This is a genomic window from Viridibacillus sp. FSL H8-0110 (assembly GCF_038003565.1).
Classification (GTDB): domain Bacteria; phylum Bacillota; class Bacilli; order Bacillales_A; family Planococcaceae; genus Viridibacillus; species Viridibacillus arenosi.
Genome location: NZ_JBBOPJ010000001.1, coordinates 1,211,098 through 2,133,843 on the forward strand (window position 1 = coordinate 1,211,098; position 922,746 = coordinate 2,133,843).

The following is a 922,746-nucleotide window of genomic DNA, read 5'->3' on the forward strand; positions in this document are numbered from 1 at the left end:
GATTTAATGGTTACAAAAATTAAAACAATTCTTGAATCTGAAACTATTGTGTAATATGATATTTATGGATTGGCAATATTTTCATAAAAACTATGTCGCATTCTTTTCATAGAAGCGGCATAGTATTTTTATTAAGTAGTGAATTATCTAAGGAGTGAAATACTTTGTCAAATGAAAAACAATACCCAATGACAACAGCGGGTAAACAGAAATTACAAGATGAACTAGAGTACTTAATCTCAACGAAACGTAAAGAAGTAGTAGAGCGTATTAAAATAGCTCGTAGTTTCGGTGACCTTTCTGAAAACTCTGAGTATGATGCAGCGAAGGATGAACAAGGATTTGTTGAAGGTCGTATTACGATTCTTGAAGCAATGATTCGTAATGCTGTTATCATCACAGAAGACCAATTAAGTAATGACTTTGTTGCAATTGGTAAAACGGTTACATTTTTAGAACTTCCAGATGGCGATGAAGAAACTTACACAATCGTAGGTTCAGCAGAAGCAGATCCTATCGAAGGTCTTATTTCAAATGACTCACCAATTGCTAAAGGTCTTCTAGGCCGTAAAGTTGGAGAAGAGTTAAAAGTTACTACGCCTGGTGGAGACATGGACGTACGTATCATCACAATCAAATAAAATGATTATGCAAAAAGGCTTATTCTAAATGGATAAGCTTTTTTTGTTTGGGACAATGAAACAATTCGTGTTACTCTATAATAGAGATTTTATATAGGGGGAATCAAAATGGCTGAGACGAAACGTCGATACAACCCACAACCTAATCGACCACAAGATAAAAAGAAAAAAATGGATAAATTATTAAATGGACTAATAGGAGTCGTTGTACTACTTATACTTGTAGTAGCGACTATGATAATACTAGGTGACAAATCCGACGACAAAGACACTGCAAAAGAGACGGATAAAATACAGCAAGAAAAACCTGTTATTAAACAACCTGCAGAAGAAGAGGAAGATGAGTCAGACGAACCGGAAGAACCGGAAGAACCAACTGAAACGGAAGAACCAACTGAAACGGAAGACAATGACGAAGAGAATAATAATGTAGATGATACTACTAGTACGGAAGAAGATACAGAGAGTAATAACTCAGTAGATCAAACACAAACTGATAGTAGCACTTCTACAGATAACAACTCAAATTCATCAGAAGATAAAACAAATAGCTCAACAGCGAAAAAAGAAGATTCGGATGATCCTATTGTCAAAGAAGTCATCAAAGACTCTAACTGGAAACCAACTGCTACAGCTCAAAAGGAATCAGGTGCACAGCATAATTCTAGTTACGATTCTAATTCAATAGACTGGAAAGAGAAGGTCACAACACTGGCTTCAACAACTGGTCTAAATGAAGATGATATGATTGTTTGGTTTATTAAAAATGGTGGGAGTCCAGATACGGCAATAGGGACTGTTTCTTCAAAGGATAAAAAAGATAAGTACCGTGTGTATATGAAATGGGTAAAAAACAAAGGATGGAAACCAACGAAAATGGAAGTTCTAAAGACTTTACCAAGTGCAAATCAATAAACTCTTTTAAGAAAATGAAAAGGCGTCATCCTCGTTCTTGACGGATGGACGCCTTTTGTTTTATGTTTAAAGAAGTGTCGAAAAAAGAAAGGCGGAGAAATATGAAAATCGCAGTTATTGGTGCAATGGAAGAGGAAGTAGAACTTCTACGTGCAACTCTTGAAAATACAACTTCAACAACAATCGCAAATAGTGAATATACAACAGGTACATATAAAGGGCATGATGTTATTTTACTTAAAAGTGGAATTGGTAAAGTCAATGCAGGGATGTCTACGACAATTTTGTTACACCAATTTAAACCTGATGTTGTGATTAACACAGGTTCAGCAGGTGGCTTTGATGAGAACTTAGAAGTTGGAGCTGTTGTTATCTCTGATGAGGTACGTCATCATGATGTAGATGCTACTATCTTCGGTTATGAAATGGGTCAAGTACCACAAATGCCTGCTGCTTTTAAATCGGATGAGATGCTACGTGAAGTAGCTGAGGAAGTCGTAGCAGAGCTTGGAGAGCATCAATTTGCAACTGGGCTTATTTCAACAGGAGATTCATTTATGAACGATCCTGAACGTGTAGCGCTTGTTAGAAGCCATTTCCCACAAATGAAGGCTGCTGAAATGGAAGCGGCAGCAGTAGCGCAAGTATGTCATCAATTCGGTACACCATTCGTCGTTATTCGAGCGTTATCTGATATTGCAGGTAAAGAATCGAATATTAGTTTTGAGGAATTCTTACCAGTGGCTGCAAAACATTCAACTGAAATCGTTTTACGTGTTATTGAAAAACTTTAATGTTCACAATTACGCCTATTATTTGACAGAAGTTGTTCATATATCATCTGATCTAAATAACATCCTAATGGTAAAATAGTTGTAGGGATGCTACACATTAATCTAGGGATGTTAGGGGGACTTGGCATGGTATTTTTAATGGCAGGAGCAATGGCGATTACAGCAATTGCTAGTTTAATTATTACAGCTGAAACAACTGACTAACTTAAATAACTAGTAAGCTCTCTCTGAGATGCCTCTCAGAGGGAGTTTTTTTCATGTTTAAAATATTGATAGAGTTTTATTAATGCTCGTTTTTCAATACGAGAAACGTAACTTCTCGAAATACTTAGTTTTTTTGCGATTTCTTTTTGAGTCAAAGGTTCAAAGGTACCTAGTCCATATCGATTTTGAATAATTTCAAGTTCCCGTTCATCCAATTTATCGAGATGTCTATATAAATGCTGTTCTTCCTCCTGTTGCTCAATCTGTACATCAGTTGGTCGTTCATCACTTTGCAGTAAGTCTGTAATTTCTAATGCATTCCCGTCTTTATCTGTACCGATTGGTTCATATAAAGAAACATCCTTCTGTACTTTTTTCTGAGCTCTTAAGAACATCAGTATTTCATTTTCAATACAGCGTGCGGCATAAGTAGCTAGGCGTGTTTTCTTATCCGGTGTAAAGCTACTAACAGCTTTCATTAAACCAATAGTACCGATAGAAATGTAATCATCAAGTTGCTCGTGTTTCGGATGAAATTTTTTCACGACATGGGCGACAAGACGCATATTTCTTTCGACAAGCTCGAGCTTCGCTTGTTCATCGCCTGCTAAATAGCGTTCCAAACAAAGGGCCTCTTCTTCCTTTGAAAATGGTTGAGGGAACGCCTGACCTTTCAAATAGCCGACAATTGAGGGAATCTCCATCCAAAATTGGATGATGGCTGTTAATAATGTACTCATTTCAGACATCCTTTCTGTCATCGTTCATCAATATATGACAGCTTGTGGTTGTCTAAGTACGTAAAAAAGCGCCCAATTTAATTGGACGCTTTAGACATTTCAATTTCATTAAACTTTTTTCAAAGAAAAGGTACTAATCATTAAAATAGATAAAATCGGGAACAAAAACATGTAAAATACCGTTGAAAGTATAGATATAAAAAAGAATGAGGCAGTTAAGATAGCACCTGCAGCTGTAATAGGCAGGCCAGTGAAAAAGCCATTTGATTCTGTAATGTTAAAACGGGCTAGTCTAAATGCGCCGCAAGCCATGTACATGACAGTCACTACCATTCCTACTGTACCAAATTGGCTTAACACCACTTCGTACATTAATAACGCAGGGGCAACGCCGAATGATATAATATCACTCATCGAGTCAAGTTGTTTACCTAATGCCGATTCCTGGTTATATTTTCGTGCTACTTTTCCATCGTAGCGATCTAGCAGGGCAGCTATAAAAATAAATAACACACTGTATTCGTATGATTCATTGATGGTAGCCATAATTGACGCACCACCAAAAGATAGATTTCCAATAGTGATTAAGTTTGCTAAATGTGATTTCATTTTTTTAACTGTGGTATCCACCATGTGAAGTAAAAACAATGGACAACACTCCTTTGTTATTCAGTATTAGAACATTATACTTCTTTTATAAGTTTCCGTAAATCTTTTTTGGAATGGAGGACAATGCATGATGAAAGAAAAACTTTATCAAAAAGCGATTGAACTAACGAATGGTAAATGGTCTTCGGTGCTTTTAAAACGCTTTACCACATCGGCTATAAGTAAGAAGATAATACCGTCCTATATTGATATATACGATATTGAAACGGGCGAGGTTTCAAAAAACATGCAATCTTTTACGAGTTTACATGATTTCTTCACACGTAAGCTCGTATCAGAAGCAAGACCAATTGATCATAATCCAGAAATGTATGTAAGTCCTGTTGATGCAAAAATTGAATCGTTTGGAACGATAGAAAATAATACATCGTTTTTTGTAAAAGGGAAAACCTATGATTTAGTTGATCTTTTAGGTAAGGAAGAGCATGCGAAAACATTTGAAAATGGTCAATACATTGTCTTTTACTTAAGTCCTAGAGATTATCACCGTATTCATAGTCCGATTGATGGGAAAGTTGTTCGCCAATATACACTTGGTGCGAAGTCATATCCAGTTAACGGCACTGGTCTTACATATGGTAATAAACCGATTTCTGGCAATTACCGTAGTGTTACAGAGCTAAAAACGAGTAGTGGCGCACATTGCGAAGTGATAAAAGTTGGCGCAATGTTCGTAAATTCTATTCAATTGACGAATACGTCTGACACTTGGGAAAAAGGCGAGGAAGTTGGTTATTTCACTTTCGGTTCGACTGTTGTCATGATTTTTGAAAAGAATCGTGCGGCATTCCTTGAAAATGTTGTGAAAGATGGACGGATTCGTGTGGGAGAAGCGTTCGCACATATGTTATAATCGATAAAGTGAATTAAAGAGAATACGTCTAGTTTAGTGAGCAAACACTAAATAACGTTGACTATGATAGATAAGGGGAACATGATTTGTATAACTTTTTAATGCCAAAAGAATTTGTCACATCGATTTATCAAATTACACCTGACAAACTAAAGCAACTTGGTGTTCGCGGAATTATTACAGATTTGGATAATACACTTGTCGAATGGGATCGTCCAGATGCGACTGAAAAGCTAATCGAATGGTTGAAAACTATTCGTGAAGCGGGTATTCAAGTAATGATCGTTTCAAATAACAAAGAGCTTCGTGTAAAAGCATTTGCAGATCCTTTAGAGCTACCATATATCTTCAATGCTCGTAAGCCTATGGGTAATGCATTTAAGCGAGCTTTAAAAAGACTGAATATGCAGCGACATGAAGTTGTCATGGTAGGCGATCAAATGCTGACGGATGTCCTTGGTGGAAATCGTCTTCGCATACACACTATTCTTGTGAAGCCAGTTGCACTATCTGATGGCTTTGTCACACGCTTTAATCGCATGGTCGAAAGACGTGTCTTTAATTATTTGAAAAAACATGGTGTCAAAACTTGGGAGGAATAAATAAATGAATGAAATGCCAAATTGTATCGGCTGTGGAACAATTATTCAAACAGACGATTCAAAAGCGCCAGGTTATGCACCGGCTTCATCTCTTGAAAAGGAAAGTATCATCTGTCAACGATGCTTCCGTTTGAAAAATTATAATGAATTACAACCGGTAGCATTAACAGATGATGATTTCTTACGTATTTTAAACGGTTTAGGTCAACAAAATGGCTTAATCGTTAAAATTGTAGATATTTTTGATTTCAATGGAAGCTGGTTACCGGGCTTACACCGTTTTGTAGGCAATAACCCTGTATTATTAATTGCAAACAAAGCAGATTTACTACCAAAGTCAGTGAAAAAACAAAAAGTTGTTAACTGGCTAAAGCAAGAGGCAAAGAAATTAGGTTTAAAACCAATTGACGTTATGCTTGTTAGTGCACATAAAGGAATGGGCATGCAAGAAGCAATGGCTGCTATCGATGAATATCGTCGTGGACAAGACGTATATGTAGTTGGGTGTACGAATGTTGGTAAATCAACTTTTATCAACCGTATTATTAAACAAGCAACAGGTGAAAAAGAAGTGATTACAACATCTTATTTCCCTGGGACAACTTTAGATATGATTGAAATTCCTTTAGAGGATGGTAAAGCAATCTTTGATACTCCAGGAATTATTAATCATCATCAAATGGCACATTATTTAGACCCGTCTGAACTTAAATATATTATGCCGAAAAAAGAAATAAAACCAAAAGTATTCCAATTGAACGAAGGCCAAACACTATTTGTTGGAGCATTAGCACGCTTTGATTTTATACAAGGTGCTCGTGCTGCATTCACTGTTCATATTGCAAATGATTTACAGATTCATCGTACAAAATTAGAAAAAGCAGATGACTTATATGAAACCCATAGAGGTGAGTTATTAGCTCCACCTTCTGAAAAGTATATCGATCAATTGCCAGAATTAGTGCGTTATGAATTTTCTATTAAAGAAGCAAAAACAGATATCGTCTTTTCTGGTTTAGGTTGGATTACCGTTCAAAATGCAAATGTTGTCATTGCAGCATATGCTCCTAAAGGTGTGGAAGTTCAAATTCGTCCATCTCTTATTTAGGAGGATTTTGATATGAAAAAATGGTTTGCAGTTATTGGAGACCCTATCGAGCATTCGATGTCTCCAGCAATGCACAATCAGTGGTTCTCAGCAGAAAATTTAGATGCAGCTTATTTACCAATCCATGTGTTATCTGAGCAATTAGAAGAAGCTATAAGTTCTTTGAAAATGCTTGGAGCAAGTGGCTGGAATGTGACGATCCCACATAAAACTTCGATTATCCCATATCTAGATGAGCTTGATACAATGGCGGAAAAAATGGGTGCTGTGAATACGGTTGTTCGACAAGCGGATGGCAAGTTAAAAGGCTATAATACAGATGGTCTTGGCTTTGTGCGTTCATTAGAAGAGGCAATTGGAGACGCCCACCGTGATGGCCGTGTGCTATTAATTGGAGCTGGTGGAGCAGCGAGAGGTATTGCCTTTGCGCTGAAACACACTGGTTATCAAACGATTACGATTGCCAACCGCACTGTAGCGAATGCAGAACAAATCTGTAAGGAGTTAGGTAGTAGTGCAAATGCAATTTCACTGAAGGAAGCAGAAGCAACTTTAGGTGATTATGATATTTTAATTCAAACAACACCAGCTGGTCTAAAAAATGGTACATTACAACTGCCATTTGAACTAGATCAGCTCTCAACTAAAGCAATTGTTGCGGATATTGTGTATAATCCTTTAATGACGCCTTTTTTACAGGCGGCAGAACAACGTGGGGCAACCGTGGTGACAGGATTAGGAATGTTCGTTCATCAAGGTGCTTTAGCATTTAATTATTGGTTAGGACAGTTCCCTAATACGACTTCTATGAAAGAGTCGTTAACGGAACAATTAGGAGGAAATAATGTTAACAGGTAAACAAAAACGTTTTTTACGTGCGGAAGCACATCACTTAAATCCAATTTTCCAAGTAGGTAAAGGCGGAGTGAATGACGCATTAATCAAACATATTAAAGAAGCAATTGAAGTACGCGAATTAATGAAAATTCGTATTTTAGATAACTGTGAAGAAGATAAACATGAAGTAGCAGAAGCATTAGCAAAAGGTGCTCGTGCAGAACTTGTGCAATTAATTGGATTAACAGTTGTATTATATAAAGAATCTCGTGATAACAAACGTATTGAATTACCAAAATCTAAATAAGGATTTGGTTTTATGCGACGAATTGGATTATTAGGTGGTACGTTTAATCCACCTCATATTGGACATTTAATAATGGCAAATGAAGTATATGATGCACTTGGTCTGGATGAAGTAAGGTTCATGCCTAATGCCATACCACCTCATAAGCAAACGACTAACGATGCCACTGCTGAAGACCGTCTGAAAATGACGGAGCTTTCTATTGCTTCGAATAAGCACTTTAAACTTGAGCCTTTTGAGATAGAGAGTGGTGGCATTTCATATACGTATGAAACGATGAGGAAGCTCACTGCAAGTGAACCAGACTGTGAATTTTATTTTATTATCGGTGGCGACATGATAGATATGCTTGATCACTGGTATAAAATTGATGAACTACTGGAGCTTGTGAAGTTCGTTGGTGTTAAACGTCCTCATTCGAAAGCAGAAACAACATACCCCGTGCAAATAATAGATGCGCCACTTATTGAGTTATCTTCAACTATAGTTCGTGAGCGGGTGCAGACAAATCGCACAATTACTTTTTTAGTACCAACAGAAGTTGAACAGTATATACGAGAGGAAGGGTTATATGGAACGCGATGAATTATTATTAGCGATGAAAGACCGTATGCCCGAAAAACGTTATATCCATACAATTGGTGTTACTGAAACGGCAATTACATTGGCAGAACGCTTTGGGAGCGATCCGAGAAAAGCAGAAACTGCAGCAATTCTTCATGATTCATGCAAGTATGCTGATCGAGATTGGATGAAATCGAAAATTATCGATAAAGAGATGGATCCGACTCTATTGAAATACCATCATGAACTTTGGCACGCACCAATGGGAGCTTATGTTGCGAAAAAAGAATTTAATATAGATGATCAAGACATACTAAACGCTATCTGCTACCATACAACAGGACGTAAAGGGATGAGCGATTTAGAGAAGATTGTCTATATTGCAGATATGATAGAACCAAATCGTCGATATCCTGGTGTAGAAGACTTACGTGCTGCTGCAAAAGATGAGGATTTAAACGAAGTGATGATTGCGTGTATACGTCATTCCATCATGTTTTTAATAAATAAAAATCAACCGGTATTTCCGGATTCATTCAAATGTTATAACGATTTGATGTTAAAGAGAGGACAAGTGAAAGAATGACTAAAACTTTACTACAGCTTGCATATAAAGCGGCAGACGATAAACGTGCGGAGGATATCATCGTAATGAATATGCAAGGAATTTCACCATTAGCAGATCATTTTATCGTTTGTCATGCCAATTCTGATCGTCAAGTGCAAGCAATTGCACGTGAAATGGTAGATGTAGCACATAAAGAAGGCTATGAAGTAAAACGTATAGAAGGTTTTGACGCAGCTCGTTGGGTATTAGTAGATATGGGTGATGTTGTGGCACACGTATTCCACCGTGACGAACGTACTTTTTATAACTTGGAACGCTTATGGGGAGATGCTCCATTCATCGATGTTGATGAGCTATGAGTAGTTACCAGCGTTTTGCCGAAGTATACGATACATTAATGACAGATATCCCGTATGATCAGTATGTAGATTGGGTAGTGAAACATGCACCGAGCACAACTGCACCAAAATTATTAGATGTTGGTTGTGGTACGGGCGTAACGGCTGCAAAATTTGCACGACAAGGATATGCTGTTAGTGGTGTCGATTTATCGGAAGAAATGCTAGCGATTGCAAGTGAACGCTTTATGGAAGAACAACTAACTATTCCATTGTTTTGTCAATCAATGGACGAGCTAGATGGGTTTTCTGATTTAAATGTTGTTACGATTCCAATTGATTCCTTGAACTATTTAAAAGATGAAGAGGCTGTGGTAGCTACATTTGAACGCATTTATGAGTCACTTTGTGATGGTGGTCATTTATTCTTTGATGTTCATTCTTTATTCAAAATGGATGTCATTTTCTTAGATGGTCCATTTACGTATGATGACGGAGAAATTACTTATATTTGGGAAACAGAATCAGGGGAAGCTCCGCATTCAGTGCACCATGATATGACGTTTTACGTACAAGCAAATGAGCAACTTTTCGAACGATTTGAAGAGTACCATTACCAACGTACATTTCCTGTTGAGCAATACGTTAAATGGCTTAGTGACGCTGGATTTTCTAATGTGTCAATTACAGCAGATTTTACGGAAGAAGCACCAGAAGCAGAATCTGAACGATTATTCTTCCACGCTGTGAAATAATCTCTTTTCAATTACTAAAAAATACTATAATATGGAATTAGCTTCGTATGTTATGCCTTCTGAAAAGAAAGGATGGTGCGGACTAATTCCTTCTTTTTTGAAGCAGTATGGCAAAAAGTATCTCCTCCCAGGGATCTTGATTTTGTCGTGCTTTTTTTATTTCTACTTCTCCCAAAACCAGTCGGACACTCCCCAAACCGACATTTTCGAAACAATCCCAGAAAAAACAAAAGTGGAAGAACCATTAAATACAGAGCAACAAGAGTCACAAGGTATTATTGCGGATACATCCATAATTGTGGATGTCAAAGGTGCAGTCAAAAACCCTGGTGTTTACTCATTATCTGCAGACAGTCGAGTGATTGACGCAATTTTACTTGCTGGAGGCTATTCAAAAAATGCTAATTCAGTAAGTATCAACCATGCTCAAAGGTTGCAAGATGAAATGGTTATTTATGTACCCAAAATAGGTGAAGAACCTTCGGAAATACAAGCCATTGCTAGTGATCAACAATCGACTCCCACCCCTTCTACTCAAACAGGTAGTGGTAGTCAAACTGGCAGTCAGTCAGATAAGGTCAATTTAAATACGGCTGATGAAGCAACACTAATGACTTTAAATGGTGTCGGACCTTCAAAAGCAAAAGCGATTTTAAGTTATCGTGATGACAGCGGTCCTTTCAAAACGATAGAAGATTTAAAAAATGTCACGGGAATAGGCGATAAAACGTTCGAAAATTTACGAGACTTTATTACCGTTCAATAAATGATCCATTGACGGTTCTAGTTGGTTATGGCTAAATTTATAGTAGAACGATTTATTCAGGAGGCATTCATATGGAGCGTATTACTTGGGATCAATTTTTCATGGCACAAAGCCATTTATTAGCATTAAGAAGTACATGTACAAGATTAGCTGTTGGTGCGACAATCGTGCGTGATAAACGTATTATTGCAGGGGGCTATAACGGTTCGATTTCTGGAGATGATCATTGTATCGACAAAGGATGTTACGTTGTGGACAACCATTGTGTTCGTACAGTACATGCAGAGACAAATGCATTATTGCAATGTGCAAAATATGGCACATCAACAAATGGAGCAGATTTATATGTGACACATTTTCCTTGTTTACCTTGTACAAAATCTATTATTCAATCAGGAATTCATAATTTATATTACGCAACGGATTACAAAAACAACGAGTATGCTATTGAATTGTTTAAGCAAGCTGGTGTTAATGTTGTACATGTTCCTTTTGATGATCGTAAGATTGACTTCTTAAGCAATGAGAAAATGGCGCTGTACGTCGAATTATTAAATAAGCTACGTGACAGCGGTGCTTCCAATGAGGAATTGGCCCCTTTTGAAGAGAAGGTGAAAGAGCTATTTGGCTTACAAATATCCGACATAAAATAATCTATTTTGCTTTGCCGGTTCTATTAGCAACGATAGCTGCTCATGAATCGGCAAAGTTACTATTTATACTAATCCCCTATAGTATTTGGCTATATTTAAAAAAAGAAAAAGTAGCCATAATGTTATGTATCGCTATTGTTACTCTCTCCTCTTATAGTTATTTCTCACATGTTTTATCTACAAGACTTACCCCTATTCCACACGTTACAAATATTACTTGGACTGATCAATATAAGGTGAATGGACAAAAGCTAAGAGGCTTTGCGAAATTGCCGAATGGTCAAAGAGTATATATTATTTTCACTATCCAATCAGAACAGCAAAAGAAGAAATTTGAAGGACAATCATTAAGTGGCTCAGTTTTTCAAGTTTCAGGCGAATTAGTCCAACCCTCGATGCCTGCACATCGTTACGCTTTTTCTATGGCAAACTATATTGAAAGTAATGGTGCGCAAGGTATTTTTGAAGTGAGAAGTTTTCAATTTGTGAAAAAAGAAAAATCACTCTCTACATTTTTTGCAGAACAAAGGTTCAAAGTGAAAAAACATATAGAAAATACATTTCCAGAAAGTTTAGTAGCTGAAGCACAGTCTCTAATAATTGGTGAACGTGAAAATGTCGAGACAGATGTTGAGCGAGCATATCAGAAACTTGGTATAACACACCTCTTTGCCATCTCAGGCTTGCACGTTGGGCTCGTTTCGGTGCTTGTGTATGAATTATTGCTGAGGTTTCATATACGTAGAGAACATGCGACATGGGTTCTTATCATTGCGTTACCTATTTATGCTTGTTTAGCGGGTGGTGCACCGTCTGTATGGCGAGCGGTGTCTGTCGTAGAACTAGTAATGCTAAGTAGAATTGTCTCGAATCGCTTAGCAATTGATGATGCGCTAGCGTTGAGTTTTATTGGGTTTGTGCTATTACAGCCAAGTGTTGTGTTTCAAATTGGCTTTCAGTTATCTTATTTGGCTACTGTGTCGTTATTGTTTTCGGGGAAGATATTTTCATTAGCGAGAAATACCTGGCAACAATCATTTGCGATTACTTTTGTTTGTCAGCTACTCGTCTATCCCTTACTTTTGTATCATTTCTTTGAAATCAGCTTGTCTTCATTCATTGCAAATATCTTTTTTGTTCCGTTATTTTCATTTGTCGTGTTGCCTGCAAATTTATTATTGTTACTGCTAACATATGTGGCGAATCCATTGGCGTGGCTTTGTTTTTTCATTTATGAACCTGTTCGTGAGTTATTGTCCGTATGTATTATGTCGTTACAGGCTATTCCGTATCAAATGTGGACGCCTGGAAGACCCTCATTGTGGCTCCTACTTCTAGCATTTGTTAGTGTCATTGTAGTATTACTGCAAGTAGAACAGAAGAAACATTGGTTCCTGATTACCTTGACACTTTTAATTCCTGCTTTTTTTATTCATGAAAGTCCTTCTTGGCATCAGAATTTGAAAATTACATTTTTAAGTGTCGGACAAGGAGACTGTACTATAATTGAATTACCATTTCGTAAGGGAATTTATGTAATAGACACAGGAGGAGTATTGAGGTTCGATCAGGAGGCGTGGAAAGAGTCTAGAAAGCCTTATGAAGTTGGCAGAGGTATTGTTGTTCCTTATTTAAAAGGAAGTGGTATAGGAGCAGTAGATAAGCTTATATTGACACATGCTGATGCAGACCATGCTGAAGGTGCCGAAGAGGTTATGGAGGAAATTCGAGTTAAGGAAATTCATGTGTCCCCAAACTCTTGGCAAATGTCAGTTATGAAAGATGTTGTAGACTTCGCACAAAAGAAGAGAATCCCAATTCGTGAACAGATTGCAGGGAGGAGTTGGAAACACGGGGACACTACATTATCTTATTTATCTCCAACTGATTTGATTTATGAAGGCAATGATGACTCACTAGTTTTAATATTACAACATTCTGGTTTTCAAGCTTTGTTCACAGGTGATTTAGAACAATCAGGGGAATTGACCTTGGTAGATAATTATACTGAGGCTATTTCGGATATGGACATTTTGAAGGTGGGACATCATGGCAGCAAAACGTCTTCAACTAAACCTTTCTTAAATTTAGTACAGCCTCGATTATCGATATTTTCTAGTGGGTTAAATAATCGATACGGTCATCCGAATAAGGATGTTGTTGCGAGGTTTGAGGAGATGAAGTTACCAACTTTAAATACGGCTGAGGTGGGAACAATTGAAGTAACGGTTACAAAGAATGGGTTTAAAGTGTTTAAGACAATTAATCTGCACAAACAGAAAAAGACATCATCAAAATGACAATGTCTTTTTAACTGTATCTTATAAAGCTGCGTAATCGATGACAGTCGCAATGATGAAAATAAGTGCGAAAAATACGAATGATACGCCAAAACCTACTCCTGAATCGATTGCGTCGTTACGCTTTGATTGTACATTTTCTTCAAATGGATTCATTGCTACCCCTCCTAATTCTCATTAATTATACGGTATGCCTATTAAAAAAGCTATATTGAAAAGGTAAAAATAGATGCCTGCTCTAGATTGACACAATTTGTTCAAACTCACAAAATGAGAAAATTACGGTATACTATAATCAATGTCAATTTGAGGTGAGACTATGTTTTCAACATTATGGAAAAGTATAAAAAAGGGAGATTTACAGCCAGTCTATTTACTTGCGGGCGCAGAGTCTTATTTTATAGATGAAACAATCAGGCGTATTAAAACGAGACTTGAAGAAGATGGAGATATTGAAACAATCACTATTGATTTAGATGAACAACCAGTTGATTATGTGATTGATGAATCTGATACGATCCCATTTTTCTCAAGCCAAAAACTAATCATTGCAAAAAATGCATCGTTCTTAAAAGCAACGGAAAAGGGTAAAGAGAAAATTGACCATGATCTAAAACGCTTAGAAAAATGGTTAGATCACCCGTCAGATACATCGATCACAATTTTCATTGCCCCTTATGAAAAGCTTGATGAGCGTAAAAAAGTTACAAAGTTAATGAAAGATAGAGCTGTTTATATGCTTGCTGAAACACCGAAAGAAAATGATTTAATGGTTTGGGTGCAAAATGAAGTAAGCCAGCAACAAAAAACTATTGAACAAAATGCCATTAGTAAATTAATTGAGCTAGTAGGTATGGACATGCTTCATTTACAATCAGAGATAGAAAAGCTGAGCTTATATTTAGGTGATGAAAATACAATTACGCAAGCTCTTGTTGAAGAAATGGTTGCGAAAACGCTAGAGCAAGATGCTTTTAAGATGCTCAATGCATATTTACACAGAGATGTTTCTAGCGCTTTAACGATTTACCATGATCTTATTCGTCAAAAGCAAGAGCCTATTGCGCTAGTAGCGTTACTTGCATCTCAGATTCGTTTAATGTCGAATGTTTATTATTTACTGAAAAAGGGATATCATTCGCAACAAATTGCAAAACAACTAAAGGTTAATCCTTATCGAGTAAAACGAATTGTTGAAGAGCGTCGTAAAATTTCAGAGGATAGTTTACTAAAAGCATTATTTGGATTAAGTGAAGTTGATTATCAGTTAAAAACAATGAGCGGTAGAAGAGAGCGTTATTTAGAATTATTTATGATGAAACCAATATAAGAGGAAAGCACTCTTTGTTGTAAGTGCATCAGTTTGTAGTCAAAAGGCATTCAGAATAGTCATATTCTGAATGTCTTTTGTTATTTTTATATATTTTGGTAATTTAAGAACTTCTTTTTCTTTTTGGATTTTTTACATCCATTATTTTCTATATAGTTATTTTTATTACATGTGTAGTTGATTGGAGCGGAGGTGGTGACTCCTGCGGGAAAAGCGGACAGTCCAAGACCCTGCAGGAGCATAGCGACGAAGCGACTTGGCTCCAGCCCGCGGAAAGCGTCCACCGTAGCGGAAATCAGCGGTCTTATCTGATTAGAATGGAAAATGGACCGTTGATGACGTGAATTTCTTCAAGTTTATCTATTTTCTGAAGCACTTACAGATAGGAGTTTATAAGTCTTAATTGCTATTTTCTATAAAAAGAATAAATCGTTAAATTTTATAAGAACTTTTTTGCTAAATAATCCTTATGTACCTAATATAGCTGTTACTGCAATACTCCATACAATCAAAAGAAATGATGTTGTAAGCCAAAATGTATTCGTAGCAGTTTTTTCATCTCTCTTTATTTTTTTTAGGATTGCCACGAGATTTAGACAAAAAATAATGCTTAAAATTGGAGTTAAGTAAAAACTAATGAAGATAAATGTTATATCCATGCACAACACCTTCTTTCCAAATAAGTCCCTAAAACCGTACGAAGTACCTTTTGGTAATGAATTATAGTTTTTATTATAACAATATTTCCTTATATTGAAAGATTTATGGAAAATGGTTAATTAGAGTTTATTTGAATAAAATAATGCGAAGGTGATTACATGAATCCAAATAGCAACAAATAGTGTTGAAGATCTTTCGGTATACTAATACGAAATCACTTTATGTCGCCAAGTTGTACGGAGTTGTTCGTATTTCGTTAATAACAATATGCTTTAATGTAACTCTTGAAAAATATAAAAATTTAAACACAAAAAAAGACTAGAGAATTATCTCTAGTCCCTTTGAATCCATAATGGATTAAGCTTTTTTCATTAAACGAGCTTTTTGACGAGAAGCTGCGTTTTTGTGGATTAAGCCTTTAGATGCTGCTTTATCTAATGATTTAACAGCTACGCTTAAAAGTTCTTTTGCGTTATCTTCTTTAGCAACTAAAGCAGTTTCAGCTTTTTTCACAGCAGTACGCATAGCAGATTTCACTTGCGAATTTTGTGCATTAACTTTTGCGTTAGTTTTTACGCGTTTGATAGCAGATTTAATATTTGGCATTAACTTTCACCTCCTAAAAAGGATCGAGATGAGTAAATTCTCAACTGTTTCAAGTGTCTATACAACAGTCATCATTTTAGCAAATCATAGTATAAAAATCAAGCATCAAATGCAAAGAATATTTACTTGACAGTTAGAGCAAAATAAAAAGTGAGGTGATTAGTTTGGAAAATAATAAATGGTATCGAACAGATTTAGTAGATGAGACGGAAGAATTTATTAATCATAAGACCGCAGAAGAGCGTGAAACATTACGTGAATCTACAGGTATTAAGGTATTAGAGGAAGAGCGCGGACGCGTTAAAATTACACGTGTAGATGTTGATTCGAGTGGCGCAGAAGAAATAGGAAAGAAAGAAGGGACTTATTTTACTTTTACCGTTCCGACATTAACACCAGATGATGAGGAAGGGTTCAAGCAACTGGGAGAAGTTTTAGCAGAGGAATTGACAACACTTCATCCTTTTATTAAAGATAACAAGGATGGCAAAGTGCTTATCATCGGACTAGGGAATAAGACGATTACACCCGATGCAGTAGGGCCGCTAGCTATTGATGAGTTACAAAATAGTGCAACATCCATTCAAGAGCGTTGTATTATTTATGCTCCCGGAGTAACAGGACAGACTGGCTATGAAACGAGTTCATTTATAAAAGCATTAGCTGAGCAAATAAAACCTGAACTAGTTATTGTTGTAGACGCACTTGCAACAAGAGCAAGTAACCGACTTTGTAAAACCATTCAAATGACAGATACGGGAATTCATCCTGGATCTGGTGTAGGTAATATGCGTAAAGAAATTTCAAAAGAAACAATTGGTTGTCCTGTAACTGCAATAGGCCTACCGACTGTTGTCGATGGGCCAGTACTTATCGCAGATGCTGTCGATACACTTTTCCAATCTATTGCAGCCAAAATACAGGAAAAAAATAGTCCATCCTCCGCTTTGTCCGTAACACCATGGAGACCATCAGACACGTCAAAAGTAGATTTAGAAGTGATTAAACCAATTTTTGGTGAATGGTCGACTTGGCCGAAAGAAGAACGTCTACAGCTATTTGAAGAGTCTCTCGTAGGGCACGACCGATTATTCGTAACACCGAAAAACATAGATGAGTGGGTACACAACTATGCATATCTGATTTCTGATACGTTAACGGAATGGATTGAAAGTACGTAGAATGTTCTAATTAGCTCCCCTCCTCCATACATTGATAGGAGGAGGGGGATGTTATATGCGACGGAAAATGCAAATGTGGATTGGTCTTCTATGCTTTTTCTTTATGCTTCCAATTATTACTGTGAAGTTACCAATCTGGCCACAGCAAGAGGCAACAACAACATCATCAAAACAAGATACGAAAATAGTCTATGCTGCCAATACTGCCACTGAAAAAAATGCTTTGATAAATAATAAGGACGCTTCATTTAAAACACTAATATATTTCACACATTCCCATGAAGCTTACTATCCTATTTTGAAAAGCCAAAAACAGAAAATAACAGCCTATCATAACGCAACTAATGTTTTACAACTAGGTTCAGTCATTGAAGCTCATTTTAAACAAAATGATCTCTCAACTGATATTTTAGAAGTTGATACGATGACAGAAATGCAGAAGAAAAATATATCATTATATAAAGCGTATGATGCTGTAAGGCCATATGTGAAAAAACAATTAGATAAAAAAGAATATGATTTGGTGCTAGATATCCATCGTGATTCAGCAAATAAAAAAGCTACAACCACAACCTTAGATGGCGAAAAGTACGCACGTATCGCTATTGTTCTTGGTGCTGAAAATAAACAATACAAATTTAATGAAGCCTACGCGGACCAATTATCTGCGCAATTAAATCAACTAGTTCCTAATATCTCTAGAGGTGTTATGAAAAAAGAAGGTTCGGGTGTAAATGGTATATATAACCAAGATCTTTCGAAAAACCTGCTAGTCGTTGAATTAGGTGGAGTAGATAATACAGAAGACGAATTAAACCGTACTATTGCTATTTTAGCAAGAGCAATTTCGGAAGCATTTTCAAATCAAACTTCATCATAATATTGCATAAAATAGCTGTTCACTGCTATAATTCAAAATAGTTTATATAGGAGTGGACACGCATGAACAGAGAAGAACGTTTGAAACGACAAGAAAATATTAGAAATTTCTCCATTATTGCTCATATTGACCACGGGAAATCAACATTAGCAGACCGTATATTGGAAACTACTAAAAGTTTAACTTCCCGTGAGATGAAAAATCAGCTTCTAGATTCTATGGATTTAGAAAGAGAACGTGGCATTACCATCAAATTAAATGCAGTTCAATTACATTATCAAGCTAGAGATGGAGAGATTTATACATTCCATTTAATCGATACCCCTGGACACGTCGATTTCACATACGAAGTATCTCGTAGTCTTGCAGCTTGTGAAGGTGCTATTTTAGTTGTCGATGCAGCTCAAGGTATTGAAGCACAGACACTTGCGAACGTATATTTAGCATTAGACAATGATCTTGAAATTCTTCCTGTTATTAATAAAATCGATTTACCTTCGGCAGATCCAGAACGTGTACGTCAAGAAGTAGAAGATGTCATCGGGTTAGATGCATCTGAAGCAGTACTTGCTTCTGCTAAAGCAGGTATCGGTATTGAAGATATTTTAGAACAAATTGTTGAAAAAGTACCAGCACCTACAGGCGATCCTGATGCACCTCTAAAAGCTTTGATTTTCGATTCTTTATATGATTCATATCGAGGTGTAATTACTTACATCCGAGTTGTAGACGGAACAGTTAAAGCAGGCGATAAAATTCGTATGATGGCAACTGGAAAAGAATTTGAAGTTGTTGAAGTTGGAGTATCAACACCTAAGCCAACACTATGCAAAGAGCTAACTGTCGGTGATGTAGGTTTCTTAACTGCATCTATCAAAAACGTAGGGGATACGCGCGTAGGGGATACAATTACTTTAGCAAACAATCCTGCAACGGAACCATTAGCTGGTTATCGTAAGTTAAATCCTATGGTTTACTGTGGTTTATACCCAATCGATACTGCTAAGTACAATGATCTTCGTGATGCATTAGAAAAGCTAGAGCTAAACGACTCAGCATTACAATATGAACCTGAAACTTCACAAGCTTTAGGCTTCGGATTCCGATGCGGTTTCTTAGGTTTACTTCATATGGAAATCATTCAAGAGCGTATTGAACGTGAATTCAAAATCGATCTGATCACTACTGCACCTAGCGTAATTTACCATGTGCAGATGACAGACGGTTCTGAAGTTCAAGTGGACAATCCGTCAATGATGCCAGATCCACAAAAAATCGACCGTATTGAAGAACCATATGTAAAAGCAACAATTATGGTACCTAACGATTATGTTGGAGCTGTTATGGAAATTTGCCAACGCAAACGTGGTAATTTTATGACAATGGATTATATTGATTCAACTCGTGTAAGCATTTACTATGAGATTCCACTTTCTGAAATCGTTTATGATTTCTTTGATCAATTAAAATCAAGTACGAAAGGCTATGCTTCTTTCGACTACGAATTAATAGGCTATCAGCCATCTAAATTGATGAAAATGGATATCCTTTTAAATGGTGAACAAGTCGATGCACTTAGCTTTATTGTACACAACGATTTTGCATATGAACGAGGTAAGGTCATCGTTGAAAAGTTAAAAAATCTTATTCCACGTCAACAATTTGAAGTGCCAATTCAAGCTGCGATAGGACAAAAAATTGTGGCGCGATCAACTATTAAAGCGATGCGTAAAAACGTTTTAGCTAAATGTTACGGTGGCGATATTTCTCGTAAACGTAAACTTTTAGATAAACAAAAAGAAGGTAAAAAACGTATGAAACAAGTAGGTTCAGTTGAAGTACCTCAAGAAGCATTCATGGCTGTACTTAAAATGGACGATGACGCACCTAAAAAATAATATTAATGTATCAGCATGATGAATGAACATTACTAAGCGGTTATGCAGCATGGAGGTTTAATCCACCATATTGCATAACCGCATTTTTTTATTTAAAACTGAAACTAAGATATTTTTTCTTAAAGAACAATTTTTAGGTTTAATGTGGGTTTAAAAGGGTAAATACATAATAAGAGTAAGAAAGTAAAACAATATCTGGATAAATTTCGACATTATTCGCTAAAAAGTGATATTTGAGGTATTCAAAATACAAAAGATTTGATAAGCTTAGTAAACACTATATATATAGTGAATTTATGAATTAATAAATGTAAGGAGTGAGTTCAAATCGAATATCGTGATGGAAACGACCGTTTGGATCGCTTAATGGCAACGTTAGAAGCTGAACTTTTGGCTTTTGAGGCGCGAGTGGCACATATGCAAGATAAATTGAATGAACTTAAACAAGTAGAACCAAATATACAGCAAGAGCTTATTAAATATAAAAAAGCAGTGTAGAGAAGTTACAGTGGGTATTATTATCGCTGTAACTTTTTTTATGTTTAAAAGAGATATTAATTCCATTGTTTTGCGTTTTAACTTAAATACTATAGAATGAAGCTACGTGTTTAATGAGTTAAATTACAAAAAAACGGACAGTTTTCGACAAGAAAGAAGGAATCAAATTGGCTAGAGGCGTTTATATACACATTCCATTTTGCCATCAAATTTGCAATTATTGCGATTTTAATAAAGTATTTTTCAAAAACCAGCCGGTGGATGAATATATAGAAGCATTAGGTATGGAGATGAAATTATGGTCTGAAGACAAAAAAGCTTTCAGTCATATAGAAACAATTTTTTTAGGTGGAGGAACGCCAACATCTTTATCACCAGTTCAACTCTCAAGACTTTTAACATTGATCAAGATGTACATTCCAATGGAACATGTAACAGAATTCACATCGGAGGCAAATCCCGATGAATTAACGAAAGAAAAATTAGAAGTGCTTTTTAACGGTGGTGTAAATCGACTAAGTCTTGGTGTACAAGCGTTTCAACCAGAGTTATTGAAAAAACTAGGGCGTACTCATTCCAATGATGATGTTTTTGAAACAATTAAGGCAGCAAAAAAAGTAGGTTTCAATAACATCAGCATTGATTTAATGTACGGACTACCTGGTCAAACGATGGATGAATGGAAAGAAACACTAAAAATTGCTTTTGACTTAAATCTCCCACATTACTCAGCCTATTCGCTTATTGTAGAATCTAAAACGATTTTTTATAACTTGATGAACAAAGGGAAATTGAGTTTACCAGGTGAAGATAAAGAGGCAGATATGTATGAAGAATTGATGCAACAAATGGAAGCACACGGCTGGCATCAATACGAAATAAGTAATTTCGCCAAAGATGGACATTCTTCTATCCATAATCGTATTTATTGGGACAATGATGAATACGCTGGTTTTGGTGCAGGAGCTCATGGTTATGTCAATGGCATTCGTTATTCAAATCATGCACCATTAAAAAAATATATAAGTACATTAGAATCCGGTGAAAAACCCATACTAAAAACGCATGAAGTGACACATAACGAAAAAATTGAGGAAGAACTGTTTTTAGGTTTACGTAAAACAGCTGGAATTTCGAAATCTCATTTTGAAGAGAAGTTTGGCTGTACGATTGAAAGCGTTTATAGTGAAAAACTGCAATTGCTTGTTTCAGCAGGTCTTATTTCGAATGATGAAGTAGCTGTAAAGTTAACGAAAAAAGGTCGTTTTGTTGGAAATGAAGTTTTTGAAGAATTTTTATTATAAACACATGCGTTTCCGTTGACATAAAATAATAGATTTGATAAGTTAATTATAGTATTAGCACTCTTCTTGAGTGAGTGCTAACAGAGGTGATGATCATGCTAACAAATCGGCAGTTACAAGTATTGCAAGTAATCGTAGATGACTTCATTATGTCAGCTCAACCAGTTGGCTCTCGACAAATCTCGAAGAAGGAAGGCATTACTTTTAGTCCGGCAACCATTCGTAATGAAATGGCGGATTTAGAAGAACTAGGTTACCTAGAAAAAACGCATACTTCATCGGGACGAGTTCCGTCTGAAAAAGGTTACAGATTTTATGTGGATCACTTGCTAAAACCTCAAATAATTACAACAAATGAGATTCACAAAATCCAATCTGTTTTCCAAGATCGGATTATGGAAACTGAACAAGTCATTCGGAAGTCAGCTACGATTTTATCTGAATTGACGTCGTACACATCTATATTATTAGGACCAGATGTGCAGTTGCACAAAGTTAAACGATTTTCAATTGTACCTTTAACAGCTGATTCAGCAGTCGCTATTATCGTTACTGATAATGGACATGTTGAAAACCGTATTTTCTCTTTACCTTCGGATTTTTCACCGTCGGATATTGAGAAGGTTGTCAACATTTTAAACGAACGACTGATTGGCGTTCCGTTAGAGCAATTACAAATGAAGCTCGAACTTGAAACAGCAGCGGTTATAAAACAACATCTTGGGACGTATGACGGATTACTTTCGTCATTAATAGACGTGACAGCACATCAATCAGAAGGTAAAATTTTCTATGGTGGCAAAACGAATATGTTCAATCAACCTGAGTTTCATGACATAAACAAAGTACGAATGCTTATGGAACTAATGGAAAAAACTACTCAAATCCAATCCATTTTCCCGTTGAACCAATCTGGGATTCAAATCCGTATTGGTTCTGAAAATAATCATTTAGCTATGGAAGATTGCAGTGTTATCACAGCATCTTACTCGGTAGGTGAGGGACAAAGTGGTTCAATAGCTATTATCGGGCCAACAAGGATGGATTATCGACGTGTCGTTGCATTACTCGACTTTATGAGTGGCGATTTAACGCGCCAACTGACACAAAAACCGAGGTAGAGAGCGACATTATAGGAGGATGAAAAGTGTCTAAAGCAAATGAATTTAAAAAGCAAGCAGTAGAAGAAAACACAGTTGTAGAAGAACAATTAAATGAACAAGAAGAAAACGTACTAGACGCTGAAGCTGAAGAAGTTATACCTGAACTAACAGTTGAGGAACAACATCAGGCGGAAATCACAGCTCTAGAGCAAAAGTTGGACGAATCAGAAAGTCGTTTCCTTCGATTACGTGCTGACTTTGACAATTTAAAACGTCGCGCACAAACTGAGCGCGTAGCACAAGAAAAGTATCGTGCGCAAAATTTGTTAACGGAATTACTTCCGGTATTAGACAATTTCGAACGAGCTTTACAAGTTGAGGCAACAACGGAAGATGCCGAATCCATGAAAAAAGGGATTGAAATGGTATACCGTTCACTAATAGAAGCAACAACAAAAGAAGGCTTAGAACCTGTAGCATCTGAAGGCGAAGCGTTTGATCCAAACATTCACCACGCAGTTATGCAAGAACAAGATGATTCTAAAGAGCAAGGAATCGTTTTACAAGAGCTCCAAAAGGGGTATAAGTTGAAAGACCGTATCTTACGACCAGCAATGGTTAAAGTTAATGAATAAAAAAATAAAATGAAAAAATGAATCAAATCTAGGAGGACTATGAAATGAGCAAAATTATCGGTATTGACTTAGGTACTACAAACTCATGTGTATCAGTATTAGAAGGTGGCGAACCAATCGTTATCGCTAACAAAGAAGGCGCACGTACTACACCATCAGTTGTAGCATTCAAAAACGGCGAACGTCAAGTTGGTGAAGTAGCAAAACGCCAATCAATTACAAACCCAAACACAATCATGTCTATTAAACGTCATATGGGTACTGACTACAAAGTAGATGTGGAAGGTACGGAATATACTCCTCAACAAGTTTCAGCAATGATCTTACAACATTTAAAAGACTTTGCTGAAGACTATTTAGGTGAAAAAGTAACACAAGCTGTTATTACAGTTCCTGCTTACTTCAACGATGCGCAACGTCAAGCTACAAAAGACGCTGGGAAAATTGCTGGTCTTGAAGTTGAACGTATTATCAACGAACCAACAGCAGCAGCACTTGCTTACGGCTTAGAAAAAACAGATGTAGATCAAACTGTTTTAGTATTTGACCTTGGTGGTGGTACATTCGACGTATCAATCCTTGAATTAGGTGATGGCGTATTTGAAGTAAAAGCAACAGCTGGTGATAATGCTCTTGGTGGAGATGACTTTGACCAAAAAATCATCGATTTCTTAGTTGCTGAATTCAAAAAAGAAAACGGTATTGATTTAGCTAAAGATAAAATGGCGTTACAACGTTTGAAAGACGCTGCTGAAAAAGCGAAAAAAGAATTATCTGGTGTAACAACAACTCAAATTTCACTACCATTCATCACTGCTGGTGAAGCTGGTCCATTACACTTAGAAGTTTCTTTATCTCGTGCAAAATTCAATGAAATTACTGCTGACTTAGTTGAACGTACTATGATCCCAACTCGTCAAGCATTAAAAGATGCTGGATTATCTGCTTCAGAAATCGATCAAGTAATCCTTGTTGGTGGTTCAACTCGTATTCCTGCAGTACAAGAAGCAGTGAAAAAAGAAACAGGTAAAGAGCCGCATAAAGGTGTAAACCCAGATGAAGTAGTAGCTATGGGTGCTGCAGTACAAGGTGGCGTATTAACTGGTGATGTAAAAGACGTTGTACTTCTTGACGTAACTCCATTATCACTTGGTATCGAAACAATGGGTGGCGTGTTCACTAAATTAATCGATCGTAATACAACAATCCCAACTTCTAAATCACAAACTTTCTCAACAGCTGCAGATAACCAACCTGCTGTAGATATTCACGTATTACAAGGTGAACGTCCAATGGCTGCTGATAACAAAACTTTAGGTCGCTTCCAACTTTCTGATATCCCTGCTGCACCACGTGGCATCCCTCAAATCGAAGTAACATTCGATATTGATAAAAACGGTATCGTAAACGTTAAAGCTAAAGACCTAGGAACTCAAAAAGAACAAACAATTACTATCCAATCTGATAGCTCATTATCTGATGAAGATATCGAACGTATGGTAAAAGAAGCTGAATTACATGCTGAAGAAGATAAAAAACGTAAAGAAGAAGCTGAACTTCGCAATGAAGCAGATCAACTTGTTTTCCAAGTAGATAAAACAATCGCTGACCTTGGTGAACAAATTACTGAAGATGAGAAAAAATCAGTAGAAGATGCTAAAGAAGAGCTAACAAAAGCAATTGAACTTGGTGAAATCGAAGGCATCAAAACTTCTAAAGAAAAATTAGAAGGTATTCTTCAACCACTTGTGATGAAAGTGTATGAGCAAGCAGCTCAACAACAACAAGCTGCACAAGGCGAACAAGGCCCAACAGCTGATAAGAAAGATGACGGTGTAGTTGATGCAGACTTCACTGAAGTTGACGATAACAAATAATGCTAAAAAATAGAGCGCATCTTTAATGGCGCTTGAATAGTGTATATTAATGTATGCATTGTTGTTTTGAAAGAAGCCAAAGACCGCCTCGGGCTTTGGCTTTTTTCAATGTTTTTTGCCATTTGTTCTTTCCATGTTACAATATATTTTATGCAAACGGAGCGGAGTGTGAAAAATGAATAAACGAGATTATTATGAAGTCTTAGGCCTTCAAAAATCAGCATCAAAAGACGAAATTAAAAAAGCTTATCGTAAATTATCTAAACAATATCACCCTGACTTGAATAAAGAGGCTGGGGCAGAAGAAAAATTTAAAGAAATTGCTGAAGCTTATGAAGTATTAAGTGATGACCAGAAAAAAGCACGCTATGACCAGTTCGGACATCAAGATCCAAACCAAGGATTTGGTGGCGGTGGCGGAGATGGCTTCGGTTTCGAAGACATTTTTAGTTCATTCTTTGGCGGTGGTGGCGGAAGTCGTCGTCGTGATCCGAATGCACCAACAAAAGGCGATGATCTGCAATATCGCATGACAATTAGTTTTGAAGAAGCAGTATTTGGTAAAGAAACTGAAATCGAAATCCCTCGTGATGAAACTTGTGATACTTGTCATGGATCTGGTGCAAAACCAGGTACTTCAAAAGACACATGTTCTCACTGTAATGGCCAAGGTCAAATAAATGAGACAGTTTCAACACCATTTGGTCAAATGGTAAACCGTCGTACTTGTGGTTACTGTAAAGGTACTGGCCAAATTATCAAAGATAAATGTTCAACTTGTCACGGTGCAGGAACAGTTAAAAAACGTAAAAAAATCAAAGTTACGATTCCAGCAGGTGTTGATGATGGTCAACAATTGCGCGTGAGTGGTCAAGGTGAAGCGGGTACTAACGGTGGTCCAGCAGGTGACTTATACATCGTATTCCATGTTCGTGCACATGATAAATTTGAACGTGATGGTGATGATATTTATTTAGAATTACCAATTACATTCGCTCAAGCGGCTCTTGGTGATGAAATCGAAGTACCAACAGTTCATGGTAAAGTGAAGATGAAGATTCCTACAGGTACACAATCTGGTGACAGATTCCGCTTAAAAGGAAAAGGTGTCAAAAACGTTCATGGTTATGGCACTGGCGATCAACATGTAATCGTAAGCGTTGTAACACCGAAGAAATTAACTGAGAAACAAAAACAATTATTGCGCGAATTTGCTAGTATTTCTGGAGATATTCCAGAAGAGCAAGGTAGCACATTGTTTGATAAAATTAAAAACAAATTTAAAGGTGAATAAGGGAGTTGGCTACAAGTGAAATGGTCGGAGGTATCCATCCATACAACGAGTGAAGCGGTTGAAGCGATTTCGAATATTCTACACGAAGCTGGAGCAAGTGGTGTCGTAATAGAGGATTCAGAGGATTATGGTAAAGAACGTGCAGATCAATTTGGTGAGATTTACGCTTTAAATCCAAAAGATTTTCCTAAGGATGGTGTCATTGTAAAAGCTTATTTAGCTGAAACAAGTTTTTTAGGTGAAACTGTTGAAGAAATTAAAGTTGCTATTAATAATCTGGTAAACTATGACATTAATATTGGTCACAACGAAGTGACAATCAATGAAGTGAATGAGGAAGATTGGGCAACTGCATGGAAAAAGTATTATCATCCGGTGAAAATTTCTAACCGTTTCACAATTGTACCAACTTGGGAAGAGTATGAACCTGTAAACAGTGATGAGCTAATCATTGAACTTGATCCTGGTATGGCCTTTGGTACAGGAACTCATCCTACAACTGTATTATGTTTACAAGCATTAGAAAAAACAATAAAAGATACGGATTCAGTAGTAGACGTTGGTACTGGCTCTGGTGTTTTAGCTATCGGAGCAGCTTTGCTTGGAGCAAAGAATGTTCATGCACTTGATTTAGATGAAGTAGCGGTACGCTCTGCAATTGAAAATGTTCAGCTAAATAAGGTTGAAGACTCTATTGATGTTATGCAAGGGAATCTATTAGATACTGTAAAAGAACCTGCGGACGTTGTAGTTGCGAATATCTTAGCTGAAGTAATTATGACCTTCACAGATGATGCCTATACAATTGTTAAACCAGGCGGCCTATTTATTACTTCAGGAATAATTGAACCGAAGAAGGATGATGTGAAAGCATCTCTTGAAAAAGCAGGCTTTATTATCGAAGAAGTAATGATGATGGAAGATTGGGTAGCAATTATATCACGAAAATCAGTAAATTGATGGAGTGTTACTATGCAACGATATTTTATAAATGAATCCTTTGACAATCAATTAGCCATAATTAGTGGTGAAGATGCGCATCATATAACAAAAGTAATGCGCATGCGTGTAGGCGATGAAATCATTGTAGTTCATAATGGTGAGGCAACAATTAGTCGTATTTTGGACTTTACTGAAGATGGTGTTCAGGTAGAAAAAACCGACAATGTATTGCCTTCACCAGAACTACCTATTCAAGTGACGATCGCTTGTGGTTTACCAAAGGGCGATAAGCTAGATTTAATTGTCCAAAAGGCAACTGAGCTTGGTATGTATGCTTTACTTCCTTTTGAAGCAGAACGATCAATCGTCAAATGGGATGGGAAAAAAGGTAAAAAGAAGCAAGAGCGCTTACAGAAAATTGCGAAGGAAGCAGCTGAGCAATCGCATCGTACGCATATCCCGACAATTGAAGAGCCAGTGAACTTCACGCAGTTACTAAAAAAAGTACCTGAATTTGACGTTGTCTTTTTAGCCGATGAAGAGGATGCAAAGCAACTAGAACGAACTCGGTTTGCTGATCAATTAAAAAAGGTATATGATAATAAGTCAATCCTTGTTATATTTGGTCCTGAAGGCGGTATTTCTCGAAAAGAGGCTACCGCTTTACAAGGATTAGGATGTCAATGTATTTCACTAGGACCAAGAATTTTACGTGCGGAAACAGCACCACTGTATGTTCTTTCCGCAATTTCTTATGAATTTGAATGAAAGAGGTGACGAGCCTTGTCTTCAGTGGCTTTTCATACATTAGGATGTAAAGTGAATCACTATGAAACAGAGGCAATTTGGCAACTGTTTAAAGATGAAGGTTATGAACGCAAAGAATTTGATCATCAGGCAGATGTCTATGTAATTAATACTTGTACAGTTACGAATACAGGAGATAAGAAAAGTCGCCAAGTTATTCGTCGTGCAATAAGACAAAACCCAGATGCCGTTATTTGCGTAACAGGATGTTATGCTCAAACTTCTCCAGCAGAAATTATGGCTATTCCCGGTGTAGATATTGTAGTTGGGACGCAAGACCGTACGAAAATGATTGGCTATATTGAACAATACAAAAATGAACGTCAGCCTATCAATGCTGTACGTAACATTATGAAAAACCGAGTATATGAAGAGCTAGACGTTCCTTATTTCACTGACCGCACTCGTGCGTCATTGAAAATCCAAGAAGGTTGTAATAACTTCTGTACATTCTGTATAATCCCTTGGGCGCGTGGTCTAATGCGATCTCGTGATCCACAAGAAGTCGTGCATCAAGCACAACAACTTGTAGATGCAGGTTATTTAGAAATTGTTTTAACAGGTATCCACACAGGTGGTTATGGACAAGATTTAAAAGATTATAATCTAGCGCAACTATTACGTGACTTAGAAGAGAATGTAAAAGGCTTAAAACGTTTACGTATTAGTTCGATTGAAGCAAGTCAGTTAACCGATGAAGTGATAGAAGTTTTACGCGATTCTAATATCGTCGTAAATCATTTACATATTCCTATTCAATCGGGCTCTGACACTGTACTTAAGCGTATGCGACGCAAATACACGATGGAATTCTTCGGTGAGCGTTTAGACCGTTTACGTGAAGTGTTACCGCATTTAGCAGTTACTTCTGATGTAATCGTTGGTTTTCCTGGTGAGACAGAAGAAGAATTTATGGAAACATATAACTTCATCAATAATCACAAATTCGCTGAACTGCATGTTTTCCCATACTCTAAACGTACTGGAACACCAGCAGCCCGCATGGAAGATCAGGTAGACGAAGAAGTGAAAAATGAACGTGTACACCGCTTATTAACACTAAACGATCAACTAGCTAAAGAATATGCTTCTCAATTTGAAAATGAAGTATTAGAAATCATTCCTGAAGAACGCATTAAAGAGGGAAAAGATGCAGGGCTTTACGCTGGTTATTCAGACAATTATTTAAAAGTTATCTTTGAGGGCAATGAAGACATGATCGGTAAACTAGTAAAAGTGAAAGTAACAAAAGCTGGTTATCCGTCTTCTGAAGGTCAATTTGTGCGTGTATTAGAAGAAGTACAAGCAAACTAAACTAGATAAATAACTATAAAATTGATAAACCCCAAAAACGGAATGTAATTTCGTTTTCGGGGTTTTACTTTTGAGAAAAACTAAAAATAATAAACGCATATTGTTTTAATTATGAATATTATAGTGTTAAAATAAATAGTGTTAGGTTATAATATAACGATAAATTAAGAGTATGATAGGCTTTTGTTATTACATACTTATATTTTCGCTTATTACAGGAGGAATTTTTCATGAAACGTGTAGAAGGTAAAGTAGCTCTTATCACAGGTGGAGCATCAGGAATTGGTTTATCAGCAGCAACATTAATGGCTAAAGAAGGCGCAAAAGTAGTTATTGCTGACTTTAATATAGAAGGTGCAAAAGAGCATGCAGCTGCTTTAGTAAAAGAAGGATATGAAGCTTCAGCAGTATTCCTGGATGCAGGTAATGCAAAATCAGTAGAAGAAGCAGTGGATTTCACTGTTGAGCAATACGGTACAATTACAGTACTATTTAATAACGTTGGTTTAACAAATATTCATAAAGATTTAGATGTTGTTAATATTGACCTAGATGAATGGGATCGTTTAGTTAACGTGAACTTAAAATCAGTATTACTTGGTAGCCGTTATGCAATTCCTCATATGCAAAAAGCAGGTGGAGGTTCTATTATCAACACAGCTTCAATGGCTGCATTTGCTAGTGACCAAATCCGTACAGCTTATGGCGCTACTAAAGCAGGCGTTGTGAACATGACTAAATATATTGCAACTCAGTATGGTAAAGATAAAATTCGTTGTAACGCAATTGCACCAGGTCTTATTTTAACTCCAGCTGCAAAAAATAATATGCCTGCTGAATTGTTAGATATCTATACAAAATATCATGCACTACCATATCACGGCGAAGCAGACGATATCGGTTATGCAGTAGTATACTTAGCTTCTGAAGAATCAAAATTCATGACTGGTCAAACACTTCAAATTGAAGGTGGGCATTATATTGCAAACCCAACAATCGAAGATCAAAATGCTTGGGCAGCTTCACAAAAATAATTTTAACATAGGGGATGTTAAAATAAGTAAGGTTACTTACTTTCCTTGTACTAAATTTTAAACGATACAGTATAAAACTGTACTTGTGGAGATAATATATATAATGATTAAAAAAGTCATGCCATTTAATATAATGGCATGACTTTTTTGTATCAAAATCAATTGATTTATAGCAGTTGGCTAATGTTTCACATAACAGTGGAAAGAAAACTATAATCCGTGGTAAAATAAAGAGGTACGTACATCTATTAAATAAAAGGAGTTTTCATTCATGACTAAAGACTACGCGTTATTAATTGACCATACACTATTAAAGCCTGAAGCGACAAAAGAACAAATTGCAACACTTTGTCAAGAAGCTAAAAAATATGATTTTGCTTCGGTTTGTGTCAATCCTACATGGGTAGCAGATGCAGCAAAACATCTTGAAGGCGCTAAATCAGTTGTTTGTACTGTTATCGGTTTCCCATTAGGAGCTCAAACAAGCGCTACAAAAGCATTTGAAACAAAAGATGCTATTGCAAATGGTGCTAGTGAAATCGATATGGTGATTAATATAGGTGCCCTTAAATCAGGTCAACTTGATGTTGTTAAATCTGATATTCAAGCTGTTGTTGATGCAGCTAACGGTACTTTAGTAAAAGTTATCATCGAAACTTGCTTGCTAACGGACGAAGAAAAAGTAGTTGCTTGCCAACTATCTAAAGAAGCAGGCGCTGATTTTGTGAAAACTTCTACTGGATTTTCAACTGGTGGAGCAACTGCAGCTGATATAGCATTAATGCGCAAAACTGTTGGACCAGAAATGGGTGTAAAGGCTTCAGGTGGTGTTCGCAGTCTGGAAGATCTAGAAGCTATGGTTGAAGCTGGGGCTACTAGAATCGGTGCAAGCTCTGGTGTGAAAATTATGAACGGATTAAAATCAGATTCTGAATATTAATTCGAGCATGAGTATTGACCAATTTGTATCAATAAGGTATAATTTTTTAGTACACAGCATTAACATATTTGCTTATGATAATGTTCGTATTTGATGTGTGTTCGGAGGGAGGGAAAGAGAGATGTCAAAAACTGTCGTTAGAAAAAACGAATCGCTTGAAGATGCTCTTCGCCGCTTCAAACGTACTGTTTCTAAAAGTGGTACAATTCAAGAGGTTAGAAAACGCGAATTCTATGAAAAACCTAGCGTAAAACGCAAAAAGAAATCAGAAGCTGCACGTAAACGTAAGTGGTAATTTAATTTCCTAGACAATCCCTACGTTCAAAACACGCAACATCATGATTGATTTAAATTGCAAATGACCTAAACCGAGAAATCCTTGTGATTTCTCGGTTTATTTTTGTGCATTTTTTTAGAGTGTAATCGTTAGTAAAGTAAAGACATGATCGTGAAAATGGTTGTACACTTTGATTGCTAGTTTAGAGGAATCTGCTATTTAAGAAACTAAAAGAGATATGCATGTCAAAATAGATATCTAGTATTGAGATTCAAATTATTATAATAGGAACAAATAAATAACATTAAGCAAATATATAATAGGATCTTGAAAGAGTTGTAACTAAATTACAAATGTTATAAGACTCTTTTTTTATTAATTTCATATTTTTGTATTTTTTATTTGAATTGTTGAAAATATTTGGTATTATCAAATAAAACAAAAAAATAGGACATAAACAAAGGAGAAACCACATGTTAAAATATATAAAATCCTGTATTTCGCCTGAACTATTAAAAGTTTTGATGGAAATGGGGCATAGTGATGAAATAGTTCTAGCGGATGGAAATTTTCCAGCAGCCTCACATAATGATAAAATAGTGCGATTAGATGGAAATGACATACCATCCATTTTGGAAGGGATATTGTTCTTAATGCCATTAGACACTTATGTTGAAAATCCGATTTGCTTAATGATGCATGGTGAAGAAGTTGAACGTCCACAAATTTGGAAGGAATACGAAGAACTTGTAACAAAAAGTGAGAATGTCTTTAAAGCAGAATATTTATCAAGGGAATCATTTTATGAACGTGCGAAAACAGCGTATGCAATTGTGACTACAAGTGAAAAAGCATTATATGCCAATATCATATTAAAAAAAGGTGTCATTGTTGAAGGATAGGAGTGTTGAATATGTTAGTGCCTGAAAGACATAAAAAAATTGTTCAAATTATTAATGATAAGAAAAACGTAAGAGTAAATGAATTGAGTAAGCTATTTGCTGTAACAGAGGAAACAATTCGCCGAGATTTAGAGAAGCTTGAAGCAAAAAATAAACTTCAGCGGACTCATGGTGGTGCTGTAGCCATGGATGATTCAGATGATGATGAAATTCCTTTTAATGATCGTCAAGTATTGAATAGAAATGAGAAAATGGATGTTGCCAAAGTAGCAGTGTCTCTTATTGATGAACAGGATATTATTTTTTTAGATGCAAGTACAACAGCTCTATATTTAGCGAAGCTACTTCCAAATATGGAACTTACGGTACTTACAAACTCATTATTAGTTGCAAGTGAATTGGCGAATAGATCCAAAATTCAAGTCATCATGACAGGTGGTACTTTATCGAAAACGTCCTTATCACTAGTAGGACCAACAGCTATCCGTTCAATTGAACATTTCTATGTAGATAAAGTGTTTTTCTCATGCAAAGGTTTCCATAAGGACTGGGGCATCAGTGATTCGAATGAGCAACAGGCTAACGTCAAACGAGAGATGATTAAAATGTCCGAGCAAGTCATTTTATTACTCGATTTTTCAAAGATTAATCAAAAATCATTTGCTTATATCGAAGATAAATCAGTGTTGGATTGCTTAATTGTAGATCAAAAAGCAAATGTAGACTATTTGCAATCGATTGTAGATGAACGTACTAGAGTAATAATTGGATAAAATATTTTCTGAATATTCATTATTTTTGTTGATTTCGAATAAAATGTCTCTTATAATCAACATAAACAAAGAAAAACAAATACAAATACAAATAAAAGAGGTGAATGAATGAGTAAGCTGTTGGAGATGCAGAATATTTCAAAGAGCTTTCCAGGAGTTAAAGCTCTTTCGAATGTATCACTTGATTTACATCATGGTGAAGTATTGGCTTTAGTCGGAGAAAATGGTGCTGGAAAGTCAACGCTGATGAAGATTCTAACGGGGATATATGAAAAAGATGATGGTGAAGTTTTTCTAGAAGGTCAGAAGATTAATGTTACATCTACTAAGCAAGCACAAGAATTAGGTATTTCGATCATTCATCAAGAACTAAATTTAATGAAAGATTTATCTATCGCTGAAAATATTTTTATCGGTAGAGAACCAAGAGGGTTGTTAAACTTCTTTATAAAGGATCATGAATTACATAATAAGACGAGGGAATTATTTAAACGACTCTCCATAGATTTAAATGGGAAAACAAAAGTAAAGGATTTAACAGTTGCAAAACAGCAAATGGTTGAAATTGCGAAAGCGCTATCATTCGATTCGAAAATTTTAATTATGGATGAGCCCACTACTGCATTAACAGATGCGGAAATAGATGTACTGTTTGAAATTATTGATAATTTAAAAGCCAGTGGTGTTGGAATTATTTATATATCCCATAGGATGGATGAGTTAAAACGAATCTCAGATCGGATTACGATAATGCGAGATGGAGAGTATATCACAACGCTAAATACGAAGGAAACGGAAATGAGTAAAGTGATTCAATTGATGGTAGGAAGAGAGCTTTATATTGAATCAAAACCAACTATTTCAGATAGTAATAGAGATACTGTTCTAGAATTAAAGAATGTTAGTACCAATACAAATTTAAAGGATATTTCTTTTGAACTCAAAAAAGGAGAAATTCTTGGCTTTGCAGGCTTAATGGGTGCTGGTAGAACAGAAGTGGCAAATGCTATTTTCGGAGTTGATAAGATAAGGACTGGGGAGATTATTTTACATGGGAAAAAGGTGCAAATAACATCACCTAGTCGCGCTGTTAAACAAGGTATTGGCTATTTATCTGAAGATCGGAAACATTTAGGTCTTGTTGTTGATATGGATGTAAAGACAAATATAGTCATGTCTACGATAAATGATTATCAAACACTTGGGTTTGTTAATGATCAGAATATAGCAAAGGTATCAGAGGAGTATGTCGAGCGCTTAAAAGTGAAAACGCCTTCAATTAATCAACAGATAAAATTTTTATCTGGGGGGAATCAGCAAAAGGTTGTAATTGCAAAATGGCTACTACGTGATTGTGATATTTTAATTTTTGATGAACCAACAAGAGGTATCGATGTTGGAGCCAAAGGTGAGATTTATAAATTACTAGATGAGCTAGCGGAAAAAGGGAAGTCCATTATTATGATTTCATCTGAATTGCCAGAAGTATTAAGAATGAGTCATCGTATTGTCGTTATGTCAGAAGGCCGAGTTACGGGGATTTTAAATTCAGAGGAAGCGAACCAGGAGAAAATCATGGAGTTAGCTACAGCATACCGTGAAGGTTAGGGAGGGATAATATGAAAGCGGATACATTAGATCAAATAACAGTGACTAAGAAAAAGAATAAGGGAATTCCATCCAATACATTACAACAAGTTCTAGCTTTTAGTAGTTTAGTAGTATTGGTTATTTTTTTCTCGTTTGCATCATCCAGTTTCATGCAATGGAGTAATATAGTGGGAATATTGTTATCTACGGCAGTTATAGGGATATTAGCACTAGGTGCAACCTTTGTCATTATTACAGGAGGAATTGACTTATCTGTAGGAACTGTCATGACCTTGTCATCTGTGATTACGGGTATAATTGTCGTCAATTCAGATCTGCCAATTGTAGTCGGTGTCATTGGTGGTATTTTAACAGGTGCACTTTGTGGTTTGCTGTGTGGTATTGCCATTACTAAATTAAAAATACCACCATTTGTTGCAACATTGGCGATGATGATGATAGCGAAAGGATTAGCGTTAGTTATATCAAAGGCTGCGCCAATCTACTTTACAGATAAGCCTATGTTTACAAAAATTGCTTTAGGTTCAATTATTCCAGGCGTCAATATTCCAAATGCTGTATTAATATTCTTTGTCCTTGGCATTATAGCAGCAATTATCTTATCTAAAACTATATTGGGGCGTTTTAATTTAGCCATTGGTAGTAATGAGGATGCAACAAAGCTTTCTGGCGTGAATGTAGATTACTGGAAAATGACGATTTATACACTAGCGGGTGCTTTTACAGGTATCGCAGGCGTGTTAATGGCATCACGATTAAATTCTGCTCAACCTGCATTAGGTCAAGGGTATGAATTAGAAGCAATTGCTGCTGTTGTAATTGGTGGTACTTCGCTTAGTGGAGGAAAAGGAACTATTATCGGAACTATTATCGGTGCATTAATTATGAGTGTCTTGACGAATGGATTACGAGTATTATCAATTCCACAAGAATGGCAAACAGTAGTGATTGGTTTTGTTATTATCTTAGCGGTATACATGGATATATTACGTAGGGGTAAAAGCTAAGTGTGATATGAGGTCGTTCTAGACTTGATATAAATTAAACAAAGGGGGCAAAGAAATGAAAAAGAAATCGATTTTTCTAGGTGGATTATTAGCAGTATCGATGTTACTTGGTGCATGTAATGATAAAGAGGGAGCGACAAGTGAAGGTGAAAAAGAACCAGTAAGCTCTGATAAACCTTATGTAGCGATTGTATCAAAAGGTTTCCAACATCAATTTTGGCAAGCTGTAAAACAGGGTGCTGAAAAGGCTGCTGATGAGTTTGATGTAAAAATTACATTTGAAGGTCCCGAAACTGAAGCGCAAGTTGATAAACAAATTGAAATGTTACGTGCAGTTTTAGATAAAAAACCAGCTGCTATAGGCTTTGCGGCATTGGATTCTAAAGCATCAGTGCCGTTATTAGATGAAGCTAAGGAAAAAAATATTCCGATTGTTGCGTTTGACTCAGGTGTGGAAAGTGAAATCCCTGTTGCAACTGCATCTACGGACAATAAAGCAGCTGCAGCATTAGCAGCTGATAAGATGGCCGAGTTTATAGGTGGCAAAGGGAAAATTGCCCTAATCGTACAAGATCAAACTTCATTAACTGGTAAAGGTCGTAGAGATGGCTTTAAAGAGCAAATTGAAAGTAAATATCCAGATATTAAAATAGTTGATATTCAATATGGTGATGGTGATCATTTGAAATCAACTGACTTGGCAAAAGCTATTATGCAAGCACATCCGGATTTAAAAGGCATTTTCGGCTCTAATGAAGGTTCTGCAATTGGAGTAGTAAACGCAGTACAAGAGATGAATAAAGTAGGCAAAATTGTCGTTGTTGGTTTTGACTCAGGTAAACAGCAAATTGATGCGATTAAGAGTGGATTAATGGCAGGAGCTGTAACTCAAAATCCAGTTGGTATTGGTTATGAAACTGTTAAAGCTGCAGTTGCTTCAATCAAAGGCGAGAGTGTTGAAAAATCAATCGATACTGGTTTCTATTGGTACGACAAAGACAATATTGACACGGATGAAATTAAAGCAGCGATTTACGAATAATTATTGGTGTTTCTAAATAAATCTACTTTTCTTATAAATTAGTTGAAGAAAAATCTATTTATTAAAGGTTAATAAGGGCTGTAAAAACAGCCCTTTTCTAAAGGGGGCATACAATTGACGATTAAATGGGGCATTTTAAGTGCAGCGACTATTGCTAAAAACTATGTTATGCCAGCAATCCAAGAAGCAGGGGGAAATATTCTTGCAATCGCAAGCCGTAGCCAAGATTTAACTGAAATCCAACAAGCATTTCAGATACCCTATACACTGAATGATTACAATCAGCTCCTTGATATGGACGAAATTGATGCAGTTTATATTGCATTACCTAATAGTTTTCATTTCGAATGGATTATGAAAGCAATTGAGCATGGCAAGCATGTATTATGCGAAAAGCCAATAGTCTTGTCGCTAGAAGAACTTCAAATAATTCAACAAAAAAGTATCGAGAAAAAAGTAAAAGTGATGGAAGCTTTTATGTATCGTTTTCATCCACAAATTATAGAGACTAAAAAGCTATTAGAAGAAGGCGCAATAGGCGAAGTATTAACTATTAGAAGTCAATTTCATTTTACATTAGAAAATTGGACAGATGATATACGTGTAAATCCCAATCTTGGTGGTGGTGCTTTGTATGATATCGGCTGTTATTGTATAAATGTCCAACAATTTTTACTTGATAAAAAGGTAGTTACATACCATGTACTGCAAGGGCGTAAAAGTAATGTGGATGTCCATTTAACAATTCAAGTGCAATATGAAGATGGCATTCTTGGACTAATCGACTGCAGTTTTTTAGGTGAGTTTTCACAATCAGTCGATCTAATTGGAACAGAAGGTAGTCTCAGATTACCCTTTGCCTTTCGTACAGATTTAAATCAGGATTTTGGAGTTATTCAATTGATTCAAAATGGGCAACTAAGCTCGCAACATATTGAGGGGAATGCCTATAAAAATCAAATTGAACATTTCCAAAAAAGCATTGAGCAAAGGGAGTTTCAGCCCTATCCTTTCGATTCCATGCTAGAACAAGTAGCGATTCTAGAAGAATTCCAAACAACATTAAAAAGGGAGGGCGTGATTGGATGACTAGTGTAATTCAAGATCTACAAAAGTACGCAACAGAATTAGTGCAAAGTGGTTTAGTGGTTGGTGCGGGTGGCAATTTAAGTATGAGAGATGGGGAGTATATGTATATTTCTCCAAGTGGTTATGACTTAAAAGAAATAGCAGATGAAGAATGGGTTAAGGTTCATATTGAGTCCGGTGAAATCGAGGGAGATTTGCGCCCTTCATCAGAAGTTTTAATGCATTTAACATGCTTTAGAGATAATCATGAGATTCAAGCTGTTCTACATGCACATCCAACTTACTCGGTAGGCGTATCCTCAGCAGGACAAAACATTCCACCACTCTTTCCGGATTTCCCTGCTATGGTGAAAAAGGTTGGTTATATCGATTACGTCATTCCAACTACTCATGAATTGGCTGAGAAAGTATCTGAACTTGTTTTGGATCATGATGTGATGATTATGAGGAATCATGGTGTACTAACTGTCGGGAAAACAATGAAGGAAGCGTATTTTTTCATGCAACTAACAGAGGAATCGGCCAAAGTATTTACCATTAGTACAATTTTTGGTGGCCCTAGAATTTTAACGGACGAAGAATGCTTGGAGTTAAGAAATCTATCTTCAGAGAAATATCGCTCGAAATTACTTCGAGAATAGAGGTGATTGTTTATGACTACAGTTCTTGCATATGACTTAGGCTCTTCAAGTGGAAGATTAATAGCTGGAAAATTTGATGGTAATACGATTTCTATTAAGGAGATTCACAGATTTAACAATAAGCCACAAATAGTTCAAGGCCATTATTATTGGGATTACCCTGCACTTATAAAGGAATTAAAAACGGGTTTGCAAAAGGTTGATTTTCCAGCTGCTTCAGTTGGTATCGATACATGGGGTGTCGATATAGGCTTACTAAATAACGAGTATGCACTGTTATCATTGCCCTTTTCATATAGAGATACACATTCTGAGCCACAGCTTCAGAAGTTGAAACAACTAATAGATCCTTTTGAGTTATTTAAAAAAACAGGAAATGAAATCTCCACTATTAATACCCTATTTCAACTTATGGCTATTTACGAAAAATCCCCTAACTATAGAGAGCATTGTAAGTCTATCTTGATGATGCCTAATTTATTGTTGTACGGATTATCGAATGTAGCGTTAAACGAGTATTCTATATCTTCTACGTCACAGTTAGTGAATCATGAGAGCAAGCAATGGGATGAAGGACTTATGCAACTTGTTTTTCAACAACAACTACCTTTAGCATCCATTGAAATGCCACATCAAATGATAGGAAATGTACTAGATTTTCCGTCAATAAAAATGGCTTTAGTACCAGGTCATGATACAGCTTGTGCATTATCAGCATTGCCAATAAATCGTAGAAATGCTGTTTTCATGAGTATTGGTACTTGGTGCTTAGTTGGCAAAGAAGTCGACAAACCGATAGTTAGTTTAGCTGCATTTGAAGCAGGCTTTACTAATGAGGGTACGAGTGAAGGAGCAATTCGTTTTCAAAAGAATGGAATGGGTTTTTGGATTTTACAAAAGTTGCGTGAGGAATGGAATGCATCAGGAATGAAAGTATCATATGACATTGAGCGTCAAGGATTTTTGGAAGCAGCAGCTTTTAAAACAATTATCGATCCAGAAGATCCTCTATTCTTTAATCCTAAATCGATGACCTTAGCAATCGAAACGTATTGTGCGAAAACGGCCCAAGAGACACCTAGTACAATTGGAGAATATGTACGTTGCTTTACTGAAAGTGTAGCTATTAGTTATGCGAAAGTGATTAAAAACATAGAGCAATTATCATCTCAACCTACATCGGAAATTTATATTGGCGGAGGTGGAGCTCAAAACGAAACACTATGTCAATTGATTGCCAATGCAACAGGGAAGGTTGTATTGGCAGGGCCCATTGAAGCGAGTTCAATTGGTAATGGTCTATCACAGTTAAGAGCTTTAGGAGAATTAAATTCGATAGAAGAAGGAAGAAATCTTGTCTCACGCTCATTTCATCCGGATGAATTTATACCACAGGATCAAGCACGCTGGCAGGAGATACTAGAACAATATAAAACTTTCATTTAGGAGGTAATAGAAATGATGAGTAACAGATATATTGGAGATTTACCTAAGATTGGCATTCGGCCAGCAATTGATGGGCGAAGAAGAGGGGTAAGGGAATCACTTGAGGAAACAACAATGGGTATGGCTAAAGCTGTAGCAAAGTTGCTAAGTGAAAATTTATCTTACTATAATGGGCAACCAGTAGAATGCGTCATCGCAGATAGTTGTATAGGAGGCGTAGCAGAGGCAGCGAGAGCAGCAGAAAAGTTTAAAAAAGAAGGTGTCGGTATATCGATTACTGTCACGCCATGTTGGTGTTATGGTAGTGAAACAATGGACATGGATCCACATCTCCCAAAAGCTGTTTGGGGTTTTAATGGAACTGAAAGACCCGGAGCAGTGTATCTAGCTGCAGTCTTAGCTGCATACAATCAAAAAGGGCTACCGGCTTATGGCATATATGGTGAAGACGTGCAAGATGCAGGAGATTCAGAGATTCCTAAAGATGTACAACAAAAATTATTGAAATTTACAAAGGCTGCAATAGTAGTTGCAACCTTAAAAGGAAAATCGTATTTAGCAATGGGTTCTGTGTCTATGGGGATTGCAGGAAGTATTGTAAAGGATGATTTCTTCCAAGAGTATTTAGGTATGCGCAACGAATACATTGATATGAGTGAGTTTGTTAGAAGATTGGATTTAAATATTTTTGACGAAGAAGAATACGATAGAGCTTTTAAATGGGTTAAGGAAAAATTCATTTTCGGTCAAGATAATAATAAAGAAGAGTTTAAGCGTACAGATGAACAGTTAGCAAAGGATTTAGAAACGTCGATAAAAATGACATTAATCACGAAAGATTTAATGGTTGGTAATGACAAAATTGCTGCAAAAGGTTGGGAAGAAGAAGCTTTAGGTAGAAATGCATTAATAGCAGGTTTCCAAGGGCAACGTCAATGGACAGATCATTTCCCTAACGGTGATTTTATGGAAACGATTTTAAATTCGTCATTTGATTGGAATGGTAAGCGGGCACCCTATCTACTTGCAACTGAAAATGATAGTTTGAATGGGGTAACGATGGCTTTGGGGCATTTATTGACGAATACGGCACAAGTATTTGCAGATGTCCGGACGTATTGGAGTCCTTCAGCAGTTAAACGTGTGACAGGTAAAGAGCCGGTTGGAAAAGCGGCAAATGGTTTTATTCATCTGATTAACTCAGGTTCAGCAGCACTCGATGGAACTGGCCATCAACAAATAGATGGTAAGCCTGCGATTAAACCATTCTGGGAAGTAACGGATGAAGAAATCGAACAATGTATAAAAAATACAAAGTGGAGACCAGCTTCAACAGAATATTTCCGTGGCGGTGGTTACTCGACCGATTTTACAACAAAGGGTGAAATGCCTGTAACGATTGCACGATTAAATTATGTCAAAGGGCTTGGTCCGGTGTTGCAACTAGCGGAAGGTCATACTGTCGAGCTTGAAGAAGATATGCACGATACATTGGATCTTCGTACAGATCCAACTTGGCCAACGACATGGTTTGTACCAAATATTACGGGTGAAGGTGCGTTCACAGATGTGTATTCAGTGATGAATAATTGGGGAGCAAACCATTGTGTTTTAACATACGGCCATGTAGGTGCCGAATTTATCACATTAGCATCGATGCTTCGTATTCCAGTCAACATGCACAATGTAGCTAATGATAAATTGTTTAGACCGAGTGCTTGGAATATGTTTGGTACACAGGAAAGCGAACAAGCAGATTTTAGAGCATGTCAAAATTTTGGACCTCTTTATAAATAAAGGAGGAGCTGAAGATGAACTATGTAATTGGTATAGATTTTGGCTCAGAATCTGGTAGAGCCGTCTTAGTGGATAGTGAAAATGGAGACATCATTAAAGTAGCTGAAATGACTTATCCAAATGGGGTTTTGACGAAATCATTAAATGGCAAACCCATTAAAGCTAACATGGTGCTACAAAATCCTAATGACTATGTAGAAGTGTTAAATGCAACTATAAAGACCTTACTAAAAGAAACGAAAGTGGATCCTAACAATATTAAGGGAATGGGCGTCGCTTTTACAAGCTGTACTTGTTTACCAGTGGATCAGCAGTTAACTCCATTATGTAATAAGGAGATGTATGTAGATCAACCTCATGCATTTGCAAAGTTGTGGAAGAGTCATAGTGCAGAGAAAGAGGCGCAGTTTATAACTGAGAAGCTGGCCGACCATCCTTATCTCGGAAAATATGGTGGAGTCATTTCTTCTGAGTGGTTACTTCCAAAATTGTTAGAGATTTTAAATGATACACCTGCCCTTTTTGAGAATATGGATTATTTTTTAGAAGCTGGTGATTGGATTGTTTCGCTATTAACGGGGAAAGTATCTAGAAGTACTTGTTCTGCAGGATATAAAGGAACTTGGCAAAAAAAAGATGGGTATTTAGATAAAGAGATACTTCATTCTATCCATCCGAGCTTAGCAGACGTCTACACCCGCCAACTAAAAGGTGAAATTATCTCAGTAGGCTGTTCTGCAGGAACGTTAACACCTTATTTTGCTAATTTAATTGGCTTATCAGAAAATACAGCTGTTGGTGCAAGTATTATTGATGCGCATGCGGCAGTACCTGGAGCTGGCATCTATAAACCTGGAATTCTCCAAATCGTTATGGGTACATCTAGCTGCCATTTACTATTAAGTGAACAAGAGATTACTATACCAGGTATCTCAGGAGTCGTGGAAGATGGTATTCTCCCGGGTTTATATGCATATGAGGCAGGGCAAGTAGCAGTTGGAGATATTTTTGCAAGTTTTATAAAAAACCAAGTACCGACAAATTATATACAGGAATCGAATGAGAGAAATTTAACTGTCTTTCAGTTATTAAACGAAAAGGCGGAAACACTAGATGTAGGTGAAACAGGGATGGTAGCACTTGATTGGCATAATGGAAATCGCACACCGTATGTTAATTCAAATTTTTCGAGTGTATTCGTGGGTGAAACATTGCAAACAGAAGCTCACGAGAAATATCGTACCTTACTTGAAGCAACAGCTTTTGGTACAAAAGTGATTGTCGATTTATTCGAAGAAAAAAATATAGACATTCATCAAATAGTCGTAACTGGTGGGATTCCAAAAAAGAATCCATTCCTTATGCAAATATATGCAGATGTCTTACAAAAGGAAATCTTAGTTGTTGATCATCACCAAATACCGGCTCTAGGAGCGGCTATTTTAGGTGCAGCAGCAGCCCATGACAAAGCTGATGAAAAGTATTCTCTAAATAGTGCAATTCAAAAGATAGGTTTTAAAGATTATATACAATATTCACCGAATAAAAAACATGAAAAGATCTACAACAAACTATATGGCATATATAGAAACCTTAGCCATTATTTTAGCAGCAATGATGATCTTTTAACTTTACACACATTAAAGACGGGGAGGGAAATGAATAATGGTGCAAAATTTATGGAGTCAATTAAATAGACCTGCTGTCAATGAGGTTGAGGAATTAACATACCGCTCCAATTTATTAGGAAGCGATCGACGTGTATGTAACTGGGGGGGAGGAAATACTTCCTTTAAAACAACGGCAAAAGATTTTAAGGGTGAGGAAGTAGAAGTCATGTGGGTAAAAGGGAGTGGATCTGACCTAGCAACTATGGGTGATCAAAACTTCACAGCTTTAAAACTTTCGGATATGCAACAACTAATTGAACGAGAGGCAATGACAGATGAAGAAATGGTCGCGTACTTAGAGCATTGTATGCTGTCTAAAAAGCAACCAAGACCTTCTATTGAAACACTTTTACATGCCTTTTTACCATATAAGCACATTGACCATACACATCCAGATGCAATCATTAGCATATGCTGTGCCCCTAATGGTAAAGAGATTGCTAAAAAGATATTTGGAGATAGCTTTGTTTGGGTTCCTTATTTAAGACCAGGATTTTTGTTGTCTAAAATAATTGCTGAAGGCGTGCAAAACAACCTAAATGCCGAACTTGTTTTAATGGAAAAGCATGGTTTGGTTGTATGGGGAAATACCGCGGAAGAAAGCTATACAAGAACAATTGATGTGATTAACAAAGCAGAAGCTTATATCGACTCAATTGCTGCCACTCAGGAGCCATTTGGAGGGCAACTTATAGAGCCTATAGAAGCGGAAACTAGACAACGGTTACTAAGCAAGGTTTTACCTGGTATACGTGGAATAGCTTCGAAATTTGAAAAAGTGATTACAAGCATCGATCAGTCTGAAGAGGTCCTTACCTTTGTTAATAGTCGGAAAATTGAGATATTGTCTAATGTAGGAGCAGCATGCCCAGACCATTTAGTACATACGAAGCGTGTACCGTTATTTATTGAATGGGATGGCAACGAAGATACTTTAGAGGTGGTAATTCAAGAAAAGATTGCTGCTTATCAATCTGAATACAAAGAGTATTTTAACCGCTTTGCAAATGCTGATGACAAAATGTTTAATCCATCTCCAAGAGTAATTTTGATTCGCGGGCTTGGGATGATTACAACAGGGAAAGATATACAAGCTGCCGAGTTAAGTCAGGCCTTGTATCATCGTGCAATTTCAGTGATGAAAGGGGCAGATGCTATAGGTGGATTTACTTCACTATCGGATGAAGAGTCATTTGCCGTTGAGTATTGGCCATTAGAACTTTATAAACTGAGTTTAGCACCAGCGGAAGCCGAGTTTTCAAGACACGTGGCCTTAATTACAGGAGGCGCAGGGGGAATTGGTAGTGCTACATGCCGATTACTTGCCTCTCAAGGTGCACATATCGTAATTGCTGATCTAAATAAAGAAGGTGCTGAGAAAGTAGCATCAGAGTTGAATCAGAAATACGGTGAAGGACGTGCATTTTCGGTAGTGATGGATGTTACGGATGAAACCCAAATCAAAGAAGCATTCGAACAAACTGTTTTGAAGTATGGAGGCGTAGATATTCTTGTGAATAATGCTGGATTAGCAACTTCTAGTCCATTAGAGGAAACAACTTTACAAGAATGGAACCTTAATATGAATGTATTAGGAACGGGATATTTCTTAGTTTCCCGCGAGGCGTTTACAATTATGAAAAAGCAGTTACTAGGGGGCAGTATGATTTTTATTGGCTCTAAAAACTCAGTTTATGCAGGTAAAAACGTTTCAGCGTATAGTTCTGTAAAAGCGTTAGAAGTACATTTAGCTCGTTGTATAGCAGCAGAGGGTGGCGACTTTGGTATTCGTGCTAATTCAGTGTTACCAGATGCTGTACTACAAGGATCTGCAATTTGGGGGTCGAAGTGGCGTGAGGAACGTGCAGCGGCTTACAACATTCATCCAGATGAGCTAGAAAATCATTATAAGGATCGCACAGTATTAAAAGAGAATATTTATCCAATAGATATTGCTGAAGCAATTGCCTTTTTCGCATCGAAGAAAGCAGCAAAAACAACAGGATGTATGGTAACTGTTGATGGGGGAGTAGCTGCAGCATTCACTAGATAAAAAATTTAAAGCTAGATCATTCAAAAAAAGAATGTGCTAGCTTTTTATTTTTTTAAAAAACGTATTTTTTGATGTGCTTTACAAGCTATCGTGAGGCGATTTGTGATTTAATAATAGACATCATACAAGATATGTAGGTGAAGCTATGCATTATATTTGGACTGTATTACAACTCTTAATAGTCGGTTTAATTATCTATTTTGTCAGTGGTCGCTTGATCGGTACGAAATTGAATTTTATGAAGCGCATTTTATCAGCAGTATTTAGTTTAACTTTCACAACGTTTGTTTATTGGTATTCATATTTACGTCACACCGATTATAAAAACGAAGACATGGTGCAAGCAGTAACAAATGTCAGTACACTGGTGTGGATCGGCAGTATGTTATTAATCGCAATGTTATTTTATTTAATATTAGAACTTTTTGACCCTATTCAACTAGGAGCGAAGGGTGAAAGATTAACAGGGCAGAAAAATATCGTCACAAGATTTCGCAGTCGATTTCATAGACAAAAGAGATTAGTGGAAGTATTTCGAATCGCTTTTAAACACGGTATTGGAAAGGCACTGAAGTATAAGCGTACGTATGAAAATGATCGCTATTTATCTATAGCACTGCGTAATATGCTAGAAGAATGCGGTGGTATTTTTATTAAATTCGGTCAGGTGTTATCAGCACGCAAAGATATTTTTCCTGCAGTTTTTATAGAAGAGTTATCTACGTTACAGCAAAACGTTAAACCAATGACAGCTGAGCAAGTAGAAAAGAGACTGGAACAAGATTTATCAAAGCCGATGTCGGAAGTATTTCGTAGTTTTAATATGCAGCCTATTGCTTCAGGTTCCATAGGTCAAGTACATAAGGCTATCTTGAGAGAGAATGGCAAAGAGGTTGTTGTAAAATTACTAAGACCTAATATAACTTCGGTTATGCAAAAAGACTTAGATATTTTATTGCACTTTTCAAGTTGGCTAGTTGAAGAGTCAACTTGGGCTGAAAATTTAGGTTTCCATCAGCTTGCGACTGGCTTTGCTAATAGTTTACTTGAAGAGATTAATTTCGAAATGGAAGTTCGCAATATGGAACAAGTTTCAAATGCACTTTCTAAAAGCAAAAACAAAGTTAAAATTCCATATGTTTATAAAAAATATAGCAATGAGTATTTACTCGTCTTGGAGTACATACATGGCGTGAGTATATATAACTACCAACAAGGTTTTGAAAAAACAAACGAAAAAAGCCAGGAATTACTAAGTTCGATTTATGATAGTTTTTTAGAACAGTTACTTATAGCAGGAGTATTTCATGCAGATCCTCATCCAGGAAATTTATATGTCATGAATAATGGTAAGGCAGCGTTTTTAGATTTCGGAGCAGTCGGTAGACTAGGACCGGTGCAACAAAAAGGATTAAGGACGCTATTTATTGGTATAGAACGCAATGATCCAGAAATTGTGTTAGAAGGTTTGAAGAATTTACTTGTGGATACGAACGGAATGGATGAAGAGGGATTATTACAAGCATTAAGTCAGCTACTGATTCAATTACAATATTTAGATAAAGTATCAACTGAGGAACTTGTACAAACGTTATTTACCATTATTCAGCATTATGAGTTGAAGCTTTATCCAATGGTAGGTGTAGCATTACGCGCGTTAATCACTTTAGAGGGTACGCTTAATGGAGTAGACCCTACTTTTGATTTGTTCTCAGAAGCAAAGCGTTTTACGGCAAAGAATAAACGATCCTTTGTGACGATTTCAAGCCCTACAGAGTTAAAAGACCATTTACAACAAGAACTGATTATGATGTTACCAATGCTCAAACAGATGCCTAAAAAAATTGACCATATTACAACAAGGTTAGAAAAAGGTGAGATGAAGGTCAAGCTAGATATGTTCTCAGGAAAGGAGAATACTTTGTTCATCTCGCAATGGTTCTCGCTTTTCATCTTATTAATGGTCGGTATTACGTTTGGGATTATCTCAGTTGCTCTTTTAGCCATTTCACAATTTATAAATACTGCTTATGCCGTTTATCTAAATACGGTGTCATTTTTAGGTTTATTTTTAAGTGCGGTGTTACTTGTTAGATTGTCTGTTCAAGCAATTAGAAATTCAAAACGCGCATTATAAGAATCTTGTTATCCACCTTCAATTAGATGGTGGATATAAAATTAAAAAAAATTGAAACCTTTTAGTAGTTCAACCGTAGATTAATTAGGCATACTTCATAGTAGAAAGGTGGGGTGAAGTTGCAGCAATCTAAAAAGGTTAGCTTGTTATTTTTAATGCTCATGTCATTCATGCTGCTTTTACCATTAGCTTCTGTTTTCGCTAAGACAGAAGTGTATCATGTGCCAGTGGAAAAAGAAGTTGAGAAAGGCTTGTATGCTTTCTTACAAAGAGCTTTTGAAGAAGCTGAAGAAAGTGGTGCCAAGGCAATTGTTTTAGATATTCATACACCAGGTGGATTTGTCAATGCAGCAGGAGATATTGCAAAGCTCATGGATGAAACACCAGTTAGAACAATTGCATTTATAAATAAAGATGCTCATTCAGCAGGTGCATTTATAGCATTGCATGCAGATGAAATTTATATGGTGCCTAATGGAACAATTGGGGCTGCGGCAGTTATTGATTCTAATGGTAATATGGCCGGTCAAAAAGCAAATAGTGCATGGCTAGCTCAAATGCAAGCAGCAGCAGAAACCTCAAATCGCAACCCTAAATATGCCCTAGCAATGGCCGATATATCCTATGCTTTACCAGAGTTTAGAGCGGCAGAAGGGAATTTACTAACACTTACTGCTAATGAAGCGTTAAAAGTTGGGTATTCTGAAGGAACTGTTTCTTCGTTTCAAGAACTACTTGAGAAAACGGATTTAGATGGTGCGGAGATTGTAAATGTAAATGAATCCTTGGCAGAGCAAATTGCACGGTTTATTACTAATCCCATTATTGTCCCTATACTTTTATCAATTGCTAGTTTAGGATTAGTAATAGAGTTATATTCACCTGGCTTTGGTGTAGCAGGGACTATGAGTATTATATCCATCATTCTATTTTTCTTTGGCCATCTAGTTGCTGGATTTGCCGGATATGAATCCATCATATTATTGATTGTCGGGATTATACTAATAGTGGCGGAGTTTTTCTTGCCAGGTGGTATTAGTGGCATTATTGGTTTTGGCGCAATAGTTTTAAGTCTATTATTAGCTGGTGCTAATGTGACCTACATGGCTTATTCAATTCTTACGGCTCTGTTAGTAGCAGTAATAGGAATGGTGATCATAATGAAATTTTTCGGTAAAAAAATGACGATGCTTAACAAAATGGTGTTAAAAGACGCAACAGATACAGAGAGTGGCTATGTATCAAATAAAAATCGTCTAGAGCTTCTTGGAAAAGAAGCTATAACTTCAACACCTCTAAGACCTGCTGGCGCGATTATGCTAGATGGTGAAAGAATTGATGTCGTCTCTGAAGGCGGTTACATTGATGCAAGAAAAACAGTCATAATTATTAAAGTTGAAGGGCCTCGTATCGTAGTAAGAGAGGTACTCTAAACTAAAGGAGGAAGTTTTACATGGCATTAACAGGTAGTGCAATTACAGCCATTATCGCTATTGTAGTCGTATTTATAGTATTGGCAGTTCTATTTACATTCGTCCCTGTAGCATTGTGGATTTCGGCATTAGCGGCTGGGGTAAGAGTTAGTATTTTCACTTTAATTGGTATGCGTTTACGTCGAGTTATTCCATCACGTATCGTCAATCCATTAATTAAAGCACATAAAGCTGGTTTACCAGTAACGATTAATCAATTAGAAAGTCATTATCTTGCAGGTGGTAACGTAGACCGTGTTGTCAATGCGTTAATCGCAGCACATCGTGCGAATATCGAGTTAACTTTTGAACGCTGTGCAGCAATCGATCTTGCAGGTCGTGACGTGTTAGAAGCTGTCCAAATGTCGGTTAACCCGAAAGTAATTGAAACACCATTTATCGCGGGTGTAGCAATGAATGGTATTGAAGTTAAAGCGAAAGCTCGTATTACAGTGCGTGCGAATATCGAACGTCTTGTTGGTGGTGCTGGTGAAGAAACAATCGTTGCCCGTGTAGGTGAAGGTATTGTTAGTACAATTGGTAGCTCTAAAAACCATTCAACAGTATTAGAAAATCCAGATTCAATTTCTCAAACAGTATTATCAAAAGGATTAGACTCTGGTACAGCGTTTGAAATTCTTTCGATTGATATTGCAGACGTTGATGTCGGCAAAAATATTGGTGCAGAACTTCAAATTGAGCAAGCGCAAGCTGACAAAAATATCGCACAAGCAAAAGCAGAAGAACGTCGTGCAATGGCTGTAGCCAACGAACAAGAAATGGTTGCTAAAGTGCAAGAAATGAAAGCGAAAGTAGTAGAAGCAGAAGCTGAAGTTCCTTTAGCAATGGCGGAAGCACTACGTACCGGTAATATTGGTATTATGGATTATATGAACTACAAAAACGTGCAGGCTGATACAAGCATGCGTGATTCAATTAGTAAAATTAATCAAGACTCACATGATAACACCAATGACAATCAATAAGTAATCGTCAACCATTAGGAGGGAGGCACTTCCATTGGAAGTAATCATCCTGTTCATAATATCAGCTATCATAAGTGCTTTTTTCAAGGACAAAAAGTCAGGGAATAAGCAAGCACCAAATAAGGGACCCGTTCAAAGATCTCAGCATTCGGAACACCGTAAACCGATGCCACAAAGAACAGGTCAAACGCGTAGTTTAGAAGATTACGCGAAAGAAGTTTTCCGTGATCTTGAAAACAAATTTGGTGAACAACCGAAAGCTGAAGTTGAAAAAGCGAAAGAAATTATCGAAGAAAAAGTTGCACCTATATTAGAGAGAAGCAGTGTTTCAGAGGGTACACGTAGTTTTGAAAACTCAAGATCGACCCGTCCTGCTATGTCTCGCGGAGCAGAAATTCAGAAAAAAGTGAAACAAACTGAAAATAGTACGTTTAATTTTCCAAAAACAAAAAATCAATTAGCGCAATCAATTATAATGGCCGAAATATTAGGTCCACCAAAATCGAAACGCTAATACATGACCCCCGCTCTCTTTGCATATGCTATAGAGAAGGGGGTTTTTGTATGTCGAAACGGCTATTTCAGCTACTGCCTCTTATCGAAATTGAAAACTTCCAAACGATCCAGTTAAGAGGGAAAATTACAATTCAAAAGATTTCTGAGAAGCAAGTGGAATTTTTGCACGAAGAGTTTATCATTCATATCGAAGCGAAAGAGCTGCAAATCCAAGTGCTAAAGGACGAGCTGGTAGCTTTGAAATTGAATCAATTAGAAAAAATGACAATTGAAAAATGGCAGGAGAGTTAATTTGCAAAGGCATGGATGGAATAATCGTAAACTGGAGTTAGAAGTGACGCAAAATGATCGCCTACCTGGATTTTTAAGGGCATTAGCAAAGGCGAACATTCCTCTAAAGAAAGTGAAAACGACAAAAAATTATGTTACATTCCAAACAACTCGGAAGCATTTACCAATGATTCGTAAACTCAGACGCAAGTATCATATGAGAATTACAATAGACTGGCTAGACGAGGAAGTTATTTTACGTAATGAGTGGATCGTGCATATAGGATTATTATTGTTATTTCTCGTCCCATTATGCGCCTCACAATTTATTTGGTCTGTAGATATCGATGCATCCACTCCAGAGCAGGAGGAAGAGCTGCAAAAGAGTTTATATATATTGCAAATTTCACCGCCATTTCTTAAGCGTAAGTTACCTGACGAAACAGTGATTAGACAGCAAATTTTACAAGATCAGCGAGATTTATCTTGGGTGCATATTAATCAGCAAGGAAGTCATCTCACCTTTTCATCAATCCCTTCGCCTAAGCTAGATATTGAAAATGAAAAAAAAGAACAACCTAGCCACTTAATAGCTAAAAAGAGTGGTGTCATAACGCATTTTAATTTAACGAAAGGTGAACGCGTTGTAGAGGAGAATAAGGCCGTTTATAAGGGTGATTTGCTCGTCACCGGTATATTAAAACAAGGTGAGAAAGAAATCGTCTACGGGGCTGAAGGAGAGGTATTTGCGGACTACTGGATTGAGGCGTCGTTCTCGCTACCAAAAAAGATTGAGTATGAGGTACCAGGTGAACGACACTATGAGTTGAAGTGGAAAAAGGACAAGAAAAAAAAGGACGGTGACTGGCAAACAGTAAAATTACCTAAATGGTTAGCCAAGTATGTTGACTTATCTGTCACACAGCAAGGTATAACAAGAGAACTTGTATTAGATGAGAAATCGGTTGAAAAGGTACTGTTGCCACTACTTCATCAAAAATATGTCAATGAATTGCCATCTAAAACAGTTATGAAACGGGAAAAACTTTTGCAGGTTGCTATTGATAATGATACAGTAAAAGGGAAAGTATTGTTTTTGGTAAATGAAAACATTGCAGTTAAACAAGCGATTTATCAAGGAGATTGAGCATGCTAGAACAACAACCAACCCAATTAAACGTGCAAGATCCTAACGAAGCGGTAATGCTTTTAGGTATATCAGATGTAAATATGAAATTGATTGAAACGGCTTTTAATGTGCAAATCATTACGCGTGGCGAAACAATTCATATTGTCGGTAATGAAAGCCAAAAAGACGATGCAACGAAATTATTAGAACAATTATTAAAAGTTATTCGTAAGGGAATCAATATCAATCAACGCGACGTTGCTACAGCAGTTGAAATGGCTAAAAACGGTACAATTGAGTATTTTGCAGAACTTTATGATGAAGTCATCGCCCGTAATACAAAAGGGAAGATGATTCGGGCCAAAACGATTGGTCAACGTGAATATATTCAAGCAATTAGACACCGTGATTTAACATTTTGTATCGGACCTGCAGGAACAGGGAAAACGTACTTAGCTGTAGTAATGGCTACACAAGCACTAAAGAACGGCAATGTGAAACGAATTATTTTAACACGTCCTGCAGTAGAAGCTGGAGAAAGTCTAGGTTTCTTGCCGGGCGATTTAAAAGAAAAAGTCGACCCGTATCTACGTCCTTTATATGATGCACTTCATGATATTTTGGGCGCTGAACAAACGACACGACTAATTGACCGAGGTACGATTGAAATTGCGCCACTAGCTTATATGCGTGGACGTACGTTAGATGATGCCTTTGTTATTTTAGACGAAGCTCAAAATACAACAAAAGCACAAATGAAGATGTTCTTAACACGTCTTGGCTTTGGATCGAAAATGGTTATTACAGGCGATAAAACCCAAATTGACCTACCAAAAGGTGCAATATCAGGGCTAACAAATGCTGAACAAACTTTACAGAATGTGAAGGATATCCATTTTCAAATTCTTGAACAAGCGGATGTGGTTCGTCATCCACTTGTAGCAAAAATTATACAAGCTTATGAAGAAGAGCAATAGTGAACTAAATGACGCAATACTCATTTTATGGGTGTTGCGTTTTATTTTTGTATAAATATTTTCGTGTCGATTTTGTGTTGGTATTATTAATTATTTATAAATTTATTATTATTTATAGCGAAATCCGTTATATTTTTTGTGAAAAAAATGTCAATTGTTGATATGATAGTTTATAGATAGGAGGTGGCTGTATGGATGCTTTTTTAAAAAAGCTAATGCAGTACTTTCGTTTTCCGGTATTACTTGCCGTCATATTAACTGTCACGGGCATTTTGCAATTTTCACTGATGCTCGGGAATGTGAGGGGCGAACATTTCGACTTAAAACTTTTTCAATTATCGCCGGATACGATACGTTCGATGAAGACAGTGGAGGACACCGTAAAAACCGAGGAAGATAGAGAGCAAGCAGCTAGTGCGGTTAAGCCTGTCTATCAATATTCTGAAGAGATTGCGAAAAATCGTGCATCAATGATTAAGTCCATTTTTGATTATGTTTTAGAAGTGAAGACTTCAATTGAAGAAGGAAAAACTAAAAAAGAAAAAGAAGCTGTTATGCAAGATCGTGTAGCAGAACTACGAGAAAAATTAAACGCTTTAAAAACAGATGGTCAAGGACTTCGGTTTACTGATCAAGAATTGACAGCATTACTTGAACAAGATAATGATTCTTTGCGAATAACGCGTGATGAGTTAACAGAACTTGTGAAGAAGCAGCTATCTGAACCTATTCGAACTGATCATGTAGCAGAAATAAAGGCGAAAATTGATAAAGAAATTAGAGAAAAACCTGAATTTCCAGAAGAAATTCGAGCAACACTCGTTTCAATTGGAAGGTTCTCTATAACAGAAACTGAAAAGGAAAATCCAGATTTAACAAAGGAACAAATTGAACAAGCAAAGGCTAGTGTTGATCCAACACGTATATTACAAGGTCAAATTATTGTACAAGAAGGACAAGTGATCGATCGTGATGTTTTCCGAGAATTAGAGTTAGCAGGGATGCTTGCTGATCATACATCAAGTAAGCCGATATTAGGATTATTCTTATTGATCACTTTACAGATGGCATTCTTTTTTGCTCTTTTCCGTAATTGGAAAACCGAAGAAAAAACAAAAGTCCGTGATTTAATCATTACAGTGACAATATATTTGCTATCTATTGTCGTGATGGAATTGCTGAGTCTCATCAAGAACGAATTCGAAGTAATGATAGGGTTTCTTTACCCTGTAGCGATGGCACCTATGCTTATTAGGTTACTAGTTAATGAGCGTATCGCAATCATCATTACGATTATGACAGGGGTTGCAGCAGGCGTCATTTTCCAAGAGGGTTACGCTACTGTAATTCAAATGGAAGTATCTTTATATATTATTTTCGGTGGGTTAAGTAGTTTATTTTTCAATAAAGGGATTGAAAAACGTTCGCGTATTTTACAAACAAGTATGGGTATTGCTTTAGTTAATGCAACTTTTATTGGATTTTATTTACTATTGACTCAATCTACATATGGTATGACCGAACTTGCGTATTATTTAGTCGCATCCATAGTTTCTGCCTTATTGTCAGGTGCACTTACATTAGGGATATTACCGTTTATCGAATCGGCATTCGGTATTCTGTCATCCTTTAGATTAATAGAGTTATCAAGCCCAAATCATCCATTATTAAAAAAGATTTTAGTAGAAACACCTGGTACTTATCATCACAGTGTGATGGTTGCAAACCTTGCTGATGCTGCCTGTGAAGCTATTGGAGCAGATGGCTTGCTTGCAAGAGTTGGTTGCTATTATCATGATATTGGAAAGACAAAAAGGCCGGGATTTTTCGTTGAAAATCAAATAGGGGCAATCAATCCTCATGATAGCCTGCCAGCAGAAACGAGTCGAGATATTATTATCGCGCATGCTGAAGATGGAGCTAAGATGTTAGAAGCTCATAAAATGCCAAAAGAAATTATAGACATTGCAAGACAACATCATGGGACAAGTCTTTTGAAATTCTTTTATTATAAAGAGAAGGAAAAAAATCCGGCTGTAATTGAATCTAATTATCGTTACCCTGGACCGAAGCCACAAACGAAAGAAGTTGCTATAATAAGTGTAGCGGACAGCGTAGAGGCTGCTGTTCGTTCGATGAAAGAACCAAATGCTGAGAAAATTCAAAAGCTGGTTCATGCCATTGCACAAGATAAATTACAGGATGGACAATTTGATGAATGCGATCTTTCCGTACGGGAATTAAAAAAGATTGAAGCAGTTTTTTGTGAAACGCTAAATGGTATCTTCCATTCACGTATCGAATATCCGAAGCCAAAATAAGCCTAGGAGGCAACTATATGAGTTTAAACATTGATTTTTTAGATGAAACATCCAAAGTAAAGGATTCTGATATCGAGCTAGTAGAAAAATTACTACAACACGCTGCGACAGTTGAAAATATTGAAGATGAAACAGAATTATCCGTGACGTTTGTAACAAATGAAGCAATTCATGAAATTAACCGACAATATCGCCAAAAAGATGCGCCAACAGATGTCATTTCATTTGCCCTTGAAGAAATGGGAGAAGGCGAAGTGGAAATTATTGCTGAAGGTATGCCGCGTATTTTAGGTGATATTATTATTTCAATCGATCGTACAAAAGAACAAGCGGATGAATACGGACATTCATTTGAACGAGAATTAGGATTTTTAGCTGTACATGGCTTTTTACATTTGCTTGGCTATGACCATATAGTGCCTGAAGATGAAAAAGTAATGTTCGGCAAACAAGATGAAATTCTTGAATCATACGGCCTAAGCCGTGATGCTAATGAACGTCAGTAAATTTTTAAAATCATTTCAATATGCGTTTCAAGGGATATTATATGCATTTAGAGAACAGAACTTCCGTTTCCATTTGTTAGCGGCAGTTGTTGTTATTAGCGCGGGTTTGCTAACTGGATTATCGCTAATGGAATGGTTAGTGATTATTATTGTCATTGCTATTATGCTGACCCTTGAAATGATTAATACGGCAATTGAGAGAGTAGTGGATCTTACTACAACAGAAATACACCCTCTTGCCAAACAGTCAAAAGATCTGGCTGCAGGTGCCGTACTTGTATTTGCTTGTGCAAGTGCTATAATCGGGATACTCATCTTTTTGCCTAAGTGGATGAATTAATTAATTTACATGAGGTGATTCTAATGGACAAACATCAATTAATGGAAGAGTCAAAACTAGGACGCGAAAATGCCCATGTCCCTTATTCAAAATTTAAAGTCGGTGCATCTTTACTAACAAAAGACGGTAAAGTTTACCGTGGATGCAATATTGAAAATGCGAGTTACAGTATGACGAACTGTGCAGAGCGTACTGCCATTTTCAAGGCTGTTTCAGAAGGCGAAAAAGAATTTACTGCGCTAGCTGTTGTTGCAGATACAGAAGGCCCATGCTCACCATGTGGAGCATGTCGCCAAGTTATTGCTGAATTTTGCGCACCAGATATGCCAGTTTACTTAACAAATTTAAAAGGCGATGTTCAAGAGACAACAGTTCGTGAACTTTTACCAGGTGCCTTTACACCGGAGGATTTAAGGAATGCAGGAAAATAATCAATTCAAATCAGGCTTTATTTCAATTATTGGTAGACCAAACGTAGGTAAATCAACGTTTCTAAACCGTGTTATCGGTCAGAAAATCGCCATTATGAGTGATAAACCACAAACAACACGAAACAAAGTACAAGGTGTTTTAACACAAGATAATAGCCAAATGGTTTTCATCGATACACCAGGAATTCATAAACCAAAACATAAATTGGGAGAATTCATGTTAAAAGTGTCTAAAAACACTTTGCGAGAAGTTGATGTCATTATGTTCATGGTTAACGCAACTCAAAAGTTAGGCAAAGGGGATCAGTTCATTTTAGAAATGCTTGAAGGCAATAAGACACCTGTCTTCTTAGTAATCAATAAAATTGACCAAGTGCACCCTGATAACTTATTGCACACAATTGAAGATTATAAAGCTGAATATGATTTTGCTGAGATTATTCCAATTTCTGCTCTTGATGGTAATAATGTTGATCGTTTGCTTGAAACTATCGAAAATTATTTACCTGAAGGCCCTCAATATTACCCAGCTGACCAAGTAACAGACCATCCTGAGCGCTTCATTATTTCAGAGTTAGTACGTGAAAAAGTGTTGCACTTAACACGTGAAGAGATTCCACATTCAATTGCAGTACAAGTGGACAAAATTGCAAAAGATGAAGATAAAGATATGATTCGTGTAATGGCTACAATTATTGTAGAACGTGATTCACAAAAAGGGATTGTCATCGGTAAACGAGGTGCCCTATTGAAAGAAGTTGGAATCCGCGCACGTAAAGACATTGAGATGCTTTTAGGTAGTAAAGTATACTTAGAACTTTGGGTCAAAGTACAAAAAGACTGGCGTAACAAATCTTCTCAATTACGTGACTTTGGTTTCAGAGAAGACGAATATTAAGTTAGGGATGTGAAGACAATTGCTGAATAAATGGGAAGGCATTGTCTTAAAAACACAACCATATGGCGAGACCAATAAAATAGTCACGTTTATGACGCGAGAAGCTGGAAAGGTAACGGCGATGGCTCGCGGTGCGAAAAAACCATCTAGTCGTTTAGCTTCAGTTACGCAACCATTCACATATGGTTCCTTTTTAATTCAACAAGGACGTGGTATGGGCACTGTGCAACAAGGCGAACCTCTTGAGTCGATGCGTCATATTCGTGAAGATATTGTAGCAACCGCTTATGCAAGTTATGCAGTTGAACTTGTCGATCGTTTAATTGAATCAGAAAAAGCGGAGCCTTATGCTTTTGAAGTGTTAGTGCAAGCATTACGTGCCATTGAAGAAGGTTACGACCCTGAAGCTATCGCATTGTTTGTTGAATGGAAAATGCTTCCTTTTACTGGTGTACAACCAATATTGCATGAATGTGCAAGTTGTAGTGCTGTTGATGGAGAATTTGCTTTTTCTTTTACGCAAGGGGGCTTCCTTTGTCATCGATGCTTCCACCAAGATCCGTATATAATACGCCTAACACCAACTCAGTTAAAGCTTATCAGAATGTTTTATAGTGTACCTATTGAAAAAATAGGGAAGCTGACGCTTAAAAAAGAAACAAAAAAGTTTATAAAAAAAATTAGTACAACGATTTATGAAGAACAAACGGGCATGCGCTTAAAGTCAAAATCATTTATTGAGCAGCTTGAAAGAGCACCTCAATTATTCGGAGCTAATTTCGAATCTAAAAAAGAAGCAACCGAAGAAACAGAAAACCCACAAGCTGACGAAGATTAGTCAGTTTGTGGGTTTTTGTTTTACTTAAATAATAATAATTTTGTTCCCTGTTTTATTACGAGATGAAAATATTCATACTAGTAATATGATAACTAAGCTAAAGTCTTACTTTGAAAAGAAAACTCGACTCAATCGAGAGGCTGATTAGTAAGAAGGTTTTTCTTCTGTAGAAGTAATTATATTAGAAGGTGTTTTGAAACCTATTATTATAGCAGAAAGCAATGGTTGCCCGACTTGTTTTAAAGAAGTGATATTATCATTTATACCCCAATGATAGATAATTCCCATAATTCCTTGAATTAAAGTAGTATATACTTCGTCTAGAGAATAACCATTCTTAATTTCATTGTTGGAGAATGCTTTTTCAATATATGTTCTTATTATTTTAAATAACGGTCGATTTGCATTAATGAAGAAAGTATGTTCATTTGATTCAATCGCTGAACTGTATATAACTCTCATTAATTCTTTTCCCATGTCTTTATCTAAAAAATCTAATACCTCAAGAGAAAAATATTCAATTTTTGTTAATTCTAAAAGATCATTTTGAATATTTTTTGATATTTCAGTATAATATTCATCCGCTTTTGAAAATTGATATAAAAAAATAGAAGCTTTAGAAGGGAAATGTTGATAAAAAGAACCTTTTGAAGTTTCGCTTGCTAGAATAATTTCATCAACAGTTACTTTATTGTATCCTCTTTTTTTAAATAATTCTAATGCAGTGGTTAAAATTTTTTCTCTTGTTATTACTCCTCTAAGTTGTTTATTCTCTTTTTTATTCATTTTTTCTCTCCCATTCGCGATTGACTATAGAAATTCTGTGTATTAATATTAGACCACAGTCTAGTATTTTATTCCAATAAATTGAACTAGATATAATTATTACTATAAAAGGAGGGTGAATGATGGGAACAATAGTTTCATTAGAGGAGATACGTCATATTTTAAAGAGCGATATGAGAATTCTTGTAGGTGGATTTGGTATTTCTGGAACACCATTAAGTGTGTTAGATCAAGTATTGCATACTGACATTGAGAACTTAGAAATAGTTAGTAATAATCTTGGGGATAGTGGTATGGGACTTCATAAGGTTTTTATGGAAGGAAAAATTAAAAAAGCGATTGGCTCTTTCTTTACTATAAATAAAGAAGCTGTGATGGCTTGGTCTAAAGGAGAACTAGAAATAGAACTTTTACCACAGGGAACCTTAGCAGAGGCAATTCGTTGTGGTGGTGCAGGAATTGGTGGTTTTTATACAAAGACAGCAGTTGGTACAGCACTAACAAAAGATAAAGAAATTCGTGAAATAGATGGGCAACGTTATGTATTTGAAAAGGGCATTAGAGGGGATGTAGCTCTCATAAAAGCAGCTAAAGCCGATAGACTTGGAAATTTGGTATATCATACAACTGCACGTAATTTTAATCCAGTGATGGCAACTGCAGCCGATTTTGTCATTGCAGAGGTAGATGAAATTGTAGAAGTAGGTGAGTTAGACCCTGAGCATATCGTTACACCACATATCTATGTTGATTATGTTGTTCAAAGTACTTACATAAAAGAAGGGAGTGAGTACGTTGAAGTTAAATAAACGAGAAATTATTGCAAAACGCATAGCTCAAGAGCTTGAAGCAGGTGATGTAGTAAACCTCGGAGTAGGTATTCCGACTTTAGTCTCCTCATTTTTAGAAGGAAAGAAAGTATATCTACAATCAGAAAATGGGCTTATTGGAATGGGACCCCCTCCTGAAGAGAATGCCGTAGATATTGATCTAATCGATGCCGGTAAGACACCAGTATCTATTACGAAAGGCGCCTCATTTTTTGATAGTGCAGATTCATTTGGAATGATTAGAGGTGGGCATTTAAATGTCGCAATATTAGGAATATTACAAATAGATAAAAGTGGTGAAATTGCTAACTGGGCAGTTCCTAACCAACCAATTTTGGGTGTTGGAGGAGCTATGGATTTGGTTGCAGGTGCTAAGAAGGTAATAGTTGCATCAACTTTATTTGCAAAAGACGGCTCTTCAAAATTAGTAGATCAACTTACTTATGAATCTAGCGGTGAAAGAAAAGTAGATTTGTTTGTTTCGGAGTATGCAACATTTATGTTTACTTCGGAAGGTGTAAAAGTTGTTGATTTATACGGAGACTTAACTATTGAGGCGTTAATTGAAAAGGTTGGATTACCATTATTATATGAAGTCGAGATAGCTAAATAGGAGGTGTTTACATGTGGAGTTTAATCACTATTATTGTTTCACTGATATTATTAATTATTTTAGCACTTCGAGGCTTTAGTATCATTATTATAGCTCCAGTGGTAAGTCTGTTTGTGATGGTATGCAATCAAATGCCTATTTTGGAAACCTACCAAACTGAATATATGGGTGGTTTTGTTAATTATGTTAAGAACTATTACCTTATTTTCTTGTTCGCCGCTATGTTTGGCAAGCTAATGGATGATAGTGGAGCAGCACGAAAAATTGCTGAGGCTTTACTTCGTATTTTAGGTAAAAATAGCAAAATGAAAGTTTTGGTTTCAATTATGCTAATCTGTGCTTTTTTAACATACGGTGGAATTAGCTTATTTGTTGTCATTTTTGCTGTGTTACCAATCGCTAAACCTTTATTTAAAGAACTTGAGATTCCTTGGCATCTATTTATACCAGCATTCTTTACTGGAATTGGCACTTTTACAATGACAATGTTGCCAGGAACACCGTCTATTCAAAATATCATTCCTACAAAATATTTAGGTACTACAGTTACATCTGGGGCCGCTATAGGTTTAGTAGCAACTGTATTTGTTATTGCCATTAACCTATGGTACATGAAATTTGTTTTAAAAAGATCTGAGAAACGACAAGAAACATATTTGAATATGAAAAACCCTGATCATAGCGAAGAACAAATTGTAGATATATATGTCGATAAAAAATTACCAAGTATTATACTAAGTGTTTTACCTCCAATTCTTCTGTTGTTCTTATTAAATATTATAAAGCTTGAAATTGTATATACATTAATGATTGCTGTAGTAACTTCTGTTGTTCTATTTTGGAAGTACATCGAAGTGAAACGAGATACTCTAAATCTTGGGGCAACATCAGCTGTACTACCGATAATTAACACTAGTGCAGATGTCGGTTATGGTGCAGTTATAGCTGCAACAACAGGCTTTGCTTTCTTCACGGATGTCATGACTAATATTCCGGGAAGTCCATTGATTTCATTATTCATAGCTACTACAGCATTAGCGGGTATAACAGGTTCATCTTCTGGTGGTTTAGCGATAGCAATGGAAGCGCTATCAAAGGTTTATCTAGATATGGGCGTTAACCCTGATGCAATACACCGAATTGCAGCGATAGCGTCTGGTGGTTTAGATTCATTACCACATAATGGTGCAGTTATTACAATTTTAGTTGTTTCTAAATTAACCCATAAAGATGCATATAAGCATATATTTGCAACTTCGGTCATTGCGCCACTTTTGGCAAGTATTCCGGCTTTGATTGTAGCAATCTTATTCTATTAAAAAGGAGTGTGTTTCATATGATTAAAACAGTAGGGATAATAGGTGCAGGAACGATGGGATTTGGTATTGCTTTTCAATTTGCTATCAATGGTACGAAAGTTATTTTAAATGATTTGTCTGAAGAGATATTGCAAGTTACTATGAATAAATTTGACACGTATTTGGATATTTTTCGCAGACAAGGTTTCGACATTACATTGACAAATGAAGAAGTATATAAAAATGTTCAACTAACTACTAGCTTAATGGATTTAAAAGATTGTCATTTAATCATCGAAACGGCTAGTGAGAATTTGGAAGTAAAACAAGCTATTTTTAAAGAACTAGATAATATTTGCTCAGAAAATACAATATTAGCATCTAATACATCAAGTCTACGATTATCAGATATTGTCGTTCATGTTGAAAAACATAGAAGCAAAGTGTTGTTAACACATTTCTTCAATCCCGCTCATATAGTACCACTTGTAGAGATGTTAAAAAATAATGAAACAGATGAAAAAGTATATACAGATGTTAAAACATTTTTAGAAAGTCAAAATAAAGTGACGATTGAAGTGAAACGAGAAGTTGCAGGTTTAGTGGCAAACCGTATTCAAGTCGCATTAGCAAGAGAAGCTTTAGCATTATTAGAAGATGGAGTAGTTAGTAAAGAGGATTTAGAGACAGCCTTATTTGCTGGTCCAGGTTTCCGTTTTTCATCAAGTGGGTTATTAAAAATTATCGATTTTGGTGGACTAGATATTTGGAATATAGTGTTAGATCAATTACAACCGAAAGTCGAATCTTCTGTACGAGATTTTTGTGTCATTAAAGATCGTGTACAAGCTGGGAATATTGGTGTGAAGTCAGGAAAGGGTTTCTTTGAGTATCCTGGAAAAGGTGTCGATAGGTATGTAGTAGAGCGCGATGAATCTTTAGTACGCCATTTGTTAAATACAAACCCTCATTTGGGTATTAAATCATTGGAGGTAAAATAATGAGAAATATTATTATTACTGGAGCTGCAGGTGGACTTGGACAAGCGATGGTGAAAAAATTTGTTGACCAAGGAGATTTTGTATTTGCAGCAGATCTCCATTTAGATAGAGTATTAGAATTACAAAATCAATATAGTAATCAAGTGAAAGCGATAGTACTTGATGTGACAAATGAAGATTCAGTTCGTGAAGCATTACAGCAAGTCGCTTCTAGAGGGAATGTAGATGTTCTGGTAAATAATGCAGGATTACAATATCGTGAAAAAATTGAAAACTTCCCAACAGAACAGTGGGATTTATTAATTAATGTCATGCTTACTGGGTCTTTTCTTATGACTAAGCATGCTATTCCTTATATGAAAGAGCAACAGTATGGACGTATAGTGAATATTTCCTCTGTACATGGAGAAATGGCTACACCTGAAAAAGTCGCTTATGTTGCAGCAAAACACGGTGTAATTGGTCTGACAAGAGTAACTGCATTAGAAGGTGCTGAATTTGGTATTACAGCCAATGCTGTTTTACCTGGACCAGTAAAAACGCCATTGCTAGTAAAACAAATACAAGATTTAGAAGGCAAAGGGATGACTGAAGCTGAAGCATTAGCTGAAATTATGTATCCAAAGCAAGCGATGAAACGATTCATAAGCACAGAAGAAATAGCCGATGGTGTTTACTTCTTATCATCAAATGAAGCTTCAGGTATTACAGGGGAAAATTTAAATATTTCTGGTGGTATGTAAATTTAAATCATTATGGGGAGTGATGAAAATGGAAGCATATATTTTAAACGGTTCTAGAACAGCATTTGGAACATTTGGCGGCTCATTTAAAAATACTAGTGATATAGACTTAGCGGTAGCAACAGTTAAAGAAACGATAAAACGTAGTGGAGTAGAGGTAGAATCTATCGACGAAATTATTTTTGGGAATATTATTCATACAACGAGTAATTCCGCATATTTAGCAAGACATATTGGGTTAAAGAGCGGGATGACAGAGTATTCAACAGCATTGACAGTTAATCGTCTATGTGGTTCTGGTCTACAGGCAATAGTTTCTGCTGCGAAAAATATTATTTTAGGTGAAACCGATGCAGCTATTGCAGGGGGGACTGAAAATATGAGTTTAGCACCTCATGTATTACGGGGCACTCGTTTTGGTTCTCCTAATAAAGCACCTGAAATTGACGACATGCTTTGGGAGACATTATATGATCAATATGCAGGTTGTGGCATGGGAATGACGGCTGAAAATCTAGCGGATAAGTATGGAATTACTAGAGAAGAACAAGATGCTTTCTCTATGAACTCACATAAAAAGGCATCTATCGCTCGTGAAAGTGGCCGCTTTGCAGAAGAAATTGTTCCAGTTGTGCTAAAAGGAAAAAAAGGCAAAGAAATTATTATTAATCAAGATGAGCATATTCGTACTGACATTTCTGCTGAAAGATTAGGAAAACTTAATCCAGCCTTCAAAGAAACTGGAACCGTGACAGCAGGAAATGCCAGTGGTATTAATGATGGTGCTGCTTCTGTTTTAGTTGTATCAAGTGATTACTTAGAAAAGAATAAATTACAACCATTAGCGAAAATTGTTTCTTGGGGGATAGCTGGTGTAGATCCTAAATATATGGGAATTGGGCCAGTACCAGCGATTCGAAAAGCATTACAAAAAGCAAAGTTAGAAATTAATCAAATTGACTTGTTTGAATTGAATGAAGCATTTGCAGCGCAGTCTTTAGCAGTCGTGAAAGAACTTGAAATCGATGAAGAAAAGGTGAACGTCAATGGTGGTGCTGTAGCACTAGGCCATCCAGTTGGAGCTAGTGGAGCGCGCATTAGTTATTCGTTAGCAGTTGAAATGAATAAAAGAAATGTTCGATATGGTGTTGCGAGTTTATGTATTGGTGGTGGGCAAGGCATTGCAATTATATTGGAAAATCCAAACTATTAATTATGGGGGTTAGTTTATGAATGCTATTTCACGTATAGAAAAGTCTACTCTTAGAAAAACGATGACTCGAATTTTGCCTTTCATATTGATTTTATACACAATTGCTTATTTAGATAGAGTTAACTTAGGTTTTGCAGCTTTAGAAATGAATGCTGACTTAGCTTTAAGTGCTGAAGTATTCGGATTGCTGTCAGGTATCTTTTTTATAGGATATTTCTTCTTTGAAGTTCCAAGTAATATGATTATGCATAAAGTTGGTGCGAAAGTTTGGATTGCTCGAATTATGATTTCCTGGGGGATTTTAGTAATATTAACTGGTTTTGCTCAGAGTGCTACGCATTTATATATTTTAAGATTCCTATTGGGGGTCGCAGAAGCTGGATTCTTCCCAGGTATTATTTTATACCTGACTTATTGGTTCCGCTCTAGAGAACGCGGTAAAGCAACAGCTGTCTTATTATTAGCATTACCGATTGGTGGTTTAATAGGAGCGCCACTTTCGGCTTGGATTATTGATAATGTTGTTTGGTTTAATCTCCAAGGTTGGCGTTGGATGTTTATTCTTGAGGGGATTCCAGCAATTATTTTAGGTGTGATAGTTGTCTTTTATTTAGTAAATCGACCTAAAGAGGCGAAGTGGTTAACTACCGAGGAGAAGGATTGGCTTGAGGGTGAGTTGAAAGAGGAACGAAGAGCAAGTGAAAAGGTCAACAAAGTATCTAAGAAAGAGATGCTTAAGGACTCTAAAGTTTGGAAGTTAGCATTTTTTTATTTTGCTGGTTATACAGGCATCTATGGTTTGTCTTTCTGGATTCCAACAATAATAAAAAACCTATCAGTTATAGATACATCTAACATGCAAATCGGTTGGCTTGCAATGATTCCTTCATTAGTAGGAATTCCGGCAATTATTTTTACAGGTTGGAATACTGATCGAACTGATACTTATAAATCACATCTTATCGTATGTTTAATAATTGCAATTTTAGGATTCATAGGATGTGGTTTTGTAACAACACCTTTATCAATGGTTGCTATGCTTACTATTACATCTGCTGGGCTTTATGGATTTACTGGATGTTTCTTTGCTTATATGACATTCTTTTTCACTGAATCAACAGCACCTGTTGGTATTGCACTTGTAAACTCATTTGCGGCTTTAGGTGGCTTCGTTGGCCCAATGATTCTAGGATCTTTAACGTTAACTTCAGGAATGCTTCTCATTGCATTTTTACTTTTTGCAGGCTTATTAACTTTACTTTCTTTAAAACAAGTAAGAGATAATTCAGTTGTTGAAATTGGAGCATTAGAGATAGATTAGGGAATTAGAAAAGACTACTAAAATTAATCTATAAGGGCTGTAGAGCGGGTTTGAATTGCTCCCTATTTAATAACTTCATCCCTATTTTGGGATTAATCAATTTGGTTCTATTAATGGAAGAAACAATATTTCAACTACAAATTACAGAAGTATATATGGTTTGCTTTTTATTATGTAGAAAATTTTATTATTCAATGTTAAATTGCTGACGAGGAACATTTATAAGGGGTATAAAAAGAGCCGTGATAGAATATCCCATCACGACTCTTTTTGGTTTGATAATGTTACTGTTTATTAAGTTCAGTTTAGCTTAGTTTAGCTTAGCTGTTAGAACTCAAGATGTTTAGCAATATAAGCTTTAACATCTGCAATCGGCATACGAACTTGTTCCATTGAGTCGCGGTGACGTACTGTTACTTGGCCGTCTTCTACTGAGTCAAAATCGTATGTGATACAGAATGGTGTACCAATTTCATCTTGGCGACGGTAGCGTTTACCGATTGATTGAGATTCGTCATAATCCACTGGGAATTCTTTACGAAGATCAGCCCAAACGTCATTCGCTTGCTCTGCTAATTTTTTTGAAAGTGGTAATACAGCTGCTTTGAAAGGTGCTAAAGCAGGGTGGAAGCGAAGAACTGTACGTTTGTCGTCGTTCTCTAATTCTTCCTCGTCATATGCATCACATAAGAATGCTAGAGTTACACGGTCTGCTCCTAATGATGGTTCGATGCAATATGGTACATAGCGTTCATTTGTAACTGGATCGATATAAGTGAAATCTTCACCTGAATGTTCCATATGACGTTTTAAATCGAAGTCTGTACGAGACGCTACGCCCCAAAGTTCGCCCCAACCGAATGGGAATTGGAATTCGATATCTGTTGTAGCATTTGAGTAGTGAGAAAGTTCATCGTCCGCGTGATCACGTAGGCGCATACTGCTTTCAGACATACTTAAATTTAATAACCAGTTTTTACAGAAGTCTTTCCAGTAAGCATGCCACTCTAATTCAGTACCTGGTTTACAGAAGAATTCAAGTTCCATTTGTTCGAATTCACGTGTACGGAAAGTGAAGTTTCCTGGAGTGATTTCGTTTCGGAAAGATTTACCAACCTGTGCGATACCGAATGGTGTACGTTTACGCATTGAACGTTGAACGTTTTTGAAATTCACGAAAATACCTTGTGCTGTTTCAGGACGTAGGAAAATTTCATTTGTTGAAGATTCCGTTACGCCTTGGAAAGTTTTGAACATTAAGTTGAATTGGCGGATTTCTGTGAAATCTTGTTCGCCGCAATCTGGGCATTTTACGTCATATTCACTCATAACTTCAGCCATTTTATCTAATGGTAAACCATCTACGATAATTTCTTGACCTTGTGCTAATGCTGCATCTTCGATTAATTTATCTGCACGATGGCGTGATTTACATTTTTTACAGTCAACCATTGGGTCATTGAAGTTACCGACGTGACCAGATGCTACCCAAGTTTTTGGATTCATTAGAATAGCTGCATCAAGACCAACATTATATTGTGATTCTTGAACGAACTTTTTCCACCATGCTTTTTTTACGTTGTTTTTTAGTTCTACACCAAGTGGGCCGTAATCCCAAGTGTTTGCTAAACCTCCGTAGATTTCAGATCCTGGGAATACGAATCCACGATGTTTTGCTAAGCTAACGATATTTTCCATTGATTTTGCCATGAAAATCCCTCCAAAAAGTAATTGAAAATAAGAAAGCACCCGTCTCCGGGCACTAATGCCCGGGGACGAGTGCGTAATGACCCGCGGTTCCACCCCGATTGACTAAGAACAAACTTAGTCCTCTTTGAAAAAAATAGCTCCCGGTTGCCGTTTCTCATTTCCTGTAGGCTTTCACTTTCCCCACTCGCTATGTTTTGAAATGATACTTATTTTCCGTTCATCGCCTATATGATTTGAACACATTGTAACACGCGTTTCTTTTCTTAGCAATATACAGTGAAATAGTATATAATTATTAAGTATTGAGTATAACACTTTTTGAGGCGGTGAGTCCAATAGAACTCAACAAACGTCAGGAAGAGATCTTAGAAATTGTTAAAGGAAATGGCCCTATAACGGGGGAACAAATTGCTGAGCGTCTTTCACTGACTAGAGCAACACTAAGACCAGATCTAGCCATACTTACAATGGCAGGTTATTTAGATGCTAGACCACGTGTGGGTTATTTTTATTCTGGTAAAAAGACAGGTCAAGCTGTTATAGATAGCATGATGAATATGAAAGTGAAAGATTTTCAATCAATTCCGGTTGTGGTATCTGAGAATATATCAGTATATGATGCCATCTGTCAGATGTTTCTAGAAGACGTTGGAACTCTTTTTGTTGTAGACAAAAACGCATACTTGACAGGTGTCCTATCAAGGAAAGATTTGCTTCGCACAAGTATTGGAAATCAGGACTTAAATCACATCCCAGTGCATATTATAATGACTAGAATGCCTAATATTGCATTCTGTATGAAGACAGACGGATTGATTCAAGCAGCCCAAAAGCTTATTGAAAGACAAATTGATGCGCTACCTGTCGTCCTTGAACATCCTGATGGCTACGAAGTCATAGGTCGGCTAACAAAAACAAATATTACGCGGGCATTTTTATCGCTTGCGGATAACCATGATTTGTGAGGTGATGCATTCAATGAATAAATTAGCCGTATTTATCGTTTCTGATTCAGTTGGAGAGACAGGAGAACTTGTCACGAAAGCTGCAATCAGTCAGTTTAGACCAGGAATGCAAGATACATTTTTGAAGCGTTTCCCTCATGTGGAGAGTTTGGAACAGTTAAATGAGATCGTTCATTTAGCTACTGAACAAGGTGCTATAATCGTCTATACACTAGTAAAAGAAGAAATGCGTTCTTATATACAACACTTAAGTGATAACATGATTGTTCCAGCTATTGATTTGATGGGACCACTAATGGGGAAATTGGAAGAAACTTTAAAAATAGAGCCTGTAGAAGAGCCTGGGTTAGTAAGAAAATTAGATGATGATTATTTTAAAAAGATTGAAGCAATTGAATTTGCAGTTAAATACGATGATGGTCGCGACCCTAGAGGCTTATTACTAGCAGATATAGTGTTGGTAGGAGTTTCACGTACTTCAAAAACACCATTATCGCAATATTTAGCGCATAAGCGTTATAAGGTTGCAAACGTACCACTTGTTCCCGAGGTGGAACCACCAGAAGAATTATTTTTAGTGGATTCTCAAAAATGCTTTGGGCTTGTAATTTCACCTGAAAAGTTGAATAATATAAGAAAAGAGCGTTTGATTGCACTTGGATTAAACGACGGTGCGAATTACGCGAAACTTGATCGAATCAATGAAGAAATTGTACATTTCCGAAAAGTTGTCGATCGCATCGGTTGTCATGTCATTGATGTGACGAATCGTGCAGTGGAAGAAACTGCAAATGATATACTGCATCGTATTCAATTATCAAAACAATGAGATAAGTATGCTAACCGCCCCGTTCCTGGGGAGGTTTTTTTGTGTGTTTTATAAAAAAGTGATAGATTTTTCAGACAAAATGTTTTATAATAAAAAATTGTGGTAAAAATGTATATAAGCATTTTTACCTTTCCATAATAAAATATAAATTTTTATGTCGAAATATGCAGGACTTTTAAATGATTATCTCGAATTCAGTTATTAGCAAGTAAAGATGGTGATGGAATGGCTCAAAGAATACCTGAAGAAATTATTGAACAAATTCGTTCTCAGGCAGATATAGTTGATGTCATCAATGATTATGTGCAATTGACGAAGCGAGGCAGAAACTGGTTTGGTTTATGTCCGTTTCATGGTGAATCGACACCTTCTTTTTCTGTATCTACAGATAAACAAATATTCCATTGCTTTGGTTGCGGAGCTGGAGGGAACGCTATTACATTCTTGATGGATATCGATCATATTCCATTCCAAGAGGCGGTTGCTAAGTTAGGTGATCGTGTGGGCGTTCATGTAGAGGTATCAACTTCTGAAGAACAAACGCACCCTATTTCTAAAGAAGAAGGGCGGATGAAAGAAGCTCATGCTTTTGCGGCTGAGTATTATCAGCACCTCCTCCTTAATACGGAGGAAGGAGAAAAAGCTCTTATATATTTGCAACAAAGAGGATTTACGAAGGAACTTATCGAATCTTATGGCATTGGCTGGTCCTTACCCCATTGGGATTCACTGACTCAACTGTTAAAACGAAAAGGTTTCGAATTAGCAGAAATGGAACAATGTGGACTCATTATTCAAAAGGAAGATGGCTCTGGATGGTTTGACCGCTTTCGGGAAAGAATAATGTTTCCAATCAAAGATGAAGGTGGGAGAATAATTGCTTTCTCAGGTCGGATAATTGACAATACTGGAGAAGACGCTAAGTATTTGAATAGTCCAGAATCACCAATTTTCCATAAAGGGCAAGTCCTCTATAATTTGGATCAAGCTCGACCGGTTATTCGTAAAGAGAGAAAGATTGTATTATTTGAAGGTTTTATGGATGTTCTGTCAGGTAAAAAGGCAAATGTTCATAATTCTGTTGCTACAATGGGAACAGCACTTACGATGCAACATTTGAACAAGATAAAACGTCTAGCTGAACGTATCATTGTTTGTTATGACGGAGATAAAGCCGGCTGGGAGGCTGCAAAGCGAGCTGCGGAAATGTTACACGCAGAAAAGATGAAAGTAGATGTTGCAGTACTCCCAACAGGACTTGATCCGGATGACTATATAAAGCAGTTTGGAGAAGAATCTTTTAAAGCTAAGATTATTGAAGAACCACTCAGTTATATAGCATTTATGCTGATGTTTGCACGCAGAAACAAAAACTTCCAATTTAATAATGATATATTGCAGTATGTGGATGAAGCCTTGAACTATTTAGTTGGAGGAATATCACCAATCGAGAAGGAATTATATATAAAGCAAATATCAACAGAAACAAGTATTTCAGAAGACACGCTAAATATGCAACTGCGCCAAAAGGAAGGACAGCTTGCTCAAAACTCAAAAAGTCAAGAGCAACAACAGTCTCCTGCGCCGCAAATGAGGCTCCCTAAAAAGAAGATCACAGCGATAGATCGTGCTGAAAGATTACTTCTAGCACACATGTTACATAACATTGACGTTGTTGATCGTGTACGTTTAGCGGAGCAAGAACCATTTGTTAGAGATGACTATTTAGCGGTCTATGTACATCTCATAGGTTTCTATGAAAACCACCAGAAAGCAGATTATCAGCGATTCGCTGAAGTTCTAGAAGATAGTGAATTACGAAAAATTGCAATGGAAGCAGCTTTAGCAGATCGTGATCCTGAGCATCTCGAAGAAGAGATCTCGGATTGCTTGAAACAAGTTCAAAAGTATAAAATTGAGCAGCAAATTCAAGATAAGAATCACGCATTAAAAGAAGCGGAGAAAATGCATGATTTCGGAAGTGCATTAAAGCTTTCACAAGAAGTAATTGATTTAAGAAAATCGTTATCGGCAATGTGATGCGGATTCGGTTGTTGAAGGAGGAAACACCTATGGCAGACAAGTCTAAAAATATTAAACCAGTAGTTGAACATGAACACACTCTAGAAGAAGCAAAAAAACTTTTAGTAGATTCAGGTAAAAAGAATGGTGAATTAACTTACCTAGAGATTGCAGATAAACTACAATCCTACGAAATGGAAGCAGACCAAGTAGAAGAATTTATCGAGCAATTAGAATCGAAAGGTATTGAGCTTGGTGGAAAAGACGGTGATGAGGAAAATCTTGATCGTCTATTAAAAGGTAGTGCAGCTGAAGAGACGTTTGACTTAAATGATTTAAGCGTACCTCCAGGTGTTAAAATTAATGACCCTGTAAGAATGTACCTAAAAGAAATTGGTCGCGTAGATTTATTAAGTGCAAAAGAAGAAATTGCACTTGCTGAACGCATCGAGCAAGGTGATGACGAAGCGCGTAAGAGATTAGCAGAAGCCAACTTACGACTTGTAGTAAGTATCGCGAAACGTTATGTTGGTCGTGGTATGCTATTCCTTGATTTAATCCAAGAAGGTAATATGGGGCTTATTAAAGCAGTTGAAAAATTTGACTATCGCAAAGGATTCAAATTTAGTACGTATGCAACTTGGTGGATTCGCCAAGCCATTACACGTGCGATTGCTGACCAAGCGAGAACAATCCGTATTCCTGTACACATGGTTGAAACAATTAATAAACTAATCCGTGTACAACGTCAACTTTTACAAGATTTAGGTCGTGAACCATCTCCTGAAGAAATCGGAGAAGAAATGGACTTAACTCCTGAAAAAGTTCGTGAAATCTTAAAAATAGCACAAGAGCCAGTTTCTCTAGAAACGCCAATTGGTGAAGAAGATGATTCACACTTAGGAGACTTTATCGAAGACTCAGAAGCACAATCACCATCTGATCATGCAGCGTATGAGCTACTAAAAGAACAATTAGAAGATGTACTTGATACATTAACTGATCGTGAAGAAAATGTGTTACGTTTGCGTTTTGGTTTAGATGACGGACGTACGCGTACACTGGAAGAAGTAGGGAAAGTATTTGGCGTTACACGTGAGCGTATTCGTCAAATCGAGGCGAAAGCACTAAGAAAATTGCGCCATCCATCTCGTAGCAAACGTTTAAAAGACTTTTTAGAATAGTCCTTAAGGCACTCCTTTACAGGGGTGCCTTTTTTATATAAATAAGGTAAAATTATGGATGAAATTGGTTTTTTAGTTGGGGGACTACTAGATGAAGAATCAACGAAAAGAAACAATCCTAAATGAAATCTTATTTTGGAAGGAAAACAACTTATTACCAGCGCATTATTGTGATTTTTTATCCACTTTATATGCAGAAGGGGAGGAGTTAGCTACTACCGAACTCGAAATTAGCTCGAAAAATGCTATTCTTTCAAAAGAGCGCTCAAAAAAATTATGGATAATGGCATTATTAGGTGTGAGTACAATCTCCCTACTCGTATTTTTATTTTTAATAAGCGTGAAATTTGTCGTTTTTCCTATTATTATCGTATCTATTACAATCATTAGTTTACTATTCTACGTCTTTAAGTTTGCAACGCAAAAAGATATTTTAACCACACTTGCATATACTGCGGCTGCCCTTCTATTACTCGGAATCTCAGTCAGAGTTATTGAAGTCTATTTACCTGATAGTCCACTAGCGATGCATATTGTAATTATAGCGAATTGTTTTTTATGGCTAGTTTCGGGTATATGGATGAAACTAATCTACTTTATGATTTCAGGAGCAGGTGGATTATTAATTATTTTCACATACATACTTTTCTTCTAATATTTTCATATTTTCTCGTTAAATGCGTTTTATTCTATGAATATACAATTTGTTTCTGTATAATCTAATGTGTAAGCGTATTCACAAAGGGGAGTGATTGTATGAATTTTGATCTTACATCAGAACAGCAAATGATTCGCAAAACAATGAAGGAGTTTGCTGATGAAGTAGTAGCACCAGGAGCAATTGAACGCGATCGCACGAAAGCTTTTCCAAAGGAGATTTTCAAACAGCTTGCTGACATGGGGATGATGGGCTTGCCGTTTGAAGAAGAGTACGGCGGAGCAGGAGCAGACACAACGAGTTTTGCCATTGTGACTGAAGAATTGAGCCGAGCATGTGCCTCTACAGGTATTACATATTCCGCTCATATTTCACTTGGGGGAGCTCCACTGCACTTATTTGGTACTAAAGAGCAAAAGGAAAAATATTTAACACCTATTTGTACTGGTGAATCATTCGGGGCATTCGGATTAACAGAACCAAACGCTGGATCTGATGCTGGGGGTACCGAAACACAAGCAAAAGAAGATGGGCAAGATTTCGTTATTAATGGTAGCAAAGTGTATATTACCAATGCTAGCTATGCCAAACATCTAGCATTAACAGCTATTACAGATATAAAAGATGGAAAAAAAGAAATTAGCGCCATAATTGTTCCTACAGATGCGGAAGGTTTTACCGTTTTAGATCGTTACGAAAAAATGGGCTTAAATGCATCTAATACAACAGAACTAATTCTTGAAAATGTACGTGTGCCACAAGAGAATTTACTTGGTAAAAAGGGAAATGGTTTCCGTCAATTCCTTGTCACTCTAGATGGTGGACGAATTGGTATTGCAGCTATGGCGGTCGGTATTGCACAGGCTGCTTTCGAGCGAGCGCTCAGTTACTCAAAAGAACGCAAGCAATTCGGCCAAACATTATCATCTTTCCAAGTAACACAATTTAAATTAGCAGATATGGCAATGAAAATAGAATTGGCAAGAAATATGGTATACAAAGCATCGTGGTTAAAAGACGAAGGCAAGCCTTTTACAAAAGAGGCAGCAATGGCAAAATTATATGCGTCAGAAATTGCTATGGAAATTGCTGATCAAGCCATTCAAATTCACGGCGGCTACGGTTACATGAAAGAATATGAAGTGGAGCGCTATATGAGGGATGCAAAATTGCTAGAAATTGGAGAAGGAACCTCTGAAGTACAAAGAATGGTAATTGCTCGTCAAATTGGATGTTAATGTGACGAATATGGCAAATTAGACACATTCCGCCGAAAAACTCCCCAATAAGTCTTTTCGTTTTCAATAGAATGAAGTACAATATTAAGTGTTGACTGATTCTATTTATTTAGAAATAAGACTGAACTTATGAGGAGGGTTAATTGATGAAAAAGAATCCGATTATTCCGTATATCCTAATTATGGCTTTTGGTATCGGTTTGATTTTCTTCATGTCTCTTGATGGAGCAGACAAAAAAGAAGAAATCGCAAAAGGCGATGAAACTAAAACTGAAGAATCTGCTAAAGGTGAAGAAGCAGCAGGTGAATTTGATCCTGAAGCATTCGCTGCTAGTAAATGTATCTCTTGCCACGGTGAAAACCTAGAAGGCAGCATGGGACCAAACCTACACGGTACAGGTTTATCAGCTGATGAGGCTAAAGATATTCTTCAAAATGGTAAAGGCGGCATGCCTGGTGGTTTAGTACCAGCAGATAACCTTGACGCTATGGCTAAATATATCGCTGATTTGAAATAATTAAATCACTATATATGCATGAGCCCTTATTCTCCTTAGAGGATAAGGGTTTTTCTATGCAAAAAAGTATATTTTCGATACAATACAAAATGAAAGGAGGCTTCTGCCATGAATGCACAAAAACTATCAAAACGACTAGAAACCGTTGCGAAATTCGTTCCACAAGACGCTATTGTCGCAGATATTGGGAGTGATCATGCTTATTTACCTTGCTATCTCGTACATAACAATATCGCAAAGAGCGCTATTGCTGGCGAAGTAGTAAAGGGGCCTTATGATTCAGCATGCCACGAAGTCCAAAAAGAACAACTAACAAATAAAATTACTGTAAGACTTACAGACGGCCTTGCAGCTATCCAACCAGGGGACGAGGTTACTGCCATTACAATTGCAGGTATGGGTGGACCACTAATCACGTCTATTTTAGAAAAGCATCCCTTAGCATTAGAAGGTGTCGAGCGCCTAATTCTACAGCCAAATATACATGCAAAAGTCATCCGTGAATGGGCATTACAAAATAGTTGGAAAATTATCGATGAGGTTATCCTATTAGAGGATGAGAAAATTTATGAAATCCTTGTACTAGAACGAGGAGAGATGAATTTAAGTGAACTTGAAAAGTTATTAGGTCCAGTATTGAAACAACAACACTCTGATGTATTCCATAGTAAATGGACAAGAGAAGTTGAACAATGGGGACACGTACGCGAAGCCTTACAAAAAGCTGAGCAAACACCCGAAATATTAGCAAAATCAGATGAGCTAGCAAATTTGATTGAAGCAGTTGGGGAGGTACTGAAGCGATGAAAAAAACCAATGGACAAGAAATCATTCAGCTGTTCGAAAGTTGGTCTCCAAAAAAATTAGCTGCAATGGACAATGATCCAATCGGTCTTCACGTCGGTAACCTAAACAAACCTGTCACAAAAGTATTAGTGACACTTGATGTCAACGATGTAGTTGTAGATGAAGCTATTGCAGCTGGTTGTGAACTGATCATCGCCCATCACCCACCTATTTTCCGAAAGCTCTCAACTCTCCGAACAGACACACCACAAGGAAAGCTTTTCGAAAAATTAATCAAAAATGATATTGCAGTTTATGCTGCCCACACGAATTTGGATGTCGCTGAAGGCGGTGTAAACGATTTACTTGCTGAAGCGCTATGCTTACAAAATTATGAGGTACTAGTACCAACGTATAGTGAAGAAATGTTTAAACTAGCAGTCTTTGTGCCAGTTGATCAAGCAGACCAACTACGCGAAGCACTTGCTAAAGCTGGTGCAGGACAAATTGGAAACTACGACTCATGTAGCTACACAATGCAAGGAGAAGGACGTTTCCGAGCACTTGCAGGAGCAACACCTTTCACGGGTGAAGTAGGCGAACTACACGTCGAACAAGAAGTGAAAGTCGAAGTCGTTGTGCCTAAGTCTATCAAAAGCAAAGTACTACGTGCGATGCTCAACAGCCATCCATATGAAGAACTAGCGTATGATATCATTCCACTAGAGACAGCAGCAAAAGAAATGGGACTTGGTCGTATAGGTAAACTACCATCATCGATGTCACTTAAACAATTTGCTGAGCATGTGAAAGTATCCTTACAAGTTCCTGCTGTTCGAGTAGTAGGAGACCTTACTTCAACTGTTTCGAAAATTGCCGTACTAGGTGGAGATGGTAACAAATACATCCATACAGCTAAACGTGCTGGAGCAGATGTTTATGTAACGGGTGACATGTACTTCCACGTTGCACAAGATGCAGAAGCAATAGGGCTTCAAATAGTAGATCCCGGTCATCATGTCGAAAGCGTTATGAAGGTAGGCGTAGCCAATAAAATGCAAAACCTATGCCAACTACAAAAACTAAACTGTGAATTTATCCCTTCTAAAATCTCGACAGAACCATTCCAATTCGTTTGATTTTAGTTGCAAAATGAATTGTAACTCCTGCCAAAAGTAAATTTGGCAGGGGTTTTTTGTGAGATTAAAAGGGGAGAGTAGAGTTGAAATTTGCCTTAGAAGTGCCTAAGAGGACACGAGTATGGCCAAAGATTCCGTGAGTAGTGCCAAAGCCGAAGTGAGTAGGGCCAAAGCCCGCGAATAGCGCCAAAAATCGCGTGAGTAGGGCTAAAGCTCTCGTGAGTAGAGCCAAAGCCGAAGTGAGTATGGCCAAAGCCCGCGAGTAGCGCCAAAAACCGCGTGAGTAGGGCTAAAGCTTTCGAGTAGCGCCAAAAGCCACGCGAGTAGGGCCAAAGCCCGCGAGTAGCGCCAAAAGCCGCGTGAGTAGAGCCAAAGCCCGCGCGAGTAGAGCCAAAGCCGACGCGAGCAGCGCCAAAGCCGCATGAGTAACACTCTCACACTACAACGCACCCAATAAAAAAAGCCCCTGATGCAATCTTTCAACATCAGGGACTTATTAATTTTATTTCGAAGCCGGGTATGGATCGATTTTGACAACTGGCTTTGGCGTTTTAATTTTAGGTAAGATTTTATCAATTGTGACAGAGCGTTCCATATTATGAGTCTCTGGATCCGCAGGGTCGTATTGGTCTAAAAACTTGATTACTTCTTTAACAATTGGTGTTGGTGTAGAGGCACCAGCTGTGACACCAACAGTATTAACACCTTCTAACCATTCTAATTTCAATTCAGAAAGATCTGCGATACGATATGATCTTGTATGCGCAATTTCTTCAGAAACTTGAGTTAGACGGTTAGAGTTATTACTTTTTGGATCTCCAACAACAATTAATAAATCTGTTGCACCAGCTTGCTTAGCGACAGCTTCTTGGCGAACTTGAGTTGCTAGACAAATTTCTTTGTGCACTTCGATATTTGGGAATTTTTCTTCCAAACGTTTCATTAAATGCGCAACATCCCATTGACTCATTGTCGTTTGGTTCGTTACAAGTAATTTTTCGCGATTTAATTGTAATTGTTCGATATCTTCAATAGATTGCACTAAATGTACATGATCAGGAGCAACACCAATGGCACCTTCTGGCTCTGGATGTCCTTTTTTCCCAATATAAATAATGTCATAGCCTTCTTGTGATTTTTCGGCTATTAAGTCATGGGTTACAGTTACGTCAGGGCATGTAGCATCAATTGACACTAAGCCTTTTTGACGTGCAATTTCACGAATTTCGGGCGATACGCCGTGAGCTGTGAAAATGACTGTTCCTTTATCGACTTTTTCTAAAATATCTTTACGGTTTTCACCATCAAGAGTAATAATTCCATCTTGTTCAAATGCGTCCGTTACATGTTTATTATGAACGATCATTCCGAGAATATAGATAGGTCTAGGTAATGTTTTGTCTAATGCAGCGTTGCGCGCGATGACCATGGCATCAACAACACCATAGCAATATCCTCGTGGCGTGATTTTAGTTACTTGCATGATCCGAACTCCCTTCATTGCTCGTTAAATACCATTATAACGGACAGCCCACCTTAATACAAAGAATCGGTTACGATTTTACTGTATAAATGGTGGTTGGAATATTCGAGGTGTCGAAGGTCTAGGTGTGGTAGGGATTGATGTTCTTGGTTCTGGCGTATCATTATCAAAATCTAAGTCACTATCAGAAGAGCGTGACTCCTGGCGAGTGGTAGCTCCTCCTGTATTATCCCGAGCTCCGGCCCCATCAGATGAAGGGATTGATTTAAAACCTTTGTATAATCTATAAAGTGCAGGTAAGTTTTGGAACATTGGCGACATTTGCTTGAAAATTGGAGTGAATTGTTGTGCGGTGGACATAAATTTGTCAGCAGTTGCCAAATATTGATCCATCCTCGCCAAACCGCCAACAGCTCCAGCGGCGTTTGCAACACCAGCAGCCCCAGGACCAGCAGCAGCCGCAGCGGCCCTACCAAACATACCAGCAGCTCCAGGTCCAGCAGATGCCGCAGCTCTACCGAACATGCCAGCAGCCCCAGGTCCAGCAGATGCCGCAGCTCTACCGAACATGTCAGCAGCCCCAGGTCCAGCAGATGCCGCAGCCCTACCGAACATACCAGCAGCGCTAGGCCCAGCTGCAGCAGCACCCCCACCAAACATGTTAGCAGCGCCCTGGGCTACGCCACCTAATGCACCCCCAGATTGCGATAAACCTTGCGCAAATGGATAAAATGATGAATAGCGCATTAATGATCTCCTTTCTCCTTGAAATTTGCACATTTTTGTCAAGAACCACCATTATTTTATAAAATAATGGTCACCTTGAATTGACGTACGTACTATTAATAGATATCATATGCAAATGGTCTACTAAATGTACGAATCATGTTACAATAAGGTAAGTAAGTTAGGAGGGACAATTATGTCCAAATATACAGATTACAATTTTCAACCTTTTTTGCAAGATGCAATTAAGAAATTAGGTTTCACAGAACCAACGCCTATCCAAAAGGAAATAATTCCTTTGGTGTTAAAAGGAAAGAGTGCTATCGGTCAAGCGCATACAGGTACGGGGAAAACACATAGTTTCCTTATTCCAATCGTAGAGCGAATCCGTGCAGATAAAGAGGAAGTGCAAGCGGTAATTGCTGCACCAACTCGTGAACTTGCAACACAAATTTATGCAGAGTTGCAAAAACTAATCGAAGAAACATCGATCCAAGCCAAATTGTTCATCGGGGGTACAGACAAACAACGCTCAATCGATAAACTAAAAACACAACCGCAAATTGTTGTCGGTACACCAGGACGAATCCGTGATTTAGTTGATGAAAAAGCTTTGTTATTATATACGGCGCCAATGCTTGTGGTAGATGAAGCAGACCTTGCATTCGACATGGGCTTCATCGAGGATATCGATAAATTTGCTTCTCAAATGCCCGAAACACTTGAAATGTTCGTATTCTCAGCAACAGTTCCTGAGAAATTACAACCATTCTTGAAAAAATATATGTCTTCACCAGTCCATATTAAAATGGATGATAAACGACCAGTAGCGGATAATTTAGATTTCTATTTAGTATCAACTCGTAGTAAATCAAAAAACAGTCGTTTACTTGAAGTGATGAAAACAATCAACCCTTATTTAGCTATTATATTCACTAACACGCGTTCACAAGCGAATTATGTTGCTGATTTCTTAGCAAATAATGGCGTCAAAGCAGGACGTATTCACGGTGACCTATCTCCACGTGATCGTAAAAAAGTGATGAAACAAGTACGTGACTTGGAATTCCAATACATCGTTGCAACAGACCTTGCTGCACGTGGAATCGATATTCCGGGAGTCAGCCATGTTATTAACTACGAATTACCTTCGGATTTAGAATTCTTCATTCACCGTGTAGGACGTACAGCTCGTGCTGGGAACAAAGGGACATCTATCACAATATTCGAACCTTCAGAAGAAGATGCAATCGTACGCGTTGAGAAAATGGGTATTCCATTCCAACCAAAAGACATTAAAAACGGTGAACTAATCGACATGAAAGAACGTAATGCACGTCAAAACCGTGAGAAAAAAGAAAACGAAATTGACAAAAAAGCGAAATCTCTTGTCCGTAAACCTAAGAAGGTTAAACCTGGCTATAAACGTAATATGAAATGGGAAATGGATAAAGTTAAAAAACGTGAACGTCGTTTAAAAAACCGTCAGAAATAGTTAGGAGGACCTCAGACCATGCTTATTGGCTCACACGTATCTATGAGCGGCAAAAAAATGCTGCTAGCTTCAAGTGAAGAAGCAGCATCCTACGGGGCATCCACTTTCATGATCTATACAGGTGCTCCTCAAAACACACGCAGAAAACCAATTGAAGAGTTGAATATTGACGCAGGATTATTGCATATGAAGGAGCATGGTCTATCTAATATTGTTGTCCATGCACCGTATATTATTAATATTGCCAATACAACAAAACCTGAAGTATTTGCACTTGGTGTCGACTTCTTACAAAAAGAGATTGAAAGAACAGCAGCAATCGGTGCAAAACAAATTGTTTTACACCCAGGTGCTCATGTTGGTGCAGGAACTGAAGTTGGTATAGCGAGAATCATTGAAGGTCTTAATGAAGTACTTTCACAAGATTATCCAGTACAAATCGCTCTTGAAACGATGGCTGGTAAAGGTTCTGAATGTGGTCGTACTTTTGAAGAGCTTGCTCAGATTTTCGATGGTGTAAAAAACAACGAACGTCTATCTGTATGCTTTGACACTTGTCATACACATGATGCAGGCTATGATATCATCAATGATTTTGATGGAGTTCTAGAAAACTTTGATAAAACGATTGGTATCGATCGTATCAAGGTGCTTCATATCAATGATAGTAAAAATGTTTGTGGTGCAGCGAAGGACCGTCACGAAAATATTGGCTTTGGTCATATTGGCTTTGATGCACTAAATCGTATTGTCCATCATGAAGCATTCCAGAATGTACCTAAAATTTTAGAAACACCATTTGTTGGTACAGATGCAAAAAATAAAAAAGCACCATACAAATATGAAATAGAAATGTTCCGTAACCAAACTTTTATGCCTGAGAAAATCGATGCATTAAGAGGGGAATAATTTCGAATGCTTAAGACTTCTCGCCTAAAAAGGTGAGAAGCCTTTTTTTTGCAGTTATCTTGAAGTTGTTAAAAATTTAGCGACCAAACTGTTTTAATAAATCTGCTGTTTTCTGTTTGCCAATGGCTTTTTCAATATCCCTCATTACTTGATCAGGTATCCCCATTAGCACCCATTGAATGGAAAAGGACGATAATAGTGGGCGCAACTTTTGAATTTCTTTTTTCGATAATGGAATCTTGTAATTTTTTGCATAGAGGGCGAGCTCCTCATCCGATTTGCCTTGGAATTCCTGTATTATTGACATATAATCCATACTTCCACCCCTTCAAGTATTCATTCTTTACAAAGTTCTATCTTTCACTTATACTAATTCTTTGTAAATCGTAATGATTCTGAATTAGAAAGAAGCGAAGAATATGGCGCAAGTGCCTTTAATTGAACTTAAAAATGTTTCATTCCAATATGACTATACTCAAGTGTTATCAAATATTTCTTTAAAAGTAGAGCAAGGCGATTTTCTCGCATTACTCGGACCAAATGGCTCGGGGAAATCAACAATGTTAAAACTGATCTTAGGATTGATGAGACCAACTTCCGGTCAAATTGAATTATTTGGACAGCCGGCAAACACATTTAAAAAACGTGAGTTGATTGGTTATGTTTCTCAAAAATCAAACTCGTTTAACTCGGGTTTCCCAGCTACAGTCAAGGAAGTTGTTGCAAGTGGCTTAACAAAGAAGATTGGTCTTTTCAAGCGCCACTTAGCTGATCAAAATGATAAAGTGATGCAAGCATTACAAGATGTCGGGATGGATGGCTTTGCGAATCGAAATATCGGTGAGTTGTCAGGCGGGCAACAGCAGCGTGTCTTTATAGCGAGAGCGCTTGTCGCAGAGCCGAAGTTATTAATCTTAGATGAGCCGACAGTCGGGATTGACCACGAAAATGTGCAGTCATTTTATGATATGCTCGCAAATTTAAATGAGCACCATAAAATGACAATGATTTTAGTAACACATGATGTCGATACGGTTTCAAATCGCATAAGTCATGTTGCTTGTTTAAATCAAACAATCCATTTTCATGGCTTCAAGAACGATTATGATTCTTTATCAGACGATCAGTTGAATGCTTGGTATGGTCACGCAGTCCGTAAAATTCATCATACCAAAGAGGAGAAGACACAATGATTTCATCTATATTACATTATGAATTTTTACAAAATGCATTCTTATCTGGCATTATTATAGGAATCATTGCTCCGTTACTTGGCGTTTTCATCGTCGTTAGAAGATTATCGTTAATTGCGGATGCACTAAGCCATGTAACCCTTGCAGGGATAGCTGGTAGCCTTTATCTAAGCCAAACATTCACAGGGCTAGCATTACTTAATCCCCTTTATTTAGGGATTGTGGCATCTGTCAGTGGTTCTGTACTTATTGAACGATTGCGTCGCCTGTATAAGCATTACGAGGAGTTAGCAATACCAATTATTATGTCAGGTGGTATAGGGATTAGTGCAATTTTTATCTCACTTGCAAAAGGATTTAGTACCGATTTATTTAGTTATTTATTTGGCTCAGTATCAGCTGTAAGCAGACAGGATTTATTTATTGTCGTAGTAATAGCTTTACTAGTGATAGCGTTTATTTATTTATTTTATAAAGAATTGTTTGTTTTATCTTTTGATGACGAATATGCAAAAGCGAGTGGTTTGCCTGCAAAATGGATTCACTTATTATTTATGATTGTGACAGCTCTAGTTATTGCTGCTAGTATGCGAATTGTTGGGATTTTACTAGTTTCATCATTAATGACGTTACCAGTGGCTGCAAGTATTCGTATTGCGAAAGGCTTTAAACAAGCGATATTATATGCGATTGTTTTTGGTGAAACGGCTGTTATAGCAGGTCTTGTATCTGCCTTTTACTTAGACTTAGCACCTGGTGGAACAATCGTTATGATCTCTATTTTGATTTTATTAATCGTTATTGTGGGTAAGAAGATTGCAATGAGCGTGCGTGCTTAATTTACAAGGAGGAGTTTGGGTATGAATATTTCTAGAGCATGGGAAATTTTAAAAGAGAATGGCTATAAAAAAACGGACAAACGAGAGCAAATTTTAGATATGTTCGCGGCTACTGAAAAATATTTAACCGCACGTGACCTACTGCTTGTTATGAAAAAAGATTATCCTGGTATGAGTTACGACACAATCTATCGTAATCTTGCTACATTTGTACAGCTAGGAATTCTTGAAGAAACTGAACTTTCCAGCGAACGCCATTTCCGCATGCAATGTGAAACGGAACATCATCATCACCATTTCATTTGTATGGCGTGTGGCAACATTAAAGAAATTCATCTCTGCCCAATGGACCTCCTGCAAGAGCAACTACCATCATACGAAATTGATGATCACAAATTTGAAATCTACGGCAAATGTCCAGATTGCAAAAAATGTGAGCAATTACAAAGTATAAGTAAATAAAAACAAGCATCTTTCACAAAGGGAAGATGCTTGTTTTGTTATGAAGAGGAATTATCTTTCACATGCAATGCCATCTTTATCGCGGTCTTTGGATTTATTGGCTGCGTAAAGTTTAGCAGATACTTTAGGTTTATATTTAGTTTTACCGCCTTTATTTTTCACTTTACTATTTTTGGCGATGCCACCCTTGTATGTTTTGTTAAGTTCAGTACAGTTTTTAAATGTTTTAGCAGCGGCGTCTGTTTCTAACGGGGGAACAGATAACCCGAGTAGTAATGTTGATGCGAATGTTGCAAGAATGATTTTTTTCATTGCAGTACCTCCATAGTGTAAATGTTGTAAATATAACAGTACTTACCTTATCATATATTTTCTTAGAATAACTAAAAAATTATTAAGACTTAAAAATAGTGAGACGGGTAGAAGTGTATTATAGTGGTATATATGACTGAATGAACGGGTGATTGAAGATGAAAAAAAGTAGGGTTTTAGTATTAGTTACGTCTGTTTTAGGTTTAGCTATTTTCAGCTTTGCTATATATACACTCATTGCTAAAATAACAGATACATCAGCTATTCAAATTGACGAAGTGGAAGTATTTGATGGACAAACTTTGCATATAAAAGGAGACTTTACAGGTAGCAATCAAAAGTATGCTGGTTATACTTTTGATATTATTGAAGATAAATTTTATTTAAGAATGAAAACTGTACTGTTAGGTGGTAAAGCGGGTGGTTTTGATTTTGAAATAAAAGATTCAAATTTAGCGAATGTAAAAGCCGTTTATTTGCAAGGAGAAAGCAAGCAGGATCAAGTATTACTTTGGACTCCAAAAGAGTAAAGTGGATAGTTGAAAATTTTTTTATAGGTACATACTAGTTAATGAGGCAAATGAAAATTAGAAAGTAAAAGGTTTATAAATTTAAGGATGAGGGTGCAGAGGTTCAATGAGTTGTAATTGTGGGTCAGATATTCCAAATATATTAATTGTTGAAGCGGATTATGCTGATCCTATTTGGTGTGGAGAATGCCGTTTTAATCTTGATCTTGATGATTTTAATTTACCAAAAGATTTACTAAATAAATTGTCTAACTGGTCTGAAGATTACGGTGATTGGATTGATTGGGAGACTGATAAGCGATTTAGTAACGCCAATACATTAATTTCACAACATAATATAGTAGGTTTAAAACTAACAGAAAAGATACGAGTCGAACTTGGCGAAAATTATACAATTACATTTTCACCTACAAAATAATGTGTGCACTTTACTTCAATCTGTTGAGATTTGTAAAGAAACGTATAATTTCATTACTTTTTTCTTTTGAACTTTAAATAATAATCCCAAATACTAGTTATCTACCACTATAATTCGGATAGAAAGTAGGGAAATACCCACTAGATTCATTGTGGTAAGATGTAATTGAGAGTATAAACAGTTAGTATTTAAAGGGGTATTTAGATGAACAAACGAAAAAAGCAAGTCATTGAAAAAACTCATGAATTATTTATAGAAAAGGGTTATCATTCTACATCGATACAAGATATTCTAAATCACTGTGGTATTTCTAAAGGGTCATTTTATAATTACTTTCCTTCTAAGGCAGATCTTTTTAAATCTGTGTTTAAATTAATGTTAGATGAGCTGAAAGAAGAAAGAGATAAATTAATGATAGGAAAAGATATCTCAGATGTGAATGTATTTATAGAACAAGTGAGTTTAATGATTAGGGAAAATCGAAAAAATAAATTACAACAGCTTTTAGATGATGTGATTGTTTCTAGTGATCAAGATTTAATTAAATTCATCAAGAATTTTAAATTTATGTTTTTACAGTGGGTACATGGTCGTTTTCTAAATATACTTCCAAATGATAAACAACCATATTCATTTGATTGTGCCGTTATTTTCATAGGTATTTTACAAAGTTTTCTTCAAACGACCAAAGTTCTACATGAAAGCATTACAGATCAGCAGATTGCCAAGTACTGTACAGATCGTATAATAAATATTATAGAAGATGTTAGTAAAGAAGGGGTTAGGATTTTCACCTCTGAACATGTAAATAAACTTTTCCCACAGCCGAATAACGACGATTTCTTTGATAATGAATTGTCGTTTACAACGCTTACTTTAAGAAGAGAAATTGAAAATGTGTTTGATCATGATGTACACAGAAGGGATACTTATATAAAGCTTCTTTATTTTATCCAACAAGAATTATTGAATAAGGAAGAACCAAGAGCATTTCTAATTGAAAGCGCATTTTCTACATTAAATAATTGTACTGAATTGAATTCGTCTTCGCATTTTAAGAATTACTATACACTATTAACAAAAATGGATTACAAAACAATTGAATAAAAAATAAGGTAGTAAAAGCATCTGCTCTTACTACCTTATTTAATGTCAAAATACCAAAGTATCCAAACGATTATGAAACAAATTACGCCAACAGCTAAACTATATGTACTTATTTTCATCCTTAGAGCACGATCTTCGGGTGTAATGTTTTGAACGGTTCGTCGGTCTCTTTCGCCCGTTTGCCATGCACCTATAACTAGGCCAGCAATGAGAACCGCTATAACACTAATAGTCCTCTCCATAACTTAGTATATGAAACTTATAGAAGAGTTGTTTAAATATTTTAGAATTATTATCTTTTCTCTATTTACAATACAATAAAGTGTAGTTACTATTAAAGTAGTAACGTTATTTATCTTGTAGTTGAAAGTTAGGGAGATGGTTTGCATGATGGATTTGGACTTGTATACACTTTTATTGTTAGTTGCATTTGGTTTTTTAGCAGCATTTATTGATTCGGTTGTTGGTGGGGGCGGTTTGATTTCTATTCCTGCTTTAATGTTTACTGGCTTATCACCGTCTACAGCGATTGCGACGAATAAGCTAGCAGGGTCTATGGGGTCCCTTACTAGTACTATTTCATTTTTTCGTTCTGGAAACATCGATTTTAAAATAGTCGGTAAATACTTCCCACTTGTGTTCTTTGGTTCGATGTTAGGTGCATGGTTTGTACACTTTATATCGCCAGAAGTACTGAAGCCACTTGTGCTAATACTTTTAATTGCAGTAGCGACATATACCATCTTCAAAAAAAACTGGGGTCAAAAGTCGACTTATGTGAAATTAGATAAGAAGAAGGCGCTAATATTTATAGCTGTAATGACAATAATCGGTTTTTACGATGGCTTTTTAGGACCCGGGACTGGTTCGTTTTTTATCTTTGCATTTTTAATGATTGGTTTTGATTTTTTACAAGCTGCGGGAAGTGCGAAGTTTTTGAATTTTGCTAGTAATATTGCTGCACTTATAATGTTCTTATTTCTCGGAGCTGTTAATTTTTCTTATGGTATTCCAATGGGGCTTGCAATGATTGTTGGAGCAATTGTTGGTTCGAAATTTGCTATTAAAAAGGGTGCGAGTTATGTACGTGTATTATTCATTTTTGTTACAGTTATTCTAATCCTTAAAAACGTACTAGATTACTTACATATCTTATAAAAAAATGACCTTCGCAAAATAAAAAGCGAAGGTCATTTTCTGTTTACATTGAAAAAAAATCATCTCTCTCAGTTGCAATCCATTTTTCTACTGTATCGTTTTGTTTTTTGACTAATCGATTGACTAGAATATCATGCCATATATAGTTTTCTAACAAATAAATATGGACTGGATCGTCGGTATAAAAAGCAGTCTCTCTTTCTAAAATGGAGGGGCCGTAAATCAACTCTTTACTATCAATGGACAAGATAAACCATTTTTGATGACCGATATTTTCAGTATATGAAGTTGTGCGGTGATGATCTAAACCTTGTAATGGCTGTTCAATTTCAAAGACGATACCTTTTAGTCTACAGTACTCTGAAGTTACTTTTAAATCAGCTAGTAGTTCGTCATACATATCTCCCCAAAATGAAATCACCACTTTTTTCTCCGCTTTTTTCAATAAAGTACGACAGAAGGAAAGAATATGTTCGGCACCTTTTAATGTTGCTACACGATTATCCGGTGTCAGTTCTGTTTTTTCAAGTTCTTTTAACGACTTGCTAATGGACTCAAAATTAGAGCGCCAATTCGACTGCATCGATTCTAAAAAAACATCAACAGGGAGCGGAGAATATTGCGCAGCTTCATTTATTTCTTCTTTCAAGACAAGCCCTTGTTTTTCAAGTCCGTTTAAAATTTCATATATGCGTGCACGTGGTATGCCTGAGTCCTTACTTACTTGATAAGCACTGGCAGAGCCAAGTCGCACTAATGCCAAATATGCTTTGGCTTCATATTGATTAAAGCCAAGCGATTGCATTTTTTGTATAATGTCTTGCACAAGACCACCTCAGTACATTTGTCATTCTGTTACTATCATATCAAATAGTCCGTAGACTTGCTTGCACTAACATGAATAGGTGGTTTTACAATGGAGGGGATGTACAGTTGAACTATCGTCCACAACTAGATAGCTCTCTTTCTATAGATAACATCGAAGAAAAATAATAAGTCGTCTAAATGCTAATTACCTTGCCATTCAAGAAAAAAGTAAATCTGTCATTGTAATTAGTAAATATAAAACAAAATGAATGCAGGTTGGTTTAGCATAAATTAAAAATCACGAATAAAGAATTAAAATAGCCTGTTTTGATTCTTTTTCCGGAATACTTCGACATGGATAAAATATAATAGGGAATGGGGACTTTCTGTAATGTCCTTCTTTTTATTTATCCGATATAAGAATTGAAGATAATGTACATTGACTGTAGACTTATAAAGTAGAGGATGTGATGATGACTTGAGAAAGGTAAATTGGTACCTATCGATTTTCAGTTTAATATTGATATTGGCCTTAACAAGTAGTAGTGATAGGGTCTTGGAAGTATCAGCTGCGAAAGATGCTGTCACTGTTTCCTCTGTTAAAGGTCTTAAAACGGCCGTATCTAGAGCTATGCATAATTATGAAGGGAAGTTAATCATCTCTTATAAGGGCAATATTACGCCAAAAATGGAACAAATAAATAGAGTCGTGGAGCAACTCTTAGCAGATGATGATTATCTCGCAGGTAGTTTTAAAGAGAGTAATATTCATTATCAATATAATTCAAGTTCAGCTATTATAAATTATACGTTTTCTTATCATACGTCGAAGAGTCAAGAGCAATATGTAGATGCACAAGTAAAACGTTTCATAAATGAAGAGATATCTGAAAAGATGAGTGATTTTGACAAAGTAAAAGCGATTAATAATTATATCGTATTAAATACAAAGTACGGGTCGGATACAAAATCAAGCGCCCACTCAGCCTATGCAGTTTTTAAAGAAGGTATAGCAGTTTGCCAAGGCTATACATTAGCGGCTTATAAATTATATCAAGCAGCAGGGATTGATGTGAGATATGTTGTAGGATATGTTGATCAAGTTGCGCATTCATGGAATCTAGTGAAAGTAGATGGCAAGTGGTATCATGTCGATTCTACTTTTAATGACCCAACACCAGATCGTGCAGGTAAAGTAAGTAGCAAATATTTCTTGTTATCTGATTCAGCACTAGCAGAAGATCATAGATGGGTGACAAAAGATTATCAAAAGGCTTCTGATACAACATATAACTTTATAAGAGATACCGAAGATTTTGTGAAGTCTGGAGACGAGGTTTTCTATACAAAAGCAGATGGTAGTAGGGGTATTCATAAAAGAGATACAAAGTTAGGAACTGAAAAGAAAGTAACAAATACAAACGCAAAGTACTTAGTAAAAGCTGGAGATTGGTTGTATTTTAGTAACAAAGATAAAAATGGTTATTTAAATAGAATTCATATGGATGGTTCAAACCAGATGAAGATAAATGAGCAAGAGTCGAGTGATTTAAAAGTACTTGATCGAATACTCTATTTTAATGGTGATGGGAAAGAGCAAACACTTAATTTAGAGGGAATTGTAAAAGGAGAGCAAAAAAAGGATTACGACAATCTATTTTCTTATATTGAACATTTTTTCTTTCAACTATTTCCTGGGAAATTCCGCGAATAATACGAAATAGTAAGAGAAATAATAAAAAAAGGGAGATTTCTTAATCGACAGCAGGTTAAGAAATCTCCTTATTTATTTGTCTATGATTTGAAAAAAAAAATGAAACCATTTAAAGTTATAATCGTATATAGTATTAAGCGTATAAGCTAATTGCTATAAGGCGTAATTCTTTACATAACAAGGTGAATTTGTGGCAGAAGCAATAGCCCAATAATAAATCTATTACTGGGGATACAATTTAATTTGATTCAAAGAAAATATTACTAATATTCTTAATATTTGTTATATAATAACAAATAATAAGGGGTTTATATTCTATGATGATTTTCTTTTCAAATTAAGGCTGAAATATGTGAGGATTTTTAAAAATAAGGAGTGAATGACTATGGGCATTAATTTACAAAAAGGTCAAAGAGTCGATTTAACAAAGGGTAAAGCGGATTTAAATCGCGTAATGGTTGGTTTAGGTTGGGACCCAGTTAGCCAAGGGAAAAGCGGCGGTCTATTAGGTGGACTATTTGGTGGTGGCGGGGGTAACGGTAGTAATGTTGACTGTGACGCCTCAGTATTAATGCTAAAAGATGGTCATTTAAAAGATGGTCAAGATGTCGTTTATTTCGGCAAGTTAAAAAGTAAATGTGGATCTGTTCAACACTCTGGAGATAATTTAACAGGTGATGGAGACGGTGATGATGAAGTTATTACAATCGATTTGAAATCTGTGCCAGCAGATTACGATAAACTTGTATTTGTTGTTAATATTTACGATTGTGTAAAACGTAAGCAACATTTCGGTATGATACAAAATGCATATATTCGTGTATTTGAACCTAATACTGGGAATGAATTGATTCGTTATAATTTATCTGATAACTATGCTGATTTAACAACGTTAGTAACTGGTGAAATTTATCGCCATAATGGTGAGTGGAAATTTGGTGCTATTGGTGATGGTACAACTGATGCTAAATTAGGCGAAGTTTGTACTAGATTTCAGTAATATAAAACATTAAAACTTAGGAGGAATTTCAAATGGCTTCAATTTCATTACAAAAAGGACAAAAAGTAGATTTAACAAAAACAAACCCTGGTTTAACTAATCTAATCGTTGGATTAGGATGGGATACAAACAAGTATGATGGTGGTGGAGACTTTGACTTAGACTCTTCAGTGTTTTTATTAGGTGCTAATGGCAAAGTGACTGCTCCAGAAGATTTTGTCTTCTATAATAATACAAAAGGTGCTGGCGGTGCTGTTGAGCATTCTGGCGATAACTTAACAGGTGCTGGAGATGGCGATGATGAAACGTCGAAAGTAGCATTAAATCAAATTCCAGCATCTATCGAAAGAGTTGCGTTTACAGTTACAATTCACGATGCTGAAGCGCGTCGTCAAAATTTTGGTATGGTATCAAATGCATTTATTCGTGTAGTGAATGCTGATACAAAAGAAGAAATCGTACGTTATGATTTAGGCGAAGATTTCAGTATAGAAACAGCGGTTGTTGTTGGTGAAATTTATCGTCACGGCGCAGAGTGGAAATTCAATGCGATTGGTGCAGGATACCAAGGCGGATTATCAGCACTTTGCAATGATTACGGTTTAGATGTGAACTAATCTTCTTTTAATTAAACTTAGAAAGGGTGTCTAGTGTGGTTATTCAACTAAGTAAAGGACAACGAATTGATTTAACAAAAAATGATCCTAGTTTAAAAAACATTGGAATCGGATTAGGCTGGGATGTAAAACAGTTTGATGGCGGACAAGATTTTGACCTAGATGCATCTGTGTTTTTATTAGATGCATCTGGCAAATGCCGTAACGAACAAGATTTTATCTTTTATAATAACCTAGTTAGTGCAGATCAATCCGTTACACATACAGGAGATAATCGTACAGGTGCAGGTGATGGTGACGATGAGAAAATACTAGTAGACTTAAGCAAAATCTCACCTCAAATCGATAAAATCGTAGTAACTGTTACAATTCATGAAGCAGACACTCGTCGCCAAAACTTTGGACAAGTATTAAATGCTTATGTTCGTTTATTAAATGAAGATTCGCAAAGTGAAGTACTGCGATATGATTTAGGTGAAGACTTCAGTATTGAAACAGCAGTAGTATTCTGTGAATTATACCGTCATAATAATGATTGGAAGTTTGCAGCAGTAGGTTCAGGATACCAAGGTGGCTTAGGAGCTTTAGTAAACGCATATGGACTACAATAAGTTCTGCTAATCGACATACAATTTAATATGTTTTTAACGGAGGAAGTCACTTGGAAATAATCAACGAAATATTGGGTACATACGCTCAATTCTTCAACTGGGAAATGTGGGGGGAAGTATTAAAAAGCCCTGAAGCATGGGGTTTAATCGGCTCTCTAGTTGTGATGGAGGGTTTATTGTCCGCAGATAATGCACTTGTATTAGCTGTACTAGTAAAGCATTTGCCTCCAGAACAAAGAAAAAAAGCACTTCTTTATGGAATGTTTGGTGCTTATATTTTCCGATTTTTATTTATAGGAATTGGTGTTTACCTTGTTAAATTCTCACTTGTTAAAGTTCTAGGTGCCTTGTATTTAGGGTGGATCGTCTATTCTCACTTCAAAAATAAAGGTGGAGAAGATGACGAGGCAAAAGAGTTTAAAAAGGAAAGCTGGACTGTACGTGTGTTTGGGTTATTCTGGGCAACAGTCATTTCAGTAGAGTTAATGGATATTGCATTCTCTATCGACTCAATTTTAGCTGCTTTTGCGATTTCTGACCAAGTATGGGTCCTATTACTAGGCGGTATTCTTGGAATTATAATGATGAGAACGATTGCTGGTGTATTCCTTACATTAATTGAAAAAGTTCCAGAGATGGAGACGACAGCCTTTGTATTAATCGCTATTATTGCGATTAAAATGTTTGCAGGAGTATTTGGTTTCCACATGGAGAATACAACTTTCTTCCTTATCTTAATTGTTGCTTTCTTAGGCACATTCATTGTACATTTCAGAAATAAGAAAAAGCTTGAAAATATGTAACACTAAGCATGAAGGCGTTCTATTAGTCGACTAATTTTAGACTCATAGAATGCCTTTTTCTATTAATTTGTAAGGCCATTTTAAATCGTTGGAGAGAACAATATGAGACATTTTGAAAATATGTTAGATACAATTTTCTATAGAGCACCAGAACATTTTACGAAATGGGACAATCCACAAGAGTTAGCCTATTCATTAGGTGCAACTTTATATATGCCCGGGACTTTACCGAAACTAGATGAAGTAATTCAAAATCGTAAATACAATGATTTAACTTCTCTAGTAATAGATTTAGAAGATGCTGTTGGTGACCATGATGTTGAAGATGCTGAAAAATTAGTTGTGTTGGCTTTGGATAGACTTTATGAAAAGTATTTACATGATACTTCTACAATAGAGAATATCCCTCTTGTTTTTATAAGAGTAAGAGATCCTAAGCAATTGCGCCGCTTAATGCAAGCAATGGGTCATAAACAAGTGGTATTAACAGGTTATGTTTTCCCTAAGTTTACTGTCGAAGTAGGACAAGAATTTTTTGCTTTATTAGCTGAAGCAAAGCAGCAACATAATCTAAAAATTTACGGTATGCCGATATTAGAAACACCAGATATTATTTATAAGGAACAAAGAGTAGAAAAATTGCTAGCGATTAAACAGTTATTAGATCAGTATCGTGAGCTCGTTTTAAATGTACGCATTGGTGCAACAGATTTCTGTGGTATTTATGGTATTCGTCGAAGTGCAGATTCGACGATTTATGATGTTTCAATAATCCGTGATTGTATGGCTGACATCGTCAATGTGTTTAAGAGACAACCAGATCCTTATGTAATTTCTGGGCCTGTATGGGAATACTTTAGTCATGAGCGTGTCCTAAAACCATCGTTAAGGCAAACGCCTTTTATCAAAAACGATGCTGTAAGTGAGCGTCAGGCAATTTTAGATAAATATATAGATGGTTTAGTAAAAGAGGTATTGTTAGATAAACAAAATGGCATAGTAGGTAAGACGATTATCCACCCATCACATATTCGATATGTCCATGCTCTTTATGCTGTGACACATGAAGAATATTTGGATGCACTTAGTATCAAGAAGCATAATGATGGTTCTAAAGGAGTACTGAAGAGTCAATATGCTAATAAGATGAATGAGATGAAACCACATAGTTTTTGGGCAGAAGAAATTTTTATGAGAGCTAAATTCTTTGGTGTTTTAAATGAATCAGCTGATTTTGCAACATTTCTAATAAGTATGGATGGTGAATGAATTGATAAAGGATCAATATGAGCAACGATTACCTATTTTAGGTGACTATGAAATTACCGTAACATTAGATCATAATCCCTATCAATTTAAAGTAGAGGATTTATTTCAAATGGCGACACGCATTAATAAAAAGAGAGGCTTTCTTTTTGTCAGTAAAGTACTCGGAAAGCATTTGGCAGTTGAACCTCAAATGCCGTTATTAGTAGGTACATTACTAAGTATGCGATACATGAAAGAGACTTATGGTGAAATGCATGAGTTAGAAAATCTAGTAGTTCGTGCATTACGAGGTGAAGTAGATGTACAAGAAACGCTTGAGCAAGTGACAAAACTGCCGGTAAACTTACAACATCAGACACTTTTCATCGGTTTTGCTGAAACTGCTACGGCTTTAGGACATGCCGTTTTCCGTAACTTTAATTCAAATGCTACTTATATTCACACGACAAGAGAATTGATTAATGAACTTGAGCCGATTATCTGTTTTGAGGAGGAACACTCGCATGCAACAAGTCACCGAGTTTATTCCACAAACGAAGCGGTTTTTGAGCAAGCACAACGTATTGTTTTAGTGGATGATGAAATTACGACAGGTAATACAGTGATTAATATTATTAAGACATTAAATGAGCGCTTTCCACATATTAAGCATTACACGATTATGTCTATTTTAGATTGGCGTCCACAAGAAAAACAGGACATTTTTAATCAGTTAGAGCATGAGTGGGGCATTTCTATTCAGTTTATATCCATTGTGCAAGGTCACTTTACGTTACACGGAGCACCAGAACAAGTGGATAAAAAGCTAGAAAATGCAACACAAAATAAAGCTCGTATTCAAGTACTAGATACTAAATCGAATAATATCCTCCCATATACATCAACGGACGAGCGACAAAAAGTGAATAATGCGTCTTATTTACAAGGTACAGGTCGTTTTAGCTTAACTGCTGAAATGCACCATGAGCTTGATAGCCAATTACTACAAATGGCAAAACAACTCACTACATTACGTACAACAGGTCCAGCTCTTGTAGTAGGAACCGGAGAATTTATGTATATCCCAATGCGAATAGCATCATTTATGGGGGCAGATGTTTATTTCCAATCATCGACACGTAGCCCAATTTACCCTTCTTTAGATGAAGGTTATACAATTTCGCAAAAATGGGCATTTGATAGCCCAGAAAATAATGGGGTTGTAAACTTCTTATATAATTTAGATACCTATCCATACACTGAACTTTTCCTTGTAGTAGAAAGAATAGTAAATAAAGCTGCTTTATCAGAGCTAATAGAGCAACTGGAAACCGTGAATATTGACCAAATATATATCCTCGTGTTGAACTATGGGGAGGATACTGAATGAGTAACGTAAAATATATACCAGATCCAATAGGTAGCTATCAACCGGATGACTGTGTCTTTTTATTACGCGATTTAAGTAAGCAATCACTGGAAATGAGTAATGAGGAGCGTGAACGATTAATTCAATCAGGGACACACTATTCAGAAATGTTGCCTATTGAATATCAGCCTTCTAAAGAGTACTTAAAATTATTTCATCAAACGTTAGCAGCATATGCAAAGCGTATTGCTATTGCAGTAGGTGTTGTAGCAGAGCAAATAAATATGCAAAAAGGCCTTGAGAATTTAGTCCTTGTTAGTTTAGCAAGAGCGGGTACTCCTATTGGTGTATTGATTAAGCGTTATTTGCAAGAACATTATCATGAGAATATCCCGCATTATTCGATTTCAATCATACGTGGTAAAGGTTTCGATGAGACAGCCATCAGCTATATTTTAGAAAAGCATCCTGATGCTAATATTCAGTTTATCGATGGTTGGACAGGAAAAGGGGCGATCACAAAAGAGTTAGACCAATCATGTATGATTTATAACGAAAAGCATGGCACTCTAATTGAAAGTGACTTAGCGGTTCTGGCAGATCCAGGTCATTGTTCTTCATTATACGGGACAAGAGAGGACTTTTTGATTCCATCTGCTTGTTTAAACTCTACAGTTTCAGGATTGGTTAGTCGTACTATTTCAAATGACAATCTTTTGGAAAAAGAGGATTTTCATGGGGCTAAATTTTACCAAGAGTTGCAAGACGATGATGTTTCCAATTTATATGTTGATGAAATATCGGTATATTTTCAGCATATAGCTGATGAAGTACGAAGCATTCTGGTAGAGCGTCTGTTGGAAGATACAACGCCTACATGGCTTGGGATGAAAGCTGTTGAAGCTATTCAAAAAGAAATGGAAATACCTGATGTCAATCTCATAAAGCCTGGAATTGGAGAAACAACTAGAGTATTACTACGTCGTGTACCATGGAAAATTCTGATTAACCCCACATGTATTGATGATTTAGAACATGTATTATTATTAGCAAAAGACAAAAACATTCCAATTGAAGAATACCCTAATATGTCCTATTCATGTTGTGGACTCATTAAAAGGGTATAGAGGAGTTAATATGAAGATACTATTTACATCTGACTTAGACCGTACACTCATTTACTCAAATCATATGATGTCACTTTATCCTACTAACAAATCGAAAACGGCAGTAGAACGTAAAGCTGATGTAGAGACTAGTTGGATGTGTGACGAGACGATGGAGTTACTAAAAGAAGTAAGAGAAAAGACATTATTTGTTCCAGTTACTACTCGTGCAAGGCACCAATATGAACGGATTCATTTCATACAAGAATTACATCCGCTTGTTGCGGTTACAAGTAATGGGGGGACTATATTAGAGAACGGTAAACCTGATCTCGTATGGGCAAAGCAGTTAAGGAAATCCATTGAAGATTCTTCGGTTCCAGATGAACAAATGCTACAAATTATGAATGATATAAAGTATGCCAATTGGATGGAGCGATCTTTATATATTGATGATTTATTTTATGTTAATCATGTTCATCTAGAAAATGTCCAACCGGTTGCTTTGCAACAACTAAAAGAGGAATTACATGAACTTGGATGGCATGTACTGTTACAAAAGAAAAAACTCTATATGATACCTAATGTCCTAACGAAAGAAGCAGCTGTGACGTATATCAAGAATAAATATAGCTTTGACTTTCATTTTGCAGCGGGCGACTCTATATTGGACTATAATATGCTAGCAATGGCAGACAGATCTTACACACCACTTCACGGTGATATGAAGGATAAAGAGCCCAAAAAACTAACTCAAACTCACTATTCAAACGAAAATGGAACAGCATTCACGAAAGAGCTATTACATGATGTTCTAGAGCATGTAAATCGTGTTACACTATAAGAGAAAATGAAATGCTATAAGTTCAAACACACTCTTTAAGGAAGGAGGAGTTTGTATGCGTAATATGCAAATTGAGCCTATATTACATAAGGATACAACAGATTGGCAAGCGCATTTTTTGGCGCCTTGCAAAGATAGAGCACTTTATGAATTGGATGATACTAGGTTTCGTTTTAGTCGAATTGCTGTACGTGTATTGGGTGTTCCTGTAGAGGAAGATGATTATTTTAATGCTCTATTTGATATGGCGAAAAATGACTCAGTCCATGTATTAAGCGAGAAATTAGATAAATATATTGATCCAAAGGACTTTCAAGCTGTGCAATCAATCTTAAAAACACATCAGGAAACGCCTAAAGGATTGTCTATTAATCGATTAGTTGCCTTGATGTATGGGCATCAATTAATCCCACAACATCCAAATGCATTCATCAATAAGCATTTACAGTTAACCATGATTAACATCATTGAATTATTCAAAGAACAGCAAGCAGCGGGTTTACTATCAAATGAATTTAGACGGTTCTTAATCGATATGATTAAATGGCTTAAAAACCACTGGGCAAAATGGTCACAGTCATTAGATATCGGTGATGAATTTCCTAAAGTGGTTTGGTACGGGGAGTCGACTATTAGCCAGCGCTACTTTTTATTATTATTAATGGAGCTGGGTTGCGATGTTTTAGTTTTTTCTCCTACTGGGACAGATGAGTTTTCTGCGTTAGATCCTGATGAGAAGCTGTCTGTTGTCTATCGTTATGCGACGACAACAACATTGCAACCTTTTCCAGAGAAATTACGTGAACGACAAGCAACTGTTGGTTATCGCTCAAGTAAACATTTTGATAAGTTAATGCATGACCAACAATCTGGTGTATTTAAACCATGGCAGTTCAAAGAACATTTACCACGTTCTATTACATTGCGTACGACATATGATGATATTTTTATTTATGGCAATGAAAAAGCGATGGTGCGACCAGAGTTCAAAGTTGTAGGAGAGCAAATATATATTCCGGTTATTTTTGCGAAAATTGCTGGTATTTCAGTGGATCGTGAAGAATATTGGGAGAATATGCACAAGCTTATACAAGGTCCGAATAGCCAATTTGTTAAAGCATTCCCATATATGAAGAGCAGTAAAGCTAATTTTCAATTCCATTACAATCATTGTTTGGAGAATAATGAATTGTCGCCTGCGAAAATGATGGCGAGTGATTGGTGGCAATATGGTCAATTGCAGGAATCCATTCAGGTGGCAATTGCACATACTATCAAAGATTGCTGTGAAAATCCTTCGCTTCTACCTCTTGCGCATGAGAAAGAGATAGATTTACAGCTCTTTATGTTTAAAACAGCTACAATGATTCCGATTGAACTGTTACGATTACTCCAGAACTTTGATTATTCACAGGAAATTCCTCGACTCGTATTATACCTCTCTCAAATGGACGGGGAACTATCTCGAGAAGATGCAGCATTACTAGTCTTTTTAAATCGATTTGGTGTAGATATCATACTATATAATCCGACTGGTAAATTAGATATGGAAATGTATATGGAAAAAGATGTATTTGACATTCACTTACTTGAACATATGGTTTTTGACCAACCATATCAAGAGCCAAAATCTAAACCAAATTCAATAATAAAAAAATTCATCCATAAGTTTTTATAGCTTATGAGTAGGGAGAGAAAAAATGTCTGATTTAGTTGCCATTGAAAAAGATGGATTAAACGAACAAACAGCAAATGAAATGAAATTGCAATTACGTCAAGAACCTGAAGTCCAAAAAATCGTGAAGATGATAGACATTAGAAATCAAATCGATTTATTATCATTAGGTAAAGAACCGGCAATCAAACTGTCACGTTTCTCTGACCGAATTCTAGATACAATGACCGTATCTAAACTAGATCAATCGAGTGAATTGTTGAATCAGTTAGAAAAGCTAATGAATAAATTCGACAAAAATGAGTTAACAAAAGAGCCAGGCATGTTAGATAAAATTTTCAAACGTGCTAAGCAAAAAGTAGAAGCTCTTTTCAGTAAGTACAATACGCTTGGTAAAGAAATTGAAAAAATCCATGCGCAGTTTATGATTATTGAAGAGGAATTGAAAAGTAATAACCGTGATTTGGAAGGACTATATCAAGAAGATATAGAATATTACTTCGAGTTAGAGAAGTATATTGTGGCAGCTGAAATGAAGCTAGATGAAGTAAAAACGGCGTTAATTCCTGAATGTGAAGCACGTGTAAGTGGTGGAAACCAAATGGCGCGTATTGAGCTTGAAAACTTAAGAACAGTACAGGAATTATTAGAACGCAAAGTAGATGACCTTGAAAAAGCACGTATGGTAGCGGTTATCGCAGCACCTCAAATCAAAACAATGCAACGCGGAAATAATGATCTAATTGCTAAGATTAACAGTGCTTTTGTAACAACAATCCCAGTTTTCAAAATGGGTATTATAAATGCAGTCAATGCACGTCGTCAAAAGTTACATGCAGACTCTTTAAATGCATTTGAAGATCGCGCAAACCAAATGCTACAAGATGTAACAAGTGACATTATGCAACAAAGTGTAGACATCGCTCGTCGTTCTGGTAGCTCAAGTATCAAAATGGAAACGATTGAGAACATGTGGGATACTATTGTTACAGGTATTGACGAATACAAAGCAGTTAAACAAGAACAAGCAGTTCAGCGTGTAGAAGATAAAAAACGTCTAGAAGCTATTCGCGAAGATGCTAAGCGCGTTCTATCTAATGGCTAAACGTAAAAAAATAATAAAAAGCATTTCCGAAGAGACTAATATCTCAAAGGAAATGCTTTTTTATTTTCCGGGAAATATTCAGTGCAATATTCGTCAAAATTTTCAATATAGCTGTTTTATATGTTAGAAAATTATTATATATGCTAATCGACTAATTAATAGTATTAATAAGAAACTTACTAAACTAAATAGTACAAGTATCCTTTTATCTGGAGTATTTTGCATCAAATTGCACTTCCACTTCATTTGTATTTTGGAACAAATAGCCGCTATAAGATTTTTTTATAACATGAATTAGACCAATAAGCATCATATTCGATAATAATGAACTACCACCATAACTAAGGAAAGGTAGTGTTACACCTGTCACAGGTAACAAACCAATCGTCATGCCGATATTTTGAAATACTTGAAACGTGATTAAGCCGATAATACCGGAAGCTAGTAGAAAGGTATATTGCTTTTTAGCATGTAAAGCATGAAAAACCATGCGATAAATTAATAAAAAGAACAATACAATTACAATGGATCCTCCGATAAACCCCATTTCTTCAGCAATTGTAGAGAATATAAAATCTGTATGTTTTTCAGGTACGTAGACGTTATTCTCTAAGTATCCTTTTCCGCCAAATAATCCAGAGCCGATCGCTAATAATCCCTGTTTTGTTTGAAAGGCAGAGTCACTATATTCAAATGGATGAAGCCAGCCGTTAATCCGAGAAACTTGGTGAGGTGACAAGTTACCTAAGATTTGTTCTGTATAGAAGCTATTAAATTTAAAGTAAATAATCACTAGAGCACTAATAATGATAGTAGGAATCAGTGTAATGACTACTAACAGTTGTTTTTTTATACCCGAAAAATAAATCATTGGAATTAGCATAGCCATATAAAGCATAATCATGCCTGTATCGGGTTGTTTATAAACGATTAGCATGGGTGGTATGACGACAATGCAGATTTTGACCAACAGCCATAGGTCAGTTATGTATGTTTGTTTAAATGCCTTTGTGTTATGTTTTTCAATGATTTGAGCGACGACGAGTAAAAATGCAAATTTTAAAAACTCAGAAGGTTGAAAAGTACCGATAAATTTTATTTGATACCATGATTTTGCTTTATTAATAGGTGCAGCTATACTGTCAGGTGCAAAAATTAACACAATTAATAATAGTACAATCAGAGCATAAAAATACCAAGAAATTTTCCTTAATTGTTCGAAATCTAAACTAGCAATTATGTACATGATTGCAAAGCCAATACAAAAGAAAATAATTTGCTTCACTATAAACGAACCACTATATTGGCCGAAATTAGTATTACTTGAATAGATAAATAAGCAACTAATAAACGCTAGTATTAATAAATATATATTTAATTGCCAATCCATTTGATTTTTCATTTCGCCCTCCTATTTTCCTTATTATGTAGAATTTAGAACGGTTACTAAGGTAAAAAGTTCCTAAAAATTACAATTATAGGTAGTAAGTGATTTTGATATATTAAACCATTTCTCATTTAACATTAATAGAGAAACGTTTGCCAATCTTGTTACAACTTTTGTGACTTTAAGACAGCACTTCTAATCCGTAGTATAATAATGGAAATAGAATCGTAGGAGTATGGTTGCAACTAGAGGAGGGGAACTACTTGAAGACATGGAAGATAGTATTGTTGTTATTGATAACTTTAGTAGTTGTAAGTGCTTGTGGCAAAGAAGATAAGGCAAATGAGAATAAGAAAATAAAGATTCCAGATACCGAAGATTATCAATCACTATATGTTCAAGGTGTAAATAATGAGGGAGTTGGTACAGATTCCACTAGAAAAATAATTACGGACAAGAAAATAATTCAATCATTTATAGAAAAAGTAAATCTAATGGAAGTAATTGTGCCGAAATTAGAAGAGGATACTGAAAATGTAAAAGAACTTCATAATCAGGGGAACTATATTATTGCACTTTCTAAATCAACAGATTTGAGTGGGAAAACGTATAAATTATATGTATTAAAGGATGGAACTGTGTTTTTCCAAGATCCTGTTAAAAAAGAAATGACTTATATGTCTGCAAAGAAAAACACTGCACTCTATAAAGAAGTGAAAGAATTATTAGCTATTGACTTTTAATAATAGGAACCAAAAAAGCTAGTACGCAATTTACGTACTAGCTTTTAGTCTTTAAATACCGAATTCTTTTTTGATCCAGTGATTTGCTTCTTGCCAGTTACTTACACGAATCACGCCATTTGGAATGGGTTCGCGGTTATAAGGAGCGTCGAATAATAGCACAGGGATGTCTAATTCCTCGTGAAGCTGAACAGCATTTGCATGCTTGTCCTCGAAAAAGGCATGTACATCGTATTCACGAGCTTTAATTGCTTTATTGACAGGTCCAACGATATCAATTTTGTCATATGGTACATTGAATTGTTTAAACCATTCGTAAGTGACATCTGTTGAATTGTCCTCGCGGGCTGTAATGTAATAAAGCTCAACATCTTTTTGCCAAGCAGATAAAATTGCTTGTGCATCTTGTTGAATAGGTGAAGCCATATAAATTTCTGGCTCATTTTCTCTAAACCACTTGAAAAACTCAACACTATCAACAGGGAACGCAGCCGTTAAGTCATATTGCGTTATATCAGTTAAGGCTAAATTGACATTAAAGGCTTTGTTGATATGAGGCAGAAGTGATTCTGGAGTCGTAACAGTACCGTCAATATCGATACCAAAACGGTAGTTTTTCTTCATTTCATTGCCCCCTGTATACTATGCTTTTGCGTTTTCAGCTTTTTCAGCATCTCTTTTTTTATAATATTCTTCAGCTAGTTTATCGATTTCGATTTTCAGCTCTTCAACCATCGTTTCTTCAGGTACTTTACGAACAGTTTTACCTTTCATAAATAGTAAACCTTCTCCGCGAGCACCAGCGATACCGATATCGGCTTCACGAGCTTCACCAGGGCCATTTACAGCGCAGCCTAGAACAGAAACTTTAAGTGGTGCTTTAATTGTTTGAAGATATTCTTCTACTTCGTTAGCAATTGAAATTAAGTCTATTTCAATACGACCACAAGTTGGGCATGAAATAAGTGTCGGAATGTCAGAAGCTAAACCGAATGTTTTTAATAGTTCACGTGCTACTTTTATTTCTTCAACAGGATCAGCGCTTAATGAAATACGCATTGTATTCCCGATACCCATGCTTAATATTGCGCCTAAACCAGCTGCTGATTTAATCGTACCAGAGAATAGTGTACCTGATTCAGTAATACCTAAGTGAAGTGGATAGTCAAATGCACGGGATGCTTTTTCATATGCTTCAATTGCTAGGTTTACATCAGATGCTTTCATAGAAACGATAATATCATGGAAATCTAAGTCTTCTAAGATTTTAATATGGTGTAAGGCACTTTCAACCATACCATCTGCAGTAGGGTAGCCATATTTTTCAAGGATTTTACGCTCTAATGAACCAGCGTTTACACCGATACGAATTGGTACGCCTTTTGCTTTAGCTGCATTTACAACAGCTTCTACTTTTTCTTTACGTCCAATGTTACCCGGGTTAATACGAATTTTATCAACACCAGCGTCGATTGCTTTTAAGGCTAATTTGTAGTCAAAGTGAATATCCGCTACTAATGGGATATGGATACGTTTCTTGATTTCAGCTAATGCATCAGCTGCTCGTTCATCTGGGCAAGCGACACGAACGATTTGACATCCAGCTTCTTCTAAACGAAGAATTTCTGCCACAGTTGCTTCTACATCATGTGTTTTAGTTGTTGTCATACTTTGTATAATTACTTCATTGCTTCCGCCAATTGTTAAGTCACCTACGCGAACTTTACGCGTTTTCGAACGGTGAACGATTTCATTCATGAAAACTCTCTCCTTCATAGGCTCAAAAATAAAGCCTTCACTGTACACTATTTTAGCAGTGTTCCAAAGAAAATGACAAGGAAGAAACATTAATTGTTTAATTTGTACATGAATGAGCGTTTTTTGTGCTGAATGGTAGTTGAATCAACTCACCAGGCTTAAAGGATTGTTTTAGTAAATGTGGATTTAGTTCATAAAAAAGTTCCAAGCGTTCTGAGAAGCTCATCGAACTTTCAGATGGATAAAGCGCAAACAGTGATTGTAGGTTATCACCGGGTATTGTACGAACCGTGATTGTTTTAATATCTGGAACATCAACACATGTTTCTTCAACAACTGGTTCTTTATAAAAAGCTGCTAGTGGAATTGTACCCTCTAGAAGATCGATTTTCAGGATAAAAGCAATAAATAGAATACCAAGTGCAGAAAAGAATATCTTCAAAAAAATCTCCCCCTTCGTTCAATATATGAACAAGAGAGAGATTCATTCGTATCAATTCTATTATTTTTTTATTTTTGGGTATTTCGTTATCGCACTTGCGATATAGGCTACGGTAATCACCATAGAGATGATGGTCATAAATGTGCCATTTAAAGAAGTGAAAGATAGTATACTTGTTAGTATAGTAGAAAGAGTAGTAGCGAGTGCAGTTGTACGCCAAATATGGCGATATTCACCTCGATGTCCCATCATTTTCAATAATATAAATCCTATAAAGCCATAAATACTTATTCGTAGAAAAGTTAAAAAAGTAGTAATGGTGAATAAGAAGACGAAAGCAAACGGATATATTAACCATTTAATATCATCTAGGTATTCTTTTAGACCTTCAAGCTGCGATGTGTCAACGATTGAACCCACACCCGTTAGGAACTGGATAAAAGAAATTACAGTGATAAAAGTGATTAATATAAAGACGTATTGAATCAATTTACCAATAGGTAGCATTCGGTATGCAGCTAGTTTTTTGGGATGTAATATACTGTCTAGAAATAATTGATAATGTTTAATTTTCATAATATGATATGCTCCTTCTATGTTATATTACCATGAGTTAGTAACACTTAGTAATTGTCGGCATTGTGAACAATTACACTTTATTGAAAGTGGCTATATTAAACGATTGTAAATTTTTTATAGAATAACTTACAATTTGATTACATTTTCTTCATAATAAAGCTGAGCTTAATAGTAATGCAGGGAGTTGACAGCAGTTGAGTCTGAATTGGCAAGATATGCTCTTCCAGTTCTTTGGGGGATTAGGACTATTTTTATTTTCTATTAAATATATGGGTGACGGCTTACAAAAATTAACAGGAGATCGCCTTCGTGATATATTAGATCGCTATACAACAAATCCAATGATGGGCGTACTAGTCGGCATATTAGTAACTGTACTTATTCAATCAAGCTCTGGTACAACTGTCATTACAGTTGGACTTGTTAGCGCAGGCTTTATGACGCTACGTCAAGCAATAGGCGTTATTATGGGTGCCAACATAGGAACGACATTTACTGCATTTATCATTGGCTTTGATATTGGTCAATTTGCATATCCAGTCTTAGCTATTGGCGCATTTCTATTATTTTTCTTTAAGAAAAATAGTATTCAAAATATCGGACAAATTGTCTTTGGTCTGGGAGGATTATTTGTTGGCTTGGAACTTATGAGTAAGGGGATGAAACCTTTACAAGAGCTACCATCATTTATCGATATGGCTTTACGTATTAGCGAACATTCTTTACTAGGGGTCATTTTAGGTGCATTGGTAACATTAATCATTCAGAGCTCTAGTGCCACAGTTGGTATTTTGCAAGGGTTGTACGGAGAAGGATTGATGCCGCTTCACGGGGCGTTACCGATTTTGTTTGGTGATAATATCGGAACGACAATAACGGCTGTATTAGCATCTATTGGTGCATCAGTAGCCGCACGTCGAGCAGCAGCGATGCATGTATTATTCAATGTCGTTGGAACGATTATTTTCCTATTAATTTTACCTCAATTTACGCTTTATATAGAATGGTTAGCAGGCGTCGCAGGATTAGAACCAAAAATGCAGATTGCATTTGCACACGGCTCATTTAATGTAGTGAATACAATGATTCAATTACCGTTAATTGGTTTGTGGGCATATGTCGTGACGAAGCTTATACCTGGTGAGGATTCTCCTATTGAATATAAACCAAGAAGTTTAGATCCTCATTTTATTGAAACATCACCTGCTATTGCTATTGGACAAGCGAAAGAAGAAGTTTTACGTATGGGTGAATATAGTATTCGAGGGTTAGAAGAGACATTCGAATATTTGAAAACAAATGATAAAAAGAATGCTACAAAGGTTTTACATTATGAAGAAGCAATCAATAGCTTAGATCAGAAAATCACTGATTATTTAGTGAAAGTTTCTGTACAACCATTGTCAGATACAGATTCTACTAGACACCATATTTTACTAGAAAATGTCCGCGATATTGAGAGAATTGGAGATCATTTTGAGAATATCGTGGAGTTAATAGACTACAAAGCCGTGAATGGGGTACAGTTGAGTGAACCTGCTATAAACGATTTAAGTGAAATGTTTACATTAACAATTGAAACAGTTCAAAAGGCTATTCTGACATTGGATACAACTGACCATGGAATGGCAATTGAAGTGACAAAAAAGGAAGAGCTTATTGATCAAATGGAGCGAACTTTTAGGAAAAAACATATTCATCGATTAAATCTTGGCCAATGTTCAGCACATTCGGGTATAGTCTTTACAGATATCGTTAGTAACTTAGAACGTATAGGGGATCACGCTGTTAATATCGCAGAAGCTATTTTACAAAAACATTAAGGAGGGATTCTATGGATGTAATCGCATGGATACTAATAATTTTAAGTTTTATTATTGCGTTTGTTGGGCTTGTATATCCTATTATTCCGTCAGTACTATTTATATTGCTAGGGTTTATCCTATATGGAGCATTTTATAGCTTTGGAGATTTACCTTGGTGGTTCTGGGTAATTCAAATTTTATTTGTTGCATTATTATTCGGAGCAGATACATTAGCAAATGCTTTTGGCGTGAAAAAATTTGGTGGTTCAAATGCAGGGATGTGGGGAAGTACAATAGGTTTATTAATCGGACCATTTGTCATTCCTATTGCTGGCATACTGCTCGGACCTTTTTTGGGAGCAGTGCTAGCAGAGTTAATAGTTAATAGAAGTAGTGTAAAACAAGCGATTCGAACTGGAATCGGTTCACTCGTCGGGTTCTTAACTTCTATTATTACGAAGGGAATTATCCAAATAATAATGATTGTTATATTTGTTATCGTGATATAAATTGCTTGATAAATTAATAGATTTTCAGTCAAAAGGCTGAAATCCAGTGATTTAGTTAATAATGTTTGAATGAATGCTGTTATTTTGATAACCTAAGAATGTAATTAATACTTATTAATCCTGAGGAGGAAAATTAATCATGGCTTTTGAATTACCAAAATTACCTTATGCATATGATGCACTAGAACCACATATCGACGCAACTACAATGGAAATTCACCACACTAAACATCACAATACTTATGTTCAAGGCATAAATGCTGCTCTAGAAGGCAAATCAGAATTCGAAGGGAAATCAGTTGAAGAAATTATTGCTAATTTAGATGCTGTTCCTGAAGAAATTCGTACTGCTGTACGCAACCACGGTGGCGGTCACTCTAACCACTCATTATTCTGGGAATCTTTAGCTGCAAATGCAGGTGGAGCTCCAACTGGCGAATTAGCAGCTGCAATTGATGCTAAATTCGGTAGCTTTGACGCTTTCAAAGAACAATTCGATAATGCTGCTAAAACTCGCTTCGGTTCAGGCTGGGCTTGGTTATCAGTTGCTAACGGCGAATTAGAAATCTCTTCAACTCCAAACCAAGATTCACCGATCATGGAAGGTAAAACTCCATTATTAGGTCTTGATGTTTGGGAGCATGCTTACTACTTAAACTACCAAAACCGTCGTCCTGACTACATCGGCGCTTTCTGGAATGTAGTAAACTGGGATAAAGTTGCAGAACGTTTTGCAGCTGCAAAATAATCTATTTTAAATGCAACAAAGCACGTACCTTTGACGTCAAAAAGGTGCGTGCTTTTTTTATGGTAAAAGAATACATAAGTTGACCTGTAAAGTTTGTAATTTGTATTTTTATTCTCTTTTTCCAAAAATAGAGCACTTCATTATTTTCGTATAAAATAGAAATCAATTAGACTATTTTTCGACATGACTACGGTGTGTTTTTGTGCTGAAAATGATATACTACTAATTGTGAATAAAGCGGAAGGGGGGACATTGCATGCGCAAAAAAAATCCATCTAAAAAGAAACGTGCAGCTAGTGTCAAAGCAAAACAGCGTGCAAATCTTTCGTTTCGAATGAATATACTTTTCTTTTCAATTTTCCTTTTGTTTTCTCTTTTGATTTTGCGTTTAGGGTATATGCAAATCGTTAAAGGTGAAGAATATGTGAGAGAATTAGCGCAAACTGACGAAGTAACGGTAAATTCTAGCGTTCCTCGTGGCCGTATTTATGATAGACAGGGCCGAGTTTTAGTTGATAATGAACCAAAGAATGCGATTACTTATACAAAACTACAATCGACAACAACGAAAGAGATGTTGGAAACTGCAAATAAACTCGCAAAACTCATTAAAATGGATACGAAACCTATCACGGATCGAGATAAAAGAGACTTTTGGATAACGCTCAACAAAGAAAAGGCTTATGCAAAAGTAAGTGAAAAAGAACAGAAAGACATTAACAATGATTCAGAACTAGAACAGAAAGAAAAGCAGGCAGAGCTAGATAAATTAGTGCGTGACCGAATTACTAATGATGAATTAAGAGAATTAACAAAGAAAGATTTACAAGTGTTAGCTATTTATCGATTAATGGCTGCAGGTTATTATTTATCACCACAAATTATTAAAAGTGATAATGTAACGAATAAAGAATTTGCAATCGTATCAGAGAATTTATCAGAGCTACCTGGTGTAAATACAACAACAGATTGGGCTCGTGTGAAAAAATCTGCATTAAGTATTTTAGGTTCAACGACAACACCAAGGGAAGGAATTCCAAAAAATTTGGTGGACTATTATTTGGCACGTGATTATTCTCGAAATGATCGTGTCGGTAAAAGTTATATTGAACAACAGTATGAAGAGATATTACAAGGACAAAAAGCCGTTGTCAAAAATGCTACAAACGGCAAAGGGCAAGTTGTAGATACAATAACTACTTCTGAAGGTTCTCCTGGGAAAGAATTAATGCTTACTATCGATAGTGAATTACAAGAAAGCGTTGATAAGATTGTTGAAGATCAATTATTATTTGCCAAATCTCAAGGTGGATCTTCATTACTTGATCGTGCTTTCCTTGTCATGATGAATCCAAACACTGGTGAAGTTTTGTCAATGGTTGGTAAGAAACTCGAGACAGATGAAAATGGGAAAATGACTGTAAATGACTATGCTATAGGTACATTTACATCTGCTTATGAAGTAGGGTCGGTAGTAAAACCAGCAACACTTTTAACGGGATATTCTTTAAATGCTATCAAAGTGGGCGAGACGTTGCTCGATACACCTATTAATATTGCAGGCACAATAAAATCATCTGTTTTCAATCGAAGTGGTTCAATTATGATGAATGATTTGGCTGCATTAGAACGATCATCCAATGTGTATATGTTTAGAACGGCTTTCCGTATTGCGGGAGTTAACTATGTACCAGGAGCGGGTTTAGCTGTTCAACAGAAGGACTTTACTAAAATTCGTAATTCTTATGCACAATTTGGTTTAGGTGTGCAAACAGGCATTGACTTACCAGGCGAATTTGAAGGTGTGAAAGGGACTGAAACTTTGTCAGGTAAGCTACTGGACTTAGTAATTGGTCAGTATGATACATTTACACCAATACAGTTAGCACAATATGTATCTACAATTGCGAATGGTGGAACACGTATACAGCCTCACTTAGCGAAAGAAATCCGAGAACCATCAGCTGATGGCAAAACATTAGGACCGGTTGTAGAAGAATTTGCTCCAAAAGTATTAAATACAATTGACAATTCGAAAGAGGAAATTAATCAGGTAAAAGAAGGTATGAGACGGGTATACTTTGGTAACCAAGGTTCAGGTGCTAGATACTTCCGTGATGCGGAATTTACTGCTGCAGGTAAGACAGGTACTGCTCAAGCAATTTATTACGGACCAAAGAAAAGTGCTTATGGTACAAACACTCTTTCTATTACACATATCGGCTTTGCGCCATATGAAAATCCAGAAATTGCTTATGCTGTAGTAGTGCCATGGGTTTCTACGAATGAAAATACTTATCCTGCTATAAACAATATCATTGCTCGTGAAGCGGTTGACAAATATTTTGAAATCCAAAAGAAAAATACGAAAAAGGCAAAACAAAATGTAGGAGAAAAAATTAAAAAGCCTATTACAAAAGAGCAGATCGATGAAGAAGATGCGCAAAAAATGGGTACTCAATAAAATGACTTTCTTCTATTAAAATAGTTAAACGCCTCACATTGTACAAAATACAATGTGAGGCGTTTTTTGTATACATTATTACAGAAAACGACAGCGATTTACAAAGCATTTACAATACCTTTATATAACCTTACATTACATTTATATGTCCTCAACATGTCTACTTTATAGTTAACAGTGTAGTAAACAAACACAAAAACCTTAGGGGGAACAAACAGATGAAAAACTGGAAGTACTTCATGATGACATCAATCGTAGGCTCGGCACTTTTGTTAGGAGCATGTGGCAGTGACACAGAAGAAGGTAGCAAAACGTCAAGCAGCGGTGCATCTAGCCAAGAAACAAATGCTGGTGCAAGTGAGCAACTAGAAGGAAAAATCGCAGGAGATGGTTCTTCAACTGTAGCACCAATCATGGAAGCAATTGTAGAGGAATATACAGCTGTTCAACCTAAAGTACAAGTTTCAGTAGGTGTCTCTGGAACTGGTGGCGGATTTGAGAAATTCATAGCAGGTGAGACGGCATTTGCAAACGCATCTCGTGAAATTAAAGAAGAAGAGGCTGCTAAGTTAAAAGAAGCAGGCATTGACTATACAGAAATGAAAATTGGTTATGATGGTTTATCTATCGTAGTAAATAAAGAGAATGATTGGATAGAAGATTTAACAGTAGATCAATTAAAACAAATTTGGACTGAAGATGGTAAAGAAAAGAAATGGTCTGATATCGACCCATCTTGGCCAAAAGAAAAAATTACCTATTACTCTCCTGGTACTGACTCAGGAACATATGACTACTTCGATGAAGTTATTTTAGACGGTAAAGATTTAGCGAAAAAAGCAACTCTATCAGAAGATGATAACGTACTAGTACAAGGTGTTGAAGGCGATAAAAACGCTATCGGATACTTCGGTTACGCATACTACGTAGCAAATAAAGATAATCTTAAAATTGTTAAAGTCGGCGGAATTGAGCCAACAAATGAAACAATTAAATCAGGTGAATATTCACCGCTCTCTAGACCACTATTCATCTACGTGAAGAATAGCGAAGTAAAAGAAAATGCAGCATTCTATAACTTTATGAAATATGCTCTTGAAAATGCAGGCGATATGGCAGAAGCTGTAGGCTATGTTAGAACACCAGATGAAGATTACAAAAAAGACTTAGATGCTTTAGAAGGCTTGAAATAATCACTGGCTAGGGGAGCGAGTAGCAAAACGCTACCTGCTCCCTTTTTACTGAAGGGGGACTTCAACTTGGCTGTAAAAGAATCGACGGATAAGCTGTCTGTTCAAGATTTAATTGCACAATCACGTGGTAAGGGATCTAAAAAGGTAGTAGAAAAAGTAATGCCAATCTTATTGTTTACCACTGCTTTAATCTCGGTATTAACAACGTTTGGAATAGTTTTCACACTTATTTTTGAAACATTTGAATTCTTTAAGGAAGTACCTTTCATTGATTTCTTATTTGGTACCGAATGGCTTCCATTCTCAAGTAAGGAGCCAATGTACGGAATTTTACCACTAATCTTAGGAACGTTAAAGGTAACAGTTATTGCAGTTTTAGTAGCAGTTCCACTCGGTATTGCTGCAGCAATTTACCTTAGTGAATATGCAAGTGATCGTACACGACGTTTGATCAAACCAGTTCTAGAAGTATTAGCAGGTATTCCGACAATTGTTTATGGATTCTTTGCACTGACTTTTGTCACTCCGATGTTACAAGAATTGATTCCAGGGTTGAAAATCTTTAATGCATTGAGTCCGGGGATTGTCGTAGGGATCATGATATTACCGATGATTGCCTCGCTTTCTGAGGATGCAATGACTTCAGTACCAAATGCAATGCGAGAAGGTGCTTTGGCACTTGGTTCAACAAAACTGGAAGTAGCAATCAAAATTGTGTTACCAGCAGCTTTATCAGGGATATTGGCTTCGGTAGTACTTGCGGTGTCTCGTGCAATTGGTGAAACCATGATCGTATCTCTTGCTGGAGGAGCGACACCAACATTTGACTTTAGCGTGACGGATTCAATCCAAACGATGACGGCATATATTGTTCAAGTTTCAACAGGTGATGCAGGCTATGGAACAACCATTTACTACTCAATTTACTCAGTTGGATTTACACTATTCATCTTCACATTGCTGATGAATTTACTTGCACATTTCATTTCAAAACGCTTTAGGGAGGAATATTGATGGTGAAATATGTTGATCATACGCAAGTTGTGAAGCGCATGAATGGACGACTAGTTGTAAATAAGCTGTTGAAAACAGTCTTCCTATTAGCAACACTTTTTGCCTTAGCAATGCTTGGTATATTAGTTTACCGCATGTTTGATCAAGGTTGGGGTTATTTATCGGTAGACTTTTTATCAAACTTTGCTTCTAGGTTCCCAGAAAAAGCAGGGATTAAAGCTGCACTCGTTGGTTCCGTCTTTCTAATGTTAGTTGTGGCACCAGTATCCCTATTTCTGGGGGTAGGAACGGCTATTTATTTAGAAGAGTATGCGAAGCAAAATAAAATAAATGCTTTTATCCGCATGAATATCTCGAATTTAGCAGGTGTTCCTTCTATAGTATTTGGATTACTTGGTTTAACGATATTCGTTCGTTCGCTAGCATTAGGGAAAAGTGTACTAGCAGCAGGACTTACAATGAGTTTGCTGATCTTACCCGTTATTATAGTGGCTGCACAAGAAGCGATTCGTTCTGTACCAAAGGAATTAAGGGAAGCATCATACGGTATGGGTGCGACAAAATGGCAAACTATATTAAAAGTTGTCTTGCCATCAGCGGTACCAGGAATTTTAACAGGAAGTATTTTAGCGCTGTCGCGAGCTATAGGTGAGACTGCACCGCTTGTTGTATTAGGGATTCCGGTGATTGTACATTTCTTACCAGATGGCATTTTGAGCGAATTCACAGCTTTACCAATGCAAATCTTTGACTGGGCAAAACGCCCGCAAGAGGAATTTCAATATGTTGCAGCGGCCGGAATTCTAGTCTTGATGACATTCTTAGTTATCTTAAACTCCATTGCCGTCATAATTCGAAATAAATTTCAGCGTCGTTATTAAAAACTAGGGGGCTTCAATGATGGTTAAACTTCCAGTAAATGAAGTATATGAAACAAAGGGACAAAACTTAAAAGTAATTTCAAACGAAGACAAACGAACAGTGTATCATTCGAAAAACTTGAATTTATGGTACGGGGAACATCATGCCTTAAAAGATATAAATCTAGAAATGAAAGAAAACGAAGTAACGGCAATTATTGGTCCATCTGGTTGTGGTAAATCGACGTATATCAAAACATTAAATCGAATGGTCGAGCTAATACCATCTGTTCGTACAGAAGGTGAAATTTTATACCGTGAGCGTAATATTCTAGATAACAAATACCAAGTTGAAGAATTGCGCACTAAAGTAGGTATGGTATTTCAAAAACCAAATCCATTCCCAAAATCTATTTACGATAACATCGCTTATGGTCCGCGTATACATGGTATTAAAAATAAGAAAATTCTCGATGAAATCGTGGAAAAAAGTTTACGCGGAGCAGCGATATGGGATGAAGTTAAAGATCGACTAAACCAAAATGCATATGGATTATCAGGTGGACAGCAACAACGTATCTGTATTGCTAGATGCCTTGCCATTGAACCAGATGTCATATTAATGGATGAGCCAACTTCAGCATTAGATCCAATTTCTACATTAAAAGTTGAAGAGTTAGTCCAAGAATTAAAAGAAAACTATTCAATTATTATTGTGACACATAATATGCAACAAGCAGCGCGTATTTCTGATAAAACGGCATTCTTCCTAAATGGAGAAGTGATAGAGTATGCGGCAACGAACCATATTTTCTCTACACCAACGGATAAAAGAACAGAAGATTATATTTCCGGTCGATTCGGTTAAGGAGGAATATAGAGATGACGGTTCGTGAAAAATTTGAAAATGATTTAAAGCGAGTGCAAGGGCTAATGTTAGATTTATGTCATATGTCTATTCAGGCATTAGAGAAATCAGTTGAGGCACTTTTCGATCAAGATATTGATGCGGCACTATTATTAATAGATCAAGATCGTTTTATCAACAGGTTAGAAGAGCATTTAAATGATGAGGTCATTTTATTGATCGCCAAACAACAACCTGTTGCGACTGATTTACGTCGCTTAATCGTCATGATTAAAGCTGCCTCAGATATGGAGAGAATTGGGGATTATGCTGTAAACATCGCCAAAGAGACGATTCGTCTTGGTGAAACGAAAGTGGTCTATCCTACGGAGAAAATTGCACAAATGCGAGATCAAGCAATCGCAATGTTAAAAAATATGGTACAGGCATTTATCGAAGAAGATATGAATAAAGCGAAGGAAATTGCGCTCTTAGATGATCAAATTGATACTTTATATGGAGAAGCAATTGTTGAAATATTAAATACACCGACAGAAAATATGAAAGATATTGGCCAAGTGGCGCAATTATCTTTTGTTTGTCGGTATTTAGAGCGTTCGGCGGATCATGCCACAAATTTGGCTGAGCTGTTATTTTACTTAGTGAAGGGTAAGCATTATGAGTTGAATCAATAGCCTTTCTATAGAAGAAAGAAAGCTGACTAATGAGCCAGCTTTCTTTTTGTTGTTCAAATTGGAGAACAGATTTAAATAACAGTGATGTGCTTTCAACTTAGCTGAGTTTAACTGAAAAACGTCCAATGAGTATATTAAATACTCATTGGACGTTTAAGTTTTTCAGAACTAAATGCTCTAAATGCATTTCAATTATTTACTACGCGTAATTTTCTTAACAATTTCAGCGGTAGTCATTTTGATATTTAAATCGTATGTGCCAATTTGAAGACTAGAAGCTTTGTCATTTTTGATGACGTAAAGCTCGAAGTCACCAGCATCTTTAATTATACCGGCTTTCTCCAGAGCTAAACTTACTTCTGAAGTACCCATACCCTTTTTAATAACAAGTGTATACGACTTTACAGTTTTTCTAGCTGAGGAATTTACCGATACTGTGTTATTTTTTAATGCGCTGTAGTCTGTTTGAATTTTAGCAAGCTGCTCTTTTGCTTCAGCTGCTTCCGCGTTAATTGCTTCTAGTTCAGTCTTTTTGATAAGGACTGTACCTTTAGGCACATTAATATTTGCTGCTTCAATGTCAGCGTCACTTGTTATGAAATCCACGAATGTGAAGCTAGCACCCGCAAGAAAAAGAGCGATGCCAAATGCTCGGATGGATGATTTTCTCATACGCGGCTGCCTCCACTTTGAAGGACTTCTTGCACCTGCTCTACTGATAGAGAAGATCGCTTACTAATTTCAGGGATAGTATAGCCCTGCTTATGTAGCGTTTGCACTTGACTGATAATAATTTGGTGAACACCTTTAGTGGATGCAGTTACAGGAGAGGCTGCTTTTTTAGGTTTTCCTATCAATTTGGGCTCTAATAATAATTCTTCCTCAATTACTTTTAAGCGACGCTTTAGTTGATGCGTTTCTTGGTAAAAATTAAGAGAAAGTTCTTCAACATCTCCCTCGATTTGTGTCGAATGATCTTTGATGAAAAACGAAGTAATTATTACGATAATCCCAACAATCATTAATATAGATGATAATTCCAAATTCTTTCACCTCAATAGGTTTAAATAGTTGTGATACCATTTTATCATAAAGTAGGACATAATACTCCTGCTCATCAAACAACATCCCACGTTTAGCCACGTATTAGACGAAATTTCCAGAAGAAATGACAGTAGATTTTTTTCGAAGTTATGATATAATGAGTTAGTCGTATAAATCATGCTCACTAAAGACATTTTATTCTTGATATAGAGTGGGAGGGGTAAAGATGCGCGTTAATATTACATTAGCTTGCACTGAATGTGGCGAACGTAACTACATTTCTAAGAAAAACAAGCGTAACAATCCAGAACGTCTTGAATTGAAAAAATATTGCTCTCGTGATAAGAAGAACACTCTTCACCGTGAAACGAAGTAATAACTGTTGCCAAAACCACGAGTGGTTTTGGCTTTTTCCGTTCTTTGGACTAAAAGGAGTGAACCCCTTGGATAAAAAAACACTACGTCAAGATATGAGAGTAAAGCTTGCTCAAATGTCAGAGGCGCAATATGATGCATACTCATTGCAAATTCATGAACAACTATTAAGAGAATCTTCTATTAAAAAAGCGAATATAATTGGTTTAACCATATCAGCCTTTCCAGAAGTGAATACAATCACTTTAATTGAAAAACTCTGGTCACAAGGCAAACGAGTAGCTGTTCCTAAATGCGAACCTAAAACACGTGCTATGATATTCTATGAAATTACATCATTCGATCAATTAGAAACGGTCTATATGCAACTGAAAGAACCTATTCCTGCATTAACAAAAGAAGTGCCAAAGAAAGAAATCGATTGTTTGATTGTTCCAGGTGTTGTATTTGATCAGTTTGGTTTTCGCGTAGGCTTTGGGGGCGGCTACTATGATCGGTATTTAGCCAGTTACAACGGAGAACGAATCACCTTAGCTTTTGGAGTACAGCTCATACATAAAGTACCGACAGATCAATATGATTTACCGGTTCATAAAATAATTACAGAGACAAGCGTGATTAATTGTCTTGAAAATCGAAAGGAGTCACAATCAGTCGATGAAAACAGTATATGATGTAATGCAATTTTTGAAACGCTTTGGTACATTTATTTATACAAAAGATCGAGTTGCGGATTTAGAACTGATGGAGGATGAGATCCGAGAACTCTACTCTTCACATTTAATAGACATACAAGATTATCAAATGGCTTTGATGATCTTACGCCAAGAAATTTCGAAAGAGAAAAGGAATAGACAACAAATGTAAAGAAGTGGTAGAATTTATTTTCTACTACTTTTTTTAAAGATTAATGAAACTTTTACATGACTCATCCGTCTAATAAAGAGTCTGTAATAAAAACGGAAGATTGAATATATAATATGTGATGTAACATTTTTGTTGCGTTGTTGTAAAAAAAGGATTATGATATATTTTGTTTCTTTCATATATGAAACTAAAATTGTAAAGAACGAAGGAAAGTAGGAGGATGTTAGGAATGAATTTTAAAAAAGCACCTAAACATTCAATTTTGGCTTTAGCAATAATAGCCACTTGGATCAAGACTTATATAACATATCAAACAGCCTTTGATATGAAAATTGAAAATACAATGCAACAATTGATTCTGTTTATCAACCCACTTAGCTTCTTGCTATTTATTTTTGGGTTGTCGTTATTCTTTAAAACTGCAAAAGCGCGTAATCGTTATATAATTATCACAAGTAGTATTCTAGCAATTGTTTTATATGCTAACGTTGCTGTGTATCGCTTCTTCGATGATTTTATAACATTACCGATGTTGTTCCAAACAAGTAACTTCGGTGACCTTGGAAACTCTGCATTATCTTCGATGTACTTTACAGATGTTTTCTACTTTACAGACGTTATTTTGTTAATACTAGCAGTTAAGTTTTTACCTGTTGCAAAAGAAATTTTCGTAGTTAAACCGAAAATGCGTCGTACGTATTTTGTGTTATCATGTGCAATGTTATTCTTGAATCTTGGTTTAGCTGAAACAGAACGTCCACAGTTATTAACTCGTAGCTTTGACCGTGAAATTTTAGTGAAGAACATTGGTACTTACAATTACCATCTATATGATATTTACATTCAATCAAAATCGCATGCTCAGCGTGCATTAGCTGATGGTAGTGCGTTAACAGAGGTTACAAACTACGTAAAATCTAATCCAGCTAAAGCTGATGATAAAATGTTTGGTGTTGCTAAAGACCGCAACGTTATTATTATCTCCCTTGAATCAACTCAAGACTTTGTCATTAATAATGAAGTGAATGGTCAAGAAATCACACCATTCTTAAATTCTTTAACAAAAGATAAAGATACATTCTACTTCGATAATTTCTATCACCAAACTGGTCTTGGAAAAACATCGGATGCTGAATTTATTGTTGAAAACTCATTATTCGGAACAGGACGAGGAGCTGTCTTCTTCACTAACAGTGGGAACACATACAATTCGATGGCTGAACGTTTAAATGGTGAAGGCTACTATACTTCAGTACTACACTCAAATAATAAGAGTTTCTGGAACCGTGATATGATGTATCATGCATTTGATATTAAGAAGTTCTATGATATTGATTCATTTGATGTAAATGAAGAAAACTCAGTTAACTGGGGATTAAAAGATATTCCGTTTATGGAACAATCAGTGGATATTATGAAAACAATGCCACAACCTTTTTACACACGTATGTTATCTTTAACAAACCACTATCCATTCACTTCTGATGAAGAGGATCAATTCATTGAACCTTATACATCTGAAGATGGTACAGTGAACCGTTATTTCCAAACTGTCCGTTATACAGACGAAGCAATTAAAAAACTGTTTGCTGATTTAAAAGAAAAAGGTTTATATGATAATTCGATTATTGTAATGTATGGTGACCACTATGGTATTTCAGAAAACCATAACAAAGCAATGGAACAATATTTGGGTAAAGAAATCACATCACTTGAAACAGCTCAGCTACAACAAGTGCCGTTCTTCGTGCATATTCCTAACTCAGGCGTAGGTAAAGAAATGCATGAAGTATCGGGTCAAATGGATATTCGCCCAACAGTATTGCACTTATTAGGTGTTGATACATCTAATGACTTACAATTAGGTGCAGATTTATTCTCTAAAGACCATGAAGACTTCGTTACATTCCGTGATGGTCGTTTTGTAACTGATAAACTAGTTTATGCTGGTGAAGTTTGTTACGATAAAGAAACAGGTGAGAAAACGGATCAAGCGAAGTGTGAACCGTTTATTGAAAGAGCCAATAAAAAACTAGAATACTCTGACCGTATTATTAACGGTGATTTACTCCGCTTTTATGATGAAAAAACTGGAGCTGTAAAATCAAATTCAGAAGAAACTAAATAAATTCTTTTTGAAAACCTACATGAATCTATTCATGTAGGTTTTTTTATGAAAATCCATAATTTTCTACTTATAACGAAACCTTTTTAGTTTATAATCGTATAATAGATGTGGGTGAAGAGGAGGCACAATATGAAAAAATTTATGATGTATCTAGTCCTCACTTGTGCCATTTTCTTAGTTGGGTGTAATAAAGAATCTTCACAACCAAATTTAGATGCGGATTCAAATAACCCTGAAGCGGTTGAACAAAAAAGGGTTGCAACAGAAGTTCTTGATTATTCTATGAAGACAGAAGATTTACATAGTATTGTTGGGTTTCTATCTGAAACAACAATTTTGTATGTTGCTTATGAATCAGACCGCTTCCACCTATTAACTTATAATTTAATTACAGGTGAAAAAGAGACGATTTTTTCAGAAAAGGACCAAATTATTCAAGTGATGATCCATCCTTCTAAAAAGCAAATTATCGTTCAATCTTCCGCAAACTCCTCATCTGCAACGGTTAAGATTATTTCGCTAAAAGGGGAAATTCTTCATAGTGTCGATATTCTATCATCGGAATTATCAATTATGTGGAATCCTAAAAACCCTCAATTAGTTGCCTTCACAGCATTTCAAGGAGATTTTTCATACCAATGTTATGTCTTTGATGGTGAACAAGAAAAATTGCATGAGATTAATCCTAGTAATCCATTTTTAGTTTGGCAATCCGAAGATATTTTACTGTATAACCGTTGGACAGCTCGTCAGCTTAATGGTGGCAAAATAGTAGAATTGAATTGGAAGACTGGTCAGGAACAACTAACTGATTTAAAAAAGGTTGTATATTTGGATACAGAGAAGGATGCTAGATTAACAGTTCAAATTGATTTCGAAACAGAACAGTTTTCTTATTTATTAAAGAACAAAAATAAGGAAATCACTTGGCAAGCACCTGCATTAAGTAATTATTCTCAATGGTTTGTTCCGGATTTAGTTTGGTTAGAGGATCAATCAGTGATCGCTATTGTACCAACTGAAGGTGGTTTGTTGGATGATTATTCAGGTAAATTTAAATTGATGAAAATTTCAGATGAAAAAGTAGAAGAGTTAGTAACGCTAGATGAGTATACAATGATTACTTGCTCTCCAAAAGGCTCACTTTGTTTATATGGCAATGATTTGGAGCAAGTTATGTCATTTGAACCTTACAAAAAGAAAAAATGGTTAACCCTTGAATAGAAGACAAAAAAAAGCTGTGGTATAAAAACCACAGCTTTTATTGTCCCACTTTGTATTAGTGAAGAGATGGTGGGAATCCTTGATTTAAGATAGTCATAAATACGAACCATCCAAACACTGCAAATGTAACAAAGTTAAAAGCCATTCCTAGAATGCTTTTTTCTTTGAGAGACTGTACAGTGCCAATTAGACCTAGAATTGCGACTAGGCCAAAAATAACCATTAATAAGTTCAATATAGACACTCCTTTCGACATCCGAAAATGAATGCCGCAAACGATATTCCTCTTCTATTGTAAAGCTAATTAGTACGTTTGTCGAGATTAAAAAGTGACGGATATTTGAACGAGGGATGTTATCATAGATATATCATTTCTTGACGGAATCTGTATAATATAGTGGAGGTGAAAAGAATGTTAAATATTCGAACATATACATTAGGACCAGTTCAAACAAATTGCTATATTATTTCAAATAAAAAGAAAGAATGTCTTGTAATTGATCCAGGTAGTGAAGGAGAGAGACTTGTACAGCAATTAAGAGCCTTAAATTTGCGTCCGTTAGCTATTTTGTTAACACATGCTCATTTCGATCATATTGGAGCAGTAGATGAAGTGAGAGATGCTTTTAAAGTACCTGTTTATTTACATAAGGCGGAAACGGATTGGTTAATTGATCCAATGAAAAATGGTTCAGGTAAATATGCGGAATTACCAAATATAACAACACAACCAGCAGATCATGTGATTGATCAACCACAAGAATTGACTATAGGACCTTTTGAATTTGAAATTGTACACACTCCAGGTCATTCTCCTGGTAGTATTTCATTTATATTCGAAGATGAAGGATTTGCTGTGGTTGGTGATACTCTATTTCAAGGTAGTGTAGGCCGCACAGATTTAGTAGGTGGCAATGAAAAACTGTTATTAAAATCTATCCATGATAAGCTCTTATCGTTAGATGAGAACCTAATTGTTTACCCAGGTCATGGAGATGCAACTACTATTGGGACGGAAATGGAGCAAAATCCTTTTTTGAACGGATTTTTGTAAGATTTAAGGATAAAAATGAAGAAAAAACCGATAAGTGAGTGAAATCTTACTAGTCGGTTTTTTTTATGTAATTTAACAGAACATATTAACTTAAACCATGTTTCTTTTTATATTTTCTGGAATCATTACAACTTCGGTAGATAGATTAACGGGTTTAAAAGTTGGGTCAATGCATTCATCCCAATAGTCTAAATGCTTTTTATCAATCCAATGTGTTGAGTCCTCTACAGCAATTCCACCTTTTCCTTGTACAGAGTACCAATACAAATACTCCTCATTATTCCAAACTTCACGGAAGATTGTTTCAACGTACATCTTTTCTCCTTCTAATGTAACAAGAACATCCTGCATGTAATCATTTAAAAACTTTAACCATTCCGTAACTTTTTCTGATTTTCCTTGTTGAACTCGAAATCTCGTGCATTCAATTTCTAGCATTTACTATTCCTCCAGCCGGTAATATGACGCCTCGTTGATAAGAGAGAATTCTGATGTTTTTTGAATATAATAAATTGGAAATATAATATTTATTTTAAATATTCAAACAAAAGTAAGATATGTTTAATTATAGATAAACGAAATGGGGATTACAACCATTTATTATTTAGGGTTTTGTAGCGATAGCTTATGTGGATTTAAATTATTGGAAATGGATAGATAGTTGGAAAACACTTTTAGATATAGAGTGTTTTGAAGACAAAGGTAAGGAGGGTGATAGCGTGAATGATACATGACTTTTTAATCCTGATTGGAATGAAGCGGTGAATACTGCAAAAATTATTTTGTAGCATAACGATCATGTAGGGTCAAAGAAAAAGGTTATTGAAGGCAGGGCTATTTGATTTACGAGTAAGGATTACAAGCCGTGGTTTTTACGAACTATCGCTAGAACGAGTTGAGGATGTAATTTCGAGACTATTTTTATTAATCGAGGGAAATATCGAATATAAAGACGTGAAAATTCTTCTAAATAACAATGGAGCGAGTTAGCGCAACAAACAACCGAATTAGCGCAACAAACAAATTAATACGCAAAAAAAAGAGGCTATGGAGGCCTCTTAAATAGAAGATATTAATCTTCTTCATCTAGGGGATGTTTCTCACCATATAGAATGGAGAGGGTTAAAGTTAAGCTACAATTACAATTATAACAATCATTAATAAGGTGTCAATAGTGGAAAATACACAAAATAAAAAAGACAGCTTTGGACTGTCTTTTTTATTTACTATTAATGTCCTGCGCCTGCAACGTGAATGAATGTAGTATAGTACGTGAAGCCTGCGAAGAAAACTGTTAAGTAAGCACCGAAGATGTACATATACATACGTTCCGTTAGGTTTAAGTATCCTAATAGAAGGAAAAACCCTGTATTAGCTAAGAATAATAGCGAAACTTCTGTCATATCACCTAAATAAAACATAACTGCGAAAATCCCTGTCCAGAAGCCCATTACTTTATACATATTATCCATATATGATTCCCTCCTTTTGCGACGACACAATAATCTCTTATCCATTATAAATGATTTGAAACCAACATGTAAACCGCTACTTAGGTTAACTTTGTGACAAAGCAGTGTAAAAAATTAAATATCAATTCGATAAGTGCAGTATTTACAGCTTTCAACCATGCTATCAATTTGAACAAATTCTTGTACATCAAATAAGTATTCAAATTGGCCTTTTAAGAAAGATTCATGCAAGTCACAAACGAGTGATGCGTGTTTCTCGATTTGACTATGGAAAGGACAATTATAAACAGCAAAGCGGATTGTTTTTCCTTCTGGCTTATCGAGAATTACAGGAACATAACCAATTAATGAGGCTGCTTCTGTAATGATTTCTACACGTTCATCAAATGAAATGAGCGCTTTATCCTTTTGACGTTTAGATAAGATTGATTGAATTTGTGCAACACCTTTTTTGTAACAAATCTTTTTACCGATAGTATTAGCATCTTCACCAAGTTCTATAATGATTTCTAGAACCCAACTTAATAATTCCTCATAATTTCGTTGAGGGAATGTTAGAGCAATGCCATTTGCAACCGCTTTATATTTTCTTCCAGGTCGGCCGCCTTTTCCTGTTTTTTCATATTCAGACGTAATTACATCAATTTCGTTTAATTTAGTTAAATGAAGACGTGCAACGTTTGGATGAATTTGAAACTTATCGGCAATGTTTTGGACTGAGAAAGAATCTTTTTCTTGTAACATATATTGATAAATTGAAAATCTTGTTTCATCTGCTAGAGTACTTGTGATTTTTAATGGATGTAACATGAAAAGGTTCCACCTCCTGTATATTTATCTTTATTATAAAACAATATAAAATATCTATCAGTATAAAAACTGATATATTCAAAAAAAATAAGTAGAATAATGTAAAAAAGTGAAAGATTACTAGTCTTTTTTCGTTGAAAATCTATTTTTACATAGTAGAAAAGCTTTAAAATTATATTATATTCCTTTTTTAAAGTGTATAACATTAATTTGCATTATTGTATGTATTTTCTTGTTTTTGCAGTGTATAATTTCGCTAACGGATAAGGAGCGGTCGTTATTCGTCGTGGTAGAAAGGGGGCAATATGACATTTACTGAGACAGTTGTGGAGCAAAAAAGTGAGCATCTATTGTTGAAGGCAATACATTTTGGCGCATCTGACTTACATTTAATGCCTAGTGAAAACGACTATTTACTATACTTTCGAAAATATGGGCAGCTCGTGTCTGCTGGTCAACTTCCCCTAGAGTTGGGTGATCGTATGATTTCCTACTTTAAATTTCTCTCCTCTTTAGATATTAGTGATAAGCGTAGACCTCAAAGTGGTTCGTTTCAGCAAGTTTTAAATGAACAGCCAATTGCTTTTCGCGTATCCACCTTACCTTCGATTTTCTTAAAGGAAAGCTTGGTCATTCGTATAATGTTGCAGGATCATGCTATGCCAATTTCTTCCCTATGTTTATTCACTGAATCAGCTAAGCATTTATTGCAATTAGTGAAAAAGAGACAAGGCATCTTATTTTTAACCGGTCCAACTGGATGCGGCAAATCTACATCATTATACTCCCTTATACATTATTGCTCTAATGAACTAAAAAAGCACGTCATATCCTTAGAGGATCCAGTGGAAAATAGTCAATCGAATTTATTGCAAATTCAAGTAAATGAAAGAGCCGGTGTTTCATACGCAACCGGATTAAAAGCTATTTTAAGACATTCTCCGGATAGTATATGAAATGGGGAAATTAATTAAAAAGGAACTTATAATTATTTTGATCGTATAAATGTAATAGACTTTTATACAAATAAGTCTATAAGAAATTAAGCTTTTAGAAAGCGCTTTTTAATGGGTAAGAAGAGTAGTAAATCGAACCTACACATTTTGAAATATTATATAAAACTTCGTATGAGTCATTACAAAATACAAGGCAAAGCGTAATTTTATTATCGATAATGTTTTTGCAATTGTTCCAGTTGTCTAAGGCTCTTAAGTTAAACTCCGTACTATGATAGTGTATGAAAAAGGAGATAGATGGTGGCAAAAAATAGCTGCTATTTATCTCCTTAAATTTTCATTTGCATAGGTATAATCGCATTTAATAAGATTTTTTCTGTCTGTCAAAAGCACTCAACAAAGCTTGAGGTGCGGAAGTTTTGTTGATTTACGAAGATTAAACACTTCCAACATACATTTAATGAATTATAACCGTTGTACAGACTTATGAGTGTGGCTTATCCGGGTTAATAAACTAACGAAGTTCGGTGCCTTTGAATTCGAATACTAGTTTCATTGACATTAAAACGCCAAACACGATATCTCCATATTGGTGCAAAGCTCAATAGTACAGCCCTAGGGAGGTTATGAAGTCAGTAAGCATAAGTAATGTTGCTTTAATTATTGGTGCGCAAATAGGCAGGCTTTTTTGTAGATGAAATTTAATTTTATTGTGAGGTAGAACATATTTCAATTTCGCCCTTAAATATTAGGTGTAATTAATATTAAATTCTTTAATTAATTCATTTAGAACAAAGTCTATTGATTGTATCATCTCTTTTCTGGATTCTAACCTCTTAATATAATCTTCTATTTTACCTCGTCAGAATGTCTCGGCTAATTCAATCACTCCTTTTTTAATAATGTATACTATTTCATTAATGACTCCAATTGATTATTAAATAATATTAATTACCTATTAATTTTGTATATTTAACCAACTTGTAGTGTTACATGCACATATATATAATGTAGATAAAACAAATAATTTATTCTTAGGGGGAGAACTTAATGATGTTATTTAGCAATTAGAACTAAAATTTTTAAATTATTTAATGTTCTTATTGGAGAGTAAGAATCGACGATAATCCTTAAGAAAAAGAAATAAAGATAGTATTTTGAATATAGTATTTATTTAAAATAAGAAGGTGAATAATATGAGTGTAGGTAAGATTATTACTCAGGATGAAAAATATAGTACAGATGCAAGTCCTAGCTGGAATGGGTTTAATCATCAAGGGAAAATAGGTATATTTGTTGTATTAAAAATGATTAATGATTTAAATTTATCATTTGATGTGTGTAACTCTTATGAGATTGAACTTGAGTGGTTGGAGGATTTTTCTATAAAAAAGGACAATGATTACATATCTATACACCAGGTTAAAACATATAATAAAACAGCACCAAGTGATTATAAGGATGCAATTTGGCTATTATTAGCAAAGGTTACAGACTTTCCGAATGTAGAAAAAGCTTATTTGCATTCAACTAGAAAAATAAGTAAATTAGATGATCTTGAAAAACTTCTTTATGATTATAAACCTCCAAAAGAAGTGAAGAAGAAATCAAAAAAAAATGAGAAAGTAAATGAAATTGAAGAAAATAAAAAATATTGGACTCCTAGACAATGTCATGATTATGTGAAATACACAGGTGAATACCATAGAGTTTTTAAGAAATTTGAAATGTATACATATGAAAGCGGATGCCAACATTGCAGCATAGATGAAGTCGAAAACAAAATAAAAAATCAATTGTCAATTTTTTATAAAGGAAATATAAAAACATCAGAGCAATTAAATAGAGCTTTCTTACATCTGCTTGGGTTAGTAGACAAGCATATAAGGGAACGTCATATAGATATTCAAGCTGGCAATAAAAATGTAAAGGCTACAATTAATTTTCAAAAGATATATGAATTAATTGCTGCGAATTATGAACTTCCAAGTAAGGAATATATTATTTATCAGCTTAGAGACAAATTCGCAAAACTAACTAACGAGTACTTCTCAGATTTACTTCTTGATCTGAAAGATGAGATTATAAAGCCCAATGACATAATAAACGTTCATAGTGTAATAAATTCTGTATTAGAATTAGATGAAGAGAAGTTTATAAAATTTTGCATGAAAATTACACCAAATCATGAAGTGAATGATGAAAATCCTGACAGTATACTTTATGCCTTGTCTACGTTAATTTCTGAAACACACATGAATGACGGGTATTTGGAGATTCTAAAACGAATACAAAAGCAAATAAATGTAGATAAATACACTTTTATTAAGCTAGGACAAGAAAAATTAAATACTACTTATCTACCTACTACCATTATTGATACGTATCATATGCACAGAACCGGGAGAATGGTAGAAAAGATTTTAAATAATTCGCATGACGAGTCATTACTTGAAGTAGACGTAATGATAACAAAACATATTAATTTAGCAAGCTTAAAGCCAGAAAAGATTAATTCTGATATACCAGAACCTGAAATTAATAATGATGGTATACATTCTGAAAAATATCATGATCGAATTTCTAAAATTAAAAAAATTAGAATGGTAGATTTAGAGAAAGCAAAAGGGGAAATTGATGAATGAAAGAAATTATTAGAAAAATTTTTTATGATTATAACTTTGAAGAACGTGAACTTCCTTTAGTTTCCAATGATGATATTTTCTTTGCTGTTAATTTAGATAAAAACTGTCTTAATTTTTATCTAGTAGTATTTACCGATAAAATTGATCAGGACTTTCTTGAGGTGCAAGTTTCGGAGTATTACAACGCTATTAAAGGGTTAGAATCAGGTTATGACGAAAGGATGGATAAAAATCTATCTTTATTAGTTTGTCTTCAAAATGATAATGTATCCAAGAAGGAATTACTTAAAAAAGTATTTGAAATTGAAGAAGATCCATACCATTTTAAGAAATATGTTTTTTCTTATACAGAAGAACAATACAAAGTGCTTTCAAAATACTTCTTAGATAATTATATTAGTCATTCTAGAATTCTACTAAATAATGTTGTAAATAATATTGAACTTTTCAGCTCATTTAAAAAACAACCCGATAATCTTAGCAGTAGTTTATTTAATCTTTGTTCAAAATTACTAATTAAAATACCATTTATCACCTTTGAGCGAGGGGAGGAGAAGATTGAAAATTTATCAGCGAAAATCAAAGAAGAGTTGCATGATGGAGATTTATTGGAATACTCTAATAGTTGGCTAGAGATTAATGAAGAAAATGGGTCTTATAACATTCATGACATTCTTGCAGTGATAATAGGAGGTGAAAAAAATGAGTTATAAAATTGGAAAGATTTCAATTGAAAATTTTAAGCATGTCGAGAAAACTGAATTGGACTTTTCTAAAAAAGATTTAATTGTATTTGACGGGCCAAATGGTTTTGGAAAAACAACTTTGTTTGATGCTATTGAGCTTGTTGTAAGTGGAGAAATATCAAGAGTAAAAAATACAACTGATGGTAGGCACGGCTATAATGATTTACTTTTTACAAACCAAAATAATAAAGACACAGTAATTAGAATAGAGTTCTACAATGAAGAACAAAGATTTACAGTAGTTAAGCGATTTGATCACAAAACTTCTTTAAGAGCTGCCGAACGTAGACCTGATAATTGGGATTTATTCGAATTATATTTATTAGATGATTTTTATAGTCCCCTATTACCAGAATACATGGTAGACTCAGAAGAAATTTACTCCAAATTGGGGCTAAATGATTTTAGTCGTTATTTTAGTTTGTTTTATTATATACAACAAGAAGAAAATACAAATTTTCTTAAGAAATCAGCAAAAGATCGTATGACTGAAATAGCACATCTTTTTGATACCAATATTGAACTACAAGAATTAAAAAAATTAAGTACATTAAAAACTGAACTAGATAGAGAACAGAGAAAAATTGGTGGAGATAAAGGGTTACTGCCCCAAAAAAAGCAAATGTTAGACTCCTTAACAACAGGAATTAAAGATGTTAATAAAGATAAACTTGTGGAAGTTGAATATTTCCAACTACTGCAGGGTGAATCTCCTCTAAAAGAGTGGGACAAAAGAGATATTACGGTTCAAAGGACTACACGAGATCTTTATCTTAAAGATTTGCGGGAACTTTATGATTTTGTTAAACACTACGATGAATTCTTGAAATCTCAAGTAAATAAAGTTATTCAGAAGTATATAGAGAATAAATTATTGTTAAGTGATATTATAATTAGTTCTAATTTTTTGAATAAATATGATGAGATAAAAGAATTAAAAAACAAAGAAGATAAACTTCGTAATATAAAGAAAATACTTACCAAAGATAATTTACAAAACCATTTAAAATCTTTCCCTTTCAAAGATTTGGAGCAGTATGTTGGTAGTAATACAGATGTAAGTGCTATTAAGACTAAGTTTGCTTTATTGGAAAGTTATAAGCAAAACTCAAACGACCTCTCAGCTATTTTACAAGAACTTAATACTACTAGAGATACTCTAATGGAACACTACAACAAGATACATAAATTAGGAATGGGAGATCAAGGATTATGTCCTCTTTGTGGACATGATTGGATTAATTATGAGGAATTATTATCAAGTGTTCAATCTAAAAGGGATGCTTTTCAAAATTATTATGACGATTCTTCAAATAAATATGAACAAGAGCTAAATTTCTTGTTTGTTGAACATTTGGATCCTATAGTTGATTGGATTGATGGATATTTAAAACAGAGTAAAAATATTATAAATCGGGACTTTTATGATCAATTAACAATAAGCATAAAAAGAAAGCAAAGTACTAGTAAATTTATGGATTGGTGTTTGGAAAAGGATTTTGATATAACTGAATTTATTAATCAAAAAAGTGAGTTTGTATCTGATTTAGAAGAGAAAATTGAGGATTTACAAAACTTTATATTAAGTAAAAAGCAACCTGTTAAGCCGGGTTACACTGAATTTGATGAAAAAGCATCTGCATTTGAATCAATATATCAAGAACTATTTCAAGGGCATGAAGAACAAGTTCGAAAGATTACGCTTGAAAATATTGTAAGTAAAGCCGATTATATTAATTATCAATACTATCATAAAGGTTCGAAAACCATAGAATTATTAGATAATGAAATTGGAGATTTAAAAACAAAATTAGAAAATGTTAATTCAAGTATTACCAAAATCAAGGAAATAATAGAAATTTACAAACAAAGAATTAGTCAACATTGGCAAAAAATTTTACGTGATGTTGAAGTACCTTTTTATATTTATAGTGGCAAAATACTTCAAGATTATCAGAGAGGACTGGGTCTGTTCATTAAAGAAAGCGAGGGAGATGGAGCTAAAAGCATTAAATTCGTTTCTAATATTAGTAGTGATCATGATGCTGTAAATTATCTATCTTCTGGACAATTATCAGGTCTAGTAATTGCATTTACTCTAGCTTTAAATAAAGTTTATGGTAATAAAACCATGGATATTTTGTTAATTGATGATCCTGTTCAAACCATGGATGAAATAAATATGGTTTCTTTCGTTGAATTACTACGTAATGAATTTAGAAACAAACAAATATTTTTATCTACGCATGAAGATGACATATCTCGTTTTATGAGATATAAGTTTAGTAAATATAATTTGGAAACATTACGTTTGAATGTTAAGGATAGACTTTACTTAGAATCTGGTAATAAAAAGAATTTCATGGAATAAATTATAGGTAATTTTTAGAGATATTGTATCTAATTAAATGTGAATTAATATTAGAAGACGATACAAATTTATCAAACTTAATTTTTAAAAGAGAAATAGAAATATATTTTTTAGTATAGTTAAGTAACTTAATCAAAAGTTAAATTATTATTTTTTAACCCCGTCCTAAATTTAGAACGGGGTTATGTTTATTTTAGTTAATAACTTTATTATCATGCTACAATTGTTTTAAATAACGATTATTCAAAACGATTGCTTTCTCTTTCTTGTTCAATTAACTGCCAATTAGTTGAATAAGAGTTGCTTTAAAATACCTCATAAATCCATATTATGCAATTAATTAAAAGAATCTATTTTGGATGAGGTTTTTTAAAATAGATTCTTTTCTTGCAATTTCGAATTTTCTTTTTAAAAAAGTCTGATCATTTTCTACCTATGTTAGATTTGTTTTCGTATCGTCAGTATTCATTCGGATTCAAATTCAATCTCTTTATCTCCATCTTTCATTTTAAATTTAATTTTTTTATCTTTGAGAATATATAAAGCACCAAGTCCCAATGCACCACCTACAATTTTCCCTTTGTTTTCTCTAATAGTTTCGGCTACTGCTGATGATAGTTCTTTACTTTCAAGAATGGCTTTTATTGAAGTTTCAGCATTTTTTAAGATTTCAGGCACACCCATTTTTCTAATCTCCCTTTGATTTTTATATTAATCATAGATTATCTTGAAAAAATAGTAAATTACAACTTACTATAAAAAGTCGTTTCGTATTGAAAAATAGATAGGGAATCAGCTTATAGGAAAAAGTAGTCCGAGATCGATAATAACGAAAAAAACTCTAAAGTATAATAATTTATAAAATGTGAATTTGTATTAATGAAAAAAATATTTTATATTAATACTAATAAATGTAAATTTGGAGAGGTGTATATGAGAATATATCAAGATATCGCACGTATATTTGAAGAAAATTCTTCTTATAAAAATCCAACGCAAGCAGTAAATCAGGCAAGTTCATTAAATGCTTTATCCGGTGACTTATATACAGATGCTAATAGATTTATTTATGAATTACTTCAAAATGCTGATGATTCCTTAGAAAAAGGAAATTCGATTGAAGTTTGGATAAAAATTATTGGTAAAGAATTAATATTTGGTCACAGTGGAAAACCCTTTGATCAGAGAGATTTAATGGGGATATGCAATATCAATAATGGTACTAAAAAAAATGACATTAACAAAACAGGGTATAAAGGAATTGGTTTCAAATCTGTTTTTGGGCAGTCTGATAAAGTCACAATTTTCTCCAATAACGAGTATTTTAGATTTGATAGAAATTATGATTTTAATTGGCAATGGGAAATTTCTAGAGAGGATTGGGAGAAAGAAAATGGTCGGGAATTCCAATATCCTTGGCAAATAATACCTATATATACGAAAGAAGATGAAGTAAATCCATTAGTTAAAGAATATATTTTAAGTACTAATATCAAAGTCGCAACTATTATTTCTTTACATAATTTATCTGAGGTTGAAGAAGCTATAAAATATTTGACTAAGAATACAAATATGTTTTTGTTCCTAAAAAATATATCAAAGATTAACTTTGAACTTTCTGAAAGCAATTCCATCTTGATAGATCGTAGTGACGAAAAGAAAATTAAATTAGCAAATAACAATAGTAATTCTGAGTGGATCATTAAAAGTAATACAATAAAGGTACCAGAAAGTGTACGTTTAATTCTTCTTGAAGATAGAAATATTCCAGAAAAATTAGCAACAGCTACTGATATAGAGGTTACTTTAGCTGCAAAGATCATTAATAATGAAATAGTTAAGCTAAATAAAGAAGAAAATTTATTATATTCTTATTTACCAACAGGTGAATCTAAATATGAATTTCCAGTACTAGTAAATACAAGTTTTTTAACAGCTGCTAATAGAGAATCACTACATGTTGATTCAAAATGGAATCAATGGATTTTTAATTCTTTAGCTGTTGAAATAGTTCGATGGATTGCAGAATTAGTCGAGTCTGAATTTAATTGTCAAGCCTATAAATTAATACCAAAACAAATATATAAAAATGAATTAGGGAATAGTTTCAATTGTGGTATTGAAAATGCTTTGAAGACAGTTAAATTTGTACTTTCTAAAGATGGTGATTTAATAACTGTTAAGGATGCTATAGTAGATACAACTTTTTTATCTGAAAAAGATTTTGTTGGTGAAAATGCTATTAAGTCTTATGTTTGTAGGGCGTTAAATTATGAAGAATCTTTGAATAAAAAATTTGTAGTAAATAATCCGTATTCAACATACATAAATGACTTATGTTCTTTTAAGTTTACTTGGAATGAATTTAGTAAATTTCTTCTTTCAAGTTATTTTTATAAAGAACATGATGTATTTAAAAATATTCATTTAATTATGCATTTAAAGAAACTTTATGATGAAAAACTTAAAACATTTGATGATCACTTTATGAAAAACCTTACTTTTATATGGAATCATAAACATAAATTAAGCTACCCTAGTCAAGTATGTATTCCTACGCCTGATGATACAAATTGGGATAACCCTGAAAGTGAATTAATGTTTTTACATGAAGAAATTCAAAAATTTCTAAAGGAAAATCCAGATATATATATATGGCTTGAAAATTTAGGTGTTAAGGAAAAAACCGATGTAACTTATATTCGTCAAAATATTTTACCTAATATAGAAAATATCTCTACATTAGATAATACACATAAATTAATTACTGAATTATTTTCATTATATAAAAAAAGTGTTTTGGATGATGCTCTTCTAAATGACTTAAATAAAATTAGGATTCTTACACAAAATGGGTCACTAATACCAGTGAAAGAATCATATTTATCAAATTACTATAAGCCTAGAGTTGAATTAGAAAAAGTAATTAGGAAAGATATATTTATTAGTGAAAGCTATTGTGAAAATAAGTTAGATATTGATGAATGGAAACGTTTTTTTAAAAAGTTGGGGGCTTGTGAAGGAATATCTATTCTAACGTATCAAGATAAATTGAAGAAAGAAATTTTAATATCAAAAGGAATTCAAGAAGGATTTTTCACTGAGGATGATAAACTCTTTAAACCTAATTACAGTACATTTAGAGCGGATGAATTTGAAAATTTAATTTCAATTGAATTTCTTGTGGATATAATAAATAACCTAAAAGCAGCAGCGATATTTTGGCAAGATTTAATAGATTTATATTCCCCAACAGACTTAACTAGTCCACTTGTTGCATATTGGGGTTATAGCGGACGTCAAGGGAGAATTTATGGTAGTGAAGTAGGTAACTATATTTCTTGGTTTATTAAGAATAATAGTTGTTTACCCACAATAATGAAAAAATGTTTTAAATCAAATGAAATATTTCTTAATTCAGAAGAGTTATTGGAATTATGCGGTGAATATTTACCCATTTTCCAAGGTCCCAAACTTTCAGATGAATGGAAAATGTTTTTTGAATTTAAAACGCATCTTAAACTTGAAGATTACTTAGAACTTTTAACCCAAATTTCAATCGATATTATCGATAACAATCAAGTTAAAGAAGAAAATATAAAAAGAATTCAATTAATATATAATCAGCTAATGGATGATTGTGAGTTTTGGAATAATGATGAAATAGTATTAGTGGGAAAATGGTCTGAAGAAAACTGCATGTTAAATAGCAAAAAATTGTTTAGTGAATGTGATTGTCTTTATTATTATTGGGATGGAAATGAATCCGTGTTTCAAGAACAGTATGGGTTTATTTATTTAAGTGCCGAAAATAAAAAGCATCGTTCTTTAGAGATATTTTTAAAATATTTTAAAGTGAGTATTTTGAGACAAAGCGAGTTTAATTTAGTTCATTCTGAAACTCAGTCAGCAATTTCGTTAAAGGAACATTTATTTAAAATTTTGCCCTATTTAAAAGTCTGGATTGAAAACGATGAAATTAAAGAATTGTTAAATACTCCGTTAAGTATGTTAAAAGTAAAAACAGAAACCTTAGAAATATACGAAGCAGAAGAATTAAAAATTACTTATGATGAATTAGGGTTTTCTAAAGTAGTTTATACTCATTTTATTGACAACATGCTTTATGTAAAGGAACCATGGGACTCAAATAGTGTGTTGTTAAAACTATCTGGAGAATTAGTCAATTATTACGATTTAAGGGGTCATGACAAAAAAATAGATTTTTTATTAAGGTCTACTATTCCTGAAATTGAGCATTATTTCGAAGTTGAAGAATATGACATTACTCATATAAAATCGGATGATGTTGAAATTTCAAGAAATTCAAGTGAAAATAAATTAAAGTCATTTGCAGAACTAGAAAGTAAAATTGAAAATAATAAAATGCCTCCTTCGGTTTATCATTTATCCAAATCGGATTATAATGCTTTAGTTTATGTGGAGAGTTTAGTCGATAGGGCCGTTGGTAATGTTTTAGCTTATTTAACTACATTAGATGAATATGATTGTACAAATAGTTACCGGATAGCTAAAAGTATTATCGGAGGAATTTTGAAAAATGGTAATGAGATTGCGGTAGTTGCTAGGCCTTCTGATGGAAACAAAGTTTTACTATATTATACTTCTGAATTTGATGTATTAGATTATATGGATGCAGAATTGTGGTGCGAAAATGGTAGTGTGCATAGTGTTAGAAGGATAACTATGGGGCAATTATTTAAGAAAACAGGAATGAATAAAATACCTATAAACACTATTAAATTAATTTCTGATGATCTTGATGACCTATTAAATGCAAAGAAATCTAAAACCATTGATTATAGTCCGGTGCCATATACACCTCAAATTCTGGCTCAAACTATAGCTGCGTTTAATAATACAGATGGTGGCAAATTAATATTTGGTCTAAGAGAGGTTAATTCTAAAGAAAATGAAGTTGTTGGAATTAGTAAAGATTTTAATTTAGCTGAAATTATCGGAGAATCCGTAAAACATTTATCAAAAGTGCCTAACATTAAATATGATTGGATTAATCATCATCAAAAACTCCTTTTTGTTATTGAAATTGAAAAGAATGATGACCCGATTTTTATTGGAAAGCATAAATACGTCCGTGTAGGAAACCAAAATATTATTGAAAATAGCCCTCCCAAAACCGAGACTATATTAAGCAAGTCCTATTTTGAAAATAACGTAGTGCTTATTATTTCTATCGAAAATTATTTTCCAAGAAGTGATAATCAAATCACTCCAGTAAAGTATGCTAACGCAGATGCGGAGAAGTTTAAACAGGTACTAATTAATTCAATGAATGTGAAGGAAGAGGATATCACTATCATAAAAAATGAAGAAGCCATTAAATCTAATTTGGAATTTGGATTGAAAATGCTGTTTAATTCTTTAACGGAAAAAGATCGACTAATTTTTTATTACGTCGGTCATGGCTTCCATAATGGTGTAACAAACTACTTATCAACCTATGATATGCATTCATTTAACATTACTGAAACAGCAATACCATTATCAAAGTTATTGTTAGATCCTTTAAAAAAATCGAAATGTAATAATGCGATAATTTTTATAGATGCATGTGCAAAAACTTTTAAAGATGAGAATGAAAGAAGTAATATTTCTGACATAAATGATGATGAGTTAGTTGTTTATACTAATGAAAATCCAAATTATTCTGTATTTTTATCATGTCTGACAGGACAAAGCTCATATTCGTCAGATAACTTAATGAATGGGGTTTGGACTTATCATTTAATAAATGCTTTAAGTGGGAAAGAAGAGCGTGCTATAGTAAATAGAAGTTATATAACGGATAGATCATTAAGCAATTATTTAACTAATTCTGTCTCGCAATATACTGAGCCAGGATGGAAATATAATCAGATACCAAGGAGTATTATTGAATCATCGCATGAAAATATTATTTTGGAAATGGATGAAATTAAGTAATGATCTATGAATAAATTGCTTATATTTATAATCTTAGAATTTAATAATTATTATGATGAAAATTAATATTTTTTTTGTTATAAATGTCTTATTAGTGAAATTTGTTAGATAGAAAAGTTTTATTGATATAATTTATTGTATTAAGAAGAGTAGGATTCACAAAATTAAAAAGCGTACCAAAAAGGTTAACGGGTTCGGTTCAGAGGTGCAAGTTCACTTCGATTGTGAATAAAGAACATTTAGGCTCGGCAAATATCGATACTGAGAAATTACGTCATCATATTCCAACAGCTGAGGCGCAAATTACCGACTTAATGAAAGAAATGTTTGTAAAAGCATCGAAAGATTGGGACCCATTGAAAAAAAGCACGAGAACGTTATGGAAAAACAGAGAATATTTAGAGTATGGTCTTTTAGGCTACAACGGTACGTACTATGACCGTTGGTATAACCGATTCTTAACAGGGTACGCACAGTCATTTTCAAAGATGAGTGAAGTCCAAGTTCAAAAATTATTCAATGTAACACCTGGCAGTAACGAGGCCATTGCACTTTTAGAGATTCTCAACAAATTCGCATACAGCTTTATTAAATTCACTACGGATTACAAGTTAAATACGGGTGAGAATATGACTGACTTCATGAAAGAGGTTGTCACGAATAATCCAATGTTTGTTGATGGCGAGTTTATGCGCGATCAGAACTTACAAGTAAATGAATGGCTAACACAGGTATATGATTTCGAAGGCTATTTCGATAGTATTCAAATGAACATGCACATTCTATTTGTAGAGGCATTCTTGGATAGCTTCTTAAAAGAGTGTGAAATGCATAATGCGCGCGTGGTAGCACGTTCGGCGCACATCTAAAATTTAAACTAGCTACCTGAAATTGATCAGATAGCTAGTTATTTCATTATTTAACGTAAGCCCGAAATATAAAAAAAGAGCGTACCTTGGGGATATAAGGATCGAAAACATAGATAATGATTCATTGAAAAAACGGATCATCTATAGAATTAATTCAATTAAAGCATCATGTTAACAAAGCTATATATGATGCCGCACAAGTTTTATATGCAGAAAGAACAAGCGCCTTGAAGTGTACAAAAAGTGTATAAAATAGAAATGAAGTGTTGATACATAAGGTTACTTGAATGTCCTCCTGGAACGTAACGAAAAGGCGATTAAGCCCGCCAAATCAACCTCTTGTATCGTTTTGTGAAACGGTCAGTATAACGAGCATGTATGAAATTACACCGTATTTCGACTTACTAACGATATGGTGGGGGGTATAACTAAAAGAAAAGGAATATAGGATCAAAACTGATTATTTCTTGCAAAGGTAAACACGTAAAGAAGGCTGAACGGGTCGTTAAACGTGTTCATAATGGTCAGGGTCAACTGGTTGGTGAATATAAATTATCTCGCTTGTTGTGATTTATCTATTTCAGAATGATAATTAAGTCAAGCACTTGAGTGCAACTAGATGGCTTACTGAATTAGGTGGCAAGTATTTGCGATATATGGAAAAGGTCTTCCGTCTGGAGGAATTAAAGAAAGGGACTCCTATGGCTCAAGGGGTCTATTTCTTTATGTCTAGTGTACAGGTATATATTTCCATATTTTCACTAAGGTAATAGTTTATACCGGGTAGGCTGATGCATCCACACGTCACATTTTTAAACTTTTTAAGATCTAAGGATAGGAGAATAACACGAAAGTAAGGTGTATTTAGTGCAATTAAATGAGGATAATAGAAAGCTTACAATTGAAATTATTGCTAATTTAGTGAATATAAAAAATCAAATGTTTGAACAAATATTAGAGCCTGCTGGAATTAAAAAAGAGCAATTTGTAAGGCTAAGGGGTTCTAAAAATGCTGTTGGAAAGCTATGGACCAAAAGAGAAATTGGTGCGCAGTTATTAGAAGAATTTGATAATCCAATCAAAGAAAAGAAGTTTATTAAATCTATTATTGAAATTGCTTCTAATTGGAGTAAATTTCATTTATCTGATAATGAATATGCTGCAAGAGCAACTGTTCAAAAAGCAAGGGAGGTTCTAAATACGATTGAAATAAATGAAGCTATTGAAGCCCAATTGCTTGAAGAGGAAAAGAAACAGGAGAAGTTAAGGATTGAAGAATTAAAACAAAAAGCTAGGAAAGAAAAGAAGTCAGAAATCTTGGAACGTTCCAAGTTATTATTAATGATGTTTGATGAGATGGCTACTATGAAGAACAATCCACAAAAAAAGGGGTATTTGTTAGAAGAGTTAGTAAATATGTTATTTCAATTATATGATATTGCGTTATTGGAGAGTTTTAGAAGAAACAATGGCGGAGAGCAGATTGATGGGGCATTCAAACTAGATGGATGGCACTATATTGTAGAAATGAAATGGACAAATCAATTAACAGACATGAAGCAATTAGATTCATTATATGGAAAAATTTCACGTTCGGGAAAACAAACTATGGGTTTATTCATATCAATAAACGGATGGTCATCCAATGTAATTCCACTTATGAAACAACATCCAGATAAAGCAATTTTTTTACTCGATGGTTATGATCTAAGAGTTGTGTTATCTGGAGAAATAGACTTAATTGAATTGTTACAAAAGAAAATAGCAAAATTAAATTTAATGGCTGAACCTTATGTTGGTGCTACTGCTATACTAACTGAATAAAAAAAATTTAACGTTAGTTTATTGCCATCTTGTAAGGTATTTAGTTTTTCAACAATCGGGTGCAATTCTTGAAATATAATTGTGCCTTCTTTAGCTAAAGGACCAGATTGTTGAGTAGATACTTATTTGTATAGTATTAACGCAAGGTGAACCGTATCATAAGTAAGTGCGGCTTTTTAAAAGAACCACCTAGACCATTGATTTTTTAGAGGTTTAGGTGGTTTAAATTTTATTTATCATTGTTTTTCCCAGTTTCATTGAGGGCAAAAGAAGTGTATTTCCGGTTACAACCTATTTAAAGCGCTTTTTAAATTAATACACTTGATATTAAACAGACTTTTTAGATGAAACAGTTAAAACTAATTAATTCTAAAAAACGGTTAAAGAAAGGGAAATAAGAGAGATGAAAACGAATTTTATTAAAGAAATAATAAGAAGTAATATTGTAGTAGGGTTCACCATTGATGAAAGAAATAACAATTTCTATTTTTGGAGAGTATACAAAAGTAATAAAACAGGAAAGTTAATCGATAAAGGTATAAAGAGAACTGAGTACAAAAAATTACTTCGTCATATGGGGGAAGAATTTCTTTTAAATAGATTAATAATTGTTTTGCAGGCTAAGGTTTCCGAAACTATGCCTAAAGCGCCCTTCATATTTAAAGCTAATATTTTAGATCATCCTATTTATGAATTGATTTATACAATGTTTAGGAAAATTCATCTGGACAATAAAAATTTAATTGATGATTTTCTTTTTGATGTATTAAATTCAAGTTTTGATGACTCTATCAAATTAATAAAAGTTCTTGGTAAAAACATTATTAAGTATATTGATGAATTTGAATATAACAAAGAGGACTTAGAGTTGGTTAGTCTTTTTGATTTAATGAAAGTAGAGGCCTATAATTCTCTTTCATTAATCTCAATTAGTAAAATACAAAGCGATATATTAGAAACACACAGCTTTCAGATAGACCCTCCGAAGATTCGAGAGATGGCAAATACAGATGTTCTTGAACTAATAGACCAAAAGAAAATATCAAGTTTAGGTAAAAAAAGTTTTAAAGGAGGAGTGAAGGTAGACAACCATGAACCGGGATATCATTTTCACTATTGTAGACGAGAAAAAGGGACAACCTATACGATTACAAGGTTATCTTTATGCTATAACGCAGATATGAATGAACATCTATTTAAACTTCCTACTCTTTATTGGGAAAAACATGGGGATTATATAGACTTCAATATACCGTCAGGAGGTAACTATGATTTTAGAAGATCGGTTTACCATATTTGCAATTCTGAAAGAATGAAAATTTTTGAAGGTGTACGACGGGAAGATGTAAAGCAAATAAAGTTTAAAAGCAAATCAGATAAAGCCAAGGAGCTTTATAATCCATTTGAAGAAGAACGAAAGAAGAATAAGAAGAATTATTTAGTGGTAATGTATAAATAAAAAGCCTATCTTATGTTGTTATAACTTATATTTAGAAATTAAATTGCATTGGAGAGAGTCTAATCATTTCTAAAATATAAATAGAGTATCTTGTTTTCGATAAGGAAGCGATTTAAACATCAGGAATGCGGGTTATCGTATAAAAATTAATCGATAACAATTGATGAGCTTGTTTTTTGAGAACTGCAATGGTAGTGTTTATTGATTTCTTTAGGCTGTTTAAGGAATTTGTATAGTAGAAACAGTTATTCTATATATACAGCAAATAGTAAAAAACCTCATTTAGAAACATTACTGTGAACCGTATAAATAAGTAAGTGCGATTTTATTGAAATTGCATTTAGTTTTTATGTGAATTTAAATTATATTCTTATGTGATAAAGCCCGAAGTAAATCGGGAGAGGTTTATAGTTAATTACTCTCTATAAAAAACTATGGAAACATGACAATTCGCCATGTCCATATAGGACGTGGCTTTTTTTATGTTTTATTCATATGTTTTAAATGAAACGCCTATGAGCTATGCTGAAGCAAAGGGAACAGATGGGAGTCCAAAACAGACGATAATGTAAAAAAATAATCATTTGATTGATAACGGGAAAAATCTTAAACAACAGTTAAAGAATTTCCCTCGCTATGTTAAGAATTCGTTATTGTTTAGTCTAAATAAGCGCTCGTTCGATTCAATCGATGTTAAAACAATATGGAATAAATTCAACTTAACTTCGTCATACATTTATGAAGACACTTGTTGATAGGGGTACACCACTAGAGATGATAAAAGCACTAAATGGAGGTTCTAGTATTGACAGGATTGGAAGGTATCTAAGCACAGAAGAATTAGCAAATGTAGTCGATCGATTTACTAAACATCAAAACAGAAAAAATAATTAAATTTCTAGGCATTTTAATATGGTACCTGTAGTTAGGACACTTTAAAAAGAGTGTTTTACCTACAGGTATTTTTTAAATACTTGAATTTCAAAATTAGCGGATTATGGTACAGCAATAATTTTGCTAGAAGATCGAATTAATTTCTTCTCGTTGGCATTCGTCAACTACTTTTTAACATTACTAAATTGTTTGGTAAATACCACATTATCTTTAACTATATATAAACGAAGAATAAGGATTAATAAATATTGGCTAATTTGAAAAAAGGTCTTGATAAAACACTGCAATGGACGGCAATGATGGTTCCTTAACATATACAAAAAATAAAACAGTGGAAAAGGGAAGCTTATAACTTTATACAAAAGTCTGATTGTTCTGTCAATTGTGAAATGAGATTTTTAAAAGGATTATCAGGTACCAAATTTCTTGTTTCAGATTTAAGAAATTATCTTTAATATTGTTAAAATCTTTATTAATAAGCTGTAAAATTATATAGAGAATATATTTTATTAACTTTATTTTCATGGTCAGAATAAAAAAATGACCATTTTTTTATTTCCCATATTATTTGGGAAGTTACAAATACCCCTTTATTTTAAAGGATTTAGGAAATCCCAAATTAATTATTGACTTTATAACTAGCCTTATTATGATTGGAGAAATTCGTGATCAAGAAACGGCTAAGATTGCAATAGAGGCTGCATTAACAGGGCATCTCGTTTTAACTACGATTCATTCAATGGATACAATTGGCTGTTTATTCCGTTTACTAGATTTGGGCGTCTCCTTAGAAGAGTTAAGGCAAACAGTAATTGGAGTGGTTGCACAGCGATTAGTAAAGAAAGTAAATTATCAAGATGAAGAAAGATTATCGGCCATTTATGAGATTTTAGCAGATAGATATCTAGCAGAAGCTATAGAACACGTGAAGAGTGATGAAAAATTCATACTGCCATTAGACCTCTCATTAGAAGGACAGATAGAAAAAGGGGTGAGTTTGGGTGCAATTAAAGCTCAACCTTCACCGATTTAGTAAAAAGATTAAAACTTTACCTAAGATGAGAGATAAGGCGAGCTTTTTGAAAAAGATGAGTGTACTGCTAGAGGAAGGCTATACATTTAGAGATTCATTATCAATGTTACTACCCCATCATATTGAAGAATTATCAGAAGTGGAATCTTTGGTAGAAGAAAAATTTCGAAGTGGATCTAATATGAGCGAAATTCTGCAATTGCTTGGCTTTCAAAAAAGCTATTTAATGACTATTCATGTGGCAGAGCAACATGGAAGAGTTGTAAGAGCCCTTGATTCTATAGCAAGTCAAATGATAACGAAGGAAGAAACGCAAAAAAGACTACAAAAGCTAATGGCCTATCCTGCGATTTTGTTTGTCTTTTTAGTGCTGCTCTTTTTTGGATTTCGGACCTACTTTTTACCCAATATGTCTTCAATGATGCTTTCTAGAGAAGGTGATGCAAGTGTATCTAAATTAACACTATCCTCTTTTTTCTTGCATATTCCAGATGCCTTGATCATTGCAGCCTGTGGGAGTATCTTATTTGCTTTTGTGGCTTGGAGGATAATAAGCAAGAAAGAGATTGGTCACCAAATGATAGTGTATTTGAAAATTCCAGTTCTCTGTCGATTTTTTCGTCTTCAATTGACACGCCAATTTGCTTATGAGTTAGGTGGGCTTTTAGAAAGTGGTCTTTCAATGCAAGAAAGTTTGATTATTTTACAGCGACAAGAGTTACAACCATTTATGGCGAAAATAGCAGGTGAATTACGTAATCGAGTTATTTTTGGTGATTCACTTTCTACTGCGGTAAATCATATGAAGTTTTTTCAGAAAGGATTTAATGCACATATACTACATGGCGAGGAAGGTGGAAATCTAGGTAGAGAACTTCAAATCTATAGTGATTTTTTGACAGATAAAACAGAAGCGAATATGACTAGAGTGCTAGCTATAATTCAACCATTACTTTTTTGTATTATCGCGGTTTGCATACTCGGAGCCTATTTAGCTATTTTATTACCCATGTACGAAATGATAGAAATGGTTTAAGAAAGGAGAACCAACATGCAATTATTAAAACAACAGAAGGGCTTTACTTTAATTGAAATGCTCATTGTTTTGTTTATCATTACAGTGTTGATTTTGATTGCAATACCAAATGTAACAAAGCACTTTAGTACAGTGGATGATAAAGGATGTAAAGCATATGTCAGTATGGTACAAGGACAAGTTGAAGCTTATCGTATTGACGAAAAAAAGTATCCAACAACAATTGAAATGTTGGAGGACGCAAAGTATTTAAAGCAAGATACAAATGCGTGTACCGGAAAAAAGATTCAAATCTCGGATGGAGAAGTTTCTACAATAGATGAATAACAAAGAAGCTGGATTTACGTTCGTCGAATTGTTACTAGTACTTACTGTTACGATGATAATTTGTTCTTTAAGCTTGGTACTAGGCAAAGCAAAGTTGGATGAACGAATGGCTAATCAGTTTTTATATCAATTAATGCTTGATATTGAACAGGTGCAGAGTGAGTCGATTGGTAGCGGGATTATTTCATATCTGGAATTTATAGATGATGGAAAGAAATACAGGGCATATACGTTGGTAGATTCAGAAGGGGGAGGTAATTCCCCCCTTAATACTAGACGATATTATCTTACACGAGAACTACCAGAGGGAGTTACTTATAGTTACAACAGTCCATTACGTCAGATTAAAATTGATTCTCAAGGTACATTCTCAAGTTTTGGTACATTGGTTTTTTTAACACCAACTGGGAATAAATCACTTATTATTAATATCGTTAAAGGGAGGATGAAAATTGTGGAATGACAAAGGGAACTCATTACCAGAAACATTACTAACTCTAGTTATTATTTTGACGATATTCGGAACTCTTTTACCAGCATTGCAAATGATGAAAGTTACTTTAAGTGATAAGAAAATGGCGCTGTACGCAGCTGAAACAGCTTACCAAGCTTCTCAACGTGTCGAGCAGGGGGAGCAGCTCCAAGGTAGTCGAACTGTAGAAAATATTAACTATCGATGGTATTTCACGAATAATGAAGTATGCGTATTTTATGAAAACTTAAAAGGACAACAGCAAAAATGTATTCGGCCATAAAAAGTCTGATAGAAAATCGCTCTGGCTATACATTAGCGGATGCCCTTTTGCAACTGATGGTCCTTATACTTTTTTCGCAGTTATTTATGATCTTCTATCCTTGGTATGAAGAGTCAAATAGATCTTTTCATCAACGTCAGGAAATTGAATGGGAGCTATTTACGTATGATTTGCAATCGTATTTGTTGGATATAAAAACTATTGGCATAGGTGCAAATGCAAACTTACACATTGGAAAGGATAATCGAAGTCTCGCTATTAATAGGTCTAGTGCTGTAGTACGTATGCAAAAGGAAGGGCAAGGAAGTGAGCCTATGCTGATGAATGTTTATGAAATACAGTTTTTTATTGATGTAAATCGTACAACTCTAACAACAAAAGTATTGTTTACTAATGGCTTAAGGAAGGAGAAAGACTTTGTTATTTCGTATGTTAAAGAGTGAAAAAGGAATGCTTCTTCCAATAGCGATGATTCTATTGTTTTTTTGTACGAGTTACCTTTTGAGCACTGTGATGTCTTATGAATCTCATTTTCGAACGTATAATTCATTGGAATCGGCGTATGTTCGTGCTACTATAAATAAAATACAAGAAATTGAAAATAGCACAGAGTAACAGTCGTCGTTGATGAGAAGGTGAAAAAATGAGAAAAGTATATTTAGTAGGGTTTATGGGTTGTGGTAAAAGCGCAATTGGTAGACGTTTAAGCTACTATCTGAAAATGCCCTACTATGATATGGACCAAGAAATTGTAAGAAGAGAGAAAATGACGATTCCTGAAATATTTGAAAAATATGGAGAAGAGCACTTTCGTCAACTGGAGACGGATTTTTTACGGAATTTCCGAGATGAGTTTTGCATCATTTCAACAGGTGGTGGTGTAGCGATGAATCCTCAAAATCGTAGAATAATGCGTCAAACTGGACTAGTCCTTTTTTTAGATGCGACATTTCCAGATATTTGGAAGAGAATCCATAAAGATAAAAACCGTCCAATCGTCCAACGTTCTACAAAACAAGAATTAGAAGATTTATTTTATAAACGCCGAAAATTTTATAGAGAAGCTACACATATCACAATTCGAACAGAAAACCGTTCACTAAAACAGATTGTTGAATATACTGCTTTTCAAATAAAACGTCTGAAAGGCGAATGAAATACGTAATCTTTCTAGTTAATGTTCGTCTATAAAGTATTTTATAAAAGTTATTGCATGATACCCCTATTCAATGTTAGGATATAGACGAGACGTATTGTTATAGAACAATGACATGGAAATACTACCAAGATTCCATCTTGGGCGGATGATTGTACGGGGAGAGAACGTCTGGAGACGTCGCCGAAGGAGCAAATAACAAAAGTTATGAATCTCTCAGGCAAAAAGACTCGTACGGGACGCAACTCTGGAGAGAGCTGTATGGATTACAGCCACCAAAGAGGACAGCCGTAATGGTAAAACTTTCAGGTGCATGGACAGAGAATCCTAATTATAGGATTTCTCTGTCCATTTTTTTATGTCCTGAACAAATGAGGAGGAAGATTAGTGGCTAATGAATTAAAAAGAACGCCGTTATTCGAAGAGTATTCGAAGTATGGTGGGAAAACAATTGATTTTGGTGGTTGGGAATTGCCTGTTCAATTTTCTTCTATTAAAGCCGAGCATGAAGCAGTTCGAACAAAAGCTGGACTATTTGATGTATCTCATATGGGTGAAATCTTCGTTGAAGGTTCAGAAAGTTTAGCTTATTTGCAAAAGCTTGTTACTAATGATGTATCGAAAATTGCCATTAACCAAACGCAGTATACTGCAATGTGCTATGAAAATGGTGGCGTTGTAGATGACTTACTCACTTATAAATTAGCAGAAGATCGTTATTTATTAATCGTTAATGCGTCGAATATTGAAAAAGACTTTGAGTGGATGAAAACGTTAGTGTCAGGTGATGTGAAGTTAACAAATGCATCAGATGAATACGGTCAATTAGCATTACAAGGGCCACTTGCAGAAAAAGTATTACAAACATTAACTGAAACACCGTTACAAGACATTAGACCATTCCGTTTAGAACAAAATGTAACGATTGCGGGTTATGACACACTTATATCACGCACTGGTTACACAGGTGAAGACGGCTTTGAGATTTATGCAGCACCTGAAGCAATCATTGCTTTATGGGGCAAAATCTTAACAGCAGGAGAAGCTGATGGCGTTGTTCCTTGTGGTTTAGGTTCACGTGATACATTACGCTTTGAATCTTGTTTACCGCTATACGGTCAAGAATTATCAAAAGATATTTCACCACTTGAAGCGGGCATTAATTTCGTTGTGAAATTAAATAAAGAAGTAGATTTCGTTGGTAAATCGACATTACAAGCTCAAAAGGAAAATGGCGTACCACGTAAAAGTATCGGTATCGAAATGATTGATAAAGGTATTCCACGTCACGGTTATCCAGTCTTTAAAGGTGATACTCAAATTGGTGAAGTAACAACTGGTACACAATCACCATTAACAAAACGTAATATCGGTTTAGCACTAATCGATAGTGAGTATGCGGAGCTTGGGCAAGAGCTTGAGATTGAAATCCGTAACCGTCGCTTAAAAGTGGTTACTACTGCAACACCATTTTATAAACGCCAAAAATAATTTTCATGAAGAGAGGGTTTTTTCGAATGAAGCATCGGTACTTACCTATGACTGAGCAAGATCAAAAAGAAATGCTAAATGTAATTGGCGTCTCTAATGTTGATGAATTATTCTCAGACATCCCAGAAAAAGTTCGTTTTAAAGGAAACTACAACATTAAACCTGCAAAATCTGAATCAGCATTATTAAAAGAGTTAGCACAACTTTCTAAACAAAATGCAAATAGCGATGAATATGCATCATTCTTAGGTGCTGGAGTTTATGATCACTATAAACCAGTCATTGTTGACCACGTTATTTCACGTTCAGAATTCTATACGGCTTACACACCTTACCAACCAGAAATTTCACAAGGTGAATTACAAGCTATTTTCGAATTTCAAACAATGATTGCAGAACTAACAGGTATGGATTTAGCAAACTCATCTATGTATGATGGTGGGACAGCTCTTGCTGAAGCTGGTATGCTTGCAGCAGCACATACTCGTCGTAAAAAGCTATTAGTTTCTGGTGCGGTTCATCCAGTTTCACATGATGTAGTTAAAACATATGCTCTTGGTCAATCGATTGAAGTAGTAAATGTTCCTTTAAAAGATGGTGTCACTGATCTTGATGCGTTAAAAGAATTAATCGATGCAGATACAGCTGCCGTGATGGTTCAATATCCTAACTTCTACGGTCAAGTAGAGAACGTACAAGCAATTGCAGACTTAATCCACGATGCAAAAGGCTTATGTATCGTATCTTCTAACCCATTAGCACTTGGTATTCTAACACCTCCAGGTAAAATGGGTGCGGATATTACTGTCGGGGATGCTCAACCTTTCGGTATTCCAGAAAGCTTTGGCGGACCACACTGTGGTTACTTCGCTGTTACAAAAAAATTAATGCGAAAAGTACCTGGTCGTTTAATTGGTGAAACAATTGATGACGAAGGTCGTCGCGGTTATGTATTAACTTTACAAGCACGTGAGCAACATATTCGTCGTGAAAAAGCGACTTCTAATATTTGTTCAAACCAAGCTTTAAATGCACTTGCAGCTTCAGTTGCAATGACAGCTCTAGGTAAAAAAGGTGTGCAAGAAATTGCTACTCAAAACATTTTAAAAACACACTATGCTAAAGAAGCTTTTGAAAAAGCAGGTTTCACTGTAGCTTATAAAGGCGCACATTTCAACGAGATCGTTGTGAAGTGTAATACATCTGTTTCTACTATTAATAAGGAACTTTTTGAAAAAGGCATTATTGGCGGCTTTGATTTAGGTAAAGTAGATGCAGCACTTGAAAACCATGCACTAATTGCTGTTACTGAACAACGTACGAAAGAAGAAATCGATGCACTTGTGCAAGAAATGGGGGCTCTCCATGCATAACGACAATCAACCACTTATTTTTGAACTTTCAACAGAAGGTCGCGTAGGATATAGTTTATCAGAGCTTGATGTACCAGCAGTAGATTTAGCTGCTATCTTACCAAACGAATTTATTCGTACAGAAGAAGCGGGACTACCTGAAGTATCAGAACTTGATATTATGCGTCATTATACTGCGCTCTCTCGCCGTAATCACGGTGTAGATTCAGGTTTCTACCCACTTGGTTCTTGTACAATGAAATATAACCCGAAAATTAATGAATCAGTTGCACGTTTTGCAGGATTTGCTAATATTCACCCTTTACAAGATGAGTCCACTGTTCAAGGTGCACTTGAGTTAATGTATGATTTACAAGAGCATTTAATCGAGATTACTGGTATGGATGAAGTAACGCTTCAACCAGCTGCTGGTGCACATGGTGAATGGACTGCATTAATGATGATTCGTGCATTCCACGAAGCAAACGGTGACTTCCAACGTACGAAAGTACTTGTGCCAGACTCTGCTCACGGTACTAACCCAGCATCAGCAACAGTTGCAGGTTTTGATACAGTAACTGTGAAGTCTGATGAAAACGGTCTTGTAGATTTAGAGGATTTACGCCGCCTAGTTGGGGATGATACAGCAGCGCTTATGTTGACTAACCCAAATACATTAGGTCTTTTTGAAGAACATATTCTAGATATCGCTGAAATCGTTCACTCGGTTGGCGGTAAAGTATATTATGATGGTGCAAACTTAAATGCGGTTATGTCTAAAGCACGTCCTGGTGATATGGGCTTTGACTGCGTTCACTTAAACTTACACAAAACTTTCACTGGTCCTCACGGTGGTGGTGGTCCTGGTTCAGGTCCAGTTGGCGTAAAGGCAGACTTGATTCCGTACCTTCCAAAACCTGTTTTAGTGAAAACAGAAGAAGGTTATCATTTCGATTACGACCGTCCACAATCAATTGGTCGCGTGAAGCCATTCTATGGTAACTTTGGTATTAATGTTCGTGCATATACTTATATCCGTTCAATGGGTCCAGATGGTCTTAAAGCAGTAACTGAAAATGCAGTAATTAATGCAAACTATATGATGAGAAGATTAGAGCCATACTTTGATCTACCTTACAACCGTCATTGCAAGCATGAATTTGTATTAAGTGGAAGCCGCCAGAAAAAACTAGGCGCTCGTACACTTGATATGGCAAAACGACTGTTAGACTTTGGCTACCATCCACCAACAACTTACTTCCCATTAAATGTGGAAGAAGGTTTAATGATTGAACCAACTGAAACAGAATCAAAAGAAACATTAGACGCTTTCTGTGACGCAATGATTCAAATTGCTAAAGAAGTAGAAGAAACACCAGAAGTAGTACAAAATGCACCACATACAACTGTTATTGGCCGTCTTGATGAAACAAGAGCAGCACGTAACCCAGTTTTACGATACGAAAGAGAAACAGTAGAAGTATAATATATTCGTATATTGAAAACCTCTAGCACTTTGCTAGAGGTTTTCTCATGATTTGTATATAAATAGCTTAATGAAAAGATCATGTTAGTTATGGAAAAAATCGCTTGGACATAGACAGATGACTTTAAAATTGCTATGCTAACATAAATGCAGTATGAATCAATGTGTGAAAAAAGGGGAGTTTTCATGGCTTACTTTAAAAGTATCAATGATACAACTAATGATCAAAATGACTTACTAAAATCCTTAAAAGAGGATTATCAAGAATATACGGTTGACGAATTAATTTCTGAATTGTACATAAAGCAACAAAAAGAACAAAGTACGTTAATCTATTTCACTCCAGATGCGCATACAAAGGCGCTAATGGAATACGAAAAGAAAATCATTTATGATTTGCTACATAAACATGGTTTAACAAATCTACAAATTTTACAAGAAATCAATAAGCAAAAAACTGTTATAGATTAAAACAGTAAGTATAGAATTCAAACCTGTTTACTGCATATGAAACCTCTTATATTAAGTAATGCAATATAATTATCTCATTACTAATATAGGAGGACTTGACATGAAATAATAGATTAAAAGAATTAGATACTTATGGATTTTGATTGTAAGGGGGAAGCACCTAATGTCAATCAATAAAATAGATGAATATTGGCATACATATGCTAAAGAAAATGAATTAGATATGACGACTCCAGAGTCATGGATGTTTGGAGATGGTTCCAAAGAAATGGCGGATGATTTAGGGAGTTTAGTTGTGAATGGTAGCAAAACAGCAACATGTGCTGCTCATTGTGTATATGAACTTGAAAAAGAAAAAATTCAAAAAGTTGGACAGTACGATATTGTATTAGATGGTAACAATGAACCTCTAGCAATAATAAAATATACAAAAATCGAATTGGTGAAAATGAATGAAGTAACAAGTGATTTTGCAAAGGCTGAAGGTGAAGGAGATTTATCCTATGATTATTGGTATCGGGAGCATGTAAAATTTTTCACTTGGGAGCTCAATCAGTATGATCTTACCTTTAACTCTGACTTATTGCTTGTTTGTCAAACTTTTAAGGTAATGGATGTTTATCAAAATCAGGTATAAATAAGAAAAATTAGAACTATTTTACGAAGATATTAAATATTATTTTAAAAAATACACTCCCAGAGATTGAGTCAACCAATCTCTAGGAGTGTATTTTTTTAGAACCCTATATTTACTTCATTTCTTTCCCATTCATTTCGGAAGGCTTTTTTACGTTGTTTTTGTAAATCTTTAATACATTTCTCGTAATCGAGTTTTTTATCATAATGCCAATTTAGAGCAACTGACATATATAACTCATTAAGTTGTGACATAGAAAGTTCTTTTGAAAGTTTAGCAGCATCTATTAGCTCGTCTTCTGTGAATATATGCTGAATATCTAATTTGCGTAAATATGTAGCACGTATTTCAGTTGTAGGATTCATAATCTCGTATGCTCGATCAAACCTTCCTGCACGGTTGATTAAAGCTGGATCGATGCGGTCAGGATAATTGGTCGTACCAATTAAAAAAATACCTTCACGTGATTGAGCGCCGTCTAGTGTATTTAAAAATAATGAACGTGTATATTCGGGCATAGAATCTATATCTTCAATAACGAGTATTGCTGGAGCTAAACTTGTTACCATACGGAAGACCTCTTCAATGGACTCGCTTGATGTATGCTCAGTAATTTGCCAATACACAACAGGAGCTGTTACAGAACCTGTAATGGACTTTACAAGCGTAGTCTTTCCGTTTCCTGGTGAGCCATATAATAAGATTCCTCTTTTATAAGGAAGGCCGTAATGTTTAAAGAAATTGCCACCCTCCTTGAAAAACTCATCAATCGAACGGAAAATCTCTTGCTTAAGTGAAGGTTCTAAGAAAACATCTTCTCGTGTAATTTGCTTACCTTCGCCGTAACTCCGTCGTTTAATACCATCATGAACATCAACTAAGTAGGTAACAGTTTCCATCAACATTTGACGTAACTGTTCTTGAACAGCTTCGATAAAATTCATCATTTTCTCCGCACTTGTTGTAAAATAGAAAAACTCTGGCCATTCTGAATCGGAGCGGAATACAGGGATTTGTGTAATGGCTACTTCATAATCAGGAAAGTAGATTAAAGAATTACTAAATGTCTTAATTGATTTTAGCTGATTATCTAATTGATCTTCTGAGACAGAATTTAAAACAATGCTAGGTAATGAGGCATATATATAACTCAAATTTTCATAGCGGATTAATTCCTTTTCCATCATTTCTAGTAAATGATGATGAAATTGTGAATTATTTAGTTCGACAGTCACACCACGAAAATTAGCAGGGTGTACTTCATTTAGTTTTTTTGAGATGCGCTCAAAGACCGCTGATACATCTGCATAGTTAGGGATGTCTTGTCGCAAATCTTCGTGAAATGTATATAAGAATTTTGGCATTATATCCTCCTTTATGGACGTTATTAATTTATAGAATATATAATTAAGAAAAAATAGAGTCATTTCTGTTATAAATAGAAATGACTCTTTTTTATTTGCAACGCAATCAAATTATTTCACTTTGATTTTGCCTGTCCAATTTTTGTATCCACCTTGTAATTGGTATACTTGATCGTAGCCTTTTTTCTTTAATAACATAGCAGCACGTGCACTACGTCCAGCATTTTGGCAGTACAAGTAAACAGGTTTGTCTGGGCGAATTTCTTTATAGCGTTGACGAAGTTGTGAGGTTGGGACGTTACGAGCGCCTAGAATATGACCACCGTCAAATTCTTTTGGCTCACGCACATCTATTAATTGTGCTTTACGATAACCTTCAATAAATTCTTCTTGTGTTAAAGTTGTAACTGCTTTTTTGAAACGAAGAGCGTTTACTAAAGCGTATACAATCACCACAAATAAAACAATTGCTAATGTATATAACCAACTCAAATCGTCTTACCCCTTTCTATCTACAGTAATATTATAAAAGAACATGTAGCGATAGTCCAATGAGTTTGTTAAAATAGATAAGTTGATTATAAGGAGGAGACCAAATGAAAACAACATGGTATTTTATTAATTCAGGTCCTTGTAGCCCTGCATTCAATATGGCATTAGATGAAGCGCTCCTACATTGGCATAGTAAAGGTTTAATTCCACCAGTAATACGATTTTACGAATGGAATCCAGCAACACTTTCTATTGGATATTTTCAACGTGCTGAAAAAGATATTGATTTTGAACAATTACATAAATTAAATTTAGGATTTGTACGCCGTCCTACTGGCGGTCGTGCAGTCTTACATGAACATGAACTAACATATAGCATCATTGTTAATGAAGACTACCCAGACATGCCTAAAACGGTGACTGAAGCTTATAGAGTATTAAGCGAAGGCTTATTACTAGGTTTCCGAAACTTAGGGTTAGATGCTTATTTTTCAGTTCCTGATTCAGAAGAAAAACGAGCAGATTTGAAAACTCCGAAGAGCGCGGTTTGTTTTGATGCGCCAAGTTGGTATGAATTAGTAGTAGAAGGTAAAAAGGTAGCAGGTAGTGCACAAACGCGACAAGAAGGTGTCATTTTACAACATGGAGCGATATTAATCGATCTCGATGATGAAAAATTGATTTCTCTTTTTAAATTTCCATCGGAAGCTTCAAGAGAGCGTATGCGCAAACATTTACCACAAAAAGCGGTAGCTATTAATCAGTTAGCACAAAAACCTGTCGATGTTGAGACATGTATATCTGCTTTCCGCAAAGGATTTGAGGACGGGTTAGACATTGAACTTGTACCGTACACGTTAACGAAGGAACAAATGGATTTTGTTAATAATTTAGCAAAAACTCGTTATGAAAGTGATGAATGGAATTTTAGAAAATAGTAGTCTTTTTGACTTATTTTAGCTTTGCAAAAATCGAAAAATCGCTTCCAATGTTGTTAAATCAACATTTTGCTCAAAATCACCCTATTTGCTTTTCTTATCAATATATAGTATCGTAATGTCTTGAACAAACACTATATATAGTGTTTAGAGCGCGATCTAAATAGGGAGGCGAATGATAATGGTACTTGCTTCACAGCATCATAATCAGACGATTAATGTACAACAATTAAATAATGATATTCAACAATTTCCACAAGTTCATGCCATCACAGAGGACATGCATATAACACATAAAGGTGTGTCTCGCTTAGTCATGATCGACCGTTATTCTTTTAAAGATACGGAAAAGAAAACGCTAAAAGCAGGGGATTTTGTTGTTTTAACGGTCAAAGCTGACCCTAAATTCCCAGCACGTGGTCTTGGTTATATCGTTTCAATTAATGCAGAAAAGAAAACAGCAGAAGTGCTGATTGAAGCAGATTATAGAAGTGCTATTGATGATGATTCTGAACAACAAACAGGAATTGTCACACGTTCTTTAGACGTTATTGAGAAGCCTCTTGAAGTCTTTTACGAACAAATTGCAAAACGTAATGCAACTGGCCTAGCAGCCGTTGAAAAAACAGAAGAAAAACGCCAAGAATGGTATGAAAAATTCTACGAACAATTAGTGAAGTTAAACTTTATTCCAGCGGGACGTGTTATTTACGGAGCAGGCGCAGGAACAGATGTTACTTACTTTAACTGTTACGTAATGCCATTTGTTGCAGACTCTCGTGAAGGCATTAGTGATCACCGTAAACAAGTAATGGAAATTATGAGTCGCGGTGGTGGTGTAGGTACTAATGGTTCTACATTACGTCCACGAAACACACTTGCTCGTGGTGTCAATGGTAAATCATCAGGATCTGTTTCATGGTTAGATGATATTGCTAAGCTGACTCATCTTGTTGAACAAGGTGGATCACGTCGTGGTGCACAAATGATTATGTTGGCAGATTGGCATCCGGATATTATTGAATTTATTATTTCAAAAATGCAAAACCCTCGTATTTTACGTTTCTTAATCGAAAATACAACGGATGAAACAATCCAACGTCTAGCAAAAGAAAAACTAAAATTCAAACCTTTAACGCAACAAGAAGAAGCGATGTATCAAGGTATTATTAATTATAAAACTATCCCTGGTGTCGGTGGTTTTAATGAAGCCATTATTCGTGATGCTGAGACGAAATTACGTGACGGTGGAACATACAGCGTGCATAACGCTGAATTCCTAACTGGTGCGAATATTTCTGTTACAATCACAAATGAATTCATGGAAGCTGTAGAAGCTGATGCTGAATTTGATTTACGATTCCCAGCTGTCGAATCATATAATGCTGAAGAAATGAAAATCTATAACGATACATGGCATGAAGTTGGCGATGTTCGTGAATGGGCTGAAATGGGCCATGCTGTACGTACTTACCGTAAAGTAAAAGCACGTGAACTTTGGAACTTAATCAATATCTGTGCAACTTACTCAGCAGAACCAGGTATTTTCTTCATCGACAACGCAAACGATATGACAAATGCAAAAGCATACGGTCAAAAAGTTGTAGCAACAAACCCATGTGGAGAACAACCACTTGCGCCGTATTCAGTTTGTAACTTAGCAGCTGTAAACTTAGCGCAATTTGCTCAAAAAGATACGAAAACAGTGGACTTTGAAGCGTTGAAAGAAACAGTTCGTGTCGGAGTACGTATGCAAGATAACGTAATCGATGCTACTCCTTATTTCCTTGAAGACAACAAAGTACAAGCATTAGGCGAACGCCGTGTTGGACTAGGTGTTATGGGAATGGCTGATTTACTTATCTACTGTGAAAAAGAATATGGCTCTGAAGAAGGTAACATCCTTGTTGATGAAATCTTTAAGACGATTGCGACAACAGCATACGAAGCATCTACTGAACTTGCAAAAGAACGAGGTAGTTTCCCATTCCTAACAGGAGAAACAGAATCTGAAACATTAGCACTTCGCAAACGCTTTACAGAAACAGGCTTCATGCAAAAAATGCCTGAACATATCCGTGAAGCAGTACTTGAAGGCGGTATTCGTAACTCGCACCTACTAACTGTAGCTCCTACAGGTTCAACAGGAACAATGGTTGGGGTTTCTACTGGATTAGAACCATACTTCTCATTTACTTACTACCGTAGTGGTCGTCTTGGTAAATTCATTGAAGTAAAAGCTGATATTGTACAAGAATATTTAGCTGCTAACCCAGGTGCAGATGAAGCAAATCTTCCTGAATGGTTTGTAACTGCTATGGAATTAGCTCCAGAAGCACACGCAGATGTACAATGTATTATCCAACGCTGGATTGATAGCTCAATCTCTAAAACAGTAAATGCACCACGTGGTTACACTGTAGATCAAGTACAAAAAGTGTACGAACGCTTATACAATGGTGGCGCTAAAGGCGGTACAGTTTATGTTGATGGTAGCCGTGATTCACAAGTATTAACTCTAAAAGCAGAAGAAAACGTTATGGACGAGGACACTCTACAAGAAGAACAAGTAGCAGAAAAACGTCCAGTTGTTTTAATCGATACTATTCAAGACTTACGCTCAACAAACGTAACAATCGGCTCTGAAGTCGGTAACACATGCCCAGTATGTCGCAAAGGAACAGTCGAAGAACTAGGTGGCTGTAACACATGCACAAATTGCGGTGCACAACTTAAATGTGGTCTTTAATATACTGACTTCTAGCTACTAACGAGCGCAAAGATGGTTATCTAAAATAAAACCATAACAACCATTAAGGACTCCCCTTTCATTAATAGATGAAGAGGAGTCCTTTCCTTTTGAATGAGGTTTAGTTTTATGAATAGTTCTAGTAATACTTTGACAATAAAATACCTAATGTAAACTTGAAAGAAAGTCGTACCGTTTTAAAGAAAGATATACTGTTTTGAAGAAAGTTATACTGTTTATAAAAAAGTTGAACCGAAATGTAATTATTTCGGTTTTCCTTATTGAACTAACGGGGCAGGTTAGTTCAATAAGGAGGTAATACTCTTTCTGTTTTGAACATCTCTTAATATGGGGGGATATTTAAAAGATGGAGGTTGTTGTGATTTTGAAACTGTTTCAATATAACTGGCAAGTTCGTAATGATTGGTTTACATGGTGCGAAGACATACCTGATGAAGAACTATTAAAGAAACGGATCGGTGGGTTCGGCAGTATCCTACATACCCTGTTTCACATTGTAGATGTGGAATATATGTGGATCTTAGGTTTGCGAGGTGAACCAGTACCTGAGGAGCCATTGTTTGAGGATTATGCCAGCTTACAAAAAGTGAAAAATCTTTCAGCTCAATACCATGAGAAAGTGAAGCCATTTGTGACATCTTGGACAAATGAAATGGATTCTCGGAAACTTTCAGAAACCGATTTCAATGAAGAACCGATTAGCTCTAGAGACACACCAATCAGGAGCAGAGTCATTGAATGTACACACGGAGAGATCATACGTCATGTCATTGTTCACGAAATCCACCATATCGGTCAGTTATCTATATGGGCACGTGAAATAGGAAAGGAGCCTGTTTCCGCAAATCTGAGAGGAAGGGGGCTATTCGACAATTAGACTACCTTTTCACAAACGGGGGTGATAATTCAATTGTTACTGCAGGTTCTGTTGGTATGAAAATGTTTCTACTAATACAATAGTGGCGGGAAATCCAGCAAAAGTTATAAAAAGTATTTAATTCGAGATTTGTTTCTTCTTTAACTAAAGGGTGCTTTAGTAGAAGATCATTGAGCTGTCCATACAGCTCTTTTTTATTCAACGAACGGGGCAGGTTAACGAAAGAAGGAAATTTAAAAAAAGTAAAGAATTTTTATAAAAGGGGTGAAATTAAATGGATATACTACTTCAAAAATTACAAAGATTTGGCGTGCATTACATAAAAGGTGATAATGTAATCATTTTAGAAATTTTAGAGAATAGACATAATCAAGCTACTGAAATAGATACGCTTATAAACGAGCTTTTAACTCAACTAAAAAGCAGTAAACTGAAAAAAGTAAAGTTTGAGTGTCCTAAAACTTTTTTGGATAGCTTAAATTGTACTAGAACTAAAATGGAAATTATTGGCGAAAGAGTTATATATACGAGATCTTATACAACACCATTAGATGTATCGATACCGAATTATGAGGTATGGTCAATTTCTGAGAATAACTCTATTTCTTTTTTATCTGAAGTAATGGGTAAAAATTATATTGATACAGAGAAGTTTTTAACCGGAATGAGGATTGAGCTTCCATCACAAGTAGAGAAAATGTATACAGTGTATTTAGTTAATAATGAACCAGTTGGTGTAGTTTTTCCTCATATAGAGCCAAATACAGAAAAAGAAGGTCGCATTTTTTGGATAGGCATTCATCCTGATTTTCTAGGGAAAAGGCCGGGCAAAAACTTACATTTAATAGGATTACACAGATTGAAAGATGAATTTAAGGCAAAGTCTTATCTAGGGATGACTCAAGTTGATAATACTCAAATGAGAAATATAATGGTTTCAAACGGTTGCATTCAAAATAAAAATTCAGTAATTTCATTACAACATTCTATTAAAGAATAGATAAGTAGCAATAAGTATGGAGCAGAATTAAAATGAAATTTGTGGAAAAATGCACTTAAACTAACGAGCGCTTTTGTAAGAAAATCTCTGAGCTGTTCTGACAGCTCTTTTTCTTATTCAACTAAAAGGGCAGTTAGAAAGGTCCCAGAGGATAAAAATTAGGTAGATTAAGTTTAGAAAAAAGAAGAAAGTAAATACTATTTCTATAGTATTAGAAGAAATTTATACATGAATATTTCCGTGGTAAAATAAAGGCGATACATTATGTGAAATTACAACAACTTTTACGAGGACATACTAAATAAATTTGTAGAAATCAGGAGGGTTTATGTGAATATCTTATGGGATTTTGACGGTACTTTATTTGATACATATCCAGCATACACAGAAAATTTGTATAAAGTACTAAATGGCACAGTTGCTCGAGAAGATATTTATCGTGAATTGAAGATTTCAGCGACACATGCATTTAATCATTTTAAATTAACAGATGAACAAATAAAAGAAGTTAAAAAGCTTAATCTAGAGTTACCACCAAGTAGTATAAAGCCGTTTCCTGATGTTGAGAAAATTTTGCGATTTGCAAACAAAAATGTCATTATGACACATAAGGAGAGACAACCTGTTCTGGATATTCTCCAATACTATGGTTTTGAAAAATACTTCGTTGAAATTGTGACTGTTGAAAATGGCTATCCACGCAAGCCTGACCCAACTTCGTATCAATATTTACATGATAAATATGATTTAGATATCGCGATTGGAGATAGAGAACTCGATTTAATCCCGGCAAAGAAAATTGGACTGGTGAGTTGTATGTATCAGGGGAATTGTGAAGTGGCAGATTTTCAAATAAATGATTATGATGATTTTTTTAAAGTAGTAAAATTAAATAGATAAACGTAATTTTTTATTCCTCACCTATGTGAACATTCATGATAAAATGAAGACAATTTGTTAGGAGTGATCATGTGAGTAATAAAATTGCGGGTATTTTCTTCCCGGCGTTTGCGATGTTAGGTGTTATCGCGATGACATTGACAGGGGCTTTTGGAAATGATGAAGCAAATAAATCCTATTTTCTACTTAGCTTAGTCCTTATTTTCCCATTAACTTTTTTAGTGCAGGGAATTTCATGTGCTTTAAATAATATTAATCCATGGATTGCATTAGCAGTTTCTTATATTGCTTTTATCATTATCCTGTTTACGGTATTAAACAGCTCTGCATGGGGATATGGCTTATATTTTCTTGTATTTTGGATTATTGGTTACTTTGGAGCAAAAGGCATTCAAAAGCTTCGCGCTAATAAAAACAAATAAATCTGTGCAATTTCTGCACAGATTTTTTTAGTTTTTATAAGCATTTGCACAAATTTCTTCACTATGTTTCGCCTTTTTAAAGGTGCGTACAACTAACGGATTCTCTTCGCAAAATTGAATGATTGCTTTATTTTCTTTATGTAGTCCGTAATAATAAGTAATTTGCGGTTCATCTTTAAATCGTAATTGAAATAAGCCGCGATAATAATCTTTGTGTACTACTTGTTTAGGTTCTATGTAACCAGATTTATCGAGAATTAACATTTCTGTCGTAATGTCGTTTCTTTCCATATGTTTTTTCATATGATATTGAACTAAAAGCATCGTATAAGGATTGCCATTTTTAATAATATAAAAATATAAAAAAGACAGACTACTAATAAGTAACAAAAAAGCAGAAATAAGAAAAAGTCTCTTCTTCAATAGAAAGAACCTCCTTTATTAAAATATACCAATTAAAACCATTTGTGTAAATTGTCATTTTGGGAACAACAATAAAAACGCAGAAGAGCTCCTGAGTTCTTCTGCGTTTCTATTAGTTTACTGATATATTTTTTGGGTCTTTCTCGATTTCTAATAATTTATTAAACGAAGCGATAGCGACTTCTACTTGGTCGTCTTTGGGTTCTTTTGTTGTAAGTAATTGAAGCCATAAACCAGGATAACCTAAATAGCGCAGTACTGGTACATTCCGACAAGCATTAGTCCATTGCAATACTTCAAAAGCCACTCCAAGTACAACTGGGATTAATAAGATACGATCCACAATGCGTAACCAAAACGGATCTGTTGGTACTAAGAAGTAGATGAACATACCTACGATAACTGTAAATAACATAAAACTACTACCACATCTGTAGTGTAAACGTGATTGAGCTTGTACATTTTCTACTGTTAAAGGTAGACCGTTTTCATAACAATTTATAACCTTATGTTCAGAGCCGTGGTACTGGAAAACACGTTTAATAAGTGGAGTCAGTGATACAAAATAAATATAACTGAGTAGCAATATTAGTTTGAAACCACTCTCTAACAAAATTTGTGCAGTTTTTCCTGGAAGCCATGTATGGAAAAGCTGTGCCAAGAATACAGGAATCAATGTGAAAATAAATTTACCGAAAAGGAATGAAAGTACGCCAATTGCAGCTACTCCTAAAATCATTTGGAGCTTCGAACCTTCTTCAGTGGATTCTTCAACTTCTTCACCTGGATTGACATCATAGCGATCACCTGCAAATTGTAAATGCTTGGAGCCGTTTGCAGCTGATTCAATAATAGCAACTATCCCTCTAATAAAAGGGATCTTTTTCAGCCTTTGAAGCGCTGGCTTTTTTTCTTTTTTAACATAGAAATACTCTATTGAGTCATCATTACGGCGAATAGCGGATACAGTATGTTCTTTACCGCCCATCATTACGCCCTCAATCAATGCTTGCCCCCCATAAATTGGAGTCTGAGGTTGATCCTTCACTTGCCACACCGCTCTCTTTTTGTATATTCAACTGTTCTTATTGTACTAAAAATTATAAAAAAGCTCTAGGAAAAGAATAGCTTTTGAAAATGAGGCAATGCTTGTAAAAAAGGAGTGTTGTGTTTTGAAAATACATGTCTTGTTTTGGACATCCATTTTAAGTGCCGTGTCGTTCACGGTTTGTTTACGATTACTACAATTATTTTCAATCATTCATTGGAGTCCAATCGGGTGGTCTAAGAGATGGCATTTATTCAGTGGACATATGCCATTATTTAAATGGACAACATTAGCGGTCATGTTGTTTGTTTTAGCAATAGTGATTTATTATTTAAGTGAACTCTGCATTGCTATTCGTGCAGATATAGCGGCGATGGGATTGAGTGTTATTTTTCTATTTGGATTACAGTGGTGGATGTTCGGTACGGTAGAGTTAAAAAAAGTATCGATCCCTATCTTCGTTTTAATCGCCATGCATTTACGTTTTATAGTAGAAACTGCAATGTTCCATAAAAAAGCAGAAAGTTTAGACACCCGAAGTAAAATGCCTTATAATACTGATGTGGTAAAATAAATTCATTCAAATCGGAGGGGGAGAGATATGAAGTACTTATGTTTAAATGGGCCTAATTTAAATCGATTAGGTAAAAGAGAGCCAGGAATATATGGCTCGGAAACTCTTCAAGATATAGATAAAGCCCTTCAAAAGCTAGCTGGTGAGTTTGGTGCCACAATTGAATTAAAGCAGTCTAATCACGAAGGCCAGTTGATAGACTGGATTCATGACGCTGAAGACAATGAAATTGCTGGCATTGTCTTTAATCCAGGTGCATATACACATACAAGTGTTGCGATACGTGATGCTATCGCTTCCGTAAATGTACCTGTTATCGAGGTGCATATCTCGAATATACATAAACGTGAAGAATTCCGTCACCACTCATATTTAGCACCAGAGTGTGTGGGACAAATTTCTGGATTAGGGACTAAGGGGTACCAACTTGCATTACGCATGTTTTTAGAACAATAACAGGGGGAATTGATTATTATGGAAAAACTAAAAAAATTAAGAGCAGCATTACAAGAACAAGGGCTTGATGCAATGCTTATTACAAATGACTATAATCGTCGTTACATGACTGATTTTACTGGAACTTCTGGGGTAGCAATTGTTTCACAAAATGATGCAGTCTTTATTACAGATTTCCGTTATACAGAACAAGCTGCTAAGCAAGTGCAAAATTATCGAATTGTACAACACCAAGCTACAATCATTGAAGAAATAGCTAATCAAGTACAAGAGATGGGTATCAAAACATTAGCATTTGAGAAAGAAGATGTTAGTTATAGCACATTTGAAATATATTCGAAACATCTAAAAACTGATTTAGTCGGAGTTTCAGGTTTAGTAGAAAAAATCCGCTTGATTAAGACGGAACAAGAGATTAATATAATAAAGGTCGCTTGTGAAATAGCAGATGCTGCATTCGAGCATATACTAACATTTATTAAAGCTGGCAAAACAGAATTAGAAGTATCAAATGAATTGGAATTCTTCATGCGCAAACAAGGAGCAACTTCATCTTCTTTTGATACAATTGTTGCATCAGGTGTACGCTCGGCATTGCCACATGGCGTTGCAACTGATAAAATAATAGAAACTGGTGATTTTGTCACCTTAGATTTTGGTGCGCTCTATAACGGCTATATCTCTGATACAACACGTACAGTTGCAGTTGGAGAGCCTTCAGATCAATTGAAGGAAATTTACAACATTGTATTAAATGCTGAATTACTTGGATTAGAGCAGTTTAAACCAGGTATGACAGGTATTGAAGCTGATGCAGTAACACGTGATTATATTAAAGCACATGGATATGGTGAGGCATTTGGCCACTCAACAGGTCATGGAATTGGTTTAGAAGTACATGAAGGTCCTGGATTATCATTCCGTTCACCTACTGTATTAGAACCAGGTATGGTCGTGACATGTGAACCTGGTATTTATCTACCAGGAATCGGTGGTGTCCGTATTGAGGACGATACATTAATCACAGAGACAGGTAATGAAAAACTAACTCATTCCACAAAAGAACTAATCATTTTATAAAGTAATATTGGAGGAACATTCATGATTTCAGTAAACGATTTTCGTACAGGCCTAACAATCGTAGTAGACGGTGGACTTTTCCGTGTACTAGATTTCCAACACGTAAAACCTGGTAAAGGTGCAGCTTTTGTACGATCAAAACTTCGTAACCTACGTAACGGTTCAGTAATGGAAAAAACTTTCCGTGCAGGTGAAAAAGTAGAGAAAGCTCAAATTGACAATAACAAAATGCAATATCTATATGCTTCAGGTGATAATCATGTGTTCATGAACACTGAAACTTATGACCAAATTGAATTATCTGAAAACCAACTTAAAGACGAATTGAAATTCTTATTAGAGAACATGGAAGTTTCAATCATGTCTTACGAAGGAGAAATCCTTGGTGTTGATCTTCCAAATACAGTTCTTCTAGAAGTAATTGAGACTGAACCAGGTATTAAAGGTGATACAGCTTCAGGTGGCTCTAAACCAGCAACAGTTCAAACTGGATTAGTTGTACAAGTACCATTCTTTGTTAATGTTGGTGACAAATTAGTTATTAACACTGAAGAAGGCACTTACGTATCTCGTGGATAATTAAGTCATTCTTTAAAATCGACCCTTATAGCTTATGCTATAAGGGTCGATTTTTTTGTCTAATTCGATGTTTGTATGATTGGAAATCATAACTCTTTCTAACTTTGCATAGATTAGATTATACAAGAGGAGGGGCAGCTACGGAACTTCAAGACATTCTACGCATCGCCGGTATTGGACTTGTGATTGCGCTTTTACATATCTTCTTTGAACAAACCGGTAAAAAGGAATTTTCTTTTTTTCTTTATTTTCTAGCCTATATGTATATCGCAGCGGAACTACTTCATTTTTTGCGTTTGTTCTTTGATGAAATTCTCACCTTCTTCCAATGGTTAACGGCTACCTGAGCTTATGACGATATTATTTTACGCTGTGATTATGCTTATTCTTTTAATGTTCATTCAAATGGCAATTCCTGCTTTGCATCGTGTCTTTTATACGGTGTTTTTTTTCTTATTAATGAGCTTTTTATTAATGCGTTTATTCATCCCGTTTCTTCAAAGGTTATTGCATGCATTTCCAATTGAGATCCCATATTTATCGCTTATCCTAGGCAGTGCATTTATATATTTCATTTCAACAGCCGTGTCACAACATTTAAATGACCAGGATTATGAAGCACTTGCCTTTTTATCACATACAGCGGTAAAGCTTGTTATTTTATCGCTTTGGCTAAAAGAGATAATTGAATTATTTTCAATTTGGCAACGTTTGATCGAACCATAGTAGATAAAGGTTGTCATTTTTATGGACAAACTCAATTTAATAGAAGAGATTTTTGGGTAAACGTCAAAAAAAGATAGGAGGGCAAGATTGGACTGGTTACAGGAGATTTTGGTCGCCCCCTTCAAGGACACATTATTTACACTCGTTTCATTACTTTTTTATGCACTACTCTTTTTATTATTAAATTTTATAATGCCTCAATTTAAAGAGTGGACAAGGGTTTTCTTTTTTATCGCTATACTTACTACGACATTAAAGCCAGTTTATCAATCATTTACTATGATGCAGGCATTATCTGAGAATATGATTGCATTCTTTAGTGCCCTTTATCCAATATTAATGTCTGCAATGGCCATCTCAGCAGGAGCTATGTCATTAATGGCGTGGCATCCTATGTTATTACTACTCATTCAATTTGCTGTATTTTTAACGGGGAGATGGCTAATTCCTCTGTTGACGGCATCTTTGATTTTTGATTTTCTATCTCGTTTCATGCCAGAAATATCTTTTGCTCGAATGGCTGACTTTATACGAGTACTTGTATTAAGCGTCGTTTCTGCTACAGTCATGTGCTATTCGATGTTTCTAGTTATGAATAGTGTAGTTTCAGTATCTTTTACCGGAGCTGCACTAGGACCATTGAAAAAGATGATCCAACAAAACATTCCATTCATAGGTTCTTTTATAACTGAGAGTTTAAGTACATTTAGAAAATATTCATCAACTACTGCAACGGTAACGAGTACAGGTTTAATGATAGGTATATTTACTGCTGCTATTATCCCGACATTGAAAATTTTAATGACAGGATTAAGTTTTCGTTTCTTGGCAGCATTGATGGAACCTTTTTCTGATAAAGATATTGCGAGTTTTTTAGATGATATAGGCAAAACATTATTTGTTTTGTGTGCAGTATCTTTTATTATTGCATTTGCCTTCTTTTTCACAGCGATATTAGCCGTTATACTTCTGAAACTACAAATACAAGAAGGATAGGATTGGGGTTGTGGAAGCATTTTTACTTGGTTTAGTCGTCATTATATTCGTTGGCAAAATTGTAAGTTTACTATTGGAGGACCCAGAAGAGTGGGTTATTCTATTGAAAATAATCGTTGCAATATGGATTTTAAAGTTTGTTTTTAATTTTTGGCATTAGTATCTCATAGATTAGAGTTATGCTTCATACAATGATGTAGATAACAGGAAAGATGTGAAGAGGGGGATGACTAGCTCGGGCGGTGCAGAATATGAAAAAAACGTCAATTTACTATGTAGGAATATTGATGGCAATTGTCATCATTATTGTGGCCATGTTTTCATACAATAATGAAAATCCTATGAAAACATCGTCTAAAGGAGAGAATGTATCTACTAATGAAGCGGAACAGCTAGCAGTCATTTTATCTAGGATTGACAAAGTCGGGAAAGTTGAGCTTTATTTTTATGCAGGTGGACAAACGGCACAAGATGTAAAAAAAGATTCTTCATCCTTAGAGAATTATTTCAGCTGGTCTAATACAACTGGACAAGAAAGTGGGCAAGTAACTGGAGTATTAGTTGTTGCGGAAGGGGCGAATGACATCGCGGTAAAGAATGAATTAGTAACTACGCTGACAAAAGTGCTGGAAATTCCTGCACACAGAATTGTTGTAATGCCTATGGAAAAGAGAGGGGAAATAAAATGAGAGTAAAAAAGAGAGCAGTTTGGTTTTTAACATTATTGAGTTTAGCAGCAGTTATTTCAGTGTACTATCTTATGAATCCAGCACAACCATTTAATGGTCTTAAAATCTTCTCAGATAGCACATTAAATAGCACAGCAGTTGATGATATTGCTAAACTAACAGGCAATGATAAAACACCTGTCACAGCACAAAGTGACTTATTTGAAGAAATGCGTATGGAGTTAATAAATGAACGTAGTCAATTGAAAACAACTCTAACGCAAAAAATAGCTTCAGATAAGTATACAGCTGAAGAAAAGAATGAAGCATTTAACGAGATGGATGTTATTGTTAAGAAAGAATCTAATGAAGCGATGCTAGAATTGCTCATTAAAACTTTAGGTTATTCAGATGCATTTGTACGAGCTGAAAATGATCAAATTCGTGTTACAGTACAATCTGCTGAATTATCAAAATCAAAAGCAGATGAAATCGTATACACGGTTAAAAAAGAGGTACCTACAGCTGGTAAAATAGTAGTCGACTTTAAATCTGAGTCTTTTTAACGAAAAAATAACGATATTGTCTTGAATAATTCCTATTTTCAATTATCTATTTAAAAATACCCCAAAACACGATAGAATAAGTAGTGTATTATATTTCACAAAATTAAGGGGAGTAATTTATGTTGAAAATTCAGGAAATTCGAGAAATTATTAAATTAGTAGATTCATCTTCAATCGACGAGTTCGTTTATGAGGTAGCAGATACAAAAGTGAAACTTAAAAAACATGGTGGTGTGGCAGTTGTAACTGAAGCGCCAGTAGTTAAAGTAGCTCCAGTTGCAGCGCCAGCACCAGTTGCGGCTCCTGCAGCACCAGTTGCAGCACCAGTTGTAGCTGAAGCAGCGCCAGCAGCACCAGCAGTGGATGCATCATTATACAAAATCACTTCACCGATGGTAGGAACTTTCTATCAAGCTCCAAACCCTGAATCACCAGCTTTCGTAAAAGTTGGAGATAAAGTAGGCGAAGAAGCAGTAGTATGTATCGTTGAAGCTATGAAATTATTTAATGAAATCGAAGCAGAAGTTAGTGGCGAAATCGTTGAAATTCTTGTTAAAGATGGCGATCTAGTTGAATATGGTCAACCTCTGTTCCTAGTAAAAGAGAACTAAGGGAGGCCTATCCAAATGAAAAAAGTATTAATTGCAAACCGTGGAGAAATAGCGGTACGTATTATTCGCGCTTGTAAAGAATTAGATATTCAGTCTGTAGCTGTGTACTCAGAAGCAGATCGTGATGCACTTCACGTTCAATTAGCTGACGAAGCATATTGCATCGGACCAAAACTTTCTAGTGAGAGTTATTTGAAAATTAGTAGTATACTAAGTGTTGCTCAAAAAACTGGCTGTGATGGAATTCACCCAGGATATGGCTTCTTAGCAGAGAATGCTAGCTTTGCAGAAGCATGTGAAGATGCTGGTATTACTTTCATTGGACCAACTTCAGATGCCATCAAAATGATGGGTATTAAAGATATAGCAAAAGACTCAATGATTAAAGCCGGTGTACCTACAGTTCCAGGTTCAGTTGGTATCGTTGCAGATGCAGCTGAAGCAGCCGAAGTTGCGAAAGGTATTGGTTACCCAGTAATCATTAAAGCAACTGCCGGTGGTGGTGGTAAAGGGATCCGTGTAGCACGCACTGAGGAAGAATTGATTAAAGGTGTTCAAATCACTCAAAAAGAAGCTGCTGCAGCATTCGGTAACCCTGGCGTATACTTAGAAAAATTCATCGAGGATTTCCGTCACTGTGAAATACAAATACTAGCGGACAACTATGGCAATACAATTCACCTAGGTGAACGTGATTGTACAGTTCAACGTCGTATGCAAAAACTTGTTGAAGAAGCTCCGTCTCCTGCACTTTCTGAGGAACGTCGCGTTGAGATGGGTGAGGCTGCAGTTAAAGCTGCGTTAGCTTGTGGATACCGCGGTGCTGGTACGGTAGAATTCATCTTTGACTACCATGAAGACAAGTTTTACTTCATGGAAATGAATACACGTATTCAAGTAGAACATCCAGTAACTGAAATGATTACAGGTATTGATCTTGTTCAACAACAGCTTAAGATTGCTTCTGGCGAGAAATTAGTGTATAAACAAGAAGATGTGAAAGTGAATGGTTGGGCGATGGAATGTCGTATCAATGCTGAGAATCCATCTAAAAACTTTATGCCTTCACCGGGTAAAGTAGAAGATTATATAGCTCCGGGTGGTTACGGTGTCCGTATCGACTCTGCTATGTATCCAGGATATAGTATTCCTCCGTTCTACGATTCAATGGTTGCAAAATTGATTGTACATGCAGATACACGTGAAGAAGCAATTGCTAAGATGAAACGCGCATTAGGTGAATTCATTGTTGAAGGACCAGGCATTCAAACAACAATTCCTTTCCACGCTAAATTAATGGATCATGAGGTATTCAAAAAAGGTGATTTCAATACGAAGTTCCTTGAAGAAAATGACGTCATGAATTCATAAGAAAGGGGCGAATTCTATGGCTGAAAAAGTGATACAATCTTTACCTCAAAGCACTCCTGCTGGTAAGGAAGAGCTAGGTAAGATTGAAGTAGCGCCTGAAGTTATTGAAGTTATTGCAGGAATTGCTACTACAGAAGTGGAAGGCGTTTCTGGTACAAGAGGAAACTTCGCTACAGGCGTAGTAGAAAAATTCGGTAAAAAGGTTCATGGGAAAGGTATTAAAACCGAATGGACTGAAGCGGGCTTAATCGTAGATGTATATTGCTTCGTGCAATATGGAGCATCTGTTGCGAAAGTAGCTCATCAAGTTCAAACCCAGATTCGTGAAGCTATCTTTAATATGACATCTCTTGCAACGCAAGAGGTAAATGTACATATTACCGGCATCCAATTTGATCAAATGAACGATGCAAAAACTGAATAATGTAAAAAAACACCACTTCCAATGAAGTGGTGTTTTTTTATTGTGTTGAAAATCAAACTCGTCATTAGAAAGAATCAAATAATTTCGTTAAAAACTCTTTGGTATAAATAAATGAGAGGTTTTTATTTGTTTAAAGATATCCCACAATCAATTACTAATGAATCTATGATCCAAATAATAAAATAATTTTGCTATAGCTAGCAATTTAAACGATTTAAAGTTAATGCTCATAACTACTAGAGGATAATGAATAGTTTAGGAGTTTTTTCTTATAGTTTAATGAATGTATAGTGATATAGGTAAAAAATTTAAAGGTAAAATATTTAATGTGATACATTATTACTATATAAGAAAAAACACAATTCAAGTAAAGTTTAAGTAATGCGACTTTTTCGATAATGAAAATGATATTTTTATTATAAAACCAATAAATAGGAGATAAGTTTTAGGTTGTAATAACTAGAGTGAGGGAAATAAATTGGAACTTATTAGATGTAAAACAATTCATATGATTCATGATGTAGTGTAAGATATCATGGTACTTTAGATTTATAAAAATTGAATAGGCAAACCTAGAGAAATTTAGGGACGCAAAGCTAGAGGGGCTAAGGTTGAAAAACTATGCCAGCCAGTTGCCAAAGAGTACATTATACTTTTTGTTATTTTGGGTTAAATAAAAATGTCTTAATCATTTTTATTTAGACGTTATCAAAAGTTAGCTACTCTCTTATAGAGTAGCTTTTTTAATGAACTTCTTAGGGTTTTATTCATCTGGAGGAGAAAGCATATGTCAAAGAAAATGTCTAAATTAATTGCTATTGCAACATCAACAGCGTTGTTAGCAAGTTATTCGGGGAGTGCTGTGAATGTTTTGGCAGCACCGAATACCAATGCTAATAAAACGGCATTAGAAAGCAAGATCAATGAGGCAATAAATGCTACAGTTAGTAAATTTGATTTATACGGAAATAGTAGTTTAAGTGAGTATAATGAAGTCTTCAAAATGAATAATACAAACATTAAATCGATAACAAACAACGGGGGAAATTATTCAGGCTCTCCTATTAATAAAGCAATAGATGGTGATATGAATACACATTGGGAGACTGGAAGAGCGAATACTGCGCAGTTTACTAACGAGGTAGTATTCAATTTAAATGAATCGACTGAATTAAATAGAATTGTTTATGCTGCTAGACAAACCAGTGCTAAAGGCAAAGGATTTGCGGAAGAGTTTGAAATTTATAGCTCTATCTCGGATGAAGGTGATGATTATACTTTAGTATCTCCTGGAGAATATAAAGGTTCAACCAGTGATGTTGTTGAAATTCAATTTAAACCAACTGAATTCAAAAGAATCAAATTTGTGTTCAAAAAGGCCAATCAAGATTGGGCAAGTGCAGCAGAATTTAGTTTTTATAAAGAAGACCAAGTAAAAGAGAGTATGAAAAAACTATTTACTGATGAAAACCATAATAAAGTATCTGATGAGTTCAATACAGTAGAAAAGTTAGAAGCATTAGAGAAAAAGGTTCAATCACACCCTTTATATGATGAATTTATAGAAGATATAGAAGATGCATTAGTATTAATAAATGAATCAAACATAGAAGCAACTAAAGCCAAAACAAAACCTTTTGAGTATTATTCTAATGAGGAATATTCTAAGTTGTTTAGAATGGATATTGAAAATATTAAGAGTATCCGAAATAATGCTGGTCAGTATCTTAGTCAAGTAATCGGGAATGCCGTCGATGGCAACCTAGATACTTACTGGGAAACGAATAAAAGTAATTCAAATGACTTCACAAATGAAGTAGAAGTAGAATTTAAAAAATCAGTGGAATTAAATAGAATCATGTATGGAGCAAGAAAATCTGATCGCAAAGGATTCGCTGAAGAGTTTGAAATTTATGCTTCTCAAACGTCTAAAGGAGATACATATCAACTAGTTACAACAGGTAAACATAATATGGTAGAAGGATTAGTCGAAGCTAAATTCGAATCTACTAAATTTAAAAGAATTAAATTTAAGTTCAAGAAATCAAATCAAAATTGGGCAACTTTATCGGAATTAGCTTTCTATACTGAAGATGTCATAGAAGATAAGGTGAATAGTATTTTCACTGATGGAACAATGAGTAAGGTAGTGCCAGAATTCAATAGTGTAGATAAAATCAACGCACTGGAGAAGGAAGCGAAAGGACACCCACTATATTCTATTCTAAAAGATCGACTAGATTTAGCTAAATCTATTGTGAATGGAGTTCAAATCGAAGGAACTCTAGTTGTAGCAGAACAACATGGAGATATGGTGAAACATGCAAATCAAAACCTGAAGTTTGGCTTTGGTAACAATCTGCAGCCTACAGGCTTCGCTGCTCAACCAGGAGATCAAATTACTGTTTATGTTGATGCGGATGCAACAGGACCATTACCTAAGTTATCTTTTGCCCAGCAAGAAGGTTCTTGGTCTAGTTGGAGAAAAGATGTCAGCCTAGTACCTGGTAAAAATGAAATCACTGTACCAAAGGTTAATAAAGATAGCTGGTATAACAAGGCTGTCACTCCTGGTGGAAGTATTTATATCATTAATCCATATACGAAAGAACAACAAGAAAAAGCGCCGACAATCCGATTTGAAGGTGTGAAAAAAATTCCTTTCGCAACAGCAGATACTAATGTAAAAGAGTTCAAATCATTCTTAATTGATTACAAGAAAAAATTAGATGAAGATAAAGCAAAACATCCAAATGTTGAAGATAGAGAAATGCTAGACGTATTCGAATTCGTGAGTGACCATATTTTCTGGACGGGTACAGCAACAGGTGCGTACAAAACGTATATAGAAGATGGCTATAGCCCACTTGAAACAATCAAGTCGTACAATACACATATGAAAGAAATATTTAAATATTATGGACTGGATGCTAGTAGTGAAAGTCATGACCCTAAATATATTCGAGATAATGTACGTCTTGCTCAACCATATGCGTATATGTATGCAGCTGGCGACCATATCGGTACTTTAGATGATGTTGTTGCTAATCACTTAATTCCATTTGAAGTAAGAGGCCCATCATGGGGCTTAACACATGAGATAGGTCATAGAATGGATGTAAGTGTTAGGTTATACGGTGAAACAACGAACAATATGTTACCACAATACATGTCTGGCTATTACGGTAAGTTAGATAATAGAATCCCATATGAAGCAAACATTTATAAAAATGTAATAAAAGAAAATTTAAAAGATTATAATGATCAAGGAGTTTTCGAGAAGTTAGGTGTGTATTGGCAATTAGAGATGTATAGCCCTGGCTATTGGGGGAAATTAAATAGACTTTATCGAGAAAGAGATGTAAAGCTTACAGATGGAGAAAGCTCTAAACAACAATATTTGGTTGAATTCTCTTCTGAAGTATTGGAGTTGGATTTAAGTGAACATTTTGCTAGACATGGATTTGTGGTTAATGAAAAAACAAGAGAGAAAACTGCCAAGTATAAGAAACCAAAGAAATCGTGGTATTTAAATGACTCTGTAGTAGGCTATGAAGGAAGAGGAATAGAAGACAAAAATGCTTCGGTTAAAGTTAGCATTGCTTCGAATGCTTCCGCTAAATCAAAGACGTTAAGTTTCAAAATGGATAAGAAATATAAGGACGATTTCTTAGGCTTTGAAATTTATAGAGACGGTGAATTAGTTGGATTTACTAGTACTGATCAATTTGTAGACCAAAAATTAGACATGGATCAAAACTATACTTACAAAATTATTGGCTATGATAAGAAACTAAATAGTTTAAAACCAGTAGAAGTGAAGGCGTATCAGCCAACTCTGTCAGCTGAGGAACATGTAACCCTAAAATTACGCCAAGAATTTGATCCAATGGATTACGTAAAAGCGGCTACATATCAAGGTGATGATATAACGAAAGATGTAGTTGTAAAATCGAGTAACGTCGATGTAACAAAAAAAGGGAAATATGAAATTATTTATGAAGTGAAGAATGCTGGGACTACAGAAACAAAAACAACAAAATTTACTGTGGCAAGTGATTTCACATTTATCTCTGATTTGGATGCTAAATCAGCTAATATTGCATGGGGAGGACTAAAGAAAGATTTAGCACCTGCTGGTGGAGCAATTACATTAGTTAGACAAGGCTTAGATACTACCTATGTAAAGGGAATCGGCGCACACGCAAATTCTGAAGTGGTTTATGACATTGAGGGCAAAGACTTTGACGTCTTCGAAAGCTATATAGGAATTGATCAAGCTATGAAAGGTAAAGCTTCAACTGCAACATTTGAAGTATGGGTTGATGGCGAAAAGAAATTCGAAAGTGACGTATTCAATGCGAACACAGAACATGAATTTGTAAAGGTTCCTGTTACTGGTGCTAAAGAGATAAAACTAGTGACAACAGATGCCAAAAATAACGGTAACACAGCAGATCATACAGTATGGGCAGATGCTAAGTTCACGAAAAATTCTAGTAAACCTTCATTAGCTGTACCGAAAGAAATAGTGACAGTTAAATTAAACGAAGACTTTAATGTATTAAAAGATGTAGAAGCATTTGATACTGAAGATGGCGATTTAATAGAGCAAGTTGAGGTTAAAATAAACGGCTTTAACTCAAATAAAACAGGTACTTACAATGTAGAATATTCGGTAACAGATAGTGATGGGAATACAATCTCTAAAACTAGAACAATAGTTGTTTATAGTGCGGCTTCTTACTTAAGTGATATCGATTGGGAATCAGCACGAACTGATTATGGAACAGTTCGAAAAGATAAATCTAGCACAAATAACAATATTAAATTACTAGTGAATGGTAAAAACAAAGAATTTGAAAAAGGTATTGGAACACATGCAAATGCTGAAGTGGTTTATAACCTTGCTAATTCTAACTACGAATATTTTGAAACATTTATAGGTGTGGATAGAAATATACAAGAACAAAATAATTCAAGTATTAAGTTTAAAGTTCTAGCTGATGGAAAAGAAGTTTATGACAGTGGGCTAATGAAATATAATACAGAAGCAAAACTAGTAAGAATACCTGTAAAAGATGTAAATGAATTAAAACTAGTTTTAAATGATGCAGGTAATGGAATTTCTTCAGATCATGGTAGTTTCGGTGACGCAAAATTCTTAACTTTAAATAATGCACCAAAAATGACAATAGCTAAATCCATTTCAACTAAAGTAGGACAAAAAATCGATTTAAATGAAAGCTATTCAGCAATTGATGCAGAGGACGGGGACTTAACATCTGAAGTAAAAGTTACAGGAACAGATCAAGTAAACTTTGATAGAGCCGGCAAGTATAAAATTGCGTACACAGTTACAGATAGCGATGGAAATACAGTGACAAAAACTAGAACAATCGCAGTGGTGGATATGGATGATTATAAGTACTTAACGGATTACGATTGGAAGTCAGCAAATACAGGTTGGGGAACACTTACGAAGGATAAGTCTATAAGTGGTAACGCATTAAGACTTACAGATGATTCTGATGAAGTAATATCATATGAAAGAGGTATCGGTACTCACGCGACATCAACAATCGTCTACGATTTAACGGACAAAGACTCTGCATATTTCAGTTCATTTGTTGGAGTCGATAGACAAATGTTTGGATCTGTAGGAGCAGTAAGTTTTGAAGTATATGTAGATGGTGAAAAGAAATTTGATAGTGGCGTAATGAATTCAAGAGACCCACAAAAATTTGTAGAAGTAGATATAAACGGAGCGAAGGAACTTAAACTAGTAGTTAAAGACGGTGGAAATGGTAATGGATCTGACCATGCTACTTGGGGAGATGCTAAATTACATTTCGCAAATGCAGAAAGACTATTCACGAAAGATCTAGAAAAAGCAATTGAAGAGGCAAAAGGAATTGATAAAGATGATTATACCTTTGAAAGTATGGAAATTCTAAAAACTACGCTAACTAAAGCAGAAGAGATTCTAGCTAATAAAAAATCGACTCAACAAGAAGTAGATGAAGGGTTAGCTTTATTAAAAGCTGCTAAAGAAGGTTTAGTTGAAATAGATTTAACTCAAGTGATTACTATAAAAGATAAATATTTAAGTAATTCTATCAAGAAAACGTTAGGATTAACTGGAGATATTACGCTTGGTGATATGTATAAACTGACAACTTTAACAAGTGAATCAAGAAGAGCTAGATCTCTTGAAGGTTTAGAACATGCTAAAAACTTAGTAACGCTAAATATTACAGAAAATGAAATAACAGATTTCTCTCCATTAAAAGGTTTAACTAAATTAGAAAATTTAATAGCTGATCCACAATATGTTGAAGTAGGAGAATTAAAAGGGTCAGTAATTGAAGTAGAGAATCTTGTTTTAGGAATAGATGGAAAGAAAGTCAAACCGCATTTAGCTGGGGTTAGAAACACTAAAACCTTTAAAGAAACAGAGATTGATATCAGTGAGTGGGAGCAAAATCCTGATAAGCTAATGATAGATATTTCAAAAGAGGATAAAGGAATCTACATGATGACATTAGTCTATAAAGTAGAAGACAACCCTATATATTTAATTTATGTTATTGATAATAATTAGTTTAAAAATTTTTATGGTAGAAATATTATTGGATAATAACAGGGAAATTTAATTTTGTCTATTGTATTATTTTGTAATTTAACAATATGAAAATGGGCTGTTCTAAAAGTCGGAGAAAACCGTCTTTTGGTGCGGCTTTTTTTCTTTATATTTGTGATATGTTAAATAACTCTGTTTAGTGGTGGCACCTATTTACTAACGGGGCGGGTTACTTCAAGAAGAAGATATTGTGTATTTGGCATTTTTTTGGGGGTAGGGGACATACCTTCTTAACAGGAGGGATAAACCGAGCAGGGGGTATTGAACCAGTTAATATGGACTTTATTACATTTGATTTGTGAGATAGGTGAAAGGTGTAGCCTTGTTTAATAACTATTATATATATGCATCTATGTTTTAAAAATGGTGGATTAGTTGAAACCTAGGTGTACATTTTTACGTATATGTAAAAAAATGAAAGGTTGTGTGGCATGAATAAATACTCGATTACTGAATTTGTTAAAAATACGGAGCAAGAGGACAAAGGAGAAGGATTTTTTGAATTAGAGACGCCTCGTTTGCTGGAGGTAAATCTTGATGGACTCGTTTGGGCAAAGGCAGGTTCAATGGTCGCTTACAATGGAAAGATAAAGTTTGAGCGAGAAGGTATTTTAGAACATGGAATCGGGGCTATGTTCAAAAAGGCTTTGACTGGTGAAGGTGCTGCCCTCATGAAAGCAAATGGGCAAGGAAAGTTATATCTTGCTGACAGTGGGAAAAAAATCATAATTCTTTATTTACAGAACGAAGCAATTTATGTAAATGGAAATGATCTACTTGCATTCGAACCCTCTATCAATCACAATATCAAGCTTATGAGAAAAGTAGCAGGTATGATGGCAGGTGGTTTGTTTAATGTTCGGTGCGAAGGGACTGGTATGATTGCCATTACAGTCCACTATGAACCACTCACATTACGTGTAACACCTGGGAAACCAATTATTACAGATCCAAATGCAACTGTAGCGTGGTCGGGGAACCTTCAACCAGAATTTCAAACGGATGTTTCACTAAAAACTTTCATTGGAAGAGGTAGTGGAGAATCGATCCAAATGAGGTTTGAAGGAGACGGTTTTGTCATTGTTCAGCCTTATGAAGAAGTTTATATGCAGGAAAAGAGTTAATAGTATTTAAGCATATAAAAGCCTTCATTGAGCTACCAAAAGAGGCATTAATGATTCCAAAACTCCCGAATCAAGAATCGAATTGAAATAAGGTTAATTCTCTAAAGCGATGTCTAGATAAAGCTAATAAAAGTAAGTGTAGTTTAGTTTTATAAAAAATAAAGTTTGCTTAAAATCATCTCACCTCTTCAGATTTAGGTTGAGGTGATTTTTCATTGGAAATGTATGTTAAATTTATTATAAAGATTGTGAAGAAATGTACTACATTAACGAGGCAGTATAGTTGAATAATAAAAAGGGAATTTCAGGTATTTTGTCGAAATAGTTCACTAACGATTAAAATGAGGTGGATTTTATTATGGAATTTATAATAGATAATAAATGTTTTAACAAAGCAATTTCAGATGTTAATAAAGCAGTCTCATTAAAAACACCTTTTCCTATTTTGTCAGGTATTAAGATAACTGCTAATAATAATTGTATAATCCTTGTCGGCAGCAATTCTGATATTGTTATTGAAAAAGTTATTCCTTTAACGATTGATGGTGTAAAAGTATTGGAAGTTTATCACGAGGGTAGTGTTGTTATTTCTGCAAAACATTTAAGTGAAATTGTTAAGAAACTACCAGATAAAATACATATAAAAGTAAGCGAAAAACAATTAGTTACCATTCAATCCGATGAAATTGTGACCAAAGTATACGGATTTAATGCTGAAGAATACCCAAGTCTTCCTCAAATTGAAGAAGTTAAATTCATTAAAATCCCCAGTGTTGAATTAATAGATATTATTAAACAAACTGTATTTGCAGTCTCAAAGAGTGAATCTAAACCTGTCTTGACAGGCGTAAATATGTCATTCAAAGATAACCACCTTTCGTGTGTTGCAACAAATTCCCATCGTTTAGGGTTAAGAGAGCTTGCAGTAGAATCAAATGTAAGTGGTTCATTCATTGTTCCAAGTACAAGCTTAAATGAGCTTATCAAGTTGATTGATAAGGAAACTGGTGTCATACATATATTTGTAACAGATAGCTATATTGTATTTAAATCAAATACTAGCTCACTTTTTTCAAGGTTAATTGATGGTAATTATCCTAACATTTCAGGATTATTGCCAAATGATTCGAAGACAATAATTACTCTCAACACAAACCAGCTATTAAAGGGTATTGATAGAGCTTGTCTTTTTGCAAGCGAATGGAAAAATAACAATGTTCATTTAGAAATTAAAAATGATACAAAAATAAGAATTTCCTCAAACTCATCAGAAATAGGGAAAATAGAAGAAACTCAAAATATTAAAATGATTAATGGTGAGACCAATTTAAGTATTTCAATTGATGGAAGCTTTTTAATGGACGCCTTAAAAGTAATAAAAGAAGAAGAAATCAGAATAAGTTTCGGTGGTTCAATGAGGCCAGTCTTAATTGAACCTATTGACAATTCTTCTTATCTTCATCTTATTTCACCAGTACGTTCATATTAAATAGACCAGGTTCTTATTGCACTAACGTGGCAGGAGAAGATCTTTGAGTTGTTTAAATGGCTCTCTTTTCTTTGTCAACTAAATGGGCAGGTTAGTGGAAGAAGGAAATAACAATGGAGAAATAATAAAACAAATAGAAATAGATATATATATAGAAAAAAGGAGGGATTTCTTTGGGAGATTTCCAAATGGTTGAACTAGATACCGAAATTCTCGAAGGAATGGGGAGTTATTGTCTTAGAAGTAAAAAAAAATCACTTGGATACATAAACAAAAATAAGTGGCTAAACGAAAGTTTTGAGAGAGGTTTAAAGTATATTCAATTACTAGAAAATAAAAAACAAGTAGGTTTTATTGAATATACTGACGCAGAGTTTTCCTCTAGGGTGGTTCACGCTAATAATTATTTGGTAATCCATTGTCTATGGGTAAGTCAAACTGGAAAAGGATACGGGACTAAACTGATTAATAAATGTCTTCAAGATGCAAAAAGCCATTCTAAGCGAGGTGTAGTAGTGGTTACAAATCCTGAAACTTCTTGGACACCAAGTAAGGATATCTTTTTAAAGAATCATTTTAAACTGGTAGATACAGCACCTTATAATTTTGAATTACTTGTTTATCAGTTTGAAAATAGCAGCTTACTACCAGTCTTTCCTGCTAATTGGGATGAAAGAATTAATAAATTTGAAAACCTTACTATACTACGCTCCTTTCAATGTCCTTACGTAGAAGTCGCAACTGAAAATATAATTATGGGTGCAAATGAATTAGGTATAGATGTCAAAATCATTGATTTGAAAAGTAGAGAAGAACTGATGGAGTTATCCCCAACTCCTTATGGAATATTTTCAGTCGTTTTCAAGGGGAAACTTATCTCATTTCACAGATTAACAGTTCATTCGGTAATGAAACAGCTGAAAGCGCTTATGAAATATGAGACCGTGAAGGATTAATACCTAAACTAACGGGGGTACTTTAGAAGAAGAGCATTGAACTGTTCTGGCAGCTCTTTTTTTATTCTAGTAACGGCGCACTAAATTTCTCAAAAAAAGTACTGAAGAGATTACTTTTTGGATGGAAAAATATGATTATCATGCCTGGAAGCTTTAAAGAAAAACTATACTAGTTTCTCCCTTGAAGATAAACTAAACATAATCAATTATACGAAAGAGAATGGCGAAGTAGTTTTAGGAACGATGAAATAGACGCCGTAGTTGGGGGATATAAAAGTATGAGAGCAGTAATGGATCAAAGGAAATGGCATTGGTTGGACTATGTTCTATTTCTCATTCGTACAATATGGATTACGAATATTGGCTACGTGATATTCATAGGTACGACAGGTTTGAACAAGTGGATTTTACTTTTGTGGGCTATTAGTTTATACATAATACCTCACCTATTTTATAGGCCCGGGCTTATAAAATTCCCAAAGTATGTATTTGCCGAGGTATTGCTAACGGGTTCAGCGTTTATTTACCTATCGATCCAATATGAAATATCAGAGACTTACGGTTTTCTATTCTTGCCTATGCTTACTGTAGCTTATGCTTGTCAAGTGAAGCCGTTAATTTGGTTAGGACCTTTCTTATATATTTCTATTTTTTTTGCTGGCACATTGGCCGGCGATCTCTTCGCTGATGAGGGTTTCTTTGCTCGCTTCATTGATACAACTATTTTTTATGGTATCGGGTTATGTTTAGGAAGGATGACCATTGTCAATAACGCCAATAAAACGTTAATTGCTTCTATTGAGGAAAAAAACGAGGACTTGGAATATTACTCAAAAAAGATTGAGGAACTGACGATTAAGGAAGAACGAAATAGAGTTTCACAAGATTTGCATGATACAGTAGGCCATATTTTCACATCAGTCATAACGAGTTTAGATGCTCTTCCTTTTCTATATCGGGCAGATAAAATAGAAGCAGAAAAAAATATAAAAGAGATTTCGGATTTAGCACGAGATGGATTGCATGATGTGAGAAAGACAATTCACCAGATGTCGCCCATGACTCATCAAACACTTATTGAATCTGTACAAGAATTGATTGTTGATTTTATGAAACATACATCAACGGATATAAAACTGATTGTAGAAGGAGAAGCGACCAAAGTCGGCGAAAGGATAAAGTTTGCCATTATTCGTTGTATACAAGAAGGGCTTACAAATGCGAAAAAACATGGGCAGGCTACCATTATTAATGTAACTATTTCGTTTAATCAAAAAGAATTGATTGTTCTCATTGAAGATAATGGAATGGGCTTTAGTGAATTGCATTTAGGGTTTGGCTTACGTTCAATGAAAGATCGAATATCGGCATTGGCAGGTACAGTGGAATTTTATTCGAAATTGAATGCTGGTATGAGGATAACGTGTCACATACCTACGGCAAAGGAAGTGTCATTATCATGATAAAAGCGGCAATCGTCGAAGATCAAGAGATTTTAAGAAAGAGCTTAAAAATTGTGATTGAAAGCATTTCTGACATTGAGATTATTGGAACTGCGGAAAATGGAGAGAAGGCCATTGCTTTATGTGAAAGGGAAAATATTGATATTCTTCTAATGGATATTCAAATGCCGGTGATGGATGGTGTAAAGGCGACAGAAGAAATTAAAAAACGATGGCCCAATATAAAAATTATTATACTTACTACTTTTCAAGATGTTACACACGTTTTGAATGCCTTAAATGCTGGTGCAGAGGGTTACATATTAAAGGCTGTTGATCCTGAATTTTTGGTTCAGGGAATTAAAATGGTGTATCACGGAGGTTCCCTCATTCCTCAACAATTAGCAAAAGAGGTGTTTGGTCAGATACAATCAACTAAAAACGAACACTCGAAACAACTTGACCATAACTCTATGAAAAACCCATATGAATTAAATAATCAAGAATTAAAAGTATTAAAATGTTTAACTCAAAGATTATCCAATAAAGACATTTCAGAAAAGATGTTTCTTTCAGTCGGAACTGTGAAAAATTATGTCTCTAACATTTATTCGAAATTAAATGTAAAAAACAGATCCTCAGCTATTATGAAAGCAATAGAAGAGAGTCTTATAGAAGATAAGAAATATTGAAGTAAGAGAGTGAAGACAAAGTTAAATTAACTTTGTCTTCACTCTTTTTTAATCGCAACGAACTGAAACGTTATTTTGAATTTGTTTACTTCATGGGCAATTCATAAGGTCCACCATTCAAAAAAGCTTACGTGTATCGCCTATTAGATTATAGCCAATCGTCATAATTAGTCATTTTTTTTAAATAGTTATGACTTATTAATGACTTATTGACACTACAGTATATGACCTTTCATCTGTAGAGTAGAAATATGAAATGAAACAGGCATGTTAGTTAGGGAAATCAACTTTCTACTTTAATAGTAATGGTGAAAATCAGTTAATCAACACGTCTGGAAATGAAATTAATAATAGAGGTCAAAAAGCATGCTCAAATCAATACAGTATGTATTTTTGATGAAGTTGGAGAAGACGTAAATAAAGATTCGACAATTCAACTTACAAAAAAATGAGAAGAAAGGGAAGAACAGATGAAAACCATAAAGAAGCTAATAAAATATATCGGAGCCATTATTATAATAGGACTAATCATTGCACTTTTTTGCCCTACTTGGACTTCGCATATAAAAGGTGATAACAGTATAAGTGCATTAGAACAAGTAGAGATAAATGGAAGTAATCATGAAATAATGATACGTGGCACTGATAAGGACAATCCTGTTATTATTTTTGTACATGGAGGACCTGGGTGTTCGGAAATACCATATGCAGAAAAATACCAAGACTTACTGGAAACTAAATTTACGGTTGTTAATTACGATCAACGAGCAAGTGGAAAATCTTATCATTTTTTTGAGGACTATTCTAATCTTTCTTCAGACTTACTGGTGGAGGACTTATTGGCTTTGACGGATTATATATCAGAACGGCTCGGAAAAGAAAAGGTAATACTAATTGGTCATTCTTATGGTACATATATTGGCACGCAGGCTGCTCATAAAGCTCCTAATAAGTATGAAGCGTATATTGGTATTGGACAGATGAGTAATCAAGTAGAAAGCGAGATTGAAAGTTTGAACTACGTTATAAATCAGGCTCGAAAAGCTGGCAATACGGATGATGTTTTGTATTTACAAGGGTTAACTGAAAAAATTGAAAAGGGTGACATGTTTACCCCACGAAATTCTGTTATGAAATATGACGGAAGTGTAAGACTCATTGATAACCCCGATGGAGATAACTTAGGTATATTACTCAGTAGCGAGTATAACTTATTAGATCTAATCCGTTATAACTGTGGGGTGTCCTATTCTCAAAAGGTTTTGGTAGAGGATATATTTAAAAATCCATTACCAACTATCGTAAAGAAACTTGAATTACCTTTTTATTTTGTCATGGGTAAACATGATTATATGACTACATCAAATCAAGCAAAAAAATATTTTGATATGATTGAAGCTAATAAAAAAGAATTTATTGCTTTTGAGCAATCGGCTCATTATCCACAATTTGAGGAGAAGGAAGAATTTTATGAATGGATGTGCGATACATTTTTAAAATAAATAGTATAGTTTTTTCTTGAATTAGAAGAGATTGTAAATAATTGTACTTAAGCTAACGGGGGATTTAGTCAAGTAGAGCAACGCCTTTAAGATGTTGCTTACTTTTACATTTAAAAGTAAAGGAATTATTGCCAACTTAATAGAATTATAGACATAAGGGGTGTTTTTACTAAAGCAGCAGTTTAGTTGAAGAAGGAACTTAACAATAATCGAAAAACAAAAAATTTAAAGACGGACAGGAGTTAGATACGATGATAAAAGGTTTTGGAGGAATATTTTGGAGAACTAAGGACCTTGAGGTTATAAAAAAATGGTACAGTGAAGTGTTGAAGATTGAAATAGAAAATTGGAATGGGACTGTGATTAAACCCCAATTAGGAAATGAGACTATCTTTTCTTTCTTTACCGAAAATGACAGTTATTTTCCGACAGAACAACAAGTGATGTTAAATTTCCAAGTACATGATATAAACGAGACTATTAAGCATCTTGAACATATTGGTGTACCTCTTGTAAAGAAAAAAGAGATTAGTGAATTTGGAAAGTTTATTTGGATTAAAGATCCTGAAGGTCGACTGATCGAGCTTTGGGAGAAATAGCGGGTTGTAATCATTTGCTATTAAACTGACGGGTGCTTTAGTAGAAGATCTTGGAGCTGTTCAGACAGCTCTTTTTTCTTCTTCAACTAAAGGGGCTGGTTAGTTGAAGAAGAGAAGGGGAGTTTTTAAGTCGCATTTGAACATTTAAAGTGTATTAAACAAAAATTGTAAGATAAGAACGAGAGGAATGGAATATAAAAGACTTTTACTAAATTACATGTAATACAAGCTGATATTATCTTTAATCATCAAAATTATTGATTATCCTTTGAATTAATCTGTTTTGCACAATCTTTGATAGTATTTATGACGACTGTAGGCTCTGTTAATTGAGGAAAATGTCCGCTTTTTTCAGCGACAATATGTTTGCTATTTTTAGACAATGAAAGATATTCCAATTGATTCTCTACTCGTTTTGTTCGAACTTCCTCTGGTATCATTCGATTTTCCTTTCCACCTGTAACAATAAATACAGGTATTTCGGGAAAAATCTTTATTTGTTGTATTTGATTCACAGTATCTTTCACATAATTAACTTCATCAAATTGTTTATGTGAAGACAACGAATCAAACATTTTGAACAATTTGTTTATAGTTTTTACTGTATTACCTTGGTATTCATTTAGGCTTAAATCTTTAGGATGGCTAGATTCTAAAAAAACTATTCCAGCTACCTCGTTCGGATAAAGTCGAGCAAACAAATTTACATATAATCCGCCTAATGAATGTCCAACTAATAATAATGGAGGTTCAATCCCCGCTATAGTAAGTGCTTCATGAAGAGTTTTTACTATCGTTGTACCATCTTGTGATTCGTTTGGTTTATCACTGCCACCAACTCCAAACCGATTATAAGAAAATACAGTAAAATATTCTGAAATTTCCGTTAGTATTTTCATCCAACCTTCAATAGGACCTGCCCCACCATTGATTAAAACTATATTTGGTTTACCATTTCCACTAATATTATATTGTAACTTCCCTTTTGATGTTTTCATTTCATATTTCTCTATTTTCAATAATTACACCACACTTCATCAAATTATTCTTTTAACTTTATTTTAATAATTGGTTTATTAACATATTCTCGTTGGATTTCTATAATTCCTTCTCCCACTAACTGTGGATTGAAAATAAAATTCTTAGTATGTCAAGGGGTGCTGTGGTTAAAGATTATTAAGTTGCATAGGTAATTCTTTTTTCCTTTCTTGAACTAGCGGGGGCTTTAGTAGAAGATCTTTGAGCTGTTCAGACAGCTCTTTTTTTATTCAACTAACGGGGCAGATTAGTTTAACAAAAAAGGCTATTGAATGACGTTCTTTTTTGTATAGGAACCGGAACAGGGGACATTTAAGCGTAGATAGGATGTAAGAGTGATAAAACATCGGGGGTTGTTAAGACGCTAACGAAAGAGTTATTGAAAAGAATTTGAAAAACTATTGATGTTGCCAAAATAAAAATTCCCATATTATACATATTTATTTTCATCTTATTTCACATTTATCTTGTAAAATTATCTCTAATTGGAGGGAGAGAATAAAATATGAAAAAACAATTAGCCTTAACAGTTGTCATTGCGGCAGCCCTACTTGGTGCATGTGGTCAAGAAGACAATAAAACTACAGGTAAAAGTACCACATCAGAAAGTATATCAACAAAACAAAGCACTGTGGATTCTGAAACTACTACCAATGCAGTAGAAGATCATTTGCATGAACCAACAAAAGATACGGTATGTGAATTTTGCAATATGAAAGTTTATGAAATGGATCATGAAATGGGAGCATTTTCAGCACAAGGCATTAAAGAAGATGGATCAGGTGTTTTCTTTGATGATGTGGGTTGTATGCTAAATCAAGAACGTAAAGATGGATTAGAGTTAGAAAAGTTTGTACGTGATAATAATTCAAAAGATTGGTTAAAACTAGAGGATGCCGTTATTGTGAAAGCGGACATTAAAACACCAATGAATTATGGTTACGCCTATTTCAAAGATCAAGAAAGTGCGGATATCTTTATCGCAGGAAATGATAGCTCAAAAGTAGTAGCGCTGTCAGATGTTGATAAAGTTTCAAATGATCGTTACAAGAAAATGAAAGATCGTCATTCTAGTAAATCGAAGAATATGGATATGGATTCAGAATCAGGAGATAGTGAATCGATGGATATGGACATGAAATCAGAGGATAGTCACTAACCGTATGCATAAAGGGCTGGAGGAGACTCTAGCCTTTTTGTTGTTAAATGGAGGTGGAAAGATGAAACATCTGTGTACAATACTATACTATTTTGTTTTGTTATGGCTCATTTTCGCAATGCCTGCTAAAGCAGATCAGCTAACTTTACAGGAACAAATCGATGGGACACCAGCCGGTAGCGTGCTATTACTTGAGGATGGTGTTTATACAGGACAGATTAATATTACAAAACCAATTACATTAAGGGGTTCCAAACATACCATGCTAGAGGGCAATGGGAAAGAATCATTAATGAAGATTGAAAATGTGCAAAATGTAACGTTAGAAAATATTAATATTGCCGATGCCCATGTAGGCATTGTCGTGAAAAATACTTCGCAAGTAAATTTACACAATGTACAGCTTCAAAATGTTTGGAGCGGTGTACAAATTTATAATTCTAAGCACGTGGTAGTAAATAATTTAAAAATTAAAGGAATTAATGGGCATTATTCGAAAAAAGGAAATGGTCTGGATGTGTTTAACAGTAACGATTTAACTATTTCAAATAACAAAGTGCAAGACGTACAGGATGGTTTTTATATTGAAAAGGCTCAGGCAATCAAACTGACAGATAACGCTATTAAAAATAGTCGTTATGGCATCCACTTTATGTATACTGAAGATGCACTTGCCGAACAGAACGATTTCAATCAAAATGTGACGGGTATTATGCTCATGATGACGGAAGATGCGCAGTTACAAAACAATCATGTGACAGAGCAAAATGGCTTGAATGGTTCTGGAATGGTGCTGTTTGAAGCAAAAAATATCGACGTTCTTTATAACAATTTCCAGAATAATAGAACAGCCCTATCTACACAAAAACTAGCGACTTCAACGGTGGAGTATAATACATTCCAGATGAATCAAACCGCAATTGAACTCCTTCGTTCTAACAAGGAGAACACCGTATATGCAAATGACTTTGTGGGTAATATTGTTAATTTACGGTCCGATGGAACCAGTAGTAGCATTTCTCAAAATTACTACGATGATTATGATGGCATAGATTTTGACGACAATGGTATTGGTGATAGTCCTTATGTGGCATTGCAAAGCTTTGGGCAATGGATGGTGCGCAAGCCCAGTTATCAATATTTCATCGAATCACCAAGTGTAGTGCTATTAAATAAAATGGATCGCCAAACGAATGCAATAGAAACTGAGCAATTAGTAGATAAAGAACCGATGATGTATAGTGCTCAAAAAGCGACAACTGAAGGGAATATACAACTGTGGCAAGTAGTTACCGGTCTTACAGGACTAGTGCTCGGATTATGGTTATGGAGAAAGGAAGCAAGTGTATGAAGAAAAGAGGGTTAGTTGTCTTATTAGCTGCAGTCTTATTATTACAAGCTTGTAGTAATAAAGACTTTAAACCGCGTGGAATCGTTAGTGAAACGGATGTCTGTAAGGTGTGCAATATGAGTATTGTGCATGAAGAATATGCCGGACAAATTGCCTTATCGAATGGGGACTATGAAATGTTTGATGATCTAGGTTGTTTGATTGAATATATGAAGAATCTGAACAAAGGCGATGTTGGTAAAGCCTTTATCAAAGATGAGGGCGAAAAGAATTGGGTCGATGTTAAAACAGCTTCATACGTGTATGACAAAGATATTTGGACACCGATGTCATATGGCGTCATTGCCTTTGAATCTAAAGATTCAGCACAACAATATATCGATAAAGTAGGCAAAGGGCAATTGCTGAGCTACTCTGATTTAGATTCATTTAAATGGGGTGTCCATCATTGATTAACGGACTTTTCATACGTCTTGAATGGAAGCAAATGCTCCGAAGTCGTTGGATGCAACTAGTGGCTGTATTATTTGTTTTTGTCTTCGCAGCGATATCGATAATACAGCAAATTGCTTTACCTGATATGAATAATTTCACCAGACAAACAGCTAGCTTCTTAAATTTACTCCTATTCCTATTGCCTCTGTTCATCTTAACAATTGGAAGTATGGGGATAGCGAATGATTTGGAATCAGGCTGGTTCTCATTATTAAAAACATATCCAATGACAATAAAGAATTATATTTTTGGGAAGTATGTGGCACTACTATTATCCTTCATGCTCATTTTACTATTGGCTTTTAGCATTGTATTAGGCATGAGTAGTTTAGCAGGTCAAGTTCATTTGCCACTTGTCTTCGTTGGCTTATCCAGTGTAACAATCCTAATTTTTTCAGCGTTAGCGATTGTTTGCGGGGTTGTGGCCAAAAGTCGTCTACATGCGTTAGCGTTGTCGCTTCTAGCTTGGTCATTTGCATTGTTACTGTTGTCTTATGCGTTAATGGCAGTGGGTACAGTAGTAGCTGGTCATACTTTACAAAAGTTAACAATTGTAATGATTCATTTAAATCCAGCCGAATGGATTCGTTTTGGCTATTTCATCTTTTCTGGACAACATTCAGTTCTTGGTCCTTCTTTTTATGAATTCACTGAATTTTATAGCTCGCTGGCAGGTCTTGTTGTATATGTCCTAGTAACGATTTGTTGGATCGTATTGCCTTTATTGTTTGCTGGGTTTTTATTACGTAGAAAGGGGGACCAAGTATGATTGTAGAAGGTAAGTCTTTAGTAAAAAAATATTCCGAGCATCAAGGCTTGTTAGATGCGTCTTTTACCTTAAGTGAAGGACGTATTATTGCGTTAGCTGGTGGTAATGGTGCAGGAAAAAGTACGTTAATCCGATTACTCATTGGTGAAGAACAGCCAAATGGCGGAGAACTTCATTGGGCTAGTGTGCCTTCTATTCGTTATATGCCAGATGATGTGAATTTTCCCCCAGCACTCACTGCTGAGGAAATTTTACAATTACTAGGCAGTTTGAAAAAGGAGTCAGCAAAAGAGCGTGAAAAAGTGTTGAAACGAGTAGGACTGTGGGATTTTCGTAAGCAAAGAGTGAGCCAATTTTCAAAAGGGATGCGCCAGCGTTTAAATTTGGCACAAAGCTTATTAGGTAAAGAACAGTTACTTATTATGGATGAACCGACAAATGGTTTGGATATACTGTGGATTGCTGAGCTAAAACAAATTTTACAAGAACAAAAAGAACAAGGTAAAACGGTACTTTTTTCAACGCATTTATTGTCATTCGCAGAGGAGCTAGCTGATGATATACTTCTCTTACATAATGGAAGAGTGCTTATGAATGGAGCTATTCAAGATGTTCTGTCAGAAACATCTTGTGAACATTTAGAGGAGCTATTTATGCAGAGAATTGGGCTAGATAAAGCCACGAAACGTTGATTTAACAACATTCGTGGCTTTTTGGTGTATTTCCAAACTTTGATTTGTGAACATTTTTTCAGCTGCGTATGTATAATTATTCTTCTTATTTTTTCAATAAGCTACTCACCTGTGTGTGAATCCATAAGCTTTCCTGTCTTTAAATCGTAAATTTTATAATCCATTTCCCACATATGGTCTTTGGTCACCGTAATCTCACAGTAATAAGGAATTGATTTGCCATAAGCATCAAGTTCAGGAATCTCATTGAAACTAAATTGTTCGTCTGTATTAAGCATATTAAAAGTCGAATCAGAAGAACGACCAGATGAAGATATTTCTATCGTGCATTTTCCATTAACAACATCAAAATCTTTCGTTATTACAGATTTTAGACTTGGAATGGTCATCCATAAAAGTAGGAGTCCCATTAGAAAACCGCCCAGCATTTTAATAGTCGGCCAAAACTCAATTTCTCTCTCTATACACAATAGAATAAAAATAATCACTGTGCCTATAACTAAAAGCCCACCTAAACCAAATAACAAATAATAAATTAAAATAATAATCCCTTCCCTACAATAAATAATTACTATATTTACGTTAATTCAATTATAAAAGTTTCAAAAGTTATCATTATAACCTTTCCAAAGCGAGATTTAGGGGCTTTTTATGCTTAACGTTGTAAATCCGCATAAATCTGACGCCATCCCTAATAGAAAGGCTATTTTCTCAAATGTTGTTGCTATTCAACTAACGGGGCAGTTTAGTTCAATAACAAATGGAAGTTATACTAGGAATCCTATTTACACGTCTTTGAACCAAGAAAAACATTAAATGTAGAAGAGGATTAATCTGATCTGATTTTAAACATGAGTTCATAGGACTCGCACAAAAATAGGTAGTCGCTTTTTTGATTCATGACTTTTATTAACTAAATCGGGTTCATGATGCGAAATAAGTATTTCAAGCAATACAAGCAGCTCAACTTGAAGATTTATTCTATAACTTACCAGATGGGCTAAAACAGTAATTGGGAGTCACTTTGTTAATTTTATGATCCATTTTTTAATGTCAACAAGTCTATTGTATTCAGGTTTTTCTTGTGTACCAGCGATTATGAGCGGAACAAGAGAATCGACTTTGTGTAAAGAACCATGTGCTCCTCCACCAGCATGGTTGTGACTATGTTTTTCTATGAATTCAAAGTGTGGTTTGGCATCTACAATAATAAATTGACCTTCATGTGAATGCAGAGCACCATTAAGTCTTGCGAGAGCATCTGGATAATCGCCATATTCGATAAGCCCTTGATTATCAATTTCCAAATTTAAAATAGAATGATCACCTTCTAACTTCCATGATTGGTTATACAGATCCTTATAGTGACCGTTTGGTGAAAATGTAAAAATCTTATCGGATTCTGGAGAAGTAACATAGTTTGTTCCTCCCTCTTTCCATGCAATAATACTAATTCGGTTATCTTTTTTTAATGTCTTTATTATTTTTGAAATTTCAATGTTTTCTTTAATTAAGTTAATGTACGCCATTCTCTCGTTTATCGCGATTGCAATTTCGCCATTCTTCTTCTTACGTTCCCAAAAAGTATAGCTTTTTAAAACATCATTTAAATCAATTAGGGAAGTGTTCTTATCTTTAATAATCTTAGATTGGGCACTATCTCCATGCACAATCCAAATTGCCTGTTTAATCGCTTCCTCCCAAGTCGAATAGGAATTGAGTAGCTCTTGAAGATATTGATCTGCTTTTTCAATTGGCTCTATATCCTCTGGCCCGTTTTTGTGTAAATCTTTATCTGCATCTGGAAGATAGGCCAGAGTAAATGCAGGTACTTTATTATGTTTAATTAAAAATTTTAACTCGTTAACGGTAAATTGATTATTTACGCCCATACTTCTCCACGCAAACTTTTGACGATCATTATTGGGATCATATTGAGACAATGTTCCCAAAGAAAGTAGTGATGGTCCGTTGATATCTATTTCATTTGGTAGAAGTCCCACTGCTGATATTAGTTTTGGGACATTTAATTGATGGTGAAAAGTTCCACGATATAAAAGTCCGTTGATAGAGGCAGATTGAATGTTATCCTTTGAGAGTTCTTCATGAATGGTCTGAACATTTTTGCTTAAATGCTCTTTGTTTAAATTTACAATACCATCAAAGGCAACATTTTTAACTCCAAGGCTCCATATTTCACTAATCCCACTTCCATAACTAACAATGCGATTTTCATCTTTCTTAAACCAAATGAGACCTGGAATCTTATGTTGATCAGCATAAGTCCCAGTCAACAAAGTGCTGTCAATCGCAACGGACATTGTAGGATAAGAGCTAATTACTTCTGGGTTGAATTGTCCGTTTTTTATTAAAAATGATAAGGCAGGTGCTTTTCTTTCTTGAATAGCTTTTTGAATGGACTGACTCATAAGAGAGTCTACAGTAATGAGTATGACTGGTTTTTGCTTTTGATTGATAACAGTGTTTTTAATATCTTTGGTAGGAGACATTGAAAAGGCAAATGTAAGGCTAACTATTAAGAAAATGAATACGATAACGGATACCACTATTTTATTTACCATGTTTTCACCCTTTTTCTATAATGGACAGTTAGTGTGGTTTATATTGGAAGGAAGATACGTCAAATTAAAAAAATTAAAATTTAGTGTTATTAAGATGGTGACAGGTTAAGTTTCTACTCAAAAAGTTAGGTTTTGTTACCTTACCAATTTCTTTATATTCTTTTTCAGGAGAACCTCCTATACAGTTTGTCGGGCTCCTTTTAATAATTTGGTTTGCCACAGCATAGATAATATTTTTACTAGATTATGTTAAATAACTCTGTAGGATAATTAATGACAGCTTAAAAGTGGTTTGGTGATATTTGTATAAATGGTGTTTTAATAATATGGCAGGTTTGTTTGAAAGGGAGGTTGATACGATGAGAAGATACTTGAGTATGATTTCATTGGTGTTGTTAATCACTTTTATCATTTTAGGTTTTATTATCCCGCAAGTATTGAACCCCTTACCTGATTCATGGGACATATTGATACTATTATTACTACTAATCGGTTCATTTTTTACTGCCTTATTTAGTGTAAAAGGACTTTTGAAAATAATTACTTTACTTATTTCTTCTCTTGGTATGTTAGCTTTATTAGTCATAACTATTTTCGCTATCTGTATGATGTTGTTTGGTAACTTTGGGACTTAGAGATAGTCATTTTACTCAGAAGAAGTCTATTAAATAATTTATAGAATGTGAGTCTTCTTTTTTCGTAACTCGAAAGAATAGACGTATTCGAGATTTTTTCGTATTTTACTTATTCAACTAAAGGGGCAGTTTAGTGAATAAAGGTATTAGGGAAATTGTGATAAAAATAATTGATTGAGAGGTGTGTTTTCTGTCAAAAAATTAACTTTAGCAACTATATTTTTGGTAATCCTATTATTGTTTGCATGCCAAGTAAATGAGAGTGACTTAATGTTTGTTGGAGAGGGTGAAAATTGGTCCTCTAAAGTAACTGTTAATCAGACTGACGGAGACGAAACATATCACATTCAAATAAACTACAAAGGGCATAGCATTCAGGATATTGAAGCTTTTAGTTACGATGTTGAAACAAAAAATAACGGAGAATTTGATTTTAGTCAGAATGATGCTTTTTTAAATAAAGAAGGCATATATAAAAAAAAATTATCGGTTTCGAATAGCCCATCTACAACTGTAAAAGATGAGTTAGTAATAAAAGTACTTTGGAATGGAAATAGCGAAGATTTTACTTTAATAAACAAATGATTTTTTACTAAAGGGGGCTTTAGTAGAAGATCTATGAGCTGTTCAGTCAGCTCTTTTTTTATTCAACTAACGGGGCAGGATGGTTCAACAAGGGGATAGATTGATTAATTAATAAGATGGGACTTGAACTTAATCGAACAATAAACCACCACCCGAAAGTGGAGGTTTATTATTGAATCGAGGGAATTACTGTTCTTTTAAGCTGGTTACAGAAACACTTTGTTTTTTATTTGGTTCATCAAGGGGATGGATTGTAGCTGTTCCATTTTGTTTATCCACGTGCTCAATGTAGATACTTTCCTCATTATAGGTTACATTAGCCATAATTGGTGAAGAAGCAATTTCTTCTGCTCGTTGTGCGTTCATTTTATCCACCTCCTTTGGGTTTGCAACAGGTATAATATTTGTTTCAAATTACTTAAATATACTTGTTGTAAATAAAATACTTCCTAGAATCACTAACACCTTTACTGAACTTACAGGTGCGTTTGAAGATCGGCAGTTTTTTTAGGCAGCTTTTAATTATTTCCACTATCGGGGCAAGTTAGCGAAAATTGTAAATAAATGTTCTTATGCTAACGGGGGCTTTACTTGAAGATCATTGAACTACTTAGGCAGCTCTTTTTTCTTATTGAACTAACTGGGCAGTTTAGTTCAATAAGCATAAAATGTTCACTCTTTATAAAAAAAATACAACGACCACCCAATAAATTATAGGTGGTCGTTTTTCAAGGTGGAGCAAGTTACTTGGTAAATGAAAAATGGAATGTCACTTTTGAACACTCAAAAGGTGTTATGTTGTTAATAAGAATACTTGGTGGCTAAGTAGAAGAGCAGATAGCAGGGTTATTACATGATGTTTCCATAAAATAAAGGAGATATTCCTCTCATTTCAAACCTTACAACAAATGTAAGAGTAAATTACTAATTTTTTATTGTATGGTATTACTATAGAAAATTTACGTGGGAGAGAATTATATGAATATTTCAGATAAACTACTTCAAGTCAAAGAAGTACATAAGATATTTGGTGAGGGACAAAGTGAAACTGTTGCGTTGCAGGGGGTTTCCTTTGATGTTCTGCCAGGAGAGTTTCTTGGAATCATGGGAACCAGTGGATCGGGCAAGACAACATTGCTTAATTCCATTGCCACTATGCTAAAGCCAACAGCTGGACAAATCTTATTAGAGGGTCAGAATATATCATCATTTAAAGGGTCAAAACTAGCAAAATATAGAGGAAGTAAGATAGGATACTTATTCCAAGAATTTGAATTGATTGATAACTTAACAGCTAGAGAAAATATCATTCTACCGTTGTCCATACATGGTGTAAATCCTAAAGAGCAAGAAGCGCAACTTCAAAAATTAACTAAACAATTCGATATAGATCCTGTATTGGATAAATTTCCGTCTCAGTTGTCAGGAGGTCAGAAGCAGAGAGTTGCTGCAGCCAGGGCTTTGATTTCAAATCCGAGCATTTTATTAGCAGACGAGCCAACAGGAGCCTTGGATACAAGAAATGCAAAAACCTTAATGGATAAATTATATGCTAACAATCAGGAAGAGGGGTCCACAATTTTGATGGTTACGCATGATGCAAATGCAGCAAGCTATTGTTCTAGAATTTTATTTATCCAAGATGGGGTGATTTTTCATGAGCTTCGAAAGAAAGTGCCTGGAGAAACCCAAAATGCTTTTTATGAGCGTATCCTAACTGTTTTGGCGCAGCTAGGAGGAGGTAGTAGCAATGTTCTTTGATTTTATCAAGCGTAATAGTCGTAAAACGCGAAAAGAAAATGGGGTTTACTTCGCCTCACTCGTTATTTCGATTGTTGCTTTTTATGTCATCCTGTCACTTGGTGAGCAAGATGTGCTTGTATATTTGAAAACCGTTGAGAGTGATGCGGTAGATCGGCTATTGTTAATGATTCCGATCCTCTATGGAGTCTCACTGTTCTTCGTATTTTTCTTAGTTTATTTTGCAAATAGATACCAACTCCAACAACGTAGTCATGAATTTGGCATGTATTTGATGATGGGAATGAGGCAAAGTAAGCTGTTCTCCATGATTATGGGAGAAACATTGTGGAATAGCTTAGTTGCTCTATGCATTGGCGTTCCCATTTCGTTATTTTTAACAGAGCTAATTAGTCTGGCAACTTCAAGGCTTATTGGCATGGGGATAATTGGTCACGAATTTCGCATTTCCTGGGTGGGGCTAGGATTAACGGTATTTGGATTTATTGTCGTGCAATTATTGGCTGTGTTTGTTCTTAGCTTAACAATGAGCAGGAAGGAACCAGTAGATTTGCTGAATGACCAAAAGGAAAAATCGCAACGAGTACTTTCACCTGTGTGGAGTAAGGTTAGCTTCCTGACTGGAGCAGCATTACTCCTTGGAACCATTTTCTTATGTGTAGCTTATGGATTAGCCGTATTATATTTGCGTAGCCTGGATTATAGGCTATTTGCGTTAATACTACTAATAGGAATCTGTGGAACTTTTATCCTGTTTCGTGGCTTGGGAAGTTTAATTGGAGCATCGGTAAAACGTAAAAGCAGTTCTTCTACCGGTTTATTTGTATTTACAGCTAGACAACTTCAAGAGAATGTTTTGCATCAATGGAGCTCCCTTGCCATATCATCACTGTTAATTTTAATGGCGATGGTTTGTTTTGCTTTTGGAACTTCTACTGCTTTAAATAATAGTACTACATTTAGTAGAACTGCTGACTTTACGTTTAAAGGATCAGAAGAAGAAATTGTTGCTGCACTCGTATCTGATCAAGTGACGCCATACGTCAACAGCTATTACGAGATGAAAATAGGGAATTTTGATCCTACAGATGCAGAAATGTCTGCAAATACAGCTGCACATACTTTTTCTTGGTCTGGATTAGAAGAAACCATCTCCAAAGAAAAAAGTTCAGAAGAAAAAGAGCGTTTATTAAGTAATTTATCTTATCAAGATGAGCCTTATTTCATTGCACTTTCTAGTTATAATGCAATGCTAACATCTATTAACAAAGCTCCTATTATATTAGGAGACGATGAAGTTGCCCTGTATTCTGATGAAGAATTCTCGCACTCTTATGATATATTAAGAAGGGCACTCCAGGATAATCCAACAGTTAGTATAGGTGAACGACAATATGAATTAATCTCGACATTATACACAAGCAATGTCGTTGCAGATAGAGCGATTACGCTTTCCTATGCATTGATTGTACCTGATGATATTTATCATCGATTCGTTAGAAGTTCTCAAGATTCATGGCTATGGAATATGGTGCTAAAACCTGAATTTGTTCAGGAAAAAGGGTTAATGCAGGCGACCTATGAAGTAGATCAGTTGATGAATACTTACGGTTTAGACTATGAAAGCTATCTTTCTAGCATGGGAAGACAGTTGTTTTATACAGTTGCAGGAAGCTATACAACATTTTATCTAGGCGTTATGTTTCTTATTATTGCAAATACGGTACTGGGTTTAAACTTTCTTATGCAACAACGGAGTACAAGACATAGATACTATACATTAGCTATGCTAGGGGCAAATATTGAATCACTTTGTTCATCAGCAAGGAATCAAATCTGGTTGTATTTTGGTTTAGTTATTTCGGTAGCATTAGTCAGCAGCATTTTTGGTATTTGGTCCCTGTTGACTACCTTTCCTTCAATGACCCTGAGCTTAGAAAATAGTATGGTGATAGCCATTATTCTTATTGCGTTTATCGTTTTTGAACTTTGTTATATATGGATGATTCAACGAAAGAGTAATGAAGAAATAAAGAAATTAAAAGAGATTGAGTAGGAGTGAAATCATGGCAAAGATCGTCATTGTTGAGGACGACGTTTTCCTACGTGAAGAGTTACAAAGTATTTTAGAAAAAGAGGGATACTCTGTAGAGAGTATCTCTTCTTTTGATACGGCTTTGGAAGATATTATTTCAGCTTCTCCAGCGCTCATACTACTAGATTTAAATTTACCAAATCTATCTGGATTCCAAATTTGCCGCGCATTAAAGGCTAGAGGAATAGGCCCCATTTTAGTGCTAACCTCACGCAATCAACTTCGTGATGAGCTACATGCATTGGAATTAGGTGCAGATGATTATTTAACAAAGCCATGCCATCCGAAACGGCTAATTGCTAGAATTCAAAAACTGCAGCACCTCTATGCAAATATGCATATTCTTTTAGATGCTGGTGATTTTCAACTCGATGAGAAGACAAATGTGTTGTATGTTGGCGACAATTCGATTTCATTATCGGAGAATGAAGGAATGATTATGAAGCTCTTAGTGAAATGCGCACCTTCAGTGGTAAATAAAGAACAGTTATTTAATCAGTTATGGGGAAGTAGCGAATATTTAGATGAAAACATATTGCAAGTGAATATGACCAGATTACGTAAGACGCTTGATGAAGCTGGCTTGTCAAATCGAATCAAAACGGTCAGAGGAGTAGGTTATCAATTATTAGTGGGGGCTTACAAATGAAACTAAGGGATTGGCTAACTCTGGTCAAACTATCACGTGCTTGGATAGTACTTCTTTGTATAAATAATGCTTTTTTTATTTTTCTAGCGTGGGTAGCGTATCCTGAAACATTCAAGCTTTTAGTGGGCATTATGATTGTTTTTTCAATCGCGAGTATTGTGTTGGCCATATTCCGTGTTTGGAAAGGACAGACGAAGCAATACAAAGTATTTTATAAATTTCTAAGAGAACCTTCACCGGAGCAAGAATCTGCATTGATACAATCGATTGGCGAAATACATAAGGAAAAGGTCAATGATTTAGCCAATAAATTACGGATGCTCAATGACCAAATAGATGAGGTTAAATTACGGTCACTAGATTATGAAGATTTTATCGAAAGCTGGGTACATGAGATAAAGACTCCGATTTCTTTATTAAACTTTGTTTTACATAATCGCAAAGAAGAAATGTCAGAATTAGTATATCAAAGGCTTGAACATGCAAAAATTAATATAAATGATAATGTAGAACAAATACTATTTTATGCAAGATTACATGCAGCGCATGTTGATTATAAGCTAGAGAGAGTCTCAATCAATCACTACTTTGAAGATGTACTGTTGGAGCTACAATCATTACTGGATGAAAAAGATGTGAAAGTTATATCTCAGATAGAAGATGTACCAATCGTGTCAGATGAAAGAGCACTCCAGTTTATTTTCAAGCAAATACTTGTGAATGCAGTTAAATACTCTAATGAAAAAATTGAAAGCTTTATCTGGTTAAAAACTGGTTTTGATATCGTGAAAAATCAGTATTATCTAAGAATATGTGATAATGGTATTGGAGTGCTTAATTCTGATCTTCCTTTCATTTTTGATAAAGGATTTACAGGAGATAATACTAAAAGAAAGCAGTCTACAGGGATAGGTTTGTATCTAGTAAAGAAATTATGCGATGAATTGCAGATTGAAATTGATGTTGAGTCTAAATATGAGGATGGCTTTGTCATTCAATTTCTATTTCCTGAAATTTAGGTTTGATAGACATTAAATCATTTTATTTTAGATATTGTAAAAACTTACACTTAAACTAACGGGTGCTTTAGTAGAAGAACGTAGAGCTGTTCAGGCAGCTCTTTTTTCTTATTCAACTAACAAGGAAGGTTAGTTGAAAATCAATTACGGTGCGACGTACCATGTTGGGGTTGAGGCAGGGGTTAAAACAATTGCCTTTTATACATATCATAATTATAACTTTTATCTTTTGGAATCAGTACGGGTATTTCAGTTTCTCAGCCGTTCTCTCTTGCGACTTTGTTTGGGCGGGTTAATTGTGTGAACCACTTAATCGCAGTAGGCATAAACTGAAAATATATGTTGATTTGAAAGGAAGTCATGTACATGTTTCCTTATCTCCAAGAAATTTATAAATTCCCATACCACGATTATAGGATTATGCCCCACGGGTGTTATTACTCTCCTGCCCTAGTATCGGATGAAAGATATCGTTTACCCGCACAACAACGGCTTACCTTCGTACTTGTGCATGGTTCTTGGGCTGACGCTCACTTCTGGGACGGCGTAGCGGCGGTGCTGCGCAGTCACGGGCATGCCGTCTATACACCAGAGTACGCAGGTCATGGCATTGATCCGAACAAAGATGTAACGCATGCGATGATCACTAAGTCCGTCGTTGATTTTATAATGAAACTGAACCTATGCAACTTTGTTCTCGTCGGGCACAGCTTTGGCGGAACTGTCATCCAAAAGGTTGCAGAACAGATACCGGATCGCATAAAGCGCCTTGTCTTCTGGGACGCGTTCGTACTGAAAGACGGCGAATCGGTTGTCGATGAGTTCCCGGCTCAAATGAGGAAAAGTTTCGAGCTACTCAGGGCCGGCTCAATGGACGATACGATCATGCTTCCATTTCCACTGTTTCGAGATTTTTTCGTCAATACGGCCACTTTAGAGGAAGCGAAACAGATGTATGCGAGCGTCACTCCGGAACCGGCTAAGCCACTTTTCGAGAAGCTGAATCTTAAAGCATTCTACGCGCTGTCTACGCCCAAAAGCTATCTCTATTTCTACCAAGACAACGCATTGCCTCAAGGAGAGGGCTTCGGCTGGCATCCTCATATGTCAATACGTCTTGGTCAGTCCCGTCTAATCGTCGGCGACGGTGATCACTTTACGGATTCGCGTACAAGACCGGCTATGCTGGCGCAGAAGTTTTACGAGGCGGGCAGGGACTGAAGTGCTCTTATTGTATGTCAAGCGCAAGATCAATCCCTAATCAGCCAAGATTTGAAAAAATAGCTACTGAGGGCGATAAATTTGAAATGAATGATAAGAAGTTAAATTTTGCTTATTATATATAGAAAATTTGACTACATTATTGAACTAATGGTTGCTTTAGTTGAACAAACAAGTTAGAAAAACACCTTATTTAAGATGTTTTTTATTTTTAAATGTATAGAAACGAATATTTAAAGTAAAAGGTCGATTCCTTAAAGGATTCGATCTTTTTTTGTTTTTTTAATACTTGACGTTTGTCTTGTAATAGAATAATATGAAATTAACTTCACATGAAGTTAGTTTCACGTGAAGTTAGTTTCACTGTAGGAAAATAAGTTGGTTAGGAGAGGGATTTTTGAAAAATCTATTCATACAGCGTTTTTTAGTCGCAACCTTGGTAATTATAGTGGGAATCATTCAAATAATTCTCGATACATCAGTAGGATTTAATTTTGGCTATATCATAGTATTCCTAGGTGGAATACTTTTGTTGTACTCAACAATTTCTTACATTACATCCCGAAAGAATAAATCACTAGAAAAGGAATTAGCAAAGGAATATGACGAAAGAGATGCTTTAATTGCTGGAAAAGTTGCTCGCTTTTCCTTGTATATTCTGATGTACGAAATTTTTATTCTTATGTTTTTAACTAATTTTGTGGTAATCCCGACAAATACTGCATTATTTATTGTCTTAATATCTTTAATAATTATTGAATTTGGGTCTAGAAAATATTACAATCATTTTCTTTAATCAGGAGGATCTATGGAAAATAGAGTAAAAGAATTGAGAATAGAATATGAGATAACGCAACAAGAATTAGCTGATAAAGTAAGTGTATCTTCTAGAACAATCATCTCATTAGAAAAACAAAAGTATAATCCATCTGTGCTACTTGCGTATAAAATAGCTTCTGTTTTTAATTTATCAATTGAAGAAACTTTTATTTTCGATGAGGATGACAAATAATCCATTTCATTAAGATACACATATTAAACAAACAACGGAGGAATGAAAATGCAATTTATATTATTTATTTTTGGGATAGTTTTAACGGTTTGGGGTATTTATCGTATGAGAACAGATGATGGCTTATTTGGAAAAAATCAAAGAAACAAAAACTTATTCAATTTACTGTTAATGGGACAAGCTTCGGGTTTAGGACAATTTTTAAGTGGAATTCTGTGTATTATAGTAGGAGTTATCGTAATTATTATGCAGTAGTAATAAACAAGAATTTCAATTTTCCACTGAAATATTATGAATGAAATCACTTAAAAAACGGGTGCTTTAGTGCAACAAACAAGTTAGAAAAAACATCTTATCTAAGATGTTTTTTTATTTTCAAAACGTAGAAAAATAGATAGAAACGAACATTTGAAGTAAAAGTTTGTTCATTTATAATAAAGTTTGATTAAAATCATCGCTCCTCTATAGATTTCTTAGGGGTGAGATGATTTTTTTATTTGGATATGTATGTTAATTTGACAATAAGTTTTGTGGGAAAATGTACTTAAACTAACGGGGCAGGTTAGCTTAAATATACGAGTTTTAGAACAAATAGTAGGATCTTTTAATTAATCGACAGGGTGTTTTTAGCATCAGTTTATGGAACTTTCTTCATGAAGAAAAATAACAGAGAGCTAAAGAATGATTATTTAATTTTGTTTAGTAATCGGGCCATATTTTTGAAGATCAGCAGGAACTTTTGAGAAGGAAGCCGAAGTTAATATTATGTTTGTGTTATTCAATTAACTTGTAGGTTATTGTGATAATGAATAATTATTGATACTTCGTAATAATATTATACGTACAAATTTAGCTTTATTCTTTCAAATTTTTTGTGTAACCAAATCTATTTTTACATAAACGAAATTTAATTATAAAGGGGACTAAATTATTGGGGATTTATAAAGGAGTAGAAATGCTTCATCTTGAATTTAATGGGATTATTATTCATCCAACTCTTTTATGGAATCAAGAAATGGCTGTTTTAATAGACACTGGATTTCCTGGACAAATTGAAGATATACGAGTGGCAATGGAAAAGGTGGGAATATCGTTTGATAAACTAAAAGTCATAATATTGACGCATCAGGATATAGATCATATAGGTAGTATTCCTGAGATATTACAGGAGTGTGGAAGTAATATTAAAGTATATGCTCACGATCTGGATAAGCCTTATATTCAAGGGGATTTATCTCTTTTAAAAGACGGGCATCTAGAGAACCCCCCTAAGGGCAAAGTGAACGATACCTTGAAAGACGGTCAAGAATTGCCGTATTGTGGTGGAATTCGTATCATCCATACTCCAGGGCATACACCTGGCCATATCAGCCTATATTTGGAACAAAGTAAAACACTGATTGCTGGGGATTCAATGTACAGTGAAAACGGAATAATTAAAGGGATTCATGCCCCGACAGTCCTGGATATAAAAGAAGCTCGTCTCTCTTTGAAGAAATACTTAGACCTCGACATTGAATCAGTGGTTTGTTACCACGGGGGGTTAAGTAAGGGAAATATTCATGACCAGATTCAAGAAGTAATTTCATATTAAAATTCAAGAACTTTCTTCAGCAATCGAGCACTTTACTTGAAGATTATTGAGCTGTTTAGACATTAGACAGCTCTTTTTTTATTCAACTAAAGAGGCAGTTTAGTTGAATAACCTCTTAAAAATTAATCAGTGATGAAGTGACCTCAAAAGTATAGACAAAAAAGCATTTTCGATTGATTTCGAGTTCGGATACCTCAAATTCAATTAGGAGATGTTTTTTCTATCGGTAAAAGAGGGAGTTGTTCGTACGAAGTGAATAGACTGGTTATACTAGAGGGATTATGTAGAATCGATTTATTTCCTCACGAAAAAATAAATAAATGAAATATCTAGTACTTTATAAGTAAATGCCAAATAGCGCCCACGTATTTTTCCGCGGGCGTTTTGTTATATGATTAAAGAGGTTTTCTTAGAGTGTGGCTTTCACATTTATTGCTAGAAAGTAATAAAAAATGATTTACTACTGCTCTTAATCAAGAACATTTTTTTGTGAAGACCCTATATCTAAAATTACATTAAAGCAAGTTCCGTTACTTTCATTGTCAGTAACAGTAATCGTACCGTTATGCTTTTTGATAATGCTGTCAACAGTTGAAAGACCTAATCCTGTCCCACCCATTTGACGGGAGCGTGATTTGTCAATTCGATAAAAAGGTTCAAATATTTTCTTTTTGTATTTGTCTGCAATGCCGATGCCTGTATCTTTAACTTTGATTGAAACCTGTTCCTTACTTAATCTGTTTACTTTTATTTCTACTGTACCGCCGTCAATATTGTATTTAATTCCGTTTTCCACCAGGTTGTAAAAAGCACGATACAAAAGATCAGGGTTTCCAAAAACAACGCTATTATCACAATCTAAGGTCATTGTAACATTCTTATCTTTAGTGATATGAGAAAGCTCGGAAATAATATCCTCAAAAATATCCTTTACGCAAATGCTACTTTGCTCAACGCCATCGTCCATATTCGTCATATCTAAAAGGTTACCGACGAGTTCTCTCAAGCGTTTTGTCTGCTTCTCAATAACGTAAATAAGAGCATCATATTCCTCGATTGTATGTATTTTTTTCTTCTTAAATACATCAACTTTTGTTTGTAACACAGCAAGAGGTGTTCTAAGCTCGTGAGCGGCACTTGCGGAAAATCTTTGTTGCATCATAAAAGCATTATTCAACTTATCCGTCATTTCATTGAATGTTAGAGAAAGCTCTGCAATTTCATCTTTTGTAGGTGGCACAGATAATGTTTCAGATAAATTATGCACATTTATTTTTTTTACTTGCTCAGTTAGCGTATCAAGTGGTTTTAAAGCTTTACCCGAAAAATAGTAGGTTAAAATTCCCCCACAAACAATAACTAAAAGCATATAACTAATACTTTCACTTTTATAATCCATTTTTGCTTTTTGGGAAGCCTCTGATGAAACGGGAGAGGCCATGCTGCTCGACGCTGCGGGAGTGCTTTCATCAATCCATCCTTCTCCGCCGACCTCTTGTGCCGGTAATACGACAGCTGCATCAATTCTTGTAGCCATTCTATTAGCAGAAAAATTTAATATTAAGGTAAGTCCTACACAACAGACAGTTAAAAGAGTAACGGTCATAACAGTAAGTCGTAAACGAATTGGCATTTTTTTAAGCATTTTCATTATCACTCTTTTCAGATAAAAAGTAACCTTCTCCGATTTTCGTTCCAATTGGGTCATAGTTTAAAGCAGCTTTTAGCTTCTTTCGTAGAGTTGCAATATGAACCCTAATAGCACTACTGAAGCTATCCGCATTCTGATCCCAAACATGTTCAATCAGTTCTTCTTGGCTAACCACTCTGTCTTTGTGAAGGAAAAGATATTCAAACAATGCAAATTCTTTTTTTGTAAGTACTATTTCACTCTCGTTAACAACTGCAATACGCTTTGATAAATCTACCTTAATTTCACCGAATGAAAGCATACTACTTTTTTGTATAAACTTTCGCCTTAACAAATTTCGTATTCTTGCCTCCAATTCAGCAAAATCAAATGGCTTCGCCAAATAATCATTTGCTCCTATGTCTAAGCCTTTCACTTTGTCATTAACACTACTTCTTGCGCTGAGAATAAGTACCTTTAATTCAGGCTTTTCATCTCGTATCTTTTCTAAAACCTCTAGCCCATCCATTTTCGGGAGATTTAAGTCGAGTACAACCAAATCATAATTTACTTCATATAAAAGCTCGTAAGCATCTTCACCGTTGTCACAGGTATCAACTGCATAACCATCTATTCTAAGTCCCTCTGCAATTGCTTCCTGCAAATCAAGTTCGTCTTCTACAATAAGTATTCTCATCCCAGATTCACCTCTTTTTCTATTGTACTGTAAGTATGTGTTAAATCTATGTTAAGCATTTTATTTAATACAGTGAATATCACTCTTAACAGGGATTTAACATCCATTGATATACAATGGTGACACAAGTTCAGTTGAACAAAAATGTATGTTCTAAAAAACGTAATTAATATGATTGATTAATTAATAACTAACATAGTAGATAGGAGTAAACAAATGTTTGAAATTAAGAATGTATCGAAACAATACAATGGCGAATTCGCTTTGAATAATATTTCCTTTACGATGGGAAAAGGGCTGAATTTTATAGTTGGTGCTTCGGGTAGTGGTAAAACTACTCTTTTAAAAATCATCAGCGGTATGGAACAAGATTTTGATGGCGAGGTTTACTATTGCGGCAAGAATATTAAAGAATTAACCTCTAGTGAAAAAAGCTATTTTTACAACAATACCTTTGGATTTGTTTGGCAGGATTTTAATTTGCTCGAAGATTTATCGGTTTTAGAGAATGTGTTGTTACCACAGTATTTGAAAAATAAACAAAATCTAAAGAACGCAAATAAGATTTTAAAAGAACTAAAAATATTTGACCTTGCACATCGAAAAGTGAATTCTCTTTCCGGCGGTCAAAAGCAGCGTGTTGCCATCGCAAGAGAGCTCATGAAAAACCCAAAGGTTATTATCGCTGACGAGCCAACAAGTGCATTAGATGAAAAAAACTCAGAAACAACAATGGATATTCTGAAAGCTATTTCTAAAAACAGGACAGTTATCGTTGTAACCCACGATGTCAATTTAATTGACAATGACTCAAACGTTATAGATTTAGATGAGGGGGAATTTGTTGCATCACCACAAAAAAATGTAACGAAAACAGAAAAACTAACATACTATGAAAGTCATCGCTTATCAATAAAAAACGCTTTTTCAATGACCAAATCGAATGTTAAAAGTAAATTTGGCCGATTTTTAGTATCAGCCCTTTCTCTAATGATTGCAGGTATCCTTTTGCTTACAACTGTAAGTGGGACAATCGCGAGCAGCGGTCAAGGTGATTTTGACAAACTGATTGATACTTATGGAGAAGGACTTAAAGATATTAGTATAGTTGGCAGTTTTACCAGTGCAGGAGGCACAGGTGATAATCAGGAAGAAAAACCAAACGCAGATGTATCACAAGATATTGGTGGTTTATATGATCAATATGTAGGAGATGAACGCGTTGATTTTACTGCTTTATTACAAGCGTTTGATAATATAAAAGTAACTGTTAGCGGGAAAGAATATCCAATACAAGGAACAGGTTCTGCTCCGTCAATCAATAAGTTGTTAGCAGGAAAAATGCCTACTGGCAAAGACAACGAGGTTGTTGTTCCAGAAAGTTTTGTTAAATCAATGGGTATATCAAACGAGCTAGCAATCGGCAAAGAAATTGATTTTAGCAGCGGTATTTTCAATTGGGACACAGGTGAGCCTGTATTAAAAGACGTATCCATTACCGCAAAAATAGTAGGTGTTGCTGATAATACTGCCTACTATGAAAATGAAGGGGAAATGACAGAGTTTACCGTTGATGACTCTTTCTTCTTCAGCAAAACTGCACTTGATGTTTTGAGAAGACAAGCAGGAATTGAAAATGACGCAATGAATTTTCTTATTCGAGCAAAGACGCCAACTGATATGATTGCCATAAAAGATGAGCTTAACGAACAAGGCATTGTACCTCTTGGTCAATTTGAACTTGTTGAGGATATTGTGAGATTAAATGAGCAAACAACCGAACAGTCAGGCTCAGCAAGTATGTTCATAGGAATTTTGGCTGTTGTTATGGTTATTGCTATTTCCCTGATCACAGGTTTTATGAGAAAGAGAGAATTTGCAATTTATAAGGTCAGCGGCTTTAATAATGCTCATTTTAGTCTGCTTAACTTGACGGAAAAGATCACAGAAATCATGACAGCAATTCTGTTCATGCTTGTTATATCACCCCTTATTAATATAGCTACCAAAGCTTTGTTCAGCGCAAGTATTTTAAATTCTAAGATGTTGATTTCGGGCGTGCTATTCATTACTTTAATAGGGTTTGCGGCTTACTTTACAACTGCTATTGCCTTCATAATGACTAAGACAACAATAGCTTTGAAGACAGGTGACAGATAGTGATACAGATAAATAACCTTACAAAACGATATAATCATTCACTTATTTTGGAAGATACAAGTTTTAACTTTCCAAGCAAAGGACTTGTTTGCCTTTTAGGTGCATCGGGTTCCGGTAAAAGCACGCTGCTTAATATGGTTGCAGGCTTTGACAGTGAATACAGTGGTGATATTACGGTTTGTGGTACTTCTATCAGCAAAATGAATGCCGATGAATTATGTACCTATCGCAGAGATAATATAGGATTTATCTTTCAAAACTACCATCTTTTAAGCGGATATACCGTTCTTGAAAACATTTTGCTTTCTTGTGAGCTAAATGCGGCAAGTGAAGAGGAAAATAGAGTAAATGCTAAAGAACTGCTAAATAAACTGGGATTATCACAAAAGACTGATGAAAAAATCGAAAATCTTTCGGGCGGTCAAAAGCAAAGAGTTGCTATTGCAAGAGCGTTGATTAGTAATCCTCGTATTATCTTGGCGGATGAGCCGACAGGAGCATTAGACCGTAGAAACTCCAATGAAATTATGGAACTTTTAAAAGAGGTTTCAAAAGACCGTTTGGTGATTGTGATTACGCATGACCAAAAGATTTGTAGTTTTGCAGATGAAGTCGTTCATATTGAGAAAGGGAAAATTATTGCAAATGATACCGACACTCATAAAGCTTTTGCTAGTTTTGATAACCTTAGTTTAAATAAGGCTAGTAAAGTATCTGCTTTTAAGCAAGGGATTAAAAACTTCAAAGTGCATATTACACGCTATATGGCTGTCAGTTTGGCAATTTCCATCGGTATCCTTGTATTTATGTTGTCTTTATCTTCTGGGAATATAATGGACAAGAATATTTCGGATTTTCAAGATAAAAACACTGCCTTTAACAACGGATATATTAAAGGTGAGGATGATGGAACAGTTATTGAATTGTTGAAATCCGATGAGCGTATCGAAAATGTGTATTACCAATACAAAATAACGGATGTTACTTTAAGGATAGGCGATAAAACTGAAGCTTTAGCAGAAAAATACCCAATGACAAAAGCTACTGAAAAGATGTCATATGGTGCTATGCCCAAAACAGGTGAAAAGGAAATAGCACTTAGTCCGAGCCTCGCTAAAAAGTTTGGAAATGATATTAGTAGTTTGATTGGTAAAGAAGTTATCTTAAATTATGGAGATCAAGAATACACGCTTACGATAAGCGGTATTTTCAATGAAGAATACGATGATTTCTTTGTAAGCTCCGATATCGAACAGAAATTTTACCAAAATGTTGAGAAAGAAAAAAACTACTCAATCAGTTATGATGTAAAGAACTTTGAAGATATTGTGTCAGTCAGTCAAACGCTAGCTGACAAAAAAATTGAAAGTAAAACTGCAGCTAAAGAAGTAGAAGCTTTGCAAAGTACATTCAACAGACTTACCCGTTTGTTCTTAATCGTTTCTATTTTAATCTTAGCAATTGGTCTGTTTATCAGTACCGTATTACTGATTAAACTGCAAAATTCAAGATACAAGGAAATGGGGCTGTTGTCCGCTTTGGGATATAATAAAGGAACAATACGGAAAATGATTGTCAGCGAAAATTTACTTTTAGCAACAATATCAGCTATTTCTCAAGCTGTCCTTATAGTCTGTACTTATTTAGTCGGCATGATTTTCAATTTGGCAATTATCATCACCCCATTACAAATCTTACTATCAATACTTTCCACAGGTGTTGTTGTAAGTGTAATTAGCATGATAGCAAGCCACAAGTTAATTTCTACAGAGCCTGCAGTTGCGTTGAGAAAGTAATGTATTTTATTTAATCAAAATGAATTGTTAACTTCACCTAGTGTTTTAAAATTATCTTCTTGTAAATCTATAATCTGGAATACCATATCCTTTTGGGTTGTGGTATTTTTGTGCGCACAGCTAAAAAGCAGATATTGCTTAAAATTATAGAAACAGGAATTGGTATCCCTGATGAGGAAAAAAAGAATATATTTGAGCCGTTTTACAGAGTGGATAAATCACGCTCTCGCGAATTGGGTGGCTCAGGATTGGAACTTTCCATTGTACAAAGTATCATAACCAAGCACAAAGGAACCATCGTAGTTACGGATAATGAAAACGACGGTACTTGTTTCGAAATTGAATTTGGTAAAATAAGGAAACGAAAAAGGCTTTGAATGACGGTTGAAACTGTTTATTTAAAGCCTTTTTTTGCAAATTTAGAAGTATTTCTCTTAACAAGGATTTAACACAGGTTGTTATATACTTGTAACATCAAATAGAAAGGATACAGGCAACCAGATTTGATTGTAATATTATGGTATATATCGTATGGTAGAGGTTAAAAAAATGCTAGGAGGAATTTAATATGAAGAGAACATTAAAAATTGCTACACTTATGCTAGGATTATCTGTTGTTGCAGGGTCTGCATATGCTGCGAGCAACAACGACATGTGGGATACTACTAAATCCAGTGAACCTGTCAACTTAGAAGAAATGGCTAAAGAAAAAGGGGTCACGGTAGATGAACTGATTGCTCAGCTTGAAGAAGAAGGAAAGCTAACAGAAGGTGTTGAAACAACTTCGAGTACCGAAACAGCGGAAGACTCAAAATCCAGTGAATCTGTCAACTTAGAAGAAATGGCTAAAGAAAAAGGGGTCACGGTAGATGAACTGATTGCTCAGCTTGAAAAAGAAGGAAAGCTGACAAAAGCTGCTGAAGCAACTGACTCAACAGAGGCTAAGCAAGTAGAAACAAACAATAAGTAATATAATATATAGTAACTGGAGCTGTTACAAAAGTAAACTTCTGTTAAGGGGAGCTTTTGAAACAGCTCTGTTGTTCGTGAGAAGAGAAAAAAATATAGAGATCAAGAGTATAAACTAGCCGTTAGCGGTTTTAATAATTCGGGGTTTGATGATTTCTTTGATTAGCAAGAAAGTCATGGATCCCACACGGTTATTGACCATGAAAATTAGCTAGATAATAGTAAAAAGAATGACTCAGGACTTTTAGAGGTGCAATTTGAAGTCTAACTAAAAAATAATTCCAGCTCGATAAACCCGACTCTATCTAATGGAGTCGGGTTTTGTTCTACGTAGATAAGGAATAGAAAGTGGATGAAGTCAAGAGTGTGTTTTGAATTGTTCAATAAAATGGGTATTATAGGAACAGGACTTCTGAAGAAAGTGTGGGTTGTTTTGTATATAGCCTGATTATTAGTAGTTCAACGCCCTACACCGCAAATATCAAAGGAGGAAAAACAGTATGAAAATTATTGTTACCAGTTTATTCGTAAAAGATCAAGACAAGGCACTGGAGTTTTATTCTGAAACCTTGGGTTTTGTAAAAAAGCATGACGTTCCCCAAGGGAAATTTAGGTGGATAACGCTTGTTTCTTCTGATGACCAAGACGGAACAGAGATAGTTCTAGAACCTAATGAGAATCCGACCGCCAAAGAATATCAAAAGAATTTATTTGCACAAGGCATCCCAGCAACAATGTTTGGCGTTGCAGATATTCGTAAAGAGTACGAACGATTATTGAAAAACAGTGTGAAGTTTACTATGGAGCCTACAAAAATGGGCGAAGTCACAATAGCTGTCTTCGACGATACATGTGGCAACCTTATTCAGATAATACAGCAGTAACTATATGTAAACCCTGTCCTAATTTTAGGGCAGGGTTTACGCTTATATCTTCACGAAACTCATTAGTATGATTATGTTAATCTTCAACTATAGTAGCAGGTTAATTAAATCAGGAATGATATAATAGACGCTACAAAAGAAGGTGGTCATTCAAATGAAAAACTGGCTTGAACTAACCAATGCAGAGGATGAAAAAGTGTGGAATAAACTATATGACGAATTGAAGTTTGAACCAAGTACTACCAATCTCCCATCTTTTAAAGTACCAACCCCTTTTATTACCTACGATATCTCACTATACTTTGGCAAATATAAAGGTTTGGATGCCTATGATGACTTGGAAGAAAAAGCATTACTTGTTTTTCAAGAATGTACGTCAGTAGATGAATTTATTTATGCACTAGATTGGCAGCATGAATGTTATTGGATAAATCCCTATCTAGAATTTCAAAAAAACGAATTCGATGAATGGACAGTACCGATTTTCCCAAATGGCGATTATTACTTCTTTATTCATAAAGATTTTGAATGGGGATATTTAGGACACCCTTGGGAAAGAACTATAACTGTTTTTGGAAAAGAATTGATAAAGGGTTTTGAAAAACATCGACCAAGAATGTTTCAAAAAATAATACGGCAGGGATAACGAGACTTTGGTCATCGAGCTAACAGGTGCTTTAGTAGAAGTTTGTTGAGCCCTTCAGACGGCTCATTTTTTAATTCAACTAAAGGAGAAGGTTAGTTGAAAAGAGTAATGAAGTTTATAAGCAAAATCTAATTAGGATAGAGGGAATTTAAATGATAAGGGATCAGGATTGTCATAAAAATGTTTATCACTTAATGATGTGTTCGACGACAGAAGAAGACGACGAAATCCTAACCAAACAAAATAATGAAATAGAAATGGTGAAGCTATGATTCGATATGCTGTAGGAGGCATTATTAAATCGGAAGATACCATCCTGTTAGTGAAAAAAGGAAAAGTAATGGACGTGGAAAAACCGATGGAAGTCAAACCTGAATGGGATTTTCCAAAGGGAGGCATAAAAAGAGATGACCTGGATATTCAGGAAGCGTTATTCAGGGAGCTCGATGAGGAAACGGGGACGAGCGATTTTCGGATTATAGGCGAACTAGGCACGCTTGAATTTGAATTTCCAGCTGCTATGAAAGAAAAGCTAGGTTTTGAACGGCAAGTCACATATATGTTTCTCTTGGAGTTTTTAGGTGATAGGGCTCAGTTGCAACCAAAAACGGAGGAAATTAGTGAAGTTGTGTTTGTGAAGATTGATGAAGTAGATGAACTTCTGAAGCTAGCAGAGACGAAGGAGTTTTTTCTGAATAATTTAGAAGAGATAAAATCATGGATTGTTTTGAGGTAGAGAGTGAGTTAAGAAGAAAGAAACTAAATTAAGGTTATTAGAGAAAGGTATGTGGGGAACTTATGTTTAAGTATGTTGATAATAGTTAGTTATAGCACTATTTAAAATGAGGGATGAGCTAACATAAGTGTTATCATTGCGGAAAAGATAGATTGGTGCCCAATAGCGAGGCTCCGCGATGCAGGCTTTAGTCAGTCATAGAGTAGAAAGACTTTTTAATGCCAAAATCATTACATAATACACTATTTATTCTATTAATAATAGTAAGTATGGGATGTATTTCTCATAGTATTGAATGGAATTCTAACAAGATAGATTTTGAATTAATGTACTTAAACTAACAGCTGTTTTGAATAAGAAACTGTATAAAATTGACTAATAAATAAAGGCTCTTTTCTTTATAAATAGGTGCGAATCTTCAGTATTACATTCCCTACATTTTGAGGAGATGGTTTTGATGACAAATAGTAAGTTTTGTTATAGGATAAATGTAATGGATTCGAAGGGATTAAGTATCAAGGGGGTAAATCTCCAAAAAGAAGGAGGTGCTAAACGATGAATCTACAAACTGTTATGCAGGAGCTTGAAGCCCTCAGCAAGGAACGAACAAAAAAAATGTATATATCTAATGGTGCGCACGAACCTCTATTTGGCGTGGCTACAGGTGCAATGAAGCCAATTGCAAAGAAAATAAAAATAAATCAATCTTTAGCTGAAGAGCTTTATGCCACAGGAAACTACGACGCAATGTACTTTGCAGGCATTATTGCAGATCCTAAAGCAATGACTGAGTCAGATTTTGACCGTTGGATAGATGAGGCATATTTTTATATGTTGTCAGATTATGTTGTAGCAGTAACTTTAGCCGAAGCAGATATTGCACAAGTCGTAGCTGATAAATGGATTGCAAGCGGTGAAGAGCTTAGAATGTCAGCGGGCTGGAGTTGCTACTGTTGGCTTTTAGGGAATCGCTTAGACGTTGAATTTTCGGAAAGTAAGATTGCCAATATGATTGAAATTGTGAAAAATACGATTCATGTTTCACCAGAACGAACGAAATCTGCTATGAATAATTTCCTATATACCGTAGGGGTTTCATATTTGCCCCTCCATGAAATGGCAGTCGAAACTGCAAAGACAGTAGGTCCAGTAGAAGTCAAACGTGACAAGAAAAAAAGTAGTTTCCTACACGCTTTCGAAAGTATTCAAAAGGAAGTAGGTAGAGGAAGGCTTGGTTTCAAACGCAAATATGTAAGATGTTAAACAATAATTTTGCATCACGAACAATCTTTAATTTTCAAGGGCGTTAATCCAAGGAGGATTAACGTTTTTTTTGTCGAAATAATTAAAGTAACATAGCAGTTTAGTAAAACAAGGTTTATTTAATTGAAAATAAGGAATTAGGATAATTTTAATAGATTATTTAAAAGTGCGAAAAGGGCAATTGTTCATTTGATATATATATTATTGGATTTAGGCATGGCCATTATTTTGGCATTTCCTTATCGGGTTTTCAGCCTAAATATCCGATTAGTTAGGAGTGACTATGAATGCGTATCGAAAACGAGAAAATATACCCTGATTGCCCGGTTCTCGCCAGAACAGTAGAGGTTGGAGGAATTACGAAATCGCAGCTTATCCAGAAATTGCAACAACACTCTATTTTGATGAATGAGTATGGAGAGAGGCTAATAGCTGATGAAAAATTTACGACCTCTGATACAAAGTACAGCCTGCAGACTGTTGAACTAACTGTTAGCAACCTTGGCTTTCCTGATGGAGCTAGTACGACTCAGATTTTTAAAAGAGCGAGCGATCTTGGTTTGGAATTGTGTCCACTTGAGTTAGGAGCTCACTTAAGACTCGAGTATCTGGATCAGCCTGAAGGTTATTCGGGGAGTCCTATACAGCGACATCAAGCTCCTTCCGGCTCCATCACAATTGCATCGGAAATACTAAAAGAAGACGATGATTTTCCGAAAGGCTTTTATCTTAGACGAATAAACGGCGTGTTGTGGCTTCGCGGATACCGTGCTGATCATCTGCACATTTGGAATCATGATGATCATTTTATCTTTTGTCAAACAAAAAAGACCTTAAAGAGATGAGGAATGATCAGGGTGAAAAAATTGGTAGCTAACATGGCGAACCACTAATGGACTTATGTTAGAAAAAGTATTACCCACTTTTATTCAACTAAAGAAGCAGTTTAATTAAAGAAGAATTGAAAAAAGAAAATAATTTAAAAGCATTCAGGGAAGGGTTCCTTGAATGCTTTTTCACTTCTTTTATATAGAGCGAATTTCATGTACAGCTCTAATCTGACCATCGATTATCTTGACTTTGATATCGTGGCGAAAGATGCCCGATTTTGTCAGCTCATTAGACACCCATTTTTCTACGGGTATTGCTAGTCTTTTTCGTTTGCTGACTTTTCATTTTTTTTGTTGATAGGTCGGCATTCTTTGTCCCCTTATTAGGAGAAGACTGGTTCTTTTTGTTTTCAAGCTGCTGCTTCACTGCCTCTTTTAGGCTGATTTTCTTTTTTGGTGCTTCGGATTGATTATTCTCGGTCATAGGAAATTCCTCCTTTTTAAATATGATAGTCAGTTCAGTATAATCTATTTTCCCTTATTTGTGAAACATTGCCCTTAAACTAACGAGAGCAATAGTAAAAAGGTCAACGGTTTTAAGATACTACTCTTTACATTGGTTAAACGAATTTCTGATAAACTTCTTTTCTATGCCTCCCACTTAATTGACCATAGATTCAAGTTGTTTCCCTTTTTACGTTTCCCATTAAACTTTGTATGACTTCAATTGGTGCTCCATTATATAATAATAGAGTCGCATAGTTATATCTTAATTAATGTTATTCTTTTTTAAGAAACTAATTTTCAGATCCTAAACCCTGGATGGAGAGTATTTTGACCATAACAAGGTAAGTCATTTCGCCAATTCCCATTTCTATGACGAAGAAATGAGGATAGAGTACTGCATAGCGGCGAAGACCGGCTATTTACATCAAACAGAGCAAATGAAAAAGATCCAAAGAAAAACAATTCATTTTTCTTTGAATTAATTATTTTAGAGTCATATTAGACAACATTTTAGAGTCTTTGTCTGAGTGGTTAACTAGTGGCTGATGCTTGTATCAGCTATTTCATTTTTTTAGCATTTGTTCTTGTGCCAATCTTACCAATTCTTTAACCATATTGCCGCCAATCGGTCCACCTATTTTTCCGGCCTCTTCAGAAGTAAGTTTTCCGTTATATCCCTTATTCAGTGAAATATTTAACTCATCTGCAATTTCGTATTTTACATTATTCGGATTGTTGCTATCTACAACATAACCCATGTCTTTCATAACTCGAGATTTTAATTTGTCTAATTCTTCGCGAGCGTCAGGTACTAATATTTTCTTTTTAGCCACTTTTCTTCACTCCTTTGTAATGTAGTCTTTCCCGTTAGTGAAACATTACTCGTGCAATTCTGTGTTGATTTAGAAACGTTAGGAATGAAAAGGGATTTGAGCGCTACATTTTAACAATCCAATTTTATCAAATTGTTCCAATGACTATGCATTATCCTATCAATATGATTAACTATTTACATAGACATTGTTTTTACTTTGAAAATAATGTCTTTAATAGGAAGAAAAAAATATACAATTACCTAAGAAGGAGAGTGCGTTATGTCAAAAACTACTTTTGCATTAATTGGTACTGGAGTTGTAGGAGAGCGAATTATTAATCAAATTTTGGCGCATCCTAATTGTGAAATCGTGTCTGTATTCGATGAAAATAAAACAAGACTAGAAGAAGTTTCAACAAAATATCAGCTTCCAGTTGCAGAAACATTAGATGAGCTTTTACAATTAGATCCAAACTGGGTTTATATCGGGACGCCCCCAGTAAGTCATGCTCCTTTGGCAGAACAAATAGCTAAACGTGGTTTGAATATTCTTTCCGAAAAGCCTCTTGCTCACGATGCACAAGATAGCGTGAGAATGGTAAATGCAGCTGCAGAAGCAAATGTCAAAACAGCAATGCATTTCCCATTAATGTACAGTCAGGCTATACATAGTCTTAAAGAAACGATAAATACAGCATCACTTGGCGATATTGTTCGTATTGAATTAAATACATACTTCCCACATTGGCCAAGGAAATGGCAACAAAATCCGTGGATTGCCTCTAGAGAACAAGGAGGTTTCATAAGAGAGATATTTCCACATTATTTTCAACTTACGCATCATCTATTTGGTGATTTTTCGATTACTTCTCACGAGACGACATATCCAGCAAATGAGGATTTATGCGAAACAGGTGTGACTGCTTTGGCTAAAACAGATAGTGGAATACCAATTGTATTGAATAGCTTGTCCGGGATTGGGCAAGAAGAACGTCTAGAGTATAAGGTTTTTGGAACAAAAAAAGTGATAACGCTCCGCAATTGGTCAGAACTATGGGTTAGTGAAACGGATCAGGAAGAAGTGGTAATTGTTCCAGAATCTCAGCCGGAAAGCCTAATGGACGCGTGTCATAATTCGATCATTGGTAGGGAGTCTCTTATTGTATCGTTTGAAGAAGGTTTGAAAGTACAAGAGTGGATTGATCAGTTGTTAAAATAGGGACGAGATTAAAAAGTAAATAAATATTCAATATTTTCTATTGACGATTTTATGAAACAATACTAAGAAAAGCATCACTTCATATGAGGTGGTGCTTTTTCTGACTATTTAAAAGTTAAAGGAATCGATGAATTGAATCGAAAAATGTGATAAGATAATGCTACATGCATATTTAATGAAACACTTTACATTTCGGGTTTATTTTGTACATTTTATCCCGTTTTACTTAGGGAATATGTCAGAATCTCCCCAATGTAGTAGTATAAAGGAGAACTATATAAATGAAGCGACGAGAAGCGCGTGAAAAAGCGATACAAGTACTTTTTCAACTAGAAAATACAGAATTAACAGTTACAGAAGCAATTGAACATATTGTAGGTGAGGAGAGTTCACCATTCTTCGAGCAAATAGTACAAGGTACTGTTTTACACATGGAAGAAATCGATAAGTCATTAGTTGAGAAATTAGAAAATTGGTCATTACCTCGCTTAGCGAAAATTGAACGTACAATTTTACGTTTAGCGGTTTATGAAATTTTATATACACCAGAAACACCTAAGAATGTTGTTTTAAACGAAGCAATTGAGTTGAGCAAAACATATGGTGATGAGAAATCTAGCCGCTTCGTAAACGGCGTATTATCAAAATACGCAAAATAATAAATTCTAAGTTAAATTTGGGAGTGTTACTAATAATGTCAGGTAAGCTAATTAATGGTAAAGAAATCGGAGATTTGATTCGACAATCTATTCAACATGAAGTGAATGATTTACAAGAACACGGTATTACACCAGGACTAGCAGTTATATTAGTAGGGGACAATCCTGCTTCTAAAACATATGTTTCTAACAAACAGAAATCATGCGAACAAATGGGTATTTACTCACAACTTATCGAGTTATCAGCAGATATTTCAGAAGAAACATTATTAAGCGAAATTGACAAACTAAATGCTGATTCTGCAATTGACGGCATTTTAGTTCAATTACCACTTCCAAAACACATTGATGAACAAAACGTCATCGCGGCTATCTCTCCTGAGAAGGATGTAGATGGCTTCCATCCAGAAAGCGTAGGAAAAATGATGCTAGGTCAACCAACATATTTACCTTGTACGCCTTTTGGTGTGATGAAGTTATTAGAATATGCGAATATTGATGTAGCAGGTAAACATGCTGTCATCATTGGACGTAGCCATATTGTAGGTGTTCCAATGGGACAACTACTATTACAAAAAGACGCTACAGTGACATATTGTCACTCTAAAACTCCTAATTTAGCTGCCATGACAACACAAGCTGATATTTTAGTAGTAGCAACAGGCCGTGCGAAAATGATCGGTGCTGAGCATGTAAAAGAAGGCGCTGTTGTAATTGATGTAGGTATTAACCGCGACGAAAACAATAAACTTTGCGGCGATGTTGATTTTGATTCAGTTATTGATAAAGTATCAGCAATCACTCCTGTACCTAAAGGTGTTGGCCCAATGACGATTACAATGTTGCTATTCAATACATTGCAATCAGCGAAAAAGAAGGTTTCCTCAAGACAAATGAGCTCAAAACAGGTAAAATAGTAACGCAGAAGCTGTTTTTCTGATGAAAGACAGCTTTTTTTATGAAATTAAATTTCTTATAAAACGTTCGGATAAGGAGTCTGAGGCTTTTGACAAGTACACCTTATTTATCTGTCCAAGCATTAACAAAATATATTAAAAAGAAGTTTGATGCCGATCCTCATTTACGTGATGTATTTGTAAAAGGAGAGCTATCAAATGTCAAAAAACATACGGGTTCTGGCCATATTTATTTCACATTGAAAGATGAAAAAACACAAATTGCAGCAGTCATGTTTGCGAAGAGTGCTAGTCGTCTGAAATTTGTTCCTGAAAATGGCATGAAGGTTTTTATTCGTGGAGATATTAACGTCTATGAAGGTAGTGGACGTTATCAGTTATATGCAGTAGCAATGGAACCGGACGGTGTAGGTAGTTTACATATCGCCTTTGAACAATTACAAGCAAAACTTTTAAAAGAAGGATTGTTTGATGAAAGATATAAAAAAGCGATACCAACATTCCCTCGTAAAATTGGTGTTGTTACAGCACCAACTGGAGCAGCCATAAGAGATATCTGTACAACTATTACGCAGCATTACGCTCTTGCAGATGTTTTGATTTTCCCTGCACTCGTGCAAGGAGAACAAGCAGCGCCTAGTATTGTAAAAGCAATTCAGCAAGCAAACCGTATGGACGAAATTGATGTTTTAATTGTCGGACGTGGTGGAGGTTCCATTGAGGACCTTTGGGCGTTCAATGAAGAAATTGTTGCCAGAGCTATTTTTGAAAGTGACATACCTGTTATTAGTGGTGTCGGACATGAGACAGATACTACGATAGCAGACCATGTTTCGGACTGGCGGGCAGCGACTCCTACAGCCGCTGCGAAAAAGGCTGTACCGAATAGCGAAGATTTAATGAAGCATTTATTGACGCGTAGGTCGCAAATATTTCAACTGACACAATCGCGTATTCGACATGAAAGAAGTCAATTAGAGGGGTTACAGAAATCCTATCCGATTGCATATCCAGACCGTCTATTTCGTCCATTTGTCGAGAAGTTAAGTCGTACAGATGAACAGTTACAAACACAAATGACTAATTATATCAAAGACAAGCAGGCGGTATTGCAACAATTAGCAAATCGTGTACAAATGAATACGCCTCTTCAAGAAGTGAGATATAAACAGCAACACGTTGCGAGATTAAGCACGCAACTTGATAAAAGTGTTGTGCAATCAATCAATAAGCACCAAGATGCATTCAGGTCCATCATTCGTACTTTAGAAGCATTAAATCCTTTAACAATCATGAGCCGTGGATATAGCATCGTTTATCAAGAAGGAAAAGTAATAAAATCAATACAACAAGTAGAAGAGAAACAAAATTTGACTATTCATTTTCCAGATGGTCAGGCGAATGCTGAAATTACGTCCATAACAATGAAAGCGAGGGGAGAAGAATAATGGCTGAAAAGAAACAATCCTTTGCAAAATCAATTGAAGAACTAGAAGAAATCGTTCATCAACTTGAACAAGGGGAAGTACCTTTAGAAGATGCTATAGATTTATATAAAAAAGGGATGAAATTATCCCAGTTTTGCCACGATCAATTACAAAATGCAGAGCAGCAACTGATCTCGATTATGGATGACAATGGCAACGAAAAGCCTTTTAATCCAACAGGGGAAGAGGGACAAGGTAAATGACTGAGCTTCTAAAAGAATTTATGGCAAACAATATTCCGACAGTCGAAAAACGTATGCAAGAACTCGTTGAGAATATTGAAGCCCCAGCAGTATTAAAAGAATCTATGTTGTATTCATTAAACGCAGGCGGTAAAAGAGTAAGACCACTATTTGTGCTTGCAGTTATGGACCATTTCAATGTTCGCAATGATGATGGATTTACGGTAGCTGCTGTCATTGAAATGATTCATACTTATTCATTGATTCATGACGATCTACCAAGCATGGACAATGATGATTACCGCAGAGGCAAACTAACTAATCATAAAGTGTACGGAGATGCATTTGCCACACTTGCAGGAGATGCACTTAATACACTTGCATTTGGTATCCTTGCTCGCATGCAACAAATTCCACCGGTATCACGTTTATTATTAGTAGATAAATTAAGTGAAGCGGCTGGAGCTGAAGGTATGGTTGGAGGACAGATCCTAGATATCGAAGGCGAAACAAAACAGTTAACATTATCAGAACTAGAAAACGTTCATGTCAATAAAACAGGAGCGCTTCTTCGTTTTAGTATTGAGTCAGGTGCCATTATTGCAAATGCCACAGAAGCAGAACGTGCAATCTTAGTGGAATATGCGCATCATATCGGTCTTGCATTCCAAATTCAGGACGATATTTTAGACATTGAAGGTACAACAGAACAATTAGGGAAAACAGCCGGTAAAGACGTTGCCAGCGATAAGAGCACTTACCCCGCACTCCTTACATTAGTAGGCGCTAAAGAAAAGTTGCAAGATCATTACAACCTTGCGATAAAAGCGCTTGAAAAACTGCCCTCAGAAAGCAGTCTACTAAAAGACTTAGCTGATTATATTGTTCATCGTAACAAGTAATGGCCGTTTTAGTTTGTACAATTGATTAACACTGTTATAATGGGTGAAACATTGTACGATGAATATTTTAATGAAAAGGTGTGTGATGGCGATGGATTTAAACAAAATATCTAGTCCATCCTTTTTGAAAGAATTAAATACGAAACAACTTCAAGATTTAAGTGAAGATGTTCGAAAGTTTTTAATCCAAAAGCTATCTGTAACAGGTGGTCATATTGGACCGAATCTTGGTGTAGTTGAGTTAACTATTGCTTTGCATCGAGCGTTTAATAGTCCTCAAGATAAGTTTATTTGGGATGTAGGACATCAAGCATATGTCCACAAGATTTTAACAGGCCGTGCAGATCAATTCGATACGCTACGTCAATATAAAGGGTTATGTGGATTCCCAAAACGCATTGAAAGTGAACATGATGTTTGGGAAACAGGACATAGCTCAACCTCGCTGTCAGCAGCGATGGGTATGGCAGCAGCAAGAGATATTAAAGGCGATAAAAACTTTGTTGTACCTATTATTGGTGACGGTGCTTTAACAGGCGGTATGGCATTAGAGGCACTAAATCATATTGGTCATGAGAAAACAAACATGATCGTTATTTTAAATGATAATGAAATGTCAATTGCCCCAAATGTAGGTGCATTGCATAATGTCTTAGGTCGCTTACGTACGGCAAATAATTACAACAAAGCAAAAGATGAATTAGAACAGCTATTGAAAAAGATCCCTGCAGTTGGTGGTAAATTAGCTTCCACAGCAGAACGTGTAAAAGATAGCTTGAAATATTTACTCGTGTCAGGTGTATTCTTTGAGGAACTAGGTTTCACTTACCTTGGTCCAATTGACGGTCATAACTTTGAGACATTAGAAGAAACATTACAAAACGCAAAAAGAATGCAAGGTCCTGTTTTAATCCATGTTATTACGAAAAAAGGGAAAGGCTACTTGCCAGCTGAAAACGATACAGTTGGAACTTGGCATGGTACCGGACCTTATAAAATGGAAACTGGCGATCTTGTAAAACCAAAAACAACTGCTCCAGGGTGGTCTAGCTTAATTGCTGAAACTGTTCGTAAATTAGCTCGTGTCGATGAACGAATCGTAGCAATTACACCTGCCATGCCGGTTGGTTCAAAATTAGAAGGTTTTGCTAGTGAATTCCCTAATCGTATGTTTGATGTTGGTATCGCTGAGCAACATGCAGCTACTATGGCTGCAGGTATGGCAGCAGATGGCACGAAGCCGTTTTTAGCGATATACTCTACATTCCTTCAACGTGCTTATGACCAAGTATTACATGATATTTGTCGTCAAAACTTGAATGTGTTTATCGGAATTGACCGTGCTGGTTTAGTAGGTGCTGATGGCGAAACGCATCAAGGTGTCTTTGATATTGCCTTTTTACGTCATATGCCGAATATAGTAATTATGATGCCAAAAGACGAAAATGAAGGCCAACACATGGTGAAAACAGCTATTGACTATAATGAAGGCCCGATCGCTCTTCGTTACCCGCGAGGTAATGGCTTAGGAGTACCTATGGACACTGAGCTTAAAGCTCTTCCAATCGGTAGTTGGGAAGTACTTCGTGAAGGTAAAGATGCAACAATATTAACATTCGGTACCACTATTCCAATGGCACAAGAAGCAGCTGAAGTATTAGCAGATCAAGGCATACAAGTTGAAATCGTCAATGCACGCTTTATTAAACCAATGGATGAGGCAATGTTACATCGTTTAATGCAAAGTAAAAAGCCAATCCTTACAATTGAAGAAGGCGTATTGCAAGGCGGCTTTGGTAGCGCAGTGTTAGAATTTGCGAATGACAATCATTATTCTACAATTCAAATTGATCGAATCGGTATACCTGATATGTTCATTGAACATGGTAGTGTTGATATGTTACTTCAAGAAATTAACTTAACTGCAGAAGAAACTGTATTACGTATTCAAGAATTAGTAAATAAAGACAATAAAGAGCAAGCAGGTTTAAAAGCATAATGACAACAAAAATTCAAAAAGAGCGTGTCGATATTCTTCTTGTTGAAAGAGGACTGTGTGAAACACGCGAAAAGGCAAAACGTACAATCATGGCAGGGCAAGTGTATTCAAATGAAGTACGCCTAGATAAACCGGGTGAGAAAATACCGATGGACTCTGAGCTTACTATTAAAGGATCACAGCTACGCTACGTAAGTCGTGGAGGCTTAAAACTAGAAAAAGCATTAGATATTTTTGATGTTGCTGTACAAGATAAATTAATGTTAGATATCGGTTCATCTACTGGTGGATTTACTGACTGTGCCCTACAAAATGGTGCGAAGCATTGCTACGCACTAGATGTAGGCTACAATCAGCTTGCATGGAAAATCCGTCAAGACGAACGTGTAACTGTTATGGAACGTACAAATTTCCGTTATGTCACAGCACCTGACTTGGCAGAAGGTTTACCTGAATTTGCAACAATTGACGTATCCTTCATTTCTCTAAAACTGATTTTACCTGTATTAAAAACGTTGTTAGTACCTGGTGGAGATGTTATTGCACTAGTGAAACCTCAGTTTGAAGCAGGGAAAGACAAAGTTGGGAAAAAAGGTGTCGTTCGTGAACCGAAAATACATTTAGAAGTATTAGAATCTATTGCAACATTCGCTGAATCAGTTGGATTTGTGGTAAAAGATGCTTCCTATTCTCCAATTACAGGCGGAGAAGGGAATATTGAGTTTCTATTCCATCTGTACAACCCACACCAAGGAGAAGAGCTGCAATCATTTACAGACTTCAATACCTTGGTGAGTGAGGCACATCAACAACTTAAATGACGCGGCCCATTCTTTTGGGTCGTTTTTTTTCTTGTGATTTTACATAATCGATGTTACGGTTATAAAAAAGAAGAGCATAATTATTCATAGAGGTGAAAAAAATTGAATAAAAGCCAACGCCATATTCGAATACGCGACATGATCGCTAATAATGATATTGAAACACAGGATGATTTGGTCGATTTACTAAAAGAAGCAGGATATCATGTAACGCAAGCGACAATCTCTAGAGATATTAAAGAATTACATTTAATCAAAGTACCTCTTCAAGATGGTCGTTATAAGTACAGTTTGCCAGCAGATCAACGCTTCAATCCAATTCAAAAACTGCATCGTGCTTTAGCAGATGCGTTTGTGAGCATTGATGGTGCTAGTCACTTCTTAGTGATGAAGACTTTACCGGGAAATGCACATGCAATTGGATCATTACTTGACCATTTAGATTGGACTGAAATATTAGGTACTATTTGTGGAGACGACACGATTATGATTTTATGTCGTGAAGATTCTCAACGCGAATCAGTGAAAAATCGCTTACTTGAAATGTTGTAATCCGAGGTGAGTTGTCTTGTTACGAGAACTATCGATTAAAAATTTTGCAATTATTGAAGACTTAACAGTAGGTTTTGTTGAAGGTTTAACGGTTTTAACAGGTGAAACAGGTGCCGGGAAATCAATTATTATTGATGCGGTACAGCTATTAGCTGGTGGTCGAGGTTCTCAGGAATTCATCCGTCACGGTGCAAAAAAAGCCGAACTTGAAGGACTCTTTGCGATTTCTTCTGAAAACCACTCTGCTTATCAAAAATGTGCAGAAGCTGGGATTGAAATTGAAGAGGGAATGGTTATTTTACGCCGTGATTTAAATGACAATGGAAAAAGCGTTTGTCGTGTTAACGGGAAACTTGTTCCACTTTCTCTTTTGCGTGAAATAGGTGCAACATTAATCGATGTTCACGGCCAGCATGAGAGCCAAGAGTTAATGGATGATAAGAGACATATCTCCTTGTTGGATCAGTTTGCAGGTGAAGACATTGATCCATTGAAAGAACGTTATAGTAAGGAATACTCTGCTTATCGTGAATTGAAAAAGGAACTTGCTGCAATTTCTCTTGGTGAACAGCAAGTAGCCCAAAAAATTGATCTTTTTTCATTTCAAATTAAAGAAATTGACGCTTGCCAATTTCGAGCAGGAGAAGAAGAGGAACTAGCTGAGGAACGTCGCAGGTTGATGAACTTCAACAAGATCTATGAACGATCCAACACGGCACACGAAGCCATTCTGGGTGAATCTAGAGGACTTGATTGGATTGGTCAAGCTATGACCGATTTAGAAGAAGTTGCAACATTAGATCAAGATTTTAGAGAGCATTCAGATAATGTATCAGCTGCCTTTTATTCTTTACAAGAAGCAGCATTTCAAATCAAAAACATATTAGATGACCTTGAATTTAACCCAGAGCGTTTGAATGAAGTAGAGCAACGTTTAGCTCTAATCCAATCGATGAAGCGTAAATATGGTGCTACACTTGAGGACATACTAACATATCGTGAAAAAATTGGAGAAGAACTGGAATCTCTAATCAATCGCGACGAAAATATGCAAAAAAACGAACAACAATTAAATGTACTGAAAGAAAAATTACTACAAACAGCAGAGAAATTAACTGCAGTTCGAAAAAAAGCCGGTCGTAAGCTAAGCGATGCCATTATGCAACAACTTCGAGCGTTATATATGGAAAAAGCAGACTTTAGTGTGCATTTTGAACCTATAGCTGCCGATCAATTTGATCATAATGGGTTGGATCGCATTGTATTCTATATTGCAACCAATGTTGGTGAACCACCGAAACCATTAACGAAAATTGCTTCAGGCGGGGAATTATCTCGTATGATGCTGGCATTAAAAACCATCTTTTCTTCAACAAATGGTATTACATCAATTATTTTTGATGAAGTAGATACAGGTGTCAGTGGACGTGTGGCTCAGGCAATTGCTGAAAAAATTTCAGCTATTTCGATGCATTCTCAAGTGCTTTGTATTTCACACTTACCACAAGTTGCAGCAATGGCAGATCATCATTATTATATTAAGAAACAAGAAGAAGCACATCGAACAGTTACGTCACTCACTGAAATTTTCGATAATGCGCGAATCGATGAAATTAGCAGAATGATGTCTGGCGCAGAAGTGACGGACTTAACATTCCAACATGCAAAAGAATTGGTAGAAATAGCTAACGGTCGCAAAAAAGCAATGACCATATAATTAGAAAACTGTCTGTCCCAACCAATTGGACGGGCAGTTTTTTACGTATGTATTGTTTTGAAAAAAACTTCAATGTAAAACCTTCCACCTTCTCCAATCATCCAATTCAACTCAAATATTTACCGTACATAACATGCTAAAACAAAGCCATAGTAAAAGGACGATGAGGAGGTGAAAAATGAAAAATCAAATGCGTTATGTCATGCAGTTTGTCGCATTATTATTTGCCATTTTGCTACTACCATTTGGTGTTTCTGCCAAAAGCTTAATTCCGATGGGACATTCAATAGGTGTAGAACTTCAGCTTCAAAATGTCTATTTAACAAATGATGTGCTCCTGAAAAACGGTACTTGGTTGAAGGCTGGAGATACTATTCAAGCAATTAATTCTCAACAAGTTAAAACGCTTGAAGAAGTTAAATCCCTATTTATCAGTTCTTCAGGTAAATTAATGGATGTGAAGCTAAAGCGTCAGCAAAAAACACAACACATTAAGATCATGAAGGAAGAGCTTGAACCGATGTTATCTTTCTTTAGAGATCAAACTGACGGTATTGGTACATTAACCTTTATTGACCCAGAAACAAAGGAATATGGAGCATTAGGTCATCAAATTATCGACTCGGTTGTTTCAGCACCGCCTAAATTTTCGTCCGGATCAATTTTCTATGCATCCATCGAACAAATAAAAAAGAGTGTACCTGGAGAACCAGGTTATAAAATTTCATCAATTGAACATAATGCTGGACAGTTAGGAAGTATAGCCGAAAATAATGTGTACGGTATATTTGGAAAATGGTCGAATACTTTAGAACAAGGTTTACCTAAACCTATGGAAATCATGCAACCTTCTGAAATAAAAGTCGGAAAAGCACAATTGCTAACGACTATTGAAGGGAAAAAAGTAGAGGCATTTGATGTCAAAATTACCAAAGTTGATGACAAGACAATGCAATTTGAAGTGACAGATGCGCAGTTGAAAAAGAAAACCGGAGGCATTTTACAAGGTATGAGCGGAAGTCCGATTATACAAAACGGACGATTTGTAGGAGCTGTTACACATATGTATATCGAAAGTCCTGAAAAGGGAGCAGCGATTCCTCTAACTGAGATGTTGAAAAGGCAACCATCTTAAAGAAAGGGATTTGCTTTTATAAATCCATTAAAATTACGCTGCACCGGGGAAGCTGGTGCAGCATTTTCTTGAGGAATTTTCAGATTGAAAAGAATATGTGATAAAAAGCATTCTTTTTCTCTGTTACTTTTGTTACAATAAAAGTGACAAATAATCGACAAATTGTTTAGAATGAATGAATACTGTCGAAATACATAGTATCTCTATGTCTACATACTTATTTTTTTAAGAATAAAAGGTATTCATGCAAAAAAGTCGAATTATCCACTTTGTATCAAAAACGAGTTTACTTTAATTCATCTTGTCGGTTTTGATCGTGTTTAACGGAAGCGCAAGCACAAAGGAGGAAATAATAATGCGAAAAGTAAAAGTTGCAATTGCAGATGATAATCGGGAACTAGTTCGTACATTAGAGATGTATCTACAAAATAGCCCAGAGATTGAAGTAATCGGAACTGCCCCTAACGGCAAACTTTGTTTGAAAATGTTAGAGGAACAAGTACCAGATGTTCTATTATTAGATATTATCATGCCTCACCTGGATGGTTTAGCGGTTTTGGAAGTTATGCATGAAAACGAAATTTATAATGATGTTCAAGTGATAATGTTAACGGCATTTGGACAAGAAGATGTTATGAAACAAGCAGTGGACTTAGGGGCATCTTATTTCATGTTAAAACCTTTTGAATTCGATCGCCTTGTTTCAAAAGTTTTACAATGTGCAGGTCATAAAACAGAAAAAACAAAACGTGTAAGCGTTCTGCAAGGATCACAGCCACAACAAATGGATCAACGTCAACTTGATGCAACGATTACAGGTATTATAAAAGAAATTGGTGTGCCAGCTCATATTAAAGGGTACGCATACTTAAGAGAAGCTATTCAAATGGTATATATGGATGTCGAGTTACTTGGTTCGATTACTAAGATTTTATATCCAGATATAGCGAAAAAATTCGATACAACATCATCACGTGTTGAACGTGCAATTCGTCATGCCATTGAAGTCGCTTGGAACCGGGGAAACTATGAATCTATTTCGAAAATGTTCGGTTATACTGTCCATCACTTAAAGAGCAAGCCAACAAATAGCGAATTCATTGCCATGATTGCCGATAAAATTCGTATTGAAACGGTTGCTAGCTGAAAGGGTTAGGACATTGATAACTCCACAGATTGCTCATATTTTAAGTAGTATGTTTACAGGAAATGTGAGCAATAATCAGGGGGTTATGAACAATATATAATATGGGAATTTTCAATGAAAAGAGACACCTCTAAGTTTATTGTGCTCGAACACAATTATCTTGGAGGTGTCTTTTTCGTATGATCAATTTGAGTTATAGGTGGACTTATTTCGGCTGCAAATTGATTATGACTGAAAATAAATATATTCGTATCACTAAATCTGACAAAATTTAATGCTTCTCGAAGATAAATGGAAAACAGTTTAATTTCTGATATAGGAGTGAGTGTTGGCGAATGCTGTTTCATGATGCTAGGATACATTGATTTTAATAAAAAATCAAATTTTTAAAAAATCCTAAGAATGGCAATTAACAATGGTGAGAGGAACACGATATAAAAGGCTTCACAGTGTATATTTAAGTGAGTTCCCGGTTAAATGGAGTACTTTCACTCATTTCAGTACAGGCGCTTAAATTGGGCATAAATGAGCGATTTGCGGTTGGAGTAAATGGTAGAAGAATTAGGACGAAAATCATGTAACCGATTGCGAAATACAATATTTGTTCAGTGCGAAAAGCACTATGTTCAGTTAATACTGACTTGCGATTTAACCTTGGATAAATTCAGCATTGTTAAGACCGACTTTACAAGTATTACGACTTAGTTGCTTTTTAACAACCACACTGTTATTAATTTCGAAAACTACCTTTTTAAACTCTGACTGTTTGTATAAGGTATAGCAATCTTCCAACGCAGGAACTAATTCTGGTGTTACAACTGCTAAGTCTTTACAGTCTAATCTCAATATATAATCGGAACAATTAATTGAAGCGACATTACGATTGTAGTCACTTCTATTGAATTGAAAAGTAATTGTAGACATATTAATAATTTGTAAAATGATAAGCGAATATTCTAAAAACATGGTACTATTACACTATGTGTATCTATTTCCCTAATTATCTACTGGTCTACCTTCGCAACTTTCTTTTGTATATATTATAAATGTATAGAGAGTCTATTTATTTTCCTGATATAATAAAAACCAGGATAGGGTCTATTTATCTAGTATATTAAAACGAATCTAACGAACGTATACCTATAAAATGATTATTAAGCTATCAAGCTTAGTTTTGAAAGCGGTTTTTTTTGCTTTATTCTGTAAAAAAACAATTTGAAATCGATAATAAGTATAGACATTTATTATCGATTTGAAGGATGGGGAGAAAATGTGCTGATTTTTGAAAATGATTATATTGTTTTAAAAGAAGAAAATGAAAAAGTATATTTAAAGACGATAGGGGAAGGATTCCCGCTAAAGGAATTCGACAGTATTTTGAAAAAATATCCACGTATTAAACTGTCGAGCTTTGCAATTTTAAGAAAAGTGACTGCCATAGTGACAGAGCAATTTGAGGAAATTGGTATTTGGCTACCACCTATAGAAATTGTGACTTCTCGTGATCGCATGACAGCAACCATGTATGTCCACGAAGATCCGAAAACTGTGTTTACAGATGGTACTAAAATGCGGGAACAAATCAAAGAATTTGCTAATAATATAGGAATAGTGCATGGTTTTGTAGATTTGACTCTAGATACTGTATTAACAGGAAAACCGACTGTAGTTGCAATAGGAACGCTAGCTAAACCAGGGAAAAACGCAAAAATTACATATATAGAACAGGCAGAGAGAAAACCATTAATTCGTGATGATGGTAAAGCGGATTATTTTGATATGAATTTTATCACTGAAATAGAAGCCCATGAATGGTTGGGAGAGAAAATACCAGCAGATTCAGGCGAGCCAGGGAAAAATGTATTTGGTGAAAGTATTCCTGCTTTACCTGGTAAAGACTCGCCAATAAAATATGATCAGAAAACTGTGTATGAAAAAGTTGATGAAGACGGAAAAATAACCATCTATGCAACTGAGGGTGGAGTTTTGGATGATTCAGATGGATTCTTGTCAGTTCAAAAACATCTACCTGTTCCAAATGATGTTGGAGTCGGAACAGGAAATCTAAATTTCGATGGATCCATTAGTATTAGAGGTACGGTACTTGCGGGCTATTCAGTAGTAGCAACAGGTGATATTTCGATTGATGGTCCCGAAGGAGTTACGAGCCCGAAATTAATCGAATCTCTAAATGGTGATGTTTACATTCGTGGGGGTATCTTTGGTAACGGTGAGTCGGTCGTACGCGCAGGTGGGAATATCTTTGTTAAACATACAAATGAAAGTACGTTGACTGCAAAAGGCGACATTCAAATTGGGTCATACGCACTTGGATCCAATTTAAAAGCGAGTAGTATACTAGTTAATGAGTACAAGGGGAAAATTATTGGTGGACGTGCAGAAGCAACAAGTACTATTACTACTGCGATTTCTGGAAATCGCTTAGAGCGCAAAACGGAATTAGTTATTACAATGCCTGATCGAAAAGAGAGCATGCAAATAGTGAAAGAAAAAGCCGAAGAGATGAAATCTTTAGAAGCTGATATTGTAAATATTAAAGCTCGCATTACGCCATTATTAGATTTCGTCGATAAGATGAATGGTGCTCAGCGAAAGGCATTTGAGGATTCAAAAGTATCGTTACTAGAAAAAGAAAATGAATTAACTAAGATTGATAAAGAGGTGCAAACAATTTTGCAATCATTAAAAAGTATGGGAACGGAAAAGATTCAAATTACGAAGGAAGCTTATCCAGGAACATATATTCAACTTGGTAAAAAATCCACGACATTAAATACGCAGACTTGTGGTAATTTTAAATTGGAGCAAGGCGAAATCAATGCCTAGACCCTTAGTTTTTGCACATCGAGGCGCCTCTGCTTGTGAGATGGAAAATACACTCAATGCATTCAAAAAGGCCGTTGAACTAAATGCAGATGGTATTGAGTTAGATTTGCAAATTACTAGGGATGATGTTCCTGTTGTGACACACGATTTAGATTTACGTCGCGTTACAGGAAGACGCAGGTTAGTAACAAATGTTTCATTAGCAGAAATAAAAAGATTACGCGTAGGTAGACCATTTACTCGTAGATACTCGGGTCAAGAAATGCTGACACTGGATGAGCTAATAGCTTGGGTAGAGAAAAATCCTATCGCATTGAATATCGAATTGAAGGAATCCTTTATTGACAATCCTTTTGTATTAGAAATTGTTATAAATAAATGCGCCCACTTACCAAATGTACATTATTCATCTTTTTTCTTGGAAGTGTTGGAACAAGCTAAGAAAATAAACAAACATATTGAAACTGCACTTATTGCCACGAGAAAGCTCAATTGGCATCAGTTAAAAAACCTTCCATATATCGATGCTATTCATGCTAACAAAACATGGTATTATAAATCTGAATATTTGGATGCATGTGTAATAGCTAAAAAGAAGTGTCGGTTCTATAACATTACTGGTGATGAAGAGTATCTCAAAAATCCACATAAAGCCGTAGTTGGCTGGATTACAGATTTTCCTGGAAGAGTTAGACGTATACAAAAAAAGGACGCTGACCATTAACGGTCAGCGTTCTTTTGATTTGCAAATTTAGCTGAAACTTTCCCTTTTTTGCGATCTCGATGCAATAGAAAACCTGCAAAAAAACCAAATCCAATGACGAAAAGGGCAATACCAATAATGAATTGTAACCAAAGAAATGGTATTGGATCCACAAGCTTAGCAAATAATGTGTCGCGCATTAATTTTATTCCACCTGCAGCCATTAAACCAGGTATAAGTAATACGATAAACGCTGCAAAACGTGCCATATACTTTCACTCCTCTAATCTATACTCATTTTTACCTGTTGGGGAAGCGTTGTCAAGGAAAGAAAGTTCAGATATGATGAACCTACATTGAAATATGCAATAAATTGCACAATATTGTGAAGGGAAGTGAAGTTCCTTGCAAAGAATTCTAATTATAGGTGCAGGTGCTGGAGGTACAGCTATATTGCAACTATTAACCAAGTCTGAGCAACTGAGTACAGTAGCAATTGTAGATATACGTAAAGATGCACCTGGGCTTGAATTAGCTAAGGCAGCTGGCATTGCTACGGGACAGGATTGGCGAGCTGTTTTAACTGATGAAATTGATATGGTGGTGGATGTCACAGGAGAGTCTTCTGTATTTGAAGAATTACTATTGGCATTGCCGAAACGTACAGTACTTATCCCAGGGGCAATTGCTTACTTAATTGTTCAATTGTTGAATGAAAAAGATTTTTACATAAATAAAACACAACATGCAGCATATAAACAGCAAATCATCTTCAATTCAATAGAAGAAGGCATGATTGGCATCGACCCTCAAGGTCAGGTTATCTTCTTTAATAGAAGTGCTGCGCGAATGACAGAGGTTACTGTCAAAGAAGCGGTTGGTAAACACATTAACGATATAATAATAAATAGTGCTTTGCCACGTGTGTTTGAATCAGGTGTAGCAGAAATCAATCAAGAGCTAAAGTTGTCTAATGAGAAGAAAATTGTCACGTCTCGTTTTCCTATGATTGATGGTAGTGGGAATCGAATTGGTGCATTTGCTGTATTCAAAGATATATCAGAGGTCGTCAATTTAGCGGAAGAAATAACAAATTTAAAAGAAATTCAAATGATGTTAGAAGCGATTATTCAATCAAGTGATGATGCCATTTCTGTAGTTGATGAGGAAGGTAGAGGGATACTCGTTAACCCTGCGTATACTAGAATTACAGGATTAAAACCGGAAGAAATTTTAGGGAAACCTGCTACGATAGATATTTCTGAAGGTGAAAGTATGCATTTAAAAGTTTTACAAACAAAAAAGCCTATTCGTGGTGTGAATATGCGACTCGGTCCTAATAAACGCGAAGTTATTGTGAATGTTGCACCTGTTGTCGTAAATGATAGCTTAAAAGGTAGCGTAGGAGTTATACATGATATGACAGAAATGCGGTCCTTAACAAAAGAATTAGATCAAGCGCGCACGATTATACGAAAGCTGGAATCTAAATATACATTTGAAGATATTATTGGCGATTCAGAGGAAATGCGCATTTCACTAGAACAAGCGAAATTAGCTGCAAAAACACCAGTCACGGTATTTTTGCGCGGAGAGTCAGGGACTGGTAAAGAATTGTTTGCTCATGCTATACATTCTGCAAGTGATCGTATATACAATAAGTTCATTAGGGTAAACTGTGCGGCGATTGCTGAGCACTTACTGGAAAGTGAATTATTTGGTTATGAAGAAGGAGCTTTTACTGGAGCGAAACGTGGTGGAAAGCGCGGGTTATTTGAAGAAGCTGATAAAGGAAGTATTTTTCTTGATGAAATTGGAGAAATGTCTTTAAATACTCAGGCAAAACTATTGCGTATTTTTCAAGAAGGTGAAATTGTCAGAGTTGGTGGAACAAAGCCGATTTCGATAAATGTTCGTATTATCGCAGCTACGAATGTGAATATGGAAAAAGCATTGTCAGAAGGTACATTCCGAGAGGATTTATATTATCGATTAAATCGGATGCCTATTCATATCCCGCCATTGCGTCAAAGGAGAGAAGACATCCCTCCTTTAGTAGATCGCCTTCTTGTTAAATTGAATCAAGAATATGGACGTAATATTCATAAAGTGACCTCAAACGCATTAATGCTATTAATAGGACATGATTGGCCAGGAAATGTGAGAGAGCTTGAAAACGTCTTAAGCCGAGCAATGATTTTCATGCAATCAAACGAAACTATTTTAGATGAGAGACATTTACCCAAAACGCTTTTCCATTCCTTACATCAGGAGGTTAACGTTGAAAGGCATTCTTTTGATGGATCACTCGCCGAGCAGTTAGAACAAACAGAGAAACAAATTCTGCAACAAGTATTAACAGATAGCCAAAATAACAAAATGCAAGCTGCAAAAATATTGGGAATATCAATCCGGAGTTTGTATTATAAATTAGAAAAATACAATCTTGCATAAATTTGCGTGCAAAAAACTGCACGGTGTGCAAAATCTTGCATGGATGAAAAAGACAAAATGTTGTCAAATACAGCATTTTGTCTTTTTATATGTTGGCACGCTTTTTGCTAATAATATAGTGACCTAGAAAACTAGGGTAAAAGATGACTAAGTTCTTTTTTAAAAGATTGGTCAACATATCAAAGGGGGCACCACAATGGAAATTTTCAAATACATGGAGAAATATGATTACGAACAATTAGTGTTTTGTCAGGATAAAACTTCAGGACTAAAAGCTATAGTAGCTATACACGACACAACTTTAGGACCAGCACTTGGTGGTACTCGTATGTGGACATATGCTTCAGAGGAAGAAGCGATTGAAGATGCTTTGCGCCTAGCACGTGGCATGACTTATAAAAATGCAGCTGCGGGGTTAAATCTCGGTGGGGGAAAAACAGTAATCATCGGAGATCCTTTAAAAGATAAAAATGAAGAAATGTTCCGTGCGCTAGGAAGATTCGTCCAAGGTTTGAATGGTAGATATATTACAGCAGAAGATGTTGGTACAACTGTAGCAGATATGGATTTAATTCATGAAGAAACAAATTATGTAACAGGTATTTCTCCTGCATTTGGTTCATCGGGGAACCCATCGCCAGTAACTGCATATGGTGTATTTGTGGGTATGAAGGCAGCTGCTAAAGAGGCATTTGGTAGCGAGCACTTAGAAGGTAAGAAAATTGCTGTACAGGGCTTAGGAAACGTAGCATACACACTGTGCAAATATTTACACGAAGAAGGCGCGCAATTAATCGTCACAGATATAAATGAAAGCGCTGTAAAGAGAGTGGTAGAAGACTTTGGTGCAACTGCTGTTGACCCAACAGATATCTATGCTCAAGATGTAGACATTTTTGCACCATGTGCACTTGGTGCTATTATTAATGATGAAACTATTCCGCAACTAAGAGCAAAAGTCATTGCTGGATCAGCTAACAACCAGTTGAAAGACTCAATTCACGGAGATATTATTCATAATGAGGGAATCATTTATGCTCCGGATTATGTTATTAATGCAGGTGGAGTAATCAATGTTGCAGATGAATTGTATGGCTACAACCGTGACCGTGCGATGAAGCGTGTAGAAGGAATTTACGATAATATAGAGAAAGTAATAGATATAGCAAAACGTGATGGAATTCCAACGTATTTAGCTGCTAATCGTTTAGCAGAAGAACGTATTGAGAGAATGGCAAAATCACGTAGCACATTTTTGCAAAATGGAAAGCACATTTTAACTAATCGTTAATAAAAGGGCCGTTCAGAAATAAGGTAGGGGTACTTCATTTCTGAACGGATTTATAATGGGAGAAGAGTTTACGAACTGCAAATAAGTTTGTGAGTTTAATAGGCTGGCATTGGGGAATGTCAACTACGAAATGTTATATTATAATAGAGCTAGTTTTACATGGTGGATGAAAGGAAGTGTTCAAATGGCTAAGGACTATGATGTGGTTATTTTAGGTGGCGGTACAGGTGGCTACGTAGCAGCAATTCGAGCAGCAAAACTTGGATTAAAAACAGCCGTTGTTGAAAAAGGGAAGCTAGGGGGTACATGTTTACATAAAGGTTGTATTCCAAGTAAAGCATTACTTAGAAGTGCGGAAGTCTTTGCGACAACCAAGAATCATGCTTCTTCATTTGGAGTGAATACAGGAGAAGTAACGCTTGATTTTAGTAGAGTGCAGGAAAGAAAAGATTCCATAGTGGCACAATTACATCAAGGTGTGCAAGCATTGATGAAGAAAGGCAAGATCGACGTTTATGAAGGAACTGGTCGAATTCTTGGACCTTCTATCTTCTCGCCCATGCCAGGAACAATTTCGGTTGAACTGGTAAGCGGTGAGGAAAATGAAATGCTTATTCCTCAAAATGTTATTGTGGCTACAGGTTCTAGACCACGTACGTTACCAGGGTTAACAATTGACGGTGAATTCGTCATTACTTCTGATGAAGCGCTTGCGTTAAAAGAGCTTCCAGCATCCATTATAATTGTTGGTGGTGGTGTCATCGGGATTGAATGGGCATCAATGTTAAACGATTTTGGTGTTAAAGTAACTGTTATTGAATATGCAGATCGTATACTACCAACTGAAGATCAAGATATTTCAAAAGAAATGAAAAAGTTATTAGAGAATAAAGGGATTAAATTTGTAACTTCTGCAAAAGTATTAGCAGATACGCTGTCAATTGCAAATAATAAAGTATCAATAGAAGCAGAAGTATTGGGCGAAAATCAAAATTATAATGCAGACAAAATACTTGTTTCGGTTGGCAGACAGGCAAATGTAGAAGGTATAGGACTAGAGAACACAGAGATTGTTGTAGAAAATGGCTTTATCCAAACAAATAATCACTTTCAAACAAAGGAATCACATATATATGCCATTGGGGATGTCATTGGTGGTTTGCAGCTTGCTCATGTTGCTTCCCATGAAGGTATGCATGCTATAGAGCATATTGCAGGAATCACAACTGAAAAAGTAGATGACAAATGGATTTCTCGTTGTATTTACTCAAGTCCTGAGGCAGCAAGTGTTGGTTTAACTGAAGAACAGGCGAAGAAAGAGGGAATTCCTATTAAAGTTGGTAAGTTTCCTTTTAAAGCAATTGGCAAAGCGCTTGTTTACGGTGAATCAGAAGGCTTTGTGAAGATGATAGCGAATAGTGAGACTAACGATCTTGTGGGAGTGCACATGATTGGGCCACATGTAACAGATATGATTGCTGAAGCGGGCCTTGCAATGGTGTTAGATGCAACTCCTTGGGAAATTGCGCATAGTGTACATCCACATCCGACCTTAAGTGAGGTACTTGGAGAAGCAGCATTAGCAGTTGATGGTAATGCAATTCATATGTAAGAAGGAGCTGGGATAAATGGTTAAAAAGGTTGAAAATCGTCATGAAGCAATCGGTTTAACAAACGAAGATGTACTGAAAATGTACGAAACAATGTTACTTGCACGTAGAATCGATGAACGTATGTGGCTATTAAACCGTGCTGGAAAAATTCCGTTTGTGATTTCTTGTCAAGGGCAAGAAGCAGCGCAAGTAGGTGCGGCCTATGCACTTGATAACAAAAAAGATTATATTGCTCCATATTATCGTGATATGGGAGTTGTTCTTCACTTTGGTATGACAACAAAAGAGTTAATGCTATCTGCCTTTGCTAAGGCGGAAGATCCAAACTCAGGTGGACGTCAAATGCCGGGGCACTTCGGTCAAAAGAAAAATCGCATTTTAACAGGATCATCACCTGTTACGACACAAGTCCCTCATGCTGTTGGGGTTGCACTTGCGGGTAAAATGCAAAAGAAAGATTTCATCACATTTGTTACTCTCGGAGAAGGTTCTTCTAACCAAGGAGATTTTCATGAAGGAGCAAACTTTGCAGGAGTACACAAATTACCAGTAATTATTATGGTTGAAAACAATAAATATGCGATTTCAGTACCCGTTGAAAAACAATTAGCGTGTAAAAATGTTTCAGATCGTGCAGTTGGATACGGGATGCCAGGTGTTACTGTAGATGGTAAAGATCCAATTGAAGTATATAAGGTGGTTAAAGAAGCAGCTGACCGTGCTCGTAATGGGGAAGGACCTAGCTTAATTGAAACGGTAACTTATCGCTTAACTGCTCACTCTTCTGATGATGATGATCGTCAATATCGTACGGCAGAAGACTTAGCAGAAGGCCGTGCTACAGATCCAATCATTACATTTGCAAAATACTTGCATGAGCAAGGGATTTTAACAGATGCTCTCGAAATAGAGATCAATGAACGCATTATGACAGAAGTAAACGAAGCGACGGATTATGCAGAGCAAGCTCCATATGCTGCTCCAGAAGATGCGCTAAAATTCGTCTATGCTGAAGATGGAGGGAGTATCTAATGGCAGTTTTATCCTATATTGATGCAATTACTCTTGCGATGAAAGAAGAAATGGAACGCGATGAGCGTGTTTTTATATTAGGTGAAGACGTTGGCCGAAAAGGTGGCGTTTTTAAAGCAACTCAAGGATTATACGATCAGTTTGGCGAAGACCGAGTGTTAGATACACCGCTTGCAGAATCTGCGATTGCGGGTGTCGGAATCGGTGCTGCAATGTACGGTTTAAGACCTATTGCTGAAATGCAATTTGCGGATTTTATTATGCCAGCAGTCAATCAAATTATTTCAGAAGCATCACGTATTCGTTACCGTTCAAACAATGATTGGACTTGTCCGATAGTAATTCGCGCACCATTCGGAGGCGGAATTCACGGTGCTCTTTATCATTCACAATCAGTAGAGGCTGTATTTGCGAATCAGCCTGGTTTGAAAATTGTTATTCCATCTACTCCCTACGATGCGAAAGGTTTGTTAAAAGCAGCTATTCGTGATGAGGATCCTGTGTTATTTTTTGAACATAAACGAGCGTATCGCCTTATTAAAGGTATGGTTCCTGAAGAGGATTATACGATCGAAATAGGTAAGGCGGATGTAAAACGTGAAGGGGAAGATATTACTGTAATTACTTACGGTCTTGCAGTACACTTCGCATTACAAGCAGCTGAACGTTTGGCGCAAGACGGTATTTCTGCTCACATTCTAGATTTGCGCACGATCTATCCATTAGATAAAGAGGCAATTATTGAAGCGGCATCTAAAACAGGAAAAGTGCTACTTGTTACCGAAGACAACAAAGAAGGTAGTATTATTGGCGAAGTGGCAGCAATCATTGCAGAAAACTGCTTATTCGATTTAGATGCACCAATAAAAAGACTTGCTGGACCAGACATACCGGCAATGCCATATGCACCGACGATGGAAAAATATTTCATGATTAATCCAGAAAAAGTTGAAAAGGCAATGCGCGAATTAGCGGCGTTCTGATGTAAAGGGGGAGATATTCATGGCAATTCAAACAATTAAGATGCCTCAACTTGGGGAAAGTGTTACGGAAGGTACAATTGAGAAGTGGTTAGTAAAACCTGGTGATACAGTGCAGAAATACGATTCTTTGGCGGAAGTGAATACGGATAAAGTCACAGCAGATTTGCCGTCATCTTTCTCAGGTGTCATTAAGGAATTAATCGTTGGCGAAGGCAATACACTAGCTGTTGGTGAAAGCGTCTGCACAATTGAAACAGAAGAGGTAATAGAGCAACAACCTACTTCACAACGGGCAGAGCAAATCTCACAGCCAGCATCAGTACCAGCTCCAGCTCCAGCTCCTCAACAAACTATAAATGTGCCAGTAGTGAATCGTGGTGCGGGTAAGGCTCGCTATTCACCAGCTGTATTAAAGCTTGCGCAAGAACATAATATAGATCTTCAATTAGTAGAAGGTACAGGTGCTGAAGGGCGAATAACACGAAAAGACATTCAAAAACTTGTGGATAGTGGAAACATTCCTACAAGTAGTCCAGCAGTGCAACAACCACAGGAGGCAATTGTTGAACAAGTAACGCAGGCTCCTGAACCACAAAAGTCACAACCTGTTCCAGCAGTACAAACAGCTCCAGGTGATATTGAAATCCCTGTAACTAATATTCGAAAAGCAATCGCAAATAATATGTTACGTAGTAAACATGAAGCACCACATGCTTGGATGATGGTTGAAGCAGACGTTACGAACTTGGTTAATTACCGTGACTCCATTAAAACTGAATTCAAACAATCTGAAGGTTACAACATTACGTACTTTGCCTTTTTCGTGAAAGCTATTGCGCAAGCTCTAAAGGAATTCCCGATGATGAATTCAATGTGGGCAGGCGATAAAATTATTCAGAAAAAAGATATTCATATCTCTATTGCAGTCGCAACTGAAGATGCACTTTTTGTTCCGGTGATCAAACACGCCGATGAAAAGTCAATAAAAGGCATTGCTAGAGAGATTAATGATCTTGCAGGAAAAGTTCGTGCTGGTAAATTGAAATCTGAAGATATGCAAGGTGGAACATTTACTGTAAATAATACGGGATCATTTGGCTCGGTGCAGTCTATGGGAATTATTAATTACCCACAAGCAGCGATTATTCAAGTCGAGTCAATTGTTAAACGTCCAGTAATTATGAATGGTGGAATGTTTGCTGCAAGAGATATAGTAAATTTATGTTTATCTTTAGATCATAGAGTTTTAGACGGATTGATTTGCGGGAAATTTCTTGCTAGAGTTAAAGAAATTCTCGAAAATACATCGAAAGACAACACTTCTATTTATTGACAGTAATCTGAAAATCGCAATATTGCGATTTTCAGATTTTTTTATACTTTTGCGATTCGATATACTTGTGTAAAATAGGAATAGAATTACCGAAGGGGGGAAGCTAGTTAGCGTCCACATGAAGAACAATATGAAAGAAATTGAATTCTCACAAGCTAATTACGATCAATGGCAAGAATCTGCTGTTAAGGCTTTAAAAGGTAAACCGTTCGAATCTTTAATTACAAAAACAATCGAGGGTATTTCATTTGAGCCAATTTATACACAAGACCAACTAGTTGAGAAATTAGATGGAAAATTAGCAGAACAAGTTTCGACTATTCGTTCACTAAAAACAGGGGAAGAATGCTTAGCAGCACAACAAACATTTGCAGATTCACCTGAAGCTTTACTTCAAGGGGTTAAAGAATCCTTGGCAAAAGGAAACGATATTATTAATATTGATAGTCGTGTGAATTTTGCATGGGATGAACAAACTTTGAAAGAATTGTCAGTACTTATTACTGAAAATTCATTCAAACTGAATATACAAAACAATCAAGATGCTTTATTACAAGTATTTAACTATATCAACGAAGACCAAAAAGAAGCTGTTAAAGGATTCATATCTAGTACAGATACTATCAATTTAGACGGGTTCCATAACGTACGTACACGCAACGCTAATGTACTAGAAGCTCACTATGATGGTGCGCATGCAGTACAAGAATTGGCTATCGCATTACTACAAGCTGCCGGGTACATGGAAACAGAAGAAGATATCGAATCATTTGCTGAGAAATTCTTTGTTACCTTTGCAGTAGATACTCAGTTCTTCGTTGAAATTGCTAAACTCCGTGCTTTCAGAGTACTTTGGAAAGCGTTTACATCAGCTTATGGTACTAATAAAGACGTACCAGTAGCAATTGTTACTGAAACATCTTTACGTAGCTTCTCTAAATTAGATGTGTACGTGAACCTTTTACGTGCAGGTAATGAAGCGTTTTCAGCCATTCTTGGTGGCGCTGACGTTTGTACAGTACATCCACATGATGTTTTATCTGCTCCAGATGACAAATCTATCCGTATTGCACGAAACGTACAATTAGTTGTTAAAGAAGAAACACATGTAGAACATATCATTGATCCATCTGGTGGTTCATATTTCATCGAGACTTTAACTGCCGAATTAGTTAAAGAAGCATGGGCATTATTTAATGAATTACAAGAAGCAGGCGGATACAATGCTGTAAAATCAAATGGACAATTAGATGCTTTATTAAAAGAAACAATGGATCAGCGTATGAAAGAAGTAGAAACACGTAAAAAATCGCTAATCGGTACGAATATATACGCAAACCCAGCAGATGAAATTGATGAGCGCAATAATCCGTTATTCGCAGATTACAATCGCCTAGCAAAACCATTTGAAGAGCTTTGCTTAAACTATGCTAAAAACCAACCTAAAGTTGCACTACTAACAATAGGTCAATTAAAACAATTCAAACCACGTGCAGATTTCGTCTCTGGCTTCTTTGCAACAGCTGGTATTGTCCCAGAGAAAAGCCCTGAAATTCAATCGGTGGATGGAGCGAAGGATTGGTTATCTACAACAGATGCGAAATTTGTCGTAGTTTGTGGGCAAGATGAAGCGATGAAAGAATATATTCCAGCACTATTAGAAGTTAAGCCAGCACATATCTCACTAGATGTAGCAGGTAAGTTCAAAGAAGAGCAAAATGAGTGGATTGAAGCAGGCTTAAATGGTTTCATCTTCGCAGGTCAAAATATCATCGAAAAATTGACGAGCTTAACAGCAGATGTGAAGGGGGTCCAACTATGAGTAAGCCAAATTTCAAAGAGATAGATATCGATGCCATATTAACAGCTAATCAAGCAGTAAAAGAAGACAAAAATTTCATGACTAATGAAGGCATAGAGATCAAATCTACTTATACTGAGCAAGATTTAGATAACTTAAAACACTTAAAAGACTGGCCAGGTATTGCACCAAATACACGCGGACCATATCCAACGATGTATGTAGGTCGTCCATGGACAGTTCGCCAATATGCAGGTTTTTCTACTGCTGAAGAAAGTAATGCTTTTTACCGCCGTAACTTAGCGATGGGACAAAAAGGTCTGTCAGTAGCATTTGACTTAGCCACTCACCGTGGTTATGACTCAGATCACCCTCGTGTAACAGGGGATGTAGGTAAAGCAGGTGTTGCCATTGACTCTATTGAAGATATGAAAATCTTATTTGATGGTATTCCACTAGATCAAATGTCAGTATCAATGACAATGAATGGTGCAGTATTACCAATTTTAGCTTTTTATATTGTAGCGGCCGAAGAACAAGGTGTAACACCTGAAAAACTTGCTGGGACAATACAAAATGATATTTTAAAAGAGTACATGGTGCGTAATACATATATTTACCCACCAGCTGTTTCTATGAAAATTATTGCCGATATTTTCGAATATACTTCAAACTTCATGCCTAAATTTAATTCAATTTCTATTTCTGGTTACCACTTACAAGAAGCAGGTGCAACAGCAGATATTGAGCTTGGCTACACTTTAGTAGATGGTCTTGAATATGTACGTACTGGTTTAAAAGCAGGAATCGATATCGATTCATTTGCACCGCGCCTGTCGTTCTTTTGGGCAATCGGTATGAATTACTATATGGAAGTGGCTAAAATGCGTGCTGGACGTCGTATTTGGGCTCAAATGATGAGCACATTCAATCCCAAGAACCCAAAAACATTAGCATTACGTACACACTCACAAACTTCTGGATGGTCTTTAACAGAGCAGGATCCTTTTAATAACGTAACTCGAACTTTGATCGAGGCAAATGCATCTTCAATGGGGCATACACAATCATTGCACACAAATGCGCTAGATGAAGCTATCGCACTACCAACGGATTTCTCAGCTCGTATTGCACGTAATACGCAACTATTCTTACAAGAAGAAACGTTAATGACGAAAGTAATCGATCCATGGGGCGGTTCATTCTACGTTGAAAAATTAACAGATGAACTGATGAAAAAAGCATGGGAACATATCGAAGAAATCGAAGAACTAGGTGGCATGGCGAAAGCGATTGAAACAGGCCTTCCGAAAATGAAAATTGAAGAAGCGGCTGCAAAACGACAAGCGAAAATTGACTCTAAAGCTGAAACAATTGTCGGTGTTAACAAATTCCGTCTAACAGAGGAAGAACCAATCGACATTTTGAATATTGATAACACAATCGTGCGTCAAAAACAAATTGACCGTATTAAGGCGATGCGTGACAAACGTGATGATAAAGAAGTACAACGCTTACTTGCACGTATTACAAATGCAACTGAAACAGGCGGTGAAAATTTATTAGCTTGTGCAGTAGATGCAGCACGTGCTCGCGCAACGCTAGGTGAAATTTCGGATGCGATTGAGGTTGTTTCGGGTCGTCATAAGGCAATTATTCGCTCAATTAGTGGCGTTTATAGTGCAAACTTCTCAAATGAAGAAGAGATTCGAGAAGTACAAGATATGGCTGAAGGCTTCTTAGAAAACGAAGGCCGTCGTCCACGTATCCTAATTGCGAAAATGGGACAAGATGGTCATGACCGTGGAGCAAAAGTAATTGCAACAGCATTTGCAGACCTTGGTTTTGATGTTGATATCAGTCCATTATTCCAAACACCAGCTGAAACTGCAGCAATGGCTGTAGAAAATGATGTTCATGTTGTTGGTGTAAGTTCACTTGCAGCTGGTCATAGAACTCTAGTGCCTGAACTGCGAGAAGAGTTAAAGAAAATTGGGCGCGAAGACATTTTAATTGTTGTTGGCGGGGTCATCCCAGCACAAGACTATCAATTCTTATACGATAATGGCGCTTGTGCTATTTTCGGACCAGGTACAGTAATCCCTGTTAGTGCACAAAAAGTAATTGAAGAAATCTATAGAAAATTAGGTTACGAGGAAGTGGTAGAGTAATGGACCACAACAAAGGGATGGACGATGGTGCATTATTTGTAATGGATGGTATCGCCGCATCTCATGATGGAATGGCGCCCTCAGGTCGAAAAAAATTCCGTAAAAAGAATAATGACGATATTAATATCTCAGAGCTCGCGAAGCAAGTTCTGGCTGGTTCTAGACTCCATTTATCAAAAGCCATTACTCTTTTAGAAAGTACGAATAAGTACCATAAAGAGAAGGGCCAAGAATTATTACAAGAACTATTGCCTCATACTGGGAATAGTATTCGTGTTGGTATTACAGGTGTCCCTGGTGCTGGTAAAAGTACATTTATCGAAGCATTTGGTGGCAAATTATGTGATATGGGACATCGAGTGGCTGTACTTGCCATCGATCCGAGTTCTAGCCTGACTGGTGGGAGCATTCTCGGAGATAAAACAAGAATGGAAGAGCTAACGCGAAATCCACGTGCTTTTATCAGGCCTTCTCCATCTGCAGGAACTCTCGGTGGAGTGCATAAAAAATCACGAGAAACAATGCTGTTATGTGAGGCAGCAGGTTATGATATTATTTTGATTGAAACAGTTGGTGTTGGACAAAGTGAAACGATCGTCCGTGGCATGGTAGACTTCTTCCTTTTACTCGTTTTAACAGGGGCTGGAGATGAACTACAAGGCATGAAGAAAGGCATTATGGAACTTGCTGACACAATTGTTGTTCATAAAGCTGATGGTGACAATGTCCGTTCTGCTAAAAAAACAGTTGCTGAATATAAACAATTTATACACTTCCTACAACAAGCGACACCAGGCTGGACGACACAATCTATGGCTGTTTCATCGTATGAAAATAAAGGCTTAGATAAAGTTTGGGATACGATTTTACAGTTTAAAGAGATTGGTGAGGAATCGAATTATTGGTACAATAGGCGAAATGAACAAACAACTGAATGGTTCCGCTCAATGATTACGGATCATTTAATCGATTCTTTTTACGGAGTGCCAGAACGCAAGCAACAAGTAAAAAGCTTAGAAGAGCAGATTCTACTAGGCCGATTAACTGTCACTCAAGGCGTCGATCAATTATTTAATAAAGAATAAATATTAACATTTGTATAAAAAGGAAAGGGCCATCTTTGTTAATCGATGGTCCTTTTTGATTTCTAACTGGTGGAACATTTCAATACTGTACTTATGACTTAAATTGATTTATCATAAAAATATCATTTTTTTAGAAAGTAGGTACATTCATGAAAAGAAAATTGATGTGGGGTGCCTTAGTAGCATTTAGTGTTTGTTTTGTAGGATGTTATTTAGCATTACAAACAAAACCATTATCTGCATCTGCTATTGAAATTCATCAGGCAAGTATTTTTCGTTCAATTGATGATTCACAGTTGAATATTGATGGGTCTGTAAAGAATTCTTTTTATACATACGAAGGTAAGCATATGACAATTATTGATAATAAATTGTATATACAAGTTGAAGGCAAAATTGGTATGAATAACAATCCTAGATTTGAAATTGTTGAAGATAAAGGGGATTGGGCAAGTATTAGCGAAATATATATCTATAAAGAAGATATGAAGGAAGGCACTCTTATTTGGCCAACGAATAATTTGTGCGGAGACCCGGAATACTATCAAAACTTGTGATAGTATCGGAAATCGCTTTGTTTTTGAACAAGTGCTTTGTAATGCATGTATTCACCTGTTATAGTTAAAGAGAATTTGAAAGGAGCGTTACAACATGAATATGGATTATGATTTGTTTATGACAGATATGCTACGCCAAGCGCGTGGAGAAATGGTCTCTAGTGGCTATGAAGAATTAACTACACCTGAGGCAGTAGATGAGGCAATTAAACGCCCTGGTACAACTCTAGTAATGGTAAACTCTGTGTGCGGTTGTGCAGGTGGTATCGCACGCCCAGCAGCAGCGCATGCTGTACATTATGATAAACGACCTACACATTTGGTAACCGTTTTCGCTGGACAAGATAAAGAAGCAACTGCTCAAGCACGTATGCACTTCGGAGAAGATCATTTACCATCATCTCCATCATTTGTTTTACTAAAAGATGGCCAAGCTGTAGCTGAAATTGGACGTCACGAAATTGAAGGACATGATCCAATGTCAGTTATTACTAGTATTCAAGCACTATTTGAAGAATACTGCGAAGAAGTATAATAGAAATAGGCTGTCTCTAATGTCATATTTGACTAGAGATGGCCTTTTTATCGCTTAAAATGACAAGGAGGTTATTCAGTGAAGGGATTTTCAATAGGCTATCGTACGCTGAAAACGGCAATAGGTGCAGCGATTTCAATTGGATTAGCAGAATACTTCGGCTTAGATTTTTTTACCTCTGCAGGCATTTTAACGATTTTAAGTATTCAAACTACGAAAAGAAAGTCACTCCATGAAGTTTATACACGTGTTTTAGCGAGCATTATTGGCATGATGATGGCATTTCTATTTTTTGAAGGTGTCGCATATCATCCGATTGTACTAGGCTGTATGATACTGGTATTCTTGCCGGTTTTAGTAATGTTGAAGATAACCCCCGCTTTTGTCTCCAGTGTCGTTATAATTTTACACATTTTTCATACAGGGAATTTTACAACTGGACTTTTAATGAATGAATTATCATTAATGTTAATTGGATTCGGAACAGGTTTAGCATTGAATATTTATATGCCAGATATAAAACACAGACTAGAGAAATATCGCATACGAATTGAAGAGCTTTATACTGCAATATTTGTTGAGATAGAGAAGTATTTACGCAATGGTGACACCAGTTGGGATGGTAAAGAACTAGTAGAAGCTGTTGAAGTGTTAAACCGAGCAAAATCTTTAGCCTTTCAGGATGTTGAAAATCACTTAACTAGACGAGAAAATTTATACTATATGTATTTTGATATCCGTGAACAACAATTAGAAATAATTGAACGTGTGTTACCTAAAATCACAGATCTTCCGGTCATTGTAGATCAAGCTGAACTTGTAGCGGATTTTCTAGCGGATATGTCACAAAATATTAATTCAGGAAATACAGCTAATAAATATAGGGAAAAGTTGGGGGTAGTGAAAGCAGAGTTTGCAAAATTACCATTACCAACAACTCATGAAGCTTTCGTTGCGATGGCGTCCTTATATCAATTCATCGAGGAAATGGATCTCTACCTTGCTAAAAAGCGAGATTTTAAAGGACTAAGCCCGTCACGTAAGCATTTTAAAAAGAAATCAAATGCTGAAAACTGACTAGTCCCTCAAAAAGTACCCCTTTTTTTACGAAAAATGAAAATGTATCAAATTTGAAGTGCATCTTTGAATACTTCAAGTGATACATTTTTGTTTTCATCAGAAGCATGAGTATATACTTTTAAGACCATTTCGGATGATTCACCTAGTTGATTTGCAACAGTCACTACATCAGTTCCACACCAATTCCATCTAAGCGTTGCGACGAATCCAAAAACAATGAAATTTAAGTGTGTTAAAATAAATATAAATGAGTAACCTCTTACGAGAACAACTCGGAGCACTGAATTTACGCATTAACTGCGTATAATTGGTGCTCCTTTTTATTTATATAAAGATGAGATATACATGAAGAGAGCACGAGGTGCATCTTTAAACCACGCCTACCATTCTTCCTCTCATTTAACCTATAAGAATGAAAAAACAGACCGACCGTAGAAGATAAATTCCTAGACTTTTACTTCGGAAATTAGGAATATATCACAGGTTAGAAAATTCACTATGGACTCTATATATTTTTAAATTACGTTGAGGCAAGCGAATGATTCGGACCAAATACGATTGTTTAGGGTTATCGATATAGTTCGTTTGAATGAGTGGAAGTTGATAGATTAGTAATACTGCTAATCAGATTACTATTAATAAACCAGTCTAAAAATAAGCTATATGTAATGACTATAGATATTCCCATTCGTGCTATAATAATCGAAAAAAGTTGGGTGCTTATGGGGAAAAATATAAACAAAGAATTATTAGATGAGCATACTAAGAAGTCTCGCGAATTAATAGACCTAGCTAAGGCAGAATTAGAGTTAATCGATAATAAACAATTAATTGAATTAGAAAAGGTAAGAGAAGTAAAGATTAAACTACAACAAGAAATTACAGAGATTGAAAAAGAGATATTTTAATTAACAAAGTCACATCTAACCGGTGTGGCTTTTTTTCTCTAACACAAACGAATGCCTAGGCGACCAAAACCCCTTAAAGGATGACGTTCGTTTGTCAGTGAGTAAAATAAAAAAGTTGTTTAAAAAATGGTTTGAATATAACTTTATACCATCTTTTTCTATTATTAAGTATAATATACAAAATGATATATGAATATTTGTATAGTTAAGAAAAGGGCAGTTATTAGGAGGAAGGTAAGATGTATTTAGAAAATGAAAGAATTTATTTAAGAAATCTTCAGGTATCAGACGCACCAATAATGCTAGAAAATACAACAGATGAAGAAATACGTTATATGACAGGTACAAAACCTAACTTTACGTTAAATCAGATTAAAGCTCATATAAATAATGTAAATAATGATTCATCACGTTATGATTTTGCCATCTGTTTAAAAAATAATGACCAAATGATCGGCGAATTATCTATCTTTGAAATTGATGAAGAAAATAATAAAGCAGGTTTTAGAATATCAATGAGTTCTATTGAATTAACTGGAAAAGGATATGGGACTGAAGCTATAATAATTGTATTGCGCTTTGTTTTTGAAGAATTGAAATTGAATCGTTTGCAACTAGAGGTATTCAGTCATAATCTGCGAGGAATAAGAGTATATGAAAAAGTTGGATTTGTAAAAGAGGGTGTTTTACGTGAATCTTTATATTATAACGGGACTTACTCGGATGAAGTTATCATGGCTATACTCAGAAAAGATTATGAAAATTTGCCATTAAAATAATCTTTTTTTTAGAAGTTGTGTGTCTTTGTGAAAGTGATCTTAATTTTAAATATTCTTTCTCTGAAATTTAAACAACTTTATTTTTGGGCCGAAGTGCGTATGGCTAGGTACGGCATGGGCATGCGATTACTAAAATTATAATAGAGATAAGTCTCTGTATATTTAGTAGTCCCCTAAAAAGTGATGAGTGCCCCACATCTCTCGAATGTTATATTGATATAATAGTAAAGATATGAAAGTTAGATTTTTAAGGTTCGTATATAAAAAAACAGCGTACACCGGTTTAACCTGGTATAACGCTGTTTTTTTAGTTTGTATGGTTGTAGATTACAATAGTAAATTTCAGACGCGCAAAGTAGATTATAACATTGCTAAGCCGAAAGCTAATGTAGAAATAACCATAATAGCAATCATTGCATATACAACAATTTTTTGAAATTTCTTATTACTCATTTCTCGTTCGCTCCTTCTTTTCCTACAAATATTCTATCAAATTTGAAAAATTACACAAGTGCTAGAGTTTTTATTATAAATTATGTACAATTGTGTTATACAACAAAGAAGGAGTTGGGGAGAAGTGGAGAACGTTGACCACATCGGTATTGCAGTACGTAATCTTGATGAACAAATTACATATTACACAGATGTGTTGGGCTTACCTTTGTTAAAAATAGAAGAAGTAGTGACTGAGCAAGTTCGTGTAGCATTTATAGATGCGGGGAATACACATATTGAATTGCTTGAACCGATGAGTGAAGAAAGCGCTATCTTTAAGTTTATTGAAAAAAGAGGAGAAGGTATTCATCACGTTGCTCTAGGGGTAAAGGGTATTGAAGGGAAGATGGCAGACCTTCGCGAACAAGGTGTTCGCCTACTATCAGATGAACCACGTCCAGGCGCTGGTGGCTCAAAAATGGCCTTTATTCATCCAAAGTCATCTAATGGAGTGCTTTACGAGTTATACGATAAAAGTGAGTCGGGGGAGTAATCATCTATGGATATGTTCGATAAAATCAATGAGTTATATGATAGAAAACGTGAAATTGAATTAGGTGGCGGTGATGACCGCATCGTAAAACAACATGAAAAAGGTAAATTAACTGCACGTGAACGTATTAACTTACTAGTAGACGAAGGTACTTTCGTTGAGATTAATCCTTTCGTAAAACATCGAACTACAGACTTTGGTATGGATACAAAAGAAGGACCTGGAGACGGCGTTGTTACAGGTTACGGTAAAGTAAACGGTCGTCCAATCTACCTGTTCTCACAAGACTTTACAGTTTTCGGCGGTGCACTTGGGGAAATGCATGCAATGAAAATTGCGAATGTTATGGATTTAGCGGCTAAAAACGGTACGCCTTTCGTTGGCTTAAACGATTCTGGTGGTGCTCGTATCCAAGAGGGTGTTGTATCTCTTGATGGATATGGTCATATATTCTACCGAAACTCAATCTATTCTGGTGTGATTCCACAAATCTCAGTTATTATGGGACCTTGTGCAGGAGGAGCAGTATATTCACCAGCAATTACTGACTTCGTATTCATGGTAGATAAGACAAGCCAAATGTTCATCACAGGACCAAAAGTAATCGAAACAGTAACAGGGGAGAAAATTTCTTCTGAAGATTTAGGTGGCTCAAAAGTTCATAACTCAATCAGTGGAGCTGCACACTTCCGCGGGCCATCTGAAGAAGAGGTATTACAACAAGTACGTGATTTACTTGCTTACCTACCTCAAAATAATGAACAAAAACCACCAAGTATTGAACCACAAGATAATGACGATTATTTAGAAAATATTATTGAATTAGTTCCAGTAGAAGCAACGCGTCCATACGATATTCGCAAAGTTATTGAAGAAATCGTTGATCCAAGTTCTTTTATGGAAGTACATAAAGAATTTGCGAAAAATGTCGTAGTGGGGCTTGCGCGTATTAAAGGGGACGTAGTAGGTCTAGTATGTAACCAACCAAAAGTAATGGCTGGTGGACTGGATATTGACTCATCAGATAAAGCATCTCGCTTCATCCGTTTCTGTGACTCATTCAATATTCCAATCATCACATTTGAAGACGTTACTGGCTTCTTCCCGGGCATTAAACAAGAGCATGGTGGGATTATCCGTCACGGCGCGAAAATCTTATATGCATACTCAGAAGCAACTGTACCGAAAATTACAGTAATCCTTCGTAAAGCATACGGTGGTGCATACGTAGCACTTAATTCTAAAGCAATTGGTGCTGATATGGTATACGCTTGGCCAAACGCTGAAATTGCCGTTATGGGACCAAATGGAGCAGCGAACATTATCTTCGCTCGCGAAATTGATAACAGCGATGATCCAGAGGCAACACGTGCAGCGAAAATTGAAGAATACCGCGAAAAATTCGCAAATCCATATGTAGCAGCATCTCATGGCTTAGTAGACGATGTAATCGACCCACGTGAAACACGTATCAAACTTATCCAAGCTCTTGATATGATGAAAACGAAAAAAGAAACAAGACCAGCTAAGAAACATGGGAATATTCCTCTTTAATGTTGAGGATGTCCGACGTCCTGTCGCAACGGTTGCATGACTAACATCCTGTTAGCCCAAAGCGCTTATTAATACAAGACAAGCAAGAAAAACAGTCAAGACCAACATTTATGAAAAGCACCTCCCATCGTTAGTTAAAACTAACAATAGGAGGTGCTTTTATGACCAGACATAAATTTGGTAATTAATCAGTTGTAGTTAAACATTATTTTTTAAGGAACAGCACCATATACTCTGAATCATAATAATCATTATTGATTTTAAGTGCGCGTTCTTCGAGTCCATATGTTTTGAAACCCATTTTAATATAGAGATTTTTCGCTCTATCATTAGTTGTTATCACTTCTAGATTAATTTTTTCTATTGCTTCAATTGACTTTGCATGATTGATTGCCGTTAATAGGAGTGCTTTACCAACGCTTAATCTACGAAATTTAGGACTTACATACATGGCAAAAATATTAGCTCTATGATGAAGTTTTGAAGTGAATTCTTGAACCAAAGTTACAACACCTATTAGTTCTTGATCATTGAAAGCCCCAAATGTGAAAGTTCCTTCGGTCGATAAATTTTTCAACACAGTTTCAACAGGGAATTCTCTTTTAATAGCTTCTTCATAGCTTGAAGAAAATGCTTCTGGGTTATTTTTTAATGCTTCTAATCTCAAAACCCAATAACTTTTTGCATCTGATGATTCTAACAATCTAATATCCATGAGTGCTCCTTTCAAATAGTGAAAATGACAATTAAAGGAAATTGAAAATTTAAATTATCCATTTTTACTTTAAGTAAATTCTCCTCACATCAATAAAAATCCTTCATATTAATAGTTTGAATATACAATTAATATCGCTGCGCATGAAGAAAAATATGTGTAGAGGCCAATATTAATACAAAGTCGCTACATTTAATCTATCAAACTAAATTAGAAATTAGAGAATGCCTAAGTAAATTACAGGAGTTCACTTAAATTCTATGCTAAAATAAGGGAATAAGAAGATAGTAAAATCTAGTTAATAAAGGGGTTCTTTCATAATGACAAGTCGTATCGTAGAAGAATTTTTGGAACTCGTACAAATTGATTCTGAAACATTCCATGAAGAGAAAATTTCACCTGTATTAAAAACTAAATTAGAAGCATTAGGCTTTGAAGTTGAAGAAGATGATGCGGCAAGCCGTAATGGCCATGCTTCAGGTAACTTAATCTGTACCCTACGCGGGACTGTAGATGCACAACCAATTTACTTTACATCACATATGGACACTGTAGTACCTGGTAAAGGAATTAAACCAATCCTCAAAGAAGATGGCTATATCCATTCTGATGGTACTACGATTTTAGGAGCGGATGATAAAGCTGGAATAGCAGCTCTTCTTGAGTTACCAAAACGCTTAAAAGAACAAAATATTACTCATGGTGATATTCAGTACATTATTACTGCTGGCGAAGAGAGTGGTTTAGCAGGAGCGAAAAAGCTAGACCCATCTAAAATCTTTGCTAAATATGGCTTCGCCGTTGATAGTGACTGTAAAGTAGGTGGCATCGTAACTGCAGCACCTTTCCAAGCGAAAGTAGAAGCTGTTATCTATGGTAAAACAGCTCACGCTGGTGTTGCACCTGAGAAAGGAATTTCAGCTATTACAGTTGCAGCAAAATCAATTGCAGCGATGAAATTAGGTCGTTTAGATGCTGAAACAACAGCAAACATTGGTCGCTTTGAAGGTGGACAAGCAACGAATATCGTTTGTGATGAAGTGCATATTTTAGCTGAAGCCCGTTCAATTAATGAAGCGAAATTAGAGGCACAAACTGTCCATATGAAAGAAGTTTTCGAACAAACTGCTGAAAAAATGGGTGGTAAAGCCGAAGTAACTATTAAGCGCATGTACCCAGGTTTTCGTTTCACTGAGGAAGATTTAGTTGTGAAAGTGGCTCAAGAAGCAGTTCGTAAAATTGGTCGTACACCAGAAATTTTGACAAGTGGTGGGGGTAGTGATGCAAATGTGATCGCTGGATTTGGCATTCCTACAGTCAATCTTGCTGTCGGTTATGAAGACATCCACACGACAAAAGAACGTATCCCAGTTGAAGAATTAGAAAAACTTGCGGACTTATTAGTGGAAATTGTAAAATGCGCAGCTGAAGTTAAATAACACATATTACAAGAAGAGGTAGAAGCCAATGTCTAGTAGTAAAGTAGTCGTTTTCCGTTGTGGTCAAGAAGAATATGCGGTTCCTATCGATCACGTCGTATCGATCGAGAAAATGGAACATGTTAATCCCATTCCACACTTACCAAGCTATGTAACGGGTTTAATGAGAATGCGCGGAGAACTAATGCCGATATTAGATTTCGAGCAAATCTTATACAGAGGTCAAGCAACGGGAGATCAAGTGCGAATAGTTGTTTTACAAACAGGTGATTTCCTATTTGGTCTACTCGTTGTCGAAGCAAAAGAAATTCTCGATATTCCAGCTGAACATTTGCAACAAATAGGTCTAGTGAATTATTCCAAAACAAAATATTTCACAGCAGTTGCCAATCTAGAAGAACGAATGATTACAATCGTTTCGCCTACAGTACTGGTTGACTCGCTTGAAGGTATTAAAGAACTCAAAGCCTATATGCAAAAATTAAAAGAAGACGAAAGAGCAGCCAAAGCCTAGTTCGTTAGTAAATAAGGTATCCTTAGTCAAAGACTGAGGATGCTTTTTTATGTGGTTTTAAAGTCTTGTGATCGAATTAGAAATTAACTTAGGATTGCGGCGAAGGGGCAGTACCATTAAATGAAATGGCGTGAAGCTATTAATATGCGAAAAGGAAGAAGTTAGAAGGTATCACTAGATCTTATAAGAACAAAAATACCAACATCTGTTCGTTATTTTTGCTATAATATTCATAATAAAAGAAGCAGGAGAGATGTGTGATGGCAGAGCTGAAACAAAAAGGGAGAATAATTTTTCATATCGATATGAACTGTTTCTATGCCTCTGTAGAGCAATCACATGATCCAACACTTAAAGGTAAAGCAATAGCCATTGCGGGTAACCCGAAGGAGCGACGTGGCATTCTCGTCACTTGTTCGTATGAAGCGCGTGCAAAAGGGGTTTATACGACGATGGCTGTGTGGGAAGCAAAGCGAAAATGTCCTGAGCTCATTTTGTTGCCACCGAATTTTGAACGCTATCGTATTGCTTCAAAAGCGATATTTGACATACTTCGAACATATACCGAACTTGTAGAGCCCGTATCAATCGATGAAGGTTATATTGATGTTACGGAACTTGTAAATGGAAGAGAAGCGATAGAGCTCGCAGAAAGCATTCAAAAACGGATTTTAAATGAACTGGATTTGCCATCATCTATTGGAATTGCACCCAATAAGTTTTTAGCTAAAACAGCTTCTGACATGAAAAAGCCTATGGGTATTACCGTTTTAAGAAAACGTGAACTATCAAATATTTTATGGTCATTACCAGTTATTGAAATGCATGGCGTGGGTGAGAGTACAGCAAAAAAACTAAACGAACTAAAAATCAACACAATTGGTGATCTAGCACAAGCCTCTGAAGCCTTTTTAAAAAGTAACTTAGGAAAAAATGGTGCAAGGTTAAAAGACAGAGCAAATGGTATTGATAACAGGGAAGTCGATCCAAATTCGATTTATGATACCAAGAGCGTAGGTAATTCTACAACTTTGCCAATCGATTTAGTCGAATGGGATGAAGTTCGTAAAACAATCGATGGTCTTTGTGAAAGAGTGGCAAAACGTCTTTCAGCTAAAAATTTAGCAGGCCATACGTTATCCATTCAAATTCGAGATGCAGATTGGCATAACTCAAGTCGTAGCAAAACCTTTTCCAATGCTATTTATAAAAAATCAGATATTCTTGAAATAGCCGTTGATTTGACTCGAAAACATTGGCATGGTGAACCTGTTCGATTACTCGGCGTGACGGTGAGTAATGTGATTGACCGCAAGGAAACAGCAGAGCAGTTATCTATTTTCAACTATGAACAACATGCCAAAGAGGAACCAATTATCCAAGTAGTGGAGCAGCTCCAAAAGAAATTCGGTAAAGAAATCATCTCAAAAGGTATGAAAGAAAAGAAAAAGCCCAATTATGAATCACAAACGAGTTTTAGCAAAGACTTTTTGGAAGATCATAAGGATTAATAAAAAAATCTTTAGGGGGAGCATTATGAATAAGTTAAATGAAGAGTATGGAAGTCTAAAAGTAGTCTGCCCTTACGATTGCGGAAATGCACCTAAAAAGAAGTTACTTCAAGAACTTACTATTGCTATTGCAAAAAATGATCAAAGTTTCATTCTTGAGCATTTGAAGGATGATGTATGTTGGGATATCGTTGGTAATAAGCAGATCCAAGGCAATAATCATGTTGTTGAAATATTGTCAAAAAAGGAGAAAGACAGAGCAACAGAGTTACATATTAATAACATTATTACGCATGGGAGTACTGGTTCTATTAATGGCATTATAATTTTAGAAAGTAAGAAGCGTTATGCTTTCTGTGATATCTATAATTTCACAAGTGCCGGAAAAACCTCAAAGATAAAAGAAATAACTTCTTTTTTAATTGAAGTAAAATAAATTAAATTTAGCTCTCATTAGAAATAATAGTAACAATCATAAACCTAACTAAAGAGTATGTATTGCATATTAAAGGTGTGTATCAATGTCCATTTGGTGATTGATGAGCATCTTTTTTTGTTATACTAGTTAAAAGACATTAGCAATACCGAAGCATAAATAGCAAGGAATCATTATGAGGATTCTTCATATGTTGATCATTGTATATTTCGTAAGGAGGACTTCATTTGCATATACAATTTTTAGGTACAGGTGCTGGAATGCCGTCAAAAACACGGAATACAAGTGCACTAGCCGTTAAATTATTAGAAGAACGTGGTACATTTTGGCTGTTTGATTGTGGTGAAGCGACGCAGCATCAAATTTTACATACAACATTAAAGCCAAGAAAATTAGAGAAAATATTTATCACTCATTTACACGGAGATCATATATTTGGGCTCCCTGGCTTACTTAGTTCTCGCTCTTTCCAAGGGGGAGAAGAACTACTTACCATCTATGGACCAGCAGGATTAAAGAATTGGGTAGAATTAACCTTACAGCTGTCACAAACCCATCTTAATTATCCTATTGAATTTGTTGAGGTTACTGAAGGCGTGGTCTTTGAAGATGATGATTTTGTCGTTACAGCAAAACCATTACAGCATGTCATATCTTGCTTTGGCTACCGGATTGAACAAAAGCCTCTACCAGGAACATTGCAAATTGAAAAAGCTATAGCATTGGGAGTTCCTAAGGGCTCACTATTGGGTCAATTGAAAAATGGCTATGACATTACTTTAGAAGATGGTCGAATAGTGAAAAGTAGTGACGTCACAGATCCACCTAAAGATGGCTTTATCGTTTCGATTTTAGGAGACACACGCTCGTGTGAAAATGCTATTTTACTTAGTGAAAATGCGGATATTGTCGTGCATGAATCAACATTTGATCATGCAACGGAAGCACTAGCTGCCAATTACGGTCACTCCACAAATATGGATGCAGCAAACATAGCTATTAAAGCAGGAGCAAAAAATTTATTGCTAAATCATTTAAGCGCAAGATTTTTCCCTCAAGATATAAAAAACATGTTACAAGAAGTACATGAAGTGTTTGAAAATGCCTATATCGTAGCCGATTTCGAGGAATATGAGTGGCATCAAGAAAAGTTAGCTCCTTTTAGTCAGTAATAGAATTGAGAAAAAGCTATCCATTTAATTTTGGATAGCTTTTTTACAATGAATATAGAGTAACAACCAAGCTGTTAAATTCATACACAGTTTTATCAAATTCTCATGTTAACCTTCAGTAATTATTAACATATCATTCTCATCGAACTCCCAGTTCTCTCCGTAAGCAACTTCCCAGTAATAGCCGTTTGGGTCTTGGAAATAGCCACTATATCCACCCCAAAAAACTGTTTCAGGTTCTTTCACAATTTTCGCACCAGCTTTTTTTGCTAATACAAATATTTCATCAACCTCTTCTTTTGACTTTCCATTATAAGCAAGGGTAAATCCACTAAAGCCATGGTTGATTGCAGGTGGATTATCTTCATCAATATCTTGTGCTAAGCGATAAATTGGAAATAGTGAAATTTTTGTTCCTCCATTATTAAAGAAAATTACATCTGGATCGGCGTCGTTCCCGTATACAAATGCTTCAAATCCAAGTCCATCGCGATAAAAACGTAATGACTTTAACATATCTTTAACACCCAAAGTAACTAAATTTAAACGATTCATGCTCCAATCCCCTTTAAGATACTCTATTTTTTAAAGCCTTATTGATGTAATTCTATTTAAGTTTCAAATAACCTTCTTTTATTAGATGTTTGACCTTTTTACATATTGAAAAAAGCATGGTTTGAAAAAATTCTTTCAAAACATGCTCAGGACTTTATAGAAATTGACAATCAAAAAATCACTTAGAATAACTACTTAGCGATATTTTTTAGAGCCATATAACTTTCTGGTACTTCTTTTTCCGTTGTCCTCCATCTCCCAAACAACATGAGACAAAGTGCAATTGCTACTACACTTCCAGCAAAAATGAGAGCAACATTATAACTCTTATAATAAGCGGCAAGTTTGCCAGCAATTAATGGGCCAATAATTTGCCCAAGCGCATAGAGGGTCGTTAGAGCAGATACAACACTAGCACTCTTTGCTGGAAATAATTGTCTTGCATAAGACGTGGTCATCGTCACGATTCCAACAAACGTCATACCGAATAAAAATGCCGATGTCATTACACCGAAAATAGTCGGAGAGACGATTGGAAGTAAAATACCAATGACTTGTAAAATATACGCAATCGAAATGATACGAACAGGTGAATATTTTGACATCAACATAATCCAAAGTGGAGCAGATGGAATGGCACCAATACCGACAACAACCCAGCTATAGGATGCATACTCTCTTAAATTAGGAATTTCATGAATTATATCAACTAAAAACGTGCCGGTCACAATATAGCCAAGACCTTCTAATCCGTAAGCAAGTGCCATCCAAGGCATAAATCCTTTCCAAACCTTCTCGGAGACTACTGCTTTCTTATCCTGTTCATGAGCTGTCAGCTTACGCCACAAGAGCATCGTCGTTAATACGAACAACACGGATAACATACCAAGCCCTATCCAAGCACCTTGCCAAGAAAAAGCCGATTCTAAAATAGGGACAAAAATGCCCGAAAGAGCAATTCCTAAACCAATACCGCTAAAAATATAGCCTGACCATTTCGTCAACAAATGACCAGCAAGATAATCCATCAACATACTAGAAGTTAATACAAACATCAAGCCACCTGTAATCCCCGCAATCAAGCGTAAAATCAACCAAATCCATAAACTATCAAGCAACCCCATACCAAAAACAGAAAGTACATTGATGAATGCGCACCATCCGAGGATTCCTTTTGGATGGCGGGTTATAAAACCAGCCCAAAGTGCCCCAAAGAAATATCCTACATAATTTGCAGAAGCCAGCATCCCCGCAGTTTCTACAGATAATCCAACATCTTGTCGCATAAATGGCAAAATCGGTGTAAGTGCAAATCGGCTAATCCCCATCGCCACTACTAAAAACAAAATTCCCCCAATAATCATCCCAGCATGTCTTCGATTCACCAAAGCACCCCCATATGTAGAAAAAAAGACCAAAAACCTTAATAACAGTATAAATTAGTAAAAGTGTTTTGGATATAGATGAAAATGTAAAATGATTGGAGGGCTAAGGGGGAATGAGCGGTTGGAGATGGAGGTTGTGAGTAGTGTTAAAGATAGGGAGAGTAGCGCTAAAGAGAGAGTGAGTAGCGCCAAAGGAGAGCGAGTAGCGCCAAAAGGAGAGTGAGTAGTGCCAAAGGGAGAGCGAGTAGCGCCAAAAGGAGAGTGAGTAGCGCCAAAGGAGAGCGAGTAGCGCCAAAAGGAGCGTGAGTAGCACCAAAGGGAGAGCGAGTAGCGCCAAAGGGAGAGCGAGTAGCGCCAAAAGGAGAGTGAGTAGCGCCAAAAGGAGAGTGAGTAGCACCAAAAGGAGAGTGAGTAGCGCCAAAGGGACCGAGTAGCGCCAAAGTAAATACGAGCAACCCAAAAACCAACCAAACACTCCACAATTATCATACTTCTAAGCAAGAAAGCATCAACCGTAACATATGTATAACTATCTAAAGGGGGGATGAAAATGAGGATAAACTGGAAAATTCGATTAAAAAACCCGCAATTTTGGTTTCATATGTTTTTGGCAGTTACATCATCTATAGGGGGATATCTCGGTATTACAGGGGAGGATGTCAGTACTTGGCCAAAATTATTTGATGTCCTACTTCAAGCTATTTCAAATCCTTTTGTTCTTTTTACGGTGATCGTTGCTGTTTATAATTCTGTTATTGATCCGACAACGAGTGGCATAAGTGATAGTAAACAAGCACTTCGATATACAAAAGTGAAGTGTGATGAAAAATAATATTCATGAAAAAAATCGGTACAAGTTGACCACACAAAATAAGATTTATTTAATACATTAAACTGAGGAGGAAATAGAACCTTTAAAGTAACATTACCTCTAATTATTAAAGCATTATTTATAGATGGGAGGGGTACTATGAATGTAACAGAATTTGTTGCTGCGTTAATTGATGATATGATTTGGCCAATTGTCATACTACTAGCTATCCTATTATTTAGAAAGCAAATAGGATTTATACTAACGAATCTCACCAAATTTTCTTTCAACAATATAGAGTTGGATTTTGGAAAAAAACTAGATGTTTTAGAAAAGAAATTAAATAACTCTAACCTAATTGAGAACAAAATTTTTGAACTTGATAGTATGGATTATGAAATTCTCAAAATTGCAAAAGAATCACCAGGCGAGTCGATTTCAATGATCTGGGGAATGGTAGAAAACGAACTAAAAACTACAGTACACCGACTTGGTATCAACCAGTTAAATGATGAAGTAACATTTTCACATGAAGACATTCGCCTATTAAAAGAATATAACTTAATAGATGGAGAAATATTTACAACTTTTAATGAACTTCGAAACATGAAAATTCAGCTATCAAGAGGCCAATTTATAAAAAAAGCACCAACATATACAGATGCTTTAAAATACTACGACCTTTCAAATAAAATCATCATTATCTTTAATGATGTAAATATTTCGGTACTTTTGTCAAAAAAGTAGAAATAGATTAGTAGAATTCCTCCTTGCTTAATATGTAAAAAAGCGCTGATTTAAGCGCTTTTTTATATGAGAATAGTTATTTAATTCAATTTAAAGTCATTCCACCAAAAGGGTTAGGAGTATCAGGAAATCCAAAAAGATCCTATAGCTCAATATGTACAAAATCTTGATGATTCTTTAGTAAATTTAGTCACTACAATGGCTATTGAATTACTTAGTATACTCGCGCTCAACTTTGCAAATCTTTACACTGTAATTTTGATACCAATCGTTTATCCCTTTTTGCTGGGCAATTTGATGTGATGGATTCTTTTTCCAATTGCTGATTGCCTCTAAGCTATCCCAATAGGAAATGGTAATGCCGTAACCTAAAGAATCCCGAACACTTTCTACTCCTAAGAAACCAGGCTGTTTACTAGCTAGTTGATCCATTTTTTCTGCCATAATACCATAGCCTTTATCACCCTCAGTTCTTTGGCTTGAAAAAATAACTGCATAATGCGAACCCTTTGATTCATGAACCATGATCATCAGTCTCCCTCATATATTACATTCTATTTTTAAATAGATTATACTATTGAGATCTAAAAAGAGGAATAAAATTCACACATTGGAACCTATGACACAGCATCATATACGCCTACATACACTATTCAAAAAGGAGATTTTCGCCTAATGAATAGTAATTATCCTTTAAGTTTAAGTATTGTGACGAAAAAATATTTGAGAGCGTACTATAAGATCTTGGATACGATGATAAAAGATATGACTAGTGTAATACTTACGAAGAGTATTTCAGATAATTTTATTATGCAGATGATCCCACATCATAGAGCAGCAATCGAAATGTCTAAGAATATTTTACGATACACTACAAATCTTGAATTACAAAGTATTGCTACAAATATTATTTCTGAACAAACGAAAAGTATCACGAATATGCAAGCTATACAGAATAAGTGTAGTAAAATAACTAATACAGATTATGAAAATACTTACTATATGAATGAGTTTAAAGTAATTTCAGATATGATGTTTAACGAAATGTGCTCAGCCCAAATTACAAACGACGTAAATGCAAATTTTGTTAGGGAAATGATTCCACATCATGAAGGCGCTGTCCGCATGTCCTATAACGTACTTATGTTCAATATTTGTCCAGAACTAAAGCCAATTCTCTATGCTATCATCAGTTCTCAATGTAAAGGTATCCAACAAATGCAACAACTACTTTGGCATCTTGATCGATGTTGAAACTATTGAGATAGTAAATGAAAACGCCATTAAGGTTAATGGCGTTTTTTGATGAGGTTTTTTTTCATATCTTTAATTGTTTTAGAACGAAAAAGTGATAACCATAAAAAGTAACAATATTAGGTGTATTAATCAATTGAATAAGGACAACTTCCTAATTATGTATATAAGAATATTTTACAATATTGAACGAAGAAAGGAGAGATAGAAAGATGTTCTATTATGATCCATATGGCAATAAAGTGGCAATCAATACCTTTTTGAATCCAGTTCAACTTACAAGATTTGTAGGTTTTATGGTGGATATCCAGATGAACAACGGACAACTGTATTGTAATGTTCGATTGGATTCTGTTAGTGAATGGGGAAATGAAATGACAAATCCTAATTTTGGCGGAGTACAAATTACAAGATTTGTTAACGGCATTCCACAACAACTACCCCTGCATTCAAGAGATATACAAACAATTACTCAAGCCGGCCAGTTATGCCAAAATACGCGACCTCCATTTCCACCACAACCACCAAATCCTCCGAGACCACCAAGACCACCAAGACCGCCATGGTGTAGGTTCGCTCCCCCGGGATTCCCAGGTTGTTAGGAGGGTGAGTAATGAGCTGAAAACAGGGTTTATATGCAAATATAAGCCTGTTTTTTTATTGAAATTAAACTAATAAACAGACAAGTTAATTTTGTAATGGACAAGTAATTTACTATTCTATTGATTATTGGACTAATATTGCTATAAGAGTGAAAAAAATTAGAGTCGATTCTTAATGGAAGTCGACTTTTTTTATATGGTAAAATACAGTAATTGCCGTAGTTGAAGGTAGTGGGATAGTGAATGTACAAAGTCTATAAAATCATATCAACTATTACATTAATCTTTGCAGTAATTATGAGTGTATGATCTATTATTGAATGCATGAAACGTAAATCATTTGGATTTTCATAAGCTGGTTATACAATTTATAAATCAATTGGCATAAAAATAAATTATCTTCATATTAATTTAGAGAAAAAACATTTATTGGGACAGTGGAATATAAAAATAGAATTTACATGACTGTATTGGTCAATGTTCAATCTGATACGAATACGATAGAAGGTAGTGTTAAAAATATTTTGCCGTTAACAAAAGACAAAGAGGGAGTATGAACATTTGTCTGATAGCGGGTATATAGATCACATAAAATACATGGCGTATTTTTTTATGCAAAACAAAATTTGTGATTTTAATAAGTATCATCAGGAATCCTCTTAAAAATGTTAATTGTTGAATTATATTGTGAAATAGACAGGGGGGAGAAAATTGACTGTAAAACATTGTCCTTTATGTGGTGAGGAAAACAAATGTATGGCAGGAATAGAAGGGCAAAATGAATGCTGGTGTTATATAGAGAAATTTCCTAAAGGGATTTTTGATTTAGTTCCTCAGGAGAGCAAGGGGAAGCAATGTATTTGCAAAAACTGTGTAGATACATATAGAGAAGAAGGTAAGACAAAATAGGAATTCAACTTTGTAAAATCTATAAGCATAGATGGAGGGATCAATTTGAATAAAAAGACTGTGAAAAACAAAATACGTATTGTGATTTTATTATCTATGTTGTTTATTAGTGTTTTGATTTATCCCATTGATAAAAGTTATGCTTGTTCATGTGCTCAGCCGGATCCGCCAAAAGAAGCTTTAAAAAGTAGTTCGGCAGTTTTCTCTGGTAAAGTTATTGAAATTGTTGATAGAAACAAAAATAATGAAATACAATCTTCTGCAGATCCAATTGCTATACTATTTAGCGTAGATAAATCATGGAAAGGTGTTGACCAAACACAAGTCATTGTTTATACAGAAAGGAGTTCAGCCAGTTGTGGCTATGGATTCTCTTTAAAAGAGGAATATTTAATATATGCATATGAGGACAATGGAGAACTAAGAGTTAACGCTTGTTCAAGAACTGCGCCTTTATCCGGAGCTAAAGAGGATATTCAAGCTTTAGGAAAAGGTCAGACGCCTACTGAACAAGTAACATTAGTTTTGGAAAACATTAAAGGGCAAGAAAAAACACCTTCTGTAAACGTAACAAATAATAAACAAATATATATTGCTTTAATAATGTTAGTACTTTTGATAGCTGTTGTAATCATTAGAAGACGTCGAAAAAAATAACTATGATATTGATACAAAAATAGGTACTTTGAATGCAAAAGAAAAGTCGATTCCTTCACTTAATAGGAATTCGACTTTTTTTATTTTTCATATAGTATTCAAAATAATTATTTTCTAGATAACTTTTCTAATTGTGAAGCTTACATGAGTAATTAGAAAAAATCAACTAACTTACTATAATTTTCTATATCGTATAAAATAAAGGTAATATAGTTTTAATGAAATTATAGAATTGAGGGGAAGTTAGATGAAACGAAACTCTATTGAGCAATCTTCAAATAACTATAATGAACAGCTTTTCTCGATTGATGAACAAATTTGTACTTTATTAAAGCAACGCAAGGACCTTTCAATGGATCATCCAGTTTTTCCACCTGATGAAGTGCTTTCAAAATGGGCAACAAAATATGATTTGTATGAAGAATATTTAAGTTCGTTATTTGGAACTGTTAGAATGCATGACTTTTTTAAACCTCAAGTTGAGCCTAGTGGGTTTAGAAAGCATCTACCAGTTTTAAAATCAGTTGAAGTTGATGAAAAATTTTACACTGTCACATTTATAAGACAGTACGAAAATGCCAGTATTGTCCATCTTAATATCGATTGGAATGAAACAATAGATACACGAAAGAATCATCAATTAAATCATAATCATTTTGCATTGTCTATTGGACAAGCTTATGATTGTCGAAATGACAGAGCGTCAGGATCGACTGGGAACTTCATGCATTCATTCATTGTTTCTCCACCAGTACCTGACGATATTTCGGGGATGACTTTAGTGTTTACAGAATACAGCGATATCTTTAATGATAAAGCAACGGGACTGGAGATTGCTATGCATTTGGAGTAGTGCAAATGTATAAAAGAAATAATGTTGTTTAATTCGTTTGGCAAATCCTTAATTTTCGCTTTCGATAGTTAACACAGTTAAGTGTTGTATCAAATTTGAGCAAGATCAACAATTTTTCGGATAACCGATTCAACTTCAGTGGAGTTTTTAATGACAAATAAATGGTCTGCCTCTCCTTTAATCGGTGCGACTACATCATCTTGATTCGTTTCATTGTGCTGTCGACTAAGCACTTCAGCAAAAGTTGATGCGGTTCTTAGTATGGAAGTATCACGCTGACTTTTCGCAACACGATTTTTAAGAACATGTTCAGGAATATCAAAATCCACAAGAATACTCTTAAATCCTTTGTTATGGAATTGTTCGAGTAGCTTCAAACGTCCTTTTTGATTACGATTTGAGTTGCACAAAATAAGATGGCAATTCGTCTCAGTAGTAGCATAATTAACAATGGTTTGTGTCAGAGCGTATTTAATTGTATTCTTTCCTTGTTCCGGTAATATTGTTTGGTAATTCATTTGAAGGAATTCAGCATGCTTATCTTGATCAATGACAACAGAGTTAAACATCTGATTTTCTAAAGCTTTTGCAAATGTAGTTTTACCGCTATGAGTTTTACCAACAGTCATAATTACTAGTCTATTCATAAACGTAACTCCAATCTTAAAAATTCAAGGTAATCTGCACTTTTCTTGAATATTGATATATTAATTGTACAGTAAAAAATGTAAAATATATAACAAATATTGGATTTAACGCAGTTTTTGAAAATAAAGAATAGGGTGGGATAAATAGATGATGAATGAAAGATTTCCTATAGGAGAATTCGTTTGTACAGAACACATTTCAACAGAAGAAATAAAGTCTTGGGAAAATGAAATTCGTACGTTACCAATAAGATTAAAGGATGTAGTCAATCATTTAACTGACGAAGCACTAGAGAATACATATCGAGAAGGTAGTTGGACTATTCGACAAATTGTCCATCACATTGCAGATAGTCATATGAATGCTTATATCCGTTTCAAACTAGCATTAACAGAAGAAACTCCAACAATTAAACCGTATTCTGAAGATAAATGGGCTGAGTTGCCGGATTCAAAATTACCCATCGCCACTTCTTTGAAAATCATTGAATCCTTACATGAGCGTTGGATTTATTTAATTGAAAATTTAACTGATGAACAACTAAAAAGAACATTTATCCATCCTGATTCTGGTGCTGTATCGCTCGAAAAAAACATTGGTATTTATGCATGGCATGGTAATCATCACTTAGCTCATATAAAAAATGCTTTAAAGTAATAAAAAAATTAAATTTTCCTGAAAGATAAAGAATCCATTTTGAACATACTTGTTTTCAAAATGGATTCGTTTTGTTTGCAGTTAATAAATGAGCAGCTGTTTCTTTTTTTAAAACTATACTTTAAATCTACATGGTGACTGAAAGGTAGGGAGGAATAGCATATTACATATGCTATTCAATTTTCCCAGTAATCTTCACTAGGCATTCACCTATATCTCTTCTTTCGCATACCTTACATCTATAGAAAAACTTCCAGTTAGAGAGGAGATTTTTTTGGTGAGCGGAAAAGCGTTACATTATTTTTTTGGGGGAAATACGGCAAGAGGTTTCTTTAGCCTATACGATTCTAATTATGCGGGATTAGAGAAGATCTTCATATTAAAAGGTGGTCCAGGGACTGGGAAGTCGACTTTAATGAAGAATATTGCGAGTGACTGGCAGGAAAAAGGGTATGATGTAGAATTCATCCATTGTGCTTCTGATTCAGATTCTATTGATGGTGTTATTTTTCCTACATTAAAGATAGGGATTGTTGATGGAACGGAACCGCATGTCATAGAACCTAAAGCTCCTGGTGCTATTGAGGAGTATGTGAATCTAGGGAATGCGTGGAATTCACAACAACTTGGCACCAAAACGGATGACATTATTCAATTAATGAAGGAAAAAGAAGAAGCGTATGGGCAAGCTTATCATTCTTATGCAGAAGCGTTAGCCGTTCATGATGAATGGGAAGCAATCTATATTGCCAATATGGATTTTGAAAAGTTAAATGTATTGACTGAGGAGATAAAAGTAACATTTTTTGGGGAAATTCATTTAAATAAGGAAGCAGATGTCCGACATCGTTTTTTAGGAGCAGCTACGCCAATAGGAGCAGTAGATTATGTTCCAAATCTAACTGAGAACATTCGTAAGCGTTACTTTTTAAAAGGCAGACCTGGTTCAGGAAAATCAACTCTTCTGAAGAAATTAGCTTCTACAGCTGAAGAAAGAGGCTTAGATGTTGAGATCTATCACTGCGGATTTGATCCAAATAGTTTGGATATGGTCATCCTCAGAGAACTTGGAATCGCGATTTTTGACAGTACAGCACCTCATGAATATTTTCCATCTCGTGAAGGCGACGAAATAATTGATTTATACAATGTTGCCGTTTTCCCAAGAACGGATGAAATTTATGAAGAGCAAATTTTGGAGATTTCCAAACGATATCGAAATAAAATGAATGAGGGAACAGCAAGTTTAGCTGAAGCAAAAATATCGCACGATAAGTTAGAAGCGATTTATTACGAAGCAGTTGATTTCTCTATTGTTGAAGGTATACAAAAAGAAATTGAAAACACAATAGTTGAGCTATTAAAAGGCTCAACTGTAAATGAGTTTAGGTAACGTATTATAAGAAAGATATAGTCTATTAGCGCAAATCTTAATTGTACATCAGATGTATATCTGTTAATAATATTTAAGTTTTTAGTGAAAAAATATATAAGATTAAGTTACTGGAGAAATTCAGTAACTTTTTTTATAGGCTATTCAAATTTATAAAAGTATAGATTATTAATCCAATGAGAATTTAAACATAATACAATAGCTTACTTTTAAAACGTAAAACAACTTACATAATTAGTTAACTAGAAAAAGGGAGACCGTTACTTTCAAGATTGGCTTGCTACACAACAATCTTAAAAATAGTCTCCCTATAAATACATGTACCATGTTAGTGCATATTTAGATAGTATTTCACAATGTATATTTCAGATATTCGGAGCAACGTTATTTTTCAATAGTCTCCTTAGACGATTTTCTTTGTGATTTTAACTTTCTAATTTCCACTTTAATATTCTGTATAGAATGCTCTGTTAGTTCTACTTTTCCATCTTTCTGAAGCTTTTTCCAGGCTTTGAATTCTTTACGGTATAGGTACTCAGATAATCGATAGATATCCGTATTATGATTTAATGCTTCTTCATATGTGCCTCTTATTTCTTTTTCTACTTCTTTAATTACCTCTCTTCGAATTTCATTAGACGATAAATCTCCATGAAATTCACTAACAGTGACGTTCATTTTTATAGCAATATCGAATTTCACATCATTCTTTCTAACAATTGGTTTTACTTTCAATTTTAATTTATCGACAACTACAGTGAATTCTACTGAATCATTAGAATCTAGTTGGACTGTAACTTCCCCACGTTTCGTTTCTTTTGTCATCCACTGTAATCCACGTATTTTGTCTGCAGGCAGATACCCTTTAAATTCTTTTGGGGAGAGTAATCCTACTCCAGATAAAGAAATGGTATTGGTTTCGTTTTGTTCCGTTTCCCAATGTTTATTGACAGATATAAATGGTATAGCCATTTCGTGATTTGGTTCGTTTAGTCCAATGATTAACTCGCGGAAATTGATGGGTTTTATAAAGGATTCTTGTTCATATGAATTTTCTGGGTCACCCAACTTTGACAATATTAGAGATTTATTTATGATGGGTGTTGTTAACAATAAATCCTTAATCGGATCATTAGTACCGTACATCCAGATTTGATATCTAGTTTCTCTATAACGAAGGAAATTATCTATAATAGGATTTGCTCGCCCATCCTTTAAAGCTTCCTCCGAGAAAATGATAAATGTAAAGAAACCCCAAAAAACTTTTTGATCAATGGAATGATATAATTTGAAAATTGCTTCATCAATCGTTTTCCCTTTGGCATAACCGACTTCGGACTGTACGGGATTATTAGTAGGTTGTTCGGTTTTTGCAGTATTGCTAAAATCAATAATCTGAGTGTAGACTTCGTATTCACCATCCTTGAAATCTACGCCCACCCCGTGCACATATAGCATCCTTTCAGGCTCGTCTACATCCCAACAACCAGAAAGAAAAGTCGAGAGTAAAAGTACAATAATCCAAATTCTCTTATTCATTTTTTTTCTCTTTTGTCCGTGTTTTATCCAGTGGGTCTAACATATTAGGACGCTTAGAATAGTTTTTTGGAGAAAGTCTAAAGAGCGATTTTTTGATTGTCGACCAATTTAAATCTGAGGAAATATTCATGTATGGAACTCCGAATGTTCGAATATTTGTTAAGTAAAATAAGGTGAAGTAAAGAGACATAAAGAAGCCGAATAAACCAAAAAATGCAGTAGCGACTATAAAACAAATACGTAACACACTTACTGCAGTAACAAGGGATTGATTGATTAGCGTAAAAGTTGCAATGGTTGAAATCGCTATAATGACGATCATCGCAGGACTGGTTACACCTGCTCGGATTGCTGCATCTCCAATAATTAATCCACCAACAACACTAATAGTTCCTCCAATGGCAGATGGAAGACGTAAACCCGCCTCTCTGAATAATTCAAACATGAGGAGCATAAGGAGCATTTCTATTGCGGATGGAAGTGGAAGTCCTGTATTCAATTGTACAATGGTCGCTAGTAATTGAAGTGGCATTTGATTTTGATGAAAAGTAGTTAAAGCGAGCCAAAATGCAGGAAGGAGTAAACCAATTAATATACTAAACACACGAAGTATCCGTTCAAATGAACTGAAAATGATGGTATTTTCATTATCCTCACCCGATTTTAAGAGTAAAAACAAATTCACTGGCGTGATAACAACGTAGGCTACTCCTTCAACTAGTATAAGAAAACGCCCCCTGACAAGGGATTGAATGGCATGATCTGGCCTTCCCGTATAATCAGTCCTTGGAAATAGCATGCCACTTTTAATAATGTGTTCCATTAATAAATCTCCACTAAAAACAATATCAGTATCGACTTTATTTAATTCCTTTTTGATTTCGCTCAATATTTCCTTATTAGCAATATCGTCAAAATAGAGAATGGCTACTGAAGTTTTTGAACGCTCTCCTAGTACAAATTTTTCCACACACAATGAGTTTGTCGGTAATCTCTTTCTAATTAATGCAATATTAACTGAAACATCTTCGATAAAGTTATCCCTTGGTCCTTTTATAACCATTTCCATTCGAGTTTCTTCAGGATTTCGATTAGGCATTTTAGCAATATTACTTGAATATAGGAGAAGTTCATCTTCAAAAAAAAGAAGTAAGTGTCCTGTAAATACGAGTGATATAGCTTCTTCTTTATCTTCAACTTTTATTAAATCAGGAATGATTAATTGAGTTTTTATGGCTTCTTCCAAAGTTTGCTCTATATTGTTAGATAATAATTGTTGCACTCTTTGGATAATAACTTCATTTAAAAGCTGTTGATCTACCATTGCATCACAAGTAATAAATTGTACTTTATGTTGATTGAATGTATATGCTTGAAAATGAACATCCGCAGACTTTTGAAATAACTGCCTCAAGGCATTGATATCTATTGGCTCTTTAGCAGATTCCATCGATTTTCACTACTTTCTAAGTAATTATTTTGCTTGAGCTTTTTTGGCTGCTCTTCCTGAAAAGAAAGCTACAATACCAAGAAAAAGGGAAAGTGTTAAAAAGAAGTAAAAGGTAACAGTTAATAAATAATGCCCCTTTATTTCAAGAAACATACTGTCGCTCAATAGAAATAATGATAAGGAAGCAAAGAAGAAAGCAGGAGATAGTGTTAACCAAATACGCTTTTTCTTTCCGTTCATATTGAAAATATCTACAACGACGTATAGTAATAATCCAACTCTTATAAATGCACCCGTAAGCCATTGATAAATTGAAAGAAAATCAAGATGTTCAATAAAACGACCTATTGATATGAGTCCCCACTCTTCATAAGCAGGATAGGTTTGTTTTGCAGCCTCAGTTGGTCCAAATTCAATGATTGCTCCAACGAGTGGACCAAGTGTTAATCCCATTAAAATTAGAAGCATTACTGTGAAATGATACCACCGAATTTTGCCTTTAATTTGATGTTGAAGGAATAAAACCAGCACTAACTCGATAAATCCGGATGCTGGGTACACCATTCCTTTCAAAATTGGTGGTAATCCATGTTCAAAAAAAGGACGCAATAACTCAGGTTCCTTTACTTGAATGTTCGTAAATGCTACAAAAAAACCAAAAACGACTACTCCAAAAAGTACAATAACATTGATCATAGCAATGGTTTGTAAATTCGATGTGACAAGTAAAATGCATAGAATAGTGTAAACAATCAACATTATTAACATTGGTGTTTTAGGTAGAAAAGTAGTAGTAATCCATTGCAAAGTTTCTCTCATTGTAAAAGCAGCGATAATAATAAGATAAATAGCTATAATATATAACACAATGGAAGAGCCCACTTTGCCTATCTTATTTTTTAGCCAATCTTTTATGGGTTCTTGTTTTGATTTTTTATGAATATAAACTAAGAGAAACAGCCAAGGAAATAGTGCTACTGTCGCTAATATTATAGAAGCCCATCCATCCCTCTCAGCAACTTTTAATAATGACGGAATAATGGTTACATGATTTTTTAAACCGATGACGGTCATCGACAAGAATATGACGTGTAATATACTAATTGAACCGATGTTTTTCACATTGCACCCTCTAACATCTATTGGTATCTGTTAGTTTTGCCAATAATGCAGGAGTTTATAATGTGATTTTGGGAAGTTGTAGAAGTATCTAATATTCAGGAGCTATAGAGTAAAAAATAAAACCGCTTGAATCTATATATTCAAGCGGTTTTAACAGTTTACAAATCTAATCAGGAACTTAATGGCTCTTCGAGAGAATACAATAATTTCTCTATTTTATTTTCGCTGGCTTGTACCCATCTACTTTTATCTTCGATATGACCGTCTTTATCCAAAGGCTTTTGAAATTGACTAATCCCAGCTACGGTAGCTAATGCATTTTCATCACGGTCTAAACCAATATTCACAACATGTTTAATGACATAAGGGGAACCGAATGCAATTAAAGCTTCGTAGTGGTCTAATTCTCCCTCTAATACTATAAAGGGAAGTCTTAAATAGATCGTCTCTCCAGCGTCTCGCCATAAAATGCTATCAAATTGCCCTTGGTCATACTCAAAATTTGAAGAAAAATCACAACCATATTCTTCGAAAATATCACGAATATATCCAAAATGAGTTTTTCTTCCTTCAATGGGGGATTGTAGTTTTATCATTATTATTCACTCCAGTTAAAAAAGAATATTATTATTCTTTACAAAATGAAGAATCTCATACAAAAAAGTAACAGGAGTTGAATAAAGTTGATCAATATAAATTGAAAGAATATGCGAAAAAACATGAGATTAAAACTTTTAGGTACGTGTATTTTCCTTTCTATTCACATATTAATAAACTTATACGAGTTTATTTTTAAATAAATAATCATAGGTATTTCTTTTTGGGACAACATAAGTAAGAAAAAATCTCAAGAGGTGATGATCATGATTATTGAAAGGTCGTCTAAGTGGGAAGAAGACTTCATAAACAAGCTGGAGAGTAATGGTGAATGGGATAGTTGGAAACTCTACAATATGAGTTACGACGTAGTAAAAACAAATCTTATTACTGACTTTTCTGGTCTCCAATCTCCTAAATACTTACCAAACCTAACACCCCTTACTCATCAATTAGAAGCAGCTAAAACAGTCATCGAAAGGATGAATGGAAAAGCGATTCTTGCAGACGAAGTAGGTCTTGGTAAAACGATAGAAGCAGGTCTAATACTGAAAGAATATTTAATAAGAGGGCTTGTCAAAAAAGCATTAATATTAGCTCCAGCTTCTCTTATTAATCAATGGGTCGAGGAATTAAATTATAAATTTTATATTCCTGTAATTGCGTATAAGAAAAATATTCAGTTAGATCAATACGATATAGTAGTTATGAGCATGGATACGGCAAAAAAGAGTCCTCATAGAGAGGCAATATATGCTCAGGATTATGACATGATTATTATTGATGAGGCACATAAACTAAAAAATCATAAAACGAAAATCTACGAGTTTGTCCAAAGTTTAAAGAAGAAGTTTTGTCTATTATTAACTGCTACGCCTATTCAAAACGATGTATTTGAATTGTTTTATCTCATTTCTTTATTAAAGCCTGGACATTTAGGTAATTATGAAATGTTTCAGTCCTCGTTTTCAGCAAGCAAACATAATTTAGAGCACGATGAGTATTTAAGAGAATTAGTTAATCAAGTGATGGTCAGAAATAGAAGGCAGGATACAGGGATTGAATGGACAAATCGACAAGTACAAATTATCCCAATTCAATTTACTGATGAGGAAAGAGAAGTTTACAATTTGATTTTGGATTTAAAAGATGTTTCATCTGCGTTTTCTGGCGCATTTTCAATGATTACTTTACAAAAGGAAATGTGTAGTAGCAAGGAAGCTACTTACTTAACCTTAAATAATATGCGTCAAAATTGTGGTGACCAAGAAGAGGAAGATTACGTTGAAGGAGTCATTCAAAAACTAATGGCATTGGAAGTAAACTCGAAAGCGGAGAAGACTTATGAGATTATTTCCAAGACAACTGACAAGGTTATTATTTTTACCGAATATCGAGCAAGTCAAGCTTATTTGCAGTGGTATTTAAATTCAAAAGGTATTACAAGTGTTCTTTTTAATGGGAAATTCAAGAAAAGTAAACGTGATTACATGAAGCACTTATTCAAGGAACATGCACAAGTCCTCATTGCAACGGAAGCAGGTGGGGAAGGGATAAACCTGCAATTCTGTCATCATGTCATAAACTATGATTTACCATGGAACCCGATGAAGTTAGAGCAACGAATTGGCCGTGTCCATCGTTTAGGACAAGAACATGACGTTCAAATTTATAATCTAGTGACAGATAACACTATTGAAAAAGATATACTGGACATGCTCTACGTTAAAATTGATGTCTTTGAAAAAGTAGTCGGAGAATTAGACGACATTTTATCTGCTTTATAAAAGTACAATTAAAACAAAAAGTAACGGTGGTATATGTTTTTTGCCCGAAAAAGATGCGCCAGGAGAATTCAGAGGAGGGTTTACATGTTCCCACAACAAGTTCATGGGTACTTACGGAATTTTTTTCTAGAGAACGATTGTCATATTGTAAATGAAAGTGACCATTACATCACTGTGCAATTAACGATTGATATGGATAAACGGATTATGAACCGTCCTTTTTATTGGAGATATTTAGAAAGTACGAACGGTGTACCATGTCCAGCTCAATTAACTTTAATTACAGATCAAACAAAGCTTGATGACAATATCAAAGGAGAAGTTGTGCATTTCGGTTCTCCTCGACTCAGTCAATTGTTTCAAGCAACTAAAGAGTTAGGTGCATTTGTACAAATGTTTGAGAATGTAAATCATCTTGAAACAAAAACCATTTTAACCCCATGGCTTGCTGTAAATTATAAAGTGTCATATTACAGCGATCAAACAAAAGAAATGCTGAATTCTTTTGGCTTAAATTTAATGACTGGCCAACTTTTAGATGGCTTTCAAGAATCTTTAAGTGAAGTGGATTTAGTACCAACCATGCCAGACAATGCATTTGAGCTCCCTTATATTATAAAACCAATTCGCGCATTAGAACGATTAAATGTAGCAATAGAAACTATCGTTCAACAAGATGACCATACTTGGGCTGAAGAAGCGAACAAAAGGTGGCAAAAGGCACAACAAGTATTAGAGTACTTTTATGATGGGGTTGAAGATAAGCCGGAAAGTTACGAAATGGAGAAGCAAGCACTAGAAGAACAATACGACCCTAGAATTAAAATCGAAGTAATTAATGGTGGATTGTTTTATTTGAAATGATTATGCAGCTGACTTTAAGTGCTGATAAGAGTTAAATAAGAAAAAACTTGCTTTAAAACTGCAAGTAATATAAATGAAAGTACATTACTAAGAACTTGTAGTAATGTACTTTTTTTGATTAAAGAGAGAAGGATAGGGAATTGAAAAACTAACCCATTTTATTAAGCTCTAAATTTCGAATTTAATGTTCAATTCTTTCGTTGCTTCCAATTATACAAAAGTGTAGAGAAAAGGTTTGCTCCCAAAAACAATAAATTTCCTTGTGCATTAAAAGTTAACACTTGCGTTTCGAAACTCATCTTCTCATAGTATTCATCTTTCGTTAAACCCAATTCCTTTATTTTCTTATCGGTTTCTTTTAAATGTGTAATGTACTTATATTGCATAGGCATTAAAATGAACGATAATAAAATATAAGCGGCAACAATCCATAATGTTATATTTAACCCCATTTTAAAAATCCCCCTTTCATAAATGTTTATTGAAAAAGGTCGGTTTCTCTCCACTTATACATATATATACGCATTCATTCTATTTCTGATGCACTTTATTACTAACTATCCGGTTTTCAGTTGAATTAATTTCAAATAAATTGAAGTATCGTGGTGCTATTAGGCTGTATCACTGCATTTTTGGTCATAGCACTGATAGTATTCTTACTAAGCAATAAGCAGGGCAAACTTACAGAACTAGGTTCCTAAAGAGAGTCTTACAATTTTTAGGAACCTTTAAAATGATGCTTGAAGATGAGAATTTATTGTAGCCACAGTTCATGTGGGAGCCTTTCTAAGGAAATATCTTTCTCAAAGGTTTTGCATAGTATGTTACATGTGCACTATCTTCTTTGAGAAAGGAGTTATGAGTTGGCTAATACTGAGCTCACAGGCCGAATTGTTACCCCTGATGATCCTGACTATGAACAGGCAAGAATAAATAACAACTTAAGCATTCCAAAATTCCCGAGTAAAATCGTATTCTGTCAAAAGACGGCAGACGTATTAAATGCATTGAGGTGGGTAAGAGAAAATAACGAACCATTCCGGATACGAAGTGGTCGACATAGTTATGAGAATTTTTCATTAATCAATAATGGCTTGATCATTGATGTCAGTGAAATGAATAAAATTAAGGTTGACCAGGAAGCAATGACGGCAAAAATAGCTGCCGGTGCTGATTTAGGAAAAGTATATAAAAAACTATGGAAATACGGCCTGACCATACCTGCAGGGACAGAAGGTAGTGTGGGCATCGTTGGCCTGACACTCGGTGGAGGAATAGGTATGTTATCACGCCCATTCGGACTTACTTGTGATAATCTGATTGAAATTGAAATGGTAAGAGCAGATGGACATAAAGGCGCAGAACTGATTAAAGCAAATAAAAATGAAAACAGGGATCTATTTTGGGCTTGTCGCGGGGGAGGAGGGGGTAACTTTGGTATTGTCACGTCCCTTACATTTAAACTGCATCCTATTTCAAATGTATCTCTCTTCTCTGTTTCATGGAAGTGGGAGGATCTTGAAGTTGCCTTTGATGCTTGGCAAAAGTGGGCACCCCAAACGGACGAAAAATTAACTTCGCAGATTGAATTAAAATCAAAAGAAGCGGGAGAAATCATTTCTCAAGGCATATTTGTTGGTTCTACCTCCAAGTTAAAGAAATTATTAAAGCCTATTACCTCTGCCGGCTCACCAACAAATGTATGGGTAAAGGAAGTTCCATATATTGAAGCGGTCAGATTCTTTGACGTACCAAGTGGAAACCAACCAGCACTTCGTAAGAGATCAGGTTCCTTTATTAAAAAACCTTTTCCACTTAGAGCAATCAATAGGATGAAGCATTTATTAGCAAACGCTCCAAATAGAAATTCGAGCATTTGGCATCAATCTCTGGGTGGAGCAGTAGGCAAAATCGCTTCATATGATACGGCTTATTTTTATAGGAATGCGATCATTGCTCAAGAGTACCTTACTACATGGGAAAATCCAGAAGAAGAAAAGCAAAATATTAGGTGGGTAGAAGAAGTAAGAAACACATTATCTCCCTTTACAGATGGCGACTATGTAAATTTTCCAGATCTATATATTAAAAATTGGCCGATAACGTACTATGGAAATAATTTTAGACGCCTTCGAGAAGTAAAAACAAAATATGATGCATTCAATGTATTTAATTTCCCTCAAAGTATCCCTCCTTATAAGAGGTGGATATAAAAGAGAGTACACATCAATTAACCCTAAATCTAAGAAATGGCGTCGAAATAACCAATTGGGTAGAGTCGACATTTTGATCTTCCCAATTAAAAACCCCAACTCTATGAGAAGGGGTTTTTAATATATATTATTCTATTATTTTAATAAAAATTGTGCTTTCATTTGTAATTTCCCGCCTTGAAATGTAAAGTTAGCATTTGATATTCCATCTTTACCATAATACATTATCATATAAGTATAATATGGCTCTCCTTTTTGGCCAACCTCGGAAATTAATTCTCCTTTACCACCAACGATTTTCTTTACACTCTTATAAGACATGCCATTTCTAATTTTATTGAATTCTTTTTTTGTTATTGTTACTTTTGATTTCGCGTATGCTACATTTTGTCCATTAATTGAAATGGGTGTAACTACTCCGAATGTTAATACGCTTGCCACTAAAAGACCAATAATAATTTTCTTCATCTAATTACCCTCACATAAGTTATATTTTACTTATTATACATAATTATGCAATATATTAATAGTTATTAATGAAAAAACTGTGTTTTAAAATTTCATCAAATAATACGTTCTCTTTAAAAGTTTTACTTGCTTCTATACTAATAGAAGATTGCGCCAATCCATATGCATAATCCCATTCAGAGTGCTAACAATAAGGAAGATATGTACAAAAGGGAGTGGATCCACATGTTATCATTTCAACCTAATTGTTGGTCAGAGCATGAAGAGCTTGAAGTTGTTTTGCTTTGTTCACCATCTAAGTTAGAGGTACCAAAATTAAAAACTGCTGAGTATGTAGGGTGGAGCTCTTCTGTTAATCATGCAAAAGCACAACAAAATTTCATGGAGTTCAAATATACCTTAGAGAATAGAGGAATTAAGGTCATCGATTATTCAGAGGAGCTATCGCAAGATGAACGAAACTTAAGTGATCAGCTGCTTAATCGTTATTTTGTACGGGATCTTGCATGTGTGTTTGGAGATATCATTTTACCAGGAGAAGCAGGGGTATCGATGAGGCGTCCAGAGTATGTACAAGCACATTCGCTAATGGAAAAATGGTTTCCAAAAACCTTTTTATTACATGAAAATGATAATGTGAGAGCACTAGAATTTGGCGATGTTCTAATTCTTAATCGAGATGCTGTGTTAATAAATATTGGGATGCGGACAAGTAAAGAAAGTGTGGAAAAAATTAAGGGAAAGATTTTTAGTGCTGGTTTTTCTGAAATAGGAATAATTGATTTGCCTCGTAGGTCCGATACGCTTCATTTGGATATGAATTGTAATGTAGCAAACGAGGATTTACTCATAGCAAAGAGCTTCGTGTGCTATTTACCTATAAATGTTTTGACAGAGAATTCATCTCGATTTGAAATGCCAGAACAATTTTTAAAACGTCATGGATTTGAGGTGAACTGGCTAGATAAATATAACACTATTCCTGATATTAATTTTCTTAACATAGATCCAGAAACATTATTAATAAGCAAACAAGCACATAAGCAGATGATCAAAAATCATCCTAAATTGCAAAAGAAGAAAATTATTGAAATTGAGGTAACAGAGTTAGAGAAAGGTGGAGGAGGCATTCGCTGTATGACACTGCCTCTTAGACGGAAATCATTAAAATAATACACTTAGCAATAAATGTATAGGGGTGACCCTGATGGGATCAAAAATAAAGAAAGACCTTATGTCATGGTGGCAGTTATCTCTTCTTGGAGTAGGATGTACGATAGGAACAGGTTTTTTTCTTGGTTCAAGTATAGCCATTGAGAAAAGTGGACCTGCTGTATTAATTCCCTTTATTTTAGCTGCAATCGGAACTTACATCGTTTACGATGCACTATCGAAAATGTCTGTAGTGCATCTTGATAAAGGATCTTTCCAATCATATGCTAAGAAAGCTTTTGGAAGGTGGGCTGGCTTTAGTAATGGATGGGTATATTTACTTTCAGAAATGCTCATTATGGGAAGTCAACTTATGGCGTTAGGGATATTTACGCAGTTTTGGTTTACATCTTTACCTCTTTGGATCGGAACATCCATTTACGCTGTACTAGGGTTATTGGTTATTCTTACAGGCATGAAAGGGTTTGAAAAATTTCAAAACATTTTTGGATTGATGAAAATGGCAGCTATAGTCATGTTCATCATTGTTGCCGTGATCCTTTTGAGCAGAGGGATGACTAGTCAAACGGGTGACGTTAATTTGTTTTTAGATAACTATAAGAACTTCTTTTCAGAGGGCTATAGAGGGATTTGGCTTGCGCTGCTCTATACATTTTATGCTTACGGTGGAATTGAAGTAATGGGCCTTTTAGCTATTGATTTAAAAGATTCCAAAGAAGCACCTAAAGCCGGAAAAATTATGATAATTGTACTGACCGTCATCTATATTTTGTCCATTGCTCTTGCTTTGACACTCATTTCTTGGGAAAAATTCAAAGTAGAAGAAAGTCCATTTATTACAGCTCTTGAAAATTTTCAGCTCCCATATGTGATGGACGTCTTCAATGGAATTCTGATAATAGCTGGTTTTTCAACGATGGTTGCCTCATTGTACGGAGTACTGACAATATTAACTTCGCTTGCAGAAGATCATGATGCACCTGCTTTCCTAGCGAAAAAAGGGAAAATGAAAATACCGTTACCTGCATTTCTTTTTTTAGCTGGTGGCTTGCTCATAACCATTATCATTGGCTTTTTGCTGCCAGAGAAGATTTTTGAATACATGATAACAGCTGCTGGTTTGATGCTCCTGTATAATTGGTTATTCATTTTAGTGACTTATACGAAGCTAATGAAAGTGTCGCTATGGGAACGAGTGAAAACAATTATTGGAATGCTGTTGATCGTTATAACAATATCAGGTACGTTAGGTGAAAAAACAAGCAGACTCGGATTATATGTGAGTCTGCTCTTCATAGTCATAATAGGAATTTGTACATTTATAATGGCGAAAAAATGGAGTAGTAAAAAGAGTGGTTGATAAAAGGTACTTATTTAGGGCGAATTCACAATTTGCCTTTTAAACTCATAAAAGGACATTTGGATTCGCTAATATCATCATTGCTTAAAAAATATTGCTTCCATTCAAGGTTGTCTTCTTTTCCATACCATTTTAGATCAGGATGAACTGAAATGCCATCATATGCAACAAGGCGTTTACGTATCAACTTTCTCATTTTGAGTCCATTATCAGTAGAGTTGTTAATTTCATCGAACACCCAACGTGGCTGAAATACTATGAGAAGAGATGGGAAATGACGACTCTTTCGTAATCTATGAGCAGGTGTGGCACAGAAAATAAAATAAGGTTCTCCATCAAAACAAAATGCCCATTTATGATGAGAGGGATCTATTGGCATATCTGTTGGCCAATCTTTTTCATCAAATGTTGTCAGCTGATTTAAAATGGACCAAAATAATTTGCGATAGTCCTCCCAGTCATAGTCCTCAATAATTTCCTCTGGTGTTTCCAAGAAAATAGCTAAAGCGGTATTTTTCCCTGAATCGCGTGAACATTTTCCATACGTCCTCAAGCAGTTTGCAAGATCATTTAGAGAACTTAGTTCCCGAGGATCTCCTACAAAACTAAATCTAAGGTAATTCGATAAAAATGCATGTCTTGCTGGGAAACACGGATACGTATTGTCTTCATCTGCAATCATGGAAGAGAAGGATGTAAAAGCTGATTGTTGCCATAATGGAAGTGTTTCAAAATGTACATCTATCCAGCGTTTTTCTAAAAGACCTTTCACTTCAGAAGCCTCCTTCTATACTTAACTACTTTATTAAAGGAGGTACAAATGGGTGACTATCGGTCTGGAGCTATTTGAAAATCAGCAGATATGCTTCATAAACTTTTCTAAAATTGCTAACGGGGTTTATGGAATTATCCCTCAAGAAGATGCTTAGAAATATGTCAATACTGTAGAATAATAGTTGCACTAAGCTATACATATCAGATGTTTTAATAAATACTGCCCCGTATATTCCTAACCTAAAAATAGTATTAAGTAGCTAAGGGGATTAAATAATTTTAAGATAGTTCAATATTCCGAAATGAATAAGAACCACGGTTAATCAAGCTAGACTCTTTCAAGATATTTTAGTTGACTGTTTACCCATGGGGGTATAATATGGTGTTTGTAAGAAAGTTGTCAGCGATTTGCGAAAGTATGAGTATATGAATTTGAACTATGATACAAAGTGAGTAATCGGTTAAAACTTATTGAAGTGAAGTAGTTCAAGTGCTTGCATTTCTTCGAACGTTGGAAGAAGGAAAGAGTTATAAGTAGGTAATCGTACAGCATACGGCAGTACATTCTGGTTTCTAGTGAAAATTTGTGTAATAGTTACAGAGACAGATAATCTTCTGAAATGTATTAAAAGAGCGGATAAAGACAACTCAAAAAAATCAAGTGTTTAAGGAAGCAGTAAATGTAGTCGGGAAAAGTCACTTAGGCTTGCGACTATTTATTTTTTAAAAGAAATAATACCCCTGGTGGTATAAAGGAGTTTGGAATGGAGAAGAAAAGAACGACAATCGTATTATTTAGCGGTGATTATGACAAGGCGATGGCAGCTTATATTATTGCAAATGGGGCAGCCGCATATGATCATGAAGTAACAATCTTCCACACCTTTTGGGGAATTAATGCACTTCGTAAACAAGAAGGTGTAAAAGTGAAGAAAGGTTTCCTTGAAAAAATGTTTGGCAAAATGATGCCACGAGGTGCAGAACAACTCGGTTTATCAAAAATGCAAATGATGGGTATGGGTCCAAAAATGATTAAGCACGTTATGAACAAACATAATGCCTTAACATTGACGCAATTGATTAATATGGCACTGGAACAAGATATTAAATTAGTATCCTGTACGATGACAATGGATCTACTCGGACTTCAACAAGAGGAATTAATAGATGGAATACATTATGCAGGCGTTGCAGCGTACCTAGCAGATGCTGAAGACGGCAATGTTAACTTATTCATCTAAAATATATTTTTTTATTATAAATAATACCCCTATGGGTATGGAGGTGTAAGAGATGTTAAAAGCAGACATAAAATTAGATGCTAAAGGCCTTGCTTGCCCTATGCCAATCGTCAAAACGAAAAAAGCAATGGCTGACTTAGTAGATGGTGAAATTCTTGAGGTACAAGCAACAGATAAAGGATCAAAGGCAGATTTAGCTGCATGGGCAAGAAATATTGGACATCAGTATATTGGTACTATTGAAGAGAATGAAATCTTATATCACTATATTCGTAAATGTTCAAATGACATAAATGTGGAAAAAATATTTGAATATACCATTTCAAATGAAGAAATCACAGAGCGACCTGGAGTAATCCTAGATGTTCGTGAAGAAGTTGAATACGCATTCGGTCACATAGAAGGTGCAATATCGATTCCATTTGGAGAGCTTGATGCACGGTTAAAAGAATTAGATATGGATAATGAAATTTATGTGATTTGCCGAACAGGTAAACGTAGTAATATGGCTGCACAAAAGTTAGCAAACGCTGGATTTGATAAAGTGTACAACGTACTACCTGGGATGACAGCATGGACAGGTGAATTAACAAAAAATATATAATTTGTGGAGGGAAAATCAATGTCAAACAAAGTAGCTATTATCGCAAGTAATGGTAGTCTTTTCGATGCTTATAAAGTATTTAATATTGCAACAGCTGCAGCTGCTTCTGAGAAAGAAGTCACGATTTTTTTTACATTTGAAGGCTTAAATTTAATTCATAAACAAGCAATGCAAGCTTTATCAATGCCAGAAGGAAAAGAGTTCATGGCTGAAGGTTTTGCAAAAGCAAACGTTCCGACAATTCCTCAATTAGTGGAAGTGGCACAAGAGTTAGGTGTGAAATTCATAGGGTGTCAAATGACAATGGATGTTATGGGCTTAAAAATCGTAGATTTCGTTGAGGGGATTGAAGTGGGTGGAGCTGTTACATTCTTAGAATTTGCAAAAGATGCTTCTCCAACATTAACATTTTAGATTAATGTATTAAATACTACTTTTAATCCGTGCAGTAGGAGCACTTTCTACTGCATAAAAAATCGGAAAAATAATACCTGTGGGGGTAAGTTGGATATGACAGTAAATACATGTACTGCAGCAGACGTTGCACGTAAGGTTATCGAAAAGAAGGAATTATTCATTTTAGATGTACGAAATTCAGATGCATTTGAAGATTGGAAAATTGAAGGTCAGAAATTTGAGTACTTAAATATACCTTATTTCGAGCTACTTGATGGTGTGGAAGAAATCCTTCCAAAAATTCCAACGGATAAAGATGTATTAATCGTTTGTGCAAAAGAAGGTTCATCAATTATGATCGCTGAAATGCTTTCAGACGAAGGACTTGACGTTTGTTATCTTGTAGGAGGTATGAAATCTTGGAGTATGTACTTAGAGCCAATTAAAGTAGGTGAACTTCCGAACTGCGGTGAAATATACCAATTTGTTCGTCTGGGTAAAGGATGTCTTTCATACATGGTGGTTTCTGATGGAGAAGCAGCTTTAATTGATGCGGTACGTTTTACAGAAGTATTTACAAACTTTGCTCATGAAAAAGGTGTTGAAATAAAACATGTTTTTGATACACATTTACATGCTGATCATATTTCAGGTGGTCGTACCATAGCAACTGCGACTGGCGCTAAGTATTACTTACCAAAAGCGGATGCTACAGAAGTTGTTTTCGAGTATACAGAACTTGCAGACGGTTTAACAGTAAAACTAGGTAGCTCAAAAATTGATGTTGGTGCGCTATATTCACCAGGTCATACAATTGGATCAACTTCTTTAGTAGTCGACGGTCAATATTTATTTACTGGTGATATTTTATTTATCGATTCAATTGGCCGTCCTGACCTAGCTGGCCTTGCAGAGGACTGGGTAGGTGACTTACGTGAAACGCTTTATAGACGTTACCGTGATTTAGCAGAGGACCTAATCGTTCATCCTTCGCACTTTATGAACATTGATGAATTAAATGAAGATGGTACAGTCGCTAAACGCTTAGGTGATTTATTTGTAGAAAACCACGGTTTGAATATCGAAGAAGAAGATGAATTTCGTACGCTTGTAACCGAGAATTTACCACCACAGCCAAACGCATACCAAGAAATTCGACGAGTGAACATGGGTAAAATCACACCAGATAATGAGGCACAAACGGAGATGGAAATTGGACCAAACCGTTGTGCTGTAAGATGATTTTTTGAACTTAGAAATAGAAGATAGAAATGTCATGTATATGTTTGCATATTACTTACATGCAATTTTAATAAGGAAAGGTAAAGATCTTTTCCAACAAAAATAATAAAACGAATTGAAAAGGAGAAACAAAGATGAATATCATAAAAACTTTAGACGTAAAAGGGTTAGCCTGTCCAATGCCAATAGTAAAAACTAAAAAAGCAATCGATACTATTGCTTCTGGCGAAGTACTAGAAGTATTGGTAACGGATAAAGGCGCATTGAATGATTTTACAGCTTGGGCAAAATCTGGAGGTCACAATATTGTAGAACAGAAAGAAGATGCAGGTGTATTAAGCTTCTTCATAGAAAAAGCATAAAAGAATAAATGGGCGAGTACTCGAGCAATCGATGCTCGCTTTTTTAGATAGGAAGAAGGAGAAAAAATGAGTTTTTCATTAGTAATTGTCTTATTTCTCATTGGTTTTGTAGGTTCATTTATTTCTGGAATGCTTGGTATTGGTGGCGCTATTATTAAATTTCCGATGCTGTTATATATTCCAGCATTACTTAGTTTAACAAGTTTTACTTCACACGAAGTTGCGGGTATTAGTGCAGTTGAAATACTGGTGACATCTATTGCTGGTGTATGGGCGTATCGTAAAGGCGGGTATTTAAATAAATCATTGATCTTTATAATGGGCATAGCAGTATTAGCAGGTAGCTTACTTGGTAGCTTAGTGTCGAAAGAGCTATCTGCGGAAAGTATTAACGTTGTGTACGGAATGTTTGCATTACTTGCAGCAATTTTGATGTTTATTCCTCGAAAACAAATTCCTGATGTGCAAGTGCATCAAGTGCAGTTTAATAAATCTCTTGCTGCTGGCTTAGCGTTTATCGTTGGCATAGGTTCCGGTATTGTCGGAGCAGGAGGTGGTTTCATTTTAGTACCTATCATGCTTGTCAATTTAAAAATCCCGACCCGTATAACAATCGCCTCTAGTTTAGCAATTACGTTTATTTCTTCCATAGGTGGATCAATTGGGAAAATTACAACTGGACAAGTAGAATGGGGGCCAGTGTTAGTGCTGGTAACGGCAAGTTTGATTGCAGCGCCAATTGGAGCCAAGGTCGGTAAATCAATGAATACAAAATTATTACAGATGATTCTAGCAGTGCTCATTGGTGCAACTGCTATAAAAATCTGGGTGGACATATTAATGTAGAAGAAGTTGTAGATGCAGGATATGCAAATATATCCTGCATTTTAATATTGAATGTAAGAAAAAGATGATAACTAAGGTGTAAGAATGGTTATTTTTATGACTTTTTATTGCTTATATCAACAATTAGAGCAAAGTCTTTTAGCTAATTTGCTGTATCCGAACAGCTTTATAGGAGAGGTAGATGGAAATACTTTGTTTGTTGGTACTTTTTAATTCTTGTATAATGTAAAGGTAACTTGACTTTCAATAAATTGTAAATTAATATAAATGTAAAGGTAACTTTACTAAGAAGATGGAGATAAAATGAAAAATAACATTAAAGCATTTCGGGTAAAACATCATTACACGCAAGATGATCTTGCGGAAAAATTAGAGGTATCTAGACAGACAATTATTTCTTTGGAGAAGGAACGATACAATCCTTCAATTACTTTAGCCTTTAAGATCTCTCGACTATTCAACTGTTCAATTGAAGATGTTTTTATTTATGAGGAGGAATAAGAATGGAAAGAATGTGGATTGGGATTGGAATGATTACTTTTATAGTGGCAACTGTATTATTATCATTCGTAGGACCCCATATGTACTTGAGAAAGAAGAAAATTGTTGATGAGCGGTTTAATCGTATCCATCATCTAGGTCGTTCATATTCATGGTTTGCGTCAACAGGGATTATTGTCATTGTATGGCTATTAGCGCTTATTGTCTTTGATTCATTACTGTCCTTTTTCTTAATTACAGCAATATTTGTAGGTCACATGGTATCCTACATCATTGGAGCAGCAGTTGCCCAAAGTCAAAATTAGTATCATTTAATTTATATTTATATTTAACTCTATTTATGGTACAATTTAACATCTCGAGTTACATTAAATTTATGTTATCTAGTAGAATGTGTGGTGATAATTCTTTTAAAGAGAAGTGAAATAAATTCGTCTACTTAGTATTTACTTATTTCTAATTTTAATTATCTAAATAATCACTTTATTATAGAGGGTTCAAAGGAAATATGCTTATTCTAAAGTGCATCCAAGTGATTTAATCTACTTGGATTTTTTTTTTAGTATATTCTCACTCTAGTAAACGCCAAATGGCAACTAATTAATCTCTAATAAAAACTGTATTTATAATAGGGGGAAACGTCTTTTCGTTAATTATGTACTGACATTATGGATCCCCATTGTAATAGGATATGCTATTTTCGTATTATGAAAGTTAAATAAAATAATTTTAAGAGCTGTCCTATGTAAATCCATAGGGCGGCTTTTTTCTATTCATTTACTTTTCAAAAGTTAAATTTGTTTTGTTCTTTTTACTCTAAAAGTCGAATAAACTCTTAGCAAGCTCATATATATTAATATTCAAGGAATTAGGCGTTTTATTAGATTTTAGATGAAAAATAGTAATTACAAGAACTATATTTTGATGAATGATTCAATAAAAAATAGGTTTTACTGTTGGTTTCATTAAATAAACTATTAACGACATTAGTTTAGTCAACACAATCATATTGGAGGAGCGGAGCAATTGCTTGTAGATATTCATAATCATATTTTACCTGGACTTGATGATGGCCCTAAGTCAATAGAAGAGGCCTTGTTACTTGCCACAGATGCAGTAGAAAACGGGATAACACACATAATTGCCACCCCTCATCATCATGACGGTAAATACATGAACGCATCCTCTGTAGTTGAAGAGGCTGTGTTCAATTTTAATAAGGAACTTTATGAAAGATCCATTCCATTGGAAATTCTACCAGGTCAAGAAACGCATATATACAATAGCTTGATATCTGATTTAAATAAGGATCTATTAACACTAGCTAATAGTGGCAAATATATATTAATAGAACTACCGATAAACCATATTCCTACCTATACTTTTGATATCCTTTTCCAAATACAGTTAAAAGGTTATATTCCCATAATAGTTCATCCTGAAAGGAATATGGTATTTAGAAAAGACAAGCAGAAGCTATATGACATAGTGAATAAAGGATCTCTCGTACAAGTAACAGCTTCAAGTTTGATCGGGGTAAATGGTAGAGCTATAAAAAGATACATTAAGTATTTGGTTAAACATAATATAGTCCATTTTATATCTTCAGATTCACATCATCATATAAAGCGACCATTTTTATTGAAAGCTGCATATCAATACGTAAGAGAAAAATTCTCCGAGGGACTTGTTTCTTATTATAGTGAAAATGCAAAGCACGTTATAAATGGCACTAGTTTTCAACCTAAACGTCCAATCAGTTTCAAAAAAGGTCGAGATTAATGTACTGAATAACTTTCAAAAAGAAAGGTAAAAAAGGAGGGAACAACTCTTATGGAAGAAACGATTAGTCTGCACGATATATTCAAAACTTTAAAGAAAAGACTTTTACTCATTATCACTACATTCGTATTAGCAATTTCGATTGCAGGGGGAGTTAGTTACTTCTTGTTAACACCGGTGTACGAAGCGTCTACACAAATTCTGATTAGTCAAAAGGAGATTGAGAATAAGCAATTTATCGCACAGGACGTCCAGACGAACCTCCAATTAATTAATACTTATAGTGTCATTATAAAAAGTCCTGTTATTCTTTCAAAAGTAGTTGATAATCTTAACCTGAATACAAGGTTAGAGGTACTCAATAACAATATTAACGTTAGTAGTGAGCAAGACTCGCAAGTTATTAATATCAGTGTTCAAGATCCTGATTTGCAAAAAGCAGTCGAAATAGCAAATATGACTGCAGAAGTATTTCAGAAAGACATCCCTACACTTATGAATGTAGATAACGTTAAAATACTCTCACCTGCAGTTGATGAAAAAAATGTTAAACCGATTCGACCTAACCCAATTCTTAATATGGCTATTGCAGCTCTTATTGGATTAATGATTGGAGTAGGAATAGCATTTCTTATTGAATACTTAGATAAAACTATCAAAACAGAGCAGGATGTTAGTGAATTATTAGAGTTACAGATACTTGGTCTCATTAGCCCAATTTCCCAAAAGAAATTCAAAAAATCAAAAAAAAATAACAAGAAAAGAGGGGAGTTGGATGTTTAAAAAGAAGCGGAAGGAACTTCGAAGAAAACTTGTAACTAGTACTGACCCAAGATCAATCGTTTCAGAGCAATTTAGAATGATCCGAGAGAATATCAAATTTTCCATGAAGGACAAGCAACTAAATACATTGCTTTTCACTTCAGCTGCAAAAGGTGAGGGTAAGTCAACAATCGCAGCAAATACTGCTATTGCATTTGCACAAGAGGGTAAGAAGGTACTTCTTGTAGATGCAGATTTGAGAAAACCTACTATACATCATACGTTTAATAAGCTACTCTCTCCGGGATTTACCAACTTGCTAATGATTCAATGGAAGATTCAAGATGTGGTTAAAGAATCTGGCATTAAGGGGTTAGATATAATCACTTGCGGACCAATTCCCTCGAATCCTGCTGAACTCCTTGGATCTAATTCGATGGACGGTTTTATTAGAGAGGCGAAAGATAAATATGACATTGTAATCTTCGATGCCCCACCAGTTCTTTCAGTAGCAGACGCACAAATTTTATCTGAAAAGTGTGATGGTACGATTCTAGTGATCAGTTCGGGGACAACAGAGAAAAGATTTGCTATAAAAGCTAAGGAAGTTCTTCAAGCATCCAAAGCAAACATGGTTGGAACAGTTCTTAACAATTTTAAACTTGAAAAGAATCATTATTATTACCAGTATTATTAGGGAATAGAGTAGATAACTTAGTGCGGATTTTCAAATTGAGTAATGGAAGGAGAAGATGATGAAACGAAGAGTTTTACATATTCTAAGCTCTGATGGACTTGCTGGTGCTGAAAATGTAGCCATCTGTATTATAAATAATTTATCTGAATTCTCCGAATCTGTTTACTCTTCACCAATGGGGAGTATTGAAAAAATACTGGATAGTAGAGGGATAACTTATTTACCTATGAATAAGTTATCAATTATGCAAATAAGAAAAGTAATGAAAAAATGGAAGCCTGATATAATCCATGCACATGATTTCACTGCGACGCTTTTAAGTTTAGTAGCAACCTTTAATACGCCTGTAGTATCACATATTCATCAATTTCCAGAATGGTTGAAAAGCGTAAATAAATTATCAATTCTATTTTTCTTAGCATGTATAAAAATCAAAAAAATAATAGTAGTTACACCTGCAATTAAAGAATCTACATTTTTGTCTCGAATATATAATGAAAAATCAATTGTCATAAAAAATATTGTAGATGTAAATTGGATAGCAGAAAAAGCTTCTCTACCTACTGAGAAAAGTTATGACGTAGCATTTGTAGGAAGATTGGAAGATGTGAAGGATCCAATTCGATTTATTAATATTATCTCAGAATTAGTTAAAGAGTTCCCGATCGTTTCTGTAGTTATTATGGGGGAAGGAAGGCTAGAAGGACAATGTAGAGATTTAATAAAAAAATTAGATTTAGAGAAGAATATTGATCTAATAGGATTTATGAATAATCCATATCCTGTATTACAAAACTCTAAAATTCTAGTAATGACATCTAAATCTGAAGGATTACCAATGGTCGCGATTGAAGCGTTGTCTATGGGCAAGCCTATAGTAGTTCCTAACCTTGAAGGAATAGAGAGCATTGTTAATAGTAATTGTGGAGTTATTTGCAATGAAGATCAAGAATTTATTACTGCGATATTGAAACTTTTACTATCAGAGAAAGAATATGAAGAGATGTCTTTAAGTGCTTCTAAAAAAGCGGAAGAAATGTTTAATATGGCAGACTATAAGAATCAGTTGCAGCAGGTGTATAGTAGTGTCCTTTGAACATCAAAAAGAAAATGCTACCCATACCTTTAAAAAAACTGGTCCATTCTTCCGTCGAAGTTTAGGGTATTTAGACTTATATATCATCGGATTTTGTATTCTAAGTGATAAGTTATTAAATATTAATTTACTGGTTTATTGCTTAGGTATTTATTTGGCTTTCCGTATATTATTCATATCACCAGACCATGCATTTGCAGTATTAATCTCGTTAGTACCAAACTTAGCGGTAATGTTTATCCCAATTCCAGGTTTATCTGTGCCAATAATAAATGTCTTAATTGGTATTGCTCTTTTTAAAGTATTGATTTCAAATTTTAAGAAGCCCATTAATAAGAGTTATCTTTTTATTATTGGATTGTTTATTGCTTATGAATGGAGTCATATTTTTTATTATGATATCAAATCGATTATTTTGCTATTTAGTTGGAGTTTTGCAATTTTATATGTTTCTTTATATTTCTTTTATTCTCTGAAGTCATATAATCATAAAGTTGTAATTATATATTCTATCGCGGGTGTATTGATTTCTATATTCTATGGGACGTTAGATTTTTTTGAGAATTACGGAACTCTGATGTCGAATAATGCGACTATTAGATTTAAAGGAGGAGCTGGAGATCCAAATTATTTTTCAATGTATGTAATGATTTCGTTGTTTCTACTTTTATATCTCGTAAAACGTGAGACAAATAAGTTTTATAAATTCCTTTATCCATTGTTATTTGTCTTTTTAGTTGCGTTCGGTGTACTCAGCTTATCGAGAATGTTTTTATTAGTTATTTCACTGTTATTAGTGTTACTACTTATTAAGATTATTTTTAGATTGAAAAAAAATAAAAAGATATTGTTTTTTATTATGTCGGTAATTGGTTTTCTTGTTTTGTTTTCTATTTTCTTTATTTCGGAATTTACATCCATCTTAAATTTACTACTTTCAAGATTTACAGATTTTATTGATGATCCATCTGCTCTTACTAGTAATAGAAATGTACTAGCTGAACAATATATTGAATTATTAATGTCGGATACAAAAGACATGATTTTCGGAATGGGAATTCAAGATTATCACCTCAGATCAGGCATTCAACTTCAAGCGCATAATATCATTTTAGAACTTCTTGTAGTATGGGGATTAGTAGGATTTTTAGTTTTTATCTTGTTTATAGCAACATTTTTGAAATTTAGCAATGTTAGCAGATTTAATGTGAAAAACGATTTTATTAGTTGGCTACCTATTATTTGTATGGGGATCAGTTATTTGTCTCTAAATGCAATGTCTAACGAAAGTTTTTTCCTGTTACTACTTTTCGCTATAAAAAACCTTCAGGAATTTGATTCACTGGAGCACGATTTGATGATGAACGAGTATGGATAATAATAAATATAGCATGGCAACATAAATAAAAAGAAAAGAAGGACAAATCATAGAAACTATAAAAAAAACAGCTGTTCTTTTGATGGTCATTACAATTCTATCAAAAGTTACCGGATTTCTACGGGATATCACACTATCCTACTTTTATGGTGCTACTTCAACGAGTGATGCATATATTATTTCCATTACGATTACATCTGTATTATTTAGTCTTATTATTTCAGGGATATCCACTGCATATATTCCTATGTTTAAACAAATCGAACATAGTGAAGGGCAGCGATCTGCGACATACTTTACAAATAACCTCATCAACATTGTATTGATAGTTACAACTGCGGTCATAGTAATTGGTCTTCTTTTTTCTGACGTGTTGGTGAAATTATTTGCTTTAGGATTTGATGGAGAAACATTAAGAATTGCTGTTCTTTTTACTCGAATAGGTTTAGTAGGCATATATTTTACTAGTGTAACTCAGATTTTCAGTGGTTATCTACAGTTGTATGGAAAATTCACAGTACCAGCTATGGTTGGGCTGCCTTTTAATTTTATTATTATCATTTCAATTATAGTAAGTACTCAAACGAATATTATTGCATTAGCGATTGGCAGTGTTCTAGCTGCGTTTATTCAACTAATATTCTTATTCCCCTCATTAAAGAAGACAAATTATAGATACGTTCCAATTGTGCAGTTCAACGACGAGAAAATAAAGAAAATGGCAGTTATTGTTTTCCCTATTATGATAGGAATATCTATTGACCAAATCAACTTGATGGTTGATAAAACTCTTGCTTCTACTTTAGTGGAGGGGGGAGTTTCTGCTTTGACATATGCTAGTCGATTAAATGATTTTGTACAAGGTATATTTGTTCTGTCATTCGTGACTGTCATGTTTCCACTCATCTCAAAAATGGCTGTACAAAAAAATAAAGAAGACTTCAAACAATCAATTAGTGAGGTTATTTCGGTTGTCATTTTGATCGTAGTTCCTGCTAGTGTCGGAATAATGATTTTGGCAGAGCCTATTATAAGGTTACTTTTTGGACATGGACATTTTGACGAACGTGCAATAGAAATGACAACTCATGCACTCTTCTTCTATTCAATAGGTATGATAGGGTATGGTATCCGCGAAATTTTAAATCGCACTTTTTATTCTCTACAGGATACAAAAACCCCTATGTACAATGCTTCTATGGCCGTTATATTGAACATTATATTAAGTATTATTTTATCTTACTTTATGGGAATCAGTGGGATCGCTTTAGCTACGAGTATTTCTGCACTTTTCTGCTCAACATTGTTAGTTATCAAGCTTCGAAAAAAAATTGGAGCGTTCGGTTTGAAAGGGAATTTCATCACCTTTATGAAAGTAACATTTGCTTCCAGTGTAATGGGTGGGGGAGTATATATTTTTAACAACTATATACTAACAGATTGGAATGTTTTTTTGAAAATGAGTGTAGTCATCCTGATAGGTAGCAGTATCTATTTCCTATTAATTACACTATTAAAGGTGAAAGAGTCAAAACTACTTGTAAATTTCCTTGTGGATAAAATTCGTCCAAAACAAACCTAACCCGAATGGAGGATAATTTGGAGCTCATTCAGATTACTACGTATATGGACTTGGGAAGATATGAGAAAGAATGGTCTGCTATTTTAGAAGAAAATGATAATACGAATCCATTTATCGAATTTGAATTTGTTTATAATTGGTGGAGATTTTTAGGGAAGGAAGAAAAAGTAGAAATATATGCAGTAAAAGAAAATAATCGCACGATTGCATTTTTTCCATTTCAATCAGAAAAAACTTGGTATGGATATATTCTTCGTTTTTTAGCACTTGGAGATGCGAATTATATGGATATTATTGCAAGGGAAAGAGATATAGACCGAGTCATCATGTTTGTATTTGATGCTTTAATAAAGAAGAAAAAGAGCGTAGTTTTTTATCTACACGGATTATTAGAAAGTGTAGAAACACATAGTAAACTTTCGAATTATTTGAAAGCTAGAAATATGAAGGAACGATATTCTCGTATTGTCACTCCTTATATTGATTTGGATAATATTTCGTATGAAGAGTACATGAAACCTCGTCATAAGTTGCATGGATTAGATCGAAGGGAAAAAAGGTTGAGGGCACTTGGTGATGTTCAACTACAAATTTCACCTGCGACGGAGATCAATCAAGTATTTAAGGTGCATCAAAAGCGATGGGAAAAGAAAAATGATACGAGTGGGTTTTCTAGTAATCGAAAACAAGCTTTCTTTAAATACTTAGCTGAACAGAATGATGGGAAGTTGAGTGTACGCTTATCTACATTAACATTACAAAATGAAATGGTTGCTTTTACGTATGGTTTTGCATGTAGAGGAAGGTATTTGGGATATGTATTAGGACATGATTCAGATTTTGATGTATACGGTCCTGGTAGAATTTTAGTAAAAGAGAAGATTAAACGAAACATGGACGATGGATTTCATAAACTCGATATGAGCATCGGATATGAACCATATAAGCTGGAATGGAATACAAATTTTGATTATACGAGAAAAACAGTTTTCTCTACAAATACGTTTAGGGCTAGTATGTTTCGGAATTTTCTTTGGCTAAAAGAAAAAGCGTTTTCTAAGATTAGAAAACACTATTCTGTTGTTATTTTTCGACGAAACACAATTGGTAAGTTGAAATATTACCTTCGAAATAAAGAGAAATTTCGTTTCTGGAAAGATATTTGGAAGAATAGACTGCAACCTTTTGTATATGAGCAAAAACAATATTTAATAGCAAAGTTGACAGTTAACGAAATGAGATTAAACAGTCATTTTGAACAAATAACGCCTGAAATGGCACTTTCAATGAAGGATGATAGAAAAGAAATACTTCAAAAAATATATAATGGATATAAAGGTTATTACTCAACTGACGTCAATAAAGTATTTTGGGTAAATGAAAATGTCATTAGACTAGACGATATTGAAGTCGTTGAAAACTTAAAGAAAAAAAGCATTTATATTAGAGATTGGGAGAATGAAAACTTAAAGCAAATTCTTTCATTTGTTCAGGCTAAATATCGTCCAAAGTACATTTTTGTACATGTAAATAAGCGTGATAAAAAAAGTATTCAATTACTCCAATCAAATGAATTTGATATCACTGAAAGGCTTTCTTACTCAAGAGTTTTAGGGAAGAGAAAAGTGAAAAAAGAAGTAGAAATTTAAAAGAGAAGGTGCCTTTTATTATTCTATTAGAGAGAAAGTTTTTTAATATAAAAATGCACAGTTATTATTTTTTGAATGAGATCGTTTCAACTGGAAAGTTAACAGATATAGAAGGGTTTACACATTCTTTAGTCCCTAAAAAGCAACTACAGCAGTTTGAAACACTTTATATCGATTTAACTAAAAGTGAACAAGAATTATTTGAGAACTTGCATCGAACAAATAGAAAGCAGATAAAAAAAGCAGAGGGTTACCATTTTCAAATAGAAGTGCTAGAAGAACCGTCAATAATGGATATTAAAGCATTTCAGAAGTTTTATAATCTTTTTTCAGCATTTGTAAACACATACTCATGTAATTCCTTTCATGTAAATACGATGAATAAGCTAAAAGACAAGAATGCACTTGTAATCACGAAAGTTTTGAATGAAGCAAATGAAGTGCTTTGTTATCGAGTATATATTTCGGATGATAATATAGCTTTTTGTTTATATTCTGCCTCTCATTTTCGGATGAAAGAAAAAACTGAAGAAAAAAGATTATTAAGTGAAGCAAATAGATATTTGATTTGGAGAAATATATTATATTTTAAATCAAGAAACCACACAATTTTTGATATGGGTGGACTTACAAAGAATCCAAATATTCGTAGTTTCAAAATGGAATTCGGTGGAGAAATAGCTCATGTTTATTCTGGCTATGAAGCAAATTCAAAAATCGGTCAATTCATACTTTGGTTACGTGCAAAAAAAATCAAGAAAGGATGAAGAGCTGGGGGCACTTATAATTTCATTAGATTTTGAGCTGAATTGGGGAGTACATGATGTTTTTACTATTGAAAATTACGGGGAAAATATTTTAGGTGCACGATTAGCAATACCTAAAATTCTTCAGTTATTTCAGAAGTATGATATTCATGCTACTTGGGCTATTGTTGGAATGCTTTATTGTAAAGATAAACAGGAACTCTTAAGTTTCTTGGAAAGTATAGAAATTCCATATGAAAATGAAACTTTATCAGCTAAATATAACCTTTCGAATGTAGGTGCAAATGAACAAGAGGATTTATATCATTATGGAGATTCACTAATTAATATGATTAAAAAAATTCCAAACCAAGAGATTGGAACGCATACTTTCAGTCATTATTATTGTCTTGAAAAGGGGCAGCGAATCGAACATTTTGAAAAGGATTTGCAGGCAATGGTTGAATTGAATGAAGGAGTTACATCGTTAGTATTTCCGAGAAATCAAGTTAATTTAGATTATTTACAGCTATGTGATGAATATGGCATAACTGCTTATCGAGGAAATGAAAATAGCTGGATTTACGGCCCGTACATTAAAGAAATGAATACCACTATAAAGCGAATGCTCCGATTAGCTGATCATTATATAAATATTACAGGTCATAATAGCTACAAGTTAGAGAAAGTAAGCACTCACCCGATTATCAATGTACCATCTAGCCGGTTTTTAAGACCATATAGCAGTAAATTGAGAATATTAGAGAGACTTCGTTTACAACGCATTAAACACAGCTTAACGGAAGCTGCTAAAAATAATGAGTATTATCATTTATGGTGGCATCCACATAATTTCGGCAAGAACACGGAAAAAAATCTTCAGTTTCTTGAGGAAATATTACAGCATGTAGAATATTTAAAGGGAAAATATAAATTTCAAAGCATGCATATGAGAGATGTGGTTGGTTTGATCAATTTGAATAAGACAAATTAAAAGTCCGGAGAGAACAGGTAGTTTCTCATCGGACTTTGTTTTATTTATAGTCAACTTTACCTTATGCATAACCTCATTTTTTATATTTAAGTAATGATACTTCGGTGAAAATATGTAGAATAACTTTAAATCTAGTAAGTTGAAATGTAGCTATTAACGCATACTCTGATAATCTATTTTCATAAAATAAAAGGATTTAGGAAATTTAGCCGAGAAGGGAGATAGCGATATGTATAAAAAAATTGTCTTTAAAATTGTTGGTTTGGAATTGCTTTTAATATTCTTCTATACGGTAAATGGCGCCTTTGTAACAATTAAAGAACCTACTAGTCCATATTTACAATTTGTTATGCTGGTTCCATTAGCAATCATTCTCTTCCTATATATTGCTTTCAAAAAGAAATGGCGTCAATACTTCTTTGTGAAGGTTCATCTTAATAAAGAAAGTCTGTTGCTATACGCACCACTTATTCTCGTATTATGTATCATTCTATTTAGCACCAACGGCTTAAATTTTGTATCTGTACCTAACTTATTTGCTATGTTTATCATGCAGTTACTAATCGTCGCTTTTATCGAGGAAACGGTCTTTAGAGGAATGATGCTGCGAATAATATCTGCAAAGGGTACTTTTACAGCTGTTTGGATTTCGAGCATACTGTTCGGAGTGACACACTCATTGCAGTTAATAGGTGGACAATCAGTTGAAGATACGATTATTCAAATTTTATATGCACTTGTTGTAGGATTAGTGCTAGCATTGCTTGTAATGGATGGGCAGTCGATTATCATTACGATATTGTTCCACGGCTTGAATAACTTTTTCAACTTTATGGGAAATATCGAAAGCTCGATCACATCAGCATATATCATCTTTTTCGTATTATTAGTATATTCAATTTTCCTGTGGAAACGAGTAAAGAACAAGGAAAAACATAGTCTTCATTCTCTTTAGGATATTTATCCAAATAACTAAAAAGCCAAGACTACAATTTGTAGCTCTTGGCTTTTTATTTGAAGCGATTTATAATAACGATGGTCATCAATATCAAAAAAATAATGACAGCTGAGATTGGGGAAAATAGCTTGTTCGCTAACGTGTTGATTGCAGTGGACTGCTGCTCATGCTTCATAACTGCCTTCAAGAACTGGTCATCCTTTATTTGGACAGCAATTGCTTGCTCCGTACTAATACCTTTAATAGAGAAGTACTTAGTTCCATTTTTATAAGTATTCGAAAAGTTTCCGCCAAGTTGCTCCATATCTGAATAACTTGTAACTTGACCAATTTCTTTGTCTATTTCAGTGACAAGTTCATCAATTACTTCATAAACGTAGCCATCCCAAGTAACGAGTGAATACACCCAATCAGTAGCAGAGGAATGATTAGGTAAGGTCATAAAACAAATGAAAATCAAGAGAGCAATAATCTGTTTTAATGTCAAAAAAATTCCTCCTCCAAGGGTTTTTCGTAGTTTAACATAATATAATATGAAAATTAGAGCAAAATGAAGAAAACTTGGTTATATTTTAAATAAGAATAAAAGAGAAAAGGGGCTTTAAAATGGGAAGATCCAAAGAATTAGTAATGCGGGAAATTCCACAATCTGAAATTGGTCAGTCGATTGAATTATTAAACTATGTGTTTCAAATTTCCTTATCTATTAATAAGGATCGATTATTCGTAAATGCCAAAAGTAAACAGTTCGATGAGGGATTAGCTCTTGGTTGGTTTGATCGAGAGCAACTTGTCGCCCAAATATTAAATTTACCGTTTCAAGTGAATATTCATGGGACCATTTATGATATGAGTGGCATGACAGCGGTGGGTACTTATCCTGAATATTCAAGCCATGGTTTGATGCATACACTTATGGTTGAGAGTATGAAAAGGATGCGTCAAGAAGGGCGCTATATAGCCTATCTATTCCCGTATTCAATTCCTTATTATCGCAAAAAGGGATTTGAAATTATGAGCGACATCCTAGAGTATCAAGTGAAAGATACACAACTACCCTTTTATAGAAATATTCCCGGACAAGTAAGACGTATGAAGGATGACTTTTCAGATCTTCGTGATGTATACAACAGGTATGCTCATAATACGCATGGTGCGATGAAACGAAATGCAATAGCTTGGAATGAGAAATTCCAAGAATCGTATTGGGAAGAGAAATTTGAAGGTAGCGATACGAAATTGCAAGCTGCCGTGTATTATGATGATGACGGTTTAGCGCTTGGCTATATGTTCTACCGCATTATGGAAGAGGATTTTTATATTGATGAGCTTGTATATTTGAAGGAAGTTGCTCGTAAAGCATTATGGAACTTTGTACATGCCCATCGTTCGATGATTTACCATGTGTATGGTAAAACTTCTGGCAATGATGCGATAGCTTTCTTAATGGAGGATAGTGAAATCAAACAAAATGTTTCCCCGTACTTCATGGCAAGAATTATTGATGTCCAAAAGTTTCTTGAGCGGTTCCCTTTTGCAAGAACGAACTTCCACATTCGGTTAGCTTTAACGGACACTCTCCTAGAATGGAATCATGGAACCTTTGAAATTACTGTTCAATCAGGAGAAGTAACAGTTGAAAAGGTAAGTAATGAAATTGAGTCAAATACTGTACAAATGACGATTCAAACGTTTGTCACAATGTTCCTAGGATATAAGCGTCCAACGTATTTGCATAGTATAGAAAGGTTAAAAGGTGATACTGCATCTGTTGCTTTACTTGAAGCGATCTTGCCAAATGAGGTACCAAGTTTTATCGATTATTTCTAGTGAATTAGAATAGACAATATGAGCGGAATTCTGTATATTAAATATAACTAAAAACGAAAGGGTGACCCAATTACATGAAGTACTAATCCTATTTTTTCGAAAGCTAAGAATGAATCGTATTTTAAATCAGATGAAATACTCTGTTTTTTCAAGATGCCTTCATTCCAGTGTTTTCAGAATAGGATTGTCATTCATGTGTTGGACAAAAAAGAGACGTCTCTTTTTGCTGTGCACCCATGCCTCCTATTCTGATTGTAGATAGGGGGCATTTTTTTGCCCCGATACATGAGGGGAGAGATTTTTTATGATGTTATTAGAAGCAAATGGACTGCAGTATTCAATTAGAAATAGAGAAGTTTTTAATATAGAGAAGTTGCAAATCAATGACCATGACCGCATTGGTTTAATCGGGAAAAATGGCTCTGGAAAAACGACATTGCTTGAAGTTTTAGCGGCATTGAAAGAACCAGAGAGTGGACATGTGAAAACTTACAGTCCGCTAGAACTTGTACCGCAGTTAAAGGAATCGACATCCTACAAGAGTGGTGGGGAAGTCACAAAGGCGTATATACAAGGTGCATTAGCAAAGAGTGCCCGTCTATTAATAACTGATGAACCGACAACTCATTTAGACACGCATCATGTGGAATGGCTTGAAGGAGAATTATTAAAAAGAGGTGGCGCGTTACTAATCGTATCCCATGACCGTGCATTTCTAGATGCAGTATGTACGAAAATTTGGGAGCTCGAAGACGGCGGATTAAAAGAATATAGAGGGAATTATTCCGACTATACTGAGCAAAAGAAAATTGAAAAAAAACAGCAAGAAGCATCCTACGAAAAATATACAACTAGGAAAAATCAGTTAGAGGAAGCCTTAGTTTTGAAAGAAAAGAAAGCAGCGAGAGCAGCAAAAGTACCGAAATCAGTGAGTAAATTGGAAGCATCCAAAACAAAACCTTATTTTGCAAAAAAACAAAAGAAATTACAAAAAACAGCGAAAGCAATTGAAACGAGATTAGAGCAATTAGAAAAAGTGGAGAAAGTAAAAAATCCAGTAGCGATTAAAATGGATTTACCAAACGCTGAAACAGTGAAAGGCAAAATTATTATACGCATAGAAGATGTTGAAGGTCGTGTAGGAGAGCGTTTTCTTTGGCAAAAAAGCAGTTTTCAAATACGCGGAGGAGATAAAATCGCTATTACTGGGAATAACGGTAGTGGAAAAACGACTTTGCTAAAAAAGATCGTTGAATATGAAAAAGGTATTACCATTTCACCAGCAGTGAAAGTCGGTTATTTTAGTCAAAACTTGAACGTGTTAAATGTTGAAAAAACTATTTTAGAAAATGTTAGAGAACTATCGATACAAGATGAGACATTTATTAGAACCGTACTTGCAAGACTCCATTTTTATCGAGATGATGTATATAAAAAAGTCGGAGTACTCAGTGGCGGTGAGCGTGTGAAAGTAGCGCTTGCTAAAATTTTCGTTAGCGATGTAAATACGTTGATATTAGATGAACCGACGAATTTTCTTGATATAGATGCAGTCGAAGCATTTGAATCGCTCCTAAAAGAATACGAAGGAACAATCATCTTCGTATCTCATGATCGACGTTTTGTAGAAAATATTGCTACTCGGCAGTTAAAAATTGAAAAGGGAAAACTTCAATTATTTGAAGGAACGTTAAAAGAAAGAGTGCAAACAAAGAAAAAGAAAGCACCTGATAACAAGGAAAATGAGTTATTAATTTTAAATTTAAAGATATCTGAAGTGTTAGGACGACTTAGTATAGAACCTACAAAGGAACTTGAAAGTGAATTTCAACGATTAATAGAAGAAAAACGTAAATTATAATAGTAAAACCTCAAAAAGGGTGAAAGACTTCTTTTTTGAGGTTTTATTTATACTTTCTATTTAAGGTTGATTTTGGAACTTGAAAATCTATAAGTTCAACAAAAAATGCTAACAGAGATGAATGAGCGCATTATGAATATAGAAAAATTGTTAAAAGAGGTTAAATAAATAAAAACTGGACATACTAATATTGAAAGAACTTAAGATGATTTAAAAATATTCCAAGAAGTTTTCAAATTAGGCGTCATAAAATAGAAGGGCAAGATCGTCATTTTGAACAAATTTAAATATTAGGAAATAATTTATAAAATAGTCATTATTTAATATATTTTCAAAATAATTTAAAATATTGAAATTGAATGAAAAGCCCTATTTGACAATGTTTGTGAGCTATTTGAGAGGAAAAATGTATTGTGGAATTCAGTTCTTTTGTTTTTTATTCGTTACAACACTTGCATATCTCGGAAATGCATGGTATTATGAAGTTAGTTATTTTTGTTCGGTGCAAAGGGCAGTATAAGTTTGACTTGTCGTCTGGACCATCACTTTGGACAAGGATAGTAATACAATGTGTGGATATCACACTAGGAGGCAACAATAATGGAACAAGGTACAGTAAAATGGTTTAACGCAGAAAAAGGATTTGGATTTATCGAACGCGAAAACGGAGATGACGTATTCGTACACTTCTCAGCAATCCAAAGTGAAGGATTCAAATCTTTAGACGAAGGTCAAAAAGTTACTTTTGACGTTGAGCAAGGCGCACGTGGCGCTCAAGCTGCTAACGTTCAAAAAGCTTAATTTGAACTAGCTGTAGAAAAAACCGATTCTCTTTTGAGAGTCGGTTTTTTTATTGTCTTTTTTATTTTCCATAGTGTGGCGAACAATGGTGCATTTACTAGATAGCACATAAACTCATATTGCGATGATGAGAGTATGTCAAATTGCTTCAACACGTTTACGTATAATACTGTGGGGAAAAGTGAAACATATGATTAGCGCAATATAGTGAAGCTTCATATTCTTTAACTTCTGCAATTGAACTATTTCAACTTCAAATTGAAGAAAACTTAATTATGAAGGTGTTGAAAAAAAGTGAAGGAATTTTACGCAGATTTACATATTCATATTGGTCGTACCAAAAGTGGTAGACCTGTAAAAATTACAGGAAGCAAAAGGTTAACTTTAAGACGTATTTTAGAAGCGGCGAGTGAACGAAAGGGTATTGATCTAATAGGTATTATAGATTGTCATTCGCCAGAGGTCATTGAAGAAATTGAAGAGATGATACAAGATGGAGAGATGGTGGAAATTGCTGATGGAGGGTTATTGTTCGGAAACTCTACCTTGATACTTGGTTCAGAAATTGAAATATACGATGAGCACTGCCACGGACCAATTCATGTCCTTGCTTATTTTCCAACTATTGAAATCATGAAAATTTTTTCGATGTGGATGAGTGGCTATGTGAAGAATATCAATTTAAGTTCTCAACGTGTTTATTGTGATGGTATTACACTTCAAAAGAAAGTGCGTTCACTTGGAGGTTTATTTATTCCTGCTCATGTGTTTACTCCTTTTAAAAGCCTATACGGTAAAGGTGTATTATTTAGTTTAAGTGAGGTGTTTGATCCATCTATGATAGACGGAATTGAGCTTGGTTTAAGCTCAGATACGTATATGGTGAGAGGTATAAAAGAGTTAGAGCAATATACCTTTTTAACGAATTCAGATGCCCATTCTGTCGGTAAAATTGCAAGAGAATATCAAAAAATGAGACTTGATCATGCAAGCTTTACTGAATTACAAAAAGCCCTTCAAGAAAAAGACGGGCGAGCTATTGTCGCTAATTATGGTTTAAACCCTTTGCTTGGAAAATACCATCAAACGGTTTGTGGTGGCTGTTCTGCAAAAGTAGATGAGGGTTTATCTGAATGCCCTGTATGTCACAAACATAATATCATTAAAGGTGTTGCCACTAGAGTTAAGGAGCTATCTGAAAGTGAAGAGAGTAAGCGACCTAGACCGCCATATATTCATCAAATTCCACTAGATTTCATACCAGGACTCGGACCAAAATCACTAGATCGTTTACTTCTTGCAGTTGGGACAGAAATGAATATTTTGCATAAAGCAACTTATCAAGAGTTAACGGCAGTAGTACCAGAAAAATTAGTTCGTTATATTGATCAATCCCGAAAAGGTGAGTTATTAATAGAAGTTGGTGGTGGAGGTAAGTATGGCAAGGTACAAAAAGAAGAGTCTTAATAGTTTTCAGTGTGAAAAGCTTTCGGCGAATGGATCAGTCATTTGCAGAAAGCTTTTTTGTTTATTTATTAATGTTACTTTGACTGATGAGATATTGATATTCTTCATCAATTAGTGCAATGTCCAAACGCTCAAACAAGGGCTCTACATATTGAATGAATGTCGGTAATTCTACTAATTCATGCCATGAGATATCAGTAATTCCAAGCATGTCGCGTATTTTCTTTGTTGAGAACGGAATAAAGGGTTCTAGTAATTGTGATAAATTCGCAATGATGTAGATGCATGTAGCAAGTGTATTTGCACAACCAACTTCATCATCTTTTACTTGTAACCAGGGTTGTTGTTCGTCAAAGTATTTATTAGCCGATCGGATGTAAGAGAAAATTTCTTCAAGTGGTGCTTTGAAATGCCCTTGTTCAATCGCGATAGCTACTTCATCATAGAGTTTTTGCGTTTGAAGTTTAATTGAAGCATTCAGTATGCCTTTAGGAATTTGTTTATTGAATGATTTTTCGATAAATTTTAATGTCCTGTTAACGAAATTTCCGTATGCACCTAGAAGCTCGCTATTATGACTATAAATAAATTCGCGCCAAGAAAAATCTGTGTCGCGATTTTCTGGTGCATTGATCGTCAAGAAATATCGAATTGTATCTACATCGTATTTTTCAATAATATAGGGTACCCATACTGCCCAGTTTAAACTAGTAGAGAGTTTCCGTTTCTCAAGTGTTAAGTATTCATTTGAAACAATATGTGTAGGGAGGGCAGGGCTATTTAATCCCATTAAAATAGCTGGCCAAATGATTGTATGAAAAGGGATATTATCTTTCCCGTGAATGTAATAAGAAATTGTGTCGTTACTCCAGAAATCTTGAACGTTTTTCTGATGTTGTTTTGCCCATTCTAAAGTAGCGGTGTAATACCCTGATACAGCTTCAATCCAAACATATATTTTCTTTCCGTCAAAACCGTCTATTGGTACATCAATTCCGTTTGGTAAATCTCTCGTAACGGCTCTATCGGGTACGCCCTCTGCTAAGTATCGTTCGGATAAGTCGATTGCATTTTGGCGCCATGCTTTTTGTTCCTTTGCATTTTGCACATATTGTTCTAAAGAATTTTGCATCTTACTGAATGCAAAGTAAAAATGCTCCGTTTCTTTCACGATGGGTTGATTGCCACAAATTTTACATCTTCGATCAATTAAATCCAGTGGATCTAATATTGTTGAGCAATAATCACATTGATCCCCTCGTGCCTTGCTACCGCATACTGGACAGATTCCTTCGACAAAACGGTCCGGCAAAAACTGTTTGTCATGTTCACAATACGTTTGTTCAATTGTTTTTTTATATAAAAAGCCATTATCTAGTAGCTTCAAGAAGATATTCTTAACGCTTTGATGGTGGTGTTCAGCATCTGTACGCGTATATAAATCGTAAGTAAAACCCAGCTTTTTAAAACAGGCTGTAAATTCTTCATGATATCGATCTGCAATTTCCTTTACAGTAACACCTTCTTGATTTGCTCTGATAGAAATAGGCGTACCGTTACAGTCGCTACCTGATACATAAAGAACGCTCTCTTTCTTTAATCGATAATATCTAGCTGAAATATCTCCTGGTAATAATGCAGCAATATGTCCCAAATGTAATGATCCGTTTGCATAAGGCCAAGCTCCGCCAATAACAATACTCATTTTAAAAAAATCCCTCCTAAAATAAAAAAACTCGCCCCAATCAAATTAAATTGATCAGGACGAGATTATATACCCGTGTTACCACCTTCGTTTGCAAATAGCTTACACCATTTGCCTTCATCAGTACGCCAATTAGGGATACTGTTGCTGTTATAACGAGTGCCTTTCTCGTCGTAGCCTACTAAAAAAATCGTTCGGTACGAAGCTCAGAGGTCATTTTTAAATAGTTAAGTTCACTTCATTTCCACCGACAGAAGCTCTCTTGACAACTTAAGTTATTTTACTTTTCCTCATCAACGCGTGTTTCTATATGTTGAAAAGAAGTATAAAACACTATTAATGGAAAAGCAAGTATATTTCGAATAAAAAATCAGCGGTTGAATGAGTTTGCATTAAATACTATGTTATAATTATCTAATTTACAAAATTGGAGGAAGACGATGCAAGCTGTTAAAAGAATTCTACAGTTTTTAAAACCGTATAAATGGTTGGCCATTTTAGGGCCGTTATTGATGGTAGTCGAAGTAACGATGGACTTAATCCAACCAACTATTATGCAACATATTATTGATACAGGTATTGCTAATCAGGATCATACATATGTAGTGAAAATGGGCATTCTAATGATTGTCAGTGCATTAGTCGGACTTATTGGTGGAGTAGGGTGTTCCATCTTTAGTGCTAAGACGGCTGTCCATTTTGCAACGGATATTCGGAAGGATTTATTTGATACAATTTCTTATTTTTCGAGTAGTAATAGAGACGAGTTTGGAACCGGTAAGCTCATTACAATAATGACGAGCGATGTAGAGGCTTTACAACGTGCGTTAATGATGACTTTGAAAATTTTTGTACGTGGTCCTTTATTATTTGTCGGGAGTATTGTCATAGTATTTATGACTGCTAGACAGCTATTTCCAGTACTACTCATAGTAGTTCCAGTCTTGATCATCTGTATCTACTTTTTCACGAAATTATCAGGTACTATGTTTGGTAAAGTACAGCTAGCGATAGATGCAGTGAATACAAAATTGCAGGAAAATTTAGCTGGAATTCGCGTGATTAAAGCATTTAATCGAAAACGCCATCAAATTGAACAGTTTACGGATGTTAATGATCAATTAACAAAACGAACAATTACTGCGGACCAAGTCGTAGCGGTTTTGATGCCTTTAACAATGTTTGTCATTAATATGGGGATTATTGCTGCACTTTGGTTTGGAGCAATTAAGGTGGATAATGGCACGCTGCAAGTAGGTGTTATTTTAGCATTTATAAATTATTTAACGATTATTATGAATGGTCTAATTTCTAGTAGTATGGTGTTAATGCAAATTGCCCGCGCTTTTCCCTCTGCAAATCGAGTGCATAAAATACTTGCAACATCAATTGACATTCAAAATACAGAAAAACCTATCCAACTAGAAGAAGTAAGAGGTGCTGTTACTTTTCGAAATGTCAGCTTTAGCTATAGTAAAAATGGCGAGCAAGTGTTGAAAAACATTTCATTTACTGCGCATCCAGGAGATTTCATAGGCATTATTGGAACAACGGGCAGCGGGAAGTCAACGCTTGTTAAAATGATTCCTAGACTTTTTGATGTGGATCAAGGACAAATCTTCATAGATGATATACCGCTTAAGCATTATGATTTAGAAATGCTTAGAGAAAACATCGGATTTACACCACAAAAGGCAACGCTGTTTTCGGGGTCAATAAAAGAAAATTTACAATATGGAAATCAAAAAAGTTTAGAAAAAGATATGTATAAAGCACTTGATGCTGCTAGTGCTACGGAATTTGTTGAGAAATTAAAAGATGATTTACAGCACAATTTAACACAAGGTGCAACAAACTTATCAGGTGGACAAAGACAGCGTCTAGCTTTAGCAAGAGCTTTTATCAGAAAGCCATCCATCCTTATCCTAGATGATACTACTTCTGCAGTAGATAGTATTTCAGAAAAAAATATACAACAGGCAATTGCAACAGATTATCAAAACACGACAACCTTTATCGTGGCTTCCAAAATATCCTCCATTATCAATGCCAATAAAATTTTAGTAATGGAAGACGGAGCAATTGTTGGTATGGGAACTCATGAAGAATTGCTTGAAAATAATAAAGTCTATCAAGAAATCTATGATACCCAAGTGGAAAAAGGAGGGGTATTAAGTGAATAAAGAACAGACTAATCAACCCCGTAATGGATTAGAACGTGGACCACATTTTCGTGGGCCAGTTGTGAAACCGAAAAACCAAAAACAAACGTTAAAGCGAATTTGGGATTATGTAAAACAGCAAAGATTGCAACTCATAGGAGCCATTTTCCTCGTTATATTAACAACGGTTTTAAGTTTAGCGGGACCGCTTCTAATTGGTGTAATCGTAGATGATTATATTATTACAAAAGATTTAAGTGGCACGACCAAAATGTTATTTATTTTGGCGGGTGTATATGTATTAACGTCAATTTTCACTTGGCTTCAAACATATGTCATGATCAATGCAGCGTTAAAAACGATTCAAAAGTTAAGATTAGATCTATTTGAAAAGTTGCATTCACTTTCACTACGTTTCTTTGACAAAAGGTCACAAGGGGATTTAATGAGTCGTGTAACAAATGATATTGATAACTTAAATGTTGCGTTGAGCCAAAGTGTCGTTCAAATTGTTTCATCAATACTAACGTTGATTGGCACGAGCATTGCAATGTTCATACTAAGCTGGCAGTTAGCGATTGTCACTTTAACCATTATTCCGCTAATTGTATTTGTATCGAAACAAATTATTAAAAAGAGTAGTGTGAACTATTCTGAAAGACAGCGTGATTTAGGGGCATTAAACGGGTATATAGAAGAGACTATAACTGGCTCTGAAGTAATTACTCTGTTTGGTCAAGAAAAAATGACGACTACACATTTTGCAAAGGTCAATGAAAGTTTGAGAACATCCGCTATGAAAGCTGAAATTACTTCGGGCTTTCTTGGCCCCATTAATAACTTTATGAACAATCTTGGTTTAGGGTTAGTGATTGGGACAGGGGCACTGATGGCGGTAAGTGGTCATACATCAATCGGCGTCATTGCGGCATTTGTAACGTATACACGTCAATTTTTCCGACCAATTAATCAGCTATCTAATTTGTTGAATACTTTTCAATCTGCCATTGCAGGAGCAGAGCGTGTGTTTGAGATAATGGATGAAAAACCAGAACGAACTGATGGACAAAATGCAATTGTAAAGGAACAGCTTAAAGGGGATGTTTCATTCCGCGATGTTACTTTTTCGTATGATACAGGTAAACCAGTCTTAAAGAATATTTCATTTCAAGCAAAAGCAGGTGAAACAATTGCGCTTGTGGGTCCTACAGGGTCAGGGAAGACAACGATTATTAATTTACTAACAAGATTTTATGATATTGATCAAGGTGAAATATTACTAGATAACGAAGATATTCGTTCTTATAAAATAGCCAATGTCCGTGAAAAGGTTGGCGTTGTATTGCAAGATACGTATTTGTTTTCTGGAACAATTATGGATAATATCCGCTATGGTCGACTTGAGGCATCAGACGATGAAGTCATTCAAGCTGCGAAGGTGGCATATGCTCATTCGTTTATAAAATATTTACCAGATCAATATCAAACGGAGATTAAGTCAGGTGGAGTGAATTTAAGTCAAGGACAGCGCCAACTGCTGGCAATTGCAAGAGCCATTTTAGAAGATGCGGATATTCTTATTCTTGATGAGGCCACTTCTAGTGTAGATACACGTACGGAGGTGCAGATTCAAAAAGGCCTAAAACATTTAATGACTGGTCGAACGAGTTTTGTCATAGCACACCGTTTAAAAACGATAGAAAATGCCGATAAAATACTTGTTATTAGAGACGGAGAAATAATAGAGCGTGGCAATCATAAAGAACTCATAGAGCAACAAGGATTTTATTCTGAATTACAAAGGAAATTAGATATTCTACCAATATCATCTTAAATTGAAAAAGGTGATAGTTATTATTACCTATCATCTTATTCATTTGATATATCATTTAAAGAGATTTGAGTTTTTTGGTAAAAATATATCTGAAAATAATATTTAAATAAAATATATACTATTATAGGTTTTATTTCTTTGTTCAATAGTCTTGGTTATAGCGGTGTGTGGACGATGTTTTGCCCTATTTTTTCATTGGTTTTACTTTCTTTAATTATTAAAATATTGTTTTACTGTATAATTAGAACTATTAGAAATGGGGTTTGGTTAATATGGATAAGGACCTAAGAAAAATACATCATCTAGAAGATACACCGCTTATTCGTTGGAACAAAAATGAACCTAATGAGTTTTTACAACAATTCGTTACTAAGCTAAAAAGTTTGAATATGATTCTTTCAACAAATACATATGTTAAAGGTACAAATAAAGTACTGACACGAATTATTGAAGATGCTCAAAATCAGACTATGATTTTACTTATAGGCATGACTGGCGCAGGGAAAACAAGTTTAGTAAATGCACTGCTTAAAAGAACCGTTCTATCAACGAAATTGGCGAAAGCAACAGCGATAAATACCATTATTCGATACGGTCAAACAGAAGAAGTGAAGGCTTATTTTCTTGATGGACAAGTAGCTAGTTTTGATCTTGATAAAGTGGAACTATTTACAACATCGGACACTTTTAGTGCTGAAATCTTACGTGAAAACTTGGACTATATTGAAGTCTATGTTAATAATGAACTACTAAAGAAAGTTACATTTATCGATACAACACCGCTAGAGCCGAGTGGTGATGAGTCAGTGTATGTAAAGGAATCGATATTAAACCGCGCGGATGATTTGTATTGGATTTTTAACTGTAATTCAAAACCAACACAAGGTGAATTGAAGCTACTCGGAAAATTTCATGAACGTAATGTAAAACCATTAGCAATTATTAATGCAATTGATATTCATGAAACAGCTTATGAACAATTCATAGCTGAACAAAATAAATTGCTATCGCCTTATTTCCGTAAAATAATGGGGATCTCTGTTAGAAATGCCGAGGTAGCTGTGGCAACCGGTGATGATGATAAGTGGAACCAAAGTAAGTTTGAATTCTTATTAGAGGAAATTGAGAATTCCCATGCTAACCAATCAGACCGTGTATACCTCATCATGGAACGCTTTATTAAATGGCTTAAGAGGTTCCAAACTGAGATGGAACTAATACCACAAAGAGAGCCTTATATAACAGCTTATAATCTATTAATCCAGTATCAAATAGGGAAACAAAAAGCATCTGAAAGAACAGAAATTGAAAATCAAAAGCTCATCACATATGAAAAGGAATATCATAAGGCAAGCGTGGTTTTTAAAGATGTGCAAACGTTGTATCAATTGCTACAAGTAATATCGAATAATAAGCATTTTAAAACCTATGACGTCATGGTCTTTGTTGAGTATTCAAAAGATTATTTGAAGGCTGTAAGGGAATACCGTACAATGCTTCAATCGTACAAAAACGAGTCTAATAGAAACGATGGAAAACAGCGTCATTCAACAGGGAAGGGCCTGTTAAAAACAATGTTTGTTAACGAGCAACAAAGTATAAAGCAGAGTAAATCAAACGAACCTTCGGAAGTTTTACAAGCAACACTTGAGCAACAATACAAGAAAGTTCTCGCGTTAGAAATGCAATTATTTAACGAATATCCAGCGGTATTGAAGAATTTAAATGATATCGCTCACGATCAAATAGAGCGAATTATTAATCGAGTTAGTCTGATTAGCACTGAGCGAATGAAAAAGAAACAACAGTTAATCAACGCAATTAGACAGCTGAATGGATTTAATAATATTTTGGAGGCAAAAGACTTTGTCGAAACATTTGTGGAGCAGCTTATTGATCAAAAGGATCTCGTTGTGACAAAAAAGGAAAAATTGTCACTGAGTGAAACATTAGTAAAGATTAAAAGTATTAAATTATCACATGAAACGTTAATTGCAAGTACACATATCGATGAACAAGATGACGAAATCTCAAAAATGCAAAAAAGATTATATGAAAAATATCATTTACTGCCACTTCGATTGACAATAGATGATATGAAATCAGAAATTGAAAAACCGCCTATTTATAGCGGTATTAGCGATTAAGTAAGGATACTTACCCCGGTAACAGGGTGTAAGTATCTTTTTTTGTAGTAACGATAATTCCAATATGTTACAATAAAGGGATTAAAAAAGAAGGACTGATTTCACATGGGGATTAGGAATTTAATTCATTAACACACCTTTCAGATACTAAAAAAGGAGTGTTATTTAATGAACAAGAATGAACAATTTTATGACAAACAATACGAATGGATGACTCAAATATTTGATGCAAAAGTAGATGCTTACCATCAAGAACTAGTCGAGTTAGTTGAGAAAAAAGGCTTAAAGAGAAATTTAAACATTCTAGAGCTGGGTAGTGGCAACGGAGAATTCGCAGTAGCAGCAGCGATGCATGAACATCACGTTTCAACTGTTGAAATCATTCCACATGCCATTAGTAAAATGTTTGAGCTTGCCGAGGAGAATAACGTAACGAGAAGAATTAAGGCTCATCAAGGCAGCTTTTATACCATTTCGCTTGCTGATAAATTCGATGCTATATGTTATTGGGATGGTTTTGGGGTTGGGACAGATGAGGATCAACAATTATTACTTCACAATATTGATTATTGGCTAAAACCTGATGGTACAGTATTCATAGATGTTTACGCACCCGCGTATTGGGCCAAAACAGCAGGGCAATTTATGGAGCTTTCTCAGACAGTTTGTCGACAATATGATTTTGATATAGAAACTAATAGAATGTTAGATAATTGGTGGTTGACAGATAACTCGGATGAAAAAAGGCAACAATCGTTGCGCTGTTATGAAGTAGCTGATTTCGAAAAAATGTTAGTAAATACTTCATTAGCTATTGAAGAGATTATTCCAGGTGGCAAAATGGACTATGATAGTTGGATTTTTCATCAGCAAGTACCAATTGAAGAAGCAATGATATATACAGTAATTCTACGGAAAAAGTGAGGTCTAGACTATGACGTATTTTATCCGTCCTGCAACAAACGAAGATATAGCAGGTATAGCGAAAGTACATGTAGACAGTTGGCGCACAACGTACAAAGGAATTGTAAAGCAAGATTACTTAGACAAACTAACATATAGCAGTAGAGAAGCATCATGGAAGCGTAATATTGAAAGCGAACAGAATCTTATTCTTGTTGCAGTGAATGAAGAAGAACAAATTGTAGGTTTTATAAGTGGCTCTAAAACACAAGAAGGTGAATATCCAACATATGATGCGGATCTTACAGCTATCTACTTATTTGAGCATGAGCAAGGAAAAGGAATAGGCAAAGCTATGTTAAAACAATTATTTGCAGAGTTTAAAAAACTCAATTACAAATCATCAATTGTGAAAGTATTAGAAGACAATTCATCTTGTCGCTTTTATGAAGCGATGGGTGCAAAATTTATCGACTCAAATCCAATTCAAATTGGTGGTGAACAATTAGCAATACTTACGTATGGTTGGCAAGAAATTTAGTGTTTTGTAAAAATGAAAGCAGCCGATTGTAATGATCGGCTGCTTTCTATCTTTATTTCTAATAGTCAATTGAAAATCAAATTAGTCACCAAATGCGAATATTAATTCTGTCTCGCAAACAATTTCCCCATCTACAGTAGCGATTCCTTTGCCTTTCCCAATAGCACCTATTACTCGAGTGATTTCAACTTCAAGGCGTAGCTGGTCTCCAGGTATTACTTGGCGTTTAAAACGGCATTTATCTATTCCAGCTAAAAGCCCTAAACGTCCTGCATTGCCTTCTTTTGTAAGCATAACGATAGCACTTACTTGAGCTAATGCTTCTACAATTAATACACCTGGCATAATGGGATAGCCAGGGAAGTGCCCATTAAAAAATTCTTCATTTGCACTTACGTTTTTTATGGCTACTGCTTTTTTGCCTTCTTCTAATTCCAGGACTCTGTCTACTAATAGAAAAGGGTAGCGATGTTTAATGATTTCTTTTATCTTTTGTGTGTCTAACAATATGTTTTCCTCCAAGATCATAAATTGATACCTCTTTATATTAACACCTGGTACTAATGGTTGATAATGTTTTTTATAAATTATTAGAAAAACGTATGAAATGGAGTTTTATTAATTATATTTTTAAGTTATTAAATTCTGCACATATGGCACACTAGTTTCCTATTATTTATGTGGCACATATTTTAAGAGCATAAAAAAGCGTTCAACAAGTGCTATTGCACAGGCTGAACGCTTTTTGTTTTTAGAAAAATACTTTTTCAGTATTGTATTTCGCACGGAAATGGTTGATAGCAAATGTTTCATAAATTTCACGTTCCATTTGATCTTCAACAACGAATACTTCAATTTTATGAACTTCGTTACGGTGATCTTTAATAGGTGAAACGTTATCTTCAAAGTGCTTTTTCACACGTTGGCGGATTTTACGTGCTTTACCTACGAATAAAAGCTCATTTTCTTTGTTAAAGAACATGAAAAAGCCACCTTTATCACGAGGGATTTCATGAAAATCAATAAATCCATAGATTGAAGGGATAATCGCGTCACCTTCTTTAATTTTTTGTTCGCGTTGACGAATTACTACATCTGGTTTTGGCATTTCAATTTTGATCAAAAAAATTCACGTCCTCATTATCATATAGTAGTTAATGCTACCATAATTGTGTTAGAAAAGCTATTGGATTTAGTAGTTGACGAAATACACGTCTATTATAAAAAAATTGAATTGCCATCATAAAACTAATATTTGTTTATTTATCTGAAAAATCTATCCGTATCAATCATTATCAACATTCAGTTCAAGTTGTGCAGTGATGTCGATACCATTTAGCGCTTGTGTGGCAAGACGGTCCGCCTCAGCATTCGATTTTCTTGGAACGAGCTCGTATTTAGGACGAATACTAAGCTTTTTTAATTTCTCGTCAATTCGATCTGCCCAGCTCGATAAATCTTTTTCTAGTAAAGCCCATTCTCCGCTCATCTGGTTGATGACAACTTGTGAGTCTCCAATGAAAACGACAGGTAGATGGTGAACATTTAATCGCTCGAGCTCCACAAGACTCAAATGAAGTGCGGCATATTCAGCCTCGTTATTTGATTTCAGCAATTCGGAAGGAGCATTCTTCCTCACCCTGTACGATTTTCCACTCTGTTCATAATAAATAACGCAGCCTAAACCAGCAGTGCTAGTCGTACGATCAAAGCCACCATCGAAATACACTGTAATATTATGAGGTTCAGTTTCAATTTCTTTAATGTAACGTTTCAATTCCTTGATTGTCCAAGTGCTGTCAAACGAGTCAGTAAAGATTATACTTTTGGCGCGTCCTGTCCGCTCAAGATCCTCTGCTATTAACAGTCCTTTAGCTGCAGGCATCCCCTCGGAGCGGAATGTAGTTTCCGCTCCTCTTGGTGTTTTGTAAATCCATTCGATTGAGATGTTCATCGTCATTCCTCCTATGCCTTTGATTTAATAATCTAAGATTAAAAACACACCATTAATTAAGGCATATTAACAATAGCTTATTGTGGTTAGTCTTATTTGAATTATTAGATTTTAAGATTTTAGTGGTGAGTGTAATATTATTTTTATTTGACCAGTATTTGAAGGTGAATCGAAACAAATTGAAAAATATAAGCAAAGACTTCTTTGAAGTATAATTCTGAAATCGCCTTTATAACGTTGTTTTGTATATAAATATTAATATTAATTTTTCCTTAGTACAGCATAATTATACCCGAAAAAATCCTAGAGCTTACATTACAGGAGTAAAGAAATTACGCTGCAAAAATTAAGTGTCCGAGCTAGTAGTTAATACATTTTATGGACGGAAGTTGAACCTTTCACAAAGTATAATTTATCGCATTCGGTAAATATTAAGACAACGGCGTTTTTGTAATAATTATTAAGCTTGGTAGGTGATGTATTGATTCGTAAGAATATATTATTTCTGACTGTTTGTGCTTTAATCATCTCAGTATTTTATGCTGGTTTTAGTATTGCTGAAGAAAAGGGACGTAGATACTACGAAGAATCTGGACAAATGCTTTGGGATATAAAAACTGAAGAGAAGATTATCGCTATTACATTTGACGATGGACCACATCCAAAATATACAGGACAAGTTTTAGATATACTTGCTAAGTACAAAGCTAAAGCTACTTTCTTTGTCATTGGAGAAATGGCAGAAAAACATCCTGAATTGGTTTTAAGGGAATATAATGAAGGACATGAATTAGCTAATCACACATATTCTCATCCTTATAAGACGTCACCAAAGGATTTTGAAGAAGAATTAAAAAAGACAAATGAAATAATATACAGTATTACTGGCTTTTCTCCAGTGTTATTTCGTCCTGTTGGTGGACAATTTGATGAAAAAATGATCAATATTGCGACTGAAAATGGGTATAAAGTTGTAATATGGTCCTGGCACCAAGATACGGAAGATTGGAAAGGGATTTGGTCCCAAAAGATAATAAATAAAGTACTTCAAGGTTCGAAACCAGGTAATGTGATACTGTTTCACGATGGTGGAGGAAATCGGACTCAAACGTTAAAGGCACTTGAGAAAATAATACCTGAGCTTCAAAAGCAAGGGTATAAATTTGTTACAGTTTCTGAGCTTATTGCTAGTGTAAATGGAAAAGTGAGTAAATAATGGGTTTCGATAGCTTATAATTGATATGGAAAAACGCCAAACGAAAATTGATTAATCAAAAAGTGAAATCCTACTCTTTCTAAAATTAACAATGCAAATATTACAAAAGCGTTTGGCGATGCTGTTAGCAAATGCCGAACGCTTTTATACATTTTGAATTGAAAGATGCGACTAGAGAAGTTTTAAAAAAAGTATGGGAATCGCATTGGATATGCTTTTCGTATAGTCTTTTTGTATAACATATCCCAATAATGTAGTATTTTCATATCATTGAATAATCATTTACTTATTATATAATAAGTAATGGTTGCGATTATTAATAAAATAATAGGACTATATATTTATTTATTTAGGTTGGTGAGATGTTTTAGCATGTCTGAAAATCGTTGTTACATACATAAAGTGAAAGCTGCCGAGGTGTTAGTAGACGAGAAAATTGTTGTGTACTGTCCAAAATGTGCTGAAGCTAATATACATAAAATTGTTTTACAAGAAGAGAAGATATCAAAATCTGAAGAATTATCGGACATAAGAAAGAGACGCCATGTTGCAATGAAAGAGCTGTGGAAGAGCCTGGTGTTTGCATTTTACTTAGAATGTTTACCTATATTCATCACTTTGTTTACGCATTCGCCCAAAAGTTTATTCGAATATATCTCTGGAGTAAAAGAACTGTATAGTCAGTTCCTATTCCAACCTATTATTCAACTCATTGCCATTGGTTTTATTGCACTTGGAGGGTATTTCTGGATTGCTGCTATTAAAAGTCTGAAAGAGTTAAAAAAAGAGGAAGCTATTTTATTGAAACCTTTTGCAAATGAAAATGAAGTCCATGAGAAATTCCAAACGCCAACTAAGATCAATCAAGTGAATGAATTTGTGAGAAATGTTAAAAAGAAATACGATAGTAATTTTTTTAGTCAACGAAAAATGTATCAAATGAGTCCATACGATTTCAAATTGTATATGGCGAAACAATTGCAAAAACTTGATTTTGAAAATGTTCGTTTAGCTAGGGACGATAGTGACTTTAAAGTGGATATATTTGCTGATGGGCCAAACGGCAAAGTGGCGTTCCGTTGCATAAATAATGTCAATTTAGTCAAAATGGAAGATGTACATAAAATTGCAGTTGAGAAGGTATATTATGATTGCGAATCATCTATCTTAGTAACCACTTCATCTATAACGAAGGATGCAATGGAGTTAGCTGAGACATTGCGAGTGACAATATGGAATGATCAAGTTTTGAAAGAGAAAATAATCTCTATTGAAAATGAACAATGGAGCGATCATTTACAAGACTTTTATGATTACTCTGATCAAAATTTGAAAAAATATACGGAATTTGAAATGAGAAGATTAGCTCAGTCATAATATTTTTTTAAAAAACTATTCGACAAAAAAAGATAATGGGTTCAGTTTTAAATAACAACATTAAATAGTATTACAAGAGGGTAAGGAATCTCGTATGATTTCTTATCCTTTTTTAGTTGTTAAACCTATTTTAGTTACACTATAGGGAGTGAAAATCCAGTTAAAAATAGTGAAGGATATCAGGTTGAAATGTTAAAGGTCAAGAAAAATTGGTTAAATTAGTAGGTTATTATAATTTAGGAATGGAAATGGTTATATTGATAGGTGCTTTCATTGGCATTGCAGAAATATTATTTCCAATTTTGGAGATTGGATATGTCATTTTACAAGGTTATGTAAATACAAAAGTGGTTGAATAAGATGAACAAATAGCAAAAGGTGGCTACAAAGCTAAGCTGTCACTGTGACACATGTAGATACGTCTACAGGCGTTGAAGCTAATTTTGAAGAGTTAAGTTCCAGTTGTGAAAAAGCAGTTGCAGAATGACATTTTAAACACATTGGAGGGATTGGAGAATGAGCGAGATTGAACAGGCAGTAAATCACAGAACAATCATCGTGGGAACGATTAAAAGATTTGGTTATACGACAGCACTCGAAAAACAATTCGAATCACATTTAAGTACAATCATGAGCCTTACAGGGCTTTGCAGAGGTAAAGCGGCAGATTATGCCATTGAAGTTGATGGACGGTTGAATGTGCAGGGAAAGGGGTGAGTGGCGTGATGGAAATCATTATGGAACGTGAACGCGAATTAGTTTTATTGTCCTGGAGACAGTATGCACGAATGGCGAAAATTTTTTATGTAGGGTCGATAGCCTAAGCTTAAAGAAATTTCGATGATTCTCTTGCGGATTAGAAAGGCCACTTCCATCAAGAAAGAGACCCTCTTATTACTTAGTAATCTGCTTCAATACGAATAGCTTGAATTGCTTGGCAGTCTCCGATAAGTGTTGAACCAGGTTCAGTTTCTGGATCACTAAAGAATGCGCAACAATTTTTCTGGTCTAAGTTAATAAAAACGACAACTTCTATCACTTGACCACCTTTTAAGAAAACATCTACTTCAGTCTGCGTTTGTAATCGTCTTAATTGATCATCTGCGCAACAATTACACCGATGTGCTTCTTTCTCTTGGTGAGATTGCTAATGACACTTACAACACATACAACAATTACAACACATACAACACTTACAACGATGTTCATCTTTCTCATGGTGATGTTGTTTCTGACACTTACAACAATGTTCATCTTTCTCATGGTGATGTTGTTTCTGACACTTACAACAATGTTCATCTTTCTCATGGTGATGTTGTTTCTGACACTTACAACAATGTTCATCTTTCTCATGGTGATGCTGTTTCTGACATTTACAACACTTACAACGATGTTCATCTTTCTCGTGGTGATGTTGTTTCTGACACTTACAACACTTACAACGATGTTCATCTTTCTCATGGTGATGTTGCTTATGACACATACAACGATGTTCATCTTTTTCATGGTGATGTTGCTTCTGACACTTCTGACACTTACAACCATCTTTCATAATACTCATTTTCAAGACCTCCTTCCCGATTCGAATGACTTTCATAGATAACATATGGCTTAAAATGAAAAGAGGTTGTGCAATTTGTCCAAATAAAAAAATTTAATTTTAAGCTCTTAAATCCATCACATTCTTTCGTTTTCAAATTATCTTGTTCTTAAACTGAAAAAGTAACATTTTGATAATACACATTATGAGCACTATCAAAACCGGGAGATTAGCATGACCATCTATTCATGTACAAAAGAGAAACTGTATTATGGACGGAACGATAAATGAGATATAGGAACGACGTGGTGTTAAACCCGAAACAATAAGGTTTTATCAAACACCAACATTTCATAGAAAATCGAAGAATGTCCGAAACTGTTTGGTGCTTGTAAAATTGGAGGATTGAACAGGGAACTAACAGTAGATGAACGTGAAGGAATATTAAATACACTAGAAGTTTTTGGAGAGTATCCTGGTGGTGTTTACAAAAGCAGCTATATCGAAACTAAACAGGCAAAAGAGCAAGAGCGCATCACTGTTTTTTTCGATTCTTTTTCTTGGTCGATGTTACAGCTGCATTTAAACTGCCGACAACATTTACACTCTTTTGTTTCTTCTTTATTTATATTCTCGTGCTCATCACATCTTATTTGCCTGTGTATACGCGCCTGCCAGTTACCAACCCTTATAATTTTAGGAGTCCCCCAAAAAGTCACCCAAGTTTCCCACTGGTAAAGATGGGGAATGAAAGAGGTGGTTATTCAGAAAGTATCACCCATCGTTGATATATAGCTATTCATGATTTAACGTGAGGGGAGTTGAAGTAAGGCAACTATTTAGTTAATAGATATCTGGCTTTTTTTATCAATTGGATATTTTAAGAAAATACATATTTCATATGATTCAGTATGAATGTCCGTCTAAAATGTTAATTATCCACCTAAATAACCATATACCTGTCAAAAAATTATGTATATAATTTTAGTATATTTATAAATTTGGAGGATAATTATGAAAAAAAATCAATTAAATTTCTTTAAAATGATGTTAGCACTAGTAGTTGCTTTCGCGTTTGCATTTGGCGCATCAACAAATAAAACGGAAGCCGCAACAACTACTCAGGTAGATACGATTACTTTAACAAAAGACAAATCAAAAACGCTTGATAGAAAATTTAGCAGTATGGGCACGGATGTTATAAAAGTAACAGTACCAGCTGATGGCTTACTTACGATGAAACTAAATAATCCTAAAGAACGTGAAATAGCTCTTCTACTACTAAATGAATTTGATACTAGTCAATTAGAAGATATCGAAGATTTTGATCTATCCGCATTAGAAAAATTGGAAGGTACATTTAATGATGTAGAATTATTCGGTTATGCTATAAATTCAGAACTTACTTGGTATGATCCATCAATGCATTCCATTTCTGTTGGTTTGAAGAAAGGTACATATTATCTTGTAGCATATAAGTTAGACTTTGGAAAAAATAAAAGCTACAGTACTAAATTAACTTTTAAAGCAGGTAGCAACTATGAAAAAGAATCAAATAATACAGCTTCAAAAGCAACACCAATCAATTTAAACAAATCATATAATGCATCATTTAATCTTTTTGATGAAGATGATTATTACAAAGTAACTGTTCCACAAGCAGGTTTCTTGAAAGTTTATGCGGACCAAAAACATAGTACGAAGTTTAGAATGAAAGTTTTAGATGATAAAAAGAAAACGGTTAAAGGTTTCAAAGTAACAAAAGATAAACGAAAATATACTGGTTCTGTATATTTACCAAAGGGTACTTATTATGTGAAAGTAAGTTCAGATATGATGGATTCAATGTATGACAGTGTATCATACACGTTAAAAACTTCAGTAAAATCAACTAAGCTTAAAAGTTCAGCTGTAAAAGTGATTAATAAAAAAGGTACTAAAAACGATAAAGTACAAGTTTCAAACTTAAAAGCTGGATCAACAGTAAAAGTTTATGCTGATGCTAGCAAGAAAAAACTATTAGCTTCAACAGTAAGTACTACTGATAAAGCTTCAATGAGTCTAAAAACATTAAGTAGCAAAGGCGGTAAATTATATATTACCGTTAAAAAACCTAGTATTTCTGAAAGCATCGTATTAAAAGTGAACTATTAATAAGTAAAGCCACTAGCGAAGTGAGAAACGCTAGTGGCTTTTTATGAATTTAGGTAATTTTGTAATGACATTTAAAATTAGTAGGAGAATTTGAATATATAAACGACATATTCTCCTATATAAAACCTTATGATAGCAAGGGGTTAATCAAGTATAATAAGATAGAGGTACGTTTGAATTACTGATGTAAACTAATTATTTAACTTGATGTATGAAGTATAGAAAAGTAGTGATTTTGATTATAAAGTCATCACACTATGTTAACGAAAAAATAAAATATATAATAGGTAAAGCTATCTATTATCAAAAATGAATAGAAATTGGTTTTTAGTTATACATATTACGTTATTTGGCAAATATGTGTGTAAAGGATATAAACGATTTTCAATATAGATGAGGTGTTTTATATAGAAAAGCAATTGGCAAAGAGGATGATCGCATTAATGGCAGTATTAAATGAAGATATACAAAATATTGATTTTAATGTATCTACTCAAATAGCAGCGTATATGCAGGAAGGGTTGTTGGGTGACTTTGCAACAGCTACGACCGGGATTGGCTATTTTTACAATAATATAAAAGAATATGACAAAGCGGTCCAATGGTATAAATTAGCTACTGAATTAAATGTCGCAGAAGGACAGTTCTGTTTAGCTAATTACTATTATGAAGGGCTTGGCGTTCAGGAAGATATAGAAAAAGCCTTTCAACTCTATGAACGAGCAGCATTACAAGGTCATGCAGACGCAGCCAATAATTTAGCGGATATGTACTTTAATGGTGAATATGTTAAAGAAAACATGGATGAAGCCTTTAAATGGTTTACAATAGCATCGAATGCTGGTGTAAAAGAAGCTCAATTTACTCTAGGCATTATGTATGAACAAGGTCTTAGTGTAAAAGAGAATATGGGGCAAGCATTGTTATTATATAAAACTTCAGCAGAAAATGGCTATACAGAAGCGCAATATCGACTAGGAAATATGTATGATCAAGGCATTGGGGTAAAAGAGAATAAGGAGCTAGCTTTTCAGTGGTATAAAAAAGCCGCGGAAGAAGGCAACGTAGATGCTGAATATAATGTTGGCTATATGTTTCAAAATGGAATTGGAACAACCGTAGATTACGATTTAGCACTAATATGGTATAAGTGTGCAGCAATGCAAGATGATGCAAGTGCGAATGTGCGCATTGGAGAAATGTACGAATTTGCATTGGGCGTCCCGATGGATATTAATCGTGCAATTGTTTGGTATGAACGTGCCATCAGTGCGGGAGATGAGTTAGCTAAAAAGCATCTCGAACGTTTAGGGAGTTATTAATAGTTGGTAAACCTGATGAGTAGAACAGCACTCATCAGGTTTTTTCGTTTTTGGAATGAGGGTAAATATAGAAAGGTGAATAATACCGTGTGAATATTGTACTCTTTATTTTCTTTTTGATAATATCATACAATTAAAAATGGCAATAGATCATCAACTTCTATCTGTTAATGATTTAGCAAAGTATCATGAAAAAGCACATCCAAAGGGATCATCATCACCTTAGATGCGTTTTTATGTTTTAAAGAATAAACTTAGTTTTATATTACACACGGACAAATCTATATCGATCTTTTATATACCGTTTAAAGTAGATACCTTTTGAATCTGCTTCCATTAATTCGTTATAAATTCGTTCAGGAACGCCGAAATATTCAAACACACCATCTTTAAACTCAATTCTTAAAATCATTGCACTAGGGTCGAAGCCCACATTTACTAATTTTGATGAAGTAACAGAAACCATATTCATAACGATCCCCTCCTAATTTCAGTATAAGCGAAAGCGCTTTCAAAAGATAGGTAATTGTTTTATATTGTAATATTATATTGACTTTTCCAATTCAAATAAATTACTGTTTAAGTATGGAATACTATATTTTTTTAATTCGATATTAATGTAAAAAAATATTTATTATTAGGAGAAGGAATAATGATTAGAATGGCTACAACACTAGACTTTGAGGAGCTTGCTTACTTTTTGTCCAGCTGCAATGCAAATTCAAGACGACATATTGGTTACTGTGGTCAAGGTGAGCAAGAAATAAGGTCTACATTACGACAAGAATTTTCAGACTTACCCTTTGAAAATTCTATGATTATTGCAGTTGAAAATGAACAGATTGTTGCAGCAATAGGGCTTGATTTCGATAAGGATGACCAATCTGCTGAAGTATGGGGACCGTTTGTTCAAAATGATGAAACAGAAGTACTGTTACCTGAAATGTGGATGAAGTTATGTCAACAGCTGCCAATAGCCTTGGAACACCCTCAATTTTTTATCAATATTGAAAATGAAGTCGCGATAGCTTTTACAAAAAACATCGGAGCAAAAATGTCAGGGCATCATTATATATTACATATAGAACGTCTAAACCATAAATTTGAAAGCTCGAAACATATTCATAAATTAGACTCAACCAATGTAGAAGGCTTTCAAAACTTACATGACTTAGCATTTCCGAAAACGTATTATAATGCACAAACGATATTGTCTCGTCTGAATGAGAATCGAGTTGTGTTTTGTTATGTTGATCATGAAGAAATAAAGGGATATGTCTATGTAGAAGCAGATGCCGAAAATGGAGAAGGTACGATTGAGTATATTGCCGTGGATGTTCGGTTTCGGAAGCAAGGTATCGGAAGAAAATTGCTATTGCATGGATTAGATTTTTTATTTACATACGATTCGATTGCTGAAATTTCTTTAACTGTTCAACGAAATGAAAGTGGCGCAATTCATTTATACGAATCAGCCGGCTTCGACATTGTACATGAACTTGTATTTATGAAGTGAATTTTTAAATAACAGGGGGCATCACTATGTGGGAACAACGATTAATTGAAACATCTCGTGGAATGTTTGAAATTTTTGTAAAGGGAAGTGGCTCGCCGCTTTGTGTAACACATTTATATAGCGAATTTAACAGTAATGGCAACACAGTAGCGAACCCTTTTACTGAGTATCATACTGTATATTTAGTGAATCTAAGAGGGGCAGGACAATCTGCACCATCTCTCACAGAGCATGATTTAAACATGAGAGAATCAGTAAAGGACTTAGAGGCCATTCGAGAAGTGCTACATCATGAAAAATGGGCTTTTGCAGGGCATTCAACAGGAGGCATGTTAGCGCTAGTATATGCTATTTTAGCAGAGCAATCTTTAACGAAAGTCATCTCAGGAGGAGCGGCAGCGTCTAACGAATATATGCGACATAAAGGTAGCATATACTGTAAAGACAATGAAAATAATGAACGCATCAGAGAAATTATGCAACAGTTAAATGATTCTCAAATGCCTCTGGAAGAGCGTCGAAAGTTAAATCGTGAGTGGACTGAGATGTCTATCTTTTATAAAGATCGCTATGATGAATACTTTAACCGTCCAAATAGCGGGAAAGTAGTAAGTGATCGTCTAAACTACTATTCGTATGTTGAATTAAAGAACTATGATTTGAGAACACAGCTACCAGAAATCACTGTTCCGACATACATATACTGCGGATTATATGATACACAATGCCCTTATGATTTTTCACGAGAAATGGCGGAGCTAATACCAAATGCGAAGCTGTTTACGTTCGATGAAAGCAACCATTATCCATTCGTTGAGGAAGAGGAGAAGTTTGCTGAATTTGTTAAGGCTACACTTTAGATTTATAAGAAAGCTGCTGCTGGAGTTTAGAATTGACTTTCTCCAGCAGCAGCTTTCTATATTTCAGCAAAAGAGAGATTATACTTATTAAACATATTAAGGAAGTAAAGTGCTGTATCAAAAGCTTTTTGCTTATAGGCAGTAAGCGCGCCTCGAATAAACCACAATGATATAAAGTCTTTTAATAAAGAGATATTAATAGATTCAACTTTAGAATAATATGAGATAAAACGATTGATATAGTGTCTAATCTCATTAGCATTTAAGTTTGCTGGTACATTTGATGTGAGGATTGCAGCTAAATCAAAATAAGGGTGCCCGATTCTAGCCTCACCAAAATCGATAATAAATACTTCTTTGTTAAAAAGAGTATTCCAAATACCCAAATCGGCGTGAATCCATTGTTTTTCAATCGAAGTTCTAATCACTAATTTTGTTATTTTCTTTTCCATTTCTAACACTGGAGGGAAGCGTTTATCTTGACTCCAATTTTCTTTAATAGCTTCCCAAGTAGTTAAAGTATTAAAGCGATCATTTTTCACTTTATTGCTTTTAAAAGAGCCCATAGTATTTCTAAGTTCAAAGAACACGTTAATCCATTTTTCCATTGGTACATCACTTTTAATGGAAGCAATGAATGATTGCAAATGGAAAACCTGACCATCAATTTGAATAAATGAATTACCTTCATAAGTAGGATGAATTGTGGGTACTATTTCTCTAGAACAATTTGTATTCAAATGCTGATGTAATAAAAATTCAAATTCTGCATCTGAAATGCTCTTTAGAGAACGCAAAATAAAACAATCAGAAAGCGTGTTAATTTTAAAAGTCAGGGAGGTTTGACCTTGATGTATTTGTTCAAAGGATTCGATTTTATCTAACGTGTATTGATATTCAATCTTTTGTAAATGTTCATATAAATGCATATACGACCTCGGATTCTTTTGACATTAATGTACATTATAATTGATTATTAGCTAAATATCTTAGGGATTAATGTAAATTACTAATAAAAAAACCAGGCGTATAAAGAGCGCCTGGTAAACCGGTATTAATCTTCAAATAAATCATCCATTAATTCATGGATTTCCTTATCTCGTGTATGTCTAGCTGCAGGGTCAATTGTGACTTTTCCTTGGTGAAAGATTAATACATCACCAGGTTGTGCACCATTTGGTAATTCAGTGATGGCGATATCCTGCATTCCTTCTTCAAACTCTATGACGGCTATTTGGTTTTCAAAACGATCAATTATCCCAGTTTTCATCATTGATTTTCCTTTACAGATATTTCTGAACCTGTTGATTTGAATACTATATTGCCCTGTTTATCAGTTCTATATACTTTTGCGCCAACTTTTTTTAGTCGATTTAATGTAACAGCAGTAGGGTGACCATAGCCATTTGTAGCACTTACACTAATGGCAGCATATGTTGGTTTCGCTTTTGCTAAAAATGCGTCAGATGTCGCTTCCTCAGCTCCGTGATGACTTACTTTTAGAACGTCTACTTGTGGTATCAAATTTTTTGCTAACATGTCATCTTCAGCAGGGAATTCAGTATCACCAGTGAATAGGAATTTATTATTACCATTCTGTAAAAGTAAAACAGCACTCCAGTCATTTAAATCACTTTGACTATATGTAGTAACGGGTGCGATAAATTTTAGTGATAAATTTTCTTCCGTCGTCGGTATTTCCACTCCTGTTTTTGCTTGTGTAATTTTCAAACCCTGGTTCTTCACAGCAGTTAAGAAATTTTTGTAAGCAATTGTAGTATGACTAACTTTTGGTGCGTACACTTTCTTTACTTCTATAGAATTTATGACTTCAGCAAGGCCACCAACGTGGTCAGCATCCGGGTGAGTAGAGACGACAGCATCTAATGTTGTCACATTGTTCTTTTGTAAGTAAGCAATGACTTCATCGCCAGCCTCTTTATTACCCGCATCAATTAAAATATTTTCTTTTTTGGACTGTATTAAAATAGAATCCCCTTGGCCAATGTCGATTATATGTACTAATACATCGGATGCTTTACCTGTAAAAGTCTGGTCTGTTGATTTGTTTGAATCATTTGAGTCAGTAAGTTCAAAAATTAATCCAATAGCAATTAATAAAACTATAAATATACTTGTTTTTTTCATATAAAACCCTCCATTTACCACTTTAACATTGTTAGTACCTGATTTGTAGGGAGGTGAGAATTATTTAATAAACGATTACTTTAAAAACAATTACAAATAATTTGAAATAAATACAAATTTTAATGACTTATCAGTAAGTAACGAAAAGAGGTGATGTGTTGAGCAACTTACAACTTAATATAGAAGAGCTATATGATGAGTATTACTACTATGTGCAACATAAAAATAAAATCGTAAAACATAGACCAATGACTTCCAAACACTTTATGATGAAAAAAATCAATATGGAGTGGAAGATTTCGCAGGCTATAAAATAGGCGATACCATTACAATTCGTGATGTAGTAAAAGATATCATCTATGACGGTGACCAGAATTTATCTACAGTGAAATTTAATACGCATCAAAATGCTTATACTTTGCTGGTATTTAAAGGAGATGTACGTAGCCGAATAGAAGTTAATAATAGAGTCACATTGCATTTCAAAGTTGTAACACTTATAGACTCTTTCGAGTATGAAACACTTGAAATAGTAAGGAAATGGGAAGAGGGTGTGTATCCTACTATCGATGATTATTTAATTAAATAGAAGTGAGAGGGGTATCTTAAATGCACTATCAAATGTATGAAACACGTCATATTTACATGGTACTAGCCAGTTGTACTTTATTAATTTCTCCTTTATTTGTATTGCTGGTACCATTTGGGGTTGCAGAAACAATCTATTATCAATATGGTGTTCATCTTGTGTATGCACCGTCTATCAATTATTGGGTGTATGGAGCGGGATTGTTTTTAATCATTTTGGGATTTTCCATATTATTTTTATTAAAAATAAATAAAACTTCAATCGTGGTTGCCTTCGTTTGTTTGATTGGTAGCGGTGTTCTTTTTTACGGTGCAGCAAAGTCTTTTGTCACGATAACTGACGATACTATTACTTATCGAGGAGTTTTTGCAACAGAGGAAAGTAAATATGAATGGAATGAAGTAAGTAAGGTCACTTATTATAGAATGAGCGAAATGGATCCAGAAGCTTCATATTATGAATTTCAATTTAAAGACGGAGAGGTGCTTACATTAAAAGAGAATGGAAAAGTACGTGAGGTTAAAGGTTTGATAGAATATAGCGTCATGAATGCGGATGGGGAATTTAAAGTAATTGAAAAAGAAGAAGAATAATACACAAAAACCAGCTCCGAGAATAATTTCTCGTTAGCTGGTTTTGTTGTGGAGGCTTTAAAAATTAAAGAAAATCCCGATTAGAGAGTATATGATAATAGTAGAGAACAAAATAGTCATATGGTATAGAGAAAAAATAAACATTGATTTTGCCCATTTCTCTGGGTTCTCTTTTTTAGTCCCTGAAATACTAATTAGCAGCCACCAAATACTTAGAATAAGCGCAACTAACATAAGACCAATACTTAAAGTACCAAGTAAAAGGCTAACTCCTATTAATAAAACTAAATAGATATTTGTTTGAATATACGTACGGCGCATCCCTTTTACTACAGGAAGCATTGGTACGTTTGCTGCTTTATAATCGTCATGCTTGCGAATGGCAATCGCATAGAAGTGAGGCATTTGCCATAACACAGTTAATACAAATAGCCCTATAATAGCAGGGTGTGTTATATCTTGAGAAATTGCTGCCCAACCAATTAGAGGGGGCATTGCTCCTGAAATACTACCGATTTCTGTATTATATATAGTTCTACGTTTGCTCCACATTGTATAAGGAACCACATAAACAAATAAACCTATGAATCCCATAAGTGCAGCCATCGGTGTTGCATACGCAAGAGCACCTAAGCCAATAATCGTCATCGCAATAGCTAAAACAAGGACAGTTTTAGCACTGATCGTACCAGTTACAGTTGGTCTACTTTTTGTTCTTTGCATGACAGCATCGATATCACGGTCATATAAATTATTAAATGCACCAGCTGCACCAATTACTAGAGCAGAACCAAATAACGCGCAAATAATCTCTAGAGTTTTGTCAAAAGGGCTTATTTGATTTTTATATAAAGCTAATGTTAATCCTGCAATCATAGGGATCAAATTTGATTTGATAATTCCAGTCTTAACCGTTTGGGCTAATATTTTTGATAGAGGTTGTTTCGGCATCGTTTCGGACGATGATTCTACACTCTGATCAACTTTTACATCACTTTGCATTGTAAACCTCTTTCCTATTAATCATAAATAATAATACTTTTTAAGCTCTATATTATAGTATCTCTTAAAAACTGCAAAAGTTCCAGTAAATCAGAGCATAATTCTACGCAGATAGTACTTTTTAGACACAAAAATAGTAATAAATTCTTCACATTATTCATTGTTAGAAGTTGTATCATTTTTATTAGAATATTGAAACGATATAATTCGTAATTTTTCGTATAATAGTGAATAACTTGTTTTTGCTAGATTAAACTAAAAATTAATTCGAATAATCTAGTGTGAAATTAATGAATGTATTTGGAATTCTCCTTTAATACTATTAAAGTTAGATTAATACCTGTTTGGAGGAGACATAGACCATGAAAACAGAGAGAATGCTCTCGATTTTGATTTATTTATTACAGAAAAAGAAAGTTTCTGCTGAAGAATTAGCAATTAAATTTGAAGTAAGTAAAAGAACGATATATCGGGATATGGATTCATTATCATCAATCGGTATTCCTATTATTTCATATTTAGGGAAGAATGGTGGTTTTACCTTAATCGATACTTACCAATTAGATAAATTCACCTTTAATGATGTTGAAAAAAAGTTCTTATTGGAAGGATTATCATTGAAAAATGAATTATTTAATAGTCATCAATTATCAATCTTACAAAGGAAAATAGAGCTATTGCAAGAAAATAATGAAGACTATCATCCGCCAATTACGGTACTATCATCCACATTACATCGAGAAACAATAGAAGCAGAAACAAAAGTAAAGGTAAAAAACATACTTTCTGTAATTGAAGACGGACATAAAATTTGCATCTCATATGTATCACAAACTGCGAATTTATCTAATCGTATTATTCAGCCATTAAAACTAAATTTTATGAATGGTAGCTGGTATTTAGAGGCTTATTGTGAAGATAAAGAGGCTTTAAGATTATTCAAGTTAACTAGAATAAGAAATATGGAACTCATAAAGGACAAAGCTAGATCCGTTTATAGTCATAGCAATTGTTATTTAGCGAATAGCGATTCGAATATGGAGCAGATTATATTATTGTTTTCAAAAAGTGAACTAGGAAAATTATATGATTTTTTTACTGATGATGAAATATCAATACTTGAAGATAGACGTCTTAAGGTAACCTTTAATTACGACGTTAACAAAAATATACTGCCATTTATAATGATGTTTGGTAGACATGTAAAAATTCTTTCTCCACAATGGCTGAAAGATGAATATATGAATGAAATAGAATTTATTTATAAAAGATGACAGACAGTTGTCATATTATGAATGATATTCTTCTAGTATAAACGAGTAGGAGGAATTGCAATGCATACAGCAATTAGTAAAAAACAGATTTTTGGGAAAAGTGTTAGAACAAATAATCAAAATACAGACGCAATAGTTAGACTGTGGGAGGAGTTTCTACGTTTAAATTTAACGGGTGAAATCTATGCAGTTTATAGTAATTATGCAAGTGATTTTACAGACGATTACGATCTACATATTGGTACTGAAGAGCCAAATACAAATGATGTTAGTACCATAATTCCAGAAGATAACTACCTTGCCATAGAAGTAGATCACAAGGATCCAAAAGGTGTTTTCAAAGCTTGGGAGAAAATCTGGAAAAGTGATATCAACAGAGCTTATAAAACGGATTTTGAGCATTACTGTGAAGACGGTAGCATTAAGATCTATCTATCGGTCAATTCATGACTAGTAAGTTTGATCACTACCAGGAGAATGAACATATAAATAAAAAAAACCGACAATTATCAGTTACTGAACCTAGCTGTCAACATTCTTGGACTGATTCTGTCACAATTCATGATAACCTTATTGCAACGAGGGAACTAGTCTATAACCCATGTGGATTTGTATTTTCTCACCCCAAAATTGAACCACAAAACGCGGCATATGGAGCATATGTATTTAAGTTAAATGATCTCTCGATTAGATTTCGCGTCGCTAAAATAACACCTACAAAAATCGGTCAATTTGTGACGCTATGGGAGAGGGTTGGGGATGGATCAATTCAACCTTATGACCTATCAGATTCAATCGAATTCTTTGTCATTAGTGTCAAAAAAGATGATCAATTTGGCCAGTTTGTCTTTCCGAAAGCTGTTTTATATAAGCAAGATATAATATCCAATAAAGGACAAGGGGGTAAACGTGCATTTCGCGTTTATCCACCTTGGGATAACCCCAAAAGCAAACAAGCTAAAAAAACACAAGAATGGCAACTAAAATATTTCTTAGAAATTCCTAAGGATACAGTAGTAGACCGTGTTCGTGCGAAGATCCTTTATAGTATAAAATATTAGACATACTTAACATATGGACTTTTGTATCGTATTCTAGGCAACCGTTTTGATCATTCTAGGCCAAATTGTATACGCCCATTATAACTTAATAATTATTCTAAAATAAAATGTTGACAAAAATGAAACAAGACCGTATAGTATGGGATATTGATTTAAAATTTTCTGAAATAATGTTTCAAAACGCATTGATTAGGAGTAGTAAAAGCTCATTATTTGGTCTAGAGAGCTGCGGGGTGGTGCAACGCAGTCCAATAATACTTTGAACTTGCCTATGAGTGGTAAAGTGAAATGAATAGACAGACTATTCTTTTTACTTTAACGTTTAACCTTCGTTACCAGGTTTTTAAAGTTGGGTTCATGAATTAGAACCAATAAGAGTGGTACCGCGGTTTGCATAAGGCATATCGTCTCTTCTTTCATTTGATGATGAAGGAAGAGACGATATGCTTTTTTTGATTATTGGAGGTAAGGATATGGAAAGTGACAAACAAAAATTACAAAGAACAATGACTTCACGACATATTACGATGATGGCATTAGGTGGAGCAATTGGCGCAGGATTATTTAAAGGGAGTAGTGCAGCCATTGATATGGCAGGACCAAGCGTACTACTTGCTTACCTAATTGGTGGTATCATTCTATTATTTGTTATGCAAGGATTAGCTGAAATGGCAGTCCGAAATAGCAATGCAAGGACATTTAGAGATCTAGTTCAATCTATTTTAGGAAAGTACCCAGCATATTTTTTAGACTGGATTTACTGGAAAATGTGGGTATTAAACATTACCGCAGAGTCTATTGTTGCTGCAATCTTCATTCAATATTGGCTACCAGATTACCCAATTTGGATACTTGCTTTGTCAGTGTCAGTGTTAGTTACAGTTATCAACTTACTATCAGTAAAAGCTTTCGCTGAAACGGAGTACTGGCTTGCGTTAATTAAAATCACTGTAATCATTGTGTTTATCATAGCAGGGTTTATCTTACTGCTCGTTACTTTTGGTGATCATACAGCTGTTGGATTTTCTAATCTAACGAGTCACGGTGGTTTCTTCCCGAATGGCCCGACAGGTTTAATTACGGCAATGCTTGTAGTTATTTATTCTTACGGAGGAACAGAAATTATTGGTGTCACATTAGCTGAAACGAAAAATCCTGAAAAAGTGGTACCAAAAGCAGTTCGCAGTACATTAGTACGAATCATTTCTTTCTATTTAGTACCATTTTTAATTATCGTCAGCTTGATTCCTTGGAATGAAGTTAACGGAGTACCAGAAAGTCCGTTTGTGATGGTATTCAAAATGATCGGTATCCCAGGGGCAGACCATATTATGAATGCGGTTGTGTTACTTGCGATTATTTCATCGATGAATTCTGGATTATATGGTTCATCACGCGTTCTATATACTCAAGCTATGGACGGGCGTATTCCTAAAGTATTTTCAAAATTATCGAAAAAGAAAGTGCCAGTATATTCAATACTATTATGTACATCTGTCTTATATATTGGCGTGTTAATTTCATTATTTGCTGGGAGCAAGACTTTTGATTTTCTAATGGGTTCCCTAGGATATACGGTATTATGTATTTGGTTAATCATTGCAATTGCTCATGTGAAGTCTCGAAAAAAACAGCCTGGGCAAACGAGTGCTTATGCCGTAAAATGGTTCCCATATACAACTTGGTTTGCCATCATTGCTTTAAGTGCGATTCTGATTGGTATTATTTTCACAACATCAATTATCGTTACTAGTATTACACTAGCAATCTATATTTTTATTACTATAACTTATGTTTATAAGGGTCGTTTACATCAAAATGAAGCATAATATTTAATAGAGAAAACGCTTGGAAGATAAATGATCCAAGCGTTTTTTTTATTTTTTTATAAAATCAGCAATTAGCTGAACGGTCTGTCTAGTCTCATCTTCAAAAAATTCCATCTTACTAAAGTAGCTATGAATTAATCCAGGCATAACCACATGGTGTGTTGGAACACCTGCTTCGTTTAAACGGTTTGCATAGGAAACGCCTTCGTCAAAAAGAACATCATATTCAGCTGCAATAACAATAGCCCTTGGTAAATAGCTTAAATCATCTTGTAGGAGAGGAGAAACGGCACTGTTTCGATAATCTTCTTCATTATAAACATAATGCTCTCCAAACCATTTCATACCGACACGATCTAATCCTAGATCATTAGCATAGTTTTCATAAGAAGTAGTGGTCATATCCATATTCGTCACTGGATAGATTAGTGCTTGTGCAGTGATGAGTGGACCATTTTGCTCTTTTGCCATATGTGTAACAACTGTTGCTAGGTTGCCACCGGCACTATCTCCTGCAACGATAATATTCGTAGAATCTCCATTTAAATCAGCAGCAAACTCATAGACCCATAAAAGTGCATCGAAGGCGTCATTTAAAGGAATTGGGAATTTAAATTCTGGTGCAAGGCGGTAGTCGACAGAAACAACTATGGCATTTACTTCAGCTGCTAATAAGTGACAACCTGCATCCGCCGTTTCTAAATTACCGAAAACCCATCCTCCTCCATGATAATAAACAATGATAGGGAAAGGACCTTTACCGTTTGGCGTGTATATACGAACATTAATTTCACTACCATCTCGAACAGGTATTTTACGATTTATTATTTGTTTTAGTAAAGGTAAATCTATCAATGGTTTTGGACATTGAGCTCTTGCTGCTCGAACCTCCGCTGGTTGATGAGTATAGTATTTGGGTGATTTATTAGCGTCTGCGATATATTGTTTAGATGTATTTGTTAGGTTAAACATTAAATTATTCATCAAATCATCCTTTCAAGTTCAAAGTTAGATTAATTTGATTATACACTATTCCTATAAGAAAGGTAGGTATTTGTTTTTAGCTAATAAAAAAAGACAGAATTTAACGCTATGTAGCGAAAAGTTCTGTCCGAGAAGATTTTATGATAAAGTTTCATCTTTTTTGATAACAGCCGTTACGGCATCGTAAATGGTACTAGCGAAATGGTCATTTTGCAAGGAGGTGACACCTTGGATGGTAGTACCCCCAGGTGAACAAACTTGATCGACAAGTTCCCATGGGTGTTCGTCAGACTCTAATATCATTTTAGCACTGCCTAGTACGGAGCTGGCGGCAATTTCTAATGCCATTTTCTTATCCATACCCTCACGCACAGCAGCTCTAGCTAATGAGTCAATATATAAATAAGTAAAGGCAGGGGATGCACCACCAATAGCCGAGAAAATTGTAAATAGATTTTCTGGTAATTCTATAATAGAGCCAATAGTTCCAAATAGAGATTCTACGACTTCTTTGTGCTGTTCATTAACAGTTGAAGAAATGGAGTAGCATGTTGTGGAAGCACCAACGATGGCATTTATATTGGGCATAACGCGGACTATGGGTGTGTCTGTTTGTATATTTTGTTGTAAATATTCAATTGATTTTCCTGCTGCGACTGAAATAATAAGATGATTTTCTTGGATATATTTTTGCACCTCTGATAATATTTCAGGTAATACTTGGGGTTGTACTGCTAATACAATGACATCAGCATTTATCATAATATCTTTAATAGAGTCACTTGCAATTAGCCCATAGTTGCCCACAAGATGATTTGTTTTAGCAACTGTTCGGTTATAACCATAAATGTCTATGGCTGAAAATTGTTTACTATTGTGCATGCCTTTAATAATGGCAGAAGCCATACTACCAAGGCCGATAAATCCATACTTCATTCTTACACTCTCCTAACATATTCTATCAGTATAGTACAGACTGTTAGTGTTGGATAGTGTTTGATATTAACAACTCATATGTAATTTATTTATCGATATTTGACTTATCAAAAAACAAAAAAACATCGTAGTCAAATGCACTACGATGTTTTTTTGTTTATAGGTTTATTCAGTAGCAAGCATTTCAACTTTTGCTAACAATTCTTCTCTTTTTTCTTTCAGCTTTGGAGATTTGCTTACTTCGAGTGCTTTATTGACTGCTTCAAGTGCTTCTTTCCACTGATTTTGTTGTTCGAATAGACTGATTAACAGTAAATGTAATCTTGTGTATTTAGGGAACAGTTCAAGTCCCTCATATGCAGCTTCGAAAGCTTCGTCCATTCGGCCTAAATCACGTAAAAGTTCACCCTTCAATAAGCGTGGTCTGTCATAAGTTGGTGATAATCTGATGGATTCTTCTGCTAACTGAAGTGCCCAATTCTTTTTGTTTGTCTTAGAGCAATGTATTGCTAAAATACGATGATACTCAGTTGATTTTGAACGTAGTGTTCGTTCATAATTAGGGATAGGCTGCTCTGCCATGAATCTTTTTACAATATCCTTTAATACACCTATTTGAGATAAATAAATTGAAATACGGTGTCCAGCATATGGGTAGTAAATGTACTTAGCATTTGGATAAGCTTTCTTAATTACCTTTTTCATGTATTTACTATCAATAGCATCCTTAGGGTCGTAAATAATCGTCGGAGTAATCCTAGGATTATAAGGATGCTGTAGTTCGTGTTGGAAAACCGTTTCAACTCTCATTTTAGTACCATGGTTAGGATGCGCAGAGTTTCTTGGACTGAGTGCTAGAATATTACAATCAATTGTTGAACCAAAGTACAATGCACTATAGCCACCTAGGCTAGTACCATAAGCGAATTTTTTATCATAACCAGCTGCTAATTTTGCAACGGTCTCGTAATATTCTTCTCTTGAGATGTCTTGATGATAGTTTTTAGTTGTTCTTCGTCTTAAAGAGATAAGATCGACTCTTTTTTTCTTCAATAAGTTGAAGGCAAATGGTGTTCTTTCCCATGTTTTATCAATGGAATCAAAGGTTGCAAATACAGTATTCGTCGGTTCTATGAATTTATAGAATTCAATTCTACTCTCGCCATTATCAAATAACGTGACTTTTCGATACCCATCTACAAAAATTTCAGGCAACTCATCAACATACTTTGTCAAACATTCAGCGAATAATGATCTAGCTTTTTCATGCTCGCCTACAATTTGATAGGCAATACTTAAGTCAACGAGCACCGAAGCTGGTACCTTTTCACCTAAAAATTGCACGAGTTCTTCAACTCTTTGAATTGCTATTGGCCAGTTTTTTGAGGCAAATGCCAATTCGACGTATTTATAATGAAGTGTTTCATCCGCAGGGTTCTCTTTCACAAGCAGTTCAAGTATTTCACCTGCTTCTGAATAGTGTCTGTTATTAATCAAATATTTATATAGTTTATAAGTTAGGGTCGAGTCTGTTTTTCGTGAAATATTAACTAAAATTCTTGGTAAATGCTTCGCCACATCGCTCCAATTTTTTTGGCGAGCATAAATTTTCATCAATTCAGTATGAACAGATAGATTCAGTGGATATATTTTTGAACCTTCTTCTAACAACTTTTTCGCTTGGGCAACCTTATTATCACGTTTCAGTTGTTTGGCAAAATCAATATAGATAGATTTGCTTGGGACAGCTTCATTTTGCGCTAAAATGTTTTCGGCAATTTGAGTGATAGCATCCTTATTTTCATTTTGAGTAGATATAAACATGATAATCTCCTTTTTAAGTTTCAAAGCTAGTACAGTTTAAGCTTTTTTAAATCAATTCTGAGTAAGGAATAGGAAACTAGTGCTCATTTCCCGTGTCAAATTACATTAACTCTATCAATTAAATCATGAAAATCATTGGTAATGGGACAAATCAATGAATTTGTTATAAAACTGTTACAAGTGTTACGAAACTTATATATAATTGTAACCTAAATGATACTTAATTGGTTGTGGAAATGGTATTTTTATGCCTATATTGACCAAATTCATACTAATATAACAAATACATATGAAGAATATGGGTTGAGGGTGAACCTATTCTATTATTTTCTTTAAAAATCGTGTGCAAATTACCTTAACAAAGAATGGAGAATGTATATGATATTACAAAATGAACAATTAGTAGTTCGGAAGTTAGAAAGAAAAGATGATATTTATCTTGCGAAATGGCTTTCAGACGCAAATATTTTAACATATTACGAAGGAAAAGATAATCCATTTGACATTGAAAAAGTACATGAAAAATTTTACGATGTTAACGAAGAAGAAACTAGATGTATTATTGAATACGATGGCGCGAGTATTGGTTATATTCAGTTTTATCCTATAGAGCATGAGAGTAGGGTCGCTTATGAATACAATAACGACGCTGAAGTTATTTATGGGTTAGATCAATTTATCGGTGAATCGAGTTATTGGGATAAAGGTATTGGCACCAAGCTTATTTTAGCGATGAAGGAATACTTAGTCAACGAGAAAAAGGCTGATATCCTTGTTATGGATCCGCAAGCTTGGAATGAAAGAGCCATTCATTGCTATGAAAAATGTGGTTTTAAGAAAGTACGATATTTACCAAAGCAAGAGATGCATGAAGGTGAATTAAGAGATTGCTGGTTAGTGGAGTTTAGAGCACGTTAGAGATAAAACAAATAAAAAGGACGGGAGCAGAAAGTATGCTGTCGTCCTTTTTATATTTTAAAATTGACTTACTTTTCGCCCTTTCCCAAAAGGAATACACATTGGTGTACCGAAAATAGGGTCAGCTGTAATTTCACAATCGAGATCAAAGACATCTTTAATAAGGGTTTCGTTTATGATGTCCTCAGGCTTGCCTTTTTTATAAACAGTTTGGTTAGCTACTGTAATAATATGATGAGCATAACGGCAAGCTAAATTAATGTCATGTAAGACCATGATGATTGTCCGGTTTTCTTGAATATTCAACTCATATAGTAAATCGAGAATTTCGATTTGATGCGTTAAATCTAAATAAGTAGTCGGTTCATCTAATAAAATTATATCTGTATCTTGCGCCAATGTCATAGCAATCCAGGCGCGTTGTCGTTGCCCACCTGATAGTTCGTCAACAGGTTTGTCTTTCAATTCTGCAACACCTGTAGCATTAAGTGCATTCATGACGATTTCTTCATCTTCTTTAGTCCATTGCTTACGCCAACTTTGGTAAGGATAACGTCCTTGCTTCACAAGTTGCAGTACAGTTAACCCCTCTGGTGCGGTAGGGGATTGTGGTAAAATAGAGAGCTTTTTAGCCACTTGCTTAGTTGATAGTTTAAAGACATCTTCTGCTTCTAATAATACAGTGCCATTCGTTGGTTTTAATAATCTTGCAATAGAGCGCAAAAGAGTAGATTTACCACAACCATTTCCACCGATTAACACGGTGATTTCACCCTTTGGAATTGTAATATTTAAATCTTTTATAATAACGGAATCTCCATAACCTAAAGTAAGTGATTTCGTTTCAATCGTTTCTGTCAAAGGTTTCGACTCCTTTAGTTCTTCGGATTTCTAAATAGTAAATAAATAAAATAAGGGGCACCAATTGCTGCTGTAAAAACACCAGCAGGTACTTCTAGTGGACTAAATGCCGTTCTACCTATGACGTCAGCAGCCATAACTAGTAATGCGCCTATACTTGCAGCAGTTGGGATTAACACGCCAAAAGACGAACCAACTAAGCGACGTGCGATATGTGGTGCCATTAAACCGACAAAACCAATAGCACCAGCAAAAGCAATAGCGCCAGCAACTAGGCACGTACTAAGCAATAATAAAAGAAAACGCATCTTTTGAACAGGTTGTCCTAAATTTGAAGCTGTATCATCACCTAATTCTTGTACATTTAAATGTCGTGTGATGAAGAAGGAAATCACAAGCAAAAGAATAGTCCAAGGTACGACCATTTTCACTTGTTCCCAACTTGCACCGCTAACGCTACCTGTAATCCAAATATTCGCTTCACTTGCTCTATATATCGGACCTAGTAACATGAGCATCGTTGTCATTGCCTGCATAAATGCTGAAACTCCAATCCCAATGAGGACAAGGCGAATCGGTGTAATACCATCTTTCCAAGCTAAAAAGTATACGACAAAGCCAATAACCGTAGCTCCAATAAAACCAGCAATAGGAAGCCACTGAATACTAACTGTTAAGGAGTGGTTTTGATCACTAAAGATGGCTAAGAAAGCTACAACTGCGGCACCGCCACCAGCCGAAATCCCTATAATATCAGGGGAAGCAAGGGGGTTTTTAATCATCCCTTGTAAAATAGCACCAGCAACCGCTAATGCCATACCAGCAAATGCTGCGATTAGAATACGAGGTAATCTAAAATCAACTACTACAAGGCGATCAAAATCATTACCACCACCAAATAGAATTTGGAAAACGTTTAACGGATTGATAAAAGAATCGCCTACAGATGCACTTAGTATAAATGTTGCCATTACTAAGCAGAATAAGAATGAGATTTTCCTAGTTGCTTTTATATCAAGTAAAAACGAAATTTTTTGTTGTAATAGTCTAATAGTTCTGTACTGCTTCACGCTTTTCTGAACCCCTTTCTAGCAATATAAACAAAGAATGGTGTTCCGATAAACGCTGTCATGACACCAACAGGAACTTCCTGAGGCATGATAATATAACGAGCACTCACGTCTGCTAATAGTAGTAGAATACCACCTAGTAATGCTGACATAGGAATTAACCACCTATGGTCATTCCCAACACATTTGCGAGCTAGATGGGGAATGACTATACCGATAAAACCGATTGGACCAGCCACAGCTACAGATCCACCTGCTAACATAATAACGATAAATCCAACAGCTAATTGAATCAAGCCGACAGGTAAACCTAACCCTTTTGCGACATCATCACCTAGTGCTAGAACATTCATCTTCGGTGCAATTAGCAATGCGCCAATCCAACCTATAATAAGATAAGGAAGAACATCAATTAATAATTCCAATTTACGACCTTCTACAGAACCTGCTAACCAAAATAGCACTTGATCTAATTCAGCCTCATTAGTGGCCAATAATCCTTGAGTAAAAGAAGAGAAGAGGGCGCTCATGGCTGCTCCAGCTAATGTAATTTTAATAGGAGACATAGCATCTCGACCTGTAGAACTAATCCCATAAACTGCCGCGGTTGCAACTGTTGCACCTAAAAATGCAATCCATGCGAATGATTGCAAGCTAGCAGATTGGAAGAAAACCATGGCAAACACAACCGCAAATCCAGCGCCAGCATTAATCCCTAAAATACCTGGTGAAGCTAATGGGTTTTTTGTTAACGTTTGCATTAAAACGCCAGCAATTGCTAATGAAGCTCCGACGCTTGCTGCGATTAATGCACGAGGAAGTCGTACGTTTTGAATGATTAAATGTTCATTCGAGTCATTAAACTGTGTAAATGCTTGATAAGCCGTCTGAAAGGATGTATCTGCATAACCGTAAACGATACTAATGACCATACATACGAGTAATAGAATGATACTGCTTATTAGTGCAAGAATTTTTGTAAGATTATTATTAAATAACATGTGGTATTCAAAACTCTTTTCTAAAATAGAATAAAATTACGTTTTTAATGTAAATTAAAAAATATATTGACTTCTCTTTTACCGTGGAATAATATTAATCTTGCATTAAATGAAAATGATTATCATTATTGCTTTCATATTTTATCATATACATAGGAGGATTTAAAGAGATGAAAAATACTTTACGTAAAATCGTCGCATTATTTGCAGTTATCGCTGTATTTGCATTAGCAGCTTGCGGTAATACAAAAGAAGATGATAAACAAAAAGATGCATCAAAAGAAAAGGAAACAACATATTCTGTTGAGCATGCAATGGGTACTACTGAAATTAAAGGCACACCAAAACGTATTGTTGTATTAACGAATGAAGGAACAGAAGCATTACTTGCTTTAGGTATTCAACCAGTTGGCGCAGTACAATCATGGGTAGGAAATCCTTGGTATGATCATATTAAAGACGATATGGGAGATGCAGAAGTTGTCGGTGTTGAACATGAAGTGAATATCGAGAAAATCGCTGCACTTAAACCAGATTTAATCATTGGTAGTAAGATAAGACAAGAAAAAGTCTATGACAAGTTAACTAAAATTGCCCCAACTGTTTTCTCTGAAACATTACGTGGGGATTGGAAAGAAAACTTTGCTTTATACGCAAAAGCAGTGAATAAAGATGCTGAAGGTAAAGACATTTTAAAACAATATGACGAAAAAGTAGCAGCATTAAAAACAACATTAGGTGATAAAACAGATCAACAAGTATCATTCGTACGCTTTATGACTGGTATAACACGTATTTACTATACAGATTCATTTTCTGGTGTCATTTTTAACGAATTAGGTTTTAAACGTGTATCAGCCCAAGAAAAACTATTTACAGCTGATAATAAACTAGGTAACTTAGCAATTGAAGTAGGTAAAGAAGCCATTCCTGAAATGGACGGAGACGTGTTATTCTACTTCACATATATGCCAACAGGTGATGATTCTGCATTAGCAACTGAAAAAGAGTGGACAGAAGATCCACTATGGCAAAAACTATCTGCAGTTAAAGCAGGAAATGTTCATAAAGTAGATGATGTCATTTGGAATACTGCAGGTGGCGTATTAGCAGCAAACTTAATGCTAGATCAAATTGAAGAAGTATTCTCTAAATAAAATGTAATGATAAAACGTTTATTAGGATATCCTAATAAACGTTTTTATTTTCCAGGAAATAATTTATTAGTTAAATATGTGATTTTGAATGCTTTATTGAATTACTTGAAGAAGAATAACTAAATCATTAAATACGTCTTTTAAAGGAAAGGAAGGGATAAAAACAGCACATACAATGAGTCATTAGATAAAAAAAGACCGCTCAAAAATGAACGATCTTCTTGATGGTTTTTATAATTTTTTCAACTGTTTGTTTAATAGGTTAGCTTGCTCTACAGCTTGTTGATCTTGTAATATGTCACCTGGTTTATTTCCTTCACCTATAATATAAGATGAGAACCGCATATTTAAGAAATCAAAAGTGTATTTAAATTGCTGAATAAGAGGCAGCCCTTTTATTTTCGGGTCATCACCACCGACAGCTACTACAATGGCATCTACGGATTTTATTTTTTCTTTAAATTGTGGGAATCGTTCATCTCGTATAGCGTGGCTTAATCGGTCAATCATGTTTTTCATAATACCCGACATCGTATACCAATAAATTGGAGTAGAAAAGATAATCAGATCACTTTCTAAGAAAGCATTTATGATTGTGTCATAATCATCGTCTACTAATTGAAAACCGCCATCCGCATGACGTAAATCATGAATAGGTTGTATAGATAAGTTTTTCAAATCAATTTTAGTATGATTTATATCCTTCGTCACCAAATCTGCCAGTATCTCGCTGTTACTTTCTTCTCTAGAACTACCAATAAATGTTGTAATCTTCATATATGTCAATCCTCTCTATACTTTCTTCTATAAAAAGCTTAAACTTAAATTCATTATTAATAAAGATGAATAATTCGATTAAATTAATCGGTAAAACCGATTTAGGAGTGTGAGATATGGATATTAAGCACTTACATACATTTTTAACTGCTGCTAAAACATTGAATTTTACACAAACAGCGGAAATATTGGATTATGCACAATCTAGTATTACCGCTCAAATCAAGTCTTTAGAAGGTGAATTAGGGGTTCCTTTATTTGAGCGTCTAGGAAAACGAATTTATTTAACAGATGCTGGTATCCAATTAAAACAATATGCACAAAAGATGGTAGATCTAGATGAAAACATGAGAGAAGCAATAACTAATCAAGATGAAACGAATGTGACTTTAACAATTGGGGCACAGGAAAGTCAATGCACTTATCGATTACCTAAAATTTTGCAATTGTTCAGAAGCCAACATCCGAAAGTGAAAATAGTTTTTAAGCCAGTCCATACAATTGATGTTGCCAAGGATTTATTGCAATCAGGTAATCTCGATTTGGCTTTTATTACGGATACACGTAAAGACACACCAATGCTTTGTAAAAAGGAATTAATCGAGGAAGATTTGGTATTTGTAGTAGCACCAACACATCATATAACTCAAAATAATATTTTAGCCATACAGAACGTAGCCCAAGAAACGATATTATTAACGGAGGAAGGCTGCTCATATCGAAATCAATTCGAATATCAATGTCATTTAAAAGGTATTTATCCGGATCAAATAATAGAGTTTTCTAGTATTGAAGCAATCAAGAAGTGTGTGATTGCTGGATTAGGAATGACATTGTTACCGAAAATGACAGTTGAAAAAGAGTTAGAAAATGGAGTACTAAAAAATCTAGAGACAACTATTACAATGGAATCCGTATTTACTGAGCTTGCGTGGCATAAGGATAAATATATCTTCTCTTATTTAGAAGATTTCATACAGATTGCTTGTGAACAGTATAAATTATTTAATAGACATTCTAGTATTGAGTAGATGAGTAGAGAGGTTAAGGAGGATATAAAGAACTTAAAAAGTCCACACTACGATTAAGTAGTATGGACTTTAGTATTTTAAAGGGTTTTTATTACTGTACATTACTTAGTAATATGAATAAGAAGTGGATATTCATTTGAAAAACGGCATAAAAAAAGCAGGCGCTCATCTGCCTGCTAGAAAAAAGAAAAAGATTCCCGACAATCCGAGTCGTTATGGAATCTTAGTTTGTAACGAAAGTTCGAAAACAATCATTACGTAGGTTTGGCACCTAAATATATATTATACGCTATTAAATCAGAAATGCAAGGAAAATATCAAATAAAATAAGAGCTTATCAATATTTGATATAGAAATGGTTATTTAGAAGTTTTAATATAGGTTTAAAGAAGATATAAACGAGGTATTCATATATGCATATAACTCCGTATTCACCTTTTGTATTTTATTTATTCAATACGAGTATATAAAATGTGAAATACAAGTAATCTGAATAATATGGATTGTCGGTAGGAATGTGCAAAACAACTTGAATCGATGAGACCGAGTTAGAAACCACTACGGTACTAGAAGGAGGTAATGAAATGATTGTATTTGAGAATGTATCTAAAAGGTATGATGACAATCAACCAGCAGTTAACTATCTCAATTTGGAAATAAAGAAAGGTGAATTCTTTGTCATTATAGGTCCAAGTGGCTGTGGGAAAACGACATTACTAAAAATGATCAATCGATTAATTCGTTTGACAGAAGGAACTATTAAAATTGAAGGAAAAAGAATAAGTGATTATAACATAAATGAGTTACGTTGGAATATCGGATATGTTCTCCAACAAATTGCACTTTTTCCACATATGACGATAGAAGAGAATATTGCCATTGTTCCAGAACTGAAGAAATGGCGTAGAGAACAAATTCAGCAGCGAGTTCATGAGTTATTAAATATGGTCGGTCTTGAAGCAGATAAATATAGTCAGCGAAAACCTGCAGAGCTTTCAGGAGGAGAACAACAAAGAGTGGGAGTTGTTCGTGCATTAGCAGCAGATCCTGAAATCATTCTTATGGATGAACCATTTAGTGCATTGGATCCGATTAGTCGTACTAAGTTACAAGATGACTTGCTCGATCTACAACAAACAATTAAGAAAACAATTGTCTTTGTATCACACGATATGCAAGAAGCACTAAAACTAGGAGATAGAATATGTGTGATGAAGGATGGAGAAATTGTACAGCTCGGTACACCCCAAGAAATTATGCAAAGTCCGGCCAATGATTTTGTTAGAGAATTTATTGGCCTTAATCAAGATTTTAAAGATACATTCAATATAGAAAGTATTATCCAACCCATATCAAAAGAAAATGTCTATTTGCAAGTATTACACAAAGTTTCCGTAAATGATTCACTACAAGAAATACTTAATAATTTGGTAGATCATGAAGCCATATCGGTAAATCAGAACGGTGAAATTATAGGTATTATAACGAGAGAATCGATTATAAGGTATTTAGCTATAGATTCTTCAGGAAGAGGTTAAGCATATGACGAATTTAGTAGATGTTTTTAATGAACGTAAAGGACAGCTCTTTGCCTCTTTACTTGAACATATTCAAATATCTTTTATTGCTCTCTTTTTTGCGGTTGTTATTGCGATACCTTTAGGCATTTACTTAACAAATAAGAAAAAAATAGCAGAAAGTATAATTGGCATAAGTGCGGTTCTGCAAACAATCCCTTCCTTAGCATTGCTAGGCTTGTTAATTCCGCTGTTTGGTATAGGTAAGATACCAGCAATAATAGCATTAGTTGTTTATGCACTTTTACCAATCCTACGTAATACATACACAGGGATAAATGAGGTAGATGCGTCACTAAAAGAAGCAGCAATGGCAATGGGTATGAACACTCGAAAGAGGTTAATGAAAGTAGAACTTCCTCTCGCCATGCCTGTTATGATGGCAGGGATCAGGACCGCCATGGTCTTAATAGTAGGGACAGCTACATTGGCGGCATTAATTGGTGCAGGGGGTCTAGGAGATATTATTTTACTAGGTATTGACCGAAATAATACAGCATTAATCGTCTTGGGAGCTGCACCAGCTGCACTATTAGCGTTAGCATTTGACTTTTTACTAAAAAAACTTGAATCACTTTCATTTAAAAAAACAGTAATAGCATTGAGCGCTATTAGTATTACGGCATTATTAATGATTTTCCTTCCTCTAATGAATATCAATGAAAAAGAAGAGATAGTCATTGCGGGTAAACTTGGATCAGAGCCTGAAATTCTTATCAATATGTATAAATTACTTATTGAAGACGAGACCGATTTGAATGTTCAATTAAAGCCTGGTTTAGGTAAGACTTCATTTGTGTTTAATGCATTGAAATCGGGAAGTGTCGACATTTATCCCGAATTTACTGGTACAGCCATTTCAGAATTTTTGAAAGAGAAAGCGATAAATAACAACCAAGATGATGTTTATAGGCAAGCACAAGAAGGTATGCTGAAAAAATTTGACATGGTAATGCTTAGTCCTATGAAGTACAACAATACTTATGCATTGGCTGTTTCGGAAGAGGCAGCAAAAACATACGATTTGAAGAACATTTCAGATGTAAAGGCAGCTGAAGAAAATATAAAAGCAGGGTTTACAATGGAGTTTAATGATCGGGAAGATGGTTATCGAGGTATTCAAAAGCTATATAATCTCTCTCTTTCCAATATTACTACAATGGAACCAAAGCTGAGATATCAGGCTGTAAAATCTGGAGATATAGATTTACTAGATGCCTATTCAACCGATAGTGATATTAGACAATACAATTTAATTGTTTTAGAAGACGACAAGCATTTGTTTCCTCCTTATCAAGGTGCACCATTATTAAAACAAGAAACAATAAAAAAACATCCTGAAATTGAAAGAGCATTAAATAAACTGGCCGATCAAATAACTGAGGATGAAATGCGTCAAATGAATTATCAAGTAAATGTAGAAGGTAGAAAGGCATCAGAAGTAGCACATGAATTTTTAAAAAAAGCGGGTTTATTGTAAGTAGATATATTCATTTCCCACAAAAAATGAGAGGTAGCTGTATCTTTGTAAAAAAGTTTGATAATTTGTAATAAAGTTTGATTATAAACATCTCACCTCTATAGATTTTTAGAGGTGGGTTTTTTGTTGGGAATTTATGATAATATCACTATGGAGATTGTGATGAAACAGATAAAAATGAATATATATCAATGTACGAAAGATTTTTTATTCTATTTGTAGAATTAATCAGTGAAGAATGAAAAAAATATTGTTTTGAAGGATGAATGTATTTTGAAAATTAAATTTCTTTTGATTTTTACATTTCTACTATGCGGCAGTTTATTATTTGTATGGTCGGAGAGTGAAATAAAAGCAACTTTTACAGGAGTGATTGAAGAGATTAATGGACAGAGTGCCGTAGTTTATGTATCTGAAGATGAAGAGTATGCAGTTTATGGAATAATTGCTGTAAATCTTGCAAAGAATCCTGATGAAACATTTCAGGTTGGTGATAAGGTGAAAGTCGGTTACGATGGTACTATACGAGAAACAGCACCAATTGGTATTTCTACTCTTACTGTTGAATTAGTTGAGTAATATCTTATAGTGAAGTTGTGCAATGTACTATTCGTTTCCTAACATCAACTAACGAGTGCTTTAGTACAATATAGTTGAGCTGTTCAGACAGCTCTTTTTTTATACAACTAACGGGGCAGTTTAGTTTAACAAGGGATATATTGTTAATTATGGTAGAGTTAGATTAGAAATGTATAGGGAGGAGAAATATCGTATGATTTCTGAATTAAATAAAAGTGATTTTTATAAGTGTAGAGGTATAGTTAATGAGAAGGGGCAATTGGAAATAATAGCGGTAATCGAAGGAGTTAATCCTGGTCGTGTATTTGTAGATGATAGCGTTTCCCCTACCTCTGGATTCGTTTGGTTAGGGAATAATGATGGATTTCTCTTTATTGGAAATGCAGAAAATGAAGCGTTTAATAATGAATTAAACAATTTTATTGATAGAGTAATCATACCAGAAGCAAAGAAAGTCCGATTAAATTGCTTTGAAGGAATTGGTAACCACATAAAATGGAATAAGACTATCGAAAAAGTGTTTGAACATCGTAAGTTAGGAAGCTGGAATCAGAGGGTTTATGAGGTACATAAAGTTGATTATAAAGCTAGCAATGAACCTGCTATTGAACAAGGATATGAAGTTGTAAAAATCTCCGATACTTTCTTTGATAATAATGATGGTCCAATAATAAACATTGAATTTTTACACTCCAAAATTTTAGAGTTTTGGGCTTCACCTGAGAGTTTCTTTGGTGATGGTATTGGTTATTGTATTGTTTACAAAAATGAAATTGTAAGTGTTTGTTTTTCAGGTTTTGTTGTTGGAAATGTACATTGTATAGGTATTGAAACCTTAGAGGAGCATCAAGGAAAAAAATTAGCTCAAAAATTAGCCCATAGTGTTGTAAAAGATTGCTTGGAGAGTAATCTGGTTCCGTATTGGGATTGTATGGAAGTGAATAAGCCGTCTATTGCAGTTGCAGAAAATATAGGATTCAGAAATGTATTTAATTATATAGGGTATTATTTCCTTTTTGAGTGATTTTTTATTGAACTAACGGGGTAGGTTAGTTGAACAAAAGATATGAGAATTCCATTCTTTTTATGGCGCATTGAAACAAATCACATATCAATTCATACGTCAAAAATCAAAAAAGAACTGTCCTAAAAAGGAACAGTTAATTTATAAAAATTTATTTGACAGATTTAAAAAGAGCTTTTCCTTTGTTGTAGACAAATCTTTCCCATTTAGCTAACAACCCGTTCCCATTTTCGCTATGTTCTAATTCTAACGCGTGATTTTTATGGAAATCTATTACCCGTTTATTATGGTCTTTTTGCCATTGATGCAAAGGATTATGTTTCATTTTTTTAACCTCCTTTTCAAATAGTTTCTTAATTATACGGTTAGTAAGGATAAATTAAAAGCAATCTATATCTAGTCGATTGAGGATAGGAATTGATAGTCAATTCGGACATTTTGCGTAACAAATTGGATAGATAACATATGAAAACGGCAAGTAGACTTTTAGTGGTAAAGATGAAATTTTTATAAGTGGTGAATATTACGACCCAAATTTGCAATAAAAGAAAAGGTGATTATTCAACTAACGGGGGCTTTACTTCAAGAAGGAGTGAAGCTTTTTTCTTATTGAACTAACGGGGCATTTTAGTTGAAGTATATGTTATGATGAAAAAAAGATTTAAGGAGGGAAAAAATGGTTACATGTTATTTGAAGTATGTTATTGACCCTTATAAAGTAAATGAATTTGAAGAATACGGTAAGATGTGGATTCCACTTGTAAATAAATTAGGTGGTACACATCATGGCTATTTTCTTCCGCATGAGGGTGCTAATAATATTGCTTATGCCTTCTTCACTTTCCCAAGTTTAACAGCATACGAAGAGTACCGGGTGAAAATGGCATTGGATGAAGAATGTCAAGTAGCATTTAAATTTGCAGAAGATACTAAATGTATTTTAAGTTATGAGAGAAGTTTTATGCGCCCAGTATTTAAGTGAATATACGTTAAAGCTAAAGGAGTTGCTTAGGCAACTCTTTTTCTTCTTCAACTAAAGGGGCATGATATATGAAGAAAGTGTATGTTCTATCATTTAACAATAGAGATAGATGGTCAAGGAAAAAGCAGTACTACAGTTTAATATTAGTTTAGGTGAACTGTATCATAAGTACGTGTGGTTTTTTTACTTCGGATGCTTATTGATATGCGATAAATTCTCATGTGCTACGTTTACCCCAGTTCTTTATGAATTCTAGTTCATGTATTCTTTTTCTAGTCTTCTATGATATAGTTTTTAAGAAAAGAATCATGTGACTGGGGGATATAGAGAGATGGTTGCAAAGTCGAAATTAGCGTATATAGTGCTTAGCGTATTAGCTGTAGTTGCTTTAACAGGCTGTGGTGCATCAAAAGATGTTGAAAAGAAGAAGGATACACCGAACTATGCTTCTGAGGTAAAGGAAAAACCTATTGTGACAATTACGATGGAAAATGATAAAAAAATCGTCATGGAATTATATCCAGAAGTAGCACCAAATACGGTTGCGAATTTTGTATCATTAGTAAAAGAAGGTTTCTATGATGGCTTGATTTTCCATCGAGTTATCCCTGGATTTATGGTGCAAGGTGGCGACCCAACTGGAAATGGTACGGGAGGGCCTGATTATGCGATTAAAGGCGAATTCTTATCAAATGGCTTTGAAAATAATTTAAAGCACGATCGTGGTGTCGTATCAATGGCACGTTCACAGGATCCAAACTCTGCAGGCTCACAATTCTTCATCATGGTAGATACTTCTGAACAATTGGATGGCGAGTATGCGGCATTTGGTAAGGTAACAGAAGGTATGGACGTTGTTGATGAAATCGTTAATGCGGAGCGCAATGAATCCGATAAACCATTGAAAGAACAAAAAATGAAAAAGGTTGAAGTGGATACGAAAGGCTTCGATTATCCAAAGCCAGAAGTGCAAAAATAATAAATTGAATAGATTTCCCTCCCTGAATTAGGCTATTCTGCTGTAAACAATTGTATGGGAGGGTTTTCTTTTGAGTGAAACAAGATTTGTGAAATTAACAAAGATAGATTCGATTAACCTATTTCGAATTTTGATAGGAGAAGAATTAATAAAATAGTTCCATTTATTCTTATTGTACTAAACGGTACTTTAGTAGAAGATCTTTGAGTTGTTTAGACAGCTCTTTTTTTATTCAACTAACGGGGCAGGTTAGCTGAAGAAGGATTCTTTGTAGGGAGAGCGAATATTAGATAAGCAACTACTATTATAGAACTTTATAGGGAGATTTTTAGGGGTTATAAAAGTTGTAAAATTGTTTTTTTCGATGTCGAAGGGACTATTACAAATCATGAAGATGGTAGCATTCGATAATGACCACTGCTGATAATTGGAGGTACAAAACATTGTTAATAAAAAGTCAAACGGAGATTCAAGCCCCTATTGAGGTAGTATTCTCTTACTTAGAAGATAATGATAAACAAAAAGAATGGATGACAGGATTAGAAGGAACTGAGTATTTAACGAAGTTTGATATTAGTAATCCGGTTGGTGTGAAGTTTAAACAAAAGTTAAGAGAAGGAAACCGTATTCAAGAGTATGAAGGACAAGTTACTGAATACAATAAAAATAATAGAATAAGTATTCAAATGAATCATCCTACTTTCTTAATCAATGTTTCATATAACCTTCAAAAAATTAGTCCTAATTCCAGTATTCTTTATATTTCAGAAGAATTAACAGCTAAGACTGTTTCAGGAAAGATATTAAGTATCCTTTTTCGTGTATTTATGAAAAAAGGTTTAGAGAAACAAATGAAGGCATTGAAACAGTGCGCTGAAAAACAATTATAATGTTTTTAGTATGTTCACTTAAAGCAAAGGGAGCTTTAGGTGAAATTTTCAAAAAGAAAAAACCGTTTCAGTTAAGCTGTTCCGTTTGAATCACGCAATCAAATACTCAAATAGCTCCGCATTTAGCGGGGTTATTTTCATTTACCACAGATAAAATATTCATATTTTCCAAACTGTTAGGTGGATAATAATGGTAAAATAAAACTTAGTTATTCAACTAAAGGGGCAGGTTAGTTGAACAAGTAAAACGATAGAATCTGCATTACTTCTCCCATATACTGTATAATTCAATTTGGATAATGCCGTTATCTGAATCTTCAACTCTGGGGCAGTTTAAAAATATTAAGGAGGGAAAAGTTTGTTATATTTAGCTTTAATTATGGGTCTGGTATTAATTGTAATTACAACTAAGCTCACTCAAGCATTAAAATTATCAAGCATTTGGATGTTGCTTGGTCAAATTGGTGCGGCACTTGTAATAATAATAGTCGGTAAACTTGAGATTAGTTATTTTAATCTAATTTATGGTAATTATATAGAATTAGGGTATTTGACTATCCCATTTTCCTTATTATTTCTTGTAGGTTTTACAAATGTAATGAATATGGGAAAAGAGCAAAATCCTTTAATATTGCTGTTTCCTTGTATTTCGTTAGTTTGTCTTTCCATATCGGCTTTCATCATGGGATATTCATTTGTTTCAATAACGGGAATTTGTGGTATTTTATCAATTATGTTTGTACTACTATATGGCTACTTTTCGGGTAAAGCATTTGTAGGAAGAACACTTTCTACGTCAATAGGTTTTATAATAGCAGTACTTTCAATATGCTTATTTAAAACATCTATAGTAACAATTTATATTCCTATATTTACGTTAGCACTACCACTTACTTTATATTATTTAATTCAAGATAAAATTACGAGTGTACAATCAATTACAGTTAGCTCTTTAACAGCTATTTTATTTGGTGTATTAATGTTCATTTTTCCTTCTAATATAATTTGGTATCTCATTGTTGGGTTAACGATTCTTTTGGTTATCACGCAATCTTCACGTAAATATCGCTTTATTTAGAAACAAAAGTTCTTCTTGAACTAACGGGGCAGGTTAGTTGAACAAGTATGTTATGGGAGTTTAATAATGTTGTCTATATCTCTATATATAAGCATTTAAAAAATTAAAGGTGGTTTTCAAGTTGAAATGCAATCAATGTCAAAGTGAAATGGTTAAAGATTGTGGCGTTAATGTTGAAGGTGTTATGTATGGAATAAAAATATTTAAAAAGGGTAAAGGACTGTTCAACAAAGTGTCTGAAAAACCAAAAGCGTCTGTTTGTCCGAATTGCGGTTATGTTGCGTTCTATATAGATAATTATAAAGAATTCAAATAAACGGCTAATAAAGTAAATTTCTTATTGTACTAACGGGTGCTTTAGTAGAAGCTCTATGAGCTGTTCAGAAAGCTCTTTTTTCTTCTTCAACTAACGGGGCAGTTTAGTTGAATAAGCTCAGTTCCGGTTTATTTGTATTAAATTTCAAACAAAGTAAATTAGTGTTAATATTAAAGTGAAGTATCGTCAATAATCCAAATAGTCAAAGAACAGGACTGCTATTAAGGTTTTAATGAGGAGGAATAACTTATGAAATACATTAAAGGCTTATATGTATCACTTGTACTAATGATGTTAGTTATTTTGGTTAACACAACAGTATTTGAAGATGAATATTCAGGGATTGCTATGTTCATTTGTTTAGGCATATTTTTAATGGGAACAACCTTTTTTATAAATGCCAAACAAATAAAAAATTAGAATGGGTAAAGCACGTATAATTAATAGTTAATAGTATATAAAGGAAGTGGAATTAAAATTGTTTAATGTAAATAAAAAAATTTATTGGCCACTCTTAATACCTTTCATAATTTTAATGTTTATTTTACTTTATGTATTACCTGCTGACCAAAGGGTTTTCATAGTATCTTTACCTCTACCATTTTGGATAATATACCATATTCTCAATAAAATTTACCCTAAAAAAAATAAGTAATTCAAAACTAACAGGTGCTTTAGTAGAAGATCTTGGAGCTATTTAGACAGCTCTTTTTTTATTCAAACTAACGAGGCAGTTTAGTTGAACAAGGAATTTGTTACATCACGTGTTGAAAAATCATCTCACGTATCAACTCCTTAAATACATTCCGCTAATGCTACTGTTGACGCATTAAACGGAATTTTTTATTATTCAACTAACGGGGTGCTTTAGTTTAAGAATCGGCTGCCTTTCCTGGGCATCTTTTTCTTATTCCGTAATGGAGTTAACTTGTTCTTGTTGTGGATAGAGCATACAAAGCCTCTATCGAATCGCTGGTTTGTGGATGGAGATAACCGCATATTTTTTCATGAATACAACCCCTTTTAGTTTTTATATTGTTCTCTTTCCAAATTATCTTCTAGCTTTCCTGTTACTGCGTTGAACATTAAATAAATCATATTTTTCTTGGCCTTATCCCAACCGATAACCTGCACAATTGGAACGTTTTTTTTCAGGTGTTTAGTGAAACCAAAATTATATCCCTTAGCAAAAGTGTCTCCTGGATATATTTTGGTGGTTTTTAGTGCCACTTTTAGTAATTCAGGTGTATCATACTTAAAATCTTCAACTTTAGAAATAAATTGATTTTTAGGCATAGCGTCCATTTCATTAGGCACATGCACTTTATCTAGTACCTTTCCGTCTCGGATAGTTACTAGATAAAAGTCTGTCTTACCCGGTATACCAAATTCGATGTTCCAATTTTTTCTTCTGCCGTCCATTCCTGTTGGCACTTTATCCTTGTCAACACTAGTTCCACTATATAACATCGCTTCTTTATTCCATTTAAGTGCTTCTTTATGGGCCATTTCAAGTGCTTCTTTTAATGTTAAGCCCATTTCTATGTCAGGGAAAAAAGCAACTTCTGATTCTATGTTCGAATCCATCGTAGTATCTTGGTCTGTACTTTGTTGACAACTAACTAAAAATACACAAATGAAGAGAAGTAAAAGATTTTTCTTCATTAATTTCTCCCTCCTAGGGATAGTATAAAAACGATTAACATCTTTTTCATTTTCTTCAATACACCTCTTTACGACTTTATCGAATTGATTGTATTGTTACCTTTTCTGAATAAAGTATGTGCTTATTCAACTAACGGAGGGCTTTACTTCAATAAGGAGTAGAGCCTTTTTCTTATGGAACTAACGGGGCAGTTTAGTTTAATGGAAAATGTTATAATATTATTAAAATTTAGGAAACGGAGTTTGGAAAATGAAGAGTATTAAAAGATTGATTCAAGTCATCTTAGCAAGTACATCAATCCTAATTATTAGTGGATGTTTCTCTAAAGATGATCTGAATCAACCAATACAAGAATATTTAAAAACAAACTATGGAATACAAGATGAGTTTTCTATTATTAAGACAACTAATAATTGGTTTGAAGGTATTGACCATCAAACTTATATAGAAATGAAAAAGCCGTATCGTGCTTATCCGTCCCTAATGATTAAAAGAGATACTTTGAAAATTTTAAAAGAGGAAAGTAGTGATATCTATTTCGAACAATTCAAGGGTGCATATATTGAGCAACATCCAGAAGTAGTTCAAGTAATGAGACAGATCATAAAAAATTATGGGTTAGTAAAATATCCTAATAAAACTGTCCCAGAAGAAAATGGTCCTATTCGTATATTTCCTTACGATAACATGGAGTTTAATATAAATGATTCTAAAGAGCTACTTGATGATTTTAAAAAGACTCAAAAGATTGATACTATTGATCTTTTACCTACATTAATACCAAGTGACCCCCGACGTGAAAATTATAATAGCAGGTATGTAGGTGTGGTTAATTTTCTATTTGAATTTGATATAAATAAAAATAAACATCCTATTCCAAAGGCCAAGGATCTAATTGAGGACTTTCAAAAGAGTGGAGTATTAACAAAAGGTATATACAACATAGATATGTTAGTAGATGATTCAAATCCAGATCATTTTGTGGGATGGGAATATAATAATGTTGCTTTGTTTGAAGTCGATAAAAACGGTAAATATACCATAATTGCTACTCCTAAATATGATGATTTAGATAGAACTTACTACTATGGTGATTACGCAGCTACAAAATAGAATAGAATTTTAGGTTGAATTACTTAACTGGAGTTGACCCAAAATACACGTGGTACTATTCCTATTAGTAATAAACTTCCTCATATTACTTATATCGAGAAAAGCTCGAGACAGGAAAGGCGCATGATATTGAATTATCACAAAGTCCAATCATACATTTAATTATATGGATTAAATAATTATTTTCCCAAAAAAACTATTGGGGATTTAAGGGGATAGAATGAATCTTCTTCAACTAATGTTAAGTTAGTTAAAGAAGACATGTGCTTATTATCTTCCACAATCGGGCGCTATTGTTTAATAAGCGTCGCTGTTCTTCTTAAACTAACGGGTGCTTTACTTCAATAAGGAGTAGAGCCTTTTTCTTATTGAACTAACGGTGCAATTTAGTTGAATAAGAAATGCTATAATTTGGATATAGCCAAAAAGAAAGGAGGGAAAGATATGAAAGTTAGAAACTCAGTAAAGGCAATTATTTTAGATGGGGAAAAAATATTATTAACTAAAAATCAAGATGACGAGGGTTATTTTTTTCTTTGTCCTGGTGGAGGTCAAGATCATGGTGAAACATTCTATACCACTTTAAAAAGAGAATGTATTGAAGAAATTGGACTTAATATAGATATCCAAGAATTATTACATATCAGGGAGTATATAGGGAAAAATCATGAATACGCTGAATTTGATTTTGATGTTCATCAAATAGAATATTATTTTTTGTGTCAGCTAAGCAGAACTGAAAATTCAATAAAACCAACAAATCCTGATAATCATCAGGTAGGTGTTGAGTGGGTTCGTATTGAGGATTTATTAAATTACAGGCTATACCCAAAGGAGTTAAGAAAATACATAATTGGATATTTGAATGGTGAAAATTCTCCAGTGTATCTTGGAGATATAAATTAACTTTTACTAACAAGAGCTTTAATAGAAGATCTTTGAGCTGTTCAGACGGTTCTTTTTTTATTCAACTAACGGGGCAGTTTAGTTGAAGAGTGTTGTTTAACTTATTGTTCAACAATCGGGCCAGATTATGGAGTGACTTTATTAATTGTTTCGTTAAGATTGTGAAGAAATGTACTTATGCTAACGTGGCAGTTTAGTTGAAGAAGGAAATTATCTGTAATACGGCGAAATTTATATAAAATATATTTGGAGGAGAATAATTTTGAGTAATATCCTAAAAATTAAAGCCTTAAAATTTCCAAACGTCCTTCATTATGAATGGGAAGGAGAAATTCTAGAAAAAACGAATAATTACATACTTGTACTTTGCAAATCAGGAAGAAAATTAATACATCACTCTAAAAATGACGTATATACAATAAATAATACCTCGATAGAGTATTTTTCCTTGAAAGAATGGTATACAGCAGCAATGGAAGTTGAAGAAGGAGTAGTAGTTTCAACATATTGCAACATAGCAATGCCTTCTGTTTTAAATCTCAATGAACTTAGTTTTATAGATTTGGATTTAGATTTAATAAAAAGAAAAAACAAAAACTGGGAAGTTATAGATGAGGATGAATTTGAAGTAAATAGTATTAAATATCAATATCCAGAAGAACTGAAAAATGAAGCATTAAAGGCATTAGAAAGATTAAAACAGAAAGTTGCAAAAGGTAGCTTTCCATTTAATAATGAATTCAATTCATTATTAAATAAATGAAAAATAGTTCAATTTATCTTCAACTAACGGGTGCTTTACTTGAAGATCATTGAGTTGCATATGCAGCTCTTTTTTCTTTATTGAACTAACGGGGCAGTTTAGTTGAACAAGGCATCAATAAATAATGTTAAAGTATTCCTAGGAATGGAGGTATTATATGATTTTCGAAACACTAACAGGACAACTTTCGGTCGTAATTACACTTGCTTTTGGTACGTTGTTAATTGTTCTATATCCCTTAATAAATAAGGAAAATAAGTATTTTGCATGGTTTAGTGTTGTGATGGGAGTAATAGTTTTCTTGCTTTTAATATGGTTTACATTTGGCAATGAGGTAATCAGAGAACAGATTCTAAGATATGGACTTCATTAAAAATCCTATTGAAGTAACGGGTAGCTTTACTTGAAGATCATTGAGTTGCATATGCAGCTCTTTTTTCTTATATAACTAACAGGGCAGGTTAGTTGAAGAAGGATTAATAATTCTTTTCTAATTGGAGATAGTAATTAGAAAAGAGGTGAATTTATCTTAAAAAAAATGTATGTACTGATTTTAATCATATCTTTATTTACTTTGATATCATTTGAAGCTTATGCACAGCCTAAAAATTGTCCTGTATTAAGTGAATTAGAGAAAACATCGCTTAAGGATAAAAAAGAGGTAATAGAAGCGTTAAATACTTTAATACCAAAAACTTATGGAACTGGATTAGATGATTTACCTGACCTATATACTAAGTGGAATGTAGTAACTGCCAAACCTTTTCCTAAAACAGTTGGTAATAAAATAGAAGAAGACTATTTTGGAATGGCTAAAACCTTTTGTGGCAAAGAAATTGCTGAAAAGTCATGGCTTGTACGTTTAGATTTCCCCAAAGCACCTGGAGCTGACTTAGCCCAAGGTCAAATATTTTTAGCTAAAAGTAAGGAAAAAGGATGGTTTGTTTGGTTTCGATACCATTAAACTGCTATTCCTTATTCAACTAACGGGTGCTTTACTTGAAGATCATTGAGTTGCATATGCAGCTCTTTTTTTCTTTCTTGAACTAACGAAGCAGGTTAGTTTAAGAAGGAGTTTACTTCTATTTGTAGAAGTAATATCAAGATATGCAAAGGTAAGGGGGAATAAAGATGACGAAAAGAAGTATCCAAGTATCCCTAAGAAAAGGAAACATAAATGATGCAGAAGCTGTGTTAGAACTACAAAAGGAGGTTCTTTCAGAAGGTGAATTTATGATTTCGGTAATAGAAGAGTATGAACAAACATCGGAGCAACTAAGAAACTGGATCGAGAAAATTTTAGAGAACAATAAAGAAAAGCTAATCGTAGCGGAATGCAGAGGGCAGATTGTTGGTATGATTGTTTTTCGCTCAAAAAGTACTAAAAGGCTTTCTCACACTGGTTCTTTTACGGCAATGGTTAAAAAAGAGTATCGCAATCAGGGCATTGGTAAACTTCTGATAAAAGAACTTTTAAACTGGGCGGAGAATAACACATTAATAGAAAAAGTTAGTTTAGGTGTATTATCAACAAACCAAAGAGCTATCGAATTGTACAAAAGTATGGGATTTGTTGAAGAAGGACGTAAAATTAAAGAAGTTAAGTTCAGTGATGACTTATATGTGGATGATATACTAATGTATAAATTTGTTTAACCTTTTTTTGTTCAACCTTTTTCAAACGGGGTGCTACTATATTTGGTTATATTTTTGTTTGTGAAGAAATGTACTTAAACTAATGGGTGCTTTAGTAAAAGAAGAAAGGGTTCTACATATTAGTCATATCTAATATGTAGAACCATTTAATTTTTCTATTTTTTAAAAAATTAGGTCTTTATAAAATTTATCCCCCTCTTCTTTTTGTTTTACTAAATAACCTATTTCTTTAGTTGAATCTGTTTATACTTATTGAAGTTCAGAACGAATCGGTTCTTCAGGATAGTATAAATCTTTGCGTAAGTAGACATCTCTATGGGTGAGTGTTTCACCTTTAAAACGAATCCAAATTTCATCATCTGCCATGACTCCATGTGTTTTTCGTACAATGCCCCAGCGAATATTAGATTGCATATCCAGTGAAGCCAGTAATTCTTTTGCGTTGACCCGAGTAGGAGGGAAGGTACGCCATTTTAGCCAATGTTCTATTTCTTCTAAGCTAATATGCCCTTCCATATTCGGTGAAAATTGTTTGTTAAAATCATCAATAGGCTAAGTCCGTTATCAAAAATCGGTGCCAGCTCCCATGTTTTTTATTTTGGGTCATATAAGAATAAAATGTTATTCGTGTGCCGATCTTCATTTAGAATAAGTGCATCGAAAGCATGTTTTGTTACTTGTAATAGAATCAGTAGAGCTGAAATTTGCTTCAAATAAGCGCTCAATTGTAACTTCCTGTTTTGTACCACGAAAATCGAGTGAATAGCAGCCGTCAAATTGTTCACCGTCAGCTAATTGAATGATACATGGGTAATAGACGACAAATTTAGAGGGGGTAAGAGTTGAGCATTCAAGTACGAGTGAAGTCAATACTTCTGCTTGTCCCTCATAACCTCGCGCATTTTGTTTGACCCACTTGTTTCCGATACGCCATTTCGATTGATCGATCGCCCTTACTAGAAGTACTAATAATACGTTCAGCGTCGATAGGAATATGAATTGTTTCCATTTCATCACATCCAATTTAATATGAGTTTATTTTATTATATAGTGCATAAACGTTTACCGCACGGATAGTTGTTCATAGTGTTGCTTCTAAAATTATTGTCTGTTCTTTAAAGTATCAAGATATGTTTTTGGAATAATAGAGGCTACCAAAAAACTGAATATTCATTTATAATTAACAATATGAAAATATTGTAAAATTATACAATATTTTATTTAAGGGTACCTATTAGAAAAATGTATTAAATACTGATTGGGATTTAATAATTTAAGAAACAAAAAGAAATTGGAGGGGAACTACCATGATAGAAATCAGAGACTTAAGCAAAACATATACCCACCTTTCGGATAAAGTGAAAATACTTAATAACATATCATTAAGTATTGATAAAGGTCAGTGGTATACGATAATTGGTCCTTCCGGCACCGGAAAATCGACATTTTTAAATTGTGTCGCGGGGCTCTTACAACCCGATGAAGGTGAAATTATTTACGAAGGAGTAAATATTTATAGTCTAAAGGATAAAGTGAAAAGTGAGTATAGGAGACTTAATATTGGGTTTATATTTCAAGATTTTAAACTATTACCACATTACTCAGTATTGGATAATGTAGCATTACCGTTAATTTATGATGAGCCAAAAAAATCCCTATACACTAAAGCAAAGAGTCAATTAGAAATGGTAGGAATTAAAGAACAAATGTTTAATAGATTACCCGAAGCCTTATCTGGAGGTGAAAAGCAAAGAATTGCGATAGCACGGGCGCTAATTGCCAATCCTAAAGTGCTCATTTGTGATGAACCAACAGGGAATTTAGATATTAATAATCGTAATATAATTCTAGACTTATTAAGTGAATTTAAAAATTCTGGAAAGACAATCATAATGGTGACGCATGATGAAGAGGTGGCAAATCGAGGAGATATAATCTACAAGTTATCTAATGGGATATTGGAAGAGAGGATGAAAAAAAATGATGCGTTTAGTTTGGAATCGAATAATTAGTAGAAAGTTGGTTTCCTTTACAATCATTTTAGCTCTTTTTGGAATTTTTCTACTGATACCAATAGGTTTTCAAAATACTAATGAAACAAAATTAGCTGTTGATAATTCAATTGCAGAACAAGGTAGAGGCACTTATGATATTTTAGTAAGACCAAATCATTCAAGAACAAAAGTAGAAAAAGAAGTTGGTATGGTAGAAGAAAATTACATAGGGGATAGCCAAGGTGGTATATCCATTCAGGAATGGGAAAAAATCAAACAGAACCCCGCCATTGAAGTTGCAGCACCTGTCGCATCAATCGGATATTTTAGCGGTAAAAAAACATCAGTCGAACTACCACAATTAGATGAATCCACTAGATTTACATGGGAATTCTATACTTCAGATGGACAAAAAGAATATTCACTTAGCGAACCTCAAAGCTTAGTATACTTCAAAGAATCGGAACCTGGGAATACTCAGTATTTAAAGGTTCTTCATAATGAAACTGCGTCTGGCGCTACGCTGGATGTTATGCTTCCACAAACTTATCATTTATTAGCAGCCATAGATATTGAAAGTGAGCAGAATCTAACGAATGTTGACTACTCAGAATTGAAAAATGAGTTTGATTCATTTTCACTTGATGTAATAATTAAAACCTTTGGAAATATTCCTGTTATTAAAGTCATTCAAAGGGAAGATATTAATATTCCAATTAAGATGAAATTAAAAGCAGATACAATCGAGCTTGATATTTCTGACTACCGTAAAAAGCTTTCATTAACAGAAGAAGATTGGCTTATGTCAGCTGAGAGAAATAAAATTAAACAGGTAATTGGAGAATTAAATAAGAAAAAAACCGCCTCTACTTCTGAACATGAAATAGATCTTACTTCTTTTCAAAAACCATTTGATGGAACTGCTGTTAAAATAAATAATCAATTTAAAGTAGATTTGGCTTCTGACTTTGCTTCAGATAGAGGAGAAACTACTGTTTATTATACGGCTGAAAAACTGGATTATAATAGTGAAAATGATATTTTAAACATAAAAATAATTGAAAATGGGCAACCTCCATCCTATAAAAAGATAGTGAAAAAAGGAGAAAGTTTATACAATGGGGTGAAACCTAAATTCCTTATTGAGCAAGTAGGGACATTTTCACCAAAAGTTGATAAAGAAAGTAAACTCTCATCAAGCCCTATGGGAATTTATGCAACTTCTGAAATAAAGACGGAGAAAGGACAAGTACTAAAACCTACTACTGTACCTGGAAGCTTCATTCCTCAACCTGCTGGTGGTTTGATTACGCTTAAATCGGCGGAGATTCTTAAAGGGTCAAAGCCTATAGACGCAATAAGAGTACGAGTCGCAGGTATTTCTAAATATAATAAACAAGCACAGCAAAAAATAGAAAAGATAGCAACTGAACTACTCCAAGATGGTTATGAAGTAGATATTGTTGCGGGCTCTTCTTTTAAAAATGCGACATTAGATGTTGAAGGAATAGGAAAGGTAGTAGCTCCGTGGACTACTTTAGGAGTTGCCCAAGAATTAGAAGAGAATTGGAATGGTTTAATACTATTAACTACAATATTATTTGTTACTTTTGTTCTTGTATGGTTTGTATCCCGTCTTCTATTTGAAAAGAATTCTTTGGAAAAAGAAGATGAATTATTAACTATAATAGGTTGGCCACGTGAAAAAATTATCCGAAGAAATTACCTTGAACAATATTTTTTACTTTTCATAGCATATATGTTAAGTGTTTCATTTATGGCAATAATAAAGTTAGAAGTAAGTGCATATTTCATTTCTTCAGGTATCTTAATTATAGCTTTTCTGCTGATAAATATTATATTTACAATTAAGAAAAACAGAATGAAACGTTTGGAAGCTTATAAACATTCACCATCTCTTTTCTATTATAGGGATATTATTATGCCTACTATGGTAATTCTATTTATTTCTACAATGTTAATAGTAGTTCAAATAGCGAGTTTTGGAAGTACAATAAATAAATCGCAAGAATCTACATTAGGGCAATTTACTGTTGATGGTATTTTTGGATTCCAACTATTAGTTTTAATTTCTGCCTTTATTCTATCTATTTTAGGATTAAGTGAATGCTTAAATACTTTATTTTATACACGAAAATCAGAATTTAACATGTATCATATTATTGGGTGGTCTGAGAGGAGAATACTACTTCATTTATCAAAAGAAACCTTAGTGTGGACGAGCTTCTCTATATGTTTAGGCTTAATCACTAGCTGTATTATCTTATTTAACACTGAGGCTACGATAGGCTGGATTGTAGTAGGGATATTATCCTCTTCAGTAATATTGATTTTTGTAATTTTCATTGTTCTAATTTCTAAAAATTTCATTATTATTCCTAAGGGTGAAAAAAATATTAACGTCTAACATATTGACGATTGCCTAAGTTTTTTGACCTTGAATAAGTATATTATTAGATATTTTTTCTTTACAATTATCGACAACTGAAGCGGAAATTTAAAATTATATTTAGACAGTGCTGTGGGCCCGAGTCCGTTTTTCCATACTCGGGCCTATTAATTTAGCTTTAATTAGTTTTTGATCTCAGTATTTATATTGTTGAATATCTTGTTAGAAATATCCCATAATTTTAAAGATGGCTAAGGAGAATCATCATTTCTTATTCTATTATCTATAACTGTAAATTACCTAAAAAAACAACAATACCCAGTCTATATAATTAATAGAGACTGGGTATTGTGTATTCTTAATTTATATTATCTAGTTAAAATGACGCTAGCAGATGCCGTAGCAGAAGAGCCATTGGTAACTCTTAGATAGTTATTCCATGTATACGTACTGTAAGGTCCTAAATCATATTGTGCTGTTGCTGAAGTACTGTAGTAGTTTGCAGTGAAACTACGTGACGTGATTCCGTCTTCATAATAAGCGTTATAATATGGAGTAGTTCCGCCCCCCCAAGATAGGTTTTTAGTAACGGATTTAGAAGAAACACCTTTAAAATTGTCGCGAAGCGGACTAATGCTTGCATCAACGGGAACAGCAAAAGGTGTAATTCCTTCAGAGCTCTCAGCTGCTTCAGCTGAAGTACTTGTGTAACCAACCCCTAATATAAAGGTACTTGCAAGTGCACTTACTAATAGTTTCTTCATTTTCATAAAATATACCTCCCTAATGTTTTTGGTAATCCAATTATTGCTAAATATAGTTATAATTACCAATTACTATTATATCCAATATATAGAAAATTGTAAACTATTAAACTATTTTGTTTGTGATTAATTAACATATATCTCTAAAATGTAATAAAAAATTACAGAAAAATCTGGAATTATAGCTTTTTCTAACGTTTCTGGAGTTGGGTATCTATTTACAAGAATGGATTATTTATATAAAAATCTGTCTTAAGGAATGGAGAAAACCTTATTTATATACGATTTCATTCCTATTATCATTGCATGTTTTTACGCTTTAGTTCCATCTTGTCCAAAACTTTTTGACTATCTGTATTTGCCATGTTGGTATAAAGAGAAGTTGTTTTAATATCATTATGGCCGAGTTGATCAACAAGAAGAATATTAACTTGATATTTTCAATTGAAGATAATGCGCTTAAACTCATGTATATCAAGGGTTTAGACGCTTTTTGTTTTTTTGTAATGACACTGAACGTGTTATTAACGAAACTACAATCACATTTACAGGGGTTGCTCTTGGCAAAATTAGATATGTAAGTAATTCACGATAAAGATTGTGAAAAAATGTACTTAAACTAACGGGGCAGTTTAGTTGAAGATACGGAATTCGTAATAATGAGAACGTGAACTCAGTTTCTAATAGAAATGCTTAGCTTTAAGTTATATAGAGTTACAAAAGAATTATAAATAAATCGCTTTAAATAATACATAATGCAATTTAATGGTGTTAGTCGTTTAAATACGTCATAATGTTCACCCTCGAATAATTGTTTGATTTCACCGTATCGAAGAAATCGACCTACTTTCTTTGTTTGCAAGTCTACAATTTGTTGTTTATACTTTACTTTAATTGGAAAAGGAGGGATGTAAATGAAATTGAAATTTTTACTTGCCTCAACAATTGTTGTTATTATCATTGCAATTTTCGGGGTTCGTGAATTCGTTGATTTCACACATGTAAGCTACGGCGATAAATCAATAAACGATAACATTACTGAAGTCGTTGGGGAAGCAAGCGAACCCGAATTTTATGACGCAGAATTTGGAGAATGGGCTTCGAAAATGAACGCAATGCTTTCCGAACCGATGGACAACCCAAAATTGAAGGAAGCCAACAACGATGAAGGATTCGAATATTACTTGAAGGCACAAGAAGTCATTAGGAAATTTCCGAAACAATTGATTAAAGAAGGCAATGAAATCGAAAAGGAACATTCGAATTTGTTCCTTCTATCAAGTTACATTTCACATATTCAATTCGTTCGCTCGGCACATATTGGACCTAATGGTGAAGCCAAGGAATCAACAGAACTTGCTGACAAATGGAAACCGACCGATGAAAACATGCGTCAAGCATTCGAATATATGAAGCAAATTGTGAATGATATTGACGTTGCGGTCAACCATAACGGAGAAGGCGAAATATATGGTGTTTCGTATCTATTGAACGGCGAAAAAGTTTCCGAAGTTGAAAAATTTATCAATGGGATGTAATAGCTAAGACGACGAAAACTATTAGTCGTCTTTTTTTAAGGCTGTTTTCGTAAAGATTGTTGCTATTCAACTAACGGGGCAGATTAGTTGAATAGCGTTGTTTAACTTTTGTTCAACAATCGGGCCAGATTATGGAGTGACTTTATTAATTGTTTCGTTAAGATTGTGAAGAAGTGTACTTATGCCAACGTGGCAGTTTAGTTGAATGAAAAATGTTATAATATTATTAAAATTCAAAAAATGGAGTTTGGAAAATGAAGAGTATTAAAAGATTGATTCAAGTCATCTTAGCAAGTACATCAATCCTAATTCTTAGTGGATGTTTCTCTAAAGATGATCTGAATCAACCAATACAAGAATATTTAGAAACAAACTATGGAATACAAGGTGAGTTTTCTGTTATTCAGACAAGTAATAATTGGTTTGAAGGGATTGACCATCAAACTTATATAGAAATGAAAAAGCCATATCGTGCTTATCCGTACCTAATGATTGATAGAGATACTTTGAAGATTTTAGAAAAAGAAAGTCGTGACGATATTTACCTTTCACAATTCAAGGGTGCATATATTGAGCAACATCCAAAGGTAGTTCAAGTAGTTGAACAGATAATAACAAAATATGGTTTAGTGAAATACCCTAATGAATATGCACCAGTAAGAAATGCCCCAGTTTCAATATTTCCCTACGACAATATTGAGATAGGTGTAGCTAATTATCAAGAGCTACTTGACGATTTTAAAACGACACAAAAGATAGATACTGCTAAACTTTTACCTACACTGATACCAAGTGACCCAAGAAATAATATTCCTGATGGTGAGCATGTCAGGTTTGCAACGGAACTAGGAGTGGTGAATTTTTATTTTGAATTTGACATAAACGAAAATAAACACCCTATTCCAAACGCCAAAGAATTAATTGAGGACTTCCAAAAAAGTGAAGTATTAGCAAAGGGAATATACAGTATCTATATGCTCGTAGATGACTCAAAACATTATGTGGGAGGGGAACATAATAGTGTAGTTTTGTTTGAAGTTGACGAAAATCGGGTATATACAATAATTGCCACTCCTAAATATGGTGATTTTTGGGACACTTACTTTTATGGTGATTACGCAGCTAAAAAAAATATAGAATAGAATTTTAGGTTGAATTACTTAATTGGAATTGACTAAAAATACACATGGTGCTACCCCTATTAGTAATATTTTGTAATTAGGATTAGCGCTTGTTTTCATTAAAGGGGAAGATTAATTTAATATAAAACTGAGTATGAAAACTGCGCTTATATTCGTTATGGAGAACTGTATGTAATTAAATGTCGAGTCTATATGGTACCAAGATTTAATATTCGTTATTCAACAATCGGGCGCGATTGTTGTACAAGCATCTCTGTTCTTATTCAACTAACGGGGTGCTTTAGCAAAAGATTATTGAGCTGTTCATACAGCTCATTTTTTCTTGTTCGACTAAACGGGCAGGTTAATGGAAGAAATAGCAAGTGGGTTTAACTAGGAGAAGTGTCGATGACATTAAAGAAGACACCGAGGTGTCTTCTGTTTTTTAAATTAAGAATATTGATAAATTGAAATTTAATTACTTAACATTATACTTATTTTCGGAGCGAGGCATCTTATTGGTGAGTATATACCAAGTAATGCTTGCTGTTAATAATGTTGACGAAATCAAAGCTGTAAGAACACTATATGTTTGCCAAATAAGTATCGTTGACCAATCGAAGGCAAAAAACATTATACACTGGGCAATCGTAGCGATTAGGAAAATAATTGTTACGATTGTTCTCTTTTTTGTCATTGGCTGCTGCTCATTCGTTTTCCTTTTTCTTAATCCTAAGAGAAGTAAAAGAACGGCCAATAGGCAAAGAATAATTGTGGTAGACGACAAAATGATGTCCAAAAGCTGTGTGCTGCTTATCTCATATGACTGAGTTAGATTGCCGTTTAATATATTTTTAACTTTTAGTACCAGGTTTATATTGGTATTTGCGCCGTTGCTCAGTAAGCAGATGGCTGTTCGTTCATTTGGCAGTATGGCTACTTCGGTTCTAAAATTCGGATTACCCCCAGTGTGTTCTATAAACGTTTGTTCGGCGTTTACCGACCAACCTGCCGCATAATACATATCGTTGACAGCCGAAACAGACATATCACCCCTATGTGATTTTTCGATAACCCTGTGAAATATTTCGGGTATGTCCTGCACGATACCCATCTGTATGCCCATCCAACGCGCCATATCTTTTGTATTAGAAATGATATAGCCGGCAGGTTTATTCCCAGCATAATCAGGAGCGTTAAATGGAGTTGTTATGAAAAAGGAAGAACGGTAGCCCTGCGCGAACTGTCCAGTGGCTTGAGCATCTTCTTTATAAACATACGTCTGGTGAAGACCTAAGGGTAGAAATACCTGTTCCCTCATAAAGTCTTCATAGCTTTGTCGTGATACAATCTCAATAACCAAACCCAATACGTCATAATTAACGGTTCCATAGTTATATTGTTCACCGGGAGAGAACGCCAATTCAGCATCTACCAGCGTTTCCACAGTCTTTTGCAACATATCAGGCGTATTGCCTTGTGGAATATTTTGAGTATGTCTAATATTTGTTAGGCCGCTGGTATGGTGAAGGAAGTTATTTAGTGTAAGGCTTTGCATATCAACAGGTTTACCTTGATACTTTAACGTAAACCAAGGTAAATATTTTTGGATAGGGTCAGTCATTGATAGCAGCCCTTGCTCTTCCAATAGCAGAATCCCCATACCAGTAAAAGCTTTACTCACCGAGGCCAACTCATAGAGTGTATTTTCACTTGCAGACAACCCCTTTTCAAGATCTGCATACCCAGAAGAAAAGTAGAACACTTCATCATTAGCAAGTATTGAGATTGACATTCCAGGCACACCTGATGTACGAGAGGCATCATCTAGCAACGCTTGTATTGCCACAGATTTCGAATCTGACAACGCATAACTTTGTGTTGCGAATCCTGAGAATAATATAAGTATCGTTAATACAAAAACAATAGTCTTTTTCATAAACTCTCCTTTTTGAAGAATTATAAGAGTATAAAAAACTTATTTTTATAACTATAAACTAAATTCTAATTTATATTTATATTTCTACTTACCTATATAATATCAAGTAATTGTGAAGAGTTACACTTAAACTAACGAGTGCTTTACTTCAATAAGGAGTAGAGCCTTTTTGGTGCTTTACTTGAAGATCATTGAGTTGCATATGTAGCTCTTTTTTTCTTTATTGAACTAACGGGGCAGGTTAGTTTAATAAGAGACAATACTTAGATTTTATAATTAAATATCACTTCACAACTTATATTGAGGAGAATGTATGAAAATATTCTTGATTAGTATTTGTGCAAAATAGATTCAGATATGTGCATTGAGGCGGTTCTGTGTAAGGAATATAATGAAAAGTGATAATGATTATCATTTAGTGGCTACTAATATTAAATAAAGGAGTGAGCATTTAATATGGCGATGCGAAAAATAGGAAACATTCGTTGGTTGATCGTCCTACTGGTTATTATAGTAAGTTTAACAGGCTGTAACGGTGAAAAGGAAACATTGACGAATGATGAAGACAATAAGCAAATAAGCACTAAGGAAGAGGGTAATGATACAAGGAAGGTTAAAGATGCTTTTGGCGAAGTAGAAATTCCTGTCAAGCCGAAGAGAGTAGCAGGGATTTATTTAGAGGATTATATGTTGGCGCTAGGAGTGGAACCGATTGTGCAATGGTATCATCCAAGCTGGGGTAAACAAGAGTATTTAGGACTGACAGATGTTCCATTATTCGATATAACAGGAAGTTTGGAAGCTATGCTAGAAAAAAAACCTGACTTAATAATATTGCCCGGGGCAATGGATGAATCTTATCAATTGTATTCTAAAATCGCGCCTACATATCGCGTGCCTGATGAAGTGCTTGGGGATGCAGAAGAAACTCTCAAAATAGTTGCTGATTTATTAGGTATTCCAGAAAAGGCTACTAGTGTACTAACAGATTACAAACAGAAGATTGCCGACACCAAAGTGAAGTTGGAAGAGGTTATTGGCCGCGAGACGGTTGCTGTCGTACGTCTCGATGTCGGGGACAAGCCAGAGTTGCGTTTATTCGGTCTGAATAATGCATATACGGGCATGATTTACAAAGACCTTGGTTTGGAGCCGTTCAAGTGGGTGAAAAACATTAAGGCACATGATGTTATCTCACAAGAAAAAATCCCAGAGTTTAGCGCCGATCATATTATCATCTTCCCATCTAATGGTACGTGGGACTCCGAGTCCAATGAGAAGGCGGTTGCCCTGCTTGACGATCCGTTATGGAAAGGTATTCCCGCTGTCAAAAACGGACATGTTTATCAACTGGAACGATCTCATTGGCAATCAGGGGCGATTACAGCGAATTCTATGAAAATGGAAGATTTGCTAAATTTGATAGTGAAGTAATAGCTTTAGTAATAGGGTATCGAGAAACAAATGAGAAAGCTCTTTCGGTTTCATTGAAGAGCTTTCTTTTTAAGATTATAATAAAGATTATCATAATCGAAAGGGCGATGTATGATGTATAGTGGAGTGGTGCCTCCTTGTTATCCGTCAGTCTTTTATATTATGGTTGGTATCAGGTATATCAATTTGAATATGTTGAGCAGTGAAGAATTTAGTGATGCTGAAGAACACATGCTATTTGCAATAACGGACGGCGAGGCAAACATGGATATTGGATATGGTGCTCAAAGAATTGGAAGAGGGAGTCTAGCTATAGTGAAACCAAATCAAGCCGTTCACATCGATCCTTTTAAAAATAGTATTTCTTTTTATGTTATTACATTCAAAGAGATTCTAATTCCAAATTCGAATACTTCTAATCATAAGCGCAAATCTTCAATTTTCCCAGACACTGGTCTGTGGAATTGTGTTCCATTTTCAAAATGCATTGATTTGTTAGCGGATATTGAACGGCATAGTCATGAGAAAGACGAATTGATGCAATTTTACAATCATGTACGATTCGAGGAATTACTTAGTTTAGTGCTTCAGCAAAGTGTAAGTTTTGCCCCCGCACCAGATTTACGGAGTGCTGTTAAAGGCTCGATTGATTATTTAAAAGACAATTTTGCTGAGCAAGTGACAGTGGCTAAGCTTGCAGAAGAAGTGAACATGTTTCCATGGCAATACTCGCAAATATTCAAAGAGCTTACTGGACAAATCCCACTTAGTTTTGTAAATAATCTGAGAATCGATCAAGCGAAGCATTTACTACTAAAAACAGAGGATCGTATACATGAGATAGCCCATCATGTTGGTTTCAACAATGAGTTTTATTTTAATAGGCGCTTTAGTAAGGCGGTAGGTGTAGCTCCGGGACAGTATCGTAAACAAAACAGAAGTACGATTCGTGTTGTTTCTTTATTTATGGAGGATTTACTAGTAACATTAGGCATTACGCCCGTTGTTCAGTGGTTTCACCCAGCATGGGGGCAGCAAGATTATCTTGGACTAATGCATGTTCCGACATTTAATGTTTTGCAAGAAAGCTACGAATCACTTTCTAAATATGAGCCCGATTTAATTATTGCACGTGGAAGTGATTACGAGTACCGTACCAACCAATATGAGCAATGTAAGCAATTTGCAAATACCGATATTATCACACAAGATGGCGCAGACTGGCGTTTAACATTACGAACTCTAGCTGAGCGATTGGGACGGGTCGATCAGGCCGAGAAAGCCATTCAGCAATATGAAGATAAATTAACCAGTGCTAGGAATTTGTTGATCCATTCAAAGAAAAACCAAACGTATGCCTTCATAAGATTTAAGGTCGATTGCATCGTTATCGATCAACAATATACTAAGCCATTTCTTTCAGAGGATTTAGGTATTACTCTTCATCCGATGGCTCAGAAGCTAACTCTTGAGGAGAGTAGAGCAGGCGTATCATGGGAATGGTTAAAATCGCTAGATGCAGATTATATTTTCTTCGTGTTTGATAAATGGCATGAGGAAGAAATAGGGGCAGAAAGACTTCAGATTAATCATCCGTATTGGAAAGAAATCCCTGCTGTTAGAAATTGCTGTGCATTTGAAGTCGACTTTATGACATGGATGAACCATGGACATCTAGCCAGTAGTAAAAAACTAGATGATGTACTGAAAATGTTAATTTAATATTGAAATAATGCCATAGAACACTTGTAGGAAGGTCTATAGCCCCTGCAATTGATATGTTCAGAGAAGGTAATGTGTTGGACAAGATGGTTTCAAAATAATTTTATATACATCATTTTAATAAAAGACGCTATCTCTAAATATGGACTGAACACTATTTGAATAATATAAATAATACCGATGATATATTTGTTGGAACGATGATGACTAGCAATGAATCTAATCCCGAAATACAATGGTCAACTATCAAAGAGACCGTTGGTTTTTAATCCTAACTAGTTATATAGAAACTTGTTTTTTTCAACTACTGAAGTGTTATTTTCAATAGTTCAACATAAAGGATCTCCCGTAAAAGGAAGCTTTAATGGAAGAAAGAAGCGTCCTGATCTGCAATATCGGGCCATTTTATTGAAGATCAAAAGAAATTAAAAGGATGATAATTATGAAAGAGGTTCATTCGGAAAGCCACTTTCAAGAGAGCTGTTATCTTATTAAGCAAAAGGGTGATTTAGTGGAAGATTGTTGAGCTGTTCAGACAGCTCTTTTTTTATTGAACTAATGGGGCAGGATAGGGCTGTCATTCGTGCAGCCTACTCTTATTGATCTAACGGGGGCTTTAGCAGAACAGGGCTTGGTTTTAACCCTTTAGATAAGATTGTCTAAAGGGGTGTTTATTATGTTGAAAAGGAAAAGAACATCTGTGGAACTAGTGGTGACAATAGAGTTGTTCCACAAATGAGACAGATGAATAGTGTGCTTTATCTGGGAAAATCAGAATATTTTTTGATTATAGAAACTGTAGCTATTGAAAATGGAACAAATAAAAGCTAAATAACAATAATATAATCTCTTTTCTAGATATGCCTTTTTCAAGAATCAAAGAACTTAATACCACTTAGTACAAAAGCATCAGAACTTGGGCTATAACCAACTAACTTTCTTGTTCCTTCAATATCAATTCGTTTAAACCTGTTGTTAGATACACCATGTAAAATTGAAAATGAAGGTAAGTTCTTTGCCGTCATCGACTTTAAGAGAAGGTCCATAAAATCTTCTGGGCTTAAGTATGCACTCATATCTCTAGCTGTTAGTGGTTTACCATATGGATTATAATCATCATATGCACCTATACGAATAGCAAGACTTTGTAACCCTTCTTCATAAGCAAAATAAGAAGCAACAGCCTCTGCAAAACACTTACTTACCCCGTACATATTTTTGGGTCTCGTGGGTGAATAAGCATGTGGTTGATAATCCAAAGGATAGCCTTCAATTGTTTGAGCACTTGAAGCAACTATCACTTTGGATACATTATTATCACTAGCAGCTCTAAAAATATTATAGGTTCCCTTTATATGATTTTCTAATAAGGAGCCATAAAAATCAGCATTTGGTGAAGGATTACCTGCCAAGTGTATAACTATATCTATACCTTTCGTAAATTCTTGACAAGCAGCTAAATCAGAAACATCTAAATATATGATTTCATGATTTGTATCTTTAAAAGTTTCTAAAGCAGATAAGTTAATATCTGCTAGCCGTAACTGGTAATTCCCTTGCTTATCTAGGAACCTTGTAACATCTTGGCCAATCTTACCTGCAGCACCTGTAACTAAAATTTTTTGCATTTCACTTCATCCTTCCATGAAAAATACATCCTTTGTCAAGGGTCATATAATAGAGCATGGACTTATTATAAGTTGGTTATGGCATTAAATAAAACGAAGAAATATAATGGAAACATGAATAAAATTCATAAGGAGGACCATAGTGACTTTAACAAAATATGAAATATTTAACAAAGTGGCAGAACTCAATAGTTTTACAAAAGCTGCAGAAGTGTTAGGTTTCACCCAATCTGCTGTAAGTCATGCAATTAGCAGTTTGGAAAAAGAGTTTTCCTTTCCTTTATTTATTCGCAATCACTCTACTTTAACATTGACCAAAAATGCAGAGGAGCTTTTAATTACCGTTCGGAAAATTTTATACTATAACAACATGCTGAAGCAGGAAGTAGCGGCTATCAATGGGTTCCAAAAAGGAATAGTAAGAGTGGGGGTTTTTTCGAGTATTTCTAAAAACTGGATTCCTGGTATTCTTAAAAAAATGGAGGAAAAGTTTCCAAATATTGAAATCGAATTACTGGAAGGAAACTATGCTGAGGTTGAGAATTGGTTACAAAACGGGAGATTAGATTGTGGGTTTATTAATAATGATACTTACTTTGAATCATTTGAAAAATCCTTTGAAATTGTACGATTGAAGAGGGATCGACTTTTGTGTGTTGTATCTAACCAATCCCCATTATGTAAGGAAAACCAAGTATCAATGCAACAAATAGAAAATGTACCTTTTATTATGCCAACATATCAGTGTTATGATGATATTCAAAAAATATTTAGGGAGAATAAAGTTAGCCCCAATATTCGATTCGAAAATATGAATGAATACTCGGTGATCTCCATGGTGGAGAATAATCTAGGAATTAGTATATTGCCAGAAATGATTATACCGAAATCAAAAATTTCTTTTACAGCCATTCCACTTGAAAGTGATAGCTATCGAACTATTGGATTAGCTATAAGAAAACCAACCTCACCCGCGACTAAGAAATTTTCTGAGATTACTAAAAGGTGGGTTTCATTTGAATCAATATAATTTTGCCAAAATATGAGCTATTTAAATTGATATGGTTCTTCTTGAACTAACGGGAACTAAAGGGGCAGGTTAGTTTAAGAAGAAAGACAATTAATCTACCTTTTTTCTTGATTTGGAAAATGGTATTTTATATTAAATCGAGTTTGTGTAATTACTTATTGGTTTTTTAGAAGGGGTGCATGAAAATAGATATTAGGAAAATTCGATATTTCATAATGGTGGCAGAAGAATTGAATTTTAGTCGTGCAGCAGAACGTCTTAGGATGGCACAACCTCCTCTAAGCCAAGAAATTCGTAAATTAGAAGAAGAATTGGGAGTTCAACTTTTTCATCGAACAAAAAGAATGGTTGAACTTACAGATGCTGGGAAGATATTTTTGGAAGGATCTCAACAAACACTGTTTCAATTAGAAAGAGCCATAAAAGAAACACAACTTGCAGCTGAAGGCAAAATAGGGAACTTAATAATCGGTTTTGTCGATTCCACAGAAATCGTTATAGAAGTTCTTAATAAATTTCGAGAACGCTTTCCTAAAATCCATCTTATATTACTTGAAATGACAACGGAGCAGCAACTAAAAGCACTCTATGAGAAACAAATTCATATTGGATTTATTCGTTCTAAACAGAACAACCAGATACTATCTTCTGAAGTTTGTTCTGAAGAATCTTTAAGATTGGTTTTACATCAAGATCACCCTTTCGCCTCATTGTCCGAAATTCCACTCCAATTGTTAATTGATGAACCATTTATTTTGTTTCCGCGTCATATGGGTTCAAATTTTTATGATTTAATTATTAGCTACTTTTGGGATCATGGTGTAAGTTTAAAGGTTGTTCAAGAAGCTATTCAAATGCATACTATTGTTAATTTAGTTGCAGCAGGAATGGGAGTTTCTGTCGTTCCATCGTCGGTGGAAAGGTATAAACGTCCTGGAGTTATCTACAAAAAAATCCAAGAGTCTACACCAAAAGTAAATCTATATGTTGGATGGAGGAAAGATGAAAAATCTGCAGTAGTAGATCATTTCTTAACAGTTGTTAGAGAGGTGTATTCTATTTTACAACTTGATCATCAAGAATAAAAGCCCATCCTGATGGGATGGGTAGTAAAATATCACAAAGGAAGAATTCTAATTAACTTAAGCGTTAAAGTAAGACTACAAAGATTTTGTATATATTTCTGGTTAAGTCACGTGCAAAAACTTAACCTGTTTTACTCGGATCGTACTCAACTAAACCATCTAGTACTTTGTCAATCTGCTGCATTATTTCAGGCTCTATTTTGACACCAGAAGCGAACGCATTCTCTCTTACCTGTTCCGGGCTCGAGGCCCCGATAATTGCTGAGGAAACATTCTGGTTTTGTAGTACCCAAGTTACTGCGAGTTGAGCGAGGGTAAGATCAATCTCTTGTGCGAGGGGTTTTAGCTTCTGTATAGCAGTGAGAACATTGTCGTTCATCCAACGTTGTGCAAGTTTATGAAAAAATGGTTTGCCAGCAGGAGAATTAGCACGAGATTGAGTTGGTACGGGTTTTTGGGGTAGATATTTTCCAGTGAGAACACCTTGTGCTACAGGCGACCATACTACTTGTCCGAGGCCCTCACGTTGACAGGTTGGTATCACATCGGTTTCGATAACTCTCCACAACATTGAATACTGGGGTTGGCTAGCGATGAGCGGAATATTCAATTCCCGTGAAAGTGCTGCACCACGGGTGATTTGTTCTGCTGTCCACTCACTTACACCGATATAAAGCACTTTACCTTGTCTTACAAGATCTGCGAAAGCTAACATCGTCTCTTCAAGAGGAGTAGTTGGATCAAACCTGTGTGCATAATAGACATCAATATAGTCGGTCTGTAACCTACGCAATGATGCATTACAATTTTCTAGAATATGCTTTCGTGATAAACCTTTATCGTTTTGCCCATTCCCAGTCGGGTGGCACACCTTTGTACATAGTTCAATGCTCTCCCGTCGTATACCTTGTAAAGACCGGCCGAGTATTTCTTCAGCTATAGTGTCTGAATAAACATCAGCAGTATCGAATGTTGTTATACCAACATCTAGTGCTGCTTTAACACACTCATTTGCAGTATCTTCATCTACTTTACCCCCATGATTTATCCAGTTTCCGTATGCAATCTTGCTTATTGTTAATCCACTATTGCCAAGTTTATTAAACTCCATTTTAGTTCCTCCTTTAAAAGTGATATCTTCATTATAAAGACCAGATTTTAATATGGATAATATAATATTAATAATGAATTAATATAAAATATATATAAGTCGTAGTTTATAAAAAACAACCCCTTTTGTTTGACTAACCTGCCCCTTTAGTAGAATAAGAAAATAGAGTTGTGACGTATAAAATATACATTGAAACGATGTAGGATTTATATTTAATAATTTTTAAACAACCGGTGCAAGAGTTGCTGAACAAACATGGTTTGGAAGCTTTTTATCTTATTGTAGTAAGTCTTATTGACCTATCAGGGCAGAAATTACAAAAGAGGTATTTGCTATTTTATGTATAATTAGTATATATATAGGGCTATTTAGTTTTTATAGCCGAAACTTAAGGAAGGGGTGACATATTGAAAATGATAGAATTTCAAAATAGCATGCTAATGAGAGGGATTACTTCTTAACTAAGGTTTAATCCTCTCAAAGGTAATGGGAGGAAAAATAAAAGATGATGAATTTAGGAAACATGGTAAGAGGAGTGGCTTCTGATGCAGTCGCTCAGAGTCTCGTTCAATTCTGGGAATATGACGAGGGAACTTTGGAGTTGTGGCGTGCAAGTTCAAACTTTGTGTATGCTTTTGAACGTAATCAAGTTCAATATTTTTTGAGATTTAATTTTGAGCAGGATAAATCTATTGAACAAATAAAAGCTGAGTTAGAGTTTATACATTATTTACAATTAAATGGATTTCCATCGGTAACACCAATTCAATCAATAAGTGGAGAACTAATTGAAACACTAAAAACACCAGAAGGAACGTATAGTGCCGTTGTCTTTAGTGCAGCAAACGGAATCAATTTGGATGCCGATACAATTACTGCAAAACAGATGGAGGAATGGGGTAGATCACTTGCCTCACTTCATTTTTTGTCAAAAACTTTTGAGCCAGTGTCTGAAAGAAGAAAGAGTTGGCTGGACACAGTACAATTCATGGAAAGTGTATTTAAAAAGCATCCAGGAGAACAAATAGCCCTTCAAGAGCTAAGTAGGGTGACGAATTGGCTTAAATCGTTACCTACTAACAAAGATGTGTTCGGATTGATACACTATGATTTTCAATTGGATAATATCTTTTTTGAAGAGGATAAGGACCATAGTTTCAATATAATCGACTTTGATGATGCAATATATCACTGGTATGCACTTGATATTGTAACAGCACTTGGTGATTTTATTGACGATGACAATCCTCATTCAAAAATACTGATTCAATCTTTTTTGAACGGATATCGTTCCAAAATGGATTTAGAAAATGATGCAGTGGCTCAATTTCCGCAGTTTCAAAGATATGCAAACTTATATAAGTTCTCCAAAATATTAAAGACTTTGGATTATGGTGAAATAACTGAAACGCCATCTTGGTTTGTTGGATTGAGGGGTAAATTAGTTCGTGTTGCAGATGAATTAAGACAAAGCTTTCAAAAACCATGGCAAAAGGATAACATGTAATAAATAAATAAGCCATTCCAAACTTTTGGAGTGGCTTTTACTTTTATCTTATAAATAACTGTACAGCTCGAAAAATAGGAATTGAGTCCTCTTAATAAAATGAATTATAAAGTAGAATTATTTTATTTAGATAATTATGTTAATTTTATTATAGGGATTGTGAAAAGATGTACTTAAACTAACAGGGCAGTTTAGTTGAATAAGAGCTTCAACTGTCATGGTTATTTCTCCTTTTATTTATTAATAACTACATTGGTTGTTTGTTTTATTTTAAAATGTGTAAGATTCGAAGTCATCTGGCACTAAAACATTAGAACTGATTCCTTTTTCTTCAATAAAGCTTTTTAATTCTTCTCTGGATAATCCCCAATGGTTTACAGCTTCCATGTGAACAGCAATAATTTTTGCGTCTGGAGCAGCCTTAACTACCTCATAGACATCATCTTTCCCCATGATGAGAGAACCGCCCTCAAAGTATTGATTATCTCCAGCATTTACCACGATGATTTCTGGTTTAATTATCAATTGTTATTAATAAGTATTAATGCTAGATTTATGAAGAAATATACTTCAACTAATGGGTGCTTTAGTAGAATATCTTGGAGCTGTAGGTTTGAAATAAAGTCGAGACGTTTGTAAAAAAGTTGCGATGTTTTTCCCCTTTGGATATGGTTATCTAAAGGGGATTTTTATAATGAAGGGAAAGAACATCTGAATTAAAAGGTGGATTAATGAATTGTTAATTGAAAATAAATTGTTCCGTTAAAGGGACAGTTTGTTGAATAAAGAGGAAAAGCTATTAAGCAATCGAGAAGAAATCTTTAGGAGACATATGTGATGAAATTAGGGAAAAGGTGGTATGAGATATGAAAATCCATAGAATAGATCATGTAGGTATAATCGTCAATGATCTTCCTGCCGCGAAAGCGTTTTTTCTTGACTTTGGCCTTGAAATGCTGGGTGAAGGAAAAGTGGAAGGCGAGTGGGTGGAGCGGATGGAGCGATTAATAGGGCTTCAAGACGTTAAAGAGGAAGTTACAACGTTGCGAACGTCAGAAGGTGACGCAAATATAGAACTAGTAGTGTTGCGAACGCCAGAAGGTGACGCAAATATAGAACTAGTAAAATTTCACACACCATCAGATGAAAATGGCATACAGCGTCCTTTAGCAAATACTCTGGGTATCCGGCATATTGCCTTTGCTGTTGAAGATATTGAAGCCCTTGTTACCAAATTGACAAAGATAGGCGCAGAACTTATTGGTGAGATACAAAACTACGAAAACGCTTATAAATTATGCTACGTTCGTGGGCCAGAAGGAATTATTTTGGAGCTGGCTGAGGAAATCAAATAAAACATCCAATCTTTTTTTATCAAAACAGCAATTATACCGTTTTATAAAAAAAGTTGAATGTTTATTCAGCCGACTATTCAAACCGTTTTTTTGAGGGACTTCTATGAGTTTTACTCAAACTTATTATAAAAACACAATCTGCATTTACAAATGAAGAATCCATTTCGATCAATCTTTTATCAAAATGGATTGGATTCAAGGAACATTTTTGAACAAATTTTATTTCTTCGCTACAGGAGCTGTTCAGACAGCTCTTTTTTTATTCAACTAACGGGGCAGTTTAGTTGAACAAGCAATATGGAAGGCTTATATCGATACAGTAATATGAAACTAATGGGAAATGTAATCGTATATTATTTATTGAGATTTTGGGGGCGAATTTGATCCATAATAATTGAAAAACCCAGTTTCCATTATCTTTGGGAAAACTGGGTTTTTATTCATTTAAATTCTGAACTAAGCATTTGTGAAAAAGTCCCCATACCATAACCCCTAGTAAAAAATCCCACCCTCAAATGTAGAATTGAAATAAAGTTGCGATGTTTATAAAAAGGATACGATGTTTAAAATAAAGTCGCGACGATTATAAAAAAGTTACGATTAATAACCCTGGGTATTGGCTCAGTGGGCCACGTCCGGACGATGCCAGGTACGTGCTTTCCTTGTAGGTCGCCGTTTACATGCTTCAGGATGAGTTTGGAACGGTTTCTGTAACCTTATTCCCGCAAGTTTTTCATCTTGTTCAAGAGCTTTTACTAGAAGATGAATTGCTTTACATTGAGAGAACGCTTGAAAAGCGCTTTGGTAGACCTCAAGTGAAAATAAAATATGCACAAACGACGAAAAGAATATGAAATTGAAGGGAATTTTAGAAACTGCATAAATTTTTATGCAGTTTTTTCTTTACTTTCAAATAATTATTTTGTAAGATAAAGCCAACTTCAAAAGTGGCCAGACCACTTTTGAATTCATTCAGTAAGAGACGCCATCATCTGAAGGTGGTGGATTTTGTTTCTTTATAGTAGGTATCCAAACACCTACTGAATGAAGATAAAGCCTTTGGATGCATTGTTTATCTGCGCGAAAGGAAAGCGACAGCAATAATTATTCCAAGGCGAATAGATTGACCGAGGAGTTGATCGTATGGATAAAAAAACCGAACAAAAGAAAGTGTTTTTAGATATCGTCCAACAATTACGACAACTTATTAAAATAGAAAAAATACAGGCTGGTGAAAAGTTACCTTCCGAAAGAGTCCTTTCAGAACGTCTAGGTGTCGGGTGATCCTCTGTGAGAGAGGCATTGCGAAGTTTAGAGTTATTAGGTCTTATTGAAACGAGACATGGGGAAGGTACGTTTCTAGCTTCTACACAAAAGCATCAGCTCGTAGAAATTTTGTAAGATAAAGCCAACTTCAAAAGTGGCCAGACCACTTTTGAATTCATTCAGTAAGAGACGCCATCATCTGAAGGTGGTGGATTTTGTTTCTTTATAGTAGGTATCCAAACACCTACTGAATGAAGATAAAGCCTTTGGATGCATTGTTTATCTGCGCGAAAGGAAAGCGACAGCAATAATTATTCCAAGGCGAATAGATTGACCGAGGAGTTGATCGTATGGATAAAAAAACCGAACAAAAGAAAGTGTTTTTAGATATCGTCCAACAATTACGACAACTTATTAAAATAGAAAAAATACAGGCTGGTGAAAAGTTACCTTCCGAAAGAGTCCTTTCAGAACGTCTAGGTGTCGGGTGATCCTCTGTGAGAGAGGCATTGCGAAGTTTAGAGTTATTAGGTCTTATTGAAACGAGACATGGGGAAGGTACGTTTCTAGCTTCTACACAAAAGCATCAGCTCGTAGAAATTTTGTAAGATAAAGCCAACTTCAAAAGTGGCCAGACCACTTTTGAATTCATTCAGTAAGAGACGCCATCATCTGAAGGTGGTGGATTTTGTTTCTTTATAGTAGGTATCCAAACACCTACTGAATGAAGATAAAGCCTTTGGATGCATTGTTTATCTGCGCGAAAGGAAAGCGACAGCAATAATTATTCCAAGGCGAATAGATTGACCGAGGAGTTGATCGTATGGATAAAAAAACCGAACAAAAGAAAGTGTTTTTAGATATCGTCCAACAATTACGACAACTTATTAAAATAGAAAAAATACAGGCTGGTGAAAAGTTACCTTCCGAAAGAGTCCTTTCAGAACGTCTAGGTGTCGGGTGATCCTCTGTGAGAGAGGCATTGCGAAGTTTAGAGTTATTAGGTCTTATTGAAACGAGACATGGGGAAGGTACGTTTCTAGCTTCTACACAAAAGCATCAGCTCGTAGAAATTTTGTAAGATAAAGCCAACTTCAAAAGTGGCCAGACCACTTTTGAATTCATTCAGTAAGAGACGCCATCATCTGAAGGTGGTGGATTTTGTTTCTTTATAGTAGGTATCCAAACACCTACTGAATGAAGATAAAGCCTTTGGATGCATTGTTTATCTGCGCGAAAGGAAAGCGACAGCAATAATTATTCCAAGGCGAATAGATTGACCGAGGAGTTGATCGTATGGATAAAAAAACCGAACAAAAGAAAGTGTTTTTAGATATCGTCCAACAATTACGACAACTTATTAAAATAGAAAAAATACAGGCTGGTGAAAAGTTACCTTCCGAAAGAGTCCTTTCAGAACGTCTAGGTGTCGGGTGATCCTCTGTGAGAGAGGCATTGCGAAGTTTAGAGTTATTAGGTCTTATTGAAACGAGACATGGGGAAGGTACGTTTCTAGCTTCTACACAAAAGCATCAGCTCGTAGAAATTTTGTAAGATAAAGCCAACTTCAAAAGTGGCCAGACCACTTTTGAATTCATTCAGTAAGAGACGCCATCATCTGAAGGTGGTGGATTTTGTTTCTTTATAGTAGGTATCCAAACACCTACTGAATGAAGATAAAGCCTTTGGATGCATTGTTTATCTGCGCGAAAGGAAAGCGACAGCAATAATTATTCCAAGGCGAATAGATTGACCGAGGAGTTGATCGTATGGATAAAAAAACCGAACAAAAGAAAGTGTTTTTAGATATCGTCCAACAATTACGACAACTTATTAAAATAGAAAAAATACAGGCTGGTGAAAAGTTACCTTCCGAAAGAGTCCTTTCAGAACGTCTAGGTGTCGGGTGATCCTCTGTGAGAGAGGCATTGCGAAGTTTAGAGTTATTAGGTCTTATTGAAACGAGACATGGGGAAGGTACGTTTCTAGCTTCTACACAAAAGCATCAGCTCGTAGAAATTTTGTAAGATAAAGCCAACTTCAAAAGTGGCCAGACCACTTTTGAATTCATTCAGTAAGAGACGCCATCATCTGAAGGTGGTGGATTTTGTTTCTTTATAGTAGGTATCCAAACACCTACTGAATGAAGATAAAGCCTTTGGATGCATTGTTTATCTGCGCGAAAGGAAAGCGACAGCAATAATTATTCCAAGGCGAATAGATTGACCGAGGAGTTGATCGTATGGATAAAAAAACCGAACAAAAGAAAGTGTTTTTAGATATCGTCCAACAATTACGACAACTTATTAAAATAGAAAAAATACAGGCTGGTGAAAAGTTACCTTCCGAAAGAGTCCTTTCAGAACGTCTAGGTGTCGGGTGATCCTCTGTGAGAGAGGCATTGCGAAGTTTAGAGTTATTAGGTCTTATTGAAACGAGACATGGGGAAGGTACGTTTCTAGCTTCTACACAAAAGCATCAGCTCGTAGAAATTTTGTAAGATAAAGCCAACTTCAAAAGTGGCCAGACCACTTTTGAATTCATTCAGTAAGAGACGCCATCATCTGAAGGTGGTGGATTTTGTTTCTTTATAGTAGGTATCCAAACACCTACTGAATGAAGATAAAGCCTTTGGATGCATTGTTTATCTGCGCGAAAGGAAAGCGACAGCAATAATTATTCCAAGGCGAATAGATTGACCGAGGAGTTGATCGTATGGATAAAAAAACCGAACAAAAGAAAGTGTTTTTAGATATCGTCCAACAATTACGACAACTTATTAAAATAGAAAAAATACAGGCTGGTGAAAAGTTACCTTCCGAAAGAGTCCTTTCAGAACGTCTAGGTGTCGGGTGATCCTCTGTGAGAGAGGCATTGCGAAGTTTAGAGTTATTAGGTCTTATTGAAACGAGACATGGGGAAGGTACGTTTCTAGCTTCTACACAAAAGCATCAGCTCGTAGAAATTTTGTAAGATAAAGCCAACTTCAAAAGTGGCCAGACCACTTTTGAATTCATTCAGTAAGAGACGCCATCATCTGAAGGTGGTGGATTTTGTTTCTTTATAGTAGGTATCCAAACACCTACTGAATGAAGATAAAGCCTTTGGATGCATTGTTTATCTGCGCGAAAGGAAAGCGACAGCAATAATTATTCCAAGGCGAATAGATTGACCGAGGAGTTGATCGTATGGATAAAAAAACCGAACAAAAGAAAGTGTTTTTAGATATCGTCCAACAATTACGACAACTTATTAAAATAGAAAAAATACAGGCTGGTGAAAAGTTACCTTCCGAAAGAGTCCTTTCAGAACGTCTAGGTGTCGGGTGATCCTCTGTGAGAGAGGCATTGCGAAGTTTAGAGTTATTAGGTCTTATTGAAACGAGACATGGGGAAGGTACGTTTCTAGCTTCTACACAAAAGCATCAGCTCGTAGAAATTTTGTCGATGTTTATATTAGAAGATTAAAAAAATCAAAAAAAGGATGTCGAATTAACGCGACAAATTCATGAAAAGGAAGCCATTCGCGTTATAAGTTGTACAGTGACTCTGCGAACACTACCTGTGTGGGACAGTTTTTTTGTAAAGCTAGAGTTAGAGGTACGATTAATTGTCTGGATGTTTTACGAGAAATAATCATCACGTCAGAAATCGTTTTTCACTAAAAGTCTGGTTTCAATTAGCAGTTTATGCCGGTGACCGTTTAAATCGAAACTCAACAGAAGAAGAAAAATTAATCATTCAAACTATGTTGAAATCGATGCAGCTTGGCTATGAAAAAGAAGCATTAAAAGCTCTTACGAACCAAATGCTGAACAAGGCATTTAGACAAACATAGGGGGAGTAAAACATGGCAATACGTAGCTTATTTAGTAAAAAGAAAGAGGACGGACAGGAAAAGGGATTTCCAGAAGGACTTATAACAAAATGTCCAGAATGCCGTCACATTCAGTTAACAAAGGAATTAGAAAAAAATCATAAAGTGTGTACAAAATGCGACCATCATTTCAAAATGACTGCACAGGAGCGCGTAACATATTTCTTAGATGAAGGTTCATTTGTTTCAATGGATGATCATTTACAAACAAGTAATCCACTAAATTTCCCTGATTATGTAGAAAAAATTTCAGTGGCTAAACAACAAACGGGATTAAGCGAAGCTGTACTGACTGGGTTAGGTACTCTTGATGGAGAAGAAATTGTTGTAGCAATTATGGATTCTCATTTCCGTATGGGCTCAATGGGCTCCGTTGTAGGAGAAAAAATCACACGTGCCGTTGAAAAAGCTATTGAATTACGTGTACCTATTATTATCTTTACTGCTAGTGGTGGAGCGCGCATGCAAGAAGGTATTCTATCATTAATGCAAATGGTAAAAACGAGTGTGGAATTAAAACGTCATAGTGAAGAAGGACTATTATTTATTTCGATCATGACGCACCCTACATACGGTGGCGTTTCAGCAAGCTTTGCTTCTGTTGGAGATATTAATATTGCAGAACCACAAGCATTGATTGGCTTTGCTGGTCGCCGTGTAATCGAACAAACATTAAGAGAAAAATTACCAAATGATTTCCAAAAGTCAGAGTTTTTACTAGCGCATGGTCAGCTTGATGCAATCTTCCATCGAAAAGATTTACGAAACCAAGTAGCAATGCTTGTAAAAATGCATACAAAAGGCGTTGTGCAACATGTCTAAAAATTTAGCTTTTGAAGAACCAGTAGTACAATTACGAGAAAAAATTGATGAATTAAAAACGATTGCTACAGAGGCAGATGTAGATATGACAAGCGAAATCGAAAAGCTTGAAACACGTCTAACACAGCTAGAACAATCTATTTATGCCAATATGAAGCCATGGGATCGTGTACAGGTTGCTAGACATCCAGAACGACCAACTACTTTACAATATATAGAAGCTATGTGTGAAAACTTTATTGAGTTACATGGAGATCGTACATTTGGTGATGATGCAGCTATTCTTGGAGGAATTGCTCTCTTTGAAGAACAGCCCGTAACAATTGTTGGACATCAACGCGGAAAATCAACTAAAGAAAATATTCGACGAAATTTTGGTATGCCACACCCTGAAGGATATCGTAAGGCATTACGCTTAATGAAGCAAGCTGAGAAATTTAAGCGCCCAATTATTTGTTTTATTGATACAAAAGGAGCCTATCCGGGTAAGGCAGCCGAGGAACGCGGCCCAAGTGAAGCCATTGCTAGAACTCTCTCTGAAATGGCGATTCTAACAGTACCAGTTATTAGTATTGTTATTGGGGAAGGCGGAAGTGGGGGTGCCATTGCATTAGGGGTAGCTAATCGCGTCTTTATGTTAGAGAACTCAACGTATTCGGTTATCTCGCCTGAAGGGGCTGCATCGATCTTATGGCGAGATGGTAGCCTAGGGAAGCAAGCTGCAGAAGCAATGCGTATAACAGCACCTGACTTAAAAGAGCTCGACGTTATTGATGGAATAATCCCTGAAATAACTGGTGGAGCACACCGCAATGTTGCGAAGCAAGCATCTTATATAAAAGAATGTATAAGCGTAACACTAAAAGCATTGAATTCTCTAAATGGCGAACAATTAATTGAAGATCGCTATGAGAAATTCAGAAAGATTGGACAATATACAGAAGTTTAAATTCATTTTTAGGTTATTGGACATGTGAATTTGTTCGTAAAGAGATAAAAAATGTTTCTTAAATAAATTAATATCCTAATGATGGAAGAAAAAAGAGTTGTAGTTTGTAAAAAAGATTGATCATTTATAATAAAGTTCGATTATTTGTAATATAGTTTGATAAAAATAACTTCGCATTTAAATAAAACCCACGCATTTTGATCAAACTTTTTTCAAAATGCGTGGGTTTCTTCTATTATAAAATCAACGATTGCAACAAACTTTTAATCAAACTTTATTCCAAACCAACATCAAAAAGATAATCGATAGCAAAATTACATCAATAATAGTAGAATCTTATACTAAAGATTATCTTTTCATTCTTTAATTACACGGGAATTGTCTGGATTTTTGACACCTACATCAAACTTTGAAACAGTTTTTTGGGGCAGTTTAGTTGAAGAAGGAACTTTCCATTCATTAAAGAATTTTTTCTTGCTACCGATAATGATGCGTTATGTAAACCTGACATTTATGGAATATACACCTATATTTATGACAAATCACTTCTTTCAAATGATAGGAATTTTATATCTATTATTTATAATTTACGTTATGGTACAATATGTAAATTAATTACAATGCTTTCTAAAAGGAGGATATATAATGAAAGAAACGAAACTCGTATCATTAGCAATACCTATTCTATTATTAGTAGGTTGTGCGGTAGAAAATAAAGAGTCTACTCCTAAGACTGAGCAGTTAAGTAAATCAACAATGAAAACAGTAATATCAGAGAAACAGTATCCCTATTATATTTGTGAACAATTAGTAGAGTTTCAATACATGAAGGATTTATTCATAGTAAACTCGATGAAAGCTATGGAAGACAAAGAAAAAGAAAAAGATATTTTAAAAACAGCAAACAAGATGGATAAGATTTTAGACAATATGGAATATATAAAAGTTCCTGATAAATACAAAGACATTCACAAAGACATACAAGTAGGGGTAACAGATGCAAGAAAAGCAACAAAGCTTATTAAAGACACTAGTAAAGAGGATAAACCGAATATGCAAGAAGCTGTACTAAAAAGTACTCCACATTTATCAGGTGTAGATGGAGAAAATTGGAAAAGTGCACTTTATGAGTTAAGTAAGGAAAACAAAGATGCTTATGGTAAAGCACTTGATAAATTAATGAAAGAACATGCGGAATAATATAGTACCATACAACAATTATAAGGGAGTTATGCGTAAAATTAGTTCTTCAACTAACGGGTGCTTTACTACAATAAGGAGTAGGACCATTAATGTGTTCCCATCCTAATGGAGAAATAATGTTTCAATAATTTTTCATTAGGATGGGAATTAAATAACTATAAAACTAATCTTTTTTAACTGTATATCTAACTTGTTTAAAGGTAACTATGTCCCCATCTTCAGTATCATCTATAGTTTGCAAAAGTTGAACTTTTGGCTTGTAGTCAGTCCTATGAGCATCTTTGATACCATTAATGTCAAGTTTGTAGGATTCATCATTTTTTATTTTTTGTTCAAATACTTTTTTATTGGCAACAAAAATAAAAATCACTTTATTTTCATCAATTCCCTCAGTCATAAATTCTAATTGATTATCTTCTGTTGTAATCGTGGGTGTTAATAATTCAATACTTCCGTTTCCAGTTTCTCGTTTAGTAGCAATTTCAATAGCGGCTCTATCACTTGAATCTAAAGAATCTTCTATTATATCTGAACATCCGGATAATATGATTCCAGCAAATAGAATAAAACTTAATCCAATTATCTTTTTCATAAGAACATCCTCCCCCAAAAAAATAGTTTTTGTCAGTCGTCAGTAAGGGAATGAATTGTCATACCCAACACGTTAACATAGAACATAGATAATAAAATGTAAACTTCTAACAATTATATAATAATTAGGGGTATCTTATTTTTGCATTCTGACGGGCCCCTATATAGATAATTCTTATGATCAAATTATAAAAAAATGTACTTAAAACAAGGATGGAGAATTATATCATAAGTAAATACGATTCTTTAGTAAGATTTTCTTTTCTTCTTCAACTAGCGGGGGCTTAATTGGAAGATAGTTAAGCTGTTCAGAAGGCTCATTTTTCTTCTTCAACTAAAGAAGCAGGAAAGTAAGGAGTTACGTTTATTATAAATAAAATTTAAACAATAGTAATTTGTACGTCTATTGTGCTAATAATTTTGGGGTGCATTAGTGGAATAAGGAGATATAAAATAATCAATCTTTTTTATGCTGTAGATTTATACAAAACTAAAAATGTTCATGATAATGTTACAATATTTTGAAAAATATTAAATAGTATTTTATAAAATTGAAGGCATATTAATAGTTAGACAATTCTCCAATGTGATAGAATAAATCATACTTTGAAAGAGGTGAGACTATTGGGAAGGCGATATTTAATATTATCCACGTTGCTAAACTAAAAAAACTGTCCCTGAATACGATGGATTACAACGCTCGCTTTCTTTATATTGTCTATATTCTAAGTATACATTTAAAAACATGTAAACTATTAGGTAAAAAACAATACTCTATAATATAAAGAATAAGTAATATAAAAAAAGCATAAAGTAGCCTTAATACTTGAAACGACAATTCAAAATCAGAAATGTAGTTTTACTTAGTATTGGCTATTAGTTAGTGTCCATTGTTCAAAATTATCTTAGTCATATATCATCACGGAGGTGAATCCCTTTTTAAAGGGAAATAATTGGACATAACAATCATTACGAATTTAATATTTATAACCATCTTAATCATACTAACGGCTTTCTTTGTAGCTTCAGAGTTTGCTGTTATTAAAGTACGAATGTCAAGAATTGATCAGCTAATTGAAGAAGGAAATAAAAAAGCGATCGCTGCTAAAAAAATAGTTTCAGATTTAGATTATTATTTATCGGCCTGTCAGCTTGGTATAACTGTAACAGCTTTAGGGTTAGGTACTCTCGGAGAGCCTACAGTAGAGAAACTTCTGCATCCAGTCTTTGATTACTTCGGGATACCAGCAGCTATGTCAACTGTAGCTTCTTACGCTCTTGCGCTAATGATTATGACGTTACTTCATGTTGTATTAGGGGAGCTTGCTCCAAAAACATTGGCGATTCAGTATGCTGAACGTTTGACGTTACTACTAGCGCCAGCATTAGTTGCTTTTGGTAAAATATTCTTCCCACTTATCTGGTTCATGAATGGAACATCTCGTGCGTTACTTCGCTTAGTCGGTGTTAAACCTGCAAGTCATGAACAGGCCCATTCTGAAGAAGAACTGCAGATTATTATGACGCAGAGCTTCCAGAGTGGAGAAATCAATCAAACTGAACTAACATACTTGCAGAACATTTTTGCATTTGATGAGCGCGTAGCAAAAGATATCATGATTCCTCGTACTCAGATGGTTGTTTTAGATAGTGTAATGGAAAAAGAAGAAATTCTACAAATAATTGATGAGCATCACTTTACGAGATACCCTATAACAGAAAATGGGGATAAAGATAAGATTATTGGCGTAGTAAATACAAAAGAAATGGTAACGAAATATGCACTTGGTAAGGAAACAACATTACAAGAGCATATTCATAAAATACCGTTTATTCTTGAAACCGCGCGATTACAAGATGTACTATTGAAAATGAAGAAGGATCAAATTCATATAGTAATAGTTATTGATGAGTTTGGCGGAACTTCGGGTATTATTTCAATGGAAGATATTCTAGAGGAAATCGTTGGTGAAATCCGCGATGAATTTGATGATGATGAAATTCCAGATATTATCGAAAATAGCAGAAATGAATATTTAATTAATGGCCGCGTCCTGTTGGATGAATTAGAGAATCGATTTAATATCACATTTGAAAATACGTTTAATGTTGATACAATCGGTGGATGGATACAAGCAGAAATGTTGCAAGCAGACGGTAAGCAAGTACCAATACATCGAGAAAATCAGCAATGGAAAATCGCAAAAAGCGATAATCATCAGATATTGCAAGTATCTTTAAAATTACAAAGTGAAGTTACTACTTAATGAATATAATAAACAGTAGTTGTTAAACTAGCTCTTAGAATTTTATATTGAAGAGTAGAACAATCAATACCATTAGAAAAACTGAATACAAATATTAAGAAAAAAGAATCCATTTTGGTCACTAGTTTATGCCAAAATGGATTCTTTTTATTTGTAGCCGAATATTAGAAGAAAAAAAATCTAAAGATAGTCATTTTATTTAATATGAAGTTTTAAAACCAAATTTTATAATCAATTGCTGCAAAAAACACTGTTAAAAGTATAGGTAATATTATTGTAATTTTGAAAGTTTTGGTAGTGTGATGGGCCCTAACCATTGTCATAATCATATTTACAAAAAATGATCTATTCCTCTAGATTTACATTTTTAGTTAGATTTTCGCATAAAGTATTTACATGTTCAATTTTTGGGGGAATTCTATGTATTTTATAAAAAAAAGTATTGTTATAGTTGTTGGGAGTATTTTAGTATCCTTAGGAATTAATTTATTCTTAGCTCCATATGAGGTATTAGATGGTGGAATTATTGGAATAGGTTTAATATCTAATTATTTATGGGGACTACAAACTGGATTCATCATAATACTTTTAAGTATTCCAATATTTATTATTGCATGGATTTACTATAGAGATTACTTTTATAATAGTTTGCATGGTCTGCTTGTTTCCTCCTTTTTTATAGATATTTTAGAGCCCTTTGATTATCTTGTACATATTGATCCCATTTACAGTTCGATAATAGGGGGAGTTTTTATAGGTCTTGGTATTGGTCTAATGTTAAGGTATAAGACAAGTACAGGTGGTACAGATTTAATAGCTCAGTTTTTAAGTGATAAAACGGGAGTCAATGTTGGGATACTAATATTCATCATTGATTCATTCGTTATCTTAATGGGGGGCCTCTTACTATCTTATGATACTTTTTTCTTGTCTATCATCACGATACTTGTTGTTGGGATGACTACTAGTTTTTTTACAAGAACAATGGTACAAACTTGAAATGTTGTAGAAGGATATCTCTCCTCCGTACAATTGGCTTACGAGAATTACTTAACTGTTTAAATAACTTATGGTATTAGTCATAAAAAATGTTAAAAGTAAAAAATCCATGTTGACAGTTGTTATAGTCAAAATGGATTTTTTTGTTTGTTATATAATTTTCATATAATAATTTTTGATTTCTACTGTATTATGGAAGGTTTCACTTTAAAATGGAAATAGTTGTGTTTTTGTAATTATAAAGAATTTATTAAGTTTCAAAAAAAGAGATTTGGCTATGATACATTGTTTTCAGGAGGAATCATTATGAAATGGCAGTTATTACTTGTGGAAGATGACATTGAAATTGCACGTGTTGTACGTGATACATTTTTGCGAGAAGGATACGGTATTGCTTGGGCAACGACGGGGTTAGAAGGCTGGGAAGATTTTCAGAGCAACACGTATGACCTTGTATTGGTTGATCTAATGCTACCAGAAATGGATGGACTAACACTATGTCAAAATATCCGTTGGAAAAGCGATGTTCCAATCATCATTATTAGCGCTCGTAAAGAGGATGAGGATAAAGTAGAGGGCCTACATTTAGGAGCAGATGATTATTTAGCGAAACCTTTTAGTTTGGCAGAGTTAAAGGCAAGAGTTGAATCCCAACTTCGTCGTTGGCGACGCTATCAAGGAGTTCCAGAAACTAATGTTATAACAACATTTTCGAATGGTTTAACAATCGATTTAAAAAACGAGAAAATTTACCGCCATAACGAGGAAATCCATTTAACACAAAAAGAGTTCGCGTTACTCACTGTAATGGTACAAAATCCACAACGAGTTTTCTCGAAAAGTGAGTTGTATCAGCATATATGGCAACAAGTAGATGCAGACGGTTTACAAACCGTTACCGTTCACGTCAAAGGCTTGCGTGAAAAGTTAAACGATCCTGTCAAAAATCCCTATTTTATTCAAACCGTGTGGGGGAAAGGCTATCGTTTTATAGGTGAACCATTATGAAGCTGAAAACTTGGTTATTGCTGTCTTATTTTATCGTCATGATCCTCCCTTTAGCTGCAGCCTACGCACTTTTTGCATCGGTTAACGCTTATCATGAAGATCGCAACGTAGAAGAGTATTTTGAAAAGTGGACAGAGCTTCAGCAAATATCGACTGTATTAAAAGATCCGAAACTGTATGAACAACGGATTGAAAGACCACAAGTTGAGGAAATAGCGAATGCACAAACTGCTATTATTCTATACCGTAATGATGGACTTCCATTGTATAATTCAGACCCTCTTGTGAACTCAGTGAGCATGTCAGAATCTAAAGAATCACTGTATAAAAACTTATTTCAATTTGAAAATAATTATCGTAATTACTCGTATAAGGAACCTGTTTTTTCAGGAAATGAATTAGTCGGTTTTTTTGAAGTCAGTTTAGCAAGAGATGAGTGGATTGATGGTGTTAATAATCGTACTTGGACTGTCATTGCTATTTTTATCGGTATTTTCTTTATCATTTTCATAAGTGTTTCAGTCCTAGTTAATCGCAAGTTAAACAAAAGACTAACGCTATTGATGAAACAAATGACGGCATTTGCTAGTAGTGAAAAGGTTGAAGATATGCAAACCACAAACGATGAAATAGGCGAGCTAACGTCGAGCTTTTACAGTATGCGTAAGCAAATTGAAGAAGCGAGAGAGAGAATTGCTAAAGAGCAACAGGAAAAAGAATATATGATTGCGACTATTTCACACGATTTAAAAACACCTTTAACTTCCATTCGAGCGTATGCAGAATCATTGTCAGCAGAACGAAATTTAGTAGATGAAGAGCGTGAGGAATACAGGGAAATCATCATAAACAAAGCAAATTATATGCAGCAAATGTTAGATGATTTACTTATGTATACCTTATTACAATCGTCAACATATGAAATGGATCTTGTTCAAGTAGAAGGCAGTGAGTTTTTTGACATGTTGTTATCTGATTATGAACCATTATGCTATGACAAAAACATTACATTAGAAGTGCAAAGTGAAATAGAAGGCATTTTTAATGTTAATCCAAAGCAGCTTATGCGTGTAACAGATAATCTAATGAGTAATGCGATTCAACATACACCAAAAGAAGGAGCTATTTGGCTAGCAGCGGTATCTTCAGAAAACTTACCTAAGTGGGTTTTCCCTTATGTTACACAAGAGCTGAAGTTAGATGGACCACTACTAATCGTTCAAAATAGTGGTGAAGGAATTGACAAAGAAGCGCTTAATCACGTGTTTGAACCATTATTTCAAGCAGATGTAGCGAGAAGTAAAAAAGGTGTAAGTGGTACAGGACTTGGACTTAGTATCACGAAACAAATAATTGAAAAGCATGGTGGCAGAGTGCAAATGATGTCCCATAAAACAATAGGAAGTTGTGTCATATGCAAGTTCCCTACATTAGAAGGAAAAGGTGATAATAATGAAAACGATATTAAAAACGTTTAGTTTAATAGGTGTCATGACAATTGGTTTAGTTGGTTGCACTACAGAAGAAAGTCAGTATTCACCGGAGCAAGTAATTCAAAACACATTAAAGGACTCCAAACCAGTAGGTCCTTACTACGGAGAATATGACATGACAATTTCAAATGAAAAAATGCATGTTAAAGAATGGATTGGCGAAGATAGCAAACGACGCATTGAAATTAGTGATGAAAAAGGTAAACAACAATCACTTTCAGTAAATGACGGTGAAAACATGACAAGTTATGATCAAGCTCAAAATACAGCTATTGTAATGTCGATAACAGATGAATTAAAAGATATTTCTCAATCTTCACCAAAGGAACAAGCTGAACTATTGTTAAAAGCAGTCAAGGATACGCATGATATAGCACTTAAAGGAGAAGAGAAAATCTTAGATCGCAAGACATATCATTTAGTTGCTAAAGGAAAAGGAGAAAAAACGCTTTTCGGTGATATAGAAATGTGGGTTGATAAAGAAAATTGGATGGTGTTAAAAACCAACATTTCAACTGTTGGTGGAGATACACAAATGGAATACACAAAAATCGATTTTGATGCAAAAATACCTGACAGTAAATTTAAACTTGAATTGCCAAAGGATGTAAAAATACAAAAACTTGATAGTACGATGAAATCAGAACAAATAACATCTGATGAACTTCCTTCTGTATTCAAAAAAGCATATCTCTATTTTCCGGAAAAAGGTAAATTAAAGATAGCTAAAATTGAAGTAATGGATGTGGTTGATCATAAGGAGTTAGCTATTGAGTATGAAAAGGATGGAGTAGTTTACTTCTCGCTTTCAGTTTTCCCAACACAAAAAGATATGGGAGAAAAAACAGAAACAATTCCTGGAGAAAAACAAGTGAAAGTTCGTGGACAAAAAGGTTCTATCATGGAAATGAAAACTTTCCGAAGCGTTTCTTGGTCAGAAAAGGGTTTTAACTACACAATCATGCCAACGAATCCGGATTTAAAAATGAAAGAAATCTTGAAAATGGTTGAAGATATGAAATTAGTAAAATAGATAAATCTATTAAACCGTTAGCAGCTGAAGTTGCTAACGGTTTTAAAGGGGTTTTTAAGTTGAGTTATGACTTTATTTGGCTAGGCTTCTGTATTTTAATAGCTAGTTATTTAATAGGGAATGGTTTGAAAAACTTCGGCAATCCAAATGCAAAGAGTTTACTGGATATACTGAATGATGAAGAAGAAATTGAATTAGTCTCTGCAAAGGAATTACACGTATTTTTAAATGTACCAAAAGAAGCGACAAGTAATTTTATTTACGAGCATCCAGAGGTACCATTTATTGAAATGAATGGACATATCTTTTTCCAGAAAAAAAGGATATGTGAATGGTTGGAGAAGCAATAACTTTGTATGTATTGAAGAGAATTTATAGACCTTTCATGAGCAAGAGATTATAATAGATGATTCATTATCATGTAATTTACATATGAGCACCAAAGGAAACAAATTAGGTTCCTTTTTAGTTGGTTAAAGAAAATATTAGGGAAAATTTTACATCGTTCTGTTATAATTAAATTGAATACTTTGAACATAGTGAGAGTTGGAGTGGTTTTATTAAATACATGTATAAAAGTGAGCGTGCGTTCTAGGGGACGATGCCTTTGTCAGTGATTGAAAAAGAACACCTACTAGTGGAGGGTGGCGTTGACTGTCCTACAGTGGTTGATACAAATACATAAAGTCAATCGAGGTCCGGATCTTGAGATGAAAAAAGCTCAAGTGAAGCAGGAACTAGAAGTAATCGCTTCGTAAATCGAGGCGGTGAATGGGTCCATTTTTTTCAAAAGCCTGAAGCTACAATTTGTAGTAAAAACGAACGGAACCCTTTCTCCATAGATGAAAATAACATCTTGGAGGAATGGCACGTGAGCAGAAAAACAGAAAATACAGCATTTCAATGTGAGCAATGTGGCGCGCAAATTGAACCATTAACAAATGGAAGCTTTCGCAATCATTGTCCTTACTGCTTATATTCAAAGCATATGGATGAAAAGCCAGGTGACCGTGCAAGTGTATGTAGGGGGTTAATGGCCCCTATCGGTATGGAATACTCGAGTAAGAAAGGGTACCAACTGATTCATGAATGTCTACAATGTGGCAAGGTAGGTAAAAATAAAGTAGCAATAAATACGACTCAAGAAGATCAGCTTATTTCTTTTATGAAATCGGTGGTTTAATAAATCTACTGTGTTCAAAGTTTTTTTATCAGTATAAATAATACTGGGCAAATAAAAGGATATTCTGAATAGGGAATCCTTTTATTTATTTGTTAAGAAGGGTGATAAAAATGATAAACGAAAATGAAATTATTGTAGCTGTTAAAGGCATTATTTTAAATGAAGGAAAATTATTGATTGTCCAACGAGATCATAATGATGAAATCGGTGGGGGTACTTGGGAATGCGTTGGGGGAGAAGTAGAGTTCGGAGAAGATTTAGAAGCGGCATTAGTACGAGAAATTAAAGAAGAAGTAGGTATAAATGCCACTGTCTTGAATATTTTATATGCCACTACTTTTAACACCATTGCAACAAGACAAGTCGTTATTTTAGCTTACTTATGTAAAGCCATAGATAAAAAAATAGTTTTGTCCAAAGAACATATTGCATATCAGTGGTCAACAAAAGAGCAAGCGAGGTTGTTATTAGCACCCGAAATCATTAGTGATTTTGAGAAAAATAGTGTTTTTTCTTTGAATGAATGGCATTGATACATATTGTTAAATTATGCCTATCTTTAGACTGCTAGATATTTATAGGTTGCAGCTCTAACTAATTGTTCTAGAGCAAAATTCAAAATAATAAATGGTGATCCAATAAGCGTGACCGTGACATAATCTTTCGTATAGTCAAATGAAAGACTACTTGCTCCGCGCCAAGTAATGATTGTGTTAACTAATGGGAAGCCCAAGATAATTACAAATATCCCTAATAATAAACAACCATAAAAAGAAAGTGAAGATACATGTTTAATTTGCTTATAATCTTTTTCCCCTAAAAGTCTTGATATATAAGTAGCTCCACCAACCCCAATTAGACTACCAAATGCCATAAGAATGGCGAAAACAGGTAACGTTAATGTTATCGCTGCAAGCATTTATGAGTTATTGAGCATGCCAATGAAATATGCGCTTTGAATGGAATACACAGCATCATAGGTACGGAGAAGTGAGCAACTGCTTTATGGATCGAAGCCTTTTCAAAATAGTAGATGTTTTCGTTGTCCATCTATAATCACCTCGTTCTAAATTAGTATATCGTTTGAATTCTAATTAATTAGATATCTAACTAATTAATTATAAAAACTGACATTAATCAGCTTTTATAATCAAGATTATTGATTACTTTATCTAACATGTTGGATAAAGCATCTTTTTCCTTATCATCAAGACCGTTTACCATAGTAGTTTCCATTTCTTTGAAAAAATCATTGAAATCTTCAACCAGATTTTTACCTTTAGGCAGTACATGAATGATTCTTCTACGTTCATCCTTCATATCTACTTTTCTTTCGATAAAACCCTTTTTTTCTAAATTGTGTACAATACTACTAATGGTTGATCCTTTTCGTTGGAAAGCACGTTCCATATCCTTTTGTGAGATACCTTCATCTTCATGCTGGAATAGATAACCGATGAAACGAGCCTGCTCTAACGTTAAATTATAAGTTTCTAGTTTTTTATCCCCAATTGTTTTCATTCTATGGCCAATTGTAATGAATTGATGTTGAAATGTTACGTCTTTAATAATTAATCACTCCAATTAATTAGAATTCTAACTAATATTATATTAGTTGATTTGCAGTGTCAAATATTGATGATTTAGATTTAAAAATCAAGGGGGAATAATGGGGAATTATAGATTTAACATTATTAAGATGGTTAGTAAAAAAGAATATGTATTTTAAATTTTAAATTATTCATTTCAAATTTAAAACTACATCCACAGGTACAGAAAGTGTGGAAATTACAATTAGTTAAATAAAGATAAATATTAATAGGTGAATTTCCAGTTTGTTTAGTTACAACTTAGAAATCGCCTATTTTTTATTGAGAATTCGGTAATTGGGTAATAAGGTTATCAAAAACTGGAGCTTATTAATTTTACATATAAATTTTAATTAGCTCCGTTTGTCTGCAGGTTATTTAAACCACTTTTAAGAAATATTAATATGAAAAAACTCTATTTATAAGTGAATTTCTATACAGTGAAAAATTTTCTTTAAAACAAGTAGTGAATATACTAAATGCTGCATAGAATATATTAAGGATAAACTTAATGTGAGATTATGAACTGGTGGGGGATGATAGAAAATGAGATTATCATCGTATGAAGCTGCTAAAGAGTTAATATTAGCTGAACAAGAAATAGCTAGTTTTGTAGGACCTCAGCCGAGCAATTTACTTGAGCAAATAGAGAAAGTCTTGGGATTGGAAATAATAGGTTCATATAGAAGTTTCTTGGAAACGTTTGGTGCGGGAATCTTTGCAGGTGTTAAAATTTTGGGTATTTCCAGTGATGATTTCGAGATTCCTTCCATGTTAAATGGTATTAATTATACATTAACATTGAGAAAAGAAGTTGGCTTGCCTAGTAATCTCTTAGTTATTTATAATCCGGGAAATGGCGAACTATTCTGTTTAGATTTCAATCAAATAAAGGCAGGGGAACCAGAGATTGTTTCTTATATGCCAGCTTTAAGCATGGGTCTAGAATACGATGCGATTGCAGATAATTTTGGTGAGTTTTTATATGAAATAGTCTGTGATGAGTTGTAAAACAAGAAATAATCGAATATTTAATACTCTCTATTAATGAGAAATTAAGTATACCATTACGCATTATTTAAGGATTAATTATAGATAAAACTAAAATTTACGGAAAAAGAGGAACTGTCTAATCACACAGTTCCTCTTTTTTGTATTTAGCCCCATACAAACCAACGTGCATGTCCATCAGGACGTTCAAATATATGTTCATCACAGATTTCTTTATAAAAATAATCACGGTGCAAATCTGCATCAAATAGATTGTTGTAGATATGATAAATCTCTCTTTCAGTACTAATTGTCTGCAAATTTTTCACCAATTGCTCTTTTTGAACTAAAGGTATTTGATTTGCAACATGGGTGTGGAACACGCATATAATAGAATCTTTATTTACTTGCTTTACAATGTCTTCTAATAATTCCACGGCATTACCGTCTATTAGTTCAATTTCTAAATTTTGAATAACATTTGTCGCTGCATTAAATAATTTACGGCGATCTGTATGTTCCGGCCAAATTAGAGCATTTAACCAGGCCACATCGTCTGCATTTTTCACGTTATTTGTGTGTAAATCGATGCCAACTCTTTTACTAATAATTGGAGGTGTTTTAATGGACTCTGGTAATGCTTTCCCCTTATTAGTAGATTCTATAAGTACGCTAGATTCGATTTTTCCGATAAGGTTACCTTCATTATATTGATAAGCATATTGGTCTAATCCAAGTTGAAGGCCTGCACTTGTACCTATTTCAATCAGTGTTAACGGTTTGTTGTGCTTAGCAAAAATTTCGGTAAAAATGGGATAAAGGTAAGCACATCGTCTGACTTCATTGGTTTGTACCAGTTTTGTTTGAAACAACGATATTAATGAATCCCAGTGTTCTAGGCAAAAAGCTTTGAAATGTGGAAAAGCCTCTTCTGGATTTTTTGCGTTCGATACAAAGCTTGGATAATAAGTGCGTAACTCTACCGAATTTGAATTATTTAGTAAATATTGTACACTAGCAAAAAGTAAATTTGGCTTCGGTTGATCTTGTGGGATATGACTAGACAATTCTAATATAGCGTCATCTTTAGCAATTTCATAAGATAAACATTCATATAAACGACTAGACCCAGCACATTCCTTTTCAGCAAATATAGTAAAATTACGACTGAGTTTTTCTGAAACGATCATATTTTCACCGTCCAATCTTAATAGTTAATAGCTTATTCTGTTATAATAAATATACATAATATTCATATTTTAGTAAATTAAATCATGTGAAAGAATTATATATATAAATGAAAAGGGTGAAAATTATGAGGAAAATTTCAGACATTGTTATGCAAAGTGAAAATAATACGTTAATTTCTCGATTAAATACGTTTAAGTCCAAAAATAATAATGAATTGGGTTCTCAAATGAAACAGTTTGGCTCGACTATTGCTTTTCAAGTACCACGTATATCTGGAACAGCATTTAATACTGTAAGAAATTTAAATGAGGAAGATTATATTTACTTAAATGAAATAGTAGATTGGTATAAACAACAAAATATGGACTTTCAAATTGAGGTAGCACCGCAAAATGCGAGTAAAGAGTTGTTTCATGAGTTACGTAAACATGAATTTATTCAAACGGGTTTTCATGCATCTTTCATTGGAGATGTTAAGGAAATAGCAAATAGTTCATGTCAAATAAATTGCGAAATTCAGTTCTTACAGAAAGAGGACTTTGATGATTTTGCAGAAGTCTATGTTAAAGGTTATGGATTACCTGAATTCATCGCGGATGGTGTTAAACAAAATAATGAGAGTTTGTATGAGATTGAAGGCTGGCAATTCTTTAAAGCCGTCAAAGATGACAAAATGGTTGGAATTGCAGTGCTATATATACAGGATGATATCGCTACATTAGCAGCTGCAACAACACTGCCAGAATATCGTGGACAAGGAATTCAAAAAGCGCTCATTAAAGCAAGAGCACAGTACGCCTTAAAGCAAGGGACTATATATATGACAAGTGAAGCAAAATTCGAAAGTATTAGTCATGCTAATATGGTGAAAAGTACGATGGATGTAGTATATACAAAGGCGATTTACAATAAGTACAATTAGTAATGTTACAGGTAGGTGATTGTTTGAAAAAGTACTTCTTAATGGTTGTTTCAATAACAGTATTCCTGACAATAGTATGGCAATTTTGGTATATCTATCAGCCTAGAACTGGACCGCTTGGAGAAAAACTATTACCTGAGTTAAGTAGTCCGGTCTTTTGGTCTGGAATCTTCTGTAGCTTTTTAGTGTCTGCTTATGCATTTTCACATGCTATCGATTTATTTAAACGTGGTAAGTAGAAAGGTGAGTATAGGGTAACTTTTTTATCAACTATATCTTCTAGGAGGTATATATGAAAGCTATACTTTTTGATCTAGATGAGACGATACTAAATCGAGAATCATCGTTGCTTGCGTTTTTGAACGACCAATATGAAAGGTTTCACTCAGTGTGGGGTCATATAGAAAAGAGTCAATTGATTAAGAGAATTGTAGAGCTAGATGCTAGAGGATATGTTTGGAAAGATAAAGTATATGCTCAGTTAATTGAAGAATACAAGTTGGATATCTCTGTTGAAGAATTATTAAACGATTATACGGAACGATTTCAATATTTTGTAATTGGATTTCCAAAATATAAAGAAGTATTAATTGAAATAAAGAGACAGGGGTATATGCTAGGTATGATCACGAATGGTAAAGATGGCTTTCAACGAGCGAATATCAGGGGTCTCGGAATTGAGAATCTTTTTGATGTCATTGTTGTGTCTGAAGAAGTGGGGATGAAAAAGCCAGATAAGAACATTTTTGAATACGCATTAGCTAAATTACAGGTTTCTCCGAAAGAGGCGCTTTTTATTGGTGATAACCCAACAAATGATGTGGAGGCTGCAATTAATGTTGGGATGATAGGCATTTGGAAGCTAGATTATCTGATAGAGTCATATAAATCCAAGTATATTATTGATAAACTAGAGGAAGTTTTCGATTTGCTTAAGCAATTGGAAAAGAATTGATTTAATGCATTTATTTATTGTAAGGAAGTGGGTAAGGAAATGATTATTTATTTTATTATTGGAGCAGAAATTGCTTTTTGGCTATTAATTGTAGCTGGATTAGTATTACGCTACATTTTGAAATTAAAGCGTATAAGCATTTGGGTATTAGCTGCAACACCCTTAATCGATCTCGTACTGATAGTACTGACGGCGTTAGATTTAAAAAATGGAGCAACCGCAAATACTTTTCACGGACTATCAGCTATTTATATAGGTGTATCTATTGCCTATGGAAAGCAAATGATCGAGTGGGCAGATCAACAATTTAAAAGGTATATCTTAAAAACTGGCGAACGACCTAAAAAATTATATGGGAAAGAAAAGGGAAAGCGTGAAGCGAAAGGGTTTGTACAGCATATTATTGCCTATGTTATAGGGTCTTTAATTTTATGGGGTATGCTGCTAATACTAGGGAAAGACGAGCAGACAATAGCACTTTATCAAGTTTGGAAATTATGGTCGGTTGTCTTAGTAATAGACGGGCTGATTAGCATCTCTTACGTGTTCTTTCCAACAAAGAAAAAGTAAACTTTAATTATCGAAGCTATATTAAATGAGAGGAAGTGGATTGTATGAGCTATGTAAGTGAAATAAGAAAACTAGTTGGAAATCATCCATTAATCTTACCAGGGTCTGTTGTACTTATAGTGAATGAAATGAATGAGCTATTATTGCAACACAGATCGGACGGTGTCTGGGAATTGCCCGGTGGTTTAATGGAGCAGGGTGAAAGTTTAGAAGAAACAGCGAAAAGAGCAGTGTTAGAGGAGACAGGTTTTATTATTGATGATTTACAATTGTTAGGTGTATTTTCTGGTGAAAGTTATGATAGTAATGTAGTAAATAGTGATGAAGTATATTCAGTAACCGCAGTTTATATAACGAGAAATATTACAGGTAAAATGAAAAAAGACCAAGAAGAAACTGGAGATTTAAAATATTTTAATATCAACCAAATACCAGATTCTTTAACTGAAGAGTATAGAGGATATATTATGCCTTTCAAGGAATCTATCTTAGGAGTAATTGAAGTATAAGGGGTGGCTGTAGTGGCTTTTATTCGGTATGCAAATGTAAAGGATTTAGCTGATATAACTGAGTTCGATTATTTAATAATAATGAGAAAAGAGTGAGCTCACTTTGTTAAAAAAACGATTTGTTACTAGAGAAGATTGGACTAGAATCTTAGAGCGTGAATTCAAACAATTATATATTTCTGATACAAGTTTTTCAGGATATATTTCTTTATTAACTTTAAACAAAGTAAAAGAACCATTATGGACGTACCATTGTAACAAGAAAATATGTATTGTCGACAATGGTTATTCTTGGCTTCAACAGCTTCCTGAGAAAGAACACTTTGCAATTACTACAATGTTCAACGAATCGAATGAAATTATTCAATGGTATATAGATATTACAACTCATAATGGTATCGAGAATGGTGTACCTTATATGGAGGACCTATTTTTAGATTTAATTGTCTTACCTACAGGGGAAATAATAAAAAAAGATTTAGAAGAAATTGAAGAGGCTTTAGATAAAGGTTGGATTACCAAAGAACAATATAATTTAGCATTCTCTACTTTTAATACAATCTATGAAGAGTTACAGAATGATACGTTTAAATATATAAAATTAAGTAATGTACATAGAGAGCGTTTATTAAGAGGAAATCTATAATAGAGAGCTGTATCATATATTCAGCTTTAGGTTAAAAGATGTTAACATCTCATTTTTGATAAGTTATAGTTTTAATAATCCAAAACTAAATAACAAATAAGAGCCTTGCTACATGAAAAGAGTAGCAAGGCTCTTATTGTTGGGATAAAAATAATCATACTTTATGATCTCTGTTATATTATGATTAATACAATTTGTCTTTTTATGGACTTCTAGTTAGAGAGTTTACTAAACCGTATATACCCTAAGAGAATCATCAAACATCCAACCCCAAGTAATACAAATATGCCATTTTGCAAATCAATTGCTGGATTAAAGGCCAACGTTGCCGTTTCTCCATTCAATACTTTATGAATATCAACATATGTGAAAGGATTATAAGCTGCTGGATACTTCATCCCCAAAAAAGTAATGATACCAACAAGGATTGCCGTTACAATTGGATTCCTTACAAATAGTGATAGAACATAATAAATCGAATACAAAAAAATGACCAAGACAATAGACAGTAATAACGCTTGCAATAAATAACTACTTAAGTTAATAAAATGAAACTGATCTATTAAAGGATCTAATGTATTATACTCGCTATTAAACGGATTCGGTTCTGAACCTTCATAAATAAGTACAGGGTATTTGAAGCTGCCTAAACCTTTAGTAAATAAACTACAAAGTAAGGGAACAAGTAGCATGAATACAACAAAACCTAATGTATAAATAAAGCCACTAAGATATTTTGCAATGAATAGCTTCTTTTTATGAATAGGAAGTACAAAATAAAAGTTTAATCCTTTTTTCTTGTTACTAATATCAGATGAAACATTATTTGCAAAAATAAAACACCCTATTAAAATTAAGATAGGTATATAAAGGTGTTGGATCAATTGATATATATAAGTTAGGCCGGTTGTACCGTAACGTTTTGTTTCTTGTCCCCATTCTTCCTTGACAGTCCCGGTAAATTCATCGTAAATTGTCGGTAAGTAAGGGGTATAGATACTATTTTGAATGAAAGGTGTAACATCATTTTTATCTATTAACAATATTTCTTCCAATGTTGCACGGCCAGTAAAATTATTAATGATCTGATCATCGTATCCACGGGAGTAACTATCAAAGTTATCTATCCAATATTGCAAATCTGGTATCTGTTTCTTATAAAGCTTATGCCAATCTTCATTAATATAATTTTCTTTCTGTGTTGTATATTTTGAAATGCTTTTTTGATTCCTTTTAATATCATCGGTTAAAGACTTTACTTTCTTACGACTTCCTTCTTTTTTAGCTTCTTTTTTCTCAACTTCTGCATCTTTTGTCCACTTTTGAAATGTTTCAATAATGTATTCTAAGCGTGCTATATTCCCTTGCTGAATACTTTTAGCTAATGAATAGTTAAAAAAGTATAACCCAATGACTGCGGCAATTGTTAAAAAAAATGCAGCCCAAGTCGTTTTCTTTTTCAAGACTTTTTTACCTTCGAAAAGAAAGAGTCTCCTCATATTAAATTCCTCTCTTTCTATTACTAAGTATTGTTAAAAGGAGTAGTAAAATCATAAAACCTATAAGTACAACAGCTCCTAATGGATAATAGTCGGGCGTATTTAATACAACAAAATCGATATTTTGGTAGGAGAAAGGGTTCCAAATAGAATTAAAACTACTATTTGTCACAAGTAAGCCGCCACAAAAAAGCATCAAAATGACTAAACTATTAACAATTGAATTTCTTATGAAAAAGCTAAGGAGTAGGATAGTAGCTATTGAAAATCCAATGAAACTTATACTATAAATAATGGTTTGTTTTATATAAACTCTAGAATTTATAAAGTTTTCTTCGTTAGTAAAGAGAGGGTAAGTGAAAATTTTACCGACATTTATTCCAAATAAGGTTGGAAGAGCATAAGAAACCAAAAATACTGTTGATAACCAAACCAATCCTACAATAAGTAAGCTGAAAAACTTGACTCCAATTAATTTATTTCTAGCAATAGGCAGTGAATAGACCAATTGCATATTATGATCTTCAAACTCTTTTGTAATTAAGGTAGCTAATACAAGTAAGACAATAATTATACCTGCAGTGTTGAACAGTAATGAGATAACTTTTTTCATAAATACTGTTGTTTGAATCGAGTAATCTAAATCTTCTTTTGGTAAGCTACGCTTCAGTAGTTCTTCATTTTGCTTAATTGTTTTTTGCATATCATTATCATTTAATACAAAACTACCTTCTAATTCTTTATAATGTAAGGCTGATTGATACACTTCAATTTCAGCTTTTAATTCTTTTTTCCATTTCTTATCTTCAATTGCTGTAATAAGTTTTTCCAGTTTGTCATATAATGTGCCCCCAATTTCAAGTCTAGCTTCGATTTCGGCATTTGGACCTTTTAATATTTCTTCTCTGTCGGTTTGGTATTGACTAATAACATTTGATCTATATTTAGAAAACTTTTCTATTTTCTTAGTTTGCAATACATCCTGCTGGATGACATTGCGCATAAAAAGGCCGCAAATAAATAGCACAGTTAAGAGGAGCAGTATAGGAACACCTTTCGTACGAATCATCTTTTTTAGTTCGAATAATATGAGTTTCATATTCATCTACCTCACACTTCAAAGATTTCTTCATATCGTTTTTCCGAACTGACTATCTCTTTTTGAACGTCTAAAATATCGATTTTTTCCTTTTTTAATAAGTCAAATAAATGTTGTAGTAAATGGCTTCCAAGCACTACTTTAAATCCGTGTTCAGTTTGTCCAATTTGATAATTCTCTGCAGTTAGTAGTTTAACTGCCCTTACTAAATCAGAAACAATAAAATGATAGTATGTCGTTTCGTGTTGGTTCATATCTTCTTCTATTATTTGTCCATCTTTTAAGAACAATATTTGCTTTGTCACACGATCAATCTCGGATAAGTTGTGAGAAGATAGGATGATCGTTGTACCTTGATCAGCTAGTTCAAGCAAAATTTTACGCATTAAAATAGCGCTAGTAGGGTCTAAGCCATTTAATGGTTCATCAAGTAACAACAACTTTGGTTTATTTATGATGGTCATTGCCAAAAGCAGATGCTGTTTCATACCTAATGAATAGTTTCCGACCGTTTTCTTTAGATACTTTTCCATTCCTACATATTTTGCTACTTCTTGAATACGATTTTTATTAATTTTTTGTACCTCACATATGTATTTGAGATGATCATAGCCATTCAAATAATCAAAGAGAACCGTATTATCTTGCAAGAAAGCGACTTCTTTAAAGACAGAAGTATCAGTATTTGGCTTCCCTACCAATGTTACTTTTCCTGAAGTGGCGGGAATTAGATTCGTAACTGTATTTAAAAAAGTAGTTTTTCCTGTTCCATTCGGACCCACTAAAGCCCATATACCGGGTGAGTTAATAGTAAGATTTATGTTATCTAGTACTTTTTGTTTTTTATAGCTCATGGAAAGATTGTTAATAGAAAGAATCGTCATTGAAAGCCCTCCTTTTACAAAATAATAAGGTATATATTTCCTTTTGTAAATAATATTGTAAAAAAGTGGGTTTTAATACCATGGAATCGCCTAATGAATTTGAGTGAAGTTTAAAGTATTCAGCTAACTATTTTAGTATGGTGCCAATTTGATTTTGCCCAGCCAATTGTATTACAGTAAGCCGATATTGTTATTTACCATTTACTCTGAACTAACTTCAATTGAGAAGTCAGTGGTTTGATTGAATGTCTTGATTTCCATGAACAATAGAATTTACAATTTTCTATTTGTGTTAACTAACTAATTTTTGTATAATAAAACCAGATTTTACACTGAAGGGACTGAACTATGCGCAGATATCAATAACTTTAACCCAATTACAAAAACATAATGGAGGGAAAAGTATTGATTACAGAACTACACACAAAAAGATTATTATTAAGAAAAATGAGGGTATCGGATTCTCCTAGATTATTTAGGATTTGGTCTGACCCAGACGTTGCTAAATTCATGAATATCAGCAGTTTTACTGATGAAAACCAAGCAAAAGATATGATAGAACTATTAGATGAATTGGCTCAAGAAGACAAAGCTGTGCGTTACGCGATCATTGAGTTGGAATCTAACGAAATTATCGGTTCATGTGGTTTTAACTCCATAGATTTTGAAAATGCCAAAGTGGAAATCGGTTATGACCTCGCTAAATCATTTTGGGGTAAGGGATATGCCACTGAAGCAATCAGTGCTTTGTTAGATTATGCATTTAGGTCTTTAGAGTTAAATAGAATCGAAGCAAAAGTAGAACCTGAAAATATAAATTCCATAAAGGTTTTGCAAAAGTTAAACTTTGTATTCGAAGGAACACTAAGACAATCAGAAAAATCTAATGGAAAATTTATCGACCTTAATTTATATTCTAAATTGAAAACAGATTGAGTTGATTTCAATAGCCTATACTTTTTAAAAGTATAGGCTATTTTTTATACCTATTTATTACATGCCTTTTTTGTTAACATTAACCTAATCACCAAAAATTGAGGTAAGTTATGGGTTTTTATTTACCTATAATTATTACTATGGTATTTTTTGGTCTTCAAGCAAGGGGAATTCAAAAAGGCATTTTGTGGGCTAGTTTTTCTGTAGCATTACTATATATGATTTTGGTGTTTAAGATAGTTCTGAAGTATGATTGGGCAGTTATATTAGGATTGTGTTGCATATGCTTTTGGGCGATGTTTAGAGCAGCTTGGGCAACGCAGCCAAAGTATTAAAGTAGAGGTGTTGTAGAATGATGAATAAACCAATTTATGTAGAAATACCTATTCAAGCAAATATAGATGAAGTCTGGGAGTTTACACAAAAACCTGAACTCCATGAACAATGGGATTTACGCTTTTCTACCATTACATATTTACCGAAAGTAAAAGAAAAAGATCCGCAGTCTTTTCTATATGAAACGAAAATCGGGTTCGGCTTAAAGGTAGTGGGTTGGGGTAAAAGTAATGGTATACATAATAAGAATGATGGCACTAGAACCTCCTCGCTTCATTTTGGGACTGACCAGAAAATCACACCAATTAGTGAAGGTAGAGGCTATTGGCAATATGTACAGACAGAAAAGGGACTGACATTTTTAACGCAATATGACTATAAAGTACGTTATGGAATGCTAGGACGGCTACTAGATCTATTTTTCCGTCCGGTTATGGGCTGGGCAACAGCCCTTAGTTTTGATGTTCTGAAGCGTTGGGTTGAAAAGGGAGAAGTCCCTAGAACACAATATTTACGTTTTTTTGGAAGCTCTGTTATAACTCTTTTGTTTATTTTCGTTTGGCTGTATCAAGGGTTTATACCGAAACTGGTTGCTAAGCATCCTGAGGAGGTGGCTATGTTATCGAGTTTAACGGCAATAGATGGAACAGCTGCTATAAAAGCGGTAAGCATAATCGGAATACTTGAGATTTTATTTGCACTTGTCTGGCTACTATATCGTAACAAAATGCGATTATTTGCATTTCAAATTATAGTGTTCCCTATGTTAACAATTAGTGCTTTACTTGCAGATCCTGCAATCGCAACACATCCATTCAATCCGGTTACATTTAATATGAGCCTATGGGTTCTATCTATTATAGGTTTCTATATGTCAAAAGATTTGCCAACTGCGTCAAGCTGTATTCGTAAAAGAGGGAGGGGGTAGGATGACAATTTATCAAAACCTTTTGGGGGAAGAATTCCACAAACTCCATCCTAAACTACAAGCACGTTATGCACTACCAATAGATGTACCATTTTTCGCGATCGGTAAGATGTCAAAAATAGAAACGGGCGCTAGATGGTTAACTCCATTCTTAAAGTTTGCTAGTAACTGGAAATTTTTGTTCCCTGAAAACGGTCAAGACGTGCCATTTACGATTAAAAATACATGTAAATTATCCCCGAATGGTGAAGTAGAAGTATATTGGGAACGTACCTTCTATTTTGAAGAGAGGACAAGATGTTTTAATGCATTTATGTCTATTGATACTAGGCGCAAAGTTGTAAAGGATTATTTAGGAGATCCAAGTCTTTTATATTCAGATTTAAAATTTAATGTGACAAATGAAGGTCGATTACTTATTCGGTCAGGTTTTCAGCGCGTAGTTATAGGGAAGTTAGAAGTGCCAATTCCACGAGTATTAGAAGGTCGTGTCATAGTGGAAGAAGGTTATGATGAAGTACGTGAATTATTTTCGATTCATGTATTTATTCATAACCCAATTATAGGAAAGGTGATGGCTTACGCAGGTGAATTCAAGGAACACACTTTTTAGTTCAATAACGATGATAGGTTTCATTCTTTTTATCGCAAGCAGTCTGTTCACAAAGCAACAGCCTTTTTTTCTAATGTTAACAGCAGCACAGTTAATATTTGTGCCTGTAATACTTCAACTAATCATAAAAATAAAAAGGTTACATCGCTTTATTATTTTCACAGGAATGGTTTCTATATTTATTTTACATATTATTTCATCTAGCACCTGGTCAATCATACTTGCATTAATTTACGTCGCATTTACTTTATTTGTGGCATTACTTGGAGCGAAGCGATTCTTGCGACGAGGCTTTGTAAACTGGGCAGAAATTTCAATAGATATTGGCATGATGTATTTATTTGTCGGGGGACTTTGGTTCTTTTCCTATATAGCAGGAGTAAATACAGGGTTTAGTCCACTGATAACTTGGTTGACGGGCATTCATTTTCATTATTCCGCGTTTTTATTGTGTATTTCTCTTGGCCTTTTTGGCAGATTGCATGATTCAAAGTTGTATAGATGGATTGCCCCGATGATTTTGTCAGGACCTATGCTTGTTGCAATAGGTATTACATTTTGGCCAATACTCGAAGTGATCTCGGTTTTAATGTATATATTCGCTATTTATAGTCTTGTTTTACTGGCATTTCAAACCCATTTTGCAACGCGTATACAAGCTGTATGTATCCGTCTTTCTTTTAGTGCTCTAGCTGTGACGATTATATTTTCATTCCTTTATGCGTTAGGAAATGCATTTGGTGAATGGATAATTCGTATTGACTTTATGCTTGCTTTTCACGGCTTTTTTAACTGTATTATCTTCGGGCTACTCGGTGTAGTTGGATGGGCGATGTCTCCACCAAAAACAAAACAGCTTTCATGGGAATTTCCAATAAGCCAAGTTCGTGGGAAATTGATAGTAACCGGTGACTCACATCCAGGCCTTGTGGATGACTTGAGTGCTTTTGTTGATACAAAGGCATTAACAAAAACAATTATAGAGTTTTATGAGCAAACGGATCGATATCAACTAATTGCTTATATTAAATGGGCGACTTGGTTTAAACCGTTTGCTATGTGTTATAAGTTAATTAGCAAACAAATGCAACAATTAAACTTACCGATTTCAAGTAAAGAAACTGAAATGACGGGGGAAATAAAAAAAATTGATACGGGAGTGGATGGTAGAGTTAAACCACGTGCTTGGATTCGTAAAGTGGGGGAGCAAACCGCCTTTGTGGCCATCTATTCGCAGCATAATACAGCAGGTAGAACATATATGAATATTGCATTGCCTTTACCGCATTCCTCCATGATTGGTATTTTACAACTTGAGGAAATAGACGGGCGACTAATATTAAAGAGTGAAGGTAGTGGGGATGAAGGAATTTATTTAGGAGTAGGAAAATTTCTATTCAAGCTGCCATTATCCGAACATTTTACAATTACAGAAACGCATACAGGCCATCTAACAGCACTTCATAAGATGAAGATTTTTGGTATTCCATTTTTAGAAATTGATTATAGAATTGTTGAAAGGTAAAGGGTGTAGGTTAAGTGGAATTTTATAAATCTAATAAAACACTAGGGGAAATTGTTTTCACCACCAACATCTAAATAATTTTCATAATAAGATTGCTAATTATGGCCGTTTTTACTATTGATTGATTAACCATCTTGCTAATGAAACGTTATGTAATATTGAAAAACTGCTTGAAAGAAATTAGTGAAAAAATGTACTTGGGCCTATACCTTTAGAAGAAAGCATATCCCAGCATACAATAATATAAGTAATTCAAAAAATTATAGATAAAAATTAATGAAATGGTATTATAAGTAATAAATAGATAATAAGTCCGTGGATTATTATAACAGTTATACATGAATACACATTATGATTGGTTGGGGGAATATTGATGAAGTTTGCGAATAAAAAACAAATTCAACGGCTTTATCGAGAACAAATCCGTAATAAAAAAGACCAGGATTATAATTTTCTTGAAACAATCATTTTAATCGTAATTGTAGCATTCTTCATCTATTTTAACTTATAATTCGATAGTTCTCGGACGTCCGTTGAAAATTCTTCATCGTAATAATAAATTTTTACACTTGAATAAGGTTGATTCTTATAAGCGGGTTTTTGAATGGATAGGTACGAAACTAAATAATATTTATTAACTTTTCGTGGAGTAAAAGAATAGAAAATAGAATGCTTAAAAAAGAAACGTCCACTCAGTTCATATTTGAACAAGAATGGACGTTTTTTTAATTCTTATTAAGTAATGCTATATATTTACTATTAGATTATTCAATATCGACGCTTTGATTCGTATCAACTACTAAGTGTTTTTTCTTAATCAAAAGAATCAAAAATGACAACAATAAAACAATTGAAGAAACCATATATACAGCAACGATATTATAACGTTCTCCTATGACACCCATGATCAGAGTGGAGACAGCAAAAGTAGCCATAGTTATAGAACTTTGTGCAGCATATACTTTTGCTAGAAGTTTTTCTTTGACCCTACCTTGAATGAGTGTATTAATGGCGATCATACTTAATTCGTAAAATAAACCATAGATACAACTCACTAAAAGAGCGAGTAATGGGGAACTATTGATCCCAAACAAAAGAGTCATTAAAAAGCCAACAAAGCTACATATCAATATGACAATATGGATGTTTCGGTCAATTAAATCAGACTTCTTATACCCGATCAAACCACCAAAAAATAAACCTAAAAAGAAAGCTGCATTAATATAGCCCCACCATACAGTACCTTCATGCAGTCGTAACTCTATAAAGGGGTAAATGATTGAAGATACCCAGACAGGACCTGCAATTGAACCTAAAAACAGAGTGATTTGAAGAATACGCAACTTATTATCTACCAATATTAATTTCCATCCCTCTAAAAAGGAATGCAGATTACTTTCTTTATTAGTTGATGTTGTAGCATCTTTCTTCTCTTCGACTTTAATAAATGATAATAAGAATGTGGACAATACATACAAGATAAACGTTAAAATTAACAATCCACTCGAATGCAAAAGCACTGCCAAAATGCCACCAACTGCCCATCCGGCCATATTAATGAACTGATAAACAGATGACATGAGACTATTTGCTTTTAACAAGTAAGTCTCTTCAATAAGCTCTGGAATAATCGCACTACTAGTGGGATAGGCGAAGCCATCCAAAAAATAAGTACAAAAAATAAGTAGATAAATGATCACAAACGTATCAATTGATAGGAATAGTGATACATACAGTGATAACAAAAGTAATAGACAGGTCTTCAATAATTGAGAATTTAATAAAATTGATCTTAATTTATGTCGGTCAATTAAAAGCGGTGCAACCAATCCACCCAAGAATCCACCAGATAAATTAATGACAGGAACTAAAGAAACATAAAACAAAGAATCTGTCACACTAAAAACAGTTGTAATGAGAGCCACAATGTAAAATGTATCTCCTGCATTGGCTAAAGACTCTCCTGCCAGCAATGCACGAAATGATTTATTTTTCAACACAAACAACCCCTCTTATTTAATTGTTCAAGAGAAGATTGTTGTCTACATTGGCGTCACTCCTTAACTTGTTTTAGAATTTCATGGATGAATTTGATAATCGAATCCAAATTAGCAGAGGGGTGTTTGCTAATAATGGGAATATTTATAATAAATGATAACATAAATAAATGGTGATGGTGATAAGCTGCACTTTTTTTTTTTTCTCCAAAAAATCAATCAAAAATGACTGCCTTATATAACAGTCATTACATAAACTTACTATCCAAAATCATAATCAACATTCGGATAGATCAATTAATTCATCCATAATACTCCCTTGAGTAACGTATTTAATAATTTTATTTGCTTCCATTTCTACTCTTTTTCTACCATAAGGATTTTCAAACCAGTTAGTAGCCTTAGTAGTATTGTCATCTACAGCACATATTGAATAGTGGATCCAATTAGGCATAAAGGTTTTGAGATTTAAAAGCGTTCTTCGCATGTGATATCTAGTAGTAACAACTATAATTCTCTTAATGTTATGTAGTTCAAATGCACGATCTAGTATGAGTAAGGAAGCAAGGACGTTTTCTTTCGTATGAAGTGATAGGTCTTCCGTTAAAATATCCTCTTCGGGGATTCCCAATTCAATCGCCCTTTGTTTTAATAATTGTGCCTCAGTAAAGTTTGTGCCTTCCCAAATTACTCCACCAGAAAATAATATTTTCTTTGCTCTACCTTCGTTATATAGTTGTATGGCCTTTGGTAAGCGGTATATTACAGCTTTACTACTACCCGGAACAAAAATCACATCTCCTACCTCATTATCATCTTCTAGATTTTTGAACAGAAGATCTGTGAGTTGAGAGTCTGATAGTTTATCAGGTTGCAACTGAGAAATATTTGTTTTCATAAATCACCTCGACCGTTTAGTAATCAATCCACAGCATTTATAAATCTTTAGCTATTTAGTCTGGTCCTGTACTTACTCAATTTACTTTAAGACAATGCACTTATATGAATAACTATATACAACATACTTAATATGTTGCTATAAATATAGTATAGCTAATCTGCATATAATTTCACCAACAGTAACAATTTTTGCAACTTAATATAATGTATTTGAAAAAGGAGTAGGGGAAAGTGACGAAGACTTTACAGCTATGTTACTCACTTTAAGCCTATCGCTCTTACTTATCTTCATCATCGGAATAGGTAATCTGCTCGATATAAAAATTATCATCGTTAAATAAAAGGATCATAATTAGGAGCTTTTCAAGGTCTTTTTTTATTTCGTTCTAAGTTCTTTAATTGATGAACATTAATCTTTACACAATAGTTAAGAAATCAGGCAATTTATAAAAAAACTAATAATTAATTTTAATTTTCAAGTAAGTATGGGACAATACGTATAACATTATTTCCAAAATAAGGGGTGTAATAAATGTCTAAGCAAATTACTTTAAGAGAAGCGACAAACAAAGACCTTATAGCATTACATAAAATCCAAGTAGCCGCTTTTATGCCTCTATTAATAAAATACAATGACCTTAAAACCAACCCGGCGAATGAACCAATTGAAAAGTTAGCAAATAGAATAGCTGAAACGTATTCAGATTACTATGTAATTTACTTTGGACAAAATATAGCTGGAGGGATTAGGATTGTTCCAAAAGAAAATAACCGAACAAGAATAAGTCCGGTATATATTCATCCGATTTTTCAAGGCAAAGGAATCGCTCAAGAAGTTTTTAAACAAGTAGAACAAAAATACAATAAAACACTTCAATGGGAACTTGATACGATAAAACAAGAGAAGCGGAATTGCTATTTTTATGAAAAATTAGGTTATTGTAAAACTGGAGTAGAAGTAGAAATCAATAGCGAGATGACGTTAGTTCGTTATTCGAAAAGGATGATGAAAGACTAGGGTTGTAAAAAAGAAGCTATTTAATATTTTTTGTAGAATTCTGGACAACCACTATTTTTGCAACTTCACTTGGAGTGTAGCATGTTTAACTTATCCCTCTTTTAATATTCATTATATTGCATAATAATTCAATTTATATTAATATATATAAATATATAAATGCAATATGAAGGGGGTTATTAGTTGGTTACACTATTTTTAACAAATATTTTACTAGGGCTTTCCATTGCACTCCCTGTTGGAACAATTACAATAGAGATGACGAAGCAGGGGCTTAAAAACGGTTTTATGCATGGTTGGGTTGTTGGACTAGGTGGAATGACAGTAGATTTAGTACTTATTTTATTATTGTATTTTGGTTTAGCTTCAGTACTAGCTGTTCCTATAATTCAAACCTTCTTGTGGTTGCTCGGTGCATTATTCTTACTTTATGTCGGCTATGATAGTATAAAAAACGCAGGTCATGGTATTTCACTATCAGGTGAAAAATCGACAAAATCACTAAAATCATCATATTTTAATGGCTTACTTGTAGCGGTTTCACCAGGGAACTTAGTATTTTGGGTTAGTATTTTTGGACCGATTTTGATTAATTCTTTTGATGCATCAAATACGATTAACTTTCTAGTAATAGGATCTGGCATATTAATTGGGATTTTGATACATGATATTGGCTTAATGACAATAATTGCTGGTACTAGGAAGGTATTAAACACTAGATATATTCAATGGGCTTCTGTTCTTGCAGGGGTAATACTAATTGGCTTTAGTGTCTATTTCTTTATTGAATTTTATAGGAGTGTAGGAACACTAAGAGGTTAATTCAAGGCCAGTAGTTATACATAGACCGAACCTTATTACTAATATGTCTAAAAGGTAGTTGAAAGAGACTTGACTGAAGTCAAGTCTCTTTAATTATTTTTTTAAATTTCTAATAATTGTTCTATATGATCCAACTTACCGATATAAACATTAATAACTAATGGTAATAGGATTATTAGGATTATGGAAGTTATATAAAATACGATTTTTTCTTTTCTATGCAGTAGATTTACTAAATTAATTAACAATGAAGATACACTAAAAATGATTACTAACCACATAGTAAGTAATTGTTTGACATCATTTTTTATTAAGAAGATTATTAGTTCGTTTTCTTCTGAAATCTCAAAAGTATGTTTATCTTTTTCGGAAAAATTCTTTTTTATTACAGTTACTTCTTCTGAATTCTCCTTTATTGAATAACCCCCAGGATAAATATTAAAAGAGTAAGCTAGAATTCCAGCTATTAAACAGAATAAGACCATGAAAATAGAAAAAAAACTGAGTTTTTTCCTAGTTAGATTTACCTTGAACAAAAAACCCCTCCCTTTTCTAAAAGGATATATCCATTATAATACAAAATTTGGAATTAAGGGGGTTCTGTTTTTCGCAAACCTAAAGAGTTATATCTGCGCATAAGAGATGTTAAAGTGTTGCCAAAGAAAGAGAAGTCGTCATCGATTTTGACAAAAAAGAAGTATTTTCTTAATCTAAACAGTATCCACTTCATATTGAAAATATAAAGAAGAAGAGCTTTAAAGTAAGCTTAAATCTGATAGATCTTCATCATATACTTTCTTTTCATCTGGAGTGGATGTTAACTAAAAGAAAATATCTATTGCTTTAGTTCAGATAATCATTTCATTGATGGGGGACGCAATTTTTTTGATTCCATCTTTAGGATTCCGGAAGATACATTACAAAATCCAATTACCTTAAAACTACAGGCCTATCCAAATTATTTAGAAGGTAGTGCTAAGATTAAACGCATTAAATAACTGGTTTTATTTAAAAGATGACATCATGAACTTACTCACAAAGGAAGGGACATCTCTAATTTAGAGATGCCCCTATTATTGTAAAACAAAGTATCAGCATGCGTTAAAATAATGTTTTGGTTTTATGAAATATCAAATAGGCTATATAACGATGGACTTTAAACATCTTTTACCTCCGACTTATTATTCTGATTCTCGTTCTGGACTTGCTAATTTAATCACTGTGTCTGCTAGTGATAATATGGCTATAATACGTAACAGTAAAAAGAGGTATTCTTTTTTTTCTGTTGTTGATTGAAATAGAATAGGTAATTGCTGTGTAATATTATAGATTAAAAAGAGTGCAAAAATTGTACAAATACATGCCAGTATAGCTCTTTTCATTTAACTTACATCCTTTTATTTTGTTTTATACGACCATTCCAAGAGAAATTTGTCACGATGCGTAGCAATAACTCTAATGGACCACGCTTGAATTTTTTCAAATACATTGTACTGATAAAGCATTGAACGGCAAAGATAACGACACCAAGTAAAATACTATTGAATGTACCGAAGTTACCGAATAGACCAAGTCCATAGCCGTAGAAAATAGTCGTACAAATAACAGATTGCATTATATAGTTTGTAAGGGATAGCTTTCCAACGCTCTCAAATGCTCGGAAGGGTATAGCTTGTGCATGGTTAGAAAATAGATAAGCAAAAGCAGCCATATATCCTAATGCCAGAAATGGCCCACCGCTCATTATACCAATGTTCGCCCAATCACTTTTCTCCGCTAAATGCCCTACGATTTTTAAAAATAGGCCGAGTGGAATGAAAATAATCATGTATTTAAAGTATGAATTTTGTTCTTCCTTAGGTTTTGTAAATATGTTTAATTTTGCAGCAGCCATACCAAACAAAAATAATGGAGCTATAATAAATGGAAGTATAAGTATGATGAAAAATGAATAAAATGGATCTTCATCAAACATAGCAGTCATAGGATCTATCCCGTTATTACGGTGATCTTTAATTTCTAAATAAGTCCCGTTTTTATATATGAATGTAGTCTTTTCAACATAGCTTGCAGTTATAGTTTTTTCTTTTTCAGTTTCTTCATATTTTCCGAAGCCTGTTGCAGTGATTAATAACAGCAATACAATGCCCCAAATAATAAGTGTTTTGGGTTTACGATTGATAAAGAAAAACAAAAAGAATCCAATACCACCGTAAAAAGCGAGGATATCACCTTCCCAAATATAAGTACTATGTAGTAAACCTAAAATTAAAAGCATTAAAAAACGTCTTATTAAAAACCAACGAGACTTTCTTCCCTTTTCTCTTATGGATTCGACTAATTTAATAAGTGAATAGCCAAATAAAAAAGTAAAGATGGGCATAAATGTACCTTCTACAAACACTTGGATAAATTTATAAGAGCCGAAATTGAAATCGGATAAATTATAAAATGAAATATGGTCCTTTCCAAACATGCCATATTGAAAAATAAGCAAATTGGCCAGTAAAATACCAAATAAACTAAATCCTCTTAAACTATCTACTAATCGAACACGCTGTCGTTCCAAAAAAAAATTCCTCCTTAAATACTCTCTATTTGTTAGTATAAATAGAGATTCTTATGCTGAACTGAAATAAATCTTAAAATTACCTTAAATTGGAGAGTGCATTGAAAATGAATGCTAAAATATTGGTCGTAGATGATGAACAAGCAATTGCAGACATGGTAGATATTATATTACGTAAAGAAGGTTTTTCACATGTGGATATTTGTGGAAGTGTGAATGAGGCCACTAAACAAATTGAAAAAGTTAAATACGACTTTTTCATTTTAGATATTATGTTGCCAGATGGGACTGGGCTTGAACTTGCAGAGAGAATACGTCCTACTAATAATGCCCCGATTTTCTTTTTAACGGCAAAAGTTTCAGATGCAGATATACTACGGGGGTTTATGTCTGGTGCAGATGATTATATTACAAAACCATTTAATCCGTTAGAATTAGCAGCTCGTGTGAAAGTACATAGCAAGCGGTACAATGCATTAAGAAATGTAACAATTCCTGAAGAAACATTTGACTATGGACGTTTTCAACTAAATATTTCAGCTGCAGAGTTAATAATAGACGGGGAGAAAACAATTTTATCTGGCAAGCTATTTCATTTATTACAATTATTTTGCGAGCATCCTGGACAAGTTCTGTCAAAGGAACAAATTTACGAACAAGTCTGGGGCGATGATTATTATGTTGATGATAATACCATTATGGTCCATATTCGAAAACTGCGTGAAAAAATAGAAGTTGACCCAGGTCGCCCTGCACTTATAACAACAGTAAGAGGAGTTGGCTATAAATTAGTTAAGGGGGAGTAAGAAGTGCGTTTATCTAGCAAGATGACTTTAAGATTTATTAGCTACTTTGCGGTATTTTATATTGTTTTACTCTTATCAGTTATGTCTCTTATTTTTTATGCAGTGTATGAAAATGAAAAAGCATCTAGTTATGTAAACTTAATGACAATGGATAAAATGGACGTTGAGATGGATATAGAAGAGAAGAATGGTTCTTACAAACTAACTCAGAAGTTGATTAATTCAGCTGAAAAAAGTGGTGGAGTTATCCATTTACTTGATGAGAATGGACAATTACTTGCAAGCTCAGAAAAACAAGCCGTATCCTACACAATGAAGGAATTGGTGGAAATAGAGAAGCATGAGCAAGGACATATTTGGCGAATTAAAAATGATCAATACCTTGTTTTTATACAGAATAATACAGCCAAAAATTTACTTGAGGTTATCTCAGACAAGGGTATTCAACATATATCTAGTACAACAAATCAACATCTCAGTAAATCGGATGCGATAGTAGAACAATATAGTGCAAATGGCCAACGACAGAAAATACTATTTGGTAAAGAAACAAAAGAACTTGAACCAATTAAAATTTTGATGGGGAGTGGGAATTTAACAGAGACGAAAGAGCTTGTAGCTTCAGAAATATTAAAAGATGGCTCATTACTAGTCGTCCGTATGAAAAATCCTCATTATAATCCAAGTGAACCTATTTTTATGAATGGTTTGAAAAAGGCATTAATAGTGATTGCAGTTTTCCATGTGTATCTATTAATCCTCATCGTTATTTTTTCAGCTTTTATAGGCAATCGTTTTGGAAGACCTGTTTTACATTTTTTAAAGAGAATTGAAAAATTAGCAGGACAAGATTTTGGCTTTGTAAACGATCATAAGTTAAGACGAAAAGGAAACGGACGCTTAAAGAGAAAATATCGTATTTTTGATGAAGTGGATCAATCACTAACTCAATTGTCTACTAAATTAGCGGATAATGAATGCAAAATACAGCAGAGTGAAAAGTTACGAGAAGAATGGATTACAGGTCTTTCTCATGATTTGAAAACACCACTTAGCTCTATTTATGGCTATTCTAAAATGTTATCTTCTAAGGACTATGAATGGTCACAAAATGATGTGTTGAAATTTGCGGAAACGATGCAGGAAAAAGCTGAGTATATGGATGCTTTAATTGAAGATTTAACATATACGTATCAACTAAAAAACAATGCGATTGTTATTTCTAGGGGAAAAGTGTACTTGAATGCATTTTTAAATGAGTATGTAAAAAACACCACCTCTGAAAATGTCAAGATTGAACAGATGAATAGTGAAATACATATATTAGCTGATTCAATTTTGCTAAAGCGCATACTCGATAATATTGTAGGAAACGCGGAAAAACATACATCTGAAGGAACGTCAATTTATTTGCAAATGACTGAGTTAAATAATAAGGTGCAATTGCAAATTCGAGATGAAGGACAGGGCATTCCTAAAGAAGAACTAGATAATCTGTTCAATCGTTATTATCGAGGAACAAATACGACTTCAGAGGCTTCGGGTACAGGACTTGGACTTGCGATTACAAAGCAACTTGTAGAAGCAATGGATGGGGAGATTACCGTACAGTCCAATTCAACTGGTACAGTAGTGATCGTTGTTTTTCCAAAGTTAAGGGGGTAGGGGGAGTATAGTGATTAATGTAATATTCCAAGAAACCTTCATCCTCTACATTTGGTTTTGAGCTCTCCGCACACTTCCAAATAACATTATGAAAAGTAAAATCACGAGTAATAGTGACTTCATACAAACTATAAATGATATAAATATGCTTTGCGGCATTATTTATATCATTTTTTCTATTATAAAAGGTTGTCGAATGCGTCATTAGCATTGTTTTATAATCTTATTTCTTCTCCAGTTCTTATCATCTTCACATCCAAATAGATGTACCCTCCCTTGACTTGTCGCTATAATGGGTCATTTTTTGCCTTGAGTAATGTAATATCACTGACAATCACTTGTCGAGTCACATTTGTTATTCCTCCATGTGCTCTTCCCGTCAATGGTTCGGTGGATGAGCGCAATGTGTCAACAATAAATTGACGGCGTTCCTTGCGAGCATTTTTTTGTTTGCATTCATATTCATTCCTCCAAGTGCAGTTAGTTTACTTTAATTGGTGTCCGTGTTTTGATTGCAATTTCAATGAGTCGATCAGCTAATTTTTTAACACTATCTAAAGTTGTATCTTGTCCAAAAGAGATACGGATGAACTCTCTCGCTTGTTGTGAAGGTACTTGTAGTGCCATCATAGCTTTTGATGTATGTTGTTTACCGACTTGGCACGCGCTACCAGTTGAAATGGCAAAACCAAGACGATTTAATTCGAGCATGATTAGTTGGCCTTCAACATTTCTTACCCCAAGCCCAATAATGTTTTGAAATTGTAAATCTCTATTACATGATTGATAGATAGTAAATAGTTCATGATGCTTTTGAATTTTGTTTAGAAATGCATCTCGGAATGATTTATCTTGATGTTCTATTTTGAGTAAATGGTCAGCAGCAGTGGTAAATGCCGCGATGCCAGGGACATTAACGGTACCACCTCTAAATCCTGATTCATGTACGAGTCCAGGAAAAACAGGAACAAGTCGATGACGAGGGTGAATATATGTAGCGCCAACACCTTTAGGGCCATACACTTTATGACTTGAAATTGTTAAGCCATCGACAATAGACCCAATCGATTTTAAATCTATCTTCCCGAACGACTGAACACAATCACTATGTAGTAGAATGGCGCGATCTTTTAAAATTTCAGCGATTTTATTTAGCGGCTGTATCGTACCAATCTCAGGATTAACATGTTGGATACTTGCTAGAACTGTTTCGCTAGTTAATGCATTTTCGAACAATTCTAGGTTAACAATACCTTCCTTAGTAAAGGGGATTGTGGTTACGATGAATCCATCTTCTTTTAAATACTCCAAAGCAGAATCAATAGATGGGTGTTCGCCCATAGTCGTAATGATATGATTCCCTTTATGCCGATTCGCTTTCGCAAGTGAAATGATAGAAAGTAAATTACTTTCTGTACCCCCAGCAGTGAAATATACACCTGCAGAATCAACGCCAAGCATCTTTGCAAGTTCCTCACGACAGAATGACAGCATATTCTGTGCTTCAGTTCCTACTTCATGTAAGCTACTCGTATTGCCATAGCATAATTGTGAAAGTTCACCGTATACATGTGCCGCACTCGGATGTAATGGCGTTGTTGCCGCATAATCAAAATAATGCAAAGTTCTTTCCCTCCAGTTACATAATAATTTCATCTTGCCATAGTTTCTCTTTTGTGTAAAGATAGGTGACAAGACACCTATCAAGATATAAAAAGATTTGGAGAGGATACAATTGAAGATGTACAACTGCATCATTGTCGGTAGCGGAATCGCTGCCATGCAACTAGCCAATCATCTAAGCGATCAATTTCGTATACTCGTTATAACAAAATCCACAAAAAGAGCCAATAATTCTTATCGAGCACAAGGTGGCATCGCATCAGCTATAGGAGAAGGGGATAAACCAGCATTTCACTTTCAAGATACGATTAAAGCAGGTTGCGAATTTCAAAATGAAAAGGAAGTACATAATCTCGTTGAACACGGCCCTAAACTAATAGAACAGTTGAAAAAAAGTGGACTTGATTTTGATAAAGATGACAAAGGTCAATTAGCTTTAGGAATGGAAGGCGCTCATGGGCAGAAAAGGATTGTCCACTGTGGCGGTGATGCAACTGGGAAATACATAATGGAACATCTTAATTCAACACTAAGGACCGATATTGATATCGTAGAAAATCGGTTTGTTTATGAACTGATTATTCATCCTACTACGAAAAAGTGTATCGGTATTAAAGCCAAGGACGAAAATGGACATAATGAATCTTATTTTGGTCATCAAGTAATTTTAGCTATGGGGGGCATTGGCGGATTATTTTCTATTACATCAAATGATCCTTCAGTAGCTGGTGATGGAATTGCTTTAGCTTATCGAGCAGGTGCAGATATTGTAGATATGGAATTCATTCAATTTCATCCTACACTTCTCTATTTTAAAGGGAAAACAGCGGGTTTGATTTCTGAAGCAGTAAGGGGAGAGGGTGCCCGTCTAATAGAGGAATCAGGACAGTCCATAATGGCTGGTAAACATCTTATGGAAGACTTAGCCCCAAGACATATCGTCGCCAAAGAACTATTTCAACAGCGACTGGCTAAAAAAGAAGTCTATTTGGACATATCGATGATTGATCGATTCGAAGAGCAATTCCCAACAATTACAGCAATGTGTCAGTCTAATGGCGTGTCATTAAAGGAAAAAAGAATTCCGGTTGCACCGGGATGCCATTTTTTGATGGGAGGAATTGTTGTTAATTCGGTAGGGCAAACGTCGGTTGACGGGTTGTATGCAATTGGTGAAACAGCTTCTACAGGTGTTCATGGCGCCAACCGACTTGCAAGTAATTCCTTGTTGGAGGGATTGCATTATGGCAAAATGTTAGCTAATCATTTGAATGAACAATTGATTCAAAAAGAAATGGAAATCCCTTTTTATAATCCTTCGAATAGTACCACGGTTAATGTACCACTGTTACCTGACAAAGAAGAACTGCGTGCAAAAATGATGGCGTATGCAGGGATTATTCGGACTAGTTCAGAACTTAAAATACTTCATGATTGGTTAAGTAAATATGACGAATCGATATTAAATGACTTGTCATTGGATGAGTATAGTAACGAAACTTTACAACTATTGTTTATGCTGCAAGTTGCGAAATTGATAACAACTTCTGCACAGCTGAGGAAAGAAAGCAGAGGAGCTCACAATCGAGAAGATTATCCTTCTGAGGATGAACGATGGGGACAAATTCATATTGTCCAATCAAAAAAAGGAACCGAAATGAGGGAACGACAAAATGAATACCATCAAGTTGAAGTCAATGCTTGAGCAATTTTATATTGAGGATATAGGAGATTGTGATCTATCAAGTGAATTTTTATTTCCTGAAACGATGATTGGAGAACTGGATATTGTTGCAAAAACGGACGGTATTTTTTGTGGGAAAAAGGTGATTGAAGAGGGGTTACGTATTGTAAATCAAAATTCGACAGTAAATTGTTATGTAGAAGACGGTCATTCAATTGGAAAAGGAACTGTCATTGCAACGGCAAAAGGACCTATACATAGTTTGTTGAAAAGCGAACGTGTCATTTTAAATTTAATTCAGAGAATGAGTGCCATTGCGACTGAAACAAATCGGGTTGTGGAGAAAGTTAGAGGAACAGGAACGAAAATTTGTGATACGAGGAAAACGATGCCGGGATTACGTATGTTGGATAAATACGCTGTTCGTACAGGTGGTGGTTGTAATCATCGTAATGGATTATATGATGCAGTCATGTTAAAAGATAATCACATTGCCTTTGCCGGCTCAATTACGAAAGCAGTTGAAACTGTAAAAGCTTCACTAGGACATACGGTTAAAATTGAAGTCGAAATTGAAACGTTCGAGCAATTACAAGAAGCGATTACCTCGAAAGTAGACATTATCATGTTTGATAATTGTAAACCTGAAACCATTGCAGAATGGAGACAAATTGTACCTAATACAATCATTACAGAAGCATCTGGGATGATTACAAATGACACAATCCGAGCGTATGCGGAATCGGGTGTAGACTATATATCATTAGGTTATTTAACACATTCTGTAAAGGCGCTAGATATTAGCGCAAACATTAAGAATAGCACTAAATAATGGAGGAATCGACATGTCCATCATGCACTATTTTGAAGAGAAAAAAAGTGGAACATTACCAGAAACTTACCGGAATTTAACGACTGAGCAAATGGAAGCACGCATTATAGCAATTAAACTAAAGCTCGGGGAGAAACTTTTCATACCAGGGCATCATTATCAAAAAGACGAAGTAATACAGTTTGCAAATGTAACGGGAGACTCCCTGCAACTAGCACAACTTTGTGCAGCTAATGAACAAGCGGAGCACATTGTTTTTTGTGGTGTGCATTTCATGGCAGAAACGGCTGATATATTAACGAATGTCCATCAGAAAGTTTACTTACCCGACATGCGTGCAGGCTGTTCAATGGCCGATATGGCGAACATTTTCCAGACGGATCGTGCATGGGACGCACTTACTGAGATACTTGGTGACACAATCGTACCACTTACATATGTCAACTCAACTGCAGCTATTAAAGCATTTGTTGGAAAAAATGGTGGTGCAACAGTGACGTCATCAAATGCTAATTCAATGGTAAAATGGGCATTTACACAAAAAGAGCGTATTTTGTTTTTACCAGACCAACATCTCGGTAGAAATACAGCGTACGATATCGGCATTCCACTTGAGCAAATGGCTGTTTGGAACCCGATAAACGATAAGCTTGAGTATGAAGGGGAAGTTGAAGACATCAAAGTGATTTTATGGAAAGGACATTGTTCCGTTCATGAAAAATTCACAGTCCAAAATATCGCCGATCTTCGTGAATGCGATCCAGAAATACGCATCATCGTTCATCCAGAATGTTCACGAGAGGTAGTCGAACTTGCGGATGATAACGGCTCTACAAAATACATCATAGACGCAATTGAGAATGCCAAGCCAGGTAGTAAATGGGCAATAGGTACGGAAATGAATCTTGTTAACCGACTTATTCAAAACCACCCAAACAAACAAATCGTTTCGCTCAATCCGAGCATGTGTCCTTGTTTGACTATGAATCGTATTGATCTACCACACTTACTTTGGAGCTTAGAGAGCATTGTCAATAGTGAAGATATCAATGTTATTCAGGTTGATGAAGATACGACGAAAGACGCAATCAAAGCGCTTGAACGGATGTTGGCAAGAGCGTAAGAGCTTCTTAGTCTAAAAAGATAATTACTGAAAAATACGACTGTTTATTGGGGAAATAATGAGCAGTCGTATTTGTATTGAATACTTTTACGTTTTACTTTTATTGACATATATATGCGCTAAATGTAAAATACTCAATGTAGAGTATAAATTTTTGGGGGTGTCTATTATGACTCAATTACTAGTTTTAGGTATGTTAGATATCCGACCTATGTCTGGTTATGATATTCAAATGATGCTACAAGAAAATGATGTGGAGCGATGGTCAGGTGTACTCGTTGGATCAATTTATCATGCACTAAAAAAACTTGAAAAAGATAAATATATTGAAATAGAACGAATGGAACAAACAGGTTTGCGACAAAAAGCAATATATAAAATAACTGATAAAGGTCAATCATATCTGCAAGACTTGATTTTCAAAGCCATTAAAACATCTTCAATACCATATCCAACAGCACTATATTCTGGATTATCATTTATAGATAAATTACCTACTGAGAAATCACGGGAAGCATTAGAGCAACAATTACAAAAATTAGTTAACGAGTTAGAGTCATTAGAAATTGGTCTAGAAGTTAAGGAAAAATATTTAGATGGTGAACTACCTGCAATGATCCAATTGGTTTCTAATAATATGATTAAAATTGTCAAACAGCAAATTACATTAGTTGAAGATATCTTAAAGCTTTTTGATGAATAAATGCTCCTCCTTTTTGGAGATTAAAAAAAATAATCATATAGTCAATGTTGAATATTTAATTTTGAGTGTATAATTTTCTGCTTATTAATTTTCTTGAAAAGGAGAATGTTGGATGAAAATTGATCATTTAGTTATTAATATAGATAGCAAATATCAGGAAGAAGGAGAACAGGTAACTGCCATTCGTAGTATAGGTTTACCTTACAATCCAAATAAAGGGAAGGGGACGAAAGGTTTTAAAGTATCGAATATTTGGATAGGAAAAGAATATTTCGAAATGGTTAACCTATTGCGAGAAGATGGAGGAGGATGGAAAGAAGAATGGGTCAATGCCTATAACCAAGGTGAGCGAGGGCTCATTTGTTTAATGATTGATGTAGCAGATATAGATTTATTATGTGAAGACATGCAAAGTAAAGGGATATCTATTACAAATCCAGAAAGTATTAAAATAAAATTTCTTTTCAATCTATTCTCAAAAACGCTACCATGGCAAAATAGTTATTTAAACTTCTTTGAAGGAGTTCCATTGCAAATTGGTTTTCAACAAATGATAAATCAAAAAATAAGAGATTTTATGGGTAAATACATGGTGCCAAATGCGTTAGAAAATAATATTGAGGGTATCAATAGAATTAAGATTAGTGGTAACTTTTCGAACAATGATTTTGAACTGATTAAGAAGGTTTTTGACTTTGTTATGATAAAAGAGGACAGTCTACAAATAAGATTACAACATTCTCAAGAAATAATTTTTGAAAAAGCCAAAGAGTATAAAGTAATGGTTAGTTTAAAAGGAAAATATAATAAGTTGAAGGTAGAAAACTGTTGGATAGAGAACACTAAGATAAGTCTTGAGTAAAGAAAATCTTTTTGAGTAGAATGATTATTTAAATAGAAACCAGTTGACTAGCTAATAGGCTAGTTTTTTTATTAGGTAGTTATGTTTTGTAATTTACATTTCTATGATAAGGACAGGCACTCCTACATAAACTACTGTATATTACAAAAGCTCGTACTCATTTTTTGCTAGTATAAATAGAGCACGAAGTATCTAAGTAATTCAATACTTTATTAAAGAGGGAGGTCGTTTTTATACAAAATAAGAATAAGTTAAAAATTGAGTTCACTACTAATGGAAAGAAAAATAGAAAGTCCATGAAATTTTACATAAGTGGAGCAGTTCTAGCCGGTGTATTGCTATTTGGTTCAGCATCTATTTCTCCAACTATAAATAATGCTTTTGCCAAGACACCTTTCTTAAATTTAATATATGAACCAACACTTTTAAATAAAGATATAGTCAAAATAATAACAGAAAGATTGCTTTCTAAAAACTATCCATTCGAAAATGTTTCGATAGTTGCGCCTAAGAAAAACATTGTTATTAATATAGATAAATCAGAACAAAATCCTTTGAAAGTGGAAAAAGCGATAGAAAAGGAAGTTAATTCACTGTTAAGCTCATTTGATCTTACAGATTATAAACTAAAAATTGTTCAAGATCTTCAGAATGTATCTCTGAATACAATGATTTATCAAGAAACCAATTTGATGGCAAAACAATTACAGAATAATATAAAGAATGACGCAAGGTTACAAGATTATAAGCTGATATCGGTATCTGTTAATAATAATGATGTTCAGAATATGATTATATTGGTTGCATCAGATAAGGAAACAAGAACTGGTGTAATGAAAAAAATAGTGCAAAGCATTGTAAAGGAAAATAATTTCGAGCCCTATTTGATTAAAACATATTCAATAGATGCTCAAGAAGAAGAAATTGCCCTTAAATGGCAAGCTATAATAAATAAAATAAACACTGAATTCATTGGTAAAGACGAAATGAAAATAAAAGATATTCGTTATTCTTTATTTGAACCACCATCATCTTTTCTCATAAATACGTCTATTAACCCTACAGATGAGGCGGCTATAGAAGAAGCTCAAAAAATTGAGAAGGCTATTAAGATGTTTATAACAACTCAAGGAGACACTAGCTCTATTAATCAAAAACCATATAATATTGTTATTTATGGTAGTGATAATAAAGAAATAAATATAGCCACTCAAAATTAATATACCAGCCATTTATATTATTTACGAGCGCTTAAATAATATGAATGGCTGGCATCCGTTCGTCAGGATTAAATCAAAAACATTGCCACAATGGTTGTGACGACTAATCCAGTAATAACAGGCACTAAATTTCTACGTGCAAGTTCGAATGGACTAACATTACAAATTGCTGCAGCGGGGATAAGTGCCCAAGGGATAAGTGTACTTCCACCGATGAAAGACAAATTATTATTTTGCTGATACAATCACGATTTCCCTAGCTTGCTTACTACTACGATATTCGTCTTTTGTATCAATAACAAGCTGTGAGAAAACAGTTGTCATTAATTCCTTACGCTCGTAATCATTGGCATGTAACCATAGCGTATCCATATTTTCTACTATGGACTTAAGTGTATCGCTACTTGTATCGATTTGTTTGATACTGTTTAATTCTCGTCGAATTTCTTTTTCCTTATCACGCAAAGTTGATGTGGAAGAAATAAGCTCATCAATATCAATAACGTCATTTTCAAACATAGTTTTCTTCTTTTGCATTAACTTTTCGACTGCTGATAATTCACTTTTGAGTGTTGCTAATCTTTCTGTAGGGTACTCGGAATCTCCATCAGCGGTCAAAAATTGTTCGGTTAACTGACTGAAATGAGCGAATACTGTTTTAACTAAATTATCCTCTAGGATGATGTGGCTAGAACATTTTTTTCCTGTTTTTTTCCCTGAACATCTATATGTCTTTTTATTTCCGGATCTATGTCCAGCTATAGAATGTCCGCAGCGGGCACATTTAAGAATAGAAGAAAAGTAATAGTTGCTTGTTTCTCGTTTCCCGCCAAATGTTCTACGTTTATCCAAAATATCTTGCAACCCCCAAAATTCTTCTCTAGATATTATTCGTTCGTGATTACCTTCATACAATTTTTGTTCTCTTGGGGGTTTTTTGTAATCTTTTTTACTTTCGTTGAATGTTAGGTAACCTGCATTTACGCAATTATTTGCGATACCTCTTACAGAATCAACATGCCACTCACCACCGTAACGTGTAGGAAAACCACGAGAAGTTAATTGTTTGGCGATTGTTAAAAAACCGAGTGTTTTAGATAATTTAAATACTTCTTTTACAACTTTCGCTTCATCTTCATAAATAACTAACTTTTCATCTACTACACGGTATCCGTACGGTGGAGTGCCACCTTTCCATTCACCTAACTTTGTTTTTTTCTCCATACCCATTCTTACACGTTCTGCGGTGTTCTCGCGTTCCCATTGAGCAATAGCTGCGACTAATGTTATAAACAGTCTTCCCATTGCGTTTGTTGTGTCATAGACTTCGGTAGCAGATTTAAACTTGCAGTTGTATTGATCAAGTTCTTGTAAAATTTCGTAAAGATCAGATACCGAGCGAGTTAGTCGATCTAACCGATATACTAAAACAACGTCAATACCACCTGCTTTTACAACATTCATCATCTCTTGAAAATGGGGTCTGTTTAAATCTTTTGCTGAATAACCATCATCAATAAATGGTTCTCCCACAAGTTCCCATCCTTGTGAAACGCAATAGGCTTCTAATTTCTCTAATTGTGCAGCGATAGAATAACCGTGTTTAGCTTGCTCTTCTGTGGAAACTCTAACATAAATAACTGACTTCATTTTTTTCACCTTTCTAGGTATAAGAAAAGAGCAGCATATTAGCTACTCTTGCTTATATAATTACAATCGTTGGAATATAAGTTAATCAAAAATTTAAAATTACTTTTTTTAATTTACCTATTATGCGAATGTCATTGTTATTCAATGGTACTGCAATTGGTGGATAATCAGAATTTGCACTTTCTAACACAAGTGTCTCATTAGAAATAGTTACTTTCTTTAGATAAGCCTCACCATTAATCAGGACAGCTATAACTTCACCATTTTCGAAACTAGATTGTTTTCTAATTAGCAGTAGATCTCCGTCATAAATTCGTAAACCTTTCATACTGTCACCATTTGCTCTTAAATAAAAATGAGTGCCTCCTTTTACCCAACTTTGTGGAGTATCTTCATATCCTTCAACATCTTCGTAAGCTAATACACCATTTCCACAACTTATTGAACCATATATCGGTAGCTTCACCGCATAAGTGGGAACTTCATCAATTGATTCTCTAATTTCAGATCGCTCTAATGGAATTTTATAAAAATGACTATTGTTTTCATTTGTCTTATCTATGTGAATTTCATCTAGTTGAGAATTAATAGGTGGGAATAAATCGTCAATTGTAACGCCAATGGCTTTAGCTATAGCAAACAAAATATCTTGCTCAGCTTCGTTAGTTCCACTTTCGTAAGAGGAAATTGTGTTGTGTTTTACACCAACTTTTTCACCAAGTTGTTTTTGAGTAAGTTTAGCGATTTTTCTATACTTTTTAATTTGTTTACCAACATATTTTGTTACATTATTTTCTTGTTTCATGAAATCATCTCCTTCCTAATAAATAGTATATCACATTTCATGAAGTTTAGTACAATTATTTTCATGATTTATGAAGTTTTTTGTTGACTCTACCAAATATTTCATATAATATGAAGTTATCACTTAGAGAAAGTGAGGTGAAAAATATGCAATATAATTTAATCAAGTATCGCAAATTTAACTTATTAACACAGAAAGATATGGCGATCTTGATAGGAGTTGACTTGCGGACATATGCCAATAAAGAACATGGTGATTCACAATTCAAGTTAAACGAAATGTTTATTATTGCAAAAAAATTAAACATGGATATTAGTGAAATTTTTTTACCAACTAACTTCATGAATCATGAAGTTTTGGAAGCTTGAATTTAGAAAACATTTTGATTGTAAAGTAGAAATGTACAACCTTACAACTGGCATAGGCTGTATTGAGGTGATAGGAAATGGGATTCGAAGGATTCGAAGGCTTTGAAATGACGGAAGAAAAAGTACGTAAACTGAAGCCAATTGTCGAAAAAATCCTGTCGAGAAAACATGGGCGTGACATAAAGTTAAGCAATTTAACAATATGTGGAGTGCCTTTAGGTGATGAGAGTAGCAATGAAGATAAGCAAACTCATCTACCTAATTAATTGTATAAAAAGTGAAAATCAAAAGGAGGAAATCGAATGTTCACAAATGTAGAAAGCACAGAGTTAATCAGCAGTGTTGAAAATATAATGGTCGAGTTGAAGAAGCGATTAGATCCATTTTATGTGGCACCGCAAGAAAAGGCTGAGGTTGATGGTGACAACGTAATCCAACATAAAGGGTTGAAGCTGAAGAAGGTTGAACGTGAGGCTCGTGAGGGGGATTATGTAAAGTTTTTAGATAGTAGAAGTTTCTCTACTCATAACAACGTGATTTATGGACCTGCTATGAAATTTGAAACTGAAGGAGAATTAGTCGTTACATGTATCGACAATGTAAAGGTCTTGATTTATAAAGATGTATATAACCGTACAACATCCACAGTAGTCGTATTCGAACCAATCGGTCACTGCAAGCCTGTGGAATATGAACCACCGTTCCCAGAGGTCCTAAAACCTAACGAACAACGTGCTTTGTTGATTAAGCAGGCTAAGGAGTTTGTGGAGGAACATACACAAAAAACAAAACCAGCATTTCCAAAGCCACTTTCAAAACTTAAGCGCGGTATTGGTTATAAAGGCTATGTTGTGGAAGAACAATTCATATCTAATGCAAAAAAACGTACTGTAGTTTGCTTAATGAGAGGATTAACAAGTTCTATCGTTCGTTCAAAAGGAATAGCAAAATGCGCACCAGATGACGTATTCAACGAACACATTGGACAAGCTATCGCATTAGCTAGAGCGCTCGAAATTGAAGTTCCTGAAGGGTTTTTGAAAGCAGTACAGCCAGATATAGCAGTTGGACAAGTTACTGTTACAAGTCAACCACAACCTTATGCAGACGAACCCCACACAATTAAGGAATACGACAGTAATAAATGTTGGTTGAGAAGTACAGGTGGAACAGTTCACCAAGGTCTTCTAACTATCTTAGACGACACAAACGCAGAGTACAACAATGCATAAAACAGCACTATACCGATTCCGAAAAAGCTTAAACCTTAGACCGACACAATGCGCGAATGCTTTAGGAATCTGTGAAAAATCATACCAATTGAAAGAATACAATCGCAGACAATTCACCTTAGAAGAGGCATTTAATCTATCAAAATATTTAAAGATTACGATGGAGCAACTATTCAAACTCGTCAAGGAGGGATAATTGTTGATTGTCCACAATGGGGATTGGCGCAACATGTCTGGGTGGGAGCGTTATTGGGCAATATGTAAGGCGTATCAAAGAACTCAAATTAGATGGGGAGGATTACAAAAATGAAATCTACAGGTATCGTTCGTAAAGTTGATGAATTAGGTCGTGTTGTTATTCCGGTTGAGTTAAGAAGAGGTTTAGGAATTGAGGAGAAAGAGCCATTAGAAATATTCGTGGATGGTAATCAAATTGTTCTTCAGAAGTATCAACCAAATGTTGAACGTGAAGATGTAACAAAAGGTCTTGAAAAATTAAAGGCACTAGTTAGCAGCACAGACAAAGATGTATTAGAACGTGCGATCAAATTAATTAAATAGGGGAATTGGAATGAAGCCATATGGACAATGTTGTCCATAGAAACACTCAACAAACTAAACAATTGTTTGCACCCTAATCAGTATTTAGGAGGAATATTATGACAAAAATTAATGATATTAAAGTTATTGGTTTTGAAGGGGAATTAGTTACAGATAGCCGTGATGTTGCGAAAATGACAGGTAAAGAACATAAAGAACTCCTTCGTAGTATTCGCTCTTATGTTGGTGTTTTAACCAGCGCAAAAATGCGCTCGTTAGATTTCTTTATTCCGTCTGAATATGAGGATGCAAAAAAGGAAATAAGACCAAGTTATTTATTAACACGTAAAGGTTGTGACATGGTTGCTAACAAGATGACCGGGGAAAGAGGAATCTTATTTACAGCTGCATACGTGTCAAAATTTGATGAAATGGAGAAAGAGCTTCGAAAACCGGTCAATAACATGCAGCTATTGTTAGAATCAGCACTACTACATGAAAAAGAAATCTCTGGAATTAAAGAAGATGTTCAAATGTTAAAAGATACAATGCGGATCACAAGTGAGCAACAATTCACTCTAAAAGCAGCAGGGACGCGTAAGGTTTTAGATTGTTTGGGTGGAAGATTGGTTCCTGCCTATGAATCTATGAAACGAAAAGTATTTTCAGAGTTTTGGAGAGATTTAAAAAGTCACTTTATGATTCCTCGTTATGGTGATGTTACTAAGAAACAGTTTCCTGAGGCAATGAAATTTATTGCATTGTGGGAGCCATCTACCTCTACAAAAATGCAAATTGAGAAAACAAATGATCAAACACAATTTTCGTTAGAGGCTTAAATAGTGTACTCATATTATGGGCATAAAAAAATCCTCAAGGCATGCAGCAACATGCATAGAGGAAAAGTTAAAAAAATATTCAATCCAAATATAACACAGACAATCCTATTTTTAAACCAAGGGAGGTTCAAATGACAAATTTATTGATAAACGAACCACCACTCCAAGTACTACCTTCATTAGCTTTAGAGATTGGTTTAAACGAAGCTATAGTGTTACAACAGGTGCATTATTGGCTACATATCTCTAGGCACAAATATAAGGGGAAAAAATGGTTTTATAAAACCTATGATGAATGGCTAGATGAATTCCCATTCTGGTCTAAAAACACTGTAGTACGGGCAATCAATAGTTTAGAAAAAAAAGATTTATTAATTTCTACTTCAGATTTCAACAAAATGAAGATTGATCGTACTAAATGGTACACAATAAATTACCAAAATTTAGTGAGTAGACCATCTACCCAAAATGAGCAGTCCGACTACCCAATTAGGGATGACACAACTACCCAAGATGAGTACACACAGCTACCCAAAATGGGTACACCAATAACCAGAGAATACACAGAGACTACTACAGAGAATACATCAGAGATAGAAAATGTCGTGAAACACGACAATGAGCCTCCGCCATACCATACAATTATCGATTATTTGAATCAACTAGCAGGAACGAAATATAAACACACGACAAAGAAGACACATCAGCTTATACGTGCTCGTTATAAAGAAGGTTTTATTTTAGATGATTTCAAGGTGGTTATTGATAAGAAGGTTAAAACCTGGCTCAATGATTCGAAGATGAATACGTACCTCCGTCCAGAAACATTGTTTGGTACAAAGTTCGAATCTTACTTAAATGAAAAGGAAGGTAGTAAACATGGAATCAATCAGCCAAACACTCCAAACAAAGTTGGAAATGTTGAATTGGGATTTTAATAAACGTTGTGAAAAACATAAATCATATTTTTTATTCGATTATAACGACAATCTAAATTCACGCTGTCCTGTTTGTTACTGCGAAGGTATGACTAAAAATGTTGAGCAACAGGAAGCTGAAAAAGCTTTAGATGCCGAACGTTTGAAAAAGTACAACACATTGAAAAAACTATCTATCTTACAAGATGAGACGTTACGAGCTATCCGATTTAGTGATTACAAGCCTACCAATAGCGAAGAAGAAAACAACAAGAACGAAGCAATCGACTTTTTTAATCGCTACCGAAACGGTGAAATATTTAATCTTTGGATTCAAGGGTTGAACACAGGTGTAGGTAAATCACATTTAGGAATGTCTATCCTAGAGGAACTAAATGAATCAGATGCAAAGGATCGTTCATGTTTATTCATAGACATCGCTCGAATGCTCGAATTAATTCACGATAGTTTTGATAACAAAGAGAGCCATTACACACAAGCATATTTCACTGATTTGTTAGGAAAAGTAGATTTCCTAGTGCTTGATGATCTAGGTGCTGAAACAGGTGATATTGATTCAAAAAAGAAAGCATCGGAATACACCAGTAAAGTTTTACGGTCAGTGATGAACAGCCGACAGGACAAAGCTACCATCATTACCACGAACTTACCATCAGCAAAGCTAAAACAAATGTATGACGGAAAGGTAATGTCACGAATGATGCGCGGTGTTAAATCGATTGTATTTAAAGAGTCGATTGATAAACGACCATCGGAAGTGGGTTTCTAAATGCTTGAACAACTAAAAAAAGACTACTCACAGATGGCGGTGGAGTTGCAGCAGTTGCGTATAGATCTCATAAACACATTGGAGGGATTGGAGAATGAGCGAGAAAACGATTGTAATAAACATTCCATCAGTTGATACATGGAATTTAACTCAATTACGCTTCACATGCAAAAACAAAAAAGTCAAAGGCTATACGAAAATGAGTCGTGAACAGCTTATTGAAGAAGTTAAAAGAATATTTGCTGATCTGGCAAAGGAAAAAGCGAATGTTCATAAAGAAGGAGTGGATTTGGATGCCTGAAATCGAAAAAGCAGTAAATCACATAGCGATCATTGTAGGAACAATTAAACGCTTCGGATATACAGTAGCACTCGAACAACAATTCGAATCACATCTAAGCACAATCATGAGCCATACAGGGTTTTGTAGAGATAAGGCAACGGATTATGCCATTGAAGTAGCTGGACGGTTGAATATGCAGGGGAAGGGGTGTGTGGCGTGACAATAAAAAAGGCAATCTATATTAGATCGCCCGAATAAAATCAGATTAGCTTTCTGGATAGTCTACATGTAATGGAGGAAGAACAAGCCAACCTTTTTCTTTATTAAGTCGTAATAGTTTTGCACCAATTTGAGCTTTGGCCAAATGGAATTGTCCATACATCAAAGCTACGTCTTCTCTAGTACATGTTCCCATAGCTTGACTGCATGCAACCAATCCTTGAGCAGTATCCATTGAAAGTGCTGCACTAATCTCTGGGTCGTTAAATCTTGCTCCAGCAGGAATGGCTTCAATTCTTGCATTTGGACGTTCAGGAGGCGCAGGTGGAAGAGCGATGCCATTCACTTTTAATAGCTTTTCTAATTGCTTATTTGCCTCTTTCATCATTTGAATACATTCTTCAATGATCTTGGATAAATCTTTGTCACCAGTGTGATTAAAAAATGTTTGATATCCAGCAATTAATCCATTATTTGCAGCAAGACTCGTCCATATAGTGAACACTTCACCATAATGTAAAGGTTCTTTTTGGGGGTTTCCAGTTAGTATTCCCATAATTGCACTCCCTGTCTAGTTTTAAGATTTTCTGACAGCATTCAGCGTGTGTTGCAAATCAGAAATTTATTCAAATATTTTAAGGAGGCTAACCAATGAACATGAAAAGAAACGGTATTTTAGTCGACAATCCTGCAGCGAGAGTTAAACGTACAAAGGTGAATCATCGTAAACAACAGCCAACAAAGCAATATACGCAGTACGTTGAAATGAAATCGAAATTCAATGACTTTGCAACAATTGTTACGCCAGTTACAGATGATTACATCAAGCAATTGATAAACGAAAGTTATTACATCACTGGATCCTTTAAGGTCAGAGAATGGCATGAGGAATATCAGGAGCAAATCAGTTAGTGTGAGGTGAGACCATGGACAACTTACAAAAACTCAGCAAACAAATGATTGAGATAGGTAAAAAGGGGAAATGGGCAGAACGAAACGAAGTAGCCGTTGAATATCGCAAATTGTTCGAAGCTCACGATTTTGGATTAAAAGTAGGTCAAGTGATGGAGTTTTTAGATGGTGTGAGGTGGAAGCAAGGCGTGATAAAGAAAATCGTTTCTAACTGGGAAATCCATTTCTCAGACATTATCGTGTCGGCAAGTTTGATAAGACCTGAGATTGAGCAATATGAGCAGACTACCTTGTTTTGATTTTAGGTTCGCAAAAGAAAGAAAAAGCGAAGTAAAAAAAGAAATAGACTTAATCGTCTATTTCCTTCTTCATTGCTTCCCATTGTGCTTTATGTTTGGTTTTTGGAATGCCATGATACTGCTCATAGCGGCACATTCTACAAGAACAATGGACTTTTCCTTTGCTTAATGTACCACGAGCGGGCATGTACTCGTTCTCTCGTTGCAGAACATCTTTTAGAATCGCCCATTTTCTTTGAATGACTCTCTCTCGCTGATGGCGAGTGTAGGCTTTGGAACGGTTTTTCATTTTGATCAGCTCCCTTGAGAAACCCAAGCTTGCAAGGCGCGTCAAGGGATGTCGCAGCACGCCCTACAAGCTCGGTATAGAGCTGACCAACTGTATTAATTTAATCATAGGTTAGTTCCTTTCAGTATGTATTCAATGATAGTATCACAGATGCGATTGGAAATCATATTAAAAATTGTTAAATACGTAGTTTAAATATAGGGCGAAACAGGAGGATAAACTATGAATCTAACAAAATTATTTGAGGCTCAGAGAGAGCTTGATTTATATATTGATCAGCAACATCCAGTACAACCAGGTGAGGATAGATTGAGTAAAAAGATTTTGGCTTTACTCGTTGAATTAGGCGAATGCGCTAATGAATGGCTTTTGGAGTAATGACCAGGAACCGAGGACTGAATACCGTAGTGTATATGAAAAGTACGGTAATCAAAAATTAATTGATGAGTATGATAGATTGGTGGTGTGAGGGTATGGGTATACAACAGATGAATGTATTCCAAGTACTCCAAGAAATAAATGATATCGATATCATTAAAAGAAATATACTAAGTTTAAAAATAGGGGAAAGTGTAATTACTCATTCAGCAGAAGTTCATAAGAGCAATCGATTTTTCGAAGTAAAAACAGAATCTTACGATGAACCCTTTATAACGTCTGATGAGGCATTGATATTTATCGAAAGATTATTCAATGAAGGAATTATGGAAAACTAAAAGCAATGAAGTATACAATATGCACTAATAACGATATGCCTACAATTCGATATAGATAAACAAGAAAGGCAGGTAGTGAGCATGTATGAATGGTTGAAGGATTATAAAAAACTTGAAGAAGGAATTATCTATCTTGAATTTAATCTTGAGATGAATAAACGTGAGTTAGATCGATGGATACTAGGTGATTTGGCAAAGTATAAATTATCGCCAGAATCCAAAGGTGCTCAGATTGAAGAAATCATTAAAAGTATCGAATGGGAATTAGCTCACAAGATGGATGATCTATTTAATCTGAAAAAGCTAATTAATACGTTTGGTGGACTTGAATATAAAATACTCTATAAAAAGTATGTGGAGGGCAAAACACTTGAAACCATTGCTTATGAGTTAGGTTACACATCAGGATATATTTACAACAAGCATGCTCAGATTGGAAAGATGATGGTGTATGCGGAGTCTGTGAATGCTCAGTAGAAAACGATATTATGTAGTAAACAATTCGAACGGTATCAGCAATAAGATAACTTAACATTATATTAACTCAAGATGAAGCGATAGAAACTATTGTAAATTCAAATTACGATGGTAGTGTGATATTTCGGTATCAAATAATTAATTAACATTTTAAGTCACATCCAACCGATGTGATTTTTTCTTATGTTTCAATAAAGGCATTTAATAATCTAACACTAACTAAGAGAGTAGTAGTTTACAAGGAGGTGGAGAGTGCGTGAATTTTGTACAGCCTATTCGAGATCCAGAATTAATTAGGGAGATAAAATCCTTTCTTCGTAAATGCAGTTATAGAAATTACATGATATTCGTTACAGGTATTAATAGTGGCCTAAGAATATCTGACATTTTAGAATTACGGGTGATTGATGCAAAACGACCTTATTTTAATTTGGTTGAACAAAAGACACAAAAACGTAAACGTATAGAAATGACACCTGCATTACGTAGAGAGTTTAAAGAGTATACAAAAGAGATGGAAGACCATGAATATCTTTTTAAAAGTCGAGAAGGCATAAACAAACCAATTGGAAGAAGTATGGCATATAAAATATTACGTAGAGCTGCAGAGCATGTAGGTTTAGAGGATATTGGTACACATACATTACGTAAAACATTTGGTTATCACTTCTACAATCAGTACAAGAATCCAGCCTTACTACAGAAGATATTCAATCATTCTAACGAATCAATAACGCTTGAATATATAGGTATTAACCAAGATCAAATGGACAAGGCAATGCGTGATTTTAAGATATAAATTTTTTGGACTATTTTAGTTCTTCAAAAAAAGGGAGTGTGTAATTCATTTTTAAGATATGCATAGAACGCTTGCTACGATTACGATTGTGAGGTATGTGTCAGTTCCACAGAATATGTATTAAGGGTAATGTCAGATAACTTAAGTCTGTTAGGTTCAAGAGTTGAGCAATTAATAATTTAAGTAGTGAATGGATTCGAATGCGGAGTCATTTAAAGCTCTGTAGAAGAAAAGGTGATGAGGAAAATGGCTTCAACATTCATCGAAGTAACTAATACTAAGGGAGAAAAAATTGGAATAACTTCTTATTGCATTCTTAGTATGAAATAGGTATAAAGTGGTTTTATTAAATATACACGTATAAATCGAAATGACCGAGGCGTTGGGATTGATGCAAGAGAAACAGTAAGTGAGATAGCATCTAAAATAAATGCAATCTAACTTAACATTATATTAAGTTAAGGTGAAGCGATAGAAACTATTGTAAATCCGTTATACGATGGTAGTGTGATATTTCGGTATCGTAGGCATTTGATTTCCTCCTTTATTGGGCCACTCTTGATTAGGTGGTCTTTTGTTTCCTATTAAAATATGTACTGACATTATTTTCTTTTTGTCATATTATTGAATTAGGAGGAGATACATATGGTAATGAAAATTGTGAGGAAAACAAAAAAAGGTAAAAAAATAAGAATGAAAATTCGGGGATTCGAAATTTGTAATCATTATATGGATAGCGATGATTTAAAAATTGGATACTATAATCATGAATTGATGAATCTTTTTATCAAGTCAATTTTACTAATCGATTTAGACAAAAGAAAATATAAAAATGATGAAGTTACATTAAACTTAATTGAGTATAAACAGTCCAGCAATAATGTGAATTTAATGGAGGGAGTATTTACTACAGCGAGACATGGTGTAAGTAAAAAGACAATTAATGTTGAAACACAAGAGGAAATGAACAAGATTGAATCTTTTGAGGGTGTTAAAAATGAAATTCAATTTACACTACATAAAATCACTGGGTTACTTCTTGTAGAAGAAGATAAACAAAACCATGTATTTACGAGACCGTTACTCAAGTCATTTTTTTATAAACATAGAAATCTTATATATCCTTATGTTGATGAGTTTAATACTAAAAATAAATCTGAAAAGGTTATTATTTATAAAAGTAGGATTTTTACTATTGCATCACTGCCACCAATTAATTTCTTTGAAAAGGTAAGTGAATTTAAATCTATAAAAAATGGCGTAATATATATTAATACATCTGAAACACCGAAAGGGGAAGTTGATGTTATAAAGAAATTAGAAGATGAATTGGAAGAGCATAAAATAGAAGATTACGATTTAGAAATTAAAATTAAAAATAAGTCACCTAGAGGAATGGTGAAAGTATTTGAAAAATATTTTGAAGGTATGATTAATGCTCAAAAATATGATTTTTTTGCAATTGAAGGGGTTACAAAATCTGGTGCAACGAAGAAAATTAATCCAGATACTATTACACGAGATTTTGATATAGAGGTTGAAATTAATGGAAATGGTATTCGTGTTTTAGACGACATCCATAGAGGAATGGAAGAAATTGTTGAAAATGAAAATCCTTTAAGTGCAAATAGAAAAATTAATCAGTCATTTCTAATAAAGGATGATACTAATGTTTGGAGTAAAATCGAAGAAATCTCAAATTCAATCAATCAGTCTGAAAAGAGCGAAGAAGAAATCACGGAAAGCCAAAGAGCGGAATAATAGATTTAGGGCCTTGAAGGGTTATTCAAAGGATATGGATCTGAAACGAGCTGTTATAGAAATCATACTACCTATTATGATTTCTTATATAATAATAGCAATTTACTTTTATTTTTCAAGTGAATCGTTAGTTTCTAGAATTTCAAAAATATATTCTAATATTTCTACTGTAATAGCAATTCAAATAGGTTTTATTATAACCTCTTTAGCATTGATAGCTTCATTTGGAGAAAATGCAGGTAAAAAAGCATTTAGTGAAATATCAGATAATGAGATTTATTTATTTATGGATAAAATGATAGCCTCTTTTGTGTATAACGTAATTATATATATGTCTCTATTAATGCTGGGTTTTTTACATCTCGTATTAATTGAACCTATTTTTGTTGAAGGTAGTAACTTTAAAATTAATATTTATATTATGTTTATTTTAAAAGAAATATATCTTCTTATTTGGAGTTTTTTGATAATACATGGATTTATGGTGTTCTTAAGAAACATCAAATTAATTCAATTGTACCTTCTGTCTGTATTAAAAAAATAGGTGCAGATTTAGAATGGAGAAATGAGATTAAAAAAGTTAGTTTTATCTCTAATACATGTCAAAGTACATCCAACCTGTGTGGCTTTTTCTTATGCTCTCATATTGAATAGTTTACAGGTTTTTAATACCTCCTTTATTGGACCACTCTTGATTGGGTGGTCTTTTGTTATGAATATCAGAATTTTATTACATACAATGGATGTCCGTCCAATGTATGCTTGAAGCAAGAGGAGTGAAGTAAATGCCGTCGACAGCTTATAAGACCTTTAATAATTATAATTTAAAAGATATCGAACGACTGTTAGATAATCACGAAACAGTAAAAGGAACAGGGAAAGGGAAACGTGCACTGGACCATATTACAAGAAGTACGATACTCTTACTAGTGGCATCATGGGAATTGTATATTGAAGAAGTGGTTATTGAAAGCGTTGAAATCTTAATTGAAAAATTGGATAATCCAATAAATTTACCGAATGCCGTAAAAAAGTCTATTAGTAATTATGTTAAGAACGATAAAAATGAATTAGCTGCTTTTAAGCTTGCAGGTGAAGGTTGGAAAAATATTTATAGAGAATTAATAGTTGCAGAAACAGATAGGTTAAACACGCCGAAGAAAGATCCCATCAATATACTATTCAATAGATATCTGGGTCTTGTAAACGTATCGCAATATTGGAAAACTAATAGTTTAAATACTATTGTTACCCATAGAGGGCAAATTGCACATAGAGTAAAATCTATAAATTATGTGACGGTGAATGAAGTCGAGTTATATATTGAGGAAATTAAACAACATGTAATAGAAACGGATAAAATCTTATGTAGCTATTTAAAAAGAATTACAACCCATACACCTTGGTATATTACATATCCATCAATTGATGCCCCAATATTGTAATAAAATAATCAAAAAGTAAAAGAGTCACACCTAACCGTGTGGCTTTTTATTATGAATATCAAATTTGTATTAAAGACATAGATATTCTTTCGCACTATGATTAGTGTGGAGGGAGATTAATTGCTTAATAAATCATTAATACCAATCTTATTAGCTATTATAGTAGTATTCTGTATAGCTTTATACGCAATGTTAATGCAAGTATTCGGAATTGAAAGTGATGATAAAGCCGCAATTATAAGTGGCATCTTAGGTATGATTGGTGGAGTTTCCGGTGCTTTCGGTGCTTATTTTGTTGCCACTCATCAAATGAATAAACAATTTCAAAACGAAAAGACAAAAGAAGAAAAGCGAAAAACAGAGAAAATATTGAAAGTCTTAAAAAAACTAGAGCTGTTGAATAGTGATGCTATTGCTTTCATTGAGAATTTTAAAAATGAACTTTCTAAGCCGTATTCTGATGTATCAATGTCAAGACTAAAATTTCGGGAATATGATTTGAAATGGATAGTTAGTAAAGTTGATGCTATAAACGATGATTTGTTACTAGAAGGTTATGATATTGACTATTTACGTTTTAGTAGAGCTTTGACTAATATGTATATTGATATTATCGGATTTAATAATATACCTGAAGAATATAAAAAGGTTAACTTAGAAGAATTAACAAAGGCAGTAGTAGAAAGGAAAGGAATTTTTATATCATTTGACAAATATTTAAAAGAACATATTAATGATGTTCAAAAACAAATAGATAATCTGATATAAATTCTAAAGTCACATTGTTTTGATGTGACTTTTTCTTATGCCTCAATACAGGCACATGATACAAGTCATTAAACACCTCAATGGTTAATCAGGACTGTTAGTATCGTGTGGCTGTGTGGATGTATAAATTCAATTATGAATCGTAGAAAGGAGATTTCAAATGACAGTTTTAAATAAGGATTCTCAATCTCGAAAATCAATTCTTGTTTCGTGTAATCAATGTAATTTCCCATTTGAACTTTCAGATATCAAAAAGGAATCTGTAATTCTAAATCAGAATCTAATAACTAATCCTCAATCTGTGGAAGGCATCAACAAAGACATCGAACATACTTACTTTAACTGTCCATCATGTGGTCATACATACACATGCTATTACACCGATGTCCATATCAGAGCCATGCAAGCTGAGTTAAGAAAGGTTCAACGTAAGCAGTCACATAGACCTACAGCTATTAAGGCTAGGCAGGCTAATGAACTACACCAGTCCATCAAGCAAGCTATGCAGTTACTACGTATACAGGCGGAGACACATGACAAGTAAACCACTCAAGCCATGTAACAAACCTAACTGTGGACAGCTAACAACTACACGATACTGTGAAGCTCACACAACAGAGACAACGAACGATAACCGTTACTATGATAAACATCATCGAGATAAACGTTCTAACTCTTTCTATCATTCAACCGCATGGCGTAAAGCTAGACAGTTAGCAATACTCGAAAGCCACGGTATGTGTGTATCTTGCTTCAAGGACCATAGGTTAGTTCCTGGTTACATTGTTGACCATATCATTCCGATAAAGGTTAATTGGTTGAAGCGATTAGACTTAGATAACCTACAGTATCTGTGCAAGGCTTGCCATAACAAGAAGACAGCAGAAGATAAAAAATAATTTAATATATTTTTATTTTATTTTATTGGATAGTTATTTTTACATTTTTTCAGATAAAAGTGATATCCCCCCTACTTTAATTGTGTGAAAAACAAACACAATTTAACCGCATGGGAGTTTTCATCGCAGAAAAACCCGTTTTTAAGATTTTTTTCAGAAGGAGGTGATAGTGATGGCTGGACGAAACAAACAACCTTTGCAAGTGATCCAAGGAAAAGGTGCATCGAAGCATTTAACAAAAGAAGAAATTAAAAAGCGTGAAGCCCACGAAACCGCAATGCGTGGGGATATTGATAAGGTGAAACCACCGTCATATTTAACGGCTGCACAAAAGAAAGAGTTTAACGAAATAGCAGAAGAATTAATGAAACTTAATATCTTTAGCAACTTAGATGTGGACTCTTTAGCACGATATTTGGACTCAAAACATCAATATTTACAGCTAATTAAGGATATGAAAAAGATAAAAGCAACTGAAGTGGTTAAAACAGAAACAGGTAAATCCATAACAATTGCTAATGATGATTATCCGAAATTGATACGAACTAAAAATACATTGTTCACTGAATGTAGAACTGCAGCGAGTGATTTGGGCCTTACTATCACCTCGCGTTTGAAATTAATTATCCCTGCACCATCAACTGTGGGAGAAAAAACAAATGCTGAAAAAAGATTTGGTAATCGCCTATGAATGTATTAGAAAGAGTATTTGCATATTGCGATGACATTTTAGAAGGTCGTATTAAAGCGAGTAAAAAACATATATGGGCTGTCGAGCGATTTCTGAAAGACTACAAGGATTGTCAATGTGAAGACAGTCCTTTTTACTTTGAAGAAGAGGAAGGCGAAGATTTTTATTATTGGGCACTCGAATTTCATCATGTGGAAGGTGTGCTCGCTGAACAACCTGTAGAGTTAACTGATTTTCAATTGTTCATCAGCGTCAATATTTTCTGTTTCAAGAAGAAATCAAACGGAGCACGTCGTTTCCGTAAGGTCTACATTCAATTGGCCCGTAAAAATGCAAAGTCTCAATTCCTAGCAATCATTGCTTCTTACATCACGTTTTTGGGTGAAGAGAAACAAAGAGCATATATAGCTGGATGGCAAAAAGATCAATCCGATGAGGTGTATGAAGCTGTTCGAGATGGAATTGCATCATCAAAGTTACTTGATGGCAAATGGAAAGAGGCCTATGGAAAAATTGAGGTTTTTAAAAATAGATCCGTTATTGTCCCACTATCTCGCGAAACTCGAAAGACTGGTGATGGGAAAAACCCATCTGTAGGAATTGTGGATGAATATCATGCTCATCAAACATCTGAAATTTACGATGTATTGCAGTCTGGGATGGTCGCTCGTAAAGAACCACTGATGGTTGTTATTACAACTGCAGGGTTTGATTTGAGTCGACCATGTTTCGTTGAATATGAATATGTCAGTCGAATATTAGATCCAAACGATGATATTGAAAATGATGATTATTTCGCTATCATCTGTGAACTTGATGAAGGTGACGACATAAAAGATGAATCAAACTGGATTAAAGCAAACCCTATTGTTGCTACATATCCAGAAGGCTTAGAATCAATTCGTTCAGATTTAAAAGTGGCTTTAGATGTGCCAGAAAAAATGCGTTCTTTCATGACCAAGACAATGAACATATGGGTGGATATGAAGGAAGGTGGCTATATGTCATCTGCAAAATGGAAGGCATGTGAAGTCGCTGAAATGGATACTTCAGGATTTGATGTTTATATTGGAGTCGATTTATCAAAGAAGATTGACTTAACCTCAGCAGGCTTTGTATTCCCAACAGATTACGGCTTCCATGTTGAACAACATTCATTTATGCCTGAAGAGGCTTTAGCAGAACGGCGTGTAAAGGATAAAGTGCCTTATGATCACTGGATTGAAAAAGGTTGGTTAGATGTGACACCAGGAGCTGTAGTAGATTATTCATTTGTAGAAAATTGGATTGTTAATGAAATAGAAGCAAATGGTTGGAATCCGATAATGCTTTGCTATGATCCATGGGGGGCTACTCAGTTTGCACAAAACATGACTGAAAAGGGGTTTGTATGTGTCGAAATCAGACAAGGTTATGGAACATTATCAGAGCCAACAAAAGATTTTCGTGAGGCTGTCTATCAAGGCGATGTGACTCATGTTGGTGACAAAGTATTATCCTGGGCTTTCGGGAATGCGATAGCTGAAATGGATGGCAATGAAAATATTAAACTGTCTAAAAAGAAATCACGTGAGCGGATAGATCCTGCAGCAGCAGTTATCAATGCATTTGTTCAAGCTAAATTTGCTGAAGTGAATACAGGTGATGGGAATATCAGTTTTATTTCTATCAATGATTTATGAGAATCAACAGGAAGGAGATTTTTTATTGGGTATTTATGTTAATATTACTGTAGAGATTGTGAAGAAATGTGCTTAAACTAACGGGGGATAAATATGTCAAGATTACCAATTGGACCAATTAAAGAAGGTATTAAAAAATATGGACCAAATACAGGGAAATTTATTAAAGACAACTACAAAGAGATAGTTGCAGCGGTAGGTGCTGTGGCTGCTGGAGGAGAGTCAATAAAAAAACATAGGAAAAAGAAAAAAGAATCAAACAAAACAGAAGGAAAATTGCATTATAGGAAAGGGCGCTATAATCATTATAAAACAAAAATACTAACTGAATTGGATAGCCAAAATAGGAATGAACTTTTTCAATATATACTTGAAATCGAACAGTTTATTCAACAGATAAAGAATGAGGAAAAAAAAGAAAGTGGCGTAAAAAAGCCTATTCATGAAAAAAGAATTAAAAATTGGTATGATATTCTTATTCAAATTAAAGATAAGATGTCTACAAAAGATTATCTTGAATTTATAAAAATTTATAACAACCCAAATTATCAAAGTGAATATTTTAATGGTTTTGAGGGTCATGTTGAAAAATTTAAAAAACTCAATAATGATAAAAAAACTGATGACCTATTGAAATATATTGCAGAAATAACTAATTGGTCTATTGATCAAATCGAAAAAGATTTTTCACTAATAGATTAAAATAATGACCCTATTAAATAGCAATAGGCAGTAATCAATATCTTGATTCTCAACAATCGGGCGCGATTGTTGAAGAAGCTTCTCTGACCTTATAAAACTAACGGGTGCTTTAGTAATCAAACTTCATTCTAAATCAACCAAGAATTAACATATGAGCTGTTTATTAAAGCTACTCAATAGAGTGGCTTTTTATTATGTCTGAAAGGAGGGCAAACCATGAATCGATTTATTAACTGGATGCAACAACTATACAACCTACTTCCACATCGGAAATTACACTTAATCAACAACGACAATAGCTGTTTTAGTAAAACCTTCGAGCGACCTAGGAAGGTGGTGAGACAGAAATGAGATGGTATCAAAAGTTAAATGTAAAAGCGAAAGCAGCTATAGCAGGTTGGAATGGTAAAACATATGATTTTTCAGATTGGTTTGGACGTACTTTTTGGGGTGTTGATAATTCACAGTTGGTCACAAATGAGACGATTTTCAGCGTTATCAGTCGGTTATCCAATACTTTATCTGCACTACCTTTGAAATTGTATGATCAATATGACATAACTCTGAATCAAGCAGCTGATGTTTTAATCAATGAACCTAATTCTAATATGAGTGGGTTTGATTTAATAAACAAAATTGAAGTCAGTCGTAATGAAAAAGGAAATGGTTATGCAATCATTCAACGTGATATTCGAATGCAACCAGAAACAATCATCCCTTTAGATGCTACCTATGTGGAAGAGTTCTTAAATAACGATGATGGTGAGCTATGGTATAAAATACAAGCTAATAGCGGTACAATCTACGTCCACAATATGAACATGTTACACGTAAAGCATATTAGCGGAGCATCGCGTTGGCGAGGTATCAATCCAATTGAGGTTCTTAAAAATACTTTGAAATATGATAAAGCAGTTCAAGAATTTTCACTTTCTGAAATGGAGAAAAAAGAATCATTTATTTTAGAGTATGGAGCAAACGTTAAAGATGAAATACGTCAAAAGATTATTGAGGATTTCAAAAGGTTTTATAAAGAAAATGGCGGAATTTTGTTCCAAGAGCCTGGTGTGAATCTTAAAGAAATCCAACGTAAATATGTAGCATCCGATACGTTAGCATCTGAGCGCATTACACGTTCAAGGGTTGCTAACGTTTTTAATGTTCCGGTATCTTTTTTGAATGATAATGAAGGTGCGAGTTACGGATCTAATGAACAAATGATGATTCAATTTGTAAATATGACGTTATTGCCAATAGTACGTCAATATGAGCATGAATTTAACCGCAAATTGTTAACTAAAAAAGACCGCCAAGATGGATTGTATTTCAAATTCAACTTAGGTGGTCTTTTACGTGGTGACACAGCTGCCCGTACTAATTTTTATCAAGCTATGTTACGAAGTGGCGGAATGAAGCCAGATGAGGTTCGACAATTAGAGGATTTACCGCCAATCGGGGGTAAGGCTAATGAATTGTGGATATCAGGGGATTTATATCCGATGGAAATGGACCCAACTCAACGTAAAACAACATCTACGAAGGGAGGTGAACAAAATGACCAAACAGAAAAAGAGTAGTTTCTTCGATATCAAAGCATCTGCAGATGGAAAATCAGCGGATGTTTTTATTTATGGCGAAATTACTCAATGGGCTTGGGAAGAATTCGGCGAAATGTCCTCCACAATTTTTAAAGAGAAATTAGATGAAGCTGGAGACTTTAGCACAATTCATCTTTACGTAAACAGTCCTGGAGGTTCAGTTTTTGAAGGATTAGCAATTGGTAACATGTTAAAACGCCACAAAGCTTATGTTATTGCTCATGTGGATGCACTAGCAGCATCGATTGCAGGTGTACTTATAATGGCAGCTGATGAAATTCGAATGCCTTCAAATGCGATGTTGATGCTCCATAATGCTTGGACTTGGGCAAGTGGTAACGCTGAAGAGTTGCGCAAAGCAGCAGACGATTTAGAACGTATTAATCAATCAACAATGCAAATGTATTTGGATAAAGCTGGTGATAAGTTGAATGAAGATACATTGAAACAGTTACTTGATGGAGAAACGTGGTTATCGGCTGAAGAAGCATTCAATTATGGTTTGTGCGATGTGGTTGAAAGTGCTAATCAAATGGTGGCATCTATCGATGACCGATTTGCCAAGCAATTTAAAAATATCCCTCAGCAATTAAAAGAACCAGCACCACATATTATCTCAGCTGAAGAAAAAGCGTTACGTGAAAGCATTCTCGCAGATTCGAAGGCGAATCTTACTTATTTGAACACAATACTTTGATGAAAAGAGGAAAATAATTATGAAAACATATAAACCAAAAGCATTTAAAGCGTTACTAACATTACCGATTCAATTTTTTGGTGGACAAACACTTTTTGAATTGAAACAGTCAATTGCAACTTTAGGTCAACAATTGCAAAAAGTAGAAGGTGAGCTTTCACAAAAAGCTATGGATCCATCTGCATCTCTTGAAGATATTCAAGCATCGCAGAAGTCAAAACAAGATTTACAGGCTCGTTTCGATATCGTGAAACAACAACATGACCAATTAGAAGCAGAACAAAAGGCGAAATTAGCAAATCAAAAAGGTTTAGGAGCTATTGATGATCCACAGCAAAAAGTTGTGGCTGCAAAGGCTACTCTAATTCGTTCAGCTATGCGAGGTAAAGCGTTAGATGGAGAAGTTCGTGCTGCACTAGGCGATGATGCCGCATCTGGCGGTGGTAAATTCTTACCGAAAACTGTATCGCAAGATGTTATTCTTGCGCCACTTGCTAAAAATCCATTACGCGGTATTTCAGCAGTAACACAAATCACAAACTTAGAATTACCACGTTTAGCATTTACGCTAGATGACGATGATTTCATCGATGATATGGCAACTGCAAAAGAATTAAAGGCAAAAGGTGATACTGTTTCGTTCACTCGTAACAAATTCAAAGTATTTGCAGGTGTGTCCGAAACAGTTATCAACGGATCTGATGCAAACTTAGTGTCACATGTGGAAAATGCACTTAAATCAGGTGTAGCTGCTAAAGAAAAGAAAGTAGCTTTTGCTACAACTCCTAAATCTGGCGAAGAACACATGTCATTCTATTCAACGGAAAATGCAATCAAAGTAGTGACAGGTGCAGATAAATATAAAGCAATTAAAGATGCGATTGCAGATCTACATGAAGACTATCGTGAAAACGCTAAAATTGTAATGTCATATAAAGATTACTCAGACATTATTGAGGTATTGGCTAATGGAAATACAACTCTTTATACAGCGCAACCAGAGCAGGTTCTTGGTAAACCAGTAATTTTTGCAGATGGTGCTACTAAACCAATTGTTGGAGATTTCTCTTACTCTCACTTCAACTACGACATTGGTGAAACATTTGAACAAGATAAAGATATTAAAACGGGTATTGAACAATTTGTGGTAACAGCTTACTTTGACCACCGTCTTAAATTGACAAGCGCATTCCGTATTGCTGATGTAGTTGCGCCCTAATAAGCCCCAAGCAATAGGGGCAGCTGTAATCGGAAAAGATTTAATTATTGATTAAGGAGATGATGTAAGTGGCATCAAAAGAAGAACTAAAAGAAAAGTTCAGCACTGGTAAAAAACCTACTGGTGCTGATTTTGCTGCGTTAATAGATGGAGTTGAAGGTCCTACCGGTGCAAAAGGAGCCACTGGTGCAGCAGGCAAAGATGGTTTCGGTACAAAAGCACAGTATGATGAAATTATCGCTAGACTCGATGCACTTGAAGCTACTTAAAAGAGGGTGATATGAATTGGAAAAACTCTTAAATGATCTAAAAGAATATTTACGAATTGATGGAGACGATGAAAACACGTCTCTTTCTTCATTTCTACAGGCAACCATTTTATATCTTGAAAATGCAGGGGTATCGCAACCTTCCGATTATTACTTAAAGGTAGGCGATGTTGACGTTTATGCGGAACACCGATTAGCTGTTCATATGCTCACTACGCACTTTTACGAGAATCGTAATGTAATTAATCCTACAAGTATTAAAGTCGCTCAGATACCCATTCCTTTCGGTTTACAGGCTCTGATTTTACAGTTGAAATGGGTGTGTGTGGAATGAATTATCGTTCGAATAATAATGCCGGAGAATTGAAGCATCGGATTACTTTTCTAAATCCACCTGGTAAGGATGAAGACGGTTTTCCAATTATTGATTGGACAGATTATGTAACGGTTTGGGCAGCTATTAAAACATTAAAAGGCAAAGCTTTTTATGAAGCAGCAGCAGATCAGTTGCAAGATGTGAAGCAAATCGGCATCCGTTATCGAAAGGATGTGGATGACAACATGCGGATCCGTCATAAAGATAAGATTTATAAAATCATTTCCATGACCAATGATGATGAAAATAATCAATGGTGGACAATACACGTTCGTGAAACAAGGGACGGTGCTGTTGATGGACTTTGAATTCACTGGATTAGAAGAGTTACGGAATCGATTAACTGGAATGGCCAACACAAAAGTAATTGAAGAAAAGGCATTGACGGAAGCAGGCGAATATTTACGTGACAAGCTTGAATCAAATGTTTATTCACATGGATTAAAGAAGCGTTCTGGTAAATCAGAGCGAAGTTTTAAAATTAGTTCGAAAGTTATTAATGGCGCCATTGAGGTTGGTTTATCCAATCAAAACAGTGACGCCTTTTATTTATTCTTTCATGAGTTTGGAACATCTAAAATGCCTGCAAGACCTGTAGTAAGGCCGACTTTCGAACAAGAGAAATCTAATGTAGAAAGGAAAATGGCTGAAGTTGTAGGGAGGGAGTTAGGATTATGAGTTTAAACAAATTAATCATTGATACTCTCAAACCAATTGGTATTCCAGTTGCTCTATTAACGTACACAGGAACAGCTACAACGTACATTACCTTCTTTCAATACAACGAAATGGGTGTAGTATTTGCCGAGGATATAGAGCAAGAAACACGTCATTCTATCCAAATTGATGTGTGGTCAAAAGGCAACTTTGTGGATGTAGTCAAACAGGTAAAGAAATTATTGAAAGAACAAGGCTTCTCGCGTGTAACTGCACATGAACTTTATGAAGATGATACGAAAATCTTCCACAAAGTTTTGCAGTTTTATTATGACGATCAATCAGAAATTAACTTATAGAAAAGGAATGATTATATATGAGTGGAGTATTAATCGGTTTAAAAGATTTATTCTTTGCACCAGAAAAAGTAGGTGCTGAAGGTGGGTATGACAAACCTTACCGTATTGCTAAAGCAATGGAAGCGAAGGTATCACCAAAAACTTCTAATGCGGTTCTTTATGCGGATGATGGAGCAGCTGAATCAGCAAGCGCAGAAGGCGAAACAGAAATCGAATTAGGTATTGATGCGTTAGCTAATGATGTTTACGCAAAGTTATTAGGTAAGCATGTTGTGGGTGGCGGTGTAATTGATACAACAGCAGACACTGCGCCAAATGGAGCACTAATGTTCCGTTCAAAAAAATCTAATGGTAAATATCGTTATTTAGTGTATTACAAAGGTAATTTTCAATTGCCTGAAGAAGAATATAAAACGCAGGGTGATTCTATCGAATATAACACTCCAAAAATCAAAGGAGTGTTTGTCCACAGTGATACAGTCATTGATACCAAAGGTAACGGTGTCAAACGTTGGTTGCAAGATGAGGATGACGAAGGGGTAGATCCTGCAGTACTCGCTAAATGGTTTACAGAAGTTCAACTACCACCATTCTCAGTAACACCTGCGCCCTAGTACACCCCTTGCTATAGGGGATGCGGTAATAGGAACGAATTTTATTATTAAGTAAGCAAACGGAGTGAGTCGGATAATCGGCTCACTTTTTATTTTTATTAAAAATTAGGAGGAATAGATGATGGGTAAATCAACGAAAGCAGAAATTATGAAAGACGAAGGTACAAAGGTCACTTTAGCAGATGGGAAAAAATATGATATTAAATTCGATTTGAACTCTATGTGTACACTACAAGAAAAATTTGGAGATGACGTAATCACAGTTTTGACAGGTATAGATGGTTCGGATTTTAAGATAATTCGTGCAGTTTTATTTGCATTGTTTGAGCATGAGGGATTAACAGAAAAAGAAGTTGGTTCATTAATAACAATGGCTAATATGTCTAGTGTTGTAGAAGCGTTAGGGCAAGCGTTAGGTGATGCAATGCCAGAATTAGAAGCAACTCAAACTGAATCGGGAAAGTAGTGGAATCGAGCGAATTACCGTTCGATTTTTTTATTTATATCGGAACTGTTCATCTAAATCGAAAAGAAGAAGAAGTGTGGAAGATGACAATGCGAAAATTGCTCGCTTTATGGGACAGACATTGTGATTTCAAAGGTTGGAAAGCAAAAGGAGAAGAACAGGCACCAACAGTTTTTGCAGATCAAGTGAAATGGTAACAAGTCAAATCATGAAAAGTTGGTGAAATAAAATGGCAGATGCAGAAGTTGGTAATCTGAGGGTTAGCCTTTCCATGAATAGTGCAACGTTTGAACGTTCTCTTGCAAGCATTGATAGAAGTATTAAAACATTGGGACAAGAAATGTCTATCGTGCGAAATAGAGGGCGTGAGTGGGGTAACACAACAGATGGGTTACGTACTAAACAAGAAACTTTAACTCGATTGTTGAGTAGCCAAGAAGCCAAAGTGAGAAACTTACGAGCAGCTTATGAGCAAAGTAAACGAGAAACTAGTGAAAACTCTGTAGCCACTGAAGAATTAGCGGCTAGGCTAAATAGAGCTGTTGCCGAATATACCCGTACTGAAACTGAAATCAGCGATGTTACTGCAGCTTTGAGGAGGCAAGAAGAGGAATTAAGACGCTCTCAATCTAGTTGGCAACGTGCGGGCGAGGCGATGCAACGGGTTGGTCAGACGATGCAAAATGTAGGAAATAAAATGAAAGCTGTTGGGCAATCAATGTCACTTTATGTTACTGCACCGATTGCCGCAATGGTTGGTGGTGCTGTAAAAGCAGCTATTGATTTTGAATCAGCTTTTGCAGGTGTTCGAAAAACTGTAGATACCTCTGAAGCGGGATTTAAAAAGTTAGAAAAAGGCATACGTGATATGGCACAAACATTGCCAACATCAGCTAGTGATATTGCTGCAGTTGCTGAATCGGCTGGTCAGTTAGGTATCGCCGAAGATAATATTTTAGGTTTTACACGAACTATTATTGATCTAGGCGAATCTACCAATTTAACTCGTGAACAAGCAGCTACAGAATTTGCGAGGTTTGCCAACATCGTTGGAATGTCTCAAAATGATTTTGATAAATTAGGTAGCTCACTTGTAGCGTTAGGTAATAACTACGCAACAACCGAATCGGAAATATCATCCATGGCTATGCGTTTAGCTGGTCAAGGGAAACAAGTGAAGATGAGCGAATCTGATATTTTGGCACTTGCTGCAACAATGTCCAGTTTAGGTATCGAAGCCGAAGCAGGCGGTACAGCTATGTCCACGATTCTTAAAAAAATGCAAACTGCCGTAGCAGATAACGGAAAGTATTTAGAGTTATATGCGAAAACAGCAGGTGTCACTGGTGCTGAATTTAAAAAGGCGTTTGAAACAGACGCAGCAGGCGCACTGGATTTGTTTGTAAAAGGACTTGCTAAGTCTAGTGGTGAAGGTGAAAATCTAACCGAAATATTATCCATACTTGGTATTAAGGGTATACGAGAATCTGACACGTTGCTACGTATGGCAGGTGCATCTGATTTATTATCAGGTGCCGTAAAAACATCCTCGGATGCTTGGAAAGAAAACACAGCTTTATCAAATGAAGCTGAACAGCGTTATAAAACTACAGCATCACAATTAGCAATCCTGAAAAATAAACTTGTTGAAGTTGGCATGACATTCGGAGAAATATTAATACCAATGATGATGCAGATTGTGGACAAGATTACACCATTTATAGAAGGTTTCTCTAAAATGGGGGAAGGTACTAAAAAATTCATCTTAGCTGTTGCAGGAATAGCAGCAGCAATAGGCCCTGTATTAATTGTCGTTGGGATGTTAGTTAGCTCTGTTGGGGCAATAATCACCGCATTGGCTCCTGTAGCGTTAGCGATTGGTGAGGCAGGGGGATTAATGGCAGTACTCGGAACAGCTATGACGGGAATTGTAGCGCCAATCGGTGTTGCAGTATTAGCTATCGGAAGTTTGGCAGCTGTTTTTGTAGGACTATACAAAAATCATGAGGGATTTAGAAATGTCGTTGATTCAACCTGGTCAGCTATCAAAGATGCAATCTCATCAGCAATGAGTGGAATTGTTTCATTTGTACAAAGTATGGGTGATCAGTTATCAACTTTTTGGTCAGAGAATCAAGAAGGTATTAAGGAAGCTGCATCTAATGTGTGGTCAGCAATTTCAACTGTAATTGACGTAGCATTAAAAGTGATATCAGGCGTTATGAGTGTCGTGTGGCCAATTATAAAAGCATTAGTGGTTTCTACCTGGGAAGCTATAAAAAATGTGATAGAGGGCGTCACGAAAGTTATCACAGGCATTATCAAAACGTTTAGTAGTCTTCTAACTGGCGATTGGAAAGGTGTATGGGAAGGTATCAAACAGATACTCTCAGGTGCATTAGAAGCCATTTGGGGCGGTATCAATCTATACTTTGTCGGTAAATTGTTAGGTCCTTTGAAGTCATTTGGACCAACAGCTAAAAGTTTGGTAACTAGCGCTTGGAACGGTATTAAAGGAATAATAACCGGAGTTTTAGATGTATTGAAAGGTTCAATAATAGGTTCATTCAATCTTTATAAAACATCCATCTCCTCTATTTTAAATGCAACCAAAACAGTTATCTCAAGTATTTGGAACGGAATTAAAACAATTATTACCACTCTTATGGGTGGAATAAAAAATACTGTTAATTCCTCTTGGAATGGAATTAAGAGCATTACTTCCACTATCCTAAATGGAATTAAAGATATCATTACTAACATATTTAATATGTTTAAATCAATTGTGAGCAAAGCTATGGGCGGAGTCGCAACAGCAGTAGATGTTGGGTGGGGAAAAGCTGCATCATTCCTTCACAGTATTAATTTGGTGTCTGTTGGTAAACACATCATACAAGGTCTAATTAATGGTATCGGTTCGATGATGGGTGCAGTTACAGATAAGGTAAGATCTATTGCTACAGGTGTTTCAAGTACGATTAAGAAAGCCTTGGATATTCGTTCACCTTCTCGTGTAACAACTAAATTAGGGGAGCATACAGGCCAAGGATTTGTTAATGGAATTAGTAAAAAAGAAAAAGCGGCACAAACAGCAGCAAACAAATTAGCAGCATCAGCTAAAAAAGAATTCAACACAAAAATGTCGAACCTTTCACTAAAATTTAAAGCTGAGAAAATCGATATTACCGAGTATGTAAAATCTTTAGAAGCCATGAAAACTCAGTATGCTAATGTTCCGAATGCTGTAGCTAAAATCAACGCTCAAATTGTTACGCTTAATAAAAAGCATGCAAAAGAAGTATTCGACGTTGCTAAATCTTCTATTGAAGATAAAGTAAAAATGAATGAAATGTCATTAACACAAGAATTAGCAGCATGGGAAAAATTACAGAAGAACTATAAAAAAGGTTCTGATGAGCGTAAGCAAATTGACCAAAGTATTTATGAAACTAAAAAGAAAATACACGATCAATTAACATCGCTTACTGATGAATATACAGCTAAAGTTGCTGATGCAAATGCAAGGTTGATTGCAAGCGAAAAAGCTTTAACAGATGAATATAAAAAAGCTGTGGATGATAGAACAGCATCACTTGTAAGCTTTGCAGGTATTTTTGATGAAGTGTCTCAATCATCTGATATAACTGGTCAAAAGCTTCTTGAGAACTTGCAAGGCCAAGTTGCTGTATTTGAAACTTGGTCTAAAAATATTCAATTGTTGGCGAAAAAGGGAATCGACAAAGGACTACTTGAAGAATTACGTCAAATGGGCCCTAAAGCGGCACCTGAGATCGCAGCACTAACAACTTTAACTGATCAGGAACTTACACAATACGCTAAACTGTGGAAGGATAAGAATGTACTAGCTAGAACGCAAGCTGAAAGTGAATTAGCACAGATGAATAAAGATACGAATAAGAAAATCAAGGAATTAACTGCTGAGACTAAGAAGGAATTAGATGCTTATAAGAAAGAATGGGCTTCTAAAATTAAAGAAATTCGAACAGGTACGACAGATGAGTTTGTAACTATGAAAACTTCTATGAAATCCATCGGTAAAGATACCATCAAAGGTCTTATGGCAGGTATGGAAGATATGGAGCCATCGTTGCAAAAGAAAGCTCAAGCTATTGCTGATTCAATTTCTAAAACTATCGCTAGTGCATTAAAAATCAAATCACCGTCACGTGTCATGATGGGCCTTGGTAAATGGATCCCCGCAGGACTTGCAGAAGGTATGGAGCAAAACATGAGCGCTATTACAAATGCTGCTCAAAAGATGGCAAATGCCACTATGCCTAATATTAATCCTGGTGGTTATTCTAGTGGGTTTGCAGGTAGTTCAGTCAGTCATGTGGACAATGCCAGAAGCTATCAATCTAGTATTACTATTGTTAACCAAGTACCTAATATATCACCTTCAGAACTGGCAAGAAAGAGTATACAAGCTCAAAGACAACTAGCCATGGAATGGGGTGTGTAAATGGCTGAAAAAATTACATTTATTAATAGTCGTGGACAATCTTTGGAGCTGAAAAATTCGGCTCCTTTTATTTTAACTTCTGTGGATGGCAAAGGGGATGTGCATGCGAACGTACAGCTATCAAAAGCTCCATATCAAGACGGGAGTACTCATATCGATTCTGTATTTGATGAACGCCTGTTGTCTTTACAGATAGCAATAATGGGGAATACAAACGATTTGCTTTTAGAAAGAAGACAATATGTAGCTTCTGTATTTAATTCAAAATTGGGTGCAGGAAAACTAATCTATGAAAACGGAAATACCAAAAGGGAAATAAAAGCAGTACCCGATGGTGTACCTGTATTTCCAACTGGCTCAGATAATAAAGGGAAAAACTTTCAAAAGGGGTTAGTCAATCTTATATGCCCGTCACCATTTTGGTTAGATATAATGACTGAAAATATTAAACTTGAAGACTTTGTTGCACACTTCAGATTTTCATTTCATTTTCCTGTACGTTTTGCCAGTCGTGGAGATTCGAGGATTCTAATAAATAAAGGTGATGTACCCACACCAATCATCGTGGAATTTCGTGGAGCTGCAGCTAACCCAAAGATTACGAATCTTACCACAGGTGAATTTATACGTGTTAACCGTACTATTCCGGAGGGGTATAAATTAATTTTAGAAACAACTTTCGGAAATAAGAAAGTTGAGATTGTAGCACCGGATGGAGTTAGTCAAAACGGATTTCCTTGGATTGACCCATATTCAGATTTTTTTAGTTTGGATATGGGTGAAAATAAATTTAGTTTCATAACAGACAGCGGTCGTCCAGAGGTTTACGTTTCATACAAGCATAGATATTTAAGTGTTTAAGGAGGTATATGAATGGCAGAAAAATTTAGCTTTTTTGACCCTGTTGAGGATGAGAGTGGAGTATTTGATAGGGAGTATAATGCACAAGAGTTTACCGATTACTTTGCTTCATTAGTAACAACTGGAGTTATGAAAGGCGCGGGTAATCAATTAAACGTTAGTGCTGATGGTTCAAGCATGATTACAAAATTAAATACCGGTGTAGCATTTGTTGAAGGGCGATATTACGCAAATGATAGTTTATTAAATCATACACACGATACTGAAACAGTGGGTAAAAGTCGTATTGATCGCTTTGTTATTAGATTAGATTTGAGTACAGAAGCACGTCACGTAAAATCATTTGTGAAAAAGGGTGTGGCTAGTGTATCGCCTGTAGAACCTACTTTAACTCAAACAGCAAATATATACGAAATATCAGTTGCTCAGGTAAGGATAGTTGGTGGTCAGACGTTTATTAGTACATTTAATGTAACTGATGAACGTGGTAAAGATACTATTTGCCCTTGGGCAGGAAGTAAGATATTGCCTTCATTCAATGATAATTTACTGGCTCAACATATTGAGCAAAAAGCATCTAAATCAGAGTTTGGACATGTCAAAATCGGTAATGGAATAACCGTAAATAATGGCGTAATTAACGCTGATATCCCTGTTATTCAAGATGCAACTACTTCTCAAAAAGGGGTGGTCAAACTAAACAATTCATATTCAACTGATACTTCCACGGCAACCACGCCATATGCTGTAAAACTCGCCAAAGAAGCTGTAGATAATGGGTTAAGCGTGAAACTTGGATATAGTAGTTATACAGCTAATGACAACTGTGTGGCGGTAGGTAATAGCGCTAGTGTATCAGCTGGTTTTGCTAGTGTCGCAGTAGGTTTTCGAGCCACTACTTCTGCTAATTCTGCTACCGCTATAGGACCAGATGCCAAGGTTATGGGATACGAGGGTATTGCTATTGGAAATGGTTCAACTGCTAAAGGTTCCGATTCGGTGGCAATCGCAGGGAATGCTAATAATAATTGGCAGATTATGCTTGGAGGTAGTCCTAGTCATAGCGTTAGAACGGAAGGCAGTTGGAGTGTTGGAGGTTCAAAAAACTTTGAAATACCTCACACTCACCCCGATAAACAGCATACGCATATACTTAGACATGGTACAGTAGAATCTCCAACAGCAGGAGATAACCTTTATAGATATGAAATAGAAGCGACAGAAAATGGACAAACTGTTGAGTTCCAACTACCTGATTATTTCAAGTATCTAAATAAAGATGTAGATGTATGGGTGAATCCCCATTTACACTTTGGTAGAGCATATGGCGTTGTAGTTTCTGATAAGTTAAAGGTAACTTGTGAAACAAAAGGTAAGTACAAAGCATTGGTTATTGGCACACGAAACGATAACCATGATTCTATTCAAAGTTGGCATATAAGAGGTGTTGAACGTCAAATCGGGGAATCATGGTACGGGGAAACCCAACTGATTGAAATAGAGGAGCTTATAGACATTAAAGAAATATCAAATACGGAGGAGTATTAATATGACAATCGAAATCGTAAAAACATCAATCCAGTTTAAAAATCCAATTATCGGTAAACCAACATTGGCAATTGAAGAACATTATTATGCTAGACGTATCACTGCAATAGTGGATGGACTAGAACGACCTTTCCGTTTCATGGCAAGCGAAATAGCACTTGACGCCACGGAGGAAGATATGATTGAAGTGATTGAAATCCAGCTTAATAAGATACAATCAAGCACCCATTGAGGTGTGTTTTTTATGTCAAAAACTAAGGTGATCCAATGAAAAAACCAATTCGAATACTATCAGAATCAATTGATATTCTAGCCGAAATCGATAACTACGAATCAATGTTTTTTATAAGACGTTGGCATACAATAGGTGAAATCGAAATACGCATGAATCGCTATAAAAAAGATGCAGATAAATTACAAAGAGGAAACCTTATTTTAGTCGGAAACGATTTGAATAAGGTTTTTATGATTAAGCATCGTGAAATTGAGCTTGACCAGAGCGGTAAAATCACAGAAAACTGGCTTATTAAAGGATGGTCTTTGAAGTCTGTTATTGCAGATAGAATAACAATTCCACCCGTCCACACTGGATATGACAACAAGCAAGCAAACGCTGAAACTGTAATGAAACATTATGTTTATAACAATATCATCAATCCAGATGACGCGGAACGAAAGAGTACACAGGTTATTCTTGCACCTAATCTTAACCGAGGTCAAAACGTCTCATGGTCATCAAGATATAAAAATTTAGCTGAGGAAATGGCGAATATCTCATTAGCATCTGGTCTAGGATGGGATGTTACCTTGGACATCCACAATAAGAAGTTTGTATTCGATGTTGTGGAAGGTCGTAATTTAATATCTGGTCAAAGCATTTTACCGCCAGTTATTTTCAGTCCACAGTTTGAGAGTTTAAAATCACTTCACTATACGGAAAGTGAACTTAACTATAAAAATGTTGCATACGTTGCAGGACAAGGCGAAGGTGTAGACAGGCGTGTTATTAAATTAGGAACAGCTACAGGATTAAACCGGCATGAAGTATTTATCGATGCGAGGGATATACCTGAAGAAGATGATGTGGAAGTCATTGACCCAGAAGGGAATAAGACAACTGAAAAAGTACCACGACCAGAATCAGAAATAATTGCTGATTTAACAGATCGTGGACAACAACAGATGCAAGAGTTTTTACAAGAGCATTATTTAGAAGGTCAGATACTAACCAATAGCTCATTTAAGTATGGAATTGATTATGATTTAGGCGATATCGTTACCAATCAAAATAAAGAATGGGATGTGACGATGGATGCACGGATTACAGAAGTTAAGGAAGTTTATGAACCTGCAGGGTTCCAACTTGAAGGAACATTTGGGAATAATCGTCCTACTTTGATTAAGAAGATTAAGCAGGAGTTGGGTCAGATTAGTGGGGAGGTTAGGAGGTGAATAAAAAAAGCCCAAAATAAAGGGCTTTAATGAGCACAGAATTCTACAAATTTAATACCAAATGGAGAAATAGCGATGTTTTTATCTATTGGACTTGTTCCAGTGGAAGTTATGGCGCGATAATGAGAAACTAAAAAACCCTGCATCTCCAACCGCGCTCTAGCTCCAAACTCAATATCGCTATCCAGCGCTATCTTTTTTGTACGTTCGTTGTAGTATTTTAATAGGACTTTAAACTCAGCTTGTGTCATATCAGCAAGAGCATCTAGGAACATTTGTCTTTCGTCATAGTTATCCTCTAATGTGGCATTACTTAAAGTATTTATAAAGAATTTTCTAAACAACGATCTTTTTGTACGGGAATGTTCTTTTTCAATTGCACTATTTAGACGTTCTATTAATGCAATTAGGCTTTCTTCATCATGTTCAGCAAATGGAATTATTTGAGGTTGTAGAGTATTTATGTGGTCAGATAATTCTTGGTAAAATGATTCGAGCCTTTTAAATCTTTTCTCCTGTTTTGTTGAAAAATATGCTGTGGATAACGAGGCGCCAACATATGGTATGAGTTGTAATGATGATTCAACAGCAATTTCTAATTTATCTTTTCTAGTAAGTTTATTGCTCATTGGTATTCACTCCTTTGTTAATAAAGAAAATATTACCATTAAAAGTATTGTGTGGATATTTAAATTTAAACGCAGTCAATCGACTAGCGTTATTTCTATTGTTAATTTTAAGGTATAAAATAACTATTTCCCTCCAATAATTATTTATGGAGGTGTATAGAAATGAGTGACTTAAATGGGTTAGAAAAAGCCTTGAGTGAAATGAGAGATAAAGATACTCTAGTGTTTTTTATGAATTCTATGATGAAATTACTAGATGAAAATAATTTGATTACAAATGAAGAGTTTGAAATATTAAACCAAGAGGGTAAAGGGGTGTTGAAAGTCAAAGATGAGTAGCTGAAAATTTGTTGAAAATAGCAAATAATTATCATTCAACCTACTCCTTATGGTTTGTATAATTGTTTAGGGAGTTGATTGTACTGGAACAAATAAATTTATCATTTGAGACTGTAGAAGAGGAATTAGTAATTTGTCGAGATTTAATTAACCAATTAAAAAATGAATTGGAAGATTTAGAAGACAATACAAAGCAACTTACTAAACGCCTCGAAGTATTGTATGTAGTCTAAGTGTATATAAAGTGAATTAGAATAATTATTTTAAATACTGAAACACATCCAATTGGGTGTGTTTTTTAATTAGAGAAAAGTAGGTGTTGTAATGCATGAAATGGAATCACTTGTCAGCGATTTAGAAGATATCTTTTAGATTACTGAAAAAATCAAAAAACGTTATCCAACGCTTACAGATAACTTGCATTACCGAAAAATTGTTAAAGCTATCGAAACGTTAGAAAAAGAACACTATACTTTATATAACATAATTAAAGATTGATTAGTTAAAGCGTATCCAATTACAGGGTGCGTTTTTAGTATGCAGTTATTTTTATTGTCATAAAGCACATAAACTTATTAAAGGTAAACTATTCTTCTTTGTCGAAATTTAGTAGATAGAGAGGATGATGATATGAAAGGCGTAGTAGAATTTGCAAATGCTAAAAAAGGTTTTGTTGCTGTTATGACAGAAAACCATGAATATTCAATAGTTGAAATTGTTGACTTTTATTTTCCTGAAATAGGAGTAACTTTGTATGGTGAGTTAGAAAGTTTAGGTGGAGGAAGATTGAAATGCCTAAATGATGGAGCAGAATTTGATGTGTTTATTCAAGATATCCACTCCGGTCTGACTAACGCTAAAAGAATGTTATTTTCATAAATTTAAATACTATATTCAGCACATCTAACCAGGTGTGCTTTTTATATGCCTTCCACAAATAATGTGGAGGGTTTTTATTATGCAGAAAAAGAGGTGGCTTTATGGGTGAAGAATTAGTACGTAACATTTATGAACGGTTGGGTGGGATTGAAGCTAAAATCGATGATATTCGTGATATACGCATTACAGCGGGTAATGCTAAAGATATTGCCGAAGAATCTTTGGCAAGTACAAAGAGCGCTCATAAGCGGTTGGATAAAATCGACAAGATTATATGGTGGGCTTCAACGACTATTATCGGCGCAGTGATCTTGGCTCTATTAGCATTGGTGCTAAAAACAAATTAATTATTTTGGAGGTCATTTTATGATAGCGGAAAAACTAAAACAATACATTGGATTATTTGGAGGATGGCTTGGTGCCGTCCTTTTATTTTTGCAAGCTTTAGATATTAAACTACAGCACTTTAACGATGTAACGATTGATGCATTTGTGGGTGTATTAATGGCGAGTATTCCATTTATTTTAGTTGGCTACGGAGTGTGGAAGAACAGCTATGTAATTAGTAAGCAAGCGAAAGACCAAGAGGAAGTTTTGAAAAAGAAAGGGTTGAAATAACATGGTAACTATCCGTAAAAATCTAGTTTCACAATCCATCATTAATAGTGTAACAAGTGGCACTGGTAACGGTCGTAAATGGATTACAATCCACGAGACAGACAATGAGAAAGCAACTGCAAATGCGGATGCTCATGGTCGTTTACAAGCAAACGGAAACAGTCGTTCAGCATCTTGGCACTACACTGTGGATGATAAAGAAGCCGTGCAATCATTCAACCACAATATTCGCTGTTGGGCAGGCGGAGATGGTTTAGGTAACGGAAATGCGAATTCCATCCACATTGAAATTTGTGTTAACAGTGACGGTAATTATAAAAAAGCTGTTCAAAACGCTGCAGAATTAGTTAAGAAAATCATGAAGGATGAAAATATCCCATTAGCTTATGTTGTCCAACACAATCACTGGAGTGGAAAAAATTGTCCGTCTAAAATGAGAAGTGGGAAGTGCGGTTATACATGGAATCAATTTAAAGAACTGTTGAAAGATGATATTACAACTGTCTCAAAACCAGTTAGTAAGCCTTCCACATCAAATAATGAAGGATACTACAAAAAGGGTACAGGCTTATATTGCATTAAAAAAGCTTGTATCGCATATGATGGAGTAGTGTTCGATAAATCTAAAAAGGTACAGGCCTTAAAAGTAAATGAAAAGTACACAATCGTGGATATCGTAAAGTCTGGCAATGCTTATCGATTAAAAACAAAAAGCGGTTTGTTTATCACAGCTAAAAAAGAATTTGTTGAAAAAGTATAGGTTCTTAAACGATTTGAGCAAGGCAGGTATTAAGAATATCTTCATTACTGAAACATATCGCAGCAAGAATGACAAAAGTATCTATATGCTATTGATCGACCACACTTTGAAGTGAAATCAAATTGGAACATGCCAAAGGGTTACAAGTTAGAGGGGAAAATCACATTGCCAACTAATAGCAAAGGACAAGTTCAATTAATTGTGGAAGAAAAAAAGGAGGAAATTAAAGTGACAAATTAAAGTCCAGGTTCGCCAGCTATGAAAACTGAAACAGAAAACTTTATTGCACAAGCTGTTAAGGATGGGATTATTCAGGCCTCACATTTGAAGGATTTACAGAATGGCATAATGACAACTGATCGTTTGATTAGTTTGTATATTACTATTCAGCAACGTAGAAGTAAGTAAAGAAATTTGACCAGCAAAGCTAATTTAGCCGAGCTGGTCTTTTTTTGTTGATATTAGGATACTAAAATTGACAGTTTAGTGAAGAATATTATTTTGGTAAAACAACAAAAGTAAATAAAAATTTCAAGTATTTAGTGTAATTTATAAAAAACGTTACTTTTGTTATATAAAAAGGTAATAGTAACGCCAAAAGATGGTAGGTGAATTGGGTGTTGACTGGAAAATATGTTAATGATAGGATAGTAATCACTCGAGAGTAATGGAATGTTATAACATTTTAATATTTTTTTAGAATAATGGAGGATTAACTTTGAAGAATAAAATAATTAAAAATATTATAGGATTGATTTGTTTTGCATTAGTTTTCAGTATCATTTCCCCAAGTCTCGCTAAGGCAAGTGAGACCCAGGATTTGCAAATAAATGATTCTTTTAGTCAAGAAGTAATTAATGAACAAGAAATAGTTAATGAAACAGATGGCGAAACAGATGGTATAAATCAAGATTTAGATGGCCCAAGAATTAATTTAGAAGATGAAATTCAAATCGAATCACGTATAGCTCCTCTTATTCCATTATTAGCAACTGTTACTATTAGATATGGAGTTCCGTTTTTAGCAAGGACCGCTTCAAAACGAATAGTTTATGTATCAAAACATGCTGCTGAACAAGCAGTAGATCGTAAGATTACAGGAAAAATGATAGATGATGCTTTGTCCAATGGTGTAAAATATGTAGATGGGTGGAGTGGAGAACGAATTGCTTGGTTAGAGAATGAATCCGAAAATAAAAGAACTGCAGTCTTACTTAAAAAAGGTACGGATGAAATTGATACAGTATATAATCAAAAGTCAAAAAAACTAAAATGGTTGAAAAGCACTTGGCAGTATGTAGGAGATAAGTAACGGGATTTCGAGAGGAGAATTTAATAAAGAAAATTTCCTAGAAGTCTATAAATAGTATGACAACAATCCATGGTATAGTAACTGTGGATTGTTGTAATTTATCTAGTATAACCAAACGCTAATTAGGGTAAAGGGGAATTATTTATGGCTTTATTAAAAGATTATTTTAGTCAACCCAGTTGTGAAGTTGAAATAAATTTAAAATTAGTAAATGATGCGAGTGTAAAATTCCACATTCATTTCCGCTCTGGTCCTGCTTTTCCAGAGGTGTATACAGAAATCGTTTGCTTAAAGAGAGATTTCTTAAAGTTATTAGATGATTTAAAACAAATCGATACTATGCATCTAAGTATGCTAGAGCCTCATGATCCAGGCTTGTGTATTTATCACATTCCTCTATTTGGTAATTATTATTATCCTGGACATGGTTTTCTTCAAGTGCCCGAACATGAAAGGGATGAATGGGAGCCTTATTATAGATTAATTTTTGTGTTAGATGCAGGGGAGAAGAATAATCATAGTGCATCAGAAACTGGTCCTGCACTATGTCTAAAAGTAAAAATGGAACAAATTAACGAATTTGTAGACAGTTTAAAATCAGAGGTAAATAGTTTTTGAGTTTATAAAGAAATCACTGGTGTTCATAATATAACTATACACAAAGTCCAGGTACTCAATTAATTTTGAGCCTGGTCTTTTTTTACTTGTTATAAGAACGAGTGTTCTGTATAATATTCAAAAAGGAGTGAACATCATGAAGGAACAACTGTTAAAAGCTATGCAACGCAATCAGGTCATTGATTTAATGTATATGTCGAAAGGTGGAGAGATAACTAAAAGGCGTGTGAAAATCATTAAGATGACAGTAAATGCATTTCAAGCATATTGCTTTATGAAAAATGATAAACGCACTTTTATTATCGAAAATGTTCTTGTGGCTGTTCCAACTATTCGAAAAGAGCGTGAAGTTGTACGAATCGTGATAGAGGTTTTAAAGAATGGGAAATGTCCATCATGCTAACAGAGCATGTAACTATGACTAATCAATGGCGGAAAGAAGATGAATATATTAAAAAACCCGATTTAAGCGAATGGGATCTACAAGTAGTCCAAGAAAAATTAGAATTATCCATGAAGATGAAATGCGAAACGAATATTAAAGTATGGGGTAATGGGCAATTTGAAATTCATCGTGGAACCATCAGTAAGATAAATAATAATAACCGTCAATTATTTTATAGCAATCCATTCGGAGAGAAGTGTGGCCCAATCAATCTAAATGATATCGTTGACATATTAGCAGTTGAATTTTTAGAGTTTTAGGAGAATGAAGTCTTATGATAAAACAAGACCATCAAATCCATATCCACAATGCAATAATTTTAGAACTTACAATTCGTACCTTGGAACGAGATAAAAAACATATGGACAACTTGAAAGCAAGTTTTGCTTTTAAAGCTTGGATAGAAAAAGAGTTGGAAAATTTATCTAGAGATTTAAGAGATGTGAGCCGAACATTAGGTATGAATGGCATGAAGGTATTGGAAGGTACAAAAGATATTGATGAGTATTTTATAGCGTATTATGTTAAGACAAAAGGTAATGATAAAGAATTACGATATTCAAAAGTAGCTTTACGAAATCATGTAAACGAAGAAGTGAAGAAAAGACTTGGGTTGTAATATAGAATTTAAGCACTAGTCCAAATGATTGTCTAGTTTTTATATAAAAAAAGAACCACTGAAATAGTGGATCTTTGTTAGTATTGAATACTTGTTAATATTCCATTTTCAAAATATAAATATTTATAATTGTCATAGACCCATTGTTCACTTGTGCCATTAATATTTTTAGTTGTATTAATTTTAGTAGGTTTGCGCCAAGTAGATTTTAAAGCTTCTTTATCAGTCATACCAACGAATGGCTCAATTCTTTTACTATCTCTTTGGTTATCATAATAAAGTACCCCCCAATAAAAACGATCAATCGAGCCTTTAGAAACTGCTTCTGAGATTTCATTTTCCAATCTACCCTCATATGACGGCTTAACTGCAATTGCTAATTCAGAAGATGCTCTAGGATTTTCATCATCTTGTATATACATAGCATAATGATATAATGCGGACCCCTGTTCATTTTCATCATCTTCATTTAGGATGGCACTTTGTAGATATAATTTACTCGCTTTTCTAGCATCATTATTAATAATCAATTTTTCCATTTTATCTAACAATTTTTCTTTTGCTTCATCTAAATATTTCACTATTTTATTTTTTGAATCATCATCAAATAATGTTGATTCCTTAAAAGTATCTTCATAATTATCATATAAAAATTTTGTGTTTTCTTCTTTTATTAATTTATTTATAAATTTAGTGCTTATTACTTTTAAATCTTCACTATTTGAAATTTTAGAATATAAAATTTTAAATAGAGCACCTTCGTATAAATGTTCTTCTAATTTTGTTTCTATTTCTTTAATTTTTGCTGCGTCGCTTGATTCTACGTCGCTTGCCTCTGTTTCATTAACAGAATCTTTCTCACTACAAGACGCTAAAGTAAATATTGATAATAACATAAATGTTAATATTAATTTCTTCATTCCTTCACCCACTTAAATTAGTATAATAATATTATTGTATATCAATTCCAATATATAGGTAAATATGTTTATTTTTAATGATGTTACGAATATTTGTGAAAAATCAGATGTGTAAGGGGATTGTTCTAAAATAGAAACTAATTGTACAGAAATGTTATTGAAGTGGTCCTATACAGTTAGATAGTTTATATAACGCCAGTTGAATATAGAAAAAATAAAGAGTGATAGCCGATTAGTGGCCGTCACTCTTTTTTATTGTGGTATATATTCGATAAAGTCAGTTAGTGAGCAATTTAGTGTATCGTACAGTGCAATTAATGTTTTTAAAATTGTAACATTAATTTTTTCGCCGCAATCATCACACGCGATTATTTTTCACTAATAAAAGGTTGTATGATTTTTAGAAATGGTATTTTTGAGTAAATGAATCATTAAATTTCGTACCGATTGCTTGTCCTTTAATATTTACACCAACCAAAAAGTACCCTTGGATTTTGATTTCTACGCCTTTCTTACTATCATAAAAATTGTGGATTGGTTTAGTGCTCTCTACCCATGTGCTAAAAGCAATACCGCTACTATTAGAAACTATTTGCTTAATTTTAGCGAATTTCCTTGAAGAACCAGAACCAGTGTATGTGTATGTAAAGTCAATTACCATTTCATTAGGCATAATTTGGTTTTTTATTGGATTCCAAGAACCTACCATCCATTTAATTGTAGATGCCCCATTCTTAGTAGTGGCAGCTGCTTTAGCTACTCTGCTCGCAAATAAATCAGGTACCATTATATCTTCTATATTATCCACATCTATAGATTCTTCTCTATATTTTTCAAAAGCAGCAACAACGTTTTTAAATTCTTCAACAGAATTAAAATTAATTGTAGGTGTACCTTCTGGTAATTCAGCTGCATCAATTATTTCTACAGAATTTGTTTGATCTGTCACTAATTTAAGTTCTTCTTCGATATTGATTTTTGGTGATTTAGTGTCATTTGTATCTACATTTTCTATTGAAGTACCGCTTACTTCATCTTCTGCTGATGCTTCTAAATTGAATAAAGAAAATAATAGAGCAAAAGATAATGTTGATAATATTAACTTTTTAATCATAATTTACACCTCTTGATATATTTTTACTACTTAAGTATAATAACATTGTATTATACTAAAATATACCTTTTCCGAAAAAATAAAATAATTAAAGAGGGTAATCATGAAATTGAAAGAGACAAAAATATTACTTTTACTTAGTTTTATAACAACTTGTATTATTTCTATAATACCTAGCATAGGTATTAGATACGAGGGGAATTATAGCTTTTATGGTTTTCCTGCTGATATTTTTGGACTGTATGGCAATGGATCATATAGTCTTGCAATACTAGGCCTCATTTTTGATTTAATATTTTTTTATGTAATTTTTCTATTGTTAAGTAAGCTATTTAGTAAACTATCAAGTCAACTTAAAAACCATAAATAATTTATTAAAAACTCTAAGGGCATTTTTAGTTATATTTATTTCTTAGCACTTGATTAAAATTCGATAGGTAGTCTATATACAAGATTTAGGAATATGAGGTATTTATCAATTATAATAAAAATAGCCACTCGTATTGAGTGGCTATTTTTATTATTTTATTTTATATTCTTGTCGTCCTAATTCTTCGCCGCCTATACCTTGATTTGCTACTAATGTGACAGGTGTTTTTAAATCATCAAGCTCGTATGCAATGGCATTTTCTACAGTACCGTTCTTTTTAATTGTTTCTAACTGTGTATCTAAAAATCTATCGTCTGGAAGGCTTCCTACCTCTATTTGATTAATAGAGTTTGGATTATTGTCTTGAATTGCGGTAAACACAACTGACCACGCTGTTGTCGGGTCAATATCTTTATCACTTAAGTTTGTTGTATTGTACCAGATTGCTATTACTGGCTTATCTCCATATTCGTTACCTTTTTCACCTACTGGGATTACCTTAGTTTTAGTAATATATATTTTTAAATCCACTAATTTAGCTTCGTTATCTTTAAAATAAACCTCATTATTTTTTTTAGCTTTTCCTGTAACTGTTTTATCTGAAGATACAGCTGTTTGAACATTATCTTTTGGCGTTTCTTCCTTTGCGCTATCTTCTCCACATGCAGCCAATAATAGCACAGCAGCCATAGGTGCCAGTAACCATTTCTTTTTCATTAAAAATACCCTCATTTCTATAAATGTGCATATTTAACTATACAGGAAATTATGACTATTGTGGAGGGTGAATAAAAAGATCACGCCTTTATAGGTCGTCTTTTTTATATCTATTAGCTTAGCCAGTAACTGTGGGGGACAAGACAGTAAATGAGAGAGTCTAGGACCGTTTTATAACCAGTTGAAAAAACGTGATAGTCGTACAGGTATGAATAGAAGGCAAAAACTAGATAATTGGTTGGGATAGTAATGGAGAATAACCGATATGAATTTGTGGTATCTGATAAAAAATAAATATTAAATACGTAAAAGTTCTTGAAGTATTTAACAAATTGATGTAATGTATAACTTGCATATGCAATATATAAATTACATCGTTAGGAGGTATATATGGTAAATAAAATTAAATTAGCTAGAATGGAAAAAGGGCTAACTCAGTCTCAATTAGCTGAGGCTGTTGGTGTTACTCGACAAACAATAGGTTTGATTGAAAAAAATGCCTATAATCCTAGTTTGCAACTCTGTCTTGCAATAGCCAAAAAACTTAATAAAACACTAAATGATTTATTTTGGGAGGAATAACATGAATATTTTTAACTTACTTGCGCAAGATGAATATCGCCAACAACGAACTTCAAGATTTATTGTAGAAAGTGCTTTGTTTCAGCTCATTTTATCTTTTATTATGATTGCGTTGTATCTTAATACAGAAATAAAGCCTTTAATTTTACTCGCTATTCCAGTATTATTCTTTTTAATTTATATTGTTTTGCGTTATATTATATCTGGAATTGAATATTCGGAAGTATTTTCAAAAGATGAATATATGCAAATGAAAAAGAGAAATATCTTTCGATCAATTAGTTTTGCTACAGTATTTGCAGTAATGATGATACTAGTTAAAGAAAGTATAGCTGTTGCTTTTATCGCTGGTGTATTGTGGTTAATAATGGATACTATATCGCTTAGTAATTCCTATCGTAAAAATCAGGAACTTTAAACTTTTTATATATGAAGTATGCGATACAAAAAATGAAATAATGATTAAAGGTTTATATTATATAAAAAAGACCACTCCATAACGGGCGGTCTTTTAATATGTCTTTTATATATGGAGGTGTTCCGCCACCGATCCAGATTGCTGTAATCTGTCCGAGCGCAGTTAAAGTATCGGCGCCACTTCCAATTGCATTGCCAAACAAGCTTCCGACGGAACCTGCTAATGAAATACCTGAGAATCCTGAACCATCTAATCCAGTAATTGCGCCAACGACTGATAAAGTAACGGCTGCAATTTCCTTCGTTAAAGGAACTACGGAAGCTAATCCAACACCTAAATCATTAACAATACCGTGAGAGGCATTCGGTAAAAAGTCACCGATGATTTTTGTGAAACCCGAATCACCTAGATAGAAGAAGGCAGCAATAGGAATAACAGGTCCAAATACTTTAAAACCAAATTGGAAGCCATGTATTAGATAGCTTGTAGTCTTTTCAAGTCCTTGTTTTTTGTGGGCTACAACGGATAGAATGAGTAAAATAAAGACGGCAGTACCGCCGATTAATGCTGTCGCATCCCCACCTTGCAACTTTAAAATGGACATTGCTACGACATCTGCTAAGAAAGCAATTGGAATGATAATTGCAAAGAACTGCTTTTGTCTAAGAGTGAGCAATTTTTCATCTTTTTCCTGTTCTTCATTTGAATCGTTTGTTCCAGTTAATTCGATTGTACCGCGCTTCATATCACGTTTTAATAATATAAACGCAGTAATAGTCGTAACAAGACCCATTACAATGACGAGTGGAATACTTGCGGAAATGACATCTCCGACTGGTAACCCAGCTGCATCAGCAGTAAGCTTAGGAGCACCTTGAATGACAAAATCACTTGATAAAGCAATACCATGACCAAATAAGTTCATCGCCATCGCTACACCTAGTGTGACTAAAAGAACCTTTTAAATGAAATGTAATATTTAAGAGGTTCTTTATGTATCATCGTAATTTAACTTCTTTAATATCCACGGAAGGAGAATTTCCTCTGCCACGTCTATAATCACTTGGAACATCCACTACTATTTCCTCAAAAAGTATATTGATAAAGTTCTTTTTATCGTTATCACTAGCTCTATCCCACATTGCAGAAATGTTTTTTGCATGTTCGATTATTTGCGATGTATCTTTTACATTTTTTTTAGACGAAAGATTCTTCACTTGTTCTATTAATAGGTTTTCTTCTTTAAGTACTTGTGACATCATCTCAGAATAGTCTTTATGGGTCATTATCCCATCGCCAAGAGCTAGCATCCAATTTTTCTTTCTTTTTTTGATTATATTGAGTTGTTTTTCAATTTCAGCAATTATTAAATCATTATTTTGTACTGAGACTGATTCTTCCAGATTAGGTACTATTGAATTAATGAAACTTTCTGGATTATCAGTAGATAATCCTTTAAGAAATTCACTAATAAGTGCTTTTTCGGTGAATATTGGCAAATCACATGTTCCCTTATTTTTTTTCCCGATACAAATGTAGTGTTTTGTACCTCTTTCTTTTTTAAATTGTCCAGACAAAGCTGAACCACATCTAGCACATCGTAAAACACCACTAAATGGGTAAGGTGAGGTTGCTTTTTTTCCTTCTTTTGTATTAGCTATTCTTCGGTTTTGTGCTTCATCATAGGTTTCTTCCCTTATAATCGCTGGTATGTGTTCACTTTTAATAATAATTGTTTCGATTCTATTCGAATTATGTCCCCATCTTACTTTTCCACAATATATGGGGTTTTCAAGCATTCTAGAAATCGTTCGAATATCCTTATCAATATTAAGTTGTTGTAAATATTTTGCGATTGAGCGTAAGCCTTTACCATCATTATAAAGTCGGAATATTTCTTTTACTAAAATGGCTTCTTCCTCGTGTATTTCCAATTTTGAATTTATACTCTTATACCCAAAAGGAGCTTTTGCACCATTTCTTTCTCCAACTTCCGCTTTTTTCCCCATATTTAATAATACACGTTCAGATATTGTTTCGCGTTCCCATTCAGCCATTGCAGCCACAAGAGTCAAAAAGAATCTTCCTAACGCCGAAGTGGTATCAAATACTTCAGTAACACTCTTTATCATAACTCCATTTTCTTCAAATGTTTTGAGAAGTGTATGAAGACTACTAACTGATCTAACTAGGCGATCGAGTTTATAGAAGACTACTACATCAAATTTCCCCATTTTAGCATCTTCGATTAATTTTTGCATAGCAGGACGATTTAAATCTTTGGCACTATATCCATCATCGATATATGTGTCAACTAAATCCCAGTTTCCTTGGGATTCTATAAATTTTCTTATTTTTTCTTGCTGAGAGGTTAAACTGTATCCTTCTACCGCTTGTTCATCAGTAGAAACTCGTTCATATTCTACTGTTCTTAAATTATTTACCATTAAAAAATTCACCTCAGAAAAAAATTATAAAAGGTATTCGAATAGCCGGAACTTGAAGCTATTATTTTTCAAATCCAGTTTTGGTTAACAATCACAACATCAGGGACCTTTTAACAATCCATTACATAAAATAAAATGGTACATTTCGAAAAGTGGGGGGAGAAAAATGGAGATAGTAGTTCCAGCAGAAAAGCTTGCTGCTGCGGTGAATAAATACCTCTTACCAGCAACAATTAGATATTTAGCACAAGAACAAGAAGAATCCGAAGAAGTTACAATATCTAAGAAAACCGAGTTTACACAAATACAAGAGTGTTAAAATCAGAATGTTTTATAATACGATTATATAATGATTAAAATGCATGCTCTTTTGGATTATTATCAGAGTTTAATATAACAAAATCGTGGCACGGTAATAAAAGTAAAAGTGATGTGAAATGATGTATGAAATCCAATTAAATACAATTAAACAGACTTGATTTGAAGTGATCATAGTCTGTTTTTTTATGTATCTTTTTATTAGGGTGAAAAGCTAAATTATTATTATTGAAATTTAAATAACTAGCGTAATATAGATGAAATGTTTACATATAATCCCTGGAAAATCTTCATTTAGTAGGAGTATAATAAACTGCTCAAATAGGCTTGGAGGGTCACTTGGGTAAAAGTGACCTTAAGCATTAAAAATAGAAGAAAGGCTAGAAAGCTTACACAATTAAAACTTATGATTTGGTTGTTAATTATTAATCACTAAGTTTGTGTAACTAATTCTACAGCTTTTACTACCAATGGAGTTCCTGCTGTAATTGTGCCAGTAACACCGTTAAAAGTTAACTCTGTAGTAGAAACAGTATACGAATCGCCTACCTGTAGTACACCATTTATATAAAAATTATAGTAACCATTTGTTACTACCGGAAAAGCAGTAGCTGCATTCTCGCTATCATCTAGAAAGGCAGTTGCAAGAACTGTAGTACCGTCAGCAACTGTTAAATTTGCTGCTAACACATTAAAAAATCTTGTGGAAGACCATTAGTTTAGAAGATTTTATATCACATTTGTTGGAATCCCAATGATTCTATAATGATGGGAGTTCCAGCAAAAATTGTTCCATTAAATGGGTTAATGATAAGTGGATCTGGGGTTACTTTATACGCACCGCCCTCTTGCATCACAGCATTGATGTAAAGATTGACATATCCATTGGGATTAAAAAGTTTGAATTCTGTTAATGGATTGTTATTATCATCTGTAAATAAATTTGCAGGAATGGTTGCTCCGTTTGTTAAATCAATATCTTCTGTAACAATAAAGAAATATCTATTTATTATTGGAATAATAGTTCCTTCAGGGATAACAACTGGAGGAGGTTGAATAGAACCTATATCAATGGCTTTAATACGGGGCCAAAGAACTTGGTTATTTTCACAGCAACTGTCACAAATCAATTTTTCTGGATCCATTTTTTTGTCACCTTCATTCCGTAATATTTTAGTTTTCCGTAAGTTATAGGCGTTTGTTACTTATAAATTAAGAAAGCTGTTCATTCACTAATATTCTATGAATTAATGTCGGAAGGTGATTGGGAGTACAGAGGAGATAGTGCTGAACATTTTGAGAAAAAAAGACATTAAAAAGCCACTCTATCGGAAGTGACCAATTATATAATTTATATTTTGAGTTGTAAAAAGTTTGTATAGTTCATATCCTTTGGAAATGAAAAAAGAGCAATTAAAACATCGCTCTAAAAAACTCATAAAATCCCATGTTCATTGGAATAACCCAGATAATGAATCCTAAAAGTACAACAGGTATCAAAAGAATTTTAAATATTTTAGGTGAAAAAGAGTCTTTATGAATTTTAAAACGTAGATTCTTACACATATTACAATAAAAACTATTAATAAATTCATCAAAGGTAAAAAATAAAACAAACTTGTTCCATTTAATAACCATGAAAATATGTCCATAACAATACCTCGAAATTTTATTAATGGAACAGTTAAAAATCCCCAGCATTATACTGGAGAACGGTTTGTCAGTTTTAAAAAATACTATTTTTCTGGATAGTCCACATGCATTGGCGGTGGAACTAACCAACCTTTAGTTTTACTAAGACGTAACAATTTTGTTTTTGCTCATTTTATTTAAAGATAAGAATTTGAAGAAATGTACTTAACCTAACGGGTGCTTTAGTATGAAGATCATTGAGCTGTTCAGACAGCACTTTTTTCTTATTCAACTAAATGGGCAGTTTAGTTGAATAAGTGGAAGGTTATTTTAAACAGGACCAAAGTTGAATTTTAAATTTCATCAATATATTGAATGAATATCTGAAAGACTTTGTTCAGGGAGGGTGAATAAATCTGAAAAGAAAAGAGGAGAGGAGTAATTCCTGCGCTTAAGGATTATCACTCCTAACTAATGGAGAATCTATTCTTTTGAAGTTTTGAAATGAAGAAAATCATACCGAGTATTTTATCTCTAGATAATTGGACTTAACAATTTAAGTACAATAGAAGCATTTACGTTTATTTGTGTGCCTCCTGCCAAAGTCTGCAGAGTAACTGCTGCAGCAGAAGAATGATTTCTAAGTGTAAGACTACTGCCGGATGCTAAAGAAATTATTGCCTGACCAGTGTTTTGTTGAGTGCCAGCCCCTGAACCATAGGTTGTTCCCGTAACCGGTGCGCCATTTAAAAATAGTGTGAATTGGTTAGGCTCAACACCTGATACGACGTAATTAATCTCGTAGATTCCCGGTGTGGTAACAATAATTTGAGAGGTTCCTGGAACGTGGGTAATTCCAGGTGTAACTATGCCTGTTGAATCAAAAATAATATCAGCATCTATAGCTACAACCTCAGCACCTAGATTATATATATATCCGTATTCACATAAACCACTACATGTTGTTGTTATTGGTATAGGAGACACGCCAGGAATTCCACAGAGTTCAACAGCTCTGAAAGGGCCTATTTGTCTTCCACATAAGCAGGATTGTTTATTGCAGTTATTACAGTTATCCATTTTTTCACCCCCATTTGTAATATATTATTCATTCAAAAAATGGAGAGAAGGGCAATTGGCTAACAATCTTACTATTAATTAAATCGTTCATTTTTGATGTTATATTTATAAAGATAGGGGGTTACATGATTAAACATTTAAATAAATGTTAAGTTACTGCACACTTTGAGGAAACTAAGATTGGAATAAGGATCGATAACTACTTTATCATCTTATTTCAAATCAAGCATTATTCAATAATAGAAAGGCTTAGGAGATATTCCTAAGCCTTTGTTGGGGGCAATGAAAGAAATGTTATAAAACTAGCATTGGTTTTCTATGTATTCAAAAGGATTCCTTTCTGTAGCCCTATATACTTGGCACGGAAAGCATCATCTCGCTCATATTCAAATTGCTTTGGCGAAATTATAACTATTTATTTTAGAGAGAAAAGCAGGCGATTTTCCGATTTTGGGGAAATCGCCTACTTTACTTATTACTTTTGTTTGCAAGTAATTATCGTATTTTACAAAGATAATAATCCTGTATGGTAGGTTTAATCTAACTTACGAACATAATCTTTTATACAATATTAATTCCTGCACTTGCATTACCCTCAATAGTAGTAACAGCTGCAATCCCTGTGGTAGTAACAGAGTACACCATTAATAAACGATCACCAGCAGCTACTGGCACTGGTGCAACGTTTGCAGTACCAGATGTAATAGTGCCTATTGCGATTGTTGAAAGAGCTGGTGTTAAATCAACAAATGCTGTTGTAGGGTTGAAAACATTAGTTCCCGCAACCGCGCGGTAAATTTGTGCTCTGACTGTTGCTGTTCCTCCTATAAGGTTTAAAGCAGCTGTTGCAGACAAGTATGCAGATATAGATGTAATACTACCAGCACGTGGAACTGAAAAGGCTTCCGTTCCAGTAGCAGCTGACAAGTCTATATTAGTACCAACAAGAGATACCCCTGGAATAGCCGTGCCAAATCCTACAAGACTTGTTGTACCGACTAAGCCACCAGCAAGTGTTGCTAAAATAACAGGAACTGTTCCTGAAGAGAATGGGACCATGGTACCTGTTGTTGGTGCTGGTGTAGTAATACATGCAGCGTCAACAGCTATAAAAGGACCAAGTGAAGTACAATTATTATTATTTGCGCAGCCGCACATTGAATTATTCATACACATTTTTACACCCCCTTTCTCCTTTATTCTATTCCGTTAAGATTAGGGGGAAAGGGCAGTTTCCTAAATGGTCCACAATTTTAAACTAACTCCATTTTCGAAAGAAATTGAAAAACAAAGAGTTCTTTTCTTTTTTTTGTCCTTCTTCAGTTGATTCTTTTACCTCCGGTTGCTTGTTTACCTCTTCAATTTGTATATGGGTTTCAAATTTATTCTTTGGTGTAACTTCAAAGACTTCAAATTCGTCACTTTTTAAAGTAGGGGATGTATTTGTGTTGTCTTGCTCATTAACCACTTTAGAATTTTCAAGAATGGCAGGCTCATGAACCACTTTAGAATTTTCAAGAATGGCAGGCTCATGAACCACTTTAGAATCTTCAAGAATGGCAGGCTCATGAACCACTTTAGAATCTTCAAGAACGGCAGGCTCATGAACCACTTTAGAATTTTCAAGAACGGCAGGCTCATGAACCACTTTAGAATCTTCAAGAACGGCAGGCTCATGAACCACTTTAGAATCTTCAAGAATGGCAGGCTCATTTGTTATTACAGAGCTCGTTTTATCTATAGTGATGACAGTGTTATTAATTTTCTCGGGTTCTCCGTAATTAACTAAATCTTCCGTTTTAAGTTCATTATCAATGGAATTATGGATTTCAGCATGCGGTAAAATATTAGATTCATAAACTCTGATTGGTATTTCCTGTGGGTTCATAGCATTTTTAAAATGAAAGGTGGATTCGGTGGTGGTATTTCTATATAAACCATTATATATTTGGCTTGGATGAGTATTTGTTGATTGAAAGTATTGTTGATTAAAATGGCGTTCTTCGGGTACATTTCTTTGATTTTCATTGCGAGCGAAGGGTATACCATTGTTTGTATCTAATTGCCCATTTGTAGCTTTACCTGCCAGACTTTGTAACATTTTATAAGATGGCTGTTTAGATGTAATCACCGATTGGCTTGTTGTCTGTGTAATTATCGGATCTCTCTGTGCACCGTTAGAAACAAATTTAGATGTGTTTTCAGTTTTAGCTGTAGTGGTTGGAGTTTCAGTCTTTTCAATCGTGAGTAATTTGTTTAGAGCACTTAGTATTTCTTGGTTCATTTTCTCATTCATTTGATTCAGAGACTCAATTTGTGTAGATAGAAGTTTTATCTGTTCCTCATGGCCACTGATTTGAGAATTCTGCTTATCTTCTATTGTTTCAGTTAGCCCTTCTATAAGTGCCATTTGCGTTTTAATCCCATTAAAATCCTTTTTTATAAAAAGATAATCATCATTTAAAGTCCCCATTTTTAATGAAGTTAACGTTTCCTTATAGGCATCTATTTTATTCTTCCAATTTTCAATGTCTTGAGTGGAGTACAATTTTGAATCTTCCATTATATTTCACTCCTTTCAGTCCATTAATATTTTATTAAAAATATTTACTTTCTGTTACAAATATACCGGTCCTTTCAAATATTTTAGTTTTTCCATAAGAAGAGGAGATGTAAGTAAAAACGATACATACTGATACTTAAGCATTTTAATAAAAATCAGAACGAATTTTTTATTAGCCCATGCACTTATAGGTATAAAACATATGATACAACGAAAGCTAAAATTTTTTGGAGGTGTCAAAAGGATGCAAGAGAATATGCCATCCCAGGCGCAGGAGCCGGAATTAATTTGTATTAACGTTGATAAGGTATTTGACTGGGTTGTAAAAGAAATGTCATTTGATATTTCCCCTACAGGAGCAGTTGCTTTTACAGGAGTAACACCAACTACTAGCTTAACGGGTGCAGTAGTAACAGGCAAAGTAGTTCCAGCAACAAATAATCCTATAGTAATTTTAAACCGTGAGAATCGCCAATACTCCATTGATGGTTCAACGGTATGTCTTCAACATCTAACTATTCAAAAGAATTTTATTCTTACGATAGTTGTTACTTTACCGAATGGAACTATGTTCACAAGCAATAATATTCCAGTTTCGCGTAGTGAACAAGTTACATTATGTGCGCCTAAAGGAACAGATGTAGAGATTTTATTCACAGATTTAGATTCTTTCGTTAGTACAACAGGAACATTAACAGCTGGAGACGGCACAATTACGTTTTCTGCACTAACAATTAATGTATCAGTATGCCAAAGTATTCAATCTACATTCCCAGTCACTGTGGAATTCTTAGCAACATTCTGCGAACCAAGAGCAGATTTACCATACACATGTCCGGGTGTAGTTCGTCCTCAGCCGTGTTCCGCTATTTTCCCAACTCTTGGCTAGGGGTACTAACACATAGAAGAAAATCATATCGTAAAGAGAGGTTAATCCTCTCTTTTTTTTTATGAAAGAATTCAAATATAGCTATCTCCAAAAAATGTGAATTCTTTAGTTAATTTAATACTATTGGTAAGGAGGACTAATTATGACTGCTCGTATTGTTCATGTGGAAGAAAAGATAAATGAACTAAAAAAACAAACGGATTTTTATGTTCATGAAATTAAACAATTGGTTGGTAAACTAATTATCCCGGATAGTGTCAACGTCATTAGTTATTTCACATCCACGTTCAATATTGCTTATAATCCGGATGAGGAGAGCTTATGCTTGGGCTCTTATCATATTCGCAATATAGGTAATCAGCCAATAACAAACCCGTATCTATGTATAAAACTGCCTGAAGACTCTCCATTCTCTTTCTCAGGAAGGTATGTCTATGAACATTTTGCACCGAAATTAAAAGGAAACAGTAGCTGGGAGCGAATCAATGATCAATCAAGCAAGGAGGAGTTCTGGCTTAGACCTATAGGAAAAACAACGTTAGAGCCAAACGAAACACTATCATTTCCTAATTTTCAGATCAAATGGGGTCATAACTTATCTTATTCAGGAAGTATCATAGGGTTTACATATTGTGATCAGCTAAAAGATGGTGTCGTCGTCTTAAATCCTATTAATCTCAATGGAATTAGTTATACACAGGGGGATGAAAATGAGTGAGTATGAAAATATGAATCAAAAAATAGATAGTGTTATCCATCAACTTATGAAGGAACAGCTTACGAATTTACCTAGCTATAGTAATAAAGAAAATAATAGCTTTGCTTATCTCGAAAAAGACACATTGAATCTACTTATTAATTATTTAATATCAGGAGAAAAGATAAAAGCTGAAGAAATGGGCGATGAAGAATTAGAAATTAAGCTTATTAAACAGCTTGACGAGATGTTAGAGGAAAGTAAGAAGCAATTTGAAGAAGTGATTGGTTTACTTGAAAAATTGTCGTGATAGGAGGATCAAGTGTGGATAATGATATTGTTGAAAATAATGATCCTGTTCAGCTTCAGCAAATGATCATATTATTAAGAGCTGAATTAGAGAAATATAAAAATGAAGTTAAAAGGCTCAGAGATAGTGATTATTATTCACTAGTACTGAGAGTAGAGAGAGAAAATGTTCAATTAACAAAACAGAAAAAGGAGCTTTCGATGGAGCTTTTAAAGCAGAAGAGAGACCATGAAAAAAAAATAAAAACTTACTATGATGATATACAAGCAAGAGAAATCCAGCAGAAAAAACAACTTTCTTCGATAGAGGGTTTATTAAAAGTAGTAGAAGAACTGCGTGCAGAAAATGAGCTAATAAAGGAAACGTTAAAATCCACTAAAGATGAATTTCTTACTGTGAATTCAGATGCTAATTATAGGACTTTAGTGGATGGCCTTGAAAATAAGTTGAATGTTTTTACAAGGGATATAAGCCAACAAATGAAGACTATAATTGAAGCCGTTGAAAGATCTCGTGTAGAACAAACTAATTCAGACAATCTTAATGAGCATTTAGCCATAGAAATAGAGGGGAAAAGCACTGAGATAGAAAAATTATCGAAAGAATTAGCGGATGTAAAAAAACATAGCTTTTCTCTAAGTGGAAAAATGATGATGAATCCAGAGGTCCTTACACAATTAGATTCTCAAGTAAATAAGGTATTGGCTCAATCAATGGATTTTGAAAAGCAGTTGAATCATAAATTACGCTTGCTTGATGACTTGGACCATAAATTGAACGAGCTTACTATAGAAATAACTACTGATAAAACTGTATAAAAGTATGTTGAAGAAGGCTGTTTCAAAAGAAAGACAAGACACATTTTTGAAGCAACAATTTTTATGTTTTTAGGATTCTACTTGTTGTTTCGTTTTTCGCCAATCAGGTTTTTACGGGCAGTTAATGCGAAATAAACATATGAGATTTCGGCTGATATGTAACATTAAGGACAAGTAATGGAATATTTCAACTATACTTGTTTAATATGTTACACAAAAAGAGACTGTTACAAATTTAGAGGCTCAATAAGCTGGAACAGATTTAGCTAATGAAAAACAGTGGGCTTGCTATCAGCACTACAAGATAATTATGACTTTTGACGCCTTTTTAAGTTTGAATTTAGTAGAAAGTATGAGTAGATTTACACTCTAACACCTAAATTCGTCTGTATAAGTAATCGCTTTCTCATTAACTGCTTTTACATTCGGAGTATATTTGAGCTGTTTTTGTTCATTTTTCGTAAAATCGCTACCATTATACCGAATCTGGGGGAGTGTCTGTTTTATTATTCATTTGAAACCCTTGAGCTCTTAGGACTCTGGATTATGAAATTAACTCGTTTGTATAAAAAGTTTATCTTCTATTGGCAGATTGTTCCGGTTTTTATACCAGTAGGACCGTTAAACCCTGAAATTGTATCGATTACAAAATTTGTTGCTATATCTATGACAGACACAGTATTGTCAAGTTGATTTGTGACATAAGCAAGTGTTCCATCCGGCAAGATGGTTACTTGGTCAGGAGATAGTCCTACAGGGATTGTAGCAATCACCGTATTTGTTGCTGTATTTATGACGGATACAGTATTACTACCTTTATTTACGATATAAACAAGTGTTCCATCAGGTGTAATTGCTGTTCCAACAGGTCCTGTTCCCACAGGGATTGTATCAACTACGGTATTTGTTACTGCAACAATTAAAGATACTGTGTTACTATTTTCATTTGTAACGTAAGCAAATTGTCCGTTTGGTGTGAAAACAATTGATCTAGGGCGAATTCCCAAAGGGATTGTTGTAACCACCGTATTTGTTGCTGTATTTATGACGGATACATTATTTGAGTTTTCATTTGCTACGTAAGCAAACGCACCATTCGGAGTAAAAGCTATACCTTGAGGTTGGAGCCCTACTGGAATTGTAGCAGTTACGGTATTTGTTGCTGTATTTATGACAGATACAGTGTTATCTCCATGATTTGCTACATAAGCAAGTGTTCCATTCGGTGAAATTGCTACACCAAGAGGATTAACTCCTACCAGAATAGTAGCGATTGGCGTGTTTGTTACAGTATTAAAAACCGTTACATTATTCGATAAGAAAGCTGGAACATAACCAAGTGTTCCATTTGGTGAAATCGCTACTTCTAGTGGACCAGTTCCTACTGGAATAGTAGCGACTATAGTATTTGTCCCTGTATCAATCACTGATACTCTATTATCAGGAGTAGCTAGCTGACCAGCGTCTGTAACATATAAGAGAAAGTTACAATTTGGTGGTACAGGTATAAATGGTGGGTTACAACTACAAGGGCAACAGAAGCCACAACAATGACAACGACAACTTGGATTTGATTTAAACTTGAACTTTTTAAAATTTTCCACATTGCACCTCCTTACTCTCATATATTGATACTATATGCAAACAGAATTATGTTTCTTGTACGATTACCTAGACCAAATACTTCTGGAAAGTATCGTGGAAGTGTTATTTAATAATAGAGATCTCAAAATAAATAAAGAATCGTAGCAAATGTCTCAGCCTTCACAACAAATGAATCAATGCTTCCAAAATATAGCCATTAACTCTTCAACAGGTAATTCATCAAAATAATAGTAATGAAATTTATTCATTAGAATATACTCATAGCAATTGATTTTACATGTTTTGGTATTTACTCAAAGGCTTAATTTAGACAGTAGATTATTTTAATGGCTAAGTTATCAATTTTCGATATATTTTCAGTTCAAGAATCAGTAAAAAAATTAGATAATGAACACCTGTTTAAAAAGATTCCTTTGTTTGCGTTCGCTACACCGAGAGCAGGCAACCCAGCTCGTAACGCGGCTGGAAGTAGAACTGCACCAAGTAATGCAACCGCTGGAGATGGCCAGAAGAACCATGAAATGATCATCATTAAAATTCCAATAATCCAGAAGGCAAGAGTCGGGTTTTTGAAGAATTTTGTAAAAGGTGCAATCATGACATCATTAATGCCGGACTTAGATAACACAGAGCTCATAGCGACAATAATAGAAATGATTAATATGGTCGACATTAATTCGGTAATTGCATAGATAAAACTATTAAAAACGCCACTTATGGAGGCAGTTAAACTCCCTGTTGCAAAAATTGCTAGCATGAAAATGCCAATAATACAAATGAGGGTAGTATCTCGACGCTTCACCATAAACCCAATAATCAATACAATGAAAACAACATAAATCCAATGGAGAGCTATAAATTCTATTCCCATACTTTTCCCCCTCTAATAGGTCTGATTATAGAATATGAAGGGTTATAAATATGTTGCCTACTGCCCAGAACTAAATTTTTTGTATGGGCTAAATGGATGAAATGTATATTTTTTTATAAATAAATTTGAGAAATACTTTAGTGTAAAGTCACATAAAGTGCATTAATTGACGTTTGGCTAACGAACATCTATAATGAAAATAATAAGAAAATTGAATATAATAATCCTCCGTTTAAGGGGAGTAGCTATACAATAAAATCGTCAATACAGGATGAATATCCTCGGTTTTATTGGCAACTTTTGATAGTTGTTTGCGAGACCTTACCGATTTTTTGGTAAGGTCTTTTTTAAGAAAAGGCGTTATAACCAACAAATCGGTTATAACGCCTTTTCTTATTGCTAAAATAATGAATACTACAGAACGGAGTTGCTATTATTCTTATATTCCACGAGCTTGCTGCAAGTGTGAAAATTGAATCTGACAATCAACATACGCTACTTGACTATGATAAATCATTAACATTAATTGGTCAGGGGAGAAGTGCCTATGTATTTAGAATTAAACAAACAGGAAAAGCGATGAAAGTATTTTTTCCGGAATATATGTATATTGCTGAGGAAGAAGCAGAAATCTATAAAGTAGTTCAGGAAATCACTTATTATCCAACTCTTTATGATGCAGGATCAAATTATTTAGTTATTGATTATATAGAAGGAACTACGCTTTTTGACTGTCTAACAAATGGTATTCCAATCTCACAAGAAGTCGTTCGAGATATTGATATCGCTTTACAATTAGCAAAGCAAGAAGGATTAAATCCATCTGACGTTCATTTAAGAAACATCTTAATTACATCAGATTTGCAAGTAAAGATTATAGACGTGGCTAGATTTAGACAAACGAAAGACTGTAACCAATGGCATGACTTGAAAAAGGCATTTTACTGTTATTATGAAAAACGCTATTTTCCAAAGAAGATTCCAGAATTCATGTTAAATGGTATTGCTATGCTTTATAAAAAGAATCTTCTTAAATAAGAGTCAAATAATTGACAACAAAGAGTAAAGGGCTATCCAATAACTGATAGCCCTATCCCATATCTATTTTACTGACGAAAACCAACTGTTCCACTTATCCTGTGTGGTTTCGTAAACACCATCTTGTTTTGTTTTAAGATAATAAGTTGTTCCTATTTCCGCTTCGGATAAATCTTTGTAGGCAACAATTTTTTTGTATTCTATTCTCTTCCCAATATAAGCTTGTACTGTTGATGGTAAGCCAATTGTTTGGGAGACCTTGAAAGCTGAGCCAAATTCATCAACTTTAAACGCAACAAGTTTTGTTGTTGTTTTAACTTTCCCATTTATTTTCGTTTTCACCGTGACGATTTTGTACACTTTGGCTTGACCTTCTGCTGTGTAATAGTCATAAGTCGTAATAGGTGGCTTAGGTGATAGCGGAATGATTGATGTCTCTGCATGTACTATATCAATTTCGCTATTAGGTGCTGAAACGCCTGTTAGAACAATACCACTTGCTAATAATCCAGTAACGAGTGTTTTGACAACTTTCATTTCAATACCAACTCCTTGTGTGAGTATGACTTTTTAAGTGAATACTTTGAATTCAAAAATATTATACCCAAAAAAGTTTTTAATAACCTAAGTGGCAGACACTTATTAATCTTTTATAGCTTTCCAAATAGTCCATCTATCTTTTTCGGTAATGATCTTGTTATCATTTGAAGCCAGCTGTTCTTTAATATACGATACGAGTTCTTCAAGTTGCTTGTCACTCAAGTCATGTAGAATGGATCTTCCAGTTCTATTTAATAAATCTGTTTCTAGATCAGTTAGCACTTTATATGTCTTTCTTGTTTCCCAAAACGAAAAACCTTGTGGATCTTTGAATCCTTCTACTAGTAATGTTTGAATGACTTTTTCACTTGAATGTCTTCTTATAGTTTCTTTACTCACTAAGGATGGATATTTGGAGAAAAAATAACCTCTTATGTGAGTAGAACTTCCTTCAAGTAAGCAATCTTCAGGTGTTCTATCTTGAATAATGAAAATACCGCCTGGTTTTAACAATTGATAAGCTTCTTTAAAACAACTGTCCAAATCATTAATATGATGGATGATTGCTCTTTCTAAAATAATGTCATATTGTTCTTTTTTTAGTTGAGAATTTAAGGCATTACCTAAATGGAAATTGATGTTGGTATAACTTTTGCAGTTCTCTTTGGCTGAAGACAATATTTGCTCGGAAAAATCTAATCCCGTAACAAAAGAAGCGCCCATTTCTGCAAATGCTTTTGTGTAAATACCTCCACCACATCCAATATCTAAAACGTTTTTACCTTCAATCACACAAATTGACTGGATCATATTCACCCAAGTATCATCTGCTTGTCGCTTGGCATAAGTAGAACGGTTATCCTGACTATGAAAATCAATCGCCATAAAATGACCTCCTTTTCTTAATAACGTTAAGATAATTGTGAATCTAAATTAGAAATAAGTAAATGTTATTAATATTATAATAATCGATCAATTTTTCTTATGTGTAAGTTTCAAGCATTTATGATTAAACCCCATAAAAAAATGCTCACTCTAAATGAGTGAGCGAAACTAAAAATAAGGGCTATAAAAGGAAGATTTCTCCTTAACTATATACTTAATTAACAGAAAAGTCTATCATTTAACATCGATTTTTTAAAAAATGTTTCGTAAGGCAAAATAAATGTGAATAGAACATTCAAATAAGTAAGTAAAGGCTTTAAGCTTTGTCAATTTCGTACCAAGGATTTAGGTGAATAAGAACTTCATCGACATCAGGTTGATTTTCCATTATAGTTTTTTTGATTTTGCGAATAATATCATGACCTTCTTGAATTGTTAATTCACCTTGCACACCTACTCTAAGATCCACCAATACATAATGTCCATGTTCTCTAGCTCGTAGACGATCTATTCGTTTCACTTCTGGAATAGTAAGTATTAAAGTCATAAAGTTATCCAATCTTTCCTTGCTAACACTTTTTTCCATAAGAGTATCTATCGCTTCTATTATCATGCCATATGCAAGTTTAAAAACTAAAATGGTTACAATGATACCCGCAATTGGATCTCCGTAAGTAAGGATTTGAATATGATAAATCTCTCCAACTAGTGCAAGGCCAATTCCCAATACGGCTGCTAATGAAGCATACACATCTGCTAGATGATCATAGGCAGTTGCAATTAAGCCTTTACTATTCGTTCTTTTACCAATTCTAATCGTATATACGTATAAAACTTGCTTCCATACGAGTGAAATAATTGCAGTAATAAAAGCTATTACACTTGCTTTCTCAGGTTCATGAAAGAATGCTGAAAAAGATTCAAAGGCAATATAAATTGCTGCTAGTAATAAAATTATACCAACAATGGCAGAGCTGATTACTTCAGCTTTACCGTGGCCATAAGGATGGTCTTCATCTGCAGGACGTTTTGAAATACGCATTGAAGTTAAAGCAGCACCACTTGCAATAACATCACCAGCGTTATGATAACCATCTGCAAGAAGAACAGGGCTATTGAAGAGAGTACCTACAACAATTTTAAGAATTGTTAAAATAATATTGCTTATTAAACTAATCCACCCAGCAAGTATTGAACCATTTGAATTTGTGACTTGATTCATAAATTTGCACCCCCAATAAAAATCTTTCCCAAGAGCAACAAAAACCCTCGACTGGTTTTAGTCGAGGGTTTTTGTTGTTGAAATATATAGTTTTCGTGAATTTGTAGTTTGAATCATATTTATCACTCACTATTTTTAGGCATTTTATAATTTTACCATGAAATTTTTGGAGGAGCAATATGAATTATTTTTATTTCTTCCACTGTTCATGCATATTGCTAGTAAAGTAATTTCGGAAATTAAAGCAAAGCCACTAATGGATTATCTAACCGGTTTAAGGCAATAGCTGAACTTCAGAAGTTCTAGCAGGGGAGGGAGTCTATAAACTAACGAGAGCTTTTCTTAATAAGAAAAAGAAAATCATTTATTTTCTAACGATAATTTTAAACCTGTTTGATAGTATTGCGTCATCATTTCTTCAGGAACCATGCTTCCACCAGTTCCCCAAATAATATGTGTACCTTTACTCATCTTTTCCTTTAAATTATGGTTCTGTAAATAATCGATGCCCTCTTTGCATAATTTACTTGGTCCTATCATGCCTGCTAATGCAGAAGGTTCTAAATGAATGCCCTCAGTATCGACTAGTTCTTTTAGTAACATATACAACTGTTCATCGCTAACCGTATAATTACCACTTAAAAAAGGCTCCATAGTTTTACCGACAAACCCAGATGGCTTTCCTACAGCAAGCCCATCTGCATCTGTAACATTATCTATACCAAAATCTTGTACAGAAACTTGATCATGAAGTCCAGTCATTAAACCAAGTAACATACAAGGTGAGTGGGTAGGTTCTGCAAAGAAACAGTGAACATGATCTTGATACAATAATTTTAAACCAAAAGCTACGCCTCCAGGACCACCACCTACTCCACATGGAAGGTAAACAAATAAAGGATGATTTTCGTCTATTGTTACCTCTAGCTCTTCCAATTGTTTCTTCAATCGACTTGCAGCCACTGCATAGCCTAAAAATAGGTCGTGAGAATTTTCATCATCTACAAAATAACATGTTGGGTCACTATCAGCTTGAATTCGACCTTCCTCCACTGCTTTACTATAATCAGCTTCATATTCAATAACTTTGACATTTTTACTTCTAAGCAAGTCTTTTTTCCACTGTTTTGCATCAGCTGACATATGAACAGTAACATTAAACCCTAATTTTGCACTGATGATGCCAATACTAAGTCCTAAATTTCCAGTCGAGCCTACAGCGATTGAATATTGTGAAAAGAACTTTCGAAATCTATCACTATCTAAAATCGAATAATCATCTTGAATTGTTAACAAATTATGCTGAAAAGCTAAGTCTTCTGCATGTTTGAGAATTTCATAAATACCACCTCGTGCTTTAATAGATCCTGAGATAGGAAGGTGACTATCACATTTAAGTAATAATTCACCTAATATAGGTTGTTGATATCCCTGTTCTAATGAACGTTTCATGTCAGGAATTCTGACTAAAGGAGACTCTATGATCCCATTCGTTTCTTTTGTTTCAGGGAAAACATTGGCGATATATGGAGCGAAACGTTTTAATCTTTCCTCTGCATCTCTTACATCTTCTTTAGTAAGAGGGGATTTATTAATTCCTGTTTGAAAATTTTTAACATTTGGATTCATCCAAAATACTTCTTCCAAAGAAATGAGTTTGTTTAGTAAAGGATATTGTTCTTTCAATTTTTGTATTTCTTTGCTTTCAATTTCTTTCATATGTTTGATCCTCCTAATTTTCTTGTAGCAAGTCGTTTTATAAATTATAATTAAATAAATTTAAATACAGTTTAACATACAATTGCTGTGATATTAATTTAAATTTAATTATTTTTAATTAAATTTAAATTATTTTAAGGAGTATCGATAATGGAGAATATAGACATTGGTAAGAAAGTAGAAAAATTTAGAAAAGCTAAAGGATTAAGTAGTAGAGAATTAGCAAAATTAGCTGAAATTACACCTTCAATGTTAAGCCAGATTGAACGAGGTTTAGCTAATCCGTCAATTCAAACACTAAAAGTCTTAGCTAAAACTCTAAATGTTCCAACTTTTAGTTTTCTACTTGAAGAAATAGTTACGGAGGATTTAATCGTTAGGTCCAACAATCGTAAGAAAATAATCATTGATAATTTAACCTATGAGTTATTGTCACCTGATTTTACAGGGAATTTGGCAACAGCATTAATGAAAGTACCTTCGAATACTTCCTCATCAGAAAATCCTTTAGAACATAGAGGAGAGGAAGTGGCATATATTTTGGAAGGAAAAATTAAGTTATATTTGGATGAAGATGAATATGTATTAGAAGCTGGTGATAGTGTGAAGATACCAGCAAATTTGAAACATAAATGGGAAAATAATTTTGTTGAAAATGCAGTTGTTTTATTTTCAGTTACCCCACCTGCGTTTTAATATAGATAAATGTAATCTGTTCTTTAAGAATGGGATGTAATTGTTGAGAATCTTTTTAAATAATGATATTTTTGTTTGTTTTGAGAAAAATCTTGGGTGGAGAAAAAAACACACATAACACTGTTCCATTTCTGAAAGGTGCTATGTGTGTATAGTTTATTAAAATTAAACAACTTTATTGGCATGAGAAAATCTTCTATTATCTTGCTAAAAGTTTTTAGATAAATGATTGTTAAAAAATTTATATGTTATCAACAGCAATCAAATGTTGAAAAATAGCTATTTAATATATTCATTACTCACTAATTCATTTTGGATGACTTCAGTTGGAATTATAAACTCAACTAAACCCATATAACCAGGAGAAACTTCATATTTATCAAATGAAATTACTAATTTACCTTTGTTATTTATATAGAAATTTTGATCTTTAACTATCTTTTCAAATGGATCAAATACTAACTCTTTACCGGTTCCACTTACCCAATAAGTCAATTCCGCATCCTCTTTCATTTGTGTTCTCATTTGCTCTTGTATATTTTCACTAATAGCTTTTATATAATTTTCATTCTTAAATAAGCTTGGCAGTGTTATATAAATTTCCTTTTCTTTGTCAATTGTATCAAATTTTATTGTCGTTGATGAAGAACCAACAGTATTTACATAATATCTTCCGATTGAAAGAAGTTGTTTGGTGTCTGTTTTAATTTCATAACCACTATTTTCACCTAAATGTCCGCCTCCATTTTTCTTCAGCTCTTTCTTATCAGCTAAAAATTCTTGATATAATTGTTCATTCTCTTTTAAATATTTTTCGTTTAGACTGTTTTCTAAATCTTTGTTGTCTAAGTTAGTTATTGCTGGAACTTTATAGTCTGCTTTGTAAGTACCTACATCAACTTTAAACTCTCTAAACGTAATTAATTTCACAACTTTATCTAAAATCGGAATATCGGAAAAAGCATAAGCAATCGTTGAACTTGTATTGACACTCGTCATAAACAAAGCTGCTGCAACTGCAATACCAAAATACAATTTTTTTAGCTTTCTTTTCCTTGGAAATAATGAGTGCTTAACTACTGATTCTATTTCTTCTGGTATTTCAATTTCTTTATATTCTTTTATCAGTTGTTTCATTCTCTTCATTCTTTTGAACCTCCTGGATTCACTCTTCTAATTCTATTTTCAATAACTTTAATGCTTTATATAATCTTGTTTTAATAGTATTAACATTTTCTTCTAATACATTGGCTATTTCATCAATTTTCATATCTTCAAAAAAGCGAAGCATAATAATGGCGCGATATGAATTGGGTAGCGATTCAATTGCTTTTTTCAAATCCATATTGGTATATTCATCAGTTACACCAGTTAAATGATATTCAATGTCATCTGTTTCCATGATAATTACTTTTTTTCGCTTTCTTATGCCATCAATTGAAGTATTGATTACTATTCGATACATCCAACTTTTCATAACTGACTCATCTTCTAGCGTATGAAGTGAACTTAGCCCTTTTCGAATAGATTCCTGGACAACATCTAAAGCATCTTGTTGATTTTTCATATAACTATAAGAAAAGCGATATAGGTTTGTATGATTTTCAGTTACAAACGAAATATAAGCTTTCTCTAATTTCCTTTTTTTGAACATAATATTACTCCCTTGATACGTATCAAATTTGTATACGGTGCTAAGACGTGAGTCTATAGCAAAAAGTTTTATGTAATTTAAACCTTTTTTGATTTGTGAAGTAACAAACAATTAAGGGAGACATATCTTGTGTAATTAGAAAAAGGCTATTTTCGTATAGATTGTTTAGATGCTTTTTAAGCGGATTAAGTGGTTTATTGTTAATTAGCTAACGGTTAGTTGAAGAAGGGGAAGGTTATTATAAACAGGTATATCAAAGTGGAATATTAAATTTCACCTCTATATTGAATGAATATCTAAAAGATAATATTCAGTAAGGAGTGATGACTTCAAAAAAGTAACCCCCCTCTACAGAAAGGGGGGCATATTTGCTTACTCTCTATGGTTGGTGTGGTTATAAATCCATTAAACATAAGTTGAACCTAATTATTCCCACCGCTTCCGCCGCCGTTATTCCCGCCACCGCCGTTTTGTATAACACACGCAATAGGGATAGCAACAAAAGGTCCAAATCTATTACATCTATTTTTCCAAGATGACCCACCGCTTCTGCATCTTTTCATAAAAAAACCTCCTTTCCTCAATATTTTATTCATCAAAGCGACAGATACATTGGGCAAAATTAAACTAATAAATAAGGCAATCCACTACATATTACGGATAACCAAGAATTTGTGAAGAGTCATACTTTAACTAACGGCGAGCTTTAGTAGAATTTTCGATTCACGAAATATCAAAACGAAAAGACAGAATTTAATCTACCTTTTAGTTTAAACAGCAACAACCTTTGAGAAAACAGCCTGAAAAAAGAATGCCTTTTCTTATAGAATCAATTCACCACAATAAGTTCTAATAGAAGAGGTAGTTCCTATGAAACTAGTTTAAAAATGGAAGCTAAAGATGAAGAGGGAGAGGATATAATAATAGATGGCGGTTATCCTAAAGTAATTGGAAAAATTAAAATAAACTACATCTAAAACAACCCATTTACGGTAAAGATGTTATTTAGAAAACGTTTGAATTACTAAATAAGAAATTGATTTAATAATTTCAGATTACAGGCAGTGTTCCTCAAAAATAAAGTAATGAAAATTTAACTGATAATTTAAATTGAAGAAATGATGCTAATTAATTTTGAACTGAATCCCGAATAGTAACACTTAAAAAGTGACCCTATTCGAGGTTCAGTTAAATCTTTCAGGTATAGTTATTTTTTACTTTTATTTGATTTTTTACTTTTATTATTTGATTTAGCATCAAATTCAGCAGCAAATTCTTCGTTGTTGTTCGGATCATTGTTATTACTGTTATAGCTACTATTACTGTTGTCGATAGTCTTGTTATGATTTCTTTCATTTTTTGTTTTGTTGTTGTTCTTAGACATGGATCTTCACCTCCTAGAGTGTAAGGTGCACAGTAATAGAATGTTTTATTCTTAATTAAAATTTCTTCATATAAAACTTAACAGGGAGATTGGATACTAATTAAATCACCCTGAATTTTGTCACTTTTATCTGGAAATAAATGATAGTATCAATAATATGAGCATAGTTAATATTGCTTTAAATAACGAGGTGACTAATATGAACCAATTATTATTAAGTAAACGTGTAGACTTGGGAATATTACATCAATGTGTTTCAAAGATATTAAACGAACGAGTTAATTGTGTGAAAAGCTGGGAATTTGATTCGATCGTTTGTAAATCCCTTAATTTTACGACAGAAGGTGTTTACCGTATTCATGGGATTGCAGATATCATGGGAAAGGAAGTACCATGGGCTGTTGTGGTAAAGGTCATAAAGCCTGGACAAGTAGAAATGAATGATCCATGGTATCACAACTATTGGAGGCGTGAAGCATTGGTCAACCAGTCAGATATATTGGTTAAACTTCCTGATGTGATTAATACCTCACAATGTTTTAACGTTGAGGAAAAAACAGATGGTTCAGTGTGGATATGGATGGAAGAAATAATAGAAGATAGTATTAAGATTTGGTCTGAAAATGATTATGCATTTGTGGCTCGTCAATTGGGAATTTTCAATGGAGCTTATGTAACAGGTCATACACTTCCAGAACACAACTGGATTTGTCGTAATTGGCTTGAGTCATGGATTAATGGATGTAAAAGATATGCTAGTGACCCAACCATTTATTATCCTCAAATTCAGTTTGGGCTTAATCTCGAAAATATTTGGAATTCCTATACCTGTTTAAATAATAATATGAATAATCATCTCCAAACATTAAGTAAACTACCGCGTGTTCTTGCCCATCAAGATTTAAGCCGGCAAAATATGTTTATTAATACATATCAAGGTGCTGAAAAGGTGTTGACATTAATTGATTGGCAGTTTTTAAGCATCTCGGGGTTAGGTGAAGATTTAGGTAAATTATATGGTGTTGCGATGAGTCAAGGAAATATTGAAAGTGATCAAGGTGACTACTATCAAAATTTATTATTTAAAAACTATATTGAAGGACTTAAAGATGCTGGATGGAATGGGGACATAACATTACCAAGATACGGATTTTGCGCTTCTGTCGCTTTAAGAAGTGCTTGGGAAGTACCCAAATTAATCAAGTTAGCGACAAGTTCACAAATCGATTTGAATGTAATTGAAAATCTCACTCGAATTGTAAGTATCCAAATGGATTTGGGTGTAGAAGCGGATAGTTTAATGAGGGATGTTAATTTGTCGGAGCAAGAATTTATTAATTAAATATGGAAAGTTTAGGAATTTAAATGAATGTTTGAATGAATATTAAGCAGTGAACTATGCTTATTTGCTACATCTATTATAACAAAAATTTACATATAATATTAGCCTGTTTTTGGGAAGTAATATACGGTAGCCTTAAATAATAAGGGGGAGATGGAAATGTCTGGATTACAAAAAAGTGAAGTATATTTAGTGGAACCTGATGATAACTGGGTGCAATCTTTCATAAATGAGAAGGATATTTTGCAAAGAGTTTTAGGGGATTTAATAATAGATATTCAGCATATAGGCAGCACAGCTATTCCAGGAATTAAAGCTAAGCCATTAGTCGATATAATTATTGGTTTAAGAAAAATAGAAGATTTTAAAATGTTTGATTTTCAGGAGCTCAAAAAGAACAGTTATTATCATTTAGCGAAAGTTAACATTGAAGGCAAGGAAGTTATTGCAAAGTTTGAAAGTTTGGAGCCTCTATTCAAAACGCATGTTGCTCACGTTGTAGAGTATGGAGGAGAATGGTGGCAAAAGCATATACTATTCCGTGATCGCTTAACAGCACAACCTGAATTGGCAAAGGAATATGAACAGTTAAAAATAAAGCTGTCTAAAGAACATCCAAACAATGAAAATGCTTATGCTAATGCGAAGTTGGAGTTTGTGGATAGAGTCATTAAGATGAATGAAGATTAGCTTTTTGGAGGTATTATCTAATGGATATTACTATCCTAAAATCAAGTTTAGTAATGCTTAATGAATTCATATACTTTGATGAAAACCAATATTTACGTTAAAAATGCAACAATTATGAAGCAATAAATGAACTGACACCTCAATTTGAAGAGGCTATAAAATCTTTAGAGCAATATTCTAAAATTGAGCAGATTTTTCTATTTGGAAATCTTGGTAATCTATATCGTATTGCAGGAGATAGTAAGCAAGCCGTAAATATATTAGAAAAAAGTTTTAAGCTTGCTGAAGAAAGTGGTCTAAAAAAATTAAAGATTGCTAATCTGATTCGTTTAGGCGAAGCATATAAATATGCTGGACAATATGAAGAAGCATTAAGGTTGTTTGACTTAGCTATTCGAGCATTAACACCTACAGATGATTGTGATTTAGTGGATTTTGCTCTACAGCATAAAGGGAAGTGTCTAATGGAATTGGATGAATGGAAAATAGCACTATCTCATTTTAACGAAGCATTATCTATTCGAAAAAGAAAAAAAGAGCAATCTTTAATCCATTCAACAGAATTGGCAATACAATTTGTAAAAGAAAATAGAAACTAATAAAATCTCTTTAGAATGTGATGAATCATTCGGAGACAATCAGTAAATCATTTATCTTGCTAAAACAAACTAAGGCTACTCCAAAACTCATTTTGAAATAGCCTTTTCTAAATTAATTATTATTAAGCGCTCATGTTACGGCAAGCATCTGCACATTTCTGGCAAGTCCGAGCACACTGTTGGCAATGTTCATGATTGTGTTTCGCGCATTCTTCAGCACAGCGTTCGCAAATGTCAGCGCAAAGATTACAAATCTCTTCAATAAATGGAGAGTTTGAAGCCATCGCTTGAATCGCAAATATACAAGCATCAGCACAAGCACGATCATATCGAATACATTCTGTCATCATTTTGACATCATCTTCTTTTAAACATGAATCAAAGCATGTGTTACACGCCTCCAAACATTCCATACAAATTTTAATACATTCTTCATACTGTCTATTCATGTAAACACTCCTTTAAAATAACATTCATCTTTTATGTACCCTGGTGGATTGAAAATAAACAAATAGAACAAGTCTTTTACTATTTATAAAAAATTTTCACAAGTTTTTGTTCTACATAACAATAGTATTAATCAAAATATAAATGGAAAATAAAATATTTTAATGTAAAATAAGTAAAGTGTTAGTATTGGCATTCCTATTAGAATCTGATTTGAGAAATGATGTTTTGGAGGAGATATTAATGAATTTTAGAGCTTTGGCAAAGATTATTTCAGTTTTTATAGTTATCTTTATGATTATATTAATGATTAAAACAAATTTTGTAGATAAAGATGAATCTGCTGAATCAGGACTTAAAATAAACGATGTTGCACCTGATTTTCAATTGAAAAATTTAGCTGGGGAACAAGTAAAATTATCAGATTATAGAGGACAAAAAGTACTTCTCAATTTTTGGGCTTCATGGTGTCCACCCTGTAAAGAAGAAATTCCGTATATGCAAAAGTACTATGAAGAGTATGGAGAAAAATCTGATATGGTAATTCTTGCAGTAAATATGACTAAAGTAGAAAAAGGCGGTAAAGAAAAAATAGAGGAATTTGTTGAGAAATATGAAATGACATTTCCAGTTCTAGTAGATGATAATGATGGTAAAGTTATGAAATTATATGATGTACGATCTTTTCCAACAACATATATAATAAATAGTGAGGGTGTAATTACTCAAAAAGTTAGAATGTCTTTAGACGATAAGAAAATCAAAGAAATTATTAATTAGAGTAATTAAATCTGTTAAAATAAACAGATTTTCTATAGATGTTATTTACAATCGATATTAGATTGTATTTGAATTGGAGGCATTTATAATGCAAATAGAAAACAGCACTTTTCCAATACTAGAAACTGATAGATTAATATTAAGAAAAGTTACAGAAGTTGATGCAAGTAGTGTTTTAAAATATATGTCTGATAATGAAGTAGTAAAGCATATTGGATTAGAACCTTTTAACACAGTGGTGGATGCAATGGATGAGATCACTTGGTATCAAACAATATTTGAACAGGGAACAGGAATTAGATGGGGAATTACTTTGAAAGAAAATAATGAAGTAATTGGTAGCTGTGGTTTTCTTAACAGGGTCCCTAAGCATTTTCGTACAGAAATCGGTACTGAATTAAGCAAAGAATACTGGGGACAAGGTATTGCTAGCGAGGCTTTTGAAGCTGTAATTAAATACGGGTTTGAAAACTTTAAACTTCAAAGGATTGAAGCGTTAATCGAACCTGAAAATATTGCATCACAAAAATTAGTTGAAAAGCAAGGCTTTATAAAAGAAGGATTACTAAGAAATTATGAGTTTACTTGTGGTAAATTTGACGACTTATATATGTATTCACTGTTAAAGCAAGATTTTGATTTAAATGAATCACAAAGTAACGAATAAAAATCAAGCATATTGATTTCATTTTATTCAATTCACCAAAAGTCTCAATTTAATTTGCGCAACAAAAATCATTGAAATATTCTAATTATTATGTTAAGTTAATTATCAAATATGAGGTGAATTATATGTTACGAACAAAAATTTTAAGTAACACTTCACAATTCCATCATCACATGTAGTCTTGCTATCCGATTTTATAAAATCGCGCATAGGAAGACTATTTATATTGAACTGCATCGATAAAGGAAATCACTTTTATCAGGTGCAGTTTTTTTATTTTCAAAAAATTAGGGGGAATATCAAATGAGAAAAATGGATTATCAAAATGTTAAAGGTACACAAGATTATTTACCTGAAGCTGAAGTGATTAGAAGGAAAATTAGAAGAACGCTTGAAGACACATTTATACAATACGGTTGTATACCACTTGAAACGCCAATATTGAATTATACGGAGCTGATGGCTTCAAAGTACGGTGGTGGTGCAGAAATATTAGAGGAAATGTACACATTAACTGATCGGGGAGAGAGAGATTTAGCACTTCGTTATGATTTAACGATACCTTTTGCAAAAGTTGTGGCGATGAATCCCGCCATTAGAATGCCTTTTAAGCGATATGAAATTGGTAAAGTTTTTAGAGATGGGCCAATAAAGACAGGACGATTCCGTGAATTTACACAATGTGATGTAGATATCGTAGGAGTAGAATCTCAAATTGCAGAAGCAGAGCTGATGGAAATGGCACTTTCCGCCTTTACCAAGTTAGATTTGAAAATCGCCATTCAATATAACAACCGAAAATTATTATCCGGAATGTTAGAAATGTTTGAAGTACCTACTGATCAAATGAGTGCAGTAATATTAGTGTTGGATAAATTAGAGAAAGTGGGTGTTTCAACGGTAAAGAAGGAACTAAGCGAATTAGGTTTACCACAAACAATAGTAGATTCCATCGAGCGGTTTTTAACTGATGAGAAGAATAAGACGATCGATTATTTTGAGTCATATACTAAATTGAATAACAATATTGAGCAAGGAGTAAATGAATTAAAAGCATTAGAATCATTCTTAGCATATTTAAATATTTCGGAGCAATGTATTTTCAACCCATTTTTAGCAAGAGGTTTGGAAATATATACAGGTACGATTTATGAACTCTTTTTAGTCGACCAGACAATTAAATCGAGCATTGGTAGTGGTGGGAGATACGATAATGCGATTGCAGGCTTACTTGGTACGAATCAGTCTTTTTCAACTGTCGGTATATCTTTTGGATTAGATGTCATTTATACGGCTATTTCCTTGAAAGATTCAGCTGTAATAGAGGCTTCATTACTCGATTATTACATCATACCAATGAATACATTAATGGAATCCTTATTAGTTGCAACACGATTAAGACAGAAGGGATACAAGGTAGAATTAGATATGAGTAACAAGAAAATTGGCAAAGCGTTAGACCGTGCGAATAGTGAAGGCATACGAAATGTAATAATAATTGGTGAGAATGAAGTAGAGCTTAATCAACTAACGGTGAAAAATATGGAGACAGGTGAAACGAGAGTAGAGCCATTTCAATTTTCAAGCTAAGAAGACTTTCTTCAAAAGGTTCCGTTTTACTAGATTGTTGCTTTTCACCAGATTAATAAGCATATTTGATTTTAAGTCGAATATGCTTAATTTTTCGTAAGGCTAACGCTCTAAAATAGTCCTTAGAATAAAAGGTTGTATAGAATGTAACCAAAAAATAATACTAAAATTAATATCCCTGTACCTTTCCAACCCATACCCCCTGTTAAATCAGTAATATTCCCACTACTTCCTCTATTTAATGCATCGTGTATAGAACCAGAGGGATTATTTTTCAATTCACTTTGTCTTAAGCGTTCTCTTTTTTCTTCTGGTGTTTCTTTTAGACTCATATTCCCCTCACATTTCTGCCCATTTCTTAACAGTGGCTATTTTTATAAATGCATTATAGATTAATATTCTACAAGTTTTCCGATAAGCCTTGTTATACAATCATTTCTTTTATTGTCATGGTAGCATTTTTTCTAAAGCGACAGGAGAATTGCTAGTAGCAAAAAGACATCTAACTTGACTAAAAAACAGAAAATAGATATGGTAGATAAATGATATCTATGATTAGGAGTGAATTATTAAGGTGAAATATTCAAAAGCAACGAATTACGCTCTTCATACCATGTTATATTTAGTCAATGTTACTCCTGAAAAGCATGTAGGTGTTCAGCAACTTGCAACACATCAAGATGTTTCAACTACGTATTTGTCAAAAATACTGACTAAACTTGCTAAGGCGGGGATGGTTGAATCAGTTTCTGGTGCCAATGGTGGATATAAATTAAAACCTAATTGGGAAGACATATCTTTTTTAGATATTATTCAAGCTATTGAAGGTCCTACATCCTTATTTGACTATTGTTTACATCATGATCCAAATTGCTTGATTCAAAAAGTTATTGTTTCAGCAGAAGAAAAGATGCTAGATGAATTAAGAAATCAAAAAATTGTAGACATAGCTAAACAAATGACAGAGGCTCATTAAGCCCTGTTTTTTTACACTAATCATAGCTATTAAAGAGTATTAATATCTGTAATTAAAAATACCAAAAAGAACAGGGTGAAGAAAATGACTATTTTTGATTGTATTATTATTGGAGCAGGTCCTGCAGGATTAAGTGCCAGTTTAACATTAGGAAGAGCTAGAAGGAACATAGCAATATTTGATAACGGTACAAATAGAAACAGAGTGACACAGGAGTCACATGGATTCATCACTCGAGATGGGATCAAGCCACAAGAGTTTAAAGAAATAGGGTTAAATGAATTGAAAAATTATCCATCCGTATCTTATTTCCAAAAAACAGTTACTCAAATTATCAAAGATTCTAGTAATGACCGATTTATCGCAAAAACAGAAGATGGCCTGGAATTTGTTGCAGAAAAAGTGATTTTAGCAGCTGGGATTCAAGAAGTATTTTCATTCCAGAGTATACGCGAGTATTATGGGAAAAGCCTCTTTAGTTGTCCATACTGCGATGGATGGGAGTTACGGGATAAACCATTAGTTGTCATGGCAGATAATGAGGCACATATAATGCATTTGGCTAAACTAGTCTATAACTGGACGAAGGATTTAGTTGTCTTAACTAATGGAGTAGAACTATCTAAAGATGGGGCTAGTGAATTACAAAAGCGCAATATTAAGTTAAAAACGGAGCGAATTAAAAAATTAATAGGCGATGATGGTATTCTTCAAGAAATTGAATTTGTATCAGGAGAAACGATATTTAGATCAGGTGGGTTTGTTGTACCGTCTTTTTATCGACCAAATCAATTTGTTGAGCAATTAGGATGTAAAGTACAAGGAAATGGAGTAGTAGAGACAGATGGTTCAGGTCGCACATCTCAAAAAAATGTGTATATTGCTGGTGAAACCGAAAAATCAGGACCCTCTTCTATAATGTTTGCTGCTGCAGATGGCAGTAAAGCCGCATTTTCTGTAAATATTGATCTTACTACGGAACGTTTTTAATTAAATTTACAGTAAAAATATTAAACCTCAATCTTTCAAAGAAAGAATAAGTTAATCTTATTTTCTTCTTTTTAAGATTGGGGTTTTATTATTAGGTCGTTATTAACAAATATAGTAAAATTAAATTAAGTTTGAAAAAAATGGAGGAGTGTATAGGTGAGTATTAGGTTCAAAGATTTCTACCGAGATGAATTAACAATAGTCGATATACAAGATGCAATGGTAAATGGGGAAGTAACTTCAAAAGAGTTAACGATGTACTATCTTGATCGAATAGCAAAATATGATCAAGGTGGACCCAAGATTAATTCGATGCTGGAAATAAATCCTGAAGCGATTTTCATAGCAGAAGCATTAGATCATGAAAGAACGATCAATGGGGCGAGAGGACCTTTGCACGGAATTCCAGTTGTCTTAAAAGACAATATTGAAACGAATGATTATATGCATACGAGTGCAGGGACACTAGCACTCGAAAATTACTGTAGTTCATCAGATGCTTTTCTAGTAGATAAATTGCGACAAGCTGGAGCTGTTATTTTAGGCAAGGCGAATATGACAGAACTAGCAAATGCAATGTCGACGACAATGTGGGCTGGCTATAGTGCTAGAGGAGGGCAAGTATTGAATCCTTACGGTGACCCCAATCTATTTGTAGGTGGTTCAAGCTCAGGATCGGCAGTAGCTGTAGCAGCAAACTTTTCGGTTTTAGCAGTAGGTACAGAAACAGATGCATCTATTCTTAGTCCAGCAACCCTGAATTCAGTCGTAGGTATTAAACCAACTGTTGGTCTAATCAGTCGAAAAGGAATTATTCCCTTTACCTATTCGCAGGATACAGCAGGCCCCTTTGCAAGAACTGTAGGAGATGCAGCGATTTTGCTTGGAGCAATGGTCGGTGTCGACGAGCAAGATCCAGCTACACATAAATTGAAAGAAAGAGAAATCGAGGATTATACGAGTTATTTACATATCGATGGACTAAAAGATGCTAGAATAGGAGTCTTTACACATGGTTCTGACGAGTTTTATAACTCAGATGAATATGACGGTGAGTTATTTGAAAATGCAGTTCAAACATTACATGATCAAGGTGCAACAGTAGTGAAAGATATTGAAATTCCAGCGTTTCATAGAGAACGTAATGGTGCCGTTCTTTTATATGAACTAAAGCACAGCCTCGACAACTATTTATCGAAACTTCCACCACAACAACCTGTACATTCCTTTAGTGAACTAATTCAGTTCAATAAAGACCATGCAGATCGAGCGTTAAAAAATGGGCAAGACAGATTAGAACTGCGTGAACATCTACCAAATACGTTAAGTAATCCAGAATATTTAACTGCGCGCTTAGAGGATATCTATTTTTCTGAACAACAAGGAATTGGCTTTGCATTAAAAAAATACAATTTAGATGCTATTCTATTTCCATCATATTTAGGCTCTACTGTTTCAGCAAAAGCAGGTTATCCAACAATCGCAGTACCAGCGGGTTATATGGAATCAGGAAGACCATTCGGCATCACTTTTGCAAGCACATCATTTAACGAAGGAACATTAATCAAACTGGCCTATGCTTTTGAACAAGCTACTAAACATAGAAAAGTACCGAATATTTAGTTGGGTATCAAAAATAAAATCATTTAGTTTATAGATGGGAGAGATTTCAATGCAATTATTATTTCATTATAACTGGTTAATAAGAGATGAATGGTACAGCTGGTGTGAAGACTTAACAGAAGAAGAACTTTTAAAGAATCGAACTGGAGGGGTAGGCAGTATATTACAAACACTCTTTCATATAGTTGATGTGGAGTGGAGCTGGATACGTCTAATACAAGGTAAAGAGGATTTTCAAGAGAATTTTGATGATTATAAGAGTATAAGCAAGGTTCGAGAATTAGACGCTAGATTTCATAAGGAAGTAGAGGAGTTTGTAAACAACTGGGATGAAAACATGGAAAGTAATAAATTTTACGATTTACAATCAGATGGCAGTCATTTAACAGACACTTGGGGTGAAGTGATGCGACATATCATTGCTCATGAAATTCATCACATCGGCCAATTGTCCGTTTGGGCTAGGGAAATTGGGAAGAAGCCCATATCAGCAAACTTTATCGGTAGAGGGCTCGGCACTCATTAAAATCATTACTCCGATACTTATTATGAAAATAAAGGAGTCTGCCACTTATGGATAAGGAAAGCGCTAAACTAGAAAAAGTATCGCACAATAGTGATAGCAGAACGACTAGAATGGAGACTAAACCTGAGTTTACAAATAATAAGGATAAATTAGATTTTAAGACAGATGCAGATGGTTGTTTTAAAGGGTCGTATATCTTAAATCATCAAACTCAAACAGGTGATAAAATCGTTTTCTATATATTAGTGGAAAATATAGACTCCCCAGTCAGCTTCATTGTAAATGGGGAAGAGAGTGAATATCACATAATACATGTTCCGAAATTAGGAGAAGTTACATTCGATTTTGAACTTTCCAATTTACCAATAGGTAAGCATATTATTCACTTAATTAATGAGCCATGTTTCGAATATGTTGAGCAAGTGCAAGAATGTAACCCAAGTATTAAGTATATTTACACTCGAATTTATTTTTCTCTTGAAGTAACAAATGGAAAGATGCCATTAGAGCATAAAAAATATGAAATCATGCATGAACAGAGAGAATCAGATTTCAAAAACAGAATATCTTTAAAACTATTTGAAGATAAGAAACTTTCTATAGTGGCTGAACAAATTAAAGATGGCAGTTATTATCTGGCAATTAACAACGATAAAGATTATGAGATAAAAGGTCAATTGTGTTTAATGTCAGACTACCGTTTAGAGAGCACACAGAAATTAATAGTGCCTGAAAAGACGAAAGTTATAGTTCCTGTAAAGTTTCATAGAGAAACATTAAAAAAGAGTATCCGCTTTATATTTCTTATGACTCCAACAAAAATAGAGGCAGAAGCAGGCGTTCCTATTAGAGGCGTTTTTATGAGTGAGCGCTTATTACTACAAGATGAAGTGTTGAAAAAACAGAGCCATAATAATTACTGATTGTTACATGAATCTATTGCATAAAATGTATCTCAATCCTCTAAAAAGGAAGAAGGAGATACAAAATGAAAGGTAATAGATGTTTAATATTTACTATATTCTTATTCTTTGCCCTACTTAGTACTTCAACTGTTCATGCACAAATCTTGACTTACCCATTTGTAGTATGGGATGGAAAAGTATATGAAGTGTCCGAAGTAGTTTTGCTAGATGAAAAAATCGGCAATGTCATAGGGAAAGTAAATACAAAACCAAATGACTCATCAGGAGACTATTATGGTAATGCATCAAATACGTTTGCAATTGGCACAAAATATTATGAGATAAGCGGAGTTTCAATGGCAGATGCTATTGCAGTAGAAAATGAAAGAGGGCAATTCATACAAGCTGATTATGTACAAAAAGCAACAGAGCAACCAATGAGTGTGTTGCAAAAAGGAATAGTAAATGCATCAATCTTCGCTATACTTATTATTATCCTTGGTGTTAGGTATGGGCTGAAGAGATCTAAAACAAGGGAAATAAATTAGCCTATAAAAAATTCATTTCAGTTTAGATATGAAAAATAAAGCGCATAGTGGGATTTTTCGGTTTTATCATATGCGGCATCTTTTACTTACACTTTTTTTTTAGATAATATTTAAGGAGTGAAAAAAATGGATTTAGGACATCCGACAGCATCAGGAAACACAGCAAAAATCTATCTTTACAAAAACAAAATCGTTAAAGTATTTAATGAATATTTGCCGGATACGGAATCATCATATGAAGCAAATAAGCAAAAACATGCCTTTTTGCATGGACTTTCTGTTCCTAAAGTTTTGGATGTCACTAAAATAGATGGGAAACAAGCTATAATAATGGAGTATATTAAGGGAAGGACATTAGGAGAGCTTTTATCTGAAAATATGGATCAAGCAGAATATTACATGAATATTTCCATTGATATACAACAAAAAATCCATACGATTATTACGAATTCACTAGAACCAATGTCTGAAAAACTAAGGCGCCAAATTGAAGCAGCACACAAGTTGGATAAAAGACATAAGGCAGATTTAATACGAAAATTGGATTCGATGACATTTGAGAATAGGTTATGTCATGGAGATTATCATCTATATAATTTAATCATGTCCGATAATAAAGTTACAATTATAGATTGGGTTGATGCCAGTTCAGGTGATATACGTGCCGACATATATCGGACTTTTCTTTTGTATTCACAATTTTCAGCGGAATTAGCTGATATGTATTTGCGACTTTATTGTGAGAAAAGTGGATTATCAAAAGAAAGTATTTTTCAATGGGCTCCAATCATTGCAGGAGCAAGGTTATCTGAAAATGTATCATCGGAAAAAACTGAACGTCTTTTGGAGATAATAAATCATTACTGTCCTAGATAGCAATAATTTGAGTAGGGAATTGTGTAAAGGATAGTGATATGTTAGAAGATCAAAAGCAAGCAATTACGATATGCAAACAGCTACTTTACATAGAATAATGCCAATAAAATCAAAACTAATAATGCACAAAAGAAACTGGACCCTTTCTAACATCAAAGCCCAGGTTCTCTATTAATTTTGAGTCTGGGCTTTCATCATATTTGGAACGTGAGCTACCGAATGGTACGACTACTTTCTTGCTTGAATCAAGGTGAACCAACTTTTTCCATTAAATGTTCCGGAAACTCTGTATACTGGCTGATAGAAATCTTTCGTGTCATACATATACGTAAGCTCAATTAATTCTAAATCAAGTTGGTCACCTTTTTTTATAATAAGTTCTTCTTCCTGTACCAGTGCATTATATTTTATTTGGGGGAATTCTCCATTCTTAATTCGCTCATACACTTCTGCAAATGACAAGATGTTCACTTCCCGTATAAATTGGTTTTTATGAAGATTATACGATAATGAATAAACACTGCCATCGGGTTTAAGCCCAAGACTTAAATCACCATACCAATAATCTTTGTTTAAATCAGTACGATCTGGAAGTTCCCATTCAAAATCTCCATTCTCTAATACAGTAAATTCTGCATCTTGGGGTAGTATAGAAAGTTCGTCCATCATTGCCAATGCCTTGTCAACCATTGGCTCTTGCTCTGCTAATGAAGTTTGCTCTGGTGTATAAAGATCCTCTGAAAATGACCAACTTCCCTCTGAACTTATAAATAACGTAGATGGGACCCCTGCTTTATCTTCCAATAGAATCTCACGATCACCACCATTATCCTGTGCACTCAACTCTGATAATCCTAATTTCCCTTGTAACAGGGCTTCAACTCCAACATTATTAATCATTTTCTTATATACTGGGGCAACTGCGGGTAATGAGCTTAATTCTAATGAAGTTGATAAATCAACCCCTGACATATTCGATTTTGTATACGCGTTTATTGCTAGATGACCAAACTCCTTTTGGGCGTAGATAATATTCATCCCAAGAAAAATCAAACCCATCAAGAGAGGTATAGCAAGATTTCTGACCAGACTTTTTATTTTTACTTTTTTGTGATGAGCAATGGAAGCCCCTAGCATGTATAACTGGTATCCAATAATCCCACCAAGTGAATTGTTAATTAAATCATCAAGCTCAAAAATCCCTGCTCCTGAAAGTGTTTGATACGTTTCAATAGACAGTGTGGTACTTACAACTACAAAAAGAAGCCACTTAAACTCTTTAGTTTTAACGATAATTAAAGGCAAAAAAATTCCTAATGGAACAAACATTAATATATTAAAAATACAATTTTGTAGATCACGCAAAGAGTATTTCTTCCACGCATCAATGTAACCACTGAACGGATTAAGGTTCATCTGCAAGTAGTGTGAAGTGCCACGGCCAATAATAGTTAACTCACACACAAAAACAATATATCCGATGAAAAGTGCGCCAAGAATAAGTTTCTTTATTTGAATTTTTTTTATGTCTGTTTGTTGTTTTCTATAATAAAAGAAGTAATATAGTGCGATAAGTAAGAACTCAACTACAATAATAATGATTACTGGCAACATTAAATACCGAATATTATTAATAATTTCTGTAACTCCCAAGATAAGACGCTCCTAACTAAATTATTCTGATGATTCTCAAACACTACACTTAATGAGAGACCAACCAATGTTTTTATATTCATTTCACTTTTATTGTAACTGGAAATTATTAATAATTAATGAGAAATTTTATGAAGATTTCTTAAGAATTTGAATTAGTTAAACAAGAATCATTGGTTAAAATATAAACATTTTAAAATTACTGATGCTGTTTTCCTTCTATTACTCTTTCTTTTTTCCACTCCTTATTTATTATACTTATATACATTTTTGATATAGAGAGTATATCAATAATTTTTTCCATATCTACCGAGAAAGAAGAAAATAAAAAAATATCTAAAATTTTAAAAAACCATGAGTCCCTTATCTTAAGAAGGCGTAAAAAGACCACTCCATGATGGGTGGACTTGAAGTTCAATCCTGTATTTTATATTTATTCAATGTAGCTCCTAGAATTGTAGCTGCTTTTTATTATAGTAAAAAGAAAAACACCTTCAGCTGCATGATAGGCTGGGAGTGTTTTTTCTTTTCTGAAAATTTCTGTGCATTAGTTATATATAAGTCTAAAGTTTCTGATTATTAAAACCCTAAATATGTTATAATTATTAACTAAAATTTTTACACTAAAAAAATAAAGGAGAGGTGTAAATGAAAAAAATTATCCGTTACTTGGTTTTGGTTGTATTGTTATTCTCTTTGGTAACTCCAGTTGCTGATGCAGCAAGTAAGATTACGCTTTCTGCAAAACTTAGTAAAAGTACGCTTAAGTACAACGGTTCTGCAAAAGTTAACTATAGTGTTAAGAAAAATGGGAAGATCGTAAAGAAACCGAAAGTGTCTTTTAGTTCCTCTAATAAGAAAATTGTGACTGTTTCTAGTAAAGGTGTAGTGAAATCTAAGAACGTCGGTAAAGCATATGTGTACGTAAAAGCATATGGTAAAAAAGTTAAATTGCCTGTCACTGTTTCTAGGAAAGTATGGAGCGTTGATGGGAAATATAAAGGAAGAAAAGTAGATACATCCTTTGACAATAAATACGTTTCAGCTGGCTCATCTTTATATGATTTAAAAAACGGTAATCTAGTAAAATCTTTTGCTAAGAATAATAGTAAGAAGAATTCTATTTTCTTTTGGAAAGACGGTTTAGTTCATTATGACGGTAGTATTTTTGATTACTTCAATTGCAAATTTACTTCATATAATAAATTCAAATTGTTTAACCCTAACAATGATTACTTCTTCGATGTGAAAAATGGGGTATCGTATGCTAGTCAGAATAAGAGTAAAGGGAAAGTTGTAAATTCAGACTTAGATGTGGTGGAAATAGATGATGTTGAAACAGGAAGAAACGCAGCAGCACTTTCTGTAGATGGTTCAATTTTAGCTACAGCCTATGATGATACGCGTGTTGTATTACATGATACAAAAACAGGAAATGTTATAAAAGAATTTAAAATCGATAATAAAGAAGTAAGAGGTATTACGTTTACAAAAGACAATAATAAATTATTATTAAGCGTTACAAACGTTGACGAAGAAGATTTTATGGTTTACGTGTATGATACAGATTCAAATGTAGTTCTAAAAAAATTCGGAGGACCATATGGCGTTATTGGTGAGGTTAAAATCAGTCCAGATGGAAAAAGAATTGCTCTTCTAGACATGCGAGGAGTTAAAATGTATGACAGTTCTTATAAATTATTATACGAACTTAAAATGATTGATAAAACTAGTATGAACTTCACTAAGGACAGCAAATATCTAATCGTTGCTGGCGGAGATGTTACAAAGTATTACGTTAAATAGTGATTACTATTAATCATAAGCCTAGAGAGAAAGTTTAGATTTATGTATTTATTCAAGGACAGTAGAATAGACGTATTTTCCCAACTTAATAGCTGACTCCAGTGTTTTACTGGGGTCTTTTTTAATTGTACTTCTTTTATTAAGTAACCAAAGCCTAATTTCCCGGTGTATTATGCAAGAAATTAGGCTTTTTTATTATATTTTCAAAGTTTCTTCCTGGTTTTTAATTTCTTTAATGAAATAATCATAAAAAGCATTTTCCATTAGTAGCCCCTTATTATATAGATCTACCATACAGTTTTCCAAATCTCGAGATTCAACGTCTCCATTTTGAGAGTGTACCGCACTACTAAGTGACCTTGCTAGTCTTTTCGCAGATTCCGCCATACCAGATTGATCAATAGGTTTAATAGCGTCTTCAGGAATGTCAAAAAGTAACATATCCCCATCTTCAAAAGGCTTAATGGAGTAAGTATTCTTTCTAACACTGTAGTCCCAAATAATAGCTTTTTGTCCTTCATGTATTACTCGTTGATTTAACTCAAACTTCATTCTTAAACCACCTCCATACATATATAATAACCTTTTAAACCAATATATTACAAATTAGATAACTGATAGTATGTGAGTATTATCGTAGAATTAGGGATATTGTCTAGGGAATAGATTAATTAATACATACTAATAGTGTAGGTTTTTATGTTCATTAATTGTATTATTTTCCCAAATATTATGATGAGTAAATTCTATATTTAATAAAATATATTTAATAGAAGGAGATTTCTTTCGATGAGCAAAGTTAAACATGTAAGGATTCAAATGAATTGAGGAGCTACTTTAAGGTACAAAAGAGAAAGAATGCTAAAATATATGAACAACAACGTGATGAATTCTTGTACTATTGAAGATGACAGTAGAATTGTGAATTTGTAATTAAGAATGAGAGGTGGCTTATTAATGAAACAAGCAATTATTTTTGATATGGATGGTACATTGTTTCAAACAAATTTGATCTTAGAACCTGCTTTGGCAGCAACATTTGATATCTTAAGAGCCAATGGATCATGGAATGAGGATACGCCAATCAATAAGTACCGGGAGATAATGGGAGTGCCTTTACCGGTTGTCTGGGAAACGTTATGCCCACAACATTCACCAGAGATGCGTGAAAGGAATAATGAGATTTTTCATGAAAAGACGATTAATCTGATTAAAGATAAACAAGGTGCCTTATATCCTCATGCAGAACTTGTCCTTGAAACACTTAGTTTGAAGTATGATTTATACATAGCGAGTAATGGACAAGCTTCTTATTTACAAGCGATTGTTGATACTTACGAGCTACATAGATTTTTCAAGAAAGTATACAGCATTCAGACCATACCTTCTGGACATAAATCGGATTTGGTAAAGAAGATTTTACTGGAAAATAGAATTGAAAATGGGGTAGTTGTAGGGGATCGTTTATCAGATATTCTTGCTGCAAAAGATAATGAGTTAACTTCTATAGGTGTCAATTTCGATTTCGCACAGGCTACAGAACTAGAAAAAGCAGATAAAGTCATTAATGATTTAAAGGAATTAATTACGATATTATAAACTGTACCCCTTAGGGTTGACGATTTACAGTCTATCATAAGGGGTGTTTTTTTATTTATTAAGGAACCTGAATTAATAAGTAATAAACACTAGCGTTTTTATTAGATTAAGATATAGCCATTATGAAAAAACGAGAGTAGAGACATATCTATTCAAAATTTACGATTTTTGAATACAATAATTCAGCTTCACCAGTTTTTAGACAACTAATTCATTATTGGTAATATAAATCACAAAATCTTGTATTAATTTATATAGCATATTAATAAAAAATAATATAAAATATAAAGTGTAATAATACACTATTCATAGAGTTATTTCTCTTTTTGAATCTTGTTTGTTAATTTAGTTAGGAGAATATGATGAGATTTAAAAACTTAGTATTACTTAATGTAGTACCTGTATTATGCATTCATTCATTAGTGGTGTTGCTTAAAAATATAGGAAATACAAGAGAGTTGTCGACATTACAGGCAGAAATTATATTATTTACGCCGATAGTTTTATTGGCAATCAACTATAAAATAGAATCTGAAAAAAGAGGGGGATCATTTTTAAATAACTTTCTTTTCATTATTATAAGCTGTGGGGTTGGACTGGCTATTTACTTTTTGGACCTTGGATTTACATTTCGAGATTGGGGTCCATACTATCCAAAAGACTTTATACTAGAGGGGATAGGTGCACTTTTATATATGAGCAGTATAGTTCAGTGTCTAGTTGGTGGTTTTGTATGTTCAACTATATTGTTTATTAAAAATATGAGAGCCAAAAGAAAAGAGTTAATAAAAGGGTAATAAAGAACTTAGATTGGGTGAATATCCTAACTGATGGTACTAGAGATATTATACGAAGGATCTAATAATACATATTTGCTGTCAATGTAGTAAAATATGGAGATATAAAACTTGTAAATTCGTATAATGAGTACCGTTTAAGATAGCTATTTGTGATGGAGTTCTAAGTTTTAATTTCAGCAAAAGGATTAATTATGTACCTGTGTTAGAATCTATTAATAATTGATTCTAACACAGGCAATAAAAGGAGTGATTCTACTATGAAAAACGTACATTTCGTTGCTTCCTGGAGTGGTGGGAAAGATTCAGCGCTGGCATATTATCGAGCACTGCAATTAGGGATGGTTCCGAAGAAAATTTTAACGATGTTTGAGGATGATGGGGAGATTTCTAAGTCACATGCAGTTCCTTTAGAAGTTGTACAAGCACAAGTAGATAAATTAGGGATACCCCTGTTAACTAAACCTGCAAGTTGGAGCTCATATGAGGAACAATTTATAGATGCGATGGATGCATGTCGAGCTGAAGGGATTACACACGGCGTGTTCGGAGATATTGATCTGGAAGGTCATTTAGATTGGGTCCAAACAACATGTACGAAATCGGATATTATAGCAGTCCATCCACTATGGAAAATGTCGCGGCGATCAGTGGTAGAGGAACTGTTAGAAGCTGATTTTGAGTCGTGGATTATTGTAGTGAATACAACTATGATGCCTGCTTCTTATGTTGGGAAAAGATTGACAAAAGAATTAGTGGAGGAACTAGAAGCAGCAGGCATCGATGCGTGTGGCGAGAACGGTGAATTTCACACTATTGTAGTTGATGGACCTATTTTCTCTGAGCGCGTTCCAATCTCCATTTCTGCTCCTATAGAAAAAGGAAATTATGTTTTCTCTCCAGTTTCGTTAGACGAAAAATGAAAAAGGAACCGTAAGTAAGGAGTGCAGTCCCTTTAACTCCGATTCTTCAACATAACCTTTGATCCTGTGGATTTAAAATAAAGTCACGATGTTTATAAAAAAGATGCGATGTTTTGAAGAAAGTCGCAATGTTTGAAAAAAGTTATGATGCTTTACCCCTTTTGAATATAGTTACTTGGAGAAAGGAATTCCTATGTATGTCTAAAATGGTTAATATGCTTTCTATATTATGGCTCCTCAAAACGAGGAAACAATTGACTGCTAAGGAGCTAGCAGAGGAATTAGAAATCAGTATCCGTACGGTGTACCGCTATATTGATGCTCTTTGTGCAAGTGGAGTACCAATCATTTCAGATGCAGGACATAATGGTGGGTACAGTTTACTGAATGAGTTTACAAAGGCACCTTTGTTTTTTAACCTGGATGAGCAGAAAGCGCTTGTTCATGCTGCAAAATTTGCAATAGATGCAGGGTATCCCTTTAGTGAAGCGTTAGATGAAGCAATTTCTAAATTGAAAATGTATACAAACGCGGAGCAATTGAATCATATCAATCGTCATTTAAGAGGGTTTGAAGTCATCCATCCTACAGTCGAACCGTCTTTGAAATCTATTCTACAAGATTTAGAAATTGCTGTTGCCGAAAATTATAAGTTATTTATTATTTATCATAAAGATAGGGAAATCGAACCGCAATCACGCCATATTGATCCTTATGGTCTTGTTTATTGGAAAGGTAAGTGGTACACAGTTGCATATTGCCATCTGCGTAAAGAAATTCGGAGTTTTAGAATCGATCGTATTCAATCATTATCCAAAACAGATAAAAAATTTGACAGACCCTCGGGATTTTCAGCACGTTCTTTCTTCCTAAAAGACCTTTTACCTGATTCAAACCAACTTGAAAAACTCATTTCTGTCCGTATCAAAGGCAAGACACATGCGCTTGATGATTTATGTCAGCATTGGTTATTTAGTCATGCTTTAATAGAACGAAAAAACGACCAAGCTCTTTTTAAGGTTGATAAAGAGTCTATTCATACCTTTGTACCTTACTTTCTTCTTCCCTATGGTAAATCTATTACCATTTTGGAACCAACTTTATTACAAGAAAAATTGGCAACTATCAGCTTTGAGTTATTCAATCATTATAAAAAAACTTCACTTCACTGACCGTACTTGGCAGTGAAGTTTTTTTATAATGTACATGTACAGAACAAAATTTTTAGGAGGCATATAAATCATGAAGGATTTGAAGTATCAATTTTATATTGCAGGTACACCAGAGGAAGTTTGGAAGGCATTAATCTCTCCTGAGGGTACAAAACAAATTTATTATGGGTCCGTCATAAGATCTACATTTCAAGTGGGCGATCTCTTGGAGTATGTAGGTCCTGGAGTAGATGGAGATGAAACGGTACATGTATACGGTAACGTATTGGAGTATGAACCGAATCAGTTAATTCGATTTACTCACTATACTGGAAAGTCTTATATGAAAGATGATCATGCATTTGAATCGAGAATTTCTTATCTTCTAGAGCCTATTGGCTCATGCACGAAATTGACACTCATTCATGACCAGTGGGAAGAAGATGATCCCTATTTTGAGAACAGCGACAATGCCTGGTGGATGATTTTAAATAATACAAAGACTTTAGTAGAAACAGGAAGTACTCTAGATTTTGGTGAAGGTTCATAGGTCCGTCACAAATGATTTAACAAAAAGGGAGTAGTGGAGCACAACTCCTTAACTAATTTGTATTTTAAGATTTATGTTGTTTAGTCTATCTCACTGATTGTGGAGTAAACAACTTAAATGTGTAAAAAACTTAACCATGACCTAGAATTTTTCTATATAACTGATCTCTTTGAGAGAACATATATATTTGTTCAATCAACGGGCACGATTTTGGAAGATCAAAGGTAGAAAATGATTAAACTTTTTTATAAAACCATAACTTAAAACTACTAGAGAATAATCCATTTTGATTAATCTTTTTTCAAAATGGACTATTCTTATTTACCGAAAAATACAGGTTTATTGTGTTTTTAATCAAACTTTATTTCTAAGCTGCAACTTTTATCCTAAAAGACTTAAAGAATCTACAATTAAATCAATTATTATGACCTCTTTGTCTAAAGGTACTCTTAAGGGTACTGCTAAAAATGGATATAAAACCTATACATATAAGTTAAATAAACATGGAAATAAAAATATGAAGGTTGTTGTTAATAAAGATGGTGTAATTGTAACTGCTTATCCAACTTCAGGAACATCAGTAAAAGTTAAAAAATGATAGGAGCTTTAATGACATGAAGATAGCATTTAATGTAGAAGAATACGAAGATATGATAAATTCCCCTTTTTCTGCGGAAATGATGCAGAAATAATTGAAAATACTTGTGGGAAATTGGTGATTTTTTTCATAATGTGAAGTCAAATTTGATCTTATTTCAAATACTTCATCTAGTATAAATTGAATTATCGTATTTAATTAATGCGCAATGAATTGTTATATTCTGTCATGAAGTTGTCATTGTTTTTTCCGTTTATAGCATTAGTACCTCTAGTTAATAGGGTAATATTGTAATTAATAATATAAATCACCATATTTTAGGTACTCACTATTCAATATCAGCAGGAGGTATTCAATGACAACGGAATCTTTAATTGATTTAAGCAGTACAGCTATGTATATTTCTTTTCTATTATATTTAATCGCAATTGTGCCTTTAGGTTTAGCTGTTTCTTCAGAAAAAATGCTATTTTCTACTATCGGCATAACGATCACTTGGATAGGATTTATCCTTCAAATTATTTACATTGTGACTAGATGGAATGCAATTGGCCATGCGCCTGTTAGTAATATGTATGAATTTATGACATTCTTCGGCATTATGCTCGTGGCTGGTTTTTTAATCATGTATTATATTTATCACCAATCGGTTATTGGTCTTTTTGCATTACCGATTTCCTTATTAATCCTAGGTTATGCTAATGCATTTTCAAAGGAGGTAAAGCCACTAATTCCAGCACTTCAAAGTGAGTGGCTAACAATTCACGTTATTACCGTTGCTTTCTCAAGCGCTGTCTTATCAATTTCCTTTGTAACAAGTGTAATCTATTTATTAAAAGTGATTAATACAGAAGAAAAGAATAAAAGAACGTTCTTTTTAGAGTTAGTCTTGTATTTACTTGTAGTAGTCTGTGGATTTATAGGAGCATCGACAACTTTTACTATCACAGGCTATGAAAAGGAACTTCAATTTCTAAACCAAGATAAAAAACTAGAAATATATAAATACAAGTTACCAGCCATTACGGCACCAGTAAAATCTGTAGTAGTTGAAGTTAATTCAGATAATCAATATACAGAAACGAATCAAAAAAACGGTTATTTAGAAGTTTCAAGCTTTTTAAACGCGATGAAATTAAATACACTTATTTGGTCGTTTTTAGTAGGTACTGTACTTTATCTACTCATCCGGTTGATTACAAGGCGTAAAATTATTACATTGTTAAAACCACTAACAAATCGTGTTAATGCTACAACAATGGATGAAATCTCTTACCGATCAATTGTTATCGGTTTCCCATTGTTTACACTAGGCGGACTTATTTTTGCTATGATTTGGGCGCAATATGCATGGAGCCGATTCTGGGGCTGGGACCCGAAAGAAGTATGGGCTTTAATTACTTTCTTATTTTATGCAGCTTTCCTTCATTTACGTTTAAGTAAAGGATGGGAAGGAGAAAAAACAGCTTGGTTATCCATTATCGGTTTCGGAACAATCATTTTCAACCAAGTGTTTGTTAATCTCGTTATTGCGGGACTTCATTCGTATGCTTAAATAATTACTAAGAAACTTTATTGGATGAGTCTGTGCGCGACTTTGATATTATTGCTCCCCTTAGAGTAAAAGGGGGAATATCGAAAGTAAGAAAAAATTCAACGCAAATATCAAACGCCTGAACTAAAGCATCCCTTTAGTTTAGTACAATATTTCATAATCTTACTTCCTTGGATAATTACTATTGCTAAATGTTTGATATATAAAAAGGGAACACCTGTTAACCAGGAAGTTCCCTTTTTATTTCGTGAGATAAGAGTACACCATAACAACGTTTGAGAAAAGTAGACTACGGTTAGGGTTTGAAGCATTTTTAAACGGATAACTTTTACATTACCTACATGAGTTGCATTGAATGAATATTATTGGCCACCAAGCATTACCAACTACTAAAAATGTTGTATACGTATTATTAAAAAGGAGAGTTTTCAATTAAACTCCAGTATTAATAATAACTCCTAGATAATCTAACCGATATAAACACTTTCACATGTTCCAGCTGCTGGTTCATAAAAACAATGATTTTTAAATTGCCCTGTAAAAGGTTGACCGTACCATGTTGGAGGACAAGGAGCATATGGATTAAAATACCAAAGGGCGAATTTCGCTGGATGTTGTCTCCAATAATCCAAATTCTGTTTTGCTAATCTTTTTTCAGAAGATCTCGCTCTTTGATAAAATAAATTTCCTTTTTGAACAGCTTCAAAAGAAAAATTTCCACCTTGAACCTGATAAATGACATCTTCAATGGTTCTTACATCATTAAAGTCTAAACAATTTGATACAGCTCGATTAACAATTACATTGCCAACATATAACATCCCTTGGTTTCCTTCAGCCTCAGCTTCTGCGCGCATCATCCTTGCCATTAAAGCAACGTCTGCATCTCGGTATTTAATTCTTGGCATTTTTCCACCCCTATAATATAGTATGAAAAAAAACCTAAATTGATGTCATTTTTTATACCTTTATTCAACTATCATGCACCTTTAGATTAAGTACAATTCTTCACAAGTGCAACATTGATTTTAACATAAATACCCAATGGGGAAATCACCTTGAAGAATAACTAAAGAGATGATTTGTATCAAACTTTATTACAGAGCAACAAATTCTCTTCAAATTGTTGTATTAGCTGTGAAAGCAAATAGACTTTTGATATCTTATAGAAAAAAAGACTGAGCATCTTACAACTCAGTCTAGTAAATTACTATTATTTTCGTATTTTTTCAATTTCATCCGCAACAAACTGGACGTTTGTTCCTACGATTACTTGAATACTTTGCGGTCCTACTACATTAATACCAGGAACACCAGTAGCCTTAATTTTCTTTTGATCAACAGCATCCATGTTTTTCACTTCTACACGTAGGCGAGTTGCACAGTGGTCTACAGAAGTTACATTTAGGTCTCCGCCTAATCCATTATAGATTTTAGCGGCCATATCTGAGAATTTATTACCTGATGTAGTTTCTCCAGCATCATCTATTTCTACATCTTCATCGTCTTCTCTACCTGGTGTTTTTAAGTTGAATTTCACGATAAAGAAACGGAATAAGAAATAGTAAATGACTGCAAATACTAAACCCTGGACGATTAACATTAAAGGTTGGTTAGCAAGTGGCAATCTTGAACTTAAGAAGAAATCGACAAAACCGGCACTAAAACCAAAACCTGCTGTCCAGTGGAATGTTGCAGCGATAAATAAAGAAATACCTGTTAAAGCAGCGTGAACTACATAAAGAGCTGGAGCTAAGAACATAAATGCAAATTCAAGTGGTTCAGTAACCCCTGTGAAGAATGCAGCGAAACCTGCAGCTAACATTAAAGATGCAGCTTGTTTTTTTCTTTTTGTTTTAGCAGTATGATACATTGCTAGAGCAGCAGCTGGTAATCCAAACATCATGATTGGGAAGAAACCTGCTTGATACATTCCGGTAACACCTTTTGTGCCAGTTCCTTTCAAGAAGTTACCTATATCATTTATGCCAGCAACGTCAAACCAAAATACTGAGTTCAATGCATGGTGTAATCCAGTTGGGATCAATAGGCGGTTAAAGAATCCGTATAACCCTGCACCAGTAGCACCTAATTCACTAATAGCTTCACCAAAACTAACTAATGCAGAATATACAACTGGCCAGATAAAGAACAATGCTGCGGAAACGACTAGCATAGAAGCAGCTGTCATTATGGGAACTAATCGTTTTCCACTAAAGAACGCTAAGAAATCTGGTAATTGTACATGGCTAAAGCGATTGTACATGATAGAAGCAATTATGCCTGATATAATACCGATAAATTGGTTTTCAATTTTGCCAAATGCGGGATTTACATTGGCGACATCTGTACTTAGTAGCATAGAGACAGTTCCTGTAGAAAGTAATGTCGTTACTACTAAGAAAGCAACTAGCCCACTTAAAGCAGCAGAGCCATCTTTATTTTTGGACATCCCCAACGCTACCCCAACTGCAAATAGAAACGACATGTTATCTATAATTGAAGATCCAGCTTTGATTAAGAAAGCAGCTAATACATTTCCAGAACCCCAGCCATCAGGGTCAATCCAATAGCCGATACCCATCAAAATAGCCGCAGCAGGTAAAACAGCTACTGGTAACATTAAAGAACGACCTAGCCGTTGTAAATATTTCTTCATATAATAATTCACTCCAATACAGAATATTTAGATAATTTTCTTAAAAAAATAAAATAATTTCGAATTTTTTATTGCTTTTGCAATCTTTCAATATGGACTGCGATGTAACCTAACTCATGATCTGGTAGGTCAATACCATGCAATTTCTTTAACTCTTTGGTCACTTCGACGGCGCAATTGTACGAATAAGGAAATTTCTTTTTAATCATGACAAGCATTTCTTCATCCATTGTATGGAGCTCATAATGATTCATCCTTGTTAAAGCAAAGCGTAAATGAGTGATAAGACGATGATAGGAAATGTCGTTTTCCTCGAGATGTATGTTTAATTTTTTTTGAATAATTTGAACCATATCCCGAATAATCGTCGTTTGCTTTAACGTTTGATGTAAATCGCCTCCTTGTAATTTCATCGTATGGATATGAAGAGCGAGGTAAGCAGCTTCATCTTCCGGCATTTCAACTTGGCATCTTTCTTTTATATGTTGTATTGCCCAAAGACCAATCTCAAATTCTCTCCTATATAAGATTTTTATCTCAGGTAAAAGCTTGTTATTGAGTTGAATACCATCTTTTAATCTTTCAATAGCGAATGATACATGGTCAGTCAGTACAATATGAATACGTTCGTCTAACTTTCCACCAATATATTCCTCAGCGTACGAAATAATTTCTTCAGAGATTGTAAAATGTTCTTCAGGAATTCGACTTAACAATTGTTGAAGTTTGTCATTTTCCCTCATAACAAATATCTTTTCTATTCTGTCTAAATTAACGATGTCGTTTCGTTTCTTATTAAAAGCAACTCCGGATCCCACAGCAATCTTCTCACGCTCGTTATCTAGAACAACTACGGCATTATTATTAAGTATCTTCGTGATTTTCATCGAAAGCGATCTCTCCTTTACTTACGATAATTTAAGGATTCACTACTTAGCAGATATGGTCATTAAGATGGTTTTATCTTGGATGCATGATTTTGAATAATGGCATTGAATGTCTTTGTCAGCACTATTAGTAACAATGATTGGTGTAACTATGTTTTTTGCGTTTTCTCGAATATATTCCCAGTCCACTTCGATAAGAACTTGCCCTGTAGAAACTTTATCACCTGCACTTACAAGTACTGTAAATCCTTTCCCACCTAAAGAGACCGTTTCCAAACCAATGTGAATGAGAATCTCTGAACCATCAGTAGTGCGTATTCCAATAGCATGCTTCGTATCTGAAATGAGAACTATTTCTCCTTCTACAGGGGCATGAACACTCCCATTAGTAGGAATAATAGCGACACCTTCTCCCATCATTTTTTGGCTGAAGACGGGATCTGGAACTTCACCTAATGGAATAATCTCTCCATTTATAGGTGCCAAAACTTCTAAACTACGTTTTTTAAATAAATTTGATAGCATGAAAAAACTCCTTTGTTGAATAATGTAATAATGCTGCCGTAATAGAAAAGCGTAAAAAAGGCATGGAGGCAACAAAGCAGTTTTTTACAACTTCTTTGTTTACCACCATGCCTGATCGTATCAGTAACATGTGATTCGTTATTAAACTAATATTCAGATAATAGCATTAAATATTTTACTATTCAATAGAAATATGAAAAAAAGTTAAAAATTTGTAACAATTGTAATGAATTATATGAAGGGGATATAGTTTTAAGTACAAGTTTCAGAAAAAATAAAGCGATTTTGATCAAGCTATTTCAAGTGAAAGACAAGAAAAGAGCATACATCTTGTTTTTTAGATTTTTTTAATGAAAGATTAAGCGGAATTTCTATACTTGCATACTTTACAATATAAGAGTACTCTTATATAAGTGAACGATTATATAAAAGAGGTGGGATAGTGGATTCTTTAACAATAATGGAAAAACAGTTAAAGGCCGTAAGTGATGCTAACCGTTTAAAGTTGTTAGCCTGTTTAAAGCAAGGCGAGGTCTGTGTATGTGATTTAGTTGATGTCCTGAAGGTTTCACAGCCAGCAGTTAGCCAACAATTACGTAAATTAAAAGAGGCTGACATTATCTTAGAAAGAAAAAAAGGGACTTGGAAGCATTATCGATTACATGAAGAACAATCTCCATACATCCAAGCAATTATTGAAGAATTAGAACCTATCTCATATAAGCATTGTGGACCAACTTGTTCTTCCCAAGAAGGGGATGATTGAAGGTGGAGAAACCGTTAACAAAACAGCTATCTTTTTTAGATCGGTATTTAACGCTGTGGATTTTCATTGCAATGGGGTTAGGTGTTCTTATAAGCGTCATTGCACCAAATTTTAAAGATACATTAGATACTTTAGCGGTAGGTACTACGTCTATTCCAATTGCTATCGGATTAATTGTTATGCTCTATGCACCGCTTGCTAAAGTGAAATATGAAGAGATGTGGCGTGTATTTAAAGATTGGAAAGTTCTATTGCTCTCACTCGTACAAAACTGGCTATTAGGTCCATTTTTAATGTTTTTCCTAGCCATCATCTTCCTACATGATTATCCGGAGTATATGGCGGGGCTGATTATGATTGGCCTAGCACGATGTATTGCAATGGTCATTGTTTGGAATGATTTGGCGCGAGGTGACAACGAGTATGTGGCAGGGCTAGTTGCCTTTAACTCTGTATTCCAAATCTTATTCTATTCTGTATTTGCCTATTTCTTTTTAAATATCATGCCGGGATGGTTTGGATTAGAAAATCTAAATATATCTATTTCAATGTGGGAAATTACAAAGAGTGTGCTGATTTACTTAGGTATCCCATTTGTTGCAGGTATTTTAACGCGCATTATTGGTATTAAAGTGAAGGGGATCGAGTGGTATGAAAATCAATTCATTCCTAAGATTTCTCCATTAACATTGATTGCTTTATTGTTCACTATTGTCATGATGTTTTCTTTAAAAGGGGATAAAATTATTGAATTACCAGTAGATGTAATTCGTATAGCCATTCCTCTATTAATCTATTTCTTGATTATGTTTGTCGTGTCGTTCTTTGCTTCAAGAAAGGCAGGAGCAAATTATCCAGTTACAGCAGCACTTTCGTTTACTGCTGCCAGCAATAACTTTGAATTAGCGATAGCAGTAGCTGTTGGTGTGTTTGGTATCCATAGTGGTGCTGCGTTTGCCGCTGTTATTGGCCCGCTTGTTGAAGTACCGGTGTTAATAGCTCTAGTGGGAGTAGCACTTAGATGGAAAAGGAAATATTTCGAAGTTAAATTGTAAGTATTGAATCACACGATTTACGCCTAGCATTGTCTAGGTCTTATTTTAAGTCATTATATAAGTGATCGCTTATGTATTAATGTAGACGGAGGGTATAAAAATGACAGAAATGAAAAACGATCAAATACGCCAAGGTGTGCGTGATAATTATAAACAAGTAGCATTAAAAAGTATTGATACAAATAGCTGCTGTGCTCCTAGCTGTTGCACACCAGATGAAAATCAAAATATCTCTGTAAAAGAGATTTCGCAAAAAATGGGTTACACAACTGAAGAACTTACAAGCATTCCGAACGGTGCCAATATGGGATTAGGATGTGGGAATCCACAAGCAATTGCGGCTTTAAAAGAAGGTGAAACTGTATTAGATTTAGGCTCTGGTGGTGGATTCGACTGCTTTTTAGCTGCGCCTAAAGTGGGCTTAAATGGGAAAGTCATTGGTGTAGATATGACACCAGAAATGATTTCAAAAGCTCGGAAAAACGCAGAAAAACTCCAATTTAAACATGTAGAATTTCGTCTTGGTGAGATTGAAAATTTACCAGTCGCAAATCAATCTGTCGATGTCATCATGTCAAACTGTGTAATCAATTTATCACCAAATAAATTACGCGTTTTTGAAGAAGCATACCGTGTTCTAAAAGATGGCGGTCGTTTAGCCATTTCAGATGTAATTTTAACAACAACTTTACCAACTGATATGAAACAAAATATGGCGCTCTATTCAGGTTGCATCACAGGCGCCTCAACAATCGAAGAATTGACGGCTTACTTGCAAGAAGCAGGGTTTAAAAATATTCAAATCACTCCAAAAGATGAATCGAAAGAATTTATCAAGGAATGGGCACCAGAACATCAAGTGGAAGAATATATCGTATCGGCTATTATTCAAGCTGTGAAATAGAATGATGTACAGCTATAGATATGAAATGAAGAAATCAAAATAATTGAGTAAAAAATGACTTCGCTAAAGTAGCGGAGTCATTTTTTTATTCCATACACTTCTATCAAAAAGCTTTCCGATAATAAAAAACTGGAAACAGCGCCAATAAAAAATGAATTGGAAAATCACATTTAATAAAAGCGCATATAAAACTTAATTTTAAATTAAAAATACTTAAAAGTGAAATAATGGTTTTGGTTAATCAGTATTGATGTAAATGCAATTTCAAAGTAATGTATGATATGTAAGCAAGATTACATAATGGGACGTGATAAATATTGAAAACTCTAGCTGTATTTTGTGGATCAAGTAATGGAGCTTCGGATATCTATGTAGAAGTGGCAAAAAAATTGGGTAAAGAGTTGGCCAAACGTGATATTACACTTATATACGGTGGGGCAAGTGTAGGCGTCATGGGTGCAGTTGCAGATGCTGTATTAGAAACAGGCGGAAAAGTTATTGGAGTAATGCCTAGTTTTCTAGAGAAAAGAGAAATCTCTCATAAGAATCTAACTGAACTAATTGTAGTAGACTCTATGCATGATAGAAAAGAAAAAATGGCAGAACTTGCAGATGGATTTATGGCGTTGCCAGGTGGACCAGGAACATTAGAAGAATTCTTTGAGATATTCACTTGGGCTCAGCTTGGATTACATCAAAAACCTTGTGGACTCTTAAATATTAATCATTATTATGATCCGCTTATTGCTTTATTTAATCATATGTCTGATGAACAGTTCTTACATGAAAAGTACCGTACTATGGCGCTAGTAGATATAGAACCAAGTGGACTACTCGACCAATTTAATGTATATGAAGCACCAACTGTAAAATCTTATATTACTGAAAAACAAATTTGATAGTTGAAAAAACAGGCTATGGTTTTTATAGACCATGGCCTGTTGTAATAGTAAGAGGGATATCGAAAGTGCTGAAGGTAAATCTTTTTTTAAAAGCTAGATTATCTTCGAATACGACTTTCAATTGAATTAGGTGATTTTTATTTTTACTTGTATAGAGTCTATTAATTTGTTTAAGGGGAATTAAAGTGTTTAGATTTATTTTAGCATCATTATTTTTTACAGTCCTGTTCATAGTAGGGCTGATGTTTACAGTTCGTATTTTTAAGAAAAGACGTCCGAATATGGATTGGCAACTACATATTTTTGTTTCAATCAGTATCATGTTGTTAGGACTAGGCGTTGCCTTATTTACGTGGCTTGATATCGTGGCCATCGCCATGAATAATGAGAAAGTTGAACAGGGAACTTGCGAACTGACGAGAAAATATAGTCGTCGAGGTGGCGGTGATACAAGAATTAAAGTAAACGAGATGGATTTCACTTATAATAAACCAGGTTACTACAATGATGTGTATGAATGCCGTGTTGAATATTTGCCATTCACAAAAACAGTGAAAGATCTTCAATTGTTTGACGAAAAGGGAGTTTAAGATAGCAAAGCGCTTATCTATAGTTTTGGACATACATATTTGAGAATAACTACATCTTATATTATATAAAATAGTATTGATAAACAGATTCACCAAAGGAAAAGGAGCTGAATACATTTTGTTACTTATAAGAAATCTTGAAGAAAATGAGCATGAGTTTTTATTGGATATGTTATATGAGTCAATCCATATTCCAGAGTATAAACCGACTAGAGAAGAGTTACTAAACTTCCCACACATTAGAAAATATCATGAAGGTTGGGGAAGAGCGGGGGATAGAGCACTAATTGCTATCGATGAAGAAAACCAAAAAGTAGGAGCGGTCTGGTACAGATTATTTGAAGAAAATAATCAAGGCTATGGATATGTCGATCACAACACGCCAGAATTAGGAATTGCTATTGTAGAGAATGGTAGAGGAAAGGGAATTGGAACTTTACTTATGAAGAAAATCTTGCAGCTTGCTATGGCAGAAGGGTATAAGTCAATTTCCCTAAGTGTAGATCCAGATAATAGTGACGCAGTACATATATATAATAAACTCGGGTTTCAAGAATACGGAATATCAGGCACAACTATCACAATGGTATATAGGGATGCTGAGCATTAAATACGTCAAATTAATGCTGGAAATAATATAAAGCATGTTTTGAATGATTGATCAAAACATGCTCTAATGCTCTTTTTTTATTGATAAGAAATCTGTTTATTATAATTTGGATCATGATCTATCAATTGTTAAGCACTCATATACATGCATATCTAATATCTCAAAATTTATTAGTAGATGTGTTGACAGTAGAATAAGGTTTCTCTTCATTTATTATCCCCGAAATACCCTCTTTTTCAAGTAAATCGACAATTTTTTCAATGCTTGCATGATCTTTTACTACAATGAAATTAGGTGAAAAAGGCTTGTTTTTTATGTTTAAAATAAATTTATAACCATTATTTACTTTAGGGTCAAGACCATAGAGCTCATGCCAACGACTTATTTTTTCTACTTCATAACCTTTTATATTACTGAAAGAATAGAACTTGCTATCAAAGATTATGCCATTTGCTAATATGAACAAATTACCACGATGTTTAATGGAGGAAATAATCACGAAAAATAAAGAAACAATACTAAATGAAGAAGTTCCTAATACGTCAGTTAAAAGAACAATTACTAACAAAATGACTAATAGTAAAATTGCAACTACGGTTCCCCATTTAACATATTGGTAAGACCTCGTATTTTTACTAAGATACTCCATTTCCCGCCACTCGTGTGGAATGAGGATGCTATTAAAATCTTCTTCCTTACTAGGGTAGAAAGCATCCTTAGAGAGCTGAACAGCTTTTCTCAATTTAATTCGATATCGAATCAAATAGTAAATACCAAACAAAAAAATAATAGTGAATATAGTATTTAACATCTTTTATAGCTCCTTTCTCGATAAATAAGGATTTAAAACAATTGTGGCTTACTAATTTATTCCTATTGTTCTATATAAAAAATTATACTACAAAATGGATTATTTGAGTTTATATGTTTATTTTAGGGTTAAAGTAAGGATTTCAAAAAGCAAAGCCAACTTGAAATAATTCGATTAATGTCTAAAACAGTGCGACATTTGTAAATAAAAACTCATTTTTTTCAAAATAAATGCAAATACCCTATAAAGTAAAGTAGACTTTTATAAGTGTCACTTAACTTTATAGGGTGCAATTTTTTGGGTGCAAGTGGATTTATTTAATCAATTAATTTTAATTCTTTTGCCATTAGAGCAGCTTCTGTTCGTGTTGTAACATTCAGTAAGTGATAAATTTGTGATAAATTTCGTTCAACAGTTCGTGGAGTAAGATCAATTTCGAGAGCAATAGCACTATTAGTATAGCCCTGTACGACGAATTGTAAAATTTTCTTCTCACGTTCATTTAAAAGTAGTGGTTGCTTCGAAATTTGAGGTTGATCTAATTTCTGAACGAAATCGATGAAGCTCCAAGGTAAGATAATCTCGCCATCCATTGTTAAACGAATTGTCCGAAGTATGCGCTCTTTAGTGACGGTTTTCGAAAGAAGCCCATGTATTTTTTTTTCCACGATAAGTGAGTAGTAATCTTCGATCTGATCGCCTGTATACAAAATAATCTTTGCGTCAGGTTGGAGAGAGCAAATGGTAGCTCCGACGTCAATACCACTTGTACCTGGCATATTAATGTCAATTAAATAAACATCATATGGTGTTTTTTGTACGATTTCTGGAATATTTGTCGGATTTTTTTCTGTATCCGCTCGCATATCATCGATATTATTAAATAGATTTTTACTACCTTCTAATACAATTGGATGGTCGTCGATGATTAAAATATTTATCATGGATAGTTTAGTCTCCTTTATTGACCGTAATATCAAACTGCATACCTTCATTAGGGTATGAGTCAATAACCATAGTCCCTTTGTATGCGGCAACACGTTCCTTCATGCCAATTATCCCCATCGTCCCAGATAAATACAAATCTTCTAAGTGACAGCCAATCCCGTTATCCATATAAAATAAATGAAAACCTTGTGATAAAGCACGAAGTTCAATTTTTACATATGTTGCTTTAGAATGCGTTAATGCATTGTTTAACATTTCTTGGATTAAACGATAAATGAGTAACGACATCTCATTGTCATCTATTAGTAACGGTTCAATAGAATGCATTAAAGTAAAGTGAGCTCGTTGTTCGGTCTGATTAAATAATTTCGTCAGTGCGGCCTCCAAACCAAGTGTTTGAAGAAGCGGAGGCTTAAGTTGCTCGCAGTATAGTCGCAACTGGACATTTATTGTTATTAGTTGCTGATGAATTTGTAAAATTTTTTGTTGTACGAGATCGCGATCACGTACATAAAGTAAGTTGTCCAATTCGCGAATTAAAAAAATTTGCTCTTGTAAAATAGTATCATGGAGCTCTTGTCCAAGTTGACTTTTTACTTCTTCAAGCTGTAACCAGCAGAGCTTATGTAGCCAAGCAGGATAGTTTTGTCCTTCCTTTGCTTGCTTTAACTCAAACATTAAATCCTCTACAAGCTGTGTGTTTTCAACAAAATTATCAATGTAATGAAGCAGTAATTCTAACCAAAGAAGTTCTTCCTTTTTTAAATGAATTTTGGAGTTGGTTCTTAAAATCAAAAAGTATTTTGTTTTTATATTTCGATGTAAGCAAGCGACGTAAAACGTTTGAAATTTCTTTATTGATCCAACTTGTAGTTGATCTAAATCCTTTGGCGTTAATTGGAGTTGGTGCCTATTCTCTTCAGACTGAGCATTAGCAAGAGAAATCTCTTCAGTTTCCATATCATATTGTATGACATAAACCGTATTCATTTCTAATTGCTTCATAAGTTGATCGGAAAGTGTGTTAAATAAATCCTCCATTTTTATTTCTTTTCCGACTTTATCAATAATCGAATATAAAAAATGAATATTATTGCCGTTCGTAGAAAATAGTACTTTTCTATACACATAATCAATTTTTTCTTTAACACATAACAGCACAAAAATAGAAATGAAAATAAAAAGTGCTATACCTATATTAGTACGTATTGAAATCGATAAAAACGAGTCAATTCCTATCATTAGCCAAACTGTCATACCACCAGCAAACAGCACATAGTAACGTATACGAGAAACATAATAGTCAACATCAAATAATCGTTCCGTTACTTGCATAAAGGTGAATGTAAAGGGAATGCATAGTAACGATATAGCGCAAGTCGATGGACTTAAAATTGCTTGTTGAAATAATAATTCAGGGAGTACATAAAAAATGACAAAAGGTAAAAATGGTAGAACGATAAACCAAAAAAGTATTTGGAGCTGAATGCTTCGATCACGAGTATACGAAGTTGCAAGAATGATTAAAATATAAAAAATCAGAGCCACAAATAGCAGCAATATAATGATCGTATTCAAAGTGAAAAATGCTGAATTGAAAATTTCTATCATAGACACTAGGAAAACACACACAGTAATGAGATATAAGATCCAAATCTTTTTATTAAATCTCCATGGTATACGCAAAAAAGCAAAATACTTTTGTAAAAAGTGAATGAGTAGTACAAGGCATAGGATTAAACATGTACTATTAACAATACTACCTACGGGATGTAGTTGGGTGGATGCACCAACACTACAATAGGCAAGCGATACCGTTAGCAAAAAATAAATTAAAATATTCAGTGAAGCGACATTGCCACTTTTTTGCTTATATAAATAAATTGCTAATGACAACATAAGTAAAAAGTAAATTACTGGTAAAATGAAAAAATGTGAAAATGCCTTAGGCAATTCATGATACAAAACATCAATTTCTTTAATGTTTCCTGTAGCGTCCATTACAGTTAGTGTTTTAGCAGATCGAACAATCCCGTCTGGTGCAACGTGCTCCATTTTATAAGGAGAGAAGTCATCGATTGCAATCAATATATCACCTTTACTTATTTCATGGAGTTCTGCCCAATCACGATATTCGAAATGCTCAATTACCAATCGATCGTCTTGTTTTACAACCTCTATCCCAATAATAGGAGAACTATAGCTGATATAAAGTACATAACTCCCAACAGCGATATAAAGTGTTAACAAGGTGATGAACGAACGGAGAGGGATTAAAGTGGTCGCCAACCTAGGCTGCCTAAGCATACATCATTATCATATGCTTCCACAATTGCTTTTTGTTGTAGTGAAGTTACACCTACTAAAGAAAGCTTATTATCCTTTAAAAGTTGTATGAACGCTGGGTTTTCTTGTAAGTATTGAATGAATTTCATCATTTGACATTACCTCATTTCATTAATTTTTCTACATATAAAAGGTCTACTTCGTGCATTTTAATCTGCTTTAAAAATACTAAAGCTTCTAGCTTTAATAAGTTTTTAATCGCCAGTGCATATTGAATCGCACCACTATCAATTAATGCTTTTTGAAGTAAGGGAACATTTACTGAATGCGTATTACCTGCGTAGTAATCATTTAGATGTACCGCAACTGATGATGGCTGTGAAAATAAAAAAAGAATTGACAACGAATATTTTTTATAGATAATATCATTTTTTCCATTCCAATATTTTAAGTCTGTAATATCGTTTTTGATTTGCTGAATCATGCCAATATGTTCAGCATAACGTGCAACCGTTGAATTTATTTGGCCAGTAGCTAAGACAACACCAAGCTGACAACTTAGAGCAGTTAATGAACCAGATTTTTGGCGAATCATATTGAGATATGCTTCTTCAGTCCGTGCTGTATTAAGTAAATCTTGTTGTTGACCATTAATACAATCAAGGCCATATTCTTCTAGCAAACAAGCAACTTCCCATTTGTATCGACTTGAAGTTTTTAATACAATTTGTTTCGCAATAAACAGAAGCGCAATAGCTCCATTTAACCCGATTGCGGTATCCTGAGACCAGATTGTATCGACATCACCATCTTGTAAATCATCAATTATATCAAAGCTTAAAATAAGTAACTCAAGTGCTGCTGCAATCGACACCGCATCATCATCTAGTTCACAGCCAAATGCCTCATAATGGAAAAGGCAAAGATGAGCAAACATGAAAGAAGCGTTTGTTTTGACATTGATATATTGAATAAGTTGGTCCTGAAAAGCGAGATGTAAATGTTGATTCGTTGTAATTAGTTCTTTCATTTTAATAATTAAGACCTCATTATGTCGCATTATACAAACCACCTTTTGTTGTAACAATTACATTCAGTATACATTCATTATGAATCATATATCGACTAAATGGAATAGTAAAATGGTAAATAACGTAAAAAATGTGTGTTATATTACTGTTTTATATAGAATGTAAACTCTATCTATATAGAGTTACCTCTATATTTTTAGAGCGCTTTTAACAAATAATTACAAAATGTGTCGGGAAACCGAAATAGTAATGTCGTATTCCTTACCTTGAAATGACGGATTATATTATATTAATCTGAATATAGAAAATATAGATAAATTAAGAAGTTAGTAATACACTACTCAGACAAATTATGAAATCAAATTTGGATAACTTTTTTATTTCTTTTTTTTATTAATACTTACGATCTATTGCTATAAATACGATTTATTGTAAATTAAGCAGAATTAACAATATATATTAGTTGTTTATACCAAATAGATTTGATTTGGTATTTACCTAGTTTCCAATTGCGCCGAATATCATATCAATTCCAATAGAATGGCACACAATTAATCTAATGGTTCAGAAATAATGTTAAATAAATATTTATAGAGGCAGGTATAAGATGAAATCAATAATTCAGTTTAGTATGAAAAGTGCTTTAGCTCTGTGTTTAGTGGTACTTCTTATTGTTGCAGGAGGAATTTATTCTTTAAAAGAGTTACATATTGAGAAGTATCCAAACGTAGACATTCCATATTTGACAGTTTTTATTCCTTATCCAGGTGCTTCACCGGAACAATCAATGAATGATATTGGGGAGCAAATGGAAAGAGAATTTATAAAGCTTGAAGGCGGAAAGAATGTATATACAGGTGGCGTTGCTAATGCAGCATATTCAACGATAGAATTTGATATGTCAATTGATATGAAGCAAGCTGAACAGTTAGTAAGGGCAAGTGTTGACAAGATTCAACTTCCAGAATTGGCAGAAGAACCGAAGTTTGAATTATCTAGTCCTGATGATAATCCAATTGTTTTTTCAATGGGGATTTATGCCGATGAAAATTATGAAGAAGTTCAAAATTTTATGAAGAAACGTATTATTCCACTTATTGAAGTAATCGATGGTGTAAGTGAAATCGAGGTTGGCGGGGTTGCAGATCGGTTAGTGCTTGTTCGACTAATACCTAAACAATTAGAGGCAAGTGGAATTACTATTAATGATGTAAAAACAGCTATTTCAGCAAATAATCTTTCGATGCCGACCGGTGATATTTCTGTATCTAACGAAGTATTACCGGTGCGAATAAATAAAGAATTAAAATCAGTTGAAGATGTTAAAAAAATAAAGATTTTCACACAAGGGACAAATTCACAAACCACTAAGACTTTACCTGGAACGATTACTTTAGGTGAAATTGCTGAAGTTACATATGAAAGTGAATACACAAATAATATTACACGAATAAACGGAGAACAAGGAGTAAGTTTGGGTATTATGGCTGAAGGTGGAGCTAATGTAGTAGCTATTGTTGAACAAGTTAAGGAAGAAATGAAAAATTTGGATCTTCCTGAAGGATATAAAGTAGAAACACTGCGTGATCAATCTATTGAAATTAAGAAATCAGTCTATTCTATGCTCAAGGAGGCATTTTTAGGTGCATTAATGGCCGTTGTCGTAACCTTGTTATTTTTAAGAAATATTCGTTCGACCATTATTGCTGTTATATCCATTCCAGTATCCATATTTGCATCTTTTCTTCTGATGAAAACGATAGGATATACATTAAATATTATGACACTTGCAGGAATTGCAGTAGCTTGCGGACGGGTAGTGGATGACTCAATTGTAGTAATTGAAAATGTTTTTAGAAGGGTAAGGGCTTCAAAAGAAAGAAATGATAAGCTCATAGAACAAGCTACAAGAGAAGTCGCATCTGCTATCACCACTTCCACAATCACAACTGTAGCGGTTTTCTTGCCATTGGCTTTTGTACCAGGGATTGTAGGGGGATTTTTCAAACCACTTGCATGGACAATTGTTATTTCATTATTGATTTCATTAATTGTTGCAATAACTCTTGTTCCACTCTTATCGAGAATTTTTCTTTTAAAAACTACACTGAAGGAACCACAAGAAAATGCACTTCAAATTTGGTATCGAAAAAAATTGACTTGGGTGTTAAAACATCGATTCGTAACTTTAACTACAGCATTATTGATTCTGGTTGGTTCTGTTGCTCTAATAACACCTAGACTCGGCACAACCTTCCTTCCGCAAGAGAAAGTGAATGATTTTGATGTCGAAATTAAAATGAAAAAAGGAACTGCTCCAAAGAAAACAATTGAAGCAGCTAGTAAAGTGGAGAAAATTTTAATTGATCAAGAGGATATAACTCTGGTAAATACAAATATTGACGGAGCATCTGAAAGTGCAACAATTTCATTTGTTGTAAAAGATTCTGTAGTAAATATTAATGGATTTGTAAAAGATTTGAGATCCCAATTTACAACCATTACAGAGCCAGAGAAAATTACAGTATCAGGGGTAGGTGGAATTATTGGTGGTGCAGAAGGTAGGTACACTCTTGTTGTAAATGGGTCTAATTCTGAGGATTTAAAAAAGGCAAGCGAGCAAATCAAAACTAGTTTAAAAGAAGTAGAAGGAATGACAGATGTTACAACATCTTTAGAAGGTGAAGAGCCTGAAATAGTCATTGATTTGGACGAAGTTAAGCTTGCTGAAAAAGGACTAATGCCAGCCGTGGTAGCACAAAGTCTTCGAACACTAATTAGCGGTGATATAGTAACAACGATGAGAATGGAAGGCGAAATACGAGAAGTGAAACTTGGATTGAAGATGGACGAAATAACATCCATCGAAAAACTAGGGAATCAAAAAATTAACAATGTAATGGGTATGCCGGTTTCTCTTAAAGAGATAGGTGAATTGAAAAGAGTCGATAATATTACCGCTGTTTCTCATTTGAATGGAAATGAATATATCATGGTAAATGGTACAATCACAGATGAAAAAGTAGGGGATGTGATAGCGAAAGCAGATGAAATTATCAATGATTTAGAGTTACCAGAAAATATTAGCTACTACAAGGAAGGCGCATCTGCATCGATGTCAGATGGCTTCAAAGATCTATCCATTGCCATCGTAATCAGTATTTTCTTAGTATATTTAGTCATGGTAATTGCATTTAGAGAAGGAAAGGCTCCATTTGTTATTCTGTTTGCAATACCATTTTCTATCATTGGAGCGCTAATTGGACTTTATATAGTAAATGAACCAATTGGTATGCCTGTAATGATTGGTTTACTCATGTTGAATGGGATTGTAGTAACGAATGCTATCGTTCTAGTAGATAAGGTGAAGCAAAATGAAAGAAGTGGAATGATCAAACAAGAAGCTATAATTGAAGCCGGCGTCATACGTATTCGACCAATTTTGATGACTGCTATTGCAACAATCGGTGCTTTAATTCCGATGGCTATCTCAAATGAATCAGGAATGGTGTCAAAATCACTCTCTGTAGTCGTCATTGGAGGGCTATCAACATCTACTTTATTAACGCTGTTTATTGTACCAATACTATACAGTTTGTTTAACTTGAAAAAAAAGTAAATAATGAATCCTAATGTAGCTAAGTATTTTATAAAAAAATACTCAATATTAGTCAATTATTAAAATAAATAAGATTTAAAATTAATTATATGAAAGAGTGATACATTGTAGTGTTAGTTGGAATCGGAGTAGATATGATTGAACTAGCCAGTTTAGATAAAATGCTTAAAAGAAATGAAATTTGGATCATTGAAAAGGTTCTCTCCAAAAAAGAGAGAGACTATTGTATGGGATTAAAAGATAGTGAGCTTAGATTAGTATGGATAGCTAAATGTTTCGTTATTAAAGAAGCAGCATATAAAGCCATTAATCATCTTGTTTATGAAAAATTTAATTTTTTAAATATTGAATTTTTCATCGATGATAATGGAGAGACAAATATTTATACTTCAAAAATCAATTTAAAAGAAGAAGGAATTATTTTACATCACTCGATTAGTTATACATCAAAAAATGTCATTGCATTTGTTACTGCAGAGAAATTAAAGGAGGTGAAAACTAGTGAAAATTAAAGCGAAACCAATGCAAATTAAGAATCTTAAAAATGTAGCACGTTACGGCGGTGCATGCGGTAAATGCTAAATTGACAGGTAAAAAAATAAGGAAAACCTTATGATTGTTTACTCCAAATTAAAAGGAGGTGAAAACAAATGAAAATTAAAGCGAAACCAATGCAAATTAAGAATCTTAAAAATGTAGCACGTTACGGCGGTGCATGCGGTAAATGCTAAATTGACTGGTAAAAAAATAAGGAAAACTTTATGACGGTTTACTCCATTAAAAGGAGGTGAAAACAAATGAAAATTAAAGCGAAACCAATGCAAATTAAGAATCTTAAAAATGTAGCACGTTACGGCGGTGCATGCGGTAAATGCTAAATTGACTGGTAAAAAATAAGGAAAACTTTATGACGGTTTACTCCATTAAAAGGAGGTGAAAACAAATGAAAATTAAAGCGAAACCAATGCAAATTAAGAATCTTAAAAATGTAGCACGTTACGGCGGTGCATGCGGTAAATGCTAAATTGTCTGGTAGAAAAATAAGGAAAACTTTATGACGGTTTACTCCAAATTAAAAGGAGGTGAAAACAAATGAAAATTAAAGCGAAACCAATGCAAATCAAGAACCTTAAAAATGTAGCACGTTACGGCGGTGCATGCGGTAAATGCTAAATTGACAGGTGAAAAAATAAGGAAAACCTTATGACGGTTTACTCCAAATTAAAAGGAGGTGAAAACAAATGAAAATTAAAGCGAAACCAATGCAAATTAAGAATCTTAAAAATGTAGCACGTTACGGCGGTTCATGTAAATGCTAAATCGATTGGTAGTTAACATGTCGAAAACTAATGAATAGTTTTCGACATGTTAAAAGGAGGTGAAAACAAATGAAAATTAAAGCGAAACCAATGCAAATTAAGAATCTTAAAAATATAGTACGTTACGGCGGTGCATGCGGTAAATGCTAAAAGTGGATATAAAAGAAATTCCCCTTCCCTAGATGGGGTTTCTTTTATAACTTAAAATAAAAGGGTGACCAATACATTGATATACATTGATTATATTGAAAACTATATTCCTGAAAAAGTAATAGACATATCAGAATTACAGGATTACTTAAATTTAAAAAATTATCAAATTAAAGTTTTTAAAAAAATCCACGGATTAAAAGAAATCAGGAAAGAAGAAGGTTCATTAACAAAATTATTAAGTACGCCAATATTAAATATATTTGAGCGAAACAGTAGTTTTAGACAGGAAATTAAATACATTATTTATTGTCATACTATTCAGAATGTTCACCCATTTCCGTTGGATATGTTTAAAGAAATAAGTGAAATTTGCAATATACATAATACGATAAATTTTTCAATAAATCAACAAAATTGCGCTTCAAGTCTAGTCGCATTAGAAATTGCAGACAGCTTATTAAATAGTACAGATAAAAATGATAAGGTGCTCTTGTTAATGGGGGAAAAGGTTTTCAATCCAATTATGCAATTAATTAATAATACCACTATTTTAGGAGAGGCATCAACAGCAGTCATCTTATCTAGAAATAGTAATAAAAATATTAAGTTTATTAAAACAAAAACTAAAATATTAGGGAAATATGCTGAAGGAATCGGCATTAGTCAGGAAGAACAAAAACAATTCGAAAAAAATTATGTACCAACCTTGTCAGCATTAATAATAGAAACGGTTAATGATCTTAATTTAGAATTGTCAAAAATATCTCTAATCTTACCGCATAATGTGAATGTATCTTCTTGGAAACAGATATCTAAATCCTTAGAGTTTCCTATCCAAAAAATATATTTAAAAAATGTGGAGAAATATGGACATTGCTTTTGCTCTGATCCATTTTTAAATTTAGATTGTGCAATCAGTGATGGCCTGTTAAAAAAAGGTGATTATTTCTTGATGGTTTCAGTTGGCTTAGGTGCAACGTTTGCTGTGAGCCTATTTCAATTTTAATGGAGGTGTGAGATGGAAAATATAGGTTGTAATTTAAGTGCTCATCTAAAAAAAGCACTAGTAGACGACGAAAAAGCAAAATTTATATATATTAATAACTTTGAAGTTGAACAGTATTGGAAACCGCCAGAAACGGTAGGTATTCCTTCGGTTTCCATTGGTAATGCAAGGTTGATGGTCAATAGATTGGAAGAACAAGGTGTATTACTTGCCAGCCCAACAGATATTGTAATTCTAAAACGACCTGTCAGTACTCACTTTTTGCAGTATTTACAAAGTTTACTAGAGTGTCCGGGTATTATCTATGTTGAGAACAGTAATCCAAACTTAAATATTACGAAGGACATTCTAAATTGCCAAAAAACAATTCAACATCTAAAAGAACTGAAAAATACGAATAATAACATTTACTTTATGCCTTATGGATGTTCTGAGTACGAAGAACAGCTCTCAGAATTAACAGGTATTCCTCTTGCAGTGCCAAGTAGTCATGTTTTTAGCAAAGTAAACACTAAAGTATATAGTCGTGTTCTGAATCAAAAAGTAAATATCAGGCAGATTCCTGGAGGGGAGTGTGATTCCGTAGATAGTTTGTTAGAGACATATCAAAACTTGAAGCATTATCTAATAAGTGGAGAAAGATTAGTCTTAAAGGAATCTCTGGGTGTGTCAGGAAAAGGATTAATTATTATTGATTCGGAAGAAAAATTTAATAAAGCAATTAAGATGATAGAAAAAGGGCTTAATAAAAAAAACAATGGAAAAGTGAGCTTTGTTTTAGAAAAATGGATTAGGAAAACAGCTGATATTAATTATCAAATACTAATTGAAAGAAACGGCAAAGTTATTTATTACGGTGCAAAGGAATGCATTGTAGAAGATGGAGTTCATCGTGGACATCTTTATCCAACTTACATCACAAGAAAGCTGGATGAAGAACTGCGTAAAGCTGGAGAAAAAATAGGTAGACAATTATATCAAGACGGTTATTACGGAATAGTTGGAATCGATGCGATATATGATCAGGAGGATATGCTTTGGCCAAACCTTGAAATCAATGCACGATTTAATATGGCCTCCTACCAAATGAGAATACAAGAAAATTTTTTACAAAATCAAGGGCACGCATTAGCAAAATATTATGAATTAAAGTTGAGTCGTCAAATATCATTTAATGAAATATTTACTTTACTTGAAAACTTTATGATTACTACCAATGGACAAGAAGGTTTCTTAATTAACAATTTTGCGACTGTTAACTCCGGTTTCAGTAAAGAAGGTAAGTTTTTCAAGGGGAGATTGTACGGAGTTTTAATGGCAAGTAATATGGGTTCACTGTTTGATTTGGATCGTAGAATACAGATTCAATTAAATAAAATTCAAGAATGAGGGGAGGAAACAAGATAAATGGTATATGAAATACAAGGAATACCTATAAGTGATTTAGCAGAAAAATATGGTACACCTCTTTATATATATGACGGGCAAGAAATTTCTAATATATTTTTAGAGTTGAAAAGCAATATTACAAAGCATCTTGAAGTATTTTTTTCTTTAAAATCGAACCCTAATATTTCTGTCTATAACTTGCTAAAATCATTGGGAGCAAAAGCTGAAGTTTCTTCATTGACAGAATTAAAAACGGTCCTAATGGCAAATACAGATCCAGAAAATATTATTTTTTTAGGGCCGGGAAAAAGTGAAGAAGAAATTACAAGTTGTATCGATCATTCTATTTATGCAATCGTATGCGAATCTTTTCAAGAATTAGAATTAATCAATAAAATTGCTTCTATTCGCAAAAAGAGAGCACGTGTGGCAATTAGAGTGAATCCAACATTTTCAATTAAAGGTTCTAGGCTTGCAATGGGAGGAAAGCCTCGGCAATTCGGAATAGATGAAGAAATAGTATTTCAAAATTTAGCCTTACTAAAGTCATATGAAAATGTGGATATTATTGGAATTCAAGTATACATGGGGACAAGAATTTTAGATGAGAATGTGATCTGCCAAAACACAATTAACATTTTAAAGTTGGCAGTACGGTTTAGTGAACAAACGGGTCTAGCATTACAATTTGTCGATATTGGTGGAGGATTAGGCGTACCTTATTTTAGTAATGAAGAGGATCTTAATATACAAAAATTAGGTGAACAACTATCTCCTATTATTAATGATTTTAAAGACTCTTTTCCGAATACAAAGCTGGCGATGGAAGTAGGAAGATATCTCGTTGCTAAATCTGGCATGTTTGTATCCAAAGTCAATTATATAAAAAAATCTAGAGAAGAAAATTTCATTATAACAGATGGTGGAACAAATTGTCATATGGCTGCAGTCGGAGTAGGTAGTTTTGTTAAAAGAAATTTTCCTATGAAGAATTTAACGAATTTAGATGAGGCGGACATTGATACTTATAATGTAACGGGTCCACTATGTACTCCAAATGATGTGGTTGGAAAAAATGTTGAACTCTCAAAGGTCCAAAGAGGGGATCTTATTGGGATTTTACAATCAGGTGCATACGGTCCAAGTGCATCACCTGGTCTGTTTTTAAGTCATGGTTTTCCTGCTGAAGTGTTGATTCATAGTGGGAAACACTATCTGGTTAGAAGACGTGATAATTCAGAGGATATTATAGGCAAACAAATACTAGTTAATGAAAAGATATTTCATTTAGTTTAATACAATAATAGAAAGGAATTGATAAATAATGAGTAAGAATACTTTTGAGGTGGCTATAGCAGCATTAAGAGAAGTGTTGGATATTGATGAGATGGAGGAAATACTACCTGAAACAACATTAGAATCATTAAGTCTTGATTCTACATCGATTTTTGAACTTTTAATGGTTTTGGAAGACAATATTGAGGGATTATCTATAGATCCCGAAGACATTGAACCGGAATATTTTGAATCCGTAGAGACAATTGTTGATTATATTGATAAATCTTTAGTAAATGCATGAATGAATGAGTATGATAAAAATTAATTCGTATGTATGTAAACGGTTCTTGGAAAAGAGGTCATATACTCATAGTATTGGGGAAATTCAATTTCAAACAGATTTAGCAGATATGTATGGACTTAAGGTGGATGAATCTCTATTGAATTCGGGGTTGAATAATTCATTTAGTTTTATGGGAACTAGCTTAATAGATCAATTATTAAAAACCGGGAATAAAATCGATGATGTAGATTTAGTCGTTTTAGTTTATTGTATCCCTGATATCAATCCGTCCATTTCAACTGTCAATTACTTAATTGAAAAATATAATCTAAATGCAAAAGGTTTTGCTGTTTCAGCAGTAGATACTTATGCTCCTTTTGCAGCAGTAAAAATCATCAAAGAGTTATTTTTTACAAAGAAGTGTAAAAAGGCACTTTTGTTAATGCTCGATCAATCTACATTATCATATTATGCTCCAGGTGTTAAAGATATTGAAGATACAGCAATTGCTTGTCTATTTGAAAAAAATGGAACTGGTCCTTGTCTTGAACTGAATGAGTGGGGTTATGAATCCAATACTAATCTGCATGAATGGATGAAAAAAATGAATCTAAATCAAAGTGATGATCAGTATATTATTTCGTCCAATCTAGAAGAGAAATATACAGAAATGCCATCCGAAATCACCTTTATTGCTTCCTCTAAGCAATTATGCACGTCCTTGTTTGCAAAGTTATTAAAATTAATACAAAAGGGCAAGATTCAGGGAGATTCATCTATTTATTTGTTAGATGGAAGCTTAAAGGAAAATGAACTGTATTATATGAAATTTAGCATACTTGGAGGTTGAATGTGAGTTTTGGAATTGCAAAAATTGGCACATATATCCCGAGCCTAAGGCAAAAGATTGATGAAGTATTAGAGTACTCTGGCTGCAATGAAAGAGAAATAAAATTAATGAAAAGATTACACAATATCCATCAAGTTCCCATTGTTGAAAATGGACAAAGATTGGAAGAGACCCTTCGTTATGCATTACTAGACCTTCATTTAGATATAAAAGTTGATTTAGTCTTGTATGCTCATTCGTTACTGGCGCAAGTTCCACATGATTATGGGTTGTTAAATAAAGTCTTAATGCCATTTGATTTATTAAGCACAAAAAAATTCGGGATTGCTCAAGAGGCATGTGCTTCTTCCTTTTATGCAATGGAGCTCGCAGACTTGTATTTTGCAAAGAAAAAAAATGTAAATACGATTCTATTAATCTTGGGAGACCAATCCAATATGACTACTAGATTAAGATATATAGAAAATTCTACCGTTATTGGAGATTCGGCAGTGGCAGTTCTGTTACAGAAAAAAAACGAAACAAATAAAGTACTGTCCATCGGTGTTTATAGGGATACTCGTTTTAATCAAGGGTTTTACGAAAATCCCCAAAAAACAGCTTTATTTAACGAAGAATACGTTTCCATTATTATTAAGGCGATACATGAAACATTGACAAAGGCGAATGTAGTTCTCGATGAAATTCAATATATTCTTCCCTACAATGTGAATAAAATGACTTGGCGAAAGTTTTCAAAACTTACCCATTTTCCTTTAGAAAACATCATTTTGGATTTACTTCCCGAGATTGGCCATACGTATACAACAGATTGCTTTATAAATTTAGATTATTTACAATCTCAAAATAGATTAAAAAAGGGAGATAAGATTTTAATGGTAAGTGTAGGATTAGGTTGTTTTGTGGGATCTGCTGTCATTGAACATTAAGAATTTATTATAAAAGGAGATAAATAATGTCAACACTTTTATCATCAAAAAATGAGAATTTATTGAGCTATATAAATCGATTTTTAGAAGAGACCCGTGGTTTGAGCCTTTTTGAAGCTTTTGAATGGATTTTCAAAGCCTTTGAAAATCCAATTATTATATCATCCAATAATTATTTTCTTGCTCCTCACTCTGTTCTAGAGAATCCGAATACGCATATTCTTAGAGGTAATAATCTCTATCAATTGACCGAACTAAAATTTAATAAGGTTAATAATCATTTCATGGAACATGAAATGATTAGCTTATTTAAAATGGATGACATACCTGAGAAGGGGTCCAACCAGATAGAAAATATTCCTTTAACAAAAAATGACTTTGCTTTATTCATGCGGACGTGGATTGCATTGGAATGCCTTGCTTATGATAAAAAGCTTTTGAGCAACCGTTATTCAGGAAAATTACCGATTATTCAATACCAAATGGTGAAAGGGCAGTTTTCGGAGGCCATTATTAAAATATATTCAATTATTAACAACTATATCAATGGAAATACCACATTAGAGAATAAGTCTTTCAATGTATTTATTCACAATGAAATAGATGATTGTATGAATACTCTGATTAACCTAACTGGTGGTCATGGTGTCCTGACGGAAACAGTGAGCAGAAAAATTTATTTGTCTTTTGTCATCAAAAACCTGTTTGTAGAATCGGAGTGAATATTTTGAATATAGAAAAATTAAATGCTTTTGAAGAAGCTATTAAATCGTACTCGCAAGAATTTCGGGATATTGGACTAATCATAGATGAACAGCCTGATCGGCTACATGAATTTACGGATTTGGCCAGTGTTCAATTGTTATCACGAATGATGATTCCTTCTGAATATAATGATCATCCATTTATCATTAATAATACAAAATTTTATGGTTTAACTTGCATTGAGAGAGTCATTGGGACTGAATGGCTTTCCTATGGGGATGCGGGAGTCGTTGTGGGGTGTCCAGGGCCTTCATTATCTGGAATCATTATTCAAGATTTTGCCGATGGGCAGCAAAAGGAACAGTATTACAGCAAATTGCTATCCAAACCTTGTTGGACTTTTTTTGCCTTAACTGAGCCTAATAAGGGATCGGATGCCATGCATATTGAAACAATTATGAAGAAAGTAAATGCATGCGATGGGCAAAGGTTATTAAACGGTGAGAAATATTTCATTGGGAACGGTACTCGGGCGGAAATCGGAGTTGTCTTTGCGCGTACCACAACCGGTCCAATAGGAATTGAAATGTGCTTGATTGAAAAGGACTCAGATGGTTTTTCTGCCGAAGCACTTGATACATTAGGTCTTCGCGCTCCGAAACTTAGTAGATTAACGTTCCAAAATGTTCGCATAAATGAAGAACAGATTATTGGAAGGCATTTAAGCCCTTTAAAAAGAGGAATGCATGGAGCCATTACTGTTTTTAATAAAATGCGTCCTACAGTAGCTGCTATGGCACTGGGTGTTTCACAAGCAACTTATGATTACATGATTACCAATAAGAAGAATTTATCCTTAGATCAACAACAGAAACTGGAGAATTTTCAAAATGAGCTAATAACTACTAGGAATCTCATTCGTCAAGCTGCATTGGAAGTGGATATTAATCCGCGGAATGGTTATGTCGGATCAATTGCAAAAGTGAGAGCTACCTCATTAGTGAAGCAGATCACTCAATATGCGCTAGATTTATTTGGTGAAGGAGCCTTTTTTGAACATCCATATTTAAACAAATGGTTCAGAGATGCATTTGCGTTTGAAAACATGGAAGGTACTTCAAATATATTAAAATTAAATATTTTTCAAAGCTACATGAATGGAAAGATTTCGTATGTATAACCTATGTGATTTAAATGTATCATTATCATCTTTGGCAATTCTACATATGGATCGAAAAAATTATTATTTAGATGGAAAAGAGCCTTCTGATTTTTTTAGGTTAGAACCACATTTGGAAATAGATGCATATTATCATAACATTCCAATAGAAACGGTCGAGTCCTATTCTATCAAAATTGACAATCAGCAAGTGACCTTGTCGGAAATGTTACACAAATGCCATACGGAACTATTACCAGTAGTGAACAACTATCAGTGTTTATTAATTTCAAATTCGTTTTCAGATCGCCAGCCGGAAATACAGCCGCTTCCAAGAATTTTAGAATGGTCCGATAAGAAACCAAAAAATTATTTTGGTGTTTCTCATTTAGGTTCATTAGCTTCTATAGATTGTCTAGAAATTCTGGAACTTTGTTTAAATGAAGGAGAAGAAGGAATTCTTCTATTAGGAGAACAATTATTTATTGAGCAAAACCGGTACAGGACAGGCTATCTTCCCTTATCAGATTTTGCAATGGGCATGCATTTTTCTAAAGGACACGGATCGATTCAAATTCTTCAAATTGGAAATTATCCCTTAGCTGAATATCAATCAAATATAGAAAGTAGTAAAATTCACTTTTCTAATATCATTAAGCAAATCTATGAATTGGTGTCACATCAACATCAACCGAAGTGGGTTATTGTCCAAAATTTATTTGGTCGAATGGATTTCCTGGAATCCGATTTGTTTTTTATCCGAAAGACAAATGTTGCTCAGAATTATCAAAGTAGTGATGTCTGGTACACGTTTACCGAATTACTGTTATCAGGAAAATTGAAAAAAGAAGAGAAGATACTTATAATATCGGCAAACCGGGATTTGAGTACTTCATTTGCAGTTCTTCAGTTTAATGGGATGCCTCTAGTTTCCAGTTTTAAGTGGTAAGGAGGAGAAATTTTGCCAAGAAATATAGATTATTTAAATGATCGAATTATTCCGTTGATTTATAAAACCTTTATTCCAATGGTATTGGCTTCTTCAGTTTCGATTGTCACGCAACTGGCCAATACTTTTTTTATGGGGCATGAGCATAAGGAAGCTCTGTATATTGTTGGTTTATATATTCCGTTTTCTTTTTTTATGACTGCATTGATTGAAGGTTTTCAAATTTCGAATGCCTCTTCCGTTGCATTTGAAAAAGGAAGGGAAAATACCGAGCAAATACCTAAGTTGATTAATAATTACCTTCTATATGGAATCTTAACCAGTTTAATTATTGCGATTTTCATTAGTTTATTAACACCGATGTTCGCCGATTATTTTAACGTTCGTAATGAATCAATCAATTTATTTAGGAAGTATACTCGGTTAATGGTCTTTCTTACAATATTCTCAGTAGTAAATGCCATACTGTTATCCAGTATAAGGGGATATGGCCTTGTAAAGATTTCTTCAGGAATAAGTACGTTTACCTCAGTGTCCAATATCTTATTAGTTTATATTTTTGTAGAATATTACCTTCTTGGCGTTTATAGTATTGTCCTTGCTAATTTTATTGTAAGTAGTATCTCAATAATCATCAGTCTATTTTTCCTATTAAAATATAAAATTGTAAAATTTCAAATTTTACCTTTTTCATTGAAAAAATTTAAATTAGAGGAAATTGCCAAACGTAAAATCTTGAATATTGGTATTCCAGTGGCTATTTCGTATATTTTAATCTTTATTAGTACATTTTTCTTCAATAAAATCCTAATGCCATTTGGAAATGAGGTGGTAGCGGGTTTTGGAGCTGCATATCGATTACAAACAATAGTCCTTCTAATCGCGATATCTTCTGGTAATACATTAGGTCTTCTTATGAATCAGAATATGGGTGGCAATAATTTAGAACGTTCCTTTGAAATCTATAAGAAAGGAATGATCAATATAGTAGGAATCTACATTATCATTGGCACGGCCATTTTTTTAGGTAAAGACCTAATCGCTTCTTTTTTAATTGCTGACGGGGAAGTGAGCGTACATACAGCAAATTATTTAAAGATTGTTGCTTTATCCTATATTATCATGGGACCCATGATGTCATCATTATTGGTGCTTGAACAAATTGGCAAAGGATTTCAGGCGTTCTTTTTAAACTTTTTATATTTCTTTTTTATCGTTGTAATCGGATGGTTTTTAACAAACCATTACCAGGAAGAGAGTTTATTCTACTGGACAATCAGCTTATTGAATGTTTTCGCCATAACCGGTATTTTATATAGTTATTTTGTCATCAGGAATAGTTTTCAATTGAAACAAACACAATTGAATAAAGAAATAAAAAGGGCAGTTGAAATGAATGGATAAAAACCAATCTTTTTATATCGTTGAACCGTATTTTGACGAGTATTTAGAGACAGACTTGTATTTCCCCAGTTTTACTAAATTTTAAATAATGAGTATTTAGCGCCGAGGTATCTAATTTTACTGTTATTAATAATTTGTTTAGCTAAATGTATAGTCGATTTAGATGGCAGTAAATTTTTTAAGATTTCTATTTATGAAAGCGAGGAAAAATGATTGAATAATTTTTCAAAACAATACGAGGAATTTATATCGGAAGAAGAAATGCTAAGAAGCTACTATAAGGAGCATGGCCTAACAACGGACCAGTTTTTTCCGTTAATGAATATGGTTATGGAACTATCTCCTCTTAAAATAAATGAATCATACGAGAAAATATGGATGAAGTATTTGGCTCATAACAGAATGATTAATCGAGAAAGGGTAAATCCAAATTTTGAAATCGACAACTACGATGAAATCATCGGCGAAGAATACATGATGGAAACACTCAATGAAGGAGGCGCTTTTCTCTCCTGGCATTTTGGTGATTATCGGCATAATGTTGACCAAATCATCAAAGCTTTAAGATTTAAATTTCAAAATAAGAATCGGAAATTTTATGTTGTCGTAGACCAAGAATCCTTTGAATCAGAAGGGAAACTGGATTCTTGGGAAAAAATTAGGGAAGAAGCGGGAGTAAAGCTATTAGTCGCAGAATCAAATCTAATAGCTATCAAATTATTTTATATTTTAAAAGAAAATGACTCCTTCCTATTGTTTCTGGATGGACAAGCAGGATTTAATGAAGATAATACAGATATACGGACGAACTTTTTGTCTTCAGAAATAAAAGTGAGAAGCGGTATCTTTAGGATTCTTGAAAGGGCAAAGAAAAAAATATGTATTCTGCTTACGACTCTGTCCGAAGATGGAAAAAAGCAAATTATCTTTCATAAGCCTTTTGCAGTAGAACCCAACAAGATAGATGAAGCAGTTAACAAAGCTTTCTCCGTTTTCACATCAGAACTGATGAAAAAGCCTGAATTATGGAGATTGTGGTATAGGCACGATGAACAAGTTGTAGAATGGCATCCATCTGTAAATATTCAAGATGGGAAGCCAATTCAAATTGATTGGAAAACAAAAAGTCAAAATAGTAGTCAAATATTAGGTCTGGATACCAATCATGCTCGGTTATATGAGCTTGAAACTGAAGCATTATCATTTGATATTCAGCGAAATTCTGGCATCAATTTTTTTGTTCATACTAATGATAAATACATGAATACAAGTATTAGATTAACCTTTTTATATCCATTAAGAAAAGAAATGGCATGTTCTATTGCTATCTTTTCAGAATTATTAATACCCGTCAATATACAGACGAAGTTAGATCATTTGTATGGGGCAATTTTAAAAAGCAACGTATCGAGAAAAGGGGATTATCATGTCTTAGAATTTGAAATGTCGATTATGCAAAATAATCAACTTGATTCGGATATGATTTCAAAATCTTTAAAACTATTATCAGAAATCATTAATAGTCCACTGGAAAAAGGATTTGAGTATGAGCGGATAGAAAAAGAATTTACCAGTCACTATTATCGCATTAAAGAAATGAATGAAAATGTGGAATATGCCGCCCAAGAAATTTGCTTGGCTACTATGACGGAAGGGGAACCATTCAGTATTCCGATTTATGGTGATTTGGACACTCTGGAGGAATTAAACGAAGAAATATTGTTACAACATTATCAAGAATTCATATCATCCTCTAAAAAATACATTCATGTAATTGGTCCAAACATTGATGAAGATAAGATACAAAATGATGCTTGTAGTTATTTTCAACAGGAAGAAGAAAATAATCTTTGTCCACATGGCGACATGCTTTCTCCAGTTCATCAAGAGATTAAGTATATCGAGCAAGATTTACATGCCAATCAAGGAAGATTGTTGATAGGATTTAAAACAGGTATCAACTTCTCATCATTGGAATATATTCCTTTACTTGTCTTCAATACTATATTCGGAAATTTACCCGAATCAAAATTACAAACTGAAATCAGACATAATAGAGGAATGGCCTATTATCTAAGTTCTGAAATAGATGATTTAAAGGGAATATTATTAGTTCATGTTGCTTTACAAGAAGAAAATTATGAAACAGTGACTGAGATTATCTTAAATGAACTAAACAAAATTCAAGATGGGCAAGTGAGCGAAGAAGAAATTCAAACCGGTATAAATGCAGTGAAACATTATGTGAAAACTGGCTTAGAAACTCCAGCTATCTTAATAGATATTAGCTTAACAGGGGATTTATTGGGTTTTCAAGATGATGAAGAGAAGGTTTTTTCTGTGCTGGAAAATATTTCGAAACGTGATATCGTCGATATTGCAAAAAAGATAACGTTAGATACGGTATTCAAATCGGTTAAAAAGGTGGCGAAAATATAAATGGAATGTCTTCAAAATGAAAAATTAGGCCACTCCGTTTTTTGTGAAACCTTTAGTAATGGGATGGAAGTACATATGATTCCTCTCAAAGGAATGTCGCAAACATTTGCTGTGTTAAATGTGGATTTTGGTGCTAATGATACAGCTTTTATCAGTACTACTACAAAGGAAAAGATGGAATTGCCGTATGGGACAGCTCACTTTATGGAACATTTAATTTTCAATCAGAGAAATATGCATGACATGAAAAAAGTCTTTTCTGAAAACGGGGCATCTATTTCTGCCAAAACTGGCTATAATAATACGGATTTTCTAGTTTCTAGTTCTGGTAATATGGCAGAACTTATTTCCAAATTGCTTGCCTCCATTTTAAGTCAAGAATTTACAACAATTGAAATTGAAAATGAAAAAAAAGTGATTAGAGAAGAAATATTAATGTATCAAGATAAACCAAACTGGGTAGTTTACAGAAACCTATTAAAGCAAATGTATCCTGATCTGCCAATTTGTACAGATGTGGCCGGTACGATAGAAAGTATTAACAGGATAGACAAAGGATTATTGGTGCAGGCTCATGACATTTATTATAGACCTAACAATATGAAATTGGTGGTTGTAGGTGATGTTCATCCAATTGAACTGTGTGAAAGTATCTATCATACAGTAGTCCGTGATGAAAATTATGCTGAAAAGAAAAGACATGAATTTGAACTATTTTATCCCAATGCTAAAAATCAATCCTATAAAAATATATCAATTATGAAAAATTGCTCCCATGATTTATTTTCGATTGGTTTAAGGCATGAAAAACAAGATGGGAATTATTATGAAAATCATTTAGCAAAACTCGCAATTACTGAGGCCCTTTTTGGGTTGGGATCTACATTAACCATGGATTTGTATAGGGAGAACTTAATCAATAATCAATGGGGTTATTCTAATTACAATGGTCCAAATTATGACTTTACTGTTGTCAGTGGTTCAACGGTGAATATACTCCCGGTAAAAGAAAAGCTATATGAAAAACTTCAAGAGGTAAGACGGAGCGGTTTGAACCCATTTGAAATTGAACGTGTAACAAAAAAAATGATTGGTCAGAAAATGATGCAGATGGAAAATATGAAGGAATTCGCTTTAGCTTATTCCGAAGACTTATCCAATGGCTTGAATTACTTTAAAACCTTTGAACATTTATTAAAGATGGACGCCCATTTCGTAAATAGCAGATTAGAATCTATTATTAATTTTGATAACTTCTTAAAAACTGATCTTTCTTCGCTACCAATGATTGTGAAGTGATGAGTTTATCGCAGAATTTAGACAGTGAGTTTATAGGTATAGAAAAAGTTGCAATCATCCCATTAATTTGATTTTTATATAAATATGTATTTATCACTACATATGTATTAATTATGGAATGGTGACTTTTTTGAGTCATAGGCAAAATTTCAATCCATTTTTTCAGACCTATGATTTTGAAATGGGCAGTATTGTTTTGATGATTGTTGGAGTAGTCTTATCTTTTGATTCAATGAACATTTTAAACAGAATTTCAATACCCTTTTGAGGATATCATTGGATTTAAAGGAGGACAATAGATGAAAAAAAGAATGATTGTGCGAACTTTATTTTTAGTAATTATCTTTAGTGCCATTTCTTACACCGTCTATAGTAACTTCATAAAAGAAACATATGAAATGGTGAAAATAGGAGATGTTGCACCTGATTTTATTCTTGAGGATTTAAATGGGGAGAAGCATAAATTATCAGACTATAAAGGTAAAGGAGTTGTACTAAATTTTTGGGCAACTTATTGTGATCCATGTAAAGAAGAAATGCCTGATTTAGAAGAAAACTATATTAAATATAAATCTAAGGGAGTGGAAATCCTTGCAATTAATAATGCACAAACAACTTTTGAAGTTAAAAAATTCACTAAAAACATTAGTTTTCCGATATTGATAGATCACTCAATAGTTGTTTTTAAAAGTTATAATATAGATGCTATACCAACATCGATATTCATTGACTCCGAGGGCACAGTAAAAAAAATATCAGTGGGTGGTTTGACCAATAAAGCAATTCAGGAAGATATAGAATTGATTATACCTAATAGATAATCATAAGGCTGAATTTTATGAATCAAGATTAACCTTGTTAAAATCACATTTTTAAAAAGTAATAGTGCATCTATTATACTGAAGAACAGATAGCCCATTCCCCCAAAAATAGAATGGGCTAATTTATTAATTTTTATGGACTTTCAATGGCCATCTTAAAGAACGGTCTGTTAGGTATCTATGGATCAATGACTATTTCATTTTCACGATCTTTTATTAAACTATCTAATAATACGTAGCCAAAAATAATTCCACCAATTGTTATCAATAAGGTACTTTGTGAAACAATTAATTCATTTGCAAAGTAAAAATACTGGCCTATAAATGTGTAAGTCAAGAATGGGGACACAGCTATAAATAATGCTGGTAAAGCAATTACTACAATCTTAATCCAATCAAAAGTCCATTGTTTCTTTTCTTTAATTTCAATAATTAATTTAGGTAAACGAAGTAATATGCCTATAATAATAGGGAATGCGAAAGAAAACCTTATCAAGGGAAGAATAATATATGTTGTGGAGGCTTCCTTTTCTAAATGTAATTTATAACTAAGTCCAAGGTAAATCATCACACCTATAATTATTAACGAAATGAAATAACGTGAAAAGCGTTTCACCCTCAACTCCTCCTTAGAAATTTTGATATTCTCCAATTGTCTAATTATACACTCTTATAACAATATATCCCTTTTAATTGTAGTGGAAAGAAAATAAATCTTTCATTACATACGGTTAAAGTGGATAACCCATTATGGACAGTATATTAACATATGCTCCGAGTTGTTATTCATGACCAAGAATACACTTGAAACAATTAATTTATTAATTAAATGAAATTCTTGTAGAGAATCGTTTATCTCAGAACAAGAAAAGGATGGTTGTTAGAACAATGAGCTTGGAAGATAATACTTAATCAACTTTAACGTGGTTCAAATCTTCTATAGGAATGGTTATAATAATTGCATAGAGTGGATAAAAATCAATTAATTGGTAGGAGTAATGAAAGATGGATGACAAATTTAACATTATGATTGTCGAAGATGAACAAAAGATTGCTCAAATGATTGAAGAAAACTTAATCAAATGGGGATATGATGTATTTTCGATAAAGGATTTTCAAAAAGTAGAAGAAGAATACTTGTCAGTAAAACCTCATTTAGTGTTGTTAGATATTAATTTACCTTATTATGATGGATTTTATTGGTGCGAGAAAATTAGGAAGTACTCTAATGTGCCCATTGTATTTGTGTCGTCTCGTAATGAGAAGATGGATGTTATGATGGCCATAAATATGGGCGGGGATGATTTTATCCAGAAGCCATTCTCAATGGATATACTCGTGACGAAGATTAATGCGATAGTGCGTAGAACGTATACATATCTTTCACCTAGTTTAGATGTTCTCAAACATAATGATTTGACTTTAAACTTAAAGAATTCAACAGTTAAGTTTGGCGAGCAAGAAAGTGAGCTCACTAAAAATGAATTTAAAATATTGACTGTTCTTTTTGAAAATAAGAATGAAATTATTAGTCGTGATGAGCTAATGCGTGCATTATGGGAAGATGAGAGTTTTATTGATGATAATACATTGACGGTTAATATAAATCGATTACGTCGTAAACTAACAGATATGGGTGTGGAAGATTATATCCAAACGAAGAAAGGGCAAGGGTATATGCTAATATGAGTATTTGGAAGCATTTGTTCTTTCAGAGGCGACTAATCTTAACCTATATTATGATCATGTCGTTTATTACAGTAGTGATCTATATCAACCCAAGACTTTCAATCCCAATAAATAATCTACTCTACCTGTATCTTGTCTCAACTTGTTTGTTTTTCTTGTACATTTTTATAGAATACTATTTTATCAAAAAACACTTTATTGCATTGAAAAGTAGTTGTAGAGATGGTTTTTTAATCCAGGAAGAGTTACTGACGCCTAAAACATTGGAACAGCAGATGTTTCAAGAAGTATTAAAGCAAGTAATTCAACAGCATCAGCAAAAAGTCACGAATATTATAAATGATAAAAAAGAAACAATAGATTATATGACATCATGGTTCCATGAAATTAAAACACCTATATCGGTTAGTCGTTTAATTATTGAGAATGAGAAGGAAAATCCGGTTTTGAATAGTATAGAAGAAGAAGTAGATAAGATTGAGGGATACGTTGAACAGGCACTCTATTTCGTTCGAGCAGATGATTTCAATCAAGATTATTTTATTGTTCCTGTTGATTTAGACGTAGTTATTCGTTCAATTATTAAACAAAATGCCAAGATATTTATTCAAAAAAAGATAAAACTTACATTTGAAGTAGAGTCTAAAGAAATACTAACTGACCAAAAATGGCTAGCTTATATTGTGGCACAAATTCTATCTAATGCTTTGAAGTATACTTCGCCTCAAGGGGAAGTGAACATTTCTTCAGAAGAAGATGAAATAGAAAGAAGATTAATCATAAAAGACAATGGGATAGGGGTAGAACAGGCCGATATCCAGCGAGTATTTGATAAAGGCTTCACGGGGATGAATGGAAGAAGTCACGGTAGCTCAACGGGCATGGGTCTTTATCTAGCTAAGAGATTGGCAAATAAGTTAGGACATTCAATCACTATCACTTCAGAAAAGAACCACTTTACAGTTGTTACTATACATTTTCCAAAACTACATGATTACTATGCAATAACATAATTCAAAATGAGAGGCAGTCACCTATTTATACCTGCCTCTCATTTTGCTTTTTAAGATTTTCTTTAAATAATAACATCTATGCTAATTATCCACTTTGCCGAGTCTAATTGATGAGTTTACAATAATTCATGGAAGCAAAAGTGAGGATCGCATGTATCGGTGCATTTTTAAGAAAGGAAATTTAAGGATATACACCACGATCTTAAACTTTTACTGTATCATTTTCCGAGATCACTAAAGATGCGTTTTTATTACAGGTGTAGTTGATTGGAGCGTAGCGACGAAGCGACTTGACGCTCGCCCGCGGAAAGCGTCCACCGTAGCGGAAATCAACGGTCTTATTATCTATATTAGTATTTAATAAAGCCGATGGAAAAAAGACTGTTGATAAACACGAATTTCTTCGCATTTTGTCTACAGTCTTAGAGATTGAAACTCTATTGGTATCCTTTTTATACATTTACTATTTTATTACAAGAAATTACAGTTAATACATAGTAAGAAATATAAAGAATTGAATAAGATACGATGCAAATGATTACGGGTATGATGAAGTTGATATCCATTAAATTTGAAATAGCAGTTAAAATCATACAACTATGAGTAATACCTACGATTAAAGGTAGGAGAAAGACAACCGAATATTGTTTAGCAATAACGCGCATAATTTCGCTTTTTTGAACGCCTAGTTTCTTTAATGTTGTATATCTTACTTTATCGTCAGTTACATCTGTCAGCATTTTAAAGTAAATCATACTACCCGAAGCTGCAAGGAACACTAATCCCAAAAATCCGCTAATAAAGATCAGTAATCCGTAGACAGATTGGGCTTCTTGATAGCTATCTGAAAAACTATAGAAATGTACTTCACTAGGAAGTTCTTTCATGATTTTCTTTGTCAGTGCGGAAGATTTAGCTTCGTTGGTTACTTTCAAAGCATGCACTGTAGTAGGAGTATTCTCACCTCTAAGTTGATTGTATTTTTCGTCATTTACAACTATTAAGAAAGGTTGAACAGGGTCATTCAATAATGAAAATGATTTATTACCAACAATCTTTATTTTCGAATCCACACTTGCTGAATGCAACGAAACCGATTTGTTTATATTTGATTGCTGGTCTTGTGATCCAATGAAATTGTTGATAATTGTTAGACCTTCTGTTTTCTTTAAAGGTGCAATTGTATCTAAATCTAATTTATCAGCTAGCTGATTGAAAGTTGTATTGGATATAACAGCAAATGATTCGTCAAAGTATAAGTACCCCCCAGGAACTTTCTTAAGCTCTGAAGCATCGCCTTTTACCATTGTGTACTCCCAGTCATGTTCAAAGATAAGGGAATGATCATTGTCCGTGGCAATTAATTCACGAATTTTTGCATCTACTTCAGAAGAAGTACTTTCATATTGATAACTATATGGAACAAAACTTTTCACCTGATCCAGAGTATTGTAATAAATACTATAACCAAATCCAAAAGCGATAAGTGTTACTGCGTTCAGTATAGAAATAATAGTGAACATAAAGGCGTTGCTCTTTAATCGATTTGTTAATTGCGTAAAAGTTAAAAGATTAGACCACTTAAAATAGAATGACTTATTCTTCTGTAATAATACAAAGATAAAGGCACTTAAGGAGTGGAATAACAAAAACGAACCAACAAGCATCGAGATAATTATAATAATGATAGTACGGTTAAAGTTCTGATCCCAATTTCTCGATTCTGGAGACAGTTGTAATAACCAGTAGCTACCTCCAATCATTGCAATGGCAAGAAGTGCTAACAACAAAGAAGGTTTATTTATTTTCTCGCCTTTTTTAGTGGCTTGGAATAGCTCGATTAATTTAAAACGATAAATAATAAAGTAACCTTGTAATGATGTAAGAAAAATTATTACACTGAATACAAGTAAAGTCTGTATGATTGCTCTTGAATTAAAAGTAAATGTAATAGCAATAGAAAAGCCCATTAATTTCACCAAAATCATACTGAAGAAAACAGAGAATAATTCCCCGATTCCAAGCCCTATTAAGAGTGCAAGTATGCCCATAATAAAGTTCTCATAAAATAGCATTCTGCCAATTTGTTTTTTCTCGACGCCTAGTAACGAATATAAACCAATATCTTTTTTACGTCTTTTAACAAAGAAGTTATTCGAATACCAGATGAAGATGGATACAAATAGTAGTAAAAGAATAGAAGAAGCCCCAAAAGCCGATTGTAGTTTATCTGTATCTGTTAGAGCATGGCTAATTTGTTTATTGTATTGTAGTGATAAAAAAGTAAAATAAATCGTAATACTGAGTGTCATAGATGCAAGATAAAGAAAGTATTGATAGAAATTGTGCTTAATATTCTTCTTTACAATATTAAACATGTTCATAGGTTCCACCCCCTAAAGTAGAAAGCGTGTTTAATAATAGGTTAAGGAATTCTTTTCTGTCTTTGTCTCCCCGTACAATTTCTGTGAAAAGGCGTCCATCTTTCATAAATAATACTCGGTTACAATAACTAGCCGCGAAAGCATCATGTGTGACCATTAAGATAGTCGAACCGTAGTCCTTGTTCAATACATTGAATGTATTTAGAAGATCTGTCGATGATTTAGAATCTAATGCCCCAGTTGGCTCGTCTGCTAACACTAAACTTGGATTTGTAATAATTGCTCTTGCAACAGCAGCACGTTGCTTTTGTCCTCCAGAAACTTGGTAAGGGTAAGAGTTTAAGATTGTTTCAATTCCAAGAATGTTAGCAATTTCTAGAACTTTAACTTCCATCTTCTGAGCTGGCCAATTGGCTAGTGAGAGTGGTAGTAGAATATTTTCTTGTATTGTTAAGGAATCAAGCAAATTATAGTCTTGAAAGATAAAGCCCAAATGCTTTCTGCGGAATTTAGCTAAATCCTTCTCCTTCATTGAGTCTACTGATTCACCCCCAATGACAATACTGCCTGACGTTGGTTTATCAATTGTTGAAAGGATATTCAGTAATGTAGTTTTACCAGCTCCAGATGGTCCCATAATGCCAACGAATTCCCCTTTATTAATCGTTACATCTACATGTTGTAGAGCAGTATATATATTATTTTTTGCTCCAAAAACTTTATGTATCGAATTTCCTTTTAAAATTGCTTCCATGTTAAAACTCCTTTCAAGAGTTAGTTTGTACTTTAACAATACGTTGAAATCTAAGGCTACTCCATCGATTTTTCAAACAAATAGTTCCTATAACTTACATTTTTGTCACAATAGCAGCATTTAATATAGATTGACTTTGCGAGACTACATATTTATATAATAATTAGAAAGTGGAGTTAAAAATAGGTGTATGTTGAAATTAATGGTGTTATTTGAAGAATTAATACATCTACAATCCTATAGAATAGATTATAAATAATTCAAATTACAAATAAAGGCGGGGGAAATATGAAACTAATAGAAATAGATAAATCAAATTGGCTGAAAGTTATTTATTTAACAACAAATAAAGAGAGTATGCCAACAATATGCGAAGAATTCGTCGCATCAAATGCATTATCAATTGTGCAAGCGCTATTCGAGAAAACATGGATTACAAAGGCAATTGAAGTGGAAGACCAATTAATTGGTTTTACTATGTATGGTTTCTCTGAAGAGCAGAACTTTTTTGAATTATGCAGAATAATGATTGATCGAAAGTTTCAAGGAAGTGGCTATGGTCCTAAAGCAATTTTACTTGTAATAGAAGAGATGAAGAAACTAGAAGGATGCAACGAAATCTACTTATCAACTGAACCCAACAATAAGCGCGGGAAGAAAATATATGAGAAATTAGGCTTTAAGAATACGGGGCGCATTGTTGATGGTGAGGAATTGTATTGTTTGAAGCTTTGATTAAATAGTTCTAAGTTGTACTTAAAGAGAGTGTGTTACTATCAAAAAGTGAGGGGAATTGAATGAATCAATTTACACCAGTTTGGGAAAACGTTTTGAATACTTTTCAACAAGTAGATGCTTCGGGTGCTGCCTTAATAGTTATGAAAGAAGGCCAAGTTGTTGCAGAATCTTACACTGGTTTTCAAAGTAAAACCTTTGGAGCAAGAACTATGCAAAAGGATACATTCTTTCATCTAGCTTCAGTTCGAAAGACATTTATCGGTTTTTCCGCAGCTTACTTAATCCAGGAGGGGGCAATTAAATCACTTGAGCAACAGATTGCACCGATATTCCCTGAAATAGATAGTGGTATATTAAAGGGTGTAAGCATTCGCCATTTAATCACTCATACGCATGGGTTAAGACTAGTAAATGGAGAACTTGAAAAAGAGTTTCAAGCAGGGACAAGTTGGGCTTATCGAAATATTGGTGTAGAATTATTGTCTGAAATCATTAAGAAGGTTTCAGGTAGAACGATTGCTAATATTGTTGAAACTGAAGTGTTAGTTCCTTGTGGTCTGACAGAGATTGGTTGGTATGGTGAACTGGATTCTAGACATGTTGAAGTGATTCGAAAAGAAAACGATCCACATTGGTATACAAGTAACAATGTAGATGGCAGTCAAATGAATATGTATGCTTCTGTTAGAGATTTAGTTAGATGGGGAGCACTACATTTATCTAAAGGAAAAGTAGACGGTAAACAATTAATACCTCAAAAGATATTTGAGTACTGTACTTCTGTTCAAAGCCCAAATACTCTACCTTTGGACTATCCAAGGAACGGTTTCTTTTGGTTTGTCCAAGGAGCCTCTTGTGGTCGAACAGAAATAGGTGAAGTCGTATCTAATGATGCTTATCAAATTCTCGGCTATACAAATGTTACTTTGTTAGTCATTCCAGAGCATGAGATAGTTGCGGTACGTGCTTTTAATAACTTCGGTTCACCAGTTGGATATGATTACTTAAAAGACGTTCGTGGTTTTGGAAATTGTGTGATGGAATGTTTGTAATAGTGACATGATGACTAAATAGCTACTATCAAGAAAAGCAGTAATTTCTTGATAGTGACTATTTTATTCCAGAAAATCTCGAATCTATAATTAAGATTTTTCTGATTTGATCTATTCAGCTCTTTATTTGACGCACTCAGAGAATGATTTAACCTACTGAGGGGAGCATTTAACTTACTCGAGTAATGATTTAACCGATTCAAATAGTATAGGAATTTAATCTGATCAATTCATAACCGAATTTGACTCACTTAGTACGTGATTGTATTCTTATTTAGTGATAAAATAACTATTTTTAAAATTAAAGTTCTAATAAGTAAGAGCTAGCCGTCGATTTCGTATATAATGGTAAGATAGAGAAGAATTGATATTCCACAGACCAATTGTCGAAGAAAGCTTGAATCATCTCAATTATAATTTTAAAGGAGTTTGACATAACTTGAGTAAAAAGTTTGAAACAGAATTACCAGAAGACTATGCAGAACTAAAAAAAGAAGCGAATTACACGTCTAGCTGGAGAGATCGTCTTTCAGCGGTAAATGAGTTAAGCACTTGTAAACACCCTAAAGTAATCGATCTTCTTAAAAACCGTATGGAAAATGATACAGTATACAAAGTACAAGAGGCTGCTTACAAAGCACTAATTGCATTTGGTGAAAATATAGAGCCACCTAAAGTACAAAAATTTGATATTATCAAAGGTACTGATAAAATCCTAATCCGTGTGAAGAAAAGCTTACCAGCTGATCACACATTTGAAGACTTCGCTGGAAAACTTGAACGTATGCGCTTAGATGTATACGATGCATACGAAGGTCATAAAGGTAAAGAATTCAAAACATGGCTTGAACAAAAATGGACAAGCTTAAATAAATAATTTATTTAAAACCAACTAGTTGCGTAGTACATGGAAAAACTAACGCAACGAAAATTTCATACAAAAAGGCGACATGGCGTTCATTTCTAGCCATGTCGCTTTTATTGTTTTACTGCAAATTCACCATCAGCCTATAGCTCCTTCATCTTTTTGCAAAATCATAATAAAACATAAGGTTTTTCTGTAAAATGATGATTTCCTCCCTACAAAAAACCTATAATACGGTAAATAGTTTGACTGATGCAACAACAATTGCCTCTAACATTTCTGCGGGTATTCAAACATATGTTGATAACGTTTTTCCAAGTAGCGCTATTCTTGTATATTACTACTTTATTGAAGCTACAAACGGTACCCAAATTGTCTCTTCGAATAGTATTGAGGTAAAAACTGTACCTGATATAAAGAATGCTTTTAGTGAGAATTACCGCACAGATAATACAAATAGTTTCTTGTACAATGTTGTCACGGATTCATATGAATTGGTTTGAAATTAATCCGTGAAAAGTCTAATTAATTTTGGGTTTATTAGTTGAAGAGGTGAAGATATGTTTGAAGTTTTGGAAGTAAATCATTTTAATTTTTATAGTTTTAATAAGCTTTTACTACCAGCATATTTTAAACAACTAGAAAAATTCGGAAATGATATTATGGGTGTAGGGGCCATTTCTCATACTGAACCAGTTGGTTTATTATTGGTGAATTTAGATACTAGCTCAAAAATTGCAAGCATCATTCACTTTGTAGTAAATGCGGAAAACAATGAAATAGATATTATAGAATTGTTACTGGACAAAGTAGAAGAGCTTTTAGAAGTAGGGGGTTTTTATACAACTGATTTGACGATATCCATTAATCAATCAGTAGAAGGGGTTCAAAAAATACTTTTACAAAGAGCAGAATACAAGTTCGGCAATTACCCATAAATATGTTGCTAAAACACAACGGGTACAACACAAAGATTGGACAACTCTCTTTAATAGGCAAGATAATCTAAAAGTTGTACATTATAGAAAAGATTAATTATACAATATATTAGAACCTTGTGCTAGCGGGCTGCGTTACTTCAATAATGTATAGAGCATATTTCCGCTCCAAGAAACGTGGCAGAATAGTCAATTGAAAATATTAATATGTCGGAAAATATGAAAGTGATTTAAAAAATTTAAGAATGTTATTGATTGATAGAATTAAAAATGAACTGGGAGTGTAGGGGTTTGAATAATTCTTGGAACAAATTTATTTATAAAATCGGATCGCCAATTTATGATAAGATTTTTAATTCGGGTATATTCTTAAATGCTCGAAAACAAATATTCCAATCGATACCATTCGATAGCAAACACAAAATTTTGTTTGTTGGTGTAGGGACGGGTGCTGATTTAGAGTTAATCAATTGCTCTGACGTAGATATCACTGCAATTGATTATTCACCTGATATGCTTGGAAAGGCAAAAACAAAATTCAAGGATACTAGGATTAGATTTTTAGAAATGGATGCTCAAAATATGGTTTTTGAGGATGAAACTTTCGACTATGTAGTAGCAAGTCTAATACTTTCAGTTGTACCAGATGCCAATAAATGTTTTCAAGAAATATCGAGAGTTTTAAAGCACGAAGGAAAAGTAATTATTTTTGATAAATTTGCTCCTAAAAATAAAAAGCTCTCGTTACCAAAATTACTATTAAGACCAATTATTAGCGCATTAGGAACTGATATTGGCAGAAGTTTTGAAGAATTAATTCCAAAAAATAATAAACATTTAAAAATAGAAGAAGATACACCAATTATGATGAATGGAATGTATAGGAAGATAATAATTGCTAAAATTCATTAATGTTCATCAACTAGGGGGACATTAGTTGATGATAGAATGTAGAGAACTTTATCAAAATAAATTTCTCTCTATTTATTCGCAAAAATCTTTGAGTTAATAGCTTTTAAAACAAAAAACCTTCTTGAGCATCCATTAAAAACAGGTAGAAAGAAAATAAGATAGTACATAATAAAAAGCCCATAAACGTTATTAGATAACATTTATGAGCGATGATTCCTTTAATTTTCGAATCCGCGGACTCTAACTCTATCTTGTCGAGATAAATCATATTGAAAAATTCTTTTGCTTAAACCTCAATAATAACAGGCAAAATCATCGGCTTTCTTTTTGTCTCAGTATTTATATACTGTCCTACAGATTTTTTTATCTTTTTCTTCATTTTATTAATGCTACCATCTAAAGATTCATTTACTGTTGTTTTAACAATGTCATTTACGTTTCTAATAAGCTCTGCGGAATCTTTTGCATAAACGAACCCGCGGGAAATGGTGTTAGGTTCATAAACAAGTGTACCTTCTGTTTTAATAATTGTTACAACAATGACAAGCATACCGTCTTCAGATAGTTGTTTTCGATCTCGTAATACAATGTCCTCTACTTCGCCAATACCGATTCCATCAACGTAAGTATCGCCAGCAGGGACTTTTCTAGTTTGACGTGCTAGTGCGTTTTCAATATCGACCACATCTCCGTTTTTAATGATGAAGGTATTGTCTTTTTCAATGCCAACGGATTCAGCTAACAAGCGATGTAGGTATAACATCCTATATTCACCGTGAATAGGAATAAAATATTTTGGTTTCATTAATGTTAACATAAGTTTTAGGTCCTCTTGATAGCCGTGTCCCGATACGTGCATTCCCGTTTTGCTAGCGGATCCATAAATAACTTTGGCTCCCATTTGAAAGAAGCTATCTACTATCCGCGATACATCTTTTTCATTCCCAGGAATAGGGGATGCTGCAAAAATAACCGTGTCATCAGGTAACACTTTTACTTCCCGGTGATTCGAAGTCGATAAGCGAGAAAGGACCGCTAGTGGTTCTCCTTGACTGCCTGTACATAAAATCACGACATCTTCAGGAGGTAAATACTTTACGTCTCGTGACTCAATTAGCAAGCCATCTGGTAAATCTAAATATCCGCGTTCTACAGCAACTGATACGACATTCACCATGCTACGACCAAGCAATGCAAGCTTTCGATTGGTTTTTAAGGTTGCATGGACTATTTGCTGAATACGATTTACATTTGAAGCAAAGGTCGAAATAATAATCTTACGCTTAGCTTTCATAAAGGCGGCTTCAATATGTTCACCTACCAATTGCTCAGAAGGAGTAGAGCCAGGGCGTTCTGCATTTGTACTTTCGGATATGAGGAGTAATACCCCCTGTGTACCAATCTCACTCATTTTATGAATATCAGAATATTGATCATTCATTGGTGTTAGATCGAATTTAAAGTCTCCTGTATGAACGACCTTTCCTTCAGGTGTGTCAAAGACAATGCCTAAACAATCGGGTATACTGTGGCTTGTTCTAAAAAAACTTACAGCGATTTCACCAAAATCTAAATTTGAATCCGAGTTGATTTGTACCAATTCTGTAGTCCTAAATAGTTTATGTTCTTTTAATTTTAGTTCAATTAATCCGAGTGTAAAACGAGTAGCATATATCGGAACATTTAATTTCTTCAAAAAGTATGGAATTCCACCAATATGGTCTTCATGGCCATGTGTTACCACTAAAGCCCTGATTTTTTCCTTGTTTTCTTGTAAATAATCGATATCAGGGATGATAAGATCAATCCCTAATAAACTTTCATCCGGAAATTTAGCTCCACAATCGACGATTATAATATCATCTGCGTATTGTATAACATACATATTTTTACCTATTTCATTGATACCACCTAAGGCGAAAATAGATAATGTTTTATTACTTAGAGTCAAAATAATGTCCTCCTACTCGACTATTCTTTTTTATTATTGCAATGCAATTTAGGCTGTTTTGAATTCATTCTTCAGTATTGCTTTTGAGTCATCGTTCTATACGAAATCACTGAATATTGAAGGTTCTAGTAGTAGCATTAAGAAATTTACATCTGAAAGAGCAGTTTAAATAGTGGGGAGGATACTATGAAACGATTAGTACTATTGATAGTTGCTATTGCTCTCTTAGTAGGAGTAGGTGGCTTTTATTATGCAAATGTAGATAAAAATTATTTTGAGTTACAAAAATTCTATGATTTCCCTGTTCCTAATAGTGCTACATTAGAAAGTGAAAATCAGAATGCTAAAAATTATATATGGGAACCATCGACAGGTACTGATGTTCCACTTACTTATCAGTTAATGATTAAAAAGAGTGGGTGGAAACAAGTGGAAATTGATGGGCATAGTGTTATTTACAAAAAAGGTGACGAGTTTATACAACTCGTTCTTGCACCAGATTATATTGGTATCTTAAAAGAATAGAAATAAACTTACTTAGTATTAATTAATGTAAATATAAAGTGACAAGAGATTTGTTCAATTTACAATAAAGTCATTTGAAAAAATAATAAAGTTGTTTAAAAAGGGTAATAGAACTGGGGTTAATTTCAATTTCTTTATATAATAAAAAATGAATATTTCCATATTCGATTCGTTAGAAAAAAAGCAGTTAGTTAGGATGTGAAAAAATGAAATTAAAACTGAAAGGCTTTTTTGTGGGGGTTATGAGTTTTATAGTTTTAACTATTGCTTTAGTTTTTATTGGGAATGAGTTTTCGATTTCTTGGCTAACTTTAGCTTATACTCATCAAAATAGTGAAAGTGGAATTTATGTATCTATTGAACCTCTGATGCCCGTTATGATTGCTTTGTTAGCATCTTTAATTTTGGAATACGTGTATGTTAGACATAATTCTAAAAAGATAAGTAATAAAGGATTTTAGGCTTAAGGATGGAAACACTGCATACTTCATGAGTATAAGTGGTGCAAACTTATTGGTTTTTGAAAAAGATAATTTGCAATATAGGGTTGGTGTAGATAGTTGAAGAAGAAAAATTTTTGATTCGATGCAATAATCAATAGAATTAGCTATTTGAACTAAAATTTCTGAAGTAATCTTTTAAAAAGTAATACTAATGAACAGCAAATTTCTAAATCTATTCGGTGTGTTCATTGAAACAGAAGTCGGCTTTTTACTAAAAAAATTAATGAGCAAGTAGTGAATAAGATAATCGAAAAATAATGAAGGGATAGAATTTCCATATTCTCATGTACAGCTGCTGGATGGGAATGATCCAGGGTGTAATCATTGTGAAAGAAGCATAGGAGGAAGTAAAAGCACTGGTTATAGAAATATTTAGAAAATCCAGTTGAAATTCCCTCTGCTAGGTATTACGATATACCTGTAATAAGTAACACTGGATACCAACACCATTGAATAGTGAGGTCACAAAAATAATTTAAGAAAAACAGTTGACAGCCTCGCTACTCGGTGTTACGATGTACCTGTAATAAGTAATACTTAATAGCTCGATTTCCTAAAAGCTATTAAGTAAAAAATTTTAATTAGTACTAAGTTATACTGAATATAAGTCAGACAAAATAGAGGAGGTAAAGGAGGCTTTGAACATGGAAAATTTAACTGAAATGCTTAAGGGTTCGCTGGAAGGCTGCGTGTTGGAAATCATCAGCCGCCATGAAACCTATGGATACGAGATTACCCGCCGCCTGAACGAGCTTGGGTTTACCGAAGTCGTAGAAGGGACGGTCTACACCATCCTAGTGCGATTAGAAAAGAAAAAACTGGTGAACATAGAAAAGAAACCGTCAGATATGGGACCGCCCCGCAAGTTTTACTCACTTAATGAGGCTGGTCGCCAGGAACTTGAATTGTTTTGGGAAAAATGGGATTTTGTATCATCAAAAATCAATGTCTTGAAGTCAACTTAGCATCATAAGATATTCTATCCGATATTTTTGGAGTGCCTTGTTCAGCTTTATAAAAAAGGAGGAAAAATAACATGATGGAAATGTTCAAAAAAATGATTGGTGATAAAAAAGAATACAAGATGATGATGGCACGGGTTGAAGCCCTGCCAGAGGACTACCAGTTTGTATTTAAGAAAATTCAAAACTACATGTGGAATTTCTCAGCGGGAGGCAGCGGGATGGATATGCTGCACATACAGTATGAATTAATCGAGTTGTTCGAATCTAGTGCGGCGGAAGGCAGACAAGTGCTGGAAATCACTGGGGACGACGTGGCGTCATTTGCTGACGAACTAGTGGCAAACGCTAAAACCTATGTCGCCAAGTATCGTGAAGATTTGAATCAGAGTATCTTGAATCGATTAGGAAAAAAATAAATTCAATAGATAATACCGACTGAATAGCTGATTACAAATGTGAAATTCCACCTTCGTTATTCAGTTTTATTTTATACCAGGTAGTAAGTAATACTTATTATCAGTCATACTATATAGAAGGGTATATGCAATCTAGCTCCGCAAGACGCTTATTAAAAGGAGGATAAAAGTATGAGCAATGCAACGATATCTGTAAAAGGGTTAAAAAAATCCTTTAAAGACAAGGAAGTCTTAATGGGGGTGGATTTTGAGGTGCGTCGTGGCGAAATTTTCGCACTGCTTGGTTCAAATGGAGCGGGCAAGACGACGACGGTCAACATCCTCTCGACACTGATGAAGGCCGATGGCGGTGAAGTAGGTATTTGCGGCTTTGACGTCAAGCGACAACCGGATCATGTTCGCCAGAGCATCAGCCTGACAGGGCAGTTCTCAGCTTTAGATGGCATGCTCACCGGGCGGGAAAACCTGATGATGATTGCCAAGTTGCGGGGAGTTCCCAATCCTGCTCAAGTCGCCGACAATCTGCTTGCAAGATTCAGCCTGACCGATGCGGCCAACCGCCGGGCCGACAAATATTCCGGCGGGATGAAGCGCCGGCTTGACATCGCCATGAGCCTGATCGGTACGCCAGCAGTTATTTTTCTCGACGAACCGACGACAGGGCTTGACCCCGAAGCGCGGATTGAAGTCTGGGATACTGTCAAGGAGCTTGCCGGCGGCGGCACGACCATCTTGCTGACGACACAGTACCTGGAGGAAGCCGAACAACTGGCGGATCGTATCGCCATCCTGCATGGTGGAAAAATCATCACGACCGGTACCCTTACCGAACTTAAAGAGATGTTCCCGCCAGCGAAAGTGGAATACTTCGAGAAGCAACCGACATTGGAGGAAGTTTTCCTCGCGATCATTGGCAAAAAGGAGGAGATGTAAATGAAAAGCAAAACAGGGGTATTACTAGGGCGTTTAATGCGCAACATCATGCGCAGCCCGGATACGATTATCACGGTGGCGATTACGCCGATTATGATGATGCTGCTGTTTGTCTACGTATTTGGAGGTGCAATAGAGACAGGTACGGACAACTACGTCAATTATTTATTGCCGGGAATCTTGCTGATGGCTATCGCATCCGGCGTTGCTTACACTTCCGTGCGGCTGTTTACGGATGTAAAGAGCGGGCTGATGGCGCGTTTCATTACCATGCCCATCAAGCGCTCGTCTGTATTATGGGCTCACGTTTTGACCTCGCTTGTTTCCAATGCGCTTACTGTCGTGGTGGTTATCCTCTTCGCGATCTTGATGGGCTTTCGGTCCAGCGCTGATATCCTGGATTGGCTCGCCGTAGCTGGGATCCTCGCGATGTTTACGCTAGCGCTGACATGGCTGGCTGTCATTCCAGGATTGACAGCGAAATCTATGGAAGGGGCAACAGCCTACTCGTACCCGTTGATTTTCTTACCGTTTATTAGTTCGGCCTTTGTTCCCACAGAAACCATGCCTAAAATTGTCCGTGCGTTCGCTGAGAACCAGCCCGTGACTTCAATTGTGAATGCGATTCGTGCCCTTTTGTATGAAGGGTCTGTTGGCAACGGAATCTGGATCGCGCTTGCCTGGTGCGTCGGCATCACGGTTATCTCTTACTTCTTCGCCAGTAATGCATTTAAACGTCAGTTAGGATAAGTACACCATCGGTTCGGTGTCTCGTAGCAACTAAATCTTCCGAATTAAAATATATGTTTGGAAAATGCAAGGAAAAATTTTCCATTATTTAATTATTTGTCATGTTCTCATGGTAACTATTGTCTATAAAACACCTTCATGTTATTCAACAATCGGGCGCAATTCTGGAATAAGAATTGTGCTTTTATTTTTATATTTGACCATTTCATGAAATAGGACTTTAAAAAAAGGACTTAAAAAGGTTTATTAGTGTGAGATTGTGAAGAAATGTACTTAAACTAACGGGGGCTTTAGTTGAACAAGGAACTGACAGAGGTAGGTACTTTTTGTTGGTTGAAACTTCCTTATTAATGTAAATCCGCATTTTCATGACGCTATGCCTAAAAAAAATGGTATAAAACAAAAGGCTTCTTCTTATCGATGAAGCCTTTTTAGATTTTCAATATACTGTATACAAGATTTAAACTTCTAATCCTGCAATCCCAAATCCTCCAGGACCAGAATGAGTAGAAATCATAGCACCGGCTTGAATCCAAGTTGTATTTTTGAATCCAGTTTCATTTGCAATTTCATTTATCCGTTGCTTGATATTTCCACTGAGTCCGATTGAGTATATAAAATAAATTTGTTGTCTATCAATGTCATATTGATTTAAATAATCACGCATTAATTTTTCAGCAACATTGCTCATATTTCCACGATATTTTTTAGTTGAAACAAGCTTTCCTTCTACTAATTCAATGCATGGTTTTATTTTCAACAAAGCACCTCCGAGATAAGCTAAATTACTTACTCGTCCACCTGCTCTTAAAAAATCTAAGCTACCAGGAATGAAAGCAAGCCTTGATTTAGGAACCTTTGATTCAATTTTTTCTATTAAGTGAACAGGATCAATCCTAGGTTCTTTCTCTAGCAAAGTAACAGCATACATCACAACTGCAGTTAATCCACCTGTAACGTTCAAAGCATCAATTAAAAAAAGATCCTTTAAATCTTCCGCTGCTATTAACGCATTTTGAAAGGAAGCAGATGCCTTTGACGTATAACCAATATGAATAATGACACTATCAGGAAAATCCTTTCTAATTTTCTTGAAAAACTCATGATACTCATGGACATTAGTGGCAGATGTAGATGGTATCTTTTTTGTGCGATCATAAAAATCATAAATTTCATTTACGGATAGATGACCGTCTAAATAATCCTGACCATCCATGATTACATGCATCGGTATCACTTGTACATCATGTTTGTCCGCTAAAACTTCCGGTAAATCGGCCCCGCTCTCAGTCGATAAAATAATTCTTCTCACTGTACATCTCCTCCAACTTATATTCTATTAGTGCTTAGCTTTTAAAATTCACTCTAACTATACATTAAAAATGTAGGATATATGTTGAAATGATTTAAACTTGTAAAGTAATTGTAGATTTGAAATAATGATGCGATGGTTTTAAATAATGATTGATAATTTATATTAAAGTTTGAGTAAAATTTAAGATTGAAATTGGCGAATACAGTATATCAGTGGTTTGATTCGCCTTTTTAATCAATCTTTTTTATAAAGGTAAAATTTAGGTGAGTTATTAAATCAAGCTTTGCAGAATACTTTTGATCAATCTTTATTTCAAACCAACAGATAAAATTAGTAAGTGAATTAGAACGATAAAAGCCTACATCCCGATTAAGGATGTAGGCTTTTATTGAAATAATTATTATTGAATTACTTTAAATGTATAAGTTATTTTTTATCACTCGATTGAGTGGTTTAAAACATCTATTATTTATATCCCCATGGTGCCCATGACAAATCATAGGTAATTTTCTTTTTTGTTCCTTGATTCACCAGGTGAAATCTATATCCATCATTATCCGAGAATTTTGGAGACTCAAACTTGGTAGTTCCGTTTTTCTTAGCGTTAATAGTTTTGATTGTCTTCCAACTTCCCTTATTATTTTTCTTAATTTGTATGTATACTTTGTAAGTTCCACTTGCGGAGCTACTAGATTTAATAGAACCATTAAGTAAAGCGATTTTTGAAGTGCTACTCCACTTCTCGTAGTAATTTTTTGAATCTACATAGTTAGTAAAATAGCCACTTTTATATTTAAATACCTCAAAGCCAGCAGCTTCCGTTTGTTTTGGCGCTACACTTGCAGTAGTGACCCCACCTACAAGTAATACTGAAGCCATTCCCAATGACACTAGTACTTTTTTGATTCTTTTTTTCATATGTATTCCCTACCTTTCTAATTTTAGACATTATTATTCTAACACAACTGCACAATATAATATATATTTCATATCTATTATAATTATTTGATGGATACAAATATTTATAAATAGTTTTTTATTGTTTTTCGTAGATTTTCACAAAGTAAAAAAAGCCTCTATATAGGACGACCTTTTTGACTCCATTCGATGAGTTTCTTCAATTTCATTTGTGTAATTTAGTTTAATAAACTCTTTTACATCTTAAATAATCCATCACACGGCCTTAGTTAGCTATTGATATAGGAAAAAACTTAAGCTTCACTTCGCCCTTCACTGCATTTTTGAAATAAAGCCAAACCGCTTGTTTAAAAAAGATAGTTTGAATTGGATTTTCATACCATCTTTTCTTTATCCTATATAATATATGTAAGAATATACCAATGTCCGTATAGTTAAGAAAGGGTGAAAGTTAAATAGTATTTTTCAAAAAAATTTATATATATATACTGTCAACAATTATTGCTTTGTTTGGAATTTTAGTGAATTACGAAACAACATGGGCTGTTGCTCTCTTAGGAATTAGTTTCGTAGGCTACTTATTTTTAATCTATGTGGATAGAGGGAAAGCTAAACATAAAAATTAAAAGGGGGGGAATCTTCATTATTCGCTAACCGAATTAAACAACATTATTATTTGTTAAAGTAACAATTTTAAAGCAACTAACCGATTTTTCATAAACTATAATATCCTCCTAGCGTTTAAAGAACACCGAATAATCAAATGGAAATTATTTAAAGGGTAGATAATGTTTTTATCGAATTTAGGTGTAACGGAATAATAAATTCGATAAAAACAGTCTTAATGATTTTTAAATACTGTACAATTTTTTGCTGAACAGTTAATAAACAAACGGGCAGTAAACTTTAGCAAGATTTATCAAAAAAATATTCTCTATATTCGGTATGATGATTTTGAGGTGAGCAAGATGTATTACAGCGAAGTAACTCAAAAAACAATTTCTTATATTGAAAGCAATCTGACGGAAGAGATTCAACTTGATACTTTCCCATCAGTTATCGGATATTCGAAGTATCATTTACTTCGGATTTTTAAACAAGAAACAGGGAAATCAATTGGCGAATATATCCGTTTACGTAGGACTGCGATGGCTGCATTGATACTATTGCACTCAGATGAATCAATTTTAACGATTGCTTTACTATTTCAATTTCAATCTCAAGAGGCGTTTACAAGAGCATTTAAAGATGTTTACTCCTTGCCACCAGGGAAATATCGAAAGCTTATGCAGGCTGTACGAATGATGGAGGAGGAGAAAAAAATGAATAAAAGTGAACAAATTACAGGCTGGAGCTTAAGCGGATCTAATCCAGAGTTGTATGATTTCGTAGTGGACGGAGATGTATTTCATACAGGAACAAAATCAGGTTTACTCTTTGCAATAGGGGAAGCAAACGCTCAGCAGTTTGCCACAATTATGCAAGGTTTCCAAGCAAATAATTATAAAGGGAAACGTCTAAAGCTTTCATGTTATTTAAAAACAGAAAACGTTTTAAAATGCGGTGCATGGCTTCGGATTGATAACACTACTGGCGATACTATTCAATTTGATAATATGGATAACCGCTCCATTCAAGGCACAACAGATTGGAATCACTATTCAATTATTCTAGATGTTCCAGAAGAAAGTGCTTCTATTCACTTTGGTGTATTACTTATTGGAACGGGGAAAGTATGGGCTGATGGATTTTGTTTTGAAGAAGTGAATGAAAAAGTAGCTACGACAAATATGCTTACACAGGAGCATTTGCCAAAACAACCGAGTAATTTGGATTTTAGTGAGTAGTTCATGTTCAGCTTTTTCACTGTAAAATGTGGTATGATATGACATATACTTGAAACAGTAATGTAAGCAATACAACATAAGGAGGGATGCATTTTATGAGAAGAGGTACTATTAATTTTGCATAGTAAAGGCTATTGCAAAATATTATAAACAAAATAATAGCCTTTGCTATTCCTAAAAGAACTATTAAAATTTAGGAGTGCAAAAATGAGCTATAAAAGAGCAAATAATCTTCTGCCAGCAGAGCTAGTAGAGTTAATACAGAAATATGTCGATGGTGAATATATTTATATCCCAAGAAGAGAAGAAAATAAAAAGTCTTGGGGATCAGGTACTGCTACAAGGAGAGAATTGGATTTAAGGAATTCTAATATTTACAACGATTTCTTATCGGGAATAGATACAACTACTTTAGCAGAAAAATATTATTTATCTTCAAAAAGTATCCAAAGAATCATACTAAAAGAAAAGAAAGCAAATAATAAGTCAATGTGGTTATAAACTACATTGGCTTATTTTCATTTATGAAAAAAGGATGAGGTATTTTCCAGTTATGTAGTTAAGTTATACTTTATTTAGATAGAAATCAGGAGGAAATTCAAATGAAGAACGTAATGATTAACGGCAAAAACTATAAATTGATTTCCCTCTACCAGGATGATAATGAACTACGAAACAGTTTTAATTTGCTAACTAAACAAACTTATAATTTCGATTTTGAAAAGTGGTATAAAAGTGGTTATTGGAAAGAGAATTGTATTTTGTATTCACTGTTAGACAACGATAAAATGGTTTCTCATATTACAGTCAGTGTCATTGATTTTATCGTCTTAGGGGAGAAAAAACGATTTGTTCAGTTGGGTACAGTAATGACAGATGAACAATACCGCAACCAAGGCCTAAGCCGAGTGCTAATGGATACGGTTATAGAGGAGTGGGAAAATAAATGTGATATGTTCTATCTTTTCGCTAATGACAGTGTTCTTGATTTTTATCCTAAGTTCGGATTTATATCTGTTGATGAATATCAAGCTTCAAAACAAATTTCAATAATTGAAAGTCCTTATTCTGTCCGAAAAATGGACATCGATAATGTTATCGATCTTAATCTGCTTTATGAAACAGCAAAGAATGCTGCAGCACAATTTGCACTTTCAATGGTGGATAACGCTGGGCTAGTCATGTTCTATTGTAACTATTTTGAATTGTTCAGTTTTAAGTATAATCTTTTCTATATACAAGACTTAAATGCAATTGCTGTAGCAGATTATGAAGAAGATACATTGATTCTATATGATATTTTGGCAACCAAGAAAATAGAAATTGAAAATGTACTAAATGCCTTGGCAACAGAACAGACAAAGAGAGCTATACTGAATTTTATGCCTATCAACAGTGAAAACTATGAAGTAAGTCTTTATAAAGAAGAGGATTCTACACTTATGGTAATGGGGGATAAAGAAAAACTATTTAAAAATAACAAGTTGATGTTTCCAATGTTATCACATACATGAAAAAATGATTTGATCTACTCGGCCCTTGATTTAACGCATTCAGAAGATGATTTAACCTATTCGAACATATAGCACAAAGTTTTAACCAATTAGCATTTTATGGGGGAATAAAAATGGATTTTGCAAAAATATTAAAAGAGTTTCCAGTAATAGAAACTCAAAAAATTCGTTTAAGGAAATTAAGATTGGAAGATGCTCCTGCATTATTAAAATATTATTCAAATGAAAATGTATATCGAAATCTTGATTGGAATGGACCAGAAACAATAGAAAGAAGTTATGAAGTTATCAAACTATGGAACAAAGGTTATGATGCAGGTTGGATTATTCGTTTTGCAATTGCAGACAAAGTCACAGATGAAATTATAGGAACAATATTTTTAAGTGAATTTGAAGGGAAAAGGGCTGAAATTGGTTATGAACTATCAGAGCAATATTGGCGTCGTGGAATAATGGCCGAAGCAGTACATGAGGTTTTATCAATAGGATTTGACCATTTAGGCTTAGTAAGAATTCAAGCCTTTGTTAGTGATGAAAATATAGCATCAAAGGTGTTATTAAAAAAATTCAACTTCAAAGAAGAAGGTTACTTAAGGAAGTTTGAATGCCATAGTGTTACTGGAGAATGTAAAAACATGTGGTTATATAGTTTGTTAAATACAGAGTTTCAGAACTGAGAGGTGATTGTATATACATCTCAGCATATTTCGACTGAATTTGTTACGCAAAGACTTCAATAAAAAATTAGGAGTAGTGATAATAATGTTAGAAAAAATAACTGATAGAATCTATTATATGAAAAATAGTGATGAAACGGATAGACCCGTGTTAGGACTTGTGATAGGTGACGACTTTTGTTTAATTGTTGATGCAGGAAATTCTCCCAAACATGCAAATGAATTCAAAATAGAAATAGATAAAATGGGCCTGCCATCGGTGAAGTTTTTGGTGTTAACACATCATCACTGGGATCATACTTTTGGTTTAAAAGAATGGGATTTGATTTCAATTGCAAATATCAAAACAAGTAATTATTTGAAAATGTATCAAGGTATTAAATATGATGAAAAATCATTAGAATTAGCAAAAGCTAAAGGTGTTTTTAATGATTTTTCAATAGAATGTATTAAGGCAGAAATTACGGATAGAGAGAATTTTTCACCTAAAAATGTGAATCTATCTTTTGATGGTGAAATGAAAATTGACTTAGGTGGGGTTACATGTGAGATACGCCAAATTGTAAGTCCACATACGGATGATTCAACAATTTTATATATACCTGAAGAGAAGACTTTATTTTTAGGTGACTGTATTTATGGGCGAACAATACAGGGAAGCAACCATTTTGATGCTAAACAACTATTTCCGATGATACAAATAATCGAAGAGTATGACGCTGACTACTATATATGTTCTCATGAGTCAGTTTGCAGTAGAGAAGAAATAGTATCCTATTGGGAGCAATTAAATATTAGTTTTGCTATTTCTGAAAAATGTTCAAGCTTAGAAGAGGGAGTAGTAGCATACAAAAAGCAGTTTGATATAGAACCTTCAAATGATATGGTCTTTTTCATGAAAAGCTTCGGACTTAGATAAATCCATGTTTTCATTTACCTTTTTCCAAAACGCTTTTTTACTAACGTTTATATAGATAATTTAATCATGTTTTAAAATTTTGAATCTCTCATTATATTTCTGTATTTGACATAGAAGGATTTTATTAGCAATAATTAACTGTGTATTTCAACTGATGAAACATTCAATTAACTCATTGAAAAACTGCAATTACTAGAATAGAATATTTCCGATTATTAAAATATAGAAAGGTAGTGTATTCTCATTGGTTTTACAAAATGAACTTGGTCTTATAGAAGCGATAAAAAAAGATAAATGGATGATGGAGATTTTACAAGCTGTAGAACAGTTGAATTTGCCAGACTGTTGGGTTTGTGCTGGCTTTGTTCGGAGTAAGGCTTGGGATCTACTGCATAACTATGGTGAAAGAACGCCATTAGCAGATATTGATGTCATTTACTTCAATGCTGAAGAGGTAGATGAACAAATAGAAAAAAGTCTCGAGCAGCAATTATTAAGTATGAAGCCTGACGAGCCTTGGTCGGTGAAAAATCAAGCAAGAATGCATGTGATAAATGGAGTTGCACCTTACATTTCTTCTAAAGATGGAATCGCTCACTTTTCAGAAATTCCAACTGCTATTGGTATACGCTTAAATAATTCTAAAGTTGAGTTATGTGCTCCATACGGAGTAGAGGATTTGTTATCTTGTGTAGTAAAACCAACTCCAGAATTCAAGAAAGGCATGCCTATGCATGATATTTATGTAAGAAGAATTGAGACAAAGAACTGGGATAAGATTTGGCCTAAATTGAAGTTGAAATTCTGAATCCAACTACTTTATGAAGAATAAATATTTTATTAACGATTCCCATATTATACTGCTTCGAGCATAAGTAAAGAGTCTTCACACTATAGATGAAAATAAAATCAGATCAATAAAGAAGGTATAGGAGGTTCTAAAATGAATAAAGAAGCACAAACGTATTGGAACGAATATTGGGGAGAACAGAATAAGCCAACATCAGTAAGTACTTGGAAGTTCGGTGACACGGCTGATAGGCTAGCCGAACAAGTAGTTAGTGGAGAGAAAACAGCAACATGTTCTGGTCATGCTTTCTATGAGTTGAAAAATATGCCGTTACCTATGATTAATGACTACGGGGTTATTTTGAATAGCGAAGAGCAACCTGTTGCAATTGTCAAAACAGTTGAAGTTTCATTAGTACCTATGAATGAGGTAACTGAAGAATTTGCAATTGCTGAAGGTGATGGTACATATGAGAAATGGAAAGATATACATGTAAATTTCTTCAGTTCAGAATTACAAAAATACGGTTTAACATTTACAGAGGATATGCTTCTTGTATGTGAGAGATTTAAACTCATCGATATTAAAAATAGATTATGATGCTTCGATTTATTAGAATTTTAGATTTCGAATAAGATGTTTGGAATAGAAATTATGGTGATTCATTATTACTTTCATAATTCTTTCTATCTTTCTAAAATAAAAATGGTTATTTTCAAAAAGGAGCACATTTATATGTCCGCATTAACGATAGAAAAAGCAACAATGAATGATGCAAAGATTTTAACTGAAATTATGAAGAAAACTTTTGACAGAGAAGCGAAAAAGTGGTTGTCAAAAGAGGAAGCCTATGCAGATTATAATATTCAACCTCCAGGATATGCATCTATAGAAATGAACAAATATATGATTAAAGAGTTGAATTATTATAAGGTTATTATAGATGAAATCATTGTTGGAGGTATTATTGTTACAGTATCGGGGAGATCTTTTGGGAGAATTGACCGTATATTCATAGACCCTATTTATCAAGGTAAAGGATTTGGTTCAAGAGCGATAAGTATAGTGGAAAAAGAGTTTTATGATGTAAGGAAATGGGAACTTGAAACGTCTAGCCGGCAAATCAATAATCATTACTTTTACAAAAAGAAGGGGTATGAAAAAACCTTCGAAACGAAAGATGAATACTATTATACAAAGCAAATAAAAATACCTGTTGAAGAAGAAAATATAGTTGAAAATAAAGAACTTTCAAGAATACAGTACGACAATTGTGATATGTCTAAAGCCGAATATTATCAAGTAAATTTAAAAGGCAGTTCATTTAGTAATAGTAATTTGATGAATAGCTATATTAGCAATTGCAATCTTAGCCATTCAAAATTTCAAAATATAAATTTTAGAAATTCACTTATTGCGGATTTAAATCTTGCAAACAGCGAAATCCTTTTGGCTTCTTTAGGAGGAGTTCATTTTAAAGACACAGATCTTGGAAAAGAAAATAATCCTATATTATTTGAGAGATGTGATTTGAAAGGAAGCAAATTGAGTCATTGCAATCTCAAAGATGTAGAAATACAGAATAGCGAAATCACAGGTATGAAAATAGATAACATCCTAGTCGAAGAACTGCTCGAAGCTTACTATCAAGTGATTAAAGGGTAATTATCAAATGGTATTGATGAAATTAAAACGAACATTTTTTAACTAATTCACATATAATGCAAAATGTGTTTTTTATAGCTGATTAAAGTGTTTTGAATTTAATACCCTTTTGTATATACACTATGTTGTAAAAAAATGAAGTTAGGCAAATAAATACTAAATTTCCAGAAGAATTTCTTTCGGTGTATGATAAACTTAATCTAACTAATGTAGAAAATTAGGCAAAATCACTCTAGAGTATGTGCCGTTTCATTAGACATTGTATTGAGTTATTTGAATATATGTCTGAAAGGAATTGATCATGATGTTGTCACAAAAACTATTCGTAGCGACTTTAACTGCCTTGTTCACTTTTTTTATTCTTCCATTATTTTTTATTGAAGTAAATGCTAATGACTATTTCATCATTGGATTTGTTGTCAGTTCAGTAACAATTCCATTCATTTTCACATTTGGATTACTTTCCTCAATGTTTATTGAAAATTTTTGTTACAAATATCATCTAAAGAAAATCATAAGTTTTCTGCTTCACATCGTTAGTGGCGTAATATGTTTAATGATTTTCGCAGTCTATAATTTCATTGCAGGTGGTTCACCTGAAGGATATATTCAAACGGGATTAATGATTGCATTGTTATGTGTAACAGTTTTCTTTTGTATTGATATTGTCATGAAGAAAATATCAAAAAGAGCGGATTCACTATAATTATACTAAAATATTCTTATATACATAAAATAGTAAAATATGAAACTTTTTATTCTTAGATTCGTACTATACTATTAATAGATAAATTTAACAAAATTTCCTTTAAGGATTAAAGTTAATATCTATTTAAAAGTTAAAAGGTGGGGTTTATTAATGAAAAAATGGTTTTTGCCATTCGTCATGCTTCTAGTAGTGGGCGTACTTGGCGCATGTAATGCAAATGAAAAGGTCGGAGATTCAGATGTAACTGCGAAAGAACTTTATGAGAAAACTTTAAAACAGCAAGAATCTCTAAAAAGCTATTCTGCAAATGGTGATATCAAGCAAAGCATGGTATTTAAAGACGGTGAAGAAGAAATGTCGATTGATCTGGTTAGTGATATGAAAATGGATATCATTGCTGATCCACTAAGTTCATATTTTACTTCAACAACTAAGATGCAAGATGTTGGTGCGGAAGAAGCAATGGATATTAAAATGGAAGGGTATATGACAGATAAAGGCTTCTATATGAAAGAATCAACAGTGAATCAATGGATGAAGATGCCAAAAGAGCAATATGATCTAGTTTTAGGTTCTTATAAAGAGCAATCTGATCCTTCAGAACAACTGAAAAAACTTAGTGAATTTGTAGAGGACTTTAAAGTTGATACGGAAGGTGACAAATACGTGTTAACTTTAAAAGCTGAAGGTGAGAAATTTACAAAGTTCATTAAAACTGAAGTAGAAGCTCAACTTGAGCAAATGGCACAAGGTGCTGAAAAACCAGCAATTGATGACATGAAATTTGATGATGTTGAGTATGTAATCTACATTAACAAAGATGACTACAATATCGAGCATATGAAAACAATTATGAATATGACGATGAAAGTAGAAGGCAATGAAATGAAGATGAAAACAGACACTGACTTAAAACTGAGCAACTTCAATAGTGTTAAACCGATTACAGTACCAAAAGAAGTAACTGAAAAAGCACAAGAAATGTAATAGAAACCGGTTGTAGCTGAAAAGCTATGACCGGTTTTTTTGTCCATAGTGTCTCAATGTTAAGAATGATTTAGACAGTTCTGTTCAATTTGATTTCAAACTCAGGATCTGTGATATATTCCATATATTTAATATTTCCATCGAAATTCAAATAAGCTTCATAACGAGTTCGAAAAGCAGTTTTCGTAAAATACTCCAGTACTGTATCCTTAGCAACCCAGCAGCTTTCTGATGTTTCTTCTGAAATAGCTAACTCCCCACCAACTGGTTTGCACCTATAATCTAGCATTAATTTTGTAGGAACGTCAGTGATACCGTCGTACCATTTATGAGTGCTTGTATTTGAATAAACACCGATTAAGTTTGATACAGTAATGTCAATTCCACTTTCTTCTTTTACTACTCTAATTAATGCATCCACAGCAACAATATGAGTTGGCATTTCCATTTTTTTCGCCTCCATATGTAATAAATATAATACTTATAAATTCTACATTTTGAGTATATATGAACGTTTACATATGTGTAAAATTTTATAAAAAGTTATAAATTAGATAATATGATAAAATTATGTATAAAGCTTAAGTAATACTTCTGTTATTCTCCTTTTATATTAGTAATATCATTTAGTGAAAAACAAGATTTTAGAACTTTTAGAGAAACTTGAAAAAGAGGTGAATATTCTATGAAAAAAACGGCGGTTTTATTATATCCACAATTTAGCGAGTATGAATTGACGACTGCTTTATCCATTCTAATGCAAGGTGGAAAATCAATTTCTGTAATTGCACTAACAAAGGAAGGAGTAAAAGGGGAGGCAGGTCTAACTTGTGTTGCTGATGAAACAATAGATCAAGTAAACTACCAAGAATTTGATAGTCTATTACTTACTGGATGTATGGACATTGCAAGTGTTGTTGAAAATGAAAAATATATAGAGTTTGTTCAAAAGATTGCTAACCAAGCAAACTTTGTTATTGCAAGTATTTCAAGTTCCCCGATGTTACTAGCAAAAGCAGGATTATTAAAAGGAAAAAAATACACAGTTGGATTGTTGGCAGAACATAGAGAACAATGCGGATTATTTGATGATGCGAACTATGTAGAAGATCTAGTGGTTCAAGATGGAAATGTAATAACAGCTTGGGGTTCTGGATTTATTCAGTGGGGAGCACTATTTGGTAAGGTGGTTAAAGTTGAATTTGAAGAGGCATGGTATAGAGATTAAAATATTTTTTCAGAATATTAATTTCACATCCAATTCAAATACTATGGGGGCTAATTTATGACAACAAAAATTCTTTTCGCTTCAAATAAATTAGGTGTTATTACGAATGAGCAATTACAACAAATGCTTAATCAACACAATTTAGGTAAACTTATTTCCTCTAAAAAAACTGATAATGGTGCAATGGGTCAGACAATGTTTGTTCATTCCTCTAAAGGTGAGTTTGTTTTAAAAGGGAATCCACTATTTCCTGGGCAATTTGAGGAGGAACATTTTTTTGTGAATAACATTTCGGGAATTAGTGATGTACCTGTTCCCACGCCGTATTTCATTGGTGCAACTAATTCGTATTTTAGTTGGAGTTATGCTATTATGCCACGACTAAAAGGTAAGCATTTGAACGATATAGAAGTAGCGGATAAGTTAATGAGTGAAGATAAAATACAGATTGCAGAAAGTATGGCGAACACGCTATTGCAATTACATAGTTGGAAAGTAGATGTATGCGGAGAATTTAATCCTAACACGAAGAACTTAAGTGAATTTAAAGAGGGTTTTACAATTTGGCTTTTTAATAGAATTCGTTATTGGGTGGAGGATGCAAAAAAATATTCTAAAATAACACTAGGTGATGTGAACTGGGTAGAAAACGTCCTACAAGAATCTCTTGATGCTTTTGATCAATTTGATACACCAACATTTGTTATGGGTGATTTTAAGCCTGGTAATTTTTTGATTCTGTATGAAGGGCACGAGTGGAAAATAAGTGGAGTATTTGATTTTACCAATGCCTATTTTGGTGACCCTTTAGCTGATTTGATAAAAATGTTAACAATGTATATAGATCATAACGAATTAGATGTGGCGAAGCATTTTTTTAAGATATATATGACTAGAACTGATGAAAAAGAGCAAATCATACAACGTTTAAAAGTACATATGCTTATGCAAAGAACATTAGATTGGGGCTGTGCAAAAGCTATCGGTGCAGTTACTTGGGATGAGGATATGTCATTTTCTGTTTGGGTAGAACATTATTTGAAAACGATGGAGGAGCTTATTAGAGAGATTGAACAATGGGAGTTTATATAATCAGTATTACCAGTTACTTTTCATTGTTAGGAAGTATGATGAAAAAATTAAGAACGACGCCAAATAGCAGCAATAGTCCAATTAATAAAGTCTGCTGCTATGACAGCTTTTCTTGTTCAATTGCCGAAGGCTTTTTAGGAAAAGATCTTTAAGCTGTTCAGACGGCCCCTTTTTTTTCTACAACAAATGGGACAGGCAATTGAATAAGTATAAGTTATAATTTGTTTTATAGAATACTTTTTTAGGAAGTGGTCTAAATTTTTTATGCAATTGTTTTGTTTATACTTGCAGGTATAGCTGAAATTGGCGGAGGATATTTGATATGGCTATGGTTAAGAGAAGGTAAACCATATTATTGGGGTATAGGTGGAGGAATAGCCTTAGCCTTATACGGTGTTATTGCTACATTTCAATCGTTTCCATCGTTCGGTAGAGTATATGCTGCATACGGAGGAGTATTTATCGTTCTTTCTGTCCTGTGGGGATGGGGGATTGATAAAAAAGCACCCGATTTGTACGATTGGGTAGGTGCAGGAATTTGCTTAGTTGGTGTAGCCGTAATGTTATTAGCACCGCGTCAATAGTAATAGTAACTGTACATGGCATATTCAAGTATTGGAGGCTTTAGTTTAATAAAAAGGAAAGGGCATTACATATTAGGTAGATATAATATGTAATGCCCTTTTATTTATCCTTTTTAAATTTAAGTCTGGATAATTTAAAGGTTTAAATTTCTTTTAAATAGCTTTTTTATCAAAAATAAATTCTAAACTTTTTAGCGTTAGCAACCTTTGCTTCATTTCCATCAAATACATCACTTGTTGTAATTTCAATCCATTCAAGGTTCGTTTTTGTATCAACGATGAATCCCAAATTGCCTTTCTTAGATGCACTACCTTCAATTTCTTCGTTTAAGTTTTCTAAGTAAATGTCTTGATCCCAAGTGATTTTCTGACCAGTATTTGTTTCAATCATAGCGATTGGTGCGAAGTTTACTTTTTGGGTGGAACTGTTTTTGATTTCCACAAAGAGTTTCACATAATCAAATTCTTCGTCATGGGTGAGGCTGTGGAAATAGTCGGTTAGACTGTAATCGGGGAACAGGTGAATTAGCTTTGTATCTTTCACTGTTAATTTAATATCCCCGACTTTAACTGTTTGTTCTTTTAAGTTTATTTTCTGTAATGTTGCTTCGCCTTTCGCATCTTTGATGGATTGTCCGACAGTGAGTAATGTGCGGTCATCAGGTACTTGTGGATTTGCTCCATACCCATCGAGGTAATTGCTTTCTATTTCTTGAGCCAAAGCAGGGGAGCTAGTACTGAAATCTTTGTCGGAGCAGCCAAATAATAAGGATGGTAAAAGTAAAAAGCCGAGTGATTTTTTCATTTATTAACCTCCATTTAATAGAATAAAGGGCTAACGGTAGGAGTGTCAGCCCTTTATTAAAATTATGTTATTTATCTTTGATGACTGTTTTGTTTTTCTTTTTATTTTGCTCTAAAATTTTGAAGATGATTTTAGCGTTGTCAGTGTTGTCAATTTGGCCAGCAAATTTGCTTGATGACGGACCGTAAGCGTATACAGGAACATCTTCTCCAGTATGACCACCTGTTGTCCAACCTGTGTTTGAACGCGTATCGAAGATTTTCTCGATTGCATTGTCGATATCAATTTCTTTTTTAGCTGTTGCATCTTTTACCGATTGAATTTCTTCAGCTGTTAAATCAAGATTAATATATTGTTTTAAAGTTTGTTCAACATCGGCACCATTCGCAATTTTGTTTGCCATGAAATCGGGTGTGCGTTTAGCAGCTTTGATTGGAGTGGCAAACCAGTTGTAATCGCCATTTGCACCAATTGTGAAACCGCCAGTAGAGTGGTCAGCTGTTGCAACGACTAATGTATGCTTGTCTTTTTTAGCAAAGTCGATGGCTGCTTTGAATGCCTTTTCGAAATCTTCCATTTCACTCATTGCTCCAACGATGTCGTTGTCATGACCTGCCCAATCGATTTGGCTACCTTCAACCATTAAGAAAAATCCGTTTTTATTTTGTTTTAAGCTAGAGATGGCAGAGTTCGTCATATCTGCTAGGGAAGGTGTCTCAGCTTTGCGGTCAATCATTTTATCCATACCACCAGTTGCGAATAAGCCAAGAACCTGTTTATTTTTATTTTTATGTAACTCTTTTTTTGTTGTCACATAGTTAAAGCCATCTTTTTTAAATTCTTTCACAAGGTCTCGGTCCTCGCGGATAAATAGTGATGAACCGCCACCAAGCAGAACATCGACTTTGTGCTTGCCGTTAATGAGTTCATCGTAATAGTCATCTGCAATGCCGTTCATGTTTTTTCGACTTGGATCGTGAGCGCCAAATGCAGCTGGCGTTGCATGTGTAATCTCAGATGTTGCTACAAGTCCTGTAGCTTTGCCCATTTCTTTTGCAGATTCTAGGACAGTCTTCACTTCTGATTCATCATTATCTACTGCTATAGCATTGTTATATGTTTTAATACCTGCTGACATTGCTGTTGCAGCAGATGCAGAGTCTGTTACGTTTTCTTTTGTGTCTTCTGGATACGTCATTTGTTGCCCAACTAGATATTTATCAAACACTGTAGGACTGACAAATTTTGAGTTAGGGCTGCTTTTTAAGTAGCGATAGGCTGAAGTGTAAGAAACACCCATGCCATCTCCAATAAGGAAGATAATATTTTTAATTTCGGGTTCTTTTGGTGCTGTTGATTTTGCTTGCGCCTCAGAAAAAGGTACTCCTAGGCTACTAATCGCCAGAGTAGATACAGCTGCAAACGCAAGTAATTTCTTCTTGAAATTCTTGTTCATCAATATAATTCCTCCTAAACTTTGGTATATCTAAAATATACAGAAACAGTTTTATGGAAGTGTTATCGCCATGTAAGAGATATGTAAATCATTGTAAAGAAAAGATTAACTATCATCGCAAAACTGTTAATTTTTTTTATAGTATGTTCAAAATCGGGTTATTTATTTTTAGAAATTCAATTGTAATATCAGTGCCACATCTATTTTTAGCGTTTTTATTTTGAGAATCAACGCATAATAAAGAAATTAAATGTTAGTTTTGTAGTTGGTGCGGCAATAGCTGGCGGATTAGCGTTATACTTTGGCTGTGAATCACAAGCTCCTCATGGTGGAATGTAGTTTCACTTCTAATTGGTTGTATTGTAACAGCGTTAATGGTTGGATTCTGGAAATAACCAATTGAAGAAAAAATGTAAAGTATTACAGGGCTGCCTTATTTTGTTGAACGGTCAATCGGTCAATTTAAAAGAATTAAACAACTGGTAATTACAAATTAGAGTTATGTTGTATAATTAAGGAAGTTAGTGTGGTCTGAAGGAAGATATTTGATGCAATTTAGAATTGGAGGATGATGACAATGGAAGTGTTGATAAATACTGAAAGACTACTAATCAGAAATTTTAAAGAAGATGATTGGTTAAATTTATATGCATATACATCTAACCCAAACGTAATGGAGTATATGCCATCAGGAGTGTTAAATGAAGATGAAGCAAAGCAGTTAGTGAATAATAATTTGCACGATAAAGCTGAGAAATTCGCAATTATACTAAAAGAAGAAAATCTCCTGATAGGTCATATTGAATTTTTTAAATACTTTGGTGAACATACTTATGAAATAGGTTGGGTGTTTAATCCGGACTATTGTAATAAGGGTTTTGCTACTGAAGCGGCCAAAGCATTTGTAGACTATGGATTTATAGATTTAAAGTTACATAGAATAATTGCCACTTGTCAGCCCGAGAATATTCCATCCTATCGAGTTATGGAGAAAATAGGTATGAGAAGAGAAGGATACTTCAAAAAATGTATACCTCATGGAGATACATGGTGGGATGAATATTACTATGCAGTGTTAAGAGAAGAATATTTAAAATGAAAAATAATAGATAATTTATATGTAAATTACTTCTCAAATTTAATGTACTAATGGAGGAAGTTTAAAATGGACTGTTTAGGATGTAGTCTAGCTAATAAAAATGATCAAGTTCATGTTGTTTTCGAGGATGATTACGTATGTTGTTTCTTGGACCATGATCCATACAACGAAGGCCACGTTTTAATATTGCCTAAAAAGCACATTTATGATGTTGAAGATCTTGATGAAAATACTGCTAATGCAATAATGAAGGCATCTATGCTTTTATCTAAAGCAATAAAAAGACTGTTTAACCCTGATGGTATTACCATTTGCCAAAACGGTGGCATTTTCAATGAATTAACTCATTATCATATGCATGTTGTACCTAGATACAAAGATCAATCATTCGCCACTTTCTATTCAGGTGAGGATAATTATATAGAAGAAGATATTAATTTAGTGGAGACAAAAAGAAAACTTATCGATGTAGTTAATGAAATAATTAACTAAATAATAGTGAATGTAAAAGGAACTTCCGGTCACGTGGAGTTCCTTTATTTTTTTAAAAAACATTTTGAAAGCTTGATTAAAAAGTAAATGACTCATTTGGCACAAAAATGCTACTCAGGCATAGACTAGTGTACGGTGTAGAAAGCGTGTATGAATTAACAATGCTACATACTAAAATTCTGATTAGCAGCATTTTTTCACAATTCTAATATCAAACAAGTATTGAATGTAATATTGGGCATTTGTGAAAGGAGTAGTTCTGCAATTGCCGTTTTTTACACTGTTATTTAAGTTAATAGAAAAAGGTAAAGTACAGTTTCAAAGAAGATGATATATGCTCAATTTTTGTGAAGGCGCCGTAATATAATAATAAATTTTCTGGAAAGGATGAAAAGATGAATTTCGTAAAGCAAATTGTGAGTTCAGCGTTTATAGGATTCGTCTTATTTTATTTAGCGTATGTTATAGATATGGGCAGCTTTAAAATGGAAAGTGAATTTGTCATGGTAGCTGCTATTATAAGTATTGTATTTTTAATCTTATTTATATTAGATGGAATAGTGTTCACCGATGAGACTAGTAGAATCATTCCGTATCAAACTGTATTTGGAAGCGTTTTATTTTTCCCGATTTATATAAATATCATGGATAATTTAGCGGATTCTGAAGCAAATTATGCTGTTCGTTTTATTATCAGTATGAGTGCTGTTTTTTTCATCCTCATTGTAGCTGTCTCATGCTCAATTCGCCATCATTATAATAAGAAGAAACTTATTGGTTAGAAAAAATATAGTAGCTTTGAAAAATTATATTTCATTTAAAAGAACTACCACTTCAAATGTGAAGCAGCAGTTCTTTTTTTGTTTGCTTATTATCTATCATTAATTTTAGTAATAAAAAAGTTCATAGTTGTTGAGCTTTTCTATATCAATCAGTAATATCTACAAATCTGGTGAATATTAATGGAAAGAGGTAGTAGACAAGTTTAAGGAATTTGAAACTTAATCTAGAAGGAGATGAACAGGATGAAATATATACTAGGCTTAATTTTGATCGTTTTTCCAGGCATCTATGGATACTTAGCTCATCAATCAATGATTCCATTTTATCCTCTGATCGCGCAAATTGTTTTTTTAGTATATTGGTTATGGGTTGGTTACATAATCGGGCGATTTAGTAAGAGCTCTATGAAAGGATTGATTTTAGGGAATAGTGTATGGCTGATTTCGTTGGTATTATTCATCTGGCAATTTGTCCTAACAGATGAAGTAGGAAGATTTGGAAACGTCGCTGCCATCCCACAGTACTATATTCTTCCGTTTGTATGGTTAGCGAGTAAATTAGCAGGACTATTAACTATGATTGATGGTTCAACAATTATCATTCTTACTTTTATTTGTATGTTAGTTGTATTTGTTTCCGGATTTAGACTAGGGAAAAAGTGATGTACGGTTTTCTTAGATATAATATACAATATATAGCCATTTGCTAATTGGATTTACCACATCTACCATTCTCCTGAAAATTTACTTTATTATTAGAGTATTAAATATGATTCATTGAATATGTATTACTTTTTTCGGATAATAATAAATATTGTATAAACAACTTCCAAATGGATCATCAGAAGGAGAGACAAATGAAAAAAATTAAGAGGCTATTTAAACGTAAATCAATTTGGTTCCTTCTTGTCCTTTTTGTATTTATATATGTAAACAATAGTTCTTTGTTTGCAAAACGGGGAGAGGGAGCTCCACTACTTCTCGCGCATAGAGGACTTGCCCAAACGTTTTCGATGGAAGGCATAGAAAACGATACTTGTACAGCAGAGCGTATTAACCAACCAGAATATCCTTATTTGGAAAATACGATTCCTTCTATGGAAGCGGCAATTAAAGCTGGAGCAGATTTGGTGGAGATTGATGTGCAACCTACGAAAGATCATAATTTTGTGATTTTCCATGATTGGACACTAGATTGTCGGACAAATGGACAAGGTGTGACAAGAGATTATACAACTAGTGAATTACAGGCATTAGACATCGGATACGGTTATACGGCAGATGAAGGAAAAACATTTCCTTTCCGAGGTAAAGGAATAGATCTAATGCCAACACTTGATGAAGTATTGAATTACTTTCCAAAGACTTCTTTCCTGATTCACATCAAAAGTGATGATGAAAATGAAGGAATACAAATGGCGAATTATCTAGAAAAGCTGCCAGCGAATCGCCTCGAACAATTAACTGTGTATGGCGGCGATCAACCAATAGCTGCACTAAGAGAGCGTTTACCAAGTTTACGTACAATGTCAAAAGCTACATTAAAAAAAGACCTTATAATATATATGGCTATAGGGTGGACAGGTTATTTGCCTACAAATCTTAAGCACGGTCAATTACATATTCCAGAAAAAGTAGCACCGTGGCTTTGGGGATGGCCAAACCATTTTCTAAAACGAATGGATAATGCAGATACGAGGGTTATTGTTGTTGGAGGCAATGGGTCCGGCTTTTCAAGTGGTTTTGATACGCCAGCAGATATCAAACGTCTTCCTGAAGATTATTCAGGGGGTATTTGGACTAATCGTATTGATAAAATTGCACCTTTATATAACAAGTAAAGCTTAGTAAGCAAAAAGACAAACCTGGTTCCATAGAAAAATAGGACACAGGGTTGTTTTTTAGCTTAGAATTACTATTTTTGAACACCATTTCATTAGCGAATGGTGTTTTTTGTCAGTGATTTTTTAAATTTAGAAGGAAAAGAATAGAAATTAATAGAATAGAGTTAGAGAGTGGAAAAAATGTGTTAAAAAAGCATAGTTTTTTTTTAATTATAGAAGATAAATATCAATTTGGACTGTATAGGACAGAGGTGAGCGAATTGAAAGTAACGGAAGAAATGAAGAAAAGAATACAAGCAGTATTAATTCATGATCCATTATTTACGGTCGTACGTGATACACCTATGGAAGAGATATTATACAGCGATTCTTATTTAGCAGAAATAATTGAAAAGAAGTTCTATTCAATTACGGAAGTCGCTGTGTGGTTTGGCATATCGGATGCGAAGCTAAGATACTATATCAAACCATTTAAGGAATATATTTTTCTCGACCAAGAATTGACCCCCTCCACGTCAACGGTAATACGTTTATCATTCTTAGCCATATTAAAGCTGAGAATGATTATGTTGTTAAAAGATGAGTATCGAGTGAAAGGTTTAAAAGAACTTTTAGGCATAGATGATGTAGGCCGTGTAAATCCACGACCACATTTTTCTGAAGAAACAGCAGTCACAGTTCCAGACCATTTAGGTGAGAAAGTAGATATTCTTAGTAATGTACTAAATCAAATGCTTCAAACTGGCTTATTTGAATTTAAAAAGAAGGATGAATCAGAAACTCAAATAGTAGTGAATGAAGATTTCTTCAAGCAAAGATTGGTTGCTTTTCCTAATGATTCGAATGAACAGATGGAAGAGATAAAAGCACAAACAGAGAAGTTGATAAAGGACAATGAGATATTAAAAGATCAAATTCAAGACATTACGGCTCATAAAGTGAAGGATATTGCTGTGAAGTTGAGAGAACGCCACATTGAGAATGTGGTTGTTTCTGAGTTACGAGCTGAAGCATTAAGTCAGTTTGAAAGTCAAAATAAAATTGGGCTCTTAAAAAAACTCTTTTATTCATCAACAATTGAAAAAGAGAAAGAACAATTTGTATCTAATTATCTGAAAGTACATTTGTATGACAGATTAGAATTGGAGCTAGCCGATTATTATCAGGCCAATCAGCTGCAAAAAGTGCAAAAATAACATCTTGAACTTTTTAAAAGTTATCTATTTTAGAATTGATTATACTAAAGAAAACCAAAACATAAGAGAATCTATAAGAAATTGGCACATTGATATGTATCAAACTTCATAGCCGACACTTTAGGTTTGGACTCTGTATTGCACAGGATTCAATCCTTTTGTTTGTGACTGAATGTTTTCAATGGAGGGGGAGTTTGAGAACAGATATTGATAATTGGATACTAATAATTGTTTCGTAAATATGCGAAGTGTTTTCTAGAATGCCAATAAAGTGATATAGCTGGTAGTCTATTCATTAAGTACCGAGGGGAAGGTTTAAATAGGATGATAACACTAAGTGTTAAAGATTTTGATAAAGCGATAAAAGTAATAGAAAGTAATTTGAAAACTGTACCAACTTTTGTCTATTCAATATTAAATAATTATATTAATGGAATTGTTTATGTAGACTCAAAAAATGTTGAGACATTGCTCATTGGAACAGAATCCGGTATTTATTTCATTGCTGGGGAAGAAGATAATCATCAGTTTAATGATTTTCTTTTTGAATTGTATTGTAATAGAAAAAGTGAGGGACTACGATTTACTTTATTTTCTGCATCTGAAAACTGGGATTGTGTAATTAACGTACTTTTTAAAGACAAATTAAAGCAGAGAGGCTGGTATACTTTTACGTATGACCATAAGAAACAGTTTCAAGATGAAAGTCCTCTTGCCAGTGAATATTCTATAAAAAGAATAGATGAAGAGTTAATTAATAGTAGCTCTGAATATAATGGAAATTACTATAAAGAATATTGGGGTTCTGTGTCAAACTTTATTGAAAAGGGTTTCGGTTATTGTATTCTACATAAAGGGAGAGTGGTTAGTGAATGTACTTCGATTTTTTCCTCACTTCAATTCTCAGAAATGGATATTGAAACACACGAAGATTATAGGGGACAAGGATTAGCCGCTATTAATGCAAAAGCATTTATAAATCACTGTTTAGAAAATAATATAATGCCTCGCTGGGATTGTGACATATTAAATAATGCATCTATTAAATTAGCTGGAAAATTAGGATTTAGACAACCTAATAAATATTCAATATTTATAAAAAATAGCTAAATGTTTATCAGAAAACACTAATTAAAGAGAAAAAATAAATGAAACTATAAAAAATTGGCACAAACCATTATACCTAACCAACTATCTCTTGGAGAACCACCTCTATTAGTAACAAATGCTTTGATTTACAGTCCTAACGGTGAAGTTATTGAATTTATAGAAGATGTTAATTTTGATTTAACTACTAAATCAGCAACTTAAGCAATAGGGGAGGATACTAAGTAAAAGAAGGAGCTGTGATTAGCTTCTTTTTTTTATGCAATAAAAGTGACAGTACTCATCATACCTTCAAAAAAGGGCACGATTGTAGACTAAAATAGATAGAGAATAATGTTAATAAATATCAAAGCATTATAAAAATAGTGATATGATGGGGGTTTATACCATCTTTTTGAATTTCAAGTATAATGCAAAGAAGGAGCATTATTTCATTAGTAATAGGGGGAGAATAATGGATAAGATTTTACAAGAAATCATAAATTGGGCCAAAATGAGCGATAAACAAATTGTTATTGGTATTTCAGGACATGGTGCTGCTGGAAAAACAACATTTGCCAATAGATTTTTAAAGCTACTAGATTCAGACGAAGTGAATTATATTAATACTGATCCATATATTGTTAGTTCGAACATACGGAAGCATGCAATTATCGATTATACATATCAAAATGAAAATCATCGTTATAAAATGACTGCTTGCCATCCATCCGCGCATCATTTGTCTTCCTTAGAACGAGATGTTCAGATGGTTAGAAATGGTTTAGATTTGTATACGATAGATTCACACTATATGAAAAGTGAGTTAATTTCTTCGAAAAACAAAGTAACGATTGTAGAAGGAATGAGTGTCGCATATATTAATGCAGATTTATTTGATTTAAAAATTTACTTTTATACAGATAGTGAAACAGAATTAATGAGAAGATCAAGCCGTGATATTGTTGAAAGGGGAACAGATATCAATTATTTAAGGCAGTCTCATGATGAACGTCGGATTCAGTACGAAGTGTTTATGCATCCGTACAGTCAGCATTTTGATATTATTATCAAAACTTCTGATGAAACAATATGTCTAGAAAAAAATACATTTGAATTTAAAGTGAAATGAAGGGAATCCATTTTGAATAGGTATTTTCCAAAATGGATTCTTTTTTGTGTACAACCATATTCAAATAAGGTATTAAAAACTAGCACTCAATCAACTACAGATTTCATTTGCTGGCGATATGATATAGGGCTAGTCGTAAATTTCGATTTAAATACTTTTGAAAAATAATTTGCATCATTAAAGCCAGTAGTTGTGGCGATCTCACTAATTGGCAAGTTTGTTTCTCTAAGCAGTTGAATAGCATGGGTAAGACGTTTTTCATTTAAGTATTGTTTAAAAGTAACTCCTTTAGTTGTTGAAAATAACATGCTTAAGTAACTTGTGCTAATGCCTAAGAAGTCGGCGAGTATTTTAAGGTTCAACGTGTTATCGGAGTAATAAAGGTCAATGTAATCTAGTGCTCCATTTACATAATCAAACTGGCCGTGTTCTTTTTGGTGTACTGCCTGATTCATTACATCTTGGCAAAAAAGGACGAATTCTTGGATGATGGTGTAGAGTACTGGATGATTCAAAATCATATCAAACAATAAGTCGTATTTTTTTTCCACTTCAATCATTTTATCCATTTGGTATTTCAGCATAAATCGTCTTACTTGAGCTAATATGCTTGTAAGATGAATGCGGATGGCATCTGGTTGATAGTAAATCTCCAAATTAGAAATGTTATACAAAAATATCTTAATAGTTTGGACATCATTTTGCTCTAAGCTTTTAATCCAAAGGCGCTGTTGTTCAATTGTTAAAAAGTGATCGAATTTTTTGTAGACAGGCATTTGACTAACATGAAAAATTTGAGAAAACCCATTTTGAAAACGTAAACTCAATGCTTGTTTTAATGCATTATACATCGTTTTTATGGATTTATTAGGCAAATCATAAATAGCCATATTTAAATAAGCATTATTGGATTTAGTCCACTCTCGCATAATTGATTTTCCCTTTTTAATTAACTCTTCTAGATTTTTATCATCTGAAAAGCAGATAATTCTTTTGGATAATGGATAAAAGGTAAAGTGCTGTGAAAATGGTAGGGATTGTAGCCAATGAAAGAGTAACTCATTTTGCTCTGAAAACTCAGTTTCTATCATAAAGCAAAAAACATTGTCTTCTATTGGAGTAGGAGAATCATCTATAAAGAACGCTGGATACATTGATTTCTCTTGTACATAGGAAAGCGTATCGTTAAAAGTATTCAATACTTGCCTCGATGCAAGTGTTAAATACTGTTTTAACAAATTCAAATCGATTGGTTTTACTAGCAAAGTTAAAGCGCGTAAAGAAAGAGCTTCTTGTGCATTCTTAAATAAGGGTTCAGCAGTTATTGTGATTAAATGATGAGGTTGAATCGATAAAGCCCTCTTTAATCCATTTTTTTTATCTTGCATTAATATTTCAAGTTCTAGCAAAATAATTTCGGGATTCTCCATTTCAAGATAATTTATAGCATCTTCAGCAGTTCCTGCTTCGTAAACAGTTGTAATATCCAACTGATAGTGTTTTATAAACCATTGAATGCCCGTTCTTTCGGTCTGATCTCTATCGATGATTAATAGTTTCATCCTGCTCACCACCACGCCATTATTTATGATTAATACGTTATTGATATAAAATCTAATAAAAGTCCCTGTTTAATCTAATATAATTCTATACAATCTAAAATAATTCCTCTTTTTGTTATATTACCTATTCAAAGCTATTGTCTAAATGATACCTAGATTGCCAACAGTTTATTGAAATGTTTTATATGATTTAAAGACAATTATTTAAACAACTGCAAATGAATTCGTGGGATAAACTGTATTAGCATATGATGTTTTGAAACAATGATTTCTGGAAACGGCTATATGGAAATTAGTGAGATTGAAAAGACTTTAAAATTTCCATAGACCTAAGCCACCATATGGCTGAACGTTTAGAAGAAGTCATTGAACGAATCTGAGGATATTATGAGGTGATAATTGGAATTTCATAAAACATTGTCGATAAGTTTTAGAAATACAGATCACACAATAAGTGTTGAAGTAAACCATCCACTAAAAAATCAATCTAAAAGTAGGAAACCTAAATAAATGAACTAATTACTAAGATTCGTTTATTTGATGAGGGACATTTTACCACTTGATTTTGATATAGGTAAAGAGAATTAAGACCGAGAGTCTGATTATGAGGTGAAGTTCCGTTAAGGGGTTTAAAATTTAAATTAGTGGAGGTTCCGAATGAGTGAATCCAAAACACAGGTGTTTGTCAGTGACTTTACAGGGGCGACGGATGCCATCAAAATTCAAGCGGCGTTAGATTTTGCGTTTGCTAATAAGCAAAAAGTCGTCATTGCAGAAGAACGTAAATACCAACTAAACGCAACAATTAAAATCCGTGAAGGTGTAGAGTTACGAGGAGAACGTGCAACTCATTACTCATTAGATGCAAATTTGAGAGGTTTTGAGTTGGAACAAGGAGCTTCTTTTTGTGGTGGTACGATTAGTATAGGAATTAATAATTACGCGAAGGAAGTTGTCTATTTAGACGGAAAATATAGTTATGATAGTACTAGTGTCAAAACAGTTATACGTGATTTAGTCATGTGGAACTGGACGTCAACGACTAGCGGGATAGGTTTATCTTTATTCTCGGGTGGAGACACACATCAAATTCAATTTCTAAATATTGAACGACTGGTGATATGGAATTTTGACATAGGAATTCGATTAAACGCAACGGAACCAACTAAGGGCCAAACGTGGATCAATGCAAACCGATTCGATAAGATCACATTGTCAGAGTGTAATCAAATGATCGTGATTGAATCAAATATTAGTGTTCCATTTGAATGTTCAGGTAACATCTTTACTAATCTGCAGATTCAACCAAGCACAACTACGAAGCAAATTCTGAAAATTTCGGGTATGGGAAATACATTCACGGGCGTTCTATGGGATACACATATGATTCAACATCAAGGACCTATTGCGGAATTTACCTCTACCAGCTCTATGAACAATATAAATATGATGTTCTTTCCTGAGGAACGTTATGTCAACAATGGTGAGCACACTAACAGAATCGGTGTAGGTGGATTGTCCTCAGAAGGTGAATTAGTGGGGCGTGACTGGAATACGGTTCAAAAAATGGGAACGTATCGTATCATTGAGCCATCTGGATTAACAGCAGCTCTTCATCAGCCAGTAGGTGCCTATGAATATGGAATTATGACCGTTTTCACAACGGGCGACAACGTAGCGCAATTTTATGTTCCACATCAAGGAACTGAGAATTTCTATATTAGATCAAAGTTCGGTTTAACCGACTGGACACCATGGAAATTGAGTGGAAAAGGTAGTGTTAATGGTCCTGCAATCATCGAAGTATTATCAGCAGACCCAGTGAATCCTGCGATTGGTAAGGTATGGATTAGGAGTGATCTATAGATGGGTACGCCTATTGCCTATCAACGCATCCAAACAGCAAAAGGGACATTTGAAATTCCATTGTACTCAATGAAAGATGCGACTATCCTGGATAAATCTCTAAAGATGATGACGCATAAAGGTCTAGCTTGCTATGAACTAGTCGATGCGAAGGTGGGTGGGGTTGAAAATTCTTCCTTCCTTAGAATTCAAACCCACAAGGGACTGAAAGCCATTAAGGGTGTTGTGAACATCATCAAGCCGATTAACACGGCAAAAGCAAGGGCAAATGACAAGGCATCAATTATTATAGAAAATACACCAGATTATTTCCATGTTTCAACTCCTTGGGCGGGGACGGGGCTTGTTATACCGATTGGACTATTAGTTCCAAATCATTATTATGATTTTACAATGTCTATAGAAATTTCATATTCCTTAACCAAAGCAGACTTTGTACTAGTGAATGTATGGAACGCTACTCAAAAAAAGTATTTAGTTAATGGAATGGCTATTATGTTTAGCACTCCAAGCGTTGGAGTTAAACAGGATTTGAAAAGTATTCGGTTAAACACGGATTCAATCTTGGCGACAGATCAGATTGAGTTAAAAATATTTGCTGCAAATGGTGACAAAAGCACGGATGATTCGTTAAACTTTAAAGTCTATAAAGCAGGTATGACGATTAAATTAGTGTAAAAACACAAGGGGGACATACAGTGCCCCTTTTTGTTCGTTTTGTTGATAAACGTGAAGTTATGTCCCTTATCCATAACAGATAGGAAAATATGTAGTGTAGGTGTAAAGTATCTTAGTACATAGTTGAAAAATATATAATAAAAAACAAACCTAATCACCAATATAAGTTGGTAGATAGGTTTGTTTTTTTAGTTACTATAACTAATTTTTTGATCTATATATCAATCGAGTATCTATATTTCTCACATCATACTCTAAAATACTTCTTCAGATTTAACCAGACCTAATTTTTTTATGTGGTATTGTAACGATTGTCTTGAAATATTTAATTGTTTTGCTGCAACTGTTATATTCCATTTATTGCGTACAAGTATGTTTTCTATATAATTAGCTTGATTAGATTCTAGGATGGACTTAAGTGGCCTTGCTATTTCTTCGACACGATCTGTAATTGAGAGTTTTTTTCTTAGATAATGAGGTAAAAAGGATTCGATAACAGTTTCATTAGACTTAGCTTGAATTACTAAATTCTCAATTAAGTGCTGTAACTCTCTTGTATTTCCTGGCCAGTCATACGAGAGTAAAGTTTTAAAAAGTGTAGGTGAGAGTACAATGTTTTGTTTTAAATACTTTTTTTGATAAGTTGATAGGAAGTGATTGATGAAAAATAATATATCTTCAGCTCTTTCTCTTAATGGGGGAATATAAATACTTGAATGTGCGATTCGATAGAACAAATCCAATCGCATTCTACCTTCAGAAGCAAGCAGTTCTGGATCCTCATTAGATGCACTAATAACACTACAAGTAATAGGAATTAATTTATTACTACCTACTCTTCTTACTGCCCTTTCTTGTAAAATGCGCATAAGTTTAGGTTGAAGAGTTATCGGCAATGAATTTATTTCATCTAAAAACAAAGTTCCATTCTTTGCATATTCAAATAATCCTTCTTGTTCAACCGCACCAGTAAAGGCTCCCTTAACTGAACCAAATAGAGTACTCTCTAGCAAATTTTCAGGAATTGCCGCACAGTTTACAGCTACAAATGGATTGTTCGCACGTGGACTGAAATTGTGCATACTTTGAGCAAATAACTCTTTTCCTGTTCCAGTTTCACCGACAATTAGAGCATCAGTATTGTAAAGTGAAATGTTTTGTGCCTCTTCAATTGCCTTCTTTAAAACATGACTCTCGCCCTTAATATTTTCAAATGTATATAGAGTTCCATTTGTATTTCCTATCACCTGAAAATCCTTTGAAACGAGACTACGTTTTAATTCAATTGTTTCTAGAAGTTTGTTTTTTAAACTGGTTTCAGTATGGCTTATCGAAAATACTGCAATTGTTTGTCCGTCTTTTTGTATTGGAAAAGAACTATAGCCCACGTATTGTGGTCCATTATTTGTTTTAGAATGAGCTTTGTATTTTGCGTAAATGGGCTTACCCGTTTTGAAGATATGCGCATGTTCAGATTGTCTTCTATTGTACTTATAAACATCCCAAAGTTTGTTGTTTAAAACTACATTTTTTTTCATTTGTTCCATTTGTTCCTGAGCTTTATTGTAGTAGATGATACACCCATCACGATCACTAATTATTACTCCTTCATTAAGGTTTTCTAAGACTTCTTCTAAACAAAAAAGGCGATTAGTTTGATTATTTGAAAGGTCACCAATATCTTCGAATGTTAGAAATATAAAATTATACTCAAATGAGTAAGAGTCTAACTTTATTTTATAATGACGTCCATCAATTGAAATGATTGTATTATTCTCCAACTCGTTTTTATCTATCTGAAATACTTCACAAATAGAAATATTTTTTCGCAAATGTAATGAAATATTCGGATGGGTTTTCCACCATAGAATTTCAAACTGTTCGTTCATCACAATGACATTCGTACAAAGGTTATCCACTAGTCTTTTTAATTCTTCGATCAATGAAAAAGTCCCCCTTTGAAACTATTATGCTCATATATGCAAAATTTATCTGCTACATAGAATTGTAACATAAAACATTGATATTTCAGAAAAATAAGAATTTTATAGATTTATAGTTTTTTTGTGCAAAATTTATCTGCAGTTTTTAAAGAGAAATGTAATGAAAAAATTTAATATAACTCTTATGAAAATAATTAAATTCGTTGAAAGTCCCATATCTTATTATTTAACCATTAGTGATTTGGTTTTATAAAAAAGAGTTGGCACACCTTTTGCTTATATTATTTGTATAACCTAAAAGGGGGCATTTATTTATGAAAACACCAGAAATTTTATACTCAGTAAAAGCACAAAGAGGAAATGTACTTCGTTGTAAAGGGTGGAGACAAGAAGTAATTTTAAGAATGCTTGAAAACAATATGGAAAATGCAGAAAAACCTGAGGAGTTAGTAATCTATGGAGGGATTGGGAAAGCAGCTCGAAATTGGGAATCGTACCATGCGATTGTTGATTCTCTTAAAAACTTGGAAGATGATGAAACTTTAGTCGTTCAATCAGGTATGCCGGTTGCTATTTTCAAAACACACAAATATGCTCCAACTGTTGTTATGGCAACTACAAATATCATGAAAGCTGATTGGCCAACGTTTTATGATTTACAAGATAAAAACCTGACGATGTATGCTAATTACACTGCAGCACCTTGGGAATATATCGGAACACAAGGTGTAATTCAAGGCACATTTGAAACACTTTCTGCAATTGCTCGTTTACACTACAACGATTCATTAGTAGGGAAAATTTTACTGACTGCAGGTGCAGGGGGCATGGGCGGAAATCAAACACGTGCTATGACGATGCACGGAGGTGTCGCGATTTTATGCGATTCAAATATTGAAATTATTAATCGCCGTATTGAAAAAGGATTTATAGATGTAGTTGTTGAATCGTTCGATAAAGCCGTCTCACTAGCAAAGGAGAAAGCAGAAAAGGGAGAAGCAATAGGTATTGCAGTAGTTGGAAACGCTGCAGATATTTTTGAAGAATCTTTAGAGAAGAATTTCTTGCCAGACATTACTACTTCTATGACTCCTGCGCATGATCCATTTGCATATTTACCTGCGAATTATACAGTAGAAGAGGCTGAGGCATTACGTAAATCAGATCGCGATAAATACCTAGTAGAAGCTCGTAAAACTATGGTTCGTGAACTTAATGCACTTATAAAGTTCTTAGATTTGGGCGTAAATTCATTTGAATATGGCACGAGCATTCGTAAAGAATGTATTGATGCGGGAATGGATGCAAAAGAAGCAAAACGTTTACCTGGATTTGTTGCAGAATACATCCGTCCATTATTCTGTGAAGGACGTGGGCCATTCCGATGGATTTGTATGTCAGGTGAAGCTGAAGATTTACGTAAAATTGATGATATGATTTTAGAAAAATTTAGTGATGATTTATTAGTCACACGTTGGATTAAGTTAGCAAAAGAACATATTCCAATTGAAGCATTACCAGCTCGTATTTGTTATATGGGATTTGGCCAACGCAAAAAATTTGCACTAGAAGTAAATGACATGATCCGTAAAGGGGAATTGAGCGGACCAGTTGCATTTTCTCGCGACAATTTAGACTCTGGATCAATTGTAAATCCAACATTTGAGTCTGAAAATATGAAAGATGGTGGAGATTTAATTTCGGACTGGCCAGTATTAAATGGCTTATTGAATGCAGTTGGAATGTGTGACTTAATCGCCCTACAGGCTAATTATTCTATGGGTGAAGCTGTTCATACTGGAGTAACAATGATTGCTGATGGTACTGAAGAAGCGGATATGCGCCTTGAAGTTGCTATGACAGTCGATTCGGGTATTGGAGTAATACGCCATGCACAAGCAGGTTATGAAACTGCTAAAGAAGTAGCAAATGGGAAAGGTAAATTAACAAATGAAAGTATTCAAGTTCCATTATGGTGGGAGCCAACAGCTACATTTGGACCAAAAGATGTAAAAAAAACTAGTGTGCTGAAGTAATAAATTTTTGTGGGTCTAATCAAAAATGTTAGGCCCTTTTTAAATGAATTGAGGTGGAAAAATGCAAAAAATAGGGCAAATAGGAAATGACCAAGTTGAAAACAGGAAGTATTCAGCGACAACTATTTTAAAGTTCTTCTTATGCAGTATATTAGGCATATTTATGTTTTTCTTACCGCTTACGATTAATGGAAAAAACTCTATCCCACTAGATCACTTAGTTGGGTGGATTCGAACAACTTTTAGTTCCATTATTGTTTACTACATTTTAGTAATAGTAATTCTGGGTGCTCTTTATCCATTTTATAAAAAAACATGGAATTCTTCATGGATTGAAGCTGCTATTTCATTCTTAAAAGTATTTGGTGCGATTGCAGCAGTTCTAGTTGTTTTTAATATTGGGCCAGCTTGGTTGATGGCTGAGGATATGGGACCATATTGGTACAACGCACTACTTACTCCAATAGGTGTTCTTGTCCCGATAGGCGCTGTTTTTTTAGCACTTCTAGTAGGATATGGTCTATTAGAATTCATTGGTATTCTAATGCAGCCTATTATGCGACCATTTTGGAAAACCCCTGGACGATCTGCTGTAGATGCTGTTGCTTCATTCGTCGGTAGTTATTCCATAGGTTTATTAATAACAAACCGTATCTTTAAGGAAGGAAAATATACGGCAAAGGAAGCAGCAATTATAGCTACAGGATTTTCAACGGTATCCGCAACTTTTATGATTGTTGTAGCTAATACACTGGATTTGATGCCTATATGGAATTTGTATTTTTGGACGACATTTTTTGTAACATTTCTTGTGACAGCAATTACAGTACGTATTTGGCCGATACGTAACATGAGTAATAACTATTATAAAAATAAGCCAGGTGATCCTGAACAAATTGTTACAAAAAATAGATTGAAGCATGCTTGGAATGAAGGTTTAACTACCGCAGAGCATGCAAAAAGTATTTGGAAAAACATAATAGAGAACGTAAAGGATGGAATAGTAATGGCAATGGGGATACTGCCAACTATTATGTCTATTGGATTAATAGGCTTGCTTCTAGTGAATAATACGCCAATTTTTGATTACCTAGCATATATCTTTTATCCACTAACTTATTTATTACAAATAGCAGAACCATTGTTAGCGGCAAAAGCTGCGGTCATTAATTTAATCGATATGTTTTTACCATCATTAGTTATTTTAGAAGCGCCATTAGAAACTAGGTTCATTATTGCAGTATTATCTATTTCGGCTATTTTGTTCTTTTCAGCGCTAATACCTTGTATTTTATCAACTGAGATTCCTATAAACGTTGGTCAAATGATAGTTATTTGGTTCATTCGAACAGTGTTGACGTTAATAATTGCAACGCCAATTGTATATTTGCTTTTGTAGAAAGGAGTAATTGATTTGACTAAGATTAGACCACAGTTAATTATTGAAAATCCTGCACAAGTAGTAAGCTGTGTAGGTGACAAAATGTCAGATATTTGTCCGTTAACTAATGTTGCAATTGTCATAAAAGATGAAGTAATTATTGAAATATGCTCCCAAAAAGAAGTGAATAATCGCTATGTTCGAGACAATCGCAATGTTATTGATGCCACTGGAAAAGTTGTAGCACCAGGCTTTGTTGATTCACATACACATTTGGTTTTTTATGGTAACAGGGTGGAAGAATATGCAGCTAAACTTTTTGGTAATGTTGAAGAAAATGTAAAGAAATTAGAAATGAAAACCGGACCTAATCGAACAATTGAACTGACTCGTGATCAACCTGCAAGTGAATTGTTAAACCAATCCAAAAAAAGAATGTATTCAATGCTCAAGCATGGTACAACAACAGTTGAAAGTAAAAGTGGATATGGTTTAACGATTGAAAGCGAGTTAAAGATTCTTGAAGTGGGTCGTAAATTGCAAGAAGAGACACCGATAGATGTAATAAATACATTTTTAGGAGCACATGGTTTCCCAGAGGGCATGACAAAAGAACAATACTTAAAAGTTATTATTGAAGAAATGATTCCGCAAGTTGGAGAACAGAATCTAGCTGAATTTTGCGATGTATGGTGTGATGAAGGCTATTTTACTGCAGAAGAGTCTAGACAAATTTTAGAAGCGGGATTAGCAGCCGGAATGCTTCCTAAAATTCATGCTGATGCGTACTCCTATATCGGGGGTTCAGATTTAGCGGCTGATATGAAAATGGTATCAATTGATCACTTAAACTATACTCCAGATCATGTTATGAAAAGATTAGCAGATAGAAAAGTAGTGGGAGTCGTTATGCCTGCGCTTGATTTTGCAGTTGCTCACAAAAAGCCTTTTAATGCTAGACAGATGTTGGATTCTGGCATGATTGTAGCTCTTGCAACGGATATGTGTCCTGCATGTTATACAACGTCAATGCAATTTGTTATGCAATTGGCATGCAGGCTTTATCAATTTTCAGTTGAAGAAGCGATTAAAGCTGCTACTTGGGGCGGAGCAAAGGCATTAAATTTAGAAGATCGAGGAACAATAGCTGTTGGCCAGCTTGCAGATCTTCAAATATGGGATGTACCAAATTATAAGCATGTTGCCTATGAACTTGGTTCGAATTTAGTAGATACAGTGATTAAACGTGGGGAAGTAGTTTATGAGGAAAAAGCCAAAATTTTAGAGAATGTTGAATTATAGAGGAGGAATAAAAATGAAAGTGGAATTGCATTCGAAAGCTGCTTCACAAGTAAATGAACAACGCTTACTAAAATTATTTTTAGATCTTGCAAAAATCAATGGCCCTAGCACAAAAGAGAAACTTGTTGCTGATTATTTAGCAAATGAACTTCCTAAACTTGGATTTACAATTGAATTTGATGAAGCTCATAACAACTTTAACGGTGAAGTTGGGAACTTAGTAGCTTGGAAAGAAGGAACGGATTCTACTATTCCACCATTGTTCTTTTCAACGCATATGGATACCGTTTTACCAACGAAAAACCTTAAACCAATTATAAAAGATGGTGTCATTTATTCTGATGGCACAACTATTTTAGGAGCAGATGATCGCGCAGCACTCGCTTCTTATATCGAAGCTATCCGAGCTGTTATTGAGAGTGAGGTTCCTCATGGCCCTATTGAATTGTTGTTAACTGTAAATGAACAACCAGGTTTAGTAGGTGCTCGTTTTATGGATTATAGCAAGGTTAAAAGTAAAGTAGGTTATATTTTTGATAGTAGTGGGGATGTTGGTCAAACCATTTTAAAAGGACCTTTTAGTAGTCGCATTTATTTAAAGGTAAAAGGAAATGCGGCGCATATTGCTCTAGATGCCGAAGAAGGTAATAGTGCTTTTGTAATCGCAGCGGCTGGTTTACTAAAAATGAAGTTAGGTAAAGTAGATGAAGATACCTTAGCAAATATTGGTCTGATAGAAGGCGGAGAATTAACATCTATTATTCCAGGTACTGTCACACTAGCTGGAGAAGTAAGAAGTTTTTCAAAAGAAAAGTTAAATGTGCAACTTCGACATATGGAAGAGATGATGAAAGAAGCAGCAAAAGAAATGGGGGGAGTAGTAGAAATCACTCTAGAAAAGAAATACAGCGGTTTTGATATTCCTAAAGAACATATTCTCGTTCAAAATGTTACAGATGCATCTCGACAAATTAACATTCAGCCGTATTTAACGAATACGTTAGGAGGAGCAGATACAAATGTACTTAATGAAAATGGCTTAACATGTATTACTTTAGGTAACGGGTTCCAGAATATTCATTCATATAGAGAATGTATTAGTATAGAAAATCTAATTAATACAGGAAGATTAACAGCTTCATTAATAGAGCAATGGTATGAGAATAATAAATAATTTGTAGTGTTATTTTAGAATAAGAAAGCGATTTCTTAAATAAGGTGGGAGGGGAAATATGTTAGATAATCCGGTGTTGATATCTGTTATTATTCTAACGGTACTAAGCTTATTAAGGGTGCATGTTATCTTTGCGTTATTGATTGCTGCGATAGTAGCAGGTTTAGTTGCTGGTCTACCGCTTAATGAAACAATGACCATTTTTATAGATGGTATGGGAGCGCAATCTGGGACAGCATTAAGTTATATCTTATTAGGGATTTTTGCAGCGATGATTGCTCATTCTGGTATACCAGATGTCTTAATTAATAGATTATTAACTATTAAGAAACCTAGTAAGTACATTTTTATTTTTGGATTAGCTTTAACCGCCTGTTTGTCCGGAACATTAATACCTGTTCATATTGCTTTTATTCCCATATTAGTTCCGCCGCTTTTATACTTTTTCAATAAATTGAAAATTGATCGTCGAGCATTAGCCTCAGCTCTGACTTTTGGTTTGAAAATGCCTTATATGTGTATCCCAGTAGCATACGGTTTGATATTCCAGGGTATTATTGCAACGGAAATGACTAAGAACGGTATGGCAATAAATCAGACTAGTGTTCCATTAGCAATGATTATACCTGCTATTGGCATGTGGGTTGGTTTGTTTATAGCGATATTCATTACTTATCGAAAGCCACGAAATTATGCACAAACAAATGAAGATATTGAATTTTTAAAAGAAGCAAAAGATGAACATCCGAAACGGAAATTTGAGCTTAGAGATGGAATAACAATTTTTGCTGTAATTGTTGCATTAGCAATTCAATTAACGTTTAGTTCATTGGTGTTAGGGGCATTATCTGGAATTATTGTAATGTTTGTAGGTCGAATTGTAACGATAAAAGAGGGCGAAGATGTAGTGCAAGGTGGCGTCAAATTAATGGGGGTGATAGCCTTTATCATGCTTATAGCTTCTGGATATGCCACTATTTTAAAAGAAACGAATGCAATTAGCGAATTAGTAAATGCCGTAAATGGTGTGACAGGAGATAGTAAATTAATTACAGCAATTCTATTGTTATTTATTGGTTTACTTGTAACAATGGGAATAGGTACATCATTTGGAACTGTACCGATTCTTGCAGTTGTATTTGTTCCTTTATGTATCTCAATAGGCTTTAGTCCTTTAGCTACTGCTGCCATTATTGGTACGGCAGGTGCATTAGGAGATGCGGGGTCCCCAGCATCAGATAGTACTCTTGGACCAACATCAGGATTAAATGCAGATGGACAACATGATCATATATGGGATACATGCGTACCAACATTTATTCATTACAACATTCCGTTATTTATCTTCGGAATTATTGCAGCAATGGTTTTATAAAAATCAGAATATTCAATTTATGAGGTGATTTTGAAATGGGAGAAACAACAGTAAAATTAAAAACGATTGAACTGGATGGTAATTCGCTTACTAGACATGATATTCAGCGAATTGTGGATGGTGAAGCGACCGTTTCTATTTCAGATAATAGTTGGAAAAGAGTTCGGGAAAGTCGGAAGCGTATTGAAAAAAGATTAGCTGAAGGTGAGACAATCTATGGTGTAAATACAGGGTTTGGAAAGTTAAGTGATGTGAAGATAGAGGATGAGGATATTGAGTTATTACAATTGAACTTACTGCGTGCTGATGCGGTAGGAGTAGGTCAGCCACTATCTAAAGAAATTGTTCGTGCAATGATGATATTACGTACAAATGCTCTAGCTAAGGGGTTCTCCGGAATTTGTGAAGATACTTTGCAACTATTAGTGGATTTGATTAATAATAAAATTCATCCTGTGGTGCCGTCACAAGGGTCAGTAGGAGCAAGTGGAGACCTAGCTCCCTTAGCGCATATTGCTCTCGTATTAATAGGTGAAGGCAAAGCCGAATTTGAAGGTGAGATTATTACTGGTGGAGAAGCTTTAGAAAAAGTAGGTTTGCAACCGGTGAGATTAAAAGCAAAAGAAGGATTGGCCTTAATAAATGGAACACAGGCAATGACAGGAATTGGTGTGATAACCTTAAATGAGGCAGAGCGAATCGGTTATGCAGCAGATATGGCCGCATGTTTAACAATGGAAGCTCTACAAGGAATTATCTCAGCATTTGATCCAGAATTACTAGCAGTTAGACCACATAAAGAACTTGAATTTGTAGCAAGTCGAATGCGCGGGTGGTTAGAAGGGAGTAAACGAGTTACTAAGCAAGGTGAGGTTCGAATGCAAGATGCCTATTCTATTCGTTGTATTCCACAAGTACACGGCGCATCTTGGCAGACATTTAATTATGTAGAAGAACGTCTATTAACAGAAATGAATGCAACTACCGATAACCCTATCGTGTTGGAAAATGGAGAAGTCATTTCTGGCGGACATTTCCATGGTCAACCAATTGCTCTAGCAATGGATTTTCTAAAAGTTAGTGTATCTGAATGGGCAAATATTTCAGAGCGGCGTACAGAACGGCTAGTTAACCCATCATTAAGTGGGTTATCGCCATTCTTGGCTACTGACCCAGGGTTAGAATGTGGCCTAATGGTATTACAATATGTTGCTGCTTCAATAGTTTCTGAAAACAAAGTACTAGCCCATCCAGCTAGTGTAGATTCTATTCCAACCTCTGGTAACCAAGAAGATCACGTGAGTATGGGAACAACAGCTGCAAGACAAGTACATCAAATTGTGCATAATGTAGCAAGGGTCATAGCAATAGAGCTAATTGCAGCCTCACAAGCAATTTATTTAGAGAAAATAGAGGATCAATTAGCTCCAGGAACAAGAGCTTACTTAGAGAAAGTGAGAGAAATTTGTCCACCACTTACTGCAGATAAAGCAATAAGTGAAGAAACAGAAGCACTTGCGAAATTTTTACTTCAAAGTAATGATTTACTTTAATTAATGAGTGATAGGATGAGATACTCTCATCCTATTCTTTTTAAAAAAAATAAAGAGAAAAGGGTGGAATCATGAGTAAGATACAAGAACAAAGTACAGCAATTCAACAAGTAATGAATGATGTTATTTCCTGGAGACAGTATTTACATGAAAACCCGGAGTTATCTTTCAACGAATATGAAACATCAGCTTTTATATTTAAAACTTTATCAACTTTTCCAAATCTCGAACTTTCTAAACCTACTAAAACAAGTATCGTCGCGCGCCTAATAGGAAACGAACCTGGAAAAGTGATTGCATTTAGAGCTGATATGGATGCACTACCTATTCAAGAGGAAGTGGATCTTCCATATGCTTCAAAAGTTCCTGATGTAATGCATGCTTGTGGACATGATGCACATACGGCCATCCTACTCGGAGTAGCAAAAATACTATCAAAGCAACAGCATAAAATTAAAGGTGAGATTCGTTTCATTTTTCAGCATGCTGAGGAAGTGTTACCTGGTGGTGCGAGTGAGATGGTAGCAGCAAATGTAATGGATGGTGTTGATGGAATTTTGGGCTTACACGTTTTTAGCATGCTACCAACTGGGAAAATTGGATTTTGCCCAGGTTATTTTACAGCGAATTCTGATACATTTGAAATTGATGTTATCGGCAAAGGAGGTCATTCCTCACAGCCGGAAGATTCCATTAATCCGATTTTAATAGGTTCACAAATTGTGAATAGTTTACATCAGATTATCCCTCAAAAAATTGCTGCAAAAGAACAAGCAGTTTTAGCAGTAACAGAATTTAATGGAGGAGCAGCGAAGAATATTATTCCAGAAAGGATTGTAATCGGTGGTGGGGTTCGAACTTACTCTCGAAGCGTCCGAGAGGAAATAGCAAGACAGATTGAGGTGAATGTCAAAAATATCGTAGCGTCCCATGAAGCAGATTATAATTTGGAATTTACCTATGGATATGACTCTGTATATAATGATGAGCAAATTATTGCTACTATTGAAGAAGTAGTGAAGAAAGAAATGGGCGCAGAATATATACTTCATGTACCGCCTTTTATGGGGGGAGAGGATTTCTCTGCTTACTTATCAAAAGCACCAGGAGTATTTCTTGGAATTGGAGCTGGTTTTGAAGATGAAACTTTGAATTACCCACATCATCATCCAAAGTTTCAAATAAATGAAGATGCCTTAGAGATAGGTGTTAAAGTTTTTGTTCATACGGCTAAGAAATTAAATATGTAACTTTTAATATCCTAATCATAAAAGGAGGACATTAATGTTATCAGATCCAGTAATCGCTAGTATGTTTATATTGGGATTAATAGCTTTAGGTGAAGTAATATCAATTATCACAAAGGCAAGAGTACCAATGCTTTTTGTGGCTATGGTTGGGTATTTGGTTTTACTTTGGACAGGGATTTTTCCAAAAGATTTAATAATTAATTCTTCGTTTTTAACCGTAGGAGCAGTCTTGGGTACTGCACCAATATTAGTGCATATGGGCACATTAATACCGTTGAAAATGATAAAGTCACAGTGGCAAGCTGTAATTATCGCTATCATTGGAATGATTATTGCGAGTTCATTAATTCTAGGGATAGTCACATTTATATTCGACTATGGAACAGCAGTCGCAGGAGTTGGACCATTAAATGGAGGCATAATGGCAGTATTAATAACATCGGAGGGGTTAAAAGAATTAGGGTTTGTTAGTCTTTTAACGATACCAGCATTAATATTGGCATTTCAATCATTAATAGGCATGCCGATTGCCTCGTTATTACTACGAAAACATGCTTTGAAAATACGCGGGAAAATTGAAAATGGAACTTTTGTATCGACCAATAGTGAAAAATTTGATGAAGAAAACGAAATGAAATTAGTCATTCCTAAAAAGTATCTTTCTAACTTAGTGTTATTATTTATGTTGTTTGTTGGTGGTGCATTAGCAGTTGCCCTTGCTAAAATGACAGGAATCCCTTACAGCTTATGGGCATTGTCTATAGGTATTATAGGTAGACTTGTTAAGATTTTCCCTGATCGAATTATGGAGCGTTCAAACAGTTTTACAGTTGGTATGGCAGGGATAATTGTAATGGTTATTGCTATGAGCAATGATATTACGTTTAGTATGTTTATAGATTATTTGCCAGCAGTAGCAACTATTTTAATAATTGGCGTGATAGGAATAATTGTTGGTGGATTTATAGGGGCAAAAATTTTTAAATGGGATCCTAACAAAGCTATTCCAGTCGCCTTAACATCGACATTCGGTTTTCCAGGGGATTATATTATCTGTGAAGAAGTAGGACGGAGTATTGGAAGAAACGAAGAAGAACAAGAACAAATATTCAATGAGGTATTAACACCAATGTTAGTTGGAGGATTCACCACAGTTACAATCGGCTCTGTAGTTATATCTTCTATACTAATTAACACCCTTTAAATTCCGAATATTCAATTAAATTTAATTATTTATTAAATTACAAATAGTAGACCAATGCCATACATCTGGCATTGATCTACTATTTTTTATTGTTTTATAATTAAATAGCAGGTTATATAAATGACAATCTTTTAGCGAATTCTAATATTAATAAATAAACAATGTAGTACTTTCTATTTAAGATGATAAATGATTTTTTATGATTAACACGATATTAATGAATATTTTAAAGAATTTCCTTACCTAATCTAATATAATTCCATGTAATCCAAAATAATTCCTCTTTTTTAAAACTTTTTTACATATATATTTAATGGTCAGAATTTTAAAATTATAAAAAGGGGAGTGGTTGAAATGGAGGACATTCGAGAAAATGATAGTCTTTTTTCAGTTACAATCACTTCTGAATCACCTTGCTCTACAATATACTCATCTTTTAACGTGAAAGCAACGGTCGTGACCAAATTTATAGTAGCTGTTGTGTCTATTTCCGTTATTTTATTTTTCTCAGCAATTATTCCTTTAACGATACGTCAACTAATTATTATTTGGTTCCAACGTGTTGTTTTAACACTAATTTTAGTAACACCTATTGCATTTTTACTATTTTAAAAGGAGCGTGTCATGATGGAAAACGTTATGCAGAATATTAAAGCACCAACTGGTAGTGAATTAACTTGTAAAGGCTGGACGCAAGAGGCGGCTATGCGTATGTTAATGAATAATTTAGATCCAGAGGTTGCTGAAAATCCTGATGAACTTGTTGTTTACGGGGGAATAGGGAAAGCTGCTCGTAATTGGGAGAGCTACGCACAAATTATTGAGTCATTGAAAAAGCTAGAAAATGATGAAACTTTACTTGTGCAATCAGGGAAACCTGTCGCAGTTTTCCGCACATATGAGCATTCACCACGTGTATTAATCGCAAATTCAAACCTAGTTCCAGCTTGGGCAAATTGGGAACACTTTTATGAATTAGAAGATAAAGACTTAATGATGTATGGACAAATGACAGCTGGAAGTTGGATCTATATTGGCGCACAAGGTATTTTGCAAGGCACATATTTAAGCTTTGTGGAAGCGGGCAAAAAAGTATTTGGCACAGCAGATTTAAAAGGGAAATTAATCTTAACTGGTGGCATGGGTGGTATGAGTGGCGCTCAACCGCTAGCTGGTAAAATGGCTGGAGCAGTTATTTTAGTTGTTGAAGTCGATAAAAAACGTATTGAGCGTAAAATCAAGGAAGGGTATTGTGATTATTTAGCGGAAGATTTAGATGAAGCCTTGAAATTAGCTAAACAGCTTCAAGGCAAAAATGAACCTGCTTCAATAGGCCTTGTAGGTAACTGTGCGGATGTCTATCGTGAAATTTTTGACCGTGGGATTGTTCCGGATTTCGTAACGGATCAAACAAGTGCGCATGACCCATTAAATGGCTATATTCCGAACAATATGACACTTGATGAAGCACTTCAGTTACGCAAGAGTGATCCGAAAAAGTATGAGCAAAAGGCAAAGCAAGCGATGGCTGATCATGTGCAAGCCATGCTAGATTTCCAAACTGCAGGAGCAGAAGTATTTGACTACGGTAATAATATTCGCAAATACGCTCAAGAAATGGGTGTCGCAAATGCATTTGATTTCCCTGGTTTTGTTCCAGCATACATTCGTCCATTATTCTGCGTAGGAAAAGGACCATTCCGATGGGCTGCACTTTCAGGTGATCCAGAAGATATTTACAAAACAGATGCTCTTGCTAAAGAAATGTTTGCAGATGATGAAGGTCTTGTGAACTGGATTGATATGGCACAGAAAATGGTCAAATGGCAAGGTCTACCTGCACGTATTTGTTGGTTAGGATATGGAGACCGTCATCGTTTTGCTTTAAAAGTAAATGAAATGGTTGCATCTGGTGAGTTAAAAGCACCAATCGTATTCGGCCGTGATCATTTAGATTCAGGTTCAGTTGCATCACCAAACCGTGAAACTGAGGGTATGAAAGACGGTTCAGATGCAGTATCTGATTGGCCAATATTGAATGCTTTAGTCAATACTGCAGGAGGCGCGAGTTGGGTAAGTGTCCACCATGGTGGCGGAGTAGGAATGGGGTATTCACAACATGCAGGGCAAGTGCTTGTCGCAGACGGTACAGAAATGGCATCAGAAAAGATTAATAGAGTATTAATATCAGACCCTGGAATGGGCATTGTTCGTCATGCGGATGCAGGTTATGACATCGCTATCAAAACAGCACAAGAAAAGAATGTGCATATGCCAATGTTAAAAACAGAAGGGTGATCACATATGATTATACTGATTGAAAATGCAAATCAATTAATTACTTTACAGGGCACGAAGAAAAAAGCTCGCATAAAAGAAGAAATGAGCAATATACAAATCATTGAAAATGGTAGTGTATTAATAAGTGGAGATCGTATTATAGCAACAGGTACAAAAGCATCTATAAGAGCAGATTATCCAGAATTGGTATCACAAGCGAAAATAATTGATGCTACTGGTAAAGTGGTTATGCCAGGCTTAGTGGATGCACATACACATCTAGTCTTTGGTGGTACTCGAGAAAATGAATTCCAAATGCGTCTAAACGGTGCAACCTATATGGACATTATGAATGCCGGTGGTGGAATTCATGCTACGACGAAAAAAACACGAGAAGCAACATTTGAACATCTTTATGAAAAAACATATGAACATCTCAATAATTTTTTAAAACATGGTATCACAACTGTTGAGTCGAAAAGTGGCTATGGCTTAGATTGGACTACTGAGGAAAAGCAGCTCCAAGTCGCGAAAAAGCTTCAGGAAAATCATGTAGTAGATGTAGTGAGTACCTTCATGGGTGCTCATGCAGTTCCTGCTGAATATAAAAACAATCCAGATGCATTTGTAGACATTATTATCAATGACATGATTCCGAGAGTAGCGGAAGGCAATCTTGCCGAGTTTAATGATGTCTTTTGTGAAAAAGGTGTGTTCACTCCTGAGCAGTCACGCAGGATATTATTAGCTGGGAAAGAACATGGATTGATCCCTAAAATTCATGCAGATGAAATTGAGCCATATGAAGGCGCTGAGCTTGCTGCTGAAGTGGGAGCTATTTCAGCAGAGCATTTACTAGTGGCATCTGATAAAGGCATTCGTGATATGGCCGAAGCTGGTACGGTTGCGGTATTATTACCAGGGACTGCATTCTTTTTAAAAGCAGATTCAGCTAGAGGACGATTAATGATTGATGAAGGCGTTCCAGTAGCGATTTCAACTGATTTTAATCCAGGTTCTTCACCAACAATCTCTCTGCCATTTATCATGAATTTAGCATGTATGAATATGGGCATGACAATGGAGGAAGTATTAACAGCAACAACTATCAATGCAGCCTATGCGATTAATAGAGGGCATGAAATTGGCTCACTTGAAGCGAGCAAAAAAGCAGATGTACTCATCCTAGATGTTGAAAATTATCAGCAACTGCAGTACTTCTATGGTATGAATCATACACATACGGTCATTAAGAATGGTCGAGTTGTTGTTGAGAATGGCGTGTTATGTAGTGAATTACAAAACGTTACAGATTGAGCATAATATAATTATGGAAGAGCCTCTGATTGTTTACTTATCTAGGGTGAAATATTTATAATCAAACTATTAAAAGGTATTACATTTTAATGATGTAGTACCTTTTTTATTGTATTTATATAGAAATATTTATGGTATTATATGTAATATTATAATCAAAATTTAGGTATAGGTGAATATATATGGTATACGTTCAGGTATCTTCAAAAACATATAGGGATAATACAGGTAGGAGCATAAACTTTCCTACTCTTCTAGTTGAGTATATGGAAAGACAATGTTTTTTGAGCAATTACACAGATATCAAATAAAGAATCATAGTAAAAGCAGAAGTTGGCATAAGAAGTTAGTACAAGCTGTAATGAATGCTAATCCAGATTATTGGGGGTGGTGCTAATGATGTATGTTTAAGGCAGGCACAAAAGGACGCGCCGCCTGTCGGCGCTTCGCCCTTGCCCTTGGGGACGGGAACGGCGTTACGGGCAGATGCAGCGAATTTATATTTTCGGAAGTAGGGAAGAAAAATGATTGAATTAAGAAAAATTACCCACGATAATTTTGAGGCAGTGTTGAAGTTAAGCATAACAGACGAGCAGAAAGGAAATGTGGATTCCAGCATATATTGTTTGGCTAAAGCCTATGTAAAGATACTCAACGACGAAAAACCTCCTATGATCTTCGCTATATGCAACAATGATGAAGTTATAGGATATGTCGATATTGGATTTTTCGAACTGGCGGAAAGTGCATTTTTATGTGAAAAATATGGAGATAAATCTACTTATGGACTTAATCGCTTTATGATTGATAAAAAGCATCAAGGCAAAGGATTTGGCAAACAAGCAATGATGAAAGTTATTGATTACATAAAGTCGTTTCCACAAGGAAAAGCCGATGCAGTTGCTACATCATATTGGATGGTAAACGAAGCCGCCCGGAAGTTGTTTGCGTCTGTCGGTTTCGTTGAAACAGGAGCGATATGGGACGGACAAACAGGGGGTAATTGGAATGCAGAAAGAAAAGATATAGAGTATGCAGAAGTAGGTGCCAGACTCGGATTATAAAGCTAACAATTTGAATAGTGCATCGTACAGTATAAGACCAACTATGCGAAGTCAAACGTCCGTTTGAGAATATTAAAGCCCATCTTTTAAGAGATGGGCTCATTCTGTCTGATTAATATGTTCTAACGGTTACAGGTATAAACTCTTTTATGTACTGTTCCATTTCAATCAATGAATCTGTAAATATCATCGCCTTTTGATCAGCTTCTGATAAAAAGTCACTTGTTACCAGACGTTAGTGTTGCAGCACTAATGTCTTTTTTTATGCACTCTTATTACTGCAAGTATATAACTACGCTAGATCATTTGGCAAGTTCAGGTGGCATTGTTGTAGCACTACATACTATATACATTACAAATTCAATAAACGTTCCCAAACGCAAGTTTGGTAATACACGAAAAAGCGACAAACGTTGTTAAATCAACATTTGTCGCTTTTTTAGTGGAACATTATTTATACATACTTTTATGCACGTTTCTACAAAGCTAGTCGCAGCAACAAGTTGAGCGTGTTTTGGTGCTGGCTGCGTTCATTATGATGTTGCATAGAATCGTGCATATTTTTAACGTTTCTTAACGTTCAAAATTTCCAAAATACAGGCTGTACCCCTATACAAATAAAAAGTTTGATTATAAAGTTTGATTATATATAATCAAACCCAAAACCTCTAAATATAAGGTCTAATTTTATTTTATTTTATTATATTATTTACCCTATATTATTTTTTAATCAGAGGTTTTTTCTATGGTTTAATAGAGAAGTATATATTTTTAAAAAAATAATGAATCGGAAATGAGTCGACCGGCGTCTATAGGGTGGTTGCTTGAAAGGAGGGCGTGGATTGGCTAAACAATTGGAAGAAATTATTGAAGAGTATGGCGATTACTTACTACGTGTTGCTTACTTATATGTGAAAGATTTAACGATTGCTGAAGATATCGTGCAAGATGTTTTTATAGCATTTTATAAAAAGCAAAGTCAATTTAAAGGTAATGCATCTTTAAAAACATATTTAGTGAAAATAACAGTCAATCGCTGTCATGATTATTTACGAAGTTGGAAGCGAAAACGTCTGATTTTAATGGATAAAATGACTGGGAAGGGTGATAGTAGAACACCAGAATATCTCGTTTTAGAAGCAGCGGACCGAATGCGAGTGACAGAGGCTCTAATGCAGCTACCGATATTGTACCGAGAAGTTATCATTTTATATTATTATCAAGAAATAAATACGGTGAAAATAGCTGAAATATTAGATTGTCCAGAGGCAACGATTCGTACAAGATTGCAGCGGGCACGTAAGTTATTACATAAGCAATTAGCAGGTTATGAATGGGAGGGGTGGCAACATGAATCGTTTAAAGGATGATCTAGATCGTGAGCTTCAGCAACAAATTTTCTTAAAAAATGATGTGAAAAGAAGAATGCTTGAACAGGCGGAAAATCCAACTAAAAAATTGCACTCTAATTGGCGGTATCCCGTTGTACTCGTAGCTTGTACATCTGTTCTAATTCTTTTTGCAATACTACTATTCCAAGATGTTGGTGGATATGAAAAAGTCGTTACAGGCGCAGAAGCAGATTCAGGCTTACAGCTGGATTGGCTAATCGAATTACTGCCTTTTGTCATTTTTGGGGTTATTATTTTGAGTATGGTTAAATTCTTTCAACCATTTGAGTTACCAGTTTGTGAGAACTGTCATGAAGAGTGGAGTTGGCGAGTTTCGATTAAAAAGATGTTCATCCTCAATCGAGCAATGAGTTGTCCCAGTTGTGGGGAAAATCAATATCAGACAAGGAAATCAAGAATTCGTATGAGTCAATTAGTCTTGTTATCCAACGTAGTCTTATTGATCAATGCATTTTTTGATTTCTATTGGTGGGAAATTGTTTTAATGTATGTTGCTATTATCGCTACTGCTTTTATGTTACTGCCATATAATTTGAAGCTTCAAAACGATGAGGATATAAATTTATGGTGACTGTATTTGAATAGAAAAACAGCTAAGAAGATGATCACTTAGCTGTTTTGAATAATAGATAATAATTAGTTCAGTTGGGTTTGATTTAATTCACTTTGAATGTATTGTTTTTCTTTTGAAAGTTCTTCTCCACGTATAATATATTCTTGGCGCATATCTACGAACTTTTGTTGAATTTCCATAAATTCAGTTTGCATACGTTCAATTGCTTTATGCATGTCCATAATCATTGGCGAAATTTTTTCTTTTTCTTCATCTAATACGATATATTCATCGTTATTTAAGAAAACTTCGATTTTAAATTGTTCATTTTCAATAGAAAGATTGAAGAACATTTCAAATAGGAAATGTTTGAAGTGTTTTTGATAAGCCTTTTTAATAGGGCTACTTTCAGGTAGCTCTTGGAATAATTTTCCGATTGTTTCACCTTCAAAAATTTCATCGAAATCAATTAAGCCATGTTTTTTAAAAAAACGAGTTACTTCAATATTATATTTTGATTGGACAACACGTAGGTCGGCATCTAAGTATTTGATTTGATCTTCATTTTTTAACATACGTTTACGTAATTCACTATGTTTCATTGTATTGACCTCCATTCGTCATTTTTATATCATATCAAAGATTTGTGATTAGTGATAGAAAGTTGATTGCGAAGGGGGGGAGATGTTATTCGTTCATCATAAGAGTAAGAAAAAAAGGCACTCGATATCCCGAGTGCCTTTCTATATATATTAGACTTATTTTGCTCCGCTTAATTCTACTAAGATTTTAGCTTGTGATTTATCGTTTGTTAAAGCTTCAAAGCCTTTTTCTACGATATCATCCAATTGGATACGGTCTGTGATAATACCTTGTGGTTTTAATTGACCAGTACCCATTAAGTCTACTGTTTGTTGGAATGATGTTGGTGTGTAAGCAATACTTGAAGTGATTTTCACACCTGTATTTGTTAAATGGATTGGATTCCATTCAATAGGGCGAGCAAAGATAGAGACGATTACCATTGTACCACGAGCTTTAGTTGCATCAATTGCTTGTTTAAATGTAGGTGCAACACCAGCTACTTCAAATGATACATCGACACCATCTGGTACGATAGCGTGAATAGCTTCAACACCATTTACTTCACCAGAGTTAATAACATGAGTAGCACCAAGTTCTTTTGCTTTTGCTAGGCGAGTTTCAGATAAATCTAGCACGATAATTTTACTAGCACCCGCTGCTTTTGCTGCGATAGCAGTTAATAATCCAATTGGACCTGCACCGAAAATAGCTACTGTATCACCGAAGCGTAAATTACCCTCTTTAACAGCTTGTACTGCTACAGCAGTAGGTTCAACAAGAGCACCATCTTCAAGTGTCATTGTTTCTGGAAGTAAGTAAACATTGTTTTCAGGAGCGTTTGCAAATGTTGTAAATCCACCATCACCATGTAAACCGATAAAGCTAAAGCCATCGTAAGCATCTACATCTTCAGGTTTGTTACCATGAGTAATTGTTGGGTTAATCGCTACACGATCACCAACTTTAAATTTAGTTACATTAGGACCAACTTTTTCAATAACGCCAGCGAATTCATGACCCATAATTAGAGGAGCTATTTCACCAGTTAAACCGTCTTTTTCTTTTGTTGGAACAAATACAGGTCCTTCTTGATACTCATGCAAATCACTACCACAAATACCAGCCCATGCTACACGAACTGTTACCTCATTATCTTTAAGAGCTTTTAATTCTCTTTCCTCAATGCGAATATCTTTTTCTCCATACCATACTGCAGCTTTCATAATATATTGACCTCCAGTAGAATTGATGTCTTTGAGTTACACCCCCATTCTAGCACTCTAAAAAAATGGTACAACTAATAACCCTTGGAAAAAGCTAGAATGGACTAAAGTTAGAACAAATTGTACATAAAGAAGTCTATTGAAAATATATTGAATACTAAAAAACTCTTAGTTGCTTCGCATTAAATCGGGAATATAGTAACGCTACACCTTTACTGAAAACACGAACATATACTCACGAACTACTAATAATCTGTTCTTTTAGAAATATATTCAATTCTTTTTAAACTTATAAGCTTTTCCGGTTTCATTAAATTCAGAGTAATGGTGAGTTACACAAAGAGGTTCACCTTTTTAATAAATATTAAAAACTGAATAAATTTAAACTCACTAAAATAAAGGTTTTTTGGAATATTTGTCTAATTTATATTGGTTCGGTCAAAAAAATATGGGTAAGTGTTGTAATTTCGAAAGCGGGGTATGTAAATGGTGGATAAGAAGACAAGAGATCTTTATTTTTTTGTTTCACTTATGTTTGAAAAAAAGCGTTTGATCGTGACGGGTATATTGTTAATGATCATCGCAACTTTTATTGATTTATTATCTCCTTTAGTTATGAAGCAAATAATTGACTCAGCAATTCCTGAAAAGAATTTCAAAGCATTGTTTATTTTTATAGTGATTTTAACCATATTACCTATTCTTTCAACTATTTTAAGAACTGTAAGAATGATAATAAACGTTAAAATTGGTGGCAATGTAACCGAAAAGTTAAGAACAATGGCGTTTGAGAAGGCATTTACACTATCATCTATAAACTTAAACCAGTTGAAACTTGGAGATATAGTTGACCGCGTAACGCGCACTTCGGGTATGATAGGTGAAGTTTATATAGCAAATGAATTATTGAATGGTATTACAAGCCTATTCATGTTTATAGGAATGACTGTATTTATGCTAACAATTAGTTGGAAATTAACATTAATCGCATTTTTAGTTATTCCGCTTGTATTCATCATAACTTATATGTTAGGGAGAATATCTGAAACTAAAACAAAGCGTTATATGAAATATACAAATAATGAAATGACTTTTTTTACGGAACTAATCAGTGGCATAAAAAACGTCCAAATCTTCTCCCAACAACAAAGTGAAATGAAAAAAGTAAAGAGTTTGTTGAAAAAACATAGCGAACTGCATTTAAATACGAGTATTTATCGAAGATCATATTCAGATATATTCAATCAATTGGTAAAGTCCTTGGCATTAGGAATAGTATTTGCTGTAGGAGCTTGGGATATTAGCAATAATCAATTAACTATTGGATCACTTGTCGCTTTTACAGTATATGTACCTCAGCTATACACTTTAGTAAATGAAATACAAACTGCTTATATAGGTACTACTAATGTTAGGCCAATTATAAAGCAATTAAATAACTTTTTAGATACTCATGAACCAATTATTGAAATCCCAAATGCAATTCCTCTAAAAAATGTCAGGGGTGAAATAGAGTTTCGAAATGTGTCGTTTACATATGAAAACAATCGCGCAGGTTTAGAAAATGTCTCTTTTAAAGTACAGCCTGGAGAAACCATAGGAATAGTTGGAGGTTCAGGAGGAGGTAAAACTACAATATTAGAATTATTAATGCGTTTTTATGACCCAACTAAAGGGGCAGTATGTATTGATGGGGTTGATATTTCAAAATACAATCTTATTGATTTTAGAAATGCTATAGGATTAGTAACACAAGATCCTTTTCTTTGGAACAGAACAATAAAAGAAAATCTAATTTATGGAGTTCCTCAAGCGACTGAAGAACAAATATTACATGCGATCAAAGTAGCTCAACTAGAAGAATTTATAGACAGTTTACCAGAAGGATTTGAAACAGTGGTTGGAGAGCGTGGTGTTCGTATCTCGGGAGGAGAAAAACAACGATTAGCTATTGCTAGAGCTATTTTAAAAGATTCACCCATAATCCTTTTAGATGAACCGACATCTGCATTAGATGCAAATACTGAGTTTTTATTACAATCTAAAATGGAAGAAGTATTTAAAGGTAAAACCATCATTTTAGTAGCACACAGACTAGCTACAATACGAAAAGCTTCTAAGATTTTAGTGTTAGATAATGGCGAAATAATTGAGTTTGGTACACCTTTAGAACTGTTAAATAATAAAGGAGCTTATTATGACTTATTATCAAAACAAGTTTCAACAAATTAACTCCTAAGGTAAAACTATAATTAAATTAATTCGATTTATGGAATCCCATATAGTACTTGTTCGATTAATAAAACAGTAACAATTGATTTTTTTAATATCTACTATTGATGTCTGTGAGCAATTTCTTCATTAAACTAATACGTAGTCATAATATATAAAATAATATTCCTTTTAATAAAAAGGAGAAATGGGGTTTAATGTGAAACCAGTTATCGGTATTTCTTCAAGCCTAAATGAACAATTACTTACACTTCCAACTGATAATATTCATGCTATTTCAAAATATGGTGGTTTACCTATTGTCCTTCCTAATTATAAGGAAACTGAAGCTGATTTAATTGTAGAAATGATTGATGGGTTACTGTTAACGGGTGGAGGAGATATTGATCCAATACTTTTTGGAGAAGAGCCGCATCAAAAGCTTGGATCTATAACGCCCGAGCGAGACGCATTTGAAGTTGCTATCGTCAAGGAAATGTTACTCCAGAATAAACCGGTTTTCGGAATTTGTAGGGGTGCTCAAATTCTAAATATAGCTGTAGGTGGTGACATGTTTCAGGACATTTATACTCAAACCGAAGAAAATCTTTTACAACATCAACAGCATGCACCTCGTTGGCATGCGTCCCATTTTGTACACGTAGAGGAAAATACGCTGTTAAAGTCAATTGCTCAAAAGGGGAAATTTAAAGTAAATAGTTTCCATCATCAAGCAAATAGAAAGATAGCCGGTGAATTTGTAGTATCAGCGGTAGCAAGTGATGGCGTTATTGAAGCTTTTGAAAGCAAAAATCATCACTTTGTCATGGGCGTACAATGGCATCCAGAGTGTTTGTTGTTAAATAATGATGAAATATCAGCAGAAATAATGAAGGCATTTATCAATGCTTGTAAAAAATAATATGTACAAAGCGACTGTATTTAAACAGTCGTTTTTGTTTGAAAAATATCTCATTTGGATAAGCTAAATGCTTGCGATTACAGTGTTGATCTTTTTATACAGATAAATACGCTAAAGTGAATTATTTTAGATTCATGAATCCTTTTTTTATGGGAAAACTATCGTAAGTCCAAAAAAGGAGGTATCTTAGCTTGAGTCAACAGCTTCGATTAATGCTTTTCTTAAGTACATTTTTCTTTGTTATTTCAACCAATGTTTCAGCTGCAGAAGAACCAACGAGAGAGCAAATTCTAGAACAACGCATGGAATTCTATATAAAATATTCAAATGACACATTGCCGTGGTATTACTTAGCTGCTGTTGACCAATTTGAACGAAATATTGAACAAGTACGTAATGACATACCTAAAAGAGAAGGCATACTTGCCATTCAGTTTGCAGATGACTTTTGGACAGGGATACTGAATCCTAAAAAGGATGATACAAACTTAAAGTCCATTGGTTTCTTTAATGGGAATGGTGTTGATGGAAACAATGATGGTATTGCAGATCGTCAAAATGATGATGATGTCATGTACACACTTGCTGAGTACTTAAGTGTACATGGAACTGATGAAAAAGGTTTTAAACATGCTTTAAAGGAATATTATAAGGTTGATGATACGGTAAACCAAATCATTACGAATGCAAAAATTTATGAGAAATTTAAAACGTTGAATTTAGATAAGCGAGCATTCCCACTTTCCATTAATCATGATTACAGTTATAGGAGTACTTGGGGAGCCTCGAGGGGTTGGGGCGGACGTAGGATGCATGAAGGAACTGATTTGTTTGCCTCATATGGTGTTCCAGTGAAATCTGCTACATATGGTCTCGTTGAGGTCATGGGCTGGAACGAGTTTGGAGGCTGGAGAATCGGCATACGCGATAATAATAATACTTATCATTATTATGCCCATTTATCCAGTTATGAAAAAGGGATAAAATTGGGAGACATCGTTGAGCCAGGAACAGTAGTTGGTTATGTAGGAAGTTCCGGATATGGTAAGAAAGGAACTTCAGGAAAATTCCCTCCGCATTTACACTACGGCATGTATAAATACAACGGAAGAAATGAATGGGCATTTGATCCGTTTCCTTCACTAAGACTTTGGGAGCAAGTAGAAAAAGGTACGAAAAAAATATAGAAAAAAAGAAAGTACTGAATTATGGAATAAGTAACTCCATAATCCGGTACTTTTTTATTTGTTAAATAAATTCTAGAACTAAAAGCTTTTAAAATTAAATGGAAAAAACAATCTATACATAATTTTGGAAATGAATTATAGTATTAAATAATCTCTATATTATGGGTTATTTTACAAATTGAAAGAAAGGTGATTTTCATGAGTCAAGATTGTTTTATCTGTAGTAATCATAAAGGTGAGTTTCTGACTGCTGGGACTACTATCTATGAAGATGATTTTATTTATGTAGGACATATTGATAAAGGATCTAGCCCAACGTATCTTGGTCATATTATGATTGATTTAAAAAGACATGCTCCAGAACTTGGGGATATGACTGCTGAAGAAGCGAAAGCATTTGGTTTAATGATGGCTAGAGTTAGTAGAGCTTTAACTGAAGTTGAAGGAGCAGAACATGTCTATTCAATGGTTTCTGGCAACTCAGTTTCACATCTACATATGCATATCGTTCCGCGTTATCCGAACACACCTAGAAAATATTGGAGTCCAATGGAGTTAAACGAATGGGCAGAAGCTCCAAAAGGTATAGGTAATGAAATAACTGAAGTTTGTTTACGTATTAAAGAATACTTAGAGGTAACGCCTTATGATTAACCAGGATAATTCAGAAATAAGCTGGGTCGGTAGTCAAAAAAACTATGTTGACGAAGCAAGTATTGAAAAGATAAACGATATTGTAATTGGAAGATTCGGTGGAAATTCATCTGCAGGTCAATATAAAAACGAAGATGGTTGCTTAATTTGGATAAGTGATGATATGGACTGGGAATTTGTTATGATATTGGATGCCCATAATTCAGCTGAGAGCACAGAGCTAATTATAAAACAGTTCGAGCAAGAAAAGTTGCGAATTCAAAATGTGTTAAATTTAACTGTTAGTATCGCTTTGAAGAAGATGGATGCACTTATTTTAGACATATTTCAACAACCTAATTTCTTATCAGATTGTCGCAAAGTACGAGGGGAAACAGCCTGCCTCATTGTTATTCGAAAAGACAAATTTCTATGGTGGTTCTCTGTTGGTGATTGCATCGTACATTTGTTTAATGAAGAACTTCTTGAAATGGGAGAAAGTCAGTTAAATCAACGCAGTTTTTATGAATGGATAGGGCAAGTGAATACATTTGAATTGGATGTCCCATGTTACAGCTTGGGTAAAAAAGAAATGAGACGAGGTGTCAATCATCTATTTCTAACAACTGATGGATTAACCGAATGCCCGGGTGTAGATTTTCAAGATCCACTAATAATTAACAAGCAATTTGAAAATACATCAATTGAAGCAGGTGTATGGAAGTTATTAAAAGAAATAGAACAACACCAAGTTAGGGATAGTACAACTATTATTACTTGGAAAATTGATGTTCACAAGCAGGCTAGTTTACCAAGCAATATGAAAAGGTAGAACCAGTTATCATTGGAAATAATCTATAAACGTAAGAAGTTATATAATCTAAAGAGTTCAGTATAGGAAATCCCAAAATAGAGCTGTTTCTACTGCTTAGTAGAAACTACTCTATTTTTAATTGTCCATAAAATGAAATTAAAATCTAATCTTCATTTCTATATTCTATAATATCCCCGGGCTGGCAGTCCAAAGCTTTACAAATACCTTCTAAAGTTGAGAATCTGATTGCTTTTGCCTTACCATTTTTAAGAATAGAAAGATTTGCCATCGTTATTCCGACTCTCTCCGAAAGTTCAGTTACACTCATCTTCCTTTTTGCTAACAACACATCTATATTGATTATAATCGACATTAAATCACCTCAAACGGTCAAATCATTCTCTGATTTTATCTCTATTGCACTTTTAAGTAGTTCCTGAAGAACTGCCGTAAATAATGAAATAACAATTGTTGCAAAAATAATTACAAATCCTATAAGTGCGATTCCTGGGTGTAAAGCATTCTGTGAAACAAGGAAGATTATACCGATTACATACAAGGCAATTATTGTGAATGCACAAGTTTTAATATTTCCTAAAGAACTAACAGCTAGATGTGAAAAAGCATTTTCACATTCAATGTAGTCTAAAAGCTTTAACGCTTGATACAAAGCTAGAAAAAAAGGAATAGCAGTGATGTACAAACCTAATAGAACAGGGAATCTAAGATATGAAAATTCTGGATTCATCTCTGCTGCACTTCTTGCCAAGTCAGGTAACAAAAATAAGCACAGCGCAAGGATTGTTAACCCAATAGTACATATTGTTACCTTTAAACCAAGTTTTGTTGCTTTTTTCATAAAGCACCTCACTCTTTATTGTTATTTATATAATATGTAGTTATTTATCGATTATCAATGTTATTTTACTAAATATCAATAAAATAATAAAGTATTCAGAATCGTAAGAAAAATTAATTTTACTAATTAACCGCATAATTGTATCATTCTAAACGATACGTTAATCATGAAATTAGTTGTATATAATCAATATTTACAAATCGAGACTATATGCATATTTTCGTTACGAATAATTAGTTAATTTAGTGTAAAAAATATAAAAATATGTGATTATATTAACATATTACATTGCCAATTATTAGAATTAGTGATATATTTTTTAAGGATAATAGGCAACTGGAAAATTGAGATTGCAATAGATATGGGTCTAAAGTGATGTTGTTATGGTGACCAAGTTGCTAAAAAAATGCTAGATTAGTCTCTATTCTAGTTTTTTATTTTGCCTATTTCGTTAAGGGATAGGTTTTTTCGTTATTATAGAAATATAAAAATATAAGAGGAGGGAATTACTTATTATGCGTTATTTTAAAAACTTTTCTTTAAAGAACAAGTTACTATTAACAGTTTCGATTATTGTTTTAACTCTTTTCACTGTTATAACGATACAAAGTATTACGCAATTACATACTCAGTTAGAAAAAAATCTCGAACAGGAATTAAAAAGTGTAGGATTGTTGACATCAAAAAATCTTGCTCCTAATAAAGTGGAAAGCTTACTTACCATTAAGGGAAATGATGATCCACAGTTTAAAGAAATTCAAAGCAACTTGGATGATATAAAGGATAAACAAGGTGTTATGTATTGGAGCTATATATGGAAGATGGAGCCTGAAGGTGTTACTACTATCGGCTATACTGAAAATTTAGAAGAAGTGTATAATGCCGGTGAATTGTTTACTGATATTGCTCCAATTCATTTGAAAACTGCAAAGCTTGCAATTAAAAATGATCAACCTGAGGTAACGGAAATTTTCGAAGATTCGTTTGGTACATGGAGAACTGTTTTTAGTCCATTGAAAGACGGAAATGGAAAGACGATTGCAGTAATAGGTATCGATTATTCTGCGGATTATATTCAGACGATTATTACTAAAAGTGTAACAAAACAAATAATCACGGCAATCATCGGACTTGTCATTTTATTATTTGTATTATATTTCACTATTGATCGCCTACTTAAACCATTAAACAAAGCAGTTACTGTTGCAGATAAAGTAGCGAATGGTGACTTAAAAAATGTAGAACTTGAGACTACAAATGATGAAGTTGGGAAACTGTCTCAGTCTATAAAAACGATGGTTTCAAATTTACAGCACGTCATATTGAATATCAAAAATACGTCAAATCAAGTTGCATCATCTGCAACGCAACTAACTGCTAATGCAACAGAATCATACAAAAACTCTAGTAATGTTTCTAACGAGATGGAGAGAATGGCTCGAAATGCTGAAACGGCATTGATAATGACAGAAGAAACAGCCACAGCGATGGAAGAATCAGCTGAAGGGATACAACGAATTGCAGAATCGGCATATACCGTTTCGGAATCTTCTAACCTAACTTCAGATGCAGCTAAGCAAGGAAATGAAGTCATTCAACAAGTAATTGGTCAAATGAATTTAATTAATGAATCTGTTAATCAAATGGATGAAACAATTAAAGGTTTGAATAGTAACTCTACTAAAATCAGCGGAATAGTTAACTTTATAACTGATATAGCCGATCAAACAAACTTATTAGCATTAAACGCTGCTATTGAAGCGGCTAGAGCAGGTGAGCACGGTAAAGGATTTGCGGTAGTTGCTGGTGAGGTTAAGAAATTAGCGGAACAATCATCTCACTTTGCGGGAGAAATTTATAAGATTATTAATGAGATTCAAGTAGATTCGAATGCATCTGTAACAGTAATGGAAAAAGGAAAAGAAAATGTAAAAGTTGGATTGGATTATACGACGCAAGCAGGAGCAATATTTAAGGAAATACTCAATTCTGCAAAGCATGTAGCAGAACAAATTCAGGAAATATCTGCAGCATCGCAACAAATATCTGCTTCGTCGGAAGAAGTGGCAGCGACAGTCAATAATTTGAAAGTATCATCACAACAATCGGCTGAATTTTCTTTAAGTGTTTCCAAGTTAACGGATGAGCAACTATTAGCTATGCAGGAAGTACGGGAAGCATCTGCCTCATTAGGACAAACAGCTGAGGAATTGCAAGCACTTATTACTAAATTTGAATTAGAGGGTGACAAATAAATGATGGACTTAAAACTTACAGGTAAAAATGTTCTAGTTACAGGTTCAAGCATGGGTATAGGGCGAGCAATCGCACTAGCCTTTGCTGAACAAGGTGCAAATGTATTAATAAACTATGTCGGAGACGATCATATCGCAGAGACAGTTCGTTTGCAGGCAGAGGAAAACGGTGCAAAAGCATTAAAATACAATGCGGACGTATCAGATTCTAGCCAAGTAAGCGATATGTTTCAATACATGGATACTCAACTAGGTGAAATTGATATTCTTGTTAACAATGCAGGGATTGCGCAAAATGCTCCCATTACAGAGATGACAGATGAGCAATGGGACAAGATGATAAAAGTTCATCTCTACGGTAACTTTTACAATTGTCGTGAAGCAGCTAAGAGAATGAAGGTAAAAAATAAAGGTAAAATTATTAATATTTCTTCTGATTTAGGAAGTTTAGGCTGTGAAGAATATACACATTATTCAGCAGCAAAAGGCGGCATTAATGCTTTTACGAAATCATTGGCAAGAGAACTAGCGCCAAATATTACAGTCAATGCTGTAGCTCCTGGTGGAACACATACAGATATTCTACTAGCCTTCGGTGACAATTATATCGAAGAGGAATCAGCAAAATATCCGTTAAAGAGATTAGCGCAACCAGAAGAAATCGCCAAAAGTGTCTTATTTTTAGCTTCAGAAAATGCAGATTTTTATACGGGGCAAATACTGGGGCCAAATGGTGGCGGTGTCATGAACGGATAATGAACTAGTTGAGGAGTATTGGAATTGATGAATATTGTCGTATTTTGTTTATATTTAGTTTTTATTTATTATATTGGTTTTAAAGGCTACAAACGTGTCAAAACAGCAGAAGATTTAATTGTAGCAAGCTGGAGCATGCCATTATCTGTTGTAACAGGTAGTTTAATAGCTGCATTATTAGCAGCACCATTCTTCTTTGCAGCGGTTGGTTCAGGATATACAAGTGGTGGCTTTGAAGGATCTGCAACAATGGGTGGTTTAGGAACATGTATGATTTTAGGAGCTTTAATCTGGACTAAACCTCTTAGAAGATTAAGAGGATGGACATTAGCAGATTACTACGGGTTAAGATATGGTAGCAAAAAATTAGGTGCGTACACTGGTATAGTAATGGCCGTAGCATTTGGTGTTTTCAATGCAGGTGCCTTAACTGTAGGGGGTACTTATATTATTCAAACCCTTTTACAAATTGATTTCTTACCAGCAGCTTTATTGTTTGTTTCTTTAACAGCTCTATATTCTGTAATTGGTGGTTTATGGGCTGTAGCCTATACAGAAATCGTTCAGGGCGCATTAGCAATTGCAGGTATTTTAGGAATAACTGTATTTATCATATTCTACTACCCTGATATTACATTCAACCCTGAATGGTGGAATGTAAATGAATTGTTTAATAGAGGCGGAGTTGAATTTTGGACTCTCTATTTAGTATTGGCACTTGGTGATATCCCAGCGGTAGACTTAGGGCAACGAGTTGCAGCGGCAAAAAGTCCACGTGTAGCTCAGCTAAGTATGATTATTGCAGGTTCCGTTATTATTGCTATTAGCTGGATTCCGGGCATGTTAGGAGAAGCATTTAAAACAATTTATCCAAACAGTTCTAATCCTGAAACCCTGATGTTAGCATTTGCACAAGGTTATTTCCCTCCACTGTTATCAGCAATATTCTTAACAGCAATGGCAGCGATGGGGATGTCAACAGTAGCGGCATGTTACGTAGCAACATCAGGTATTATTACAAAGAACGTTTATTTAGATTTCATTAATAAAAATCCAGACCCAAAGAAATTATTAGTTTTCTCAAGAATTATGATTCTAGTAAGTGCGGTATTAGGTTTAGTACTAGCTATTAGTGCACAAAAAGTAATTGATTTAGCATATCTAGCTTGGGATATTGTGTTTGTAACGATATTCTGGCCAATTGTCTTAGGACCATTCTGGAAACGTGTGAGTACGCCTGCCGTATGGGCTAGTATTTCTATTGGTCTTATATATTATATTGTTACTTCACTTACTCATGTACCTGGACCAAAAATTGAATCGGATGGCTTTATTGGTTTATTGAATGAGCTATGGTTCATGCCTGGTTTCTCTGGGGTAGTGATTTCTGGTATTACCATTGTCGTCATCAGTCTCATAATCCCGCCTACACAACACGTTCTTGATATGCACAAAATCGAGAAAGATAAATCACTTGATGAAGTAGGGAGTAAAGAAGAATTATAAGGTTTTAATTCAACAAATAACTAAAGATCAGAGTCGATAGCAGGGCATGTATATGAGCATGTCCTGTCTATAATTAATTTGTTGAATTCAAATAAAGAAGTTTAATTTACAATAAAGTCGATTAAAAAATAATATAGTTGTTAAAGAAGATGGTGTGAAATTGGATTTTCATACTATCTTTTTGATTTCTCTGTATAATAAAAGAAAAAGTATTTCGATATTCGTAGTGTAAGAAGTACAGTTTAAAGAGGGTGTATTCCATGAAAAAAACAATATTAAAATCGATTATAGTTTTATCATATATATATTGTTTAGGGTATATTTTATTTGACTTTCCTAATGATACCTTTGTATTGCGTACTATTACTGGTGTAATGTCGTTTATTTTTTCTTATAGTCTATTGTTGAAAATTCTTGATAATAAAAAAGAGAAAAAACTAGCAAATAGTGAAAAATAATCGAGGATAACTATTTTTCTAGAAATAAGTAAAAAAAGACCTTTGTTAGCATCTAAACTGTAATGCTAATCACAGGTCTAATACATTTATTTTTAGCATTTCACCCAGCAAAGTCCAGTCGTACCTTCACCGGCATGTACGCCAACACATGCACTAAGTGGTAGGACTAGCACTTTAAGCTCGGGGAATTCTTGTAATAGTTCATCTCTCCAGGTTTGAGCATCCTTGTCATTGTTACAATTGATGACGGCGACTTCTTTGATATCTGCGTTCTTTATATCATTCCGAAGTAAATCAGTCACATACTTTTTCGCTCTCTTATCAGCTCGAACCTTTTCTTTCATAACCACTTTCCCGTTATCAAATGAAATAACCACTTTAATATTTAATAGATTACTTAAGAATGCTTTAGTACCAGATACACGACCGCTTTTATGCAGTTGATCTAAGCTAGATGGAATGAAAGATAGCTCAGCATTTTCTGTCATTTTTTCAATATGAGCAACAACTTCCTCTATGTCGTGCCCCTTATCAACCAGTGCAATTCCGTCTTTAATCATTTTACCCATTGGATATGAGCCAATCTTCGAATCAATTGAGTAAACTTGAAAATTTGCCAATTGTGCAGCAGTTTGTGAACTTTGGTAAGTTCCAGATAAATCGCTAGAAGTATGCACGGCCACCGCACAGTCATAGCCTTCAGCCTTTAATTTTTTGTAAAGCTCGACCATTTCGCCAATAGCTGGCTGCGATGTTTTTGGATGTACTTTAGCAGAACGGAGTTTGTCATAAAATTCATCATGTGTCATATCGACTGTTTCTCTGAAAGCGCCTTCAGAGAAAACTATATTTAATGGCAAAACATGAACATTATACTTTTTTATGAAAGTCTCGTTTAGCAGTGCAGCTGTATCAGTAACCCAAGCAATCTTCTTAGTCATTATAATATTTTCCCCTTTAGATGTAATGTAGTGGCGTGTACGTTCGCAAGAAAAGGTGGAACAAACCATCTATTAACGTTAATGTACAACAGGTTAGGAATAAGTTGATAGTGATAATTGTCATATAGAGTCGAAATTTCGGGAATTGAGACATAATTTGAACATAAATTGCTTGATGGGAAAATAATTTATTAATAAAAATTATATTCGTATATGGATAGGGTGTGACTAATAATGTGTCTTAGTGTAGCTTTGTGAATGAGATTGGTTATTTTGAAAAAATTTTGAGTGAAGATATCTTTTCTCTATAGATTTCTTAGAGTTTAGGTGATTTTTTTGTTGGATAATTATGTTAATGTAAATATTGAGATTATGAAGAAACATACTTACACTAACTAACGTAGCAATTTAGTTTAATAATATAGGATGTTTTGAGGAGGGGATGGTATGAAAGTTAGAAACTCAGTAAAGGCAATTATTTTGGATGGGGAAAAAATATTATTAACTAAAAATCAAGATGATGATGGTTATTTTTTCTTTGTCCTGGCGGGGGTCAAGATCACGGTGAAACATTTCATACCACTTTAAAAAGAGAGTGTAATGAAGAAATTGGATTCAATATTGATATCCAAGAGTTATTACATATCAGGGAGTATATAGGAAAAAATCATGAATATGCTGAAATTGATTTTGATGTTCATCAAGTAGAATATTATTTTTTGTGTCAAATAAATAGCACTGAAAAGCCAATAGAGCCAACAAATCCTGATAGCCATCAGGTAGGTATTGAGTGGGTTCGTATTGAGGATTTATTAAATTACAGGTTATACCCAAAGGAGTTGAAAAAATATATAATCGGATATTTATATGCTGAAAATTCCCCAGTTTATCTTGGTGATATAAATTAACTTTTTTACTAACAGACGCTTTAGTAGAAGACCGTTGAGCTGTTGGTATGGACGTTAGAGTAATTAAGTAACGGGGCAGTTCGTGTGTTTGGAATAGGATTATGATTTTTGTAATAAGTTAAATAAAAGAACACTTACATTTATAGGGGGATAAAATGGAGGAAACAAATAGTAAATCGATTGCATCACTCGCTTTGGGTATTTTATCCATATTTATACCTTTTGTTGGCTTAATCTTCGGCATTATTGGAATTATTTTGTCATCTAAAAGTATGAAAGAGATTGACCAAACAAGTGAAAAAGGAAAAGGGCTCGCTATTTCAGGTAAGATTTGTAGTATCGTAGGCATCTGTGTTCAGATTCTTTTAGTTTTACTTATCGTTTTATCAATTGCATCATTTTCTTTTTTTACTAATTCAGGAAGTAATTAAGAAATTATAATGTTTTTTTCTTCAAGTAACGAGGGCTTTATCTCAATATGGGGTGAAGCCTTTTTCTTATTCAAGTACTTGGTCAGGTTATTTGGACAATAGAGAAAAAGGAAGAGAGTGAAAAAATAAATAATATATACTAGTTATTATTGGGTAGTTAGTAAAATTTCAGATGAGCTATCCATCCAAAAGTTTATTCTAGAAAGGATGTTGAATATTCTATTTTTAAATTATATTAATTTGTTTTAAGAGTGAGTTTTATTACTGTAATTAAGTTTTATGGCTGTCTTTTTTAATGCAAAAAAGCCGAAAAATGTAAGCGGTAAATAAAGACTTACATATTTTCGGCTGATTAATATTATTCTTAACTAGGAATAACCTCATGTGTTTATCGTTTAAATTTCAACTAAGTCAAGCTTGGATGTAACTTTCCAGCAAGATGTTTCGCAATAATGGGGTCGGTTCACCTACACTGTAAAGTTGCAAATAATGCATAGCTCGGGTGCAAGCAGTGTAGAATGCTCTGCGAAGACTCTCATCGCCGTATACTTGCTCTGATGCGTTATAAATGATAACAGCGTCGAATTCGATTCCTTTGGCCAAATACGACGGTATGACAACAACTCCTTGTTCATATTCAATCGAGCCGTTCTTCACGAGCTTAATATCATCGATGTGGGACAGGGCTTCGTATGCACTCTTACTTTCCTTAGCGGATTTACATATTATAGCAATACTGTTATAACGAAGACTTCTTAAATTTGCGACTTTAGATGCGATGCAGCGGTGCAGTTCAGCGTGATCGAGCAATTGTGTTAGCACGGGTCGATCGCCGTCGCGTTCGAAAGGAATAATTCGTTCACCGTTAGGTACTAGTCTCCGTGTAAATTCGATTATCGGTTTTGTGGATCGATAGCTGCGTGTCATGTTGATCACTTCCGTTTCATCCTGACCGTATAAGCTCATAAGTGTGTTAAAATCATCCATTTCGCTTGCATGGGCGAATATCGCCTGATTAAAGTCACCTAGCACAGTCATTCTTGCCGAAGGAAATAAACGCTTTAGAAACTCGAATTGAAACGGTGAATAATCCTGCGCCTCATCAACAAGTACGTGCTTTATCGAGCCGTTCGTCTGAAAGCCTTGAATCATCTCTTTCATAAATAAGAACGGAGTAGCATCTTCATAAGATAATTTGCCATCATCTAGCATTTCCGACGTCGCTTGACAAATCTCCACCCACTCCGCGGGTGTTTCCTCTTCTATCCACTTTTTGATCTGCAGGGGTTCAGCAAAAAGCTGCTTATATATCCCTTTAATGTCGAAGAAACCAAATGTTCGAACTCGTTTACGTAACGGCTTTAAGTTCTGTTGAACAATCAATCGAGCAAGTACTTCAGGCTCAATCTCATAATCGGCAATAGATTCTCCTGTAAAGCCTCGTTTTTTTGCTAAGTAGGTATGGGCCTTGTGGTATTCCTCGTCACTAAGTAGCTCGATTTTTTCCTGTACCCATGGCTTAGTCAGTTCAGCCTTTTGAGTTGCGTTGATTTTCTTAACTAGCCAATCCTGTAACTTTTCAAGTCTATTATGGAAGCGGAGTGAAGTGTCGTTACTATAAAACCTTTCTGCTATTTGCCCCGCAGTAACAATCGGTTCTCCTCTGAAAATCATGTCCTTGAATTTCATTCCAGAGAACTCTAACGATTTCATATATAATTCGATCGCATTGAAAAAAAGAGGTGATGCTTTGAATCGAATGCTTGCAACCCTTGCCTTGTATGAAGGGGTATTCGTAGCAGTTAAAACATATTCCAATTGCTCGAAGGGATTTTCAACTTGAAATTCTTTACTTAGCCGATGGTCTAAGTATTCCTGGAATGTAACCTGCTGCATATTCTCTTCTCCAAGTTCTGGCAGCACATTAGACACATAACTGTTAAACATCGAATTAGGTGAAAATAGAATTATTTGATCGGCATTCATACTATCTCGATTTTTGTAGAGCAAAAAAGCAATCCGTTGCAGGGCGGCCGATGTCTTGCCACTGCCAGCTGCACCGTGTACAATAAGCAGTTTCCCACAATCATGACGAATGATTCGATTTTGCTCCTGTTGAATCGTAGCTACTATATTGTGCATATGTTTATCTGTGCCTTTGCCCAGTACCTGTTGTAAAATCTCGTCTCCAATGGTAAGACTCGTATCGAACATGGATTGAAGAACACCGTCACGGATAAGATATTGCCCCTTTTTCTCCAAAATGCCTTTGATTTCACCCTCAAGTGTTGCATACTTAGCCGGTCCAGTCTGGTACTCATAGTAGATACTTGAGATAGGTGCCCTCCAGTCATAGATAAGAAATTCTTCGCCACTCGCATCTGTAAGTGTGGAAATTCCAATATAGATTTGTTCTTGAGCAGATTCTCCTTCTTCAATGAAATCGATTCGGCCGAAGTAGGGAACATCTTGCATACGTCGAAGTGTAGACAATTGCTTAGATACATGTCTATCGGTGCTTTGACTTACAGTTAGAGCTTGAGCCTCTTGTCTCAAGCCGATGATGGTCTCAAGATAATCGTCAAAAGTATCAAGATTCACCTTGACTTCATCAAAGAAGTGTTTGCGTATATTAACCAGTTCGTTTTGACGCCGAGAAGTTTCTTCCTCTAATTTGCAGATGCGCTCCGTTATTGTCTCTATTACACTGTCCACACGTTTTTGCTCCTGCTTAAATTCTGAATTCATAGCAACCACTCCTTAAAAAAATTGGGATTGACAAACGAAAAAGTATGTTGTATAATTTAAAATAGGGATATAATGTTCACAATAATTATTAGCATATATCTATATAAATTTACCATAGGTTCTCATTTTTTTCAATGTATTTGACATGATTTCTTTGCGTGCCGATTCTAAATGGCTAATTGCCATAACATACACTAATTAAATGTAAGAAGCACACACCCTCTAGATAAGAGGGTGTTTTTTTGACCACAATTTTAATACAAAGTATATAAATCATAAATAATATCTAGTTCTTTTTGTTGTACTATTGATTCAATAACTTCTGTAATGTCGTGTGATAGTCTTACATTTAAATTTGGATTAATTGCAACCGTGATATCAATTAGTAACAGACTTCCGTTCTAATGGTCTTTTGTTCAACTTAGATATCAAAAAGTCATTTATTCAAATTGCTTTGAATAAATTAGATATCGTTAATACAATTAGAGGAGGAATATCAAGTTCCTACATTTGTAACGCAATCGTTGGAGGAGATACGATTTTGGTCACGGATAATGAAAGAACACGCTTTCTTTTTAAGTCTTGGATTTACAGCTGATCAGACAGAACTTATTCAAGAAGCACAGAATTTTATTACAGTTTTTGAACGGATTGAAGAACAAATTAGTAGTTATAATGAAAATACAGATCCGGAAGTAATTAGGCAGTTAAACATTCAAGTGTACCAATCTACCTCTTATATTTGGGCTTATAAGCGAAAGGTACTAGGATTAATTTTAAGTTGCAAAATAATATCTAACAACATTCCATTATTAGTAGACCATACTAGTCGTGAAGCATATTATTTTGCGAAGCGATTAAAAGAATTAAATGAAGGTATACTGATACCGTTACCTGAAGCCATAATTAAAGAAAATGTATTCTTCCTGAAAATTATGGCAGACCATTCAAAATTCATTGGCCACCTGCTAGACCCTTCTGAAAGAAAATTAGTGGACCAGGCACGTGAGTTCAGTCATGATTTCGATCAACTTCTTTTCCAGGCACAAGATTTAGATCATATGCGCCCTCAATCAGAAACAACACCGCTCTTAGATCAGTTTCTTGACCAAAATCGAGTATCTGTCGTGGCGTTACGTGATTTCAAGAAAACAGCAAGAGATTTAATAGAAGCGTGTAGAATAAAAAGCAATATTCCTGCTCTTCTTGCTGACCACGTATACCGTGAAGCAGATCATTTTCTACACATTATTGATGCATTCGATGCGCATCTTACAGCGCAAAAATCTTAACTACTCTGTATGAATAGAACTCTATGAGAGCCAGGAAGTTCAATATTAATTAAGAGGCATCCACTAATCGACTTACTGGAGTGCCTCTTTTAATTATGTCAATATATAGACAACTTAGGGAACACTGAAAAATGATAGGGCCAATACTGAAATGCGATGTTGACCCTTTAAATGAATTGAAGTGTTAAAGCCTTTCTTCAACAACTGGAAGGCTTAGCAGAAGATCGTTGAGCTGTCCAGACAGCTCTTTTTTTAAAAGCTAAATGGGCAGTTTAGTAGAATAAGAAGGGTTGCTTCTTACTTTATAGAATACATATACAATGTACTATTTTAGGAGGTAAATAGATGATTTTTGAAATAACCAATCAAGTTCGTGTAACTGATTTTAAAGAAGGACATAAGTGGTATGAAGCACTACTAAACAAAAAAGCTGATTTCATACCACACGACGGATTCGCTGAATGGGAAATAATTCCTGGTTGCTGGTTGCAAGTTGCTGAAGGAACACCATCAGAAGAAAGTGGACCTTTACGTTTAGGGGTAACTGATATAATAGCTGAAAGAGATAGACTAGTAAATGAGTTGAAAATTGACGAATTTGAGATTTACTCCCGTGAAGAAGTTTCTGCAAAATGGGGAACTTTCACTGACCCTTGGGGAAATCGACTTGGACTATTTGAGTATTTGGATAAGAAAGAAGAAAATGACCGTATAAAAACAATTTTAGGAGTTTAAATATTATTAACGGGGGCTTTAGTAGAATATCTTGGAGCTGTTCAGGCAGCTCTTTTTTTATTTAACTAAAGGGGCAGTTTAGTTCAACAATAACCGTGTGGGTACCTTGGTAGTTAGCTTGTAGACTGGCACTAAGGGGGATATAGATTGGTTTTATCAGATGACATTTACGGAGAATTCGAGGTAGACAAAGTATTAGAAGAATTAATATTAAGTAAACCAGTGCAAAGATTAAAGGGGGTTCATCACGGGGCAGTTTACTTGTATGGCTGGTATATCAGCTGGTGTAAGTGATTCTTCAGATTCAATTGGGGAGTGCAATTTAATCCATTAATAAATAGTTACTTCTGTAACACCATATTCGCTTGCAAGCTGATTGACGGGTGTACCAGCACGAAAGTTATACGATTGATTCTTTGAATTCTTGGTTGTAACGTTTTTGTTTCATTACGGACACGTCCTCTCTTAATTTTTAGGTTAAGGACTTAACTTCAATGTGTCCATAAATCTATACTAAATCCAAGGTGAGATAATTTTTTATTGGATATTTATGTTTATTACTATAAGAATTAAAAATTGAGTTGAATTTAGATGATGTGGAAGATGGAGATCTTGTTTATGTGGATGATGAAAGAGATGAAGTAGAAGAAAAGGTATGTCGTGTGATTGCTATGTGGAATTCGTAATTGGAGACAAAAAGGATAATTTATAAAAAGGAGGGAATTTTGTGAATCCTGATGTAAAATTTCTTAAAAGTAGGGAATTTTTAGCTTTAATTGTATGTTTTATTATCATGTTTTTACTATTAACTTTTATTATTCAAGGATTTACTTTATTTATGAAGATTCTAATATCTCTTTTCAACACCTTGCTATTTTTCATAATAAATAGATTTATTTTCAAGAATAGTTATAAAAGTTAAAATATGGTATTGGCTCCGTTTTGTTTATAATCGCTATGATTTTACTGGTCATTGGCATGAAGAAATATCACTTTCGTACATTACTAATAGTTGTAATAATATATGCAATTTTACCGAAACTTCTCATTACGATATACCAAGAAACTTTAGCAAGTGGCATCATGGCAATTTCATACGATGGGAATGGCAAGTGCGATTTTGAGAATGTGGAAGAAGACTTATTAAATGGGGAATGTAATCTTGTATTACATAATAGAAGCAATGAAGCTGTTTCATTCGATTTAGAATTTTTAGATTCCTTTTCCATGGAAGATGAAGTGCGTATGGAGTCACTTATGAATTTAGCTGGTCCATATAGTATTACGATAGAAGCAAAACGTGAAAAGTCTATTAACTTGAAGGAACTACTCGATTTATCAGATGTTCCAAAACATATTGATGGCGGTACATCGTTTAATATTCATATTAAATTAATTGACGGGGAGACTACACGCACTTTATAGAAGACGTTTTTCTTTACTAAATAGTTACCTATTAAAGGCAAGCAAGGCTTTATCCGAATTGAACTACAAAATGCAAGTGGTTTTCCTAAAGACACAAGCCATTTTGGTGGCTATGATGCTGAGTGCATCGTTGAAATTAAGAGTAGAAATTATTATGTTTTAGGTGAACTGTGGTTTACAACTGGTGATGTATATGAGTTTTATAAGCAATTAGATAAGTACTATCGTAAAATAAAAGGGACAGCTGTTTTTTGGAATTACAAAACCTCTCTGAAATTAGAGGTTGTATTCATTTATGAGATAAAGGGGTTAAAAATGTATAGTCCAAAATGGAGTAAAGTAAAAAAACAATTAAAAAGTTTTACGTGCGACTCATTAAAAGACCGAATCGATTTTCATATTATTAACTACCGAAAAGCCCATGATCAATTAGGTAGAGCAGTTATTACAGTGGATAAAAAAGAAATTTTTAGTATGTGTACAATCATAGCTGAAAGAGAAATGAATAGAAAAGAATGGAATATTAGAGAAGAGCAAAATGTTAAATACGATATTTATGATCATAAACATAACTTAGAAATGGGATTACAAGCTCATGAAATGATTAAAGAAGAGGGGATCTTGGCGCAGTATGACTTTTTTGATGCAGTAGAAGAATACCTTAGTTCCCCAATAGATACTTCTATAAAATCTACTGACATTATTATAAAAGTTCTATCCTTAATAGATAGACGAGTAGGAAAAAGAACATTAAAAAAACTCAATGAATCTTTTGAAACTGAACATGAGGGTATTAGATATTTTTTAAAATTAAGGTGTGATGCTGAGGGGATAAGATTTAGTTAATAAATCTCGGTATTTCCATATAAGTGCGCGATTCTTGAAGAAGCGTCTCATTTCTTATTCAACTAACCACGGGGCTTTAGTAGAATATCTTGGAGCTGTTCAGGCAGCTCTTTTTTATTTAACTAACTGGGCAGGTTAGATAAATAAGGTGTTTATTTTATCATTTAACAATAGAGTTACATGGACGAAGAAAAAGAAGTAATACAGTTTAATATTAATTATATAGAATAGTTACAGTTAATATATAAGAGAAATCGAATCAATAGGGACTCAAAAAAGTAGGTTTGGAAGAAGGAAGATTTTTGCGAAACAAATTACCGTGGTATTTAAATAAAGGATCGTTATATTTTTTCTGTATAATAACTCCTCCAATCGGTTATATAATTCTCGTTAGTAATTTAAAGAAATTTAAGTATGAGGAAAGAATTAGTTACCTTACGATTGCAACGATTATGATGTCTATATGGGTATTGAAATTTTTACCTGATAAATTAAGCTTTTATGTATGGAGCTTTATATTAGCGGTTTTAATAGGAAAATCTGTATTAAAAATAATAAAAAGGAAAGATAAATAGCTGTAGCTTTGTAAAAAAAGATTGATTATTTATTATATAGATTGATAATTTGTAAAGTTTGATTAAATCAACCCACCTCTATTGATTTCCAAGATGTGAGTTGATTTTTTTGTTGGATATTTATGTTAATATCAATATAAAGATTGTGTAGAATTTTACTTAAACTAACAGGGCAGAATAGTTTAACAAGAATTACGTAATTCGGAGGGGATACACATGGAGAAATATGAGGTAAAACAAATAAATAATCTGTTAAATTTTGATTTTGATAGTTTAGTAAAGCAAAGTAAAGAAGACGGTTTTCGTTTTGTAGAAAGATTAGTAAATGACTATAGAAATGGCAGTAATACTTTTAACCATTTTGGAGAAGGTTTATTTGGCGTGTTTAATCAAGAAGGTGTCCTTGTTGCTATTGGTGGATTAAATAAAGATCCATTTTCGAATGAACAGTCTATTGGTAGGCTGAGAAGGTTTTATGTTAGTAAAGCGTATAGGAGAAATGGTATAGGAAGCCTTTTGGTAAAAAGGATAATTGACGAAGCAAAAAAATATTATAAAATTATAGTGCTTCATACAGATACGGAACAAGCTGATAAATTTTATTCTTCTATAGGATTTTCAAAGGAAACTCTTTATCCAAATTCAAGCCACTTTATGGAGTTTAAAAGCTAAAGTGTTACCAAATTAACGTGGGCTTTACTTCAATAAGGAGTAGAGCCTTTTTCTTATTGAACTAACGGGGCAGGTTAGTTCAAGAGAGAGTGCTGTTTGATCTTTGTTCAATAATTGGGCCATTGTAATGGAAATTAGCCAATTCCAGACTTAAATCCAAAATTACAAATAAAGTTAAAAAAAATTGATAAAACAAAAACTTTTTTTCTTTTTAAAACGTTTAATAAATACTAACTATTAAATTTATTATGAAAGTAGTTGATATTTTATAGTGTTATAGATATTTGTTTAATATAGGTAGGAATAGAATTACAATTTAATCCTATTTTTAACTTTATTGTTTACAATATGAAACATCCGTAATATAAGTAAGAGGACTCTCTATTAAATTTTAAAAATTTTAAAATTAAGGTGGAATTTCAATGAATTATTTAAGTATAACAAAAAATCTGTTAATCGTTACTACAGTTTCTGTAGCACACTGTTAAATGGAGTAAGTGATGTAAGTTTTTTAGGAAAACCTGCAAAAGAAATTGAATATAAGGGATCACATCTTGTTACATATAAGCTGGAAACTATGAATTAAAGTTTGAATTCCTTAGTATATACAATGATACAAATGATAAAAATCCAAAAGTAGTTAGTTACAATGTTTATAAGTATTAATTTTTAATCAAGTGGAATGTAGCTGTGTAATAAAGTTATTAAAGTTATGAATGATTTTAATATTATTTATTTTTGGGATAGTTTTAACGGTTTGGGGTATTTATCGTATGAGAACAGATGATGGCTTATTTGGAAAAAATCAAAGAAACAAAATCTTATTCAATTTACTGTTAACGGGACAAGCTTCGGGTTTAGGACAATTTTTAAGTGGAATTCTGTGTATTATAGTAGGGGTTATCGCATTTATTGTGAAGTAGTTATAAACAAGAAATTTAGAGTAAATATTAATAATTTATACTTGAGATAGTATTATACTATTTTGAAAAAGGAGATACTAACATGCAAAAGTTATTAAAAACAATTATTTTATCATTAGTAGTATTTTTATTTGTAAGTGTTATTCCCGGGAAGATATCTGCAGCAAGTAATTATCAAACTGCACAAGTAAATGTGGATGGCTTGAATATTAGAACTGGGGCAAGTAATTCTGCTGAAATTGTTGCTCATTTCGTAAAAGGCGATGTTGTGAAATATACAAATTACGATAAATATTGGGCAAAAACAATTTTCAATAAGAAGACGGTATATGTGTCTCGTAAGTATTTGCAGACAATAGAAGTTCCGTCGAAATTGAAAAAGTTAAAGAACGTTACTGTATATAAATATGCAATTGGTCAAGACCCAACAGTTGCGGTAGATCGTAAGGCGAAAGTATATGCATTAGCAAGTAACTCATCTAAGGTGATTGGTACAGTACCACCTGGGGAATTTGTCAATGCACTTGCTTATGATGGTTATTTCTCAATAATTATTTACAAAAATCAAATTGGTTTTGTAAGTCGATGGGATTTACAGCCAGTTGATTTATAAACGTGTGCCATTCAGGCGCACGTTTTTTCTTTTTAAAAAAGTCAAATGGTTAATACGTTTATTTAATAATATGAAGATTGAACTAAGCAGAGTAGGCATAAAATTGCTTGCTCTTTTTTAGTTGGGTTTTACAAAGTTTTAAGGTTTTCGGGTGTGTTTGTATTACTTAACGATTTAAAAAGCGAAAAATTCGAAATGAATGGTCAGAAGTTAAATTTGTTTATTATATTTTGAATATTTGAGTTCCTTATTGAACTAACGGGGCAGGTTAGTTTAAGAAGAATTCGAAAATAATTACCCTAAATAAATATTATGAACATTGAAAACAAAACCCACGAAAGTGTAAAACTACACATAAATAGTGGTATTATATTAATTGTAAGCTTAAGATTGTCATATTGATAGCCATTTTCTTGAAGTATAGAAGGAAATTAATTGAACATTGAACTGGGGTGAAAAAATGTATTGGGATAGTCTACCAAAGTGGTTTTGGATAATTTACTATTTATTTTTAATAGCGACATTGGGAACTGCACTATTTAATGTTATTCGAATGAGAATGCTAAGTTTGTCCGTTATTACCATCGTTCTTACAGTAAGCGTTCTGATAATTAGTTTTGCAAACAGCATCGGGAGAGAAAAAGGAGTGAACGAGTTTGAGCATTTAGTAACTCAATTACAACAAGGTTCATTCTGGTCTATTTATGTAATCATCGCTTTCTTATATCTACTTGTTTGGTGGGTTATGTTTCTAATCAAAAATGCAAAGAAGGAAGTTTCTTATTAAGCTAACGGGCAGTTTACTTCAAGAAGGAGTTATACCCTATTTCGTAGAATTAATAGTTAAAGGGGAAATATGTATTTTAATATTTTTGATTTTGGAGGTGTTTACAATACCATACATTGATTTAAATTATTTACTAAATGCTAATATGATTTGGAACATTATTGAGCTTTTATTTGTTACTTCATGCATTTCAACTATAATATTCATTTTAACTAAGAGTCAAAACATTTCAATATTATCATCAGTCCCAGTCTTTTTTATCATTTCATTATTAGAAGATGGTGTTTCTAATATAGTTGTCCTATTAATTGTATTCTTAATGCAAGGTGTTATAGTATTTAGCATGAAGAATAAGGGAAATAGAGATGGTAGAAAAGACCATACTTAAAAATAATGAGGAATCCTCTTTGAGTTAACTTTAACAAAAGGTGGGCCCTTATTTTTTACCATTCGACTTTAGTTACCAGTTAATAGACAACCAAAATCGTTACTTAAATTGTTTGCAACCTTATTCAGCTAACGGGTGCTTTACTTGAAGATCATTGAGTTGCATATGCAACTCTTTTTTCTTTATTGAACTAACGGGCAGTTTAGTTGAAATAGTCAAAGAGATTTTTCATTTTAAATGAGGTGATTAGAATTAGAGGTTTAACTTTTGAAATTCCAAATGGTTATGGAAAATATTTGTTTGAAATTTTAAGTGATCTAGAACTTAATGGATTAAATTGGCGAATTGGAGGAGGAGAATCTTATATTATAGAAAATAACACATTAGGGGAGCCTTTATTTCCTTCTCTGTGTACAGTAAATGGGGAAACATTATCTGAGTTAATTTCAAAAGAAGAATATTATCTTATATTTGTCGATTTAAAGGCATTTGCGAATAAGTTAGATGTAAAAGAAATTGCAACTTATCAAGAATTTGTTGAAAGTGAATGTCAGTTTGTACTCTTAGTAGTGGATTCCTCATATATAACGATTTATTCAAAAAAACAAGACATAATTAAACAATTGTTTTCTAAGGGAGTAAATGCTGGTTACAAAAATGCGAAATATATTACAGATGAGAATGATAGCAGAACAACGTTGATTGCTTTCTAATACCCTATTGTAGAAGCAATTTGTAATATATTGAGTAGAGTTGTATTTAAACTATCGGCGCTTTACTTGAAGATCATTGAGTTGCATATGCAGCTCTTTTTTCTTTTTTGAACTAACGGGGCAGGATAGTTGAATAAGTGAAACCGTAAAACAATTTATAAGGTCATATAAATAAAGGGGGGAGTCTATAATAAGATATTTAAGCTTTATAACTCTCAGCGTAATGTTTTTGCTTATAGTTGGTTGTGCCAATATAGAGACGGATTCAAAAAAATTTGTTCCTTCTGATACTGATATTGTGAATAGAAATAATGGTGAAATTGAAAACGAAACCAGGTTAAAAGAATTTATCAAAAATACAGAAACAGGGCTAAAGGATAGTATTCGCGTTGTTGCTTACACGAAAGAAGGAGACCCAATACTAACTGATTTAACATATAACGGAAAGCAGCTTGAAATTACTGAGGATACCACTAGAGATGAGTACGGTAGTGGAGAAAGAAACACATTTGGATGCGAGGAAATTTTAGTTGAAGGAAACAAATACTCTATTATTGGTTGCCAAGGTTACGAAACACCTTATTACTTAGCAGAAGGTAATTAATGTGATTTTCGACTGTGTAATCCTCATCGACCTTCTATCACACCTTGATTTGAGTGCATCCTTCTTCAACTAACGGGTGCTTTAGTAGAAGATCATTGAGCTGTCCATACAGCTCTTTTTTCTTGTTCAACTAAAGGGGCATTTAGTTAAACAAAATTGTTCCAAATTGAAACTTTCCCCAATTCAAATCGTAAAAATAGTTAAATTAAACACATCCTTATTCTGTTTTACGACGCATAATCAAAAGGAGGAGAAATAAATGTATGAATACAAGTTTATTAAAATAGAGTTTAAAAGGTTATCTGGCAAACCTAATGAAGACTATCGAGAAGTAATTAAAAATCACGCAAATCAAGGCTGGCGTTTTGTTCAAATTTTCTCTCCTGACTTTGCAACTTCAGGAGTTGCAGTAGGATCATACTATGAATTGATTTTTGAAAGACCTATAAAATAATAAAAGAACAGAAATTATTCGTTATGAAAGTTTGTGAAATATTACACTTAAACTAACGGGTGCGTTGATCCAAGAAGGATTAACGCTCTTTTTGTTGAATCGATTGTACTAATGGGGAAGTTAGTTGAATAATATTCCCTTAATTTACTGATAGAAAGGATGTTTTTATTGCCTGTTGAATCTGAAAGACTGTTATTTCGTCCGTATACGGATGATGATTTTGATTTCCTTATGTCCTTATTAACTGACCCTGAAATGGTTCGATTTATTGGAAATGGAGAGACAAGAAACATATACGGTGGGAAGAATTTTTTAAGCTGGATATATAGTACATACAAATTTGGTGATAATTTGGGATTATTGCTGTTAGTTCGAAAAGAAGACAATGTTCTTATTGGGCACGCTGGTCTCGTTCCACAAGTAATTGAAAATGAAGAGGAAATAGAAATAGGGTATTGGATCGCTCGAGATTATTGGGGACAAGGATATGCAACAGAAGCTGCGATTGCACTTTGGAAATATGGAAAAGAACATCTAAATAAACAAAGATTTATCGCTTTAATTCAGCCTGAGAATGTCGTTTCGCAAAAAGTAGCTAAAAATATAGGAATGGTAATGGAGAAGAAAATAATATTAGGAGGGAAAAGCGTAAACGTATTTTCAATATCATAACAATGTCTTATTGAACTAGCTGTCCCAATCATTAGTGTAGTTCTCCTAATATTTATTACAGATAATACCCTTCTAAAGTGGAGGCTTCTAATAGTTGGAATAGTTCTAGTTAAAAGCTTCAGGTGAGCGTTAATTTATATACTAGATGTGATTTAATATAACAATTAAAGTTTGTGAAGAATTTCACTTAAACTAACGGGGGCTTTAGTTGAAGATCTTTGAACTGTCTAGACAGCTCTTTTTTTCTTCTTACTCAACTAAAGGGACAGGTTAATGGAATAAGCAGGTTTTTTAAGAAGGTTGTAGAAGAATATAAAATATGAGATTCATATAAGTAACGGACTAAATTTAAAGGAGTTGAAAGTGTGATAAAGAATAAAATGCATGTCAGAAAAGCAAAAGAAGAAGATGCACAAGGAATTGCGAAAGTTTCTGTTGATAGTTGGAGAACGACATATAAAGGGATTATACCTGATGAATTTTTAACGAATTTATCTTATGATAAACGAACAGAAGCTTGGAAACAAAACATTGCAAAAGAAGATAACTATGTTATTGTAGCTGAAAATGAAATGGGACAAATTATTGGCTTTGCGGATGCTTGGAAAAGAGAAACGAATCTCGAAGAAAATACCGGTGATTTAACGTCTATTTATTTACTAGAAGAATATCAGGGAATGGGCATAGGTAAAAAATTATTTAAGGAGTTATTTCTCCATTACAACAAATTAGGCTATAAAAAAGTATTTGTAGAGGTATTAGAAGAAAATAAAACGCGCTATTTTTATGAGTATTATGGCGCCAAGTTGGTTAAGACAGTTCAAATAAAGATTGGCGGAAAAGTATTAAACGAATCAATATATGAATGGGATTCGATTGATAAAGTTCTCGAAAAGTGTGAATAATTATAAAGAGAGTGAGGGAGTGTTATCTATTCCTCACTCTCTTTATTTGATTTAAAGTAGAATTTTATCAACAGTAAATGAGGAAAGAAACTATTAAAAGGGTCACTCGGTGGCAAGTGACCCTCGGTGAGTAGAAAATGGGTGTGGGTGTGTAAGGCTAAATTACCTTAACAATACAATTATTATTATGGGTTAGCTATCAAAAGAGGCTGTAGATTAATGTAGGAAGCTAGCGCCGACAATAATTAGAAGAATGAATAGGACAACGATTAAAACGAATGATGAATTGTTACGTCTGCCATAGTCATTATAGTTTTGATTTCCCATAATAAATTCCCTCCTTTCTATAATATATAATATGTATTGTTATAGAAAGGAGAGATGATATTCATCTAATCAATTATAAAATCATTCCTTTTGAACAACTTTAAAGAGCGTTACTAAATAAAATGTAGCAAAGCTTTTATATTTCCATTTCAAAATTAAATACCAATATTATCACTTAACAAGTTAAGGTGAAAATTTATCTACGGTACGATTTGAGAATTTCAGATAGTGGTCATTGATTGTCTTTATAGACTTATGTCCTGTTTGCTTTGCTATTGTCGCTAAATCAGCTCCACGCTCATGCGTATCTGTAACGAGTGTCTTTTGTTAAACCAGTCCATTTTTTAAAATCATTAAGGTAAGCTCTAGTTGAAATTTCTCTACTTATATACTTCTCGTGATTACCATTCGAAAGGGATACTACCAATTAAATAATCTTCATCCTGCAAGTTATATTTTTTTACATATTCCAGAATGGCCATCACAGTATCTAGTGTTAGTCTATTTTCTTCATTGACCTTTTGTTTCTTCAAATAAACATTCACCGACAAATCATCTAAATCAAAATCTTTTATCTGCATACGTACCATTTCACTAGGTAGACTTGCTGTAATTAAATTAACTAATCAAATTGCTTTTGGCCGTATTGGAAGTTCGCTGATCTTGGTGATTAGGTAATTAATTTTATAAAAAAGGGCAGTATTGTTGAAAAAGGATATTAAAAAATCTCAATAGGACTATTACTTCTCAAATATAGCGAGATAAGCAAATGAAAAACAGCACCACCACTATAAAAGTGTTGGTACTGCTAAATTTAACGATAAGTGGTTAGTTATTTAGAACGTACTTGCTAAATTATCAGCTTTTTCAAGCCCTGCGGAAATAATTTCTTCTGCTTTATCTGGGAATTGGTTGTGACCTTCAATAACTACTTTCATTATATCTTTAACACCGAAAAAGCCCATCATACTTGCTACATATTTAACAGCCATTTCTAATTCAGCCGCTGCTCCATTTGAGTACACACCGCCACTTGCATTTAATAATACAATTTTCTTATTACTAAGAAGGCCTACCGGTCCTTCTGCCGTATATTTAAATGTTTTGCCTGCGCGATTTAAGTAATCAATATATGTGTGTAGTACAGCTGGAATTGTTAAGTTCCATAATGGGAAACCAAATACAACTTTATCAGCTTCAAGGAATTGTTCTAAATATTTATCAGCAACAGCTACTGCTTTTGCTTCCTCCTCTGTTAAATCAAGTCCTCTACTAGCTTTAAATGTACCGTTAATCATATCAACGCCTACATATGGCAATTCTTCATTATACAAATCAAGCTCTACCACGGTATCATTTGGATGTGATTCTTTATAGCTCGCTAAAAAAGCGTTATATAATTTCACACTCACTGATTGGTCTGCTGGTCGATTGTTTGCTTTTACAAATAAAATTTTTGTCATTCTCTTATTCTCCTGTTGCTTCTCTTAAGTTATGATTAGCGTATTATTTTTCTTTACAATATCTGTTTGAAACTATATTCCATATCTCCGCCTAGAGCCTCGGCTGTATCACCAGTTTCCCTGAAATCGTGTGTATGAATTTCTTCAAACGGACCAAAATTTACTTGCTTATAAAATTCATAACATGGGAATCCATCATGTTCACCTTGAATATCGACAGTACCATCTATTTTGATCTGTACAGTTAATAGGTAGTCAACAGGAGGTGCAAATGAATTTAATGGGTTGCTAGCACTTGCACTCATTTGAAATCTGACGTCATCAGAACTCCATACAATATCAGTGCACAAAATATCTTTTGTACTAGCTTGCCCTGATCTTTTATTAACGGAACCATTTGGAGTTGTGATTCTTTCCGTTGTTATACCAGTATTTGCATGTGTGAAAATTTCTTTTTTATAAAAATCTACAACCACTTCTTGTTCTATTCTAGAACGCATAGCGTTTACAGCATTAGGTGTAAATTCACGTGAGTCACCTTCGAATTGAATCAAGTTTCCTGTTTTAATATCCTTCTTAGGTTCAGTCCAAGACGTCGGAATAAATACACTTGCTCTAATTTTAATAATGCTAGTAATAAGAAACACCTCTGTAATTTTAATTTTATATTGAGTAATCCATAGCATTGATTCATTCAGCAAAACAAGTCGCAATTTCTTTCGCATAATAGTCAATTGCTTTTCCTTTAATATTTGCTGCTTCTTATTCAAATAATGATACTCTTCTAATTCATATTTATATCTAGATTGTCTTTTTAAAACTGTATTCCATATCTCCATCTAGCGCTTTTGGAGTGTCACCAGTTTCTCTGAAATTATGTGTATATATTTGGAGCATATACTCTCCCTCCAATTTTAACGATGTTAGGCATGAGAAACCCCCATAATTTCTTTATTTTTGTTTCGGTGAATTTTATTTCTTTTATTCTAAAATATAGTCAACTTGATTGACTGTATTTCTGATAGTACAATGGAATTTACATATAGTCAACCAGTTTGACTTTTTATAAGGAGGTTTATGTATGAATCATAGTGAATTTAGTGAATTGGATCTTACATCACTTTTATCATTATCCTATAGTGCAACGATTAATGAACTACATGAAAGATTAAGCGAATTGGGATTTGGAGATATAAGACCTGCACATGGTTTTATGTTTAAATGTATCATACCTAATGGAGCAACTGGTATAGAACTATCTGAGTATTTAGGAATTACCAAACAGGCTGTAAGTAAAATGGTAGATTATCTCGAAAAGAATGGTTATGTTATGCGTCAAACTCATCCCACTGATAAAAGAGGGAAAATTATTGTTTTGACTGAACGAGGTTGGTTAGTAGTGAAAGCAAAAGAGAAGATACTAACTGAGGTTGAGGGACAGTGGAGTGAAAATATAGGTAGTGAACGAATGCAAATGCTTAAAGGAGATTTATCAAAATTAATTTTCAAAGAAAATGAAGGTAAATTATCATCATTCTCAAGACCTATTTGGTAAAATTGAGCCTATAAAAGGGAACTTTTTTAGCATGTTTAAATTCATACTAACAGTGTAACATTCCTGTGATTATATAAATTAGCAGCAAAGCCTTTTTCTACTTCAAGTAACGGAGCAGATTTGTTCAATAAGATATAAAATCGTAATTTTCTAGTTTCAACTAACGGGGCTTTCATTGAAGAAGAGCTATAAAAAATCAAACTTTTTTTATCAAACCGTATATTAAATTACCAGAAAAGAAAGCATTTGATCAATTAATGCTTTCTTTTTATTTACTGTAAAAAGTTATTTTTATAGTTAAATTTAATCAAACATTATTCCAAACCAACATTCAGACTATTGAATGAACTTTGCTAGATTGTATTGCTAGTTGACTTTAGAATCTTTATATTAAACGTATCAATCAAGTAATGAATAGAAGTAGTAGCTCTTAATGATTTCAATCGTATATAAGAGAGGGGCAGGGATATGGAACCAATTAAGAAAAAGATACAATTTAACATTCTCAGTAGTGATTCAACGAATGGCGATGGTGGTTTTGGAGTAGGGACACTCGATTTAAATAATATTACACCTGTCATTATAGATGTAGAGTGTGAAGACGTTTTTATAGATATGGAAGCATTACATGGGCGAAGTAGAATAGAGAAAAAAGTACGTTTTGCACCAAACCGTGAGCATGCAGGGCAAGATTATTTTAAATATTGGATTGTCTGGATTGCTATGCAAATCTCAAGTAGTGGTGCATATTATGCAGGCTGTACGGCAAGTGAAGTATTAGTTTCGAAAGAAGAAAGGCGCATCAAATTAGGTTATAAATCCCTTCCTGAGCAAGTTAATATGCTAGATAAGGCGATGAAGGGTAATGTGATTATAGATCATCTAGATTCGAAGTCGAAACAATTACTCTGTCACTTTTTGAAAAGCTTCAATGAGGAGTACTGGGAGAAAAGTCCGCAAATATTGAAGGAAAAACTCATATAGACGAGGGGGAACACAAAATGGCTTTTGTTATAACAGAGGCGTGTCAGGATGAAAAAGCAGCATCTTGTTTAGATGTATGTCCGGTAGATTGTATAAAACCTGTAGGTAACCAGTATCTGATAGACCCTAGACTATGTATTGATTGCGGTGCTTGTGAAACAGTATGTCCGGTTGAAGCTATCTATCATGAAGATGATTTACTAGAAGCAGATCAACCTGCGAGAATAATGGCTATAAATCACTTTAGAGCATAGTATTTTAAAGTTAATAAAATTGGGAGTTAAATCAGTCGAATGAGCATTGTTACTACATTTAAAGTAAGTTTATCATTACCAAAAAAGAAGGCAGTTTATCAATTAAACCGTATCAAAACGAAAGATTACTTATTGTATATTCTACTAATGCACTCTGTAATGGCGTTACCAAATGGCATACAGATGGCGAGTGAGTTTATAGCAAAAGGTGACATTGATAAAACCTTTCTAATAGTCTGCACTTTATACCCTTTATTAGTCATCTTGACAGGTATTACAAGTATTTCAGTTCTTGCAACGACAGGATTACTAATAAGAACCATTGCAAAGAGGAAGCTAGTATATCAGCTTCTTTGGAAAATGGCCATGTATGCATGTACATACCCGATTTTACTATATACGACAATTAATCTCTTTTACAAAACAAACACGATGATTCATATAACATTAGTCGTGCTGTTTTTATATATTTTCACAAAAATGATTTTAGCTTATCCGAAAAAGAAGAGATGACTATATAGTGAAACATGAATTTAAGAATAAATGAAATGAGTCAGGAGATGATCTACTCTTGGCTTATTTTTTATCATTCACATTAACTTTTTAAAGGGAATGGAATTACAAAATAGAATATGTAGTAGGGGGTGAACATATTGGACAAAACTCTTCCGAAGAAAATACATATTATAGGTTCAGTAGGTAGTGGTAAAACTACTTTGGCGAAAGAGCTTTCTCGTAAATTGGAAATACCTTATTATGAGCTAGACAATGTAGTTTGGAAACGAAGTGAAACAGATGAAATTAGGAGAACGGTTGACGAGAGGAAAGATGTATTAAATGGAATTATAAAGTCTGATTCCTGGATTATAGAAGGCGTACATAACGAAGAATGGGTTGCTAATAGTTTCAAACATGCTGAAGTAATCATTTTCTTAGATATAAATTATAAGGTGAGAACATATCGAATTATTAAAAGGTTCATTTTGCAAAAGTTGAAAGTGGAGCAATCTCATTACAAACCGACATTTGAAATATTCTTGAAGATGTTTAAGTGGAATAAATATTTTGAAGATGTGGGAAAACCAAATTTCTTTACGCGATATGATGATTGTCGGGATAAGGTTCTGATTGTATCGAATAGTAAAGGTATAAAGCGCTATTTTGAACATGTTAGAAAGGAACCCTTTATGTAATGTACCTGTTTAAATTGAATATTGATTTTCTTCAAATAAAAAAGCGTATTCGATATGAAAATCGAATACGCTTTTTACGGGAGGGTAATAAAAAAACGCTCTCTAATTTAACTTATTTAGTATTTTCCCGTTCTTCTCTTAATAAACCATACGAATAGAATCATAATACTGACCATTGTAATAAAGTGCTTTGTGAATTTTCGCTTCTATTTGCATACCTAACTTTTCACCAACACGAATCATACGTTCATTCCCTGACCATGTACTAAATGCAACACGAACCAATGGTAATGTATTAAATAAGTGGTTAATCCATAACTTCAAAGTACGTGTACCGAGTCCTTTTCTCTAGGTATTTACTTCATGGAAAACTATTCCTAATTCCAGCCAGTGTGAAGGCTCGTGTTCCCAAGCGCTGTTTCATTGATGTATTCGTTTTTACGTTAGTTCCAAAAATAAATTTATATTCAATAAATTATAACGTTAATTACTTCGTTGTTTTAAAGCACTAAACATTCTTGTCATTTCCTGTACTAGCACAGCATATCACTATTATATTCCATTTGTTTAGTAGGTTATAAGTAGAGAGTTTAACTTATAAAATGTCATTTTGATAAATAGGAGATGACAGAATTATCTAACAAATGTAAAATGGTAATAATTACATAAAATAGAAGGGGTGTTTAGGAATGAATGTACCACTAGTTTTATCGGAGTTCCTTGATCGTGCTGTAACACTATACGGTGATAAGGAAGCTGTGCAATGCGAAGGGAGAGTATTTACATACCGCCAGTTGGAAGGGCGTGTAAATCAACTTTCAAGAGGATTACAATCAATTGGAGTTGTAAAGGGAGACCGAGTAGCATATCTAGCTTCTAACACAGTAGAAATGCTTGAAGGCTTTTATGGCATATACCAATTAGGCGCGATAATGGTACCTCTAAATATCCGATTAAAACCAGAAGACTATTTATTTATCTTAAATCATAGTGAATCGAAGGTGCTATTAGTAGATCAAGATTTATACGAATTAATCTTGCCAATTAAAGACCTGTTACAAACAATCGAGCATATTATTGTGCATTATAAAGAAGAAGCTACGGAGGAAATTGGTTATGATGAGTGGTTAGCAACATTTTCTCCAGAACCAGTTAAACGTGCTGAATTGGATGAAAATGATGTCTGCAGTTTACTTTATACAAGTGGTACAACTGGGGATCCAAAAGGAGTTATGCTGACGCATCGCAACAATTATTTACATGCATTAAGTTCGATGCATCATTTGCGTGTAACAGATGAGGACATTTACTTGCATGTTTTACCGATGTTCCATGTAAACGGCTGGGGTGCTCCGTTTTATTATACAGCGAATGGCGCGACTCATATTTGCTTGAAGAAGGCCACACCAGAGGCAATTTTCCGTGAAATCGAAGCGCAAAAAGTAACAATTGTCCATATGGCTCCAACTGTACTTAATTCACTATTACAATATTATGATGAGCACAAGCCTGTCGTTGATCAAAAGGTACGTGTTGTCCTTGCAGGGTCTGCGCCACCACATGCTTTTATCAAAAAAGTGGAACAAGAACTTGGCTGGGAATTTATCCAGGTTTACGGTATGACGGAATCTTCACCACTAAGTCTCGTTTCTAGAATTCTGCCACAGTTCAGTGACCTATCAGATGACGAAAAATCACGTTTAAAAGTAAAAGCAGGATATCAGATGATTGGTGCCGAAGTAAAAGTAGTGGACGAGTTCGGGGAAGAAGTGCCTCATGATGGTACAGCAACAGGAGAAATAGTCGTTCGCAGTAATGGCGTAATGAAAGGCTATTGGAAAAATGAGAAAGCAACATTAGAAACAATTCAAAATGGATGGCTCCACACGGGTGATGTGGGAACCATTGATGAAAGGGGCTATTTCGAGATTACAGACCGCAAAAAGGACATTATTATCAGTGGCGGTGAGAACATTTCTTCTATTGAAGTAGAAGGCGTTCTATATGATCATCCCGCTATTTTAGAAGCAGCAGTTATTGCTATTCCTCATGAGAAATGGGGAGAAACACCACATGCGTATGTTGTTCTACGGGAAAATGCAGAAGTAACAGAACAGGAAATCATCGACTTCTCCCGTTCAAAATTAGCTCATTTTAAAGCGATTAAAAGTGTGACATTCACAGACGAATTACCAAAAACAGCATCGGGTAAAATCCAAAAAGTTCATTTACGAAATGAGCATATTGAGAGTATGAAAGTTTAAGCTCTCCAAACAGCCACCTAGATTAGGCTGTACTTTCAATGAAATGGACTCATAATTGGCGCTATTAAAAGCAAATATATTTATATAAAATTGCATATAATGAAAAAAAGTAAAGAGGTGGTCTAGTTGATCTTTATATTAGCCAGCAGCGTGCTAGCTTTTATACTCATACTTTCTGAATACTTGAAAAGCTCGAAAATCTTCAACGTATTTTATTTTATTTCATTAGTAAGCGTCATCTACACATTTGTAAGTTTCATTGATATAGGAGGATTAGAAGCTTTAAGTTATAGCATCATCTCTTTAATATTCGGCATAATTGGCGTAGGTGGTATGGTAATAACACTATGTAAACAAAAACAATTGAATATGTAAAAATTGGCCTTCACAGATTTTTTCTGTGGAGGTTTTTTGATTGTGAGACGGAATATGGGAGGTAGTTAGGACGTGAATATTTTGCTAAATAACAAAGGACCGAGTTAGTGCAACAAACGATGGAGTTAGTGCAACAAACGCCCTGGATAGTGCAACAATCAATGTACCTAGCGCAACAAACAACTTTTTCACTAGATCCAATCTCACAAAATATTAAAACCCCTTCAAAAAGCAACTTCCAAATTAGTTTAGTGATAAAATGGTAAATGGAAATATCAACCATGTGGAAAGGTCATACTATATAGATTATTGTTACTTTTCATGTGAGTACCTTATAAAAGAAATACTGTAATCTAAAATAGAACTAATAATTTTATAGAGTAAAATAGCAAATTACTTAAAAAGGAGAAATGTAAAATGCTTCAGAATGAATATATTCATTATCACCGTAATTACGGGTGGGATATAAATGATTATAAAGCAATGCTTAAATTTGCAAACAAGGGTCGGGAGCAACTGACATTTTTTAGTTATGGCTGTAACTTGGATAATAATTCGATTCATCGGCTAATAGAAGAATATTTTTTATCAGAGGATGTTAAAAGAAACGAGGATTTTATAGAAGTTGAATTTGATTGCTACGATTCAAATTTAAGTAATCAAATAAAAAGAAAGTATACAATTCGAAAATTTAATATTGAAGAAAAAAGATTGATTGAATTTGAAAATGAGGTATCTCAACATTCCGGTAAGCATATTCGATGTGATATCAATGTACGAGGACATTTCGAGGTGAAACTTAATAGCAAGCTTTATTCTACACTTGTATATAAAACATTGGATTGTTCAGCTGTATATCGAGAAGCGATAAAAGGTCAGTACTTATTTTTAATCGATACTGAATCGACCGACAATGAAGAAATGAGAAATAAAATGCATCTATTGCCTAAGAATATACAGTCACTTAATCTACCGATAAATTTTACAAAAATTCAAAAAGAGGTATATGTAAAATATTGGATTCGTCAAATTTTAGAAGAGATGAGATTAAAATAAAAGATGAAGAATTAAATTATCAGTAGCTAATTGAATTTTCTTTAAAAATATCTCTCTATACTTTAATGGGAATATATTTTATCGTTATAATGAAGTTAAATATTATATTAAATAGAGAGGTTAAAATAGTATTAATAACTACAGAAATAAAATAGGAGATTAAGATGAAGAAAAATAAATGGTTTTACATTATCAGTGGTATTTTAATTGTGATTGTAGCAGCAGGCTATTTTTTACCACGCCTTCTTCTTAACATTGCGTATTCCCCTCAATTAGGGGAGAAAGAAGTACCACTCGTAGAAAACTTACCCAAAGCAACTGACACATTAGAGATGAAAAATGGAAAATACTTATTAGCCTTTTCGGAATTAAAAAGTCAAAGTGATTCTGATACAGGAGCTTTTTACGTTATTGATGAAACAGGCCGTTTTTTATCGCAAAGCGTCAAGCAAGATCTATCAGAGCCAATCGGTATGACGACAGCCAACAATAAAGCGTATGTCGTTAATAACCGCTCTCTACAGCGTTCATCAATCGACTTGAAAACAGGTAAGATTGAGTCAATTAATATGAATAAACAATCAAGTAATTCCTTTTCACTTTATTCGAATAATGATTATGTTATTTATGATATTGCAGGGAGTCTAAATAACGGTCAAAAGCTTGTATATTGGCGACAAAATAAACCGAATGATAAGAAATCAATCGTTATTCCACACGGTTTTGCTCATTCCATGCATGTTGAAAAGGATGAGGCATACATTACGACGGCTGATCCGGATGCGATTACGTATATCCATCACGTCGACTTAAAAAACAATAAGGTCATTTCCTCAAAAAAATTAGATTTAGAGGATGAGGAGTATTCACAAACTGGTTTACCAAGCAATCCGACACTAGTATATTACAAAGGATATTTGTATTATACAGTCAATCAAATGAAGACTGTATCGGATACTGATGATACAATTATAAATACAGGGAAGCTTGTGAAAATTGACCCTAAAACTTTAAAAATCGTCAAAAAAATTTCGATTGGTGATGAAAATTTTAATCCAGGCTCACTAGCGGTTGTCGATGATCAAATTGTTATTTTAAGTGACTATTCAGAAGCGTATGTGATGAAAGATCAAGAACAGATGAAAAAACTTACTTTCAAAATACCACAGGATCAACGTTCAGCTCTAGAACAAAAAAGTACATTTACAGAACAAATAACCGTTAAAGGAAATAAAGCGTACATTTTCACTATGTATAATCTTCGCAATAATGATAGTGATGATGCTATTGAACGTGGTGAAATAAATGCTTTTAATTTAGCAAATGGTGAGCACCTATCAAGAACGGTCGTTAAAATGCCTTTATCCACCTACTTAACGATGACCTTCGCTGTCATTCAATAAATAAAGTTATTAAAAAAATAACTATTTTGCTAATAGGGCAATAATTACTACTACATAAGTTTTTTTCTACTATATAAACAATAGCCAGCTAATTGCATTTCAACACTGCGATTAGCTGGCTATGTTATTGATCAAGCCACAAACCTAGTCTCAAGAAAATTGCACCCGTAATCATTAAAGTAAGAAGAGGGACATATGCTACTCCACCAAATCCTGCAATAGATGCAAAATATGCAGTAATAAGAAGACCTACGCCTGATAGTATGCAATATAATCCGATTTTTCTTGTGACTTTTTCAGGTTTGCCTTTACTTCTTTCAGATTGATTATAAAAACCAATAAATTCAATCATGTTATATCGCCAAACTACTATACCTAAAGCAATGATGAGCAATGCAAAAATAATCTGAGAAGTGAACATAAATAGCATCATCGATACCTCCCAAACGAATTTTCTAGTTATATACGAGGAGTAATTATATATTCGAATTGTCTTATTTATAGTATTCTCCCAATATTCCAAAATACCTTTCGATAGAAAATGCAGCATTTAGGACGTGAATATTCTGCTAAATAACAAAGAGGTGAGTTAGCGCAACAAACAATAGAGATAACGCAACAAACATCCAAGTTAGCGCAACAAACATCCAAGTTAGTGCAACAAACATCCAAGTTAGTGCAACAATCAAATTCCAAATCTTATATCTAATTTCCACCAACCTGTCCCCATATCACCCAAAAGCCTCTATATAACTAATAAAGGGAGAGGGGGACAAACTAATGACATCCAAATTACTAAACACTACAGAAACATATTCAAAACTTCAATCATTTAAGTCAATTAGTAAATTGAACGAAGCAGTTAAGATGCATCGTCAGAATTTCAGCAATCAGCTAACTAAATCAGAACAAGCCACTTTAGATTTACTTGCACGTTTTGCGTGTAAATATATTGGAGTTTGTTATTTAGCGAAATCGAAAATTGCTGATATGTTGGAGGTGAATATTCGAACCGTGCGTCGTGCTTGTAATACATTAGAATCTCTTAGCATCATTAAGCAATATCCATTAAAGAGACATAATGGGGATCGTAGGCAATCGTCAAATGCTATTGTCATTCAAGCGCCAAAAGCAGATGTCCTACCGCAATGTCCGCCCAAAGAAGCCCCTATAAAAACTAGCAATACTAAAAATACATATGATACAGAAAAACGTGAAATAACTGATCAAGTAAATGAAAGTATTGCATTAAAAGAAGGCTTGATAACAAAATTACCTTCTGCCATCAAAGCAATTGCACCATTTTTCCAGATGGAGGAGCTTTACTGCATAGCGGGTACTGTTTACAAAGCAAAAGCAGCAGTCGACAGAAATATTTCTCTTGAGGAGAATGAAGACTTATATCGAAACGCTTTACTTTCAATTATTCATGCATTTAAGCGGGGAAAAATCCTGCATTTACATGGAGCAATTTATACAACAATTAAGCGTCTGACAAGGAGTATTCAAACCCAAGCATTAGCAAATGAGGTTTGGTATAACAAGGTGGTTAGCCAAATATAATTTCAACAAAAAAGCAGACTCCCAATATTGATAGGAATCTGTTTTGAGGAGAAGTTAAGTTTTAGGTTTTACATTTTTGTAGACGTTTACAATAAAGAGGACAACAGATAAAGCGACTGCTGAGCCACCACCCGATACACATAGCTCCATAATAACGCGTGGAACATCGACATAAATAAAGATCATGCCCAATAATAAGAACGGTAAACCGATATTAAATAACCAAAATTGAGCCTTAGCCAAAGTCGTCTCGCCTGCATCTTTATAAACAGAATAAATAAGTCCAATAATGGCAGCGGAAACCCATCCGACAAGGTTAATATGAGCGTGTGTTGCAGCCCACTTCAACTGAATAGTGTAATGCATAAACAGACCATAACCAATTCCTAACGCGAAGTACAGGACAGCAATCTTAATCCATTTAGCACCCAATCAATCCATCTCCTTTTTAGTATTAATACAAGTATATTCGCGAAATTCGATATCATTACTGATAATTCGAGGATTTGAAATATAATTTTGTATAAAATTGTATTTCAAAAAGTGAGGAGGTAAAGGCGCAAATATAGTAATCCATCTTAGTTGAAGACGATTCTGCGAAGTAAAATAAATTTATCTTCAAAATATTTTTATCATGCGTCATATTGAAGAAATGTACTCCTAATGTTATTGTTTTTATATTCTGAAAAATTCTCTGTGAGGATTTTACTGTTAAAAATATTTTAGTAGAGGGTGTATGACAATGTCAGTAGTAGCAATAAATATGATGAATGCTTTTACAATCGAAAAATTACGTGATAATGCCATTTCAAATGAACAAATTCTTGAGGGACTAGAAAAACAACAAATGGAAAACTGGAAAGAAAATGATCCAACGCTTAACTTAGATGATTTAGTAGCTTTATATCAAGATGATAAAAACACTCTTGAAAGTGCACTAACTCAAGGTTATTCCGTGAAATTTTTAACTTTCAATGGTCTGAAAAGCTTATTGAAATTCCGTTTTCATAAAATAGAAGGGGAAGACTATCAGCTTTGTGATTCAGGAATAATGGATTTAAATCTTTCAAAAGAAGAGCAACCTATTCTAGAGCAAATGCTTTCTATTAATTGGTATATTCAAGCACATACAAATGATTCATCAATCAATGTATTGCTTAAATAAAGGTTATAGATTGGTAGTGAATCCCCCAAAGCTGCAAGGTACATAAGGAGTTGAACTTAAAATTGAATATCAAAAAAATTTTTATAGCTAGCTCGGTGCTGGGCATACTATTTACGATTGGTATCACAGGGATGTCAAAGACAGCAGCTGCCCAAGCCTCACCAGCTGAAAAGTCCCTAAATAAAACATTAAAAGCAACAACAGCTGTGAATATGAGAAAAGGGGTCGGCACAAAATATAAAAAAATCATGACAGTTGAAAAAGGGTTGTTTGTGACTGCGAGTAAGTACTCGAAAGGTTGGTACAAAGTAAGTGCTAACGGTAAAACAGGATGGGTCTCTGGTAAATACCTAGCATCTGCACCGGCAAACTATAAGGAAGCAGGTCTTGTTGAATTATCCGAAAAAGAGGGCTTTATCATTGACTTAAAATATGCGACAAAGAAAAACTTCATGGGATATGCATTATACCCAAAAGACAGTAAAGCATTAGTGGCAAAATCAACAGCAGCAAAACTAAAAAAAGCCAATCAATTAGCACATAAAAAAGGTTATAAGATTAAGATTTGGGACGTATATAGACCTTTATCTGTGCAATGGGAAATGTACAACAAGATTCAAAACCACAACTATGTAGCTAATCCTGCGTTAGATTCCAACCATAGTAAAGGTGTTAGTGTCGATGTAACTTTAGTGGATTCTAAAGGTAAAGAGCTAAAAATGCCTACCAAATTTGATTCTTTTTCTACTAAAGCAGGGCGTTCATATAAAGGGAACTCTAAAACAGCACAAAGAAACATGGACTATTTAACAAAGATTATGACACAATCTGGCTTTAAAACAATCAATTCAGAATGGTGGCACTATAACGATTTGAGTAATACGCATCCAACTTTAGATGTACCTACGAAGTGATTATATTGATAGCAGACTTTAAGAAGTTCCTGTAGAATTGAAAGAAGCTATAAAGAAAAAAGAGCATTAAAAAGCACTACGCAATTTCGATTGCATAGTGCCTTTTCTTTTAAAATAACTAATTAAGTACAAAATCTACTTCTTTGTTTTCATATACATCTTCGCCATAAATAATGGTGCTTAAAATCTGAATATCTTTAATTAGAATTGGTTCGACTGATGTTAGGTCTTGATCTAAAACAACAAAATCTGAATATTTATCGACTTCAATAGTTCCTATTTTATCTTCTTCAAAAATGAGTTTCGCTCCATAGATTGTCATTGCTTTTAACGCAGTTTCTACATCAATTCTTTGATTTGAGCAAAGAACGATATCATCAATTGTAAGTCGATTTACAGCGGCCCATACAGAGAATAGTGTTGAAATAGGTGTTATTGGGCAATCTGAATGTAATTTATTGACGAGATAACTGAACCTAAATTGGAGAATAGTACAATTAGTAGGAGGGAATTACATGAAAATCAACTTACCTCATGCCGAGCTTAATGCTTTGCCAAAAATAGAATTACCATCACCTGAAATTACAGATATAAACCTATTTGATAATAGTTTAAGTACAATTCCAGAAGAAATCTATAAAATGAATAATTTAAAGGTGTTAAATATTTCTGCTAATAAGCTTAAAGAAATTTCTCCCAATATAAAAAATTTAAAAGAACTTACGATGATGGATTTAGGACACAATCAGATTGAAACAATTCCTACAGAAATAGGAAATCTTACGAATCTAGAGGGTTATTTATATCTTCACAATAATAAATTCGAAACGCTCCCGACTGAAATTAAGAATCTTAAAAAGCTAAAATATTTAAATTTAAGTGATAATAATTTCAGTGAATTACCATCAGAAATTGGTAAACTAACCAATCTAGTTGAGTTACGCATAATGAATAACAAACTTCAAAGCATTCCTGAAAGCTTTAGTATGTTAACGAATATTAGAGAGCTTCATATGAGAAATAATCAACTCAGTACTCTCCCAGAAATTTTTGAGAGTTTGATGTTATTACGAGTACTAGATATGGAAGAAAATCAATTAAAACAAGTACCGAAATCACTTGAGTACTGTAAGAAGTTAAGACGCTTGAATTTGAGACATAATCAATTGACTACTTTACCCGATGAAATTGGAAAGCTAGAAAAATTATTAGAATTAGATTTAAGAAGTAATCAATTAATTAAATTACCGGAATCTTTGATGGACATTAAAGGGTTAGAACGTTTAGATCTAAGATGGAATCATGACTTAGAAATACCGAAATGGTTAGGGAAATTAGAAGAAAATGGTTGTATTGTTTATTTGTAAACTGACTTACATAACCATTTTTATGATTAACACGAAGAAGGTATAAAAAACTTAAGTTTTTTATAAAATGCACTTTCTTATTAATAACCCGAAATCACTCCATGATTTCGGGTTATTTTAATTGAACTAACAAGCAGGGTTAAACAATTTCTCTTAAATAGGCCAATGCGGAAGAGTAAACAAGCTTTAGCTCATATCATAGGTAAACGTGTGTGCGTGTTTAAAGAAATTGGTCTCGGTACGGAGAGTTCATTCTAAGGAATGCTACTATACCAAACATAGGTATGACGGTTATTGATACAATTATTGTGTCAATGTACTATTTCTTTACGAATAATGCATAAAATATATTATGTCGGAGCATATACTTAAAAAACAAGAAACAGACGATAAATATTTAAATACATTCTATTTTATGGTATTTTCTAACAAGAAGGGGGAAATGTATATGATGTTTTTACCTTTATTATATGGCATTATCGTTGGTGTAGTTCTGGCAGTTATAGCATCGATGCTGAAGAAAAAAGGTACTCTAAAACAACAATTATCATTTACACGTTGACATCATTAGCTTTGGGAGTATCACTTATTGCATATGGATCTACAGTAGTAAGAGGATTTGAAGGTTTTGCTTATTTATTGTTAGGTAGTCCAATTGTGATGATTTGTATTTTTACAATTTGCATGACCTTTTTCAGTAATACAAAAAAACACCAAGTAATTTAATAATGATTTATCTTTTATAGGGCTGTCCCAAAGTAGGTGAAAACTGACTTTTGGGAACAGCTTTTTTTGTTTAATTTATTATATTAGCCTATCCAAAGCAATCTTTTTCATCATTTGAATGATAGCTTTCGTTGATACTGTATCGTCTAAGGATAAAATATCCTGATCATCATGCTCGATTTCTTTTAGGATGTTGATCTCTTTGTTTAGTCGTTCCATTTTACGATCTAGTTCAGCTGCAGTAAAAGCGGCTTCTCTTAACTCATTTGTTAGTCGTTCAGGAACTTGTTTGTTGTACTTGTAATAGATTTTATGTTCCAAACTTGCCCAGAAATCCATAGCAATCGTACGGATTTGCATTTCTACGTACACATGCTCTTCACGATCGGACATAAAAACAGGAATCTTCAAAATGACATGAAGACTTTGATAGCCATTTGGCTTTGGATTTTGAATATAATCCTTTACATCGATGACTTCGATGTCTGATTGAGCCTGAATCATTTCACTAATGATGTAAATATCAGAAACAAAAGAGCATGTAATTCGGATACCCGCAATATCCCTCATGTTTTCACGGATACCTTCCAATGTTGTAGGGATATTCTTTTTATGCATCTTTTTCAAAATACTTTCTGGTGATTTTATACGTGTATTGACATGTTCGATTGGATTATATTCATGTATTAACCGGAATTCTTCTCTTAAAATACGAACCTTAGTCCCGATTTCATCTAATGCAAATTTATAGGCCATCATAAAACGAGTTAGCTCTACTCGAAGTTCTTTCATATTTTGTTGCTCTATTAAATGTGTCATTGTAAAATCTACACCTTTCAAAATTAAATAAAATGGTTCAATCTATTTCCGTATATATCATACACTAGCTTCAGTTGAATCCCTAAGAAAAACCGTTTAAAGGTAAATATTGTAATAGAAGTTCAAAAGTATTCAACGAAAAAGGCACAGTAAAGCTTCTATGTGTCTATTGTATTTCGTATAAATCAATCAGCACTTCTAATCTAGCTTAAACTCCCCAATTCGATGCTATAATATAGTCATCTGTACTACACGAAATGAGGAACATATATGTATAAAACAATTGGGATACTTGCCCATGTAGATGCTGGCAAGACTACTTTTTCTGAGCAGTTACTGTTTCATACGAATAGTATCCGCCAGAGGGGGCGTGTCGATCACAAGGATGCCTTTTTAGACAATCATGCCATTGAACGAGAGCGTGGCATTACCGTTTTTGCTGAGCAAGGCATTATTACATACAACGATCATACGTATACCATTATTGACACACCAGGGCATGTCGATTTTTCACCTGAAATGGAACGCGCTATTCAAGTGATGGATTATGCAATTTTAATTATCAGTGCAATTGATGGTGTGGAAGGACATACGGAAACGGTGTGGCAATTATTACGTAAACACAACATCCCTACCTTTTTCTTTTTAAATAAAACAGATAGAGAGGGGGTCAATACGGAATTAGTATTGAATGAAATCCGATCGAATCTGACAGAAAATGTTTGTGATATAACAACTGTTTTCCAAGATGGACAAATGCAAGAGGAGCTCATTGAATTTATAGCAGAGCGGGATGAAGAGCTGCTGGAACAGTATATGGATTCAGGTTATGACAATGCGAAATGGCTTGAAGCATTCAAAAAACTTATTGCATCTGGCGAAATCTTCCCTTCAGCAAGTGGTTCGGCATTAAAGGATATCGGAGTGCTGGAATTTTTCTTAAAATTAGATCAATTAACGGTGACTTCTTATAGTAAAGACATTGATTTTGCTGCACGGGTTTATAAAATACGACATGATGATAATGATCAACGAGTGACGTTTATGAAATGTTTAAGTGGTTATTTGCAAGTAAGGGACGAAGTGAAGTACGGAGAAACTTCAGAAAAGATCACACAAATCCGCTTGTACAATGGCAATAAATTCACAACAGTCAATGAAGTTCGAGCAGGTGAACTTTTCGCGGTTACGGGCCTAAGTGGTGTAGAAATAGGAGAAGGTCTTGGTGTGCTTAGAGAAAAAGCTGTTTTTGAACTCATTCCTACATTAAAATCGAAAGTCATTTTCGACTCTAATATTCATGTGAAAGAAATGTTCCGTTGTTTTAAGATTTTGGATGCTGAAGATCCATCTCTCCATATCTTTTGGGACGAGCATTTTCAAGAAATTCATGTTCATGTAATGGGGGTTATTCAACTTGAAGTGCTAGAACAGATTGTTAGAGAGCGTTTTTCATATAAAGTGTCATTTGGTGAACCGAAGATTTTGTATAAAGAAACGATTGGGGCAACTGTAACTGGGTATGGACATTTCGAGCCTCTACGACATTATGCAGAGGTGCATCTACAAATCGAACCAGCTGAAAGAGGTTCAGGTGTTACATTCAAGAATAAATGTCATGCAGATCATTTATCTATCGGCAATCAAAATTTAATCCATCAACATGTACTTGAAAGAAACCATCACGGCTTACTAACAGGTTCTGCAGTTACAGACGTGTTAATAACCCTACTAACAGGGCGTGGAAGTAACGAGCATACATCCGGTGGTGATTTCAGAGAAGCCACTCATAGAGCGTTACGACAAGGTTTGGAACAAGCGGAAAATATTCTACTTGAACCGTATTATGATTTTAAGATTAAAGTAGACATGGATCATATTGGACGTGTAATGTCTGATGTTCAACAGGCTCATGGTCGTTTTAATCCGCCTGAAAACATAGGGGACAAGGTTGTCATTAAAGGACGTGTTCCAGTTGCCACTTTTATGAACTACAGTACAAGCTTTGCTGCTTTTACAAACGGTAAAGGCGCACTCACACTTAACTTTGCTGGCTATGATCAATGCCATAATACTGAACAAGTGATTGAAGAAATTGGTTATGATAAGAATGCAGATCCAGAGTATACTTCTACTTCGATTTTCTGTGCCAAAGGGAAGGGGTATTCTGTTCCTTGGAAAGAAGCCAAGGCAGCGATGCATTGTTTGTAGAGTGCTAAGGGATACTTTTTTAAGGTTTCCACGTATGAAGAAATATATATAAGCAGTGGGTTTCTAATAGGAATCCCACTGCTTTTTATTTATTGTTAGGTAAAATATGTTAAAATATTTATCGAGTTAAAAATTGGGAGTAAAAAATATTCAAATATAAGTAATAGTGAATTTACAAGCAAGGGCGATTTGTAGTAATTATTCTTTCTTAAATGAATAGATTATGGGGGAGAAAAATGAACTTACTAAACCAATTGATAGAACAAGCTAAGAACCCAAGAGGAATCATAGGTTCAATAATGTTGAGAATTATGAACTCTGCACACACTAGCATGAACCAATGGGCTTTAGAAAAGGTAAAAGTAAAAGAATCAGCAGTAATATTGGACATAGGATGTGGAGGGGGTAAAACAATACAATTATTGTCTAAGCGGAATACGTCCGGAAAAATTGTCGGTATAGATTATTCCGAACAAGCAGTAAAAGATTCAATTAGAGCAAATAAACAAGATGTGGAAAAGGGTAAAGTAAATATCCTCCAAGCAAGTGTTACTGACATGCCATTTTCAAATAATACATTTGATATAATAACAGCTTTTCAAACACATTACTTCTGGCCAGATCTAGAAAAGGGAGTAAAAGAGGCATTTAGAGTATTGAAAAAAGATGGTCACTTCCTAATTATTGCAGAATTATACAAAATAAATTATCATATGCAAACTTATAAAACGAGAGAAGAATTGGAGCAATTGTTTATTAAAACGGGGTTCAATTCAATAAAATTTTATGAGCAGAATAATGCTAAATGGCTTTGTGCTGAAGGTTTCAAAACTATTTAAAATCGCTTTTCGTTTGAAATATTTACTAGTAGAGAAAAGTATTAAATGGCTAAGCGAATACCCCAATCCATTTTAGAAAAAAGCCTTTCTATTATTTTTGAATAATTGGATAATAAAGTTTTCGGTATTGTAAAATCAAAAGATTGATCACAAGTTTAAACAATAGAATAGGAGGAGTTAAATGGAGTTGGTATTTATTCGTCACGGCCAAGGTGAACATACATTGGATGTACCTAAAAGTTTGCAAATAGAAGACCCAGCACTAACTTCTACAGGAGTAGAGCAGGCAATGTTATTAAGAAATCAATTTCCGCTAACAGATGAAGATGTAATAATTATTAGTCCGCTTAGAAGAACGCTTGAAACAGTATTCATTTGGAGTGAAAATAAAAATGTTCGTAAGATTGTAAGTCCATTAGTATCTCCAAGAATCTTTCCCATTCACTCAAGTATGAAAACATTGCCTTGTGATAAGATAATGGATTTAGAAATTATTGAACAGGATTACCCAACTTTTGAAGTAGATAGTAAGGCGCCAATCGAACTCTGGTCGGATGGTATCAATACCCTTACAGAACAGCAATTCACAAACCTTGCTGAAAAGTTTATTAGTGATTGTAAAAAGTTACATAAAGAAAAAATTTATATAGTGTCACACGACGGTACGATTACTTCTTATCGACAAATACTTTCTGGGCAAATGCTTACCCGAAATGATTTCCCAAAAGAAACTGGTTGGTTTTCAGTTATTTGTTAAAGCACTATCCGATAAAAGTAAGGGATTTTTATGTGTAGGGGATTAGATATGAAGATATACAGGAAAGCGTATCGTGACTTTTTAATAATAACCATCTGTGTAAAAATAGATATCGTAAAGTGAAGACAAATGATGTCAAAGTATATGAGTGGTAAATAATATTTTCTGCAACTTAAAATAAACGGATGGGGTGAAGACATGCAAATCTGGCCAAAAGGTGTATCAAAGCCAGCGGTAAGAGCACTTAATAGCGTAGGAATCACGACATTGGAGCAATTAACAACAGTTGATGAAAAGACTTTAAATGTGCTTCATGGTATGGGACCTAAATCTATAGAAGTCTTAAAAGGAGCTCTACAAGAAAAGGGGCTGCAATTTAAAGATTAATGATAGCTAATGCTAATAAGAAATAATACCGACATGGCGCTAGAAGGCTTGTGTCGGTATTTTGGTAAGATGATACAATATGTATAATTGAACCATCAGGAACGATTTAAAATCGCACCTAGATGGTTACTGACTGTCGCTTCTAGAGGATATAATCAATGAGGTAACGGTTTAGTCAATAATCTTAATATGATAATCGTAAAGCTCGGCAGGAAATTCGACGGATAGAAAAGATATTAATTTGGATTTTAAATCATGTGGAATGTTGAAATGGATGTTACTAATATGCATTTTGCGACCTAAATGAAACAAACTTTCATAGAGTGACTCAGCAGAGTGCACAGAATATTGATCGGCATTTTGGTTACTGATCCGTTTCACCACGTAATCTGAATTCTCCTTGTGAATGCGTAAAGTAATCATAAACCTTCACTTCCTTTATCTTTTTATTTACACCTAAAAGTGGATGTCTCTCCATTATATACAAAAAAGTCTAAGATGGCATAGTAATAAGACTCGTTAACAGAATACTATAATAATTGCGATAAATAATTCCTGTATAAAAAGATATTAATGATTATAATTTTCTGATATTTAATTAATGTAAAATCGTAATAATACTAGAATTATGCGATTTAATGATTCTTTAGAATCAATTTTTATTAGTGATGATTCCTTTAGAGTATCATTAGGTAGTTACATATTATTGTAGTCTGTAAATGATTAATGGTTCTGTTGTCACACTACTGTATTTGCCTACTCACCAATCCATAGTAGCTAAATCGATTCCAGAGGAGTCAAGGGGAACGCATTTATCTATATTAGGTTTGATGAGTGTAATTGGTGGGATGATAGCTAGTTTATTTATTTGGGGTATGCAGTTTATTCCGGAAAACGGAATTACATTTATTTTTATTGTATTGGGGATTTTAATTTTATTCATTTATACTGGTGTTCATAAGTTAATGCAATTTGATAGATAGTTTAAATAAATATGCTATGATTATAGTAGACTGAATATACTGAATTTAAAAGACTGACAAAATAGAGGTGAAAAATGAGAAAGGTTGAAGTGGTAGAATACGATCGAGAATGAGTGGCATTATTCAACAAAGAACAAAAGATGATAAGAGATATATTACGTGATGAGATTCATGATATCTTTCATATTGGTAGTACGTCCGTTGAAAACCTTCCTGCGAAACCTATTATTGATATAATGCCAGTAGTTTATCATATTGAACTAGTTGATCAATTTAATGCGAAGTTAGAAGAAATCGGTTATGTAGCTAAAGGGGAGAATGGTCTCCAAGGACGACGATATTTTACAAAAGGTGATGACAATCGCACACATCATATCCACTTTTATGAAATAGGACATGCAGGAATTAATAGACATCTAGCTTTTCGAGATTATTTAAGAAACCATCCTGCTGAAGCGACAAAATATGGCCGAATAAAGCAAGCAAATGCATCACAATATCCATTTAATATGGAGGCATATATACAAGGGAAATCGACTTTTGCTATTGAAATAGAACAAAAAGCGTTACGTTGGTATGAAAACTTGAAATGAGGTGATGTAATGAAAATGGAGGATGTCTACAGCAAGCTACCTATTTTAGAAACAGATCGATTAAGTTTAAGGAAAATCTCACTTGATGACTTATACGATATGCATACATATTGTTCGAATGAGGAAGTTGCACGGTACTGTACTTGGACTAAGCATGAAAGTTTAGAGGATACAGAAGAGTTTATACGATTGATATTAAACAAATACGAGTTGGATCAATATGCTCTTTGGGGCATTGAAGAAAAAGAGACAGGTACATTAATTGGAACAATAGATTTTGTATCTTGGCAGCCAAAACAACAAATAGCTGAAATCGGTTATGCAATTTCACAAGTATATTGGGGGAGAGGCATTGTTACTGAAGCATCAACAGCAGTAATTGCATATGGTTTCGAAGAAATGGATTTAGTTCGAATTCAAGCGAAATGTTTGATTGAGAATGTAGGTTCTGCTCGGGTTATGGAGAAAGTCGGTATGTCTTATGAAAGACTAATTCGAAAAGGGCTATTAGTTAAAGACACCCATCGTGATTTAAAAATGTATTCTATTTTGAGAGAAGAGTTTGAACAGATTATTTGAAAACCATTTTATCTACCTATATTTAAAAGTTAAACTTAATTGTAATATAATAAAACACTTCTAAGTTGTTTGTATCAACTTAGAAGTGTTCAATTTACATTGCTCAATAAGGTCTATTTATTCTCTCTATTTGTTTCAGAAGTGTTTGAAACGGAGTGAATAGAATGTGAGTTATTGTTTTCAAATTCGTTAGTAAGATTGATGAAATGGTGAAGTAAACAATTCATCAAGAAAAATTAATTTAAAGGGAAGATTTCACTTATGTTTTAAGGGAGATACATAGTGATTATTTCCAATGACCAGCTTGTACTAGTTTCTTTTTACCGATAAATGCCATAATGATTAATACTACATTAATAACTAGCATGAAGGCAATTGCGTAAAGTACAAAAGTATAGCTACCAGTTAATTGGAATACATATCCATAACCTGGTAATGCAACGATACCAGCAACTGCTAAACCGATAACTGCAGAAGCGTAAATTTGACCGTATTCTTTGTTACCAAAGATAGCTGTAGTTAATAGCGGTCCTAATGTTCCAAGTGATGCAACAACAAATCCATAAATTCCAATTGCTAAAGAGAACATAGTAGAATTGTCAGGAACAGTTAATAGAATTGCGATTGGAACTAAACCTAATAACATCGCGAAGATAGCTGTGTTTTTTGCACCAATTTTATCACTTAAAATACCGAATGCTAATGCACCGATCAGTACACCCACTTGCCAGAAGCCCATTGCACCACCAGCAAATTTAACGTCATAGCCTAAGCCCATTGCAAAAGGAGCAACGTGTTGACCAAAACTACTAATAGCAGTAATAAAGAAGAAGAATAATAATAATGCATAAAATGCACTTGATTTTTTAGCGATTGCAGCTGAAATACCTGTGTTTGTATTAGATTCAACTTTAACTGAAGAAGGATCTTCATTTTTATTAATTTCAACTTCTAAACCTAATGGTTGTAAACCTTTTTGTTTAGGAGACATTCTAATTGTTAATAATACGATAGGCACAACGATTGCTATAACAATTCCACCTAAGATGAAGTAAGTCGTTCTCCAACCTTCACTTGCGATTAAGTTACCAGCCATAGGTTGTAGGATAGCACCGAAAATACCACCAGATGCAACCATGATACCAATTGCTAAACCGTTATGTTTTTTAAACCAGTTGTTGATTAATACTGGGCCTGCGATTTGAGTGACAAAAATTGAACCGATTGACATAGGGATACAGAATAAGTACCAACCCCAAACAGAATTCATTAAACCAAACATTGCGAACGAACCCGCTTGTAAAATAATTGCTGTTACTAAAACTGTTCTAATATCATACTTAGCAATGATCTTACCAGCCAATGGTAAGAAAATCATTGTTACTATAGAGGAAATACTAAAGTAAAGTGTTAGACTTCCCATTCCAATACCTAAATCTTCTGTTACTGGAGTTAAAAATAATCCACCTGCAGTCATGATTCCGCCTTTAGCCAAACCGACCATAATAGATAAACCTAATAATAACCACCATGCGTAGTGGATTTTTTTCTTATTTGTGCTCACGTATTGTACCTCTTTTTCTTGTTTTTTTAACCTATATACTTACCTTATCAGACTGCTTATTCGGAAAAATACCTGAGCTTGTCTAATTTTACTCTCTATTCCCCAAAAGCTCTTTAATGAGATTTATAGAAAGCGTTAAAATAAAATACCCTTTAAATATTTTCATGATCTAATTGTCTTCGTAAAATAATTTATAAGGACCCAAAATGATTATGTAATTTTGAGTACTTCTTGACCAATTAATTTTTACTTTGATTTGAAACTCTATTACTCATGAACTTAAATAATTAGTTCTACCTCCTGAACCGTTAAAACATGGTAACTTTTTGACTTCAAGTTACTTTACGTCTCAATAGTATACCATTAAAATATTTGTGTCAATAATATGAATTTCTTAGTTTTGAAGAAAAACAGACTTGTATTTTTTAGGAGTTTGTATGAGACCATCATTTAATTCATAGAATTTGTAGTTAGTTAATTAATGGTTGATATTATGACTAGGTTATATATTAGCTGGCTAAATTAATGGGTATGTGAAAAATGGAAGAATGTAATTTTTCTAAAGTAAAAGATAGAGAGGTTTAATCTGCTTTAAGTTGATGGTCAGTTCAACTTGAATTATTAACGTATGAAGACTTGTTATTATATATAGGAAAGAACGTAACAAATAGGAGTTTTGTAGATTTAATAAATAGGAAGGTATTATACAAAAAGTTTATCAAATAGTTGTAATTGATTTGACTATTGCCAAACATGAAGGGAAATTTTTTGGAAATACTCATCTAAAATGAAAGAATATTAAAGTGGAGAAATTCGAGGAATTCGAGTGTGTTTTTTGTGATTTTACAACAAAGTGTTATGACTAAGTACTAATTGAAATTTCTATGACAAACAGTTGAATTTTTTATTAAAATTTTGATTTATACCAAAAATTGGTTTGGAATTTTTATGTGAAAATAAATTTCTAGTTATATTTTTTTCTCAAACATTGACTTATTTACAAATTAAATATACCATAGTTACAATTTAATAAAAAAATTCTTTGATAAAGAGAGTAGTTTATGAGGATATGTCAAGCGAGTTAGGGATGGTGGGAGCCTAATACATGGAACATGAATGAAGCGCACTTTGGAGAAACTTTTTGAAATAGCAGTAGAAAAGATCGGGGAGTCACCTCGTTAACAATTGAAAGTGGTCACATATTGTGGCAACCAGAGTGGTACCACGGGATCTATGCTCTCGTCTCTTGTTTTGAGACGGGGGCTTTTTTTATGGCTTTCTGTACCATTACGGCAGAGTATCAACGGAAATTTTGTTTGGAACGAACAATGTTTTTATTATTTGAGGGGGAAATAGAATGGAAGACAAACAATTGATAATCAATACATTATTTGAAGCAGTAGAAGGTCAATTAGCAAAGAGTGATATTGAACAAACAATTGAAAAGCCAAAGTATGCACATTTAGGTGATTATGCTTTTCCTTGCTTTGCATTAGCGAAAATTTTCCGCAAATCACCAAATATAATAGCTAAAGAAATAAGTGAAAAAGTTAACAATGACATTATTGAAAAGGTTGAAGCTGTTGGTGGATATGTGAATATTTTTCTAAAGCAATCGGAAATCTCGAAAGGTGTATTATCTAGCATAGTTTCCTCTCAATCTGCATACGGACAACAAAAATTTGGAGAAGGTCAAACGATTACGATTGATTTTTCATCCCCTAATATTGCAAAGCCTTTTTCAATGGGGCATTTACGGTCAACAGTTATCGGTAATGCAGTAGCTAATATTGCAGAGAAAAATGGTTATGAAGTAGTACGCATCAATCATTTAGGAGATTGGGGTACTCAATTTGGCAAGCTGATTGTCGCTTATCATTTATGGGGGAATAAAGAGCTGATTGAGCAGTCTCCAGTACGTGAATTACTGAAGATATATGTCAAATTTCATGAAGTAGCAGATCAAGATGACTCATTGAATGATCAAGCACGTGCAGCATTTAAAAAGTTAGAGCAGGGTGATGAAGAAGCACTGCAATTATGGCAATGGTTTAGAGAAGCATCGCTAAAGGAATTTGAACAGGTCTATGCATTACTTGGCATACGTTTCGATTCGTTTGCGGGCGAAGCATTTTATAATGATAAAATGGAGAGAGTTGTTGAATTATTAGCTGAACAGGGACTTCTTGAAGTATCGGACGGTGCAATGGTTGTAAATTTAGAAGATATGCCACCATGTTTGATTAAGAAAACGGATGGCACAACTTTATATGCGACCCGTGATTTAGCTGCTGCCCTATATAGAAATGAAACTTATAATTCAACAAGATCATTTTACGTAGTGGGAAATGAACAATCTCTACATTTTAAACAGTTATTTAACGTACTAGAGAGAATGGGGTATGAGTGGGCAAAAGAGTTACAGCATATTCCGTTTGGCATGATGTTAAAAGACGGCAAAAAAATGTCTACTCGTAAGGGGAAAGTTGTATTACTTGAAGAAGTATTAAATGAGGCTATCCAATTAGCAGGCAAGAATATTGAGGAAAAAAATCCAAACCTAAAGCAAAAAGAAGAGATAGCGAAAGTGGTAGGAACAGGAGCAGTAATCTTCCACGATTTAAAAAATCATCGTATGAATGATATTGAGTTTTCGCTTGAAGAAATGTTGAATTTTGAAGGGGAGACAGGTCCTTATGTTCAATATACGTATGCACGGATTTGCTCACTTCTACGAAAAGGTCAGTATAGTACTGAGGTCAGCCAATTTGAAGGGTTATCTGATGAGGCTTGGCCAGTTGTCATCTCACTAAAAGGTTTCCCTGAAGTTGTGGCAAAAGCACTTGAACTTGCGGACCCTTCGCAAATTGCCAAGTATTTAATCGAACTTTCAAGAGCATTTAATAAGTATTATGCCCACACAAGAATACTAGAAGACAAAGCTACAATGCAGGTGAAACTAACATTATGTGCTTGTGTTGCTATCGTGATTGAAGAAGGTTTGCGTTTATTAGGAATTCAGGCACCGAAAGAGATGTAGCTAATACTAATATTCAGAGGTGAGGAACGAATGAATTACCAATATATATTATTTGATTTAGATGGCACATTAACGGATCCAAAAGTCGGAATTACAAAAAGTGTCGCATACGCATTAGAAAAGCTGAATATAGAAATAGTCGATTATTCAAAATTAGATTTTTTCATAGGACCACCTTTGCAAGAGTCTTTTCAGGCTTATTACGATTTAACTGAACAACAAGTAAATGAGGCAATCGGTTATTATCGTGAAAGATTTCAACAGCACGGCTTATATGAAAATGAAGTCTATCCAGGAATCGAAACACTTCTTGAAACTTTAAAGAAAAAAGAAAAAACACTAGCTGTTGCCACATCTAAGCCAACTATCTTTGCTGAGAAAATTTTGCAGCATTTTAAACTGGATCAATATTTTGAAGTAATAGTAGGAAGTAATTTAAATGGTACTAGAATTGCAAAGGCTGATGTAATTCATGAAGTACTTTTACAACTATCTTCTCCAGATAAAAGTGAAGTCATTATGATTGGTGACCGTAAGCATGATTTAATCGGGGCGAAGAAGGAAGGCATAGCCAATATTGGTGTCCTTTATGGGTCGGTAGTAAAGAGGAATTGGCATTAGAGGAACCAACTTATATTGTAAATAATATAGAAGAACTAGACTCTATATTAAATAATTAACATATTTAACACGTAAAAACGCTTGGATAGTCTTCCAAGCGTTTTCGTGTGTTTATAAGACAACTAACTATTCATATCCACCAGTAGCTTCTGGGAGTTTTTTATATTCAACTTTGCTTTGAACTATATTACGTATGTAATTTCGTAAATCAATCAGTTTATTTTCATCATTGGCTTTTTCACAATATGCTCCAGAAATATATGGCTTTATCGTTACACCGTTTATAGTGATTTTCCATTCATCTTCACTATAAGGCTCTGTCATACACTCAGTTTTAGGGACTAATTCTTTCATGTTTATTATATTGATGTCTTTCATTTTTTTATAAATATTGGCCTTTTCTTCTATTGTAAGCGGCAGATTTATTGTTGCAGTTCCATCAGCTACTAAATCCTTTGTAACTATCCCTTCAAAAGTATTGACTTCATTCTTTTTACCAACACCGAACTTAACTGAAAAACCAAAGTCACTTGGCATTTCTTCAGGCATAACATCTTTTGTATTATTCTTTAATCCACATCCTGATAAGAATAATGTAAAAATAAATAGCAAAAACGTTACTTGCTTCACCCAATCCCTCCTCATCGAACTTTTGATTCTTTGAAATAAGAGTATTAATAAATCTAATAATTAGATTCTACAGATATTCAAGAATACCTGTAGAAAAGGGGATTCTATTATTAATGTCTGTTTTATAAAGGGGAAAACAGACAGATTAGAGATACAAAAAAATTCCATAATTATAGAAATAGTTATAAGATTGATTGATGACCTGTTTTACTTAAATGATATAGGGAGGTATTATAATGCTTGGATTACCAAAGGGAGTGGTATTTTTAGTTCCTTGGACGAGTGTGTGGGAAGTGGAGTTTTTATTGGAGAAAAGCAAGATTGAAGAGGTAATTGGTGAGCAAATTGTAGCTGTTCATCATATAGGGAGTACAGCGGTTAAACATTTAAGTGCAAAGCCAATTATTGATATTGCGATTGAAATAAAAAATTTTCAAGATGGTGAGATCTGTGTTCCTCCCTTAGAATCATTGGGGTACTCATATAAAGGGATAAATATTTTACCCAATAGACATTACTTTAATAAAGGTGAACCGAGAACCCATCAAATCCATATGTATGAAAGTGGAAATAAATATTTATTAGAACAAATTGGTTTTAGAGATTATTTAAGAAACAATGAAAATACAAGAATACAATATGAGCGGCTTAAGCAAAAATTATCTACAACAAATAAAAGTAACAAGCACAAGTACGCTGAAGATAAAACAGCTTTCGTTAGTTCAATATTAAACAAGCTAAAAAACTAATTTTATAGAATTAAAGAAATTAGTTCTAAAACGGAAAATAAAAATCACCAAATTTTTATGCAATAAATCTCTTCACAATTAATATGAGGTTCCTTTTTTGAAATAACTAAGTATCAAAGTGAATACTCCAATTAGTATTACCACTACGATTGCCAAAACCATTACAGAAAGACCAATTATTCCATATCCCATCTTACCCCAATTATCTATAGGAAGAAATCCAGTTACTACAATAAGGACTATTCCAATTTCGAATAGTATAAACGCATAAATGTACTTCCCCATTCGTTTTATGAAAAAAACGCCAATTAAACTTATGGCAAATATAATGAGAGCGTAAAATTGAGCGGTTGACATATATGATGAGACCCCCTAAATTCATTTTAATGGAAAAATTAACCTTATTTAAAATTATCATATCTTAAATAAGAAAGTCAAAGTTGAAAAGATATCATTGTGGGAGGTTCTCGAGTAGCTTTAAAGGAAGCTTGAGCAGAGCTAAAAAGAGTTCGAGAAGCACCAAAGAGCCCGCGAGCAGCGCTAAAAAGAGCCTGAGTAGCGCCAAAGCCTGCGAGTAAGCGCTAAAGGGAGTCCGAGAAGCACCAAAGAGCCCGCGAGTAACGCTAAAAGAGACCGATTAGCGCCAAAGCCCGCGGGTAGCGCTAAAGGGAGTCCGAGAAGCGCCAAAAAGCCCGCGATTAGCGCCAAAGCCCGCGGGTAGCGCTAAAGGGAGTCCGAGAAGCGCCAAAAAGCCCGCGATTAGCGCCAAAGCCCGCGAGTAGAGCTAAAGAAAGCCCGAGAAGCGCCAAAGAGCCCGCAAGCAGCGCCAATAATCTCTCCAATACCCCATATACCACTTCATACAATATTGCCACTCAAAAACGATCCATACCAATACATTAACAAATTAAGATATAATGTATATGAACTAAAATATTGTTTAAATTTGTATATATCTTAACTGTACTACATTCAAAAGGAGGATTTTATGCAGAGCACACAATTACAAACTGTAATGGATCATTTCAAATTAAATGTCAAATCTATAGAAAATGTCCCGGAGTCTTTTAGTTCAGAGGTGTATAAGCTTGGTCTGTCAAATAATGAAAATGTATATATTAAAATTCCTTTTACAAAAGATAAACTGTTCCGTGAATATACAATTCTAAAAAAGCTAGAATCAGATTTACCTGTTCCTCGTGTTTTAGATTATTGGGTAGGTGATGAAACGGATTGTGGAGCTATACTACTTTCAGAGATAAACGGTGTACCTTGTACAAGCAAAGTTGACACACGGCTTGCTTATCAAATCGGCCTAAATCATGCACAGCTTCATGAAGTGAGTTTCCAAAGCTATGGGTATGAAGAACAAAATGGCTTTCGATATCTTGAGAAAAATGACTGGAGATTATATATAAAAAATTTATTTAATCAGTATTTAGTTCAATGTGGAGCAATCTTACCTATTGAGCTAATTGATAAAAGTGAAAATAAATTCAACGAGCTATTCAAGTCATTACCTAAGCCGGATGGGCCATGCTTAGTTCATCTAGATTTTCGTCCAGGCAATATATTAATCAACGATACCGGAGTAGCCGGCATCATTGATTTCGAAAGTGCAAGAGCAGGTTCTACGGAAATAGATTTTACTAAAATAAATAGAGATATTTGGAGTAATCACCTTGGAACTCGTGATGCTTATATGCAGGGTTATGAGAGTATCCGTCCAATCATTGATTTAGACAGAGTACTTCCGTTCTATTCCTTATTAGATGCTATTGGATCAATTGCTTGGTGTAGTAGGAGAGGGATAGTGAAACATAAAGATTTTTATGATGAAAGTGTCAATATATTAAAGAATTCGATGGTGTAATTATTTCAAAACCATTACGGTAATTTCTATATTTTCAGTCAATTAGATGAGGTGAAGTTCGAACTTATGATTGAATTTGAAATTGGAATTTTCCATTATAGTAAAAGTACTATATAGCTGGGGAGTATTAGATTTAACTCACTAGATAAAAGGGGTACTTTAATATGAGGGATTTATAAAATGATTCTCGTTTTCGTTTGATTATTTTTGCCAATATCGCTTCTTCAATTGGTTCAGGTATTACGATGATCGCTATACCTTGGATGTTGGTGACTAGTGAAAATGGCAATACAGTATTTGGTTACATATCGATATGTATGACAATTATTAACTTTCTTATTACGCCGTTTATAGGGAACCTAGTCGACAAGATGAATCGAAAGAAAATACTGTTAATCAGTGAATTCGTATGCTTTCTATTACTAACGCTCTTCACATTAATAGGATTTATCGGTTTAACTTATGAGGTATGGCATTACACGATTATTTATATGATAGGTAGTTTATATTATACAATCTTTTTTCCTACTATGTTTGCTTTAAATCAAGAGATTTTTAATAAGGATCAATACAATGCTTTAAATGGTACGATGGAAGTTCAGAGTCAGCTTTCAAGTATGATAGCGGGAGCTTTAGCGAGCGTTTTATTATTGAAATGGGATTTGCACTATATTTTGTTACTTGATGTCCTTTCATATGCGGCAGCTATCTACTTTTATATGAAACTTCCTTATATGATGAAACCAATTGATAAAACAGGCAAAAAGGATAAAACAAGTGTTATTGAAGGATTAAGGTATATGATAATCCGGCCAACTATGTTCGTGTTTTTAGTAATGTCTATAATGCCCTTTATTGGTGTGATGGTCACAAACTATTTGTTTCCTGTTTATTTAAGGGATGTATTAAAGGCATCAGCAAGTGCCTATGGGATTGAAAGTATGATATATGCTATTGGTGCAATTATTGCTGGGATGTTCATACCCGTACTCGCGAGAAAGATAGGAAATGAAAAGACAATCATCTACAGTGTTATTACGTACACCATTGCTATATCATTAATTGTTCTTGTGAATCTACCCTTATATTTATCGCTTATGTTTTTTATAGCAGTAGGAAATAGTGGAGCACGAGTTGCTAGAAACTCTTTCTTGATGGACCAAATCCCTAATGAAATCATTGGAAGAGTGGATAGCTTATTCCGCTCAATTGGATTATTATTTAGGATCGTCTTACTTGCTCTCTTTACCCAAATGGTATCCTCAGATTTAATCATATATTGTTTTATTATACTTAGTGGGTTATTGATTGTAGCTTCTGGATTCGTGATTCTTTCTTGGAAAAAGGGCTTTGAATTAAAAGTGGATCGGGAGATATTGTTGAAAAAGGAAGAAACAACTTAATAAGGGGAGTTATATTACTTTAGTTTTTCATATTGTAGTTCAAAAACAGTTGCTAATTTTACAACTGTTTTTTTGTTTTAACGGAAACTGATTTTATAAGACATAGTAGGGATTACACCAACATTAAAAACTATTAACTTGCATCTAAACATCATGCAATCACTATTTCTCATAGCATTGTTACTTTTTCACTATTTCTATAGTAACAAAAATTATTATTTAAATTTTTACATATATCTATCTAAATAACTAAATATTAGGTTAAAATAAACTATATATATATAAAAGTGATTACGAAAAAATAAAGGACTTATAGGTCAAATAAAGAAATAGCTGGCTAAAACCATGAACTATTGAATTAGTAGTTATTATGAAGATTTAAAAAGAGTTTAGATTATCTATACATTGAGGTGATTTCAATTGGAGTATGAACCGCCAAAACAGACTATTTCGGTTTCAGCTTTAGTAAGGAACGAGAGAGATGAGGTTTTATTACTTAGAACTCACTGGCGTTCGGATACGTGGGAAATGCCAGGTGGAAATGTTGAAGTAGGAGAGCCATTAGATAGGGCAGTTTATAGAGAATTTTTAGAAGAGACTGGCATTGAAATACGTCCTGTTGGCATAACAGGTGTCTATTTTAATACTACAAAGCATGTTTTATCTATTGTTTTTAAAGCAGAGTATGTAAGCGGGGAAATAAAAATTCAACCAGAAGAAATTAAAGAAGCCAAATATATTCAGCTAAACGAATCTAATATTGATCAATATATAACCCGCCCACAACAAAAAACTCGCACTCTCGATGCAATGAGAGCGAAATCTTTTGTCCCGTATGAAACATGGGAAGTAAATCCGGAATATAACTTATTATCAAGGTTATATAGCGAATAATAGACTTATATGTTGAGTACTAGTTTTCTCGAATTTCAACGGACAGTGAGGAATGATTAAATGGTAAACAGAATAATTTCAAATTGGCAACCCTATTGTATTGAAGAAAACTGTATCGGCATCGGGTCATCAAGGAAGGTATACCGTGTGGACGAGTTTGTCATAAAAGTACATTTACATCCGATAGGGTACAAACAATCATTGAATGAGATTGAAATATATGAATATATGAAAGCTCGAAACAATGAAGATTTATTGGCGGAGATGGTTTATGTCAATGAGGATATTTGTATACAACGTTATTACGAAAATTTAGAGTTAAGAGACAATCAGACATATGAGTTAAACGTAGTTGAAGATAATAGAATGTCCCCAAGATTGAGAGGACTCTTAAGAGAACTCGATCAAAGGTTTGATAGTTTTGATTTAAAAGATAGCAGTAACTTTGGTTTAAACGCTGAAAGGAATCTAGTATTAATTGATTTTGGTATGACAAAAAGTTTGTACGAAATGGAATGGGTACCATTGGCTGAAGCAGGAGAGCTACCGCAAATCTATTTTGAGAAATGCCGAGCTTGTGGGATTGAAAAGGAACTACGCATGTATGGCCAAGCAGATAAAGATAAACGTTGTTATGCTTGTGGGAAGCAGTAGTTACACTAAACAATAAATTGAAATGAGCGGATTCATTTGGAATTCAACATGAAAAAGTACACTGGTAATCAGTTAGACGAAGTGAAAGATTTGATGAAATATAACTATGAAGAGCCCTTTGTTCATATATTAGAACAACTAAAATATGAGTTTGCTTATATGGCATATGAAGGAGAGAAATTAGTAGGACTAATAATTACTTGGAAAAGTAAAATGCATCCGTATTGCTTGTATTTTCGAGTCTATAGTAACCCGTCATCTTCTCAAAATGTAGCGCATCAATTGTTGCAATATGTGAAACAAAAAGAGGTGTTGGAGCTTCCTTTGCAAACATCTTTATGGGAAACGTCAAGAAAATTAATGGACACGTTTGAACAATTTAATATGAAAATCATTAGAAAAACATACATGCCTAAATTACATTTAGACCAACATTTTCAAACATTGAATCAGAGCAATTACGAATTGAAAACTTTAAAAGACATTAAAGATAATCAGCATCTGATGGAGCAACTAACAGTACTTGTAAAGCGCAATTATGAAGAAACGCATCTTGCAAATCCTGTAGCAGATTTGTCTCTAAAAGAATGGCAACTACTATATGAAGATGCCATTTTAGAAGGTAGCTTTTTGATGTGTTATCCTGAAAATCAAAACATTATCGCTTATTCATTTTTACACGAAACAGAAGTTGAAACGGAATTGGAAATTGGGTGGAGTGGCGTTGATCGAATAGTGCATCTACCTCTACTTCAACTACTAACCTACAACCAAATTACATATGCAAAGACAAATGGTTATGAAGCTTTAATAGGTGAATTCGATACGACAAGCCCATATGCTTTAGAAATTTTAGAGCTATTTCCTAATGAGTCGTGTCCAACGTGGATTACGTTTCAGGGGTGAGGGTGCCAGGTTACGTTTTGTAAAACAATACATAGAATACGGTCTAATCTCAGCATAAAATGACAGGATTTAGTTATTTGAGATTGTTATTATTCAATTAAGGAGTGAGCGATATGGGGTGGGTTGAATCATTACAGAAGGCAATCAACTATATGGAAGATCATTTAACGGAGAATATATCTATTGAGGATATTGCGAGGCAAGCGAATGTATCGGAATTTCATTTTCAAAGAACCTTTGCGATATTAACCGATACGTCTATAGGAGAGTATCTTCGAGGAAGGCGTTTAACTCTTGCTGCGCATGAGTTAGCAAATTCTAACTGCAAAATTATTGATGTCGCCTACAAATATGGCTATGACACTCCCGAGGCTTTTTCAAAAGCATTTCGTAGACAGCACGGTGTAACGCCTAGTGATGTACGAAAGAACATTGGAAAGCTGAAATCTTATAATCGCCTGGCTATCCAGGTAAATCTGAAGGGAGCAACACCGATGGAATATAAAATTGTTGAACGAGAAAGCTTTCAAGTTGTAGGGATTAATCGTGAATTTTCATTAAAGAATGATGAGAATCTTAAAGGCATCCCTGTATTTTGGGATGAAATCAATGCAAAAGGAACTGATCAGGAACTATTTAAGTTGAACAACGGAGAAATTACAGGTGTTCTAGGTGTATGTGTAGATAAAAGAGAGACTCAATCTGCAGAAAAAATCGACTATTGGATAGCGACAGAACATGAGGGTACTACACCTGAAGGATATTCAAAGTTAGAAATTCCTGCATCAAAATGGGGTGTATTCGAAGTTCGTGGACCTATGCCTGATGCAATGTCAAAAGCATGGAAACAAATATTCTCAGAATGGTTCCCATCAAATAATTATAAACATGCAGGTACACCAGAATTAGAAGTATACACTGACGATGACCCATTCAGTCCGGATTTGTATTCTGAGATTTGGATTCCGTTAAAGTAATTAAGTTAGTTTCAACAATAATATTTAACAGCAGAAACTGTGAAATTTCTGCTGTTTTTGTTATTAATGAGGATGAGAATCATACCAATTTGGATAACCAATTCTGCTAGTAATAATGGGATACAGGGATTCGATATAAAGGTAAACTTGTTGGAATAGTTGGACTGCATTAAATAATTTCATCATGGAAGTGAATAAAATGAATACATATTTACGAAATACATTCCATCAAATACAATTTACGATTAATAGTATTAAAGCATTAATTGAAATAGTTGATGAATCTGATTTTCAAATTGCGCCGATAGAAAAAAAGCGTACAGTGGGGGAGTTAGTGAGCCATTTAGCCATTATATGCAAGGCAGATCTTCGAATAATTGGCCAAGCATCAATGGAGGAAATGAATGCATTTTATGAACTTAATACGGTCAATAGTAAAAAGGAAATGCTGGAGCAATTGAATGAGGGGTATGAAGAATTAGTTTGTTATTATGAAAGTATTCCTGATGTTATTAATACAGTAACATCGTATTGGGGAACAACTTATAGCTATTTTGAGTGGTTACTAGAGATTTTAGCTCATCTAAATCATCACCGAGCGCAATTGCATTTGTACATAACATTATTAGGGAAAGAACAAGCTGTGATGTTATTTGAATAATAGTTGCAGCTGAATTCTATTAACTTTAGTATGGTTGGCGTTTCTAGATGTTAGTTTATAGCAGTGGGTGTTTTTTAGTTCTTAAAACCCATTTTAAAAGACGTAATAGATTAAAAAATTATGTTATAACGGCCCTTTTCTGTTAGAATGAGTAAGGATTTATAACAAAGAGGGAGTATAGGCTATATGATGAAAAAAAATCAGAAGAAGATAGTTATCATTGAATATATTCAAATCATGTTGGGAGCAGCGCTTGTTGGTCTTGCATTCAATATGTTTCTGTTGCCAGCTAGGCTTGCAGCTGGAGGAGTTTCAGGAATAAGTACTATTCTATACGAACTGTTTCAATTTAATCCCGCTTATGTACAATGGATGATTAATATTCCTTTGTTTATTTTAGGGATTTTAGTAGTGGGGAAAGATTTTAGCTGGAAAACGCTTGTCGGCACTACGTTTGTTCCACTTGTAATATGGTTAACATCTGATATCCATTTGCCTATCGATAATCCGTTGTTAAGTGCTATTTATGGAGGAATTATGTTAGGTGTTGGTCTTGGAATTGTTTATAGAGGAAATGGATCAACGGGTGGTACAGCTCTAATAGCTCAAATATTGAAGAAATTCACGGGAATTTCAAGTGGCTTTGCACAGCTACTTGTTGACGGATTAGTGGTTATTACTTCAGCACTAGTATTTGACTTTGAGTTAGCACTTTACGCCATGATTGCCATCTATGTAACAAGTAAAGTAATCGATTTTGTGCAACTACAAACATCACCAACCAAATTAGTACTGATTATTACCGATAAAGAAGAAGAAATCCAAACCATTATCAAGAATGAAATTAATAGAGGCTTAACGAAAATTAAGACGCTCGGTGGTTATTCTAACCAAGAAAAAACAATGATTTTATGTGTAGTGGAACAATCAGAAGCTGTTTATTTTAAGAAGCTTTTATTAGATAGAGAACCCAATTCATTTGTCATTTTCTTAAATGCATCTGAAATACTTGGAAGAGGATTTTCAAAAGCAAGATTTGATGAAGATGATGTAAAATAAATTAAAACATATTTTAAAATAGATTAAATTTCCACCTCTTACTGTCGTTGCTTTTTACGTCAAAAGGGGTGGTTTTTTTCATCTTAATGAAACTCACATAAACAGCTAAAATAAAATGTTTGTTTAAAATTAGTTGATATGAAAGGTTTTATATCCTCTTTTTTCTATATCTAATATAATAAATGTATAGCATATTCGGTTAGCGAATTTAACAAACATGCAGTAATGGGGGAAAGAAAATGAAGATAATAGAGCTACCAATTGAATTTGAATTTAATGGACAAAAAATTACATTTATCCTAGCTTAATTATATTAAATGATGAACTAACTTTGGTCGATACAGGGTATACGAATTTCTTACCTTTAATTGAAAATGAAATTTTAAAAAATGGATATGAAGTGAAGAATTTAAAGAATATAATTATTACTCACTATGATGATGACCATATAGGTTCCCTTTATGATTTCAAAGAAAAGTATCCTTGGATTAACATAATAGCTAGTGAAACTGAATCAAAATACATTAGTGGTGAAATGAAGTCAGAGAGATTGATTCAAGCTGAAGAGATGCTAAAGACTATGTCGAATAACGAAGTCGATTTTGGTAAATGGTTTATACAGCAATTAAAGAATTTGAAGCATATTTCAATTGATGAAAAAGTACATGATGGTGATATGATTTTAGATAACAAATGTAGGGTAATAGCAACACCGGGGCATACTTCAGGGCATATTTCATTGTATTTCCCCTGTTTGAATAGCGTAATTACAGGTGATGCAGCTGTTAATGAAAAACAGGAATTCGTCATTGCTAATCCTAACTTTTGTCTAGATGTCGATAATGCGCAGCAGTCTTTAAGAAAGATTAAAAATCTTAAGGCTGAAACTTACTATTGTTATCATGGTGGGAAATTTACTGTATAAGAATACATTGAAAAATGGAATTACATAACTTCAATACCCTTATAAGTCATTTCATCGTTGTAAGGATATTGGATTTATTATTTAAAAATTAAACGGATTTATTATCTCTATACATATAAAACTTCCTTTTATTAATGCGAATAAATCACAGATTTTGAACTTAGAAAATACCTGTGAGCGGGAGTATATAAAAGAGGCATAGCGAACTAATTAAGTTGAATAATATTAAAAGTCTGAAAAAAAGTCTTGACCTTAATGTTTTCTCATACTATAATTTCGTTTAATATTCTAAATAGCAAATGAGCGATGACAAGAACATATTAAGCCGGGTCTCCCTGTTGACAGAGAATCAGTGGTTGGTGGAAACTGATACATAGACTTTGGTGAATTTCATTCTTAGAGCTTTTTTTATATTACATCTTAGTGATAGTAGTATAAAAACGGATTAAACCGTTATTTTACCAAGTAAGTGGGAAACCAGATTTGTTTCCAATTAGGGTGGTACCGCGTGAACAGCCACGTCCCTATCGTTAAAGATAGAGACGTGGCTTTTTTGTCTTTTCCTTAGTTTTTAATGAGGATAGGACGTAATAAATATAGATTGGATTGGTATGTATTAAAACATCAGAGCAATGGTCATCTAAGATTGGTTTTATTTTATCTGCAGCAGGATCAGCTATAGGAGTAGGCGCAATATGGAAGCTGCCTTATGTGACTGGTATCAGTGGAGGGGGAGCATTCTTTCTACTGTTTATCCTATTTTCATTATTCATAGGTTTTCCGCTGTTATTAGCAGAGTTTGTCATTGGTAGAAGCACGCAAAAAGAAGCAGTTAGTGCATATCGTACTTTAGCTCCAAATACTAATTGGCATTGGATCGGCAAGTTAGGAGTATTCACATGTTTCCTCCTATTGTCTTTTTATAGCGTAATTGGTGGCTGGATTGTTATATATTTTACAAAAGGTTTATTTGGTGGAATTATTAGTGAAGGCGCAGATTATGGATCTGTTTTTAACGACACGATTGGAAATCCAATGTTAGTTATCGGAGCTCAATTTGCATTTTTAGCTTTCACAGTTTTAGTTGTAGCAAAAGGCATTCAAAATGGAATTGAAAAAGTAAGCAAAATTTTAATGCCCGCTTTATTTATCCTATTTTTTGTTCTAATCATCCGTTCACTTACACTTGATAACGCTATGGAAGGTGTAAAATTCTTCTTAGCACCGGATTTCGCAAGTATCACATCTCAAAGTATTCTATATGCAATGGGTCAAGCTTTCTTCTCCCTAAGTGTCGGTGTATCAGTAATGGTTACTTATAGTTCATATCTTTCAAAGAAAGAAAGCTTAATTCAACCCGCTATTTCAATCGTTACAATGAATTTATTCATCGCTTTATTAGCAGGTTTAGCAATCTTCCCAGCTGTATTTTCACTCGGTTTAGAACCTGCTGAAGGACCTGGTTTGTTGTTTGTTGTATTACCTGCTGTGTTTGATCAAATCATTTTTGGAGAAGCTTTCTTATTAGGATTTTTAGCCTTATTTTTATTTGCCACATTAACATCGGCATTTTCTATGTTAGAAATTATTGTAGCTTCTATAGTTAAAGGAAAAGAAGAGAAGAGAACAAAATATGCATATATTATTGGAGTTTTAATATTCGCTGTAGGAGTTCCATCTGCATTATCATATAGTGTTTTTGATAATATTTTAATCTTCTCTAAGAATATATTTGATTCCGCAGATTATTTAGTTAGTAATATTTTAATGCCACTTGGTGTATTTTTAATCTCTATTTTCGTTCCACTTAAGATTAAGAAAAGTAAATTGCGAGAAGAAGTATTACAGCATTCTAGTTTAGGTGCTACTGCATTTAACATATGGTTCTTTATCATGAGATATATTATTCCATTAGTAATTATCATCGTATTCCTTGATACTACTGGAATACTAGATAAAATTATTGCTATCTTTTAATAAGAAACATTATTAAAGAAAGCAACAGAAAGTGTTGAAGCTAGCAGTAATTTTGCTTAACTTCAGCACTTTTTTAGTAGAGTTTAATATCTAGTTACAATTAAGGAATCCATTATTGATTAATATTATCAAAATGGATTCTTTTAATTTGCCTTAAAAAGCAGATTAAAGAGATATATTAATTAAAACACTTTTTAAATAATATTATGGATAATTCTATTTCAAAAAAATATTGAATATTTAGAAAACTTAAATTATAATTTACCTAACTAAATTAGTTAGGTGATGAAAACATGACGAAAAACAAAATTAAAGAAGTTGCTTGTAAACAATTAGCTGAAAAAGGGTATGAACGAGCCACACTTGCAAGTATTGCTACAGAAGTAGGTATAAAAACACCATCCATTTATGCGTTTTATAAGGGGAAAGAAGATTTGTTTATGGCTGTATATAATGATTTGTTGGATGATCAATTCCAATATATTAAACTGTCGATGGCAAATTTGAAGAATGCGACTGTAAAGCAAATGCTTTATCAAATGGTAAAGGATGTTAGTGATTATCATTTGAGTAAACCTGAAAAAACAGCGGCATATATGAGGCTTGCTTTTTTCCTACCTCATGAATTAAACGATGACATAAAAAAAATCTTTAACGAAAAGGAGGAATTCTATTATGAAATTCTATTGGGGATTTTCACTAGAGGAATAGAGCAAGGTGAAATCAAAAGACAACCTATAGAAGACTTAATTGCCTCGTTTCTTTGTTTAATGGATGGTATCTTTTTGGAATTGTACTATTACGAAGAAGATAAATTCAAAAGGCGTTTTGAGCAGACGTGGAACATTTATTGGAATGGTATTTGTAAAGAATAACAGAGTGAAAAAACAAGGGGGTACATGAATGGACGAAGGTAAAAAGGTATTAGATTACGAACGAGAAGCTGTACCGGAACATTTGCGTAGATCGTGGTTTTCCATGTTCTCTGTATTAGTTGCCATAGGAGTCGATTTAGCTTCTGTTTTATTAGGCGCTGAATTAGCAAACGGAATGGCAATGAATCAAGCGATTATTTCGGTATGTGTAGGATCATTTCTTCTAGCTATTTTATGTTCTATTTGTGCAATCGTAGGTGCTTCAACCAATTTGTCCACTTCTATGATTACAAAGTATGTATTTGGAAAGTATGGAGCGCTGGCATTTTCCCTTGTTATTGGTATCTCTTTATTAGGTTGGTTTGGTGTCCAAGTAGGTTTTTTTGCTGAAAATGCCCACATTATTTTATTAGATTCGTTTGACGTATCAATAAATGTGAAACTGCTATCTTTTATAGGTGGTATTTTGATGATGACAACTGCCATTTACGGATTCCGTGCTATTGAAAAATTAAGTATGTGGTCAGTACCGCTTTTATTGGGCATCATGTTACTAACTTTATTTTTAACTCTAAAAGATTACCCATTACCTGTTGAAATTCAAAATACTGGGGCTTTTACATTTGGTAGCGCAGTTTCCCTTGTTATCAGTATTTTTATTGTAGGTGCAACTATTTCACCTGATATTTCTAGATGGGCTAAAAGTAAAAAGGATGCTATTATCTCCACGTTTTTCGGGATTTTCATAGGTAATAGTTTTATGATCATCATAGCCATTCTGTTGACAAGATATATCGGAACAGATGATATGATGCGAATTTTTATAATATTGGGAATGGCCATACCAGGAATTTTAGTATTAACACTGGCACAATGGACAACAAATACTAGTAATCTATATTCCTCGTCTCTTGGATTTTCAATAGTATTTCCGAAGATATCAAAAAAGTTGTTAACCATTATTTTAGGATTAATAGCAACGAGCCTGGCAGTTCTCGGTATTTTTGAACAATTTATCTCTTTCCTAAATATTTTAGCCGTTGTTATTGCTCCTATAGGTGGAATCTATATTTCTGAATTCTTTATCGTAAAAACTGAATTTAACCGTTACAAGAATCAATTAGAAGAGCAGACAATTGTTGTTCGTTCCAACATTGCCTGGATTATAGGAATGGTGGTTACTTTTATGACAACAGCACAGCCCTCGGGTTTAGAATTATTTTCTCTTACAACGATTCCTTCTTTAGATGGCTTTATAACAGGGTTTGTTGTACAAACTGTAATAGGGAAGTTATCAAGTCAAAAGGCATCTATACATCAAATGAACGTCAATAAGCATATAGAAAGAGGGGAACTTTAGAAAATGAGATACATTGATGAAGAAGCTATTGAAAAGATAGCGTTAGGAGCTGCTGTATTAGGTACTGGTGGAGGCGGGGATCCTTATATTGGGAAATTGATCGCAAAAGAAGCGATACGCAAATACGGACCAGTTGCACTAATCTCATTAGAAGAGTTAAGAGATAATCAGATAGTGGTTCCTATATCTGGGATGGGGGCACCCTCTGTAACGATTGAGAAAATACCGTCAGAAATTGAATTCACTGCACCACTTGATAAGTTTGAAGAGGTAATAGGAAAAAAGGTTGACGTAGTGATGCCTATTGAGATAGGGGGTATTAACTCCTTGTTCCCTATTATTGCTGCTGCCAAAAAGGGTTTACCATTATTAGATGCAGATGCTATGGGACGTGCCTTCCCTGAAGCGCAAATGGTTACTTTTCATCTAGATGGTTTAGAATCTTCACCTGTTACAATGTCTGATGAAAAAGGAAATGTAGTCGTATTATATCCCCGAGATGGAGTTTGGCACGAAAGACTAGCACGTGTCATTACGATAGAAATGGGAGGAAGTGCTTCTGTCTGTGATTATGGTTTATTAGGAAAAGAGGTAAAGAGCAGTGCTATTCCTGGCACCCTTACATTAGCTGAAACAATTGGTGGGTATCTACTTGATAACAAAGGTAAGGAACGCCAAGGTATTAATAAAATGTTAGAGGAATTAAATGGATATCAATTGTTTGAAGCAAAAATTACAGACATAGAACGTAGATTGATTGGAGGCTTTACAAGAGGAAAGGCAATATTTGAAGGCATACGTAATGAACAAGGAAGATCGTTTAGCATCGATTTTCAAAATGAGCATCTAGTGGCCAAAGAAGCCGAGCATTTATTATGTTCAACACCAGATTTAATTGCAGTATTAGACGCAGAGACTGGTTTTCCTATTACAACAGAGAGGATGAAATACGGAGCCCGTGTAGTGGTTGTAGCCTTTCCATGTCATAGTAAATGGAGAACAAAAAAGGGTATTGAAACAGTAGGACCTTATTATTTTGGATATGATTTTGAGTATCAGCCAGTTGAAGAGTTACAAAAGGAGAGAGTATAATGTATCGCTTAGGATTGGATGTTGGTGGAACTAATACGGATGCTGCATTAATAGATGGAGATTTAAAGGTTTTTCATACGGTAAAAGTACCAACTACAAAAGAGGTGGAAAGTGGAATAATCGAAGCAATCGCAAAAGTGGTGAAAGAGAGTAAGGTGGATAGTAGCGATATTAAATATGCCATGCTTGGCACTACCCATTGTACGAATGCCATCGTAGAGCGTAAACGTTTAGATAAAGTTGGTGTTATAAGAATTGGCAGGCCAGCTACAACTGCCATTCCGCCGTTTACTAATTGGCCAAAAGACATAAGAGCAAAAATTGAAGTAGCATCCATTATTGTTTCTGGTGGATATGAATTTGATGGACGTTTAATAGCTGAGTTGGACAAAGAAGAAGTGTCTAAGTTTTGTAGAGAAATCAGAGGCAAAGCAGAAAGTATCGCTATCTCAGGTGTATATGCTCCAGTAAATAAAGAACAAGAAGAAATCGTAGCAACCTGGGTAAGAGAAGAGCTTGGAGATATTCCTATTTCTCTATCACATGCGATTGGCAGTATTGGCTTACTTGAACGTGAAAATGCGACGATATTAAATGCAGCATTGATGACTACAGGTCAAACCGTTATTAATGGCTTCTCTAAAGCTTTAAGTAGCCTAAATATCGAAGCTGAAATGTTCTTCAGTCAAAACGATGGGACTTTAATGAACGCAGCATATGCAGAACGCTATCCAATTCTTACGATGGGATGTGGGCCTACAAACTCCATTCGAGGTTCAGCTCACTTAACAGGGCTAGATAATGCGATTGTACTGGATGTTGGAGGAACAACGAGTGACATTGGTGTACTATCAAAAGGGTTTCCTAGAGAATCTTCATTGGCAGTTATCATTGGTGGAGTAAATACGAATTTCAGAATGCCAGATATTTTATCTATTGGGTTAGGTGGGGGCACTCGAATTCTTGAAAATAACGAAAAAATCATTGTTGGACCAGAGAGCGTAGGTTACGAAATTACGAAAAAGGCACTACTTTTTGGTGGAGATGTACTAACCACTTCGGATATAGTGACGCGCTTAGGCTATGCCTTTGAAGATAGAGCAAAAGAAGTAGAACATCTCTCCTTTGAATTCTGTGAAAAAGTAAATGATCAAATGACGGAGATGTTAGAAGATGCTATTGATCAAATGAAGACAAGTTCAAAAGAAGTACCACTTATTTTATCAGGTGGAGGAAGTATCATCGTTTCTAAATCATTAAAAGGGGTTTCAGAAGTCATTATGCCAGAGCACTATGGTGCGGCAAATGCTATAGGAGCTGCCCTTGGTCAAGTGAGCGGTGATGTTGAAAGAATATATAGTTTAGACAAAATGAATCGTGAAGAAGCATTAACAGATGCAAAGAAACTAGCGACTCATGAAGCAATAAAAGCAGGTGCAGATGAAAAAACAATATCAATCATTTCGATTGAAGATATCCCTCTCGCATACTTACCAGGCAATGCATTGTTAATACGTGTGAAGGCTGTAGGAGACTTACAATATTCTAGTGAATCGGTGATTATTTAGTATATAAGGACATTAAAATATATATCTAAATAAGGTCTAGTTTTTCTATTTAATGAATTAAAAGTGTAAGGTGGTTCTAGAAAACTTTGAGAGTTAAAAGATATCAAGTGATTTAGTTGAGCTTCACTTAATTAAGAGACATCCCAAAAAAACAATATTTATTAGGAAATAAGATATATTGAATCGCATTTAAAAATTAACTGCCATTTATCAAGCCTTAACTTAGATGAATGGCTTTTTTCGTACTAAAAAAATGGTTTTTACTCCAATTGAATCGTATTCACATGTAATAGCTGATACTTTTACGTATAACACTGTCGATTAAATTAATACCAGGAATGGTCAAGACGAGGCATAATATATGAATGGAATTCTAACTCTTTAATATCAGAAATTATATTAATAGCGTCTAAAACATCATATACATTAATGGTTTAATTTTCATTTTTTATTATAAATATTATTATATTAATATAAATAATAGTTGGAGTGAATAAAATGAAGCTTAAATTAATTAGTATTGTTACTTCATTCTCTTTATTATTTTCGCTTTTTGTACCATCAATAACATTTGGTATGGAAGCAAAAACAATAGAGAAACCAGTAGTAAATGGAGCGAATAAAGAAGAAGTTCTTTGGGTAGATATTGAAGAAGAAAATAATGCTGTTTCTTATGATGAAAATCCTGAATTGTTTTCAACTCTTGAAGAGATTAATCAGGAAAATATTACATTTATAGAAAACGCTGATGGTATTCATGATATTGATTGGGATTCGATTCCTATCGAATTGGCAGAGCATAATACAGTTCAACCCTTTATTTGGGGAACTGTTGCAAGACTTGTTATTAGTGGCGGTAAGTATGTAATTAAATGGGGTTCTAAAGTATTTAAAATAGCACCTAAATCTAAAGTGACTAATGCTTTATCATCTTTTAAAACTGCAACGTATAAAACAGGAAGTCACTCATTTAAATTAACAAAAACTGATATGAAACATATGTTGGAAAGACATCATCCAAAGTATTGGAATGGGACTGTTAAGAAATCACAAACATTTTATAATCCCAATCTATCAGTAACCGAAGTTAAAAATATTGCTATGACGATTGCTAAAGATAACTCGAAAACTTTAGCGAAAAAAGGAACAAATTCTACATTCCAAGTTGAAGGAAGTGTAGGAGGAGTTAAATATGTTCTTGGAATTACCTAAAGGACATGTTAAACAACTTTATCCAAAATAATGGAGTTAGGTAGGTAGAAAAATGGAGATTAGAAATTTTTTCTTAAAAAAAGAAGTTTTTGATTTAGGTGATTTAACAAATAGTCCATTATCTTACATAGGCGGAGTTAACAATGAATTTATGGTGGAAGTTGTTAAAAAAAATAAAAAGAAATATGTAGAAGCTGGCATGTTAAATCTAGAGGGGGGGATAATTTTTAAAGTAGGATATAAAGAAATTGGGGGAATCCCAATTTTTGATGATTTAGCTACTCTATATGCTTATTATGTGAATGCAATAGAAGAATTCTTGGATGAAGAAGTAGCTAATTTTTATTATCCAAGTCAGCCAATAGAGGTTCGTTTAGAAAAAAATACAAATGGTAAAACGAAAATTTCAATTGATAATCAGGAATTACTCGTAAGTACAGATTTATTATTAAACATGATTTTATCTAATTCAGAGTCATTTTTTAAAATACTAGTTAATGAATTAGGTCTAAAAAAATACGTTTATGAACTTAAACAAATAGAACTTATCAAAGAGAAGTTAGTTTTGTTTTTTCTATAGGCTAATTCTTATTGTTTTATCAAATTTGTTAGTAATATTAAAAATACGATTTCAGAGAAAATAAGAAAAAAAAGGCATTCTACTCAATTTGAGAGTGGATCGCTTTTTTTGTTTTTATCCAATGATACTTGTAGAACCATCATGAGTTCCGTAATATTATCAGGGTATTGCTATTTGTGTGTCACTGCCTGTTACTGTATTATTCGTTTATTTTCCTTTCTATCAGTGACATTTAGACAGCTAGGTATTCATTATTTTATTTTTTGAGTTGAAATATGTTTGCTAATTGGTCGATTTAAAAGGGCCGGTCCAACTTTTCTCCTCTAAGATGATAAGTTTATGAAGATGAGCGATCGTCCAAAAATGGACATACTTATAGTTAGTATAATATTTTTTACGCTTAAAATCGATCAGACTTAAAGTTACGTACTAAAAGCAGCCAAGTATATGAAAAATAACCTGAAAGATGATTAGAGAGTAGTTAGTAATTTTTCTAGCCTTGATTCACAAACTATTTTTGTCAAGACTATTGAAATATTATCCATAAATTACTAGAGACAATAAATAAAAAAAGTTGAATAACTTCATTCAAATTTCACTTTTTTTTTATAGAATAGTATTGTTCTATAAAAAGGGATTATTTCTAGGAGGAAAGAAATGAATAAGGGTTTATATAATCGCTTTTGGCGATGGCATTTTTATGCTGCGTTATTTATTACACCACTACTACTTACTTTAACACTTAGTGGAATTGGCTTTTTGTTCTATACGAATGTTGAAAATAATGTATATGATGATTACTTCTTTGGTGATAGTACATATTCTGAACAGTTAACGATTGATGAGGGAATAGCTAAAGCTAAAGAACAAAATGAAGGATATTCAGTATCTAAAATCATAGTTCTTGACGACCCATATAATACACGTTTAACGATGGGAAATAAAGAAGGCGATGAAAAATATGTTTTCTTAGATGAACACAATCAAATCGTAGGAACCCAAAATGCGAAATATACATTTGCAAATATCATGCGAAATGTTCATAGTTCATTATTTGTTGGAGGAACAGTTGTCAATTATCTTGTTGAATTAGCTGCTTGTTGGGCTATATTCCTACTAATTACAGGTGTATACATGACTTTTAAAGGGAAGGTATTGAAGAAAAAACAAAATGCTTCCACTCGTCAAAAAAATAAGAAATGGCATGCACTTGTAGGAACAATTATTACTATTCCGATGCTTGTTATCATCCTTACTGGATTACCTTGGTCGGCTTTTATGGGGAATTTCATTTATATAGCCTCACAAGAGCACCCATCTATTGGTAATCCAGAAAAACAAGTAAACCCACCTACTTCTGATATGAGTGAAATACCTTGGGCTACTCGAAAAAATGCAGCACCGGCTTCTTCTAATGATGATCCACATGCACTTCACAAAGGTATGAATATGTCTGGTATGGATATGTCTGATAATGAAAATATGCTAAATGTCCATCAACTGATGCTAAAAGTAGAAGATGCCAATATTTCTAAGCCATATTCTATTATTTACCCTTCTGATGAAGAGGGGGTATATACTGTTGCTAAAAGTAGTAACACTGGTGTAACTGGATTAGATGTTAGTCCATACGATGAAATGACATCATATTTTGATCAATATAGCGGGAAGTTAATTTCTAAAGCGGGCTATGAAGACTATGGTATCTTAGCTAAGTGGTTTACTTGGGGAATTCCTTTACATGAAGGACATTTATTTGGATGGCCAAATAAGATTATCAATTTGATTGTATGTCTTGCCTTTGTTTTCGTTATTTTTTGGGGTATTAAAACTTGGCTTTCTCGTAAAAAGAAAGGTGAATTTTCTGCACCACCTAGTACATCAAAAGGTACTTCTATTGGATTTATAATCATCATGATTTTGCTGGGTATTGCTATGCCACTATTCGGTATCTCACTACTTCTAGTATTACTAGTAGAAACGTTCATGTTAGTAAAACAGAAGATATAAAATACGAATATCAATTCCTGAACATTGAAGTGAAAAAAATTGATGTACATTTACTAACTATTTTCGATTTATGGATAACATAGTAACCGAAAGAATTATTAATATAGATATAGAAAACCTTCAAAGTTAATAACTTGAAGGTTTTTTCTATTTTACGAAGATTTTTAATTGATCTACCAGGATACAATTAGTAGTAAAAAAAATCAGCAAATGAAACATTATAATTTCCTACTTATAATATTCCTTGTTGTTGGTGATAACTAACAAATAATGAACAATTCTTTATTGCAGGAAAATAATAATGCAGAAAGTAGTGAGTGGGATGGAGCATGCCAAAGATTCAATAGATTTTAATGACTTGAGACAGTCATTTTCGAAGTCTGAAGATGCTTATTTTCTTTGGTTTACACTCAATTTAAAAAGACCAATGAATAGCTTCATTGATGATATATCGAGTAGAGTAAAATTCTATTATAGACGTTCAGCTATGTTAGTCCCTCAAGAAAAATTACGTCCAAAAGAAGCCGCAAATGAATAAAGGAATATTAATATTAGTTATTATGCTTACGACTCTCCTCACAGGTTGTTGGGATGTAAACGCACCAGAGAGAATGTTATATATTCATGGTATGGGCTTGGATTATAAGGACGGGAAGTATGAGGTATATGCCCAAATAGTTGATTTCACTAATACTGCGAAAAATGAACAACCAGTCACTAATGTTCCACAGGCTGAAGTAGGGCATGCTTCAGGTAAAACCATTAATGAAGCGGTTTTTAATTTATATCATTCAATGGATGAACAGGTTTTTTGGGGTTTTTTTTCATATGTTATATTATCTGAAGAAGTATTAAAAAACGGAAGATCTAATCAAATTATTGACGCTTTTATTCGATATAGAGAAACGAGATATCAAATATGGGTTTACGGTACTAAGGATCCAGTAAACGATATACTTTTAACTACTCCAAATATTAACAAATCGATAATTTTATCAAAATTAGGAAATCCTGAAAACTCATATGAACAAGAATCCTTTATTAAACCTATTAATTTTCGAACATTGATAATCGGACTAAATGAACCAAATCATGAAATAGGTATACCCTTCGTTACTATCAAAGACTGGGAAACAGAAAAAGAAACCAAAAACGAAGCTGATTTATTGGGAGTTGGAATACTCTCTCCTAAAGAGTTTAAAGGTTTTATACCAGCTGAAAAGTCACGAGGATTACAATGGATGACAAATGATACTAAGAGGGGAGAAGTTACGGCCAACGTAGGTTCAAACGAAGAACTACACTTCACAGTTGTAGTAGACAAAGTAAAAGTAACAGTGAAACCAATTATTAAAGATAAAGTGAAGTTTAATGTTCGTATAAAATTGAATTTTAATATTAGTGAGTTTAAGGACAAAGTATCAATCGATGAAATTAAAAAGGCGGTAATAAAGGGAGTTAAAAAAGAAGTTAAAGATACTTATGAAGAGGGATTAGAAAATGATGTAGACATCTATCGATTATCAGAGTACTTATATCGTAAAAATATAAAGGAATGGAAAAAGTTACAGAAGAACGGGAAAGTTGAGTTAAATGAAGATTCGATCAATATCAAAGTTGAAATTAATAAAATAAAAGCACAGAGAAAATCATTTAAAGAAACAATCGATAAATAACAGAAAAATTAAAATTTGATGTCATCTTTGTAATAAAGCTCGTATACTTAAAATGGGTTTGTCCATAACTTTTAATGTGGCAAGAGCCACATTGGTTGTTCATAGAATGAATCAAGAATAACCGATTTTATCTTGATTATGTTCAGCAAATTGAAGGAAACATGTTATTTAGGTGACTACTTCAGCTAGAGGTTGAAAGTGAACGAATTGCAACAGTTGCATGGACTGAAACAAACGATACAGTCTATCTAAATATGTTTGCTATTCCTGCTTTATGACCGTATACAGATTCAATTTCATGCGTTCTTTCAAGTAGCGAATATACGAAATGCTGATATTCTAAGACAATAATAAAAGAGGTCTTAGGTTTGTAAATTCTTAAATCACCAATTTAAAATGACCGTTAGCCCGCAACAACCATTCTCAGTCAAATTAATTCGAATACTGTCTGGTGTATATTTAGTATCGAATGTAATGGTAATTCCTGTTGAAGAGATTAATCTGTCGACTTCAGTTTTATTTGAAAGTTGTGCAGCGTTTATTAGATCATGTGCAAATTTCTCTGAAACTGATATCTTATCTACAAGCAGATGAGCTTGTTGCATAATGTTTTGTATCTCTTTTGCTGAAGTCTTAAACTTATGTGTATTTACAGGGGGAAATGGGCTGGTGTTTGTTGGCATTGCTAATTGTCTAGGGATTTGAGTAGATGAAGAATGATTTGCCATGACCCACTGTGGATACTGATTTGCATAGAGAACATATGGGTAAGGACTGTAATACAATTGGATTCCTCCTAACTAAAAGTGTGTATCTTATCTTATGAATTAGAACGATGTTAGGTGTAAGTTGTAAAATTTCATCGGATTCAAAATGTAAAATATTCCAATGAAATTAAAGAGAAGAAGGCCTGCTGGGAACAGTTTCGTAAAAAGAAATGGTATGAAAAAACCGCTATCTATGGAAGTTTCGATAGCGGCTTTTTTCCATTAATATAGAATTTTGCACGTCTGGAGTTTTTATAGGTCTATCAAAGGCGGGCTTTCTTTTTTTATTACAGTATAAAGTGTACAAAGAAAAACAAACTAATACAGTAATAATTAAATGAATGAGGAGGTCAATTAATGGCAGATCAAAATGTCCCAAAGTCTAATGACAAATCAAACAGTGCGGCAAGAGTACAGAGCATGATTGAAAATACGGAAAAAAATATTCGTGAAGCTGAAATCAGTATGGAATTTGCTGGTGAAGAAGAATTAGTAAATCTACAAGAAAAAAACCAACGTCGTAAACAAGAACTATATGTCAAGAAAAAGGAAATGCAAGACAAAGCTGAAGCAGAAGCAGAGGGTAGAAAAAATGAATTTTAAATAAGAGAATGGAGGCTGAGATACTAGTATTTTATATACATTTATCTCAGCTTTTCCTTTACTAATATTGTTGGAATAATTATATCTGAAAGGATGGATTTCCATGAAAGTCATAGATGTCTAGTGGAATTGGAGATGAAAGCTTTGAAAAAAACATGGACGTTTTGATTTGTAAGGTTGGATTCTACGAAGATCTGTTAAAAGGGAATAAATACGAATAAGTACTTTACCCAAATGAAGAATTGTTGAAAGAAGATCAATTCCTCTCTTTATATTGGAGTTGTTAAAGATTTTTTATGTCTTTACAATATTTGTATATACTAATTTACTTTTATTAGATAAAATTATCAGAATAGATACTTTTTTCGAGTGTATATTGATAATTAAAATACGTTTTAAAATTAAGTCCGAGTAATTTTATAAATTTAAAACGCTCTCAGATGATTCGAGAAAGAAGATAACGGGTATAGGTAATTGAAGAGAGGGTGATAAATTTGATTGCGAAACATTTCTTTATAATACAAAATCTGATGACTAAATAATATTTACATATGTTATTAAAATAAAAAAACAAGCTTATCATAATTAAATAATCATTAGTGAGGTGGGAATATTGCTTGATATAGATTTAGGTGTAATCAGAAAAATGAAAGTTAGTTTTTATCCTTTTGAGAGTACAAAGAAAATTGGTGAAGTAAGTGAAATCGACGAGAAATATTATTTGATTATAGGTATTGAGTGTTTTGAGATTACGCAAGAAAAAATGATAGAGATAGTTTATATAGTTCAAGATCTAAGTAAAAATCAATTTATACCACACGATACAGAGTTTAAAAAAACTAGGGCTAGAGATGAAATAGAAGTAAGTATTCAGTGTGAGTTTAATGATCCGCGTATATACGATTTTAAGTTAGGGAATATATTACCTGTAACTATAAACCAAAATAGATACTTTTATAGATTGTTAGAATATACGGGTGTTGATGTTATAGAATCGAATATTAAGTTAAGTGCGATAATGCGTCCTATTGTACCTGTTAATTATAAAGATGCCAAAGCGATATTTAGAAAAGAACGTATGAGGAAAATGGAATTTGAAGTTTTATAAAGGAAGAGTAAAATACATAAAATGCATTTGTCCTATAATCTATTCTTTGAGTTTATTATTTTGAATTAGTTCGTTAATGGATTAGAAGGGCTATCTGAAAATGGTTGGTCTTACCAACAATACGGATGATTTGATTGAACTGGTACAGTGCCCAGAGAATTTTCGGGGAATACATATGAGGCTTTATGTTTGATTGTTTCTGTAGAGAAACTGAAATCATGATAACTATTGTTTAATATATTTTACATCAAATAAAAAGAATCCATTTTGAAAAGGTTTGATCAAAATGGATTCTTTTTTGAAAAAATCAAAAGTTGATTTTAGTTTGTATAACTATATAGATACCTACCTAAAGTTCTGTAGTTTCTTCACGAAAACGGATTTGTTTCTTCTCTTTTTGTACTTGTAACATTTGAGGTATGAAAATTCCGGATAAAATACAAATGATTCCAATCCATTGTAAAGGCGATACGACTTCATGAACAAGTGTAATAGAAGCAATAACTGCTGTTGGTAGTTCGACAGCTCCTAAAATTGTTCCAAGGCCTGTCCCTACTTTTGGTACACCAATGGAAAAACAAATGACTGGTATAACAACACCAAAGAAACCAAGGATTAATGCATATTTCCATAATCCAGCCTGCAGAGTACCATCAATCAAGTATGTCGGAGGAAATACTAAGCACACAAAGAGTGTTGCACTCGTTGTCATAAGAAAGCTTTTTGAATAGATTGGAACTTCTGTAGAAACACGTCCACTTGCAAATATATATAAGGAAAAAGTTATAGCTGCTAGTAAACCAAAGATGATTCCTTTTATAGATAATTGTTGTCCTAAACCATCAAATACCCCCCCAGCAAACACCGTTCCTACAAATAAGATGAGAATGGACAATACCTTTTCACGACTTGGAAAAGTTTTATTAGCAATTGCTTCAATTAGAACGCCCATCCATGTGAATTGAAATAACAACACAATAGCAATGGATGCAGGTAGTTCTTTTACAGAAAGCCCGTAAAAAATACTTGTTAAACTCATTGTTGTCCCAACTGCTAACAACGATAATATATTTTTTGAGGATACTTTGTAACGAGAAAAGGTAATAACAAGTAATAATAGTCCAAACCAGCCAAATACATATTGTCCACCTAAAAGTTCAGGAAAAGAAAATCCATTTAAAAATCCAATTTTAAGAATGGAAGATAGGACTCCATAGCTACAGGCACCTAATAAAACCACTAAAGAAAACTTCAATTTATTCAAAAAATCCCTCCAAAAAATAAAAAATCCCGTCGTCTATTTATAGACGACGGGCGAATGAAACAGAGTTAAAACTCTACAAAATTCCGCCACTCACGAATTCGTGTGAGTTTGCGTATCAAATTATGAAAATTGTATATAAAAGTTTGCTAGGTGTCAACAACTATTTTGGCATGATAAAATAGGGTGAAGTTATTTGGCACTAGTTTATGTTACATTTTCCTAGATAATAAGAGTTGAATTTTTTTAATTTTATCCGATTTGATAGGCTTTTAGGAGAGTGTTAATAAAAGTTTGATTTAATATCATCTGTCTTGAATCACTAGATAATGATGAATGGTTACGTTGTACAGTCATTTCACATTTTTTGTTGTTTCTGAGTATCCTAATGAAAGAACCTAATTTAGGGTTCCATAAATTAAAGGAGTGAATGTACAGTGTACCCTTAAATGGGTTCTACTCGTATCCTGGAATAGCGAATTATAACCCTCCATACTCACAATATACCGCATCCCTTAGACATTTTTTGAACCAAAATTCAAACTATAATGCCTCTCGTTGCATCAGTAAAGCAGCAGCTGATTATATAAGTATGAATCGGTTACTTTGGATGGAGCATGTCAACTGGACCAGGATGACTATTATAAGCATTGTTTTTGGTTTGCCAGATTTACCATTTGTACAAGATCGACTTTTACAAAATGCTACCGATTTAGGGAATTGCCTCCGTCCTTATTATGGTGACAAAATCGCAGATCATTATACTGAGCTAATGAAAGAACATTTAGTAATAGCCGCACAATTAGTTACTGCTGCTGTAAAAGGTGATACAAAAACAGTAGATGCTAAAGAGAAAGAATGGTATCGTAATGCAGATGAGATCACATCTTTTTTAAGTAGTATAAATCCATATATAAATAAAGAAGATTTACGAAAAATGTTTTATTCACATTTAGCCTTAACTAAAAATGAAGCAGTTACTATGATTCAGAAAAACTATAAATTAAATATTGAAGTTTTTGATAAAATCGTAGCAGAAGCATTGGAAATGTCAGATATGATTTCAAAAGCTATTATCATGCAATTTCCTTATCGATTTTAGAGTTTACTCAGATTAGGATGCTCTCCAAAGATATTCTTGGAGGGTATTTTTTATTTTCATCAAAACAACAAGAAGGGAGGCAGTCTATCACTTAAAAATCAACATCTAACTCTGTCAATTTTAACCGAACTATATAGTTAACAATAAAACATCAAAAACCTAACGATTTGCAAATTTTTATTTACAGCTACTTACAAGATAGACAAGCCATAACAAAGGACCTCGGACAGTTGAAAGTTGATAATTCCCATTGAGGATGAAGAATTTACAGTCTCAGATTAAGCGTAGTATTCAGCTTTTAAGAGCTTCAAAATAGCTAGCTATATTTTTCTTACTTAAGAGATCGATTTATATTAATTGCAGATATAAAGAATCTGTAATATACTTGTTTGAATTAAAAAGACTATGTATTAGTTGCCCTATTTTAATATAAAAGAACTGGATTGGGGGAATCCTCATTTATTGGAGTTTAGGCATATAGACATTACTTGAAATTAACATGAGCGTCAAGCAAAATTGCATCCCAATTAAAATAAAACATAAAGGAGATAGAGATATGACGGAATTTTGGGAATCAAGTTTTATAGAAAAACAAACGATGTGGGGATTTGAACCTACAGACTCTGCAATCGTGACAAAGGACTTTTTCCTTGAAAGGAATGTTAAGGACATACTGGTACCAGGTATTGGATATGGAAGAAATGCAAAGGTTTTTATTGACAATGGAATTAATGTAACAGGTATTGAGATTTCAAAAACTGCAATTGATTTGGCGAGGAAAAACGGACTTGATATTAGTATTTTTCATGGTTCAGTAACTGACATGCCTTTTGATAAAAAACGTTATGACGGTATATTTTGCCATGCACTTCTTCACTTATTGAATAATCGTGAGAGAGATAAGTTTATTAAAGATTGCTATAATCAGTTAAAGCCAAATGGATATATGATTTTTACAACTGTTTCAAAAAAAGCCCCAATGTTTGGAAAGGGCAAGCAATTGGATAAAGACTATTTCGAGATAATGGAAGGCGTAAAAATGTTTTTTTATGATTCTGATTCCATAAAACAAGAATTTGAAAAATATGGAATTGTAGAGTTTTCAGAAATTGATGAACCAAATAAAAACATGAAAAATAAACCTCCAGTAAAATTTATAATTGTAAAATGTAAGAAAGAACTATAAATATATTCAGACAAAAAACCAAAAGTAGTAATTTGTTAGCGGATAGGATGTCAGTATACTCATCTATTCGCCGAGACTTCAATTGGTAGAGAGATTATATGAAATACAAAATGATATTGAAGGAATAGAGGGGATTTTAACTAAATATACTAGTTTAGTAGAAGATCATTGAGCTGTTCATACAGCTCTTTTTATATTCAACAAAAGGGGCAGGTTAGTTAAATAAGGTGTTTTTTAATCTAATTTTGCAAAGTAATAAAGAATATTAGTTAAAATTGTATAGAATAGTTACTGTTAATATAAAAGCGAAATCGAATCATAGTAAGGGGTATTTATTAAAGAAGTATCAAAGAACAACTAAACGTCTTTGATACTTCTTTTTTTCAGTTTTATATAAAAGAATTACTGTAATATCATTAATTATGGCATGGGAAGATTTTGGTTTTTTTAGAGATACCAAAGGAAGCATGTCAAGCGTTTGTTGCTTTCATTTTATGCTGATTTCTTTTGTTTTTGATCTAAAAGGTGACTAAAGAAAGTTAAGAGACTTGCACAGACTGCAACTATCCCACCGACCCAAGTAACATTCATTAAATTCCCTTGATGGTATACAATTCCGCCTAATGCGGAACCAAAGGCGATTCCTACGTTGCTTGCCACTGGCATAAGTGAAGCAGCGAGTCCTGTTGCTTTTGGCTGATAAATTCCTGCGAGGTCTATTAAATAAAGCTGAGTAGATGTTGTTAAGAGGATGGCCATTAACGACATCAATCCAATGTTTACCAGTCCTAAAATAAAATGATTTGTAGTCCAAAATAAACTTGTCAGAACAACTGCCTGCACAAGAAAAACAAACCGAAGGCGACCAATGGCATTGTGGCTAGCAATTTTACCGGCAAGGATATTGCTGAAAATCGAGATAAATCCGTACCCAAATAAGACTAAACTAATTGAATGATTTGGTACTTCCATTCCCTTCAGGATAGGAACAAGGTACGTAAAGACGGCATAAGTTGCGCCAAATCCGAGAGCAGGAATGAAGAAAGCCATCAAAATTCTTGGATTTGTCATTAAAGAAAACTGATCCCGTATAGAACTGCGTATTTGGCTGAGTCTATTAGGCAGGACAAAAAAGGATGCTAGAAAAGCCAATCCTCCTAGGAAAGTAGTTAACATGAAAGTGGCATTCCAACCGTACGATTCGGCGATGACAATACCAATTGGCACTCCAACGACATTTGCAAGTGTGAAACCGCCGAAAACGAATGATATAGCAAGTCCTCGTTTTTTAACCGGCATGGTTTCACTTGCAACAATCATGGCTAGAGAGATTAATACTCCTGTTACAATCGCTGTCATAATTCGAAGTACAAGGAGAGTGAAGTAGCTCGTCGAGAATACACACAAAGCATTCAGGACGATGAAAGATCCTATCAAAAACAACATCCATTTACGCTTTGGAAAATGACTTGTTGCTGACATCACTAGTGGTGTGGCGATGGCAAACGTAATTGCAAACGCAGATACGAGTGTGCCTGCTTTTGCATTTGTTATAAGAAGGCTCGAGGAAATATCGGTTAAGATTCCGACAATTACAAATTCGCTTGTCCCTAGAACAAATGTTAATAAAGAAAGTGTTAAGATGAGCAACCAATGTCGCTTGGATAATTTTGTAGAGTGCATAAGTACCTCTTCTCTTAGATGAATGTAAATTTGTCACATTGTAGATAAATGACCTAAACATCATACCATAAAATATTTTTGCGAGAAAAACACTTTCTTATTAAATAGAGGTTAATGAATTACCGGAATCAACAACGCAACGAGAGTTAGCAGAAAACTATTTAAGAAAGCACATTTCTCTTGATAATCTATTGATAGCATTATGTATTAGGTAAAGATTTCATACATTATAAAAAAAGATAAAGAATATACTTGAACGCGTCTACTTGTTGCGTAGGAGAGATTATGAAGGAATCAACTTAACGGGGGCTATTGTGGAAAATCATTGAGTTACTTAGGAAGCACATTTTTATTATTGCACTTAAGCAGTATGTTAATTAAATATTTATTTTTTCCAAATACATACAACAGAACGTACATTCGTGTTACAATTTTATTGATAACACTATTGTAGGGGGATCAATATGAAATTAAAAAATTACAACATCGAAGAACAAATGAAATATTATAATGTCCCAGGTATTAGTATTGCATTGCTTGAGAACGGTCAAATTAGCGGAACCGAAAATTACGGTTTACTAGAGGTAGAAAGCGATAGAAAAGTAAATGAAAATTCTATTTTTAGTTCGTGTTCCATTAGCAAGTTCTTAACAGGAATGATTGCAATAAAGCTAATAGAGGAAGGACTTCTTGACTTAGATGAGGACATAAATACTAGACTTGTATCGTGGAAATTACCAGAAAATGAATTCACTAAAAATAAAAGCGTTACATTGAGAAATTTACTTAGTCATCTATCTGGGATAAAGGACCCAGAAGGTAGTTTTTCTGAACTAAATTCAAAAATAGGTATTCCTTCGATGGTTGAATTATTAGAGGGGAAAACGCCTTATTGTAAAGCTCCTATTATAGTACATTGTGAACCAGAGAGTGAATTTCACTATTCAGATGCAGGTTTTTGTATTGTTCAGCAACTAATTGAAGATGTTACTGAGAAGCCATTTTATCAAGTAGTGAATGAGTTAATATTTAAGCCAATAAGAATGAAAAATAGCCATCTAGATACAACAACAATGTTAGAGATGGATAAAAAAGAATTTTCTTGCGGTCATAATAAAAACGGTGAATTGGTAGATGGTAAGTATCCTATATATCCTTATCCAGCAGCTTCTGGATTATGGACAACTTCTTTAGATTTAGCTCGATTAGTTCTTGAGCTACTGAATGCGCTAAAAGGAGAAAGTAAAATTAGCATTTCAGAAAGATTAGCAAAAGAAATGATATCACCTCAAAAAGGTAAGAGTTGGACTGGATTAGGTGTATTTCTTGAAGACTCTGAAAGAGAAATAAAAATTACATCACTCGGTTGGGGCGTAGGCTTTCAATGTATGATGGTAGCATTTTCAAACCTAGAAAAAGGTGCGGTTATCATGACGAATGCAGAATTAGGTGTTCATCAAATGGAAGGAATTATAGGGAATATATATAAATCACTTATGCTATAAAACACGGTATTTAAAGGGGGAGAAAGATGCAAATAGCTTTAGCGAATCCAACTCATATCTTTGAAGTTGTGCATTTCTTCAACGTAAATTTAGATCGTAAAAACAGTGCAGTTTTTTCTGAAGAGTTTTTTTGTCCTCTTGGAATTAAAGCAGCTATAAGAAGAAAGCAAATGATAGTGGCAACAGTAGAAGGTCAAGTAGTAGGAGCATTTCGGTTTTACCGTAAAAAAACACAAAATAAAATTTCTTTGTATCAATTTGCGATAAGCGAGGTTTATCGTGGTCAAGGGTTGTTAAAAAAGATGTTAAATACGATTAATGATTTACCAATTGTTGCACTATGTCCGACTGATTCCAATTTTAATGAGTATTATTATAAATCAGGTTGGAAATTACAAGAACAAAGTGATGTGTTCAAAATCTGGGTTTTTAGTAACGAAGGACGTTGAAGTAGTACTCAAACATAATGAAAATAATATATAGAGGGGAACAAAAACTATTGAAATACGAATGGAGAAAACAAGAGAAGAATTTATATATCCCAAAACAAAAACCTGAACTTGTAACAATTCCAGAACAGAAATTTTTTTTGATAAAGGGAAAAGGAAATCCAAATGAGCACAAATTCGCTGAAAAGATAGGTGTACTTTATTCTTTGGCTTATGCGGTCAGAATGATGCCGAAGCAAGGATACACTCCAGATGGTTATTATGAATATACTGTATATCCATTAGAAGGCATTTGGGATTTAACAGAAAAGGGAAGGGAATTGGATACATTAAATAAAGATGAATTATTATATACTATTATGATAAAACAACCAGATTTTGTAACAACTGAAATAGTAGAGAGAGCATTTGAAAACGTAGAAAAAAAGAAACCACATCCATTCCTAAATGATGTAACGTTCGATATATTTCAAGATGGTTTATCTGTTCAGATGCTTCATATTGGTCCATATGATGACGAGCCTAAAAGTTTTGAATTAATGAATGAATTTATAAAAAATAATAATCTTGAAAGAACTTCATTACAACATAGGGAAATATATCTTTCAGATTTTAGAAAAGTTGAACCTGCAAAGTTAAAAACAGTTTTGAGATACAAGGTTAAGTCAATAGAATAGCATAATCTCTTAACTCATAATGAACATTTATTATTGAAATATATGAAGGATTGTAATTAAACAAACGGGAGCGATGATCCAAGACGGATTAACGTTCTTCTTTGTTGAAAATTCAACTAAAGAGGCGGGATAAGAAGAACGAATAAGTTAAATGGAGGTAGGGAAATGTTGTTATTATGGCAACTTTCGTTATCTATCTCAATTGTAGCTTTATTGGTAGGTATTATTAAAAAATACTGGGTATTCTTACTAATTAGTACGATTACATTCATACCGATAGCATATTATTTTTTAGGGGCAAATAATGCTTGGAAATATGTTGGTTTGACTCCAGTCATACTATTTGTTCTAACGATATTAATTTGGTTCATAAGTAAGAAAAAATGAAGACAATTAAAAGGGAAATCTAAAGCGTTTGTTTCAACGTGAACAGTCGCTTTTTTATTATAGCAACAAGTTAGTTCAATAAGGCACCTTTCAAAGAAGGATAAATAACTTCTCTTATAGAATTTATATCATGGTAACTGCATTAAAGGGAGGGAAATAATACCTATGACGAACTATTTAAATCGAATAATACAAGAATTAGTAGAAGAAAATTTGGAAAATTATTGGCCAGGTTTTGAAATGGTTGCTTATGCCTTATATGATAATTGTAATGTTTATTTATACAATCATCCTAAATTTAAAGGAAATAAACAAAATACATATCAAATTTTAAAACGAGATGAACAGTTTAATGGTTGTACACTAATCCTCTATGAAGAATATCCAACAGCAATTGTAGATCTTCAATTGTATGGGGACTATGAAAGTTTGTTTTCTATTCTCGTACACGAATTATTTCACGGTTATCAATATATTAAGGGGGAAAATAGATTTCCTGATGAATTACTAGGAGTCACATATCCTTTATCAAATGAAAATGTGCAATTAAGAAATCTAGAAAGAATGAATCTATATAATGCGTTGTTAGAAAAAAATACGCTTAAGAAGAAAGAATATCTTAATACTTTCATTGAGCTAAAAGAAAAAAGAGCAGCAATAATTAATGACTATCTAATATATGAAAACTTAATTGAATCCGTTGAGGGACCTGCGTGGTATGTGGAATTAAAAGCTTACGAAGAGAAAAGCTCACTAGAATATGGTTCAGTTTTACAAAACTACGGACAATCCTTAATAAACAAATATGAGTCTACTTCTAATATAAGAAGAAGCTGTTATAGTTCAGGTTTGTTTATGTGTTTATTACTAGATGAGTTATCGCCAGGTTGGAAAGAAGATTTTTTTGGAACAGAGGAAACATTATATGATTTTTTCAAACGACTCTCAGCTAACTTTATAAAAAGTAATCTAATTGATTACAGAGAAATCGAAATAAGCTCAGAAACTGAGGAAGTAATAATTTTTGCATTAGAAAATAGGAAGAAAGAATTTAAAAAGTTTAATGAACAAAAAGGAATCCTTCTAAGTATAGAGGGAGAAATAACTGCAAAATCTTTTGACCCAATGAATATTATTTTCCTAGAAGAAAAGCTTTTACATAAAAACTTTATTAAGGTAAGAATTAACAATGAAGACTATCTGATACAACAACATGTTATTACTGATTTTAAAGGTAGGCTTCAAGACATAAAAAAATTACATTTAATTTTAAAGGATAAACCCATCGAAAATATTGATTCGCTTGTAGTAGAAGGTGTCGGGGAAATAAAAGGGAGATATTTAAAAAGGGAAAATAATTACCACTTATTTGTTAATAAATATTAATCTTAATTTACTTCTTTAAGTAACAAGGACATATAGGCAGCTCTTTTTTTCTTTATTGAACTAACGCAGTAGGTTCGTTGAATAATCAAACGGGGTGATTGCATAAATAGAGGTAATCGTCATTTTCTTTCTGAACTTCTAAATAAAAAATAAATGGAGTGGGTAAATGAAAATACTAAATAAATTGCCAAAAAGTAACCCAAATTTACATTTAGAATTAATGAAAGATAGATGGATTCCAATGAAAGAACCTAAGAATTTAACAAGTGCTATTTTGCTATCTGTCCCTTTAATGATTGTCGCTGCAATCATCTCTATAGTTATAATAAATATAGTTTCCAGTATTTCTTTGAGAGATTTTGGACTAACACCTGATGCAATATCAATAACGATTAATTTAAGTATTATATTTTGGCTATTTTTACTTTTAATACTTCACGAATTATTTCATTTAATTTTCATTCCAAAATTTATTAAATCAGAAAAAACATATGTCGGATTTACTCTGTTCGGGGGTTTTGTGATAACGGAAGAAGAAATTTCAAAATCAAGATATATCTTCATTACAATTGCTCCTTTCTTGATTATTTCAATAATTATGCCACTAATATTAAATGGATTTGGACTATTAACAACGACATTAAAATTCTTGATAATACTAAACTCATTGGCATCATCAGTTGATTTACTTAATCTATTTCTTATAATTAAACAGGTACCGAAAAACGCAACTTTAAAAAGTAATGGACCAAACACTTATTGGAAAAGTGTATATATGAACGAAAAGTAAATAGAGAACGAAAATCATATTATTTAAGCACGATGCTTTAATTTAATATATATAAATGGGGCAGCACTCTTGTAATAAATGAACTGAATTTTCTTAGTAAACCATTTAAGTTTGTGAATAGATGTACTTAAACTAATGGGTGCTTTAGTGGACTAAGCATATTTAAAATAATCAATCTTTTTTATAAAAACAGTTCTTAAAAATAAAGAAAGCAATCGTTTTGAGCAATCATTATTCAAAATGATTGCTTTTTATATGCAGTAAAATCAAGGATTTAGAGTGATTTATAATCAAACTTTATTCTAAACCAATAGTAATTGTGGATTGAAAATAAAGTAGAGCTTTACCCCTTTGGATGTAAATTGTCTAAAGGGGTTTCTAATGGTAAAAATGAGAAAAGATTATTCCATAACCATCAAGTAAGGGATGGTTATCATTTATTTTGAATAGGGGCCTTACTTTTGCGTTAATTCAATTATTCGATACCTTCATGGAGAATATTATGATTACTTGGCAGAGTTCACTCATATTGCATTGATTTCTGGACTTTTCGGTTTGATATTAAAAGAGAAAGATGTATATGATAATCATTTTCTGCCTTATTTAATACTTTGGTCAAACACCCTACAAGTAATCCAGACTATTAAAAATTAGGATAATTCCAACAATACACATTATCCAAGAAAGAGCTGATCCTGTATTATTAGCTATTTTCACCCGAAGTTTCTTAAGAGGTTTTTGCATCCTCCGACCAAACAGGAGATAAAAGAGAAACAGCAAGAGGGAAGGCATCACCATGATAACATTGTATCCAGCTAAAATAGAAGACCATTCCATCCATGATAGATTAGAAGTAGTCATTATTCCGATTGCTGCAAAATAAGGAAATGCAGTACCTACTTCAATTAATGAAGTAGTGAATCCCAGAGCCACAATTGAGAGAATGCTTTTTGATTTTGGAGAAGGCAGGTCTGAATTTTTCTTTGTTGGAACATAAAAACTTGCGATGAGCAAAATTGTGCCAATAATAAAGACTATCCAGCTTACGATTCGATTTTGAAATACGCCAGAAATAATCTCAAACAAAAAAACTAATCCTAACATAAGTGAAACTCCAACAGCAAAATAAAATCCGGCAACCGTCAATAAATAAACCAATAAACGCTTGGTAAGTTTCTCTTTATCTGTTAAAAGTATATACACCGTTACCCCTAATGTAGCAGGGCTTAACGTATCCAGTAACGCCAAACCTCCTATCAGGAGAAGTATTTCTGTACTCACCATTCTTTCCCCCTTATTCCGGTTGAGGATTATTCTTTTCAGCCATAAAAAATACATATGCCTGGTTCATCAACTCAAGCACATCCTGATCAATCGGATATAATCCCAGTTTCTCTGACTGCTCTTGCGACATCCTTATTTCCCACAGCTTATCTAAAAATTCATTCTCACCATCAAATTCCTCTAAACGCTTTTCATCCATTCTTCTAATGATATTTTGAACTTTGGTTGCTTTTGGACCGTCCTTGATATAACGCTTTAACTGACCTATCAGAGCGATCCATTCTAGTGAATCAGAACTGTCACTTGTCATATTGGGAACCTTTTTCCATAGCTTTATTTCTCTTTCTTTAAATACAGATTCTCTATAATCCTGCTGTATTTCTTTATCTTTACTGGATAATTGCATGATCTTCTGAATTGCAATCCAGTTTTCTTCACCTTCAATAGCAATTCCATGTATCAACTCCCGTAAGGACTGTTCTATTTTCTTTAAGTTTTCCTGTTCTTTTAATACAAATGATAATTGACTCTTTAGACTATCCGACCAATCCCACTCACTGGAAGCGAGCATATTCTTAATCTCATTCAAGCGAAATCCAATTTTTTTTAAAAATTGAATCTGCTGTAGTTTTTGTATTTCTTTATTCGTATATAAACGATGACCACCTTCTGTTTTGGACGTTGGTTTTAATAATCCGATTTTATCGTAGTGACGCAGTGTTCTTACTGTAACACCTGTCAGCTCTCCCACTTTGTTAATGTGTATCAACTGATAAACCTACCTTCCTGTACGTTAAGACCTAATCGTTAACAACTGTTTTATTCATTCAACTTTTATTCTTCTTTACGAAAAAGAGTTTTAAGTAAGTACCCTGTTCCCAAGCCAATCAGCACACCAGGAAATGCATTATCCAGAGTCAGTCCAACACCAGCGCCTATAATGACACAACCATAAATAATAATATCGTCTTGTTTCATCTAATCCCCCTATTTTTCTAATCTAACTAGATATTGCAAAAAAAGTAGTTACTAAACAGTATACAAAATGACGCAAGGTAAGCTTCAAGTATTTATTAGAACTTTATTAATTAATTTATATAAACCTTGAAACTGACGAGGGGTCACCTTCTATAATGGTATCCAAAGAGAGGAATGGTAAAAATGAAGAAATACTGTAAGGTTATGTTGCTTATTCTTACTATAATGTTTTTAAGTTCCTGTGCAGGGGGTGGGGAAAGTGAAGACATTCAAATGGCCTCACTTAAAGATATAGATAGCATTTATATAGAGAATGGAAGCATCGATATAGATGTAGTATCAGCGGATATTGATGAATTGGAATCGTACTTACATTTGTACGACAATGGTCCAGGGATTGAAATGGAAGAGGGGGAGCAAAAAATAACGATTCGATTAAAAAATGATATAACCCGTCTGTTTAAAATCAATCGGATGCCCCATTTGGAAGTTCGGATTCCTACTGAATTCAAAGGTGAAATCATTGTTAATGGCTCCTCCGGTAGCATCGTTGGTAAGGATCTTCAAACTCATAATTTACAAGTTAATGGAAAAAGCGGAAGTGTAAAACTTGACTTCCTTCACTTTCATAGTGAGGTTCACGTTACTACGACAAGTGGGAATGTGGACATTTCATTGAATGAGGATGAACCTGATGCAACGCTACTTCTCAAATCTAACAGCGGAAGACGTTCAGTCGGTATTGTATTAAATGATAATCAACAAAGCAAAAAAGAAACAAAAGGAACATCTGGGACCGGAGATTATGAAGTGCAGCTGGAAACCTCTTCAGGAAATATATCATTGAAATAAATACAGGTACTACTTCAAAGCTAATACCACTCCAAGAAGAAAGCGTAAACTCTACTTGGACTGACTTGTAATGCTTTAGAAGATCTTTGAGCTGTTTAGACAGCTTTTTTTTATTCAACTAACGGGGGAGTTTAGTGGAAGAAGATAATGAACTTCATAATTTCGTATTCAATAAAGTGTTTAGGAGGGGTATTTTGCAAGAAAGACGGACATGGAAGTATTAATAAGGTTAGTCCGATGATTTCAAAATAACTGTAATCATATAGAATCTTTGGATACTGTTCAACAAGAAGATGTTCATGAATTTCTTTTAACTTTAACAACTAAGCATCGTGAGATTGTGAGGGGAAATATGTTAGTTCTATTCAAGTTAGCCAAAAGAAAAAGAGTAATAACCATATACCGATTTTGGATATCAAATCTAAAGAACTTCCTCCAACTATTGAGCCTTTAACTTTTGATGAACAAATAAAAGTGGCCTTTATGAACAACCTTTTGTTGTTCCGTTAATGGGCAATTTTGTGGAATAACTCTTTATAAGTAAATTGAACATTTATGTAATAAGAATAAAAAGACCACCAATAAAAATATGAAGGTCTTTAAAAACAATGATATATACAATTTTCATTGTATATCGAGATTTACCACTTTTAAGAATGCATGAATATGTTAAAGGATGTCCAAAAATCATCTTCTCAATTATGTAGAATCGAACACAATAAAATATAATGAATTAGAAGGTTGTTCAAAATGAAAATATGGAACCATTTAGTATGACGGGAAGGAATTATAATTATAGTACCGGGGGAGTTTTAAAATGGATATTCAACATCTTAAATATTTTGTAGAAGTAGCCAAACAAAAGAATTTTACGAAGGCATCTGAGAGCCTACATGTATCTCAGCCTTCCATTAGTAAGATGATAAAAAGCCTGGAAGTGGAGCTTCAAGTGACGTTGCTAGATCGTTCGGAGAGAAAAGTGGAGCTGACAGATGCGGGCAAGGTTGTTTATGATCAAGCATTGAAAATTTTGCAGATGATGGAAGATATCCATTCTTCTGTAAACGAAGTCGTTCATATAAAAAAGGGAACCATTAAAATGGGATTAATGCCGACTTTGGGTGTAATGTTATTTCCGAACGTGCTGGCTGATTTTAAAAAGGGTTATCCGCAAATTGAAATGCAAATGGTCGAATTTAGCGGGAAACAATTAGAACGAAAAGTAGTACAAGGGGAAGTGGATGTTGGTATTACCGTATCACCAGTTGACTCTGAAGTGTTTGAATCCATCCCCTTATTCAAAGAAGTACTAGTTGTCATTGTTGACAGGGATCATTGGCTGTCGGAAAGAAAATCAGTACTTTTATCCGAATTAAAGGAAGAAGCCTTTATTCTCTTTACCGAAGAATATGTTCTGCATGATGTGGTAATGAAGGCCTGTTTGCAATCGGGATTTGAACCTAATTTAGTCTACAAAAGTTCCTTATGGGATATCGTTGGAGAGATGGTAGCGGCACAATTTGGGATATCTGTTGTTCCGAAGTCGGTAGCAAACCGATTTAAGGATCAGGTTTCTATTGTTTCTATTACTTCACCTCAGATTGATTGGGAATTGGCAATGATTTATAAAAAGAATAAGTATCTTTCCTATGCAGTTCGGGAGTTCATTACTTATCTTCAAGAAGGAAAAACCTAACTATAACTTCATGGAATAGTTTTGATGTCTTTTATATATTTTACGAATCGGGAATCTCAAAGTAGAATGATCTATATTACATATTGTTCTATTTCGGAGGTGTTGCTCTTGAAAAAGGGCTTAACAATTTTATTGCAAATTGGGGTTATTATTGCATTTACCTGGATCGGTGACTATATTGTCTCTCTTCTTCATGTACCTATTCCAGGAAGTATTATCGGGATGATTTTATTATTCTTCGGTCTTCATTTAGGCTTGATTAAATTAAATTGGGTGCAAGCTGGGGCTACGCTTATTATTTCCGAGATGATGTTATTTTTCATACCGGCAGTCGTTGGATTTATGGAATATTCATGGATATTTGGCATCAAAGGACTAATTATTTTATTCATTGTTGTTAGTGGTACAGCACTTATGATGATAGCAACAGGAGTCATCTCCGATAGGATTTTAGAAAGAAAAGACGGTGAAGCAAGGAAATGGTTACCAAAATCTTCTATATAATTATCACTGTCCTATTTTATTTTTTGACGAAAAAGATTAATCGGAAAAAACCAGGATTGTTATTTTCACCAATCATTCTAACACCTGTTATGCTCATTGTTCTCCTTTTGATAATGGATATACCATACAAAGAATATGCAAATGGCACTTTTCCACTAAATAAATTGTTAGACGTTGTAACCGTTGCATTAGCCATTCCATTGTATCGAAACTGGTCGTTTCTGGTGAAAAATTGGCGCGTGATTGTATGTAGTCTTGCAGCCGGTTCCTTGATTGCTGTTGTTTCTGGAATTTTATGTACTTACCTGCTTGCAATGGGAAAGGATTATATGCTTAGTATTATTCCTCGCATTGTCACCATTCCAATTGCTGTCAGTTTGTCTGAATCCATTGGAGGGACTCCTGCCATAACTGTTCTTTTTAGTATGTTGACATGCTTTGTTGGTGTCTTCATAGGACCAACTATAATGAAGCACTTTTCCATTAAGCATCCATTGTCTATCGGCATGATGTATGGTTTGGGTGCACAGGCACTTGGGACTGCAAAAGCGTTTAAAATCGGGGAAAAAGAGGGAACAACCTCCAGTGTATCCTACATTCTGACTGCCATCTTTACAGTCATCTGGGCACTAATCCTAACACCTTTTATCCATACTTTGAACGTGTAGGAATATTGGTTCAACCTCTAACATGAATATAATTCAAAACAATTGATATTATATGCATTGAAATCAAGGATTTAGAGTGATTTATAATCAAACTTAATTTTAAACCAACAGTAATTGTGGATTGAAAATAAAGTCGCGAGGTTTATAAAAAAGTTGCGAAGCTTTACCCCTTTAGATGTAAATTGTCTAAAGGGGTTTCTTATGGTAAAAAGATATAAGATTATTCCATAATCGGGTCAGATTATTTAATAATGTTTAGTAAGATAAATGAAAATCGTGAAAGAATGGACTTAAGCTAACGGACAGAATAGTAAGGAGGTACGTTTATAATAAATAAAATTAAAACAATAGTAATTTGTACGTCTATTGTGCTAATAATTCTGCTTGGTATTACTTTTTTTGAATACATATTTTTAAGATTACTTGGATTTCATTATGATTCAATTGGTGCTTTAATATTTTTCTTTATTATGTATGTATTCCTTGAAATACCTCTCTCACTCATTACAAATGCGATACCAAAAGCTTTGAAATCTGTCGGTATAATTCAATCAAGTAAGGGATGGTTGTCATTTATTTTGAATACGGGTCTTACTTTTGAGTTAATTCAATTACTCGATACCTTCATGGCGAATATTGCGATTACTTGGCAGGGTTCACTCATATTTGCATTGATTTCTGGACTTTTCGGTTTGATATTAAAAGAGAAAGATGATGAACCTCCGATGATTGACAGTGAAGAATTTAAGGGAATAGGAAATAGATATAATTCTAAGAAATAAGCTATCTAACGCAAGGCTTGTGAAAAATTACACTTAAAGTAACGGGTGCTTTAGTAGAAGATTTTTGAGCTGTCTTAACAGCTCTTTTTTTTATTCAACTAACGGGGCAGGGCCTTATTTTTATCACATTTACGAAAGAGATGAGTAATTGTTCTTGAACTAACCTGTGCTTTACTTGAAGAACATTGAGTTGCGTACAATATGCTATCAATATTCAGAGCAAGTCAATAAAGATGTAGAAGTATGGGAAGTTACTTTACTAGACAAACTTCTCAGCTACTCTTTTATCAAACTGTAGGGGACGCCTTTATTGAAGACGAACTCTCTTTTTTCTGCAATAGTGGCTGTAATAAAGTAGTCAAAGCCTAATTTTCTCGGTAATGTAAGCAAGAAACTAGGCTTTTTTTCAAAATACCAGTCAGTGGTCAGTGTATTCAATAATAAATTATAGTCTAACCTTAACCTCAGTACCGTCCTTAGCTTTGACATCTACTAGCACGATCCCTTTATAATTTTTCAGTTCCTTGACGATAGGCTTTAGCGTTTTTTTGTCTATTAGTGGAAAGGTAAAGTCCAGTTTTTTTCTTTCGAAGTGTTCTTTTGTCCATTTGTTTGCATTTTGCTGAAAAAATTTTGAAGACAAAATTGAAATAACAATGTTTAAAATAGCATATGGAATTGGGATGGTAAACCGAACGTCTGTTGCTTTCACTTTTACATACATCATAAGCAAATCACTAATCAATGATGACAGAAACGGTATCCCCGTTTGCCGATTTAATATCAACAATTTGGCCATCTAATTCGTTTTCGATTGCTTCAATAATTAGGCTTATGTCAATATCTTTAACGTATTTTTCCGATTGAGGAATACTCGCTGCGATGCTGTGTCCAGCCATTAATACTACCTTGACAAGTTTTATAGGCAAATTGACAGTGACGTTATCATTTTCGGCTGATACAACACGAATTTTTAATGTTTTATCTAAATACTTAGTCGGTTTTTCAAGAAGCTTATTACCTGTTTCTTCTTTCTCTTTTAATACTTGAATCAGTTCTGATCCCTTATCTGCATCAATCTTCCCTTCTTGAACCATTGTTAACACTCTTGTAATTTCCTCTTTCATGATAAATTCCTCCCTATTCCTCTTTTAAGAGCTTAATGGCTTCTTCTGGTGTGATTTCGCCATTTTCCAACATGGTGACAACTTTTTTCTCTTCTACTTCATTTTTCTTCTTCTGCACATATCCAAGGGATGAAATGATGTCCGTTAGCTTACCTCGAACTGTTGGATATGAAATCCCCAGATCCTTTTCAACTTCTTTGATATTTCCTCTGCATGTTAAAAATACTTCCACAAAATGAAGCTGATCCTTTGATAAGGATGCCAGCTTAGATAATTCAAACTCATTTTCAATCGTAGTGTGACAATGAGAGCACTGCAACTTTGTAATTTTCAATGTTTTACTGCAGACAGGACAATTTGTGATTACTTTATAAGCCATAATGAAACCCTTCCTTTTAGTTGATTCGATTATATTATATAACGAGAAATCAAAAATATAAATAATAAAATTAATTTTTTTGTTGAAAAAATATAATTATATTAATTTTATGTTTAATATTATTAATTATTCGTTTTCGTTGTTCATTTCAGTATTTACCATGATGGATTGTAGACATTTCTCTTGATGAAAATACCCAGTTACAAAATGAGCACGATTACTTAGACTTAGAGGTAAATTTTATTAATCATTGCAGTAACTTTTTAATAGGTATATTTTGGAAGTGTATTTTTTCGTTCATTTTTGTCCATAAATTAGAAGATATGCCGAAAACATCCTGCTATTTATTAAATGTAGTATGATTTAAAAAATCTGAACTGATTATATGTGTTTTCAGACTTTTTCGCTAAAAGGAGTTTCCTTATGCTAAAGAAAATGAGAATCTATATCTCATCAACAGGTTTAATAGAAAAGTTAACGGATCAACAATATTTTCCTAATTGGCAAAGTAATAAACAAAATTAAATATAAATACGCAAAAAAACAAACAGTAAATGAGGTAGTGTATGGGCTTTTTCAAAAAGAAAAGTAATTCTAAAATACATTCCAATTCTATTTCAGCTAGCCAAATGATGACGACAAGTTCAACAAACGAATTAAAAGCAAATCTTCAAGAAAATATACAAATAATAAAAGATTCCATAGGAAAAAGCTCGGATATTATCATTCGAGAAATTCGAATTGGAGAAGAAGGAACTATTAAAGCCGGTATTATCTATACAGATGGATTAACTGATACAACCGCATTACAAAATTTCATTTTGGAAACGCTCATGCTCGATTTTAAAGAGACCGAATTACAGGAAAAGCTATCTCCTGAACAAAATCTTATTACCGTATTAAAAGATTTTGCCATGACAGTAGGAGAAATTAAAGAACTAACTAATTTTGAAGTGCTTTTTACTGGACTTTTATCGGGGGATACGATTATTTTAATCGATGGATATGCCCAAGGTTTAATCATTTCCAATAGGTATTGGGTTGAGCGTGGAGTAACGGAAGCAACAGCCCAGGTGGTAGTAAGAGGACCGCGAGAGGGATTCTCCGAAAATTTGCGTGTAAATACAGCTTTAGTTCGTAGAAGACTTAAAGACCCAAATCTTTGGATGGAATCAAAAGTTATTGGAAAACGGACGAAAACGAATGTTGCCATGATGTATATTAACGGAATTGCAAACGACAAAATAGTGAAAGAAGTCCGTTTGCGTTTAGATAAAATAGATATTGATGGAATTCTTGAAAGTGGAAATATTGAGGAATTGATTCAGGATACACCATACTCACCTTTTCCAACTATATTTAATACGGAACGTTCGGATGTAGTAGCTGCAGCATTATTAGAAGGACGCATAGCCATTTTTGTAGATGGAACACCATTTGTCCTAATTGTTCCAGCATTATTCGTTCAATTTTTTCAATCTTCGGAAGACTACTATCAGCGTGCGGATATTGCGAGTCTTATTCGTCTCCTTCGCTTTTTTGCATTCACGATTGCATTGCTTGCACCTGCATTATTTATTGCGGTCACAACTTTTAATCATGTAATGCTACCGCCGGCACTCCTTATTAGTCTGGCAGCCCAACGAGAAGGTGTCCCATTTCCGGCATTTGTTGAAGCAATTATAATGGAAATCACCTTTGAAATCTTGCGTGAAGCAGGATTAAGAATGCCACGAAGCATCGGTTCAGCCATGTCTATTGTAGGGGCATTTGTAATTGGAACAGCAGCGGTTGAAGCAGGCATGATCTCTGCTGCGATGGTAATCGTGGTTTCAATAACAGCCATTGCTAGTTTCGTTTCTCCAACTTACGACTTAGCTATCTCTGCCAGGATACTACGCTTTGGGTTTATGGCAATAGCTGCTTCTTTTGGTTTATTAGGAATAACGATTGGTTTAATTGCTCTACTTCTGCATTTATGCAGTTTGCGTTCTTTTGGAGTGCCATATATGTCTCCACTTGCTCCATTTAATCTTTCTGATCAAAAGGATACGTTTATTCGCTTTCCTATATGGAAAATGTTTACTCGACCCCGTCTAATCAATCAACAAAATATCGTTAGGCAACAAGATTCAGCCGCTGCAAAACCAGAAACATCAAAAAACAAGGAGCATGAAGGGGTTTAAACGATGAAAAAGTGCATGTTTGTTCTTCTGATTCTCAGTCTCTTTCTTACGGGGTGTTGGGACCGGAGGGAATTAAATGAGCTTGGCATTACGTTGGCAATAGGAATCGATAAAGTAGAAGATGAATACCAAGTAACTGCTCAAGTGGTTGTTCCTTCGGAAATATCGGCGAAAACAAGTACTGGGCGTTCACCAGTCACCCTGTTTCAGGCAAACGGAGAAACGGTATATGAAGCCCTTCGAAAAATCACAAAGAACTCGCCTCGGAAAATATATCCTGGACATCTTCGAACGCTTGTGCTTGGTGAGGATTTAGCTGAAGAAGGTATAGCCGAATCCTTAGATTTTCTGTCAAGAGATTGGGAACTTCGATCTGATTTCTTTGTTGTTATTGCTAAGGATATGACCGCAGGGGAAGTACTGAATGTCACAACAACGATTGAAAATATACCCGCCAATCATATGTTTAACACGCTTAAAACGTCAGAAGTTTTCTGGGCTGCAACGAACGGCTTTTTATTAGATGAGTTGATAGCCAATCTTACAATTGATGGAAAGGAAGCCGTATTAACAGGGATTCTAGTAACCGGGGAAAAAATGGGATCAAGCAAACAGAATGTGGAATCGATTACTCCTTCTGCGCAAATTAAATATGATGAATTAGCGGTGTTTAAAAAAGATAAACTGGTAGGCTGGTTAACTGAACGGCAAAGCAGAGGGTATAATGGCATCGTCAACGAAGTGCAAAATACTGTAACTGCTATATCTTGTCCTGATGAGGGGAAAGCCACTTTAGAGATTATTCAATTCGATTCTAAAATAAAAGGAAAAATAAACAAAGGTAAGCCTGAAGTGGATGTCAATATTAAAGTAAAAGGAAATGTTGGGGAAGTAGAGTGTCAAATTAATCTTAATGATCAAGAAACAATTGTTAAGCTAGAGAAGAATACTGAAAATAAGATGGAAGAGATTTTTAATATGACCATTGAAACGATACAAAAACAATTTAAGTCAGACATATTTGGATTTGGTGAAGCCATTCATCGATCTAATCCGAAAGAATGGAAAAAGATTAAAAAGCAGTGGGATGAGGAATTTCCTGAGATGACGGCGAATGTTAAAGTTGACGTAAAAATTGTGCATACTGGTACAGAAGGTAATTCATTTTTAGATGAGATAGAGGTAGAATAATTATGATAAAAAGTATTGGAATACTCGTAATTGCTGCAGTCATTCTATGGATTGAAGTTCCACCTCTCTTAGAAAAAAAATATAAAAAAGAGTTATTTGTATTTTCAATTCTTCTTGCAATTGGGGTAGGTCTAAGTATTACACTTTTTGGATTTAAAAAACCTATTCCAAATCCATTTGATTTACTCACTTTTATTTTTAAACCGCTGGATGATGTTATTTCTCTTTTGTTGAAATAAAAGAACAGTGTAGAGGGGAAGGTATGATATGAAATGATGCAAGACGTTAAAATAAATCCGTACCAATTTCTAGTTTTAGTTATTTTATTTACGATTGGTACGAGCATCTTAACTGTACCATCAGCATTAGCAACCGACGCGAAGCAAGACGCCTGGATTGCCGCTATAATTGGTACGGGAATCGGTTTATTAATCATATGGCTATTCATCACTATAGCACATTGGTTCCCTCACCTAACCTATGTCCAAATCATTGAAAAACTATTTGGAAGATGGATAGGTAAAGTCTTTTCTGCTTTGTTTGTAATCACGTCCCTTTTTTTTGCTTCAGAACTTTTGTATTATTTTGGGCTATTCTTAAATATCCATATGATGCCAAATACTCCAATGGTAGTCCTTAATATTCTTATGGCGGGGATTGTGGTGATGGGAGTCCGTCTTGGATTGGAAACCTTCGCTCGTACTGCAGAAATCTTAATTGTCGTGTTCTTCGTCATTTTATTTATTTTAGTGGTGTTTATTTCACCTGAAATAAAGTTTGAAAACATACAGCCTGTATATGAGATGGGGACAAAAAAGATTGTTCAATCATCTATTTTTTATGTCATAGTATCTTCAGTTGATGCCATTGTTCTCTTAATGATTTTTCCTTCCGTTATTAACAAAATGAAACAAGCTAAAAAATCTTTTTTAATTGGAAACTTAATAGGCGGCATTGTCATCATAGTTATTACAATTTTGTGCGTTACGGTATTAGGTGTTGACAAAACTGCAAGTGAGATTTATCCAAGCTATGAATTGACCAAAAAGATAAATATCGGGAATTTTGTACAGCGTATTGAGGGATTAATGGCTTCACTTTGGGTTATCACCCTCTATTTTAAGACGACCCTTTATTTTTACGCTTCCGTTTTAGGGATGGCACAAATTCTGAATTTGAAAGATTACCGCCCTTTAACATTACCGTTAGGCATGATTGCAGTTGTCCTTTCTCTCGTGATTTATCCAAATGTCATGTACCAACAACATTGGGACAGTACAACGGGTAATTCCTTAACATTATCAATCGGACTTTTTTTACCTCTTTTGTTGGTAGTCGTATATGCAATAAGAAAAAGAACGGGATAGAAATAAGCAAATAGATGATTCTTGAACTAACGGATTCCTTAAAGAATCCGATATTTTTTGTACATGTAGGAGTGGGATTTCTTATTTGCTGTACAAAATCTATGATTCTTGAACTAAGAAGGTTAACGTTATATTTTATTGAACTTATTGTACTAACGGGTGCTTAAGTAGAAGAGCGTAGAGCTGTTAAGACAGCTCTTTTTTTTATTCAACTAAAGGGGTAGGTTCGAAGAGTGGTATGTATCATTGTTAAACAAAAGGACCATTTTGTAGTAGACTTTCTCTGAAGATAATTGGATATTTATGTTAAAATATAATAGAAATTGCGAAGAGTTGTACATTAATTATGTAGCAGGTTAGGAAAGTAATTCACAAAAAAAGGGGATGTGTATTTATTACGTTGGAATTCTTATTGGGTGGTGGTTTAGTGAAATTTAGTGAGTTTTTGGCAATGAGTTTAGAAGGATGTAGTTCATTTTTGTGAAAAAATGCACTTAAATAAACGGGTTCTTTAGTAGGGGATTTTTGAGTAGTACCTTTTTCTTATTCAACTAAAAAGGTAGATTAGTTGAACAAGGAATTTGTTACCTCACGTATCAACTCCTTAAATTCATGCCGCTAACTCTTTAGTAAGACATATACTGTTGACGCATGAAATGGAATTTTTTATAACGAAGGTCGACTTATTAAATAAAAGGGGAGTTCATATGAAATTATTTATAAAGACCTTATTTGTTTCATTGGCAATGATTTTATTTGTTATTACAGGGTGTTCAAATGGAAAAGAAGACGAAGGAGAATATTTAGAAGTTCAAAAGCGTATTGGTGATGAAAATAAATATGAAGACTTCAAAGAAATTACTGATAATAAACAAGTTCAAAAGGTGAAAGATATTATATTGAATAGGGATGATTGGAAAAACGCCAAAGTAGATATGGTACGTCCTGCTGATTATAAGTTTGCATTTCAATCTAAAAATCCTAAATCGTCTGAAAAAGCAGTGTTATATGAAATTTGGATAAGTCCAAATAAAGATAAATTAGAGGTTGTTAGAGGTGTTGATCAGTATGTTCGACTTAACGTGGAAAATTCTACTGATTTATTTGAAATATTAACAGGAGAAAAGCTTTCTGATTTTTGATTGGATAATATGGATATTTAAAAAGAGTTTGAAGGTAATTTTGAACTTTAATCCTTCTGGGGGCTTAGTAAAAGATCTTTGAGCTGTTCAAACAGCTCTTTTTTTATTCAACTGAAGGGACAGGTTAGTTTAATATAATCATTATCATTTAACGATAAAGATTAATGGTTAAAGAAAAAAGAAGTGATTTACCATTAATAATGGGTAGTATGGTAAAATTTAATAGTATATGATGTCTTTAAATTGTATTTCAGTTTATTCTTTGACTTTTTGAAAATGTCATAAGAAATTAAAAGGGGTAGATTAAGAGTGAAAAAGTTGTACAAGGTATTATTACTAATAGCTATGTTATCTTTGGTTATATTTTGCAATCCACGCGAAGGATTTGCTGTAAGTTTTTCACCTACAATCATAGAAAATGAAGTAAATGCTAAAATTACCTTTAGCAATAGGAAATTAACGAATAAACCTATTACAGTTACTATCGACACCTCAAACTCTAATGGAGGAAATAACTATATTTATGATTTACATAATGAACAATCTAATAAAGCAGTAATTCAAATAACCGAAAACGGAGTGTATAATTGGTATATATTTGATAAAGATAAAGAATTGATCTGGGGAAAAGCCAAAAAAATAACTATCGATATTAAAAATATAGATATGAAAAAACCTAAAATAACGATAAATAAACCCTCTTTAGAGTATGGTACAGGTAACTATCAGCTAAACATAGAAGTTGCAGATGCGGAATCTGGCATTAAGACAGTTATTTATCCAAATAATTATAAAAAAAATATACCATTAGAAGAAGCATTATCAGGGCATAGTCTGCCATTTGTTGTTTATAAAAATGGAAGCTACAAATTTACAGCAATAGACTTTGCAGGAAATAGAACAGAAAAGTATATTAAAGTAAAAGATTATAAAAAGGCGAAATTAAAAATAAACAAAGTAACTTCAAGAAGTAGTTATATAAAAGGTTACTCAGAGAAGAATACATGGATCTCTATTTATTATGATTATCCTGCTGGTGCACGTATTGCAAAAGTAAAAACGGATAGCAAAGGTAAATTTAGCGCATATATCGGTAAACAGAAAACAGGAACCAAACTTTTAGTAAGCACCTTGCATATACCTAAAAAACATGTGAGTGCAAATAAGCGAATCAAAGTTAGTAAGTAACTTTTATCATGAAATGACTAGTCTTATAGGCAGGTCATTTTTTTATATAATGAGTGTTAAAACTTCAATAAGATACATCTCGTTGAACGTATCATGAGTAGGAACGATTTTTTAGTAATGATTACTGTTCTTCTTCAACAAAAGGAGTGCTTTAGTAGAAGATCTTTGAGCTGTTCAGACAGCTCTTTTTTCTTATTAAACTAAAGGGGCAGATTAGTTTAATAAGAATATAGAAAGATATATTAAAAAAGTAGGATGCCGTTCGAAGGGTTTATTTTGTCAGCAGAACGAACCGCAATGATTAAATATTTGAAACAGCACGTTATCCCAACGTTAAGGGAATGAGGCTATAAGTAAGCGTCAAATAGCGCCCACCTTCTTTCAGGGGGCGCTTATTCCACCAGTCAAAATGATGCCTCATCTACTAGATTATTAGTCATTATTAATTTTTTTGTAGGAAGCGGAACCCATCTCCGTGTCCCATGCTTGACTTAGTCTAATTCTAAAAATAGTTGTATTAAACGACGGACCTCATCCGTTGATTTTGTATCCATCAATTGGTTTCTTAGTTCACTTGAGCCTCTAAATCCCTGAGTATAGATTTTGAAAAAGCGAAGAAGTGGCTTAAATGGACGAGGTTCGATTTCTTTTGAATATTTATCATGAAGATCTAATTGTAAAAGTAATAAATTGAGAAACTCTATCATACTATGTTCTTTAGGTTCTTTTTCAAAAGCAAATGGATTCGTGAAAACGCCGCGGCCAATCATTACGCCATCAATGCCGTATTGTTCTACTAATTTTAAACCTGTTGCTCGGTCAGGGATATCTCCGTTAATTGTTAATAACGTATTTGGAGCAATTTCATCTCGAAGTTTTTTTATTTCGGGGATTAGTTCCCAGTGAGCATCTACCTTACTCATTTCTTTTTTCGAACGAAGGTGAATAGAAAGGTTCGCAATATCTTGTTTCAATACATGTCCTAACCAATCGCGCCATTCGTCAATGTCGTGATAACCTAATCTTGTTTTAACGCTAACTGGCAATTCACCGGCTTTTGCTGCTTGAATAATTTCTGCTGCCACTTCAGGACGTTGGATTAATCCAGCACCTCTTCCTTTTGATGAAACGTTTGGTGCGGGGCAGCCCATATTTAAATCAATCCCACGAAAACCAAGTTTTTTCATATCGATACTCATCTGTTTAAAAAACTCAGGTTTATCGCCCCAAATATGAGCGACAATAGGTTGTTCATCTTCCGTAAACGTTAAACGCCCACGCATACTATCTTTTCCGTCAGATTGGCAATAACTTTCTGTATTTGTAAACTCCGTAAAAAATACGTCGGGTTTTGCTGCTTCACTAATGACGTGGCGAAACACAACGTCTGTGACATCTTCCATCGGTGCTAATATAAAAAATGGCTTCGGTAAATCAAGCCAAAAATTATGTTCGTTATTCATTTATATCCTCCTATTGCAACATATAAAAACAATATTTATCTATTGCAAAATCCTTTACTCATCATACATATTATCATTTCTTGTAGTTGGTTGCACTGTCCTATAACTAATACTGAATTTTCAAAAATGACTAACTAAAACTTTAAATCGCAAAAAATTTATTTATCTTATAGAGAAAGCAACCTTTTTTAGTAATTGGAATTAAGTGGAAAATTGGAGCTCCTTAAAATAGGGGAGCTTTTTTGTTTGTTAAAAAATTATTAAAAATCACGCATTTTAAATAAAAAAATAATAAATATATTGACTTATTAGCTATAAGAATATAATATTCAATAATGAAAATGATTATCATTATCGTTGTCATGACCTTACAACAAAGGAGAATACATCTTATATGAAGAAAATAAAAAAAGGCAAATTAGCAATTATTTACGCTATTATATCCATATTATTAGTGTTAGCAGGATGCGGATCGAATCAAGATTCATCAAAAGAAAATTTAGATAACAAGCAAAAGGTGACTGTTCAGCATGAACTAGGAAAAACAAGCATTCCTAAAAATCCTAAAAAAATAGTCGTTCTTGAATTATCATTTGTTGATGCACTTCAAGGTTTAGGCATGAAGCCAATCGGAATTGCTGATGATAATAAAACAGATATGATTGAAAAGCTTGTTGGAGACAAAATAGATTATACCTCTGTTGGAACACGTCAACAGCCTAATTTAGAAGTGATTAGTTCATTGCAACCAGACTTGATTATCGCAGACTATCAGCGTCATAAGGAAATTTATAAAGATCTTGAACAAATTGCTCCAACAATTGAGTTGAAGAGTCGTGAGTCAACATATGAAGAAAATGTAGATTCATTTAAAACGATTGCTAAAGCAGTTGGAAAAGAAAAGGAAGCAAATCAACGTTTAGATGAACATGAAAAAACCATTGCAAAATTAAAAAATGAATTAAAAGAAGAAAAAGATCAGACAGTGTTACCAGCCGTTGTAAGAGATACTTCATTTCAAGCGCACACGTCTTCTTCATTTGACGGAGAGTTTCTTGAAAAGTTAGGTCTTAAAAACGCAGTACAAAACAAAGAAGCATATGCTGAAATGAACTTAGAGCAGTTGTCTGATATTAACCCAGATATCTTAATTTTAGCAAATAATGAAGGTAAACTTTTAACAGATGAATGGAAAGGAAATTCTCTTTGGAAGAATTTGAAAGCTGTTAAAAATGACAAAGTTTTTGTAGTTGATCGTGATTTATGGACAAGATACCGAGGTGTAGTATCAGCTGAGGCTATTGGAAAAGATACGGTTAAGTTACTAAACGAAGAATAAAAGTAAAATAATTATGGTTAAAAATAGGGGTGAGAATAGATTTACTATTCTTGCTTCTATTTGTTTAAAAAGAAAACTTGAGAAAGTGTGTTGTAAAATGACTAACATCGTTCTAAAGCCAAAAGCGAATAAATATATAGTCGCATTTGTCAGTGTTTGTTTATTAATAGTCGGAATGGTTATACATATTGCTTTCGGCTCTTCATCCATAAGTTTTATAGATGTGTTAAAGGCATTATTTGCATCAGACGATTCTAAACAAACAACGATTATTCAGACGCTTAGACTTCCACGGGCTGTTCTTGCAGCACTTATTGGTGCCAGTCTTGCTGTAGCAGGAGCACTAATGCAAGCAATTACAAGGAACTCTTTAGCATCTCCGCAAGTCTTTGGCGTAAATGCGGGTGCGTCTTTAGCGATTGTGATGGCACTGATTCTATTTCCGGAATTGAATTCACAAACGACTGTATATATTGCCTTTTTAGGAGCAGCGTTAGGAGGAATAACCGTCTATTTATTTGCATCAGGCGGTAAAACCACACATGTGAAACTAGCACTTGCAGGTATGGCAGTCCATTTGTTTTTATCATCACTTACACAAGGAGTTATTGTGTTGAATGAACAAGCAACCGATGTGCTGTACTGGCTTGTAGGTTCTATCAATGGTAAAGACTGGACCCATGTCAAAATTCTCTTTCCATGGTTTGTTCTTGGACTGTTTTTTGCATTTAGCATGTCACGTTCAATCTCTATATTAGTTCTAGGTGAAAATATGGCTACGGGTTTAGGTGAAAAAGTAAAATGGATTCGTTTTTTTGCGGGAGTGATTGTTGTTATGCTTGCAGGTGCATCAGTTGCTGTAGCAGGTCCAATCGGTTTTGTTGGTCTTATCGTTCCTCATATTGCAAGAAAGTTAGTCGGAGGAGACTACCAGAGGATTTTACCGTTCTCAGCCCTTTTAGGAGCCATTTTACTTGTCTATGCTGACGTGTTATCACGTTTTATTGCATATCCTTTTGAGTCTCCAGTTGGAATTGTTACGGCACTTATCGGAGCTCCTTTCTTTTTATATCTGGCTAAAAAAGGGAGGAATATCAAACAATGACCAAAAGAAAACATCCATATGGGATACTAAGTGCCTTTCTTATACTTCTGCTAATCGTCGCAATTATTAGCTTAGGTGTAGGTGCTATCTATATTTCCCCTCTTGATATATTAAGCAATATAAGTGGGACTTCACAAAATAATACGTTTATTTTATATAATTACCGTATTCCACGTATGATTATTGCCATTGTAATTGGGGCATCTTTAGCCGTAGCAGGAGCAATCCTACAAGGGATTTTAAAAAATCCTCTAGCTTCACCTGATGTTATAGGGGTTACAAAAGGAGCGGGTTTGTTTGCTGTTTTTGTATTAATTGTATTTCCTACAGCTTCTATACTGGTATTACCTATTGCAGCATTTATAGGAGCAGCGGTTATTGCAATTATTCTCATGATATTTTCGTATGCTCAAGGGGCAAAGCCGCATACATTAGCACTTGTCGGAGTAGCTTTAGGGGCCATTTGCCAAGCAGGAATTCAATATTTCATGATTAAATTTCCTGATAATGTAAATACTACACTTCTTTGGTTAACAGGAAGTTTATGGGGAAGAGGATGGAGTGAAATATGGATTTTGGTTCCCTCTATCATCCTTATTCCATTCATAGTCATTTTTGCATCGAAGTTGGACATCTTAAATCTTGGAGATGAAATTGCCGTTGGTTTAGGAGAACGAACAAAATTTGTTCGTTATGTTTTATTAAGCATTGCTGTTATATTGACAGGCTTATCTGTGGCTGTTGTCGGAGCAATTGGCTTTATCGGTTTAATTGCCCCGCATGTCGGAAGAAGGTTAGTAGGAAGCCGTTCGAAATTTTTACTACCAGTCTCAGGAACAGTAGGAGCGCTGTTTTTATTGATCGCGGATACTTTAGGAAGAGGTATCGTCCCTCCAGTTGAAATTCCAGCAGGTATTGTAACAGCTGTCATTGGTGCCCCATATTTCTTATATCTACTGCGCCGTGAACAGAAAAAGTAAATGAAAGGATGAATAGTAATGACAAAACTAACAGCAGAAAAACTTTCATTGTCGTACAATTCAATTTCTGTTATTAATAATATTGATCTTCACATTCCAGAAGGGAAAATTAGCATTATTATTGGCTCAAATGGCTGTGGAAAATCAACTATTCTTCGGTCTTTAGCCAGGTTGTTAAAGCCTACAGCAGGAAGTATTTATATAAATGGTAAAGATATTCATCGACATTCATCAAAAGAAGTGGCGAAACAGCTGGCCATTTTGCCACAGTCTCCTGAAGCACCTGAAGATTTGACGGTTAAAGAACTTTGTTATTATGGACGCCATCCTCACAAAGGTTTACTTTCTCGTTATTCTGCGGAAGATCATGAAATTGTAGATGAAGCTTTAAGAGCAACTAAAATGGATTACTTAGGTGATCGTACGTTAGATGCTCTATCAGGCGGTCAGCGTCAGCGAGCATGGATTGCAATGGCTTTAGCGCAAGGCACAGAGCTGTTGCTTCTCGATGAACCGACTACTTATTTAGATTTAGCTCATCAAATAGAAGTACTTGAGTTGTTGTGTTCACTAAATAGTAAGCACAATCGAACGATTGTCATGGTTTTGCATGACTTAAACCAAGCTGCGCGTTATGCAGATTACTTAATCAGTATCTCAAACGGGCAGATATACAGAGAAGGCCCACCTGATGAAGTATTCACTGAGAAAATGATTGAAGATGTGTTTGGACTATCTTCAATTATTATTCAAAACCCTGTGGATCAATCACCTCTTTGTATCCCAATAGGAGTCAAAAAATAAATTCTCTTTCATTAGAAGGAGAGCATTTTAATGTTTCTAATAAAAACAGCTTGTGATGTATTCTCATCAGCAAGCTGTTTTTATTTCTTAATTAATATGGAATGTAGAGTGAGAAAGTTATTCAAAAAAAGGGTATGTCAATCGAAATTAATTATAAGGACCATTTAAAGTATGAAAGACTACTTGAAAAATTTGGGATCGAGAGAGTGTATTGGGAGAGAAAAGTATTGAATGGGGTATTGTCACAGAATTAGAAGTAGTAAAAGCAATGGTTCGTAAAATTGCTTTTGTGCATAGCTACGCAGACTTAACTTTTATAGAAGAGTTGGAAGAATGTTCAGTTTATGAATTTGGCGAAATGGCTATTTAATTTAAAGATTGTAAATACTCACTTAAGTACTTTTAGGATGGTGATTTATATATAATCTCTTTTACTTCATCGCTCTTAATGCAAATTATTCGCGAAGAATAAATTTTTCTGAAAAATATTAAAGTCCAATAAAAAACATAGTTGTTTAAACATATGGAGTGAAATTGAATTCTTTTACTATATTTATTTTTTACCTTGTATAATATATGTATGAATATTTCAATATTCGTTAAGTGTAGAAAATGAAAGTTTTTTATTTTAAGGAGATAAAATGTTTAAGACTATTAGATGGCGTATGTATATTAAAGTAAAGTCGAAAGAAAAAGCTCAAAAGGTAATCAAGCGATTAAAGCAAGAAATAGGGGATATTGAAGTGGTATCTTTACAACCATATTGGAAAGATGAAACATTGTTTGAGTTAGATTGCGAGACCACTCTCATGATTGAAGAACCAGAAAAATCGGTGTTTGAGGTTCTTCGTTTGTCCAATCAAATAAGTAACGATTTATATGTCACTGGACCAATTCTATATGAAAACAATCGTGTACAGTTTGAAGGAGTTTGTTCATCTTCTAGTGTAGTAGGTATTCATTGGTTCCATTTCCGAATAGCTAATTTTGATTAGTAGCTATTTTTAACGATTTGCGTTCCAAAATTAGAAAATGATATTTTCAACTATCTTTAGCAACCAGCTATTAGTGACTGATAGATGGTAACTGTTTTTCTATAAACAAAATTAAACTACATATATATAAAGTGACGATAGAGTTGTTACATGAATAATAAAGTATAAAATAGTTGTTAAAAAAAGTAATTTGTTAATAATGTTGAAGTCTGGTATAATCTAAAAATTATATTAGTCCAACTATTATTAAATAAAGAGGGTGAATAAATTGACTAAAAACCTTAGACAATTGAAAAACGTTTCAGTGATCCTAACGCTTCTAACTTAGAGAATAATTTAGAAGCGAGGAATAGTTATATGAAAAATCAAAGAATCTTTAGTAAACCATTTATATTCTTATTTATTAGCAACTTTTTAGTTTTTATAGGGTTTGATATGTTGCTCCCTATTTTGCCAGCCTATTTGTTAAGTATAAATGCAACTTCCATTCAAGTAGGTCTAGTGACAACATTATTTACGATAGGTGCTGTTTTAATCAGACCTTTTGTAGGGTACTATTTAATCGATAACCAACGAAAAAGTCTAGCCATTGGTGCAAGTGCAGCTTTAATGATTATTACAATGCTGTATCCATTTCTTAATTTTGTATGGCTTTTTCTATTGTTACGCATTTTCCATGGTGCAGCGTGGGGGGTATCAACTACAGCCAATAGTACAATGGTAGTCGATTTAATTCCTAAGTCACGGTTAGGAGAAGGAATGGGGTATTTTTCTATCTCTACAACGGTCGGGGCTATCATTTCACCGAGTATCGGTATCCTTATATATGAGTCGTTTTCCTTCGATGTTTTAATTTGGTCCTCCGTAGTACTTAGTTTATTGGCTGTAATTGCGCTTCAATTTGTAAAAGCATCTCCTACAACTGTAATGCGTGAGAAGCAACCATTTAGATTTTTGGATATGATTTTTGAAAAAGAAGTGTGGTTCCCAGCGTTACTGACTGTTATTACAACACTTGGTTTTGGAGCGGTTATTACATTCTTAGTTCTTTTTGGAAAGCAAAAGGGGATAGATCATATTTTTCTATTCTTCCTTATCAATGCAACTGTAGCAACTTTAATACGTCCATTTACTGGGAAATGGTATGACAAAAAAGGACCGTGGTCTATTATCATTGTGTCAGCAATGTTAGGTTTTTTATCACTTGTTATGCTGTCTTATGCATCAAATGATATTGGTCTAATAATAGCAGCGATTTTATTTGGAGCAGGTTATGGAACAGTTATGCCATGTTTACAAACATGGACGGTTCAAAAGGTAAGTGAAGAAAAAAGTGGAGCGGCAAATGTAACTTTCTTTTCTAGTTTTGACGTTGGCGTTGGAGTTAGCGCATTTGTATTAGGTATTTTAGCTGAATGGATTAGTTTAGAAATGATCTTCCGGATTGTAAGTTTAAGCTTTATTGTTGTTGCGGTTTTAGTCTACAAAGATTATTTAAATGAGAAAAAGCTTAAAAATATATAAATCCATCTCAAACAAATCCACTATAAAATGGTTTGGTAAACAAACACATTTGTAATCAACAATATAGAAATTTTTAGTATGAAATAAACAAAAGCCATCCATCTAGTCTTAACCTAGATGAATGGCTTTTTGCATACTATTAGATAGTAAAATACGCTATAACTATTTTGATTCATTCGTTTGCTTTTCAAAATCACATAGATCAATCCATTTCTGAATAGATACAATGACGTCATTAAATGCCAAACCGTTTGGTGTTAACTCATATTCTACTTTTTTAATGGAAGAGTCAATTAGCTTTTTATTGATTAAGCCAGCATCTACTAATTCATTTAAGCGTTCTGTTAGTAAGCGGTCAGAAATTCCAGGAATTAAAGTGTGAATTTCGTGATAACGTTTAGGGCCTGATAACAGAGAATAAATAATCATCCCCATCCAGCGTTTTCCGATAAATTCAATTGCTTGATGGTAGCTACTACATTTATGTGTACAATTCGGTTGAGTCATAAAACAACCTCCCGCATGTGAATGCATTTTCCTCTATTGTAACATATAAAACTTTTTTATTGACGTATAAACTTACTAATGGTAAGATTTATTTATCAACTTACCTTAAGTAAGTTTTAGGAGGAAATATAATGACAACTACAACAGAAAAAAGTTTATATACAATTATGGAAGACAGAAAATCAGTTCGTAAATACGATCCGACTTTTAAAATGACTCAAGCACAACTTGAAGAGATCATTAAAGAAGCTACAAGTGCACCTTCTTCAAGTAACCTACAAGCATGGAGATTCCTTGTTATTCAAGATGAAGAAACGAAAAAAGAACTTCGCGCAATTGGTAACAATCAAGAACAAATTGAAACATCTTCAGCAGTTATTGCCGTTTTAGGTGATGCTGAAATGTACAAAAACGTAGAAAAAATCTACACACAAAATGTAGAAGAAGGCCATATGGGTGAAGAACAGAAGAACATCACAATCAACAATACAATGCGTATGTACCCAGCAGCACCATTAGAAGTAAGACAAAGTATCGCAACTTTTGATGCAGGTCTAATTTCTATGCAATTGATGCTGATCGCAAAAGAAAAAGGTTTCGATACAGTAACAATGGGCGGATTTGATAAAGTGAAATTTGCAGAGCGATTTGAATTACCTGAGAATGAATTCCCAATCGTATTAATTGCTATCGGTAAAGCAGCAGCACCAGCATTCGGCTCATCACGTTTACCATTAGAGGATATTGCTCGTTTTATCTAAATAACATAGCAAGTTAAAGATTCAGCAGAAACGAATTTGTTTCTGCTTTTTTTTTGTGGTTTTTACAATAAAATTAGGGGTAAAGAGGTAAAAATATAAATTTATAGAATTATATAAAGAACAAATTGAAGGGAGCTTAGATAATGAGTAATAAGTTAGTGCGGGTTGGAACTACTTATATTCCAGTAACTAATGTAGACATTTCTGCAAAGTGGTATGTAAAGAACTTAGGTGCTGTACTGAGCTATCAAGACGAAGAGAAGGTGATTCTTAATCTAGCAGATCAAAGCTTTTTTTTAGTGAAGGCAGAAGAGACTCAAAGTTCGAATTTCATCGATAGTAACGGCAATGAACGTTTTTCCATGACTTTTGAGGTAAATGGGCTCGATGCTTTAGAAGAATTACATAGCTTCTTTATGGAAAGTGAAATGCAAGTTGGGAATATTGAAAATAGAGGTCATGCTGGAAGAAACTTTGTATTTGCTGATTTAGATGGGAATAAATTTGATGTGTGGAGTGAATTGAGTCCAAATTTTCAAGAAATCAAAAAATTGATTAGTGAATAGGTAAAGAGCTTATTCATCAAGAGTAGATAATGAAAATCTGACATATATAGGGGTAGGGGACACAATGCTACAATATTATTCCATTGTAAGTGGAAAAGGTAATAAGGTTGCTATTTTTCTTCCTGGTACTGGATGGTCAGGAAGTATGGGGATGCCTATAGCGGATGCATTACATAAGGAGTTTACTACACATATGATTGATCTACCTGGTATCGGGAAGAGTACTGGAATTGAAGGTGTAGTGACAGAAAGAGATATGGCTGATTGGCTTCATGGCTATATCGAAAAGAATCATTTAGATAAAGTTGCTATCATCGGGCACTCATTAGGGGGAATTATTGGTTTAGCATATGCATTCTATTATCCTAAGAAAGTAGATCGACTGATTCTTTTAGATATCGGATATGATAGGGTTAATCGTTTCCCTGTTAAAATGTTCGGTAAAACGGGATACTTCTTACCTATCATAAGTATTTGTCATAAATTATTTGGACAACGTTTACTAGGGAAAGAATCATACGATGAGCAAGTATCAAAGCCTAAAACAGAGGAAGAAATTAAGAAAGTTATTGAAAAGTTTAAATTTGAAGATAGTCCTTTTATTAGAGAAGCCATTGAAAACCAACGATCAAGTAATTTATCGGGGATTAGTTTGTTGTTAGCGGCTTATAGGAGCAATCCACCTAAAAACTTAAACACAATTCAAATGCCTTGTTTGCTTCTTTACGGAAATCGAGAAAATAGTCCAGCAGCGCAACGAAAAGTAAAGAAAGAAGTGGAAGGAATAAAATCAAATCAAGTAAAAGTTCAGATGTTAAAGGGTGATCATTATGCCCATGTACAGGATAAAAGAGCGATAGAATATATCAGTACTTTTTTGGCTTAACATGTAAGGGAATCGTTAAAAGTCAAAAACTTAGTGGTAAAATAAATAGAATTAGAAAAAAATGTAGACTATTTTTCTTCAAATAAGAGGATGGATGTTCTAATTTTTTGAGTTGGTATTGGACAAGCACATACGGTAATGGCTGTTTTTTAAAAGCATGTTGCTGTTAAAACATAAAGACAGAGTAAATCTACAAAATGTGTAGAAATAGCTCTGTTTTTTTGTTTTAAAAATTCGTAAATAGAAAGATTGTTACTTTTAAAAAAATGAAGTGTATATATTTTTTAAGCATGTTACATTCGAAATGTACCAAAGAAAATCTAAATGAAGAAAGGAAGATAGTAACTATGAATTTTAAAGTTGAAACACTCCCTAACTATCGCTTAGCTTATGTGAGACGTGTTGGTCCGTATGGTTCTGCAAATATTGAAGTAATGGAGAAGTTGAAAAAATGGGCAAGAGAGAAAAATCTTTCGTCAATTATACTTGCAATTCAACAAGATAACCCTGAGACAACACTTCCTGAAGACTGTAGATTTGATGCTTGTATTGTGATTTCAGAGGATTATCAAATCGATAATTCAATTTGCGAAGGTGAACTTGCTGGTGGAAAGTACCTTGCTTACGAAGTCAAACATACAGCCGAAGACATTCAAGAAGCATATGCCAATATTTTTATTGATTTACAAATGAATGGATATCAAATTGATAACAAACCTATTTTGGAAAGATACACTGAGGAGATGGTAAACAACCATTATTGCGAAATATGTGTACCGATAAAAGCTTAATAAGTTTGATTAGCTTACTTTACTTGATTTTTACTCCAGTAAAGCACTAAAAATTTATTGGCTATGTTTAATGATATTATTGAAATTCTCTAAAACAATAAGCGTATTCGAGTTATAAATCGAATACGCTTATTGTTTCGAGTGGCGAATGATTAATAAACACCAACTAAGGATAATTTCCAAGTCGGATAGAACTTCGTAGTTAAAAACAAGTCATTACAAATTAAACAATAAATTTCGTAAACCAAGCTACATAATGAGCTCCTGGAATGAAAAAGACTTGTGCTAGTAATGTCCCAAACAATCGGGAAGTCATCATCATAATTGACATACCTTTTAGATTCGAATAACTGCCTCTTTGGTTAATGACGTCATCGGCAAGAATTGATATTCTTGGGTCAATAAAGATGATAAGCAAGATAGTAGCTACCCCGTTAATAAGACCTGAGGCCATAATGGCTGTTGCTTTTCTTTCTGGAGCGATCAACCCAGCGTACAAAGCAGATAATACTCCAATTGTGTAGATAGCTGTGATCACCATATTGATGAAAAATAATTTTACTGGGATATCTTTTAATCTTATATCCTTTACATAAGAAATTTTTGGCAAGTGAATATGCTTTAGTCCGCGTTTTATGTATGCAAATGTGAAGCCCTTTTTAATCAACGACGGAATGGAGCCTCTTTCTTCAGCTAAATGGATAATTGCTCTAGAAAAAATGGCGATAAAAGTTGGGAGTAGTAGAATCCCGATGATAGTACCTATTGTGGAAGATGCAATGATGATCCTAAATTGACTTTCGACAAATTCTAGAGTATTTTCTTTTGGTGCTTTATCAATTAGGCTTCCAGTAAAAGGTTGCTGCATCATATTAGCAAGCCTTGATACCATAACCATCAAGTTAAATAAGGATAAAGCAGAAGCAAGCAGTTTAACTCTTGCACCGGATAATCGGACAGCGTATGCAAGTGTTTCGATACAATGGATAATCAGTATAAACAGTGCAATGAATATTAGTTTCTCAGTAAATAGTTCTGAAATAAAATCACCTTCTCTTAGATGATATATTAGCATAATCAAACGATAAAAACTGATTTTAGACATAAGCAAAGAAAAGATATTTTTATTGATACCATATTTTGTTATTATTACATGTAACACACTAACAATTTTGTGCAGAGAAGATTTAATTATTTCGTTTTTCTTGGTACATTCAAGTGTTAATAATAGGAGAAATTACAGAGTGAAATACTACAATTCAAAGTGAGGTGTAACAGTGCAAGCATTGATTATTCGTTATATTGCGTTGCTTTTTACTATAGGCGTATTAATAATTCATATCTTGCTGAATAGTGGGCCGGTAACAAACACAATCATTATAGCCACAGCTACTTTGTGCTTATATTTTACAATCCCACTTAGTAAAATACCTATCATTAATTATCTCATTATGGTGTTATTAATCCCAATAGGATTGGTACTTTCAATAGATGTTGTTTATTTATTGCCCATGAATGCTTTTTTTATAATGGAGGGAGCTTTTCAACTAAAACATCGGGAACATACAATTTACATAAGTTCGCTTGTCTTCGTTTGTACAGCAATAACTTTATTGAAATATCTTCCTTTTTTAAATTTTGTGTTATTTATTTCGATTTGTATAAGTTCATTCTTTGTAAGTCAACTTTTTTGGAACGTTAAAGAAAAAGGTGATCTTTATACAGGATTGCTTGGGGAATATCGAACGTTAAAGCGCTCTTTTGTAGAGCAAGAACAATTAGCTCGAGCAGAAGAACGCACGAAAATGGCGAGAGATATCCATGATTCAGTGGGACATAAGTTAACAGCTTTGTTAATGCAATTAGAGGTTCTATCCATCGAGAATAATTTGAAAGGTATAAAAGACATAAAAGAATTAGCTAGAGATAGTTTGGATGAAACGAGAAATGCAGTGCGACAGCTGAAAACGGCTGAAGTAAGCGGTATTCAATCTGTTATTCAATTAATACGAAAGCTTGAAATGGAGAGCCATTTACAAATTCGTTTTACTTTTGAAAAAGGTGTGTTAACTTTACCGATTTCCAATAAACAAAGTATTGTTCTCTATCGCGTACTCCAGGAAAGTTTGACGAATGCGATGAAATATAGTGATTCAAAAGAAGTAGAAGTAATCTTAAGACAAAATTCATTACAACAGGTTCATTTTATAGTGAAAAATAAAGTGTTGAAACTAAAGGCTTTTGAATTAGGATTCGGACTCACGAATATGATGGGTAGAGTAGAAGAAATCGGTGGAGAACTTCGTGTCAATCGGACCGAAGATCATTTTATAGTTGAAGGTACATTTCCAATAAAAGAGAGGGAATAGAGAATGGTACATATTTTGATTGTTGAAGATCAGGCTATTGTGCGCAATGGGCTGAAGATGATTGTAGAGCAAGAGCCGGATTTTGAAATTGTTGCGGAAGCAAGTAATGGAGTTGAAGCACTGGCTGCACTTGAAAATCATCATATTGATCTCGTACTAATGGATGTCAGAATGCCAGAAATGAATGGGATAGAAGCAACTAAAAGAATCCGCAATCGATTCCCACAAATTAAAGTTTTAGTGTTGACGACGTTTGACGATGAAGAATATGCGTTCGAAATATTAAAAGACGGGGCTAATGGATTTTTGTTAAAATCAGCAGAACCTCATAAATTAATTAGTGCTATCCATAGTGTCCTTGAAGGAGGGCTCGTATTACATGAGGATGTTGCAGCAAAGTTAATGCCTAAATTATTGAAAAAATCGCCTCCATCACAACCAGTTCATACTTTAACTGAACGAGAGCTTGATGTAGTGAGGCTCGTAGGTGAGGGCAAGACAAATAAGGAAATATCAGAAGAATTGTTTTTATCAATTGGTACAGTGAAGAATTATATGACACATATTCTACAGGAACTTGATTTAAGGGATCGTACACAGTTAGCCATTTATGCTGTGAAAAATGATCTCGTATGAGTAATGAAAGAAGCGGCGATTAACTCGTCGCTTTTTTATGTGACTGAGGTCATATCGATTTATGACGTTAGCTAGTCGGCAAGCAATGTGATTTTATTTATAGTGTAATTAAGGAGAGAGGGGATGTAATTTATGATAGAAGTAGTGGATTTAACAAAAACATATAAAAAAGTAAATGTGGTAGATCACGTGAATTTATATATTGAGCCAGGTGAGATTGTGGGGTTACTTGGTCCAAATGGTGCGGGAAAATCGACAGCGATTGCCATGATATCAACGCTTATCAAACCATCAAAGGGTGATGTATTGCTACACCAAAAAAGCGTTATAAATGATCAAGGTTCTTTGCGAGAGGTGTTGGGGGTCGTACCACAAGAAATAGCTTTATATAGTGATTTAACGGCTAGAGAAAATCTGCATTTCTTTGGCAGTATTCATAAAATGCCAAAAGATAAATTGAAAGAGCGAATTGAAATTGTATTAGAAGAAATTGGCCTACAAGATGAAAACAAAAAACTGGTCAAACATTACTCAGGTGGTATGAAACGTCGGTTAAATATTGGAGTGGCGCTATTACATGAGCCTGAATATTTAATCATGGATGAACCAACTGTAGGGATAGATCCTCAATCACGAAATCACATTTTAGAGACCGTGAAAAAACTAAATGAACGATCCAATACAGCAATTATTTACACAAGTCATTACATGGAAGAAGTCGAATTTTTATGTGATCGTATTTACATTATTGATAAGGGAAGGGTTATTGCATCTGGTACAAAGGATGAGATAAAAGCTATTCTGTCTTCTGAGAAAACCGTGCGTCTTAAACTTGAGAAACCTTCTAAACAACTTGTTGAGGATTTAACTTTGAATCCTATGTTATCAAATACATTAGCTAAGGATGCGGAGATTACTTTTACAGTAGCGAAAGATACAAATTTTCTACCTATGATCTTAACATTGTGTGACCAACATCATGTGGCATTAAATAGTTTTCAAATAGAAGAGCCAAGTCTTGAAGATGTATTTTTACACTTAACAGGTAGAGCATTACGAAATTAGGAGGAGAGCTAATGTTCTTAGCGCTTATCGTAAAACAATTAAAAATATTGAGTAGAAACCCTTTAGAGTTGCTAGTTCTTCTGTTAATGCCTGTTGTATTAATTACAATTTTAAGTGTAGCTCTTGGACCTATAATGGATGGGAATAGTGAAATGTTTGATTTGGATATAGCTGTTATTCAACATGATGACGAAGAAGCGCAGCTCGAATCCTTTCTAAAAAAGGCAAATGAAAGTATGCCAATTGATGAAAAGTTGAAGGAAAGCATAAAACAAATGCTTCCAGTAACTTTGTTGCTCGATCAATTAACGGGAAATGAAGAAATGAAGAAATTTGTAACAGTAAAAAAACTAAATGAGAATGAACTTAATAAGGCAAGAAAAAGTGGAGACTATGACGTAATTATCGACGTTCCAAAGAATTTCACTGATGCGTATTTATCGTCCGTTTTTTTATCAGGAAGCAAACCTTCTTTAAATGTCTATTTAGATGAGGATCAACCTGTTACTTCATCAATTACTAAAAGCATGCTCGATTATTTCCAACAACAATATTCTTTACTAACACAATTGAACAATGCTGATCAGTTAGATGCTAAAGTAACTAGTCCTAAAATTGTAGTCGCTTCGGATATTGAGACAATAGCCAACCAAAAGAGTATCTCATCAAAAATTTATTATACGTTTAGTATGAGTGTCATGTTCATCTTATATATGGCTAGTACTATAGCAAGTTTGGCTTTTTTAGAAAAAGATATGAATATTTTCGACCGGATTGTATTAGCACGAATTCATCCAATAACGTATTTAGGTAGCATCATTGTATCAACTATTCTCTTAGCAATGATTCAGATGACTATTTTGTTTACAGTTTCACATTTTATGTTTGATATTCAATTTGAACAGTTCGGATTATATGTACTAATTACATTTCTTCTGGCCGTTATTGTAGGAGCTTTAGCAGCATTATTGTCAGCGATTAATTATAGAAATAATTCATCAGGAGCTTCAAATATATTTTCAGCTGCAATAATATCTATTCTTGCCTTAGTAGGAGGGAGTTTCATTCCAATAAGTCAGCTATCTTCATTTTTATCATCACTTGGAAAATGGACACCGAATGGAGCAGCACTTGAAGCTTATTTGAAACTGCAGCAAAATGCGACGTTTCTTGATATTCAAGATCTAGTCTTCAACTTAAGTATGTTAGGCATAGGTCTCCTAGTTATAGCGTTTGTACTCTTTCCTAGAAGAGGTGGCATATTATGATGAATATTTTAAAGACGAAATTTTTATTATTTAGAAGAAAGCCTGCAGCTTATATTGTAACAACTATTATCATTTGTATATTTACTTATTTAATGGGTCAAGGCCAAGTAACAAAGGAACCTATTGCCTTATTTTCTACACTAAATAACGAACAGCAGTCGGTAATTATGAAAGAGTTAAAAAAACTATCGCAATATGATTTCACAATGTATGAAGAGGATGAGGCGATTAAACAAGTAAAAGATGGCAAAGTTGATGTTGCTATATCTTTAAAAGATGATGGGTATAAATTAATCGTAGCACCAGATTTTATGAATGCTCCGATGTTGGGGAATGAGTTGAATGCGATTTACAGTCAGGTATTATTAAAGCATGCGATAATTCAATCATCTCCTGATGAACAAAAAGAGCAAATAACAAGTAAAATAGAGAAAATTCAAGATGAACCAAGTTTTAATATTGGCTATAAAAACTTGGGAAATGAAAATGGGATAAAGTTTGATCAGAAGTTGCGTAGCTTATTTGGTTTTACACTATTCATGGTAATTTATACGATTGCAAGTGGCGTTAATCATATCGTTATGGAACGTAGGGATAGGATTTGGGAAAGGATAACTGTGTCAGCTATTCCAAAATGGAAAGCCTATCTAGCGAATTTAACCTATAGTTTCATGCTTGGCTACGTGCAAATTACTCTCGTGCTTACCATATTCTACTTTGGTGTAGGGATCGATTTCTATGGTGGCTATTGGAAGAGCTTAATTGTTGTCATTCCATATGTACTTTGTATTGTGTCACTTTCCATATTCATAGCAGCAATTGCAAATACACCTGGTAAATTTAATGCCTTTATGACGGTGCTGGCAGTTCCGTTAGCAATGCTTGGTGGAGCATACTGGCCACTTGAAATCGTAACATCGAAAATAATGTTAGCTTTATCAAAAATTTCACCAATAAAATACGGATTAGATTTATTAAATGGCGTCACAATTAATAGTAGTTCCACAACAGATTTACTATTACCTTTTAGTATATTAATGTTCATGACGATCATTTTCATGGGTATAGGGATAAATGTGTTAGAGAAAAAGGAACAAATTTAATCTTTTGGAAAGGGTACTTACATTTTGTATGTGAGTACCCTTTTATATTTCAATAATCACAATCTAGGGAAGTACTTTATGAGTTATAATGAAATAATTGGTATTTTATTTAAAGAATAATTTTTTCTAAACTGCGACCGTCTTAGTGGGTGATTAAATATTATGAGAGAACATTTAGATTCTATTCGAATTATAAAATAAACTTAGAGGAGGAAAACGTGGAGACTCATTGGTTAAAATCATTTATAAAAGCTGCAAAATATGAAAATTTACGTCTTGCTTCTGAAGAGCTATTTATTTCACAACCAGCTGTGACTAAGCATATTCAAAGCTTAGAGAAAAACTTAAATACACAGTTGTTTATTAGGCAAAATAAATCCATTCGATTAAATCAAAATGGTGAAATGTTTTTACCTATTGCCCAGGAAATTATTTACACTTATGAGGCGGGGATTCATCAGTTTCAGCAATATGTAGAAGGTTTTGAAAGAGAGCTGACGATAGCAGTTGCACCTCAAATTGCCAATTCTATGCTGCCATCTATTTTAAAACAATTTTCGAAACAAAAATCACATGTAAGTGTGCGTGTAGAAATCATTAAATCCAATGAGATTGCAAACAGTATTCAATCAGGACAATCACATGTCGGTTTGTCAAAAATCAAACCTGTAAATCCGGTTTTAAGCGTTAAATGTTTAATTGATGAGCCTATTGTTTGTGTAGGTCCAAAACATTTGGAAAGTATGGATATGGTAGAAATAATACGACAGGAAAAGGTATTGACTCATGAATATGCTCCTTATTGGGATGAAGTTAATCATCAGTTGCAACAACAATTTACTCATACTACCAATATGAAGGTGAATCAAACTGAGGCTATAAAACAAATGATACTAGAAGGAATAGGTGTAGCATTTTTACCGAAAAGTGTAGTGCGTAAGGAGTTAGAAGATGACAGACTAGCATTATTAGCGACAAATATACTTAATACCTGTACATCTAAAACGTATTTTATATCAAAGCATAGTTCAGCCGAGACGGAACATCTTTTTGAAATCTGCAAATCTATTTATGGGACTTAAAAATTGAGGGATAGATAAAGCGAGTATATCTGGCTTTATCTATCCCTGTTTTGTATGGCGAAAATAGGCTCTTAATTATGATCGATTAGTTCTTTAAGCATCTCAGCAAAGATGTCTGTCGTTCTATACTCTTCTTGTAGTGTATTTTCCACTCCACCAATTTGTAATAGTACCATGTTATTCAAGAGGTCTTGGTTGTAGGTGTTTTGTTCTGTTGGGTTGTTTTTAATAACGACACCTCTTGAGAGACCAGGGTATTTTTTTTCTATTTTATTGTGAAGACGATTAGCGAACTTTAAATTTTTTTCATAGTTGACATTTGATTTGGAGATGACAAACTCTACTTTAGCAAAGTCTTTTCCTTTTATATTTATTGTTGTAACATCTCTATCAGCTGAATCCCTGTGTATATCAAACACCATTTGAATATTTTTGTTCTTTTTCAGCGTATCTTCTAGAATTTCTCTTGAAACTGTATACGTCTTATTAAGGGCGAGTCCTCTATCTTTAAGAATACTTGTAATATCTCTGGATTCTTGAATAGTTCTGATGTTGGTGGCATTTAAGTTCTTACTTAGCCTTTTACCGACTAATGTGATATTTTTTATTTCATCATAAAAGCGTTTTTGTTCATTAGCATCTATTTCTGAATAAAAGGATTCATAATTATGTGAATGATATATATAAACAGAAGGTTGATAAATATAGATAGATGGTTCTTGTTTATTAACTACAGACGCAGATTGCGTTTTATCGATAGAAGATAGGGTAGGATCTAGTACGGAAGTACCTTTAAAAGATATAATTGAAAAGATAGCTATTGCACACATAATTAATCCACTAGAGGCAATTGATAAACGTTTATAAGCCTTTTTTCTATTTTGCTTTCTTGCCTGTTGTCTTAGTTTAGCTTCAGTAGTTGAAACAAAATCAGCTCTTGGATTAAGAGGATACGTTTTTTTGATTAAATCAAATAAATCTTTATCATTTTGCATTAATAAATACCTCCTCTATATCAGTATTTAATTTGTTTTTGAGCTCTTTTAATGCTCGGTGATAATCTACTTTTACTTTGGACTCACTACATTGCAGTATTTCAGCTGTTTCTTTTATAGATAATTCGTTTATACCTCTTAGAATAACGACCGTTCTAAAATTTGGTTTTAGTTTTGAGATAGCGACATGAACAGATTTTTTCAGTTCGGATTGTTCGACTAATTCATTAGGTTCTGTGTTATTTGATTTAAACTGCAAAAAGTATCCCTCTGTAAAGAGAGTGGCGAATTTTTTCTTTCGATAATGATCAATAGCTACATGTTTTGCAATAGAAAATATCCAAGTTTTTAAATTGTTTATTCTGTTAAGGCTAGGTAAATTATTCAAAACTCGTAGAAAGACCTCTTGCGTCATATCCTCAGCATCATTTTGATTACCTGAAAAACAAATAAGAAACCTATATACATCTAAGTAATGGTGATTGTATATATCAATAATACTGTCTTCCAAGTTCTCTTTATTGAACAAATTTCTCCCTCCTCAATTATGTATTCGTATATTAATCGTTTGAACTATAAGAAAGGTTACAAATATTTTCTATTCATTTAATATTTAGGATATCGTTTGTTTCTTTTAGTAGTGTAACATCCATATTCATTTGTAGTTTAACTTCTTTTTACAAATAGTAGAAGATGAATACAAAAAAGTCGCCCAATTTTCAAATGGGCGACTCTTTTTATTTTGTAGCTAATACACGAAGACGGTAATAATCCGCAATCCACTTTCCATCTTGATACAAAGTGGTTTTTAAATGTGCTTCTGTTCGTTTAATAACTTTTTCTTTTTCAATTTTGGTCAAATGCTCGAGTAGACTGTCACTAAACATATTCAACCAGTTTAAAATACCATCTTCTCCAGATAATTCAGTAGGACGATTATATAATTCTACATAGTGCACATTAAAGCCATGTTCATCAAGTAAAGCAACATACTCGGCCACGCTTGGAAAATACCACGGGAACTCTTCTGCTTTGTATTCATAATCTAGTTCACTAAATGATTGTTGAATTGCTTCCACAATAGATTGAATATTACCTTGCCCACCCAATTCAGCGACAAAGCGACCACCATCTTTTAAAGCTTCATAAATACTTGCAACGGCCTTATCTTGAGATTTCACCCAATGTAAAGCAGCGTTAGAAAAAACTGCATCAAACTGTTTTGAATAACCAAGGTGTTGCGCATCTTTGACGTAGAAGGGAATATGACCAAATTTTTGGTTTGCTTGTTCAATCATTGATTCTGACTGATCAATCCCAATGACTTTTGCACCTAATTCAGCGATTTGTGCAGCTAAATCACCGGTACCACAACCGACATCTAAAATCTGCTCTCCTACTTTTGGATGAAGAAACGAAATTAATCCTTCCCCATATTTTGAAACAAATTGATGTTTTGTATCATATAAAGTTGCATTCCAAGTACTATTCATTTCACTCACTCCTTTTCTTAAGAAAACTATACTGTTAATTGGAATGATATAGAAATAATTAAAAAGTTGATTTTTGATAACGATTTGGAATTAGGTTATTAAGAAGAGCTTATTTCTTTTACATTGAAAATTAATATATTTAGATAGTTTTGTTCAAGTCATGTTTACAAAATAAATACTAAGAATAAATCAAAAGAAAATGAACAAATTATAGTGGATGGAGGTGAATATAAATGGCGAATAACAACCAAGAAAAGAATAAAGCGAAAAAGAAAAATGACTTAGGTCGTGAAGAATTTGGGTATGGGTTTGATTTGAGTCCAGATGACTTTGATGTAGTTGGACAAAATGATGAAGCACATAAACAACATAATCATGAAGAAAAACAAAAACCGAATAATAAAAATAATGCTAGAAGAATAAATGAATAAGTAAGGTGAATAGAGGAGTGCTACATATAAAACGATATTAAATTGTTTTATTATGTAGTGCTTTTTTATTAGGCATGTTTAAATTTTTGTATGAGAGCAGATAATTTAACTGGTGGGAAAATGTTAGTAAATATTCGATATCATTGTGTCATATACATAAAATATTAAAACGATTTATATAATAGTTTAAGGTTATTTTCAATAGTATGTACACTACGACAGAAATCAATGTGATGAGGTTTTTAAAGCATAATTTTAATAATGAAAAGGAGGATATAATGAGAATAGGATACCGTTCTATTTCCATAATAGTTAACTTATTTCTAGGCTATTTATCTTTTTTTATAGGTGTATTATGGTTCATGACAATAATGTACGCTTCGCATTCTTTTGGATTGAGAGTAGACTCTACTTTCGATGATGGTTTACTAGGTGTCTTTTTAATAATATCTATCATTGCAACAGCTATTTATATTCCTGCCTGTATTAATTTAAATAGTATAATAAGGCCGAAATTGGAAATGAGAAAATGGAGTTTTATTGCTTTTATATCCATAGTTTTTATCCTTGGTTTTTGTATTATTACCTTAACTATACAGTGAATTGGTGTTGGTAAATAAAAAAATTACATTTTCTCATGACATGTAACAGGTCAATATAGCCCAACATATCAAGCTTTTAAGACTAATCTCTTTTTAGTATGTTCTCGAACAATCCAATATAAATTAAAAAACCTCTAGTTTTTAAATAAGTAAAGTGCTATGGTATTTACATACAATATAATAATCCTTCGGGGTCGGGTGAAATTCCCAATCGACGGTGATAAAGTAAAACTTTTAAGCCCGTGAGCCTTTTTTAGGCAGGATATGGTGAGAATCCAAAGCCGACAGTATAGTCTGGATGGGAGAAGGATGTAAAGAATATCAAGGTCTTATTAAATTTATGTAGATTTAATAGGTTTATTTAGCATTGATAATTTATGTCTCCTATCAAACTCCGTAGTGTTCTATGGGGTTTTTTTGATGCCCTAAAACTTATTTGTATTGTTGTTAATTTCATATGTAATATCCTTCGGGGTCGGGTGAAATTCCCAATCGACGGTGATGAAGTAAAACTTCTAAGCCCGTGAGCTTGATAAGAGCAGGATTTGGTGTGAGTCCAAAGCCGACAGTATAGTCTGGATGGGAGAAGGATGTAGAGAATATCGAAGTCTTATTAAAAATAAAGTATTTTAATAGGTTTATTTGCTTATGATATTTTACATAACTCCTATCAAACTCCGTAGAAATCTATGGAGTTTTTTTGATGGAAAAACTAAATAAGTAAGTCCTTCGGGGTCGGGTGAAATTCCCAATCGACGGTGATGAAGTGAATCTTCTAAGCCCGTGAGCTTGATAAGAGCAGGATTTGGTGCGAATCCAAAGCCGACAGTATAGTCTGGATGGGAGAAGGACAGCTAGATTACACGCAATTCCTTTTGAAAAATAGTATTTCATTAGGTTTATTTAGCGATGCGTTTATCTAATACTCTCCCAAACTCCCTAATTTAATTAGAGAGTTTTTTATTTTTCAAAAAGGGAGGTTTATCACAATGCATGACGAGTATTTTATGGATTTAGCGTTGAAATTTGCAACAGTAGGTGAGGATCAAACTTCGCCCAATCCGGTAGTAGGAGCGATCATTGTAAAAGAAGGTGCTGTAGTTGGTTTTGGAGCGCATCTTAGTGCCGGTTCTCATCATGCGGAAGTACATGCACTCAATATGGCCGGGGAAAATGCTGTTGGCAGTACAATGTATGTCACATTAGAGCCTTGTAATCATTATGGTAAAACACCACCATGTACGATGGCCATTTTGAATGCAGGTATAAAAAAAGTAGTGGTAGCAACACTCGATCCAAATCCCAAAGTAGCTGGCACTGGTGTAACAAAGCTAAAGGATGCTGGCATTGAAGTGGAAGTGGGGCTTTGTGAAGCCGAAGCTGTGAAATTAAATAAAGCTTATTTTCATTTTATGAAGCAGAAGTTGCCTTTTGTTACGTTAAAGCAAGCTATTACATTGGATGGCAAGATTGCTACCGTTCATGGAAAAAATGAAAATATCACAGGTAAAGAAGTGCAGGAGGATGTTCATCGAAAAAGAGGGCAAACGGATGCGATCTTAGTTGGTGTTGGGACGGTGTTAACAGATGACCCATTACTAACAAATCGATTTACAGAAAGTAAAAAACAACCGATTCGAATCATTTTGGACACGCATTTAAGAACACCTATAAATGCTAAGGTTATCACTGATCAAACAACGCAGACATGGATTGTTGTTGGGCTTGAAGTTACCCCTGATCATATCACCAGCTTTGCACAAGACAATGTACAAGTAATCCAACTTAAAACAAAAACAATCGCAATCCAGGACGTCCTTCAAGAGCTGGCAAGGCGAAATATCGTCACCCTTTATGTAGAAGGGGGGCAGCGTATAAATACGAGTTTTATCAATTCAGGTCTAGTTAATGAAATGATTACTTACATAGCACCAAAACTAGTAGGTGACCATGATGGAATGGGGATGTTGGAAGATTTAGAAGTAAAAAGCATGGCTGATGCTGTCCCACTAAAACTGCAGCAAGTGGATCGAATTGGTGATGTAATTAAAGTGATTTCGGGAGTGGGGGTATAGCGTATGTTCACAGGAATTATTGAGGCAAAAGGAAAAATTACAGAGCTGAAAAAAGATGCAGAGAGTATGAAATTTACTATTGAAGCTCAAGACATCATGTTGGATATGCAACTTGGCGATAGTGTAGCAGTAAACGGCGTATGCCTAACCGTTTCGCATTTCACACTTCACGAATTCACGTTAGATGTCATGCCAGAAACGGTCAAAGCGACAACAATTCACTCCTTAAAAGTAGGGCAGTTGGTGAATTTAGAAAGAGCAATGGCTGCAAATGGGCGATTTGGCGGTCACTTCGTTTCAGGTCATGTTGATGGGACAGGGACTATTATCAGAAAAACAAAGCAAGCAAATGCAGTCTACATTGACATCGCTATCTCTAGAGAACTGAGTGATTTGTGTATACCAAGGGGTTCCGTAGCCATTGATGGAACAAGCTTGACGATTTTTGAAAAACATCCTGAAAAATTGACTGTATCTCTTATTCCACATACGTATCAAGAAACGATTTTCGCACTGAAGGAAACGGGACAACAAGTGAATATCGAAACAGATATGCTAGGCAAATATATTATTCATCAATTACAGAATAACGATAGTACTTCAGCAATTACAATGGATTTTTTACAACAAAACGGATATTAAAACGGGCGGTGTATAGCAATGTTTCACTCAATTGAAGAAGCATTAAAGGATTTAAAAGAAGGCAAAATGATCATCGTCGTTGATGATGAAAATCGTGAAAATGAAGGGGATTTAGTAGCACTTGCAGAATATGCAACGCCAGAAAATATTAACTTTATGGCAACGCATGCAAGAGGTCTAATTTGTACACCAATCACAGAAAAAATCGCAACAGAGCTCAACTTACATCCAATGGTGTCCAATAATACGGATCACCATCAAACGGCATTTACAGTAAGTATTGATCATTGTAATGCAAAGACGGGTATTAGTGCATTTGAGCGTTCGCAAACGATTCAACATTTATTGAATCCCAATGCATTAGCTGATGATTTTAAAAGACCGGGTCACGTTTTTCCGTTAGTTGCTAAAAGAAATGGCGTATTAGAAAGACCTGGTCATACAGAAGCGGCAGTAGATTTGGCGAAAGCATGCGGCGCTATTCCAGCAGGTATTATCTGTGAAATAATGGGGGATAGCGGGGAGATGTCTACTGGACAAGAGCTAATAGACTTCGCCCAAAAACATCAGTTAAAAATGATTACGATTGAAAGTTTAATTCAATATCGTTACATCCAAGAAGAGCTAGTCACTAGAGCAGCTAATGTACAACTTCCGACAAGCTATGGCCATTTCAATTTGATTGGCTATGAAAACGACATCGACAAATTCGAACATGTAGCACTTGTTAAAGGGGACATAAATATTGTTGAAGCTCCGATTGTGCGCGTTCACTCATCTTGTTTGACAGGAGATATTTTTCATTCGGAAAGATGTGATTGCGGTCCTCAGTTGGAACAGGCCTTAAAAGTCATCGAGACTGAAGGGGCAGGTGTTGTGTTGTATATGCAACAAGAGGGTAGAGGTATCGGTTTGATAAATAAGCTACGTACTTATGAGTTACAAGAGCAGGGCTTTGATACAGTTGAAGCCAATGTAAAGTTGGGTTTTCCTGCAGATGCACGTGACTATGCATTAGCAGCTCAAATGCTAAAAAATTTAGGTATATCAAAAGTTCGCCTATTAACGAACAACCCAGATAAAGTTCAAAGCCTAGAAGCATACGGCATTGAAGTTGTCGAAAGAATGTCGATTGAAATTGAAGCTGTAGCAAGCAATTTATTTTATTTAGAAACTAAAAAAGAAAAGATGAATCATCTTATTTCGTAAAGGGGATCTTAAAATGGGAAAAGTATTTGAAGCACAATTAATTGGAACAGATTTAAAAATTGGTATTGTAGTAGGTAGGTTCAATGAGTTTATCACAAGTAAATTACTAGGTGGCGCAATGGACGGGTTAGTACGACATGGCGTTTCAGAAGACAATATTGATGTTGCGTGGGTACCTGGTGCATTTGAAGTGCCCTTTATAGCAAAGCAAATGGTAGAGAAAGGTGACTACGACGCAGTAATAGGTTTGGGGACGGTTATACGTGGCTCCACTTCACATTATGATTATGTATGCAATGAAGCGGCAAAAGGAATTGCCAATGTTTCGTTAAATACAAATGTACCCGTTATTTTCGGTATAGTCACAACAGAAAATATTGAACAAGCAATCGAACGCTCAGGCACGAAATCAGGCAATAAAGGCTATGACTCTGCAATTGCAGCGATTGAAATGGCTAATTTAAAGCGTCTATTTTAAAAATAAGGCACTTCTACGATATTGTAGAAGTGCTTTTTACATATCAGCCATTATACCAGCCGCTTGCATCCATTAACATGAGAATCAAGGGTATGATACCTAGTGCTCATAGCAAAAATTTATGTCATGATAAAACTGAATACATATAAATTAAAGGCTTAACAGTCCAATTTAGGCTATACTAGGGTATGAGAGGAATCCAATTCAATTCCTTTCAAGTAAAGGAGCTGACTTAAATTGTTAAAACAACAAATTGAAAATTATATTGCAAATCATATAAGTGAAAACAAAATTGAGTTGTTTGATATTGAAAAGGAATTCGCAGAAAAACATGAATTACTTCCTAGTGGGGTAGCTGTTACTGAAAAGACATTTTACATAAATGCTCTTGAACGCTGTAATAAAGAGACGGAAGAATTAATCTCTGCGGAAAGTACTGCTTTCTTGCAGAAACCAATTTCATATTTGAAAGAACAAGCAAATGAATTTGTTTATGTAGAATCTAGTAATTTTGAGTTAATCCGCATGGACGCTGTAGCGCTAGAATTTGATGATGTTTTTGAAACATATACAGCCTTATTTGGATTGAAATTACAAAAGAAATTCTGCGAGGCTATAAAAACTTATTTGAATACGAATTTACATGGAGATAATGCGAAATACAGTGTCATGTTTTCCGCTGAAGATGGTTTATGGGACGTAAATGTACCATTAGACTATATAGAAGGATTCAGCGAAGCGAAATCGTTTGAAGAAATCTATAACATGATTTATCGCTTCTTCTTCAAATTAGTTGAAGAGATTGAGGAAGCACAGTGAAGGATGGGAAATGATTGAGTAACAGAGAATTTATTTACACATATTCAGGGCATAAAGATGAATATGATTTGTGTCGAATGGAGATGCGATCATTTTTTGGATTTGACGTCCTTTCAAATGTGTTGAAAAGTACAATAGAGATAGATCCAAGTAGAAGTCCCTTTATGAAAGAACGCCTTGAAGTAATATATGAAGGTGAGAGCTTCGAACAAATAGCGGACTTAGTTGAACAACTTGACCTAGATTATGCAACATTTAAAGTTGTTTGTTTGAATGACTCTGAGCTTGGTTCTATGAAAAAGGTAGGCCACTCAAAACGACGAGAAATCGAACGTAACATTGGTTTACGTATTAAAGGTGAACCTGATTTAGATCAACCTGAAACTGTATTTGGTGTCGTTATGATAGATAACAAATGGTATTTTGGTAAATTAGAAGTCAGTGAACCTATTTGGCTTCACCACCAGCAAAAACCGCATATGTATTCAACGGCACTAAATACACGTGTCGCAAGAGCAGTTGCAAATATTGCAGTTCCGCATCCTAACGGGGTTCGTGCAATTGATCCATGTTGTGGAATTGGGACTGTATTAGTTGAAGCATTATCGATGGGAATTGATATCGTAGGACGTGATATTAATCGACGTGTAGTGCTAGGTTCAAGAAAGAATATCGCCCATTTCGGACTAGAAGGCAATGTAACTACTGGACCAATTTCAGAGATTGAAGACAATTATGATGTTGCAATCATTGATATGCCGTACAATTTATTTACACATATTACTGTTGAAGAACAGCTTGATATAGTGAAGCAGGCTCGCCGATTCACCAAAAAGGTTGTTATAGTAACGATTGATACAATGGACCATATGATTGAAGAAGCTGGTTTTGAAATTATCGATCGCTGTGAAGCAAGAAAAGGAACTTTTTCTAGACAAGTATTGGTTTGTAAATAAAGTATGACCCTTATGCTATAAGGAACACTTTGTTCTTCTAGCATAAGGTTTTTTTTATTTAAAGCCCTGTTTAATTTTTTTGTTGATACAGATGGAGGATGTAGCCACACATTTGCGGAGGAAAGTCGCTTAGTCCCAATAAACGAAACAAACGTAGCGTATCATTGAGAAAAACGATAGAATAAGAGGTTTTTTAGGAATGTTTGTAGAATAATAATCTTTAATGAAAGAAAAACAAATTGTGATAGTAAATAAAAAAGCTGAATGGGGGGGATAAACTTTGTTAATGATCTTACGCATTCTATTTTCAATTATTGCATTAGCATTGGCTGGTTATGGACTAATTACAAAAAATTTCGAGTTTCAAGTATATATGATATTATTTTTAGGCTTAACAATGTTGGTAATGGGAATACAGGATTTCAAAAAGAGGGGAAAATTTACAGGTTGGTTATTTATGATAGTGTTTGCATTTTCACTAATCGTAGTTATTCAAAGTTTTATATTAGTTTAGAGGGTGATTATTATTAATAACCCCACGATAGAAACAAGAAGCGTGTTCGATATATTTATCGAGTACGCTTCTTATTTTGATAAAAACAACATTGAAGTAAAAAAGAGTCTTATTAAAAGTTAAATCTTAGACACCCTTTGCCTAATATACAGCAATATTTCAAAATAATTAAAGTAGTGAAAATATAATACTATTCATATATATATGGACGGTGTTATATTTGTTGAAAAGTTCTAAAATTAATTATTTGAAAGTGAAGTGCTTATAATTGAGATTTCTCCAACAGTTTCATCCATTAGTATGGATTATTTTAGGCGGTACAGTATTTACACGTATCGCGAGCTTTATGGCTATGCCCTTTTTAGCGCTTTATCTACATAAAGATTTAGGAGCAGGACCTTTACTTATAGGTATAACGATAGGAATTGCCCCATTACTATCTACTATAGGGGGCTTTATCGGCGGTTATTTGACTGACCGATTTGGTAGAAAACGAATTCTATTAATCACGGTTTTTGTTTGGAGTACGGTATTTATAGGATTCGCTACGACAAATATAGTTGCTATGTTCATAGTCTTAAATGCTATCAATGGTTTATGTCGTTCATTTTTTGAACCGGCTACACAAGCATTAATGATTGATTTTACACCACAAGAAAAAAGAAAACGTCTCTTTTCATTACGATATACAGCAATTAATATAGCTGCTGTTATAGGTCCTGTTGTTGGAGTATATATTGCCAGCCTGTCAAGTCCAAGCGTACCTTTTTTGTTTACAGGCGCTATGTACTGCGTATACGGAATCTTTTTGATGATTGTATTGAATCGATATGAAATGAAACAGCAAAAACTAGCAACACAAATTCAAATACATCATATGTTTCGTATTATTTTATCGAATCGAAAAATGCAGCTGTTTGTTGCAGGTGCGATATTGATAAACTTTGGATATTCTCAGTTCGATTCCACATTACCTCAATTGGTCGAATTGACTGTTGAGGATGGAGTAAAACTTTACTCATTATTAATAGCACTTAATGCTGCGGTCGTTCTTATTTTGCAATTACCGATTAGTATTTATTCGGAGCGATATTCAACGAAATTTACACTATTATTGGGTATAGGATTCTTTGTAGCGGGATTAGCTTTATTTGGCGTGGCAAATAGTAGTCTTATATTTGTTATTGGGATGGTATTGTTTACTATAGGTGAGATCTTTGTTTTCCCAACAATGAATGTCCTAATTGATGAAATTGCACCAGAAACACAAAAAGCAAGCTTTTTAGGGGCTGCCCAATTCAAGAACTTAGGAAGCTTCATCGGACCAGTCATTGGCGGGTGGCTGTTAGTGCATTTCCAAGATCAACTCTTCTTATTGGTAGCATTGATTGTACTATCTAGTGCAGCTTTTTATAAGACGGCGATGAATATGAAACAGTAAAGTTAACTTGAATATGTAAAATAACCTGGTTAAAGGACAGTATTAAAAAAGCCCTCTAACTGGGTTTTCTTTTGCGGTTTTAGTAATGAAAATAGTTTACCAAATGCAACGCTTTTCTCTTGATTGATCTTCAATAAAAAGGTAAATTTAATTGTGCTATTATAGAACTGTTCGTAATGGAACTGTTTGTAATGAAAGGAGTGGGGGATTTTGAGTCTAGAAAAGGACGTTGGTATAAGGTCTGAAAAGTTATTACATTCATTTTGGCATGTGAACCATTGTATTAGGAGAATAGTGCAAAGAACGGCATTAGAAAATGATCTTACGATTCCTCAATATGCTCTATTAATAACGCTTGCACCATTTGAAGAGATGACTCAAAAACAGTTAGGGAAGGCAACGTTTTTTCCGAAAAGTACATTAAGTCAAGCTGTTGATGGGCTTGTGCAGGCTGAATTGATTCATAGAAATCCTGTAGAAGATAACCGAAGAGAAATGTTGTTGACTCTTAGTACTAAAGGTCAATTACTTTATAACAAGATACAAAGCCAAGAGAGTAGTATTCTCCAAGCTTTTGAGTCAGCGACTGAGTCACTCAGTGAAAAACAATATGATGATCTTCTAACATCACAACGTCAAATAATCACTTTATTAGAAGAGGCTATAGAAAGAGGAGAATGATTTGAGTGCTTAAACTACTAAAAAACCTAACAGTTTATAAGTGGATTGTTCTAGCGGTGGTTGGACTTGTATTCGTTCAATCCATGGCTGATCTGTATTTACCTACTCTAATGTCAGATATTATTGATAAGGGGGTAGTAGTAGGTGATAAAAAGTATATTTTGGAAATCGGTGGATTAATGCTTTTAGTGGCTGCATTCGGTGTGTGCGCATCGATTGTTGCAAGCTATTACTCATCAAAAGCTGCAATGGGTTTCGGTCGTGATGTCCGCCGAAAAGTGTTTAATCATGTTGAGGAATTTTCACTTCAAGATTTTGATGAGGTTGGAACAGCATCACTGATTACAAGAACAACAAATGATATAACTCAAGTACAGCAAGTAGTGATCATGTTACTACGAATGGTTGTAAGTGCACCGATTATGTTTGTTGGCGGATTAATAATGGCTCTATCAAAGGATGCAAAATTATCGCTTATTATCGTAGCGACAATCCCTGTACTAATGGGCGCAGTTATTTTCATCATGTCAAAAGGAATACCTCTTTTTAAATTAGTGCAAACACGTTTAGATCGTTTGAATTTAGTGTTACGAGAAAATTTAACAGGAATCCGCGTTATCCGTGCTTTTAATCGAGAAAAGCAAGAAAAAGTTCGTTTACAAAAGGCTAATAAAGATTTAATGGACGTTTCTATCAAAGTCAATAAAGTGATGGCGTTTTTAATGCCTGTTATGATGCTTGTGATGAATTTAACAGTTGTTGGCATCATCTGGTTTGGTGGAATTCGTATCGATAACGGTGGTATGCAGATCGGGGACTTGATGGCTTTTATTCAATACGTCATGCAAATCATGTTTGCTCTTGTTATGGCATCTATGATGTTTGTTATGATTCCGAGAGCAGCAGTATCTGCTAAACGTATTAATGAAGTGTTAGATAAGAAACCAACAATACTTAATGAAGGGTCTAAAGCTGTAGACCAAGAGCGAGGAACACTTGAATTTGACAACGTCTCTTTTACTTATCCAGGAGCAGAAGAGCCTGTTTTATCTAATATTAGTTTCAATGCTAAGTCAGGAGAAATTACTGCAATCATAGGGGGGACTGGTGCTGGTAAATCAACACTTGTGAATCTAATCCCCCGTTTTTATGATGTTACTAGTGGAACGATTCGAGTAAATGGTGTGGATCTAAAAGAGACATCAATCGATGAGGTGCGTTCTAAGATTGGTTATGTACCGCAAAAAGCACTGCTTTTTACAGGTACGATTGCTGAAAATATTCGCTTTGGCAAAGAAGATGCTACGCAAGAAGATATTGAACATGCTGCGCGTATAGCCCAAGCAGAAGATTTTATAAGCAAAATGGAAAATGGTTATGAATCTGAGATTTCTCAAGGTGGTTCAAATGTATCTGGTGGTCAAAAACAACGACTTTCTATTGCAAGAGCGTTAGTAAGAAAACCGGATATTTATATATTCGATGATAGCTTTTCAGCGCTTGATTACAAAACAGATGCAAGTCTACGTGCTGCATTAAAAGAAGAAACGAAGGATGCAACCATGCTACTTGTTGCTCAGCGTGTCAGTACCGTAGTTGATGCAGATCGAATCATCGTTTTAGATAAAGGCGAAATAGCTGGTATAGGTACACATAAAGAGTTGCTTGAAGAAAATGAAGTTTATCGTGAAATCGTTAAATCACAGCTCTCAGAGGAGGAAATCGCATGAGTAAGCATAGAAAAACGCAACCTCAAGGCGGCGGTCCAATGGGGAATGGCGGTAATATGATGATGGCGGGCCAAAAAGCTAAAGATTTTAAAGGTACGTTTAGACGTTTGCTGAGCTTTTTAAAACCATATCGTAATCGATTACTTATCGTATTTTTAGCAGCAATTATGAGTACTGTTTTCATGGTTGTAGGGCCAAAGCTAATGGGGAATGCAATCACTGAATTATTTGAAGGGGCATATAGCAAATTCAAAGGAGTACCAGGAGCTGAAATCGACTTCCATGCTATTGGACAATTGTTACTGTTACTTGCGGGACTTTATGTTATTAGCAGTTTGTTTTCGTATATTCAACAGTATATTATGTCTAGTGTCGCTCAAAAGACAGTTTATGATTTAAGAACAGAGATCAATGAAAAGCTAGAGAAGCTTCCATTGAAATATTATGACGGACGTGCAAATGGAGAGACTTTAAGTAGAGTAACAAATGACATTGATACAATTGGCAGTACGCTACAGCAAAGTGTGACACAATTCATCACTTCGATCGTAACCATAATAGGGATTATTATCATGATGTTAACAATCAGCCCGTTGTTGACGTTAATATCAATTGTAAGCCTACCTCTTTCAATTTTCGTTATTAAACCAATTTTGAAAAGGTCCCAAAAACATTTTGCAGATCAACAAAAAACACTTGGCCAGTTAAATGGTCATATTGAAGAAATGTATACAGGCCACCAAGTCGTTAAAGTATTTGGACATGAGAAAAAAGCAGTCGCAGAATTCGATGAAGTAAATGAAAAATTATATCAAGCAGGTCGTAAAGCACAATTTATCTCGGGAATGATCATGCCATTAATGTCTTTCATCGGGAATTTAAGTTATGTCATCATTAGTGTTGTTGGTGGTATTTTAGTAACGCAGCGTGCGATTTCAATCGGGGATATACAAGCATTTATTACGTATACTCGACAGTTTACCCAGCCTATTGCACAAACAGCGAACATTGCAAACATTATCCAATCAACAATTGCAGCAGCGGAACGTGTTTTTGAACTACTAGATGAAGAAGAGGAAGTAAAAGAAGTGACATCTTCTAGTTTAACAAAAGCAAAAGGTGCCGTTACTTTCGAGAATGTTAGTTTCGGATATGGCAAGGAACTATTAATAGAAGACATGAATATTGAAGTACTTCCAGGTCAAACAGTTGCCATTGTAGGTCCAACAGGAGCTGGTAAGACGACCCTGATCAATTTGTTAATGAGATTTTATGAGTTAAATGACGGGAAAATCAAAATAGATGGTATTGATACACGTAACATATCTCGCGAAAACCTCCGCAAAACATTTGGCATGGTGCTTCAGGATACTTGGCTTTTTAATGGAACAATTAAAGAAAACTTAGCTTTTGGAAAAGAAAATGCGACAGATGAAGAAATATTCTCGGCTGCCCAAACAGCTCGAGCAGATCACTTCATTCGTACACTTCCAGACGGTTATAATACCGTTTTAAATGAAGAAGCATCAAACATTTCGCAAGGACAAAAGCAGCTCTTAACTATTGCTCGAGCTGTACTTGCGGATCCTCCGATCATGATTTTAGACGAAGCAACTTCAAGTGTTGATACACGTACAGAATTACTGATCCAACAGGCGATGAATCGTTTAATGGAAGGGCGAACTAGCTTTGTTATTGCACATCGTCTTTCCACTATCAGAGACGCTGACTTGATCCTAGTGATGGATCAAGGTAAAGTGATTGAACAAGGAACACATCAAGATTTGTTAGAAGAAGACGGTTTTTATGCTGACCTTTATAACAGTCAATTTTCAAATAAAAAAGCAATGTAATAAATGTAGCCTTGATTCTAATTTGGAATCAAGGCTTTTAAAATTTTGAGAACAGAATAGTCAGTAATATTTGAATTGTATAAAATAATAAATAACAATATAATAAAAGAATAGCTTAATATATTTGCAGAAATTACAGTCCGAATAACATGATGAAAAGCGGGGGTAAACAATGAACATTTCTTATAAATTATTGTCGTCAGTAAGCTTTCAAGAAGCACATGAATTATTTAATAGAGGGTTTGAAGGTTATTTATTACCGATGAATTTATCTTTTGAAACATTCATTAGTAAGTTTGGAAATGAAGGTTTATCTCCATCGCTCTCAGTCGTTGCGTATGATGGTATTGAGCCTGTCGGATTTGTACTGCAGGGAATTAGAGAAGTGGATGGTCAAAAGGTTTCATGGAATGGTGGAACCGGTATTGTTCCCGAATATCGCGGGAAGAAGTTGGGCTTTTCTTTGATGCAAGAGGCGGAGAAAGTCTTAATGGACAACGAAGTTTCTATAGCTACATTGGAAGCACTTTCTGAAAATAGACCAGCCATATCATTATATGAGAAGTGTGGTTACAAAGTAGTTGACGATTTGCTCTTTTTATCAGCAAATGGGGCATTAGATCATCAATTACCAAATTTAGATGGCTATGAAATTCAAAGAATTCCTGCTGTGCATGCAATAGGTTCAGGATTATTTCCGGCTATTGTACCTTGGCAAACAGATCCTAGTAACACACCTAAAATAGGTGGAGAAGTTGTGATGATTACAAAGGATGAAGATGTACAGTCTGCATGTCTTATTCGGAAAAAATATGTGTTCGGAAATGAAACGGAAGGTATTACATTGTTTCAAGTATCTGAAAATGGTGATGAAGATGTACTAAATGCATTACTTGCGTATGCTTTGGAATACGATAAGCCAATAAATCGTACTACTTATAACTTCTTAAAAGGAAACGGACGAGTGATTTCCTTATTAACGAAAAAGGGATTTGAGGAGACGCCTGTTTCACAAGTATTTATGACAAAAACTTACTAACTTACCTGTTCAACTTTTAATAAATTGATTGAACAAGGTTTTTTAATCGCTTTTATGAAACAAGCCCTTCAATCAACAGATTGAAGGGCTTGTTTGTTATGTTAAACAGATTCATTCATTTCGCTTGCTTGTTCTCTTTGCTGCCTTTTTGCTTTTCGGAAGTGAAGAGTCTCGTAAATAACGGGAATCACCACAAGTGTCAGCAATGTGGCCATTGTTAAACCGCCAATTACGACGATTGCAAGACTACTGGAAACTAAGCTAGTTGACTCTGCTTTTTTAAATAATAATGGAATCATAGCACTTACTGTCGCCATAGCGGTCATTAAAATTGGACGCATTCTTGTAGCTGCTGCTTCTACTAGTGCATCGCGAATAATCATTGTTTTTTCATTTTGTTTGACACGATCTAGCAAAACAATCGCGTTCGTAACTACAATTCCAATTAACATTAAGGCACCAAGTAATGCCGTAACATCTACCGTAATTCCACTAATCAATAGGCCGAGAATCGCACCGATTGCTGCTAATGGAAGTGAACATAATATTGCAATTGGTGCACGGAATGTCTTAAAGGTTACAACCATAATTAAGAACACGATTCCTATTGATACAAGCATAGTGATAAATAAATCAGAGAAATCGTCTGCTTGTTGAGCACTTGCACCGCCAATATATACGTTTACTCCAGCTGGAATCTTCATTCCCTTTACATCTTTCTTACCAAAGATAGTTTTAGTAATCTCTTCATTGACCTTTGATAGATGCTCAGGATCAACACTAGCGGTAATACGTACATATGAATTTCCATCTTTATGGATTATGTTTGTTGGCTTCTCTTCTTGTTTTAACTTTGCTACTTTAGATAAAGGCGCCATTCCTGTAGGAGTAGCAACTAACATCTTGTTTAATTCATCTTTTGTTTTTGGGTTCAGGAGAGGCTCTAACATAATTGTAGTTGGTTGTGAACCAATCGTTGCCATTCCTATAGGCGTTCGATTTAGAAAAACACCTAATTGCTGAGAAATTTGCGTTGCGCTTCCTTCAGCAGCATTCACTTTAAAAGAATAGACCATTTTTTTGTCATCCTGATTGGTTGTTACCTTATCAATACCTTTTATTCCTTCGATTTTTTCTTTTACATTAGTTGCAGTTTTTTCAATTTGATTTAAATCATCACCCATAACATCAATCGTAATTGGTGAAGATGAACCTGACATAAAGGAAGCTGTTTCTACTGTTAGTTCTGCACCCACATACTCATTCTTTTGTTTTTCTAGTCTTTCAAGCATTTTTTCTGTATCTTTACTATCCTTTAACATGATCATGATTGTTGCAAGCGTTGGAGAATTAACCCCGCCAAATCTCGCGGCATCTTCTGTATTACCAAGCTGTGTATATTCATATTCCACTTCATCCTGAGAGTGAATGTAATCTTCAAGGCGAAGTGTATTTTCTTTTACTTTTTCAAGTGGTGTATCATTTGGATATTCTAAAGTTGCCTGTATGAAATCAGCTGTCGATTTATCAATCTCTCCCTTAGGCATTGCAAAATAAGTCCCAATTGAACCTGCAAATAATAATAAAGAAAGTAGATATACAACCCATTTATGGTTTAGTGTCCATGTTAATAAGCGAGAAAAACGTACTGCTGGCTTATGCGAAGCAAGTTTACTATTTTTCAATAAGGATGAACTCATCAACGGTACAACTGTGACTGCAACAATTAATGAAGCGAGTAAAGAATATGTGATCGTCAAGGCAAATGGCATTAAAAAGTCTTGTAAACTGCCACTAACTAATCCTATTGGTAAGAAGACGGCAACAGTTGTTAGTGTAGAAGCTAATATAGCTGTTCCTACTTCTTTTGTCGCTTCTACAATAAGACTTACTGAGAATTTTTCGTTTTGCATTTTCCGGAAAATGTTTTCTATTACGACGATACTATCGTCAACAAGCCTTCCAACAGCCACAGCTACTCCACCTAATGTCAAAATGTTTAACGAGACTCCTGACATCCATAGCAGAAACAGTGTAAAAGCTAGAGAAAGCGGTATGGAGACAATCGTAATAAATGTTGAACGTAGGTTTCTTAGAAATAGTACAATTACTATGGTCGCGAATAGTGCGCCTAATAATACTTCTTTCATCATTGTATTTACGGAACCTTCTATCATATCGGCTGTCGACATAATAACATCACTTTGGACGTTATGATATTGTTTATTCATTTTCTTTGTTACTTCGGCAATTTCTTTCCCTGTACTTACTGCGTTTGCATTACTTTGTTTCGTCATAATAAGAATCAACGCATCTTTACCGTTTACACGAGTAAGAGTAGTAGTTGGCTTTTTAATGCTTACTTTTGCGACATCCGCCAGTTTGACATCTGGAGCAATGGAAAGTTGTTGGATGTCTTTCAAAGAATTCAATTTTCCAATGATTTTGATGTTACTGGCCTTGTCGTCAATCGTTTTTTCCCCGACTGAAGCAGAAAGGTTTTGATCTTGGAGTATTGTCATAATATTCTCAAGTGATAATTGTTTTTCTGCTAATAGCGTATTATTTATTTTTATAGAAACATATGAACTTTCTGTACCAAACGCTTGCACATCTGCGACACCTTTAATATCTTTATACATTGGAATGATTTTTTTCTTAGCAAATTCGCTGTTTCTTTTTGTTAATCCATCCTTAAAAGTAATAGAAACATCTGCAATCGGAATCATGGATGTATTAAGCTGAATGATTGAAGGTTTCTGTACATTCTTTGGTAATGTGACGGTAGAAAGAGCTTCTTGCACTTCCTGCTTGGCATCTTTCATATTGGTTTTTGATTCAAATAATATATCGATTTGTGAAAATCCATCACCTGTTGTAGAGAAATAATCTTTTTTACCTTTGACAGAACTCACTGCGGTTTCAATTGGGGTTGTGACCTGTTGCTCCATCGAATTAGAATCGACTCCTTGCCCCAGTGCAATTATTGTTATTTGCGGTTGATCGGCGGGTGGCAAAAACTCCATTGGTAATTTGAAATAACTAACAGTACCTAGTAGTAAGACAAGGATTGTAACTAATGTTATGGCCGCTTTATTCTTGAAGGACCATTTAGTAAAGATAGACATATTAAAAAAATCTCCTTTCACATGCTCATCCATTTTTTTATAGCTCATTTTCAACATTAATATTTCTCGCTTTATTTGCGTCGTTCCTCCTGTAAGTAATTGTAAGTCATTGGAATTTTAAGGATAATAGACCAGAGTTGGTGGTTTTTCTACGTCTTAAGACTGATTTTGAATCAACAGAGGGATTGATTACAGATTAAATGATTCTAAATTTGAACGTACATATTTAAATAATAAGAAAAATAGTTATTTTTTATAAAAGTCTGGTACTCACCCAATTGAATCAGTGATCAGAACGAAATTTGGAAGGTAGACTATTTTAGTACTTGGAAACAAATTATTTAAAAACTAACCAACTTAAAAAGTTAACCTGTATTAAGAGAGCATTAAAATCATGTTGCTGTTGACTTTCCTTTGAAATAGTAGAATGTAAATATCAAATGTCTAATATAGAGAACTATAATTACAGAATTAGAGAAATAGTATAATCGTAATTCATTTAATTCTAATACCATTAAAAAGACTTGATCCCACAGAGGGGTCAAGTCTTTTTACATATTGGAACATATGAGGTCTACACAATGAGGGCAACAATCGCGATAGCAACCATAAGAACACAAAAACCTATGAGCGAATAGCCGATTACACGAATTCCTTTTGGTTGTTGTTGTATATGGGGTTTCTTATGAGATGGAGCGCCCATTATTTGATTATCAGATTCCATCGGATCGAATATTGTATCTTCATCATTTAATGTATTTGATTCATCTTGAATAATTTGATTTTTTTCTTCCATAACATTACCTCCTTTTAAAGGTTGTAATAAAAATGACTCGAATTATTACCAATTTATTCAACTACACACATAATTATATTGCTTGAAAGCGTTAATTATAAGTAAATATCCTTGTTGAATAGGAGTATCTTTTTATATTGAAGTATGAGTAAAACAAAAATGAAATTAAAGCTACTTATTTTACTAAAGGGTCAGGTCATTTGAACAAGAGAAGGAGGAAAAGAGTGAAAAAATTTGAATATATGGTAATATTTGAAACGTTCATTCCTTCCTTACGTATATATTAGAAATGATGTTGAAACATTCATATATCACGGATTGTAAATGTGTGAAAAAAGGAGGAATAGAATTGAAAAAGATGATTCGATTATTTTTAAGTTTTAGTTTAATCCTTTTATTAGCAGCGTGTTCAGAAGATGTTACTCAATATGAAGCAAAGGCTAGTAATTTTGAAGATGTGGGCTTTGTATATAATAATGACTTAACTATTGTAGTAATTGGTGAAGAATTAGTGATTTTTGGTTTTGTTTCTAAGTATGATCCTGAAAGGAAAACAATTATAGATAAATTATCTAAATCAGCTAATGCCGTTCAGGGAGAGTTTAATGAAAAGAGATATAAGAATGTAAAAATTAAAACAAAAAAAGATAAGTATTATATTACTGCTGACGATGGTTTATCACTTGAGTTTCAAAAAATTGGAGAAAGGATTATAGTTGATGAAGTAGGTGCGGAATATTTTACAAACAAATATCCAGAAAAATAAAATTCAATTGAAATTATATCTATAGTAAAAATAAAGAGTTTATCCAGCTACTTAAAAGATAAATACTAAATGTTCTAGTTGAACAAAAGGGGGCTTGAGTTGAAGATTACAGGGCTGGTCAGACGGCTCTATTTTCTTCTTCAACTTAAGGGGCAGGTTAGTTGTAGAAGATGAAAACAATTTATCGTTCATTATTAATTTTATTAAGAACATCAGAAAAACTGCAATTCAAAAAATTGAAAGTTAATAACATAAGGAGTTTTTTTGAATTAGTTTACATATATCTAAAGGAGAGGTTTTCAAATGAAACATTCTATGAAAGTAACAGAATGCCCAAAATGTGGTGGAAAAGAATTAGGGAAAGGTAAGCAAAATGGATATGGAGCAATGTTCCCGGGTAATAAGATGAGCTTTGGGTCAGATGTTGAATACATTATTTGTACTGAATGTGGATTTATAATCGAAAGCTATGTAAAAAAGCCAGAGAAATTTAAGGGGACACTTTAGATGTTATTCAAGTAACGAGGGCTAGAGTTGAAGATTACGTGGTGTTCAATCAGTAGACTTTTTTTATTATTCACTAAAAGAGGCAGTATAGCTTAATAAGATACCTTAAATCTGTTTAATTGAGTACCAACTCATGTTATAATGAGTAGCTTAGGATAATTACTACTTTTACTTATAATTGAACGGATGCCAAGAAAAGCCTCCGCATAGCGTAAAAATATGGAGGTGTAAGAGAATGAATAAACAATGGACGATTGGTAAAATTAAAGAATTTGTTGAGAAGAATTCAGAAAGTAAGTTGCTAACGACGGAATATCACGGTTTTTCTCAAAAATTACTATTTAAATGTGCATGTGATAGCAATTTTGAAAAGACATTTACGAAATTTAAAAATAAAAACCAACGTAAATGTGACGTGTGTCAACCACCAAAAGAATCAAGATAAAGTATACCCATAAATAAAGTGCCGATTTCTATTAAAGAGAAGTTGGCACTATTTTTATTTTATAGTGAAATGGTTTCAGACGTTTTTCAACAACTTATAACAGTGGTCTTTTTTGCATGAATTCTTGTGAAAATCAAGAACACTATTGAACTATTTATCACTGTTTTCTTTTTCTTCTAATTAAAAAACAACTAATTAATATTATGGCAATAATAACGACTACGCCTACTAAAAGTGATAGATTAGCGTAATTAATGCCCCATCCATATTGTTCTTTAGTCATAACATTACCTCACTTAATCTATTTATTTTTTTCAACATTAATAATATACAAAAAAATTTGGCATTATTTTTCCAATAGTAACATAGTAATTGTTCTTTTTTCATTAATTTCCCTATAAAAAATACCCCGATCGTTAGTTTTTGTCTAACGATCGGGGGGTAATTCACTTTAATTCTTTACTCACTATTACATTTCTTCTAAAATACCCTTAATTAAGTCAACGAATTGTGTTCTAACTTTACTCGCCACTTCAATTACTTCATCATGATTTAATGGTTGATCTAAAATTCCACATGCCATATTTGTTAAGCAAGAAATGCCAAGTACTTTCATATTTCCATGAATGGCTACAATAGCTTCTGGAACGGTTGACATACCTACAGCATCTGCTCCTAATGTACGAATCATGCGAATTTCAGCTGGTGTTTCGTATGCTGGTCCACTCCACCAAGCATAAACACCTTCTTGTAAGGAAATGTTTTGTTCTTTAGCCACGGTAGAAGCAATATTACGTAAATTACGATTATAAACTTCAGAAACATCAGGGAAACGAGTTCCCAATTCATCATTATTTGGCCCAATTAATGGATTTGTGCTAACCAAATTAATATGATCAGTAATTAACATTAAATCTCCTGGGTTAAAGCTTGTATTAACTGCACCACAAGCATTAGTAATGATTAGTTCCTCGACACCTAACGCTTTCATTACACGTACGGGAAAAGTTACTTCATCTAAAGTAAAGCCCTCATAATAATGGAAACGCCCTTTCATAGCAACTACTGTTTTTCCCTTTAATTCTCCGATTACTAATTCGTTTGCATGACCAATTGCTTCAGACTTTGCAAAGTGAGGAATTTCACTATAAGGAATTTTGAAAGGGTTCTCAATTTCATCGGCAAGAGTTCCTAAACCAGAACCTAAAATCAGTCCAATTGTAGGACGATAATCTGTCTTATTCATAATGAAATCGCTAGCTTCTAAAATATCTTGTAATTTGTGCATCAATAATTCCTCCTTAAATGAAAAACATAAACGTTACTTAAAATAAATTTGCTTTAAGACAAAATGTTTAAGTATGTATGCTTTATGTAAAAATAATAATTTTTTATTAACACTGCATCAATAGAAGTTTAATTGATTTTATAGCTATTGTAAATAGAGTGAAATTTAGAGTGACAACACTGAACTGGAAAAAGACTGTTGCTTAAATTCAGTAGCCGTATGATATCCAAGTGTTTGCTGTTAGTGTAGCCACATGCTTATTTCTTATTCACTAATGGAGCTGTTTTGGGGATTTAATAGTTAGGGGGATGATAATAAGGAACATAAATTTATCAAACGGAAAAACATTGGAAGTCTAGTGTTAGAGTTGTACATTAAACAGTGGGGTCATTGAACCATGCAGGAGATATATTCAAAGTTGTAGACAGTGACTTCAAAAAATGTTTGTGTAATCTCCTATTAACCAAACTAGGAAGAACTAGAGTTCAAGAATGGCAATACTACAGTTATCCTTCTTTCTTGTTGTGCTCTAGGGAAGGATAGAAGAATGAGATAAACATTTTTTATAGTATTATGTTAGAATAAATGTAATATTTTGAGAAATGAGGATGTGTAATTGATAAAATATATATTAGGTTTCTCTGCAGGATATTTTGCTTGTATGTTAATAATATTTTTTATCTTTGATGACTTCTCTTGGTCATTCGCATTGGGTTCTTTAACTGGAATAGTTCTCTTCGCACTATTAATAAAGATGCTTCGAAGAGAAAGATAACTGGATTTATTCTAACGCAATTTTTATTTAACTAAAGATGCAAGTTATTTGAAGAAGGTGCTGTATTATTAATGGATGGTGTATATCATTTTAGCGATGGATTGTAAGCAATTTATGAAGAATTCTTGGTAAATGATTATTTTCTTAATCAACTAAAGTGGCAGGTTAGTTGATTAAGGGTAACAAACAATTGCTATCATTTAAGGGAGAGGTCAGAGTTGAAAAAAACCAAACGAAATATGCTTATCGCAATCTTTGTAAGCGTGGCTATATTAACAATAGGAGGCGCTAGGGTTCTTCAAATTGAGAGGAATTACCAAGCACTAAGCCTATATTATAGGAATGCATAAGTAATTATGGCACTGTGATAATAGAAAAGAAGCATTTCTGGTCTCTTTCATCAGCTACATGTAAGGGAAGTTAACTTATATAGACCTTGTATTCAAGTTCTTTTTTTATAGTTGCATAAGAACACATTTATATCATGAAGAATTCATAAGAAATACTTATACTGTATAATAGGTTTTTAACAATTAACTTATGGGTTATGTTAAATAAAATAAATGTACATAAAAACTTTAATCACAAATGAGGAGGGGTTTTTTGGGAAAGAAAATTTATAATGGTAGGTTTGTTGCAAGCACAGAAGAGAGTTTAGTTTTATTTATTATTGGAATGCGTATTAACAAGCTTTTTTCTTTCACAAAGTGGGTACCAGTTTTTAAGGCAATGGGTCCAATGATAAAAGAATTATATCAGAATCCTGAATGGGGTTTCCGTCACACTGAATTTCTTTTTAGTTGGAGGGGAGTCACACTTATCCAGTACTGGAGAAGCTTTGATGATTTGGAGGCATATGCTCATGGGAAAACTCACTCTGCTGCTTGGAAAAGCTTTAACCAAAAGATTAAAGATGATGGAAGTGTTGGGATATACCACGAAACATACATAATTGAAAAGGGTGGGTCAGAAGCTATATATAATAATATGCCAAAGTTCGGTCTTTCCAAGGCATTCTCTCATATGCGAGTAGCTGCAAAGACAGAGTCAGCAAGAAGTAGAATTAGTAAATAATTTATTTGAGCCAATTCTTCTGCCAAAAAAGATAAAGATTGGAATCGTTATAAAAGGCTCTACTGCAACTATCTTAGCAGAATAATTAAAGAAATTATTGAAGGGTGAGGGGAATTATGGGTTCAAGAATAATGCACTTGGTTATCGCTAATAGAATTGCAGAATGTTTGTCGATAGAAGATAGAACTTCATTTTTACTTGGAGGCATTGCGCCAGATGCTGTTTCGCCTAAAGAATTATCACATTTCTTTAAAGGTGAAGTACAAGATTATACACGAAGCATTGATTATAAAGAATTTTTACATAAATATCATGCGCAAGTAGAAAGTCATTATATTTTGGGATATTATACACATTTAATCGCTGATGATATATGGCTGAAAGGTTTTTATCTTCCTTGGTTGAAAAACAGAATGGAAGCTAATAAAGAAATACTTCATTTATACCATAATGATTTCCGATTACTGAATGGAAAATTATTAGAGTACTATGGTTTTACAGATGAATTGAGAAAAATGCTCAGTGGTATTCCTTCAATATTTGATTTGCAGGAGGTTAAGTCCAAAGATGTTGAAGAATTCATTCCTTATGTATTAGGAGATATGCAGTACGATACGGAAGTGATAAATGAAAAACTTAATGTATTTACGTTTGATCAAATAGTTGGTTATATAGAGACATCAGTTAATAAGGGGTTATTGAATATAAAACCTTTACTTACTTAATCTATTGTTAAATTTGAATATTCTACTCAAATGGGCGTTTCTACAATATGTGGAAACGTTTTTTTTACTAAATGTTTAAGTTAGTCGTAAAATGGACACGACTTTAATGTGCTAATTTCAACTTGGAGGTGATATTAAATGGCTTTTCAATCTAAAAATATTTTCATCAATATTCCAGTGAAAGATCTGAACAAATCCTTCAAGTTTTTTCAAGAGTTAGGTTTTGATTTCAACCCACAATTCAGTGATGAAAGCACAGCCTCTATGATCATTAGCGACAATATCTTCGCAATGTTAATGGTTGAAGACCGTTTCAAAGAGTTTACGAAGAAGGAAATTTCGGATACTACAACTTCTGCAGAAGCGATTTTCTGCTTATCTGCTGAAAATCGGGTTCAAGTGGATGAGTTGGTAAATAAAGCACTGGCATCTGGTGCTAAGCCTTATAGTGAGCCGCAAGATCACGGATTTATGTATATATGGGGTTTTCAGGATTTAGACGGTCATATCTGGGAAATTGCTTATATGGATGAAAGTGCAATAAATCAGGGATAAACTTTTCGGTTTAATGTTATCTAATAAAAGTTTAACTTTTGTAGTGATGATGCCTTATCAGGTATCATCTTTTTTATTTACCTTAGTACGGGAATAATAGGGCATCAGATTATTTTAAAAAGAGGGTAATTAAGAATAAGACAAAAGTGTTCTTCACCATAATGACATTCACAAAGGAGTTAATCCAAGAAGGGTAAAGTATCTTAATCAAACTGGTTTAACTCAGTTGACGAGGCTATTAAACGACTTACAAAGAATTCTAAGGCAATAAACTTTAATAGTGTAGCAGAAGAAGCTGGAGTGAGCAAAGCTACGCTATATAATCATCCAGACCTTAAAGAGCGTATCAATTTCTTACGAAATCAGCAAGAAGAAAAGTTTATAGATTCAAGGATAAAACGAGATGAAAACAATCAAAATGCTATAATCGATTCTCTTAAAAGAAGGATTGAAAAGTTAGAAACTAGAAATAAAGAACTTGAAAAGGAAAATAAGCTATTGCGGGAAAAAGAAAATGAGAAGCTTACTGATTACTTTAAGGATATTTAATTTGAAATTAAGATAAAAGATGTTGCTATGAAATTAAAATAAAGTTTTTTAATATTAAAACTTCAAACAAACATAACTTCTTTCAAGTTAGGACGGGGTTATGTTTGTTTAATTATTAATTTAGGAAACCTTACTATACTAAAAAATAACAATAAAGTCATTTAGAATTATTTAACAAACAAGCACGATTGTTTCTGTAAAGTCATTCGTTTATTTCATTATTTAATTTTCCTTGAAATCTATGTTCTTATTCTCCAACCATACCATCATTATCTCGATCATCCATATATGGATATAACCAGTGGTCTTTTGTAATTGGCATCTTGTAACCTGCTGCTTTTGCTTCTTTAATTGTTACTTGTCCATTACCACCTGTATCAACACTAGAAAGATTACCTTTTGTGTTTGAAGTATTTGAATTCGATTTAGAATCAGAAGACTTCTTGCCTGTTAAACCTAGTGATTCGTTTACTTTATCAGGATCCACATTGTCAAACTTTTCAACGATTTTATTACCATTAATCATATAAATATATTGATAACTTGAAGGAATTTGGGTTTTCGTATTTGGATAGGTGATAATTGCTTCAAAATTAGTAGCCCCACCTGCTTTACGTATCGTTTCTTCCATATAAGCTTGATCCCCATGTCGATTGAGCGTACTATTTTGTGGTGTGATATTATAAGCATTTGATACCCCACCAATAGAATCTGCAATAATATGTCCTTCATCTAAATCTGCTCTCTCGACACCAGGAACTTTTGCTTCATCAGCGTAGTATCTGCCAGATGATGTTACAGGTTCGTTATCGTCATCTTGTAGAATAATTTCGTCAGCAATAACTCGTACTAGTTGTCCGTATTCATTCGTAAATGCCCAATATTTACGGTCCCCAAAACCAATGTCAACAACGACGTTAGCTTCACGATTTCCAGATAAATCACCACCATCAACTTCAATAAGTTTGTACCCTGCGAACAGTTCATCATCTGTTTTGGGTGGTGTTTCCTCTTCTATTTGTTCTTCATCACCGGTAGTAATAGGTTCTTCTTTTTCGGTATTTGTATCAACTGTAGTTATTACTTGTGAATCAGATTCATTTTCTGTATTGGATGCATCTTCTACGTTAGTACAACCAACGATAAAGATGGCAGTTAAAAGTAAGATTAAATAGTTTATTTTTTTTTTCATTTTAGGACTCCTTATAGTATTTTTTTACTGAACATTCTAGAAATCTTAGAATAAAACATAAATTAACATGGTTCATCTATTTATAATAGCATATTACCAATATTAATTTTATTTCAGTAGATAATTAGTTCGAAGTATGTTGTTAAATACCAATAAAGATTAGTAGAGTCCATTGCACTGAAAAAGGCACAATTCCAATTCAAGAATTGCGCCCGATTGTTGAAGATCATTTTTCAACTAAAGCCCCTACTATTAACAGTTTCAAATAAAACTGACTGATTACATCTATGATTTTAAATTGTAGATGTAATCGGTAAGTACATGATTCTCCTTTTCTAGCCCAGTCTATAAAGCATTGTCTCCTTTAAGTCGCCTAAAGTTGGATATAAGTAGATATAAAGTTCTTTCGAATCTTACAACAACTGTAAGAGTAATTTCCCGATTTTTTGTAGTAAGGTATTGCTAGGAATAAAAATGGGAGGCTAGACAGATGAATGCTTCGAATAAATTACTTGAAGTGAAGGAAGTACGTAAAGTTTTTGGTGAGGGACAAAATGAAACAATGGCATTAAAAGGCGTAACTTTTGATGTTTTACCAGGCGAGTTTCTTGGCATTATGGGTGCTAGTGGTTCAGGCAAGACGACGCTACTAAATGTAATCGCCACAATGCTGAAGCCAACATCAGGACAAATATTGCTAGACGGGCAAAATATTTCGTCGTTCAAAGGATCACAACTCGCTGCATATAGAGGCGATCAAATCGGGTATTTATTTCAGCAATTTGAACTGATTGATAATTTAACGGCGAAGGAAAATATCATGCTGCCGTTAGCGATTCATGGGATTAATTTAAAGGAGCAGGAACAAGCGTTGCTGCAATTAGCGAAACTATTTGATATAGAAGAACTGTTAAATAAATTTCCGTCACAATTGTCTGGCGGTCAAAAGCAACGGGTTGCAGCAGCGAGAGCGCTTATTTCAAATCCTAGCATTGTGTTAGCGGATGAGCCGACTGGTGCGTTAGATACGAAAAACGCCAAGATTTTAATGGAGAAGCTGTCTGAACATAATCAACAACAGGAGTCTACTATTTTAGTGGTGACCCATGATGCGAATGCGGCTAGCTATTGCTCAAGAATTTTGTTTATCCAGGACGGTGTCATTTTCCATGAACTGCGTAGAAATGTACCGGGCGAATCGCAGGAGGCATTTTATGAGCGAATCGTTATGGTGATGGCGCAGCTTGCTGGAGGTAGTAGTAATGTTCTTTGACTTTGTGAAACGCAATAGTCGCAAAATGCGGAAGGAAAACGGTGTGTATTTCGCATCGCTCATCGTATCAATTGTGGCGTTTTATGTGATCTTGTCGTTAGGTGAGCAAGATGTGATGCTGTATTTGAAGACGATTGAAAGTGATGCGGTAGAGCGATTGTTTTTATTAATTCCAGTGCTTTATGCAGTTTCATTAGTGTTCGTGTTCTTCCTCGTGTATTTTGCGAATCGCTATCAGCTGCAGCAACGCAGTCATGAGTTTGGCTTGTATTTAATGATGGGGATGAAGCAAAGTAAGCTGTTTCTTATGATTATGGGCGAAACGATTTGGAATGGCATTGTGGCCCTGTGTATTGGTCTGCCGATTTCATTGTTTTTAACAGAGCTTATTAATTTAACGACATCACGTTTAGTTGGCATGGGGATTATAGGCCATGCATTCCGTATTTCATGGACAGGCATTAGCTTGACGATTTGTGGCTTCTTCCTTGTGCAACTGCTAGCCATGCTTATTTTAAGCTTTACGATGAGCCGCAAAGAGCCGATTGAATTACTTCATGAGGAAAAGGAAAAATCGCAAAGTACAATGACGCCTAAATGGGGCGCCGTGAGCTTACTGTCTGGAGTGGCTTTATTATTCGGGACGATTTTTTTATGCATCGCTTACGGCATGTCGATTTTATATTTACGAAATTTTGATTATCGCGTATTTGCGCTGATTTTGCTTGTTGGTGTGTGTGGGACATTTATTTTATTCCGTGGCTTAGGAAGTGTGATTGGTGTTTATGTGAAGCGAAAAGGCAGCTCTTCAACAGGTTTGTCGATGTTTACGGCGAGACAGCTACAGGAAAATGTATTGCATCAATGGAGTTCACTAGCAATATCATCATTACTAATTTTAATGGCGATGGTTTGCTTCGCGTTTGGTACGTCGACAGCGTTAACGAATAGCGCTGTAGCTAATCGAACGGTTGATTATACGTTTAATGGTAATGAAGATGAAATTAAGCCTTTGGTTAAATCCGATGAGCTAGCACCTTACGTTGATAGTTATTATAGGATGGCGTTACATAATTTCTACCCACCTGAAGATGAGCCAGTATTAAATTATCATTTTGCATGGACGGGCTTAATAGAAACAGTATCGAGTCAAGACGATTCAGAGCCAAAAGAGATTTTATTAAACAACTTATCGATGCAGTATACGCCGTATTTTATTTCATTATCGAGCTATAATGCGATGCTTGAGGCAGCTGGAAAGAAGCCGATTCAGTTAGCTGATAATGAGGTGGCCATGTATACAAGTGACGATACAGGCGCTAGTTATGATATATTAAAAGATATATTGAAAAAGAGTCAGACTGTAGAAATAGCTGAAAATGAATACACATTATTGCCGACGTTATATTCGGATCAGATTGTGGCGGATAGAGCCATTACGTTAATGTATTCATTAATTGTGCCGGATGCATTATTCGAGCAATATTTTGACGCTGATGAAACTTGGCTTTGGAATATGACGTTAAAAGACGAGTTCATTGAAGAAAAAGGGCTTATGCAGGCGATGCTTGAAGTCGATCAAGTGCTTAATTCGACAGGCTTGCAGTATGAGAGCTATCTTGCGAGCATGGGCAGACAGCTATTTTACACGGTAGCAGGCAGTTATACAACGTTTTATTTAGGTGTGATGTTTTTAATTATTGCCAATACGGTGCTAGGCTTAAACTTTTTAATGCAGCAAAGAAGCACGCGTAGTCGCTATCAAACGTTAGCGATGCTCGGTGCAGATGTGGAATCAATTTGTACATCAGTACGCAAGCAAATTTGGCTATACTTCATCTTAGCTATTTCGGTTGCATTTGTTAGTGGAATTTTTGGCATTTGGTCTTTATTAACGGCCATGCCTGCAACTGTTTTCAGTCTTCAAAATGGTATCGTCATTGGTTTAGTGGTGCTATTATTTATTGTAATTGAAGTTGGCTATATTCGAATGATTCAACGAAAAAGTGATGTAGAAATTCGAAAGTTAAAAGAAATTGAGTAGAGGTGATGGCATGGCGAATATTGTCATTGTAGAGGATGACATTTTCCTACGCGAAGAATTACAAAATATTTTACAAAAGGAGGGGTACTCTGTAGTGAGTATCTCTTCTTTTGATACACCTGTTGAAGAAATCATCGCTGCCAAGCCCGGATTAGTCTTGTTAGATTTAAATTTACCTAACTTATCGGGTTTTCAAATTTGTCGTACTTTAAAAATGAAAGGAATTGGTCCGATTCTAATTTTAACTGCTCGTAATCAGATACGAGATGAGTTGCATGCATTAGAGTTAGGAGCCGATGACTTTTTAACAAAGCCCTGTCATTCGAAACGACTCATTGCAAGAGTACAAAAGCTACAACAGCTATATGCCAAAATGCCGATGTTTTTAAATTGGGGAAATTTCCAATTAGATTTGAAGACGAATGAATTATATATTGGTCACAATTCACTTTCATTATCTGAAAATGAAGGCGCCATTATGAAGCTTTTAATACAACATGCACCGGCAGTTATGGAAAAGGAGCAGCTTTTCCATGAATTGTGGGGAAGTAGTGAATTTGTGGACGAAAATATACTACAAGTAAACATGACTAGACTTCGTAAAACATTGGATAAAGTAGGTATGTCACATCATATTAAAACGGTCAGAGGCGTTGGCTATCAATTAATAGTGAGTGAATCCCCATGAGGCGATTAGATTGGCTCCATATTTTACAGCAATCGCGTCAGTGGATTTTACTCCTATGCGTAAGTAGCGGTTTTTTTAATTTTTTAGCGTGGGTTGCGTATCCAGAGACATTTAAACTATTAGTTTTGACGATGCTCATTTTTACTTTTGTAACCATTTTGATTGGGAAAAAACAATTCCTTATATTTTTTCTGACGATGATGAAGAACGAACATATAAAACACACAGATTTTCTTTAAAATGTAAAACCTCTGATTTCAAATACATCCCTATGTTAAAAGCAATCTGCAATCATGATATAGGAGTTAGACCAAGCATTTTTCATAGAGTCCATTTTATTAACATCAACAGGAAAACTATTTTTCACATTTATGATGATAGGGGATGTGATCTATTAGCGACATCTCCCGAAACAATAAGAGATGTTTATGATAAATACAACGATTGGATATTAGATTACGACAGAAATGAAATAGACGAGGTATTTAAATAAGGAATATCTTCTTATTCAACAAGTACAAGCGGGTGCATTAGTTCTTTGATATTATTTAAAGCCAAATTACAAAAAAGCTGCAGTTAAGTCAACTTAATGCAAGCTTTTTTTGATTCAAGTAGAGAAATCAGCTAGATTCTTATTAAATTTTCATGCCTATGTTAGAGAAAAGATTACATGGCGACTTTACGTTCATTTTCAATGGTAACTGAAATCCGATAAAACTTCTTAGGTCGACCTAGCAGTTTTCCCTACTTATGTAGAGGGTAGTTGCATTAAAAATCAAAAAGGGAAAAAGATTTAACTAAAATTGTACTATCATATCGGTTATAGTAATACAAACTGTGATAGAGGACTGCCATTAATGCTGCTAAATTGGTATCATCTTCTTTAAAAAGAGTAATGATTACATTATCTAACTCATCCGAATTCCTAGTGTCTACAAGCTTAACTGTAGCAATTTCTTCATCATTTTTAAATAAACGTACTTCTGCAGAATAGTGTTGAAGAAATACGTATGTATCTGAATTATCTTGCCACGTATATTTACTTTCGATTAGTTGCTCACGCTCTCTTTTCAGAACTATTTTCTGAAGTGGTGTTGTTAACATGTAGTCTAATTTAAATCGGTATTTTAAAGCGTTTATACTATAGATGTTTTTTTCATTTAGATCCACTGCTACAAAGCAATAATTAAGAGTAAAACTAAATAAATTATTTACAATACGAGTCAATATTCTTGGTTTTCGCTTTTTTATGTAACAATGAACGTTACCATTTTCATCTGTAAGTGGTAATCTATCTTGCATCGACAAGTGTTTAGGGATTTTATATGAATATGTGTACAATATTATTCCTCCTGAATAGGTTTAACTATAATTGTTATTGTACAATAAATTCTTAGAAGTGTTTTTATTCATTTTTTGTAACGGTGAACTAACTCATGAGCCTTAATGTCAGTCATAGTTATTAAACTCAAAAATATTGAGCTATAGACATAACTACAGTAAGATAATGTAAATGACTAGCTTTTTATTTTATAAAAAGGAGATGATTTCACTGAATACTCAATCAAATAAGAATGCAGTTGTAGTTTATAACTTTAATATTTCATCAGATAAGGTTTTTGAAGCTTGGATTGACCCCGATAAGGTAATGAAATGGATGTTTCCAAAAGGGGATATTCAACGTGTAGAAATTGACAGAAGCGTGGGGGGCTCTTTCTCATTTGTTGATTTGAGAGAAGGCAAGGAGATTGACCATCGTGGAGAGTATTTAGAAATTGAACGACCGAAACGACTAGTATTTACTTGGGGTATTCCAAAAGAAACACCGGATGCGGCGCGAGTTAACATTGACATAGTTTCAATTAAGGCAGGATGTGAGCTGACTTTAACTCATGAATTACTTCCTGATTGGTCAGACTTTGCACCACAAACGGAGCAAGCATGGCGAAATATGCTAGAAGCTATGGATAAAGTATTATCTTAACGAATAAGATAACTTTGAATGAGAAATAAATAAAAAAAAGAACTAGTAGCCATTATAAAAGACCCCAGCCATTTGCTCGTTTCCGAATTAATGACGGGGTCTTCGATATAAATGAAATATTCTATTACTAAATTAAGAAACAGCCTTCAAACCAGCTACTCCGATAACTATCGCAATAATACTAATAATACGTGCTACGCTTTTGGATTCTCCAAACAGAATCATATTGATCAATACAGCACCGACAGTACCGATACCGATCCATACAGCGTATGCAATACTTAATTGTAAATAGTTAAACGAAGTGTAGAGGAGGGCAAATGATAAGCCGAAACCTCCAACGTAAAGAATCAAATTTCGAATTGTTTTATTCTGACTGTATAACTTTAAACCGATAACTCCTACAATTTCCGACATTGCAGCTAAGAATACAAATATCCACCCCATCGTTAGTGCACTCCTTTCAAATCATTTTCATCATTCGTATGATTATCAGCTAATTTTAATCCAATAACACCCGCAACAAGAATAACCATGAAGATTCCTTTTGCTAAACTAAATTCTCCACCAAAGATAAATACATCCATTAATGTCGTTCCAACTGTACCGATCCCTGCGAAAATAGCATAAACAGTTCCGGTAGGTAAGTTCTCACAAGCTTTAGATAAGAAGTGGAAATCTATCGCAATAATCACCAATATAATAGCCCAATGCCACCAAGTACTTGCGGTATTAAAACCGAAGACCCAAATTAATTCAAACAAACAAGTTAAAGCAACATACATCCAATCTTTAGTCATATTTAACATTCCTTTCGTAATAAATATCAGCTAACTTTTTCTTTGTCAGTACATAATGACTGACTATCAGTCATTTTTATGATGCAAAAGCTTCATAATTTAAATACGAAGCCCTAATGCATGATGTAAAAAATCGAGTAATTCTTGTTTTTGAAGTGTTGCATTTTCTTCATCTAAATCATCATATAAATAAATTTGTTCAGCTGCAGATTCAATTAGACCAATAATCAATTTAGAGGATCGTTCAGTAATAAGTGAGTCGCGTATATCTCCGGCATTTTGAGCTTGTTTTAAGAAGTTGTTCATCCATTCATAAAAAGGTGCATAAATGGTCTCCCATTCTTTCAAATGCTCAGTTTGAGTGATTCCAGCATAAACAAGTGCAAAGACGTCACGATATTCTTTTGTTAAATAGAAAACAGCATCTACAATTTGATTTAGTTGTCCTTCAATCGACTCATTTTCTTGGAAGCGATGGTTCACTTCTGACATGATTTTCTCTACCATAACAGCCGCAATTGCTGGCATTACGGATAGTTTAGATGGGAAATATAAATAAAAAGTACCTTGAGCTATTCCAGCAGATTTTACAATATCAGATACTTTTGTTTTTTCAACACCTTTTTCACGGAAAACATCGATAGCAGCAAGAATAATCTTTTCTTCTTTTGACATTTTATAACCCTCATTTCATGACTGACTGTCATTCATTTTATAGAATACGTGTTAATTTGTCAAAAATATTGATTTATAATAAGAGAAATGAAAAAGTATTTTTATCGTTTGAATCCGTTTAATTACATTGTTGATACGTGATTCTTATAAATGTCTGCTTTGAAATTAAATCGAAAGAGTGTATTCATGAGGATAAAATATAAAGCTATCTATAGATGTACATGTTTACACAAACTATTTTTTAGATTTCCAAATAATGTACAATGTAGATTATAAAGGAGTTGGGATAGATGAAAAAAATAAAAAGTCACCTTTATTGTTATATATATATTTTGAGTTCAGTCGTAACAATTGGCGCTTTTATTTTTGCTAATTTAACAACAATTTCTCCTACTAATTATGGAGGGGGAAATGGTAATTTTGGTTTATTGCCATTCTTCTTTTTATTTCCATTTATTATTGTTTTCATCTCAATGACTATCAGTTATATGCATGAATTTATGTATCGCAAGTTGCAGAAGGGAACTATTCGAAAGATTGTCGCTGGAAGTTTATTGGGGATGATCTTGATTGTAAGCATTACTCTTATAAGGGCAATTCAATTAAAATCACTTCTTGCCGAAGTAAATCCGATATACCATGAAGAAACAAAAATTCCTTTACTAAGTATCTATTCCAACGCAGTCTTTTTTAATTTTTTTACTTATACATTATTAATACTTCTTTGTTTGTTTATTAGTGGAATAATGGCATATAAAGATAAACAGAAAAGTAGCATGTCAGTTTTTTAATAGAACTTCTTCTCAAAAGTACGATATCTTATTACAACGTGTCAGAAATCCTATTAAGCAACAATTGATATGTTGAGAAAAGTATAATGAATGCTATTAAACCGAAGTAGTAGAGTAGTTAAACTTTTGATTGTTGCGTTATAATCAAAAGAAAATATGGTTTTCTTATTGAAGATAAAAGCAAAGGAAGTTGTTATTGATGAGTTTAGCTAGTTATATCGGTTGTTTTGTTGAAATACCTATTACACCTGAGAAAGAGCAGCTTGAGGCTTTATTTTTTGTAGATGATTGTTTTTCAGGGGAAAAAGAAAAAGAAAATGTGAAAAAGCATCAGTTTACGACACCTTATGTTTACGAAGTATCAAGCCATTGGGGAATTGAGATTACAAAACATATGAATCAAGAAACTTGTGAAGAATCGAAAAAGAAACTTATTGCTTTATGTGAAATGATGAATCATTACCTTAAAAAAGGTGATTATTTCGAGTTGTTTAGCTGTTGGGTAGGCGAAGAGAGAGATGAACGAGAAGGAGAAATCACATTAAAACTAGGTGAATTAAATATTGATAATCTCGAAATTCCAGAAAAAACTTACTTACGTATTTATAAATAAATTAATGCTGTTTTCTCAAAGATTGTTTCTTCTCGGAAGAATAGGGTTAAAAGCGACGGAAACCCAGAGATAATCTACAAAATAAGTACTTGTAGAATTAACTCTGGCTTTTATTAATTGTAAATCCTAGAGAGAATATTTATTTCAAATGTCGTTGCATCAAGTTCTAATTCTATTTTACTGTCTTCGATTCCGAGTTCCTCACAACTTATAGATAATTTATTTTCTGACCAACCATTAAATTTAATCAGATCCATTGCTATTGGAATGTCTAAGAGTGTTGTCTATCCTTAATTGTTTCTCCTATTAATTCAATATTGTAATAATCAGCAATAATGAAATCTCCAAAAGGTGTTACTGTTAAATCTTGATATATTGTTTGAGTTTCATCTATTGATTTAAATTCAGTTAATTCGCCACTTACACAATCAATTTGAAATAGATAATCAGAAGTAGCAACTAGAGTCTGATTATGTTTACTAGATAATGCAACAGCTCGTTGCGCTCCTCTAAATTGACCGCACCATTCATAATAATTCTCATCTTCAAATTTGATCCAAGTCCAATCTTGAGAATTCCACTGATTTGAAATATCATAAATTCTCTCTTTGAATTGTCCTGAATATGGTTGTTCTATAATTTCAGCTTTCGTTATCAAACAGTCCATCCTCCAACATTAGTACGTGTTATCACTTATTCATTTTGAGCGCCCTTTACTACAATAGCAACAATCTTCTTGAAAACAGCCTTCATTAAATATCATCTTTAAACCTTGCGATACGCGATATTTTAAAAACAATGCAATACCAATAATTTAAGAGTACTCATATTTTATATAAGATATAGAAATATTTCTAATAGATTTTTATAAAACCCTTTATAAGTAGCATAAGCATAAAGTGTAAAAGCCAATAAAAAACTCCAAGTTGAAAAAATAATCAAAAGGGAGTTAAACTGTCTAACTAAGTATGCGATTTTTAAAAAAATCAATTATTTCTTCACTTTTGAAATAGTCATCCCGTCACCAATTGGGATAAGAATAGATTCTAATTGAGGATGATTCGCCACATTTTCATTAAATTTCTTCATTAATTCGGTATAGCGTTTAGGCTTCACTTCCTGGTCTACTACACTACCTTGAGCAAGTACATTATCAGCTACTATTATAGCTCCTGAATCAGCAAGTTTAATACAATATTCTAAGTAATTTTCATAATTTTCTTTGTCAGCATCGATAAAGAAAAAGTCAAATCGTTTATTATCCTCAACTAGTTTTTCAAGACTCTGCAATGCTGGACCAGTTAGATACAACACTTGATCTCCGAAGCCTGCTTTTGATAGATTGTTGTTTGCTAACTCTGCGTATTTCTCTTCTAATTCAAGAGAAGTTAATTTTCCTTCTTTTCCGAATCCGCTTGCAAGGCAAATTCCACTATAACCTCCTAGTGCACCTATCTCAAGAACATTCTTAGCACCTGAAATGGATACAAGCATAGTTAAAAGTTTACCTGAAGAAGGAGATACCGATATGGAGGGCATTCCATTTTCTTCGATGGATGAAATGACTTCCTCCAAATGAGTATAATTATTTTGGAACACTGAATCGATATAATTATTTATTTGTTTCATTAGTTTCAATTCCTCCTTCATCAATAGCTACTGAATCTTTACTATCCAATTCCGAAATTTCTATTTCTTCAGTATCATTGGAAATATCCATGGCTTCATTCTCTTGTATTTCAAATAATTGAATAAATTCATTGATTACCATATCAATGGCTTTTAATTCACCGACTAAAATTGGATGAATAGATTGAAACTCGGGTTTATCTAACTGCTGCTTAATAGTGGAACGCTTTAGATTCATTCTTTCTAAAAAAGCAATTGCTCTACCTCTACGAAAAGTTTTTGGTCCACGCTCTCCAGAACCACCTCTTCCTTTATGGCGCTCACCTCGATGATGTCCCTCTTTCTTAAAATCCTTAAATTTTCCATCTCTCATTAAAATTCCTCCTTATTTGTATACCATTGTATACAAATTGTTATATTACTGATTGTATACATTTGTATACATATTGTCAATTTTTGATTCAAATGAATAGACTTCAATCGGTATACTGTTTTTTTATTTGTTTTTAATTGAAAAGCTATAGGGGAAGCGCTACAAAAAAAGACAATTCCATCTATTTATAAGGAAAAATATGTTAAAGTTATACTTGGGGATTTTAACATAAAATTCGAATGATGAAGTAAAGTAGGAGGGTAGGAATATGGATATTTCAAATTTACAATTTGAGACGGAAAGATTGATTTTACGTCCTTATAAAAAAGAAGATTATCTCAATTGGTATACACATTTTGATAATCGATTGCCTTCGCAATACAAATATGATGATGGTAAACCTTTAAATATGTCTACATCTACTGAGGAATGGTTTATCGACTGGATAAATGGATTTGATCAATCAGCAAAGAAGGATGAAATGTATATCCTCGGGATTTTCCGCAAAGAAGATGGTGTGAATGTTGGGAAAGTGGAGCTAATAACGATACTGAGGATGGATTATCAATGGGCGATGATGGGTTATTCTATTCATAATCAGTTTTGGAACAAGGGGTATGGAATAGAGAGTGTCAAGGCTGCAACTGAATTGTTTTTCTCGACTTTAGATTTCCATAGAATTGAATTACATATTAATATAGATAACAATCCTTCCAAAACACTGGCTGAAAGAGCAGGGTATCTCTTTGAATGTGAGAGAAATGAGTTTTCTTATGAGGATGACATATGGACGGACTTTTTAATCTATTATAAAAATCGTAGTTATTGAAAAATCAATGCACTTAACAAAGTGAACAAAAAAACAACGGCAGATATATTAGCCGTTGTTTTTTCGTTTAATTTGTCTTTCTTTGCTGGACTAGAAATATAGCTAAACCAATTAAAATAACGACAATACCTACAGCTTGCTCTACGGAAATGACTTCTCCCAAAATGAAGTAAGCAAGAATACAAGTGCCAATCGTTTCTCCTAAAATACTCATTGAGATAACAGAAGTGCTGATCCATTTAATTAGCCAATTGAAAATCGTCTGCCCTAAAATAGTTGCCACAAATGCTAGACCTAATAATGCCCACCATGTAGTTGAAGAGTAGTTAGTAAATGATTCATTCAGGCAAAGTGCATAGATGGCCAAAAAGATTGCGCTACTCCCATAACCTATAACTGAATACGGAATAAGAGATAACTCCTTCCGAACAGATTGTCCAATAAAGAAATAGCCAGTAATAATACCTGCTGCGATAAAGGCTAAAATATCTCCGTATAGTGCGTCGCCGCTTATTTGTAAGTCCTGCCAACCAATAATAAGGCTACCTAAAATCGCCACAAAGCAGCCAATAATAGCCCCTTTAGAAAAGCGTTCTTTAAATAGAAAATAACCCCCAACCATAGAAAATAGAGGTTGTAACGTTACGATTACTGTCGAACTAGCAACAGATGTGTATTCTAAAGATTCAAACCACAATACATAATGAAAGGCTAAAAATAATCCGGAAAGTATCCCTAAGCCCCATTGTTTTATAGTTAATCCAACAAGTTCTTGTCGATATCTATTTTTCCCGATTAAAAAAGGTAACAATATGAGCATCGCAAAAAATAAGCGATAAAATGCAGTAATGGCTGGTGGGGCATCTGCAATTTTTACAAAAATAGCAGAAGTTGATAACGCAAATACAGCAAAGAAGAGCGCTAGGTATGAAAAAAGTGAGGATCGCATGATGTGTACTCCTGTCTAGTTGTTTAAAATCTTGAACAAAGCCTAGTATATTGTACATCATATTAGAGAGAATATTATACTTATAAAGCAACTTTATTTGGTATTTTATAATATAAGTTCAAAAGAAGGGAAAGCACAGTGATTCCATGGTTGAGCATTCTAGAATTACTCACAAATACTATACATAAAACAACTTCAGGATAGTTATGAATTAAAGTATAATTAAGCAAAAAAAGGTGACCCATGATATTCATACACTGGGACACCTTATTTTAGTTGATCTTTACATGTTTATTATTATAAACAAAAACCTCTATTCTTTTGAGTTCATCCTTATAAAATGAATTTGTTAATGACTTCTTGATTTCTAATTGGATTTCTTTTCCTCGATTGATATTGAATAAAGTGGTTTTTTGTATAGATGTATTTATTTCTACAAGTAGCTTCTTATCTTTATCTCTTATACGTATACTTTCAATTTCTGTAAATTTTTTAGCTTTAAGGTCTTCTTGAAATTTCGTAGTTAGTTCATCATTTCTTTCTAATGCTAATTCCTCTGCATCTGGGTAATCTATGACTTGCTTATAAACATCGATTGAATAATTTTTAAAAAGTGTTTGTTGTGATGATTCATGAATGATCTTTTTAATACTATTTTCAATTTTGTTAATATATTGTTGGTTACTATTTACTTGTATATTAATTTCTTTTACTTGAGAATCAAAACCGAGTGTAACTATTTTAAAATTTTGTTCCATTAGTTTGGGGTGTATTTTTTTCATTAAAACTTGAAAATTATCATTTAATACTTTTTCCGAATGTGTTCCAGGTTCCATTGCAAATGCGATTTTAGTATTTCGATATGCATCGTGTAACCAAATCCCACTAAAGAGTAAACAAAAGATAAAACCAACTGAGGCTATATTTTTTTTCAAATTGAATATCTCCCTCCACAAATTTTAAATGTCTATAATTCGCTGACAGTGCCAAAAATTTTAAAATCCAATATAGTATGTTCTATTCAGAAAAAATAATAAAAACAAAATAAAAACAAAATTTCACAGTTTTAAGAAAAGAAATTCATAGTTACAGGATATGTCTTTTTATCGGTTATCAAAATACAACTTTAGGTGATAGGACTTAATATGGCTAATTTTACATAAAATTTAGTTGGATCAATTTAACTATTATAATCAAATTAATGGGGATTTTAACCTGTTTTATTATAAAAAGTACTAAAAAATGGTTATATTATGATAGAATTTGTGAATGTGGATATTTATTGAAAAGAAATATCTGTTTAAAAAAAGGAAGGAAGTGTAGGCTTTGATGAAAAAAAGCGGAAAGAAACTTAAAAAAGGTATGGTCATGTCAATGGTCGTAGCAAGTACACTATTATTAAGTACATTGGGAGGAGTAGAAGCTCAAGCTGCAACAAATAAAACACAGCAAATAACTAAATCTGCAGCCGTTACACAAGTGTCTGCGACGGTCTCGAAAAAAGGAGTATTAACTTACCCTAAGAAATTCAGTATGAAAAAGGTAACAAGTGAATTAAAACCAGAAGCGGCTAAACTTATAAAAATCTATGGTAACTCCCTTAATACAGGAAAAACTACCTCTTTCAATTCTTATGTAAACAAACATGTAGCTGAGCACGGAAAAAACGACTATTTACTTGGTCACAAATATACTAAGGACAATTATAGTAGAAAAATAAAAGGCATGCGAAAAGTCAATTCCAAGAAAATATTATCTACTTATTCTAAGGCTCTAAACAAAGTCTCAACTTCCAAGGTAAAAGTTTATGATACATATAAAGGAAAGGGATTTGCTACATTTACTTATGAATATCGACCAAAAGAATTTGATGCTTTTGGAACTATCGCTATAAAATTTAGTTTTACTCAACTGAAAAATGGTAAATATGTGTTGGAATATCTTTATTATCTTTAATAAGACACTGGAATAATCTAAGACGGTAATCTATTAAAGTGTGGGGAGCCTGGATGTGCATAGTTGTATTTGAAAAAGTGTATTAATAAAAGCATTCATAATGAATTGCCTTTTTTCTAGCGCTATTCATATCGATGTTCTAAACCAATAAACTTATAAATGAATTAAAACCCGCTATATGCAAAATAAAAGCAGAACTAAAAGATAATCTTTAGTTCTGCTTTTATAGTTTATGGAACACGTGGACGTCCTTGAAGATAAATGCGCAAAATCTAAATAAATAATCCCATTACCAATGTATTATAGTAAACGCCATTAATGAAATTGTCTTTTTTTAGGAGTCCTTCTTTTTCAAAACCGAGCTTTTCGTATAATTCAATGGCGAAAGTATTATCTTCTCTCGTAACAAGACTAATTTTTTTAGTTACCCCATTTGAAGTTGCCCAATTAATCAGTTCTTCCATCAATATTCTACCTAATCCTTGTCCAACCAACTGTTCGCTCACAACAATGCCTAATGTTCCAACATGTTTCGTTCTATCTTTTTGGCTAGAATTAATAGATGCTATGCCTATAATTACATCCTCTAAAGTTGCTATTAAAATTATAGAGTTTTGTTCCAGTGATGTAGAATCTATAAACTTTTTATACTCCTCCACATCCCTATTAAATTCATTTTTTCCGAATGAAAGAAAATCTGTTTCTCCACCTACGACATTGTAGAAATTAATCATTTGCTGAGCATCATTTCTAGTAGCTTCTTTTATCGTTACTTCATTGCCATTTTTTAAACGAACTTTCATGATAACTATCAACTTCTCTCTATATAAGATGGATATAAAAGATTGATACGATATTTAATTAAATAATGAAGAGCAACTAATCGATTTTCCGATAATGGGTTCTTCTTCGTTAATAACAGATTAGCAAATCTTCTAGAATCGTTCAACTTTAGGTTTTTGCTTCATCATCTAGAAATATTAAGGTGAACAGCGTCATAAGTAAATGAGTGTCTTTTAATTAATTTATACTAGATTTAAAACCTCATCATTACATTTAAGCATTCAAAATCCGCGGGATATAATGGACGCTCGTCAAACCATTGAACAAGTGCTTAAAGTTCAGACATCAATTTCTTCGGAAGTGGGGAAGATAACGGCCCCAATGGCGGATGCTGACAAAGTCACAGATCTACTGATTGCTCTTCGTCAAAAAGGAATCAGACTAGATGAGATGAGTGTACAGAAACCAACACTAGACGAGGTCTTTTTGACCATTACGGGTCATGGTGCTGAGGAGGCTGCTTCTAAGTCATCCAATGAATCTGATAAAGTGGAGGAGGGTAGAGTATGAGAGGTTCTTCTTAAAGCAGGTTGCTGGACGGCAACTACGAAAAAAAACTAGCTTTAAACAATCGGTAAGTAATTCGTTAACAATGGCTTATCGTGGTGTATTGAAGATTCGACGGACGCCAGAGCAGTTGTTTGACGTCACGCTCCAACCGATCATTTTCACCCTGATGTTCACTTACATTTTCGGTGGAGCTATCTCGGGGAACGTGTAAACTACTTGCCTGTCATCATTCCCGGTATTTTAGTACAGACCGTAATTACGACTTCAATCGTCACAGGTGTGCAACTACGTGAAGATATGGATAAGGGCGTTTTTGATAGATTCAAGTCACTGCCTATCGCGCGGATTGCACCATTGGCGGGAGCATTGTTGGCTGACACTATCCGCTATACAATTGCAACGGTACTCACTTTTACTATGGGTTATATAATGGGGTATCGACCAGAAGGAGGGCTAAGTCACGTTGTTTTAGCTGCGCTTTTAGTCATTGTATGTGCCTGGGCAATTAGCTGGATCTTTGCCTTCTTTGGTGTTATTGCACGTACTGCTTCAAGTGTACAGGGTATCTCTATGATCGTGCTGTTTCCTCTAACGTTTCTTTCAAATGCTTTTGTGCCCGCTGATACTTTACCAAACTGGCTACAATGGTTTGTGAAAATTAACCCGATCTCGCATCTCGTTACCGCTGTTCGAGATCTTGCAAACGCTGGCACAGTAGGTTGGGACCTAATTGCTTCCCTAATAGGAGCAACTGTCATTGTGGCCATCTTTGGACCCATTACGGTCCGTGCATATATGCGCCGGACATAAGATAAAACTCGTACTCATTATCTACGGTAAAAAGTTTCATATAGAATATAAAAAAAGTGTGTTTTGAGTAATTTTTTCAAAACACACTTTTATTTTGTTGTTTTATCAGCCTTCTGAAGACGCTAAATAACGCTTTACTTCGTTCTCAAACTTTACAATTAATATGTTATCGTGATCTTTTACAGAATAAATTTCAGCACCAATTGGTAATTTATTTGCTGCACCATTCTTGAATTCTTCCGGTTTAGATGCTTTAAACTCAATCTCCCCAACATGCTCTTTCTCTACTAATTTCAATTCGTCTACCCAATCAATTCCTGTTTGATAAATAGAATCTCCCCGTTGAAAAATATCAGCATTTGAATCTAACTCTAGTATTTCAGCTGCATCAGGTTTTTCGCTAGTATGTTCTTCAATATCTTGATCCGAACAACCAACTAACCATAAAAGGGATAAAGCAATTAAAAGTAATACTCGATTTAATTTCATAGCATTTGCTCCTTTGTAAAATTTTTCGCGAAAAGTTAATGAATAGGTTGCAAATAATTAGACGAAATAGACGATTATAAGGATTCTTCAAGAATCGATTTAATGACATTTTTTAAATGTAAAATATTCTTCTGCGTACTTTCATTCTTTTTATAGATATAAACAGTGTTAATCTCATTGTTCAACTGTAAATTGTAGCGGTGAATGTTTGTATAGTTATATAAGTCAATTAGCTTCGTATTTAACACAGCGATTGTTTGATCTATATGTAGGAAATCTTGAATACTGCTGACTGATTTAATTTCTTTTATAGTATATGGAATTTGATTTTTCGATAGAAATTCCACCATAGCTCGCGTATACATACAACCTTTACTTAATACAAGCAGTGTAACAGGTGTACGCTCGTTAAAATTAACAACATGAGAATCGTTTGAAATGACCTCGAATGTTTCAGTAGTAATGATGTCATAGGCTAAATCAGGGTAATGTTTAATTGGATTACTTGTAAGTGCACAGTCCATTTCGGAGTTGTGTATTTTTTCATTTATAGAATTACTAGATTCTACTGTGAAATCTACATCCAGTGGAATGTTATTTGTATTTAAAGCATTAACGATAGAAGCTCCATAAATCTTAATTGTTGTATGTGATGCGCCAAAGTTCACTTTTGTTTTCACTTGATCAGCACCAACGGAGTTTAAAAACCCTTGGTATTCTTGTGTAATAAGTTGCAGGTAGTTTTTATACTGAATGCCAACGTTGGTGATTTTTAGTCCTTGGGGGGTACGTTTAAAAACAGGCTGTCCGATTTCTGACTCCATTTTTTTTACTTTAGAAGTAAGTGCAGATTGTGTATAGTTGGTGATTTCGGCGGATTTACTTAAATTTTGACGTTCTAATATTTCAATTTTCAATGCAATTTCTTTGATGTTCATATTACTTGTCACACACCTTATTAAAAATTTTGATAGCGCCTATCATTTTCCTCCATTTTACGCGTAGTAGTATACAGCGTAAACTCTAGTTAACTCATTATACCGAACAAATACATAGGTGTAATAAAAAGATTTTGGAGGTACCTTGATGAATAGTTATACTAAATGGTTAATCGTACTAGTTGCAACACTATCCCAAACGGCAGCAACTTTTGTGACATATGGTATGGGACCAATCGCAACATTTTATCAAATTGAATGGAATTTATCAGCGCTACAAACAGGATTTATCGTTTCAGCTGTTAATATAGGACCTATTTTTTCGATGATTATTTTTGGTTATTGGATGGATAAGAAAGGGGAAAAACAAATCATCGGATGGGGGTCTATTTTATTAGGGCTATCAGCATTAACACTAATATTCGTTAATAATTATATTATTCTGTTGCTGTTATTATTAGTAGTTGGAATCTGGTACGGAAGTGCTCAAACTGGTGGAAGCACGGCTATCGTAAAATGGTTTCCAGACAAACATAGAGGATTAGCTCTAGGCATTAGACAAACTGGTATACCAATTGGCGGAGCTTTAGCCTCAGTTTTACTAACGTATACTTATTATCATTATGAATTGTCTGCAGTACATATTGTACAGGGGATCATCGCAATTGCTGGCGGATTACTTTTCTTAGTAGCGTATCATGAGCCAAAAGAAAATATAGCTACAGCATCTAAATCAGTGTCGTTTAAAGAAAAAATGAATGCAATCAAAAACAACAAGGCGCTGTATCCAATATATATTGTGGGTATTGTAATGATGTCATTGCAGATGATTATCATTGCACACTTCATGAGTTATTTACATATAGAAGGTAATTATTCTTTAACTCAAGCAGGTGAATATTTGAGTCTAATTTTAATAGGGGGGATGGTTGGTCGAGTAGCCATTGCATGGGTGAGTGATCTATTCTTTGAGCAAAATAGAGAAAAACTATTGTTCATTGTAATGGTTGTTACAGTAGTTCTTACGGTAATATTGCCACTAGTTATAAATGCAAAGTTAGTGATGTTACTATTTTGCTTTCTTTTAGGCTTTGTAGCAATCGGTTGGTATTCGTTATTCATTGCTTGTATAACAGAGCAATCAGACCCCCGTTATATTGGCTTAACAGTTAGTTCAGCTTTAACATTAAATCAAGTATTTATCGTCATTGCACCTTCTTTATTCGGTTTAATTGTAAATATATTAAACAGCTATCAAATAGCGCTTTATATAGCAGGAATTATTGTGGCACTAGGAGCGATTAATTTATATAGAACAAAGGTGAGAGTAGCGTAAATTGAGAGTGAGACATGTCCAATATAAGTTTATTAATACAAACTGATTTGAATTAGAATAATGTAGAGCATTCACGATAAGAAATCTTTTTGAGAATGCTTTTTTAGTGTTGTTTAAGTAGAACAAAAAAATATTAAGTACCAATAGGTTCTATATAAGCAATAACAGCATTATTGACCAAGGAACGGTTTAGCATGTATTTTTAGACGAATTTTTTTCTATATATAATAATAAGTTGGTTTCGATTTTATCTATGACAAAATTGTGAAAAGGCTTTCATTTTTATTATAAAAAATTAAAAATAGAATTGAAAAAAGAAATAAATATGTGCTATTTTATTTGTGTACCAATTAGACAACTTATTGTACAAGTTAAATGGTTTATATAAGAGTTGTCTATTTACTTCCTTGAAATGAAAACGCATTAATAATTCCAAGGAAATAGAGCACCTTAGTTTAGAACCTACTTAAAAAACTTATTTAAAAGGAGACTTATTCAATGAGTACAAAGCACAAAGAAACACCACACATAAAACCTAATGGAGTAGAAATTGCAGAAACAATCCTATTACCAGGGGATCCATTACGAGCTAAATTTATTGCAGATAATTTTTTAGAAGATGTAGTTCAGTTCAATGAAGTGCGTGGCATGCTTGGATATACAGGTACTTTTAAAGGGAAAAAAATCTCTGTAATGGGTACAGGTATGGGAACTGCTAGTATTGGTATCTATTCTTGGGAGTTAATAAATGTTTTCGGCGTTAAAAACTTAATTCGTATTGGGTCTGCGGGTTCAATTCAAGATGACCTAAACTTATATGATATTGTGTTTGCAATGGGATCTGCGACAGATTCTAATTACGCACACCAATTTAATCTACCAGGTCATTATTCAATTACTGCATCATATGAATTACTTGAAAAAGCTAAGAAGGTAGCTGATGAAAAAGGATATCCAGTTCGCATTGGGAATGTTCTTGCTAGTGATGTCTTCTACAATGCTGATCCAACAGCAATGGAGCGATGGAGTAAAATGGGCATTTTATGTGCAGAAATGGAGTCTGCTGCACTTTACATGAATGCTGCGCAAGCAGGTGTAAATGCTCTTTGTATCTTAACAATTAGTGACCATATCTTCAAACATGAAAAAACAACGCAATTAGAAAGACAAACAGCATTTACTAAAATGATGGAAATTGCATTGGAACTTGCTGAATAAATAAACTCTATTAACAATTGAAGTCTGTGGGAAAGGAAGTTGTCTATTTTCCCTCTTTCTCACAGACTCTTTCATTGACAAAAAAATCTAGAAAAAAATTTAATATTTCGAGAAGGAGAGCGCTAAAATGGAAGCAATAAATAATAATGCATCTGAAAATCAAAACTTTAATGCAAAAAAAGCCGTACCTGTTATACTGTTTTTCTTCCTTTTTGCCTTGATTATTGATAATTCGTTTAAACTTGTATCTATAGACATCGCAAAAGACCTTGGAATATCAGCAACTACAGTTAGTTGGCAAGCAACATTAGCAGGTCTAGTAATTGGTATTGGGGCAGTAGTTTATGCTTCGTTAGCAGACTCAATTAATATCCGTACGCTTTTAAGTGTTGGTATTATTTTTATCTGTGTCGGATCATTAGTTGGATATCTATTTAAAGACAATTTTGCAATGATTCTTTTTGGACGAATTATTCAAACAGCTGGTTTAGCATCTGCTGAAACATTGTATGTTATTTATGTTACGAAGCACTTACCTAAAGAGGAACAAAAGAAGTTCTTAGGGTTAAGTACAGCTAGCTATGCAATGTCAATGTTAATTGGTTCTTTAACAGGTGGATTTATTTCTACTTACTTACACTGGACAACTTTATTCTTAATTGCTTTATTATCAATCGCTATCCTTCCATTCATCTTGAAGTTATTACCTAAGGAAGAGTCTAGGAAGGTAAATGTTGATGTAATTGGATTATTCTTAATCGCAGCAATTGCTACAACAGTTATGTTATATATTTCAGACTTTAACTGGCTATACCTAATCGGTTTTGCAGTTGCGTTGGTACTATTCTTAACTTATATCAATAAAAGCTCAAAAGCTTTAATTGATGCATCTTTCTTCAAAAACCAATATTTCATTCGTACGCTACCAATTGTATTTATTATTTACTCAGTACAATTAGGTTATATTTTCGTCTTCCCATTCATTTTAGAGGGGATATATGATTTAAAGTTAGATATGATTTCACTGTTATTAATTCCAGGTTATGTGGCGTCAGTTATCGTTGGTTCCCTTTCTGGTAAAATTGGACAGGTATTAAGCAGTAAACAAGCAACGATGATGGCATTACTTGGTATCGCAGTTGCGTTATTAATTCCAGGATTATTTACTGAAAGCAATGTTGTTATCTATGTACTTTCTATGATTATATTCTCAGGTTCATTCGCGTTAATGTATGCACCTTTACTTGATACTTGTCTTAGCACGATTCCTAAAGAAAAATCCGGAACAGCAATTGGTTTCTACAACTTAACAATTAATGTATCTGGTTCTATCGGTATTGCTTACACTGCAGCAATGCTTGATAAAACAGAAATTTCAACTATTCTAATTACCCTTTCAATTATTGTAGTTGCTGCTTTTGGTTTGTACTGGGTGTTATTAAAAAAATTAGCGAAATAAAATGAATATAAATCTTTCTTGTGAATGTGTCACAGTAAAATCTGGGACACATTTTTTACTATATATTTGAGGAATCAGAAGATTTAGTAAGCTTAAAATAAATGTTATAATACATATTAGAGGAAATAATTAGATGATGGTCCATGATCTGAAAATAGTATAGGTGTGTGAGAAGATGGAATTCAAAATCGCAAACATGCAAGAAAGAAAAAAACCATTATATATTAATGTGTATGATGAATTGTATAAGCTAATTATGAATGGTACGTTTTTGCCAGAAAGCAAATTGCCAGCCGAGCCTGAATTAGCAAAAATGTTCAAGGTCAGTAGAATGACATTAAGGCAGGCTCTTTCTCTTTTACAAGATGATGGATTGCTGAAAAGAGTACACGGTAAAGGGAATTACATTGCAAAGATTTCAAAGAATAATCCCAAAATTGGCTTAGAGAAAATAGGGAATCCTATATATAAATCTCATACGAAACAAATTGACGATGTTGAGATGAGTTTTAGAATTGATTTGGATAGTGAATATACTCAGCAAGTATTATGTAGGAAATCTGCAGCAGTTGTTGCATTTGAGCGTTGGTATAAGAGTGAAGGTGAAGTTGTAGCGTATTCCTTTACTTTTATGGCAATTGAAGCAATATCTGAATTGAATTTAGATTTACAAGATAATGATCAATTATTGGAAATGCTTGAAACTCGAATTTATGAGCTTGCGAATAGATCTACAACTGACATAAAGCGTTCCAGTTCTGTTAATTCTTCATCACAGAAACATAAAGTAGTTGGTGGAGAAGACTGTGATTTATTATTAGAGAGTGTTTTTATTCATGAGGAATATCCATTAGTTTATAATAAATACTATATACCTAAAGAATTTAGTCATTTAAGAATAAATGCTGTGAAGTAAAATGATAAGCCTCTGTAAGAAACTTACAGAGGCTATTTTTTATTCATTATCTTCTATAAATGGTTTGTTTACATAGTAGTACATGGAGGCCATAAACAATGTTCCTCCGATAAGATTGCCGATTGTGACAGGAATAATATTATGGACAATTCCAGCTATAGTAACTGCATCTGGATGTTGAGTTGCAATTGAAATTGAAAAGGTAACTAAATTGGCAATACTATGTTCATATCCAGAAATAAAAAAACAAAAAACAAATAATATCATCATGGCTATTTTTGGTCCATCGCCCTTAACTGAATAAGGAAGGAAAAAGGCAAGGCAAACAAGCCAGTTACAAAGAACGCCACGGAAGAACAATTCAAATGTTGGCACTAATGTCTTTCCCTTTGCAACACTAACTAAAAAACTATTTACCGAAGGATCATTGAAAAGTCCAGTAGCATATATCAACAATGCAAAAAGAATGGCACCGAGGAAATTTCCGACGTAACTATATGCCCAAAGCTTGCCTACATCCTTCCAGGCCATCTGCTTGCGTAAGGTAGCATATGTATAGTAAAAGGTATCACCAGTGAACAAGTCGCCACCACCATAATAAATCATGATAATCGCCACCCCGAAAGTCATAGCTGCAACCGGATAGGCAAATGGAGAATGTTCTAGGTAAAAGAAATTACCAGTTTTAAACGCTACAATCACACCAAAGCCAATGAACAAACTTGCAAGGATTGCTCTTAAGAGGTAAATGATAGTACTATGACGGTGAATAAATAATCGTTTTAATGCCAAAGCTTCTATCTTTGATAATGGTTCTTTTTCCAATTGAAATCACCACGCTATTTAGTATAGATTGGATTTTGCCAATCTTTTTTACTCGTTTAGTATCTAATTTGTCGGCGCAACTTACGGTAACGCGAATTTTGTCGTTATGTAGAACTATTATTAACAATTAGGGTTGGATTTTATGCATGAAGGATTATTCCAGAGATAATTAAATAGAAGACAAGATTTGAAGTTGTTCTTTTTAGTTAATTAAGAAATGCAATATAAAATAAATTCACTCTTACTAAATGAAGTTGTTTAATCAAAAATCTTTCAATCTAAATGGGATTCTTATCAATTATAATTAAAAACACCCTGTTCAAAATGAAATTTTTTGAACAGGGTGTTTTTTGATATAGTATAGTGTCCAAATCACAATATCTTTCTTTATATAAAAGAAGTGATTTTTAACATTTTACTTATTTTTTGACGGCGTAAACAAGGTGAAAACGAGGGCTATAATAGCTAAAATTGTCATGAAATAATAAGCATCACTTGAGCCTAAAATGGAAGCAGCTGTTCGAATCATATCAGAACTAGCGCCTGAATTCTCCTGCACTATTGTAAGGGCATGGTCTGCAGACTGCGCCGTATAAATTGTAATTACTACCGCAGTTCCGATTGCTCCGGCTAATTGGCGAACGGTATTATTGACCGCCGAGCCATGTGTTCCAAGTTCTTTTGGTAACGCATTAAGCCCCGCAGTATTCAAAGGCATTGTGAGAAAGCTTAAACCAATGCGAAGGAAAATCGTCCGGATCATTAAATACAAATACGTTGTTGATTCTGTTAAATCTGTTACAGCCCACATGGAAGGAATAATAAACATTAAACCAACAATAAACAAAGGCTTTGCACCAAATCGGTCATATAATTTACCAGTAACAGGTGACATAAAAGCATTCACGAGTGCCCCAGGTAATAATAATAGTCCAGCATCAAATGCTGTGAAACCTCGGCCGTTTTGTAAATAAATTGGAAGTAAAATCATATCCGCATACATTATTATCGTAATTAACACGTTTATCAGAGAAGTTGCTGTAAATACTTTATTTTTAAAGACAGATAAATTTAACAAGGGATCCTCTGAATAGGATTGTCGAATACAGAAAACAGCTGTAATAATCAACCCTAATACTAATGAAAGAATTACAACTACATCGCCCCAACCTTTACTGCCAGCATAACTAAAACCATATAAAACCAAACCAAATCCAATCGTTGATAAGATAACACTGAACACATCCAGCTTAGCCTTAGATGTTTCCGATACATTCATTAAATATTTCAATGCAAGTAAAATAACGATTACTACAAGCACAGATAGTCCTATAAATAACCAACGCCAAGAATAATATTCAATGACAAAACCTGATAACGTTGGTGCAATGGCAGGCGCGAAAATTATTGCTAAACCTAATAGTCCCATGATACTGCCGCGTTTTTCAACGGGGAAAATAACCAACACGACTCCCATCATTAGAGGCATTATTATCCCAGCACCTGCAGCTTGAATCATACGTCCAGCTAAAAGTATGCCAAAGCTTGGTGCCAAAGCACAGATGATAGAACCAATTAATAAAAGTAGCATTGCGCTCAAAAATAACTGACGAGTCGTAAAACGTTTCATTAAATAAGCAGTTGTTGGTACTAACACCCCATTAACGAGCATAAATCCTGTTGCAAGCCATTGTATCGTCGTTGCCGAAACATTAAAAATGTCCATTAAACTACTTAAGGCAACATTTAATAAAGTCTGATTCAATGTAGATAAAAAACAACCAAGAATTAAAACCGTTAATAATATTCCTTTATTGATTTCTTTATTCGTTTGTAGCATTTATGAAATCCTCTCTTTATTGCTTAATTGACACATAGTCGATAAAATATATGATAACAGTATTAAAATAAGTTGCCTATTCACAATATTAATGAATTTGTCGACTAAACAACGAAATAATAATTTTTGTTGATTAAATAAATGATAATCGATAAAGAGGGATAAAATGTCTATGCATAAAAAACAAGATCCACGTGCATTGCGCTCTAAAAAAATGATGAAAGATGCGGTATTTTCGTTACTTTCCGAAAATCAGGATGTTGCTCAACTGACTGTACAAAAAATTACAAATCGTGCGGAGCTCAATCGTGCCACGTTTTATTTACATTATGAGGATATTAACGATTTGATAAGTCAAATTGTACAAGAAATCTTCGACGAACTGTCGTTGAAAACTGAACCATTACTCCAAATAAAGAATTTAGATAAGCAGGAATATTTGCTGGGATTTTTAGATTATATATATGAATATCGGAAAATTTTTGCTGTATTTATAGGGCACAACGAGTTCAAAAACAGCTTATTTGAATTTTTGAAAAATGTAATACACATGCGACGTAGTGAAAGAAACATTGCCACTACAGAGAATACTGTAGCTTTGGAGATCATTGCAGCCTCTCTTTTAGGAATTATTAATTGGTGGATAAAGGATGGAATTCAATATAGTTCAGAATACGTTGCTAAACAAATTACCTCAATGTACAAAAAGAAGCCGTTATAAGTCAAATACAACAATGAACAGTATATACAAAAAGGCGCCAAGTAAATTGGCGCCTTTTCAGCATACAAATTGTTGTTCTCAATAATTAATGTTCATTAATATCTTTGTAAATTTTCTTTTTATAGACATAAAAGTACATACTAAGTGGCCACCACATCACTAAAAAGATTGGGTAAATAGCCCATATTGTTCCAGGGGAGGAGACAAAATTTACTGTTATGAAAAAGATACTAATTAGTATGCTTGCGTAAATAGAAAACGCTACGAAAGTTCTTTTTTTAGCATGATATAAAGCTAATGGCCACCACATTATTAAGAAAGCAGGGTAAATAGCCCATGGATATTGTGGTGAGAGTGTAATGTTTAGTATTGAATAATAGATGATTGTGGTTGCACAGAATATAAGTGCGATTTTTATAGATTTAGCTTTTTCTCCTAAAATCATAAGAATAGGCCAACATATAATTGGATAAACAGCGTACAAAAACCATAAATGGTTTGGTGAATATAAATAATTTTCTATAATGAGGAAAGAAATCAACATAATACTACAGAAAATCGAATGTTGTTTGTACATTTTCTTAGACATGAAGTAAAGGGTAATTGGCCATAGTATAAGCAGTAAACTAGGATAAATAAACCAGATATCATCTGGTGATGTTATAGAATTGGTGATTACTAAAAATAGAATAGTCATAATACTACCAGCTGCGGCAAAACTAATGTAATTTTTCATTTTCTATTTACCTCATTTCTTACGTGACCATACGAAGTACATTGATAGAGGCCACCATAAAATAGCGAAGATTGGATAGATTGCCCAAATTGTATTTGGAGTATAGTACAGGTTGATAAAAACAAAAAAGGCGATAATTAAACCGCTTCCCCAAATGGAAAACTCTAAATTTAATCTAGCCATGTTTTTCTTGGCAGGCTGCTTCACACCTAATTCTTTTTTTAATTCTTCAATATCTCCAAATTCAACTATGGCTTTATTAATTGCATCTTCTTCTTCCTTTCCATGTTCCATTAAATAGAACACTTTTTCTTCGAGATTTTGTATAATTTCTTGCTTAACCATCACTGTTTCGTTATTGCTAGGAATGTCCTTAAATAACTCATCAATATGATTTTTTAATTTCTTCATTCTAAACCCTCCATAAACAAGTTGATAATTTCCTTTACTTCCGTCCATTCACTTACAAGCTCTTTTAGATATGCTTTTCCTAATGTGGTAATGCGGTAATACTTTCTTTTTCCTCCATGAGAGATATCACCATAATATGCTTCAATAAGTTCTCTTTTTTCTAATCGTTGAAACACTGCGTATAAAGTTGCTTCTTTAATTTGAAAACGATTATTTGTACGTAAACTAATTTCCTGAGATATTTCATAACCATAGCGATCTTTCTCTAAAATCAGTCGTAAAATAATTGAATCCAAGTGTCCACGAATGATATCGCTTCTAACCATAAGTCACCTACTTAGATGTTATTGTTCTACCTGATAGAGTAATGTTAGCAAAAAGTACTCTGCCTGTCAAAGTAATTTTATAAAAAGAATTTTTATAGATGTATTCGATACTAGGAGTACTATATGAACAAGTCTTTAAACGGTTTTTATACAAAAAAAACTGAAACAAAACCATGGAGGTATTGTTTCAGTAACACTAAAAGTAGTTATCCAGATTGTTTAATGTATTCGCAATTTCTTTTATCCCACCTTCAATTTTCTCATCTTCTATCGTTGAGACATTAATTTTTAAAATACGCTCACGATAAAAGTCGGTCAAATAGTTATGATCAATTGGGTTAAATAAAATTTGTTTTTGGCTTAAATAATGGATTATTCGATTTAAATCTACTTCTTTAGGAAAGACGATATGGCTATGCATACATATTTCTGAAGAAGCTTGGTACATAGGTAAATGTGTTTTTATCGAGTGCTGAAGAATTTTTCCACGTTTATGATAGTTTTCATGCACTTGTGCACGATATCGTTCGAACATGCCACTTTTTAAATAAAGTTCAAGTGCAGCTTGTGAAATCATAGAGCTGTCAATATCGGTCGTGTTTTTATGTTGTTGAAAAATGTTAATTAATACATTCGGTAAAATAGCAAATCCAATACGTAGTCCCGGGAACATGATTTTAGAAAAGCTTTTTAAATAGATAACTCTGTCATTTGTATCTATAGCGAACATTGGATCACGTTTTGAATTGTACTCAAAGTCAGCTAAAAAGTCATCTTCAACAATATAGACATCATACTGATTGGCCAAATAAAGAATCGCTTCTTTCTCCTTTTTACTATAAGAAGTACCTAAAGGATTATGGAACCGTGGCATTGTGTAGAAAAACTTAATCTCATTCTTACGGAAGATCTGCTCCAGTTCTTTTAAATCAATGCCATTTGTAGAGCGTTTAATACCTATAACAGGCAGTTTGTATGTTTTTAGAAAATCCATATATAAATGATAGCTTGGTTGTTCTACAAGTATAGTTTTGTGGTTGTTCGGGAAGGGCATAAGGCTAAGTAAGGATAGTGCTTGTTGTACACCTGAAGTAATAAAGATATTGCTGTTATCTGTAAATACTTGATACGATTCTAATAATTTCTTTGCCTCTGAGATTAATGAGGGTAATCCTTTAGCTGTACCATATTTAAATAAATCTGTTTGATATGTATCAATGGCTTTGTTCATGCAATGCTGAAAATCTTGATATGGGAATGCATGCCATGTTGGAGATGAAGTAGCGAAATCAATTATATTAGTTGATGTTGGTTTTTGTGCAATTTGATGGTCTACGACGTAATAGCCGCTTTTCGGAATAGCATATATTAAATGTTGGTCTTCAAGTTTTTGTAATGCTGTAAGAATAGTGCTTTTACTGCAAGAAAACTGTTGTGCTAATTGCCGAATTGCCGGTAATTTTGCACCAGATGGCAGGTCAGCATTATGTATACGGGTGCAAAGATCATGATAGATTAATTCATATTTGAGCATGTTGTGCCTCCTTGCAAATTTGTAGTTAACGAACAAAATAGTTTTTGAAATATAATAAAGTTCTTCAAAAATTGAAAAGGTAACTTCGAAATTCCGCATTACTAGTAATGGTGATTGCCATAAGATTTGTCGGGTAGTTGAATATTTCTCAAATTTGATTAAAACAAGTAGTTAGCCTTTAAACAAAAAAGCGACCGAATCTTGTCGCTTTTATCTATTAAAACATTCATTCTACTATTATTCTATTTGATAAGAATTGAAAAAGCACTATATGCCAATAAAACGGCCATAACTATATTAAATTGTTGCCTGTAATGTAATAAGTGCTTTTGAAAAATAGAACCAAATAAACTCCAACTAAATGTACTCATTACACCAACCATTCCTAAAAATACTGAGAAAAGAAAGTAGCTGGAATATGAATTGTAGTAGGGGAGAATGAAAGTTGATACTACTGTAATACCAAAAAGAATACCTTTTGGATTAACAAATTGTAACAAGATACCTATGAAGAAACCTTTACTTTTACCTTCATCATTGCCACTGTCATGATCCTTACTAGTAAGGATTTTATAAGCCAAATATAACATATAAGCCACACCAAAAATCGTCAAAGGAAGTTCAATTATTGGCAGAGCACTTATAAGGATGTTATTTAAAAAAGTACACAATAATGTGATGGCAAAAAATCCAACACCTACTCCTAGACAAAACCTAAATGTCTTTTTATAACCATGTTTATTCGCAAACGCCATTGACATGATATTATTGGGACCTGGGGTGAAACTGGAAATAAAAACAAATAATAAAAATGAAAATATAGGCATATAGGGACCTCCCTTTAAATTCGTATGTTATAATGTTCGAAATAAACAATATAACGACTACGTGCTTTTTATTATACATAAAGGTCGTTATATTGTACACGGAATAGGAGTGAGTTTATGGAAGAAATACAACTTATTCTTGCAAAGAATTTAAAAGCGATTAGAGAGAAAGAAAAATTAAGTTTGGAGAAGGTATCTCAACTAAGTGGAGTAAGTAAAACGATGATAGGGCAAATAGAAAGAGGAGAGTCAAGTCCAACTCTGACTACGATTTGGAAAATAGCTAATGGATTAAAGATATCCTTTACTTCACTAATAAATAATCCACAACCAGATACTAAAGTTGTTTTAAAAAGTGAAATTCAAGTATTGTCTGAAGACAATGGACGTTATAGAGTCTATCCCTCATTTCCTTTCCAAGAGGATAGACGCTTTGAAGTTTACTCGGTTGAAATAGAAAAAGAAGGGGCATTAAGCTCTGATTCTCATAGAGAGGGAACTGAGGAATTTATCACTGTTTTTGATGGAGAAGTAACGATTAGTGTAAGTGACAGTAGTTATATTTTAAAAAGTGGTGACTCAATCAGATTTAAGGCTGACAGACCTCACAAATATCATAATTCGGGGGACACTTTAACACGTTTAAGTATGACAATCTATTATCCGACCTAGCAATACTTTTTTTGAGATCTAAAGTACAGACAGCTCATTTTTCATCTTCAATTAAAAGGACAGAGAAATAAAAAGTTTTTTTCAAAGACAAAAACGAGCCTAAATTGACATGTTTAATTATGGAGGAATGTTTATGTTATCTGAAATAGAATTAATGGAACATCATGTGAATGTGTTATTTAAACATGATTTTGAAAATCGAGTAACAGTTATAAATGAACCACCATACGATGTTGCACCAAGAATTTTCATTGGAGGAACTAACTTGGGAAGTTTAGTGAGATATTCCAATACGCTGGAAGAGGACCTTGTAGAGAAGTTAGAACAGGCAATAGGAACAAAACCAGGTGCTGAACTAGGGGAAGTAATCAATGTTTTAAGTAGTGACCGTCAAATAAATAATTTATGGATAGGTCCTGCATATGTATTTCCAGATGTAAGAGATAGGGCTGATACTCAAGCAATACAAGTAACTCATGAAAACAAAGAAATGTTAAAGCCTTATTTTCCATATACATTTGAGGATTTTGAGTATAAGCAACCTTGTTTTGTAATAGTTGAGGAAAATATGCCCGTTTCGATTTGCTGTAGTGCTAGGAAGACCACAAAAGCAGACGAAGCAAGTGTATACACACTTGAAGATTATCGTGGTAGAGGATACGGTATAGATGTTACAAATGCTTGGGCAACAGAGGTACAAAAACAAGGACGAATTGCTCTATATAGCACTTCGTGGGATAATTTTGCATCCCAATCTGTGGCAAGGAAGCTAAATTTGCTTCAGTATGGAACAGACATTCATATTACTTAAAGTAACCTTAATGCAATAGACATTTTTTCAACAAACGTACTTAAGTTAAAAAAATGAAATATCTATATATGCTAAACACATCTGTATCGGTACAGATGTGTTTTTTTGTAGTCGTCTAAATATGTGTTTTTTAATACGATAGTTGTACCGGCCGGATTAATCGAAAAGAGGTAATATCGTATGAAAGAAATGAGAAAAGCATATATCGCAGCAATTATATATGCCCTAATAATTGGACTTTCCTTTATGTTTGTCAAAATTGCACTAACGGTGGCAAGTCCATTAGAAACACTGGCACATCGTTTTACAGTTGCATGGATTGTAGCAACGATTTTTCTGTTACTTAGTAAAAATAAACTACAAATTGGATGGAAGGATTTACAAAGAATTCTTCCTTTAGCATTACTTTATCCTATTTTATTTTTTGCTTTCCAAGTGTTTGGTCTAGCGCGTACTTCGTCTTCAGAAGCAGGCATTATTCAAGCTACTATTCCGATTTTCACATTACTGTTAGCTAGTATAATCTTGAAAGAAAATACTTCATTTAAACAGCTAATATGCGTTAGCTTATCAGTACTTGGGGTCATCTTTATCTTCATGATGAACGGGGTAGGGACAGCTAAGGTTAGCTTCATTGGAAGTGGATTTATCTTGTTATCAGCCATTACATCAGCACTTTATAATGTTTTTGCAAGAAAGTTAACGCAACAGTATTCATTGTTTACTTTAACGTATATAATGACACTTTTTGGATTTATAGGTTTTAACGGTATTGCCATTAGTATGAATGTTGTCAATGGTACTACGAAACAATTCTTCCAACCTTTTATGCATTTAGATTTTGTTTTAGCAATTGTCTATTTAGGTATTCTTTCTTCACTTATTACTTCGTTTTTATCTAATTATGCGTTATCGAAAATGGCTGCATCTAAAATGAGTGTTTTCAGTAATGTTGCGACGCTCATTACGATTTTAGCAGGAGTTCTTTTTCTACAAGAGGAATTTCACTATTATCATTTAGTAGGAGCACTAGTGATCATAATCGGAGTCATAGGGACGAATTATTTTGGGAGAGTGGTAAAAAAGGTATAGTAGGAGACATATGACCAGTACTAATAATTCAAACCTCAATCGACTTCGTTGATATCAGAAAACTGTATCCAAGGGAAATGTTCTGTTTATACTAAAGAATCAAGTGGTAACGATAGCTTAAATATTCGACTTGGAGAACAATATTTTGAATCTGATAAAGGTCATTTTGATATAAAAGATGGTTCGTAGTATTGTAAAGTAACGCATTATGAAAATACAGAATGGTCTACTGATATAAAAGTTTATAAAAAAAAGGTGGAAGAATTGTAGTTTCTTATTAAGCAGCGATAATATGTCGCTGCTCTTTTATATTCCAATAATTTTATACATATGATATCAACTATTGAAGCATATTCTAATATAAGTAATTATCAATATTTCAATTATATATAAAAAAATATGACGACATCAGCTTTTTTGCCATTGTTTAAAATACTTTTGAAAAAAGGGGAGTTTTATTGAAACGGAAAATGATAAATACCATCGTTTTCTTTTGCTTATCAATCATGTTATTCGGATGTACTAGTGATGAAGAGCGTATTGATGTGTCATTTGAATTATCAAATGATATTAAAGTAAATGTAACTCAAGTAGCAAAAGATTATCTTATTAAAAATAATTGTGGAACTTCAGAATCAATCCAAGTTGAAACAGCCAGTATTACTGACCATTTAGTCAATGCATCAGACGGAATTTCAAAACCAAAAGATATTGGGCAAGTAGTATACAAAGTAACTTTTAAAGACAAATCGCATGTCGCTACTGGTTTACCAGAAGTTTTGATTAAAAAAGATAATAATCGTGTAGTTGGGTTTACTGTAGGGAAATGAACTATATAAGACATAAAGATATAATTTACAGTTTGCAATTCGTTAGATATATGCAAGCTGTTATATTTTATTTTAATTTTGGTAGATAACTAGAATAGTAATCTTAAATTTTTGATTGAACTTTTTGCGTATTATCTGAATTCATATAACAAACAAACTGGTAGAAAACTTTACTGAATTGCCGTTTTCCATGTATATTTAAGAGAGAAATTAAAGGAAAAGGGGCAATGATAGTGGTTTCTTCAAAAGATGTTGCCAAACATGCAGGAGTTTCACAAACGACTGTTTCACGAGTACTAAATACACCTGATCTAGTTAAGCAGAAAACAAAAGATAAAGTATTAAAAGCAATTGAAAAATTAAGCTATGTACCAGATGCTAATGCACGCTCACTAGTACAGAAAAAAACTGGAGTCATCACGCTCTTATCAGGGCCATTACATAATCCTTTCTTTGTAGATACTACAACTGCAATTGTTAACTATGCAAACGAAAATGGATATAGAGTTAATGTTCACTTTGTGAATGATAAAAAGCTATCGGAAGCATATTCATCAGCAATTGAAAACAAAGTTGATGGCATGATTTTGTCATGCATTTTATTAGATGACCCGATTTTTGAAAGATTAAAAAAGATGTCTATTCCATTTATAACGTATAACCGTAAACATAAAAATGAAGAACTCTTTGTAGAAATTGACAATGAGGAGGCAGGTTTTTTAGCTGCGGAGCATTTAATTCAACTTGGCCATAAAGATATTGCATGGGTTGGAGGTCCTTTAACGGTGAGTACATTTAAAAATCGTTTTGAAGGATACAAAAAAGCATTGAAAAAATATCGAATTATTGAGAATCCCTTATATATTTTCCATACAGATTCAACTAAAAATGATATTCAAAAAGCGTTTGAAACATTGCAGAAATGTAAAGAAAAACCAACCGCCATTTGTAGTGGGGCAGACTCAGTAGCATTTAATTTAATGAATAATGCCTTAAGCTCTGGATTAAAAATACCGGAAGATATTAGTATAATTGGAATTGATAATGTGGATTTGAGTAACCATGGAGCTATGCAATTGACAACGGTTGGGAGTATTACAGAAAATAACTTAGGACGTCTGGCCATTGAAAAGCTTATTGAGATGATCGAGCTAGAAAAAAGTACTTGCATACAAATAACTGAATCTGTTAAAGTCTTTTTAAGAAATACAACAGCTAAAAGAAAAGATTGAATCTTTTCTATTTTATAAAATGAATACGTAACCATTTTGGTTAGCTTTTATTTTTGATGTGAAATGGTTACGTATTCATTTGAGCTATTTGTATTTTGAAATGTGTTGGATTTTTTATTTCGTTCAACATGTAAGGGGTTACATAAACAACACAAAGGGGAGAAATGATTCATGCTATGGAAAAAACGTGCGTATGGAGAAGAATCACCGTATATACCAGCTGGACCATTCAAAATTAGAATGCCGTTCATTCACTACAAATTTGAATGGCCGGATTATGTGCAAGGGTTATTAATGTGTGCGGTTGATCTTTCAGCAATACCGTTAATGACAGAAGTATTGGGGATGCCTTTTGAAGTTGCGTTAGCAATTGTTATGGCAAACGGAGTATTTTATTTACTACATCATCTTTTAGGGGACCCAGTAGTACCAGGATGGATTACACCTGCTATTCCGTTACTTGTGTTGTATGTACAAGAGTTTGCAGAGGGACAAGATCGAATACATGCCCTCATAGCCTTCCAGATGACACTCGGGATACTGTCGTTACTGCTCGGAGCAACAGGGCTTGCCACAAAAGTTGTTCGATTAATCCCTCCAGCAATGAAATCAGGCATCATTTTAGGTGCTGGCTTTGCTGCAATTATTTCAGTATTCCAAGTAGGCGGTAAATTTGATACGTTCCCATGGACAATCACAATCGCTGTTGGGATCGGATTTTACTTATTATTCTCGAAACAATTTGCGAAGTTACAAAACAAAAACGGCATATTACGCATCATTGGTAAATTAGGTGTACTTCCAGTTATTTTATTGGCAGTAATCGTTGCGCCAATCTTTGGAGAAGCACATTGGCCAGCAATTGAATGGGGCTTTTCAAAACCAGATTTTATAACACTTTGGAATGAATATACAGTGTTCGGAATTGGGCTACCACCTTTAAAAACATTCTTAATGGCTATTCCAACTGTAATCGCAGCATACATCGTATTATTCGGTGAAATTTTACAAGCTAAAGCATTAATTGATGAAGCACAAGTAGCTAGACCTGATGAGAAAATTGATTACAATGCGAACCGTGCTCACTGGATTTTCGGTATCCGTAACTCTGCAATGAGTATTCTTGGACCAGACGTATCGATGTGTGGACCGATGTGGGCAGCGATGCAAGTTGTCACTGTAGAACGATTCAAAAAAGGCCGAAAAGCGATGGACTCGTTCTTCGGAGGTATTGGTTCATTCCGTTGGGGTACAAATACAGGCTTATTATTACTACCAATTGTAAGTCTTGTACAACCGATTCTTGGTGTTGCCTTAGCGTTAACGATGTTAATTCAAGGCTTTGTAAGTGTTAAAGTAGGTGTTCTAGAAGCGAGAAGTCAACGTGATTTAGGTGTTGCAGGTGTTATAGGTGCAGTGCTTTGTATTAAAGGCGCAACTTGGGGCTTTGCAGTAGGAATTCTTCTATGCTTACTAATTTACGGGAAAGATTTCTTCAAAGGAGAAGTTGATAATACTTTTGTTAAAGATAGTGAAGAAAATAAAGAAATCGCTTAAAAAGGGAGATTTTGCTTTATGGAAAAAAGTTATTATGTGAACGGTGAATGGAAAAAATCAGTACAATACGCAGAATTAGCATCACCACATACAAAAGAGATTATTGCAAAAATTCCACAGGCTACTAGAATTGAAGTTGAGGAAGCTATCAATATTGCTTACGAAGCTAGAGTGGAAATGGCCAAACTAACTGCTTATGAAAGAGCAGCTATTCTTGAAGATATTACGAGATTATTTATCGAAAATAGAGAAGAAGCGGCTGAAATTATATCTATTGAAGCAGCAAAACCGTTGAAATTTGCATTGGGCGAAATTGATCGCACGATTGAAACCTATAAATTTGCTGCTGAAGAAGCAAAACGTCTTACTGGCGAAATGATTCCAATGGATGCTGCCAAAAATGGTGGGAACCGTTTAGGATACACAATTGAGCAGCCAATTGGAGTAGTTGGTGCTATTACACCATTTAACTTTCCACAAAATCTAGTAGCGCATAAGGTAGGACCAGCTATTGCTGCTGGTAATACAATTGTTTTGAAACCAGCATCACAAACACCTCTTTCAGCATTGTTTTTAGCGAAATTAATCGATCAAACAGCTTTACCAAAAGGTGCGTTTAATGTAGTAACTGGTGGGGGTAAAACAGTTGGTGACGCATTAGTGGAAAGCGATAAAGTTAGCATGATTACCTTTACGGGTAGCCCGGCTGTAGGCATTGGAATTCGCAATAAAGCAGGTTTAAAGAAAGTGGCATTAGAATTAGGCTCAAACGCAGGCCTTATTATTGATAAGAATGTCAATATTGATGAAATCGTTTCAAAATGCGTGAGTGGCGCTTTTTCAAATCAAGGTCAAGTATGTATTTCACTACAACGTATTTATGTAATGGATGAGCTTGCGGAAGAATTCCTTTCTAAATTTGTTGAGGAAACAAAAGAGTTAGTCATAGGTAATCCATTAGATTTAACAACTGATGTTTCTGCAATGATTCATGAAAAGGAACAACAACGTGCAACTGACTGGGTAAATGAAGCAGTGGAAGCAGGTGCTTCAGTATTAATCGGTGGTAAAGTTGAAAATGATGTTTTCATGCCAACCATTTTGGGAAATGTAGCAGAAGATGCAAAGCTTTCATGCCAAGAAGTTTTTGCACCTGTAGTTATTGTGAACAGAATTTCTTCCGTTGAAGAAGGCATTCAAGCAATTAACAACTCAAACTACGGTTTGCAAGCGGGCATTTTCACGAGCGATATTAAGACAGCATTTAAAGCTTCGAAAGAATTAGAAGTTGGTGGAGTTATGATCAACGATATTCCTACTTACCGTATTGACCAAATGCCTTATGGTGGTGTCAAAGAAAGTGGCACTGGTAAAGAAGGGTTGAAATACGCCATTCATGAAATGACCGAAACAAAACTTGTTGTCTGGAATCAATAAAAAGGGGAGCGATTGCAATGTCTGAAAAAATTACTTTTGCACCAATTAGCTATACTGGTTGGGGCTCATTAGAACATTTAGAAGAAGAAGTTAAACGATTTAATGCACAAAAAATTCTACTAGTAACAGATCCATTCTTAGAAGAACTAGGGTTAACAAATAATATAGTTGTACCACTTGAAAAAGCAGGTTTGGAGGTTGATATTTACACTGAAGTTGTACCTGAACCACCTTTAGCAATTGGTGAAAAAGTTGTTGCATATACGAGAGAGCATCAATTCGATTTAGTTATTGGTCTTGGAGGGGGTAGTGCATTAGATTTAACAAAAATTGCAGGTGTGTTAGCTACTCATGAAGGTAAAGTTGAAGACTATTTAAATTTAACTGGGACGAAGGAAATTCAATCAAAAGGTATTCCAACCATTCTTGTGCCAACTACATCAGGTACTGGCTCTGAAATTACGAATATTTCAGTGCTATCATTAGAAACAACAAAAGATGTTATTGCACATGATTATTTACTTGCTGATGTGGCCATTGTAGACCCTGCATTAACAATTTCTTTACCTCCAAAAATTACTGCTGCAACGGGTGTCGATGCACTTACACATGCAGTTGAAGCATATATTTCAAAATTTGCTAGTCCAGTTTCAGATGCATTAGCACTACAAGCAATTCGTTTAATAAGTAATTCTATTCGTACAGCTGTAAAAAATGGTACGGATAAACAAGCTCGTTCAGATATGAGTTATGGTAGCTACTTAGCAGGACTTGCCTTCTTTAATGCAGGCGTAGCAGGCGTACATGCATTAGCTTATCCAATCGGAGGTCAATTCCATATTGCTCATGGTGACTCAAATGCCGTACTTCTTCCATATGTAATGGGCTATATTCGTCAAAGCTGTGAAAAACGTATGAAAGATATATATGAAGCAATGGGCTTTAGCGCTACAAACCTTTCACAAACAGAAGCATCTTATAAATGTGTGATTGAGTTAAAACGACTTGTAGAAGACGTTAATATTCCATCTACTTTAAAAGGCTTTAATATTACGGAAGATGCTTTAGAAGGACTTACAAATGATGCGATTGAACAAAAACGTATTCTAGCTAGAAGTCCACTACCATTGTTAAAAGAAGACATCTATGCGATTTATAAATCAGCATATAATGGTGTTATTGTAGAAAAATAGTTTTATATAGAAGGATGTACAGCTGCTAGATGAGCAACAGATCGTAACACGAATAAAAAATGAAGTATATTACCGATATATGGATAAGGGATTTATCGAGTAGTTTTATTGTGGAAATGTGAGTTGTTAGAAATAGCTTTGTTGATTATGGAATTTGTAAGCCGTATCTCTATCACATTTCTGAACAATGAATAAACATCATAAATAGCCTCAAAAAAAGGAAGCAATATATATTGCTTCCCTTTTTTCTGTGCCTTATTTTATTGTAAATTTCTTTACTTTACTTTTATTACCTACTTTATCTTTTGCATAGATCGATAATGTAGTGCCTACTTTTTGGCGAGGTATTTGTACACGTACATAGCCTGATTTTTTCGCTGTTGTTTTCTTCACTAACTTTTTGCCGTTATAAATGTAAACTGTTGCACTGCTTTCAGATTTTACATTCATAACAGATGCCGATGTAATCGATATATTTGATACTGGGGGTGGGGTCGTATCCTTTACAATAATCGTTTTCTTTTTACTTGTTTCCCCAAGTGGGTTTTTAGCATAAAAAGTTACTTTCGCACCTGCTTTTTGTCGAGGGATGTAAAATTGGAATGTACCATCATCGGAAGTCCATGTTACCATTGCTTTTTTACCAGGTATTTTTAAGACGAAATCTACATATGGCTCTGCTTTACCAGAAATCATTACATCCGCATCTCCAAGAGTATGAACTACTGGAGTTTTCGGTGCTTGTTTGTAAATATTAGAAACGGTAAATTTATAGGTCTCTTTTAAGCCTGCATAATCTTCTGCAATGACTTTGTACGTGCCATTTTTTGTAGCAGTAAAAGTGGCATTACTAGATTGTAATATTGACCCATCTGGTAATGTAAGTTTTTTAATACCTACATTATCAGTTGCATTAATTGTCAATGTGACATTCTTTTTAGTTGGTTTTGTTGTGCTTGGTTTTACGTTTAGTTTTGGTGATGAAAAATCAATATCGTCGACAAAAATATCTTCTGTCCGTACATTGCCGAATATATCTTCTATTTCTACCAAATGGCTCCCGTTTTTATTTAACGTAAATGTTGCATAGGCCTTATTTACAACTGTTCCATTCGGTAATGTAATCGATCGAATACCAGTATTATCAGTAGCTTGAATATTGATAGTAACGGTGTTTAGATTTTTATCATAGTTTTTCGTAATGGTAGCGAGTTTTGGCATTTCATAATCAACAACTCTTATCTCCTTTAACAGACCTGTATCGGATAAATTTCCAGAGTTTTTACTACGTGCTTCTACTCTTATGGAATAACTACCTGAACGTGTCGGTTTTAACACGAAGCTACGAGTAGTACTAAATGGTTGGTGAATTGTATAGGAACCTGTTGTCGCAACAGAAAATTGATATTCAACGTCACTACCTTTTGCTGCATTCGCAGTGAAAATATATTTAGTAGGAGCACCATCGTCGTTCACAGATAGGGACAAATCTGAGGCTGGTTGTGCTAGTGTAGTGAAATGGTAGTTTATGGCATTGTCTTGTGTCGCACCTAGATAACCTACTACTGCACCATTAGCAATATTCAAAGTATAATCTGTGAAATATTGTAATTCTTTTGGTTGAATTGTTACTACATTCTTTTTAATCTTAACATTGATTGGTACTTCTCCATTGGAATCAGTTAGAGTAAATTTGTCTGTATTAGAGTTGGAAATATTATGGTTGAAATAAATCTTAAAAGTACTGTCTAATGGTATATATTTAACACCATCTTGAAAATTTTCAACATAATGACTGTTATAGCGATTTGTTGCTTCATATGTAGATTTCACGAGTGTTAGTGCATTAGATTGCAATGACTCATTAAAACGAACGGAATATTTAGCCTTTGCATCTTCTGTGATAGTTAGCAATCCATCATCTACAAATACTTCTTTCGCTAATTGTGTGCCGTAGAGTGTATATAAGAATTCATTTGTTTCATAAGAATAAACATCAACACCTGAGTCAGTGCTTGCCGCAAATGTGAATTTGTCATTAAAGGCAAAGTCGTTATACCATTCACCAAAATCAAATTTAAAACTCATATCACCAGATTCTACGGATGTTAAACTATACGCCGTTCCTAAATTATATAATCTTAATCCATCGGGTGATAAACTTGATGTTTGATCTATTGCATAATCCCCATGATCAGGTGAGTCATAGCTTGCTGTAATAATCCCATGATTTATTTCTTTCGTTTTAATATCGGTGGGTGAGCTACTATTAGAAATTGTATAAAGTTTCGATAATTCTTCATTGTAGACAACAGTCGATTGTTCATATATAGATGAGTTTTTTTTATTTTCCACACGCTGTTTTGTAGCTAAATTATATACGAGAATGTTATTATGTTGCCCTGAACCTGGTGTTATGTATAAATAGTTATCTTTATCCACGGCAATATCATATGGATCAGTTTCAATATCTATAACATCTTCGATTGTAAAGTTCGTTGTCTTTACTACGGCAATGGCTCCGATTTCTGGGCTTTCTGTCGAGTGTGTATGATTTTGTTTTAGTTGTGTGACATAAAGCTTTTCGTTTCTCAATGTCAAACGTTCCGCTGCATAAGGGAGCTTCAGCGACTTTATTTGCCCAGTTTTATAATAGTGTGCATAAATTGTTTTACTCCCCAAATCTGTCATGTAAAGAATATCGTGATCTTTATCTAGTTCTGTATCAAAGGGCGTAAAATTAAGCTTTGTTACTTTTTCAGCTGCTTTCGCTTCATTATTTAGAGAAAACGTAAATATACATAATAACCCTAAAAATGATATTAGAATAATTTTATTAAAAAATTTCAAATAATATCTCCTCCAGTTCACTTTGAAAATTATAACATTTAATAAGTAGATTTACTTATAAATTATCAATTTTTTATCATTTTATTAAAAATTTCAGAAATCTAAACATTTGTTATGGAGAGTAGTATTTTAGAAGGAAACTTGTAATGCTTAAGTTTGAGGACTAATTAAGATGCAGTTTAATAAATATCCGTCATAAAATGATAAAATACTAGTAAGTGTATATTTATATAGGAGGGTTGTTTTGGGGACTGTATTCATCTTTATATGTATTATTCTAGTGGCTTCTATTTTACAATCAAGCACTGGTTTTGGTTTTTCTATAATGGCGACGCCGTTCTTGTTAATGTTATTTCAACCGCAAGAAGCTATACAAATTAATATTATTTTATCTTTAATTATCTCTGTAGCGTTAATTTTGAAAATACGTCATGACATTGATATGTTTCTATTAAAAAGAATTATTTTAGGAAGTATAGTTGGTGTACCAATAGGTATATTCATCTTTATGTCGATGAATATAAATGCTTTAAAATTAGGGGTTAGCATACTCCTTTTACTATTGACCTTATTATTGATATGCAATTTCAAAGTGAAAGCAACACCAATTAGGGATTACATAGTAGGGGGTATTTCAGGAGTTTTGACTACAAGTATAGGTATGCCTGGACCGCCATTATTGCTTTACTTTACAGGAACAGATACTGAAAAAGGAAAGCTAAGAGCAACGACATTAGCCTTTTATCTCTTTATATATTTTATCAGTCTAATAACTCAAATCATCTTTACTGGAACTAGCAAACTCATATGGCAATCAAGTCTATATGCGATTCCCATCGTATTTATCGGTTTGTTTATAGGGCAAATTATTTTCAAATGGATAAACCAACGGATCTTTAGAATATTTACTTATATTCTTTTGATATGTACAGGACTTTTTCTATTAATTGAAAGTTTAAGTTCTTTAGTATAGTAAACTCTATTCCGAACGTTTCAAAAGTCATCCCACTTTTGAAACGTTTTTCATGTTCTCCAATAGCCAACCGAACAAATTTTCGGTATGATACGAGTAAGGATATAAATAGAGGTGTTAGTATGGGACTTACAGTGATTTTAGCTGAAAAACCATCGCAGGCGAAAGCTTATGCAGATGCTTTTCAAGTAGCAAAGAAAACAAAACATTACATAGAACTTGCCCCAAATCAGACGTTTCCAGAAGGAGCGACGATTACTTGGGGGATAGGGCATTTAGTTGAATTAAAACAACCCGCAGATTACAAGCCAGAATGGAAGCGCTGGTCTCTGGCACAATTGCCAATGATACCGGATAACTACGAATTCCGAGTGGCGAAAGGCAAGTGGGATCAGTTTCAAGAGGTAAAGCGGTTGTTTAAAGAAGCACATGTGCTTATTAACGCATGCGATGTGGACAGAGAAGGATCTAATATTTTTTATTCTATCTATCGTCAAACAGGTGTGCGTCAGAAGCCAGTTCAGCGACTTTGGATAAATTCACTTGAGGTAGATGAGATACGCAAAGGGTTCGCCAATTTGCGAAATAATGATAAGGATCTACTGTTGTATCATGAAGCGCAGGCACGTCAAATCAGTGATTGGCTCGTTGGGATGAATGCAAGCCGCTTATACACGATGCTGCTGAAGGCAAAGGGTCTAAATGAAACGATGTCGATTGGTCGTGTGCAATCGCCAACAGTTTATATGATTTATCAAAGACAACAAGAAATCGAACATTTTAAACCGACTAATTTCTATGAACTAACTGCTGAATTTTTAGCTGAAAAAGGGCCGTATAAAGGGAAAGCGGCTATTAAGAAGGATAAGCGAGAGGAAGTCGAGCAAATACTGCATCAAGCTTGTATTGCTGAAGGTGAAATTCTGCCGGGTGTGATTCAAGATGTTAAAAAAGCGCGAAAGCACGTTAAACCTCCGAAGTTACATGCTCTTTCTACATTACAAGCTAAAGCCAATAAAATATGGAAATACAGTCCAGCAAAAGTGTTGGATGTTGTACAAGGTTTGTATGAGAAAAAGCTAGTCTCTTATCCAAGATCAGATTGTCAGTATATAACTGAAGCCGAATTTAGTTATCTGGTTGACAGAGTAGCGGATTATCAGAAAATCGTTGATAAACCATTTGAGATTGCAAATGGACGTCCTCAAAAGCGTTATGTAGATAATGCACAAGTGGAAGAGCACTATGCCATCATCCCAACAAAAACAATTCCTACGGCTGCAAAAGTACAAGGCTTATCGCCAATGGAACGAAATATTTACTTTGAAATAGTGAAGAGTGCATTGGCGATGTTCCATAGAGATCATGTATATGAAGAAACGACGATCATGACGAATGTGAAGGCAGTCGATTTTAAAACAGTTGGCAAAGTGGAGCTAGATCCAGGATTTAAAACACTATGGAGTGGGAGTGAACCGACAAAGAAAAAGGATGAAGAACCATTATTACCTCGAGTAAGTGTGAATGAGGTAGTAGAGTCAAAAGTTGCTATTCATGAAGGGACAACCCAGCCTCCAAAGCCTTATTCGGAAGGACAGCTTGTGCAAATGATGAAAACCTGTGGAAAGCTCGTGGATGATGAGAGCGCTAGCGATATTTTGAAGGAAGTGGAAGGGCTCGGTACTGAAGCAACACGTTCAGGTATTATTGAGACGATAAAACGCCATGGTTATATAGACGTGACAAAAAATATCGTTTCAATAACAGATAAAGGACGCGTATTATGCCAGACGATTGAAGGGTCACTATTATCAAGTCCTACAATGACCGCGAAATGGGAGACTTATTTGCGGAAAATTGGTAATGGTACAGGTTCAAAAGAAGCTTTCATCCAAAATGTCTGCAAGTTTTTAAATCATTTAATAGAAGTAACTCCAAAAATGGTAGAGAAAACGGATATTCAAGCAGCCGCTGAGGGTAGTGCTTCCAATGAACCACTTGGACTTTGCCCAATTTGTAAAAAAGGACAGATGTTATCTCGTAAAAGTTTTTATGGCTGCTCGAATTATAAAGCAGGCTGTAAGTTTACTTTATCTAAAACAGTTGCAGGTAAAAAACTATCACCTAAGCAGGTGTCAGACCTTTGTCAAGACGGTGTGACAAAGGAAATGAAAGGCTTTAAATCGAAGAAAGGTTCAATGTTTAGTGCGAAGTTGAAGCTAGTTGAAGGTAAGATTGTGTTTGAGTTTTAGTACTAAAAAGTAACTTGTAGTAGTTATTATATTGTTGGTTTGTGTGCTGGGGTTTTATGAGGGAATCCCTTAAAGTTCCATTTAATTAAAGTTCGATACTCCTTTAAGAAAGCTACAGTTCAGCGTGAAAGATATTAAAATAGAGCGTGTGAAAAGATATAATGAAGAAATTTTTAGAGTGTAAGTAGTATGGAATTGAAATGATATAGGGGTGTATTAAAATGAAGCGAGTATCAATTTTGGTAGCTGACGATGAAGCAGAAATTGCTGATTTAGTTGGGATACATTTAGAAAAAGAAGGCTACAATGTCGTTAAAGTAGCTGATGGAGAAGAAGTTATTCGTGTTATCGAATCTCAACAAATTGATTTGGTGATTTTAGATATTATGATGCCAAAAATGGACGGTTATGAAGTTACGCGTCAAATTCGAGGGCAATATCATATGCCTATCATTTTCTTGAGTGCGAAAACGTCTGATTTCGATAAGGTGACAGGACTAGTAATAGGAGCAGATGATTATATGACGAAACCTTTCACTCCGATAGAATTAGTTGCACGTGTAAATGCTCATTTGCGACGATTTTTCCTGTTGAATCAACCGAAAAAGGATGAAAATAAAGATGTTTTGGAAATTAGTGGAGTGGTCATTTATCCTGAGCAAAGGACAGTTAGTGTTCACGATGAGCATATTGAATTAACTCCAAAAGAGTTTGATATTTTATATTTATTAGCGAGCCATCCGAAGAAAGTATATAGTGTGGAAAATATCTTTCAACAAGTGTGGGACGAGGAGTACTATGAAGGCGGAAATACAGTTATGGTACATATTCGTACTTTACGGAAAAAACTTGGAGAAGATAAGAGGAAAAATAAATTGATCAAAACCGTTTGGGGGGTTGGTTATACATTCAATGGCTAAAATGGTAAGAAGCTTCCGCTCAAAAATGATTGCATTATTTGCTTTAAGCATGATATTAGCTGGTGGCATTACGTATATAATCTACAAAGGGCTTCAGCTCTATTATAAAACTATGGTTCGTTATGAGGATCCTTTGTCTCAATTTCGGTCAACGATTAGAAATATTGGAGATGTTAATTTCTTTTTAATTATATTTATCCCTCTATCTATTTTGTTTTTCTTTTTTCTTACTAGACCATATTCAAAGTACTTTAATGAAATTTCTAATGGAATTCATTATCTTGCTAACGGTGATTTTACAAATCGAGTTCATGTTGATTCAAATGATGAATTTAGTGATATTGCGCACGAAATCAATTTAGCAAGTGAAAAGTTAAAAGAAGCTGTTGAAAGAGGTGATTTTGCGGAAAATAGTAAAGATCAGTTAGTTTTAAATTTGGCTCATGATTTAAGAACTCCATTAACATCTGTTTTAGGCTATTTAGATTTAATTCTTAAAGAGGAGAATTTAACAAAAGAGCAAATTAAACATTTTTCGACGATAGCATTTACGAAGTCTCAACGATTAGAAGGACTAATTGATGAGCTATTTGAAATAACAAGAATGAAATATGGCATGCTAAAGGTTGAGAAAAGGTTGATTGATATAAGTGAATTACTTATACAGTTAGATGAAGAATTATATCCTTTATTAGAAAAGAATGATTTAGTAGCTAGAATGAATATTGCTCCTCATTTAAATATTTATGGAGACGGTAAATTGTTGGCAAGAGTATTTGAAAATCTATTAACCAATGCAATTCGTTACGGCTATGATGGACAGTTTGTTGAATTAAATGGACATATTGATAATGGAGAAGTTGTCGTACAAATTATTAATTATGGAGATAGTATTCCAGAGGAAGAGTTGCCGTATCTTTTCGATATGTTTTATACGGGTGATAAAGCACGAACCCAGAATCAAGAAAGTACAGGGCTTGGCTTATTCATTGCGAAAAATATTGTAGAGCAACATAACGGAACGATTTCTGCTGAAAGTAATTTAATCCGAACAATATTTGAAGTAAGATTACCAGCAGACGATGGTGCGGAATCTCATTTAAAAATTTAATAAAAATTTTAAGTTTACCCCACTTTTTATTTAAATAGTTTTTTCTATCCTATACTTAAGTAAGGTTAAGGAGGAAACTAGTAATGAAAAAGTGGGTATTTTTTTCACTTATATTGTGCACAGTATTTGTTAGTATTTATATGGCATCATTTTATCAAAATGGCGTAGAGGTTAAGGTTGTGGAAAAGGATGAAAAGGTAACTTCTACGATTACCGAAAAGAAAGAAATTACAAAAGAGCAAATTTATAAAGGTGATCTATTACTAGTTAATAAAGATTACCCAGTTCAGAAAGATAGCATAAAATCCGATATTATAAATTTATTTCAAAATAAAGAGTTAGTAAGTGGCTATGTAATACTTGATAGAAATCTTCGCCTATCAAAGGATATTGTAAATAAATTTTTGAAGGTAGTAGAAGCGGCGGAAAAAGAAGGTGTTAGTCATTTTTTAATTAGTAGTAGCTATCGAGATTTTGATGAGCAAAGTGAGCTATATCAAAAAATGGGCTCTAATTATGCATTGCCAGCAGGATATAGCGAACATAATTTAGGTTTATCACTCGATGTAGGGTCTACTCAAATGAAAATGGAGAAAGCTCCGGAAGGAAAATGGATTGAAGAAGAGGTATGGAAGTACGGCTTTGTTCTACGCTATCCGAAAAATAAAACAAACATTACAGGGATTCAATATGAACCTTGGCATATACGCTATGTCGGTTTACCTCATAGTGCCATTATGCATAAAAAGAAACTAACTTTAGAAGAATACTTAGATTTCTTGAAAGAGAATAGGGATATTTCCATTAATGCTGAGGGGAAAAATTATACGGTTTCTTATTATGAAATTTCAAAGAGTAGGACAATTAATGTCCCTGTGGATCAACATTATGAAATATCAGGAAATAATGTGGACGGAATAATAGTGACGGTTCATGAATAGTAGTCTACTTAATAAATGACTATCACATTGTTTGAACTGTCATTATGGCTGTTCAAACAATGTTACTGAAGTAAGGCAGGATAGGAGAAGCTCCAATTAGAAACATCTATTTTGAACTAGTGAAAAATTCTTTATTAATCATTTCGTGAAAATATTGATCCATTTGTTTTGCTGGAACCTTGCGACCATTTTGAACCCACCATGCACTAAGCGAAGAGAGCGCTCCTGAGTAAAATTCCACAATGATTTCAATTGGTACCGAGAAGTTCTCCCCGCGGTTATTTAACTCTAAAAAATCGTGCTTTAGTGTCTCTTTATTACGATAATTCATATAGTTATTGAAAATATCATCATTTTTATTTGATTGCATAATGTTGTCTAACAACTCTAATTTTTGGAACCATTTCAAAGGATTGGAATGGTTTTAATACACGTTCTTCTAAGCTAACCTTCACATATTTTTCGTTAAATTGTTCAATTCCAAAATATAATAAGTCGTATTTATCCTCAAAATGCTTATAAAAAGTAGTACGGTGAACCATTGCCTTTTCGCAAATTTGATTGACAGTAACGGAGCTAAACTCTTGTCCAGGTTGCGATAGCAATTCTTCAAGTGCCTCCCACAATAATTTATATGTTCTTCTAACCCTAAGATCGACCTTTTTATCATTAAAATTCATCTACATTCTCCTTGATTTGTAGTTTATATAGATACTCAATTAAATTTGATTCTTTCAACATTAAAATTAAATGTGTATATTATTTAGTAGACATTAGTAGCTTTATCCTACAAGTGTAGCAAATATTTAGGAATGAGGAAATAAATTTGAACACGACCAATCAAGTATCACCTAGTGATCCATTCGATTTATCGAATATAAAAAAAGGACCGATTATCATTGCTATGATTATTGGTGCTTTTGTTTCTATTTTAAATGAAACACTATTAAGTAATGCATTGCCAGAATTGATGCGTGAATTTAGTGTAACACCTACTACTATCCAGTGGTTAACTACCGTCTATATGTTAGTTGTTGGCGTGTTAGTGCCTGTTACCGCTTTATTACAACAGTGGTTTACAACTAGGCAATTGTTTTTATCTGCGATGATCTTATTTTTAATAGGTACAATTATTGCGGCATTTGCACCAGCATTTAGCTTTTTGCTTGTAGGGCGTATTATACAAGCATTCGGTACGGGTTTAATCATACCGATTATGATGAATACCATTTTAATCATCTTCCCACCGGAAGAACGTGGTGGAGCAATGGGTTTAATTGGCCTAGTTATTATGTTTGCACCAGCTATTGGGCCGACTCTTTCAGGAGTAATTATTGATACTCTTAATTGGCGCTGGTTATTTTACATCGTAATACCACTTGCTCTAATATCAATTATTGTTGGGGCAAAGTATTTAAAGAATGTTTCGGAAATAACTAGACCAGCAGTAGATGTCTTATCAATTATTTTATCAACAATCGGGTTTGGCGGATTTGTCTATAGCTTTAGTAAGTCAGGAGAGCTTGGATGGGGAAATGCAGAAGTATATTGTACTTTAATAATCGGAGTTGCTTCATTAATCTGGTTCATTATAAGACAATTAAAAATTAAGGATCCAATACTCAATTTACGTACATTTAAGTATCCAATGTTTTCAATAACAGTTGTACTAATTGTCATTGTCATGATGGCGATGTTCTCAACTATGACATTACTACCAATGTTTTTACAGGGTGTACTTTTAGTATCAGCTTTTAAATCTGGTTTAATTATGTTGCCAGGAAGTGTGTTAAATGGTTTCATGGCTCCGATTACCGGGAAGCTTTTTGACAAATATGGTCCTCGTACTATTATCATTCCTGGGATTGTGTTAGTAGCTGTTGCAATGTGGATGTTTATAGGGATTGATGTTGCAACGACAACAGGATATATTATTACGATCCATTGTATGCTATTAGTGGGTATCTCGCTTGTCATGATGCCTACACAAACACATGGCCTAAATCAATTACCTAAAGAATTGTATGCACATGGTACAGCAATCTTTAGTACGTTACAGCAAGTAGCAGGAGCCATTGGAACGGCACTATTCATTAGTAAAATGTCATCTGGACAAAAAGATTATTTAACACAGTCTGAAAATCCAAATGACCCAACGGAAATAGTAGCTGCTTTAACAGCAGGTTTTGATTCTGCATTTACGTTAGGATTTATCATCGTTTTACTTGCTATAGTTGTTTCACTATTCATAAAACGTACGAAATAGGAGATAGCATGGTTGTTCTAAAAGGATAAAATCGATTGATTTAACAAAATAGACAATTCATAATACTTGAATTTGCAAAGGGGTATCCAATAGTCGAGAAATTGACTTTTTGGATTGCCTCTTTTTATTTACACATCTTCATTTTCTTTAGTTAATAATGTTTCTACAACATCAAAAAAGTCACTATCAGTAGCTTTATAATATCTTCTACCCCAACTTTCAGTATCGCTAAAGATAACCATCTCTTTTTCATCAACAAACAAAAATATAGTAATTCGGTCCATGTCTGTTGTGATAGACATTATATAATTACAATTAAACATATCGTAATCATCTTTTGTAAGACGTAGCTTTACCTTCTTTAGTGATTTTAAAATCGAGGAATTATCATTTTTAAAAGTATAGTTTTTTCCAAATTTTAATTTATTCATTTTTGTTACATCTATAGAGCTAACCTTACTGTCTTCTAAGTGCGTTAGAACATCCGTTATTGGTTTTTCTTTATACTTATTGTATTGAAAAATGCCATATGATCCAGCCACTAATACAATACCGATAATGATGGTGATGAGTGCTTTTTTCATAAAATATAACCATCCCCATTTCTAAAATGTCTTTATATAAGACTAATGGGAATTAAATACAATCGCAAGGTTGTTATTTGAATAATTAAAATATTATATCAAACACTTTATCTTTAATGAAGCCTTGAAATAAAGTCGCAACGTTTACCCCTCTGGTTATGTTTATCCAAGAGGGTTTTTTATGTCCAAAAGTAGAAGAATATCTGAAGCAGAAAATTGGATAGAAAAATTAAAGGTGACTTCAATTCGGGATGATTTAGAACAATGTATCTTATTAGCTTAAGTTTACACCATTTCTATTGTATCGCCATATCCTATAGGCATATAAGAAAGAGGTGGAATTTTGGCTAAACTTACTATTGAAACAGCAAAACGATTATTGAGTGTTGCCGAACAGAAATCTTATCAAATGGGGCTCTCTAGCAATATTGCCATTGTAGATGATGGCGCTCATTTGATTGCTTTTCTTCGAATGGATAATGCGAGAATTGCAGGTATTGAAATCTCTAAAGACAAGGCTTGGACTAGTGTAAGTATGCAGATGCCGACTGCAAATTTATCGCAAGCAGCTCTTCCAGGTAGTCCTTCATTTGGTATAAATACAACAAATAACGGTCATATCGTCATTCTTGGAGGAGGTATTCCTTTAATTAGTGAAGGGAAAATTGTTGGCGGTATAGGAATTAGTGGAGGCAGTAGTGCACAAGATATCGAAATTGCCAATGCAGTAGTTCAAGCTTTCGAATGGTTAAATAAGAATTAAAAAGGGAGAAGCCATGAAGCAAAACATGGTGATGTTAGTTAAAAATAAGCAGTAATCATTGAAGATTTGGGAAGAGATTCTCAATTCAATACTATTACTCTAGAATATCGGAATAAAACAAGTTGTACTTACACAATTACTAATAGGTCGTCCAGGAAAACTAAAAGAAATTGCCAGCATGGTTGTTTTTTAACATTAAACGAAGCATCATCCAAAGCAGTTCAAGTATTTACAATAGATGCTGGCCAAATTTCTTATAGAAGTAAAAATTGTTTTATTTAATAAGAAGTATAAAAATGATCAATCTAAATTCTAAAGTTACATATTTATATTCTGACAATGAATACTGGGGACAACATCTTGTCTCAAGGTTGAGCTATAATAATACTAAACATTTCAAATATTGTTAAAGAGAAGGTGAATCGTATGTATAGTAATCTAGAAGAACTAACAAGTCATAAAGTATTTCATTTTTTCGCAGAGATATCCAAAATTCCAAGAGGTTCAGGGAATGAGAAAGCGATTAGCGATTATCTAGTTCGATTTGCAGAAGAGCGCGACCTCGAAGTAATACAAGACTCGGCATTAAATGTCATCATTAAAAAAGATGCTACTACTGGATATGAAAATGTTCCGACAGTCATTATTCAAGGGCATATGGATATGGTTTGTGAGAAAAACCAAGATACGATGCATGATTTTGAAAAGGATCCTCTACTATTAAGAATAGTAGGGGACATGCTGTATGCAACGGATACTACTTTAGGAGCAGACAACGGAATCGCAGTTGCATATGCGTTAGCATTATTAGATGCTAATGATATCCCTCACCCTTCTCTAGAAGTGGTCATTACGACTGAAGAAGAGACAACGATGAATGGTGCGATAGCTGTAGATGCTGCCCATTTCAAAGGTGAAATTTTGATTAATATCGACTCAGAAGAAGATGGTAAATTACTTGTCAGCAGTGCCGGGGGGGTACATGTTACGCAAATACTGCCTATTAAATGGGAGAATGCTAAGGATCATGAAGTAGCTTACTGCATTCGTATTAAAGGATTAAAAGGTGGACACTCTGGTATCTCTATCAATAAGGAGAGAGGTAATTCTAATAAATTATTAGGAAGAGTATTACATGAACTATCATCGGAATTTCAATATTCTATACAACAGATTAATGGTGGTTTAAAGCCTAATGCCATTCCAAGAGAAGCAGAAGCAATTGTCTTCATTCAAAAGGAAGATGACGAGCAGATAAAAGAAAAAATTGAGAAATACAATGATATATTGAAAAACGAATTACAGTTTTCAGATCCAAATGTATCGATTGTCTTAGAAAAAAGAGAAATAAGCTCTACAAATGTATTCTCTAAAGAAACGAAGCATAAAGCTATTACTTCATTGCTATTAATACCACATGGTGTTCAAGGAATGAGTATGGCAATAGAGGGGTTAGTGGAAAGTTCTACTAATTTAGGAGTTGTAACGACAACTGATTCATCTATTACATTCGAAAGTGAAATAAGAAGTTCTATCAAAAGTGCTAAATCCTATATGGTCACTCAAGTAAGATCGATTGCAGAAATGCTTGAATGTGAAGTACTCATTGATTCTGATTATCCTGAATGGCCTTATAATCCTGATTCAAAAGCGAAGAAACTATTTGAAGCGACGTATAAAGAAAAATACGGTAAAGAGATGGAAGTAATTGCTGTACATGCTGGGATTGAGTGTGGTGTATTTATTGAGAAGATTCCAGGTTTAGATGCTATTTCCATTGGACCAAATATATTTCTAGTGCATACCCCAGATGAGCATATAAGTATATCTTCAACCATCAATAACTGGGAATATTTCATTTATACGTTAAAGAGAATGAAAGATCTTCTGTAAATTAATTAAAGTAGCAGGCGTAAAAGTTTCCAAATTAATGCTTGCATTGATTCGTATTGTTTTTCATCATAGACAGGAGTGGAGATATGGATTGGCAAACGTTGAATACAGATGAAGACATTAGGACCTTCATGAATAAATTTGGCTATTTTCATGATAGTTGTTTGAAAGAAGCTCATGTTCAAACTAAAAGTTTTGTTGGGGAAAATTACGGAATGGCAATTGACCCTACTACATCTGCAAGTCTTTTATTTCAAAGACAAGCTGGACCAATTTCTGCTATTGAAATAGTGTTTGAAGAGATTAAACACTTTTGCATAAGCCCTCTTCCAGCGGATTATACTGCAGAAATTCTTGACGCTACGTTTATAAAACAAAATGGTATTTTCTATTGGGCTAATTGTGAAGGTTTTAATCCTACGAATGTTAGTTTAGAGGAAGGTATAACTTGGATTTCTGCAAAATATGTAAAGTGGAGAGATAGAAGTAATTTGATGGGTGGACAACTGATTTATGGAGAAAAGAATTAACAAAAGATCTAATCAAGATTTATTTTTGTCATCTATTAGCTGATACTTTTCGTATTGTAAAATAGCTTTTTAAAAATTCTTCGATTCTATGAAGATGTATTGGAGGGATATAAGATGGAACAGTATTTAGAATTTAACAAAAGCATAAGAGATGATTTATTGAATAGTGTAAGCAATCTATCGGACGAGCAATTAAATAAGGAAGTTGAAGAAGGTCGTTGGACGATTATGCAAGTACTTCATCATCTGCATATAATTGAATCTGGAGTAGCAAAAGCAATTCAATATACTTTGAAAAAGGGTGAAAAGCAGACTGTTAATACCAAGCCAATTGAGTTAACAGTAAACCGTTCTACAAAGATAAAAGCACCTTCATTTGCAAATCCAGATGCAAGATTTATCACACTTGAAGAGATGAAAGAAAAACTGAAAGAATCACGTCATGTTCTTATTCAGGTTGTCTCAAATTGCAACAAGCATCAACTGAAAGAGAAAGCCTATCCACAGCCAATATTCGGATTAATGAGTCTAGATCAGTGGGTTCCATTTATCGGATACCACGAAAAAAGACATATTGAACAAATAGAGGAATTAAAAGAAAAACTATAAATCAAGTTAATTTTGAACTTACTACAACAATAAGAAAATCAAGGGCCTATTCACATAAGTGGATAGGTCTGTTTTGTAGAATATAAGTAAATGGAGTATTTAACATTCAAATAAGGAGGGATGAAGTGAACAAAAAAAGAATCCTATTATTAAGTATATTTGCTTTGATATTATTTTCAGCTTTATATTTAACAAGTAAACTGACCACTGAAACAGTTACGAGGGAAGTTAAAATAGGCGTTGAAAATAGTGATAATAGTGTTGAAATTGTAAATTAAACGGTTTTGGTAGCGGGAATTGTCACTAATGTTCTAGTTAAGTGAAATGAAAGGTTATAATAAATTGATGGAATTAATATCTTTCATAGTTTTGTTAGTCTTAATTGTGTTCCAACGTCTGAAGCAGCCAGCAAAGAAGTTCATTTTATTGATGTTGGCAAGTAGATTCCATCTAATTTCAAACTGGTAATGAGAATGTATTAATTGACGGAGGAAATAATGGCCAGGAAAATGAAGTAGTAGCATATTTAAAGAACAGAAAGTAAAAATATTAAATGCTGTTGTTTTAACTCATCCGGACGCTGATCATGTAGACGGATTAGCTGAAGTTTTGATACATTGAAAGTTAAAAGTGTTTACGCAACCAAGGCAATCCTTTTATCCTTTATGACTTATTATGCAGATAATTTATTTTAAGAAGGAATGATTAAATGAAAAAAATTATTATTATCCTTTTGGCCGCAGCTGCTATCACGATTGTTTTAGTTATAAATAATACCAAAGCAGAACAGGATAATTCAATATACGTAGCTGTAAATGGAAATGATCAAAATAATGGGACAAAATTAAAGCCCTTTCGAACACTAAAAAAAGCTGCTTCAGAAGCTGTTGCCGGAACTACCGTCTACATACGTAAAGGAACCTATAATGAAAGACTTGTCATTAAACATAGTGGAACAAAATCAAAACCAATTATTTTTAAAGCTTACAAAAACGATAAAGTTGTTCTTAGTGGAAAGGATGTAAAAGATGTTGAAGGAAATACATCCTTAGTTACAATAAATAATAAAAGTTATCTTACGATTAGCGGATTAACTATACAGGATCTATCGACTAATTTAACAGATGAAACGGTAATGGGGATTTATGTAACAGGATCTAGCAGTCATATTACATTAGAGAATAACCATGTGCGGCGAATTGAAACACATGCAGATGACGGAAATGGACATGGAATTGCCATATACGGAACTGGCCCAATGAAAGAGATAAATATTTTTAATAATATAGTAGAGGATTTAAAACTTGGTTCAAGTGAATCTCTTGTACTTAATGGCAATATTGACGGCTTTAAGGTGGAAAATAATCTAGTTCGCCGAAGTGATAATATCGGTATTGATCTGATTGGTTATGAGGGTACCTCTAATGATAAAAAAGCTGACTATGTCAGAAATGGGGTAGTAAAAAATAATAAAGTTTATGAAATATCCTCGTACGGAAACCCGGCTTATGGGGAAGATTATGCTGCTGGTGGAATATACGTAGATGGGGGGAGGAATATAACTATTGAAATGAATACCATTTATAAATGCGATATCGGAATTGAAGCAACGTCTGAGCATGCGAAAAAATATGCTAGTCATATTAATATTAAAAACAATACTATTTATAACAACTATTACACTGGGATATCGATTGGTGGGTATGATAAAAATCGTGGAGGTACGATAAATTCAACAATCTCGGAAAATATTATTTATCGAAATGACACGAAGGGACTAGATGGGGGACAGCTTTTATTACAGCATGATACAAAAAACAATGTGATCGAAAAAAACATTTTAACAGCTGGACCATCTCGCTTGTTTATTGCTAATTATTTCACAACCAATCAAGCAAATAAACTGCAAAATAATGTATTCCATAAGGAAAAAGGAAAAACTGGTATTTGGGTATGGAAAGAGAAAGAGTATACTTCTTTTCCAGAATTTAAAATTACTTCAAGTAGTGATGAGAGGTCCAGTTATTTAAATCCAAAATATGAAAATGAAAACAAGTATGATTTTAGATTAAAAAAAGATTCACCAGCAAAGAATATTATTTTAGAGTAAAAAATAATTATCTCAGAACATGGTACTGAAAAAAGCAGAGTCACTTTATTACCTCTACGGGTTCTAAAATAACGGTAAAGGCGACCAAGAGGTAGATAAAATTAAAAAATTCTTAGACTCTACATTAAAGTTTAAGTAGCAGTACATATGTAGTGAAAGAAAAATAGTAAAGAAAAAGCGTTCCTCTCAACTAATTCGAGTGGATCGCTTTTTTTATTAAGAAGTTTTTGCATTTACAGTTTTCTTTTTGAAGTAACTCATGGTTTAATCTATCTACGAGAATGTAAAAATCCTATCCAGAAGTTTAAAAGTCTAGTTCATATGTGTAAGCAGATTTATTCTGCATTACGCGATAGGCTACTAAATTTTTAATAAATCGCCTTGAGCATTATAAAAGGAGCTAATAAAAGGGCGTTACATATCTTATATGACCAATATGTAACGATCTTTCCTTTTAATTAAACTAAAGCCCCCGTTAGCTTAATAACTATTTTTTATTTTTCAAATTCCTCGATTACAATGTTGGGGCAGTTTATTTCGGATAGCAATTCATCTATGTCAGTTATTTCAAAAGGATAAACTACACCTTTCACATTTTTCTGTTGAGCTATTTTTGCTAAAGAAGCAGTTGCCATTGCTGTTGTATGATAATCAGAAAAGGTGGATAGGGCTAATATTTTTACCTTTTCTTTGTTATCGATTACTCCCTTTACCTCAACAGTAAGAAAAGCATTTTCATTTTTATGAGGCTTATGTTTTACTACCTTAGAAAGAAAATCCTTGTACTTATGAACATTTTTTATGAAGCCAACCTGTCTTAAAAAAGATACCAGCTTATTGAAACCATTAACATTCCAAGAAGTCCAATAATTTATATAGTTAATATCCAACGTTTCTTTTAAAATAGCTTTTTCTGAATGGTCTATACATCTTACCTCTTTTTCTTTAAGGTGATGAAGGAAATCCATTTTTCTTTTATTAGTAAATCCAGATATAACTTTGTTTTCAAACTTTACTGGTTGAGCAATTATATTTAACATATCCAAAATTCCAGATATTCCAGCTTTAGCATTTGTATTTTGTAATAATCCAACATTTATCTCTGTTACTTCTGAAAAATTTGAAATAGCCTTTTTTACCATTAATCCTGATAATCCAGGGAAAAATCCAGACATTACAACTGAACCTATATCATTATTTTCTGCATCTTCATTTTGCTCGTTAACTTTCTCTACAAAGTCATAATATGGTGTAACATCTAGACATAATATTTTATTTTCTATACATGCTTTTTGAATATATGGATTTTTCTGTTTCAATACTACAACTACAATATCAATATTTTTTATTACCTGCTTTACATTTTCTTCTTTATTTGCATCTAAATATTGGAATTGAACATCGGTTTTAATAGAATTCGCTAATTTTTCTCCTCGTTCAGTTTTATAGTCGGTCACTATTAATCTTAATTGATTATCAAATATTCTTAATAATTCGCTACAAACTAATTGACCAAGAACTCCTGATGCCCCAACAACCATAATATTTTTCATGATTTTAATGCCTTCTCCCTGTATACATTACCAAACTTTAATCTAATTTATTTTATATCTAATTCAACTCTACTACTTCGTTAGCACAAGAAGCGATTGCTCTAATTGAACAATTGCCCCGTTACTTTAAGTTGTAAGTAACTGATTTGGTTCGACAATTCTATTGTCTCATTAGCCCAAACGGGCCAGGTGCTTTCATCATGAATATCTTTCATTTTATTCTCCCCCAGGATTATAATTTTTTCAGTTTCAGAAAAATCTTTGTACCTGCATTCTTTTACAAACCTACCTCATTAGTTTAATTAGTTCAACAGAAAAGAGCTTGGATTAAACTGTCCATTTAGTTCAATAAAAAAAGAGCTGTCTGAATAGGTCAAAGTTCTTCTACTAAATCACCTGTCAGTTGAATATTAGACTTCAAAATATTTAGTTTTTCTTTAAATTAATATTATTTATTATTAAGATAAAAGAAAAGATTAATAATAAGAAAAAATCTAGACGTGGCAAACCAATTATCTTGAGTAATAAGTTCAGTGAACAACTCATTTAGTTGTTGCGATTTTACATTAGGATTAAATAGTAATCGCCTCTTTCATTCCTATAATTTTTCGAGATTTTTCATTTATTCAAAGACTCTAAATGGTATCTTTATAGTTCCACACCCTACCACAAGACCGTAAAAATACATATTGAGTGGACCTTTTGGAATCGGTGCAGAAATGTAAAAATGTAAGCAAGGGGATGAATTCAGTGTTTAACGATTTTAAGCTAACGGAAGGCCGTCCTTTATATATTCAGCTTAAGGAATATTTAAAAAGAATGATTACAAACGGGCATTTGCTTGAGCACCAAAAGCTTCCATCCACCCGTGAACTCAGCTCATTATTATCCATCAGCCGAAACACCGTTCTAACGGCTTATGCGGATTTGGAGCAAGAAGGCCTGATCTATGCGGTAAAAGGAAAAGGAAACTTTGTAAGTCATGTAGAGACCTTCAAATCCCTATCTATCGAGTTGAATTGGACTAAAAAAATCAATGAGCAAACCTTTTTGGCAGAAAAATTGGACCTCATGAAGCATGGAGTGCGCTGGAATAAGGAAATGATCTCATTTACTAGTATCGCTCCCGATGAAAAGCTATTTGATGTAGAAAATTTTAAAAAGGCCTTTTTAAATCGGATGTCCATTGAAGGAGACATTGTTCTTAACTATGGCTATGCAAAGGGCTATAAACCACTTATCGAATACCTGCTTCACTACATGGAGATTAAGGGGGTAGACATTAGAAACAAAGATATTTTAATTACCAATGGCTTCACGGAAGGTCTGGATATTCTTTTATCCACTTTAAATAAAAAGAGCGGCCGTCTTATTTGTGAAAATCCAACCCATCATTCTGCCCTTAAGCTCTTTCAATTACATGGCTTTGAAATTGATGGAATTGATATGGAGGATGACGGTGTCAATGTTAGGATGCTAGAAAAATGCTTATCAAAAAATGAATATGATTTTGCCTATTTCATTCCGTCTTATCATAATCCAACTGGAATCGTAACATCCTCTGAAAAAAGGAAGAAAATTATGGATCTGTTTTCGGCCTATCAGCTTCCTATCGTTGAAGATGGATTTAATGAAGAATTACGTTACTCGGGATCACATCAGGCTCCATTGGCTGCCTTTGCTGGACTCGGCAATAATGTCATTTATATCAGCAGCTTCTCTAAGATTCTTTTTCCTGGCTTGCGGGTTGGATGGATTTTAGCAGACAAAGAGTTGATTTATTACTTGGAAAGTATGAAAAGAGCTCGAACGGTTCATACCTCAACTTTAGACCAAGCTGTGTTATATCAATATTTAAATGATGGCTACTTTGAGAAGTATATAAAAAAAGCGAAAGCAGTCTATAAGAAAAAATATGAACTAGCTGTCCATTATTGTAAGCAATGTATTCCTTGTAAACGAATAACCGGTGACGGTGGGCTCCACCTTTTTATAGAACTAGATAACAACATTGATTCACAAAAGCTTTTAGAAACATGTTACCAAAAGGGAGTTGTTTTTTCGCCAGGCAATGTTTTTTACACGGACAGTAGAGGAAAGCATACATTACGATTAGGATTTTCTAGGCTAAACGAAAGAGAGATAATTCAAGGAATTAAAATCATAGGGGACACCTTAAAAAAAAATTTTGGAGGTTAAAAAAAATGAGAGTTGGCGTCATTATGGGAGGGGTTTCTTCCGAGAAGCAAGTTTCGCTTATGACAGGTGAAGAAATGATGGTTCATTTAGATAAAAATAAATATAAAATTGTACCAATCCACATAGAGAAAAAAGAAGATTTAGTGGAAAATGCGAGGAATCTTGACGTTGCGCTACTGGCGCTACATGGGAAGTACGGTGAGGACGGCACCATTCAAGGTACCCTTGAAACCATGGGAGTTCCCTATACAGGGAGCAGTGTCCTGTCCAGCAGCTTATGCATGGATAAGAATATCTCGAAAAAAATCATCAGGTATGAAGGAGTGCAAACACCGGATTGGATTCACCTTATGAACATGGAAGAACTTAATATGGATGAACTAGACAAGATGGGTTACCCAGTAGTTGTGAAACCTAATTCTGGTGGTTCGAGTGTAGGAGTAAAAATTGTTTATGACAAAGAAACGGTAAAATCTGCGATTACTGAAGTATTCAAATGGGATTCCGAAGTGATAATCGAAAAGCTTATTACGGGCGAGGAAATCACTTGTTCGATATTGGATGGAAAGCTTTTACCGGTGATTTCCATTCGTCATCAGGGTGAGTTTTTTGATTATACCTCGAAATATAATGATGTGGCTACCATTGAAGAGGTGGTCCAGCTCCCGCCCGATACACACAATCGTGTCGCTTTTGCAGCAATTTCTTGCTATAAATCATTGAAATGTAGCGTTTATGCCCGAATAGACATGATGATTAAAAACGGGGTCCCTTATGTGTTGGAAGTTAATACATTACCCGGGATGACGAAAAACAGTCTGTTGCCAAAAAGTGCACAATCAGCAGGTATCCCTTATCATCAGCTACTTGACTTGATCATAGAAAATTCACTTAAAGTAAGGAAAAATGATGTATAGACCAATATGGGCTGAAATTAGCCTTAGCAATATTTCACATAACATTCGTGAATTTCGAAAAATAATTCCAAACTCAACAAAAATAATGGCAATGGTAAAAGCAAATGGCTATGGACACGGAGCATCCCAGGTTTCCAAAAAAGCTATTGATACTGGGGTAGATTATTTGGCTGTTGCAAGTTTAGAGGAGGCAATTGAACTTCGAAAATCAAATATTAAAGCCCCCATACTGATACTTGGCTACACACCACCTTCAGCAGCGAAGCATGTTGTGCATTGGGATTTAACACAATCAATTTTTAATTTAGAACATGCAGAATCTTTATCAAAGTATGGGCAGATCTTAGGAAAAAAGGCAAAGGTTCATGTCAAGGTCGATACAGGAATAGGACGATTGGGACTGCAAGCAGAAGAAGCAAGTGATTTTATCGATACCGTTTCAAAAATGGAAGGGATCTATCTAGAAGGAGTGTTTTCACATTTTGCTACCGCAGATGAAGCCAACAAATCGTATGCAGAAAGACAAACGAACCGATGGAAAAGTCTATTGGCAGAATTGGAAAAACGAAAAGTTTCTATTCCCTTACTCCATATTGCGAATAGTGCAGCAACTATCGAATTTCCAAATATGACCTACGATATGGTTCGTATCGGAATTTCAATGTATGGTCTTTATCCATCTAAAGATGTGAATTACACAAAAGTTAATCTTAGACAAGCTATGCAGTTAAAAACCAAAGTCATCCATATCCAGACACTTGAGAAAGGGTCTGGTGTATCATATGGAGCAACTATGATTAAAAGAGATAAAGCAGTTATTGCAACTATTCCGATTGGGTATGGGGATGGATATTCTAGACGATTATCTGGAATGGCTTACGTTCTTATTCACGGACAAAAAGCTCCTGTTTTCGGTAGAATATGTATGGATTTTTGTATGATCGATGTAACTGATATTAAGGATGTAAATATTGGTGATGAGGTGGTCGTTTATGGGGATCAAGGAAATCACTTTATATCATTAGATGAAGTGGCAAATGTGTTAGAGACTATATCGAATGAAGTTGTTTGTAACTTAGGTCACAGAGTTCCTAGAATTTATAAATAACAAGCTAAAGGCAGCATTCATATTAATAGGAAATATTATAACAAGTTATTTTTATGCTGAACTATTTTTTATATTAGTTCAGCTTTTATTTTTGATTAAAGATATAATCTGGAATATACACGAAATGGAATTATAGTATAAGTGAGATGTTAAATTATATATTATTCAACTAACGGGGCAGGTTAGTTGAAGAAGAGTTTTTTTGCGAATGTGTTGAATAAGTTAATATATGTAAAATATTGAACGGAAAGGGGTTCTTTACTTCAAGTCTGGGGGTGGCACTTTTTTCTTAAACTAACGCAGGACAGTTCAATAATATTTGTAGGGGGCATTTTATGATTAAGTCTTTAAAAGGGCAATTTATCTTGTCTATATTTGTTGCTATTGGCTTTGTTTATGTTAATTTTTCTAGTATTGAGTTTATTGCTGACAAAAGGGATCCAACCGTTCGGGTAATATTTTTCTTCATTATGATTTTATCGGTGTTTAATTCGGGATTATTGACGGAAAAATACATTCAAACAAGAAAGAAGAAATAACTTTTACCCAACTAACGGGGCAGGTTAGTTCAATGAGAACCTGCTTAGGTAGTAATCCCATCTCGTATTTCTTAAAAAACATATTATATAAGAAATGTGGAGGTGGAATTATGTCCGAAAAAAAGAAGATTAATAGAATAAAACCTAACAAATGTTGTCCACCGGTTAAGTACACAGCACTTAATAGTTGTTGTTGTCCTCCTGACGACCCACCTTGTTTGAGTCTTTGTGACTGTTGTGTTTCTCCACTTCAGTCCGTCTTACAACAACTTGTTGGGGAAACTGTAATTCTTGCTACTATTGCAGACGCGCCAAATCAACAACCTCTCTTTTTTTTATACACTATTGATGAAGTAAATGATTTTTTAGTTACTGTTACAGGTGTAGAGGGTACCTTTGTGGTAAATATTTCTGATGTATTAGGGGTAGGATTTTTACCACCAGGTCCTCTTATTAACTTGTTGCCACCTGCTTGTTCTGGATGCGAATGTGATTGTCGTGAACGACCAATTAGACAATTACTGAATGCACTTATCGGTTCTACAGTGAATCTCTTAGCAAGTAATGGTTCTATTGCAGTAGGTTTTAACGTGGAACAAACAGGTCTTGGCATAGTGTTAGGTACTTCACCAATAAATTCTGATTTAGTTAGATTTGCAATTTCAACTTGCAAAATTACGGCTGTCCAAACTAATTGAATAAGGGATGATAAACAGGTGCTTTACTTCAAGAAGGAGTAAAGCTTTTTTCTTATTGAACTAACGGGGCAGGTTAGTTGAAGAAGGATTTGAAAGAAGAATAATCTTTAAAAAGAATAGACCTTTGTATGAAGGTTGATTTAAACTAAATCAGTCTTCATTAATGGAATTATTTTAAAAATACAAAAATGTAGAGGAGCATTAAACTATGCAACATCTAAAAAGTGTTTTAGAACTGATTAAACTGGGAGAAAAACTAAAAATGGAATTACGACATAGTTGGTTGTCAGATGGTCGTCGAGAAAGTGTTGCAGAACATACATGGCGTGTTGCCTTAATGGCAATGGCAATAGAATCGTCCCTTCCATTAAAAGTAGATAGTGAAAAACTTCTCAAAATGATTATTATCCATGACTTAGTAGAAGCATATGCAACTGATATTCCTGCTTTTGAAACAATGAATAATTCAGAGGCCAAAGAAATTAAAGTAAAGAATGAAATTGCTGCAATTGAAAGAATCCGTGATTTGTTAGGAGGAGAGAGTGGTCAGTTGTTTTATGATTATTGGTTGGAATTCGAGCAAAAAAACACTTACGAAGCTAAAGTTGCGAATGCCTTAGATAAATTGGAAGCGCAAATTCAACATAATGAAGCGGATATAGATACATGGTTACCGATTGAATATGAAATGACTTACATGTTGGGAAAACATACTGACTTTGACCCAGTATTGACCGAGCTAAAAGATTTAATAGAAGCGGATGGTATCCAAAAACTTAAAGAATCTGGTTTGGACACCGATGCTATAAAGTCAAAAGCATATCCCTCATAGGCTTTTAAGCTATTCAACTAGCGTGTGCTTTAGTTTAAGATCGTAGAGCTGCTAAAACGGCTCTTCTTTTCTTATTCAACTAAAGAGGCAGTTTTCTTGAATAAGCACTTAAAAAAGAGACAGTACCTATTTTGGGTACTGCCTCTTTTCCTTAATACATTTACTTTTATAATCTAACTGCAAAGTAGTTACGCTGCCAGGCTTGCTCAACCCCAAAATAGCGACTATATAGAGTGTCAGTAATCAGTGATTGGGGTAGTGATATGGGAAAGAAAATATGGTTATTAATTAATGAGAGTTTGAGTGTCTTAAAAAAGAAGACATATTCCCTTTAGCGCGGGGAATAAGTCTTCTTTGTCTTTTTTTATGCAATAGATGTGCTTTTTGTAAACATGTTGGTGGTACCCCATATAGTAATACAAAAAAGCCTTCAAGAAAAAATAGTAAAGGTAAATGTAAGAGATACATTCTATTTCTTAAATGGAATATTCAACAATTCTGGAACTGTGACAAATTCATAGCCTTGCTCTTTCAGTTTTGGGATAATTTGGTGAAGTGATTCGATCGTATTCGTTCGATCTCCACCCGATTCTGCCCCATCGTGCATGAGAATAATCGCGCCTGGATGAATGTTGTCTACTACATTCGAAGCAATAACTTCCGGTGGGTCTTCCTGCCAATCCAACGAATCAACCGACCAGGCAATCACGTAATAGTTCATTTCCCTAAGCTTCTCGACTAATTCATTGTATAAGAAGCCATATGGTGGTCTAAATAATTTTGTCCGGTAACCAATAATGTCGTTAAGAGCATCTTCCGTTCTAGTTACTTCCCTCTCTAGGGTTCCGAGGTCGGATTCTTTGACAAGGTTAGGATGGGCGTAGGTATGGTTTCCGATTACATGACCCTCGTTTTGCATTCGCTTGACAATTTCAGGGTTAGCAACGGCTTTTGAACCTAACACGAAGAATGTTGCTGGTACATTGTACTGTTTTAATACATCTAATACATCATTTGAAAAACGTGGATCAGGACCATCATCAAAAGTTAAAGCAACTCGTTTTTGATCAGCAGGACCTTGTAAGAAAAATATTTCTGGATACCGTTGTTGTAAAATTCTTAGGTCAACAGGCTGCAGAGGATCCCGCCCGGAATTTTCAGATCCTCCTTTAAGGTCAGGTAAATCTTCTTCCGGATTATCTCGTATGTCCGCTTTCAACCATTGCCTCGATACATCTGCCAAGGGTCCCTCATTCGCATCAACAGTCATGATATCTGTTATATGCAAACAAAATAAAAACCCCGTAACCAACAACCACTTGAATATTCGTTCTTTCATCCATTCATCTCCTTTTTATATTGATACCCGTTTTAGCGATGGCTATTCTAACCTGAATATGTTTTTATTTCTCATAGTTGTTTAGCATAATAAAAATTTCATTTTTTGTTCAACTAACGGTTTTGTTGAACTTATTTAACTAAAGGGGCAGATTAGTTGAACAAACACTTGATTTTTATGAACTGGGCAAGCTACCTTGACTGATAAAATAAGGTGGTTATTCAAATATGAAAAAAAAACAAATTACCTCTATTTTGATTTCACTCGTTTTGGTATTAACGTTTATCACTTCGGGAGTGATGTTGTCGAATACAGGTAAAGCTGAAGTTGAAAAAGTAAGTTCTGAAGAAGAGCATCCCGATTTTTATGATGTATTATTAGTTTTATTAGACCCTGAGGCTAGGAAAGTGATTAATAAGGAATATCCAAATCGTAGTTATGCACTCTGGAATGCAGAAATATTAGAAGTAAAACGTCAAACTGGCGGGTATTCTCAATATGATTTTACTGTGAAAGTAAAATATGATACGTATACAGGTCCATTTAATCCACCTGAAGGTCCTATTACTATAACCTTTCATGTAACAACAGATGGAGTTTCAGTAGCGAAAATTCAAAAATGAGTCTTGATACAGCTTTGTATCCAATTCAACTAACAGGTGCTTTAGTACAAGAAGGATTACGCTCTTCCTAAGCTTACCTTGCTTTTTGCGAAAGGCTATTGATATCATAAGCTCAAGACGATATACTTGCGATTTTGCAAAAAAAAACATCACACTAAGTAAAGGAGAACTATGTACACAATCAGCAGATTTTCACAACTATGCAAAATGAGTGCTCGCATGTTACGACACTATGACAAGGAAGAACTTTTGAAACCAGTACATGTAGATACAACAAACGGGTACAGATTTTATGAGAAGAATCAATTAGAAACGGCATTACTAATTAAGAAATTGAAAGAATATAGATTTTCCCTGCCTGAAATTAGAACGATTCTCCAGTCGTCAGACAGTACATTGTTTATAGAAATGATATACGCGAAAATAAATGAAATATCAAAAGAGATGAGTCGATATAGACAGATTATTACAGAAATGCATGAGATGATCGAAAAAAATGAGGATTTAATACAAGGAGAAAGAAAATCGTATGATATATTGCTTGGAATGCGAAAAGAGATTAGAGTCGTAAGTCAAAGATTACAGATTAATATTGATGACATGGACAAGTACATTGATTCCTTTTACGATAAGGCAAAAGAGAGTAATATTCAGTTACTTAGTGTTCCGTCTGTCATTTTTTTTGATGAAGAGTTTACCCCTGACCACTGCGATATTGAATTAATGATTCCAATCATTCATAGGAATGACGAAAAAATATCAAGGGAATGGCAAATAAAAAAACTCCCCCAAAAGATTGTTGCTACTACCTTGCATATCGGAAGTTATGACTATATCGGATACGCACATATGGCACTTGAAGAATGGACAGAAAGCAACGGCTACTGCATGGATGGTCTTCCTTATGAAACCTACTTGAAAGGTTCAGAGTGTGACTGTCATGTAGAGGAGTATGTGACGCAAATTAGCCTTCCCGTCATCAAAAAAGAAATGCAATAATTGCTTGACTTTGACACTATGTCAAAGATTATTCTACTTCCAAGAGAAAGCTATCACAACTTAAGGAGATCTTGGATATGAAAAAGATAATTGTACTTTGCGTAGGGGCTTTATTAACGGCTGGAATCATAATGGGGGGGTGTAATCCAGGTAAAGGTGAGGGGAGACAATTCGTGGAAAAGCAGCAAGTAGGTAAATACACAATGCCCGATGAAAGTAGCAAACATGAAGGTACGTGGTTGCAATGGCCCCATTCCTTTACATATGGTAAAGGCTATGAAGAAAAGATTGAACCAATTTGGATCGAGATGACAGCTGCCCTTAGTGAAGGAGAAAATGTTCATATTATCGCATATGATGAATATGAAAAGAACTATATTAATGATCTTCTGTATGATGAGGGCATAAATATGGACAAAATTGATTTTTATATTGTACCTACTGACGATGTATGGGCAAGAGATACAGCGCCAATTTTTGTATACGATAAAGAAAACAATCTGAAACTCATGGATTGGGGATTTAATGGATGGGGTAAGAAAACGCGATACAAAAAAGATGCATTAATACCAAGTGTTCTTAGCAAGCAGTTAGGTATGGAAAGAATTAATCTAAATAGTGTAGTACTTGAAGGTGGAGCATTTGAACTAGATGGTAATGGCACTTTTTTATCGACACGTAGTGCTGTTACTAATAAAAATCGAAACCCTAAATTATCAGAATTAGAAATCGAGGAGTATATGAAAGAAAATCTTGGTGCTAATAACTTTATTTGGTTAGATGGAGTGCCAAACCTAGATATTACAGATTTTCATATTGATGGTTTTGCAAAATTTCATGATAAGTCTTCAATCATTACAATGAAAAAGGATGATTTAGAAGAATGGGGTCTTTCCAATAAGGATATTAAAAAATTAATGAATGCAAAGAATGCCTTCGACAAGCCTTATCAGTATGTGTATTTACCAATCAGTAAAAATAATGTAATTTTAGATAATGGAACGAATTTAGAATACAAAGGTTCATATGTGAATTTTTATATTGGGAATACAGTTGTATTAGTTCCGAATTATAATGACCCTAATGACAAAATAGCAAACGATACAATCCAAAAACTATACCCTAATCGTAAGGTAGTTGGTATTGATGTAAGGGAACTTTATAAAGATGGTGGTATGATTCACTGTGTTACACAACAACAACCAGTCAATTTAAAGTGATAGAGTTTTTTACAGCGAATCAACATAATTGAAAACAATACTATCATTACAATTAATTCCATTTTTCAATATTGTTTACGAAGCAATAGATCAAAAAGAATTGCTTCTACTTTGCCCCTAGGGACAGCTTTACAGGTAGTATCCCTAATACACAAAATCTCGGTAAATCCTTGGCGTATAGAATACCGGTATTTTTTCTTCAGTATGTCGCTTAGCTTATATTTTCGTTAATATATTAGCGGTTGTAGTTTTGTAAAAAAGTTTGATTAAAATCATGGCACCCTATAGATTTTTTAGAGGTGCCATGATTTTTTATGGGATCTTTATATTGATATCACTATAAAGATTGTGAAGAAATACACTTAAACTAACGGGGCAGGTTAGTTGAACAAGAAAATACAAATAAAAACCCCTAAATTAACAATTTAGGGATGAAAAATAAAATACAACGAACATTATTAAGATATGCACTTAGTAGATGTCTTTTGGTTCCAAGCAATTTAAGCAAGATGTCACATTACGACGATCTATTTTTACGACCCTTTACACTTAAACTAACGGTATTAGGAAAGTAAATTTTGAACTCAACGTTTAAATGTTTTTTTCAAAAGGAAGCCTAAATGATCTTAATGATTCTGAAGATAGATAATGAATTAAGGCAATGATTCCTCCTATAAAGTTTGAAATTAAATCTAAATCTGTATCTAATAAATTGGGTTGATTCTTGATAACTGGTTTATACAGTTCATCCTGCAAAAACTCAAATATTTCATAAAAACTACCTAATGGGGTACCGTCAGGAAAATGCGGATTTACAACGCTAAGTCTATTTTCCTGACGATTCTCCCGTTTTTAACAACGTTAAGAAAGTTTCAGTGGTCTTAAAGAATCTAATGAGATCACTTTCTCCCAGAATCCTTCAAGGCAATTTCAGTAACTGAACGAAATCGGAATGGATATTATTTTTGAAGAAAAAGTTTCCGGAGCAACAAAAGATCTTGTGCAACTTCAAAAAATGTTAGAGGATATACAAGAAGGTGACATCATTTATGTTACGGACTTAACTCGGATTACTCGTAGTACACAAGATTTATTTGAATTAATCGATAACATACGGAGTAAAAAGGCAAATTTAAAATCCTTAAAAGATACATGGCTAGATTTATCAGAAGATGATCCCTACAGTCAATTCTTAATTACGGTTATGGCGGGTGTAAACCAATTAGAACGTGATCTTATACGTATGCGGCAGCGTGAAGGAATTGAACTGGCTAAGAAAGAAGGAAAGTTTAAAGGTCTGTTAAAGAAGTACCATAAAAATCATGCAGGAATGAATTATGCAGTAAAGCTTTATAAAGAGGGAGATATGACTGTAAATCAAATTTGTGAAATTACAAATGTGTCTAAGGCCTCATTATATAGAAAGCTATCGGAAAGGAACAGTTGATGAGTTATACCAAAAAACGGAAATATATAATAGAAAATAAATTTCATATAGAGGTGGAATTATATGCCTAAAATTGACAATATGTTAGCAATTCTATGGATGCTTCGTTCAGGTGAAAAAATTACTGCAAAACAAATTTCAGAAAAGTTAGAGATGAATATAAGGACTGTGTATCGTTATATTGATACAATTTCAACAAGTGGCGTACCTATAATTTCAGAACCAGGACATAACGGTGGATACACTTTATTGAACAATTTTATTGAGGCTCCTCTTTTTTTTGATTTTGAGGAGCAAACTTCACTATTTCACGCTGCTGTTTTTGCAGAAGAAGCCGGATATTATGGAGGTGAAGCACTAAATAGGGCCATTTCAAAACTAAGTAAATACTCAAATCAAGAGCAGGAAACAAAGATAAACCAACATTTAACTAGTCTTGAAGTAATAAGTCGATTAAGTTCACTCTCTATGGAACTTTTTTTGAAGGAGTTGGAGCAGGCCGTAGCTGACGGGTACTCAGTAAAAATTCTTTACCATAAAAGTGGCGAAAAGCAATTAAATCATAGATTGGTCGATCCGTACAGAATTATCTATTGGAATAATAAGTGGTATGTGATTGGATTTTGTCATCTTAGGAATGATATCCGTAGTTTTAGAGTAGATCGAATTGAAAGTCTAATGCTAACCGAAAATAAGTTTAACCGGCCAGAAAATTTTTCAGCACGTGACTTTTTTATAAAAAGTCTTCTTCCAACTATAGAAGATAAGGAAGGGATTATTTCTTTAGTTATTGATGGGGATAAAAGTGTATTGGCTGATATTTGCCAACATTGGTTTTTAGGACATTATTTACAAGAACGGACTTCAAATCAAGCAGTTTTTCTTCTTGAAAAAGATATGATACATACATATGTACCTTATTTACTTTTACCGTACAATAAATCTATTAAAGTTATTGAGCCAATAAGTCTTAAGAAAAGACTTATTGAAGTTCTGTCGGAATTAATAAAATTTCATCAAGTATGATAACTTCCCTGACGTTAACTGTCAGGGAAGTTATATTATAATAGCTATATCAATTGTGATTGGAGTGTTATTGGATGCAAACAAAAAAAGTTTTTCTATATGTATTTAATACAATGTCGGACTGGGAATATGGATATTTAATTGCTGAACTAAACTCAGGAAGATATTTCAAAAAAGATTTAGCACCTTTAAAAGTAATTACAGTAGGAGCTAATAAAGAAATGATTACTACTATGGGAGGACTGAGCATAAAACCAGATATTTCCCTTGATGAATGTACTCTTGAGAGTAAAGATCTTTTAATTTTACCAGGAGGGACTACTTGGAGTGAAGAAATTCATCAACCTATCTTGGAAAGAATTGGCCAAGCTTTAAAGCTTGGCACTATTGTTGCTGCAATTTGTGGTGCAACTGAGGGCCTCGCGAATATGGGATACTTAGATACTAGAAAGCATACAAGTAATAACTTAGAATATACTAAAATGGTATGTCCTAACTATAAAGGAGAAAAGTTCTATGAGTTAGGATCTGCGGTATCTGATGCGAATTTAGTTACTGCATCAGGAATAGCTCCTTTGGAATTTGCAATGGAGGTACTGAAAAAAATAGATGTATTTACACCAGATGCATTACATTCATGGTATAACCTAAATAAGACTCATAAACCTGAATACTTCTTCCAGTTAATGAATTCAATAAATAAATGAAGTAACTGAAAAGCTCAATTTCTCTATTTTGATTTGTAGAGAAGTTGGGCTTTTTAATTTGGAATTTCCTTATCGTTGTAAATCCGCATTTTCCTGACGATACCCCTATTAAGAAAGACATTAGAGGAATCTGGAAAAATAGGTAACAAAGTTGTACTGTTTATAAAAAAGTTGCATCGTTTTGCCCCTTTAGATATGTTTTGTCTAAAGGGGTTTCTGCTACAATATCTTTTTTAATCAACATGTTCTAGTTTAATAATTACTTTACGATTTATTACTAGGAATTATTTACACAGTACTTTTTACTCCTTATAAGTTTAAGTTCATATTTGATTTGCCACGCCCCATTTGCACATTTCCTCTAATATTGGCATTAAACTCTTTCCTTTTGGCGTTAAGGAGTATTCCACTTTTGGAGGAATTTGAGGGTATTCTTTTCTGTGAACAATTCCAGAGTTCTCTAGTTCGCTTAACTGAGAACTTAACATTTTGTGAGTGATAGCAGGAATTTTCTGTTTTAACTCTCCATAACGTAAAATCGTATCGGAAGATAATTCATACATTATTTTCATTTTCCACTTGCCACCGATTAACGATAATGTGAAGTCAAATGGTCTTTGTTTGTTGCGCCTCATAAAATTATTACTTGATTCTGGCAATAACATCACTCTCCTTTAAGTAAGTATCTAACAAAAAAGTGCATACTAGTTTTATTTGTATTCGAGTTTATAATTTAGAATGGGTTCATGAGTGTTTCAGAATTCTATAATAATTCTATTATAGATTCGACATATTACTTAATCAAATATAGTTGAAGGAGAATGAATAGATGTCTAAAGAACAGAAACTCATATTTAATACAATTGATTTGAGCGAGGATGAGATGTATAAATTGTTAATTGGCTCTGTGATACCAAGACCGATTGCATGGGTTTCATCAAAAAGTAAGGATGGCATTTTAAATTTAGCGCCATTCAGCTTTTTTACTGTGGCTTCTCGAAATCCACCAATACTTTTAATCTCAATAGGACCGGGCGTTAATGAACGAAAGGGAAGCATTAAGGATACGTTAACGAACATTCGTGAAGTGAAAGAATATATAATTAATATGGTACCTGAGCCGCTTGGGGAAGCGATGTATCGTTCATCGGCTAGTGTAGAGCCAGAGAAAAATGAGTTTGAGCTTGCAGGAGTGACTGTTCAGAATGGTAAACTTTTGAATGTACCAGCAGTGCTAGAAGCGCCAATCTCAATAGAACTTAAGTTAGACCAAATTATGCCTGTCGGTGGAGATTATCTAGTGCTTGGAAAAGTTGAATGTGTCCAAATAGATGAAGCAATCTATGCAGGAAACTATAAAATAGCAATCGATAAATGGAAGCCGCTTGCTAGTTTGGCAGGAGACTTTGCCGGACTAATGCCTTCATTTTCATATGGGCAGAAAGGTACATAAATCATGGTGCAGCATTAATTGTTATACTTAATTCACTTCGCTTACTAAGAATTAAGTAAAAAAGAGTGTGTAGCTAGACATTGGACAGAACCATAGTTAACGGTTCTGTCTTTATTTTTTTCGAGATATATTAAATAGTTATTATTATTTTTAGAGACTTTTCTATAGATCACTCGGAAAAAATGTAAAAAGACAATAAAGTTTAGACCTTTAATTCATTCACCTCTTTTGTTTTTAAATCCCCTTATAGAATAATGGTTTCCAAATGTCCTTGCTAATATTTTTTTAACTCTTCTTGTACTAAACTGCCCCGTTAGTTGAAGAAGGAAACAGTTTTACTAACTTCTTGAAGTAATACTATTGAAGCGATATAGGTTAGTTGAAGAGTGTTATTTAATTTATGTTCAACAATGGTCCAGTTTGTTTAGAATCCCTCTCAAAGAGAGTTAGTTATTTATATTAAGATATTCCGAGTGGTTCTTAACCATTTATCAAATATCAGTAAAATAATTTAGAAACGAAAAAAGGAAAGTACTAAAATGGAAAACGTATCAAATATAGATAAATTGGAATCAATAAAATCTTTACAATCGACAATCAGTAAACTCGAAAATGCCTTATAGTTTTGTCGACGTAACATTTGGTTAACATTCGCATGATAATTTACACTAAGAGATGAAGAGATGAAGAGATGAAGAGATGAAGAGATGAAGAGATGAAGAGATGAAGAGATGAAGAGATGAAGAGATGAAGAGATGAAGAGATAAAGAGATGAAGAGATGAAGAGATGAAGAGATGAAGAGATAAAGAGATGAAGAGATGAAGAGATGAAGAGATGAAGAGGTGAACGTTATGGTGAAAATTGTTGTCGTGGACGACGAACAATCAATTCGCGCATTGATTAGCTTATATTTAGAAGATGAAGGCTTTACAGTTATTGAAAAAGAATCTGCGCAAGAGGCCCTCGAATTTATGCTTGGTAATCCGGTCGACTGTGTCATTACCGATATTATGATGCCCGGCATGGACGGTTATAGTTTGAGCAAGGAAATCCGGGCGTTTTCCAACGTGCCGATGCTCATGATTACTGCGAAATCGGAGCAACAAGATTTAGTGCGAGGTTTCCACGCAGGCACCGACGATTATTTAACGAAACCGTTTGATCCCGTTGAAATGGTGGTGCGTGTCAAAGCATTGCTGCGCCGTGCAAACGTTGAGATGCATCAACAAATTCAGCTCGGTGATTTTACGCTTAATCGGAAAAACTACACACTAAGTGACGGCCTGCAAAGCGAAGTATTGCCACTAAAGGAATTTGAGTTATTATTTTTATTTGCAACGAATTGCGAGCTAGTATTTACACGCGACCATTTACTCGAAAAAATATGGGGCCTTGATTACGAAGGAACGGAGCGTACAGTCGATGTGCATATTCGGAAAATTCGCAAGCGTTTAGAGAGTCTCGCTATCCCACTCGAAATTCAGACGCTGCGTAATATCGGCTATCGCTTAGGTGAACGCCATGAATAATCTCACGACACGCCTATTGTTAAACTTTATTATTACGCTAGCGATTAGCTTATGTATTGCGATATTTATTACGTTTCAAGTGATACCGAGCCATATTGCGAAGCAAATTAGTAACAATGTGCAAAAAATTGCGCAATCGGTTGAAGAACAACAACTATCAGAAGATGCATTCCAAAATGAGCTATTCCAATTTTCATTGACGAATATCAGTTATCAATCGATGGAGACGTTGCAAAATTCGCCGCTACTAAGCAATGTGTCGAAGAAAAAAATTCGCGAAGGCCAGGCAGTAGAAGGCGATGACACGTCGAAAGATTTAGTGTATATCTATCCTATTGAAATTCATAGTGACACGAAATATTTACAGTTTATTTTGAAACAGACGATTTTTAAAAATATGCTGAAGAGTGCATTTATTTTATTATCAAAGATTACGCTCTTCGTCGGCATCGGCTTAAATATCTTTACGTCGATTCAAATCGTGCGCCCGATTCGCAAGCTGAAGGAATATACCGCGCAGTTTGCAAAAGGAAATTTCACATTTAAACATACGAAAAACTATTCGAATGAAATTGACCAGTTGTACGAAAGCTTCGGGACGATGTCGAATGACTTAGAGAAAATGCTACAGTCGCAAAAAGATTTCGTGTCGAATATTTCGCATGAATTCCAAACGCCCTTGACTTCGATCAAAGGCTTTACAAAAGCGTTGCAACAAAAGGAAATGTCGCGCGAGAAGCAGCTTTATTACTTACGAATTATCGAGCATGAAAGCGCCCGTTTATCGCAACTAAGTCGTAATGTACTGAAACTATCGAGCTTGCAAAATGGTACGCAACCACTCGAAAAACGAACATTCGATTTAGCAGAGCAACTACGCCAAGTTATCATTTCACTTGAGCCGCACTGGGCCACCAAAGCGATTGAGTTTGATGTACAAATCGAGCGCAGTATCATTGAAGCAGATGAGTTACTGCTCTATCAAGTGTGGTACAACTTAATTAACAATGCGATTCATTTTACGCCGGAAAATTGTAAGTTAGGGCTTACATTGCGCAGTGATGGTGAACATTACACGATTCAACTAGAGGACGAAGGACCTGGCATTGAGCAACCCGAACTAGATCGCGTTAAAGAACCTTTTTATAAGGCCAAAAATCAAAAATCGACCGGCAATGGCCTTGGCTTATCAATCGTCGAAAATATTGTGCGAAAACATCATGGTACATTCCAGCTTGAAAATTATGAACGTGGCTTACGAGTAACCGTTATTTTACCGCATAAAAATGAAGCGACCAACTAATCGGGTACTGACTCACTAAAATGAGACAGTGAATGTTTCAATTTGTGTATCATTTTTGATTCCTAACTCTTCTTGAATTTGTTTTTTCGGTACACCCGCTAACCTTCTTTCAATTGCCATCATTTTTAATTCATATGAATATACACGTTTTTTGCCCATTCAAAAGCACCTCCAAAGTGCTTTTTTATGTTGTCTAAAATATTTAGGTCAGTCCAATCGGTTGCTTCTTTTTTTATTATTTTCCGATTACGTAACATTGAGTTAACATTCGCTTTTTATGATAGTCCTTATCGAAGGGTTTGCCCTTCAATTTATAAAGAAAAGGATGAAAACATTGAAGCACATTATTGATTTTATGATTGGTAACAAACTAGCAGTGTGGATTTTGACGGTCTTACTGATTGTCTGGGGTATTTTTGCGTCAACGACGATTAAATACGAATCCATTCCGAACATTTCATTACCGACATTAAGCGTATCAGCGGTCTATCCGAATGCCACCCCTGAGCAAGTTGCCGACGATGTATCGAAGCCCCTCGAGGATGCGATTTCCTCTATTAAAGGCGTCGATAGCGTCAACAGCAAATCGTCTCAAAACGTTGCATCACTGACAGTCAATTACGACTACGACACCGATTTAGATAAGGCCCAAACTAAGCTTGAAAAAGCCTTCAAATCGGTCGACTTACCAGAAGGTGTCGACGAACCAACAATCATGCAATTTAGCTCAAGCATGATGCCTATTTTAGCACTTAGCGTCTCTAGCGAAGATGGCAATTTAAAAACAGCTACTCAATTCGTTGAAGATGATGTGAAAACCGCACTTGAGAAAATCGACGGTGTTGGTCAATTAACGGTAACAGGTCAAGAAGCATACGAAATTGAATTGACGTATGATGAAGACAAATTAGCAGCGCTTGGCACTACAGCTGCAGCTGTCACCCAAGCAATTCAAGGTCAAAACGTTACAAATCAGCTTGGCCTTTACACATTAGATGACACGAAAAAATCGATTGTCGTAAACGATAAAGCGACATCGCTTAAACAGTTGAACGACATGGATATCGTGTTTGGTTCAAGTGCAGGCGCTGCACAAAGCCAAGCGCATACTGACGCTGGTCAAGCCGCTTCTGCTGGCGTTCAAACAGTGAAATTAAAAGACGTGGCTACACTTGAAAAAGTCGAAAACCACGACTCTATTTCACGCGTCAACGGCAAAGAAGCAATTTCAATTCAACTTACAGCGACACAAGACGCCAATACGGTCGATGTTGTCAACGCTGTGAAAGACAAAATAACAGATTTAGAAAAAGCGAATATCGATATGAATATCGATATTACGAGCGACCAAGGTCAACCAATTGAAGATTCTGTGAATACGATGCTTGAAAAAGCAATTTTCGGTGCGATTTTCGCCGTATTAGTCATTCTAATCTTCTTACGTAACTTCCGCTCAACAATCATTTCAATCGTTTCGATTCCACTATCATTATTAACATCGATTGCCATCATTAAATCGCTCGATATGACGTTAAATATGATGACACTCGGTGCGTTAACTGTAGCTATCGGACGTGTAATCGATGACTCGATTGTCGTTGTCGAAAACATTTACCGACGCATGTATGATAAAAACGAGCCGTTACGTGGTCGTCAATTAATCGCGTCTGCTACGACAGAAATGTTCAAACCGATTCTGTCATCTACATTAGTAACGGTCGCGGTATTCACACCAATCATCTTTATCGATGGTATGGTCGCTGAATTATTCGGTCCATTTGCAATAACGATGGCTATTGCTCTTGGCATATCGTTAATCGTGGCCATTACAGTCGTACCAATTATGGCGCACACAATGTTCAAAAAAGAAATTTTAGCTACACCAGAACAAAAAGTCGGCAGTAAAGAAAAACATAGTCGTATGGCCATTCGATACGGTAAAATGTTAAATGCCGCATTAAATCACAAAATTATTACATTAGTCATTGCGCTCGTTATTTTAATCGGCTCTGTCGCGCTATTACCGAAAGTGGGCTTTAGCTTCTTTGGTAGCGACCAACAAATGACGATGATTACGACGTACACACCAGCGACTGGAGAATTAGATGACGAAGTAAATAAATCCGTGAAAGAAGCGGAAAAATACATCGCAAAACAAGGCGACGTCACACTCGTACAATCATCAATCACATCAAGCTCTGCTTCACCAGATACGATGTCAATGATGGCAGGCTCTGGTTCGATGCTATACATCATTTTCAATGAAGATGTGAAAAACTTAGATGCCAAACAACAAAAACTGTTCGATCATTTAAAATCATTCGGTCATAAAGGGACTTGGAAGCAACAAGACATGTCGATGACCGGTTCTTCAAACGAAGTGAGCTACACGATTAGTAGTACAGATCGTGCAAAAGTCGAAAAAGCTGCCCTTCAAATCGAAGACGTTTTAAATGACGACAAAGGATTAAAAGATGCAAAGTCAAGCGTATCTGATTCCTATCCACAATATACATTTAACTTGAAAGAAAAAGCACTAAAACAATATGGCTTAACAGCTAACCAATTATCACCAATGTTAATGCAAGCGACAGGTGATACGATCGTCACAACGCTTGAAGATGGCGACAATACGTTAAATGTTATCGTTGCACAAGACGACAGCAAAACGTTTGAAACGATGAAAGCCTTCTTAAAACAAGATATTACGACGCAGCAGGGTACGGAGAAACTGTCTGATTTAGTATCAATCGACAAATCAACAACACCATCATCAATTAGCCGTCAGGATAATAAAGAATACGCAACAGTTACTGCCGGCATTAAGGGTGATGACGTCTCTGCGATTTCAACTCGTATTAAAAAAGAAGTCAACGATATCGACTTTACCAAAGGTGTAACCCTTGAACAAGGCGGTACATCTGCAGATATCCAAGAAACATTCACACAATTAGGCTTAGCGATTATTGCGGCCATTTTCCTTGTGTATTTCATTTTAGTTGTCACATTCCGAGAAGGTTTAGCACCGTTTGCGATTCTCTTCTCATTACCATTTACACTAATCGGTGCCGTTCTTGGCTTACTTATTGCTGGCGAATCATTCACTGTATCGTCTATGCTCGGTATTTTAATGCTCGTTGGGATCGTTGTCACGAATGCCATCGTGTTCGTCGACCGCGTTATTCATAACGAACTTGCCGGCGAAACGATGCGTGATTCGTTAATCGATGCCGCTGAAACGCGCTTACGTCCTATTTTAATGACGGCGATTGCAACCGTATTCGCGCTATTACCATTAGCTCTAAGCAGCAGCTCAGGTGGCTCAATTATCTCGCAAGGCTTAGGAATTACTGTTGTCGGTGGTTTAATTACATCAACAATTTTAACGTTATTTATCGTACCGGTTGTCTACGAAGGATTATCAAAATTGTTCAAGAAAGACCGCCACAAAACAATTGAATAACCGCTAATAAGGAATTTAACAATTCGCCTCCGGATAAACCAATTTTAAGCGCTGCATTGGGATGCTTATCAATACTATTAAGATGGTACTGTTGTAGAATGAACAGGCAATGCGACTACTTGTATTGATTAGTCTGCTCGGTTTTGAGCTGGTAGCCGCAGTACTATGGGTGGAAGCCACATCGGTATCCATCGTTTATTCGGCAGTGGCTTTATTGGGACTTACTTTCGGAGGTGCAGCCACCCTGTTGCAAACTGCACTTGCTTATGCAAGCGGTGAAGAAGGTGTTGATGTCGTAATGCCTATTAATACCACTGAATGGAATTTAGCAGTTGCTGGTGGTGCTTTGCTAGAGATTGTTGGTGTACAGTCATTTCCAGGAGTGCTGTTGATGTTGCTGCTTGTTGTTTTGATTATAGCGTGGAGTGTAAATAGACACGGATTTCCACGAAAGTAGTGAAAATCCATATGCAAGAAAATGAAGCAGAATGGAAATTAGAGTACGGAATGAAACAACATGCGATAGACGAAAAAGCAGAAGAGTTAGATGTAAAAGGATTGTATCGAATGAATCTGAACTCAACAAAAGGGCACCACTGTTTAGTAACATTAGTAGAAAATGATCAAAATATTTTTTAAAAATCTCATACTTAGTTAGAAAAATTAACTCCATTTTGAACAATCCTTTTTCAAAATGGAGTTTTTGCATTTGCTGTTAAATAAAGGTTGAAGGAAACTTTTTGATCAATCTTTTTTCTAAAGCTACAGGAGATATCAATTAATTTTTTACTAACGGGGATTTAGTAGAAGGTCGTTGAGCTATCAATACGAGGCTCTTTTTTCTTATTTACTAAAGGGGCAGTTTAGTTCAACAAGCGTAGGGTCTTCGAACTGTGCAAAATTAAAATTTCTACAAACTTCCATAATTTGGTTTATACTAATAAAAAGGAGTTGTTTTTTAATTGAATGTTAAAAATATAAGTACATCCATTTCTGAAGATATTATTATTACTAATTTGACAGGTTACATAACCCTTGCAGATGTAAACGCATGGTTTAATTCATTTGAAAAAACGTGCTATTCATTTATTAGACAAGGAAAAAAGTATAAGTTGTTAATTAATCGTAAAGGTTATACTCCAGAACATTTTTCTGTACAAAAATTGTGGAAAGACAAATTGTTCGCTAATAATATTTTAGAGAACACTATCGCAGTCGCTTTTTTATTAGAAGAAGGGGATATATTAACTCACCTTGAACAGTCTAATACAAAAGACAACGCAATGTTCTCAAGTAACTATGATCAAATAATTGATTGGCTTACTAAATATAATTAATGGATTTCACTCCTAAGTTGCTAAAAGGTAACTTTTTTTATTTCACAGTTTGTGTTAACTCAGGCTTAACTATTATCAGTTTATTACTTTGTATTTTCCATTAGTTTGGCTTATGTATTTTTTAGTAAACAGAGACATTGAATTCTCTTGCGACGAAAGGGTTATTAGACAATTTGGAGATAAGGCAAAGTCAGCATATGCACTATCTCTCATCAATATGGCAGATGAAACCTATACGGTTACGTCGCTTTGTAATCATTTTAGTAAAAACGGGATTGAAGAAAGGATAGTGTCCATTATGACCTTAAAGAAAAAGTCGGTTTTAGAAACAGCATTCGCATGTACATTAGTCATTAGAGGATGACCGTCTTGCGGCAACTGGCCAAGAGTCACCAACGTTGAAAGAAGGCAAAGAACGAAATCCAGTTAGTGTTACTGATACATCAAATAGCACGACGGAATCACGTGTAATCACAACAAATAAAGGCAAAGAACGAAATGCAGTTAGTGTTACTGATACACCAAATAGTACGACAGAACCACGTGTAATCACAACAAATAAAGGCAAAGAACGAAATGCAGTTAGAGTTACTGATGCATCAAATAGTGCGACGGAACCACGAGTAATCGCAACAAATGAAGAATAAATAAATTACTCCAAAGACTAGTCCTCAATGAGCAATCATCAGAGAACAGTTTCCTGATGATTGTAGGAGAAAAGGGTGTGCTTTAGTTCAATAAACGAGTTATAAAAACAAACGAACATTTAAAGTGAAAGATCGACTCCTTAAAGGAGTCGATCTTTTTTGTTAATTATAGGAGAGATTTCTTATTTGCAGTACAAAGCTAAATTCAAATAAGTACTTATACAAAATACGTAAAGTGTAGCTTTGAAAAAAAGATTGATTATTTATAATAAAGTTTGATTAAAAACATCTCACCTCTATAGATTTCTTAGAGGTGAGATGTTTTTTTATTGGATATTTATGTTAATATCACTATAAAGATTGTGAAGTGTTGTCCTTAAACTAAACAATAGAAAGTGACTAAAAGGGGTATTCTAGATGAATTATAACTATATTGAAAACATTCAATTGTTTTATTCTGACCTTTCCATTGAAGACTTCGGGCTCCTCATATTAAAGCAGTCGGTAAAAATGTTGAAATTCGCTGAATATGAGGGGAAAATTATCTTAGCGCGAAATGGTCATTTATTGGGTTGTGCATTTCATCCGGAATTAACCGGTGATTCAAGAATTCTAGAATATTTTGTATCTTATGGTATGACTTGCAAAATCTGTTTTCATATAGTACAGTATGGTTAAAATTTAAATAACTGAACACGATGATGGGAAGTAGTAGCAAGCACGTTTTTTTTAGAGAGTCAGCGGTTGGTGGAAGCTGATAGAAGCACTTGTGAATCCGTCCTGGAGTTGCACAGTCGAAGTAATGTAAGTAGGCTGTAGCCGGCTGAAATGCCGTTATGAAATAAGTGGATTAGGTATATGCCTAATCAATTAGGGTGGCAACGCGGGTAGCTCTCGTCCCTTTTTAGGGATGGGGGCTTTTTTGTGTTTATTTTGATTCTAAGCGGAGCTATTCGAGTTTAGCTTGCAACGCAATTACACCAAGACTTAACGGATGCAATGACATTAAACTACTGGAGGTATGACTATGTTAGATATTAAACGCGTACGCGATAATTTCGCGGAAATTAAAGAAATGCTATTAACACGTAATGAAGATTTAGGCAACTTAGATGACTTTGAGGATTTAGATGCAAAGCGTCGTGAGTTAATTGCTAAAACAGAAGAATTAAAAGCAGAACGAAATAAAGTATCTGAACAAATTTCAATTATGAAACGCAACAAGGAAAATGCAGATGAAGTTATTGCTCGTATGCGTCATGTAGGCGATGAAATTAAAGAGCTAGATGTTCAACTAAATGATGTTGAAGAGCGCTTTAAAGATATGATGATGCGCTTGCCAAACATTCCACACGAATCTGTACCAGTAGGGACAACAGAAGACGACAATGTAGAAGAATATACTTGGGGTGAAATTCCAACATTTGATTTTGAGATTAAAGCACACTGGGATCTTTCTACAGATTTGAAGATTGTTGACTTTGAACGAGGTACAAAAGTAACAGGTAGCCGTTTCTTATTCTACCGCGGGCTTGGAGCTCGTTTAGAACGTGCATTAATGACATTTATGATGGATTTACATGCAGAGGAGCATGGTTATGAGGAAATGCTACCACCTGTCATTGTTAATCGTGATAGCTTGACGGGTACTGGAAATCTTCCTAAATTTGAAGAAGATGTATTTAAATTAGAGGAAACAGATTATTTCATGATTCCAACGGCAGAGGTACCTGTAACAAACTTCTATCGTGATGAAATTTTACTGGCTGAGGATTTACCACAAGGTTTTGCTGCCTATAGTGCGTGCATCCGTTCAGAAGCGGGATCTGCAGGTCGTGATACACGTGGTTTAATCCGTCAACATCAGTTCAACAAAGTAGAACTAGTTCGCTTTGTAAAACCAGAGGAATCATACGAACAATTAGAGCTATTAACAAATCATGCGGAAAAAGTATTGCAATTACTAGGCTTACCATATCGTAAGCTAAAAATGTGTACAGCTGATTTAGGTTTTACTTCAGCGAAGAAATATGATTTAGAAGTTTGGATTCCTGCACAAAACATGTACCGTGAAATTTCTTCTTGCTCTAACTTTGAGGATTTCCAAGCACGACGAGCGAATATCCGCTTCCGTCGTGAGCCAAATGCAAAACCAGAATATGTTCATACATTAAACGGTTCAGGTCTTGCCATTGGTCGTACAGTTGCCGCTATCCTAGAAAACTATCAACAAGCTGATGGAAGCGTAGTAATTCCTGAAGTTTTAAGACCATACATGGGTGGTAAAGAAATAATTGCACCAAAATAAATAACGGGTAAAAGCTATTTTAGATATCCTTTAACAGGTAATTGTATTGCCTTTTTATCGATTTACAGGTGCTTTTAATAGTATCGGGTGGTGTAAACGTCGTGGAATTGAAAAAATGCTTTATTTCTTAAAGGAAATTTAGCGGGACTAAAAAAGATGTTACTATAATAAAGGATGGGGTGCATTAGAAAAAATTTAGAAATGACATTTTGCAGCTCTTTCGCAATTTCCACTATTCCGCAATCGGGCGCTTTAGTTGAACAAACAAGTTAGAAAAAACATTATATCTAAGGTCTTTTTTTATCTTTAAACGTATGAAAATAGATAAGAAACAAACATTTGAAGTAAAAGATCGAGAGCTGTTACGACAGCTCTTTTTTTATTCAACTAAAGGGGCAAGTTAGTAGAAGAAGTTACAGAATAATTATTATTGAAACATTACGTTGAATTTTTTGATGAAAAAGATATAGTAGGGACAAAAAAATTGATTTTAAAAACAAGAAAACCCGGCTGAAGGACGGTAGTCCAACAGTCGGGCATTTTTCTTTACTTATACGTCGAAAGTATATGTAATTTGGTATTTGAAAATATCATTGATTGGTGATCCATTACCTTAAATTGTGATTTCGCTAACATTAGCAAAAACGCCTGCAAACGAAGATCATTATGGTAAGTTAATCGCAGTCTTTTGGTTAAAATTACGCAAAAACAAAAAACTTTATTTCCAATTGATACCGTCTTGACTTCATCTTAACATTGTCCAACTATAATCGTTTTTGTAAGGCAAATAAAACAATGGAATGAGGAATTTAAATGGGTAAAAAGAATTTATTCACTGTACTTAGTATTTCAACAGCATTATTAGTAGGAACTGGAAGTGCCTATGCTACACAAATTCAGAAAGATGAGGCAGTAAAAGCGGAACAAATAGTTTACAAACAATCGAATGAAACAACAAAACAAGAAGTAAAAGTACAAGAAAGCAAAAAAATACCAACTGAATTTAGTTTTACTGATGAGGCTTTTTTTACAAGTGATGGTCAGCCTGATTACTATGCTGATAACTTTTTAAATAATCAGGACCTATTTTCTTTATTAAATATGAATGGGGCAGAATTAAAACAAGAATTAGCAACTGGAAAATCGGTTGTTGAAATTGCATCATCTAAAAATGTTTCCACACAACAAGTGTTTGAGGTCATTGCGAAAGCACAGATTATCCTGCAGATTCAAGGTGAAGAAAATGGAGAAATTCCTAAAAACTCTCATACAATGGAACAACGATTAAAAGAGATTGAACCGAAAGTATTACAAATGATTGAGCACAAAACTGAAACACCTTGGAGGTAATGTTCTGTTTCACCGCTTTACTGATTAGAAAATTCAAATATTAAAATTTTTTGTAAAACAAAAAAGACTCCTCTTATTGACTGGGAACTGACCCCATAGTTTGAGACAAATAAAAACACCTTAAGTTGAAAAACAGGTATGTATTACCTAAGACAACTTGGAGGTGTTTTTCTATGGGTACAAGAGTAAGTTATCCAGCAAATATAAATTAAGAGCAGGAGTACCTGTAAAACCAAATAAAACACAAATCAAACCATAGTTGAGATTTGTTCCCTGTCTCATTAACTTGGTCAGTTCGCTAAGAGGACGCCTTTTTCTTTCATACCACACTTAATAACAGTCATCTACTTCAAATGAAAGATATGATGGTAACCTGATGTTTAAATACAGTACATTTCAACGATTCATATTTAAGTAAAAGTAAAATAGTACCCCATCCGAAGTATTCATGACACCATACTGCAAACCATGTAGATCTAATATATTTTTCGAAATGGCTAGACCTAATCCTGTACTACCTTCAGATCGTCGTCTAGACATATCACCACGATAGAATCGTTCCCAAACCTTTTCTAATTGGTCACCTGGAATATGTGATCCTTTATTTTCCACGCATACTTTTACCTGCTCATTCTCAACGATGGTCGAAATATAGATATGCTCATTCAAAGGTGTATAACGGATTGCATTTGTAATATAGTTCGTAATGACTTGTTCGATAAGATGTTGATTTGCTAAAACTTTTATTGAAGTTAATTCTTTATGAATGGTTAATTGCGTTTTCTCTATTTCTAAATGTAACTGATGACAAATATGCTCAATTACTTTGTCTAAATAAAAAGATTCCATTTTCATTTTGTACGTTCCAGACTCGTATTTTGCTAGTTCAAGCATATCGATTATTAAACGATCCATCTTGTCTACTTCTTTTTCCATCGCTTCAAAGTAGTAATCCTTCTTATGACTAGCAACACCGTCTTTCAGGATCGAAATACAACCTTTCATAATACTTAGTGGGGTCTTCAATTCATGTGAGACACCTGAGATAAATTCTTTTCTAGTATTCTCTAATTGTTTTTCTTTTTCAATGTCTTGTTGTAGCTGAGTAATGTGCGAATGTAGTGTATCCGATAGTAAATTTATGTTCTGAGATATATCGCCTATTTCGTCTTTAGAGAAATATTCAATTCGTTCTGAAAAATCTAAGCCTGCAATTTTTCTAGTTGAATTGTTGATTTTTAATAATGGTCTTGCAATTTTAATTGAATAGTAGAAAGAAGCCAAAATAGTTAGTAGTAACACAAAAGCTATCATATAGATAAAATAATCGTTGACCATTTGTGCAGCTTCATCTACTGGTTGTAAGGAAGCCATAGCAAAAATATAACTAATGTTTCCATTTTTATCTTTAACCGGGTCAATGAACAGTTTATATTTTATTCCATTTGTATCATAATTATCTGTTGTGAATGTTGTGAATTGATTTTGTTCATTAAACAATAAGCCTGTTTGGAAATCACTAATACGCTCCATAAAAAAGCTATTACTATAAATGATACTGGAAACATCATTTTGTTCAGGAAATCGGACATTCTGTACGATTCCTTTAAATTGATTAATTCGAAAATTAGGATGATATTGATTTTGATATTTAATTGATATTGTTATTTTCTCATGTAGATTATATTCTTTAAGTTCTTTACTATTCATTTGGAGTTCATTATCAATTCTTGTCCAAATAAATTGATTTAACCAATCAGAATCATTCTGTACAGAATATAGATAAAACGGGAGTATTATATTATTTTTTTCAATCGTATAAAGATCCACTTCCTCACCCATTGTAATGGTAGGCGTATCTTTAAAAACATCTTCTCCTTTTAATAAATGATACAGTGGAATCGTTACGAATTGATTTGAATTTTTCTCGTCATTTATCTTTATTTTTACATAGTAATCATTTGATGATATGATATTTCCTTTTTTATCCAATGTGGTTATCCATGTATTGTTAGTACGATAAAAATCTTGTTCTAATTGCTGGATGGATTGCACATTTCCATTACTTTTTAAGTATTGTTTCTCAAATGATTTGATACTTGATTTCAAGTCATTTACTTTCTGATTTTCATAGTATTGCTTAAAGAATATGGTCTGACCAATATAAATTGTCCCTGTAATGAACAAACATAGCGTTGTTGTTAATAAAAATAATTTTAAAACAATACCGTATTTCATAAACTCTCCTCAAACTTATACCCTGTTCGAATAATCGTTGAAATCAGTTTTGATTTGGTTCCTAATTTCGCTCGCAAATTACGAATATGTGTATTGATCGTTCGATCATCACCAAAGTAGTCATGTCCCCAAACCTATACAAGAGTTGTTCTCTTGTAATCACGATTCCTTGATTTTGCATTAAATACGTTAAGATTTCAAATTCGGTATGTGTTAAATTAACATTTACACCTTCTACCTTTACTAACCTTGAAGAAAAATCTACTGAAATCCCATTTTTAGTTAAAGTATCAAATGATCCTTCATTCAATCGATATCGACTTTCAAGTAAACGTTTAACTCTTGCTAATAAAATTGGTGGACTATATGGCTTTGCAACATAATCATCAGCACCTAGCTCAAACCCAAGTAATGTATCATCCTCATCAATACGTGCGGTTAACATGATGATTGGAACATTTGATACCTTACGGATTCTTCTACAAACAGTCCATCCGTCTACTTTTGGCAACATGATATCAAGAATAATTAGATGAAAAGCATAGTTTTGAAATGATTCTATTGCTTGTTCACCATCAATGGCTTCAACTACCTTATACCCCTCGTTTAATAAATAATCTTTCACTATCTCACGTAAAATAGTTTCATCTTCCACTATTAAAATTTTGTACTGCATTTTCAAACCCCCACACTCTCTTTTGATACGATACTCTTTATTCTTATTATCCAATAACTCTTCGATTACTACATCCTTAAATGAATAAATCGTTCCCATTACGAGAGAGAGTAAATATAAAAGGAAAAAAACCATTAAACATGGTAATAAGAAAAATGTTGCAACTCTACAATTGTTATTTAATTCTTTACCAATGGTTATGTACTAACTTCTTTCAATATTTGAATTTCAATAAATTTAAAATCTGTTTCAATAAAGTATAGCCTTACGAAATAAAGATGAGGTAAAGATACCATTAGAGATATTAGAGAATGAACTCCAAAAGCTCAAAAATTTAGCAGTGAATGTGAATATAAATGGAAAATGAGAATTCGAATCCCCCATAAGTGAAAAAACCTTTTATTTTTCACAAGTGAAAATAAAAAAGAGAGGAACGCAATAGGTTGTGTTCGTTTATTTGTAAAGTGAATTAAAGTAGTTGCATCTGACGTAACGGTAGATATTATACTTAAGAAAAGGGAAATGAAAATATGTATTCAATTGGTCAATTTGCGTACAAATTCGCATGTTTCTTATCAATAGTAGGTAACTTTAGAAAGTAGTGAAGCAACGCTATTGACAAAACTGCTTTTTCGTGAGATAATATTTTTTATGCTGATTAGCTAGTTTATAAATATTGGCATTCTACTAAATGTTTTTGTAGATACTTATTCACACTGGAGTGACTTTGGGGTCACAAGGACGCAAAAGAAGGTAGGGTTTGCGTTGCTTAGGTTAGAAAGCTAACCAGTGGAATTTTACCGCGGTACAGAAAGCTATAGGCTTTTGAGTAAATATTCCCCGGATGATCGGGTTGAAATTTGAGTTTTATTAAAATTAGCTAATTATAAATTAAGGGGTACTCTCATGCTGAGGGTGCCCCTTGTCCAATTCTAGAACTGTTTTTACATATAAAACAAATGATTAATGCAAATTGATATGATTAAGAAATGACTATCTCTTCAAGTAGATAGTCGTTTTTTTATTTGACTGTATATAAAAATGAGTGTGGTGCATATAATACATTTGGCTAATATATTATGTATATGTAATTAAGTGGTAAAATAATGGGGGATACAAAATGCATCAACATAAGGTAGACAAAGGGGATGGTACCAATGGAATTAATTGATAAATATATCCATGAAGTAACTCGAAGATTGTCTCAAAAAGATCGAGCAGCTATTGCTCTTGAATTGAAGGCGACTATTGAAGATATGTTGCCTTCTGATTATACGGAAAAAGACATCAAAGAGGCGCTTGTAAAATTAGGTGATCCAGCAGTTCTTGCAAAAACCTATCAGGATAAACCCATGTATTTAATTGGTCCTATATATTTTCAATCCTATATATCTCTTTTAAAAACGATAGTTCCGATTGCAATGACTATTGCTCTTATTGCATTTGTCATAGATTTTGCTTTTAGTTATGAGGGGGATGAAGCCTTATTAATGGTAGTCCTCAAACTTGTTGGTAATGGTATTGGTATGATGCTAGAAGTTGCGATTCAAGTATTCTTTTGGTTAACCTTAATCTTTGCGTTTCTCGAAAGATTTGCCAAAGAGCCGAAAGAGGAAATTTTGACTGGTCTTCAAAAATGGACACTTGATGATTTAAACAAAGTGCAGCTAACTACTAAGCATAAATCTATTTCAAAGTATGCGTTTTTTGGTAGTTTAGTATGGACCGCTATTTGGGTTTCAATTTACTTTAATGCGGATCGTTTAATTGGAGTGTACGTGAATAGAGAAGAAGATCTCATTTTTAAATATCCAACATTTAATCAACAAATTTTAAATGATTTTTGGATTCTAATTGTGATTATTGCTGTCTTGGGTATTGCATTATCTCTCTATAAACGAATCCAAGGACAATGGAGTAAAAAAGTCGTTATTTTCCAAACGTTTTATGAGCTCATTGCTACTGCTGTCTTGATCATAATCATTACGCGACCGAATATTATAGAACCAGAGTTCACAAAGTACTTATTGAATTTTATTGATATGCAGGAGGACAGATTTGTATTACTGATTGTATTAGCTACCATAGTGATTTCTATTATCACTGCTGCTTTTTCTATAAAAGATGCTGTAAGCAGAACGAAGATGTAACAATCCTACCAAATATCATACAGGAAACGACTAAGTCGTTTTTACATGAATTATTCTTATGTGTAAAAGATTATGAAGTATCACAAATAGATGTTGAATTAAGCATTATTTCTTTATTTATGCAATGATTATTGACAGTTAAAAGAATCTGTTGCATGCTTATAATTAAATATTTAGCGAAAAGAAGACTAGTATGTGTGATCTTACTGTATAAGAGAGCGATGTTCACCGGCTGCAAGACATCGTAACAGCAAACACACGGAACCTACTTCTTAGCTCCTATGCAAACATAGGCGCAGTCTCAAGCGTTATGAGGTTGAGTGGGGTGCATTTAATGCATTCAACTAAGGTGGTACCACGAGAAGTAACCCTTTTCGTCCTTGATATATTCGAGGGCGAAAAGGGTTTTTTATGTTGTATTGGAGGCAATAAAGATGGATAAAAAACGAATTGTTGTGAAAATAGGTAGTAGCTCTTTGACGAATGCGAAGGGTGAGATAGATCAAGTAAAGTTTCAAGATCATATAAATGCAATTGCAACACTACGTCAGGCAGGTCATGAAGTGGTATTAGTATCTTCAGGGGCTGTGGCATGTGGTTTTCGCAAACTAGGTTACTCTTCAAGACCAGTTACTTTAAAAGGAAAACAAGCAGCTGCAGCAGTAGGGCAAAGCTTATTAGTCCAATCATATACAGAACAATTAAGTAAACACGGTATTGTGACAGCACAGATTTTATTAACTAGAACGGATTTTTCAAGCAAGTATCGTTATAAAAACGCTTATTCTACATTGTCAGAATTATTGGATCGTTCCGTAATACCAATCATCAACGAAAACGATACGGTGTCAGTAAAAGAACTTACTTTTGGTGACAATGACATGCTCTCTGCGTTAGTAAGCGGATTGGTACATGCTGATCAGTTAATGATCTTAACAGATATAAATGGATTGTATGATGCGAATCCATTTAAAAATCCAGATGCAAAACGCATTGATTTTTTAACTGAAGTTACGGAAGAAATGTTGTCATTCACTAGTGGAGCAGGTTCAAAAGTAGGAACGGGTGGCATGGAATCAAAATTAATGGCAGCAAAAACAGCATATGAACTTGGCGTGAAGGTATTTATCGGTAACGGTAAAGGTGATCGAAAATTATTGCAAGTATTGGAGGGTACAGGGGACGGGACGTATATAGAGAAAGACGAACTACCTGTATTAAATAACAATAAACAATGGATTTCATTATTTTCAGCTGTTTCAGGTAAAGTTTTTGTGGACGAAGGTGCGGAGCAAGCACTTGTCTCCAAAGGTAGCAGTTTACTTCCTGCAGGTGTATATAAAATGGAAGGTGATTTCCAAAAAGGCGATGTTGTTGAAGTTTACGGTAAAAATGGCGTGCTTGGAAGAGGAGAAGTACTCTATTCCGCAGATGAACTAAAACAAGCTATGGGGAAACGAACAAACGAACTAATCGTATCAAATATTGAGGTCATTCATCGTGATAAGTGGGTAAAAGCATAACTAAGTGGAGGTAACATAATGAGCGAAGTAGAAAAAAAAGGTAAGTTAGCGAAAATAGCAAGTTATCACATGAACAGTAAAACAACGCAAGAAAAAAATGAAACATTACAAAAAATTGCAGAGCAACTACTGATAGATAAAGAATATATAATTGAAGAAAATAACAAGGATATTGAAGCAGGTAGTGAAAAAGGTCTTTCAGAATCAGTTTTAGATCGCATATTCTTAAATGAAAAACGCATTCAAGATATGTCAGATGCGATTCTATTATTAGTAAAGTTAAATGATCCAGTTGGTGAAGTAATAGAGGATATTCAGAAAGAAAATGGTTTGCATATTCAGAAAAAACGAGTGCCACTTGGTGTGATTGGCATGATTTATGAAGCAAGACCAAATGTTACTGTAGATGCAGCGACACTAGCTTTGAAAACTGGAAATGCTGTACTTTTACGTGGCAGTTCATCTGCGAAGTTTTCGAATATCGCACTAGTTGCATCGATACATAAGGCACTTGAGCAGACAACACTACCAGTAGATGCAGTGCAGTTAATCGAAGATACAAATCGTGAAACAGCGAAGGAATTATTCCATCTAAAAGAATATCTAGATGTACTGATTCCTCGCGGTGGAAAAGCATTAATCGATACGGTTGTAAGTGAAGCGACAGTTCCGGTTTTAGAAACGGGCGCGGGAAATTGTCATATTTATATAGACGAATCGGCAAAACCTGAGTTGGCAACAAATATCGTCATTAACGGAAAAACACATCGTCCATCTGTATGTAATGCAACAGAAAGTGTATTAATCAATGAAAAATGGTTTGCACAGCATGGTGTTGCGTTATTAGAAGCGTTAGCGGCACATGACGTTGAGATTATTGGCGATGACACTGTTTGTAATGCATATTCAGATGCAAAGCTTGCTACAGAAGAGGACTGGGCAACAGAATATTTGGCATTAACAGTTAGTGTAAAAATCGTGTCAAATGTTGTAGAAGCAGTCGAGCATATAAATAAATATGGTACAAATCATTCTGAAGCTATATTAACGGAAGATGCGATTGCAGCAGCGCAATTCTTAAACGGTGTTGATGCTGCAGCAGTTTATCATAATGCCTCTACGCGCTTCACAGACGGCTTTGAATTCGGTTATGGTGCGGAAATCGGCATTAGCACTCAAAAGCTTCATGCAAGAGGGCCAATGGGATTACAAGCAATGACTTCGAGTAAGTATTTTGTATATGGGAATGGGCAAGTAAGGGGCTAATAACTGATTACAAAAAAATGTGTATTAGCTGAAAAAGGAGATACCATCTTGGATAAAACAAAAGTAATGGCTTATTTTAGTGCGTTTGGAGATAACTTTCCTTTGGAGGAAGTAACAAATGGTCTGGATGTAGAACCTACAGAAACATACAAAAAAGGGGATGTTATTAAAACTTTCGCTACTAAAATTTTACGTAGAAAAGAGACAAGTTGGACTTTAAGTACGGGCTATCAAGAATCTCTCGATATAAACAAACAGTTGGATGTAATATTAAAATCCCTAAAAGAAAAAACAAAAGAATTATTACAACTAAAGAAGAAATACGATTTACAATTTCAATTTATGATTGTAATCGAAATAGAAAATAATGATAAACCTGCAATGTATTTGCAGAAAAATATCATAGACTTTTCTAGTTCAATAGATGCGGAAATTCAATTTGATTTATATGTATATAGTTAAATAGAAAAAAGCTGTTAGTTTTAAAACTAACAGCTTTTTTTGATTATGATTCACTAAAAAAGTTCGAGCAAATTGATTTGCCAACGCAAACTTCCCAACTAATAATATCTTTTTATATAAAGGAAAATTTACACTGAATATTAAAATTGATATTGGAAATGTTTTACACATTAAAGTAATAATTTTGCTATGATTAGTAAAAAGAAAAAAGAGGTAATGGGAGGAATTTATGCGTAAACGAAAAGCTTTTGTATTAACTATTGTTCTAGTCGTTTTAGTTGGGATGGGTATATATATATATATGGACAATACAAGACTTTTGGTAGTGTGAAAGTTGAAAAAACACCTTCAACTGAAAAGGTAAAGAAAACAACTTTATCTGTAAAGGATTTATTTTGGAGAATAGATTTTAATGAAAAAGATTCATATATAACAGTTGAAAAAATTCCTTCGTTGGCAACGGTTGAAATTTCGGAAGAAACACAAAAAGAACTACTAAAGGCTTTTGAAAATGCGAAATTTAAAGAAATGAAAATGGAGGATTCAAATATAGACCTACATTACAATTACCTCATAAACATTTCGGTAAGTGGGTACTTTGCTTTGTTTGTGGATTCATCTAATAAAATCATATACGTGGATGAGACACAAAAAAAATATATAATGGTGGATGATAACGATTTTTTTGATATTTTAGAAAATGCTGTAAAGAAATAAAAATGTGTATTTTTATTACCAATAGGAAGCTAAAACCAGTTGATGATGTCTAATTTGACAATGTCCTGTTATTGCATCGTTAATACTTTTGATAGTTTACTATAAAATCGTTATAGAGCCAGTAAGTGCGTTCCTGCCCTGAAAATGCTATAGTTTACTTATGAAACGTTTAGATTTAAAGGAGCAAATAATGCAAAGATATACTTATTTACACCCAAATTCGATTGAAACAACACCAAAAATTACGGTAGCTGATGAGTCAGGTCAGGCTATATTCACATTTCAACGCCACTACTCAAATAGTTTGAAGCGTATACTAGATAAAGTAATGGATTATCGTTATTTTTTAAGATATGACGTTTTTGATATGCAGGATGAGCCACTTTTCACTTGTAAAAAGGTAACTCGTAAAGGAAAAGTTTTTTATGAAGCAAAAGATTTAAAACAACAAAAGAAATATATGCTTGCCTACGATGGTTGGAAGGAATTGATTCCAGACCTTGTGATCACAGATGGCCAAATGAAAATGATGATACATAAGGAAATGGAAGATTGGTCCCGCTTTGCACTTGATGATGTAGATATTGCCCGTTGGAAGGCAACAGAAGGTGATGAGTTCTTGATAGAGCTAGAGATTGAAGAGAATTCGCCAATTCAAAATCCAGCATTTTTCATCGCAATCAGTCAATGTGTTCTGTTTGTTGGTGCATAAATTAAAACGTAGTAGATATAATGTCTACTACGTTTTTTATTCGCCCATTGAATGGACTATTAGACCAATATGTGTAAAATAATTCAACATGCCAAATAAAATAAAGGCAATCCCTGCGATTTTCCAACAAGTGATCATGATATTGAAGATACTCGGTTTTGCATATTGTTTTAAAGTAAAGGGTAACAATATTGCGCCAATGCCTGTTATTCCGTATAGAACGGATATGAAGAGTCCTTCAACTAAAGGGTATTTGGTAAAGGAACTCGTAATTAGATCATCATTAAAAGTTGAGAATAATTGAAGACGGATACTTGCAATGGTAATAGAAAAAAGAGCTAAACCCATAGCAAAAGTAAAGTATGAAAGTGGTTTTAGCAATATGGGTGCTTCTTTCATTAATATTCGAGAAATAGTCATTGAATCAATATAATCAACGTTATTTTTCGCGAAAACATTAGCTTTTCTCCATAGAAGAATTGATACTGCTAACAATAAAACACCAAAAGCTAATGAAAGCTCGCCGAAGATAATAATGTTATAAAGAAAATCTATTTTATATAATGGCCATTTTAAAGACATTTGCGCTCCAGTTATTGTTAAAATAAAACCTGGAATAGCAAACCCAATTGACCATCCTTCCAATTGGCCAATTTTTGATCTCTTCAAATGCTTCATAAATCGAACTATTAACAGTAATCCAACACCGATTGTAATAGACATTATGGCACCATTGAGAGGTATCGTACCTAAATTTATAGTAATGTTCATCACTCCAAACAAAGAAAGAATGGACTTAGTGTCAACATTAGAGAGAAAAACATGCATACTTAGAAAGATAAATGAAAAGCGTAAAAGACACTGTAGGAATGAGGAACGAAGATGCAGTATCTAATTTTTTTAAAAGGAGTGAGCGAATTGAAAGAGAGAGTGTTACCAATAGCTTCAATAATTTTATTGATAACAGCTGTATATTTTTACATTAAAGCAAGGCAATATGCGTTTATAGATAATTTGGGAAGATTTATAACAATATCAATTGTCTTATTAATGGGATTGGGAATCTATTATATATTGCAGCGACAAGGAAATCAGTATGCACCCATTAGTTCTCGCTTAGGTATTTCCAGCATCATTTTCGTCCTAATATTACTTATTAGTTTTGAATTTTATAAACCAACATATACACTTGCTGAAGCTGAAGTGAAGATTGCTGACTATTATAGCGTAAAAGTAATGACAGAAGAAACTGGTAAAACCATTTATAACACAGATTCTTTTGCATTACATACAGATTGCTATTTAATTATTGGTAAAGATGGCGAAAAAGAAAATCGCTATTTGTTTTATCCATATTCTGGTGAAATGACTAAAATAGAAAGCGAACAGGAGCGATAATTTGAACAAAATACATATCGTATTTGGAGACTCGGCTGCTGGTAGTTTAAAACATGCACTACATTTGATGAAAAAAACAAAGGAGGAAAGGGTTTTTGTCGTTAGAGATGTTTTTTCCATAGGACCATTAAATGATCCACAGGCTCGTATTGACTGGATGCAAGAACACATCATAAGAGAAGTGGAAAAGTCGTATGATCCTTTACAAAGCGATCAATTTAAAGGCATACAAGATGACGTACCTGTTTGTATTTGGGTATCTGAAAGTGCGCATGAACAAACAGGGTTACGGTTTGTAATAAATGAATTAAATAATACCCAAAATCCAATTGAAATAGTGAATGTTAGTACTCAATTAAAACAGTTAGAGCCGCTGTTTGTACCTAGGACTACAGGAGAAGTGGTTCCTGAAAAATTAATTAATATGACGTCATCTGGTGAGTCAGTCTCCAAATCGGATCAAGCTCGTTATATTAAAGAGTGGCAGAAACTCTCAAAGACAATGAATGATCTACGCTATCTGGAAGACGGCATAATTATTTCTACAGAAGCTAATTATTATGATAATTTCATCATTGAATGTGCTAGATATTTACATAAAGAACTTCAGGATAGAACTGAAGAAGAGCCTGAAGAATTTATGAAGGCAGCTAGGTTAGTTGGTGAAGCATTTGGCAATATTGAAAATCATATCGGTGATGCATTTATTGAGTACCGTTTAAGAGAGTTAATAGCAAACGGAATGTTTGAAGTAAAAGGAGACACAAGTGCTATGCGCTTATACAGCGTAAAATTAAAGGCTGCCTTCATGTAAAATGAAGCAGTCTTTTTTTTATAAAGTTAAGATTATAAGCTCTTGATGATAAAAAAGGCATTAAGTCGACATCTATGGAATAGAAAATAAAAAAAGTGGCATATCTATATAAAATCGGAAATTCATAGAGCTGCAAACAAAACATTATTGAGTTATTGGATATATGGTTAAAAAAATCAAAAAAGGGTGAGACTGAAAAATAAGAATAAGTCTAAATTGTTACTAATTAATTTTATTTAGTAATTATGAATTATCCTTGCAGCTTAAAAATAGTAAAAGAAATGCATTAATGTTAGAATTATTTGAAATTAAAGATAACTTTAGGAGGCAATCCATGCGCAAATTTACTAAACAGAAAGCTTTTTCTTTCCTCTCAGTTTTGATGGCAGGTTCAATATTGATAACAGGTTGTAGTAGTGATAAGACAGCCAAAAAGGTAGAAACCATTGGGGTAGTTGCTGAGGCTGATGCAAAAGTTTCTAATGACTTTAAGCAAAGCATTGAAGCAGTGTTAAAAGTTGAATTGCCAACATCTAAAGAAGAAATTCACAGTGTTGTAAAAAGCATTGTTGATGATGAATCTTATTTAAAGAATGCAGAAAATCGAGAAAAATTCCTAAAGCTAGCAAATCAGCAAATAGCGTATTTGAAAACTGTCGACATATCTCCTAAGACTGAAGCTGAAAAAGAAATTCATCATGCCTTCAATAACTATATAGGTTATCAAAAAGGTATATACAATAGCTTGAAATCATATGCAGATGACCAAGATGAATTTTTTATGAATACGTATGCTACGAATAAAAGCATGTCCGAGAAATACTTAAAAAACTTAGAAGAAGCGCTAGCAAAGTATAATGTGTCAATAAAAAATAAATAAGGGTGATTTATTTTGACCATCCTGACAAAGACGATTAACTCATTTTTGAGTATTAATCGTTTTTTTTTTTTTTGACTTTGTTATCTTGTGTTTTCAGGATTTCACTAGTATTTTTACTGTTCATTAGCTAATATGGAAATTAATATAAAAAATTTACTCAATACGAGGTGATGATCATGGGGGATTTCAAGAAAATAAGCCCAATTGAAGCAGCGCATCTATTTATCAATAAGTATTTTCCAAATTGTCAAGGAGCAGTGTTGGCTGGAAGTGTTGTAAGAGGAGAGGGAACAGATACTTCTGACCTCGACATAGTCGTATTTGATAAAAGTCTAAATTCAAGTTATAGAGAGTCCTTTAACGAATTTGGGTGGCCAATCGAAGTTTTTATACATAATTTAACGTCTTACAAACACTTTTTCGAACTCGATTACAAAGCTGCTAAGCCTTCTATGCAAAGGATGGTATGGGAAGGGATTATATTAAAAGATAAAGGGATTATCCAATCGATAAAGCTAGAAGCTAAAGAGATTTTAGATAAGGGACCTGACAGATGGACGGAAGAAATCATTACAACGAAGCGATATTTTATAACAGATGTATTAGATGATTTTATAGGTTGCAAAAATCGTGCAGAAGAAATTTTCATTGCTAACACATTAGCTGAGCTTATTCATGAATTTGTGTTAAGAACTAATGGTCAATGGATAGGATCCTCAAAATGGATAATTCGAGCATTAAAGAACTATGATGAAAAGTTTACCGAGGAATTTGTTGATGCATTCGATACGTATTATAAAACGGCAGAGAAAAAAAAAGTTATTCATTTAAGTGAAATGATATTAGAGCCTTATGGAGGTCGTCTATTTGAAGGCTTTTCGATGGGAAAAGCTAAGTAAAATCATGAATTAAAAAATGAAATAGAGCCATAGAAAGAGAACGCTTTAAAGTGGTCTCTTTCTATGGAGCATTTATCATAAGATTAAGTATTACTGATTCGATGCTTAAATCGTTTGAGTTGAAAAAGAATAAAGCAACCGATACAAAACCCTAAAATAGCTATAAAAGAAGCAACAGCGACCATGATCGTAAATGTATATGCAAGTACTGACCAATTAGTTAAATAGCCAATTAAGCCAAGAAATAAGCAAGAAATAGCTATACATGAATTAAACTTTTGCTGGCCAACATCTTCAGGTATATAAGCAGAAGGTTCTTTTTTCAAAAAGCGACGAGCAAATTTCATAATGGGATTATAATTAAAAATCAAACCAAGTAAATTTGCCAATAAAGGAATGGCTAGTATCCAAGGCTGATCTGTAATCCAAGTTAAAATAACGCTTAAAAGTATAGTCCATTGATTTACACGAACTAATGGCCTTGGAATAAAAGGAACAGTACTCAAATTAAAAACCAACCTTTCTTATTGGAATAATATTATTTTATACGAAATTGTTTAATTTGTGAAGACGAAAATACAATTAAAAGGAAAAAGCTGCACCAAAAGGGTAGCAGCTTTACACAATTAATATTGATATTTCTTTGTGTCTGTAATGATTTTAAAGTGAATACCTTTAATTTCCTTCGTAATTTCCTCTTTTACGTCATCCAGATTGACTAGTTTATTCGACCCTACATAAGTTGAAAGCTCATCCATTAAGCGATCAAATGAGTTTGAAAATAAGCTACGCATCGCATCAAAGTCTAAATTTCGGAAGCTTCCATCGATCTCGTAAGCTTCGATTGAATTCATTTGCTTTGAAGCACCCGCAAAGCGATCATCATACACCGTATATGTTTCATCAGAAAAGGCAACGATATATAATTCTTCTCCTGTAACCGTATGTAATTCAATATTGTTCTTATGTTTTTTGACATCTGTAATGCTGTGAATACCTTCTGTGTGTTTAATGTTAAATAAGCTCATATAAAAACCCCCTAGATATTAAAGCCATATAGAATCTAGTCGAATGATAATTCCTATATAGTTACTTTCATCATATCACAATTACCGGATACTTGAATTTATACATTATAAATTACTTATTATAATATCAATATTTTGTGAACTTTATAAATATATATTTTACATTATTACCATAAATTTATAATTTAAATATTTACAAGGAAAATAAAGGATGTATAATAATATATGTAAATATAAAATAGAATTATAGACACCTCGGTAGTCTATATAATAACCCCAATATTTACCCATATCTTTATTAAGCTTTATCAATCACTTATCTATGTTTTTTTCACCAGTTTATAAAAGTTTTACTTATGGAAGGGACTGGATTTATGAAATATTTTACAAAGCAGTGGTTCGAAGAAAATCAATTATCTAATTATTTATTTTTCCTTGTTACCATGGTCGATTGGGAAGAGGAAAAAGCTTATTATAGAGAGTATGGTATAGATTTAGAACAGGAACGAAAAATGGAGTTACAACGTGATCGAGAAAAGTTGTTAAGATTTTTACCTGAAGAATTCCATCCTTTTGTTCTAGATGGTTCTATTATCGCAGGATCACCAAATGACAATTTGCGTAACTTGGCAAAAATCTGGTTGGAGCATTTTGATGCTTTGTCCAATGAAAAATTTGAAAGATGTGCAGCAGATTTTATATCAGCTAAAAGTAAACTTCCTAAAGCGGTAAATGATCTATTTGTTGACTCATTTCATGACACAATAATTCAAACAATAGAAAGAAATGCAGACCATACATGTACAATCAAGTTGAATTTAGAAAATACGTATCATGAAAATGATATGTTAATAATTACTTTCACTGGTGTTAGTGAATTTACTAGTACCGCATCAGTCGGAAATGGCTCATGGTGGTTGTACGAAGAGGTGTCAATAGTTGAGGGTGGTTTTAGACTTAATGTTTTATTTGATAGCCCCTTAGCTGAATTTACTATCGTCGCTAAAGATGTTGTAATTGAATCTAAACAGTAAATAAGAGAACACATATGGCATTGATATGTATCGATGCCGTACGTGTTTTTGTTTACCCATGTATATGACCACTATATTCTGCAAGACTCTATAAATTTATTTACTAGTTAAATAAAATTAAAAACAAATTGACGATATTATTCTGAAAAACATGTAAAATAACTATTTATAGGGGGAGTACATATGATAGGTTATGAATTACATGAGGACAAATTAATGAAAGTAATTCATGTTGTTGTTAATGATAAAATGACATTAGAACAGGCTAGAAAATTTGCTGAAGATTATAAAAGTCTAACGAAATCAATCGATACAAGATCATATGTCTTAGATATTGATTGTACTGCTATGAAAGTTGTAACACCAGATCTCATTGATAACCTTAGTGAAACTTTGAAAATGTATAAACAACCTGGTTTTCACAAAGTGATTATGAAAGTAAGGCATAATAATATATTAAAAATGCAATTAACACGTCTTTCTCGTGAGGCAGAATTAACCAATGTTGAAATAATAAATGTATAAATTATATAAAAATTCACTTATGAACTAGAATAATGCGGTCTCATCAGACTAGCTGTCATGTCCTTTTTAAAAACGAAAAATATTTTAATATTAAGTGGATTAACTATCCTATATATAATGGATTATTTATCACAAATAGAGATATTTTCAGTGATTCCGAGAAGAACTGTTCTAATATTTATTGTAATATTTCTATTAATTTCCTTTTTGCCAATTAAGCGTAAAGAATCAAATGCTTTAAATGAATTTAAGTGGGAAGCTTTCTTAATTGGATATATTGTCCTGACAATGATAATACTGCAATTGCTCGGAGGACAATCAGTAACTGGTATTAGCTTTGAGAATTGGTTTGTGTGGCTTGTATTACTTATATCTGTTTGGGAATTACGCTTAAAATGGCGTAAAGTGAAGCAGGAATCTGCGGTGAAAGAAAACTAATTCTATAGCTTCTTACATAATGAAAAACCACCGTTCACATAATGAGCGGTGGTTTTGTCCTATTATTAAGTATTTTGCCATTTCTTTACGGAAGCAGCAGTACCATAAACGAAATGCATATCAGCAACTTCATATAAAGAAGCGCTTTCATCTAGTTCTTCGTGTACATAAGGAATTCGTGTACGTTTTGATTCAGATATTGGATCTGGTAACGGAATAGCTGAAAGCAAGGATTTCGTATATGGATGGACAGGCGAATGATAAATATCATCTGCTAAACCAATCTCAACGATTTTCCCGCGATACATAACAGCAATTCGGTCACTTATATATTTCACCATAGAAAGATCATGAGCAATGAATAAATAAGTTAAATTTAGCTCTTTTTGTAGCTGTTTTAATAAGTTTACAACTTGTGCTTGAATCGATACATCAAGAGCAGAAATGGGTTCATCTGCAATGATAAAGCTAGGATTTAAACTCAGCGCACGAGCGATACCAATACGTTGTCGTTGTCCACCGGAAAATTCATGTGCATAGCGGTTTGCATGTTCTTTGTTTAAGCCAACAGCTTCTAGTAAGGATTCTACTTTTTCGAGGCGTTCTTTTTTGTTTTTGTATAGACCGTGAATATCAAAGGCTTCACTAATTATTTCTCCAGCTTTCATTCTTGGATTCAGTGAAGCATAGGGATCCTGGAAAATCATTTGCATTTGGCGGTTAAATTGCTTCATCTCATTTGCTGATTTACTACTATGAACATCTTTTCCATTAAAGATAATTTCTCCATCCGTTATATCATATAGGCGAATAATAGAGCGACCAGTCGTAGATTTACCACAGCCAGATTCTCCTACTAAGCCAAGAGTTTCACCTTCATAAATGTCGAAGCTAATACCATCAACAGCTTTTACTGGCTCTTTTGAAGAACCGAAATATTGAGTTAAGTTTTTAATTTCTAATAGTTTTTTCGCCATTTAGCATATTCTCCTTTCCTAAATATCCTTCAATTCGTTTAGCTACAGCTTCAGGAATTGGAATTTTAGGTGCATCTGGATGCAATAGCCATGTTTTAGCAAAATGAGTTTCGCTTACTTGGAACATAGGCGGTTCTTTTTCATAATCAATTGCTAAAGCAAATTCATTGCGAGCTGCAAATGCATCTCCTTTAGGAGGCTGGGTTAAATCAGGTGGTGAACCTGGAATAGTTCGTAATAATTCATCTGAATTACTATCTATATCTGGCATAGAACCGAGTAATCCCCATGTGTATGGGTGCTTAGGATTATAGAAAATTTCATTTACTGTACCATATTCAACAATTTGTCCAGCATACATAACTGCCACTCGATCAGCGACATTAGCAACAACGCCTAAATCATGTGTTATGAAGATAATCGATGTATTACTAGTCTTTTGGATATCCTTCATAAGCTCTAATATTTGTGCTTGAATAGTTACGTCAAGAGCAGTTGTTGGTTCGTCAGCAATTAATAGTTTAGGCTCAGCTGCTAAAGCAATAGCAATTACAACACGTTGTCGCATACCACCAGAAAATTCGTGTGGGTACTGTTTATAGCGTTTTTCAGGCATTGGGATTCCTACTTGATCTAATAGTTTAATAGCGCGTTTTTTTGCTTCAGACGCTGAGACATTCTTATGTTTTAAAATTACTTCAGTAATTTGTCTACCGACACGCATAGTTGGATTCAATGATGTCATAGGGTCCTGGAAAATCATAGAGATCTCATTGCCTCTTACTTTAGACATTTCTTTATCTGAAAGGGAGATTAAATCACGACCATTAAAGATGATTTCACCAGACTCATAAATACCAGGAGGTTCTGGAATCAGCTTCATCAAGGCATTACTTGTAACACTTTTACCCGAGCCAGATTCGCCTACAATGGCAAGTGTTTCTCCGGCTTTTAATTCAAAATTTACACCTCGGACAGCTTGTACGAAACCCGCAAACGTTTTAAAATGGATTCTTAAGTCTTTTACTTGTAAAATTGGTTCACTCATTCTTTTCAACCTCCTTATTTACGTAATTTTGGATCTAGTGCATCCCGCAATCCATCGCCAACTGCATTAAATGCAAAAATAGTTAAAGAAATCATAAGCGCAGGGAAGATTAGTCTCCAAGGCGCATTTGTAATAGCGTTGTTTCCTTCAGAAGCCATTGTACCCCAACTTGCTAATGGTGCTGATACACCAAGACCAAGATAACTTAAGAAAGCTTCTGTGAAAATAGCCATTGGAATAGTTAGTGTCATTGTGACTAAAATAGCACCTAATGCATTTGGAATTAAATGTTTGATGATTAAATGTTTCGTATTAGCTCCAAGTGTTCGTGCAGCTAAGACATATTCTTGATTTTTGATGGATAGTACTTCACCACGAACTATACGAGCCATATTAATCCACCCAGTGACAGAAAGTGCGATAATCATAGGTAACAAACCATCTCCAAGAGCTCCATTTCCTAAAACTACTGATAAAACGATTACAACAAGTAAATAGGGAACTGCTGTTAAAACATCTGCAATACGCATCATAATATTATCTACACGTTCCCCAGCTAGACCTGAAATACTGCCCCATACTACCCCAATAACTAAATCAATAATAGCAGCAGTAATACCAATGAACAAAGAAATTCTTGCACCTTCCCAAACACGAACAAATACATCTCGTCCTAAATCATCTGTACCAAACCAATTGGCTGCTGATGGAGCCTTATTGTATAATCCAAGTTGTTCACTATAAGTATACTGTGAAAATATAGGTGCAAAAATAGCCATTAATAAAATAGCCATAAGTGCTATTAAACCGAAAATAGCTAATTTATTGTGAGCAAATCGAATGATAACCTCTTTCCAAAAAGACACAGATTTCTTTGCTAGCTTTTCAGTTTCTTCATGTCTTCCTCCTACAATTTCAAACATTTCTTTTTCGATTTTTTCTAATTGTTGTTGTGACATTATTTTTTCGCCCCTCTCAGCTTAATACGTGGATCGATAATACCGTATAAAATATCTACGATAAATACCGCAAGTAAAAGGATGATAGAGTAGAACACGGTAGTACCCATAATAACTGTGTAATCACGATTCGAAATACTTGTAACGAAGTGCTTACCAAGTCCTGGTATTGCAAAAATTTGTTCTACAATAAAACTTCCCGTCACAACACCAGCTGTTAAAGGTCCAATATATGTAACGACAGGTAACAGGGCATTACGTAATGTATGTCGGAAAACAATTGTCCATTTGCCAATTCCTTTTGCCCGTGCCATTTTGACATAATCACTATTATTTTGCTCAAGCATACTGGATCGTGTAAGTTTAGCAATAAAACCCATATGTGTCATAGCAATAGCAAATGCAGGTAAAATACTATAGATAAATCCTTTCCAACCACTTATTGGGAACCATCCTAGTTTTAAAGCTACGAAATACTGCAATAAACCAGCCAATACAAAAGAGGGGATTGATATTCCTACGACAGCAATTGTAGTAGCTAAATAATCGGGAAAGCGATTGTGATAAAGCGCTGAAATGACACCTAAAAGTATGCCTAGTCCCACAGCAAGTAGCATGGCTTCAATACCCAGAGTTAAAGAAATAGGGAAACCCTCAGAAATCATATCATTTGTAGAACGCATTTTATATTTCATCGATTCACCAAAGTCGAACGAAGCTGAATCGATAAGATAATCTTTATATTGGATATACCAAGGATTGTCTAACCCATATTTTGCATTTAACTGTTTCTCGATTTGAGGTGGAAAACTACGCTCACTTGCAAATGGACTTCCTGGTGCCAATCTCATTAAGAAGAATGTGGCAGAAATAATGACAAAAAGCGCAAGCAAAATGTACATTAGTCTTTTTAAAATGTATTTAATCACATGAAACTCCTCCTTTTTTTCTTAGAGTTTAGTTTAAAAAAAGCTGTCTCATAAGCCGAATAAACGACTATGAGGCAGCTCTTTGCTGTTGATAGAATATCTAACAGTTTATCCAGCGTGTACTGCGTGCGTACTATTCAGTAATATCTGCTCTTTTAAGCTGGATATTACCGATTGGGTCAGGTTCCATACCTGTTACAGAATCCTTTTTAACAAAAAGGCTAGTGTAGTAGTAGATAGGTGCAACTGGTAGTTCACCCATTGCAATTCCTTCAGCTTCTTTTAAAATTTCTAGACGCTTTGCAGGGTCTTTTTCAGAGACTGATTTCTTCATCAACTCTTTGTACTTTGGATTTTCCCAGCCAGTATCATTGTTGCCATTATCAGCAGTAGAGTACATTTCTAGGAATGTGTAAGGATCTCTATAGTCAGCGATCCAACCCATACGACCTACTTCATAATCTAGGTTAGTTAACTTATCTAAAAATACTTGCCACTCAGAGTTATCAATTTTCACTTTGATACCTAAGTTTTTCTTCCAACCTTCTTGGATAAACTGTGCAATCGCATTATGTGCTTCACTTGTATTAATTGAAATGCCAATTTCAATGTCAGATGCTTTTTTAATGCCAAGCTCTTTCATACCAGCTTCAAGTGCAGCTTTTGCACCTTCAATATCATTGTCTTTAATATAACCGCGGTCTTCTTCAAAACCAGCAATAGCAGAAGGAACCATTCCTAACGCTGGTGTTTGTTCACCTTTTACTACATTTGTAATTAACTCTTGACGATTAATAGCTAATGTCAAAGCTTTACGAATATTAGCATTCTTCGTGAATTTACCTTTATTGTTTAATTTGTACCAATATACACCAGCCATTGGTTGAATATTTAATTGGTTGCTCTTTTTGAATTCATCAATTGAATCCAGTGCTACGGTTTGGAAAGGAGAACCTAGATAATCAATTTCACCAGCTTTAAACTTACTAACCGCTGTAGGTTCTTTCTCTACCATGCCAATATTTACTTCGTCTAATTTAACATTGGCAACATCCCAATAATCAGCATTTTTTTCTAATTTTAGAGAGGCATCATGTTGCCATTCAGCTAATTTGAATGGACCATTTGTAACGTAGTTTTCACCAGCATCTGCGTACCATTCTTTGTTTGCTTCAGCAACCTTTTTGTTAATAGGCATATATGTTTGGAATGCTGTTAACTCAAGGAAGTAAGGTGTAGGATTTGCTAAAGTAACTTCCAATGTTTTATCATCTACAACTTTAATAGCAATGTCATCAGCAGATCCTTTACCAGTATTAAATTCTTCAGCACCTTTAATAGGGTAAAGTTGAGATGCATACTCAGATGTATTAGCTGGATCTAAAGCCCATTTCCAAGCGTATTCAAAATCACCTGCAACAACAGAATCACCATTTGTCCATTTAGCATCACGTAATTTAAACGTGTAAGTCAATTGGTCATCACTAATTTGTATATCTTCAGCCAATGCTTTTTCATATTTTGCATCTTTATCAAGTCTAGTTAAACCTTCAAAAAGACTTAATAAAATATTCCCAGAAGTTGTATCAGTAGCCAACTGCGGATTCATTGCAGGTGGTTCAGAAGCAATTACTAAATTTAGTGCTTTTTTCTTTTCTTGCACTTCACTTCCAGTACCTTTATCACCTTCATCTTCTTCTTTAGCTGTTTCTCCCCCAAAATTACATGCAGCTAAGATCAATGAAATGATTGCTAAAAGAGTGAACAATAAATACTTTTTCTTTTTAGCCATTTAAATCCCCCTTATCTAAAATAATAAGCCCTTGTGAAAAGCTTAATTTCAATATAACAAAAAAAGATTTCCATAGAAACAAATAAAATCCATTAATATATTTTATTAGGAAAATAACTTTTTAATAGTAATATTGGTAGATTTAGCGCGCTGAATTATAAAAGTGTGTTCATGGTATTTTTATGATATAAAAAATAGATATTTTAAATATTTGAAAGAAAATTGTTAACATGAATATTTATTATGTTATCAATATAATAAAAAATATAATTTCAGAATATTAAAAATAGTTCGAAATAACTACGTCTTTAATTACTGAAAATTCTCTCTATTTCTCTCTATTTCTACATTAATATACTTTTTCCGTAAACTACTTACCGCTTTAATTATATGATTCAAAGTATTCTCTTATGAATAAATGTATTATTTTAAGATTTAACTCCATCTTTTAATTTGTTATTATTGAAAGGAGAGTTCGTCACCTATTTTGGTTAATACAAAATTCTATTCTAATTATTAAGGATCTGTATATGAAAATGATGTAATTGTATGTGCGATTTAAATATAACTAACATATAAATTTCTATATTGAAGATGATAAGTTTGTCCAAGTTCCTACACCGTAATTATTTTAGCAGTAGGGGTCGTCAATTTTTTGGTTTCTTGTATCGAGCAGTTATATTGAACAATGAGTTAACATCAAAGTTAATTGTTTTCATGATTGCTAGTGTTCTTTTGATATTGTTTTGTCTAAAAGAGATTCAAAATGTAAGAAATTATATTGAAGGAACTACAAAATAGGGCAACAACCAAAAGGGTCCATTGCGTATTTTAAACGCAATGGACCGTTAATTTTAAATGGGAAATTGAATGAGGAGGTGTTGAGAAAATGAATAATCATAAAGTAATGATCGTTGATTTTGCACATAATGGGCCTCAAACGTGCTTTGTAAAATTTTCTGGTTACGATGATGAATTGAAAAGGGAATTTACAGGGATGGTACGTTTTGTAGGGGAATTACCATATGGAGATGTAATTCATCCAGCAAAAAGTGAGCTTTCAAATAGCTGTAGAGAGTTTCTGAAAAATTATTTAATACAACGATTTAATCTAGGACAATTTGATGAATAAAAATGATGCTTATAAAAATAGCTATTATATATGAAGAGATTTTTAAATTTAATATGTATAGTTCTTGTAATAAGAAAACAGATTATTACTATGGAAATAATATAGAAACAATTACCAATGCAAAATTTAACTTATTTATAATTCAAAAGATTTAGTCCTGATCCTTCTAGTTAGTAAAAAAAATTAGTAATATGGACAAATGTTGGTTCAATTGAATCAGTAATTATGACTATTCATAATGCTATAGTTATGTTGGTGATATACAACGATTCGACAGTTTTAGTCGAGTTTTTGTAGATTAATATGTTCACTTAATTTTGGGATGCGAGGGGTTAGGCAAATGTCTATTCAAAAGAAAATTAGTTTAGGCTTTATTACGATGATTGTCATGCTGTTAGTAATTTTAGTATTTAACTATAATCGTTTATCAGCAGTTGAAGATGCTTTCGATGAAGTAACGAAAGATCGTTTTGAAAAAATCCAATTAGCGAATGATATTCAATTCAATCTTGCTGCGCAAGGTTTGTATTTACGTTCTTATTTAATAGAAGGTAATGATACAGAAAAAAGGAATTTACAAATTTATCAGCAAAAGCTTAATCAATCATTAACTGATTTAAATAGTAAAGAAATGTCGGAAAAAATGCATTCTTATATGTCTGACATCAAATCAAACAAAGACAAATTTGATAATTCTGCAGATTTGGTCATTTCAGAATATGAAAAAGGCAATAAAGACGTTGCTTATAAAGAATTGAAAGAAGTTGGTTCGGTAGCAAATGGAAAGATTCTAGAATCTGCTATTGAAATTATGGACTTTCAGAAAAAAGAATTAGATGAGGCAAATGAAGGTGTTCATAAAGTAGCAGAACAAGCTATGCGTCTAGCGAGTATCATCTCTTTACTTAGCATAATTCTAGCAATTTTCTTCATCATATTCATTAAGAAAACAGTTGTTAATCCTTTAATGGCAATTGTAAAAGGTTCTAATTTAATTGCTACTGGAGATTTAACACATTCGGATTTTGAAGTTAAGACTAAAGATGAAGTCGGTCAATTAGCAGTATCCTTCAATCAAATGAAGAGCTATCTAAAAGAATTGATTACTAGTATATCGGATAATACAAGTCAATTAAGTGCAGCAATTGAAGAGCTATCTGCAAGTACAACTGAAGTTTCACAATCTGCTGAAGGTGTGTCGAATAGCGTTGAGAAAACTTCTAAAGGATCTGTCGATTCCGTTGAAATAGCGAAGGATAGCGCCATTGCAATGCAAGAAACAGCAATCGGAGTAAGCCGAATTGCTGAAGCTTCACAATTGTTATTTGATCATGCAGTTGATACTACGAAAATTGCAAGTGAAGGTACAAAGATATTAGAAGTTGCCAAACAACAAATGCATGTTATTTCCAATTCGACAAATGAAACAAATGAGTTAATACAAAAACTGACTGCACAAACACTTGAGATTCAAAAAATGACAAAAGTAATTACCGATATTACAGATCAAACAAATTTACTAGCATTGAACGCTGCAATCGAAGCGGCACGTGCAGGGGAGCATGGTAAAGGATTTGCTGTGGTAGCAGAAGAAGTACGTAAGCTAGCTGAAGGATCTAAAGGGTCGGCATCACAAATTGTTCATTTGACGCAAACAATCCAAAATGATACAAAAACTGTTGCTTCTTCAATAGAAGAAGGACTAAAAAATGTCAGCCAAGGTGTTTACGTGTTGGATAATGCGAACGAATCATTTGGACAGATTGTAAACTCTGTATCTCAAATGACAACGCAGCTTGAAGATATAACGGCAACTTCCGAGCAATTATCTGCAGGTACTGAAGAAGTAACTGCCTCTGTAGAAGAAATTGCGACAAATGCCGAAATAGCTGCAATGCAATCTGCAAATATTTCAGGTGCTGTAGAAGAACAAACTGCAACATTGCAAGAAATAAACAGTGTTGTACAAGAACTAAGTCAGCAAGCAGTAGAATTACAAACTTTAACTCAACGATTTAAAGTATAAGATAGTAGTTACTATTAAACACCTATCTCTTTGCTTAATAGCTAGAGAGATAGGTGTTTTATTATTGTCAAAATTATTTGTAAAAACCTACTATGATTTAATGCCTACTTACTATAATATATATAATTATCTAATAATTAGGATTTTTATGAAGTTAATTAAGACCTTTATCATGTATTAAGCTCTAAAAAATAAAATTGAATAACATGATATGACAGGAGAGGTTTTTTTGAACAAACTAAAGCATATTAAAATCGGTATGAAATTCAATGTGTTACAAGTTTTCGTTATTTTGTTTTTATGTATTCTGATCACCATTGTAGCAAAATGGGAGATTGAAAAGTCCCTGATGGAAACGTTTGAAGAGCGAGCAATGGAGGCATCTACTTTAGGGGAGACTATAGTAAATGACCGGTTTATAGGCGATTGGACTATTAAAGATGGAGAATTGTATAAAGGAGAGCATAATTTTACGAATGATACTACTTTAGTCGATGAAATAGGCAAAACGGTAAGTGGTGCGGTCACGATATTCAATGGCGATACACGTATTGCCACAAATGTACAAGTAGATGGTAAGCGTTCTATTGGTACAAAAGCATCTGAAACTGTTGTTGATCAGGTTCTTAAGAATGGGAGCACCTATGTAGGGGTTGCAGATGTAGTTGGTACTCCCTATGTAACGGTTTATCAACCTTTAAAAGATGCCTCGGGTAAAGTGATTGGTATGTGGTTTATAGGTGAACCTATTACGAAAATTAATGAAATCACCATGAGTTTAGTGATGAAAATAGTATTGGCATTGTTAGTTGGAGGCACAATTGCGATTCTTGGTAGTATTTTTTTAACTCGAGCACTTGTGAGACCTATTAAACAAATTAATCGCCAGTTAAAAGAAATCGCAGAAGGTGAAGGTGATCTTACACAAGAACTTATTGTCAAGACGGAAGATGAAACAGGTGAATTAGCACATTCCTTCAATCAAATGCTTGCTAGTTTGCGTAAAATGATGAAGCAAGTGGCTGATTCATCGGTACATGTTGCAGAAGCTTCTGAGGAACTAACAGCTAATGCTGAACAAACAACTGAAGCGACAAGTCAAATTGCACAATCGATTCATGATATTGCAGAAGGTGCTGAAATGCAAGAGAATGGGGCTAATATTAGTTTCCAGTCAATAGATACCGTTCGTAATAATCTACAGAAAGTTGTAGACCAATCTACAACAGTTACACAAGTAGCTAAAGAAACAAGTCAAGAAGCATTAAATGGAAATGATACTTTACAAAAAGTAATTCATCAAATGAATGTCATAAATGATGCTACTTCAAATGCTAGTCAATCTATAGACGAATTGGGCAAGCAATCAAATGAAATCGGTAACATTGTAGCAGTTATTACTGCTATCTCTGAACAAACGAATTTACTTGCTTTGAATGCTGCAATTGAAGCGGCAAGAGCGGGAGAGCATGGTAAGGGATTTGCTGTAGTAGCAGATGAAGTGAGAAAATTAGCTGAACAGTCCAAAGTATCGGCATCGCAAATTTCTGACCTGATATTACAAACACAAAAAGGAACTGAAAAGGCTGTAAAAGCAATTGAACTTGGAACTAAAGAAACAGCCTCTGGTATGCTAGTCGTCGAAGAAACTAAACAAGGCTTTGAGAAAATCCTTCAATCGGTGGACCAAGTGACAGTGAGAATTCAAGAAGTTAACCTAATTGCGAAGAATATGTATGATGCTGTTAATAAAGTATATACATCAGTAGAAGATAATTTGAGCATTGCAAAAAACTCATCTAGTACAACGCAATTAGTTGCCTCTGCATCAGAGGAACAACTTGCTACAATGGAAGAAATCACATCTTCAGCAGAAACGATGTCTAAAATGGCAGAAGAACTACAGCTTTTAGTGAGTCAATTTAAGTATTAGTTTTCTCTACCCTCTACTTTTAGTAGAGGGTTTTACTGTAATATGGAAGAAAGGGGGTGCAAATATTGCAAACAGGAATTTTCATTAGCATTAAACCGCCATACTGCAAACTGATAAAGTCTCAAGAAAAGGTTAATGAGTTTCGATCGAAAATCCCGAAGTTACCAGTGAATCATTTCTGGATTTATGAGTCTGCACCTAGTTCATCTTTAAAATATTGCGCCATAGTAGGTACACCGGTTCATTTTCCGGATAAAGTAAAAGAGGTTGGCTACGGTGATCAATCCTTTAATGAGGGGAACTCAAAATATACATATGCCTATCCCATTTTACAATTATATGAGTTAACTGAGGCTATTCCACTTAAAATATTAAAAGAAATGTACCAGTTTTCACCACCACAAGGTTTTGCGTATTGTGGAAGATATCCAAAATTAGATATTTATTTGAAAAATCATGCACAATGGCGTGAGGTTTTTTAACTGTACTATAAAAAGGAGACGATTGAGATGAAAAATATAGAATATGATAAAAAAGTGAATCCGATCATTAAACCGTTGTACTTTCTTGGTATTTGTATAGTAATTGGAGGATGTATGGCTGGTGAAAAAACTACTGGTAATTCTAATGAGCAAAGAATTATTGTAGAGAATGATGATAGTGGTTTTGTACAATCAACTTACGGTCCACTTTTAAATGAAGAGGAAGTTATAGAATACTTGGGTATTGATGGACCAACTTTATATACTTTAACAAGTAATGATGGAAGTGATTACAAAGGTCTACCTTACCTACAAGTAGATGAGATAAAATATTATCCTAAAGAAAGATTGGATAAATGGCTAAAGGATTTAGGTTCTTTAACGATTATCGGAAATTAAAAAGCTAGCATATGCTAGCTTTTAATCATTTTCAACTTCCCTAGTTTTTGATTTTAATCTGAATGCCTTTATTAAATAAAAGGCAAAAGTGATACATGCAATCATAAGTATTAAGAATACAATAGCAAGGGGATAAGATTCATTGGCGTATTTCCCCAATGCTTGATTGCCGAATAGTATTATTAATACGACGACAATGGTAATGCAAAATGGATTTAACATATTTGGAACAATTTTAGACATGATATAATGGAGCTCCTTTAACTAATCAATCATATAACTCAATATTATCATACTGAAGGTTGTTCTAATATTGAAAACCTATTTAAGTCAATTCACTATTAATAGCAAAAATGGAATAGAGGGAAAAGAAATGCGTATTCAATTAATAGCTTTAGATATGGATGGTACTACTTTAACGCCATCATTACAGTTAACAGAAACAACGATTGAAGCCATAAAAAACACAGTGGACAGCAATGTAGAAGTTGCTATTTGTACAGGAAGAACGCTTGCTGAGTTAAAGGATGTATTCATGGATTTACCTTTTGTCAAATATGCAATAACCGGGAATGGCTCAGCAGTATGGAATTTGGCTAAGCAACAAAAAATATACGAAGATACATTAACGCTTGAACAAACGCTACAAATTATGCAATTGCTTAAGCCAATAGATTTACGTATAGAAGCATTCGCGGATGGTAAAGCCTATATAAGTCAACATTGTTATGATCGGCCAATAGAATACGGCGCAGGTGACTTTGCTGACTTTATAATCAAAACGCGCACACCTGTACCGAATATTCATGATTTTATCACTGAACGAAAATTACCAATCGACAAATTTAATCTGTTTTTTAAAAATGTTGAGGAACGGGCTGCAATGTGGGATCAACTAGAGGAGCTTGGCTACAACATTACAACATCGTTTCTGCAAAATGTTGAGGTGAACTCGAGTACGGCTAATAAGGGCAATGCATTGAGGGAGTTAAGTAATTCATTGAATGTGACGTATGAAAACGTCATGGCTATTGGAGATGCCATGAATGATTTGACAATGCTAGAATTTGCTGGTCTACCAATTGCAATGGGCAATGCCATTCCAGCTGTTAAAGAAATAGCTCAACATATTACAGATACTAACAGCAATGAAGGGGTTGCTAAAGCCATAGAGAAATTCATATTGAAATAATAAAACGCACTCAATGTAAATAATTGAGTGCGTTTTTGTTTAACTAGAGCCAGTATATATATTTTGGTATAATAATAAAAAAGTGTATTTTAAGGAGAATTATATGTATTTAACGTTATACATAATAATGGGCATTATATCTAGCTTTATCGCCTATTTAGCGCTAGGAGATGTAGCTATAATAATCTTTTTTGGTATCATAATAGGCGTTTTGATTAGAGGACTATTTGTACTTATTGAAGTGAACAATAGACTGAAGAAGCATGATTTTAAGTTAGATAAGGATAAGACTGCTATAGAGAAATATATTGAAGAAAGAGATTTGAATACATAGTAATAATAAAGTAATTTGAACATTGTTGAAGATTTCAAGCATTTAACGCTATTAGAAATGTGTAATAATCAGGGGAATTTAGAACCTTATTATAAGTTAATGATGATAAAGACGAGGTGATTATTTTATTGGGCAAAACACAACAACTACTTAAGACTTACTGGAGAAAAATAATAGCTATTGTTTTCTTTTTTGTATGTATGTTTTTATTACAGTCAATAAATAATGAAGATACAAAAATGATTACAAACATGATGTCAGCTTTACTTTTGACTTGTCTTTTTGTATTTATTAGATGGTTAATGAATGATAACAAAAATAAAAAATAGTTTATCTTGGTTATCACATGTTTTGTCCCTTATGCTATAAGTTTTATTAGCTCTATATAATAGATGATTTGATTCAAATTTTAATTTCATTATAAATAAAATATGCTAAAATAAATGGTTTAAAGAACTATAAATAGAGGCAATATAAATCAAATAATTGAATTATATTAAAGTAAAGAAGTCATTTCATTGGAGGTTTAGTATGGAGATTTATTCACTTAGTGGTCCAAGTGGAACAGGTAAAAGCACTGCAGCGCTTGAGTTTGCGCATACACATCAAATCGATGCTATTATAGATGATGGGCTACTGATCGTGAATGGTGAAAAGGTAGCAGGGTTATCTGCGAAATTTGAGAAATCTCCTTTTAAAGCTGTGAAACGTGCAATTTTCACGGATGAAGAGCATTTACAGGATGTTCAAGAGGCAATTGACCAACATCAACCAAAGAAAATATTGCTTATTGGTACTTCTAATAAAATGACGATACAAATTGCAAAGAGACTTGGATATGGAGATATAGATCATTTTTACTATATAAGTGATTTACGTTCCTCAGGTGAGATGAAGCTTGCGCAGTTTATACGTAAAACAGAAGGTAAGCATATTATGCCGATTCCATTGAAGCAGGTAGAACAAAATTTCTTTAAACGCTTTATTCAAAAGGGTGTGGAAATTTTCACACCAAAGCGTGAAAAAATAGGTGAAACAACGATAGTTCAACCAGATTTTCATGATGAAACAATAACTATTCAAAAAAAAGCGTTTACAGATATGGTGAAAATTACTTGCGATCTGAATTCTAATATTGAGAAGTCCAGTAAAATACAATATCAGCAATTACCATTGCCATCTGTACATATAACAGTAGCTTTGAAAGGTCCAATAGATTACTCTATACCAGATGCTATGATGGCTTTGCAAAAAGATATCGCACAACAATTTGATACTCATTTCGACCTGGAATTAGCAGAAATACGAATAACAGTAAATCAGATACAAATGATTGGGAGTTAATTACCTATTACGGTCTTTAATAAGGAAATCGTAAAAAAACAATTAACTAAATACATACAATGTGAGGTTTACAAATAATGATCTACAAAATATTAAGTATTATAGGCACTTTATTAGTTGCAAGTTTAGTATTTGCAGTAATTGATGCGGCAATAAGCATATGGTTGAAAATAATTTTTATTATCTTGATAGCACTATGCTATATTTGGCTTTATATAAAAGTGGAAATGATGAGGTCCAAGCGCAAACAAGTCTAGTAGTTACTATTGCTATTACGCTTTGTTATCCGAAGAAAACAAAAAAACATTAAATATGGAATGATCTAAGAAACACATTTTAAGGTGATTATGTCTTGAAATGTGTTTTATTTTTTCTGAAAAACGAACAGAGAGGTACTTAGCTAAAGGAAAAATCAATTTTCTAATTATACTGAAAACCTTATTTCTCACTTGGATTTAGATGGATAGTTTTATCTTTGTAATGAGTAATAGGTAGAAGAAATTCCGATTGATCCACCTGGAAATTTAGCGATAATAGAAATTGTGTAAAAATAAATATAGGAAAAATTGTAATTCTTCATTAGTTTAAATATCAGAATAACTGTGTAAATTTAAAATTTTTTTATAAATAGTATAATTGTAATTATTCAAACTCAGAAAATATGACTCACTTGTTTTATTGGTAAATTAACCTTATTACGAGTACTTTTTTAGCTGAATAGATAATAAATAAAATAGATTCAGTAGTGTTTATTTGAATCGAAAACTCGATCTTATAAATAAATTCTTTTTTTATTTTCTTATTGAGTTTAATAAATTGAATATAAGTTCATGTATATATCTTTACCTAGAGGTTTACTAGGTTTTGTAAGGTTGAGCTACTATTTTTCACTACGAAATTGTTTTACAAAAAAATAGTGAATAGATTATGCGCTTGTAAAAGGTTGATTTAATTGATAGGCACTCTTTAAGGTTTTGTGAAATTTAGAGATTCATAGAAATCCCTTAAAACTTTTTTTTGCTATTTAAAGAAGATTTTTTTTTCACTAAAAAATCTTAAAAAAATAAATTGACATGATTATTAAAATCTATTAACATTAGCACCATCATAAATAAAGTCATCTTATTAATAGCCGTTGAGACGAGGGGTCGAAGATACGGTGGCAAACCAATTTGGTTCGGAGTGAATCAGATCATGGGTGCCCAACCTGAGCGCAAAGTTTAACTTTGTGAACGATAAGAGGATAAGCAGCTGATATTAATCGAAGCTTTCCTTTGGTTGGAGGAGAGCTTTTTTTATGCCTAAAAAATGAATTTATTTTACAGGAGTGGTTAATGTTGGTTGAAAAAATTGTATTTACTTCCGAATCTGTATCAGAAGGGCATCCTGATAAAATTGCAGATCAGATATCTGATGCTGTATTGGATGCAGCGCTTGAACAAGATCCATTTTCTAGAGTGGCGTGTGAAGTGTTTGACACAACAAACACAGTAATTGTAGGCGGTGAAATTACGACTACAGCCAAATTAGATATTGAGAAAATCGCGAGAGATACATTGATTGAAATTGGTTACATTGATGAACGTCTAGGAATCAACGGGCATACTTGTGATGTACAAGTATTAATTCACAGTCAATCACCTGATATTGCTATGGGTATCGATTCATCGAGCGATACTCAAGCAATTGGAGCTGGAGACCAGGGAATTATGTTCGGATATGCAACGGATGAAACGAAAAATTTGATGCCACTACCAATCGAAATGGCACATACGCTAGTGAAAAAAGCATCTCAACTTAGAAAAAGTGGGGCTTTTAAATGGGCACGCCCAGATATGAAATCACAAGTAACAATAGATTATACAAATCCAGGTACACCAATTATTGATACGGTGTTGATGTCAATTCAACATGATGAAGATTTCGATAAAGAATTATTTGAAGATTACGTAATTGAAAACGTAATTAAAGAGACTGCTAGAGAGTTCGGTTTAAATCAAACATTCCGTATTTTAATTAACCCAACAGGACGTTTTGTTGTTGGTGGACCACATGGTGATGCCGGATTAACGGGACGTAAAATTATTGTAGACACATATGGTGGAGCTGCACGACATGGTGGCGGAGCATTTTCTGGTAAAGATTCTACAAAAGTCGATCGTTCTGCGGCTTATGCTGCAAGATATGTAGCAAAAAATATTGTTGCTGCTGAGTTAGCAAAAAAATGTGAAATTCAATTGTCGTATGCAATTGGTGTAAGCGAACCAATTAGTATTGCTGTTGAAACGTTTGGAACTGAAAAAGTGTCACAAGAAGAGTTACTTCGTGCAATTCGCAAAACTTTTGATTTAACACCAGCGGGTATTATTAACATGTTGGATTTACGTAAACCACAATATAAACAGGTTGCAGCTTATGGACATTTCGGAAGAAGTGACTTAGATGTACCTTGGGAAAGAACAGATAAAGTGAACGAACTGAAACAACTTGTATCCAGCTTTGAATTTGCTGGAGTTGGTCAATGATGAACGACATGCAAGTGCTTGCTACCGAGAGAAAAACATTTGAAGCACAGGATAAGATGCCATTGTTTGAGGCATTAATCCAGTATGCTCAGCAAGATGTTACACCATTTGATGTACCTGGCCATAAAATGGGCGCACAAATGAATCCTTTGAAAATAGCACTTGGGGAAATGACTCTGCGCATGGATGTTAATTCCATGAAAGAACTTGATTTATTGAGTCATCCTCAAACTGTTATTAAAGAAGCGCAGAAATTGGCTGCAGAAGCTTTCGGGGCGGATCATTCTTATTTTTTAGTTAACGGTACCACAATAGGAATACTGGCAATGATAATGGCAACTTGCAAGCCAGGTGATACTTTGTTGGTACCGCGAAATGGTCATAGGTCGGTGATGGATGGACTTATCATAAGTGGGGCAAAACCTATATTTATACAGCCCGAGGTCGACCATCATTTTGGGATTACACATGGCATTTCTGTTGAGAATGTGAAAAACGCACTGCATGAACATCCAGAAGCAAAGGCTTTGTTGGTAACATATCCAACATACTTTGGATCGATGAGTGATTTACGAGAAATCTGCCGTATCGCCCATGAGCGTGATATTACGGTTATAGTCGATGGCGCACATGGTGCCCATTTAGGGTTCATGTCTGATGACATCATAGACCCAATTGCTGCTGGGGCAGATGCAGTTACTATAAGTATGCATAAGACAGGTGGATCTCTGACTCAAAGTTCTTTGCTACTTCTTAAAAATGACAAAATCGCACCAGAGCACATACAAAAAGTATTGAACATGCTACAAACAACGAGTGCAAACTACCTACTTATGAGCTCGTTAGATGTGGCTAGAAGAGAGCTGTCTATATATGGTGAAGAGCGATTTGCTGATTTAAAGCCAATTATAGATGACGCAGTGAGAATAATTGAAACGGACTCACGTTATGAAGTATTGACAGCACAATATGTACAAGCACATTTTAATCAATCGTACGACTGGACAAAATTAGTAATACGGGTCAATGATCTTGGATTAACTGGATTTGAGATGTATTCAATTTTAAAAGAAAAGTACGGGATTCAGATGGAGTTAGCAGAAGGTTATGTAGTGATGGCGGTCATTACAAGTGCCGATACGAAGAATTCAATTGACAAATTAGTTTTTGCTTTAAAGGACATTGAAAAGAGAATAGGAAAGAATACGACGATTCAATCAACTTATGTAACAGCCAATCAAGTGAATGAACTGGTTTTAAGTCCACGCGAAGCATTTTATGCAGAACATGAATCAATCGCCATTGAAGATGCAGTAGGTCGGATAAGTGCAGACTCGTTAATGATCTATCCTCCAGGTATTCCCCTTGTTATTCCAGGAGAACTGATTTCTCAAGATATTCTCCAGCAATACGATTATTATTGTCAAACTTTAGGGAACGTTCTGATAGAAGCAAAAGAAGCAAATCATATAACTGTAATCAAGGAGGAAGCGTAAATGGGTATAGAATTATCAACTTTAGGAAGACATGTTTTAATTGAGTTTTACGGTTGTCCAAGTGAGGTAATTGAAAATAATGCATTGATTGAAAGATTTATGAACGAGGCGGCGGACTACTCAGGAGCAACTATTGTTGAATCTGTTTTCCATCACTTTAATCCGTATGGAGTTTCAGGAGCGGTTATTATTGAAGAGTCACATTTGACAATTCATACATGGCCGGAATATGGATTTGCTTCTGTAGATGTATATACTTGCGGCGATTCAGTAAATCCATGGAAAGCAGCTGACTACTTATCTGAAAAACTGCATGCTACAAAGACGGAATCTTTTGAAATTCCTCGTGGTATGGCTGATAAAATCCGCCAATTTGCAGAACAAGAAATTGATCAAATTAAAGTGAAAATAGAATTAGAAGGTGTGAAATAATGGCTTGGTATACTGAACAATGGAGCAATGAATGTAAATTTTCAATTGCTTACGACAAAGAACTTTATAGTGAAAAAACTCCATTTCAACAAATTGATTTTTATCAAGGAGAGGAATTCGGTACATTTTTCACTTTGGATGGCTTAATGATGGTTAATGAGAAAGACGAATTCGTATACCATGATATGATTGTACATCCTGCATTTGCAACAAATCCTTCAATTAAAAAAGTATTAATTATTGGTGGGGGAGATGGCGGAACAGCGCGTGAAGTGTTGCGTTATCCAACAGTTGAAGAAGTAGTAATGGTGGAAATTGATGAGCGTGTTTTCCGTTTATGTCAAGAATTCTTACCAGTAACTGCTAATGGTGTTGAAGAGGATAGCCGTATGAAGTTACTTTTTGATGACGGTTTGGCATATGTTAAAAATGCACCTGATCAATCCTTTGATTTAATACTTGTGGACTCTACTGATCCAATTTCTGTTGGTGAAGGTCTATTTACTACAGAATTTTATAAAGAATGCTATCGCGTTTTAAATGAAGATGGTATTTTAATAAACCAACATGAATCACCTTATTTTGCGGAATATGCTGCTAATATGAAAAAAGCACATAGAAAGATTAAAGATATTTTCCCAATTACTCATGTTTATCAATATCATATGCCAACATATCCTTCAGGCCATTGGCTATTTGGTTTTGCATCTAAAACCTTTGATCCATTGAAAGACTTGAATGCTGAAGCTTGGGAAAAGTTTGGACTGAAAACTAAATATTATAATACGAATTTACATGCTGGAGCATTTGGTTTACCGAGTTACGTAAAGGAGGCTCTACAGCGTGGGGAATAAAGCTTTAAATATGAACACTTTTATAGGTTGTGAGAAATCATATAGCGAAGCAGAAACTGTATTATTTGGTGTTCCATTTGATGGAACAACGAGTTTTCGGCCAGGTACACGCTTTGCAATGCAAGCGATTAGAAATGACTCATTTGGATTAGAAAGCTACTCACCTTATTTAGATAAAGATCTTGAAGAAGCTGCAATTTTTGATGGTGGCGATTTGGACTTGCCTTTTGGCAATACTTCAAAAGTGTTAGATCAAATTTTTGACTACTGCCAAGAAGTTTTGGAGGATGGTAAGAAGTTTTTAATGGTAGGGGGAGAGCATCTCGTTAGTTTACCTACTATTAAAGCAGCATACGAAAAATATCCAAATTTGCACTTAATCCATATCGATGCTCACACTGATTTACGTGAGGATTATTTAGGTGAAAAATTGTCGCATGCTTCTGTGATAAGACGTTGTCATGAATTCCTTGGAGACGGTAGAATTTTTCAATTTGGGATTCGTTCTGGTTTAAAAGAAGAGTTTGAATGGGCAAAAGAACATACTTATATGGAACGCTTTTCTCTTGATACACTAAAAGAGAAAATAACAGAACTTCAAGATGTTCCAGTCTATATTACAATTGACTTAGACGTACTTGACCCTGGTGTTTTCCCTGGAACAGGAACTCCAGAACCAGGTGGAATTACGTATCGTGAATTATTAGAAGCAATCAACCAATTTCAAACACTAAAACAAATTGTGGCTGCGGATGTGGTAGAACTATCACCACCATATGATCCATCTGGAGCTTCTACCGCGATGGCTTGTAAAACTATTAGAGAACTTTTACTTACATTAGATAAATAGATTTCTTGTATGAAAAGGTCTTTAAGTAAATGAAAGTCGTATTGTTAATAAGTAACGTATTTTATTGTATTGATTCACAATTTGTGAGTGGAATTTATTAAATACTATTAAAATAGAAAGAATCCATTTTGATGTAGTTTATTCAAAATGGATTTTTTTTTTGACTATAGTAAAAAGTCTTTGGGAGAGTCAATAAATCAAATATTAAGATAGAGAATATGAAGAGAGTGTAAAGAGTTTATTTAAAGATTTTATTAGATGTTATATAATAATTCTCTGTTTTAGTAATAATTAGAAAACTATGATATTCTAATCTATAAGTTTTATTATCTTGGTTGCTGGGAGAATGAATTAATCTAGTGATAGAGAAATTGTTAGCGTATTTGAGAACATTTATAAGAGGTGAATATAATGGAATGGATTTTACAGTCTGATCGACTTGGATTTAGGAAGATAACTAAAGATGATTTTAATAATTTATGTGTTTTTCTACAAGATATAGAAGTAATGTACGCATGGGATCACGCGTTTTCAGATGAAGAAGTGAATGAGTGGATAGAAAAGAATTTAAATCGATATGAACAAGATGGCTTTAGTTACTTTGCGGCAATTGAAAAGGAAACTGGCAAGTTCATAGGTGTAATTGGACCGATGATAGATTCTATTGAGGGTGTTTCATATATTGAGATTGCCTATATTCTTGATAAAGCATTTTGGGGCAAGGGCTATGCTATTGAAGGTGCGGAGGCTTGTATGAATTATGCCTTTAATGAATTAAATGCAGAAAAAGTTATTGCTCAAATTAGGCCTGATAATTTATCTTCAAGTAAAGTTGCCGAAAAAATCGGGATGAAAATTGAGGGAGAATTTATAAAGCATTATCGAGGTAGAGACATTCTACACTTAATTTACAGTCGATCACAATAATAAATTACTCCGGAACATATCAGTAGAAGATAGGCATTGAATTTCAGTAATCTATAAAGTAACTCATTCGTGTAGCTTTTTAACAAAACTTGATAAAACTCTTAATAAATAGAAAAGTAATCAAGGGTTCAATATTGAAATATTAGATTACATACATTTATCTCAATAATGAATATTACCTTTTACTCAAATAACGGAGGCATTAGTAAAAGAGGCAACGACGTTCTCCTTTATTATTTAAAAGTACTTTTGATAAAACCCTTTGTTAGAAGATAGTTGAGCTGTTTAAACAGCTCTTTTTTAATTTAGATCAAGGGCAGTCTTAGTTAATTGGGATATCTTAGTTAATTGGGATATTGGATTTTAATGGTAATATATATTTGTGAAAGGGCAGTTTAGTTGAAGAGTGTTATTTAAATTGTGTTCAACAATGGGCAAGAATATTGAAAACTCCTCTAAAAGAGAGAGAGTTATTTATGTTAAAATATTGCAAGTGAAATCACGTTTTGACTATTTCATCAAATATCAAGCAAAATAATTCAGAAACGAAGAAAGGACAGTACCATTATGCTAAATGTATCAAATGTAGATAAATTGGAATCAATAAAATCTTTACAGTCGACAATCAGTAAGCTCGAAAATGCCTTGTCCCAGATGACTCAGAAAGGCGTAAATACTACATTAGTAAAGAAACGACTCAAAGCTGTTTGCATCGGCTTAGCAATGCTAGAGAACGTTTGGTATCAGAGCCCCCATTATTACACCAAGGAAGATTTATCAGAAGCTCACAATGTTCTTACTGGTTTATTTCCTTCTATTGAGAAAATTTATGTTAAGTCAAAGATTGGTAGTCCCCAAAGAACGCTTTTAGAAAGAAGAATTAAAGCGTTGGAACTAGCTATTCAAGCGATTGACGATATTTCCAATAAATAACTAGCCATCGTTTTGATCAAAACGATGGCTTTTTGTATTTAGCTAAATATGCGTTACAACATAGTTTTTTTCAACCTTTAATCTAAATCATCAAAGAGGGGCTATGAGAAGTAACCCATTAAGAAGGTGTTATTGTAGTTTACGTGCAAAAACGGGTGGACGTTTCTCAACAAATGCTCGAATGCCTTCAGGGAAATCAGTTGCATCAACAAATGGCGTGGATCCCTTCCATAAAACAGGTGCTGAATCAACGCATTCCTGTACGGATTGCTTGACAGCAAGTAATGAAGCAGGAGACATTGAACCTACTAATTTACCCATACGAATTGCGTAACGGTCTAAGTCCTTTTCAGTAACTAAGTAGTTTAACATACCGACGCGAAATGCTTCTTCAGCTTTTAACATGCGTCCTGTAAATACTAAATCTTTTGTCATACTTGGTCCGATTAAGTTGACAAGGCGTTGAGCAAATTGGTTGTTTAGTGTAATCCCTAATTTGCCAACAGGTATGCCAAGTTTAGCCTTATGTGAACCGATACGAATATCACAGGCAAGTGCTAATTCGAGTCCTGCACCCATCGCTGGTCCATTGATTACAGCAATTGTTGGAATAGGTAAGCGCTCAACAGTAGAGATTGTTTTTTCCATATGAATAAATGCTTCCTCTGCTTTTTCAAGAGAAATCGAATTGAATTCTTTAATATCAGAGCCGGCAGTGAATTGTTCACCATGACCACGAATAATAAGTACTTTATTTTTGGGATTTTCTAATGTTTGTAGTGCAATTTTACGCAGTTGATCCCACATATTCGCTGTTAACGCGTTTTTTGCCTGTGGGCGGTGAATGGTAATAATCGCAATACCAGCTGTTTCTTGATAAACGATTTTTGCATCCTCTGCTTCAAGTCTTGTAGTTATAACCTTCATTATTATCCCCCTAAATCAGTGCTTTCTCCTATTATAGTACAGATGATGTCTGTTGTAGTCAAAGAGTCTGAAATTGAAAGAAAATACTAATAATTTGTAAAGAAATGTACAAATTATAGCGGAATTATTGTTGTAATGGAATATATATTGTTAGATAACTATATAAAAAACCGCTCTATTTGGAGTTAATCAAATAGGACGGTTTATGATTACTTTTTCGGTATTGATGAAAAGGCAATGATAGCAAATAGTGTGCTAGATAATATGATAATACCCATTGGCCAAGCATTCATTTCGCCTGCTATTCCTACTAACGGAGAAACAACAGCACCACCGATAAATGGTAATAAGCCAAGTAGTGCTGAGGCACTGCCGGCATTATTTCCTTGCTTTTGCATACTCAGTGAGAAGGCGGTTGTTGAAACAATACCTACTGTCGATACGATGATAAATAAAGCTATAAGTATGAAAACAAGAGGCAATTTAAATGCAATGACAGCTACTAATAGTAGACTGCCTGCAAAAGCGATTAAAATTCCAGATAAAAGTAATTTAATTTCTTCTACTTTTTCAGACAATTTACCGGTCATTTGAGAAGCAATGATAATACCAATACCATTAAGTCCAAAAAACAGTGAAAAAGCTTGCGGTGAAAGTCCATAAATTTTTTGCAGAACAAATGGAGATCCTGCTATGTAAGCGAACATGGCTGTCATAATGAATGCTTGAGTTAATGCTAAGCCTATAAACGAGCGATCTTTCACTAATGCACCGAAAGTTTTGACTGTCGCAAAAACGCCACCTGTCGCTCTTCGTTCTACTGGCAATGTTTCCGGTAAGATAAAAATAACGCTGATAAGCATTAAAATCCCGATGACAGCTAATACGATAAAGACGATTGGCCATGGAGCGAATTTCAATACCATGCCACCAAAAATAGGGGCAAGAATTGGTGCAGCACCATTAACTAAAGCAAGTAAAGCTACGAATTTCGTTAAATCCTTTCCATCATACATATCTCTTGCAGAAGCTCTAGCAATAACTATGCCTGCAGCACCTGAGAAACCTTGAACAAAACGGAGACCGATTAACATCCAAATACTACTGCTAAAAGCACAAAGTAATGAAGCAACTGAATAAATAATTAATGTAAATAGTAAAGGTTTTCTACGCCCCTTTATATCACTTAAAGGTCCGAAAATCAGTTGACCAAAAGCAAGACCTAATAAGCAAGCAGTTAAGCTTAATTGTGCATATGAAGTCGTTGTACCTAAATCAGTTGCTACTGTTGGTAAAGAGGGTAAATACATGTCCATTGAGAGTGGACCAAAAGCTGTTAAAGAACCTAAAATGAGAACGATCCACGTTTTAGAAATCGTGCGCCCATTTAATGTTGTTTTTTCCATATTACATCTCCTTCTAAAATACTACGCAAATACTAGTCTACATGAGAAATATGAATAGTGTCTAACATGTTTTAATAAAGAATAAACTTTCTTATAAATTAAGTATTTTCATGATAGAATAGGGAGTGATTATTTATGTCTCTTCAATTGTTAGAATTGTTGAGCTGAGCAGAGTATAGGAGGATTATCTTTGGATTCAAAAAGAGGACAGTGGTCAACGAAAATTGGTTTTATATTATCGTCGGCTGGAGCGGCAATTGGGCTAGGAGCCATTTGGAAGATGCCATATGTAACAGGACAAAGTGGAGGGGGAGCCTTCTTTTTATTATTTGTTATCTTTACGTTACTTATTGGTTTACCGATGCTAATTTCAGAATTCATCATTGGTCGCGGATCGGGTGCAGAAGCGATCTCAGCATATAAAAAACTAGCACCAAAAAGTGTATGGGTATGGATTGGTCGACTTGGAGTAGCAGGATGCTTCTTATTACTATCCTTTTACAGTGTAGTAGGGGGCTGGATATTAATATATAGTGGTAAGGCTGTTATCGGAAATGTTATTCAAAGTGGAACAGCGCCAGATCAATTGTTTAGCATGATAACAGGGACACCTTGGATCACATTAGTTGGACTAGCACTTTTCACACTGATCAATGTGCTTATCATTTCCCTAGGTGTACAAAATGGTATTGAAAAAGCAAATAAATATATGATGCCTTTATTATTTGTATTCTTCTTCATACTTGTTATTCGAGCATTATCACTTGAAGGAGCAATGGAAGGGGTAAAATTCTTCTTAGCGCCGGATTTTTCTAAGATTACAGGTAAAGCCGTGTTATATGCGCTTGGACAGTCGTTTTTCGCATTAGCTGTTGGTTTTTCGTGTATGGTAACGTATAGTTCATATTTGAAAAAAGATGAGAGTTTACCTAATTCAGCAGGGTCTGTCGTATTAATGAATATTTTTGTATCTTTACTCGCGGGGCTAGCGATCTTCCCAGTCGTTTTTGCATTTGGTTTTGAACCAGCAGAAGGACCTGGTTTATTGTTTATGGTGTTGCCTTCAGTATTTAGTCAAATGCCATTTGGTGAACTATTCTTAGCGATTTTCTTATTACTGTTCTTATTCGCCACACTTACTTCGTCATTTAGTTTATATGAAATTATCGTAGCAGCTTTAGTAGAGAAGTGGCCGAATGCTAGAAGAAATATTGCATTTGCTTTAGGTGTAGTCGTATTTATTGCCTCTATTCCAGCAGCATTATCGTCTAGCAGTTTAAGTGATTTTACAATTTTTGAAAAGAGTATTTTCGATGCGACAGATTATTTAGTCAGTAATATTATGCTTCCATTAGGGAACTTACTAATTGCTATTTTCATCATGCATAAAGTAAAGAAATCATTTGTGAAAGATGAGTTTATGCAAGGTGGTAAGTTATCGTCCATGTATTTTAATACGTGGAAATTCTTAATGACTTGGGTAGTGCCAATCATTATTACGATCGTATTTGTCTATTCTATAACTCAATATTAAGCATATTAACAAAACCTAAGCTAAGGAAATTCGGCTTAGGTTTTTTTATAAAAAACTTTGTGTTAACCTAAATTAAAAAATAGGTTTACAAAAAGATATAAAAGTTTTATTATCATAATTGTGTACGATAATCATCATCAAATTGAATTCTCTTGATGTCGTTCACGACTCTTCAAAGCGCTTTGAAATTATTCACATTGTCGACGATGTGAGAATTGTACATAAATCTACTATAACGGAGATGAAATGATTGAATACAAAAGATATGGTGATGGCCGCTCTATTTGCTGCAGTAATTGCAGTTCTAGGACTTATTCCACCGATACCATTATCATTTATACCTGTACCGATTACAGCACAAACTTTAGGCATTATGCTTGCAGGAAGCTTTTTAGGACGTAAAGTAGGCACATTAAGTGTCTTAGTTTTTCTAGCATTAGTTGCGTTAGGTACTCCACTCTTATCAGGTGGACGTGGAGGTCTTTCAGTTTTTATGGGACCATCAGTTGGTTATTTAATTAGTTGGCCAATCGCAGCTTTCGCTATCGGATATTTAACAGAAAAATTTTGGGACAATATGAAAGTGTGGAAGTTAATAATAGTAAACTTCGTTGGAGGTGTTCTACTAATTAATATCATTGGAGCACCGGTAATGGCTATTATGACTGACACGTCTATTTGGGCAAGTATTACAGGGGCGATAGCATTTTTACCTGGAGATTCGATTAAAGCAGTAGTTGCAGCAATCATTGCAGTTCAGTTAAAAGCTGTGAGTCCTATAAAGAAAAAAACACTTGTAATATCACAAAATATGCAGCATTTCAATTAAAAACGTGTAAGAGGAGATAAGCACTTCTCCTCTTATTTTTCAAATTATTTAGTTTATAGAGTGAGGTAATTCTATGAATATTGTCGATCAAATAAGAGATTATGCACAAACAACTCCTGATAAAATAGCTATTCAATATAACGAGGTTGCCATTACATATAAAGACTTTATCAATTGTATCCATCAAGTTGGGAATGGTCTATTAAGTAAAAGCACTGAAAAAAATAATAAAGTAGCAATTTTCATGCACAATAAAGTGGAATTTCTTGAAGTTTTCCTAGGCGCGATTTCAGCAGGCTATATACCTATTCCCATGGATCCAAAATGGAGTGATAAGGAGATTAGTTATGTATTAAGTATTTGTGAACCAACAGTACTTTTTATTGATGACGAATTTAAGGGAAAGGTAATGAACGTACATTATCCTGTCATTGTTGTAGGAGGAAATTATATTGAGTGGAGACAGCAGTATAGTACAAGAATTCCTAATATATTGGAACAACCAACGACACTATTCATAGGTTTTACATCTGGTACAACAGGCGATCCAAAAGGTTTCGTTCGTTCTCACCATTCGTGGATTGAAAGTTGTTATGCAACAAAAGATGCATTTTTAATGAAACAACAAGACCATGTTATTGCACCAGGACCTCTCGTACATTCTATGTCACTTTTCGCCGCTATTAATACGCTATTCATTGGGGCTACCTTCCATTTAATTGATAAATTCTCTCCGGTAAAGGTAGTGCAAGAAATGCAAAAAGTTGAAAATATAGTGCTTTATGTAGTTCCAACGATGATAGAAGGCATACTTTCTTATTTAAGAAAACATACAGTCAACTTTTTTGAGCCTAAATCTATTATTTCCTCTGGAGCAAAATGGACTGAGGAGTCTAAATTAGAAGTACTAGAATTATTTAGAAATAGTGATGTTTTCGAGTTTTACGGATCTTCTGAAGCAAGTTATATTGCGTATTTACCAGCTACTGAACAAATTATTAAACCAAAATCAGTAGGTAAACCTTTTCCAAAAGTGAAGATTTCGATTCGTCATGATGATGGAACGGAAGTAGAAACTGGTGAGATAGGTCAATTATTTGTTTCAAGTGATATGGTGTTTGATTGCTATTTTAAAAATGAAATAGAAACAGATAAAGTATTGCAAGGAAGTTGGTTAGCACTTGGAGATTATGCTTTAAAGGATAAGGAAGGTTATTTATACATTGTAGGTAGAGCCAAAAATATGATGATAACTGGTGGTCTAAATGTATTTCCAGAGGAAGTTGAGGATGTATTACGTTCATTAGATGAAGTATCTGAAGTTTTGGTATATGGTCAACCTGATACGTATTGGGGTGAAAAAATCGTTGCTATCATTCAATGGAAATCGAGCAAAGAGTTGTCACATTCTCAAATTAAAGAGTATTGTAGGAAGCGTTTAGCAACTTATAAAATACCGCAAATTATAAAGTCAGTAAAGGATTTCCAATATACAGGTAGTGGGAAAATTGCTAGAGATAAGATGCAAAAACAGATAGTGGAGGCTTGATAATATGGCAGAAGCATTTATCGTACTAGCTAAACGAAGTCCAATCGGCAAACTTGGCGGTGTCTTAAAGGACATTGAACCGGAGGATTTGTTAGCACAAGTAATTGAAAATATTGTGAATGAATACAATTTACCGGTCAACGAAATTGATGATGTCATTATAGGGAATACAATTGGACCAGGTGGTAATATTGCGCGTCTGGCCTTACTAACAGCAAATCTACCTAATGAAGTTCCTGGAGTGACAGTGGATCGTCAATGTGGGTCTGGATTAGAGGCAATTAATATCGCAGCTCGTCTCATTCAAAGTGGTGCGGGTCATATGTACTTAGCTGGCGGAGTTGAGAGTGTAAGTAGAGCGCCTTGGCGTATGAAGAAACCTTCATCTCTGTATAGTAATAGTGCTCCAGAAATATATATGCGTTCGAAATTTTCACCAGATACTATCGGAGATCCTGATATGGGTATTGCAGCTGAAAATGTAGCTGAGCAATACAACATTTCACGTGAAGAAATGGATAGATATGCATTTGATAGCCATCAAAAGGCGCTTGCAACAGATTTTTCGACAGAAATTGTACCGATAACATATAAATCCAGAAATGAAATCGTTACTGTATTTGAGGATGAATGCCCAAGGAGAACAACAAATATTGAAAAGCTTGCAACACTTAAACCGATATTCAAAGAAGGTGGTGTTGTAACTGCAGGCAATGCATGTCCAGTAAACGATGGTGCAGCTGTTGTATTACTGATTTCAGGAGATAAATGTAAGGAACTTGGTTTGCAACCTGTTATGAAGTTCGTTGACGCAGTTGCAGCTGGGGTAGATCCAAATTATTTAGGGATAGGTCCAGTTCCCGCTGTTGAGAAATTATTAGTCAGAAATCAATTACATATTAATTCAATTGAACAAATTGAATTTAATGAAGCTTTTGCATCTCAAGTACTGGCCTCATTAAAATGTTTGAACATATCAACAACAAAAGTAAATGCGGGAGGAGGAGCTATTGCTTTAGGTCATCCTTATGGTGCATCGGGAGCCATATTAGTTACACGTTTGTTCGCTCAAATGCAGAAAAAAACTATTAATAAAGCAATTGCTACTTTGGGGATTGGTGGAGGACAAGGACTCGCAACATTATTTGAAGGGGTGAACTAGCCATGTCTTTTAAAGCTGGAATGACTTCAGACTTTTTTTATGTAACTGTGAAGCATCAAGATATTCAAAACTTTGCAAGAAGTATACAAAACAAAAACCCATTACATTTCGATGTGCATAAAGCAAAAAATGCTGGATTTCCTAATCTTCTAGCTCCTCCAACATATCCTATATTATTTTGGCAAATAGCGAAATTAGATTGGCTTGATCAATTGGATGTGCCGTTAATACATGGAGAACAAAAGTTTAACTATATAAAACCAATTGTTGCAGGTGATACATATATATGCAAAATCTATTTAAAAGAAGTGAAGAAAAAGCAAGGTTCTACAGGATTACTTTGGATATTGAAGCATGTACTTGAAGGTTATCAAAATGATGAGTTATCTTTCACATCAGAAACAACTTTGATTATACGAGAATTTCAAGGAAATGAGGTGGATTAATTGGTTTCATTCACAAGAGGTGATTATGTTTGTGAAAATGAGAGCGTTATTATTTCAGTAAATGATGTAAAGAATTATGCTGAAACTTCTAATGATTTTAATGCGATTCATTTAGATTTTCAAAGTGCAGTAGAAGCAGGGTTTGAAAGGGAAATTGTACATGGCATGCTTGTAATGGGAATAGCAGAAAGTAGATTGTCTTATGTTTTTCCAACTAGCTTTGTCGTCTCTTATGAAACGAAATTTCTTCACCCTGTATTGGTTGGTGAATTATTAACTATTTCATATGTAGTAATAGAAGAAGACCTAGATATTATTACAATTAAAATAGAGGTAGCTAAAGAAAATGGAAAAGTAGCAATTATAGGTGTCATCCAATTTACAAATGTTGGAGGGTGAGGGAATGCTACAAGAAAAAGTAGTTTTAATAACGGGTTCTACAAGAGGAATAGGTAGAAGTATGGCAATTCAAATGGCTAAGGAAGGTGCTTTAATTGCCGTGAATGGTACTAATGGAAATAATGTTAAAGCCGTAGTAGATGATATTAAAACAAGAGGCGGACAAGCAGTTGGTATTTGTGAAAGTGTTGCATCAATAAATGGCGCTGAACGAATTGTAAATAAAACTTTAGAGAATTTTGGGAAACTAGATATTCTCATTAATAATGCAGGTATAACGAGAGATCAATTACTTGTGAAAATGTCAGACCAATCTTGGAATGAAGTGCTAGACGTCCATTTGACAGGAACTTTTGCGTGTACAAGGGCAGCAGTTCAACATTTGAAAAGTCGGGGTGAAGGGGGATGTATTATTAATTTGACATCAACTGCAGGTTTGATGGGAACAGTTGGTCAAGTAAATTATAGTGCAGCAAAAGCGGGTATTTTAGGAATGACATTTACATTAGCAGAAGAATTAAAACGTTATGGCATTCGAGTTAATGCAATAGCACCAGCCGCTTTAACAGATATGACAAAACCGGTCATAGAACGTATTCAAACAAAGTGCAAGGAAGAAAATAAAGAGTTTCCGGATTATTGGAAAGTTGGTTCACCTGAAGATGTAGCCAATTTAGCCACTTTATTAGCTAGTAATAGCAGTACTGTAACTGGTAAAGTTTTTTCGGTCAATGGTTCAAAAATCGGTATTTGGGAAAAGCCCTCACATACAGAACTTTCAATAGAGGAATTAAAAAAAATAGTTAATAGAGATTGATAAAAAGAAGGTGCATGATTTGCTTAGTTTTGATAATGTGTCATTTGCATATGGACAGCATTTAGTATTGAAAAATATATCACTACAAATTAATGAGGGTGAATTTCTAACGATTGTAGGTCCAAATGGCTCTGGAAAATCGACTCTATCAAAATTGGTGAATGGGCTTATCCAACCTCATCTCGGTCAAGTTTTGGTAGATGGGTTAATGACACAAAAGCCAAAAAGTTTAAGAGAGATTAGACGACTTGTTGGTTTGATTTTTCAGAATCCAGATAATCAATTTATAACAACGACAGTTTTTGATGAAGTTATTTTTGGTTTAGAGAATATTGGGGTAGATCCAGACAATATGAAATTAATTGCTGAAGATGCATTAAAGAAGGTTGATATGCTTTCGTATAAAGGAGTAGAACCACATAAACTTTCTGGTGGTCAAAAACAACGTGTGGCTATAGCTGCAATATTAGCAATGAAGCCAAAATATATCGTATTTGATGAATCAACAGCTATGCTTGATCCAGAAGGCAGGCAGAATATTATTACTCTTATGCAACAACTACATACAGAAGGAATTACTATCATTCACATTACTCATCACATGGAAGAAGTACTAGTGGCAACAAGGGTACTTGTTTTAAAAGACGGTCTTATTGTGGCGGATGGAACCCCCTCAGCTATTTTTCATAATAGCAGTGTTATTGAAAGTAATGAACTGGAAATGCCTCTTGCTCTGAAATTAAAACAATGCTTACGTTCAACGGGTATTAAAGTACCTGAACAGATAATGACTTTGGAAGGGGTTGTTGATTATTTATGGACATCAAATTAGAAAGAGCCTCTTTTATTTATCGAAACTCTTCAATTAATAGTCACGAAAGCTTGCGAAATATTAACATATCAATAGAAACTGGTAAGTGGATATCCGTTATAGGTCATACTGGTTCGGGGAAATCTACATTAATGAAGTTATTAAAAGGCTTAATAGCTCCAACTACTGGTCATTTATTGATCAATGGAAGAGTAAATGAGCTTTCTAAAAAAGGCAAAGCTCAAATTATTAACGATATCGGATTGGTATTTCAATATCCTGAACATCAATTATTTGAAACAACTGTTATAAAAGACTTAGTATTTGGTCCCAAAAATCAAGGTATAGAAATGAAAGAAGTCAATAAGAGAGCGGAAGAAATGATAAAACTAGTAGGCCTATCCGAAGAGTACTTTCTAAAGGCCCCTTTACAATTAAGTGGGGGAGAAAAACGACGTGTGGCTATAGCAACTGTACTTATGATGAATCCTAAGGTTCTTATTTTAGATGAACCCACTGCTGGACTAGATCCACTTGGAAGTAAACTGATTTTACAATTGATACATGATTGGTATAAAGCTGGTGGCGGACACCGTACAGTAATTTTTGTGACACACGAGATGAATGAAGTTGCTGAGTATTCAGATGAAGTACTCGTGATGAATAATGGGGAAATAGCTTTCCAAGAAAGGCCACTTTCACTTTTTCAAAACCATGATTATGAATTAAAGGAATTCGGATTAGATATTCCAGATACCGTGAAACTACTACAACTAATTGAGCAACGTTTTGGTGATTATATTGAAGTAGCGTCTTTACAGGAAGAAGTTGTTCTAAAGGAAGTAATAGCTTATTTTAAGAAACAAGGGGCTGAAATTTAGTGATTGAAAATGTATTGATTGGACAGTTTATTGATGCATCTTCTATTTTCCATCGTCTAGATCCACGCTCGAAATTAATAAGCTTATTTTTTATCGTTATTGCATTCTTATTAATAGATAATATAGCAGGATATTTACTAGCTAGTTTTTTAGTAGTTGTCTGTATTACTTGTTCACAAATTCCATTGCGCTTTTTTCTGAAGGGTTTAAAGCCAATTTTATTTATTCTAGCATTTACGGTTATCTATCATATTTTGTTCACTAAAGGTGAGAATTTACTATTTCAGTACGGTGTTTTGTCTATATATAAAGAGAGCATTATTGATGGGGTTCGCATAGTGTTACGAATTTTATTACTCGTATTAATTACTTCTTTGTTAACCTTAACAACAAAGCCACTGGACTTAGCTCATGGGTTTGAAATACTTTGCAAACCATTGAAACGATTGCATTTTCCAGTAGAGCAATTTTCATTAATGCTTGCTATAACATTACGTTTTATACCTACAATAGTAATGGAGTTGGACAAAATAATAGATGCGCAAAAAGCGAGAGGTGTTAATTTCGAAGATAAATCATTTGTGAAAAAGGTATTTAGTTATATACCAATTATTGTCCCTCTTTTGTTTACTTCAATTCAAAGAGCGGAAAATTTGGCAAATGCTATCGACGCTAGAGCATATGGAGATGGAAGTGGACGAACACGTTTTAAGGTTTTACATTTTGAGAACCGAGATTATCTAGTGATTGGTGCAAGTCTTCTATTAGTTGGTATTTTTTTCTTGCTAAGAATGGTCGGAGGTTAGAGAATGAAAGTGTTTGGATTAGTTGTTGATGATAAAACGCGTTGTTTGCATTATCATACGGAGAAGGATATAGTCGCATTGAAATTTAAATGCTGTAATAAATACTATCCTTGTTTTGAATGTCATGCTGCATGTGAACTTCATGAACCAGAAGTTTGGTCAAAGAATGAATCAGATGAGTTAGCCGTGCTTTGTGGTATTTGTAACAAAGAACATACGATTACAGAGTATGTTGGGACAACTCATTGTTTACAATGTGGATCTAGGTTTAACGAGCGGTGTGAAGCTCATTATCATTTATATTTTGATGTTTAGAAGTAGTATTGAAAGAGTATTTGAGTTAAAAAACAAAAGGAGCGTCCTTTAGTCGAAATCCGGCATAAGAGAGCGCTCTTTTTGTTTTTGTAGTACCTAATCCAATTTAAGTGGTGTATGTAACTTAGAATTCTGTTCATAAGCATAGTCAAATGAAAAAAATTATCCTCAGAAAACGGCTCCCCAATAAAAATAAAACTATAAGGTATATTTGATTTTATACTTGCTGGTCAATTGTAAGTTATTTAACATCAATCAAGTTTTTCCCTCCTTAAAAGCTTTGAAATTCAGAATCATCCAAATGTATATAATCTCTCAGAAAATCTACTAATTGAAAGTTATTTAATTCGTTAAAAAAACAGGAACATTCGTTCTTTTAAGCGTGTTTGTGATAAAATGAATTTACAGTAATTTCTGTGTGCTATTTTTCAATCACAACCACATCAATTGAATGTTAAAATAGATAATATGATATAAAAGGAGGAATTTTCATGAAAATATTTCATACAGCTGATTGGCATTTAGGGAAGCTTGTACAAGGGGTATATATGACTGAGGATCAAGCTTATATTTTACAACAATTTTTGGCTGATATTGACCAAGAGAAGCCAGATGTCATCATTGTTGCCGGTGATTTATACGACAGAGCTGTACCTCCGACAGAAGCTGTTCGATTATTAGATGATATTTTCGCAGAGATTGTGTTAAAAAGACATATTCCACTCATTAGCATTGCAGGAAATCATGACAGTCCAGGTCGTTTACATTTTGGTAGTCAGTTAATGAAGGAAAGCGGTTTACATATAGTAGGGAATCTTGATGACAAGCTATCACCAGTCGTTCTAACTGATGAGTTTGGAGAGGTACATTTTCACCTAATACCGTATGCCGATCCTTCGCAAGTTCGATACGTGTTTGATGATGATTCCATTAAAACACATCAATCTGCGATGAAACGTATAACGGATGAATTGAAAAAGAAAATGGATCCAGAGAAGAGACATGTTTTTGTTGGACATGCTTTTGTAACTTCACATGGTCAAGAAGAGGAGAATACAAGTGAATCTGAGCGACCGTTAGCTATCGGTGGTACAGAATGTATAGATGCAGCGCTCTTTGAACCATTTCATTACACAGCTCTTGGGCATTTACACCAAGCGCATTTCGTATTAAATGAAACAATTCGTTATGCAGGCTCACCTTTAAAATATTCGATTTCTGAAGAGAATCATAAAAAGGGCTATTTAATCGTAGATGTAGCAGAAGATGGACAAGTAACAATCGAGAAGAAATTATTGCAACCTCGCAGAGATATGCGAACTGTTGAGGATACGATTGATAACTTACTTAAATCAGAAGTAAGTGAAGATTATATTTACGTTAAATTACTTGATGATACGCCAATTATCTCACCAATGGAGAAAATTCGTACAGTCTTTCCGAATGCTATGCATGTGGAACGGAAAATGATTCATCAAAATATAAACGGCACAGAGCAACTAACGATATCTCGTCAAAAGATGGATGATTTGACGCTCTTTGAAGCGTTTTACAAGGAAATAGTAGGAGCAGAAGTTGAAGATGCAACAAAACAACTATTCCAAGAAGTGTTACAAGAAGGATTAGCGAAAGAACGAGAAGTAGGGAGTGATGTGAAATGAAGCCAATTCAACTGAAAATGACCGCTTTTGGTCCTTATAAAAAGACAGAAATAATCGATTTTCGTGAATTAGGCGACCATCGCTTATTTGTTATTTCTGGTGCTACGGGAGCTGGGAAAACAACTATTTTCGATGGTATTAGTTTTGCATTGTATGGTAGTGCTAGTGGTGAAGATCGCGCAGATATTAAAGAAATTCGCAGTGACTTTGCTGACGATGATACCCACACATCTGCTGAACTCATTTTTGAAATCCATAATCGTCAATATCGTGTACTTCGACAATTAGCGCATCGTAAAAATGGCAATAAAACTGCAACTGGTGAATCATTTGAACTTGTTGAAATCTTACCTACAGGAGAAAAACCAGTCGTTGAATCACAAAAAGTTGGAGAAATTAATAAAAAAATTGAAGACATTATCGGTTTATCAAAGGATCAATTTAAACAAATCGTCATGTTGCCTCAAGGGGAGTTTCGTAAATTACTAACTTCTGAAACAGAAAATAAAGAAGCGATTTTACGTAAAATCTTCAAGACTGAATCTTATCGACATATTGCGGATCAACTTAAAATGAAAAAGGAAGAAGCTGACAAGCAACTACAGCAGGCTATAGCAGTCCGTAACTTACACACAAGTAAAATTGCAAGTACGCTTCCCAAAAGAGAGTCTGCTCTTTTCGAGATACTAGAAATAAACCAGTTCAATATGTATCAACTAGTAGATGCATTAAAAGTTGAAGTCGACTTTTATGATCAGCAAATTACAGAAGATGAAGCAAATTATAAAGCGGTAGGCAAACAATTTGAAGACAAGCAACGCCAACAATTTGAAGCCATTACATTAAATCGAAAAATTGAGGCATTCAAAGAGAAAGAACAAAAACTTCTCGATTTAAAACAAAAAGAGCCACTTTTCATAGAAAAAGAACGTGAACTAGCTGCTGCTGAAAAGGCTAGTCATATTATACCGATAGAGCAATATTACCGTGCTGCGAAGCAAAAGGTTTTACAAAAGGAAGGTACATTTGAAGAAGCCGAAAAATCAGAACAAAAAATAAAACTTCAATTAGAAGAAGTAACTGCTCAATTTGTAGTTCAACAACAAAAAGAAACTGAGCGTAATGACAGTTTAAAAAGGGTCATGCATTTACAATCTTTAGAGCCTATATTTAAAGATTTAGAAAAGCAAAATCAGATAAAAAACCAATTACAGCAAGAGGTTCAACAATTGCAAGCAGTATTTACTGCACAAGTTCAACAACATGAAGAGCGAATGCTCGCACTTCAAGCAATAGAAGAACAATCAGCAACTTTAGAGGAGACGATACAACCTCTAGATGACAAAGTTGATCAATTGGCTCAATTAAAGGACCGAGCAGCAGCTTTTCACCAATGGTCTACACAACAAAAAAAAGTACAGGATTTAAAAGAGCAAGTCATTACAAAAGAAAAAGTATATATAGAAGCTCAACAAAAGGCAAAGGCTGAACATGATAGATGGGTTGCCAGCCAAGCGAGTATTCTTGCATCACAGTTAGTAGACGGTGCGCCGTGTCCTGTATGTGGAAGCACGGAACATGTAGCTAAGCATGAAGAAACAGTGGAAGTTGTTGATGAGCAACAATTAGAAAAAATTCGCAAATATGCATCAAATTTAGAGCAACAATACTTTGTGACTAATGGACAACTGCAGGCTGAAATGCAAGCATTTAATGCACTAGAGCAAAATCTTCAAGAACTTAGCGTAACAGTGGAAGAAGGACCAACATTAACTAATCAATATCAAGAGTTATTCGCTAATGTTCAGCAATTGAAGAAAGAAAAAGAGCTTTGGAACCAACTAAAGGAGAAAACGAAGTCTCAAAAACAAGCTGTAGACGAATTCCAGCTACAACTTCAACAACTGGAAAAGACTTATCAAACTCAACTGCAGGCACTGAATAATGCAACGGCAATTTATGATGAAAAACGTAAATCTATTCCGCAAGATATAACATCTCTACACCATTTATATCAATTAACAAATGAAGCTACACAGCAAAGAAGTCAATTAGTGGAAAGTTGGACACTTGCTCAAAAGCGTATGCAACTAGCAAATGAACAAAGTACAACAGCACAAGCTAATTTACAACATGCAATAAAAGATTTAGCGGAATCACGTAAATTACTTGAACAAGCGCAAGAAGACTTTAAACAAGCTGTTGAGAATGCTGGTTTTGAAAAAGGAAAAGATTACTTAGCAGCGAGAAGAGACGAGCTACAGTGTCAAAAACTAAAAGAAGAATGTCAGCAATATAAAAACACAATACATGCATTATCGACACAAATTGATGAAGAAAAAGAACAAGTTGCAGGCAAAGAATTAATGGATCTTACTATATTGTCTGAGGCAGTAAATCAGTTGAAACAAGCGTATGAAATAGCCTTCGAACAATGGAATAACTCGAAAAAATATCGTCAGAATGCACACCAACTGATTATTGATTTATCGGAAATAAGCAAAAACATAACTGATCTTGAAGCATCTTGTGGCCGAATTATTGGTCTTTATGATTTACTACGAGGTCAAAATCATATGAAAATCTCATTTGAGCGTTATGTTCAAATCGAGTATTTAGAGCAGATTATTCATGCTGCAAATGAGCGTCTTAAACCGCTATCGAACGGTCAATTCAATTTGATTCGTAGTGATCGTCAAGAAGCAAGAGGTAAACAAAGCGGATTAGGTTTAGATGTCTATGACGCATATACGGGTCAAACTCGTGATGTCAAAACGTTATCCGGCGGAGAAAAGTTCAATGCTTCACTATGTTTAGCACTTGGTATGTCAGACGTGATTCAAAGTTTCCAAGGAAATATTAGAATCGATACGATGTTTATAGACGAAGGTTTTGGTACTTTAGATGAGGAATCATTGACAAAAGCAATCGATACACTCATTGATTTACAGAAATCCGGTCGTATGATTGGCGTTATCTCCCATGTTGCTGAACTAAAAGCAGCAATGCCTGCTATTTTAGAAGTCTCAAAATCACGAGAAGGTCATAGTCATACTACATTTCATGTTAAGTAAGAAATGATTTATTTAGAGTTAAGGAATAGATAAAAAATGTAAAAGCTTTATTAAAAAACCTACATGATGATTGGGATATTTACACTCAATCATCATGTAGGTTTATTTATTTATTTATTTATGCTGGTTTTCAAATAGGAGCTTATTTCCAACCTCGTTTATATGAATCGTTTATAGCTTCAATATCTACGCCCAATTCTTTGGCAGCTTGGTAAGCCCAATATGGATTTCGCAGTAATTCTCTTGCCATGAAGATTAGATCTGCTCTGTTATTTTGCAGAATTTCCTCAGCTTGTACTGGGGAAGTGATCAGACCGACTGCTCCTGTTGGAATCGGTGTTTCATGCTTGATGGTCTCAGCAAATGGTACTTGATAACCTGGGAATATTGGAATTCTTGCATGCACGACCGCGCCAGAACTAACATCCACTAAATCGACACCTTGCTCTTTCATCCATTTTGTCATCGTAATATAATCGACAGGTTCCATTCCACCCTCTGCATAATCCTTCGCAGAAATGCGGACAAATAGGGGACCGTCAAATACTTCTTTTACAGCAGTAATTATTTCACGTAAAAAACGGTAGCGGTTTTCTACTGAGCCTCCGTATTCATCTGTACGTTTATTTGACAGTGGGGATAAAAATTCATTGATTAAATATCCATGGGCACCATGCAGTTCAATTACATCAAAGCCAGCTTCTTTAGATCGGATAGCGGCTTTTTTGAATGCGTCTACTGTATTTTTTATATCATCGGTTGTCATTTCAATTGGTGTTTTGTAGTTATCACTAAAGGCAACAGCAGAAGGTGCATAAATATCGCTTTCAAGCGCAGCTTTACGTCCTGCATGTGCTAATTGGATACCTGTTTTGGAACCTGCACCATGCATTAATCGATTCAGTTCAGTAAGACCAGCAGTATGCTCGTCACGCCAAATGCCAAGGTCTTGAGGTGAGATACGACCTTCTGGTTGAACAGCAGTTGCTTCTACAATGATTAATCCGACTTGACCAACTGCTCTTGTTGCATAGTGAATTTTATGGAAGTCTTGTACAAGGCCGTCTTTATTATGACATTCATACATACACATAGGAGACATTACAATGCGATTTTTTAGCGTTAAATCACCTATTTTATAATTTTCAAATAATTTTGCCATGAATGAAATCACTCCAATTCTCTTGTTGCCTATATTATAGCAAAATAGTAGGGATTGGTTTATTAAAAAGACTTAGGTACATCTGAATGTTTCATATGTATTATTAATTTCTAAGTAAGAGGGTGCAAATGATAAAATTCCACTTCAAAGAACTAAAAGACAACTTTTTTATTGAAAATTCTTTATTTTCAAACTTTGGACTTTATAATAAATAAAAGAAAGTTTATGTTGCTTATATAAATGGAATGAATTAATTAGATGAAATTTATGTGACTTTGGAGGGGATATAAATATGTTGAAAATACGCAATGTGAAATTAGAGGATTTACCTGAACTTGTGACGATTGAAAATCTATGTTTTACAAAAGAAGAAGCAGCAACACAAGATGCATTTGAAAAGAGAATCCAATTAATATCCGATAGCTTTTATGTAGCGGAAGTGAATGGTACTGTTGTAGGTTTGATCAATGGACCTGTTATTGAACAACCTGAAATAACCGATGACTTATTCAGTGCAATAAAGCAAAACCCAACAACTGGTGGATATCAAAGCATATTAGGATTAGCAGTTTCTCCAGAATATCAAAAACAAGGAATTGCTTCAGCACTCCTCGTGCATCTTGAAAGAGCAGCAGCAGTATGCAAGCGTAAAACGGTTACGTTAACGTGTAAAGAAGTATTAATTGGCTATTATGAAAAGCAAGGCTATAACAAAGATGGGGTTTCTAACTCAGTGCATGGTGGTGAAGTTTGGTATAACATGAGTAAAAGACTTTAAACTTACTTCCGATACTTGTTTACATAAAACACCCTTATAGTGTATTATTACACTATAAGGGTGTTTTATGTTTTTTGATAGTTTAAAAGCAATATCTAGGAGGATTTTAATGATGAAAAAAGTAGCAGTTTATAGTTTAATCATCTGTTTATTTAGCTTTCCATATGCTTATTTTTCAATATCTCAAGACTTTAATGATAGTTCAATGACAGGCTATTTGTTGATGATCATTGCAACAACGATTATTGCATTCTTTGGTAGCTTGACTAATAATACAATAGCCGTATTTATAGGGAATATTGGATCGGTCATTATTTCTTTTTATTTTAATAGTAAGATGATAAATATTGACTCGTGGGATGGATATTTTAAGCCCATTGGCTCAATTCGTTTCTTAGTAGTTGTTAGTGTAGTGAATTTAATCCCTCAATTGGTGGCAATTAACTTTGCTAAAAGTCTGAACAAAAAGCGGTTCGAAACAACAGGTAATCACTCTAATAAATAATTCGTAGAGCAAATTGGAATGGAACTACATTCCTAATGTGGGCAAGAATTATCTATACTATTATCATGTTGAACACAAAAAACAGTATTAAGACTAAACGCTGAAAAAATTTAGCACATTGTCTTAGGATAGTATAGATTTCTTTTAAAGGGATGTAATTATGAGATGGTAGTAAGTAGTTGCTTATAATTATATTTTGTTCAATAAAATGATCTTTACACAATGTGCAAAATCAACATAACTAATGTAATGAGGTATAAATCTTGGTGTATTGATTTTCTATTCACATGAAGAGACTCATTTTAAAATAAAATCGCCTTAAAGACATTCCAAACATAATATATACATAATTGGATTAGTGATAAAAAAACCCTGAAAGGCATGATAAATCGATGCTTTTCAGGGTTTCTTCTTTTGAGCCTTTATTCACTTTGTGCTAATTCGCGTGATTTCGCTTCTGCGTCATGAATGCATGCCATAATCGCGTCTTTGAAGTGGTTTTCTTCTAATGCTTTAATGCCGGCTTCAGTAGTGCCTCCTGGACTTGTTACTTTTCTACGTAGTTCTGTTGGTTCTTCTGTAGATTGTTTCAACATTTCAGCTGCACCTGCAATTGTTTGAACGGCAAGTGAACGTACAACTTCACGTGATAAGCCGTACTTAACGCCAGCTTGTTCGAATGCTTCGACTAGATAGTATAAATATGCTGGACCACTGCCTGAGACAGCTGTTACTGCATGTAGTTTATCTTCCTCCACTTCGATTACTGTGCCTATTGCTTCTAACATTGTCATAAAATCTTGTTTTAAACTTGCGTCGATTTGTTCATTAAATGATACGCCGCTTGCTGACATGCCGATTGTAGCTGATGTGTTTGGCATAACGCGAGCAATTGGTCGTTTTCCTAAACTATTTTCAATCGTTGCAATGGAAATACCTGCAACAACGGATAAGACAGCTGTATGTTCTTGAAGGAGTGGAGCTAAAGCTTCCATTCCTTTTATAACGTCTTTCGGTTTCATAGCTAAAATAATGCAATCTGCAACTTTTACAAC

The 922,746-nt window shown here is 34.3% G+C and carries 923 protein-coding genes, 29 pseudogenes, 6 riboswitches and 6 other annotated features (2 of these 964 cut by a window edge); of the genes and pseudogenes, 726 read left to right on the plus strand and 226 right to left on the minus strand.

Annotated features, from left to right (window positions below):
* The 4 genes from udk to mtnN all read left to right on the plus strand — a co-directional run.
* Window positions 1-54: the end of a uridine kinase gene (gene udk, locus MHH98_RS05950; protein ID WP_038187236.1), read on the plus strand. The gene continues 585 nt to the left of window position 1, outside the view; 54 of the gene's 639 nt are visible here — the last part of the coding sequence; its start codon lies off the left edge, out of view; the stop codon is at window positions 52-54.
* Window positions 55-164: 110 nt separating this feature from the next.
* On the plus strand, window positions 165-641 hold the full coding sequence (greA, locus tag MHH98_RS05955) for a transcription elongation factor GreA (RefSeq protein ID WP_038187233.1): 477 nt from the start codon (window positions 165-167) through the stop codon (window positions 639-641).
* A 108-nt stretch (window positions 642-749) separates the two neighbouring features.
* Window positions 750-1,556: a YrrS family protein gene (locus MHH98_RS05960; protein WP_076064903.1), complete on the plus strand. Its 807-nt coding sequence runs from the start codon at window positions 750-752 to the stop codon at window positions 1,554-1,556.
* Between the two features lie 101 nt (window positions 1,557-1,657).
* On the plus strand, window positions 1,658-2,350 hold the full coding sequence (gene mtnN / locus MHH98_RS05965; RefSeq protein ID WP_340712286.1) for a 5'-methylthioadenosine/S-adenosylhomocysteine nucleosidase: 693 nt from the start codon (window positions 1,658-1,660) through the stop codon (window positions 2,348-2,350).
* A gap of 239 nt (window positions 2,351-2,589) precedes the next feature.
* Here mtnN and sigK read toward each other — a convergent pair whose 3' ends face one another.
* Entirely contained in the window at window positions 2,590-3,294 is a 705-nt protein-coding gene (sigK, locus tag MHH98_RS05970; RefSeq protein WP_038187226.1) for an RNA polymerase sporulation sigma factor SigK, read from the minus strand.
* Window positions 3,295-3,402: 108 nt separating this feature from the next.
* On the minus strand, window positions 3,403-3,942 hold the full coding sequence (gene pssA, locus MHH98_RS05975; RefSeq protein WP_179078245.1) for a CDP-diacylglycerol--serine O-phosphatidyltransferase: 540 nt from the start codon (window positions 3,940-3,942) through the stop codon (window positions 3,403-3,405).
* 91 nt (window positions 3,943-4,033) lie between these two features.
* On the opposite strand from pssA, the gene MHH98_RS05980 reads away from it, so the two are divergent.
* The 12 genes from MHH98_RS05980 to MHH98_RS06035 all read left to right on the plus strand — a co-directional run bounded on the left by MHH98_RS05980 (window position 4,034) and on the right by MHH98_RS06035 (window position 13,614).
* Window positions 4,034-4,816, plus strand: a complete 783-nt coding sequence (locus MHH98_RS05980) for a phosphatidylserine decarboxylase (RefSeq protein ID WP_038188258.1) — start codon at window positions 4,034-4,036, stop codon at window positions 4,814-4,816.
* 86 nt (window positions 4,817-4,902) lie between these two features.
* Complete coding sequence (locus tag MHH98_RS05985) at window positions 4,903-5,418, plus strand: YqeG family HAD IIIA-type phosphatase (RefSeq protein ID WP_038187223.1); 516 nt, start codon at window positions 4,903-4,905, stop codon at window positions 5,416-5,418.
* Window positions 5,419-5,422: 4 nt separating this feature from the next.
* A complete protein-coding gene (yqeH, locus tag MHH98_RS05990) occupies window positions 5,423-6,526 on the plus strand; it encodes a ribosome biogenesis GTPase YqeH (RefSeq protein WP_038187220.1) in 1,104 nt (367 codons plus the stop codon).
* 12 nt (window positions 6,527-6,538) lie between these two features.
* On the plus strand, window positions 6,539-7,384 hold the full coding sequence (gene aroE, locus MHH98_RS05995; protein ID WP_038187218.1) for a shikimate dehydrogenase: 846 nt from the start codon (window positions 6,539-6,541) through the stop codon (window positions 7,382-7,384).
* Window positions 7,371-7,670: a ribosome assembly RNA-binding protein YhbY gene (yhbY, locus tag MHH98_RS06000; RefSeq protein WP_038187215.1), complete on the plus strand. Its 300-nt coding sequence runs from the start codon at window positions 7,371-7,373 to the stop codon at window positions 7,668-7,670. Before aroE ends, yhbY begins: the two co-directional genes overlap by 14 nt.
* A gap of 12 nt (window positions 7,671-7,682) precedes the next feature.
* Window positions 7,683-8,255, plus strand: a complete 573-nt coding sequence (locus MHH98_RS06005) for a nicotinate-nucleotide adenylyltransferase (protein ID WP_038187203.1) — start codon at window positions 7,683-7,685, stop codon at window positions 8,253-8,255.
* Window positions 8,242-8,820 (plus strand): bis(5'-nucleosyl)-tetraphosphatase (symmetrical) YqeK, encoded by a 579-nt coding sequence (gene yqeK, locus MHH98_RS06010; RefSeq protein WP_038187200.1) that lies wholly within the window; start codon window positions 8,242-8,244, stop codon window positions 8,818-8,820. Before MHH98_RS06005 ends, yqeK begins: the two co-directional genes overlap by 14 nt.
* Window positions 8,817-9,161, plus strand: a complete 345-nt coding sequence (gene rsfS / locus MHH98_RS06015; protein WP_076064902.1) for a ribosome silencing factor — start codon at window positions 8,817-8,819, stop codon at window positions 9,159-9,161. Before yqeK ends, rsfS begins: the two co-directional genes overlap by 4 nt.
* A complete protein-coding gene (locus tag MHH98_RS06020) occupies window positions 9,158-9,895 on the plus strand; it encodes a class I SAM-dependent DNA methyltransferase (RefSeq protein ID WP_076064901.1) in 738 nt (245 codons plus the stop codon). The genes rsfS and MHH98_RS06020 overlap by 4 nt, the downstream gene beginning before the upstream one ends.
* 232 nt (window positions 9,896-10,127) lie before the next feature.
* The gene (locus tag MHH98_RS06025) at window positions 10,128-10,661 is read left to right on the plus strand and encodes a helix-hairpin-helix domain-containing protein (RefSeq protein ID WP_246832116.1); all 534 of its coding nucleotides are present in this window, start codon (window positions 10,128-10,130) and stop codon (window positions 10,659-10,661) included.
* A 71-nt stretch (window positions 10,662-10,732) separates the two neighbouring features.
* Complete coding sequence (locus MHH98_RS06030; protein ID WP_038187191.1) at window positions 10,733-11,314, plus strand: ComE operon protein 2; 582 nt, start codon at window positions 10,733-10,735, stop codon at window positions 11,312-11,314.
* A gap of 119 nt (window positions 11,315-11,433) precedes the next feature.
* Window positions 11,434-13,614: a DNA internalization-related competence protein ComEC/Rec2 gene (locus MHH98_RS06035; RefSeq protein ID WP_340712287.1), complete on the plus strand. Its 2,181-nt coding sequence runs from the start codon at window positions 11,434-11,436 to the stop codon at window positions 13,612-13,614.
* Window positions 13,615-13,635: 21 nt separating this feature from the next.
* Here the strand turns inward: MHH98_RS06035 and MHH98_RS06040 are convergent, their stop codons facing one another.
* Window positions 13,636-13,770 carry a YqzM family protein gene (locus MHH98_RS06040; RefSeq protein ID WP_038187184.1) on the minus strand — a complete coding sequence of 45 codons (135 nt, stop codon included), beginning with the start codon at window positions 13,768-13,770 and terminating at the stop codon, window positions 13,636-13,638.
* A gap of 163 nt (window positions 13,771-13,933) precedes the next feature.
* Between MHH98_RS06040 and holA the strand changes: the two genes are divergently transcribed.
* On the plus strand, window positions 13,934-14,944 hold the full coding sequence (holA, locus tag MHH98_RS06045) for a DNA polymerase III subunit delta (RefSeq protein ID WP_038187182.1): 1,011 nt from the start codon (window positions 13,934-13,936) through the stop codon (window positions 14,942-14,944).
* A gap of 467 nt (window positions 14,945-15,411) precedes the next feature.
* Here holA and MHH98_RS06050 read toward each other — a convergent pair whose 3' ends face one another.
* Both MHH98_RS06050 and rpsT read right to left on the minus strand, forming a co-directional pair.
* A complete protein-coding gene (locus MHH98_RS06050; protein WP_038187180.1) occupies window positions 15,412-15,603 on the minus strand; it encodes a hypothetical protein in 192 nt (63 codons plus the stop codon).
* 358 nt (window positions 15,604-15,961) lie between these two features.
* On the minus strand, window positions 15,962-16,210 hold the full coding sequence (gene rpsT, locus MHH98_RS06055; protein WP_038187177.1) for a 30S ribosomal protein S20: 249 nt from the start codon (window positions 16,208-16,210) through the stop codon (window positions 15,962-15,964).
* Between the two features lie 164 nt (window positions 16,211-16,374).
* Between rpsT and gpr the strand changes: the two genes are divergently transcribed.
* The 39 genes from gpr to recO all read left to right on the plus strand — a co-directional run bounded on the left by gpr (window position 16,375) and on the right by recO (window position 59,046).
* Window positions 16,375-17,391, plus strand: coding sequence for a GPR endopeptidase (gpr, locus tag MHH98_RS06060; protein ID WP_038187175.1), 1,017 nt, complete (start codon window positions 16,375-16,377; stop codon window positions 17,389-17,391).
* Between the two features lie 55 nt (window positions 17,392-17,446).
* The gene (spoIIP, locus tag MHH98_RS06065) at window positions 17,447-18,271 is read left to right on the plus strand and encodes a stage II sporulation protein P (protein ID WP_038187173.1); all 825 of its coding nucleotides are present in this window, start codon (window positions 17,447-17,449) and stop codon (window positions 18,269-18,271) included.
* 62 nt (window positions 18,272-18,333) lie between these two features.
* The gene (gene lepA / locus MHH98_RS06070) at window positions 18,334-20,169 is read left to right on the plus strand and encodes a translation elongation factor 4 (RefSeq protein ID WP_038187170.1); all 1,836 of its coding nucleotides are present in this window, start codon (window positions 18,334-18,336) and stop codon (window positions 20,167-20,169) included.
* Window positions 20,170-20,523: 354 nt separating this feature from the next.
* Window positions 20,524-20,667 carry a hypothetical protein gene (locus tag MHH98_RS06075; protein WP_168170701.1) on the plus strand — a complete coding sequence of 48 codons (144 nt, stop codon included), beginning with the start codon at window positions 20,524-20,526 and terminating at the stop codon, window positions 20,665-20,667.
* A 167-nt stretch (window positions 20,668-20,834) separates the two neighbouring features.
* Window positions 20,835-21,971 (plus strand): radical SAM family heme chaperone HemW, encoded by a 1,137-nt coding sequence (gene hemW, locus MHH98_RS06080; RefSeq protein WP_076034369.1) that lies wholly within the window; start codon window positions 20,835-20,837, stop codon window positions 21,969-21,971.
* Window positions 21,972-22,066: 95 nt separating this feature from the next.
* On the plus strand, window positions 22,067-23,092 hold the full coding sequence (gene hrcA, locus MHH98_RS06085) for a heat-inducible transcriptional repressor HrcA (protein WP_038187163.1): 1,026 nt from the start codon (window positions 22,067-22,069) through the stop codon (window positions 23,090-23,092).
* 26 nt (window positions 23,093-23,118) lie between these two features.
* Window positions 23,119-23,709 (plus strand): nucleotide exchange factor GrpE, encoded by a 591-nt coding sequence (grpE, locus tag MHH98_RS06090; RefSeq protein WP_038187160.1) that lies wholly within the window; start codon window positions 23,119-23,121, stop codon window positions 23,707-23,709.
* Window positions 23,710-23,753: 44 nt separating this feature from the next.
* Complete coding sequence (dnaK, locus tag MHH98_RS06095; RefSeq protein ID WP_038187159.1) at window positions 23,754-25,586, plus strand: molecular chaperone DnaK; 1,833 nt, start codon at window positions 23,754-23,756, stop codon at window positions 25,584-25,586.
* 175 nt (window positions 25,587-25,761) lie between these two features.
* A complete protein-coding gene (gene dnaJ, locus MHH98_RS06100) occupies window positions 25,762-26,880 on the plus strand; it encodes a molecular chaperone DnaJ (protein ID WP_038187156.1) in 1,119 nt (372 codons plus the stop codon).
* Between the two features lie 15 nt (window positions 26,881-26,895).
* Window positions 26,896-27,840, plus strand: coding sequence for a 50S ribosomal protein L11 methyltransferase (gene prmA, locus MHH98_RS06105; protein WP_038187155.1), 945 nt, complete (start codon window positions 26,896-26,898; stop codon window positions 27,838-27,840).
* 12 nt (window positions 27,841-27,852) lie between these two features.
* Window positions 27,853-28,590, plus strand: a complete 738-nt coding sequence (locus MHH98_RS06110) for a 16S rRNA (uracil(1498)-N(3))-methyltransferase (RefSeq protein WP_076064898.1) — start codon at window positions 27,853-27,855, stop codon at window positions 28,588-28,590.
* Between the two features lie 15 nt (window positions 28,591-28,605).
* Window positions 28,606-29,943: a tRNA (N(6)-L-threonylcarbamoyladenosine(37)-C(2))-methylthiotransferase MtaB gene (gene mtaB / locus MHH98_RS06115; RefSeq protein WP_038187149.1), complete on the plus strand. Its 1,338-nt coding sequence runs from the start codon at window positions 28,606-28,608 to the stop codon at window positions 29,941-29,943.
* Window positions 29,944-30,173: 230 nt separating this feature from the next.
* The gene (locus MHH98_RS06120; protein WP_076034372.1) at window positions 30,174-30,977 is read left to right on the plus strand and encodes an SDR family NAD(P)-dependent oxidoreductase; all 804 of its coding nucleotides are present in this window, start codon (window positions 30,174-30,176) and stop codon (window positions 30,975-30,977) included.
* A 271-nt stretch (window positions 30,978-31,248) separates the two neighbouring features.
* Window positions 31,249-31,917, plus strand: a complete 669-nt coding sequence (gene deoC / locus MHH98_RS06125) for a deoxyribose-phosphate aldolase (protein WP_038187143.1) — start codon at window positions 31,249-31,251, stop codon at window positions 31,915-31,917.
* 121 nt (window positions 31,918-32,038) lie between these two features.
* Window positions 32,039-32,212, plus strand: coding sequence for a 30S ribosomal protein S21 (rpsU, locus tag MHH98_RS06130; RefSeq protein ID WP_004227078.1), 174 nt, complete (start codon window positions 32,039-32,041; stop codon window positions 32,210-32,212).
* Window positions 32,213-32,667: 455 nt separating this feature from the next.
* Window positions 32,668-33,096, plus strand: a complete 429-nt coding sequence (locus MHH98_RS06135; protein WP_038187128.1) for an RbsD/FucU family protein — start codon at window positions 32,668-32,670, stop codon at window positions 33,094-33,096.
* Between the two features lie 11 nt (window positions 33,097-33,107).
* Window positions 33,108-33,869 (plus strand): DeoR/GlpR family DNA-binding transcription regulator, encoded by a 762-nt coding sequence (locus MHH98_RS06140; RefSeq protein WP_038187125.1) that lies wholly within the window; start codon window positions 33,108-33,110, stop codon window positions 33,867-33,869.
* A 108-nt stretch (window positions 33,870-33,977) separates the two neighbouring features.
* Window positions 33,978-35,477, plus strand: coding sequence for a sugar ABC transporter ATP-binding protein (locus tag MHH98_RS06145; RefSeq protein ID WP_076034373.1), 1,500 nt, complete (start codon window positions 33,978-33,980; stop codon window positions 35,475-35,477).
* Window positions 35,478-35,488: 11 nt separating this feature from the next.
* Window positions 35,489-36,487: an ABC transporter permease gene (locus MHH98_RS06150; RefSeq protein ID WP_076034374.1), complete on the plus strand. Its 999-nt coding sequence runs from the start codon at window positions 35,489-35,491 to the stop codon at window positions 36,485-36,487.
* Window positions 36,488-36,542: 55 nt separating this feature from the next.
* On the plus strand, window positions 36,543-37,529 hold the full coding sequence (locus tag MHH98_RS06155) for an ABC transporter substrate-binding protein (RefSeq protein ID WP_038187120.1): 987 nt from the start codon (window positions 36,543-36,545) through the stop codon (window positions 37,527-37,529).
* 114 nt (window positions 37,530-37,643) lie between these two features.
* Window positions 37,644-38,618: a Gfo/Idh/MocA family protein gene (locus MHH98_RS06160; RefSeq protein ID WP_340710808.1), complete on the plus strand. Its 975-nt coding sequence runs from the start codon at window positions 37,644-37,646 to the stop codon at window positions 38,616-38,618.
* Complete coding sequence (locus tag MHH98_RS06165) at window positions 38,615-39,259, plus strand: class II aldolase/adducin family protein (RefSeq protein WP_340710810.1); 645 nt, start codon at window positions 38,615-38,617, stop codon at window positions 39,257-39,259. Before MHH98_RS06160 ends, MHH98_RS06165 begins: the two co-directional genes overlap by 4 nt.
* Window positions 39,260-39,271: 12 nt before the next feature.
* Window positions 39,272-40,705, plus strand: coding sequence for a rhamnulokinase (locus MHH98_RS06170; RefSeq protein ID WP_038187105.1), 1,434 nt, complete (start codon window positions 39,272-39,274; stop codon window positions 40,703-40,705).
* A 12-nt stretch (window positions 40,706-40,717) separates the two neighbouring features.
* On the plus strand, window positions 40,718-42,502 hold the full coding sequence (locus tag MHH98_RS06175) for an L-fucose isomerase (protein WP_038187103.1): 1,785 nt from the start codon (window positions 40,718-40,720) through the stop codon (window positions 42,500-42,502).
* 14 nt (window positions 42,503-42,516) lie between these two features.
* Entirely contained in the window at window positions 42,517-44,199 is a 1,683-nt protein-coding gene (locus MHH98_RS06180; protein ID WP_340712288.1) for a ribulokinase, read from the plus strand.
* Window positions 44,168-46,225 (plus strand): bifunctional aldolase/short-chain dehydrogenase, encoded by a 2,058-nt coding sequence (locus tag MHH98_RS06185; RefSeq protein WP_076034380.1) that lies wholly within the window; start codon window positions 44,168-44,170, stop codon window positions 46,223-46,225. Before MHH98_RS06180 ends, MHH98_RS06185 begins: the two co-directional genes overlap by 32 nt.
* A gap of 145 nt (window positions 46,226-46,370) precedes the next feature.
* Window positions 46,371-48,362 (plus strand): ABC1 kinase family protein, encoded by a 1,992-nt coding sequence (locus tag MHH98_RS06190; protein ID WP_076034381.1) that lies wholly within the window; start codon window positions 46,371-46,373, stop codon window positions 48,360-48,362.
* 119 nt (window positions 48,363-48,481) lie between these two features.
* Window positions 48,482-49,795: an NfeD family protein gene (locus MHH98_RS06195; RefSeq protein WP_076034382.1), complete on the plus strand. Its 1,314-nt coding sequence runs from the start codon at window positions 48,482-48,484 to the stop codon at window positions 49,793-49,795.
* A gap of 20 nt (window positions 49,796-49,815) precedes the next feature.
* Window positions 49,816-50,820: a flotillin-like protein FloA gene (gene floA / locus MHH98_RS06200; RefSeq protein ID WP_038187085.1), complete on the plus strand. Its 1,005-nt coding sequence runs from the start codon at window positions 49,816-49,818 to the stop codon at window positions 50,818-50,820.
* Between the two features lie 34 nt (window positions 50,821-50,854).
* Window positions 50,855-51,334 (plus strand): hypothetical protein, encoded by a 480-nt coding sequence (locus MHH98_RS06205; protein ID WP_038187082.1) that lies wholly within the window; start codon window positions 50,855-50,857, stop codon window positions 51,332-51,334.
* Between the two features lie 50 nt (window positions 51,335-51,384).
* Window positions 51,385-51,627 carry a hypothetical protein gene (locus MHH98_RS06210; RefSeq protein ID WP_038187079.1) on the plus strand — a complete coding sequence of 81 codons (243 nt, stop codon included), beginning with the start codon at window positions 51,385-51,387 and terminating at the stop codon, window positions 51,625-51,627.
* Window position 51,628: 1 nt separating this feature from the next.
* Window positions 51,629-52,753, plus strand: a complete 1,125-nt coding sequence (locus tag MHH98_RS06215; RefSeq protein ID WP_038187076.1) for a sporulation protein YqfD — start codon at window positions 51,629-51,631, stop codon at window positions 52,751-52,753.
* Window positions 52,754-52,755: 2 nt separating this feature from the next.
* Complete coding sequence (locus tag MHH98_RS06220) at window positions 52,756-53,712, plus strand: PhoH family protein (protein ID WP_038187073.1); 957 nt, start codon at window positions 52,756-52,758, stop codon at window positions 53,710-53,712.
* A 191-nt stretch (window positions 53,713-53,903) separates the two neighbouring features.
* Window positions 53,904-56,033, plus strand: a complete 2,130-nt coding sequence (locus tag MHH98_RS06225; RefSeq protein ID WP_038187069.1) for an HD family phosphohydrolase — start codon at window positions 53,904-53,906, stop codon at window positions 56,031-56,033.
* A gap of 17 nt (window positions 56,034-56,050) precedes the next feature.
* Window positions 56,051-56,539, plus strand: a complete 489-nt coding sequence (gene ybeY, locus MHH98_RS06230) for an rRNA maturation RNase YbeY (RefSeq protein ID WP_038187067.1) — start codon at window positions 56,051-56,053, stop codon at window positions 56,537-56,539.
* The gene (locus MHH98_RS06235) at window positions 56,526-56,879 is read left to right on the plus strand and encodes a diacylglycerol kinase family protein (protein WP_038188237.1); all 354 of its coding nucleotides are present in this window, start codon (window positions 56,526-56,528) and stop codon (window positions 56,877-56,879) included. The genes ybeY and MHH98_RS06235 overlap by 14 nt, the downstream gene beginning before the upstream one ends.
* A gap of 23 nt (window positions 56,880-56,902) precedes the next feature.
* Window positions 56,903-57,310, plus strand: coding sequence for a cytidine deaminase (locus MHH98_RS06240; protein WP_038187064.1), 408 nt, complete (start codon window positions 56,903-56,905; stop codon window positions 57,308-57,310).
* Window positions 57,297-58,208 (plus strand): GTPase Era, encoded by a 912-nt coding sequence (era, locus tag MHH98_RS06245; protein ID WP_038187062.1) that lies wholly within the window; start codon window positions 57,297-57,299, stop codon window positions 58,206-58,208. Before MHH98_RS06240 ends, era begins: the two co-directional genes overlap by 14 nt.
* A 19-nt stretch (window positions 58,209-58,227) precedes the next feature.
* Window positions 58,228-59,046, plus strand: a complete 819-nt coding sequence (gene recO, locus MHH98_RS06250; RefSeq protein ID WP_038187060.1) for a DNA repair protein RecO — start codon at window positions 58,228-58,230, stop codon at window positions 59,044-59,046.
* Window positions 59,047-59,190: 144 nt separating this feature from the next.
* Here the strand turns inward: recO and MHH98_RS06255 are convergent, their stop codons facing one another.
* Entirely contained in the window at window positions 59,191-59,832 is a 642-nt protein-coding gene (locus MHH98_RS06255) for a TetR/AcrR family transcriptional regulator (RefSeq protein WP_038187028.1), read from the minus strand.
* Window positions 59,833-59,954: 122 nt separating this feature from the next.
* Between MHH98_RS06255 and MHH98_RS06260 the strand changes: the two genes are divergently transcribed.
* Genes MHH98_RS06260 through MHH98_RS06290 form a run of 7 tightly spaced genes read left to right on the plus strand, consistent with a single transcriptional unit; the run spans window position 59,955 to window position 66,851 of the window.
* Window positions 59,955-60,641, plus strand: a complete 687-nt coding sequence (locus MHH98_RS06260) for a CoA transferase subunit A (RefSeq protein ID WP_412104693.1) — start codon at window positions 59,955-59,957, stop codon at window positions 60,639-60,641.
* Window positions 60,628-61,275, plus strand: coding sequence for a CoA-transferase (locus tag MHH98_RS06265; protein ID WP_038187011.1), 648 nt, complete (start codon window positions 60,628-60,630; stop codon window positions 61,273-61,275). Before MHH98_RS06260 ends, MHH98_RS06265 begins: the two co-directional genes overlap by 14 nt.
* 11 nt (window positions 61,276-61,286) lie before the next feature.
* A complete protein-coding gene (locus tag MHH98_RS06270; protein ID WP_076034383.1) occupies window positions 61,287-62,594 on the plus strand; it encodes a GntP family permease in 1,308 nt (435 codons plus the stop codon).
* A 17-nt stretch (window positions 62,595-62,611) separates the two neighbouring features.
* Window positions 62,612-63,574, plus strand: coding sequence for a 3-hydroxyacyl-CoA dehydrogenase family protein (locus tag MHH98_RS06275; RefSeq protein WP_076034384.1), 963 nt, complete (start codon window positions 62,612-62,614; stop codon window positions 63,572-63,574).
* Window positions 63,574-64,317, plus strand: a complete 744-nt coding sequence (locus MHH98_RS06280) for a 3-hydroxybutyrate dehydrogenase (protein WP_051448767.1) — start codon at window positions 63,574-63,576, stop codon at window positions 64,315-64,317. The genes MHH98_RS06275 and MHH98_RS06280 overlap by 1 nt, the downstream gene beginning before the upstream one ends.
* Window positions 64,318-64,345: 28 nt before the next feature.
* Complete coding sequence (locus MHH98_RS06285; protein WP_412104692.1) at window positions 64,346-65,530, plus strand: acetyl-CoA C-acetyltransferase; 1,185 nt, start codon at window positions 64,346-64,348, stop codon at window positions 65,528-65,530.
* A gap of 16 nt (window positions 65,531-65,546) precedes the next feature.
* Window positions 65,547-66,851 carry an MFS transporter gene (locus MHH98_RS06290; RefSeq protein ID WP_076034385.1) on the plus strand — a complete coding sequence of 435 codons (1,305 nt, stop codon included), beginning with the start codon at window positions 65,547-65,549 and terminating at the stop codon, window positions 66,849-66,851.
* 327 nt (window positions 66,852-67,178) lie between these two features.
* On the opposite strand, the gene MHH98_RS06295 is transcribed toward MHH98_RS06290, so the two are convergent.
* Window positions 67,179-68,561, minus strand: a complete 1,383-nt coding sequence (locus tag MHH98_RS06295) for a glycine--tRNA ligase (protein WP_038186984.1) — start codon at window positions 68,559-68,561, stop codon at window positions 67,179-67,181.
* A 326-nt stretch (window positions 68,562-68,887) separates the two neighbouring features.
* On the opposite strand from MHH98_RS06295, the gene MHH98_RS06300 reads away from it, so the two are divergent.
* The 9 genes from MHH98_RS06300 (at window position 68,888) to MHH98_RS06340 (ending at window position 77,900) form a co-directional block, all read left to right on the plus strand.
* Window positions 68,888-69,526: a helix-turn-helix transcriptional regulator gene (locus MHH98_RS06300; protein ID WP_038186982.1), complete on the plus strand. Its 639-nt coding sequence runs from the start codon at window positions 68,888-68,890 to the stop codon at window positions 69,524-69,526.
* A 13-nt stretch (window positions 69,527-69,539) separates the two neighbouring features.
* Complete coding sequence (locus tag MHH98_RS06305) at window positions 69,540-70,355, plus strand: pyruvate, water dikinase regulatory protein (RefSeq protein ID WP_038186979.1); 816 nt, start codon at window positions 69,540-69,542, stop codon at window positions 70,353-70,355.
* A 225-nt stretch (window positions 70,356-70,580) separates the two neighbouring features.
* Window positions 70,581-72,395: a DNA primase gene (gene dnaG, locus MHH98_RS06310; protein WP_038186976.1), complete on the plus strand. Its 1,815-nt coding sequence runs from the start codon at window positions 70,581-70,583 to the stop codon at window positions 72,393-72,395.
* A 32-nt stretch (window positions 72,396-72,427) separates the two neighbouring features.
* Window positions 72,428-73,561, plus strand: a complete 1,134-nt coding sequence (gene rpoD, locus MHH98_RS06315) for an RNA polymerase sigma factor RpoD (protein WP_038186973.1) — start codon at window positions 72,428-72,430, stop codon at window positions 73,559-73,561.
* A 91-nt stretch (window positions 73,562-73,652) separates the two neighbouring features.
* Window positions 73,653-74,216: a hypothetical protein gene (locus tag MHH98_RS06320; RefSeq protein ID WP_038186970.1), complete on the plus strand. Its 564-nt coding sequence runs from the start codon at window positions 73,653-73,655 to the stop codon at window positions 74,214-74,216.
* Window positions 74,217-74,317: 101 nt separating this feature from the next.
* Entirely contained in the window at window positions 74,318-75,457 is a 1,140-nt protein-coding gene (locus MHH98_RS06325; protein WP_038186966.1) for an acyl-CoA dehydrogenase family protein, read from the plus strand.
* Window positions 75,458-75,603: 146 nt separating this feature from the next.
* Window positions 75,604-75,975 carry a cytochrome c550 gene (cccA, locus tag MHH98_RS06330; protein ID WP_038186963.1) on the plus strand — a complete coding sequence of 124 codons (372 nt, stop codon included), beginning with the start codon at window positions 75,604-75,606 and terminating at the stop codon, window positions 75,973-75,975.
* A 108-nt stretch (window positions 75,976-76,083) separates the two neighbouring features.
* Window positions 76,084-76,782, plus strand: a complete 699-nt coding sequence (locus tag MHH98_RS06335; RefSeq protein ID WP_340712290.1) for a tRNA (adenine(22)-N(1))-methyltransferase — start codon at window positions 76,084-76,086, stop codon at window positions 76,780-76,782.
* The gene (locus tag MHH98_RS06340) at window positions 76,779-77,900 is read left to right on the plus strand and encodes a Nif3-like dinuclear metal center hexameric protein (RefSeq protein ID WP_340712293.1); all 1,122 of its coding nucleotides are present in this window, start codon (window positions 76,779-76,781) and stop codon (window positions 77,898-77,900) included. Before MHH98_RS06335 ends, MHH98_RS06340 begins: the two co-directional genes overlap by 4 nt.
* A 502-nt stretch (window positions 77,901-78,402) precedes the next feature.
* On the opposite strand, the gene MHH98_RS06345 is transcribed toward MHH98_RS06340, so the two are convergent.
* Both MHH98_RS06345 and vrrA read right to left on the minus strand, forming a co-directional pair.
* On the minus strand, window positions 78,403-79,383 hold the full coding sequence (locus MHH98_RS06345) for a 4-hydroxy-3-methylbut-2-enyl diphosphate reductase (RefSeq protein WP_038186957.1): 981 nt from the start codon (window positions 79,381-79,383) through the stop codon (window positions 78,403-78,405).
* A 78-nt stretch (window positions 79,384-79,461) separates the two neighbouring features.
* Entirely contained in the window at window positions 79,462-80,130 is a 669-nt protein-coding gene (vrrA, locus tag MHH98_RS06350) for a VrrA/YqfQ family protein (protein WP_076034386.1), read from the minus strand.
* A 175-nt stretch (window positions 80,131-80,305) separates the two neighbouring features.
* Between vrrA and MHH98_RS06355 the strand changes: the two genes are divergently transcribed.
* Both MHH98_RS06355 and MHH98_RS06360 read left to right on the plus strand, forming a co-directional pair.
* Window positions 80,306-81,604 carry a DEAD/DEAH box helicase gene (locus MHH98_RS06355; protein ID WP_038186954.1) on the plus strand — a complete coding sequence of 433 codons (1,299 nt, stop codon included), beginning with the start codon at window positions 80,306-80,308 and terminating at the stop codon, window positions 81,602-81,604.
* A gap of 18 nt (window positions 81,605-81,622) precedes the next feature.
* Window positions 81,623-82,513: a deoxyribonuclease IV gene (locus MHH98_RS06360; RefSeq protein WP_038186952.1), complete on the plus strand. Its 891-nt coding sequence runs from the start codon at window positions 81,623-81,625 to the stop codon at window positions 82,511-82,513.
* A gap of 76 nt (window positions 82,514-82,589) precedes the next feature.
* On the opposite strand, the gene MHH98_RS06365 is transcribed toward MHH98_RS06360, so the two are convergent.
* Window positions 82,590-82,829, minus strand: a complete 240-nt coding sequence (locus tag MHH98_RS06365; protein WP_038186948.1) for a hypothetical protein — start codon at window positions 82,827-82,829, stop codon at window positions 82,590-82,592.
* Window positions 82,830-82,932: 103 nt separating this feature from the next.
* Between MHH98_RS06365 and MHH98_RS06370 the strand changes: the two genes are divergently transcribed.
* From MHH98_RS06370 to MHH98_RS06380, 3 genes are read left to right on the plus strand one after another with little or no spacing between them, the layout of a single operon-like run.
* On the plus strand, window positions 82,933-83,706 hold the full coding sequence (locus MHH98_RS06370; protein WP_076035182.1) for a metal ABC transporter ATP-binding protein: 774 nt from the start codon (window positions 82,933-82,935) through the stop codon (window positions 83,704-83,706).
* Entirely contained in the window at window positions 83,703-84,545 is an 843-nt protein-coding gene (locus MHH98_RS06375; RefSeq protein ID WP_038186941.1) for a metal ABC transporter permease, read from the plus strand. The genes MHH98_RS06370 and MHH98_RS06375 overlap by 4 nt, the downstream gene beginning before the upstream one ends.
* 21 nt (window positions 84,546-84,566) lie before the next feature.
* Window positions 84,567-85,007 (plus strand): Fur family transcriptional regulator, encoded by a 441-nt coding sequence (locus MHH98_RS06380; RefSeq protein ID WP_076035183.1) that lies wholly within the window; start codon window positions 84,567-84,569, stop codon window positions 85,005-85,007.
* Between the two features lie 51 nt (window positions 85,008-85,058).
* Here the strand turns inward: MHH98_RS06380 and MHH98_RS06385 are convergent, their stop codons facing one another.
* On the minus strand, window positions 85,059-85,319 hold the full coding sequence (locus MHH98_RS06385) for an excalibur calcium-binding domain-containing protein (protein WP_076035184.1): 261 nt from the start codon (window positions 85,317-85,319) through the stop codon (window positions 85,059-85,061).
* Between the two features lie 158 nt (window positions 85,320-85,477).
* On the opposite strand from MHH98_RS06385, the gene MHH98_RS06390 reads away from it, so the two are divergent.
* The 3 genes from MHH98_RS06390 (at window position 85,478) to MHH98_RS06400 (ending at window position 87,374) form a co-directional block, all read left to right on the plus strand.
* Window positions 85,478-85,849 (plus strand): hypothetical protein, encoded by a 372-nt coding sequence (locus MHH98_RS06390; RefSeq protein ID WP_038186932.1) that lies wholly within the window; start codon window positions 85,478-85,480, stop codon window positions 85,847-85,849.
* Window positions 85,850-85,955: 106 nt separating this feature from the next.
* Window positions 85,956-86,267, plus strand: a complete 312-nt coding sequence (locus MHH98_RS06395) for a hypothetical protein (RefSeq protein WP_038186929.1) — start codon at window positions 85,956-85,958, stop codon at window positions 86,265-86,267.
* A gap of 204 nt (window positions 86,268-86,471) precedes the next feature.
* Window positions 86,472-87,374: a TetR/AcrR family transcriptional regulator gene (locus MHH98_RS06400; protein ID WP_038186926.1), complete on the plus strand. Its 903-nt coding sequence runs from the start codon at window positions 86,472-86,474 to the stop codon at window positions 87,372-87,374.
* Between the two features lie 35 nt (window positions 87,375-87,409).
* Here the strand turns inward: MHH98_RS06400 and MHH98_RS22050 are convergent, their stop codons facing one another.
* Window positions 87,410-87,616, minus strand: a complete 207-nt coding sequence (locus tag MHH98_RS22050; RefSeq protein WP_168170700.1) for a DUF5316 family protein — start codon at window positions 87,614-87,616, stop codon at window positions 87,410-87,412.
* A 145-nt stretch (window positions 87,617-87,761) separates the two neighbouring features.
* On the opposite strand from MHH98_RS22050, the gene MHH98_RS06405 reads away from it, so the two are divergent.
* Window positions 87,762-88,532: a sulfite exporter TauE/SafE family protein gene (locus MHH98_RS06405; protein ID WP_038186921.1), complete on the plus strand. Its 771-nt coding sequence runs from the start codon at window positions 87,762-87,764 to the stop codon at window positions 88,530-88,532.
* 43 nt (window positions 88,533-88,575) lie between these two features.
* On the opposite strand, the gene MHH98_RS06410 is transcribed toward MHH98_RS06405, so the two are convergent.
* On the minus strand, window positions 88,576-89,358 hold the full coding sequence (locus MHH98_RS06410) for a TrmB family transcriptional regulator (RefSeq protein ID WP_143690996.1): 783 nt from the start codon (window positions 89,356-89,358) through the stop codon (window positions 88,576-88,578).
* A gap of 459 nt (window positions 89,359-89,817) precedes the next feature.
* On the opposite strand from MHH98_RS06410, the gene MHH98_RS06415 reads away from it, so the two are divergent.
* The 11 genes from MHH98_RS06415 to MHH98_RS06465 all read left to right on the plus strand — a co-directional run bounded on the left by MHH98_RS06415 (window position 89,818) and on the right by MHH98_RS06465 (window position 101,431).
* Window positions 89,818-91,053: a transglutaminase domain-containing protein gene (locus MHH98_RS06415; protein WP_143691223.1), complete on the plus strand. Its 1,236-nt coding sequence runs from the start codon at window positions 89,818-89,820 to the stop codon at window positions 91,051-91,053.
* Between the two features lie 385 nt (window positions 91,054-91,438).
* Window positions 91,439-92,053, plus strand: a complete 615-nt coding sequence (locus MHH98_RS06420) for a TerD family protein (RefSeq protein WP_038186918.1) — start codon at window positions 91,439-91,441, stop codon at window positions 92,051-92,053.
* Between the two features lie 32 nt (window positions 92,054-92,085).
* Window positions 92,086-92,670, plus strand: a complete 585-nt coding sequence (locus MHH98_RS06425) for a TerD family protein (RefSeq protein WP_038186915.1) — start codon at window positions 92,086-92,088, stop codon at window positions 92,668-92,670.
* Window positions 92,671-92,705: 35 nt separating this feature from the next.
* The gene (locus MHH98_RS06430) at window positions 92,706-93,281 is read left to right on the plus strand and encodes a TerD family protein (protein ID WP_038186902.1); all 576 of its coding nucleotides are present in this window, start codon (window positions 92,706-92,708) and stop codon (window positions 93,279-93,281) included.
* A 50-nt stretch (window positions 93,282-93,331) separates the two neighbouring features.
* A complete protein-coding gene (locus MHH98_RS06435) occupies window positions 93,332-94,084 on the plus strand; it encodes a TerC family protein (protein ID WP_038186886.1) in 753 nt (250 codons plus the stop codon).
* A 102-nt stretch (window positions 94,085-94,186) separates the two neighbouring features.
* Window positions 94,187-95,353 carry an HpcH/HpaI aldolase/citrate lyase family protein gene (locus MHH98_RS06440; protein ID WP_076064889.1) on the plus strand — a complete coding sequence of 389 codons (1,167 nt, stop codon included), beginning with the start codon at window positions 94,187-94,189 and terminating at the stop codon, window positions 95,351-95,353.
* 1 nt (window position 95,354) lies between these two features.
* A complete protein-coding gene (locus MHH98_RS06445; RefSeq protein ID WP_246832402.1) occupies window positions 95,355-96,722 on the plus strand; it encodes a phosphoribosyltransferase family protein in 1,368 nt (455 codons plus the stop codon).
* Window positions 96,719-97,828 (plus strand): cysteine protease StiP family protein, encoded by a 1,110-nt coding sequence (locus MHH98_RS06450; protein WP_076035187.1) that lies wholly within the window; start codon window positions 96,719-96,721, stop codon window positions 97,826-97,828. Before MHH98_RS06445 ends, MHH98_RS06450 begins: the two co-directional genes overlap by 4 nt.
* A 10-nt stretch (window positions 97,829-97,838) precedes the next feature.
* Window positions 97,839-98,651 (plus strand): HAD family hydrolase, encoded by an 813-nt coding sequence (locus MHH98_RS06455; RefSeq protein WP_076064887.1) that lies wholly within the window; start codon window positions 97,839-97,841, stop codon window positions 98,649-98,651.
* Window positions 98,652-98,706: 55 nt separating this feature from the next.
* Window positions 98,707-100,329 carry a YceG family protein gene (locus tag MHH98_RS06460; RefSeq protein WP_340710814.1) on the plus strand — a complete coding sequence of 541 codons (1,623 nt, stop codon included), beginning with the start codon at window positions 98,707-98,709 and terminating at the stop codon, window positions 100,327-100,329.
* 22 nt (window positions 100,330-100,351) lie between these two features.
* Window positions 100,352-101,431 (plus strand): toxic anion resistance protein, encoded by a 1,080-nt coding sequence (locus MHH98_RS06465; protein ID WP_038186874.1) that lies wholly within the window; start codon window positions 100,352-100,354, stop codon window positions 101,429-101,431.
* A gap of 205 nt (window positions 101,432-101,636) precedes the next feature.
* On the opposite strand, the gene MHH98_RS06470 is transcribed toward MHH98_RS06465, so the two are convergent.
* Complete coding sequence (locus tag MHH98_RS06470) at window positions 101,637-102,833, minus strand: FtsW/RodA/SpoVE family cell cycle protein (RefSeq protein WP_340712298.1); 1,197 nt, start codon at window positions 102,831-102,833, stop codon at window positions 101,637-101,639.
* 248 nt (window positions 102,834-103,081) lie between these two features.
* On the opposite strand from MHH98_RS06470, the gene MHH98_RS06475 reads away from it, so the two are divergent.
* Window positions 103,082-103,561 carry a hypothetical protein gene (locus tag MHH98_RS06475; RefSeq protein WP_038186867.1) on the plus strand — a complete coding sequence of 160 codons (480 nt, stop codon included), beginning with the start codon at window positions 103,082-103,084 and terminating at the stop codon, window positions 103,559-103,561.
* 51 nt (window positions 103,562-103,612) lie between these two features.
* On the opposite strand, the gene MHH98_RS06480 is transcribed toward MHH98_RS06475, so the two are convergent.
* The 4 genes from MHH98_RS06480 to MHH98_RS06495 all read right to left on the minus strand — a co-directional run bounded on the left by MHH98_RS06480 (window position 103,613) and on the right by MHH98_RS06495 (window position 106,337).
* On the minus strand, window positions 103,613-104,185 hold the full coding sequence (locus MHH98_RS06480; RefSeq protein ID WP_038186864.1) for a 5' nucleotidase, NT5C type: 573 nt from the start codon (window positions 104,183-104,185) through the stop codon (window positions 103,613-103,615).
* Between the two features lie 18 nt (window positions 104,186-104,203).
* Window positions 104,204-105,319, minus strand: coding sequence for a flavodoxin-dependent (E)-4-hydroxy-3-methylbut-2-enyl-diphosphate synthase (gene ispG, locus MHH98_RS06485; RefSeq protein WP_038186861.1), 1,116 nt, complete (start codon window positions 105,317-105,319; stop codon window positions 104,204-104,206).
* A 97-nt stretch (window positions 105,320-105,416) separates the two neighbouring features.
* Window positions 105,417-105,761 carry a hypothetical protein gene (locus MHH98_RS06490; RefSeq protein ID WP_038186858.1) on the minus strand — a complete coding sequence of 115 codons (345 nt, stop codon included), beginning with the start codon at window positions 105,759-105,761 and terminating at the stop codon, window positions 105,417-105,419.
* 60 nt (window positions 105,762-105,821) lie between these two features.
* Window positions 105,822-106,337, minus strand: coding sequence for a DUF1189 family protein (locus MHH98_RS06495; protein ID WP_340712300.1), 516 nt, complete (start codon window positions 106,335-106,337; stop codon window positions 105,822-105,824).
* Between the two features lie 218 nt (window positions 106,338-106,555).
* Between MHH98_RS06495 and MHH98_RS06500 the strand changes: the two genes are divergently transcribed.
* The 9 genes from MHH98_RS06500 to phoU all read left to right on the plus strand — a co-directional run bounded on the left by MHH98_RS06500 (window position 106,556) and on the right by phoU (window position 116,475).
* Window positions 106,556-108,163: a Na/Pi cotransporter family protein gene (locus tag MHH98_RS06500; RefSeq protein ID WP_340713521.1), complete on the plus strand. Its 1,608-nt coding sequence runs from the start codon at window positions 106,556-106,558 to the stop codon at window positions 108,161-108,163.
* 11 nt (window positions 108,164-108,174) lie between these two features.
* The gene (locus MHH98_RS06505; RefSeq protein WP_038186850.1) at window positions 108,175-108,654 is read left to right on the plus strand and encodes a DUF456 domain-containing protein; all 480 of its coding nucleotides are present in this window, start codon (window positions 108,175-108,177) and stop codon (window positions 108,652-108,654) included.
* A gap of 139 nt (window positions 108,655-108,793) precedes the next feature.
* A complete protein-coding gene (locus MHH98_RS06510) occupies window positions 108,794-109,402 on the plus strand; it encodes a superoxide dismutase (protein WP_038186848.1) in 609 nt (202 codons plus the stop codon).
* A gap of 256 nt (window positions 109,403-109,658) precedes the next feature.
* Complete coding sequence (locus tag MHH98_RS06515) at window positions 109,659-111,866, plus strand: peptidoglycan D,D-transpeptidase FtsI family protein (RefSeq protein WP_340712302.1); 2,208 nt, start codon at window positions 109,659-109,661, stop codon at window positions 111,864-111,866.
* Window positions 111,867-112,084: 218 nt separating this feature from the next.
* On the plus strand, window positions 112,085-113,059 hold the full coding sequence (locus tag MHH98_RS06520) for a PstS family phosphate ABC transporter substrate-binding protein (protein WP_038186843.1): 975 nt from the start codon (window positions 112,085-112,087) through the stop codon (window positions 113,057-113,059).
* Between the two features lie 66 nt (window positions 113,060-113,125).
* Complete coding sequence (pstC, locus tag MHH98_RS06525) at window positions 113,126-114,073, plus strand: phosphate ABC transporter permease subunit PstC (RefSeq protein ID WP_038186840.1); 948 nt, start codon at window positions 113,126-113,128, stop codon at window positions 114,071-114,073.
* Window positions 114,074-114,075: 2 nt separating this feature from the next.
* Window positions 114,076-114,954, plus strand: coding sequence for a phosphate ABC transporter permease PstA (gene pstA / locus MHH98_RS06530; RefSeq protein WP_076035212.1), 879 nt, complete (start codon window positions 114,076-114,078; stop codon window positions 114,952-114,954).
* Between the two features lie 19 nt (window positions 114,955-114,973).
* Window positions 114,974-115,801, plus strand: coding sequence for a phosphate ABC transporter ATP-binding protein PstB (gene pstB, locus MHH98_RS06535; protein WP_038186836.1), 828 nt, complete (start codon window positions 114,974-114,976; stop codon window positions 115,799-115,801).
* Between the two features lie 14 nt (window positions 115,802-115,815).
* Window positions 115,816-116,475: a phosphate signaling complex protein PhoU gene (phoU, locus tag MHH98_RS06540; protein WP_038186833.1), complete on the plus strand. Its 660-nt coding sequence runs from the start codon at window positions 115,816-115,818 to the stop codon at window positions 116,473-116,475.
* Between the two features lie 192 nt (window positions 116,476-116,667).
* Here the strand turns inward: phoU and MHH98_RS06545 are convergent, their stop codons facing one another.
* Window positions 116,668-117,147, minus strand: coding sequence for an endolytic transglycosylase MltG (locus tag MHH98_RS06545; protein WP_051448763.1), 480 nt, complete (start codon window positions 117,145-117,147; stop codon window positions 116,668-116,670).
* On the minus strand, window positions 117,144-117,518 hold the full coding sequence (locus MHH98_RS06550) for a hypothetical protein (RefSeq protein ID WP_038186831.1): 375 nt from the start codon (window positions 117,516-117,518) through the stop codon (window positions 117,144-117,146). Before MHH98_RS06550 ends, MHH98_RS06545 begins: the two co-directional genes overlap by 4 nt.
* Window positions 117,519-117,745: 227 nt before the next feature.
* Here MHH98_RS06550 and rpmG point away from each other — a divergent pair, with 227 nt between their 5' ends.
* The 5 genes from rpmG (at window position 117,746) to MHH98_RS06575 (ending at window position 122,113) form a co-directional block, all read left to right on the plus strand.
* The gene (gene rpmG, locus MHH98_RS06555; RefSeq protein WP_038186828.1) at window positions 117,746-117,895 is read left to right on the plus strand and encodes a 50S ribosomal protein L33; all 150 of its coding nucleotides are present in this window, start codon (window positions 117,746-117,748) and stop codon (window positions 117,893-117,895) included.
* Between the two features lie 67 nt (window positions 117,896-117,962).
* Entirely contained in the window at window positions 117,963-118,568 is a 606-nt protein-coding gene (locus MHH98_RS06560) for a 5-formyltetrahydrofolate cyclo-ligase (RefSeq protein WP_038186824.1), read from the plus strand.
* On the plus strand, window positions 118,552-118,761 hold the full coding sequence (locus MHH98_RS06565) for a YqgQ family protein (RefSeq protein ID WP_038186823.1): 210 nt from the start codon (window positions 118,552-118,554) through the stop codon (window positions 118,759-118,761). The genes MHH98_RS06560 and MHH98_RS06565 overlap by 17 nt, the downstream gene beginning before the upstream one ends.
* Before the next feature lie 229 nt (window positions 118,762-118,990).
* The gene (locus MHH98_RS06570; RefSeq protein WP_038186820.1) at window positions 118,991-120,889 is read left to right on the plus strand and encodes an LTA synthase family protein; all 1,899 of its coding nucleotides are present in this window, start codon (window positions 118,991-118,993) and stop codon (window positions 120,887-120,889) included.
* A 129-nt stretch (window positions 120,890-121,018) separates the two neighbouring features.
* A complete protein-coding gene (locus MHH98_RS06575) occupies window positions 121,019-122,113 on the plus strand; it encodes a YqgU-like beta propeller domain-containing protein (RefSeq protein ID WP_076035191.1) in 1,095 nt (364 codons plus the stop codon).
* A 55-nt stretch (window positions 122,114-122,168) separates the two neighbouring features.
* On the opposite strand, the gene MHH98_RS06580 is transcribed toward MHH98_RS06575, so the two are convergent.
* Window positions 122,169-122,348, minus strand: a complete 180-nt coding sequence (locus MHH98_RS06580; RefSeq protein WP_038186813.1) for a DUF2759 domain-containing protein — start codon at window positions 122,346-122,348, stop codon at window positions 122,169-122,171.
* 177 nt (window positions 122,349-122,525) lie between these two features.
* On the opposite strand from MHH98_RS06580, the gene MHH98_RS06585 reads away from it, so the two are divergent.
* Complete coding sequence (locus MHH98_RS06585) at window positions 122,526-123,167, plus strand: MBL fold metallo-hydrolase (protein WP_038186810.1); 642 nt, start codon at window positions 122,526-122,528, stop codon at window positions 123,165-123,167.
* Window positions 123,168-123,257: 90 nt separating this feature from the next.
* Here the strand turns inward: MHH98_RS06585 and MHH98_RS06590 are convergent, their stop codons facing one another.
* From MHH98_RS06590 to MHH98_RS06600, 3 genes are all read right to left on the minus strand, one after another.
* Window positions 123,258-123,605, minus strand: coding sequence for a DUF6176 family protein (locus MHH98_RS06590; protein ID WP_076064881.1), 348 nt, complete (start codon window positions 123,603-123,605; stop codon window positions 123,258-123,260).
* 791 nt (window positions 123,606-124,396) lie between these two features.
* Window positions 124,397-124,639 carry a DUF2626 domain-containing protein gene (locus tag MHH98_RS06595; protein ID WP_038186806.1) on the minus strand — a complete coding sequence of 81 codons (243 nt, stop codon included), beginning with the start codon at window positions 124,637-124,639 and terminating at the stop codon, window positions 124,397-124,399.
* 114 nt (window positions 124,640-124,753) lie between these two features.
* Window positions 124,754-125,449 (minus strand): helix-turn-helix transcriptional regulator, encoded by a 696-nt coding sequence (locus tag MHH98_RS06600; protein ID WP_038186805.1) that lies wholly within the window; start codon window positions 125,447-125,449, stop codon window positions 124,754-124,756.
* A gap of 305 nt (window positions 125,450-125,754) precedes the next feature.
* Here MHH98_RS06600 and MHH98_RS06605 point away from each other — a divergent pair, with 305 nt between their 5' ends.
* From MHH98_RS06605 to MHH98_RS06620, 4 genes are all read left to right on the plus strand, one after another.
* Entirely contained in the window at window positions 125,755-126,405 is a 651-nt protein-coding gene (locus MHH98_RS06605) for an ATPase, T2SS/T4P/T4SS family (RefSeq protein ID WP_340712305.1), read from the plus strand.
* Window positions 126,406-127,601: 1,196 nt separating this feature from the next.
* Window positions 127,602-129,050, plus strand: coding sequence for an ABC-three component system protein (locus MHH98_RS06610; protein ID WP_340712306.1), 1,449 nt, complete (start codon window positions 127,602-127,604; stop codon window positions 129,048-129,050).
* The gene (locus MHH98_RS06615) at window positions 129,047-129,763 is read left to right on the plus strand and encodes an ABC-three component system middle component 1 (RefSeq protein WP_340712308.1); all 717 of its coding nucleotides are present in this window, start codon (window positions 129,047-129,049) and stop codon (window positions 129,761-129,763) included. The genes MHH98_RS06610 and MHH98_RS06615 overlap by 4 nt, the downstream gene beginning before the upstream one ends.
* Window positions 129,753-132,167 (plus strand): ATP-binding protein, encoded by a 2,415-nt coding sequence (locus MHH98_RS06620; protein WP_340712309.1) that lies wholly within the window; start codon window positions 129,753-129,755, stop codon window positions 132,165-132,167. The genes MHH98_RS06615 and MHH98_RS06620 overlap by 11 nt, the downstream gene beginning before the upstream one ends.
* A 465-nt stretch (window positions 132,168-132,632) precedes the next feature.
* Here MHH98_RS06620 and MHH98_RS06625 read toward each other — a convergent pair whose 3' ends face one another.
* Complete coding sequence (locus MHH98_RS06625; protein WP_340712311.1) at window positions 132,633-132,851, minus strand: hypothetical protein; 219 nt, start codon at window positions 132,849-132,851, stop codon at window positions 132,633-132,635.
* A 249-nt stretch (window positions 132,852-133,100) separates the two neighbouring features.
* Here MHH98_RS06625 and MHH98_RS06630 point away from each other — a divergent pair, with 249 nt between their 5' ends.
* From MHH98_RS06630 to MHH98_RS06705, 16 genes and pseudogenes are all read left to right on the plus strand, one after another.
* Window positions 133,101-138,131: a sacsin N-terminal ATP-binding-like domain-containing protein gene (locus tag MHH98_RS06630; RefSeq protein WP_340712313.1), complete on the plus strand. Its 5,031-nt coding sequence runs from the start codon at window positions 133,101-133,103 to the stop codon at window positions 138,129-138,131.
* A gap of 224 nt (window positions 138,132-138,355) precedes the next feature.
* Window positions 138,356-139,000, plus strand: a complete 645-nt coding sequence (locus tag MHH98_RS06635; RefSeq protein WP_340712316.1) for a hypothetical protein — start codon at window positions 138,356-138,358, stop codon at window positions 138,998-139,000.
* 867 nt (window positions 139,001-139,867) lie between these two features.
* Window positions 139,868-140,824 (plus strand): hypothetical protein, encoded by a 957-nt coding sequence (locus MHH98_RS06640; protein WP_340712318.1) that lies wholly within the window; start codon window positions 139,868-139,870, stop codon window positions 140,822-140,824.
* A gap of 403 nt (window positions 140,825-141,227) precedes the next feature.
* Complete coding sequence (locus MHH98_RS06645; RefSeq protein WP_340712320.1) at window positions 141,228-142,283, plus strand: hypothetical protein; 1,056 nt, start codon at window positions 141,228-141,230, stop codon at window positions 142,281-142,283.
* Between the two features lie 1,540 nt (window positions 142,284-143,823).
* Window positions 143,824-144,210, plus strand: a pseudogene (locus MHH98_RS06650) (ATPase, T2SS/T4P/T4SS family); the annotation flags it as partial.
* The gene (comGB, locus tag MHH98_RS06655) at window positions 144,179-145,246 is read left to right on the plus strand and encodes a competence type IV pilus assembly protein ComGB (protein ID WP_340712323.1); all 1,068 of its coding nucleotides are present in this window, start codon (window positions 144,179-144,181) and stop codon (window positions 145,244-145,246) included. The pseudogene MHH98_RS06650 and the gene comGB, both read left to right, overlap by 32 nt.
* A 15-nt stretch (window positions 145,247-145,261) precedes the next feature.
* Window positions 145,262-145,573, plus strand: coding sequence for a competence type IV pilus major pilin ComGC (gene comGC / locus MHH98_RS06660; protein ID WP_076035195.1), 312 nt, complete (start codon window positions 145,262-145,264; stop codon window positions 145,571-145,573).
* Window positions 145,566-146,036, plus strand: a complete 471-nt coding sequence (locus tag MHH98_RS06665) for a prepilin-type N-terminal cleavage/methylation domain-containing protein (RefSeq protein WP_038186769.1) — start codon at window positions 145,566-145,568, stop codon at window positions 146,034-146,036. Before comGC ends, MHH98_RS06665 begins: the two co-directional genes overlap by 8 nt.
* Window positions 146,026-146,328: a hypothetical protein gene (locus MHH98_RS06670; RefSeq protein ID WP_038186766.1), complete on the plus strand. Its 303-nt coding sequence runs from the start codon at window positions 146,026-146,028 to the stop codon at window positions 146,326-146,328. The genes MHH98_RS06665 and MHH98_RS06670 overlap by 11 nt, the downstream gene beginning before the upstream one ends.
* On the plus strand, window positions 146,313-146,771 hold the full coding sequence (gene comGF / locus MHH98_RS06675) for a competence type IV pilus minor pilin ComGF (RefSeq protein ID WP_038186764.1): 459 nt from the start codon (window positions 146,313-146,315) through the stop codon (window positions 146,769-146,771). Before MHH98_RS06670 ends, comGF begins: the two co-directional genes overlap by 16 nt.
* Window positions 146,772-146,971: 200 nt before the next feature.
* Complete coding sequence (locus tag MHH98_RS06680; protein WP_038186762.1) at window positions 146,972-147,484, plus strand: shikimate kinase; 513 nt, start codon at window positions 146,972-146,974, stop codon at window positions 147,482-147,484.
* Between the two features lie 148 nt (window positions 147,485-147,632).
* Window positions 147,633-147,726, plus strand: a riboswitch (glycine riboswitch).
* Between the two features lie 3 nt (window positions 147,727-147,729).
* A riboswitch (glycine riboswitch) is annotated at window positions 147,730-147,807 on the plus strand.
* 64 nt (window positions 147,808-147,871) lie between these two features.
* A complete protein-coding gene (gcvT, locus tag MHH98_RS06685; RefSeq protein ID WP_076064878.1) occupies window positions 147,872-148,975 on the plus strand; it encodes a glycine cleavage system aminomethyltransferase GcvT in 1,104 nt (367 codons plus the stop codon).
* A gap of 26 nt (window positions 148,976-149,001) precedes the next feature.
* A complete protein-coding gene (gene gcvPA / locus MHH98_RS06690; protein ID WP_038186743.1) occupies window positions 149,002-150,348 on the plus strand; it encodes an aminomethyl-transferring glycine dehydrogenase subunit GcvPA in 1,347 nt (448 codons plus the stop codon).
* Complete coding sequence (gene gcvPB / locus MHH98_RS06695) at window positions 150,341-151,813, plus strand: aminomethyl-transferring glycine dehydrogenase subunit GcvPB (RefSeq protein WP_038186740.1); 1,473 nt, start codon at window positions 150,341-150,343, stop codon at window positions 151,811-151,813. Before gcvPA ends, gcvPB begins: the two co-directional genes overlap by 8 nt.
* Window positions 151,814-151,999: 186 nt before the next feature.
* Window positions 152,000-152,284, plus strand: a complete 285-nt coding sequence (locus MHH98_RS06700; RefSeq protein WP_038186737.1) for a hypothetical protein — start codon at window positions 152,000-152,002, stop codon at window positions 152,282-152,284.
* Between the two features lie 163 nt (window positions 152,285-152,447).
* The gene (locus tag MHH98_RS06705) at window positions 152,448-152,921 is read left to right on the plus strand and encodes an ASCH domain-containing protein (protein ID WP_081730116.1); all 474 of its coding nucleotides are present in this window, start codon (window positions 152,448-152,450) and stop codon (window positions 152,919-152,921) included.
* A 98-nt stretch (window positions 152,922-153,019) separates the two neighbouring features.
* Here the strand turns inward: MHH98_RS06705 and MHH98_RS06710 are convergent, their stop codons facing one another.
* Both MHH98_RS06710 and MHH98_RS06715 read right to left on the minus strand, forming a co-directional pair.
* Entirely contained in the window at window positions 153,020-154,285 is a 1,266-nt protein-coding gene (locus tag MHH98_RS06710; RefSeq protein ID WP_076064877.1) for an ATP-binding protein, read from the minus strand.
* A 111-nt stretch (window positions 154,286-154,396) separates the two neighbouring features.
* Window positions 154,397-154,777: a rhodanese-like domain-containing protein gene (locus MHH98_RS06715; RefSeq protein WP_038186732.1), complete on the minus strand. Its 381-nt coding sequence runs from the start codon at window positions 154,775-154,777 to the stop codon at window positions 154,397-154,399.
* 104 nt (window positions 154,778-154,881) lie between these two features.
* Between MHH98_RS06715 and MHH98_RS06720 the strand changes: the two genes are divergently transcribed.
* The 6 genes from MHH98_RS06720 to MHH98_RS06745 all read left to right on the plus strand — a co-directional run bounded on the left by MHH98_RS06720 (window position 154,882) and on the right by MHH98_RS06745 (window position 161,684).
* The gene (locus tag MHH98_RS06720; protein ID WP_038186729.1) at window positions 154,882-155,715 is read left to right on the plus strand and encodes a lipoate--protein ligase family protein; all 834 of its coding nucleotides are present in this window, start codon (window positions 154,882-154,884) and stop codon (window positions 155,713-155,715) included.
* Between the two features lie 175 nt (window positions 155,716-155,890).
* On the plus strand, window positions 155,891-158,464 hold the full coding sequence (locus tag MHH98_RS06725) for a vitamin B12-dependent ribonucleotide reductase (RefSeq protein ID WP_143690999.1): 2,574 nt from the start codon (window positions 155,891-155,893) through the stop codon (window positions 158,462-158,464).
* 382 nt (window positions 158,465-158,846) lie between these two features.
* Window positions 158,847-159,362: a DinB family protein gene (locus tag MHH98_RS06730; protein WP_076035213.1), complete on the plus strand. Its 516-nt coding sequence runs from the start codon at window positions 158,847-158,849 to the stop codon at window positions 159,360-159,362.
* A gap of 274 nt (window positions 159,363-159,636) precedes the next feature.
* A complete protein-coding gene (locus MHH98_RS06735; RefSeq protein WP_340712325.1) occupies window positions 159,637-160,362 on the plus strand; it encodes a GNAT family N-acetyltransferase in 726 nt (241 codons plus the stop codon).
* 330 nt (window positions 160,363-160,692) lie between these two features.
* The gene (locus tag MHH98_RS06740; RefSeq protein ID WP_076064875.1) at window positions 160,693-161,262 is read left to right on the plus strand and encodes an HAD-IA family hydrolase; all 570 of its coding nucleotides are present in this window, start codon (window positions 160,693-160,695) and stop codon (window positions 161,260-161,262) included.
* A 71-nt stretch (window positions 161,263-161,333) separates the two neighbouring features.
* Window positions 161,334-161,684, plus strand: coding sequence for a hypothetical protein (locus tag MHH98_RS06745; RefSeq protein WP_038186717.1), 351 nt, complete (start codon window positions 161,334-161,336; stop codon window positions 161,682-161,684).
* Between the two features lie 27 nt (window positions 161,685-161,711).
* Here MHH98_RS06745 and MHH98_RS06750 read toward each other — a convergent pair whose 3' ends face one another.
* Both MHH98_RS06750 and MHH98_RS06755 read right to left on the minus strand, forming a co-directional pair.
* The gene (locus MHH98_RS06750) at window positions 161,712-162,107 is read right to left on the minus strand and encodes a DUF3139 domain-containing protein (RefSeq protein ID WP_076035199.1); all 396 of its coding nucleotides are present in this window, start codon (window positions 162,105-162,107) and stop codon (window positions 161,712-161,714) included.
* Window positions 162,108-162,219: 112 nt separating this feature from the next.
* Entirely contained in the window at window positions 162,220-163,098 is an 879-nt protein-coding gene (locus MHH98_RS06755) for a DUF1385 domain-containing protein (protein WP_051448794.1), read from the minus strand.
* 181 nt (window positions 163,099-163,279) lie between these two features.
* Between MHH98_RS06755 and MHH98_RS06760 the strand changes: the two genes are divergently transcribed.
* The 21 genes from MHH98_RS06760 to MHH98_RS06860 all read left to right on the plus strand — a co-directional run bounded on the left by MHH98_RS06760 (window position 163,280) and on the right by MHH98_RS06860 (window position 185,653).
* On the plus strand, window positions 163,280-163,729 hold the full coding sequence (locus tag MHH98_RS06760) for a hypothetical protein (RefSeq protein ID WP_038186708.1): 450 nt from the start codon (window positions 163,280-163,282) through the stop codon (window positions 163,727-163,729).
* 27 nt (window positions 163,730-163,756) lie between these two features.
* Window positions 163,757-164,185 (plus strand): type II 3-dehydroquinate dehydratase, encoded by a 429-nt coding sequence (gene aroQ, locus MHH98_RS06765; protein ID WP_076064874.1) that lies wholly within the window; start codon window positions 163,757-163,759, stop codon window positions 164,183-164,185.
* An 18-nt stretch (window positions 164,186-164,203) separates the two neighbouring features.
* Window positions 164,204-165,265: a M24 family metallopeptidase gene (locus tag MHH98_RS06770; protein WP_038186704.1), complete on the plus strand. Its 1,062-nt coding sequence runs from the start codon at window positions 164,204-164,206 to the stop codon at window positions 165,263-165,265.
* A 21-nt stretch (window positions 165,266-165,286) separates the two neighbouring features.
* The gene (efp, locus tag MHH98_RS06775; protein WP_038186701.1) at window positions 165,287-165,844 is read left to right on the plus strand and encodes an elongation factor P; all 558 of its coding nucleotides are present in this window, start codon (window positions 165,287-165,289) and stop codon (window positions 165,842-165,844) included.
* Window positions 165,845-165,948: 104 nt separating this feature from the next.
* Window positions 165,949-166,191: a SpoIIIAC/SpoIIIAD family protein gene (locus tag MHH98_RS06780; RefSeq protein ID WP_051448760.1), complete on the plus strand. Its 243-nt coding sequence runs from the start codon at window positions 165,949-165,951 to the stop codon at window positions 166,189-166,191.
* Between the two features lie 4 nt (window positions 166,192-166,195).
* A complete protein-coding gene (locus MHH98_RS06785) occupies window positions 166,196-166,570 on the plus strand; it encodes a hypothetical protein (protein ID WP_340708824.1) in 375 nt (124 codons plus the stop codon).
* An 87-nt stretch (window positions 166,571-166,657) separates the two neighbouring features.
* Window positions 166,658-167,566 (plus strand): stage III sporulation protein AE, encoded by a 909-nt coding sequence (locus MHH98_RS06790; protein WP_051448759.1) that lies wholly within the window; start codon window positions 166,658-166,660, stop codon window positions 167,564-167,566.
* A gap of 10 nt (window positions 167,567-167,576) precedes the next feature.
* Entirely contained in the window at window positions 167,577-167,726 is a 150-nt protein-coding gene (locus MHH98_RS06795) for a hypothetical protein (RefSeq protein WP_155981195.1), read from the plus strand.
* A 91-nt stretch (window positions 167,727-167,817) separates the two neighbouring features.
* Window positions 167,818-168,255, plus strand: a complete 438-nt coding sequence (locus MHH98_RS06800; protein WP_038186695.1) for a hypothetical protein — start codon at window positions 167,818-167,820, stop codon at window positions 168,253-168,255.
* Complete coding sequence (locus tag MHH98_RS06805; protein WP_038186693.1) at window positions 168,252-168,800, plus strand: SpoIIIAH-like family protein; 549 nt, start codon at window positions 168,252-168,254, stop codon at window positions 168,798-168,800. The genes MHH98_RS06800 and MHH98_RS06805 overlap by 4 nt, the downstream gene beginning before the upstream one ends.
* Before the next feature lie 119 nt (window positions 168,801-168,919).
* On the plus strand, window positions 168,920-169,411 hold the full coding sequence (gene accB / locus MHH98_RS06810; protein ID WP_038186691.1) for an acetyl-CoA carboxylase biotin carboxyl carrier protein: 492 nt from the start codon (window positions 168,920-168,922) through the stop codon (window positions 169,409-169,411).
* Window positions 169,412-169,426: 15 nt separating this feature from the next.
* Window positions 169,427-170,782, plus strand: coding sequence for an acetyl-CoA carboxylase biotin carboxylase subunit (accC, locus tag MHH98_RS06815; RefSeq protein ID WP_038186680.1), 1,356 nt, complete (start codon window positions 169,427-169,429; stop codon window positions 170,780-170,782).
* Window positions 170,783-170,798: 16 nt separating this feature from the next.
* Entirely contained in the window at window positions 170,799-171,206 is a 408-nt protein-coding gene (locus MHH98_RS06820) for an Asp23/Gls24 family envelope stress response protein (RefSeq protein WP_038186672.1), read from the plus strand.
* A gap of 555 nt (window positions 171,207-171,761) precedes the next feature.
* A riboswitch (cyclic di-GMP riboswitch) is annotated at window positions 171,762-171,846 on the plus strand.
* Between the two features lie 147 nt (window positions 171,847-171,993).
* Entirely contained in the window at window positions 171,994-177,810 is a 5,817-nt protein-coding gene (locus tag MHH98_RS06825) for an NPCBM/NEW2 domain-containing protein (RefSeq protein WP_340712327.1), read from the plus strand.
* A gap of 470 nt (window positions 177,811-178,280) precedes the next feature.
* Window positions 178,281-178,973 carry an AIM24 family protein gene (locus MHH98_RS06830; protein WP_038186669.1) on the plus strand — a complete coding sequence of 231 codons (693 nt, stop codon included), beginning with the start codon at window positions 178,281-178,283 and terminating at the stop codon, window positions 178,971-178,973.
* A gap of 358 nt (window positions 178,974-179,331) precedes the next feature.
* Entirely contained in the window at window positions 179,332-180,462 is a 1,131-nt protein-coding gene (gene dnaN / locus MHH98_RS06835) for a DNA polymerase III subunit beta (RefSeq protein ID WP_340712329.1), read from the plus strand.
* Between the two features lie 173 nt (window positions 180,463-180,635).
* Window positions 180,636-181,418 (plus strand): GNAT family N-acetyltransferase, encoded by a 783-nt coding sequence (locus tag MHH98_RS06840; protein WP_210402651.1) that lies wholly within the window; start codon window positions 180,636-180,638, stop codon window positions 181,416-181,418.
* A gap of 278 nt (window positions 181,419-181,696) precedes the next feature.
* Window positions 181,697-182,881, plus strand: coding sequence for a sensor histidine kinase (locus MHH98_RS06845; RefSeq protein WP_076064872.1), 1,185 nt, complete (start codon window positions 181,697-181,699; stop codon window positions 182,879-182,881).
* On the plus strand, window positions 182,878-183,552 hold the full coding sequence (locus MHH98_RS06850) for a response regulator transcription factor (RefSeq protein WP_038186664.1): 675 nt from the start codon (window positions 182,878-182,880) through the stop codon (window positions 183,550-183,552). The genes MHH98_RS06845 and MHH98_RS06850 overlap by 4 nt, the downstream gene beginning before the upstream one ends.
* Window positions 183,553-184,022: 470 nt before the next feature.
* Entirely contained in the window at window positions 184,023-185,054 is a 1,032-nt protein-coding gene (locus tag MHH98_RS06855; protein WP_340708826.1) for an alpha/beta fold hydrolase, read from the plus strand.
* A 251-nt stretch (window positions 185,055-185,305) separates the two neighbouring features.
* Entirely contained in the window at window positions 185,306-185,653 is a 348-nt protein-coding gene (locus tag MHH98_RS06860; RefSeq protein WP_038186661.1) for a VOC family protein, read from the plus strand.
* Between the two features lie 254 nt (window positions 185,654-185,907).
* Here the strand turns inward: MHH98_RS06860 and MHH98_RS06865 are convergent, their stop codons facing one another.
* On the minus strand, window positions 185,908-186,651 hold the full coding sequence (locus tag MHH98_RS06865) for an alpha/beta fold hydrolase (RefSeq protein ID WP_235175753.1): 744 nt from the start codon (window positions 186,649-186,651) through the stop codon (window positions 185,908-185,910).
* Window positions 186,652-187,196: 545 nt separating this feature from the next.
* Here MHH98_RS06865 and MHH98_RS06870 point away from each other — a divergent pair.
* The 5 genes from MHH98_RS06870 (at window position 187,197) to MHH98_RS06890 (ending at window position 191,157) form a co-directional block, all read left to right on the plus strand.
* Window positions 187,197-187,850, plus strand: coding sequence for a nitrous oxide reductase accessory protein NosL (locus MHH98_RS06870; RefSeq protein ID WP_340712331.1), 654 nt, complete (start codon window positions 187,197-187,199; stop codon window positions 187,848-187,850).
* Between the two features lie 61 nt (window positions 187,851-187,911).
* Window positions 187,912-189,201, plus strand: coding sequence for a right-handed parallel beta-helix repeat-containing protein (locus MHH98_RS06875; RefSeq protein ID WP_340712333.1), 1,290 nt, complete (start codon window positions 187,912-187,914; stop codon window positions 189,199-189,201).
* Entirely contained in the window at window positions 189,198-189,653 is a 456-nt protein-coding gene (locus MHH98_RS06880; protein WP_038186652.1) for a nitrous oxide reductase accessory protein NosL, read from the plus strand. The genes MHH98_RS06875 and MHH98_RS06880 overlap by 4 nt, the downstream gene beginning before the upstream one ends.
* A complete protein-coding gene (locus MHH98_RS06885) occupies window positions 189,650-190,465 on the plus strand; it encodes an ABC transporter permease (protein WP_340712335.1) in 816 nt (271 codons plus the stop codon). Before MHH98_RS06880 ends, MHH98_RS06885 begins: the two co-directional genes overlap by 4 nt.
* The gene (locus tag MHH98_RS06890) at window positions 190,462-191,157 is read left to right on the plus strand and encodes an ABC transporter ATP-binding protein (RefSeq protein WP_083669533.1); all 696 of its coding nucleotides are present in this window, start codon (window positions 190,462-190,464) and stop codon (window positions 191,155-191,157) included. Before MHH98_RS06885 ends, MHH98_RS06890 begins: the two co-directional genes overlap by 4 nt.
* A gap of 101 nt (window positions 191,158-191,258) precedes the next feature.
* Here MHH98_RS06890 and MHH98_RS06895 read toward each other — a convergent pair whose 3' ends face one another.
* Window positions 191,259-191,567: a hypothetical protein gene (locus tag MHH98_RS06895; RefSeq protein WP_143691000.1), complete on the minus strand. Its 309-nt coding sequence runs from the start codon at window positions 191,565-191,567 to the stop codon at window positions 191,259-191,261.
* 609 nt (window positions 191,568-192,176) lie between these two features.
* Window positions 192,177-193,739, minus strand: a complete 1,563-nt coding sequence (locus tag MHH98_RS06900) for an alkaline phosphatase family protein (RefSeq protein WP_038186649.1) — start codon at window positions 193,737-193,739, stop codon at window positions 192,177-192,179.
* 359 nt (window positions 193,740-194,098) lie between these two features.
* On the opposite strand from MHH98_RS06900, the gene MHH98_RS06905 reads away from it, so the two are divergent.
* Together MHH98_RS06905 and MHH98_RS06910 are read left to right on the plus strand one after the other, a co-directional pair.
* Entirely contained in the window at window positions 194,099-194,374 is a 276-nt protein-coding gene (locus MHH98_RS06905; RefSeq protein WP_051448755.1) for a hypothetical protein, read from the plus strand.
* 270 nt (window positions 194,375-194,644) lie between these two features.
* The gene (locus MHH98_RS06910) at window positions 194,645-194,959 is read left to right on the plus strand and encodes a hypothetical protein (RefSeq protein WP_038186647.1); all 315 of its coding nucleotides are present in this window, start codon (window positions 194,645-194,647) and stop codon (window positions 194,957-194,959) included.
* Between the two features lie 186 nt (window positions 194,960-195,145).
* Here MHH98_RS06910 and MHH98_RS06915 read toward each other — a convergent pair whose 3' ends face one another.
* Window positions 195,146-195,325, minus strand: a complete 180-nt coding sequence (locus tag MHH98_RS06915; protein ID WP_038186645.1) for a small acid-soluble spore protein H — start codon at window positions 195,323-195,325, stop codon at window positions 195,146-195,148.
* Window positions 195,326-195,682: 357 nt separating this feature from the next.
* Between MHH98_RS06915 and MHH98_RS06920 the strand changes: the two are divergent.
* From MHH98_RS06920 to MHH98_RS06965, 10 genes and pseudogenes are all read left to right on the plus strand, one after another.
* Window positions 195,683-195,781, plus strand: a pseudogene (locus MHH98_RS06920) (HD domain-containing protein); the annotation flags it as partial.
* Between the two features lie 156 nt (window positions 195,782-195,937).
* Window positions 195,938-196,720, plus strand: a complete 783-nt coding sequence (locus tag MHH98_RS06925) for an ABC transporter ATP-binding protein (RefSeq protein WP_038186643.1) — start codon at window positions 195,938-195,940, stop codon at window positions 196,718-196,720.
* Window positions 196,710-198,776 (plus strand): ABC transporter permease, encoded by a 2,067-nt coding sequence (locus MHH98_RS06930; protein ID WP_340712337.1) that lies wholly within the window; start codon window positions 196,710-196,712, stop codon window positions 198,774-198,776. The genes MHH98_RS06925 and MHH98_RS06930 overlap by 11 nt, the downstream gene beginning before the upstream one ends.
* A gap of 10 nt (window positions 198,777-198,786) precedes the next feature.
* Window positions 198,787-199,464 (plus strand): response regulator transcription factor, encoded by a 678-nt coding sequence (locus MHH98_RS06935; protein WP_340710840.1) that lies wholly within the window; start codon window positions 198,787-198,789, stop codon window positions 199,462-199,464.
* Window positions 199,461-200,483 (plus strand): sensor histidine kinase, encoded by a 1,023-nt coding sequence (locus MHH98_RS06940; protein WP_340712339.1) that lies wholly within the window; start codon window positions 199,461-199,463, stop codon window positions 200,481-200,483. The genes MHH98_RS06935 and MHH98_RS06940 overlap by 4 nt, the downstream gene beginning before the upstream one ends.
* 366 nt (window positions 200,484-200,849) lie before the next feature.
* The gene (locus MHH98_RS06945) at window positions 200,850-201,704 is read left to right on the plus strand and encodes an alpha/beta fold hydrolase (protein ID WP_340708831.1); all 855 of its coding nucleotides are present in this window, start codon (window positions 200,850-200,852) and stop codon (window positions 201,702-201,704) included.
* Between the two features lie 397 nt (window positions 201,705-202,101).
* Window positions 202,102-202,500, plus strand: coding sequence for a hypothetical protein (locus tag MHH98_RS06950; RefSeq protein WP_076035210.1), 399 nt, complete (start codon window positions 202,102-202,104; stop codon window positions 202,498-202,500).
* A gap of 12 nt (window positions 202,501-202,512) precedes the next feature.
* Window positions 202,513-202,716 carry a helix-turn-helix transcriptional regulator gene (locus tag MHH98_RS06955; RefSeq protein WP_038186627.1) on the plus strand — a complete coding sequence of 68 codons (204 nt, stop codon included), beginning with the start codon at window positions 202,513-202,515 and terminating at the stop codon, window positions 202,714-202,716.
* Between the two features lie 42 nt (window positions 202,717-202,758).
* Window positions 202,759-202,971 (plus strand): hypothetical protein, encoded by a 213-nt coding sequence (locus MHH98_RS06960; protein WP_053417334.1) that lies wholly within the window; start codon window positions 202,759-202,761, stop codon window positions 202,969-202,971.
* A gap of 676 nt (window positions 202,972-203,647) precedes the next feature.
* Window positions 203,648-204,310 (plus strand): MBL fold metallo-hydrolase, encoded by a 663-nt coding sequence (locus tag MHH98_RS06965; RefSeq protein ID WP_340712342.1) that lies wholly within the window; start codon window positions 203,648-203,650, stop codon window positions 204,308-204,310.
* A 469-nt stretch (window positions 204,311-204,779) separates the two neighbouring features.
* Here MHH98_RS06965 and MHH98_RS06970 read toward each other — a convergent pair whose 3' ends face one another.
* Both MHH98_RS06970 and MHH98_RS06975 read right to left on the minus strand, forming a co-directional pair.
* Window positions 204,780-205,955 carry a HAMP domain-containing sensor histidine kinase gene (locus MHH98_RS06970; protein ID WP_076065790.1) on the minus strand — a complete coding sequence of 392 codons (1,176 nt, stop codon included), beginning with the start codon at window positions 205,953-205,955 and terminating at the stop codon, window positions 204,780-204,782.
* Window positions 205,948-206,637 (minus strand): response regulator transcription factor, encoded by a 690-nt coding sequence (locus MHH98_RS06975; RefSeq protein ID WP_076065736.1) that lies wholly within the window; start codon window positions 206,635-206,637, stop codon window positions 205,948-205,950. The genes MHH98_RS06970 and MHH98_RS06975 overlap by 8 nt, the downstream gene beginning before the upstream one ends.
* Window positions 206,638-206,853: 216 nt before the next feature.
* Between MHH98_RS06975 and MHH98_RS06980 the strand changes: the two genes are divergently transcribed.
* The 9 genes from MHH98_RS06980 (at window position 206,854) to MHH98_RS07020 (ending at window position 215,936) form a co-directional block, all read left to right on the plus strand.
* Entirely contained in the window at window positions 206,854-208,797 is a 1,944-nt protein-coding gene (locus MHH98_RS06980) for an ABC transporter ATP-binding protein (protein WP_076065737.1), read from the plus strand.
* Window positions 208,797-210,593 carry an ABC transporter ATP-binding protein/permease gene (locus tag MHH98_RS06985; protein WP_076065738.1) on the plus strand — a complete coding sequence of 599 codons (1,797 nt, stop codon included), beginning with the start codon at window positions 208,797-208,799 and terminating at the stop codon, window positions 210,591-210,593. The genes MHH98_RS06980 and MHH98_RS06985 overlap by 1 nt, the downstream gene beginning before the upstream one ends.
* A 110-nt stretch (window positions 210,594-210,703) precedes the next feature.
* Window positions 210,704-210,970: an ATP-binding protein gene (locus tag MHH98_RS06990; RefSeq protein ID WP_076065739.1), complete on the plus strand. Its 267-nt coding sequence runs from the start codon at window positions 210,704-210,706 to the stop codon at window positions 210,968-210,970.
* 191 nt (window positions 210,971-211,161) lie between these two features.
* Window positions 211,162-211,563, plus strand: a complete 402-nt coding sequence (locus tag MHH98_RS06995) for a hypothetical protein (protein ID WP_076065740.1) — start codon at window positions 211,162-211,164, stop codon at window positions 211,561-211,563.
* Window positions 211,564-212,062: 499 nt separating this feature from the next.
* Complete coding sequence (locus tag MHH98_RS07000) at window positions 212,063-212,446, plus strand: VOC family protein (protein WP_076034695.1); 384 nt, start codon at window positions 212,063-212,065, stop codon at window positions 212,444-212,446.
* A gap of 154 nt (window positions 212,447-212,600) precedes the next feature.
* A complete protein-coding gene (locus MHH98_RS07005; protein WP_340712349.1) occupies window positions 212,601-213,092 on the plus strand; it encodes a DUF2716 domain-containing protein in 492 nt (163 codons plus the stop codon).
* Window positions 213,093-213,360: 268 nt separating this feature from the next.
* Window positions 213,361-213,828 (plus strand): NUDIX domain-containing protein, encoded by a 468-nt coding sequence (locus MHH98_RS07010; RefSeq protein WP_340712351.1) that lies wholly within the window; start codon window positions 213,361-213,363, stop codon window positions 213,826-213,828.
* A gap of 555 nt (window positions 213,829-214,383) precedes the next feature.
* Window positions 214,384-215,091 carry a DNA alkylation repair protein gene (locus MHH98_RS07015; RefSeq protein ID WP_340710859.1) on the plus strand — a complete coding sequence of 236 codons (708 nt, stop codon included), beginning with the start codon at window positions 214,384-214,386 and terminating at the stop codon, window positions 215,089-215,091.
* Window positions 215,092-215,378: 287 nt separating this feature from the next.
* Entirely contained in the window at window positions 215,379-215,936 is a 558-nt protein-coding gene (locus tag MHH98_RS07020; RefSeq protein WP_340710861.1) for a helicase, read from the plus strand.
* A 274-nt stretch (window positions 215,937-216,210) separates the two neighbouring features.
* Here MHH98_RS07020 and MHH98_RS07025 read toward each other — a convergent pair whose 3' ends face one another.
* Both MHH98_RS07025 and MHH98_RS07030 read right to left on the minus strand, forming a co-directional pair.
* On the minus strand, window positions 216,211-216,405 hold the full coding sequence (locus MHH98_RS07025) for a hypothetical protein (RefSeq protein WP_038184963.1): 195 nt from the start codon (window positions 216,403-216,405) through the stop codon (window positions 216,211-216,213).
* Window positions 216,406-216,991: 586 nt separating this feature from the next.
* The gene (locus tag MHH98_RS07030; protein WP_340712353.1) at window positions 216,992-217,261 is read right to left on the minus strand and encodes an alpha/beta-type small acid-soluble spore protein; all 270 of its coding nucleotides are present in this window, start codon (window positions 217,259-217,261) and stop codon (window positions 216,992-216,994) included.
* A 261-nt stretch (window positions 217,262-217,522) separates the two neighbouring features.
* Here MHH98_RS07030 and MHH98_RS07035 point away from each other — a divergent pair, with 261 nt between their 5' ends.
* The 14 genes from MHH98_RS07035 (at window position 217,523) to MHH98_RS07100 (ending at window position 233,550) form a co-directional block, all read left to right on the plus strand.
* A complete protein-coding gene (locus tag MHH98_RS07035) occupies window positions 217,523-218,461 on the plus strand; it encodes a Gfo/Idh/MocA family protein (RefSeq protein WP_340712355.1) in 939 nt (312 codons plus the stop codon).
* Window positions 218,462-218,742: 281 nt separating this feature from the next.
* A complete protein-coding gene (gene nusB, locus MHH98_RS07040; protein WP_038184952.1) occupies window positions 218,743-219,120 on the plus strand; it encodes a transcription antitermination factor NusB in 378 nt (125 codons plus the stop codon).
* A gap of 35 nt (window positions 219,121-219,155) precedes the next feature.
* Entirely contained in the window at window positions 219,156-220,037 is an 882-nt protein-coding gene (gene folD, locus MHH98_RS07045; protein ID WP_038184949.1) for a bifunctional methylenetetrahydrofolate dehydrogenase/methenyltetrahydrofolate cyclohydrolase FolD, read from the plus strand.
* Between the two features lie 89 nt (window positions 220,038-220,126).
* Window positions 220,127-221,485, plus strand: coding sequence for an exodeoxyribonuclease VII large subunit (xseA, locus tag MHH98_RS07050; RefSeq protein ID WP_038184946.1), 1,359 nt, complete (start codon window positions 220,127-220,129; stop codon window positions 221,483-221,485).
* Window positions 221,485-221,727 carry an exodeoxyribonuclease VII small subunit gene (locus tag MHH98_RS07055; RefSeq protein ID WP_038184943.1) on the plus strand — a complete coding sequence of 81 codons (243 nt, stop codon included), beginning with the start codon at window positions 221,485-221,487 and terminating at the stop codon, window positions 221,725-221,727. Before xseA ends, MHH98_RS07055 begins: the two co-directional genes overlap by 1 nt.
* Window positions 221,724-222,608 carry a polyprenyl synthetase family protein gene (locus MHH98_RS07060; protein WP_340712358.1) on the plus strand — a complete coding sequence of 295 codons (885 nt, stop codon included), beginning with the start codon at window positions 221,724-221,726 and terminating at the stop codon, window positions 222,606-222,608. Before MHH98_RS07055 ends, MHH98_RS07060 begins: the two co-directional genes overlap by 4 nt.
* Window positions 222,609-222,699: 91 nt before the next feature.
* The gene (gene dxs, locus MHH98_RS07065) at window positions 222,700-224,607 is read left to right on the plus strand and encodes a 1-deoxy-D-xylulose-5-phosphate synthase (RefSeq protein WP_038184937.1); all 1,908 of its coding nucleotides are present in this window, start codon (window positions 222,700-222,702) and stop codon (window positions 224,605-224,607) included.
* Window positions 224,607-225,428: a TlyA family RNA methyltransferase gene (locus tag MHH98_RS07070; RefSeq protein ID WP_076034692.1), complete on the plus strand. Its 822-nt coding sequence runs from the start codon at window positions 224,607-224,609 to the stop codon at window positions 225,426-225,428. The genes dxs and MHH98_RS07070 overlap by 1 nt, the downstream gene beginning before the upstream one ends.
* Before the next feature lie 102 nt (window positions 225,429-225,530).
* Window positions 225,531-225,980: a transcriptional regulator AhrC/ArgR gene (ahrC, locus tag MHH98_RS07075; RefSeq protein ID WP_038184930.1), complete on the plus strand. Its 450-nt coding sequence runs from the start codon at window positions 225,531-225,533 to the stop codon at window positions 225,978-225,980.
* Between the two features lie 16 nt (window positions 225,981-225,996).
* Window positions 225,997-227,697: a DNA repair protein RecN gene (gene recN, locus MHH98_RS07080; protein WP_038184927.1), complete on the plus strand. Its 1,701-nt coding sequence runs from the start codon at window positions 225,997-225,999 to the stop codon at window positions 227,695-227,697.
* Between the two features lie 178 nt (window positions 227,698-227,875).
* A complete protein-coding gene (locus MHH98_RS07085) occupies window positions 227,876-228,832 on the plus strand; it encodes a SpoIVB peptidase S55 domain-containing protein (protein ID WP_038184923.1) in 957 nt (318 codons plus the stop codon).
* A gap of 355 nt (window positions 228,833-229,187) precedes the next feature.
* The gene (spo0A, locus tag MHH98_RS07090; protein WP_038184908.1) at window positions 229,188-229,979 is read left to right on the plus strand and encodes a sporulation transcription factor Spo0A; all 792 of its coding nucleotides are present in this window, start codon (window positions 229,188-229,190) and stop codon (window positions 229,977-229,979) included.
* A gap of 1,272 nt (window positions 229,980-231,251) precedes the next feature.
* Window positions 231,252-232,826 carry a DUF342 domain-containing protein gene (locus tag MHH98_RS07095; RefSeq protein WP_340712360.1) on the plus strand — a complete coding sequence of 525 codons (1,575 nt, stop codon included), beginning with the start codon at window positions 231,252-231,254 and terminating at the stop codon, window positions 232,824-232,826.
* Window positions 232,819-233,550, plus strand: coding sequence for a glycerophosphodiester phosphodiesterase (locus tag MHH98_RS07100; RefSeq protein WP_038184904.1), 732 nt, complete (start codon window positions 232,819-232,821; stop codon window positions 233,548-233,550). The genes MHH98_RS07095 and MHH98_RS07100 overlap by 8 nt, the downstream gene beginning before the upstream one ends.
* Here the strand turns inward: MHH98_RS07100 and MHH98_RS07105 are convergent.
* On the minus strand, window positions 233,547-233,798 hold the full coding sequence (locus tag MHH98_RS07105; RefSeq protein ID WP_038184901.1) for a DUF2627 domain-containing protein: 252 nt from the start codon (window positions 233,796-233,798) through the stop codon (window positions 233,547-233,549). The two genes, MHH98_RS07100 and MHH98_RS07105, sit on opposite strands and share 4 nt — an antisense overlap.
* Window positions 233,799-233,934: 136 nt before the next feature.
* On the opposite strand from MHH98_RS07105, the gene MHH98_RS07110 reads away from it, so the two are divergent.
* The 12 genes from MHH98_RS07110 (at window position 233,935) to MHH98_RS07165 (ending at window position 249,461) form a co-directional block, all read left to right on the plus strand.
* A complete protein-coding gene (locus tag MHH98_RS07110) occupies window positions 233,935-235,983 on the plus strand; it encodes a sigma-54 interaction domain-containing protein (protein WP_038184898.1) in 2,049 nt (682 codons plus the stop codon).
* A gap of 196 nt (window positions 235,984-236,179) precedes the next feature.
* Window positions 236,180-237,274, plus strand: a complete 1,095-nt coding sequence (gene bcd, locus MHH98_RS07115; RefSeq protein WP_038184894.1) for a branched-chain amino acid dehydrogenase — start codon at window positions 236,180-236,182, stop codon at window positions 237,272-237,274.
* A 184-nt stretch (window positions 237,275-237,458) separates the two neighbouring features.
* Window positions 237,459-238,886 carry a dihydrolipoyl dehydrogenase gene (gene lpdA / locus MHH98_RS07120; RefSeq protein WP_038184889.1) on the plus strand — a complete coding sequence of 476 codons (1,428 nt, stop codon included), beginning with the start codon at window positions 237,459-237,461 and terminating at the stop codon, window positions 238,884-238,886.
* Between the two features lie 16 nt (window positions 238,887-238,902).
* On the plus strand, window positions 238,903-239,919 hold the full coding sequence (locus tag MHH98_RS07125; protein WP_038184878.1) for a thiamine pyrophosphate-dependent dehydrogenase E1 component subunit alpha: 1,017 nt from the start codon (window positions 238,903-238,905) through the stop codon (window positions 239,917-239,919).
* On the plus strand, window positions 239,919-240,902 hold the full coding sequence (locus MHH98_RS07130) for an alpha-ketoacid dehydrogenase subunit beta (RefSeq protein ID WP_038184875.1): 984 nt from the start codon (window positions 239,919-239,921) through the stop codon (window positions 240,900-240,902). Before MHH98_RS07125 ends, MHH98_RS07130 begins: the two co-directional genes overlap by 1 nt.
* Before the next feature lie 19 nt (window positions 240,903-240,921).
* The gene (locus MHH98_RS07135; protein WP_038184872.1) at window positions 240,922-242,235 is read left to right on the plus strand and encodes a dihydrolipoamide acetyltransferase family protein; all 1,314 of its coding nucleotides are present in this window, start codon (window positions 240,922-240,924) and stop codon (window positions 242,233-242,235) included.
* Window positions 242,236-242,365: 130 nt separating this feature from the next.
* The gene (locus MHH98_RS07140; RefSeq protein ID WP_235175730.1) at window positions 242,366-244,057 is read left to right on the plus strand and encodes a methylmalonyl-CoA mutase family protein; all 1,692 of its coding nucleotides are present in this window, start codon (window positions 242,366-242,368) and stop codon (window positions 244,055-244,057) included.
* Complete coding sequence (scpA, locus tag MHH98_RS07145) at window positions 244,054-246,207, plus strand: methylmalonyl-CoA mutase (protein WP_038184866.1); 2,154 nt, start codon at window positions 244,054-244,056, stop codon at window positions 246,205-246,207. Before MHH98_RS07140 ends, scpA begins: the two co-directional genes overlap by 4 nt.
* Window positions 246,207-247,292 (plus strand): methylmalonyl Co-A mutase-associated GTPase MeaB, encoded by a 1,086-nt coding sequence (gene meaB, locus MHH98_RS07150; protein ID WP_038184863.1) that lies wholly within the window; start codon window positions 246,207-246,209, stop codon window positions 247,290-247,292. Before scpA ends, meaB begins: the two co-directional genes overlap by 1 nt.
* 149 nt (window positions 247,293-247,441) lie before the next feature.
* Window positions 247,442-247,849, plus strand: a complete 408-nt coding sequence (locus tag MHH98_RS07155) for a hypothetical protein (protein ID WP_038184861.1) — start codon at window positions 247,442-247,444, stop codon at window positions 247,847-247,849.
* Window positions 247,850-247,943: 94 nt separating this feature from the next.
* Entirely contained in the window at window positions 247,944-248,384 is a 441-nt protein-coding gene (locus tag MHH98_RS07160) for a BrxA/BrxB family bacilliredoxin (RefSeq protein WP_038184858.1), read from the plus strand.
* Between the two features lie 78 nt (window positions 248,385-248,462).
* On the plus strand, window positions 248,463-249,461 hold the full coding sequence (locus tag MHH98_RS07165; RefSeq protein WP_038184856.1) for an aromatic acid exporter family protein: 999 nt from the start codon (window positions 248,463-248,465) through the stop codon (window positions 249,459-249,461).
* Window positions 249,462-249,508: 47 nt separating this feature from the next.
* Here the strand turns inward: MHH98_RS07165 and MHH98_RS07170 are convergent, their stop codons facing one another.
* Complete coding sequence (locus MHH98_RS07170) at window positions 249,509-249,745, minus strand: hypothetical protein (protein ID WP_340712361.1); 237 nt, start codon at window positions 249,743-249,745, stop codon at window positions 249,509-249,511.
* Between the two features lie 387 nt (window positions 249,746-250,132).
* Between MHH98_RS07170 and MHH98_RS07175 the strand changes: the two genes are divergently transcribed.
* A complete protein-coding gene (locus MHH98_RS07175) occupies window positions 250,133-250,372 on the plus strand; it encodes a hypothetical protein (RefSeq protein ID WP_038184843.1) in 240 nt (79 codons plus the stop codon).
* A gap of 239 nt (window positions 250,373-250,611) precedes the next feature.
* Window positions 250,612-251,151 carry a GNAT family N-acetyltransferase gene (locus MHH98_RS07180; protein WP_076034687.1) on the plus strand — a complete coding sequence of 180 codons (540 nt, stop codon included), beginning with the start codon at window positions 250,612-250,614 and terminating at the stop codon, window positions 251,149-251,151.
* Window positions 251,152-251,511: 360 nt separating this feature from the next.
* Here MHH98_RS07180 and prli42 read toward each other — a convergent pair whose 3' ends face one another.
* Complete coding sequence (prli42, locus tag MHH98_RS07185) at window positions 251,512-251,604, minus strand: stressosome-associated protein Prli42 (RefSeq protein WP_155981185.1); 93 nt, start codon at window positions 251,602-251,604, stop codon at window positions 251,512-251,514.
* Between the two features lie 124 nt (window positions 251,605-251,728).
* Here prli42 and mce point away from each other — a divergent pair, with 124 nt between their 5' ends.
* Both mce and MHH98_RS07195 read left to right on the plus strand, forming a co-directional pair.
* The gene (gene mce, locus MHH98_RS07190) at window positions 251,729-252,139 is read left to right on the plus strand and encodes a methylmalonyl-CoA epimerase (RefSeq protein ID WP_038184839.1); all 411 of its coding nucleotides are present in this window, start codon (window positions 251,729-251,731) and stop codon (window positions 252,137-252,139) included.
* 6 nt (window positions 252,140-252,145) lie between these two features.
* Complete coding sequence (locus MHH98_RS07195; RefSeq protein WP_038184838.1) at window positions 252,146-253,693, plus strand: acyl-CoA carboxylase subunit beta; 1,548 nt, start codon at window positions 252,146-252,148, stop codon at window positions 253,691-253,693.
* 205 nt (window positions 253,694-253,898) lie between these two features.
* Here the strand turns inward: MHH98_RS07195 and MHH98_RS07200 are convergent, their stop codons facing one another.
* Window positions 253,899-254,408: a GNAT family N-acetyltransferase gene (locus tag MHH98_RS07200; RefSeq protein WP_076034686.1), complete on the minus strand. Its 510-nt coding sequence runs from the start codon at window positions 254,406-254,408 to the stop codon at window positions 253,899-253,901.
* Between the two features lie 320 nt (window positions 254,409-254,728).
* Between MHH98_RS07200 and MHH98_RS07205 the strand changes: the two genes are divergently transcribed.
* The 5 genes from MHH98_RS07205 (at window position 254,729) to rnz (ending at window position 259,480) form a co-directional block, all read left to right on the plus strand.
* A complete protein-coding gene (locus MHH98_RS07205) occupies window positions 254,729-255,847 on the plus strand; it encodes a M20/M25/M40 family metallo-hydrolase (RefSeq protein ID WP_340712363.1) in 1,119 nt (372 codons plus the stop codon).
* A gap of 28 nt (window positions 255,848-255,875) precedes the next feature.
* Entirely contained in the window at window positions 255,876-256,361 is a 486-nt protein-coding gene (locus MHH98_RS07210; protein ID WP_038184834.1) for a chemotaxis protein CheW, read from the plus strand.
* A 260-nt stretch (window positions 256,362-256,621) separates the two neighbouring features.
* Complete coding sequence (locus tag MHH98_RS07215; RefSeq protein WP_038184832.1) at window positions 256,622-257,872, plus strand: DNA polymerase IV; 1,251 nt, start codon at window positions 256,622-256,624, stop codon at window positions 257,870-257,872.
* 25 nt (window positions 257,873-257,897) lie between these two features.
* Window positions 257,898-258,308, plus strand: coding sequence for a hypothetical protein (locus MHH98_RS07220; protein ID WP_038184830.1), 411 nt, complete (start codon window positions 257,898-257,900; stop codon window positions 258,306-258,308).
* A gap of 227 nt (window positions 258,309-258,535) precedes the next feature.
* On the plus strand, window positions 258,536-259,480 hold the full coding sequence (gene rnz / locus MHH98_RS07225; protein WP_038184827.1) for a ribonuclease Z: 945 nt from the start codon (window positions 258,536-258,538) through the stop codon (window positions 259,478-259,480).
* A 108-nt stretch (window positions 259,481-259,588) separates the two neighbouring features.
* Here the strand turns inward: rnz and MHH98_RS07230 are convergent, their stop codons facing one another.
* Both MHH98_RS07230 and MHH98_RS07235 read right to left on the minus strand, forming a co-directional pair.
* Window positions 259,589-260,035, minus strand: a complete 447-nt coding sequence (locus tag MHH98_RS07230; RefSeq protein WP_340712364.1) for a VOC family protein — start codon at window positions 260,033-260,035, stop codon at window positions 259,589-259,591.
* A gap of 191 nt (window positions 260,036-260,226) precedes the next feature.
* A complete protein-coding gene (locus MHH98_RS07235; protein ID WP_076065765.1) occupies window positions 260,227-261,420 on the minus strand; it encodes a YbfB/YjiJ family MFS transporter in 1,194 nt (397 codons plus the stop codon).
* 550 nt (window positions 261,421-261,970) lie between these two features.
* On the opposite strand from MHH98_RS07235, the gene MHH98_RS07240 reads away from it, so the two are divergent.
* Entirely contained in the window at window positions 261,971-262,252 is a 282-nt protein-coding gene (locus MHH98_RS07240) for a phage holin (RefSeq protein ID WP_038184818.1), read from the plus strand.
* A gap of 138 nt (window positions 262,253-262,390) precedes the next feature.
* Entirely contained in the window at window positions 262,391-262,978 is a 588-nt protein-coding gene (locus tag MHH98_RS07245; RefSeq protein ID WP_038184816.1) for a hypothetical protein, read from the plus strand.
* Between the two features lie 210 nt (window positions 262,979-263,188).
* On the opposite strand, the gene MHH98_RS07250 is transcribed toward MHH98_RS07245, so the two are convergent.
* Window positions 263,189-263,503: an antibiotic biosynthesis monooxygenase family protein gene (locus MHH98_RS07250; protein WP_340712369.1), complete on the minus strand. Its 315-nt coding sequence runs from the start codon at window positions 263,501-263,503 to the stop codon at window positions 263,189-263,191.
* A 150-nt stretch (window positions 263,504-263,653) separates the two neighbouring features.
* On the opposite strand from MHH98_RS07250, the gene MHH98_RS07255 reads away from it, so the two are divergent.
* The 5 genes from MHH98_RS07255 (at window position 263,654) to MHH98_RS07275 (ending at window position 267,253) form a co-directional block, all read left to right on the plus strand.
* On the plus strand, window positions 263,654-264,232 hold the full coding sequence (locus MHH98_RS07255; protein WP_340712371.1) for a DUF305 domain-containing protein: 579 nt from the start codon (window positions 263,654-263,656) through the stop codon (window positions 264,230-264,232).
* A 212-nt stretch (window positions 264,233-264,444) separates the two neighbouring features.
* The gene (locus MHH98_RS07260) at window positions 264,445-264,834 is read left to right on the plus strand and encodes a hypothetical protein (protein ID WP_076034683.1); all 390 of its coding nucleotides are present in this window, start codon (window positions 264,445-264,447) and stop codon (window positions 264,832-264,834) included.
* A 711-nt stretch (window positions 264,835-265,545) separates the two neighbouring features.
* A complete protein-coding gene (locus MHH98_RS07265; protein ID WP_038184806.1) occupies window positions 265,546-265,743 on the plus strand; it encodes a cysteine-rich CWC family protein in 198 nt (65 codons plus the stop codon).
* A 45-nt stretch (window positions 265,744-265,788) separates the two neighbouring features.
* Window positions 265,789-266,400: a hypothetical protein gene (locus tag MHH98_RS07270; RefSeq protein WP_235175729.1), complete on the plus strand. Its 612-nt coding sequence runs from the start codon at window positions 265,789-265,791 to the stop codon at window positions 266,398-266,400.
* Window positions 266,401-266,647: 247 nt separating this feature from the next.
* Window positions 266,648-267,253 carry a hypothetical protein gene (locus tag MHH98_RS07275; protein ID WP_038184802.1) on the plus strand — a complete coding sequence of 202 codons (606 nt, stop codon included), beginning with the start codon at window positions 266,648-266,650 and terminating at the stop codon, window positions 267,251-267,253.
* An 89-nt stretch (window positions 267,254-267,342) separates the two neighbouring features.
* Here the strand turns inward: MHH98_RS07275 and MHH98_RS07280 are convergent, their stop codons facing one another.
* Window positions 267,343-267,900 (minus strand): AAA family ATPase, encoded by a 558-nt coding sequence (locus MHH98_RS07280; RefSeq protein ID WP_038184800.1) that lies wholly within the window; start codon window positions 267,898-267,900, stop codon window positions 267,343-267,345.
* A gap of 151 nt (window positions 267,901-268,051) precedes the next feature.
* Between MHH98_RS07280 and MHH98_RS07285 the strand changes: the two genes are divergently transcribed.
* Complete coding sequence (locus MHH98_RS07285) at window positions 268,052-268,558, plus strand: YfiT family bacillithiol transferase (protein ID WP_179078289.1); 507 nt, start codon at window positions 268,052-268,054, stop codon at window positions 268,556-268,558.
* Window positions 268,559-268,835: 277 nt separating this feature from the next.
* The gene (locus tag MHH98_RS07290; protein ID WP_076034681.1) at window positions 268,836-269,951 is read left to right on the plus strand and encodes a PRK06851 family protein; all 1,116 of its coding nucleotides are present in this window, start codon (window positions 268,836-268,838) and stop codon (window positions 269,949-269,951) included.
* Between the two features lie 384 nt (window positions 269,952-270,335).
* Here MHH98_RS07290 and MHH98_RS07295 read toward each other — a convergent pair whose 3' ends face one another.
* The 4 genes from MHH98_RS07295 to MHH98_RS07310 form a co-directional block, all read right to left on the minus strand.
* Window positions 270,336-271,490: a Ger(x)C family spore germination protein gene (locus tag MHH98_RS07295; RefSeq protein WP_340712374.1), complete on the minus strand. Its 1,155-nt coding sequence runs from the start codon at window positions 271,488-271,490 to the stop codon at window positions 270,336-270,338.
* Complete coding sequence (locus MHH98_RS07300; protein WP_038184786.1) at window positions 271,483-272,940, minus strand: spore germination protein; 1,458 nt, start codon at window positions 272,938-272,940, stop codon at window positions 271,483-271,485. The genes MHH98_RS07295 and MHH98_RS07300 overlap by 8 nt, the downstream gene beginning before the upstream one ends.
* Before the next feature lie 24 nt (window positions 272,941-272,964).
* Window positions 272,965-274,062 carry an endospore germination permease gene (locus tag MHH98_RS07305; protein ID WP_076065770.1) on the minus strand — a complete coding sequence of 366 codons (1,098 nt, stop codon included), beginning with the start codon at window positions 274,060-274,062 and terminating at the stop codon, window positions 272,965-272,967.
* Between the two features lie 170 nt (window positions 274,063-274,232).
* Window positions 274,233-274,658 carry a YugN family protein gene (locus MHH98_RS07310; RefSeq protein WP_038184781.1) on the minus strand — a complete coding sequence of 142 codons (426 nt, stop codon included), beginning with the start codon at window positions 274,656-274,658 and terminating at the stop codon, window positions 274,233-274,235.
* Between the two features lie 261 nt (window positions 274,659-274,919).
* Between MHH98_RS07310 and MHH98_RS07315 the strand changes: the two genes are divergently transcribed.
* Window positions 274,920-276,446, plus strand: a complete 1,527-nt coding sequence (locus MHH98_RS07315) for a DEAD/DEAH box helicase (protein WP_038184778.1) — start codon at window positions 274,920-274,922, stop codon at window positions 276,444-276,446.
* Between the two features lie 84 nt (window positions 276,447-276,530).
* Window positions 276,531-277,310, plus strand: a complete 780-nt coding sequence (locus MHH98_RS07320; RefSeq protein ID WP_038184774.1) for a YqhG family protein — start codon at window positions 276,531-276,533, stop codon at window positions 277,308-277,310.
* A gap of 188 nt (window positions 277,311-277,498) precedes the next feature.
* Here MHH98_RS07320 and MHH98_RS07325 read toward each other — a convergent pair whose 3' ends face one another.
* Window positions 277,499-277,762 (minus strand): DUF3949 domain-containing protein, encoded by a 264-nt coding sequence (locus MHH98_RS07325; protein WP_038184771.1) that lies wholly within the window; start codon window positions 277,760-277,762, stop codon window positions 277,499-277,501.
* Window positions 277,763-278,173: 411 nt separating this feature from the next.
* On the opposite strand from MHH98_RS07325, the gene MHH98_RS07330 reads away from it, so the two are divergent.
* Window positions 278,174-279,523: an FAD-binding oxidoreductase gene (locus MHH98_RS07330; RefSeq protein ID WP_038184768.1), complete on the plus strand. Its 1,350-nt coding sequence runs from the start codon at window positions 278,174-278,176 to the stop codon at window positions 279,521-279,523.
* A gap of 135 nt (window positions 279,524-279,658) precedes the next feature.
* On the opposite strand, the gene MHH98_RS07335 is transcribed toward MHH98_RS07330, so the two are convergent.
* Window positions 279,659-279,991: a DUF3862 domain-containing protein gene (locus MHH98_RS07335; protein WP_143691085.1), complete on the minus strand. Its 333-nt coding sequence runs from the start codon at window positions 279,989-279,991 to the stop codon at window positions 279,659-279,661.
* A gap of 225 nt (window positions 279,992-280,216) precedes the next feature.
* Here MHH98_RS07335 and MHH98_RS07340 point away from each other — a divergent pair, with 225 nt between their 5' ends.
* Together MHH98_RS07340 and MHH98_RS07345 are read left to right on the plus strand one after the other, a co-directional pair.
* Window positions 280,217-281,164 carry an arginine deiminase family protein gene (locus MHH98_RS07340; RefSeq protein ID WP_038184765.1) on the plus strand — a complete coding sequence of 316 codons (948 nt, stop codon included), beginning with the start codon at window positions 280,217-280,219 and terminating at the stop codon, window positions 281,162-281,164.
* A 34-nt stretch (window positions 281,165-281,198) separates the two neighbouring features.
* Window positions 281,199-282,524 carry an amino acid permease gene (locus MHH98_RS07345; protein WP_038184762.1) on the plus strand — a complete coding sequence of 442 codons (1,326 nt, stop codon included), beginning with the start codon at window positions 281,199-281,201 and terminating at the stop codon, window positions 282,522-282,524.
* Window positions 282,525-282,549: 25 nt separating this feature from the next.
* Here the strand turns inward: MHH98_RS07345 and MHH98_RS07350 are convergent, their stop codons facing one another.
* Window positions 282,550-283,296 (minus strand): YqcI/YcgG family protein, encoded by a 747-nt coding sequence (locus MHH98_RS07350; protein WP_340708844.1) that lies wholly within the window; start codon window positions 283,294-283,296, stop codon window positions 282,550-282,552.
* A 766-nt stretch (window positions 283,297-284,062) separates the two neighbouring features.
* Between MHH98_RS07350 and MHH98_RS07355 the strand changes: the two genes are divergently transcribed.
* The 18 genes from MHH98_RS07355 (at window position 284,063) to MHH98_RS07440 (ending at window position 300,131) form a co-directional block, all read left to right on the plus strand.
* The gene (locus MHH98_RS07355; RefSeq protein ID WP_038184756.1) at window positions 284,063-284,539 is read left to right on the plus strand and encodes a DsrE/DsrF/DrsH-like family protein; all 477 of its coding nucleotides are present in this window, start codon (window positions 284,063-284,065) and stop codon (window positions 284,537-284,539) included.
* Window positions 284,540-284,591: 52 nt separating this feature from the next.
* A complete protein-coding gene (locus MHH98_RS07360; protein ID WP_038184753.1) occupies window positions 284,592-285,143 on the plus strand; it encodes a sulfurtransferase TusA family protein in 552 nt (183 codons plus the stop codon).
* An 18-nt stretch (window positions 285,144-285,161) separates the two neighbouring features.
* Window positions 285,162-285,557, plus strand: a complete 396-nt coding sequence (locus MHH98_RS07365; protein WP_340712378.1) for a DsrE/DsrF/DrsH-like family protein — start codon at window positions 285,162-285,164, stop codon at window positions 285,555-285,557.
* Between the two features lie 96 nt (window positions 285,558-285,653).
* Window positions 285,654-286,781, plus strand: coding sequence for an MBL fold metallo-hydrolase (locus MHH98_RS07370; RefSeq protein WP_076065774.1), 1,128 nt, complete (start codon window positions 285,654-285,656; stop codon window positions 286,779-286,781).
* A 134-nt stretch (window positions 286,782-286,915) separates the two neighbouring features.
* A complete protein-coding gene (locus tag MHH98_RS07375; RefSeq protein WP_038184741.1) occupies window positions 286,916-287,143 on the plus strand; it encodes a sulfurtransferase TusA family protein in 228 nt (75 codons plus the stop codon).
* 66 nt (window positions 287,144-287,209) lie between these two features.
* Window positions 287,210-287,989, plus strand: a complete 780-nt coding sequence (locus MHH98_RS07380) for a sulfite exporter TauE/SafE family protein (protein ID WP_340712379.1) — start codon at window positions 287,210-287,212, stop codon at window positions 287,987-287,989.
* Window positions 287,990-288,292: 303 nt separating this feature from the next.
* Window positions 288,293-288,490 carry a helix-turn-helix transcriptional regulator gene (locus MHH98_RS07385; RefSeq protein WP_038184737.1) on the plus strand — a complete coding sequence of 66 codons (198 nt, stop codon included), beginning with the start codon at window positions 288,293-288,295 and terminating at the stop codon, window positions 288,488-288,490.
* A gap of 2 nt (window positions 288,491-288,492) precedes the next feature.
* Window positions 288,493-288,795, plus strand: coding sequence for a hypothetical protein (locus tag MHH98_RS07390; protein ID WP_038184735.1), 303 nt, complete (start codon window positions 288,493-288,495; stop codon window positions 288,793-288,795).
* Window positions 288,796-289,516: 721 nt separating this feature from the next.
* Window positions 289,517-290,272 (plus strand): tyrosine-protein phosphatase, encoded by a 756-nt coding sequence (locus MHH98_RS07395; protein WP_051448705.1) that lies wholly within the window; start codon window positions 289,517-289,519, stop codon window positions 290,270-290,272.
* A gap of 51 nt (window positions 290,273-290,323) precedes the next feature.
* The gene (locus MHH98_RS07400; RefSeq protein ID WP_038184731.1) at window positions 290,324-291,055 is read left to right on the plus strand and encodes a YveK family protein; all 732 of its coding nucleotides are present in this window, start codon (window positions 290,324-290,326) and stop codon (window positions 291,053-291,055) included.
* On the plus strand, window positions 291,048-291,731 hold the full coding sequence (locus MHH98_RS07405; protein ID WP_038184728.1) for a CpsD/CapB family tyrosine-protein kinase: 684 nt from the start codon (window positions 291,048-291,050) through the stop codon (window positions 291,729-291,731). Before MHH98_RS07400 ends, MHH98_RS07405 begins: the two co-directional genes overlap by 8 nt.
* A 58-nt stretch (window positions 291,732-291,789) precedes the next feature.
* A complete protein-coding gene (locus MHH98_RS07410; RefSeq protein WP_038184726.1) occupies window positions 291,790-292,827 on the plus strand; it encodes a glycosyltransferase in 1,038 nt (345 codons plus the stop codon).
* The gene (locus tag MHH98_RS07415) at window positions 292,817-294,205 is read left to right on the plus strand and encodes an O-antigen ligase family protein (RefSeq protein ID WP_340710890.1); all 1,389 of its coding nucleotides are present in this window, start codon (window positions 292,817-292,819) and stop codon (window positions 294,203-294,205) included. The genes MHH98_RS07410 and MHH98_RS07415 overlap by 11 nt, the downstream gene beginning before the upstream one ends.
* A gap of 58 nt (window positions 294,206-294,263) precedes the next feature.
* Window positions 294,264-295,787 carry a murein biosynthesis integral membrane protein MurJ gene (murJ, locus tag MHH98_RS07420; RefSeq protein WP_076034668.1) on the plus strand — a complete coding sequence of 508 codons (1,524 nt, stop codon included), beginning with the start codon at window positions 294,264-294,266 and terminating at the stop codon, window positions 295,785-295,787.
* Window positions 295,788-295,804: 17 nt separating this feature from the next.
* On the plus strand, window positions 295,805-297,436 hold the full coding sequence (locus MHH98_RS07425; protein ID WP_038184716.1) for a GNAT family N-acetyltransferase: 1,632 nt from the start codon (window positions 295,805-295,807) through the stop codon (window positions 297,434-297,436).
* Window positions 297,437-297,444: 8 nt separating this feature from the next.
* A complete protein-coding gene (locus MHH98_RS07430; protein ID WP_038184713.1) occupies window positions 297,445-298,203 on the plus strand; it encodes a hypothetical protein in 759 nt (252 codons plus the stop codon).
* A complete protein-coding gene (locus MHH98_RS07435; protein WP_235175728.1) occupies window positions 298,121-299,176 on the plus strand; it encodes a polysaccharide deacetylase family protein in 1,056 nt (351 codons plus the stop codon). Before MHH98_RS07430 ends, MHH98_RS07435 begins: the two co-directional genes overlap by 83 nt.
* A 229-nt stretch (window positions 299,177-299,405) precedes the next feature.
* The gene (locus MHH98_RS07440; RefSeq protein WP_340710893.1) at window positions 299,406-300,131 is read left to right on the plus strand and encodes a CPBP family intramembrane glutamic endopeptidase; all 726 of its coding nucleotides are present in this window, start codon (window positions 299,406-299,408) and stop codon (window positions 300,129-300,131) included.
* A 55-nt stretch (window positions 300,132-300,186) separates the two neighbouring features.
* On the opposite strand, the gene MHH98_RS07445 is transcribed toward MHH98_RS07440, so the two are convergent.
* Complete coding sequence (locus tag MHH98_RS07445) at window positions 300,187-300,621, minus strand: hypothetical protein (RefSeq protein WP_340710895.1); 435 nt, start codon at window positions 300,619-300,621, stop codon at window positions 300,187-300,189.
* Between the two features lie 119 nt (window positions 300,622-300,740).
* Here MHH98_RS07445 and MHH98_RS07450 point away from each other — a divergent pair, with 119 nt between their 5' ends.
* The 4 genes from MHH98_RS07450 to MHH98_RS07465 all read left to right on the plus strand — a co-directional run bounded on the left by MHH98_RS07450 (window position 300,741) and on the right by MHH98_RS07465 (window position 306,093).
* Window positions 300,741-301,964 (plus strand): GNAT family N-acetyltransferase, encoded by a 1,224-nt coding sequence (locus MHH98_RS07450; RefSeq protein WP_340710897.1) that lies wholly within the window; start codon window positions 300,741-300,743, stop codon window positions 301,962-301,964.
* Window positions 301,965-302,268: 304 nt separating this feature from the next.
* Window positions 302,269-303,825, plus strand: a complete 1,557-nt coding sequence (locus MHH98_RS07455; RefSeq protein WP_340710899.1) for a Vga family ABC-F type ribosomal protection protein — start codon at window positions 302,269-302,271, stop codon at window positions 303,823-303,825.
* A gap of 600 nt (window positions 303,826-304,425) precedes the next feature.
* Window positions 304,426-304,626, plus strand: coding sequence for a cold shock protein CspC (cspC, locus tag MHH98_RS07460; protein WP_010331195.1), 201 nt, complete (start codon window positions 304,426-304,428; stop codon window positions 304,624-304,626).
* Between the two features lie 294 nt (window positions 304,627-304,920).
* Complete coding sequence (locus MHH98_RS07465; protein WP_038184699.1) at window positions 304,921-306,093, plus strand: endonuclease Q family protein; 1,173 nt, start codon at window positions 304,921-304,923, stop codon at window positions 306,091-306,093.
* Window positions 306,094-306,154: 61 nt separating this feature from the next.
* Here the strand turns inward: MHH98_RS07465 and metG are convergent, their stop codons facing one another.
* Complete coding sequence (gene metG, locus MHH98_RS07470; RefSeq protein ID WP_038184696.1) at window positions 306,155-307,798, minus strand: methionine--tRNA ligase; 1,644 nt, start codon at window positions 307,796-307,798, stop codon at window positions 306,155-306,157.
* Between the two features lie 52 nt (window positions 307,799-307,850).
* Window positions 307,851-308,104: a binding site (T-box leader), on the minus strand.
* Window positions 308,105-308,238: 134 nt separating this feature from the next.
* On the opposite strand from metG, the gene MHH98_RS07475 reads away from it, so the two are divergent.
* From MHH98_RS07475 to MHH98_RS07495, 5 genes are all read left to right on the plus strand, one after another.
* Window positions 308,239-309,981 carry an ABC transporter ATP-binding protein gene (locus MHH98_RS07475; RefSeq protein WP_076065781.1) on the plus strand — a complete coding sequence of 581 codons (1,743 nt, stop codon included), beginning with the start codon at window positions 308,239-308,241 and terminating at the stop codon, window positions 309,979-309,981.
* Window positions 309,982-310,042: 61 nt separating this feature from the next.
* Window positions 310,043-311,794, plus strand: coding sequence for an ABC transporter ATP-binding protein (locus MHH98_RS07480; RefSeq protein WP_340713523.1), 1,752 nt, complete (start codon window positions 310,043-310,045; stop codon window positions 311,792-311,794).
* A 272-nt stretch (window positions 311,795-312,066) separates the two neighbouring features.
* Window positions 312,067-313,941, plus strand: coding sequence for a dynamin family protein (locus MHH98_RS07485; RefSeq protein ID WP_340712382.1), 1,875 nt, complete (start codon window positions 312,067-312,069; stop codon window positions 313,939-313,941).
* Between the two features lie 168 nt (window positions 313,942-314,109).
* The gene (locus tag MHH98_RS07490) at window positions 314,110-314,865 is read left to right on the plus strand and encodes a class I SAM-dependent methyltransferase (RefSeq protein WP_340712383.1); all 756 of its coding nucleotides are present in this window, start codon (window positions 314,110-314,112) and stop codon (window positions 314,863-314,865) included.
* Window positions 314,866-314,875: 10 nt separating this feature from the next.
* The gene (locus tag MHH98_RS07495) at window positions 314,876-315,385 is read left to right on the plus strand and encodes a GNAT family N-acetyltransferase (protein WP_038184684.1); all 510 of its coding nucleotides are present in this window, start codon (window positions 314,876-314,878) and stop codon (window positions 315,383-315,385) included.
* Window positions 315,386-315,466: 81 nt separating this feature from the next.
* On the opposite strand, the gene fabZ is transcribed toward MHH98_RS07495, so the two are convergent.
* The 3 genes from fabZ to MHH98_RS07510 all read right to left on the minus strand — a co-directional run bounded on the left by fabZ (window position 315,467) and on the right by MHH98_RS07510 (window position 317,339).
* Window positions 315,467-315,892, minus strand: a complete 426-nt coding sequence (gene fabZ, locus MHH98_RS07500) for a 3-hydroxyacyl-ACP dehydratase FabZ (protein WP_038185006.1) — start codon at window positions 315,890-315,892, stop codon at window positions 315,467-315,469.
* A gap of 244 nt (window positions 315,893-316,136) precedes the next feature.
* Window positions 316,137-316,508: a nucleotide excision repair endonuclease gene (locus tag MHH98_RS07505; RefSeq protein WP_053416132.1), complete on the minus strand. Its 372-nt coding sequence runs from the start codon at window positions 316,506-316,508 to the stop codon at window positions 316,137-316,139.
* 162 nt (window positions 316,509-316,670) lie between these two features.
* Window positions 316,671-317,339, minus strand: coding sequence for a ribonuclease H family protein (locus MHH98_RS07510; protein WP_340712385.1), 669 nt, complete (start codon window positions 317,337-317,339; stop codon window positions 316,671-316,673).
* A gap of 484 nt (window positions 317,340-317,823) precedes the next feature.
* On the opposite strand from MHH98_RS07510, the gene MHH98_RS07515 reads away from it, so the two are divergent.
* The 4 genes from MHH98_RS07515 to MHH98_RS07530 all read left to right on the plus strand — a co-directional run bounded on the left by MHH98_RS07515 (window position 317,824) and on the right by MHH98_RS07530 (window position 320,649).
* Entirely contained in the window at window positions 317,824-318,555 is a 732-nt protein-coding gene (locus MHH98_RS07515) for a polysaccharide deacetylase family protein (protein WP_051448707.1), read from the plus strand.
* A 372-nt stretch (window positions 318,556-318,927) separates the two neighbouring features.
* Window positions 318,928-319,932: a restriction endonuclease gene (locus tag MHH98_RS07520; RefSeq protein ID WP_340712387.1), complete on the plus strand. Its 1,005-nt coding sequence runs from the start codon at window positions 318,928-318,930 to the stop codon at window positions 319,930-319,932.
* Between the two features lie 209 nt (window positions 319,933-320,141).
* Complete coding sequence (locus MHH98_RS07525) at window positions 320,142-320,291, plus strand: hypothetical protein (protein ID WP_155981184.1); 150 nt, start codon at window positions 320,142-320,144, stop codon at window positions 320,289-320,291.
* A 157-nt stretch (window positions 320,292-320,448) separates the two neighbouring features.
* Window positions 320,449-320,649: a hypothetical protein gene (locus MHH98_RS07530; protein ID WP_038184671.1), complete on the plus strand. Its 201-nt coding sequence runs from the start codon at window positions 320,449-320,451 to the stop codon at window positions 320,647-320,649.
* 181 nt (window positions 320,650-320,830) lie between these two features.
* Here the strand turns inward: MHH98_RS07530 and MHH98_RS07535 are convergent, their stop codons facing one another.
* Together MHH98_RS07535 and MHH98_RS07540 are read right to left on the minus strand one after the other, a co-directional pair.
* On the minus strand, window positions 320,831-320,971 hold the full coding sequence (locus MHH98_RS07535; protein WP_235175727.1) for a hypothetical protein: 141 nt from the start codon (window positions 320,969-320,971) through the stop codon (window positions 320,831-320,833).
* A gap of 50 nt (window positions 320,972-321,021) precedes the next feature.
* Window positions 321,022-321,477 carry a hypothetical protein gene (locus MHH98_RS07540; protein ID WP_340712389.1) on the minus strand — a complete coding sequence of 152 codons (456 nt, stop codon included), beginning with the start codon at window positions 321,475-321,477 and terminating at the stop codon, window positions 321,022-321,024.
* A 1,009-nt stretch (window positions 321,478-322,486) separates the two neighbouring features.
* On the opposite strand from MHH98_RS07540, the gene MHH98_RS07545 reads away from it, so the two are divergent.
* Both MHH98_RS07545 and MHH98_RS07550 read left to right on the plus strand, forming a co-directional pair.
* Window positions 322,487-323,626: a hypothetical protein gene (locus MHH98_RS07545; RefSeq protein WP_038184658.1), complete on the plus strand. Its 1,140-nt coding sequence runs from the start codon at window positions 322,487-322,489 to the stop codon at window positions 323,624-323,626.
* A gap of 443 nt (window positions 323,627-324,069) precedes the next feature.
* Window positions 324,070-324,948: an SEL1-like repeat protein gene (locus MHH98_RS07550; RefSeq protein WP_051448701.1), complete on the plus strand. Its 879-nt coding sequence runs from the start codon at window positions 324,070-324,072 to the stop codon at window positions 324,946-324,948.
* Between the two features lie 265 nt (window positions 324,949-325,213).
* Here MHH98_RS07550 and MHH98_RS07555 read toward each other — a convergent pair whose 3' ends face one another.
* On the minus strand, window positions 325,214-325,420 hold the full coding sequence (locus MHH98_RS07555) for a KTSC domain-containing protein (protein ID WP_038184655.1): 207 nt from the start codon (window positions 325,418-325,420) through the stop codon (window positions 325,214-325,216).
* 180 nt (window positions 325,421-325,600) lie between these two features.
* On the opposite strand from MHH98_RS07555, the gene MHH98_RS07560 reads away from it, so the two are divergent.
* Both MHH98_RS07560 and MHH98_RS07565 read left to right on the plus strand, forming a co-directional pair.
* Complete coding sequence (locus MHH98_RS07560) at window positions 325,601-326,464, plus strand: GNAT family N-acetyltransferase (RefSeq protein ID WP_076034658.1); 864 nt, start codon at window positions 325,601-325,603, stop codon at window positions 326,462-326,464.
* A 26-nt stretch (window positions 326,465-326,490) separates the two neighbouring features.
* Window positions 326,491-327,324: an alpha/beta fold hydrolase gene (locus tag MHH98_RS07565; RefSeq protein ID WP_340712392.1), complete on the plus strand. Its 834-nt coding sequence runs from the start codon at window positions 326,491-326,493 to the stop codon at window positions 327,322-327,324.
* A gap of 56 nt (window positions 327,325-327,380) precedes the next feature.
* Here the strand turns inward: MHH98_RS07565 and MHH98_RS07570 are convergent, their stop codons facing one another.
* From MHH98_RS07570 to MHH98_RS07580, 3 genes are all read right to left on the minus strand, one after another.
* On the minus strand, window positions 327,381-328,253 hold the full coding sequence (locus MHH98_RS07570) for a phosphotransferase (RefSeq protein WP_076034656.1): 873 nt from the start codon (window positions 328,251-328,253) through the stop codon (window positions 327,381-327,383).
* A gap of 125 nt (window positions 328,254-328,378) precedes the next feature.
* Window positions 328,379-328,594 (minus strand): DUF3006 domain-containing protein, encoded by a 216-nt coding sequence (locus MHH98_RS07575; RefSeq protein ID WP_038184634.1) that lies wholly within the window; start codon window positions 328,592-328,594, stop codon window positions 328,379-328,381.
* Window positions 328,594-329,472: a ComEC/Rec2 family competence protein gene (locus MHH98_RS07580; protein ID WP_340712393.1), complete on the minus strand. Its 879-nt coding sequence runs from the start codon at window positions 329,470-329,472 to the stop codon at window positions 328,594-328,596. Before MHH98_RS07580 ends, MHH98_RS07575 begins: the two co-directional genes overlap by 1 nt.
* Before the next feature lie 289 nt (window positions 329,473-329,761).
* On the opposite strand from MHH98_RS07580, the gene MHH98_RS07585 reads away from it, so the two are divergent.
* Entirely contained in the window at window positions 329,762-330,061 is a 300-nt protein-coding gene (locus MHH98_RS07585; RefSeq protein ID WP_038184630.1) for a hypothetical protein, read from the plus strand.
* 20 nt (window positions 330,062-330,081) lie between these two features.
* On the plus strand, window positions 330,082-330,654 hold the full coding sequence (locus tag MHH98_RS07590; RefSeq protein ID WP_076034654.1) for a hypothetical protein: 573 nt from the start codon (window positions 330,082-330,084) through the stop codon (window positions 330,652-330,654).
* 57 nt (window positions 330,655-330,711) lie between these two features.
* Here the strand turns inward: MHH98_RS07590 and cyoE are convergent, their stop codons facing one another.
* Entirely contained in the window at window positions 330,712-331,656 is a 945-nt protein-coding gene (cyoE, locus tag MHH98_RS07595) for a heme o synthase (protein WP_051448700.1), read from the minus strand.
* A 362-nt stretch (window positions 331,657-332,018) separates the two neighbouring features.
* On the opposite strand from cyoE, the gene MHH98_RS07600 reads away from it, so the two are divergent.
* The 4 genes from MHH98_RS07600 (at window position 332,019) to MHH98_RS07615 (ending at window position 335,820) form a co-directional block, all read left to right on the plus strand.
* Window positions 332,019-332,930, plus strand: a complete 912-nt coding sequence (locus MHH98_RS07600; protein WP_340712396.1) for a helix-turn-helix transcriptional regulator — start codon at window positions 332,019-332,021, stop codon at window positions 332,928-332,930.
* A 60-nt stretch (window positions 332,931-332,990) separates the two neighbouring features.
* On the plus strand, window positions 332,991-333,380 hold the full coding sequence (locus MHH98_RS07605) for a GyrI-like domain-containing protein (RefSeq protein ID WP_038184621.1): 390 nt from the start codon (window positions 332,991-332,993) through the stop codon (window positions 333,378-333,380).
* Window positions 333,377-333,991, plus strand: coding sequence for a MepB family protein (locus MHH98_RS07610; RefSeq protein WP_164491926.1), 615 nt, complete (start codon window positions 333,377-333,379; stop codon window positions 333,989-333,991). The genes MHH98_RS07605 and MHH98_RS07610 overlap by 4 nt, the downstream gene beginning before the upstream one ends.
* A gap of 176 nt (window positions 333,992-334,167) precedes the next feature.
* Window positions 334,168-334,406 (plus strand) — a binding site (T-box leader).
* A gap of 58 nt (window positions 334,407-334,464) precedes the next feature.
* Window positions 334,465-335,820, plus strand: a complete 1,356-nt coding sequence (locus tag MHH98_RS07615; protein WP_038184993.1) for an amino acid permease — start codon at window positions 334,465-334,467, stop codon at window positions 335,818-335,820.
* Window positions 335,821-335,868: 48 nt separating this feature from the next.
* Here MHH98_RS07615 and MHH98_RS07620 read toward each other — a convergent pair whose 3' ends face one another.
* The 3 genes from MHH98_RS07620 to MHH98_RS07630 all read right to left on the minus strand — a co-directional run bounded on the left by MHH98_RS07620 (window position 335,869) and on the right by MHH98_RS07630 (window position 339,564).
* The gene (locus MHH98_RS07620; RefSeq protein WP_340712397.1) at window positions 335,869-336,804 is read right to left on the minus strand and encodes an alpha/beta hydrolase; all 936 of its coding nucleotides are present in this window, start codon (window positions 336,802-336,804) and stop codon (window positions 335,869-335,871) included.
* A 138-nt stretch (window positions 336,805-336,942) separates the two neighbouring features.
* Window positions 336,943-337,740, minus strand: a complete 798-nt coding sequence (gene proC / locus MHH98_RS07625; RefSeq protein ID WP_038184619.1) for a pyrroline-5-carboxylate reductase — start codon at window positions 337,738-337,740, stop codon at window positions 336,943-336,945.
* 165 nt (window positions 337,741-337,905) lie between these two features.
* Entirely contained in the window at window positions 337,906-339,564 is a 1,659-nt protein-coding gene (locus MHH98_RS07630; protein ID WP_038184617.1) for a tetratricopeptide repeat protein, read from the minus strand.
* A 378-nt stretch (window positions 339,565-339,942) separates the two neighbouring features.
* Here MHH98_RS07630 and MHH98_RS07635 point away from each other — a divergent pair, with 378 nt between their 5' ends.
* Window positions 339,943-340,482: a GNAT family N-acetyltransferase gene (locus MHH98_RS07635; RefSeq protein WP_038184613.1), complete on the plus strand. Its 540-nt coding sequence runs from the start codon at window positions 339,943-339,945 to the stop codon at window positions 340,480-340,482.
* A gap of 57 nt (window positions 340,483-340,539) precedes the next feature.
* On the opposite strand, the gene MHH98_RS07640 is transcribed toward MHH98_RS07635, so the two are convergent.
* From MHH98_RS07640 to MHH98_RS07650, 3 genes are read right to left on the minus strand one after another with little or no spacing between them, the layout of a single operon-like run.
* Window positions 340,540-341,343 carry an ABC transporter ATP-binding protein gene (locus MHH98_RS07640; RefSeq protein WP_038184610.1) on the minus strand — a complete coding sequence of 268 codons (804 nt, stop codon included), beginning with the start codon at window positions 341,341-341,343 and terminating at the stop codon, window positions 340,540-340,542.
* 14 nt (window positions 341,344-341,357) lie between these two features.
* Window positions 341,358-342,413, minus strand: coding sequence for a FecCD family ABC transporter permease (locus MHH98_RS07645; protein WP_076065784.1), 1,056 nt, complete (start codon window positions 342,411-342,413; stop codon window positions 341,358-341,360).
* Window positions 342,410-343,414 carry a FecCD family ABC transporter permease gene (locus tag MHH98_RS07650; protein ID WP_038184604.1) on the minus strand — a complete coding sequence of 335 codons (1,005 nt, stop codon included), beginning with the start codon at window positions 343,412-343,414 and terminating at the stop codon, window positions 342,410-342,412. The genes MHH98_RS07645 and MHH98_RS07650 overlap by 4 nt, the downstream gene beginning before the upstream one ends.
* Window positions 343,415-343,584: 170 nt before the next feature.
* On the opposite strand from MHH98_RS07650, the gene MHH98_RS07655 reads away from it, so the two are divergent.
* The gene (locus tag MHH98_RS07655; protein ID WP_038184602.1) at window positions 343,585-344,571 is read left to right on the plus strand and encodes an ABC transporter substrate-binding protein; all 987 of its coding nucleotides are present in this window, start codon (window positions 343,585-343,587) and stop codon (window positions 344,569-344,571) included.
* Window positions 344,572-344,802: 231 nt separating this feature from the next.
* On the opposite strand, the gene MHH98_RS07660 is transcribed toward MHH98_RS07655, so the two are convergent.
* On the minus strand, window positions 344,803-345,348 hold the full coding sequence (locus MHH98_RS07660; RefSeq protein WP_038184600.1) for a flavodoxin family protein: 546 nt from the start codon (window positions 345,346-345,348) through the stop codon (window positions 344,803-344,805).
* A 116-nt stretch (window positions 345,349-345,464) separates the two neighbouring features.
* Here MHH98_RS07660 and MHH98_RS07665 point away from each other — a divergent pair, with 116 nt between their 5' ends.
* From MHH98_RS07665 to MHH98_RS07685, 5 genes are all read left to right on the plus strand, one after another.
* Window positions 345,465-346,379 carry a LysR family transcriptional regulator gene (locus tag MHH98_RS07665; RefSeq protein ID WP_340712399.1) on the plus strand — a complete coding sequence of 305 codons (915 nt, stop codon included), beginning with the start codon at window positions 345,465-345,467 and terminating at the stop codon, window positions 346,377-346,379.
* Between the two features lie 584 nt (window positions 346,380-346,963).
* Window positions 346,964-347,917: an ABC transporter ATP-binding protein gene (locus MHH98_RS07670; protein ID WP_038184584.1), complete on the plus strand. Its 954-nt coding sequence runs from the start codon at window positions 346,964-346,966 to the stop codon at window positions 347,915-347,917.
* Between the two features lie 4 nt (window positions 347,918-347,921).
* Complete coding sequence (opuFB, locus tag MHH98_RS07675; protein ID WP_038184581.1) at window positions 347,922-349,436, plus strand: osmoprotectant update ABC transporter permease/substrate-binding subunit OpuFB; 1,515 nt, start codon at window positions 347,922-347,924, stop codon at window positions 349,434-349,436.
* Between the two features lie 273 nt (window positions 349,437-349,709).
* Entirely contained in the window at window positions 349,710-350,015 is a 306-nt protein-coding gene (locus MHH98_RS07680; protein ID WP_038184578.1) for a hypothetical protein, read from the plus strand.
* Between the two features lie 193 nt (window positions 350,016-350,208).
* Window positions 350,209-351,039 (plus strand): GNAT family N-acetyltransferase, encoded by an 831-nt coding sequence (locus MHH98_RS07685; RefSeq protein WP_038184574.1) that lies wholly within the window; start codon window positions 350,209-350,211, stop codon window positions 351,037-351,039.
* A 151-nt stretch (window positions 351,040-351,190) separates the two neighbouring features.
* Here the strand turns inward: MHH98_RS07685 and MHH98_RS07690 are convergent, their stop codons facing one another.
* Window positions 351,191-351,364 (minus strand): hypothetical protein, encoded by a 174-nt coding sequence (locus MHH98_RS07690; protein ID WP_340712400.1) that lies wholly within the window; start codon window positions 351,362-351,364, stop codon window positions 351,191-351,193.
* A 351-nt stretch (window positions 351,365-351,715) separates the two neighbouring features.
* On the opposite strand from MHH98_RS07690, the gene MHH98_RS07695 reads away from it, so the two are divergent.
* The 6 genes from MHH98_RS07695 to MHH98_RS07720 all read left to right on the plus strand — a co-directional run bounded on the left by MHH98_RS07695 (window position 351,716) and on the right by MHH98_RS07720 (window position 355,704).
* Window positions 351,716-352,021, plus strand: a complete 306-nt coding sequence (locus tag MHH98_RS07695) for an NIPSNAP family protein (protein ID WP_038184571.1) — start codon at window positions 351,716-351,718, stop codon at window positions 352,019-352,021.
* Between the two features lie 331 nt (window positions 352,022-352,352).
* On the plus strand, window positions 352,353-353,000 hold the full coding sequence (locus MHH98_RS07700; RefSeq protein ID WP_076065788.1) for a peptidylprolyl isomerase: 648 nt from the start codon (window positions 352,353-352,355) through the stop codon (window positions 352,998-353,000).
* A gap of 443 nt (window positions 353,001-353,443) precedes the next feature.
* Window positions 353,444-353,890 (plus strand): SRPBCC family protein, encoded by a 447-nt coding sequence (locus MHH98_RS07705; protein ID WP_076065789.1) that lies wholly within the window; start codon window positions 353,444-353,446, stop codon window positions 353,888-353,890.
* 358 nt (window positions 353,891-354,248) lie between these two features.
* Window positions 354,249-354,968, plus strand: a complete 720-nt coding sequence (locus MHH98_RS07710) for a UDP-N-acetylmuramyl pentapeptide phosphotransferase (protein ID WP_038184552.1) — start codon at window positions 354,249-354,251, stop codon at window positions 354,966-354,968.
* A 121-nt stretch (window positions 354,969-355,089) separates the two neighbouring features.
* Window positions 355,090-355,284 (plus strand): hypothetical protein, encoded by a 195-nt coding sequence (locus MHH98_RS07715; RefSeq protein ID WP_038184549.1) that lies wholly within the window; start codon window positions 355,090-355,092, stop codon window positions 355,282-355,284.
* Window positions 355,285-355,533: 249 nt separating this feature from the next.
* Entirely contained in the window at window positions 355,534-355,704 is a 171-nt protein-coding gene (locus tag MHH98_RS07720) for a hypothetical protein (protein ID WP_164491927.1), read from the plus strand.
* 603 nt (window positions 355,705-356,307) lie between these two features.
* Here MHH98_RS07720 and MHH98_RS07725 read toward each other — a convergent pair.
* Complete coding sequence (locus tag MHH98_RS07725; protein WP_038181001.1) at window positions 356,308-356,949, minus strand: hypothetical protein; 642 nt, start codon at window positions 356,947-356,949, stop codon at window positions 356,308-356,310.
* Between the two features lie 250 nt (window positions 356,950-357,199).
* Between MHH98_RS07725 and MHH98_RS07730 the strand changes: the two genes are divergently transcribed.
* The 5 genes from MHH98_RS07730 to MHH98_RS07750 all read left to right on the plus strand — a co-directional run bounded on the left by MHH98_RS07730 (window position 357,200) and on the right by MHH98_RS07750 (window position 361,388).
* Window positions 357,200-358,063, plus strand: a complete 864-nt coding sequence (locus MHH98_RS07730; RefSeq protein WP_038181003.1) for a hypothetical protein — start codon at window positions 357,200-357,202, stop codon at window positions 358,061-358,063.
* Window positions 358,064-358,507: 444 nt separating this feature from the next.
* Complete coding sequence (locus MHH98_RS07735; RefSeq protein WP_038179214.1) at window positions 358,508-358,969, plus strand: NUDIX domain-containing protein; 462 nt, start codon at window positions 358,508-358,510, stop codon at window positions 358,967-358,969.
* Window positions 358,970-359,231: 262 nt separating this feature from the next.
* Window positions 359,232-359,732 carry a DUF402 domain-containing protein gene (locus tag MHH98_RS07740; RefSeq protein ID WP_235175732.1) on the plus strand — a complete coding sequence of 167 codons (501 nt, stop codon included), beginning with the start codon at window positions 359,232-359,234 and terminating at the stop codon, window positions 359,730-359,732.
* 538 nt (window positions 359,733-360,270) lie between these two features.
* On the plus strand, window positions 360,271-360,696 hold the full coding sequence (locus MHH98_RS07745) for a hypothetical protein (protein ID WP_235175731.1): 426 nt from the start codon (window positions 360,271-360,273) through the stop codon (window positions 360,694-360,696).
* Between the two features lie 167 nt (window positions 360,697-360,863).
* Window positions 360,864-361,388, plus strand: coding sequence for a GNAT family N-acetyltransferase (locus MHH98_RS07750; protein WP_038184983.1), 525 nt, complete (start codon window positions 360,864-360,866; stop codon window positions 361,386-361,388).
* Window positions 361,389-361,637: 249 nt separating this feature from the next.
* Here the strand turns inward: MHH98_RS07750 and MHH98_RS07755 are convergent, their stop codons facing one another.
* Window positions 361,638-361,904 carry a hypothetical protein gene (locus MHH98_RS07755; protein ID WP_340712402.1) on the minus strand — a complete coding sequence of 89 codons (267 nt, stop codon included), beginning with the start codon at window positions 361,902-361,904 and terminating at the stop codon, window positions 361,638-361,640.
* Window positions 361,905-362,027: 123 nt separating this feature from the next.
* Entirely contained in the window at window positions 362,028-362,402 is a 375-nt protein-coding gene (locus MHH98_RS07760; protein ID WP_076035528.1) for a hypothetical protein, read from the minus strand.
* A gap of 293 nt (window positions 362,403-362,695) precedes the next feature.
* On the opposite strand from MHH98_RS07760, the gene MHH98_RS07765 reads away from it, so the two are divergent.
* Entirely contained in the window at window positions 362,696-363,400 is a 705-nt protein-coding gene (locus tag MHH98_RS07765) for an ABC transporter ATP-binding protein (RefSeq protein WP_038185721.1), read from the plus strand.
* Entirely contained in the window at window positions 363,369-365,810 is a 2,442-nt protein-coding gene (locus MHH98_RS07770; RefSeq protein WP_038185719.1) for an ABC transporter permease, read from the plus strand. Before MHH98_RS07765 ends, MHH98_RS07770 begins: the two co-directional genes overlap by 32 nt.
* 350 nt (window positions 365,811-366,160) lie before the next feature.
* Here the strand turns inward: MHH98_RS07770 and MHH98_RS07775 are convergent, their stop codons facing one another.
* Window positions 366,161-366,562, minus strand: coding sequence for a hypothetical protein (locus MHH98_RS07775; RefSeq protein WP_038185716.1), 402 nt, complete (start codon window positions 366,560-366,562; stop codon window positions 366,161-366,163).
* A gap of 908 nt (window positions 366,563-367,470) precedes the next feature.
* On the opposite strand from MHH98_RS07775, the gene MHH98_RS07780 reads away from it, so the two are divergent.
* A complete protein-coding gene (locus MHH98_RS07780; RefSeq protein ID WP_076065870.1) occupies window positions 367,471-368,094 on the plus strand; it encodes a hypothetical protein in 624 nt (207 codons plus the stop codon).
* A 254-nt stretch (window positions 368,095-368,348) separates the two neighbouring features.
* The gene (locus tag MHH98_RS07785; protein ID WP_340712403.1) at window positions 368,349-369,236 is read left to right on the plus strand and encodes a hypothetical protein; all 888 of its coding nucleotides are present in this window, start codon (window positions 368,349-368,351) and stop codon (window positions 369,234-369,236) included.
* Between the two features lie 457 nt (window positions 369,237-369,693).
* Here the strand turns inward: MHH98_RS07785 and MHH98_RS07790 are convergent, their stop codons facing one another.
* Window positions 369,694-371,154 carry a serine hydrolase domain-containing protein gene (locus MHH98_RS07790; RefSeq protein WP_340710929.1) on the minus strand — a complete coding sequence of 487 codons (1,461 nt, stop codon included), beginning with the start codon at window positions 371,152-371,154 and terminating at the stop codon, window positions 369,694-369,696.
* 456 nt (window positions 371,155-371,610) lie between these two features.
* Between MHH98_RS07790 and MHH98_RS07795 the strand changes: the two genes are divergently transcribed.
* Together MHH98_RS07795 and MHH98_RS07800 are read left to right on the plus strand one after the other, a co-directional pair.
* Window positions 371,611-372,588: an ABC transporter substrate-binding protein gene (locus tag MHH98_RS07795; protein ID WP_340710931.1), complete on the plus strand. Its 978-nt coding sequence runs from the start codon at window positions 371,611-371,613 to the stop codon at window positions 372,586-372,588.
* A gap of 111 nt (window positions 372,589-372,699) precedes the next feature.
* The gene (locus MHH98_RS07800) at window positions 372,700-374,310 is read left to right on the plus strand and encodes an AraC family transcriptional regulator (protein ID WP_340712405.1); all 1,611 of its coding nucleotides are present in this window, start codon (window positions 372,700-372,702) and stop codon (window positions 374,308-374,310) included.
* An 869-nt stretch (window positions 374,311-375,179) separates the two neighbouring features.
* Here MHH98_RS07800 and MHH98_RS07805 read toward each other — a convergent pair.
* Window positions 375,180-375,938 (minus strand): NAD-dependent epimerase/dehydratase family protein, encoded by a 759-nt coding sequence (locus MHH98_RS07805; RefSeq protein ID WP_340712407.1) that lies wholly within the window; start codon window positions 375,936-375,938, stop codon window positions 375,180-375,182.
* A 142-nt stretch (window positions 375,939-376,080) separates the two neighbouring features.
* Between MHH98_RS07805 and MHH98_RS07810 the strand changes: the two genes are divergently transcribed.
* On the plus strand, window positions 376,081-376,968 hold the full coding sequence (locus tag MHH98_RS07810; protein ID WP_038185693.1) for a LysR family transcriptional regulator: 888 nt from the start codon (window positions 376,081-376,083) through the stop codon (window positions 376,966-376,968).
* Between the two features lie 185 nt (window positions 376,969-377,153).
* On the plus strand, window positions 377,154-378,053 hold the full coding sequence (locus tag MHH98_RS07815) for a LysR family transcriptional regulator (protein WP_076034700.1): 900 nt from the start codon (window positions 377,154-377,156) through the stop codon (window positions 378,051-378,053).
* Between the two features lie 121 nt (window positions 378,054-378,174).
* Here MHH98_RS07815 and MHH98_RS07820 read toward each other — a convergent pair whose 3' ends face one another.
* Window positions 378,175-379,164, minus strand: a complete 990-nt coding sequence (locus MHH98_RS07820; RefSeq protein ID WP_340712409.1) for an aldo/keto reductase family protein — start codon at window positions 379,162-379,164, stop codon at window positions 378,175-378,177.
* A gap of 505 nt (window positions 379,165-379,669) precedes the next feature.
* Between MHH98_RS07820 and MHH98_RS07825 the strand changes: the two genes are divergently transcribed.
* Window positions 379,670-380,671: a phosphotransferase enzyme family protein gene (locus tag MHH98_RS07825; RefSeq protein WP_340712411.1), complete on the plus strand. Its 1,002-nt coding sequence runs from the start codon at window positions 379,670-379,672 to the stop codon at window positions 380,669-380,671.
* Between the two features lie 270 nt (window positions 380,672-380,941).
* Here MHH98_RS07825 and MHH98_RS07830 read toward each other — a convergent pair.
* Window positions 380,942-381,187: pseudogene (locus MHH98_RS07830) on the minus strand (MBL fold metallo-hydrolase); the annotation flags it as partial.
* Between the two features lie 350 nt (window positions 381,188-381,537).
* Here MHH98_RS07830 and MHH98_RS07835 point away from each other — a divergent pair.
* The 13 genes and pseudogenes from MHH98_RS07835 to MHH98_RS07895 all read left to right on the plus strand — a co-directional run bounded on the left by MHH98_RS07835 (window position 381,538) and on the right by MHH98_RS07895 (window position 390,139).
* Window positions 381,538-382,026, plus strand: coding sequence for a VOC family protein (locus tag MHH98_RS07835; RefSeq protein ID WP_038185684.1), 489 nt, complete (start codon window positions 381,538-381,540; stop codon window positions 382,024-382,026).
* Between the two features lie 680 nt (window positions 382,027-382,706).
* A complete protein-coding gene (locus MHH98_RS07840) occupies window positions 382,707-382,880 on the plus strand; it encodes a hypothetical protein (RefSeq protein WP_157059193.1) in 174 nt (57 codons plus the stop codon).
* Window positions 382,881-383,169: 289 nt separating this feature from the next.
* Window positions 383,170-383,424 (plus strand): annotated as a pseudogene (locus MHH98_RS07845) (FadR/GntR family transcriptional regulator); the annotation flags it as partial.
* 218 nt (window positions 383,425-383,642) lie between these two features.
* Window positions 383,643-383,897: pseudogene (locus tag MHH98_RS07850) on the plus strand (FadR/GntR family transcriptional regulator); the annotation flags it as partial.
* Window positions 383,898-384,115: 218 nt separating this feature from the next.
* Window positions 384,116-384,370: pseudogene (locus MHH98_RS07855) on the plus strand (FadR/GntR family transcriptional regulator); the annotation flags it as partial.
* Window positions 384,371-384,588: 218 nt separating this feature from the next.
* Window positions 384,589-384,843, plus strand: a pseudogene (locus MHH98_RS07860) (FadR/GntR family transcriptional regulator); the annotation flags it as partial.
* Window positions 384,844-385,061: 218 nt separating this feature from the next.
* Window positions 385,062-385,316: pseudogene (locus MHH98_RS07865) on the plus strand (FadR/GntR family transcriptional regulator); the annotation flags it as partial.
* Between the two features lie 218 nt (window positions 385,317-385,534).
* Window positions 385,535-385,789: pseudogene (locus tag MHH98_RS07870) on the plus strand (FadR/GntR family transcriptional regulator); the annotation flags it as partial.
* A 218-nt stretch (window positions 385,790-386,007) separates the two neighbouring features.
* A pseudogene (locus MHH98_RS07875) lies at window positions 386,008-386,262 on the plus strand (FadR/GntR family transcriptional regulator); the annotation flags it as partial.
* 218 nt (window positions 386,263-386,480) lie between these two features.
* Window positions 386,481-387,129, plus strand: a pseudogene (locus MHH98_RS07880) (FadR/GntR family transcriptional regulator).
* A 12-nt stretch (window positions 387,130-387,141) separates the two neighbouring features.
* Entirely contained in the window at window positions 387,142-387,990 is an 849-nt protein-coding gene (accD, locus tag MHH98_RS07885) for an acetyl-CoA carboxylase, carboxyltransferase subunit beta (RefSeq protein ID WP_340712413.1), read from the plus strand.
* On the plus strand, window positions 387,983-388,939 hold the full coding sequence (locus MHH98_RS07890; RefSeq protein ID WP_283868104.1) for an acetyl-CoA carboxylase carboxyltransferase subunit alpha: 957 nt from the start codon (window positions 387,983-387,985) through the stop codon (window positions 388,937-388,939). The genes accD and MHH98_RS07890 overlap by 8 nt, the downstream gene beginning before the upstream one ends.
* Before the next feature lie 645 nt (window positions 388,940-389,584).
* Window positions 389,585-390,139: a hypothetical protein gene (locus tag MHH98_RS07895; protein WP_340712415.1), complete on the plus strand. Its 555-nt coding sequence runs from the start codon at window positions 389,585-389,587 to the stop codon at window positions 390,137-390,139.
* A gap of 166 nt (window positions 390,140-390,305) precedes the next feature.
* Here MHH98_RS07895 and MHH98_RS07900 read toward each other — a convergent pair whose 3' ends face one another.
* Entirely contained in the window at window positions 390,306-390,734 is a 429-nt protein-coding gene (locus MHH98_RS07900) for a hypothetical protein (protein WP_340708866.1), read from the minus strand.
* Window positions 390,735-391,686: 952 nt separating this feature from the next.
* On the opposite strand from MHH98_RS07900, the gene MHH98_RS07905 reads away from it, so the two are divergent.
* From MHH98_RS07905 to MHH98_RS07940, 8 genes are all read left to right on the plus strand, one after another.
* Window positions 391,687-393,000 carry a hemolysin family protein gene (locus MHH98_RS07905; RefSeq protein WP_038185670.1) on the plus strand — a complete coding sequence of 438 codons (1,314 nt, stop codon included), beginning with the start codon at window positions 391,687-391,689 and terminating at the stop codon, window positions 392,998-393,000.
* Window positions 393,001-393,420: 420 nt separating this feature from the next.
* Window positions 393,421-393,999 carry a YitT family protein gene (locus tag MHH98_RS07910; RefSeq protein ID WP_038185666.1) on the plus strand — a complete coding sequence of 193 codons (579 nt, stop codon included), beginning with the start codon at window positions 393,421-393,423 and terminating at the stop codon, window positions 393,997-393,999.
* Between the two features lie 306 nt (window positions 394,000-394,305).
* The gene (locus MHH98_RS07915) at window positions 394,306-395,007 is read left to right on the plus strand and encodes a response regulator transcription factor (protein ID WP_038185651.1); all 702 of its coding nucleotides are present in this window, start codon (window positions 394,306-394,308) and stop codon (window positions 395,005-395,007) included.
* Entirely contained in the window at window positions 395,004-396,485 is a 1,482-nt protein-coding gene (locus MHH98_RS07920; protein WP_038185650.1) for a HAMP domain-containing sensor histidine kinase, read from the plus strand. The genes MHH98_RS07915 and MHH98_RS07920 overlap by 4 nt, the downstream gene beginning before the upstream one ends.
* Entirely contained in the window at window positions 396,460-397,533 is a 1,074-nt protein-coding gene (locus MHH98_RS07925) for a LolA family protein (RefSeq protein ID WP_038185647.1), read from the plus strand. Before MHH98_RS07920 ends, MHH98_RS07925 begins: the two co-directional genes overlap by 26 nt.
* Window positions 397,534-397,592: 59 nt before the next feature.
* Complete coding sequence (locus MHH98_RS07930; protein ID WP_076034629.1) at window positions 397,593-397,883, plus strand: hypothetical protein; 291 nt, start codon at window positions 397,593-397,595, stop codon at window positions 397,881-397,883.
* A 521-nt stretch (window positions 397,884-398,404) separates the two neighbouring features.
* The gene (locus MHH98_RS07935; protein WP_053416095.1) at window positions 398,405-398,716 is read left to right on the plus strand and encodes an RNHCP domain-containing protein; all 312 of its coding nucleotides are present in this window, start codon (window positions 398,405-398,407) and stop codon (window positions 398,714-398,716) included.
* A 110-nt stretch (window positions 398,717-398,826) separates the two neighbouring features.
* Window positions 398,827-399,249 (plus strand): NUDIX hydrolase, encoded by a 423-nt coding sequence (locus MHH98_RS07940; RefSeq protein WP_076065879.1) that lies wholly within the window; start codon window positions 398,827-398,829, stop codon window positions 399,247-399,249.
* A 26-nt stretch (window positions 399,250-399,275) separates the two neighbouring features.
* On the opposite strand, the gene MHH98_RS07945 is transcribed toward MHH98_RS07940, so the two are convergent.
* Both MHH98_RS07945 and MHH98_RS07950 read right to left on the minus strand, forming a co-directional pair.
* Complete coding sequence (locus tag MHH98_RS07945; protein ID WP_076034626.1) at window positions 399,276-399,635, minus strand: MATE family efflux transporter; 360 nt, start codon at window positions 399,633-399,635, stop codon at window positions 399,276-399,278.
* Window positions 399,636-399,853: 218 nt separating this feature from the next.
* Window positions 399,854-400,237, minus strand: a complete 384-nt coding sequence (locus MHH98_RS07950) for a MarR family winged helix-turn-helix transcriptional regulator (RefSeq protein ID WP_051448729.1) — start codon at window positions 400,235-400,237, stop codon at window positions 399,854-399,856.
* A 614-nt stretch (window positions 400,238-400,851) separates the two neighbouring features.
* Between MHH98_RS07950 and MHH98_RS07955 the strand changes: the two genes are divergently transcribed.
* Window positions 400,852-401,316 (plus strand): SMI1/KNR4 family protein, encoded by a 465-nt coding sequence (locus tag MHH98_RS07955; protein ID WP_038185623.1) that lies wholly within the window; start codon window positions 400,852-400,854, stop codon window positions 401,314-401,316.
* A 146-nt stretch (window positions 401,317-401,462) separates the two neighbouring features.
* Here the strand turns inward: MHH98_RS07955 and MHH98_RS07960 are convergent, their stop codons facing one another.
* Window positions 401,463-402,485, minus strand: coding sequence for a DUF2332 domain-containing protein (locus MHH98_RS07960; RefSeq protein WP_340712418.1), 1,023 nt, complete (start codon window positions 402,483-402,485; stop codon window positions 401,463-401,465).
* 125 nt (window positions 402,486-402,610) lie between these two features.
* Between MHH98_RS07960 and MHH98_RS07965 the strand changes: the two genes are divergently transcribed.
* From MHH98_RS07965 to MHH98_RS07990, 6 genes are all read left to right on the plus strand, one after another.
* Window positions 402,611-403,408, plus strand: a complete 798-nt coding sequence (locus tag MHH98_RS07965; protein WP_076034624.1) for a GNAT family N-acetyltransferase — start codon at window positions 402,611-402,613, stop codon at window positions 403,406-403,408.
* Window positions 403,409-403,431: 23 nt separating this feature from the next.
* Window positions 403,432-403,647, plus strand: a complete 216-nt coding sequence (locus tag MHH98_RS07970) for a hypothetical protein (RefSeq protein WP_076065882.1) — start codon at window positions 403,432-403,434, stop codon at window positions 403,645-403,647.
* 53 nt (window positions 403,648-403,700) lie between these two features.
* Window positions 403,701-404,363: an HAD family hydrolase gene (locus tag MHH98_RS07975; protein ID WP_340708871.1), complete on the plus strand. Its 663-nt coding sequence runs from the start codon at window positions 403,701-403,703 to the stop codon at window positions 404,361-404,363.
* Window positions 404,364-404,402: 39 nt separating this feature from the next.
* A complete protein-coding gene (locus MHH98_RS07980; protein ID WP_038185614.1) occupies window positions 404,403-404,933 on the plus strand; it encodes a membrane protein in 531 nt (176 codons plus the stop codon).
* 44 nt (window positions 404,934-404,977) lie between these two features.
* Entirely contained in the window at window positions 404,978-405,442 is a 465-nt protein-coding gene (locus MHH98_RS07985) for an NUDIX hydrolase (protein ID WP_038185611.1), read from the plus strand.
* 103 nt (window positions 405,443-405,545) lie between these two features.
* Window positions 405,546-406,088, plus strand: a complete 543-nt coding sequence (locus MHH98_RS07990) for a DUF402 domain-containing protein (RefSeq protein WP_038185608.1) — start codon at window positions 405,546-405,548, stop codon at window positions 406,086-406,088.
* 212 nt (window positions 406,089-406,300) lie between these two features.
* Here MHH98_RS07990 and MHH98_RS07995 read toward each other — a convergent pair whose 3' ends face one another.
* Genes MHH98_RS07995 through MHH98_RS08005 form a run of 3 tightly spaced genes read right to left on the minus strand, consistent with a single transcriptional unit; the run spans window position 406,301 to window position 409,570 of the window.
* The gene (locus tag MHH98_RS07995; RefSeq protein ID WP_340712421.1) at window positions 406,301-407,587 is read right to left on the minus strand and encodes an ABC transporter permease; all 1,287 of its coding nucleotides are present in this window, start codon (window positions 407,585-407,587) and stop codon (window positions 406,301-406,303) included.
* Between the two features lies 1 nt (window position 407,588).
* Window positions 407,589-408,686, minus strand: coding sequence for an ABC transporter permease (locus MHH98_RS08000; protein ID WP_340712423.1), 1,098 nt, complete (start codon window positions 408,684-408,686; stop codon window positions 407,589-407,591).
* An 11-nt stretch (window positions 408,687-408,697) separates the two neighbouring features.
* The gene (locus tag MHH98_RS08005) at window positions 408,698-409,570 is read right to left on the minus strand and encodes an ABC transporter ATP-binding protein (RefSeq protein ID WP_340712424.1); all 873 of its coding nucleotides are present in this window, start codon (window positions 409,568-409,570) and stop codon (window positions 408,698-408,700) included.
* A 405-nt stretch (window positions 409,571-409,975) separates the two neighbouring features.
* Here MHH98_RS08005 and MHH98_RS08010 point away from each other — a divergent pair, with 405 nt between their 5' ends.
* The 5 genes from MHH98_RS08010 (at window position 409,976) to MHH98_RS08030 (ending at window position 414,419) form a co-directional block, all read left to right on the plus strand.
* Window positions 409,976-410,506, plus strand: a complete 531-nt coding sequence (locus MHH98_RS08010; protein WP_340710940.1) for a GNAT family N-acetyltransferase — start codon at window positions 409,976-409,978, stop codon at window positions 410,504-410,506.
* Window positions 410,507-410,858: 352 nt separating this feature from the next.
* Window positions 410,859-411,770, plus strand: a complete 912-nt coding sequence (locus MHH98_RS08015) for a DoxX-like family protein (RefSeq protein ID WP_340710941.1) — start codon at window positions 410,859-410,861, stop codon at window positions 411,768-411,770.
* 1 nt (window position 411,771) lies between these two features.
* Window positions 411,772-412,383: a DUF4166 domain-containing protein gene (locus MHH98_RS08020; protein ID WP_038185596.1), complete on the plus strand. Its 612-nt coding sequence runs from the start codon at window positions 411,772-411,774 to the stop codon at window positions 412,381-412,383.
* Window positions 412,358-413,908 carry a YndJ family protein gene (locus tag MHH98_RS08025; RefSeq protein ID WP_340712427.1) on the plus strand — a complete coding sequence of 517 codons (1,551 nt, stop codon included), beginning with the start codon at window positions 412,358-412,360 and terminating at the stop codon, window positions 413,906-413,908. Before MHH98_RS08020 ends, MHH98_RS08025 begins: the two co-directional genes overlap by 26 nt.
* Window positions 413,909-414,281: 373 nt before the next feature.
* Complete coding sequence (locus MHH98_RS08030) at window positions 414,282-414,419, plus strand: hypothetical protein (protein WP_164491932.1); 138 nt, start codon at window positions 414,282-414,284, stop codon at window positions 414,417-414,419.
* A gap of 253 nt (window positions 414,420-414,672) precedes the next feature.
* Here the strand turns inward: MHH98_RS08030 and MHH98_RS08035 are convergent, their stop codons facing one another.
* Together MHH98_RS08035 and MHH98_RS08040 are read right to left on the minus strand one after the other, a co-directional pair.
* Window positions 414,673-415,908: an MFS transporter gene (locus MHH98_RS08035; protein ID WP_340712428.1), complete on the minus strand. Its 1,236-nt coding sequence runs from the start codon at window positions 415,906-415,908 to the stop codon at window positions 414,673-414,675.
* 274 nt (window positions 415,909-416,182) lie between these two features.
* Entirely contained in the window at window positions 416,183-416,803 is a 621-nt protein-coding gene (locus MHH98_RS08040; protein WP_038185590.1) for a YdcF family protein, read from the minus strand.
* A gap of 534 nt (window positions 416,804-417,337) precedes the next feature.
* Between MHH98_RS08040 and MHH98_RS08045 the strand changes: the two genes are divergently transcribed.
* Both MHH98_RS08045 and MHH98_RS08050 read left to right on the plus strand, forming a co-directional pair.
* Complete coding sequence (locus tag MHH98_RS08045) at window positions 417,338-417,823, plus strand: GNAT family N-acetyltransferase (protein ID WP_038185587.1); 486 nt, start codon at window positions 417,338-417,340, stop codon at window positions 417,821-417,823.
* A 183-nt stretch (window positions 417,824-418,006) separates the two neighbouring features.
* On the plus strand, window positions 418,007-418,645 hold the full coding sequence (locus MHH98_RS08050) for a LysE family transporter (RefSeq protein ID WP_038185586.1): 639 nt from the start codon (window positions 418,007-418,009) through the stop codon (window positions 418,643-418,645).
* 101 nt (window positions 418,646-418,746) lie between these two features.
* Here MHH98_RS08050 and MHH98_RS08055 read toward each other — a convergent pair whose 3' ends face one another.
* The 3 genes from MHH98_RS08055 to MHH98_RS08065 form a co-directional block, all read right to left on the minus strand.
* A complete protein-coding gene (locus MHH98_RS08055; RefSeq protein WP_038185583.1) occupies window positions 418,747-419,181 on the minus strand; it encodes a hypothetical protein in 435 nt (144 codons plus the stop codon).
* 645 nt (window positions 419,182-419,826) lie between these two features.
* The gene (locus MHH98_RS08060) at window positions 419,827-420,027 is read right to left on the minus strand and encodes a hypothetical protein (protein ID WP_038185580.1); all 201 of its coding nucleotides are present in this window, start codon (window positions 420,025-420,027) and stop codon (window positions 419,827-419,829) included.
* Window positions 420,028-420,032: 5 nt separating this feature from the next.
* The gene (locus MHH98_RS08065; RefSeq protein WP_340712429.1) at window positions 420,033-421,214 is read right to left on the minus strand and encodes a DUF418 domain-containing protein; all 1,182 of its coding nucleotides are present in this window, start codon (window positions 421,212-421,214) and stop codon (window positions 420,033-420,035) included.
* 107 nt (window positions 421,215-421,321) lie between these two features.
* Here MHH98_RS08065 and MHH98_RS08070 point away from each other — a divergent pair, with 107 nt between their 5' ends.
* Window positions 421,322-422,020 carry a response regulator transcription factor gene (locus tag MHH98_RS08070; RefSeq protein WP_038185576.1) on the plus strand — a complete coding sequence of 233 codons (699 nt, stop codon included), beginning with the start codon at window positions 421,322-421,324 and terminating at the stop codon, window positions 422,018-422,020.
* Window positions 422,021-422,023: 3 nt separating this feature from the next.
* Entirely contained in the window at window positions 422,024-423,685 is a 1,662-nt protein-coding gene (locus MHH98_RS08075; protein ID WP_038185565.1) for an ATP-binding response regulator, read from the plus strand.
* A 287-nt stretch (window positions 423,686-423,972) separates the two neighbouring features.
* Here the strand turns inward: MHH98_RS08075 and MHH98_RS08080 are convergent, their stop codons facing one another.
* Together MHH98_RS08080 and MHH98_RS08085 are read right to left on the minus strand one after the other, a co-directional pair.
* Window positions 423,973-424,089 (minus strand): hypothetical protein, encoded by a 117-nt coding sequence (locus MHH98_RS08080; protein WP_340710943.1) that lies wholly within the window; start codon window positions 424,087-424,089, stop codon window positions 423,973-423,975.
* Window positions 424,090-424,165: 76 nt separating this feature from the next.
* Window positions 424,166-425,308: an IscS subfamily cysteine desulfurase gene (locus MHH98_RS08085; RefSeq protein ID WP_340708878.1), complete on the minus strand. Its 1,143-nt coding sequence runs from the start codon at window positions 425,306-425,308 to the stop codon at window positions 424,166-424,168.
* A gap of 118 nt (window positions 425,309-425,426) precedes the next feature.
* On the opposite strand from MHH98_RS08085, the gene nadB reads away from it, so the two are divergent.
* The 6 genes from nadB to MHH98_RS08115 all read left to right on the plus strand — a co-directional run bounded on the left by nadB (window position 425,427) and on the right by MHH98_RS08115 (window position 431,732).
* A complete protein-coding gene (nadB, locus tag MHH98_RS08090) occupies window positions 425,427-427,013 on the plus strand; it encodes an L-aspartate oxidase (RefSeq protein WP_081730097.1) in 1,587 nt (528 codons plus the stop codon).
* Entirely contained in the window at window positions 426,982-427,824 is an 843-nt protein-coding gene (gene nadC / locus MHH98_RS08095) for a carboxylating nicotinate-nucleotide diphosphorylase (protein WP_076065891.1), read from the plus strand. The genes nadB and nadC overlap by 32 nt, the downstream gene beginning before the upstream one ends.
* Before the next feature lie 13 nt (window positions 427,825-427,837).
* Window positions 427,838-428,947, plus strand: a complete 1,110-nt coding sequence (gene nadA / locus MHH98_RS08100; protein WP_340712431.1) for a quinolinate synthase NadA — start codon at window positions 427,838-427,840, stop codon at window positions 428,945-428,947.
* Window positions 428,948-429,116: 169 nt separating this feature from the next.
* Entirely contained in the window at window positions 429,117-429,650 is a 534-nt protein-coding gene (locus MHH98_RS08105) for a PadR family transcriptional regulator (protein ID WP_038185554.1), read from the plus strand.
* 112 nt (window positions 429,651-429,762) lie between these two features.
* Complete coding sequence (locus tag MHH98_RS08110; RefSeq protein WP_340712433.1) at window positions 429,763-430,512, plus strand: hypothetical protein; 750 nt, start codon at window positions 429,763-429,765, stop codon at window positions 430,510-430,512.
* Window positions 430,513-430,808: 296 nt separating this feature from the next.
* A complete protein-coding gene (locus MHH98_RS08115; RefSeq protein ID WP_340712435.1) occupies window positions 430,809-431,732 on the plus strand; it encodes a DUF4030 domain-containing protein in 924 nt (307 codons plus the stop codon).
* 68 nt (window positions 431,733-431,800) lie between these two features.
* Here MHH98_RS08115 and MHH98_RS08120 read toward each other — a convergent pair whose 3' ends face one another.
* From MHH98_RS08120 to MHH98_RS08130, 3 genes are all read right to left on the minus strand, one after another.
* Window positions 431,801-431,977, minus strand: a complete 177-nt coding sequence (locus tag MHH98_RS08120) for a hypothetical protein (protein WP_340713562.1) — start codon at window positions 431,975-431,977, stop codon at window positions 431,801-431,803.
* A complete protein-coding gene (locus MHH98_RS08125) occupies window positions 431,961-433,382 on the minus strand; it encodes a recombinase family protein (protein WP_340712438.1) in 1,422 nt (473 codons plus the stop codon). The genes MHH98_RS08120 and MHH98_RS08125 overlap by 17 nt, the downstream gene beginning before the upstream one ends.
* Before the next feature lie 85 nt (window positions 433,383-433,467).
* Window positions 433,468-434,187: a helix-turn-helix domain-containing protein gene (locus tag MHH98_RS08130; protein WP_340712439.1), complete on the minus strand. Its 720-nt coding sequence runs from the start codon at window positions 434,185-434,187 to the stop codon at window positions 433,468-433,470.
* Window positions 434,188-434,333: 146 nt separating this feature from the next.
* Between MHH98_RS08130 and MHH98_RS08135 the strand changes: the two genes are divergently transcribed.
* From MHH98_RS08135 to MHH98_RS08175, 9 genes are all read left to right on the plus strand, one after another.
* Entirely contained in the window at window positions 434,334-434,555 is a 222-nt protein-coding gene (locus MHH98_RS08135; protein ID WP_340712440.1) for a helix-turn-helix transcriptional regulator, read from the plus strand.
* Between the two features lie 77 nt (window positions 434,556-434,632).
* Complete coding sequence (locus tag MHH98_RS08140) at window positions 434,633-434,821, plus strand: hypothetical protein (protein WP_340712442.1); 189 nt, start codon at window positions 434,633-434,635, stop codon at window positions 434,819-434,821.
* A 36-nt stretch (window positions 434,822-434,857) separates the two neighbouring features.
* Window positions 434,858-435,787: a hypothetical protein gene (locus MHH98_RS08145; protein ID WP_340712443.1), complete on the plus strand. Its 930-nt coding sequence runs from the start codon at window positions 434,858-434,860 to the stop codon at window positions 435,785-435,787.
* A 306-nt stretch (window positions 435,788-436,093) separates the two neighbouring features.
* Entirely contained in the window at window positions 436,094-436,348 is a 255-nt protein-coding gene (locus MHH98_RS08150; RefSeq protein WP_340712444.1) for an AbrB/MazE/SpoVT family DNA-binding domain-containing protein, read from the plus strand.
* A gap of 98 nt (window positions 436,349-436,446) precedes the next feature.
* Window positions 436,447-437,166: an ORF6C domain-containing protein gene (locus MHH98_RS08155; RefSeq protein WP_340712447.1), complete on the plus strand. Its 720-nt coding sequence runs from the start codon at window positions 436,447-436,449 to the stop codon at window positions 437,164-437,166.
* Window positions 437,167-437,297: 131 nt separating this feature from the next.
* On the plus strand, window positions 437,298-438,104 hold the full coding sequence (locus MHH98_RS08160) for a conserved phage C-terminal domain-containing protein (RefSeq protein ID WP_340712448.1): 807 nt from the start codon (window positions 437,298-437,300) through the stop codon (window positions 438,102-438,104).
* Entirely contained in the window at window positions 438,046-438,873 is an 828-nt protein-coding gene (locus MHH98_RS08165; protein ID WP_340712450.1) for an ATP-binding protein, read from the plus strand. The genes MHH98_RS08160 and MHH98_RS08165 overlap by 59 nt, the downstream gene beginning before the upstream one ends.
* Window positions 438,874-438,967: 94 nt before the next feature.
* On the plus strand, window positions 438,968-439,174 hold the full coding sequence (locus tag MHH98_RS08170) for a hypothetical protein (protein ID WP_340712452.1): 207 nt from the start codon (window positions 438,968-438,970) through the stop codon (window positions 439,172-439,174).
* Window positions 439,167-439,376, plus strand: a complete 210-nt coding sequence (locus MHH98_RS08175; protein ID WP_340712454.1) for a hypothetical protein — start codon at window positions 439,167-439,169, stop codon at window positions 439,374-439,376. Before MHH98_RS08170 ends, MHH98_RS08175 begins: the two co-directional genes overlap by 8 nt.
* A gap of 45 nt (window positions 439,377-439,421) precedes the next feature.
* On the opposite strand, the gene MHH98_RS08180 is transcribed toward MHH98_RS08175, so the two are convergent.
* Window positions 439,422-439,931 carry a DUF3231 family protein gene (locus tag MHH98_RS08180; protein ID WP_076065287.1) on the minus strand — a complete coding sequence of 170 codons (510 nt, stop codon included), beginning with the start codon at window positions 439,929-439,931 and terminating at the stop codon, window positions 439,422-439,424.
* Between the two features lie 95 nt (window positions 439,932-440,026).
* Between MHH98_RS08180 and MHH98_RS08185 the strand changes: the two genes are divergently transcribed.
* Window positions 440,027-440,287 (plus strand): hypothetical protein, encoded by a 261-nt coding sequence (locus MHH98_RS08185; RefSeq protein ID WP_340712456.1) that lies wholly within the window; start codon window positions 440,027-440,029, stop codon window positions 440,285-440,287.
* Between the two features lie 14 nt (window positions 440,288-440,301).
* Window positions 440,302-440,586 (plus strand): hypothetical protein, encoded by a 285-nt coding sequence (locus tag MHH98_RS08190; RefSeq protein ID WP_340712457.1) that lies wholly within the window; start codon window positions 440,302-440,304, stop codon window positions 440,584-440,586.
* Window positions 440,587-440,635: 49 nt separating this feature from the next.
* On the opposite strand, the gene MHH98_RS08195 is transcribed toward MHH98_RS08190, so the two are convergent.
* Window positions 440,636-440,875, minus strand: a complete 240-nt coding sequence (locus MHH98_RS08195) for a hypothetical protein (RefSeq protein ID WP_340712458.1) — start codon at window positions 440,873-440,875, stop codon at window positions 440,636-440,638.
* Between the two features lie 222 nt (window positions 440,876-441,097).
* Here MHH98_RS08195 and MHH98_RS08200 point away from each other — a divergent pair, with 222 nt between their 5' ends.
* From MHH98_RS08200 to MHH98_RS08335, 28 genes are all read left to right on the plus strand, one after another.
* On the plus strand, window positions 441,098-441,253 hold the full coding sequence (locus tag MHH98_RS08200) for a dUTP diphosphatase (protein ID WP_340712460.1): 156 nt from the start codon (window positions 441,098-441,100) through the stop codon (window positions 441,251-441,253).
* A 95-nt stretch (window positions 441,254-441,348) separates the two neighbouring features.
* Window positions 441,349-441,591, plus strand: a complete 243-nt coding sequence (locus MHH98_RS08205; protein ID WP_340712461.1) for a hypothetical protein — start codon at window positions 441,349-441,351, stop codon at window positions 441,589-441,591.
* A gap of 81 nt (window positions 441,592-441,672) precedes the next feature.
* Window positions 441,673-442,068: a hypothetical protein gene (locus tag MHH98_RS08210; protein WP_340712463.1), complete on the plus strand. Its 396-nt coding sequence runs from the start codon at window positions 441,673-441,675 to the stop codon at window positions 442,066-442,068.
* Window positions 442,069-442,324: 256 nt separating this feature from the next.
* On the plus strand, window positions 442,325-442,867 hold the full coding sequence (locus MHH98_RS08215; protein ID WP_340712465.1) for a site-specific integrase: 543 nt from the start codon (window positions 442,325-442,327) through the stop codon (window positions 442,865-442,867).
* A gap of 645 nt (window positions 442,868-443,512) precedes the next feature.
* Window positions 443,513-444,628 (plus strand): hypothetical protein, encoded by a 1,116-nt coding sequence (locus tag MHH98_RS08220; protein ID WP_340712467.1) that lies wholly within the window; start codon window positions 443,513-443,515, stop codon window positions 444,626-444,628.
* Window positions 444,629-444,662: 34 nt separating this feature from the next.
* Window positions 444,663-445,172 carry a hypothetical protein gene (locus MHH98_RS08225; protein WP_340712469.1) on the plus strand — a complete coding sequence of 170 codons (510 nt, stop codon included), beginning with the start codon at window positions 444,663-444,665 and terminating at the stop codon, window positions 445,170-445,172.
* A gap of 241 nt (window positions 445,173-445,413) precedes the next feature.
* Window positions 445,414-446,073: a HEPN domain-containing protein gene (locus tag MHH98_RS08230; protein WP_340712471.1), complete on the plus strand. Its 660-nt coding sequence runs from the start codon at window positions 445,414-445,416 to the stop codon at window positions 446,071-446,073.
* A 120-nt stretch (window positions 446,074-446,193) separates the two neighbouring features.
* A complete protein-coding gene (locus tag MHH98_RS08235) occupies window positions 446,194-446,841 on the plus strand; it encodes a hypothetical protein (protein WP_340712473.1) in 648 nt (215 codons plus the stop codon).
* A 160-nt stretch (window positions 446,842-447,001) separates the two neighbouring features.
* Window positions 447,002-447,385 carry a hypothetical protein gene (locus MHH98_RS08240; RefSeq protein WP_340712475.1) on the plus strand — a complete coding sequence of 128 codons (384 nt, stop codon included), beginning with the start codon at window positions 447,002-447,004 and terminating at the stop codon, window positions 447,383-447,385.
* A 193-nt stretch (window positions 447,386-447,578) separates the two neighbouring features.
* Window positions 447,579-447,740 (plus strand): HNH endonuclease signature motif containing protein, encoded by a 162-nt coding sequence (locus MHH98_RS08245; RefSeq protein WP_340713528.1) that lies wholly within the window; start codon window positions 447,579-447,581, stop codon window positions 447,738-447,740.
* A 172-nt stretch (window positions 447,741-447,912) separates the two neighbouring features.
* A complete protein-coding gene (locus MHH98_RS08250) occupies window positions 447,913-448,431 on the plus strand; it encodes a phage terminase small subunit P27 family (protein ID WP_340712477.1) in 519 nt (172 codons plus the stop codon).
* Window positions 448,428-450,113, plus strand: coding sequence for a terminase large subunit (locus MHH98_RS08255; protein WP_340712479.1), 1,686 nt, complete (start codon window positions 448,428-448,430; stop codon window positions 450,111-450,113). The genes MHH98_RS08250 and MHH98_RS08255 overlap by 4 nt, the downstream gene beginning before the upstream one ends.
* A gap of 93 nt (window positions 450,114-450,206) precedes the next feature.
* A complete protein-coding gene (locus MHH98_RS08260; protein ID WP_340712481.1) occupies window positions 450,207-450,815 on the plus strand; it encodes a hypothetical protein in 609 nt (202 codons plus the stop codon).
* A gap of 347 nt (window positions 450,816-451,162) precedes the next feature.
* On the plus strand, window positions 451,163-452,392 hold the full coding sequence (locus MHH98_RS08265; RefSeq protein WP_340712483.1) for a phage portal protein: 1,230 nt from the start codon (window positions 451,163-451,165) through the stop codon (window positions 452,390-452,392).
* Window positions 452,370-453,110: a head maturation protease, ClpP-related gene (locus MHH98_RS08270; RefSeq protein ID WP_340712485.1), complete on the plus strand. Its 741-nt coding sequence runs from the start codon at window positions 452,370-452,372 to the stop codon at window positions 453,108-453,110. The genes MHH98_RS08265 and MHH98_RS08270 overlap by 23 nt, the downstream gene beginning before the upstream one ends.
* 19 nt (window positions 453,111-453,129) lie before the next feature.
* On the plus strand, window positions 453,130-454,329 hold the full coding sequence (locus MHH98_RS08275; RefSeq protein ID WP_340712487.1) for a phage major capsid protein: 1,200 nt from the start codon (window positions 453,130-453,132) through the stop codon (window positions 454,327-454,329).
* Window positions 454,330-454,397: 68 nt separating this feature from the next.
* Window positions 454,398-454,598, plus strand: coding sequence for a hypothetical protein (locus tag MHH98_RS08280; protein ID WP_340712488.1), 201 nt, complete (start codon window positions 454,398-454,400; stop codon window positions 454,596-454,598).
* Window positions 454,599-454,614: 16 nt separating this feature from the next.
* Complete coding sequence (locus MHH98_RS08285) at window positions 454,615-454,932, plus strand: head-tail connector protein (protein ID WP_340712489.1); 318 nt, start codon at window positions 454,615-454,617, stop codon at window positions 454,930-454,932.
* Complete coding sequence (locus MHH98_RS08290) at window positions 454,929-455,282, plus strand: phage head closure protein (protein WP_340712491.1); 354 nt, start codon at window positions 454,929-454,931, stop codon at window positions 455,280-455,282. The genes MHH98_RS08285 and MHH98_RS08290 overlap by 4 nt, the downstream gene beginning before the upstream one ends.
* A complete protein-coding gene (locus tag MHH98_RS08295; protein ID WP_038185455.1) occupies window positions 455,272-455,652 on the plus strand; it encodes an HK97-gp10 family putative phage morphogenesis protein in 381 nt (126 codons plus the stop codon). Before MHH98_RS08290 ends, MHH98_RS08295 begins: the two co-directional genes overlap by 11 nt.
* Entirely contained in the window at window positions 455,649-455,990 is a 342-nt protein-coding gene (locus tag MHH98_RS08300; RefSeq protein WP_340712494.1) for a hypothetical protein, read from the plus strand. Before MHH98_RS08295 ends, MHH98_RS08300 begins: the two co-directional genes overlap by 4 nt.
* A gap of 17 nt (window positions 455,991-456,007) precedes the next feature.
* Window positions 456,008-456,604, plus strand: a complete 597-nt coding sequence (locus tag MHH98_RS08305; protein ID WP_340712495.1) for a major tail protein — start codon at window positions 456,008-456,010, stop codon at window positions 456,602-456,604.
* 121 nt (window positions 456,605-456,725) lie between these two features.
* Entirely contained in the window at window positions 456,726-457,070 is a 345-nt protein-coding gene (locus tag MHH98_RS08310; RefSeq protein ID WP_340712496.1) for a hypothetical protein, read from the plus strand.
* Between the two features lie 229 nt (window positions 457,071-457,299).
* Window positions 457,300-461,553, plus strand: coding sequence for a phage tail tape measure protein (locus tag MHH98_RS08315; RefSeq protein ID WP_340712497.1), 4,254 nt, complete (start codon window positions 457,300-457,302; stop codon window positions 461,551-461,553).
* Complete coding sequence (locus MHH98_RS08320) at window positions 461,554-462,414, plus strand: phage tail family protein (protein ID WP_340712500.1); 861 nt, start codon at window positions 461,554-461,556, stop codon at window positions 462,412-462,414.
* A gap of 12 nt (window positions 462,415-462,426) precedes the next feature.
* Window positions 462,427-463,962: a tail fiber protein gene (locus MHH98_RS08325; protein ID WP_340712502.1), complete on the plus strand. Its 1,536-nt coding sequence runs from the start codon at window positions 462,427-462,429 to the stop codon at window positions 463,960-463,962.
* A 1-nt stretch (window position 463,963) separates the two neighbouring features.
* Window positions 463,964-464,194 carry a hypothetical protein gene (locus MHH98_RS08330; protein ID WP_340712504.1) on the plus strand — a complete coding sequence of 77 codons (231 nt, stop codon included), beginning with the start codon at window positions 463,964-463,966 and terminating at the stop codon, window positions 464,192-464,194.
* Between the two features lie 35 nt (window positions 464,195-464,229).
* Window positions 464,230-465,414: a siphovirus ReqiPepy6 Gp37-like family protein gene (locus tag MHH98_RS08335; RefSeq protein ID WP_340712506.1), complete on the plus strand. Its 1,185-nt coding sequence runs from the start codon at window positions 464,230-464,232 to the stop codon at window positions 465,412-465,414.
* Window positions 465,415-465,440: 26 nt separating this feature from the next.
* On the opposite strand, the gene MHH98_RS08340 is transcribed toward MHH98_RS08335, so the two are convergent.
* Window positions 465,441-466,043 (minus strand): hypothetical protein, encoded by a 603-nt coding sequence (locus MHH98_RS08340; protein WP_340712508.1) that lies wholly within the window; start codon window positions 466,041-466,043, stop codon window positions 465,441-465,443.
* 162 nt (window positions 466,044-466,205) lie between these two features.
* Here MHH98_RS08340 and MHH98_RS08345 point away from each other — a divergent pair, with 162 nt between their 5' ends.
* The 12 genes from MHH98_RS08345 (at window position 466,206) to MHH98_RS08400 (ending at window position 471,633) form a co-directional block, all read left to right on the plus strand.
* Window positions 466,206-466,382 carry a hypothetical protein gene (locus MHH98_RS08345; protein WP_340712510.1) on the plus strand — a complete coding sequence of 59 codons (177 nt, stop codon included), beginning with the start codon at window positions 466,206-466,208 and terminating at the stop codon, window positions 466,380-466,382.
* 74 nt (window positions 466,383-466,456) lie between these two features.
* Window positions 466,457-466,615: a hypothetical protein gene (locus tag MHH98_RS08350; protein ID WP_340712512.1), complete on the plus strand. Its 159-nt coding sequence runs from the start codon at window positions 466,457-466,459 to the stop codon at window positions 466,613-466,615.
* Window positions 466,616-467,012: 397 nt separating this feature from the next.
* Complete coding sequence (locus tag MHH98_RS08355; RefSeq protein WP_340712514.1) at window positions 467,013-467,261, plus strand: hypothetical protein; 249 nt, start codon at window positions 467,013-467,015, stop codon at window positions 467,259-467,261.
* A 101-nt stretch (window positions 467,262-467,362) separates the two neighbouring features.
* Window positions 467,363-467,608, plus strand: a complete 246-nt coding sequence (locus MHH98_RS08360) for a hemolysin XhlA family protein (protein ID WP_340712516.1) — start codon at window positions 467,363-467,365, stop codon at window positions 467,606-467,608.
* Between the two features lie 19 nt (window positions 467,609-467,627).
* Window positions 467,628-467,879 carry a phage holin gene (locus MHH98_RS08365; protein WP_340712517.1) on the plus strand — a complete coding sequence of 84 codons (252 nt, stop codon included), beginning with the start codon at window positions 467,628-467,630 and terminating at the stop codon, window positions 467,877-467,879.
* Between the two features lies 1 nt (window position 467,880).
* Window positions 467,881-468,639 carry an N-acetylmuramoyl-L-alanine amidase gene (locus MHH98_RS08370; RefSeq protein WP_340712519.1) on the plus strand — a complete coding sequence of 253 codons (759 nt, stop codon included), beginning with the start codon at window positions 467,881-467,883 and terminating at the stop codon, window positions 468,637-468,639.
* Between the two features lie 258 nt (window positions 468,640-468,897).
* On the plus strand, window positions 468,898-469,047 hold the full coding sequence (locus MHH98_RS08375; protein WP_340712522.1) for a hypothetical protein: 150 nt from the start codon (window positions 468,898-468,900) through the stop codon (window positions 469,045-469,047).
* 310 nt (window positions 469,048-469,357) lie between these two features.
* Window positions 469,358-469,951 (plus strand): hypothetical protein, encoded by a 594-nt coding sequence (locus tag MHH98_RS08380; RefSeq protein WP_340712523.1) that lies wholly within the window; start codon window positions 469,358-469,360, stop codon window positions 469,949-469,951.
* A 144-nt stretch (window positions 469,952-470,095) separates the two neighbouring features.
* Window positions 470,096-470,569 (plus strand): hypothetical protein, encoded by a 474-nt coding sequence (locus tag MHH98_RS08385; RefSeq protein WP_340712524.1) that lies wholly within the window; start codon window positions 470,096-470,098, stop codon window positions 470,567-470,569.
* A gap of 136 nt (window positions 470,570-470,705) precedes the next feature.
* Window positions 470,706-470,972 carry a transcriptional regulator gene (locus MHH98_RS08390; RefSeq protein WP_340712526.1) on the plus strand — a complete coding sequence of 89 codons (267 nt, stop codon included), beginning with the start codon at window positions 470,706-470,708 and terminating at the stop codon, window positions 470,970-470,972.
* Between the two features lie 14 nt (window positions 470,973-470,986).
* Window positions 470,987-471,274: a YolD-like family protein gene (locus tag MHH98_RS08395; protein ID WP_340712528.1), complete on the plus strand. Its 288-nt coding sequence runs from the start codon at window positions 470,987-470,989 to the stop codon at window positions 471,272-471,274.
* Window positions 471,275-471,288: 14 nt separating this feature from the next.
* Window positions 471,289-471,633, plus strand: a complete 345-nt coding sequence (locus tag MHH98_RS08400; RefSeq protein ID WP_340712529.1) for a hypothetical protein — start codon at window positions 471,289-471,291, stop codon at window positions 471,631-471,633.
* A 77-nt stretch (window positions 471,634-471,710) separates the two neighbouring features.
* Here MHH98_RS08400 and MHH98_RS08405 read toward each other — a convergent pair whose 3' ends face one another.
* From MHH98_RS08405 to MHH98_RS08415, 3 genes are all read right to left on the minus strand, one after another.
* Window positions 471,711-472,553: a hypothetical protein gene (locus MHH98_RS08405; protein ID WP_340712530.1), complete on the minus strand. Its 843-nt coding sequence runs from the start codon at window positions 472,551-472,553 to the stop codon at window positions 471,711-471,713.
* 400 nt (window positions 472,554-472,953) lie between these two features.
* The gene (locus MHH98_RS08410; RefSeq protein WP_340712532.1) at window positions 472,954-473,667 is read right to left on the minus strand and encodes a hypothetical protein; all 714 of its coding nucleotides are present in this window, start codon (window positions 473,665-473,667) and stop codon (window positions 472,954-472,956) included.
* 520 nt (window positions 473,668-474,187) lie between these two features.
* Window positions 474,188-474,754: a DUF5067 domain-containing protein gene (locus tag MHH98_RS08415; protein ID WP_340712533.1), complete on the minus strand. Its 567-nt coding sequence runs from the start codon at window positions 474,752-474,754 to the stop codon at window positions 474,188-474,190.
* 390 nt (window positions 474,755-475,144) lie between these two features.
* Between MHH98_RS08415 and MHH98_RS08420 the strand changes: the two genes are divergently transcribed.
* Window positions 475,145-475,336, plus strand: coding sequence for a helix-turn-helix transcriptional regulator (locus tag MHH98_RS08420; protein ID WP_038185145.1), 192 nt, complete (start codon window positions 475,145-475,147; stop codon window positions 475,334-475,336).
* Window position 475,337: 1 nt separating this feature from the next.
* Window positions 475,338-475,754 (plus strand): hypothetical protein, encoded by a 417-nt coding sequence (locus MHH98_RS08425; RefSeq protein WP_340712535.1) that lies wholly within the window; start codon window positions 475,338-475,340, stop codon window positions 475,752-475,754.
* A 52-nt stretch (window positions 475,755-475,806) separates the two neighbouring features.
* Here the strand turns inward: MHH98_RS08425 and MHH98_RS08430 are convergent.
* Window positions 475,807-476,706: pseudogene (locus MHH98_RS08430) on the minus strand (hypothetical protein); the annotation flags it as partial.
* A 46-nt stretch (window positions 476,707-476,752) separates the two neighbouring features.
* Entirely contained in the window at window positions 476,753-478,201 is a 1,449-nt protein-coding gene (locus MHH98_RS08435; protein ID WP_340712538.1) for a recombinase family protein, read from the minus strand.
* Window positions 478,202-478,367: 166 nt separating this feature from the next.
* Between MHH98_RS08435 and MHH98_RS08440 the strand changes: the two genes are divergently transcribed.
* Entirely contained in the window at window positions 478,368-478,520 is a 153-nt protein-coding gene (locus MHH98_RS08440) for a hypothetical protein (protein WP_155981187.1), read from the plus strand.
* 431 nt (window positions 478,521-478,951) lie between these two features.
* Here the strand turns inward: MHH98_RS08440 and MHH98_RS08445 are convergent, their stop codons facing one another.
* The 5 genes from MHH98_RS08445 to MHH98_RS08465 form a co-directional block, all read right to left on the minus strand.
* A complete protein-coding gene (locus MHH98_RS08445) occupies window positions 478,952-479,209 on the minus strand; it encodes a DUF4183 domain-containing protein (protein WP_081730092.1) in 258 nt (85 codons plus the stop codon).
* Between the two features lie 44 nt (window positions 479,210-479,253).
* The gene (locus MHH98_RS08450; protein ID WP_038185360.1) at window positions 479,254-479,664 is read right to left on the minus strand and encodes a DUF4183 domain-containing protein; all 411 of its coding nucleotides are present in this window, start codon (window positions 479,662-479,664) and stop codon (window positions 479,254-479,256) included.
* Between the two features lie 1,021 nt (window positions 479,665-480,685).
* Window positions 480,686-481,231 carry a BclA C-terminal domain-containing protein gene (locus MHH98_RS08455; RefSeq protein WP_038185359.1) on the minus strand — a complete coding sequence of 182 codons (546 nt, stop codon included), beginning with the start codon at window positions 481,229-481,231 and terminating at the stop codon, window positions 480,686-480,688.
* Window positions 481,232-481,792: 561 nt separating this feature from the next.
* Entirely contained in the window at window positions 481,793-482,407 is a 615-nt protein-coding gene (locus tag MHH98_RS08460; protein ID WP_340712541.1) for an exosporium glycoprotein BclB-related protein, read from the minus strand.
* Between the two features lie 82 nt (window positions 482,408-482,489).
* A complete protein-coding gene (locus MHH98_RS08465) occupies window positions 482,490-483,794 on the minus strand; it encodes a hypothetical protein (RefSeq protein ID WP_340712544.1) in 1,305 nt (434 codons plus the stop codon).
* 244 nt (window positions 483,795-484,038) lie between these two features.
* Here MHH98_RS08465 and MHH98_RS08470 point away from each other — a divergent pair, with 244 nt between their 5' ends.
* The 4 genes from MHH98_RS08470 (at window position 484,039) to MHH98_RS08485 (ending at window position 486,508) form a co-directional block, all read left to right on the plus strand.
* Window positions 484,039-484,683: a hypothetical protein gene (locus MHH98_RS08470; RefSeq protein WP_038185346.1), complete on the plus strand. Its 645-nt coding sequence runs from the start codon at window positions 484,039-484,041 to the stop codon at window positions 484,681-484,683.
* Window positions 484,684-484,825: 142 nt separating this feature from the next.
* A complete protein-coding gene (locus MHH98_RS08475; RefSeq protein ID WP_038185336.1) occupies window positions 484,826-485,401 on the plus strand; it encodes a hypothetical protein in 576 nt (191 codons plus the stop codon).
* Window positions 485,394-485,690 carry a hypothetical protein gene (locus MHH98_RS08480; RefSeq protein WP_340712546.1) on the plus strand — a complete coding sequence of 99 codons (297 nt, stop codon included), beginning with the start codon at window positions 485,394-485,396 and terminating at the stop codon, window positions 485,688-485,690. The genes MHH98_RS08475 and MHH98_RS08480 overlap by 8 nt, the downstream gene beginning before the upstream one ends.
* Window positions 485,691-485,704: 14 nt before the next feature.
* On the plus strand, window positions 485,705-486,508 hold the full coding sequence (locus MHH98_RS08485; protein ID WP_340712547.1) for a hypothetical protein: 804 nt from the start codon (window positions 485,705-485,707) through the stop codon (window positions 486,506-486,508).
* 581 nt (window positions 486,509-487,089) lie between these two features.
* Here MHH98_RS08485 and MHH98_RS08490 read toward each other — a convergent pair.
* Together MHH98_RS08490 and MHH98_RS08495 are read right to left on the minus strand one after the other, a co-directional pair.
* Window positions 487,090-488,112 carry a beta-propeller fold lactonase family protein gene (locus tag MHH98_RS08490; protein WP_340712548.1) on the minus strand — a complete coding sequence of 341 codons (1,023 nt, stop codon included), beginning with the start codon at window positions 488,110-488,112 and terminating at the stop codon, window positions 487,090-487,092.
* Window positions 488,113-488,486: 374 nt separating this feature from the next.
* Window positions 488,487-488,984: pseudogene (locus tag MHH98_RS08495) on the minus strand (hypothetical protein); the annotation flags it as partial.
* A 465-nt stretch (window positions 488,985-489,449) separates the two neighbouring features.
* Here MHH98_RS08495 and MHH98_RS08500 point away from each other — a divergent pair.
* Window positions 489,450-490,022: a protein kinase family protein gene (locus MHH98_RS08500; RefSeq protein WP_340712550.1), complete on the plus strand. Its 573-nt coding sequence runs from the start codon at window positions 489,450-489,452 to the stop codon at window positions 490,020-490,022.
* A gap of 63 nt (window positions 490,023-490,085) precedes the next feature.
* Here MHH98_RS08500 and MHH98_RS08505 read toward each other — a convergent pair whose 3' ends face one another.
* From MHH98_RS08505 to MHH98_RS08520, 4 genes are all read right to left on the minus strand, one after another.
* Window positions 490,086-490,559 carry a hypothetical protein gene (locus MHH98_RS08505; RefSeq protein WP_340710952.1) on the minus strand — a complete coding sequence of 158 codons (474 nt, stop codon included), beginning with the start codon at window positions 490,557-490,559 and terminating at the stop codon, window positions 490,086-490,088.
* A 105-nt stretch (window positions 490,560-490,664) separates the two neighbouring features.
* Window positions 490,665-491,447 (minus strand): class I SAM-dependent methyltransferase, encoded by a 783-nt coding sequence (locus tag MHH98_RS08510; RefSeq protein WP_340712552.1) that lies wholly within the window; start codon window positions 491,445-491,447, stop codon window positions 490,665-490,667.
* A 316-nt stretch (window positions 491,448-491,763) separates the two neighbouring features.
* Entirely contained in the window at window positions 491,764-492,669 is a 906-nt protein-coding gene (locus tag MHH98_RS08515) for a cation diffusion facilitator family transporter (RefSeq protein ID WP_038185314.1), read from the minus strand.
* Window positions 492,670-493,029: 360 nt separating this feature from the next.
* Window positions 493,030-494,388 carry a D-serine ammonia-lyase gene (locus MHH98_RS08520; protein WP_038185312.1) on the minus strand — a complete coding sequence of 453 codons (1,359 nt, stop codon included), beginning with the start codon at window positions 494,386-494,388 and terminating at the stop codon, window positions 493,030-493,032.
* A gap of 150 nt (window positions 494,389-494,538) precedes the next feature.
* Here MHH98_RS08520 and MHH98_RS08525 point away from each other — a divergent pair, with 150 nt between their 5' ends.
* On the plus strand, window positions 494,539-495,084 hold the full coding sequence (locus MHH98_RS08525; protein ID WP_340708887.1) for a helix-turn-helix domain-containing protein: 546 nt from the start codon (window positions 494,539-494,541) through the stop codon (window positions 495,082-495,084).
* A gap of 279 nt (window positions 495,085-495,363) precedes the next feature.
* Here MHH98_RS08525 and MHH98_RS08530 read toward each other — a convergent pair whose 3' ends face one another.
* From MHH98_RS08530 to MHH98_RS08545, 4 genes are all read right to left on the minus strand, one after another.
* Window positions 495,364-496,230 carry a DUF3298 and DUF4163 domain-containing protein gene (locus MHH98_RS08530; RefSeq protein WP_340712554.1) on the minus strand — a complete coding sequence of 289 codons (867 nt, stop codon included), beginning with the start codon at window positions 496,228-496,230 and terminating at the stop codon, window positions 495,364-495,366.
* A gap of 19 nt (window positions 496,231-496,249) precedes the next feature.
* The gene (locus tag MHH98_RS08535) at window positions 496,250-496,738 is read right to left on the minus strand and encodes an RNA polymerase sigma factor (RefSeq protein WP_340712555.1); all 489 of its coding nucleotides are present in this window, start codon (window positions 496,736-496,738) and stop codon (window positions 496,250-496,252) included.
* 422 nt (window positions 496,739-497,160) lie between these two features.
* Complete coding sequence (locus MHH98_RS08540; RefSeq protein WP_340712556.1) at window positions 497,161-497,301, minus strand: hypothetical protein; 141 nt, start codon at window positions 497,299-497,301, stop codon at window positions 497,161-497,163.
* Between the two features lie 644 nt (window positions 497,302-497,945).
* On the minus strand, window positions 497,946-498,122 hold the full coding sequence (locus tag MHH98_RS08545) for a hypothetical protein (RefSeq protein WP_168170734.1): 177 nt from the start codon (window positions 498,120-498,122) through the stop codon (window positions 497,946-497,948).
* Window positions 498,123-498,321: 199 nt separating this feature from the next.
* On the opposite strand from MHH98_RS08545, the gene MHH98_RS08550 reads away from it, so the two are divergent.
* The 3 genes from MHH98_RS08550 to MHH98_RS08560 all read left to right on the plus strand — a co-directional run bounded on the left by MHH98_RS08550 (window position 498,322) and on the right by MHH98_RS08560 (window position 500,753).
* Entirely contained in the window at window positions 498,322-499,464 is a 1,143-nt protein-coding gene (locus MHH98_RS08550; protein WP_340710953.1) for a phosphotransferase, read from the plus strand.
* A 159-nt stretch (window positions 499,465-499,623) separates the two neighbouring features.
* Entirely contained in the window at window positions 499,624-500,154 is a 531-nt protein-coding gene (locus MHH98_RS08555; protein ID WP_340708891.1) for a GrpB family protein, read from the plus strand.
* Between the two features lie 191 nt (window positions 500,155-500,345).
* Window positions 500,346-500,753 (plus strand): tetratricopeptide repeat protein, encoded by a 408-nt coding sequence (locus MHH98_RS08560; protein ID WP_281492165.1) that lies wholly within the window; start codon window positions 500,346-500,348, stop codon window positions 500,751-500,753.
* A 122-nt stretch (window positions 500,754-500,875) separates the two neighbouring features.
* Here MHH98_RS08560 and MHH98_RS08565 read toward each other — a convergent pair whose 3' ends face one another.
* The gene (locus MHH98_RS08565) at window positions 500,876-501,202 is read right to left on the minus strand and encodes a four-helix bundle copper-binding protein (protein WP_076065900.1); all 327 of its coding nucleotides are present in this window, start codon (window positions 501,200-501,202) and stop codon (window positions 500,876-500,878) included.
* A gap of 241 nt (window positions 501,203-501,443) precedes the next feature.
* Between MHH98_RS08565 and MHH98_RS08570 the strand changes: the two genes are divergently transcribed.
* The 3 genes from MHH98_RS08570 (at window position 501,444) to MHH98_RS08580 (ending at window position 504,237) form a co-directional block, all read left to right on the plus strand.
* Complete coding sequence (locus MHH98_RS08570; RefSeq protein WP_076065901.1) at window positions 501,444-501,980, plus strand: peroxiredoxin family protein; 537 nt, start codon at window positions 501,444-501,446, stop codon at window positions 501,978-501,980.
* An 88-nt stretch (window positions 501,981-502,068) separates the two neighbouring features.
* Window positions 502,069-502,647: a GNAT family N-acetyltransferase gene (locus tag MHH98_RS08575; RefSeq protein ID WP_076034607.1), complete on the plus strand. Its 579-nt coding sequence runs from the start codon at window positions 502,069-502,071 to the stop codon at window positions 502,645-502,647.
* 303 nt (window positions 502,648-502,950) lie between these two features.
* On the plus strand, window positions 502,951-504,237 hold the full coding sequence (locus MHH98_RS08580; protein WP_340712559.1) for a histidine--tRNA ligase: 1,287 nt from the start codon (window positions 502,951-502,953) through the stop codon (window positions 504,235-504,237).
* A gap of 122 nt (window positions 504,238-504,359) precedes the next feature.
* Here MHH98_RS08580 and MHH98_RS08585 read toward each other — a convergent pair whose 3' ends face one another.
* Window positions 504,360-504,569: a DUF6366 family protein gene (locus MHH98_RS08585; RefSeq protein ID WP_340712561.1), complete on the minus strand. Its 210-nt coding sequence runs from the start codon at window positions 504,567-504,569 to the stop codon at window positions 504,360-504,362.
* A 242-nt stretch (window positions 504,570-504,811) separates the two neighbouring features.
* On the opposite strand from MHH98_RS08585, the gene MHH98_RS08590 reads away from it, so the two are divergent.
* The 7 genes from MHH98_RS08590 to MHH98_RS08620 all read left to right on the plus strand — a co-directional run bounded on the left by MHH98_RS08590 (window position 504,812) and on the right by MHH98_RS08620 (window position 510,681).
* Window positions 504,812-505,213, plus strand: a complete 402-nt coding sequence (locus MHH98_RS08590; RefSeq protein WP_038185282.1) for an Rrf2 family transcriptional regulator — start codon at window positions 504,812-504,814, stop codon at window positions 505,211-505,213.
* An 84-nt stretch (window positions 505,214-505,297) separates the two neighbouring features.
* Window positions 505,298-506,203: an NAD(P)/FAD-dependent oxidoreductase gene (locus MHH98_RS08595; RefSeq protein ID WP_340712563.1), complete on the plus strand. Its 906-nt coding sequence runs from the start codon at window positions 505,298-505,300 to the stop codon at window positions 506,201-506,203.
* A gap of 156 nt (window positions 506,204-506,359) precedes the next feature.
* A complete protein-coding gene (locus MHH98_RS08600; RefSeq protein ID WP_038185277.1) occupies window positions 506,360-507,826 on the plus strand; it encodes an amidase family protein in 1,467 nt (488 codons plus the stop codon).
* Window positions 507,827-507,875: 49 nt separating this feature from the next.
* Window positions 507,876-508,352, plus strand: coding sequence for a DinB family protein (locus MHH98_RS08605; RefSeq protein WP_038185275.1), 477 nt, complete (start codon window positions 507,876-507,878; stop codon window positions 508,350-508,352).
* A gap of 47 nt (window positions 508,353-508,399) precedes the next feature.
* Window positions 508,400-509,275: a hypothetical protein gene (locus tag MHH98_RS08610; protein WP_038185274.1), complete on the plus strand. Its 876-nt coding sequence runs from the start codon at window positions 508,400-508,402 to the stop codon at window positions 509,273-509,275.
* A 65-nt stretch (window positions 509,276-509,340) separates the two neighbouring features.
* Window positions 509,341-509,805: a hypothetical protein gene (locus MHH98_RS08615; protein ID WP_038185270.1), complete on the plus strand. Its 465-nt coding sequence runs from the start codon at window positions 509,341-509,343 to the stop codon at window positions 509,803-509,805.
* Between the two features lie 126 nt (window positions 509,806-509,931).
* On the plus strand, window positions 509,932-510,681 hold the full coding sequence (locus MHH98_RS08620) for a phosphotransferase family protein (protein ID WP_076034602.1): 750 nt from the start codon (window positions 509,932-509,934) through the stop codon (window positions 510,679-510,681).
* Between the two features lie 228 nt (window positions 510,682-510,909).
* On the opposite strand, the gene MHH98_RS08625 is transcribed toward MHH98_RS08620, so the two are convergent.
* Window positions 510,910-512,334, minus strand: a complete 1,425-nt coding sequence (locus MHH98_RS08625) for a VanZ family protein (RefSeq protein WP_340712565.1) — start codon at window positions 512,332-512,334, stop codon at window positions 510,910-510,912.
* Window positions 512,335-512,982: 648 nt separating this feature from the next.
* Between MHH98_RS08625 and MHH98_RS08630 the strand changes: the two genes are divergently transcribed.
* A complete protein-coding gene (locus tag MHH98_RS08630) occupies window positions 512,983-514,140 on the plus strand; it encodes a WD40 repeat domain-containing protein (protein WP_340712567.1) in 1,158 nt (385 codons plus the stop codon).
* A 195-nt stretch (window positions 514,141-514,335) separates the two neighbouring features.
* Here MHH98_RS08630 and MHH98_RS08635 read toward each other — a convergent pair whose 3' ends face one another.
* The gene (locus MHH98_RS08635; protein WP_038185250.1) at window positions 514,336-514,692 is read right to left on the minus strand and encodes a hypothetical protein; all 357 of its coding nucleotides are present in this window, start codon (window positions 514,690-514,692) and stop codon (window positions 514,336-514,338) included.
* 405 nt (window positions 514,693-515,097) lie between these two features.
* Here MHH98_RS08635 and MHH98_RS08640 point away from each other — a divergent pair, with 405 nt between their 5' ends.
* The 7 genes from MHH98_RS08640 to ccsB all read left to right on the plus strand — a co-directional run bounded on the left by MHH98_RS08640 (window position 515,098) and on the right by ccsB (window position 521,313).
* Window positions 515,098-515,739: an NIF family HAD-type phosphatase gene (locus MHH98_RS08640; RefSeq protein ID WP_340712569.1), complete on the plus strand. Its 642-nt coding sequence runs from the start codon at window positions 515,098-515,100 to the stop codon at window positions 515,737-515,739.
* A 362-nt stretch (window positions 515,740-516,101) separates the two neighbouring features.
* On the plus strand, window positions 516,102-516,536 hold the full coding sequence (locus MHH98_RS08645) for a hypothetical protein (protein WP_038185244.1): 435 nt from the start codon (window positions 516,102-516,104) through the stop codon (window positions 516,534-516,536).
* A gap of 260 nt (window positions 516,537-516,796) precedes the next feature.
* The gene (locus tag MHH98_RS08650) at window positions 516,797-517,459 is read left to right on the plus strand and encodes a Dph6-related ATP pyrophosphatase (RefSeq protein WP_038185241.1); all 663 of its coding nucleotides are present in this window, start codon (window positions 516,797-516,799) and stop codon (window positions 517,457-517,459) included.
* A 197-nt stretch (window positions 517,460-517,656) separates the two neighbouring features.
* Window positions 517,657-518,631 (plus strand): helix-turn-helix transcriptional regulator, encoded by a 975-nt coding sequence (locus MHH98_RS08655; RefSeq protein ID WP_076065910.1) that lies wholly within the window; start codon window positions 517,657-517,659, stop codon window positions 518,629-518,631.
* Window positions 518,632-518,701: 70 nt separating this feature from the next.
* Window positions 518,702-519,160, plus strand: a complete 459-nt coding sequence (locus MHH98_RS08660) for an SRPBCC domain-containing protein (RefSeq protein WP_038185235.1) — start codon at window positions 518,702-518,704, stop codon at window positions 519,158-519,160.
* A 286-nt stretch (window positions 519,161-519,446) separates the two neighbouring features.
* Complete coding sequence (locus MHH98_RS08665; RefSeq protein ID WP_038185233.1) at window positions 519,447-519,758, plus strand: hypothetical protein; 312 nt, start codon at window positions 519,447-519,449, stop codon at window positions 519,756-519,758.
* 355 nt (window positions 519,759-520,113) lie between these two features.
* Window positions 520,114-521,313, plus strand: coding sequence for a c-type cytochrome biogenesis protein CcsB (ccsB, locus tag MHH98_RS08670; RefSeq protein WP_340712570.1), 1,200 nt, complete (start codon window positions 520,114-520,116; stop codon window positions 521,311-521,313).
* A gap of 467 nt (window positions 521,314-521,780) precedes the next feature.
* On the opposite strand, the gene MHH98_RS08675 is transcribed toward ccsB, so the two are convergent.
* The 4 genes from MHH98_RS08675 to MHH98_RS08690 all read right to left on the minus strand — a co-directional run bounded on the left by MHH98_RS08675 (window position 521,781) and on the right by MHH98_RS08690 (window position 525,384).
* Window positions 521,781-522,221 carry a cell wall hydrolase gene (locus MHH98_RS08675; RefSeq protein WP_038185229.1) on the minus strand — a complete coding sequence of 147 codons (441 nt, stop codon included), beginning with the start codon at window positions 522,219-522,221 and terminating at the stop codon, window positions 521,781-521,783.
* Between the two features lie 305 nt (window positions 522,222-522,526).
* On the minus strand, window positions 522,527-523,972 hold the full coding sequence (gene nagE, locus MHH98_RS08680; protein ID WP_038185227.1) for an N-acetylglucosamine-specific PTS transporter subunit IIBC: 1,446 nt from the start codon (window positions 523,970-523,972) through the stop codon (window positions 522,527-522,529).
* 68 nt (window positions 523,973-524,040) lie between these two features.
* Window positions 524,041-524,859: a PRD domain-containing protein gene (locus tag MHH98_RS08685; protein ID WP_076034597.1), complete on the minus strand. Its 819-nt coding sequence runs from the start codon at window positions 524,857-524,859 to the stop codon at window positions 524,041-524,043.
* 42 nt (window positions 524,860-524,901) lie between these two features.
* A complete protein-coding gene (locus tag MHH98_RS08690) occupies window positions 524,902-525,384 on the minus strand; it encodes a PTS sugar transporter subunit IIA (RefSeq protein ID WP_038185219.1) in 483 nt (160 codons plus the stop codon).
* Window positions 525,385-525,844: 460 nt separating this feature from the next.
* Here MHH98_RS08690 and MHH98_RS08695 point away from each other — a divergent pair, with 460 nt between their 5' ends.
* From MHH98_RS08695 to MHH98_RS08720, 6 genes are all read left to right on the plus strand, one after another.
* On the plus strand, window positions 525,845-526,150 hold the full coding sequence (locus MHH98_RS08695; protein WP_038185741.1) for an ArsR/SmtB family transcription factor: 306 nt from the start codon (window positions 525,845-525,847) through the stop codon (window positions 526,148-526,150).
* Window positions 526,151-526,152: 2 nt separating this feature from the next.
* Window positions 526,153-527,205 carry an ACR3 family arsenite efflux transporter gene (gene arsB / locus MHH98_RS08700; protein ID WP_038185208.1) on the plus strand — a complete coding sequence of 351 codons (1,053 nt, stop codon included), beginning with the start codon at window positions 526,153-526,155 and terminating at the stop codon, window positions 527,203-527,205.
* Between the two features lie 100 nt (window positions 527,206-527,305).
* Complete coding sequence (locus MHH98_RS08705; RefSeq protein WP_340712572.1) at window positions 527,306-528,109, plus strand: arsenite methyltransferase; 804 nt, start codon at window positions 527,306-527,308, stop codon at window positions 528,107-528,109.
* Window positions 528,110-528,426: 317 nt separating this feature from the next.
* Window positions 528,427-529,008, plus strand: coding sequence for an LOG family protein (locus tag MHH98_RS08710; RefSeq protein WP_340712574.1), 582 nt, complete (start codon window positions 528,427-528,429; stop codon window positions 529,006-529,008).
* A gap of 188 nt (window positions 529,009-529,196) precedes the next feature.
* Window positions 529,197-529,601, plus strand: a complete 405-nt coding sequence (locus MHH98_RS08715) for a hypothetical protein (RefSeq protein WP_076034595.1) — start codon at window positions 529,197-529,199, stop codon at window positions 529,599-529,601.
* Between the two features lie 118 nt (window positions 529,602-529,719).
* Window positions 529,720-530,211 carry a GNAT family N-acetyltransferase gene (locus tag MHH98_RS08720; protein ID WP_340708906.1) on the plus strand — a complete coding sequence of 164 codons (492 nt, stop codon included), beginning with the start codon at window positions 529,720-529,722 and terminating at the stop codon, window positions 530,209-530,211.
* Window positions 530,212-530,371: 160 nt separating this feature from the next.
* On the opposite strand, the gene MHH98_RS08725 is transcribed toward MHH98_RS08720, so the two are convergent.
* From MHH98_RS08725 to MHH98_RS08745, 5 genes are all read right to left on the minus strand, one after another.
* Window positions 530,372-531,022, minus strand: coding sequence for a hypothetical protein (locus MHH98_RS08725; RefSeq protein WP_340708907.1), 651 nt, complete (start codon window positions 531,020-531,022; stop codon window positions 530,372-530,374).
* 317 nt (window positions 531,023-531,339) lie between these two features.
* Window positions 531,340-531,966 (minus strand): response regulator transcription factor, encoded by a 627-nt coding sequence (locus MHH98_RS08730; RefSeq protein WP_038185188.1) that lies wholly within the window; start codon window positions 531,964-531,966, stop codon window positions 531,340-531,342.
* Window positions 531,967-531,973: 7 nt separating this feature from the next.
* Window positions 531,974-534,259, minus strand: a complete 2,286-nt coding sequence (locus tag MHH98_RS08735; RefSeq protein WP_340712577.1) for a sensor histidine kinase — start codon at window positions 534,257-534,259, stop codon at window positions 531,974-531,976.
* Window positions 534,244-534,408, minus strand: coding sequence for a competence pheromone ComX (comX, locus tag MHH98_RS08740; protein WP_038185187.1), 165 nt, complete (start codon window positions 534,406-534,408; stop codon window positions 534,244-534,246). The genes MHH98_RS08735 and comX overlap by 16 nt, the downstream gene beginning before the upstream one ends.
* A gap of 11 nt (window positions 534,409-534,419) precedes the next feature.
* A complete protein-coding gene (locus MHH98_RS08745) occupies window positions 534,420-535,316 on the minus strand; it encodes a polyprenyl synthetase family protein (RefSeq protein ID WP_038185174.1) in 897 nt (298 codons plus the stop codon).
* 578 nt (window positions 535,317-535,894) lie between these two features.
* On the opposite strand from MHH98_RS08745, the gene MHH98_RS08750 reads away from it, so the two are divergent.
* The 15 genes from MHH98_RS08750 (at window position 535,895) to resA (ending at window position 554,889) form a co-directional block, all read left to right on the plus strand.
* Window positions 535,895-538,906: an efflux RND transporter permease subunit gene (locus MHH98_RS08750; RefSeq protein WP_340712579.1), complete on the plus strand. Its 3,012-nt coding sequence runs from the start codon at window positions 535,895-535,897 to the stop codon at window positions 538,904-538,906.
* 110 nt (window positions 538,907-539,016) lie between these two features.
* Entirely contained in the window at window positions 539,017-539,418 is a 402-nt protein-coding gene (locus tag MHH98_RS08755; protein WP_038185170.1) for a holo-ACP synthase, read from the plus strand.
* A 1,033-nt stretch (window positions 539,419-540,451) separates the two neighbouring features.
* Window positions 540,452-541,384, plus strand: coding sequence for a 3-oxoacyl-[acyl-carrier-protein] synthase III C-terminal domain-containing protein (locus tag MHH98_RS08760; protein WP_340712582.1), 933 nt, complete (start codon window positions 540,452-540,454; stop codon window positions 541,382-541,384).
* A gap of 12 nt (window positions 541,385-541,396) precedes the next feature.
* Window positions 541,397-542,773: an ATP-binding protein gene (locus MHH98_RS08765; RefSeq protein WP_038182930.1), complete on the plus strand. Its 1,377-nt coding sequence runs from the start codon at window positions 541,397-541,399 to the stop codon at window positions 542,771-542,773.
* 18 nt (window positions 542,774-542,791) lie between these two features.
* Window positions 542,792-544,069: a diaminopimelate decarboxylase gene (gene lysA / locus MHH98_RS08770; protein ID WP_340708910.1), complete on the plus strand. Its 1,278-nt coding sequence runs from the start codon at window positions 542,792-542,794 to the stop codon at window positions 544,067-544,069.
* A 28-nt stretch (window positions 544,070-544,097) separates the two neighbouring features.
* On the plus strand, window positions 544,098-544,352 hold the full coding sequence (locus tag MHH98_RS08775) for a phosphopantetheine-binding protein (protein WP_038182926.1): 255 nt from the start codon (window positions 544,098-544,100) through the stop codon (window positions 544,350-544,352).
* Window positions 544,353-544,362: 10 nt separating this feature from the next.
* A complete protein-coding gene (locus tag MHH98_RS08780) occupies window positions 544,363-545,184 on the plus strand; it encodes a hypothetical protein (protein ID WP_076035218.1) in 822 nt (273 codons plus the stop codon).
* A 2-nt stretch (window positions 545,185-545,186) separates the two neighbouring features.
* On the plus strand, window positions 545,187-546,113 hold the full coding sequence (locus MHH98_RS08785) for a 3-oxoacyl-[acyl-carrier-protein] synthase III C-terminal domain-containing protein (RefSeq protein WP_038182922.1): 927 nt from the start codon (window positions 545,187-545,189) through the stop codon (window positions 546,111-546,113).
* Between the two features lie 26 nt (window positions 546,114-546,139).
* A complete protein-coding gene (locus MHH98_RS08790; protein ID WP_340712584.1) occupies window positions 546,140-546,835 on the plus strand; it encodes a hypothetical protein in 696 nt (231 codons plus the stop codon).
* Window positions 546,836-546,840: 5 nt separating this feature from the next.
* Entirely contained in the window at window positions 546,841-547,998 is a 1,158-nt protein-coding gene (locus MHH98_RS08795; protein WP_340712586.1) for an acyl-CoA dehydrogenase family protein, read from the plus strand.
* 46 nt (window positions 547,999-548,044) lie between these two features.
* Window positions 548,045-548,926 (plus strand): hypothetical protein, encoded by an 882-nt coding sequence (locus tag MHH98_RS08800; protein WP_143691257.1) that lies wholly within the window; start codon window positions 548,045-548,047, stop codon window positions 548,924-548,926.
* Window positions 548,927-548,938: 12 nt separating this feature from the next.
* Window positions 548,939-550,330: an MATE family efflux transporter gene (locus MHH98_RS08805; protein ID WP_076035221.1), complete on the plus strand. Its 1,392-nt coding sequence runs from the start codon at window positions 548,939-548,941 to the stop codon at window positions 550,328-550,330.
* A gap of 213 nt (window positions 550,331-550,543) precedes the next feature.
* A complete protein-coding gene (locus MHH98_RS08810) occupies window positions 550,544-552,769 on the plus strand; it encodes a M16 family metallopeptidase (RefSeq protein WP_340712589.1) in 2,226 nt (741 codons plus the stop codon).
* Window positions 552,770-554,068 (plus strand): EF-P 5-aminopentanol modification-associated protein YfmH, encoded by a 1,299-nt coding sequence (yfmH, locus tag MHH98_RS08815; RefSeq protein WP_340712591.1) that lies wholly within the window; start codon window positions 552,770-552,772, stop codon window positions 554,066-554,068.
* A gap of 299 nt (window positions 554,069-554,367) precedes the next feature.
* Entirely contained in the window at window positions 554,368-554,889 is a 522-nt protein-coding gene (gene resA / locus MHH98_RS08820) for a thiol-disulfide oxidoreductase ResA (RefSeq protein ID WP_340712592.1), read from the plus strand.
* A 178-nt stretch (window positions 554,890-555,067) separates the two neighbouring features.
* Here resA and MHH98_RS08825 read toward each other — a convergent pair whose 3' ends face one another.
* Window positions 555,068-555,505, minus strand: a complete 438-nt coding sequence (locus MHH98_RS08825) for a hypothetical protein (RefSeq protein WP_038182898.1) — start codon at window positions 555,503-555,505, stop codon at window positions 555,068-555,070.
* A gap of 389 nt (window positions 555,506-555,894) precedes the next feature.
* Between MHH98_RS08825 and MHH98_RS08830 the strand changes: the two genes are divergently transcribed.
* Both MHH98_RS08830 and MHH98_RS08835 read left to right on the plus strand, forming a co-directional pair.
* Complete coding sequence (locus tag MHH98_RS08830; RefSeq protein WP_340708913.1) at window positions 555,895-556,578, plus strand: response regulator transcription factor; 684 nt, start codon at window positions 555,895-555,897, stop codon at window positions 556,576-556,578.
* A gap of 155 nt (window positions 556,579-556,733) precedes the next feature.
* On the plus strand, window positions 556,734-557,591 hold the full coding sequence (locus tag MHH98_RS08835) for a sensor histidine kinase (RefSeq protein WP_340712593.1): 858 nt from the start codon (window positions 556,734-556,736) through the stop codon (window positions 557,589-557,591).
* A gap of 452 nt (window positions 557,592-558,043) precedes the next feature.
* On the opposite strand, the gene MHH98_RS08840 is transcribed toward MHH98_RS08835, so the two are convergent.
* Both MHH98_RS08840 and MHH98_RS08845 read right to left on the minus strand, forming a co-directional pair.
* The gene (locus MHH98_RS08840) at window positions 558,044-559,975 is read right to left on the minus strand and encodes an ABC transporter permease (RefSeq protein ID WP_340712595.1); all 1,932 of its coding nucleotides are present in this window, start codon (window positions 559,973-559,975) and stop codon (window positions 558,044-558,046) included.
* On the minus strand, window positions 559,962-560,729 hold the full coding sequence (locus MHH98_RS08845) for an ABC transporter ATP-binding protein (protein WP_340708916.1): 768 nt from the start codon (window positions 560,727-560,729) through the stop codon (window positions 559,962-559,964). Before MHH98_RS08845 ends, MHH98_RS08840 begins: the two co-directional genes overlap by 14 nt.
* Window positions 560,730-561,017: 288 nt before the next feature.
* Here MHH98_RS08845 and MHH98_RS08850 point away from each other — a divergent pair, with 288 nt between their 5' ends.
* The 6 genes from MHH98_RS08850 (at window position 561,018) to MHH98_RS08875 (ending at window position 565,234) form a co-directional block, all read left to right on the plus strand.
* Complete coding sequence (locus tag MHH98_RS08850; RefSeq protein WP_038182890.1) at window positions 561,018-561,464, plus strand: GNAT family N-acetyltransferase; 447 nt, start codon at window positions 561,018-561,020, stop codon at window positions 561,462-561,464.
* 62 nt (window positions 561,465-561,526) lie between these two features.
* Window positions 561,527-562,519 (plus strand): serine hydrolase domain-containing protein, encoded by a 993-nt coding sequence (locus MHH98_RS08855; RefSeq protein ID WP_340712597.1) that lies wholly within the window; start codon window positions 561,527-561,529, stop codon window positions 562,517-562,519.
* A gap of 439 nt (window positions 562,520-562,958) precedes the next feature.
* Window positions 562,959-563,396, plus strand: a complete 438-nt coding sequence (locus MHH98_RS08860; RefSeq protein ID WP_038182887.1) for a HEAT repeat domain-containing protein — start codon at window positions 562,959-562,961, stop codon at window positions 563,394-563,396.
* Window positions 563,397-563,584: 188 nt separating this feature from the next.
* The gene (locus tag MHH98_RS08865; protein WP_038182886.1) at window positions 563,585-563,887 is read left to right on the plus strand and encodes a hypothetical protein; all 303 of its coding nucleotides are present in this window, start codon (window positions 563,585-563,587) and stop codon (window positions 563,885-563,887) included.
* 57 nt (window positions 563,888-563,944) lie between these two features.
* Window positions 563,945-564,322: a hypothetical protein gene (locus tag MHH98_RS08870; RefSeq protein ID WP_038182885.1), complete on the plus strand. Its 378-nt coding sequence runs from the start codon at window positions 563,945-563,947 to the stop codon at window positions 564,320-564,322.
* Between the two features lie 291 nt (window positions 564,323-564,613).
* Window positions 564,614-565,234, plus strand: coding sequence for a class I SAM-dependent methyltransferase (locus MHH98_RS08875; protein ID WP_076035229.1), 621 nt, complete (start codon window positions 564,614-564,616; stop codon window positions 565,232-565,234).
* 286 nt (window positions 565,235-565,520) lie between these two features.
* Here the strand turns inward: MHH98_RS08875 and MHH98_RS08880 are convergent, their stop codons facing one another.
* Window positions 565,521-567,185: a ribonuclease J gene (locus MHH98_RS08880; protein WP_038182883.1), complete on the minus strand. Its 1,665-nt coding sequence runs from the start codon at window positions 567,183-567,185 to the stop codon at window positions 565,521-565,523.
* 186 nt (window positions 567,186-567,371) lie between these two features.
* Between MHH98_RS08880 and MHH98_RS08885 the strand changes: the two genes are divergently transcribed.
* From MHH98_RS08885 to MHH98_RS08910, 6 genes are all read left to right on the plus strand, one after another.
* Complete coding sequence (locus MHH98_RS08885; protein WP_340712600.1) at window positions 567,372-567,710, plus strand: hypothetical protein; 339 nt, start codon at window positions 567,372-567,374, stop codon at window positions 567,708-567,710.
* A gap of 206 nt (window positions 567,711-567,916) precedes the next feature.
* The gene (locus tag MHH98_RS08890) at window positions 567,917-568,171 is read left to right on the plus strand and encodes a hypothetical protein (protein WP_340712601.1); all 255 of its coding nucleotides are present in this window, start codon (window positions 567,917-567,919) and stop codon (window positions 568,169-568,171) included.
* Window positions 568,172-568,857: 686 nt separating this feature from the next.
* Window positions 568,858-569,178, plus strand: a complete 321-nt coding sequence (locus MHH98_RS08895; protein ID WP_038182880.1) for a PadR family transcriptional regulator — start codon at window positions 568,858-568,860, stop codon at window positions 569,176-569,178.
* 71 nt (window positions 569,179-569,249) lie between these two features.
* Window positions 569,250-569,594, plus strand: a complete 345-nt coding sequence (locus tag MHH98_RS08900) for a DUF1048 domain-containing protein (protein ID WP_038182879.1) — start codon at window positions 569,250-569,252, stop codon at window positions 569,592-569,594.
* A 171-nt stretch (window positions 569,595-569,765) separates the two neighbouring features.
* Complete coding sequence (locus MHH98_RS08905) at window positions 569,766-570,527, plus strand: ABC transporter ATP-binding protein (protein ID WP_038182878.1); 762 nt, start codon at window positions 569,766-569,768, stop codon at window positions 570,525-570,527.
* On the plus strand, window positions 570,528-571,277 hold the full coding sequence (locus MHH98_RS08910) for an ABC transporter permease (RefSeq protein ID WP_038182877.1): 750 nt from the start codon (window positions 570,528-570,530) through the stop codon (window positions 571,275-571,277). It abuts the gene before it with no gap.
* Between the two features lie 460 nt (window positions 571,278-571,737).
* On the opposite strand, the gene MHH98_RS08915 is transcribed toward MHH98_RS08910, so the two are convergent.
* Together MHH98_RS08915 and MHH98_RS08920 are read right to left on the minus strand one after the other, a co-directional pair.
* Complete coding sequence (locus MHH98_RS08915; RefSeq protein ID WP_038182876.1) at window positions 571,738-572,589, minus strand: DegV family protein; 852 nt, start codon at window positions 572,587-572,589, stop codon at window positions 571,738-571,740.
* A 468-nt stretch (window positions 572,590-573,057) separates the two neighbouring features.
* The gene (locus tag MHH98_RS08920; RefSeq protein ID WP_038182875.1) at window positions 573,058-573,510 is read right to left on the minus strand and encodes a hypothetical protein; all 453 of its coding nucleotides are present in this window, start codon (window positions 573,508-573,510) and stop codon (window positions 573,058-573,060) included.
* A 968-nt stretch (window positions 573,511-574,478) separates the two neighbouring features.
* On the opposite strand from MHH98_RS08920, the gene MHH98_RS08925 reads away from it, so the two are divergent.
* The 10 genes from MHH98_RS08925 (at window position 574,479) to MHH98_RS08970 (ending at window position 582,618) form a co-directional block, all read left to right on the plus strand.
* Window positions 574,479-575,357 carry an AraC family transcriptional regulator gene (locus MHH98_RS08925; RefSeq protein ID WP_340712603.1) on the plus strand — a complete coding sequence of 293 codons (879 nt, stop codon included), beginning with the start codon at window positions 574,479-574,481 and terminating at the stop codon, window positions 575,355-575,357.
* Between the two features lie 207 nt (window positions 575,358-575,564).
* On the plus strand, window positions 575,565-575,858 hold the full coding sequence (locus tag MHH98_RS08930) for a CD3324 family protein (RefSeq protein WP_038182872.1): 294 nt from the start codon (window positions 575,565-575,567) through the stop codon (window positions 575,856-575,858).
* A gap of 101 nt (window positions 575,859-575,959) precedes the next feature.
* Entirely contained in the window at window positions 575,960-576,871 is a 912-nt protein-coding gene (locus MHH98_RS08935) for a GNAT family N-acetyltransferase (protein ID WP_340712605.1), read from the plus strand.
* A 113-nt stretch (window positions 576,872-576,984) separates the two neighbouring features.
* Window positions 576,985-577,548 (plus strand): GNAT family N-acetyltransferase, encoded by a 564-nt coding sequence (locus tag MHH98_RS08940; protein WP_038182867.1) that lies wholly within the window; start codon window positions 576,985-576,987, stop codon window positions 577,546-577,548.
* Window positions 577,549-577,633: 85 nt separating this feature from the next.
* Window positions 577,634-578,467 (plus strand): MBL fold metallo-hydrolase, encoded by an 834-nt coding sequence (locus tag MHH98_RS08945; protein ID WP_038182864.1) that lies wholly within the window; start codon window positions 577,634-577,636, stop codon window positions 578,465-578,467.
* 244 nt (window positions 578,468-578,711) lie between these two features.
* Window positions 578,712-579,275, plus strand: a complete 564-nt coding sequence (locus MHH98_RS08950) for a nucleotidyltransferase family protein (RefSeq protein ID WP_340708921.1) — start codon at window positions 578,712-578,714, stop codon at window positions 579,273-579,275.
* A 135-nt stretch (window positions 579,276-579,410) separates the two neighbouring features.
* Complete coding sequence (locus MHH98_RS08955; RefSeq protein WP_038182858.1) at window positions 579,411-579,857, plus strand: ASCH domain-containing protein; 447 nt, start codon at window positions 579,411-579,413, stop codon at window positions 579,855-579,857.
* 135 nt (window positions 579,858-579,992) lie between these two features.
* On the plus strand, window positions 579,993-580,922 hold the full coding sequence (locus tag MHH98_RS08960) for a GNAT family N-acetyltransferase (protein ID WP_340712607.1): 930 nt from the start codon (window positions 579,993-579,995) through the stop codon (window positions 580,920-580,922).
* Window positions 580,923-581,226: 304 nt separating this feature from the next.
* Window positions 581,227-581,628, plus strand: a complete 402-nt coding sequence (locus MHH98_RS08965; protein ID WP_038182856.1) for a hypothetical protein — start codon at window positions 581,227-581,229, stop codon at window positions 581,626-581,628.
* Window positions 581,629-581,781: 153 nt separating this feature from the next.
* Entirely contained in the window at window positions 581,782-582,618 is an 837-nt protein-coding gene (locus MHH98_RS08970; RefSeq protein ID WP_038182855.1) for a DUF6612 family protein, read from the plus strand.
* Window positions 582,619-582,688: 70 nt separating this feature from the next.
* Here the strand turns inward: MHH98_RS08970 and MHH98_RS08975 are convergent, their stop codons facing one another.
* Window positions 582,689-583,066, minus strand: coding sequence for an NUDIX hydrolase (locus MHH98_RS08975; RefSeq protein ID WP_051448666.1), 378 nt, complete (start codon window positions 583,064-583,066; stop codon window positions 582,689-582,691).
* A gap of 237 nt (window positions 583,067-583,303) precedes the next feature.
* On the opposite strand from MHH98_RS08975, the gene MHH98_RS08980 reads away from it, so the two are divergent.
* The 3 genes from MHH98_RS08980 to MHH98_RS08990 all read left to right on the plus strand — a co-directional run bounded on the left by MHH98_RS08980 (window position 583,304) and on the right by MHH98_RS08990 (window position 585,522).
* The gene (locus MHH98_RS08980; RefSeq protein ID WP_038182854.1) at window positions 583,304-583,846 is read left to right on the plus strand and encodes a DJ-1/PfpI family protein; all 543 of its coding nucleotides are present in this window, start codon (window positions 583,304-583,306) and stop codon (window positions 583,844-583,846) included.
* Between the two features lie 57 nt (window positions 583,847-583,903).
* Window positions 583,904-584,938 (plus strand): phosphotransferase family protein, encoded by a 1,035-nt coding sequence (locus MHH98_RS08985; RefSeq protein ID WP_038182851.1) that lies wholly within the window; start codon window positions 583,904-583,906, stop codon window positions 584,936-584,938.
* A 257-nt stretch (window positions 584,939-585,195) separates the two neighbouring features.
* Window positions 585,196-585,522 (plus strand): YnfA family protein, encoded by a 327-nt coding sequence (locus MHH98_RS08990; protein ID WP_038182847.1) that lies wholly within the window; start codon window positions 585,196-585,198, stop codon window positions 585,520-585,522.
* Window positions 585,523-585,691: 169 nt separating this feature from the next.
* Here MHH98_RS08990 and MHH98_RS08995 read toward each other — a convergent pair whose 3' ends face one another.
* Both MHH98_RS08995 and MHH98_RS09000 read right to left on the minus strand, forming a co-directional pair.
* Window positions 585,692-586,327: a DUF4352 domain-containing protein gene (locus MHH98_RS08995; protein WP_038182844.1), complete on the minus strand. Its 636-nt coding sequence runs from the start codon at window positions 586,325-586,327 to the stop codon at window positions 585,692-585,694.
* Between the two features lie 67 nt (window positions 586,328-586,394).
* Window positions 586,395-587,783, minus strand: coding sequence for an alkaline phosphatase (locus MHH98_RS09000; RefSeq protein WP_038182843.1), 1,389 nt, complete (start codon window positions 587,781-587,783; stop codon window positions 586,395-586,397).
* A 583-nt stretch (window positions 587,784-588,366) separates the two neighbouring features.
* Between MHH98_RS09000 and MHH98_RS09005 the strand changes: the two genes are divergently transcribed.
* From MHH98_RS09005 to MHH98_RS09040, 9 genes and pseudogenes are all read left to right on the plus strand, one after another.
* Window positions 588,367-588,882: a GNAT family N-acetyltransferase gene (locus MHH98_RS09005; RefSeq protein WP_038183267.1), complete on the plus strand. Its 516-nt coding sequence runs from the start codon at window positions 588,367-588,369 to the stop codon at window positions 588,880-588,882.
* A gap of 66 nt (window positions 588,883-588,948) precedes the next feature.
* On the plus strand, window positions 588,949-589,374 hold the full coding sequence (locus tag MHH98_RS09010; protein WP_038182842.1) for an HIT family protein: 426 nt from the start codon (window positions 588,949-588,951) through the stop codon (window positions 589,372-589,374).
* A gap of 395 nt (window positions 589,375-589,769) precedes the next feature.
* Window positions 589,770-590,156 carry a hypothetical protein gene (locus MHH98_RS09015; protein WP_038182840.1) on the plus strand — a complete coding sequence of 129 codons (387 nt, stop codon included), beginning with the start codon at window positions 589,770-589,772 and terminating at the stop codon, window positions 590,154-590,156.
* A gap of 243 nt (window positions 590,157-590,399) precedes the next feature.
* On the plus strand, window positions 590,400-590,819 hold the full coding sequence (locus MHH98_RS09020; protein ID WP_038182837.1) for a hypothetical protein: 420 nt from the start codon (window positions 590,400-590,402) through the stop codon (window positions 590,817-590,819).
* Between the two features lie 194 nt (window positions 590,820-591,013).
* Window positions 591,014-591,997 (plus strand): glycerophosphodiester phosphodiesterase family protein, encoded by a 984-nt coding sequence (locus tag MHH98_RS09025; protein WP_340712610.1) that lies wholly within the window; start codon window positions 591,014-591,016, stop codon window positions 591,995-591,997.
* 254 nt (window positions 591,998-592,251) lie between these two features.
* The gene (locus tag MHH98_RS09030) at window positions 592,252-593,196 is read left to right on the plus strand and encodes a hypothetical protein (protein WP_445684012.1); all 945 of its coding nucleotides are present in this window, start codon (window positions 592,252-592,254) and stop codon (window positions 593,194-593,196) included.
* A 324-nt stretch (window positions 593,197-593,520) separates the two neighbouring features.
* The gene (locus MHH98_RS09035) at window positions 593,521-594,306 is read left to right on the plus strand and encodes a GNAT family N-acetyltransferase (RefSeq protein WP_038182827.1); all 786 of its coding nucleotides are present in this window, start codon (window positions 593,521-593,523) and stop codon (window positions 594,304-594,306) included.
* A 57-nt stretch (window positions 594,307-594,363) separates the two neighbouring features.
* Window positions 594,364-594,507: pseudogene (locus MHH98_RS22055) on the plus strand (VOC family protein); the annotation flags it as partial.
* Between the two features lie 250 nt (window positions 594,508-594,757).
* The gene (locus MHH98_RS09040) at window positions 594,758-595,414 is read left to right on the plus strand and encodes a uridine kinase family protein (RefSeq protein ID WP_340712612.1); all 657 of its coding nucleotides are present in this window, start codon (window positions 594,758-594,760) and stop codon (window positions 595,412-595,414) included.
* Window positions 595,415-595,500: 86 nt separating this feature from the next.
* Here the strand turns inward: MHH98_RS09040 and MHH98_RS09045 are convergent, their stop codons facing one another.
* Window positions 595,501-596,976: a helix-turn-helix domain-containing protein gene (locus MHH98_RS09045; protein ID WP_340712614.1), complete on the minus strand. Its 1,476-nt coding sequence runs from the start codon at window positions 596,974-596,976 to the stop codon at window positions 595,501-595,503.
* A gap of 657 nt (window positions 596,977-597,633) precedes the next feature.
* Between MHH98_RS09045 and MHH98_RS09050 the strand changes: the two genes are divergently transcribed.
* Window positions 597,634-598,842, plus strand: coding sequence for a pyocin knob domain-containing protein (locus MHH98_RS09050; RefSeq protein WP_340712617.1), 1,209 nt, complete (start codon window positions 597,634-597,636; stop codon window positions 598,840-598,842).
* Window positions 598,843-599,520 carry a hypothetical protein gene (locus tag MHH98_RS09055; RefSeq protein WP_038182820.1) on the plus strand — a complete coding sequence of 226 codons (678 nt, stop codon included), beginning with the start codon at window positions 598,843-598,845 and terminating at the stop codon, window positions 599,518-599,520.
* Between the two features lie 254 nt (window positions 599,521-599,774).
* On the opposite strand, the gene MHH98_RS09060 is transcribed toward MHH98_RS09055, so the two are convergent.
* The gene (locus MHH98_RS09060) at window positions 599,775-601,463 is read right to left on the minus strand and encodes a sigma-54 interaction domain-containing protein (RefSeq protein ID WP_083669573.1); all 1,689 of its coding nucleotides are present in this window, start codon (window positions 601,461-601,463) and stop codon (window positions 599,775-599,777) included.
* Window positions 601,464-601,777: 314 nt separating this feature from the next.
* Here MHH98_RS09060 and MHH98_RS09065 point away from each other — a divergent pair, with 314 nt between their 5' ends.
* The 14 genes and pseudogenes from MHH98_RS09065 to MHH98_RS09130 all read left to right on the plus strand — a co-directional run bounded on the left by MHH98_RS09065 (window position 601,778) and on the right by MHH98_RS09130 (window position 619,382).
* Window positions 601,778-603,499: a urocanate hydratase gene (locus tag MHH98_RS09065; protein ID WP_340712619.1), complete on the plus strand. Its 1,722-nt coding sequence runs from the start codon at window positions 601,778-601,780 to the stop codon at window positions 603,497-603,499.
* A 61-nt stretch (window positions 603,500-603,560) separates the two neighbouring features.
* The gene (locus MHH98_RS09070; RefSeq protein ID WP_340712620.1) at window positions 603,561-604,898 is read left to right on the plus strand and encodes a YjiH family protein; all 1,338 of its coding nucleotides are present in this window, start codon (window positions 603,561-603,563) and stop codon (window positions 604,896-604,898) included.
* A gap of 15 nt (window positions 604,899-604,913) precedes the next feature.
* The gene (hutI, locus tag MHH98_RS09075; protein WP_340712622.1) at window positions 604,914-606,182 is read left to right on the plus strand and encodes an imidazolonepropionase; all 1,269 of its coding nucleotides are present in this window, start codon (window positions 604,914-604,916) and stop codon (window positions 606,180-606,182) included.
* 13 nt (window positions 606,183-606,195) lie between these two features.
* Complete coding sequence (locus tag MHH98_RS09080) at window positions 606,196-607,356, plus strand: M20/M25/M40 family metallo-hydrolase (RefSeq protein WP_340712623.1); 1,161 nt, start codon at window positions 606,196-606,198, stop codon at window positions 607,354-607,356.
* Between the two features lie 58 nt (window positions 607,357-607,414).
* On the plus strand, window positions 607,415-608,731 hold the full coding sequence (locus MHH98_RS09085) for a Na+/H+ antiporter family protein (protein WP_076035251.1): 1,317 nt from the start codon (window positions 607,415-607,417) through the stop codon (window positions 608,729-608,731).
* 35 nt (window positions 608,732-608,766) lie between these two features.
* Window positions 608,767-610,284: a histidine ammonia-lyase gene (gene hutH / locus MHH98_RS09090; RefSeq protein ID WP_076035252.1), complete on the plus strand. Its 1,518-nt coding sequence runs from the start codon at window positions 608,767-608,769 to the stop codon at window positions 610,282-610,284.
* A gap of 71 nt (window positions 610,285-610,355) precedes the next feature.
* Complete coding sequence (locus MHH98_RS09095; protein WP_051448661.1) at window positions 610,356-611,534, plus strand: amidohydrolase; 1,179 nt, start codon at window positions 610,356-610,358, stop codon at window positions 611,532-611,534.
* Between the two features lie 34 nt (window positions 611,535-611,568).
* A complete protein-coding gene (locus MHH98_RS09100) occupies window positions 611,569-612,738 on the plus strand; it encodes a hypothetical protein (RefSeq protein ID WP_038182802.1) in 1,170 nt (389 codons plus the stop codon).
* 444 nt (window positions 612,739-613,182) lie between these two features.
* Window positions 613,183-613,350, plus strand: a pseudogene (locus MHH98_RS09105) (YjiH family protein); the annotation flags it as partial.
* Between the two features lie 15 nt (window positions 613,351-613,365).
* Entirely contained in the window at window positions 613,366-615,036 is a 1,671-nt protein-coding gene (hutU, locus tag MHH98_RS09110) for a urocanate hydratase (RefSeq protein ID WP_038182797.1), read from the plus strand.
* Between the two features lie 6 nt (window positions 615,037-615,042).
* Entirely contained in the window at window positions 615,043-616,335 is a 1,293-nt protein-coding gene (gene hutI, locus MHH98_RS09115) for an imidazolonepropionase (protein ID WP_038182794.1), read from the plus strand.
* A gap of 524 nt (window positions 616,336-616,859) precedes the next feature.
* Complete coding sequence (locus MHH98_RS09120) at window positions 616,860-617,399, plus strand: GNAT family N-acetyltransferase (RefSeq protein WP_038182790.1); 540 nt, start codon at window positions 616,860-616,862, stop codon at window positions 617,397-617,399.
* Window positions 617,400-618,241: 842 nt separating this feature from the next.
* The gene (locus tag MHH98_RS09125; protein ID WP_038182788.1) at window positions 618,242-618,769 is read left to right on the plus strand and encodes a sigma-70 family RNA polymerase sigma factor; all 528 of its coding nucleotides are present in this window, start codon (window positions 618,242-618,244) and stop codon (window positions 618,767-618,769) included.
* Window positions 618,750-619,382 (plus strand): TIGR04104 family putative zinc finger protein, encoded by a 633-nt coding sequence (locus tag MHH98_RS09130; protein ID WP_038182786.1) that lies wholly within the window; start codon window positions 618,750-618,752, stop codon window positions 619,380-619,382. The genes MHH98_RS09125 and MHH98_RS09130 overlap by 20 nt, the downstream gene beginning before the upstream one ends.
* Window positions 619,383-619,447: 65 nt before the next feature.
* Here MHH98_RS09130 and MHH98_RS09135 read toward each other — a convergent pair whose 3' ends face one another.
* Together MHH98_RS09135 and MHH98_RS09140 are read right to left on the minus strand one after the other, a co-directional pair.
* Window positions 619,448-619,966: a hypothetical protein gene (locus tag MHH98_RS09135; RefSeq protein ID WP_038182784.1), complete on the minus strand. Its 519-nt coding sequence runs from the start codon at window positions 619,964-619,966 to the stop codon at window positions 619,448-619,450.
* 156 nt (window positions 619,967-620,122) lie between these two features.
* Window positions 620,123-621,172 (minus strand): 2,3-butanediol dehydrogenase, encoded by a 1,050-nt coding sequence (locus MHH98_RS09140; protein ID WP_038182783.1) that lies wholly within the window; start codon window positions 621,170-621,172, stop codon window positions 620,123-620,125.
* 489 nt (window positions 621,173-621,661) lie between these two features.
* Between MHH98_RS09140 and MHH98_RS09145 the strand changes: the two genes are divergently transcribed.
* The 5 genes from MHH98_RS09145 (at window position 621,662) to MHH98_RS09165 (ending at window position 626,957) form a co-directional block, all read left to right on the plus strand.
* Window positions 621,662-623,404 carry an ABC transporter ATP-binding protein gene (locus tag MHH98_RS09145; RefSeq protein WP_340712625.1) on the plus strand — a complete coding sequence of 581 codons (1,743 nt, stop codon included), beginning with the start codon at window positions 621,662-621,664 and terminating at the stop codon, window positions 623,402-623,404.
* A gap of 199 nt (window positions 623,405-623,603) precedes the next feature.
* The gene (locus MHH98_RS09150; protein WP_038183237.1) at window positions 623,604-624,305 is read left to right on the plus strand and encodes a gamma-glutamyl-gamma-aminobutyrate hydrolase family protein; all 702 of its coding nucleotides are present in this window, start codon (window positions 623,604-623,606) and stop codon (window positions 624,303-624,305) included.
* A gap of 191 nt (window positions 624,306-624,496) precedes the next feature.
* Window positions 624,497-625,492, plus strand: a complete 996-nt coding sequence (locus MHH98_RS09155) for a M23 family metallopeptidase (RefSeq protein WP_445684003.1) — start codon at window positions 624,497-624,499, stop codon at window positions 625,490-625,492.
* Window positions 625,493-625,690: 198 nt separating this feature from the next.
* Window positions 625,691-626,146: an HIT family protein gene (locus MHH98_RS09160; protein ID WP_038182781.1), complete on the plus strand. Its 456-nt coding sequence runs from the start codon at window positions 625,691-625,693 to the stop codon at window positions 626,144-626,146.
* Complete coding sequence (locus MHH98_RS09165) at window positions 626,139-626,957, plus strand: protein phosphatase 2C domain-containing protein (RefSeq protein WP_076035257.1); 819 nt, start codon at window positions 626,139-626,141, stop codon at window positions 626,955-626,957. Before MHH98_RS09160 ends, MHH98_RS09165 begins: the two co-directional genes overlap by 8 nt.
* Window positions 626,958-627,102: 145 nt before the next feature.
* Here MHH98_RS09165 and MHH98_RS09170 read toward each other — a convergent pair whose 3' ends face one another.
* Together MHH98_RS09170 and MHH98_RS09175 are read right to left on the minus strand one after the other, a co-directional pair.
* Window positions 627,103-627,312, minus strand: coding sequence for a helix-turn-helix domain-containing protein (locus MHH98_RS09170; protein ID WP_038182779.1), 210 nt, complete (start codon window positions 627,310-627,312; stop codon window positions 627,103-627,105).
* 9 nt (window positions 627,313-627,321) lie between these two features.
* Window positions 627,322-627,798: a DUF2975 domain-containing protein gene (locus tag MHH98_RS09175; protein WP_038182778.1), complete on the minus strand. Its 477-nt coding sequence runs from the start codon at window positions 627,796-627,798 to the stop codon at window positions 627,322-627,324.
* 515 nt (window positions 627,799-628,313) lie between these two features.
* Between MHH98_RS09175 and MHH98_RS09180 the strand changes: the two genes are divergently transcribed.
* The 4 genes from MHH98_RS09180 (at window position 628,314) to MHH98_RS09195 (ending at window position 632,773) form a co-directional block, all read left to right on the plus strand.
* On the plus strand, window positions 628,314-630,053 hold the full coding sequence (locus tag MHH98_RS09180; RefSeq protein ID WP_038182773.1) for a methyl-accepting chemotaxis protein: 1,740 nt from the start codon (window positions 628,314-628,316) through the stop codon (window positions 630,051-630,053).
* Entirely contained in the window at window positions 630,054-630,809 is a 756-nt protein-coding gene (locus MHH98_RS09185; RefSeq protein ID WP_235175704.1) for an SDR family NAD(P)-dependent oxidoreductase, read from the plus strand.
* Window positions 630,810-630,836: 27 nt separating this feature from the next.
* Complete coding sequence (locus tag MHH98_RS09190) at window positions 630,837-632,315, plus strand: sodium:solute symporter family protein (RefSeq protein WP_235175712.1); 1,479 nt, start codon at window positions 630,837-630,839, stop codon at window positions 632,313-632,315.
* 260 nt (window positions 632,316-632,575) lie between these two features.
* Window positions 632,576-632,773, plus strand: coding sequence for a hypothetical protein (locus MHH98_RS09195; RefSeq protein ID WP_038182771.1), 198 nt, complete (start codon window positions 632,576-632,578; stop codon window positions 632,771-632,773).
* A 92-nt stretch (window positions 632,774-632,865) separates the two neighbouring features.
* Here MHH98_RS09195 and MHH98_RS09200 read toward each other — a convergent pair whose 3' ends face one another.
* Window positions 632,866-633,714: a DegV family protein gene (locus MHH98_RS09200; RefSeq protein WP_340712629.1), complete on the minus strand. Its 849-nt coding sequence runs from the start codon at window positions 633,712-633,714 to the stop codon at window positions 632,866-632,868.
* A gap of 447 nt (window positions 633,715-634,161) precedes the next feature.
* Here MHH98_RS09200 and MHH98_RS22060 point away from each other — a divergent pair, with 447 nt between their 5' ends.
* The 3 genes and pseudogenes from MHH98_RS22060 to MHH98_RS09210 all read left to right on the plus strand — a co-directional run bounded on the left by MHH98_RS22060 (window position 634,162) and on the right by MHH98_RS09210 (window position 635,053).
* A complete protein-coding gene (locus tag MHH98_RS22060) occupies window positions 634,162-634,302 on the plus strand; it encodes a hypothetical protein (protein ID WP_412104680.1) in 141 nt (46 codons plus the stop codon).
* An 11-nt stretch (window positions 634,303-634,313) separates the two neighbouring features.
* Window positions 634,314-634,622: pseudogene (locus tag MHH98_RS09205) on the plus strand (NUDIX domain-containing protein); the annotation flags it as partial.
* A gap of 155 nt (window positions 634,623-634,777) precedes the next feature.
* The gene (locus MHH98_RS09210) at window positions 634,778-635,053 is read left to right on the plus strand and encodes a DUF4190 domain-containing protein (protein ID WP_340712630.1); all 276 of its coding nucleotides are present in this window, start codon (window positions 634,778-634,780) and stop codon (window positions 635,051-635,053) included.
* A 411-nt stretch (window positions 635,054-635,464) separates the two neighbouring features.
* Here MHH98_RS09210 and helD read toward each other — a convergent pair whose 3' ends face one another.
* A complete protein-coding gene (helD, locus tag MHH98_RS09215; protein WP_340712631.1) occupies window positions 635,465-637,801 on the minus strand; it encodes an RNA polymerase recycling motor HelD in 2,337 nt (778 codons plus the stop codon).
* Window positions 637,802-638,325: 524 nt separating this feature from the next.
* On the opposite strand from helD, the gene MHH98_RS09220 reads away from it, so the two are divergent.
* From MHH98_RS09220 to MHH98_RS09285, 15 genes and pseudogenes are all read left to right on the plus strand, one after another.
* A complete protein-coding gene (locus tag MHH98_RS09220) occupies window positions 638,326-639,093 on the plus strand; it encodes a DUF2935 domain-containing protein (RefSeq protein ID WP_268746462.1) in 768 nt (255 codons plus the stop codon).
* Window positions 639,094-639,438: 345 nt separating this feature from the next.
* Window positions 639,439-639,828, plus strand: coding sequence for a VOC family protein (locus MHH98_RS09225; protein WP_038182759.1), 390 nt, complete (start codon window positions 639,439-639,441; stop codon window positions 639,826-639,828).
* Window positions 639,829-639,975: 147 nt separating this feature from the next.
* A pseudogene (locus MHH98_RS09230) lies at window positions 639,976-640,092 on the plus strand (HD domain-containing protein); the annotation flags it as partial.
* Window positions 640,093-640,806: 714 nt separating this feature from the next.
* Window positions 640,807-641,253, plus strand: coding sequence for a hypothetical protein (locus MHH98_RS09235; RefSeq protein WP_235175703.1), 447 nt, complete (start codon window positions 640,807-640,809; stop codon window positions 641,251-641,253).
* Between the two features lie 30 nt (window positions 641,254-641,283).
* Window positions 641,284-641,547 (plus strand): annotated as a pseudogene (locus MHH98_RS22065) (WapI family immunity protein); the annotation flags it as partial.
* Window positions 641,548-641,568: 21 nt separating this feature from the next.
* Window positions 641,569-642,099: an SF0329 family protein gene (locus MHH98_RS09240; RefSeq protein ID WP_038182755.1), complete on the plus strand. Its 531-nt coding sequence runs from the start codon at window positions 641,569-641,571 to the stop codon at window positions 642,097-642,099.
* A gap of 791 nt (window positions 642,100-642,890) precedes the next feature.
* Window positions 642,891-643,346 (plus strand): GNAT family N-acetyltransferase, encoded by a 456-nt coding sequence (locus MHH98_RS09245; protein ID WP_038182754.1) that lies wholly within the window; start codon window positions 642,891-642,893, stop codon window positions 643,344-643,346.
* 716 nt (window positions 643,347-644,062) lie between these two features.
* Window positions 644,063-644,269, plus strand: a complete 207-nt coding sequence (locus MHH98_RS09250; RefSeq protein ID WP_076065332.1) for a hypothetical protein — start codon at window positions 644,063-644,065, stop codon at window positions 644,267-644,269.
* Window positions 644,270-644,351: 82 nt separating this feature from the next.
* Window positions 644,352-644,882 carry an SH3 domain-containing protein gene (locus tag MHH98_RS09255; RefSeq protein WP_076034983.1) on the plus strand — a complete coding sequence of 177 codons (531 nt, stop codon included), beginning with the start codon at window positions 644,352-644,354 and terminating at the stop codon, window positions 644,880-644,882.
* Between the two features lie 460 nt (window positions 644,883-645,342).
* Window positions 645,343-645,669 (plus strand): hypothetical protein, encoded by a 327-nt coding sequence (locus MHH98_RS09260; RefSeq protein ID WP_340712636.1) that lies wholly within the window; start codon window positions 645,343-645,345, stop codon window positions 645,667-645,669.
* A 630-nt stretch (window positions 645,670-646,299) separates the two neighbouring features.
* Complete coding sequence (locus MHH98_RS09265; RefSeq protein ID WP_340710996.1) at window positions 646,300-646,770, plus strand: DUF2691 family protein; 471 nt, start codon at window positions 646,300-646,302, stop codon at window positions 646,768-646,770.
* A 229-nt stretch (window positions 646,771-646,999) separates the two neighbouring features.
* Window positions 647,000-647,374 carry a DUF4362 domain-containing protein gene (locus MHH98_RS09270; RefSeq protein WP_340710997.1) on the plus strand — a complete coding sequence of 125 codons (375 nt, stop codon included), beginning with the start codon at window positions 647,000-647,002 and terminating at the stop codon, window positions 647,372-647,374.
* Window positions 647,375-647,633: 259 nt separating this feature from the next.
* Window positions 647,634-647,828 (plus strand): DUF4177 domain-containing protein, encoded by a 195-nt coding sequence (locus MHH98_RS09275; protein ID WP_340710998.1) that lies wholly within the window; start codon window positions 647,634-647,636, stop codon window positions 647,826-647,828.
* 168 nt (window positions 647,829-647,996) lie between these two features.
* Window positions 647,997-648,500, plus strand: coding sequence for a GNAT family N-acetyltransferase (locus tag MHH98_RS09280; RefSeq protein WP_340710999.1), 504 nt, complete (start codon window positions 647,997-647,999; stop codon window positions 648,498-648,500).
* A gap of 380 nt (window positions 648,501-648,880) precedes the next feature.
* On the plus strand, window positions 648,881-649,405 hold the full coding sequence (locus MHH98_RS09285; RefSeq protein WP_038183226.1) for a GNAT family N-acetyltransferase: 525 nt from the start codon (window positions 648,881-648,883) through the stop codon (window positions 649,403-649,405).
* A 216-nt stretch (window positions 649,406-649,621) separates the two neighbouring features.
* On the opposite strand, the pseudogene MHH98_RS22070 reads toward MHH98_RS09285, so the two are convergent.
* The 5 genes and pseudogenes from MHH98_RS22070 to MHH98_RS09310 form a co-directional block, all read right to left on the minus strand.
* Window positions 649,622-649,693: pseudogene (locus MHH98_RS22070) on the minus strand (YjcZ family sporulation protein); the annotation flags it as partial.
* A 440-nt stretch (window positions 649,694-650,133) separates the two neighbouring features.
* Window positions 650,134-650,322 carry a hypothetical protein gene (locus tag MHH98_RS09295; RefSeq protein ID WP_143691532.1) on the minus strand — a complete coding sequence of 63 codons (189 nt, stop codon included), beginning with the start codon at window positions 650,320-650,322 and terminating at the stop codon, window positions 650,134-650,136.
* A gap of 246 nt (window positions 650,323-650,568) precedes the next feature.
* Window positions 650,569-651,195: an FMN-dependent NADH-azoreductase gene (locus tag MHH98_RS09300; RefSeq protein ID WP_038182744.1), complete on the minus strand. Its 627-nt coding sequence runs from the start codon at window positions 651,193-651,195 to the stop codon at window positions 650,569-650,571.
* 53 nt (window positions 651,196-651,248) lie between these two features.
* Window positions 651,249-651,833 carry a DUF3238 domain-containing protein gene (locus MHH98_RS09305; RefSeq protein WP_038183223.1) on the minus strand — a complete coding sequence of 195 codons (585 nt, stop codon included), beginning with the start codon at window positions 651,831-651,833 and terminating at the stop codon, window positions 651,249-651,251.
* 163 nt (window positions 651,834-651,996) lie between these two features.
* Window positions 651,997-652,122 (minus strand): annotated as a pseudogene (locus tag MHH98_RS09310) (DUF3238 domain-containing protein); the annotation flags it as partial.
* A gap of 154 nt (window positions 652,123-652,276) precedes the next feature.
* Between MHH98_RS09310 and MHH98_RS09315 the strand changes: the two are divergent.
* From MHH98_RS09315 to MHH98_RS09335, 5 genes are all read left to right on the plus strand, one after another.
* Window positions 652,277-652,750: a MarR family winged helix-turn-helix transcriptional regulator gene (locus MHH98_RS09315; RefSeq protein ID WP_038182742.1), complete on the plus strand. Its 474-nt coding sequence runs from the start codon at window positions 652,277-652,279 to the stop codon at window positions 652,748-652,750.
* A 477-nt stretch (window positions 652,751-653,227) separates the two neighbouring features.
* Window positions 653,228-653,734: a YwhD family protein gene (locus tag MHH98_RS09320; protein ID WP_038183220.1), complete on the plus strand. Its 507-nt coding sequence runs from the start codon at window positions 653,228-653,230 to the stop codon at window positions 653,732-653,734.
* Window positions 653,735-653,751: 17 nt separating this feature from the next.
* Window positions 653,752-653,988 carry an indolepyruvate ferredoxin oxidoreductase subunit alpha gene (locus tag MHH98_RS09325; protein ID WP_038182741.1) on the plus strand — a complete coding sequence of 79 codons (237 nt, stop codon included), beginning with the start codon at window positions 653,752-653,754 and terminating at the stop codon, window positions 653,986-653,988.
* A 39-nt stretch (window positions 653,989-654,027) separates the two neighbouring features.
* A complete protein-coding gene (locus tag MHH98_RS09330) occupies window positions 654,028-654,501 on the plus strand; it encodes a DUF1189 family protein (RefSeq protein WP_340712639.1) in 474 nt (157 codons plus the stop codon).
* 140 nt (window positions 654,502-654,641) lie between these two features.
* Window positions 654,642-655,181, plus strand: coding sequence for an AAA family ATPase (locus tag MHH98_RS09335; protein WP_038182737.1), 540 nt, complete (start codon window positions 654,642-654,644; stop codon window positions 655,179-655,181).
* A gap of 112 nt (window positions 655,182-655,293) precedes the next feature.
* On the opposite strand, the pseudogene MHH98_RS09340 reads toward MHH98_RS09335, so the two are convergent.
* Window positions 655,294-655,592: pseudogene (locus tag MHH98_RS09340) on the minus strand (GNAT family N-acetyltransferase); the annotation flags it as partial.
* Window positions 655,593-655,870: 278 nt separating this feature from the next.
* Between MHH98_RS09340 and MHH98_RS09345 the strand changes: the two are divergent.
* The 4 genes from MHH98_RS09345 to MHH98_RS09360 all read left to right on the plus strand — a co-directional run bounded on the left by MHH98_RS09345 (window position 655,871) and on the right by MHH98_RS09360 (window position 660,279).
* The gene (locus MHH98_RS09345; RefSeq protein ID WP_038182734.1) at window positions 655,871-657,445 is read left to right on the plus strand and encodes a long-chain-fatty-acid--CoA ligase; all 1,575 of its coding nucleotides are present in this window, start codon (window positions 655,871-655,873) and stop codon (window positions 657,443-657,445) included.
* 126 nt (window positions 657,446-657,571) lie between these two features.
* Window positions 657,572-657,820 (plus strand): hypothetical protein, encoded by a 249-nt coding sequence (locus tag MHH98_RS09350; protein WP_038182732.1) that lies wholly within the window; start codon window positions 657,572-657,574, stop codon window positions 657,818-657,820.
* 417 nt (window positions 657,821-658,237) lie between these two features.
* A complete protein-coding gene (locus MHH98_RS09355; RefSeq protein WP_340712641.1) occupies window positions 658,238-658,876 on the plus strand; it encodes a hypothetical protein in 639 nt (212 codons plus the stop codon).
* Window positions 658,877-659,040: 164 nt separating this feature from the next.
* Complete coding sequence (locus MHH98_RS09360) at window positions 659,041-660,279, plus strand: hypothetical protein (protein ID WP_340712643.1); 1,239 nt, start codon at window positions 659,041-659,043, stop codon at window positions 660,277-660,279.
* Between the two features lie 124 nt (window positions 660,280-660,403).
* Here the strand turns inward: MHH98_RS09360 and MHH98_RS09365 are convergent, their stop codons facing one another.
* Both MHH98_RS09365 and MHH98_RS09370 read right to left on the minus strand, forming a co-directional pair.
* Window positions 660,404-660,712, minus strand: coding sequence for a hypothetical protein (locus MHH98_RS09365; RefSeq protein ID WP_340712645.1), 309 nt, complete (start codon window positions 660,710-660,712; stop codon window positions 660,404-660,406).
* 136 nt (window positions 660,713-660,848) lie between these two features.
* Window positions 660,849-660,995 carry a hypothetical protein gene (locus MHH98_RS09370; RefSeq protein ID WP_340708936.1) on the minus strand — a complete coding sequence of 49 codons (147 nt, stop codon included), beginning with the start codon at window positions 660,993-660,995 and terminating at the stop codon, window positions 660,849-660,851.
* Window positions 660,996-661,059: 64 nt separating this feature from the next.
* Here MHH98_RS09370 and MHH98_RS09375 point away from each other — a divergent pair, with 64 nt between their 5' ends.
* On the plus strand, window positions 661,060-661,842 hold the full coding sequence (locus MHH98_RS09375) for a hypothetical protein (protein ID WP_340712647.1): 783 nt from the start codon (window positions 661,060-661,062) through the stop codon (window positions 661,840-661,842).
* Between the two features lie 54 nt (window positions 661,843-661,896).
* Here MHH98_RS09375 and MHH98_RS09380 read toward each other — a convergent pair whose 3' ends face one another.
* Window positions 661,897-662,274, minus strand: a complete 378-nt coding sequence (locus MHH98_RS09380; protein WP_038182725.1) for a hypothetical protein — start codon at window positions 662,272-662,274, stop codon at window positions 661,897-661,899.
* A 310-nt stretch (window positions 662,275-662,584) separates the two neighbouring features.
* Between MHH98_RS09380 and MHH98_RS09385 the strand changes: the two genes are divergently transcribed.
* Complete coding sequence (locus MHH98_RS09385) at window positions 662,585-663,007, plus strand: hypothetical protein (RefSeq protein WP_076035002.1); 423 nt, start codon at window positions 662,585-662,587, stop codon at window positions 663,005-663,007.
* A gap of 62 nt (window positions 663,008-663,069) precedes the next feature.
* Window positions 663,070-663,921 (plus strand): M15 family metallopeptidase, encoded by an 852-nt coding sequence (locus tag MHH98_RS09390; protein WP_083671678.1) that lies wholly within the window; start codon window positions 663,070-663,072, stop codon window positions 663,919-663,921.
* 118 nt (window positions 663,922-664,039) lie between these two features.
* Here the strand turns inward: MHH98_RS09390 and MHH98_RS09395 are convergent, their stop codons facing one another.
* Window positions 664,040-664,411: an amidohydrolase family protein gene (locus tag MHH98_RS09395; protein ID WP_340713533.1), complete on the minus strand. Its 372-nt coding sequence runs from the start codon at window positions 664,409-664,411 to the stop codon at window positions 664,040-664,042.
* Window positions 664,412-664,436: 25 nt separating this feature from the next.
* On the opposite strand from MHH98_RS09395, the gene MHH98_RS09400 reads away from it, so the two are divergent.
* Window positions 664,437-665,288 (plus strand): leucine-rich repeat domain-containing protein, encoded by an 852-nt coding sequence (locus MHH98_RS09400; protein WP_340712649.1) that lies wholly within the window; start codon window positions 664,437-664,439, stop codon window positions 665,286-665,288.
* A gap of 804 nt (window positions 665,289-666,092) precedes the next feature.
* Here the strand turns inward: MHH98_RS09400 and MHH98_RS09405 are convergent.
* Window positions 666,093-666,833, minus strand: a complete 741-nt coding sequence (locus MHH98_RS09405; protein ID WP_038182718.1) for a GTP pyrophosphokinase — start codon at window positions 666,831-666,833, stop codon at window positions 666,093-666,095.
* Between the two features lie 270 nt (window positions 666,834-667,103).
* Here MHH98_RS09405 and MHH98_RS09410 point away from each other — a divergent pair, with 270 nt between their 5' ends.
* From MHH98_RS09410 to MHH98_RS09440, 7 genes are all read left to right on the plus strand, one after another.
* The gene (locus MHH98_RS09410) at window positions 667,104-669,044 is read left to right on the plus strand and encodes a GTP-binding protein (RefSeq protein ID WP_038182716.1); all 1,941 of its coding nucleotides are present in this window, start codon (window positions 667,104-667,106) and stop codon (window positions 669,042-669,044) included.
* A gap of 236 nt (window positions 669,045-669,280) precedes the next feature.
* Entirely contained in the window at window positions 669,281-669,883 is a 603-nt protein-coding gene (locus MHH98_RS09415; protein WP_051448653.1) for a class I SAM-dependent methyltransferase, read from the plus strand.
* A gap of 181 nt (window positions 669,884-670,064) precedes the next feature.
* The gene (locus tag MHH98_RS09420) at window positions 670,065-670,640 is read left to right on the plus strand and encodes a histidine phosphatase family protein (protein WP_340712653.1); all 576 of its coding nucleotides are present in this window, start codon (window positions 670,065-670,067) and stop codon (window positions 670,638-670,640) included.
* Between the two features lie 198 nt (window positions 670,641-670,838).
* On the plus strand, window positions 670,839-671,027 hold the full coding sequence (locus MHH98_RS09425) for a DNA-directed RNA polymerase subunit alpha C-terminal domain-containing protein (RefSeq protein WP_038182708.1): 189 nt from the start codon (window positions 670,839-670,841) through the stop codon (window positions 671,025-671,027).
* 719 nt (window positions 671,028-671,746) lie between these two features.
* Window positions 671,747-672,010 carry a hypothetical protein gene (locus tag MHH98_RS09430; protein ID WP_340712656.1) on the plus strand — a complete coding sequence of 88 codons (264 nt, stop codon included), beginning with the start codon at window positions 671,747-671,749 and terminating at the stop codon, window positions 672,008-672,010.
* Between the two features lie 113 nt (window positions 672,011-672,123).
* Window positions 672,124-672,603 carry a GrpB family protein gene (locus MHH98_RS09435; RefSeq protein ID WP_340712658.1) on the plus strand — a complete coding sequence of 160 codons (480 nt, stop codon included), beginning with the start codon at window positions 672,124-672,126 and terminating at the stop codon, window positions 672,601-672,603.
* A 9-nt stretch (window positions 672,604-672,612) separates the two neighbouring features.
* On the plus strand, window positions 672,613-673,182 hold the full coding sequence (locus tag MHH98_RS09440; RefSeq protein ID WP_340712660.1) for a GNAT family N-acetyltransferase: 570 nt from the start codon (window positions 672,613-672,615) through the stop codon (window positions 673,180-673,182).
* Between the two features lie 286 nt (window positions 673,183-673,468).
* Here MHH98_RS09440 and MHH98_RS09445 read toward each other — a convergent pair whose 3' ends face one another.
* On the minus strand, window positions 673,469-674,746 hold the full coding sequence (locus MHH98_RS09445; RefSeq protein ID WP_038182698.1) for an MFS transporter: 1,278 nt from the start codon (window positions 674,744-674,746) through the stop codon (window positions 673,469-673,471).
* A 1,033-nt stretch (window positions 674,747-675,779) separates the two neighbouring features.
* Window positions 675,780-675,996 (plus strand) — a binding site (T-box leader).
* A gap of 107 nt (window positions 675,997-676,103) precedes the next feature.
* Between MHH98_RS09445 and argS the strand changes: the two genes are divergently transcribed.
* Both argS and MHH98_RS09455 read left to right on the plus strand, forming a co-directional pair.
* On the plus strand, window positions 676,104-677,786 hold the full coding sequence (argS, locus tag MHH98_RS09450) for an arginine--tRNA ligase (RefSeq protein ID WP_076035011.1): 1,683 nt from the start codon (window positions 676,104-676,106) through the stop codon (window positions 677,784-677,786).
* A gap of 30 nt (window positions 677,787-677,816) precedes the next feature.
* The gene (locus MHH98_RS09455; protein ID WP_340712662.1) at window positions 677,817-678,407 is read left to right on the plus strand and encodes an HAD-IA family hydrolase; all 591 of its coding nucleotides are present in this window, start codon (window positions 677,817-677,819) and stop codon (window positions 678,405-678,407) included.
* Between the two features lie 126 nt (window positions 678,408-678,533).
* On the opposite strand, the gene MHH98_RS09460 is transcribed toward MHH98_RS09455, so the two are convergent.
* Entirely contained in the window at window positions 678,534-679,037 is a 504-nt protein-coding gene (locus tag MHH98_RS09460) for a hypothetical protein (RefSeq protein WP_076035013.1), read from the minus strand.
* Between the two features lie 236 nt (window positions 679,038-679,273).
* On the opposite strand from MHH98_RS09460, the gene MHH98_RS09465 reads away from it, so the two are divergent.
* Window positions 679,274-679,786: a GrpB family protein gene (locus MHH98_RS09465; RefSeq protein WP_038182690.1), complete on the plus strand. Its 513-nt coding sequence runs from the start codon at window positions 679,274-679,276 to the stop codon at window positions 679,784-679,786.
* A 78-nt stretch (window positions 679,787-679,864) separates the two neighbouring features.
* Here MHH98_RS09465 and MHH98_RS09470 read toward each other — a convergent pair whose 3' ends face one another.
* Window positions 679,865-680,143 (minus strand): hypothetical protein, encoded by a 279-nt coding sequence (locus tag MHH98_RS09470; protein WP_038182689.1) that lies wholly within the window; start codon window positions 680,141-680,143, stop codon window positions 679,865-679,867.
* Between the two features lie 631 nt (window positions 680,144-680,774).
* Between MHH98_RS09470 and MHH98_RS09475 the strand changes: the two genes are divergently transcribed.
* The 19 genes and pseudogenes from MHH98_RS09475 to MHH98_RS09565 all read left to right on the plus strand — a co-directional run bounded on the left by MHH98_RS09475 (window position 680,775) and on the right by MHH98_RS09565 (window position 701,488).
* Window positions 680,775-681,659, plus strand: coding sequence for a phosphotransferase family protein (locus MHH98_RS09475; protein ID WP_340712664.1), 885 nt, complete (start codon window positions 680,775-680,777; stop codon window positions 681,657-681,659).
* A 197-nt stretch (window positions 681,660-681,856) separates the two neighbouring features.
* On the plus strand, window positions 681,857-683,062 hold the full coding sequence (locus MHH98_RS09480) for an MFS transporter (protein WP_340712666.1): 1,206 nt from the start codon (window positions 681,857-681,859) through the stop codon (window positions 683,060-683,062).
* Between the two features lie 420 nt (window positions 683,063-683,482).
* Window positions 683,483-683,956, plus strand: coding sequence for an NUDIX hydrolase (locus MHH98_RS09485; protein ID WP_340712668.1), 474 nt, complete (start codon window positions 683,483-683,485; stop codon window positions 683,954-683,956).
* Between the two features lie 60 nt (window positions 683,957-684,016).
* Window positions 684,017-684,610, plus strand: coding sequence for a hypothetical protein (locus MHH98_RS09490; protein ID WP_038182682.1), 594 nt, complete (start codon window positions 684,017-684,019; stop codon window positions 684,608-684,610).
* Window positions 684,611-684,658: 48 nt separating this feature from the next.
* Window positions 684,659-685,516, plus strand: a complete 858-nt coding sequence (locus MHH98_RS09495) for a hypothetical protein (RefSeq protein WP_038183204.1) — start codon at window positions 684,659-684,661, stop codon at window positions 685,514-685,516.
* A 113-nt stretch (window positions 685,517-685,629) separates the two neighbouring features.
* The gene (locus tag MHH98_RS09500; protein ID WP_038182678.1) at window positions 685,630-686,493 is read left to right on the plus strand and encodes an AraC family transcriptional regulator; all 864 of its coding nucleotides are present in this window, start codon (window positions 685,630-685,632) and stop codon (window positions 686,491-686,493) included.
* A 199-nt stretch (window positions 686,494-686,692) separates the two neighbouring features.
* Window positions 686,693-687,154 carry a DinB family protein gene (locus tag MHH98_RS09505; RefSeq protein WP_038182675.1) on the plus strand — a complete coding sequence of 154 codons (462 nt, stop codon included), beginning with the start codon at window positions 686,693-686,695 and terminating at the stop codon, window positions 687,152-687,154.
* Between the two features lie 189 nt (window positions 687,155-687,343).
* Window positions 687,344-688,213 carry a YitT family protein gene (locus MHH98_RS09510; protein ID WP_038183201.1) on the plus strand — a complete coding sequence of 290 codons (870 nt, stop codon included), beginning with the start codon at window positions 687,344-687,346 and terminating at the stop codon, window positions 688,211-688,213.
* A 239-nt stretch (window positions 688,214-688,452) separates the two neighbouring features.
* Window positions 688,453-689,138 (plus strand): annotated as a pseudogene (locus tag MHH98_RS09515) (MBL fold metallo-hydrolase).
* 297 nt (window positions 689,139-689,435) lie between these two features.
* Window positions 689,436-689,667 (plus strand) — a binding site (T-box leader).
* 86 nt (window positions 689,668-689,753) lie between these two features.
* Window positions 689,754-691,115, plus strand: a complete 1,362-nt coding sequence (locus tag MHH98_RS09520; RefSeq protein ID WP_340713534.1) for a sodium-dependent transporter — start codon at window positions 689,754-689,756, stop codon at window positions 691,113-691,115.
* 293 nt (window positions 691,116-691,408) lie between these two features.
* Window positions 691,409-691,990, plus strand: coding sequence for a TetR/AcrR family transcriptional regulator (locus MHH98_RS09525; RefSeq protein WP_340712670.1), 582 nt, complete (start codon window positions 691,409-691,411; stop codon window positions 691,988-691,990).
* A gap of 28 nt (window positions 691,991-692,018) precedes the next feature.
* Window positions 692,019-693,350 (plus strand): cytosine permease, encoded by a 1,332-nt coding sequence (locus MHH98_RS09530; protein ID WP_340712672.1) that lies wholly within the window; start codon window positions 692,019-692,021, stop codon window positions 693,348-693,350.
* 3 nt (window positions 693,351-693,353) lie between these two features.
* Window positions 693,354-694,442, plus strand: a complete 1,089-nt coding sequence (locus MHH98_RS09535; protein WP_038182665.1) for a DUF917 domain-containing protein — start codon at window positions 693,354-693,356, stop codon at window positions 694,440-694,442.
* Window positions 694,442-696,010: an ROK family protein gene (locus MHH98_RS09540; RefSeq protein ID WP_200866434.1), complete on the plus strand. Its 1,569-nt coding sequence runs from the start codon at window positions 694,442-694,444 to the stop codon at window positions 696,008-696,010. Before MHH98_RS09535 ends, MHH98_RS09540 begins: the two co-directional genes overlap by 1 nt.
* Before the next feature lie 498 nt (window positions 696,011-696,508).
* Window positions 696,509-697,222 (plus strand): hypothetical protein, encoded by a 714-nt coding sequence (locus tag MHH98_RS09545; RefSeq protein ID WP_038182658.1) that lies wholly within the window; start codon window positions 696,509-696,511, stop codon window positions 697,220-697,222.
* Between the two features lie 52 nt (window positions 697,223-697,274).
* Window positions 697,275-697,802, plus strand: coding sequence for a hypothetical protein (locus MHH98_RS09550; RefSeq protein ID WP_038182656.1), 528 nt, complete (start codon window positions 697,275-697,277; stop codon window positions 697,800-697,802).
* Window positions 697,803-698,459: 657 nt separating this feature from the next.
* Window positions 698,460-699,812 carry a PepSY-associated TM helix domain-containing protein gene (locus MHH98_RS09555; protein ID WP_038182654.1) on the plus strand — a complete coding sequence of 451 codons (1,353 nt, stop codon included), beginning with the start codon at window positions 698,460-698,462 and terminating at the stop codon, window positions 699,810-699,812.
* 301 nt (window positions 699,813-700,113) lie between these two features.
* On the plus strand, window positions 700,114-700,350 hold the full coding sequence (locus MHH98_RS09560) for a hypothetical protein (protein WP_038182651.1): 237 nt from the start codon (window positions 700,114-700,116) through the stop codon (window positions 700,348-700,350).
* Window positions 700,343-701,488: a Ger(x)C family spore germination protein gene (locus MHH98_RS09565; protein WP_038182648.1), complete on the plus strand. Its 1,146-nt coding sequence runs from the start codon at window positions 700,343-700,345 to the stop codon at window positions 701,486-701,488. The genes MHH98_RS09560 and MHH98_RS09565 overlap by 8 nt, the downstream gene beginning before the upstream one ends.
* A 383-nt stretch (window positions 701,489-701,871) precedes the next feature.
* Here the strand turns inward: MHH98_RS09565 and MHH98_RS09570 are convergent, their stop codons facing one another.
* Window positions 701,872-702,273: a hypothetical protein gene (locus tag MHH98_RS09570; protein ID WP_076035020.1), complete on the minus strand. Its 402-nt coding sequence runs from the start codon at window positions 702,271-702,273 to the stop codon at window positions 701,872-701,874.
* 339 nt (window positions 702,274-702,612) lie between these two features.
* On the opposite strand from MHH98_RS09570, the gene MHH98_RS09575 reads away from it, so the two are divergent.
* Complete coding sequence (locus tag MHH98_RS09575; protein ID WP_038182645.1) at window positions 702,613-702,858, plus strand: hypothetical protein; 246 nt, start codon at window positions 702,613-702,615, stop codon at window positions 702,856-702,858.
* Between the two features lie 613 nt (window positions 702,859-703,471).
* On the plus strand, window positions 703,472-703,966 hold the full coding sequence (locus MHH98_RS09580) for a hypothetical protein (protein ID WP_038182642.1): 495 nt from the start codon (window positions 703,472-703,474) through the stop codon (window positions 703,964-703,966).
* A 349-nt stretch (window positions 703,967-704,315) separates the two neighbouring features.
* Here the strand turns inward: MHH98_RS09580 and MHH98_RS09585 are convergent, their stop codons facing one another.
* The gene (locus tag MHH98_RS09585) at window positions 704,316-705,230 is read right to left on the minus strand and encodes an EamA family transporter (protein WP_038182639.1); all 915 of its coding nucleotides are present in this window, start codon (window positions 705,228-705,230) and stop codon (window positions 704,316-704,318) included.
* Between the two features lie 427 nt (window positions 705,231-705,657).
* On the opposite strand from MHH98_RS09585, the gene MHH98_RS09590 reads away from it, so the two are divergent.
* Both MHH98_RS09590 and MHH98_RS09595 read left to right on the plus strand, forming a co-directional pair.
* Window positions 705,658-706,329, plus strand: a complete 672-nt coding sequence (locus tag MHH98_RS09590) for a hypothetical protein (RefSeq protein ID WP_340712675.1) — start codon at window positions 705,658-705,660, stop codon at window positions 706,327-706,329.
* Between the two features lie 556 nt (window positions 706,330-706,885).
* Complete coding sequence (locus MHH98_RS09595; protein WP_340712677.1) at window positions 706,886-707,515, plus strand: class I SAM-dependent methyltransferase; 630 nt, start codon at window positions 706,886-706,888, stop codon at window positions 707,513-707,515.
* Between the two features lie 492 nt (window positions 707,516-708,007).
* On the opposite strand, the gene MHH98_RS09600 is transcribed toward MHH98_RS09595, so the two are convergent.
* A complete protein-coding gene (locus tag MHH98_RS09600) occupies window positions 708,008-709,198 on the minus strand; it encodes an MFS transporter (protein WP_038182631.1) in 1,191 nt (396 codons plus the stop codon).
* A gap of 464 nt (window positions 709,199-709,662) precedes the next feature.
* Here MHH98_RS09600 and MHH98_RS09605 point away from each other — a divergent pair, with 464 nt between their 5' ends.
* The 6 genes from MHH98_RS09605 (at window position 709,663) to MHH98_RS09630 (ending at window position 714,392) form a co-directional block, all read left to right on the plus strand.
* Window positions 709,663-710,703: a serine hydrolase domain-containing protein gene (locus MHH98_RS09605; RefSeq protein ID WP_340712680.1), complete on the plus strand. Its 1,041-nt coding sequence runs from the start codon at window positions 709,663-709,665 to the stop codon at window positions 710,701-710,703.
* Window positions 710,704-710,729: 26 nt separating this feature from the next.
* The gene (locus MHH98_RS09610) at window positions 710,730-711,152 is read left to right on the plus strand and encodes a GNAT family N-acetyltransferase (RefSeq protein WP_340712682.1); all 423 of its coding nucleotides are present in this window, start codon (window positions 710,730-710,732) and stop codon (window positions 711,150-711,152) included.
* Window positions 711,153-711,202: 50 nt separating this feature from the next.
* Window positions 711,203-711,829 (plus strand): GyrI-like domain-containing protein, encoded by a 627-nt coding sequence (locus MHH98_RS09615; protein ID WP_340712684.1) that lies wholly within the window; start codon window positions 711,203-711,205, stop codon window positions 711,827-711,829.
* 165 nt (window positions 711,830-711,994) lie between these two features.
* Window positions 711,995-712,216: a hypothetical protein gene (locus tag MHH98_RS09620; protein WP_038182623.1), complete on the plus strand. Its 222-nt coding sequence runs from the start codon at window positions 711,995-711,997 to the stop codon at window positions 712,214-712,216.
* Between the two features lie 165 nt (window positions 712,217-712,381).
* A complete protein-coding gene (locus MHH98_RS09625) occupies window positions 712,382-713,602 on the plus strand; it encodes a hypothetical protein (RefSeq protein WP_038182620.1) in 1,221 nt (406 codons plus the stop codon).
* Window positions 713,603-713,768: 166 nt separating this feature from the next.
* Complete coding sequence (locus tag MHH98_RS09630; RefSeq protein WP_340712685.1) at window positions 713,769-714,392, plus strand: DUF3267 domain-containing protein; 624 nt, start codon at window positions 713,769-713,771, stop codon at window positions 714,390-714,392.
* Window positions 714,393-715,016: 624 nt separating this feature from the next.
* Here the strand turns inward: MHH98_RS09630 and MHH98_RS09635 are convergent.
* The 3 genes from MHH98_RS09635 to MHH98_RS09645 all read right to left on the minus strand — a co-directional run bounded on the left by MHH98_RS09635 (window position 715,017) and on the right by MHH98_RS09645 (window position 716,654).
* Complete coding sequence (locus MHH98_RS09635; protein WP_038182611.1) at window positions 715,017-715,676, minus strand: GAP family protein; 660 nt, start codon at window positions 715,674-715,676, stop codon at window positions 715,017-715,019.
* Window positions 715,677-715,686: 10 nt separating this feature from the next.
* The gene (locus tag MHH98_RS09640) at window positions 715,687-716,445 is read right to left on the minus strand and encodes a MerR family transcriptional regulator (protein ID WP_038182607.1); all 759 of its coding nucleotides are present in this window, start codon (window positions 716,443-716,445) and stop codon (window positions 715,687-715,689) included.
* Window positions 716,446-716,510: 65 nt separating this feature from the next.
* Window positions 716,511-716,654, minus strand: a complete 144-nt coding sequence (locus MHH98_RS09645) for a hypothetical protein (protein WP_038182603.1) — start codon at window positions 716,652-716,654, stop codon at window positions 716,511-716,513.
* 183 nt (window positions 716,655-716,837) lie between these two features.
* Between MHH98_RS09645 and MHH98_RS09650 the strand changes: the two genes are divergently transcribed.
* From MHH98_RS09650 to MHH98_RS09670, 5 genes are all read left to right on the plus strand, one after another.
* Window positions 716,838-717,506: a DUF4097 family beta strand repeat-containing protein gene (locus MHH98_RS09650; protein ID WP_076035027.1), complete on the plus strand. Its 669-nt coding sequence runs from the start codon at window positions 716,838-716,840 to the stop codon at window positions 717,504-717,506.
* An 817-nt stretch (window positions 717,507-718,323) separates the two neighbouring features.
* Window positions 718,324-719,202, plus strand: coding sequence for a LysR family transcriptional regulator (locus tag MHH98_RS09655; RefSeq protein ID WP_340712688.1), 879 nt, complete (start codon window positions 718,324-718,326; stop codon window positions 719,200-719,202).
* Between the two features lie 99 nt (window positions 719,203-719,301).
* Entirely contained in the window at window positions 719,302-719,706 is a 405-nt protein-coding gene (locus MHH98_RS09660; RefSeq protein ID WP_425318991.1) for a CidA/LrgA family protein, read from the plus strand.
* A complete protein-coding gene (locus MHH98_RS09665) occupies window positions 719,682-720,374 on the plus strand; it encodes an LrgB family protein (RefSeq protein ID WP_076035029.1) in 693 nt (230 codons plus the stop codon). Before MHH98_RS09660 ends, MHH98_RS09665 begins: the two co-directional genes overlap by 25 nt.
* A gap of 368 nt (window positions 720,375-720,742) precedes the next feature.
* On the plus strand, window positions 720,743-721,156 hold the full coding sequence (locus MHH98_RS09670; RefSeq protein ID WP_235175699.1) for a YrvL family regulatory protein: 414 nt from the start codon (window positions 720,743-720,745) through the stop codon (window positions 721,154-721,156).
* A 445-nt stretch (window positions 721,157-721,601) separates the two neighbouring features.
* Here the strand turns inward: MHH98_RS09670 and MHH98_RS09675 are convergent, their stop codons facing one another.
* The 3 genes from MHH98_RS09675 to MHH98_RS09685 are packed head-to-tail and all read right to left on the minus strand — an operon-like array spanning window position 721,602 to window position 722,662.
* Window positions 721,602-721,883, minus strand: coding sequence for a hypothetical protein (locus tag MHH98_RS09675; protein WP_340712689.1), 282 nt, complete (start codon window positions 721,881-721,883; stop codon window positions 721,602-721,604).
* Window positions 721,884-721,893: 10 nt separating this feature from the next.
* Window positions 721,894-722,283, minus strand: a complete 390-nt coding sequence (locus tag MHH98_RS09680) for an SHOCT-like domain-containing protein (RefSeq protein WP_038182580.1) — start codon at window positions 722,281-722,283, stop codon at window positions 721,894-721,896.
* A 13-nt stretch (window positions 722,284-722,296) separates the two neighbouring features.
* Window positions 722,297-722,662: a DUF2089 domain-containing protein gene (locus MHH98_RS09685; RefSeq protein ID WP_340712690.1), complete on the minus strand. Its 366-nt coding sequence runs from the start codon at window positions 722,660-722,662 to the stop codon at window positions 722,297-722,299.
* A gap of 566 nt (window positions 722,663-723,228) precedes the next feature.
* On the opposite strand from MHH98_RS09685, the gene MHH98_RS09690 reads away from it, so the two are divergent.
* The 6 genes from MHH98_RS09690 to MHH98_RS09715 all read left to right on the plus strand — a co-directional run bounded on the left by MHH98_RS09690 (window position 723,229) and on the right by MHH98_RS09715 (window position 729,736).
* Window positions 723,229-724,848: a spore germination protein gene (locus MHH98_RS09690; RefSeq protein WP_038182574.1), complete on the plus strand. Its 1,620-nt coding sequence runs from the start codon at window positions 723,229-723,231 to the stop codon at window positions 724,846-724,848.
* Between the two features lie 3 nt (window positions 724,849-724,851).
* Window positions 724,852-726,039 (plus strand): Ger(x)C family spore germination protein, encoded by a 1,188-nt coding sequence (locus tag MHH98_RS09695; RefSeq protein WP_076035031.1) that lies wholly within the window; start codon window positions 724,852-724,854, stop codon window positions 726,037-726,039.
* A 2-nt stretch (window positions 726,040-726,041) separates the two neighbouring features.
* Entirely contained in the window at window positions 726,042-726,278 is a 237-nt protein-coding gene (locus MHH98_RS09700) for a hypothetical protein (RefSeq protein WP_038182570.1), read from the plus strand.
* A 33-nt stretch (window positions 726,279-726,311) separates the two neighbouring features.
* On the plus strand, window positions 726,312-727,406 hold the full coding sequence (locus MHH98_RS09705; RefSeq protein ID WP_340712691.1) for a GerAB/ArcD/ProY family transporter: 1,095 nt from the start codon (window positions 726,312-726,314) through the stop codon (window positions 727,404-727,406).
* 707 nt (window positions 727,407-728,113) lie between these two features.
* Entirely contained in the window at window positions 728,114-728,548 is a 435-nt protein-coding gene (locus tag MHH98_RS09710; protein ID WP_340712693.1) for a hypothetical protein, read from the plus strand.
* Window positions 728,549-728,857: 309 nt separating this feature from the next.
* The gene (locus MHH98_RS09715; protein ID WP_076035033.1) at window positions 728,858-729,736 is read left to right on the plus strand and encodes a hypothetical protein; all 879 of its coding nucleotides are present in this window, start codon (window positions 728,858-728,860) and stop codon (window positions 729,734-729,736) included.
* 491 nt (window positions 729,737-730,227) lie between these two features.
* Here MHH98_RS09715 and MHH98_RS09720 read toward each other — a convergent pair whose 3' ends face one another.
* Window positions 730,228-731,199 (minus strand): tRNA dihydrouridine synthase, encoded by a 972-nt coding sequence (locus MHH98_RS09720; protein WP_038182557.1) that lies wholly within the window; start codon window positions 731,197-731,199, stop codon window positions 730,228-730,230.
* Window positions 731,200-731,593: 394 nt separating this feature from the next.
* Between MHH98_RS09720 and MHH98_RS09725 the strand changes: the two genes are divergently transcribed.
* From MHH98_RS09725 to MHH98_RS09755, 7 genes are all read left to right on the plus strand, one after another.
* The gene (locus tag MHH98_RS09725) at window positions 731,594-732,538 is read left to right on the plus strand and encodes an ABC transporter substrate-binding protein (RefSeq protein ID WP_340712695.1); all 945 of its coding nucleotides are present in this window, start codon (window positions 731,594-731,596) and stop codon (window positions 732,536-732,538) included.
* Between the two features lie 97 nt (window positions 732,539-732,635).
* Window positions 732,636-733,643: a FecCD family ABC transporter permease gene (locus tag MHH98_RS09730; protein ID WP_038182552.1), complete on the plus strand. Its 1,008-nt coding sequence runs from the start codon at window positions 732,636-732,638 to the stop codon at window positions 733,641-733,643.
* A complete protein-coding gene (locus MHH98_RS09735) occupies window positions 733,640-734,623 on the plus strand; it encodes a FecCD family ABC transporter permease (protein ID WP_076035034.1) in 984 nt (327 codons plus the stop codon). Before MHH98_RS09730 ends, MHH98_RS09735 begins: the two co-directional genes overlap by 4 nt.
* 18 nt (window positions 734,624-734,641) lie before the next feature.
* On the plus strand, window positions 734,642-735,427 hold the full coding sequence (locus MHH98_RS09740; protein WP_038182547.1) for an ABC transporter ATP-binding protein: 786 nt from the start codon (window positions 734,642-734,644) through the stop codon (window positions 735,425-735,427).
* Window positions 735,428-735,638: 211 nt separating this feature from the next.
* Window positions 735,639-735,797: a hypothetical protein gene (locus MHH98_RS09745; RefSeq protein WP_155981173.1), complete on the plus strand. Its 159-nt coding sequence runs from the start codon at window positions 735,639-735,641 to the stop codon at window positions 735,795-735,797.
* Window positions 735,798-736,068: 271 nt separating this feature from the next.
* Window positions 736,069-736,422 (plus strand): hypothetical protein, encoded by a 354-nt coding sequence (locus MHH98_RS09750; RefSeq protein ID WP_051448650.1) that lies wholly within the window; start codon window positions 736,069-736,071, stop codon window positions 736,420-736,422.
* A 357-nt stretch (window positions 736,423-736,779) separates the two neighbouring features.
* Window positions 736,780-737,946, plus strand: coding sequence for an MFS transporter (locus MHH98_RS09755; protein WP_340712697.1), 1,167 nt, complete (start codon window positions 736,780-736,782; stop codon window positions 737,944-737,946).
* Window positions 737,947-738,108: 162 nt separating this feature from the next.
* Here the strand turns inward: MHH98_RS09755 and MHH98_RS09760 are convergent, their stop codons facing one another.
* Window positions 738,109-738,453, minus strand: a complete 345-nt coding sequence (locus MHH98_RS09760) for a winged helix-turn-helix transcriptional regulator (protein WP_038182542.1) — start codon at window positions 738,451-738,453, stop codon at window positions 738,109-738,111.
* 131 nt (window positions 738,454-738,584) lie between these two features.
* On the opposite strand from MHH98_RS09760, the gene MHH98_RS09765 reads away from it, so the two are divergent.
* The 4 genes from MHH98_RS09765 (at window position 738,585) to MHH98_RS09780 (ending at window position 741,457) form a co-directional block, all read left to right on the plus strand.
* Window positions 738,585-739,214 carry a nitroreductase family protein gene (locus tag MHH98_RS09765; protein WP_038182539.1) on the plus strand — a complete coding sequence of 210 codons (630 nt, stop codon included), beginning with the start codon at window positions 738,585-738,587 and terminating at the stop codon, window positions 739,212-739,214.
* A gap of 143 nt (window positions 739,215-739,357) precedes the next feature.
* The gene (locus tag MHH98_RS09770; RefSeq protein WP_038182536.1) at window positions 739,358-739,780 is read left to right on the plus strand and encodes a VOC family protein; all 423 of its coding nucleotides are present in this window, start codon (window positions 739,358-739,360) and stop codon (window positions 739,778-739,780) included.
* A gap of 64 nt (window positions 739,781-739,844) precedes the next feature.
* A complete protein-coding gene (locus MHH98_RS09775) occupies window positions 739,845-740,666 on the plus strand; it encodes an alpha/beta hydrolase (protein WP_340712698.1) in 822 nt (273 codons plus the stop codon).
* A 347-nt stretch (window positions 740,667-741,013) separates the two neighbouring features.
* Window positions 741,014-741,457 carry an AraC family transcriptional regulator gene (locus MHH98_RS09780; RefSeq protein ID WP_076035037.1) on the plus strand — a complete coding sequence of 148 codons (444 nt, stop codon included), beginning with the start codon at window positions 741,014-741,016 and terminating at the stop codon, window positions 741,455-741,457.
* Window positions 741,458-741,680: 223 nt separating this feature from the next.
* On the opposite strand, the gene MHH98_RS09785 is transcribed toward MHH98_RS09780, so the two are convergent.
* Window positions 741,681-742,532: a lipid II flippase Amj family protein gene (locus MHH98_RS09785; RefSeq protein WP_081730067.1), complete on the minus strand. Its 852-nt coding sequence runs from the start codon at window positions 742,530-742,532 to the stop codon at window positions 741,681-741,683.
* 202 nt (window positions 742,533-742,734) lie between these two features.
* Here MHH98_RS09785 and MHH98_RS09790 point away from each other — a divergent pair, with 202 nt between their 5' ends.
* The 6 genes from MHH98_RS09790 to MHH98_RS09815 all read left to right on the plus strand — a co-directional run bounded on the left by MHH98_RS09790 (window position 742,735) and on the right by MHH98_RS09815 (window position 748,980).
* Window positions 742,735-743,826, plus strand: a complete 1,092-nt coding sequence (locus tag MHH98_RS09790) for a sensor histidine kinase (RefSeq protein WP_340712700.1) — start codon at window positions 742,735-742,737, stop codon at window positions 743,824-743,826.
* A gap of 3 nt (window positions 743,827-743,829) precedes the next feature.
* Complete coding sequence (locus MHH98_RS09795; RefSeq protein WP_038182524.1) at window positions 743,830-744,462, plus strand: response regulator transcription factor; 633 nt, start codon at window positions 743,830-743,832, stop codon at window positions 744,460-744,462.
* 132 nt (window positions 744,463-744,594) lie between these two features.
* On the plus strand, window positions 744,595-745,527 hold the full coding sequence (locus MHH98_RS09800) for an ABC transporter ATP-binding protein (RefSeq protein WP_038182522.1): 933 nt from the start codon (window positions 744,595-744,597) through the stop codon (window positions 745,525-745,527).
* Window positions 745,528-745,538: 11 nt separating this feature from the next.
* The gene (locus MHH98_RS09805) at window positions 745,539-746,795 is read left to right on the plus strand and encodes an ABC transporter permease (RefSeq protein ID WP_076035040.1); all 1,257 of its coding nucleotides are present in this window, start codon (window positions 745,539-745,541) and stop codon (window positions 746,793-746,795) included.
* On the plus strand, window positions 746,792-747,898 hold the full coding sequence (locus tag MHH98_RS09810) for an ABC transporter permease (RefSeq protein ID WP_076035041.1): 1,107 nt from the start codon (window positions 746,792-746,794) through the stop codon (window positions 747,896-747,898). The genes MHH98_RS09805 and MHH98_RS09810 overlap by 4 nt, the downstream gene beginning before the upstream one ends.
* A 218-nt stretch (window positions 747,899-748,116) precedes the next feature.
* Window positions 748,117-748,980 (plus strand): LysR family transcriptional regulator, encoded by an 864-nt coding sequence (locus tag MHH98_RS09815; RefSeq protein WP_340712703.1) that lies wholly within the window; start codon window positions 748,117-748,119, stop codon window positions 748,978-748,980.
* Between the two features lie 71 nt (window positions 748,981-749,051).
* On the opposite strand, the gene MHH98_RS09820 is transcribed toward MHH98_RS09815, so the two are convergent.
* The 3 genes from MHH98_RS09820 to MHH98_RS09830 form a co-directional block, all read right to left on the minus strand.
* On the minus strand, window positions 749,052-749,975 hold the full coding sequence (locus tag MHH98_RS09820; protein WP_076065364.1) for a stage II sporulation protein P: 924 nt from the start codon (window positions 749,973-749,975) through the stop codon (window positions 749,052-749,054).
* Entirely contained in the window at window positions 749,965-750,504 is a 540-nt protein-coding gene (locus MHH98_RS09825; RefSeq protein ID WP_076065365.1) for an RNA polymerase sigma factor, read from the minus strand. Before MHH98_RS09825 ends, MHH98_RS09820 begins: the two co-directional genes overlap by 11 nt.
* Before the next feature lie 208 nt (window positions 750,505-750,712).
* Window positions 750,713-751,468, minus strand: a complete 756-nt coding sequence (locus tag MHH98_RS09830; protein ID WP_076035043.1) for a class I SAM-dependent methyltransferase — start codon at window positions 751,466-751,468, stop codon at window positions 750,713-750,715.
* A gap of 233 nt (window positions 751,469-751,701) precedes the next feature.
* Between MHH98_RS09830 and MHH98_RS09835 the strand changes: the two genes are divergently transcribed.
* From MHH98_RS09835 to MHH98_RS09900, 14 genes are all read left to right on the plus strand, one after another.
* Window positions 751,702-751,899, plus strand: a complete 198-nt coding sequence (locus tag MHH98_RS09835) for a hypothetical protein (protein WP_038182509.1) — start codon at window positions 751,702-751,704, stop codon at window positions 751,897-751,899.
* A 278-nt stretch (window positions 751,900-752,177) separates the two neighbouring features.
* A complete protein-coding gene (locus MHH98_RS09840; RefSeq protein ID WP_340708953.1) occupies window positions 752,178-752,501 on the plus strand; it encodes a hypothetical protein in 324 nt (107 codons plus the stop codon).
* Between the two features lie 180 nt (window positions 752,502-752,681).
* Window positions 752,682-752,815: riboswitch (FMN riboswitch) on the plus strand.
* Window positions 752,816-752,962: 147 nt separating this feature from the next.
* A riboswitch (FMN riboswitch) is annotated at window positions 752,963-753,096 on the plus strand.
* A gap of 126 nt (window positions 753,097-753,222) precedes the next feature.
* Window positions 753,223-753,356: riboswitch (FMN riboswitch) on the plus strand.
* A 134-nt stretch (window positions 753,357-753,490) separates the two neighbouring features.
* Window positions 753,491-754,576: a bifunctional diaminohydroxyphosphoribosylaminopyrimidine deaminase/5-amino-6-(5-phosphoribosylamino)uracil reductase RibD gene (ribD, locus tag MHH98_RS09845; protein WP_340712706.1), complete on the plus strand. Its 1,086-nt coding sequence runs from the start codon at window positions 753,491-753,493 to the stop codon at window positions 754,574-754,576.
* A gap of 3 nt (window positions 754,577-754,579) precedes the next feature.
* Window positions 754,580-755,218, plus strand: coding sequence for a riboflavin synthase (gene ribE / locus MHH98_RS09850; RefSeq protein ID WP_076035045.1), 639 nt, complete (start codon window positions 754,580-754,582; stop codon window positions 755,216-755,218).
* A gap of 18 nt (window positions 755,219-755,236) precedes the next feature.
* Window positions 755,237-756,427: a bifunctional 3,4-dihydroxy-2-butanone-4-phosphate synthase/GTP cyclohydrolase II gene (locus tag MHH98_RS09855; protein ID WP_076065368.1), complete on the plus strand. Its 1,191-nt coding sequence runs from the start codon at window positions 755,237-755,239 to the stop codon at window positions 756,425-756,427.
* A 13-nt stretch (window positions 756,428-756,440) separates the two neighbouring features.
* Window positions 756,441-756,905: a 6,7-dimethyl-8-ribityllumazine synthase gene (gene ribH / locus MHH98_RS09860; RefSeq protein WP_053415785.1), complete on the plus strand. Its 465-nt coding sequence runs from the start codon at window positions 756,441-756,443 to the stop codon at window positions 756,903-756,905.
* A gap of 237 nt (window positions 756,906-757,142) precedes the next feature.
* Window positions 757,143-757,724, plus strand: coding sequence for a branched-chain amino acid aminotransferase (locus tag MHH98_RS09865; RefSeq protein WP_076035048.1), 582 nt, complete (start codon window positions 757,143-757,145; stop codon window positions 757,722-757,724).
* Between the two features lie 77 nt (window positions 757,725-757,801).
* Complete coding sequence (locus MHH98_RS09870) at window positions 757,802-758,680, plus strand: RsmD family RNA methyltransferase (protein WP_083669601.1); 879 nt, start codon at window positions 757,802-757,804, stop codon at window positions 758,678-758,680.
* Between the two features lie 286 nt (window positions 758,681-758,966).
* A complete protein-coding gene (locus MHH98_RS09875) occupies window positions 758,967-759,194 on the plus strand; it encodes a DUF3953 domain-containing protein (protein ID WP_340709424.1) in 228 nt (75 codons plus the stop codon).
* Window positions 759,195-759,462: 268 nt separating this feature from the next.
* Window positions 759,463-760,635, plus strand: coding sequence for an MDR family MFS transporter (locus MHH98_RS09880; RefSeq protein WP_340712708.1), 1,173 nt, complete (start codon window positions 759,463-759,465; stop codon window positions 760,633-760,635).
* Window positions 760,636-760,845: 210 nt separating this feature from the next.
* Complete coding sequence (locus MHH98_RS09885) at window positions 760,846-761,316, plus strand: MarR family winged helix-turn-helix transcriptional regulator (protein ID WP_076065374.1); 471 nt, start codon at window positions 760,846-760,848, stop codon at window positions 761,314-761,316.
* 5 nt (window positions 761,317-761,321) lie between these two features.
* A complete protein-coding gene (locus tag MHH98_RS09890) occupies window positions 761,322-763,046 on the plus strand; it encodes an ABC transporter ATP-binding protein (RefSeq protein ID WP_076035053.1) in 1,725 nt (574 codons plus the stop codon).
* The gene (locus tag MHH98_RS09895) at window positions 763,043-764,899 is read left to right on the plus strand and encodes an ABC transporter ATP-binding protein (protein ID WP_340712710.1); all 1,857 of its coding nucleotides are present in this window, start codon (window positions 763,043-763,045) and stop codon (window positions 764,897-764,899) included. The genes MHH98_RS09890 and MHH98_RS09895 overlap by 4 nt, the downstream gene beginning before the upstream one ends.
* Window positions 764,900-765,071: 172 nt before the next feature.
* Window positions 765,072-765,938, plus strand: a complete 867-nt coding sequence (locus MHH98_RS09900) for a GNAT family N-acetyltransferase (protein WP_340712712.1) — start codon at window positions 765,072-765,074, stop codon at window positions 765,936-765,938.
* Window positions 765,939-766,039: 101 nt separating this feature from the next.
* On the opposite strand, the gene MHH98_RS09905 is transcribed toward MHH98_RS09900, so the two are convergent.
* Window positions 766,040-769,066 carry an efflux RND transporter permease subunit gene (locus tag MHH98_RS09905; RefSeq protein WP_340712714.1) on the minus strand — a complete coding sequence of 1,009 codons (3,027 nt, stop codon included), beginning with the start codon at window positions 769,064-769,066 and terminating at the stop codon, window positions 766,040-766,042.
* 574 nt (window positions 769,067-769,640) lie between these two features.
* Complete coding sequence (locus MHH98_RS09910; protein ID WP_340712716.1) at window positions 769,641-769,862, minus strand: hypothetical protein; 222 nt, start codon at window positions 769,860-769,862, stop codon at window positions 769,641-769,643.
* A 349-nt stretch (window positions 769,863-770,211) separates the two neighbouring features.
* On the opposite strand from MHH98_RS09910, the gene MHH98_RS09915 reads away from it, so the two are divergent.
* The 3 genes from MHH98_RS09915 (at window position 770,212) to MHH98_RS09925 (ending at window position 771,580) form a co-directional block, all read left to right on the plus strand.
* Entirely contained in the window at window positions 770,212-770,628 is a 417-nt protein-coding gene (locus MHH98_RS09915; RefSeq protein ID WP_340712718.1) for a hypothetical protein, read from the plus strand.
* A 303-nt stretch (window positions 770,629-770,931) separates the two neighbouring features.
* A complete protein-coding gene (locus MHH98_RS09920; protein WP_340712719.1) occupies window positions 770,932-771,135 on the plus strand; it encodes a transcription initiation factor TFIIIB in 204 nt (67 codons plus the stop codon).
* Window positions 771,136-771,370: 235 nt separating this feature from the next.
* On the plus strand, window positions 771,371-771,580 hold the full coding sequence (locus tag MHH98_RS09925) for a hypothetical protein (protein WP_076035055.1): 210 nt from the start codon (window positions 771,371-771,373) through the stop codon (window positions 771,578-771,580).
* 157 nt (window positions 771,581-771,737) lie between these two features.
* On the opposite strand, the gene MHH98_RS09930 is transcribed toward MHH98_RS09925, so the two are convergent.
* Together MHH98_RS09930 and MHH98_RS09935 are read right to left on the minus strand one after the other, a co-directional pair.
* Window positions 771,738-771,863 carry a hypothetical protein gene (locus MHH98_RS09930; RefSeq protein ID WP_281492125.1) on the minus strand — a complete coding sequence of 42 codons (126 nt, stop codon included), beginning with the start codon at window positions 771,861-771,863 and terminating at the stop codon, window positions 771,738-771,740.
* A 186-nt stretch (window positions 771,864-772,049) separates the two neighbouring features.
* Window positions 772,050-772,868: a purine-nucleoside phosphorylase gene (locus MHH98_RS09935; RefSeq protein ID WP_340712721.1), complete on the minus strand. Its 819-nt coding sequence runs from the start codon at window positions 772,866-772,868 to the stop codon at window positions 772,050-772,052.
* 1,378 nt (window positions 772,869-774,246) lie between these two features.
* On the opposite strand from MHH98_RS09935, the gene MHH98_RS09940 reads away from it, so the two are divergent.
* The 4 genes and pseudogenes from MHH98_RS09940 to MHH98_RS09955 form a co-directional block, all read left to right on the plus strand.
* The gene (locus MHH98_RS09940; protein WP_038182446.1) at window positions 774,247-774,717 is read left to right on the plus strand and encodes a DUF4188 domain-containing protein; all 471 of its coding nucleotides are present in this window, start codon (window positions 774,247-774,249) and stop codon (window positions 774,715-774,717) included.
* A 116-nt stretch (window positions 774,718-774,833) separates the two neighbouring features.
* Window positions 774,834-775,442, plus strand: coding sequence for a zinc dependent phospholipase C family protein (locus MHH98_RS09945; RefSeq protein WP_038182443.1), 609 nt, complete (start codon window positions 774,834-774,836; stop codon window positions 775,440-775,442).
* Between the two features lie 138 nt (window positions 775,443-775,580).
* Window positions 775,581-775,997: a VOC family protein gene (locus MHH98_RS09950; RefSeq protein WP_038182440.1), complete on the plus strand. Its 417-nt coding sequence runs from the start codon at window positions 775,581-775,583 to the stop codon at window positions 775,995-775,997.
* Between the two features lie 225 nt (window positions 775,998-776,222).
* A pseudogene (locus MHH98_RS09955) lies at window positions 776,223-776,546 on the plus strand (DUF6262 family protein); the annotation flags it as partial.
* A 247-nt stretch (window positions 776,547-776,793) separates the two neighbouring features.
* Here the strand turns inward: MHH98_RS09955 and MHH98_RS09960 are convergent.
* Complete coding sequence (locus tag MHH98_RS09960) at window positions 776,794-777,738, minus strand: DNA/RNA non-specific endonuclease (RefSeq protein WP_038182439.1); 945 nt, start codon at window positions 777,736-777,738, stop codon at window positions 776,794-776,796.
* 490 nt (window positions 777,739-778,228) lie between these two features.
* Here MHH98_RS09960 and MHH98_RS09965 point away from each other — a divergent pair, with 490 nt between their 5' ends.
* From MHH98_RS09965 to MHH98_RS09980, 4 genes and pseudogenes are all read left to right on the plus strand, one after another.
* Window positions 778,229-779,011: an ABC transporter ATP-binding protein gene (locus tag MHH98_RS09965; RefSeq protein ID WP_038182436.1), complete on the plus strand. Its 783-nt coding sequence runs from the start codon at window positions 778,229-778,231 to the stop codon at window positions 779,009-779,011.
* A complete protein-coding gene (locus tag MHH98_RS09970; protein WP_038182432.1) occupies window positions 779,001-781,055 on the plus strand; it encodes an ABC transporter permease in 2,055 nt (684 codons plus the stop codon). The genes MHH98_RS09965 and MHH98_RS09970 overlap by 11 nt, the downstream gene beginning before the upstream one ends.
* Window positions 781,056-781,065: 10 nt before the next feature.
* The gene (locus MHH98_RS09975; RefSeq protein WP_340712724.1) at window positions 781,066-781,743 is read left to right on the plus strand and encodes a response regulator transcription factor; all 678 of its coding nucleotides are present in this window, start codon (window positions 781,066-781,068) and stop codon (window positions 781,741-781,743) included.
* A 166-nt stretch (window positions 781,744-781,909) separates the two neighbouring features.
* A pseudogene (locus MHH98_RS09980) lies at window positions 781,910-782,236 on the plus strand (DUF3885 domain-containing protein); the annotation flags it as partial.
* Window positions 782,237-782,511: 275 nt separating this feature from the next.
* Here the strand turns inward: MHH98_RS09980 and MHH98_RS09985 are convergent.
* Window positions 782,512-783,084, minus strand: coding sequence for a tubby C-terminal domain-like protein (locus MHH98_RS09985; RefSeq protein ID WP_340712725.1), 573 nt, complete (start codon window positions 783,082-783,084; stop codon window positions 782,512-782,514).
* Between the two features lie 172 nt (window positions 783,085-783,256).
* On the opposite strand from MHH98_RS09985, the gene MHH98_RS09990 reads away from it, so the two are divergent.
* Window positions 783,257-783,727, plus strand: coding sequence for an SRPBCC family protein (locus tag MHH98_RS09990; RefSeq protein ID WP_051448646.1), 471 nt, complete (start codon window positions 783,257-783,259; stop codon window positions 783,725-783,727).
* A gap of 132 nt (window positions 783,728-783,859) precedes the next feature.
* Here the strand turns inward: MHH98_RS09990 and MHH98_RS09995 are convergent, their stop codons facing one another.
* The 3 genes from MHH98_RS09995 to MHH98_RS10005 form a co-directional block, all read right to left on the minus strand.
* On the minus strand, window positions 783,860-784,174 hold the full coding sequence (locus MHH98_RS09995; RefSeq protein WP_038182420.1) for a DMT family transporter: 315 nt from the start codon (window positions 784,172-784,174) through the stop codon (window positions 783,860-783,862).
* A 2-nt stretch (window positions 784,175-784,176) separates the two neighbouring features.
* Window positions 784,177-784,527, minus strand: coding sequence for a DMT family transporter (locus tag MHH98_RS10000; protein WP_038182417.1), 351 nt, complete (start codon window positions 784,525-784,527; stop codon window positions 784,177-784,179).
* Between the two features lie 99 nt (window positions 784,528-784,626).
* Window positions 784,627-785,202 carry a TetR family transcriptional regulator gene (locus tag MHH98_RS10005; RefSeq protein ID WP_340712727.1) on the minus strand — a complete coding sequence of 192 codons (576 nt, stop codon included), beginning with the start codon at window positions 785,200-785,202 and terminating at the stop codon, window positions 784,627-784,629.
* 290 nt (window positions 785,203-785,492) lie between these two features.
* On the opposite strand from MHH98_RS10005, the gene MHH98_RS10010 reads away from it, so the two are divergent.
* Both MHH98_RS10010 and MHH98_RS10015 read left to right on the plus strand, forming a co-directional pair.
* Window positions 785,493-785,993, plus strand: coding sequence for a hypothetical protein (locus tag MHH98_RS10010; protein ID WP_076035061.1), 501 nt, complete (start codon window positions 785,493-785,495; stop codon window positions 785,991-785,993).
* Between the two features lie 199 nt (window positions 785,994-786,192).
* Complete coding sequence (locus MHH98_RS10015) at window positions 786,193-786,606, plus strand: hypothetical protein (RefSeq protein WP_038182409.1); 414 nt, start codon at window positions 786,193-786,195, stop codon at window positions 786,604-786,606.
* A gap of 271 nt (window positions 786,607-786,877) precedes the next feature.
* On the opposite strand, the gene MHH98_RS10020 is transcribed toward MHH98_RS10015, so the two are convergent.
* From MHH98_RS10020 to MHH98_RS10030, 3 genes are all read right to left on the minus strand, one after another.
* Entirely contained in the window at window positions 786,878-787,273 is a 396-nt protein-coding gene (locus MHH98_RS10020; RefSeq protein ID WP_340712729.1) for a hypothetical protein, read from the minus strand.
* 323 nt (window positions 787,274-787,596) lie between these two features.
* On the minus strand, window positions 787,597-788,235 hold the full coding sequence (locus MHH98_RS10025) for an O-methyltransferase (protein WP_340712730.1): 639 nt from the start codon (window positions 788,233-788,235) through the stop codon (window positions 787,597-787,599).
* Window positions 788,219-788,608, minus strand: coding sequence for a hypothetical protein (locus MHH98_RS10030; protein ID WP_340708967.1), 390 nt, complete (start codon window positions 788,606-788,608; stop codon window positions 788,219-788,221). Before MHH98_RS10030 ends, MHH98_RS10025 begins: the two co-directional genes overlap by 17 nt.
* A 268-nt stretch (window positions 788,609-788,876) precedes the next feature.
* Here MHH98_RS10030 and MHH98_RS10035 point away from each other — a divergent pair, with 268 nt between their 5' ends.
* On the plus strand, window positions 788,877-789,437 hold the full coding sequence (locus MHH98_RS10035) for a GNAT family N-acetyltransferase (protein ID WP_340712731.1): 561 nt from the start codon (window positions 788,877-788,879) through the stop codon (window positions 789,435-789,437).
* 67 nt (window positions 789,438-789,504) lie between these two features.
* Here the strand turns inward: MHH98_RS10035 and MHH98_RS10040 are convergent, their stop codons facing one another.
* Window positions 789,505-790,386: a DMT family transporter gene (locus tag MHH98_RS10040; protein ID WP_340712732.1), complete on the minus strand. Its 882-nt coding sequence runs from the start codon at window positions 790,384-790,386 to the stop codon at window positions 789,505-789,507.
* A gap of 272 nt (window positions 790,387-790,658) precedes the next feature.
* A complete protein-coding gene (locus tag MHH98_RS10045; RefSeq protein ID WP_038182395.1) occupies window positions 790,659-791,321 on the minus strand; it encodes a hypothetical protein in 663 nt (220 codons plus the stop codon).
* A 391-nt stretch (window positions 791,322-791,712) separates the two neighbouring features.
* Here MHH98_RS10045 and MHH98_RS10050 point away from each other — a divergent pair, with 391 nt between their 5' ends.
* A complete protein-coding gene (locus tag MHH98_RS10050) occupies window positions 791,713-792,342 on the plus strand; it encodes a hypothetical protein (protein WP_038182392.1) in 630 nt (209 codons plus the stop codon).
* A 272-nt stretch (window positions 792,343-792,614) separates the two neighbouring features.
* On the opposite strand, the gene MHH98_RS10055 is transcribed toward MHH98_RS10050, so the two are convergent.
* Window positions 792,615-793,145: a GNAT family N-acetyltransferase gene (locus MHH98_RS10055; protein WP_038182389.1), complete on the minus strand. Its 531-nt coding sequence runs from the start codon at window positions 793,143-793,145 to the stop codon at window positions 792,615-792,617.
* Window positions 793,146-793,383: 238 nt separating this feature from the next.
* On the opposite strand from MHH98_RS10055, the pseudogene MHH98_RS10060 reads away from it, so the two are divergent.
* A pseudogene (locus MHH98_RS10060) lies at window positions 793,384-793,695 on the plus strand (daunorubicin/doxorubicin resistance ABC transporter ATP-binding protein DrrA); the annotation flags it as partial.
* Window positions 793,661-794,505, plus strand: a pseudogene (locus MHH98_RS10065) (ABC transporter permease). The pseudogenes MHH98_RS10060 and MHH98_RS10065, both read left to right, overlap by 35 nt.
* 105 nt (window positions 794,506-794,610) lie before the next feature.
* Here the strand turns inward: MHH98_RS10065 and MHH98_RS10070 are convergent.
* Both MHH98_RS10070 and MHH98_RS10075 read right to left on the minus strand, forming a co-directional pair.
* Window positions 794,611-794,994, minus strand: coding sequence for a hypothetical protein (locus MHH98_RS10070; RefSeq protein ID WP_038182383.1), 384 nt, complete (start codon window positions 794,992-794,994; stop codon window positions 794,611-794,613).
* 74 nt (window positions 794,995-795,068) lie between these two features.
* Entirely contained in the window at window positions 795,069-795,932 is an 864-nt protein-coding gene (locus MHH98_RS10075; protein WP_340712733.1) for a LysR family transcriptional regulator, read from the minus strand.
* Between the two features lie 148 nt (window positions 795,933-796,080).
* On the opposite strand from MHH98_RS10075, the gene MHH98_RS10080 reads away from it, so the two are divergent.
* The 4 genes from MHH98_RS10080 to MHH98_RS10095 all read left to right on the plus strand — a co-directional run bounded on the left by MHH98_RS10080 (window position 796,081) and on the right by MHH98_RS10095 (window position 800,861).
* The gene (locus MHH98_RS10080; RefSeq protein WP_340712735.1) at window positions 796,081-797,268 is read left to right on the plus strand and encodes an MFS transporter; all 1,188 of its coding nucleotides are present in this window, start codon (window positions 796,081-796,083) and stop codon (window positions 797,266-797,268) included.
* Between the two features lie 498 nt (window positions 797,269-797,766).
* Window positions 797,767-798,486 (plus strand): purine-nucleoside phosphorylase, encoded by a 720-nt coding sequence (gene deoD, locus MHH98_RS10085; RefSeq protein WP_038182374.1) that lies wholly within the window; start codon window positions 797,767-797,769, stop codon window positions 798,484-798,486.
* Window positions 798,487-798,613: 127 nt separating this feature from the next.
* On the plus strand, window positions 798,614-799,945 hold the full coding sequence (locus tag MHH98_RS10090) for an MFS transporter (RefSeq protein ID WP_340712737.1): 1,332 nt from the start codon (window positions 798,614-798,616) through the stop codon (window positions 799,943-799,945).
* Window positions 799,946-800,120: 175 nt separating this feature from the next.
* Window positions 800,121-800,861 carry a GntR family transcriptional regulator gene (locus MHH98_RS10095; RefSeq protein WP_038182369.1) on the plus strand — a complete coding sequence of 247 codons (741 nt, stop codon included), beginning with the start codon at window positions 800,121-800,123 and terminating at the stop codon, window positions 800,859-800,861.
* A gap of 39 nt (window positions 800,862-800,900) precedes the next feature.
* Here MHH98_RS10095 and MHH98_RS10100 read toward each other — a convergent pair whose 3' ends face one another.
* Both MHH98_RS10100 and MHH98_RS10105 read right to left on the minus strand, forming a co-directional pair.
* Window positions 800,901-801,686, minus strand: a complete 786-nt coding sequence (locus MHH98_RS10100) for a formate/nitrite transporter family protein (protein WP_340712740.1) — start codon at window positions 801,684-801,686, stop codon at window positions 800,901-800,903.
* A gap of 415 nt (window positions 801,687-802,101) precedes the next feature.
* A complete protein-coding gene (locus tag MHH98_RS10105; RefSeq protein ID WP_340708971.1) occupies window positions 802,102-803,526 on the minus strand; it encodes a DHA2 family efflux MFS transporter permease subunit in 1,425 nt (474 codons plus the stop codon).
* A gap of 166 nt (window positions 803,527-803,692) precedes the next feature.
* Between MHH98_RS10105 and MHH98_RS10110 the strand changes: the two genes are divergently transcribed.
* Entirely contained in the window at window positions 803,693-804,247 is a 555-nt protein-coding gene (locus MHH98_RS10110) for a TetR/AcrR family transcriptional regulator (protein ID WP_076034792.1), read from the plus strand.
* Between the two features lie 85 nt (window positions 804,248-804,332).
* Here MHH98_RS10110 and MHH98_RS10115 read toward each other — a convergent pair whose 3' ends face one another.
* The 5 genes from MHH98_RS10115 to MHH98_RS10135 form a co-directional block, all read right to left on the minus strand.
* Complete coding sequence (locus MHH98_RS10115; RefSeq protein ID WP_076065386.1) at window positions 804,333-804,983, minus strand: hypothetical protein; 651 nt, start codon at window positions 804,981-804,983, stop codon at window positions 804,333-804,335.
* Window positions 804,984-804,995: 12 nt separating this feature from the next.
* Entirely contained in the window at window positions 804,996-805,394 is a 399-nt protein-coding gene (locus tag MHH98_RS10120; RefSeq protein ID WP_038182345.1) for a permease prefix domain 1-containing protein, read from the minus strand.
* Complete coding sequence (locus MHH98_RS10125; RefSeq protein ID WP_038182342.1) at window positions 805,391-805,720, minus strand: PadR family transcriptional regulator; 330 nt, start codon at window positions 805,718-805,720, stop codon at window positions 805,391-805,393. Before MHH98_RS10125 ends, MHH98_RS10120 begins: the two co-directional genes overlap by 4 nt.
* Window positions 805,721-805,916: 196 nt before the next feature.
* Window positions 805,917-807,254, minus strand: coding sequence for an aminotransferase-like domain-containing protein (locus MHH98_RS10130; RefSeq protein WP_076065387.1), 1,338 nt, complete (start codon window positions 807,252-807,254; stop codon window positions 805,917-805,919).
* 242 nt (window positions 807,255-807,496) lie between these two features.
* Window positions 807,497-808,081: a LysE family transporter gene (locus tag MHH98_RS10135; RefSeq protein WP_038182336.1), complete on the minus strand. Its 585-nt coding sequence runs from the start codon at window positions 808,079-808,081 to the stop codon at window positions 807,497-807,499.
* A 117-nt stretch (window positions 808,082-808,198) separates the two neighbouring features.
* Here MHH98_RS10135 and MHH98_RS10140 point away from each other — a divergent pair, with 117 nt between their 5' ends.
* From MHH98_RS10140 to MHH98_RS10175, 8 genes are all read left to right on the plus strand, one after another.
* Complete coding sequence (locus tag MHH98_RS10140; protein WP_038182335.1) at window positions 808,199-808,753, plus strand: helix-turn-helix domain-containing protein; 555 nt, start codon at window positions 808,199-808,201, stop codon at window positions 808,751-808,753.
* Window positions 808,754-808,886: 133 nt separating this feature from the next.
* Entirely contained in the window at window positions 808,887-809,564 is a 678-nt protein-coding gene (locus tag MHH98_RS10145) for a GNAT family N-acetyltransferase (RefSeq protein ID WP_038182334.1), read from the plus strand.
* Window positions 809,565-809,744: 180 nt separating this feature from the next.
* Window positions 809,745-810,656 carry a DMT family transporter gene (locus tag MHH98_RS10150; RefSeq protein ID WP_038182333.1) on the plus strand — a complete coding sequence of 304 codons (912 nt, stop codon included), beginning with the start codon at window positions 809,745-809,747 and terminating at the stop codon, window positions 810,654-810,656.
* A gap of 458 nt (window positions 810,657-811,114) precedes the next feature.
* Window positions 811,115-811,486: a hypothetical protein gene (locus MHH98_RS10155; protein WP_038182332.1), complete on the plus strand. Its 372-nt coding sequence runs from the start codon at window positions 811,115-811,117 to the stop codon at window positions 811,484-811,486.
* A 227-nt stretch (window positions 811,487-811,713) separates the two neighbouring features.
* Window positions 811,714-812,718 carry a LacI family DNA-binding transcriptional regulator gene (locus tag MHH98_RS10160; protein WP_412104679.1) on the plus strand — a complete coding sequence of 335 codons (1,005 nt, stop codon included), beginning with the start codon at window positions 811,714-811,716 and terminating at the stop codon, window positions 812,716-812,718.
* A 171-nt stretch (window positions 812,719-812,889) separates the two neighbouring features.
* Window positions 812,890-814,275 (plus strand): membrane protein, encoded by a 1,386-nt coding sequence (locus tag MHH98_RS10165; RefSeq protein WP_038182322.1) that lies wholly within the window; start codon window positions 812,890-812,892, stop codon window positions 814,273-814,275.
* Between the two features lie 18 nt (window positions 814,276-814,293).
* The gene (locus MHH98_RS10170) at window positions 814,294-815,712 is read left to right on the plus strand and encodes an aldehyde dehydrogenase family protein (protein ID WP_038182319.1); all 1,419 of its coding nucleotides are present in this window, start codon (window positions 814,294-814,296) and stop codon (window positions 815,710-815,712) included.
* A 17-nt stretch (window positions 815,713-815,729) separates the two neighbouring features.
* The gene (locus tag MHH98_RS10175) at window positions 815,730-816,905 is read left to right on the plus strand and encodes an iron-containing alcohol dehydrogenase (RefSeq protein WP_340712744.1); all 1,176 of its coding nucleotides are present in this window, start codon (window positions 815,730-815,732) and stop codon (window positions 816,903-816,905) included.
* Between the two features lie 255 nt (window positions 816,906-817,160).
* Here MHH98_RS10175 and MHH98_RS10180 read toward each other — a convergent pair whose 3' ends face one another.
* Window positions 817,161-819,755, minus strand: a complete 2,595-nt coding sequence (locus tag MHH98_RS10180) for an Ig-like domain-containing protein (protein WP_340712746.1) — start codon at window positions 819,753-819,755, stop codon at window positions 817,161-817,163.
* A 244-nt stretch (window positions 819,756-819,999) separates the two neighbouring features.
* On the opposite strand from MHH98_RS10180, the gene MHH98_RS10185 reads away from it, so the two are divergent.
* The 5 genes from MHH98_RS10185 (at window position 820,000) to vanY (ending at window position 825,952) form a co-directional block, all read left to right on the plus strand.
* Window positions 820,000-820,728, plus strand: a complete 729-nt coding sequence (locus tag MHH98_RS10185; RefSeq protein ID WP_076065393.1) for a sulfite exporter TauE/SafE family protein — start codon at window positions 820,000-820,002, stop codon at window positions 820,726-820,728.
* Window positions 820,729-820,850: 122 nt separating this feature from the next.
* Window positions 820,851-822,980 carry a type IA DNA topoisomerase gene (locus tag MHH98_RS10190; protein ID WP_340712747.1) on the plus strand — a complete coding sequence of 710 codons (2,130 nt, stop codon included), beginning with the start codon at window positions 820,851-820,853 and terminating at the stop codon, window positions 822,978-822,980.
* Between the two features lie 221 nt (window positions 822,981-823,201).
* Window positions 823,202-823,900 carry a response regulator transcription factor gene (locus tag MHH98_RS10195; protein WP_038182305.1) on the plus strand — a complete coding sequence of 233 codons (699 nt, stop codon included), beginning with the start codon at window positions 823,202-823,204 and terminating at the stop codon, window positions 823,898-823,900.
* Window positions 823,893-825,011, plus strand: coding sequence for a HAMP domain-containing sensor histidine kinase (locus tag MHH98_RS10200; protein ID WP_076034799.1), 1,119 nt, complete (start codon window positions 823,893-823,895; stop codon window positions 825,009-825,011). The genes MHH98_RS10195 and MHH98_RS10200 overlap by 8 nt, the downstream gene beginning before the upstream one ends.
* 83 nt (window positions 825,012-825,094) lie before the next feature.
* Window positions 825,095-825,952 carry a VanY-A/VanY-F/VanY-M family D-Ala-D-Ala carboxypeptidase gene (gene vanY, locus MHH98_RS10205; RefSeq protein ID WP_340712749.1) on the plus strand — a complete coding sequence of 286 codons (858 nt, stop codon included), beginning with the start codon at window positions 825,095-825,097 and terminating at the stop codon, window positions 825,950-825,952.
* Between the two features lie 106 nt (window positions 825,953-826,058).
* Here the strand turns inward: vanY and MHH98_RS10210 are convergent, their stop codons facing one another.
* The gene (locus MHH98_RS10210) at window positions 826,059-826,322 is read right to left on the minus strand and encodes a TetR-like C-terminal domain-containing protein (protein ID WP_340712752.1); all 264 of its coding nucleotides are present in this window, start codon (window positions 826,320-826,322) and stop codon (window positions 826,059-826,061) included.
* Window positions 826,309-826,632, minus strand: coding sequence for a TetR/AcrR family transcriptional regulator (locus MHH98_RS10215; RefSeq protein ID WP_340712753.1), 324 nt, complete (start codon window positions 826,630-826,632; stop codon window positions 826,309-826,311). The genes MHH98_RS10210 and MHH98_RS10215 overlap by 14 nt, the downstream gene beginning before the upstream one ends.
* A gap of 197 nt (window positions 826,633-826,829) precedes the next feature.
* Between MHH98_RS10215 and MHH98_RS10220 the strand changes: the two genes are divergently transcribed.
* Window positions 826,830-828,218 (plus strand): DHA2 family efflux MFS transporter permease subunit, encoded by a 1,389-nt coding sequence (locus MHH98_RS10220; RefSeq protein ID WP_412104685.1) that lies wholly within the window; start codon window positions 826,830-826,832, stop codon window positions 828,216-828,218.
* Window positions 828,219-828,346: 128 nt separating this feature from the next.
* Here MHH98_RS10220 and MHH98_RS10225 read toward each other — a convergent pair whose 3' ends face one another.
* Window positions 828,347-828,802, minus strand: a complete 456-nt coding sequence (locus MHH98_RS10225; RefSeq protein ID WP_340712754.1) for a hypothetical protein — start codon at window positions 828,800-828,802, stop codon at window positions 828,347-828,349.
* A gap of 343 nt (window positions 828,803-829,145) precedes the next feature.
* Here MHH98_RS10225 and MHH98_RS10230 point away from each other — a divergent pair, with 343 nt between their 5' ends.
* From MHH98_RS10230 to MHH98_RS10255, 6 genes are all read left to right on the plus strand, one after another.
* Complete coding sequence (locus MHH98_RS10230) at window positions 829,146-829,565, plus strand: GlcG/HbpS family heme-binding protein (protein WP_340712756.1); 420 nt, start codon at window positions 829,146-829,148, stop codon at window positions 829,563-829,565.
* Between the two features lie 426 nt (window positions 829,566-829,991).
* A complete protein-coding gene (locus tag MHH98_RS10235; RefSeq protein WP_340712757.1) occupies window positions 829,992-831,458 on the plus strand; it encodes an aminoacyl-histidine dipeptidase in 1,467 nt (488 codons plus the stop codon).
* A gap of 86 nt (window positions 831,459-831,544) precedes the next feature.
* On the plus strand, window positions 831,545-831,988 hold the full coding sequence (locus MHH98_RS10240) for a hypothetical protein (protein ID WP_038182279.1): 444 nt from the start codon (window positions 831,545-831,547) through the stop codon (window positions 831,986-831,988).
* A gap of 114 nt (window positions 831,989-832,102) precedes the next feature.
* Window positions 832,103-832,597 carry a DinB family protein gene (locus MHH98_RS10245; RefSeq protein ID WP_340712758.1) on the plus strand — a complete coding sequence of 165 codons (495 nt, stop codon included), beginning with the start codon at window positions 832,103-832,105 and terminating at the stop codon, window positions 832,595-832,597.
* A 125-nt stretch (window positions 832,598-832,722) separates the two neighbouring features.
* On the plus strand, window positions 832,723-832,875 hold the full coding sequence (locus tag MHH98_RS10250) for a hypothetical protein (RefSeq protein WP_155981172.1): 153 nt from the start codon (window positions 832,723-832,725) through the stop codon (window positions 832,873-832,875).
* Window positions 832,876-833,306: 431 nt separating this feature from the next.
* Window positions 833,307-834,707: a right-handed parallel beta-helix repeat-containing protein gene (locus MHH98_RS10255; RefSeq protein ID WP_038182260.1), complete on the plus strand. Its 1,401-nt coding sequence runs from the start codon at window positions 833,307-833,309 to the stop codon at window positions 834,705-834,707.
* A 494-nt stretch (window positions 834,708-835,201) separates the two neighbouring features.
* Here MHH98_RS10255 and MHH98_RS10260 read toward each other — a convergent pair whose 3' ends face one another.
* Entirely contained in the window at window positions 835,202-836,260 is a 1,059-nt protein-coding gene (locus MHH98_RS10260) for a saccharopine dehydrogenase family protein (RefSeq protein ID WP_340712760.1), read from the minus strand.
* A 750-nt stretch (window positions 836,261-837,010) separates the two neighbouring features.
* Between MHH98_RS10260 and pdxR the strand changes: the two genes are divergently transcribed.
* The 6 genes and pseudogenes from pdxR (at window position 837,011) to MHH98_RS10290 (ending at window position 842,553) form a co-directional block, all read left to right on the plus strand.
* Window positions 837,011-838,459 (plus strand): MocR-like pyridoxine biosynthesis transcription factor PdxR, encoded by a 1,449-nt coding sequence (gene pdxR, locus MHH98_RS10265; protein WP_038182253.1) that lies wholly within the window; start codon window positions 837,011-837,013, stop codon window positions 838,457-838,459.
* Window positions 838,460-838,464: 5 nt separating this feature from the next.
* Window positions 838,465-839,376, plus strand: a complete 912-nt coding sequence (locus MHH98_RS10270) for a D-alanine--D-alanine ligase (protein ID WP_038182249.1) — start codon at window positions 838,465-838,467, stop codon at window positions 839,374-839,376.
* Window positions 839,369-840,484, plus strand: a complete 1,116-nt coding sequence (gene alr, locus MHH98_RS10275) for an alanine racemase (RefSeq protein WP_340712762.1) — start codon at window positions 839,369-839,371, stop codon at window positions 840,482-840,484. Before MHH98_RS10270 ends, alr begins: the two co-directional genes overlap by 8 nt.
* 335 nt (window positions 840,485-840,819) lie before the next feature.
* Window positions 840,820-841,023, plus strand: a complete 204-nt coding sequence (locus MHH98_RS10280) for a hypothetical protein (protein ID WP_038182244.1) — start codon at window positions 840,820-840,822, stop codon at window positions 841,021-841,023.
* A gap of 224 nt (window positions 841,024-841,247) precedes the next feature.
* Window positions 841,248-841,721: pseudogene (locus MHH98_RS10285) on the plus strand (hypothetical protein); the annotation flags it as partial.
* 208 nt (window positions 841,722-841,929) lie between these two features.
* Window positions 841,930-842,553 carry an HD domain-containing protein gene (locus tag MHH98_RS10290; protein WP_076065398.1) on the plus strand — a complete coding sequence of 208 codons (624 nt, stop codon included), beginning with the start codon at window positions 841,930-841,932 and terminating at the stop codon, window positions 842,551-842,553.
* Window positions 842,554-843,022: 469 nt separating this feature from the next.
* Here MHH98_RS10290 and MHH98_RS10295 read toward each other — a convergent pair whose 3' ends face one another.
* Complete coding sequence (locus MHH98_RS10295; protein ID WP_038182238.1) at window positions 843,023-843,892, minus strand: polysaccharide deacetylase family protein; 870 nt, start codon at window positions 843,890-843,892, stop codon at window positions 843,023-843,025.
* A gap of 227 nt (window positions 843,893-844,119) precedes the next feature.
* On the opposite strand from MHH98_RS10295, the gene MHH98_RS10300 reads away from it, so the two are divergent.
* The 6 genes and pseudogenes from MHH98_RS10300 to MHH98_RS10325 all read left to right on the plus strand — a co-directional run bounded on the left by MHH98_RS10300 (window position 844,120) and on the right by MHH98_RS10325 (window position 849,914).
* Window positions 844,120-844,515, plus strand: a complete 396-nt coding sequence (locus MHH98_RS10300; protein ID WP_051448644.1) for a DUF3888 domain-containing protein — start codon at window positions 844,120-844,122, stop codon at window positions 844,513-844,515.
* Between the two features lie 171 nt (window positions 844,516-844,686).
* Complete coding sequence (locus MHH98_RS10305; RefSeq protein WP_038182235.1) at window positions 844,687-845,514, plus strand: MerR family transcriptional regulator; 828 nt, start codon at window positions 844,687-844,689, stop codon at window positions 845,512-845,514.
* A gap of 77 nt (window positions 845,515-845,591) precedes the next feature.
* Entirely contained in the window at window positions 845,592-846,734 is a 1,143-nt protein-coding gene (locus MHH98_RS10310; protein WP_038182233.1) for an agmatine deiminase family protein, read from the plus strand.
* Window positions 846,735-847,632: 898 nt separating this feature from the next.
* Window positions 847,633-848,181: pseudogene (locus MHH98_RS10315) on the plus strand (recombinase family protein).
* A gap of 63 nt (window positions 848,182-848,244) precedes the next feature.
* Complete coding sequence (locus tag MHH98_RS10320) at window positions 848,245-849,207, plus strand: helix-turn-helix transcriptional regulator (protein WP_038182227.1); 963 nt, start codon at window positions 848,245-848,247, stop codon at window positions 849,205-849,207.
* A gap of 74 nt (window positions 849,208-849,281) precedes the next feature.
* Window positions 849,282-849,914, plus strand: a complete 633-nt coding sequence (locus MHH98_RS10325) for a type 1 glutamine amidotransferase family protein (RefSeq protein ID WP_038182224.1) — start codon at window positions 849,282-849,284, stop codon at window positions 849,912-849,914.
* Between the two features lie 323 nt (window positions 849,915-850,237).
* On the opposite strand, the gene MHH98_RS10330 is transcribed toward MHH98_RS10325, so the two are convergent.
* Window positions 850,238-850,549, minus strand: coding sequence for a winged helix-turn-helix transcriptional regulator (locus MHH98_RS10330; RefSeq protein WP_038183171.1), 312 nt, complete (start codon window positions 850,547-850,549; stop codon window positions 850,238-850,240).
* Window positions 850,550-850,743: 194 nt separating this feature from the next.
* On the opposite strand from MHH98_RS10330, the gene MHH98_RS10335 reads away from it, so the two are divergent.
* The 3 genes from MHH98_RS10335 (at window position 850,744) to MHH98_RS10345 (ending at window position 854,200) form a co-directional block, all read left to right on the plus strand.
* Window positions 850,744-851,367: a flavin reductase family protein gene (locus MHH98_RS10335; protein ID WP_038182221.1), complete on the plus strand. Its 624-nt coding sequence runs from the start codon at window positions 850,744-850,746 to the stop codon at window positions 851,365-851,367.
* A gap of 852 nt (window positions 851,368-852,219) precedes the next feature.
* Complete coding sequence (locus MHH98_RS10340) at window positions 852,220-852,897, plus strand: response regulator transcription factor (RefSeq protein WP_038182219.1); 678 nt, start codon at window positions 852,220-852,222, stop codon at window positions 852,895-852,897.
* Complete coding sequence (locus MHH98_RS10345; protein WP_051448642.1) at window positions 852,890-854,200, plus strand: sensor histidine kinase; 1,311 nt, start codon at window positions 852,890-852,892, stop codon at window positions 854,198-854,200. The genes MHH98_RS10340 and MHH98_RS10345 overlap by 8 nt, the downstream gene beginning before the upstream one ends.
* Window positions 854,201-854,215: 15 nt before the next feature.
* Here the strand turns inward: MHH98_RS10345 and MHH98_RS10350 are convergent, their stop codons facing one another.
* Window positions 854,216-854,359, minus strand: coding sequence for a hypothetical protein (locus tag MHH98_RS10350; protein WP_155981171.1), 144 nt, complete (start codon window positions 854,357-854,359; stop codon window positions 854,216-854,218).
* 175 nt (window positions 854,360-854,534) lie between these two features.
* Here MHH98_RS10350 and MHH98_RS10355 point away from each other — a divergent pair, with 175 nt between their 5' ends.
* The 9 genes from MHH98_RS10355 (at window position 854,535) to MHH98_RS10390 (ending at window position 863,305) form a co-directional block, all read left to right on the plus strand.
* Window positions 854,535-857,663: an efflux RND transporter permease subunit gene (locus MHH98_RS10355; RefSeq protein ID WP_445684004.1), complete on the plus strand. Its 3,129-nt coding sequence runs from the start codon at window positions 854,535-854,537 to the stop codon at window positions 857,661-857,663.
* A gap of 214 nt (window positions 857,664-857,877) precedes the next feature.
* Window positions 857,878-858,120, plus strand: coding sequence for a hypothetical protein (locus MHH98_RS10360; protein ID WP_210402644.1), 243 nt, complete (start codon window positions 857,878-857,880; stop codon window positions 858,118-858,120).
* A gap of 11 nt (window positions 858,121-858,131) precedes the next feature.
* A complete protein-coding gene (locus tag MHH98_RS10365) occupies window positions 858,132-858,302 on the plus strand; it encodes a hypothetical protein (protein ID WP_155981170.1) in 171 nt (56 codons plus the stop codon).
* 323 nt (window positions 858,303-858,625) lie between these two features.
* On the plus strand, window positions 858,626-859,000 hold the full coding sequence (locus MHH98_RS10370; protein WP_076034808.1) for a hypothetical protein: 375 nt from the start codon (window positions 858,626-858,628) through the stop codon (window positions 858,998-859,000).
* Between the two features lie 88 nt (window positions 859,001-859,088).
* The gene (locus MHH98_RS22075; protein WP_076034809.1) at window positions 859,089-859,364 is read left to right on the plus strand and encodes a M56 family metallopeptidase; all 276 of its coding nucleotides are present in this window, start codon (window positions 859,089-859,091) and stop codon (window positions 859,362-859,364) included.
* A gap of 34 nt (window positions 859,365-859,398) precedes the next feature.
* Complete coding sequence (locus MHH98_RS10375; RefSeq protein ID WP_076034810.1) at window positions 859,399-859,647, plus strand: hypothetical protein; 249 nt, start codon at window positions 859,399-859,401, stop codon at window positions 859,645-859,647.
* Between the two features lie 417 nt (window positions 859,648-860,064).
* On the plus strand, window positions 860,065-860,325 hold the full coding sequence (locus MHH98_RS10380; RefSeq protein ID WP_246832130.1) for a hypothetical protein: 261 nt from the start codon (window positions 860,065-860,067) through the stop codon (window positions 860,323-860,325).
* Window positions 860,326-860,336: 11 nt separating this feature from the next.
* Window positions 860,337-860,552, plus strand: a binding site (T-box leader).
* Window positions 860,553-860,674: 122 nt separating this feature from the next.
* Entirely contained in the window at window positions 860,675-861,955 is a 1,281-nt protein-coding gene (gene serS / locus MHH98_RS10385) for a serine--tRNA ligase (RefSeq protein WP_340712767.1), read from the plus strand.
* 813 nt (window positions 861,956-862,768) lie between these two features.
* Window positions 862,769-863,305 (plus strand): hypothetical protein, encoded by a 537-nt coding sequence (locus tag MHH98_RS10390; RefSeq protein WP_340712768.1) that lies wholly within the window; start codon window positions 862,769-862,771, stop codon window positions 863,303-863,305.
* 396 nt (window positions 863,306-863,701) lie between these two features.
* On the opposite strand, the gene MHH98_RS10395 is transcribed toward MHH98_RS10390, so the two are convergent.
* On the minus strand, window positions 863,702-865,543 hold the full coding sequence (locus MHH98_RS10395; protein WP_038182197.1) for a sensor histidine kinase: 1,842 nt from the start codon (window positions 865,541-865,543) through the stop codon (window positions 863,702-863,704).
* Window positions 865,540-866,219: pseudogene (locus MHH98_RS10400) on the minus strand (response regulator transcription factor). The gene MHH98_RS10395 and the pseudogene MHH98_RS10400 overlap by 4 nt, the downstream one beginning before the upstream one ends.
* Window positions 866,220-867,376: 1,157 nt before the next feature.
* On the opposite strand from MHH98_RS10400, the gene MHH98_RS10405 reads away from it, so the two are divergent.
* The 6 genes from MHH98_RS10405 to MHH98_RS10430 all read left to right on the plus strand — a co-directional run bounded on the left by MHH98_RS10405 (window position 867,377) and on the right by MHH98_RS10430 (window position 873,049).
* The gene (locus tag MHH98_RS10405; protein WP_038182190.1) at window positions 867,377-868,369 is read left to right on the plus strand and encodes an HAAS signaling domain-containing protein; all 993 of its coding nucleotides are present in this window, start codon (window positions 867,377-867,379) and stop codon (window positions 868,367-868,369) included.
* Between the two features lie 170 nt (window positions 868,370-868,539).
* Window positions 868,540-868,754: a binding site (T-box leader), on the plus strand.
* Window positions 868,755-868,803: 49 nt separating this feature from the next.
* Window positions 868,804-869,892: a glutamate 5-kinase gene (proB, locus tag MHH98_RS10410; protein ID WP_340712770.1), complete on the plus strand. Its 1,089-nt coding sequence runs from the start codon at window positions 868,804-868,806 to the stop codon at window positions 869,890-869,892.
* Between the two features lie 18 nt (window positions 869,893-869,910).
* Window positions 869,911-871,158: a glutamate-5-semialdehyde dehydrogenase gene (locus MHH98_RS10415; RefSeq protein ID WP_340712772.1), complete on the plus strand. Its 1,248-nt coding sequence runs from the start codon at window positions 869,911-869,913 to the stop codon at window positions 871,156-871,158.
* Window positions 871,159-871,224: 66 nt separating this feature from the next.
* Window positions 871,225-871,620 carry a DUF4279 domain-containing protein gene (locus MHH98_RS10420; protein WP_076065115.1) on the plus strand — a complete coding sequence of 132 codons (396 nt, stop codon included), beginning with the start codon at window positions 871,225-871,227 and terminating at the stop codon, window positions 871,618-871,620.
* Between the two features lie 327 nt (window positions 871,621-871,947).
* Complete coding sequence (locus MHH98_RS10425) at window positions 871,948-872,337, plus strand: hypothetical protein (RefSeq protein ID WP_340712773.1); 390 nt, start codon at window positions 871,948-871,950, stop codon at window positions 872,335-872,337.
* 190 nt (window positions 872,338-872,527) lie between these two features.
* A complete protein-coding gene (locus MHH98_RS10430) occupies window positions 872,528-873,049 on the plus strand; it encodes a tubby C-terminal domain-like protein (RefSeq protein WP_076034814.1) in 522 nt (173 codons plus the stop codon).
* A 36-nt stretch (window positions 873,050-873,085) separates the two neighbouring features.
* Here MHH98_RS10430 and MHH98_RS10435 read toward each other — a convergent pair whose 3' ends face one another.
* On the minus strand, window positions 873,086-873,820 hold the full coding sequence (locus tag MHH98_RS10435; RefSeq protein ID WP_340712775.1) for a DUF981 family protein: 735 nt from the start codon (window positions 873,818-873,820) through the stop codon (window positions 873,086-873,088).
* A gap of 111 nt (window positions 873,821-873,931) precedes the next feature.
* On the opposite strand from MHH98_RS10435, the gene MHH98_RS10440 reads away from it, so the two are divergent.
* The 4 genes from MHH98_RS10440 to MHH98_RS10455 all read left to right on the plus strand — a co-directional run bounded on the left by MHH98_RS10440 (window position 873,932) and on the right by MHH98_RS10455 (window position 877,040).
* Window positions 873,932-874,447 carry a hypothetical protein gene (locus MHH98_RS10440; protein ID WP_051448638.1) on the plus strand — a complete coding sequence of 172 codons (516 nt, stop codon included), beginning with the start codon at window positions 873,932-873,934 and terminating at the stop codon, window positions 874,445-874,447.
* A 1-nt stretch (window position 874,448) separates the two neighbouring features.
* Window positions 874,449-875,261, plus strand: a complete 813-nt coding sequence (locus MHH98_RS10445) for a DUF1835 domain-containing protein (RefSeq protein WP_038182176.1) — start codon at window positions 874,449-874,451, stop codon at window positions 875,259-875,261.
* Between the two features lie 334 nt (window positions 875,262-875,595).
* Complete coding sequence (locus tag MHH98_RS10450) at window positions 875,596-876,141, plus strand: hypothetical protein (protein WP_038182173.1); 546 nt, start codon at window positions 875,596-875,598, stop codon at window positions 876,139-876,141.
* A 176-nt stretch (window positions 876,142-876,317) separates the two neighbouring features.
* Window positions 876,318-877,040, plus strand: a complete 723-nt coding sequence (locus tag MHH98_RS10455; protein ID WP_038182170.1) for a nucleotidyltransferase domain-containing protein — start codon at window positions 876,318-876,320, stop codon at window positions 877,038-877,040.
* 83 nt (window positions 877,041-877,123) lie between these two features.
* Here the strand turns inward: MHH98_RS10455 and MHH98_RS10460 are convergent, their stop codons facing one another.
* Together MHH98_RS10460 and MHH98_RS10465 are read right to left on the minus strand one after the other, a co-directional pair.
* Entirely contained in the window at window positions 877,124-877,546 is a 423-nt protein-coding gene (locus MHH98_RS10460; protein WP_038182167.1) for a DUF4395 domain-containing protein, read from the minus strand.
* A 120-nt stretch (window positions 877,547-877,666) separates the two neighbouring features.
* Window positions 877,667-878,068, minus strand: a complete 402-nt coding sequence (locus MHH98_RS10465) for a hypothetical protein (protein ID WP_038182166.1) — start codon at window positions 878,066-878,068, stop codon at window positions 877,667-877,669.
* A 374-nt stretch (window positions 878,069-878,442) separates the two neighbouring features.
* On the opposite strand from MHH98_RS10465, the gene MHH98_RS10470 reads away from it, so the two are divergent.
* The 3 genes from MHH98_RS10470 to MHH98_RS10480 all read left to right on the plus strand — a co-directional run bounded on the left by MHH98_RS10470 (window position 878,443) and on the right by MHH98_RS10480 (window position 880,065).
* Complete coding sequence (locus tag MHH98_RS10470; protein ID WP_340712777.1) at window positions 878,443-879,102, plus strand: DUF4085 family protein; 660 nt, start codon at window positions 878,443-878,445, stop codon at window positions 879,100-879,102.
* Between the two features lie 183 nt (window positions 879,103-879,285).
* On the plus strand, window positions 879,286-879,627 hold the full coding sequence (locus MHH98_RS10475) for a hypothetical protein (RefSeq protein ID WP_051448637.1): 342 nt from the start codon (window positions 879,286-879,288) through the stop codon (window positions 879,625-879,627).
* A 150-nt stretch (window positions 879,628-879,777) separates the two neighbouring features.
* The gene (locus MHH98_RS10480) at window positions 879,778-880,065 is read left to right on the plus strand and encodes a hypothetical protein (RefSeq protein ID WP_155981168.1); all 288 of its coding nucleotides are present in this window, start codon (window positions 879,778-879,780) and stop codon (window positions 880,063-880,065) included.
* A gap of 65 nt (window positions 880,066-880,130) precedes the next feature.
* On the opposite strand, the gene MHH98_RS10485 is transcribed toward MHH98_RS10480, so the two are convergent.
* The 5 genes from MHH98_RS10485 to MHH98_RS10505 form a co-directional block, all read right to left on the minus strand.
* A complete protein-coding gene (locus MHH98_RS10485) occupies window positions 880,131-881,042 on the minus strand; it encodes an ABC transporter ATP-binding protein (protein WP_038182158.1) in 912 nt (303 codons plus the stop codon).
* A complete protein-coding gene (locus MHH98_RS10490; RefSeq protein ID WP_340712779.1) occupies window positions 881,017-882,090 on the minus strand; it encodes an ABC transporter ATP-binding protein in 1,074 nt (357 codons plus the stop codon). The genes MHH98_RS10485 and MHH98_RS10490 overlap by 26 nt, the downstream gene beginning before the upstream one ends.
* A gap of 14 nt (window positions 882,091-882,104) precedes the next feature.
* Entirely contained in the window at window positions 882,105-883,049 is a 945-nt protein-coding gene (locus MHH98_RS10495; protein ID WP_038182153.1) for an ABC transporter permease, read from the minus strand.
* A complete protein-coding gene (locus MHH98_RS10500; RefSeq protein ID WP_038182149.1) occupies window positions 883,049-883,978 on the minus strand; it encodes an ABC transporter permease in 930 nt (309 codons plus the stop codon). The genes MHH98_RS10495 and MHH98_RS10500 overlap by 1 nt, the downstream gene beginning before the upstream one ends.
* A gap of 133 nt (window positions 883,979-884,111) precedes the next feature.
* On the minus strand, window positions 884,112-885,770 hold the full coding sequence (locus MHH98_RS10505; protein WP_038182146.1) for a peptide ABC transporter substrate-binding protein: 1,659 nt from the start codon (window positions 885,768-885,770) through the stop codon (window positions 884,112-884,114).
* A gap of 889 nt (window positions 885,771-886,659) precedes the next feature.
* Between MHH98_RS10505 and MHH98_RS10510 the strand changes: the two genes are divergently transcribed.
* From MHH98_RS10510 to MHH98_RS10530, 5 genes are all read left to right on the plus strand, one after another.
* Window positions 886,660-886,902 (plus strand): hypothetical protein, encoded by a 243-nt coding sequence (locus MHH98_RS10510; RefSeq protein WP_038182143.1) that lies wholly within the window; start codon window positions 886,660-886,662, stop codon window positions 886,900-886,902.
* 340 nt (window positions 886,903-887,242) lie between these two features.
* Complete coding sequence (locus MHH98_RS10515; protein WP_340712781.1) at window positions 887,243-888,928, plus strand: methyl-accepting chemotaxis protein; 1,686 nt, start codon at window positions 887,243-887,245, stop codon at window positions 888,926-888,928.
* Between the two features lie 229 nt (window positions 888,929-889,157).
* The gene (locus MHH98_RS10520; protein WP_340712783.1) at window positions 889,158-890,861 is read left to right on the plus strand and encodes a methyl-accepting chemotaxis protein; all 1,704 of its coding nucleotides are present in this window, start codon (window positions 889,158-889,160) and stop codon (window positions 890,859-890,861) included.
* Window positions 890,862-890,926: 65 nt separating this feature from the next.
* Entirely contained in the window at window positions 890,927-891,343 is a 417-nt protein-coding gene (locus tag MHH98_RS10525) for a hypothetical protein (protein ID WP_038182137.1), read from the plus strand.
* A gap of 27 nt (window positions 891,344-891,370) precedes the next feature.
* The gene (locus MHH98_RS10530; protein ID WP_038182134.1) at window positions 891,371-891,742 is read left to right on the plus strand and encodes a helix-turn-helix domain-containing protein; all 372 of its coding nucleotides are present in this window, start codon (window positions 891,371-891,373) and stop codon (window positions 891,740-891,742) included.
* 21 nt (window positions 891,743-891,763) lie between these two features.
* Here MHH98_RS10530 and MHH98_RS10535 read toward each other — a convergent pair whose 3' ends face one another.
* Window positions 891,764-891,985, minus strand: coding sequence for a hypothetical protein (locus tag MHH98_RS10535; protein WP_038182131.1), 222 nt, complete (start codon window positions 891,983-891,985; stop codon window positions 891,764-891,766).
* Between the two features lie 130 nt (window positions 891,986-892,115).
* Here MHH98_RS10535 and MHH98_RS10540 point away from each other — a divergent pair, with 130 nt between their 5' ends.
* From MHH98_RS10540 to MHH98_RS10585, 10 genes are all read left to right on the plus strand, one after another.
* The gene (locus MHH98_RS10540; protein WP_340712785.1) at window positions 892,116-892,934 is read left to right on the plus strand and encodes a Cof-type HAD-IIB family hydrolase; all 819 of its coding nucleotides are present in this window, start codon (window positions 892,116-892,118) and stop codon (window positions 892,932-892,934) included.
* A 103-nt stretch (window positions 892,935-893,037) separates the two neighbouring features.
* On the plus strand, window positions 893,038-893,268 hold the full coding sequence (locus tag MHH98_RS10545; protein WP_076064995.1) for a hypothetical protein: 231 nt from the start codon (window positions 893,038-893,040) through the stop codon (window positions 893,266-893,268).
* 531 nt (window positions 893,269-893,799) lie between these two features.
* Entirely contained in the window at window positions 893,800-894,612 is an 813-nt protein-coding gene (locus tag MHH98_RS10550; RefSeq protein WP_038182123.1) for a hypothetical protein, read from the plus strand.
* A gap of 1,334 nt (window positions 894,613-895,946) precedes the next feature.
* Window positions 895,947-897,137, plus strand: a complete 1,191-nt coding sequence (gene metK / locus MHH98_RS10555; RefSeq protein WP_038182118.1) for a methionine adenosyltransferase — start codon at window positions 895,947-895,949, stop codon at window positions 897,135-897,137.
* Window positions 897,134-898,633, plus strand: coding sequence for an aminotransferase class I/II-fold pyridoxal phosphate-dependent enzyme (locus MHH98_RS10560; RefSeq protein ID WP_235175697.1), 1,500 nt, complete (start codon window positions 897,134-897,136; stop codon window positions 898,631-898,633). Before metK ends, MHH98_RS10560 begins: the two co-directional genes overlap by 4 nt.
* Window positions 898,634-899,065: an adenosylmethionine decarboxylase gene (speD, locus tag MHH98_RS10565; RefSeq protein ID WP_179078254.1), complete on the plus strand. Its 432-nt coding sequence runs from the start codon at window positions 898,634-898,636 to the stop codon at window positions 899,063-899,065.
* Window positions 899,065-899,919, plus strand: coding sequence for a polyamine aminopropyltransferase (gene speE / locus MHH98_RS10570; protein WP_340711141.1), 855 nt, complete (start codon window positions 899,065-899,067; stop codon window positions 899,917-899,919). The genes speD and speE overlap by 1 nt, the downstream gene beginning before the upstream one ends.
* Window positions 899,909-900,769, plus strand: coding sequence for an agmatinase (speB, locus tag MHH98_RS10575; RefSeq protein ID WP_246832133.1), 861 nt, complete (start codon window positions 899,909-899,911; stop codon window positions 900,767-900,769). Before speE ends, speB begins: the two co-directional genes overlap by 11 nt.
* A gap of 411 nt (window positions 900,770-901,180) precedes the next feature.
* Window positions 901,181-901,696 (plus strand): GNAT family N-acetyltransferase, encoded by a 516-nt coding sequence (locus MHH98_RS10580; RefSeq protein WP_038182114.1) that lies wholly within the window; start codon window positions 901,181-901,183, stop codon window positions 901,694-901,696.
* Window positions 901,697-902,263: 567 nt separating this feature from the next.
* A complete protein-coding gene (locus tag MHH98_RS10585) occupies window positions 902,264-902,629 on the plus strand; it encodes a hypothetical protein (RefSeq protein ID WP_340711142.1) in 366 nt (121 codons plus the stop codon).
* 129 nt (window positions 902,630-902,758) lie between these two features.
* Here the strand turns inward: MHH98_RS10585 and MHH98_RS10590 are convergent, their stop codons facing one another.
* Window positions 902,759-903,556 carry an enoyl-CoA hydratase/isomerase family protein gene (locus MHH98_RS10590; RefSeq protein ID WP_038182109.1) on the minus strand — a complete coding sequence of 266 codons (798 nt, stop codon included), beginning with the start codon at window positions 903,554-903,556 and terminating at the stop codon, window positions 902,759-902,761.
* A 209-nt stretch (window positions 903,557-903,765) separates the two neighbouring features.
* The gene (locus MHH98_RS10595; protein ID WP_076064997.1) at window positions 903,766-904,962 is read right to left on the minus strand and encodes a multidrug effflux MFS transporter; all 1,197 of its coding nucleotides are present in this window, start codon (window positions 904,960-904,962) and stop codon (window positions 903,766-903,768) included.
* Between the two features lie 190 nt (window positions 904,963-905,152).
* Between MHH98_RS10595 and MHH98_RS10600 the strand changes: the two genes are divergently transcribed.
* From MHH98_RS10600 to MHH98_RS10660, 13 genes are all read left to right on the plus strand, one after another.
* Window positions 905,153-906,496, plus strand: coding sequence for a sodium-dependent transporter (locus MHH98_RS10600; RefSeq protein WP_076034826.1), 1,344 nt, complete (start codon window positions 905,153-905,155; stop codon window positions 906,494-906,496).
* A gap of 250 nt (window positions 906,497-906,746) precedes the next feature.
* Window positions 906,747-907,325 (plus strand): biotin transporter BioY, encoded by a 579-nt coding sequence (locus tag MHH98_RS10605; protein ID WP_143691234.1) that lies wholly within the window; start codon window positions 906,747-906,749, stop codon window positions 907,323-907,325.
* 73 nt (window positions 907,326-907,398) lie between these two features.
* A complete protein-coding gene (locus tag MHH98_RS10610) occupies window positions 907,399-908,874 on the plus strand; it encodes an AMP-binding protein (RefSeq protein ID WP_076064998.1) in 1,476 nt (491 codons plus the stop codon).
* Between the two features lie 4 nt (window positions 908,875-908,878).
* The gene (locus MHH98_RS10615; protein ID WP_340712786.1) at window positions 908,879-910,036 is read left to right on the plus strand and encodes a thiolase family protein; all 1,158 of its coding nucleotides are present in this window, start codon (window positions 908,879-908,881) and stop codon (window positions 910,034-910,036) included.
* 2 nt (window positions 910,037-910,038) lie between these two features.
* Entirely contained in the window at window positions 910,039-910,482 is a 444-nt protein-coding gene (locus tag MHH98_RS10620; protein ID WP_051448635.1) for an FAS1-like dehydratase domain-containing protein, read from the plus strand.
* Window positions 910,483-910,881, plus strand: coding sequence for a MaoC family dehydratase (locus tag MHH98_RS10625; protein ID WP_038182093.1), 399 nt, complete (start codon window positions 910,483-910,485; stop codon window positions 910,879-910,881). It abuts the gene before it with no gap.
* 4 nt (window positions 910,882-910,885) lie between these two features.
* Window positions 910,886-911,698, plus strand: a complete 813-nt coding sequence (locus tag MHH98_RS10630) for an SDR family NAD(P)-dependent oxidoreductase (RefSeq protein WP_076064999.1) — start codon at window positions 910,886-910,888, stop codon at window positions 911,696-911,698.
* Window positions 911,699-911,717: 19 nt separating this feature from the next.
* Window positions 911,718-912,530 (plus strand): energy-coupling factor transporter ATPase, encoded by an 813-nt coding sequence (locus MHH98_RS10635; protein WP_340712787.1) that lies wholly within the window; start codon window positions 911,718-911,720, stop codon window positions 912,528-912,530.
* A complete protein-coding gene (locus tag MHH98_RS10640; RefSeq protein ID WP_038182087.1) occupies window positions 912,515-913,390 on the plus strand; it encodes an ATP-binding cassette domain-containing protein in 876 nt (291 codons plus the stop codon). The genes MHH98_RS10635 and MHH98_RS10640 overlap by 16 nt, the downstream gene beginning before the upstream one ends.
* On the plus strand, window positions 913,390-914,196 hold the full coding sequence (locus tag MHH98_RS10645) for an energy-coupling factor transporter transmembrane component T family protein (RefSeq protein ID WP_038182085.1): 807 nt from the start codon (window positions 913,390-913,392) through the stop codon (window positions 914,194-914,196). Before MHH98_RS10640 ends, MHH98_RS10645 begins: the two co-directional genes overlap by 1 nt.
* A 3-nt stretch (window positions 914,197-914,199) precedes the next feature.
* Window positions 914,200-914,511, plus strand: a complete 312-nt coding sequence (locus MHH98_RS10650; protein WP_038182083.1) for a CHY zinc finger protein — start codon at window positions 914,200-914,202, stop codon at window positions 914,509-914,511.
* 491 nt (window positions 914,512-915,002) lie between these two features.
* Window positions 915,003-916,172 carry an exonuclease SbcCD subunit D gene (locus MHH98_RS10655; RefSeq protein WP_076065001.1) on the plus strand — a complete coding sequence of 390 codons (1,170 nt, stop codon included), beginning with the start codon at window positions 915,003-915,005 and terminating at the stop codon, window positions 916,170-916,172.
* Window positions 916,169-919,246 (plus strand): SMC family ATPase, encoded by a 3,078-nt coding sequence (locus MHH98_RS10660; protein ID WP_340712789.1) that lies wholly within the window; start codon window positions 916,169-916,171, stop codon window positions 919,244-919,246. The genes MHH98_RS10655 and MHH98_RS10660 overlap by 4 nt, the downstream gene beginning before the upstream one ends.
* Before the next feature lie 142 nt (window positions 919,247-919,388).
* Here the strand turns inward: MHH98_RS10660 and namA are convergent, their stop codons facing one another.
* The gene (gene namA / locus MHH98_RS10665) at window positions 919,389-920,408 is read right to left on the minus strand and encodes an NADPH dehydrogenase NamA (protein WP_340712791.1); all 1,020 of its coding nucleotides are present in this window, start codon (window positions 920,406-920,408) and stop codon (window positions 919,389-919,391) included.
* Window positions 920,409-920,700: 292 nt separating this feature from the next.
* Between namA and MHH98_RS10670 the strand changes: the two genes are divergently transcribed.
* Both MHH98_RS10670 and MHH98_RS10675 read left to right on the plus strand, forming a co-directional pair.
* Window positions 920,701-921,186: a GNAT family N-acetyltransferase gene (locus tag MHH98_RS10670; protein ID WP_076065003.1), complete on the plus strand. Its 486-nt coding sequence runs from the start codon at window positions 920,701-920,703 to the stop codon at window positions 921,184-921,186.
* A 109-nt stretch (window positions 921,187-921,295) separates the two neighbouring features.
* On the plus strand, window positions 921,296-921,691 hold the full coding sequence (locus MHH98_RS10675) for a hypothetical protein (protein WP_340712792.1): 396 nt from the start codon (window positions 921,296-921,298) through the stop codon (window positions 921,689-921,691).
* Window positions 921,692-922,113: 422 nt separating this feature from the next.
* Here the strand turns inward: MHH98_RS10675 and proC (MHH98_RS10680) are convergent, their stop codons facing one another.
* On the minus strand, window positions 922,114-922,746 hold the 3' portion of the coding sequence (gene proC, locus MHH98_RS10680) for a pyrroline-5-carboxylate reductase (RefSeq protein WP_038182070.1). 177 nt of this gene lie beyond the right edge of the window; only the last 633 of its 810 coding nucleotides appear in the window; the start codon falls outside the window, past its right edge; the stop codon is at window positions 922,114-922,116.

What these genes read in the sequence shown, in the direction of transcription:
- MHH98_RS08325 (WP_340712502.1), top strand. Translation starts at nt 462,427, where the DNA reads ATGGCAGAAAAATTTAGCTTTTTTGACCCTGTTGAGGATGAGAGTGGA.
- MHH98_RS09590 (WP_340712675.1), top strand. Translation starts at nt 705,658, where the DNA reads ATGTACAGTGTACCCTTAAATGGGTTCTACTCGTATCCTGGAATAGCG.
- MHH98_RS07455 (WP_340710899.1), top strand. Translation starts at nt 302,269, where the DNA reads ATGATGTTATTAGAAGCAAATGGACTGCAGTATTCAATTAGAAATAGA.
- MHH98_RS09905 (WP_340712714.1), bottom strand. Translation starts at nt 769,066, where the DNA reads ATGTCTATCTTTACTAAATGGTCCTTCAAGAATAAAGCGGCCATAACA.
- MHH98_RS07550 (WP_051448701.1), top strand. Translation starts at nt 324,070, where the DNA reads ATGGCAGTATTAAATGAAGATATACAAAATATTGATTTTAATGTATCT.
- MHH98_RS10130 (WP_076065387.1), bottom strand. Translation starts at nt 807,254, where the DNA reads ATGCTCAAATATGAATTAATCTATCATGATCTTTGCACCCGTATACAT.
- MHH98_RS10590 (WP_038182109.1), bottom strand. Translation starts at nt 903,556, where the DNA reads ATGAAGGTTATAACTACAAGACTTGAAGCAGAGGATGCAAAAATCGTT.
- MHH98_RS07495 (WP_038184684.1), top strand. Translation starts at nt 314,876, where the DNA reads ATGACGTATTTTATCCGTCCTGCAACAAACGAAGATATAGCAGGTATA.
- MHH98_RS09645 (WP_038182603.1), bottom strand. Translation starts at nt 716,654, where the DNA reads ATGAAACAAGACGATATTATTATTTATGGTTGTGTCATTATAGGCGCT.
- MHH98_RS08040 (WP_038185590.1), bottom strand. Translation starts at nt 416,803, where the DNA reads ATGAAAACAAATATTTCTCAGTTGCAACCTGATAAACTATCAGACTCT.
- MHH98_RS06915 (WP_038186645.1), bottom strand. Translation starts at nt 195,325, where the DNA reads ATGAACGCACAACGAGCAGAAGAAATTGCTTCTTCACCAATTATGGCT.
- MHH98_RS10430 (WP_076034814.1), top strand. Translation starts at nt 872,528, where the DNA reads ATGCAAAGATATACTTATTTACACCCAAATTCGATTGAAACAACACCA.
- MHH98_RS08630 (WP_340712567.1), top strand. Translation starts at nt 512,983, where the DNA reads ATGAAAAAAATTATCCGTTACTTGGTTTTGGTTGTATTGTTATTCTCT.
- prli42 (WP_155981185.1), bottom strand. Translation starts at nt 251,604, where the DNA reads ATGAGTAATAAGAAATTTCAAAAAATTGTTGTATATGCAATGATTGCT.
- MHH98_RS06180 (WP_340712288.1), top strand. Translation starts at nt 42,517, where the DNA reads ATGAACTATGTAATTGGTATAGATTTTGGCTCAGAATCTGGTAGAGCC.
- MHH98_RS08505 (WP_340710952.1), bottom strand. Translation starts at nt 490,559, where the DNA reads ATGAAAGTTGTCAAAACACTCGTTACTGGATTATTAGCAAGTGGTATT.
- resA (WP_340712592.1), top strand. Translation starts at nt 554,368, where the DNA reads ATGAAAAAAAGAATGATTGTGCGAACTTTATTTTTAGTAATTATCTTT.
- MHH98_RS08145 (WP_340712443.1), top strand. Translation starts at nt 434,858, where the DNA reads ATGTTCACAAATGTAGAAAGCACAGAGTTAATCAGCAGTGTTGAAAAT.
- MHH98_RS09840 (WP_340708953.1), top strand. Translation starts at nt 752,178, where the DNA reads ATGAGAATAGGATACCGTTCTATTTCCATAATAGTTAACTTATTTCTA.
- MHH98_RS07690 (WP_340712400.1), bottom strand. Translation starts at nt 351,364, where the DNA reads ATGAAACATAATCCTTTGCATCAATGGCAAAAAGACCATAATAAACGG.
- MHH98_RS06165 (WP_340710810.1), top strand. Translation starts at nt 38,615, where the DNA reads ATGACTAGTGTAATTCAAGATCTACAAAAGTACGCAACAGAATTAGTG.
- MHH98_RS09245 (WP_038182754.1), top strand. Translation starts at nt 642,891, where the DNA reads ATGGAGAAATATGAGGTAAAACAAATAAATAATCTGTTAAATTTTGAT.
- MHH98_RS07900 (WP_340708866.1), bottom strand. Translation starts at nt 390,734, where the DNA reads ATGAAAAAGATAATTGGATTAAGTTTTATTCTATTTGCTGGAATCATA.
- MHH98_RS07485 (WP_340712382.1), top strand. Translation starts at nt 312,067, where the DNA reads ATGGATAAGGACCTAAGAAAAATACATCATCTAGAAGATACACCGCTT.
- MHH98_RS08240 (WP_340712475.1), top strand. Translation starts at nt 447,002, where the DNA reads ATGACAGTTTTAAATAAGGATTCTCAATCTCGAAAATCAATTCTTGTT.
- MHH98_RS07280 (WP_038184800.1), bottom strand. Translation starts at nt 267,900, where the DNA reads ATGAATAGACTAGTAATTATGACTGTTGGTAAAACTCATAGCGGTAAA.
- MHH98_RS10105 (WP_340708971.1), bottom strand. Translation starts at nt 803,526, where the DNA reads ATGCTACAAACGAATAAAGAAATCAATAAAGGAATATTATTAACGGTT.
- MHH98_RS10000 (WP_038182417.1), bottom strand. Translation starts at nt 784,527, where the DNA reads ATGACTAAAGATTGGATGTATGTTGCTTTAACTTGTTTGTTTGAATTA.
- MHH98_RS08745 (WP_038185174.1), bottom strand. Translation starts at nt 535,316, where the DNA reads ATGCGACATAATGAGGTCTTAATTATTAAAATGAAAGAACTAATTACA.
- yqeK (WP_038187200.1), top strand. Translation starts at nt 8,242, where the DNA reads ATGGAACGCGATGAATTATTATTAGCGATGAAAGACCGTATGCCCGAA.
- dxs (WP_038184937.1), top strand. Translation starts at nt 222,700, where the DNA reads ATGGATTTAAACAAAATATCTAGTCCATCCTTTTTGAAAGAATTAAAT.
- MHH98_RS08290 (WP_340712491.1), top strand. Translation starts at nt 454,929, where the DNA reads ATGAATTATCGTTCGAATAATAATGCCGGAGAATTGAAGCATCGGATT.
- MHH98_RS06850 (WP_038186664.1), top strand. Translation starts at nt 182,878, where the DNA reads ATGATAAAAGCGGCAATCGTCGAAGATCAAGAGATTTTAAGAAAGAGC.
- MHH98_RS06170 (WP_038187105.1), top strand. Translation starts at nt 39,272, where the DNA reads ATGACTACAGTTCTTGCATATGACTTAGGCTCTTCAAGTGGAAGATTA.
- proB (WP_340712770.1), top strand. Translation starts at nt 868,804, where the DNA reads ATGGATAAAAAACGAATTGTTGTGAAAATAGGTAGTAGCTCTTTGACG.
- MHH98_RS07140 (WP_235175730.1), top strand. Translation starts at nt 242,366, where the DNA reads ATGAAAGAAATTGAATTCTCACAAGCTAATTACGATCAATGGCAAGAA.
- accB (WP_038186691.1), top strand. Translation starts at nt 168,920, where the DNA reads ATGTTGAAAATTCAGGAAATTCGAGAAATTATTAAATTAGTAGATTCA.
- MHH98_RS06470 (WP_340712298.1), bottom strand. Translation starts at nt 102,833, where the DNA reads ATGAAAAATCAAATGGATTGGCAATTAAATATATATTTATTAATACTA.
- MHH98_RS07780 (WP_076065870.1), top strand. Translation starts at nt 367,471, where the DNA reads ATGAAATTGAAATTTTTACTTGCCTCAACAATTGTTGTTATTATCATT.
- MHH98_RS09010 (WP_038182842.1), top strand. Translation starts at nt 588,949, where the DNA reads ATGGACTGTTTAGGATGTAGTCTAGCTAATAAAAATGATCAAGTTCAT.
- MHH98_RS10145 (WP_038182334.1), top strand. Translation starts at nt 808,887, where the DNA reads ATGTTATCTGAAATAGAATTAATGGAACATCATGTGAATGTGTTATTT.
- MHH98_RS09795 (WP_038182524.1), top strand. Translation starts at nt 743,830, where the DNA reads ATGGTACATATTTTGATTGTTGAAGATCAGGCTATTGTGCGCAATGGG.
- MHH98_RS06380 (WP_076035183.1), top strand. Translation starts at nt 84,567, where the DNA reads ATGAATATTTCTAGAGCATGGGAAATTTTAAAAGAGAATGGCTATAAA.
- MHH98_RS07775 (WP_038185716.1), bottom strand. Translation starts at nt 366,562, where the DNA reads ATGAAAATGAAGAAACTATTAGTAAGTGCACTTGCAAGTACCTTTATA.
- MHH98_RS07260 (WP_076034683.1), top strand. Translation starts at nt 264,445, where the DNA reads ATGTTCTATTATGATCCATATGGCAATAAAGTGGCAATCAATACCTTT.
- namA (WP_340712791.1), bottom strand. Translation starts at nt 920,408, where the DNA reads ATGGCAAAATTATTTGAAAATTATAAAATAGGTGATTTAACGCTAAAA.
- MHH98_RS09785 (WP_081730067.1), bottom strand. Translation starts at nt 742,532, where the DNA reads ATGCTAATATATCATCTAAGAGAAGGTGATTTTATTTCAGAACTATTT.
- MHH98_RS09920 (WP_340712719.1), top strand. Translation starts at nt 770,932, where the DNA reads ATGAAACATTCTATGAAAGTAACAGAATGCCCAAAATGTGGTGGAAAA.
- MHH98_RS06480 (WP_038186864.1), bottom strand. Translation starts at nt 104,185, where the DNA reads ATGAAGAAAAACTACCGTTTTGGTATCGATATTGACGGTACTGTTACG.
- MHH98_RS09945 (WP_038182443.1), top strand. Translation starts at nt 774,834, where the DNA reads ATGGGTTCAAGAATAATGCACTTGGTTATCGCTAATAGAATTGCAGAA.
- MHH98_RS06225 (WP_038187069.1), top strand. Translation starts at nt 53,904, where the DNA reads ATGGATGCTTTTTTAAAAAAGCTAATGCAGTACTTTCGTTTTCCGGTA.
- MHH98_RS06325 (WP_038186966.1), top strand. Translation starts at nt 74,318, where the DNA reads ATGAATTTTGATCTTACATCAGAACAGCAAATGATTCGCAAAACAATG.
- MHH98_RS08935 (WP_340712605.1), top strand. Translation starts at nt 575,960, where the DNA reads ATGAAGAACGTAATGATTAACGGCAAAAACTATAAATTGATTTCCCTC.
- MHH98_RS07210 (WP_038184834.1), top strand. Translation starts at nt 255,876, where the DNA reads ATGTCTAGTAGTAAAGTAGTCGTTTTCCGTTGTGGTCAAGAAGAATAT.
- MHH98_RS10195 (WP_038182305.1), top strand. Translation starts at nt 823,202, where the DNA reads ATGAAGCGAGTATCAATTTTGGTAGCTGACGATGAAGCAGAAATTGCT.
- MHH98_RS10325 (WP_038182224.1), top strand. Translation starts at nt 849,282, where the DNA reads ATGCAAACAAAAAAAGTTTTTCTATATGTATTTAATACAATGTCGGAC.
- MHH98_RS09950 (WP_038182440.1), top strand. Translation starts at nt 775,581, where the DNA reads ATGGCTTTTCAATCTAAAAATATTTTCATCAATATTCCAGTGAAAGAT.
- MHH98_RS08330 (WP_340712504.1), top strand. Translation starts at nt 463,964, where the DNA reads ATGACAATCGAAATCGTAAAAACATCAATCCAGTTTAAAAATCCAATT.
- MHH98_RS07255 (WP_340712371.1), top strand. Translation starts at nt 263,654, where the DNA reads ATGAATAGTAATTATCCTTTAAGTTTAAGTATTGTGACGAAAAAATAT.
- MHH98_RS10295 (WP_038182238.1), bottom strand. Translation starts at nt 843,892, where the DNA reads ATGAAAGAACGAATATTCAAGTGGTTGTTGGTTACGGGGTTTTTATTT.
- MHH98_RS10655 (WP_076065001.1), top strand. Translation starts at nt 915,003, where the DNA reads ATGAAAATATTTCATACAGCTGATTGGCATTTAGGGAAGCTTGTACAA.
- MHH98_RS09535 (WP_038182665.1), top strand. Translation starts at nt 693,354, where the DNA reads ATGAGATACATTGATGAAGAAGCTATTGAAAAGATAGCGTTAGGAGCT.
- MHH98_RS07365 (WP_340712378.1), top strand. Translation starts at nt 285,162, where the DNA reads ATGTCAAACAAAGTAGCTATTATCGCAAGTAATGGTAGTCTTTTCGAT.
- MHH98_RS07790 (WP_340710929.1), bottom strand. Translation starts at nt 371,154, where the DNA reads ATGAAAAAGACTATTGTTTTTGTATTAACGATACTTATATTATTCTCA.
- MHH98_RS08320 (WP_340712500.1), top strand. Translation starts at nt 461,554, where the DNA reads ATGGCTGAAAAAATTACATTTATTAATAGTCGTGGACAATCTTTGGAG.
- MHH98_RS09160 (WP_038182781.1), top strand. Translation starts at nt 625,691, where the DNA reads ATGAGTCAAGATTGTTTTATCTGTAGTAATCATAAAGGTGAGTTTCTG.
- MHH98_RS10490 (WP_340712779.1), bottom strand. Translation starts at nt 882,090, where the DNA reads ATGAGTGAACCAATTTTACAAGTAAAAGACTTAAGAATCCATTTTAAA.
- bcd (WP_038184894.1), top strand. Translation starts at nt 236,180, where the DNA reads ATGGAAATTTTCAAATACATGGAGAAATATGATTACGAACAATTAGTG.
- MHH98_RS07630 (WP_038184617.1), bottom strand. Translation starts at nt 339,564, where the DNA reads ATGTTTATATCTACTCAAAATGAAAATAAGGATGCTATCACTCAAATT.
- MHH98_RS06630 (WP_340712313.1), top strand. Translation starts at nt 133,101, where the DNA reads ATGAGAATATATCAAGATATCGCACGTATATTTGAAGAAAATTCTTCT.
- ribH (WP_053415785.1), top strand. Translation starts at nt 756,441, where the DNA reads ATGGGAAAAGTATTTGAAGCACAATTAATTGGAACAGATTTAAAAATT.
- MHH98_RS09740 (WP_038182547.1), top strand. Translation starts at nt 734,642, where the DNA reads ATGACAAAACTAACAGCAGAAAAACTTTCATTGTCGTACAATTCAATT.
- MHH98_RS07750 (WP_038184983.1), top strand. Translation starts at nt 360,864, where the DNA reads ATGACGAAAAGAAGTATCCAAGTATCCCTAAGAAAAGGAAACATAAAT.
- MHH98_RS10150 (WP_038182333.1), top strand. Translation starts at nt 809,745, where the DNA reads ATGAAAGAAATGAGAAAAGCATATATCGCAGCAATTATATATGCCCTA.
- era (WP_038187062.1), top strand. Translation starts at nt 57,297, where the DNA reads ATGCAGGAAAATAATCAATTCAAATCAGGCTTTATTTCAATTATTGGT.
- MHH98_RS06820 (WP_038186672.1), top strand. Translation starts at nt 170,799, where the DNA reads ATGGCTGAAAAAGTGATACAATCTTTACCTCAAAGCACTCCTGCTGGT.
- MHH98_RS09355 (WP_340712641.1), top strand. Translation starts at nt 658,238, where the DNA reads ATGCTTCAGAATGAATATATTCATTATCACCGTAATTACGGGTGGGAT.
- MHH98_RS09655 (WP_340712688.1), top strand. Translation starts at nt 718,324, where the DNA reads ATGGATATTCAACATCTTAAATATTTTGTAGAAGTAGCCAAACAAAAG.
- MHH98_RS10305 (WP_038182235.1), top strand. Translation starts at nt 844,687, where the DNA reads ATGTACACAATCAGCAGATTTTCACAACTATGCAAAATGAGTGCTCGC.
- MHH98_RS08345 (WP_340712510.1), top strand. Translation starts at nt 466,206, where the DNA reads ATGAGTGACTTAAATGGGTTAGAAAAAGCCTTGAGTGAAATGAGAGAT.
- MHH98_RS09250 (WP_076065332.1), top strand. Translation starts at nt 644,063, where the DNA reads ATGATTTTAATATTATTTATTTTTGGGATAGTTTTAACGGTTTGGGGT.
- deoC (WP_038187143.1), top strand. Translation starts at nt 31,249, where the DNA reads ATGACTAAAGACTACGCGTTATTAATTGACCATACACTATTAAAGCCT.
- MHH98_RS10535 (WP_038182131.1), bottom strand. Translation starts at nt 891,985, where the DNA reads ATGTCTAAAATTGTTCCAAATATGTTAAATCCATTTTGCATTACCATT.
- MHH98_RS06260 (WP_412104693.1), top strand. Translation starts at nt 59,955, where the DNA reads ATGGGAACAATAGTTTCATTAGAGGAGATACGTCATATTTTAAAGAGC.
- MHH98_RS08165 (WP_340712450.1), top strand. Translation starts at nt 438,046, where the DNA reads ATGGAATCAATCAGCCAAACACTCCAAACAAAGTTGGAAATGTTGAAT.
- MHH98_RS08555 (WP_340708891.1), top strand. Translation starts at nt 499,624, where the DNA reads ATGTCTGGATTACAAAAAAGTGAAGTATATTTAGTGGAACCTGATGAT.
- MHH98_RS06520 (WP_038186843.1), top strand. Translation starts at nt 112,085, where the DNA reads ATGAAAAACTGGAAGTACTTCATGATGACATCAATCGTAGGCTCGGCA.
- MHH98_RS09530 (WP_340712672.1), top strand. Translation starts at nt 692,019, where the DNA reads ATGGACGAAGGTAAAAAGGTATTAGATTACGAACGAGAAGCTGTACCG.
- MHH98_RS08370 (WP_340712519.1), top strand. Translation starts at nt 467,881, where the DNA reads ATGGTAACTATCCGTAAAAATCTAGTTTCACAATCCATCATTAATAGT.
- rpsT (WP_038187177.1), bottom strand. Translation starts at nt 16,210, where the DNA reads ATGCCAAATATTAAATCTGCTATCAAACGCGTAAAAACTAACGCAAAA.
- MHH98_RS06155 (WP_038187120.1), top strand. Translation starts at nt 36,543, where the DNA reads ATGAAAAAGAAATCGATTTTTCTAGGTGGATTATTAGCAGTATCGATG.
- MHH98_RS07655 (WP_038184602.1), top strand. Translation starts at nt 343,585, where the DNA reads ATGAAAAATACTTTACGTAAAATCGTCGCATTATTTGCAGTTATCGCT.
- MHH98_RS07910 (WP_038185666.1), top strand. Translation starts at nt 393,421, where the DNA reads ATGTATTTTATAAAAAAAAGTATTGTTATAGTTGTTGGGAGTATTTTA.
- MHH98_RS06565 (WP_038186823.1), top strand. Translation starts at nt 118,552, where the DNA reads ATGAAAACAGTATATGATGTAATGCAATTTTTGAAACGCTTTGGTACA.
- MHH98_RS07620 (WP_340712397.1), bottom strand. Translation starts at nt 336,804, where the DNA reads ATGAATAATTTAATGTTTAACCTAACAAATACATCTAAACAATATATC.
- MHH98_RS07020 (WP_340710861.1), top strand. Translation starts at nt 215,379, where the DNA reads ATGCGTATCGAAAACGAGAAAATATACCCTGATTGCCCGGTTCTCGCC.
- MHH98_RS07765 (WP_038185721.1), top strand. Translation starts at nt 362,696, where the DNA reads ATGATAGAAATCAGAGACTTAAGCAAAACATATACCCACCTTTCGGAT.
- MHH98_RS10095 (WP_038182369.1), top strand. Translation starts at nt 800,121, where the DNA reads ATGGAATTCAAAATCGCAAACATGCAAGAAAGAAAAAAACCATTATAT.
- MHH98_RS09295 (WP_143691532.1), bottom strand. Translation starts at nt 650,322, where the DNA reads ATGGTACGTATGCAGATAAAAGATTTTGATTTAGATGATTTGTCGGTG.
- MHH98_RS08775 (WP_038182926.1), top strand. Translation starts at nt 544,098, where the DNA reads ATGAGTAAGAATACTTTTGAGGTGGCTATAGCAGCATTAAGAGAAGTG.
- MHH98_RS06275 (WP_076034384.1), top strand. Translation starts at nt 62,612, where the DNA reads ATGATTAAAACAGTAGGGATAATAGGTGCAGGAACGATGGGATTTGGT.
- hutU (WP_038182797.1), top strand. Translation starts at nt 613,366, where the DNA reads ATGGAAAACGTTATGCAGAATATTAAAGCACCAACTGGTAGTGAATTA.
- dnaK (WP_038187159.1), top strand. Translation starts at nt 23,754, where the DNA reads ATGAGCAAAATTATCGGTATTGACTTAGGTACTACAAACTCATGTGTA.
- spoIIP (WP_038187173.1), top strand. Translation starts at nt 17,447, where the DNA reads ATGCGACGGAAAATGCAAATGTGGATTGGTCTTCTATGCTTTTTCTTT.
- MHH98_RS06890 (WP_083669533.1), top strand. Translation starts at nt 190,462, where the DNA reads ATGATTGTAGAAGGTAAGTCTTTAGTAAAAAAATATTCCGAGCATCAA.
- MHH98_RS07440 (WP_340710893.1), top strand. Translation starts at nt 299,406, where the DNA reads ATGTATAAAAAAATTGTCTTTAAAATTGTTGGTTTGGAATTGCTTTTA.
- MHH98_RS09710 (WP_340712693.1), top strand. Translation starts at nt 728,114, where the DNA reads ATGAAATTATTTATAAAGACCTTATTTGTTTCATTGGCAATGATTTTA.
- MHH98_RS06035 (WP_340712287.1), top strand. Translation starts at nt 11,434, where the DNA reads ATGTTATGTATCGCTATTGTTACTCTCTCCTCTTATAGTTATTTCTCA.
- MHH98_RS06945 (WP_340708831.1), top strand. Translation starts at nt 200,850, where the DNA reads ATGTTTCCTTATCTCCAAGAAATTTATAAATTCCCATACCACGATTAT.
- rpoD (WP_038186973.1), top strand. Translation starts at nt 72,428, where the DNA reads ATGGCAGACAAGTCTAAAAATATTAAACCAGTAGTTGAACATGAACAC.
- MHH98_RS08205 (WP_340712461.1), top strand. Translation starts at nt 441,349, where the DNA reads ATGGGTATACAACAGATGAATGTATTCCAAGTACTCCAAGAAATAAAT.
- deoD (WP_038182374.1), top strand. Translation starts at nt 797,767, where the DNA reads ATGAGTACAAAGCACAAAGAAACACCACACATAAAACCTAATGGAGTA.
- MHH98_RS08420 (WP_038185145.1), top strand. Translation starts at nt 475,145, where the DNA reads ATGGTAAATAAAATTAAATTAGCTAGAATGGAAAAAGGGCTAACTCAG.
- MHH98_RS09505 (WP_038182675.1), top strand. Translation starts at nt 686,693, where the DNA reads ATGAATACATATTTACGAAATACATTCCATCAAATACAATTTACGATT.
- MHH98_RS06305 (WP_038186979.1), top strand. Translation starts at nt 69,540, where the DNA reads ATGAATAAATTAGCCGTATTTATCGTTTCTGATTCAGTTGGAGAGACA.
- MHH98_RS10330 (WP_038183171.1), bottom strand. Translation starts at nt 850,549, where the DNA reads ATGAGGCGCAACAAACAAAGACCATTTGACTTCACATTATCGTTAATC.
- MHH98_RS07820 (WP_340712409.1), bottom strand. Translation starts at nt 379,164, where the DNA reads ATGGAGTTTAATAAACTTGGCAATAGTGGATTAACAATAAGCAAGATT.
- MHH98_RS07060 (WP_340712358.1), top strand. Translation starts at nt 221,724, where the DNA reads ATGACTGAGCTTCTAAAAGAATTTATGGCAAACAATATTCCGACAGTC.
- MHH98_RS08940 (WP_038182867.1), top strand. Translation starts at nt 576,985, where the DNA reads ATGGATTTTGCAAAAATATTAAAAGAGTTTCCAGTAATAGAAACTCAA.
- MHH98_RS08190 (WP_340712457.1), top strand. Translation starts at nt 440,302, where the DNA reads ATGGACAACTTACAAAAACTCAGCAAACAAATGATTGAGATAGGTAAA.
- MHH98_RS10075 (WP_340712733.1), bottom strand. Translation starts at nt 795,932, where the DNA reads ATGAACATCAAAGAAATTGCATTGAAAATTGAAATATTAGAACGTCAA.
- MHH98_RS09210 (WP_340712630.1), top strand. Translation starts at nt 634,778, where the DNA reads ATGGAGGAAACAAATAGTAAATCGATTGCATCACTCGCTTTGGGTATT.
- MHH98_RS08195 (WP_340712458.1), bottom strand. Translation starts at nt 440,875, where the DNA reads ATGAAAAACCGTTCCAAAGCCTACACTCGCCATCAGCGAGAGAGAGTC.
- MHH98_RS09385 (WP_076035002.1), top strand. Translation starts at nt 662,585, where the DNA reads ATGTCAGTAGTAGCAATAAATATGATGAATGCTTTTACAATCGAAAAA.
- MHH98_RS10470 (WP_340712777.1), top strand. Translation starts at nt 878,443, where the DNA reads ATGAAATATTTTACAAAGCAGTGGTTCGAAGAAAATCAATTATCTAAT.
- MHH98_RS10175 (WP_340712744.1), top strand. Translation starts at nt 815,730, where the DNA reads ATGTCTGAAAAAATTACTTTTGCACCAATTAGCTATACTGGTTGGGGC.
- MHH98_RS08925 (WP_340712603.1), top strand. Translation starts at nt 574,479, where the DNA reads ATGTATTACAGCGAAGTAACTCAAAAAACAATTTCTTATATTGAAAGC.
- MHH98_RS10020 (WP_340712729.1), bottom strand. Translation starts at nt 787,273, where the DNA reads ATGGACTGTTTGATAACGAAAGCTGAAATTATAGAACAACCATATTCA.
- MHH98_RS07325 (WP_038184771.1), bottom strand. Translation starts at nt 277,762, where the DNA reads ATGGGGTTAAATATAACATTATGGATTGTTGCCGCTTATATTTTATTA.
- MHH98_RS07755 (WP_340712402.1), bottom strand. Translation starts at nt 361,904, where the DNA reads ATGGAAGGGCATATTAGCTTAGAAGAAATAGAACATTGGCTAAAATGG.
- MHH98_RS06440 (WP_076064889.1), top strand. Translation starts at nt 94,187, where the DNA reads ATGAGACATTTTGAAAATATGTTAGATACAATTTTCTATAGAGCACCA.
- MHH98_RS09330 (WP_340712639.1), top strand. Translation starts at nt 654,028, where the DNA reads ATGAGCATTGTTACTACATTTAAAGTAAGTTTATCATTACCAAAAAAG.
- alr (WP_340712762.1), top strand. Translation starts at nt 839,369, where the DNA reads ATGTATAGACCAATATGGGCTGAAATTAGCCTTAGCAATATTTCACAT.
- MHH98_RS07745 (WP_235175731.1), top strand. Translation starts at nt 360,271, where the DNA reads ATGTATGTACTGATTTTAATCATATCTTTATTTACTTTGATATCATTT.
- MHH98_RS10540 (WP_340712785.1), top strand. Translation starts at nt 892,116, where the DNA reads ATGCGTATTCAATTAATAGCTTTAGATATGGATGGTACTACTTTAACG.
- MHH98_RS06395 (WP_038186929.1), top strand. Translation starts at nt 85,956, where the DNA reads ATGAGTTGTAATTGTGGGTCAGATATTCCAAATATATTAATTGTTGAA.
- MHH98_RS07660 (WP_038184600.1), bottom strand. Translation starts at nt 345,348, where the DNA reads ATGAAGATTACAACATTTATTGGTAGTTCTAGAGAAGAAAGTAACAGC.
- MHH98_RS08395 (WP_340712528.1), top strand. Translation starts at nt 470,987, where the DNA reads ATGACTAATCAATGGCGGAAAGAAGATGAATATATTAAAAAACCCGAT.
- MHH98_RS06800 (WP_038186695.1), top strand. Translation starts at nt 167,818, where the DNA reads ATGAAAAAAACGTCAATTTACTATGTAGGAATATTGATGGCAATTGTC.
- MHH98_RS06930 (WP_340712337.1), top strand. Translation starts at nt 196,710, where the DNA reads ATGTTCTTTGATTTTATCAAGCGTAATAGTCGTAAAACGCGAAAAGAA.
- MHH98_RS07055 (WP_038184943.1), top strand. Translation starts at nt 221,485, where the DNA reads ATGGCTGAAAAGAAACAATCCTTTGCAAAATCAATTGAAGAACTAGAA.
- MHH98_RS06955 (WP_038186627.1), top strand. Translation starts at nt 202,513, where the DNA reads ATGGAAAATAGAGTAAAAGAATTGAGAATAGAATATGAGATAACGCAA.
- MHH98_RS07475 (WP_076065781.1), top strand. Translation starts at nt 308,239, where the DNA reads ATGCAAGCTGTTAAAAGAATTCTACAGTTTTTAAAACCGTATAAATGG.
- MHH98_RS09430 (WP_340712656.1), top strand. Translation starts at nt 671,747, where the DNA reads ATGATTAATGGTTCTGTTGTCACACTACTGTATTTGCCTACTCACCAA.
- MHH98_RS09525 (WP_340712670.1), top strand. Translation starts at nt 691,409, where the DNA reads ATGACGAAAAACAAAATTAAAGAAGTTGCTTGTAAACAATTAGCTGAA.
- MHH98_RS07155 (WP_038184861.1), top strand. Translation starts at nt 247,442, where the DNA reads ATGAAAAGAAAATTGATGTGGGGTGCCTTAGTAGCATTTAGTGTTTGT.
- lysA (WP_340708910.1), top strand. Translation starts at nt 542,792, where the DNA reads ATGGTATATGAAATACAAGGAATACCTATAAGTGATTTAGCAGAAAAA.
- accD (WP_340712413.1), top strand. Translation starts at nt 387,142, where the DNA reads ATGGCAATACGTAGCTTATTTAGTAAAAAGAAAGAGGACGGACAGGAA.
- MHH98_RS07285 (WP_179078289.1), top strand. Translation starts at nt 268,052, where the DNA reads ATGAATGAAAGATTTCCTATAGGAGAATTCGTTTGTACAGAACACATT.
- MHH98_RS10215 (WP_340712753.1), bottom strand. Translation starts at nt 826,632, where the DNA reads ATGAATTTTAATGATAAAAAGGTCGATCTTAGGGTTAGAAGAACATAT.
- MHH98_RS07735 (WP_038179214.1), top strand. Translation starts at nt 358,508, where the DNA reads ATGAAAGTTAGAAACTCAGTAAAGGCAATTATTTTAGATGGGGAAAAA.
- MHH98_RS08565 (WP_076065900.1), bottom strand. Translation starts at nt 501,202, where the DNA reads ATGAATAGACAGTATGAAGAATGTATTAAAATTTGTATGGAATGTTTG.
- MHH98_RS07570 (WP_076034656.1), bottom strand. Translation starts at nt 328,253, where the DNA reads ATGCATTTATATGAACATTTACAAAAGATTGAATATCAATACACGTTA.
- comX (WP_038185187.1), bottom strand. Translation starts at nt 534,408, where the DNA reads ATGATGAAATTCATTCAATACTTACAAGAAAACCCAGCGTTCATACAA.
- MHH98_RS09625 (WP_038182620.1), top strand. Translation starts at nt 712,382, where the DNA reads ATGACGAACTATTTAAATCGAATAATACAAGAATTAGTAGAAGAAAAT.
- MHH98_RS09170 (WP_038182779.1), bottom strand. Translation starts at nt 627,312, where the DNA reads ATGTCGATTATAATCAATATAGATGTGTTGTTAGCAAAAAGGAAGATG.
- MHH98_RS08945 (WP_038182864.1), top strand. Translation starts at nt 577,634, where the DNA reads ATGTTAGAAAAAATAACTGATAGAATCTATTATATGAAAAATAGTGAT.
- MHH98_RS08900 (WP_038182879.1), top strand. Translation starts at nt 569,250, where the DNA reads ATGATGGAAATGTTCAAAAAAATGATTGGTGATAAAAAAGAATACAAG.
- MHH98_RS06365 (WP_038186948.1), bottom strand. Translation starts at nt 82,829, where the DNA reads ATGGATTATATGTCAATAATACAGGAATTCCAAGGCAAATCGGATGAG.
- MHH98_RS10670 (WP_076065003.1), top strand. Translation starts at nt 920,701, where the DNA reads ATGTTGAAAATACGCAATGTGAAATTAGAGGATTTACCTGAACTTGTG.
- MHH98_RS06220 (WP_038187073.1), top strand. Translation starts at nt 52,756, where the DNA reads ATGCTAGAACAACAACCAACCCAATTAAACGTGCAAGATCCTAACGAA.
- MHH98_RS07125 (WP_038184878.1), top strand. Translation starts at nt 238,903, where the DNA reads ATGGTTAAAAAGGTTGAAAATCGTCATGAAGCAATCGGTTTAACAAAC.
- MHH98_RS07295 (WP_340712374.1), bottom strand. Translation starts at nt 271,490, where the DNA reads ATGAATAAGAGAATTTGGATTATTGTACTTTTACTCTCGACTTTTCTT.
- MHH98_RS07685 (WP_038184574.1), top strand. Translation starts at nt 350,209, where the DNA reads ATGATTTCTGAATTAAATAAAAGTGATTTTTATAAGTGTAGAGGTATA.
- MHH98_RS07510 (WP_340712385.1), bottom strand. Translation starts at nt 317,339, where the DNA reads ATGAACATCTCAATCGAATGGATTTACAAAACACCAAGAGGAGCGGAA.
- MHH98_RS07220 (WP_038184830.1), top strand. Translation starts at nt 257,898, where the DNA reads ATGAATAAGTTAAATGAAGAGTATGGAAGTCTAAAAGTAGTCTGCCCT.
- MHH98_RS08595 (WP_340712563.1), top strand. Translation starts at nt 505,298, where the DNA reads ATGACTATTTTTGATTGTATTATTATTGGAGCAGGTCCTGCAGGATTA.
- MHH98_RS09875 (WP_340709424.1), top strand. Translation starts at nt 758,967, where the DNA reads ATGATCTTACGCATTCTATTTTCAATTATTGCATTAGCATTGGCTGGT.
- MHH98_RS06235 (WP_038188237.1), top strand. Translation starts at nt 56,526, where the DNA reads ATGAACGTCAGTAAATTTTTAAAATCATTTCAATATGCGTTTCAAGGG.
- MHH98_RS06570 (WP_038186820.1), top strand. Translation starts at nt 118,991, where the DNA reads ATGAATTTTAAAAAAGCACCTAAACATTCAATTTTGGCTTTAGCAATA.
- MHH98_RS07925 (WP_038185647.1), top strand. Translation starts at nt 396,460, where the DNA reads ATGAAAACGATATTAAAAACGTTTAGTTTAATAGGTGTCATGACAATT.
- MHH98_RS09070 (WP_340712620.1), top strand. Translation starts at nt 603,561, where the DNA reads ATGCAAAAAATAGGGCAAATAGGAAATGACCAAGTTGAAAACAGGAAG.
- MHH98_RS09925 (WP_076035055.1), top strand. Translation starts at nt 771,371, where the DNA reads ATGAATAAACAATGGACGATTGGTAAAATTAAAGAATTTGTTGAGAAG.
- MHH98_RS07590 (WP_076034654.1), top strand. Translation starts at nt 330,082, where the DNA reads ATGCACTATCAAATGTATGAAACACGTCATATTTACATGGTACTAGCC.
- MHH98_RS08840 (WP_340712595.1), bottom strand. Translation starts at nt 559,975, where the DNA reads ATGAACATGTTTAATATTGTAAAGAAGAATATTAAGCACAATTTCTAT.
- MHH98_RS09440 (WP_340712660.1), top strand. Translation starts at nt 672,613, where the DNA reads ATGAAAATGGAGGATGTCTACAGCAAGCTACCTATTTTAGAAACAGAT.
- MHH98_RS10165 (WP_038182322.1), top strand. Translation starts at nt 812,890, where the DNA reads ATGCTATGGAAAAAACGTGCGTATGGAGAAGAATCACCGTATATACCA.
- MHH98_RS09555 (WP_038182654.1), top strand. Translation starts at nt 698,460, where the DNA reads ATGAATAAGGGTTTATATAATCGCTTTTGGCGATGGCATTTTTATGCT.
- MHH98_RS08260 (WP_340712481.1), top strand. Translation starts at nt 450,207, where the DNA reads ATGTCAAGATTACCAATTGGACCAATTAAAGAAGGTATTAAAAAATAT.
- MHH98_RS08910 (WP_038182877.1), top strand. Translation starts at nt 570,528, where the DNA reads ATGAAAAGCAAAACAGGGGTATTACTAGGGCGTTTAATGCGCAACATC.
- MHH98_RS10435 (WP_340712775.1), bottom strand. Translation starts at nt 873,820, where the DNA reads ATGAACATTACTATAAATTTAGGTACGATACCTCTCAATGGTGCCATA.
- speE (WP_340711141.1), top strand. Translation starts at nt 899,065, where the DNA reads ATGGCTTGGTATACTGAACAATGGAGCAATGAATGTAAATTTTCAATT.
- MHH98_RS06830 (WP_038186669.1), top strand. Translation starts at nt 178,281, where the DNA reads ATGAATAAATACTCGATTACTGAATTTGTTAAAAATACGGAGCAAGAG.
- MHH98_RS07975 (WP_340708871.1), top strand. Translation starts at nt 403,701, where the DNA reads ATGAAAGCTATACTTTTTGATCTAGATGAGACGATACTAAATCGAGAA.
- MHH98_RS08510 (WP_340712552.1), bottom strand. Translation starts at nt 491,447, where the DNA reads ATGGCGATTGATTTTCATAGTCAGGATAACCGTTCTACTTATGCCAAG.
- meaB (WP_038184863.1), top strand. Translation starts at nt 246,207, where the DNA reads ATGGACCACAACAAAGGGATGGACGATGGTGCATTATTTGTAATGGAT.
- MHH98_RS08580 (WP_340712559.1), top strand. Translation starts at nt 502,951, where the DNA reads ATGAGAAAAATGGATTATCAAAATGTTAAAGGTACACAAGATTATTTA.
- MHH98_RS10595 (WP_076064997.1), bottom strand. Translation starts at nt 904,962, where the DNA reads ATGGAAAAAACAACATTAAATGGGCGCACGATTTCTAAAACGTGGATC.
- MHH98_RS06845 (WP_076064872.1), top strand. Translation starts at nt 181,697, where the DNA reads ATGAGAGCAGTAATGGATCAAAGGAAATGGCATTGGTTGGACTATGTT.
- MHH98_RS07915 (WP_038185651.1), top strand. Translation starts at nt 394,306, where the DNA reads ATGAAATGGCAGTTATTACTTGTGGAAGATGACATTGAAATTGCACGT.
- MHH98_RS06290 (WP_076034385.1), top strand. Translation starts at nt 65,547, where the DNA reads ATGAATGCTATTTCACGTATAGAAAAGTCTACTCTTAGAAAAACGATG.
- MHH98_RS07600 (WP_340712396.1), top strand. Translation starts at nt 332,019, where the DNA reads ATGAAAACAGAGAGAATGCTCTCGATTTTGATTTATTTATTACAGAAA.
- spo0A (WP_038184908.1), top strand. Translation starts at nt 229,188, where the DNA reads ATGCGAAAAGTAAAAGTTGCAATTGCAGATGATAATCGGGAACTAGTT.
- MHH98_RS07695 (WP_038184571.1), top strand. Translation starts at nt 351,716, where the DNA reads ATGGTTACATGTTATTTGAAGTATGTTATTGACCCTTATAAAGTAAAT.
- MHH98_RS10160 (WP_412104679.1), top strand. Translation starts at nt 811,714, where the DNA reads ATGATAGTGGTTTCTTCAAAAGATGTTGCCAAACATGCAGGAGTTTCA.
- MHH98_RS09900 (WP_340712712.1), top strand. Translation starts at nt 765,072, where the DNA reads ATGAACATTTCTTATAAATTATTGTCGTCAGTAAGCTTTCAAGAAGCA.
- MHH98_RS07840 (WP_157059193.1), top strand. Translation starts at nt 382,707, where the DNA reads ATGCTTCAGGATGAGTTTGGAACGGTTTCTGTAACCTTATTCCCGCAA.
- MHH98_RS10465 (WP_038182166.1), bottom strand. Translation starts at nt 878,068, where the DNA reads ATGAGCTTATTTAACATTAAACACACAGAAGGTATTCACAGCATTACA.
- MHH98_RS08855 (WP_340712597.1), top strand. Translation starts at nt 561,527, where the DNA reads ATGAATCAATTTACACCAGTTTGGGAAAACGTTTTGAATACTTTTCAA.
- gcvPB (WP_038186740.1), top strand. Translation starts at nt 150,341, where the DNA reads ATGCATAACGACAATCAACCACTTATTTTTGAACTTTCAACAGAAGGT.
- MHH98_RS06190 (WP_076034381.1), top strand. Translation starts at nt 46,371, where the DNA reads ATGCATTATATTTGGACTGTATTACAACTCTTAATAGTCGGTTTAATT.
- MHH98_RS10675 (WP_340712792.1), top strand. Translation starts at nt 921,296, where the DNA reads ATGATGAAAAAAGTAGCAGTTTATAGTTTAATCATCTGTTTATTTAGC.
- MHH98_RS09755 (WP_340712697.1), top strand. Translation starts at nt 736,780, where the DNA reads ATGAAAAATCAAAGAATCTTTAGTAAACCATTTATATTCTTATTTATT.
- MHH98_RS09700 (WP_038182570.1), top strand. Translation starts at nt 726,042, where the DNA reads ATGATAAAAAGTATTGGAATACTCGTAATTGCTGCAGTCATTCTATGG.
- MHH98_RS08750 (WP_340712579.1), top strand. Translation starts at nt 535,895, where the DNA reads ATGAAATCAATAATTCAGTTTAGTATGAAAAGTGCTTTAGCTCTGTGT.
- MHH98_RS07310 (WP_038184781.1), bottom strand. Translation starts at nt 274,658, where the DNA reads ATGATAAAACTACAATCCCCCATTGAAGGAAGAAAAACTCATTTTGGA.
- MHH98_RS10115 (WP_076065386.1), bottom strand. Translation starts at nt 804,983, where the DNA reads ATGAAAAATTACATTAGTTTTGCCGCAGCTGGTAGTATTATGACTATT.
- MHH98_RS08130 (WP_340712439.1), bottom strand. Translation starts at nt 434,187, where the DNA reads ATGAAACAAGAAAATAATGTAACAAAATATGTTGGTAAACAAATTAAA.
- MHH98_RS10200 (WP_076034799.1), top strand. Translation starts at nt 823,893, where the DNA reads ATGGCTAAAATGGTAAGAAGCTTCCGCTCAAAAATGATTGCATTATTT.
- MHH98_RS09970 (WP_038182432.1), top strand. Translation starts at nt 779,001, where the DNA reads ATGTTCTTTGACTTTGTGAAACGCAATAGTCGCAAAATGCGGAAGGAA.
- scpA (WP_038184866.1), top strand. Translation starts at nt 244,054, where the DNA reads ATGAGTAAGCCAAATTTCAAAGAGATAGATATCGATGCCATATTAACA.
- MHH98_RS09180 (WP_038182773.1), top strand. Translation starts at nt 628,314, where the DNA reads ATGCGTTATTTTAAAAACTTTTCTTTAAAGAACAAGTTACTATTAACA.
- MHH98_RS07540 (WP_340712389.1), bottom strand. Translation starts at nt 321,477, where the DNA reads ATGGTTGTAAGTGTCAGAAGTGTCAGAAGCAACATCACCATGAAAAAG.
- MHH98_RS07230 (WP_340712364.1), bottom strand. Translation starts at nt 260,035, where the DNA reads ATGAATCGTTTAAATTTAGTTACTTTGGGTGTTAAAGATATGTTAAAG.
- MHH98_RS10015 (WP_038182409.1), top strand. Translation starts at nt 786,193, where the DNA reads ATGAGTTTAGCTAGTTATATCGGTTGTTTTGTTGAAATACCTATTACA.
- MHH98_RS08200 (WP_340712460.1), top strand. Translation starts at nt 441,098, where the DNA reads ATGAATCTAACAAAATTATTTGAGGCTCAGAGAGAGCTTGATTTATAT.
- MHH98_RS06910 (WP_038186647.1), top strand. Translation starts at nt 194,645, where the DNA reads ATGTTTGTTGGAGAGGGTGAAAATTGGTCCTCTAAAGTAACTGTTAAT.
- MHH98_RS08355 (WP_340712514.1), top strand. Translation starts at nt 467,013, where the DNA reads ATGAAAGGCGTAGTAGAATTTGCAAATGCTAAAAAAGGTTTTGTTGCT.
- MHH98_RS10170 (WP_038182319.1), top strand. Translation starts at nt 814,294, where the DNA reads ATGGAAAAAAGTTATTATGTGAACGGTGAATGGAAAAAATCAGTACAA.
- MHH98_RS08110 (WP_340712433.1), top strand. Translation starts at nt 429,763, where the DNA reads ATGAAAATTGATCATTTAGTTATTAATATAGATAGCAAATATCAGGAA.
- MHH98_RS06335 (WP_340712290.1), top strand. Translation starts at nt 76,084, where the DNA reads ATGAATGCACAAAAACTATCAAAACGACTAGAAACCGTTGCGAAATTC.
- MHH98_RS07530 (WP_038184671.1), top strand. Translation starts at nt 320,449, where the DNA reads ATGAGCGAGATTGAACAGGCAGTAAATCACAGAACAATCATCGTGGGA.
- MHH98_RS06110 (WP_076064898.1), top strand. Translation starts at nt 27,853, where the DNA reads ATGCAACGATATTTTATAAATGAATCCTTTGACAATCAATTAGCCATA.
- proC (WP_038184619.1), bottom strand. Translation starts at nt 337,740, where the DNA reads ATGAAGTATGGATTTATCGGCCTTGGTAGTATGGCTTCTGCCATTATT.
- MHH98_RS07730 (WP_038181003.1), top strand. Translation starts at nt 357,200, where the DNA reads ATGAAGAGTATTAAAAGATTGATTCAAGTCATCTTAGCAAGTACATCA.
- MHH98_RS10550 (WP_038182123.1), top strand. Translation starts at nt 893,800, where the DNA reads ATGGAGATTTATTCACTTAGTGGTCCAAGTGGAACAGGTAAAAGCACT.
- MHH98_RS09360 (WP_340712643.1), top strand. Translation starts at nt 659,041, where the DNA reads ATGAAGAAAAATAAATGGTTTTACATTATCAGTGGTATTTTAATTGTG.
- MHH98_RS09605 (WP_340712680.1), top strand. Translation starts at nt 709,663, where the DNA reads ATGAAATTAAAAAATTACAACATCGAAGAACAAATGAAATATTATAAT.
- MHH98_RS07955 (WP_038185623.1), top strand. Translation starts at nt 400,852, where the DNA reads ATGAGATTATCATCGTATGAAGCTGCTAAAGAGTTAATATTAGCTGAA.
- MHH98_RS07995 (WP_340712421.1), bottom strand. Translation starts at nt 407,587, where the DNA reads ATGAGGAGACTCTTTCTTTTCGAAGGTAAAAAAGTCTTGAAAAAGAAA.
- MHH98_RS10420 (WP_076065115.1), top strand. Translation starts at nt 871,225, where the DNA reads ATGGCTTATTTTAGTGCGTTTGGAGATAACTTTCCTTTGGAGGAAGTA.
- MHH98_RS10350 (WP_155981171.1), bottom strand. Translation starts at nt 854,359, where the DNA reads ATGGGCAAAAAACGTGTATATTCATATGAATTAAAAATGATGGCAATT.
- MHH98_RS09040 (WP_340712612.1), top strand. Translation starts at nt 594,758, where the DNA reads ATGGATAAGATTTTACAAGAAATCATAAATTGGGCCAAAATGAGCGAT.
- MHH98_RS10290 (WP_076065398.1), top strand. Translation starts at nt 841,930, where the DNA reads ATGCAACATCTAAAAAGTGTTTTAGAACTGATTAAACTGGGAGAAAAA.
- MHH98_RS09730 (WP_038182552.1), top strand. Translation starts at nt 732,636, where the DNA reads ATGACTAACATCGTTCTAAAGCCAAAAGCGAATAAATATATAGTCGCA.
- cyoE (WP_051448700.1), bottom strand. Translation starts at nt 331,656, where the DNA reads ATGCAAAGTGATGTAAAAGTTGATCAGAGTGTAGAATCATCGTCCGAA.
- cspC (WP_010331195.1), top strand. Translation starts at nt 304,426, where the DNA reads ATGGAACAAGGTACAGTAAAATGGTTTAACGCAGAAAAAGGATTTGGA.
- MHH98_RS09365 (WP_340712645.1), bottom strand. Translation starts at nt 660,712, where the DNA reads ATGATGCTATTTATGTTCACTTCTCAGATTATTTTTGCATTGCTCATC.
- MHH98_RS08255 (WP_340712479.1), top strand. Translation starts at nt 448,428, where the DNA reads ATGAATGTATTAGAAAGAGTATTTGCATATTGCGATGACATTTTAGAA.
- MHH98_RS06705 (WP_081730116.1), top strand. Translation starts at nt 152,448, where the DNA reads ATGTCAATCAATAAAATAGATGAATATTGGCATACATATGCTAAAGAA.
- MHH98_RS06240 (WP_038187064.1), top strand. Translation starts at nt 56,903, where the DNA reads ATGGACAAACATCAATTAATGGAAGAGTCAAAACTAGGACGCGAAAAT.
- dnaN (WP_340712329.1), top strand. Translation starts at nt 179,332, where the DNA reads ATGGAATTTATAATAGATAATAAATGTTTTAACAAAGCAATTTCAGAT.
- MHH98_RS09275 (WP_340710998.1), top strand. Translation starts at nt 647,634, where the DNA reads ATGTATGAATACAAGTTTATTAAAATAGAGTTTAAAAGGTTATCTGGC.
- MHH98_RS09345 (WP_038182734.1), top strand. Translation starts at nt 655,871, where the DNA reads ATGAATGTACCACTAGTTTTATCGGAGTTCCTTGATCGTGCTGTAACA.
- MHH98_RS08070 (WP_038185576.1), top strand. Translation starts at nt 421,322, where the DNA reads ATGAATGCTAAAATATTGGTCGTAGATGATGAACAAGCAATTGCAGAC.
- yqeH (WP_038187220.1), top strand. Translation starts at nt 5,423, where the DNA reads ATGAATGAAATGCCAAATTGTATCGGCTGTGGAACAATTATTCAAACA.
- metG (WP_038184696.1), bottom strand. Translation starts at nt 307,798, where the DNA reads ATGAGTATTGTTATTGGCGGAGCTTGGCCTTATGCAAACGGATCATTA.
- MHH98_RS09750 (WP_051448650.1), top strand. Translation starts at nt 736,069, where the DNA reads ATGTTTAAGACTATTAGATGGCGTATGTATATTAAAGTAAAGTCGAAA.
- MHH98_RS10440 (WP_051448638.1), top strand. Translation starts at nt 873,932, where the DNA reads ATGCAGTATCTAATTTTTTTAAAAGGAGTGAGCGAATTGAAAGAGAGA.
- MHH98_RS09225 (WP_038182759.1), top strand. Translation starts at nt 639,439, where the DNA reads ATGATTTTTGAAATAACCAATCAAGTTCGTGTAACTGATTTTAAAGAA.
- lpdA (WP_038184889.1), top strand. Translation starts at nt 237,459, where the DNA reads ATGGCTAAGGACTATGATGTGGTTATTTTAGGTGGCGGTACAGGTGGC.
- MHH98_RS09425 (WP_038182708.1), top strand. Translation starts at nt 670,839, where the DNA reads ATGCAAATCTGGCCAAAAGGTGTATCAAAGCCAGCGGTAAGAGCACTT.
- MHH98_RS08470 (WP_038185346.1), top strand. Translation starts at nt 484,039, where the DNA reads ATGCAAGAGAATATGCCATCCCAGGCGCAGGAGCCGGAATTAATTTGT.
- MHH98_RS09610 (WP_340712682.1), top strand. Translation starts at nt 710,730, where the DNA reads ATGCAAATAGCTTTAGCGAATCCAACTCATATCTTTGAAGTTGTGCAT.
- MHH98_RS06040 (WP_038187184.1), bottom strand. Translation starts at nt 13,770, where the DNA reads ATGAATCCATTTGAAGAAAATGTACAATCAAAGCGTAACGACGCAATC.
- MHH98_RS10380 (WP_246832130.1), top strand. Translation starts at nt 860,065, where the DNA reads ATGAATTATAACTATATTGAAAACATTCAATTGTTTTATTCTGACCTT.
- MHH98_RS06370 (WP_076035182.1), top strand. Translation starts at nt 82,933, where the DNA reads ATGGCGCAAGTGCCTTTAATTGAACTTAAAAATGTTTCATTCCAATAT.
- MHH98_RS10505 (WP_038182146.1), bottom strand. Translation starts at nt 885,770, where the DNA reads ATGGCTAAAAAGAAAAAGTATTTATTGTTCACTCTTTTAGCAATCATT.
- MHH98_RS08965 (WP_038182856.1), top strand. Translation starts at nt 581,227, where the DNA reads ATGTTGTCACAAAAACTATTCGTAGCGACTTTAACTGCCTTGTTCACT.
- MHH98_RS08185 (WP_340712456.1), top strand. Translation starts at nt 440,027, where the DNA reads ATGAACATGAAAAGAAACGGTATTTTAGTCGACAATCCTGCAGCGAGA.
- aroE (WP_038187218.1), top strand. Translation starts at nt 6,539, where the DNA reads ATGAAAAAATGGTTTGCAGTTATTGGAGACCCTATCGAGCATTCGATG.
- MHH98_RS07240 (WP_038184818.1), top strand. Translation starts at nt 261,971, where the DNA reads ATGAGGATAAACTGGAAAATTCGATTAAAAAACCCGCAATTTTGGTTT.
- MHH98_RS09455 (WP_340712662.1), top strand. Translation starts at nt 677,817, where the DNA reads ATGAATTACCAATATATATTATTTGATTTAGATGGCACATTAACGGAT.
- MHH98_RS08475 (WP_038185336.1), top strand. Translation starts at nt 484,826, where the DNA reads ATGACTGCTCGTATTGTTCATGTGGAAGAAAAGATAAATGAACTAAAA.
- MHH98_RS08300 (WP_340712494.1), top strand. Translation starts at nt 455,649, where the DNA reads ATGAGTTTAAACAAATTAATCATTGATACTCTCAAACCAATTGGTATT.
- MHH98_RS07215 (WP_038184832.1), top strand. Translation starts at nt 256,622, where the DNA reads ATGGCAGAGCTGAAACAAAAAGGGAGAATAATTTTTCATATCGATATG.
- MHH98_RS06340 (WP_340712293.1), top strand. Translation starts at nt 76,779, where the DNA reads ATGAAAAAAACCAATGGACAAGAAATCATTCAGCTGTTCGAAAGTTGG.
- MHH98_RS08640 (WP_340712569.1), top strand. Translation starts at nt 515,098, where the DNA reads ATGAAACAAGCAATTATTTTTGATATGGATGGTACATTGTTTCAAACA.
- MHH98_RS09995 (WP_038182420.1), bottom strand. Translation starts at nt 784,174, where the DNA reads ATGGGGTGGATATTTGTATTCTTAGCTGCAATGTCGGAAATTGTAGGA.
- MHH98_RS09725 (WP_340712695.1), top strand. Translation starts at nt 731,594, where the DNA reads ATGAAGAAAATAAAAAAAGGCAAATTAGCAATTATTTACGCTATTATA.
- MHH98_RS06320 (WP_038186970.1), top strand. Translation starts at nt 73,653, where the DNA reads ATGAAGAATCAACGAAAAGAAACAATCCTAAATGAAATCTTATTTTGG.
- MHH98_RS08460 (WP_340712541.1), bottom strand. Translation starts at nt 482,407, where the DNA reads ATGTGTATGAATAATTCAATGTGCGGCTGCGCAAATAATAATAATTGT.
- MHH98_RS08435 (WP_340712538.1), bottom strand. Translation starts at nt 478,201, where the DNA reads ATGGTAAATAATTTAAGAACAGTAGAATATGAACGAGTTTCTACTGAT.
- MHH98_RS09775 (WP_340712698.1), top strand. Translation starts at nt 739,845, where the DNA reads ATGCTACAATATTATTCCATTGTAAGTGGAAAAGGTAATAAGGTTGCT.
- MHH98_RS06145 (WP_076034373.1), top strand. Translation starts at nt 33,978, where the DNA reads ATGAGTAAGCTGTTGGAGATGCAGAATATTTCAAAGAGCTTTCCAGGA.
- MHH98_RS10255 (WP_038182260.1), top strand. Translation starts at nt 833,307, where the DNA reads ATGAAAAAAATTATTATTATCCTTTTGGCCGCAGCTGCTATCACGATT.
- MHH98_RS08480 (WP_340712546.1), top strand. Translation starts at nt 485,394, where the DNA reads ATGAGTGAGTATGAAAATATGAATCAAAAAATAGATAGTGTTATCCAT.
- MHH98_RS09020 (WP_038182837.1), top strand. Translation starts at nt 590,400, where the DNA reads ATGAAATATATACTAGGCTTAATTTTGATCGTTTTTCCAGGCATCTAT.
- MHH98_RS06390 (WP_038186932.1), top strand. Translation starts at nt 85,478, where the DNA reads ATGAAAAAAAGTAGGGTTTTAGTATTAGTTACGTCTGTTTTAGGTTTA.
- MHH98_RS09190 (WP_235175712.1), top strand. Translation starts at nt 630,837, where the DNA reads ATGAATATTGTCGTATTTTGTTTATATTTAGTTTTTATTTATTATATT.
- MHH98_RS08970 (WP_038182855.1), top strand. Translation starts at nt 581,782, where the DNA reads ATGAAAAAATGGTTTTTGCCATTCGTCATGCTTCTAGTAGTGGGCGTA.
- yhbY (WP_038187215.1), top strand. Translation starts at nt 7,371, where the DNA reads ATGTTAACAGGTAAACAAAAACGTTTTTTACGTGCGGAAGCACATCAC.
- MHH98_RS08315 (WP_340712497.1), top strand. Translation starts at nt 457,300, where the DNA reads ATGGCAGATGCAGAAGTTGGTAATCTGAGGGTTAGCCTTTCCATGAAT.
- MHH98_RS06575 (WP_076035191.1), top strand. Translation starts at nt 121,019, where the DNA reads ATGAAAAAATTTATGATGTATCTAGTCCTCACTTGTGCCATTTTCTTA.
- MHH98_RS06995 (WP_076065740.1), top strand. Translation starts at nt 211,162, where the DNA reads ATGAAGAGAACATTAAAAATTGCTACACTTATGCTAGGATTATCTGTT.
- MHH98_RS06755 (WP_051448794.1), bottom strand. Translation starts at nt 163,098, where the DNA reads ATGATGGGCGGTAAAGAACATACTGTATCCGCTATTCGCCGTAATGAT.
- MHH98_RS10640 (WP_038182087.1), top strand. Translation starts at nt 912,515, where the DNA reads ATGGACATCAAATTAGAAAGAGCCTCTTTTATTTATCGAAACTCTTCA.
- nagE (WP_038185227.1), bottom strand. Translation starts at nt 523,972, where the DNA reads ATGAAGAAATATTTACAACGGCTAGGTCGTTCTTTAATGTTACCAGTA.
- MHH98_RS08305 (WP_340712495.1), top strand. Translation starts at nt 456,008, where the DNA reads ATGAGTGGAGTATTAATCGGTTTAAAAGATTTATTCTTTGCACCAGAA.
- MHH98_RS07555 (WP_038184655.1), bottom strand. Translation starts at nt 325,420, where the DNA reads ATGAATATGGTTTCTGTTACTTCATCAAAATTAGTAAATGTGGGCTTC.
- MHH98_RS06855 (WP_340708826.1), top strand. Translation starts at nt 184,023, where the DNA reads ATGAAAACCATAAAGAAGCTAATAAAATATATCGGAGCCATTATTATA.
- MHH98_RS07355 (WP_038184756.1), top strand. Translation starts at nt 284,063, where the DNA reads ATGGAGAAGAAAAGAACGACAATCGTATTATTTAGCGGTGATTATGAC.
- MHH98_RS09260 (WP_340712636.1), top strand. Translation starts at nt 645,343, where the DNA reads ATGTATTGGGATAGTCTACCAAAGTGGTTTTGGATAATTTACTATTTA.
- MHH98_RS09165 (WP_076035257.1), top strand. Translation starts at nt 626,139, where the DNA reads ATGATTAACCAGGATAATTCAGAAATAAGCTGGGTCGGTAGTCAAAAA.
- MHH98_RS10120 (WP_038182345.1), bottom strand. Translation starts at nt 805,394, where the DNA reads ATGAAGAAATTAAAAAATCATATTGATGAGTTATTTAAGGACATTCCT.
- MHH98_RS06600 (WP_038186805.1), bottom strand. Translation starts at nt 125,449, where the DNA reads ATGTTACATCCATTAAAAATCACAAGTACTCTAGCAGATGAAACAAGA.
- MHH98_RS06860 (WP_038186661.1), top strand. Translation starts at nt 185,306, where the DNA reads ATGATAAAAGGTTTTGGAGGAATATTTTGGAGAACTAAGGACCTTGAG.
- MHH98_RS07580 (WP_340712393.1), bottom strand. Translation starts at nt 329,472, where the DNA reads ATGAAAAAAACAAGTATATTTATAGTTTTATTAATTGCTATTGGATTA.
- MHH98_RS06400 (WP_038186926.1), top strand. Translation starts at nt 86,472, where the DNA reads ATGAACAAACGAAAAAAGCAAGTCATTGAAAAAACTCATGAATTATTT.
- MHH98_RS08375 (WP_340712522.1), top strand. Translation starts at nt 468,898, where the DNA reads ATGAAAACTGAAACAGAAAACTTTATTGCACAAGCTGTTAAGGATGGG.
- MHH98_RS09495 (WP_038183204.1), top strand. Translation starts at nt 684,659, where the DNA reads ATGAAAAAGTACACTGGTAATCAGTTAGACGAAGTGAAAGATTTGATG.
- MHH98_RS07565 (WP_340712392.1), top strand. Translation starts at nt 326,491, where the DNA reads ATGTGGGAACAACGATTAATTGAAACATCTCGTGGAATGTTTGAAATT.
- MHH98_RS10610 (WP_076064998.1), top strand. Translation starts at nt 907,399, where the DNA reads ATGAATATTGTCGATCAAATAAGAGATTATGCACAAACAACTCCTGAT.
- MHH98_RS06465 (WP_038186874.1), top strand. Translation starts at nt 100,352, where the DNA reads ATGTCTGATTTAGTTGCCATTGAAAAAGATGGATTAAACGAACAAACA.
- MHH98_RS06590 (WP_076064881.1), bottom strand. Translation starts at nt 123,605, where the DNA reads ATGCTAGAAATTGAATGCACGAGATTTCGAGTTCAACAAGGAAAATCA.
- MHH98_RS08295 (WP_038185455.1), top strand. Translation starts at nt 455,272, where the DNA reads ATGGACTTTGAATTCACTGGATTAGAAGAGTTACGGAATCGATTAACT.
- MHH98_RS10580 (WP_038182114.1), top strand. Translation starts at nt 901,181, where the DNA reads ATGGAATGGATTTTACAGTCTGATCGACTTGGATTTAGGAAGATAACT.
- MHH98_RS09975 (WP_340712724.1), top strand. Translation starts at nt 781,066, where the DNA reads ATGGCGAATATTGTCATTGTAGAGGATGACATTTTCCTACGCGAAGAA.
- MHH98_RS08570 (WP_076065901.1), top strand. Translation starts at nt 501,444, where the DNA reads ATGAATTTTAGAGCTTTGGCAAAGATTATTTCAGTTTTTATAGTTATC.
- MHH98_RS09565 (WP_038182648.1), top strand. Translation starts at nt 700,343, where the DNA reads ATGAATAAAGGAATATTAATATTAGTTATTATGCTTACGACTCTCCTC.
- rsfS (WP_076064902.1), top strand. Translation starts at nt 8,817, where the DNA reads ATGACTAAAACTTTACTACAGCTTGCATATAAAGCGGCAGACGATAAA.
- MHH98_RS06385 (WP_076035184.1), bottom strand. Translation starts at nt 85,319, where the DNA reads ATGAAAAAAATCATTCTTGCAACATTCGCATCAACATTACTACTCGGG.
- MHH98_RS08545 (WP_168170734.1), bottom strand. Translation starts at nt 498,122, where the DNA reads ATGTCTAAGAACAACAACAAAACAAAAAATGAAAGAAATCATAACAAG.
- MHH98_RS09400 (WP_340712649.1), top strand. Translation starts at nt 664,437, where the DNA reads ATGAAAATCAACTTACCTCATGCCGAGCTTAATGCTTTGCCAAAAATA.
- MHH98_RS10035 (WP_340712731.1), top strand. Translation starts at nt 788,877, where the DNA reads ATGGATATTTCAAATTTACAATTTGAGACGGAAAGATTGATTTTACGT.
- MHH98_RS08660 (WP_038185235.1), top strand. Translation starts at nt 518,702, where the DNA reads ATGAAGGATTTGAAGTATCAATTTTATATTGCAGGTACACCAGAGGAA.
- MHH98_RS07520 (WP_340712387.1), top strand. Translation starts at nt 318,928, where the DNA reads ATGTCTGAAAATCGTTGTTACATACATAAAGTGAAAGCTGCCGAGGTG.
- MHH98_RS07920 (WP_038185650.1), top strand. Translation starts at nt 395,004, where the DNA reads ATGAAGCTGAAAACTTGGTTATTGCTGTCTTATTTTATCGTCATGATC.
- vanY (WP_340712749.1), top strand. Translation starts at nt 825,095, where the DNA reads ATGAAAAAGTGGGTATTTTTTTCACTTATATTGTGCACAGTATTTGTT.
- MHH98_RS09420 (WP_340712653.1), top strand. Translation starts at nt 670,065, where the DNA reads ATGGAGTTGGTATTTATTCGTCACGGCCAAGGTGAACATACATTGGAT.
- MHH98_RS09300 (WP_038182744.1), bottom strand. Translation starts at nt 651,195, where the DNA reads ATGACAAAAATTTTATTTGTAAAAGCAAACAATCGACCAGCAGACCAA.
- MHH98_RS08045 (WP_038185587.1), top strand. Translation starts at nt 417,338, where the DNA reads ATGTCTAAGCAAATTACTTTAAGAGAAGCGACAAACAAAGACCTTATA.
- MHH98_RS09800 (WP_038182522.1), top strand. Translation starts at nt 744,595, where the DNA reads ATGATAGAAGTAGTGGATTTAACAAAAACATATAAAAAAGTAAATGTG.
- folD (WP_038184949.1), top strand. Translation starts at nt 219,156, where the DNA reads ATGTCAGGTAAGCTAATTAATGGTAAAGAAATCGGAGATTTGATTCGA.
- MHH98_RS10010 (WP_076035061.1), top strand. Translation starts at nt 785,493, where the DNA reads ATGAAAAAAATAAAAAGTCACCTTTATTGTTATATATATATTTTGAGT.
- MHH98_RS07340 (WP_038184765.1), top strand. Translation starts at nt 280,217, where the DNA reads ATGTTATCATTTCAACCTAATTGTTGGTCAGAGCATGAAGAGCTTGAA.
- MHH98_RS08550 (WP_340710953.1), top strand. Translation starts at nt 498,322, where the DNA reads ATGAACCAATTATTATTAAGTAAACGTGTAGACTTGGGAATATTACAT.
- MHH98_RS08405 (WP_340712530.1), bottom strand. Translation starts at nt 472,553, where the DNA reads ATGAAGAAATTAATATTAACATTTATGTTATTATCAATATTTACTTTA.
- MHH98_RS10660 (WP_340712789.1), top strand. Translation starts at nt 916,169, where the DNA reads ATGAAGCCAATTCAACTGAAAATGACCGCTTTTGGTCCTTATAAAAAG.
- MHH98_RS07450 (WP_340710897.1), top strand. Translation starts at nt 300,741, where the DNA reads ATGGGAAGATCCAAAGAATTAGTAATGCGGGAAATTCCACAATCTGAA.
- MHH98_RS07245 (WP_038184816.1), top strand. Translation starts at nt 262,391, where the DNA reads ATGAATGTAACAGAATTTGTTGCTGCGTTAATTGATGATATGATTTGG.
- MHH98_RS07195 (WP_038184838.1), top strand. Translation starts at nt 252,146, where the DNA reads ATGGATATGTTCGATAAAATCAATGAGTTATATGATAGAAAACGTGAA.
- MHH98_RS09035 (WP_038182827.1), top strand. Translation starts at nt 593,521, where the DNA reads ATGATAACACTAAGTGTTAAAGATTTTGATAAAGCGATAAAAGTAATA.
- MHH98_RS08365 (WP_340712517.1), top strand. Translation starts at nt 467,628, where the DNA reads ATGATAGCGGAAAAACTAAAACAATACATTGGATTATTTGGAGGATGG.
- MHH98_RS08865 (WP_038182886.1), top strand. Translation starts at nt 563,585, where the DNA reads ATGATGATTTCCTCCCTACAAAAAACCTATAATACGGTAAATAGTTTG.
- MHH98_RS07135 (WP_038184872.1), top strand. Translation starts at nt 240,922, where the DNA reads ATGGCAATTCAAACAATTAAGATGCCTCAACTTGGGGAAAGTGTTACG.
- MHH98_RS08850 (WP_038182890.1), top strand. Translation starts at nt 561,018, where the DNA reads ATGAAACTAATAGAAATAGATAAATCAAATTGGCTGAAAGTTATTTAT.
- MHH98_RS06680 (WP_038186762.1), top strand. Translation starts at nt 146,972, where the DNA reads ATGAGAAAAGTATATTTAGTAGGGTTTATGGGTTGTGGTAAAAGCGCA.
- MHH98_RS05980 (WP_038188258.1), top strand. Translation starts at nt 4,034, where the DNA reads ATGAAAGAAAAACTTTATCAAAAAGCGATTGAACTAACGAATGGTAAA.
- MHH98_RS08425 (WP_340712535.1), top strand. Translation starts at nt 475,338, where the DNA reads ATGAATATTTTTAACTTACTTGCGCAAGATGAATATCGCCAACAACGA.
- MHH98_RS07760 (WP_076035528.1), bottom strand. Translation starts at nt 362,402, where the DNA reads ATGAAATGGAAACAATTCATATTCCTATCGACGCTGAACGTATTATTA.
- MHH98_RS06295 (WP_038186984.1), bottom strand. Translation starts at nt 68,561, where the DNA reads ATGGCAAAATCAATGGAAAATATCGTTAGCTTAGCAAAACATCGTGGA.
- ribD (WP_340712706.1), top strand. Translation starts at nt 753,491, where the DNA reads ATGCATGACGAGTATTTTATGGATTTAGCGTTGAAATTTGCAACAGTA.
- MHH98_RS06120 (WP_076034372.1), top strand. Translation starts at nt 30,174, where the DNA reads ATGAAACGTGTAGAAGGTAAAGTAGCTCTTATCACAGGTGGAGCATCA.
- MHH98_RS06280 (WP_051448767.1), top strand. Translation starts at nt 63,574, where the DNA reads ATGAGAAATATTATTATTACTGGAGCTGCAGGTGGACTTGGACAAGCG.
- MHH98_RS08440 (WP_155981187.1), top strand. Translation starts at nt 478,368, where the DNA reads ATGGAGATAGTAGTTCCAGCAGAAAAGCTTGCTGCTGCGGTGAATAAA.
- MHH98_RS09025 (WP_340712610.1), top strand. Translation starts at nt 591,014, where the DNA reads ATGAAAAAAATTAAGAGGCTATTTAAACGTAAATCAATTTGGTTCCTT.
- MHH98_RS22060 (WP_412104680.1), top strand. Translation starts at nt 634,162, where the DNA reads ATGAAAGTTAGAAACTCAGTAAAGGCAATTATTTTGGATGGGGAAAAA.
- MHH98_RS09470 (WP_038182689.1), bottom strand. Translation starts at nt 680,143, where the DNA reads ATGTCAACCGCTCAATTTTACGCTCTCATTATATTTGCCATAAGTTTA.
- MHH98_RS08650 (WP_038185241.1), top strand. Translation starts at nt 516,797, where the DNA reads ATGAAAAACGTACATTTCGTTGCTTCCTGGAGTGGTGGGAAAGATTCA.
- MHH98_RS09410 (WP_038182716.1), top strand. Translation starts at nt 667,104, where the DNA reads ATGTATAAAACAATTGGGATACTTGCCCATGTAGATGCTGGCAAGACT.
- opuFB (WP_038184581.1), top strand. Translation starts at nt 347,922, where the DNA reads ATGACGAATTTAGTAGATGTTTTTAATGAACGTAAAGGACAGCTCTTT.
- MHH98_RS07385 (WP_038184737.1), top strand. Translation starts at nt 288,293, where the DNA reads ATGAAAAATAACATTAAAGCATTTCGGGTAAAACATCATTACACGCAA.
- MHH98_RS06510 (WP_038186848.1), top strand. Translation starts at nt 108,794, where the DNA reads ATGGCTTTTGAATTACCAAAATTACCTTATGCATATGATGCACTAGAA.
- MHH98_RS09870 (WP_083669601.1), top strand. Translation starts at nt 757,802, where the DNA reads ATGGAGATGCGATCATTTTTTGGATTTGACGTCCTTTCAAATGTGTTG.
- MHH98_RS08135 (WP_340712440.1), top strand. Translation starts at nt 434,334, where the DNA reads ATGCAATATAATTTAATCAAGTATCGCAAATTTAACTTATTAACACAG.
- MHH98_RS06455 (WP_076064887.1), top strand. Translation starts at nt 97,839, where the DNA reads ATGAAGATACTATTTACATCTGACTTAGACCGTACACTCATTTACTCA.
- MHH98_RS10300 (WP_051448644.1), top strand. Translation starts at nt 844,120, where the DNA reads ATGAAAAAAAAACAAATTACCTCTATTTTGATTTCACTCGTTTTGGTA.
- MHH98_RS08140 (WP_340712442.1), top strand. Translation starts at nt 434,633, where the DNA reads ATGGGATTCGAAGGATTCGAAGGCTTTGAAATGACGGAAGAAAAAGTA.
- MHH98_RS10335 (WP_038182221.1), top strand. Translation starts at nt 850,744, where the DNA reads ATGTCTAAAGAACAGAAACTCATATTTAATACAATTGATTTGAGCGAG.
- MHH98_RS09045 (WP_340712614.1), bottom strand. Translation starts at nt 596,976, where the DNA reads ATGAAACTATTAATCATCGATAGAGATCAGACCGAAAGAACGGGCATT.
- MHH98_RS06495 (WP_340712300.1), bottom strand. Translation starts at nt 106,337, where the DNA reads ATGAAAATTAAACATTATCAATTATTTCTAGACAGTATATTACATCCC.
- MHH98_RS07665 (WP_340712399.1), top strand. Translation starts at nt 345,465, where the DNA reads ATGGATATTAAGCACTTACATACATTTTTAACTGCTGCTAAAACATTG.
- MHH98_RS06545 (WP_051448763.1), bottom strand. Translation starts at nt 117,147, where the DNA reads ATGAGAAAATCATCCATCCGAGCATTTGGCATCGCTCTTTTTCTTGCG.
- MHH98_RS07025 (WP_038184963.1), bottom strand. Translation starts at nt 216,405, where the DNA reads ATGACCGAGAATAATCAATCCGAAGCACCAAAAAAGAAAATCAGCCTA.
- MHH98_RS07635 (WP_038184613.1), top strand. Translation starts at nt 339,943, where the DNA reads ATGATATTACAAAATGAACAATTAGTAGTTCGGAAGTTAGAAAGAAAA.
- MHH98_RS08525 (WP_340708887.1), top strand. Translation starts at nt 494,539, where the DNA reads ATGGAGAATATAGACATTGGTAAGAAAGTAGAAAAATTTAGAAAAGCT.
- MHH98_RS09255 (WP_076034983.1), top strand. Translation starts at nt 644,352, where the DNA reads ATGCAAAAGTTATTAAAAACAATTATTTTATCATTAGTAGTATTTTTA.
- MHH98_RS08685 (WP_076034597.1), bottom strand. Translation starts at nt 524,859, where the DNA reads ATGAAAATCACGAAGATACTTAATAATAATGCCGTAGTTGTTCTAGAT.
- MHH98_RS09960 (WP_038182439.1), bottom strand. Translation starts at nt 777,738, where the DNA reads ATGAAAAAAAAAATAAACTATTTAATCTTACTTTTAACTGCCATCTTT.
- MHH98_RS06460 (WP_340710814.1), top strand. Translation starts at nt 98,707, where the DNA reads ATGCGTAATATGCAAATTGAGCCTATATTACATAAGGATACAACAGAT.
- MHH98_RS08725 (WP_340708907.1), bottom strand. Translation starts at nt 531,022, where the DNA reads ATGTTAAATACTATATTCACTATTATTTTTTTGTTTGGTATTTACTAT.
- MHH98_RS08180 (WP_076065287.1), bottom strand. Translation starts at nt 439,931, where the DNA reads ATGGGAATACTAACTGGAAACCCCCAAAAAGAACCTTTACATTATGGT.
- MHH98_RS07335 (WP_143691085.1), bottom strand. Translation starts at nt 279,991, where the DNA reads ATGAAGAAAATTATTATTGGTCTTTTAGTGGCAAGCGTATTAACATTC.
- accC (WP_038186680.1), top strand. Translation starts at nt 169,427, where the DNA reads ATGAAAAAAGTATTAATTGCAAACCGTGGAGAAATAGCGGTACGTATT.
- MHH98_RS06605 (WP_340712305.1), top strand. Translation starts at nt 125,755, where the DNA reads ATGACATTTACTGAGACAGTTGTGGAGCAAAAAAGTGAGCATCTATTG.
- MHH98_RS09065 (WP_340712619.1), top strand. Translation starts at nt 601,778, where the DNA reads ATGAAAACACCAGAAATTTTATACTCAGTAAAAGCACAAAGAGGAAAT.
- mtnN (WP_340712286.1), top strand. Translation starts at nt 1,658, where the DNA reads ATGAAAATCGCAGTTATTGGTGCAATGGAAGAGGAAGTAGAACTTCTA.
- MHH98_RS08540 (WP_340712556.1), bottom strand. Translation starts at nt 497,301, where the DNA reads ATGAAAAGATGCAGAAGCGGTGGGTCATCTTGGAAAAATAGATGTAAT.
- MHH98_RS06720 (WP_038186729.1), top strand. Translation starts at nt 154,882, where the DNA reads ATGAAAACAACATGGTATTTTATTAATTCAGGTCCTTGTAGCCCTGCA.
- MHH98_RS07100 (WP_038184904.1), top strand. Translation starts at nt 232,819, where the DNA reads ATGCCTAGACCCTTAGTTTTTGCACATCGAGGCGCCTCTGCTTGTGAG.
- MHH98_RS09760 (WP_038182542.1), bottom strand. Translation starts at nt 738,453, where the DNA reads ATGACTCAACCGAATTGTACACATAAATGTAGTAGCTACCATCAAGCA.
- gcvPA (WP_038186743.1), top strand. Translation starts at nt 149,002, where the DNA reads ATGAAGCATCGGTACTTACCTATGACTGAGCAAGATCAAAAAGAAATG.
- helD (WP_340712631.1), bottom strand. Translation starts at nt 637,801, where the DNA reads ATGAATTCAGAATTTAAGCAGGAGCAAAAACGTGTGGACAGTGTAATA.
- dnaJ (WP_038187156.1), top strand. Translation starts at nt 25,762, where the DNA reads ATGAATAAACGAGATTATTATGAAGTCTTAGGCCTTCAAAAATCAGCA.
- MHH98_RS07800 (WP_340712405.1), top strand. Translation starts at nt 372,700, where the DNA reads ATGATGTATAGTGGAGTGGTGCCTCCTTGTTATCCGTCAGTCTTTTAT.
- MHH98_RS08245 (WP_340713528.1), top strand. Translation starts at nt 447,579, where the DNA reads ATGTGTGTATCTTGCTTCAAGGACCATAGGTTAGTTCCTGGTTACATT.
- MHH98_RS07380 (WP_340712379.1), top strand. Translation starts at nt 287,210, where the DNA reads ATGAGTTTTTCATTAGTAATTGTCTTATTTCTCATTGGTTTTGTAGGT.
- MHH98_RS07360 (WP_038184753.1), top strand. Translation starts at nt 284,592, where the DNA reads ATGTTAAAAGCAGACATAAAATTAGATGCTAAAGGCCTTGCTTGCCCT.
- nadA (WP_340712431.1), top strand. Translation starts at nt 427,838, where the DNA reads ATGTCCATCATGCACTATTTTGAAGAGAAAAAAAGTGGAACATTACCA.
- MHH98_RS07835 (WP_038185684.1), top strand. Translation starts at nt 381,538, where the DNA reads ATGAAAATCCATAGAATAGATCATGTAGGTATAATCGTCAATGATCTT.
- aroQ (WP_076064874.1), top strand. Translation starts at nt 163,757, where the DNA reads ATGAAGTACTTATGTTTAAATGGGCCTAATTTAAATCGATTAGGTAAA.
- MHH98_RS06735 (WP_340712325.1), top strand. Translation starts at nt 159,637, where the DNA reads ATGGATATACTACTTCAAAAATTACAAAGATTTGGCGTGCATTACATA.
- MHH98_RS07010 (WP_340712351.1), top strand. Translation starts at nt 213,361, where the DNA reads ATGATTCGATATGCTGTAGGAGGCATTATTAAATCGGAAGATACCATC.
- MHH98_RS10225 (WP_340712754.1), bottom strand. Translation starts at nt 828,802, where the DNA reads ATGAAAAAAGCACTCATCACCATCATTATCGGTATTGTATTAGTGGCT.
- MHH98_RS08730 (WP_038185188.1), bottom strand. Translation starts at nt 531,966, where the DNA reads ATGATAAATATTTTAATCATCGACGACCATCCAATTGTATTAGAAGGT.
- MHH98_RS09930 (WP_281492125.1), bottom strand. Translation starts at nt 771,863, where the DNA reads ATGACTAAAGAACAATATGGATGGGGCATTAATTACGCTAATCTATCA.
- MHH98_RS10310 (WP_038182233.1), top strand. Translation starts at nt 845,592, where the DNA reads ATGAAAAAGATAATTGTACTTTGCGTAGGGGCTTTATTAACGGCTGGA.
- MHH98_RS07320 (WP_038184774.1), top strand. Translation starts at nt 276,531, where the DNA reads ATGTTCCCACAACAAGTTCATGGGTACTTACGGAATTTTTTTCTAGAG.
- MHH98_RS08845 (WP_340708916.1), bottom strand. Translation starts at nt 560,729, where the DNA reads ATGGAAGCAATTTTAAAAGGAAATTCGATACATAAAGTTTTTGGAGCA.
- ccsB (WP_340712570.1), top strand. Translation starts at nt 520,114, where the DNA reads ATGACAACGGAATCTTTAATTGATTTAAGCAGTACAGCTATGTATATT.
- MHH98_RS07390 (WP_038184735.1), top strand. Translation starts at nt 288,493, where the DNA reads ATGGAAAGAATGTGGATTGGGATTGGAATGATTACTTTTATAGTGGCA.
- MHH98_RS08605 (WP_038185275.1), top strand. Translation starts at nt 507,876, where the DNA reads ATGCAATTATTATTTCATTATAACTGGTTAATAAGAGATGAATGGTAC.
- MHH98_RS10110 (WP_076034792.1), top strand. Translation starts at nt 803,693, where the DNA reads ATGTCTATGCATAAAAAACAAGATCCACGTGCATTGCGCTCTAAAAAA.
- MHH98_RS08645 (WP_038185244.1), top strand. Translation starts at nt 516,102, where the DNA reads ATGAGATTTAAAAACTTAGTATTACTTAATGTAGTACCTGTATTATGC.
- serS (WP_340712767.1), top strand. Translation starts at nt 860,675, where the DNA reads ATGTTAGATATTAAACGCGTACGCGATAATTTCGCGGAAATTAAAGAA.
- MHH98_RS09285 (WP_038183226.1), top strand. Translation starts at nt 648,881, where the DNA reads ATGCATGTCAGAAAAGCAAAAGAAGAAGATGCACAAGGAATTGCGAAA.
- MHH98_RS08575 (WP_076034607.1), top strand. Translation starts at nt 502,069, where the DNA reads ATGCAAATAGAAAACAGCACTTTTCCAATACTAGAAACTGATAGATTA.
- MHH98_RS06940 (WP_340712339.1), top strand. Translation starts at nt 199,461, where the DNA reads ATGAAACTAAGGGATTGGCTAACTCTGGTCAAACTATCACGTGCTTGG.
- MHH98_RS08705 (WP_340712572.1), top strand. Translation starts at nt 527,306, where the DNA reads ATGACAGAAATGAAAAACGATCAAATACGCCAAGGTGTGCGTGATAAT.
- MHH98_RS06005 (WP_038187203.1), top strand. Translation starts at nt 7,683, where the DNA reads ATGCGACGAATTGGATTATTAGGTGGTACGTTTAATCCACCTCATATT.
- MHH98_RS06935 (WP_340710840.1), top strand. Translation starts at nt 198,787, where the DNA reads ATGGCAAAGATCGTCATTGTTGAGGACGACGTTTTCCTACGTGAAGAG.
- MHH98_RS07000 (WP_076034695.1), top strand. Translation starts at nt 212,063, where the DNA reads ATGAAAATTATTGTTACCAGTTTATTCGTAAAAGATCAAGACAAGGCA.
- MHH98_RS07670 (WP_038184584.1), top strand. Translation starts at nt 346,964, where the DNA reads ATGATTGTATTTGAGAATGTATCTAAAAGGTATGATGACAATCAACCA.
- MHH98_RS08960 (WP_340712607.1), top strand. Translation starts at nt 579,993, where the DNA reads ATGTCCGCATTAACGATAGAAAAAGCAACAATGAATGATGCAAAGATT.
- comGC (WP_076035195.1), top strand. Translation starts at nt 145,262, where the DNA reads ATGCAATTATTAAAACAACAGAAGGGCTTTACTTTAATTGAAATGCTC.
- MHH98_RS09965 (WP_038182436.1), top strand. Translation starts at nt 778,229, where the DNA reads ATGAATGCTTCGAATAAATTACTTGAAGTGAAGGAAGTACGTAAAGTT.
- MHH98_RS08225 (WP_340712469.1), top strand. Translation starts at nt 444,663, where the DNA reads ATGGATCTGAAACGAGCTGTTATAGAAATCATACTACCTATTATGATT.
- MHH98_RS09805 (WP_076035040.1), top strand. Translation starts at nt 745,539, where the DNA reads ATGTTCTTAGCGCTTATCGTAAAACAATTAAAAATATTGAGTAGAAAC.
- MHH98_RS10240 (WP_038182279.1), top strand. Translation starts at nt 831,545, where the DNA reads ATGGATTGGCAAACGTTGAATACAGATGAAGACATTAGGACCTTCATG.
- MHH98_RS07610 (WP_164491926.1), top strand. Translation starts at nt 333,377, where the DNA reads ATGACTAGTAAGTTTGATCACTACCAGGAGAATGAACATATAAATAAA.
- MHH98_RS08400 (WP_340712529.1), top strand. Translation starts at nt 471,289, where the DNA reads ATGATAAAACAAGACCATCAAATCCATATCCACAATGCAATAATTTTA.
- MHH98_RS08020 (WP_038185596.1), top strand. Translation starts at nt 411,772, where the DNA reads ATGACAATTTATCAAAACCTTTTGGGGGAAGAATTCCACAAACTCCAT.
- MHH98_RS08175 (WP_340712454.1), top strand. Translation starts at nt 439,167, where the DNA reads ATGCCTGAAATCGAAAAAGCAGTAAATCACATAGCGATCATTGTAGGA.
- MHH98_RS09810 (WP_076035041.1), top strand. Translation starts at nt 746,792, where the DNA reads ATGATGAATATTTTAAAGACGAAATTTTTATTATTTAGAAGAAAGCCT.
- MHH98_RS08930 (WP_038182872.1), top strand. Translation starts at nt 575,565, where the DNA reads ATGAGCTATAAAAGAGCAAATAATCTTCTGCCAGCAGAGCTAGTAGAG.
- MHH98_RS10390 (WP_340712768.1), top strand. Translation starts at nt 862,769, where the DNA reads ATGGGTAAAAAGAATTTATTCACTGTACTTAGTATTTCAACAGCATTA.
- MHH98_RS07250 (WP_340712369.1), bottom strand. Translation starts at nt 263,503, where the DNA reads ATGGTTCATGAATCAAAGGGTTCGCATTATGCAGTTATTTTTTCAAGC.
- MHH98_RS08980 (WP_038182854.1), top strand. Translation starts at nt 583,304, where the DNA reads ATGAAAAAAACGGCGGTTTTATTATATCCACAATTTAGCGAGTATGAA.
- MHH98_RS06905 (WP_051448755.1), top strand. Translation starts at nt 194,099, where the DNA reads ATGAGAAGATACTTGAGTATGATTTCATTGGTGTTGTTAATCACTTTT.
- MHH98_RS07650 (WP_038184604.1), bottom strand. Translation starts at nt 343,414, where the DNA reads ATGTTATTTAATAATAATCTTACAAAAATTCTTGCACTAATAAGCAGT.
- MHH98_RS09835 (WP_038182509.1), top strand. Translation starts at nt 751,702, where the DNA reads ATGGCGAATAACAACCAAGAAAAGAATAAAGCGAAAAAGAAAAATGAC.
- holA (WP_038187182.1), top strand. Translation starts at nt 13,934, where the DNA reads ATGTTTTCAACATTATGGAAAAGTATAAAAAAGGGAGATTTACAGCCA.
- MHH98_RS10260 (WP_340712760.1), bottom strand. Translation starts at nt 836,260, where the DNA reads ATGAAAAATATTATGGTTGTTGGGGCATCAGGAGTTCTTGGTCAATTA.
- MHH98_RS06140 (WP_038187125.1), top strand. Translation starts at nt 33,108, where the DNA reads ATGTTAGTGCCTGAAAGACATAAAAAAATTGTTCAAATTATTAATGAT.
- MHH98_RS08920 (WP_038182875.1), bottom strand. Translation starts at nt 573,510, where the DNA reads ATGAAAAAAAGAATCAAAAAAGTACTAGTGTCATTGGGAATGGCTTCA.
- comGF (WP_038186764.1), top strand. Translation starts at nt 146,313, where the DNA reads ATGTATTCGGCCATAAAAAGTCTGATAGAAAATCGCTCTGGCTATACA.
- MHH98_RS09630 (WP_340712685.1), top strand. Translation starts at nt 713,769, where the DNA reads ATGAAAATACTAAATAAATTGCCAAAAAGTAACCCAAATTTACATTTA.
- MHH98_RS08335 (WP_340712506.1), top strand. Translation starts at nt 464,230, where the DNA reads ATGAAAAAACCAATTCGAATACTATCAGAATCAATTGATATTCTAGCC.
- MHH98_RS08250 (WP_340712477.1), top strand. Translation starts at nt 447,913, where the DNA reads ATGGCTGGACGAAACAAACAACCTTTGCAAGTGATCCAAGGAAAAGGT.
- MHH98_RS10340 (WP_038182219.1), top strand. Translation starts at nt 852,220, where the DNA reads ATGGTGAAAATTGTTGTCGTGGACGACGAACAATCAATTCGCGCATTG.
- MHH98_RS10245 (WP_340712758.1), top strand. Translation starts at nt 832,103, where the DNA reads ATGGAACAGTATTTAGAATTTAACAAAAGCATAAGAGATGATTTATTG.
- efp (WP_038186701.1), top strand. Translation starts at nt 165,287, where the DNA reads ATGATTTCAGTAAACGATTTTCGTACAGGCCTAACAATCGTAGTAGAC.
- MHH98_RS08655 (WP_076065910.1), top strand. Translation starts at nt 517,657, where the DNA reads ATGTCTAAAATGGTTAATATGCTTTCTATATTATGGCTCCTCAAAACG.
- MHH98_RS06770 (WP_038186704.1), top strand. Translation starts at nt 164,204, where the DNA reads ATGGAAAAACTAAAAAAATTAAGAGCAGCATTACAAGAACAAGGGCTT.
- MHH98_RS08620 (WP_076034602.1), top strand. Translation starts at nt 509,932, where the DNA reads ATGGATTTAGGACATCCGACAGCATCAGGAAACACAGCAAAAATCTAT.
- MHH98_RS06210 (WP_038187079.1), top strand. Translation starts at nt 51,385, where the DNA reads ATGTCGAAACGGCTATTTCAGCTACTGCCTCTTATCGAAATTGAAAAC.
- MHH98_RS09130 (WP_038182786.1), top strand. Translation starts at nt 618,750, where the DNA reads ATGAATCGTTTAAAGGATGATCTAGATCGTGAGCTTCAGCAACAAATT.
- MHH98_RS09695 (WP_076035031.1), top strand. Translation starts at nt 724,852, where the DNA reads ATGAAAAAGTGCATGTTTGTTCTTCTGATTCTCAGTCTCTTTCTTACG.
- MHH98_RS10080 (WP_340712735.1), top strand. Translation starts at nt 796,081, where the DNA reads ATGAATAGTTATACTAAATGGTTAATCGTACTAGTTGCAACACTATCC.
- MHH98_RS08385 (WP_340712524.1), top strand. Translation starts at nt 470,096, where the DNA reads ATGGCTTTATTAAAAGATTATTTTAGTCAACCCAGTTGTGAAGTTGAA.
- MHH98_RS07410 (WP_038184726.1), top strand. Translation starts at nt 291,790, where the DNA reads ATGAAACGAAGAGTTTTACATATTCTAAGCTCTGATGGACTTGCTGGT.
- MHH98_RS09200 (WP_340712629.1), bottom strand. Translation starts at nt 633,714, where the DNA reads ATGACTAAGAAGATTGCTTGGGTTACTGATACAGCTGCACTGCTAAAC.
- MHH98_RS09600 (WP_038182631.1), bottom strand. Translation starts at nt 709,198, where the DNA reads ATGCACTCTACAAAATTATCCAAGCGACATTGGTTGCTCATCTTAACA.
- MHH98_RS06500 (WP_340713521.1), top strand. Translation starts at nt 106,556, where the DNA reads ATGCTCTTCCAGTTCTTTGGGGGATTAGGACTATTTTTATTTTCTATT.
- ribE (WP_076035045.1), top strand. Translation starts at nt 754,580, where the DNA reads ATGTTCACAGGAATTATTGAGGCAAAAGGAAAAATTACAGAGCTGAAA.
- MHH98_RS06620 (WP_340712309.1), top strand. Translation starts at nt 129,753, where the DNA reads ATGAGTTATAAAATTGGAAAGATTTCAATTGAAAATTTTAAGCATGTC.
- MHH98_RS09935 (WP_340712721.1), bottom strand. Translation starts at nt 772,868, where the DNA reads ATGCACAAATTACAAGATATTTTAGAAGCTAGCGATTTCATTATGAAT.
- MHH98_RS06785 (WP_340708824.1), top strand. Translation starts at nt 166,196, where the DNA reads ATGACGATATTATTTTACGCTGTGATTATGCTTATTCTTTTAATGTTC.
- cccA (WP_038186963.1), top strand. Translation starts at nt 75,604, where the DNA reads ATGAAAAAGAATCCGATTATTCCGTATATCCTAATTATGGCTTTTGGT.
- MHH98_RS08985 (WP_038182851.1), top strand. Translation starts at nt 583,904, where the DNA reads ATGACAACAAAAATTCTTTTCGCTTCAAATAAATTAGGTGTTATTACG.
- MHH98_RS07795 (WP_340710931.1), top strand. Translation starts at nt 371,611, where the DNA reads ATGGCGATGCGAAAAATAGGAAACATTCGTTGGTTGATCGTCCTACTG.
- MHH98_RS06030 (WP_038187191.1), top strand. Translation starts at nt 10,733, where the DNA reads ATGGAGCGTATTACTTGGGATCAATTTTTCATGGCACAAAGCCATTTA.
- MHH98_RS09690 (WP_038182574.1), top strand. Translation starts at nt 723,229, where the DNA reads ATGGGCTTTTTCAAAAAGAAAAGTAATTCTAAAATACATTCCAATTCT.
- MHH98_RS07940 (WP_076065879.1), top strand. Translation starts at nt 398,827, where the DNA reads ATGATAAACGAAAATGAAATTATTGTAGCTGTTAAAGGCATTATTTTA.
- MHH98_RS09465 (WP_038182690.1), top strand. Translation starts at nt 679,274, where the DNA reads ATGCTTGGATTACCAAAGGGAGTGGTATTTTTAGTTCCTTGGACGAGT.
- MHH98_RS07945 (WP_076034626.1), bottom strand. Translation starts at nt 399,635, where the DNA reads ATGCTTGCAGCGATAACATTAACGTTACCTGTTTTCGCCATTCTTATG.
- MHH98_RS07085 (WP_038184923.1), top strand. Translation starts at nt 227,876, where the DNA reads ATGAAAAATCAAATGCGTTATGTCATGCAGTTTGTCGCATTATTATTT.
- MHH98_RS06270 (WP_076034383.1), top strand. Translation starts at nt 61,287, where the DNA reads ATGTGGAGTTTAATCACTATTATTGTTTCACTGATATTATTAATTATT.
- MHH98_RS09185 (WP_235175704.1), top strand. Translation starts at nt 630,054, where the DNA reads ATGATGGACTTAAAACTTACAGGTAAAAATGTTCTAGTTACAGGTTCA.
- rpmG (WP_038186828.1), top strand. Translation starts at nt 117,746, where the DNA reads ATGCGCGTTAATATTACATTAGCTTGCACTGAATGTGGCGAACGTAAC.
- MHH98_RS06960 (WP_053417334.1), top strand. Translation starts at nt 202,759, where the DNA reads ATGAAAATGCAATTTATATTATTTATTTTTGGGATAGTTTTAACGGTT.
- MHH98_RS07985 (WP_038185611.1), top strand. Translation starts at nt 404,978, where the DNA reads ATGAGCTATGTAAGTGAAATAAGAAAACTAGTTGGAAATCATCCATTA.
- nadB (WP_081730097.1), top strand. Translation starts at nt 425,427, where the DNA reads ATGTACAACTGCATCATTGTCGGTAGCGGAATCGCTGCCATGCAACTA.
- MHH98_RS07275 (WP_038184802.1), top strand. Translation starts at nt 266,648, where the DNA reads ATGAAACGAAACTCTATTGAGCAATCTTCAAATAACTATAATGAACAG.
- MHH98_RS09560 (WP_038182651.1), top strand. Translation starts at nt 700,114, where the DNA reads ATGCAGAAAGTAGTGAGTGGGATGGAGCATGCCAAAGATTCAATAGAT.
- MHH98_RS09635 (WP_038182611.1), bottom strand. Translation starts at nt 715,676, where the DNA reads ATGGTGAGTACAGAAATACTTCTCCTGATAGGAGGTTTGGCGTTACTG.
- MHH98_RS09705 (WP_340712691.1), top strand. Translation starts at nt 726,312, where the DNA reads ATGATGCAAGACGTTAAAATAAATCCGTACCAATTTCTAGTTTTAGTT.
- MHH98_RS06020 (WP_076064901.1), top strand. Translation starts at nt 9,158, where the DNA reads ATGAGTAGTTACCAGCGTTTTGCCGAAGTATACGATACATTAATGACA.
- MHH98_RS08265 (WP_340712483.1), top strand. Translation starts at nt 451,163, where the DNA reads ATGAGATGGTATCAAAAGTTAAATGTAAAAGCGAAAGCAGCTATAGCA.
- MHH98_RS08895 (WP_038182880.1), top strand. Translation starts at nt 568,858, where the DNA reads ATGGAAAATTTAACTGAAATGCTTAAGGGTTCGCTGGAAGGCTGCGTG.
- MHH98_RS08765 (WP_038182930.1), top strand. Translation starts at nt 541,397, where the DNA reads ATGGAAAATATAGGTTGTAATTTAAGTGCTCATCTAAAAAAAGCACTA.
- MHH98_RS09315 (WP_038182742.1), top strand. Translation starts at nt 652,277, where the DNA reads ATGAATCATAGTGAATTTAGTGAATTGGATCTTACATCACTTTTATCA.
- MHH98_RS08465 (WP_340712544.1), bottom strand. Translation starts at nt 483,794, where the DNA reads ATGGAAGATTCAAAATTGTACTCCACTCAAGACATTGAAAATTGGAAG.
- MHH98_RS06865 (WP_235175753.1), bottom strand. Translation starts at nt 186,651, where the DNA reads ATGAAAACATCAAAAGGGAAGTTACAATATAATATTAGTGGAAATGGT.
- MHH98_RS07375 (WP_038184741.1), top strand. Translation starts at nt 286,916, where the DNA reads ATGAATATCATAAAAACTTTAGACGTAAAAGGGTTAGCCTGTCCAATG.
- MHH98_RS06665 (WP_038186769.1), top strand. Translation starts at nt 145,566, where the DNA reads ATGAATAACAAAGAAGCTGGATTTACGTTCGTCGAATTGTTACTAGTA.
- MHH98_RS08310 (WP_340712496.1), top strand. Translation starts at nt 456,726, where the DNA reads ATGGGTAAATCAACGAAAGCAGAAATTATGAAAGACGAAGGTACAAAG.
- MHH98_RS08695 (WP_038185741.1), top strand. Translation starts at nt 525,845, where the DNA reads ATGGAAAAACAGTTAAAGGCCGTAAGTGATGCTAACCGTTTAAAGTTG.
- MHH98_RS08615 (WP_038185270.1), top strand. Translation starts at nt 509,341, where the DNA reads ATGAAAGGTAATAGATGTTTAATATTTACTATATTCTTATTCTTTGCC.
- MHH98_RS09735 (WP_076035034.1), top strand. Translation starts at nt 733,640, where the DNA reads ATGACCAAAAGAAAACATCCATATGGGATACTAAGTGCCTTTCTTATA.
- MHH98_RS10495 (WP_038182153.1), bottom strand. Translation starts at nt 883,049, where the DNA reads ATGTCACAACAACAATTAGAAAAAATCGAAAAAGAAATGTTTGAAATT.
- MHH98_RS06185 (WP_076034380.1), top strand. Translation starts at nt 44,168, where the DNA reads ATGGTGCAAAATTTATGGAGTCAATTAAATAGACCTGCTGTCAATGAG.
- MHH98_RS07035 (WP_340712355.1), top strand. Translation starts at nt 217,523, where the DNA reads ATGTCAAAAACTACTTTTGCATTAATTGGTACTGGAGTTGTAGGAGAG.
- MHH98_RS09540 (WP_200866434.1), top strand. Translation starts at nt 694,442, where the DNA reads ATGTATCGCTTAGGATTGGATGTTGGTGGAACTAATACGGATGCTGCA.
- MHH98_RS09015 (WP_038182840.1), top strand. Translation starts at nt 589,770, where the DNA reads ATGAATTTCGTAAAGCAAATTGTGAGTTCAGCGTTTATAGGATTCGTC.
- MHH98_RS06975 (WP_076065736.1), bottom strand. Translation starts at nt 206,637, where the DNA reads ATGAGAATACTTATTGTAGAAGACGAACTTGATTTGCAGGAAGCAATT.
- MHH98_RS08515 (WP_038185314.1), bottom strand. Translation starts at nt 492,669, where the DNA reads ATGAATCAAGTCACAAATTCAAATGGTTCAATACTTGCTGGGTGGATT.
- ispG (WP_038186861.1), bottom strand. Translation starts at nt 105,319, where the DNA reads ATGAATGAAATCGTTCACCGTTCGAAAACGCGTAAAGTTCGCGTAGGT.
- sigK (WP_038187226.1), bottom strand. Translation starts at nt 3,294, where the DNA reads ATGAGTACATTATTAACAGCCATCATCCAATTTTGGATGGAGATTCCC.
- nadC (WP_076065891.1), top strand. Translation starts at nt 426,982, where the DNA reads ATGAATACCATCAAGTTGAAGTCAATGCTTGAGCAATTTTATATTGAG.
- MHH98_RS08455 (WP_038185359.1), bottom strand. Translation starts at nt 481,231, where the DNA reads ATGGATAACTGTAATAACTGCAATAAACAATCCTGCTTATGTGGAAGA.
- MHH98_RS08210 (WP_340712463.1), top strand. Translation starts at nt 441,673, where the DNA reads ATGTATGAATGGTTGAAGGATTATAAAAAACTTGAAGAAGGAATTATC.
- MHH98_RS07575 (WP_038184634.1), bottom strand. Translation starts at nt 328,594, where the DNA reads ATGAAAACTGGGATAATTGATCGTTTTGAAAACCAAATAGCCGTCATA.
- MHH98_RS07960 (WP_340712418.1), bottom strand. Translation starts at nt 402,485, where the DNA reads ATGATCGTTTCAGAAAAACTCAGTCGTAATTTTACTATATTTGCTGAA.
- MHH98_RS09680 (WP_038182580.1), bottom strand. Translation starts at nt 722,283, where the DNA reads ATGAAAGAGGAAATTACAAGAGTGTTAACAATGGTTCAAGAAGGGAAG.
- MHH98_RS08360 (WP_340712516.1), top strand. Translation starts at nt 467,363, where the DNA reads ATGGGTGAAGAATTAGTACGTAACATTTATGAACGGTTGGGTGGGATT.
- MHH98_RS07200 (WP_076034686.1), bottom strand. Translation starts at nt 254,408, where the DNA reads ATGGATATTAGATTGTTAGAATCATCAGATGCAAAAAGTTATTGGGTT.
- MHH98_RS10140 (WP_038182335.1), top strand. Translation starts at nt 808,199, where the DNA reads ATGGAAGAAATACAACTTATTCTTGCAAAGAATTTAAAAGCGATTAGA.
- MHH98_RS08790 (WP_340712584.1), top strand. Translation starts at nt 546,140, where the DNA reads ATGTCAACACTTTTATCATCAAAAAATGAGAATTTATTGAGCTATATA.
- MHH98_RS09405 (WP_038182718.1), bottom strand. Translation starts at nt 666,833, where the DNA reads ATGACACATTTAATAGAGCAACAAAATATGAAAGAACTTCGAGTAGAG.
- ybeY (WP_038187067.1), top strand. Translation starts at nt 56,051, where the DNA reads ATGAGTTTAAACATTGATTTTTTAGATGAAACATCCAAAGTAAAGGAT.
- MHH98_RS07965 (WP_076034624.1), top strand. Translation starts at nt 402,611, where the DNA reads ATGAGGAAAATTTCAGACATTGTTATGCAAAGTGAAAATAATACGTTA.
- MHH98_RS07785 (WP_340712403.1), top strand. Translation starts at nt 368,349, where the DNA reads ATGAAGAGTATTAAAAGATTGATTCAAGTCATCTTAGCAAGTACATCA.
- MHH98_RS08410 (WP_340712532.1), bottom strand. Translation starts at nt 473,667, where the DNA reads ATGATTAAAAAGTTAATATTATCAACATTATCTTTTGCTCTATTATTT.
- MHH98_RS06925 (WP_038186643.1), top strand. Translation starts at nt 195,938, where the DNA reads ATGAATATTTCAGATAAACTACTTCAAGTCAAAGAAGTACATAAGATA.
- MHH98_RS09910 (WP_340712716.1), bottom strand. Translation starts at nt 769,862, where the DNA reads ATGGAAGAAAAAAATCAAATTATTCAAGATGAATCAAATACATTAAAT.
- MHH98_RS10125 (WP_038182342.1), bottom strand. Translation starts at nt 805,720, where the DNA reads ATGGTTAGAAGCGATATCATTCGTGGACACTTGGATTCAATTATTTTA.
- MHH98_RS10210 (WP_340712752.1), bottom strand. Translation starts at nt 826,322, where the DNA reads ATGCAATCAAATAAAAATGATGATATTTTCAATAACTATATGAATTAT.
- MHH98_RS10005 (WP_340712727.1), bottom strand. Translation starts at nt 785,202, where the DNA reads ATGTCAAAAGAAGAAAAGATTATTCTTGCTGCTATCGATGTTTTCCGT.
- MHH98_RS06505 (WP_038186850.1), top strand. Translation starts at nt 108,175, where the DNA reads ATGGATGTAATCGCATGGATACTAATAATTTTAAGTTTTATTATTGCG.
- MHH98_RS07825 (WP_340712411.1), top strand. Translation starts at nt 379,670, where the DNA reads ATGATGAATTTAGGAAACATGGTAAGAGGAGTGGCTTCTGATGCAGTC.
- MHH98_RS08520 (WP_038185312.1), bottom strand. Translation starts at nt 494,388, where the DNA reads ATGAAAGAAATTGAAAGCAAAGAAATACAAAAATTGAAAGAACAATAT.
- MHH98_RS10530 (WP_038182134.1), top strand. Translation starts at nt 891,371, where the DNA reads ATGAAAAATATAGAATATGATAAAAAAGTGAATCCGATCATTAAACCG.
- MHH98_RS08995 (WP_038182844.1), bottom strand. Translation starts at nt 586,327, where the DNA reads ATGAAAAAATCACTCGGCTTTTTACTTTTACCATCCTTATTATTTGGC.
- MHH98_RS06970 (WP_076065790.1), bottom strand. Translation starts at nt 205,955, where the DNA reads ATGCTTAAAAAAATGCCAATTCGTTTACGACTTACTGTTATGACCGTT.
- MHH98_RS06425 (WP_038186915.1), top strand. Translation starts at nt 92,086, where the DNA reads ATGGCTTCAATTTCATTACAAAAAGGACAAAAAGTAGATTTAACAAAA.
- MHH98_RS09770 (WP_038182536.1), top strand. Translation starts at nt 739,358, where the DNA reads ATGAGTAATAAGTTAGTGCGGGTTGGAACTACTTATATTCCAGTAACT.
- MHH98_RS06150 (WP_076034374.1), top strand. Translation starts at nt 35,489, where the DNA reads ATGAAAGCGGATACATTAGATCAAATAACAGTGACTAAGAAAAAGAAT.
- MHH98_RS07315 (WP_038184778.1), top strand. Translation starts at nt 274,920, where the DNA reads ATGATCATGATTATTGAAAGGTCGTCTAAGTGGGAAGAAGACTTCATA.
- MHH98_RS05960 (WP_076064903.1), top strand. Translation starts at nt 750, where the DNA reads ATGGCTGAGACGAAACGTCGATACAACCCACAACCTAATCGACCACAA.
- MHH98_RS08340 (WP_340712508.1), bottom strand. Translation starts at nt 466,043, where the DNA reads ATGAGCAATAAACTTACTAGAAAAGATAAATTAGAAATTGCTGTTGAA.
- yfmH (WP_340712591.1), top strand. Translation starts at nt 552,770, where the DNA reads ATGGAATGTCTTCAAAATGAAAAATTAGGCCACTCCGTTTTTTGTGAA.
- MHH98_RS09510 (WP_038183201.1), top strand. Translation starts at nt 687,344, where the DNA reads ATGAAAAAAAATCAGAAGAAGATAGTTATCATTGAATATATTCAAATC.
- MHH98_RS09195 (WP_038182771.1), top strand. Translation starts at nt 632,576, where the DNA reads ATGAAAAAAACAATATTAAAATCGATTATAGTTTTATCATATATATAT.
- MHH98_RS09055 (WP_038182820.1), top strand. Translation starts at nt 598,843, where the DNA reads ATGGGTACGCCTATTGCCTATCAACGCATCCAAACAGCAAAAGGGACA.
- nusB (WP_038184952.1), top strand. Translation starts at nt 218,743, where the DNA reads ATGAAGCGACGAGAAGCGCGTGAAAAAGCGATACAAGTACTTTTTCAA.
- MHH98_RS06355 (WP_038186954.1), top strand. Translation starts at nt 80,306, where the DNA reads ATGTCCAAATATACAGATTACAATTTTCAACCTTTTTTGCAAGATGCA.
- MHH98_RS08160 (WP_340712448.1), top strand. Translation starts at nt 437,298, where the DNA reads ATGACAAATTTATTGATAAACGAACCACCACTCCAAGTACTACCTTCA.
- MHH98_RS09830 (WP_076035043.1), bottom strand. Translation starts at nt 751,468, where the DNA reads ATGAATAGTACTTGGAATGCAACTTTATATGATACAAAACATCAATTT.
- MHH98_RS08975 (WP_051448666.1), bottom strand. Translation starts at nt 583,066, where the DNA reads ATGGAAATGCCAACTCATATTGTTGCTGTGGATGCATTAATTAGAGTA.
- MHH98_RS09765 (WP_038182539.1), top strand. Translation starts at nt 738,585, where the DNA reads ATGACAACTACAACAGAAAAAAGTTTATATACAATTATGGAAGACAGA.
- MHH98_RS08155 (WP_340712447.1), top strand. Translation starts at nt 436,447, where the DNA reads ATGACAAAAATTAATGATATTAAAGTTATTGGTTTTGAAGGGGAATTA.
- MHH98_RS09685 (WP_340712690.1), bottom strand. Translation starts at nt 722,662, where the DNA reads ATGGCTTATAAAGTAATCACAAATTGTCCTGTCTGCAGTAAAACATTG.
- MHH98_RS09080 (WP_340712623.1), top strand. Translation starts at nt 606,196, where the DNA reads ATGAAAGTGGAATTGCATTCGAAAGCTGCTTCACAAGTAAATGAACAA.
- MHH98_RS07400 (WP_038184731.1), top strand. Translation starts at nt 290,324, where the DNA reads ATGGAAGAAACGATTAGTCTGCACGATATATTCAAAACTTTAAAGAAA.
- MHH98_RS09050 (WP_340712617.1), top strand. Translation starts at nt 597,634, where the DNA reads ATGAGTGAATCCAAAACACAGGTGTTTGTCAGTGACTTTACAGGGGCG.
- MHH98_RS09780 (WP_076035037.1), top strand. Translation starts at nt 741,014, where the DNA reads ATGAATTTTAAAGTTGAAACACTCCCTAACTATCGCTTAGCTTATGTG.
- MHH98_RS09550 (WP_038182656.1), top strand. Translation starts at nt 697,275, where the DNA reads ATGGAGATTAGAAATTTTTTCTTAAAAAAAGAAGTTTTTGATTTAGGT.
- MHH98_RS08170 (WP_340712452.1), top strand. Translation starts at nt 438,968, where the DNA reads ATGAGCGAGAAAACGATTGTAATAAACATTCCATCAGTTGATACATGG.
- MHH98_RS07950 (WP_051448729.1), bottom strand. Translation starts at nt 400,237, where the DNA reads ATGAAAACAATTGGGGATAAAAAACTAGAAACTTATAATTTAACGTTA.
- MHH98_RS08800 (WP_143691257.1), top strand. Translation starts at nt 548,045, where the DNA reads ATGGATCGAAAAAATTATTATTTAGATGGAAAAGAGCCTTCTGATTTT.
- MHH98_RS07180 (WP_076034687.1), top strand. Translation starts at nt 250,612, where the DNA reads ATGTATTTAGAAAATGAAAGAATTTATTTAAGAAATCTTCAGGTATCA.
- MHH98_RS07105 (WP_038184901.1), bottom strand. Translation starts at nt 233,798, where the DNA reads ATGGCACGTTTTGCAGCGTTTATCGTATTACTTATACCTGGTTTAATG.
- hutI (WP_038182794.1), top strand. Translation starts at nt 615,043, where the DNA reads ATGATTATACTGATTGAAAATGCAAATCAATTAATTACTTTACAGGGC.
- MHH98_RS06625 (WP_340712311.1), bottom strand. Translation starts at nt 132,851, where the DNA reads ATGGGTGTGCCTGAAATCTTAAAAAATGCTGAAACTTCAATAAAAGCC.
- MHH98_RS06895 (WP_143691000.1), bottom strand. Translation starts at nt 191,567, where the DNA reads ATGGGACTCCTACTTTTATGGATGACCATTCCAAGTCTAAAATCTGTA.
- MHH98_RS07890 (WP_283868104.1), top strand. Translation starts at nt 387,983, where the DNA reads ATGTCTAAAAATTTAGCTTTTGAAGAACCAGTAGTACAATTACGAGAA.
- MHH98_RS07770 (WP_038185719.1), top strand. Translation starts at nt 363,369, where the DNA reads ATGATGCGTTTAGTTTGGAATCGAATAATTAGTAGAAAGTTGGTTTCC.
- floA (WP_038187085.1), top strand. Translation starts at nt 49,816, where the DNA reads ATGGCATTAACAGGTAGTGCAATTACAGCCATTATCGCTATTGTAGTC.
- MHH98_RS08060 (WP_038185580.1), bottom strand. Translation starts at nt 420,027, where the DNA reads ATGAAAAGAGCTATACTGGCATGTATTTGTACAATTTTTGCACTCTTT.
- MHH98_RS08125 (WP_340712438.1), bottom strand. Translation starts at nt 433,382, where the DNA reads ATGAAGTCAGTTATTTATGTTAGAGTTTCCACAGAAGAGCAAGCTAAA.
- MHH98_RS09575 (WP_038182645.1), top strand. Translation starts at nt 702,613, where the DNA reads ATGGCAGATCAAAATGTCCCAAAGTCTAATGACAAATCAAACAGTGCG.
- MHH98_RS06405 (WP_038186921.1), top strand. Translation starts at nt 87,762, where the DNA reads ATGATGGATTTGGACTTGTATACACTTTTATTGTTAGTTGCATTTGGT.
- MHH98_RS09415 (WP_051448653.1), top strand. Translation starts at nt 669,281, where the DNA reads ATGAACTTACTAAACCAATTGATAGAACAAGCTAAGAACCCAAGAGGA.
- MHH98_RS09085 (WP_076035251.1), top strand. Translation starts at nt 607,415, where the DNA reads ATGTTAGATAATCCGGTGTTGATATCTGTTATTATTCTAACGGTACTA.
- MHH98_RS06980 (WP_076065737.1), top strand. Translation starts at nt 206,854, where the DNA reads ATGTTTGAAATTAAGAATGTATCGAAACAATACAATGGCGAATTCGCT.
- MHH98_RS08270 (WP_340712485.1), top strand. Translation starts at nt 452,370, where the DNA reads ATGACCAAACAGAAAAAGAGTAGTTTCTTCGATATCAAAGCATCTGCA.
- MHH98_RS08000 (WP_340712423.1), bottom strand. Translation starts at nt 408,686, where the DNA reads ATGAAACTCATATTATTCGAACTAAAAAAGATGATTCGTACGAAAGGT.
- MHH98_RS06450 (WP_076035187.1), top strand. Translation starts at nt 96,719, where the DNA reads ATGAGTAACGTAAAATATATACCAGATCCAATAGGTAGCTATCAACCG.
- MHH98_RS09100 (WP_038182802.1), top strand. Translation starts at nt 611,569, where the DNA reads ATGTTATCAGATCCAGTAATCGCTAGTATGTTTATATTGGGATTAATA.
- MHH98_RS07980 (WP_038185614.1), top strand. Translation starts at nt 404,403, where the DNA reads ATGATTATTTATTTTATTATTGGAGCAGAAATTGCTTTTTGGCTATTA.
- MHH98_RS07205 (WP_340712363.1), top strand. Translation starts at nt 254,729, where the DNA reads ATGACAAGTCGTATCGTAGAAGAATTTTTGGAACTCGTACAAATTGAT.
- MHH98_RS07490 (WP_340712383.1), top strand. Translation starts at nt 314,110, where the DNA reads ATGAACAAGAATGAACAATTTTATGACAAACAATACGAATGGATGACT.
- MHH98_RS06255 (WP_038187028.1), bottom strand. Translation starts at nt 59,832, where the DNA reads ATGAATAAAAAAGAGAATAAACAACTTAGAGGAGTAATAACAAGAGAA.
- MHH98_RS08885 (WP_340712600.1), top strand. Translation starts at nt 567,372, where the DNA reads ATGAAACGATTAGTACTATTGATAGTTGCTATTGCTCTCTTAGTAGGA.
- MHH98_RS08690 (WP_038185219.1), bottom strand. Translation starts at nt 525,384, where the DNA reads ATGCTATCAAATTTATTTAAAAAACGTAGTTTAGAAGTTTTGGCACCT.
- hutH (WP_076035252.1), top strand. Translation starts at nt 608,767, where the DNA reads ATGGGAGAAACAACAGTAAAATTAAAAACGATTGAACTGGATGGTAAT.
- vrrA (WP_076034386.1), bottom strand. Translation starts at nt 80,130, where the DNA reads ATGCGCTATTCATCATTTTATCCATTTGCGCAAGGTTTATCGCAATCT.
- MHH98_RS07805 (WP_340712407.1), bottom strand. Translation starts at nt 375,938, where the DNA reads ATGCAAAAAATTTTAGTTACAGGTGCTGCAGGTAAGATTGGCCAAGAT.
- MHH98_RS09545 (WP_038182658.1), top strand. Translation starts at nt 696,509, where the DNA reads ATGAAGCTTAAATTAATTAGTATTGTTACTTCATTCTCTTTATTATTT.
- MHH98_RS09990 (WP_051448646.1), top strand. Translation starts at nt 783,257, where the DNA reads ATGACTAGCTTTTTATTTTATAAAAAGGAGATGATTTCACTGAATACT.
- MHH98_RS08635 (WP_038185250.1), bottom strand. Translation starts at nt 514,692, where the DNA reads ATGAAGTTTGAGTTAAATCAACGAGTAATACATGAAGGACAAAAAGCT.
- MHH98_RS09895 (WP_340712710.1), top strand. Translation starts at nt 763,043, where the DNA reads ATGAGTAAGCATAGAAAAACGCAACCTCAAGGCGGCGGTCCAATGGGG.
- MHH98_RS08780 (WP_076035218.1), top strand. Translation starts at nt 544,363, where the DNA reads ATGATAAAAATTAATTCGTATGTATGTAAACGGTTCTTGGAAAAGAGG.
- MHH98_RS10450 (WP_038182173.1), top strand. Translation starts at nt 875,596, where the DNA reads ATGCGCAAATTTACTAAACAGAAAGCTTTTTCTTTCCTCTCAGTTTTG.
- MHH98_RS08535 (WP_340712555.1), bottom strand. Translation starts at nt 496,738, where the DNA reads ATGTTCAAAAAAAGGAAATTAGAGAAAGCTTATATTTCGTTTGTAACT.
- MHH98_RS07160 (WP_038184858.1), top strand. Translation starts at nt 247,944, where the DNA reads ATGAATATGGATTATGATTTGTTTATGACAGATATGCTACGCCAAGCG.
- MHH98_RS08675 (WP_038185229.1), bottom strand. Translation starts at nt 522,221, where the DNA reads ATGCCAAGAATTAAATACCGAGATGCAGACGTTGCTTTAATGGCAAGG.
- MHH98_RS10515 (WP_340712781.1), top strand. Translation starts at nt 887,243, where the DNA reads ATGTCTATTCAAAAGAAAATTAGTTTAGGCTTTATTACGATGATTGTC.
- MHH98_RS10615 (WP_340712786.1), top strand. Translation starts at nt 908,879, where the DNA reads ATGGCAGAAGCATTTATCGTACTAGCTAAACGAAGTCCAATCGGCAAA.
- MHH98_RS09665 (WP_076035029.1), top strand. Translation starts at nt 719,682, where the DNA reads ATGGTTACCAAAATCTTCTATATAATTATCACTGTCCTATTTTATTTT.
- MHH98_RS10030 (WP_340708967.1), bottom strand. Translation starts at nt 788,608, where the DNA reads ATGAGAGATGGAAAATTTAAGGATTTTAAGAAAGAGGGACATCATCGA.
- MHH98_RS06050 (WP_038187180.1), bottom strand. Translation starts at nt 15,603, where the DNA reads ATGGATATAACATTTATCTTCATTAGTTTTTACTTAACTCCAATTTTA.
- MHH98_RS09620 (WP_038182623.1), top strand. Translation starts at nt 711,995, where the DNA reads ATGTTGTTATTATGGCAACTTTCGTTATCTATCTCAATTGTAGCTTTA.
- MHH98_RS08015 (WP_340710941.1), top strand. Translation starts at nt 410,859, where the DNA reads ATGATGAATAAACCAATTTATGTAGAAATACCTATTCAAGCAAATATA.
- MHH98_RS09855 (WP_076065368.1), top strand. Translation starts at nt 755,237, where the DNA reads ATGTTTCACTCAATTGAAGAAGCATTAAAGGATTTAAAAGAAGGCAAA.
- MHH98_RS10630 (WP_076064999.1), top strand. Translation starts at nt 910,886, where the DNA reads ATGCTACAAGAAAAAGTAGTTTTAATAACGGGTTCTACAAGAGGAATA.
- dnaG (WP_038186976.1), top strand. Translation starts at nt 70,581, where the DNA reads ATGGCTCAAAGAATACCTGAAGAAATTATTGAACAAATTCGTTCTCAG.
- MHH98_RS10190 (WP_340712747.1), top strand. Translation starts at nt 820,851, where the DNA reads ATGGGACTTACAGTGATTTTAGCTGAAAAACCATCGCAGGCGAAAGCT.
- lepA (WP_038187170.1), top strand. Translation starts at nt 18,334, where the DNA reads ATGAACAGAGAAGAACGTTTGAAACGACAAGAAAATATTAGAAATTTC.
- MHH98_RS08870 (WP_038182885.1), top strand. Translation starts at nt 563,945, where the DNA reads ATGTTTGAAGTTTTGGAAGTAAATCATTTTAATTTTTATAGTTTTAAT.
- MHH98_RS10090 (WP_340712737.1), top strand. Translation starts at nt 798,614, where the DNA reads ATGGAAGCAATAAATAATAATGCATCTGAAAATCAAAACTTTAATGCA.
- MHH98_RS07005 (WP_340712349.1), top strand. Translation starts at nt 212,601, where the DNA reads ATGAAAAACTGGCTTGAACTAACCAATGCAGAGGATGAAAAAGTGTGG.
- MHH98_RS10270 (WP_038182249.1), top strand. Translation starts at nt 838,465, where the DNA reads ATGAGAGTTGGCGTCATTATGGGAGGGGTTTCTTCCGAGAAGCAAGTT.
- MHH98_RS10345 (WP_051448642.1), top strand. Translation starts at nt 852,890, where the DNA reads ATGAATAATCTCACGACACGCCTATTGTTAAACTTTATTATTACGCTA.
- MHH98_RS07070 (WP_076034692.1), top strand. Translation starts at nt 224,607, where the DNA reads ATGACAACAAAAATTCAAAAAGAGCGTGTCGATATTCTTCTTGTTGAA.
- MHH98_RS06870 (WP_340712331.1), top strand. Translation starts at nt 187,197, where the DNA reads ATGAAAAAACAATTAGCCTTAACAGTTGTCATTGCGGCAGCCCTACTT.
- MHH98_RS10025 (WP_340712730.1), bottom strand. Translation starts at nt 788,235, where the DNA reads ATGAAACAAATAAATAATTATATCGATTCAGTGTTCCAAAATAATTAT.
- MHH98_RS10070 (WP_038182383.1), bottom strand. Translation starts at nt 794,994, where the DNA reads ATGAAATTAAATCGAGTATTACTTTTAATTGCTTTATCCCTTTTATGG.
- MHH98_RS10545 (WP_076064995.1), top strand. Translation starts at nt 893,038, where the DNA reads ATGTATTTAACGTTATACATAATAATGGGCATTATATCTAGCTTTATC.
- MHH98_RS09490 (WP_038182682.1), top strand. Translation starts at nt 684,017, where the DNA reads ATGGTAAACAGAATAATTTCAAATTGGCAACCCTATTGTATTGAAGAA.
- MHH98_RS08905 (WP_038182878.1), top strand. Translation starts at nt 569,766, where the DNA reads ATGAGCAATGCAACGATATCTGTAAAAGGGTTAAAAAAATCCTTTAAA.
- MHH98_RS10280 (WP_038182244.1), top strand. Translation starts at nt 840,820, where the DNA reads ATGATTAAGTCTTTAAAAGGGCAATTTATCTTGTCTATATTTGTTGCT.
- MHH98_RS09720 (WP_038182557.1), bottom strand. Translation starts at nt 731,199, where the DNA reads ATGAATAACGAACATAATTTTTGGCTTGATTTACCGAAGCCATTTTTT.
- MHH98_RS07725 (WP_038181001.1), bottom strand. Translation starts at nt 356,949, where the DNA reads ATGAAGAAAAATCTTTTACTTCTCTTCATTTGTGTATTTTTAGTTAGT.
- MHH98_RS10235 (WP_340712757.1), top strand. Translation starts at nt 829,992, where the DNA reads ATGTATAGTAATCTAGAAGAACTAACAAGTCATAAAGTATTTCATTTT.
- rpsU (WP_004227078.1), top strand. Translation starts at nt 32,039, where the DNA reads ATGTCAAAAACTGTCGTTAGAAAAAACGAATCGCTTGAAGATGCTCTT.
- MHH98_RS10485 (WP_038182158.1), bottom strand. Translation starts at nt 881,042, where the DNA reads ATGGCGAAAAAACTATTAGAAATTAAAAACTTAACTCAATATTTCGGT.
- MHH98_RS07560 (WP_076034658.1), top strand. Translation starts at nt 325,601, where the DNA reads ATGATTAGAATGGCTACAACACTAGACTTTGAGGAGCTTGCTTACTTT.
- MHH98_RS10135 (WP_038182336.1), bottom strand. Translation starts at nt 808,081, where the DNA reads ATGCCTATATTTTCATTTTTATTATTTGTTTTTATTTCCAGTTTCACC.
- MHH98_RS06805 (WP_038186693.1), top strand. Translation starts at nt 168,252, where the DNA reads ATGAGAGTAAAAAAGAGAGCAGTTTGGTTTTTAACATTATTGAGTTTA.
- MHH98_RS07720 (WP_164491927.1), top strand. Translation starts at nt 355,534, where the DNA reads ATGAAATACATTAAAGGCTTATATGTATCACTTGTACTAATGATGTTA.
- MHH98_RS09000 (WP_038182843.1), bottom strand. Translation starts at nt 587,783, where the DNA reads ATGAACAAGAATTTCAAGAAGAAATTACTTGCGTTTGCAGCTGTATCT.
- MHH98_RS08955 (WP_038182858.1), top strand. Translation starts at nt 579,411, where the DNA reads ATGAATAAAGAAGCACAAACGTATTGGAACGAATATTGGGGAGAACAG.
- MHH98_RS10560 (WP_235175697.1), top strand. Translation starts at nt 897,134, where the DNA reads ATGATGAACGACATGCAAGTGCTTGCTACCGAGAGAAAAACATTTGAA.
- MHH98_RS10405 (WP_038182190.1), top strand. Translation starts at nt 867,377, where the DNA reads ATGGAATTAATTGATAAATATATCCATGAAGTAACTCGAAGATTGTCT.
- MHH98_RS06610 (WP_340712306.1), top strand. Translation starts at nt 127,602, where the DNA reads ATGAGTGTAGGTAAGATTATTACTCAGGATGAAAAATATAGTACAGAT.
- MHH98_RS06585 (WP_038186810.1), top strand. Translation starts at nt 122,526, where the DNA reads ATGTTAAATATTCGAACATATACATTAGGACCAGTTCAAACAAATTGC.
- MHH98_RS08275 (WP_340712487.1), top strand. Translation starts at nt 453,130, where the DNA reads ATGAAAACATATAAACCAAAAGCATTTAAAGCGTTACTAACATTACCG.
- MHH98_RS10650 (WP_038182083.1), top strand. Translation starts at nt 914,200, where the DNA reads ATGAAAGTGTTTGGATTAGTTGTTGATGATAAAACGCGTTGTTTGCAT.
- MHH98_RS07615 (WP_038184993.1), top strand. Translation starts at nt 334,465, where the DNA reads ATGGAAAGTGACAAACAAAAATTACAAAGAACAATGACTTCACGACAT.
- MHH98_RS07435 (WP_235175728.1), top strand. Translation starts at nt 298,121, where the DNA reads ATGTTTATTCTGGCTATGAAGCAAATTCAAAAATCGGTCAATTCATAC.
- MHH98_RS06135 (WP_038187128.1), top strand. Translation starts at nt 32,668, where the DNA reads ATGTTAAAATATATAAAATCCTGTATTTCGCCTGAACTATTAAAAGTT.
- speD (WP_179078254.1), top strand. Translation starts at nt 898,634, where the DNA reads ATGGGTATAGAATTATCAACTTTAGGAAGACATGTTTTAATTGAGTTT.
- MHH98_RS08415 (WP_340712533.1), bottom strand. Translation starts at nt 474,754, where the DNA reads ATGAAAAAGAAATGGTTACTGGCACCTATGGCTGCTGTGCTATTATTG.
- MHH98_RS10620 (WP_051448635.1), top strand. Translation starts at nt 910,039, where the DNA reads ATGTCTTTTAAAGCTGGAATGACTTCAGACTTTTTTTATGTAACTGTG.
- MHH98_RS06420 (WP_038186918.1), top strand. Translation starts at nt 91,439, where the DNA reads ATGGGCATTAATTTACAAAAAGGTCAAAGAGTCGATTTAACAAAGGGT.
- MHH98_RS07130 (WP_038184875.1), top strand. Translation starts at nt 239,919, where the DNA reads ATGGCAGTTTTATCCTATATTGATGCAATTACTCTTGCGATGAAAGAA.
- MHH98_RS08230 (WP_340712471.1), top strand. Translation starts at nt 445,414, where the DNA reads ATGCCGTCGACAGCTTATAAGACCTTTAATAATTATAATTTAAAAGAT.
- MHH98_RS09675 (WP_340712689.1), bottom strand. Translation starts at nt 721,883, where the DNA reads ATGATGTATGTAAAAGTGAAAGCAACAGACGTTCGGTTTACCATCCCA.
- MHH98_RS08450 (WP_038185360.1), bottom strand. Translation starts at nt 479,664, where the DNA reads ATGGATCCAGAAAAATTGATTTGTGACAGTTGCTGTGAAAATAACCAA.
- MHH98_RS07605 (WP_038184621.1), top strand. Translation starts at nt 332,991, where the DNA reads ATGCATACAGCAATTAGTAAAAAACAGATTTTTGGGAAAAGTGTTAGA.
- MHH98_RS08890 (WP_340712601.1), top strand. Translation starts at nt 567,917, where the DNA reads ATGAAATTAAAACTGAAAGGCTTTTTTGTGGGGGTTATGAGTTTTATA.
- MHH98_RS09650 (WP_076035027.1), top strand. Translation starts at nt 716,838, where the DNA reads ATGAAGAAATACTGTAAGGTTATGTTGCTTATTCTTACTATAATGTTT.
- MHH98_RS08005 (WP_340712424.1), bottom strand. Translation starts at nt 409,570, where the DNA reads ATGACGATTCTTTCTATTAACAATCTTTCCATGAGCTATAAAAAACAA.
- MHH98_RS10455 (WP_038182170.1), top strand. Translation starts at nt 876,318, where the DNA reads ATGGGGGATTTCAAGAAAATAAGCCCAATTGAAGCAGCGCATCTATTT.
- MHH98_RS09475 (WP_340712664.1), top strand. Translation starts at nt 680,775, where the DNA reads ATGCAGAGCACACAATTACAAACTGTAATGGATCATTTCAAATTAAAT.
- MHH98_RS06285 (WP_412104692.1), top strand. Translation starts at nt 64,346, where the DNA reads ATGGAAGCATATATTTTAAACGGTTCTAGAACAGCATTTGGAACATTT.
- MHH98_RS08830 (WP_340708913.1), top strand. Translation starts at nt 555,895, where the DNA reads ATGGATGACAAATTTAACATTATGATTGTCGAAGATGAACAAAAGATT.
- MHH98_RS07175 (WP_038184843.1), top strand. Translation starts at nt 250,133, where the DNA reads ATGACTATAGATATTCCCATTCGTGCTATAATAATCGAAAAAAGTTGG.
- MHH98_RS06645 (WP_340712320.1), top strand. Translation starts at nt 141,228, where the DNA reads ATGAAAACGAATTTTATTAAAGAAATAATAAGAAGTAATATTGTAGTA.
- MHH98_RS09135 (WP_038182784.1), bottom strand. Translation starts at nt 619,966, where the DNA reads ATGAAACATAGTGAATTACGTAAACGTATGTTAAAAAATGAAGATCAA.
- MHH98_RS10055 (WP_038182389.1), bottom strand. Translation starts at nt 793,145, where the DNA reads ATGAAAGTTCGTTTAAAAAATGGCAATGAAGTAACGATAAAAGAAGCT.
- MHH98_RS06360 (WP_038186952.1), top strand. Translation starts at nt 81,623, where the DNA reads ATGCTTATTGGCTCACACGTATCTATGAGCGGCAAAAAAATGCTGCTA.
- MHH98_RS10475 (WP_051448637.1), top strand. Translation starts at nt 879,286, where the DNA reads ATGATAGGTTATGAATTACATGAGGACAAATTAATGAAAGTAATTCAT.
- MHH98_RS10415 (WP_340712772.1), top strand. Translation starts at nt 869,911, where the DNA reads ATGAGCGAAGTAGAAAAAAAAGGTAAGTTAGCGAAAATAGCAAGTTAT.
- phoU (WP_038186833.1), top strand. Translation starts at nt 115,816, where the DNA reads ATGACGGTTCGTGAAAAATTTGAAAATGATTTAAAGCGAGTGCAAGGG.
- MHH98_RS08150 (WP_340712444.1), top strand. Translation starts at nt 436,094, where the DNA reads ATGAAATCTACAGGTATCGTTCGTAAAGTTGATGAATTAGGTCGTGTT.
- MHH98_RS06345 (WP_038186957.1), bottom strand. Translation starts at nt 79,383, where the DNA reads ATGCAAGTAACTAAAATCACGCCACGAGGATATTGCTATGGTGTTGTT.
- MHH98_RS08530 (WP_340712554.1), bottom strand. Translation starts at nt 496,230, where the DNA reads ATGAAGAGAATGAAACAACTGATAAAAGAATATAAAGAAATTGAAATA.
- MHH98_RS10395 (WP_038182197.1), bottom strand. Translation starts at nt 865,543, where the DNA reads ATGAAATACGGTATTGTTTTAAAATTATTTTTATTAACAACAACGCTA.
- MHH98_RS06615 (WP_340712308.1), top strand. Translation starts at nt 129,047, where the DNA reads ATGAAAGAAATTATTAGAAAAATTTTTTATGATTATAACTTTGAAGAA.
- MHH98_RS09175 (WP_038182778.1), bottom strand. Translation starts at nt 627,798, where the DNA reads ATGAAAAAAGCAACAAAACTTGGTTTAAAGGTAACAATATGTACTATT.
- MHH98_RS22050 (WP_168170700.1), bottom strand. Translation starts at nt 87,616, where the DNA reads ATGGAGAGGACTATTAGTGTTATAGCGGTTCTCATTGCTGGCCTAGTT.
- MHH98_RS06700 (WP_038186737.1), top strand. Translation starts at nt 152,000, where the DNA reads ATGGCTTACTTTAAAAGTATCAATGATACAACTAATGATCAAAATGAC.
- metK (WP_038182118.1), top strand. Translation starts at nt 895,947, where the DNA reads ATGTTGGTTGAAAAAATTGTATTTACTTCCGAATCTGTATCAGAAGGG.
- hrcA (WP_038187163.1), top strand. Translation starts at nt 22,067, where the DNA reads ATGCTAACAAATCGGCAGTTACAAGTATTGCAAGTAATCGTAGATGAC.
- MHH98_RS09500 (WP_038182678.1), top strand. Translation starts at nt 685,630, where the DNA reads ATGGGGTGGGTTGAATCATTACAGAAGGCAATCAACTATATGGAAGAT.
- MHH98_RS07895 (WP_340712415.1), top strand. Translation starts at nt 389,585, where the DNA reads ATGAAAGAAACGAAACTCGTATCATTAGCAATACCTATTCTATTATTA.
- argS (WP_076035011.1), top strand. Translation starts at nt 676,104, where the DNA reads ATGGAAGACAAACAATTGATAATCAATACATTATTTGAAGCAGTAGAA.
- MHH98_RS09595 (WP_340712677.1), top strand. Translation starts at nt 706,886, where the DNA reads ATGACGGAATTTTGGGAATCAAGTTTTATAGAAAAACAAACGATGTGG.
- MHH98_RS10365 (WP_155981170.1), top strand. Translation starts at nt 858,132, where the DNA reads ATGCAAGAAAATGAAGCAGAATGGAAATTAGAGTACGGAATGAAACAA.
- MHH98_RS07300 (WP_038184786.1), bottom strand. Translation starts at nt 272,940, where the DNA reads ATGGAATCTGCTAAAGAGCCAATAGATATCAATGCCTTGAGGCAGTTA.
- MHH98_RS07015 (WP_340710859.1), top strand. Translation starts at nt 214,384, where the DNA reads ATGAATCTACAAACTGTTATGCAGGAGCTTGAAGCCCTCAGCAAGGAA.
- MHH98_RS10510 (WP_038182143.1), top strand. Translation starts at nt 886,660, where the DNA reads ATGAATAATCATAAAGTAATGATCGTTGATTTTGCACATAATGGGCCT.
- MHH98_RS09120 (WP_038182790.1), top strand. Translation starts at nt 616,860, where the DNA reads ATGATTGAATTAAGAAAAATTACCCACGATAATTTTGAGGCAGTGTTG.
- MHH98_RS06175 (WP_038187103.1), top strand. Translation starts at nt 40,718, where the DNA reads ATGATGAGTAACAGATATATTGGAGATTTACCTAAGATTGGCATTCGG.
- MHH98_RS08610 (WP_038185274.1), top strand. Translation starts at nt 508,400, where the DNA reads ATGGATAAGGAAAGCGCTAAACTAGAAAAAGTATCGCACAATAGTGAT.
- MHH98_RS08030 (WP_164491932.1), top strand. Translation starts at nt 414,282, where the DNA reads ATGAAGTTTGCGAATAAAAAACAAATTCAACGGCTTTATCGAGAACAA.
- MHH98_RS08585 (WP_340712561.1), bottom strand. Translation starts at nt 504,569, where the DNA reads ATGAGTCTAAAAGAAACACCAGAAGAAAAAAGAGAACGCTTAAGACAA.
- MHH98_RS06825 (WP_340712327.1), top strand. Translation starts at nt 171,994, where the DNA reads ATGTCAAAGAAAATGTCTAAATTAATTGCTATTGCAACATCAACAGCG.
- MHH98_RS09240 (WP_038182755.1), top strand. Translation starts at nt 641,569, where the DNA reads ATGTATAGTCCAAAATGGAGTAAAGTAAAAAAACAATTAAAAAGTTTT.
- MHH98_RS08105 (WP_038185554.1), top strand. Translation starts at nt 429,117, where the DNA reads ATGACTCAATTACTAGTTTTAGGTATGTTAGATATCCGACCTATGTCT.
- MHH98_RS07700 (WP_076065788.1), top strand. Translation starts at nt 352,353, where the DNA reads ATGGTTGCAAAGTCGAAATTAGCGTATATAGTGCTTAGCGTATTAGCT.
- MHH98_RS10040 (WP_340712732.1), bottom strand. Translation starts at nt 790,386, where the DNA reads ATGCGATCCTCACTTTTTTCATACCTAGCGCTCTTCTTTGCTGTATTT.
- MHH98_RS09820 (WP_076065364.1), bottom strand. Translation starts at nt 749,975, where the DNA reads ATGCAAAATGATAAAGATTTATTTGATTTAATCAAAAAAACGTATCCT.
- MHH98_RS09375 (WP_340712647.1), top strand. Translation starts at nt 661,060, where the DNA reads ATGACATCCAAATTACTAAACACTACAGAAACATATTCAAAACTTCAA.
- MHH98_RS07370 (WP_076065774.1), top strand. Translation starts at nt 285,654, where the DNA reads ATGACAGTAAATACATGTACTGCAGCAGACGTTGCACGTAAGGTTATC.
- pstB (WP_038186836.1), top strand. Translation starts at nt 114,974, where the DNA reads ATGGTTAAACTTCCAGTAAATGAAGTATATGAAACAAAGGGACAAAAC.
- MHH98_RS10585 (WP_340711142.1), top strand. Translation starts at nt 902,264, where the DNA reads ATGCTAAATGTATCAAATGTAGATAAATTGGAATCAATAAAATCTTTA.
- MHH98_RS10320 (WP_038182227.1), top strand. Translation starts at nt 848,245, where the DNA reads ATGCCTAAAATTGACAATATGTTAGCAATTCTATGGATGCTTCGTTCA.
- MHH98_RS08220 (WP_340712467.1), top strand. Translation starts at nt 443,513, where the DNA reads ATGGTAATGAAAATTGTGAGGAAAACAAAAAAAGGTAAAAAAATAAGA.
- MHH98_RS09140 (WP_038182783.1), bottom strand. Translation starts at nt 621,172, where the DNA reads ATGAAAGCTGCAGTATGGTATGGAGAAAAAGATATTCGCATTGAGGAA.
- MHH98_RS06725 (WP_143690999.1), top strand. Translation starts at nt 155,891, where the DNA reads ATGATAATGGTACTTGCTTCACAGCATCATAATCAGACGATTAATGTA.
- MHH98_RS06900 (WP_038186649.1), bottom strand. Translation starts at nt 193,739, where the DNA reads ATGGTAAATAAAATAGTGGTATCCGTTATCGTATTCATTTTCTTAATA.
- MHH98_RS06875 (WP_340712333.1), top strand. Translation starts at nt 187,912, where the DNA reads ATGAAACATCTGTGTACAATACTATACTATTTTGTTTTGTTATGGCTC.
- MHH98_RS08115 (WP_340712435.1), top strand. Translation starts at nt 430,809, where the DNA reads ATGAAATTTTACATAAGTGGAGCAGTTCTAGCCGGTGTATTGCTATTT.
- MHH98_RS09235 (WP_235175703.1), top strand. Translation starts at nt 640,807, where the DNA reads ATGAAGAAATATCACTTTCGTACATTACTAATAGTTGTAATAATATAT.
- MHH98_RS07545 (WP_038184658.1), top strand. Translation starts at nt 322,487, where the DNA reads ATGAAAAAAAATCAATTAAATTTCTTTAAAATGATGTTAGCACTAGTA.
- MHH98_RS07345 (WP_038184762.1), top strand. Translation starts at nt 281,199, where the DNA reads ATGGGATCAAAAATAAAGAAAGACCTTATGTCATGGTGGCAGTTATCT.
- MHH98_RS06595 (WP_038186806.1), bottom strand. Translation starts at nt 124,639, where the DNA reads ATGGATAATATGTATAAAGTAATGGGCTTCTGGACAGGGATTTTCGCA.
- MHH98_RS07405 (WP_038184728.1), top strand. Translation starts at nt 291,048, where the DNA reads ATGTTTAAAAAGAAGCGGAAGGAACTTCGAAGAAAACTTGTAACTAGT.
- MHH98_RS09325 (WP_038182741.1), top strand. Translation starts at nt 653,752, where the DNA reads ATGGCTTTTGTTATAACAGAGGCGTGTCAGGATGAAAAAGCAGCATCT.
- MHH98_RS09095 (WP_051448661.1), top strand. Translation starts at nt 610,356, where the DNA reads ATGAGTAAGATACAAGAACAAAGTACAGCAATTCAACAAGTAATGAAT.
- MHH98_RS08390 (WP_340712526.1), top strand. Translation starts at nt 470,706, where the DNA reads ATGAAGGAACAACTGTTAAAAGCTATGCAACGCAATCAGGTCATTGAT.
- MHH98_RS06710 (WP_076064877.1), bottom strand. Translation starts at nt 154,285, where the DNA reads ATGCCAAAATTCTTATATACATTTCACGAAGATTTGCGACAAGACATC.
- MHH98_RS06375 (WP_038186941.1), top strand. Translation starts at nt 83,703, where the DNA reads ATGATTTCATCTATATTACATTATGAATTTTTACAAAATGCATTCTTA.
- MHH98_RS06880 (WP_038186652.1), top strand. Translation starts at nt 189,198, where the DNA reads ATGAAGAAAAGAGGGTTAGTTGTCTTATTAGCTGCAGTCTTATTATTA.
- MHH98_RS06515 (WP_340712302.1), top strand. Translation starts at nt 109,659, where the DNA reads ATGCGCAAAAAAAATCCATCTAAAAAGAAACGTGCAGCTAGTGTCAAA.